At 55.2% G+C, this 922,746-nt stretch carries 835 protein-coding genes, 26 tRNA genes, 12 rRNA genes, 10 pseudogenes, 3 riboswitches and 1 other annotated feature (2 of these 887 only partly in view); of the genes and pseudogenes, 531 read left to right on the top strand and 352 right to left on the bottom strand.

The window, feature by feature from the left end; translation table 11 throughout:
• The 3 genes in view from H7R56_RS23660 to H7R56_RS23650 are tightly spaced (at most 16 nt apart) and all read left to right on the top strand, a layout consistent with a single transcriptional unit that may run on beyond the window.
• Positions 1–520, top strand: the 3' portion of a protein-coding gene (locus H7R56_RS23660) for a dihydroxyacetone kinase subunit DhaK (protein WP_106929787.1). It extends 494 nt beyond the left edge of the window; only the last 520 of its 1,014 coding nucleotides appear in the window; its start codon lies beyond the left edge, outside the window; its stop codon occupies positions 518–520.
• Positions 521–529: 9 nt separating this feature from the next.
• Positions 530–1,171: a dihydroxyacetone kinase family protein gene (locus H7R56_RS23655; protein WP_106929789.1), complete on the top strand. Its 642-nt coding sequence runs from the start codon at positions 530–532 to the stop codon at positions 1,169–1,171.
• A gap of 16 nt (positions 1,172–1,187) precedes the next feature.
• Positions 1,188–1,454 carry an HPr family phosphocarrier protein gene (locus H7R56_RS23650; RefSeq protein WP_106929791.1) on the top strand — a complete coding sequence of 89 codons (267 nt, stop codon included), beginning with the start codon at positions 1,188–1,190 and terminating at the stop codon, positions 1,452–1,454.
• Positions 1,455–1,583: 129 nt separating this feature from the next.
• Here H7R56_RS23650 and fabV read toward each other — a convergent pair whose 3' ends face one another.
• The 3 genes from fabV to H7R56_RS23635 form a co-directional block, all read right to left on the bottom strand.
• On the bottom strand, positions 1,584–2,777 hold the full coding sequence (gene fabV, locus H7R56_RS23645) for an enoyl-ACP reductase FabV (protein ID WP_106929793.1): 1,194 nt from the start codon (positions 2,775–2,777) through the stop codon (positions 1,584–1,586).
• A gap of 347 nt (positions 2,778–3,124) precedes the next feature.
• A complete protein-coding gene (gene dhaL / locus H7R56_RS23640; RefSeq protein WP_106929795.1) occupies positions 3,125–3,754 on the bottom strand; it encodes a dihydroxyacetone kinase subunit DhaL in 630 nt (209 codons plus the stop codon).
• Between the two features lies 1 nt (position 3,755).
• Complete coding sequence (locus H7R56_RS23635; RefSeq protein WP_106929797.1) at positions 3,756–4,760, bottom strand: dihydroxyacetone kinase subunit DhaK; 1,005 nt, start codon at positions 4,758–4,760, stop codon at positions 3,756–3,758.
• Between the two features lie 182 nt (positions 4,761–4,942).
• On the opposite strand from H7R56_RS23635, the gene H7R56_RS23630 reads away from it, so the two are divergent.
• Entirely contained in the window at positions 4,943–5,644 is a 702-nt protein-coding gene (locus H7R56_RS23630; protein WP_106929799.1) for a DUF2461 domain-containing protein, read from the top strand.
• A 3-nt stretch (positions 5,645–5,647) separates the two neighbouring features.
• Here H7R56_RS23630 and ilvY read toward each other — a convergent pair whose 3' ends face one another.
• Entirely contained in the window at positions 5,648–6,556 is a 909-nt protein-coding gene (ilvY, locus tag H7R56_RS23625; RefSeq protein ID WP_106929801.1) for an HTH-type transcriptional activator IlvY, read from the bottom strand.
• A 152-nt stretch (positions 6,557–6,708) separates the two neighbouring features.
• Between ilvY and ilvC the strand changes: the two genes are divergently transcribed.
• On the top strand, positions 6,709–8,184 hold the full coding sequence (gene ilvC / locus H7R56_RS23620) for a ketol-acid reductoisomerase (protein ID WP_106929803.1): 1,476 nt from the start codon (positions 6,709–6,711) through the stop codon (positions 8,182–8,184).
• Positions 8,185–8,303: 119 nt separating this feature from the next.
• On the opposite strand, the gene ppiC (H7R56_RS23615) is transcribed toward ilvC, so the two are convergent.
• On the bottom strand, positions 8,304–8,585 hold the full coding sequence (gene ppiC, locus H7R56_RS23615; RefSeq protein WP_001140251.1) for a peptidylprolyl isomerase PpiC: 282 nt from the start codon (positions 8,583–8,585) through the stop codon (positions 8,304–8,306).
• Between the two features lie 49 nt (positions 8,586–8,634).
• Complete coding sequence (gene ppiC / locus H7R56_RS23610) at positions 8,635–8,916, bottom strand: peptidylprolyl isomerase PpiC (protein WP_106929805.1); 282 nt, start codon at positions 8,914–8,916, stop codon at positions 8,635–8,637.
• A gap of 115 nt (positions 8,917–9,031) precedes the next feature.
• Between ppiC (H7R56_RS23610) and rep the strand changes: the two genes are divergently transcribed.
• Positions 9,032–11,056, top strand: a complete 2,025-nt coding sequence (gene rep, locus H7R56_RS23605) for a DNA helicase Rep (protein WP_106929807.1) — start codon at positions 9,032–9,034, stop codon at positions 11,054–11,056.
• Positions 11,057–11,096: 40 nt separating this feature from the next.
• On the opposite strand, the gene gppA is transcribed toward rep, so the two are convergent.
• Together gppA and rhlB are read right to left on the bottom strand one after the other, a co-directional pair.
• Complete coding sequence (gppA, locus tag H7R56_RS23600; RefSeq protein WP_106929809.1) at positions 11,097–12,581, bottom strand: guanosine-5'-triphosphate,3'-diphosphate diphosphatase; 1,485 nt, start codon at positions 12,579–12,581, stop codon at positions 11,097–11,099.
• A gap of 9 nt (positions 12,582–12,590) precedes the next feature.
• Positions 12,591–13,856 carry an ATP-dependent RNA helicase RhlB gene (gene rhlB / locus H7R56_RS23595; protein ID WP_106929811.1) on the bottom strand — a complete coding sequence of 422 codons (1,266 nt, stop codon included), beginning with the start codon at positions 13,854–13,856 and terminating at the stop codon, positions 12,591–12,593.
• Between the two features lie 143 nt (positions 13,857–13,999).
• On the opposite strand from rhlB, the gene trxA reads away from it, so the two are divergent.
• The 20 genes from trxA to H7R56_RS23495 all read left to right on the top strand — a co-directional run bounded on the left by trxA (position 14,000) and on the right by H7R56_RS23495 (position 31,095).
• Positions 14,000–14,329, top strand: coding sequence for a thioredoxin TrxA (trxA, locus tag H7R56_RS23590; protein ID WP_106929813.1), 330 nt, complete (start codon positions 14,000–14,002; stop codon positions 14,327–14,329).
• 162 nt (positions 14,330–14,491) lie between these two features.
• Complete coding sequence (locus tag H7R56_RS23585) at positions 14,492–14,575, top strand: rho operon leader peptide (protein WP_106929928.1); 84 nt, start codon at positions 14,492–14,494, stop codon at positions 14,573–14,575.
• Positions 14,576–14,661: 86 nt separating this feature from the next.
• Positions 14,662–15,921, top strand: coding sequence for a transcription termination factor Rho (rho, locus tag H7R56_RS23580; protein ID WP_035895778.1), 1,260 nt, complete (start codon positions 14,662–14,664; stop codon positions 15,919–15,921).
• Between the two features lie 241 nt (positions 15,922–16,162).
• A complete protein-coding gene (gene wecA / locus H7R56_RS23575; RefSeq protein WP_106929815.1) occupies positions 16,163–17,266 on the top strand; it encodes a UDP-N-acetylglucosamine--undecaprenyl-phosphate N-acetylglucosaminephosphotransferase in 1,104 nt (367 codons plus the stop codon).
• Between the two features lie 13 nt (positions 17,267–17,279).
• The gene (gene wzzE, locus H7R56_RS23570) at positions 17,280–18,323 is read left to right on the top strand and encodes an ECA polysaccharide chain length modulation protein (RefSeq protein WP_106929817.1); all 1,044 of its coding nucleotides are present in this window, start codon (positions 17,280–17,282) and stop codon (positions 18,321–18,323) included.
• A 59-nt stretch (positions 18,324–18,382) separates the two neighbouring features.
• On the top strand, positions 18,383–19,513 hold the full coding sequence (gene wecB / locus H7R56_RS23565; RefSeq protein WP_106929819.1) for a non-hydrolyzing UDP-N-acetylglucosamine 2-epimerase: 1,131 nt from the start codon (positions 18,383–18,385) through the stop codon (positions 19,511–19,513).
• Positions 19,510–20,772 carry a UDP-N-acetyl-D-mannosamine dehydrogenase gene (gene wecC, locus H7R56_RS23560; RefSeq protein ID WP_106929821.1) on the top strand — a complete coding sequence of 421 codons (1,263 nt, stop codon included), beginning with the start codon at positions 19,510–19,512 and terminating at the stop codon, positions 20,770–20,772. Before wecB ends, wecC begins: the two co-directional genes overlap by 4 nt.
• Positions 20,769–21,836 carry a dTDP-glucose 4,6-dehydratase gene (gene rffG, locus H7R56_RS23555; RefSeq protein WP_106929823.1) on the top strand — a complete coding sequence of 356 codons (1,068 nt, stop codon included), beginning with the start codon at positions 20,769–20,771 and terminating at the stop codon, positions 21,834–21,836. Before wecC ends, rffG begins: the two co-directional genes overlap by 4 nt.
• 21 nt (positions 21,837–21,857) lie before the next feature.
• A complete protein-coding gene (gene rfbA / locus H7R56_RS23550; RefSeq protein WP_106929825.1) occupies positions 21,858–22,739 on the top strand; it encodes a glucose-1-phosphate thymidylyltransferase RfbA in 882 nt (293 codons plus the stop codon).
• A complete protein-coding gene (gene rffC / locus H7R56_RS23545) occupies positions 22,717–23,391 on the top strand; it encodes a dTDP-4-amino-4,6-dideoxy-D-galactose acyltransferase (protein ID WP_106929827.1) in 675 nt (224 codons plus the stop codon). The genes rfbA and rffC overlap by 23 nt, the downstream gene beginning before the upstream one ends.
• A gap of 4 nt (positions 23,392–23,395) precedes the next feature.
• Positions 23,396–24,526, top strand: a complete 1,131-nt coding sequence (rffA, locus tag H7R56_RS23540; RefSeq protein ID WP_106929829.1) for a dTDP-4-amino-4,6-dideoxygalactose transaminase — start codon at positions 23,396–23,398, stop codon at positions 24,524–24,526.
• 1 nt (position 24,527) lies between these two features.
• Positions 24,528–25,778, top strand: coding sequence for a lipid III flippase WzxE (gene wzxE / locus H7R56_RS23535; protein WP_106929831.1), 1,251 nt, complete (start codon positions 24,528–24,530; stop codon positions 25,776–25,778).
• Complete coding sequence (locus H7R56_RS23530; RefSeq protein ID WP_106929834.1) at positions 25,775–26,854, top strand: TDP-N-acetylfucosamine:lipid II N-acetylfucosaminyltransferase; 1,080 nt, start codon at positions 25,775–25,777, stop codon at positions 26,852–26,854. The genes wzxE and H7R56_RS23530 overlap by 4 nt, the downstream gene beginning before the upstream one ends.
• Positions 26,851–28,200, top strand: a complete 1,350-nt coding sequence (wzyE, locus tag H7R56_RS23525; RefSeq protein WP_106929836.1) for an ECA oligosaccharide polymerase — start codon at positions 26,851–26,853, stop codon at positions 28,198–28,200. The genes H7R56_RS23530 and wzyE overlap by 4 nt, the downstream gene beginning before the upstream one ends.
• 1 nt (position 28,201) lies before the next feature.
• On the top strand, positions 28,202–28,942 hold the full coding sequence (gene wecG, locus H7R56_RS23520) for a lipopolysaccharide N-acetylmannosaminouronosyltransferase (protein WP_106929838.1): 741 nt from the start codon (positions 28,202–28,204) through the stop codon (positions 28,940–28,942).
• A gap of 228 nt (positions 28,943–29,170) precedes the next feature.
• Positions 29,171–30,556 carry a bifunctional threonine/serine APC transporter ThrP gene (thrP, locus tag H7R56_RS23515; protein WP_106929840.1) on the top strand — a complete coding sequence of 462 codons (1,386 nt, stop codon included), beginning with the start codon at positions 29,171–29,173 and terminating at the stop codon, positions 30,554–30,556.
• 102 nt (positions 30,557–30,658) lie between these two features.
• Positions 30,659–30,735 (top strand) — tRNA-Arg (locus tag H7R56_RS23510).
• Positions 30,736–30,791: 56 nt separating this feature from the next.
• Positions 30,792–30,867: transfer RNA gene (locus H7R56_RS23505), tRNA-His, on the top strand.
• A 23-nt stretch (positions 30,868–30,890) separates the two neighbouring features.
• Positions 30,891–30,976: transfer RNA gene (locus H7R56_RS23500), tRNA-Leu, on the top strand.
• Positions 30,977–31,018: 42 nt separating this feature from the next.
• Positions 31,019–31,095, top strand: a tRNA-Pro gene (locus H7R56_RS23495).
• Positions 31,096–31,852: 757 nt separating this feature from the next.
• Here H7R56_RS23495 and hemY read toward each other — a convergent pair.
• From hemY to hemC, 4 genes are read right to left on the bottom strand one after another with little or no spacing between them, the layout of a single operon-like run.
• On the bottom strand, positions 31,853–33,049 hold the full coding sequence (gene hemY / locus H7R56_RS23490) for a protoheme IX biogenesis protein HemY (protein ID WP_106929842.1): 1,197 nt from the start codon (positions 33,047–33,049) through the stop codon (positions 31,853–31,855).
• 3 nt (positions 33,050–33,052) lie between these two features.
• Positions 33,053–34,261: a uroporphyrinogen-III C-methyltransferase gene (gene hemX / locus H7R56_RS23485; protein ID WP_106929844.1), complete on the bottom strand. Its 1,209-nt coding sequence runs from the start codon at positions 34,259–34,261 to the stop codon at positions 33,053–33,055.
• Positions 34,262–34,282: 21 nt separating this feature from the next.
• On the bottom strand, positions 34,283–35,023 hold the full coding sequence (gene hemD, locus H7R56_RS23480) for a uroporphyrinogen-III synthase (protein ID WP_106929846.1): 741 nt from the start codon (positions 35,021–35,023) through the stop codon (positions 34,283–34,285).
• Positions 35,020–35,961: a hydroxymethylbilane synthase gene (gene hemC / locus H7R56_RS23475; protein ID WP_106929848.1), complete on the bottom strand. Its 942-nt coding sequence runs from the start codon at positions 35,959–35,961 to the stop codon at positions 35,020–35,022. The genes hemD and hemC overlap by 4 nt, the downstream gene beginning before the upstream one ends.
• Before the next feature lie 409 nt (positions 35,962–36,370).
• Here hemC and cyaA point away from each other — a divergent pair, with 409 nt between their 5' ends.
• Positions 36,371–38,917 (top strand): class I adenylate cyclase, encoded by a 2,547-nt coding sequence (gene cyaA / locus H7R56_RS23470; protein ID WP_106929850.1) that lies wholly within the window; start codon positions 36,371–36,373, stop codon positions 38,915–38,917.
• Positions 38,918–39,015: 98 nt separating this feature from the next.
• On the opposite strand, the gene cyaY is transcribed toward cyaA, so the two are convergent.
• Complete coding sequence (gene cyaY / locus H7R56_RS23465; protein ID WP_106929852.1) at positions 39,016–39,336, bottom strand: iron donor protein CyaY; 321 nt, start codon at positions 39,334–39,336, stop codon at positions 39,016–39,018.
• 139 nt (positions 39,337–39,475) lie between these two features.
• Here cyaY and lptM point away from each other — a divergent pair, with 139 nt between their 5' ends.
• The 8 genes from lptM (at position 39,476) to corA (ending at position 46,393) form a co-directional block, all read left to right on the top strand.
• On the top strand, positions 39,476–39,679 hold the full coding sequence (gene lptM, locus H7R56_RS23460) for an LPS translocon maturation chaperone LptM (protein ID WP_106929854.1): 204 nt from the start codon (positions 39,476–39,478) through the stop codon (positions 39,677–39,679).
• A 35-nt stretch (positions 39,680–39,714) separates the two neighbouring features.
• On the top strand, positions 39,715–40,539 hold the full coding sequence (dapF, locus tag H7R56_RS23455; protein WP_106929856.1) for a diaminopimelate epimerase: 825 nt from the start codon (positions 39,715–39,717) through the stop codon (positions 40,537–40,539).
• On the top strand, positions 40,536–41,243 hold the full coding sequence (locus H7R56_RS23450) for a DUF484 domain-containing protein (protein ID WP_106929858.1): 708 nt from the start codon (positions 40,536–40,538) through the stop codon (positions 41,241–41,243). Before dapF ends, H7R56_RS23450 begins: the two co-directional genes overlap by 4 nt.
• Positions 41,240–42,142 (top strand): tyrosine recombinase XerC, encoded by a 903-nt coding sequence (xerC, locus tag H7R56_RS23445; RefSeq protein ID WP_106929860.1) that lies wholly within the window; start codon positions 41,240–41,242, stop codon positions 42,140–42,142. Before H7R56_RS23450 ends, xerC begins: the two co-directional genes overlap by 4 nt.
• Positions 42,142–42,858, top strand: coding sequence for a 5-amino-6-(5-phospho-D-ribitylamino)uracil phosphatase YigB (gene yigB, locus H7R56_RS23440; RefSeq protein WP_106929862.1), 717 nt, complete (start codon positions 42,142–42,144; stop codon positions 42,856–42,858). Before xerC ends, yigB begins: the two co-directional genes overlap by 1 nt.
• 65 nt (positions 42,859–42,923) lie before the next feature.
• The gene (gene uvrD / locus H7R56_RS23435) at positions 42,924–45,086 is read left to right on the top strand and encodes a DNA helicase II (protein WP_106929864.1); all 2,163 of its coding nucleotides are present in this window, start codon (positions 42,924–42,926) and stop codon (positions 45,084–45,086) included.
• 147 nt (positions 45,087–45,233) lie between these two features.
• Positions 45,234–45,290: a YsgD/CorL family protein gene (gene ysgD / locus H7R56_RS27775; RefSeq protein WP_218007475.1), complete on the top strand. Its 57-nt coding sequence runs from the start codon at positions 45,234–45,236 to the stop codon at positions 45,288–45,290.
• A 152-nt stretch (positions 45,291–45,442) separates the two neighbouring features.
• The gene (gene corA / locus H7R56_RS23430; protein ID WP_106929866.1) at positions 45,443–46,393 is read left to right on the top strand and encodes a magnesium/cobalt transporter CorA; all 951 of its coding nucleotides are present in this window, start codon (positions 45,443–45,445) and stop codon (positions 46,391–46,393) included.
• Between the two features lie 39 nt (positions 46,394–46,432).
• Here corA and rarD read toward each other — a convergent pair whose 3' ends face one another.
• Both rarD and yigI read right to left on the bottom strand, forming a co-directional pair.
• Positions 46,433–47,326 (bottom strand): EamA family transporter RarD, encoded by an 894-nt coding sequence (gene rarD, locus H7R56_RS23425; protein WP_106929868.1) that lies wholly within the window; start codon positions 47,324–47,326, stop codon positions 46,433–46,435.
• 50 nt (positions 47,327–47,376) lie between these two features.
• The gene (gene yigI / locus H7R56_RS23420) at positions 47,377–47,844 is read right to left on the bottom strand and encodes an acyl-CoA thioesterase YigI (RefSeq protein ID WP_106929870.1); all 468 of its coding nucleotides are present in this window, start codon (positions 47,842–47,844) and stop codon (positions 47,377–47,379) included.
• A 160-nt stretch (positions 47,845–48,004) separates the two neighbouring features.
• On the opposite strand from yigI, the gene pldA reads away from it, so the two are divergent.
• From pldA to rhtC, 3 genes are all read left to right on the top strand, one after another.
• Positions 48,005–48,871 (top strand): phospholipase A, encoded by an 867-nt coding sequence (gene pldA / locus H7R56_RS23415; protein ID WP_106929872.1) that lies wholly within the window; start codon positions 48,005–48,007, stop codon positions 48,869–48,871.
• Positions 48,872–48,989: 118 nt separating this feature from the next.
• Positions 48,990–50,819, top strand: a complete 1,830-nt coding sequence (recQ, locus tag H7R56_RS23410) for an ATP-dependent DNA helicase RecQ (RefSeq protein WP_106929930.1) — start codon at positions 48,990–48,992, stop codon at positions 50,817–50,819.
• An 81-nt stretch (positions 50,820–50,900) separates the two neighbouring features.
• Complete coding sequence (rhtC, locus tag H7R56_RS23405; protein ID WP_106929874.1) at positions 50,901–51,524, top strand: threonine export protein RhtC; 624 nt, start codon at positions 50,901–50,903, stop codon at positions 51,522–51,524.
• Positions 51,525–51,571: 47 nt separating this feature from the next.
• On the opposite strand, the gene H7R56_RS23400 is transcribed toward rhtC, so the two are convergent.
• Positions 51,572–52,468: an Rpn family recombination-promoting nuclease/putative transposase gene (locus tag H7R56_RS23400; RefSeq protein WP_106929876.1), complete on the bottom strand. Its 897-nt coding sequence runs from the start codon at positions 52,466–52,468 to the stop codon at positions 51,572–51,574.
• Between the two features lie 155 nt (positions 52,469–52,623).
• Complete coding sequence (gene rhtB, locus H7R56_RS23395) at positions 52,624–53,244, bottom strand: homoserine/homoserine lactone efflux protein (protein WP_106929878.1); 621 nt, start codon at positions 53,242–53,244, stop codon at positions 52,624–52,626.
• Positions 53,245–53,353: 109 nt separating this feature from the next.
• Between rhtB and pldB the strand changes: the two genes are divergently transcribed.
• The 3 genes from pldB to H7R56_RS23380 all read left to right on the top strand — a co-directional run bounded on the left by pldB (position 53,354) and on the right by H7R56_RS23380 (position 56,173).
• Positions 53,354–54,346, top strand: coding sequence for a lysophospholipase L2 (gene pldB / locus H7R56_RS23390; RefSeq protein ID WP_106929880.1), 993 nt, complete (start codon positions 53,354–53,356; stop codon positions 54,344–54,346).
• Between the two features lie 41 nt (positions 54,347–54,387).
• Complete coding sequence (gene yigL / locus H7R56_RS23385) at positions 54,388–55,188, top strand: sugar/pyridoxal phosphate phosphatase YigL (protein ID WP_106929882.1); 801 nt, start codon at positions 54,388–54,390, stop codon at positions 55,186–55,188.
• Positions 55,189–55,273: 85 nt separating this feature from the next.
• Entirely contained in the window at positions 55,274–56,173 is a 900-nt protein-coding gene (locus H7R56_RS23380) for a carboxylate/amino acid/amine transporter (protein ID WP_106929884.1), read from the top strand.
• On the opposite strand, the gene metR is transcribed toward H7R56_RS23380, so the two are convergent.
• The gene (gene metR, locus H7R56_RS23375) at positions 56,061–57,014 is read right to left on the bottom strand and encodes an HTH-type transcriptional regulator MetR (RefSeq protein WP_106929886.1); all 954 of its coding nucleotides are present in this window, start codon (positions 57,012–57,014) and stop codon (positions 56,061–56,063) included. The genes H7R56_RS23380 and metR overlap by 113 nt on opposite strands.
• Positions 57,015–57,131: 117 nt before the next feature.
• Between metR and metE the strand changes: the two genes are divergently transcribed.
• Positions 57,132–59,393 carry a 5-methyltetrahydropteroyltriglutamate--homocysteine S-methyltransferase gene (metE, locus tag H7R56_RS23370; RefSeq protein ID WP_106929932.1) on the top strand — a complete coding sequence of 754 codons (2,262 nt, stop codon included), beginning with the start codon at positions 57,132–57,134 and terminating at the stop codon, positions 59,391–59,393.
• A gap of 42 nt (positions 59,394–59,435) precedes the next feature.
• Here the strand turns inward: metE and H7R56_RS23365 are convergent, their stop codons facing one another.
• Positions 59,436–60,248 (bottom strand): dienelactone hydrolase family protein, encoded by an 813-nt coding sequence (locus H7R56_RS23365; protein ID WP_106929888.1) that lies wholly within the window; start codon positions 60,246–60,248, stop codon positions 59,436–59,438.
• 238 nt (positions 60,249–60,486) lie between these two features.
• Here H7R56_RS23365 and udp point away from each other — a divergent pair, with 238 nt between their 5' ends.
• The 9 genes from udp to tatD all read left to right on the top strand — a co-directional run bounded on the left by udp (position 60,487) and on the right by tatD (position 68,371).
• Positions 60,487–61,248, top strand: coding sequence for a uridine phosphorylase (udp, locus tag H7R56_RS23360; protein ID WP_106929890.1), 762 nt, complete (start codon positions 60,487–60,489; stop codon positions 61,246–61,248).
• 187 nt (positions 61,249–61,435) lie between these two features.
• Positions 61,436–62,800, top strand: coding sequence for a DNA recombination protein RmuC (gene rmuC, locus H7R56_RS23355; protein ID WP_413782715.1), 1,365 nt, complete (start codon positions 61,436–61,438; stop codon positions 62,798–62,800).
• A 100-nt stretch (positions 62,801–62,900) separates the two neighbouring features.
• Positions 62,901–63,656: a bifunctional demethylmenaquinone methyltransferase/2-methoxy-6-polyprenyl-1,4-benzoquinol methylase UbiE gene (ubiE, locus tag H7R56_RS23350; protein WP_106929894.1), complete on the top strand. Its 756-nt coding sequence runs from the start codon at positions 62,901–62,903 to the stop codon at positions 63,654–63,656.
• Positions 63,657–63,671: 15 nt separating this feature from the next.
• Entirely contained in the window at positions 63,672–64,277 is a 606-nt protein-coding gene (gene ubiJ / locus H7R56_RS23345; protein ID WP_106929896.1) for a ubiquinone biosynthesis protein UbiJ, read from the top strand.
• Positions 64,274–65,914 carry a ubiquinone biosynthesis regulatory protein kinase UbiB gene (gene ubiB, locus H7R56_RS23340; RefSeq protein WP_106929898.1) on the top strand — a complete coding sequence of 547 codons (1,641 nt, stop codon included), beginning with the start codon at positions 64,274–64,276 and terminating at the stop codon, positions 65,912–65,914. Before ubiJ ends, ubiB begins: the two co-directional genes overlap by 4 nt.
• A gap of 76 nt (positions 65,915–65,990) precedes the next feature.
• Positions 65,991–66,245: a Sec-independent protein translocase subunit TatA gene (gene tatA, locus H7R56_RS23335; protein ID WP_106929900.1), complete on the top strand. Its 255-nt coding sequence runs from the start codon at positions 65,991–65,993 to the stop codon at positions 66,243–66,245.
• A gap of 3 nt (positions 66,246–66,248) precedes the next feature.
• On the top strand, positions 66,249–66,779 hold the full coding sequence (tatB, locus tag H7R56_RS23330; protein WP_106929902.1) for a Sec-independent protein translocase protein TatB: 531 nt from the start codon (positions 66,249–66,251) through the stop codon (positions 66,777–66,779).
• 2 nt (positions 66,780–66,781) lie between these two features.
• Entirely contained in the window at positions 66,782–67,546 is a 765-nt protein-coding gene (gene tatC, locus H7R56_RS23325) for a Sec-independent protein translocase subunit TatC (RefSeq protein ID WP_106929904.1), read from the top strand.
• Between the two features lie 30 nt (positions 67,547–67,576).
• Positions 67,577–68,371 carry a 3'-5' ssDNA/RNA exonuclease TatD gene (gene tatD, locus H7R56_RS23320; RefSeq protein WP_181358038.1) on the top strand — a complete coding sequence of 265 codons (795 nt, stop codon included), beginning with the start codon at positions 67,577–67,579 and terminating at the stop codon, positions 68,369–68,371.
• Position 68,372: 1 nt separating this feature from the next.
• On the opposite strand, the gene rfaH is transcribed toward tatD, so the two are convergent.
• Complete coding sequence (gene rfaH, locus H7R56_RS23315; RefSeq protein WP_106929908.1) at positions 68,373–68,861, bottom strand: transcription/translation regulatory transformer protein RfaH; 489 nt, start codon at positions 68,859–68,861, stop codon at positions 68,373–68,375.
• 162 nt (positions 68,862–69,023) lie between these two features.
• Here rfaH and ubiD point away from each other — a divergent pair, with 162 nt between their 5' ends.
• Both ubiD and fre read left to right on the top strand, forming a co-directional pair.
• Positions 69,024–70,502 carry a 4-hydroxy-3-polyprenylbenzoate decarboxylase gene (ubiD, locus tag H7R56_RS23310; protein ID WP_106929910.1) on the top strand — a complete coding sequence of 493 codons (1,479 nt, stop codon included), beginning with the start codon at positions 69,024–69,026 and terminating at the stop codon, positions 70,500–70,502.
• A gap of 85 nt (positions 70,503–70,587) precedes the next feature.
• On the top strand, positions 70,588–71,289 hold the full coding sequence (gene fre, locus H7R56_RS23305) for an NAD(P)H-flavin reductase (protein WP_106929912.1): 702 nt from the start codon (positions 70,588–70,590) through the stop codon (positions 71,287–71,289).
• A gap of 177 nt (positions 71,290–71,466) precedes the next feature.
• Here fre and fadA read toward each other — a convergent pair whose 3' ends face one another.
• Both fadA and fadB read right to left on the bottom strand, forming a co-directional pair.
• Complete coding sequence (gene fadA, locus H7R56_RS23300; RefSeq protein ID WP_106929914.1) at positions 71,467–72,630, bottom strand: acetyl-CoA C-acyltransferase FadA; 1,164 nt, start codon at positions 72,628–72,630, stop codon at positions 71,467–71,469.
• 9 nt (positions 72,631–72,639) lie between these two features.
• A complete protein-coding gene (gene fadB, locus H7R56_RS23295) occupies positions 72,640–74,829 on the bottom strand; it encodes a fatty acid oxidation complex subunit alpha FadB (RefSeq protein WP_106929916.1) in 2,190 nt (729 codons plus the stop codon).
• A gap of 191 nt (positions 74,830–75,020) precedes the next feature.
• Here fadB and pepQ point away from each other — a divergent pair, with 191 nt between their 5' ends.
• From pepQ to birA, 10 genes are all read left to right on the top strand, one after another.
• A complete protein-coding gene (gene pepQ, locus H7R56_RS23290) occupies positions 75,021–76,352 on the top strand; it encodes a Xaa-Pro dipeptidase (protein ID WP_106929920.1) in 1,332 nt (443 codons plus the stop codon).
• Complete coding sequence (locus H7R56_RS23285) at positions 76,352–76,966, top strand: IMPACT family protein (protein WP_182928433.1); 615 nt, start codon at positions 76,352–76,354, stop codon at positions 76,964–76,966. The genes pepQ and H7R56_RS23285 overlap by 1 nt, the downstream gene beginning before the upstream one ends.
• Before the next feature lie 42 nt (positions 76,967–77,008).
• A complete protein-coding gene (gene trkH / locus H7R56_RS23280; RefSeq protein WP_106929924.1) occupies positions 77,009–78,460 on the top strand; it encodes a Trk system potassium transporter TrkH in 1,452 nt (483 codons plus the stop codon).
• A gap of 12 nt (positions 78,461–78,472) precedes the next feature.
• On the top strand, positions 78,473–79,006 hold the full coding sequence (hemG, locus tag H7R56_RS23275; RefSeq protein WP_106929926.1) for a menaquinone-dependent protoporphyrinogen IX dehydrogenase: 534 nt from the start codon (positions 78,473–78,475) through the stop codon (positions 79,004–79,006).
• Between the two features lie 387 nt (positions 79,007–79,393).
• A 16S ribosomal RNA gene (locus H7R56_RS23270) occupies positions 79,394–80,933 on the top strand.
• Positions 80,934–81,018: 85 nt separating this feature from the next.
• A tRNA-Glu gene (locus H7R56_RS23265) sits at positions 81,019–81,094 on the top strand.
• 219 nt (positions 81,095–81,313) lie between these two features.
• A 23S ribosomal RNA gene (locus H7R56_RS23260) occupies positions 81,314–84,220 on the top strand.
• Between the two features lie 94 nt (positions 84,221–84,314).
• Positions 84,315–84,430: ribosomal RNA gene (gene rrf / locus H7R56_RS23255) — 5S ribosomal RNA — on the top strand.
• The 16S, 23S and 5S rRNA genes sit together here with 1 tRNA gene alongside, the layout of an rRNA operon.
• A gap of 212 nt (positions 84,431–84,642) precedes the next feature.
• Positions 84,643–85,671, top strand: coding sequence for a UDP-N-acetylmuramate dehydrogenase (murB, locus tag H7R56_RS23250; protein ID WP_106931103.1), 1,029 nt, complete (start codon positions 84,643–84,645; stop codon positions 85,669–85,671).
• The gene (birA, locus tag H7R56_RS23245) at positions 85,668–86,630 is read left to right on the top strand and encodes a bifunctional biotin--[acetyl-CoA-carboxylase] ligase/biotin operon repressor BirA (RefSeq protein ID WP_106931101.1); all 963 of its coding nucleotides are present in this window, start codon (positions 85,668–85,670) and stop codon (positions 86,628–86,630) included. The genes murB and birA overlap by 4 nt, the downstream gene beginning before the upstream one ends.
• Positions 86,631–86,666: 36 nt before the next feature.
• On the opposite strand, the gene coaA is transcribed toward birA, so the two are convergent.
• A complete protein-coding gene (gene coaA / locus H7R56_RS23240) occupies positions 86,667–87,617 on the bottom strand; it encodes a type I pantothenate kinase (RefSeq protein WP_065358485.1) in 951 nt (316 codons plus the stop codon).
• A gap of 437 nt (positions 87,618–88,054) precedes the next feature.
• Between coaA and H7R56_RS23235 the strand changes: the two genes are divergently transcribed.
• From H7R56_RS23235 to rpoC, 13 genes are all read left to right on the top strand, one after another.
• A tRNA-Thr gene (locus H7R56_RS23235) sits at positions 88,055–88,130 on the top strand.
• Between the two features lie 3 nt (positions 88,131–88,133).
• Positions 88,134–88,218 (top strand) — tRNA-Tyr (locus tag H7R56_RS23230).
• 119 nt (positions 88,219–88,337) lie between these two features.
• A tRNA-Gly gene (locus H7R56_RS23225) sits at positions 88,338–88,412 on the top strand.
• A 5-nt stretch (positions 88,413–88,417) separates the two neighbouring features.
• Positions 88,418–88,493: transfer RNA gene (locus H7R56_RS23220), tRNA-Thr, on the top strand.
• A 116-nt stretch (positions 88,494–88,609) separates the two neighbouring features.
• Entirely contained in the window at positions 88,610–89,794 is a 1,185-nt protein-coding gene (gene tuf, locus H7R56_RS23215) for an elongation factor Tu (RefSeq protein WP_047407352.1), read from the top strand.
• 221 nt (positions 89,795–90,015) lie between these two features.
• Positions 90,016–90,399 carry a preprotein translocase subunit SecE gene (gene secE, locus H7R56_RS23210; RefSeq protein ID WP_064546531.1) on the top strand — a complete coding sequence of 128 codons (384 nt, stop codon included), beginning with the start codon at positions 90,016–90,018 and terminating at the stop codon, positions 90,397–90,399.
• 1 nt (position 90,400) lies between these two features.
• On the top strand, positions 90,401–90,946 hold the full coding sequence (nusG, locus tag H7R56_RS23205; RefSeq protein ID WP_003862341.1) for a transcription termination/antitermination protein NusG: 546 nt from the start codon (positions 90,401–90,403) through the stop codon (positions 90,944–90,946).
• Between the two features lie 157 nt (positions 90,947–91,103).
• Positions 91,104–91,532 (top strand): 50S ribosomal protein L11, encoded by a 429-nt coding sequence (rplK, locus tag H7R56_RS23200; RefSeq protein ID WP_012133815.1) that lies wholly within the window; start codon positions 91,104–91,106, stop codon positions 91,530–91,532.
• Positions 91,533–91,535: 3 nt separating this feature from the next.
• A complete protein-coding gene (gene rplA / locus H7R56_RS23195) occupies positions 91,536–92,240 on the top strand; it encodes a 50S ribosomal protein L1 (protein ID WP_106930771.1) in 705 nt (234 codons plus the stop codon).
• Positions 92,241–92,535: 295 nt separating this feature from the next.
• Positions 92,536–93,033: a 50S ribosomal protein L10 gene (rplJ, locus tag H7R56_RS23190; RefSeq protein ID WP_001207203.1), complete on the top strand. Its 498-nt coding sequence runs from the start codon at positions 92,536–92,538 to the stop codon at positions 93,031–93,033.
• A gap of 66 nt (positions 93,034–93,099) precedes the next feature.
• Positions 93,100–93,465 carry a 50S ribosomal protein L7/L12 gene (gene rplL / locus H7R56_RS23185; RefSeq protein ID WP_006176746.1) on the top strand — a complete coding sequence of 122 codons (366 nt, stop codon included), beginning with the start codon at positions 93,100–93,102 and terminating at the stop codon, positions 93,463–93,465.
• A 318-nt stretch (positions 93,466–93,783) separates the two neighbouring features.
• The gene (gene rpoB / locus H7R56_RS23180; RefSeq protein ID WP_106930769.1) at positions 93,784–97,812 is read left to right on the top strand and encodes a DNA-directed RNA polymerase subunit beta; all 4,029 of its coding nucleotides are present in this window, start codon (positions 93,784–93,786) and stop codon (positions 97,810–97,812) included.
• A gap of 76 nt (positions 97,813–97,888) precedes the next feature.
• Entirely contained in the window at positions 97,889–102,112 is a 4,224-nt protein-coding gene (rpoC, locus tag H7R56_RS23175) for a DNA-directed RNA polymerase subunit beta' (protein WP_106930767.1), read from the top strand.
• Positions 102,113–102,277: 165 nt separating this feature from the next.
• Here the strand turns inward: rpoC and H7R56_RS23170 are convergent, their stop codons facing one another.
• The 10 genes from H7R56_RS23170 to rsd form a co-directional block, all read right to left on the bottom strand.
• Positions 102,278–102,595 (bottom strand): PTS lactose/cellobiose transporter subunit IIA, encoded by a 318-nt coding sequence (locus H7R56_RS23170; protein ID WP_035895909.1) that lies wholly within the window; start codon positions 102,593–102,595, stop codon positions 102,278–102,280.
• Between the two features lie 7 nt (positions 102,596–102,602).
• A complete protein-coding gene (locus H7R56_RS23165; RefSeq protein WP_064546542.1) occupies positions 102,603–102,908 on the bottom strand; it encodes a PTS sugar transporter subunit IIB in 306 nt (101 codons plus the stop codon).
• A 188-nt stretch (positions 102,909–103,096) separates the two neighbouring features.
• Entirely contained in the window at positions 103,097–104,638 is a 1,542-nt protein-coding gene (locus tag H7R56_RS23160; RefSeq protein WP_106930765.1) for a sensor domain-containing diguanylate cyclase, read from the bottom strand.
• A gap of 234 nt (positions 104,639–104,872) precedes the next feature.
• The gene (gene thiH / locus H7R56_RS23155; protein ID WP_106930763.1) at positions 104,873–106,003 is read right to left on the bottom strand and encodes a 2-iminoacetate synthase ThiH; all 1,131 of its coding nucleotides are present in this window, start codon (positions 106,001–106,003) and stop codon (positions 104,873–104,875) included.
• The gene (gene thiG / locus H7R56_RS23150; RefSeq protein ID WP_057102429.1) at positions 106,000–106,770 is read right to left on the bottom strand and encodes a thiazole synthase; all 771 of its coding nucleotides are present in this window, start codon (positions 106,768–106,770) and stop codon (positions 106,000–106,002) included. The genes thiH and thiG overlap by 4 nt, the downstream gene beginning before the upstream one ends.
• Before the next feature lies 1 nt (position 106,771).
• Positions 106,772–106,972, bottom strand: coding sequence for a sulfur carrier protein ThiS (thiS, locus tag H7R56_RS23145; RefSeq protein ID WP_048214117.1), 201 nt, complete (start codon positions 106,970–106,972; stop codon positions 106,772–106,774).
• On the bottom strand, positions 106,953–107,711 hold the full coding sequence (locus H7R56_RS23140) for a HesA/MoeB/ThiF family protein (RefSeq protein WP_048214116.1): 759 nt from the start codon (positions 107,709–107,711) through the stop codon (positions 106,953–106,955). Before H7R56_RS23140 ends, thiS begins: the two co-directional genes overlap by 20 nt.
• Positions 107,704–108,339 (bottom strand): thiamine phosphate synthase, encoded by a 636-nt coding sequence (gene thiE, locus H7R56_RS23135; RefSeq protein WP_106930761.1) that lies wholly within the window; start codon positions 108,337–108,339, stop codon positions 107,704–107,706. Before thiE ends, H7R56_RS23140 begins: the two co-directional genes overlap by 8 nt.
• Positions 108,339–110,237 carry a phosphomethylpyrimidine synthase ThiC gene (gene thiC, locus H7R56_RS23130; RefSeq protein ID WP_106930759.1) on the bottom strand — a complete coding sequence of 633 codons (1,899 nt, stop codon included), beginning with the start codon at positions 110,235–110,237 and terminating at the stop codon, positions 108,339–108,341. The genes thiE and thiC overlap by 1 nt, the downstream gene beginning before the upstream one ends.
• Positions 110,238–110,318: 81 nt before the next feature.
• Positions 110,319–110,428: riboswitch (TPP riboswitch) on the bottom strand.
• 50 nt (positions 110,429–110,478) lie between these two features.
• Positions 110,479–110,964 carry a sigma D regulator gene (gene rsd, locus H7R56_RS23125; RefSeq protein ID WP_106930757.1) on the bottom strand — a complete coding sequence of 162 codons (486 nt, stop codon included), beginning with the start codon at positions 110,962–110,964 and terminating at the stop codon, positions 110,479–110,481.
• Positions 110,965–111,061: 97 nt separating this feature from the next.
• Here rsd and nudC point away from each other — a divergent pair, with 97 nt between their 5' ends.
• From nudC to H7R56_RS23095, 6 genes are all read left to right on the top strand, one after another.
• Positions 111,062–111,835 (top strand): NAD(+) diphosphatase, encoded by a 774-nt coding sequence (nudC, locus tag H7R56_RS23120; protein WP_106930755.1) that lies wholly within the window; start codon positions 111,062–111,064, stop codon positions 111,833–111,835.
• 40 nt (positions 111,836–111,875) lie between these two features.
• Positions 111,876–112,940, top strand: coding sequence for a uroporphyrinogen decarboxylase (hemE, locus tag H7R56_RS23115; RefSeq protein WP_106930753.1), 1,065 nt, complete (start codon positions 111,876–111,878; stop codon positions 112,938–112,940).
• Positions 112,940–113,620: a deoxyribonuclease V gene (gene nfi, locus H7R56_RS23110; protein WP_106930751.1), complete on the top strand. Its 681-nt coding sequence runs from the start codon at positions 112,940–112,942 to the stop codon at positions 113,618–113,620. The genes hemE and nfi overlap by 1 nt, the downstream gene beginning before the upstream one ends.
• 33 nt (positions 113,621–113,653) lie before the next feature.
• Complete coding sequence (locus tag H7R56_RS23105) at positions 113,654–114,244, top strand: YjaG family protein (RefSeq protein WP_106930749.1); 591 nt, start codon at positions 113,654–113,656, stop codon at positions 114,242–114,244.
• Positions 114,245–114,430: 186 nt separating this feature from the next.
• Positions 114,431–114,703 carry a nucleoid-associated protein HU-alpha gene (gene hupA, locus H7R56_RS23100; protein ID WP_001044509.1) on the top strand — a complete coding sequence of 91 codons (273 nt, stop codon included), beginning with the start codon at positions 114,431–114,433 and terminating at the stop codon, positions 114,701–114,703.
• Positions 114,704–114,715: 12 nt separating this feature from the next.
• Positions 114,716–115,408 (top strand): DUF1481 domain-containing protein, encoded by a 693-nt coding sequence (locus H7R56_RS23095; RefSeq protein WP_106930775.1) that lies wholly within the window; start codon positions 114,716–114,718, stop codon positions 115,406–115,408.
• A 3-nt stretch (positions 115,409–115,411) separates the two neighbouring features.
• Here H7R56_RS23095 and zraP read toward each other — a convergent pair whose 3' ends face one another.
• Positions 115,412–115,858 carry a zinc resistance sensor/chaperone ZraP gene (gene zraP, locus H7R56_RS23090; protein WP_106930747.1) on the bottom strand — a complete coding sequence of 149 codons (447 nt, stop codon included), beginning with the start codon at positions 115,856–115,858 and terminating at the stop codon, positions 115,412–115,414.
• A 249-nt stretch (positions 115,859–116,107) separates the two neighbouring features.
• Here zraP and zraS point away from each other — a divergent pair, with 249 nt between their 5' ends.
• Both zraS and zraR read left to right on the top strand, forming a co-directional pair.
• Positions 116,108–117,487 carry a two-component system sensor histidine kinase ZraS gene (gene zraS, locus H7R56_RS23085; protein ID WP_106930745.1) on the top strand — a complete coding sequence of 460 codons (1,380 nt, stop codon included), beginning with the start codon at positions 116,108–116,110 and terminating at the stop codon, positions 117,485–117,487.
• The gene (zraR, locus tag H7R56_RS23080) at positions 117,484–118,812 is read left to right on the top strand and encodes a sigma-54-dependent response regulator transcription factor ZraR (RefSeq protein ID WP_106930743.1); all 1,329 of its coding nucleotides are present in this window, start codon (positions 117,484–117,486) and stop codon (positions 118,810–118,812) included. The genes zraS and zraR overlap by 4 nt, the downstream gene beginning before the upstream one ends.
• On the opposite strand, the gene purD is transcribed toward zraR, so the two are convergent.
• On the bottom strand, positions 118,809–120,098 hold the full coding sequence (gene purD, locus H7R56_RS23075) for a phosphoribosylamine--glycine ligase (RefSeq protein WP_106930741.1): 1,290 nt from the start codon (positions 120,096–120,098) through the stop codon (positions 118,809–118,811). The two genes, zraR and purD, sit on opposite strands and share 4 nt — an antisense overlap.
• Before the next feature lie 15 nt (positions 120,099–120,113).
• Complete coding sequence (gene purH, locus H7R56_RS23070; RefSeq protein WP_106930739.1) at positions 120,114–121,703, bottom strand: bifunctional phosphoribosylaminoimidazolecarboxamide formyltransferase/IMP cyclohydrolase; 1,590 nt, start codon at positions 121,701–121,703, stop codon at positions 120,114–120,116.
• A 622-nt stretch (positions 121,704–122,325) separates the two neighbouring features.
• On the opposite strand from purH, the gene H7R56_RS23065 reads away from it, so the two are divergent.
• From H7R56_RS23065 to rrf (H7R56_RS23050), 4 genes are all read left to right on the top strand, one after another.
• Positions 122,326–123,865, top strand: a 16S ribosomal RNA gene (locus H7R56_RS23065).
• 85 nt (positions 123,866–123,950) lie between these two features.
• Positions 123,951–124,026: transfer RNA gene (locus H7R56_RS23060), tRNA-Glu, on the top strand.
• Between the two features lie 219 nt (positions 124,027–124,245).
• Positions 124,246–127,152: ribosomal RNA gene (locus H7R56_RS23055) — 23S ribosomal RNA — on the top strand.
• A 94-nt stretch (positions 127,153–127,246) separates the two neighbouring features.
• Positions 127,247–127,362 (top strand): 5S ribosomal RNA (gene rrf / locus H7R56_RS23050).
• A 116-nt stretch (positions 127,363–127,478) separates the two neighbouring features.
• Here the strand turns inward: rrf (H7R56_RS23050) and H7R56_RS23045 are convergent.
• Positions 127,479–127,919 carry an acetyltransferase gene (locus H7R56_RS23045; protein WP_106928647.1) on the bottom strand — a complete coding sequence of 147 codons (441 nt, stop codon included), beginning with the start codon at positions 127,917–127,919 and terminating at the stop codon, positions 127,479–127,481.
• A gap of 151 nt (positions 127,920–128,070) precedes the next feature.
• Between H7R56_RS23045 and metA the strand changes: the two genes are divergently transcribed.
• From metA to aceK, 4 genes are all read left to right on the top strand, one after another.
• The gene (metA, locus tag H7R56_RS23040) at positions 128,071–129,000 is read left to right on the top strand and encodes a homoserine O-acetyltransferase MetA (RefSeq protein ID WP_106928645.1); all 930 of its coding nucleotides are present in this window, start codon (positions 128,071–128,073) and stop codon (positions 128,998–129,000) included.
• Between the two features lie 271 nt (positions 129,001–129,271).
• On the top strand, positions 129,272–130,873 hold the full coding sequence (gene aceB / locus H7R56_RS23035; RefSeq protein ID WP_182928432.1) for a malate synthase A: 1,602 nt from the start codon (positions 129,272–129,274) through the stop codon (positions 130,871–130,873).
• A 31-nt stretch (positions 130,874–130,904) separates the two neighbouring features.
• Positions 130,905–132,209, top strand: coding sequence for an isocitrate lyase (gene aceA, locus H7R56_RS23030; RefSeq protein ID WP_106928641.1), 1,305 nt, complete (start codon positions 130,905–130,907; stop codon positions 132,207–132,209).
• Between the two features lie 102 nt (positions 132,210–132,311).
• Positions 132,312–134,096: a bifunctional isocitrate dehydrogenase kinase/phosphatase gene (aceK, locus tag H7R56_RS23025; protein ID WP_106928659.1), complete on the top strand. Its 1,785-nt coding sequence runs from the start codon at positions 132,312–132,314 to the stop codon at positions 134,094–134,096.
• A gap of 52 nt (positions 134,097–134,148) precedes the next feature.
• Here aceK and iclR read toward each other — a convergent pair whose 3' ends face one another.
• The gene (iclR, locus tag H7R56_RS23020) at positions 134,149–134,976 is read right to left on the bottom strand and encodes a glyoxylate bypass operon transcriptional repressor IclR (protein ID WP_106928639.1); all 828 of its coding nucleotides are present in this window, start codon (positions 134,974–134,976) and stop codon (positions 134,149–134,151) included.
• 195 nt (positions 134,977–135,171) lie between these two features.
• On the opposite strand from iclR, the gene metH reads away from it, so the two are divergent.
• Entirely contained in the window at positions 135,172–138,855 is a 3,684-nt protein-coding gene (gene metH / locus H7R56_RS23015; protein WP_106928637.1) for a methionine synthase, read from the top strand.
• A 40-nt stretch (positions 138,856–138,895) separates the two neighbouring features.
• On the opposite strand, the pseudogene H7R56_RS28100 reads toward metH, so the two are convergent.
• Positions 138,896–139,045: pseudogene (locus H7R56_RS28100) on the bottom strand (hypothetical protein); the annotation flags it as partial.
• A 51-nt stretch (positions 139,046–139,096) separates the two neighbouring features.
• Between H7R56_RS28100 and H7R56_RS23010 the strand changes: the two are divergent.
• Positions 139,097–140,728 carry a Na/Pi cotransporter family protein gene (locus H7R56_RS23010; RefSeq protein WP_106928635.1) on the top strand — a complete coding sequence of 544 codons (1,632 nt, stop codon included), beginning with the start codon at positions 139,097–139,099 and terminating at the stop codon, positions 140,726–140,728.
• A 97-nt stretch (positions 140,729–140,825) separates the two neighbouring features.
• Here the strand turns inward: H7R56_RS23010 and pepE are convergent, their stop codons facing one another.
• From pepE to H7R56_RS22995, 3 genes are all read right to left on the bottom strand, one after another.
• Complete coding sequence (gene pepE, locus H7R56_RS23005) at positions 140,826–141,515, bottom strand: dipeptidase PepE (protein ID WP_182928704.1); 690 nt, start codon at positions 141,513–141,515, stop codon at positions 140,826–140,828.
• A 149-nt stretch (positions 141,516–141,664) separates the two neighbouring features.
• Entirely contained in the window at positions 141,665–142,477 is an 813-nt protein-coding gene (locus H7R56_RS23000; RefSeq protein ID WP_182928431.1) for a shikimate 5-dehydrogenase, read from the bottom strand.
• The gene (locus H7R56_RS22995; RefSeq protein WP_106928629.1) at positions 142,470–143,408 is read right to left on the bottom strand and encodes a sugar-binding transcriptional regulator; all 939 of its coding nucleotides are present in this window, start codon (positions 143,406–143,408) and stop codon (positions 142,470–142,472) included. Before H7R56_RS22995 ends, H7R56_RS23000 begins: the two co-directional genes overlap by 8 nt.
• Before the next feature lie 215 nt (positions 143,409–143,623).
• Here H7R56_RS22995 and rluF point away from each other — a divergent pair, with 215 nt between their 5' ends.
• Entirely contained in the window at positions 143,624–144,496 is an 873-nt protein-coding gene (rluF, locus tag H7R56_RS22990; protein WP_106928627.1) for a 23S rRNA pseudouridine(2604) synthase RluF, read from the top strand.
• On the opposite strand, the gene H7R56_RS22985 is transcribed toward rluF, so the two are convergent.
• The 3 genes from H7R56_RS22985 to rtcR all read right to left on the bottom strand — a co-directional run bounded on the left by H7R56_RS22985 (position 144,493) and on the right by rtcR (position 147,529).
• Complete coding sequence (locus H7R56_RS22985; protein ID WP_106928625.1) at positions 144,493–144,765, bottom strand: YjbD family protein; 273 nt, start codon at positions 144,763–144,765, stop codon at positions 144,493–144,495. The genes rluF and H7R56_RS22985 overlap by 4 nt on opposite strands.
• Before the next feature lie 145 nt (positions 144,766–144,910).
• The gene (gene panS / locus H7R56_RS22980; RefSeq protein WP_106928623.1) at positions 144,911–145,837 is read right to left on the bottom strand and encodes a ketopantoate/pantoate/pantothenate transporter PanS; all 927 of its coding nucleotides are present in this window, start codon (positions 145,835–145,837) and stop codon (positions 144,911–144,913) included.
• 111 nt (positions 145,838–145,948) lie between these two features.
• Complete coding sequence (gene rtcR / locus H7R56_RS22975) at positions 145,949–147,529, bottom strand: RNA repair transcriptional activator RtcR (RefSeq protein ID WP_106928621.1); 1,581 nt, start codon at positions 147,527–147,529, stop codon at positions 145,949–145,951.
• Positions 147,530–147,977: 448 nt separating this feature from the next.
• Here rtcR and H7R56_RS22970 point away from each other — a divergent pair, with 448 nt between their 5' ends.
• Both H7R56_RS22970 and H7R56_RS22965 read left to right on the top strand, forming a co-directional pair.
• Complete coding sequence (locus tag H7R56_RS22970; RefSeq protein ID WP_106928619.1) at positions 147,978–149,105, top strand: slipin family protein; 1,128 nt, start codon at positions 147,978–147,980, stop codon at positions 149,103–149,105.
• A gap of 5 nt (positions 149,106–149,110) precedes the next feature.
• Positions 149,111–149,896: a nucleotidyltransferase domain-containing protein gene (locus H7R56_RS22965; protein WP_106928617.1), complete on the top strand. Its 786-nt coding sequence runs from the start codon at positions 149,111–149,113 to the stop codon at positions 149,894–149,896.
• Between the two features lie 42 nt (positions 149,897–149,938).
• Here H7R56_RS22965 and lysC read toward each other — a convergent pair whose 3' ends face one another.
• Entirely contained in the window at positions 149,939–151,291 is a 1,353-nt protein-coding gene (gene lysC, locus H7R56_RS22960; protein ID WP_106928615.1) for a lysine-sensitive aspartokinase 3, read from the bottom strand.
• A gap of 93 nt (positions 151,292–151,384) precedes the next feature.
• A riboswitch (Lysine riboswitch) is annotated at positions 151,385–151,582 on the bottom strand.
• Between the two features lie 244 nt (positions 151,583–151,826).
• Between lysC and pgi the strand changes: the two genes are divergently transcribed.
• The 5 genes from pgi (at position 151,827) to H7R56_RS22935 (ending at position 157,593) form a co-directional block, all read left to right on the top strand.
• Positions 151,827–153,476 carry a glucose-6-phosphate isomerase gene (gene pgi / locus H7R56_RS22955; RefSeq protein WP_106928613.1) on the top strand — a complete coding sequence of 550 codons (1,650 nt, stop codon included), beginning with the start codon at positions 151,827–151,829 and terminating at the stop codon, positions 153,474–153,476.
• A 336-nt stretch (positions 153,477–153,812) separates the two neighbouring features.
• Complete coding sequence (gene yjbE / locus H7R56_RS22950; protein WP_035895200.1) at positions 153,813–154,064, top strand: exopolysaccharide production protein YjbE; 252 nt, start codon at positions 153,813–153,815, stop codon at positions 154,062–154,064.
• Positions 154,065–154,124: 60 nt separating this feature from the next.
• A complete protein-coding gene (locus tag H7R56_RS22945; RefSeq protein WP_106928611.1) occupies positions 154,125–154,763 on the top strand; it encodes a YjbF family lipoprotein in 639 nt (212 codons plus the stop codon).
• The gene (locus H7R56_RS22940) at positions 154,760–155,497 is read left to right on the top strand and encodes a capsule biosynthesis GfcC family protein (RefSeq protein ID WP_106928609.1); all 738 of its coding nucleotides are present in this window, start codon (positions 154,760–154,762) and stop codon (positions 155,495–155,497) included. Before H7R56_RS22945 ends, H7R56_RS22940 begins: the two co-directional genes overlap by 4 nt.
• The gene (locus H7R56_RS22935; protein ID WP_106928607.1) at positions 155,497–157,593 is read left to right on the top strand and encodes a YjbH domain-containing protein; all 2,097 of its coding nucleotides are present in this window, start codon (positions 155,497–155,499) and stop codon (positions 157,591–157,593) included. Before H7R56_RS22940 ends, H7R56_RS22935 begins: the two co-directional genes overlap by 1 nt.
• 16 nt (positions 157,594–157,609) lie before the next feature.
• Here the strand turns inward: H7R56_RS22935 and H7R56_RS22930 are convergent, their stop codons facing one another.
• Complete coding sequence (locus tag H7R56_RS22930; protein WP_106928604.1) at positions 157,610–158,929, bottom strand: L-cysteine desulfidase family protein; 1,320 nt, start codon at positions 158,927–158,929, stop codon at positions 157,610–157,612.
• Positions 158,930–159,218: 289 nt separating this feature from the next.
• On the opposite strand from H7R56_RS22930, the gene psiE reads away from it, so the two are divergent.
• Positions 159,219–159,629 carry a phosphate-starvation-inducible protein PsiE gene (psiE, locus tag H7R56_RS22925; protein ID WP_064546622.1) on the top strand — a complete coding sequence of 137 codons (411 nt, stop codon included), beginning with the start codon at positions 159,219–159,221 and terminating at the stop codon, positions 159,627–159,629.
• 178 nt (positions 159,630–159,807) lie between these two features.
• Here the strand turns inward: psiE and malG are convergent, their stop codons facing one another.
• From malG to malE, 4 genes and pseudogenes are all read right to left on the bottom strand, one after another.
• Complete coding sequence (malG, locus tag H7R56_RS22920) at positions 159,808–160,698, bottom strand: maltose ABC transporter permease MalG (protein WP_106928603.1); 891 nt, start codon at positions 160,696–160,698, stop codon at positions 159,808–159,810.
• Positions 160,699–160,712: 14 nt separating this feature from the next.
• Positions 160,713–162,257, bottom strand: coding sequence for a maltose ABC transporter permease MalF (gene malF, locus H7R56_RS22915; protein WP_106928600.1), 1,545 nt, complete (start codon positions 162,255–162,257; stop codon positions 160,713–160,715).
• 44 nt (positions 162,258–162,301) lie between these two features.
• Positions 162,302–162,376: pseudogene (locus tag H7R56_RS28095) on the bottom strand (hypothetical protein); the annotation flags it as partial.
• 10 nt (positions 162,377–162,386) lie between these two features.
• A complete protein-coding gene (gene malE / locus H7R56_RS22910; protein ID WP_106928598.1) occupies positions 162,387–163,577 on the bottom strand; it encodes a maltose/maltodextrin ABC transporter substrate-binding protein MalE in 1,191 nt (396 codons plus the stop codon).
• Positions 163,578–163,949: 372 nt separating this feature from the next.
• Between malE and malK the strand changes: the two genes are divergently transcribed.
• The 5 genes from malK (at position 163,950) to ubiA (ending at position 169,103) form a co-directional block, all read left to right on the top strand.
• Positions 163,950–165,059: a maltose/maltodextrin ABC transporter ATP-binding protein MalK gene (malK, locus tag H7R56_RS22905; protein ID WP_106928597.1), complete on the top strand. Its 1,110-nt coding sequence runs from the start codon at positions 163,950–163,952 to the stop codon at positions 165,057–165,059.
• Positions 165,060–165,159: 100 nt separating this feature from the next.
• Positions 165,160–166,485, top strand: coding sequence for a maltoporin (locus H7R56_RS22900; protein ID WP_106928595.1), 1,326 nt, complete (start codon positions 165,160–165,162; stop codon positions 166,483–166,485).
• Positions 166,486–166,599: 114 nt separating this feature from the next.
• Positions 166,600–167,532, top strand: coding sequence for a maltose operon protein MalM (gene malM / locus H7R56_RS22895; RefSeq protein ID WP_106928593.1), 933 nt, complete (start codon positions 166,600–166,602; stop codon positions 167,530–167,532).
• A gap of 187 nt (positions 167,533–167,719) precedes the next feature.
• Positions 167,720–168,217 (top strand): chorismate lyase, encoded by a 498-nt coding sequence (gene ubiC / locus H7R56_RS22890; protein ID WP_106928591.1) that lies wholly within the window; start codon positions 167,720–167,722, stop codon positions 168,215–168,217.
• 13 nt (positions 168,218–168,230) lie between these two features.
• Entirely contained in the window at positions 168,231–169,103 is an 873-nt protein-coding gene (gene ubiA, locus H7R56_RS22885; RefSeq protein ID WP_106928589.1) for a 4-hydroxybenzoate octaprenyltransferase, read from the top strand.
• 138 nt (positions 169,104–169,241) lie between these two features.
• On the opposite strand, the gene plsB is transcribed toward ubiA, so the two are convergent.
• Positions 169,242–171,671, bottom strand: coding sequence for a glycerol-3-phosphate 1-O-acyltransferase PlsB (gene plsB, locus H7R56_RS22880; protein WP_106928587.1), 2,430 nt, complete (start codon positions 171,669–171,671; stop codon positions 169,242–169,244).
• 128 nt (positions 171,672–171,799) lie between these two features.
• Here plsB and H7R56_RS22875 point away from each other — a divergent pair, with 128 nt between their 5' ends.
• The 4 genes from H7R56_RS22875 (at position 171,800) to H7R56_RS22860 (ending at position 174,595) form a co-directional block, all read left to right on the top strand.
• A complete protein-coding gene (locus H7R56_RS22875; protein WP_106928585.1) occupies positions 171,800–172,168 on the top strand; it encodes a diacylglycerol kinase in 369 nt (122 codons plus the stop codon).
• A gap of 99 nt (positions 172,169–172,267) precedes the next feature.
• Positions 172,268–172,876: a transcriptional repressor LexA gene (lexA, locus tag H7R56_RS22870; protein WP_064546646.1), complete on the top strand. Its 609-nt coding sequence runs from the start codon at positions 172,268–172,270 to the stop codon at positions 172,874–172,876.
• A gap of 65 nt (positions 172,877–172,941) precedes the next feature.
• Positions 172,942–174,261: an MATE family efflux transporter DinF gene (gene dinF, locus H7R56_RS22865; protein WP_106928584.1), complete on the top strand. Its 1,320-nt coding sequence runs from the start codon at positions 172,942–172,944 to the stop codon at positions 174,259–174,261.
• 124 nt (positions 174,262–174,385) lie between these two features.
• Positions 174,386–174,595 carry a CsbD family protein gene (locus tag H7R56_RS22860; protein ID WP_106928582.1) on the top strand — a complete coding sequence of 70 codons (210 nt, stop codon included), beginning with the start codon at positions 174,386–174,388 and terminating at the stop codon, positions 174,593–174,595.
• A 53-nt stretch (positions 174,596–174,648) separates the two neighbouring features.
• Here the strand turns inward: H7R56_RS22860 and zur are convergent, their stop codons facing one another.
• Positions 174,649–175,164 carry a zinc uptake transcriptional repressor Zur gene (gene zur, locus H7R56_RS22855; protein WP_106928580.1) on the bottom strand — a complete coding sequence of 172 codons (516 nt, stop codon included), beginning with the start codon at positions 175,162–175,164 and terminating at the stop codon, positions 174,649–174,651.
• A gap of 126 nt (positions 175,165–175,290) precedes the next feature.
• On the opposite strand from zur, the gene H7R56_RS22850 reads away from it, so the two are divergent.
• The 4 genes from H7R56_RS22850 to pspG all read left to right on the top strand — a co-directional run bounded on the left by H7R56_RS22850 (position 175,291) and on the right by pspG (position 178,770).
• Positions 175,291–175,779, top strand: coding sequence for a cupin domain-containing protein (locus H7R56_RS22850; protein WP_106928657.1), 489 nt, complete (start codon positions 175,291–175,293; stop codon positions 175,777–175,779).
• Positions 175,780–175,978: 199 nt separating this feature from the next.
• On the top strand, positions 175,979–177,199 hold the full coding sequence (locus H7R56_RS22845) for a conjugal transfer protein TraF (RefSeq protein WP_374956749.1): 1,221 nt from the start codon (positions 175,979–175,981) through the stop codon (positions 177,197–177,199).
• Between the two features lie 191 nt (positions 177,200–177,390).
• Complete coding sequence (gene dusA / locus H7R56_RS22840) at positions 177,391–178,389, top strand: tRNA dihydrouridine(20/20a) synthase DusA (protein ID WP_106928576.1); 999 nt, start codon at positions 177,391–177,393, stop codon at positions 178,387–178,389.
• A 141-nt stretch (positions 178,390–178,530) separates the two neighbouring features.
• Positions 178,531–178,770, top strand: a complete 240-nt coding sequence (gene pspG / locus H7R56_RS22835) for an envelope stress response protein PspG (RefSeq protein ID WP_106928574.1) — start codon at positions 178,531–178,533, stop codon at positions 178,768–178,770.
• A gap of 173 nt (positions 178,771–178,943) precedes the next feature.
• On the opposite strand, the gene H7R56_RS22830 is transcribed toward pspG, so the two are convergent.
• Positions 178,944–179,927, bottom strand: coding sequence for a quinone oxidoreductase (locus H7R56_RS22830; RefSeq protein WP_106928572.1), 984 nt, complete (start codon positions 179,925–179,927; stop codon positions 178,944–178,946).
• A gap of 66 nt (positions 179,928–179,993) precedes the next feature.
• Between H7R56_RS22830 and dnaB the strand changes: the two genes are divergently transcribed.
• From dnaB to H7R56_RS22805, 5 genes are all read left to right on the top strand, one after another.
• Entirely contained in the window at positions 179,994–181,409 is a 1,416-nt protein-coding gene (gene dnaB, locus H7R56_RS22825; RefSeq protein WP_106928570.1) for a replicative DNA helicase, read from the top strand.
• 47 nt (positions 181,410–181,456) lie between these two features.
• Positions 181,457–182,536 (top strand): alanine racemase, encoded by a 1,080-nt coding sequence (gene alr, locus H7R56_RS22820; protein WP_106928568.1) that lies wholly within the window; start codon positions 181,457–181,459, stop codon positions 182,534–182,536.
• A gap of 234 nt (positions 182,537–182,770) precedes the next feature.
• Positions 182,771–183,964 (top strand): aromatic amino acid transaminase, encoded by a 1,194-nt coding sequence (tyrB, locus tag H7R56_RS22815; protein WP_106928566.1) that lies wholly within the window; start codon positions 182,771–182,773, stop codon positions 183,962–183,964.
• 199 nt (positions 183,965–184,163) lie between these two features.
• The gene (gene aphA, locus H7R56_RS22810) at positions 184,164–184,877 is read left to right on the top strand and encodes an acid phosphatase AphA (RefSeq protein WP_182928430.1); all 714 of its coding nucleotides are present in this window, start codon (positions 184,164–184,166) and stop codon (positions 184,875–184,877) included.
• A gap of 159 nt (positions 184,878–185,036) precedes the next feature.
• A complete protein-coding gene (locus H7R56_RS22805; protein ID WP_106928562.1) occupies positions 185,037–185,390 on the top strand; it encodes an MmcQ/YjbR family DNA-binding protein in 354 nt (117 codons plus the stop codon).
• Here the strand turns inward: H7R56_RS22805 and uvrA are convergent, their stop codons facing one another.
• Entirely contained in the window at positions 185,391–188,216 is a 2,826-nt protein-coding gene (gene uvrA, locus H7R56_RS22800; protein WP_106928560.1) for an excinuclease ABC subunit UvrA, read from the bottom strand.
• A gap of 258 nt (positions 188,217–188,474) precedes the next feature.
• On the opposite strand from uvrA, the gene ssb1 reads away from it, so the two are divergent.
• From ssb1 to H7R56_RS22780, 4 genes are all read left to right on the top strand, one after another.
• Complete coding sequence (gene ssb1 / locus H7R56_RS22795) at positions 188,475–189,011, top strand: single-stranded DNA-binding protein SSB1 (RefSeq protein ID WP_064546676.1); 537 nt, start codon at positions 188,475–188,477, stop codon at positions 189,009–189,011.
• A gap of 236 nt (positions 189,012–189,247) precedes the next feature.
• Positions 189,248–190,858: a gamma-glutamyltransferase family protein gene (locus H7R56_RS22790; protein ID WP_320108816.1), complete on the top strand. Its 1,611-nt coding sequence runs from the start codon at positions 189,248–189,250 to the stop codon at positions 190,856–190,858.
• Between the two features lie 32 nt (positions 190,859–190,890).
• Positions 190,891–192,210: an oxalate/formate MFS antiporter gene (gene oxlT, locus H7R56_RS22785; RefSeq protein WP_374956747.1), complete on the top strand. Its 1,320-nt coding sequence runs from the start codon at positions 190,891–190,893 to the stop codon at positions 192,208–192,210.
• Between the two features lie 14 nt (positions 192,211–192,224).
• Positions 192,225–192,929, top strand: a complete 705-nt coding sequence (locus tag H7R56_RS22780) for a GntR family transcriptional regulator (RefSeq protein WP_106928541.1) — start codon at positions 192,225–192,227, stop codon at positions 192,927–192,929.
• 6 nt (positions 192,930–192,935) lie between these two features.
• Here the strand turns inward: H7R56_RS22780 and H7R56_RS22775 are convergent, their stop codons facing one another.
• From H7R56_RS22775 to soxS, 3 genes are all read right to left on the bottom strand, one after another.
• Positions 192,936–194,429, bottom strand: a complete 1,494-nt coding sequence (locus tag H7R56_RS22775; RefSeq protein ID WP_227673992.1) for an MltF family protein — start codon at positions 194,427–194,429, stop codon at positions 192,936–192,938.
• 131 nt (positions 194,430–194,560) lie between these two features.
• A complete protein-coding gene (locus H7R56_RS22770) occupies positions 194,561–194,842 on the bottom strand; it encodes a YjcB family protein (RefSeq protein ID WP_106928537.1) in 282 nt (93 codons plus the stop codon).
• A gap of 221 nt (positions 194,843–195,063) precedes the next feature.
• Entirely contained in the window at positions 195,064–195,393 is a 330-nt protein-coding gene (soxS, locus tag H7R56_RS22765) for a superoxide response transcriptional regulator SoxS (RefSeq protein WP_106928535.1), read from the bottom strand.
• An 87-nt stretch (positions 195,394–195,480) separates the two neighbouring features.
• Between soxS and soxR the strand changes: the two genes are divergently transcribed.
• The 3 genes from soxR to H7R56_RS22750 all read left to right on the top strand — a co-directional run bounded on the left by soxR (position 195,481) and on the right by H7R56_RS22750 (position 199,525).
• Entirely contained in the window at positions 195,481–195,939 is a 459-nt protein-coding gene (gene soxR, locus H7R56_RS22760) for a redox-sensitive transcriptional activator SoxR (protein WP_106928533.1), read from the top strand.
• Positions 195,940–196,334: 395 nt separating this feature from the next.
• On the top strand, positions 196,335–197,684 hold the full coding sequence (locus H7R56_RS22755; RefSeq protein WP_106928531.1) for an NCS2 family permease: 1,350 nt from the start codon (positions 196,335–196,337) through the stop codon (positions 197,682–197,684).
• A gap of 194 nt (positions 197,685–197,878) precedes the next feature.
• Positions 197,879–199,525: a Na+/H+ antiporter gene (locus H7R56_RS22750; RefSeq protein ID WP_106928529.1), complete on the top strand. Its 1,647-nt coding sequence runs from the start codon at positions 197,879–197,881 to the stop codon at positions 199,523–199,525.
• Between the two features lie 72 nt (positions 199,526–199,597).
• Here H7R56_RS22750 and H7R56_RS22745 read toward each other — a convergent pair whose 3' ends face one another.
• The gene (locus H7R56_RS22745; protein WP_106928527.1) at positions 199,598–200,482 is read right to left on the bottom strand and encodes a LysR family transcriptional regulator; all 885 of its coding nucleotides are present in this window, start codon (positions 200,480–200,482) and stop codon (positions 199,598–199,600) included.
• Positions 200,483–200,584: 102 nt separating this feature from the next.
• Between H7R56_RS22745 and H7R56_RS22740 the strand changes: the two genes are divergently transcribed.
• Both H7R56_RS22740 and H7R56_RS22735 read left to right on the top strand, forming a co-directional pair.
• On the top strand, positions 200,585–200,995 hold the full coding sequence (locus tag H7R56_RS22740) for a CidA/LrgA family protein (RefSeq protein ID WP_106928525.1): 411 nt from the start codon (positions 200,585–200,587) through the stop codon (positions 200,993–200,995).
• Entirely contained in the window at positions 200,988–201,677 is a 690-nt protein-coding gene (locus tag H7R56_RS22735; RefSeq protein ID WP_106928524.1) for an LrgB family protein, read from the top strand. The genes H7R56_RS22740 and H7R56_RS22735 overlap by 8 nt, the downstream gene beginning before the upstream one ends.
• A gap of 83 nt (positions 201,678–201,760) precedes the next feature.
• Here H7R56_RS22735 and H7R56_RS22730 read toward each other — a convergent pair whose 3' ends face one another.
• Positions 201,761–203,050 (bottom strand): ABC transporter substrate-binding protein, encoded by a 1,290-nt coding sequence (locus tag H7R56_RS22730; RefSeq protein WP_374956748.1) that lies wholly within the window; start codon positions 203,048–203,050, stop codon positions 201,761–201,763.
• A 104-nt stretch (positions 203,051–203,154) separates the two neighbouring features.
• On the bottom strand, positions 203,155–204,450 hold the full coding sequence (locus H7R56_RS22725) for a Gfo/Idh/MocA family protein (protein ID WP_106928520.1): 1,296 nt from the start codon (positions 204,448–204,450) through the stop codon (positions 203,155–203,157).
• Between the two features lie 48 nt (positions 204,451–204,498).
• Here H7R56_RS22725 and H7R56_RS22720 point away from each other — a divergent pair, with 48 nt between their 5' ends.
• Together H7R56_RS22720 and H7R56_RS22715 are read left to right on the top strand one after the other, a co-directional pair.
• On the top strand, positions 204,499–206,094 hold the full coding sequence (locus H7R56_RS22720) for a hypothetical protein (protein ID WP_106928518.1): 1,596 nt from the start codon (positions 204,499–204,501) through the stop codon (positions 206,092–206,094).
• Between the two features lie 379 nt (positions 206,095–206,473).
• On the top strand, positions 206,474–209,449 hold the full coding sequence (locus H7R56_RS22715) for an alpha-mannosidase (RefSeq protein ID WP_106928516.1): 2,976 nt from the start codon (positions 206,474–206,476) through the stop codon (positions 209,447–209,449).
• 66 nt (positions 209,450–209,515) lie between these two features.
• On the opposite strand, the gene H7R56_RS22710 is transcribed toward H7R56_RS22715, so the two are convergent.
• The 4 genes from H7R56_RS22710 to acs form a co-directional block, all read right to left on the bottom strand.
• Positions 209,516–210,811, bottom strand: coding sequence for an ABC transporter substrate-binding protein (locus tag H7R56_RS22710; RefSeq protein ID WP_106928514.1), 1,296 nt, complete (start codon positions 210,809–210,811; stop codon positions 209,516–209,518).
• Positions 210,812–211,099: 288 nt separating this feature from the next.
• Positions 211,100–212,749, bottom strand: coding sequence for a cation/acetate symporter ActP (actP, locus tag H7R56_RS22705; RefSeq protein ID WP_035895955.1), 1,650 nt, complete (start codon positions 212,747–212,749; stop codon positions 211,100–211,102).
• The gene (locus tag H7R56_RS22700) at positions 212,746–213,060 is read right to left on the bottom strand and encodes a DUF485 domain-containing protein (RefSeq protein WP_106928512.1); all 315 of its coding nucleotides are present in this window, start codon (positions 213,058–213,060) and stop codon (positions 212,746–212,748) included. Before H7R56_RS22700 ends, actP begins: the two co-directional genes overlap by 4 nt.
• Before the next feature lie 128 nt (positions 213,061–213,188).
• Positions 213,189–215,147: an acetate--CoA ligase gene (acs, locus tag H7R56_RS22695; protein WP_106928510.1), complete on the bottom strand. Its 1,959-nt coding sequence runs from the start codon at positions 215,145–215,147 to the stop codon at positions 213,189–213,191.
• A 414-nt stretch (positions 215,148–215,561) separates the two neighbouring features.
• Between acs and gltP the strand changes: the two genes are divergently transcribed.
• On the top strand, positions 215,562–216,875 hold the full coding sequence (gene gltP / locus H7R56_RS22690; RefSeq protein ID WP_106928508.1) for a glutamate/aspartate:proton symporter GltP: 1,314 nt from the start codon (positions 215,562–215,564) through the stop codon (positions 216,873–216,875).
• A 127-nt stretch (positions 216,876–217,002) separates the two neighbouring features.
• On the opposite strand, the gene H7R56_RS22685 is transcribed toward gltP, so the two are convergent.
• From H7R56_RS22685 to H7R56_RS22655, 7 genes are all read right to left on the bottom strand, one after another.
• Entirely contained in the window at positions 217,003–217,686 is a 684-nt protein-coding gene (locus tag H7R56_RS22685) for a tetratricopeptide repeat protein (RefSeq protein WP_106928506.1), read from the bottom strand.
• A 92-nt stretch (positions 217,687–217,778) separates the two neighbouring features.
• Positions 217,779–219,926, bottom strand: a complete 2,148-nt coding sequence (fdhF, locus tag H7R56_RS22680) for a formate dehydrogenase subunit alpha (protein ID WP_106928504.1) — start codon at positions 219,924–219,926, stop codon at positions 217,779–217,781.
• 289 nt (positions 219,927–220,215) lie between these two features.
• Positions 220,216–221,670, bottom strand: a complete 1,455-nt coding sequence (locus H7R56_RS22675) for an MdtP family multidrug efflux transporter outer membrane subunit (RefSeq protein WP_106928651.1) — start codon at positions 221,668–221,670, stop codon at positions 220,216–220,218.
• A 2-nt stretch (positions 221,671–221,672) separates the two neighbouring features.
• Positions 221,673–223,640, bottom strand: coding sequence for a multidrug efflux transporter permease subunit MdtO (mdtO, locus tag H7R56_RS22670; protein ID WP_182928429.1), 1,968 nt, complete (start codon positions 223,638–223,640; stop codon positions 221,673–221,675).
• The gene (gene mdtN, locus H7R56_RS22665) at positions 223,640–224,671 is read right to left on the bottom strand and encodes a multidrug transporter subunit MdtN (RefSeq protein ID WP_106928500.1); all 1,032 of its coding nucleotides are present in this window, start codon (positions 224,669–224,671) and stop codon (positions 223,640–223,642) included. The genes mdtO and mdtN overlap by 1 nt, the downstream gene beginning before the upstream one ends.
• Before the next feature lie 19 nt (positions 224,672–224,690).
• On the bottom strand, positions 224,691–224,966 hold the full coding sequence (locus H7R56_RS22660; RefSeq protein WP_106928649.1) for a YtcA family lipoprotein: 276 nt from the start codon (positions 224,964–224,966) through the stop codon (positions 224,691–224,693).
• Between the two features lie 217 nt (positions 224,967–225,183).
• Positions 225,184–227,166, bottom strand: coding sequence for an alkyl/aryl-sulfatase (locus H7R56_RS22655; RefSeq protein ID WP_106928498.1), 1,983 nt, complete (start codon positions 227,164–227,166; stop codon positions 225,184–225,186).
• Positions 227,167–227,446: 280 nt separating this feature from the next.
• Between H7R56_RS22655 and yjdP the strand changes: the two genes are divergently transcribed.
• On the top strand, positions 227,447–227,773 hold the full coding sequence (gene yjdP / locus H7R56_RS22650) for a DDRRRQL repeat protein YjdP (RefSeq protein ID WP_106928496.1): 327 nt from the start codon (positions 227,447–227,449) through the stop codon (positions 227,771–227,773).
• On the opposite strand, the gene phnP is transcribed toward yjdP, so the two are convergent.
• From phnP to kdgT, 17 genes are all read right to left on the bottom strand, one after another.
• Positions 227,770–228,528, bottom strand: coding sequence for a phosphonate metabolism protein PhnP (gene phnP / locus H7R56_RS22645; RefSeq protein WP_106928494.1), 759 nt, complete (start codon positions 228,526–228,528; stop codon positions 227,770–227,772). The genes yjdP and phnP overlap by 4 nt on opposite strands.
• A 9-nt stretch (positions 228,529–228,537) precedes the next feature.
• Entirely contained in the window at positions 228,538–228,972 is a 435-nt protein-coding gene (gene phnO / locus H7R56_RS22640; RefSeq protein WP_106928492.1) for an aminoalkylphosphonate N-acetyltransferase, read from the bottom strand.
• Positions 228,959–229,516 (bottom strand): ribose 1,5-bisphosphokinase, encoded by a 558-nt coding sequence (phnN, locus tag H7R56_RS22635; RefSeq protein ID WP_106928490.1) that lies wholly within the window; start codon positions 229,514–229,516, stop codon positions 228,959–228,961. The genes phnO and phnN overlap by 14 nt, the downstream gene beginning before the upstream one ends.
• Complete coding sequence (phnM, locus tag H7R56_RS22630) at positions 229,516–230,652, bottom strand: alpha-D-ribose 1-methylphosphonate 5-triphosphate diphosphatase (protein WP_106928488.1); 1,137 nt, start codon at positions 230,650–230,652, stop codon at positions 229,516–229,518. Before phnM ends, phnN begins: the two co-directional genes overlap by 1 nt.
• Entirely contained in the window at positions 230,649–231,335 is a 687-nt protein-coding gene (gene phnL, locus H7R56_RS22625; protein WP_106928486.1) for a phosphonate C-P lyase system protein PhnL, read from the bottom strand. Before phnL ends, phnM begins: the two co-directional genes overlap by 4 nt.
• Before the next feature lie 125 nt (positions 231,336–231,460).
• Positions 231,461–232,219 carry a phosphonate C-P lyase system protein PhnK gene (phnK, locus tag H7R56_RS22620; protein ID WP_182928428.1) on the bottom strand — a complete coding sequence of 253 codons (759 nt, stop codon included), beginning with the start codon at positions 232,217–232,219 and terminating at the stop codon, positions 231,461–231,463.
• Positions 232,216–233,061 (bottom strand): alpha-D-ribose 1-methylphosphonate 5-phosphate C-P-lyase PhnJ, encoded by an 846-nt coding sequence (phnJ, locus tag H7R56_RS22615; RefSeq protein ID WP_106928482.1) that lies wholly within the window; start codon positions 233,059–233,061, stop codon positions 232,216–232,218. The genes phnK and phnJ overlap by 4 nt, the downstream gene beginning before the upstream one ends.
• Positions 233,054–234,118: a carbon-phosphorus lyase complex subunit gene (locus H7R56_RS22610; protein WP_106928480.1), complete on the bottom strand. Its 1,065-nt coding sequence runs from the start codon at positions 234,116–234,118 to the stop codon at positions 233,054–233,056. The genes phnJ and H7R56_RS22610 overlap by 8 nt, the downstream gene beginning before the upstream one ends.
• Position 234,119: 1 nt before the next feature.
• Positions 234,120–234,704 (bottom strand): phosphonate C-P lyase system protein PhnH, encoded by a 585-nt coding sequence (gene phnH / locus H7R56_RS22605; protein WP_106928478.1) that lies wholly within the window; start codon positions 234,702–234,704, stop codon positions 234,120–234,122.
• Positions 234,701–235,153: a phosphonate C-P lyase system protein PhnG gene (phnG, locus tag H7R56_RS22600; protein ID WP_106928476.1), complete on the bottom strand. Its 453-nt coding sequence runs from the start codon at positions 235,151–235,153 to the stop codon at positions 234,701–234,703. The genes phnH and phnG overlap by 4 nt, the downstream gene beginning before the upstream one ends.
• Positions 235,154–235,879, bottom strand: a complete 726-nt coding sequence (phnF, locus tag H7R56_RS22595) for a phosphonate metabolism transcriptional regulator PhnF (RefSeq protein WP_106928474.1) — start codon at positions 235,877–235,879, stop codon at positions 235,154–235,156.
• A gap of 20 nt (positions 235,880–235,899) precedes the next feature.
• Positions 235,900–236,682 carry a phosphonate ABC transporter, permease protein PhnE gene (gene phnE, locus H7R56_RS22590; RefSeq protein ID WP_106928472.1) on the bottom strand — a complete coding sequence of 261 codons (783 nt, stop codon included), beginning with the start codon at positions 236,680–236,682 and terminating at the stop codon, positions 235,900–235,902.
• 99 nt (positions 236,683–236,781) lie between these two features.
• Positions 236,782–237,798, bottom strand: a complete 1,017-nt coding sequence (phnD, locus tag H7R56_RS22585) for a phosphonate ABC transporter substrate-binding protein (RefSeq protein WP_106928470.1) — start codon at positions 237,796–237,798, stop codon at positions 236,782–236,784.
• A gap of 23 nt (positions 237,799–237,821) precedes the next feature.
• The gene (gene phnC, locus H7R56_RS22580) at positions 237,822–238,610 is read right to left on the bottom strand and encodes a phosphonate ABC transporter ATP-binding protein (protein ID WP_106928468.1); all 789 of its coding nucleotides are present in this window, start codon (positions 238,608–238,610) and stop codon (positions 237,822–237,824) included.
• 131 nt (positions 238,611–238,741) lie between these two features.
• Positions 238,742–239,188, bottom strand: coding sequence for a VOC family metalloprotein YjdN (gene yjdN, locus H7R56_RS22575; RefSeq protein WP_106928466.1), 447 nt, complete (start codon positions 239,186–239,188; stop codon positions 238,742–238,744).
• 184 nt (positions 239,189–239,372) lie between these two features.
• Entirely contained in the window at positions 239,373–239,708 is a 336-nt protein-coding gene (locus H7R56_RS22570; RefSeq protein WP_106928464.1) for a zinc ribbon domain-containing protein YjdM, read from the bottom strand.
• Between the two features lie 253 nt (positions 239,709–239,961).
• The gene (gene kdgT / locus H7R56_RS22565; protein WP_106928462.1) at positions 239,962–240,960 is read right to left on the bottom strand and encodes a 2-keto-3-deoxygluconate transporter; all 999 of its coding nucleotides are present in this window, start codon (positions 240,958–240,960) and stop codon (positions 239,962–239,964) included.
• A gap of 665 nt (positions 240,961–241,625) precedes the next feature.
• On the opposite strand from kdgT, the gene proP reads away from it, so the two are divergent.
• Entirely contained in the window at positions 241,626–243,128 is a 1,503-nt protein-coding gene (gene proP, locus H7R56_RS22560; RefSeq protein ID WP_106928460.1) for a glycine betaine/L-proline transporter ProP, read from the top strand.
• Positions 243,129–243,286: 158 nt separating this feature from the next.
• On the opposite strand, the gene H7R56_RS22555 is transcribed toward proP, so the two are convergent.
• The 9 genes and pseudogenes from H7R56_RS22555 to H7R56_RS22515 all read right to left on the bottom strand — a co-directional run.
• A complete protein-coding gene (locus H7R56_RS22555; RefSeq protein ID WP_182928427.1) occupies positions 243,287–244,651 on the bottom strand; it encodes an HlyD family type I secretion periplasmic adaptor subunit in 1,365 nt (454 codons plus the stop codon).
• Positions 244,638–246,824 carry a type I secretion system permease/ATPase gene (locus H7R56_RS22550; protein WP_106928456.1) on the bottom strand — a complete coding sequence of 729 codons (2,187 nt, stop codon included), beginning with the start codon at positions 246,822–246,824 and terminating at the stop codon, positions 244,638–244,640. The genes H7R56_RS22555 and H7R56_RS22550 overlap by 14 nt, the downstream gene beginning before the upstream one ends.
• A 96-nt stretch (positions 246,825–246,920) precedes the next feature.
• The gene (locus H7R56_RS22545) at positions 246,921–248,273 is read right to left on the bottom strand and encodes a TolC family outer membrane protein (protein ID WP_182928426.1); all 1,353 of its coding nucleotides are present in this window, start codon (positions 248,271–248,273) and stop codon (positions 246,921–246,923) included.
• 126 nt (positions 248,274–248,399) lie between these two features.
• The gene (locus H7R56_RS22540) at positions 248,400–249,059 is read right to left on the bottom strand and encodes a hypothetical protein (protein WP_106928451.1); all 660 of its coding nucleotides are present in this window, start codon (positions 249,057–249,059) and stop codon (positions 248,400–248,402) included.
• A gap of 582 nt (positions 249,060–249,641) precedes the next feature.
• Positions 249,642–254,615, bottom strand: coding sequence for a hypothetical protein (locus tag H7R56_RS22535; protein ID WP_182928425.1), 4,974 nt, complete (start codon positions 254,613–254,615; stop codon positions 249,642–249,644).
• A 337-nt stretch (positions 254,616–254,952) separates the two neighbouring features.
• A complete protein-coding gene (locus tag H7R56_RS22530) occupies positions 254,953–255,294 on the bottom strand; it encodes a tryptophan synthase subunit beta (protein ID WP_106927363.1) in 342 nt (113 codons plus the stop codon).
• A gap of 20 nt (positions 255,295–255,314) precedes the next feature.
• A complete protein-coding gene (lapD, locus tag H7R56_RS22525) occupies positions 255,315–257,252 on the bottom strand; it encodes a cyclic di-GMP receptor LapD (protein WP_106927365.1) in 1,938 nt (645 codons plus the stop codon).
• A gap of 9 nt (positions 257,253–257,261) precedes the next feature.
• On the bottom strand, positions 257,262–257,960 hold the full coding sequence (lapG, locus tag H7R56_RS22520) for a cysteine protease LapG (protein WP_106927367.1): 699 nt from the start codon (positions 257,958–257,960) through the stop codon (positions 257,262–257,264).
• 55 nt (positions 257,961–258,015) lie between these two features.
• Positions 258,016–259,650, bottom strand: a pseudogene (locus H7R56_RS22515) (Mur ligase); the annotation flags it as partial.
• A gap of 225 nt (positions 259,651–259,875) precedes the next feature.
• Here H7R56_RS22515 and H7R56_RS22510 point away from each other — a divergent pair.
• Positions 259,876–261,294, top strand: a complete 1,419-nt coding sequence (locus H7R56_RS22510; protein WP_106927371.1) for a UDP-N-acetylmuramoyl-tripeptide--D-alanyl-D-alanine ligase — start codon at positions 259,876–259,878, stop codon at positions 261,292–261,294.
• Positions 261,295–261,351: 57 nt separating this feature from the next.
• Here H7R56_RS22510 and H7R56_RS22505 read toward each other — a convergent pair whose 3' ends face one another.
• From H7R56_RS22505 to H7R56_RS22490, 4 genes are read right to left on the bottom strand one after another with little or no spacing between them, the layout of a single operon-like run.
• Positions 261,352–262,665: a PTS sugar transporter subunit IIC gene (locus tag H7R56_RS22505; protein ID WP_106927373.1), complete on the bottom strand. Its 1,314-nt coding sequence runs from the start codon at positions 262,663–262,665 to the stop codon at positions 261,352–261,354.
• Between the two features lie 6 nt (positions 262,666–262,671).
• A complete protein-coding gene (locus H7R56_RS22500) occupies positions 262,672–263,361 on the bottom strand; it encodes a 6-phosphogluconolactonase (protein WP_106927375.1) in 690 nt (229 codons plus the stop codon).
• A 16-nt stretch (positions 263,362–263,377) separates the two neighbouring features.
• Positions 263,378–264,700, bottom strand: coding sequence for a 6-phospho-beta-glucosidase (locus H7R56_RS22495; protein ID WP_106927377.1), 1,323 nt, complete (start codon positions 264,698–264,700; stop codon positions 263,378–263,380).
• The gene (locus H7R56_RS22490) at positions 264,700–265,452 is read right to left on the bottom strand and encodes a MurR/RpiR family transcriptional regulator (RefSeq protein WP_106927379.1); all 753 of its coding nucleotides are present in this window, start codon (positions 265,450–265,452) and stop codon (positions 264,700–264,702) included. The genes H7R56_RS22495 and H7R56_RS22490 overlap by 1 nt, the downstream gene beginning before the upstream one ends.
• A 597-nt stretch (positions 265,453–266,049) precedes the next feature.
• Between H7R56_RS22490 and H7R56_RS22485 the strand changes: the two genes are divergently transcribed.
• The 7 genes from H7R56_RS22485 (at position 266,050) to H7R56_RS22455 (ending at position 277,252) form a co-directional block, all read left to right on the top strand.
• A complete protein-coding gene (locus H7R56_RS22485; protein WP_106927381.1) occupies positions 266,050–266,427 on the top strand; it encodes a hypothetical protein in 378 nt (125 codons plus the stop codon).
• Between the two features lie 1,176 nt (positions 266,428–267,603).
• Positions 267,604–271,116, top strand: coding sequence for an autotransporter outer membrane beta-barrel domain-containing protein (locus H7R56_RS22480; RefSeq protein ID WP_181358008.1), 3,513 nt, complete (start codon positions 267,604–267,606; stop codon positions 271,114–271,116).
• A 382-nt stretch (positions 271,117–271,498) separates the two neighbouring features.
• Positions 271,499–272,869: a pyridoxal-phosphate dependent enzyme gene (locus H7R56_RS22475; RefSeq protein ID WP_106927385.1), complete on the top strand. Its 1,371-nt coding sequence runs from the start codon at positions 271,499–271,501 to the stop codon at positions 272,867–272,869.
• A 10-nt stretch (positions 272,870–272,879) separates the two neighbouring features.
• Positions 272,880–274,025 carry a trans-sulfuration enzyme family protein gene (locus H7R56_RS22470; RefSeq protein ID WP_106927387.1) on the top strand — a complete coding sequence of 382 codons (1,146 nt, stop codon included), beginning with the start codon at positions 272,880–272,882 and terminating at the stop codon, positions 274,023–274,025.
• A 163-nt stretch (positions 274,026–274,188) separates the two neighbouring features.
• A complete protein-coding gene (locus H7R56_RS22465) occupies positions 274,189–275,160 on the top strand; it encodes a coiled-coil domain-containing protein (protein WP_106927389.1) in 972 nt (323 codons plus the stop codon).
• 116 nt (positions 275,161–275,276) lie between these two features.
• Entirely contained in the window at positions 275,277–275,852 is a 576-nt protein-coding gene (locus H7R56_RS22460) for a hypothetical protein (RefSeq protein ID WP_106927391.1), read from the top strand.
• A complete protein-coding gene (locus tag H7R56_RS22455) occupies positions 275,852–277,252 on the top strand; it encodes a hypothetical protein (RefSeq protein ID WP_106927393.1) in 1,401 nt (466 codons plus the stop codon). The genes H7R56_RS22460 and H7R56_RS22455 overlap by 1 nt, the downstream gene beginning before the upstream one ends.
• A 98-nt stretch (positions 277,253–277,350) precedes the next feature.
• On the opposite strand, the gene H7R56_RS22450 is transcribed toward H7R56_RS22455, so the two are convergent.
• The 6 genes from H7R56_RS22450 to aspA all read right to left on the bottom strand — a co-directional run bounded on the left by H7R56_RS22450 (position 277,351) and on the right by aspA (position 283,121).
• Positions 277,351–277,426: transfer RNA gene (locus H7R56_RS22450), tRNA-Phe, on the bottom strand.
• Positions 277,427–277,554: 128 nt separating this feature from the next.
• Positions 277,555–278,130 carry a transcriptional regulator gene (locus H7R56_RS22445; protein WP_106927395.1) on the bottom strand — a complete coding sequence of 192 codons (576 nt, stop codon included), beginning with the start codon at positions 278,128–278,130 and terminating at the stop codon, positions 277,555–277,557.
• Positions 278,131–278,175: 45 nt separating this feature from the next.
• Positions 278,176–279,867 (bottom strand): protein-disulfide reductase DsbD, encoded by a 1,692-nt coding sequence (locus H7R56_RS22440; RefSeq protein ID WP_106927397.1) that lies wholly within the window; start codon positions 279,865–279,867, stop codon positions 278,176–278,178.
• Positions 279,843–280,166 (bottom strand): divalent cation tolerance protein CutA, encoded by a 324-nt coding sequence (gene cutA, locus H7R56_RS22435; protein WP_182928424.1) that lies wholly within the window; start codon positions 280,164–280,166, stop codon positions 279,843–279,845. The genes H7R56_RS22440 and cutA overlap by 25 nt, the downstream gene beginning before the upstream one ends.
• A 106-nt stretch (positions 280,167–280,272) precedes the next feature.
• Complete coding sequence (locus tag H7R56_RS22430; protein WP_106927401.1) at positions 280,273–281,574, bottom strand: anaerobic C4-dicarboxylate transporter; 1,302 nt, start codon at positions 281,572–281,574, stop codon at positions 280,273–280,275.
• Between the two features lie 110 nt (positions 281,575–281,684).
• Complete coding sequence (gene aspA, locus H7R56_RS22425; protein WP_182928423.1) at positions 281,685–283,121, bottom strand: aspartate ammonia-lyase; 1,437 nt, start codon at positions 283,119–283,121, stop codon at positions 281,685–281,687.
• A 339-nt stretch (positions 283,122–283,460) separates the two neighbouring features.
• Here aspA and H7R56_RS22420 point away from each other — a divergent pair, with 339 nt between their 5' ends.
• On the top strand, positions 283,461–283,937 hold the full coding sequence (locus H7R56_RS22420) for an FxsA family protein (protein WP_106927407.1): 477 nt from the start codon (positions 283,461–283,463) through the stop codon (positions 283,935–283,937).
• A gap of 155 nt (positions 283,938–284,092) precedes the next feature.
• On the opposite strand, the gene yjeH is transcribed toward H7R56_RS22420, so the two are convergent.
• On the bottom strand, positions 284,093–285,328 hold the full coding sequence (gene yjeH, locus H7R56_RS22415) for an L-methionine/branched-chain amino acid transporter (protein WP_106927409.1): 1,236 nt from the start codon (positions 285,326–285,328) through the stop codon (positions 284,093–284,095).
• 252 nt (positions 285,329–285,580) lie between these two features.
• Between yjeH and H7R56_RS22410 the strand changes: the two genes are divergently transcribed.
• The 3 genes from H7R56_RS22410 (at position 285,581) to H7R56_RS22400 (ending at position 288,041) form a co-directional block, all read left to right on the top strand.
• The gene (locus H7R56_RS22410; protein WP_003855929.1) at positions 285,581–285,874 is read left to right on the top strand and encodes a co-chaperone GroES; all 294 of its coding nucleotides are present in this window, start codon (positions 285,581–285,583) and stop codon (positions 285,872–285,874) included.
• A gap of 33 nt (positions 285,875–285,907) precedes the next feature.
• The gene (groL, locus tag H7R56_RS22405; protein ID WP_106927411.1) at positions 285,908–287,554 is read left to right on the top strand and encodes a chaperonin GroEL; all 1,647 of its coding nucleotides are present in this window, start codon (positions 285,908–285,910) and stop codon (positions 287,552–287,554) included.
• A gap of 133 nt (positions 287,555–287,687) precedes the next feature.
• Entirely contained in the window at positions 287,688–288,041 is a 354-nt protein-coding gene (locus H7R56_RS22400) for a DUF4156 domain-containing protein (RefSeq protein WP_106927413.1), read from the top strand.
• Between the two features lie 79 nt (positions 288,042–288,120).
• On the opposite strand, the gene epmB is transcribed toward H7R56_RS22400, so the two are convergent.
• A complete protein-coding gene (gene epmB / locus H7R56_RS22395) occupies positions 288,121–289,149 on the bottom strand; it encodes an EF-P beta-lysylation protein EpmB (protein ID WP_106927415.1) in 1,029 nt (342 codons plus the stop codon).
• Positions 289,150–289,189: 40 nt separating this feature from the next.
• Between epmB and efp the strand changes: the two genes are divergently transcribed.
• The 3 genes from efp (at position 289,190) to sugE (ending at position 290,537) form a co-directional block, all read left to right on the top strand.
• Positions 289,190–289,756 (top strand): elongation factor P, encoded by a 567-nt coding sequence (gene efp / locus H7R56_RS22390; protein ID WP_003855940.1) that lies wholly within the window; start codon positions 289,190–289,192, stop codon positions 289,754–289,756.
• Between the two features lie 178 nt (positions 289,757–289,934).
• The gene (ecnB, locus tag H7R56_RS22385; RefSeq protein WP_106927417.1) at positions 289,935–290,081 is read left to right on the top strand and encodes a lipoprotein toxin entericidin B; all 147 of its coding nucleotides are present in this window, start codon (positions 289,935–289,937) and stop codon (positions 290,079–290,081) included.
• A 138-nt stretch (positions 290,082–290,219) separates the two neighbouring features.
• A complete protein-coding gene (gene sugE / locus H7R56_RS22380) occupies positions 290,220–290,537 on the top strand; it encodes a quaternary ammonium compound efflux SMR transporter SugE (RefSeq protein WP_106927419.1) in 318 nt (105 codons plus the stop codon).
• 129 nt (positions 290,538–290,666) lie between these two features.
• Here sugE and frdD read toward each other — a convergent pair whose 3' ends face one another.
• The 4 genes from frdD to frdA are packed head-to-tail and all read right to left on the bottom strand — an operon-like array spanning position 290,667 to position 293,957.
• Positions 290,667–291,023 (bottom strand): fumarate reductase subunit FrdD, encoded by a 357-nt coding sequence (gene frdD / locus H7R56_RS22375; protein ID WP_106927421.1) that lies wholly within the window; start codon positions 291,021–291,023, stop codon positions 290,667–290,669.
• Between the two features lie 10 nt (positions 291,024–291,033).
• A complete protein-coding gene (frdC, locus tag H7R56_RS22370) occupies positions 291,034–291,429 on the bottom strand; it encodes a fumarate reductase subunit FrdC (protein ID WP_106927423.1) in 396 nt (131 codons plus the stop codon).
• A 10-nt stretch (positions 291,430–291,439) separates the two neighbouring features.
• On the bottom strand, positions 291,440–292,174 hold the full coding sequence (frdB, locus tag H7R56_RS22365) for a fumarate reductase iron-sulfur protein (RefSeq protein ID WP_106927425.1): 735 nt from the start codon (positions 292,172–292,174) through the stop codon (positions 291,440–291,442).
• Positions 292,167–293,957: a fumarate reductase (quinol) flavoprotein subunit gene (gene frdA, locus H7R56_RS22360; RefSeq protein WP_106927427.1), complete on the bottom strand. Its 1,791-nt coding sequence runs from the start codon at positions 293,955–293,957 to the stop codon at positions 292,167–292,169. The genes frdB and frdA overlap by 8 nt, the downstream gene beginning before the upstream one ends.
• 311 nt (positions 293,958–294,268) lie before the next feature.
• On the opposite strand from frdA, the gene epmA reads away from it, so the two are divergent.
• Positions 294,269–295,246 carry an elongation factor P--(R)-beta-lysine ligase gene (gene epmA / locus H7R56_RS22355; RefSeq protein WP_106927428.1) on the top strand — a complete coding sequence of 326 codons (978 nt, stop codon included), beginning with the start codon at positions 294,269–294,271 and terminating at the stop codon, positions 295,244–295,246.
• 220 nt (positions 295,247–295,466) lie between these two features.
• Positions 295,467–296,981 (top strand): glutamate/gamma-aminobutyrate family transporter YjeM, encoded by a 1,515-nt coding sequence (yjeM, locus tag H7R56_RS22350; RefSeq protein ID WP_106927430.1) that lies wholly within the window; start codon positions 295,467–295,469, stop codon positions 296,979–296,981.
• 55 nt (positions 296,982–297,036) lie between these two features.
• Here yjeM and mscM read toward each other — a convergent pair whose 3' ends face one another.
• From mscM to rsgA, 3 genes are all read right to left on the bottom strand, one after another.
• Positions 297,037–300,360: a miniconductance mechanosensitive channel MscM gene (gene mscM, locus H7R56_RS22345; RefSeq protein WP_106927432.1), complete on the bottom strand. Its 3,324-nt coding sequence runs from the start codon at positions 300,358–300,360 to the stop codon at positions 297,037–297,039.
• 20 nt (positions 300,361–300,380) lie between these two features.
• Positions 300,381–301,349 (bottom strand): archaetidylserine decarboxylase, encoded by a 969-nt coding sequence (gene asd / locus H7R56_RS22340; protein ID WP_106927434.1) that lies wholly within the window; start codon positions 301,347–301,349, stop codon positions 300,381–300,383.
• A gap of 119 nt (positions 301,350–301,468) precedes the next feature.
• Positions 301,469–302,524: a small ribosomal subunit biogenesis GTPase RsgA gene (rsgA, locus tag H7R56_RS22335; RefSeq protein WP_181358009.1), complete on the bottom strand. Its 1,056-nt coding sequence runs from the start codon at positions 302,522–302,524 to the stop codon at positions 301,469–301,471.
• 107 nt (positions 302,525–302,631) lie between these two features.
• Here rsgA and orn point away from each other — a divergent pair, with 107 nt between their 5' ends.
• The 4 genes from orn (at position 302,632) to H7R56_RS22315 (ending at position 303,646) form a co-directional block, all read left to right on the top strand.
• Positions 302,632–303,177 carry an oligoribonuclease gene (orn, locus tag H7R56_RS22330; RefSeq protein WP_106927437.1) on the top strand — a complete coding sequence of 182 codons (546 nt, stop codon included), beginning with the start codon at positions 302,632–302,634 and terminating at the stop codon, positions 303,175–303,177.
• Between the two features lie 180 nt (positions 303,178–303,357).
• Positions 303,358–303,433: transfer RNA gene (locus H7R56_RS22325), tRNA-Gly, on the top strand.
• A 34-nt stretch (positions 303,434–303,467) separates the two neighbouring features.
• Positions 303,468–303,543: transfer RNA gene (locus H7R56_RS22320), tRNA-Gly, on the top strand.
• 27 nt (positions 303,544–303,570) lie between these two features.
• Positions 303,571–303,646 (top strand) — tRNA-Gly (locus H7R56_RS22315).
• Between the two features lie 268 nt (positions 303,647–303,914).
• Here the strand turns inward: H7R56_RS22315 and queG are convergent.
• Positions 303,915–305,054 carry a tRNA epoxyqueuosine(34) reductase QueG gene (gene queG / locus H7R56_RS22310; protein WP_106927439.1) on the bottom strand — a complete coding sequence of 380 codons (1,140 nt, stop codon included), beginning with the start codon at positions 305,052–305,054 and terminating at the stop codon, positions 303,915–303,917.
• A gap of 13 nt (positions 305,055–305,067) precedes the next feature.
• Here queG and nnr point away from each other — a divergent pair, with 13 nt between their 5' ends.
• The 20 genes from nnr to H7R56_RS22210 all read left to right on the top strand — a co-directional run bounded on the left by nnr (position 305,068) and on the right by H7R56_RS22210 (position 327,466).
• Positions 305,068–306,579, top strand: coding sequence for a bifunctional ADP-dependent NAD(P)H-hydrate dehydratase/NAD(P)H-hydrate epimerase (gene nnr, locus H7R56_RS22305; RefSeq protein WP_182928422.1), 1,512 nt, complete (start codon positions 305,068–305,070; stop codon positions 306,577–306,579).
• Positions 306,572–307,033, top strand: a complete 462-nt coding sequence (gene tsaE / locus H7R56_RS22300) for a tRNA (adenosine(37)-N6)-threonylcarbamoyltransferase complex ATPase subunit type 1 TsaE (protein ID WP_106927443.1) — start codon at positions 306,572–306,574, stop codon at positions 307,031–307,033. The genes nnr and tsaE overlap by 8 nt, the downstream gene beginning before the upstream one ends.
• A 16-nt stretch (positions 307,034–307,049) precedes the next feature.
• Positions 307,050–308,405 (top strand): N-acetylmuramoyl-L-alanine amidase AmiB, encoded by a 1,356-nt coding sequence (amiB, locus tag H7R56_RS22295; RefSeq protein ID WP_106927445.1) that lies wholly within the window; start codon positions 307,050–307,052, stop codon positions 308,403–308,405.
• A 9-nt stretch (positions 308,406–308,414) separates the two neighbouring features.
• On the top strand, positions 308,415–310,262 hold the full coding sequence (gene mutL / locus H7R56_RS22290; RefSeq protein WP_106927447.1) for a DNA mismatch repair endonuclease MutL: 1,848 nt from the start codon (positions 308,415–308,417) through the stop codon (positions 310,260–310,262).
• Positions 310,255–311,205 carry a tRNA (adenosine(37)-N6)-dimethylallyltransferase MiaA gene (gene miaA, locus H7R56_RS22285; RefSeq protein WP_106927449.1) on the top strand — a complete coding sequence of 317 codons (951 nt, stop codon included), beginning with the start codon at positions 310,255–310,257 and terminating at the stop codon, positions 311,203–311,205. The genes mutL and miaA overlap by 8 nt, the downstream gene beginning before the upstream one ends.
• A gap of 149 nt (positions 311,206–311,354) precedes the next feature.
• The gene (hfq, locus tag H7R56_RS22280) at positions 311,355–311,660 is read left to right on the top strand and encodes an RNA chaperone Hfq (protein WP_052284691.1); all 306 of its coding nucleotides are present in this window, start codon (positions 311,355–311,357) and stop codon (positions 311,658–311,660) included.
• A 75-nt stretch (positions 311,661–311,735) separates the two neighbouring features.
• Positions 311,736–313,016, top strand: coding sequence for a ribosome rescue GTPase HflX (gene hflX / locus H7R56_RS22275; protein ID WP_106927451.1), 1,281 nt, complete (start codon positions 311,736–311,738; stop codon positions 313,014–313,016).
• 156 nt (positions 313,017–313,172) lie between these two features.
• Positions 313,173–314,432, top strand: a complete 1,260-nt coding sequence (gene hflK, locus H7R56_RS22270) for an FtsH protease activity modulator HflK (protein WP_106927453.1) — start codon at positions 313,173–313,175, stop codon at positions 314,430–314,432.
• Between the two features lie 2 nt (positions 314,433–314,434).
• Positions 314,435–315,439 (top strand): protease modulator HflC, encoded by a 1,005-nt coding sequence (gene hflC, locus H7R56_RS22265; RefSeq protein WP_106927455.1) that lies wholly within the window; start codon positions 314,435–314,437, stop codon positions 315,437–315,439.
• Positions 315,440–315,509: 70 nt separating this feature from the next.
• A complete protein-coding gene (locus H7R56_RS22260; RefSeq protein WP_064546860.1) occupies positions 315,510–315,707 on the top strand; it encodes a DUF2065 domain-containing protein in 198 nt (65 codons plus the stop codon).
• A 102-nt stretch (positions 315,708–315,809) separates the two neighbouring features.
• Positions 315,810–317,108, top strand: a complete 1,299-nt coding sequence (gene purA, locus H7R56_RS22255; RefSeq protein WP_106927457.1) for an adenylosuccinate synthase — start codon at positions 315,810–315,812, stop codon at positions 317,106–317,108.
• A gap of 227 nt (positions 317,109–317,335) precedes the next feature.
• Positions 317,336–317,761 (top strand): nitric oxide-sensing transcriptional repressor NsrR, encoded by a 426-nt coding sequence (nsrR, locus tag H7R56_RS22250; RefSeq protein WP_064546863.1) that lies wholly within the window; start codon positions 317,336–317,338, stop codon positions 317,759–317,761.
• A 38-nt stretch (positions 317,762–317,799) separates the two neighbouring features.
• Positions 317,800–320,271 carry a ribonuclease R gene (rnr, locus tag H7R56_RS22245; RefSeq protein WP_106927459.1) on the top strand — a complete coding sequence of 824 codons (2,472 nt, stop codon included), beginning with the start codon at positions 317,800–317,802 and terminating at the stop codon, positions 320,269–320,271.
• Between the two features lie 214 nt (positions 320,272–320,485).
• On the top strand, positions 320,486–321,490 hold the full coding sequence (locus tag H7R56_RS22240) for a D-cysteate sulfo-lyase (protein ID WP_106927461.1): 1,005 nt from the start codon (positions 320,486–320,488) through the stop codon (positions 321,488–321,490).
• Positions 321,483–322,193 carry a cysteate racemase gene (locus H7R56_RS22235; RefSeq protein ID WP_106927463.1) on the top strand — a complete coding sequence of 237 codons (711 nt, stop codon included), beginning with the start codon at positions 321,483–321,485 and terminating at the stop codon, positions 322,191–322,193. The genes H7R56_RS22240 and H7R56_RS22235 overlap by 8 nt, the downstream gene beginning before the upstream one ends.
• Before the next feature lie 63 nt (positions 322,194–322,256).
• Entirely contained in the window at positions 322,257–323,264 is a 1,008-nt protein-coding gene (locus H7R56_RS22230; protein ID WP_106927465.1) for a taurine ABC transporter substrate-binding protein, read from the top strand.
• Positions 323,261–324,031, top strand: a complete 771-nt coding sequence (locus tag H7R56_RS22225) for an ABC transporter permease (protein WP_106927467.1) — start codon at positions 323,261–323,263, stop codon at positions 324,029–324,031. The genes H7R56_RS22230 and H7R56_RS22225 overlap by 4 nt, the downstream gene beginning before the upstream one ends.
• Positions 324,031–324,807, top strand: a complete 777-nt coding sequence (locus H7R56_RS22220; protein WP_106927469.1) for an ABC transporter ATP-binding protein — start codon at positions 324,031–324,033, stop codon at positions 324,805–324,807. Before H7R56_RS22225 ends, H7R56_RS22220 begins: the two co-directional genes overlap by 1 nt.
• 119 nt (positions 324,808–324,926) lie before the next feature.
• Positions 324,927–325,658 carry a 23S rRNA (guanosine(2251)-2'-O)-methyltransferase RlmB gene (gene rlmB / locus H7R56_RS22215; RefSeq protein WP_106927471.1) on the top strand — a complete coding sequence of 244 codons (732 nt, stop codon included), beginning with the start codon at positions 324,927–324,929 and terminating at the stop codon, positions 325,656–325,658.
• A gap of 185 nt (positions 325,659–325,843) precedes the next feature.
• On the top strand, positions 325,844–327,466 hold the full coding sequence (locus H7R56_RS22210) for an isovaleryl-CoA dehydrogenase (protein WP_106927473.1): 1,623 nt from the start codon (positions 325,844–325,846) through the stop codon (positions 327,464–327,466).
• Between the two features lie 59 nt (positions 327,467–327,525).
• Here the strand turns inward: H7R56_RS22210 and yjfN are convergent, their stop codons facing one another.
• Positions 327,526–327,801 carry a DUF1471 family protease activator YjfN gene (gene yjfN / locus H7R56_RS22205; RefSeq protein ID WP_219906268.1) on the bottom strand — a complete coding sequence of 92 codons (276 nt, stop codon included), beginning with the start codon at positions 327,799–327,801 and terminating at the stop codon, positions 327,526–327,528.
• 128 nt (positions 327,802–327,929) lie between these two features.
• Positions 327,930–328,238 (bottom strand): biofilm peroxide resistance protein BsmA, encoded by a 309-nt coding sequence (gene bsmA / locus H7R56_RS22200; RefSeq protein WP_219906269.1) that lies wholly within the window; start codon positions 328,236–328,238, stop codon positions 327,930–327,932.
• A gap of 205 nt (positions 328,239–328,443) precedes the next feature.
• On the opposite strand from bsmA, the gene yjfP reads away from it, so the two are divergent.
• Positions 328,444–329,172 (top strand): esterase, encoded by a 729-nt coding sequence (gene yjfP, locus H7R56_RS22195; RefSeq protein ID WP_106927479.1) that lies wholly within the window; start codon positions 328,444–328,446, stop codon positions 329,170–329,172.
• On the opposite strand, the gene ulaR is transcribed toward yjfP, so the two are convergent.
• A complete protein-coding gene (gene ulaR / locus H7R56_RS22190; RefSeq protein ID WP_106927481.1) occupies positions 329,169–329,924 on the bottom strand; it encodes an HTH-type transcriptional regulator UlaR in 756 nt (251 codons plus the stop codon). The genes yjfP and ulaR overlap by 4 nt on opposite strands.
• A 130-nt stretch (positions 329,925–330,054) precedes the next feature.
• The gene (gene ulaG, locus H7R56_RS22185) at positions 330,055–331,119 is read right to left on the bottom strand and encodes an L-ascorbate 6-phosphate lactonase (RefSeq protein ID WP_106927483.1); all 1,065 of its coding nucleotides are present in this window, start codon (positions 331,117–331,119) and stop codon (positions 330,055–330,057) included.
• A 361-nt stretch (positions 331,120–331,480) separates the two neighbouring features.
• Here ulaG and ulaA point away from each other — a divergent pair, with 361 nt between their 5' ends.
• Genes ulaA through H7R56_RS22155 form a run of 6 tightly spaced genes read left to right on the top strand, consistent with a single transcriptional unit; the run spans position 331,481 to position 335,887 of the window.
• Positions 331,481–332,878, top strand: coding sequence for a PTS ascorbate transporter subunit IIC (gene ulaA / locus H7R56_RS22180; protein WP_181358010.1), 1,398 nt, complete (start codon positions 331,481–331,483; stop codon positions 332,876–332,878).
• A gap of 15 nt (positions 332,879–332,893) precedes the next feature.
• On the top strand, positions 332,894–333,199 hold the full coding sequence (gene ulaB / locus H7R56_RS22175; protein WP_106927487.1) for a PTS ascorbate transporter subunit IIB: 306 nt from the start codon (positions 332,894–332,896) through the stop codon (positions 333,197–333,199).
• 9 nt (positions 333,200–333,208) lie between these two features.
• Positions 333,209–333,676 carry a PTS ascorbate transporter subunit IIA gene (gene ulaC / locus H7R56_RS22170; protein WP_106927489.1) on the top strand — a complete coding sequence of 156 codons (468 nt, stop codon included), beginning with the start codon at positions 333,209–333,211 and terminating at the stop codon, positions 333,674–333,676.
• 13 nt (positions 333,677–333,689) lie between these two features.
• Complete coding sequence (locus H7R56_RS22165) at positions 333,690–334,340, top strand: 3-keto-L-gulonate-6-phosphate decarboxylase UlaD (RefSeq protein WP_106927491.1); 651 nt, start codon at positions 333,690–333,692, stop codon at positions 334,338–334,340.
• A gap of 9 nt (positions 334,341–334,349) precedes the next feature.
• A complete protein-coding gene (locus H7R56_RS22160; protein ID WP_106927493.1) occupies positions 334,350–335,204 on the top strand; it encodes an L-ribulose-5-phosphate 3-epimerase in 855 nt (284 codons plus the stop codon).
• Complete coding sequence (locus tag H7R56_RS22155; RefSeq protein WP_106927620.1) at positions 335,204–335,887, top strand: L-ribulose-5-phosphate 4-epimerase; 684 nt, start codon at positions 335,204–335,206, stop codon at positions 335,885–335,887. Before H7R56_RS22160 ends, H7R56_RS22155 begins: the two co-directional genes overlap by 1 nt.
• A 124-nt stretch (positions 335,888–336,011) precedes the next feature.
• Here H7R56_RS22155 and H7R56_RS22150 read toward each other — a convergent pair whose 3' ends face one another.
• Entirely contained in the window at positions 336,012–336,287 is a 276-nt protein-coding gene (locus H7R56_RS22150) for a YdgH/BhsA/McbA family protein (protein ID WP_106927495.1), read from the bottom strand.
• 340 nt (positions 336,288–336,627) lie between these two features.
• Between H7R56_RS22150 and rpsF the strand changes: the two genes are divergently transcribed.
• From rpsF to H7R56_RS22125, 5 genes are all read left to right on the top strand, one after another.
• A complete protein-coding gene (gene rpsF, locus H7R56_RS22145; RefSeq protein WP_042321529.1) occupies positions 336,628–337,023 on the top strand; it encodes a 30S ribosomal protein S6 in 396 nt (131 codons plus the stop codon).
• 6 nt (positions 337,024–337,029) lie between these two features.
• Positions 337,030–337,344, top strand: coding sequence for a primosomal replication protein N (gene priB, locus H7R56_RS22140; RefSeq protein WP_106927497.1), 315 nt, complete (start codon positions 337,030–337,032; stop codon positions 337,342–337,344).
• Between the two features lie 4 nt (positions 337,345–337,348).
• A complete protein-coding gene (gene rpsR / locus H7R56_RS22135; protein WP_000135199.1) occupies positions 337,349–337,576 on the top strand; it encodes a 30S ribosomal protein S18 in 228 nt (75 codons plus the stop codon).
• A 41-nt stretch (positions 337,577–337,617) separates the two neighbouring features.
• On the top strand, positions 337,618–338,067 hold the full coding sequence (gene rplI, locus H7R56_RS22130) for a 50S ribosomal protein L9 (RefSeq protein WP_106927499.1): 450 nt from the start codon (positions 337,618–337,620) through the stop codon (positions 338,065–338,067).
• Positions 338,068–338,213: 146 nt separating this feature from the next.
• Entirely contained in the window at positions 338,214–339,143 is a 930-nt protein-coding gene (locus H7R56_RS22125) for a DMT family transporter (protein ID WP_106927501.1), read from the top strand.
• Between the two features lie 87 nt (positions 339,144–339,230).
• On the opposite strand, the gene H7R56_RS22120 is transcribed toward H7R56_RS22125, so the two are convergent.
• Positions 339,231–339,869: an OapA family protein gene (locus H7R56_RS22120; RefSeq protein WP_106927503.1), complete on the bottom strand. Its 639-nt coding sequence runs from the start codon at positions 339,867–339,869 to the stop codon at positions 339,231–339,233.
• 206 nt (positions 339,870–340,075) lie between these two features.
• On the opposite strand from H7R56_RS22120, the gene fklB reads away from it, so the two are divergent.
• The 3 genes from fklB to nudI all read left to right on the top strand — a co-directional run bounded on the left by fklB (position 340,076) and on the right by nudI (position 342,987).
• Positions 340,076–340,696 (top strand): FKBP-type peptidyl-prolyl cis-trans isomerase, encoded by a 621-nt coding sequence (fklB, locus tag H7R56_RS22115; protein WP_181358011.1) that lies wholly within the window; start codon positions 340,076–340,078, stop codon positions 340,694–340,696.
• A gap of 302 nt (positions 340,697–340,998) precedes the next feature.
• Entirely contained in the window at positions 340,999–342,405 is a 1,407-nt protein-coding gene (gene cycA, locus H7R56_RS22110; RefSeq protein ID WP_106927507.1) for a D-serine/D-alanine/glycine transporter, read from the top strand.
• A gap of 156 nt (positions 342,406–342,561) precedes the next feature.
• A complete protein-coding gene (nudI, locus tag H7R56_RS22105; protein WP_106927509.1) occupies positions 342,562–342,987 on the top strand; it encodes a nucleoside triphosphatase NudI in 426 nt (141 codons plus the stop codon).
• Positions 342,988–343,025: 38 nt separating this feature from the next.
• Here the strand turns inward: nudI and ytfE are convergent, their stop codons facing one another.
• The gene (gene ytfE / locus H7R56_RS22100; protein WP_182928421.1) at positions 343,026–343,688 is read right to left on the bottom strand and encodes an iron-sulfur cluster repair protein YtfE; all 663 of its coding nucleotides are present in this window, start codon (positions 343,686–343,688) and stop codon (positions 343,026–343,028) included.
• Between the two features lie 231 nt (positions 343,689–343,919).
• Between ytfE and H7R56_RS22095 the strand changes: the two genes are divergently transcribed.
• The gene (locus tag H7R56_RS22095) at positions 343,920–345,569 is read left to right on the top strand and encodes a methyl-accepting chemotaxis protein (protein WP_106927513.1); all 1,650 of its coding nucleotides are present in this window, start codon (positions 343,920–343,922) and stop codon (positions 345,567–345,569) included.
• A gap of 108 nt (positions 345,570–345,677) precedes the next feature.
• On the opposite strand, the gene H7R56_RS22090 is transcribed toward H7R56_RS22095, so the two are convergent.
• From H7R56_RS22090 to H7R56_RS22080, 3 genes are all read right to left on the bottom strand, one after another.
• Positions 345,678–346,646 carry a DMT family transporter gene (locus H7R56_RS22090; RefSeq protein ID WP_106927515.1) on the bottom strand — a complete coding sequence of 323 codons (969 nt, stop codon included), beginning with the start codon at positions 346,644–346,646 and terminating at the stop codon, positions 345,678–345,680.
• Between the two features lie 75 nt (positions 346,647–346,721).
• The gene (locus tag H7R56_RS22085; RefSeq protein WP_106927517.1) at positions 346,722–347,546 is read right to left on the bottom strand and encodes an AraC family transcriptional regulator; all 825 of its coding nucleotides are present in this window, start codon (positions 347,544–347,546) and stop codon (positions 346,722–346,724) included.
• 80 nt (positions 347,547–347,626) lie between these two features.
• On the bottom strand, positions 347,627–348,475 hold the full coding sequence (locus tag H7R56_RS22080) for an SDR family oxidoreductase (protein ID WP_106927519.1): 849 nt from the start codon (positions 348,473–348,475) through the stop codon (positions 347,627–347,629).
• Between the two features lie 84 nt (positions 348,476–348,559).
• Between H7R56_RS22080 and H7R56_RS22075 the strand changes: the two genes are divergently transcribed.
• Positions 348,560–348,940 (top strand): winged helix-turn-helix transcriptional regulator, encoded by a 381-nt coding sequence (locus H7R56_RS22075; protein WP_182928420.1) that lies wholly within the window; start codon positions 348,560–348,562, stop codon positions 348,938–348,940.
• Positions 348,941–349,038: 98 nt separating this feature from the next.
• Here the strand turns inward: H7R56_RS22075 and H7R56_RS22070 are convergent, their stop codons facing one another.
• Entirely contained in the window at positions 349,039–350,982 is a 1,944-nt protein-coding gene (locus H7R56_RS22070; RefSeq protein ID WP_106927523.1) for a bifunctional 2',3'-cyclic-nucleotide 2'-phosphodiesterase/3'-nucleotidase, read from the bottom strand.
• A 212-nt stretch (positions 350,983–351,194) separates the two neighbouring features.
• On the opposite strand from H7R56_RS22070, the gene cysQ reads away from it, so the two are divergent.
• Complete coding sequence (cysQ, locus tag H7R56_RS22065) at positions 351,195–351,941, top strand: 3'(2'),5'-bisphosphate nucleotidase CysQ (protein WP_106927525.1); 747 nt, start codon at positions 351,195–351,197, stop codon at positions 351,939–351,941.
• On the opposite strand, the gene H7R56_RS22060 is transcribed toward cysQ, so the two are convergent.
• A complete protein-coding gene (locus H7R56_RS22060) occupies positions 351,938–352,492 on the bottom strand; it encodes a YtfJ family protein (RefSeq protein WP_106927527.1) in 555 nt (184 codons plus the stop codon). The genes cysQ and H7R56_RS22060 overlap by 4 nt on opposite strands.
• A 323-nt stretch (positions 352,493–352,815) precedes the next feature.
• Between H7R56_RS22060 and H7R56_RS22055 the strand changes: the two genes are divergently transcribed.
• Positions 352,816–353,022 (top strand): DUF1107 domain-containing protein, encoded by a 207-nt coding sequence (locus tag H7R56_RS22055; RefSeq protein ID WP_064546918.1) that lies wholly within the window; start codon positions 352,816–352,818, stop codon positions 353,020–353,022.
• An 89-nt stretch (positions 353,023–353,111) separates the two neighbouring features.
• Here the strand turns inward: H7R56_RS22055 and H7R56_RS22050 are convergent, their stop codons facing one another.
• The 6 genes from H7R56_RS22050 to H7R56_RS22025 all read right to left on the bottom strand — a co-directional run bounded on the left by H7R56_RS22050 (position 353,112) and on the right by H7R56_RS22025 (position 360,689).
• Positions 353,112–354,455 (bottom strand): polyamine export protein PaeA, encoded by a 1,344-nt coding sequence (locus H7R56_RS22050; RefSeq protein ID WP_106927529.1) that lies wholly within the window; start codon positions 354,453–354,455, stop codon positions 353,112–353,114.
• A 143-nt stretch (positions 354,456–354,598) separates the two neighbouring features.
• Positions 354,599–356,143, bottom strand: a complete 1,545-nt coding sequence (locus H7R56_RS22045; protein WP_182928419.1) for an MFS transporter — start codon at positions 356,141–356,143, stop codon at positions 354,599–354,601.
• Between the two features lie 88 nt (positions 356,144–356,231).
• Positions 356,232–357,254 carry a Gfo/Idh/MocA family protein gene (locus H7R56_RS22040; protein ID WP_106927533.1) on the bottom strand — a complete coding sequence of 341 codons (1,023 nt, stop codon included), beginning with the start codon at positions 357,252–357,254 and terminating at the stop codon, positions 356,232–356,234.
• A gap of 12 nt (positions 357,255–357,266) precedes the next feature.
• On the bottom strand, positions 357,267–358,334 hold the full coding sequence (locus H7R56_RS22035) for a Gfo/Idh/MocA family protein (protein ID WP_182928418.1): 1,068 nt from the start codon (positions 358,332–358,334) through the stop codon (positions 357,267–357,269).
• 2 nt (positions 358,335–358,336) lie between these two features.
• On the bottom strand, positions 358,337–359,515 hold the full coding sequence (locus H7R56_RS22030) for a Gfo/Idh/MocA family protein (protein WP_106927537.1): 1,179 nt from the start codon (positions 359,513–359,515) through the stop codon (positions 358,337–358,339).
• A 19-nt stretch (positions 359,516–359,534) separates the two neighbouring features.
• Positions 359,535–360,689, bottom strand: coding sequence for a Gfo/Idh/MocA family protein (locus H7R56_RS22025; protein WP_106927539.1), 1,155 nt, complete (start codon positions 360,687–360,689; stop codon positions 359,535–359,537).
• 189 nt (positions 360,690–360,878) lie between these two features.
• Here H7R56_RS22025 and H7R56_RS22020 point away from each other — a divergent pair, with 189 nt between their 5' ends.
• Positions 360,879–361,937: a LacI family DNA-binding transcriptional regulator gene (locus H7R56_RS22020; protein WP_106927622.1), complete on the top strand. Its 1,059-nt coding sequence runs from the start codon at positions 360,879–360,881 to the stop codon at positions 361,935–361,937.
• Here the strand turns inward: H7R56_RS22020 and msrA are convergent.
• Positions 361,934–362,578 (bottom strand): peptide-methionine (S)-S-oxide reductase MsrA, encoded by a 645-nt coding sequence (gene msrA, locus H7R56_RS22015; RefSeq protein WP_106927541.1) that lies wholly within the window; start codon positions 362,576–362,578, stop codon positions 361,934–361,936. The two genes, H7R56_RS22020 and msrA, sit on opposite strands and share 4 nt — an antisense overlap.
• 269 nt (positions 362,579–362,847) lie before the next feature.
• Between msrA and tamA the strand changes: the two genes are divergently transcribed.
• The 3 genes from tamA to H7R56_RS22000 are packed head-to-tail and all read left to right on the top strand — an operon-like array spanning position 362,848 to position 368,701.
• A complete protein-coding gene (gene tamA, locus H7R56_RS22010; RefSeq protein WP_106927543.1) occupies positions 362,848–364,581 on the top strand; it encodes an autotransporter assembly complex protein TamA in 1,734 nt (577 codons plus the stop codon).
• Positions 364,578–368,354, top strand: coding sequence for an autotransporter assembly complex protein TamB (gene tamB, locus H7R56_RS22005; protein ID WP_106927545.1), 3,777 nt, complete (start codon positions 364,578–364,580; stop codon positions 368,352–368,354). The genes tamA and tamB overlap by 4 nt, the downstream gene beginning before the upstream one ends.
• A 2-nt stretch (positions 368,355–368,356) precedes the next feature.
• The gene (locus H7R56_RS22000; protein ID WP_064546942.1) at positions 368,357–368,701 is read left to right on the top strand and encodes a gamma-glutamylcyclotransferase family protein; all 345 of its coding nucleotides are present in this window, start codon (positions 368,357–368,359) and stop codon (positions 368,699–368,701) included.
• Between the two features lie 169 nt (positions 368,702–368,870).
• Here the strand turns inward: H7R56_RS22000 and ppa are convergent, their stop codons facing one another.
• On the bottom strand, positions 368,871–369,398 hold the full coding sequence (ppa, locus tag H7R56_RS21995; RefSeq protein ID WP_004109025.1) for an inorganic diphosphatase: 528 nt from the start codon (positions 369,396–369,398) through the stop codon (positions 368,871–368,873).
• Positions 369,399–369,800: 402 nt separating this feature from the next.
• On the opposite strand from ppa, the gene ytfQ reads away from it, so the two are divergent.
• Positions 369,801–370,757, top strand: coding sequence for a galactofuranose ABC transporter, galactofuranose-binding protein YtfQ (ytfQ, locus tag H7R56_RS21990; RefSeq protein ID WP_106927547.1), 957 nt, complete (start codon positions 369,801–369,803; stop codon positions 370,755–370,757).
• Positions 370,758–371,072: 315 nt separating this feature from the next.
• On the opposite strand, the gene H7R56_RS21985 is transcribed toward ytfQ, so the two are convergent.
• The 8 genes from H7R56_RS21985 to H7R56_RS28090 form a co-directional block, all read right to left on the bottom strand.
• Positions 371,073–372,827 (bottom strand): phage tail tape measure protein, encoded by a 1,755-nt coding sequence (locus H7R56_RS21985; protein ID WP_182928415.1) that lies wholly within the window; start codon positions 372,825–372,827, stop codon positions 371,073–371,075.
• Positions 372,828–372,871: 44 nt separating this feature from the next.
• Complete coding sequence (locus H7R56_RS21980) at positions 372,872–373,765, bottom strand: Mu-like prophage major head subunit gpT family protein (protein WP_182928414.1); 894 nt, start codon at positions 373,763–373,765, stop codon at positions 372,872–372,874.
• Positions 373,758–374,579, bottom strand: a complete 822-nt coding sequence (locus H7R56_RS21975) for a phage protease (protein WP_182928413.1) — start codon at positions 374,577–374,579, stop codon at positions 373,758–373,760. Before H7R56_RS21975 ends, H7R56_RS21980 begins: the two co-directional genes overlap by 8 nt.
• 110 nt (positions 374,580–374,689) lie before the next feature.
• Positions 374,690–375,103, bottom strand: a complete 414-nt coding sequence (locus H7R56_RS21970; protein WP_182928412.1) for a hypothetical protein — start codon at positions 375,101–375,103, stop codon at positions 374,690–374,692.
• A gap of 6 nt (positions 375,104–375,109) precedes the next feature.
• A complete protein-coding gene (locus H7R56_RS21965; RefSeq protein ID WP_182928411.1) occupies positions 375,110–375,847 on the bottom strand; it encodes a Mor transcription activator family protein in 738 nt (245 codons plus the stop codon).
• 299 nt (positions 375,848–376,146) lie between these two features.
• Entirely contained in the window at positions 376,147–376,479 is a 333-nt protein-coding gene (locus H7R56_RS21960; RefSeq protein WP_182928410.1) for a hypothetical protein, read from the bottom strand.
• Entirely contained in the window at positions 376,472–376,666 is a 195-nt protein-coding gene (locus H7R56_RS21955) for a host cell division inhibitor Icd-like protein (protein ID WP_182928409.1), read from the bottom strand. The genes H7R56_RS21960 and H7R56_RS21955 overlap by 8 nt, the downstream gene beginning before the upstream one ends.
• A 52-nt stretch (positions 376,667–376,718) precedes the next feature.
• Positions 376,719–376,802 carry a hypothetical protein gene (locus H7R56_RS28090; protein ID WP_413782714.1) on the bottom strand — a complete coding sequence of 28 codons (84 nt, stop codon included), beginning with the start codon at positions 376,800–376,802 and terminating at the stop codon, positions 376,719–376,721.
• A 737-nt stretch (positions 376,803–377,539) separates the two neighbouring features.
• Between H7R56_RS28090 and ytfR the strand changes: the two genes are divergently transcribed.
• The 4 genes and pseudogenes from ytfR to H7R56_RS21930 all read left to right on the top strand — a co-directional run bounded on the left by ytfR (position 377,540) and on the right by H7R56_RS21930 (position 382,704).
• A complete protein-coding gene (ytfR, locus tag H7R56_RS21945; protein ID WP_182928703.1) occupies positions 377,540–379,030 on the top strand; it encodes a galactofuranose ABC transporter, ATP-binding protein YtfR in 1,491 nt (496 codons plus the stop codon).
• A 13-nt stretch (positions 379,031–379,043) separates the two neighbouring features.
• Positions 379,044–380,064, top strand: a pseudogene (gene ytfT / locus H7R56_RS21940) (galactofuranose ABC transporter, ATP-binding protein YtfT); the annotation flags it as partial.
• Complete coding sequence (gene yjfF, locus H7R56_RS21935; RefSeq protein ID WP_106927553.1) at positions 380,054–381,055, top strand: galactofuranose ABC transporter, permease protein YjfF; 1,002 nt, start codon at positions 380,054–380,056, stop codon at positions 381,053–381,055. The pseudogene ytfT and the gene yjfF, both read left to right, overlap by 11 nt.
• 86 nt (positions 381,056–381,141) lie before the next feature.
• Positions 381,142–382,704: a methyl-accepting chemotaxis protein gene (locus H7R56_RS21930; RefSeq protein ID WP_106927624.1), complete on the top strand. Its 1,563-nt coding sequence runs from the start codon at positions 381,142–381,144 to the stop codon at positions 382,702–382,704.
• A 124-nt stretch (positions 382,705–382,828) separates the two neighbouring features.
• Here H7R56_RS21930 and fbp read toward each other — a convergent pair whose 3' ends face one another.
• Positions 382,829–383,827 carry a class 1 fructose-bisphosphatase gene (gene fbp / locus H7R56_RS21925; RefSeq protein ID WP_106927555.1) on the bottom strand — a complete coding sequence of 333 codons (999 nt, stop codon included), beginning with the start codon at positions 383,825–383,827 and terminating at the stop codon, positions 382,829–382,831.
• A gap of 176 nt (positions 383,828–384,003) precedes the next feature.
• On the opposite strand from fbp, the gene mpl reads away from it, so the two are divergent.
• Together mpl and H7R56_RS21915 are read left to right on the top strand one after the other, a co-directional pair.
• Entirely contained in the window at positions 384,004–385,374 is a 1,371-nt protein-coding gene (gene mpl, locus H7R56_RS21920; protein ID WP_106927557.1) for a UDP-N-acetylmuramate:L-alanyl-gamma-D-glutamyl-meso-diaminopimelate ligase, read from the top strand.
• Positions 385,375–385,584: 210 nt separating this feature from the next.
• Positions 385,585–386,109 (top strand): GNAT family N-acetyltransferase, encoded by a 525-nt coding sequence (locus tag H7R56_RS21915; RefSeq protein ID WP_106927559.1) that lies wholly within the window; start codon positions 385,585–385,587, stop codon positions 386,107–386,109.
• A gap of 141 nt (positions 386,110–386,250) precedes the next feature.
• On the opposite strand, the gene yjgA is transcribed toward H7R56_RS21915, so the two are convergent.
• Positions 386,251–386,802, bottom strand: coding sequence for a ribosome biogenesis factor YjgA (gene yjgA / locus H7R56_RS21910; RefSeq protein WP_106927561.1), 552 nt, complete (start codon positions 386,800–386,802; stop codon positions 386,251–386,253).
• A 106-nt stretch (positions 386,803–386,908) separates the two neighbouring features.
• On the opposite strand from yjgA, the gene pmbA reads away from it, so the two are divergent.
• From pmbA to dagF, 10 genes are all read left to right on the top strand, one after another.
• Positions 386,909–388,249: a metalloprotease PmbA gene (gene pmbA, locus H7R56_RS21905; RefSeq protein ID WP_106927563.1), complete on the top strand. Its 1,341-nt coding sequence runs from the start codon at positions 386,909–386,911 to the stop codon at positions 388,247–388,249.
• Between the two features lie 60 nt (positions 388,250–388,309).
• Entirely contained in the window at positions 388,310–388,696 is a 387-nt protein-coding gene (gene cybC / locus H7R56_RS21900) for a cytochrome b562 (RefSeq protein ID WP_106927565.1), read from the top strand.
• A 289-nt stretch (positions 388,697–388,985) separates the two neighbouring features.
• Positions 388,986–389,324, top strand: coding sequence for a glycine dehydrogenase (locus tag H7R56_RS21895; protein WP_106927566.1), 339 nt, complete (start codon positions 388,986–388,988; stop codon positions 389,322–389,324).
• Between the two features lie 10 nt (positions 389,325–389,334).
• On the top strand, positions 389,335–389,697 hold the full coding sequence (locus H7R56_RS21890; protein ID WP_004206501.1) for an SFCGS family glycine-rich protein: 363 nt from the start codon (positions 389,335–389,337) through the stop codon (positions 389,695–389,697).
• Between the two features lies 1 nt (position 389,698).
• Positions 389,699–389,998: a DUF4312 family protein gene (locus tag H7R56_RS21885; protein ID WP_106927568.1), complete on the top strand. Its 300-nt coding sequence runs from the start codon at positions 389,699–389,701 to the stop codon at positions 389,996–389,998.
• Between the two features lie 21 nt (positions 389,999–390,019).
• Positions 390,020–390,796 (top strand): DUF4311 domain-containing protein, encoded by a 777-nt coding sequence (locus H7R56_RS21880; RefSeq protein WP_065358445.1) that lies wholly within the window; start codon positions 390,020–390,022, stop codon positions 390,794–390,796.
• Between the two features lie 12 nt (positions 390,797–390,808).
• Positions 390,809–391,453, top strand: a complete 645-nt coding sequence (locus H7R56_RS21875) for a DUF4310 family protein (protein ID WP_065358444.1) — start codon at positions 390,809–390,811, stop codon at positions 391,451–391,453.
• A 104-nt stretch (positions 391,454–391,557) separates the two neighbouring features.
• Positions 391,558–392,691 carry an amidohydrolase/deacetylase family metallohydrolase gene (locus H7R56_RS21870; protein ID WP_182928417.1) on the top strand — a complete coding sequence of 378 codons (1,134 nt, stop codon included), beginning with the start codon at positions 391,558–391,560 and terminating at the stop codon, positions 392,689–392,691.
• Positions 392,675–393,793, top strand: coding sequence for a DgaE family pyridoxal phosphate-dependent ammonia lyase (locus H7R56_RS21865; protein ID WP_106927572.1), 1,119 nt, complete (start codon positions 392,675–392,677; stop codon positions 393,791–393,793). Before H7R56_RS21870 ends, H7R56_RS21865 begins: the two co-directional genes overlap by 17 nt.
• A complete protein-coding gene (dagF, locus tag H7R56_RS21860; RefSeq protein ID WP_182928416.1) occupies positions 393,790–394,545 on the top strand; it encodes a 2-dehydro-3-deoxy-phosphogluconate aldolase in 756 nt (251 codons plus the stop codon). The genes H7R56_RS21865 and dagF overlap by 4 nt, the downstream gene beginning before the upstream one ends.
• A 10-nt stretch (positions 394,546–394,555) precedes the next feature.
• On the opposite strand, the gene H7R56_RS21855 is transcribed toward dagF, so the two are convergent.
• The 8 genes from H7R56_RS21855 to H7R56_RS28085 form a co-directional block, all read right to left on the bottom strand.
• The gene (locus H7R56_RS21855) at positions 394,556–396,310 is read right to left on the bottom strand and encodes a phage tail tape measure protein (protein ID WP_182928415.1); all 1,755 of its coding nucleotides are present in this window, start codon (positions 396,308–396,310) and stop codon (positions 394,556–394,558) included.
• 44 nt (positions 396,311–396,354) lie between these two features.
• Positions 396,355–397,248, bottom strand: coding sequence for a Mu-like prophage major head subunit gpT family protein (locus H7R56_RS21850; protein ID WP_182928414.1), 894 nt, complete (start codon positions 397,246–397,248; stop codon positions 396,355–396,357).
• Complete coding sequence (locus tag H7R56_RS21845; RefSeq protein ID WP_182928413.1) at positions 397,241–398,062, bottom strand: phage protease; 822 nt, start codon at positions 398,060–398,062, stop codon at positions 397,241–397,243. Before H7R56_RS21845 ends, H7R56_RS21850 begins: the two co-directional genes overlap by 8 nt.
• 110 nt (positions 398,063–398,172) lie before the next feature.
• The gene (locus tag H7R56_RS21840) at positions 398,173–398,586 is read right to left on the bottom strand and encodes a hypothetical protein (protein ID WP_182928412.1); all 414 of its coding nucleotides are present in this window, start codon (positions 398,584–398,586) and stop codon (positions 398,173–398,175) included.
• A 6-nt stretch (positions 398,587–398,592) separates the two neighbouring features.
• Positions 398,593–399,330, bottom strand: coding sequence for a Mor transcription activator family protein (locus H7R56_RS21835; RefSeq protein WP_182928411.1), 738 nt, complete (start codon positions 399,328–399,330; stop codon positions 398,593–398,595).
• 300 nt (positions 399,331–399,630) lie between these two features.
• Positions 399,631–399,963, bottom strand: a complete 333-nt coding sequence (locus tag H7R56_RS21830; protein ID WP_182928410.1) for a hypothetical protein — start codon at positions 399,961–399,963, stop codon at positions 399,631–399,633.
• Positions 399,956–400,150 carry a host cell division inhibitor Icd-like protein gene (locus tag H7R56_RS21825; protein WP_182928409.1) on the bottom strand — a complete coding sequence of 65 codons (195 nt, stop codon included), beginning with the start codon at positions 400,148–400,150 and terminating at the stop codon, positions 399,956–399,958. Before H7R56_RS21825 ends, H7R56_RS21830 begins: the two co-directional genes overlap by 8 nt.
• A gap of 52 nt (positions 400,151–400,202) precedes the next feature.
• A complete protein-coding gene (locus tag H7R56_RS28085; protein WP_413782714.1) occupies positions 400,203–400,286 on the bottom strand; it encodes a hypothetical protein in 84 nt (27 codons plus the stop codon).
• A 960-nt stretch (positions 400,287–401,246) separates the two neighbouring features.
• Here H7R56_RS28085 and H7R56_RS21815 point away from each other — a divergent pair.
• Positions 401,247–402,398 carry a lactonase family protein gene (locus H7R56_RS21815; protein WP_106927576.1) on the top strand — a complete coding sequence of 384 codons (1,152 nt, stop codon included), beginning with the start codon at positions 401,247–401,249 and terminating at the stop codon, positions 402,396–402,398.
• 22 nt (positions 402,399–402,420) lie between these two features.
• Entirely contained in the window at positions 402,421–404,334 is a 1,914-nt protein-coding gene (locus H7R56_RS21810; protein ID WP_106927578.1) for a BglG family transcription antiterminator, read from the top strand.
• Positions 404,335–404,351: 17 nt separating this feature from the next.
• On the opposite strand, the gene nrdG is transcribed toward H7R56_RS21810, so the two are convergent.
• The 5 genes from nrdG to treR form a co-directional block, all read right to left on the bottom strand.
• Entirely contained in the window at positions 404,352–404,816 is a 465-nt protein-coding gene (gene nrdG / locus H7R56_RS21805) for an anaerobic ribonucleoside-triphosphate reductase-activating protein (RefSeq protein WP_106927580.1), read from the bottom strand.
• 107 nt (positions 404,817–404,923) lie between these two features.
• On the bottom strand, positions 404,924–407,062 hold the full coding sequence (gene nrdD, locus H7R56_RS21800; protein WP_182928407.1) for an anaerobic ribonucleoside-triphosphate reductase: 2,139 nt from the start codon (positions 407,060–407,062) through the stop codon (positions 404,924–404,926).
• A gap of 384 nt (positions 407,063–407,446) precedes the next feature.
• Entirely contained in the window at positions 407,447–409,102 is a 1,656-nt protein-coding gene (treC, locus tag H7R56_RS21795; RefSeq protein ID WP_106927584.1) for an alpha,alpha-phosphotrehalase, read from the bottom strand.
• A gap of 57 nt (positions 409,103–409,159) precedes the next feature.
• On the bottom strand, positions 409,160–410,581 hold the full coding sequence (gene treB / locus H7R56_RS21790) for a PTS trehalose transporter subunit IIBC (protein WP_106927586.1): 1,422 nt from the start codon (positions 410,579–410,581) through the stop codon (positions 409,160–409,162).
• Between the two features lie 194 nt (positions 410,582–410,775).
• A complete protein-coding gene (gene treR, locus H7R56_RS21785) occupies positions 410,776–411,723 on the bottom strand; it encodes a trehalose operon repressor TreR (protein WP_106927588.1) in 948 nt (315 codons plus the stop codon).
• 156 nt (positions 411,724–411,879) lie between these two features.
• On the opposite strand from treR, the gene mgtL reads away from it, so the two are divergent.
• Positions 411,880–411,930 carry a mgtA regulatory leader peptide MgtL gene (gene mgtL / locus H7R56_RS28080; protein ID WP_219906270.1) on the top strand — a complete coding sequence of 17 codons (51 nt, stop codon included), beginning with the start codon at positions 411,880–411,882 and terminating at the stop codon, positions 411,928–411,930.
• Between the two features lie 150 nt (positions 411,931–412,080).
• Positions 412,081–414,789: a magnesium-translocating P-type ATPase gene (mgtA, locus tag H7R56_RS21780; protein ID WP_182928406.1), complete on the top strand. Its 2,709-nt coding sequence runs from the start codon at positions 412,081–412,083 to the stop codon at positions 414,787–414,789.
• A 160-nt stretch (positions 414,790–414,949) separates the two neighbouring features.
• Here mgtA and ridA read toward each other — a convergent pair whose 3' ends face one another.
• From ridA to H7R56_RS21760, 4 genes are all read right to left on the bottom strand, one after another.
• Positions 414,950–415,336 (bottom strand): 2-iminobutanoate/2-iminopropanoate deaminase, encoded by a 387-nt coding sequence (gene ridA, locus H7R56_RS21775; protein ID WP_000047540.1) that lies wholly within the window; start codon positions 415,334–415,336, stop codon positions 414,950–414,952.
• Between the two features lie 73 nt (positions 415,337–415,409).
• Positions 415,410–415,871 carry an aspartate carbamoyltransferase regulatory subunit gene (gene pyrI / locus H7R56_RS21770; protein ID WP_106927592.1) on the bottom strand — a complete coding sequence of 154 codons (462 nt, stop codon included), beginning with the start codon at positions 415,869–415,871 and terminating at the stop codon, positions 415,410–415,412.
• 12 nt (positions 415,872–415,883) lie between these two features.
• Positions 415,884–416,819 carry an aspartate carbamoyltransferase gene (pyrB, locus tag H7R56_RS21765; RefSeq protein WP_106927594.1) on the bottom strand — a complete coding sequence of 312 codons (936 nt, stop codon included), beginning with the start codon at positions 416,817–416,819 and terminating at the stop codon, positions 415,884–415,886.
• Between the two features lie 36 nt (positions 416,820–416,855).
• Positions 416,856–416,960, bottom strand: coding sequence for a pyrBI operon leader peptide (locus H7R56_RS21760; protein WP_072351778.1), 105 nt, complete (start codon positions 416,958–416,960; stop codon positions 416,856–416,858).
• Positions 416,961–417,221: 261 nt separating this feature from the next.
• Here H7R56_RS21760 and H7R56_RS21755 point away from each other — a divergent pair, with 261 nt between their 5' ends.
• A complete protein-coding gene (locus H7R56_RS21755; protein ID WP_106927596.1) occupies positions 417,222–417,674 on the top strand; it encodes a YhcH/YjgK/YiaL family protein in 453 nt (150 codons plus the stop codon).
• Between the two features lie 137 nt (positions 417,675–417,811).
• On the opposite strand, the gene argF is transcribed toward H7R56_RS21755, so the two are convergent.
• Positions 417,812–418,816, bottom strand: coding sequence for an ornithine carbamoyltransferase (gene argF / locus H7R56_RS21750; protein WP_106927626.1), 1,005 nt, complete (start codon positions 418,814–418,816; stop codon positions 417,812–417,814).
• Positions 418,816–418,881, bottom strand: a complete 66-nt coding sequence (argL, locus tag H7R56_RS28075) for a putative translational regulatory protein ArgL (RefSeq protein ID WP_374956744.1) — start codon at positions 418,879–418,881, stop codon at positions 418,816–418,818. Before argL ends, argF begins: the two co-directional genes overlap by 1 nt.
• Before the next feature lie 95 nt (positions 418,882–418,976).
• Between argL and rraB the strand changes: the two genes are divergently transcribed.
• The 3 genes from rraB (at position 418,977) to H7R56_RS21735 (ending at position 421,172) form a co-directional block, all read left to right on the top strand.
• Positions 418,977–419,399, top strand: coding sequence for a ribonuclease E inhibitor RraB (gene rraB / locus H7R56_RS21745; protein ID WP_106927598.1), 423 nt, complete (start codon positions 418,977–418,979; stop codon positions 419,397–419,399).
• Positions 419,400–419,449: 50 nt separating this feature from the next.
• Positions 419,450–420,208: a tRNA isopentenyl-2-thiomethyl-A-37 hydroxylase MiaE gene (miaE, locus tag H7R56_RS21740; protein WP_106927600.1), complete on the top strand. Its 759-nt coding sequence runs from the start codon at positions 419,450–419,452 to the stop codon at positions 420,206–420,208.
• A gap of 133 nt (positions 420,209–420,341) precedes the next feature.
• Positions 420,342–421,172, top strand: a complete 831-nt coding sequence (locus H7R56_RS21735; RefSeq protein WP_106927602.1) for a topoisomerase II — start codon at positions 420,342–420,344, stop codon at positions 421,170–421,172.
• Between the two features lie 21 nt (positions 421,173–421,193).
• On the opposite strand, the gene H7R56_RS21730 is transcribed toward H7R56_RS21735, so the two are convergent.
• From H7R56_RS21730 to pepA, 4 genes are all read right to left on the bottom strand, one after another.
• Positions 421,194–421,697: a GNAT family N-acetyltransferase gene (locus H7R56_RS21730; RefSeq protein WP_106927604.1), complete on the bottom strand. Its 504-nt coding sequence runs from the start codon at positions 421,695–421,697 to the stop codon at positions 421,194–421,196.
• 231 nt (positions 421,698–421,928) lie between these two features.
• Positions 421,929–424,784: a valine--tRNA ligase gene (locus tag H7R56_RS21725; RefSeq protein WP_106927606.1), complete on the bottom strand. Its 2,856-nt coding sequence runs from the start codon at positions 424,782–424,784 to the stop codon at positions 421,929–421,931.
• The gene (holC, locus tag H7R56_RS21720; RefSeq protein WP_106927608.1) at positions 424,784–425,227 is read right to left on the bottom strand and encodes a DNA polymerase III subunit chi; all 444 of its coding nucleotides are present in this window, start codon (positions 425,225–425,227) and stop codon (positions 424,784–424,786) included. Before holC ends, H7R56_RS21725 begins: the two co-directional genes overlap by 1 nt.
• Positions 425,228–425,396: 169 nt before the next feature.
• Positions 425,397–426,908 (bottom strand): leucyl aminopeptidase, encoded by a 1,512-nt coding sequence (gene pepA / locus H7R56_RS21715; RefSeq protein ID WP_064546996.1) that lies wholly within the window; start codon positions 426,906–426,908, stop codon positions 425,397–425,399.
• Positions 426,909–427,175: 267 nt separating this feature from the next.
• On the opposite strand from pepA, the gene lptF reads away from it, so the two are divergent.
• Both lptF and lptG read left to right on the top strand, forming a co-directional pair.
• Entirely contained in the window at positions 427,176–428,276 is a 1,101-nt protein-coding gene (lptF, locus tag H7R56_RS21710) for an LPS export ABC transporter permease LptF (protein ID WP_182928405.1), read from the top strand.
• Positions 428,276–429,358, top strand: a complete 1,083-nt coding sequence (gene lptG / locus H7R56_RS21705) for an LPS export ABC transporter permease LptG (RefSeq protein ID WP_106927612.1) — start codon at positions 428,276–428,278, stop codon at positions 429,356–429,358. Before lptF ends, lptG begins: the two co-directional genes overlap by 1 nt.
• A gap of 161 nt (positions 429,359–429,519) precedes the next feature.
• Here the strand turns inward: lptG and H7R56_RS21700 are convergent, their stop codons facing one another.
• Together H7R56_RS21700 and ahr are read right to left on the bottom strand one after the other, a co-directional pair.
• The gene (locus H7R56_RS21700) at positions 429,520–431,022 is read right to left on the bottom strand and encodes a helicase HerA-like C-terminal domain-containing protein (protein ID WP_106927614.1); all 1,503 of its coding nucleotides are present in this window, start codon (positions 431,020–431,022) and stop codon (positions 429,520–429,522) included.
• Between the two features lie 128 nt (positions 431,023–431,150).
• Positions 431,151–432,170: an NADPH-dependent aldehyde reductase Ahr gene (ahr, locus tag H7R56_RS21695; RefSeq protein WP_106927616.1), complete on the bottom strand. Its 1,020-nt coding sequence runs from the start codon at positions 432,168–432,170 to the stop codon at positions 431,151–431,153.
• Positions 432,171–432,373: 203 nt separating this feature from the next.
• On the opposite strand from ahr, the gene H7R56_RS21690 reads away from it, so the two are divergent.
• Together H7R56_RS21690 and H7R56_RS21685 are read left to right on the top strand one after the other, a co-directional pair.
• Positions 432,374–432,458 (top strand) — tRNA-Leu (locus H7R56_RS21690).
• Positions 432,459–432,657: 199 nt separating this feature from the next.
• Complete coding sequence (locus H7R56_RS21685; RefSeq protein ID WP_094760997.1) at positions 432,658–433,926, top strand: tyrosine-type recombinase/integrase; 1,269 nt, start codon at positions 432,658–432,660, stop codon at positions 433,924–433,926.
• Between the two features lie 130 nt (positions 433,927–434,056).
• On the opposite strand, the gene brxL is transcribed toward H7R56_RS21685, so the two are convergent.
• From brxL to H7R56_RS21625, 12 genes and pseudogenes are all read right to left on the bottom strand, one after another.
• A complete protein-coding gene (brxL, locus tag H7R56_RS21680; protein ID WP_171862425.1) occupies positions 434,057–436,117 on the bottom strand; it encodes a protease Lon-related BREX system protein BrxL in 2,061 nt (686 codons plus the stop codon).
• 257 nt (positions 436,118–436,374) lie between these two features.
• Positions 436,375–438,978, bottom strand: a complete 2,604-nt coding sequence (gene pglZ / locus H7R56_RS21675; RefSeq protein WP_099433766.1) for a BREX-1 system phosphatase PglZ type A — start codon at positions 438,976–438,978, stop codon at positions 436,375–436,377.
• Positions 438,979–439,195: 217 nt separating this feature from the next.
• Positions 439,196–440,980, bottom strand: coding sequence for a BREX-1 system adenine-specific DNA-methyltransferase PglX (gene pglX / locus H7R56_RS21670; RefSeq protein WP_099433765.1), 1,785 nt, complete (start codon positions 440,978–440,980; stop codon positions 439,196–439,198).
• The gene (locus tag H7R56_RS21665) at positions 440,980–443,982 is read right to left on the bottom strand and encodes a reverse transcriptase domain-containing protein (RefSeq protein ID WP_099433764.1); all 3,003 of its coding nucleotides are present in this window, start codon (positions 443,980–443,982) and stop codon (positions 440,980–440,982) included. The genes pglX (H7R56_RS21670) and H7R56_RS21665 overlap by 1 nt, the downstream gene beginning before the upstream one ends.
• 16 nt (positions 443,983–443,998) lie before the next feature.
• Positions 443,999–444,463: a hypothetical protein gene (locus H7R56_RS21660; protein ID WP_137675670.1), complete on the bottom strand. Its 465-nt coding sequence runs from the start codon at positions 444,461–444,463 to the stop codon at positions 443,999–444,001.
• A 22-nt stretch (positions 444,464–444,485) separates the two neighbouring features.
• A complete protein-coding gene (gene pglX, locus H7R56_RS21655; protein ID WP_023280806.1) occupies positions 444,486–446,420 on the bottom strand; it encodes a BREX-1 system adenine-specific DNA-methyltransferase PglX in 1,935 nt (644 codons plus the stop codon).
• Positions 446,421–446,506: 86 nt separating this feature from the next.
• Positions 446,507–448,261, bottom strand: a complete 1,755-nt coding sequence (locus H7R56_RS21650) for a DUF262 domain-containing protein (RefSeq protein ID WP_079805578.1) — start codon at positions 448,259–448,261, stop codon at positions 446,507–446,509.
• 101 nt (positions 448,262–448,362) lie between these two features.
• Positions 448,363–452,064, bottom strand: a complete 3,702-nt coding sequence (brxC, locus tag H7R56_RS21645; RefSeq protein WP_099433763.1) for a BREX system P-loop protein BrxC — start codon at positions 452,062–452,064, stop codon at positions 448,363–448,365.
• Between the two features lie 122 nt (positions 452,065–452,186).
• Positions 452,187–452,480 (bottom strand): annotated as a pseudogene (locus H7R56_RS21640) (BREX protein BrxB domain-containing protein); the annotation flags it as partial.
• A 158-nt stretch (positions 452,481–452,638) separates the two neighbouring features.
• Positions 452,639–453,619: an IS5-like element IS5 family transposase gene (locus tag H7R56_RS21635; RefSeq protein WP_000019402.1), complete on the bottom strand. Its 981-nt coding sequence runs from the start codon at positions 453,617–453,619 to the stop codon at positions 452,639–452,641.
• A 45-nt stretch (positions 453,620–453,664) separates the two neighbouring features.
• Positions 453,665–454,000, bottom strand: coding sequence for a DUF1788 domain-containing protein (locus H7R56_RS21630; RefSeq protein ID WP_227674724.1), 336 nt, complete (start codon positions 453,998–454,000; stop codon positions 453,665–453,667).
• On the bottom strand, positions 453,997–454,596 hold the full coding sequence (locus tag H7R56_RS21625; RefSeq protein ID WP_094760991.1) for a DUF1819 family protein: 600 nt from the start codon (positions 454,594–454,596) through the stop codon (positions 453,997–453,999). Before H7R56_RS21625 ends, H7R56_RS21630 begins: the two co-directional genes overlap by 4 nt.
• A 270-nt stretch (positions 454,597–454,866) precedes the next feature.
• Between H7R56_RS21625 and H7R56_RS21620 the strand changes: the two genes are divergently transcribed.
• The 7 genes from H7R56_RS21620 to H7R56_RS21590 all read left to right on the top strand — a co-directional run bounded on the left by H7R56_RS21620 (position 454,867) and on the right by H7R56_RS21590 (position 463,701).
• Positions 454,867–455,055: a hypothetical protein gene (locus H7R56_RS21620; protein WP_171862386.1), complete on the top strand. Its 189-nt coding sequence runs from the start codon at positions 454,867–454,869 to the stop codon at positions 455,053–455,055.
• A gap of 52 nt (positions 455,056–455,107) precedes the next feature.
• Positions 455,108–457,759 (top strand): TrlF family AAA-like ATPase, encoded by a 2,652-nt coding sequence (locus H7R56_RS21615; RefSeq protein WP_182928404.1) that lies wholly within the window; start codon positions 455,108–455,110, stop codon positions 457,757–457,759.
• Positions 457,760–457,779: 20 nt separating this feature from the next.
• On the top strand, positions 457,780–459,012 hold the full coding sequence (locus H7R56_RS21610) for an RNA-binding domain-containing protein (RefSeq protein ID WP_065945025.1): 1,233 nt from the start codon (positions 457,780–457,782) through the stop codon (positions 459,010–459,012).
• A 244-nt stretch (positions 459,013–459,256) separates the two neighbouring features.
• Positions 459,257–459,562 carry a hypothetical protein gene (locus tag H7R56_RS21605; RefSeq protein WP_094760989.1) on the top strand — a complete coding sequence of 102 codons (306 nt, stop codon included), beginning with the start codon at positions 459,257–459,259 and terminating at the stop codon, positions 459,560–459,562.
• Between the two features lie 524 nt (positions 459,563–460,086).
• Positions 460,087–460,674 (top strand): hypothetical protein, encoded by a 588-nt coding sequence (locus H7R56_RS21600; protein WP_094760988.1) that lies wholly within the window; start codon positions 460,087–460,089, stop codon positions 460,672–460,674.
• A 260-nt stretch (positions 460,675–460,934) separates the two neighbouring features.
• Positions 460,935–461,468 carry a hypothetical protein gene (locus H7R56_RS21595; RefSeq protein ID WP_094760987.1) on the top strand — a complete coding sequence of 178 codons (534 nt, stop codon included), beginning with the start codon at positions 460,935–460,937 and terminating at the stop codon, positions 461,466–461,468.
• 655 nt (positions 461,469–462,123) lie between these two features.
• Positions 462,124–463,701: a sulfatase-like hydrolase/transferase gene (locus H7R56_RS21590; protein ID WP_094760986.1), complete on the top strand. Its 1,578-nt coding sequence runs from the start codon at positions 462,124–462,126 to the stop codon at positions 463,699–463,701.
• Positions 463,702–463,751: 50 nt separating this feature from the next.
• On the opposite strand, the gene H7R56_RS21585 is transcribed toward H7R56_RS21590, so the two are convergent.
• The 3 genes from H7R56_RS21585 to H7R56_RS21575 all read right to left on the bottom strand — a co-directional run bounded on the left by H7R56_RS21585 (position 463,752) and on the right by H7R56_RS21575 (position 465,162).
• Entirely contained in the window at positions 463,752–464,105 is a 354-nt protein-coding gene (locus tag H7R56_RS21585; protein WP_182928403.1) for a hypothetical protein, read from the bottom strand.
• Positions 464,106–464,271: 166 nt separating this feature from the next.
• Positions 464,272–464,481 (bottom strand): helix-turn-helix transcriptional regulator, encoded by a 210-nt coding sequence (locus H7R56_RS21580; RefSeq protein ID WP_094761036.1) that lies wholly within the window; start codon positions 464,479–464,481, stop codon positions 464,272–464,274.
• Positions 464,482–464,571: 90 nt separating this feature from the next.
• Positions 464,572–465,162, bottom strand: a complete 591-nt coding sequence (locus H7R56_RS21575; RefSeq protein WP_174329944.1) for a rolling circle replication-associated protein — start codon at positions 465,160–465,162, stop codon at positions 464,572–464,574.
• Between the two features lie 434 nt (positions 465,163–465,596).
• Here H7R56_RS21575 and H7R56_RS21570 point away from each other — a divergent pair, with 434 nt between their 5' ends.
• The 23 genes from H7R56_RS21570 to rrf (H7R56_RS21475) all read left to right on the top strand — a co-directional run bounded on the left by H7R56_RS21570 (position 465,597) and on the right by rrf (H7R56_RS21475) (position 480,177).
• Entirely contained in the window at positions 465,597–466,454 is an 858-nt protein-coding gene (locus tag H7R56_RS21570) for a hypothetical protein (protein ID WP_094760983.1), read from the top strand.
• A gap of 273 nt (positions 466,455–466,727) precedes the next feature.
• Positions 466,728–467,003 carry a hypothetical protein gene (locus H7R56_RS21565; protein ID WP_182928402.1) on the top strand — a complete coding sequence of 92 codons (276 nt, stop codon included), beginning with the start codon at positions 466,728–466,730 and terminating at the stop codon, positions 467,001–467,003.
• A gap of 105 nt (positions 467,004–467,108) precedes the next feature.
• Positions 467,109–467,342, top strand: a complete 234-nt coding sequence (locus H7R56_RS21560) for a DUF905 domain-containing protein (RefSeq protein ID WP_094760981.1) — start codon at positions 467,109–467,111, stop codon at positions 467,340–467,342.
• Positions 467,339–467,569: a hypothetical protein gene (locus H7R56_RS21555; RefSeq protein ID WP_094760980.1), complete on the top strand. Its 231-nt coding sequence runs from the start codon at positions 467,339–467,341 to the stop codon at positions 467,567–467,569. Before H7R56_RS21560 ends, H7R56_RS21555 begins: the two co-directional genes overlap by 4 nt.
• Positions 467,570–467,685: 116 nt before the next feature.
• The gene (locus H7R56_RS21550) at positions 467,686–468,504 is read left to right on the top strand and encodes a DUF932 domain-containing protein (RefSeq protein ID WP_094760979.1); all 819 of its coding nucleotides are present in this window, start codon (positions 467,686–467,688) and stop codon (positions 468,502–468,504) included.
• A gap of 113 nt (positions 468,505–468,617) precedes the next feature.
• Positions 468,618–469,037: an antirestriction protein gene (locus H7R56_RS21545; protein WP_094760978.1), complete on the top strand. Its 420-nt coding sequence runs from the start codon at positions 468,618–468,620 to the stop codon at positions 469,035–469,037.
• 11 nt (positions 469,038–469,048) lie between these two features.
• Positions 469,049–469,558, top strand: coding sequence for a RadC family protein (radC, locus tag H7R56_RS21540; protein WP_171862414.1), 510 nt, complete (start codon positions 469,049–469,051; stop codon positions 469,556–469,558).
• Positions 469,555–469,776 (top strand): DUF987 family protein, encoded by a 222-nt coding sequence (locus H7R56_RS21535; protein WP_094760977.1) that lies wholly within the window; start codon positions 469,555–469,557, stop codon positions 469,774–469,776. The genes radC and H7R56_RS21535 overlap by 4 nt, the downstream gene beginning before the upstream one ends.
• Positions 469,777–469,798: 22 nt before the next feature.
• On the top strand, positions 469,799–470,140 hold the full coding sequence (locus tag H7R56_RS21530; RefSeq protein WP_094760976.1) for a type IV toxin-antitoxin system YeeU family antitoxin: 342 nt from the start codon (positions 469,799–469,801) through the stop codon (positions 470,138–470,140).
• Positions 470,141–470,183: 43 nt separating this feature from the next.
• On the top strand, positions 470,184–470,525 hold the full coding sequence (locus tag H7R56_RS21525; RefSeq protein ID WP_094760975.1) for a TA system toxin CbtA family protein: 342 nt from the start codon (positions 470,184–470,186) through the stop codon (positions 470,523–470,525).
• A gap of 115 nt (positions 470,526–470,640) precedes the next feature.
• Positions 470,641–471,474 (top strand): DUF4942 domain-containing protein, encoded by an 834-nt coding sequence (locus H7R56_RS21520; protein WP_094760974.1) that lies wholly within the window; start codon positions 470,641–470,643, stop codon positions 471,472–471,474.
• Between the two features lie 76 nt (positions 471,475–471,550).
• The gene (locus H7R56_RS21515) at positions 471,551–471,799 is read left to right on the top strand and encodes a CopG family ribbon-helix-helix protein (RefSeq protein WP_094760973.1); all 249 of its coding nucleotides are present in this window, start codon (positions 471,551–471,553) and stop codon (positions 471,797–471,799) included.
• Between the two features lie 3 nt (positions 471,800–471,802).
• Positions 471,803–472,078 carry a type II toxin-antitoxin system RelE/ParE family toxin gene (locus H7R56_RS21510; RefSeq protein ID WP_094760972.1) on the top strand — a complete coding sequence of 92 codons (276 nt, stop codon included), beginning with the start codon at positions 471,803–471,805 and terminating at the stop codon, positions 472,076–472,078.
• A gap of 115 nt (positions 472,079–472,193) precedes the next feature.
• Positions 472,194–472,988 carry a helix-turn-helix transcriptional regulator gene (locus H7R56_RS21505; RefSeq protein WP_094760971.1) on the top strand — a complete coding sequence of 265 codons (795 nt, stop codon included), beginning with the start codon at positions 472,194–472,196 and terminating at the stop codon, positions 472,986–472,988.
• A 202-nt stretch (positions 472,989–473,190) separates the two neighbouring features.
• Complete coding sequence (locus tag H7R56_RS27765; RefSeq protein ID WP_223878940.1) at positions 473,191–473,412, top strand: phage late control D family protein; 222 nt, start codon at positions 473,191–473,193, stop codon at positions 473,410–473,412.
• Positions 473,406–473,879, top strand: coding sequence for a type VI secretion system tip protein VgrG (vgrG, locus tag H7R56_RS27760; protein ID WP_223878936.1), 474 nt, complete (start codon positions 473,406–473,408; stop codon positions 473,877–473,879). Before H7R56_RS27765 ends, vgrG begins: the two co-directional genes overlap by 7 nt.
• Positions 473,818–474,138: a bacteriophage T4 gp5 trimerisation domain-containing protein gene (locus H7R56_RS27755; protein ID WP_223878937.1), complete on the top strand. Its 321-nt coding sequence runs from the start codon at positions 473,818–473,820 to the stop codon at positions 474,136–474,138. The genes vgrG and H7R56_RS27755 overlap by 62 nt, the downstream gene beginning before the upstream one ends.
• Positions 474,139–474,225: 87 nt before the next feature.
• Entirely contained in the window at positions 474,226–474,567 is a 342-nt protein-coding gene (locus H7R56_RS27750) for a hypothetical protein (RefSeq protein WP_223878938.1), read from the top strand.
• A gap of 483 nt (positions 474,568–475,050) precedes the next feature.
• Positions 475,051–476,590 (top strand): 16S ribosomal RNA (locus H7R56_RS21495).
• 70 nt (positions 476,591–476,660) lie between these two features.
• Positions 476,661–476,737 (top strand) — tRNA-Ile (locus H7R56_RS21490).
• Positions 476,738–476,775: 38 nt separating this feature from the next.
• Positions 476,776–476,851: transfer RNA gene (locus H7R56_RS21485), tRNA-Ala, on the top strand.
• Positions 476,852–477,057: 206 nt separating this feature from the next.
• A 23S ribosomal RNA gene (locus tag H7R56_RS21480) occupies positions 477,058–479,964 on the top strand.
• Positions 479,965–480,061: 97 nt separating this feature from the next.
• Positions 480,062–480,177, top strand: a 5S ribosomal RNA gene (gene rrf / locus H7R56_RS21475).
• 125 nt (positions 480,178–480,302) lie between these two features.
• Here the strand turns inward: rrf (H7R56_RS21475) and H7R56_RS21470 are convergent.
• From H7R56_RS21470 to trpS, 4 genes are all read right to left on the bottom strand, one after another.
• Positions 480,303–481,427 (bottom strand): ABC transporter permease, encoded by a 1,125-nt coding sequence (locus H7R56_RS21470; RefSeq protein ID WP_106930493.1) that lies wholly within the window; start codon positions 481,425–481,427, stop codon positions 480,303–480,305.
• The gene (gene rbbA / locus H7R56_RS21465; RefSeq protein WP_106930491.1) at positions 481,427–484,156 is read right to left on the bottom strand and encodes a ribosome-associated ATPase/putative transporter RbbA; all 2,730 of its coding nucleotides are present in this window, start codon (positions 484,154–484,156) and stop codon (positions 481,427–481,429) included. The genes H7R56_RS21470 and rbbA overlap by 1 nt, the downstream gene beginning before the upstream one ends.
• A complete protein-coding gene (locus tag H7R56_RS21460) occupies positions 484,153–485,220 on the bottom strand; it encodes an HlyD family secretion protein (protein ID WP_106930489.1) in 1,068 nt (355 codons plus the stop codon). The genes rbbA and H7R56_RS21460 overlap by 4 nt, the downstream gene beginning before the upstream one ends.
• A gap of 263 nt (positions 485,221–485,483) precedes the next feature.
• A complete protein-coding gene (gene trpS / locus H7R56_RS21455) occupies positions 485,484–486,494 on the bottom strand; it encodes a tryptophan--tRNA ligase (RefSeq protein ID WP_106930487.1) in 1,011 nt (336 codons plus the stop codon).
• Between the two features lie 650 nt (positions 486,495–487,144).
• Between trpS and H7R56_RS21450 the strand changes: the two genes are divergently transcribed.
• From H7R56_RS21450 to H7R56_RS21425, 6 genes are all read left to right on the top strand, one after another.
• The gene (locus H7R56_RS21450) at positions 487,145–487,483 is read left to right on the top strand and encodes a YebF family protein (RefSeq protein WP_181358054.1); all 339 of its coding nucleotides are present in this window, start codon (positions 487,145–487,147) and stop codon (positions 487,481–487,483) included.
• 97 nt (positions 487,484–487,580) lie between these two features.
• Positions 487,581–488,048, top strand: a complete 468-nt coding sequence (locus H7R56_RS21445) for a MarR family transcriptional regulator (protein WP_106930483.1) — start codon at positions 487,581–487,583, stop codon at positions 488,046–488,048.
• 4 nt (positions 488,049–488,052) lie between these two features.
• The gene (locus tag H7R56_RS21440; RefSeq protein ID WP_106930481.1) at positions 488,053–489,120 is read left to right on the top strand and encodes an HlyD family secretion protein; all 1,068 of its coding nucleotides are present in this window, start codon (positions 488,053–488,055) and stop codon (positions 489,118–489,120) included.
• On the top strand, positions 489,110–490,171 hold the full coding sequence (locus tag H7R56_RS21435) for a DUF2955 domain-containing protein (RefSeq protein ID WP_106930479.1): 1,062 nt from the start codon (positions 489,110–489,112) through the stop codon (positions 490,169–490,171). Before H7R56_RS21440 ends, H7R56_RS21435 begins: the two co-directional genes overlap by 11 nt.
• Positions 490,172–490,251: 80 nt before the next feature.
• Positions 490,252–491,922 carry a hypothetical protein gene (locus tag H7R56_RS21430; RefSeq protein WP_106930477.1) on the top strand — a complete coding sequence of 557 codons (1,671 nt, stop codon included), beginning with the start codon at positions 490,252–490,254 and terminating at the stop codon, positions 491,920–491,922.
• A 237-nt stretch (positions 491,923–492,159) separates the two neighbouring features.
• Positions 492,160–493,374, top strand: a complete 1,215-nt coding sequence (locus tag H7R56_RS21425) for a PA14 domain-containing protein (RefSeq protein WP_182928401.1) — start codon at positions 492,160–492,162, stop codon at positions 493,372–493,374.
• A 15-nt stretch (positions 493,375–493,389) separates the two neighbouring features.
• Here H7R56_RS21425 and H7R56_RS21420 read toward each other — a convergent pair whose 3' ends face one another.
• The gene (locus H7R56_RS21420; RefSeq protein ID WP_000509966.1) at positions 493,390–493,995 is read right to left on the bottom strand and encodes a recombinase family protein; all 606 of its coding nucleotides are present in this window, start codon (positions 493,993–493,995) and stop codon (positions 493,390–493,392) included.
• Between the two features lie 94 nt (positions 493,996–494,089).
• Here H7R56_RS21420 and H7R56_RS21415 point away from each other — a divergent pair, with 94 nt between their 5' ends.
• From H7R56_RS21415 to H7R56_RS21405, 3 genes are read left to right on the top strand one after another with little or no spacing between them, the layout of a single operon-like run.
• The gene (locus tag H7R56_RS21415) at positions 494,090–496,987 is read left to right on the top strand and encodes a Tn3-like element Tn5403 family transposase (RefSeq protein WP_001553819.1); all 2,898 of its coding nucleotides are present in this window, start codon (positions 494,090–494,092) and stop codon (positions 496,985–496,987) included.
• Positions 496,988–497,034: 47 nt separating this feature from the next.
• Positions 497,035–498,240 carry a hypothetical protein gene (locus tag H7R56_RS21410; protein ID WP_182928400.1) on the top strand — a complete coding sequence of 402 codons (1,206 nt, stop codon included), beginning with the start codon at positions 497,035–497,037 and terminating at the stop codon, positions 498,238–498,240.
• Positions 498,237–499,313, top strand: a complete 1,077-nt coding sequence (locus H7R56_RS21405) for a beta-galactosidase BglB (protein ID WP_106930473.1) — start codon at positions 498,237–498,239, stop codon at positions 499,311–499,313. Before H7R56_RS21410 ends, H7R56_RS21405 begins: the two co-directional genes overlap by 4 nt.
• Before the next feature lie 85 nt (positions 499,314–499,398).
• Here H7R56_RS21405 and H7R56_RS21400 read toward each other — a convergent pair whose 3' ends face one another.
• Both H7R56_RS21400 and H7R56_RS21395 read right to left on the bottom strand, forming a co-directional pair.
• Entirely contained in the window at positions 499,399–499,869 is a 471-nt protein-coding gene (locus tag H7R56_RS21400; RefSeq protein WP_106930471.1) for a GNAT family N-acetyltransferase, read from the bottom strand.
• Complete coding sequence (locus H7R56_RS21395) at positions 499,866–500,108, bottom strand: DUF2164 domain-containing protein (RefSeq protein ID WP_106930469.1); 243 nt, start codon at positions 500,106–500,108, stop codon at positions 499,866–499,868. Before H7R56_RS21395 ends, H7R56_RS21400 begins: the two co-directional genes overlap by 4 nt.
• Before the next feature lie 204 nt (positions 500,109–500,312).
• Between H7R56_RS21395 and H7R56_RS21390 the strand changes: the two genes are divergently transcribed.
• Positions 500,313–501,257, top strand: coding sequence for a TauD/TfdA dioxygenase family protein (locus tag H7R56_RS21390; RefSeq protein ID WP_106930467.1), 945 nt, complete (start codon positions 500,313–500,315; stop codon positions 501,255–501,257).
• A gap of 58 nt (positions 501,258–501,315) precedes the next feature.
• Here the strand turns inward: H7R56_RS21390 and symE are convergent.
• A pseudogene (gene symE / locus H7R56_RS21385) lies at positions 501,316–501,653 on the bottom strand (endoribonuclease SymE).
• Positions 501,654–501,814: 161 nt separating this feature from the next.
• On the opposite strand from symE, the gene H7R56_RS21380 reads away from it, so the two are divergent.
• The 3 genes from H7R56_RS21380 to H7R56_RS21370 all read left to right on the top strand — a co-directional run bounded on the left by H7R56_RS21380 (position 501,815) and on the right by H7R56_RS21370 (position 503,282).
• Positions 501,815–502,477 carry a hypothetical protein gene (locus H7R56_RS21380; protein ID WP_106930465.1) on the top strand — a complete coding sequence of 221 codons (663 nt, stop codon included), beginning with the start codon at positions 501,815–501,817 and terminating at the stop codon, positions 502,475–502,477.
• 228 nt (positions 502,478–502,705) lie between these two features.
• Entirely contained in the window at positions 502,706–502,993 is a 288-nt protein-coding gene (locus H7R56_RS21375) for a BrnT family toxin (protein ID WP_106930463.1), read from the top strand.
• Positions 502,980–503,282 carry a BrnA antitoxin family protein gene (locus H7R56_RS21370; RefSeq protein ID WP_106930461.1) on the top strand — a complete coding sequence of 101 codons (303 nt, stop codon included), beginning with the start codon at positions 502,980–502,982 and terminating at the stop codon, positions 503,280–503,282. The genes H7R56_RS21375 and H7R56_RS21370 overlap by 14 nt, the downstream gene beginning before the upstream one ends.
• Positions 503,283–503,326: 44 nt before the next feature.
• Here the strand turns inward: H7R56_RS21370 and H7R56_RS21365 are convergent, their stop codons facing one another.
• Positions 503,327–504,739, bottom strand: a complete 1,413-nt coding sequence (locus tag H7R56_RS21365; protein ID WP_035893387.1) for an aminotransferase-like domain-containing protein — start codon at positions 504,737–504,739, stop codon at positions 503,327–503,329.
• A 178-nt stretch (positions 504,740–504,917) separates the two neighbouring features.
• Here H7R56_RS21365 and H7R56_RS21360 point away from each other — a divergent pair, with 178 nt between their 5' ends.
• Positions 504,918–505,082: a DUF1127 domain-containing protein gene (locus tag H7R56_RS21360; protein WP_072011371.1), complete on the top strand. Its 165-nt coding sequence runs from the start codon at positions 504,918–504,920 to the stop codon at positions 505,080–505,082.
• 40 nt (positions 505,083–505,122) lie between these two features.
• On the opposite strand, the gene H7R56_RS21355 is transcribed toward H7R56_RS21360, so the two are convergent.
• Positions 505,123–505,764 carry a LysE family translocator gene (locus H7R56_RS21355; RefSeq protein WP_106930459.1) on the bottom strand — a complete coding sequence of 214 codons (642 nt, stop codon included), beginning with the start codon at positions 505,762–505,764 and terminating at the stop codon, positions 505,123–505,125.
• A 47-nt stretch (positions 505,765–505,811) separates the two neighbouring features.
• Positions 505,812–506,555 (bottom strand): helix-turn-helix transcriptional regulator, encoded by a 744-nt coding sequence (locus H7R56_RS21350; RefSeq protein WP_106930457.1) that lies wholly within the window; start codon positions 506,553–506,555, stop codon positions 505,812–505,814.
• 222 nt (positions 506,556–506,777) lie between these two features.
• Between H7R56_RS21350 and H7R56_RS21345 the strand changes: the two genes are divergently transcribed.
• Entirely contained in the window at positions 506,778–509,318 is a 2,541-nt protein-coding gene (locus H7R56_RS21345; protein WP_106930455.1) for a penicillin G acylase, read from the top strand.
• A gap of 137 nt (positions 509,319–509,455) precedes the next feature.
• Positions 509,456–510,826 carry an NAD-dependent succinate-semialdehyde dehydrogenase gene (locus H7R56_RS21340; RefSeq protein ID WP_106930453.1) on the top strand — a complete coding sequence of 457 codons (1,371 nt, stop codon included), beginning with the start codon at positions 509,456–509,458 and terminating at the stop codon, positions 510,824–510,826.
• A gap of 55 nt (positions 510,827–510,881) precedes the next feature.
• Here the strand turns inward: H7R56_RS21340 and H7R56_RS21335 are convergent, their stop codons facing one another.
• From H7R56_RS21335 to btsT, 4 genes are all read right to left on the bottom strand, one after another.
• Complete coding sequence (locus H7R56_RS21335) at positions 510,882–511,427, bottom strand: YfaZ family outer membrane protein (RefSeq protein ID WP_106930451.1); 546 nt, start codon at positions 511,425–511,427, stop codon at positions 510,882–510,884.
• Positions 511,428–511,864: 437 nt separating this feature from the next.
• A complete protein-coding gene (gene yjiA / locus H7R56_RS21330; protein WP_106930449.1) occupies positions 511,865–512,818 on the bottom strand; it encodes a GTPase in 954 nt (317 codons plus the stop codon).
• A gap of 10 nt (positions 512,819–512,828) precedes the next feature.
• Positions 512,829–513,032 carry a YbdD/YjiX family protein gene (locus tag H7R56_RS21325; RefSeq protein ID WP_106930447.1) on the bottom strand — a complete coding sequence of 68 codons (204 nt, stop codon included), beginning with the start codon at positions 513,030–513,032 and terminating at the stop codon, positions 512,829–512,831.
• 107 nt (positions 513,033–513,139) lie between these two features.
• Entirely contained in the window at positions 513,140–515,290 is a 2,151-nt protein-coding gene (btsT, locus tag H7R56_RS21320) for a pyruvate/proton symporter BtsT (protein ID WP_106930445.1), read from the bottom strand.
• Between the two features lie 422 nt (positions 515,291–515,712).
• Between btsT and H7R56_RS21315 the strand changes: the two genes are divergently transcribed.
• The 3 genes from H7R56_RS21315 to H7R56_RS21305 are packed head-to-tail and all read left to right on the top strand — an operon-like array spanning position 515,713 to position 520,274.
• Positions 515,713–517,002 carry an ABC transporter substrate-binding protein gene (locus tag H7R56_RS21315; protein ID WP_106930443.1) on the top strand — a complete coding sequence of 430 codons (1,290 nt, stop codon included), beginning with the start codon at positions 515,713–515,715 and terminating at the stop codon, positions 517,000–517,002.
• 11 nt (positions 517,003–517,013) lie between these two features.
• Positions 517,014–518,096: a glycoside hydrolase family 88/105 protein gene (locus tag H7R56_RS21310; RefSeq protein ID WP_106930441.1), complete on the top strand. Its 1,083-nt coding sequence runs from the start codon at positions 517,014–517,016 to the stop codon at positions 518,094–518,096.
• Between the two features lie 15 nt (positions 518,097–518,111).
• Complete coding sequence (locus H7R56_RS21305; RefSeq protein WP_106930439.1) at positions 518,112–520,274, top strand: glycosyl hydrolase family 28 protein; 2,163 nt, start codon at positions 518,112–518,114, stop codon at positions 520,272–520,274.
• Here the strand turns inward: H7R56_RS21305 and H7R56_RS21300 are convergent.
• The gene (locus tag H7R56_RS21300) at positions 520,271–521,188 is read right to left on the bottom strand and encodes a GntR family transcriptional regulator (protein WP_106930437.1); all 918 of its coding nucleotides are present in this window, start codon (positions 521,186–521,188) and stop codon (positions 520,271–520,273) included. The genes H7R56_RS21305 and H7R56_RS21300 overlap by 4 nt on opposite strands.
• Positions 521,189–521,333: 145 nt before the next feature.
• Between H7R56_RS21300 and H7R56_RS21295 the strand changes: the two genes are divergently transcribed.
• From H7R56_RS21295 to tsr, 3 genes are all read left to right on the top strand, one after another.
• Positions 521,334–522,377 (top strand): zinc-binding alcohol dehydrogenase family protein, encoded by a 1,044-nt coding sequence (locus tag H7R56_RS21295; RefSeq protein WP_182928702.1) that lies wholly within the window; start codon positions 521,334–521,336, stop codon positions 522,375–522,377.
• A gap of 86 nt (positions 522,378–522,463) precedes the next feature.
• Positions 522,464–523,480, top strand: coding sequence for an Ldh family oxidoreductase (locus H7R56_RS21290; protein ID WP_106930435.1), 1,017 nt, complete (start codon positions 522,464–522,466; stop codon positions 523,478–523,480).
• Positions 523,481–523,753: 273 nt separating this feature from the next.
• Complete coding sequence (gene tsr, locus H7R56_RS21285; RefSeq protein WP_106930431.1) at positions 523,754–525,418, top strand: methyl-accepting chemotaxis protein; 1,665 nt, start codon at positions 523,754–523,756, stop codon at positions 525,416–525,418.
• Positions 525,419–525,443: 25 nt separating this feature from the next.
• On the opposite strand, the gene H7R56_RS21280 is transcribed toward tsr, so the two are convergent.
• The 15 genes from H7R56_RS21280 to H7R56_RS21210 all read right to left on the bottom strand — a co-directional run bounded on the left by H7R56_RS21280 (position 525,444) and on the right by H7R56_RS21210 (position 539,043).
• On the bottom strand, positions 525,444–525,959 hold the full coding sequence (locus H7R56_RS21280; RefSeq protein WP_106930429.1) for a GNAT family N-acetyltransferase: 516 nt from the start codon (positions 525,957–525,959) through the stop codon (positions 525,444–525,446).
• A 39-nt stretch (positions 525,960–525,998) separates the two neighbouring features.
• Positions 525,999–526,475, bottom strand: a complete 477-nt coding sequence (locus tag H7R56_RS21275) for a FidL-like protein (protein ID WP_106930427.1) — start codon at positions 526,473–526,475, stop codon at positions 525,999–526,001.
• Between the two features lie 3 nt (positions 526,476–526,478).
• On the bottom strand, positions 526,479–527,243 hold the full coding sequence (locus tag H7R56_RS21270; protein WP_106930425.1) for a winged helix-turn-helix domain-containing protein: 765 nt from the start codon (positions 527,241–527,243) through the stop codon (positions 526,479–526,481).
• A gap of 111 nt (positions 527,244–527,354) precedes the next feature.
• Positions 527,355–528,323 (bottom strand): Csu type fimbrial protein, encoded by a 969-nt coding sequence (locus tag H7R56_RS21265; protein WP_106930423.1) that lies wholly within the window; start codon positions 528,321–528,323, stop codon positions 527,355–527,357.
• Positions 528,314–530,587: a fimbria/pilus outer membrane usher protein gene (locus tag H7R56_RS21260; RefSeq protein ID WP_223878970.1), complete on the bottom strand. Its 2,274-nt coding sequence runs from the start codon at positions 530,585–530,587 to the stop codon at positions 528,314–528,316. Before H7R56_RS21260 ends, H7R56_RS21265 begins: the two co-directional genes overlap by 10 nt.
• On the bottom strand, positions 530,514–531,269 hold the full coding sequence (locus H7R56_RS21255; protein WP_106930418.1) for a fimbrial biogenesis chaperone: 756 nt from the start codon (positions 531,267–531,269) through the stop codon (positions 530,514–530,516). Before H7R56_RS21255 ends, H7R56_RS21260 begins: the two co-directional genes overlap by 74 nt.
• 1 nt (position 531,270) lies before the next feature.
• On the bottom strand, positions 531,271–531,765 hold the full coding sequence (locus tag H7R56_RS21250; RefSeq protein ID WP_106930416.1) for a Csu type fimbrial protein: 495 nt from the start codon (positions 531,763–531,765) through the stop codon (positions 531,271–531,273).
• A 233-nt stretch (positions 531,766–531,998) separates the two neighbouring features.
• The gene (locus H7R56_RS21245) at positions 531,999–532,532 is read right to left on the bottom strand and encodes a helix-turn-helix transcriptional regulator (RefSeq protein WP_106925197.1); all 534 of its coding nucleotides are present in this window, start codon (positions 532,530–532,532) and stop codon (positions 531,999–532,001) included.
• A 5-nt stretch (positions 532,533–532,537) separates the two neighbouring features.
• Positions 532,538–533,173, bottom strand: a complete 636-nt coding sequence (locus H7R56_RS21240; RefSeq protein ID WP_106925198.1) for an EAL domain-containing protein — start codon at positions 533,171–533,173, stop codon at positions 532,538–532,540.
• Positions 533,174–533,367: 194 nt separating this feature from the next.
• Positions 533,368–535,662 (bottom strand): phosphatidylglycerol--membrane-oligosaccharide glycerophosphotransferase, encoded by a 2,295-nt coding sequence (gene opgB, locus H7R56_RS21235; protein ID WP_106925199.1) that lies wholly within the window; start codon positions 535,660–535,662, stop codon positions 533,368–533,370.
• 187 nt (positions 535,663–535,849) lie between these two features.
• Entirely contained in the window at positions 535,850–536,341 is a 492-nt protein-coding gene (locus H7R56_RS21230; RefSeq protein ID WP_106925200.1) for a YjjA family protein, read from the bottom strand.
• A gap of 67 nt (positions 536,342–536,408) precedes the next feature.
• Complete coding sequence (gene dnaC / locus H7R56_RS21225) at positions 536,409–537,146, bottom strand: DNA replication protein DnaC (RefSeq protein WP_106925201.1); 738 nt, start codon at positions 537,144–537,146, stop codon at positions 536,409–536,411.
• Positions 537,147–537,148: 2 nt separating this feature from the next.
• On the bottom strand, positions 537,149–537,688 hold the full coding sequence (gene dnaT, locus H7R56_RS21220) for a primosomal protein DnaT (protein WP_106925202.1): 540 nt from the start codon (positions 537,686–537,688) through the stop codon (positions 537,149–537,151).
• 114 nt (positions 537,689–537,802) lie between these two features.
• Positions 537,803–538,276, bottom strand: a complete 474-nt coding sequence (locus tag H7R56_RS21215; RefSeq protein ID WP_106925203.1) for a threonine/serine exporter — start codon at positions 538,274–538,276, stop codon at positions 537,803–537,805.
• Positions 538,267–539,043 carry a threonine/serine exporter family protein gene (locus H7R56_RS21210; protein WP_106925204.1) on the bottom strand — a complete coding sequence of 259 codons (777 nt, stop codon included), beginning with the start codon at positions 539,041–539,043 and terminating at the stop codon, positions 538,267–538,269. The genes H7R56_RS21215 and H7R56_RS21210 overlap by 10 nt, the downstream gene beginning before the upstream one ends.
• A 278-nt stretch (positions 539,044–539,321) precedes the next feature.
• Here H7R56_RS21210 and pobA point away from each other — a divergent pair, with 278 nt between their 5' ends.
• The 4 genes from pobA to bglJ all read left to right on the top strand — a co-directional run bounded on the left by pobA (position 539,322) and on the right by bglJ (position 543,036).
• Positions 539,322–540,506 (top strand): 4-hydroxybenzoate 3-monooxygenase, encoded by a 1,185-nt coding sequence (gene pobA, locus H7R56_RS21205; RefSeq protein ID WP_106925205.1) that lies wholly within the window; start codon positions 539,322–539,324, stop codon positions 540,504–540,506.
• Positions 540,507–540,509: 3 nt separating this feature from the next.
• Positions 540,510–541,388, top strand: a complete 879-nt coding sequence (locus H7R56_RS21200) for a helix-turn-helix domain-containing protein (RefSeq protein WP_106925206.1) — start codon at positions 540,510–540,512, stop codon at positions 541,386–541,388.
• 278 nt (positions 541,389–541,666) lie between these two features.
• The gene (locus tag H7R56_RS21195; RefSeq protein ID WP_106925207.1) at positions 541,667–542,392 is read left to right on the top strand and encodes a helix-turn-helix transcriptional regulator; all 726 of its coding nucleotides are present in this window, start codon (positions 541,667–541,669) and stop codon (positions 542,390–542,392) included.
• On the top strand, positions 542,353–543,036 hold the full coding sequence (gene bglJ, locus H7R56_RS21190; RefSeq protein WP_320108683.1) for a DNA-binding transcriptional activator BglJ: 684 nt from the start codon (positions 542,353–542,355) through the stop codon (positions 543,034–543,036). The genes H7R56_RS21195 and bglJ overlap by 40 nt, the downstream gene beginning before the upstream one ends.
• On the opposite strand, the gene H7R56_RS21185 is transcribed toward bglJ, so the two are convergent.
• Positions 543,033–543,503, bottom strand: a complete 471-nt coding sequence (locus H7R56_RS21185) for a YbaK/EbsC family protein (protein ID WP_106925208.1) — start codon at positions 543,501–543,503, stop codon at positions 543,033–543,035. The two genes, bglJ and H7R56_RS21185, sit on opposite strands and share 4 nt — an antisense overlap.
• 338 nt (positions 543,504–543,841) lie before the next feature.
• On the opposite strand from H7R56_RS21185, the gene H7R56_RS21180 reads away from it, so the two are divergent.
• Positions 543,842–545,185, top strand: coding sequence for a PTS sugar transporter subunit IIC (locus tag H7R56_RS21180; protein WP_182928399.1), 1,344 nt, complete (start codon positions 543,842–543,844; stop codon positions 545,183–545,185).
• Between the two features lie 35 nt (positions 545,186–545,220).
• On the opposite strand, the gene fhuF is transcribed toward H7R56_RS21180, so the two are convergent.
• Positions 545,221–546,009 (bottom strand): siderophore-iron reductase FhuF, encoded by a 789-nt coding sequence (gene fhuF, locus H7R56_RS21175; RefSeq protein ID WP_106925210.1) that lies wholly within the window; start codon positions 546,007–546,009, stop codon positions 545,221–545,223.
• Between the two features lie 102 nt (positions 546,010–546,111).
• Positions 546,112–547,176 carry a GGDEF domain-containing protein gene (locus H7R56_RS21170; RefSeq protein WP_106925211.1) on the bottom strand — a complete coding sequence of 355 codons (1,065 nt, stop codon included), beginning with the start codon at positions 547,174–547,176 and terminating at the stop codon, positions 546,112–546,114.
• Positions 547,177–547,401: 225 nt separating this feature from the next.
• Here H7R56_RS21170 and H7R56_RS21165 point away from each other — a divergent pair, with 225 nt between their 5' ends.
• Positions 547,402–547,641: a DUF1435 domain-containing protein gene (locus H7R56_RS21165; RefSeq protein ID WP_106925212.1), complete on the top strand. Its 240-nt coding sequence runs from the start codon at positions 547,402–547,404 to the stop codon at positions 547,639–547,641.
• A gap of 35 nt (positions 547,642–547,676) precedes the next feature.
• On the opposite strand, the gene H7R56_RS21160 is transcribed toward H7R56_RS21165, so the two are convergent.
• The 4 genes from H7R56_RS21160 to rsmC all read right to left on the bottom strand — a co-directional run bounded on the left by H7R56_RS21160 (position 547,677) and on the right by rsmC (position 549,256).
• Positions 547,677–547,763: transfer RNA gene (locus H7R56_RS21160), tRNA-Leu, on the bottom strand.
• 37 nt (positions 547,764–547,800) lie between these two features.
• Positions 547,801–547,887 (bottom strand) — tRNA-Leu (locus H7R56_RS21155).
• Positions 547,888–547,914: 27 nt separating this feature from the next.
• Positions 547,915–548,001: transfer RNA gene (locus tag H7R56_RS21150), tRNA-Leu, on the bottom strand.
• 223 nt (positions 548,002–548,224) lie between these two features.
• Positions 548,225–549,256 carry a 16S rRNA (guanine(1207)-N(2))-methyltransferase RsmC gene (rsmC, locus tag H7R56_RS21145; protein WP_106925213.1) on the bottom strand — a complete coding sequence of 344 codons (1,032 nt, stop codon included), beginning with the start codon at positions 549,254–549,256 and terminating at the stop codon, positions 548,225–548,227.
• Positions 549,257–549,358: 102 nt separating this feature from the next.
• Between rsmC and H7R56_RS21140 the strand changes: the two genes are divergently transcribed.
• The 7 genes from H7R56_RS21140 to H7R56_RS21110 all read left to right on the top strand — a co-directional run bounded on the left by H7R56_RS21140 (position 549,359) and on the right by H7R56_RS21110 (position 555,247).
• On the top strand, positions 549,359–549,772 hold the full coding sequence (locus tag H7R56_RS21140) for a DNA polymerase III subunit psi (RefSeq protein WP_106925214.1): 414 nt from the start codon (positions 549,359–549,361) through the stop codon (positions 549,770–549,772).
• On the top strand, positions 549,741–550,187 hold the full coding sequence (gene rimI / locus H7R56_RS21135) for a ribosomal protein S18-alanine N-acetyltransferase (protein WP_106925215.1): 447 nt from the start codon (positions 549,741–549,743) through the stop codon (positions 550,185–550,187). The genes H7R56_RS21140 and rimI overlap by 32 nt, the downstream gene beginning before the upstream one ends.
• 17 nt (positions 550,188–550,204) lie before the next feature.
• On the top strand, positions 550,205–550,882 hold the full coding sequence (yjjG, locus tag H7R56_RS21130) for a pyrimidine 5'-nucleotidase (protein WP_106925623.1): 678 nt from the start codon (positions 550,205–550,207) through the stop codon (positions 550,880–550,882).
• 93 nt (positions 550,883–550,975) lie between these two features.
• Entirely contained in the window at positions 550,976–552,565 is a 1,590-nt protein-coding gene (gene prfC, locus H7R56_RS21125) for a peptide chain release factor 3 (RefSeq protein WP_106925216.1), read from the top strand.
• Positions 552,566–552,770: 205 nt separating this feature from the next.
• Positions 552,771–552,932, top strand: coding sequence for a DUF1328 family protein (locus H7R56_RS21120; protein ID WP_106925217.1), 162 nt, complete (start codon positions 552,771–552,773; stop codon positions 552,930–552,932).
• Between the two features lie 110 nt (positions 552,933–553,042).
• Complete coding sequence (locus H7R56_RS21115; protein ID WP_106925625.1) at positions 553,043–553,822, top strand: TatD family hydrolase; 780 nt, start codon at positions 553,043–553,045, stop codon at positions 553,820–553,822.
• Between the two features lie 147 nt (positions 553,823–553,969).
• Positions 553,970–555,247 carry a NupC/NupG family nucleoside CNT transporter gene (locus tag H7R56_RS21110; RefSeq protein WP_106925218.1) on the top strand — a complete coding sequence of 426 codons (1,278 nt, stop codon included), beginning with the start codon at positions 553,970–553,972 and terminating at the stop codon, positions 555,245–555,247.
• On the opposite strand, the gene H7R56_RS21105 is transcribed toward H7R56_RS21110, so the two are convergent.
• Positions 555,242–556,105 carry a YjjW family glycine radical enzyme activase gene (locus H7R56_RS21105; RefSeq protein WP_106925219.1) on the bottom strand — a complete coding sequence of 288 codons (864 nt, stop codon included), beginning with the start codon at positions 556,103–556,105 and terminating at the stop codon, positions 555,242–555,244. The two genes, H7R56_RS21110 and H7R56_RS21105, sit on opposite strands and share 6 nt — an antisense overlap.
• On the bottom strand, positions 556,077–557,627 hold the full coding sequence (locus H7R56_RS21100; RefSeq protein WP_106925220.1) for a YjjI family glycine radical enzyme: 1,551 nt from the start codon (positions 557,625–557,627) through the stop codon (positions 556,077–556,079). Before H7R56_RS21100 ends, H7R56_RS21105 begins: the two co-directional genes overlap by 29 nt.
• A gap of 258 nt (positions 557,628–557,885) precedes the next feature.
• On the opposite strand from H7R56_RS21100, the gene deoC reads away from it, so the two are divergent.
• The 5 genes from deoC (at position 557,886) to H7R56_RS21075 (ending at position 562,909) form a co-directional block, all read left to right on the top strand.
• Positions 557,886–558,665, top strand: a complete 780-nt coding sequence (deoC, locus tag H7R56_RS21095; RefSeq protein ID WP_035894562.1) for a deoxyribose-phosphate aldolase — start codon at positions 557,886–557,888, stop codon at positions 558,663–558,665.
• Positions 558,666–558,811: 146 nt separating this feature from the next.
• Positions 558,812–560,134 (top strand): thymidine phosphorylase, encoded by a 1,323-nt coding sequence (gene deoA, locus H7R56_RS21090; protein ID WP_106925221.1) that lies wholly within the window; start codon positions 558,812–558,814, stop codon positions 560,132–560,134.
• A gap of 52 nt (positions 560,135–560,186) precedes the next feature.
• On the top strand, positions 560,187–561,410 hold the full coding sequence (gene deoB / locus H7R56_RS21085) for a phosphopentomutase (protein ID WP_106925222.1): 1,224 nt from the start codon (positions 560,187–560,189) through the stop codon (positions 561,408–561,410).
• 103 nt (positions 561,411–561,513) lie between these two features.
• Positions 561,514–562,233, top strand: a complete 720-nt coding sequence (gene deoD, locus H7R56_RS21080; RefSeq protein WP_000224864.1) for a purine-nucleoside phosphorylase — start codon at positions 561,514–561,516, stop codon at positions 562,231–562,233.
• 184 nt (positions 562,234–562,417) lie between these two features.
• Complete coding sequence (locus H7R56_RS21075; RefSeq protein WP_106925223.1) at positions 562,418–562,909, top strand: REP-associated tyrosine transposase; 492 nt, start codon at positions 562,418–562,420, stop codon at positions 562,907–562,909.
• 88 nt (positions 562,910–562,997) lie between these two features.
• Here H7R56_RS21075 and lplA read toward each other — a convergent pair whose 3' ends face one another.
• Positions 562,998–564,014 (bottom strand): lipoate--protein ligase LplA, encoded by a 1,017-nt coding sequence (gene lplA / locus H7R56_RS21070; protein WP_146145699.1) that lies wholly within the window; start codon positions 564,012–564,014, stop codon positions 562,998–563,000.
• 18 nt (positions 564,015–564,032) lie between these two features.
• Entirely contained in the window at positions 564,033–564,665 is a 633-nt protein-coding gene (locus H7R56_RS21065) for a YtjB family periplasmic protein (protein ID WP_146145700.1), read from the bottom strand.
• A gap of 104 nt (positions 564,666–564,769) precedes the next feature.
• On the opposite strand from H7R56_RS21065, the gene serB reads away from it, so the two are divergent.
• From serB to H7R56_RS21035, 6 genes are all read left to right on the top strand, one after another.
• A complete protein-coding gene (serB, locus tag H7R56_RS21060; protein ID WP_106925224.1) occupies positions 564,770–565,741 on the top strand; it encodes a phosphoserine phosphatase in 972 nt (323 codons plus the stop codon).
• 10 nt (positions 565,742–565,751) lie between these two features.
• Complete coding sequence (gene radA / locus H7R56_RS21055; protein ID WP_106925225.1) at positions 565,752–567,134, top strand: DNA repair protein RadA; 1,383 nt, start codon at positions 565,752–565,754, stop codon at positions 567,132–567,134.
• Positions 567,135–567,253: 119 nt separating this feature from the next.
• Positions 567,254–568,480: a multifunctional transcriptional regulator/nicotinamide-nucleotide adenylyltransferase/ribosylnicotinamide kinase NadR gene (gene nadR / locus H7R56_RS21050; protein WP_106925226.1), complete on the top strand. Its 1,227-nt coding sequence runs from the start codon at positions 567,254–567,256 to the stop codon at positions 568,478–568,480.
• Between the two features lie 472 nt (positions 568,481–568,952).
• Positions 568,953–569,729, top strand: coding sequence for an ABC transporter permease (locus H7R56_RS21045; protein WP_106925227.1), 777 nt, complete (start codon positions 568,953–568,955; stop codon positions 569,727–569,729).
• The gene (locus H7R56_RS21040; protein ID WP_106925228.1) at positions 569,726–570,388 is read left to right on the top strand and encodes an ABC transporter ATP-binding protein; all 663 of its coding nucleotides are present in this window, start codon (positions 569,726–569,728) and stop codon (positions 570,386–570,388) included. Before H7R56_RS21045 ends, H7R56_RS21040 begins: the two co-directional genes overlap by 4 nt.
• Before the next feature lie 37 nt (positions 570,389–570,425).
• Positions 570,426–571,136: a hypothetical protein gene (locus H7R56_RS21035; RefSeq protein ID WP_182928398.1), complete on the top strand. Its 711-nt coding sequence runs from the start codon at positions 570,426–570,428 to the stop codon at positions 571,134–571,136.
• Here H7R56_RS21035 and H7R56_RS21030 read toward each other — a convergent pair.
• Positions 571,125–571,930 (bottom strand): IS5 family transposase gene (locus H7R56_RS21030; protein WP_171763699.1). Its coding sequence is split into 2 segments (ribosomal slippage): positions 571,125–571,577 and positions 571,580–571,930, totalling 804 coding nucleotides; the frame shifts between segments, so codons are not numbered across the junction. The two genes, H7R56_RS21035 and H7R56_RS21030, sit on opposite strands and share 12 nt — an antisense overlap.
• Between H7R56_RS21030 and H7R56_RS21025 the strand changes: the two genes are divergently transcribed.
• The 5 genes from H7R56_RS21025 to H7R56_RS21005 all read left to right on the top strand — a co-directional run bounded on the left by H7R56_RS21025 (position 571,862) and on the right by H7R56_RS21005 (position 576,486).
• Positions 571,862–573,700 carry a glycosyltransferase gene (locus H7R56_RS21025; protein WP_182928397.1) on the top strand — a complete coding sequence of 613 codons (1,839 nt, stop codon included), beginning with the start codon at positions 571,862–571,864 and terminating at the stop codon, positions 573,698–573,700. The genes H7R56_RS21030 and H7R56_RS21025 overlap by 69 nt on opposite strands.
• Before the next feature lie 92 nt (positions 573,701–573,792).
• Positions 573,793–574,611, top strand: a complete 819-nt coding sequence (locus tag H7R56_RS21020; RefSeq protein ID WP_182928396.1) for a hypothetical protein — start codon at positions 573,793–573,795, stop codon at positions 574,609–574,611.
• 64 nt (positions 574,612–574,675) lie between these two features.
• Complete coding sequence (locus tag H7R56_RS21015; RefSeq protein WP_106925234.1) at positions 574,676–575,485, top strand: capsule biosynthesis protein CapC; 810 nt, start codon at positions 574,676–574,678, stop codon at positions 575,483–575,485.
• 38 nt (positions 575,486–575,523) lie between these two features.
• Entirely contained in the window at positions 575,524–575,775 is a 252-nt protein-coding gene (locus H7R56_RS21010; protein WP_182928395.1) for a hypothetical protein, read from the top strand.
• Positions 575,776–575,844: 69 nt separating this feature from the next.
• Complete coding sequence (locus H7R56_RS21005) at positions 575,845–576,486, top strand: acyltransferase (RefSeq protein ID WP_106925236.1); 642 nt, start codon at positions 575,845–575,847, stop codon at positions 576,484–576,486.
• Positions 576,487–576,637: 151 nt separating this feature from the next.
• On the opposite strand, the gene H7R56_RS21000 is transcribed toward H7R56_RS21005, so the two are convergent.
• The 5 genes from H7R56_RS21000 to ettA all read right to left on the bottom strand — a co-directional run bounded on the left by H7R56_RS21000 (position 576,638) and on the right by ettA (position 584,972).
• Positions 576,638–577,885 carry a capsule biosynthesis protein gene (locus H7R56_RS21000; RefSeq protein WP_106925238.1) on the bottom strand — a complete coding sequence of 416 codons (1,248 nt, stop codon included), beginning with the start codon at positions 577,883–577,885 and terminating at the stop codon, positions 576,638–576,640.
• Between the two features lie 18 nt (positions 577,886–577,903).
• The gene (locus H7R56_RS20995; RefSeq protein WP_106925240.1) at positions 577,904–579,925 is read right to left on the bottom strand and encodes a capsular polysaccharide biosynthesis protein; all 2,022 of its coding nucleotides are present in this window, start codon (positions 579,923–579,925) and stop codon (positions 577,904–577,906) included.
• Between the two features lie 62 nt (positions 579,926–579,987).
• Positions 579,988–581,658: a polysaccharide biosynthesis/export family protein gene (locus H7R56_RS20990; protein WP_106925242.1), complete on the bottom strand. Its 1,671-nt coding sequence runs from the start codon at positions 581,656–581,658 to the stop codon at positions 579,988–579,990.
• A gap of 31 nt (positions 581,659–581,689) precedes the next feature.
• Positions 581,690–582,859, bottom strand: a complete 1,170-nt coding sequence (locus H7R56_RS20985; RefSeq protein ID WP_106925244.1) for a capsule biosynthesis protein — start codon at positions 582,857–582,859, stop codon at positions 581,690–581,692.
• Positions 582,860–583,304: 445 nt separating this feature from the next.
• Positions 583,305–584,972, bottom strand: coding sequence for an energy-dependent translational throttle protein EttA (gene ettA / locus H7R56_RS20980; protein WP_182928394.1), 1,668 nt, complete (start codon positions 584,970–584,972; stop codon positions 583,305–583,307).
• A gap of 221 nt (positions 584,973–585,193) precedes the next feature.
• Here ettA and sltY point away from each other — a divergent pair, with 221 nt between their 5' ends.
• Together sltY and trpR are read left to right on the top strand one after the other, a co-directional pair.
• Positions 585,194–587,131, top strand: coding sequence for a murein transglycosylase (sltY, locus tag H7R56_RS20975; protein WP_106925248.1), 1,938 nt, complete (start codon positions 585,194–585,196; stop codon positions 587,129–587,131).
• Between the two features lie 63 nt (positions 587,132–587,194).
• Complete coding sequence (trpR, locus tag H7R56_RS20970) at positions 587,195–587,518, top strand: trp operon repressor (RefSeq protein WP_106925250.1); 324 nt, start codon at positions 587,195–587,197, stop codon at positions 587,516–587,518.
• Between the two features lie 129 nt (positions 587,519–587,647).
• Here trpR and yjjX read toward each other — a convergent pair whose 3' ends face one another.
• The gene (yjjX, locus tag H7R56_RS20965; RefSeq protein WP_106925252.1) at positions 587,648–588,166 is read right to left on the bottom strand and encodes an inosine/xanthosine triphosphatase; all 519 of its coding nucleotides are present in this window, start codon (positions 588,164–588,166) and stop codon (positions 587,648–587,650) included.
• A gap of 53 nt (positions 588,167–588,219) precedes the next feature.
• On the opposite strand from yjjX, the gene gpmB reads away from it, so the two are divergent.
• Positions 588,220–588,867, top strand: coding sequence for a 2,3-diphosphoglycerate-dependent phosphoglycerate mutase GpmB (gene gpmB / locus H7R56_RS20960; protein ID WP_106925254.1), 648 nt, complete (start codon positions 588,220–588,222; stop codon positions 588,865–588,867).
• Here gpmB and robA read toward each other — a convergent pair.
• Entirely contained in the window at positions 588,864–589,733 is an 870-nt protein-coding gene (gene robA / locus H7R56_RS20955; protein WP_106925256.1) for an MDR efflux pump AcrAB transcriptional activator RobA, read from the bottom strand. The two genes, gpmB and robA, sit on opposite strands and share 4 nt — an antisense overlap.
• Positions 589,734–589,944: 211 nt before the next feature.
• Here robA and creA point away from each other — a divergent pair, with 211 nt between their 5' ends.
• Positions 589,945–590,427 carry a protein CreA gene (gene creA / locus H7R56_RS20950; protein WP_182928393.1) on the top strand — a complete coding sequence of 161 codons (483 nt, stop codon included), beginning with the start codon at positions 589,945–589,947 and terminating at the stop codon, positions 590,425–590,427.
• A gap of 50 nt (positions 590,428–590,477) precedes the next feature.
• Here the strand turns inward: creA and arcA are convergent, their stop codons facing one another.
• On the bottom strand, positions 590,478–591,194 hold the full coding sequence (gene arcA, locus H7R56_RS20945; protein ID WP_015966004.1) for a two-component system response regulator ArcA: 717 nt from the start codon (positions 591,192–591,194) through the stop codon (positions 590,478–590,480).
• Positions 591,195–591,290: 96 nt separating this feature from the next.
• On the opposite strand from arcA, the pseudogene yjjY reads away from it, so the two are divergent.
• From yjjY to H7R56_RS20910, 7 genes and pseudogenes are all read left to right on the top strand, one after another.
• Positions 591,291–591,432: pseudogene (gene yjjY / locus H7R56_RS20940) on the top strand (protein YjjY).
• A 400-nt stretch (positions 591,433–591,832) separates the two neighbouring features.
• Entirely contained in the window at positions 591,833–592,519 is a 687-nt protein-coding gene (locus tag H7R56_RS20935; RefSeq protein WP_106925260.1) for a tRNA/rRNA methyltransferase, read from the top strand.
• Positions 592,520–592,727: 208 nt separating this feature from the next.
• Positions 592,728–592,796 carry a thr operon leader peptide gene (gene thrL, locus H7R56_RS28070; protein WP_072129079.1) on the top strand — a complete coding sequence of 23 codons (69 nt, stop codon included), beginning with the start codon at positions 592,728–592,730 and terminating at the stop codon, positions 592,794–592,796.
• Positions 592,735–592,852 (top strand) — a sequence feature (Thr leader region). (Overlaps the previous gene by 62 nt.)
• A gap of 25 nt (positions 592,853–592,877) precedes the next feature.
• Positions 592,878–595,340, top strand: a complete 2,463-nt coding sequence (gene thrA / locus H7R56_RS20925; RefSeq protein WP_106925262.1) for a bifunctional aspartate kinase/homoserine dehydrogenase I — start codon at positions 592,878–592,880, stop codon at positions 595,338–595,340.
• A 1-nt stretch (position 595,341) separates the two neighbouring features.
• Positions 595,342–596,271: a homoserine kinase gene (gene thrB / locus H7R56_RS20920; RefSeq protein WP_106925264.1), complete on the top strand. Its 930-nt coding sequence runs from the start codon at positions 595,342–595,344 to the stop codon at positions 596,269–596,271.
• 3 nt (positions 596,272–596,274) lie between these two features.
• Positions 596,275–597,561: a threonine synthase gene (thrC, locus tag H7R56_RS20915; protein ID WP_106925266.1), complete on the top strand. Its 1,287-nt coding sequence runs from the start codon at positions 596,275–596,277 to the stop codon at positions 597,559–597,561.
• A gap of 196 nt (positions 597,562–597,757) precedes the next feature.
• Positions 597,758–598,078 carry a DUF2502 domain-containing protein gene (locus tag H7R56_RS20910; protein WP_106925268.1) on the top strand — a complete coding sequence of 107 codons (321 nt, stop codon included), beginning with the start codon at positions 597,758–597,760 and terminating at the stop codon, positions 598,076–598,078.
• Between the two features lie 87 nt (positions 598,079–598,165).
• Here the strand turns inward: H7R56_RS20910 and yaaA are convergent, their stop codons facing one another.
• A complete protein-coding gene (gene yaaA / locus H7R56_RS20905) occupies positions 598,166–598,939 on the bottom strand; it encodes a peroxide stress protein YaaA (protein WP_106925270.1) in 774 nt (257 codons plus the stop codon).
• Between the two features lie 66 nt (positions 598,940–599,005).
• The gene (locus H7R56_RS20900) at positions 599,006–600,436 is read right to left on the bottom strand and encodes an alanine/glycine:cation symporter family protein (protein WP_106925272.1); all 1,431 of its coding nucleotides are present in this window, start codon (positions 600,434–600,436) and stop codon (positions 599,006–599,008) included.
• A 252-nt stretch (positions 600,437–600,688) separates the two neighbouring features.
• On the opposite strand from H7R56_RS20900, the gene tal reads away from it, so the two are divergent.
• Positions 600,689–601,642 carry a transaldolase gene (gene tal / locus H7R56_RS20895; RefSeq protein ID WP_106925274.1) on the top strand — a complete coding sequence of 318 codons (954 nt, stop codon included), beginning with the start codon at positions 600,689–600,691 and terminating at the stop codon, positions 601,640–601,642.
• A gap of 55 nt (positions 601,643–601,697) precedes the next feature.
• Here tal and H7R56_RS20890 read toward each other — a convergent pair whose 3' ends face one another.
• On the bottom strand, positions 601,698–602,630 hold the full coding sequence (locus H7R56_RS20890; RefSeq protein ID WP_106925627.1) for an Rpn family recombination-promoting nuclease/putative transposase: 933 nt from the start codon (positions 602,628–602,630) through the stop codon (positions 601,698–601,700).
• A 193-nt stretch (positions 602,631–602,823) separates the two neighbouring features.
• Here H7R56_RS20890 and mog point away from each other — a divergent pair, with 193 nt between their 5' ends.
• Complete coding sequence (mog, locus tag H7R56_RS20885) at positions 602,824–603,411, top strand: molybdopterin adenylyltransferase (protein WP_106925276.1); 588 nt, start codon at positions 602,824–602,826, stop codon at positions 603,409–603,411.
• A 125-nt stretch (positions 603,412–603,536) separates the two neighbouring features.
• Positions 603,537–604,832 carry an MFS transporter gene (locus H7R56_RS20880; protein WP_106925278.1) on the top strand — a complete coding sequence of 432 codons (1,296 nt, stop codon included), beginning with the start codon at positions 603,537–603,539 and terminating at the stop codon, positions 604,830–604,832.
• Between the two features lie 43 nt (positions 604,833–604,875).
• Here the strand turns inward: H7R56_RS20880 and H7R56_RS20875 are convergent, their stop codons facing one another.
• Positions 604,876–606,192, bottom strand: coding sequence for a hypothetical protein (locus H7R56_RS20875; RefSeq protein ID WP_106925280.1), 1,317 nt, complete (start codon positions 606,190–606,192; stop codon positions 604,876–604,878).
• A 251-nt stretch (positions 606,193–606,443) separates the two neighbouring features.
• Positions 606,444–607,010, bottom strand: a complete 567-nt coding sequence (gene satP, locus H7R56_RS20870) for an acetate uptake transporter (RefSeq protein WP_106925282.1) — start codon at positions 607,008–607,010, stop codon at positions 606,444–606,446.
• 609 nt (positions 607,011–607,619) lie between these two features.
• On the opposite strand from satP, the gene dnaK reads away from it, so the two are divergent.
• The 4 genes from dnaK (at position 607,620) to nhaR (ending at position 613,042) form a co-directional block, all read left to right on the top strand.
• The gene (gene dnaK / locus H7R56_RS20865) at positions 607,620–609,542 is read left to right on the top strand and encodes a molecular chaperone DnaK (protein WP_106925284.1); all 1,923 of its coding nucleotides are present in this window, start codon (positions 607,620–607,622) and stop codon (positions 609,540–609,542) included.
• An 87-nt stretch (positions 609,543–609,629) separates the two neighbouring features.
• On the top strand, positions 609,630–610,766 hold the full coding sequence (dnaJ, locus tag H7R56_RS20860; RefSeq protein ID WP_106925286.1) for a molecular chaperone DnaJ: 1,137 nt from the start codon (positions 609,630–609,632) through the stop codon (positions 610,764–610,766).
• A gap of 171 nt (positions 610,767–610,937) precedes the next feature.
• Complete coding sequence (gene nhaA / locus H7R56_RS20855) at positions 610,938–612,107, top strand: Na+/H+ antiporter NhaA (protein WP_106925288.1); 1,170 nt, start codon at positions 610,938–610,940, stop codon at positions 612,105–612,107.
• A gap of 38 nt (positions 612,108–612,145) precedes the next feature.
• Positions 612,146–613,042 (top strand): transcriptional activator NhaR, encoded by an 897-nt coding sequence (gene nhaR / locus H7R56_RS20850; protein ID WP_182928392.1) that lies wholly within the window; start codon positions 612,146–612,148, stop codon positions 613,040–613,042.
• 143 nt (positions 613,043–613,185) lie between these two features.
• Here nhaR and rpsT read toward each other — a convergent pair whose 3' ends face one another.
• On the bottom strand, positions 613,186–613,449 hold the full coding sequence (rpsT, locus tag H7R56_RS20845; protein ID WP_003018940.1) for a 30S ribosomal protein S20: 264 nt from the start codon (positions 613,447–613,449) through the stop codon (positions 613,186–613,188).
• 328 nt (positions 613,450–613,777) lie between these two features.
• Here rpsT and ribF point away from each other — a divergent pair, with 328 nt between their 5' ends.
• The 6 genes from ribF (at position 613,778) to rihC (ending at position 620,607) form a co-directional block, all read left to right on the top strand.
• Positions 613,778–614,716, top strand: a complete 939-nt coding sequence (ribF, locus tag H7R56_RS20840; RefSeq protein ID WP_106925294.1) for a bifunctional riboflavin kinase/FAD synthetase — start codon at positions 613,778–613,780, stop codon at positions 614,714–614,716.
• Positions 614,717–614,749: 33 nt separating this feature from the next.
• Positions 614,750–617,593, top strand: a complete 2,844-nt coding sequence (ileS, locus tag H7R56_RS20835; protein WP_106925296.1) for an isoleucine--tRNA ligase — start codon at positions 614,750–614,752, stop codon at positions 617,591–617,593.
• Positions 617,593–618,081 carry a signal peptidase II gene (gene lspA / locus H7R56_RS20830; protein ID WP_106925298.1) on the top strand — a complete coding sequence of 163 codons (489 nt, stop codon included), beginning with the start codon at positions 617,593–617,595 and terminating at the stop codon, positions 618,079–618,081. The genes ileS and lspA overlap by 1 nt, the downstream gene beginning before the upstream one ends.
• 143 nt (positions 618,082–618,224) lie before the next feature.
• A complete protein-coding gene (fkpB, locus tag H7R56_RS20825) occupies positions 618,225–618,674 on the top strand; it encodes an FKBP-type peptidyl-prolyl cis-trans isomerase (protein ID WP_035894914.1) in 450 nt (149 codons plus the stop codon).
• Between the two features lies 1 nt (position 618,675).
• Entirely contained in the window at positions 618,676–619,626 is a 951-nt protein-coding gene (gene ispH / locus H7R56_RS20820; RefSeq protein WP_106925300.1) for a 4-hydroxy-3-methylbut-2-enyl diphosphate reductase, read from the top strand.
• 66 nt (positions 619,627–619,692) lie between these two features.
• Entirely contained in the window at positions 619,693–620,607 is a 915-nt protein-coding gene (gene rihC / locus H7R56_RS20815; protein ID WP_106925302.1) for a ribonucleoside hydrolase RihC, read from the top strand.
• Here rihC and H7R56_RS20810 read toward each other — a convergent pair whose 3' ends face one another.
• Positions 620,608–621,516: a LysR family transcriptional regulator gene (locus H7R56_RS20810; RefSeq protein ID WP_106925304.1), complete on the bottom strand. Its 909-nt coding sequence runs from the start codon at positions 621,514–621,516 to the stop codon at positions 620,608–620,610.
• A gap of 92 nt (positions 621,517–621,608) precedes the next feature.
• Between H7R56_RS20810 and H7R56_RS20805 the strand changes: the two genes are divergently transcribed.
• The 4 genes from H7R56_RS20805 (at position 621,609) to carB (ending at position 628,165) form a co-directional block, all read left to right on the top strand.
• A complete protein-coding gene (locus H7R56_RS20805; protein ID WP_106925306.1) occupies positions 621,609–622,241 on the top strand; it encodes an alanyl-tRNA editing protein in 633 nt (210 codons plus the stop codon).
• A 255-nt stretch (positions 622,242–622,496) separates the two neighbouring features.
• Positions 622,497–623,318, top strand: a complete 822-nt coding sequence (dapB, locus tag H7R56_RS20800; protein WP_106925308.1) for a 4-hydroxy-tetrahydrodipicolinate reductase — start codon at positions 622,497–622,499, stop codon at positions 623,316–623,318.
• A 455-nt stretch (positions 623,319–623,773) separates the two neighbouring features.
• A complete protein-coding gene (gene carA, locus H7R56_RS20795; protein WP_106925310.1) occupies positions 623,774–624,922 on the top strand; it encodes a glutamine-hydrolyzing carbamoyl-phosphate synthase small subunit in 1,149 nt (382 codons plus the stop codon).
• Positions 624,923–624,940: 18 nt separating this feature from the next.
• Positions 624,941–628,165 carry a carbamoyl-phosphate synthase large subunit gene (carB, locus tag H7R56_RS20790; protein ID WP_106925312.1) on the top strand — a complete coding sequence of 1,075 codons (3,225 nt, stop codon included), beginning with the start codon at positions 624,941–624,943 and terminating at the stop codon, positions 628,163–628,165.
• A gap of 60 nt (positions 628,166–628,225) precedes the next feature.
• On the opposite strand, the gene celB is transcribed toward carB, so the two are convergent.
• Genes celB through H7R56_RS20775 form a run of 3 tightly spaced genes read right to left on the bottom strand, consistent with a single transcriptional unit; the run spans position 628,226 to position 631,251 of the window.
• Complete coding sequence (gene celB, locus H7R56_RS20785; RefSeq protein ID WP_223878917.1) at positions 628,226–629,575, bottom strand: PTS cellobiose transporter subunit IIC; 1,350 nt, start codon at positions 629,573–629,575, stop codon at positions 628,226–628,228.
• Between the two features lie 49 nt (positions 629,576–629,624).
• On the bottom strand, positions 629,625–630,929 hold the full coding sequence (locus H7R56_RS20780) for a 6-phospho-beta-glucosidase (protein ID WP_106925316.1): 1,305 nt from the start codon (positions 630,927–630,929) through the stop codon (positions 629,625–629,627).
• A gap of 16 nt (positions 630,930–630,945) precedes the next feature.
• Positions 630,946–631,251, bottom strand: coding sequence for a PTS sugar transporter subunit IIB (locus tag H7R56_RS20775; protein WP_106925318.1), 306 nt, complete (start codon positions 631,249–631,251; stop codon positions 630,946–630,948).
• A 271-nt stretch (positions 631,252–631,522) separates the two neighbouring features.
• Between H7R56_RS20775 and H7R56_RS20770 the strand changes: the two genes are divergently transcribed.
• On the top strand, positions 631,523–632,602 hold the full coding sequence (locus H7R56_RS20770) for a MurR/RpiR family transcriptional regulator (RefSeq protein WP_106925320.1): 1,080 nt from the start codon (positions 631,523–631,525) through the stop codon (positions 632,600–632,602).
• A 58-nt stretch (positions 632,603–632,660) separates the two neighbouring features.
• On the opposite strand, the gene H7R56_RS20765 is transcribed toward H7R56_RS20770, so the two are convergent.
• Positions 632,661–633,881 (bottom strand): amino acid deaminase, encoded by a 1,221-nt coding sequence (locus tag H7R56_RS20765; protein WP_106925322.1) that lies wholly within the window; start codon positions 633,879–633,881, stop codon positions 632,661–632,663.
• A gap of 202 nt (positions 633,882–634,083) precedes the next feature.
• Between H7R56_RS20765 and H7R56_RS20760 the strand changes: the two genes are divergently transcribed.
• Both H7R56_RS20760 and H7R56_RS20755 read left to right on the top strand, forming a co-directional pair.
• Positions 634,084–635,541 carry an N-acyl-D-amino-acid deacylase family protein gene (locus H7R56_RS20760; protein WP_106925324.1) on the top strand — a complete coding sequence of 486 codons (1,458 nt, stop codon included), beginning with the start codon at positions 634,084–634,086 and terminating at the stop codon, positions 635,539–635,541.
• Entirely contained in the window at positions 635,541–635,936 is a 396-nt protein-coding gene (locus H7R56_RS20755; protein WP_035896012.1) for a RidA family protein, read from the top strand. Before H7R56_RS20760 ends, H7R56_RS20755 begins: the two co-directional genes overlap by 1 nt.
• Positions 635,937–636,054: 118 nt before the next feature.
• Here H7R56_RS20755 and H7R56_RS20750 read toward each other — a convergent pair whose 3' ends face one another.
• Entirely contained in the window at positions 636,055–636,918 is an 864-nt protein-coding gene (locus H7R56_RS20750; RefSeq protein ID WP_106925326.1) for a MurR/RpiR family transcriptional regulator, read from the bottom strand.
• 199 nt (positions 636,919–637,117) lie between these two features.
• On the opposite strand from H7R56_RS20750, the gene H7R56_RS20745 reads away from it, so the two are divergent.
• From H7R56_RS20745 to folA, 4 genes are all read left to right on the top strand, one after another.
• Positions 637,118–637,351, top strand: coding sequence for a YgdI/YgdR family lipoprotein (locus tag H7R56_RS20745; RefSeq protein WP_106925629.1), 234 nt, complete (start codon positions 637,118–637,120; stop codon positions 637,349–637,351).
• A 195-nt stretch (positions 637,352–637,546) separates the two neighbouring features.
• On the top strand, positions 637,547–638,080 hold the full coding sequence (gene kefF / locus H7R56_RS20740; RefSeq protein ID WP_106925328.1) for a glutathione-regulated potassium-efflux system oxidoreductase KefF: 534 nt from the start codon (positions 637,547–637,549) through the stop codon (positions 638,078–638,080).
• Positions 638,073–639,941: a glutathione-regulated potassium-efflux system protein KefC gene (kefC, locus tag H7R56_RS20735; protein WP_106925330.1), complete on the top strand. Its 1,869-nt coding sequence runs from the start codon at positions 638,073–638,075 to the stop codon at positions 639,939–639,941. Before kefF ends, kefC begins: the two co-directional genes overlap by 8 nt.
• Positions 639,942–640,096: 155 nt before the next feature.
• Complete coding sequence (gene folA / locus H7R56_RS20730; protein ID WP_106925332.1) at positions 640,097–640,576, top strand: type 3 dihydrofolate reductase; 480 nt, start codon at positions 640,097–640,099, stop codon at positions 640,574–640,576.
• A 103-nt stretch (positions 640,577–640,679) separates the two neighbouring features.
• Here folA and apaH read toward each other — a convergent pair whose 3' ends face one another.
• From apaH to lptD, 6 genes are read right to left on the bottom strand one after another with little or no spacing between them, the layout of a single operon-like run.
• A complete protein-coding gene (gene apaH / locus H7R56_RS20725; protein WP_106925334.1) occupies positions 640,680–641,528 on the bottom strand; it encodes a bis(5'-nucleosyl)-tetraphosphatase (symmetrical) ApaH in 849 nt (282 codons plus the stop codon).
• A 2-nt stretch (positions 641,529–641,530) separates the two neighbouring features.
• Entirely contained in the window at positions 641,531–641,908 is a 378-nt protein-coding gene (gene apaG / locus H7R56_RS20720) for a Co2+/Mg2+ efflux protein ApaG (protein WP_106925336.1), read from the bottom strand.
• A gap of 3 nt (positions 641,909–641,911) precedes the next feature.
• On the bottom strand, positions 641,912–642,733 hold the full coding sequence (rsmA, locus tag H7R56_RS20715) for a 16S rRNA (adenine(1518)-N(6)/adenine(1519)-N(6))-dimethyltransferase RsmA (RefSeq protein ID WP_106925338.1): 822 nt from the start codon (positions 642,731–642,733) through the stop codon (positions 641,912–641,914).
• A complete protein-coding gene (pdxA, locus tag H7R56_RS20710; protein ID WP_106925340.1) occupies positions 642,726–643,715 on the bottom strand; it encodes a 4-hydroxythreonine-4-phosphate dehydrogenase PdxA in 990 nt (329 codons plus the stop codon). The genes rsmA and pdxA overlap by 8 nt, the downstream gene beginning before the upstream one ends.
• The gene (gene surA / locus H7R56_RS20705) at positions 643,715–645,001 is read right to left on the bottom strand and encodes a peptidylprolyl isomerase SurA (RefSeq protein WP_106925342.1); all 1,287 of its coding nucleotides are present in this window, start codon (positions 644,999–645,001) and stop codon (positions 643,715–643,717) included. The genes pdxA and surA overlap by 1 nt, the downstream gene beginning before the upstream one ends.
• Positions 645,002–645,054: 53 nt before the next feature.
• On the bottom strand, positions 645,055–647,418 hold the full coding sequence (gene lptD, locus H7R56_RS20700) for an LPS assembly protein LptD (RefSeq protein ID WP_106925344.1): 2,364 nt from the start codon (positions 647,416–647,418) through the stop codon (positions 645,055–645,057).
• 183 nt (positions 647,419–647,601) lie between these two features.
• On the opposite strand from lptD, the gene djlA reads away from it, so the two are divergent.
• Positions 647,602–648,426 (top strand): co-chaperone DjlA, encoded by an 825-nt coding sequence (djlA, locus tag H7R56_RS20695; RefSeq protein ID WP_106925347.1) that lies wholly within the window; start codon positions 647,602–647,604, stop codon positions 648,424–648,426.
• A 103-nt stretch (positions 648,427–648,529) separates the two neighbouring features.
• On the opposite strand, the gene rluA is transcribed toward djlA, so the two are convergent.
• The 6 genes from rluA to araB form a co-directional block, all read right to left on the bottom strand.
• Positions 648,530–649,189, bottom strand: a complete 660-nt coding sequence (gene rluA / locus H7R56_RS20690; protein ID WP_106925349.1) for a bifunctional tRNA pseudouridine(32) synthase/23S rRNA pseudouridine(746) synthase RluA — start codon at positions 649,187–649,189, stop codon at positions 648,530–648,532.
• A gap of 12 nt (positions 649,190–649,201) precedes the next feature.
• Complete coding sequence (gene rapA, locus H7R56_RS20685; RefSeq protein ID WP_106925351.1) at positions 649,202–652,108, bottom strand: RNA polymerase-associated protein RapA; 2,907 nt, start codon at positions 652,106–652,108, stop codon at positions 649,202–649,204.
• 130 nt (positions 652,109–652,238) lie between these two features.
• Positions 652,239–654,608, bottom strand: a complete 2,370-nt coding sequence (gene polB, locus H7R56_RS20680) for a DNA polymerase II (RefSeq protein ID WP_182928391.1) — start codon at positions 654,606–654,608, stop codon at positions 652,239–652,241.
• A gap of 151 nt (positions 654,609–654,759) precedes the next feature.
• Positions 654,760–655,455 (bottom strand): L-ribulose-5-phosphate 4-epimerase, encoded by a 696-nt coding sequence (gene araD, locus H7R56_RS20675; RefSeq protein ID WP_106925353.1) that lies wholly within the window; start codon positions 655,453–655,455, stop codon positions 654,760–654,762.
• Positions 655,456–655,564: 109 nt separating this feature from the next.
• The gene (gene araA, locus H7R56_RS20670) at positions 655,565–657,067 is read right to left on the bottom strand and encodes an L-arabinose isomerase (RefSeq protein ID WP_106925355.1); all 1,503 of its coding nucleotides are present in this window, start codon (positions 657,065–657,067) and stop codon (positions 655,565–655,567) included.
• 11 nt (positions 657,068–657,078) lie between these two features.
• Positions 657,079–658,785, bottom strand: a complete 1,707-nt coding sequence (gene araB, locus H7R56_RS20665) for a ribulokinase (RefSeq protein WP_106925357.1) — start codon at positions 658,783–658,785, stop codon at positions 657,079–657,081.
• A gap of 327 nt (positions 658,786–659,112) precedes the next feature.
• On the opposite strand from araB, the gene araC reads away from it, so the two are divergent.
• Both araC and H7R56_RS20655 read left to right on the top strand, forming a co-directional pair.
• Positions 659,113–659,958, top strand: coding sequence for an arabinose operon transcriptional regulator AraC (gene araC, locus H7R56_RS20660; RefSeq protein WP_106925359.1), 846 nt, complete (start codon positions 659,113–659,115; stop codon positions 659,956–659,958).
• Positions 659,959–660,087: 129 nt separating this feature from the next.
• Positions 660,088–660,855, top strand: coding sequence for a DedA family protein (locus H7R56_RS20655; protein WP_106925361.1), 768 nt, complete (start codon positions 660,088–660,090; stop codon positions 660,853–660,855).
• 44 nt (positions 660,856–660,899) lie between these two features.
• Here H7R56_RS20655 and thiQ read toward each other — a convergent pair whose 3' ends face one another.
• From thiQ to sgrR, 4 genes are all read right to left on the bottom strand, one after another.
• Positions 660,900–661,598, bottom strand: a complete 699-nt coding sequence (gene thiQ, locus H7R56_RS20650) for a thiamine ABC transporter ATP-binding protein ThiQ (protein WP_106925363.1) — start codon at positions 661,596–661,598, stop codon at positions 660,900–660,902.
• Complete coding sequence (thiP, locus tag H7R56_RS20645) at positions 661,582–663,192, bottom strand: thiamine/thiamine pyrophosphate ABC transporter permease ThiP (protein ID WP_106925365.1); 1,611 nt, start codon at positions 663,190–663,192, stop codon at positions 661,582–661,584. Before thiP ends, thiQ begins: the two co-directional genes overlap by 17 nt.
• On the bottom strand, positions 663,168–664,151 hold the full coding sequence (gene thiB / locus H7R56_RS20640; RefSeq protein ID WP_106925633.1) for a thiamine ABC transporter substrate binding subunit: 984 nt from the start codon (positions 664,149–664,151) through the stop codon (positions 663,168–663,170). The genes thiP and thiB overlap by 25 nt, the downstream gene beginning before the upstream one ends.
• A 30-nt stretch (positions 664,152–664,181) precedes the next feature.
• A riboswitch (TPP riboswitch) is annotated at positions 664,182–664,280 on the bottom strand.
• Between the two features lie 35 nt (positions 664,281–664,315).
• Positions 664,316–665,971: an HTH-type transcriptional regulator SgrR gene (sgrR, locus tag H7R56_RS20635; RefSeq protein WP_182928390.1), complete on the bottom strand. Its 1,656-nt coding sequence runs from the start codon at positions 665,969–665,971 to the stop codon at positions 664,316–664,318.
• 87 nt (positions 665,972–666,058) lie between these two features.
• Between sgrR and sgrT the strand changes: the two genes are divergently transcribed.
• The 5 genes from sgrT to idnR all read left to right on the top strand — a co-directional run bounded on the left by sgrT (position 666,059) and on the right by idnR (position 670,907).
• The gene (sgrT, locus tag H7R56_RS20630; protein ID WP_106925369.1) at positions 666,059–666,211 is read left to right on the top strand and encodes a glucose uptake inhibitor SgrT; all 153 of its coding nucleotides are present in this window, start codon (positions 666,059–666,061) and stop codon (positions 666,209–666,211) included.
• Positions 666,212–666,301: 90 nt separating this feature from the next.
• Positions 666,302–667,480 carry a sugar efflux transporter gene (locus H7R56_RS20625; RefSeq protein WP_182928389.1) on the top strand — a complete coding sequence of 393 codons (1,179 nt, stop codon included), beginning with the start codon at positions 666,302–666,304 and terminating at the stop codon, positions 667,478–667,480.
• Between the two features lie 246 nt (positions 667,481–667,726).
• Complete coding sequence (gene idnO / locus H7R56_RS20620) at positions 667,727–668,491, top strand: gluconate 5-dehydrogenase (protein ID WP_106925373.1); 765 nt, start codon at positions 667,727–667,729, stop codon at positions 668,489–668,491.
• Between the two features lie 58 nt (positions 668,492–668,549).
• Positions 668,550–669,833, top strand: coding sequence for an MFS transporter (locus tag H7R56_RS20615; RefSeq protein WP_106925375.1), 1,284 nt, complete (start codon positions 668,550–668,552; stop codon positions 669,831–669,833).
• 81 nt (positions 669,834–669,914) lie between these two features.
• Complete coding sequence (gene idnR / locus H7R56_RS20610) at positions 669,915–670,907, top strand: DNA-binding transcriptional regulator IdnR (protein ID WP_106925635.1); 993 nt, start codon at positions 669,915–669,917, stop codon at positions 670,905–670,907.
• Positions 670,908–670,953: 46 nt separating this feature from the next.
• Here the strand turns inward: idnR and leuD are convergent, their stop codons facing one another.
• The 5 genes from leuD to leuL form a co-directional block, all read right to left on the bottom strand.
• Complete coding sequence (gene leuD / locus H7R56_RS20605; protein ID WP_106925377.1) at positions 670,954–671,559, bottom strand: 3-isopropylmalate dehydratase small subunit; 606 nt, start codon at positions 671,557–671,559, stop codon at positions 670,954–670,956.
• Between the two features lie 12 nt (positions 671,560–671,571).
• Positions 671,572–672,972 carry a 3-isopropylmalate dehydratase large subunit gene (leuC, locus tag H7R56_RS20600; protein ID WP_106925379.1) on the bottom strand — a complete coding sequence of 467 codons (1,401 nt, stop codon included), beginning with the start codon at positions 672,970–672,972 and terminating at the stop codon, positions 671,572–671,574.
• A 2-nt stretch (positions 672,973–672,974) separates the two neighbouring features.
• A complete protein-coding gene (leuB, locus tag H7R56_RS20595) occupies positions 672,975–674,066 on the bottom strand; it encodes a 3-isopropylmalate dehydrogenase (RefSeq protein ID WP_106925381.1) in 1,092 nt (363 codons plus the stop codon).
• Positions 674,066–675,637 (bottom strand): 2-isopropylmalate synthase, encoded by a 1,572-nt coding sequence (leuA, locus tag H7R56_RS20590; RefSeq protein ID WP_106925383.1) that lies wholly within the window; start codon positions 675,635–675,637, stop codon positions 674,066–674,068. Before leuA ends, leuB begins: the two co-directional genes overlap by 1 nt.
• A gap of 91 nt (positions 675,638–675,728) precedes the next feature.
• Complete coding sequence (gene leuL / locus H7R56_RS20585; protein ID WP_106925637.1) at positions 675,729–675,815, bottom strand: leu operon leader peptide; 87 nt, start codon at positions 675,813–675,815, stop codon at positions 675,729–675,731.
• Positions 675,816–676,418: 603 nt separating this feature from the next.
• Between leuL and leuO the strand changes: the two genes are divergently transcribed.
• The 23 genes from leuO to mutT all read left to right on the top strand — a co-directional run bounded on the left by leuO (position 676,419) and on the right by mutT (position 703,596).
• Entirely contained in the window at positions 676,419–677,390 is a 972-nt protein-coding gene (gene leuO, locus H7R56_RS20580; RefSeq protein WP_106925385.1) for a transcriptional regulator LeuO, read from the top strand.
• 387 nt (positions 677,391–677,777) lie between these two features.
• The gene (ilvI, locus tag H7R56_RS20575; protein WP_106925387.1) at positions 677,778–679,502 is read left to right on the top strand and encodes an acetolactate synthase 3 large subunit; all 1,725 of its coding nucleotides are present in this window, start codon (positions 677,778–677,780) and stop codon (positions 679,500–679,502) included.
• A 2-nt stretch (positions 679,503–679,504) separates the two neighbouring features.
• Positions 679,505–679,996: an acetolactate synthase small subunit gene (ilvN, locus tag H7R56_RS20570; protein WP_035893016.1), complete on the top strand. Its 492-nt coding sequence runs from the start codon at positions 679,505–679,507 to the stop codon at positions 679,994–679,996.
• Between the two features lie 146 nt (positions 679,997–680,142).
• On the top strand, positions 680,143–681,147 hold the full coding sequence (gene cra, locus H7R56_RS20565; protein WP_106925388.1) for a catabolite repressor/activator: 1,005 nt from the start codon (positions 680,143–680,145) through the stop codon (positions 681,145–681,147).
• 599 nt (positions 681,148–681,746) lie between these two features.
• Positions 681,747–682,205: a division/cell wall cluster transcriptional repressor MraZ gene (gene mraZ / locus H7R56_RS20560; RefSeq protein WP_106925390.1), complete on the top strand. Its 459-nt coding sequence runs from the start codon at positions 681,747–681,749 to the stop codon at positions 682,203–682,205.
• 2 nt (positions 682,206–682,207) lie between these two features.
• Entirely contained in the window at positions 682,208–683,149 is a 942-nt protein-coding gene (gene rsmH / locus H7R56_RS20555; RefSeq protein WP_106925392.1) for a 16S rRNA (cytosine(1402)-N(4))-methyltransferase RsmH, read from the top strand.
• A complete protein-coding gene (ftsL, locus tag H7R56_RS20550) occupies positions 683,146–683,511 on the top strand; it encodes a cell division protein FtsL (protein WP_035893020.1) in 366 nt (121 codons plus the stop codon). Before rsmH ends, ftsL begins: the two co-directional genes overlap by 4 nt.
• A 15-nt stretch (positions 683,512–683,526) precedes the next feature.
• Positions 683,527–685,293 (top strand): peptidoglycan glycosyltransferase FtsI, encoded by a 1,767-nt coding sequence (locus H7R56_RS20545; RefSeq protein ID WP_106925394.1) that lies wholly within the window; start codon positions 683,527–683,529, stop codon positions 685,291–685,293.
• Positions 685,280–686,767 carry a UDP-N-acetylmuramoyl-L-alanyl-D-glutamate--2,6-diaminopimelate ligase gene (gene murE, locus H7R56_RS20540; protein ID WP_106925396.1) on the top strand — a complete coding sequence of 496 codons (1,488 nt, stop codon included), beginning with the start codon at positions 685,280–685,282 and terminating at the stop codon, positions 686,765–686,767. The genes H7R56_RS20545 and murE overlap by 14 nt, the downstream gene beginning before the upstream one ends.
• Positions 686,764–688,122 carry a UDP-N-acetylmuramoyl-tripeptide--D-alanyl-D-alanine ligase gene (gene murF, locus H7R56_RS20535; RefSeq protein WP_106925398.1) on the top strand — a complete coding sequence of 453 codons (1,359 nt, stop codon included), beginning with the start codon at positions 686,764–686,766 and terminating at the stop codon, positions 688,120–688,122. Before murE ends, murF begins: the two co-directional genes overlap by 4 nt.
• On the top strand, positions 688,116–689,198 hold the full coding sequence (gene mraY / locus H7R56_RS20530; protein WP_106925400.1) for a phospho-N-acetylmuramoyl-pentapeptide-transferase: 1,083 nt from the start codon (positions 688,116–688,118) through the stop codon (positions 689,196–689,198). The genes murF and mraY overlap by 7 nt, the downstream gene beginning before the upstream one ends.
• 2 nt (positions 689,199–689,200) lie before the next feature.
• Complete coding sequence (murD, locus tag H7R56_RS20525; RefSeq protein WP_106925402.1) at positions 689,201–690,517, top strand: UDP-N-acetylmuramoyl-L-alanine--D-glutamate ligase; 1,317 nt, start codon at positions 689,201–689,203, stop codon at positions 690,515–690,517.
• Positions 690,517–691,788, top strand: coding sequence for a cell division protein FtsW (gene ftsW, locus H7R56_RS20520; RefSeq protein WP_106925404.1), 1,272 nt, complete (start codon positions 690,517–690,519; stop codon positions 691,786–691,788). Before murD ends, ftsW begins: the two co-directional genes overlap by 1 nt.
• Positions 691,785–692,852 (top strand): undecaprenyldiphospho-muramoylpentapeptide beta-N-acetylglucosaminyltransferase, encoded by a 1,068-nt coding sequence (murG, locus tag H7R56_RS20515; protein ID WP_106925406.1) that lies wholly within the window; start codon positions 691,785–691,787, stop codon positions 692,850–692,852. The genes ftsW and murG overlap by 4 nt, the downstream gene beginning before the upstream one ends.
• A gap of 53 nt (positions 692,853–692,905) precedes the next feature.
• The gene (murC, locus tag H7R56_RS20510) at positions 692,906–694,381 is read left to right on the top strand and encodes a UDP-N-acetylmuramate--L-alanine ligase (RefSeq protein ID WP_106925408.1); all 1,476 of its coding nucleotides are present in this window, start codon (positions 692,906–692,908) and stop codon (positions 694,379–694,381) included.
• Entirely contained in the window at positions 694,374–695,294 is a 921-nt protein-coding gene (locus tag H7R56_RS20505) for a D-alanine--D-alanine ligase (protein WP_106925410.1), read from the top strand. Before murC ends, H7R56_RS20505 begins: the two co-directional genes overlap by 8 nt.
• A gap of 1 nt (position 695,295) precedes the next feature.
• Positions 695,296–696,129 carry a cell division protein FtsQ gene (ftsQ, locus tag H7R56_RS20500; RefSeq protein ID WP_106925412.1) on the top strand — a complete coding sequence of 278 codons (834 nt, stop codon included), beginning with the start codon at positions 695,296–695,298 and terminating at the stop codon, positions 696,127–696,129.
• Positions 696,126–697,388 carry a cell division protein FtsA gene (ftsA, locus tag H7R56_RS20495; protein WP_035893041.1) on the top strand — a complete coding sequence of 421 codons (1,263 nt, stop codon included), beginning with the start codon at positions 696,126–696,128 and terminating at the stop codon, positions 697,386–697,388. Before ftsQ ends, ftsA begins: the two co-directional genes overlap by 4 nt.
• Positions 697,389–697,450: 62 nt before the next feature.
• On the top strand, positions 697,451–698,602 hold the full coding sequence (gene ftsZ / locus H7R56_RS20490; protein ID WP_182928388.1) for a cell division protein FtsZ: 1,152 nt from the start codon (positions 697,451–697,453) through the stop codon (positions 698,600–698,602).
• Positions 698,603–698,702: 100 nt separating this feature from the next.
• Complete coding sequence (lpxC, locus tag H7R56_RS20485; RefSeq protein ID WP_106925417.1) at positions 698,703–699,620, top strand: UDP-3-O-acyl-N-acetylglucosamine deacetylase; 918 nt, start codon at positions 698,703–698,705, stop codon at positions 699,618–699,620.
• 251 nt (positions 699,621–699,871) lie between these two features.
• Positions 699,872–700,378, top strand: a complete 507-nt coding sequence (gene secM, locus H7R56_RS20480; protein ID WP_197974843.1) for a secA translation cis-regulator SecM — start codon at positions 699,872–699,874, stop codon at positions 700,376–700,378.
• A 64-nt stretch (positions 700,379–700,442) separates the two neighbouring features.
• The gene (gene secA, locus H7R56_RS20475) at positions 700,443–703,148 is read left to right on the top strand and encodes a preprotein translocase subunit SecA (protein WP_182928387.1); all 2,706 of its coding nucleotides are present in this window, start codon (positions 700,443–700,445) and stop codon (positions 703,146–703,148) included.
• A gap of 58 nt (positions 703,149–703,206) precedes the next feature.
• A complete protein-coding gene (gene mutT, locus H7R56_RS20470) occupies positions 703,207–703,596 on the top strand; it encodes an 8-oxo-dGTP diphosphatase MutT (RefSeq protein WP_106925423.1) in 390 nt (129 codons plus the stop codon).
• 82 nt (positions 703,597–703,678) lie between these two features.
• Here mutT and yacG read toward each other — a convergent pair whose 3' ends face one another.
• Genes yacG through coaE form a run of 3 tightly spaced genes read right to left on the bottom strand, consistent with a single transcriptional unit; the run spans position 703,679 to position 705,246 of the window.
• On the bottom strand, positions 703,679–703,873 hold the full coding sequence (gene yacG / locus H7R56_RS20465) for a DNA gyrase inhibitor YacG (protein WP_106925425.1): 195 nt from the start codon (positions 703,871–703,873) through the stop codon (positions 703,679–703,681).
• A gap of 9 nt (positions 703,874–703,882) precedes the next feature.
• Positions 703,883–704,626: a cell division protein ZapD gene (gene zapD, locus H7R56_RS20460; RefSeq protein ID WP_106925427.1), complete on the bottom strand. Its 744-nt coding sequence runs from the start codon at positions 704,624–704,626 to the stop codon at positions 703,883–703,885.
• A complete protein-coding gene (gene coaE / locus H7R56_RS20455; protein ID WP_106925430.1) occupies positions 704,626–705,246 on the bottom strand; it encodes a dephospho-CoA kinase in 621 nt (206 codons plus the stop codon). Before coaE ends, zapD begins: the two co-directional genes overlap by 1 nt.
• Before the next feature lie 225 nt (positions 705,247–705,471).
• Between coaE and H7R56_RS20450 the strand changes: the two genes are divergently transcribed.
• Complete coding sequence (locus H7R56_RS20450) at positions 705,472–706,515, top strand: GMP reductase (protein WP_106925432.1); 1,044 nt, start codon at positions 705,472–705,474, stop codon at positions 706,513–706,515.
• Between the two features lie 158 nt (positions 706,516–706,673).
• Here H7R56_RS20450 and hofC read toward each other — a convergent pair whose 3' ends face one another.
• From hofC to nadC, 4 genes are all read right to left on the bottom strand, one after another.
• Positions 706,674–707,873 carry a protein transport protein HofC gene (gene hofC, locus H7R56_RS20445; protein ID WP_106925434.1) on the bottom strand — a complete coding sequence of 400 codons (1,200 nt, stop codon included), beginning with the start codon at positions 707,871–707,873 and terminating at the stop codon, positions 706,674–706,676.
• Positions 707,866–709,251, bottom strand: coding sequence for a type II secretion system protein GspE (gene gspE, locus H7R56_RS20440; RefSeq protein ID WP_106925436.1), 1,386 nt, complete (start codon positions 709,249–709,251; stop codon positions 707,866–707,868). Before gspE ends, hofC begins: the two co-directional genes overlap by 8 nt.
• Before the next feature lie 14 nt (positions 709,252–709,265).
• Entirely contained in the window at positions 709,266–709,703 is a 438-nt protein-coding gene (ppdD, locus tag H7R56_RS20435) for a prepilin peptidase-dependent pilin (RefSeq protein ID WP_106925438.1), read from the bottom strand.
• Positions 709,704–709,947: 244 nt separating this feature from the next.
• Positions 709,948–710,841 carry a carboxylating nicotinate-nucleotide diphosphorylase gene (gene nadC, locus H7R56_RS20430; protein ID WP_106925440.1) on the bottom strand — a complete coding sequence of 298 codons (894 nt, stop codon included), beginning with the start codon at positions 710,839–710,841 and terminating at the stop codon, positions 709,948–709,950.
• Between the two features lie 87 nt (positions 710,842–710,928).
• Between nadC and ampD the strand changes: the two genes are divergently transcribed.
• A complete protein-coding gene (gene ampD / locus H7R56_RS20425; protein WP_106925442.1) occupies positions 710,929–711,492 on the top strand; it encodes a 1,6-anhydro-N-acetylmuramyl-L-alanine amidase AmpD in 564 nt (187 codons plus the stop codon).
• The gene (ampE, locus tag H7R56_RS20420; protein ID WP_106925444.1) at positions 711,489–712,343 is read left to right on the top strand and encodes a beta-lactamase regulator AmpE; all 855 of its coding nucleotides are present in this window, start codon (positions 711,489–711,491) and stop codon (positions 712,341–712,343) included. Before ampD ends, ampE begins: the two co-directional genes overlap by 4 nt.
• Positions 712,344–712,417: 74 nt before the next feature.
• Here ampE and H7R56_RS20415 read toward each other — a convergent pair whose 3' ends face one another.
• From H7R56_RS20415 to aroP, 3 genes are all read right to left on the bottom strand, one after another.
• Entirely contained in the window at positions 712,418–713,368 is a 951-nt protein-coding gene (locus H7R56_RS20415) for a glycoside hydrolase family 43 protein (RefSeq protein WP_106925446.1), read from the bottom strand.
• A complete protein-coding gene (locus tag H7R56_RS20410) occupies positions 713,368–714,777 on the bottom strand; it encodes a glycoside-pentoside-hexuronide (GPH):cation symporter (protein WP_106925448.1) in 1,410 nt (469 codons plus the stop codon). The genes H7R56_RS20415 and H7R56_RS20410 overlap by 1 nt, the downstream gene beginning before the upstream one ends.
• Before the next feature lie 166 nt (positions 714,778–714,943).
• Positions 714,944–716,314: an aromatic amino acid transporter AroP gene (aroP, locus tag H7R56_RS20405; RefSeq protein ID WP_106925450.1), complete on the bottom strand. Its 1,371-nt coding sequence runs from the start codon at positions 716,312–716,314 to the stop codon at positions 714,944–714,946.
• Positions 716,315–716,851: 537 nt separating this feature from the next.
• On the opposite strand from aroP, the gene pdhR reads away from it, so the two are divergent.
• From pdhR to lpdA, 4 genes are all read left to right on the top strand, one after another.
• The gene (pdhR, locus tag H7R56_RS20400; protein ID WP_106925452.1) at positions 716,852–717,616 is read left to right on the top strand and encodes a pyruvate dehydrogenase complex transcriptional repressor PdhR; all 765 of its coding nucleotides are present in this window, start codon (positions 716,852–716,854) and stop codon (positions 717,614–717,616) included.
• A gap of 155 nt (positions 717,617–717,771) precedes the next feature.
• Positions 717,772–720,435, top strand: a complete 2,664-nt coding sequence (aceE, locus tag H7R56_RS20395; protein WP_106925454.1) for a pyruvate dehydrogenase (acetyl-transferring), homodimeric type — start codon at positions 717,772–717,774, stop codon at positions 720,433–720,435.
• 14 nt (positions 720,436–720,449) lie between these two features.
• Complete coding sequence (aceF, locus tag H7R56_RS20390) at positions 720,450–722,342, top strand: pyruvate dehydrogenase complex dihydrolipoyllysine-residue acetyltransferase (RefSeq protein WP_106925456.1); 1,893 nt, start codon at positions 720,450–720,452, stop codon at positions 722,340–722,342.
• A gap of 206 nt (positions 722,343–722,548) precedes the next feature.
• Positions 722,549–723,973, top strand: coding sequence for a dihydrolipoyl dehydrogenase (gene lpdA / locus H7R56_RS20385; RefSeq protein ID WP_106925639.1), 1,425 nt, complete (start codon positions 722,549–722,551; stop codon positions 723,971–723,973).
• Between the two features lie 49 nt (positions 723,974–724,022).
• Here the strand turns inward: lpdA and H7R56_RS20380 are convergent, their stop codons facing one another.
• Both H7R56_RS20380 and H7R56_RS20375 read right to left on the bottom strand, forming a co-directional pair.
• Positions 724,023–724,829 (bottom strand): DUF2950 family protein, encoded by an 807-nt coding sequence (locus H7R56_RS20380; RefSeq protein WP_106925458.1) that lies wholly within the window; start codon positions 724,827–724,829, stop codon positions 724,023–724,025.
• An 11-nt stretch (positions 724,830–724,840) separates the two neighbouring features.
• Positions 724,841–726,343 carry a DUF3300 domain-containing protein gene (locus tag H7R56_RS20375; protein ID WP_106925460.1) on the bottom strand — a complete coding sequence of 501 codons (1,503 nt, stop codon included), beginning with the start codon at positions 726,341–726,343 and terminating at the stop codon, positions 724,841–724,843.
• A 438-nt stretch (positions 726,344–726,781) separates the two neighbouring features.
• On the opposite strand from H7R56_RS20375, the gene acnB reads away from it, so the two are divergent.
• The 3 genes from acnB to yacL all read left to right on the top strand — a co-directional run bounded on the left by acnB (position 726,782) and on the right by yacL (position 730,532).
• Positions 726,782–729,379 carry a bifunctional aconitate hydratase 2/2-methylisocitrate dehydratase gene (acnB, locus tag H7R56_RS20370; RefSeq protein ID WP_106925462.1) on the top strand — a complete coding sequence of 866 codons (2,598 nt, stop codon included), beginning with the start codon at positions 726,782–726,784 and terminating at the stop codon, positions 729,377–729,379.
• Between the two features lie 184 nt (positions 729,380–729,563).
• Positions 729,564–729,989 carry a GlcG/HbpS family heme-binding protein gene (locus tag H7R56_RS20365; RefSeq protein ID WP_106925464.1) on the top strand — a complete coding sequence of 142 codons (426 nt, stop codon included), beginning with the start codon at positions 729,564–729,566 and terminating at the stop codon, positions 729,987–729,989.
• 180 nt (positions 729,990–730,169) lie between these two features.
• Complete coding sequence (gene yacL / locus H7R56_RS20360) at positions 730,170–730,532, top strand: protein YacL (protein WP_064547505.1); 363 nt, start codon at positions 730,170–730,172, stop codon at positions 730,530–730,532.
• Positions 730,533–730,624: 92 nt separating this feature from the next.
• On the opposite strand, the gene H7R56_RS20355 is transcribed toward yacL, so the two are convergent.
• Positions 730,625–730,972 carry a YacC family pilotin-like protein gene (locus H7R56_RS20355; RefSeq protein WP_062772020.1) on the bottom strand — a complete coding sequence of 116 codons (348 nt, stop codon included), beginning with the start codon at positions 730,970–730,972 and terminating at the stop codon, positions 730,625–730,627.
• Between the two features lie 144 nt (positions 730,973–731,116).
• Between H7R56_RS20355 and cueO the strand changes: the two genes are divergently transcribed.
• Both cueO and H7R56_RS20345 read left to right on the top strand, forming a co-directional pair.
• On the top strand, positions 731,117–732,685 hold the full coding sequence (cueO, locus tag H7R56_RS20350; protein ID WP_106925466.1) for a multicopper oxidase CueO: 1,569 nt from the start codon (positions 731,117–731,119) through the stop codon (positions 732,683–732,685).
• Positions 732,686–732,812: 127 nt separating this feature from the next.
• Positions 732,813–733,337 carry a hypothetical protein gene (locus H7R56_RS20345; RefSeq protein WP_106925641.1) on the top strand — a complete coding sequence of 175 codons (525 nt, stop codon included), beginning with the start codon at positions 732,813–732,815 and terminating at the stop codon, positions 733,335–733,337.
• A 183-nt stretch (positions 733,338–733,520) separates the two neighbouring features.
• Here H7R56_RS20345 and H7R56_RS20340 read toward each other — a convergent pair whose 3' ends face one another.
• Positions 733,521–735,911 (bottom strand): glucose/quinate/shikimate family membrane-bound PQQ-dependent dehydrogenase, encoded by a 2,391-nt coding sequence (locus tag H7R56_RS20340; protein WP_106925468.1) that lies wholly within the window; start codon positions 735,909–735,911, stop codon positions 733,521–733,523.
• A 203-nt stretch (positions 735,912–736,114) separates the two neighbouring features.
• Here H7R56_RS20340 and hpt point away from each other — a divergent pair, with 203 nt between their 5' ends.
• On the top strand, positions 736,115–736,651 hold the full coding sequence (gene hpt / locus H7R56_RS20335) for a hypoxanthine phosphoribosyltransferase (RefSeq protein WP_182928386.1): 537 nt from the start codon (positions 736,115–736,117) through the stop codon (positions 736,649–736,651).
• 145 nt (positions 736,652–736,796) lie between these two features.
• On the opposite strand, the gene can is transcribed toward hpt, so the two are convergent.
• Entirely contained in the window at positions 736,797–737,459 is a 663-nt protein-coding gene (can, locus tag H7R56_RS20330) for a carbonate dehydratase (RefSeq protein WP_106925477.1), read from the bottom strand.
• 227 nt (positions 737,460–737,686) lie between these two features.
• On the opposite strand from can, the gene H7R56_RS20325 reads away from it, so the two are divergent.
• The 4 genes from H7R56_RS20325 (at position 737,687) to H7R56_RS20310 (ending at position 741,224) form a co-directional block, all read left to right on the top strand.
• The gene (locus tag H7R56_RS20325) at positions 737,687–738,613 is read left to right on the top strand and encodes an ABC transporter ATP-binding protein (protein ID WP_106925479.1); all 927 of its coding nucleotides are present in this window, start codon (positions 737,687–737,689) and stop codon (positions 738,611–738,613) included.
• Complete coding sequence (locus H7R56_RS20320; RefSeq protein ID WP_106925481.1) at positions 738,610–739,380, top strand: ABC transporter permease; 771 nt, start codon at positions 738,610–738,612, stop codon at positions 739,378–739,380. Before H7R56_RS20325 ends, H7R56_RS20320 begins: the two co-directional genes overlap by 4 nt.
• 110 nt (positions 739,381–739,490) lie before the next feature.
• Positions 739,491–739,931, top strand: a complete 441-nt coding sequence (locus H7R56_RS20315; protein ID WP_106925483.1) for a PTS sugar transporter subunit IIA — start codon at positions 739,491–739,493, stop codon at positions 739,929–739,931.
• 63 nt (positions 739,932–739,994) lie between these two features.
• Positions 739,995–741,224 carry a polysaccharide deacetylase family protein gene (locus H7R56_RS20310; protein ID WP_106925485.1) on the top strand — a complete coding sequence of 410 codons (1,230 nt, stop codon included), beginning with the start codon at positions 739,995–739,997 and terminating at the stop codon, positions 741,222–741,224.
• 35 nt (positions 741,225–741,259) lie between these two features.
• Here H7R56_RS20310 and panD read toward each other — a convergent pair whose 3' ends face one another.
• Positions 741,260–741,640 (bottom strand): aspartate 1-decarboxylase, encoded by a 381-nt coding sequence (gene panD, locus H7R56_RS20305; protein WP_106925487.1) that lies wholly within the window; start codon positions 741,638–741,640, stop codon positions 741,260–741,262.
• Positions 741,641–741,796: 156 nt separating this feature from the next.
• On the opposite strand from panD, the gene H7R56_RS20300 reads away from it, so the two are divergent.
• Complete coding sequence (locus H7R56_RS20300) at positions 741,797–742,081, top strand: Rpn family recombination-promoting nuclease/putative transposase (protein ID WP_182928385.1); 285 nt, start codon at positions 741,797–741,799, stop codon at positions 742,079–742,081.
• Between the two features lie 146 nt (positions 742,082–742,227).
• On the opposite strand, the gene panC is transcribed toward H7R56_RS20300, so the two are convergent.
• The 17 genes from panC to thpR all read right to left on the bottom strand — a co-directional run bounded on the left by panC (position 742,228) and on the right by thpR (position 759,226).
• Positions 742,228–743,079 (bottom strand): pantoate--beta-alanine ligase, encoded by an 852-nt coding sequence (gene panC, locus H7R56_RS20295; protein WP_106925489.1) that lies wholly within the window; start codon positions 743,077–743,079, stop codon positions 742,228–742,230.
• A gap of 230 nt (positions 743,080–743,309) precedes the next feature.
• The gene (gene panB, locus H7R56_RS20290) at positions 743,310–744,101 is read right to left on the bottom strand and encodes a 3-methyl-2-oxobutanoate hydroxymethyltransferase (RefSeq protein WP_182928701.1); all 792 of its coding nucleotides are present in this window, start codon (positions 744,099–744,101) and stop codon (positions 743,310–743,312) included.
• 116 nt (positions 744,102–744,217) lie between these two features.
• Positions 744,218–745,456, bottom strand: coding sequence for a fimbrial protein (locus H7R56_RS20285; protein ID WP_106925493.1), 1,239 nt, complete (start codon positions 745,454–745,456; stop codon positions 744,218–744,220).
• Between the two features lie 220 nt (positions 745,457–745,676).
• Positions 745,677–746,954: a fimbrial protein gene (locus tag H7R56_RS20280; protein WP_181357976.1), complete on the bottom strand. Its 1,278-nt coding sequence runs from the start codon at positions 746,952–746,954 to the stop codon at positions 745,677–745,679.
• Positions 746,955–746,988: 34 nt separating this feature from the next.
• Positions 746,989–747,564, bottom strand: a complete 576-nt coding sequence (locus tag H7R56_RS20275; protein WP_106925497.1) for a fimbrial-like protein — start codon at positions 747,562–747,564, stop codon at positions 746,989–746,991.
• A 6-nt stretch (positions 747,565–747,570) separates the two neighbouring features.
• Positions 747,571–748,161 carry a fimbrial protein gene (locus H7R56_RS20270; protein WP_223878920.1) on the bottom strand — a complete coding sequence of 197 codons (591 nt, stop codon included), beginning with the start codon at positions 748,159–748,161 and terminating at the stop codon, positions 747,571–747,573.
• Positions 748,162–748,176: 15 nt separating this feature from the next.
• Positions 748,177–748,749, bottom strand: a complete 573-nt coding sequence (locus tag H7R56_RS20265) for a fimbrial protein (protein WP_106925501.1) — start codon at positions 748,747–748,749, stop codon at positions 748,177–748,179.
• Between the two features lie 16 nt (positions 748,750–748,765).
• Positions 748,766–751,366, bottom strand: coding sequence for an outer membrane usher protein (locus H7R56_RS20260; protein ID WP_182928384.1), 2,601 nt, complete (start codon positions 751,364–751,366; stop codon positions 748,766–748,768).
• Between the two features lie 29 nt (positions 751,367–751,395).
• Positions 751,396–752,139: a fimbrial chaperone gene (locus H7R56_RS20255; protein ID WP_106925505.1), complete on the bottom strand. Its 744-nt coding sequence runs from the start codon at positions 752,137–752,139 to the stop codon at positions 751,396–751,398.
• Positions 752,140–752,219: 80 nt separating this feature from the next.
• On the bottom strand, positions 752,220–752,804 hold the full coding sequence (locus H7R56_RS20250) for a fimbrial protein (protein ID WP_106925507.1): 585 nt from the start codon (positions 752,802–752,804) through the stop codon (positions 752,220–752,222).
• A 454-nt stretch (positions 752,805–753,258) separates the two neighbouring features.
• Complete coding sequence (locus tag H7R56_RS20245; RefSeq protein ID WP_106925509.1) at positions 753,259–753,849, bottom strand: fimbrial protein; 591 nt, start codon at positions 753,847–753,849, stop codon at positions 753,259–753,261.
• Between the two features lie 601 nt (positions 753,850–754,450).
• Positions 754,451–754,930, bottom strand: a complete 480-nt coding sequence (gene folK, locus H7R56_RS20240) for a 2-amino-4-hydroxy-6-hydroxymethyldihydropteridine diphosphokinase (protein ID WP_106925511.1) — start codon at positions 754,928–754,930, stop codon at positions 754,451–754,453.
• Positions 754,927–756,324 carry a polynucleotide adenylyltransferase PcnB gene (gene pcnB / locus H7R56_RS20235; protein WP_106925643.1) on the bottom strand — a complete coding sequence of 466 codons (1,398 nt, stop codon included), beginning with the start codon at positions 756,322–756,324 and terminating at the stop codon, positions 754,927–754,929. The genes folK and pcnB overlap by 4 nt, the downstream gene beginning before the upstream one ends.
• Before the next feature lie 55 nt (positions 756,325–756,379).
• Entirely contained in the window at positions 756,380–757,276 is an 897-nt protein-coding gene (gluQRS, locus tag H7R56_RS20230; RefSeq protein WP_106925513.1) for a tRNA glutamyl-Q(34) synthetase GluQRS, read from the bottom strand.
• A 68-nt stretch (positions 757,277–757,344) separates the two neighbouring features.
• On the bottom strand, positions 757,345–757,800 hold the full coding sequence (gene dksA, locus H7R56_RS20225) for an RNA polymerase-binding protein DksA (RefSeq protein WP_001155227.1): 456 nt from the start codon (positions 757,798–757,800) through the stop codon (positions 757,345–757,347).
• A gap of 156 nt (positions 757,801–757,956) precedes the next feature.
• A complete protein-coding gene (gene sfsA, locus H7R56_RS20220) occupies positions 757,957–758,682 on the bottom strand; it encodes a DNA/RNA nuclease SfsA (protein WP_106925515.1) in 726 nt (241 codons plus the stop codon).
• A 13-nt stretch (positions 758,683–758,695) separates the two neighbouring features.
• On the bottom strand, positions 758,696–759,226 hold the full coding sequence (gene thpR, locus H7R56_RS20215) for an RNA 2',3'-cyclic phosphodiesterase (RefSeq protein ID WP_106925517.1): 531 nt from the start codon (positions 759,224–759,226) through the stop codon (positions 758,696–758,698).
• Positions 759,227–759,299: 73 nt separating this feature from the next.
• On the opposite strand from thpR, the gene hrpB reads away from it, so the two are divergent.
• From hrpB to fhuB, 6 genes are all read left to right on the top strand, one after another.
• A complete protein-coding gene (gene hrpB / locus H7R56_RS20210) occupies positions 759,300–761,732 on the top strand; it encodes an ATP-dependent helicase HrpB (RefSeq protein ID WP_106925519.1) in 2,433 nt (810 codons plus the stop codon).
• A gap of 168 nt (positions 761,733–761,900) precedes the next feature.
• Positions 761,901–764,432, top strand: coding sequence for a bifunctional glycosyl transferase/transpeptidase (mrcB, locus tag H7R56_RS20205; protein ID WP_106925521.1), 2,532 nt, complete (start codon positions 761,901–761,903; stop codon positions 764,430–764,432).
• A gap of 241 nt (positions 764,433–764,673) precedes the next feature.
• A complete protein-coding gene (fhuA, locus tag H7R56_RS20200; protein WP_182928383.1) occupies positions 764,674–766,878 on the top strand; it encodes a ferrichrome porin FhuA in 2,205 nt (734 codons plus the stop codon).
• 48 nt (positions 766,879–766,926) lie between these two features.
• Entirely contained in the window at positions 766,927–767,724 is a 798-nt protein-coding gene (gene fhuC / locus H7R56_RS20195; protein ID WP_106925523.1) for a Fe3+-hydroxamate ABC transporter ATP-binding protein FhuC, read from the top strand.
• Complete coding sequence (fhuD, locus tag H7R56_RS20190; RefSeq protein WP_106925525.1) at positions 767,724–768,614, top strand: Fe(3+)-hydroxamate ABC transporter substrate-binding protein FhuD; 891 nt, start codon at positions 767,724–767,726, stop codon at positions 768,612–768,614. The genes fhuC and fhuD overlap by 1 nt, the downstream gene beginning before the upstream one ends.
• A complete protein-coding gene (gene fhuB / locus H7R56_RS20185) occupies positions 768,611–770,593 on the top strand; it encodes a Fe(3+)-hydroxamate ABC transporter permease FhuB (RefSeq protein WP_106925527.1) in 1,983 nt (660 codons plus the stop codon). The genes fhuD and fhuB overlap by 4 nt, the downstream gene beginning before the upstream one ends.
• A gap of 95 nt (positions 770,594–770,688) precedes the next feature.
• Here fhuB and hemL read toward each other — a convergent pair whose 3' ends face one another.
• Both hemL and H7R56_RS20175 read right to left on the bottom strand, forming a co-directional pair.
• Positions 770,689–771,969 carry a glutamate-1-semialdehyde 2,1-aminomutase gene (gene hemL / locus H7R56_RS20180; RefSeq protein WP_106925529.1) on the bottom strand — a complete coding sequence of 427 codons (1,281 nt, stop codon included), beginning with the start codon at positions 771,967–771,969 and terminating at the stop codon, positions 770,689–770,691.
• A gap of 168 nt (positions 771,970–772,137) precedes the next feature.
• Positions 772,138–772,872 (bottom strand): GntR family transcriptional regulator, encoded by a 735-nt coding sequence (locus H7R56_RS20175; RefSeq protein WP_106925532.1) that lies wholly within the window; start codon positions 772,870–772,872, stop codon positions 772,138–772,140.
• A 462-nt stretch (positions 772,873–773,334) separates the two neighbouring features.
• Here H7R56_RS20175 and tkt point away from each other — a divergent pair, with 462 nt between their 5' ends.
• The 6 genes from tkt (at position 773,335) to erpA (ending at position 779,667) form a co-directional block, all read left to right on the top strand.
• Positions 773,335–775,326 (top strand): transketolase, encoded by a 1,992-nt coding sequence (tkt, locus tag H7R56_RS20170; RefSeq protein ID WP_106925534.1) that lies wholly within the window; start codon positions 773,335–773,337, stop codon positions 775,324–775,326.
• A gap of 38 nt (positions 775,327–775,364) precedes the next feature.
• On the top strand, positions 775,365–775,829 hold the full coding sequence (locus tag H7R56_RS20165; RefSeq protein ID WP_106925536.1) for a PTS sugar transporter subunit IIA: 465 nt from the start codon (positions 775,365–775,367) through the stop codon (positions 775,827–775,829).
• A gap of 33 nt (positions 775,830–775,862) precedes the next feature.
• Positions 775,863–776,135: a PTS sugar transporter subunit IIB gene (locus H7R56_RS20160; RefSeq protein WP_106925538.1), complete on the top strand. Its 273-nt coding sequence runs from the start codon at positions 775,863–775,865 to the stop codon at positions 776,133–776,135.
• A gap of 40 nt (positions 776,136–776,175) precedes the next feature.
• Entirely contained in the window at positions 776,176–777,543 is a 1,368-nt protein-coding gene (locus tag H7R56_RS20155; protein ID WP_106925540.1) for a PTS ascorbate transporter subunit IIC, read from the top strand.
• 278 nt (positions 777,544–777,821) lie between these two features.
• Positions 777,822–779,240, top strand: coding sequence for a H(+)/Cl(-) exchange transporter ClcA (clcA, locus tag H7R56_RS20150; RefSeq protein WP_106925542.1), 1,419 nt, complete (start codon positions 777,822–777,824; stop codon positions 779,238–779,240).
• A gap of 82 nt (positions 779,241–779,322) precedes the next feature.
• Positions 779,323–779,667 (top strand): iron-sulfur cluster insertion protein ErpA, encoded by a 345-nt coding sequence (gene erpA / locus H7R56_RS20145; protein WP_106925544.1) that lies wholly within the window; start codon positions 779,323–779,325, stop codon positions 779,665–779,667.
• 158 nt (positions 779,668–779,825) lie between these two features.
• On the opposite strand, the gene H7R56_RS20140 is transcribed toward erpA, so the two are convergent.
• Genes H7R56_RS20140 through mtnN form a run of 3 tightly spaced genes read right to left on the bottom strand, consistent with a single transcriptional unit; the run spans position 779,826 to position 781,955 of the window.
• Positions 779,826–780,449, bottom strand: a complete 624-nt coding sequence (locus tag H7R56_RS20140; RefSeq protein WP_106925546.1) for a TRIC cation channel family protein — start codon at positions 780,447–780,449, stop codon at positions 779,826–779,828.
• 14 nt (positions 780,450–780,463) lie between these two features.
• Entirely contained in the window at positions 780,464–781,264 is an 801-nt protein-coding gene (gene btuF / locus H7R56_RS20135) for a vitamin B12 ABC transporter substrate-binding protein BtuF (RefSeq protein WP_106925548.1), read from the bottom strand.
• Positions 781,257–781,955, bottom strand: coding sequence for a 5'-methylthioadenosine/S-adenosylhomocysteine nucleosidase (gene mtnN / locus H7R56_RS20130; protein WP_106925550.1), 699 nt, complete (start codon positions 781,953–781,955; stop codon positions 781,257–781,259). Before mtnN ends, btuF begins: the two co-directional genes overlap by 8 nt.
• A gap of 97 nt (positions 781,956–782,052) precedes the next feature.
• Between mtnN and dgt the strand changes: the two genes are divergently transcribed.
• The 3 genes from dgt (at position 782,053) to cdaR (ending at position 786,454) form a co-directional block, all read left to right on the top strand.
• Positions 782,053–783,567 carry a dGTPase gene (gene dgt / locus H7R56_RS20125; protein WP_106925552.1) on the top strand — a complete coding sequence of 505 codons (1,515 nt, stop codon included), beginning with the start codon at positions 782,053–782,055 and terminating at the stop codon, positions 783,565–783,567.
• Between the two features lie 134 nt (positions 783,568–783,701).
• The gene (gene degP / locus H7R56_RS20120) at positions 783,702–785,138 is read left to right on the top strand and encodes a serine endoprotease DegP (RefSeq protein ID WP_106925554.1); all 1,437 of its coding nucleotides are present in this window, start codon (positions 783,702–783,704) and stop codon (positions 785,136–785,138) included.
• 158 nt (positions 785,139–785,296) lie between these two features.
• On the top strand, positions 785,297–786,454 hold the full coding sequence (gene cdaR / locus H7R56_RS20115; protein ID WP_106925556.1) for a DNA-binding transcriptional regulator CdaR: 1,158 nt from the start codon (positions 785,297–785,299) through the stop codon (positions 786,452–786,454).
• A gap of 137 nt (positions 786,455–786,591) precedes the next feature.
• Here cdaR and H7R56_RS20110 read toward each other — a convergent pair whose 3' ends face one another.
• The 4 genes from H7R56_RS20110 to map all read right to left on the bottom strand — a co-directional run bounded on the left by H7R56_RS20110 (position 786,592) and on the right by map (position 791,472).
• Positions 786,592–786,978 carry a DUF3461 family protein gene (locus H7R56_RS20110; protein ID WP_106925558.1) on the bottom strand — a complete coding sequence of 129 codons (387 nt, stop codon included), beginning with the start codon at positions 786,976–786,978 and terminating at the stop codon, positions 786,592–786,594.
• A gap of 108 nt (positions 786,979–787,086) precedes the next feature.
• Complete coding sequence (gene dapD, locus H7R56_RS20105) at positions 787,087–787,911, bottom strand: 2,3,4,5-tetrahydropyridine-2,6-dicarboxylate N-succinyltransferase (protein WP_052285401.1); 825 nt, start codon at positions 787,909–787,911, stop codon at positions 787,087–787,089.
• Between the two features lie 33 nt (positions 787,912–787,944).
• Positions 787,945–790,617, bottom strand: a complete 2,673-nt coding sequence (glnD, locus tag H7R56_RS20100) for a bifunctional uridylyltransferase/uridylyl-removing protein GlnD (RefSeq protein WP_106925560.1) — start codon at positions 790,615–790,617, stop codon at positions 787,945–787,947.
• 60 nt (positions 790,618–790,677) lie between these two features.
• Entirely contained in the window at positions 790,678–791,472 is a 795-nt protein-coding gene (gene map, locus H7R56_RS20095) for a type I methionyl aminopeptidase (protein WP_106925562.1), read from the bottom strand.
• A gap of 331 nt (positions 791,473–791,803) precedes the next feature.
• Between map and rpsB the strand changes: the two genes are divergently transcribed.
• The 20 genes from rpsB (at position 791,804) to tilS (ending at position 815,365) form a co-directional block, all read left to right on the top strand.
• Positions 791,804–792,529, top strand: a complete 726-nt coding sequence (rpsB, locus tag H7R56_RS20090) for a 30S ribosomal protein S2 (RefSeq protein WP_064547569.1) — start codon at positions 791,804–791,806, stop codon at positions 792,527–792,529.
• A 136-nt stretch (positions 792,530–792,665) separates the two neighbouring features.
• The gene (tsf, locus tag H7R56_RS20085) at positions 792,666–793,517 is read left to right on the top strand and encodes a translation elongation factor Ts (protein WP_106925564.1); all 852 of its coding nucleotides are present in this window, start codon (positions 792,666–792,668) and stop codon (positions 793,515–793,517) included.
• A gap of 173 nt (positions 793,518–793,690) precedes the next feature.
• Positions 793,691–794,416 (top strand): UMP kinase, encoded by a 726-nt coding sequence (gene pyrH / locus H7R56_RS20080; RefSeq protein ID WP_001748944.1) that lies wholly within the window; start codon positions 793,691–793,693, stop codon positions 794,414–794,416.
• A gap of 152 nt (positions 794,417–794,568) precedes the next feature.
• Complete coding sequence (frr, locus tag H7R56_RS20075) at positions 794,569–795,126, top strand: ribosome recycling factor (protein ID WP_106925566.1); 558 nt, start codon at positions 794,569–794,571, stop codon at positions 795,124–795,126.
• 87 nt (positions 795,127–795,213) lie between these two features.
• The gene (ispC, locus tag H7R56_RS20070; protein ID WP_106925568.1) at positions 795,214–796,410 is read left to right on the top strand and encodes a 1-deoxy-D-xylulose-5-phosphate reductoisomerase; all 1,197 of its coding nucleotides are present in this window, start codon (positions 795,214–795,216) and stop codon (positions 796,408–796,410) included.
• 237 nt (positions 796,411–796,647) lie between these two features.
• A complete protein-coding gene (gene ispU / locus H7R56_RS20065; protein ID WP_106925570.1) occupies positions 796,648–797,406 on the top strand; it encodes a (2E,6E)-farnesyl-diphosphate-specific ditrans,polycis-undecaprenyl-diphosphate synthase in 759 nt (252 codons plus the stop codon).
• Between the two features lie 12 nt (positions 797,407–797,418).
• The gene (cdsA, locus tag H7R56_RS20060) at positions 797,419–798,276 is read left to right on the top strand and encodes a phosphatidate cytidylyltransferase (RefSeq protein ID WP_106925572.1); all 858 of its coding nucleotides are present in this window, start codon (positions 797,419–797,421) and stop codon (positions 798,274–798,276) included.
• Between the two features lie 11 nt (positions 798,277–798,287).
• A complete protein-coding gene (gene rseP, locus H7R56_RS20055; protein ID WP_106925574.1) occupies positions 798,288–799,640 on the top strand; it encodes a sigma E protease regulator RseP in 1,353 nt (450 codons plus the stop codon).
• A 31-nt stretch (positions 799,641–799,671) separates the two neighbouring features.
• Positions 799,672–802,083, top strand: coding sequence for an outer membrane protein assembly factor BamA (gene bamA / locus H7R56_RS20050; protein ID WP_182928382.1), 2,412 nt, complete (start codon positions 799,672–799,674; stop codon positions 802,081–802,083).
• 124 nt (positions 802,084–802,207) lie between these two features.
• A complete protein-coding gene (skp, locus tag H7R56_RS20045) occupies positions 802,208–802,693 on the top strand; it encodes a molecular chaperone Skp (RefSeq protein WP_106925578.1) in 486 nt (161 codons plus the stop codon).
• A gap of 3 nt (positions 802,694–802,696) precedes the next feature.
• Entirely contained in the window at positions 802,697–803,722 is a 1,026-nt protein-coding gene (gene lpxD, locus H7R56_RS20040; protein ID WP_106925580.1) for a UDP-3-O-(3-hydroxymyristoyl)glucosamine N-acyltransferase, read from the top strand.
• Positions 803,723–803,825: 103 nt separating this feature from the next.
• Positions 803,826–804,281 (top strand): 3-hydroxyacyl-ACP dehydratase FabZ, encoded by a 456-nt coding sequence (gene fabZ, locus H7R56_RS20035; protein WP_052285413.1) that lies wholly within the window; start codon positions 803,826–803,828, stop codon positions 804,279–804,281.
• Between the two features lie 3 nt (positions 804,282–804,284).
• Positions 804,285–805,073: an acyl-ACP--UDP-N-acetylglucosamine O-acyltransferase gene (gene lpxA, locus H7R56_RS20030; RefSeq protein WP_106925582.1), complete on the top strand. Its 789-nt coding sequence runs from the start codon at positions 804,285–804,287 to the stop codon at positions 805,071–805,073.
• Positions 805,073–806,221 (top strand): lipid-A-disaccharide synthase, encoded by a 1,149-nt coding sequence (lpxB, locus tag H7R56_RS20025; RefSeq protein ID WP_106925584.1) that lies wholly within the window; start codon positions 805,073–805,075, stop codon positions 806,219–806,221. The genes lpxA and lpxB overlap by 1 nt, the downstream gene beginning before the upstream one ends.
• Positions 806,218–806,814 (top strand): ribonuclease HII, encoded by a 597-nt coding sequence (gene rnhB / locus H7R56_RS20020; RefSeq protein WP_106925586.1) that lies wholly within the window; start codon positions 806,218–806,220, stop codon positions 806,812–806,814. The genes lpxB and rnhB overlap by 4 nt, the downstream gene beginning before the upstream one ends.
• A 36-nt stretch (positions 806,815–806,850) precedes the next feature.
• Positions 806,851–810,333 (top strand): DNA polymerase III subunit alpha, encoded by a 3,483-nt coding sequence (dnaE, locus tag H7R56_RS20015; protein ID WP_182928381.1) that lies wholly within the window; start codon positions 806,851–806,853, stop codon positions 810,331–810,333.
• A 12-nt stretch (positions 810,334–810,345) separates the two neighbouring features.
• The gene (accA, locus tag H7R56_RS20010; protein WP_106925590.1) at positions 810,346–811,305 is read left to right on the top strand and encodes an acetyl-CoA carboxylase carboxyl transferase subunit alpha; all 960 of its coding nucleotides are present in this window, start codon (positions 810,346–810,348) and stop codon (positions 811,303–811,305) included.
• 104 nt (positions 811,306–811,409) lie between these two features.
• Complete coding sequence (locus H7R56_RS20005; RefSeq protein ID WP_106925592.1) at positions 811,410–813,563, top strand: lysine decarboxylase LdcC; 2,154 nt, start codon at positions 811,410–811,412, stop codon at positions 813,561–813,563.
• 47 nt (positions 813,564–813,610) lie between these two features.
• Entirely contained in the window at positions 813,611–814,000 is a 390-nt protein-coding gene (locus tag H7R56_RS20000; RefSeq protein ID WP_106925594.1) for a VOC family protein, read from the top strand.
• Between the two features lie 63 nt (positions 814,001–814,063).
• Positions 814,064–815,365: a tRNA lysidine(34) synthetase TilS gene (gene tilS / locus H7R56_RS19995; protein ID WP_181357977.1), complete on the top strand. Its 1,302-nt coding sequence runs from the start codon at positions 814,064–814,066 to the stop codon at positions 815,363–815,365.
• Between the two features lie 16 nt (positions 815,366–815,381).
• Here tilS and rof read toward each other — a convergent pair whose 3' ends face one another.
• Entirely contained in the window at positions 815,382–815,642 is a 261-nt protein-coding gene (gene rof / locus H7R56_RS19990) for a Rho-binding antiterminator (protein ID WP_106925596.1), read from the bottom strand.
• On the bottom strand, positions 815,629–815,829 hold the full coding sequence (locus tag H7R56_RS19985) for a YaeP family protein (RefSeq protein WP_106925598.1): 201 nt from the start codon (positions 815,827–815,829) through the stop codon (positions 815,629–815,631). The genes rof and H7R56_RS19985 overlap by 14 nt, the downstream gene beginning before the upstream one ends.
• A gap of 166 nt (positions 815,830–815,995) precedes the next feature.
• Between H7R56_RS19985 and H7R56_RS19980 the strand changes: the two genes are divergently transcribed.
• Genes H7R56_RS19980 through nlpE form a run of 3 tightly spaced genes read left to right on the top strand, consistent with a single transcriptional unit; the run spans position 815,996 to position 817,689 of the window.
• Positions 815,996–816,541 (top strand): YaeQ family protein, encoded by a 546-nt coding sequence (locus H7R56_RS19980; protein ID WP_106925600.1) that lies wholly within the window; start codon positions 815,996–815,998, stop codon positions 816,539–816,541.
• A complete protein-coding gene (arfB, locus tag H7R56_RS19975; protein WP_106925602.1) occupies positions 816,538–816,951 on the top strand; it encodes an alternative ribosome rescue aminoacyl-tRNA hydrolase ArfB in 414 nt (137 codons plus the stop codon). Before H7R56_RS19980 ends, arfB begins: the two co-directional genes overlap by 4 nt.
• Positions 816,952–816,987: 36 nt before the next feature.
• Entirely contained in the window at positions 816,988–817,689 is a 702-nt protein-coding gene (gene nlpE / locus H7R56_RS19970) for an envelope stress response activation lipoprotein NlpE (protein ID WP_106925604.1), read from the top strand.
• A gap of 174 nt (positions 817,690–817,863) precedes the next feature.
• Here the strand turns inward: nlpE and proS are convergent, their stop codons facing one another.
• From proS to metN, 6 genes are all read right to left on the bottom strand, one after another.
• Positions 817,864–819,582 (bottom strand): proline--tRNA ligase, encoded by a 1,719-nt coding sequence (proS, locus tag H7R56_RS19965; protein ID WP_106925606.1) that lies wholly within the window; start codon positions 819,580–819,582, stop codon positions 817,864–817,866.
• A gap of 113 nt (positions 819,583–819,695) precedes the next feature.
• Complete coding sequence (gene tsaA / locus H7R56_RS19960; RefSeq protein WP_106925608.1) at positions 819,696–820,403, bottom strand: tRNA (N6-threonylcarbamoyladenosine(37)-N6)-methyltransferase TrmO; 708 nt, start codon at positions 820,401–820,403, stop codon at positions 819,696–819,698.
• Positions 820,400–820,804, bottom strand: a complete 405-nt coding sequence (gene rcsF, locus H7R56_RS19955; RefSeq protein ID WP_106925610.1) for an Rcs stress response system protein RcsF — start codon at positions 820,802–820,804, stop codon at positions 820,400–820,402. The genes tsaA and rcsF overlap by 4 nt, the downstream gene beginning before the upstream one ends.
• 110 nt (positions 820,805–820,914) lie before the next feature.
• Positions 820,915–821,730, bottom strand: a complete 816-nt coding sequence (gene metQ / locus H7R56_RS19950; protein ID WP_106925613.1) for a methionine ABC transporter substrate-binding lipoprotein MetQ — start codon at positions 821,728–821,730, stop codon at positions 820,915–820,917.
• Between the two features lie 40 nt (positions 821,731–821,770).
• Positions 821,771–822,424, bottom strand: a complete 654-nt coding sequence (locus tag H7R56_RS19945) for a methionine ABC transporter permease MetI (protein WP_106925615.1) — start codon at positions 822,422–822,424, stop codon at positions 821,771–821,773.
• On the bottom strand, positions 822,417–823,448 hold the full coding sequence (gene metN, locus H7R56_RS19940; protein WP_106925617.1) for a methionine ABC transporter ATP-binding protein MetN: 1,032 nt from the start codon (positions 823,446–823,448) through the stop codon (positions 822,417–822,419). The genes H7R56_RS19945 and metN overlap by 8 nt, the downstream gene beginning before the upstream one ends.
• 188 nt (positions 823,449–823,636) lie before the next feature.
• On the opposite strand from metN, the gene gmhB reads away from it, so the two are divergent.
• The 8 genes from gmhB (at position 823,637) to dkgB (ending at position 830,804) form a co-directional block, all read left to right on the top strand.
• The gene (gene gmhB, locus H7R56_RS19935) at positions 823,637–824,200 is read left to right on the top strand and encodes a D-glycero-beta-D-manno-heptose 1,7-bisphosphate 7-phosphatase (RefSeq protein WP_106925619.1); all 564 of its coding nucleotides are present in this window, start codon (positions 823,637–823,639) and stop codon (positions 824,198–824,200) included.
• A gap of 379 nt (positions 824,201–824,579) precedes the next feature.
• A 16S ribosomal RNA gene (locus tag H7R56_RS19930) occupies positions 824,580–826,119 on the top strand.
• Between the two features lie 70 nt (positions 826,120–826,189).
• A tRNA-Ile gene (locus tag H7R56_RS19925) sits at positions 826,190–826,266 on the top strand.
• A 38-nt stretch (positions 826,267–826,304) separates the two neighbouring features.
• Positions 826,305–826,380: transfer RNA gene (locus tag H7R56_RS19920), tRNA-Ala, on the top strand.
• Positions 826,381–826,586: 206 nt separating this feature from the next.
• A 23S ribosomal RNA gene (locus H7R56_RS19915) occupies positions 826,587–829,493 on the top strand.
• Between the two features lie 95 nt (positions 829,494–829,588).
• Positions 829,589–829,704, top strand: a 5S ribosomal RNA gene (gene rrf, locus H7R56_RS19910).
• Between the two features lie 55 nt (positions 829,705–829,759).
• Positions 829,760–829,836, top strand: a tRNA-Asp gene (locus H7R56_RS19905).
• A 164-nt stretch (positions 829,837–830,000) separates the two neighbouring features.
• Positions 830,001–830,804: a 2,5-didehydrogluconate reductase DkgB gene (dkgB, locus tag H7R56_RS19900; RefSeq protein ID WP_106930412.1), complete on the top strand. Its 804-nt coding sequence runs from the start codon at positions 830,001–830,003 to the stop codon at positions 830,802–830,804.
• 62 nt (positions 830,805–830,866) lie between these two features.
• Here dkgB and yafC read toward each other — a convergent pair whose 3' ends face one another.
• Complete coding sequence (gene yafC, locus H7R56_RS19895) at positions 830,867–831,754, bottom strand: DNA-binding transcriptional regulator YafC (RefSeq protein WP_106930410.1); 888 nt, start codon at positions 831,752–831,754, stop codon at positions 830,867–830,869.
• 104 nt (positions 831,755–831,858) lie between these two features.
• On the opposite strand from yafC, the gene H7R56_RS19890 reads away from it, so the two are divergent.
• Both H7R56_RS19890 and H7R56_RS19885 read left to right on the top strand, forming a co-directional pair.
• Positions 831,859–833,034 carry an MFS transporter gene (locus H7R56_RS19890; protein ID WP_106930408.1) on the top strand — a complete coding sequence of 392 codons (1,176 nt, stop codon included), beginning with the start codon at positions 831,859–831,861 and terminating at the stop codon, positions 833,032–833,034.
• Between the two features lie 142 nt (positions 833,035–833,176).
• Positions 833,177–833,971 carry an endonuclease/exonuclease/phosphatase family protein gene (locus tag H7R56_RS19885; protein WP_106930406.1) on the top strand — a complete coding sequence of 265 codons (795 nt, stop codon included), beginning with the start codon at positions 833,177–833,179 and terminating at the stop codon, positions 833,969–833,971.
• Between the two features lie 58 nt (positions 833,972–834,029).
• Here H7R56_RS19885 and mltD read toward each other — a convergent pair whose 3' ends face one another.
• On the bottom strand, positions 834,030–835,391 hold the full coding sequence (gene mltD, locus H7R56_RS19880) for a murein transglycosylase D (RefSeq protein ID WP_106930404.1): 1,362 nt from the start codon (positions 835,389–835,391) through the stop codon (positions 834,030–834,032).
• A 71-nt stretch (positions 835,392–835,462) separates the two neighbouring features.
• Complete coding sequence (gene gloB, locus H7R56_RS19875; protein WP_106930402.1) at positions 835,463–836,218, bottom strand: hydroxyacylglutathione hydrolase; 756 nt, start codon at positions 836,216–836,218, stop codon at positions 835,463–835,465.
• A gap of 31 nt (positions 836,219–836,249) precedes the next feature.
• Between gloB and H7R56_RS19870 the strand changes: the two genes are divergently transcribed.
• The gene (locus H7R56_RS19870) at positions 836,250–836,975 is read left to right on the top strand and encodes a class I SAM-dependent methyltransferase (protein ID WP_106930400.1); all 726 of its coding nucleotides are present in this window, start codon (positions 836,250–836,252) and stop codon (positions 836,973–836,975) included.
• Here H7R56_RS19870 and rnhA read toward each other — a convergent pair.
• On the bottom strand, positions 836,972–837,439 hold the full coding sequence (gene rnhA, locus H7R56_RS19865) for a ribonuclease HI (protein ID WP_106930397.1): 468 nt from the start codon (positions 837,437–837,439) through the stop codon (positions 836,972–836,974). The two genes, H7R56_RS19870 and rnhA, sit on opposite strands and share 4 nt — an antisense overlap.
• A gap of 64 nt (positions 837,440–837,503) precedes the next feature.
• Between rnhA and dnaQ the strand changes: the two genes are divergently transcribed.
• Together dnaQ and H7R56_RS19855 are read left to right on the top strand one after the other, a co-directional pair.
• Positions 837,504–838,235 (top strand): DNA polymerase III subunit epsilon, encoded by a 732-nt coding sequence (gene dnaQ / locus H7R56_RS19860; protein WP_146145740.1) that lies wholly within the window; start codon positions 837,504–837,506, stop codon positions 838,233–838,235.
• A 130-nt stretch (positions 838,236–838,365) separates the two neighbouring features.
• Positions 838,366–838,442, top strand: a tRNA-Asp gene (locus H7R56_RS19855).
• Between the two features lie 109 nt (positions 838,443–838,551).
• Here H7R56_RS19855 and H7R56_RS19850 read toward each other — a convergent pair.
• A complete protein-coding gene (locus H7R56_RS19850; protein WP_106930391.1) occupies positions 838,552–839,322 on the bottom strand; it encodes an amidohydrolase in 771 nt (256 codons plus the stop codon).
• Positions 839,323–839,502: 180 nt separating this feature from the next.
• Here H7R56_RS19850 and ivy point away from each other — a divergent pair, with 180 nt between their 5' ends.
• Positions 839,503–839,949 (top strand): Ivy family C-type lysozyme inhibitor, encoded by a 447-nt coding sequence (ivy, locus tag H7R56_RS19845; RefSeq protein ID WP_106930389.1) that lies wholly within the window; start codon positions 839,503–839,505, stop codon positions 839,947–839,949.
• Positions 839,950–840,046: 97 nt separating this feature from the next.
• Here the strand turns inward: ivy and fadE are convergent, their stop codons facing one another.
• The gene (gene fadE, locus H7R56_RS19840; protein WP_106930387.1) at positions 840,047–842,491 is read right to left on the bottom strand and encodes an acyl-CoA dehydrogenase FadE; all 2,445 of its coding nucleotides are present in this window, start codon (positions 842,489–842,491) and stop codon (positions 840,047–840,049) included.
• 238 nt (positions 842,492–842,729) lie between these two features.
• Here fadE and lpcA point away from each other — a divergent pair, with 238 nt between their 5' ends.
• The gene (gene lpcA / locus H7R56_RS19835) at positions 842,730–843,311 is read left to right on the top strand and encodes a D-sedoheptulose 7-phosphate isomerase (RefSeq protein WP_106930385.1); all 582 of its coding nucleotides are present in this window, start codon (positions 842,730–842,732) and stop codon (positions 843,309–843,311) included.
• Between the two features lie 42 nt (positions 843,312–843,353).
• Positions 843,354–844,121, top strand: a complete 768-nt coding sequence (locus H7R56_RS19830; RefSeq protein ID WP_106930383.1) for a class II glutamine amidotransferase — start codon at positions 843,354–843,356, stop codon at positions 844,119–844,121.
• On the opposite strand, the gene dpaA is transcribed toward H7R56_RS19830, so the two are convergent.
• Positions 844,092–844,832 carry a peptidoglycan meso-diaminopimelic acid protein amidase gene (dpaA, locus tag H7R56_RS19825; protein ID WP_106930381.1) on the bottom strand — a complete coding sequence of 247 codons (741 nt, stop codon included), beginning with the start codon at positions 844,830–844,832 and terminating at the stop codon, positions 844,092–844,094. The two genes, H7R56_RS19830 and dpaA, sit on opposite strands and share 30 nt — an antisense overlap.
• A 559-nt stretch (positions 844,833–845,391) precedes the next feature.
• Here dpaA and H7R56_RS19820 point away from each other — a divergent pair.
• The 9 genes from H7R56_RS19820 (at position 845,392) to H7R56_RS19780 (ending at position 853,049) form a co-directional block, all read left to right on the top strand.
• Entirely contained in the window at positions 845,392–846,735 is a 1,344-nt protein-coding gene (locus tag H7R56_RS19820; protein WP_106930379.1) for a Na(+)-translocating NADH-quinone reductase subunit A, read from the top strand.
• Positions 846,736–846,738: 3 nt separating this feature from the next.
• A complete protein-coding gene (locus H7R56_RS19815) occupies positions 846,739–847,977 on the top strand; it encodes an NADH:ubiquinone reductase (Na(+)-transporting) subunit B (RefSeq protein ID WP_106930414.1) in 1,239 nt (412 codons plus the stop codon).
• Positions 847,970–848,764, top strand: a complete 795-nt coding sequence (locus H7R56_RS19810) for a Na(+)-translocating NADH-quinone reductase subunit C (protein ID WP_106930377.1) — start codon at positions 847,970–847,972, stop codon at positions 848,762–848,764. The genes H7R56_RS19815 and H7R56_RS19810 overlap by 8 nt, the downstream gene beginning before the upstream one ends.
• Positions 848,757–849,395 (top strand): NADH:ubiquinone reductase (Na(+)-transporting) subunit D, encoded by a 639-nt coding sequence (locus tag H7R56_RS19805; protein WP_106930375.1) that lies wholly within the window; start codon positions 848,757–848,759, stop codon positions 849,393–849,395. The genes H7R56_RS19810 and H7R56_RS19805 overlap by 8 nt, the downstream gene beginning before the upstream one ends.
• A 6-nt stretch (positions 849,396–849,401) precedes the next feature.
• Positions 849,402–849,998, top strand: coding sequence for an NADH:ubiquinone reductase (Na(+)-transporting) subunit E (nqrE, locus tag H7R56_RS19800; protein ID WP_106930373.1), 597 nt, complete (start codon positions 849,402–849,404; stop codon positions 849,996–849,998).
• 12 nt (positions 849,999–850,010) lie between these two features.
• Complete coding sequence (gene nqrF / locus H7R56_RS19795) at positions 850,011–851,234, top strand: NADH:ubiquinone reductase (Na(+)-transporting) subunit F (protein ID WP_106930371.1); 1,224 nt, start codon at positions 850,011–850,013, stop codon at positions 851,232–851,234.
• A 2-nt stretch (positions 851,235–851,236) separates the two neighbouring features.
• On the top strand, positions 851,237–851,452 hold the full coding sequence (nqrM, locus tag H7R56_RS19790; RefSeq protein WP_181358053.1) for a (Na+)-NQR maturation NqrM: 216 nt from the start codon (positions 851,237–851,239) through the stop codon (positions 851,450–851,452).
• A gap of 95 nt (positions 851,453–851,547) precedes the next feature.
• A complete protein-coding gene (dinB, locus tag H7R56_RS19785) occupies positions 851,548–852,603 on the top strand; it encodes a DNA polymerase IV (protein WP_182928380.1) in 1,056 nt (351 codons plus the stop codon).
• A 2-nt stretch (positions 852,604–852,605) separates the two neighbouring features.
• Positions 852,606–853,049, top strand: coding sequence for a GNAT family N-acetyltransferase (locus tag H7R56_RS19780; RefSeq protein WP_223878969.1), 444 nt, complete (start codon positions 852,606–852,608; stop codon positions 853,047–853,049).
• 90 nt (positions 853,050–853,139) lie between these two features.
• Here H7R56_RS19780 and pepD read toward each other — a convergent pair whose 3' ends face one another.
• Entirely contained in the window at positions 853,140–854,597 is a 1,458-nt protein-coding gene (pepD, locus tag H7R56_RS19775) for a cytosol nonspecific dipeptidase (protein WP_106930364.1), read from the bottom strand.
• A 255-nt stretch (positions 854,598–854,852) separates the two neighbouring features.
• Between pepD and gpt the strand changes: the two genes are divergently transcribed.
• The 3 genes from gpt to crl all read left to right on the top strand — a co-directional run bounded on the left by gpt (position 854,853) and on the right by crl (position 857,122).
• Positions 854,853–855,311 (top strand): xanthine phosphoribosyltransferase, encoded by a 459-nt coding sequence (gene gpt / locus H7R56_RS19770; RefSeq protein WP_106930362.1) that lies wholly within the window; start codon positions 854,853–854,855, stop codon positions 855,309–855,311.
• Between the two features lie 107 nt (positions 855,312–855,418).
• Complete coding sequence (frsA, locus tag H7R56_RS19765) at positions 855,419–856,663, top strand: esterase FrsA (protein WP_106930360.1); 1,245 nt, start codon at positions 855,419–855,421, stop codon at positions 856,661–856,663.
• 57 nt (positions 856,664–856,720) lie between these two features.
• Positions 856,721–857,122 carry a sigma factor-binding protein Crl gene (gene crl / locus H7R56_RS19760; RefSeq protein WP_106930357.1) on the top strand — a complete coding sequence of 134 codons (402 nt, stop codon included), beginning with the start codon at positions 856,721–856,723 and terminating at the stop codon, positions 857,120–857,122.
• Positions 857,123–857,208: 86 nt separating this feature from the next.
• Here the strand turns inward: crl and phoE are convergent, their stop codons facing one another.
• Complete coding sequence (gene phoE / locus H7R56_RS19755) at positions 857,209–858,294, bottom strand: phosphoporin PhoE (protein WP_106930355.1); 1,086 nt, start codon at positions 858,292–858,294, stop codon at positions 857,209–857,211.
• Positions 858,295–858,580: 286 nt separating this feature from the next.
• On the opposite strand from phoE, the gene proB reads away from it, so the two are divergent.
• The 3 genes from proB to H7R56_RS19740 all read left to right on the top strand — a co-directional run bounded on the left by proB (position 858,581) and on the right by H7R56_RS19740 (position 861,134).
• On the top strand, positions 858,581–859,684 hold the full coding sequence (gene proB, locus H7R56_RS19750) for a glutamate 5-kinase (protein ID WP_106930353.1): 1,104 nt from the start codon (positions 858,581–858,583) through the stop codon (positions 859,682–859,684).
• A 10-nt stretch (positions 859,685–859,694) separates the two neighbouring features.
• The gene (gene proA, locus H7R56_RS19745; protein ID WP_106930351.1) at positions 859,695–860,945 is read left to right on the top strand and encodes a glutamate-5-semialdehyde dehydrogenase; all 1,251 of its coding nucleotides are present in this window, start codon (positions 859,695–859,697) and stop codon (positions 860,943–860,945) included.
• Between the two features lie 113 nt (positions 860,946–861,058).
• Positions 861,059–861,134, top strand: a tRNA-Thr gene (locus H7R56_RS19740).
• Positions 861,135–861,148: 14 nt separating this feature from the next.
• Here H7R56_RS19740 and H7R56_RS19735 read toward each other — a convergent pair.
• The 12 genes and pseudogenes from H7R56_RS19735 to H7R56_RS19680 all read right to left on the bottom strand — a co-directional run.
• Positions 861,149–862,243: pseudogene (locus tag H7R56_RS19735) on the bottom strand (DUF1317 family protein); the annotation flags it as partial.
• Entirely contained in the window at positions 862,243–862,974 is a 732-nt protein-coding gene (locus H7R56_RS19730) for a single stranded DNA-binding domain-containing protein (RefSeq protein WP_182928361.1), read from the bottom strand. The gene H7R56_RS19730 and the pseudogene H7R56_RS19735, both read right to left, overlap by 1 nt.
• Before the next feature lie 16 nt (positions 862,975–862,990).
• Positions 862,991–863,659, bottom strand: a complete 669-nt coding sequence (locus H7R56_RS19725; protein ID WP_000537165.1) for a DEAD/DEAH box helicase family protein — start codon at positions 863,657–863,659, stop codon at positions 862,991–862,993.
• Complete coding sequence (gene exoX / locus H7R56_RS19720; RefSeq protein WP_021242891.1) at positions 863,659–864,330, bottom strand: exodeoxyribonuclease X; 672 nt, start codon at positions 864,328–864,330, stop codon at positions 863,659–863,661. Before exoX ends, H7R56_RS19725 begins: the two co-directional genes overlap by 1 nt.
• The gene (locus tag H7R56_RS19715; RefSeq protein WP_021242892.1) at positions 864,314–864,478 is read right to left on the bottom strand and encodes a hypothetical protein; all 165 of its coding nucleotides are present in this window, start codon (positions 864,476–864,478) and stop codon (positions 864,314–864,316) included. Before H7R56_RS19715 ends, exoX begins: the two co-directional genes overlap by 17 nt.
• Before the next feature lie 53 nt (positions 864,479–864,531).
• Positions 864,532–866,007, bottom strand: coding sequence for a leucine-rich repeat domain-containing protein (locus H7R56_RS19710; RefSeq protein WP_182928378.1), 1,476 nt, complete (start codon positions 866,005–866,007; stop codon positions 864,532–864,534).
• 82 nt (positions 866,008–866,089) lie between these two features.
• Positions 866,090–866,350 carry a hypothetical protein gene (locus H7R56_RS19705; protein ID WP_224776435.1) on the bottom strand — a complete coding sequence of 87 codons (261 nt, stop codon included), beginning with the start codon at positions 866,348–866,350 and terminating at the stop codon, positions 866,090–866,092.
• 22 nt (positions 866,351–866,372) lie between these two features.
• Entirely contained in the window at positions 866,373–866,570 is a 198-nt protein-coding gene (locus tag H7R56_RS19700; protein ID WP_182928359.1) for a DUF1482 family protein, read from the bottom strand.
• Positions 866,570–866,770, bottom strand: a complete 201-nt coding sequence (locus tag H7R56_RS19695) for a hypothetical protein (protein ID WP_182928705.1) — start codon at positions 866,768–866,770, stop codon at positions 866,570–866,572. The genes H7R56_RS19700 and H7R56_RS19695 overlap by 1 nt, the downstream gene beginning before the upstream one ends.
• Positions 866,771–867,009: 239 nt before the next feature.
• Positions 867,010–868,371 (bottom strand): ISL3-like element IS1489v1 family transposase, encoded by a 1,362-nt coding sequence (locus H7R56_RS19690; RefSeq protein WP_182928377.1) that lies wholly within the window; start codon positions 868,369–868,371, stop codon positions 867,010–867,012.
• A complete protein-coding gene (locus H7R56_RS19685; protein WP_182928376.1) occupies positions 868,368–869,300 on the bottom strand; it encodes a BRO-N domain-containing protein in 933 nt (310 codons plus the stop codon). Before H7R56_RS19685 ends, H7R56_RS19690 begins: the two co-directional genes overlap by 4 nt.
• Before the next feature lie 414 nt (positions 869,301–869,714).
• Entirely contained in the window at positions 869,715–870,407 is a 693-nt protein-coding gene (locus H7R56_RS19680; protein ID WP_047063801.1) for an XRE family transcriptional regulator, read from the bottom strand.
• Between the two features lie 128 nt (positions 870,408–870,535).
• On the opposite strand from H7R56_RS19680, the gene H7R56_RS19675 reads away from it, so the two are divergent.
• The 10 genes from H7R56_RS19675 to H7R56_RS19630 all read left to right on the top strand — a co-directional run bounded on the left by H7R56_RS19675 (position 870,536) and on the right by H7R56_RS19630 (position 875,486).
• Positions 870,536–870,769, top strand: a complete 234-nt coding sequence (locus H7R56_RS19675) for a transcriptional regulator (protein ID WP_000795144.1) — start codon at positions 870,536–870,538, stop codon at positions 870,767–870,769.
• Positions 870,770–870,810: 41 nt separating this feature from the next.
• Positions 870,811–871,131, top strand: coding sequence for a CII family transcriptional regulator (locus tag H7R56_RS19670; RefSeq protein ID WP_072778544.1), 321 nt, complete (start codon positions 870,811–870,813; stop codon positions 871,129–871,131).
• A 3-nt stretch (positions 871,132–871,134) separates the two neighbouring features.
• On the top strand, positions 871,135–871,389 hold the full coding sequence (locus H7R56_RS19665) for a hypothetical protein (protein WP_182928706.1): 255 nt from the start codon (positions 871,135–871,137) through the stop codon (positions 871,387–871,389).
• Between the two features lie 78 nt (positions 871,390–871,467).
• Positions 871,468–871,632: a hypothetical protein gene (locus tag H7R56_RS19660; protein WP_021241755.1), complete on the top strand. Its 165-nt coding sequence runs from the start codon at positions 871,468–871,470 to the stop codon at positions 871,630–871,632.
• A complete protein-coding gene (locus H7R56_RS19655; RefSeq protein ID WP_182928375.1) occupies positions 871,619–872,509 on the top strand; it encodes a replication protein in 891 nt (296 codons plus the stop codon). The genes H7R56_RS19660 and H7R56_RS19655 overlap by 14 nt, the downstream gene beginning before the upstream one ends.
• On the top strand, positions 872,506–873,903 hold the full coding sequence (locus H7R56_RS19650) for a DnaB-like helicase C-terminal domain-containing protein (RefSeq protein ID WP_182928355.1): 1,398 nt from the start codon (positions 872,506–872,508) through the stop codon (positions 873,901–873,903). The genes H7R56_RS19655 and H7R56_RS19650 overlap by 4 nt, the downstream gene beginning before the upstream one ends.
• Positions 873,903–874,193, top strand: coding sequence for a DUF4406 domain-containing protein (locus H7R56_RS19645; RefSeq protein WP_047063808.1), 291 nt, complete (start codon positions 873,903–873,905; stop codon positions 874,191–874,193). Before H7R56_RS19650 ends, H7R56_RS19645 begins: the two co-directional genes overlap by 1 nt.
• Positions 874,190–874,669 (top strand): ead/Ea22-like family protein, encoded by a 480-nt coding sequence (locus H7R56_RS19640; protein ID WP_182928354.1) that lies wholly within the window; start codon positions 874,190–874,192, stop codon positions 874,667–874,669. Before H7R56_RS19645 ends, H7R56_RS19640 begins: the two co-directional genes overlap by 4 nt.
• Complete coding sequence (locus H7R56_RS19635; RefSeq protein WP_182928353.1) at positions 874,666–875,148, top strand: hypothetical protein; 483 nt, start codon at positions 874,666–874,668, stop codon at positions 875,146–875,148. The genes H7R56_RS19640 and H7R56_RS19635 overlap by 4 nt, the downstream gene beginning before the upstream one ends.
• Positions 875,148–875,486, top strand: coding sequence for a hypothetical protein (locus H7R56_RS19630; RefSeq protein ID WP_182928352.1), 339 nt, complete (start codon positions 875,148–875,150; stop codon positions 875,484–875,486). Before H7R56_RS19635 ends, H7R56_RS19630 begins: the two co-directional genes overlap by 1 nt.
• A 4-nt stretch (positions 875,487–875,490) precedes the next feature.
• Here the strand turns inward: H7R56_RS19630 and H7R56_RS19625 are convergent, their stop codons facing one another.
• On the bottom strand, positions 875,491–875,652 hold the full coding sequence (locus H7R56_RS19625) for a hypothetical protein (RefSeq protein ID WP_182928351.1): 162 nt from the start codon (positions 875,650–875,652) through the stop codon (positions 875,491–875,493).
• Between the two features lie 74 nt (positions 875,653–875,726).
• On the opposite strand from H7R56_RS19625, the gene H7R56_RS19620 reads away from it, so the two are divergent.
• The 49 genes from H7R56_RS19620 (at position 875,727) to H7R56_RS19380 (ending at position 909,287) form a co-directional block, all read left to right on the top strand.
• Entirely contained in the window at positions 875,727–876,179 is a 453-nt protein-coding gene (locus H7R56_RS19620; protein ID WP_182928350.1) for a recombination protein NinB, read from the top strand.
• The gene (locus H7R56_RS19615) at positions 876,169–876,468 is read left to right on the top strand and encodes a hypothetical protein (RefSeq protein ID WP_182928349.1); all 300 of its coding nucleotides are present in this window, start codon (positions 876,169–876,171) and stop codon (positions 876,466–876,468) included. Before H7R56_RS19620 ends, H7R56_RS19615 begins: the two co-directional genes overlap by 11 nt.
• Positions 876,465–876,824 (top strand): RusA family crossover junction endodeoxyribonuclease, encoded by a 360-nt coding sequence (locus H7R56_RS19610; protein WP_062856097.1) that lies wholly within the window; start codon positions 876,465–876,467, stop codon positions 876,822–876,824. The genes H7R56_RS19615 and H7R56_RS19610 overlap by 4 nt, the downstream gene beginning before the upstream one ends.
• Complete coding sequence (locus tag H7R56_RS19605; RefSeq protein WP_182928348.1) at positions 876,821–877,504, top strand: hypothetical protein; 684 nt, start codon at positions 876,821–876,823, stop codon at positions 877,502–877,504. Before H7R56_RS19610 ends, H7R56_RS19605 begins: the two co-directional genes overlap by 4 nt.
• Positions 877,505–877,622: 118 nt before the next feature.
• A tRNA-Asn gene (locus H7R56_RS19600) sits at positions 877,623–877,697 on the top strand.
• Positions 877,698–877,879: 182 nt separating this feature from the next.
• Positions 877,880–878,203 carry a phage holin, lambda family gene (locus H7R56_RS19595; protein WP_182928347.1) on the top strand — a complete coding sequence of 108 codons (324 nt, stop codon included), beginning with the start codon at positions 877,880–877,882 and terminating at the stop codon, positions 878,201–878,203.
• Entirely contained in the window at positions 878,187–878,636 is a 450-nt protein-coding gene (locus H7R56_RS19590; RefSeq protein WP_016243559.1) for a lysozyme, read from the top strand. Before H7R56_RS19595 ends, H7R56_RS19590 begins: the two co-directional genes overlap by 17 nt.
• Positions 878,633–879,100 (top strand): lysis protein, encoded by a 468-nt coding sequence (locus H7R56_RS19585; protein WP_001549455.1) that lies wholly within the window; start codon positions 878,633–878,635, stop codon positions 879,098–879,100. Before H7R56_RS19590 ends, H7R56_RS19585 begins: the two co-directional genes overlap by 4 nt.
• 198 nt (positions 879,101–879,298) lie before the next feature.
• Positions 879,299–879,817, top strand: coding sequence for a Rha family transcriptional regulator (locus H7R56_RS19580; RefSeq protein WP_001064347.1), 519 nt, complete (start codon positions 879,299–879,301; stop codon positions 879,815–879,817).
• Between the two features lie 60 nt (positions 879,818–879,877).
• Entirely contained in the window at positions 879,878–880,498 is a 621-nt protein-coding gene (locus tag H7R56_RS19575; RefSeq protein ID WP_016243560.1) for a putative metallopeptidase, read from the top strand.
• Between the two features lie 31 nt (positions 880,499–880,529).
• Positions 880,530–881,003 (top strand): DUF2280 domain-containing protein, encoded by a 474-nt coding sequence (locus H7R56_RS19570; RefSeq protein ID WP_016243561.1) that lies wholly within the window; start codon positions 880,530–880,532, stop codon positions 881,001–881,003.
• 2 nt (positions 881,004–881,005) lie between these two features.
• On the top strand, positions 881,006–882,628 hold the full coding sequence (locus H7R56_RS19565; RefSeq protein ID WP_182928346.1) for a TerL protein: 1,623 nt from the start codon (positions 881,006–881,008) through the stop codon (positions 882,626–882,628).
• Positions 882,628–884,097: a DUF1073 domain-containing protein gene (locus H7R56_RS19560; RefSeq protein ID WP_108961698.1), complete on the top strand. Its 1,470-nt coding sequence runs from the start codon at positions 882,628–882,630 to the stop codon at positions 884,095–884,097. The genes H7R56_RS19565 and H7R56_RS19560 overlap by 1 nt, the downstream gene beginning before the upstream one ends.
• A gap of 13 nt (positions 884,098–884,110) precedes the next feature.
• Positions 884,111–884,719, top strand: a complete 609-nt coding sequence (locus tag H7R56_RS19555) for a phage head morphogenesis protein (RefSeq protein WP_044702608.1) — start codon at positions 884,111–884,113, stop codon at positions 884,717–884,719.
• A 14-nt stretch (positions 884,720–884,733) separates the two neighbouring features.
• A complete protein-coding gene (locus H7R56_RS19550) occupies positions 884,734–885,966 on the top strand; it encodes a DUF2213 domain-containing protein (protein ID WP_182928345.1) in 1,233 nt (410 codons plus the stop codon).
• A gap of 214 nt (positions 885,967–886,180) precedes the next feature.
• A complete protein-coding gene (locus H7R56_RS19545) occupies positions 886,181–887,410 on the top strand; it encodes an integrase arm-type DNA-binding domain-containing protein (RefSeq protein WP_125363670.1) in 1,230 nt (409 codons plus the stop codon).
• A 1,121-nt stretch (positions 887,411–888,531) separates the two neighbouring features.
• On the top strand, positions 888,532–888,834 hold the full coding sequence (locus tag H7R56_RS19535) for an ash family protein (protein WP_320108815.1): 303 nt from the start codon (positions 888,532–888,534) through the stop codon (positions 888,832–888,834).
• Between the two features lie 53 nt (positions 888,835–888,887).
• Positions 888,888–889,085, top strand: a complete 198-nt coding sequence (locus H7R56_RS19530) for a host cell division inhibitor Icd-like protein (RefSeq protein ID WP_227674723.1) — start codon at positions 888,888–888,890, stop codon at positions 889,083–889,085.
• Positions 889,078–889,953 (top strand): site-specific integrase, encoded by an 876-nt coding sequence (locus H7R56_RS19525; RefSeq protein WP_182928374.1) that lies wholly within the window; start codon positions 889,078–889,080, stop codon positions 889,951–889,953. Before H7R56_RS19530 ends, H7R56_RS19525 begins: the two co-directional genes overlap by 8 nt.
• The gene (locus H7R56_RS19520) at positions 889,950–890,195 is read left to right on the top strand and encodes a hypothetical protein (RefSeq protein WP_182928373.1); all 246 of its coding nucleotides are present in this window, start codon (positions 889,950–889,952) and stop codon (positions 890,193–890,195) included. The genes H7R56_RS19525 and H7R56_RS19520 overlap by 4 nt, the downstream gene beginning before the upstream one ends.
• Complete coding sequence (locus H7R56_RS19515) at positions 890,192–890,539, top strand: ubiquinol-cytochrome C reductase (RefSeq protein ID WP_182928372.1); 348 nt, start codon at positions 890,192–890,194, stop codon at positions 890,537–890,539. The genes H7R56_RS19520 and H7R56_RS19515 overlap by 4 nt, the downstream gene beginning before the upstream one ends.
• Positions 890,540–890,558: 19 nt before the next feature.
• The gene (locus H7R56_RS19510; RefSeq protein WP_074139164.1) at positions 890,559–890,777 is read left to right on the top strand and encodes a DUF4222 domain-containing protein; all 219 of its coding nucleotides are present in this window, start codon (positions 890,559–890,561) and stop codon (positions 890,775–890,777) included.
• Positions 890,774–893,455, top strand: coding sequence for a TOPRIM and DUF927 domain-containing protein (locus H7R56_RS19505; RefSeq protein ID WP_182928371.1), 2,682 nt, complete (start codon positions 890,774–890,776; stop codon positions 893,453–893,455). The genes H7R56_RS19510 and H7R56_RS19505 overlap by 4 nt, the downstream gene beginning before the upstream one ends.
• 601 nt (positions 893,456–894,056) lie before the next feature.
• Positions 894,057–894,620 carry an XRE family transcriptional regulator gene (locus H7R56_RS19500; protein ID WP_182928370.1) on the top strand — a complete coding sequence of 188 codons (564 nt, stop codon included), beginning with the start codon at positions 894,057–894,059 and terminating at the stop codon, positions 894,618–894,620.
• A gap of 12 nt (positions 894,621–894,632) precedes the next feature.
• Positions 894,633–894,821: a hypothetical protein gene (locus H7R56_RS19495; protein ID WP_224776483.1), complete on the top strand. Its 189-nt coding sequence runs from the start codon at positions 894,633–894,635 to the stop codon at positions 894,819–894,821.
• Positions 894,802–894,981 (top strand): hypothetical protein, encoded by a 180-nt coding sequence (locus tag H7R56_RS19490; protein WP_044702592.1) that lies wholly within the window; start codon positions 894,802–894,804, stop codon positions 894,979–894,981. The genes H7R56_RS19495 and H7R56_RS19490 overlap by 20 nt, the downstream gene beginning before the upstream one ends.
• Positions 894,981–895,625, top strand: coding sequence for a phage baseplate protein (locus H7R56_RS19485; protein WP_182928369.1), 645 nt, complete (start codon positions 894,981–894,983; stop codon positions 895,623–895,625). Before H7R56_RS19490 ends, H7R56_RS19485 begins: the two co-directional genes overlap by 1 nt.
• 14 nt (positions 895,626–895,639) lie before the next feature.
• Positions 895,640–895,945 (top strand): phage baseplate plug family protein, encoded by a 306-nt coding sequence (locus H7R56_RS19480; RefSeq protein ID WP_044702589.1) that lies wholly within the window; start codon positions 895,640–895,642, stop codon positions 895,943–895,945.
• Between the two features lie 3 nt (positions 895,946–895,948).
• Positions 895,949–897,025, top strand: coding sequence for a hypothetical protein (locus H7R56_RS19475; RefSeq protein ID WP_182928368.1), 1,077 nt, complete (start codon positions 895,949–895,951; stop codon positions 897,023–897,025).
• A complete protein-coding gene (locus H7R56_RS19470) occupies positions 896,988–897,377 on the top strand; it encodes a hypothetical protein (protein WP_318169352.1) in 390 nt (129 codons plus the stop codon). Before H7R56_RS19475 ends, H7R56_RS19470 begins: the two co-directional genes overlap by 38 nt.
• A 9-nt stretch (positions 897,378–897,386) precedes the next feature.
• On the top strand, positions 897,387–898,058 hold the full coding sequence (locus H7R56_RS19465) for a Gp138 family membrane-puncturing spike protein (protein ID WP_182928367.1): 672 nt from the start codon (positions 897,387–897,389) through the stop codon (positions 898,056–898,058).
• Entirely contained in the window at positions 898,055–898,216 is a 162-nt protein-coding gene (locus tag H7R56_RS19460; RefSeq protein WP_182928366.1) for a hypothetical protein, read from the top strand. The genes H7R56_RS19465 and H7R56_RS19460 overlap by 4 nt, the downstream gene beginning before the upstream one ends.
• Positions 898,217–898,299: 83 nt before the next feature.
• Positions 898,300–898,773 carry a DUF2280 domain-containing protein gene (locus tag H7R56_RS19455; protein ID WP_109555204.1) on the top strand — a complete coding sequence of 158 codons (474 nt, stop codon included), beginning with the start codon at positions 898,300–898,302 and terminating at the stop codon, positions 898,771–898,773.
• Between the two features lie 232 nt (positions 898,774–899,005).
• Entirely contained in the window at positions 899,006–899,488 is a 483-nt protein-coding gene (locus H7R56_RS19450) for a structural cement protein Gp24 (protein ID WP_044702585.1), read from the top strand.
• Positions 899,489–899,499: 11 nt separating this feature from the next.
• On the top strand, positions 899,500–900,441 hold the full coding sequence (locus H7R56_RS19445) for a DUF2184 domain-containing protein (protein WP_021241729.1): 942 nt from the start codon (positions 899,500–899,502) through the stop codon (positions 900,439–900,441).
• 41 nt (positions 900,442–900,482) lie between these two features.
• Positions 900,483–900,872 carry an STY1053 family phage-associated protein gene (locus tag H7R56_RS19440; RefSeq protein ID WP_006120171.1) on the top strand — a complete coding sequence of 130 codons (390 nt, stop codon included), beginning with the start codon at positions 900,483–900,485 and terminating at the stop codon, positions 900,870–900,872.
• Positions 900,838–901,245: a DUF4054 domain-containing protein gene (locus H7R56_RS19435; protein WP_044702581.1), complete on the top strand. Its 408-nt coding sequence runs from the start codon at positions 900,838–900,840 to the stop codon at positions 901,243–901,245. Before H7R56_RS19440 ends, H7R56_RS19435 begins: the two co-directional genes overlap by 35 nt.
• The gene (locus tag H7R56_RS19430) at positions 901,242–901,796 is read left to right on the top strand and encodes a hypothetical protein (protein ID WP_044702580.1); all 555 of its coding nucleotides are present in this window, start codon (positions 901,242–901,244) and stop codon (positions 901,794–901,796) included. Before H7R56_RS19435 ends, H7R56_RS19430 begins: the two co-directional genes overlap by 4 nt.
• Complete coding sequence (locus tag H7R56_RS19425; RefSeq protein WP_044702579.1) at positions 901,783–902,172, top strand: hypothetical protein; 390 nt, start codon at positions 901,783–901,785, stop codon at positions 902,170–902,172. The genes H7R56_RS19430 and H7R56_RS19425 overlap by 14 nt, the downstream gene beginning before the upstream one ends.
• Complete coding sequence (locus H7R56_RS19420) at positions 902,147–902,710, top strand: phage neck terminator protein (protein WP_044702578.1); 564 nt, start codon at positions 902,147–902,149, stop codon at positions 902,708–902,710. The genes H7R56_RS19425 and H7R56_RS19420 overlap by 26 nt, the downstream gene beginning before the upstream one ends.
• Before the next feature lie 3 nt (positions 902,711–902,713).
• Positions 902,714–903,874 (top strand): DUF3383 family protein, encoded by a 1,161-nt coding sequence (locus tag H7R56_RS19415; protein ID WP_044702577.1) that lies wholly within the window; start codon positions 902,714–902,716, stop codon positions 903,872–903,874.
• 10 nt (positions 903,875–903,884) lie between these two features.
• Entirely contained in the window at positions 903,885–904,325 is a 441-nt protein-coding gene (locus H7R56_RS19410; RefSeq protein ID WP_000257257.1) for a DUF3277 family protein, read from the top strand.
• A gap of 3 nt (positions 904,326–904,328) precedes the next feature.
• Positions 904,329–904,754, top strand: a complete 426-nt coding sequence (locus tag H7R56_RS19405) for a phage tail assembly chaperone (protein ID WP_000393957.1) — start codon at positions 904,329–904,331, stop codon at positions 904,752–904,754.
• Positions 904,751–904,942, top strand: coding sequence for a DUF6889 family protein (locus H7R56_RS27745; RefSeq protein ID WP_084832721.1), 192 nt, complete (start codon positions 904,751–904,753; stop codon positions 904,940–904,942). Before H7R56_RS19405 ends, H7R56_RS27745 begins: the two co-directional genes overlap by 4 nt.
• The gene (locus H7R56_RS19400; RefSeq protein ID WP_182928344.1) at positions 904,932–906,935 is read left to right on the top strand and encodes a lytic transglycosylase domain-containing protein; all 2,004 of its coding nucleotides are present in this window, start codon (positions 904,932–904,934) and stop codon (positions 906,933–906,935) included. The genes H7R56_RS27745 and H7R56_RS19400 overlap by 11 nt, the downstream gene beginning before the upstream one ends.
• Positions 906,935–907,561 (top strand): phage baseplate protein, encoded by a 627-nt coding sequence (locus tag H7R56_RS19395; protein ID WP_182928343.1) that lies wholly within the window; start codon positions 906,935–906,937, stop codon positions 907,559–907,561. The genes H7R56_RS19400 and H7R56_RS19395 overlap by 1 nt, the downstream gene beginning before the upstream one ends.
• Positions 907,558–907,863 carry a phage baseplate plug family protein gene (locus H7R56_RS19390; protein WP_032177179.1) on the top strand — a complete coding sequence of 102 codons (306 nt, stop codon included), beginning with the start codon at positions 907,558–907,560 and terminating at the stop codon, positions 907,861–907,863. The genes H7R56_RS19395 and H7R56_RS19390 overlap by 4 nt, the downstream gene beginning before the upstream one ends.
• Before the next feature lie 2 nt (positions 907,864–907,865).
• Positions 907,866–908,930, top strand: coding sequence for a hypothetical protein (locus H7R56_RS19385; RefSeq protein WP_182928365.1), 1,065 nt, complete (start codon positions 907,866–907,868; stop codon positions 908,928–908,930).
• Positions 908,931–908,942: 12 nt separating this feature from the next.
• Entirely contained in the window at positions 908,943–909,287 is a 345-nt protein-coding gene (locus H7R56_RS19380) for a hypothetical protein (RefSeq protein WP_161622954.1), read from the top strand.
• A 38-nt stretch (positions 909,288–909,325) separates the two neighbouring features.
• Here the strand turns inward: H7R56_RS19380 and H7R56_RS19375 are convergent, their stop codons facing one another.
• Positions 909,326–909,676 carry a hypothetical protein gene (locus H7R56_RS19375; RefSeq protein ID WP_047400359.1) on the bottom strand — a complete coding sequence of 117 codons (351 nt, stop codon included), beginning with the start codon at positions 909,674–909,676 and terminating at the stop codon, positions 909,326–909,328.
• 215 nt (positions 909,677–909,891) lie between these two features.
• Between H7R56_RS19375 and H7R56_RS19370 the strand changes: the two genes are divergently transcribed.
• The 7 genes from H7R56_RS19370 to H7R56_RS19340 all read left to right on the top strand — a co-directional run bounded on the left by H7R56_RS19370 (position 909,892) and on the right by H7R56_RS19340 (position 915,034).
• Positions 909,892–910,530 (top strand): Gp138 family membrane-puncturing spike protein, encoded by a 639-nt coding sequence (locus H7R56_RS19370; RefSeq protein ID WP_182928364.1) that lies wholly within the window; start codon positions 909,892–909,894, stop codon positions 910,528–910,530.
• Between the two features lie 3 nt (positions 910,531–910,533).
• Positions 910,534–910,887 carry a hypothetical protein gene (locus H7R56_RS19365; RefSeq protein ID WP_182928363.1) on the top strand — a complete coding sequence of 118 codons (354 nt, stop codon included), beginning with the start codon at positions 910,534–910,536 and terminating at the stop codon, positions 910,885–910,887.
• The gene (locus H7R56_RS19360) at positions 910,888–912,087 is read left to right on the top strand and encodes a baseplate J/gp47 family protein (RefSeq protein WP_153983799.1); all 1,200 of its coding nucleotides are present in this window, start codon (positions 910,888–910,890) and stop codon (positions 912,085–912,087) included.
• Complete coding sequence (locus H7R56_RS19355) at positions 912,084–912,764, top strand: baseplate wedge 1 family protein (RefSeq protein ID WP_182928340.1); 681 nt, start codon at positions 912,084–912,086, stop codon at positions 912,762–912,764. The genes H7R56_RS19360 and H7R56_RS19355 overlap by 4 nt, the downstream gene beginning before the upstream one ends.
• Positions 912,764–913,855, top strand: coding sequence for a glycine-rich domain-containing protein (locus H7R56_RS28065; RefSeq protein WP_227674722.1), 1,092 nt, complete (start codon positions 912,764–912,766; stop codon positions 913,853–913,855). Before H7R56_RS19355 ends, H7R56_RS28065 begins: the two co-directional genes overlap by 1 nt.
• Before the next feature lie 4 nt (positions 913,856–913,859).
• Positions 913,860–914,261: a tail fiber assembly protein gene (locus tag H7R56_RS19345; protein WP_182928266.1), complete on the top strand. Its 402-nt coding sequence runs from the start codon at positions 913,860–913,862 to the stop codon at positions 914,259–914,261.
• A gap of 221 nt (positions 914,262–914,482) precedes the next feature.
• The gene (locus tag H7R56_RS19340; RefSeq protein WP_128350872.1) at positions 914,483–915,034 is read left to right on the top strand and encodes a recombinase family protein; all 552 of its coding nucleotides are present in this window, start codon (positions 914,483–914,485) and stop codon (positions 915,032–915,034) included.
• Between the two features lie 615 nt (positions 915,035–915,649).
• Here the strand turns inward: H7R56_RS19340 and ykfI are convergent.
• From ykfI to H7R56_RS27935, 6 genes and pseudogenes are all read right to left on the bottom strand, one after another.
• The gene (ykfI, locus tag H7R56_RS19335; protein ID WP_003031349.1) at positions 915,650–915,991 is read right to left on the bottom strand and encodes a type IV toxin-antitoxin system toxin YkfI; all 342 of its coding nucleotides are present in this window, start codon (positions 915,989–915,991) and stop codon (positions 915,650–915,652) included.
• Positions 915,992–916,011: 20 nt separating this feature from the next.
• The gene (locus H7R56_RS19330) at positions 916,012–916,329 is read right to left on the bottom strand and encodes a type IV toxin-antitoxin system YeeU family antitoxin (protein WP_003031347.1); all 318 of its coding nucleotides are present in this window, start codon (positions 916,327–916,329) and stop codon (positions 916,012–916,014) included.
• A gap of 17 nt (positions 916,330–916,346) precedes the next feature.
• Complete coding sequence (locus H7R56_RS19325; RefSeq protein WP_003031346.1) at positions 916,347–916,568, bottom strand: DUF987 domain-containing protein; 222 nt, start codon at positions 916,566–916,568, stop codon at positions 916,347–916,349.
• Positions 916,569–916,576: 8 nt separating this feature from the next.
• Positions 916,577–917,053 carry a JAB domain-containing protein gene (locus H7R56_RS19320; protein WP_003031345.1) on the bottom strand — a complete coding sequence of 159 codons (477 nt, stop codon included), beginning with the start codon at positions 917,051–917,053 and terminating at the stop codon, positions 916,577–916,579.
• Positions 917,054–917,068: 15 nt separating this feature from the next.
• On the bottom strand, positions 917,069–917,530 hold the full coding sequence (locus H7R56_RS19315; protein ID WP_003031344.1) for an antirestriction protein: 462 nt from the start codon (positions 917,528–917,530) through the stop codon (positions 917,069–917,071).
• Between the two features lie 112 nt (positions 917,531–917,642).
• A pseudogene (locus H7R56_RS27935) lies at positions 917,643–917,735 on the bottom strand (DUF905 family protein); the annotation flags it as partial.
• A gap of 503 nt (positions 917,736–918,238) precedes the next feature.
• On the opposite strand from H7R56_RS27935, the gene H7R56_RS19305 reads away from it, so the two are divergent.
• From H7R56_RS19305 to H7R56_RS27930, 3 genes and pseudogenes are all read left to right on the top strand, one after another.
• A complete protein-coding gene (locus tag H7R56_RS19305; protein ID WP_032939120.1) occupies positions 918,239–920,236 on the top strand; it encodes a BCCT family transporter in 1,998 nt (665 codons plus the stop codon).
• Between the two features lie 64 nt (positions 920,237–920,300).
• On the top strand, positions 920,301–921,578 hold the full coding sequence (locus H7R56_RS19300) for a DUF2254 domain-containing protein (RefSeq protein ID WP_003036928.1): 1,278 nt from the start codon (positions 920,301–920,303) through the stop codon (positions 921,576–921,578).
• Between the two features lie 275 nt (positions 921,579–921,853).
• Positions 921,854–921,997 (top strand): annotated as a pseudogene (locus H7R56_RS27930) (morphinone reductase); the annotation flags it as partial.
• A 727-nt stretch (positions 921,998–922,724) separates the two neighbouring features.
• Here H7R56_RS27930 and tnpC read toward each other — a convergent pair.
• Positions 922,725–922,746: the final stretch of an IS66 family transposase gene (tnpC, locus tag H7R56_RS19290; RefSeq protein WP_003843773.1), read on the bottom strand. It continues 1,517 nt past the right edge of the window; only the last 22 of its 1,539 coding nucleotides appear in the window; its start codon lies beyond the right edge, outside the window; it ends in the stop codon at positions 922,725–922,727.

Raw genomic sequence — 922,746 nt, 5'->3', positions numbered from 1 at the left:
GGCGTCGGCGGCCAGAATGGATGATCTGGAAACCGTCCAGCGCATTGCGCAAAAGGCGGGCGAGCGCGTGCGTACGTTGGGCGTGGCGCTGTCGCCGTGCATCGTACCGCGTATCGGCAAGCCGGGGTTTCATATTGGCGATCGCGAAATGGAGATTGGCATGGGCATTCATGGTGAAAGTGGTATTCGCCGTGGCCCACAGCTAAACGCAGAATCGATCGCCGAAGAGATGATGTCCTGGCTGCTGGCGGATTCGCCCTGCCAGCAGGGGGATGAAGTGGCCGTCTTGATCAATGGCCTTGGTGCTACGCCGCTGGAAGAGTTGTATCTGATGTATCGCCACGTGCACCAGATTCTGGCAGAAAGCCACATGCGCGTTTTCCGCGTATGGATTGGCGAGTTTGCTACGGCGATGGAGATGACCGGTATGTCTATCAGTCTGATGCCGGTGGATGAAGAGCTGAAAACACTGCTCAATGCCGGGGCCGATACGCCGATGTTTCGGCAGTTTTCGGCTTAAGGAGGCGTGATGACCATAGATACGCAGAGTCTGCGGCCGCTTTTTACTGAATGGGCCCGAATCATGGAGGCTAACAAAACGGTGCTGACCGAGTTGGATAGCGTGGTTGGCGACGGTGATTTGGGGCTGACCATGAGCGATGGTTTCGCGGCGGCGGCGCGCTACGCGCAGCAGAGCGACGAACGTGACGTAGGGCGATTTTTCTATATGGCGGGCAAGGTGATGGCTTCGGCGGTGCCGTCGACCATGGGCACGCTAATGGCTTCCGGACTGATGCAGGCGGGTAAGTCGTTTAAAGGTCGGGAGGTGCTGGGCTTTACGGATGCCGGCGCGCTGTTTCAGGCCTGGTACGATGGCGTGCAGCAGCGTGGTAAAGCGCAGCCGGGAGAAAAAACTTTTCTTGATGGTATGGCCCCTGCGCTGGTGGCGCTGCACGCCAGCGATGAACCGCAGACGGCAGCGAGGAAAGCACTGTTGCTGGCGCAGCAGGGCGTGCAGCAGACGACGGGCATGCTGGCAAAGCATGGCCGTGCGGCGATTCACGGTGAACGGTCGCGCGCATTTGTCGACCCTGGTGCAATGGTCGCGCAGCTCCTGATCCAGGGCTATTTTAACTTCGTACAGGCTATGTGTCCGTCAGACGGACTGTAAGTAAGGAGCCAAAATTATGTTGAAAGAAGTGGTGAAAATCAGCAATCAGCACGGCATTCACGCGCGTCCAGCTGGGGTGCTGGCCAAAGTCTGCGCGCAGTATCAATCGCGGATCGAGATGATCTACGACGGTAAGGTTATCAAGGGAAAAAGCATTATGAGTATTTTGGGGGCCGGTATTAAAGGTAAAGGATCGCTGGAGATCATCTGTAGCGGCAGCGATGAGCGAGAAGCGATGGCGAAGCTGAAAGTGCTGTTTGCGGAAGGTTTCGGTTTTGACTAGGCACGGGGCGGTGAAAAAAGGGTTCATGTTTTCACATGAACCCAGCGCCTGATGGCGCTTCGCTTATCAGGCCTACAAATTTCAATGTGTAGGCCGGGTAAGGCGTAGCCACCACCCGGCATCAGTGAACTACAGCGTGATGACGTCGAATTCGACTTCGGTATTCACGTCAGCATCGTAATCCACTTCGTCGAGGCCAAAACCGAACAGGTTCAGGAATTCCTGCTTGTACCCTGCATAGTCAGTTTCTTGCGCCAGGTTTTCGGTGGTGATCAGCGGCCACAGGTCGCGACATGCCTGCTGAATGTCTTCGCGCAGTTCCCAGTCATCCATACGGATACGCTGGTTGTCATCAAGCGCCACTTTGTCGCCGTACAGGCTGGTGGTCATCAGACGGTTGATCTGCTCGATACAGCCTTCATGAATCCCCTGTGCTTTCATCAGTTTGAAGACCATGGAGATGTACAACGGCATTACCGGAATGGCGGAAGACGCCTGAGTTATAACGGACTTCAGTACGGCAACGTTCGCGGAACCGTGCAGCGGAGCCAGCTGGTTACGCAGTTCGCCCGCGGCGCGATCGAGGTCTTCTTTTGCTTTGCCCAGCGCGCCGTGCCAGTAGATTGGCCAGGTCAGGTCGGTACCGATGTAGGAGTAGGCTACGGTTTTCACGCCGTCAGCCAGCACGCCGGCTTCGCTCAGCGCGCCCATCCACAGTTCCCAGTCTTCGCCGCCCATAACGGTGACGGTGTTCTGCACTTCTTCTTCGGTTGCCGGCTCAATGCTGGCGGTGATGATCTGATCTTTGTTGGTATCGATCGCTTTAGAGGTGTAAACCTCACCGATTGGCTTCAGCGCAGAACGGACGATTTCACCGGTTTTCGGCATTTTACGCACCGGGGAAGCCAGTGAGTAAACCACCAGGTCAATCTGACCCAGGTCTTCTTTGATCAGTTTGATGACTTCATCGCGGCATTCATCAGAGAACGCGTCGCCGTTGATGCTCTTGGCATACAGGCCTTCACGTTTTGCTGCCTCATCGAAGGCAGCAGAGTTATACCAGCCCGCGGAACCCGGTTTGGTTTCCGTGCCTGGTTTTTCGAAAAATACGCCGATAGTGGCGGCACCGCTGCCAAACGCGGCGGAAATTCTGGACGCCAGGCCATAACCGGTGGAAGCACCGATGACCAGCACGCGGGAAGGGCCGTTAGCGATTTTCCCGTTTTTCTTCACATAATCGATCTGTTTTTCCACATTGACTTTGCAGCCAGTCGGATGGGTCGTTGTACAGATGAATCCACGAATTTTTGGTTTGATTATCATAATGATGGCTAATTAAGTTTGTATTTTCGCTGTCAAGTGCGCAATGACACCGTCTGTTCTGGCTTGCTTAACATAATGGTTAACAAGCCCCCCACTGCACCTCTGTTTTCAGCACCTTAAAACTCAATGAGGAGGAGGTCTGACAAACATCGGCCACGGAACCGGCTGATCCGCCGGGCATTCTCAGTCATGCAAATTCCGCTTATCTATTATGGCACGGGGCATTATACAGAAAAGGAGCGTCAATACTGAATCTACCACTGATTTTCGCCGTCCGGCGCTGTGTCCAATGGCGCAACGGGATGCATGTACGAACATGCACCCCGTTGAATGATGGCGATAATCAGTTAGCCCCGCTGGGCAAATTCGGCCATAAACTGCAGGATCAGCGCCATGGAGACGGCGCCGGGATCGCAGTGCCCGATGGCCCGCTCGCCCAGATTCTTTGCCCGTCCGAAGCGGGCAACCATGGCCGCGGTTTTTTCCGATCCCACCATAGCCGCCTGTGCGCAGTGGGATAGCGATTCAGACAACGGTAGCGCAACGTCAGCGTTGGCTCGCTCAGACGCTGCGGCCAGTGCATCGACCATCGTTTTATCACCGGGCTTTGCGCCGCCGCGTTGGTGGATGGCCTGCATGCCTATCGCCAGCCACTCGGCCAGCGCGGCAGCATCAAAGTCAGTCTGGCCCATCATCCCTTTTCCTCCAGTGCGGAAGAGGGTGCCGAAAATGGCCCCGGAAGCGCCGCCCATGCTGGTCATCAGCCGCGTCCCGCTATGCAAAAGACAGTCGCCGATATCGGCGGGTGCAAAATCGGCGGATGTGAGTAAAGCGTGTAGCGCGGTAAAGCCGCGCTTGATGCCAATACCGTGGTCGCCATCGCCAATGACCTGATCGAGCGCGGTCAGGCGTGGTTCACTGGCGATCATTCCCTCACAGACATACCGTAGGCAAGCGGTGAATTGCGTTACATTCATCTTATTTTCTCCAGCCGAGCGTATTAATGGGGTAGTCATACAGACGCTGCATTTCCGCATCTAGCCGCAGCAGGCTGAGTGAGAAGCCAGACATCTCCAGCGAGGTACAGAAATGTCCCACCTGCACGTCATAGGTGGTGATGTCACGTTCTGCCAACGCCATACCGACTTTACGGGCTACCACCATCAGCTCGGTGTTGCTCAGCGCCCCCAGATTATTGATGCTGACGCAGACCTTATCGCCCCGATCAAACGGCAGGTCATCGCCCAGTCGTGCGATCATCATCTCCACCAGTTCATCGGTCTGCGGCAGGGGAATGCGGCACAGCCCGGGCTCGCCGTGTATACCAATTCCCAGTTCGATCTCATTTTCTGCCAGGCTAAAATTAAAGGTGTCGGACTGCGGTAAAGCGCAGCCGCTGAGCGCCACGCCGAGGGTACGCGTATTGTGGTTGGCTTTCCGCGCCAGCGCTTCCAGCGCGGGCAGCGTGTAATGCTCAAACTGTGCTGCCGCCCCCGCCAGCTTGTATAAAAATGCCAGCCCGCCGACGCCACGACGGTCAGACATTCTTTCTGGCGGTGCAGAGGCAATATCATCGGTGGCGCGAACGGTACGGCATTCAATGCCTTCTTCCGCGAGGATCTCGGTGGCGATATCAAAATTCATGCCGTCGCCGGAGTAGTTCCCGTAAAGAAACAGTACGCCGTTGCCCTGATGAACGGCGCGGCTGGCCTCAATAATCTGATCGGGAGAGGGCGAGGTGAAAACCTCGCCGAGCGCGCAGGCGTCGATCCCGCCTTCACCGACAAACCCGGCGAAGGTGGGTTCATGGCCGCTGCCACCGCCGCTGACGATAACGGTCTGCGCCGCTGATTCTACCGTTCGATAGACCGCGCAGTATTCCGCCAGAGGGTGGAGTTTCCCCATCCCCGCATATACGAGCCCCTGCATGATTTCGCTGCGGATATTATCGGTGTTGTTGAACAGCTTTTTGGGTTTCTGCATTGTTACTCCCTCTCGTAAGGTACTGTTTCTTTACAGACGATTTTACCTGCGACGCTCGTTTTCCCCTGGCACCTTTGATACCAATTAATCTCCCGACGAAGGGGCATTATTTCAGGTTGCGCTTAGCGGGAATTGGCGATAGTTATGAAGCGAGTGATGACACTATTCAGCGAGGCAGGCAGATGGCGGGACGCTTTCAGGGATTTGCACAAGAAGGGCTCGATTTTCTTCAGCAGGTGCGAATAGAGAACGATAAAACATGGTTTGAAGAGCACCGATTTATCTACGAACGCAGCATTCTCACGCCTTTTCGCGCGCTGGTGGACGATTTAGCGCCGACGATGCTGGAGATAGACCCGCAGCTTGAGACGCGGTCGGCGATTGGCAAAACGCTGTCGCGTATTCATCGTGACACGCGTTTCTCGCACGATAAATCGCTGTACCGCAGCCGGATGTGGCTCACTTTCAAACGTTCGGCGAAAAACTGGACCGATGCGCCAGCATACTTTTTTGAAATCAGTCCAGATACCTTGCGCTATGGGCTGGGCTACTACAGCGCCAGCAGGCCGACCATGGATCTGTTCCGTCATACGCTGCAACAACGTCCGCAGCAGTTTTTGTCGGTGGCCGAGTGCTGCGGCGCGCCGTTTGAGCTGGTGGGTGAAAGTTACAAACGGCTGCGGGCTAAGGGCCTCGACCCGACGATTTCCGACTGGTATCACCGCAAATCCTTTGCTGCAATGGCGACGGATACCGACGTGGAAAAACTGTTCCACGCCGATCTGGTCACGCAGTTAGCCGACGGCTTTCGCCAGCTGGAGCCGCTGTACCAGTGGCTGATGACGGTAGAAACGATGAAGCAGATTGACCCGGAAGACCTGTAGCAATCACTTCCCGTCGTCGATTTTTCTCTCGAGGACGATCTTCCAGAACGCATCGATCAGCGGTTCATGCAGCCGCTTTTTCGGCGCGCAGACGCCCAGCTCGAACGGCGTTTTCTCGTCGCTGCGCTCTAAAATCATCACGCGGTTACGTACCGGCTCCGGGCTGTTTTCCAGCACCACTTCCGGCAGTAGCGCCACGCCGCAGCCCAGCGCCACCATTGAAACCATCGCCTCGTGGCCGCCCACCGTAGCGTAAATCGATGGGTTGCTGATTTTGTGACGGCGGAACCACAGCTCAATGCGGCGGCGTACCGGCCCCTGATCGGCCATGATAAACGGTACCGTCGACCAGTCGGGTTTCTCGACGGAAACCTGATTACGCACCGGGCAAGGCAGCGCCGGGGCAATCAGGACGACCGCCAGATTCTCTAACATGGAAAACGCTACCGCGCCGGGCAGCGTCTCGGGCTTACCGGCAATCGCCAGATCGGCCTCGCCGGTGACCACTTTGTCCATCGCATCGGCGGCGTCGCCGGTGGTGAGCTTGATTTCCACCGACGGATGTTCGGCGCGGAAGCGGTCGAGGATTGGCGGCAGATGGCTGTACGCGGCGGTCACCGAACAGAAAATATGTAATTCACCCGACAGCGACGGCCCTTGTTGGTCAAGCGTGTGGCGCAGCTGCTGGTATTGCAGCAGCGTCTGCTGGGCGAATACGCGCAGCTCTTCGCCCGCTTCGGTCAGCGTGACCGTACGGTTATCGCGTACAAACAGCGGCTGACCGAGGTCTTCTTCCAGGCGCTGAATTTGTCGGGAGAGCGTGGAGGGGCTGACGTGCATCGCCCGCGCGCTGCGGCCAAAGTGGCGGCTATCCGCCAGATGCAGGAACATTTTCAGATCGCGTAAATCCACGAATTCTACTCCCTCTTTTAACGTTGCAGAAATTGCAATGTGACGTTGTGAATATATCAATTTCCGCAATAAATTTCCTGTTGTAATGTGGGTACATTCTCGCTGAAACGCGAACCGAACAATAAGACAGTACAACATCACGAGGTATCACCATGGCTAACTACTTTAATACACTGAACCTGCGCCAGCAGCTGGCGCAGCTGGGCAAATGTCGCTTTATGGGTCGCGACGAATTCGCCGATGGCGCAAGCTACCTTCAGGGTAAAAAAGTGGTCATCGTCGGCTGTGGCGCACAGGGTCTGAACCAGGGCCTGAACATGCGTGACTCCGGTCTGGATATCTCCTACGCTCTGCGTAAAGAAGCCATTGCTGAGAAGCGTGCTTCCTGGCGTAAAGCGACTGAAAACGGCTTCAAAGTGGGCACCTACGAAGATCTGATCCCGCAGGCTGACCTGGTGGTTAACCTGACCCCGGACAAGCAGCACTCTGACGTAGTACGTTCCGTACAGCCGCTGATGAAAGACGGCGCGGCGCTGGGTTACTCCCACGGCTTCAACATCGTGGAAGTCGGCGAGCAGATCCGTAAAGACATCACCGTTGTGATGGTGGCGCCGAAGTGTCCGGGTACTGAAGTGCGTGAAGAATACAAACGTGGTTTCGGCGTTCCAACCCTGATCGCCGTTCACCCGGAAAACGATCCGAAAGGCGAAGGCATGGCTATCGCCAAAGCGTGGGCCGCAGCTACCGGCGGTCACCGTGCGGGTGTACTGGAATCCTCCTTCGTGGCAGAAGTGAAATCTGACCTGATGGGCGAGCAGACTATCCTGTGCGGTATGCTGCAGGCCGGTTCTCTGCTGTGCTTCGACAAGCTGGTGGCAGAAGGCACCGACCCGGCTTATGCGGAAAAACTGATTCAGTTCGGCTGGGAAACCATCACCGAAGCGCTGAAGCAGGGCGGCATCACCCTGATGATGGACCGTCTGTCTAACCCGGCGAAACTGCGTGCTTACGCGCTGTCCGAACAGCTGAAAGAGATTATGGCGCCGCTGTTCCAGAAACACATGGACGACATCATTTCCGGCGAATTCTCCTCCGGCATGATGGCTGACTGGGCCAACGATGATAAGAAACTGCTGACCTGGCGTGAAGAGACCGGCAAAACCGCGTTCGAAACCGCTGCGCAGTTTGAAGGTAAAATCGGTGAGCAGGAGTACTTCGATAAAGGCGTGCTGATGATCGCGATGGTGAAAGCGGGCGTTGAGCTGGCGTTTGAAACCATGGTCGACTCCGGCATAATCGAAGAATCTGCTTACTATGAATCACTGCATGAACTGCCGCTGATCGCCAACACCATTGCCCGTAAGCGTCTGTACGAAATGAACGTGGTTATCTCTGATACCGCAGAATACGGTAACTACCTGTTCTCTTATGCTTGCGTACCGCTGCTGAAAGAGTTCATGACCACTCTGCAGACCGGCGATCTGGGCAAAGCGATTGCCGAAGGTGCGGTAGACAACGCGCAGCTGCGCGACGTGAACGAAGCGATTCGCAGCCACGCTATCGAGCAGGTTGGTAAGAAACTGCGCGGTTACATGACCGATATGAAACGCATTGCCGTTGCTGGCTAAATAGGATGTCGGGTGGCGCTTGCGCTTACCCGACCTACGCACAGCAGATGTAGGCCGGGTAAGGCGTAGCCGCCATCCGGCAAAAAAATCCCGGCGCCTGAACGTTCCGGGATTTTTTATTAGTTACGGTACAGCACCTTAATGATGTGATAACCGAACTGGGTATGCAGCGGGCCGGTCGGCTCCAGCACCGGGCAGGAGAAGACGACTTTATCGAACGCCGGAACCATCTGGCCCTGACGGAATTCACCTAAATCACCGCCGCGTTTGCCTGATGGGCAGATGGAATGCTTTTTCGCCAGCTTGCCGAAGTCTGCGCCGTTTTTAATCTGCTCCAGCAGATCCAGGGCCAGTTTCTCTTCTTTAACAAGGATATGCAGTGCTGCTGCTGTTTTCGCCATGATTGTGCCTTCAAAAGGGGGTCAATGAGGCTGGCGATTTTAGCATGGCTTATCGGCGATACAGCACTTTGATGATGTGGTAGCCAAATTTGGTCTTGACTGGTCCGTAGGGTTTCAGCAGCGGACAGCTGAAAACGGCGGCATCAAATGGTCCCACCATCATCCCCTGTTTAAATTCACCCAGATCGCCGCCGTTGCGCCCGGAAGGACAGCGAGAGTAGCGTTTCGCCAGATGATCGAAGCTGATACCACGATCCAGTTTGCTCAGGATCTCCAGAGCCAGTTTTTCTTCTTTTACCAGGATATGCAGGGCTGCCGCGCTCTTTGTCATGGGCTCTATCTCGTCGTGGGGAGCTATCCAACACTTTACCATCTGGCGGGTAAATCTCCGCCTGACTTTCTGCTACAATCCACACCCCCGTGTTTACAGATTGAGCAATCCCTTTATGCGTTTGAACCCCGGACAACAACAAGCCGTCGAATTCGTCACCGGACCTTGCCTGGTGCTGGCGGGGGCGGGTTCCGGTAAAACTCGCGTTATCACCAATAAAATCGCCCATCTGATCCACGCCTGTGGCTATCAGGCGCGGCACATTGCCGCGGTGACCTTTACCAATAAGGCCGCGCGCGAGATGAAAGAGCGCGTAGCGCAAACGCTGGGGCGCAAAGAAGCGCGTGGGCTGATGATTTCCACGTTCCACACCCTGGGGCTGGATATCATCAAGCGTGAATATGCCGCGTTGGGAATGAAGTCGAACTTCTCGCTGTTTGACGATACTGACCAGACCGCGCTGCTCAAAGAGCTGACCGAAGGGCTGATCGAAGATGACAAGGTGGTGTTTCAGCAGCTGATCTCGACGATCTCCAACTGGAAAAACGATCTGATGACGCCAGCGCAGGCGGCGGCCAGCGCGAAAGGCGAGCGCGATCGTATCTTTGCCCACTGCTATAGCCTGTACGATGCGCATATGAAGGCGTGCAACGTGCTGGACTTTGACGATCTGATCCTGCTGCCGACGCTGCTATTGCAGCGCAATGAAGAAGTGCGCGAGCGCTGGCAAAACAAAATTCGCTACCTGCTGGTGGATGAGTACCAGGACACTAACACCAGCCAGTATGAGCTGGTGAAACTGCTGGTGGGGCAGCGCGCCCGTTTTACCGTGGTGGGTGATGACGATCAGTCTATCTACTCGTGGCGCGGCGCGCGTCCGCAGAACCTGGTGCTGTTGAGCCAGGATTTCCCGGCGCTGCGGGTCATCAAGCTGGAGCAGAACTACCGTTCGTCCGGGCGTATTCTGAAGGCGGCCAACATTCTGATCGCGAACAACCCACACGTGTTTGAAAAGCGTCTGTTCTCCGAACTGGGCTACGGACCGGAGCTGAAGGTACTGAGCGCTAATCATGAAGAGCACGAGGCGGAGCGCGTCACCGGTGAGCTGATCGCCCACCACTTTGTGAACAAAACGCAGTATAAGGATTACGCCATCCTTTACCGTGGCAACCACCAGTCGCGGGTGTTTGAAAAATTCCTGATGCAGAACCGCATCCCGTACAAAATTTCCGGCGGCACGTCGTTTTTCTCGCGCCCGGAAATTAAAGATCTGCTGGCTTATCTGCGCGTGCTGAGCAACCCGGATGACGACAGCGCGTTCCTGCGTATCGTCAACACGCCGAAACGCGAGATTGGCCCCGCGACGCTGCAAAAGCTCGGCGAATGGGCGATGACCCGTAATAAAAGCCTGTTTACCGCCAGCTTCGATATGGGGCTGAGTCAGACGCTCAGCGGGCGTGGCTATGAATCGCTGACCCGCTTTACCCAGTGGCTGGGGGAAATTCAGCGCCTGGCAGAGCGTGAGCCGATTGCCGCCGTACGCGATCTTATTCACGGCATTGATTACGAATCCTGGTTGTTTGAAACCTCGCCTAGCCCGAAAGCCGCCGAAATGCGTATGAAAAACGTCAACACGCTGTTCAGCTGGATGACGGAGATGCTCGAAGGCAGCGAGCTGGAAGAGCCGATGACCCTCACGCAGGTGGTTACCCGCTTTACCCTGCGCGATATGATGGAGCGCGGTGAAAGTGAGGAAGAGCTGGACCAGGTACAGCTAATGACCCTGCACGCCTCAAAAGGGCTGGAGTTTCCTTATGTCTTCCTGGTTGGCATGGAGGAGGGGCTGTTGCCGCACCAGAGCAGCATCGATGAAGATAACGTCGACGAAGAGCGTCGCCTGGCCTATGTGGGCATTACCCGCGCGCAGAAAGAGCTGATTTTTACCCTGTGCAAAGAGCGCCGTCAGTATGGTGAGCTGGTGCGTCCGGAGCCGAGCCGTTTCCTGCTGGAACTGCCGCAGGATGATGTCATTTGGGAGCAGGAGCGGAAGGTCATTACCGCCGAAGAGCGGATGCAGAAAGGGCAGAGCCATCTGGCAAACCTGAAAGCCATGATGGCGGCAAAGAAAGCGAAATCGTAGGCCGGATAAGCGTCAGCGCCATCCGGCAATGCGATGAACTTTAGCGTACTTCCAGCGGCCAGTGGATATAGCTTTGCCACTGGCGCTCTTGTTCCACCATCTCACGCCCGAGCGGGTGCGCGTCCAGCCAGCCATCCGGCAGGGTGACCGTCAGATTGTCGCCGTCGGCGGTAAGCGTAATGTCTGGCAGAAGGTCGTCGCGGCGACGGCTGGCAAACAGAATCGCCAGGCGCAGCAGACGACAGAGGTGCTCGGCTACGCGCGGCGGTACGGCGTTCTGCTGGTGCAGCGACGGCAGGTTGACGGCGCTGGTCTGGTTAAGCAGCAGCGTCGCAAGCAGCTTTTTCTGTGCAGGCGTGAAGCCCGGCAGATCGAGGTTACGCACCAGATAGGCGGCGTGCTGCGGCGCTTGTTTGAAATCGACGCTGAGGCCAATCTCGTGCAACGCACAGGCGCTGAGCAGAAGTTCGCGGCTCAGCGGCTCCAGTTCCCAGCTTTTAGCGACCTGATCGGCAAAATTCGCTGCCAGATGTTCCACACGGCTGGCCTGTTCAATATCAACCATAAAACGGCGCTGAATATTGCGCAGCGTGCGGCTGCGGATATCTTCATCGACCGCCAGATGCAGCATGCCGTAGACCAGCCCTTCGCGCAGTGCGCCACCGGCCAGCGTCATGCACTGGATATTCAGTTCGGTGAAAATGGCAATAAGGATGGCTAGCCCGCTTGGGAAAACCAGCGCCCGCTCCAGCGTCAGCCCTTCAATTTCCAGCTCTTCCAGACGGCCGCATTGAATCGCGCGCTGTTTCAGCTGCTGCAGCTTAGCGAGGGTGATGCGTTCATCCATTCCCTGCGCCATCATAATTTCTTGTAATGCCTGAACCGTACCGGAGGCACCAACGCAGACCTTCCAGCCGTGATGACGCAGCTCATCGGCGACCGGTTTCAGCACGTCGCGGGCGGCGCGTTCGGCTTCATCGAAATGTTCCTGCGCGAGGTTGCGGTCGGTGAAGTAGCGCTCAAGCCAGGTCACGCAGCCCATCGACAGGCTGAACAGCGAGGTGGTTTGCGCGCCGGTGCCGGTGACCAGTTCGGTGCTGGCACCGCCGATATCGACCACTAAACGACGATCGTCGCCGCCGGTGGTGTGCGCCACGCCCTGATAAATCAGGCGCGCTTCTTCTTCGCCGCGGATAACCTGCACCGGGCAACCGAGAATGTCCTGCGCTTTGGCAATGAAGACATCGGCATTAACGGCCAGACGCAGCGTTGCGGTTGCGACGATGCGGATTTGCGTCGGGGGAATATCCTGTAGCCGTTCGGCGAACAGGCGCAGGCACTGCCAGCCCTGCTCCATGGCTTCCGTCGACAGGATGTTATCCTGGCTCAGCCCGGCGGCCAGACGCACTTTACGCTTGATGCGGGTGAGCGTCTGGATGCTTCCCGCCACCTCGCGCACAATCAGCATATGAAAACTATTGGAACCGAGATCGATAGCTGCATATAGCGAGGTGGAAGTGAGCATAGCGTTTCTTTAACCTGAACGACGACGATTACGTGGCGCGCCTGAACGACGCGGGCCGTTACCCTGACGAACGCGCGTCAGACGCAGCGGCTTCGGCAGTTCGGTTAACAGCGCATCCGGGTTGTACTTACTGACCGGAATAGAATGACCGGTGTAGGCTTCAATGGCCGGCAGGTTCAGCGCATACTCTTCACATGCGAGGCTGATCGAGTGACCGCTAGCGCCCGCGCGACCGGTACGGCCGATACGGTGAACGTAATCTTCGCAATCATCCGGCAGGTCGTAGTTAAAGACGTGCGTTACGGCTGGGATGTGCAGACCACGCGCTGCGACGTCGGTTGCGACCAGAATATCGAGATCGCCACGGGTGAATTCTTCGAGAATACGCAGGCGTTTTTTCTGTGCAACGTCACCGGTCAGCAGACCAACGCGGTGACCATCGGCTGCCAGGTGGCCCCAGATGTCTTCACAGCGGTGCTTGGTGTTGGCGAAGATGATCGCGCGGTCAGGCCACTCTTCTTCCAGCAGCGTTTGCAGTAAACGCATCTTCTCTTCGTTGGAAGGGTAGAACAGCTCTTCTTTAATACGGTGACCCGTTTTCTGCTCTGGTTCGACTTCCACGTATTCGGCGTTGTTCATTTGCTCGAACGCCAGTTCACGTACGCGATAGGACAGGGTGGCAGAGAACAGCATATTCAGGCGTTGGGTAGCCGGCGGCATGCGGCGGAATAGCCAACGAATGTCTTTAATAAAGCCGAGATCGTACATGCGATCGGCTTCGTCCAGCACCACCACCTGAATCGCGCCCAGGTTGATGTGGTTCTGTTTTGCATAATCAATCAGACGACCGGTGGTGCCGATAAGAATATCGACGCCGCTTTCCAGCACTTTCAGCTGTTTGTCATAGCCGTCACCGCCGTAGGCCAGGCCCAGTTTCAGGCCGGTTGCCTGAGCCAGCGGCTCGGCATCAGCGTGAATCTGTACCGCCAGCTCACGGGTTGGCGCCATAATTAAGGCGCGCGGTTGATTCACCTGGCGGTCAGCAACTGCCGGGTGAGAAAGAAGATAATGAAACGTTGACGTCAGGAACGCCATCGTTTTTCCGGTACCGGTTTGCGCCTGTCCAGCCACATCACGTCCAGCAAGCGTCAGCGGCAAAGCCAGCGCCTGAATGGGCGTGCAATTATAAAACCCTTTGGTTTCAAGGGCTTCAACCACTTTAGGGTGCAGGGCGAAGTCGGAAAACTTCTGTTCAGTTAAATGTGTTTTGCTCATAGTGTGGTAGAATATCAGCTTACTATTGCATTAAGAAAGCGTATCCGGTGAAATAACGTCAACCTTTGTTGGCGAAGTCAACATCAACACCTCGTTGGTTAATGCTACACCAACACACCAGGCTTATTCCTGTGGAGTTAAATATGAGCGATAAAATTATTCACCTGACTGACGACAGTTTTGACACGGACGTACTCAAGGCTGACGGGCTGACACTCGTCGATTTCTGGGCAGAGTGGTGCGGTCCGTGCAAAATGATCGCCCCGATTCTGGATGAAATCGCTACGGAGTATCAGGGTAAACTGACCGTTGCGAAACTGAACATCGATCAGAACCCGGGCACTGCACCGAAGTATGGCATCCGCGGTATCCCTACGCTGCTGCTGTTCAAGAATGGCGAAGTGGCTGCAACCAAAGTTGGCGCGCTGTCTAAAGGCCAGCTGAAAGAGTTCCTCGACGCCAACCTGGCGTAAGTTATTCTCCTCGGGCGTCCCGTGTTCTTAATTTAAGCAGAACTCTGGACGCCCGGCTTTAGTCGTGCTAAGTTAAGTTTGACTTCGTTTTAAACATACCTTGTTTGAATCTTGTTTGACCCAAACCTCCCGTCGCGTTTAGCCACGTTCAGAGGTTGAAAAATTCCAGGCTTGTCACTCTTTCCGTCTTGTCGTTTCAGTTCTGCGTACTTTCCTGTGACCAGGCAGCGAACAGACATGAGTTGATGGCCGTAAACAGGCACGGATGACCCTGCCATACCATTCACAAATTAAGTTCGAGATTTACCCCGAGTTTAAGAACCCACACCATTATGAATCTTACCGAATTAAAGAATACGCCGGTTTCTGAGCTGATCACTCTCGGCGAAAATATGGGGCTGGAAAACCAGGCTCGTATGCGCAAGCAGGACATTATTTTTGCCATCCTGAAGCAGCACGCGAAGAGTGGCGAAGATATCTTTGGCGACGGTGTGCTGGAGATACTGCAGGATGGATTTGGTTTCCTCCGCTCCGCAGACAGCTCCTACCTCGCCGGCCCTGATGATATCTACGTTTCCCCCAGCCAAATCCGTCGTTTCAACCTCCGCACTGGTGACACCATCTCTGGTAAGATTCGTCCTCCGAAAGAGGGTGAGCGTTACTTTGCGCTGTTGAAAGTTAATGAAGTTAACTACGACAAGCCGGAAAACTCGCGCAACAAGATCCTGTTCGAGAACTTAACCCCGCTGCACGCAAACTCTCGTCTGCGTATGGAGCGCGGCAACGGTTCTACCGAAGACTTAACCGCTCGCGTACTGGATCTGGCCTCGCCGATCGGTCGCGGCCAGCGTGGTCTGATCGTGGCACCGCCGAAAGCCGGTAAAACCATGCTGCTGCAGAACATCGCGCAGAGCATCGCTTACAACCACCCAGACTGCGTGCTGATGGTGCTGCTGATTGACGAACGTCCGGAAGAAGTGACCGAGATGCAGCGTCTGGTGAAAGGTGAAGTTGTCGCTTCTACCTTCGACGAACCCGCATCTCGCCACGTTCAGGTTGCGGAAATGGTTATCGAGAAAGCGAAACGTCTGGTTGAACACAAGAAAGACGTTATCATTCTGCTCGACTCCATCACCCGTCTGGCACGTGCGTACAACACCGTCGTTCCGGCTTCAGGTAAAGTCCTGACCGGTGGTGTGGACGCCAACGCCCTGCACCGTCCGAAACGTTTCTTCGGTGCGGCACGTAACGTGGAAGAGGGCGGCAGCCTGACCATCATCGCGACGGCGCTGATCGATACCGGCTCTAAAATGGATGAAGTTATCTATGAAGAGTTTAAAGGTACCGGCAACATGGAACTGCACCTCTCTCGTAAGATTGCGGAAAAACGCGTCTTCCCGGCTATCGACTACAACCGTTCTGGTACCCGTAAAGAAGAGCTGCTCACCACGCCTGAAGAGCTGCAGAAAATGTGGATCCTGCGCAAAATCATCCATCCAATGGGCGAGATCGATGCGATGGAGTTCCTCATCAACAAACTGGCAATGACCAAAACCAACGACGATTTCTTCGATATGATGAAACGCTCGTAAGATTCGGTTTTTTGCCGACAAACGCCACACAATTGTGTGGCGTTTTTGTTTTTAGGAGTTTCGCCGATAGGGCTACGCTTTTTTTTCACGGACAATTGCGGTTTACGGCTACAATAATAGCTAGTTCGCAAAATCGGTTATAAATCAGGCGAGTTTCCCCAATATTCGTCAGCCTTGCTCTTCTGATGAGTTGCTATCGTGGGTATACTTTCGCTACTAATATTCGCAGCGAGTATAAATTGTGAGTTTACTGACCGTCGGTACTGACTTGCTCAGTATCTTTTTGTTCACCACCGTGTTTCTTTTTTTCGCCCGTCGGGTGGCAAAAAAGATCGGTTTGGTGGATAGACCTAATTTTCGTAAACGTCACCAGGGGATTATCCCGCTTGTGGGCGGCATCTCTGTGTATGCCGGGATCTGCTTAACTTTTGCGATTGCCAATTACTATATACCTCACGCCTCACTGTATCTCGCCTGTGCTGGCGTGCTGGTACTGGTGGGGGCGCTAGACGACCGCTACGATATCAGTGTCAAAATTCGCGCCACCATCCAGGCGCTGATTGGCATCATCATGATGACCGCTGGCGGCCTCTATTTGCGCAGCCTGGGCTACATCTTTGGCTCATGGGAGCTGGTGCTCGGCCCGTTTGGCTTCTTCCTGACGCTGTTTGCGGTGTGGGCCATCATCAATGCATTCAACATGGTTGACGGTATCGACGGGCTGCTTGGCGGCCTGTCGAGCGTCAGCTTTGGCGCAATTGGTCTTATTCTGTGGTTTGATGGGCAGACGAGCCTGGCGATGTGGTGTTTCGCGATGATTGCCGCCATTCTGCCTTATATCATGCTGAACCTGGGCGTACTGGGGCGTCGCTATAAAGTGTTTATGGGCGATGCCGGCAGTACGCTGATCGGCTTCACGGTCATCTGGATCCTGCTGGAAACTACCCAGGGTACGCATCACCCGATTAGCCCGGTGACTGCGCTGTGGATTGTGGCGATCCCGCTAATGGATATGGTCGCCATCATGTACCGCCGACTGCGTAAAGGCATGAGCCCGTTCTCGGCTGACCGTCAGCACATCCACCATCTGATCATGCGTGCAGGCTTTACCTCTCGTCAGGCTCTGGTCCTGATCACGCTTGCCGCTGCGCTGCTTGCGGGTATCGGCGTGGCCGCCGAATACACGCGCGTTGTGCCAGAATGGGCCATGCTGATACTGTTCCTGATGGCTTTCGGTCTTTATGGCTACTGCATCAAGCGAGCCTGGAAAGTGGCGCGCTTTATTAAACGCGTGAAGCGCAGAATGCGCCGGAACAGTGAAAAAAATCCAAAATTAACCAAGTAAAACTGGGGTAGTAATGACACAACCATTACCGGAAGCACAGTCAGCAAGTGCGGAGAATGAACTGGATATTCGTGGCCTGTTTCGCGCGTTGTGGTCGGGGAAACATTGGATTGTCGGCCTTGCGGTGCTGTTTGCCGCCGTGGTGCTGATTTATACCTTTTTTGCCCGGCAGGAATGGAGCACCACGGCGATCACCGATCGGCCAACGGTCAATATGCTGGGTGGCTACTATTCTCAGCAGCAGTTCCTGCGCAATCTGGACGCGAAGGTCAACCCGATGACCGCGACGCCGCCTTCGGTGATGGATGAAGTCTACAAAGAGTTCATCATGCAGCTGGCCTCCTGGGACACCCGCCGTGACTTCTGGTCGCAGACCGACTATTACAAACAGCGGATGGTGGGGAATTCCCGCGCCGATGCGGCGCAGCTGGATGACCTGATTAACGATATTCAGTTTACTCCCGGCGATGCACAAAAGAGCGTGAGCGACAGCATTAAGCTGACGGCGGAAACCGCCGCAGATGCCAATAACCTGCTGCGCCAGTACATCGCGTTTGCCAGCGAACGTGCAGCAGGGCATCTGAATGATGAACTCAACGGCGCCTGGGCTGCGAGAACGATTCAAGTGAAAGCGCAGGTGAAGCGTCAGGAAGAGGTCGCCCAGGCGATTTTCAACCGCCGTCTGCATAGCATTGAAGCGGCGCTGAAAATTGCGCAGCAGCACAATATTAACCGCAGCGTGACGGACGTTCCGGCCGATGAGTTACCGGATTCCGAGCTCTCTTTACTGGGTCGTCCAATGCTGCAGGCGCGTCTGGAAAACCTGCAGGCCGTGGGGCCGACGTTTGACCTCGATTACGATCAGGGCCGGGCAATGCTGACGACCCTCAACGTAGGGCCGACGCTGTCGAAAAGTTTCCAGACTTACCGGTATTTGCGTACGCCTGAGGAGCCGGTGAAACGTACCAGTCCGCGGCGCGTATTCCTGATGGTCATGTGGGGCATCGTCGGCGCATTGGTGGGTGCCGGGGTGGCATTGGCGCGTCGTCGCACGTAGTAAATACCCATCAATGATGAAGGGCGATGGGCCTGGTTCATCTATAGAAGAGAATCGATGTGAAAGTTCTGACTGTATTTGGCACACGTCCGGAGGCGATCAAAATGGCGCCTCTGGTCCATGCGCTAGCAAAGGATCCTCATTTTGAGGCAAAAGTATGCGTCACCGCACAGCATAGGGAAATGCTTGATCAGGTGCTACACCTCTTCTCCATCGTTCCGGACTATGACCTCAACATCATGAGTCCAGGACAGGGTTTGACCGAAATAACCTGTCGTATTCTGCAGGGGTTAAAGCCGGTTCTGGAATCCTTTAAGCCGGACGTCGTGTTAGTGCACGGTGACACGACGACCACGGCCGCCGCTAGCCTGGCGGCCTTTTATCAGCGTATTCCCGTTGGTCATGTGGAAGCGGGCCTGCGCACCGGCGATCTTTACTCGCCGTGGCCGGAAGAAGCCAACCGTACGCTTACCGGGCATCTGGCGATGTATCACTTTGCGCCAACTGAAAACTCGCGCCAGAACCTGCTGCGAGAGAATCTGTCGGACACGCGTATTTTCGTCACCGGCAATACGGTGATTGATGCCCTGTTCTGGGTGCGCGATCGGGTGATGGGCGACGAGGCGCTGCGCGCCGATCTCGAGCAGCGCTACCCGTTCCTGAACAATGGCAAAAAGATGATTCTGGTTACCGGCCATCGCCGCGAAAGCTTTGGCCAGGGCTTTGAACAAATCTGTCACGCGCTGGCTGAAGTCGCGGCGTCGAACCCGGACGTGCAGATTGTTTATCCGGTACACCTGAACCCGAACGTCAGTGAACCGGTGAACCGCATTCTGGGCCATATTGATAATGTGATACTGATCGAACCGCAGGACTATCTGCCGTTCGTCTGGCTGATGAATCACGCCTGGCTCATTCTGACCGACTCTGGCGGTATTCAGGAGGAAGCCCCGTCGTTGGGCAAGCCGGTACTGGTAATGCGCGAAACCACCGAACGGCCGGAGGCGATTGATGCCGGTACGGTGCGCCTGGTGGGCACGGATAGCCAACGCATTGTGGACGAAGTCACGCGCCTGCTGCGCGATGATGAAGAATATCAAAGGATGAGCCGGGCCCATAACCCCTACGGGGATGGCCGGGCATGCGAACGTATTTTAGCTGCATTAAAAAATAATCAGGTAACGCTATGAGTTTTTCAATCCTCTCGGTGATCGGTCTGGGCTATATCGGCCTCCCTACTGCGGCAGCCTTTGCCTCGCGGCAAAAACAGGTGGTGGGCGTAGACATTAATCAGCACGCGGTGGACACCATCAACCGCGGTGAAATTCATATTGTCGAACCCGATCTCGACAGGGTCGTTAAAACGGCGGTGGCCGACGGATATTTGCGTGCGACCACCGTACCAGAAGCCGCCGATGCTTACCTGATTGCCGTGCCGACGCCGTTTAAAGGCGACCACGAGCCGGATATGGTTTACGTGGAGGCCGCCGCGCGCTCCATTGCGCCGGTGCTGAAAAAAGGGGCGCTGGTTATTCTCGAGTCGACCTCTCCGGTAGGCGCAACCGAGCAGATGGCCGGTTGGCTGGCTGACATGCGCCCTGACCTGACTTTCCCACAGCAGGTGGGCGAGCAGGCGGATATCAACATCGCCTATTGTCCGGAGCGCGTGCTGCCGGGTCAGGTGATGGTCGAACTGATTAAAAATGACCGCGTGATCGGCGGGATGACGCCGGTGTGTTCCGCGCGCGCCAGCGAGTTGTATAACATTTTCCTTGAAGGTGAATGCGTGGTGACCAACGCCCGCACCGCCGAGATGTGCAAACTGACGGAAAACAGCTTCCGCGACGTTAACATCGCTTTTGCTAACGAACTGTCGCTGATTTGCGCCGATCAGGGGATTAACGTCTGGGAATTGATTCGCCTTGCTAACCGCCACCCGCGCGTCAATATCCTCCAGCCGGGCCCGGGCGTGGGCGGCCACTGTATCGCCGTCGACCCCTGGTTTATCGTGGCGCAGAACCCGGACCAGGCGCGCCTGATCCGCACCGCGCGCGAAGTGAACGATCACAAGCCGTTTTGGGTTATCGACAAGGTCAAAGCCAACGTCGCCGACTGCCTGGCCGCCAGCGACAAACGCGCCAGCGAATTGAAAATTGCCTGCTTCGGGCTGGCCTTTAAACCCAATATTGACGATCTGCGCGAGAGCCCGGCCATGGAGATCGCCGAGCTGATCGCCCAGTGGCACAGCGGCGAAACGCTGGTGGTGGAGCCGAATATTCATCAACTGCCGAAAAAGCTCGAGGGACTGTGCTCGCTGGTATCGCTAGAACGCGCGCTGGCCAGCGCCGACGTGATCGTCATGCTGGTTGACCATACCCAGTTTAAAGCGATCGGTAGCGAAGCGATTACCCAGCAGTACATCGTTGATACGAAAGGAGTCTGGCGTTGAAACGGATTCTGGTTACCGGCGGCGCGGGCTTTATTGGCTCCGCAGTCGTTCGCCATATCATTAGCCAGACGTCGGACAGCGTGGTGGTGGTGGATAAGCTCACCTATGCTGGCAATCTGGCCTCGTTGGCACCGGTGGCGCAGGATGCGCGCTTTGCCTTTGAACAGGTTGATATCTGCGATCGCCCGGCGCTGGACCGTATTTTTGCGCACTACCGCCCGGACGTCGTGATGCACCTGGCGGCGGAGAGCCACGTCGATCGGTCTATCGATGGCCCGGCGGCGTTTATTGAAACCAATATTGTCGGCACCTACACGCTGCTGGAAGCCGCACGTGGCTGGTGGTCGACGTTGGATGACGCGGGCAAGTCGGCGTTCCGTTTCCACCATATTTCCACCGATGAAGTGTATGGCGATCTGCATTCAACGGATGATTTCTTTACCGAAACCACGCCGTATGCGCCTAGCAGCCCTTACTCCGCATCAAAAGCCAGCAGTGACCATCTGGTGCGCGCCTGGCTGCGTACCTACGGCCTGCCGACGCTGATTACCAACTGCTCAAATAACTACGGCCCGTATCACTTCCCGGAAAAACTGATCCCGCTGACGATTCTTAATGCGCTGGCCGGCAAGCCGCTGCCGGTGTACGGCAACGGACAGCAGATTCGCGACTGGCTGTACGTCGACGATCACGCGCGCGCGCTTTACCTTGTCGCCACCGAAGGCGGCATCGGTGAAACCTACAATATCGGCGGTCACAACGAGCGTAAAAATATTGAGGTGGTCGAGACCATCTGCACGCTGCTGGAAGAGCTGGTGCCGAACAAGCCGCAGGGTATTGCGCATTACCATGACCTGATTACCTTTGTCGCCGATCGTCCCGGCCACGATTTACGCTACGCCATCGATGCGGCGAAAATCGCCCGCGAACTGGGCTGGATGCCGGAAGAGACGTTTGAAAGCGGCATGCGTAAAACGGTGCAGTGGTATCTCGCTAATGAAAGCTGGTGGCAGCAGGTACTGGACGGCAGCTACCAGGGCGAGCGTTTAGGTCTGAAGGGCTAATCTCCCCAAGGAGGACAAGCAATGAAAGGCATTATTCTTGCCGGCGGCTCAGGCACGCGCCTGCATCCGATCACCCGCGGCGTGTCGAAACAGCTGCTGCCGATTTACGATAAGCCCATGATTTACTACCCGCTGTCGGTGCTGATGCTGGCGGGTATTCGTGAGATTCTGATCATCACCACGCCGGAAGATAAGAGCTACTTCCAGCGCCTGCTGGGCGACGGGAGCGAGTTTGGCATTTCGTTACAGTATGCTGAACAACCAAGCCCCGACGGTCTGGCGCAGGCGTTTATCATTGGCGAAACCTTCCTGAACGGCGAGCCGTCTTGCCTGGTGCTTGGCGATAATATCTTTTTCGGCCAGGGCTTCAGTCCGAAGCTGCGTAACGTGGCAGCGCGCAGCGAAGGCGCGACGGTGTTTGGCTACCAGGTCATGGACCCGGAACGTTTTGGCGTGGTGGAGTTTGACGATAACTTTCAGGCACTGTCGCTGGAAGAGAAACCGAAGCAGCCGAAATCAAACTGGGCGGTGACCGGGCTCTATTTCTACGATAGCAACGTGGTGGAGTACGCCAAACGCGTGAAGCCTTCTGAGCGCGGTGAACTCGAGATCACCTCGATTAACCAGATGTATCTGGATGACGGCAAGCTGACCGTGGAACTGCTGGGCCGTGGTTTTGCCTGGCTGGATACCGGCACGCACGACAGCCTGATTGAAGCGAGTATGTTCGTACAGACGGTCGAAAAGCGGCAGGGTTTTAAAATTGCCTGCCTGGAAGAGATCGCCTGGCGCAACGGCTGGCTCGACGATGAAGGCGTAAAACGCGCCGCCGCCGGGCTGGCGAAAACCGGTTATGGCCAATACCTGCTGGAGCTGCTCCGTGCCCGTCCGCGCCAATATTGACCCCCTTGTGTGGGAAAATCAGTTTTTCGGCGTCAACAGCGCCATTGTCCGCTTTGCCGATGACGCGCCGTCGCTGACTGCCGAACGGCTGGCGGGCTGGTCGCGCGTGCAGGCCAAAATTGCCGCGCACCAGGTGGCGCAGCTGGATGCGCTGCAGGCACTGGGCTTTCAACTGGTGGAAGGTGAAGTCGATTTGGCGCTGCCCGTCACGCCGGTGACCTGCCCGCAGGCGCAGGTGGCCAGCGAGTCGGATATCCCGGAATTACGGGCGCTGGCGGCACAGGCGTTTGCGTTAAGCCGCTTTCGTGCGCCGTGGTACGCCGCCGACGCCAGCGGCCGTTTCTACGCGCAGTGGATAGAAAATGCGGTCAAAGGCACCTTTGATAATCAGTGTCTGGTGTTTCGCGATGAACAGGGTGCTATCTGCGCCTTCGTTTCCCTACGAGAATTAAACGCCTGCGACGCGAGAATCGGCCTGCTGGCCGGGCGCGGCGCGGGCGCAGAATTGATGCAGGCCGCAATACGCTGGGCGTATACTCGCGGCCTGACGACGCTTCGGGTGGCCACGCAGGCCGGCAATACCGCAGCACTTCAACGCTATATTCACAGCGGCGCTAACGTGGTTAGCACCGCGTACTGGCTATACAGGTGACACCATGATTCCATTTAACGCCCCACCGGTTGTGGGTACTGAACTCGATTACATGCAATCCGCGATGGGCAGCGGCAAACTGTGCGGCGATGGCGGCTTTACCCGCCGCTGCCAGCAGTGGATGGAGCAGCGCTTCGGTAGCGCCAAAGTCCTGCTGACGCCGTCCTGCACTGCGTCGCTGGAGATGGCAGCAATCCTGCTGGATATCCAACCGGGCGATGAAGTGATTATGCCGAGCTACACCTTCGTCTCTACCGCCAACGCCTTCGTGCTGCGCGGGGCGAAGATTGTGTTCGTGGATGTGCATAAAGAGACGATGAACATCGATGAGACGCTGATTGAAGCGGCGATCACCGACAAAACGCGCGCCATTGTGCCGGTGCACTACGCGGGCGTGGCCTGTGAAATGGACACCATCATGGCGCTGGCGAAGAAGTACAATCTGTTCGTCGTTGAAGATGCCGCGCAGGGCGTGATGTCGACCTACAAAGGTCGCGCGCTGGGTTCCATTGGCCATATTGGCTGCTTTAGCTTCCACGAAACCAAAAACTACACCGCGGGCGGTGAAGGCGGCGCGACGCTGATTAACGATCGCGCACTGGTTGAACGGGCGGAAATCATTCGTGAGAAGGGCACTAACCGTAGCCAGTTTTTCCGTGGGCTGGTGGACAAATACACCTGGCGCGATATCGGTTCCAGCTATCTGATGTCTGACTTGCAGGCCGCCTATCTGTGGGCGCAGCTGGAAGCCGCAGACCGTATCAACAAACAGCGTCTCTCCCTTTGGCAGCGCTACTACGACGCGCTGCTGCCGCTGGCACACGCCGGGCGTATTGACCTGCCGGTTGTGCCGCAGGAGTGTGGCCATAACGCGCACATGTTTTACATCAAGCTGCGCGATGTTGAAGATCGCGGTGCGCTGATTAACTGGCTGAAGGAGGCGGAGATTCTGGCAGTGTTCCACTACATTCCGCTGCACTCCTGCCCGGCGGGCGAGAAATTCGGTGAGTTCCACGGCGAAGATCGCTACACCACGAAAGAAAGTGAGCGGTTACTACGCTTACCGCTGTTCTACAACCTGTCGCCGGTCGATCAGCGCACGGTTATCAATACGCTACTGAGCTATTTCGCCTGATATGTCGTTGGCAAAAGCTTCGATGTGGACCGCCGCGTCCACGCTGGTCAAAATTGGCGTTGGCCTGCTGGTAGTCAAGCTGCTGGCGGTATCGTTTGGCCCTTCGGGCGTGGGTCAGGCGGGTAACTTCCGCCAATTGGTGACCGTGCTTGGCGTGCTCGCCGGAGCGGGTATTTTCAACGGGGTGACGAAACTGGTCGCCCAGCATCACGACGAGCCGACGCGTTTGCGTCAGGTCGTGGGTACCTCCTCGGCGATGGTGCTGGCTTTCTCCACGCTGCTGGCCGTGATTTTTCTGCTGGCGGCCGCGCCGATAAGCCGCGGCCTTTTCGGCCATGCGGACTATCAGGGGCTGGTGCGTCTGGTGGCGCTGGTGCAGATGGGGATCGCCTGGGCGAACCTGCTGCTGGCGCTGATGAAAGGCTTTCGCGATGCGGCCGGTAATGCGCTGTCGCTGATTGCCGGCAGCCTGATTGGCGTGGTGGCGTACTATGCCTGCTATCGGCTTGGCGGCTATCAGGGCGCGCTGTTGGGGCTGGCGCTGGTGCCGGCGCTGATTGTCATTCCGGCGGCGATCATGCTGACCCGACGCCGTGCCATCCCGTGGGGCTATCTTAAGCCACAGTGGGACACCGCGCTGGCCAGTCAGTTGGGTAAGTTTACCCTGATGGCGCTGATGACGTCGGTCACCATGCCGGTGGCCTACGTGATGATGCGAAACCTGATGGCAGCGCACTACAGCTGGGATGAAGTCGGTATCTGGCAGGGCGTCAGCAGTATCTCAGATGCCTATTTGCAGTTTATTACCGCCTCATTCAGCGTTTATCTGCTGCCGACGCTGTCGCGCCTGACGGCCAAAGCAGAAATCTCGCGGGAAATCGGCCGATCGCTGAAATTTGTCCTGCCCGCCGTGGCTGCCGCGAGCCTGACCGTCTGGCTGCTGCGTGATTTTGCCATCTGGCTGCTGTTCTCGTCGAAGTTTGTTGCCATGCGTGACCTGTTCGCGTGGCAGCTGGTGGGCGATGTATTGAAAGTAGGCGCTTACGTTTTTGGTTATTTAGTCATCGCGAAGGCATCGCTGCGTTTCTACATTCTGGCCGAGCTGAGCCAATTTGCGCTGCTGACGGCGTTTTCCCAGTGGTTGATTCCGGTACACGGCGCGCTGGGGGCGGCACAGGCTTACATGGCGACCTATATTGTTTATTTCACGCTGTGTTGCAGCGTATTTTTAATTTGGCGTAAACGGCAATGACCGAACTGATACATGTCCTGGGATCGGATATCCCTCATCACAACCAGACGGTGCTGCGGTTTTTTGCCGATGAGCTGGCCGCAGAGCCCGCGCACGCCCGTCAGTTTATGGTGGTGAGCAAGGACGACGGCCTGGCGGCCGCATTTCCTTCGCTGATGATTGAACGCTACGCCGATAAATCGGCGCTGGCGAAAGCCGTGGTGACGAAGGCGAAAGCCAATCGCCAGCAGCGGTTTTTCTTCCACGGGCAGTTTAATACTGGCATCTGGCTGGCGCTGTTGAGCGGGGGCCTGAAGCCGTCGCAGGTGAGCTGGCATATCTGGGGGGCCGATCTTTATGAAGTCTCCCGCGGCCTGAAGTTCCGCCTGTTTTATCCGCTGCGGCGCATGGCGCAAGGGCGCGTAGGGCGCGTGTTTGCTACCTGCGGCGATCTGAGCTATTTCGGCAATATGCATCCGCAGGTGCCCGGTGAACGGCTCTATTTCCCGACGCGTATGGACCCGACGCTCAATGCGCTGGCCGATCCTACGTCGCGAGAAGGTAAGCTGACCATTCTGGTGGGCAACTCTGGCGATCGCAGCAATGAACACATTGCCGCCCTGAAGGCCGTGCATCAGCAGTTTGGCGATACGGTTAACGTCATTGTGCCGATGGGCTACCCGGCGAATAACGACGTCTATATTGCTGAAGTAGACAGCGCCGCTCAGGCATTGTTTAGTCAGGAAAATGTACAGATTCTGCGCGAAAAGCTGGAATTTGATGCCTACCTTGCGCTGTTACGCCGCTGCGATCTGGGCTATTTTATTTTTGCGCGCCAGCAGGGCATCGGCACGCTGTGTCTGCTGATTCAGGCGGGGATCCCCTGCGTGCTGAACCGGCAGAATCCGTTCTGGCTGGATATGGCCGAGCAAAATATCCCGGTGCTGTTTACCGACGACGCGCTGACCGTACCGGTGGTGCGCGAAGCCCAGCGTCAGCTGTCGCTGGTGGATAAAAATGCGATTGCCTTTTTCAAACCGAATTATCTGGCGCCGTGGCATCGGGCGCTGCAACTGGCGGCGGGGGAAGCGGTATGAGCGAAATGCAGTTTACCGGGCTGTTTGTCGTCTGGCTGCTGTCGACGCTGTTTATCGGCACGTTGACCTGGTTTGAGTTCCGCCGCGTGCGCTTTAACTTCAACGTCTTTTTTTCGTTGTTGTTCCTGCTGACCTTTTTCTTCGGCTTCCCGCTGACCTGTACGCTGGTGTTCCGTTTCGGCGTGGGCGTTTCACCACCCGATGTGCTGTTGCAAACGCTGCTGATCTCCGTGTGTTTCTACGCGGTGTATTACGTCACCTACAAAACCCGGCTGCGCTCTGCCCATTCACAGGTGCCGCGTCGCCCGCTGTTCACGATGAACCGCGTTGAGACGCATATTACCTGGGTGCTGCTGATGGGGATCGCGCTGTTCACCGTCGGCACTTTCTTCCTGCATAACGGCTTCCTGCTGTTTAAGCTGCATTCGTACAGCCAGATTTTTTCCAGCGAGGTGTCCGGCGTCGCGCTTAAACGTTTCTTTTACTTCTTTATTCCGGCGATGCTGGTGGTCTATTTCCTCAAGCCCAGCTGGAAGCGGTGGATTGGCTTCCTGATTGCTACCGTCGCCTTCGGGCTGCTGACCTACGCCATTGTCGGTGGTACGCGGGCAAATATTATTATCGCTTTTGCCATCTTCCTGTTTATCGGCATCATTCGCGGCTGGATTTCACTGTGGATGCTGGCGGCGGCCGGGGTAATGGGTATTGTCGGCATGTTCTGGCTGGCGCTGAAGCGCTACGGTATGAACGTGAGCGGCGATGAAGCGTTTTATACCTTCCTCTACCTGACGCGCGATACCTTCTCGCCGTGGGAAAACCTGGCACTGCTGCTGCAAAACTACGACAAAATCGATTTTCAGGGGCTGGCACCGATGGTGCGCGACTTCTATGTGTTCATTCCCAGCTGGCTGTGGCCGTCGCGTCCGAGCATTGTGCTGAACACGGCGAACTACTTTACGTGGGAGGTTCTTAACAACCACTCCGGGCTGGCGATTTCCCCCACGCTGATTGGTTCGCTGGTGGTGATGGGCGGCATGTGGTTTGTCCCACTGGGCGCCGTGGCGGTAGGGCTGATAATCAAGTGGTTCGACTGGCTTTATATGCTCGGCAATCGGGAAAACAACCGCTATAAGTCGGCTATTTTGCACAGCTTTTGCTTCGGCGCGATCTTCAACATGATTGTGCTGGCGCGTGAAGGCCTGGATGCCTTCGGTTCTCGCGTCGTTTTCTTTATGGTGATTTTTGGATTCTGTTTGCTGGTGGCAAAACTGTTGTACTGGTTGTTTGAGCGCGCGGGGCTGATTCATCAGCGGTTAAGACGCCCTTCGCACGTTGGAGAAGCATAAGATGGCTGAATCACAGACCGCACCGACCTACGCCGTGCGTGGGATAAACCTGATCGGCTGGCGCAATATGCAGCACGCGCTGGACTATCTGTATGCGGGCGGTACCCTGAAGCAAGGAACGCTGGTGGCGATTAATGCCGAGAAGATCCTGACGCTGGAAGATAACCCTGAAGTACGGGCGCTGATTAACGCCGCCGAGTTTAAGTATGCCGACGGTATTTCCGTGGTGCGTTCAATCCGCAAGAAATATGCGCAGGCCAACGTGTCGCGCGTGGCGGGCGCCGACCTGTGGGAAGCACTGATGGCACGCGCGGGAGCGGAAGGCACGCCGGTATTTTTAGTCGGCGGCAAGCCGGACGTGCTGGCCGAAACGGCGCAAAAACTACGACAGCAGTGGAACGTGAATTTGGTCGGGACGCAGGACGGCTACTTTACCGCCGACCAGCGCCAGGCGCTGTTTGCGCGTATTCGCGACAGCGGGGCGAAGATCGTGACCGTGGCAATGGGGTCTCCTAAGCAGGAGCTTCTGATGCGCGACTGCCGTCAGGTGCATCCGGACGCGCTTTATATGGGCGTTGGCGGCACCTATGACGTTTTTACCGGCCACGTGAAGCGTGCGCCGAAGGTGTGGCAGAACCTGGGGCTGGAGTGGCTGTACCGCCTGCTGTCTCAGCCAAGCCGCATCAAGCGTCAGCTGCGGCTGCTGCGCTACTTACGCTGGCATTACACCAATAATCTCTGAATTTTCTGCGCGTTACCGTGAATGTATTGCGTATTTTCTGCGTAATACATTCACAAGCCCGATACTTTATCCCTCATTTATATTTGCCATTTAATCGAATTTGTTAAACCATTCCCATGCCCTGACGATGTATCCGTATTTTTACTGATACGTCCGCATCCGAAAGACATCTTTTTTTATAAAAATAAAACCGGCATCGACCGGACACATGCAAACACAAGAGGATTTATGGCAGAGAAGAAACCGGAGCTCCAGCGCGGTCTGGAAGCCCGTCATATCGAATTGATTGCCCTTGGCGGCACCATCGGCGTGGGCCTGTTTATGGGCTCGGCAAGCACCCTGAAGTGGGCCGGACCGTCGGTGCTGCTGGCCTATATTCTGGCGGGGGTTTTTGTCTTCTTCATTATGCGGTCGATGGGCGAAATGCTGTTCATTGAGCCGGTAACCGGCTCGTTCGCCGTTTATGCGCACCGTTATATGAGCCCGTTCTTTGGTTATCTTACCGCCTGGTCATACTGGTTTATGTGGATGGCGGTGGGGATCTCGGAAATTACCGCCATTGGGGTGTACGTCCAGTTCTGGTTCCCGGAAATGGCGCAGTGGATCCCGGCGCTCATTGCCGTGGGGCTGGTGGCGCTGGCGAACCTGGCCGCGGTGCGCCTGTACGGTGAAATCGAGTTCTGGTTCGCGATGATCAAGGTGACCACCATCATCGTCATGATCGTGATTGGCCTCGGCGTCATTTTCTTTGGCTTCGGCAACGGCGGCCACTCAATTGGTTTCAGCAACCTGACCGAACACGGAGGCTTCTTTGCGGGCGGCTGGAAGGGCTTCCTGACGGCGCTGTGCATCGTGGTGGCGTCATACCAGGGCGTGGAGCTTATCGGCATGACCGCCGGTGAAGCGAAGAACCCGCAGGTGACGCTGCGCAGTGCGGTTGGCAAAGTGCTGTGGCGTATCCTGATTTTTTACGTGGGTGCGATTTTCGTTATCGTTACCATCTTCCCATGGAATGAAATTGGCACTAACGGCAGCCCGTTCGTGCTGACCTTTGCCAAAATTGGTATCACCGCTGCGGCCGGTATCATCAACTTTGTGGTGCTGACGGCCGCGCTGTCCGGCTGTAACAGCGGGATGTACAGCTGCGGGCGTATGCTCTATGCGCTGGCGAAAAACCGTCAGCTGCCGGCGGCGATGGCGAAAGTCAGCAAAAGCGGCGTACCGGCGGCCGGGGTGAGCGTATCCATTGTGGTTCTGCTGATTGGCTCCTGTCTGAACTACGTCATTCCGAATCCGCAGCGCGTCTTCGTGTACGTGTATAGCGCCAGCGTGCTGCCGGGGATGGTGCCGTGGTTTGTGATTCTGATTAGCCAGCTGCGCTTCCGTCGTGCGCACAAGGCGGCGATTGCCAGCCACCCGTTCCGCTCGATTATGTTCCCGTGGGCCAACTATTTGACCATGGCGTTCCTGATTTGCGTGCTGATCGGCATGGGCTTCAATGACGATACCCGTATGTCGCTGTTTGTGGGCGCGCTGTTTTTGGCCATCGTTACCGTGGTTTATAAGGTTTTTGGTATGGGCAAGGGCGTTGACGTGCAAAAATTGCAGAAATAAGCAACAAAACGCACAAACCATGAGCAAACGATAATTTTCTTTAAAAAGGCACTAGACAGCGGGGTAGGAAGTCCGTATTATCCGACCCCGCAACGGCGCTAAGCGCCCGTAGCTCAGCTGGATAGAGCGCTGCCCTCCGGAGGCAGAGGTCTCAGGTTCGAATCCTGTCGGGCGCACCATTTACCCGGTGCTGGAGCTGCGGTGGTTTTTATAACCGCGTAAAAGATTTGCAGTGGTGGCTATAGCTCAGTTGGTAGAGCCCTGGATTGTGATTCCAGTTGTCGTGGGTTCGAATCCCATTAGCCACCCCATTATTTGATAGAGTTGTGAATTTGCGAAGGTGGCGGAATTGGTAGACGCGCTAGCTTCAGGTGTTAGTGTCCTTTGGATGTGGGGGTTCGAGTCCCCCCCCTCGCACCACGACTTTAACGAATTGAACTAAAAATTCAAAAAGCAGTATTTCGGCGAGTAGCGCAGCTTGGTAGCGCAACTGGTTTGGGACCAGTGGGTCGGAGGTTCGAATCCTCTCTCGCCGACCAATTTTGAACCCCGCTTCGGCGGGGTTTTTTGTTTTCTGCTATCTCATGCACTTTCTGCCGCAATAAACGTTCTGTCGACATCATTCCTGGTAAATACAATAACGTCAGGCGTCTCACTTTTTTGTCTTATCACCCATTCTTTGCTGTGTGCCTTTATTTTGTGCCAGCGGCATAGGTTTCATATTATCTTTCAGACGAGTTTTCCCTGGCCGTGTGAAAGCCAATAGTGCCGTGATGGCGCCCCTGGAGAGTCGTTGCCGGGAAAACGATGGCCCCCCTATTCAAATATCATGCTAAGACATGCTTCGTGTTTCCCCGCGTTCTTTATCTATGCTTTTTATTATTGGCGAGATATGTATTCATTAGATAAAAATAATGAAGGCGACGTATTTATGTGCGCTATTTATATGCCGCGACGGCGAAAAAAAACGTTCATTTTTCTGTAACGGAAGGTGTCATCGCCGAAGATCCTGTGACATAATGCGCCGCGTAGATGCTCATTCCATCTCTTATGTTCGCCTTGTGCCTCATAAACTCAGGAATGACGCAGAGCCATTGACGGTGCTTATCGTCCACTGACAGATGTCGCGTATGCCTCATCAGACACCATGGACATAACGTTGAGTGAAGCACCCATTAGTTGTCGAATTAAACCTGTTTAACGCCTGCTCCCAAAAGAGCAGGCGTTTTTTTATGGCAAAAGGCAAATCGGTCGAAAAAAAAGGGGCCAGATGGCCCCTTTTGAGATAGGTAAGCGTTACGCCGGCGGATTGTTTTGCAGCGTCAGCATCAGACCGTCGCGGCGCATGGCGGCGGCTTCTTCCGGCTGCTTCAAGCGGTCGAGCGTATCGGCAAGCCATGCATAGTCGAAGGCGTCAGGGCGCTGTTTGAGCGCGGCGCGGAAGGCCAGGCTCGCTTCTTGCCATTCGCCGTGCTTCATCAGCGATTGCCCCAGCGTACTCCACAGCAGTGGGCGGTCGCCCACGGTTTTGATCTGCTGGCGCAGCAGTTTTTCCATCTGCTCCGGATTATTGGTGCGCAGACGCGGGATCAGCATCACCAGACGATCGTCATATTGACGTTTCAGCCCATCGATGATGATCTGCTGGGCGGTGTCATGATCGTCACACTCAATCAGATGATCCGCCATGGCCACCTGCAGGGCAACCTGATGACGGGTTTTACGGCTCTGATTTTTCCACCACTCGCGTAACCCTTCGCTGCCGCCATCGGCGCGGGCTTGATCCATCAGGCCAATCCACGCCTGCTGCTCCAGCGCCGCACGGTGGGCGTCATCTCCGACGTTGGCTTTTGCCATCGATGGGATGATATCCAACAGCGAACTCCACGCGCCGGTTTCAATATAGGCCTGCTCGGCCAGACGCAGCACTTCCGGATGGCGCGGCGCGACCTCCAGCAGCTTATCAATGCCGTGGCGTGCGGCGTGGGTTTCATGGCGCGCCAGCTGCAAGCGTACGCGGGTAATTTCCACGGGAATCAGGTCATTACCGGCGTTTTCAGCGGCGCGCTGCAGATGTTGGTTCGCACGGGCTTCATCACCACGCTGCTGCGCAGCTTCGGCCGCCAGCAGGTAGTTCACCACCGGTTGCTCAGCGTGATCGGCATTTTTCGACATCAGCTTTTCAACCTGCTGATAGTCGCCTTCCGCCAGCTTCAGCAGGGCTTGTTCCGTTTGTTTACGCGCCCGACGGCGTTTACGGCCAACGAACCAGCCGCGGGTGTGGGCGCTGGTGCGGAAGATGCGGCGTAAAATCCACTCTATGGCGAACAGCACGACCATCATCAGAATCATGATGATAACCAGACCGGTAACGCTGGTTTCAATATTGTAGTTATCGGTCTGAATCAGCACGTAGCCCTGGTGGCCTGCGATCATCGGGCCTATCACCACGCCGGCGATCAGCAGCGCAAAGAGCAAAAGAACTTTAAGCATCGATTACTCTCCTTGCGGTGCGGCAGGGGTGGGCGGCACGGGCGCGGCCTGGGCGGCGGCAGGTGGCTCTGCCGACGGCTGCTCGACGGCGGGCTGCGCCATCAGATTACGCACGCGGGTCTGCATCAGTTTTTCCAGAATCGGCTGGCTTTGCAGCGTTTCCGGTACGTCCATCGCGATGCTCTGCTGGCTGAGCTGGTCTATCTCGCTCAGGAAGGTTTTCGTCGCCGCGTCTTCGGTATCGTAGTACGCGCGTACCCAGGTGGAGACGTTATCCAGCGCCTGCTTGTAGGTTTCTTGCTGATGGCGCGGTACCGCCTGCGCGGCGGCCAGCAGCTGCGCGCGGATATTTTCGCGCAGATAGATATCCTGGTTTGGCGCCAGCAGCGGGACGGCGGTTTCATCGCGGCGGCGAATGGTAATAAAGCTGTCCATAAAGTTCTGCCAGCTTTTTTGCAGATTGACGCGCCATTCGCTCAGCGACGCCGACAGCTCGCTGTCATCGCTGTCCATCGGGGAGTCGTCGGTATTGTTGTCCGCAAGGCGCAGATTATCGACCTGGTTTGCCAGCTGGTTCACTTTCAGAATAATGCCATCGAAGTCGACCTGTGAAACGGCCGAAAGGCTGGCGATGTCTTCAGTGATGGCGCGGCGCGCGGTAATCAGGCTGGGATCGTTCATGTCCGCCAGGCTGGCATCAGCGCTTTTCAGCAGCGCAGCGGCGGTGGTCACGTCCTGGTCGCTCCACAGCTTACGCCCGGCCAGCTTCACGAGGAAATCGGCCTGGGCCAGTAGCCAGGTTTTTGAATCGGTGCCGGAGATGGCGGCCACTTTTTGCTGCACTTCATCCAGCTGTTTGGCCATCGCGCTCTGCTGGGCTTTTGCCTCTTCCAGCTGCGTGGCCTGCTGTTTAAGGGTGGTTTCCAGCGCCTCTTTTTGCGCGTCCTGCGTTTTTTGCAGGGCGATAAGCTGATTGGCGAGCGTATCGCTGGCGGTGGATTGATTGACGGCCTGCTGTTTGCCCCAGCCGTACAGGCCGACGCCGGCAGCCAGCGCGATGGCAATGGCAACGGCGCTCAGCACCAGACTGGTTTTCCCGCCGGTATTTTTCTTCTCAGCATTTTCTGGCTTACGAGTCTCGGGCTGCGGCGTGGTGGTCACGACGTCTTCGGACTCTTCAACCACGGCGGAGTTTTCTTTTTGTTCCGTCATTATGGCTTCCAATTTTGAGAGTTATTGTAATGCGCGCAGCAGCGCATCGTTGTCTGCGCTATCGGCAACCTGAATATCCTGCCAGCCCATTTCCCGGGCCAGTTTTGCAATGCGCTCACTCACCACCAGTAACCGGCACTTGAGCAACCAGCTCTCCCGGTACCAGAGGGGAATCAGCGACCAAAGTTGTTGCAGCATTTCGCCGCTGGTCACCACGAGGGTCGAGACTTCCCGCGACTGCCAGCGCATGGCTTCTTCCGCGCCGTCATAGTGAATGGCGCTGCGCTGATAACATTCACATAAGGTGACGTCGGCGCCGCGGGCGGTCAGCGTTTCGGCTAACAGCTCCCGGCCGCCATTGCCGCGAAGAATCAGCGCTTTCTTCCCGGCAATATTTTGTAATTCAGGTAATTGTAGCAACACTTCGCTGATTTCCCGATCTAAAGGGTAGCGTACGTCAATGCCGCTAGCCTGATGCAGGGCCAGCGCGGTGGTGCGACCAATCGCAAAATAGCGTGGCGCGGTGGGCCAGCTAAGACGCTGCTGCTGCAGATGCGCATGGGCGAAACTCACCGCATGCTGTGAGAGCACGAACGCGAGATCTCCGTTGCTGAGCGCGCCGAGCGCCTGGCCGAGCTGGTTCAGCTCGCGACCGGGAGTAAACTCAATCAGCGGGAAGCTCCAGGCAACTCGCCCCAGCGCGCGCAAACGGCTCACGAGCTCTTCACTTTGCGGGGAGGGACGGGTCACCAGAATGGTCATTCGGCGGTGTCTCCGTCGTAGACGGCGGCAAGGATGGCGCGCGCGCCGTTATTGAGCAGTTCGTCGGCCAGCTCAATGCCCATCCGCTCGGCGTCTTCGGGTTTACCGCGACGTTCACCGCATACCATCTGGCTGCCGTCGGGCGCACCGACCAGCGCACGTAGCCACAGCTCGCCGTCAAGCAGTTCGGCATAGCTGCCGATAGGTACCTGACAGCCGCCTTCCAGTCGGGTGTTCATGGCGCGCTCGGCGCAGACGCGCACGGCCGTTTCTGTGTGGTTCAGGGGCGCGAGCAGCGCGCGGGTTTCGGCGTCGTCGAGGCGGCATTCGATACCGACGGCGCCCTGGCCAACCGCCGGTAATGATTCTTCCGGCGACATTGGCTGGCGAATACGTGACTCGAGAGCAAGGCGTTTCAGGCCGGCGACAGCGAGGATAATGGCATCGTAGTCGCCGTTATCGAGTTTACTCAGGCGCGTGCCCACGTTACCGCGCAGCGAGCGAATAACCAGGTCCGGGCGACGCCGTGCGAGCTGGCACTGGCGGCGCAGGCTGGAGGTGCCGACAATGCTGCCTGCCGGGAGATCGTCCATGCAGGCGTAATGGTTAGAGACAAAGGCATCGCGGGGGTCGTCACGCTCACAGATGGTGACCAGGCCAAGCCCTTCAGGGAACTCGACCGGAACGTCTTTCATCGAATGCACGGCAATATCGGCGCGGTTTTCAAGCAGGGCGAGCTCAAGCTCTTTGACAAAAAGTCCTTTACCGCCCACCTTCGCCAGCGGGGTATCAAGGATAATATCGCCGCGGGTCACCATTGGCACGAGCGTCACCGTTAGCCCAGGATGGCAGGCCTCCAGGCGTTCTTTTACATAGTGCGCTTGCCAGAGCGCGAGCGGGCTTTGGCGTGTGGCAATTCTCAAAACTTTGTCTAACATGCTTGTTACCGTCATCTATCGTCCGTTGTTCATCCTAACATTGTTGCCTTAATGATGTTAGTTTTCAGGGATTCATACCCTGAACAATTCGCGATGCAGGAAACGTGCCTTCCGCATAAATGAAGAGGTGCATAAACGGGGTTGTGTTTACCGTTTATTACTGGCACTGTCTTGATCGTATGCCGGGGTTTACAGCAGCATTCAATGCTACACTGGTTGTAGTGCAACATTCTTTACGGTCAACCGGCAAGGTGTTAAATTGATCACGTTTTAAACCATTTTTTGTCCAGAATTCGATAATCACAACGGCGGACAAAAACGGTAACGGTTCTTCTTGTTGAAATATTAAAGCCTCCGTATCGGTACCCATCTAAGATGCACCGGGGCTTTGAACATCAGGCGATATGTCTTGTACCTCTATATTGAGACACTGAAACAGAGACTGGATGCCATCAATCAACTGCGTGTGGATCGCGCGCTTGCTGCCATGGGCCCTGCTTTCCAGCAGGTATACAGTCTGCTGCCGACATTACTACATTATCATCATCCGCTGATGCCGGGTTACCTTGACGGTAACGTTCCCAAGGGCATCTGCCTCTACACGCCTGATGAAACCCAACGCCATTATCTTGACGAGCTCGAACTGCATCGCGGTATGCCGCCGCAGACCACCGCGAAAGGCGAACTGCCGATTACCGGCGTGTACTCGATGGGCAGTACCTCGTCCGTCGGCCAGAGCTGTTCCTCCGACCTCGACATCTGGGTCTGCCACCAATCGTGGCTCGATAATGACGAACGCCAATTGTTACAGCGCAAATGCAGCCTGCTGGAAAGCTGGGCGGCATCGCTGGGCGTTGAAGTCAGCTTCTTCCTGATCGACGAAAACCGCTTCCGCCATAACGAGAGCGGCAGCCTGGGTGGGGAAGACTGCGGTTCAACGCAGCATATTTTACTGCTCGACGAATTCTACCGTACGGCGGTACGCCTGGCGGGCAAGCGTATTCTGTGGAATATGGTGCCGTGCGAAGAAGAAGATCATTACGACGACTATGTGATGACCCTCTACGCCCAGGGCGTGTTGACGCCGAACGAATGGCTTGACCTCGGTGGATTGAGCTCGCTCTCTGCCGAAGAGTACTTTGGTGCCAGCCTGTGGCAGCTGTATAAGAGTATCGACTCGCCGTATAAAGCGGTGCTGAAAACCCTGCTGCTGGAAGCCTACTCCTGGGAATACCCCAATACGCGCCTGCTGGCGAAAGACATCAAGCAGCGTCTGCACGACGGCGAGATCGTCTCCTTCGGTCTTGATGCCTACTGCATGATGCTGGAGCGCGTGACCGAATACCTGAAGGCGATCGACGACGAAACCCGTCTCGATCTCGTCCGCCGTTGCTTCTACCTCAAAGTGTGCGAAAAGCTTAGCCGCGAGCGCGCCTGCGTCGGCTGGCGTCGTGAGGTGGTTGGGCAATTGGTGAAAGAGTGGGGCTGGAGCGAAGAACGCCTGGCGATGCTCGACAACCGCGCCAACTGGAAAATCGATCAGGTGCGTGAAGCGCACAACGAGCTGCTCGATGCCATGATGCAGAGCTACCGTAATCTGATCCGCTTTGCGCGCCGTAACAACCTCAGCGTTTCCGCCAGCCCGCAGGATATCGGCGTGCTGACGCGTAAACTGTACGCCGCGTTTGAAGCGCTGCCGGGTAAAGTGACGCTGGTGAACCCACAGATCTCCCCGGATCTTTCCGAGCCGAATCTGACCTTTATCTATGTGCCGCCGGGGCGCGCCAACCGTACGGGCTGGTATCTTTATAACCGCGCGCCGAACATGGAATCGATAGTCAGCCATCAGCCGCTCGAATATAACCGCTATCTCAACAAGCTGGTGGCCTGGGCCTGGTTTAACGGACTGTTGACCTCGCGTACGCGCCTGTTTATTAAGGGCAACGGTATTGTTGATCTGGCGAAACTGCAGGAAATGGTTGCTGACGTGTCGCACCACTTCCCGCTGCGCCTGCCGGCGCCAACGCCGAAAGCGTTGTACAGCCCGTGCGAAATTCGCCATCTGGCGATTATCGTCAACCTCGAGTACGACCCGACGGCGGCCTTCCGCAATCAGGTGGTGCATTTCGACTTCCGTAAGCTCGACACCTTTAGCTTTGGCGAAGACCAGAAATGCCTGGTTGGCAGCGTCGATCTGCTGTACCGCAACTCGTGGAACGAAGTGCGTACCCTGCACTTCAACGGCGAGCAGGCGATGATTGAAGCGCTGAAAACCATTCTGGGCAAAATGCACCAGGACGCCGCGCCGCCGGATAGCGTGGAAGTGTTCTGCTACAGCCAGCATCTGCGCGGTCTTATTCGTACTCGCGTACAGCAGCTGGTGTCTGAATGCATTGAACTGCGCCTCTCCAGCACCCGTCAGGAAACCGGGCGTTTTAAAGCGCTGCGCGTCTCCGGCCAGACCTGGGGCCTGTTCTTTGAACGTCTGAACGTGTCGGTGCAGAAGCTGGAAAACGCCATCGAGTTCTACGGCGCCATTTCGCACAACAAGCTTCACGGCCTGTCGGTACAGGTTGAGACTAACCATGTGGAATTACCGCCGGTGGTCGACGGTTTTGCCAGCGAAGGGATTATCCAGTTCTTCTTTGAAGAGTCGGGTGAGGACCAGGGCTTTAATATCTATATTCTCGACGAAAGCAACCGTGCCGAGGTGTATCACCACTGCGAGGGCAGCAAAGAGGAGTTGGTGCGCGATGTCAGCCGCTTCTACTCGTCGTCGCACGATCGCTTTACCTACGGCTCAAGCTTTATCAACTTTAACCTGCCGCAGTTCTATCAGATTGTGAAGGTCGACGGCCGCGCGCAGGTGATTCCGTTCCGCAGTCAGGCGGTTGTGCCACCGCCGTCGAACCACGATAGCGATAACGCCCCGCTGTTACAGCAGTATTTCTCGTGAGAGTCATGCCGGATGGCGTCTTCGCCTTATCCGGCCTACTCGGTTTGTGCTTTTTGTTGGCCGGATAAGGTGTTTACACCGCCATCCGGCAATCCACCTTAGCGGAAGCTCACCTCTTCGCCCGCCTGCTGTGTCGCCGCCTGTTCCAGCAGGTCCCAGAACGTTTCGCCGCTGCGATCGCACACCCATTCGTCACCCTTCAGGTCAAAATGGTAGCCGCCCTGCTTGGTTGCTAACCACACCTGGTGCAGCGGCTCCTGACGGTTAATAATGATCTTGCTGCCGTTTTCAAAGCTGATGGTCAGCACGCCGCCGTTGATTTCGCAGTCGATATCGCTGTCGCCGTCCCAGTCGTCCAGACGCTCTTCGATGGTCAGCCACAGGGTGTCTGCAAGGCGATGGAATTCACTGTCGTTCATTGTTGTTTCCCGTTATTTAGTGATGGCGGCAGTATAGCGTGAAACAAATCACGTTGCAGTCAGGTGCTTAACGCTTGCTTTTGCGCCTTCTCCTGCGATGATAGAAAATAGAAAGCATTGAACTACAGGCATCCTCAGAATGAATAAGATTTTTCGACCGCTGGCATTGTTACTCGCACTGTTTAGCCTTGCTGGCTGCGGCCTGAAAGGCCCGCTCTATTTTCCTCCGGCCGATAAGACGGCGGCACCGCCGGCCAAATCCGCCACGCCTCCAGTGCAAAGCGCGACGCCGGACCGTAACGATCGCGCCAATAGCGGCGGCCCAACGCAGGTTAATAACTAATATCATCGTGCTGTACCGCGCAACTGGAGTAGATGATGCAGTTCTCTAAAATGCATGGCCTCGGCAACGATTTCATGGTCGTCGACGCGGTAACGCAGAACGTTTTTTTCTCGCCTGAGCTGATCCGCCGTCTGGCGGACCGGCATCTTGGCGTGGGTTTCGATCAGCTGTTGATCGTCGAGCCGCCTTACGATCCGGACCTGGATTTCCACTACCGCATCTTCAACGCTGACGGTAGCGAAGTTTCCCAGTGCGGCAACGGCGCGCGCTGCTTTGCGCGCTTTGTGCGCCTGAAAGGCCTGACCAATAAACGTGATATCCGCGTCAGTACCGCTAACGGGCGCATGGTATTAAGCGTAACGGAAGACGATCTGGTGCGCGTGAATATGGGTGAGCCCAACTTCGAGCCTGCACAGGTGCCGTTCCGCGCGAACAAAGCGGAAAAGACCTATATTATGCGGGCGGCCGAACAGACAGTATTGTGCGGCGTGGTCTCCATGGGGAACCCACACTGCGTGATTCAGGTCGACGATGTTGAGACGGCGGCGGTTGAAACGCTGGGGCCGGTGATGGAAAGCCATGAACGTTTTCCAGAACGCGCTAACATTGGTTTCATGCAGGTTGTGCAGCGGGATCATATTCGTCTGCGCGTTTACGAACGCGGGGCGGGTGAAACCCAGGCCTGCGGAAGCGGCGCGTGTGCGGCTGTGGCCGTCGGCATTCAGCAAGGTCTGCTGGCGGAAGAAGTGCGCGTGGAATTGCCGGGCGGGCGTCTTGATATCGCCTGGAAAGGACCGGGCCAACCGTTGTTTATGACTGGCCCGGCGGCACATGTCTATGACGGATTTATTCACCTATGAAACAGGTTGGGGAAGAACAGCAGGACGCTATCGCCGCGCTAAACGACAGCGCGGTGGTGGACTATCTGCTGCAACATCCTGAATTCTTTATTCGTAATGCTGCAGCCGTTGAGCAAATGCGTGTCCCGCACCCGGTGCGGGGCATGGTCTCGCTGGTCGAGTGGCATATGGCGCGTTCGCGTAACTATATCGCGATGCTTGAAGAGAACATGGGCCAGCTGATGGAGCAGGCAACGGCCAACGAAGGCCTGTTTTATCGTCTGCTGCATTTGCAAAACCGGCTGGCCTGCGCGGAAAGCCTGGATGATTTGCTGCTGCGCTTTCACCGATGGGCGCGTGAGCTCGGGCTGGCAGGCGCATCTATCCGGCTGTTTTCCGATCGCTGGCGGCTTGGCGCACCGTCGAAATATACCGATCTCGTCCTTTCCCGTCAGGCATTTGAGCCACTGCGTATCCAGCGTTTAGGCCAGGGCAACCATTATCTGGGAACCCTCAATGGTCCGGAGCTGTTACTGGTATTACCGGATGCTAAGGCGGTGGGATCGGTGGCCATGTCGATGATGGGCAGCGACGGCGATCTGGGCGTTATCCTCTTCAGCAGCCGCGACCCGCACCACTATCAGCCGGGGCAAGGCACACAGCTATTACAGGAGATCGCCCTGATGCTGCCCGGGCTGCTGGAACGCTGGATAGAACGCGTATGACGGACTCCGAACTGGGGCTCTCTGTCGCCCGTTTCCTCCGCTATCTGGGCGTAGAACGGCAGCTCAGCCCGATTACCCTACTTAACTACCAGCGTCAGCTTGATGCCATTATTGAACTGGCCGCAGAGATGGGCCTGCAGAATTGGCAACAATGTGATGCTGCGATGGTGCGTAGTTTTGCGACCCGCAGTCGCCGTAAAGGGCTGGGCGCGGCAAGCCTGGCGCTACGCCTGTCTGCCTTACGCAGCTTCTTTGACTGGATGGTCAGCCAGGGCGTACTGCCCGCCAACCCGGCAAAAGGCATCGCCGCGCCAAAAGCGCCGCGCCACCTGCCGAAGAATATCGACGTCGACGACGTTAATCGTCTATTGGACATCGATCTTAATGATCCGCTGGCGGTGCGCGACCGCGCAATGCTGGAGGTCATGTACGGCGCAGGCCTGCGTCTGTCCGAGCTGGTGAATCTGGATATCAAACATCTGGACCTCGACACCGGCGAAGTGTGGGTCATGGGCAAAGGCAGCAAAGAGCGCCGTCTGCCGATTGGCCGCAACGCCGTCGCGTGGATAGAACACTGGCTCGATCTACGGGGCCTGTTTGGCAGTGACGAGGACGCGCTATTCCTCTCTAAGCTCGGCAAGCGAATTTCGGCGCGTAACGTGCAAAAACGCTTTGCCGAATGGGGCGTGAAGCAGGGGCTGAATAGCCACGTGCACCCGCACAAGCTGCGCCACTCGTTCGCTACCCATATGCTTGAATCGAGCGGCGATCTGCGCGGCGTACAGGAACTGCTGGGCCACGCCAACCTGTCGACCACCCAAATCTATACCCATCTTGATTTTCAACACCTTGCATCGGTGTACGATGCGGCGCATCCGCGCGCCAAACGGGAGAAATAATGCGTTTTTATCGACCGCTGGGCACGATTGCCGCGTTGACGTTTGACCTTGACGATACCCTGTATGATAACCGTCCGGTGATTGACCGTACGATGCAGGAGTCGCTGAATTTTGTGCGCGGCTACCATCCGGCGCTGGCGCACTTTGATGCCATAATGCTCCAGCGGTGGCGCGATGCGCTGTTGCAAACCGAACCGGAAATTTATCACGACGTCACCGAATGGCGCTGGCGTGCGCTGGAGTCCGGCATGCGCCAACTGGGGCTAACGGCGGCGGAAGCCAAAGCCGGTGCCGATGCGGCGATGGCTAACTTTGCGCAGTGGCGTAGCCGGGTTGACGTACCTCAGGAGACTCACGACACGCTGAAAAAGCTGGGCGAAAAATGGCCGCTGGTGGCGATCACCAACGGTAACGCTCAGCCCGAGCTGTTTGGCCTGAGCGACTATTTTGAATTTGTACTGCGCGCTGGCCCGGACGGGCGGTCGAAGCCGTTTGCCGATATGTACCATCTGGCCGCCGAGCGCCTGAACGTGCCGCTTGGCGCTATTTTGCACGTGGGCGATGATCTCACCACCGACGTGGCGGGCGCCGTGCGCTGCGGGATGCAGGCCTGCTGGATTAAGCCAGAAAACGCCGACCTGATGCAGACCGCCGATAGCCGTTTATTGCCGCATGTCGAGATTTCCCGGTTGGCATCTCTGACCTCGCTGATATAATCATCAGCAACTCTGTATAAAATTCCAGGGGTCTGACGGGACCCCGATTCTTTCCGGCGGTGCCAATGGACGTTTCTTACCTGCTCGACAGCCTCAACGATAAACAGCGCGAAGCCGTCGCGGCGGAGCGGACCAACATGCTGGTGCTCGCCGGCGCTGGCAGCGGCAAGACGCGCGTGCTGGTGCATCGTATCGCCTGGCTGCTGAGCGTTGAAAACTGCTCACCGTACTCGATCATGGCCGTCACCTTTACCAACAAAGCGGCGGCGGAAATGCGCCACCGTATTGGCGAGCTGATGGGTACCTCGCAGGGCGGCATGTGGGTGGGCACTTTCCACGGGCTGGCGCACCGTCTGCTGCGCGCCCATCATCTGGACGCCAACCTGCCGCAGGACTTTCAGATCCTCGACAGTGAAGATCAGCTGCGCCTGCTTAAGCGCCTGATTAAAGCCATGAATCTGGATGAGAAGCAGTGGCCGCCGCGTCAGGCGATGTGGTTTATCAACAGCCAGAAAGACGAAGGGCTACGTCCGCACCATCTGCAAAGCTACGGTAACCCGGTCGAGCAAACCTGGCAGAAGGTGTACCAGGCCTATCAGGAAGCCTGCGATCGCGCCGGGCTGGTGGATTTTGCCGAGCTGCTGCTGCGCGCCCATGAGCTGTGGCTTAACAAGCCACATATTCTTCAGCACTATCGAGAACGTTTTACCAATATCCTGGTGGACGAATTCCAGGATACCAACAACATTCAGTACGCGTGGATCCGCCTGCTGGCGGGCGATACCGGTAAAGTGATGATCGTTGGCGACGATGACCAGTCGATCTACGGCTGGCGCGGCGCGCAGGTGGAGAACATCCAGCGCTTCCTCAACGATTTCCCCGGCGCGGAAACCATCCGCCTGGAGCAGAACTACCGTTCGACCAGCAATATCCTCAGCGCGGCGAACGCCCTGATTGAGAACAACAACGGGCGTCTGGGCAAAAAGCTGTGGACCGACGGCGCCGACGGTGAACCGATCTCCCTCTACTGCGCGTTCAACGAACTCGATGAAGCCCGCTTTGTGGTCAACCGGATTAAAACCTGGCAGGACAACGGCGGCGCGCTGACCGAATGCGCCATTCTTTACCGCAGCAACGCCCAATCGCGCGTGCTGGAAGAGGCGTTGTTACAGGCCAGTATGCCGTACCGTATTTACGGCGGCATGCGCTTCTTCGAACGCCAGGAAATCAAAGATGCGCTTTCTTATTTGCGCCTGATTGCCAACCGTAACGACGACGCAGCGTTTGAGCGCGTGGTCAATACGCCGACGCGCGGTATCGGCGATCGCACGCTGGACGTGGTGCGTCAGACTTCCCGCGACCGCCAGCTGACGTTGTGGCAGGCGTGCCGCGAGCTGCTGCAGGAGAAAGCGCTGGCGGGCCGTGCGGCGAGCGCATTACAGCGTTTTATGGAGCTGATTGACGCGCTGGCGCAGGAAACTGCCGATATGCCGCTGCATGTGCAGACCGATCGCGTGGTGAAAGACTCCGGCCTGCGCACAATGTACGAGCAGGAAAAAGGCGAGAAGGGCCAGACCCGCATCGAAAACTTAGATGAACTGGTGACGGCTACGCGCCAGTTCAGCTACAACGAAGAAGACGAAGATTTAATGCCGCTGCAGGCATTCCTTTCCCACGCGGCGCTGGAAGCCGGGGAAGGGCAGGCCGATACCTGGCAGGACGCCGTGCAGCTGATGACCCTGCACTCGGCGAAAGGTCTGGAATTCCCGCAGGTGTTTATCGTCGGTATGGAAGAGGGGATGTTCCCAAGCCAGATGTCGCTGGATGAAGGCGGCCGCCTGGAAGAGGAACGTCGTCTGGCCTACGTCGGCGTGACGCGTGCGATGCAGAAGCTGACGCTGACCTACGCTGAAACCCGCCGTCTGTATGGCAAAGAGGTGTATCATCGTCCGTCGCGCTTTATTGGTGAACTGCCGGAAGCGTGCGTTGAAGAGGTACGCCTGCGCGCCACCGTGAGCCGCCCGGTGAGCCATCAGCGGATGGGTACGCCGATGGCGGAAAACGACACCGGCTACAAGCTCGGCCAGCGCGTACGCCATGCGAAATTTGGCGAGGGTACCATCGTTAACCTGGAAGGCAGCGGCGAACACAGCCGCCTGCAAGTTGCGTTCCAGGGGCAGGGAATTAAATGGCTGGTCGCGGCCTACGCCCGGCTGGAAACGGTATAACTTTCAGAAAAATATAATCATTTTGTAACGATCTGCTAGCCTTACGGAAGAGAAGGTAATTAATCCCGGTTAGCGTTTCGTTGCGTGTTGACGTCGTTTTTTTGCTGGCGTAACATGCGCGCACGATTACGCTAAGAGGACAAAGCCTTGGACACACCCAGTAGATGCTGGCTCACCTTCCTGTCATCCAGGAACAACTCCTAAGGCTATCCTCTTATGCTGATAGCCTTAGCGGTTGTCAGCGACCTGTATTTTATCCCGTCGCATTGAGTCAGGCTGTTTAATGGTCTGAAACCCCTGTAGTTTCTGTGTGCCCACCGGCTGTCCGATAATTTTTTGCATTGGGAGTCCCGGTCATGCTGAGCGCATTTCAACTGGAAAACAATCGTTTAACGCGTCTTGAGGCGGATGAGATCGATCACCTCGCCAGCTCGGTTTGGGTAGATTTGGTCGAGCCGGACGACGATGAACGAAACCGTGTGCAAAAGGATTTGGGCCAGAACCTGGCTACGCGCCCCGAACTGGAAGACATCGAAGCATCCGCACGTTTTTTTGAAGACGAAGACGGCCTGCATATTCACTCCTTCTTCTTCTATGAAGATGCGGACGATCACGCAGGTAACTCCACCGTCGCATTCACCATCCGCGAAGGGCGTCTGTTTACGCTGCGCGAGCGCGAGCTGCCGGCATTCCGCCTGTATCGTATGCGTGCGCGTAACCAGTCGATGGTTGATGGCAACGCCTACGAGCTGCTGCTTGACCTGTTCGAAACCAAAATCGAACAGCTGGCGGATGAAATTGAAAACATCTACAGCGATCTGGAAAAGCTGAGCCGCGTCATTATGGAAGGGCATCAGGGCGATGAGTATGACGAAGCGCTCTCGACGCTGGCGGAGCTGGAAGATATCGGCTGGAAGGTTCGCCTGTGTCTGATGGATACCCAGCGCGCGCTGAACTTTCTCGTGCGTAAGGCGCGTTTACCGGCCAGTCAGCTCGAACAGGCGCGCGAAATTTTGCGCGATATCGAGTCGCTGTTGCCACACAACGAATCGCTGTTCCAGAAGGTTAACTTCCTGATGCAGGCGGCGATGGGCTTCATCAACATCGAACAGAACCGCATTATCAAGATCTTCTCGGTGGTGTCCGTGGTGTTCCTGCCGCCGACGCTGGTGGCTTCAAGCTATGGGATGAACTTTGAGTTTATGCCAGAGCTGCGCTGGAGCTTTGGCTATCCGGGGGCGATTATCTTTATGATTCTGGCGGGGCTTGCGCCGTACCTGTACTTCAAACGTAAGAACTGGCTGTAAATGTCGTGCCGGATGGCGGCTTCGCCATCCGGCAACGTCTTAGCCCCGACGCCCTCGTCTTTGCGTATAAATTGCATCCATCACGAAAATCGCCAGCGCGACCCAGATAAACGCGAAGGTGACCATCTTGTCCGCCCCCGGTACTTCACCGTAGAACGTGACCGCCAGCAGGAACATCAGCGTAGGGCCAATGTACTGGAAGAACCCCAGCGTCGACAGGCGCAGGCGGGTTGCGGCGCCGGTAAAGCACAGCAGTGGAATGGTTGTCACCACGCCTGCGGCAATCAGCAGCAGGTTCAGAGACCACGGGTTATTGCCCATATGGCTGGTTGCGCTGTCGGCGATACCAAACAGATAAATCGCCGCCACCGGCAGTAGCCAGAGCGTTTCAAACAGCATACCCGTCTGCGCATCGACGGCGATTTTCTTACGCACCAGGCCGTAAAAGGCGAAGCTGAACGCCAGGCCCAGGGCGATAATAGGCAGCGAGCCGAAGGTCCACAGCTGCACCAGTACGCCGCAGATGGCCAAAATGACCGCCAGCCACTGCATATGGCGGAAGCGCTCGCCGAGGAAAATCATCCCCAGCAGGATATTCACCAGCGGGTTAATGAAGTAGCCGAGGCTGGCTTCCAGCATGTGATGATTGTTAACTGACCAGATAAACAGCAGCCAGTTACCGCCGATCAGCACCGCAGAGAGCGCCAGCAGAAAGACCTTTTTGGGCGTTTTCAGCAGCGTTCTCACCTGTGACCACTGACGGCTGATGCTAATCAAGGCCACCATAAAGAAAAATGACCAGATGACGCGGTGCGTCAGGATTTCATCGGCAGGGACATAGTAAATCAGCTTAAAATAGGCGGGCGCAATGCCCCAGATAAAATAGGCGGCAAGGGCGAGCAGTACGCCCTGCCGCGTCTGTTTGGGATCCATGTGAAACATCCATTACGAAAAAGTCGCGCAATTTTACGCGATTCTGGCGGTTATCCCACCATATAAGTCGCCGTAGCGCTGGCGATATGCGTTTTCTCTTCGTTGTGCAACTCGACGCGGGCAACCGCCACTTTGTTTCCGGCGCGCAGCAGCGTGCTGCTGGCGGTAAAGCGCGTGCCGCGGCCCGGGCGCAGGTAGTCGACCCGCAGGTCAATGGTGCCCATCTTCGACAGCCGCTGGCGCAGCTCGTCTTCGTTGATGGTATCGTGGCGCGTTAACGTACTGCCTACGCACACCAGACCGGCGGCGACGTCCAGCGCCGAGGCGATGACCCCGCCGTGCAAAATGCTTTGCGCCCAGTTCCCTACCATCATCGGCTGATTATTAAAGCTCAGCTGTGCGAAGGCTTTTTCATAGACCTCCAGCTCCAGATTCAAAGCGCGATTGAACGGCATATGGTAGACAAAGATTTCCCCAACCAGCTTGAGCGCGTCGGCGGCGGTGAGTTCGGCAGACATAATGACCTTATTTTGTTTGTTAATAAAATGTTGATTTTATGCCCTTCGGGTGTTGATTTCTACTTTCAGAAAGGTTTGATGAGCAAGAACCGTGTAAAAAGGTAGAATGCGTGTCATTTTATTATTCATTATTTTTATATATCTCAGGGGAAAGTGACTGATGCGACTCTCAAGGAGTGGGTTATTGGCGCTGCTGCTGCCTGTTTCGGCGTTGGCGCAGGAAGCGACAATTAAAGAAGTTCATGATGTTCCGGCGGTGCGCGGCAGCATTATTGCTAATCTTCTGCAGGAGCATGAAAATCCATTCACGCTCTACCCCTATGAAAGTAACTATCTGCTGTACACCTGGACCAGCGATCTCAACAAAGAAGCCATTCGCTCGTACGACTGGGCTGAAAACGCACGTAAGGATGAGGTGAAGTTTCAACTGAGTATGGCCTTCCCGCTGTGGCGCGGCATTCTGGGCGATAACTCGGTGCTGGCGGGTTCCTATACCCAGCGCTCCTGGTGGCAGCTTTCCAACAGCGGCGAGTCTGCACCGTTTCGCGAAACCAACTATGAGCCGCAGCTTTTCCTCGGCTTTGCCACCGACTACCGCTTTGCCGGCTGGACCCTGCGTGACGTCGAGTTTGGCTTCAACCATGACTCTAACGGCCGCTCTGATCCTACCTCGCGTAGCTGGAACCGACTATACACGCGTCTGATGGCGCAAAACGGCAACTGGCTGGTGGAAGTGAAGCCCTGGTACGTGGTTGGCGATACCGACGATAACCCAGATATCACCAAATACATGGGCTACTACCGGCTGAAAATTGGCTATCAGCTGGGCGATGCGGTGCTGAGCGCACAGGGACAATATAACTGGAACACCGGCTACGGCGGCGCGGAGCTGGGCGTGAGCTACCCCATCAGCAAACACGTGCGCCTGTACACACAGGTCTATAGCGGCTACGGTGAATCACTGATCGACTATAACTTTAATCAGACCCGCGTGGGCGTGGGTGTGATGCTTAACGATCTGTTTTAACTGCATATCCGCCGGTTTGTTGCGAGCACGGCCGAAGGAATTCGTCTAAAACATTGCAGTTTGGCACGCAGGCGCTGAAAATAGCGCCTGTTTTTATTTTCAGGTGAATGGGGTCAACGTGGCACAGGCGGAAGTTTTAAATCAGGAATCGCTGGCTAAACAGGTTTTGCAGGAGACCTTTGGCTATCAGCAATTCCGCCCGGGCCAGGAAACCATCATCGATACCGTACTGAGCGGGCGCGACTGTCTGGTCGTGATGCCTACCGGTGGCGGTAAATCCCTGTGTTATCAGATTCCTGCGCTGGTAATGGATGGCCTCACGGTGGTGGTTTCGCCGTTGATTTCGCTGATGAAAGATCAGGTCGATCAGCTGCTGGCCAACGGGGTAGCGGCGGCGTGCATTAACTCCACGCAAACCCGCGAGCAGCAGCAAGAGGTGATGGCCGGCTGCCGTAACGGGCAGATTCGTCTGCTCTACATTGCCCCGGAACGCCTGATGCTGGATAACTTCCTCGATCACCTGGCGCACTGGAATCCGTCGATGCTGGCGGTGGATGAAGCCCACTGTATCTCCCAATGGGGGCATGATTTCCGCCCGGAATACGCTGCGCTGGGCCAGCTGCGACAGCGCTTCCCCGCGCTACCGTTTATGGCGTTGACCGCCACCGCTGATGACACGACCCGCAGCGACATCGTTCGGCTGCTCGGGCTTAACGACCCGCTGATTCAAATCAGCAGCTTTGATCGGCCGAATATTCGCTATATGTTGATGGAGAAGTTTAAACCGCTCGATCAACTGATGCGCTACGTGCAGGAGCAGCGCGGTAAGTCCGGCATTATCTACTGCAACAGCCGCTCGAAGGTAGAAGACACCGCCGCGCGTCTGCAAAGCCGCGGTATCAGCGCGGGTGCCTATCATGCCGGGCTGGAAAACGACGTACGTGCCGACGTGCAGGAAAAATTCCAGCGCGACGATCTGCAAATTGTCGTGGCGACCGTTGCGTTCGGCATGGGTATCAACAAGCCCAACGTGCGGTTTGTGGTGCATTTTGATATTCCACGCAATATCGAATCCTACTACCAGGAGACCGGCCGTGCCGGACGAGACGGTCTGCCTGCGGAAGCGATGCTGTTTTACGATCCGGCGGATATGGCGTGGCTGCGCCGTTGCCTGGAAGAAAAACCCGAGGGCATGCTGCAAGACATTGAGCGCCATAAGCTTAATGCCATGGGAGCCTTTGCTGAGGCGCAGACCTGCCGACGCCTGGTGTTGCTCAACTACTTCGGTGAAGGGCGCCAGGAGCCGTGCGGCAACTGCGATATCTGTCTCGACCCGCCGAAGCAGTACGACGGCGTACAGGACGCACAGATTGCTCTGTCAACGATTGGCCGGGTTAACCAGCGCTTTGGTATGGGCTATGTGGTTGAAGTGATTCGCGGCGCCAACAGCCAGCGTATCCGCGAGTTCGGCCACGATAAGCTTAAAGTCTACGGTATGGGGCGTGATAAAAGCCATGAACACTGGGTCAGCGTCATTCGTCAGCTGATTCACCTCGGCTTCGTCACCCAAAATATCGCCCAGCATTCAGCCCTTCAGCTTACCGATGCGGCACGCCCGGTGCTGCGCGGTGAAGCGCCGCTCCAGCTTGCGGTGCCGCGTATTGTGGCGCTGAAGCCGCGCGTCATGCAGAAAGCGGCGGTCGGTAACTACGACAAGCAGCTGTTTGCCAAGCTGCGTAAGCTACGTAAAGCCATCGCTGATGAAGAAAACATCCCGCCGTACGTGGTCTTTAACGACGCGACGCTGATTGAAATGGCCGAACAGATGCCGATATCACCGAGTGATATGCTGAGCGTTAACGGCGTGGGGACACGCAAACTGGAGCGCTTTGGTCGGGAGTTCCTGGCGCTGATTCGCGCTCACGTCGACGGCGATGATGAAGAGTAGTCAGGCGGCGGAAAAAGTGTCAGGATAGTTACCCACTGTACTATTTTCCGCGAATGTATCGCCCCGTTTGGTAGGTCTATCATGATAACGCTGTTTCTCACCGTCGCGCTGGTGCACATCATTGCCTTGATGAGCCCGGGGCCAGATTTCTTTTTTGTTTCCCAAACAGCCGTCAGCCGCTCGCGAAAAGAAGCGATGATGGGCGTACTGGGAATTACCTGCGGCGTGATGGTTTGGGCTGGCGTGGCGCTGCTCGGTCTGCATCTGATTATCGAAAAAATGGCGTGGCTGCATACCATTATTATGGTCGGTGGCGGCCTGTATCTATGCTGGATGGGCTATCAGATGCTGCGCGGGGCGTTAAAGAAAGAAAAAGTATCGGCGGAAGCTGAACCGCAGGTTGAACTGGCGCAGGGTGGGCGAAGCTTTATGAAGGGGCTGCTGACCAATCTGGCTAACCCAAAAGCGATTATCTACTTTGGCTCGGTGTTCTCGCTATTCGTTGGCGACAGCGTTGGCGCAGGCGCGCGTTGGGGGATTTTCGCGTTGATTATCATTGAAACGCTGGCCTGGTTCACGATTGTCGCCAGCCTGTTCGCACTGCCCGCAATGCGTCGCGGCTATCAGCGTGCGGCGAAGTGGATTGACGGCGTGGCGGGCACCCTGTTTGCGGGCTTTGGCATTCACCTGATTATTTCGCGCTAACCGCGTTGTCCCACCCGAAGACGTGTTTCCGGGTGGGCTGCGTTATTTCAGCGAGTGAGCTGCTGTAGTTCATCGGCTGAAAGACCGGTGATTTCCATAATCATGCTATTGTCGAGACCTTTAGCCAGCATTGCTTTCGCAACATCCTGCATGGCGGCAAATTTACCTTCCTGAATACCTTCCTTTCGCCCAATCAGCTTCAACTCTTCTGCCATGGTCATAAATTTATCTCCATGCTCCGGCACGCGCTGTGCCAGCCCATACAATAATTTCTGAACGTTTCGAGCTTGTCCCACCTGTACCATGTAGTTTATCAGGATGGTTATTTGTTGTCCGCTCAACAGTCCTGATATGAACAGTTTGGCGAGCTTATCCTCCAGCTGTGCCATATCACGGAGACGGATATGCTTTTGTACCAGCGTAAGCGCGGCCATACTGCGATGTTGCATAATTTCTTCGTCAGGAATGGTGGTGATATCGACGAGCGGAAAAGCATGGCTGTAAAGCTGGATCGCCGCATTCGGATCGTGAAATTCATCCAGCCAGTTCAGTGTCCAGGGGTAGGGGCTGCGCTTGCCGTGATAGAACAGAATAGGGATTACTAGCGGCAGTTTCTTATGACCCGCATTGAGATGCTGCTGCATCGCCGCTACGGCGTAGCGTAGCAAGCGGAAAGCCATATGTTTGTCCGGCGAGCTCTGGTGCTCAATAAGAACATGGATATAGCCGCACCCGGTCATTGTTTGTAGGGAATAGATAATATCGTTGTAGTAAGGACGCAGGTCGTCCTCAATAAAACTCCCTGACTCTAAGCGCAGCGTCTCCAGTTTGCACCGTTTTATTAGCGCCGGCGGTAGGTGAATCTCGATAAAATCCCGCGCGGTTTCCACGCGGGACAGGAAGGTTTTGAAGACCGCGTCATGCGGTGAAGCAGCTTCCGCCATCGTCCGTCATCCTTGAATGAGAAGGTCTGGCGGTATTCTGGCACCGACGTGTCCGCGTCAATAACGGAAATTTAAAACCGTTTCCGGCTATGCGTGCGGCCTCGTACCAATTTGGCGGCCAGCAACGTTGGTGACAAAAAAACTGCGAGCCGCGTTCACGCGTGCCGTGCCGACGCCAGCAGCGCCCCTACCAGCATAAACAGTGAACCAAACACCTTATTCAACGCTTTCATCTGCTTCGGCCCTTTAATCCACGCCGAAATACGCTGCGCCAGCGTAGCGTAGCCAATCATCACGATGATATCGACCACGATGGTGGTCACGCCGAGTACCAGATACTGCATGACCTGCGGCTGATGCGGCACGATAAACTGCGGGAACAGCGCGGCAAGAAATACGATGCTTTTCGGGTTAGTCAGGTTTACGAATATCGCCCGCTGGAACAGCTTGCCTCGCGACTGTGTTTTCGCCAGCGTTTTCAAGTCGATAGCACCCGCTGCCCGCCACTGTTGGATACCGAGCCAAATCAGGTATGCCGCGCCCGCCCACTTCAGCACTTCAAACGCCAGCACCGAGCGGGAAAACAGCGTCCCCAGTCCTACGCCAACCAGCACGATATGAATCGCCAGACCGGTCTGCAGCCCGGCAATTGACGCCGCTGCGCCGCGGTAGCCGTGGTTGATGGAGGTTGTCATGGTATTGATCGCACCTGAGCCCGGTGACAGGCTGAGAATTATGGATGTTAGCAGGTAGGCGAACCACCATTCGAAGGTCATGAGAAACTCCCTGATTGTCTGTTTTTATGCCACAATACGCTAATGTGCAGACGTTGTGTTATACGTCACAAAAAAACAATTTTCAGCGGTTAACAGGGGTGGAAGCCCGATGTTTCAACAGCAAAAGGATTGGAATACCAGAGAAAACGCGTTCGCTGCGTTTACCACCGGGCCGTTAATGGATTTCTGGCGCGGGCGGGAAGAGGCAGAGTTTAGCGGCGTCGATTGCGTTCCGGTACGATTTGTTCGCTTCAGTTCGGACCAGCATGACCGGGTTATCGTGGTTTGCCCTGGGCGAATTGAAAGCTATGTGAAGTATGCGGAACTGGCGTACGATCTCTTCCACAGCGGTTTTGATGTACTGATTATTGACCATCGCGGTCAGGGGCGTTCCGGGCGTATGCTTTCGGATCCTCATCGTGGGCACGTGGCGAACTTTAGCGACTACGTCGACGATCTGGCCGCCTTCTGGCAGCAAGAGGTGCTGCCCGGGCGCTGGCGCCAGCGGTTTATTCTGGCTCACTCCATGGGGGGCGCGATTGCAACGCAGTTTTTGCAACGCTATCCGCAGGGCTGTGATGCCGTCGCGCTTTGCGCGCCGATGTTCGGTATTATCATGCGTCTGCCGGAATGGGTGGTACGGCCGCTTCTCGATTGGGCTGAGGGCCATCAGCGTCTTCGGGAAGGGTATGCCATGGGTACGGGTCGCTGGCATGCGCTGCCGTTCGGTCTCAACGTGCTGACCCATAGCCGCGAACGCTATCGGCGCAACGTGCGTTTTTACGCCGATGAACCCCGGCTACGCGTAGGCGGGCCGACGTACCACTGGGTCAGAGAAGGCATTCTGGCCGGGGAGCAAATCCTTGCCAACGCGGTGAACGACACGTTCCCGGTGCTGCTGATTCAGGCAGAAGAAGAACGCGTTGTGGATAACCGTATGCACGACCGTTATTGCGCACTTCGCGCCGAAGCGGGCCATCCCTGCGAGGGGGGTAAACCGCTGGTGATCGAAGGTGCCTACCATGAGATCCTTTTTGAAAAGGACACTATGCGCTCAGTCGCGCTCAATGCCATCGTCGATTTTTTCCATCGGCACCCTTAATTCGGCGTCAGCGCCGCACTTTTTAGAGGTTAAATTCGTTTATGTACCAGGTAGTCGCGTCCGATCTAGATGGCACCTTACTCTCCCCTGACCACCACTTAACGCCGTACGCCAAAGAGACGTTGCAGCTGCTGACCGAGCGCGGTCTGAACTTTGTGTTCGCCACCGGGCGTCACTATATCGACGTCGGGCAAATCCGCGATAACCTGGGGATCAAATCTTACATGATCACCTCCAACGGCGCGCGCGTGCACGACGCCGACGGCAAACAGGTTTTCGCCCACAACCTCGATCGTGATATTGCCGCCGATCTGTTTGGTATCGTCCACGGCAACCCGGATATCGTGACCAACGTCTATCGTGAAGACGAGTGGTTTATGAATCGCCATCGTCCGGAAGAGATGCGTTTTTTCAAAGAAGCGGTGTTCAACTACACCCTCTATGAGCCGGGTATGCTGGAACCGGAAGGCGTGAGCAAGGTCTTCTTTACCTGCAACGATCACGAGACGCTGCTGCCGCTGGAACAGGCGATCAACGCCCGCTGGGGCGACCGCGTCAACGTCAGCTTCTCCACCCTGACCTGTCTGGAAGTAATGGCCGGTGGTGTCTCAAAAGGCCATGCGCTGGAAGCCGTTGCAAAAGCGATGGGCTATACGCTGAAAGACTGCATCGCGTTTGGCGATGGTATGAACGATGCGGAAATGCTGTCGATGGCCGGTAAAGGCTGCATTATGGAAGGGGCGCACCAGCGTCTGAAAGATCTGCATCCAGACCTTGAGGTCATTGGTTCGAATGCCGATGACGCGGTGCCGCACTATCTGCGTAAGCTGTATCTCGATTAATTATTGACGAGTGTCTGTTTTGTAGTCAGTTGTCAACTTCCATCTCCGCTACAATGAATGTTCATTTTCCAATCGGACATTCATTGTGGCGCTCCTGATTATTACCACGATTCTGTGGGCTTTCTCGTTTAGCTTTTACGGCGAATATCTTGCCGGGCATGTTGATAGCTACTTTGCGGTGCTGGTGCGCGTGGGGCTGGCGGCGCTGGTGTTTCTGCCGTTCCTGCGTACGCGCGGGCACAGTCTGAAAACCGTGGGGCTGTATATGCTGGTGGGCGCGATGCAGCTTGGCATTATGTATATGCTGAGTTTCCGCGCATACCTGTATCTGACCGTATCGGAGCTTCTGCTGTTTACCGTGCTAACGCCGCTCTATATTACGCTGATTTATGACCTGATGAGCGGTCGTCGCCTGCGCTGGAGCTACGCTTTTAGCGCGCTGCTGGCGGTGATTGGCGCGGGGATTATCCGCTACGACCATGTCACCCACCATTTCTGGACCGGCCTGGTGCTGGTGCAGCTCTCTAATATCGTTTTCGCTATCGGTATGGTGGGCTACAAACGGCTGATGGAAACCCGCCCGATGCCGCAGCATAACGCATTTGCCTGGTTCTATCTTGGCGCGTTTCTGGTGGCGGTGGTGGCCTGGACGCTGCTTGGCAATGCGCAGAAAATGCCGCAGACGCTACCGCAGTGGGGCATCCTGGTGTTTCTTGGCGTGGTGGCGTCGGGAATTGGCTACTTCATGTGGAACTACGGTGCTACGCAGGTAGATGCAGGCACCCTCGGCATCATGAACAATATGCACGTACCTGCGGGCCTGCTGGTGAATCTGGCTATCTGGCACCAGCAGCCCCACTGGCCGACCTTCCTTACAGGCGCGGCTGTGATCCTGGCCTCGCTGTGGGTGCATCGGCACTGGATCGTTCGGCATTCTTCACAAACGGCAGATGATCGCAAGCGTGGTTCCGCGCTGAGCGAATAAACGCGTCCACGACCGGCTGACGCTGCTCGCCGTCGCGCACGGCGGCGTATAGCCGGCTCCACAGCCCTTCACCCAGGGTTTTGGTGACCACCAGACCCTGGCGCTCGAAGCTTTCCACCACCCAGTGCGGCAGGGCGGCAATGCCCATCCGCGCGGCCACCATCTGAATCAACAGCAGCGTGTTATCGACGCTTTTCAACTGCGGGCTGATCCCCGCTGGCTGCAGGAAGTGACGCCAGATATCCAGGCGCTGACGCTGCACCGGGTAAATCAGCAGCGTTTCCGCCGCCAGGTCTTCCGGCGTCACGCGTGCTTTGGTCGCCAGAGGGTGATCCGGTGAGAGAATCAGGCGCACTTCATAATCAAACATCGGTGAATAGTGCAGGCCGCTGCGTGGCAGAATATCGGATGTCAGGACAATATCGAGCTCGCTTTGCTGTAACGCTGGCTGCGGGTCGAAGGTGACGCCGGACTTAAAGTCCATCTCCACCTGCGGCCACTGTTTGCGGAAATTCTCAAGCGCAGGCGTCAGCCACTGAATACAGCTGTGGCATTCGATAGCAATACGCAGCGTTGCCTGCTGCGGCTCGTGGCAGGCCTGCAGCGCCTGCGCGATTTGCGGCAGCACCTGATTAGCCAGCTGCAACAGAATCTCGCCCTGCGGCGTGAAGCGCAGCGGCTGACTCTTGCGGACAAACAGTCGAAAGCCGAGGCGCTGCTCCAGATCGCTGAACTGGTGAGAAAGGGCGGATTGCGTCTGATGCAGCGTTGCCGCGGCAGCCGCGAGCGATCCGCTGTTTCGCAACGCCTGGAGCGTTTTCAGATGTTTAATTTCAATCATGAAAGTCCTTCACTTCGGCATGAACAATTTGCGCTTGAGGATTATACAGTACCTGTCGATTATGGATGTGTAAACATCTGGATGGCTAAATACTGAAAATTCCATGAGAGGCATATGATGACTATTCAAAACCACACCCTCGGTTTTCCTCGCGTTGGCCTGCATCGCGAGCTGAAAAAAGCGCAAGAGAGCTACTGGGCGGGGAACGCCTCCCGTGAAGATCTGCTGACCGTGGGCCGCGAACTGCGGGCCCGTCACTGGGAGCAGCAAAAACAGGCGGGCGTTGACCTGCTGCCGGTCGGCGATTTTGCCTGGTACGATCACGTACTGACGACCAGCCTGCTGCTGGGCAATGTCCCGGCTCGCCACCAGAACAAAGACGGCTCCGTTGATATTGATACGCTCTTCCGCATTGGGCGCGGCCGCGCGCCAACCGGCGAGCCTGCTGCGGCGGCCGAAATGACCAAATGGTTTAACACCAACTACCACTACATGGTGCCGGAATTCACCAAAGGCCAGCAGTTCAAGCTGACCTGGACTCAACTGCTGGATGAAGTGGACGAAGCGCTGGCGCTCGGCCACAAGGTGAAGCCTGTGCTGCTGGGGCCGATAACCTACCTGTGGCTGGGCAAAGTAAAGGGCGAGCCATTCAACCGCCTGAGCCTGCTGAATGACATTCTGCCGGTTTACCAGCAGGTGCTGGCCGAGCTGGCAAAACGCGGTATTGAGTGGGTGCAAATCGATGAACCAGCGCTGGTGCTGGAGCTGCCGCAGGCGTGGCTGAATGCCTTCAAACCGGCATACGATGCGCTTGCCGGGCAGCTGAAGCTACTGTTGACGACCTACTTTGAAGGCGTCACGCCGAACCTGGACACCATCGCCGCGCTGCCGGTTCAGGGGCTGCACGTCGACCTTGTCCACGGCAACGATGATGTGGGCGAACTGCATCAACGCCTGCCTGCAGACTGGCTGCTCTCCGCTGGCCTGATCAATGGTCGTAACGTCTGGCGCGCCGATCTCAGCGAAAAATACGCGCAAATTAAAGATATCGTCGGCAAGCGAGCGCTGTGGGTTGCCTCTTCTTGCTCGCTGTTGCATAGCCCCATCGATCTGAGTGTGGAAACCCGACTGGATGCTGAAGTGAAGAGCTGGTTTGCCTTCGCCCTGCAAAAATGTGGCGAACTGGCACTGCTGCGTGATGCGCTGAACAGCGGTGACACGACGGGTATTGTTGAGTGGAGCGCGCCGATTCAGGCTCGTCGTCACTCGACCCGCGTGCATAACCCGGCGGTTGAAAAACGGCTGGCGGCAATTACCGCACAGGATAGCCAGCGAACCAGTGCGTACCCGACCCGTGCGGCCGCGCAGCGTGAGCGCTTTAATTTACCCGCGTGGCCGACCACCACAATTGGTTCGTTCCCGCAAACGACCGAGATACGCGGCCTGCGTCTGGACTTTAAAAAGGGCAATCTCGATGCAAACCGCTATCGCACCGGAATTGCTGAACACATTAAGCAGGCGATTATTGAACAAGAGCGTCTGGGCCTCGACGTACTGGTGCACGGCGAAGCCGAGCGTAATGACATGGTGGAGTACTTTGGGGAGCACCTGGACGGCTTCGTCTTCACCCAGAATGGCTGGGTGCAGAGCTATGGCTCCCGCTGCGTGAAGCCGCCAGTGGTGATTGGCGACGTAAGCCGCCCGGAACCGATAACCGTGGAGTGGGCGAAGTACGCGCAGACGCTGACCGACAAACCGGTAAAAGGGATGTTGACTGGCCCAGTGACCATTCTTTGCTGGTCGTTCCCACGCGAAGATGTGACCCGCGAAACCATCGCCAAACAAATTGCGCTGGCGCTGCGCGACGAAGTGGCAGATCTCGAGGCGGCGGGGATTGGTATTATCCAGATTGATGAACCGGCGCTGCGTGAAGGGCTGCCGCTGCGTCGCAGTGATTGGGCTGCCTATCTGGCGTGGGGCGTGGAGGCCTTCCGTATCAACGCCGCAGTGGCGAAGGATGAAACCCAGATCCACACCCATATGTGTTACTGCGAGTTCAACGACATTATGGATTCCATTGCCGCGCTTGATGCTGATGTGATTACTATCGAAACCTCGCGTTCCGACATGGAGCTGCTGGAGTCGTTTGAGGCGTTCGATTATCCAAACGAGATCGGGCCGGGTGTCTACGATATTCACTCGCCGAACGTCCCGAGCGTGGAGTGGATTGAAGCGCTGTTGAAGAAAGCGGCGCAGCGTATTCCGGCGGAGCGCTTGTGGGTAAACCCGGACTGCGGCCTGAAGACGCGCGGCTGGCCGGAAACGCGAGCGGCGTTGGCAAATATGGTGAAGGCGGCGCAGAATTTGCGTCAGGGATAAAAAAACGGAGGCGGTTGCCTCCGTTTTCTTTTTACTGAAATGTTAGCCTTTCTTGCCGTTGTACTGTGCGAACCACGCCAGCATGCGCTGCCAGCCATCTTTCGCCGACTCCTCGTGATAGCTCGGGCGGTAGTCAGCGTTGAAGGCATGGCCCGCATCTGGATAAACCACGATTTCCGCTTTGGCGTTTGCTGCCCGCAGCGCCTGACGCATGGTTTCCACCGAATCGAGTGAAATACCGGTATCTTCACCGCCGTACAGACCTAGCACCGGCGCATTGAGATCGACGGCGATATCGACCGGATGTTTAGGGCTATTCAGCGTTTTGTCTCCCGTCAGACGACCGTACCAGGCGACGGCCGCTTTCAGCTGCGGGTTGTGCGCGGCGTACAGCCACGTAATGCGCCCGCCCCAGCAGAAGCCGGTGATCGCCAGGCGGTTGGCATCGCCGCCGTTGCGGGCCGCCCAGCTGGCGACGTGGTCGAGATCGGCCAGCACCTGCGCATCGGGAACTTTGGTCACCAGGCCGCTGAACAGCGAGGGGATGTCATCATAATCATTCGGATCGCCCTCGCGGAAATAGAGCTCCGGGGCGATGGCCAGATACCCTTCCAGCGCCAGCCGGCGGCAGATATCGCGGATGTGTTCATGGACGCCAAAAATCTCCTGCACTACGATGATTACCGGTAGCGGCGCATCGCTGTGCTTTGGCCGCGCGTGATAGGCTGGCAGCATATCGCCCTGTGACGGAATAGAGGTTTCACCCGCCGTAATGGCCTCTCCGGGCGTATGAACGGTTGTTGAGGCATGAGGTGAAGCAGCAGGGGCAAATCCAGGTTGTTTGTTGGTTGTCATGGCATTCTCCGTACCCTTTTAAATAAACGCATAGCCAAATAACAGTGCCTCAATGCGACGTATTTTTGTGCAGCAGGAATTAACAATAACTTGTTAATGTGATGTAAATCACTAATTAAGTGGAATTGAATGTAATAATTTTAGTTCTTAGTGATGGTAGTCACGAAAAAGAGTCATGGTCTTCTATAAAGTACATTTTTGCTTCTTCTGACAAAACTGAACCACAGAGGAGTTCTTTATGTCCAAGTCTGATGTTTTTCATCTCGGCCTCACTAAAAACGACCTACAAGGGGCGACGTTAGCTATCGTCCCCGGTGACCCGGAGCGTGTGGAAAAGATCGCCGCGCTGATGGAAAAGCCGGTCAAACTGGCATCGCATCGTGAATTTACCTCCTGGCGTGCTGAACTCGACGGCAAGCCGGTTATCGTGTGCTCAACCGGTATCGGTGGCCCATCAACCTCTATCGCCGTAGAAGAGCTGGCACAGCTCGGTATTCGTACCTTCCTGCGTGTCGGTACAACGGGCGCTATCCAGCCAAATATCAACGTCGGTGACGTTCTGGTCACCACCGCATCGGTCCGTCTGGACGGTGCAAGCCTGCACTTTGCGCCGATGGAATACCCGGCGGTTGCCGATTTCGCCTGTACTACCGCGCTGGTTGAAGCCGCAAAAGCCGTTGGCGTGACCACCCACGTGGGCGTAACGGCGTCTTCTGATACCTTCTATCCTGGCCAGGAGCGCTATGACACCTTCTCTGGCCGCGTAGTAAGAAACTTCAAAGGCTCCATGGAAGAGTGGCAGTCAATGGGCGTGATGAACTACGAAATGGAATCCGCTACGCTGCTGACCATGTGTTCAAGCCAGGGTCTGCGTGCCGGGATGGTGGCGGGCGTTATCGTCAACCGCACCCAGCAGGAAATTCCGAATGCAGAGACCATGAAGCAGACCGAAAGCCACGCGGTGAAAATCGTGGTGGAAGCGGCGCGCCGTCTGCTGTAATTCTGGTTTTCCCCCGACAAAAGGCCGACTCGTTCGGCCTTTTTCTTTTTGCGTGGACGCTCGCAGGAAACTGCTTTAAAACTGGACGTTTATACAGCACAATTCTATTTTTTGCAGATAACCGGTTTAGGCAGGGGGCATTGTGGATATTGCCGTGGTGATTTATGCGCTGGTAGCGCTTGCGGGCATGGTGATTGGCTGGCTGGCGGCGAGCTATCGCGTGGCGCAGCAGCGGGCAGAACGGCTGGCGGAAGAGCGTGATATTTACGGCGAACTGAGCGCGGCGAAACAGCAGATAGCCCAGAATGCCCACTGGCGCGAAGAGTGCGAGCTGCTGAATAACGAGCTACGCAACCTGCGGGAAATCAACTCGTCGCTAGAGGTCGACCTGCGCGAGGTGACCACGCTGCTGGAAACCACCCGCCAGCACGGCGATGAAAAATATCGCCTGATGCTTAACAGCGAGCAGCGACTGAGCGAGCAGTTTGAAAACCTTGCCAACCGTATCTTCGAGCAAAGCAACCGCCGCGTGGATGAACAGAACCGGCAGAGTCTGCACGGCCTGCTCACGCCGCTGCGCGAGCAGCTCGATGGTTTTCGCCGTCAGGTGCAGGAAAGCTTCGGCCAGGAGGCGCGCGAGCGTCATACCCTGGCGCATGAAATTCGCAATCTTCAGCAGTTGAACGCGCAGATGGCGCAGGAAGCGGTCAATCTGACGCGGGCGCTGAAAGGCGACAATAAAACCCAGGGCAACTGGGGTGAGGTGGTGCTGACCCGCGTGCTGGAGGCCTCTGGCCTGCGCGAAGGGCACGAATACGAAACCCAGGTGAGTATCGCGACCGATAGTCATTCACGCATGCAGCCGGACGTGATCGTCCGCCTGCCGCACCGTAAAGACGTGGTGGTGGATGCCAAAATGACTCTGGTGGCCTACGAGCGCTACTTTAACGCCGACGATGACTACACCCGCGAAGCGGCGCTGCAGGAGCATATCGCGGCGGTACGTAATCATATCCGCCTGCTGGGGCGTAAAGACTATCAGCAACTGCCGGGTCTGCGTTCGCTGGACTATGTGCTGATGTTTATCCCCGTTGAGCCGGCGTTTCTGTTGGCCCTGGATCGCCAGCCCGAACTTATCAGCGAGGCGCTGAAAAATAACATTATGCTGGTTAGCCCCACCACGCTGCTGGTGGCGCTGCGTACGATTGCCAACCTGTGGCGCTATGAACATCAGAGCCGCAATGCGCAACATATTGCTGAACGCGCCAGCCGCTTATATGACAAAATGCGGCTCTTCGTGGATGACATGTCGGCTATTGGCCAGAGTCTCGATAAAGCGCAGGATAACTACCGCCAGGCGATGAAAAAACTCACTACCGGGCGCGGCAATCTGCTCACGCAGGCGGAAGCCTTCCGCCATCTTGGCGTTGAGGTGAAGCGCGAGATTAATCCGGATTTGGTCGAGCAGGCTACGGCGCAGGACGATGATTTTCGTCTGCGCGACGACACGGACTCCAATGATGACAATTCGTTAGCCGCAGAACGCCGCTAACCCGGCCGCGCAGCGGATTTCGTAACGGGGTGGAATCGTAGGGCAATTGCGCCCAATCTGTTACACTCCATGAACATTTTCTTGATAAGCAGGCATAGAGATGGTTGAGGATTCACAAGAAACGACGCACTTTGGCTTTCAGACAATCGCCAAATCTCAGAAAGAAGACATGGTGGCGCATGTATTCCATTCTGTCGCCGCAAAATACGATGTCATGAATGACCTGATGTCATTCGGTATTCATCGTCTATGGAAGCGTTTTACCATTGATTGCAGCGGCGTGCGCCGTGGACAGACGGTCCTCGATCTGGCGGGCGGTACCGGCGACCTGACGGCAAAATTCTCGCGTATGGTCGGTGAAACCGGCCGCGTTGTGCTGGCGGATATTAACGACTCCATGCTGAAAATGGGGCGCGAAAAGCTGCGTAACATCGGCGTGGTGGGCAACGTGGAATATGTTCAGGCGAACGCAGAAGCGCTGCCGTTCCCGGATAACACCTTCGATCTGATCACTATCTCCTTCGGCCTGCGCAACGTCACCGACAAAGACAAAGCGCTGCGCTCTATGTACCGCGTGCTGAAACCGGGTGGACGCCTGCTGGTGCTCGAGTTCTCCAAACCGGTTTTCGACCCGCTGAGTAAGGCCTACGATGCCTATTCGTTCCACATTCTGCCGCGTATCGGTGAAGCGGTGGCCAATGACGCAGACAGCTATCGCTATCTGGCGGAGTCTATTCGTATGCATCCGGATCAGGACACTCTGAAAGCGATGATGCAGAACGCCGGGCTGGAAAACGTTGACTACTACAACCTGACGGCAGGGATTGTCGCGCTGCACCGCGGCTATAAATTCTGATAAGTGGGGGGCCGTATGCCTTTAAAACCCTTAATGACCGGCAGCATCGAGACCGCTATTAACGCGCTGCTGTGGCGCGAAAAAGCGTTAAAGCCTGCCCGTCAGCGCCTTATCGGGAAAGTACTGCGCATTGAGCTCAAAGAATTTTCCTCGCCGCTGGTGCTGGTCTTCAGCGAGCGTCAGGTCGACGTGCTGGGCGCGTGGGAAGGCGAGGCTGATTGCACCGTCATCACCCGCCTCAGCGTGTTACCACAGCTGCGCAATCGCCAGCAGTTGACCGCGCTTATCCGCAATAACGATTTGGAAGTGCAGGGCGATCTCCAGGTGGTACAAAACCTGGTATCGCTGGCCGATCTTGCCGAGTTTGACCCGGCCGAGCTGCTTGCGCCCTATACCGGCGATATCGCCGCCGAGGGCGTCAGCAAACTGCTGCGCGGCGGGGCGAAGTGCTTACAGCACGGTCTGGCGCGTCAGCAGCGCTATGTGGCTGAAACGCTGACCGAAGAGTGGCGTCTGGCGCCGGGTGCCCTGGAAGTTGCCTGGTTTGCGGAAGAGACGGCGGCGGTCGAGCGTGAGCTTGCGGCGCTGACCAAACGGTTGGAAAAACTGGAGGGGAAATGACGCCAGGAGAATTACGGCGCCTGTACTTTATCATCCGCACCTTTTTGAGCTACGGGCTTGATGAGCTCATACCTAAAATGCGCATCACGCTGCCGCTGCGTATGGGGCGTCGGCTGCTGTTCTGGATGCCGAACCGCCACAAGGATAAGCCGCTGGGCGAGCGTCTGCGCCTGGCGCTACAGGAGCTTGGCCCGGTATGGATTAAATTCGGGCAAATGCTCTCTACCCGCCGCGACCTTTTCCCTCCTCAGATTGCCGATCAGCTCATCATGCTGCAGGACCGCGTGGCGCCGTTTGACGGAAAGCTGGCAAAACAGCAGATTGAAAGATCCATGGGCGATATTCCCGTGGAAAGCTGGTTTGACGATTTTGATATTGAGCCGCTGGCCTCTGCCTCCATTGCCCAGGTGCATACCGCGCGTTTAAAAGAAAACGGCAAAGAGGTGGTGATTAAGGTTATCCGCCCGGATATCCTGCCGGTGATTAAAGCGGACATGAAGCTGATTTACCGCCTGGCGCGCTGGGTTCCCCGCCTGCTGCCGGACGGCCGTCGCCTGCGCCCGTTAGAAGTGGTGCGCGACTATGAAAAAACGCTGATCGACGAGCTGAACCTGCTGCGTGAAGCGGCAAACGCCATCCAGCTAAGGCGTAACTTTGAAAACAGCCCGATGCTGTACGTGCCGGAAGTGTATTCAGATTATTGTCGTGTCGACATGCTGGTGATGGAGCGTATCTACGGCATCCCGGTGTCGGATATCGAAACGCTTGAGAAGCAGAATACCAACATGAAGCTGCTTGCCGAGCGCGGCGTGCAGGTGTTTTTCACCCAGGTATTCCGCGACAGCTTCTTCCATGCCGACATGCATCCAGGCAATATTTTTGTCAGCTATGAACATCCGGAAGACCCGCAGTATATTGGCATCGATTGCGGCATCGTTGGTTCATTGAATAAAGACGACAAACGCTATCTGGCTGAAAACTTTATCGCTTTCTTTAATCGCGACTACCGTAAAGTGGCCGAGCTGCACGTTGATTCCGGCTGGGTACCGCCGGACACGAACGTTGAGGAGTTCGAGTTTGCCATTCGTACCGTCTGCGAACCCATCTTTGAAAAGCCGCTGGCAGAAATCTCTTTTGGTCACGTGTTGCTGAACCTGTTTAACACCGCGCGGCGCTTCAACATGGAAGTACAGCCACAGCTTGTGTTACTGCAAAAGACATTACTTTACGTAGAAGGGGTAGGACGTCAGCTCTATCCTCAGTTAGATTTATGGAAGACGGCAAAACCGTTCCTTGAGTCGTGGATTAAAGATCAGGTCGGTATTCCGGCACTGTTCCGCGCGCTGAAGGATAAAGCGCCGTTCTGGATCGAAAAAATGCCGGAGCTGCCTGAACTGGTGTACGACAGCCTGCGTCAGAGCAAGCAGGTACAGGTGAGCCTGGAGAAGCTTTCTCAGGAAATGGCGACGCACCGTACCCGTCAGGGGCAGTCGCGCTATCTCTTTGGTATAGGCGCGGTTTTACTCCTGAGCGGTACAGTATTACTGATTCAACGCCCGGAATGGGGGCTGACACCCGCGTGGCTTATGGCTGGAGGGCTGGTGGTATGGCTCGCAGGGTGGCGGAAGACGCGCTGAATTATGCGTCGCTAACAGGGCGCTGCATAACGTATAATGCGCGCTGATTATTTCATCATCTATCAGAGGAACTTGTATGGGTGGTATTAGTATTTGGCAGTTGCTGATTATCGTCGTTATCGTGGTTCTGCTTTTCGGGACTAAAAAGCTGAGCTCGCTGGGATCTGACTTAGGTGCGTCCATCAAAGGCTTTAAGAAAGCGATGAGTGATGAAGACGATAGCAAGCCTAAAGCAGACCAGGATGCAGATTTCACTGCAAAATCAATTACTGATAAGCAGGAAAGTGCGAAGAAAGACGAAGCGAAACGCCACGACAACGAGCAGGTGTAATGCGTGTTTGATATTGGTTTCAGTGAACTGCTGCTGGTGTTCGTGATTGGCCTGATTGTTTTAGGGCCAAAACGTTTACCGGTGGCGGTGAAAACGGTGGTGGGCTGGATTCGGGCGCTGCGCTCGCTGGCGACCACCGTGCAAAACGAACTGACGCAGGAGCTTAAACTCCAGGAGTTTCAGGACAGCCTGAAAAAAGTGGAGAAAGCGAGTCTGGATAGCCTGACGCCTGAGCTGAAGGCTTCCATGGACGAACTGCGTGAAGCGGCAGAGTCGATGAAGCGGTCTTACTCGATTAACGACCCTGAAAAGGCGAGTGACGAGGCCAATACCATTCATAACCCAGTGGCAAAGGATAAGACTGCCGAGCCTCCGCAGGCCGCTGAGCCTCAGCCGGCGTCCACTGAGGGCGCGACGGCGAAGCCTGTCGACGCACCGGCCGAGGAAGCCGAGCGGGTTAAACCGGCAGAGAAAGAGCACATTTCTGCGGCCGCTGCGCCTGAATCCACCCCCGCATCGAGTGATAAATCGTAAACATGAGCGTAGAAGATACCCAACCGCTGATCGCTCATTTGATTGAGCTGCGCAAGCGCCTGCTCAACTGCATTATTGCGGTCATCGTCATTTTTCTGGCGTTGGTTTACTTCGCCAATGATATCTATCAGCTGGTTTCCGCACCGCTGATCAAACAAATGCCGGTCGGCGCGACGATGATCGCCACCGACGTCGCATCGCCGTTCTTCACCCCGATCAAGCTGACCTTTATGGTTTCGCTGATCCTTTCTGCGCCGGTGATTTTGTACCAGGTCTGGGCGTTCGTGGCGCCAGCGTTGTACAAACATGAGCGCCGTCTGGTGGTGCCGCTGCTGATTTCCAGCACCCTGCTGTTTTACATCGGCATGGCGTTTGCGTACTTTGTGGTGTTTCCGCTGGCCTTTGGCTTCCTGACGCACACGGCGCCGGAGGGCGTGCTCGTCTCCACCGACATTAAGAGCTACCTCGACTTCGTCATGTCGCTGTTCATTGCCTTCGGCGTGTCGTTTGAGGTGCCGGTCGCTATCGTACTGCTCTGCTGGGTTGGCGTGACCACGCCGGATGACCTGCGTAAGAAGCGCCCGTACGTGCTGGTCGGCGCGTTCGTGGTCGGTATGCTGTTGACGCCGCCGGACGTATTCTCGCAGACGCTGCTGGCTATCCCGATGTACTGTCTGTTTGAAGTGGGCGTGTTCTTCTCCCGCTTCTACGCCGGGAAGCGGCTCACGCGTGATGAAGACGCGGAAGCGGAACACACTGAAGAATAATCACCAACCGCCCGCCAGGGCGGTTGTCGTATGGGAGCCATGATGTTTGATATCGGGGTCAATCTGACCAGTTCACAGTTCGCCCGCGATCGCGATGAGGTCGTCGCCCGAGCGCTCGCGGCCGGCGTGCATGGCATGCTGCTGACCGGCACCAACCGTCACGAGAGCGAAGAGGCGCAGCGGCTGGCAGAACGCTTTACGGGCTGTTGGTCAACCGCAGGCGTGCATCCGCATGATAGCAGCAGCTGGTCGCCGGCGGTGGCAGAGGTTATTTATGCGCTGCTGAACAAGCCTGAAGTCGTGGCGGTGGGGGAGTGTGGTCTGGACTTTAACCGCAACTTCTCAACGCCTGCGGAGCAGGAAGTCGCCTTTAGCGCCCAGCTAGCGATAGCCGCCGAACTGGGAATGCCGGTTTTTTTGCACTGTCGTGACGCCCATGAACGTTTTCTGACGCTGCTGGAACCGTGGCTCGACCATCTGCCGGGTGCGGTGCTGCACTGCTTCACCGGCACGCGCGAGGAAGCACAGGCCTGCCTGGATCGCGGGCTGCTGATCGGTATTACCGGTTGGGTTTGCGACGAGCGCCGCGGGCTGGCGCTGCGCGAGCTGTTGCCGATGATTCCGGCCGATCGCCTGCTGCTGGAGACCGATGCGCCGTACCTGCTGCCGCGTGACATGGCACCGAAACCGGCTTCACGCCGTAACGAGCCTGCGTTTGTCACCCATATTCTGGCACGCGTGGCCGAGTGGCGTGCAGAAGAGGCACAATGGCTGGAAGCCGTCACGGACAACAACGCCAGAAGGCTGTTTAATATCGATTTTTAGTTCAGGCTTTACGGAAGTCGGTATTTTTGACGCTTTGCTTAACCTGTTTATTCAGCAGGTTAAGCAACAGCATTGAGCGTGCTTCGCCGTCGGGCTCGGCAAAAATAGCCTTCAGCCCTTCGAACGCGCCTTCGGTAATCACCACGCAATCGCCGGGATAAGGCGTTTCCGGGTCAGTGATATCTTCAGGCTGGTAGATAGAAAGCTGGTGGATCACCGACGATGGTACCGTGGCCGGGCGCGCGCCAAAACGGACAAAATGGCTAACGCCGCGGGTGGCGTTAATCGTGGTGGTGTGGATGACTTCCGGGTCAAACTCCACGAACAGATAGTTCGGGAACAGCGGCTCACTGACTGACGTGCGCTTACCGCGCACCATTTTTTCCAGGGTGATCATCGGCGTCAGGCAGTTGACCGCCTGTCTCTCAAGATGTTCCTGGGCACGCTGAAGTTGCCCGCGTTTGCAGTACAGTAAATACCAGGCTTGCATAATCACTCTTTCCACTTGTTAGCGCGGAAGCATAACAAAAGTGCAGCCAGATCGCGATGTTGATTGTTACAGCTTTAATTCACGCTAATTTAACAAAAATACAGCATCAAAGGACCATTCGCCGTATACTAGGGCGCTTACCAGGAGGCCAATAATTACCCCATGAAATACCATGACCTACGCGACTTTCTGACGTTACTCGAACAGCAGGGCGAACTAAAACGTATTAGCCTCCCGGTTGATCCCCATCTGGAAATGACCGAAATTGCTGACCGCACGCTGCGTGCCGGTGGGCCTGCGCTCCTGTTTGAGAATCCCAAAGGTTATGACATGCCGGTGCTTTGCAACCTGTTCGGCACGCCGCGTCGCGTGGCGATGGGGATGGGGCAGGAAGATGTCAGCGCGCTGCGTGAAGTGGGTAAGCTATTAGCCTTTCTGAAAGAGCCGGAGCCGCCTAAGGGCTTCCGCGATCTCTTTGACAAGCTGCCGCAGTTCAAGCAGGTGCTGAATATGCCAACCAAACGCCTGCGGGGCGCACCTTGTCAGCAAAAAATTATGACCGGCGACGATGTCGATCTCTCGCGCATACCGGTGATGACCTGCTGGCCGGAAGATGCGGCACCGCTGATTACCTGGGGGCTGACGGTTACCCGCGGCCCGCACAAAGAACGGCAGAATCTGGGCATTTATCGCCAGCAGGTGATTGGCAAAAACAAACTGATTATGCGCTGGCTGTCGCATCGCGGCGGCGCGTTAGATTTCCAGGAGTGGTGTGCTGCGCACCCTGGTGAACGTTATCCGGTGTCAGTAGCGTTGGGAGCCGATCCGGCTACGATTCTGGGGGCTGTGACCCCGGTGCCGGATACGCTTTCTGAATATGCGTTTGCCGGGCTGCTGCGCGGCACAAAAACCGAAGTTGTGAAGTGTGTGTCTAACGATCTGGAAGTGCCGGCCAGCGCCGAAATTGTGCTGGAAGGCTACATTGAACCGGGCGAGATGGCACCAGAAGGCCCGTATGGTGATCATACTGGCTACTATAACGAGGTGGACAACTTCCCGGTCTTTACCGTCACCCATATTACTCAGCGCGAAGACGCTATCTACCACTCCACGTATACTGGACGCCCACCGGATGAGCCAGCGGTGCTGGGCGTAGCGCTGAACGAAGTTTTTGTTCCGATTCTGCAAAAACAGTTCCCGGAGATTGTCGATTTCTACCTGCCGCCGGAAGGGTGTTCTTATCGCCTTGCCGTTGTCACCATGAAAAAACAGTATGCGGGGCACGCAAAACGCGTAATGATGGGCGTATGGTCGTTTTTACGCCAGTTTATGTACACAAAATTCGTGATTGTCTGCGATGATGACGTTAACGCACGCGACTGGAACGATGTGATATGGGCGATCACTACCCGCATGGATCCCGCGCGGGATACGGTGCTGGTAGAGAACACGCCGATCGATTATCTGGACTTCGCCTCGCCGGTTTCCGGCCTGGGGTCGAAAATGGGGCTGGACGCCACCAACAAATGGCCTGGGGAAACCCAGCGCGAATGGGGCCGTCCAATCAAGAAAGATCCCGCCGTTACGGCGCGTATTGATGAGATCTGGGACGAGCTGGCCATTTTTCCCGACAATAAATGATAACCCACCCCGGAAGGCTTATGCCGTGGCCCTCGTGGCGACAGCGTGAGTGAGGATGGGGAAGAAGACCCGACAGAGGGAGCGCATGACAACCTTAAGCTGTAAAGTGACCTCGGTGGATGCCATTACTGATACGGTATACCGCGTTCGTTTAGTACCCGAAGCTGCCTTCTCATTTCGTGCCGGGCAGTATCTGATGGTGGTGATGGATGAGCGCGACAAGCGTCCGTTCTCTATGGCCTCTACGCCGGATGAACAGGCGTTTATCGAGCTGCACATCGGCGCTTCTGAGCTGAACCTGTACGCCATGGCCGTTATGGACCGCATTCTGAAAGACCGCGAAGTGGTGGTGGATATTCCGCACGGCGAAGCCTGGCTGCGTGAGGAAGATGATCGCCCGCTGGTGCTGATTGCCGGCGGTACCGGCTTCTCCTACGTGCGTTCTATTCTGCTGACCGCGCTGGCGCGTAATCCGAATCGCGACGTCGCTATCTATTGGGGTGGCCGTGAAGAGAAGCATCTCTACGACCTGTCCGAGCTGGAGGCGCTGTCGGTTAATCATCCGAACCTGCGCGTGGTGCCGGTGGTGGAGCAGCCGGAAGATGAGTGGCGCGGGCGTTCTGGTACCGTGCTCACGGCGGTGCTTCAGGATTATGGCACGCTGGCCGAACACGATATCTATATTGCCGGGCGTTTTGAAATGGCGAAAATCGCCCGTGACCTGTTCTGCAACGAGCGTCAGGCGCGTGAAGATCGTCTGTTTGGCGATGCGTTTGCCTTTATCTGATAGGCAATAAAAAACCCGCCCCTGACAGGCGGGAAGAACGGCAACTAAACTTTGTTGTTGGTTATTGTCGGCCGGGCAAGCGAAGCGCCCCCGGCAAAGACGCCGGATGGTGACGCGGGCGCGTTCTATCCGGCCTACAGTATGGTTCGCCCCGGCCTTGTTCGCCGGGGCGTTCTTTTATACGCGCTCGATAACCGTCGCGATCCCCTGACCTAAGCCAATGCACATCGTCGCCAGACCAAACTGCACGTCTTTGCGCTCCATCAGATTAAGCAGCGTGGTGCTGATACGCGTACCGGAACAGCCTAACGGGTGACCCAGTGCGATCGCGCCGCCGTTGAGGTTGATCTTCTCGTCGATCTGCTCCATCAGCCCCAGATCCTTAATACACGGTAGGATCTGCGCGGCAAACGCTTCGTTCATCTCAAACAAACCGATATCGCTGGTGCTCAGGCCCGCTTTTTTCAGCGCCAGCTTCGACGCCGGAACCGGACCATAGCCCATGATAGACGGGTCGCAGCCAACGACCGCCATTGAGCGAATACGCGCACGCGGCGTTAACCCCAGTTCGCGGGCGCGGCTTTCGCTCATCACCAGCATGGCGGATGCGCCGTCGGAGAGCGCGGATGACGAACCCGCGGTGACCGTGCCGGTGACCGGGTCAAATGCCGGTTTCAGTGTCGCGAGCGCTTCAACGGTCGTTTCCGGACGGATCACTTCATCGTAGTTAAACTGCTTCAGCACGCCGTCTGCGTCGTGACCGCCGGTGGGAATGATTTCATTCTTAAAGGCGCCGGACTGTGTGGCGGCCCAGGCGCGCGCGTGGGAGCGTGCGGCGAAGGCATCCTGCATTTCACGGCTGATGCCGTGCATGCGTGAGAGCATCTCAGCGGTCAGGCCCATCATCCCCGCCGCTTTCGCCACGTTGCGGCTCATGCCCGGATGGAAATCAACGCCGTGGCTCATCGGCACGTGGCCCATATGTTCTACGCCGCCCACCAGGCAGACCTGCGCATCGCCGGTCATAATCATGCGCGCAGCGTCGTGTAGCGCCTGCATCGAAGAACCACACAGACGGTTCACGGTGACAGCCGGAACCGAATGCGGGATTTCTGCCAGCAGCGACGCGTTGCGGGCAATGTTGAAGCCCTGCTCCAGCGTCTGCTGTACGCAGCCCCAGTAAATGTCGTCGAGAGCCGCCGCTTCCAGCGCCGGGTTGCGCGCCAGCAGGCTGCGCATCAGATGCGCGGAGAGATCCTCGGCGCGCACTTTGCGGAATGCGCCCCCTTTGGAACGGCCCATCGGGGTACGAATTGCATCAACAATAACAACCTGTTCCATCGTGACTCCTTAAGCCGTTTTCAGCTCACCAGCCGGGCGGGCTGGCTCTACCGGGGGATAATACGCTTCGTTATGGCGCGCTTTATCGCGCAAGCCTGCCGGAACTTCATACAGCGGCCCAAGATGCTGATACTGCTGCGCCATATCGAGATACTTCGCGCTGCCGAGCGTATCCAGCCAGCGGAATGCGCCGCCGTGGAACGGAGGGAAGCCCAGGCCATAGACCAGCGCCATATCCGCTTCTGCCGGACTGGCGATAATGCCTTCTTCCAGACAACGCACCACTTCGTTGACCATCGGGATCATCATACGGGCGATAATCTCTTCATCGCTGAAGTCGCGCTTCGGCTGGCTGACATCGGCCAGCAGGCTGTCTACTGCGGCATCTTCTTCTTTCTTTGGTTTACCCTTGCTGTCGGCTTTATAGCGCCAGAAACCAAGACCGTTTTTCTGACCAAAACGGCTGGCTTCAAACAGAGCGTCGATGGCGTCACGGTAATCTTTCTGCATCCGCTGCGGGAAACCGGCGGCCATTACCGCTTGTGCATGGTGCGCGGTATCAATCCCGACCACATCGAGCAGATAGGCCGGCCCCATTGGCCAGCCGAACTGTTTCTCCATGACCTTATCCACTTTGCGGAAGTCGGCGCCATCGCGCAGCAGCTGGCTGAAGCCGGCAAAGTACGGGAACAGTACGCGGTTGACGAAGAACCCCGGGCAGTCGTTAACCACGATCGGCGTTTTGCCCATTTTGCTGGCCCAGGCGACTACTTTCGCAATGGTGCTGTCGGCGGTTTTCTTGCCGCGAATGATCTCGACCAGCGGCATACGGTGCACCGGGTTAAAGAAGTGCATACCGCAGAAGTTTTCCGGGCGCTCCAGCGCGTCGGCCAGCTCGCTGATAGGAATGGTCGAGGTGTTCGATGCCAGCACGGTGTCCGGGCGCACCTTCTGCTCGGTTTCCGCGAGCACCGCTTTTTTTACCTTCGGGTTTTCCACCACGGCTTCGACAACGACATCAACGCGATCGAAACCGGCGTAGTCCAGCGTGGGCTGAATAGTGGCGATGACGCCAGCCAGCTTCAGGCCGTCAATTTTGCCGCGTTCGAGCTGTTTGTTGAGCAGCTTGCTGGCTTCTGTCATGCCGAGAGTCAGCGATTTTTCGCTGATATCCTTCATGATCACCGGCACGCCCTTCCAGGCGGACTGGTAAGCGATCCCGCCACCCATGATGCCTGCGCCAATCACGGCGGCATGTTTCGGCGGTTCGGTGTTTTTGGTCAGTTTCTTCGCCTGACCTTTGACGAATTGGTCGTTGAGGAAAATACCGACCAGCGCACGGGCTTCATTAGAATGGGCCAGTGGAACAAAACTTTTGTTTTCAAGATTCAGCGCTTCTTCGCGGCCAAAGCGTGCTGCCGCTTCAATGGTTTTCACCGCGGTGATTGGCGCCGGATAGTGTTTACCCGCCGTTTGCATCACCATGCCCTTGGCGATGGTAAAGCTCATGGTGGCTTCAATCTTGCTGAGCTTTAGCGGCTCAAGCTTCGGCTGACGCTTCGCTTTCCAGTCCAGGTCGCCGTTGATAGCCTGACGCAGTACTGCCAGCGCGCCATCGAACAGTTTTTCGGGTTTAACGACGCCGTCAACCAGGCCAATTTTCAGCGCCTGTTCTGCGCTGACGTCTTTACCGGCGGCAATGATTTCCAGCGCGCTATCGGCGCCCAGTAGGCGCGGCAGACGAACGGAGCCGCCGAAGCCAGGCATAATACCGAGCTTGGTTTCCGGCAGACCGATGCGCAGATCCGGGGTCGCCAGGCGGTAGTCGGTGGCCAGCACGCATTCGCAGCCGCCGCCCAGCGCATAGCCGTTGACGGCGGAAATCGTCGGTACCGGCAGGTCTTCCAGACGGTTAAATACGCTGTTCGCGAAATGCAGCCACTGGCTGAACTGTTCTTCAGGTACCAGGAACAGCGAAAGGAATTCGGTGATATCCGCGCCGACAATAAAGGCCGCCTTCTCGGAGCGCAGCAGCAGCCCCTTCAGCTCTTTTTGTTTTTCGAGGACGTCGAGCGCCTTGCCGAGGCTGGCTACGGTTGCGGTATCGAGTTTGTTCACTGAACCAGGGGCATCGAACACCAGTTCGGCAATGCCATCTTCTAGCCAGTTGAGGTACAGGGTGTCGCCTTTGTAGAGCATGTCAGTCTCCTGAATCCAGCAATATGATCTGGTCATACCAGATAAACTCGAGTGTGTATTTTGTGTTAAATAAATGCAAATAAGACTTTAAATATTTGCTGGTCGGATCACGTCCGGGGGAAATCACGCAGGGTGGGTGAGGTGTGCTACTATGCGGAGACTAAAGGGCAATAAATTCAGAAGGGTAAATAATGGAATCACTGGCCGCACTCTATAAAAATCATATTGTTACCTTACAAGAGCGGGCGCGTAACGCACTTGAGCGTTTTAAGCTTGATGCGCTGCTTATCCACTCTGGCGAGCTGATGAATGTTTTTCTGGATGACCACCCGTACCCGTTTAAAGTCAACCCGCAGTTCAAAGCATGGGTACCGGTGACCCAGGTGCCAAACTGCTGGCTGCTGGTGGATGGGGTGAATAAACCCAAGCTGTGGTTTTACCTGCCGGTAGACTACTGGCACAACGTAGAGCCGCTGCCAACGTCGTTCTGGACGGAAGACGTTGAGGTGATCGCGCTGCCGAAAGCGGATGGCATTGGCAGCCAGCTGCCGGCGGCCCGCGGCAATATCGGCTATATCGGTCCGGTTCCGGAGCGTGCGCTGGGGCTCGGCATTGCGGCAAACAACATCAACCCGAAAGGGGTGATTGATTACCTGCACTACTATCGCGCCTATAAAACCGATTACGAGCTGGCGTGCATGCGTGAAGCGCAGAAGATGGCGGTTAACGGCCACCGTGCGGCGGAAGAGGCATTCCGTTCAGGCATGAGCGAGTTTGATATCAATCTGGCGTATCTGACGGCGACGGGCCATCGCGATACCGATGTTCCATACAGCAACATTGTGGCGCTGAATGAACATGCTTCCGTACTGCACTACACCAAGCTGGATCACCGCGCGCCGTCAGAAATACGCAGCTTCCTGCTGGATGCGGGGGCGGAGTACAACGGTTATGCGGCCGACCTGACCCGCACCTGGTCGGCACACAGCGATAACGACTATGCGCATCTGGTAAAAGATGTGAATGCCGAGCAGCTGGCGCTGATTGCGACCATGAAGGCCGGCACCAGCTATGTTGATTATCACATTCAGTTCCATCAGCGGATTGCCAAACTGCTGCGTAAGCACCAGATCGTCACTGATATGAGCGAAGAAGCGATGGTTGAGAACGATCTGACCGGGCCGTTTATGCCGCACGGTATTGGTCACCCTCTGGGCCTGCAGGTGCACGACGTCGCCGGCTTTATGCAGGATGATAGCGGGACGCATCTGGCTGCACCGTCTAAATACCCGTACCTGCGCTGTACTCGCGTACTGCAGCCGGGCATGGTCTTGACCATCGAGCCGGGCTTCTACTTTATTGAGTCCCTGCTGGCGCCGTGGCGCGAAGGCCAGTACAGCAAACATTTCAACTGGAAGAAAATTGAAGCGTTGAAGCCGTTCGGCGGTATTCGTATTGAAGATAACGTGGTGATCCACGAGAACAATATCGAAAACATGACGCGCGATCTGAAACTGGCGTAATGGAAAGCTGGCGAATACCGGCCGAGCCGGCCACCTTCGTTGAAGAGATCAAAAAGAGTCGTTTTATCACGCTGTTGGCACATACCGACGGCGTGGAAGCGGCCAAAGCATTTGTTGAGTCGATTCGCGCCGAGCACCCTGATGCCCGCCACCACTGCGTGGCGTGGGTCGCGGGCGGGCCGGACGATTCGCAGCAGCTAGGTTTCTCTGATGATGGTGAACCCGCTGGCACGGCCGGTAAGCCGATGCTGGCGCAGCTGATGGGCAGCGGCGTTGGCGAAATTACCGCCGTGGTGGTGCGCTACTACGGCGGTATCCTTTTAGGCACCGGAGGGTTGGTGAAGGCCTACGGTGGCGGAGTTCAGCAGGCGCTTAATCTACTGACTACGCAGATCAAAACGCCGCTAACCGAATATACTCTGTTATGCGAATACGGGCAGTTGGCGGGCGTTGAGGCGCTGGTTGGGCAGTATGCCGGCCAGATCGTGGACAGCAACTATCAGGCGTCCGTCATGCTCCGTGTGGCGCTTCCGCAGGCAAAAGTGCCTGATTTTTCCGCAAAGCTGGCGGATTTTAGTCGTGGTTCATTGCATTTGTTAGCGATTGACGAATAATCCCCCTCCTGACTTTTTAGATTATCAAAGGACGCGCCGGAAATGCATTTTCGTGCCATTACTCGAATTGTTGGACTTCTGGTCATCTTATTCTCGGGGACGATGATCCTGCCGGGTTTAGTGGCTCTGATTTACCGCGATGGCGCCGGGCGCGCATTTACCCAGACATTCTTCGTGGCGCTAGCGATTGGTTCGCTGCTGTGGTGGCCGAACCGCCGGGAGAAGGGCGAACTGAAATCGCGTGAAGGATTTCTGATTGTTGTCCTGTTCTGGACCGTGCTGGGCAGCGTGGGTGCGCTGCCGTTTATCTTCTCTGAACAGCCTAATCTCACGGTAACCGATGCGTTCTTTGAATCGTTCTCGGGGTTAACCACGACCGGTGCGACCACGCTGGTGGGGCTGGACTCATTGCCTCACGCGATACTCTTCTACCGGCAGATGCTGCAGTGGTTTGGTGGGATGGGGATCATTGTGCTGGCGGTGGCGATTCTCCCTATCCTCGGCGTCGGTGGGATGCAGCTGTATCGGGCGGAAATGCCCGGGCCGCTGAAAGATAATAAAATGCGCCCGCGTATTGCTGAAACGGCGAAAACCCTATGGCTTATTTATGTGCTGCTCACCGTTGCCTGCGCGCTGGCCCTCTGGTTCGCCGGAATGCCGGCGTTTGACGCCATCGGCCATAGCTTTGCTACCATCGCCATCGGCGGCTTCTCTACCCATGACGCGAGCGTGGGCTTCTTTAATAGTCCAACCATCAATACCATTATTGCGGTCTTCCTGCTGATCTCCGGCTGTAACTACGGCCTGCACTTCTCTTTATTAAGCGGACGTAGCCTGAAGGTGTACTGGCGCGATCCGGAGTTCCGCATGTTTATCGGCGTGCAGCTGACGCTGGTGGTGATCTGTACGCTGGTGCTGTGGTTCCACAATATTTATGCATCGGCGGTGACCACGCTTAACCAGGCGTTCTTTCAGGTGGTATCAATGGCGACGACCGCTGGGTTCACCACCGACAGTATTGCGCGCTGGCCGTTATTCCTGCCGGTACTGCTGCTGTGTTCCGCCTTTATTGGCGGCTGCGCCGGTTCCACCGGTGGTGGCCTGAAGGTCATTCGTATTCTGCTGCTGTTCAAACAGGGGAACCGTGAGCTGAAGCGTCTGGTCCACCCGAACGCGGTGTATAGCATCAAGCTCGGCAACCGTGCGCTGCCGGAACGTATTCTTGAAGCGGTATGGGGATTCTTCTCTGCCTATGCGCTGGTGTTTATTGTCAGCATGCTGGCGATTATCGCCACCGGCGTGGATGACTTCTCGGCGTTTGCCTCGGTTGTGGCGACGCTGAACAACCTCGGGCCAGGGCTGGGCGTGGTAGCGGATAACTTTGCCAGCATGAACCCGGTGGCGAAGTGGATCCTGATCGCGAACATGCTGTTTGGTCGTCTGGAGGTCTTCACCTTGCTGGTGCTCTTTACCCCGACATTCTGGCGCGAATAACAGGAGTTAGCGTTGAAAACATTAATGCTCTTTTCTACCCGTGATGGGCAGACGCGCGAAATTGCCGCCCATCTTTGCTCGCAGCTGAGCGAGCTTGATGTCGAGACGGCGATGGTGGACTTACACCGTACGGATAGCGTGGACTGGGCGCAGTATGACCGGGTGATTATCGGCGCTTCCATTCGCTATGGGCATTTTCATCCCGCGCTTGACCGTTTTGTGAAAAAGCATGCGGCCGCGCTGCAGGCGATCCCTGGCGCTTTCTTTGCGGTAAACCTGGTTGCGCGTAAGCCAGAGAAGCGTTCGCCGCAGACCAATAGCTACACGCGTAAGTTCCTGCTGCGTTCTCCATGGCAGCCGGATGCCTGTGCGGTATTTGCGGGCGCCTTACGTTATCCGCGCTACGGCTGGTTCGACCGCTTTATGATCCGTCTGATAATGAAGATGACCGGCGGGGAAACGGATACACGCAAAGAAGTGGTATATACCGACTGGGAGCAGGTGTCCGCGTTTGCTAAGGAAATCGCGCAACTTTCGCGCAAATAGGGCGCTAATTCGGCTGATTGCCTGGAAAGTGAGCGAACAAAAAGTTTTTTAATATTTATGCTTGCGGGTTCTCATTTTCTCCCTATAATGCGGCCCCACTGAGACGGAACAACGGCAAACAAGCCGCCGGGTCAGCGAGGTTCTCCTGAGAATCTCGGCAGAGAAAAGCGAAATTAAACGCTTGACTCTGAAAGAGGAAAGCGTAATATACGCCACCTCGCAACAGTGAGCGAAAGCCGTGTTGCACTGCTCTTTAACAATTTATCAGACAATCTGTGTGGGCACTCGAAGATACGGATTCTTAACGTCGCAAGACGAAAAATGAATACCAAGTCTCTGAGTGAACACGTAATTCATTACGAAGTTTAATTCACGAGCATCAAACTTAAATTGAAGAGTTTGATCATGGCTCAGATTGAACGCTGGCGGCAGGCCTAACACATGCAAGTCGAACGGTAGCACAGAGAGCTTGCTCTCGGGTGACGAGTGGCGGACGGGTGAGTAATGTCTGGGAAACTGCCCGATGGAGGGGGATAACTACTGGAAACGGTAGCTAATACCGCATAACGTCGCAAGACCAAAGTGGGGGACCTTCGGGCCTCACACCATCGGATGTGCCCAGATGGGATTAGCTAGTAGGTGGGGTAACGGCTCACCTAGGCGACGATCCCTAGCTGGTCTGAGAGGATGACCAGCCACACTGGAACTGAGACACGGTCCAGACTCCTACGGGAGGCAGCAGTGGGGAATATTGCACAATGGGCGCAAGCCTGATGCAGCCATGCCGCGTGTATGAAGAAGGCCTTCGGGTTGTAAAGTACTTTCAGCGAGGAGGAAGGCATTAAGGTTAATAACCTTAGTGATTGACGTTACTCGCAGAAGAAGCACCGGCTAACTCCGTGCCAGCAGCCGCGGTAATACGGAGGGTGCAAGCGTTAATCGGAATTACTGGGCGTAAAGCGCACGCAGGCGGTTTGTTAAGTCAGATGTGAAATCCCCGGGCTCAACCTGGGAACTGCATTTGAAACTGGCAAGCTTGAGTCTCGTAGAGGGGGGTAGAATTCCAGGTGTAGCGGTGAAATGCGTAGAGATCTGGAGGAATACCGGTGGCGAAGGCGGCCCCCTGGACGAAGACTGACGCTCAGGTGCGAAAGCGTGGGGAGCAAACAGGATTAGATACCCTGGTAGTCCACGCCGTAAACGATGTCTATTTGGAGGTTGTTCCCTTGAGGAGTGGCTTCCGGAGCTAACGCGTTAAATAGACCGCCTGGGGAGTACGGCCGCAAGGTTAAAACTCAAATGAATTGACGGGGGCCCGCACAAGCGGTGGAGCATGTGGTTTAATTCGATGCAACGCGAAGAACCTTACCTACTCTTGACATCCAGAGAACTTAGCAGAGATGCTTTGGTGCCTTCGGGAACTCTGAGACAGGTGCTGCATGGCTGTCGTCAGCTCGTGTTGTGAAATGTTGGGTTAAGTCCCGCAACGAGCGCAACCCTTATCCTTTGTTGCCAGCGGTTCGGCCGGGAACTCAAAGGAGACTGCCAGTGATAAACTGGAGGAAGGTGGGGATGACGTCAAGTCATCATGGCCCTTACGAGTAGGGCTACACACGTGCTACAATGGCATATACAAAGAGAAGCGACCTCGCGAGAGCAAGCGGACCTCATAAAGTATGTCGTAGTCCGGATTGGAGTCTGCAACTCGACTCCATGAAGTCGGAATCGCTAGTAATCGTAGATCAGAATGCTACGGTGAATACGTTCCCGGGCCTTGTACACACCGCCCGTCACACCATGGGAGTGGGTTGCAAAAGAAGTAGGTAGCTTAACCTTCGGGAGGGCGCTTACCACTTTGTGATTCATGACTGGGGTGAAGTCGTAACAAGGTAACCGTAGGGGAACCTGCGGTTGGATCACCTCCTTACCTTAAAGAAGCGTTCTTTGAAGTGCTCACACAGATTGTCTGATGAAAAGTAAATAGCAAGGCGTCTTGCGATTGAGACTTCAGTGTCCCCTTCGTCTAGAGGCCCAGGACACCGCCCTTTCACGGCGGTAACAGGGGTTCGAATCCCCTAGGGGACGCCACTTGCTGGTTAGTGTGAGTGAAAGTCGCCGACCTTAGTATCTCAAAACAGACTTCCGAGTCTTGTTTGAGATATTTGCTCTTTAAAAATCTGGATCAAGCTGAAAATTGAAACGACACACTGTGTCTGTTCTCCGTAATAAGAACAGATAAGCGGTGTGTTCGAGTCTCTCAAATTTTCGCAACACGATGGTGTTTTACGAAACATCTTCGGGTTGTGAGGTTAAGCGACTAAGCGTACACGGTGGATGCCCTGGCAGTCAGAGGCGATGAAGGACGTGCTAATCTGCGATAAGCGTCGGTAAGGTGATATGAACCGTTATAACCGGCGATTTCCGAATGGGGAAACCCAGTGTGATTCGTCACACTATCATTACGTGAATACATAGCGTAATGAAGCGAACCGGGGGAACTGAAACATCTAAGTACCCCGAGGAAAAGAAATCAACCGAGATTCCCCCAGTAGCGGCGAGCGAACGGGGAGCAGCCCAGAGTCTGAATCAGCTTGTGTGTTAGTGGAACGGTCTGGAAAGTCCGACGGTACAGGGTGATAGTCCCGTACACCAAAATGCACAGGTTGTGAACTCGAAGAGTAGGGCGGGACACGTGGTATCCTGTCTGAATATGGGGGGACCATCCTCCAAGGCTAAATACTCCTGACTGACCGATAGTGAACCAGTACCGTGAGGGAAAGGCGAAAAGAACCCCGGCGAGGGGAGTGAAAAAGAACCTGAAACCGTGTACGTACAAGCAGTGGGAGCCTCTTTATGGGGTGACTGCGTACCTTTTGTATAATGGGTCAGCGACTTATATTCTGTAGCAAGGTTAACCGTATAGGGGAGCCGAAGGGAAACCGAGTCTTAACTGGGCGTTAAGTTGCAGGGTATAGACCCGAAACCCGGTGATCTAGCCATGGGCAGGTTGAAGGTTGGGTAACACTAACTGGAGGACCGAACCGACTAATGTTGAAAAATTAGCGGATGACTTGTGGCTGGGGGTGAAAGGCCAATCAAACCGGGAGATAGCTGGTTCTCCCCGAAAGCTATTTAGGTAGCGCCTCGTGAACTCATCTTCGGGGGTAGAGCACTGTTTCGGCTAGGGGGTCATCCCGACTTACCAACCCGATGCAAACTGTGAATACCGAAGAATGTTATCACGGGAGACACACGGCGGGTGCTAACGTCCGTCGTGAAGAGGGAAACAACCCAGACCGCCAGCTAAGGTCCCAAAGTCACAGTTAAGTGGGAAACGATGTGGGAAGGCTCAGACAGCCAGGATGTTGGCTTAGAAGCAGCCATCATTTAAAGAAAGCGTAATAGCTCACTGGTCGAGTCGGCCTGCGCGGAAGATGTAACGGGGCTAAACTGTGCACCGAAGCTGCGGCAGCGACACTATGTGTTGTTGGGTAGGGGAGCGTTCTGTAAGCCGTTGAAGGTGAACTGTGAGGTTTGCTGGAGGTATCAGAAGTGCGAATGCTGACATAAGTAACGATAATGCGGGTGAAAAACCCGCACGCCGGAAGACCAAGGGTTCCTGTCCAACGTTAATCGGGGCAGGGTGAGTCGACCCCTAAGGCGAGGCCGAAAGGCGTAGTCGATGGGAAACAGGTTAATATTCCTGTACTTGGTGTTACTGCGAAGGGGGGACGGAGAAGGCTATGTTAGCCGGGCGACGGTTGTCCCGGTTTAAGCATGTAGGCGGGAAGTTTAGGTAAATCCGGACTTCTTTTAACGCTGAGGTGTGATGACGAGGCACTACGGTGCTGAAGTAACAAATGCCCTGCTTCCAGGAAAAGCCTCTAAGCATCAGGTAACATCAAATCGTACCCCAAACCGACACAGGTGGTCAGGTAGAGAATACCAAGGCGCTTGAGAGAACTCGGGTGAAGGAACTAGGCAAAATGGTGCCGTAACTTCGGGAGAAGGCACGCTGATATGTAGGTGAAGTGGTTTACCCATGGAGCTGAAATCAGTCGAAGATACCAGCTGGCTGCAACTGTTTATTAAAAACACAGCACTGTGCAAACACGAAAGTGGACGTATACGGTGTGACGCCTGCCCGGTGCCGGAAGGTTAATTGATGGGGTTAGCGGCAACGCGAAGCTCTTGATCGAAGCCCCGGTAAACGGCGGCCGTAACTATAACGGTCCTAAGGTAGCGAAATTCCTTGTCGGGTAAGTTCCGACCTGCACGAATGGCGTAATGATGGCCAGGCTGTCTCCACCCGAGACTCAGTGAAATTGAACTCGCTGTGAAGATGCAGTGTACCCGCGGCAAGACGGAAAGACCCCGTGAACCTTTACTATAGCTTGACACTGAACACTGGTCCTTGATGTGTAGGATAGGTGGGAGGCTTTGAAGCGCGGACGCCAGTTCGTGTGGAGCCAACCTTGAAATACCACCCTTTAATGGCTGGTGTTCTAACGTAGACCCGTGATCCGGGTTGCGGACAGTGTCTGGTGGGTAGTTTGACTGGGGCGGTCTCCTCCTAAAGAGTAACGGAGGAGCACGAAGGTTAGCTAATCCTGGTCGGACATCAGGAGGTTAGTGCAAAGGCATAAGCTAGCTTGACTGCGAGAGTGACGGCTCGAGCAGGTGCGAAAGCAGGTCTTAGTGATCCGGTGGTTCTGAATGGAAGGGCCATCGCTCAACGGATAAAAGGTACTCCGGGGATAACAGGCTGATACCGCCCAAGAGTTCATATCGACGGCGGTGTTTGGCACCTCGATGTCGGCTCATCACATCCTGGGGCTGAAGTAGGTCCCAAGGGTATGGCTGTTCGCCATTTAAAGTGGTACGCGAGCTGGGTTTAGAACGTCGTGAGACAGTTCGGTCCCTATCTGCCGTGGGCGCTGGAGAATTGAGGGGGGCTGCTCCTAGTACGAGAGGACCGGAGTGGACGCATCACTGGTGTTCGGGTTGTCATGCCAATGGCATTGCCCGGTAGCTAAATGCGGAAGAGATAAGTGCTGAAAGCATCTAAGCACGAAACTTGCCCCGAGATGAGTTCTCCCTGAGACTATAAGTCTCCTGAAGGAACGTTGAAGACGACGACGTTGATAGGTCGGGTGTGTAAGTGTAGCGATACATTGAGCTAACCGATACTAATGAACCGTGAGGCTTAACCTTACAACGCCGAAGCTGTTTTGGCGAAATTGAGACGATTTTCAGCATTGATTACAGATTACATTGACCGGCGAAAAGCGGGTTAATACAGAATTTGCCTGGCGGCCGTAGCGCGGTGGTCCCACCTGACCCCATGCCGAACTCAGAAGTGAAACGCCGTAGCGCCGATGGTAGTGTGGGGTCTCCCCATGCGAGAGTAGGGAACTGCCAGGCATCAATTAAGTGAAGAAGCCCATCCTGACGGATGGGCTTTTTTGCGTCTGCGCCTTGTGGGATGCGGCATTGTGGATATTGCCGGATGGCGGCCTCGCCTTATCCGGCCTACGCTTTCTACATTGCCAGATGTCCTCCTGCTCCATATAACCGCAAGCCTTCCCCACGCAGATACGGTAAACTATCGCCGATTTAGCATCAGGAAAGCAGCCATGACCTACTCCTTAAAACCCTGGAATACCTTCGGCATTGACCATTGTGCAAAGCACATCGTAAGCGCTGAAAATGAACAACAACTACTCAGCGCCTGGCAGCAAGCAACCCGCGACGGGCTGCCGGTGATGATCCTGGGTGAAGGAAGCAACGTCCTGTTTCTGGAAGACTATTCTGGTACCGTGATCCTTAATCGCCTGAAAGGTATCGACGTCAGTGAAACCGCTGATGCCTGGCATCTGCATGTAGGTGCCGGCGAAAACTGGCATCAGCTGGTTCGCTACGCGCTGGATAACGATATGCCCGGGCTGGAAAATCTGGCGCTGATCCCCGGTTGCGCGGGCTCGTCCCCCATTCAGAACATCGGCGCTTATGGCGTCGAGTTGCGGCACGTTTGCGAATACGTCGACTGTATTGAGCTGGCCACCGGTGAGCATAGACGCCTCACCGCTGAAGAGTGCCAGTTTGGCTACCGCGATAGCATCTTTAAACATGCTTATCAGGACCGCTTCGCAATTGTTGCCGTTGGCTTGCGCCTGGCTAAAGAGTGGCAGCCGGTATTAACCTACGGCGATCTTACCCGCCTGGATCCGCAAACCGTCACCCCGCGTGAGGTTTTCGATTCAGTCTGTCATATGCGTATGACCAAGCTGCCGGATCCCAAAGTGAATGGTAATGCGGGTAGCTTCTTTAAAAACCCGGTTGTCAGCGCGGAATATGCACAAACGCTGTTGGCAAACTTCCCTAAGGCACCTCATTATCCGCAGACGGATGGCTGCGTTAAGTTGGCTGCCGGCTGGCTTATCGATCAGTGTCAGCTAAAAGGCCACGTTGAGGGAGGCGCTGCGGTTCACCAGCAGCAGGCGCTGGTACTGGTCAATATCGACAATGCGCAAAGTGATGATGTCGTAAAACTGGCACACTATGTCCGTCATCAGGTAGGTGACAAATTTAACGTCTGGCTGGAGCCAGAGGTACGCTTTATTGGCCACGCGGGTGAAGTGAACGCAGTTGAGGTGATTCAATGAAAGATAATACGGTGCCATTAACCCTTATCTCTTTGCTGGCTGACGGTGATTTTCACTCCGGAGAGCAGCTGGGTGATATGCTGGGAATGAGCCGCGCGGCGATTAATAAACATATCCAGACCCTGCGCGATTGGGGCGTTGATGTCTTTACCGTGCCTGGTAAAGGCTATAGTCTGCCGGAACCGATCCAACTGCTGGATACGCAGCGTATTCGCAGCGCGGTTGATTATGGCGACGTTGCCGTTCTTCCGGTGATTGATTCAACCAACCAGTATCTGCTGGATCGCATCGGCGAGCTGAAGTCCGGCGATGCCTGCGTGGCTGAATACCAGCAGGCAGGCCGCGGCCGCCGTGGACGTAAGTGGTTCTCGCCGTTTGGTGCTAACCTCTATCTCTCTATGTACTGGCGATTAGAGCAGGGCCCAGCCGCCGCGATTGGTCTGAGTCTGGTAATTGGCATTGTGATGGCGGAAGTGCTTCAGGATCTTGGTGCGGATAAAGTCCGAGTGAAATGGCCGAACGACCTTTATCTGAATGACCGTAAATTATCGGGGATACTCGTTGAACTAACGGGGAAAACCGGCGATGCTGCACAAATCGTTATTGGCGCGGGCATCAACCTTGTCATGCGTCGGGTTGAAAATGATGTGATTAACCAGGGCTGGATCAACTTGCAGGAAGCGGGGATCACCATCGATCGTAACGTGCTGGCCGCGCGCCTGATTAACGAACTGCATCATGCGCTGCAGGTCTTTGAACAGGAAGGTCTGGCACCTTATCTCTCACGTTGGGATAAGTTAGATAACTTTATCAATCGACCGGTAAAACTCATTATTGGTGATAAAGAAATCTTCGGTATTTCTCGAGGCATCGATGCTCAGGGGGCATTATTACTTGAGCAGGATGGGGTGATAAAACCCTGGATGGGCGGCGAAATATCACTACGCAGCGCAGAATAAAAAAGGGAGCTTCGGCTCCCTATTTTTTTATTCGATTTATTTCCGCAAACGCACCTGCTCAACGGAATGGTTCGCGCTTTTTGTCAAAATAAGACTTGCTCGCTCGCGCGTTGGAAGAATATTTTCGTTTAAATTCCGAAGGTTAATTTCGTTCCACAGCGAGGTGGCAACGTTAATTGCCTCTTCTTTTGAAAGCTGCGCGTAATTGTGGAAATAAGAATCCGGATCGGTAAAGGCCCCTTCACGGAATTTCAGGAAGCGATTGATGTACCACGACTGTAATAATTTTTCCGGAGCGTCAACATATATAGAAAAATCAACGAAGTCGGAAACAAATACATGATGTGGATCGTGCGGATAATCCATCCCGCTTTGCAGTACATTTAACCCTTCGAGGATTAAAATATCCGGGTGGGTGACCGTCTTATCGCCATCGGGGATCACATCATAGATCAGATGTGAATAGACCGGGGCGGTGACGTTCGGCACGCCTGACTTCAGGTCAGAAACGAACTTGACCAGTCGATGCATATCATATGACTGCGGAAAACCCTTTTTCTTCATCAGCCCACGTTCTTTCAGCACTTCGTTAGGGTGCAGGAAACCGTCGGTGGTGATCAGCTCAACGCGACGATGCTCGGGCCAGCGGCTGAGCAGCGCCTGCAGTACGCGGGCGGTCGTGCTTTTACCTACCGCCACGCTGCCGGCGATGCTAATGATGTAGGGAATGCGTTGGCCGTTGGTGCCGAGGAACTGTTCCAGCACCGCCTGGCGGCGCAGGTTAGAACTAATATAGAAGTTCAGTAGACGTGACAAAGGCAAATAGATCTCCGCCACTTCCTCCAGCGACAGATCTTCGTTGATACCTTTTAAGCGCGTAATTTCGCCCTCAGTCAGGGTCATTGGCACTGAATCGCGCAGCGCCGCCCACTGGCTACGATTGAACTGTAGATAAGGTGTCATTAACGTTTGCTCTTGTTTTCTCATAAGCATGTTCTGGCTACCACGCTGACTGCACGCGACGCTTCACATTCAGTTAATCAGGACAATGGGCAGGAGGTTAACACCAGGTGGAAGAGAAAAAGAAGAAAAAATCCAAATTAGTCGTGCTTTCGTGAGAAAACACCGCTCTTTGTTACGGATGCTGTTTTCCTGAGTAAGGTTGAAGTGACAATGAAGAAGCGTAGGTGATATCGCTTTATTGCTATGAAGCGGCCGCTGACCGAAGTCTCGACGCTGTGTGGCTCCCGAAATAGGGGCTAACGGTACGAATAGGGGCGAATTATTGTGCTATTTTTAGCCGGCAAAACGCCATTTTGCTGAGTTTTTACGCGCGAACGCACAAAACGTGAGCGATAGAACATTTTATGCAAATTTTTAGTTGCATGTCGCCGCATGTCTCCCTAGAATGCGCGCTACTTGATGCCGACTTAGCTCAGTAGGTAGAGCAACTGACTTGTAATCAGTAGGTCACCAGTTCGATTCCGGTAGTCGGCACCATCAGGTGGGGTTCCCGAGCGGCCAAAGGGAGCAGACTGTAAATCTGCCGTCACAGACTTCGAAGGTTCGAATCCTTCCCCCACCACCACTTTCAGGCTAAGCATTGCGAGGCCAGAGTTGGTTGGTAAAATAACTAACTCAAACAAAGGAAAGGGAGAAATCTCTTTCCTTTGGCACAGAAAGAACTGGGTAGCCGAGTTTTAGGATGCGGGCATCGTATAATGGCTATTACCTCAGCCTTCCAAGCTGATGATGCGGGTTCGATTCCCGCTGCCCGCTCCAGACGTGCTGATATGGCTCAGTTGGTAGAGCGCACCCTTGGTAAGGGTGAGGTCCCCAGTTCGACTCTGGGTATCAGCACCACTTCTCTTCTCCCTCCCGTTTCTCTCTGTTCAAATTCAAGCATTCAACAATTCAGGCGTTTTGTCTGGTTGATGTGGTGATATCACCGATTTATCCGTGTATTAGAGGGACTATCGATGTCTAAAGAAAAATTTGAACGTACCAAACCGCACGTCAACGTCGGTACTATCGGCCACGTTGACCATGGTAAAACTACCCTGACCGCTGCAATCACTACCGTACTGGCTAAAACCTACGGCGGTGCTGCTCGTGCATTCGACCAGATCGATAACGCGCCGGAAGAAAAAGCGCGTGGTATCACCATCAACACTTCTCACGTTGAATATGACACCCCGACTCGTCACTACGCACACGTAGACTGCCCGGGCCACGCCGACTATGTTAAAAACATGATCACCGGTGCTGCGCAGATGGATGGCGCGATCCTGGTTGTTGCTGCGACTGACGGCCCGATGCCGCAGACTCGTGAGCACATCCTGCTGGGTCGTCAGGTAGGCGTTCCGTACATCATCGTGTTCCTGAACAAATGCGACATGGTTGATGACGAAGAGCTGCTGGAACTGGTAGAAATGGAAGTTCGTGAACTTCTGTCTCAGTACGATTTCCCGGGCGACGACACGCCGATCGTTCGTGGTTCTGCTCTGAAAGCGCTGGAAGGCGACGCTGAGTGGGAAGCGAAAATCATCGAACTGGCTGGCTTCCTGGATTCTTACATTCCGGAACCAGAACGTGCTATCGATAAGCCGTTCCTGCTGCCGATCGAAGACGTATTCTCCATCTCCGGTCGTGGTACCGTTGTTACCGGTCGTGTAGAACGCGGTATCATCAAAGTTGGCGAAGAAGTTGAAATCGTTGGTATCAAAGACACCGCTAAGTCTACCTGTACCGGCGTTGAAATGTTCCGCAAACTGCTGGACGAAGGCCGTGCGGGTGAGAACGTTGGTGTTCTGCTGCGTGGTATCAAACGTGAAGAAATCGAACGTGGTCAGGTACTGGCTAAGCCGGGTTCTATCAAGCCGCACACCAAGTTCGAATCTGAAGTGTACATCCTGTCCAAAGACGAAGGCGGCCGTCATACTCCGTTCTTCAAAGGCTACCGTCCGCAGTTCTACTTCCGTACGACTGACGTGACTGGCACCATCGAACTGCCGGAAGGCGTAGAGATGGTCATGCCGGGCGACAACATCAAAATGGTTGTTACCCTGATCCACCCGATCGCGATGGACGATGGTCTGCGTTTCGCAATCCGTGAAGGCGGTCGTACCGTTGGCGCGGGCGTTGTTGCCAAAGTAATGAGCTAATTGCTGATAACATTTGACGCAATGCGCAATAAAAGGGCATCATTTGATGCCCTTTTTGTACGCTGTCGAACCAGAACCTGGCTCATCAGTGATTATCTTTGCCATAATCATTGCTGAGACAGGCTCTGTAGAGGGCGTTTAGTCCGAAACTTATTTCGGTTTGGATCGCCTCGCAATCGCGGGGTGGAAATGTTTGTAGAATACTTCTGACAGGTTGGTTTATGAGTGCGAATACCGAAGCTCAAGGGAGCGGGCGCGGCCTGGAAGCGATGAAGTGGGTCGTTGTTGCCGTATTGCTGATTGTAGCAATTGTGGGTAACTACCTTTATCGCGACATGATGCTGCCGCTGCGTGCGCTGGCCGTAGTAATTATTATTGCTGCAGCGGGTGGTGTCGCGCTGTTGACGACGAAAGGCAAAGCGACCGTTGCGTTTGCTCGTGAAGCGAGAACGGAAGTTCGTAAGGTGATTTGGCCGACTCGCCAGGAAACGCTGCACACTACGCTGATCGTTGCTGCGGTCACTGCGGTAATGTCACTGATCCTGTGGGGACTGGATGGTATTCTGGTTCGCCTGGTATCCTTTATCACTGGCCTGAGGTTCTAAGATGTCTGAAGCACCTAAAAAGCGTTGGTACGTCGTTCAGGCGTTTTCCGGTTTTGAAGGTCGTGTAGCGACTTCGCTGCGCGAGCATATCAAATTACATAATATGGAAGAGCTGTTTGGCGAAGTCATGGTGCCGACCGAAGAAGTGGTCGAAATCCGCGGCGGCCAGCGTCGCAAAAGCGAACGTAAATTCTTCCCGGGCTACGTGCTCGTTCAGATGGTGATGAACGACGCAAGCTGGCACTTGGTGCGTAGCGTTCCGCGCGTCATGGGCTTCATCGGCGGTACCTCTGACCGTCCGGCGCCAATCAGCGATAAAGAAGTCGATGCCATCATGAACCGTCTGCAGCAGGTTGGCGATAAGCCGCGTCCGAAAACGCTGTTTGAGCCGGGTGAAATGGTTCGCGTTAACGACGGTCCGTTTGCTGACTTCAACGGCGTGGTCGAAGAAGTGGATTACGAGAAGTCCCGCCTGAAAGTGTCCGTTTCTATCTTCGGTCGTGCGACCCCGGTAGAGCTGGACTTCGCTCAGGTTGAGAAAGCGTAAGACTGCGATCAAAAAAACATCGATCTAATCGTTGCATAGGGCGCGAAATTGACATACAATTTCGCGCCTTTTGTTTTTATGGGCCACGGCCTGTAAAGCGATTTTTATTCACGGGGAGCCTCCTTGAGGCGCTATTACCCAATTAGAGGATTTTAGAATGGCTAAGAAAGTCCAGGCCTACGTCAAGCTGCAGGTTGCAGCTGGTATGGCAAACCCGAGTCCGCCGGTTGGTCCTGCTCTGGGTCAACAGGGTGTTAACATCATGGAATTCTGCAAAGCGTTCAACGCGAAGACTGATTCCATCGAAAAAGGTCTGCCGATCCCGGTTGTTATCACCGTTTACGCTGACCGTTCTTTCACCTTCATTACCAAAACGCCTCCGGCAGCAGTACTGCTGAAGAAAGCGGCTGGTATTAAGTCTGGTTCCGGTAAGCCGAACAAAGACAAAGTAGGTAAAATTTCCCGCGCTCAGCTGCAGGAAATCGCGCAGACCAAAGCTGCCGACATGACTGGTGCCGACATTGAAGCGATGACTCGCTCCATCGAAGGTACTGCACGTTCCATGGGCCTGGTAGTGGAGGACTAAGAAATGGCTAAACTGACCAAGCGCATGCGTGTGATCCGTGAGAAAGTTGATGCGACCAAACAGTACGACATCAACGAAGCTATCTCTCTGCTGAAAGAACTGGCTACTGCTAAATTCAACGAAAGCGTTGACGTTGCCGTTAACCTCGGCATTGACGCTCGTAAATCTGACCAGAACGTACGTGGTGCAACTGTACTGCCGCACGGTACTGGCCGTTCTGTTCGCGTTGCCGTATTTACCCAGGGCCCGAACGCTGAAGCAGCTAAAGCTGCTGGCGCTGAGCTGGTAGGTATGGAAGATCTGGCTGACCTGATCAAAAAAGGCGAAATGAACTTCGACGTTGTTATTGCTTCCCCGGATGCAATGCGCGTTGTTGGCCAGCTGGGCCAGGTTCTGGGCCCGCGCGGCCTGATGCCAAACCCGAAAGTTGGTACCGTAACCCCTAACGTTGCTGAAGCGGTTAAGAACGCTAAAGCAGGTCAGGTTCGTTATCGTAACGACAAAAACGGCATCATCCACACCACCATCGGTAAAGTGGACTTTGACGCTGACAAACTGAAAGAAAACCTGGAAGCTCTGCTGGTTGCGCTGAAAAAAGCAAAACCGACTCAGGCGAAAGGCGTGTACATCAAGAAAGTTAGCATCTCCACCACCATGGGTGCAGGTGTTGCAGTTGACCAGGCTGGCCTGAGCGCTGCTGCAAACTAATGCCTTTACGTGGGCGGTGATTTTGTCTACAATCTTACCCCCACGTTTGCTAACAAAAGTTAGCGGCTAAAAGATTTGTTCGTTGGAGCCTGGCCTATCCAGGCCTCCGTCGAAGACCGCAGGTGTTTCGCAAGAAACTTAATCCCCTGCGTAGACGGTGACAGAACGCTAAGATTATTTTTTTAAAGTACTCTTTGGCTTGTTTCTGCTCACCGTATTAAGACGCTCTTCTCGTTGAGTAGAGTGAAGTGAGTTCCAGAGCATAAGCTCTGGCAAACATCCAGGAGCAAAGCTAATGGCTTTAAATCTTCAAGACAAACAAGCGATTGTTGCTGAAGTCAGCGAAGTAGCCAAAGGCGCGCTGTCTGCAGTAGTTGCGGATTCCCGTGGCGTAACTGTAGACAAAATGACTGAACTGCGTAAAGCAGGTCGTGAAGCTGGCGTATACATGCGTGTTGTTCGTAACACCCTGCTGCGCCGCGTCGTTGAAGGTACTCAGTTCGAGTGCCTGAAAGACACGTTTGTTGGTCCGACCCTGATTGCATACTCTATGGAACACCCGGGCGCTGCTGCTCGTCTGTTCAAAGAGTTCGCGAAAGCGAATGCAAAATTTGAGGTCAAAGCCGCAGCCTTTGAAGGTGAGTTAATCCCGGCATCGCAGATCGATCGCCTGGCAACTCTGCCGACCTACGAAGAAGCAATTGCACGCCTGATGGCAACCATGAAAGAAGCTTCGGCTGGCAAACTGGTTCGCACTCTGGCTGCTGTACGCGATGCGAAAGAAGCTGCTTAATCGCAGTTGTCTTTGTAAAGTATTTGCTTACGTATAAACTTATTCTGATTTTCAGGAACAATTTAAATGTCTATCACTAAAGATCAAATCATTGAAGCAGTTGCAGCTATGTCCGTAATGGACGTTGTAGAACTGATTTCTGCAATGGAAGAAAAATTCGGTGTTTCTGCTGCTGCTGCTGTAGCTGTAGCTGCTGGCCCGGCTGAAGCTGCTGAAGAAAAAACTGAATTCGACGTAATTCTGAAAGCTGCTGGCGCTAACAAAGTTGCTGTCATCAAAGCAGTACGTGGCGCAACTGGCCTGGGTCTGAAAGAAGCTAAAGACCTGGTAGAATCTGCTCCGGCCGCTCTGAAAGAAGGCGTGAGCAAAGATGACGCTGAAGCACTGAAAAAATCTCTGGAAGAAGCTGGCGCTGAAGTTGAAGTTAAATAAGCCAACTTTTCTAGTTGAAGCCTGAGAAATCAGGCCGATGGCTGGTGACTTTTTAGTCACCAGCCATTTTGCGCTGTATGGCGCCAGTAGCATTTCACACTGTTTGACTACTGGTTGTCCTGACAATGCACGTTTCTATCGACGACTTAATATATTGCGACAGGGTGCTCGCTCTGTGTAAATCGCAATGAAATGGTTTAAGCGTGATAGCAACAGGTATTGCGGAAAGTGTTCCATTTTCCGGTCAACAAAATAGTGTTGCACAAACTGTCTGCCCATGGACAGATGCGTCGACTTGTCAGCGAGCTGAGGAACCCTATGGTTTACTCCTATACCGAGAAAAAACGTATTCGTAAGGATTTTGGTAAACGTCCGCAAGTACTGGATGTCCCATATCTCCTTTCTATCCAGCTTGACTCGTTCCAGAAGTTTATCGAGCAAGATCCTGAAGGCCAGTATGGTCTGGAAGCGGCTTTCCGTTCCGTATTCCCGATTAAAAGCTACAGCGGTAATTCCGAGCTGCAATACGTCAGCTACCGTCTGGGCGAGCCTGTCTTTGACGTTCAGGAATGTCAGATCCGTGGCGTGACCTATTCCGCACCGCTGCGCGTCAAACTGCGTCTGGTGATCTACGAGCGCGAAGCGCCGGAAGGCACCGTAAAAGACATTAAAGAACAAGAAGTCTACATGGGCGAAATTCCGCTCATGACCGACAACGGTACCTTTGTTATCAACGGTACTGAGCGTGTTATCGTTTCTCAGCTGCACCGTAGCCCAGGCGTCTTCTTTGACTCCGATAAAGGTAAAACCCACTCTTCGGGTAAAGTGCTGTATAACGCGCGCATCATTCCTTACCGTGGTTCCTGGCTGGACTTCGAATTCGATCCGAAGGACAACCTGTTCGTACGTATCGACCGTCGCCGTAAACTGCCTGCGACCATCATTCTGCGTGCGCTGAACTACACCACTGAGCAGATCCTTGACCTGTTCTTTGAAAAAGTCGTTTTCGAGATTCGCGACAACAAGCTGCAGATGGAGCTGATTCCAGAGCGTCTGCGTGGCGAAACTGCGTCGTTTGATATCGAAGCCAACGGTAAAGTGTACGTTGAAAAAGGTCGCCGTATTACTGCGCGCCACATTCGCCAGCTGGAAAAAGACGATATCAAACATATCGAAGTTCCGGTTGAGTACATCGCTGGCAAAGTCGCTTCTAAAGACTACGTTGACGAATCCACCGGCGAGCTGATCTGCCCGGCGAACATGGAGCTGAGCCTGGATCTGCTGGCTAAGCTGAGCCAGTCTGGCCACAAGCGTATCGAAACGCTGTTCACCAACGATCTGGACCACGGTGCGTACATTTCTGAAACGATTCGCGTCGACCCAACTAACGATCGCCTGAGCGCGCTGGTAGAAATCTACCGTATGATGCGCCCGGGTGAGCCGCCGACTCGTGAAGCGGCTGAAAGCCTGTTTGAGAACCTGTTCTTCTCCGAAGACCGCTATGACCTGTCTGCGGTTGGTCGTATGAAGTTCAACCGTTCTCTGCTGCGTGACGAGATCGAAGGTTCCGGTATCCTGAGCAAAGACGACATCATCGAAGTGATGAAGAAGCTCATCGATATCCGTAACGGTAAAGGCGAAGTCGATGATATCGACCACCTCGGCAACCGTCGTATCCGTTCCGTAGGCGAAATGGCGGAAAACCAATTCCGCGTTGGCCTGGTACGTGTTGAGCGTGCGGTGAAAGAGCGTCTGTCTCTGGGCGATCTCGATACCCTGATGCCTCAGGATATGATCAACGCTAAGCCGATTTCCGCAGCAGTGAAAGAGTTCTTCGGCTCCAGCCAGCTGTCTCAGTTTATGGACCAGAACAACCCGCTGTCTGAGATTACGCACAAACGTCGTATCTCCGCACTCGGCCCGGGCGGTCTGACCCGTGAACGCGCAGGCTTCGAAGTTCGAGACGTACACCCGACTCACTACGGTCGCGTATGTCCAATCGAAACGCCTGAAGGTCCAAACATCGGTCTGATCAACTCCCTGTCCGTGTACGCACAGACTAACGAATACGGCTTCCTTGAGACTCCGTACCGTAAAGTGACCGACGGTGTTGTCACCGATGAAATTCATTACCTGTCTGCTATTGAAGAAGGCAACTACGTTATCGCTCAGGCGAACTCCAACCTGGATGACGAAGGCCACTTTGTAGAAGACCTGGTAACTTGCCGTAGCAAAGGCGAATCCAGCTTGTTCAGCCGCGACCAGGTTGACTACATGGACGTATCCACCCAGCAGGTGGTATCCGTCGGTGCGTCCCTGATCCCGTTCCTGGAACACGATGACGCCAACCGTGCATTGATGGGTGCGAACATGCAACGTCAGGCGGTTCCGACTCTGCGCGCTGATAAGCCGCTGGTTGGTACCGGTATGGAACGTGCTGTTGCCGTTGACTCCGGTGTTACTGCAGTTGCTAAGCGTGGCGGTACCGTTCAGTACGTCGACGCATCCCGTATCGTTATCAAAGTTAACGAAGACGAGATGTATCCGGGCGAAGCGGGTATCGACATCTACAACCTGACCAAATACACCCGTTCTAACCAGAACACCTGTATTAACCAGATGCCTTGCGTGTCTCTGGGTGAGCCAATCGAGCGCGGCGACGTGCTGGCAGATGGCCCGTCCACCGACCTGGGTGAACTGGCGCTGGGTCAGAACATGCGCGTGGCATTCATGCCATGGAACGGTTACAACTTCGAAGACTCCATCCTCGTATCCGAGCGTGTTGTTCAGGAAGACCGTTTCACCACCATCCACATTCAGGAACTGGCGTGTGTGTCCCGTGACACCAAGCTGGGGCCGGAAGAGATCACCGCTGACATCCCGAACGTGGGTGAAGCTGCGCTCTCCAAACTGGATGAATCCGGTATCGTTTACATTGGTGCAGAAGTCACCGGTGGCGACATTCTGGTTGGTAAGGTAACGCCGAAAGGTGAAACCCAGCTGACGCCAGAAGAGAAGCTGCTGCGTGCTATCTTCGGTGAGAAAGCGTCTGACGTTAAAGACTCTTCCCTGCGCGTACCAAACAGCGTTTCCGGTACTGTTATCGACGTTCAGGTCTTTACTCGCGATGGCGTAGAAAAAGACAAACGTGCGCTGGAAATCGAAGAGATGCAGCTGAAGCAGGCTAAGAAAGACCTGTCTGAAGAACTGCAGATCCTCGAAGCTGGCCTGTTCAGCCGTATCTACGCTGTGCTGGTTGCCGGTGGTGTTGAAGCTGAGAAGCTCGACAAGCTGCCGCGCGATCGCTGGTTAGAACTCGGCCTGACCGACGAAGAGAAACAGAATCAGCTGGAACAGCTGGCTGAACAGTACGACGAACTGAAGCACGAGTTTGAGAAAAAACTCGAAGCGAAACGCCGCAAAATCACCCAAGGCGACGATCTGGCACCGGGCGTGCTGAAGATTGTTAAGGTATACCTGGCCGTTAAACGCCGTATCCAGCCTGGTGACAAAATGGCAGGTCGTCACGGTAACAAGGGTGTAATTTCTAAGATCAACCCGATCGAAGATATGCCGCACGATGCTAACGGTACGCCGGTAGATATCGTACTGAACCCGCTGGGCGTACCATCGCGTATGAACATCGGTCAGATCCTTGAAACCCACCTGGGTATGGCTGCGAAAGGTATCGGCGATAAGATCAACGCCATGCTGAAACAGCAGCAGGAAGTCGCGAAACTGCGCGAATTCATCCAGCGTGCTTACGATCTGGGTACCGACGTTCGTCAGAAAGTCGACCTGAACACCTTCACCGATGATGAAGTGCTGCGTCTGGCTGAAAACCTGAAGAAAGGTATGCCAATCGCAACGCCGGTATTCGATGGTGCGAAAGAAGCGGAAATTAAAGAACTGCTGCAACTGGGTGGTCTGCCATCTTCTGGTCAGATTACCCTGTTCGACGGCCGTACCGGTGAACAGTTCGAGCGTCAGGTAACCGTAGGTTACATGTACATGCTGAAACTGAACCACCTGGTCGACGACAAAATGCACGCGCGTTCTACCGGTTCTTACAGCCTGGTTACTCAGCAGCCGCTGGGTGGTAAGGCGCAGTTCGGTGGTCAGCGCTTCGGGGAGATGGAAGTGTGGGCGCTGGAAGCATACGGCGCCGCCTACACCCTGCAGGAAATGCTCACCGTTAAGTCTGATGACGTGAACGGCCGTACTAAGATGTATAAGAACATCGTAGATGGCAACCATCAGATGGAACCGGGCATGCCGGAATCCTTCAACGTACTGTTGAAAGAAATCCGCTCGCTGGGCATCAACATCGAACTGGAAGACGAGTAATCCTCGCTCAAACAGGTCACTGCTGCCGGGGTAACCCCCGGCAGTGGATTGTGCTAACTCCGACGGGAGCAAATCCGTGAAAGATTTATTAAAGTTTCTGAAAGCGCAGACTAAAACCGAAGAGTTTGATGCGATCAAAATTGCTCTGGCTTCGCCAGACATGATCCGTTCATGGTCTTTCGGTGAAGTTAAAAAGCCGGAAACCATCAACTACCGTACGTTCAAACCTGAGCGTGACGGCCTTTTCTGCGCCCGTATCTTTGGGCCGGTAAAAGATTACGAGTGCCTGTGCGGTAAGTACAAGCGCCTGAAACACCGCGGTGTGATCTGTGAGAAGTGCGGCGTTGAAGTGACCCAAACCAAAGTGCGTCGTGAGCGCATGGGCCACATCGAGCTGGCATGTCCGACTGCCCACATCTGGTTCCTGAAATCGCTGCCGTCCCGTATCGGTCTGCTGCTCGATATGCCACTGCGTGATATCGAACGCGTACTTTACTTCGAATCTTATGTGGTTATCGAAGGCGGTATGACCAACCTGGAACGTCAACAGATCCTGACTGAAGAGCAGTATCTGGACGCGCTGGAAGAGTTCGGTGACGAATTCGACGCGAAGATGGGTGCGGAAGCTATCCAGGCCCTGCTGAAAAGCATGGATCTGGAGCAAGAGTGTGAAACTCTGCGCGAAGAGCTGAACGAAACCAACTCCGAAACCAAGCGTAAAAAGCTGACCAAGCGTATCAAGCTGCTGGAAGCGTTCGTACAGTCTGGTAACAAACCAGAGTGGATGATCCTGACCGTTCTGCCGGTTCTGCCGCCAGATCTGCGTCCGCTGGTTCCGCTGGATGGTGGTCGTTTCGCAACGTCGGATCTGAACGATCTGTATCGTCGCGTCATTAACCGTAACAACCGTCTGAAACGTCTGCTGGATCTGGCTGCGCCGGACATCATCGTTCGCAACGAAAAACGTATGCTGCAGGAAGCGGTCGACGCCCTGCTGGATAACGGTCGTCGCGGTCGTGCGATCACCGGTTCTAACAAACGTCCTCTGAAATCTTTGGCCGACATGATCAAAGGTAAACAGGGTCGTTTCCGTCAGAACCTGCTCGGTAAGCGTGTTGACTACTCCGGTCGTTCTGTTATCACCGTAGGTCCATACCTGCGTCTGCATCAGTGCGGTCTGCCGAAGAAAATGGCGCTGGAGCTGTTCAAACCATTCATCTACGGCAAGCTGGAACTGCGTGGCCTGGCCACCACCATCAAAGCCGCGAAGAAAATGGTTGAGCGCGAAGAAGCTGTCGTTTGGGATATCCTGGACGAAGTTATCCGCGAACACCCGGTCATGCTGAACCGTGCACCAACACTGCACCGTCTGGGCATCCAGGCGTTTGAACCGGTACTGATCGAAGGTAAAGCTATCCAGCTGCACCCGCTGGTTTGTGCGGCATATAACGCCGACTTCGATGGTGACCAGATGGCTGTTCACGTACCGCTGACGCTGGAAGCCCAGCTGGAAGCGCGTGCGCTGATGATGTCTACCAACAACATCCTGTCTCCAGCGAACGGCGAGCCAATCATCGTTCCGTCTCAGGACGTGGTATTGGGTCTGTACTACATGACCCGTGACAAAATCAATGCCAAAGGCGAAGGCATGGTGCTGACTGGCCCGAAAGAAGCGGAACGTCTGTACCGCTCTGGCCAGGCTGAACTGCACGCTCGCGTTAAAGTTCGTATCACTGAATACGAAAAAGACGAGAACGGCGAGTTCGTAGCCAAAACCACCCTGAAAGACACTACCGTTGGTCGTGCCATTCTGTGGATGATCGTACCTAAAGGTCTGCCGTTCACTATCGTGAACCAGCCGCTGGGTAAAAAAGCGATCTCCAAAATGCTGAACACCTGTTACCGCATTCTGGGCCTGAAACCGACCGTTATCTTTGCTGACCAGACCATGTACACCGGCTTTGCGTATGCAGCCCGTTCTGGTGCGTCTGTTGGTATCGATGACATGGTTATCCCAGAGAAGAAATACGAGATCATCTCTGAAGCGGAAGCCGAAGTTGCTGAGATCCAGGAGCAGTTCCAGTCTGGTCTGGTTACCGCGGGCGAACGCTATAACAAAGTTATCGATATCTGGGCCGCGGCGAACGATCGTGTATCCAAAGCGATGATGGACAACCTGCAAACTGAAACCGTGATTAACCGTAACGGCGAAGAAGAGCAGCAGGTTTCCTTTAACAGCATCTACATGATGGCCGACTCCGGTGCGCGTGGTTCTGCAGCACAGATTCGTCAGCTGGCAGGTATGCGTGGTCTGATGGCGAAGCCGGATGGCTCCATCATCGAAACGCCAATCACCGCGAACTTCCGTGAAGGTCTGAACGTACTCCAGTACTTCATCTCCACCCACGGTGCGCGTAAAGGTCTGGCGGATACCGCACTGAAAACAGCGAACTCCGGTTATCTGACGCGTCGTCTGGTTGACGTGGCACAGGACCTGGTTGTTACTGAAGACGATTGCGGCACGCTGGAAGGCATCACCATGACCCCGGTTATCGAGGGTGGTGACGTTAAAGAGCCGCTGCGCGATCGCGTACTGGGTCGTGTAACCGCTGAAGACGTTCTGAAGCCGGGTACGGCGGATATCCTGGTTCCACGCAACACCCTGCTGAACGAACAGTGGTGTGACCTGCTGGAAACCAACTCCGTTGACTCCGTCAAAGTACGTTCCGTTGTATCCTGTGACACCGACTTTGGTGTATGTGCGCACTGCTACGGTCGTGACCTGGCGCGTGGCCACATCATCAACAAAGGTGAGGCTATCGGCGTTATCGCGGCACAGTCCATCGGTGAGCCGGGTACACAGCTGACGATGCGTACGTTCCACATCGGTGGTGCGGCATCTCGTGCGGCTGCTGAATCCAGCATCCAGGTGAAAAACAAAGGTAGCATTAAGCTCAGCAACGCGAAGTCGGTTGTGAACTCCAGCGGTAAACTGGTTATCACTTCCCGTAACACCGAGCTGAAGCTGATCGACGAATTCGGTCGTACCAAAGAGAGCTATAAAGTGCCTTACGGCTCTGTTATGGCGAAAGGTGATGGCGAACAGGTTGCCGGCGGCGAAACCGTTGCAAACTGGGATCCGCACACCATGCCGGTTATCACCGAAGTAAGCGGTTTTGTTCGCTTCACTGACATGATCGACGGCCAGACCATTACTCGTCAGACCGACGAGCTGACCGGCCTGTCTTCTCTGGTGGTTCTGGATTCTGCAGAGCGTACTGCCGGTGGTAAAGACCTGCGTCCGGCGCTGAAAATTGTTGATGCCCAGGGCAACGACGTTCTGATCCCAGGCACCGATATGCCTGCTCAGTACTTCCTGCCGGGCAAAGCGATTGTTCAGCTGGACGATGGCGTTCAGATCAGTTCTGGTGACACCCTGGCCCGTGTTCCGCAGGAATCCGGCGGTACCAAGGACATCACCGGTGGTCTGCCGCGCGTTGCCGACCTGTTCGAAGCACGTCGTCCGAAAGAGCCGGCAATCCTGGCTGAAATCAGCGGTATCATTTCCTTCGGTAAAGAAACCAAAGGTAAACGTCGTCTGGTTATCACCCCGGTAGACGGTAGCGATCCGTACGAAGAGATGATTCCGAAATGGCGTCAGCTCAACGTGTTCGAAGGTGAACGTGTAGAACGTGGTGACGTGGTTTCCGACGGTCCGGAAGCACCGCACGACATCCTGCGTCTGCGTGGCGTACATGCTGTAACTCGTTACATCGTTAACGAAGTGCAGGACGTATACCGTCTGCAAGGCGTTAAGATTAACGATAAGCACATCGAAGTTATCGTTCGTCAGATGCTGCGTAAAGCCACCATCGAAAGCGCGGGTAGCTCCGACTTCCTGGAAGGCGAGCAGGTTGAATACTCCCGCGTCAAGATCGCCAACCGCGAACTGGAAGCGAACGGCAAAGTGGGTGCAACCTTCTCCCGCGATCTGCTGGGTATTACCAAAGCGTCTCTGGCAACCGAGTCGTTCATCTCTGCGGCCTCGTTCCAGGAGACCACGCGTGTCCTGACCGAAGCAGCTGTTGCGGGCAAACGCGACGAACTGCGCGGCCTGAAAGAGAACGTTATCGTGGGTCGTCTGATCCCGGCCGGTACCGGTTATGCGTACCACCAGGATCGCATCCGTCGCCGCGCGGCGGGTGAAGTTTCTGTCGCGCCGCAGGTTAGCGCTGAAGAAGCGACCGCGAGCCTGGCAGAGCTGCTGAACGCAGGTCTGGGCGGTTCCGACAACGACTAATCGTTCACGCTAGTGCGATAAGTTGAAAAGGCCACTCTTCGGAGTGGCCTTTTTTATTGCCGCTCCGTAATTGCCGGATGGCGGCTTCGCCTTATCCGGCCTACAAATGCTACAAATGCAAAAGGCACCCTGGTGGGTGCCTTTTTTTATTCCGTCATCGTGCGTTTAGCTCACCAGAGGAATACGGCGGTACAGTTCAATCATGTCGGTGGCCAGATCCTGGATAACCATCGCATTCATCAGGTGATCCTGAGAATGAACGGTAATCAGGTTAACCGGCAGCTTGCCCGTGCCTTCATCGATGCCGATCAGCTGCGTCTGGATACCGTGTGCCAGCTTCACGAACTCGCGGGACTCTTCCATCGCTTTTTCTGCGCCTTCGAAGTCACCCTTACGCGCGAGCTGCAGCGCGGTTAATGCGGAGCTACGTGCGGCACCGGCGTTCACCAGCAGTTCCATGATGATTGATTCTAAATCTTCCACGTCTTCCTCACTCCATTAACTTAAGGGCTTTCTCAAGCACGACATCGCCTTTCATCATGCCGTAATCCATCATATCGATGACCGCGACTTTCTTGCCCAGCGGGTCGGCCAGCGCCTGTAGCTTAGCCTGCTCATACTTGACCTGTGGGCCGAGCAGAACGATGTCTGCCTCGTTGATATTCGCTTTGAATTCGGCCACCGGTACGGCTTTAATTGAGACTTCAACCCCTTTTTTCTGAGCTGCGTCCTTCATGCGTTGAACCAGCATGCTGGTGGACATACCTGCAGCGCAGCATAAAACGATATTCTTCATAATGCTCCCTCATGACCCGTGATTAACCATGTTTATCGCGAGCTGAAACGATCAACAACCGCTTTGCAGCGATTGTGTGTAAGGCATCACAAAGATTGTCGCAAAAGTCTGAAACCGGTTACATTTTTTAGCGTGGCGCAAAGACAAAAAAACCCGTAGCGCGGGTCTTTCGTTATCGAGGGGGAAAGTCAGGAGGTTGAGGTACGTTCGATGCGATTTTTCCCCTGGCGTTTGGCGCGATAAAGCGCTTCGTCAACGCTCGAGACCAGGTGATCCAACGTCTCCATATGCCATTCGCCCAGCCCGGCGCTGAAGGTGACATGCAGGCCTTCTTCACGCCATGACCGGTTAGCCACGTTCAACCGCCATAGCTCCAGCAGGGCGGCGGCTTCGGCAACGTGTTCGGCGGTGAAAATAACCGCAAACTCTTCGCCACCGTAGCGATACAACGATAGACCATGCGCCTGCAGGATAGCGATCCCTTCACGGGCAACGCTGCGCAGGACAATATCCCCGCTCAGATGACCCCAGGTATCGTTAATGGATTTGAAGTTATCGATATCGACCAGCGCGAGTGCGAACGACTGTCGCTCGTTCATCAGCTTAGCGATGTCGGTATCGAAGGCCCAGCGGTTCTTACAGCCGGTCAGCGAGTCGACGGTCGCCTGGCGCACGTAGGCCCGCTCGCGCGCTTTATTCGTCTCAATCGCTTTATGCAGCATCACCTCCAGGCCCGGCGCTCGTTGGGTATCACCTGTCTTGATGGCGTTAATGATATTCATCAGGATGCCGCGTGAGGCGTGCCGCAGGTACAGGCCGAAGGTAATGATAATCAGACCTGCCAGCGCGAAGCCCCACGAGATGATGATACTTTCATGCTGCGCCAGCATGCTGAGGGTATGGCCGGAAACTTTATAGATCACAAACCAGTCAGGGTTGGTGAAGGAATAGTAGTAATACCAGGTACGGCTGGGTTTATCGAACACTTCTCCTTCGCCAGCGGTCATGCCGTTAAGCAGTTGTTCAGACACGACCGTCTGGAACAGCTTGCCGCTGTCCGGATGCAGCAGCGCCTGTCCCTGGCGGTTGACGATGAAGAACTCGCCTTGCACCGGCGAGCGCATCTGCCGCAGCGTATGGCTCATGGCGGTGAGATCAAAGTGGAACGCCAGCGTGCCTTTTAGTTTGCCGTCGGTCGAAATAACCGGTTTTGCCAGCGTCACGGTCTGTTGCTGCGTGAAGAAATCGGTGTAGGGCTGGGTATAGCGGCTGAAGATCCCGACATCGCCCTGATGCACGAACCACGGGCGGGTTGAGGCATCAAAAACCGGCGCATTCGGGCGCTCAATCGCCTGCGGTGCGCGCAGGTAATGGCCTTGCGTATCGGCGATCGACAGCGAAGAGACGGTGGGCATCATGGACAGCAGCTGCATCATGGATTGCAGCCCTTGCTCGGGGTCGATATTGACGAGTCTGTTCAGCTCATCATTACGGGCTAAAAAGGTTGTCGCACGCCCCAGAATATAATCGTTTTCATGCAGAATGGATTCCGTGTAATTGACCGCAAGGTTATGGGTGAAATTGCGGTTAATACTGTGATAATCACGAATAATATCATTGCGTTGAATGATAGTGACCAGCGTGGCAATAATCACAAAGCACAGGATAATGCCGGCAAAACTGATAAAAATAGGCGCTGTAAACGACAGCCGCCTGCTGTGAGAACTCATCATGGTTTCCATTCCCGGAGTGAATTGCAGAAAACCAGAGAGAGCAGGTACCGCAATCGTATACACATATTTATGACTCAATAATTATACTTTATCGATGTAAACATGAGTATTTAATCTATATGTATAGATTAAATTGCTAGTAAATACCGTTTTTTATGAAATATTCGTTTGTTAGGATTGGGTGAAGGGCGGCGCTTGAAGCACGTCGCCCTGAATCAGTGTAGCTCACTTTTAGCGCGGTGCGCTTCGTCCGAGCCAACTGTCCCAGTCTTTCCATACCGGCTGTAGCCCGCGCGCGGTTAACGCGTTGGCGACTTCGGCAGGGGTTCTGGCATCGTGCGGCGAGAACTGTTCCAGTTCCGGGCGATCGTCGGCGTAGCCGCCGGGCTGGGTTTTGGAAAAGGCGCTGACGTTATTGATGGCTAGCGGGATCACGCGGTCACGGAACCAGGGAGACTCGCGGGTGGACAGCGATAGTTCGGTATCCGGTGAGAACAGACGAAAGGCGCAAATCGTCTGTACCAGCTGCCGTTCATCCATCAGCGATGCCGGCTCGATGCCGCCCGCGCAGGGCCGCAGACGCGGGAAGGAGATTGAATAGCGGCTTTTCCAGTAGCGCTGCTGAAGCCACATCAGGTGCTCGGCGACCATAAAACAGTCGACCCGCCAGCTGTCAGACAGGCCTATCAGCGCACCGAGGCCAATTTTATCCATGCCTGCCTGGCCCAAACGGTCCGGCGTATCGAGACGCCAGAAAAAGTCCTGCTTTTTGCCTTTCAGGTGATGCTGAGCGTACATTCCTTCGTGATAGGTCTCCTGATAAACCATCACGCCATCCAGCCCCAGCGCCTTCAGCTCGGCGTATTCCTCGGTCGCCAGCGGCTGAACTTCCATGTGCAGTGACGCAAACTGTCGGCGAATAGCCGGAAGGTGGCGGCGAAAATAGTCCATCCCGACTTTTGCCTGATGTTCACCGGTGACCAGCAGCAGATGCTCAAAACCCAGCTCACGGATGGCCGTGCACTCCCGAGCAATTTCTGCGTTATCCAGCGTTTTACGCTTGATACGGTTGCTCATTGAGAAACCGCAGTAGGTGCAGTCGTTGGCGCAGAGATTTGAGAGATACAGCGGAACGTAAAAGCTCACGGTGTTGCCAAAGCGCTGACGGGTGAGCTTCTGCGCCCGCTGTGCCAGCGGCTCCAGATAGTCGGCGGCGGCAGGCGAGAGCAGCGCCATCAAATCATCGCGGCTAAGCTGCGAAGCGTTGAGGGCGCGTTCCACGTCAGCGGCGGTTTTCCCGTTGATACGCAGGCGGATGTCGTCCCACTCCAGCTGTCGCCAGCGGTCGGTGAAGGTATTCATGCCAGTGCCTCCAGAAATCCCGTCAACGGGCTGGTGGCCTGCGCGAGCGAGCTTTTGCTGCCGGGGACGGCCTGGCGCGCCAGAAGGCCCGCTTCAACCGCCAGACGGAAAGCGGTGGCCATCATCACCGGATCGTCCGCCACGGCAATCGCCGTGTTGACCAGCACCGCGTCGGCGCCCATTTCCAGCGCCTGCGTGGCGTGGCTGGGGACGCCGATGCCTGCATCAACGACCACCGGCACGGTCGCCTGTTGGATAATAATCTCCAGCATCGCTTTGGTTTCCAGCCCCTGGTTGGAGCCGATAGGCGCGCCGAGCGGCATCACCGCCGCGCAGCCCACGTCTTCCAGCCGCTTGCACAGTACCGGATCCGCGCCGCAGTAGGGCAGCACCACAAAGCCCTGTTTCACCAGCGCTTCGGCAGCTTTTAGCGTTTCAATCGGATCCGGCAATAGCCAGCGGGCATCCGGGTGGATTTCTAATTTCAGCCAGTTTGTGCCCAGCGCTTCACGCGCCAGTTGGGCGGCGAAAATCGCCTCTTCAGCGGTTTTCGCTCCGGAGGTGTTAGGCAGCAGCGTCACGCCCGCGTCGATAAGCGGGGCCAGAATGGCATCGTTATGCTGGCGCAAATCCACGCGCTTCATCGCCAGCGTCACCAGCTGGCTGCCGGAGGCGCGAATCGCCTCGACCATCAGCTGCGATGAGGCAAATTTTCCGGTACCGGTGAACAGATGTGAATCAAACGTTTTGTCGGCAATACGTAACATATCAACCCCCTGCAATAACCTGAAAAAGCAGGATCTGGTCGCCTTCCTGCACGATGTGCTGCTGCCACTGCTCGCGCGGCAGGATCTGCTGATTGAGCGCCAGCGCCGCGCCCGGTTTGAGCTGATTAAGCTCGGTGAGCAGCCCGCTGACGGTTTGTCCCTCGGCGCACTGCATCGGCTCATCATTGAACTGAATCTGCATGTTGCCCTCCGCATACCGGGCAGCCATTGGCCCGACGCAGCGCAAGGCTGCGCCACTGGCTGGTTTTACCGTCAAACAGGCGTAACTCGCCGCTGGGCGTCGCAATGCCGCTAAGCAGTTTGATGGCTTCCAGCGCCTGCAAGGTGCCCATCACGCCGACAACCGGGCCGACGATACCGGCGGTACGGCAGTTGCGCTCAGGTTCGACATCATCCGGCCACAGGCAGCGGTAACAACCTTGTTCCCACGGTGGCGTGAGCACCATCAACTGGCCGCCGAAACCGACGGCGCTGGCGGTCACCAAAGGCGTATTCAGCGACACGCAGGCGGCGTTAATTTCCTGACGCGTGGCCATGTTGTCGGTACAGTCGAGCACCACGTCGGCCCGCTCGACAGCGTGCCGCAGCGCATCGCCCGTCAGCCGCTGCTCAAGGACGACCAGCTCGCTGTCCGGGTTAAGACGCGCCAGATGGCGTTCCGCCGCCAGCGCTTTCGGGCGAGCAATGTCGTCGGTGGTGAACAATATTTGCCGTTGCAGATTGCTCAGATGAACGTCGTCATCGTCCGCCAGCGTCAGCGTGCCGACGCCCGCTCCCGCCAGATACAGCGCGGCAGGCGAGCCTAATCCGCCCAGACCGACAATCAGTACATGGCTGTCGAGCAGCTTTTGTTGGCCCTCAATAGCGATATCGCCGAGCAGGATCTGCCGGCTGTAACGCATAAAGTCGCGGTCATTCATCGCCGACTCCCGCTATGTCGAGCAGCTGCGCTGTGGCTGCCTGCCAGTCAGCCGCCTGGGTAATGGCGCTGACCACGGCAATGCTGCCGACGCCGGTTGCCAGCACTGCGGGCGCACGTTCCAGGCTGATGCCGCCAATGGCGACGGTCGGGTAATCTGCCAGTCGGTTAATATGGCTTGCCAGCTGCGTCAGCCCCTGCGGGGCGGAAGGCATCTGCTTGGTTTGCGTGGGGAAGACGTGGCCGAGTGCGATATAAGAAGGCTTAGCCGCCAGCGCGACGTCGATCTCCATATCATCGTGAGTGGAGACACCCAGGCGCAGCCCCGCCGCCTGAATCGCCGTCAGATCGGTGGTTTCAAGATCTTCCTGGCCCAGATGCACGCCGTAAGCGTTGTGCTTAATCGCCAGCCGCCAGTAGTCGTTGATAAACAGACGGGCGTCATAGCGACGCCCCAGTTCAATGGCGGCCATGACGTCGGCTTCGACCTCTTCATCACGCTTATCTTTAATGCGCAGTTGGATCGTGCGCACGCCCGCCTGCAGCAGGCGTTCAATCCACGCCACGCTCTCCACCACCGGGTAAAGCCCGAGGCGGAACGGCACGGTCGGGAAATCAGGCTGGTACATTATGCCTCCTCTTTTTTGAGGTAGATTTCACCGCCTTTGGCGCGGAAGTTCTCCGACATATCTGCCATTCCCACTTCAATAGTCTGCGCGGCGGCGTAGTCGCGTACTTCCTGGCTGATTTTCATTGAGCAGAACTTCGGCCCGCACATCGAGCAGAAATGGGCGACTTTGCCGGACTCCTGCGGCAGGGTTTCATCGTGATAAGCGCGGGCAGTGAACGGGTCGAGCGCGAGGTTAAACTGGTCTTCCCAGCGGAATTCGAAGCGCGCTTTCGACATCGCGTTGTCGCGGATCTGCGCACCCGGGTGCCCCTTCGCCAGGTCGGCGGCGTGGGCGGCAATCTTGTAGGTAATCAGCCCTTGCTTCACGTCTTCTTTGTTCGGCAGGCCGAGGTGCTCTTTTGGCGTCACGTAGCACAGCATCGCGCAGCCAAACCAGCCGATCATCGCCGCGCCAATGCCGGAGGTGAAGTGGTCATAGCCCGGCGCGATATCTGTCGTCAACGGCCCTAAGGTGTAGAACGGCGCTTCGTGGCAGCTCTCCAGCTCTTCGGTCATGTTGCGCTGGATCATATGCATCGGCACATGCCCTGGGCCTTCAATCATCACCTGCACGTCGTATTCCCAGGCGATTTTGGTCAGCTCGCCCAGCGTATGCAGTTCGGAGAACTGCGCTTCGTCGTTGGCATCCTGAATCGAACCCGGGCGCAGGCCGTCACCGAGAGAGAGCGAGACGTCGTAGGCGGCGCAGATTTCACAAATTTCGCGGAAATGTTCAAACAGGAAGTTTTCTTTGTGATGCGAGAGGCACCATTTCGCCATAATTGAACCGCCGCGCGAGACAATTCCGGTCAGGCGTTTAGCGGTCATCGGCACGTAGCGCAGCAGTACGCCCGCATGGATAGTGAAGTAGTCCACGCCCTGTTCGGCCTGTTCCAGCAACGTATCGCGGAACGCTTCCCAGGTGAGATCTTCGGCGATCCCATTGACCTTCTCCAGCGCCTGGTAGATCGGTACGGTGCCGATCGGCACCGGGCTGTTACGCAGGATCCACTCGCGGGTTTCGTGAATATAGCGACCGGTGGAGAGGTCCATCACCGTATCTGCGCCCCAGCGGGTCGACCACACCAGTTTTTCGACCTCTTCTTCGATAGAGGAAGTGACCGCCGAGTTACCGATGTTGGCATTCACCTTCACCAGGAAGTTGCGGCCGATGATCATCGGCTCGGATTCCGGGTGGTTGATGTTGGCGGGAATAATCGCCCGGCCCGCAGCGACTTCATCACGCACGAATTCCGGGGTGATATTTTCCGGCAGACGCGCGCCAAAGTTCATCCCCGGATGCTGGTGGCGCAGCACTTCACTACGAATACGCTCGCGGCCCATATTTTCACGGATGGCGATAAACTCCATCTCCGGCGTGACGATCCCCTGACGGGCGTAGTGCAGCTGGGTCGCGCGCTTACCGGCTTTGGCGCGCTTTGGCGTCAGCAGGCCGCTGAAACGCAGCTCGTCCAGGCCATCGTCGGCCAGGCGCTCTTTGGTGTAAGCGGAGCTGCGGTCGTCTAATTCTTCGCTGTCGTTACGCGCCGCAATCCACGGCTGGCGCAGTTTCGCCAGACCCTGCTGGACGTTAATTGCCACGTCAGGATCGCCATACGGCCCGGAGGTGTCGTACACCGGCACGGCTTCGTTGTCTTCAAATTGCGGGTTGTCTTTGCTGCCGCCAATCAGCGTCGGGCTCAGCTGGATTTCGCGCATCGGAATGCGGATATCCGGCTGCGAACCGGTAATATAAATGCGTTTTGAGTTAGGGAAGGCGGTCCCTTCCAGGGTATCGATAAAGTGTTGGGCTTGCGCGCGCTGTTCGCGGCGTGATGGTTTAGTAGTGGCAGACATAGCTCATTCCAAAAAAGTAAGGACGTGGCTTGTCAGACGACGGATGAAGCAAGAGAGGCGATCGCCCAGGGGCGATACGGTTGTAGATTGACTCTTGTTCCCTTCGCAGGTCTTAACCTGATCAGGTTCCGCGGATCCCGAATTAACGGTCTCAGCCCGTGCTTGCGCACTGGGCACTCCGACAAGAAGTAACCTCAGATGAGAGGTAATGAATGTAAACTACTCGTTAATGCAGTAAATCTCAAGCCGGGCGTTTCATTTCGCCCCCGTCGAGCGCATTAAACGTCAGCATGATGAGCTGATCTTCCAGTAAAAAACGTGCCTCCAGCGCTTCGCCAATATCAGACAGCGCCTGCTGGAAGGCATAAACGTTATCCTGGTCGATGGCGTTTTCCAGCGTGGAATCGTAGTAGTCCATAATTTGCTGGGTGTTAGCATCCAGCAGCGGCCAGATTTTTCCGGCGTTTAAAAGCGGACTCTCGCCTTCCATTTTATGGATAATGCGTTCATAAATACTGAAATGACCGGCAGAAAGGTAATCGACCAGACGCTGACAAAAGTCATCCAGCGCTTTCTCGTTAAGACGCATGAACGATTCTTTGCCAGGCTTAAGGCCAACCAGATTGTAGTAAGCCACGAGCAGGTGCTTACGAATATTCAGCCAGCGGTCGACCAGTCTATGGTGTCCTTTTACACGCTCTGTCAGGCTCTCTAACTGGTTTAACATAGGTTGACTCCCGCATCGGTAAGTGAAAATCTGCTCACGTCAATATGTAAATATTATGTTAATAACATGCCTGTGAAGCAAAGGTAGCGCAAGAGATATGGATCGTATAATTGAAAAATCGGATCGCGGCTGGTGGATCGTTAGTCACGAACAAAAATTATGGCTGCCGGCAGGCGAATTACCATATGGCGAAGCGGTAAATTTCGATCTTGTGGGTCAGCGCGCACTGCGGATTGGTGAATGGCAAGGGGAGCCGGTCTGGCTGGTTCAGCAGGCGCGCCGTCATGATATGGGGTCGGTTCGCCAGGTGCTCGATCAGGACGTTGGGCTGTTCCAGCTGGCCGGGCGCGGCGTGCAGCTGGCGGAGTTTTACCGCTCGCATAAATTCTGCGGCTATTGCGGTCACACAATGCACCCAAGTAAAACGGAATGGGCGATGCTGTGCAGCCACTGCCGTGAACGCTACTACCCGCAAATCGCCCCCTGCATTATTGTTGCTATTCGTCGTGATGATTCCATTCTGCTGGCCCAGCACGTTCGCCATCGCAACGGCGTGCATACCGTGCTGGCCGGTTTTGTTGAAGTGGGCGAAACCTTAGAGCAGGCGGTGGCGCGTGAAGTGATGGAAGAGAGCGGCATCACGGTGAAAAACCTGCGCTACATTACCTCGCAGCCGTGGCCGTTCCCGCAGTCGCTGATGACGGCGTTTATGGCGGAATACGACAGCGGCGACATCGTCATCGACCCGAAAGAGCTGCTCAATGCCAACTGGTATCGCTATGACGACCTTCCGCTTTTACCGCCGCCGGGCACCGTGGCGCGTCGGCTGATTGAAGATACGGTGGCAATGTGTCGGGCCGACTACGACTGACATGTTACAATGGGCGCATCAACGCTAAAGGAATGTAAAAATGACCGAACTGAAGAACGATCGTTATCTGCGTGCGCTGCTGCGCCAGCCCGTTGATGTGACCCCGGTATGGATGATGCGCCAGGCGGGCCGCTATTTACCGGAGTACAAAGCTACGCGCGCGCAGGCAGGGGACTTTATGTCGCTGTGTAAAAACGCAGAGCTGGCCTGCGAGGTGACGCTGCAGCCGCTGCGCCGCTTCCCGCTGGATGCGGCGATCCTCTTCTCGGATATTCTGACCATTCCCGATGCAATGGGGCTGGGGCTGTACTTCGAAGCCGGGGAAGGTCCGCGCTTTACCTCGCCCATCACCCGCAAAGCCGATGTGGAAAAGCTGCCGATTCCGGATCCGGAGGGGGAGCTGGGCTACGTCATGAACGCGGTGCGCACCATCCGCCGTGAGCTGAAGGGTGAAGTCCCGCTGATCGGCTTTTCCGGCAGCCCGTGGACGCTGGCGACCTACATGGTGGAAGGCGGTAGCAGCAAAGCCTTCACCGTGATTAAAAAGATGATGTATGCCGATCCGCAGGCGCTGCATCTGCTGCTGGATAAGCTGGCGCAGAGCGTCACGCTGTACCTGAACGCGCAGATCAAAGCCGGCGCGCAGTCGGTGATGATCTTTGACACCTGGGGCGGGGTGTTGACCGGGCGCGACTATCAGCAGTTCTCGCTGTACTACATGCACAAAATCGTTGATGGCCTGCTGCGTGAAAATGACGGTCGCCGCGTACCGGTGACGTTGTTCACCAAGGGCGGCGGTCAGTGGCTGGAAGCGATGGCGGAAACCGGCTGCGATGCGCTGGGCCTCGACTGGACGACCGATATCGCCGATGCGCGCCGTCGCGTGGGCCATAAAGTGGCGCTACAGGGCAATATGGACCCATCCATGCTCTATGCGCCAGCGGCGCGCATTGAAGAAGAAGTGGCGACGATTCTGGCCGGTTTTGGTCAGGGCGAAGGCCACGTCTTCAATCTGGGCCACGGCATTCATCAGGACGTGCCGCCGGAACACGCGGGCGTCTTTGTTGAAGCGGTGCACCGTCTGTCGGCGCCGTATCACCGCTAATGGATCTCGCGTCGCTGCGCGCGCAGCAGCTTGAACTGGCCTCTTCAGCGATCCGCGAGGATCGCCTGCAAAACGATCCGCCGGATCTGATCGGCGGGGCGGACGTGGGCTTTGAGCAGGGCGGCGAAGTGACGCGGGCCGCGATGGTTTTACTGAAATACCCTTCGCTGGAGCTGGTTGAATACCAGGTGGCGCGCATCGCCACGACCATGCCTTACATTCCAGGCTTTCTCTCCTTTCGTGAAACTCCCGCGTTGATGGCCGCCTGGCAGCAGCTCTCGCACAAGCCCGATCTGCTGTTCGTTGACGGTCACGGCATCTCTCACCCGCGCCGTCTGGGCGTCGCCAGCCATTTTGGCCTGCTGGTGGATGTGCCGACGATTGGCGTGGCGAAGAAACGCTTGTGCGGCCAGTTTGAGCCGCTCGCTGCCGAACCCGGAGCGTTAGCGCCGTTGCTGGATAAAGGCGAACAGCTGGCATGGGTCTGGCGCAGCAAAGCGCGCTGTAACCCGTTGTTTATCTCCACGGGCCACCGCGTGAGTCTGGATAGCGCGCTGGCGTGGGTACAACGCTGCATGAACGGCTATCGCCTGCCGGAACCTACGCGCTGGGCAGATGCGGTGGCATCTGAACGCCCGGCTTTTACACGGCTTGCAGCAAAAATGCCCCATATCGGGTAAACTGCGTCTAATTTCCGTATTTGAGAGCTCATCATGTTACAAAACCCGATTCATCTGCGTCTGGAGAAGCTGGAAAGCTGGCAGCACGTCACCTTTATGGCTTGCCTGTGCGAACGCATGTACCCGAACTACGCCATGTTCTGCAAAGAGTCGGAATTTGGTGAGCCACAGCTGTACCGCCGCATTCTCGATCTCATCTGGGAAACCCTGACGGTCAAAGACGCGAAGGTAAACTTCGACAGCCAGCTTGAAAAGCTGGAAGAGGCGATTCCGGCGGCAGACGACTACGACATGTACGGCGTCTATCCGGCGATCGATGCCTGTGTTGCATTGAGCGAATTAATACATTCGCGTCTGAGCGGTGAAACGCTCGAACATGCGATTGAAGTCAGTAAGAGTTCGATTACCACCGTCGCCATGCTGGAAATGACCCAGGCCGGTCGCGAAATGACCGATGAAGAGCTGCGTTTGAACCCCGCTGTAGAGCAGGAATGGGACATTCAGTGGGAGATTTTCCGCCTTTTGGCCGAATGTGAAGAACGCGATATTGAACTGATTAAAGGGCTGCGCGCAGACCTCCGAGAGGCCGCTGAAAGCAATATTGGTATAATTTTTCAGCAATGAGACAATAAAACGTGATTTACCGCCTGAATTGTCACGCCTGAAGGCTTCACATCTGCCCCCCGTCTGGTCTACATTTGGAGGGCGAAAAAAAGTGGCTATCGGTGCGTGTATGCAGGAGAGTGCTTTTCTGGCATTTTCGTCGCACTCGATGCTTAGCAAGCGATAAACACATTGTAAGGATAACTTATGAACAAGACTCAACTGATTGATGTAATTGCGGACAAGGCTGAACTGTCTAAAACCCAGGCTAAAGCTGCTCTGGAATCCACCCTGGCTGCTATTACTGAGTCTCTGAAAGAAGGCGATGCTGTACAACTGGTTGGTTTCGGTACCTTCAAAGTGAACCACCGCGCTGAGCGTACTGGCCGCAACCCGCAGACCGGTAAAGAAATCAAAATCGCTGCAGCTAACGTGCCGGCATTTGTTTCTGGCAAAGCACTGAAAGACGCTGTTAAGTAAGACTGCGTGGCAGTGAACAGTTTTAAAGAAGGGGCGGTTTCGCCCCTTTCGTTCATCTGGCGCCGTTTTGCGGGGCTTGCGGGTGTCTTATTGCTGACCGCCTGTAGCCACAACAGCGCGCTGCCTCCCTTTACCGCTAGCGGCTATGCGGATACCCAGGGCGCGGTGCGCATCTGGCGTAAAGATAGCGGCGGCGAAACGCACCTGCTTGCCGCATTTAGCCCGTGGCACAGTGGCAGCACCTCAACCAGCGAGTACCGTTGGCAGAACGACATGCTGCAGCTGATTGAACTGAACATCTACGGCAAACCTGCCGAACATATTCGCGCCCGCTTCGACCGTAACGGCGAACTGAGCTTTATGCAGCGTGAAGTCGACGGGCAGAAGCAGCAGCTCTCCAGCGACCAGGTGGCGCTCTATCGCTATCGCGCCGAACAGATCCGCCAGACCAGCGACGCGCTGCGGCTGGGGAAAGTGGTGCTGCGTCAGGGGCGTTGGCACGCCGATTTATCGGTAACGACCTGCGAAGGCGAGACGGTAAAACCCGACTTCGATGCCCGCGCGTTAGGGCATATTGCCAGCCGTCAGAGCCGCTCTTCCGCCGAGGTCAGCATCGCCTGGCTGGAAGCCCCGGAAGGCTCCCAGCTGCTGCTGGTGGCGAATGAAGACTACTGTACCTGGCAGCCGACAGAAAAAAGCTTCTGAGCCTTACCCGCGGTGCATGCCACCCCTATGCCCGCCGCCGCTGTACCCGCCGCCCCGGCAGCCATCGCCTGCGCCGCCGTGGCGGGGAATACCGGCCTGTGCCATCGCAACATCAAACTTCACCCGCTGCTGATCCAGCTTCTGGCTTAAGCCTTCCATCTCCTGCGCGACCGCTTCAATTTTCGCGCTATCGGGTTTCTCTGCCGTCAGCAGCGCGTTGTACTCATAGCGCTTTGAGGTCAACTGCTGGCGCAGCGCGCTGGTCTGGTTGTAGAAATCGTTGTGCAGCTTCTGGGCGGTCGCCTGCTGCGCATCGGTTAGTTGACTGTAGCCACCGCCGTTGCCGGCATTATTGTTCCAGTGATGGGGGCCCGCGAGCGCCGCGCCGCTGGTGAAGGTCAGTGCGGCAAAAGCGAAGAGTGCAAAAGCCAGATTCTTGTTCCGTTTCATGGTGAATTCTCCTGTAGTGTGGTCATCTTAGTCATTGCATCTTCTGTGCCAGCTTGTCATCGCCCGCACACTGCGGCGCGGGCCTCGATGGCTTGCGATCGGCGAGTAAAAATGACCCGCATTGTGTATCCAGGCGAGTCATTTTTACCCGTTTAACTCGCCCATTTGTGCGCGCGGGCCGGGCTGCGGGCGCGGAAAGATGGCATGATTTCTGCTGAGGGATAGCAACGCAAAAACCAAGGAAGCCCCATGAACCCAATACGATTATCCAGGGATACGATTGCTACGGGCCTGAGCTGGCTGCTGACCGGCGTGATTGTGCTGGTGGTATGTCTGTTCTCCGCGCTGATCGTGCGTGACTATGGCCGCGAGAACGCCGCCGCCCAGCAAACGCTGCTGGAAAAAGGCAGCGTGCTGATTCGTGCGCTGGAGTCCGGCACCCGCGTTGGCATGGGAATGCGTATGCATCACGCCCAACTGCAGGCCATGCTGGAGGAGATGGCCTGGCAGCCTGGGGTGCTGTGGTTTGCCGTTGTCGACGAGCAGGGGAAGGTGATGGCCCATAGCGATCCCGAGCAGGTGGGGAAAATTCGCTATACCCCGGATGAGATGCGCGCGCTGCAGGCGGGTGAGCAGACACGCTGGCGACGCATTGCGGCGCCGGAGCCCGCGCTGGAAATTTATCGCCAGTTTCGCCCGCTCGATCCGGCCCGTGGCCATCATATGCGCATGATGACGCGCCGGGAGTCGGCCGAAGTGCCGCAGATTATTTTTATCGCTTTTGATGCCCGCGAGCTCGACGCCGAGCGCGCGCGCGGGCTGCGTAATATGGTCGTGATGCTGTGCGCCGCCGCGCTGGTGATGCTGGCGACGCTTCTTGCCCGCTTCTGGTTTCGTCGTTATCAGCGTTCGCAGCGGCTGCTACAGGACGCCACCCACCGTCGAGAAAAGCTGGTGGCGCTGGGGCATCTGGCGGCCGGGGTCGCGCATGAAATTCGTAACCCGCTTTCATCCATTAAAGGGTTAGCGAAGTATTTTGCCGAGCGAACCCCGGCAGGCGGCGAGTCGCACGAGCTGGCGCAGGTGATGGCGAAAGAGGCCGATCGCCTGAATCGGGTGGTGAGCGAGCTGCTGGAGCTGGTGAAGCCTGCACATTTAAAATGGCAGTCAGTGGATTTAAATGAAGTGGTTGCCCATTCGCTTCAGCTGGTCAGCCAGGATGCGCTAAGCCGGGCGGTAACGCTGAATTTTAGCGCTCAACCTGGCTTGTGCCGTATTCAGGCCGACCCGGACAGGCTCAACCAGGTGCTGCTGAACCTTTATCTTAACGCCATTCAGTCCATTGGCCGCGATGGCTCGATTACGGTAGCGCTCAGCGAGGCGGGCGACGGGCGGGTGATGTTGAGCGTCACGGACAGCGGCAAAGGGATGACGGAAGAACAAAAACAGGCCATTTTCACGCCATACTTCACGACCAAAGCCGACGGTACCGGGCTCGGGCTGGCGGTGGTACAGAATATTGTTGAGCAACACGGCGGAACGATTCAGGTGACGAGCGCGCCAGGCAAGGGCGCAACGTTTACCCTCTACCTGCCGGCCAACGGGCAACAAAAGGATGAACAAGGATGACGGCAGAGAATGTGACGATTCTGGTGGTCGATGACGACACCAGTCACTGCACAATCTTACAGGCGCTGCTGCGGGGCTGGGGATGTGAAGTGTCGCTGGCCCATAACGGGCGACAGGCGTTGGAACAGGTACGCGAGCGGGTGTTCGATCTGGTGCTCTGCGACATCCGCATGGCGGAAATGGACGGCATTGAAACGCTGAAAGAGATTAAAGCCTACAACCCGTCGATTCCGGTGCTGATCATGACCGCCTACTCTAGCGTGGGGACAGCGGTTGAGGCGCTCAAGTCCGGTGCGCTGGATTACCTGGTGAAACCGCTCGATTTCGATAGCCTGCAGCAGACGCTGGTAGCGGCTTTAGCACACACACGCCAGCCGGAAAGCGCGGCGGTGGAATCTGCGCCGCAGTCTGGCATGGTGGGCGATAGCCCGGCCATGCGGGCGCTGTTACACAATATTGCGCTGGTGGCGCCGTCGGATGCGACGGTGCTCATTCACGGCGAATCGGGCACCGGTAAAGAGCTGGTGGCGCGCGCGCTGCATGCCCTCAGCCTGCGCGGCGATAAGCCGCTGGTGACGCTGAACTGCGCGGCGCTCAATGAGTCGCTGCTGGAATCGGAACTGTTTGGCCACGAGAAGGGCGCATTTACCGGCGCTGATAAACGCCGGGAAGGGCGTTTTGTCGAAGCCGACGGTGGCACGCTGTTTCTTGATGAGATTGGCGATATTTCGCCGCTGATGCAGGTGCGCCTGCTGCGGGTTATCCAGGAGCGTGAGGTGCAGCGCGTTGGCAGCAATCAGACCCTTTCCGTCGATGTACGGCTGATTGCCGCTACCCATCGAGACCTGGCTGAAGAGGTGAATGCCGGGCGCTTTCGCCAAGATCTCTACTACCGCCTGAACGTGGTCGCCATCGAGATGCCGCCGCTGCGCCAGCGCCGTGAGGATATTCCTCAGCTGGCACATCATTTTCTGCGGCGCTACGGCGAACGAAACCGTAAGTCGGTACAGGGCTTTACCCCGCAGGCGATGGATTTGTTGATTCACTATGACTGGCCGGGAAATATCCGCGAGCTGGAAAACGCGGTGGAGCGGGCGGTTGTGCTGCTGACGGGAGAGTATATTTCTGAGCGCGAGCTGCCGCTGGCGATTGTCGGGACGCCGGTTCCGGCATGCTCATCGGCTGATGACGTCATTCAGCCGCTGGTGGAAGTTGAAAAAGAGGTGATTCTGGCGGCGCTGGAAAAAACGGGCGGCAATAAAACCGAAGCCGCCCGTCAGTTAGGTATTACGCGCAAAACGCTGCTGGCTAAGCTCAGCCGTTAGTTTTGCTCACGTTCGATGGCGCGCCAGCCGATGTCGTTACGGCTGAAGCTGCCGTCCCAGCGGATGTCGGTCATCAGGGCGTAGGCGCGTTTCTGCGCTTCCGCCACGGTGTTGCCCAGCGCGGTGGCGCACAGCACGCGACCGCCGTTGGTCAGCACGCGATCGTCAGCAGACAGTTTGGTACCCGCGTGGAACACTTTACCGTCAGCGACGTCTTCCAGCGGCAGACCGTGGATCTCATCGCCGGTATTGTAATTACCCGGATAACCTCCGGCGGCAATGACCACGCCCAGCGAGGCGCGTTCGTCCCACTCGGAGGTTTTCTCATCCAGCTTGCCGTCACAGGCGGCGAGGCACAGCTCCACCAGATCGGACTTCATGCGCAGCATGATCGGCTGGGTTTCCGGATCGCCGAAGCGGCAGTTAAACTCGATAACCTTCGGGTTGCCCTGATTGTCGATCATCAGGCCCGCGTACAGGAAACCGGTATAGGTGTTACCTTCCGCCGCCATGCCTTTCACCGTTGGCCAGATGATGCGTTCCATGGTGCGCTGGTGGACTTCGTCAGTCACTACCGGAGCAGGGGAGTAGGCACCCATCCCACCGGTGTTCGGGCCGGTATCGCCATTGCCCACGCGCTTGTGGTCCTGGCTGGTGGCCATCGGCAGCACGTGCTCACCGTCGACCATGACAATAAAGCTCGCTTCTTCACCGTCGAGGAACTCTTCAATCACGATGCGGTGGCCCGCGTCGCCAAACGCGTTGCCGGCCAGCATGTCATGAACCGCGGCTTCGGCTTCCTCCAGCGTCATCGCCACGATAACGCCTTTCCCGGCAGCCAGACCATCGGCTTTGATAACGATCGGCGCGCCTTTCTCGCGCAGGTAAGCCAGCGCAGGTTCGATTTCGGTGAAGTTCTGGTACTCCGCCGTTGGGATCTGGTGGCGCGCGAGGAAATCTTTGGTGAAGGCTTTGGAGCCTTCCAGCTGCGCGGCACCTTCGGTTGGGCCGAAGATTTTCAGACCGGCGGCGCGGAAGGCATCAACCACGCCAATCACCAGCGGCGCTTCCGGGCCAACGATGGTCAGATCGATCTTCTCGTTCTGGGCAAAGTCCAGCAGCGCCGGGATATCGGTTACTCCGATGGCCACGTTTTGCAGCGTGGGTTCCAGCGCGGTGCCCGCATTGCCCGGGGCGACAAATACCGTTTTGACTTTTGGCGACTGCGCCGCTTTCCACGCCAGGGCGTGCTCGCGCCCGCCGTTGCCAATCACTAATACTTTCATCGTCTGCTCCGTGGATTAATGGCGGAAGTGGCGCATGTCGGTAAATACCATCGCAATGCCGTGTTCATTGGCGGCGGCAATCACTTCGTCATCGCGAATAGAACCACCCGGCTGGATAACGCAGGTCACACCGGCGGCAGCAGCGGCATCAATCCCGTCGCGGAACGGGAAGAAAGCGTCGGAAGCCATAGAAGAACCTTTCACTTCCAGGCCTTCGTCGGCCGCTTTGATCCCGGCGATTTTCGCGGAGTAAACGCGGCTCATCTGGCCTGCGCCAATACCGATGGTCATATTGCCTTTGGCATAAACGATGGCGTTGGATTTCACGAACTTCGCCACTTTCCAGCAGAACAGCGCATCGCGCAGCTCCTGCTCGGTCGGCTGGCGTTTGGTCACTACGCGCAGTTCAGCTTCGCTCACCATACCCAGGTCACGGTCCTGAACCAGCAGGCCGCCGTTCACGCGCTTGAAGTCCAGGCCCGGAACGCGCTGCGCCCATTGGCCGCAGACCAGCACGCGAACGTTCTGCTTGGCAGCGGTAATGTTCAGTGCTTCTTCGGTGGCGGATGGCGCGATGATCACTTCCACGAACTGGCGGGAGATAATCGCCTGCGCGGTTTCAGCATCCAGCTCGCGGTTAAAGGCGATGATGCCGCCGAACGCGGAGGTCGGGTCGGTTTTGTAGGCACGGTCGTAAGCGTCGAGAATAGAGGTACTTACTGCTACGCCACACGGGTTAGCGTGCTTAACGATCACACAGGCTGGCTCGTTGAATTCCTTCACGCACTCCAGCGCCGCATCGGTATCAGCGATGTTGTTGTAGGAAAGTGCTTTGCCCTGTACCTGCTGCGCGGTGGCAACGGAGGCTTCTTTAACATTCTCTTCTATATAGAAGGCAGCCTGCTGGTGGCTGTTCTCGCCGTAGCGCATATCCTGCTTCTTAATGAAGTTCAGGTTCAGCGTACGTGGGAAGCGACCGGCGGCCTCTTTGCTTTCGCCGTGGTAAGCCGGAACCATGCTGCCGAAGTAGTTGGCAATCATGCTGTCGTAAGCGGCGGTGTGTTCGAAGGCTTTAATCGCGAGATCGAAACGGGTGTCGAGGGTCAGAGAACCGTCGTTGGCATCCATCTCTTTAATAATGGCGTCGTAGTCGCTGCTCTTCACAACGATAGCCACATCTTTATGATTCTTCGCGGCGGAGCGCACCATGGTCGGGCCGCCGATATCGATGTTCTCTACTGCATCTTCCAGCGAGCAGCCTTCGCGTGCGACGGTCTCGGCGAACGGATACAGGTTAACGACAACCATATCGATAGGAGCAATGTGGTGTTGTTCCATAATGGCATCATCCTGGCCGCGACGACCGAGGATGCCACCGTGGACCTTCGGATGCAGGGTCTTCACGCGTCCATCCATCATTTCCGGGAAACCGGTGTAATCGGAAACTTCGGTTACCGGCAGACCTTTCTCTGCTAACAGGCGCGCAGTGCCACCTGTAGACAGCAGCTCCACACCACGTGCGGAAAGTGCCTGGGCGAATTCGATGATACCGGCCTTGTCAGAAACACTGAGCAGAGCGCGGCGGACTGGACGACGTTGTTGCATGGTAAATCCCCTGGATTTGACTATTACAGAGAGCGTTAGGTGAATTCTTGGCTAAAAACTCAGCTAACGCCCCTTACGGGGCATCCTTGTTTTGCGGGGGCATTGTAACGAAAACGTTTGCGCAACGCTCGCGAATTTTTCTCTTTACCTCAATTCCATTATTTCATCTCTATAGATGAGGAATAAAACCAGGTGACTCTCGAAAGAGATCCTTATTTTTGTGGATAACTCTGTGTGTAAATGGGTATAAGGCGGGGTTCTGCTGTGGAATGCAGCAGTCAGTCATTTTTCTGCAATTTAAGGGTTGCGGCCTCAGGGAAACTCCCTATAATGCGCCTCCATCGACACGGCGGATGTGAATCACTTCACAGCAACTAGCCGGTTAGGTTGAAGAGAAAAAATCCTGAAAATCAGGGTTGACTCTGAAAGAGGAAGGCGTAATATACGCCACCTCGCAACAGTGAGCGAAAGCCGTGTTGCACTGCTCTTTAACAATTTATCAGACAATCTGTGTGGGCACTCGAAGATACGGATTCTTAACGTCGCAAGACGAAAAATGAATACCAAGTCTCTGAGTGAACACGTAATTCATTACGAAGTTTAATTCACGAGCATCAAACTTAAATTGAAGAGTTTGATCATGGCTCAGATTGAACGCTGGCGGCAGGCCTAACACATGCAAGTCGAACGGTAGCACAGAGAGCTTGCTCTCGGGTGACGAGTGGCGGACGGGTGAGTAATGTCTGGGAAACTGCCCGATGGAGGGGGATAACTACTGGAAACGGTAGCTAATACCGCATAACGTCGCAAGACCAAAGTGGGGGACCTTCGGGCCTCACACCATCGGATGTGCCCAGATGGGATTAGCTAGTAGGTGGGGTAACGGCTCACCTAGGCGACGATCCCTAGCTGGTCTGAGAGGATGACCAGCCACACTGGAACTGAGACACGGTCCAGACTCCTACGGGAGGCAGCAGTGGGGAATATTGCACAATGGGCGCAAGCCTGATGCAGCCATGCCGCGTGTATGAAGAAGGCCTTCGGGTTGTAAAGTACTTTCAGCGAGGAGGAAGGCATTAAGGTTAATAACCTTAGTGATTGACGTTACTCGCAGAAGAAGCACCGGCTAACTCCGTGCCAGCAGCCGCGGTAATACGGAGGGTGCAAGCGTTAATCGGAATTACTGGGCGTAAAGCGCACGCAGGCGGTTTGTTAAGTCAGATGTGAAATCCCCGGGCTCAACCTGGGAACTGCATTTGAAACTGGCAAGCTTGAGTCTCGTAGAGGGGGGTAGAATTCCAGGTGTAGCGGTGAAATGCGTAGAGATCTGGAGGAATACCGGTGGCGAAGGCGGCCCCCTGGACGAAGACTGACGCTCAGGTGCGAAAGCGTGGGGAGCAAACAGGATTAGATACCCTGGTAGTCCACGCCGTAAACGATGTCTATTTGGAGGTTGTTCCCTTGAGGAGTGGCTTCCGGAGCTAACGCGTTAAATAGACCGCCTGGGGAGTACGGCCGCAAGGTTAAAACTCAAATGAATTGACGGGGGCCCGCACAAGCGGTGGAGCATGTGGTTTAATTCGATGCAACGCGAAGAACCTTACCTACTCTTGACATCCAGAGAACTTAGCAGAGATGCTTTGGTGCCTTCGGGAACTCTGAGACAGGTGCTGCATGGCTGTCGTCAGCTCGTGTTGTGAAATGTTGGGTTAAGTCCCGCAACGAGCGCAACCCTTATCCTTTGTTGCCAGCGGTCCGGCCGGGAACTCAAAGGAGACTGCCAGTGATAAACTGGAGGAAGGTGGGGATGACGTCAAGTCATCATGGCCCTTACGAGTAGGGCTACACACGTGCTACAATGGCATATACAAAGAGAAGCGACCTCGCGAGAGCAAGCGGACCTCATAAAGTATGTCGTAGTCCGGATTGGAGTCTGCAACTCGACTCCATGAAGTCGGAATCGCTAGTAATCGTAGATCAGAATGCTACGGTGAATACGTTCCCGGGCCTTGTACACACCGCCCGTCACACCATGGGAGTGGGTTGCAAAAGAAGTAGGTAGCTTAACCTTCGGGAGGGCGCTTACCACTTTGTGATTCATGACTGGGGTGAAGTCGTAACAAGGTAACCGTAGGGGAACCTGCGGTTGGATCACCTCCTTACCTTAAAGAAGCGTTCTTTGAAGTGCTCACACAGATTGTCTGATGAAAAGTAAATAGCAAGGCGTCTTGCGATTGAGACTTCAGTGTCCCCTTCGTCTAGAGGCCCAGGACACCGCCCTTTCACGGCGGTAACAGGGGTTCGAATCCCCTAGGGGACGCCACTTGCTGGTTAGTGTGAGTGAAAGTCGCCGACCTTAGTATCTCAAAACAGACTTCCGAGTCTTGTTTGAGATATTTGCTCTTTAAAAATCTGGATCAAGCTGAAAATTGAAACGACACACTGTGTCTGTTCTCCGTAATAAGAACAGATAAGCGGTGTGTTCGAGTCTCTCAAATTTTCGCAACACGATGGTGTTTTACGAAACATCTTCGGGTTGTGAGGTTAAGCGACTAAGCGTACACGGTGGATGCCCTGGCAGTCAGAGGCGATGAAGGACGTGCTAATCTGCGATAAGCGTCGGTAAGGTGATATGAACCGTTATAACCGGCGATTTCCGAATGGGGAAACCCAGTGTGATTCGTCACACTATCATTACGTGAATACATAGCGTAATGAAGCGAACCGGGGGAACTGAAACATCTAAGTACCCCGAGGAAAAGAAATCAACCGAGATTCCCCCAGTAGCGGCGAGCGAACGGGGAGCAGCCCAGAGTCTGAATCAGCTTGTGTGTTAGTGGAACGGTCTGGAAAGTCCGACGGTACAGGGTGATAGTCCCGTACACCAAAATGCACAGGTTGTGAACTCGAAGAGTAGGGCGGGACACGTGGTATCCTGTCTGAATATGGGGGGACCATCCTCCAAGGCTAAATACTCCTGACTGACCGATAGTGAACCAGTACCGTGAGGGAAAGGCGAAAAGAACCCCGGCGAGGGGAGTGAAAAAGAACCTGAAACCGTGTACGTACAAGCAGTGGGAGCCTCTTTATGGGGTGACTGCGTACCTTTTGTATAATGGGTCAGCGACTTATATTCTGTAGCAAGGTTAACCGTATAGGGGAGCCGAAGGGAAACCGAGTCTTAACTGGGCGTTAAGTTGCAGGGTATAGACCCGAAACCCGGTGATCTAGCCATGGGCAGGTTGAAGGTTGGGTAACACTAACTGGAGGACCGAACCGACTAATGTTGAAAAATTAGCGGATGACTTGTGGCTGGGGGTGAAAGGCCAATCAAACCGGGAGATAGCTGGTTCTCCCCGAAAGCTATTTAGGTAGCGCCTCGTGAATTCATCTTCGGGGGTAGAGCACTGTTTCGGCTAGGGGGTCATCCCGACTTACCAACCCGATGCAAACTGCGAATACCGAAGAATGTTATCACGGGAGACACACGGCGGGTGCTAACGTCCGTCGTGAAGAGGGAAACAACCCAGACCGCCAGCTAAGGTCCCAAAGTCACAGTTAAGTGGGAAACGATGTGGGAAGGCTCAGACAGCCAGGATGTTGGCTTAGAAGCAGCCATCATTTAAAGAAAGCGTAATAGCTCACTGGTCGAGTCGGCCTGCGCGGAAGATGTAACGGGGCTAAACTGTGCACCGAAGCTGCGGCAGCGACACTATGTGTTGTTGGGTAGGGGAGCGTTCTGTAAGCCGTTGAAGGTGAACTGTGAGGTTTGCTGGAGGTATCAGAAGTGCGAATGCTGACATAAGTAACGATAATGCGGGTGAAAAACCCGCACGCCGGAAGACCAAGGGTTCCTGTCCAACGTTAATCGGGGCAGGGTGAGTCGACCCCTAAGGCGAGGCCGAAAGGCGTAGTCGATGGGAAACAGGTTAATATTCCTGTACTTGGTGTTACTGCGAAGGGGGGACGGAGAAGGCTATGTTAGCCGGGCGACGGTTGTCCCGGTTTAAGCATGTAGGCGGGAAGTTTAGGTAAATCCGGACTTCTTTTAACGCTGAGGTGTGATGACGAGGCACTACGGTGCTGAAGTAACAAATGCCCTGCTTCCAGGAAAAGCCTCTAAGCATCAGGTAACATCAAATCGTACCCCAAACCGACACAGGTGGTCAGGTAGAGAATACCAAGGCGCTTGAGAGAACTCGGGTGAAGGAACTAGGCAAAATGGTGCCGTAACTTCGGGAGAAGGCACGCTGATATGTAGGTGAAGTGGTTTACCCATGGAGCTGAAATCAGTCGAAGATACCAGCTGGCTGCAACTGTTTATTAAAAACACAGCACTGTGCAAACACGAAAGTGGACGTATACGGTGTGACGCCTGCCCGGTGCCGGAAGGTTAATTGATGGGGTTAGCGGCAACGCGAAGCTCTTGATCGAAGCCCCGGTAAACGGCGGCCGTAACTATAACGGTCCTAAGGTAGCGAAATTCCTTGTCGGGTAAGTTCCGACCTGCACGAATGGCGTAATGATGGCCAGGCTGTCTCCACCCGAGACTCAGTGAAATTGAACTCGCTGTGAAGATGCAGTGTACCCGCGGCAAGACGGAAAGACCCCGTGAACCTTTACTATAGCTTGACACTGAACACTGGTCCTTGATGTGTAGGATAGGTGGGAGGCTTTGAAGCGCGGACGCCAGTTCGTGTGGAGCCAACCTTGAAATACCACCCTTTAATGGCTGGTGTTCTAACGTAGACCCGTGATCCGGGTTGCGGACAGTGTCTGGTGGGTAGTTTGACTGGGGCGGTCTCCTCCTAAAGAGTAACGGAGGAGCACGAAGGTTAGCTAATCCTGGTCGGACATCAGGAGGTTAGTGCAAAGGCATAAGCTAGCTTGACTGCGAGAGTGACGGCTCGAGCAGGTGCGAAAGCAGGTCTTAGTGATCCGGTGGTTCTGAATGGAAGGGCCATCGCTCAACGGATAAAAGGTACTCCGGGGATAACAGGCTGATACCGCCCAAGAGTTCATATCGACGGCGGTGTTTGGCACCTCGATGTCGGCTCATCACATCCTGGGGCTGAAGTAGGTCCCAAGGGTATGGCTGTTCGCCATTTAAAGTGGTACGCGAGCTGGGTTTAGAACGTCGTGAGACAGTTCGGTCCCTATCTGCCGTGGGCGCTGGAGAATTGAGGGGGGCTGCTCCTAGTACGAGAGGACCGGAGTGGACGCATCACTGGTGTTCGGGTTGTCATGCCAATGGCATTGCCCGGTAGCTAAATGCGGAAGAGATAAGTGCTGAAAGCATCTAAGCACGAAACTTGCCCCGAGATGAGTTCTCCCTGAGACTATAAGTCTCCTGAAGGAACGTTGAAGACGACGACGTTGATAGGTCGGGTGTGTAAGTGTAGCGATACATTGAGCTAACCGATACTAATGAACCGTGAGGCTTAACCTTACAACGCCGAAGATGTTTTGGCGAAATTGAGACGATTTTCAGCATTGATTACAGATTACATTGACCGGCGAAAAGCGGGTTAATACAGAATTTGCCTGGCGGCCGTAGCGCGGTGGTCCCACCTGACCCCATGCCGAACTCAGAAGTGAAACGCCGTAGCGCCGATGGTAGTGTGGGGTCTCCCCATGCGAGAGTAGGGAACTGCCAGGCATCAATTAAGTGAAGAAGCCCATCCTGACGGATGGGCTTTTTTGCGTCTGCGCCTTGTGGGATGCGGCATTGTGCACATTGCCGGATGGCTGCCTCGCCTTATCCGGCCTACGGACCTACAGTTTGTGACGCAAATGCAGTAGCGGATAAGGCCGGCCATGGTCATCCGTCTCCGATCGCCCGGTAACATCAAATCCCATCCTCTGATAGAACTCTAAGGCCTGCGCATTCTGCTCGTTCACATCCGTCGTTAAATCGGCAATCAGCGACAGCGCATGTTCAACCAGTTGACGCCCAACACCGCTACCACGCACATCAGGATCGACAAACAGCGCCTCCAGGTGATGCTCTGACAGCAGCATAAACGCTACAGGCGTATCATTAGCATTCGCAGCCACCCATAGCGGGGCACCGGGCAAAAACGCGCGTACCTGTGTTTCAATCGCTGTTCTGTCCTGCGCGGAAAGAAAATGATGCGTGGCATCAACCGAACGGCACCAGATCGCGATCAGCTGTTCGCCTTCATGGTGCACTGAACGTCGTATAATCACTTTAATATCCCTCTCAGAATCGTTTCCGCATTCTACCGCAGGGTAATTGAAACTTTCTCACCTTGAACATGCAGGCTCGACATTTTGTTGAATTCTGGGTATCGTTAGCTGTCTGGATGTCTAAACGTTTATACGTATGCTGTGAGGTAATAAGGTTATGCCGATTCGGGTGCAGGACGAGCTACCAGCCGTCAATTTCTTGCGTGATGAGAACGTCTTTGTAATGACGACATCGCGTGCTACAGGTCAGGAAATTCGTCCTCTGAAGGTGCTGATCCTGAACCTGATGCCGAAGAAGATAGAGACAGAAAACCAGTTCTTACGCTTGCTATCAAACTCGCCGCTACAGTTGGACATCCAGCTGCTGCGCATCGATGCGCGTGAATCGCGTAATACGCCAACCGAGCATTTGAACAACTTTTACTGTAATTTCGACGACATTCGCGACCAGAATTTCGATGGTCTGATCGTCACCGGCGCGCCGCTCGGCCTGGTTGAGTTTAACGACGTCGCCTACTGGCCGCAGATCCAGCAGGTGCTGGAGTGGGCAAAAGATCACGTCACCTCGACGCTCTTTGTCTGTTGGGCGGTACAGGCCGCACTCAATATTCTCTACGGAATACCAAAGCAAACTCGCGACGATAAACTTTCCGGCGTCTATGAGCATCATATTCTTCATCCACATGCCCTGCTGACTCGCGGATTTGATGATACTTTCCTGGCGCCGCATTCTCGCTACGCGGACTTCCCGGCGAAACTGATTCGCGATTTTACCGACCTGGAAATTCTTGCAGAAACTGCGGAGGGTGATGCTTACCTGTTTGCCAGTAAAGATAAACGTATTGCCTTCGTTACCGGTCATCCGGAGTACGACGCACATACGCTGGCGAGCGAGTTTTTCCGCGACGTGGATGCGGGTCTGGACCCACAGGTCCCCTATAACTACTTTCCGAAAGATGACCCGCAAAACAAACCGCATGCCACCTGGCGCAGCCATGGCAATTTGCTGTTTGCGAACTGGCTCAACTACTACGTCTACCAGATCACACCGTACGATCTGCGGAATATGAACCCCACGCTGGATTGATCCGCTACTCTTCACGATCCTAAAGCGTTTCAGCATTCTTAAACAGGCACCTTCGGGTGCCTTTTTTGTTTTCGAAAACTACCCCACATAAATATGAATTTTTAAATTCAATCCAATCAATATGTTGCGATTAATTTTAATTAAAAATGGAAATCGTTTTTGATTTTTTATTTTTTGCGATTAGGCTTAAAAACATTGAGCGAAAACGACGCAACGATCGTCCGTTCATCAGTCGGGGAAACTATTCGGATCACTAATGAGGAGCTGCACCATGACACAACAGGCCACAACAACCGATGAACTGGCTTTTCTGAAGCCTTCTGGCGAGCAGGAAAAGCAGGTTTTGACGGCGGAAGCGGTGGAGTTTCTGACCGAACTGGTGACTCGATTTACGCCAAAGCGCAATAAACTGCTGGCCGCACGTATTCAGCAGCAGCAGGATATTGACGACGGCAAACTTCCTGATTTTATTTCGGAAACAGCTTCCATTCGTAAAGGTAACTGGCAGGTGCGCGGCATTCCTGCCGACCTGCAGGATCGTCGCGTTGAAATTACCGGGCCCGTTGAACGCAAAATGGTGATCAATGCCCTGAACGCCAACGTGAAAGTGTTCATGGCTGATTTTGAAGACTCACTGGCTCCGGACTGGAACAAGGTGATTGAAGGGCAGATCAACCTGCGCGACGCCGTCAACGGCACCATCAGCTATACCAACGAAGCGGGCAAAATCTATCAGCTTCAACCGAACCCGGCGGTGCTGGTTTGCCGCGTGCGTGGCCTTCACCTGCCCGAAAAGCACGTGACCTGGCGCGGCGAAGCGATCCCGGGCAGCCTGTTCGATTTTGCGCTGTATTTCTTCCACAACCACAAAGCGCTGCTGGCAAAAGGCAGCGGCCCTTATTTCTACCTGCCGAAAACGCAGGCCTGGCAGGAAGCCGCCTGGTGGAATGATGTCTTCTGCTATACCGAAGACCGTTTCAACCTGCCGCGCGGCACCATCAAGGCTACGCTGCTGATTGAAACGCTGCCTGCCGTCTTCCAGATGGACGAAATTCTGCACGCCCTGCGTGACCATATTGTTGGTCTGAACTGCGGGCGCTGGGACTACATCTTCAGCTACATCAAAACGCTGAAGAACCACCCGGATCGCGTGCTGCCGGACCGCCAGGTGGTCACGATGGATAAACCCTTCCTCAGCGCCTATTCACGACTGCTGATTAAAACCTGCCACAAGCGCGGCGCGTTTGCGATGGGCGGCATGGCGGCGTTTATCCCGAACAAAGACGCTGAACGTAATGCGCTGGTGCTGAATAAAGTCAAAGCCGATAAAGCGCTGGAGGCCAACAACGGTCACGACGGCACCTGGGTGGCCCACCCGGGGCTGGCGGATACCGCCATGGCCGTGTTTAACGAGGTGCTGGGCAATCGTCAAAATCAGCTCAGCGTTTCCCGCGCCGATGATGCGCCGATAACCGCTGAACAGCTGCTGGCGCCGTGCAACGGTGAGCGAACCGAAGAGGGGATGCGCGCCAATATTCGCGTTGCGGTGCAGTACATCGAAGCGTGGATTTCTGGCAACGGCTGCGTACCGATTTATGGCCTGATGGAAGATGCGGCGACCGCTGAAATCTCGCGTACCTCCATCTGGCAGTGGATCCATCATCAGAAAACCCTCAGCAACGGCAAACCGGTAACCAAGCCGCTGTTCCGCCAGATGCTGACGGAAGAACTGCAGGTAATTAAAGGCGAGCTGGGCGAAGCCCGCTTCAATGGCGGCCGTTTTGACGATGCCGCGCGCCTGATGGAGCAAATCACCACCTCCGACGAACTGATCGACTTCCTGACCCTGCCGGGCTACCGCCTGCTGGCGTAATTCACCACATAACAATATGGAGCATCTGCACATGAAAACTCGTACTCAACAAATCGAAGCATTACAACAAGAATGGACGCAGCCACGTTGGGAAGGCATCAAGCGCCCGTACAGCGCGGAGGAAGTGGTGAAACTGCGCGGTTCGGTCAACCCGGAATGTACGCTGGCGCAGTTGGGCGCGGCCAGAATGTGGCGCCTGCTGCACGGTGAAGCGAAAAAGGGCTACGTTAACAGCCTTGGCGCGCTGACCGGCGGCCAGGCGTTACAGCAGGCGAAGGCGGGCATTGAGGCGATTTACCTCTCTGGCTGGCAGGTCGCGGCGGACGCGAACCTGGCTTCCAGCATGTACCCGGATCAATCGCTCTATCCTGCGAACTCAGTGCCTGCGGTGGTCGATCGGATCAACAACACTTTCCGCCGTGCGGATCAGATCCAGTGGGCGAACGGTATCGAACCAAACGATCCGCGTTACGTTGATTATTTCCTGCCGATCGTTGCCGATGCGGAAGCGGGTTTCGGCGGGGTGCTGAACGCCTTTGAACTGATGAAATCGATGATTGCGGCCGGTGCAGCGGCGGTACACTTTGAAGATCAGCTGGCGTCGGTGAAGAAATGCGGTCATATGGGCGGCAAAGTGCTGGTGCCCACGCAGGAAGCGGTTCAGAAACTGGTCGCCGCGCGCCTGGCGGCTGATGTCATGGGCGTACCGACCCTGCTGATTGCCCGTACCGATGCCGACGCGGCGGACCTTATCACCTCCGACTGCGACCCGTACGATAGCGACTTCATTACCGGCGAGCGCACCAGTGAAGGTTTCTACCGTACTCGCGCAGGCATTGAGCAGGCGATTAGCCGTGGCCTGGCGTACGCACCCTATGCTGACCTGGTGTGGTGTGAAACCTCCACGCCGGACCTGGAACTGGCGAAGCGCTTTGCCGATGCTATCCACGCGAAATACCCTGGCAAACTGCTGGCCTACAACTGCTCGCCGTCGTTCAACTGGCAGAAAAAGTTGGACGACAAAACCATCGCCAGCTTCCAGCAGCAGCTGTCTGACATGGGCTACAAATACCAGTTCATCACACTGGCCGGTATCCACAGCATGTGGTTCAACATGTTCGACCTGGCGCACGCCTACGCGCAGGGCGAAGGGATGAAGCACTACGTTGAAAAGGTTCAGCAGGCAGAGTTCGCGGCGGCGAAAGATGGCTACACCTTTGTTTCTCACCAGCAGGAGGTGGGCACCGGCTACTTCGATAATGTCACCACCATTATTCAGGGCGGAACCTCCTCGGTGACCGCGCTGACCGGTTCGACCGAAGAGTCGCAGTTCTGATTAATGCCCGGTGGCGCAGCGCTTACCGGGCCTACAACGATATGTAGGCCGGATAAGCGAATGCGCCATCCGGTATGACTCTATGCCGGATGGGGAACAATGATGACGCGAGGCCTGGAATTACTGATTGCGCAGACCATTTTGCAGGGATTTGATGCCCAGTACGGGCGTTTTCTGGAAGTTACCTCCGGCGCACAGCAGCGTTTTGAACAGGCCGACTGGCACGCCGTACAGCAGGCGATGAAAAGCCGAATTCATCTGTATGACCATCACGTGGGGTTGGTGGTCGAACAGCTGCGCTGCATCACCGATGGCAAAAGTACCGACGCGGATGTCCTGCTTCGCGTCAAGGCGCAGTACACCCGTTTGCTACCGGATTACCCGCGCTTCGAGATTGCGGAGAGCTTTTTTAACTCCGTGTATTGCCGGTTATTTGACCACCGCTCGTTAAGTCCCGAGCGGTTATTTATTTTCAGTTCGCAGCCGGAGCGCCGCTTTCGGGCGATCCCCCGGCCGCTGGCGAAAGACTTCTTTCCCGATGCTGGTTGGGAAGCGGTGATTTTCAAAATGCTGAGCGATCTGCCGCTGCGCCTGCCGTGGCAGAATAAATCTCGCGACGTCGGGTATATCATGGCGCACCTCGGCGAAACGCTGGACGCAGAAACCCTGCGTCAGTCCCACCTGCACATTGCGAACGAGCTGTTTTATCGTAACAAAGCGGCCTGGCTTATCGGTAAGCTCATTACCCCCTCTGGCACGCTACCGTTCCTGATCCCCATTCATCGTACCGATGAAGGGGAGCTGTTTGTTGATACCTGCCTGACGACGACCGAAGAGGCCAGTATTGTCTTCGGCTTCGCGCGCTCCTATTTTATGGTTTACGCACCGCTGCCCGCCGCACTGGTGGAGTGGCTGCGTGAAATCCTGCCTGGCAAAACCACCGCCGAGCTGTATATGGCCATTGGCTGTCAGAAACATGCCAAAACCGAAAGCTATCGCGAATACCTGACCTATATCGCCAGCACCGACGAGCGGTTTATTGAAGCGCCGGGCATTCGCGGTATGGTGATGCTGGTGTTCACGCTGCCGGGTTTTGATCGCGTGTTTAAAGTCATTAAAGACCGTTTTGCGCCGCAAAAAGAGATGACCGCCGCGCACGTCCGCGCCTGCTACCAGTTGGTCAAAGAGCATGACCGCGTGGGGCGGATGGCGGATACCCAGGAGTTTGAAAACTTCGTGCTGGATAAGCGGCAGATAGATCCGGCGTTGATGGCGCTGTTATTGCAGGAAGCACCGGCGAAAATCGTCGATATGGGGGATAAAATCGCGATCAGCCATCTGTATATTGAGCGGCGGATGGTGCCGCTTAATCTCTGGCTGGAGCAGGTTGAAGGGCAGCTGCTGCGCGATGCAATTGAAGAGTACGGCAATGCCATTCGCCAGCTCGCTGCGGCCAATATTTTTCCCGGTGACATGCTGTTTAAGAACTTCGGCGTCACCCGGCACGGGCGCGTGGTGTTCTACGACTACGATGAAATTTGCTATATGACAGAGGTAAATTTCCGCACGATCCCGCCGCCGCGCTACCCGGAAGACGAACTGGCCAGCGAACCGTGGTACAGCGTCTCGCCGGGCGATGTCTTCCCGGAAGAGTTTCGCCACTGGCTGTGCGCCGACCCGCGTATCGGGCCGCTGTTTGAAGAGATGCACGCCGAACTATTCAGCGCTGACTATTGGCGTGGCCTGCAGACGCGTATCAAGAATGGGCATGTAGAGGACGTTTACGCCTACCGCCGCCGCCAGCGGTTTAGCGTGCGTTATGAACTTGACCGTAGGCCGGATAAGGCGCTTGCGCCACCATCCGGCAATGCGCGCCGTTCTGCCTGATGGCGCTACGCTTATCAGGCCTGCCGAAAATGCCCCCTCTGGGGCATTTTGTTTATTTAATGCCGCCGTACGCCAGCGTCACCTCTTTCGCCGCCTTAATCACCATTGCGCCAAACTCGGTGACCCGGTCGTCGGTAATGCGCGAAATCGGCCCGGAAATGGAGATGGCCGCAAACGGTTCGCGGTGCTCGTCGTAAATGCAAGACGCCACGCAGCGCAGCCCCAGCGCATGTTCTTCATCATCAAACGAATAGCCACGCTTGCGCGTCTGGGCCAGGTCGTCCTTCAGATGTACCGGCGACACCAGCGTGGCGTGGGTGTAGGCGTGCAGGCCTTTACGGTGCAGCAGCCCGGTGACCTGCTCTTCACTCAGCTGGGATAAAAACGCTTTACCCACGCCGGAGGCGTGCATCGGCAGCTTACCGCCAATCGGCGCGGACATCCGCATCAGCTGCGTACACTGCACCTGATCGATAATGATGGCCTGATGGTCGCTCTTATCGAGTACCGCCAGGTTAACCGTCTCGCCGGAATCTTCCATCAGCTGACGCAGAATGGGGTGGACAATCGCCAGCAGGTTGCGGCTTTGCAGAAAACTGCTGCCGACGATAAAGGCGTGCGCGCCTACCGCCCAGTGGCCCAGTTCGCCGACCTGACGCACGAAGCCAAGCTGCTGCATGGTCGTCAGCAGACGGTGGGTAGTGGAATTGGGAAGCCCGGCCTGCTGCGCAAGTTCGGTCAGCGCCACGCTGCTGTGTGATTCGGCAATCCACTCCAGCAGCTTCAGGCCGCGCGTCAGCGACTGCACCTGGCCTGTTGCGGCGGCGGCGGTAGCAGGGGCGGGTTTTCTACCGCGTTTAGCAGGAACGTTGGCGACCATCGCAACTCCTTTCTGTATCGTGGAAATAGTTTTCGTTTTTATTGATTATAATACAACCTCCGATTCTACTGCTCCGATGAGTCATGCTGAACATGTCTCATGTAGACGGTTGTTTCCTTTTCCGCCACCCCAGTTTATGCCAGTATGCTTTATTACCTTTTTTCTGGGTTTCGTTGAGCGTGGTCGGGAGTGCGTGTGAGCAGCAAAGTTGAACAATTACGTCGGCAGTTAAATGAACGTATCCTGGTTCTGGACGGGGGCATGGGCACCATGATCCAGGGCTATCATTTAAGCGAGCAGGATTTTCGCGGTGAACGCTTTGCCGACTGGCCCTGCGACCTGAAGGGTAACAACGACCTGCTGGTACTCAGCAAGCCGGAGGTGATTTCGGCTATCCACAACGCCTACTTCGAGGCGGGTGCGGATATCATCGAAACCAATACCTTTAACTCGACGACCATCGCCATGGCGGATTACCAGATGGAATCCCTGTCGGCGGAAATCAACTTTGCGGCGGCGAAGCAGGCGCGCGCGGCGGCAGACGAATGGACCGCACGTACGCCGAATAAACCGCGCTACGTTGCGGGCGTGCTTGGCCCGACTAACCGCACGGCTTCTATTTCACCGGACGTCAACGATCCGGCCTACCGTAACATCACCTTCGATCAACTGGTGGCAGCGTATCGCGAATCCACCAAAGCGCTGGTGGAAGGCGGTAGCGACCTGATCCTGATTGAAACCGTCTTTGACACCCTCAACGCCAAAGCGGCGGTGTTTGCCGTTAAAGAAGAGTTTGAAGCGCTGGGCGTCGACCTGCCGATCATGATTTCCGGCACCATCACCGACGCCTCTGGCCGCACGCTCTCCGGTCAAACCACCGAAGCGTTTTACAACTCGCTGCGCCACGCCGATGCGCTGACTTTTGGTCTGAACTGCGCTTTAGGCCCGGACGAGCTGCGCCAGTATGTGCAGGAGCTGTCGCGCATTGCCGAATGCTACGTTACCGCGCACCCGAACGCCGGGCTGCCGAACGCCTTTGGCGAATACGATCTCGATGCCGACACCATGGCGACACAAATTCGCGAATGGGCGGAAGCAGGCTTCCTCAACGTGGTCGGCGGCTGCTGCGGCACCACGCCGGAACACATCGCCGCGATGAGCCGCGCGGTTGATGGCTTGCCGCCGCGCAAACTGCCGGAAATCCCGGTGGCCTGCCGCCTGTCTGGCCTCGAACCGCTGAACATTGGCGATGACAGCCTGTTTGTGAACGTCGGCGAACGGACCAACGTTACCGGCTCCGCGAAGTTTAAGCGCCTGATCAAAGAAGAGAAATACAGCGAAGCGCTGGACGTCGCCCGCCAGCAGGTGGAAAGCGGCGCACAGATTATCGATATCAACATGGATGAGGGGATGCTCGACGCCGAAGCGGCGATGGTGCGTTTCCTTAACCTGATTGCCGGTGAGCCGGACATTGCCCGCGTGCCGATTATGATCGACTCCTCAAAATGGGACGTCATCGAAAAAGGGCTGAAGTGCATTCAGGGCAAAGGCATCGTCAACTCCATCTCGATGAAAGAGGGCATTGAACCGTTTATCGAGCATGCGAAAAAAGTACGTCGCTACGGTGCGGCAGTGGTGGTGATGGCCTTTGATGAAGTCGGCCAGGCCGATACCCGCGCGCGTAAAATTGAGATTTGCCGCCGGGCGTACAAAATTCTGACCGAAGAAGTCGGCTTCCCGCCGGAAGACATCATCTTCGACCCGAACATCTTTGCCGTGGCAACCGGCATTGAAGAGCACAACAACTACGCGCAGGACTTTATCGGTGCCTGTGAAGACATCAAACGCGAACTGCCGCACGCGCTGATCTCCGGTGGTGTCTCCAACGTGTCGTTCTCGTTCCGTGGTAACGATCCGGTTCGTGAAGCCATTCACGCGGTGTTCCTCTACTACGCCATTCGCAACGGCATGGATATGGGGATCGTCAACGCCGGGCAGCTGGCTATCTATGACGACCTGCCCGCCGAGCTGCGCGATGCGGTTGAAGATGTGATCCTTAACCGTCGTGACGATGGCACCGAACGTCTGCTGGAGCTGGCCGAGAAATATCGCGGCAGCAAAACCGACGACAGCGCAAACGCACAGCAGGCCGAATGGCGCAGTTGGGACGTGAAAAAACGCCTCGAATACTCGCTGGTGAAAGGCATAACCGAATTTATTGAGCTGGATACTGAAGAGGCTCGCCAGCAGGCCGCGCGCCCTATCGAGGTGATTGAAGGGCCGCTAATGGATGGCATGAACGTGGTCGGCGACCTGTTCGGCGAGGGCAAAATGTTCCTGCCGCAGGTGGTGAAATCCGCCCGCGTGATGAAACAGGCGGTGGCCTATCTTGAGCCGTACATTGAGGCCAGCAAAGAGAAAGGCTCCAGCAACGGCAAAATGGTCATCGCGACGGTGAAAGGCGATGTGCACGACATCGGCAAAAACATCGTCGGCGTGGTGCTGCAGTGTAATAACTACGAAATCATCGACCTTGGCGTGATGGTGCCGGCGGACAAAATTCTCAAAACCGCCAAAGAGGTCAATGCGGATTTGATTGGCCTGTCCGGGCTGATTACTCCGTCGCTGGACGAAATGGTTAACGTGGCGAAAGAGATGGAGCGCCAGGGCTTTACCATTCCACTGCTGATTGGCGGCGCGACGACCTCGAAAGCGCACACGGCGGTGAAAATTGAGCAGAACTACAGCGGCCCGACGGTTTACGTGCAGAACGCCTCGCGTACCGTTGGCGTCGTCGCCGCGCTGCTCTCTGACACCCAGCACGATGACTTTGTCGCGCGCACGCGTAAAGAGTACGAAACCGTGCGTATCCAACACGGGCGTAAGAAACCGCGTACCCCGCCGGTGACGCTGGCTGCCGCGCGTGAAAACGATCTGGCGTTTGACTGGGACAGCTACACGCCGCCGGTGGCGCACCGTTTGGGCGTGCAGGAAGTGGAAGCCAGCATTGAAACCCTGCGCAACTACATCGACTGGACGCCGTTCTTTATGACCTGGTCGCTGGCCGGCAAGTTCCCGCGCATCCTTGAAGACGAAGTCGTGGGTGAAGAGGCGAAGCGCCTGTTCAAAGACGCGAACGACATGCTGGATCAGCTCAGCGCCGAGAAAACCCTCAACCCTCGTGGTGTCGTCGGGTTGTTCCCGGCCAACCGCGTGGGCGATGACGTGGAAATCTATCGCGACGAAACGCGTACCCATGTGCTGACCGTCAGCCGCCATCTGCGCCAGCAGACCGAGAAAGTCGGCTTTGCTAACTACTGCCTGTCTGACTTTGTGGCGCCGAAAACCTCGGGCAAAGCCGACTATATTGGTGCTTTCGCCGTGACCGGCGGCCTGGAAGAAGATGCGCTGGCCGAGGCGTTTGAAGCGCAGCACGACGACTACAACAAGATCATGGTGAAAGCGATTGCCGACCGTCTGGCGGAAGCCTTTGCCGAGTATCTGCATGAGCGCGTGCGTAAGGTTTACTGGGGCTATGCACCGAACGAAAACCTGAGTAACGACGAGCTGATTCGTGAAAACTACCAGGGGATTCGCCCGGCGCCGGGCTACCCGGCCTGCCCGGAGCACACCGAGAAGGGCACTATCTGGGAATTGCTGGATGTCGAAAAACACACCGGCATGAAGCTGACGGAATCCTTCGCCATGTGGCCCGGAGCGTCCGTTTCTGGCTGGTACTTCAGTCATCCGGACAGCAAGTACTACGCCGTGGCGCAAATTCAACGCGATCAGGTGGAAGACTACGCGCAGCGTAAAGGTATGAGCGTGGCGGAAGTGGAGCGCTGGCTGGCGCCAAACCTCGGCTACGATGCCGATTAATTCACAAAATCGTCATCTTTCCTTACAACAAACAGGGCGCTCAATGAGCGCCCTGTCTCTTTCTGGCGCGTAAACCCTTATACTGAAAGGAGGCTCGCCTGCGCGGCTTGCCGGATGGCGGCGTAAACGCCTTATCCGGCCTACGGGGAAATTCTGTCGGCCTGATAAGCGCAGCGCCATCAGGCATGATGCCAACACCGCTTGCCTCTGGAACCTATAACAATAAGGAGAACCCGATTCCGTGTTAACGCTGCTACACCTGCTTTCCGCCGTCGCCCTGCTGGTGTGGGGAACCCATATCGTCCGTACCGGCGTGATGCGCGTCTTCGGCGCGCGCCTGCGTACCGTACTGAGCCGTAGCGTAGAGAAAAAGCCGCTCGCTTTCTGCGCGGGTATTGGCGTGACGGCGCTGGTGCAGAGCAGCAACGCCACCACCATGCTGGTGACGTCGTTTGTTGCTCAGGACCTTGTCGCGCTGACGCCAGCATTGGTTATCGTGCTCGGGGCCGACGTCGGGACCGCGCTGATGGCGCGAATCCTGACATTCGATCTTTCGTGGCTGTCGCCGCTGCTGATTTTTATCGGCGTGACCTTCTTCCTGGGTCGTAAACAAACCCGAGAAGGCCAGCTTGGCCGCGTCGGCATCGGCCTTGGCCTGATACTACTGGCGCTGGAGCTGATCGTTCAGGCGGTCACGCCGATCACCCAGGCCAACGGCGTGCAGGTGATCTTCGCCTCGCTGACCGGCGATATTCTGCTGGATGCGCTGATTGGCGCGGTGTTCGCCATCATCAGTTATTCCAGCCTGGCCGCCGTGCTGCTGACCGCGACATTGACCACCGCTGGTGTGATTTCCTTCCCGGTTGCGCTGTGTCTGGTGATTGGCGCCAACCTCGGTTCCGGCCTGCTGGCGATGCTCAACAACAGCGCCGCCAACGCCGCCGCGCGCCGTGTGGCGCTGGGAAGCCTGCTGTTTAAGCTGGTGGGCAGCCTGCTGATTCTGCCGTTCGTTCACGTGCTGGCCGACACGCTGCACAAGCTTCCGCTGGCGGAATCAGAGCTGGTTATCTATTTCCACGTCTTCTACAACCTGATTCGCTGCGTGGCGATGGTACCGTTCGCCGAACCGATGGCGCGTTTGTGTAAACGTATGATCCGCGATGAACCAGAGCTGGAGGGCAGCCTGAAGCCGAAGCATCTGGACGTGACCGCGCTCGACACCCCTACGCTGGCGCTGGCCAATGCCGCGCGCGAAACCCTGCGCATCGGCGATGCCACCGAGCAGATGCTGGAAGGGCTCAAAAAGGTGATGAACGGCGAGCCGCGCGAAGAGAAAAACCTGCGCAAGCAGGCGGACGATATCAACGTGCTCTACACCGCCATCAAGCTCTATCTGGCGCGAATGCCGAAGGATGAACTGGCGGAAGAGGAGTCTCGCCGCTGGGCGGAGATTATCGAGATGTCGCTCAACCTGGAGCAGGCGTCGGATATTATTGAGCGAATGGGCAGCGAAATTGCCGATAAATCGCTGGCTGCGCGCCGCGCGTTTTCCGTAGAAGGCCTTAAAGAACTGGACGCGCTGTACGAACTGCTGCTCGGTAACCTGCAGCTGGCAATGTCGGTCTTCTTCTCCGGCGACATGACCAGCGCCCGCCGTCTGCGACGCAGCAAGCACCGTTTCCGTATCATGAACCGCCGCTATGCGCATGCGCACGTCGATCGACTGCATCAGCAGAACGTGCAGAGTATTGAGACCAGTACCCTGCATCTGGCGCTGCTGGGGGATATGCAGCGGCTGAACTCGCTGTTCTGTTCGGTGGCCTACAGCGTGCTGGAGCAGCCGGACGAAGACGACGAGCGCGATGATTACTAACGGAATCCGCGCCGGATAGCGCTGCGCTTATCCGCCCTGCAGGTCGCGTTCACTGCAGGCCGGATAAGGTTATCGCGCCGCTATCCGGCAATCGCGTTTAGAAGCGGTGGCCGGCTTCCAGCGCGATCGCGTCTTCTCCGGCGGTAAACACGTAGGTGGTGTTTGGCCCGCCGAGCGTGGCATGACCCTGCGCGACCTCAATCCAGTTGCCCTCCGGCAGCCCAATCACCGTTAATTCTGGCGCGACGACCAGCAGCTCGCGAATACGCTGTTCACGGGTTTCACCCTTATGACCTTCAGGCAGCGCGTTGGTGAAGTGGGGGTTAATCTGCAGCGGGAACAGGCCCAGTGCATCAAAGCCCTGCGGATCGACAATGGGCATATCGTTGGTGGTCCGAATGGTCGGGCAGGCCAGATTCGCCCCTGCGCTCCAACCGATATACAGCGCGCCGCGTTTGGCCACGTCAACAATTGGCGTCAGCAGGCCGCGTTGACGGCTCTCTTTAAGCAACTGGAAGGTATTGCCGCCGCCGACAATGATCAGTTCGGCGTTTTCAATTGCCGATACCGGGTCCGCCACGGTATGAATGCCGGTGACCGACACGCCCAGCGGAGCCAGCACGGCAGCGGTTTTTGCCGTGTACTCATCCCAGGTCTGCGTGACGCCAGCAAAGGGAATAAACACCGCGCGGCGGCGGCCGTTCAGCCGTGCCTCAATTAACGGCAGCGCGTGTTCCAGCCAGGCTTTGCCCGGCAGCGTTGAGTTACTCAGCAGAAGTAAATCCATCATTTCTCCTATTAATCAGAAAACTATCAATCAGGGCGGCATGTTATCATCCTGTACCGGTCAGCTTACTGATGCAGTTCACGGTGTTGCAGGCGGTGTGCTGAAAGTGAGCTTTGGCTACGCCTCCGGCAGACGCTCTTTGATGCGCGTTACCCCGCTCTGGCAAACGCCGCTGCCTCTGCAATCAGCGCATCGTCCGGGCGCACGCCGGTATACATGACAAACTGCTCCACCGCCTGGAGGGCAATCACTTCAGCACCGCTAATCGTCTTTTTCCCCAGGCGTTGGGCGAGTTGAATCACCGGCGTTTCTGCGGGCAAAGCCACCACGTCAAAGACCACGCTGGCGCGTGTCACCATGGCTTCACTGTAAGCAAGCTGCGTGCTCTCTTTACCGCCCGCCATACCGATAGGCGTGACGTTAACCAGAATGTCGATACCCTCAGCTTCCGGCCGTGGCTGCCACCGGAAGCCGTACTGTTTTGCTAACGCCGTGCCGTTAACCTCATTACGAGCCGCAATAATGACATCGCTAAATCCCGCGTCGCGGAAAGCGGCAATCACCGCTTTGCCCATGCCGCCACTGCCCTGAATCATTACCCGGGCAGAGGTATCCAGACGATGGCTGGCGATCAGGCTTTTCACCGCGATGTAGTCGGTATTGAATCCGGTCAGGTGGCCATCGTCATTGACGATAGTATTCACTGAGTCGATGACGTTTGCCGACGGATCGATAGCATCCAGAAACGGCATGCAGCTCTCTTTAAACGGCATAGAGACCGCGCAGCCACGAATACCCAGGGCGCAAACGCCTTTCACTGCGGCTTCAATATCCTGGGTGGTAAACGCCTTATAGATAAAGTTAAGCGCTAGCTTTTCATACAGAAAATTATGGAAACGGGTGCCGAAGTTGCCGGGGCGTCCGGCCAGCGACATGCACAGTTGGGTATCACGGTTAATCATGAGCGTGTCCTCGTACTAAATAGTCAGCGGTGGCCCGGTCGGTCACCAGTGTGTTGATGTGTTTACCGCGCAGCGCGCCAAGAATGGCGTCGTACTTCTCTTCTCCGGCCGCAATGCCAACGATGTCACGTGCCTGGCGTAGCGTGGAGAGCGGGATAGAAAGCGTTTTCTCGTGCATGTCGGTGAGCACCGTTGCGCCATCGCTATCGAAAAAGCGTGAGCAGATGTCGCCAGCCACCCCGCGGGCAATCAGTTCATCGCTTTGTGCGTTACCGTAAAATGCCTGCCAGTTGGCACCATGACGAATCGCCGGCGAGCCGATGCCCACCAGCGCGACGTCGAGCTTCTGCCAGTAGCCCGCCAGCGTTTGATAATGCTGTGACTGCATGATGCCGTTGCGAATCGTCGGGTTATCCAGCAGGGCCGGAAAGTCCGCGAGGTAAGACTCCGCCTTCAGACGTTCAGCGGCAGCGTAGGTGAGCGTGTTGACGTGGTAACGGCTCGGCAGCTTGCCCGACGGTCCTCCGACGATCGGAACACAGACATGTTGGCGCGGCTGGCTGGCGGTGGGGAGGGACTCGACCAGCATGCTGACCGCGCGACCCCAGCCGAAGCCAATGATGGCGTTAGCCGAGAGCAGGCGCTCCACCAGCGGTGCGCCATAGGCTCCGAGCTCGGCTTCCTGCGGGGCGACGGCGGCCTCCTTCAGGCCAAATATCTGTTTAAGCTGCTCTTCTAACCACAGGCTGTCGTTGTAGTCATAGTTAATGGCGATAGTCACCACCCCCAGCTCGCGCCCGCGTTTGAGCAGGCGGCTGATGGTGGTGCGATAAATCCCCAGCGACTGCGCAATTTGCGCCTGCGTCATCTCCTGTTCATAGTAGAGCTGAGCAATTTTCACGATAAGACGGATATCGTCGCTGTTTTCCATCGAAGGGGCTCCTGCACATATGTGCAAAACGTCGTGGTCAGGGTATGGATCTGGTATAGCGCCGCTGTATAAGGAGTTCAAGCGTATTTGCTCGATATTCTCGGTTGGGTAATTGCACGTTTGTGCAAATCTGGCGTGATATGTACAACGATTTGCGACGGACTATTTTTTCTCACCCGTAAGGTAAGGTATATTCCGCTGCCAAAGGAGAATTTATGCTGCCAGACTCATCAACCCGATTAAATAAATACATCAGCGAAAGCGGTATCTGTTCGCGTCGCGAAGCGGATCGCTTTATCGAACAGGGCAACGTCTTTATCAACGGTAAACGCGCCACCATTGGCGACCAGGTTATGCCGGGCGACGTTGTGAAGGTCAACGGTCGGTTGATTGAGCCGCGTGAAGCGGATGATTTAGTGCTGATTGCGCTGAATAAACCTGTCGGTATCGTCAGCACGACCGAAGACGGCGAGCGCGATAACATTGTGGATTTTGTTAACCACAGCAAACGCGTCTTCCCGATAGGCCGTCTGGACAAAGACTCCCAGGGGCTGATTTTTCTCACCAACCACGGCGATCTGGTGAATAAGATTCTGCGCGCCGGCAACGACCACGAAAAAGAGTATCTGGTCACGGTTGATAAGCCGGTCACCGATGAGTTTATTCGCGGCATGGGCGCGGGCGTACCGATTCTCGGCACCGTGACCAAAAAGTGCAAAGTGAAGAAAGAAGCGCCGTTTGTCTTCCGTATTACCCTCGTGCAGGGGCTGAATCGCCAGATTCGCCGCATGTGTGAACACTTTGGCTATGAAGTCACGAAGCTTGAGCGTACGCGCATTATGAACGTGAGCCTCGCGGGTATCCCGCTGGGCGAGTGGCGCGATCTGACGGACGATGAGCTGATTGACCTGTTTAAGCTGATTGAGAACTCCTCTTCCGAGGCGAAACCAAAAGCCAAGGCCAAGCCGAAAACCGCGGGGATCAAACGCCCGGTGGTGAAGATGGAAAAAACCAGCGAGAAACCGGCGCGCCCGGCGGGCAACGGTAAACGTTTCACCGCACCGGGGCGGAAAAAGAAAGGGCGTTAACGCCTGCCGCGTGTCGGCGTGTTCGCCGACCAGGAAAATGAACTCTCGGTATCCGGTTTATAAGCCTGCTGTTTCTTTAACTGGCGGGCTTTTTTCGCTTCCGCTTCGCGCTGTACCATCAGCTTATCGATGTACTCCTTTTTCACGCCGTTAGTTTCCGCGTTCGTCAACGGGCGGCCATGTGCGATGCGCGCGCGGTCGAGCAGGGTTTTCAGCTCGCGCTGTTCGCGCTCGGTCATCTCTTTTTGCGTAATGCGGGGGAGTGCCATAGGGAGTGCCCTCAATCGGATAGTTAACCCAGTGTACGGCAAAGGGGCAAATCTTTGTAGGCCGGATAAGGCGTTGACGCCGCCATCCGGCAAGGTGCGTTATTTAGCCCGATGGCGCTCCGCTTATCGGGCCGACTCTTGAGCGTTATTTGTCTTTTTTATCTTCGATTGGCTTTCCTGACCAGTATCCCGCCAGCAGCGATCCCGACAGGTTATGCCACACTGAGAACAGCGCGCCAGGCAGTGCGGCCAGCGGGCCGAAGTAGATTTTACCCAGCGCTGCCGCGAGGCCAGAGTTTTGCATGCCGACTTCAATCGCCAGCGTGCGGCAGGTCGACTCATCAAAGCCGAACAGCCGTCCGCCCCAATAGCCGCCGAGCAGACCGATTGTGTTATGCAGAATGACCGCGATAATCACCACAAACCCTACTGATGCGATATGCGCAGCAGAACCGGCTACCACGGCGCTGATGATGGCCAGAATGCACACCATGGAAAAGGCGGGCAGGAAAGGCTCGACCGCTTTGACCACGCGGGGGAACAGATGGTGAATGACCAGGCCCAGCGCAATCGGAATGACCACAATCTGCAATATACTCAACAGCATTCCCATCACGTCGACCTGAATATGCGCATCAACGTACAGGCGCGTCAGCAGCGGCGTCGCGATCACGCCGACCAGCGTGGAGACCGACGAGATGGTAACGGACAACGCCACGTCACCTTTCGCCAGATAGATCATCACGTTAGATGCCGTGCCGCTGGCGACGCTGCCGACCAGCACCATCCCGGCAGAAAGCTCCGGCGGCATATGGAAAATCAGCGCCAGCAGCCAGGCGGCAAGCGGCATCACCAGGTAATGCAGAAATATCCCCGCAGCCACCGGCGCCGGGCGCGATAACACACGTTTGAAATCGTCAATCTTCAGGTGCACGCCCATGCCGAACATAATCAGCATCAGCAGCGAGGGGACCAGCGGGCCAATCGGCGTGAAGGTCGTGGGGGTGAAATAAGCGATAACGGAGAGCAGCAGCGCCCAAAGCGGGAACAGCCGGGTGAGAACGGCGAGCATGTTGTATTCCTTGCGATTTAAAGATGTTGTGTTGTTATAAAAAAGCCGGGTTCGAGCCCGGCTATAGTTATTGTTTATCGCGTGATGGAATATTATTCAAACAAATTATGTTCATGTTGCGCTGCGGAGGTTTTCCCAGCTTAGCCCGAAACGAGCGAGATATTTGCGCAGGCGGTCTGCATCGTTGGGATTGGCTTTTTTCTGCCGCGAGACGGCAAACAGTTCGCGTCCGGCTTCCGACAGCGACGCGCAGCGGCGGCACACTTCCAGTACCGTTTCTAACTGGCGGCGATCGAACAGGTCAATGTCCATATTCAGTTCAGGCTGCGGAGTGGCTATCTGCCAACTCTCCTTTAGCAGCGCAATCTCTTCTTCGACAAGGGATAAGGTGATGCGACCTTGTTCGGCAAGCGTCGCCATACGCGCGATGGATGAACTTAGCTCGCGAAAATTGCCACGCCACTGTGCCTGTGAGGAACAGGCAAATGCCAGATAGTAAGCGCGGGCTTCTTTATCGAAACGGATTTGCGTCTGTTTGCTGCTGGAGAAACGTTGCAGCTCATACTCGACGTTCGGCGCGATATCTTCCCGCCGCTGCGCCAGACCGGGCAGGGCGAAGCTCCACATATTGATACGCGCGTAGAGATCCTCGCGAAAACGGCCTTCAGATACCCATTGCCGCATGTCGCGATGGGTGCCAGCAATCAGCTGAAAATCGCTGCGTACTTCTTTGTCTGACCCAAACGGGAAAAAGGTTTTTTCTTCAATTGCTTTGAGTAGCATGGCCTGCTCGTCCAGCCCCAATTCGGCTATCTCATCGAGAAACAGCACGCCGCCATCCGCTTCTCGCAGCAACCCGCTGCGCGCCGTGAGTGCGCCGGTAAAGGCTCCCTTCACGTGACCAAACAGCGTGGACATCGCATTGTCGCCGCGCAGGGTTGCGCAGTTAACCGCCACCAGTTTTCCCGCCACCAGATGCCGCGACTGGCGTAGCTGAAAAATACGTTTCGCGAGGAAGGATTTGCCCGCGCCGGTAGGGCCGGTGAGCAGGATCGGGTCGGTCGAACGCAGAGCTACCCGCTCAATGCGATCGATCAGTTTATTGAAGGTGGCGTTGCGCGTATCAATCCCGGCTTTCAGAAAAGAGACCGACCGCTGCTGTTCGCGCTGAAAACGACTGGTGAGCGTGGCGTAGCGGCTTAAATCGAGATCGATAACCGAGCAGACGCCAGCGGCGACGGCCTCATCTGATGAACCGCGTGGCGCCGGGCCGGTTTGCAGCAGGCTGGCGGGCAGGTAGCGGGCTTCCGTCAGCAAAAACCAGCAGATTTGTGCCACGTGAGTCCCGGTGGTGATGTGCACCAGATACTCTTCGTTTTCCGTATCAAATTCATAATGCGTGGCAAAGTCGAGAAACGCGGCGTAGACCTCTTCAAAGTCCCACGGATCGTTAATGGTGACGGCATGCGGGCGAACCTGGGTGTACGGCGAAAGCAGCGCGACGTCTTCAATCAACCGTTGCGCCATGCTCTCATCGCGTGGCTGGTGGAGGAGTTCCAGCCTGTCGACAGGGAAATCGGGTTGTTGGCATAGCCCAACCGTGGGTCGCCACTTCTTAAACCGATTGGCCCGCTTGCCGCGCTTATCGAGCACCGTTCCCAGTACGCCAATCACTACCCGCCGTTTTTTCATGGTTTATCCAAAAAGATAAATAAGAGAATAAAAGATAAAAAAATTAACCCGTCGAGACAACCGTCATTATTGGCATCAATAATTAAAATTATAAAAATCAATTAATTAAAAATTAAATATGCCTTTTTTAATTCCTGGCACGCTTCTGGCAATAACACTTGCGTCAATCACGCTGAAAACGCAGGGGGTTAAACCCCGCCGGCACGTCAGGAACGGCACAGGCTGTTTTCCGGGAGTGTTCCGTCAGCCGATGACACACAGTGGGTTCGATTCCCAATTTCATCCCCGAATGAAAACGGGTTGTTAATCATAGAAATAAAGCGGAGTGATGTGCAGTTAGCACGCTCCAGAACAGGCTGCCGGTAAAGATGCCGTGCGGCAGGCAAAAGGGAATTCCCCTGCCGCTTCGCCCCTGCACCCGCGCCTGAACGATATTAAGGAATATAAAATGGCTAAGAAAATCACTATCCAAAAAGCGCAGTTAGGTCTTTTATCCCGCGAGGGTGATTACTATCAGGTGTTGGAAGCGGGTCAGCATCGTTTACCGTGGTTTAGCACCCCGGAAGTGCTGATCGTCAATAGGGATGGCGGCGAAGTACCGCAGGCATTAGCGGAGTATTTACGCCGCTTTCAGCCTTATTGGGTGGAGCGTTACTGCCTGGTCGCGGATACAACGGATACCGAAGCCGCGGCGCTGTATGTCAACGGCGTCTTGCAGGAAATTTTGCCACCGGCAACGCGCCGTCTGTACTGGCAGGCCGATGAAGCGCTGAAGCTGGTACGGATGGATACACGTCAGGTTTTGGTTCCTGTTGACGTGATGAACGCAGTATTACAGCCACGTCGCAGCGGTGCGGTGAAAGGTCGCGAAGCTATCTTAACGGTGCAGGTCCCGGCGTGGCACGTCGGTGTGCTGAAAATTGACGGTGAGACACAGGCATTACTGTCGCCAGGTCTGACGGCATACTGGAAGGTAAACCATCTGATTGAAGCGGAAGTAGTGGATACCCGCTTGCAGGTGCTGGAGGTTGGCGGCCAGGAGATACTGACCAAAGATAAGGTCAACCTGCGTTTAAACCTGGCGGCGAACTGGCATTATCGCGATGTGTTGCTGGCATTTGGTCAACTGACTAAACCGCTGGATCACCTTTACCGTGAATTGCAGTTTGCGCTGCGTGAAGCGGTGGGAACGCGCACGCTGGACGAATTGCTGGAAGATAAGCAGGTGATCGATGAAGTGGTGAGCGCGCAGGTGAAAGCCCGTATGACGCCGTTTGGTATTGAGGTGGCTTCACTGGGGGTGAAGGATATTGTCCTGCCCGGCGATATGAAGGCTATTTTATCGCAACTGGTTGAAGCGGAAAAATCCGCCCAGGCCAACGTGATCCGACGTCGTGAAGAGACTGCCGCCACGCGATCGCTGTTAAATACGGCAAAAGTGATGGAAAACAACCCGGTAGCGCTGCGCTTAAAAGAACTGGAAACCCTCGAAAGAGTTGCTGAGCGCATCGATAAAATCTCGGTGTTCGGGGGCCTGGATCAGGTGCTGCACGGTCTTGTGAACATAAAAGGATAAGAATAATGAGCGACAACACAGTGGACGGCGCAATGCGCGAACGGGTATTGCGCCAGCTAAAAGAGGTTGAGCAGCGCTATGGCGTCAGGGTGCTGTATGCCTGTGAGTCCGGCAGCCGTGGCTGGGGATTTGCTTCGCCGGACAGCGATTACGACGTGCGATTTCTCTATGTTCATCCCCCTGAATGGTATCTGCGGATCGAAGCGCCACGCGATGTTATTGAGCTGCCGATAGATGATGAGCTGGACGTGTGCGGCTGGGAATGGCGCAAGGCGCTGGGGTTACTCAAAGGCGCAAACCCGACGCTTATCGAGTGGCTGGATTCGCCGGTGGTCTATCAGCAGGATGACGCGACCGTGTCGGTGCTGAAAGCGTTGGTGCCCAAATGGTTTTCTCCGCTACGTGCCCGCTGGCACTACTACTCGATGGCGCGGAAAAACTTCCGTGGTTATTTGCAGGGTGACGACGTGCGATTGAAGAAGTACTTCTACGTTCTGCGACCCCTGTTGGCGGTGCGTTGGGTGGAAGCGGGCAAGGGCGTGCCGCCAATGCGTTTTGCCGAGCTGCTGGCGGGAAGTGAACTGGATGCGCCATTGCGTCAGGAAATCGACGAATTGCTGGCGCGCAAACAGCGGTCAGGTGAGGCTGAGTATGGTCCGCGTCGTCCATTGTTACATGCGTTTATCCGCGGCGAACTGGAGAGAGGAGAAATCCCACCGACCTTACCAGACAGCCGGGAAGGGGATGTCCGGGCGCTGGACAGACTGTTATATGATACGGTGATGCGCTGAAAATGCCCGATGGCCTAAGAACCATCGGGCGTTGACGTCTACTCACTCAAACAAATTATGGTGCAGCTTCTGTACCACCTGCTCGGCTTCCGCACCCGGCACCAGGAAGCACAGGTTATGGCTGGACGCGCCGTAGCAAATCATTCGAATGTTGAACGGCTCCAGTACGCCGAACACCTCTTTACCCACGCCGCAGGCTTTGGACAGGTCGTTGCCAATCAACGCCACCAGCGCCAGGCCTTCTTCGACTTCCACACGGCACAGCGCCGACAGTTCCATCAGCAGCGACTGCGTCAGCAGGGTGTCGCCGGTTGACGTTGAGCCGGTCGTGTCGAGCGTCAGCGCGACGCTGACCTCTGAGGTAGTGATCAGATCCACCGAAATATTATGGCGTGCGAGGATGCCGAATACCTCCGCGAGGAAGCCGCGTGAGTGCAGCATGTTGAGGCTGTGCAGCGTCAGCAGCGTTTGCTTACGGCGCAGCGCCAGCGCGCGGAACAGCGGCGGATTGGCGGTTTCGTTGCACACCAGCGTGCCGCCCGCTTTGGGATCTTTACTGGAGCCGACAAACACAGGAATGTCGCTGCGTACGGCTGGCAGCAACGTGGCCGGATGCAGAACCTTCGCGCCGAAGGTCGCCAGCTCGGCGGCCTCTTCAAAGGCAATTTCATCAATACGTTTCGCCGCAGGCACCACGCGCGGATCGGTGGTGTAGATACCGGGAACATCGGTCCAGATATCGACGCGGGTGGCGTGCAGCGCTTCGCCAAGCAGGGCGGCGGTGTAATCGCTGCCGCCGCGGCCCAGCGTGGTGGTACGACCCTTGCTTTCGCTGCCGATAAAGCCCTGAGTGATCACCAGGCCTTCTTCAAGACGTGGTGCTAACTGCTGTGCGGCCAGTTCGGCCAGCGCGGCCACGTCCGGCTCGGCGCGGCCAAAGCGGTCGCTGGTGCGCATGACTTTACGCACGTCGAACCACTGCGCCTGAACCTGACGTTCACGCAGAATTTCAACGAATAATAAGGTCGACATCAGCTCGCCGTGGCTCACCAGTTCGTCGGTCAGCGCGGTAGACGTTTCTGCGCAGGCGGCTTCCGCCAGCGTCGCGAGATTTTCCAGCAGGCGTTCAATTTCATCGCGAATGACGGCAGGGTTTGCCAGCCGTTCCAGCACGGCGTACTGAATGGCGCGAATGGCGTCCAGCTTAGCCACGCGTTCGGCTGGCTCCAGCCCTTCGGCCAGCGCAACCAGCAGGTTGGTGACGCCTGCGGAGGCAGACAGCACGACGAGACGCACGTTGGCGTCGGAAAGCACCACATCGGCGCTGCGATTCATAGCGTCAAAATCGGCTACGCTGGTACCGCCAAACTTGGCGACGACTACTGCTGCTGTCATATGAACCTCGTGTCAGGGGATTTTTATTATTCAGCCTTGGCACAAGGGAAGAGCGAAAGACGGGTGGGCGCAGAGCGATAAACAACTACGATTTCACCCAGAAGTGCTCCACCACTTGCGAAACGCCCGACTGCGAACGCTTCTGGTGACAACCCAGGGGATTCAGCCCCTGTAGCCGATGTTGAACGTAACCTGTTGTTCAGCCATCTCGGCGTTGCTCCCCTTCAGGTGTTTTCACAGGATGGGTTCCTCCAACACCGTATACCTGGGCAACGCGCCTCTTCTGGCCTGCGCATGCGCAGGTAGTACATTTATAAATAAAGGGTTAGCGGGTCGCTTGTCAACGCTGGGGTTATGCGGATTTTTCATGCGCCATAGCCCCACAGTAATGCGGCTTATGAAGGCTATACTTTTGTCTGTTTTATGCGCAATTTTCTCATCCCTTAGGGGGATGACATTAAAACCATCACAATTTTTTGTGACAGGCGCTACAATCGAGGACAGTTACGATTTTTAAATCAGAAGGGTATTGCTAATGAAAAACATTAACCCAACGCAGACCGCTGCGTGGCAGGCACTACAGAAACACTTCGATGAAATGAAGGACGTTACCATTGCGCAACTGTTCGCCGAAGATGGCGACCGTTTCAGCAAGTTTTCCGCCACCTTCGACGATCAGATGCTGGTCGATTTCTCCAAAAACCGCATCACCGAAGAGACCCTGGCTAAGCTGCTGGATCTGGCCAAAGAGACCGATCTGAGCGGTGCCATCAAGTCCATGTTCTCTGGCGAAAAGATCAACCGCACCGAAGACCGTGCCGTGCTGCACGTGGCGCTGCGTAACCGTAGCAATACCCCGATTATCGTTGACGGCAAAGACGTGATGCCGGAAGTGAACGCCGTGCTGGAGAAGATGAAAGCTTTCTCTGAAGCGATCATCTCCGGTCAGTGGAAAGGCTACACCGGCAAATCCATCACTGACGTGGTGAACATCGGTATCGGCGGCTCCGACCTCGGCCCCTTCATGGTGACCGAAGCGCTGCGCCCGTACAAAAATCACCTGAACATGCACTTCGTCTCTAACGTCGATGGTACCCACATCGCCGAAGCGCTGAAGAACCTGAACCCGGAAACCACGCTGTTCCTGGTGGCGTCTAAAACCTTCACCACTCAGGAAACCATGACCAACGCCCACAGCGCGCGCGACTGGTTCCTGGCAAGCGCAGGCGACCAGAAGCACGTGGCAAAACACTTCGCCGCGCTGTCTACCAACGGTAAAGCGGTGTCTGAATTCGGTATCGATACGGCCAACATGTTCGAGTTCTGGGACTGGGTTGGCGGCCGCTACTCTCTGTGGTCCGCGATTGGTCTGTCTATCATTCTGTCTGTGGGTTACGACAACTTCGTTGAGCTGCTCTCCGGCGCGCACGCGATGGACAAGCACTTCTCCACCACGCCGGCGGAGAAAAACCTGCCGGTACTGCTGGCGCTGATCGGCATCTGGTACAACAATTTTTACGGTACCGAAACTGAAGCGATTCTGCCGTACGACCAGTACATGCACCGCTTTGCCGCGTACTTCCAGCAGGGCAACATGGAGTCCAACGGCAAGTACGTTGACCGCAACGGCAACAAGGTTGAACACCAGACTGGCCCAATCATCTGGGGCGAGCCGGGCACCAACGGCCAGCACGCGTTCTATCAGCTGATTCACCAGGGGACCAAAATCGTTCCGTGCGATTTCATCGCCCCGGCCATCAGCCACAACCCGCTGACTGACCACCATCCGAAGCTGCTGTCTAACTTCTTTGCCCAGACCGAAGCGCTGGCGTTTGGTAAATCTCGCGAAGTGGTTGAGCTGGAATACCGTGACCAGGGTAAAGACCCAGCAACCCTGGACTACGTGGTACCGTTCAAAGTGTTCGAAGGCAACCGTCCAACCAACTCCATCCTGCTGCGCGAAATTACCCCGTACAGCCTGGGTGCGCTGATTGCCCTGTACGAGCACAAAATCTTCACCCAGGGCGCTATCCTGAACATCTTCACCTTCGACCAATGGGGCGTAGAGCTGGGTAAACAGCTGGCTAACCGCATCCTGCCGGAGCTGAATGATGATAACGCCATCGACAGCCACGATAGCTCCACCAACGGTCTGATCAACCGTTATAAATCCTGGCGCGCGTAAGGTTATATATTCTCAATGCCGGCATCATGCCGGCATTTTTTTGTCAGATAATTCCGTATATCTTAATTTTCTGAATTATATTGATATTGAGCATAATCCTAAATATCACCTATCCCAGATGTATGTTTCGGATTAACCGTATATTGCCATTCTTAAGTTAATAGATAACACGCTGTTATTTATTGATATTTTATTTTCTTATCTTTCATTTTCATATTTTCCGAAAAAACCTTCCCCTATTTCCCATCACCGAATTCCATTCATTTGGTTGTGTATACTCGATGACGCCTGAATATTCTCAGGTACATATCCATTCATCTAATGAAGGGAATACGTATGAAGAAAATCCTCTATGGCATTTTTGCCATATCGGCGTTTGCTGCGGCAAGCGCCAGCGCGGCACCGATTGAAACGGGTGAAGCAGCTGGTGCAGCAGCAACGTCAGTGTCGGCCGGGAGTTCAACCGCCACCAGCGCCAGCACCGTAGGTTCTGCGGTCGGTATGGCGCTGGCAGCGGCTGGCGGCGATGGTTCCAACACCGGGACCACCACCACGACCAGTACGACAACGACCACCCGTACTCAATAAAAACGGTACGTTAATCCTAACCACACTTCGGTGTGGTTATTTTGCCCCTGGAGAAGCGTCGTGAAGCGACTTGTTATTCCCCTTATTTGCCTGTTGCTTCAGGCGTGTTCACCCAGCACCAAGGGACTGGGAAAATCGCTTTGGCAAAGCGTATCCGGTGAGTCGGGCGTACAGCTTACCGACGATGAAATCCAGACCATGCCATACGCCAGCCAATATATGCAGCTTAACGGCGGACCGCAGATCTTCGTGGTGCTGGCGTATTCCGAAGAAGGTCAGCAGAAATGGCTGACGCAGGACCGGGCAATGCTGGTGACACAGCATGGACGCCTGGTAAAAACCAAGCTGGCGGGCGACAACCTGCTCACGGTGAATAACCTCGACAACGACCCGCTGGCCCGCCCGAACCAGATCGCCGACGGCGCGCGCTGGACGCGGACCATGGGCTGGACCGAGCACCAGCAGGTGCGCTATGCCACCACCACGTCCACCTTCCACTGGGATGGCAACGACACGCTGACCCTGTCGGGCCAGGACACCGCCGTACGTGTGCTGGAAGAAGAGGTGAGCACTTCTGAAGCGAGCTGGCGCAACCGCTACTGGGTCGACAGCGAAGGGCAAATTCGCCAGTCGGAACAATATCTCGGCGCAGGAACCTTCCCGGTGAAAACCATGCTTATCAAGGCGGCGAAATCATGAAAAAACCGTTAATTATCGCCGCCATGCTCAGCGCTATCTCCTTTGCTGCTCAGGCGGCAGGTACCGTCGAGGTTCATATGGCGGGCGTTGAAAAGCCGCTGACCTTAACCCACGCCGAACGGCTGGCCGACCTGGTCGGGCAACCGAGGCTGGCGGGAAGCTGGTGGCCCGGCGCGGCGATCGCCTCTCCGCTGGCAACTGCGCAAGCCGAGCGTGAACATCAGGCGCTGCTGGCAGAACTGGCCGCGCTTGCGGCGGATGAGGGCGGCAGCGAGGCGGGGGCGATAAATGCCCTGCGCAACCAACTGCAGGCCATCCCGGTGACCGGGCGTTTATTAGTGCCGCTGGACCCTGACACCGTGCGGGTCCGCAGTAAAAATAACCCGCCGCTCGAAGGCCATTACACCCTATGGCTGGGGCGCGAACCTTCCACCATCACGCTGGTGGGTCTGGTGGATAAACCGGGAAAAATCCCTTTCACGCCGGGGCGCGACGCGGCCAGCTACCTCGATGATATCAGCCTGCTCAGCGGCGCGGATCGCAGCTACGCCTGGGTGATTTACCCGGACGGGCGCACGCAAAAAGCGCCGGTGGCGTACTGGAATAAGCGGCACGTTGAACCGATGCCCGGCAGCATTCTGTTTGTCGGCTTTGCCGACTCACGGTGGACGAAAAAATACGAAGCGCTGAACGCTGAAATCCTTCGCTCCCTGTCGCAGCGGAGACCTGAATAATGAAAAAAGCTTGTCTTTACAGCCTGCTGGCCCTGTCGGTTAGCGCGGCGTGCCATGCGGAAACGTTTCCCGCCCCTATCGGCCCCTCGCAGTCAGACTTTGGCGGCGTAGGCCTGCTGCAAACCCCAACGGCGCGCATGGCGCGCGACGGCGAGTTCAGCCTGAACTATCGCGATAACGATCAGTACCGCTATTACTCCGCCTCCGCCCAGCTTTTCCCGTGGCTGGAAACCACGCTGCGCTATACCGATGTGCGCACCAAAGACTACAGCAGCGTGGATGCCTTCTCCGGCTCGCAAACCTACAAAGATAAAGCCTTCGACGTGAAGCTGCGCCTGTGGGAAGAGAGCTACTGGATGCCGCAGGTGGCGGTCGGCGCGCGCGATATCGGCGGTACCGGCCTGTTTGACTCGGAATATATTGTTGCCAGCAAAGCCTGGGGGCCGTTCGACTTTACTCTCGGCTTAGGCTGGGGCTATCTCGGCACCAGCGGTAACGCCACCAACCCGTTCTGCTCCTACAGCGACAAATACTGCTACCGCGATAATCGCTATCGTAAAGCGGGCTCGGTTGATGGCAGCCAGATGTTCCATGGCCCGGCGGCTTACTTTGGCGGTATTGAGTACCAGACGCCGTGGCAGCCGCTGCGTCTGAAGCTGGAGTATGAAGGTAACAACTACCAGCAGGACTTTGCTGGCAAGCTCGATCAGAAGAGCAAAATTAACGTCGGCGCTATTTATCGCGTTACCGACTGGGCCGATGTGAACCTCAGCTACGAACGTGGCAATACGGTGATGTTCGGCTTTACCCTGCGCACCAACTTTAACGATCTGCGTCCGTCCTATAACGACAACGCGCGCCCGACCTATCGACCTCAGCCGCAGGACCCTATCCTCCAGCATTCGGTAGTGGCAAACCAGTTGACCCAGCTTAAGTACAACGCGGGCTTTGCGGCGCCGAAAATTCAGGTGCAGGGCGACACGCTGTACGTCACCGGTGAGCAGGTGAAGTATCGTGATTCGCGGGAAGGGATCGAACGCGCCAATCGGATCATCGCCAACGATCTTCCGGAAGGGATCCGCACGATCCGCATTACCGAGACGCGGCTGAATCTGCCGGAAGTGACCACGGAAACCGATGTAGCAAGCCTGCAACGGCATCTCGCCGGGGAGCCGCTGGGGCAGGAGACGCCGCTGGTGCAAAAACGCGTCGCGCCGATCGTGCCGGATAAAACCGAGCAGGGCTGGTATATCGACAAATCGCGCTTTGATTTCCATATCGATCCGGTGCTGAGCCAGTCGATCGGCGGGCCGGAAAGTTTCTATATGTACCAGGTCGGCGTCATGGGCTCGGCTGACTGGTGGGTGACTGACCACCTGCTGACCAGCGGTAGCCTGTTCGCTAACCTCGCCAATAACTACGGCAAGTTTAATTACACCAACCCGCCGAAGGATTCGGCGCTGCCGCGCGTGCGTACGCACATCCGCGAATACGTGGAAAACGATGTCTACGTGAATAACCTGCAGGCCAACTACTTCCAGTATCTGGGCAATGATTTCTACGGCCAGGTCTACGGCGGCTATCTGGAAACCATGTACGGCGGCGCGGGGGCGGAAGTGCTCTATCGTCCGGTGGACAGCAACTGGGCCTTTGGCCTGAACGCCAACTACGTGAAGCAGCGTGACTGGCGCAGCGCGCAGGACATGATGAAGTTTACCGACTACAGCGTGAAGACCGGGCACCTGACCGCCTACTGGACGCCGTCGTTTGCTCAGGATGTGCTGGTGAAAGCCAGCGTCGGGCAGTATCTGGCGGGAGATAAAGGCGGCACGCTGGATATCTCGAAACACTTCGACAGCGGCATTGTGGTTGGCGCATACGCCACCATTACCAACGTCTCTGCGGATGAGTATGGCGAAGGGCAGTTCACCAAAGGGGTCTATGTGAATATCCCGATGGATCTCTTCACCTCCGGCCCAACCCGCAGCCGCGCGGTTGTTGGCTGGACGCCGCTGACGCGCGACGGTGGTCAGATGCTGGGACGTCAGTTCGAGCTGTACAACATGACCGGCGATAAGAGCCAGAACTTCCGCTGACGACTGCCTCGTGGGTTCAATGCGCGACGCTGTCGACGAGCACGGCGTCGCGTGGAAACGACTTGTCCACCATAATGCTGATAATCTCTTTGTCGGTATGCGTCATCGGGTGAACCACCAGCCGGCACAAATTATTGATGGTTTGCTCTACGTCGCGGCATACAATGCCGTCGTTAGCGCTGGCGCAGCTGTTCTGCATTGCCATCAGCACCGCTTTGAAGGCGCTGGAAACCACCGAAGACACTTTCATCGCACAGCTATTAGACGCGCCGTCGCAAATCATGCCGGTAATGTCGCTAACCATGTTGGTAATCGCGGCGTTGATGACATCGGGATCGCGGGTGAACAGCCAGGCCATGCCTGCCGCCGAGCCCATGGCCGCCGTCGAGGCGGCGCAAAGCGCGGACAGACGGGTATAGCGCGAGTGGATGGAGATGGCCGTCAGGTGCGATAGGGCCAGCGCGCGCGCCAGAGTGTCTTCATCGGCATTGAGATGGTTTGCGACGGTCACGACTGGCATCGTCGCGGTTATCCCCTGGTTGCCGGAGCCGAAGTTAGACATCGCAATGACCGGTGCGCCGCCCATGCGGGCATCGGAGGCGGCAACGGTATCAATGATCACTTTGCTCATCAGATCGTTGCTCATCAGCCCTTTATTTACCGCATCGGCGAACGCGCCGTTAATATTCAGACCGTATTTTTTGCGTTTACCTTCCTGCGACAGCGCCGAGTTCAGGCGGCCTGCTTCGAGGATAAACGCGATCTCTTCCGCGGGTGCTGCGGTAATAAAATCGAACGCGTCCCGCAGGCTGAAGGTTGGCAGCGCGTGATGGTTCGCGGCCTTCTCGTCAGGCTGTTCCAGCGTCAGCGGTTCATCGTTCAGATAGAGCGCCACCACGTTCGTGTGGGTGCCTTTGACCACCACGCGGCAGGACTGCCCGGCGGCGAACAGCGTCAGGTCGAGGTGAATAAAATCGGACGTGTCCTCCACGTTAATCGTGACGTTGCCTGTGTTGATTAACGCGTTGGCTAATTCAACGTGGTGCTCGGTAATCCCTTCCAGCGCACGTAAGCCTTTATCAGCATGACCGCCAAAGGCGCCAATGGCGGCGGCCAGGCTTACGCCCGAAACGGTCGTGCCAGGAATGGTGACGCCCATGGCGTTTTTATACAGATTGGCGGAAATAAATCCGCTGATGCGCTCGCAGGGGCCGGGCAGATAGCGGGCGGCATAGGCTGCGGTAAATGCGATAGCCACCGGTTCGGTGCAGCCTAATGCAGGCGTAACTTCTTGCTTGAGCCACTGGATAAAAAGGGAAGGAGAGACGTAACGCATGCGGTGATGCCCCCAAATAAACCTGTTATTTATAAGGTTAATTTAGGTGCTTTTATGAGGAAAAACTTACTCTATTTTTCCTTGTCAGAGGCAATATAAAGAAAATTATTCTCTTTAAGCCGTTTATCACGCAAAAATGCACCAAGGTACCGCCTCAGATACCCGATCCGGGCTTGAATAACCGGATACGACGGGCCGCATGGCGGTGAAAAGTTGACCAGAAAAACTAGATCTGGATCACACTTTTGCGCTATACAAAGATCTCGGCCCAGCGAAAGAGGTGCTTGCTATGACGTCACTGACTCGCCCACGCGTAGAGTTTATCTCCACAATTTTGCAGACCGTCCTGAACCTGGGCTTGCTCAGCCTGGGTCTGATCCTGATTGTTTTTCTTGGTAAAGAGACGGTACATCTGGCCGATGTACTGTTTGCGCCGGAGCGCACCAGCAAGTACGAACTGGTGGAGGGGCTGGTGGTCTACTTCCTCTATTTCGAATTTATCGCGCTGATTGTGAAGTACTTTCAGTCAGGCTTCCATTTTCCCCTGCGCTATTTTGTCTATATTGGCATCACCGCGATTGTGCGGTTGATTATCGTCGACCATAAGTCTCCGCTGGATGTGCTGATTTATTCTGCCGCCATTCTGCTGCTGGTGATTACGCTGTGGTTGTGTAACTCGAAGCGCCTCAAACGCGAGTAGGCCTGATAAGCGCAGCGCCATCGGGCAATATCGCGCAGGTTGCCGGATGGGGGCGTTGAAGTATCCGACCAGCTTCCGATAGACAGGTAAAAAAAGAGGCGCTCCGAAGAGCGCCAAACAGTCACAAGTTAGGGTTCGTACAAGTTGAGGATGATAACAGTGGCATTAACGATGAAACTTAGCCCTTCACGCCGCCGGCCGTGAGGCCGTTTACCAGCCAACGCTGCGCGAGCAGGAAGACGACGGTAATAGGGATGGCGGAAAGGACAGCCGCTGCGGCAAAGTCGCCCCACAGATAGTTTTGTGGGTTGAGGTATTGCTGCATACCCACGGCCAGGGTGTAGCTGTTCACATCACGCAGCAAGAGCGATGCAACCGGTACTTCGGTAATGGCGGCGATAAACGACAGGATAAACACCACCGCCAGAATAGGTACGGAGAGCGGCAGCAGTACCAGGCGGAAAGCCTGCCACGGCGTCGCGCCGTCCAGTGAGGCCGCTTCTTCCAGCGAACTGTCGATCGTTTCGAAATAGCCTTTAATCGTCCACACGTGCAGCGCAATACCGCCGAGGTAGGCGAAGATCACGCCACCGTGGGTGTTCAGACCGATAAACGGAATGTACTGACCCAGACGGTCAAACAACGCGTACAGGGCAACCAGCGACAGCACCGCCGGGAACATCTGGAAAATCAGCATGCCTTTCAGCAGCGTCGCTTTGCCCGGGAAGCGCATACGGGCAAAGGCGTAGGCGCAGGTCGTGGACAGCGTCACGATACCGATGGCGGTGATGCCGGCGATTTTCACCGAGTTCCACAGCCACAGCAGCACCGGGAACGGTGGCGGCGTGACGCGACCGTCGGCGTGCTCAACGCTGAAGCCCAGCGCCAGCTTCCAGTGCTCCCAGGAGATTTTTTCCGGGATCAGGCTGCCGGTGGCGAAGTTCCCTTCGCGCAGCGAGATAGCAATAACCATCAGCAGCGGGAACATAATCGCCGCGATGAAAATCAGCAGCAGCAGGTGCGTGGTAAAGAGACGCAGTTTCTGAGATTTGGGTTGTACCATAGCCATGTTCGTTGTCTCCCTTAATCAAACTTCATGCGCGTGGCTTTCAGGTTCACGATAGCCAGTGCCCCTACCAGCAAGAAGATCAGCGTGGCAATCGCCGCCGCCAGGCCGAAGTCCTGACCGCCGCCGCCTTCGAAGGCGATACGGTAGGTGTAGCTCACGAGCAGGTCGGTATAGCCGGCCGGTGTGGTGGTGCCGAGTCTATCCGGACCGCCGTTGGTCAACAGCTGAATCAGCACGAAGTTGTTAAAGTTAAAGGCGAAGCTGGCAATCATCAGCGGCGTCAGCGGCTTAATCAGCATCGGGAACGTAATTTTAAAGAAGTTCTGGAACGGACCGGCGCCATCCATTGCCGAGGCTTCGTACAGGTCGTCCGGAATCGCTTTCAGCAGGCCCATGCACAGAATCATCATGTACGGGTAACCCAGCCAGGTGTTAACGATAACAATCATCGAGCGGGCGGTGGTCGGATCGCTGAACCAGGCCGGTTTGATACCGAACAGCGCGCTCAGCATCATGTTGATTTCACCAAAGCTCTGGTTGAACAGCCCTTTGAAAATCAGAATCGAGATAAAGGACGGCACGGCGTACGGCAGAATCAGCAGCACACGGTAAATGGCTTTGCCCTTCAGCGCTTCCCATTGCACCAGACAGGCCAGCACCATGCCAACGGCCACGGTCAGAATAACGGTCAGCACCGAGAAGACGATGGTCCAGACGAAGATAGCGAAGAACGGCTTCTGGATGCCCTCGTCGGTAAAGACGCGGGTGAAGTTGTCCCAGCCGATGCTGACGGTGTAGCCCGGGCTCAGCTGTTCGCTGCCCCAGCTGCCGTCGGCGTTAACGCTCTGATAGAAACCAATATCGCTGTTAGGGCGATATTTGACGCCGCTCTGGTTGTTGGTCAGCAGGCCGTCGTCGGCCAGCGTATACAGCGGCTGGGTGCCAGAGAACTGGCGCAGTGAGCTCATGGTCACTTTGCTTTCATCCGGCAGTACCGCTGTGAGCTGATTCAGCGCCTGGCGGTTCTGGGTAACGACGCGCAGCGGCGCGTGCTCGCCGGTTGGCAGGGCGTCGGTTTCTTTTAACTGCAGCTTCTGCTCGCCGCCAATTTTAAAAGCGTCGGACAGATAATTTTTACCACTTTCGCCGTCGGTGAGGGCCAGCTGCCACTCATCGCCCGCCGGGAAGAGGGTGAAGTTATAGGTTTTGCCCGCCTGATAAGAACGGTCCATCAGCACCTGCTGGGCGCGCTCGAAGGTGAGCTGGTTGGTGCTGCTGTAGTTGGTAAAGGCGATGGCGATGGTACAAATCAGCGGGAACAGGACGAACAGCCCCATCCCGGCCATGCCAGGGTAAACGTAGCGCCAGGCGTAGGTTTTACGGTTGGCGAAAATATACAGGCCCGCTGAGCTTAAAATCAGCGTCATGATGGCGAACAGGTACTCCCCTTGTGCGTACATTAAAACTACAAGGTAACCCACCAGCAGGCCCAGCAGACCAATCACTGACCATTTCAGCGTGTCGCTTTGCCACCAATGATTCTTTTTAATGACATCCATGGGGATCTTCCTCTACAACGGTGAAACTTCCTGGCCGGAGAAGTGCCGGATGGCGGCATAAATGCCTTATCCGGCCTACAATCCTCCGTAGGCCTGATAAGCGAAGCGCCATCAGGCACATCGACAGCATTACTTGGTGATACGACCCTGCGCGTCTTTCAGCGCAGCATCGACGGTCTGACGACCGCTGGCGGCGTTGATGACGGCGGTACGAACGGCATACCAGAATGCAGACATCTGCGGGATGTTCGGCATGATTTCGCCTTTCTGGGCGTTATCCATAGTGGCCGCGATACGCGGGTCTTTGGCTAACTGATCCTGGAAGGATTTCAGCGCAACGGCACCCAGCGGCTTGTCCTTGTTCACTTCTGCCAGGCCCTGGTCGGTCAGCAGGTAGTTTTCGAGGAACTCTTTCGCCAGCTCTTTGTTCGGGCTCGCGGCGTTGATACCGGCGCTCAGAACACCGACGAACGGTTTAGACGGCTTGCCTTTGAAGGTTGGCAGCAGCGTCACGCCGTAGTTGATTTTGCTCTTGTCGATGTTTGACCACGCCCACGGACCGTTGATGGTCATCGCGGTATCGCCTTTGTTGAAGGCGGCTTCAGCGATGGAGTAATCGGTATCGGCGTTCATGTGTTTGTTTTTGATCAGGTCAACCAGGAAGGTCAGGCCCGCTTTCGCGCCAGCGTTGTCCACGCCCACGTCTTTGACGTCGTACTTGCCGTTCTCAAATTTGAACGCGTAGCCACCGTCGGCGGCAATCAGCGGCCAGGTGAAGTACGGTTCTTGCAGGTTAAACATCAGCGCAGATTTACCTTTCGCCTTCAGCGCTTTATCCAGCGCAGGAATTTCTTCCCAGGTTTTCGGCGGGTTAGGCACGAGGTCTTTGTTGTAAATCAGGGAGAGCGCTTCTACCGCAATCGGGTAAGCAATCAGCTTGCCGTTGTAGCGTACGGCGTCCCAGGTGAACGGATAGAGTTTGTCCTGGAAGGCTTTGTCCGGGGTGACTTCCGCCAGCAGACCAGACTGCGCGTAGCCGCCAAAGCGGTCATGCGCCCAGAAGATGATATCCGGGCCGTCGCCGGTTGCGGCAACCTGTGGGAATTTTTCTTCCAGCTTATCCGGATGTTCTACGGTCACTTTAATGCCCGTATCTTTCTCGAATTTCTTACCTACCTCGGCCAGGCCGTTATAGCCCTTGTCGCCGTTGATCCAGATAACCAGCTTTCCCTCATCAATTTTTGCCAAAGCAGAGGCGGAAAACATCATCGTGGTCAATGCGGACAGCGCGAGGATGCGAGCGCCAGTTTTGATTTTCATATATCCCGTCCTTTCTAGGTGATGTACTCGTGGATACACAGAGGTGGTTTAACGTCGTTGAGTTTCCTTTTTTAGCAACCCCTTTCCATCCTCCTGACCTCTACGCCCCAAGGGTGATTAATGTGATCGCTGTAACATAAACCCCGGTTATGAGTCTCAGCGCACAAAAAAAAGCGCCGTTTTTTGTCGGCCCCGTCACGATTTTCGTTCGGAGGCTGCGCCGCCGGGGGCAGAGCGCACCTTCTCATCCTCCCGTCTCCTCCCCCATAAAAAACAGGGGGGGTGGAGGATTCACCTCAATGATGTGTGTTGCATAGTCAGGTTCATCTTGAATGTGTCGTTTGGTGACAAGTTGTAACGAGGGAGAAGGGCATGGCGAACGTACAGCTACGCAATGTAACGAAAGCCTGGGGCGACGTGGTGGTATCAAAAGATATCAACCTCGATATCCAGGAAGGGGAGTTCGTGGTGTTTGTCGGGCCGTCCGGCTGCGGCAAATCGACGTTGCTGCGTATGATCGCGGGTCTCGAAACCATCACCAGCGGCGATCTGTTCATCGGTGAAACCCGCATGAACGATGTTCCGCCCGCCGAACGCGGCGTGGGGATGGTGTTCCAGTCTTATGCGCTGTACCCCCATTTATCCGTTGCCGAGAACATGTCTTTTGGCCTGAAGCTGGCCGGCGCTAAAAAAGAAGTGATCAACCAGCGCGTTAATCAGGTTTCTGAAGTTCTGCAATTAGCCCATCTGTTGGAACGTAAACCGAAGGCCCTGTCCGGCGGTCAGCGTCAGCGTGTCGCTATCGGCCGTACTCTGGTGGCCGAGCCGCGCGTGTTCCTGCTGGATGAACCCCTTTCTAACCTGGACGCCGCGCTGCGCGTACAGATGCGTATTGAAATCTCCCGTCTGCATAAACGTCTGGGCCGCACGATGATTTACGTGACCCACGATCAGGTCGAAGCCATGACCCTGGCCGACAAAATCGTGGTGCTGGACGCGGGTCGCGTTGCGCAGGTCGGTAAACCGCTTGAGCTGTATCACTATCCGGCCGATCGCTTTGTCGCGGGCTTTATTGGTTCGCCGAAGATGAACTTCCTGCCGGTCAAAGTCACCGCCACCGCCATCGAACAGGTCCAGGTTGAGCTGCCAAACCATCAGCAAATCTGGCTGCCGGTTGAGAGTAACAACGTGCAGGTTGGCGCCAACATGTCGCTGGGCATTCGCCCGGAGCACCTGATGCCGAGCCACATCGCCGATGTGACGCTGGAAGGCGTGGTGCATGTTGTCGAGCAGCTGGGCAACGAAACGCAAATTCATATCCAGATCCCCGCCATTCGTCAGAACCTGGTTTACCGCCAGAACGACGTGGTGTTGGTAGAAGAGGGTGCCACATTCGCCATTGGCTTGCCGCCAGAGCGCTGTCATCTGTTCCGTGAGGATGGCACCGCATGTCGTCGGCTGCATAAAGAGCCCGGCGTTTAAAGGCCCCATAAAAAGTAAACATCTAACCCCCACGTCGCTAGCGATAAGGCGATACGGGGTGAAATGTTAAAAAAGAAAAGCAATGATCTCAGGAGATAGAATGATGATTACTCTGCGCAAACTCCCCGTGGCGGTTGCCGTCGCAGCAGGCATTATGTCTGCTCAGGCAATGGCCGTAGATTTTCATGGCTACGCGCGTTCCGGCATCGGCTGGACGGGTAGCGGTGGCGAACAACAGTGTTTCCAGGCAACCGGTGCTCAAAGTAAATACCGTCTGGGTAACGAATGTGAAACCTATGCCGAATTGAAATTAGGCCAGGAAGTGTGGAAAGAAGGCGATAAGAGCTTCTACTTCGACACCAACGTGGCTTACTCCGTCGCACAGCAGAACGACTGGGAAGCGACTGACCCGGCGTTCCGTGAAGCGAACGTCCAGGGTAAAAACCTGATTGACTGGCTGCCAGGCTCCACCATCTGGGCCGGTAAGCGTTTCTACCAGCGTCATGACGTTCACATGATCGACTTCTACTACTGGGATATCTCGGGTCCTGGTGCAGGTATTGAAAACGTCGATCTGGGCTTTGGTAAACTGTCTCTGGCAGCGACCCGTTCTCAGGAAGCCGGTGGTTCTTACATCTTCACCAGCAACAACACCTACAAGAACTACAAAGATACTGCCAACGACGTGTTTGACGTTCGTTTAGCCGGTCTGGAAACCAACCCGGACGGCGTGCTGGAGCTGGGCGTTGACTACGGTCGTGCGAACTACACCGACGGCTACAGCCTCGCTGACGGCGCGTCAAAAGACGGCTGGATGTTCACTGCAGAACACACTCAGAGCATGCTGAAAGGCTACAACAAGTTTGTTGTTCAGTACGCAACTGACTCGATGACCACTCAGGGTAAAGGCCAGTCTCAGGGCTCCTTCACCGGTAACGATTACAACAAAGATACCGAAATCGGTATTGTAAACAACAAGATCAATAACGATGGCGACATGTGGCGTATCCTCGACCACGGCGCAATCTCCCTGGGCGACAAAGTTGACCTGATGTACGTCGGTATGTACCAGAATATCGACCGTGACGACGGTAACGGCACCAAGTGGTGGACCGTCGGCGTTCGTCCAATGTACAAATGGACGCCAATCATGAGTACCCTGATGGAAGTGGGTTACGACAACGTGAAGTCTCAGCGTACCGGCGACACCAACAACCAGTACAAAATCACCCTGGCGCAACAGTGGCAGGCTGGCGACAGCATCTGGTCCCGTCCGGCCATCCGCGTGTTCGCAACCTACGCGAAGTGGGATGAGAAATGGGGTTATGACAACGGTATCGCTTACAAAGATACCAGCGCGAAAACCTACAGCCGTGGCGACAGCGATGAGTGGTCCTTCGGTGCTCAGATGGAAATCTGGTGGTAATTCAGCACTAACCTGACGTAACAACCGACGAGGGGCGTAAGCCCCTCTGTTCCTTGAGGTTTAGCGCGCTATTGCCTGGCTACCGCTAGAACTCCGCATTCTGAGGTCATCATAATGAAAATGAAAAAAAGTCTCGTTGCTCTCTGCTTATCTGCTGGATTAATGGCGAGCGTCCCGGGCATCAGCCTCGCCGACGTCAACTATGTGCCACAAAACACCAGCGCCGCCCCGACGATTCCAACCTCTGCGCTTCAGCAGCTGACCTGGACGCCGGTAGACCAATCCAAAGTGCAGTCCACCCAGCTTGCGACCGGCGGTCAGAGCCTGAACGTTCCTGGTATCACCGGCAACGTGGCGGCCTACAGCGTCCCGGCTAACATCGGTGAACTGACGCTGACCCTGACCAGTGAAGTCAACAAGCAAACTAACGTATTTGCGCCAAACGTGCTGATTCTCGATCAGAACATGACGCCTTCTGCCTTCTTCCCCAGCAGCTACTTCACCTACCAGGCACCGGGCGTGATGAGCGCCGACCGTCTGGAAGGGGTGATGCGCCTGACGCCAGCGCTGGGCCAGCAGAAGCTGTATGTCCTGGTCTTTACGACCGAGAAAGATCTCCAGCAGACCACGACTCTGCTGGACCCGGCAAAAGCCTACGCGAAAGGCACCGGTAACGCCGTACCGGATATTCCGGACCCGGTAGCCAAACACATTACCGACGGCTTAGTGAAGCTGAAAGTGAAAACCAACAGCAGCTCCAGCGTGCTGGTTGGCCCGCTGTTCGGCTCTTCCGGCCCGGCGCCGGTCACCGTCGGCAACACGGCGGCACCGGCCTACAGCGCGCCAGCGGCAGCCCCAGTTGCAGCGCCAGCGGCGAAGGCGGAACCGATGCTGGATGATACGGAAAGCTATTTCAACAACGGAATTAAACAGGCGGTAGCGAAAGGGGATATCGATAAAGCCCTCAAGCTGATGAATGAAGCCGAGCGCCTGGGCTCTAAATCTGCTCGTTCCACCTTTATCGGCGCTGTAAAAGGCAAGGGGTAAGTTCTCCCCGCAGCGCTGATGTTTAGGCGAAGCCTTTCGGTGTGCCCTTGTGGGCGCACCTTTTTTATCGCGCAACGCAAACTGTTGCACTGCTGTTGCGCTAATGATCGTATTTGACCATTCCTGCACCCCCTCACGCGACTTTCTGCGATACAATGGCGAAACGCTTTGTATTGGAGAGACAGGCATGTCGCACTCTGCACTGACGCAACTACGCGCGCTGCGCTATTTTGACGTCATTCCCCCGCTTGAACCCGCTCAGCGCGACTGGCTGATGCTGGAAGATTCCATGACCAAACGGTTTGAGCAGTTCGGGAAACCCGTCAGCGTCACGCTATTAAATGAAGAATTTGTCAGCCGCGACTCGCTGGCGGCTGAGCAGCATCTGCTGCCAGAAGAGGCTCGCTATTGGCTGCGGGAAATATTATTGTGCGTCGGCGGTGAACCGTGGCTTGCCGGGCGCACCGTGGTGCCAGAGTCGACCCTCTGCGGGCCGGAGCTGGCGCTGCAAAACCTGGGGCAAACGCCGCTGGGTCGCTACCTGTTTACGTCGTCAACGCTGACGCGAGATTTTATTGAGATAGGTCGTCATGATGCGCTGTGGGGGCGTCGTTCCCGCCTCCGCTTAAGCGGTAAACCGCTGCTGTTAACCGAGCTGTTTTTACCGGCATCGCCGCTGTACTGAGAGGAAAAAAAGAATGGAGTGGAGTCTGAAGCAGAATAAGCTGCTGGCCTACCATCGGCTGATGCGCACGGACAAACCGATCGGCGCGCTGCTGCTGCTGTGGCCGACGCTGTGGGCGCTGTGGGTCGCCTCGCCGGGTGTGCCGCCGCTGTGGATCCTGGCGGTCTTTGTGGCGGGCGTATGGCTGATGCGCGCCGCGGGCTGCGTAGTGAACGACTATGCGGATCGTAAATTTGACGGTCACGTCAAACGGACGGCAAATCGACCGTTGCCGAGCGGGGCGGTCACGGAGAAAGAGGCCCGTACGCTGTTTATCGTGCTGGTGGCGCTTTCCTTCCTGCTGGTGCTGACGCTCAACGCGATGACCATTTTACTGTCAATCGCGGCGCTGGCGCTGGCGTGGGTTTACCCGTTTATGAAGCGTTATACCCACCTGCCGCAGGTGGTGCTGGGGGCGGCGTTTGGCTGGTCGATTCCGATGGCCTTCGCGGCGGTGAGCGAGACGCTGCCGCTGAGCTGCTGGCTGATGCTGCTGGCGAATATTCTGTGGGCGGTGGCTTACGACACGCAGTACGCGATGGTAGACCGTGACGATGACGTGAAAATCGGCATCAAATCCACGGCGATTTTGTTCGGCGACAATGACCGCCTGATTATCGGTATTTTGCAGGCATGCGTGCTGGTGCTGATGGTGGCGATTGGCTGGCTCAACGGCCTGCACTGGGCGTTCTACTGGTCGATACTGATCGCCGGTGCGCTGTTTGTGTACCAGCAGAAACTGATTCGCCACCGCGAGCGCGGCCCGTGCTTCCAGGCGTTTATGAACAATAACTACGTGGGGCTGGTGCTGTTTATTGGCCTGGCGATGAGCTACTGGCAGTTTTAAATGCGGCCTGTAAACGCCTTATTCGGGCTACGCTGCCACTCGCGTGTGTAGGCCTGATAAGCGCAGCGCCATCAGGCGTGGCATTCGGTCACCACGCGATAAAAAAATCCCCGGCTTTCTGACCGGGGATTTTTGTTTTTACTGCGCCGCCTCTTCCTGCGTTACGCTCTCAATCGTCAAGCGCACGTCCGAGGTAATCAGGCCCGCCATCATCTGGTAAACCTTCATCGTCTCTTCCGGCTCGGCGTCACCGCTGTCGCTGATATAACCCTCATCGCGGAGCGTCAGCACCAGCGAGGAGAACACCGCTTTATCAAAGAACTCCGGCGAGTTGATGCCGTGCAGCACCGACAAACGCTGTGCCAGCGTACGGCTCTCTTTCTCCAGTGTGCTGCGGTTCATCGACGGGTTGCCGCTCAGCAGCCAGAAGGTGATCGCATAGCGCTGCAGCGTTTCGCGTGCGCCAGCGGCCAGCAGTTGCAGCGTGCGGGAGTGCGAAGCGTTAATCCGCAGGTTGCCGTTCTGCTCGGTAATCAGCTCCTGACGGACCATTTCGGCAATCAGGGTGTCCATCACCGACGGCAGCGCCTCGCGATCCCAGCGCAGGAACAGCTCAGCTTTGAGCATCGGGTACAGCGTACCAATGATGCTCAGCACCTGCTCGCGAGAGATCTCACGATGCTGGGTCATGATGGCCGCCAGCAGCGACGGCATGATCAGCATGTGCGCGATGTTGTTGCGGTAATAGGTCATCAGCACCGCCTGCTCGCGCGGCAGAATAATGATGTCGCCGATAGTGTCTTTCTCGACTTCGAACTTATTCATCTGCAGAGCATGGTCGATAAGCTCGCTGGCGGTGGCTTTCGGCGCGGTGGCATCCGGTGAATACGGCGCATTGCGCATCAGTGCCAGGTAGCATTCTACCTGCTGCGTCAGCTGCTCGCGGGTGAGCGAACGCTGGCGCGAGGCCAGCAGCGCGGTGCAGCACAGGTTCATCGCGTTCGCCGCACCGGCGTTGTTAATACGCACCATCAGCTCGCCTGCCAGCTTGTTGACGGTCGGCGTCAGCCATGCCGGACGCACGGCTTCGATTGGGTCGATAGACTCGCGCCATTCCGGCACGTGGTGGTTCAGGTAGGTCATCAGCGGCATCGGTTCGCCGAAGTTGACATAGCCCTGGCCGAGGTTGCGCAGCTTGCTCAGCCCGCGCAGCATCTGCGGCAGGCTCTCTTTTTCTTTCGTCGCGCCGCGCAGCTCTTTGGCGTAGGTACCCACTTCCATCACGTGCTCGTAGCCGATGTAAATCGGCACCAGGGTGATAGGTCGGGAACCGCCGCGCAGCATCGCCTGAATGGTCATCGACAGGGTGCCGGTTTTCGGGTCCAGCAGACGGCCGGTACGCGAGCGCCCGCCTTCCACGAAGTACTCGACGGAATAGCCGCGGCTGAACAGCTCGCCAAGGTATTCACGGAACACGGTGGAGTAAAGCTTGTTACCCTTAAAGGTACGGCGAATAAAGAACGCGCCCAGACGACGGAAAATCGGACCGGCTGGCCAGAAGTTCAGGTTGATACCGGCGGCAATATGCGGCGGCACCAGGCCCTGATGATAGAGCACGTAAGAGAGCAGCAGGTAGTCCATGTGGCTACGGTGGCAGGGCACATAGACAATTTCATGGCCGTCGTGCGCCAGCTGGCGTACGCGCTCGGCGTTATGGACGTTAATGCCCTGGTACAGACGGTTCCAGGTGAAGCTGAGGATACGGTCAGTCAGGCGAATCATCTCGTAGGAGAAGTTAGCCGCAATCTCTTCCATTAGCGCAATCGCATTCTGCTGTGCTTTTTCATGGGAGATTTTTTTGCTGCGCGCTTCATCTTCGACCGCTTTCGCAATGGCTTTCGAAGCCAGCAGCTTTTTGAACAGGTCGTGACGTGCCGGCAGGCGCGGGCCAACCGCAGCCAGGCGCTGACGGGCAAAGTGCATGCGGGCAACGCGTGCTAGCTTCTGGGCGATGATTTTATCGGTGCCGTGTTCGTCGGCCATGCGGCGCAGCGACACAGACGGCGAGAAGCGCACGAAGCTATCGCGACCAAGCCAGGAGACGGCGAAGAATTTCTGGAAGCCGTTGAGCATACGCAGCGGCGGATTTTCCTCGCCTTTTTCGCGGCCCGGAGAGCGCCCGAACATCACGGAAACCGGCACCATTTGCACATCCAGGTCCGGATTGCTGCGGTGCAGATCGAGATAGTCGTGGAACAGCTTGATCGACTCTTCCTTTGGCGTGTAGTAAGTGAACACGCGCGGGCCGCCGTGAATAAACACGTAGCGCGGCAGCAGAGTGCCGTCGATTTCCAACGGTTCAAGCGGATCGGGTAAATCATGCGCCAGGCACTGGGCGCGCAGCGTCAGCAAGTCGGCCTTAGAGTTATAAGGCAGGACGTACATAATCGGGCGCGACGTATCGAGCCCCAGTTCCTGGGCAGGTTCTGCCGGAATAGACTTGCTTTTTACCAGTACGCTTAATGGTAAATTCAGTAATTTGTAGTAAATTCGTGGCCAGCCGGACATAAACGATGTAAAGCCTCTGGTTAATCATGCAAATGCGCGGCAAGAATATCAGAAAGTCAGCAGAATTTCTGTTCTACCGCTGCATAACTCGCATTGTCATTGACGTAATAACAAAAAAGGTTCTTGAGATGGCCAATAATACCACCGGGCTCACCCGAATCATCAAAGCAGCGGGCTATTCCTGGAAAGGATTTCGCGCGGCGTGGATCAACGAAGCCGCATTCCGCCAGGAGGGCGTCGCGTCGGTGCTGGCGATTATCATCGCCTGCTGGTTGGATGTCGATGCGATTACCCGCGTGCTGCTTATCGGTTCCGTCCTGTTGGTGATGATAGTGGAAATTCTCAATAGTGCGCTGGAAGCCGTAGTCGATCGCATTGGCTCGGAGTATCACGAACTGTCCGGACGGGCAAAAGACATGGGGTCGGCGGCGGTGCTGCTGGCGATTTTTGTCGCGCTGATCACTTGGGGCATGCTGCTGTGGGCGCATTTCCACTAAAGCTGTGAAAACTGCCTGATTTCGTGCGTTTTATGGTTTCAAAATAGACACTAGCTGTATATACTCACAGCATAACTGTATATACACCCAGGGGGCGGAATGAAAGCGTTAACGACCAGGCAGCAAGAGGTGTTTGATCTCATCCGGGATCATATCAGCCAGACGGGCATGCCGCCGACGCGTGCGGAAATTGCTCAGCGCTTGGGGTTCCGTTCCCCGAACGCGGCTGAAGAGCACCTGAAAGCGCTGGCGCGTAAAGGTGTCATTGAGATTGTATCCGGCGCTTCTCGCGGTATCCGCCTGCTGGTGGAAGAAGAAGAGGGCCTGCCGCTGGTGGGCCGCGTCGCGGCGGGTGAGCCGTTGCTGGCGCAGCAGCATATCGAAGGTCATTATCAGGTCGATCCCTCGCTGTTTAAACCCAGCGCCGACTTCCTGCTTCGCGTCAGCGGCATGTCGATGAAAGACATCGGTATTATGGACGGCGACCTCCTTGCCGTGCATAAAACGCAGGACGTGCGTAACGGCCAGGTTGTGGTCGCGCGCATTGATGAAGAAGTGACGGTGAAACGCCTGAAAAAACAGGGTAACGTCGTCGAACTGCTGCCGGAAAACAGCGAATTTAAACCTATCGTGGTCGATCTGCGCCAGCAGAATTTCTCGATCGAAGGACTGGCCGTTGGCGTTATTCGCAACGGCGAATGGCTGTAACACCCGCTTTCTCATGACGGCGATACGCCCCGTATCGCCGTCTTTTTCCTTTCTGGTCGACACTCATGCCGCTACTTACCTCCGCCGATAAGGCCCTGTGGCGCCTTGCGCTACCCATGATTTTCTCCAACATTACCGTCCCGTTGCTCGGGCTGGTGGACACCGCCGTGATTGGTCATCTCGATAGCCCTGTTTATCTGGGCGGGGTGGCGATTGGCGCGACCGCGACCAGCTTCCTGTTTATGCTGCTGCTGTTTTTGCGCATGAGCACGACCGGTCTGACGGCACAGGCGTTTGGTGCGAAGGATCCGCAGGCGCTGGCTCGCGCGCTGGTGCAGCCGCTCATGCTGGCGCTGGGGGCCGGGCTGCTGATTATTCTGCTGAAAACGCCGCTGATCAATCTGGCGCTCTCCATCGTTGGCGGCAGCGGCGAGGTGCTGGAGCAGGCGCGGCGTTTTCTGACCATCCGCTGGCTCAGCGCCCCCGCGGCGCTGGCTAACCTTGTGCTGCTGGGCTGGCTGCTGGGCGTACAGTACGCTCGTGCGCCGGTTGTTTTACTGGTGGTGGGCAATGTCCTGAATATCGTGCTCGACCTATGGCTGGTGATGGGGCTGCACATGAGCGTACAGGGGGCGGCGCTGGCGACGGCGCTTGCCGAATACGCCACGCTGCTGGTCGGGCTGGTGATGGTCCGCAAGGTGCTGGTGATGCGGGGCATCAGTTGGCTGATGCTGAAAAACGCCTGGCGCGGCAACATTCGCCGTCTGCTGGCGCTGAACCGCGACATTATGCTGCGTTCCCTGCTGTTACAGCTGTGCTTTGGTGCGGTGACCGTTTTCGGTGCGCGCCTCGGCGGCGACGTGGTGGCGGTAAACGCGGTGCTGATGACCATGCTGACGTTTACAGCCTATGCGCTGGACGGCTTTGCCTACGCGGTGGAGGCCCATTCCGGGCAGGCTTTCGGGGCGCGCGATGGCAGCAAGCTGCTGGAGGTCTGGCACGCCGCATGCCGTCAGGCGGGCGTGGTCGCGCTGGCCTTTGCGCTGGTGTACGCGCTGCTGGGGCAACAGATTGTCGCGCTGTTAACGTCGCTACCTGAACTGCAGCAGCTTGCCGATCGCTATGTGCTCTGGCAGGTTGTGCTGCCGGCGATCGGCGTGTGGTGCTATTTGCTGGACGGGATGTTTATCGGCGCAACGCGCGGCGCTGAAATGCGAAACAGTATGGCGGTGGCCGCCTTAGGCTTTGCGCTAACGCTGCTGGCGCTGCCGCTGCTCGGCAACCACGGGCTGTGGCTGGCGCTGGCTGTATTCCTCGCGCTGCGCGGGCTGTCGCTGGCGTATATCTGGCGTCGCCATTGGCGAAACAATAGCTGGTTTTCCTGAGAAATGGTTAAAGATTCCGAATAGTGAAATGAACCCAGAATGACTGACTACAATTAACCTCACGCTTAGCGAAAAAGAACGTGTCTCTTTCGCTATTCACTCACTGACGATCGAGGATTCGACGATGAATAAAGACGAAATCGGCGGTAACTGGAAACAGGTTAAAGGTAAAGTGAAAGAGCAATGGGGCAAACTCACCGACGATGATATGACGGTGATCGAAGGCAAACGCGACCAGCTGGTCGGTAAAATTCAGGAACGCTACGGATACGCGAAAGATCAGGCAGAAAAAGAGGTCGACAGCTGGGATAAACGCCACAATATCCGCTGGTAACGCGCTTCTCCTGCCCGGAGTACACGGATGTACTCCCCCCGCTAATCGCTCGGTTAGCGGGCCTTTTTCTTCAACTGAATGGTATGGTCGTGATGACAGTGCTCATGCGCGCGGCAGGCTTCAACCTCGACGCAGGCAGAGCATAGGCCATGGGCCTCAATGACGTTGTGGCGTAGGGCAAAGCCCATTTTCGCCGCCAGCGTATGCATGATATCTTCCACCCCTTCTGCACACTCTTCTTTCACCACGCCGCAGCGATCGCAGATAAACATCGCGGAGGTATGCGTCGGCTGATCGAACAGATGACAGAGCACGTAGCTGTTGGCGGATTCCACCTTGTGTACGAAGCCTTGCTCAAGCAGAAACTCCAGCGCGCGATAGACGGTTGGCGGTTTGGCCTGGGGTTCTTTCTCGCGCAGCAGGTCCAGCAGGTCATAGGCGCTAATCGCCCCTTCCTGCAGGCTCATCAGGCGCAACACTTCCAGACGTTGCGGAGTCAGGCGCACGCCGCGTTGCGCGCACAGCTTCTCAGCCTGCGCTAACAGTTCTTGCGTGGTGGTCTTATCCATTGGCGTCCTCGAGTTACGGGTGAAATAAACCCCTACTTTACCATGTTATGCCGGAAACACCGAGTTTCCACAGGTGTGCTATAGGTGTGTTATAGCAGGTGAACTTCACACTCAGGATGAAAAATGATGAAAAGACCCGACTGTATTCGCCATTGGCGCGATGTTGAAGGACCCGACGACTCCACTTATCCCGACAGCGACGAGCGTTTTGCCATCGGTGCGCCGCTGGCCCGTGCGCTGGGGCTCAGGCATATCGGCATTCACCACGAACGATTACCGCCCGGCCGCCGCACCTCGTATCCGCACGCCGAAAGCGACGAGGAAGAGTTTATCTATGTGCTGGAAGGCTATCCACAGGCGTGGATTAACGGCTATTTGTGGAAACTTGAACCGGGTGACAGCGTTGGTTTTCCGGCCGGAACCGGCGTATGCCATACCTTCATCAACAACACCAGCGAAGAGGTACGGCTGCTGGTGGTGGGTGAAGCCAACAAAAAGCATAACCGTATTTACTACCCGTTGAACGCTGCTTATGCCGTCACGCGCGAAGACCGCTGGGTGGATCACCCACCGCAATTTTTTGGCCCGCACGACGGAAAACCTGGGCGAAAGTAATCTTATCTTCTATAAAAGATTAGGGTGCTTATTAATAATAACCAGCTTGTAGAAAATTTCAGTTAAGGGAACAGAACGCTTTTTGTCCCGTTATTCACAGCAATAGTTCGCCCCCGTTCAGGTGATAACGAAGGGGGGATTGTTTCATAACAGACAACAAGACGAGCAAACTGTGAAAAAAAACGACAAATTTTCGCTGATGGGGATCGCTGTCTCTTTCATTATGGCAGGGCCGGCAGAGGCGGCAAACGGCTGGGTTGAGGCCCGAAGCGATGCGATGGGTGGCACGGGGGTGGCTTCGGCGCCGTACGCCAGCGGGGCGCTGATTAACCCCGCGCTGCTGGCCAGGTCGCAGCCTGACGACGCGGTGACGCTGGTTTTTCCGACGATCGGCGCGCAGATATCCGATAAGGACGATCTGCGCAGCGAAATCGACGATATCAGCGACGATGTGAATGGCTACCGTAAAGCGCTCAACGGTGTGAATCCGGTGCAGCTGTTTGTCCCCGGCAGCCCGGGTTATCGTCAGGTGTCCGGTGCGGCGGGGGATCTGGCGGATCGGCTATCATCCCTGAAGGGCAAAACTGCCAGCGCGAAAGCGGGGGCAGGGATGGTGGTGGCAGTGCCGAACGATGTACTGGCGGTGGCGTTTGTGGCAAAGGCCAACGCGCGCGCGCGCCTCAGCTCGTATATCGACCAGGGTGACATCGACACGCTGCGCCGCGTGCAGGCGGTGCCGGCCAGCGTGCTGGCGGTCGATCCCAACAATCTGAAATCACAGGGATTTGGCCGCGCAGCGATCGTCTCTGACTACGGCGTGGCGATGGCCCGTCAGTTTAATCCTGGCGGCGTACCGATTTCACTGGGCGTTACGCCGAAGCTCCAGCAAACCTGGCTCTATAACTACACCGTCTCTATCTACAACTTCAGCAGCGACGACATCAACAGCAGCCGCTATCGCAATGATGATACGGGCTTTAACGTCGATGCCGGGATGACTGCCGATTTTGGCGAGAGCTGGACGGTGGGGCTCAGCGGGCAAAACCTGTTCTCGCGCGATATTGATACCAAAGAAGTGGCCGGCGTGCGCGATACCTACCAGATACGTCCACTGGTGACCGCTGGGGGGGCCTGGCACACCGATCTCGTGACCTTAAGCGTCGATGGTGATTTGACGCAAACCAAGGGCTTTAAAAGTGAAGAGGCGTCGCAGTACGTAGGCGTTGGCGCAGAAGTGCGCCCGCTGGACTGGCTGGCGGTGCGCGCGGGTTATCGCGCTGATGTAAAAAATAACGACAGCAACGTCTTTACTGGCGGCGTCGGCTTTGCGCCCTTTAATCGGGTGCACGTCGATCTGATGGGACTGTACGGCGAAGAGCAAACCTGGGGGGCGGGGATGCAGCTTAGCGTCATGTTCTGACCACGGATCTTGTAGGCCGGATAAGGCGTTTACGTCGCCATCCGGCAACGTGCGCTGGACCGCCTGATGGCGCTGTGCTTATCAGGCTTACCCCAGCTGCCAGCGTGTTACCCACCGGGGATTCGCTACATCCGCGCTCAAGGTTTGTGCTATAGTAGCCGCCCATTTTTCCGGATGCTTAAATAATCACCATGTTGTCAGAATCCTCGACCGCTACTTTCCCCGCTCACCGTTTCTCCATCGCGCCGATGCTCGACTGGACCGACAGGCACTGCCGCTACTTCTTGCGCCTGCTGTCCCGGCACACGCTGCTGTATACCGAAATGGTGACGACCGGGGCAATTATTCACGGTAAGGGCGATTATCTGGCGTATAGCGAAGAAGAGCATCCGGTTGCCCTGCAGCTTGGCGGCAGCGACCCGGCGGCGCTGGCGCAGTGTGCCGCGCTTGCGCAGGAACGCGGCTATAACGAAATCAACCTTAACGTCGGTTGCCCGTCCGATCGCGTACAGAACGGTATGTTTGGCGCCTGCCTGATGGGCAACGCGCTGCTGGTGGCAGACTGCGTCAAGGCGATGCGCGACGTGGTGTCCATTCCGGTGACGGTGAAAACCCGTATTGGTATTGACGATCAGGACAGCTATGAATTCCTCTGCGACTTCATCGACACGGTTTCCGGCCGCGGCGAATGTGAGATGTTTATCATCCACGCCCGTAAAGCCTGGCTTTCAGGCCTGAGCCCGAAAGAGAACCGCGAAATTCCACCGCTGGACTACCCGCGTGTGTATCAGCTCAAGCGCGATTTCCCGCATCTGACGATGTCCATCAACGGCGGCATTAAATCGCTGGAAGAGGCCAGGGCGCATCTGGAACATATGGACGGCGTGATGGTGGGCCGTGAAGCCTATCAAAACCCGGGTATCCTGGCGTCGGTCGATCGTGAAATCTTCGGCGCCACCGACGTTGATGCCGACCCGGTGGCGGTGGTGCGCGCGATGTATCCGTACATCGAGCGTGAGCTGAGCAACGGCACCTATCTTGGACATATCACTCGTCACATGCTGGGGCTGTTCCAGGGCATCCCCGGTGCGCGCCAATGGCGTCGCTATCTGAGCGAAAACGCGCACAAGGCCGGGGCCGATATTAACGTACTGGAGCATGCGCTGAAGCTGGTGGCCGATAAGCGCTAAATTTTTCGCTAAAATCTGGTCAAATTCACCACGCCCTGCGCATTGTCGCGGGGCTTTTTTGTTGATAATCAATAAGTTATTTTTGGCACAGTTTTTGTAATAGTCACACCAGAGAAACGTCTATTTTCCGGGGGCACGACCATGCTGGAACTGTTATTTGTGATTGGCTTTTTTGTGATGCTGCTGGTGACGGGGATTTCCCTGCTTGGCATTCTCGCCGCACTCGTTGTGGCGGCGGTACTGATGTTCGTCGGCGGATTGTTTGCGATGATGATCAAGCTGCTGCCGTGGTTAATTCTGGCGGTGGCAGCGGTGTGGATTATCCGGGCGATCAATGGGCCGAAAAATCCACCGTACCGCAGCAATTACCGGAGGTATTGAGGGGTGTGTCACAACCTCGATATTTTTGCATAAATCTCCGTAGGATCCGCGTAATAAATCTGTCACTATTACCGCCGATAACGAATTCATCGCGCTGTACCCTACATACAGCCGAACTAAAAAAAGAAAGGGCTTCCTGCGGGAAGCCCTAGTCTTTTGTGCAGTGAAAACACTTAAGGAATCAGCAGGCTTGAGCCTTGCGTTACCCGGCTTTCCAGAATCTCATGCGCGCGACGCGCTTCCTTCAGCGGGTACTTCTGACTTTCCGCCACGTCTACCTTGATAATGCCGCTGGCGATCAGTGAGAACAGTTCGTGGCTGGCCTCTTTCCGCTCGTCGTAGGTGGTGATATAGCCGTAGAGGGAAGGACGGGTCACGAACAGCGAGCCTTTCTGATTGAGGATCCCCAGATTCACGCCGGTCACCGGGCCGGATGAATTGCCGAAGCTGACCATCAGACCGCGACGCTGCAGGCAGTCGAGCGAGGCCTCCCAGGTATCTTTCCCCACCGAGTCGTACACAACCGGCAGCTTTTTACCGCCGGTTATCTCTTTGACGCGTTCGGCAATGTTCTCTTCACGGTAGTTAATCACCTGCCAGGCACCTGCCTGCAGCGCGCGCTTCGCTTTCTCTGCGCTGCCGACGGTGCCAATCAGCTTCGCCCCCAGCGCTTTCGCCCACTGGCAGGCAATCAGCCCCACGCCGCCCGCCGCAGCGTGGAACAGGAACGGTTCGCCGGGCTTAATTTCATAGGTTTTACGCAGCAGATAGTAGACGGTTAACCCTTTGAGGAAGGAAGCTGCAGCCTGTTCATAGGAGATGGCTGCCGGAAGCAGAGCCACTTTATCCGTCGCGACGTTGTGCACCGAGCTGTAAGCGCCAAGGCCCGACTGCGCGTAGACCACGCGATCGCCTATCTTGAGATGCTTAACGTTGCTGCCCACCTGGCTGACTACGCCAGCGGCTTCGGTACCCAGGCCACTCGGCAGCGATGGCGGCGGATAGAGCCCGCTGCGAATATAGGTATCAATGTAGTTGATGCCGATAGCTTTGTTTTCTACCTGCACTTCGTTCTCGGCAGGGGCGTTAGGGGTGAATTCAACGGCGTTGAGCACGTCCGGGCCGCCATGTTTGCTAAATTCAATACGGGTTGCCATGCTTCCTCCTGAACAATTATGTGGTAATCTTTCGACCCACTCTTTATCTCGGTAATACCATTCACTATGGCAGCAAATAAACCCTTCAACAAACCTCAAGCCGAAGCTCGCGACCGCGATCCGCAGGTGGCAGGGCTGAAAGTACCGCCGCACTCGATTGAAGCGGAACAGTCGGTGTTGGGCGGTTTGATGCTGGATAACGAGCGCTGGGACGACGTCGCTGAACGCGTGGTTGCGGAGGATTTCTACACCCGTCCGCACCGCCATATCTTTACGGAGATGGGGCGTTTACAGGAAGGCGGCAGCCCGATAGACCTGATTACGCTCGCGGAATCGCTGGAGCGACAGGGGCAACTGGACAGCGTCGGCGGCTTCGCCTATCTGGCGGAATTGTCAAAAAATACGCCAAGTGCGGCAAATATCAGCGCTTATGCCGACATTGTTCGCGAACGTGCAGTCGTTCGCGAAATGATCTCGGTGGCCAATGAAATTGCCGAAGCCGGTTTCAACCCGCAGGGGCGCACCAGCGAGGACCTGCTGGATCTCGCTGAATCCCGGGTGTTTAAAATCGCCGAGAGCCGCGCCAATAAAGACGAAGGCCCGAAAAACATTACCGATGTGCTCGACGCTACCGTCGCGCGTATCGAACAGCTATTCCAGCAGCCGCACGACGGCGTTACCGGGGTGAACACCGGCTACGACGATCTCAACAAGAAAACCGCTGGTTTACAGCCGTCGGATCTGATTATCGTCGCTGCTCGTCCATCGATGGGTAAAACGACATTTGCAATGAACCTCGTCGAAAATGCGGCGATGTTGCAGGATAAACCGGTCCTTATCTTCTCTCTCGAGATGCCCTCGGAACAGATTATGATGCGTTCTCTGGCCTCGCTGTCGCGGGTGGACCAGACCAAAATCCGTACCGGCCAGCTCGATGATGAAGACTGGGCGCGCATCTCTGGCACCATGGGGATACTGCTGGAAAAACGCAATATTTACATTGACGACTCTTCCGGCCTGACGCCGACGGAAGTGCGCTCCCGCGCGCGCCGTATCGCTCGTGAGCACGGCGGCATCGGGCTTATCATGATCGACTACCTCCAGCTGATGCGCGTGCCGTCGCTCTCTGACAACCGTACGCTGGAAATCGCCGAAATATCACGTTCACTCAAAGCGTTAGCGAAAGAATTACATGTGCCGGTGGTGGCGCTGTCGCAGCTTAACCGCTCTCTGGAACAGCGCGCGGACAAGCGCCCGGTCAACTCCGACCTGCGTGAATCCGGCTCCATCGAGCAGGATGCTGACTTAATCATGTTTATCTATCGTGATGAGGTTTATCACGAAAACAGTGACTTAAAAGGCATCGCTGAGATTATCATCGGTAAACAGCGTAACGGCCCGATCGGCACGGTGCGCCTGACGTTTAACGGCCAGTGGTCGCGCTTCGATAACTACGCTGGCCCGCAGTACGACGACGAATAACAACGCTGAATCTGGTGACTCAAGCAAATACTTATCAAGGAATAAAAATGCAAGCGGCTACTGTAGTCATTAACCGCCGCGCTCTGCGACACAACCTGCAACGTCTGCGCGAACTGGCGCCTGCCAGCAAGCTGGTTGCGGTGGTGAAAGCGAACGCTTACGGACACGGCCTCCTCGAGACCGCGCGAACGCTCCCCGACGCCGATGCTTTTGGCGTTGCCCGCCTGGAAGAGGCGCTGCGCCTGCGTGAGGGCGGCATCACCCAGCCGATTCTGCTGCTGGAAGGCTTCTTTAACGCGACCGACCTGCCGACGATTGCCGCACAGCATCTGCATACCGCCGTGCATAACATGGAACAGCTTGAGGCGCTGGAAAGCGCCGAACTGAGCGAACCGGTCGCCGTCTGGATGAAGCTCGACACCGGCATGCACCGTCTGGGCGTACGCCCGGAAGACGCCGAGGCCTTCTACCAGCGCCTGAGCGCCTGCAAAAACGTGCGCCAGCCGGTGAACGTCGTCAGCCACTTTGCTCGTGCCGACGAACCGGAATGCGGCGCGACCGAAAAGCAGCTCGCGATTTTCACCGCCTTTACCGACGGCAAGCCCGGCCTGCGTTCCATCGCGGCCTCCGGCGGCATTTTGCTGTGGCCGCAATCGCACTTTGACTGGGCGCGCCCGGGCATCATCCTCTACGGCGTGTCGCCGCTGGAGCAAAAGCCCTGGGGGCGGGATTTCGGTATGCAGCCAGTCATGTCGCTGACCTCAAGCCTGATTGCGGTACGCGAGCATAAAGCGGGCGAACCTGTCGGCTACGGCGGTACCTGGATCAGCGAACGCGATACCCGTCTTGGCGTGGTGGCGATGGGCTACGGCGATGGTTACCCGCGCGCTGCGCCGTCCGGTACGCCGGTGCTGGTCAACGGCCGCGAAGTGCCGCTGGTTGGCCGCGTCGCCATGGATATGATTTGCGTCGATTTAGGTCCGCAAGCGCGGGACAAAGCCGGCGATCCGGTGACGCTGTGGGGCGAGGGCCTGCCGGTTGAACGCATTGCCGAAATTACGAAAGTGAGTGCTTACGAACTTATTACGCGCCTGACGTCTCGGGTGGCGATGAAGTATATCGATTAGTGCTGTAGGGTGCCGGATGGCGCTTGCGCTTATCCGGCCTACATCGCGCATGGCTCGTGGGCCGGGTGGTGGCTGAGTTTATTTGGCCTCCATCGCGCAGAGGTCGTAGGCCGGATAAGGCGTTTACGCCGCCATCCGGCAATCTTTTCATCAACCGCAACAACCGCTCGACCTTCCTTCCTATCCGGTTTATTGTGTTATTTCCTGCCTTCTGTAAACCTGGAGAACCATCGCGTGTTTCAAAAAGTTGACGCCTATGCGGGCGACCCTATCCTTTCTTTAATGGAACGTTTTAAAGAGGATCCGCGCAGCGACAAAGTTAACCTCAGCATCGGCTTGTATTACAACGAAGATGGCATCATTCCGCAGCTACAGGCGGTAGCGGATGCCGAAGCGCACCTTAACGCGCAGCCGCACGGCGCTTCGCTGTACCTGCCGATGGAAGGGCTGAACAGCTATCGTCACACCGTGGCACCGCTGCTGTTTGGCGCGGAGCACCCGGTTCTTCAGCAACAGCGCGTGGCCACCATTCAAACCCTCGGCGGCTCCGGCGCGCTGAAGATTGGCGCAGACTTCCTCAAACGCTATTTCCCGGACTCCGGCGTCTGGGTCAGCGATCCGACGTGGGAAAACCACATCGCTATTTTTGAGGGGGCAGGCTTCACCGTTGGCACCTATCCGTGGTTCGACAACGAGACCAACGGCGTACGCTACGATGCGCTGCTGGAGGCGCTGAATGCGCTGCCGCCGCGCAGCATCGTGCTGCTGCATCCGTGCTGCCATAACCCAACCGGCGCGGATCTCACCCCTGCGCAATGGGACGGCGTGGTTGACGTGCTGAAGGCGCGCGACCTGATTCCGTTCCTTGATATTGCCTACCAGGGCTTTGGTGCGGGGATGGACGACGACGCGTATGCTATTCGCGCAATTGCCGATGCGGGCCTGCCGGCGCTGGTCAGCAACTCGTTCTCAAAAATCTTCTCCCTTTACGGCGAGCGCGTTGGCGGCCTCTCGGTTATCTGCGACGACAGCGAAACGGCGCTGCGCGTGCTGGGCCAGCTAAAAGCTACCGTCCGCCGCAACTACTCCAGCCCGCCAAACTTTGGTGCGCAGGTGGTTGCCGCGGTGCTCGGCGACGAGCAATTGAAGGCAAACTGGTTGGCGGAAGTCGAAAGCATGCGTACGCGCATTCTCGACATGCGCCAGGCGTTGGTGAACGTGCTGAAACAAGAGATGCCGAACGGTAATTTCGATTACCTGCTTAAGCAGCGTGGGATGTTCAGCTATACCGGGCTGAGCGCCGCTCAGGTCGATCGTCTGCGCGATGAGTTCGGTATTTACCTGATCGCCAGCGGGCGTATGTGCGTGGCGGGACTGAACAGCCGCAACGTCCAGCGCGTGGCAAAAGCCTTTGCTGCTGTGATGTAAGCAAGTGCTCACTCTGGTTCGGAACGTTATGCTGAGCCAGAGTGATTCTTAAGAAGCAAAATGTGATCACCCTATTTATTTCAGGATTAATCTTAGAAATTCCTTTCTTTCACCCCCCTCAGACGGTAAGGTCCCAGAGGCTTTATTTGAAGTAGCACTCACTTTATTACAATAACGACTCGACGAATTAAGGGAAAACATGCGCAAGATCACGCAAGCTCTCAGTGCCGTCTGCTTGTTATTTGCACTGAATTCAACGGTGACGGCTCACGCTTCGTCACCTTCTCCGCTTTACCCCGGTACCGATGTGGCGAAACTGGCTGAACAGGCGCCAATCCACTGGGTATCCGTGGCGCAGATTGAAAACAGTCTGCTGAGCCATCCGCCGATGGCCGTCGGCTTTGATATCGACGATACCGTGCTGTTCTCCAGCCCCGGCTTCTGGCGCGGGCAGAAAACGTATTCTCCGGACAGCCAGGACTACTTAAAGAATGCCGAGTTCTGGGAAAAAATGAATAACGGCTGGGATGCGTTCAGCATTCCAAAAGAGGTCGCCCGTTCGCTGATTGCCATGCACATCAAGCGCGGCGACAGTATCTATTTCATTACCGGGCGCAGCCAGACCAAAACCGAGACGGTGTCGAAGACCCTGCAGGATGATTTCCTGATCCCCGGGGCGAACATGAACCCGGTTATTTTTGCCGGTGACCATCCCGGTCAGAACACGAAGACCCAGTGGCTGAAAGAGAAAAATATCAGGGTGTTCTACGGTGATTCCGATAACGATATCACCGCCGCGCGTGAAGTGGGAGCCCGCGGTATCCGCGTCCTGCGCGCCTCTAACTCAACCTATCGCCCACTGCCGCAGGCGGGTGCGTTTAACGAAGAAGTGATCGTTAACTCCGAGTACTAGCGCTTATCCGGCCCACAATGTGTTCCGAACACCCCATCAATAAATGATGCTTTTTTAGTCAAAATCAGGCGCGGAAAGGTTTATCCTTTCGGCGTCTTGTTGCACACTTAGATGATGTTTTTTTGCTCAGAACAGTTGGCGAGACTAAGGGGTATAACAATGACCAGTTCGGAACTGCTGCAGTATTGCATGGCGAAACGTGGCGCAGAACAAAGCGTACACAGCGATTGGAAGGCGACACAGATTAAAGTGGCCGACGTACTTTTTGCGATGGTAAAGGATGTAGAAGACCGCCCGGCGGTGTCGTTGAAAACCAGCCCTGAGCTGGCAGAACTGCTGCGCGAACAGCATAAAGACGTGCGCCCAAGTCGCCATCTGAATAAAGCGCACTGGAGCACCGTGTACCTCGACGGTACGCTGCCGAACTCGCAGATTTACTATCTGGTGGACGCCTCCTACCAGCTGGCGGTGGATCTGCTGCCGGAAGCGCTCCGACAGCAGATGTACTCCTAGCTATTTCAACAGCGGTTTCAGGAAACGAGCGGTATGCGACGCTTCACAGTTCGCCACCGTCTCCGGCGTGCCTGACACGAGAATTTCCCCGCCGCCGCTGCCGCCTTCCGGGCCAAGGTCGACAATCCAGTCCGCCGTTTTGATGACGTCCAGGTTGTGCTCAATCACCACGATGGTGTTGCCCTGGTCGCGCAGCTGATGCAGCACTTCCAGCAGCTGCTGGATATCGGCAAAGTGCAGGCCGGTGGTCGGTTCGTCCAGAATATAGAGCGTTTGGCCGGTGCCGCGTTTTGACAGCTCGCGCGCCAGCTTCACGCGCTGGGCTTCACCACCGGAAAGCGTCGTCGCCGACTGGCCAAGACGAATGTAGGTCAGGCCGACGTCCATCAGCGTTTGCAGCTTACGCGCCAGCGCCGGTACGGCATCAAAGAACTCACGTGCCTCTTCGATGGTCATATCCAGCACTTCGTGGATGGTCTTGCCTTTGTACTTAATCTCCAGCGTTTCACGGTTATAGCGTTTACCTTTGCACTGGTCGCACGGCACGTAGATATCCGGCAGGAAGTGCATTTCAACTTTGATAACGCCATCGCCCTGACAGGCTTCGCAGCGCCCGCCGCGAACGTTAAAGCTGAAACGGCCCGGCGTATAGCCGCGTGAACGCGATTCCGGCACGCCCGCAAACAGCTCACGCACTGGCGTAAAGACGCCGGTGTAGGTAGCCGGGTTTGAACGAGGAGTACGACCGATCGGGCTTTGGTCGATATCGATAACCTTATCGAAGTGCTCCAGCCCCTGCACGTCGCGATATGGCGCGGGCTCAGCGATGGTGGCGCCGTTCAGCTGGGTTTGCGCGATCGGGAACAGAGTATCGTTAATCAGCGTTGATTTCCCTGAACCGGACACGCCGGTAATGCAGGTAAACAGGCCTACCGGCAGCGTCAGCGTCACGTCCTTCAGGTTGTTACCCGATGCGCCGGTCAGCTTCAGCACTTTTTCCGGATCGGCCGGTACACGTTGTTTTGGCACTTCAATTTTGCGTTTTCCGCTCATGAACTGGCCGGTTAACGACTCCGGTATCGCCATAATGTCGTCCAGCGTGCCTTCCGCTACCACCTGGCCGCCGTGTACGCCAGCGCCAGGACCAATATCGATCACGTGGTCGGCGGCGCGAATCGCGTCTTCGTCGTGTTCGACGACGATAACCGTGTTGCCGAGGTTACGCAGGTGAATCAAGGTGCCGAGCAGGCGTTCGTTATCGCGCTGGTGCAGGCCGATAGACGGCTCATCCAGCACGTACATCACGCCAACCAGCCCGGCGCCGATCTGGCTTGCCAGGCGGATACGCTGCGCTTCGCCGCCGGAGAGGGTTTCCGCCGAGCGGGAGAGCGTCAGGTAGTTCAGGCCGACGTTAACGAGGAACTTCAGACGATCGCCAATCTCTTTCAGCACTTTTTCAGCGATTTTTGCCCGCTGGCCGGAAAGCTTCAGGTTATTGAAGAAGTCCATCGCGTGACCGATGCTCATGTCTGAGATAGTCGGTAGCGGGGTATTTTCAACGTACACGTGGCGCGCTTCGCGGCGCAGACGGGTACCGTTGCAGCTGGCGCATGGACGGTTGCTGATGAATTTCGCCAGCTCCTCGCGCACCGCGCTGGACTCCGTCTCTTTATAGCGACGCTCCATGTTGTGCAGCACGCCTTCGAACGGATGACGGCGCACGGAGGTATCACCGCGATCGTTGATGTACTTGAATTCAATCGGCTCTTTGCCAGACCCGTACAGAATGGCTTTCTGCGCGGCCGCGTCCAGGCTTTCCCACGGCGCTTCTACGTCGAACTGATAGTGGTCCGCCAGCGACTTAAGCATCTGGAAGTAATAGAAGTTACGGCGATCCCAGCCGCGGATTGCGCCGCCGGCCAGCGATAGCTCGGGATTCTGAATCACGCGGTCCGGATCGAAATACTGCTGTACGCCCAGCCCGTCACAGGTCGGGCAGGCGCCCGCCGGGTTGTTGAACGAGAACAGGCGCGGCTCAAGCTCGCGCATGCTGTAGCCGCAAATCGGGCAGGCGAAGTTGGCGGAGAACAGCAGCTCTTCCGCTTTCGGATTGTCCATATCGGCGACCACGGCCGTGCCGCCGGAAAGCTCCAGCGCGGTCTCAAATGACTCTGCCAGGCGCTGGGCCAGATCGTCACGGACCTTAAAGCGGTCGATGACCACTTCAATGGTGTGTTTCTTTTGCAGCTCAAGCTTCGGTGGATCGGACAGGTCGCAGACCTCGCCGTCAATACGCGCGCGGATGTAGCCCTGGCTTGCCAGGTTTTCCAGCGTTTTGGTGTGCTCGCCCTTACGCTCTTTGATGATCGGTGCCAGCAGCATCAGGCGTTTGCCTTCCGGCTGCGACAGCACGTTATCGACCATCTGGCTAACGGTTTGCGCCGCCAGCGGCACGTCGTGATCCGGACAACGCGGCTCGCCGACGCGTGCGTACAGCAAACGAAGGTAGTCGTGAATTTCGGTGATAGTACCTACCGTTGAACGCGGGTTGTGCGAGGTCGATTTCTGCTCGATAGAAATCGCCGGCGACAGGCCTTCAATATGATCGACGTCCGGCTTTTCCATCAACGACAGGAACTGACGCGCGTAGGCAGAAAGCGATTCTACGTAGCGACGCTGTCCCTCGGCGTAGAGGGTGTCGAATGCCAGTGAGGATTTGCCAGAACCCGAAAGCCCGGTCACGACAATCAGTTTGTCGCGAGGGATGACGAGGTTGATGTTTTTGAGATTATGGGTGCGGGCGCCCCGAACTTCGATCTTATCCATTCACCTTTCCCGGTAGAAGATACACGGATTGCCTGGTTTGTTTGAAGGACAAACGGCAGAAACGGCTAATTATGACACAATTTAACCTGAATGAATATACAGTATTGGGTGCCTGCTTCCAGCGTGCAATGCAAAAATGTCGTCACCCAGTTTGTTTGTCTGAATAGACCTCACATGCTATCAAAGCGCCACTTTGTAATGCTACAATCCCCCGTTTACACTTATTAAGTAACTAGACTCGTATCAGGAGAGACAATCATGGCCAGCAGAGGCGTCAACAAGGTGATTCTCGTCGGTAATCTGGGCCAGGACCCGGAAGTACGCTATATGCCGAATGGTGGCGCAGTCGCCAACATTACGCTGGCTACTTCCGAATCCTGGCGTGATAAAGCGACCGGGGAAATGAAAGAGCAGACCGAATGGCACCGTGTAGTGCTGTTTGGCAAGCTGGCGGAAGTGGCAGGTGAATACCTGCGTAAGGGCTCTCAGGTTTATATCGAAGGCCAGCTGCGTACCCGTAAATGGACCGATCAGTCTGGCGTTGAAAAATACACCACCGAAGTCGTGGTCAACGTGGGTGGCACCATGCAGATGCTCGGCGGCCGTCAGGGCGGCGGTGCACCGGCAGGCGGCAACATGGGCGGCGGCCAGCAGCAGGGCGGTTGGGGTCAACCTCAGCAGCCGCAGGGCGGCAACCAGTTCAGCGGCGGCGCGCAGTCTCGCCCGCAGCAGCAGTCTGCTCCGGCACCGTCTAACGAACCGCCGATGGATTTCGATGACGATATCCCGTTCTGATAAGCCGCCGCTCAACGGCCCTTATTAAGACGTTCAAAACCCTGCTCCGGCAGGGTTTTTGCTTTTTTATTGCGCACCATCTGCCCACATCAGCACCGCTTCGGTGCGTCAATTGCTCTGTATTGCGCTCATTATTTTCGGCTTAATTAGATTAACTAAATGAAAATTAATATAAATTTATATCTGGCACGTTTTGTGCCTACATCAGTGTATACACACATGTAGGCAAGGTGCAGATGATGACTCAGATCCAATCAGCAAAATGTATGCAGGGCATGGCCGTTGCGCCGCACTCGCTGGCTGCGGAAAGCGCGGTGGCCGTTTTACGCGATGGCGGTAATGCGGTTGAAGCAATGGTGGCTGCGGCGGCGACTATTGCTGTGGTTTACCCGCATATGAACGGCATCGGCGGTGATGGATTCTGGTTAATCTCCCGGCCCGGCGAAGAACCTGTGGCGATTCAGGCCTGTGGCTTCGCGGCGGAAAAAGCGAATATCGATTTTTATCGCCAGGCGGGTTATGCACAGGTGCCGGTGCGCGGACCGTTGGCGGCCAATACCGTTGCGGGCACGATTGGCGGTTGGGAACGTGCGCTGGAGTGGGCGAGAGAATATGAGGCAAATGCGCCGCTGCCGTTAACGCGCTTGTTAAAGGACGCCATACACTATGCGCGTCATGGCGTGCCGGTTAACGCAGGGCTGCATCAACAGATTGCCGTACGGCTGCCACAGCTGGGCCAGTATCCAGGATTTTGCGGTCTGTTTGCGCCTGAAGGGCAGGCGCTCGGCCCAGATGAATTGCTGCTTCAGCCTGCACTCGCCAACACGCTGGAACGGCTGGCAACCCATGGGCTGGGTGATTTTTACCACGGTGAGACCGCCCGCCTGATCGCCAGCGAACTGGAGGCAGCCGGAAGCCTGCTGCGCTTTAGCGACCTTGACGCTTATCGTGCCGCACGGGTGAAGCCGCTGGCGCTGGAAACGGAGAGAGGGACGGTTTATAACCTTCCACCGCCGTCGCAGGGCCTGGTTTCGCTGCTGATTACGGGCATGATTGAGCAGCAGCGTAACAAGGGGGCTATTGCCGACGAAGCCGATTTTGTCCACCACTGTGTCGAAGCCACCAAGCTGGCTTTCAGCCTGCGCGATAGCCATATCACTGATCCGGCCCACATGACACTGGATCCACAATCGCTGCTGACGGCAGACAGCATCGCTCAGCTCAGCGCGCAGATTGTTCCCGACCGGGCGCAGGCCTGGGGTAAAGGTCGCGGGCCGGCGGATACCATCTGGATGGGCGTTATTGATGCTTCCGGCACGGCGGTCAGCTTTATTCAGAGTATCTATCACGAATTTGGCAGCGCGGTGGTTCTTGCCGATAGCGGCATCATCTGGCAGAACCGCGGAAGTAGTTTTTCGCTGGATCCCAATGCCACTAACCCCCTACAGCCGGGTCGTCTGCCGTTCCATACCCTTAACCCAGGGTTGGCGAGGCTGAGCAATGGCGACGCGTTGGTCTACGGCAGCATGGGCGGCGACGGCCAGCCGCAGACGCTGGCAGCCATCTTTGACCGCATCCTCCATCAGAACATGACGCCTCAGGCGGCGGTCGCCGCGCCGCGCTGGTTATTAGGGCGCACCTGGGGTGAGAGCAACGACACGCTTAAGATTGAAAGCCGCCTTAGAGCGGAGACTACCGAGACCCTCAAACAGTACGGCCATGACGTCGAGATATACCCCCCTTATGACGACCTCATGGGGCATGCCGGGGCAATCCTCCGGCACCGCAACGGCATGCTGGAAGGCGGAAGCGACCCGCGCAGCGACGGTGGCGTCGCCCGCTGGTAACCCAGCATTTTTCCAAATGAAACATTCCTGGAATGACGCGGCGCGCAAAGCGTGCCCGCTTTCTGGCGACATTTTTTCGTCTATTGGAGCGTAAAATGACCGTTCTCAGAGAACCTTTGGTGGCACCAAAATTGGGCAAATGGGCGCAGCTGGTGCTGGGTCTTATCTGTATGGCCTCTATCTCCAGTCCGCAGTATGTGTGGACGCTGCTGACCAAACCGCTGACGGAAAAGCTGGGCGTAGGCCTGCCGGAGCTGCAGGTGACCTTTTCGCTGTTAATTATTCTACAGACCTTTTTTTCCCCCTTTCAGGGGCGGCTGGTTGAACGATTTGGCCCCCGGCTGTTGATTTCCATTGGCACGGTGATGGCGGGAATGAGCTGGGTGCTCTCCGCTCATATTAACGGCCTGATGGCGCTGTACCTGGTGTACGGCTGCATCGGTGGATTGGGCACCGGGATTGTGTATATCGGCGTGGTGGGGCTGATGGTGAAGTGGTTTCCGCAAAACCGTGGTTTTGCTGCGGGGGCGGTGGCTGCGGGTTACGGCATGGGGGCGATATTAACCACCTTCCCGATCTCGATTTCTCTGGGTCACTACGGTCTGGAGCAGACCATGACCGTGTTCGGCATCGTCTTCGCCGCCGTGGGGTTGCTGGCCAGTCAGGGGCTGAGCCTGCCGCCCAATTCGACCGCGCAGCCCGCCAGCCGGAAAATCGTGCAGGGAACGCGTCAGTTTTCCTCTCGTGAAATGCTGCGCCAGCCGCTGTTCTGGCTGATGTTCGCCATGATGGCGATGATGTCCACCTCCGGGCTCATGGTCACCTCGCAGATGGCCATCTTTGCCGAGGATTTCGGCATCAGCAAAGCCGTGGTATTCGGTATGGCCGCGCTGCCGCTGGCGTTGACCATCGACCGCTTTACTAACGGGCTGACACGGCCGCTGTTCGGCTTTATTTCTGACCGCTACGGTCGTGAAAAAACCATGTTCATCGCCTTTGCCCTTGAAGGGGTTGCGATGACGCTATGGCTCGCCTGTCGCGAGGACCCGCTGCTGTTTGTGCTGCTTTCCGGGGTGGTGTTCTTCGGATGGGGCGAAATTTTCTCTCTGTTCCCCTCGACGCTGACCGACACATTCGGCAGTGAGAATGCCGCCTCGAACTACGGCTGGTTGTATATTTCGCAGGGGATAGGCTCCATCTTTGGCGGGCCGCTGGCTGCGCTGTTGTACCAGCACACTCAAGGGTGGCATGTGGTCTTCGGCTGTGCGATTACCCTTGATTTCGTCACCGCAGGGCTGGCACTGTGGGTGCTGAAACCCTGGCGTGCACGCTTTATTCGCCAGCACAGTTAATCGCGGAGCACTTTATGACGTTCACGACATCGGAACCCACGCCGCTTCTTGCGCATTCAGATCGCGTATTTCTGCAGCTGCGACAGGAGATTTATCAGTTCGTCCTGCTGCCCGGCGATCGTTTTACGGAGGTGGACATTGCCCGCCGCCTGGGGTGTTCCCGCACGCCGGTTCGCGAAGCGCTGCTGCGGCTGCAAAACGAGGGGCTGGTCAGGCGCTGTTTACGTAACGGGTGGGAAGTCTTCCCCATCGATTTCGATGTCTATGAAGATCTGTACGAGACGCGCGCGCTGATTGAAGTGAATTCGGTGCGCAGTCTATGCAGTTCTACGTCAGTAAAAGTGAATCGGCAGGTACTCGCCGGGCTGAACGCTATCTGGCGGGTTGCGCCGCAGGAGATGCTGGCGTGCGATGATATTGCCTCGCTGGACGAGCAGTTCCATCTGGCGCTAACCGAGGCCGCGGGCAACCGGGAGTTAACGGCTATTCTGACCAATATCACCAACCGCATTCGCATTATGCGGCGGCTCGATTTTGAATATGAATCCCGTATTACCCAGACCTACAGAGAGCATGCTGAGCTGCTGGAAGCCATTGAACAGCGCGATGAAGCGCGCGCGATAGCGCTGATCTCGGCGCATATTCAGGATGCTTACCAGGGCGCCAGCACCATAACCCTGCGACGCTTGCAGGGGGTGCGGGTCAAGCAGATTCTGTAACCGGGGCTAGCCGTTGTTTTTATCGGTCGCGGGCAAAATCGGCGGTTTCCCCATCGCCGCCCGCTTCCGGTTCATCTCATCCAGAATCAGCCGGTAGGCGATGAAGTACTTGTAGATATTGCTCACGTAGGTCACCGTCTCGGCGCCAATTTTCTCGGCAGCCAGATTTTCCACGTTGCCAAACCAGACGTTGGGGTCAAAACCGCGTTTTGCTGTCTCCTGGCGCAAACGCGCAATGCGTGCGGGCCCGGCGTTGTACGCGGCAAAAGAAAACAACGCCTTATCCAGCTGCGTCATCGGCTCGTCGCCGTAGTAGTGGTCAATCATCCAGCGCATATACTTCACCCCGGCATGAATGTTCGGGTCCAGCTGTTTAATGTCGCCCACCTTCAACGCTTTACCGGTGCCAGGCATCACCTGCATCACGCCAATCGCGCCGACATGACTGCGCACCGACTGATTAAGTCGTGACTCCTGGTAACCCTGCGCGGCCATTAGCAGCCAATCAACGTCATAGCGGTCGCCGTACTTGCGGAAAATCTCCACCATCGTCAAAAACTTGCGCCGTTCTTTTTCCGCGGCGGCGTTTTTAACGTATTTCGCGTTCTTCAGATAGCGCAGCAGCAGGGTATTTCCCAGCGTACTGCCCTGGCGGTTATCTTTGATAAAGCCGTTGAGCGCCGCCAACAGCTGCGGCTCATCCTGGCGCACAGCCCAGGCAATACTGCCGTTTTCGCGCAGGACGATATCTTCATGAACCTGAATTTTAGGGAAAACCTGTTTCCAGAACAGCGCCTTGTGACGATCGACGATGATAAGCGGGATCAGCCCGGCACTCAGCATTTCCAGCAGATCTTCATCTTCCAGCGCTTCGGGCGCGGGCTGGATAATGACCGGCGGCCGGGAGGCTGAAGCAAAGCGCGCGTTAAGCGCGACCAGGCTCTCATAGTAGCTCGACGATCGGCGGACAAAGACCGTCTTGCCGGAGAGATCGTCAATATTCTTTACCGTGGGGGAGGCGGGGCCGGAGATTAACAGTTCCTGGATATTGTTGTAGATAGGGTCGGTGAAGGCGACCGCCTGCTGGCGCGAGGGGGTTATCGTCAGGTTCGCGGCGGCAATATCGCCCTTGCCGGCGTTAAGCGCGGAAAGAAGATTATCACGAGTGACCGGCACAAAAATGATACGCACCTTGAGATGGCGCTGTTGCAGCTTTTTCTCTTTGGCGAGCCGGGCGTTCAGCGCTTTTTCAAATTCGGCGAAAATATCGTGTGTGGCGCCGCGCTGCTGACCTTTATCAATAAAAAAGAAGGTCTTACTGTAGGTGGTGAGGACCCGAATAACGCGCCTGTCGAGCATGCCCGGCAGGTCGCCGCGCCAGGGTTGCATAACGCTGTCGATGTTAATTTCCAGCGCATCGGTTTTTTCTTCCGCCTGTGCGACGGCGCAGATAAGCAGCAGCGCGCTGAAGCTGGCCGTAATCAGGCGATAAAAAGGCATGGCGTTCATGAGGCGACGCTCCGCAGGGGGATCTTTCTATTTTAGCTGAGCGGCGTCAAAAGCCCTTTCCGGGATAGGGCTTTTTCATTGGTTCGGGCAATAAAAAGCCCCGACGCATCGGGGCTTCATTATCAGTAGAGGGCGACCGGCCATTCCGGCGGTGCCTGGCTCATCACTTCCACCATCACATCTTTAATATTGTTGAAGATAGTGGCGATATCCACGAGGGTGATGCCCAGTAATCCGGTCGCAAACCAGCAGGCGGCGGCTACCCCTAGCAGACCGCTGATGACGGCGAGCCCGGCATAGTCAGATTTACGAAATTGAATTTTCAGCGTACTGGCGAGAAACATCAGTACCGCGCTGGTCAACGGCCAGCGTAACAACGCAACGCCTGCGGTAATCGAAACCATGAGACCTTATCCTCAGAGATAAACAACAAGCTGCCCTGACAGCACTTATTGATTGAGGCGCGAGGCGCTCAGGCTATCTAAAGGCATTCACAAATCGAATGAAACAGTGTTTTTGTTTCATATCAATGTGTGAACTATATCACGTTTGTTGTTTTATTCACCAGAGGTAAACGCAGGATTTTTGTCAACGCCGCGGCCCCGTGAGCCGCGGCAGAGCAATACTATGCGGAGATATGGTGGCGATAATCCGTCGGCGTGCGGTCGAACTCACGGCGGAATACCCGAGAGAACGTCTGCTGTGAGACATAGCCCAGATCCATGGCAATATCGAAGATGGGGCGCTGGGTGGTGCGCAGCGCTTCTGCCGCCAGCAGCAGGCGTCGCTGGCGAATATACTCCCCTAGCGTCTGATGCATCACGGTGCGGAACATCCGTTGCAGATACCACTTCGAATAGCCGGATTTTCTGGCCACGATGTCGATATTAAGCGGTTGATCGATATGTTCATCTATCCATTCAATGAGCGTATGAATAATATCCCGATGTGACATAAGGCTCTCCCCGTTGTCTATTTTCGCGTCGATTTTTTGTCTGTCGGTGAGTATAATTCCTCAAGTTAACTTGAGGTAAAGCGTATTATGGAAAAAAAATCGACCCGCATAAAATCTCTGCTAACGCCCGGTGAGGTAGCGAAACGAACTGGTGTTGCGGTCTCTGCACTGCATTTTTATGAGAGTAAAGGGCTGATTCATAGCACGCGCAACAGCGGCAACCAGCGCCGTTATAAGCGCGATGTGCTGCGCTATGTGGCGATCATTAAAATCGCGCAACGCCTCGGTATTCCGCTGGCGACCATCGGCGATTCCTTTAGCGTGCTGCCGGAAAACCACACGTTAGGGCCGCGTGACTGGAAGCACCTCACCACCCAATGGCGGGAAGAGCTGGATAAGCGTATTCATGCCATGGAGGCCCTGCGCGACCAGCTCGATGGCTGCATTGGCTGCGGCTGTATGTCGTTGCGCGATTGTCCACTGCGTAACCCGGGCGATAAACTCGGTCAGGAAGGTACCGGCGCACGTTTGCTGGAAGACGAATAACGCTTATCGATTAGCGACATCTTTGCCACAGAATTGTTGCCGGATTGCGCATAAACGATAACGTTTGCGCATGGGTTGGCCAATTCTTCATCGGCAATCGTTAATTTTCATAAACCAGGGCAAACTTCTGTTGAAAAAGAGGGCATAAAAGCCAGATAATCGTTTGCCTTGAATTTCCGGCCGCATCTTGTGCCGAAAATGACCAGGCTCACCTCATATCGCACCCGCGAAGATGAGGTATTCCGATTCTCGTTTTGTCTGCGCGGAGTTAATCGTTTGCTTTTTTTGTGGCTCCCCTTTGCCGCAATGTAGCACATGGAGATGACGCTTAGCTGGCAGTGGATGTTCCACCACGCAGACGCACGAATGATAAAAACTCTCAGGGGATGTTTTCTATGTCTACGCCTTCAGCGCGTACCGGCGGTTCATTAGACGCCTGGTTTAAAATTTCTGCTCGTGGTAGCTCCGTTCGTCAGGAGATTGTCGCCGGTCTGACGACCTTCCTGGCGATGGTTTACTCGGTGATCGTCGTGCCGGGTATGCTGGGCAAAGCGGGCTTTCCGCCCGCGGCCGTCTTTGTGGCGACCTGCCTGGTAGCCGGTGTCGGCTCTATCGTGATGGGGCTGTGGGCGAACCTGCCTTTAGCCATTGGCTGCGCCATTTCACTGACCGCCTTCACCGCCTTCAGCCTGGTGCTGGGCCAGCACATCAGCGTGCCGGTAGCCCTGGGCGCCGTGTTCCTGATGGGCGTGCTGTTTACCATTATCTCAGCTTCCGGTATTCGTAGCTGGATTTTGCGCAATCTGCCGCAGGGCATTGCGCACGGCACGGGCATCGGTATCGGCCTGTTCCTGCTGCTGATCGCTGCTAACGGCGTGGGCATGGTGGTGAAAAACCCACTGGACGGCCTGCCGGTGGCGCTGGGCCAGTTCAACAGCTTCCCGGTGGTGATGACGCTGGTGGGGCTGGCGATGATCATCGGGCTGGAAAAACTCAAGGTCCCGGGCGGCATTCTGCTGACCATTATCGGGGTGTCTATCGTCGGCCTGATTTTCGATCCGAACGTGCACTTCTCTGGCGTCTTCGCTATGCCGTCGCTGAGCGATGACAACGGCAACTCGCTGATCGGCAGCCTGGATATCATGGGCGCGCTGAACCCGGTCGTTCTGCCAAGCGTGCTGGCGCTGGTGATGACGGCGGTATTCGACGCTACCGGCACCATCCGCGCGGTAGCCGGGCAGGCAAACCTGCTGGATAAAGACGGTCAGATCATCAACGGCGGTAAAGCGCTGACTACCGACTCCCTGAGCAGCGTGTTCTCGGCGGTCGTGGGTGCCGCACCGGCGGCGGTGTATATCGAATCTGCTGCGGGTACCGCGGCAGGCGGTAAAACGGGCCTGACGGCCATTACCGTCGGCGTTCTGTTCCTGCTGATTCTGTTCCTGTCCCCGCTGTCCTACCTTGTTCCGGGCTATGCTACGGCACCGGCGCTGATGTACGTTGGCCTGCTGATGCTGAGCAACGTGGCGCGCATCGACTTCAACGACTTCGTTGACGCCATGTCCGGTCTGATCACCGCGGTGATGATTGTGCTGACCTGTAACATCGTTACCGGCATTATGATCGGCTTCGCGACGCTGGTCGTAGGCCGCGTGGTATCCGGCGAATGGCGTAAACTGAATATCGGTACCGTGCTTATCGCCGTCGCGCTGGTGGTTTTCTACGCAGGCGGCTGGGCTATCTAAGTCTATTCTGGTCTCTCAAGAACCCGCCGGCTGGCGGGTTTTTTTTTGTTCACCCCCGTCGAACTACGGGTCTGGACTTTTTTTCTCTTTTCGGCCACTTCTCGTTTCCTTTTGCGTTACTCTGATACGCGTATGATTAGAAGCACGACGCTTCATGCTTTGAATAATAAGACAACGCTGTAAACAGGGAACGCATGGAAATATTCTTTACCATACTTATCATGACCCTCGTGGTTTCGCTCTCCGGGGTGGTTACGCGCGTACTGCCCTTCCAGGTCCCACTTCCTTTAATGCAAATCCTCATCGGTGCGCTACTGGCCTGGCCGACCTTTGGTTTGCACGTTGAATTCGATCCTGAGCTTTTTCTGGTGCTGTTTATCCCGCCGTTGCTGTTTGCCGACGGCTGGAAGACACCGACCCGCGAGTTTATCGAACACGGCAGGGAGATCCTCGGCCTGGCGCTGGCGTTAGTGCTGGTGACGGTGGTCGGGATTGGCTTCCTGATCTACTGGATTGTCCCTGGCATTCCGCTGATTCCGGCGTTTGCGCTGGCGGCGGTGCTGTCGCCAACCGATGCGGTGGCGCTTTCCGGCATCGTGGGCGAAGGGCGTATTCCGAAAAAAATTATGGGCATACTACAGGGCGAGGCGTTGATGAACGACGCTTCTGGCCTGGTGTCGCTGAAGTTTGCCGTGGCGGTCGCGATGGGCACCATGGTCTTTACCGTTGGCGGGGCCACGGTAGAGTTCCTCAAGGTGGCGATCGGCGGTATCCTGGCGGGCTTCGTGGTGAGCTGGCTGTACGGCCGCTCAATGCGCTTTCTCAGCCGCTGGGGCGGCGATGAGCCTGCCACGCAGATTGTCCTGCTGTTCCTGCTGCCGTTTGCTTCTTACCTGATTGCTGAACATATCGGCGTCTCCGGCATTCTGGCGGCGGTCGCCGCCGGGATGACCATCACCCGCTCCGGCGTAATGCGTACCGCACCCCTGGCCATGCGCCTGCGCGCCAACAGTACGTGGTCGATGCTCGAGTTTGTGTTCAACGGCATGGTATTCCTGCTGTTGGGTCTGCAGCTGCCGGACATCCTGCACAGCTCGCTGGTGGCTGCGGAAGCCGACCCGAACGTGGAAACGTGGATGCTGTTTACCGACATTATCCTGATCTACGCGGCGCTGATGTTGGTGCGTTTTGGCTGGTTGTGGACGATGCGTAAGCTCAGCCAGCGCTTCCTGAAAAAGAAACCGTTGGAGTTCGGCTCCTGGACCACGCGCGAACTGCTGATCTCTTCTGTTGCCGGGGTGCGCGGGGCGATTACGCTTGCCGGTGTTCTCTCTATTCCGCTGCTGCTGCCGAGCGGCGACGTGTTCCCGGCGCGCTATGAGCTGATTTTCCTCGCAGCCGGGGTCATTCTGTTTTCGCTGTTTGTCGGCGTCGTGGCGCTGCCGATTCTGCTGCGTCATATCGAATCCACCGATCATGTCCAGCAGCGTAATGAAGAGCGTCTGGCGCGCGCGGCAACGGCCGATGTGGCGATTGTCGCTATTCAGAAAATGGAAGAGCGTCTGGCGGCGGATGCCAACGAGAACATTGATAACCAGCTGCTTACTGAAGTCAGTTCAAGGGTAATTGGTAACCTGCGCCGTCGGGCCGACGGGCGTAATGATGTGGAGACGTCGATGCTGGAAGAACAGCTGGAACGCCGTTTCCGCCTCGCGGCACTGCGCTCGGAGCGCGGGGAGCTGTACCACCTGCGTGCGACAAGGCAGATCAGCAATGAGACGCTACAGAAGCTGCTGCACGATCTCGACCTGCTGGAAGCGCTGTTGATAGAAGACGCGTAATACGGATAAAGCGTGCGTCGTTGTGTTCCCTCTCCCTTAAAAAGGGAGAGGGAACACAACGCGCCTGAACTTCTACTCCGGCACCTTAAACCCCTCACAGCACTTCAGCCACGCCTGGGCGCTGTGAGACAAATAGACACCTTCCCGCCAAATCATTCCCAACTGCCAACGCAAATCGCTCTCCAGCGGCAGCCAGCGCAGGGTTTTCTCATCAAGCCTGCGGCAAATCGGCTCCGGCAGAATCGCCACGCCGACGCCCGCCTGCACCATCGCGGCGAGAAAATCCCACTGACCGCTGCGCACCGCAATACGCGGCTTCACGTTGTGACGGGCAAACAGCTGCATCAGCTGGCGGCTCAGGGCGAAATCTTCGTTGTAGATCAGCAAAGGATGGGCGGCGAGCTGCTGCGGCGACACCGAGGTTTGCTCCAGCCAGTCGCCGGAGCGCGGTACCAGCACGCAAAGTGGGTGGCTGAACAAGAGCCGTGTGGTCAGCGCGCTCTCTTCTTCTACCGGCAGCGCCGTCATGGCCAGGTCCAGTTCGCCGTTCATCACCGCCTGTTGCACGGTTAAGCCGCCGAATTCGGCGATTTTTAGCTCAACGCCGGGGTAGCGCTGACGAAACAGACCAATCGGCCCGGCCATCAGCATGCCGACCATTGGCGGAATGCCGAGACGCAGCACGCCTTTGTTAAGATGATTAATGTCGCTGAGCTCGGCTTCCAACTGGCGAAACTCATCGAGAATCGCCAGCCCGCGCTCGAACACCACTTGTCCGGTATCGGTCATCAGCAGTTTGCGCCCATCGCGAATCAGCAGAGTACAGTTCAGCTCATCTTCCAGATTTTTGAGCATCTTGCTGATCGTCGGTTGCGTGACAAAGAGCTTCTCTGCGGCGCGGGTAAAGCTCTGCTGGCGAACGACTTCGACAAAGTAGCGCAGCGTTCTAATGTCCATGATTATGCCTCTAAACTATGCTACCGATGAGTTTAATTCATTTCTGTCATCATCGTTGCCTCACTATACTGTGCGCCTGTGATTTTTTCTGGACATCCCTCCATGGCTGAGGCCTTAGGGCGCGTTGTGCCCTCCGTGTTAAACCGTCTGCAGGTGCCGGTACAGGTTGTGCTGTACGCAGGACTGTTTGTTTTTGCTGAATATCTGGTGCGCTGGTGGCATCTGCCGCTGCCCGCCAACCTGGTGGGTATGATGCTGCTGCTGGCGCTGATTGTCTGCCACGTGGTGCCGCTGAAGTGGGTGCGTGCCGGGTCGCGCTGGCTGCTGGCGGAGATGCTGCTGTTTTTCGTGCCGGCGGTTGTGGCGGTAGTGAATTACGCTCAGCTGCTGATGGTCGACGGCTGGCGTATTTTTCTTGTCATCGCGCTGAGCACGATGATGGTGCTAGGGGCGACCGCGTGGGTGGTCGATAAGGTTTATCGCTACGAACTGAAGCGGATGCGCCATGAGTAACTTTCAGCTGAGCGTGTTATGCCTGGTGATTACCCTGGTACTTTACTTTGCCAATAAGCGCCTGTATCGCCGCTTTCGTAAGCTGCCGCTGATGCCGCTGGTGCTCACGCCGGTACTGCTGGTGCTGATGTTGGTGTTTGGTCATATCTCCTACCAGAACTACATGGGCGAGGCGCACTGGCTGCTGTGGCTGCTGGGGCCGGCGACCATCGCGTTTGCGGTGCCGGTGTACGATAATCTGGCGATTATCAAACGCCACTGGATGTCGCTTTCCGCCGGGGTGGTGACGGCAACGGTGGTGGCGGTGACCAGTTCCGTGTGGCTGGCGCGGCTGTTTACGCTGTCGGATGAAATTCAGCGCAGCCTGGCGGTGCGTTCAATCACCACGCCGTTTGCGCTGGCGGCGGCGAAATCGCTCGGTGGCCAGCCGGAGCTGGTGGCGCTGTTTGTCGTTGTGACCGGCGTATTTGGTATGGCGATTGGCGACGTCCTTTTTCTGCGGCTCGCGATTCGCGAAGGAATGGCCAAAGGGGCCGGATTTGGCGCGGCATCGCACGGCGCCGGTACGGCGCGATCCTATGAGCTTGGCCCGCAGGAAGGGGTTGTGGCAAGCCTGGTGATGATGCTTTCCGGCGTGGTGATGGTGTTGGTTGCTCCGCTGGTTGGCTGGATTATGTTCTAGGCCTCGGTGGTGAATTTTGCCGGGTGGCGCGTACGCTTACCCGGCCTACATTCGACGTGGTAGGCCGGGTAAGCGCGGCACCATCAGGCTCCGCGGTTCAAACGCCGAACGATACGCTCCACCTGCTGGCGGAAATCGGCGGCCACCTGAGCAGGCGTTTGATTGCCCTGATCGAGCTTCTCGCGTGCGGACATGAACTGATCGACAACCTGTAAATCTTCAATATACGGCGTGGCGACAACCGTCGTCGGCAGCGCCTGAGCCTGGCGTAGTCCCGCCACCACCGGATCGTTCGGGTCAATAACCCCTTGTTGTGTGAGTAACGTTTCTGCTGCTTTGCTGAGCGGAATACCGCGCTCCAGCCCCAGCGCTGCAATAGACTGCGGGTCATTAAGCAGGAAATTGACCAGCATGGCGGCCTCTTTTGGATGGCGGGTCGATTTGGCCACTGAGAACATTTGCGCCGTTTTAAAGTAGACGCCGGATTCGGTTGTGCCAGGCTGCATAACGTAATCCCCCAGCACCAGATGGGCAGGGGGCGTCAGGTTATTGATGTACATGCGGATGGAGATATTCCAGGTGAACGTGCCGCCCCATTCTCCGGCAATCCATGGCTTCATTTCATACAGATTGCCTTTGCCGTATGACGAAAGCTTCTTGGGCGAAGGCACCACCCGATCGTCGCTCAGGCGCTTCACAAAGCTAAACGCTTCGGCCCACTGCGCGTCATCCCAGGTAAACTTGCCGTCGTTATCGAACATCGGCTTTTGGTATTTCTGCATCATGTAGGCGTTCAACAGCAAAATAACGTCCTGGTCGACCATGGCATACGGGTAGTAGTTGTCGCCCAGCTTTTGCTGGAACACTTTTCCGGCGGCAAACAGCTCATCCCAGGTTTTCGGATAGGCCAGCCCGGCCTTTTTCCAGGAGACGTCGTTGTAGTAAAAGACCGGCGCGTTGACCGAGATAGGCAGGCCGTTAAGTTTGCCTTTCACGGTCGTGGACTGCAGATCTTTCGCCTGATACTGGCTTAAATCGAGTTGGTCTTTCAGTTTGTTAAGATCGTAATAGCCTTCGCCATTTTTGGAGAAAATAATCAGCCACGGCCAGTTGGTCTGCATCACGTCCGGCTCGGTGCCGCTTGCGATTTGTGTGGTCAGGCGTGAGAGATGGCCGTCCCAGCCGGTGTATTCGGCCTTTACTTTGATATCGGGGTATTTTTTCTCGAAGGCCTCGAGCGCCTTGAGGGTGGCCTGGTGGCGACTGTTGCCCCCCCACCACGACATACGCAGTTCAACGGGCTGCTGGGCCCAGGTAGCGGTACAGGAAAATAACAGCGATGCGATAACACCTGAAACGAGTTTATTCATTATTGTCTCCGGGACAGAGCCAGAAATCATGTTATTAAACAGGTGAGTAACTGCAAAATACTGACCGGTCGCTCCGGCGCGGTACGGGCCGCGCCGGAATGAAACGCTTAGCGTTTCGCCAGACGGGAAACCAGCTCAAACTCCTTAAAGTTCACCGGGCGCTGCTGCTGCATGGAGATGTTGCCCGCAATACCGGTGAGGATGGACATGGCCCCCGCGCGATGGTCGGCTGCGCGCTGTAATGGGTCATTGCCCGGCTCGCCGAACAGGTCGGCCAGCATGGCGTTATCGCCGCCGCCGTGGCCGCCTTCGCCCAGGCTGAACTCGGCTTTCCACGGTTCGGCAAACATCGGGAACACGGTGATATCACACTGTTCCAGGCTGCCTTCGTTCTCGCGTTTACCACCGGCGTTAACGTAGGATTTCTCGACGATTTTCATCTCCAGACGGCCTTCGGTACCGTTGAAGACCACGTTCAACCCTTCCCACGGCAGGTAGGCGTTCAGTGAATAGGTGAGCTGCACCTGGTTCTGATACTTCACCAGCACCGACATGGTGTCTTCGATGGTGATGCCGTCGCTGAACACGCTCTGATCGCGGAAGTAGTTATCTTCATGCTCGGCGTCGAGGTACAGCGCCTTCAGCTGAGCGTTGTCCGCCATGTTGAGCGCAAACGGATCATCTTTGGCCTCCGCGTAGCCGTGGGTGCGTGGATAGAACTGGGTTACGCCGCGTTTTTCGGCGTTCTCTTTGCCGTAAAATTGCAGGCTGCCTTCGGCGTAAACGCGCTCAGGGTAGCTCGCTAGCCAGAAGTTCATCAGGTCGAAATGATGGGTGGATTTATGCACCAGCAGGCCGCCGCTGTTGCGTTTTTCGCGGTGCCAACGGCGGAAGTAGTCTGCGCCGTGTTCGGTGTTGAGCAGCCACTCGAAGTGCACCGAGGTCACGTTGCCAATCACGCCCTGCATCAGCAGTTCGCGCACTTTGCTATGGTGTGGCGCGTAGCGGTAGTTGAACGCTACGCGGACGGAATGCCCGGTCTCTTCAATCGCGTCGAGAATACGCAGCGCGCGCTTTTCATCGATGGTCATCGGCTTTTCGGTGATCACGTCGCAGCCCGCATGCAGCGCGCGGACGATGTAATCATCGTGGGTGCGGTCCATGGTGGTGACGATGATGATATCCGGACGCGTTTCGCGGATCATCTCTTCAAACTGTGCCGCTTTCCAGGTCGAAACCGGCTCGGCGCCTTCTTTTTGCAACAGTTGGTTGGCGTAGTTCATGCGCGTCTGATTGGTATCGCAAAAGGCGACCATTTTCGCATTCTCACGCCACTGTCCGCCAATGGCGGAAATATACAGACCCGCACGACCCCCGGTACCGACCAGCGCATATTTTTTCATGACATCCTCGATTATGATAAGCACATATTTATTTGCAGGGTGAGGGCGATGAAACGTATTCCACATCAGCTGATGGAGCTGAATAGCACTTTTATCTGGAACTGGCCCTGGTTTATTCAGGGTGTTAAAAGTGCGAAACAGCATGGTTTCACCGGTATCATCCTGCACCAACAGGAACTGCTTTCTATTCTGGCTACGCCCTCGCCGTTGAGTCAGAAGCTGAACGTCGAGAACCTTATTCATCAACAAAATTACGCGTTGCAGTATTTAAAACGCGTCGATCGTTATCTGGCGGAAAATAATCTCTCCTTCTGGCTTCAGGGTGAGGCCGCGCCGACGGACGACATCATCAAGCGTAAATTCCCGGAATTAACGTTCGACGAAAAAAGCTCACCGGATTTCTGGCCACATTTTTATGCGGCAATATTTTCCCCGCTTCTTCCGGCGCTACCGCATCTCAGCGGCGTGGTGCTTGGCCTGACGACGCCAGCCTTCCAGACCGCGGGCTGGCAGCAGGGGCTTTACAGCGTCTGGAGCCAGCTGCGCAGCCACGGTAAAAAGCTGGTGCTGCGCGACTTTATTGATGACAGCTGGCCGCGCCAGCAGCTGGCGACGGTGCTCTCCGCGCTGCCGGATGACGTTCGTGCCGCCGTCAAAGCCACCGAAATTGACTACCATCCTGGTTTTGCTAACCATCCGCACATCGTCGGGCTGTCCGGCCACAAAAAGTGGATCGAATACGATCTGGTCGGCACTGGCTACGGCTGGACGGCGCTACCGTGCTACCTGGCCGATGAAATCAGCGGTCGTCTGAGCTGGGCCATCAGCGCCACCGGCAACGAAGTGGAGGCGATTACCTCCCGCGTGAGCTGGCAGTGGATGCCCGACAGCCGGGTCATGGACTCGGCAAACAGCATCAATTTGATTGGCCTGATGGCCGCGAACCAGGTCACGGACGGTGCGACGGCGTCGGTGTTCGACCGCTGGGTCGAGCAACGACAGCTGCGCTTTCGCACGCCGCAGGACCGGCAGCGGCTGGCGGCGTTGTTTCCTTCCAGCTACGACTGGCTGTGTAAAACGCCCAACCTGCTGGGCCGCCGCCTGCATTATCAGAGCCAGGTACCGGACGGTATTTCCCAGGCGCAGCAGGTGCTACATATGGACACCCGCAGCGCCAACTGGCTTCAGGCCTGGCAGCCGCTGATTCCGGCTGACGATCTGCCATTAGGCCAGGAGCAGCGCCAGCTGATTAGCCTTGAAAAGGAAGCCGCCTGCTTCCTTGCTGCCAACGCGGTGCAGACGCTGCGTGAGCTACTGCCACGCATAACCTGCCCTGACGATTCGCTGGAGATTTTGCACGCCGCCTGGCGCAATGCGGAAATCTACAGCCAGATGTTCTCCCGGGTAGCCGGGGCCACCGTTGACCTGCTTTGGCGCGATCGCTACGGCGATAACGCGCTGCCTGCCGATACGCTGCGCCAGCATCAAAACCAGCTTTTGCACTATGTCGACACGCTGGAACGCTGGCTAACGTCGCCGCCCGCTGGCAGCCCGCTGTTTTTGCCGCTGCTGTTAAGCCCTCAACGCCTGGCCCGCTTTGCGCGCAGCCTGACCGAGTCCGAATGCGCTAAGCATAAAAAGTGAGACCTGAAATGTCGCGCGTCGGCGGCATGCTCAGGCCGCGTTATGGCGCATCGACGATGAAAATGAGGTACTGGTCACAGAGATTAAAAATTTAAAGTGATCATCGTCATTCTTTTTTATAAAGCAATCGTGATGCTTATCACCTGCTGCGGTGAATAATGTGATCTTATGCAAGATGAATCTTAAGGGATAAATAGGATGGAGTTGAGCATGAAAATATATTGAGTATTAATTATTTATTAAATAAATAGGTATTAAATATTTACCTTCTTATTTTTCTGTTTTTGTCGCGAGTCACGGATTTCAATATTCATAACTTATCTACTACCTGCGCTTTATTTATCTTTCCGCCCGCCCTTCGCCTATAAAGGAATATTGCATGCTCAGCTTCGATGATAAATTACTGCGTGATATTGATTATCAAATTCAACAAATAAAAATGGCGATCTATACGCCGGTGTGTGAATTAACGGTAAATGGATTTTTGACGCCAGAACCGGTGCCTTTTGCCCGGCGTGAACAGGGCGAGCCGCATGAATTTCACCTCGGAGAACGCTGGGGAGCGCTGTGGGACTGTGCATGGGTGAACGTGCGCGGCGTGGTGCCGGACGGTGTGAAGGTGGAAGAGGCGGTGGTGCTGTTCGACTGCGGCGGCGAAGCGCTGGTGGTGGCGAGCGACGGCACGCCGCTGCGGGGGCTGACCAACGTCGACTCCACCTTTGAGCCCAGTCTTGGCCAGGCGGGGAAAGTGGTGTTGCCGCTGGAGGGGCGGCGAGAGGTCGATCTGTGGCTGGATCTGGCCTGTAACGATCTCTTTGGATCGCTGCGCAGCGGCGTGCTGGCACAGGCGCATATTGCCACCTGCAATGCGGCTTTGCGCGATCTTTACTACGATGCCTGGGTGTTGGCCGATCTGCTGGGCTGTCTGGATCGCGCTTGCGCCCGCTTCAAGCGCGTGTTGTCCTGCCTGAGCGAGGCGCTTAACGGTCTGTCCCGCTACGATGATGAAGCGATTGCGGCCTGCCGGCGGGCGCTGGCGGTAGAGCTTAATAAGCGTGGCGGCGATCCGACGGTCAGCGTGGTGGGGATCGGCCATGCGCATATCGATCTTGCCTGGTTATGGCCGATCCGGGAAACCAAACGCAAGGGCGCGCGCACCTTCGCGACGGCGTTGGCACAGCTAGCCGACGATCCGGACTACCATTTTGGCGCCAGCCAGCCGCAGCTGTTTCAGTGGGTGAAGGAGGACTACCCGCAGCTGTATGCGCGCGTGCAGCATCAGGTGCGAGAAGGGCGTTTTGAGATTCAGGGCGACATGTGGGTAGAGGCGGATACGAACGTGCCCAGCGGTGAGTCGCTGGTGCGTCAGTTTCTCTACGGCCGCCAGTTCTTTCAGCGTGAATTTGGCCAGACGACGCGGATGCTCTGGCTGCCCGATGTGTTTGGCTACAATGCCAACCTACCGCAGATTATGCGCAAGTCTGGCGTTGACTACTTTATGACGCAGAAGCTGTCGTGGAATGAGCATAACGCCTTTCCCCACCATACGTTTATCTGGCACGGAATTGACGGCAGCAGCGTGCTGGCGCATATGCTGCCGGAAGAGACCTACAACGGCCCAGCCGCGCCGCGTAGCATTCGGCGTATTGAAACGGCCTACCGTGAAGCGGCCGTCTGCGACCAGGCGCTGATGCTGTTTGGCATTGGCGACGGCGGCGGGGGCCCTGGCGAAGAGCATCTGGCGCGGCTGCGGCGAATCAAAAACCTCAGCGGTATCGCGCCGGTGAAGCAGGGCTACGCCATCGACTTCTTCCAGCATATTGCCCAGCGCTGCGAGCGCTATCCGCATTACCACGGCGAGCTGTATCTGGAGAAGCATCAGGGCACGCTGACAACGCAGGCGCGCAACAAGTGGTTTAACCGTAAGCTGGAAAATGCGCTGCGCGAGCTGGAGTTTGTCGCCAGCCGCCGCTGGCTGCACGATGAAACGGCGTACCCAACGGCGCAGCTTGAGGCTATCTGGCAAGAAGCGCTGTTGTACCAGTTCCACGATATTCTGCCGGGCTCATCCATCAAGCGCGTGTACGACGAATCTGTCGCCCGCTATGAGGCGCTGCTGGCGCAGGTGGAACAATTCATCGGCGATGGCCTTGCGCGCGCAGGCGAGCGGCCCGATGCGTTCGTCATTCATAATCTGAGCGGTTTCGATCGCGAAGAGTGGCTGATGCTGGCGGGCCAGCCCGCACGCGTGGCGGTACCGGCATTTGGTTATCGGATCGTTGAACCCACCGTGCCTGCGGCGCTTCCGCAGGCGGTGGCGCAGCCGCAGCGGCTGGAAAACGATCTGCTGTGCGTTGAGTTTAATGCGCAGGGGCATATCGTGGCGCTGGTGGACAAGCAGGCTGGCCGCTCGCTGCTGCAACCTGGCACCGTCGGCAACCGGCTGGCGGTGTATGACGACATCTGCGGCGACTGCTGGGATATCGACATTACCTACCGTCAGCGTGAACCGGCGTGCTTTGAGATGATCGCGACTTCGGCCCGACGCGAAGGCGCAGCCGCCGTTGTTGAGCAGTACTATCGCTATGGTCGCTCGACGCTGACGCAGAAAATCAGCCTGCAACCCGGCAGCAAACGGCTGACCTTTGAAACCGTCGTGGACTGGCATGAACGCGAGAAAATGCTGCGTACCGCCTTTGCGGTGAACGTGCTGAGCGAACGGGTAAGCTGTGACATTCAGTTTGGCAAAATTCGCCGCAGCGCCAGGGTCAATAACGTTTATGACGCAGCGCAGTTTGAGATTTGTGCCCATAAGTGGATTGACTACTCGCAGCCGGATTACGGCGTGGCGCTGCTGAACGACAGTAAATACGGGCACTACGCCAAAGACGGCGTGCTGGATCTCAATCTGCTGCGCTCGCAGCGCTACCCGGGCGTCAACGCCGATGCCGGCGAGCATCGTTTTTCCTATGCGCTGTTCCCACACTGCGGCGATGAAGTGGTGGGTGCAGTAAACCGCGAGGCGTATTTATTCAACAACCCGCTGCGGGTGTATCAGGGTGCTGCGCGGCCGCAGGAGGCCGAAGAGGGCGCATCGTTTGTGGCCTGCGACTCGCCGCATGTGTGCCTGGAGACGGTCAAAAAAGCGGAAAACGTCCGCGCTCTGGTGCTGCGTGCCTATGAGTTTGACGGCGTGCAGGCGGCGGCAACGCTCCGGTTACCGGAGGGCGTGACGTGCTGCTACCTTGCCAACCTGATGGAGGAGGTGGAAGGGGAGATCGCGGTCGTCGAGGGAAGCGTGACGCTGATGTTTACGCCGTTTGAGATTAAAACGCTGCTGCTGATGTTGCCGTAAGGCAGCGAATGACGCGGACTGCGGCATCAACCCTCTCCCCTGTGGGGAGAGGGGCAATCACCGCCGCTAATGACGCGCTGCAGACCGCTTCATCAACCGCTCAGCCTTTGCCACAAAGTCATCTGCCGCCTGTTCCGGCGTCATCCGCCCGTAGTCCATATTCTGTCGCGCCTCCTTGAAAAAGGACTGCATTTTCTGATCCTCCATCCACGACGTGGCCGTTGATTCAGACGTTAACCTCTGTGCGGCGTTAAATCCGGCGACCGACGGATTGTCATTGGTCAGCGTGCCGTTGTCGGTGAGCGTTTTGATCGCAATGCTGCTCAACGGAATGCCGTTCTCCAGCCTGATGGCTGCAATGGCCTGCGGATCGTTGAGCAAGAAATTCAATAGCTTTGCCGCCTCCTTCGGATGCTTCGTTACCTTGCTGATGGCATAGGTCAACGACACTTTAAAATAGGCGCTGGCGTTAGTGGCTCCGGGGTACATGACATAGTCACCCAGCACCAGCTTCGCCGGCGGCGTCAGCTTTGGCGCATAGTACTGAATCACCACGTTCCAGGTGTAGGTGCCCGCCCATTTGCCGTCCTGCCAGTATTTGCTGTCGATAAAATCGAATTTACCGAACGAGGCGAGGTATTTCGGGCCGGGCATCACGTGATCGTTGACCAGACGCTGAATAAAATTGAAGGCTTCATGCCACTGCGCTTTGCTCCAGGCGAAGTGGTTACCATCGGCGGTAAACATTGGCGTATTGTACTTTTGCGACATATAACAGTTCACCATCAGGAAGGTATCCTGATCGTTAAAAATAAGCGGGTAATACTCATCGCCGAGCCGCGCTTTAAATATTTTGCCAGCGGCAAACAGGTCGTCCCAGCTTTGCGGGTAGGTGAGCTTCGCCTTTTTCCAGGTTTCCGTATTGTAATAAAACCCGGGCACGTTCAGCGAAATGGGAATCGCATTTAGCTTGCCATTAATGGTCGTGGATTTTAATTCTTTCGCCGGATACTGGCTGAGGTCGAATACATCACCCAGTTTGTTGATATCGTAAAACCCATCGCCGGTGCGGGAAAAAATGGGGAACCAGGGCCAGTTAATTTGCATCACATCCGGCTCCTGGCCGCCGGATATCTGCGTGGTCATGCGCTCAAGATAGCCGTCCCAGCCCATATACTCGGCGTGCACTTTAATCCCCGGATGACGAGCTTCAAAGTCTTCCAACGCTTTGAGCATCACTTCGTGGCGTGATTTCCCTCCCCACCATGACATTCTGAGGGTGACATCCTGCTGAGCGAAGCTGGAGGCAGCCGTTAGCAGGCCGCTCGCGCAGAGCAGGCTGACGCAGAATAAACGTTTCATGAATTATTGCTCCTGTAGGATAAATACAATGAATTAATAAAAGGCTATTTTTGTTATTAGCTAATAATATTAGTCAGGGGAGCATAGAAATAATTTTTCGTCAGCGAGTGGGTAAGGGGAGCAGAATAATAAAAAAAGCGGAGAAAAATTCTGGAGTGGAAGGCGCTTCACAACCTGGAAATAATCATTGTGAAGTGGGATACGTATTCCCGGTGAATAAACGTGACGGGCTTCATCTGCGGGGGATAAAACTGTGATCCCCGGCCTGGAAGGCCGGGGAGGATAACATTAATGCGCACGGCCCTGGTCGATGCCCAGACCGGTCTGCGAACGAATGAACTGCGCGCGGAACTGCTCGCGTTCAAGATTACCTTCGGCGGAGTTATCGGTAGCAGAGAAGAACCAGATCCCGATAAAGGCGATGGCAATCGAGAACAGCGCCGGGTATTCATACGGGAAGATAGCCTTCTCGTGACCGAGGATCGTCACCCAAATGGTTGGGCCGAGGATCATCAGCACCACCGCCGTCAGCAGGCCCAGCCAGCCGCCAATCATCGCGCCACGGGTGGTCAGCTTCGACCAGTACATGGAGAGCAGAATGATCGGGAAGTTGCAGCTTGCCGCGATGGAGAACGCCAGGCCTACCATGAACGCGATGTTCTGATTCTCGAACAGAATACCCAGCAGAATCGCCACCACGCCCAGCACCAGTACGGTGATTTTAGAAACCTTCAGCTCTTCACGTTCGGTCGCGCCTTTCTTAAAGACGTTAGCGTACAGGTCGTGAGACACCGCCGAAGCGCCCGCCAGCGTCAGGCCAGCAACCACCGCCAGAATGGTGGCAAAGGCGACCGCAGAGATGAAGCCCAGGAACAGGTTACCGCCTACGGCATCGGCCAGGTGAACCGCCGCCATGTTGTTGCCGCCAATCAGCGCGCCCGCGGCATCTTTAAACGCCGGATTTGCCCCTACCAGCATGATCGCGCCAAAGCCGATGATAAAGGTCAGAATGTAGAAGTAACCCATAAAACCGGTGGCATAGAACACGCTCTTACGCGCTTCGCTCGCATCGCTGACGGTGAAGAAACGCATCAGGATATGCGGCAGACCAGCGGTACCGAACATCAGGCCGAGGCCTAACGACAGCGCCGATATCGGGTCTTTCACCAGCCCGCCTGGGCTCATGATGGCTGCGCCTTTCGGGTGCACCGCCATGGCTTCAGTGAACAGATTATTGAAGCTGAAGCCGACGTGTTTCATCACCATAAAGGCCATGAAGCTGGCGCCGAACAGCAGCAGTACCGCTTTAATGATCTGTACCCACGTGGTGGCGAGCATGCCGCCGAACAGCACGTACATCACCATCAGCACGCCCACCAGCACGACGGCGACGTGGTAGTTAAGGCCGAACAGCAGTTCGATAAGCTTGCCCGCGCCCACCATCTGGGCAATCAGGTACAGCGCCACGACCACCAGTGAACCGCAGGCGGAAAGCATACGGATTGGCCCCTGCTTCAGGCGGTAAGAGGCGACGTCGGCGAAGGTGTAGCGACCGAGATTACGCAGACGTTCGGCAATCAGGAACAGAATAATCGGCCAGCCAACGAGGAAGCCGAGCGAGTAAATCAGCCCATCGTAGCCGGAGGTGTATACCAGCGCGGAAATACCGAGGAATGACGCCGCTGACATAAAGTCACCGGCGATCGCCAGCCCGTTCTGAAACCCTGTAATGTTGCCGCCAGCGGTGTAGTAATCGCTGCGTGAACGTACGCGCTTCGAGGCCCAGTAGGTGATATACAGCGTCAGCATAACGAAAATCAGGAACATGATAATCGCCTGCCAGTTGGTCGGCTGACGCTCAACGTGCCCGCTAATCGCATCGGCCGCGTTGGCTGCGAAAGGAAGTGTGGCGGCAAGCGCCGTCAGGACTTTCTTCATGATGCTTTTACCTCACGCAGTACGGCCTTGTTCAGGCGATCGAATTCGTTGTTAGCCCGCCAGACATAGACGCCGGTCAACAGGAAGGAAATGACGATAATACCGATCCCAATCGGGATACCGCGCGTGACGCTGGTGCCCGGATGGAGCGGCGTGCCAAGCCAGCCAGGGGCAAAAGCGATGAGTAAAATAAAGCCGACGTACACGACTAACATAATCAGCGATAAGAAGGTGGCAAACCGTTGCCGTTTTTCGACGAGCTCCCTGAAATGCGCACTATCTTCTATCTGCTGACAAATTTGATCATTCATCACAGAGTCTCCAGAGGTACAGGTTGTTGTTGTTTTAGAGCTGTCTGTTGCCGGATGGCGACTGGCGTCTTATCCGGCCTACAATTCGCGTAGGCCCGGTGAGCACAGTGCCACCGGGCAAACTGTCGTTATGACGGCATCGTGATGGCCTGCTTCTCTTCCAGCAGTTTATCCACCACGCCAGGATCGGCGAGCGTTGAGGTATCGCCGAGGTTGCTGGTGTCGCCCGCAGCGATCTTGCGCAGAATGCGGCGCATGATTTTGCCAGAACGGGTTTTGGGCAGCGAGTCGGTCCAGTGCAGCACGTCCGGTGTTGCCAGCGGGCCAATCTCTTTACGCACCCAGTTGCGTACCTCGGCGTACAGCGCTGGCGTCGGCTCTTCGCCGTGGTTCAGCGTGACGTAGGCGTAGATGGCCTGGCCTTTAATGCTGTGCGGAATGCCGACGACGGCCGCTTCGGCAATCTTCGGATGCGATACCAGCGCCGATTCAATTTCTGCAGTCCCAAGGCGGTGGCCGGAGACGTTCAGCACGTCATCGACGCGGCCGGTGATCCAGTAGTAGCCATCTTCATCACGACGCGCGCCGTCGCCGCTGAAGTACATGTTTTTGAAGGTGGAGAAGTAGGTTTGCTCAAAGCGCTCGTGGTCGCCAAACAGGGTACGCGCCTGGCCCGGCCAGGAGTCGGTGATAACCAGGTTGCCTTCGGTCGCCCCTTCCTGCGGATGGCCTTCGTTATCCACCAGCGCGGGTTGTACGCCGAAGAACGGACGGCTGGCGGAGCCCGCTTTCAGCTCGATAGCGCCCGGCAGCGGCGTAATCATGAAGCCGCCGGTTTCGGTCTGCCACCAGGTGTCCATCACCGGGCACTTCTCGTTGCCGATCTGCTTCCAGTACCATTCCCAGGCTTCCGGGTTAATTGGCTCACCTACGGAACCCAGGATGCGCAGCGATGAACGATCGGTGCCCGTCGTCGCTTTATCGCCCTCGGCCATCAGCGCGCGGATGGCGGTTGGTGCGGTATAGAGAATATTCACTTTATGTTTATCAACCACCTGGCACATGCGCGCCGGGGTTGGCCAGTTAGGCACGCCTTCAAACATTAGCGTCGTGGCGCCGCAGGCCAGCGGTCCGTACAACAGATAGCTGTGGCCGGTAACCCAACCCACGTCGGCGGTACACCAGTAGATGTCGCCCTGATGGTAGTCGAAGACATATTTAAAGGTGGTTGCGGCGTACACCAGATAGCCGCCGGTGGTGTGCAGCACGCCTTTCGGCTTGCCGGTGGAGCCCGAGGTATAAAGGATAAACAGCGGGTCTTCGGCGTTCATCTCTTCCGGCTGGTGCTGGTCGCTGGCGTTTTCCAGCAGGTCATGCCACCACAGGTCGCGGCCTTCGTACCAATCGATGTTGCCGCCGGTGCGCTTGAGCACCACCACGTTTTCGATAGTTTTGACGTTCGGGTTTTTCAGCGCGTCATCGACGTTCCTTTTCAGCGGCACATTACGTCCGGCACGCACGCCTTCATCAGAGGTAATGACCAGGCGGGCGCTGGAATCAATAATGCGACCGGCCACCGCCTCCGGCGAGAAGCCGCCGAAGATCACCGAGTGGATGGCACCAATGCGGGCGCAGGCCAGCATGGCCACCGCCGCTTCCGGCACCATCGGCATATAGATAGCCACCACGTCGCCTTTTTTCACGCCCAGAGAGAGCAGGGTATTGGCGAAGCGGCAAACATCGCGGTGCAGTTCGCGATAGCTAATGTGTTTACTTTGGCTGGCATCGTCGCCTTCCCAGATGATGGCGGTCTGGTCGCCGCGGGTTGCCAGGTGGCGGTCGAGACAGTTAGCCGCCAGGTTCAGCGTACCGTCTTCGTACCATTTGATGGAGACATTGCCGGGAGCAAAGGAGGTGTTTTTAACTTTCGTATACGGCCGAATCCAGTCGAGGATCTTTCCCTCTTCACCCCAGAACGCGTCCGGGTTGGTGACTGACTGGTGGTATTTGGCCAGGTATTGCTCCGGGTTTATCAGGCAGCGGTCTGCAATATTTGCAGGAATAGGGTGTTTATGAATTTGGCTCATGCTTTTTTTCTCCTTGTAAGATGTTAATAATATGTCTCATAAAAGTTAATAACAGAGGCGCGTGTCGCTTTGTTTACTATTTGCGCGGCAGATCACGCATTATTGGAATTGTTCAAATAACGTTCACTTGAATCTTTGAACGAAAATAATTACGGAAGGGGATTTATAGAAAATGGAGGAAAAATTTTGTTTTTATAACAAAAACTTATAAATAATTACTGGTGGAAATTAGCAGTAATATGATTTTTGTCAGTGAAAAGCCCTGTTCTGAAAGGGTTGCGCGAGACACCGTACAGATGATACTGATACTGCGCGTTAAAAACCTCTAAAAGTAAACGCAACACAAATCACCCCCTTTCAAGTGAATACCATTCCTGTATGGCATGGTGTTTTTCATTGAGGAAGTTTGCCGTTATGAAGAAAACACGTGTCAGCTTAGCCTGGCAAATTCTCATCGCCCTCGTGCTGGGTATTATTCTGGGTAGTTATCTGCATTATCATAGCGATAGCCGTGACTGGCTGGTTATGAATCTGCTGTCCCCGGCTGGCGATATTTTCATCCATCTGATTAAAATGATTGTGGTGCCGATTGTTATTTCGACGCTGATTGTCGGAATAGCCGGCGTTGGCGATGCAAAACAGTTGGGGCGAATTGGCGCTAAAACCATCATCTATTTCGAAGTGATCACGACGATTGCGATCATTATCGGTATCACCATGGCCAACGTGTTCCAGCCGGGTGCCGGTATTGATATGTCGCAGCTGGCGACGGTGGATATTTCGAAATACCAGAGCACAACGGCAGAAGTGCAGAGCCACGCGCATGGCCTGATGGGCACGATTCTGTCGCTGGTGCCGACCAATATCATCGCCTCCATGGCGAAAGGCGATATGCTGCCGATCATCTTCTTCTCGGTGCTGTTTGGCCTGGGCCTTTCTTCGCTGCCCGCGACGCACCGTGAGCCGCTGGTGACGGTATTCCGTTCAATTTCCGAAACCATGTTTAAAGTGACCCATATGGTTATGCGCTACGCGCCGGTCGGCGTGTTCGCGCTGATTGCCGTCACGGTCGCTAACTTTGGCTTCGCCTCGCTGTGGCCGCTGGCCAAGCTGGTGCTGCTGGTGCACTTTGCGATTCTGTTCTTTGCGCTGGTGGTTCTGGGTATTGTGGCGCGCATTTGCGGGCTTAAAATCTGGATCCTGATTCGCATCCTGAAGGACGAGCTGATTCTGGCTTACTCTACGGCCAGCTCCGAGAGCGTGCTGCCGCGTATTATTGAGAAGATGGAAGCGTACGGCGCGCCGGCGTCAATCACCAGTTTCGTGGTGCCGACCGGTTACTCCTTTAACCTCGATGGCTCTACGCTGTACCAGAGCATCGCGGCTATCTTTATTGCCCAGCTGTATGGTATCGATCTGTCCATCTGGCAGGAAATCGTACTGGTTCTGACGCTGATGGTGACCTCAAAAGGGATTGCCGGCGTACCGGGCGTCTCCTTTGTGGTGCTGCTGGCTACGCTGGGCAGCGTAGGCATTCCGCTGGAAGGCCTGGCCTTTATTGCTGGGGTTGACCGTATTCTCGACATGGCGCGTACCGCGCTGAACGTGGTCGGTAATGCGCTGGCGGTGCTGGTGATTGCCAAGTGGGAACACAAATTTGACCGCAAAAAAGCGCTGGCCTACGAGCGCGAAATGCTGGGCAAGTTTGATAAAACTGCCGATCAGTAATAGAAAAGAAACAACAACGCCGGGCATGCCCGGCGTTGTTATTTTTGTGGTTTTGTAGGACTGATAAGCGTAGCGCCATCAGGCAAGCCTGCGTACATTGCCGGATGGCGGCGAGACCTTATCCGACCTACTCAGAGCTTAACTTATCAAACTCCTCGCAGCCGGTATCAAACCCTTCCGTACAGCTCAGATTCAGCCACTGTAGCGCCTTTTGTTTATTGGGCGTGATAAACCCTTTCTCACCGCTCTGGAACATCATGCCTGCCCAGTATTCGGCATAGCCGGTACGTGACAGCGCCGAGCTATTTTTGAAGTAGTCGGTGGCTTTTTCATCGTCTTCTTTCACGCCTACGCCGTTGGCGTAAAGCAGCCCCAGCAGCATCTGCGCATCGACCGCAAAGTCGTTTTCAGTATTCATCGATGCCTGCTGTAGCAGGTTGATGGCGCGCGGGTAGTCGGTCTTGCCCGCCTGGCTGTTAATTAAAATTCGCGCCAGGATGACCTCACCGGCTTTGCTACCTGCGTGGGTAGCTTTCTCCGCCAGCGCTCTGGCCGCCGGATAATCCAGGCTAACCGGATTAGTGATTTTGATCTGCGCCAGCAGCGCGCAGGCGTCGGCATCGCCGGCGTCGGCGGATTTCTGCGCCCAGAATTCGGCTTTACTCAAATCGCCTGAGCTAAACCAGGTATCGGCCAGATAATACTGCGCGCGCGCGTCTCCGGCCTCGGCGGCCTGTTGATACTGGCTGCCCGGCTCTTCGGCGTGTACTGACAGCGTGGCGAGCCACAGCAGTGCTAAAAGTCGTTTCATTGTTTTATGTAGGTGGTCGAGGAAGTGGGCAGTATAAAGAGAATACGAGGATAAAAAAACGCCCCCGAATGGGGGCGTTGAAACGAGTCCGCTTAGCCCATTGCGCTTTCGCGCAGGCGAGCCTTCAGCTTATTATACTCATCAATAACATACTGCTCTGCGGCACGCTGGTCGGCAATCGGCTCAACGTTGACGGCGCAGTATTTATACTCAGGCGTTTTGGTAATCGGGCTCAGGTTCTCGGTTACCAGTTCATTACAGGCCCCAATCCACCACTGGTAGGTCATGTAAATCGCGCCTTTGTTCGGACGGTCGCTAACTGCCGCACGGGTGATGATTTTGCCTTTGCGGGAGTTCACCCACACCAGCGCTTCATCCTCAATGCCTAAACGCGCCGCATCGGCGGTGTTGATCTGGGCATAGCCCGGTTCATCCGCCAGCGCCGCCAGCGCCGCACAGTTGCCGGTCATCGAACGGCAGGAGTAGTGGCCGACTTCACGCACCGTCGACAGTACCATCGGATACTCTTCGGTGAGCTTGTCGATAGGCGCTACCCAGTCGCAGGTGAAGAACTGCGCCAGGCCGTTCGGGGTGTCGAACTTCTCTTTGAAGAGGTAGGTCGTCCCCTGGTCGGCATCCGAAGTATCGCGGCAAGGCCACTGGATAAAGCCCAGTTCGCCCATCTTCTCGTAGGTGGCACCGTAGAAATCCGGGCACAGATGGCGCAACTCGTCCCAGATTTCCTGGGTGTTGTTGTAATGCATCGGGTAGCCCATACGGGTGGCGATTTCACTGATAATCTGCCAGTCCGTTTTCAGATCCCACTTCGGCTCCACGGCTTTAAAGAAGCGCTGGAAGCCACGGTCCGCCGCGGTGAAGACGCCTTCATGCTCACCCCAGGACGTTGACGGTAAAATCACATCCGCCGCCGCCGCGGTTTTGGTCATAAAGATATCCTGGACGATAACCAGTTCCAGATCTTCGAACCCTTTACGTACCGCAGAGAGTTCGGCATCGGTCTGTAACGGGTCCTCACCCATAATGTACGCCGCGCGAACTTCGCCATGCGCCGCGCGGTGCGGCAGTTCGCTGATGCGATAGCCGGTGTGCGCAGGCAGGCTTTCCACGCCCCAGGCCTTGGCGAACTTCTCGCGGTTGGCCGGATCTTTCACGTACTGATAGCCCGGATAGGTATCCGGCAGCGCGCCCATATCGCACGCGCCCTGAACGTTGTTCTGGCCGCGGACAGGGTTAACGCCGACGCTTGGCTTACCGAGGTTGCCGGTCAGCATGGCGAGGCTGGTCAGGGAACGCACGGTTTCTACGCCCTGATAGAACTGGGTGACGCCCATACCCCACAGAATCGCCGCGCTTTTGGCGCTGGCATACATCCGCGCCGCCTGACGAATTTCCTGCGCGCTGACGCCGGTAATGTCTTCGACGGACTCTGGCGTGTAGCCTTCGACAATCTTACGGTACTCTTCAAAACCTTCGGTACGGTTAGCGACAAACGCCTGGTCGTACAGATTTTCTTCAATTATGACGTGCCCCATCGCGTTAAGCAGCGCGATATTTGAGCCGTTTCTTAAAGCAATGTGCATGTCGGCAATGCGCGCGGTTTCAATTTTACGCGGATCGCAAACGATGATTTTCGCCCCGTTACGTTTGGCGTTAATGACGTGATTCGCCACGATAGGGTGAGAATCCGCCGGGTTGTAGCCGAAAATAAAGACTAAGTCAGTGCCATCAATTTCATTGATGCCGTTACTCATTGCGCCGTTACCGACCGATTGGTGCAGACCTGCAACCGAAGGGCCGTGTCAGACACGTGCGCAGCAGTCGACGTTATTGGTACCAATAACGGCGCGCGCGAATTTTTGCATGACGTAGTTTGTTTCGTTACCCGTTCCGCGTGAGGAACCGGTTGTCTGAATAGCATCCGGGCCGTATTTCGCTTTGATCGCGCTCAGGCGATCGGCAACGTAATTCAGCGCCTCGTCCCAGGAGACGGATTCCAGCTTGCCGCCACGCTGGCGACGAATCATGGGGGTTTTCAGACGTGGCGTCAGGATCTGGGTATCGTTAATAAAGTCCCAGCCGTAATAGCCTTTCAGACACAGGGTACCCTGGTTGGTTTTCCCCTGAGCCGCCTCTGCCCGGACGATTTTTCCGTTATCGACCACCAGGTTGATTTTGCAACCTGATGCGCAATACGGGCAAACCGTGACGACTTTTTTCATCGGTCTCGCTCCAGTTAATCAAATCGCGCATACGCGCTGTCGCCCTCAGTATGCATCTTTTATGCCACTTTTTTATTGTGGGCATTCCCTGATAATACGGGTGATTTCTGGGCAAAACCCTGACGAAAAACAGGCTGTCGTCATATTTGACGTGTCGAAGGGAAAAGCCGCGTGACGGTAATCACGCGGCGGGGACTGCCTGACGGGCCTGAGACCTGTAGGGCGGATAAGGCGAAGCCGCCACCCGGCAACCTGCGCCAGCTACCTGATGGCGCTAGGCTTATCAGGCCTACTCGCCGGGGGCGGCCTGATAGCCGCCGCCCAGCGATTTGATCAGCTGGATGCTCTGAATCACGCGTTGGGTATCGATTATCAGCAGTGACATCTGCTCGGCAAGCACCGGCAGACGCGCTTCGGTTGCCTGCAGGCGGCTGCCGAGACCGCGGCCAAAAGCGGCTTCGGCGGCGCTCTGGGTATAGCGGGTGGCATCTACCCGTTCGGCCTGCATCATCCGCTCGTCGTTGAGCGTTTGCAGACGGGTACCGTTAATGGCGACATCGCGCACCGCATTCAGTACCGACTGGTTGTAGCGTTCTATCATCATGTTGCTGGCGGCACGGGTGTTTTTCAGGTTGGCGTTGAGGCGACCGCCGTCAAACAGCGGCAGGCGCAGGCCGGGGATAAAGTTAATTTGTCGGCTGGTCCCCTTAAACAGATCGTTGATATGAATCGCATCAAGGCCGAAGAACATTTTGATATCGAAGCTGGGGTAGAATAGGGCCCGCGCGGCATCGACCCGATCGAGCGAGGCCTGCACGTACCAGCGCATGGCCTGAAGATCCGGCCGGCGAGCGAGCAGTTGGTAGGAGAGCGTTGCCGGGATCCCCGTCTGTACCTGTGGCAGCGCCGTTGGCTTGATGTCTAACCGCGTATCGGCCCCCGCGCCCACCAGCGCGCGTAGCGATTCGCGCGTCTCTTTGAGCTGGCCTTTGGCTGCGGCGATTTGCTTATCGACGGCCAGCATCTGCGCCCGTGCGCCGTGATACGGCACCTTCGCTTCCAGCCCCTGGGCCACTTTGCTCTGATGCGCTCGTACCGCGTAATCAATCACATCGCGGGTTTGCTCCAGCAGGTCGAGCATCTGATAGCTGGCCTGCATGCTGTAGTACAGCTGCGCGACGGCCACCGAAAGCGACAGTTCGACGGCGGCAGTTTCTGCGACGGCCGCGTTTTGCGCGCCGATGGCCGCTGCGACGGCCGAACGGTGCTCGCCCCACAGATCGAGATTCAGCCCGGCGACCAGGCCAACGGTGGCCTGCGTGTAGTATGGGCCATCCATACCAAGCTTCGGCGCATCCAGCGCATAGGGGCCAAGAAAGCCGTTGGCGGAGGCTCGCTGGCGGTTAATCATGCCTAGTGCCGCCATTTGCAGCTGCGAGCCGCCCTCCAGCAGTTCGGCCTGAGACTGCGCTTGTTCTTCACGCAGCCTAGCTTCAGTAAGGGTGTGGGAACCGGAGAGCGTTTTGTCTATCAGCGCCGCCAGCTGTGGGTCGTTAAACTGCCGCCACCACTGCGCCTGCGGCCAGCCGCTACTGGCCAGGTGGATGTCATCGGCCAGTTTGATTTGCTCCGGCGCCAGCTGCTGATGCGGCGAGGCATCTTCGCGGATCAGCGCGCAGCCTGAGAGCACCGTCGTGCTCGCAAGCAGACTGCAAAGGAGTAAAGGAGAAAGAGAACGGATCATGGTCATGGGGTTCCTTGCGCCTGTTTTCCGGCCGGAAGGGCCGCCCGGTGAGTCCAGTCGGGTAAATGGGCTATCTGCTGCATCACGCCTTGGGCATGCGCGGCGAGTGAAGGGGGATATTCAAAAGGGGCTACCGACGCCGTGATGCCATTTTCCAGACTTGCGGCGTAGTGCTCCAGGGCTTCGGCGAGCCGAGGCTCGGGAGCGGAAGCGCCCTCCCAGCGGTAGAGGATCTCGCGACCGCAGGCGATAACGGCGCGGCTGTTGGCCAGCAGCGCGCTTCGCGCGTCGGCGTCAAGCTGATGCTCCAGCGCGACGCGTTCGGCCATTTCTTCACAGGCATTAAAGGCTGCATGGCAGCCGATGCGCAGCTGTAAATAGCTGCGCTGGGTCGCGGGTTCCTGCTGCGGAAGACGCAGCATTTTGCCAAGCATACCCAGTGCGGCGGCCAGCTTTTTCGGCAGAGCCTGGGCTTCGCTTTCCGGCCAGACAAAGGTATACACGACGGCGGAAACGGCGGTGCCAATCAGAATACCGACGGCGCGATCGCGTATTTCGGTCAGATCGTAAGCCGGGCCAAAGACGTTTTCGACCGTCGCCAGCGCAAAGGTGACGATCATCTGGGTGCCGATATAGGACGATCGTTCCGATCCGGTAGCGATCCATGCGCCGAACAGGAAAATGGGGGCCAGCAGACACAGCAGCTCGGCGATGTTATCCAGCCACGGCATGATGAAAATGGTGACCAATAGCGCCAGTACAGCGCCGCAGACTGCGCCGCCGAAGCGTAGCGCCATTTTCTGATACGACGATCCGATGCTGGGGTTGGCGACAATCACGCAGGTCAGCATGCAGGTGTGGATCCCTTCCCAGTCGACGCCGGAGTAAAAGACATAGCAAATCATGCAGGCCAGCAGCGTTTTCAGCGCATAGCAGATGTAGTGAGGATTCGTGAAGGCATCTGCGGCCATGGATGGTGGCTTCACGGCGGGCGTGGGCGGCGTGTCAGGATCCATCTGCCCCAGCAGACGTAGCTGTTCGCACAGGTTCTCAAGGCCGTATTGCCGGGCGATGGCGTGCTCATCGTCGCTGAGCGTCCAGCGGCTCTGCCAGCACTGACCGGCGGCAATGGCCTGACGTAGCGACAGCATTTCATCTCTTAGCCTGTCGGTGAGCGCACGCGGTGCGGTGCCCGAGTAGCGGTTGAGCGTGGTATACAGGAAGGTCACGGTGGAGACGCAGCACTGCCACCAGGCGCTGCGCGCCTTCCAGTCGGCATCATCGGCCATACAGAAGACATTCAGCTTCTGTAGCGCCAGCGCTTCCCGCTCGACGTATTTTTCCGCCAGCGGCGCGGCGGGCGTTGCCAGATGGCCAAGCGCGTCATCGAGCCTGGCACACAGCGCTTCCTGCATCTGCTTTCCGGCGCGCAGAGGAAACCAGAGCACGCCAAGCAGTACCATCAGCAGCGTTGGATACAGGCCAACCACAATGCACCAGAGGGTGAGGCGTACAACAATTTCCGGGTAATCGAGCATGCCGGGAAACGTCTGACCATAGACCGCGATGATTGCCACGGCGAAGAACAGCAGCCCCAGGCGATGGGTGCGCATCATAAACATGCAGCCGATCAGGATAGCGCTGGCGATAATCATGCGTGCCAGCGGATAGCCGTACGACCATTTGTAGATAAGAAACAGGCTGCCGATTTCCAGTACCGTCGCCATGATGAACAGCACGGCGACGAATTTAGTGTAAAACGCGTTCGACTGTACGCCGTAAAACAGCACCGCCAGCGAGATGGCCATAAAAGGGATCTCGAAGGTCATGGAGATCAGCACCACCAGCAGACAGCCCGCCCATAGCTGCATGGTGTGGGTGAATCGCCCGGGCCGCTTCTCGCTCAGCTCCTCACGGAAAAATGCCAGCAGCCTGACCAACGGTAGCGGCAGGTAGGAGAGTATGTTCATTATGGCGACTCAAGCGTGGCAACCGCCGAGGCTCCGATGCGGAACGTCTCTGCGTCTGGCTTGTCGACCATAATCTTCACCGGGAAACGCTGGGCCACGCGTACCCAGTTGATGGAGCGCGCAACGCGCGGCAGTCCGCCCATCACTATACCGCCATCGTCGGGCAGCACGCCGTAGCCGATGGAGTCTACTTTACCGCTGAAGGCTTTACCGCTGTCACTCATCAGATGTACGGTGGCGGGGGTGCCTGGGCGGATATTTTTCAGCTCGGTTTCTCGGAAGTTGGCGATCACATACCAGTGGCGGGTATCAATCAGCGTGAAGACCGGCTTCATGGCCGAGGCGAACTGGCCGATGGCGGTTTTCAGCGAGACCACGCGGCCGTCGAACGGTGCGCGAACCGTCGCCATCTCAAGGTGCAGCTTAGTCAGCGCAATATCGGCCTGCACCGCGACGCGCTGGGCGACCAGCGCATCAACACCGCTCACCGCGCTAGCGGCCTGCTGCGCTTGCAACAGCACGGCGTTAAGATCGGCTTCGCTGGCGCGCTGGGCGGTTCTGGCGCGGTCGACGTCTTCGGCGGAAACAAATCCCTGGGCCAGCAGCGGTTCGGTGCGCTTCAGCGTATCGCTGGCCTGTTTGGCCGCCGCGCGCGCTTTGGCTACGGTGGCTTCAACGGAGCCGGCCGCAAATTTCTGGGCATCAACGCTGCGCTGGGTCAGCATAATTTGTTTATCCAGCGCGGCCAGCGAGGCTTCTGCTTTGGCGAGGCTGGCTTCATAAGGCCGGGGGTCTATCCGAAACAGCAGGTCTCCCTGCTTAACCTGCTGGTTATCTGCTACCGCCAGTTCAACGATACGGCCACTGACTTCGGGCACCACGTCAATGGTGTCTGCGGATGCATAGGCATCGTTAGTGGAAGGCGACGTTTCCATGCGCCAGATAACGAATACCATCACGACGAGGGCGAGCAGGGCCAGCGCCAGCGCGTGGGCTTTACGACGAGGAACGTTTTTCTGCGTGCTTTCCATTAGCGCATCTCAATATAAATTAGAAAAAGACCAGCCAGAACAGCATGGAGTAGAGGGCAAAGAGGGCGGTATAAACCACGCCGGCCAACGGCAGGGCGTGACGCTTACGTAAAAGAATTCGCCGGGAGAGCAGCGTGAGAATAACGCCGACAATCATGCACAGAAGCCAGCCGGGGTAATAGGCGCCAATAAACGGAATGGCGGGGGGCAATGAACACCCGGCGAGCATCACGAGCGGCGTGAAACAGGCCCCTTTTATTAGCGAACGGATGGCCCTGGATTTAACGATTTGCATAATAAAATACATCCTGTGTATTTCGAACAATATCCGGAGTGAATATGAAATAACGTAAAGCGACAGTATGGCTATTTTCGCAGGGTGAGAAAAAGGATTTTATTTTGCCACCGCATCTATAACTTATTTATAATTTTAATTATAAAAAAAGATCTATTTAAATTGTGAATTTAACCGTGGTCAGCGGTAATCATACCGCTGACCCGGTTATTTGCTATTAATTTGGCGTGACGATATTGACCCACAGCTCAAATTTATCAAGGCAGGCAAAAATGGCGTTAAGCTGCTCGGCATTGCCGATGGCTTTGACTTTTTTCGCCTGGATCAGGTCAGCCATTTTGGCCTGGCCCGTGAGCACCGCATGCAGATCGTCCCGGCTGATATAAAACGAGGCGTCGGCCTTCGGTTGCAGGGTATGGCGGTAGTTGAGCACGCTGTTGTTCAGCGTCAGATTCAGATTCTCGTTGTTGCCCAGATTGAAGTTCAGGCTAATGTCTTTGCCTGCCGCTTTATTGCTATCCAGACGCACCGCCATATAGTCAAATAACATTTCGACCGTCATGCCTTTGATGGTATCCGGCGAGTCGGTTGTACCGTGGCTAAACTTGCGTACGCCCTCGCGCAGCTCTTTTGCGCCGGTCAGGTAGAAGCCGCGCCAGGTGGCAGACTCTGCCTGGTAACCCAGCTGTTCAAAGGTATTGGCCTGCAGGTTTTTGGCAATCTGGTCGCCAGGGTCGGCGGCAATAACCTGCTTGAGCAGTTCTGCTGCCCAGCGGTAGTCGCCCTGTTGATAGGCGTCGCGGGCAAGATTAATGGCATGAGCAGAGCCGCCCAGCGCCTGCACGTAGCGTTTGCCCATCTCGACCTGGCCGTAGGGGTGAAGGTTTGCCGGGTTGCCATCGTAGTAGCCGAGATAGTAGTTATACACCGCCCTGGCGTTGTGGCTGACTGAACCGTAGTAGCCGCGGCTGGCCCAGTTATTGGCCAGCGGCGTCGGCAGTTTCACCTTGTCGCCGATCTCATTGAGCGTGTAGCCCTGATTGGCCAGGTGCAGCGTTTGGTCGTGAATATACTTAATGGTATCGCGATATTTACCAATATAGTCATTGATTTGCTGGTTTCCCCACACCGGCCAGGTGTGCGGCATAAACAGGACTTCAGCCTGGCCGCCCCATTTATCCAACGTTTCATTCAGATAGGATGCCCATTTGCCGGTATCGCGCGTTTTCGCGCCGCGCAGGGTATAGAAATTATGCAGCGTGTGGGTCGCGTTCTCCGCCGTGCACAGCGCTTTGAGCGCCGGGATATAGAAGTGCATTTCCGCTGGCGCTTCGCTGCCCGGCGTCATCAGGAATTCGAATTCCAGACCGTCGATCGTTCTTTTCTCGCCGGTTTTGTTAATCGACACCGTGGGGGCAATGATGGTGGGGTAACCGCTCGCCAGCGTGACGCCCAGGCCGTTACCAATATTGCCTTGTTCGTTGCGTGGCAGCAGCAGGCCATACGAGTACAGCGCGCGGCGGCTCATGATATTGCCGGCCATCACGTTTTCACTGATGGCTTCAGCCATCAGACCGGCTGGGGCGATAATTTGTACTTTGCCCGCTTTGACATCGGCTTCGGAGACGATTCCCTTAATGCCGCCGTAGTGGTCCGTGTGGCTGTGGGTATAGATAACGGCGACGATCGGCTTTTGTGGGCGGTGCTGGAAATAGAGATCGAGGCTGGCTTTGGCCGTTGCGGGAGTGACCAGCGGGTCGATGACGATAATGCCGGTATCGCCCTCGATAAACGTGATATTAGCGATATCCTGACCGCGTACCTGATACATGCGATCGGTCACTTTGAACAGGCCGGAAATTCCGTTGAGCTGCGCCTGACGCCAGAGGCTCGGGTTGACGGTTTCCGGCGCAGTGGCGTTGAGATCGAATTTGTAATCTTCCGCGCGATAGTACGTTTTGCCATCTGGCGTTTTTAATTCACCGTGATTGAGCAGCGGCGCAATAAATCCGCGCTGCGCATCGTCAAAATCCTGACGGTCGCTGAACGGCAATGCGCTAACATACTGCTGATTAACCTGCTGCGTGAACGATGTTGCCGGCTGGGGCGATTCAACCGCATAGGCACCGTGGCTGCATATGCTGGCCAGAGTAATGGCAAGACAGGTTCGGCTGAAAGAAAATAATCTTTTGCTGCCCATATAAATCTCCATTTTATTATTAATCCAATGAATTAATTTATGCTTAGATATGGCGATCTATACTAAAGCGATTTGTTTTTTTTGCGTAAAGGCGGATGTGAGGGCGATCGTTTTTTTAATAAGGTATTTGTGCGAAATAATATAAATAATAGCTTTTCTGTATTTTAATGATTGAATAATTCTTAAAGAATATTATTCCCCTTCGAATTGAGATTCCTCCGCTACACAGCTTCTACGCCGGAGCCTAGTCTGAGGGCAGTATCCCGACGAGACTGGTTCTATGAAACGTTATCTGACCGCAGCCCTTTTTTGCGCTCTGTCGCTGAGCGGCCCGTTGGCGCATGCCGACATCATCGACGATGCCATTGGCAATATTCAGCAAGCCATTAACGATGCCTATAACCCGGCGAGCGATCGTGAGGATAGCGACGATCGCGGCTGGGACGATCGTCGCTCGACCTCACAGAGCAGTCAGCAGTATCACGATCGTCGACGTCAGTTGGACGATCGGCGGCGTCAGCTTGACGATCGTCAACGGCAGCTCGATCGAGAACGCCAACAGCTTTCTGATGAAGAGCAACGTCTCGAGGACGATGATGACCGCTAGGCGAGGTTAATCATCATGCCGTCATAGCCGGGTTCAATACCCGGCGGCAGGCGATGCGTCATCATCCATTCATCAAACTGGTGGCTGATGTGGGTGAGAATGATACGCGGGCAGCGGAGGCGTTCGTTGAGCGCCAGTACCGTGGTTAAATCACTATGGTTGCGCGGCGGCGTTTCACAGGGCGCATGGCTACAGTCAATAACCATAACCTGCGGACGGTTGTTGCTTAAAAAAGTCAGCGTTTTTTCCGGTAGGCCTGCGGTGTCGGAGAGCCAGGCGATACGGCTGTGCGGCGTTTCCAGCAGGTAGCCAAAGGTCAGCCTGGAGTGTTCCAGCGGGACGGGCGTCACCTGCAACCCCTGTAAATCAAACACGACAAACGGTGCGACGGTATGGCTGAAATCCAGCAGCCCGGGATGTTTGAAGAGATCGTCGCAGCCCTGCTCGTCCGGTGGCCCGTAAACTGGCACCGTCTTGCCCACGCCCCAGCGCAGCGGGAAAAGCCCCTGGACGTGATCCATATGGTAGTGAGTCAGCAAAAACTGGTGGAACGATCCGGCGGGCCAGCGATCGCAAAGATCGTGTATACCCGCGTCGAGAAGGGTGATCGCGTCGTTAAAGCGAACCACGCCGCTACACGCGCGGCGCCGGTATTGTGGCACACGCCTGGCGCGGGCGCAGGCGGCACAATCACAGCCCCAGGCCGGGACGCCCTGCGCACCGCCGGTGCCGCTGAGAGTGAGGGTTAAACTCATTCCGCTTCCTCATAACGCTTTGGTGAATCGAACGTGGCTGGGGGCGTAGCCTTCGCGCTGATAAAAGCGGTGCGCATCAAGGCGACGAGTGCTGGTCGAGAGCTCGCAAATCTCCGCACCCGCATCGCGCGCGGTTTGCTCTGCCCAGGCCAGCAGGCGGCTGCCGACGCCGGAGCCGCGCGTCAGCGGCATGACGACCAGCTCCTGAATCTCACCCACCCAGTTGGCGTGATGCAGATGGAACTGCAAATGTAAGCTGACCATGCCGACGACGCTATCGTCGATCAGGGCCAGCTGGTAGTGCAAATGATGATTCTGAAGATTGGCGGCAAAACCGGTGTCAAAGGCATCGCGACAGTACTCGGCCTGCTTCAGTTCGCACATCAGCGCGTAGACGTCGTCAATATCGTCAAAGGTAGCATAGCGAAGCTCACAGACAGACATGATCCCTCTCCTTGCGCCCCATCAGGGTCAGTAAAATCTCTACTGACTGTAGCAAACTGCCGTCATTATTGAGCGTAGGGCAGTTGGGTGGCGCATAGCGGGCGGCGCGTTCCAGGCGAGCGGCAATCTCTGCGCCATTCTCCCGGCCACGCGCCTGCAGGCGCTGGCGTAGGATATCGGGTGACACCTGTAAACAGACCGGCAGCAGCGCATCGGCATAGCGGGCTTTTGCCTGCGCCAGGTGCGCGCGCGAGCCGTTGACGATGACGTCGAAGCCCGCGTGCAGCCAGAGGTCAATTTCTACGCCGACGCCGTAATACAGGCCGTTGGCGTGCCAACTCAGCGCCAGCAGGTTATGCCCCGCGCGGGTAAAAAACTCCGCTTCGCTAAGCGCAATATGGTTCTCGCAGCCCGCGTTGGCCGGACGGGTGATATAGCGGTGCGCGACCAGTAGCTGAGGATGCGCCTGCTGACGAAGGACTTCCAGCAGGCTGTCTTTACCGGAACCCGATGGGCCCATTAACCAGATCAGTTTACCTTTCATCAGAACACCCTTTTTCCCTGACGCCAGACGTGGTCGATATGAATGTGTTCGCCTTTGCGGTGCGCCAGCACCAGGTCGGCGCGTTTGCCTTCGCCAATGATGCCGCGATCGTGTAGATTCAGCGCGCGGGCCGGATTCTGACTCACCAGCGCGATAGCCTGCGGGAGCGTAAACCTGTTCTGCTCGTCATCGGCGACGCGGAAGGCGGCGTCCAGCAGGCTTGCCGGGTAGTAATCGGAGGAGAGGATATCCAGCAGGCCCAACTGCGCCAGTTCGTGGGCCGCTACGTTGCCGGAGTGCGAACCGCCGCGCACAATATTCGGCGCGCCCATCAGGACGTTCATGCCGTGGCGACGCGAGGCCTCGGCGGCTTCAAACGTGGTCGGGAATTCGGCGATCACGCTACCGAGCTGATGCGATTCCACGACGTGTGCGTGGGTCGCGTCATCGTGGCTGGCCAGCGCAATCCGGCGCTCCCGGCACAGCCCGGCAATGGCGCTGCGGTTGGGCTGCGACCAGCGGGCGGCGAGCGCCAGCTGTTCTTCCTCGTACTGGCGCATCTGTTCATTTGTAAGTGAGTACTTACCTTGGTAGTATTCCCGGTACTTTTCCCGGTTAGCAAACTGGCGTTGACCGGGCGAGTGGTCCATCAGGGATACCAGCGATACTGGCTCGCGGCCAACCAGTTTTTCAAACAGCGGCAGCGTGGTGTGATGCGGCAGTTCACAGCGCAGGTGCAGGCGATGCTCGGCACGGTTGAGGCCGCGCTTTTGTGTCTCTTCAACGGCGTTAATCATCTTTTCCAGGTTTTCCAGACGATCGCCGCCATCGCGTACGTCGCCGATCGCCACGGCGTCCAGTACGGTGGTGATTCCGCTGGCGACCATCAGCGCGTCGTGGCTGCTCATCGCCGAGTGTGCGGGCCAGTCAACCTTCGGGCGTGGGGTGAAGAATTTATCCAGATTATCGGTATGCAGCTCAATTAACCCCGGCAGCAGCCAGCCGCCCTCGCCGTCCAGAGCTTCCGGCAGGCGGCTCTGGCTTTCAGCAAAGGCGCGGATTTTACCCTCATGCACTTCCAGGGAACCGTGAACCACGTCGTTTTCCAGCACCAGCTTTACGTTATTGATAATCATGCAGGCGTACCCATTGGATGGAGGCGGTCAGCGACCTGGTTGCGGACGGCTTCGTCGTGGAAAATGCCCACAATGGCTGCGCCGCGGGCTTTGGCTTCATTGATCAGGCTAACCACCGCTGCGCTGTTTTTCGCGTCCAGCGAGGCAGTGGGTTCGTCGAGCAGCAGAATCGGGTAGTCGACGATAAAGCCGCGTGCGATGTTGACGCGCTGCTGCTCGCCGCCGGAAAAGGTCGACGGTGCGAGGTGCCACAGGCGCTCGGGGACGTTCAATCGCGTCAGCAGCCCGGCGGCTTTCGCGGCGCAGGTGTCGCGTGCTACGCCGGTATTGAGCAGCGGCTGCATGACCACTTCCAGCGTGGAGATTCGTGGGATCACGCGTAGAAACTGGCTGACCCAGCCGACGGTGTTTTTGCGAACTTCCACCACCTGACGTGCCGGGGCGCTGACCAGATCGACCCATTCGTCACCGTGTTTGATATGGATATGGCCTTCGTCCGGTAGGTAGTTGGCGTACAGCGAACGCAGTAAAGTGGATTTACCGCTGCCGGAGTGGCCGTGCAGCACCACGCACTCCCCGGTATTCACCGTGAGAGAGGCGTTACGCAGAACCGGCAACTGGACGCCGTTCTGTTGGTGCAAAACAAAGGTTTTACTGACGTTTTCGACGCGGATCGCGTTCATTTTTGCCTCTTTAACATTTGTACGGCCTGTTGCCTGATGGCGCTTTGCTTATCAGGCCTACAAGCGATGCGGACCCGTAGGCCGGATAAGGCGCAGCCGCCATCCGGCAATGCGCTGCTCGATAATTAATTCTGCAACACCGACGACACCAGCAGCTGGGTATAGGGATGATGTGGATCGTCGAGTACCCGGTCCGTTAACCCACTTTCCACCACCTGACCCTGCTTCATCACCAGCAGACGGTCGGCGAGCAGGCGCGCGACGCCCAGGTCGTGGGTGACAATCACCACCGCCAGGTTCAGCTCTACCACCAGACCGCGCAACAGGTCGAGCAGACGTGCCTGTACCGACACGTCCAGCCCGCCGGTCGGCTCGTCCATAAACACCAGCTTCGGGTGGGTAACCAGGTTACGGGCAATCTGCAGGCGCTGCTGCATACCGCCGGAGAAGGTGGTGGGCAGATCGTCAATGCGCGATGCCGGGATCTCTACCTCCTTCAGCCAGCGCTGGGCGATGGCGCGAATGTCGCCGTAGTGGCGCGCGCCGGTGGCCATCAGCCGTTCACCAATATTGCCCCCCGCCGACACCTGACGGCGCAGGCCATCCATTGGGTGCTGGTGCACCACGCCCCACTCGGTGCGAAGCAGGCGACGGCGTTCAGCCTCGCTCATCGCGTACAACGATCGGTCCTGATAGCGAATCTCCCCCGCCTGCGGCGTCAGGCGTGCGGAGATCGATTTCAGCAGCGTGGTTTTGCCGGAGCCCGATTCACCGACGATGCCCAGCACTTCTCCCGGCCACAGATCGAACGAGACGTTGCTGAAGCCTTTGCCCGGCGCATAGAGATGGGTCAGGCGATCAACGGAAAGTAACGGTTGCGTCATGCGGGTTTGGCCTCGCTCTGTTGGCGGCAGTAGTCGGTGTCGGAGCAGACAAACATGCGTTTGCCGCTGTCATCGAGCACCACTTCATCGAGATAACTGTGGGTGGAGCCGCAGATGGCGCACGGTTCGTCCCAGCGCTGCACGGTAAACGGATGGTCATCAAAATCGAGGCTTTCTACGCGGGTGAAGGGCGGTACGGCGTAGATTCGCTTCTCGCGCCCGGCGCCAAACAGCTGTAGGGCGGGCATCATGTCCATCTTCGGGTTATCGAATTTTGGAATGGGCGACGGGTCCATCACATAGCGGTCATTGACCTTCACCGGGTAAGCGTAGGTGGTAGCAATATGGCCAAAACGGGCGATGTCTTCATACAGCTTGACCTGCATCACGCCGTATTCTTCCAGCGCGTGCATGGTGCGGGTTTCGGTCTCGCGCGGTTCAATAAAGCGCAGCGGCTCCGGGATCGGCACCTGGAAGATCAGGATCTGATCTTCAGCCAGCGGCGTCTCTGGGATCCGGTGACGCGTCTGGATCAGCGTTGCCTCTTCCGTACGCTCGGTGGTGTTGACGCCGGTTACGCGTTGAAAGAAATGACGGATGGAGACGGCGTTAGTGGTGTCATCCGCGCCCTGGTCGATCACCTTTAGCACGTCCGTCTCGCCAATGACGCTGGCGGTCAGCTGAATACCGCCGGTGCCCCAGCCGTAGGGCATCGGCATTTCCCGGCCGCCGAACGGCACCTGATAGCCGGGAATCGCCACCGCTTTCAGAATCGCGCGACGGATCATTCGTTTCGTTTGCTCATCAAGATAAGCGAAGTTATAGCCGCTGAGATTAGCCATTTTTCTGCTCCCGTTGCAGGCGTTTCAACAGTTCCAGCTCGGCCTGGAAATCGACGTAGTGGGGGAGTTTGAGATGCGAAACGAAGCCGGCGGCTTCGACGTTATCGGCATGGGCGAGAACGAACTCTTCATCCTGCGCCGGGCCAACCGCCTCTTCGCCGTACGCCGAGGCCTGGAGGGCGCGGTCGACCAGCGCCATCGCCATCGCCTTGCGCTCGCTCATGCCGAACGTCAGACCGTAGCCACGGGTGAAGTGCGGCGGTTCGTCAGCGGGGTCAACGAAGCCGTTCACCATTTCGCACTCTGTTACCAGCAGTTCACCGACGTTAACGGCAAAACCCAGCTCTTCGGGGATGATCGAAACGTCGACATAGCCGCTGCGGATTTCGGCGGCGAAGGGGTGGTTGCGCCCGTAGCCGCGCTGGGTCGAGTAGGCCAGACCGAGCAGGTAACCTTCGTCGCCGCGCATCAACTGCTGTAAGCGGGACGATCGCGAGCAGGGGTATACCGGCGGCGTGCGGGTAACGTCGTCCGGCGCTGCGCCGTTATCCTCTTCCGTTTTCGCCAGCCCCTGTTTCGCCAGCAGGCTAAAGACGTGAGGCGCGGGCGTCTGTCCGGCGTCGGTAGTGCTCAAGGGCGGAGCCTCGCCGTTGGCTAACAGCGTGAAATCCAGCAGACGGTGGGTGTAATCGTAGGTTGGGCCGAGAAGCTGACCGCCGGGCACGTCTTTATAGACGGCGGAAATGCGGCGCTCCAGACGCATGTCGGCGGTTTGTAGCGGCTCGCTGACCGCCAGCTTCGCCAGCGTGGTGCGGTAGGCGCGCAGCAAGAAAATGGCTTCCACGTTATCGCCGCTGGCCTGCTTCAGCGCCAGCGCCGCCAGTTCGCGGTCGGCGATGCCGCCTTCGGTCATCACCCGATCCACGGCCAGATTGAGCTGCTGTTCAATCTGGGCGACCGAGAGTTCCGGCAGTGCACGATCGCCGCGGCGTCGGTTTTCCTGAAGCTGATGGGCGGCGGCTATCGCCTTTTCGCCCCCTTTGACGGCAACGTACATATCAGCAAACCTCAACGTGAGTGGTGCGCGGAATAGCCAGCAGGCGCTCGCCGCAGGTGAGGATCAAATCCACGCCAAGCGGGAACGGATGCGGGCGTTCGGTCAGCTCGTGCAAAATGCAGTTTGGCAGTTGGGGAGCAATCATTCGCTCCTCGGCAATGCCCGCGCCGGTCAGACGCAGCATGCGGCCGCCGCTCAGGCTGGATACCTGAACAATCAGCGTGGCGCTGGTTTCTGGCGCGACGGCGCTGCCTTCGCACAGGGCGTTAAGCTGCTCGCTGCTGATGGTGTGGTTTGAGACGGCGAACGTCGCCTGCTGTGGCTGTTCAACCAGCGGAGCGTTGGTATGAAAACGCAGGCTCTGGCTGACAATATCGTTATGCAACGCGTCAGAGAGCCACACCGGCGTATCGTTATCGGCCAACGTCAGCAGCAGGCTGGTGGTGGCGACGTTGAGCGGCTGCCAGCCGTGTTTGAGCTGATGCAACGAGACAATGGTGCCGGGTTCGCTCATGGCTTTAAGCAGGCGGCGGAAGCTGTGCTGGGCGTCCTGCACGGGAAGGGTAAAAGCGGTTTCCAGGGTCATGCGTTATCTCCGCGAACCAGGGTGAAGAAGTCGACCCGGCTGGCGTTGATTTCAGCCTGACGGGCGGCAATGCGCGCCGCGCGGTCTGCGTCCAGCGGGGTAATCAGGGTTTCAAGTAAGGTTTGGTAGTGGGCTGGCTGCTGCATCAGGGCGTCAATCACCGCGCAGCGCTCGGTGTGTGCCTTGTCGCGTCCCAGCGTCCAGGCGTAGCCGACGGTGCCGTTGCGCAGTCGAACGGCGGCGCGGGTCAGCGTGGCGTCGCCGGTAAAAAAGCGTTCGCCGGTGCCGCCCATGCGGGCCTGAAGCTGCACCAGGCCGGTTTCTGCCGCACGGATCGTGTCGTAATCCGCGGTGACATTCAGGGCGACCATTTTTGCCGCAAGCTGCGCGGGGTCGCTGTGGGACAGCACCGACATCCAGTGCTGGCGGCGAGCGGTTTCGTCGTGCATTCAGTGCTCCATAGTAAATTCGATCATGTCGGCGCGGGTCAGGCTGACGGAGTACTCCATCGCCTGCGTATCGCCTTCACGATGGTTCAGGGTGCGCACGCACAGCAGCGGCGCCATGTTGGGGATCTCCAGGCGCTGGCTCTCTTTGGCCTGCGCCCGACGCGCGCTGATGCGGGTCTGACTACGCTTCAGCGCAATACCGGTCTGCTCGCGCAGAAAGTCGTGCAGCGAGCCGTTGCTGAAGGTTTGTAACGTCGACCACAGGCTGAGATCGGCAAAGTAGTGGTCTATCAGGCACAGCGCCACGCCGTTGACTCGCCGCAGGGTGCGCAGGTGAATCACGTTGTCGCCCTCGCTAACGCCCAGCGCCTCGGCAATGTGTCCGGAGGCCGGGCGCAGCACCGACAGCAGCTTTTCGCTGGTGGGGTGGCTGCCCTGGTCGAGCAGGTTCTGGCTAAAGCGCGCCTGGGCGTTGAGCGGGTAGTCGAACGGGCGCATCAATACCAGGACGCCCACGCCCTGACGGCGCTGGACCCAGCCTTTCTCCACCAACTGGTCGATGGCGCGACGCAGCGTATGGCGGTTGACTTCAAAGCGTGCCGCCAGCTGGTGCTCGGCGGGAAGATAGTCACCGCAGCGGTAGTTCTGGCGCAGCTCCTGTTCCAGGCGAGCGGCAATCTCTTGATAACGCGTCGGATAACTGGTCGGATGTGTAGACAAGTGCATAGCCAACAAGACCTCGCTAATCAGATGAAGTGCTTACGCAAACGCTGAGAAAGGAAATCCAGCAGGCTGACGGTGAGGATTATGAGCACCATCAGCGCACAGGTTTGCTGGAACTGGAAACCGCGAATCGCTTCCCACAGCGTCACGCCGATGCCGCCTGCGCCCACCATTCCCACCACCGTGGCGGAGCGGACGTTGGACTCGAAGCGATACAGCGAGTAGGAAATTAACAGCGGCATGACCTGCGGCAGCACGCCGTAGAGGATCTCTTCGATTTTGTTAGCCCCGGTGGCGCGAATGCCTTCGACAGGGCCGGGTTCAATCGCTTCGACCGCTTCGGACAGCAGCTTGGAGAGCACGCCGGTGGTGTGAATAAACAGCGCCAGTACCCCGGCAAACGGGCCTAAGCCGACGGCAACCACGAACAGCATCGCGAAGACCATTTCGTTGATGGCGCGGCAGGCGTCCATCAGGCGACGCATCGGTTGGTAAACCCACCACGGCACCAGGTTTTCGGCGCTCATCAGGCCGCAGGGAATGGAGAGTACGACGGCCAGCGCGGTGCCCCAGACGGCGATTTGCAGGGTGACGGCCATCTCTTTGAGGTAGTCCTGCCACAGGCTAAAGTCCGGCGGGAAGAAGTCGGCGGCGAAGGTTGCCATGTTGCCCGCGTCTTTGAACAGCGTGACCGGGTTCATTTCCGCCCCTTTCCAGGAGACGACAAGTACCGCCAGCAGAATGGCCCAGCTGATCAGCGAGAACCAACTGCGCTTGGGCGGGGGAACGGTGATGGTGTGTTGCATGGTTGGTCTCCGTGCGAGTGTTATTGCCGGATGGCGGCGCAAGCGCCTTATCCGGCCTACCATCTGGTTCCCTCTCCCAGAGGGAGAGGGGGAAAAGCATTACTGCACCGCTTTGGTGACTGACGTCATCGCGCCAATCGCCGCCGTGGTACGGTCAAGGTCGCTCAGACGCGCCTGAATCTCGGCGGTCTTACTGGCCTTCTCGTCGGCGTTCAGCGTGCCGTTGCCCTTCACGGCCTGCATCTCTTTAAACAACGTCAGCTGGCGAATCGGCAGCAGTTGCAGGTCGCTGGAAGCGCGGAACGGTGCCCAGCCCAGACGTTCCAGCACCGCCTTCTCTTCCGGCGTTTTGCCGTAGTTCATAAAGAAGCTGTACACCTTGTCCTTGGTGGACTCAGACAGGTTTTTACGCCACACGATTGGGTCGCTTGGGATCAGCGGTGACTTCCAGATAACCTTCAGCGCTTTCAGCTTGTCCGGCGCGGAGACCTTCAGCTTGTCGAGGTTTTCGGTGTTGTTGGTGGCGACATCCACCTGCTTGTTGGCAACGGCCAGGGCGTTGGTTTCATGGCTGGCGTTGACCGTGCGCTTGAAGTCGCTGGCGGAAGCGTTGTTTTTGGCGAAGACGTAGTAGCCTGGGACCAGGAAGCCGGAGGTGGAGTTCGGGTCACCGTTGCCGAAGGTCAGCTCTTTACGCTTGGCGAGCAGGTCGTTGAGGTTGTTGATTGGGCTGTCTTTGTTGACGATCAGCACGCTCCAGTAGCCAGGGGAGCCGTCGGCGGCCACGGTCTGAGCGAATACCTGACCGTTAGCGCGGTCCACCGCTTCCATGGCGGAGAGGTTGCCGTACCAAGCGATATCGACCTTGTTAAAGCGCATCCCCTGGATAATCCCCGCGTAGTCCGGTGCGAAGAAGGCGTTAACCTTTACGCCCAGCGACTTTTCCATGTCCTTCAGGAACGGTTCCCATTGCGGTTTTAAGTTCTGCTGTGATTCCGTCGAAATAATGCCGAAGTTCAGCGCTTTCTCCTGTTCCTCCGCGTGTACTGGCGTTAACAGGGTGCTGAGGCTAAACATGCTGGTAAAAGCCAGCGCGGCAACGGCTTTATAACTCATTTCCATTCCTCATGGTGGGGACGTTAAGCAGCCTGCGCGTTCTCTTCGACGCGATTAATGCTGCGGTAGAGATGGTCAAATCGTTCGTTATCAAACTGCTGGCTGCTGCCGTCGTAGAACACGTGTCCCTGACGCAGCGCGACGATGCGTTCGCAGTAGCGCAGCGCATAGTCGACCTGATGCAGCGTCACCACTACGGTGATGCCGTCGGTCTGGTTAATGTCGCGCAGCGTGTCCATCACGATGCGTGCGGATTCCGGGTCCAGCGAGGCGATAGGTTCGTCGGCGAGGATCACTTTCGCCTGCTGCATCAGCGCACGGGCAATCGCCACGCGCTGCTGCTGGCCGCCCGAAAGCGTCGACACGCGCTGGTGCGCCATGTGCGCCATGCCCACGCGCGTTAACGCTTGTAACGCGCGCTGCTTCTGTTCGCGGGTGAACCAGCTAAAGCAGGTGCGCCAGAACGGCGTGCTGCCGAGCGCGCCAATCAGCACGTTCTCCATCACGCTCAGGCGGTTTACGAGGTTGAACTGCTGGAAGATGTAGCCGGTGTGAGCGCGGCTCTGGCGGATGTCGCGCGCCAGGCGACCCGCCCGCTGGATGGTTTTCCCCAGCAGCTCAATGCGACATTCCGGCGTTTTATCGCCCACGATCAGGCCGCTCAGATGACGTAAAAGGGTGGATTTGCCGGAGCCGGACGGGCCAAGCAGAGCCACCATCTCACCGGCGTGCACGTTCAGGTCAACGGCGTGCAGTACCTGATGCTGGTTGAACGTTTTGTTGAGTTTTTCAACGCGAATAATCGTTTGCATGTTGGGACCCCTCAAAAAAGGTGGCCCTATCGTGGCGAACTCGTGTGACATTTGGGTTAACGGGAGATGATCTGGCGATGAAGAATTAGCGAGAATTTCGTGACAAAACGGGAGGCGTGGCCTCCCGGGGATCAGAGGGTGGGTTCCTGCTGTTTGACGACGTTGATCATCCACGGCACGCCGTATCTGTCGATGACGCGGCCGAAACCGTGCGCCCAGAAGGTCTCTTGCCACGGAATCTCAACCTTGCCGTTGGCGGCAAGGTTGTCGAACCAGTGCTTACCCTCTTTGACGTCCTGGGTGTCGAGCACCAGCGTAAAGCCGGAATAGGCGTGGTCATCCGGCGCGGCGGTGTCGCTCATCATGATGTCGCTGCCCGCAATGTGGACGCTGGCGTGAGCGATGGCGCTGTCGGGGAACTGCTGGCCGGAGGGGCAGCCCCCCTCGTCATCCATCGCGGACGGCGGCATTTCACCGAAGGTGATTTTGGCGCGCAGCTCCGCACCCAGCGCCTGCTGATAGTAGGCAATGGCATCGGCGCAGTTGCCGGAAAAGGCGAGATAGGGACTTAACGGCATGATCGTTACCTCAGGTAAGAAGTGCTCATTAAGTGTAGTGCGTGTCGGTTCAGGGGGCGAAGCGGGGCGGGGAGCATATTGCCGGATGGCGATGCTACGCATCTTATCCGGCCTACCACGAGCCGTGCATTTTGTCGGCCGGATAAGCGAAGCGCCATCCGGCAATACTCTGCAACAAACTCAATCAGTTCTTTTTCACAAACTCGGATTTCAGCTTCATTGGGCCGAAACCGTCGATTTTGCAATCGATGTTGTGGTCGCCTTCAACAAGACGGATGTTCTTCACTTTGGTGCCGATTTTCAGCATCGAAGAGCTGCCTTTGACCTTCAGGTCTTTGACGACGGTCACGCTGTCGCCATCGGCCAGCAGGTTGCCGTTAGCGTCTTTAACGATCAGCTCGTCAGCGTCGTGCGCCGGCTCAGCGTCGTTCCACTCATGCGCACACTCCGGGCAGATGAACATGCCGTTGTCTTCGTAGGTGTATTCGGAGTTGCATTGTGGGCAGTGGGGTAATGACATGGATATATCCTCAAATGTGCAGTGCGAAAGGCAAAGGCCTGTAAAACGGCAAATCGCCGAAAATAGCCCTGATTATACAATAAAACCCTGAATTTGTCGGTGGTATCGAGGAATGGGTTGACGAATGGTCAGAAAACGAAGGGGGATTTTCCCCCTCTCCCCCTTGGACTGTACAGGACAGAGGGCCGGGGTGAGGGGGGAGTGCACCGATTTCCCCTCACCCTAACCCTCTCCCAGGGGGAGAGGGGACGGATTAGTGATGGGCGGACTCTGGTACGGTTTTGGCTTTATTTTCAGCCGACTGCGGTGCGCCATAACGTTTGGCGTAGAGCGCGGTAATAATCGGCACCAGAATCGCGGTAACGATGACGCTTGCGGCAACCAGCGCGGTAGCGGAGGCGGCCACCGGAGCGAACGAAGGGTTAATCTGCGCGATGATAACCGGGTTGGCGACGGCGGCACCGGCGGCGGAAGAGGCCGCGACGCCTGCAGTACCATTACCACCACCGATAACACGGTCGGCAATAATCAGCGGAATACCGGTGATGACGATAACCGCAACGCCCAGAACAATGCCCAGCAGACCGGTGTCGAGAATCACGTTCAGGTTGATGGTGTTACCCAGCGCGAAGCCGAAGAACGGAATCAGTACCGGCGTCGCTTTGCTGAAGAAGGTACGCAGATCGTGGTCCAGGTTACCCAGCGTGAAGCCGATCAGGAACGGCAGAACGGCGCCGATAAAGTGATGCGGTTCGAAGGAGGCCAGACCTGCGGAGCCGAGGATAACCATGGTCATCAGCGGGCCGGATTCCAGCGACATCAGAACAAACGCACCGGACTCTTCTTTCGTGCCGTACTGATTCATCAGGCTGGCATACAGGCCGCCGTTGGTCATATCCATCGCGGAAACGATCGCCAGTACGGAGAGACCCGCGAAGAAGCCGGTCTGAATGCCGGTATCTGGAATAAACATCGCCGCAATCATAGCAACGACCCACGCGACGGCGATTTTGGTCAGAACCAGGGTGCCGGATTTGCGTAATACCGTGCCGGTCGCGCGCAGGTCAATGGATGCCCCAATACAGAAGAACCAGACGGCCAGAATAGGTACCGTTCCGCCAATCATGCCTTTGGTGAAGGAGCCAAAATATTCGCCGGTGTTTGGCGCAAAGGTATTCAATACGGCGCCTAACAATAGCGGGATAAGCATCATCCCGCCGGGGATTCGTTCCATTGTTGCTTTAATTTTCATGAGGCATCCTCGCTTCGTACCCTTTTTTCAAGGCAGAAGAGGTTAAGTATAATATTATCAATTAGTTATGTTGCTATCATCGTGCGTTTATCATCCCTGAAATCGCGGCGGAAAGGCGGCGTTTTCTGGCATGTATAACGTTGTTTCGGAAGCTATAATGCATTTTGTGGAATGCCTATTCAATGAAAATAAAACGGTGTTTTAGTTAAATGGATCACATATTCCATAAGTAAAATATGAGTGATGGTTAATTTAATATTTGCTGTGAAATTGTTGTGAAATACTTGGAAGGAAAATGAGTGGAAAAACCGTCAAAAGACGAGGTCTGATACAGCGGAAGGCTGCTCAAATGTCAGTGAAATATTACCCCTATCGATGTGAGTGCTATTCTTTTGTTAAGTTGATCACATTATTAATCGCTGTTAGGGTAAATAGGATTACCCCTCAGCCGGTCATTTTAGAGGGGCCGATTTTTAACTGACTCGCCATCAGGCTCAACAGGTTTGATTGTCCGCAACGGCCAGACTCACGCAGACATGCAAACCTGCTACGCTTGGATAAGTGGAACCAGAATCTCCACGGTTCCCTTTACGCACCTTCGCAAACAATCGCATTGTTTGTCGCCACTGGGTGTGCGTTCAAGGCGAAATTGAACGAGGAAAACCATGCTTAGAAGGAAAAAAGTAAAACCGATCACGTTACGTGACGTCACCATCATCGATGATGCTAAACTACGCAAAGCGATCACCGCCGCCTCGCTGGGCAATGCGATGGAGTGGTTTGATTTCGGTGTTTATGGGTTTGTGGCCTACGCGCTGGGTAAAGTCTTCTTCCCGGACGCCGATCCTAGCGTACAGATGATTGCTGCGCTGGGGACGTTCTCGGTGCCGTTCCTGATTCGTCCGCTGGGCGGTCTATTCTTCGGGATGCTCGGGGATAAATACGGGCGACAGAAGATTCTGTCAATCACCATCATTATTATGTCCCTCAGTACATTCTGTATCGGCCTTATTCCGTCGTATGAGACGATAGGTATTTGGGCGCCGGTGCTGCTGCTGTTGTGTAAAATGGCACAGGGCTTCTCCGTGGGCGGTGAATATACCGGGGCGTCGATCTTCGTGGCCGAATATTCCCCAGACCGTAAGCGTGGCTTTATGGGCAGCTGGCTGGACTTTGGCTCGATTGCCGGTTTTGTGCTGGGTGCTGGGCTGGTGGTTCTGCTCTCCACGGCCGTCGGCGAAGCGAACTTCCTTGAATGGGGCTGGCGTATTCCGTTCTTCGTCGCGCTGCCGCTGGGTATCATTGGCCTCTATCTGCGCCATGCGCTGGAAGAGACGCCAGCGTTTCAGCAGCACGTGGACAAGCTGGAACAGGGCGATCGTCAGGGTCTGCAGGATGGGCCGAAAGTGTCGTTTAAAGAGATTGCCACCAAACACTGGCGCAGCCTGCTGGCCTGTATCGGCCTGGTTATCTCAACCAACGTCACCTACTACATGCTGCTGACCTATATGCCGAGCTACCTGTCGCATAACCTGCACTACTCGGAAGACCACGGGGTGCTGATTATCATCGCCATTATGATCGGTATGCTGTTCGTGCAGCCGGTAATGGGGCTGCTGAGCGACCGTTTTGGCCGTCGTCCGTTCGTCGTGGTGGGCAGTATCGCGCTGTTGGTGTTCGCTATTCCGGCCTTTACGCTGATTAACAGCAACTCCATCGGCCTGATTTTCACCGGTCTGCTGGTGCTGGCCGTGATCCTTAACTGCTTTACCGGGGTGATGGCGTCCTCGCTGCCGGCGATGTTCCCGACCCACATCCGCTACAGCGCGCTGGCCAGCGCCTTTAATATCTCCGTGCTGGTTGCCGGTCTGACGCCAACGCTGGCGGCATGGCTGGTGGAGTCGTCGCAGAACCTGATGATGCCGGCGTATTATCTGATGATCATCGCGGTGATCGGTTTGATTACCGGCGTGATGATGAAAGAAACCGCCAACCGTCCGCTGAAGGGCGCGACGCCTGCGGCTTCGGACATTCAGGAAGCGCGTGAGATTCTTCAGGAACATCACGACCACATTGAGCATAAAATTGAAGACATTGATGCTGAGATTGCCGCGCTGCAGGAGAAACGCTCGCAGCTGGTAATGCAGCATCCGAAGATTAACGAGTAGGCAGACTAAGGCATTACGCCCTCAGGTACGGCGCCTGATGGCGTAATGCAAATTTGTAGGCCGGATAAGCAAAGCGCCATCCGGCCTACCGTGCCTGCTCCTGACTTCAACGCCTTAACTGACCCGCATCAGACTTATGGTGCCGGGTTTTTTTATGCTTAGCGTTCGCGAAACGCTTCGGCCCGTGCGCGTAGAATCGGTTTGAGCAGATAGGCGAGAATGGTTTTCTTACCGGTAATGATATCCACCGACGCCACCATCCCCGGAATAATGATCAGCGGCTTTTCGTCGCTGCCGAGGTGGTTTTTGTCCGTGCGCAGACGAATGGCATAGAAGCTCTTACCGTCTTTATCGGTCACCGTATCGGGGCTGATTTGTTCCAGCCTGGCCTTCAGGCCGCCGTAGATGGTGTAGTCGTAGGCGGTGAATTTTACGATGGCTTCCTGACCCGGGCGCAGAAACGCGATGTCCTGCGGGCGGATTTTCGCCTCAACCAGCAGCGTATCGTCCAGCGGGACAATTTCCACCAGATCGTTACCCGGCTGAATTACGCCGCCAATGGTGTTAACCATTAGCTGCTGCACGATGCCGCGCACCGGTGAGGTGACGAGCGTACGGTTGACCCGGTCTTCAATCGCTTTGCCGGAGGCTTCGATTTTACTGAGATCGGTACGCGCCTCGTTGAGCTGCGACAGCGCTTCGCTGCGATAGCGGCCGCGCGTCTCGCCGATTTTGCTCTCAATCTCTTTAATCGCTGCCTCGGCCCTCGGGACCGCCAGCGTGACGGACTCAAGCTGGCCGCGTGTTTCCACCTCGGACCGGCGCAGACGCAGCACTTCAACTTTAGAAATCGCGCCCTTGGCGACCAGCGGTTCCGACATGCTGATTTCCTGCTGCAGCAGGCCCAGACTGCGGCGGTACTGCGAGCCTTTGGCCTGGTAGTCCAGCAGTTCCTGTTTCTTCTGCACCAATTGCTCGTTCAGCCCGGACAGCTCGCTCTGAATGCGCTTGTTGACGCTGGCGAACAACTCCATTTCCCCGTTAGCTATATCCGGCGATTTTTCGAGAATATCCGGCGATAGGGTCAGGGTTTCTTTATTATCCAGCTGCGCGGTCAGGCGCTGAATACGCGCCTCCAGCGCCAGGCGGTCGGCCTCCGATTCGCCCGCGTTGGAGCGAAAACGGGTGTCATCCAGGCGCAGCAGCGGCGCGCCGGCCTGTACCACTTCCCCTTCATGAACGAACACCTCGGCGACAATCCCGCCCTCCAGGTTCTGGATTTTTTGCAGACGAGAAGAGGGAATTGCCTTGCCGTCGCCGCGCGTCACTTCATCAATGTCGGCCAGCGACGCCCAGGTAATCATGACGATAAAGAAGCCGAGAATTGCCCACAGGGTGATACGCACCACGCGCGGGGAATCGTCGAGCAGTGCTTTATTCACCTCGTTGGCGGTGAGCGTTGCGGTATTTTTGTCGCCAAAAAGCCACTTCATCAGGCGGTTAAGTCGGTTAGCGTTGCGCATGAATTTGTCCTTTCTTCAGTGCGTTCATCACGCTTTCTTTCGGACCATCGGCGATAATTTTGCCGTTATCGAGGATGATCAGACGGTCAACCAGCGTCAGCAGCGAGGCGCGGTGGGTAACCAGCAGCAGCGTTTTATTGCGGACCACCGGCGTCAGCGCCTTCTTGATCAGGTCTTCACTGGTGTTATCCATCGAACTGGTCGGCTCATCCATCAGCAGCACCGGCGGGTCGAGCAGCAGCGCGCGCGCCAGGGTCACGGCCTGGCGTTGGCCGCCTGAGAGGTTCATCCCGCGCTCGCCGACCTGCATGTTGTAGCCTGAAGGATGGCGGCGGGCGAATTCGTGCACACCCGCCAGCGTGGCCGCGCGCAGCATGGTTTCTTCGTCCACGTAGCTGGCGCCGCTGAGCAAGTTGTCGCGCAGCGTGCCGCTGAACAGATGAATGTCCTGCGGCGCATAGCCCACGTTGTGGCGCACATCGTTAACGTCGAGCTGACGGGCGTCGATACCGTCGATCAGGATGGTGCCGCCGTCCGGCTGGTAGAAACCTACCAGCAGCTTCGCCAGCGAACTTTTTCCGGAACCGCTGCGGCCGATGATCCCGACCTTTTCCCCGGGCTCGATTTTTAACGAAATACCGTTCAGCGACAGGTACTGGTTTTGCGGGTAGCGGAAGCTGACGTCGCGGAATTCGATGGCGCCGGAGAGCGTTTCGCGCTTCAGCGGCACTTCGTCTTCCTGCACTTCCTGCTCAAGATCCATCATCTTATCGATGGTGGCTTTGGTCATTTTGGCGCGCTGGTAGCGGGTAATCAGGCCGCAGAGGTGGCCGATCGGCATCATCGCGCGGCGGTTGAGCAGGTAGCAGGCAATCAGGCCGCCCATGCTGAGGTTACCGGCGATAATGCTGTACACCCCGGCGACAATCAGCGTAACGCCGCTGATTTGCTGGATCCAGGCGGTAAAGTTGACCGCCACGTAGGACAGTGATTTTACCCGCAGCTCAAGCTTACTGAGCTGGCCGATGATCTGTTCCCACTGATACTGGCGCTCGCTTTGCGCGTTGTTGACCTTGATGGCATCCAGCCCGGTAATGGTTTCAACCAGCATGGCCTGGCGTTCGGTAGAGAGGCGGTAGGTTTTCTGCACCTGCGTCAGCAGCGGGCGCTGAATCATCCAGTTAACCAGTAGTGCAATCGGGTAGCAGAGCAGCGGTACCAGGGCGAGCGGGCCGCCAATAATGCCGATCACCAGAAAAATCAGTAAGGTAAATGGGAAGTCGATCAGCGCCGTCAGGGTCAGCGAGGAGAGAAAATCACGAACCGACTGATACTCCTGGAAGTGCTGCGTAAAGCCACCGACCCGCTGGGGGCGTTCTTTCATTTTCATCCCAAGCAGGCGTTCAAACAGCGCCGCTGAGACGATAAGATCGGTCTTTTTCCCGGCCAGATCGAGGCAGATGCCGCGTAATATCTTCAGGATAAGGTCAAAGATGAACGCAATTGAGATACCGATCGCCAGCACCCAGAGGGTGGCGGTGGCCTGATTGGGCACCACGCGGTCGTAGACGTTCATCACGAAAAGCGGTGTAGCTATCGCGATCACGTTGATGATAAAACTGGCAACGATAGAATCAAGATAGAGGAATTTCGACAGTTTTAACGTGTCTTTAAACCACGACCGCGTGCGAGGGATGGTTGCCGTTGGCTGGCGGTCGAACTCATGCCCCGGCTGAATAAAAATGGTTTTGCCGCTGTAGTTTTCCGCCAGCGCTTCACGCGCCAGCAGGATTTCACCGCCTTCCGTTTCGGTGGACAGCAGCCGCGCCCGGTTTTGTTCATCCCAGCCGATCAGCACCGCCGCCTGCTCATTTTTCAGCAGCACGATGGCCGGCAGCGAGAGGGCGGTGATGTTCTCCAGCGGCCGCTGTAGCACGCGCGCTTTTAGCCCCGCTCGCTGCGCGGCACGCGGAAATGCGCTTAAGGTGAGCCGGTGCGCTTCCAGAGGTAACCCGCTGGTTAGCACGTTGCGGCTAGTGATGACGTTATGCAGTTTGCAGACAATCATCAGCGAATCGAGCAGGGGATCGTCATGGTTTTGGCGCGGGTCGAGTCTGATGGTGTCATCAGTGGAAGGAGTTGCTTGCTCAAGTGGATCAGTATAAGACGCCATAGTCAGACCTTATATACCAGCGAAAAATCGCTAAGGCTAAAGAATATAAGGGGCTATCTCATCTTGTGATGAGATAGCCCGTAGGCCCAAAATCTGTTACTTCAGGTCAGGTAAGTTGCTGTGTGCGGTTTGCTGTACCTCGACCGGCTGCGCGGCAGACGGTGCCTGAATATTCAGCTGTTTTAACAGATCGCCGATGCGTGCGTTGATGCGGTAGGTGGTGAACATCTCCGTAAACTGCATCTCGACATAGCGGCGCTGGGCGTTAAATACTTCGTTTTCGCTGTCCAGCATATCCAGCAGGCTACGCTCGCCGATGCTGAACTGTTCCTGGTAGGCGGTGCGCACCACGGCGCTGCGATCGGCATAATCTTTGGCGATCGGTACCTGCTGTTTGGCGTTCTGCCAGGCGTTCCACGACAAACGCAGCTCTTCATCCAACTGGCGGAGGGCGTTACGCTTCACGTCCTGCGCTTCCTGCATTTTATACGCGTAAGATGACAGCTGAGCTTTATCGCTGCCGCCGTTAAACAGGTTGTAATTCATACGCACCATCGCCTGCCACTCCTGATCGTGGCCGCGGGTACCGTCAGTGTTGTTATCCATGCGGCGCCCCACGTCGATATCTACGCTCGGGTAGAAGCGGGATTTGGCCGCTTCGTACTGCTGGCGAGTGGCCTCAACGTCTGAGTCCGCCTGCTTCAGCAGCGGGCTGTTTTCCAGCATCTGCTTACGCGCTTCGGCCTGCGATCCCGGCAGTTTGGTTGCCATCGGCATCGACAGCCCGCTGGCTTCTTTGCCGACGACGCTGTAGTAGTTAGCCTGCGCATCTTGCAGGTTAGTTTGCTCTGTCAGCAGGTTGTTTTTCGCCTGCGCCAGACGCGCCTGCGCCTGTTCATAGTCGGCGGTACGGCCTACGCCTTGCTCGGTGCGTAAACGAATCTGATCGAAAATACGCTCGTGGCTTTTCAGGTTATCCTGCGCCAACTGCACCATCTTCTGGCGCATCAGTACGTCAAGATAGCTTTGGATAGCATCCAGCGCGGTCACTTCGCTGGTGTTCATGACCGAGAACGCGCGCGAGTTGACGGTAGCCCTCTGGCGAGCCACTTCGCTTGAGGTGGCAAAACCGTTGAACACGTTCTGGCGCAGATTGATGCTCGACTCGCTGCGGTGCAGGTTACGACGGTGGTCGTCAGCCGCACGCGTTGACGCATTGTCGGTCTGTTCCCAGCCGGTACCGGCAGACATGTCCAACGTCGGCAGGTAGCCGCCCTTTGCCGCCCGTAGATCCTGATCGGCCGAATAGCGGCTGTTAACCGGCGCACTCACCTGCGGATGCCACAGCAGGCTGTCTTTGACCGCTTGTTCAAGCGTTGCCGCGCTCACGCCGTTAGCAAACAATAATGGCAGAGAGATGCCCGCTAATACCCGAATATGTTTATTCATAATGTCGTCCTTTTCTTTCCTTCATTTCCCTGGCTCGTGGTCATCCGCCAGAGGCAATGTCATTAGACAAAACGTAAAATCGATGAAGACGCCATGAGTGCAACGATCGCCTCATGGCGTGATATTTCAGGGCTCGATCTCTGATTTAGCGATGAGATCGTCTAACTGAGCGCTTTCATTGGGAGCCCAGTTTTGTCCGCCTTCCGCGCCGCCGCCCTCTGCCGGAACCGGTATAACGCTATGCTGTACGTCGTTTATTGCTGGATTCTCCGTGGTTTGAATGAGGCTGGAGAGATCCTTATTTTGATCGTCGCTAATGATATCACTGAATGACAAAGGTTCATCCTGACTAATAATGGTGGCTTTAGATTCTCCTTCAGCGTCATCGTTATTCAGGCTACTTTCCTCATTGGCTATTTCCGTTTCATGATGCGTCCCGCTATCGATATCTTCCAACAGCGTATCGAGGGGGTCTTCCCCTGCATGACTATTTTCGCCAACAATGACGGCGTATTGTTCATCGTCGACGCTGTCGAGGGCAAGCGTGCCGCCTTCGACTAAGGGGTTATCAATATTTTCTGCCGCAGTATCCTGCGGGCCAGCAGCATCCTCTGAGGTATCCCGCGCCGTATTATCCGTGGCATTGGCTGTGATGTTTTGCTCATGGAGATCGTTATCGTCGATATCAGGATGCGTGTCGACCATCGCCATCATGGCGCTTTCATCCCCGAGCCCGTCAGACAGTTCGGTGAGCGCCGATTCCGGGCCGTCGGCGTTATCCGCCATAACGAACTCCTTGTATCTGACTTGAACACTTCCGTTTGCTCATGGCGCATAGAGTTTTTTGCACGACATAGCTCTATGACTGCACCGTCAACACCAGACAAAGTCACTAATACATTTGTGTGGGTGTTGATAGTATTCCAGAGCCTATACACATAAGGCCTGGTAAATAAAAGTCTGGTTAGGGTTATAACGTAATGTGCAGAAAAAAAACTTTCTTTGATTTTAATGTCGTTTTAGTAATAATTTTCTGTAAAGAAATTGAGTTCTGGTGATTTGTATATCGAGATAAAGCAGTGGCGATGTTTTTTGTTGTATATGATTGAAATTAATAGCTTATTATTTATTTTGATGGTGATTTTTTATAAGTGGTTGATATTTTAGTGCGATATTTCCTGCGTCCGTAAAATGTATTAGCGACGATAGCCGTTAGGGGAGTTAATAGTCATATCTTTCTGACGTTATTCTCTTTTACCCATAGTCAGGTCAGCTCTCGGCATCCGCGGGATAGCGGATATAATAAGTGGCGTTATGTGTTAGTGCCTATCTGTAAAAAAAGGGCCAGCAAGTGCTGGCCCTTTCGTATTATGCGTCTGTATCCGGCGGTGCGATAAGATGATCCAGTTCGGCAATATCATGCGCGTTCCAGGTCTCTCCACTACCGCTACCCGAGCTTTCAGCCGGTACGTCCTGAACATGTCCTGCCGCTGGCTCACTGCCCGATGGCCCCGTCACCTGAATGAGTGCGCTAAGATCTTTGGCGTCATCATCATGAATAATGTCGCTGAGATCGATTACGTTCTCGTGATTCGGCTCGTCAGTCTCGGACTGTGCGGATGTCGCCGCCTGTGTCTCCTCTGCCTGCGCGGTATCGGTAGCGTTCAACTGGCTATCGATATCGCCGAGCAGCATGTTGAGCGATGTTTCCGGGCTTTCGTCAGCGCTTTGCTCAAGCGGTGCGTTCTGCTCTACGCTGCTCAAATCAAGGTTATCATGATCTACCAGCAGGATGGCGCCGTCCTGATCCGCCGATGTGTGTTCATCTGCGGTCTCGGCCAGGCTGGCGTCAGCGGTGCGATCGGCTGAGCTATCATCCTCACTATGGTCTATCGCCGTTCCTTTATCGGCTTCTGTACTCTCGTCTAGCGTGTGAGCCGTACTGTCGCTGTCATCAGCGTTATTCGCTAACGCCTCTTGCTGCACGTCATCGTGAGTTTCCTGGGTATCCACGCGATCGTCGAGCGAGTGATGCCCGTCGTCCTCGATGCTCATCAGGCTTACCGTTTCGCTGTCGGCGTGGTTTTCTTCGCCGCCGGTAAGATGGATATCATGATGATCGCCGTTGGCGCTAAGATCGCCAGACGTGTGCGTTGAGCCTTCACCGTTATCGATATTCGTGATGACATCCACTTTAATCGACGTCAGATCGCTTATCTGCGTTTGCGAGGTAAAGGTCAAATCAGCTTTGAGGTCGCTCCCATCGGCTACATCAATAATAATCTGGCCCGTGTTGTCGACGGTATAGCTTTTGCCGTCATAGCTTAACGTGGCGCCCGGCGGCAGGCCGGTCAGTTTAATGGATGTGATGTGATCGCCTTTCGCCGCACCATCAAGGCTGGCATCAAGACTCAGCTTGTACTCCCAGGAGGTGTGGCTATCCGGGTGTGAAGGATCCAGGCCTTCTTTACCATCACCCGAGATCACTTCGCTCACCCGGTTGTTGCCGCCATAGGTTTTGCCGTTGATGGTGACGTTGACGCTTTCGTAATAGTTAATGCTGTTATTGACGTTCGCAGAACCGGCACTTGAGCTCCAGTTCGACGTCCCCGCAACGAAGATATAGTCGTGCGCGTCGCTGGACGTGGGTTCCCGGTTCCCATTGACGGCATTCATGGGCTGCTTATGGCCGTCACTCTGCGTGTAGGTACTTTGATCGTGCAGCACAAAGATATCGGTTTTGCCCGGCGTGCCCTGCGCGTTGCCCTGGTCGTAGACGTGGATATTTTCCGCCGGGATATTACTGGAAACGTATTTCCCTATATCGCCCGCAGAGACCCAAAGCACGACGTTTGAGCCAACGGCGGTGATAACCCCGTTGCTATCGACATCGAAACCGTTCGGATTACCGCTGCCGCCGTTCACCTGCGTGGTTTTAGTCGATTCGGAGGCGGTGAAGTCGACTTTAAGAGTGATGTCGGAATCGGCGTCCGCGTCCGAATCTGCGTCGGCATCGGCATCGGCATCGGCGTCCGCATCGGCATCGGCATCGGCGTCCGCATCAGCATCAGCGTCCGCATCCGCGTCTGCGTCGGCGTCAGCATCTGCATCTGCATCCGCGTCGGCATCCGCATCCGCGTCGGCATCCGCATCCGCATCCGTGTCGGCATCCGCATCCGCGTCGGCGTCCGCATCAGCGTCTGCGTCGGCATCCGCGTCCGCATCCGCGTCGGCGTCCGCATCTGCATCAGCGTCCGCGTCGGCGTCCGCATCAGCGTCTGCGTCGGCATCCGCATCCGCATCGGCATCGGCATCCGCGTCCGCGTCCGCATCTGCGTCGGCATCCGCGTCTGCGTCGGCATCAGCGTCTGCGTCGGCATCCGCGTCTGCGTCGGCATCAGCGTCCGCATCAGCATCAGCGTCTGCGTCTGCGTCCGCATCGGCGTCTGCGTCGGCATCTGCGTCGGCATCGGCGTCTGCATCGGCGTCTGCATCGGCGTCTGCGTCGGCATCGGCGTCCGCATCCGCGTCTGCGTCGGCGTCAGCATCTGCATCCGCGTCGGCGTCCGCATCAGCGTCTGCGTCGGCATCCGCATCGGCATCCGCGTCCGCATCCGCGTCCGCATCCGCGTCCGCATCCGCGTCTGCATCAGCGTCCGCATCGGCATCAGCGTCGGTGTCTGCATCCGCATCGGCATCGGCGTCCGCGTCGGCATCGGCATCTGCATCAGCGTCCGCATCGGCGTCAGCATCCGTGTCGGCATCCGCATCCGCGTCGGCGTCCGCATCAGCGTCTGCGTCGGCATCGGCATCCGCGTCCGCATCCGCGTCGGCGTCCGCATCTGCATCAGCGTCCGCGTCGGCGTCCGCATCAGCGTCTGCGTCGGCATCCGCATCCGCATCGGCATCGGCATCCGCGTCCGCGTCCGCATCCGCGTCTGCGTCGGCATCAGCGTCTGCGTCGGCATCCGCGTCTGCGTCGGCATCAGCGTCCGCATCAGCATCAGCGTCTGCGTCTGCGTCTGCGTCCGCATCGGCGTCTGCGTCGGCATCTGCATCTGCGTCGGCATCGGCGTCTGCATCGGCGTCTGCGTCGGCGTCCGCATCCGCGTCTGCGTCGGCGTCAGCATCTGCATCCGCGTCGGCGTCCGCATCAGCGTCTGCGTCGGCATCCGCATCGGCATCCGCGTCCGCATCCGCGTCCGCATCCGCGTCTGCATCAGCGTCCGCATCGGCATCAGCGTCGGTGTCTGCATCCGCATCGGCATCGGCGTCCGCGTCGGCATCGGCATCTGCATCAGCGTCCGCATCGGCGTCAGCATCCGTGTCGGCATCCGCATCCGCGTCGGCGTCCGCATCAGCGTCTGCGTCGGCATCGGCATCCGCGTCCGCATCCGCGTCGGCGTCCGCATCGGCATCAGCGTCCGCGTCGGCGTCCGCATCAGCGTCTGCGTCGGCATCCGCATCCGCATCGGCATCGGCATCCGCGTCCGCGTCCGCGTCCGCATCCGCGTCTGCGTCGGCATCAGCGTCTGCGTCGGCATCCGCGTCTGCGTCGGCATCAGCGTCCGCATCAGCATCAGCGTCTGCGTCTGCGTCCGCATCGGCGTCTGCGTCGGCATCTGCATCTGCGTCGGTGTCTGCATCCGCATCGGCATCGGCGTCCGCGTCGGCATCGGCATCTGCATCAGCGTCCGCATCGGCGTCAGCATCAGCGTCGGCATCCGCATCCGCGTCGGCATCTGCATCAGCGTCGGCATCAGCGTCGGCATCCGCGTCGGCATCCGCATCCGCATCCGCGTCGGCATCCGCATCCGCGTCGGCATCCGCATCGGCATCCGCGTCCGCATCCGCATCTGCATCAGCGTCCGCATCCGCGTCTGCGTCGGCATCCGCGTCTGCATCAGCGTCCGCATCGGCATCAGCGTCGGTGTCTGCATCCGCATCGGCATCGGCGTCCGCGTCGGCATCGGCATCTGCATCAGCGTCCGCATCGGCGTCAGCATCAGCGTCTGCATCTGCATCCGCGTCGGCATCCGCATCCGCGTCGGCATCTGCATCAGCGTCGGCATCTGCGTCGGCATCCGCGTCGGCATCCGCATCCGCGTCGGCATCCGCATCCGCGTCGGCATCCGCATCCGCGTCGGCATCCGCATCGGCATCCGCGTCCGCATCTGCATCAGCGTCCGCGTCTGCGTCGGCATCCGCGTCTGCATCAGCGTCCGCATCGGCATCAGCGTCGGTGTCTGCATCCGCATCGGCATCGGCGTCTGCATCAGCGTCTGCGTCGGCATCGGCATCGGCGTCCGAATCTGCGTCGGCATCAGCATCGGCGTCTGCATCCGCATCAGCATCAGCATCAGCATCAGCATCCGCATCGGCATCGGCGTCCGCGTCCGAATCTGCGTCGGCATCGGCATCGGCGTCCGAATCTGCGTCGGCATCAGCATCGGCGTCTGCATCCGCATCAGCATCAGCATCCGCATCGGCATCGGCATCGGCGTCCGCGTCCGCGTCCGCGTCCGAATCTGCGTCGGCATCGGCATCGGCGTCCGAATCTGCGTCGGCATCAGCATCGGCGTCGGCATCCGCATCAGCGTCTGCATCGGCATCAGCATCGGCGTCTGCATCAGCGTCTGCGTCGGCATCAGCATCCGCATCGGCGTCCGCGTCCGAATCTGCGTCGGCATCAGCATCGGCGTCTGCATCCGCATCAGCATCAGCATCCGCATCCGCATCCGCATCGGCATCAGCGTCTGCATCGGCATCAGCGTCTGCATCCGCATCGGCGTCTGCGTCGGCATCCGCATCAGCGTCCGCATCCGCGTCGGTATCATCCCGCTCGGCTGCGTTTTCGCTCCGATCAAGAACCGTCAGTTCTTCTTCAATGGGGGTATTCGGGAAGTCGAGCCCCTCGGTAGGGTATCCGGCTGAGGGATCGACGCGCTCGCCGGTGAGGTCCAGAATGACATGCGTATGGGCGCCGCCGGCGCCGGGCTCGCCGCTGCCGGTAGTTGTTTGTGGACCTGCTGCCGTGGCCTCAAGCGTTTGTGTCGGGTCCTGGCCGTCGGCAATTGCCTGCTGGATCGCGGCAATGTCGGTCTGGTCCGTAGCCTGCGGGGTAGCGGCAAGGCTGTGGCTGCCGTCCCAGTGGCTATCGCGGCCGAGATCGAGGTGTTTTCCGTTTGGGAGGGTGAGCGTGACGGCACCGTTTGCGCCGGTTTCAATTTGCTCTCCGGTGAGAATTTTATCGCCTTCTACAAGCAGGCGACGGCTTCCATCTGGTGAAATAGCGAAAACCTGACCGATGATCGCTTTAATTGTCCCGGCTATACCGTTCATCTGGCTCTCCCATTTATCTTGTACCGGCTTTTCCATTGCCGCTGGAGTATGTATTAGATAGGGTCTTTATCTCTGATATTCAGAGTGACAATCAGCTGTATTGATTAATAATACTGATAATTCCTTTTCGGGAATATACCTGTATTTAGTGTGAGTTCACCAATTAACGATACCCTATAACAAATTGAGAATTTATTCTTTGATTTTAATGTCGTTTTAATGCGATGGAACGATAAAAACCCACCTAATATAGGTGGGTTAATATTAATACTTAGAACGCTAATTATATTTAAGGCACAGTATTAACATGCCTTAAATAATCAGTTTTCTTGAGCGTTTAAATCAATCTTTCATCGTCATCGCCGATCAGTCCTTCCAGCCCGCTCAGTGCCTGACGCGCCTGAGCACGGTTCAACAGCTTGCTTTGTGCTGCTGGCGGCAGGTCGGTGATGCTAATGATACCTTTGCTCATCAGTACTTCAATCAAGTCTTCCAGTACGCGGACCATATCCAGGTCGCTCTGCTGAAGGCGCTGGAGCGTGGCTGCACGGAGACCTTCAACCTTAAGCCACTCGTTAATTTCTGCCGTGGTCTCCGCACTTTTTTCGGTCATCCCGCTAAACTCCACGGCTTCAACCCTGACGATCCGTCCTTCACCATCGCGTTCAATAAAATGCATGGCCGTTCTCCTGAAAATGATTATAGGGTGCTGGCATCGCTAAAATAGCGGCCCATAGCGCCGTAGAGGCCAATTTTTTCCAGCACTGCCAGTTCGCCTTCGGTTTCAACCCGCTCGGCGATAAGGGGTAAATTAATCTGTCGCGTTGCCCAGTAAATGGCCTCGATAAAGAGCTTTTTGTCTTCTTCTTTATTGATTTGATGGATATAGCCGCCGTCGACTTTAATCCAGGCAAGCCCCCACTGCGGCAGGTTGCCAATCAGGTGGAAGCGGCCGCCGAAGTGCTGGAGCCCCAGGCCACAGCCCAGTTCTTGTAGTTTTTTCACCAGCAGGTTTACGCGGTCTGGTTCCGGAAGTTCGTTCTCGTCCAGCTCAAGCGTCAGGCGCGACGCCAGATGGCGTGCGGCTTTGAGCGGTTGGAGCAGCGCGTTCAGGCTGTCATCGTCGGCAACGCTTTCACCGCTGATGCTAAGCGCAAAGGCATGGCTGGTGCTTTCCATGGCGCGCAGCGTCTGTTTGAGCATGACGACGTCCATGCGACGGCCGAGCGACAGGCGGCGAACCCAGGGAATAAAGCGGCCTGCTGGGATGATTTCGCCGTCGGCGGTTTTAATACGAGCCAGTATTTTTCTATGTAAAACAATGTGTTTAGTATTGCATTCGTAAACCGGCTGCGAGTACAGCTCGAAGGCTTCTCTGTCCAGAATGTCCGTCAGACGCTGATGCCAGTGGTGGTGATCTTCGTCGGTCACCTGCTGTGCGTTGGCGTTAGCATCGACGAACGTGCGCATGTCGGCTTCTGCCGCCACCAGGATTTGATCCGCCTGACGCAGCAGATGTTGTGGGGTATCGCCATAGTGGAAAGCGACTTGGGCAAAGTGCGCCACCGGGGTGACGTCGCTCAGGCCGGTTTCGTTCAGTGATTTTAGCTGTGTGCTGAGGGCGCTGGCGAAGCTCTCCATTTCCGTCGGCAGCACCGGCGCGGTGATGATAGCAAACTCACCGCCGCGCACGCGGGCGACGAAGCCTTCTGCGTGGAAGAAGCGCTGCTGGAGGTTGTTAAGAATATCGGCCACCGCTTTAAGCAGGGTGTCGGTGTTGGCGCCGCCAAGACGCTGGTTGAGGCCCATCAGATCCTGGACGCGCAGCAGGATCAGGTTGCCGTCGGCGTGATCTTCATCGCTCAGGCGGGTCTGGAATTTAATGTCAAAGGCGCGGCGGTTGTTCAGGCCAGTGAGGCTGTCGTTATAGGCTTCCTGACGCAGAGACTCGGTCCGTTTAGCCTGTTCGCTGAACAGTGCTTTGAGCTGCGTGACCATCATGTTTGTGGCTTCTACAACCCGGCGCAGTTCCGGCGTTTTTGGCAGCGCGGGCAGGCTCAGGAACTCGCGACGGCTGATGGCGGTGGCCTGTTCAACGATGTAGTTCAGCGGGCGCAGGCGGTTGCGCAGCAGGAACGTGGCGCCCAGAATACACAGCACGCTACAGCCGGTCAGCCACAGGAAGCTGGCAACGAGGCTGCTCCACAGGCGTGAAAGGGCAAACATCGGGTGGCTAACCACCTCCACGCGCGCGGCCTGCGTCCAGCCGCGCATGACGATGGCTTCCCCCTGGCCGGGGTTCAGGTGCACCATCCGGACAAACCAGCCCGGCACGTTAGCGCTGGGCGGAATGTTCTGGCGTTCGATAATCGGGTGGCCGGTTTTGATATCGACGACCTGAATGCGGTAGAAGTAGCCACTGTCAAAAATTGAGTTCACCATCAGTTCCGTCATGACGGGATCGTCGATGTGTGCGGTCAGCGACAGGCCGAGCGCTGTGGCGGCGTCCTGGGCATGGGCGCTCAGCTGGTTATGGTACTGTTCGCGCGAGCTTTCCAGCGTGGCGAAAAAATTCCCGCAGAAGATCGTCAGCGTAAACAGGCAGATGCCAATCAGTAGCTGTTTATAAAGGGACATGACCGCTTCCTATTCATTAATTACAAATCCTTCTGCACGCATCCTGGTGAGAAGATCCTGCCAACGAGAGAGCCTTTTGCTGTCGCCCACGCGCTTGCTGCCGCTGGCCTGTGGGATCCATAAGCCTTCCCCGTTAAAGGAATACACGGGGAGCAGATCGCTGCGGGCGGTAGCGGGTAAGATGGCGGGCTTAAGGTTATCGAGGACCAGCGGAATTGCATCCGGCGTCGAATACCAGGTGACAACCATATGTGCCTGATTTAATTGTAAGGCTTTAACATAGGTAATGCGCAGCTGGCTGGCCGGAACGCCTAATTCACGTAGGGTGAAATACTTCGCCAGCGCGTAATCTTCACAGTCTCCCGCACCTTTACGCAGCGCCTCTACCGGCGTTGCCCAATAATCTTCTTGCCCCCACACCGTCATATCATCGACGAAACGGATCCGCGAATTAAAAAACTGGTTTACGCGGTTCAGCGTGGCCTGAATATTGCCCTGCGTCGGTTGTTTTAGCAACGCCTCCCAGGCGTCAATATTACGCTGTGCGGCAGGCGTCGCCGGGCCATACAGGCGCTGAGTTCGCTGATTGATGGTATTGAAATCCCAGCCCGCGCCCAGCTCCGGAGGCACAAACAGCAGCAGTGCCAGAAACAATGAGAACCATCGTTTCCAGACAAACGGATGCGCGCGATCCCGCAGGCGCTTCATTCAGCGAACGCTCATCATCAGGAGTTTATGCCGTATAGCCATGTCGATGACGCCAGTGTTTTCGGTAAGCGACATAGCCAGACAGGTAATGTTCTACGTCGTCGATGCGTACCCGGAAGCTGTGATGTCGAATGAAAAAGCTGCCCACGATGCGGGCCGGGTTCTTGAAGAACATGGCCAGTTCTGGCCAGAAAAAGCCGTTGGCCAGGTAGCGCGCCCGTGTTTCCAGCGCGAGGTTGAACTGGTCGAGATCAAAACCGTCGAGCAGATGACGATGTTCTGACTCCGCCAGACGGGCCAGCATACGGGACGCGGCCATCATCAGCTCAAGCAGCGTAGGGTAGGTGGTGACCCGATGCATGACGAAGTCGAGATGATCGCGCACGTTGTCCAGACCAAACTGATAGTAGCGCTCAAGCGGACGGTACAGCGTGAGCTCGTTTACACAGTAGCTTAGCCAGTGGTCGTGAGCCTGCCAGTGTTTCTGCGCGATAAAGTGATCCATGGCGCGTTCCACCATCGCCAGCCAGCGCGGCGCTTTTGTGAGCCCGTACAGACGCATCAGCGCAAAGGCGGCTTCGCCGTCATAGTAGATGATGCGGTGCTCCGCCTTCAGCGACAGGTCCGACGCGTGCAGGACGTGGTTAAAGCCGCCGGTTTCCGGTTTCTGCATAAAGCCGATGCCGTTGGCCAGCCGCTGCATTTGTGCGAGGTAGCGCTCGTCGCCGGTCAGTTGGGTATATTTCGCCATCGCGAGGATGCAAACCGCATTGCCGCCGAGTTTAATTTCACCGCCGGTGTCGATCAGGAAATCGGCGTCGCTGCCGTCCGGTAGCGTGCGGGTGGCAATCAGCTCGGTGGAGAGATCGTTCAGCGCGCGTTCAATGGCGGCAAACTGCGCGGGGGCCTGGGTAACTTCCCAGCCTTCCAGCAGTGCGTAGGTTGAACTGGCATGGCGCAGGGCATTGTAGGTTGGAATCGCGCGATCGAAGCAGGGGAACCAGCCGTAATCGTAGCGCCCTGAGGGGGTGACCTGACGCGCCAGGTAGTCCGTTGCGGAGCCGATCATCGGATCGAGCGCCTCTTCCTGCCAGTGTGACAGTTGGCGATAGCCGGCGTTGCGCCCCGTTGACTCGATGGGGTAGACCCGCTCGCCGTCGCAGAACAGGCTGCGGGTCGTAAAACGCCAGATTAGCTGATCGGGCTTTTCCGGCCAGCGTAAGACAGTGGCAAAGCGCCAGCGAGAATAGTGGGCCAGATTGGCGGCATTGGGCGTTGCAACGCCTTCTGCACCGTGGTACAGCAGCGCGTTGGCGTTAATTTCCTGCTCGAGAATCGGGCGCTGGAAGTCGGGCGTCAGGCTCAGGCCAAAGCGGAAATAATTCCGTTTGGTTTTGCCGAGCTTCTCTTGCAGCGCATCCCAGCGCAGCGTCTGAATTTTGTCGACCAGATCGGCGCGTAGCCAGATGGGCTGATGCGGCTGTTGTTGCGCCCAGCGCTGTAGGTCATCCTCGGCGCGCTGCCAGGCCTCTTCCAGAGACTCGGCGCTGGCATAGGCGGTATAGCAGCGGCTCTGGCCATTCGAGGCGCTGAGAAACAGAATATAGCCCGGAAAAGGGGACGGCTGCGCGGCTGCGTTAAGCGCTTCCAGCTTAGGGCGCACATGCGCAAGTAGATGGCTCAGCGACATTTAAGCTCCTTGTCATATTGTGACGCCCTGTCTGAGATGAATCGCATTAAAATACCATTACGTATTGCGATTTATGTATTCTACATTTTTACTATATTGCTCTGAGAATAGAAAGTTACCTTACCGGGAACCGTTAATTTGGGCATAACGTATTGAATCATTACGCGTATCTTCTGCCCGTATCGCTGCGTCAGAATAAAATGTATCTGGAGTAAAAAATTAAAAATGGGTCAGATAAATGAAAAAGGAATTTTAGCGGCGAGCTGTTGGACGCGTGAATCCTTTATGGATGCCGCACCGGGGCGCTGGCTGAACCCACCGCCCGAGGGTTGGCAAGCTTCGGGGATTTCCATTTTTGCGCCCGCCATGCAGCCCGGTAATATGGTTTGCGTGCGGCCGGAGAATGAAACCGGTGGCATCCTGGCAGAACGACTCGAGACGTTGCCGTATCCCCCGACGGCCCTTATCGTCGATGATCCACAATGGCCTGTCGATGGAACTACGCCGGTTTATCTGGTTGAAGACCGAAACGAGACGCTGATGCGTTTAGGACGATACGCGCGTGACAGAATGCAGGGTAACGTCGTCGGCGTGACGGGCAGCGCAGGAAAAACAACCTGCGTCGCAATGCTGACAGCCGCACTGGCCGAGTGGGGACCGGCGCTTGGCAGCCAGCAAAATGCGAACCTGCCGCGCGGTATTGCGTGGAATATAGCGTCAATGCCTTGGAATACGCCGCAGGTGGTCGTTGAGATGGCGATTGGTCGTATGGATCTCAGCGCGCGGATGGTGCGCCCGACCGTGGCGGTGGTGACCAATATTCAGGCCGTCCACCTTCGCGATAACCAGTCGCTGCACGATATCGCGCGCACGAAGGCGATGATTTTTCTCGGTATGAAGCCCGGTGATATTGCGGTACTCAATCGCGATATGCAGGAATGGGACTGTATTTATGCGGCGGCGGTGAAGCAGGGGCTGCGCATCGTGACGTACGGCCAACGGGAAGGCTGTGATTGCCGTCTGCTGACGCACGATCCGGCAACTAACGGGGTCACGGCGCAGATATTTGGCCAGCCGTTTAGCTATGCCCTCCAGGCGGAGGGCCTGCATATGGCTCTCAACAGCGTCGCCGCGCTCGCCGTTGTTTCTGCGCTTGGCTATGACCCCAACGCTGCGCTAACAAGGTTGACGCGTTTTCAGGCGCTACCGGGGCGCGGAGAGGTGAATCACCTGACCGTGGCCGCCCACCCGATCACGGTGATTGATGATGCCTATAACGCCAATCCGGGTTCGATGATGATGGCGGTATCACAGCTCAGTGACTCTGTTCTGCCGGGGCGAAAAGTGCTGGTTCTGGGCGAAATGGCTGAGCTGGGTGATGGATACGATCAATATTATCGTGCGCTGGTGGCACATATTGCCCGCAGCAAGATTGATACCATTTATCTGATCGGTCAAACGTATCAGGACTATGCCGGCGCCATTTCCGGTGCCCAGCGTTGTATCCTGCTTGAGGGCGTTGATACGTTCAGAACCTCGTATCTGCGTGATATCCAGGACGGTGATACCGTTTTATTTAAAGGGTCGCATTCGGCAAATATCTGGAAATTAGTGAACTGGCTGAAGCTGCTGGCTTCCCGTTAGCGCCTTCGCCACCGGCTGTGAGTTGCCCCTCCTCCGTACGGAAAGAGGGGCGATTTATTACAGCGGCTGTAGCACGCCGGACGCATTGACCATTTGGTGTTCTTCATGAAGATATTGTTTGTCTAAAATCTTCACGAACGGCAGATAAATGGCGGTCGCGATAATCAAATTCACCGCTTGTAAGATGACCCCGGAAAATCCGGTGGTCAGAAAGCCAGAGACAAAAATTGGCGTCGTCCACGGAATGGAAATACCGGAGGTCGGCGGTACCCATCCGAGGGCAATAACCACGTAAGTGATCGTGCACAGAACGATCGGCGTAATCAGAAACGGAATCAGCATCAGCGGATTGAGAACGATCGGCAGGCCAAAAATAATCGGCTCGTTGATGTTAAAGATGGCCGCAGGTGCCGCCAGCTTTGAGAGCTGTTTTAACCGTGTGCTTTTGGCCACCATAAAGATGCTGATCAGCAGCGCGCCGGTAAAGCCAGTGCCACCGGCGATTAAATACACGTCTCTGAACTGCTGAGTGATGATATTCGTTGCTGCCAGCCCTTCCTGCGTTTGCGCCAGATTTTGCGCGCTGAGCGTCTGCCAGATTGGCCCCATGACGGAGGTCACGATAGAGTCGCCATGGATGCCGAAGAACCAGAACAGGCTGATCATCGTTTCGGCAACCAGCTGTGAGAAGATCGAGTTGCCTAAATACAGCAGCGGTTCTTGCAGTATGACGCTGATGAATTTACCCGGCGTGCCAAAATGGGTGGCTGCAAACAGCGTTTTGACGATTATCCAGAACAACAGCACCACTAAAATGGGCACCAGTGATTTAAACGATTTCGCAATTTCGCTCGGTACGCTCTCCGGCATTTTGATGGTAAAGGCGTGGTTTTCCAGAAACTGAACCATCTTGATGGTGATGACGGTGACGATAATGCCTAAAAACATCGATTCCGAGCTGAAATCAAGCAGCGCGTAGGCATCGGCAACCAGGCCACCCGATTCCGTCGTCACGCTGCCCGGCAGCATCAGGAAGAAAATCGCCACGGGTAAAATCGCGGTACTCTGGCTGAGATTGAGCTTGTCGACCAATTCCTTAGAGAAGGTGATTATCACCAGCAGCGTCATCAAGCCATAGCTGGCGTTGATGCCGTAGTTGAGTTTATCCAGCGTGCCTTTACCCAGCAGCGAGGTCATCAACTCGTTGTAGCCCGCAATGGGAAAGTTGGTGAGCAGCAGGAAAAAAGAACCGACAATCAAAAACGGGATCAGGGCAATAAAGGCGTTCTTAAGCGCCGTCAGGTAGATGTTTGCCGAAATTCTCTCGGCCAGTGGCAACATCTTTTGTTCGAGTAGAGAGGTTATGCTCATCGCCGATTACCCTTCAAGGTTTTTGGTCACGTAATAATGAACGTGCGGGAATTGTTTTAGGTAGATAGCAGGAACCTGAGTCCGTTGAGCATCGCCGTTGACGATAGTCTGATAAATGTCTTTTTTCGCTTCGTGGTTGATGATGACAATCACCTTTCCGGCCTTAATAATTTTGTTCAGCCCTACGGTAATGCCTTCGGTGAGCGTGACCTCTGCCGAGAAATATTTCTGGCTGGCGACGCGAATTGTGACGTCGTCGAGTTGCGTTTGCAGATAATCCGCAGCAAAGGACACGCCCGGTTCGTTTAAGCCGATATGCCCGTTCATGCCCACGCCCAGAATCACATAGTCAAACTCCTGGCCCTCAAGCGCCGCCTGGTAGTGGGCAATATTTTGCGCCGTTGCAGCAAACGGATCGAAATGCACTAACCGAACCGGATGCGCGCACTTGTGCACAAAGTCCTGATTAATCATGCTTAAGCAGCTGCCGTCAGATTCGCTGGGCACGTTCACCCACTCGTCGAGCGCAAAAAAGGTCAGGCGTTCGGCGATAGGTGTTGCCGCCAGCGCATCGTAAACCCAGCGCGGCGTGCTGCCGGAGGGGATCAGCACGCGGGAATGCGGCTTGAGCGCGGCGAGTTCGCTGACAATCTGAGCGGCCAGCGCGGATTGACTATCAAAAGCTGTAGAATTCATTTGTATCGTCCTGCCGTTAAAGTGTCGCAATCGTGTTGGCAAACAGCGGCAGGTACTTTTTGTTGGCCCGCAGCATATCTTTGACCAGCGCAACGCCCGCGTTATCGCTGGAGCATAATGGGTTGAAAATAAACCCGGCGATAAGCGCCTGATAATCGCCGGTGGCGGCGGCTTTGACGATTTGCGCTTCGTAGTCTTTCATCATGGCGACGATGCCTTTGGCCGGAGACGGGATCTCGCCGGTGCAAATTGGCATGGGCCCATTGCGGGTCAGCACGCAGTTCACTTCCACCACCGCGTCGGTCGGTAAATTGGTGATAGCGCCGTCGTTGCGCACGTTAACGGTCTGAATACTTTTATCGTCCAGGTAGATGGCGCGAATGACGTTCAGCGCTGCGGTGGAATAGAGTGCGCCGCCACGGGCTTCCAGCTCTTTCGGTTTTTCCTCAAGGGAAACATCGCTGTACTTTTTGAACAGCGCCGCTTCGATATTTTTGACGACTTCCCCGCGCGACAGCTCGGCAGCAGCCTGCTCGGCCAGCATTTCAGTGGTTTTGAGGTAGTATTTTAAATACGACGATGGGATCAGGTGGGTTGCAGCCAGCAGCTCTTTATTAAACTGTTCGTTGCTGACGTTTTTAAAACTCAGGGTGTCGACATCCGCCGCGTTGATTAACGCAATAACTTCACGCGTGCGGTCTTCGCCTTTGTGCAGAATTTTGGTAATAAAGTTCATATGGTTGGCGCCCTGAAACTCGACGTATAAATCGTCAATGCTGGCGTTCAGCAGCGCGGCAACCTGATGGGTCATGTTGATAGGGCCATTGCACAGGCCAATAACCCGACGGTTGCGGCTGTATTTGAGCACCGCTTCAGTGACCATTGAGGCCGGGTTGGTGAAGTTAATCAGCCAGGCGTTTGGGCAGATGTCGTGCATTTCATTGGCAATATCAATGATGACCGGAATGGTGCGCAAGGCTTTGAACATTCCGCCAGCGCCGTTGGTTTCCTGGCCGATAAAACCGTATGATTTTGGCAGCTTTTCATCGACGATTCTGGCGTCGATACCGCCAACGCGCAGCTGCGTGACCACGAAATCCGCATCCTGCAGGGCCGTTTTCCGCTCCAGGGTTTGGGTCACGTCGATGGCTAAGCCCGCTTTGGCCAGCATTCGTTGGGTCAGTTGGAAAATGATGTTCATTTTTTCTTTGCCCATCTCTACGTCAACTAACGCAATATGGGAGACGGGGAGCTGAGCGTGGTTTTTAATCACGCCTTCAATCAGTTCTGGCGTGTAGCTGCTTCCTGCGCCAATGACGACGAGTTTAACGGTTTTCATTAATCTTCTACCTTTGAATTAAATTTTAATGATACTTTTCTGACGTTCGATAAATGGAAAAGCATGATATCTATGATGGCTATTTGTATCGGGTAGCTAATATTTTCAAATGCCGTATCTTTAATAATGGCATTTTTATAGAGCAATACGGCATCGGCGTTCAGTGCCAGCGTTGAATTGGAACGACTGGTGATTGCCGCCACTTTTATGCCGTTTTTCCGAGCGTTCAGTATGATTTCTTCCAGCATTTCAGATTCACCACTGTTGGAGACAATCAATACGCAATCATTTTTAGTCAGAAAACGACTGCGCACATTACAGTTGGTGTAGTCCGTTTCATTAAGAATATTAAAACCCAGCACCATCAGGTTATAGCTGACATATTTAGCTACGCTATCAGAGGTGCCATATCCCCAGGTAATAATTGTGTTGCAGTCGGACAGAAAATCACAAAATGCTTTTACTTTACTTTCAGATACTTTGGTTAAGGCGTCCTGCATCTCCTGCATGTATTCACTGATAAAAGCATTGTGTTGTTGCGAGTGGTTCGCCCTTGAGAACACATGTCGAATGTCGACCTTAAACTCTTGATAATTATTAAACCCCAGCTTTTTTACCAGTTTAGAAATGGAGGGCGCGGTGGTGTATACGCGTTCGGCCAGTTCGTGAATCTTCATCTTATAAACGTCAGCAGGGTTTTCCTGGCAGAATTTATAGATACGTAACTCATTGCTGGTTAAATCTTTTCGCATGGAGTGCACCTTTTAATATACCGTGCGGGCACGGCATTGGCTCTCGGAGGGGATCTTAACAAGGTGGTATTGGAAATAGGTTTTATGATTTAGAAATTAATTTCCGTGATCTAAGTTATAAATTTCCTTGCCGCTGGCTTTCTCCTTTGCGGATTTGTGCCAGGGCCGTGTAGCAATGACAGCCACGGGGCAGGAGAGGGGGCGAGTGATCAGCAAAGAGAACGTCTAACGAGTGAATGTATTCGATGATTATCGGGTAGCGATTGGATGGTTTTGAGTCATTTTATCTATGGCAGGGGAGTCATCAATCTTATGATTCATAAAATAGGCGTAGGGGTCGTCTTTTTTGATGGGCTTGGTCGGTGATTTTACGTAATTTATCATATATTCTAAGGCGGATAATGCTCGCGAATACGTTAACTATGACATTAATTTACACACGACTTGCAGAACTCTAACTCATCACGACTATAATGCACCGGCGCGAAGGAACGGGCGATTTATTCAGAATTTAATAATGCCATCATCATCACTGTTCAGATGATGACGTTATTTTTAATTTAACCCATGATGCTTATATTTAAAGGACTAAATTAGATGATCAAAATATCCTTCTGGAAGGGTGTTCTGGCTTGGGTGAAGCTATCCTCACTGATGTTCTTTGCCTTCAGTGTTGTGTTGTTGTTGCCACACTTGGGTTTTGAAGACTTCAACATTTCCAAGCGTTTCCTGTCAATGAAGCTGTTTGTTATGGTCGCTATCGCCGCCTACCTGATCTACGTTTTTTCTTACGGAAAATTTCGACTGAAGCGGCGTGGATTCCTCCTTGCGGGTCTCGGCCATATTCTCTCCTGTCTGCTATTTGGGTTTATGTTCTATCCGATCGTCGGTTTTGCGATGGCCGTGTTCTACGCGATTGCGGCATATAAATTAGCGCAGACCAGGATAGGCTGTCAGTGCCATCATATGGCATAACCGGTTCACCGTCGTTTTTATCCTCTCAGTAAACGCGACGGTGCGACGTCTTGTCCATGGAGGGTTGATGATGACCAGAATCGCGTTTGTTTTCATTTATTCGCTGTTGTTTACCGCTCTTATTATCGCTTTCTCAGAGGTTTACCTCTTTAAGGCACAGCATCTCGATATTTTCAGAGACAACATCAGAGAACTTAGCCAGGTCTTGGATCTGTAATCGCTACGTAAGCTGTGTGTAAATTCCAGACAAAGAAAAGCCGCGGGCTGACGTTTGTTTGATGCATAAGATACGATTCCGGCAGTGCCTTCCTTCTGGGGCTGTATGTAAACTAACCATACGTTCATGTGTGGATACGTCAGTTTTAATTATTGTTCTATAGTAATAATCTTAGCCCTGGTATTAATAATCCTATTTGAAATCGCGTTTCTTATTTTTTATAAAGAATGACGCTATGTTTTGAGAGTTTTTTTTCCATTTTTATAGGGCGGATAAGATTATTGTCCTATATGTGGTGGAGCCGTTTATTGTTATGTTTATGTGCAGGGATTTCCGCCTTGACAACTTTTTATGTTGATGAAAATATAAAGTTTCCAGGGGGAGATAGCCGCGGTTCTGCCCTACTATAGCATCGGCAAAATGAGTGATATTAAGCCGGTAGTATCCTATGGTTAGAAAAAATGATGAATACAGGCATCAATGAATATGCTGTCGTTGCCGTCGAGGGTTAATGGCTTAAGCATATATTGTAGATGCATGCATTATATAATGACAAATACGCTGTTTGTACACTGATAACGTTGCTGGTCAGGCATAGTGCTACACCTGAATTTAAGCCTCTGGGCGCGTGAGTGGCAGGATGCCAATAGGCAACACGTTAAAATAAATGGAGATTATGATGCGAGTACATTCCAGCACGCATGTTGGCGACCGCCATTGCCTTATCACCGTCAATCCTTTTTTGCTAATAGCATCGCTTACCCCTCTTATATCAAAAAACAAGTTATGCGCCGTCAATAAGTCCTCAGCACTTTTTGACTGAAAAATTAATTAATTTGGAAATATTTGGAAGGTGCAATATGCGCATGTTATTTAGTAAAAAAATTCTCGCGATGGTGATATCTACGATCCTTTTCCCTGCGACTGCGTTAGCAAACCCCATTTTGGATGGTGATACCATGACATGGGACGGTACAAGTCTGCCTGACCGTAACGATTCCATTCTTCAACAGGGTGGCTTAAGCGGTGTGCATAATCTGGTGGTAAAGAATTACAATATTATCGACTTTCAGTTAGGTAACACGTTTAAGGGGATGAATATCCCTAGCATTATTAGTCTGGGGGTAGGCAATAGCACGGAAAGCAATCCCAATTATGGCGATCTGAGTCTTACAGTATTAGATTCCGTCATTAAAGGCCGAATAGATTATAAATGGCTCTGGGGCGGTCTCTACCTGCGCAGCGACACCGAAGGGTCGACCATCGTCACCACAAGCAATTCGAATATCGATCTCACGGTGAGTCAAAGCCTCGGCGGTTGGCTTCAGGGGGCGGCGATTTATACCGAACATAAAGGTGAAGAGGGGCATTCAGAGGTTGTTCTGAGTGAAGGGTCTGATATTACCTTGACGCTGGAGGCACCGGGTGTCGCTGCAGACTATAACCCGGCGGTATTGGCTTATGCGAACCTGGGCACTACGGCGGTCACCGCTGAGAAAAACACGTTAATCACGACGCAGGGTCTCGGTGCGACCGGGATTAAAACCTACTCTCGCGATGGCAGCACCATCGTACATGCTGGCACGATCAACAGCCTGGGAGATGCGGGCAACGGGATTTCTGCGCATGCGGCAGAAGATAGCAAGGGCGTCATTTCTATCGCTAATCTGGCCGACGGCGTCATCAATATGGCAGGCAATAGTTCCTCGGGGATAAGAGTTTTTAGCGCGGGAACGGGCGATATCAGCGTCTACAATGCCGGGAAGATTACGCTCGAGCAAGGCTATACGGGCGATTACGATAATACTGAGTCCAGCGCTATCCTCATGCAAACCTATGCAGACCAGATAGCCGCTGAAAATATCACCATGACGGCGGTGAATGATGGCGAGATCGTTGTTAAGGGCGTTACCTCACATGGCATCCATGCTGAAAGTAATATGGATTCCGGGACGATGGATATCCGCAATAACGGACTGCTGACCGTTGATGGCAGCGATTCCTTTGGGATTAAGGCGATGATTGCCGAGCGTCCCAACGTGTCTGGCACTGCGGAAATGCTGATCGTCAACTCGGGAACGCTGTCGCTGGGCGCGGGAGCGGCAAATTCCACGGGTATCCTTGCCCGTAACTCAGAAATGCTGGGTGATGCGACGGTATGGAACCAGGGTGAGCTGACCATCGCGGGCAGCAACTCCGATGCAATTTCTATGTTTGGCGGCAATAATGCCACCGTGCTCAACCAGGGGCTGATCGCGACCGCTGACGGTAGCGCGATACTGGCGGAAAGTAACCACGGCGAAACGCTGGTGGTCAACCAGGGCGATATCCTCGCGGCGTCGCTCACCGGCAGCACGCCGGTATATGGCATTAATGCCATCAGTAACTATGGCACGGCGGGCGTCTACTATGAGACCGGCACGCTGAAGGTCAGCGGTGAAAACAGCACGGCCATTGCCGTCAGCGGGTCGAATGGTCAGTCCGTTCAGCTTGCATCCGGTACGCATGTGGATGCGGCCGCCGGGTTAGGCGGGGTGGCGATGACGGGCAGCGGCGAAGGGGTGATTGCCATTGCCTCCGGGGCCACGGTTTCCGGCGGGGCAAAACAGGGTTACGGCGTGAAGTTTGCCGATACCACCTCCACGTATGCACTCGGCTCTGGCGCACAGTATACGCTGGAAAACGCCGGCAGCATCGGCGCACTGAGTGATTTGGCTATCGCCATTGACGACACCAACGGGCGTCAGGTGACGCTGAACAACTACGGCGATATCACCGGCTATCTGAACGCCGTCAACAGCAATACCACGCTGAACAACTACCACACCCTGAACCTGCGCAGTTTCTCCGATACCAACGGCGATGGCGAACGGGATACCAAACAGGTTGCCCTGCTGCAGTTCGGTGAGGGGGATAATCAGGTCAATAACGCGGCGGGAGCGCTGATTCAGCTGGCTGCCGTGCAGAATGCCGGTGCGGTCGATACCACCGGGATGTACAGCGCGCAGGGCACAAAATCCATCGCCACGGCGGGGATTAATCAGGCGCAGCTGCTGAACATGGACACCTTCCACAATGCGGGCACGCTGAACCTGGCGGTGAATCAGCTGGCGGGTGACCTGCTGGCGATCACGGCGAACAGCGAGCTGAGCGGCCAGTCGGCCCACGCCGGGGGAACGGTGACATCCGGGGGCGGCAGCTTCATCTCTGACGGCGGCTTCCTGCTGGTCGATACGGTGCTCAACGAAGGCGGCAGCGCCTCGCAAAGTGACGTACTGGTGGTCGACAATGCGCAGACCGGCAGCGCGGCGACGCGGATTCGGGTGAACCAGGTGGGCGGTAAAGGGGCCGTGACCAGCGAAGACGGGATCCTGGTGGTGGACGTGCTCGGGGCGTCTGAGCAGAACGCCTTTACGCTGGCGGGCGGGCCGCTGAAAGCGGGGGCCTATGAATACACGCTGGAGCAGGGCTCACTGCTGGATCCGAACAACCAGAGTTTCTATCTGCGTACCAGCCAGCAGCAGCTCAACCCGGATATCGGCAGCTACCTTGCCAACCAGGCGATGGCGACGGGGTTGTTTATGCACTCGCTGCATGACCGTCTGGGGGAGCCGCAGTACCTGGAACGCTTTAAAGGCGACGAGCGCGCTGAGCCGGGGATGTGGATCCGTGCGGTGGCGAGCAATACCAAATCGGATGCGGCCGGACGGTCGCTGAGCGTCGACAGTAATAACCGGGTGGTTCACCTGGGCGGCGATCTGACCCAGTGGGACACTGAGCATGGCGATCGTTATCACTTTGGTCTGATGGGCGCATGGGGCCGCGCGGACAGCGTCAGCCGTAGTAAAAGCACGGGGTCTTCGGCGCGTAGTAAAGTTGAAGGCTACGGCGCCGGGGCGTATCTCACCTGGTACGACAACGCAGAGCAGGCGGAAGGCTGGTACAGCGATCTGTGGAGCATGTACAGCTGGTTTAATAACAGCGCGGAAAATACGAAAGATTACCGCAGCCGCGCCTGGACCACGTCGCTGGAAACGGGCTATGCGAGTACGGTGAAGCCGTTTGAGAAATGGCGCTGGATGGTGGAACCGCAGGGGCAGATCAGCTACACGCACTACAGCGCATCGACCATTAATGACCGCAACGGCCTGCTGGTGAACAACGATGACGCCAGCGGCGTGGCGACGCGGCTGGGCATTCGTACCTACCTTCAGCCGACGGACGGCAACGAGAAGGCGCAGTTCCAGCCGTTCCTGACGGTGAACTGGTTATGGTCAGACGCGAACAACAGCATGAGCTTCAACAATACGACCTATTCAAGCGATATCCCGAAAAACCGCTTTGAAGCCAAACTGGGTCTGCAGGCGGAAGTGCGTCAGAACACCCACATTTATGGTCAGATTTCCGGGCAGGTGGGCGAGAATAACTACACGCACAAAGCGGCTCAGCTTGGGCTGCGCTACGAGTTCTGAGTGTGTTAAGGCGAAAAATCGGCGCGTTGCGCCGATTTTTTTTGCCCGTTCCGCCATTGAGGGCGCTGAAAACAAACGGCGAAGGCGATCTTTGCCAACCACAGGCAGCCATAAGCGCGATGCTGACTTAGATGAAGTTCAACAATACAAAGCCGTAGGATGGCAAAAGGCGAGGCGTATAGCGCCTTTTGTGGCTGAAAATACAGCAAATTAGCGCTTTGATAGCCATCAACCCCTCTGCACGACTAAACGTCTTTCCATCCACATGGCTAAATAGCAGGTCATATTCCAATTCGCGCTAACGGGCAGATAAAGGTTCTTTATCATCCATTTTTTGCAGTCCTACACTCTGGCTATTCCCTCTATATCAGGATGAAAGTGTATGACCGTTTACCATTCCGTCACCGAGCTGATCGGCCAGACGCCGGTACTGCAGCTGCATAAGTTGGATACCGGCCCGTGTGACCTGTTTCTGAAGCTGGAAAATCAGAACCCCGGCGGCTCCATCAAAGATCGGGTGGCGCTGTCGATGATCGACGAGGCGCAAAAGCAGGGGCTGCTGCTGCCGGGCGGTACCATTGTCGAAGCCACCGCGGGCAACACCGGGCTTGGGCTGGCTTTGATCGCCGCCCAGCGCGGGTACAAGCTTATCCTTGTTGTGCCGGACAAAATGAGCCGGGAGAAGATTTTCCACCTCCGTGCCCTTGGCGCTCAGGTGGTGCTGACCCGTTCGGACGTTGGCAAAGGCCACCCGGCCTACTATCAGGACTACGCCCAGCGGCTGGCGAAAGCGCTCCCCGGCGCGTTTTACATTGATCAGTTCAATAACGCCGCCAATCCGTTGGCGCACTCGGCGACCACCGCGCCGGAGCTGTATCAGCAGCTCGACGGACAGATTGATGCCATCGTGGTCGGCGTGGGCTCGGGGGGGACGCTTGGCGGACTGCAGGCATGGTTTGCCGAACACTCACCGCAAACCGAGTTTATCCTTGCCGATCCGGTCGGATCGATCCTCGCCGATCGGGTTGAGAGCGGTCGCTATCAGGAAGCTGGATCGTGGCTGGTTGAAGGCATTGGTGAAGACTTCATTCCCCCGCTGGCGCACATTGACAGCGTGCATCAGGCATTACGTATCAGCGATCGGGAGGCCTTCACGACCGCACGCGAGCTTCTGTTGGTGGAAGGCATTCTGGCGGGCTCTTCAAGCGGCACCTTGCTGGCGGCAGCGCTGCGCTACTGTCGTGCACAGACTACGCCTAAGCGGGTGGTGACTTTTGCCTGTGATAGCGGCAACAAGTACCTGTCGAAAATGTTCAACGATGACTGGATGCGCCAGCAGGGTCTGCTCACCCGCGAAAATCGCGGCGATCTGAGCGATTTTATCGCGCTGCGTCACGATGACGGCGCTACGGTCACCGCCGCGCCGGATGACACTCTGGCCACCGTGCTGGCGCGGATGCGCCTTTACGACATCTCGCAGCTACCGGTACTGGAAGCGGGGCGGGTCGTGGGCATCGTCGATGAGTGGGATCTGCTGAGCCACGTGCAGGGCGACAGCCAGCGCTTTGGCCTGCCGGTTCGTGAGGCGATGACTCATGAGGTGGAAACCCTCGATATCACGGCCCCCGAAAGCGCGCTAAAACCGATTTTTGATCGCGGCCAGGTCGCGGTGGTCGTGGATAACGAGCGTTTTCTTGGCCTCATTACCCGCAGCGATCTTCTCACAAGCTGGCGCAATCGCCTTGCGCAGTAAGGAATAAATGATGAAAACCTTCGATACGCTGAGCGTACACAGCGGCACCTTCACCGATAGCCACGGCGCGGTGATGCCACCGATTTACGCGACCTCGACCTATGCCCAACCTGCGCCGGGACAGCACAGCGGCTATGAGTATTCGCGTAGCGGTAACCCCACGCGCAGCGCGTTAGAGACCGCGATTGCCGAACTGGAAGGCGGCAGCCGCGGCTATGCTTTCGCTTCCGGGCTGGCGGCTATCTCTACGGTGCTGGAACTGCTGGATAAAGACAGCCATATTGTCGCCGTAGACGATGTCTATGGTGGGACGTACCGGTTGATTGAAAACGTGCGTCGCCGTAGCGCCGGGCTGCAGGTGAGCTGGGTCAAGCCTGGCGCGCTGTCGGAACTTGAAGCCGCTATTCGCCCGGAAACCCGCATGATTTGGGTCGAAACGCCGACCAATCCATTGCTGAAGCTTGCCGATCTGGAGGCGATCGCCAGGATCGCCCGCCGCCACAAGCTGATCAGCGTGGCGGATAACACCTTCGCCTCGCCGGTTATCCAGCGCCCGCTGGCATTCGGCTTTGATATTGTGGTGCACTCCGCCACCAAGTACCTGAACGGCCACTCCGATGTGGTCGCCGGTCTTGCGGTGGTGGGCGATAATCCGGCGCTGGCCGAGCAGCTCGGCTATTTGCAAAACGCCGTCGGCGGCGTGCTCGATCCGTTCAGCAGCTTCCTGACCCTGCGCGGGATCCGTACGCTGTCGTTGCGTATGGAACGTCACAGCAGCAACGCGCTGGCGCTTGCCCAGTGGCTTGAGCAGCAGCCACAGGTGGAAAAGGTCTGGTTTCCGTGGCTGGAATCTCATCCCGACTATTCGCTTGCTCGCCGTCAGATGGCGCAGCCGGGTGGGATGATCTCCATCGTGGTCAAAGGGGATGCCGAACGGGCAGCGGCGGTGATCAAAAAGCTGCGGCTCTTTACCCTCGCCGAAAGCCTTGGTGGTGTGGAAAGTCTGGTAAGCCAGCCGTTCAGTATGACCCATGCTTCTATTCCGCTGGCACAGCGGCTGGCCAACAGCATTACGCCGCAGCTGATTCGCCTCTCGGTGGGCATTGAAGGCGTGGAAGATTTGCGCGCCGATTTGCGCCAGGCGCTGGCAAAATAACGAGATTAATCGCCGTCAGTCTGACTTAAGTCTATACATCATATCGAAAATCTAAGCGACTGAAATAACGTCACTTATAATATGACATAGCGGCTGACGGCGCACCGGAACGAGTGCTACTCTGCCATCCATTCCGACGGTCAGGACGCCGAGCACACGCCCCATGAGTAAACCCATCAAGCGGCTGGAAATCATTAAGAATGCCATTGAACTGGAAGATGATGAGATCATTGCCAGTCAGATTTCACACCTGAAATACGACATTGACGATCCCGCCATTGACGCCATTATCCAGGCGCTGGAGACCCGGCGCTACGGCGAGGCGATGAACGCTATCGTCAGCTGGTTGCAAAGTCAGCGGACGATGACCCACTGGCAAGATCCGCGCATTGCGGCCAGCAAGCTGGAGCTAAAAGCGCTGGAAACGCAGCTGCAGGCGCTGATTGATGCCAGAAACGCGCGCCTGAGCAGGCTTGATGAGTTTAACGATCTCTATATGCAGCATCTGGGACATCTGATGGCCGAGGTGTTGAGGCTGCGCAAGCTCCTGGCCGAAGCCTCACTGCGCAGGCAGGCCGAAATGAACCTGCACGACGATGCCAGTGAACGCCGTGCGCGTGATGAAGCGCGCGAACAGTATGAAACCTGGCGCGATCAGCAGCAAAAAGCAGAGAAACGCCGCGAGCGTCAGGAAAATATGGCGCAGGAGGATCGTCAGGAACTCAAACGGCTGTGGCGTCAGGCGAGTAAACTTTGCCACCCCGATTTGGTGGACGATGCGTTAAAGGCAGAAGCGAACGAGATGATGGCCCAGCTCAATCAGGCCAGGCAACGCGGTGACCTCACGGCTATCCGTAATCTGCTTGCCCGGCTGATGCGCCAGCACGAACCGATGATGGCGAGCGAGAGGCTCAACGATCTGACGCTGCTGCTGCGCAAAATCAGCGCCACCCAGCAGCAAATTGCCAGCCTGCAGGCCGAAATGCTCGCGCTTGAGAAGGAGAAATCCTGGCTGCTGGTATCCACGCTTGCCGATCCGCAGGCCTATTTCCGCCAGCAGGAGAAAGCGCTGTCTAACACCATCGCCACGCTGCGCAAGCGAATCATTGAGTCAGGGCTGGATGAGGTGGCTTAGCAGCCGCATGATGATGATCAACAAATCATGGCCGTGAGCGGCGTCGCTTGTGGGATATTTCGGTAAGATAAAAATAAGAGCGGATCTACGCAGAATGAAAATATCGGAGTTTTAATATGTTCCCGAGCAAGCAAGTGATTGTGGTTTATCCAGAAGATTACGAAGAGCTGGCGATTGCACTGCAGCATGAAATATCGAAGGTAGAGGGGTTTGATAGCGCAGCCTGGACCATTGAAATTTACAAACAAAATATGCCAACCCTTTCCGGACGTAGCTATGTGATATTCATTGGTGATGCGGAAGAAAATAAATTCTCAAAGATGTACCTGCCACAGATTTCCAATATTGTGAATATCAACGGTGTCTGTTTTGGGCATGATGGGAGTAAAGCCGTCGTATTCGGAATGGGTAATCTGGCACAGAAACAAGATTTTGAAGCCTATCGACATGATTTAGGTTATGGGCTAAAGCCTTCAGGAAAGATTGGCGCTTCGGTTAATGCCGCATTGCTTCTTTCCGTCCCGTTCATTCCCCTCGGCGGCGCCTTAGGCATTATTGGGTATAAAGTCGTCAATTTTTTTAAGGGCAAGAGTGAAGTAAAAGAATTGCGTTACGAGCAAACAAAGCTCGCCATTTACCATTTTGTTTTTACTGAACTGGATGCCTGGGTTGGCAATGAGGGCTGTTCATAATGACTGATTTTGCCGATGCCTATTACAGCGCGAGCCGTGATTTTTCTGGGGTAGCGGGTGCCCAGGAATCGGCAGAATTCGTCAATGATGTTCAGTCTGCGATAGATAAGGCTGTTGAAGCACTTAAAACGGAGGCTGAGCGTCGTGCCAATGTGGATGCAAACTACGTTAAAGGTCACATTGCTGAGGTCTGGCATTCGGAAACACTAAAGATTTCCGCCACGGCGAAAGGTCATGATGACATATGGGCTAACGTACCAGGGAACAATAAGACAGGCCAGGATATTCATTACGGCGATTCCGAAACCGCCTCTTACGCAGAATTAAAATACTACAAAACAGCGAAAGACACGGCCAGGGAACTGGGTGAGCCTGCCTATTCCGGCAGCCAAAAAATTGTACCGAGCGATCAGCTTGACGGTGTTATTGCAGAGTCGCAAAAACAAGCGGCGCGAAACCAGGCGATTTCCCCTGAACTGGCGGATGCATATCAAAACACGGCTGATACGGCGAGGGATCGTATTGAAGTGGATGGCATTTCGTCTAAGCCTCAAAGTGAAAATGAAGCCAGAGAAATGGCATCAGACTTTAAACGCGAGGGCGAAATTGATCCCGATGCGTACGGGCTGAATACCGAGAGTTTCATTGCGTGGTCAGATATTCTTAGAGAGTCCGGGAATGCGGCGCTAAATGCGGCCGCTTTTTCTGCGGCGTTGACTGCCGCCCCTCACGTATATCGTCTCGTGGTTCAGTACATTCAGTCCGGTCAATGGGATGCCAGGCTCATTCGTGAAGGCGCAGGCCAGGTGCTTTCCAGCTCCTCTGGCGCGGGATTACGAGGCGGTCTTGCGGCGCTCATTACGGCCTCATGCAAAACGGGGCTAATGGGACAGTCTTTTAAAGGTATCTCCCCCACTGCGGTTGGCATGGCGACCGCCATCGCGCTGAATTCCATTGAAAACTCCTGGCGATATGCTCAGGGGCAGATCACCGGCAAAGAACTGGCCTTTAAGTCCTCAAGAGATGCTGTAGCGCTTATTATGGGAAGCGGAGGGGCATTACTGGGACAGATGATTGTTCCGGTACCGGTATTGGGGGCTTTGCTCGGCAATCTGGTTGGTTCAACGCTGGGCGCAGTCAGCGTCAGCTACGCGAACAGCAAGATACTTGGAATTTGCGTTGAATCTGGCTGGACGTTTTGGGGGTTAGTCGATCAATCGTATCAGGTTCCTGAAGAGGTCCTCAGGGAGGTCGGATTCGATCTTTTTGCGCGCCAAACCTTCAAGACTCAGCGGTTCGCCATCGCGCGTTTCCATCCCCAATCTTACCAACATGCTCATCCGGGGTTTAGCGTGCTGAGGAGGGGAGTGATTTCATTTAATAATGTAGGGTATCGGTGATAAGCAGTGTATCGCCTCATTTGGCATAAGTCTGGCGTGGCATAAATGGAGAATACCCAAAAGCAAAAACCCAGCCATAGGCTGGGTTCTTTAAATAGTGGTGCCCGGACTCGGAATCGAACCAAGGACACGGGGATTTTCAATCCCCTGCTCTACCGACTGAGCTATCCGGGCAACGGGGCGCATTAAACCGCAATCAGTCACGGCCGTCAACCAAATTTCGGCGAAAATGGTTCAACTGCTTACTATTACGGCAATTTTGCGGTTTCTGTCGTGGAAACGCGTAGCCATGCCCGGTGGGCTCAGGTGAGCGCGCCGCCCTGGCGGCACTGCGCGAAGCGCAAAATATCTTCCGCCAGCCGGTGGGCGGTATCAACATCGACCTGGCTACGGTTGACTAACATGCGGCTCAGGCAGCCCTCCAGTACCAGCTCCATCTGTTTCGCCACCATCGATGGGTCGTCGACTTCCAGCTGGGTCAGCAGCGTATGGCTGAACTGGAATGCGGCCTGCTTCTGCTGGTTAGCGAGCTGATGAATCGGGTGCTCGGCGTCCGGGTAGAAGGTACAGGCGGCGATAAACAGACAGCCGGGATAGCGGTTTTTGGTGACGCAGTCGGTTAGCGCGCTGTAGCGGGCGAGCAGCTTCTCTTCTGCCGTCAGCGCATCGTTTAGCATCAGCTGGCGACGCCAGGTTTCCACCTGCTGACTCAGATAGCGCAAGGCGTCATACTGCAACGCTTCGCTGTCAGGCCAGTAGCGGCGCAGCTCTTCCAGCGGGCGGTCCACACGCTCAGCAACCATCTCCAGCGTTGTGCTGGCCATCCCTTTTTGTTCAAGGAGCTGCAGAGCTTCTCCCAATACGTCTTCGCGTTGCACGGTATTCTCCTCCGTTCCCGACGGCTATTCGTCTAAAAGTGTTGTCTACGGTTGGCGATCGCGCAAATGTGCGCGGAACGCGGTGGCGTCCATAAAGCCGGTCACCCGTAAAGCGGGCAGCTCGTTGCCGTTTTCATCAAAGAAAAGGATTGTCGGCAGACCGAGTACCTGCAAATGCTTCAGCAGCGCCACGTCCCGGGCGCTGTTGGCGGTAACATCTGCTTGCAGCAGGACGGTGTTTTGCAGCGCCTGCTGTACCTGCGGGTCGCTAAAGGTGTACTTCTCAAACTCTTTGCAGGCCACGCACCAGTCGGCGTACAGGTCGAGCATCACCGGTTTACCGCGGGCGTTAGCCAGCGCGCTTTCCAGCGTTTCGACGCTGCTGATGCGGGTAAAGGCGAGGTGCGATGGGTTCTGCGCCACGGTGGTGCCAAAGGCCCAATCCTGAAGCGGGCGCACGCTAATCAGCGCGGCGGCCAGCAGGATAATTTGCCCGATGCGCTGCCAGGGTTTTTTCAAGCCGAGGCTGCTAATAAACGCCCAGCTGAAGAAGGCCACGCCGAGCATCGACCACAGCCGCAGCCCCCAGATATCGCCAATAATACGCTCCAGCAGGAACACCGGCAGCGCAAGGATCACAAAGCCAAAGGCAGTTTTGACGTGCGCCATCCACGGCCCGCTTTTTGGCAGCAGGCGGTTGCCGAACACCGTTACCAGGATCAGCGGCAGGCCCATGCCCAGCGCGTAGAGGTACAGCGTGCCGCCGCCGAGCCACAGGTTACCGCTTTGGGCGATATACAGCAGAATAGCGCTCAGCGGTGCGGTGGTACACGGCGAACAAATCAGCCCTGCAATCGCGCCCATCGCAAACACGCCGCCCACAGAGCCGCCCTGCTGGCGGTTGCTCATCAGGGTCAGACGGGTTTGCAGCGATGACGGTAGCTGGAGCGAAAAGGCACCAAACATCGACAGCGCCAGCAGAATAAAGACCGCCGACAGGCCGATCAGTACGTAAGGATGCTGCAGCGCGGCCTGAAACTGCATCCCGGCAGCGGCAACGACCAGGCCCAGCGCGGTATAGGTGAGCGCCATGCCCTGCACGTAGATGAATGCCAGCAGCAGCGCGCGGCCGGTGGCAAGACGCTGTTTGCCGCCGAGGACGATGCCGGAGATCAGCGGGTACATCGGCAGTACGCACGGAGTGAAGGCGATACCAATACCGATAAGTAAGGCCCAAAGCGCACTGAAGGGGAGGGCGGCGCTAGCATCGCCCCTTACCCCGGCGGCCTCCCCGGAGGATGGGAGGGCAGAGACCGCGTTCAGCGGTACGGTTCGGGTTTCCGGTGGGTAGCAGAAGCCCGCGTCGGCGCAGCCCTGGTAGGTGACCGTCAAGGTGGCGCCGTGGCTGGCCTCGGTCAGCGTGACGGGTATGGTCAGGCTTTGGCGGTAGATTTCGCTGTTGCCATAGAACTCGTCGTGATGCGGCTGACCTTTGGGCAACGCGAGCGGGGCGATGCTGGCGTTGGCCGGGTTAATCTTGATCTGCTGGCGGTAGAGGTAGTAGCCCTCTTTTACCTGCCAGCGGAGATTCACGTCATGCTGTTTCTGCTGAAAATCGAAGGCAAACGCCCGATCAGCGGGAACGAAATTTGTCTTGCCGGGGCCGTCAAACAGCCCGGCGGCGAAGGCTGAGGTGCTGCACAGCAGCAGAATCAGCGTAAGGATGCGTTGAGCCATGAGAGATAATCAACATCTGCGTGAGTAACGGGTAATACTAACAGTTCTGGCGTTTGGTACGGGTGGTGCGCCTTGAGGCAGTCCAGCAACGCCTGCTGGTGGGTAAGGTCGGTTTTGAGCAGCATTTGAACTTCATACTCTTGTTCGAGCTTCCCCTCCCAATAGTATAGCGATGTCGCGCCGGGTAGCAGGGTCACGCAGGCGGCTAATTTTTCCGCCAGCACTTTGGCCGCCAGATCCTGGGCGGTCGCTTCATCCGGAGCAGTACAGAGAACCACTACAGCGTCGGGAGTGCTCATTGTAAACCTCGTTATCGATGAAAAGAGGCACTATAGCACGGCGGTTGGAGCGGGTTGAGTGAATCGGGCCGCAGAGCGGCCCGACTTTAAGGATATTTACAGGCGGTTAGAGGATTAACCCACCGAAGATAAACCCAAAAATCACGCACAGGGCGATGGCAATCACGCCCGGGATCAGGAACGCGTGGTTGAAGACGTATTTACCGATACGGGTCGAGCCGGTGTCGTCCATTTCTACCGCTGCCAGCAGCGTTGGATAGGTTGGCAGAACGAACAGCGCAGACACTGCCGCAAAGGACGCAATCGCGGTCAGCGGCGTAACGCCCAGCATCAGCGCCGCAGGCATCAGGGCCTTGGTGGTCGCCGCCTGGGAATACAGCAGAGTGGCCGCAAAGAACAGCACCACCGCCAGCAGCCACGGGTAGTTTTGCAGCAGGTCGCCCGCAATACCCTGAATATCAGCGATGTGCGCCTTCACGAAGGTATCGCCAAGCCACGCGACGCCCAGCACGCACACGCAGGCGCTCATGCCGGATTTAAACGTGCTGGCGTTGAGGATTTCACCGGTGTCCACTTTACAGGTGACGCAAATCAGCGTGGCGATAGTCAGCATAAACACCACAATGGCTTCGTTACGCGGCAGCACCGGGTTCTGAATCAGACCGACGGTATCGCTGATGGCCGTTGCGTAGAACATCACCGCCACAATACCGATCAGGAACAGCAGCACCGAACGTTTAGCGTGCGGCTTCAGCTCAAACACCTTGCTGCCACGCAGGCGCACTTCGCCTTTTGCCAGACGTTCCTGGTACACCGGGTCGTCTTTCAGTTCGCAGCCCAGGAAGTTACAGACGATCGCGGTGAGCATTACGGCAATCAGGGTGACCGGAATACAGATGGCCAGCAGGGTCAGGTAGCTCACGCCCATTGGCTCAAGGATGCCGGCGAAGAACACAACCGCAGCGGAAATCGGCGAGGCGGTAATCGCAATCTGCGAGGCGACCACGGCGATAGACAGCGGGCGGGAAGGACGGATGCCCTGTTCTTTTGCTACTTCGGTGATCACCGGCAGCGTAGAGAATGCGGTATGCCCGGTACCGGCAAGGATAGTCATAAACCAGGTGACCAGCGGCGCGAGGAACGTAATGTATTTTGGGTGCCGACGCAGAAGGCGCTCGGCGAGGCTGACGAGATAGTCCATACCACCGGCAATTTGCATCGCGGCAATTGCGGCGATAACCGCCATGATGATCTCGATAACGTCAAAGGGTATCGCGCCCGGTTTAATTTGAAAAATAAGCGTCAGCACCAGCACGCCGAAGCCGCCGGCAAAGCCGATGCCTATCCCCCCAAGTCTTGCCCCTAAATAGATGGCAAGAAGCACAATGACCAGTTCTGCTCCAAACATATTAGCCTTCCTTGTTTAACAAGTTGATATGTAATTGTTGTGTTTTCGTGAATTATAGAAACAAAAAAGGCATGTCATCATGACATGCCTCAGTTTATTAGTCAGAAAGATTACTGTTCGCTTTCATCGGTATAACGTTTTGCTTTATAGGCCGGGTGCATCAGGTTCTGCGGCGAGAAAATATCGTCCAGTTCTGCCTCGGTCAACAGGCCACGTTCCAGCACTACTTCACGCACGCTCTTACCGGTTTCGGCACAAATTTTACCGACGATATCGCCGTTGTGGTGGCCGATGAACGGGTTAAGGTAGGTGACGATACCAATCGAGTTATAGACGTAGCTTTCGCAGACTTCTTTGTTCGCGGTAATCCCGTCGATGCATTTTTCCAGCAGGTTGTAGCAGGCGTTGGTCAGGATATGGATAGACTCAAACAGCGCCTGACCAATGACCGGTTCCATCACGTTCAGCTGCAGCTGACCGGCTTCGGAGGCCATGGTGACGGTGGTATCGTTGCCGATGACCTTGAAGCACACCTGGTTAACCACTTCCGGTACGACCGGGTTAACTTTTGCCGGCATGATGGAGGACCCTGCCTGCAGTTCCGGCAGGTTGATTTCATTCAGGCCAGCGCGCGGGCCTGAGGAGAGCAGGCGAAGGTCGTTACAGATCTTCGACATTTTCACCGCCAGGCGTTTCAGCGAGCTGTGAACCATTACGTACGCGCCACAGTCAGAGGTGGCTTCAATCAGGTCTTCCGCCGGGACGACGGCCAGATTGCTGACTTCCGCCAGTTTCTGCACCGCCAGCTGCTGGTAGCCATCCGGGGTGTTCAGGCGAGTACCGATTGCGGTTGCGCCGAGGTTCACTTCCAGCAACAGCTCCGCAGTACGCAGCAGGTTTTTGGTTTCTTCATTGAGCAGCACGTTAAAGGCATGGAATTCCTGGCCCAGGGTCATTGGCACTGCGTCCTGCAGCTGGGTGCGACCCATTTTCAGCACGTCCTGGAATTCAGCCGCTTTACGCTGGAAGCCTTCGCCCAGCTGGTGGATAGCATCAACCAGCTTAACGATAGAGGTGTAAACCGCGATGCGGAAACCGGTTGGGTAAGCATCGTTGGTGGACTGGCATTTATTAACGTGGTCGTTCGGGTTCAGGTACTGGTATTCACCTTTCTGGTGGCCCATCAGCTCCAGACCGATGTTTGCCAGCACTTCGTTGGTGTTCATGTTTACGGAGGTACCCGCACCGCCCTGGTAGACGTCTACCGGGAACTGATCCATGCACTTGCCGTTATTCAGAACTTCATCGCAGGCTGCAATGATGGCGTTGGCTACGCCTTTAGGAATGGTTTGTAATTCTTTGTTCGCCAGGGTCGCTGCTTTCTTCACCATCACCATCCCACGTACGAACTCTGGGATGTCGCTGATTTTACTGTTACTAATGTAAAAGTTTTCAATCGCTCTCAGAGTATGAACGCCGTAGTAAGCGTCAGCAGGAACTTCCCTGGTACCCAACAGATCTTCTTCGATACGAATGTTGTTTAGCATGTGAACCTTCTTTTTGCGAGCTGCCAATGATTTCACCCAAATACGCAGGATTTTTATGGTCATGCGTTTTTCTGACCGCAGATTATTTCCTTAATCGGCCCGGTGTCCATGATCATATGCTGATAATAGCGGATTGCAGTAATCTGGATCACTTATTATCAGAAGCAATGGATAAGAATTATTAATTTGTGAAATGAATCACCGCTTGACGATTGTTGACAAAAATCTCAATAACCGCTGATTGAAAAACGGCGATTAATCACCACTTCACTGTAGTGCAGAGAAACATGAATCGCTGCAGGCGCGTGATACGCGTTATTTACCTCACAGGAGATGCCAGTGCGCTGGATACCGTTAATTGCCATATTTCTCTATGTTTACATTGAGATATCCATTTTTATCCAGGTCGCCCATGTGTTTGGCGTCCTGATGACGTTGATTCTGGTTATTTTTACTTCCGTGATCGGCATGTCGCTGGTGCGTAACCAGGGCTTCAAAAACCTGATGCTGATGCAGGAAAAAATGCAGGCGGGTGAAAGCCCGGCGGCTGAGATGATTAAAAGCGTATCGTTGATCCTCGCCGGCCTGCTGCTGCTGTTGCCGGGGTTCTTTACCGATTTCCTGGGTCTGGTGCTGTTGCTGCCGCCGGTGCAGAAGCATCTGACCGTGAAGCTGATGCCGCACCTGCACTTTGGGCGCATGCCGGGGGGCGGTTTTGGCGGCGGGACAACCAGCGGCCAGACCTTCGACGGTGAGTATCAGCGTAAGGACGAACGCCCTGACCAACTGGATCATAAAGACGATAATCGCCCGTAAGTTATGGCGATAATAAAAAGCCGGAGCGCGTTAAGCCTCCGGCTTCAGATTACTGACAAACCGCCGGATGGCGTCGCAAGCGAGTTATCCGGCCTACAAGGGATGTATACCCACGTAGGCCCGATAAGCGTAGCGTCATCGGGCAATGAATGCGCCTACCCACGCCTTTTTGGCAGCAGCATCCACAGTGCGGCCAGCATGACTACCGCGTACAGACTTTTCCATCCCACCATCGCCAACAGCAGCAGGCATAGCGCCACGCCAATCATCGAGAGCGCCCGGTAGCGGCCTGCCAGCAGCCGGCAACCCGCCAGCATGCACAGCAGATAAATCATGATAAAAATGCCGTTGGCATAGATGATGAGCGCATCCAGATTGATGTTCAGCCAGTAGCTGGCCAGCGTGCTGACCATGCAGCTGCCGATGACCACGCTGAGCGCGTTGCGCGGTACCAGCCCCGGCGAAAGCCGCGCCAGGAAGCTATCGGGTTTATGCTGCGCCTGCGACCACACCAGCCGGGCAAAGCTTTGAATGTAGATGTTGGTGCTGGCAAAACAGGCGAGGAAACCAACCACACTGGCAACCCACAGCGCCTTCACGCCGAACAGCTGTACTACGATGGTTGGCAGCGACGCGGCGGCGGTGTTGGCGGCACCGTAGGCGTGAAAATGCAGCACCAGCACCGTACAGGCCCAGTAAACCATGCCCGCCAATAGCAGCCCAATCAACAGCGCGCGGGGAAAATCGCGTTCCGGGTGGCGAAACTCAGACGCCATGTGGGCGAACGCCTCCAGGCCGACAAAACACCAGAACATGACGGAAAGCGCCGCGAAAAGTGGCGACATTTCGATATCTGCCAGCGCCGGGAAGGGAATTTCCTTCACGGCGATATCGCCGTACACCCAAACGGCGGCCAGCAGGGCGACGATCAGCACCGCGACCAGGGTTTGTAAGTTAGCGCTCGAGCTGGCGCCGCGCAGGCCCAGCCACCAGATGACGGCGAGGGTCGCCATCTCGGCCATGAGCAGCTGCCAGCCGTGCCAGCCGAACAGCGCCTGGGTAAAACCAGAGGCAATATGTAACGCAGCGGGCAGGCCCACCGGAATGACGGAGAGAAAGAGCCAACCGGTGACGCGCGCCAGTCTTGGGCCAAAGGCCTGCTCTACAAAGTGTGCCACGCCGCCCGCGCTGGGGTAGTGTCTTCCCAACAGCGCGAAGACAATCGCGACCGGGAAAACCAGCACGATCAGCGCTGGCCAGGCCCACAGACTGTTATCTCCGGCAACAATCGCACCCAGCGCCGGAACGGCAAATACGCCGGTGCCCAGCAGCGATGTCGACAATAACCCAACGCCCTGAGCCAGCCCCAGCTCCTGTTTCAGACCTGACATGACATGCTTCCATACCCTTGCAAAGAGGCGAATGTTATCACACCAGCACGGCGCATGGCCCCGCGTCATTGTGCTGTTCTCAGCCGCTATTTCAGCGATTTATCGCGATTAACGGCGTGCGAAAAATTTTTTTTAGGGTGCCCCCTTGAAGGCCAAAATAACCATCCCCATCTCTCTGGCACTAGCCGGAAAACCCTACGTGGCCCGGCGTCACCCATAACTGATAATGACTTTCTCGAAGGAGAGCTATCAATGAGTATTCGTCCGTTACATGATCGTGTGATCGTCAAACGCAAAGAAGTTGAAACTAAATCTGCTGGCGGCATCGTCCTGACCGGTTCTGCGGCAGCAAAATCAACTCGTGGCGAAATCATCGCTGTCGGTAAGGGCCGCATCCTGGAAAACGGGACCGTGCAGCCGCTGGACGTTAAAGTTGGTGACATCGTGATTTTCAACGATGGCTACGGCGTTAAATCTGAGAAGATCGACAATGAAGAAGTGTTGATCATGTCTGAAAGCGACATCCTGGCAATTGTTGAAGCGTAAGAAACGCGCGAACGAATTTGAGGAATAGAAGAAATGGCAGCTAAAGACGTAAAATTTGGTAACGACGCACGTGTAAAAATGCTGCGCGGCGTTAACGTACTGGCAGATGCAGTTAAAGTGACCCTGGGCCCGAAAGGCCGTAACGTTGTTCTGGACAAATCCTTCGGCGCGCCGACCATCACGAAAGACGGCGTATCCGTAGCACGTGAAATCGAGCTGGAAGACAAGTTCGAAAACATGGGCGCACAGATGGTGAAAGAAGTTGCCTCTAAAGCGAACGACGCTGCAGGCGACGGTACCACCACCGCAACCGTACTGGCTCAGTCCATCATCACTGAAGGTCTGAAAGCCGTTGCTGCGGGCATGAACCCGATGGATCTGAAACGTGGTATCGACAAAGCTGTCGCTGCTGCCGTTGAAGAACTGAAAGCGCTGTCCGTACCGTGCTCCGACTCTAAAGCGATTGCTCAGGTTGGTACCATTTCCGCTAACTCCGACGAAACCGTAGGTAAACTGATCGCTGAAGCGATGGACAAAGTCGGTAAAGAAGGCGTGATCACCGTTGAAGACGGTACCGGTCTGGAAGACGAACTGGACGTGGTTGAAGGTATGCAGTTCGACCGTGGCTACCTGTCCCCGTACTTCATCAACAAGCCGGAAACCGGTGCTGTTGAGCTGGAAAGCCCGTTCATCCTGCTGGCGGACAAAAAAGTATCTAACATCCGCGAAATGCTGCCGGTTCTGGAAGCCGTTGCGAAAGCAGGCAAACCGCTGGTTATTATCGCTGAAGACGTTGAAGGCGAAGCGCTGGCTACTCTGGTGGTCAACACCATGCGTGGTATCGTGAAAGTCGCTGCTGTTAAAGCTCCTGGCTTCGGCGACCGTCGTAAAGCGATGCTGCAGGATATCGCTACCCTGACCGGCGGTACCGTTATCTCTGAAGAGATCGGTATGGAGCTGGAAAAAGCGACCCTGGAAGACCTGGGCCAGGCTAAACGCGTTGTGATCAACAAAGACACCACCACCATCATCGATGGCGTGGGTGAAGAAGCGGCAATTCAGGGCCGTGTTGCTCAGATCCGCAAACAGATTGAAGAAGCCACTTCTGACTACGACCGCGAAAAACTGCAGGAACGCGTAGCGAAACTGGCTGGCGGCGTTGCCGTTATCAAAGTCGGTGCTGCTACCGAAGTTGAAATGAAAGAGAAAAAAGCACGCGTTGACGATGCCCTGCACGCGACCCGTGCTGCGGTAGAAGAAGGTGTGGTTGCCGGTGGTGGTGTTGCCCTGGTTCGCGTTGCAGCGAAACTGTCTGGCCTGACCGCTCAGAACGAAGATCAGAACGTCGGTATCAAAGTTGCGCTGCGCGCAATGGAAGCACCGCTGCGTCAGATCGTCCTGAACGCCGGTGAAGAACCGTCTGTTGTGGCTAACGCGGTGAAAGCCGGTGAAGGTAACTACGGTTACAACGCGGCGACCGAAGAATACGGCAACATGATCGACTTCGGTATCCTGGACCCAACCAAAGTGACCCGTTCTGCTCTGCAGTACGCGGCTTCCGTTGCGGGCCTGATGATCACCACCGAGTGCATGGTGACCGACCTGCCGAAAGGCGACGCGCCTGATTTAGGTGCTGCTGGCGGTATGGGCGGCATGGGCGGTATGGGCGGCATGATGTAATCGTGCGCTATACCCCATAGAAATAAGAAACCCCCGGGCAGAAATGCTCGGGGGTTTTTCTTTTGGTCATCTTTTTAGTATAAGGTTTACACACGGACGACATGCGTCCAGCTCATTGATTATGGGGAATAACATGCAGGTAAAATATTTAGCAGGGATTGTCGGCGCAGCGCTGCTGCTTGCGGGCTGTAGCTCTACGACCGAGCTGACCGCATCGGGGCAGAATGTTCGCTTTGTTGAAGACAAACCGGGCGCTGAGTGCCAGCTGTTGGGGACGGCTAACGGCGCGCAGAGCAACTGGCTTTCCGGCCAGCAGGGCGCCGAAGGCGGCTCCATGCGCGGTGCGGCCAATGCACTGCGTAACCACGCGGCCGAAATGGGCGGCAACGTCATTTACGGCGTCAGCAGCCCAACGCAGGGTATGCTCTCGAGCTTTGTGCCGACCGACAGCGAAATGAACGGCCAGGTTTATAAATGCCCGAACTGATTGCTTTTGCCGGATAGCGTCTTGTTTATCCAGCGAACGGATTCTGGCCCAGGGCAGGCCGCTGCCTGCCCTGGGTCGCTTACCGTTGACGCAGCTGAAGATCCAGCGGCGTCTTACTCGGTTCCCCGCCGATTTCACGCGCCAGCTTCGGCACCATATAGCCGGATACCAGCGTCAACAGTTCCCGCATAATTTCCCGCGCCTCATCGTCGCTGACGAGGAAGTGGGCCGCGCCCTGAACTTTATCCAGCACGTGCAGGTAATACGGCATGACGCCGGCATCAAACAGCGCGTTGCTAAGGTTCGCCAGCGTTTGCGCATTATCGTTCACGCCGCGCAGCAGCACGCTCTGGTTGAGCAGCGTGACGCCAGCGCGGCGCAGGCGTGACATCGCCTGGCAAAACGTTGCGTCAATCTCATTGGCGTGATTGATGTGGTTCACCAGCAGAATTTGCAGTGAGGATTGCTCGAAGCGAGCGACCAGCGTATCGGTAATGCGAGCTGGGATAACGATCGGCAAACGGCTGTGGATGCGCAGGCGCTTAATGTGCGGGATAGACTCCAACTGGCTAAGCAGCCAGTCCAGTTCGTGGTCTTTGGCCATCAGCGGGTCGCCGCCGGAGAAGATGATTTCATCGAGCTCCGGATGTGCGCTTACGTAGTCGAGCGCCGCCTGCCAGTTACGCTTATTGCCCTGGTTTTCGGCATACGGGAAGTGGCGGCGGAAACAATAGCGACAATTTACCGCACAGCCGCCTTTCACCAGCAGCAGCGCGCGGTTGTGGTACTTGTGCAGTAAACCGGGCACAACGCTGTGCTGTTCTTCCAGCGGATCGGTGGAGAATCCCGGTGCAGCGATAAACTCTTCCTGCGAGGTAAGTACCTGACGTAAAAGAGGATCGTTCGGGTTGCCTTTCTCCATTCGCGCCACGAATGCGCGCGGGACGCGCAGGGCGAAAAGGCGCTTAGCGTCACGGCCAGCGAGCAAATTTTCATCGGCGTCTATATTCAACAGACGGAATAGTTCATCCGGATCGGTGAGAACATCGGCAAGTTGCATCAACCAATCTTCTCTGGATGGGGTATTTAGGGTTACAATATGCGCCATTTTGTGGCTTAGCTACCATTTAACAATTTCAGAGGGCCTTATGGCGACTTACTATAGCAACGATTTTCGTGCTGGTCTTAAAATCATGATGGACGGCGAACCGTACGCGGTTGAAGCCAGTGAATTCGTTAAACCGGGTAAAGGTCAGGCATTCGCACGCGTTAAGCTGCGCCGCCTGCTGACCGGCACTCGCGTAGAGAAAACCTTCAAGTCTACTGACTCCGCTGAAGGCGCTGACGTAGTGGATATGAACCTGACTTACCTGTACAACGATGGTGAGTTCTGGCACTTCATGAACAACGAAACCTTCGAACAGCTGTCTGCTGATGCGAAAGCGATCGGTGACAACGCGAAATGGCTGCTGGATCAGGCTGAGTGCATCGTCACCCTGTGGAACGGCCAGCCGATCGCCGTGACCCCGCCGAACTTCGTTGAGCTGGAAATCGTGGAAACCGATCCAGGTCTGAAAGGCGACACCGCAGGTACTGGCGGCAAGCCGGCAACCCTGTCCACTGGCGCTGTGGTTAAAGTTCCGCTGTTCGTTCAGATTGGCGAAGTGATCAAAGTGGATACTCGCTCCGGCGAATACGTATCCCGCGTGAAATAATTCATGCGTTGATCCGTTCGGCGCAGCAGCGATGCTGCGCCAGCCTACCTTCTGATTTGCCCCCACCCGTTTCCCGCTTCGTCTTCGTCTGAAAAAAATCGCCGAGATCCCGCATCCTGTATGAAGTTGTCTATGCTTATGAAGCAAGATAACGATAACTGACACAAAGGATGACATTATGGTGAAAAAAGCGATTGCAGCGTTTTTTACAGTTCTGGCGCTTTCCTCTGTACTCACGGCCTGTAATACCACACGCGGTATTGGGCAGGATATTTCGGACGGCGGTAGCGCGATTTCAGGGGCAGCGACGAAAGCGCAGCAATAAATCCGGACCGACGGTATGGCGCTCTGTTGTACCGTCGTTTTTTGTCACCTATACTGACGGCGTTTCATTTCAACACCTTGCGGGACGACCCGTAAGCGTATCGCATCCGGGGACGGCCCCATGATTATGGAGCCTGTTATGCCTTGGCTAATTCTGTTTATTGCCGGCCTTCTCGAAGTCGTCTGGGCCGTTGGCCTCAAATACACCCATGGCTTTAGCCGCCTGGTACCAAGCGTTATCACCGCTGTGGCGATGATTGCCAGCATGGCGTTGCTATCGTGGGCAATGAAAAGCCTGCCGGTGGGGACTGCCTATGCGGTGTGGACGGGGATTGGCGCGGTGGGTGCGGCGATTACCGGCATTTTGCTGTTAGGCGAATCCGCCAGTCCAATGCGCATTGCGAGCCTCGCGTTGATTGTGCTGGGAATTATTGGCCTGAAGATGAGCGCACATTAACAATCAACAGGCCCCGGAGAGAGGGGCCATGTAGGCCGGATAAGGCGTAGCCGCCATCCGGCAATGTGCTCTGCGTGCCTGATGGCGCTGCGCTTATCCGGCCTACAAGCCCCGCACAGCGCCAATGGGTTAAATAAACAGCACGCCGACCAGCGTAACGACCGTCAGAATGGCCGCCAGACCGTAGAATACCCACTTACCGTTCGGCACATGGATTTTCAGGTCGTGCATTGCGTGGTGAATACGGTGTAAACCGCACCACAGCGGCAGAACAATCATCAGGAACAGAAACGCGCGGCCAATCAGGCTATGCGCGAACGCGTACACGCGTTCATAGGTGAAGGCGTCGCCAGAGGCCATCAGCGGCAGCAGAATGCCCACCAGCAGCACCATGACCGGTGCGACAATTGCGCTCCACATACCGCCCGCGCCGAACAGGCCCCAGAATACCGGCTCATCGGAACGTTTTGGATTAGGGTTAATCATGCCAGTCTCCTTACCAGAACAGGGCGATAAACAGAATCACCACGCTGACCACCGCGGTCACCACCCAGAGCCCCTTGATAATTGGCTCCGGCCCCATTTTTTCGCCTTTCACGATGATATTGGCGGCTTTAGGCGCCAGCTCAAACCAGGTTTTAGTATGCAGCAGCGCGGCGGCCAGGGTAATCAAGTTCAGCACAACCACGATCGGGTTTTGCAGAAAACCGACGTAGCCGGCCCAGCTTTCGGCGCCGTGCTTAAGCGCAAACAGGCCGTAAATCAGCACGATGCTGAACCACACCGTTGGCACCGCGGTGCCTTCACGCAGCATATAGAAGCGATAAAACGGCAGCTTTTTCCACCAGGTGGACGGCATTGGCCGTACATAGGGTTTGCGTTTAGTCGTCATCATGCACTCCTTAGCGTGGTTTCAGGGTTGCGATAAGAAAGTCTTTCGAGCTTTCTACTTTACCCTGCTGAATAGCGGCGGCCGGATCGACGTGTTTCGGGCACACTTCGGAGCAATAGCCGACGAAGGTACAGGTCCAGACGCCATTCTGGCCGTTCAGCTGCGCCATACGTTCCTTCTTGCCGTGGTCGCGGCTGTCTTCGTTGTAGCGATGCGCCAGGGTAATCGCCGCTGGGCCAATGAACTCTGGATTCAGGCCAAACTGCGGGCAGGCGGCATAGCACAGACCGCAGTTGATGCAGCCGGAGAACTGGTGGTACTTCGCCATCTGCGCCGGGGTCTGGGTGTTTGGCCCCTGATCCGGCGTGCGCGGGTTGCCGATGATGTACGGCTTAATCGCTTCCAGACTCTCGATGAAGTGGGTCATGTCGACCACCAGATCGCGCTCGATAGGGAAGTTCGCCAGCGCCTCGACCTTGATTCCTTTGGTGTATTCACGCAGGAAGGTTTTACAGGCGAGCTTCGGCACCTTGTTGACCATCATGCCGCAGGAGCCGCAGATAGCCATACGGCAGGACCAGCGATAGCTCAGGTCCGGCGCGAGGTTATCTTTGATGTAACCCAGCGCATCGAGCAGCGAGGTCTGCTCATCGTAAGGCACTTCATAGAAGGCGCTGTGCGGTGCGCTGTCCACTTCCGGGTTATAGCGCACAATCTCAATTTTTAAATTCTTCATCTCAGCCATTCGCCGTCTCCTTCTTCTCGGCCGCTTCAGCTTCTGCGCCGTACACGCGTTTTGCCGGTGGCAGGCTCGTGATCTTCACATCGCTGTAGTCGAGGCGAGTGGTGCCGTCGGCGTCGCGGAAGGCGAGGGTATGCTTGAGGAAGTTAACGTCGTCACGCTCGGTGCAGCCTTCGTCCAGACGCTGGTGCGCGCCGCGGGACTCTTTACGCGCCATGGCGGAATGCGCCATACATTCGGCAACGTTCAGACCGTGGCCCAGCTCGATGGTGTAGAGCAGGTCGGTATTGAACACGCTGGAAGTGTCGGTGATGCGTACGCGCTTGAAGCGTTCCTGCAGCTCGGCCAGTTTATCGATGGTTTTCTGCATCAGCTCTGGCGTACGGTAGATACCGCAGCCTTCTTCCATCGACAGACCCATTTCGTCGCGTATTTTCGACCAGTTTTCATTACCTTCCTGGTTCACCAGCGCTTTCAGGCGGTTTTCGATGTCGCTGACCTGCGCGTCCAGCGCGCTGCCGTTGGCTTCACCGACCGTGGCCGCGCGGGCCATCGCCTGTTCACCGGCCATGCGGCCAAACACCACCAGCTCCGCCAGCGAGTTGGAGCCCAGACGGTTGGCGCCGTGCAGACCCACGGAGGAACATTCGCCGACGGCAAACAGCCCTTTGATGCGGGTTTCGCACTGCTGATCGGTTTCGATGCCGCCCATGGTGTAGTGCGCGGTTGGACGTACCGGAATTGGCTCTTTCACCGGATCGACACCCACGTAGGCTTTCGCCAGCTCGCAGATAAATGGCAGACGCTCCAGCAGCTTTTTCTCGCCAAGGTGACGCAGGTCGAGATAGACCACATCGCCGCGCGGCGTTGGGATGGTGTTGCCTTTGCGCCATTCGTGCCAGAAGGCCTGGGAAACTTTGTCGCGCGGACCCAGCTCCATATATTTGTTCTTCGGCTCGCCCAGCGGTGTTTCCGGGCCCATACCGTAGTCCTGCAGATAGCGGTAGCCATTCTTGTTGACCAGAATACCGCCTTCACCGCGGCAGCCTTCGGTCATCAGGATACCGGAGCCCGGCAGGCCGGTCGGGTGATACTGAACGAATTCCATGTCGCGCAGCGGTACGCCGTGGCTTAATGCCATGCCCATACCGTCACCGGTGACGATGCCGCCGTTGGTGTTGTAACGGTACACGCGGCCTGCGCCGCCGGTCGCCATGACCACCGCGTTGGCGCGAATCTGCACCAGCGTGCCTTCCATCATGTTCATCGCGACCAGGCCACGGGCCTGACCGTCATCGACCAGAATGTCAAGGACGAAGTGTTCGTCAAAGCGCTGAATTTGCGGGAACTGTAAGGAGGTCTGGAACAGGGTGTGCAGCATGTGGAAGCCGGTTTTATCGGCGGCGAACCAGGTACGCTCTATCTTCATCCCGCCGAAGCGGCGGACGTTCACGCTGCCGTCGGGACGACGGCTCCACGGACAGCCCCACTGTTCAAGCTGGGTCATTTCTGTCGGGCAGTGGTGAACGAAGTAATCAACGACATCCTGTTCGCAAAGCCAGTCGCCGCCGGCGACGGTGTCGTGAAAATGGTAGTCGAAGCTATCATGATCCTGTGCGACGGCAGCGGACCCGCCTTCAGCAGCAACCGTGTGGCTGCGCATAGGATAGACTTTTGATATCAAAGCAATTTTGGCTTTCGGGTTGGCCTGAGCGGCTGCGATTGCAGCGCGTAGTCCCGCTCCGCCTGCGCCTATAATGGCTAGATCGGCTTGAAAGGTTTGCACGACATTCCTCCAGATTTTTGTTATTTCACAACACGCTACGTGGGGGGATATCACGTGGCCTGCGCAAAAACGTTTCCACTGCTCCTTTATGGGTAAGGCAGTATACCCGTCGGGTTAATAAGGAAATTTGATGTGTTCGATTTTTTTGTCGTTAAGTGCGGTTTATTTATCACTGTAGCTGATGAATTAGGTTCTCGAATTACATAAAAAAATCTTCTTTCCTGCTCGACGAGAAATTACTGAGCAATATTTGTGTCGTGTGCGGCTTGCGGGTAGACTTCGTGCCCTTGTCTGTAATCGGAGAAAAAACCATGAGCGAGACGGCAACCTGGCAGCCGAGCGCATCCATTTCTAACCTGTTGAAGCGTGCGGCACTGATGACGGAGATCCGTCGTTTCTTTGCTGACCGCGGCGTGCTGGAAGTGGAAACGCCCTGTATGAGCCAGGCGACGGTGACTGACGTACATCTGGTCCCGTTTGAAACGCGTTTCGTCGGTCCGGGGCATTCTCAGGGAATGAACCTCTATCTGATGACCAGCCCGGAATATCATATGAAGCGCCTGCTGGCAGCAGGATGCGGCCCCGTTTTCCAGCTGTGCCGTAGCTTCCGCAATGAAGAGATGGGCCGTCACCATAACCCTGAATTTACGATGCTGGAGTGGTATCGTCCGCACTTCGATATGTATCGACTGATCAACGAAGTTGACGATCTGCTGCAGCAGGTGCTCGAGTGCCAGCCGGCGGAAAGCCTCTCTTATCAGCAGGCCTTCCAGCGTCATCTGGAAATTGACCCGCTGTCGGCGGATAAAACCCAGCTGCGTGAAGCCGCGGCGAAGCTCGACCTGAGCAACGTGGCTGATACAGAAGAAGACCGCGATACCTTGCTGCAACTGCTGTTTGCTTTCGGCGTAGAGCCGCACATCGGCAAAGAGCGTCCGACGTTTGTCTACCACTTCCCGGCAAGCCAGGCATCGCTGGCACAGATTAGCGCTGAGGATCACCGTGTGGCCGAGCGTTTTGAGGTTTACTTCAAGGGAATGGAGCTGGCTAACGGCTTCCACGAGCTGACCGATGCCCGCGAACAGCAGCAGCGTTTTGAGCAGGATAACCGTAAGCGCGCCGCGCGCGGCCTGCCGGTGCAGCCGATCGATCAAAACCTGCTGGACGCGCTGGCGGCTGGCCTGCCTGACTGCTCCGGCGTGGCGCTGGGCGTTGACCGTCTGGTCATGCTGGCGCTGGGCGTTGAAACCCTGGCCGAAGTCCTGGCGTTTAGCGTCGATCGGGCATAAATCTGATTTCGTACTTTTTTACAAAATAAAATGGCGCTAAATGCGCCATTTTCCAATTTTATATCCACAAACCACTCTTCTGGCCACAATATTTGTCTGGTTGTTTGCTATCATCCGGCCCGCATTTCTACGCGTCGATTTTCCGCTGCCTTGTCGCTGACGAGCTCGCAGCGCGCTGTCCTGTCGACGGGAAAAACGATTCAGAGTTAGGGAAGGTTACATGACCCAATCAATAAAAAAGATGAGCCTGATGGGCCTCATCCTGATGATATTTACTTCAGTTTTTGGTTTCGCTAATAGTCCGTCGGCGTTTTATCTGATGGGCTATAGCGCGATCGCCTGGTATATTTTTTCCGCCTTATTATTCTTCATTCCATTTGCCTTAATGATGGCTGAAATGGGCTCCGCCTATCGCAAAGAAGAGGGCGGCATTTATTCCTGGATGAATAACAGCGTCGGGCCGCGTTACGCCTTTATCGGCACGTTTATGTGGTTCTCTTCGTACGTTATCTGGATGGTCAGCACCTCAGCAAAAGTGTGGGTGCCGTTTTCAACCTTCCTGTTTGGTGCGGATATGACGCAGCGCTGGAGCATGGCCGGCCTGCAGTCGACGCAGGTGGTCGGGCTGTTGGCGGTGGTATGGATGGTGCTGGTGACCACGATTGCGGCGAAAGGGATTAATAAAATCGCGCGTATTACCGCCGTTGGCGGTATTGCCGTGATGTGCCTGAATCTCGTTTTACTGTGCGTCAGTATCGCGATTTTGTTATTAAACGGCGGCCAGTTCGCTCAGCCGCTGAATTTTACCGCGTCACCTCACCCGGGCTATCAATCCGGTCTGGCGGTATTGTCGTTTGTGGTGTTTGCTATTTTCGCGTACGGCGGTATTGAAGCCGTTGGCGGGCTGGTGGATAAAACCGATAAACCGGAAAAGAACTTCGCAAAAGGCATTGTCTTCGCCGCGATCGTCATTTCGATTGGCTATTCGCTGGCGATTTTCCTGTGGGGCGTAAGCACTAACTGGCAGCAAATTCTCAGCGACCGCTCGGTGAACCTTGGCAACATTACCTACGTGCTGATGACCAGCCTTGGCTCAACGCTGGGTCAGGCGCTGAACCTGTCGCCGGAAGCGGCGGCTGCCGTGGGGGTATGGTTTGCCCGTATTACCGGCCTGTCGATGTTTCTCGCCTATACCGGTGCGTTCTTTACGCTGAGCTATTCGCCGTTGAAGGCGATTATTCAGGGCACACCGAAGGCGCTGTGGCCGGCGTCCATGACTCGCCTGAACGAAAACGGGATGCCGTCAACGGCGATGTGGATGCAGTGCGCGCTGGTGAGCCTGTTCATCCTGCTGGTGTCGTTCGGCGGTGATACTGCCTCGGCGTTTTACAACAAGCTGACGCTGATGGCGAATGTCTCGATGACCCTGCCGTATCTGTTCCTGGCGCTGGCCTTCCCTTTCTTTAAAGCCAGGGCCGATCTCGAACGCCCGTTCGTGATTTTCAAAACCCGGCTGTCGACCCTGCTGGCCACGACCGTGGTGGTCCTGGTGGTGAGCTTTGCGAACCTGTTTACCGTTATTCAGCCGGTAATCGAAGCCGGAGACTGGAGCAGCGCGCTGTGGATGATTGGCGGGCCAATCTTCTTCTCGCTGCTGGCGATGAGTATCTATGAGCGCTATAGCCGCCGCGTGAACGGCCAGCCGAGCCTGGCGGAATGCCCAACCAGCGAATAAGCACCTAATGGCCCCCTCACCCTTAAAAAGGGAGAGGGGGAGACTGAACCCGCTGTTACAAGCTTCCCGGCTTGCGGCTAGCGCGGCCAGTGGAGGTCAGAGTGGTCGATGACTTCTTGCCGTTCATGCTCTCCAGACGCATCTGGAACGGTGGGAACGGCATATCAATACCGTGCTCGCGGAAGCCTGCCAGAATCAGCTGATGCAGCTCGTGGCGCAGCGGCATGCGGTGGCCCATCTCGGCGGCGTAGATACGCAGCTCGAAAATCTGAATTCCCTGCTGTAAATCCACAAGGAACGCTTCTGGCGCAGGTGTATCAATCACCAATGAACAGCGGTGCGCGGCGGTTAGCAGAATCTGTGCTACCTCCTCACTGTTGGCGTCCGACGGCGCAGGGATGCTTAGCACCACGCGAGTTACCGAATCCGACAGCGACCAGTTGATGAACTGTTCGGTGATAAAGGCCTTGTTCGGCACGATAATCTCTTTGCGATCCCAGTCACTGATGGTGGTGGCGCGGGTGTTAATACGCGTGACGCTGCCGGTTAAATCACGAATCGTCACCGTGTCGCCGATACGAATCGGTTTCTCAAACAGGATGATCAGGCCGGAGATAAAGTTGGCAAAGATCTCCTGTAAGCCAAAGCCGAGACCGACACCGAGCGCGGCGACCAGCCACTGTAGTTTCGACCATTCGATTCCCAGCAGCGAGAAGCCCATCAGGCCGCCAATCATCATCAGAATATACTTGGTGATGGTGGTAATAGCGTAGCCGGTGCCCGGCGTCAGCGACAGGTGTTGCAAAATAGCCAGTTCCAGCAGCGCTGGCAGATTGCGCACCAGCTGAGTCGTGATGATAAGCACCAGAATGGCAATCAGCACGGCGCCCAGAGTGATCGGCTCAATGCTCTCTACGCCTTGTACCGTTGAGGTAACGTCCCACAGCGAAATATTTTCCAGGAAGCCAAACGCCGAGTGGATTTCAGACCACAGGATAATGACCGAGACCAGCGCAACCAGCATCAGAATCGAGCGTACCAGGCGCAGCGACTGTTCGCTGATGGTATCGAGGTTGACTTCGCTCACCTCCATCTCGGCCGATCCTTCGAGGCTGGTTGCATGCGGTTCTTCTTCCCCACGGGCGCGGTGCGCCAGCATCTCCGCGCGCTTGTGCTTAGCACGATCAAAGGCCAGACGACGGCGCTGAATCAGCATCCAGCGGCGGATGACGTGATAAATGACCAGCAGCAGGAACCAGATAGCGACCGAGGTTTCCAGTCGCGCCAGCAGAGCCTGAGCGGTTGCCAGATAGCCTACGGCGGCGGCGAAAATGGCGACCAGCGGGGCGCCGATCATCAGGTTCCACAGCAGCAGGTTGATACGGTTTTCGCCGCTGCCTTCTTTGTCGAGATACAGTGGAATTCCGGCGCGCTTGAGGCTCAGCGTGACGATCGCCAGCGCGCCGCAGATCAAGATAAAACACAGCCTGCCGAGCGATGCGGAGAATTCACGATCGTTGAGATTATCGAACATGATCAGCGCCATAATCAGCGGCACGATAAAGCCGATGCTCATCAGGTAGTAGCGCATAGCGCGCGCGACGCGGTGCTGTGGCCAGCCAAAGTGCACGATAAACAGGCCGTTGGTGCGGGCAAAGGCGGCGCAGATCATGACAACCCACAGCAGCGGGACGGTGGCGGTGACGCCGTCGCCAATCGCTACGGCGAGCGGATAGGGCCACGCCTCCTGAAGGCCGTAGCCGAGCGTAGCCCACAGCACCGGCAGCGGCGAGGCGACCAGAATCGACCAGAATACCGTGCGCATGGTCAGCCAGAAATGGTCCTGAGTGACTTTCCCGACGCGGGCGCTGGAGCGCTCGAGGAAACGCGTGAAGTGCTTTCTGGAGCTGATACTAAAGCCAACCAGCAGCAGCGCGGCAAACAGTGGGATCAGCGTCTGACGGCTGGTGAGCATCATCATGCTGGCTTTGCCTAACTGGCTGAAGGTATCCAGTGAAATCAGACGCCGCAGGTCCTGCGCGATTTCAAGCGGCCAGTTGAAATCGATCGGGCGGACGTCGGAGGTCCAGAACAGATAGCGGTGGGTGGCTTCGTTGACCTCTTTCAGCGCGTCTTCCAACTGGCTGTTGGAGACTTTCAGCTTGGTCAGTTCGAGAATCAGCGTATCTCCGCCCTGAAGCAACGAGTTCAGCAGCTCGCGCTGGGTCCGCAGCTGGGCTTCGAGAATACGGTTTTCTTCAGTGGTCAGCGGCTGACCATCGGCCTGGCGAATTTGCCGCAGCTGCGGCTGTTTGTTAAGGAGATCCTCGTAGCGCAGGCGGTGGACACGCAGCTGCGCCATTTCCGTATCGAGCTGCTGAGGTTTAGGCATCTCTGGCAGCCTGGCGACCTGCGCGCGCAGGGCTTCGCCCAGCAGGTTTGATGAGCCCAGCCATTGAGACTGCTCGCGCAGCGTGTTCAGCGCCTGACGCACCTGTAGCGTCTGGTTAGCGGCCTGGCGTTGCTGAGAGGCGACCAGGTCCATTCGCTGGGCCTGCTGGTTCAGCGCCTGCGACAGCTCGCGGTTAATTCTGAATTGCTCCACGATACCGGCTGGCAGATTTTCGCTGTTTTCCGCCAGCAGTTCGGTGCTTTCCAGCGCGCGCTCGGCTTCACGCTGGCGCTGGCTGTTGAGCTGGTTACGTAGCGCCTGCAGATAAGCATCGAGCTGCTCGCTTTGCTTCTGTGCGAGCTCGGAGCGCATTCGCGCGAGTTCCTGGCGGTTGTTGGCGGACAGCTGCGCCAGCTCCAGTTCATCGACCAGCGCTTTAAGCTTGCTGGCGTCGGCCTGCAGGCTAAGGGCTTGCGCTTGCGCCAGCGGCGTATTGCCGGTCTGCGTCCCCATACGGCGCTCCACATCGTTCAACTGACGGCGTGCGTCGGTCTGCTGTTGCGGCAGCTGGTTTAGGGAGTCGGCGATATCGCGGGCGCGTTCCTGCTCCTGCTGGGCCAGACGGCTCTTCTCCAGCAACTGGCTGCTGATCTGTAAAATTTCCTGATTCAGCGCGTCGGTGGTGATGCCTTCCGGCACCTGGCGCGGGTCATCGCGCAGGTTGTTGAGCTGATTGCGAAGCGTCTGGGAGAGCTTGGGAAAGTTGTCGATAACCTGCTGGTACTGCGCGGCCCGCTCGCGCGAGCCTTTTTGCTCTTCAAGCGCGGTGAGGGCGCTTTGCAGCGCCTCGACGGTTTCAGGCTGGGCGGGCTTAGCCGCCTTCGCCTGTTCTAATTCCTGGGCAATTTGCCGGGCGTTGGGGGCCGTCGCTGCGTACGCCCCCTGGCTGAGGCACCAGGCCATCAGTAAAGTGATAATCAGGCGCACGTCAGACCCTTATTCAGTAATTAGCTTTTTTCTTGCGTATCGTCGGCCTGCGGCACAACGTCCTGCTCAACCACCGTTTCGACGACTGGCTCAGCGACCACCTCAGCGGCGGGCTCAGCGACGGCTTCGGTCGAAACGGCCAGCGGCTCACCCAGACGGGTGACGGAGAGGTTTTGCAGATGTTCAACCAGCGTCACTTTGCCCGGCGCGAACAGGTTAATCACCGTTGAGCCCAGCTTGAAGCGACCCATTTCCTGGCCTTTGAGCAGCGCGATGGAGCCTTCCCGATCGCCCGCTGGATAGGTCCAGCGCTTGATGATGCCGTCACGCGGCGGGGTCACGGTGCCGGACCAGACGGTTTCGATGCTGCCGACGATCGTCGCGCCGACCAGAATCTGCGCCATCGGGCCAAATTCGGTATCGAACAGGCAGATAACGCGTTCGTTGCGGGCAAACAGATTCGGTACGTTCTGCGCGGTCAGGTGGTTCACAGAGAACAGATCGCCCGGTACGTAGATCATTTCACGCAGGATACCGTTGCACGGCATGTGGACGCGGTGGTAGTCACGCGGCGACAGGTAGGTGGTGGCAAACGTGCCGTTACGGAACAGGTCGGCCATGATGTAGTTACCGGCCAGCAGCGCTTCCAGCGTGTAGTCGTGGCCTTTCGCCTGCAGAATTTTGTCGCCTTCAATCGCACCCAACTGGCTGATGGCGCCGTCGGCCGGCATCACCAGCACGCTTGGGTCGGTGTTGATCGTGCGGACATCTTCACGCAGCGGGCGAACGAAGAAATCGTTAAAGGTGCGATAGCTGGCGGTATCCGGCTTCTGCGCCTCTTTCATATCCACCTTGTAGAACTTCACGAACAGATCGATAACCAGTTTGGTCAGCCATCCCGCTCGTTTGCTCGCACCCCAGCCTGCGAGACGCGTAAGCCACAGTTTAGGCAGAATGTATTGCAGTGAAAGTTTAAACGAGTTTAACAAGGTAGCCTCCAGGCCATTATGTGTCGATCCTGATCCAACGCCAGGCGTTGGATCTTTCAAGAAAAGCGGCCGATTCTAGCGAGTGTTGACGAAAATGTCAGTCGGCAAAATCATAGTTCTCAATTATCTATGTCTGAAAAGTTTTTACGCGTTTTTACCTGCGCCATGGTTTCCAGAATGCGGTGATAATTTTCAAAACGCGTCTCGGCGATCTTTCCTTCCTCTACGGCCGCACGGATGGCGCAGCCCGGGTCTGTGTCGTGCTTGCAGTCGCGATATTTGCAATGACCAAGGTAGTCATGGAATTCGACAAACCCGTTGGTGATTTGTTCCGGGTCGAGGTGCCACAGGCCAAACTCACGCACGCCGGGGGAGTCGATCACGTCGCCGCCGTGCGGGAAGTGATACAGGCGCGCCGCCGTAGTGGTGTGCTGACCCAGGCCGGAGACGTCGGAAACGTCGTTAGTCAGAATACGGTCATCGTTCAGCCCCAGCAGGGCATTCAGCAGGCTGGACTTGCCCACCCCGGACTGCCCGGCAAAGATGCTGATGCGGTTGGTCAGGGCTTCTTCCAACGGCTTTAAGCCATCCTGGGTATGGCTGGACGCCATCAGGACGGTATAGCCAATCTTACGATAGATATCCATCTGCTCGTTGACGAACGCCATGCCTTCATCGTCCAGCAGGTCGATTTTATTCAGCACCAGCAGCGGCTCAACGTTGAGCGTTTCGCAGGCGACGAGATAGCGGTCGATAATGTTCAGCGAGAGCTCGGGTAAAATGGCCGAGACAATAACGATTTGATCGATATTGGCTGCGATCGGCTTCACGCCGTCGTAGAAATCCGGGCGGGTCAGTACCGAGGTGCGCTCGTGCACCGCTTCGACAATCCCTTTGACGTTGACGCCTTCTGCGGCGGCTTTACCCGGACGCCAGACGACGCGGTCGCCGGTGACCAGCGAACGGATGGTGCGGCGAATGTTGCAGCGGTGGGTTTCGCCATCGGCGGACTCCACGTCGGCATGCATACCAAAGCGGCTGATGACGATACCTTCGGCGGCTTCGCCAAACAGGTTATCGTCGTAATCTGGCTTCTCCGCGGCCGTCGTGAGGCGGCGCTGGTGGTTGGCCTTAACGCGGCGCTGCTGACCTTTGGAGAGTTTATTTTTACTCAATCGTGCTGGCTCCTGGTCGCCCATGTCGGGCAAAACCTCTATGATACACGCTAATTAATACTAGTTAACCTACCGCGGCAGGTATGACAAGAAGGGTGGAAAATAGCATGAGTGCAGATGAAAACAACCTGATTTGGATCGATCTGGAGATGACGGGTCTGGATCCCGAGCGCGATCGCATTATTGAAATCGCCACGCTGGTGACCGATGCACAGCTGAATATTCTGGCAGAAGGGCCGACCATTGCCGTTCACCAATCCGACGCGCAGCTGGCGCTGATGGATGACTGGAACGTGCGTACCCACACCGGCAGCGGCCTGGTAGAGCGCGTGAAGGCGAGTACTATGGGCGATCGCGAAGCCGAGTTGGCGACGCTGGAATTTCTCAAGCAGTGGGTGCCGGCAGGCAAGTCACCCATTTGCGGTAATAGCATCGGCCAGGACCGCCGTTTCCTGTTTAAATATATGCCGGAACTGGAATCCTACTTCCATTATCGCTATCTGGATGTCAGCACTCTGAAAGAGTTGGCGCGTCGCTGGAAGCCGGAAATTCTGCCGGGCTTTAAAAAACAGGGTACGCACCAGGCGATGGACGACATCCGCGAGTCGGTAGCGGAACTGGCTTACTATCGCGAGCATTTTATTCAACTTTAAGGTGAAATGAGAATGAATCGGCGTTAAAGTAATCAACCTGCCGATTTATCCAGCAGTTGAACGAAATTTTTAAAAAATCGCTTCAGGGGGGGTTGCAGGAGAAAAGAATTCTCGTATAATGCGCCTCCCGTAACGAAGCAGAAATGCGAATTACGACAGCAACAAAAATTGCCAGATTTTGCGGGAATAGCTCAGTTGGTAGAGCACGACCTTGCCAAGGTCGGGGTCGCGAGTTCGAGTCTCGTTTCCCGCTCCAAAAATTTGAAAGCAGTAGTAGTCGACATACCCAAGCGGGAATAGCTCAGTTGGTAGAGCACGACCTTGCCAAGGTCGGGGTCGCGAGTTCGAGTCTCGTTTCCCGCTCCAAAATTTGAAAGCAGTAGACACACCCAAGCGGGAATAGCTCAGTTGGTAGAGCACGACCTTGCCAAGGTCGGGGTCGCGAGTTCGAGTCTCGTTTCCCGCTCCAAATTTTCTTCCAAAACAAAATCACTTCCACAACGCAATCGCCGTTGAGGTCGTTTTTTTCGTTCCTGAAATACTCTTGTAAACAGACTTATCCACAGGCTGTCGTCCGTTTCTTCGCACGCTAACTTTTTTGAGATTTTTACATTATTTTTTATCTCTATGATTTATAAAGAGATATATCATTTCAAAATGTTAGCAAGATCGCTTGACGAACTTTGGCGTGTTGAAACGCAATGCCTTTTTATTTTTACTCACAGGCTGTGAATATATCAGGCATCGCGCGGCAGGCCTTTTTCTACCACCCTGACCAGGCGCTGTTTCTTCGGTAGCTGGACCTCTACGGCCCCCTCTTTTCGCCGGGCAAGCTGCTGCGCAACCGCCCACGTAATGTGTTCGTCGAGAAGTGGGTGCTCACCTCGGCGACTTTCCAGCGCATTGAGCGCGGCTTCGTTCCACGGTGCATTGCCCAGCGCAACGGCAATATTTCGCAGCCAGCGCAGGTGGCCAATGCGGCGAATGGCGGACCCTTCTGTCACTTTCAGAAAATGGGCTTCGTTCCAGGCAAACAGTTCAATAAGGTCTGGGGCGTGGAGCGCCTGACGCGGGCTGAAGTCGGCTTCGTCGGTGAGCTGAGAGAAGCGGTTCCACGGGCAGATCAGCTGACAGTCGTCGCAGCCGTAGATGCGGTTGCCGAGCAGCGGCCGAAATTCTTCGGGAATAGCGCCTTCCAGCTCAATCGTCAGGTAAGAGATACAGCGACGCGCATCGACGGTATAGGGCTCTACGATGGCACCGGTGGGGCAGATGGTCATACAGGCGACGCAGCGCCCGCACTCCTCGGCGACGGGTTGGTCGATGGGCAGGGGGATATCAATCAGCAGTTCGCCGAGAAAAAAGAACGATCCTGCGTCGCGGTTAAGGATAAGTGAGTGCTTACCTGTCCAGCCAATACCCGCTTTTTCCGCCAATGGCCGCTCAAGAATAGGCGCAGAGTCGACAAACGGTCTAAAATTCAGCGAGACGCACTGTTCCTGAATCATTTCGCCGAGCTTTTTAAGGCGGTTACGCAATAGCTTATGATAATCACGCCCCAGGGCATAACGGCTGACGTAACCCAGCTCGGGGTTTTTTAGCGTGCGGGCAAAGGCCGCATTGGCGGGAAGGTAGTTCATACGAACGCTAATCACCCGGAGCGTTCCGGGCTGCAGTTCGTGGGGGCGCGCACGCATCATGCCGTGACGTGCCATCCATTCCATCTCGCCGTGGTATTGTTTATCCAGCCATGCCTGTAGCTTGGGCTCGGAGGCGCTGAGATCGGTATCGGTAATGCCGACCTGCTGAAAGCCCAGTTCAGTGCCCCATTGTTTGATTTGTTGCGCTAATTGATTGAGATCGAGGGGCTGTGACATGACGGACCATACATTGACAAGAAACCTCCACAGTATACCACACTCCATTTGGCCTGCGGATGCGCTGCGTCGTGCGGAAAAAACGGCGGCGCAAAGCCTTGGCATCTCCCTCTACGAACTCATGCAGCGTGCCGGTAAGGCGGCATTCGATGTGGCTCGTGCGGCATACCCTGCGTCACGCCACTGGCTGATTCTCTGCGGTCACGGTAATAACGGCGGCGATGGCTATGTGGTGGCACACCTTGCGCAGGCGGCAGGTATTCGCGTCACGCTGCTGGCGCAGGTAAGCGACAAGCCGCTGCCGGAAGAGGCGCATACCGCACGCGCGGCCTGGCTTGAGGCCGACGGCGTCATTCAGTCGACGGACATGCCGTGGCCGCAGGATGGCGATCTGATCATTGACGGCCTGCTGGGAACCGGCCTGCAGAATGCGCCGCGCGATGACATGGCCAGCCCGATCGCGCGGGCGAATCGTTACCCGGCACCGATTATCGCGCTGGATATTCCCTCTGGACTTAACGCCCAGACCGGTACGACGCCGGGCGCGGTTATCCACGCGGCGCATACCGTCACCTTTATTGCCCTGAAGCCGGGGCTACTGACCGGCAAAGCGCGTGATGTGGTCGGAACGCTGCATCACCATGCGCTGGGATTAGAGTCCTGGCTGGCAGAACATCCTACCGCTATTCACCGACTGGATGCCTCACAGCTGGCACAGTGGCTGCCCCCGCGCCGCCCGACCTCGCACAAAGGCGATCACGGTCGCCTGGTGGTGATTGGCGGCGACCATGGCACCGGCGGGGCTATCCGTATGGCGGGTGAAGCCGCGCTGCGGGCAGGCGCGGGGTTAGTGCGCGTGCTGACCCGTGCGGAAAACGTCGCGCCGATCGTTACCGCGCGGCCGGAACTGATGGTGCACGAACTGACGCCGCAGTCGCTGGAGGATGCTCTGGCGTGGGCGGATGTGGTGATCATTGGCCCCGGGTTGGGTCAGGCTGAATGGGGGAAGCAGGCGCTGCGCAAAGTGGAAAACATCCGCAAGCCGATGCTTTGGGACGCCGATGCGCTGAACCTGCTGGCATTCAATCCGGATAAACGTCACAATCGCGTGATCACGCCGCACCCCGGCGAGGCCGCGCGTTTGCTCAACTGCCCGGTGGCAGAAATTGAGAACGATCGCTTACTTTCTGCACAGCGTCTGGTACAACGGTACGGTGGCGTGGCGGTGCTGAAGGGGGCGGGAACCGTGGTGGCCGATGAACAGGGCACCCTTAGCATCATTGATGCCGGTAACGCCGGTATGGCCAGCGGCGGAATGGGCGATGTGCTGTCGGGTATCATCGGCGCATTGCTGGGGCAGGCCTTATCGCCGTATGATGCTGCGTGCGCGGGCTGTATCGCCCACGGCGCGGCGGCTGACAGGCTGGCCGCGCGCGAGGGTACCCGCGGAATGCTGGCGACCGATCTCTTTTCCACGCTGCGGCGTGTTGTTAACCCGGATGTGATTGACGTAGACCATGATTAATCGAGTAATTCCTTTACCAGACGAGCAGGCAACCCTGGACCTTGGCAACCGAGTGGCGAAGGCCTGCGCAGGGGCCACGGTCATCTATCTGTACGGCGATTTAGGCGCGGGTAAAACCACCTTCAGCCGCGGCTTCCTGCAGGCGCTGGGCCACGGCGGCAACGTCAAAAGCCCGACCTACACGCTGGTCGAGCCATACCAGCTCGATAGCCTGATGGTTTATCACTTCGATCTTTACCGTCTTGCGGATCCTGAGGAGCTCGAATTTATGGGGATCCGCGATTATTTTGCTAACGATGCCATTTGCCTGGTGGAATGGCCGCAACAGGGCGCAGGTGTTCTGCCCGAGCCGGATATCGAAATACACTTAGATTACCAGGCGCAAGGGCGTGAGGCGCGCATTGCCGCGGTCTCCTCATTAGGTGAGTCTCTTCTGGCGCGGTTGGCCGGTTAATTTAAGGGATCCCAGGATGATTTTTCGCGCAAAAGGGTGGTTGATGGCGGCGCTGATGCTGATCGGCGCACCGGCAATGGCGGCGAGTTTGTCCGATATTCAGGTGGCTAACAGTGAAACGCAGGCGCGGATCACCTTTAGCTTTATGGGCGACCCGGAATACAATTTTAGCCAGGATGACAAACGCAGCGTGGTGCTCGACATCAAGCAAACGGGCGTTATTCAGGGGCTGCCGCTGCGCTTCAGCGGTAATAACCTGGTCAAAGCGATCCACGCAGGCACACCGAAAGACGATCAGTCGCTGCGGCTGGTGGTCGATCTCACTGAAAATGGTAAAACCCGCGCGGTGAAACAGCAAAACGGCGCTAACTATACCGTGGTGTTTACCATCAACGCCGATGTTCCGCCACCGCCGCCACCGCCGGTGGTGGCTAAGCGTGTCGAAGCCCCCATCGTCACGCCTGCGCCGGTGCCGAGTCAACCCGCGCGTAATCCGTTTAACAGCAGCAGCGGCGGCAGCGCCAGTCATGAACGCCAGCCGGCGATAGCCAGCAGTACCGCCCCCGCGCCGCGTCCGGCGGCCCGCGCGCGCAGCGTTTCCGGCGACAAGGTCATTATCGCTATTGATGCGGGGCACGGTGGTCAGGATCCTGGCGCTATTGGTCCGGGCGGGACCCGTGAGAAAAACGTCACTATCGCGATTGCGCGTAAGCTGCGGACGCTGCTTAACGACGACCCGATGTTCCGTGGCGTACTGACCCGCGACGGCGACTATTTTATTTCGGTAATGGGGCGCTCTGACGTGGCGCGTAAGCAAAATGCCCACTTCCTGGTGTCGATTCACGCCGATGCCGCGCCGAACCGGGATGCCACCGGTGCTTCGGTGTGGGTGCTGTCTAACCGTCGTGCCAACAGCGAAATGGCGGGCTGGCTGGAGCAGCATGAGAAACAGTCTGAGCTGCTGGGCGGCGCGGGCGACGTGCTGGCGAACAGTCAGGCGGACCCGTACCTCAGCCAGGCGGTGCTGGATCTGCAGTTCGGCCATTCCCAGCGCGTAGGGTATGATGTGGCGACTAACGTCATCAGCCAGCTGCAGCGGGTGGGCAATCTGCATAAACGTCGCCCGGAACACGCCAGCCTCGGTGTGCTGCGCTCGCCGGATATCCCGTCGATTCTGGTCGAGACCGGCTTTATCAGCAATAGCGGCGAAGAGCAGTTGTTGGGCAGCGATGACTATCAGCAGAAGATCGCGGAAGCCATTTATAACGGTTTACGTAACTATTTTACGGCGCATCCGATACAATCCGGCCCGCGTGACGAACAGTCGCAGACCGCCAGCGCCGCGTCATCAGACAGGACGCTCGTTAACTAAGGAGTTTTCATGCCGATTCAGGTTTTACCGCCGCAGCTTGCGAACCAGATTGCCGCGGGTGAAGTGGTTGAACGGCCTGCATCGGTAGTGAAAGAGCTGGTAGAGAACAGCCTCGATGCGGGCGCCACCCGCATCGATGTGGATATCGAACGCGGTGGGGCCAAGCTTATCCGCATTCGCGATAACGGCTGCGGTATCAAAAAAGACGAGCTGGCCCTCGCGCTGGCCCGCCATGCCACCAGTAAAATTGCTTCGCTCGACGATCTGGAAGCCATTATTAGCCTCGGCTTTCGCGGCGAAGCCCTGGCGAGTATCAGTTCGGTATCCCGCCTGACGCTCACCTCACGCACGGAGCAGCAGCAGGAGGCCTGGCAGGCCTACGCGGAGGGGCGCGATCAGGATGTGACCGTTAAACCCGCGGCGCATCCGGTCGGCACCACGCTGGAAGTGCTGGATCTGTTCTACAACACGCCGGCGCGCCGCAAGTTTATGCGCACCGAAAAAACCGAATTTAATCATATCGATGAGATCATTCGCCGCATCGCGCTGGCGCGCTTCGATGTGAGCTTCAACCTGACCCATAACGGCAAAATGATCCGCCAGTATCGTGCGGTGGCAGAGGGCGCTTCAAAAGAGCGTCGTCTGGGAGCCATCTGCGGTACGCCGTTCCTCGAACAGGCGCTGGCCATCGAATGGCAGCACGGCGATCTGGCACTGCACGGCTGGGTGGCAGACCCGAAACATACCACCGCGGCGCTGGCGGAGATTCAGTATTGCTACGTTAATGGCCGCATGATGCGCGACCGGTTGATTAATCACGCCATTCGTCAGGCCTGCGAAGACAAGCTCGGTGCAGACCAGCAGCCGGCGTTTGTGCTGTACCTGGAGATCGATCCGCACCAGGTGGATGTCAACGTTCACCCGGCGAAGCATGAGGTTCGTTTTCATCAGTCGCGGCTGGTACATGATTTTATCTACCAGGGGGTACTGAGCGTGCTGCAACAGCAGTTGGACGCGCCGTTACCGCTGGCTGAAGACGATGAGCCCGCCCCGCGCGCGCTGCCGGAAAACCGCATCGCGGCCGGGCGTAACCAGTTTGCCGAGCCCGCGACGGCGCGTGAACCGGAGGCTCCACGCTATCCCTCCGCTACCGGAGGCAGCGGGCGCAGCGCGGGCGTAAGCTGGCCGAATGCGCAGCCGGGCTATCAAAAGCAGCAAGGGGCGCTTTATCGCCAACTGCTTGATACGCCGGCCAGCCGACCAGAGCCCGTTAAGCCGACCTCCGAGAACCTTGCCGGGCATGCTCAGAGCTTTGGCCGCGTGCTGGCAATCATTGACGATTGCTGTGCGCTGCTGGAGCGTCACGGTAAACTGAATCTGCTGTCATTACCGGTGGCGGAGCGCTGGCTGCGTCAGGCTCAGCTAACGCCGGGTGAAGCAACCATCTGCGCTCAGCCGTTGCTGATTCCGCTGCGGCTGAAAACCGCTGAGAATGAACGTAAAACCCTTGAAAATACGCGGGAAATGCTCAGTCAGTTGGGCATTGAAATCCTGCTTGAAGGGCAGCATGTGACGATTCGCGCGGTGCCTTTACCCTTACGACAACAAAATTTACAAATCTTGATTCCTGAACTGATAGGCTACCTGGTGGATAAATCTCAGGTTGATGCTGAGGACGTGGCACAGTGGTTAGCCCGTCATCTGGCAAGCGACCACGCGCAGTGGAATACCGCGCAGGCCATCGCGATGCTGGCAGAGGTTGAACGTCTTTGCCCGCAGCTGGTCAAAGCTCCGCCGGGTGGTTTGTTACAACCCGTTGATTTAGATTCTGCGATGAACGCCCTGAGACATGAGTGACGTAACCGAGGCAAGCCTGCCTAAGGCAATTTTTTTAATGGGGCCAACCGCTTCGGGCAAGACGGCGCTGGCCATTGCGCTGCGTAAAGTTTTGCCCGTAGAGTTGATTAGTGTGGATTCCGCCCTCATTTATCGAGGGATGGACATCGGCACCGCTAAGCCGAGCGCGGAAGAGCAGCGCGCTGCGCCGCATCGGCTGCTGGATATTCTTGACCCTGCGCAGGCCTATTCGGCGGCGGACTTCCGCCGCGATGCGCTGGCGCATATGGCGGAGATCGTCGCAGCAGGGAAAATTCCACTGCTGGTCGGTGGAACCATGTTGTATTTCAAGGCGTTGCTTGAAGGTTTATCACCGCTGCCGTCGGCAGACCCGGACGTCCGGGCCAGGATAGAGCAGCAGGCAGCAGAGCACGGATGGATGGCGCTGCATCAGCAGCTACGGGAAATTGACCCCGTCGCCGCAGAGCGCATTCATCCGAATGATCCGCAAAGACTTTCCCGAGCACTGGAAGTTTTTTTCATTTCGGGTAAAACTTTAACGGAGCTGACGCAAACGTCAGGAGACGCTCTGCCCTACAAGGTGCATCAGTTCGCCATCGCCCCGGCGAGCCGTGAACTGCTCCATCAGCGCATTGAGCAGCGTTTTCATCAGATGTTGGCTTCGGGTTTTGAAGCAGAAGTGCGGGCGCTATTTGCCCGTGGAGATTTGCATACGGATATGCCTTCCATTCGTTGCGTGGGATACCGCCAGATGTGGTCATACCTCGAAGGCGAGATTTCATACGATGAAATGGTTTATAGAGGAGTTTGTGCCACGAGACAGCTAGCCAAGCGCCAGGTGACGTGGTTACGCGGTTGGGAAGGGGTTCATTGGTTAGATAGTGAACAGCCGGAGCAGTCGTTTAACCAACTATTACAGGTAGTGGGTGCTAGTGTAGACTGAATGTGTACAATTGAGTCGTATCGTGCGCAATTTTCGGAATCGTAAGGTTCATACGCAACATCGTTCGAGCTGAATCAAAGCAGATAACGCAGAAGTGGCTTGAGGGATGACGTGTATAAGTACAAATAAGCATATAAGGAAAAGAGAGAATGGCTAAGGGGCAATCTTTACAAGATCCGTTCCTGAACGCACTGCGTCGGGAACGTGTTCCAGTTTCTATTTATTTGGTGAATGGTATTAAGCTGCAAGGGCAAATTGAGTCTTTCGATCAGTTCGTGATCCTGTTGAAAAACACGGTCAGTCAGATGGTCTATAAGCACGCAATTTCTACCGTTGTTCCGTCCCGTCCGGTTTCCCATCACAGCAACAATGCTGGCGGCGGCACCGGTAGCAACTACCATCACGGTAGCAACGCGCAGGGTTCTGCACAGCAAGACAGCGAAGAAACCGAATAAGTTTGGTGGCTGTCTATCCATGTCGGGGAGCCGGAGTATACGGGTTCCCCGCTGGTATTTCAGGAGAAATAACGCTTGTTTGACCGTTATGACGCCGGTGAGCAGGCGGTGCTGGTACACATCTATTTTACGCAAGACAAAGATATGGAAGACCTCCAGGAGTTTGAATCTCTGGTCTCTTCCGCTGGTGTCGACGCAATGCAGGTGATTACCGGTAGCCGTAAAGCGCCGCACCCAAAATATTTTGTTGGTGAAGGTAAGGCTGTCGAAATTGCGGAAGCCGTTAAAGCGACAGGTGCTTCCGTTGTGCTGTTTGATCATGCACTAAGCCCAGCCCAGGAGCGTAACCTTGAAGCCCTGTGTCAATGCCGGGTTATCGATCGTACCGGTCTGATCTTAGACATTTTCGCCCAACGTGCGCGTACCCATGAGGGTAAGCTGCAGGTTGAGCTGGCGCAGCTTCGCCATCTGGCGACGCGCCTGGTGCGCGGTTGGACGCACCTTGAACGTCAAAAAGGCGGTATCGGTTTGCGCGGCCCGGGTGAAACCCAGCTCGAAACTGACCGTCGTTTACTGCGTAACCGTATTATGCAAATCCTCTCGCGCATTGAGCGCGTGGAGAAACAGCGCGAGCAGGGGCGCCGCGCCCGCGTGAAGGCCGATGTGCCAACGGTATCGCTGGTGGGCTACACCAACGCCGGGAAATCGACGCTGTTTAACCATATTACGCAGGCGGAGGTCTACGCCGCTGACCAGCTGTTTGCGACCCTCGACCCAACGCTACGACGTATTGACGTAGCGGATGTCGGGGAAACGGTGCTGGCCGATACCGTAGGCTTTATTCGTCACCTGCCGCACGACCTGGTTGCGGCGTTTAAAGCCACATTGCAGGAAACCCGTGAAGCCACGCTGCTGCTGCACGTGATTGACGCAGCGGATGTGCGCGTGCAGGAAAATATCGATGCAGTGAATACCGTTCTCGAAGAGATCGACGCGCACGAGATTCCAACCCTGCTGGTGATGAATAAAATCGATATGCTGGATGATTTTGAGCCGCGTATCGATCGTGATGAAGAGAACAAACCTATCCGGGTGTGGCTGTCCGCGCAAACCGGGGTAGGGATACCACTCCTTTTTCAGGCGTTGACCGAACGACTGTCCGGCGAAGTGGCGCAGCACACGCTGCGTTTACCTCCGCAGGAAGGGCGTTTGCGTAGCCGCTTTTATCAGCTTCAGGCAATCGAAAAAGAGTGGATGGAGGAAGACGGCTGCGTCAATTTGCAGGTTCGTATGCCGATTGTCGACTGGCGTCGCCTCTGTAAACAAGAACCGACACTGGCAGACTACGTCGTCTGACCGTGCAGCTTGCCTGAAAACATTAGCCCTTTGGGCACCCAGCGGTTCAGGTCGCCTCCGCGCGACCGCGACAACCAGGACGGCGTCGCGGTTATCAGCCAAATGATCTGGACTGGGAAAAGGTATATCACCGCATAACAAATATGGAGCATAAACATGGCGTGGAATCAGCCCGGTAATAACGGACAAGACCGCGACCCGTGGGGAAGCAGCAATAATCAAGGCGGCAACTCCGGGGGGAATGGAAATAAAGGCGGTCGCGATCAGGGGCCGCCGGATTTGGATGATATCTTCCGTAAGCTGAGCAAAAAGCTCGGTGGTTTTGGGGGCGGTAAAGGCGGTTCCGGCAGCGGTTCGTCTCAAGGGCCACGTAGCCCGATGGGCGGGCGCATTGTCGGTATTGCAGCGGCTGCCGTGGTCGTCATTTGGGCGGCCAGCGGGTTCTATACCATTAAAGAAGCCGAGCGTGGCGTTGTGACGCGCTTTGGTAAGTTCAGCCACCTGGTTGAGCCGGGCCTGAACTGGAAGCCAACCTTCATCGACGAAGTGACGCCGGTGAACGTAGAAGCCGTACGCGAACTGGCCGCGTCTGGCGTGATGCTGACTTCCGACGAAAACGTCGTGCGCGTTGAAATGAACGTGCAGTACCGTGTGACCGATCCGCAGCGCTATCTGTTTAGCGTGACCAGCGCCGACGACAGTCTGCGCCAGGCCACCGACAGCGCCCTGCGTGGCGTCATCGGTAAATACACCATGGACCGTATTCTGACCGAAGGTCGTACCGTTATTCGTAGCGATACCCAGCGCGAGCTGGAAGAGACCATCCGTCCGTACAACATGGGCATCACCCTGCTGGACGTCAACTTCCAGGCCGCTCGTCCGCCGGAAGAGGTAAAAGCCGCGTTCGATGATGCGATTGCCGCACGTGAGAACGAGCAGCAGTACATCCGTGAAGCGGAAGCGTACACCAACGAAGTGCAGCCGCGTGCGAACGGTCAGGCGCAGCGTATTCTGGAAGAAGCGCGTGCGTATAAGACTCAGACCGTTCTGGAAGCACAGGGTGAAGTGGCGCGCTTTGCCAAGATCCTGCCGGAATATAAGGCCGCACCGCAGATTACCCGCGAGCGTCTGTATATCGAGACCATGGAAAAAGTGCTGAGCCATACCCGCAAAGTGCTGGTTAGCGACAATAAGAATGGCAACCTGATGGTACTGCCGTTGGATCAGATGCTGAAAAGCGGCAATGCGCCGGCAGCAAAGAGCGATAGCAGTGGTGCCAATAACCTGTTGCGCCTGCCGCCTGCGTCCTCTTCCAGCAGTAGCGCGAGCAACACGTCGTCTGCCAGTCAGGGCAATATCATGGACCAACGCCGCGCTAACGCGCAGCGTAACGACTACCAGCGTCAGGGGGAATAACGATGCGTAAGTCAGTTATTGCGATTATCATCATCGTGCTGGTAGTGCTGTATACCTCTATCTTTGTGGTTAAAGAAGGCGAGCGCGGAATTAAGTTCCAGTTCAGCAGCGTGGTGCGCGACAGCGATAAGAAACCGTTGATTTATGAGCCGGGCCTGCACTTCAAGGTGCCGTTCATTCAGTCGGTGAAAATGCTTGATGCCCGTATCCAGACCATGGATAACCAGGCCGATCGTTTCGTCACAAAAGAGAAGAAAGACCTGATCGTCGACTCTTACATCAAGTGGCGCATCAGCGACTTCAGCCGTTACTTCCTGGCGACCGGCGGCGGCGACGTCTCCCAGGCCGAAGTGCTGCTGAAACGTAAGTTCTCTGACCGTCTGCGTTCTGAGATTGGTCGTCTGGACGTGAAAGACATCGTGACCGACTCCCGCGGTCGTCTGACCCTGGAAGTTCGCGATGCCCTGAACTCCGGTTCTTCCGGCGCGGAAGATGAAGTGGCTACGCCGGCAGCCGATAGCGCGATTGCGGAAGCCGCAGAGCGCGTAGAGCAGCAGGCAAACATCAAAGGGCCAACCATTAACCCGAACAGTATGGCGGCGTTAGGGATTGAAGTGGTCGATGTGCGTATCAAGCAGATCAACCTGCCGACCGAAGTCTCGGAAGCGATTTACAACCGTATGCGCGCTGAGCGTGAAGCCGTTGCCCGTCGTCACCGTTCTCAGGGTCAGGAAGAGGCAGAAAAACTGCGTGCGACCGCCGACTATGAAGTGACGAAGACGCTGGCAGAAGCGGAGCGTCAGGGTCGTATCCTGCGTGGTGAAGGCGATGCCGAAGCAGCCAAGCTGTTCGCCGATGCGTTTAGCCAGGATCCGGACTTCTATGCCTTTATCCGTAGCCTGCGCGCTTATGAAGCCAGCTTCGATAGCAACCAGGACGTGATGGTCCTGAGCCCGGATAGCGATTTCTTCCGCTACATGAAAAACCCGGGGACCACCGCTCGCTAAGCGCGCGGTAGCCTGATAAAAACCACCGCCTCCTTTGGGAGCCGGTGGTTTTCTTTTATAAGGATGAAAAATGAATTCGACGATCTGGCTGGCGCTTGCGCTGGTGTTAGTGCTTGAGGGCCTGGGGCCGATGCTTTATCCGAAGGCCTGGCGCAAGATGATTTCTACGATGACCCAATTACCGGATACGATGTTGCGTCGATTTGGTGGAGGTCTTGTGGTTGCTGGCGTTGTCATCTACTACATGTTGACGAAAACGATTGGCTGATTAAAAAGACAGCGTTAAAGCGCCATTTTGTGGTTAAAAAGTGCTGTATATCTGAAAAAGCGATGGTAGAATCCATTTTTAAGCAATCGGTGATTTTGAAAAATGGGAAACAACGTCGTCGTACTGGGCACCCAATGGGGTGACGAAGGTAAAGGGAAGATCGTCGATCTTCTGACTGAGCGTGCAAAATATGTTGTTCGCTATCAGGGTGGCCACAACGCGGGCCATACTCTCGTAATCAACGGTGAAAAAACCGTCCTCCATCTTATTCCATCAGGTATTCTCCGTGAGAATGTTACCAGCATCATCGGTAACGGTGTTGTGCTGTCTCCGGCTGCGCTGATGAAAGAGATGAAAGGCCTGGAAGACCGTGGTATCCCGGTTCGCGAACGTCTGCTGCTTTCCGAAGCATGCCCGTTAATCCTCGACTATCACGTCGCGCTGGATAACGCTCGCGAAAAAGCACGTGGTTCTAAGGCTATCGGTACTACCGGTCGTGGTATCGGCCCAGCTTATGAAGATAAAGTGGCTCGTCGCGGTCTGCGTGTGGGCGATCTCTTCGATAAAGCGACTTTCGCTGAAAAACTGAAAGAAGTGATGGAGTATCACAACTTCCAGCTGGTGAACTTCTATAAAGTCGACGCGGTTGACTACCAGAAGGTGCTGGACGATGTGATGGCCGTTGCCGACATCCTGACCGGCATGGTGGTTGACGTTTCCGACCTGCTGGATCAGGCGCGTAAACGCGGTGACTTCGTGATGTTCGAAGGCGCGCAGGGTACGCTGCTGGATATCGACCACGGTACCTATCCGTACGTGACCTCTTCCAACACCACCGCAGGTGGCGTAGCAACCGGTTCTGGCCTTGGCCCGCGCTATGTTGACTACGTGCTGGGTATCATCAAAGCTTACTCCACTCGCGTGGGCGCCGGTCCGTTCCCGACCGAATTGTTTGATGACACCGGCGAGTTCCTCTGCAAGCAGGGTAACGAATATGGCGCGACTACCGGCCGTCGTCGTCGTACCGGCTGGCTGGACTCCGTTGCCGTGCGTCGCGCTGTACAGATCAACTCCCTGTCTGGTTTCTGCCTGACCAAGCTGGACGTTCTGGACGGCCTGAAAGAAGTGAAAATTTGCGTGGCTTACCGCATGCCGGACGGCCGTGAAGTGACGACGACCCCGCTGGCGGCGGATGATTGGGAAGGTATTGAACCAATCTATGAAACCATGCCGGGCTGGTCTGAAACCACCTTTGGCGTGAAAGAGCGTAGCGGCCTGCCGCAGGCAGCGTTGAACTACATCAAGCGTATTGAAGAACTGACCGGCGTACCGATTGATATTATTTCAACCGGCCCGGATCGTACTGAAACCATGATTCTGCGCGACCCGTTCGACGCGTAATTCTGGTTCAAGGTGCAGCGCCCTGTGGCGCTGCGCTTATCAGGCCTACTCGCTTTGTAGGCCGGATAAGACGCAAAGCGTCGCCATCCGGCTTTATCGTGCGTTAAACCCTCGCTTTTTCCCTTCTCGAAAGAAATAAATTAGCGGCTCACAGGCTGGCTGGTTTATCATCAATATAATTAATATCAACAGGCTCACCCTGTTTTCCCCTTTTCCTTGAGGTTGATGTGCAGTTAACAAGTTTTACCGATTATGGACTCCGCGCGCTGATTTACATGGCGTCACTGCCGGAAGGCAATATGACCAGCATCTCGGAGGTGACCGAGGTCTACGGCGTGTCGCGTAACCATATGGTTAAAATTATCAACCAGCTGAGCCGTGCCGGGTACGTAACGGCCGTGCGCGGGAAAAATGGCGGTATCCGGCTGGGGAAACCCGCGAAGGATATTCGTGTGGGGGACGTGGTGCGCGAGCTCGAACCGCTATCGCTGGTGAACTGCAGCAGCGAATTTTGCCATATTACGCCGGCCTGTCGTTTGAAACAGGCGCTTTCTCAAGCCGTGCAAAGTTTTCTCAAGGAGCTGGATAACTACACACTGGCCGATTTGGTTGAACACAATCAACCACTATACAAATTATTGCTGGTGGAATGACGAATATCTCCACCAGAGATGACAACGGAGGAACCGAGATGTCACAAGATCCTTTCCAGGAACGCGAAGCAGAAAAATACGCTAATCCTATCCCTAGCCGGGAATTTATCCTCGAACACTTAACAAAACGCGAAAAGCCGGCTAATCGTGAAGAACTGGCCGTCGAGCTGAACATTGAAGGCGAAGAGCAAATCGAAGCGCTTCGCCGCCGCCTGCGCGCGATGGAGCGCGACGGGCAACTGGTCTTCACTCGCCGCCAGTGCTACGCGCTGCCGGAGCGTCTGGACCTGCTGAAAGGCATGGTTATCGGGCACCGAGATGGTTACGGCTTCCTGCGCGTTGAAGGGCGTAAGGACGATCTGTACCTGTCGAGCGAGCAGATGAAAATGTGCATGCACGGCGATGAAGTGCTGGCGCAGCCGCTGGGCGCAGACCGTAAAGGTCGCCGTGAAGCGCGCATCGTGCGCGTGCTGGTGCCGCGTAACGCGCAAATTGTCGGCCGCTACTTTATGGACGCGGGCGTGGGCTTTGTGGTCCCGGACGACAGCCGTCTGAGTTTTGATATCCTCATCCCGCCTGAATCGCTGATGGGCGCGCGCATGGGCTTTGTGGTGGTGGTTGAACTGACCCAGCGCCCAACCCGCCGCACCAAAGCGATCGGTAAAATCGTCGAAGTTCTCGGCGATAACATGGGCACCGGCGTGGCCGTTGAAATGGCGCTGCGCACCCATGAAATTCCTCATGTCTGGCCGCCAGCGGTAGAAGCACAGGTTGCCGGATTGAAAGAGCAGGTGCCGGAAGAGGCGAAAATCGGCCGCATTGACCTGCGTGATTTACCGCTGGTCACCATCGACGGCGAAGACGCCCGCGACTTTGATGATGCGGTCTACTGCGAGAAAAAACGCGGCGGCGGCTGGCGCCTGTGGGTGGCCATTGCCGACGTCAGCTACTACGTTCGTCCGCCGACGCCGCTGGATAACGAAGCCCGTAGCCGCGGGACGTCGGTATACTTCCCAACGCAGGTAGTCCCGATGCTGCCGGAAGTGCTCTCTAACGGCCTGTGCTCGCTGAACCCGCAGGTTGATCGTCTGTGTATGGTCTGTGAAATGACCGTCTCAACCAAAGGGCGTTTAACCGGCTTTAAATTCTATGAAGCGGTTATGAGCTCGCATGCGCGTCTGACCTACACCAAAGTCTGGCACATGCTACAGGGCGACCAGGAGCTGCGTGAACAGTACGCACCGCTGGTCAAACCTATCGAAGAGCTGCACAACCTTTACAAAGTCCTGGATCAGGCGCGCGCCGAGCGCGGCGGGATCTCGTTTGAAAGCGAAGAAGCGAAATTTATCTTCAACGCCGATCGCCGGATTGAACGTATTGAACAGACCCAGCGTAACGATGCGCACAAGCTGATTGAAGAGTGCATGATTCTGGCCAATATCTCGGCGGCCCGTTTCGTTGAGAAAGCCAAAGAGCCGGCGCTGTTCCGTATTCACGATAAGCCAACCACCGAAGCGATCACCGCTTTCCGTTCCGTTCTGTCTGAACTGGGGCTGGAACTGCCGGGCGGCAATAAGCCGGAGCCGCGCGATTACGCCGAGCTGCTGGAATCCGTTGCCGATAGGCCGGACGCGGAAATGCTGCAAACCATGCTGCTGCGTTCGATGAAGCAGGCTATCTACGATCCGGAAAACCGCGGTCACTTTGGTCTGGCGCTGCAGTCCTATGCGCACTTCACCTCGCCGATTCGCCGCTATCCTGACCTGTCGCTGCACCGCGCCATCAAGTATCTGCTGGCGAAAGAGCAGGGGCACAAGGGTAACAGCACGGAAACCGGCGGCTACCATTATTCCATGGAAGAGATGCTGCAGCTGGGCCAGCACTGTTCAATGACCGAACGCCGCGCCGATGAAGCGACGCGTGACGTTTCCGACTGGCTGAAATGCGACTTTATGCAGGATCAGGTGGGTAACGTTTTTAAAGGCGTGATTGCCAGCGTGACCGGTTTTGGCTTCTTCGTGCGTCTGGACGAACTGTTTATTGACGGCCTGGTGCACGTTTCCTCGCTGGATAACGACTACTACCGCTTTGACCAGGTTGGCCAGCGTCTGATTGGCGAATCCGGTGGCCAGACTTATCGCCTGGGCGACCGCGTAGAAGTCCGCGTGGAAGCGGTGAATATGGACGAGCGTAAGATCGACTTCTCGCTGATCTCCAGCGAGCGCGGCCCGCGCAACGTCGGTAAAACCGAGCGCGAAAAATCGAAGAAAGAAGCGAACGGCAAACCGGGCGGCGGCAAACGTCGTCAGGTTGGCAAGCGCGTAAACTTCGAGCCAGACAGCGCCTTCCGCGGCGAGAAGAAAGGTAAGGCGAAGGCCAAACCGGCTTCTGGCGAGAAGGGCGGTGAGAAAGGCGGTGCGAAGAAGGCCAAAAAGCCTTCCGCTAAAACGCAGAAAATCGCCGCCGCAACCAAAGCGAAGCGGGCCGCGAAGAAAAACGCCGACAAGTAATACACTGCGAATAACCCCTTCCAACTGGAAGGGGTTATTCTTTTTTGACGTAAGACATTCCGTAACCGCATAGATATTCTCGTTTTATCCCCTTGTTCCCTGCTTAGTTATTTTTGTGAAATCCTTATTTTTTCTATTTGATTAGCCATATTCCGCAGATGTGTATAGTGAATCCCACGATTCAGATTGCCCTCTTATTGAGCAAGGAGCATATATGCATTTGGCCCGCTTTCCGAGAGTTTCTCTTGGTCATTTCCCGACGCCGCTGGAGCCATTAAATAATTTAAGCAAGCTGCTGGGCGGCCCCCAAATATGGATCAAACGTGATGACGCAACGGGGCTGGCGAGTGGAGGAAATAAAACCCGTAAGCTGGAGTTTTTACTGGCGGATGCGCTAGAGAAAAATGCCGATGTGATCATCACCCAGGGGGCGACGCAGTCAAACCACGTGCGTCAGACGATAGCCGGCGCGGCGCGTCTGGGGCTGAAAGCCAAAGCGCTGCTGGAAAAGCGCGTTTCTGATTTTGGCGATGATTATCAGCATAATGGCAACGTCCTGCTCGATACGCTGCTCGGTGGCGAAATTGTTGCCCATCTGCCCGGCGGCACCGACATGCAGCAGGCGATGGAAACCTATGCCGATACGCTTCGTGAACAGGGGCATCGTCCCTATGTGATTCCTGGCGGCGGCTCTAACCCGATTGGTGCGTTAGGTTACGTTGCCTGCGCCGAAGAGCTGCTGTATCAGTCTTCGCAACACCGTCTGCGTATTGACCACGTTGTACATGCGACCGGCAGCACCGGCACACAGGCGGGTCTGGTCGCGGGCTTTACCGCAACCAACAGCCGGGTTCCCGTGCTGGGCATTAGCGTCCGGGCGCCGAAGGTTAAGCAGGAAGATAACGTCTGGAACCTGGCATCAAAAACGCTGGCGCTGCTGGGCGTCTCCGGCGAGCTGCCGCGAGATGCGGTCGTGGCGAACAGCGACTATGTCGGTGATGGCTACGGCCTGCCGACGGCCGGTACGCTGGAGGCGTTGACGCTACTGGCGCGCCACGAAGGCATTCTTCTTGACCCGGTTTATTCCGCAAAAGGCATGGCGGGGCTGATTGACCTTATTCGTCAGGGACATTTCCGCAAGGATGAAAACGTCGTGTTTATTCACACCGGTGGTTCGGCGGGGCTGTTTGGCTATCGCCAGGTGCTGGAACATGTCTGAGACGTTTCTGCTGGGCATACTCGGTGGTATGGGGCCGCTTGCGACGCTCGATTTTCAGCGCCGCTTGCTGGAGGCGACTCCGGCACAGAGCGATCAACAGCAGCTGCCGTCAGTGGTGTGGAACGTGCCACAAATTGCCGACCGGCAGAAGGCGCTGGCGGGGATGGGGCCATCGCCTTTACCGCAGCTGATTTACGGTATTAAAAAACTCAACGAAGCGGGGGCGAGCCATATTGCTATTCCCTGCAATACCGCTCACCACTGGTATGACGCGCTTGCGGAGGCCAGCGATGCGCCCATTGTGCATATCGTGGATGCGACGCTGGATGCACTGGCTAAGCAGGTGACTCGCCCGCAGCGGGTAGGGATTATCGCTACGGAAGGGACGCTTAACGCAGGCTGGTATCAGCAAAAGCTGGCCGCTCATGATATTGAATCGCTGCTACCGACGGCGGATGAGCTGCGGGAATGGTTTGTCCCCGGCTGCTACGCCGTCAAGCGCGGTGCGCTGCGTGAAGGTGGCAAGCTGCTGGGGCATCAGGCAAGCGCGCTGTTTGCGCGCGGCGCGCAGAAGCTGGTGCTGGCGTGTACCGAAGTGCCGGTAGCGCTGGAGGCTGTGCGCGCACCGTTTCTTCATTTGACCTACGACCCGTCGCAAGCGCTGGCGGAGCGATGTTCGTCTTTATGGCAGGCCTATCAATAAGATTTTCGTAACTGACTTTCCGACCCGGCATCGGGTTAATAAATTCTTAAAAGGATAAATAAAATGAAAAAAGCACTCAGCTTATTAATCGCTGCGGGTGGGTTATGGGCCAATTTCAGCTTTGCGGATAATCCGGCGGAAGTCCGCGTTGCCTATAGCGGTGGTTCCCAGGTATTAATGCTGGCAAAAGCCGACGGCTCTTTAGATAAAGCGTTAAACAGCAAAGTGAAATGGGTGCAATTTGCCTCAGGCGCCGATGCATTAAATTATTTCGCCAGTAATGCTATTGATATTGCTAATTTTGGTTCGAGCCCGGCAACCGCCGGTATCGTACGTAAATTGCCGGGGGAGATTATTGGCGTGTCCGGCGTGATTGCCAGCTATGAACGGCTGATTGGTAAAGAAGGCATCACGAGTATCAAGGATATTGAAGGTAAACGCGTGGCTTATCCGCCAAATTCCACGGCGCAATATGCGCTGGAAGCCGCTATCAGCGTGAACAAATTAGACCGCAGCAAAATTACGCTACTGCCGCTGCGCCCGGCGGAAATGGTCGCGGCATGGAAACGCGGTGATATTGATGCGGGCTACGTCTGGGCGCCGTTTGCTCAGGAGCTGGAAACGTCCGGCGGCCATCAGGTGTTTGCCACCAAAGACCTGCAGAAAGATGGCTATCTGATTTACAACAACTACGTCGTGCGCAAAGCCTTTGCCGAACAGTATCCGCAGGCGGTAAGCGCGTTCCTGCGAGTGCATCAGCAGAAGGTTGATGAATTCAAAAAAGATCCGGAGCGCGCGGCGGCTATTGTGGCAAAAGAGGTGGGGGCACCGGTAACCACCGCAGCGAACACGCTGGGCGGCCTGGAATACCCGACGCTGGTGCAGCAGGGCACCGCCGACTGGCTGGGTAATGGTACTCAAACCACCAACAGCGGCATCGGTAAAGCGTTGACCAAAACATCACACTTCCTCGCGGGTATTGGTGAACTGCGCCAGCGCGATATTCCGGCAAACTGGGATAGCGCCATTAACTCCCGCTACATTCGCGATGCAGCGGTGGCGGCGCAATGAGATTAAGTCAGCACATCGCCATCAGCGTGCTATCGGTGGCGGTCTTTTTTACCCTTTGGCAGGTGGCGGCCATGCGGCAGTGGGTTGACCCACTGCTGTTGCCTTCGCTCACTGATATTGGGTTGACCACGGAAGAGCTACTGGCGGATGGCTACCGCCAGGTGCCGCTGTGGGAGCATGTCGCCGTGAGTTTAGCGCGCGCGCTGAGCGCTTTTGCGGCAGCTATTATTATTGGTATTCCGCTCGGGCTGCTGATGGGGCTGTCAGAAGGGCTCTCGGCCGTACTGAATCCGTTCGTTCAGTTCCTGCGCCCGCTGCCGAAGATAGCCCTTATCCCGCTGGCGGTCGTCTGGCTGGGGATCGGTGAGTCGTCGAAATTTTTCCTGATTTTTATCTCCACGTTTTTGAGCGTCGTCGTGGGCGCTGCGGCCGCGGTAGAGAGAATCGGGCGTGCGCGCATTCGCGTGGCCCAAACGCTGGGCGCATCTCGTCAGCAAATTTTCCTGCGCGTGGTGATGCCGGACGCGTTACCGGACCTCTTTACCACCGTCAGGCTCTCTATTGGTATCGGCTGGACATCGCTTATCGCGGCTGAAATGGTGGCCGCCAGCTCCGGTCTGGGCTGGATGGTGATCAACGCCAGCGCCTATCTGCGAACCGATATTGTGATGCTGGGCATTCTGCTGCTGGGCGGCATTGGTTATCTCCTGGATCTGCTGCTTCTCGGGCTGCAGCGTCTCTTTGTACCCTGGGCGGGGAAAGAATAATGAGCGCGATTACGCTGGAAAACGTTTCACTGACCTTTGCGGCAAAGCCGCAGCCGTTTACGGTGCTGGAAGATATTAATCTTTCCCTCAATCAGGGGGAGTTTGTGGTGCTGCTGGGGCCATCTGGCTGCGGAAAATCGACCATTCTCAACCTGGTCGCGGGATTTAATAAACCGGATCGCGGGCGCGTGGCGGCCGGCGGGAAAACGGTGCGCCAGCCCGGCCCCGATCGCGGGATGATTTTCCAGCAGCCGAATCTGTTTCCGTGGCTATCGGTGCTGGAGAACGTCACCTTTGGTCCACGACTGGGTAAACACCTCAAAGAGGAAACCAACGCCGAGGCGCAAACGTGGCTTGAACGGGTAGGCTTAAAAGGCTTTGAGCATCACGCGCCCTGGCAGCTTTCCGGAGGCATGAAGCAGCGCGTTGCCCTGGCGCGAGCCTGGCTACCGGGCCCGGAAGTGCTTCTGCTGGATGAGCCTTTTGGCGCGCTGGACGCGCAGACGCGTTTGATGATGCAGGAGCTGCTGCGCGAAGCCTGGCTCTCTACCGGCACTACGTTGCTCTTTGTGACGCACGACGTGGAAGAGGCGCTGTTCCTGGCCGATCGCATTCTTATCATGTCGGCAAAACCGGGCAGGATCGTCGAAGAGATCGTGCTGCCATTTGGGCGTGAACGCGACATTGAAACGCTGGCGGAACACCCGCAGTACAGCGATATTAAACATCGGGTTCTGCATCGGGTGAGGCAGGAGGCGAAGCGTCATTTGGGTTAATTGCCCGTGGGGGGCGGACAAAAGTCGATTTGAACGCTTTGTCGGTTATAATAGGCGCAAGTGACCTCGATTCACGGCCTAATTAACCCGGCGCACACCGCCACAAACGAGTATGTTCAATGAGTGAAATGATTTACGGCATCCACGCAGTGCAGGCACTGCTGGAGCGCGCGCCTGAACGTTTTCAGGAAGTGTTTATTCTGAAAGGCCGCGACGATAAGCGTCTGATGCCGCTGATCCATGCGCTGGAAGCGCAGGGCGTGGTGATCCAACTGGCGAACCGTCAGTACCTCGATGAGAAAAGCGAAGGTGCCGTGCACCAGGGGATCATTGCGCGCGTTAAGCCGGGGCGTCAGTATCAGGAAAACGATCTGCCGGATCTGCTTGCTTCGCTCGACAACCCGTTCCTGCTGATTCTTGATGGCGTGACCGACCCGCATAACCTGGGCGCCTGCCTGCGTAGCGCCGATGCGGCGGGCGTGCACGCGGTTATCGTGCCGAAAGATCGCTCTGCCCAACTTAACGCTACGGCGAAAAAAGTCGCCTGCGGCGCGGCGGAAAGCGTACCGCTGATCCGCGTGACCAACCTGGCGCGCACCATGCGTATGCTGCAGGAAGAGAACGTCTGGATTGTCGGTACTGCCGGTGAAGCTACGCATACCCTGTACCAAAGTAAAATGACCGGCTCCATGGCGCTGGTGATGGGGGCGGAAGGTGAAGGCATGCGTCGTCTGACTCGCGAACACTGCGATGAGCTGATCAGCATTCCGATGGCGGGCACCGTGTCGTCGCTGAACGTCTCCGTAGCAACCGGCATCTGCCTGTTTGAAGCGGTACGTCAGCGCAGCTAACCGCCTGATGGCGCTACGCTTATCAGGCCTACAAATCCTGTAGCCCGGCCAAGCGAAGCGCCGCCGGGTTCTGCGTCAAACCACGCTCTGTATGACCTAAGCCACCCTTTCGGGTGGCTTTTTTATTGTGCATCTCCCCCGACCGTCCATACTTAAAAGGTTGCCCATTGACGGAGGGAGACACAATGAACTGGCAAACACATACCGTTTTTAATCAACCTATTCCCTTAAATAACAGTAACCTGTTTTTATCTGACGTTGCGCTACGTGATGCGGTGACCCGCTATGATGCTGGTTGGGACAGCGAGCTGCTGGCGAGCATCGGCCAACAGCTTGGCACCGCCGAATCGCTGGAGCTCGGCAGGCTCGCCAACGCTCATCCCCCTGAACTCTTACGCTATGATCCGCAGGGCCAGCGGCTGGACGATGTGCGCTTTCATCCCGCCTGGCATCTGCTGATGCAGGGGCTGTGTGCGAACCGCGTGCATAACCTTCCCTGGGACGTGGAGGCACGCAGCGGCGCATTTGTGGCGCGCGCCGCACGCTTTATGCTCCATGCGCAGGTGGAATCCGGGTCACTGTGCCCGATTACGATGACCTTTGCCGCGACGCCGCTGTTGCTCCAGGCGCTGCCGACGGCGTTTGCCGAATGGCGAACGGCATTATTGAGCGATCGCTACGATCCGCATCAGCAGCCAGGCGTGCAGAAACGCGGGCTGTTGATTGGCATGGGCATGACCGAAAAGCAGGGCGGTTCCGATGTGTTGAGCAACAGTACGCGCGCGGAGCGTCTTGCCGAGGGAAACTACCAGCTTACCGGACATAAGTGGTTTTTCTCGGTACCGCAAAGCGATGCTCATCTGGTGCTGGCACAGGCTCGCGGTGGGCTGACCTGCTTCTTCGTCCCGCGCTTTCTGCCCGATGGCTCGCGCAACGCCATTCGTCTTGAGCGTTTAAAAGATAAGCTCGGCAATCGCGCGAACGCCAGCAGCGAAGCGGAGTTTCAGCAGGCGCTGGGCTGGGCGGTTGGTGAAGAGGGCGACGGTATTCGCCAGATCCTGAAAATGGGCGGTCTGACGCGTTTTGACTGTGCGTTGGGCAGCCATAGTCTGATGCGCCGCGCGTTTTCGGTGGCGCTATATCACGCTTTCCAGCGTCAGGCGTTTGGCCATAACCTGGTTGACCTGCCGCTCATGCGTCAGGTGCTGGGCCGAATGGCCCTTCAGCTGGAAGGGCAGACGGCGTTTATGTTCCGCCTCGCCAGCGCCTGGGGCCAGCCGAACGTGCCGCAGGAGGCGCTGTGGGCGCGGCTGTTTACGCCTGCCGCGAAGTTCGCCATTTGTAAGGCGGGGATTCCGTTTGTCGCTGAGGCCATGGAGGTGCTCGGGGGTGTAGGTTACTGTGAAGAGAGCGAGCTGCCGCGGCTGTACCGTGAGATGCCGGTGAACAGTATCTGGGAAGGCTCCGGTAATATTATGTGCCTCGATGTGCTGCGCGTACTGATGAAGCGGCCGGATGCCGTCGCGCTGCTGGCCGCCGAGTGTGCGGACGTGAAAGGCCAGGACCGTCATTTCGACCGCCACTGGCGTCAGCTTCAGCAGCGGCTACGTCGGCCTGGTGAAGCGCAGGGCCGGGAAATCACCGGTCAGCTTTATCTGCTGGGCGTGGGGGCACAAATGCTGCGCTATGCGTCTCCACCGATGGCTCAGGCCTGGTGTCGAATGATGCTCGATCCGCGCGGCGGGGTGTTGCTGCATGAACAGGTGATAAGCGAAGTATTACATCGGGCAACGGGCGGGGGAAGGTAAACCATTGGGGGAGTGGAAGAGGCGTGACACAATAACGCATCTTCCACTATAGGCTGGTCTCAGGCATAGATAATCGCCTGTGCACGCCAGTTATCCGGCTGGGGTTCTTCGTACATCTGAACAATGCGATACCAGGATGCGCCCTGTTCATCCGCTTTGCGGGCGATCACCTGTTCGACGTCTTCCAGGCTTCCGGTCACGTTGTTCACCGAAATCAGCCCGATCTCATTGAGCCCGGTGACACAATCTGCGCTGGCGAATTCTGCTGATTGCGCCGCAGCAGCGTGCGAAACGCCCGGCAAAAGCAGGGTAGATAAGGTAAGTGATTGTTTCATCGTCAGCTCCATTTCACATAACCCAGTAGGGCAGTCCATAGCAGACGCATATCCTGTTTTTCGATAGCGGCGTCATTGTGCATCAGGGAAACGTGAAACGGTGCAAACCAATGTAAAACTGCTCAAGGTTACTTACGGTAGAGGATGGCCTGGGAGTACCACTGCCCCGGCACGACGGTATCGTCTATCATCACGATCACGTAGTAATCCGCTTTCTGCGCGGCGACTTTCGCCTTAATCGTCTCTTCAACGTCCATCGGCGAGCCGTAGACCAGTGCGCTAACCGTGCCCATGCGCTGCAAACCTTCCGTCTGGTTGCGGCGAATTTCCTGCGGGTGGTCGGTGACCGGAGGCGGCGCTTCAGGCGAGCCTTCCAGCAAACTACAACCGCTCAGCAAGAGCGCCAGCAACAGTGGGATTAACCGTTTTATCGCCATTTCCCGTTTCCTGATAGCCATAGTGTAGTGGGGAAAAATTTCCCTTTTGGGTTAATGTTCCTGATTTGTTAACCATAGCGCTATTTTCGAATGAAAATATCACGAAACCGTAACCGGGTTCTCAATGTTATCAATCAGGGGTATTGTCGTCATATTAGTGCATCAATTTTCGTATCATATCTCATCATCGTTAAAGGAAGCCCCCATGATTGAACTGGAAACGCGCACCCTGGCCGGGCAACAAATTCTGCATGCTTACCCTAAGGGATGTGCAGAAAAAGCGTTGCCTACCATCGTGTTTTATCACGGTTTTACGTCCTCTAACGTGGTGTATAGCTATTTTGCCGTCGCCCTGGCACAGGCGGGTTTTCGGGTGGTCATGCCCAACGCGGCCGAGCACGGCGAGCGTTTTAACGGCGATAGCGCGGGGCGTTTGCAGCGTTTCTGGCAGATTTTGCTGCAGAATTTTAACGAATTCTCCCCGCTGCGTGATGCGCTGCTGGCCAGCGGACTGGTCAGCGAGGGGCGTCTGGCGGTCGCCGGGGCGTCAATGGGCGGTATGACCGCATTGGGGCTGATGGCGCAGCATCCCGAGTTAAAATGCGTGGCCAGCCTGATGGGCTCGGGCTATTTTACGTCGTTGGCAACCACGCTCTTCCCCGCGCCGGAGGCACAGCAGGCACGCCTGCAGCCGCTGCTGGCGAAATGGGAGGTGGGTCACCAGCTGGCGGCTCTTGCCGACCGTCCGCTGCTGCTGTGGCACGGCGAAGAGGATGATGTGGTTCCCGCCGGGGAAACCTTCCGCCTTCAACAGGCGCTGCGTGAGGCCGGGCTGGATGCGCGATTAACCTGCCTTTGGCAGGCCGGCGTGCGGCATCGTATTACCCCCGAGGCGCTGGACGGTACAGTGGCGTTTTTCCGCGAGCGGCTTTAAACGCGAATCACCTGAACGCCCTGATCCTCAAGCTTTTTGAGGATCAGGGCGTCAGCCTGCTTACCGGTAATCAGCAGATCGATCTCCTCGGCGCGGCTGAACAGCATGCCCGCGCGCTCGCCAACCTTACTGCTGTCAACCAGTACCGCCAGCTTGCCGACCACGTTCAACATTTTCTGCTCTGCCATCGCCGTCAGCATATCGGTTTTATAAAGCCCTTCTGCCGTCAGCCCCTTGCCGCTGGTGAACATCCAGTGCCCGGCATAGAGGCTGTTCTCGCTGCCCTGCGGGCTGAGCGTAATGGCGTGGCTGCGATTATATTGCCCGCCCATAATAATGACGCTGTCGTGCTCTTTGTCGATGAGGTAATTCGCCAGCGGCAGATAGTTAGTAATGATCTGTACCGGTTTGCCGCAGATCTCCTGGCCGACCAGAAAGGCGGTCGATCCGCAGTTGATCACCACGCTTTCGCCCGGCATAACCAGCTGAGCAGCCGCTTTGGCAATACGTACCTTCTCGTCGTGATTCTGCGCCTGGTGAATGTTCATCGGCGACCAACGCGGTGCCTGCTGGCTGATGGCTTCGGCGCCGTTGCGCACTTTCTTCAGCTTGCCGCTTTCATCCAGCTTATTGATGTCCCTGCGTGCCGTCGCGGGTGAGATCCCCAGACGGGAAATCACCTGCTCTACTGTAACAAAGCCCGCTTGTGCCAGCAGTTCCAGTAGAATCTGATGTCTTTGCGCTTCCGTCATGAGCTAATCCGAAAAAAAATGATGAGTAAAGATGATATTTGAAATGTCGCTAAAATACTAAAACTATTGTCTGGGTGGCGGATAACGGCGTCTCACCGTGGCGGGAGACGCCGGGAAGTCACTGCGCTAATTACAGGAACGATTTGAACGGCAGGTCTGGTTCAAGGGTAAAACAGTCGTCAAAGCCGCGCGGGTAGTGGTATTCAAAGTTGTCTTTATCCAGCGGCCAGGTGAATTTGCCGCCAACCTGCCAGATGAAAGGTTTGAACCCGTACTTCAGGCGATCTTTCTTCATTTCCCATAGCACCCGAATTTCCTGCGGGTCGGCCTGGAAGTTTGACCAGATATCGTGGTGGAAGGGGATGACGACTTTGGTGTTCAGCGCTTCACCCATACGCAGAATATCGGCGCTGGTCATTTTATCGGTAATGCCGCGCGGGTTCTCGCCGTAGGAGCCCAGCGCGACGTCAATCTGATGTTCGTTGCCGTGTTTTGCGTAGTAGTTGGAGTAGTGGGAGTCGCCGCTGTGATAAAGCGTACCGCCCGGCGTTTTAAACAGATAGTTCACCGCGCGGGCGTCCATGCCGTCCGGCAGCACGCCTGCGGCTTTTTGATCTGCCGGCAACGTGATCAGCGCGGTGCGGTCAAAGGCGTCAAGCGCATGAATTTCAATGTCTTTCACTTTCACCACGTCGCCCGGTTTGACCACGATGCAGCGCTCTTTTGGCACGCCCCAGCCGATCCACAGGTCAACGCAGGTTTGTGGGCCGATAAACGGCACGTCGCTGGCGCAGTTCTGCATGACGGCGGCGGCAACGTTCACGTCGATATGATCGTTATGGTCATGCGTGGCCAACACGGCATCAATCTGGCGAATAGCAAAAGGATCCAGCACAAAAGGTGTGGTGCGAAGGTTGGGCTGTAATTTTTTGACCCCTGCCATGCGCTGCATCTGGTGGCCCTGTTTCATCAATGGGTTACCATGACTTTGTTTCCCGGTGCCGCACCAGAAATCGACGCAGATATTGGCACCGCCTTCTGATTTCAGCCAGATTCCGGTGCAGCCCAGCCACCACATGGCAAAGGTGCCCGGTGCGACCTGTTCTTGCTCAATTTCTTCATTCAGCCAGCTTCCCCACTCCGGAAACGTGCTCAGGATCCAGGATTCCCGCGAGATGGTCTCTACTTTGCTCATCGTGTTTTCCTCTTGAATATGTCATTTGTGATCATTTGGTGATTTATTGTGATTGATAATCTCACCGTTTTTTCACGATTGCAATGGGGTGTTTTCAGCGGAAGAGACGTTTTACCACCGCCAGCCTGACTATAGAAACTGGCTTTAATCTATGTTTTTTATCTATTTAATTGATTTGAATTGATTATTTTTAACGGTATTCGATGGATCTCTATTCCATTGTAACCGTAGGTTTATTATTGCGGCGTGCATCACACTTAATCAAATTAAATCTTGTTGTGATTATTTTTGATTATTAGAGTGTGTGTCACCCGGCTGAACAGGGCTGTTGGTTCAGCTCCCTCATTTACTGGAGAGCGTTATGGAGATCCTCTACAACATCTTTACCGTCTTTTTTAATCAGGTGATGACCAACGCCCCGCTGCTGCTGGGTATCGTGACCTGCATCGGCTACATCCTGCTGCGTAAAAGCGTGAGCGTGATAATCAAAGGCACCATCAAAACGATCATCGGCTTTATGCTCTTACAGGCGGGGTCCGGCATCCTGACCAGTACGTTCAAACCCGTTGTGGCGAAAATGTCCGAGGTTTACGGGATCAATGGCGCCATTTCTGATACCTACGCTTCAATGATGGCGACTATCGAGCGCATGGGCGACGCCTATAGCTGGGTTGGGTACGCGGTGCTGTTGGCGCTGGCGCTCAATATCTGTTACGTGCTGCTGCGGCGCATCACCGGCATTCGCACCATCATGCTTACCGGCCATATTATGTTCCAGCAGGCCGGTCTGATTGCGGTGTTCTTCTATATCTGTGGTTATTCCATGTGGACCACCATTATTTGCACTTCGGTGCTGGTGTCGCTCTACTGGGGCATTACGTCCAACATGATGTATAAGCCGACGCAGGAAGTGACGGATGGCTGCGGCTTCTCCATTGGTCACCAGCAGCAGTTCGCCTCATGGCTTGCCTATAAAGTCGCGCCATATCTGGGCAAGAAAGAGGAAAGCGTTGAAGATCTCAAGCTGCCTGGCTGGCTGAATATCTTCCATGACAACATCGTCTCCACGGCGATTGTGATGACCCTCTTTTTTGGCGCGATCCTGCTCTCCTTCGGCATTGATGTGGTTCAGGCCATGGCGGGGAAAACCCACTGGACGGTCTATATCCTGCAAACCGGTTTCTCGTTCGCGGTGGCGATCTTCATCATCACTCAGGGCGTGCGCATGTTTGTGGCGGAACTGTCCGAAGCGTTTAACGGTATTTCCCAGCGCCTGATCCCCGGTGCGGTGCTGGCTATCGACTGTGCGGCTATCTATAGCTTCGCGCCGAACGCGGTGGTGTGGGGCTTTATGTGGGGCACTATCGGCCAGCTGATTGCCGTGGCAATTCTGGTGGGCTGCGGCTCCTCTATTCTGATTATTCCCGGTTTTATCCCGATGTTCTTCTCCAACGCCACCATCGGCGTGTTTGCCAACCACTTTGGCGGCTGGCGCGCTGCGCTCAAGATTTGCCTGGTGATGGGGATGATTGAAATCTTCGGCTGCGTCTGGGCGGTGAAGCTGACCGGCATGAGCGCCTGGATGGGCATGGCTGACTGGTCAATTCTGGCGCCGCCGATGATGCAAGGCTTCGCCTCCGTCGGCATCGTGTTTATGGCCGTCATTATTGTGATTGCACTGGCTTATATGGTCTTCGCCGGACGCGCGCTGCGCGCTGAGGAAGATGCTGAAAAACAACTGGCAGACGCCTCTGCTTAATAAGGAGTTTTGACTATGACCGTACGTATTCTGGCCGTATGTGGTAACGGGCAAGGCAGTTCCATGATTATGAAGATGAAAGTAGATCAGTTCCTGACGCAGTCCAACATTGACCATACGGTTAACAGCTGCGCGGTAGGGGAGTACAAAAGCGAGCTGGCCGGGGCCGATATCATTATCGCCTCTACCCATATTGCCGGTGAAATTACCGTGTCGGGCAATAAATACGTGGTTGGCGTGCGCAACATGCTGTCGCCTGCTGACTTTGGTCCGAAGCTGTTAGACGTGATCAAAGAACATTTTCCGCAGGACGTGAAGTAAGGACGCGCCATGAAATTACGCGATTCGTTGGCGGATAACGACGCCATTCTTTTACAAGCCGATGCGGCAACCTGGCAGGAAGCGGTCAAGCTGGGCGTTGACCTTCTGGTTAAGGCCGATGTCGTTGAGCCGCGCTATTACCAGGCCATTCTTGATGGCGTGGCCCAGCATGGCCCCTACTTTGTGATTGCGCCGGGCCTGGCAATGCCGCACGGCCGCCCGGAAGAGGGGGTGAAGAAAACCGGTTTTGCGCTGGTCACGCTAAAAACGCCGCTGGTGTTTAACCACGAAGATAACGACCCGGTCGATATCCTGATCACCATGGCGGCGGTCGACGCCAATACGCACCAGGAAGTGGGCATCATGCAGATCGTCAATCTGTTTGATGACGAAGCCAATTTTGACCGCTTACGCGCCTGCCGCACCGCGCAGGAAGTGCTCGATTTAATTGATAACGCCAACGCGGCGGCCGTTTAAAAGGAAGAGTGAAATGTCATTACCGATGTTGCAGGTTGCGCTGGATAACCAATCAATGGCTTCAGCTTATGAAACAACGCGTTTGATTGCCGATGAAGTGGATATTATTGAAGTCGGCACCATCCTGTGCGTGGCGGAAGGGGTGCGTGCGGTTCGCGACCTCAAGGCGCTGTACCCAAACAAAATCGTGCTGGCGGACGCCAAAATTGCCGACGCGGGCAAAATTCTCTCTCGGATGTGCTTTGAAGCGAATGCCGATTGGATAACGGTGATCTGCTGTGCGGATATCAACACCGCGAAAGGCGCGCTGGATGTGGCGAAGGAATTCAACGGTGACGTGCAGATTGAGCTGACCGGCTTCTGGACCTGGGAGCAGGCGGCAGAGTGGCGCGCGGCGGGTATCGGGCAGGTGGTGTATCACCGCAGCCGTGATGCGCAGGCGGCTGGCGTGGCGTGGAGTGAGGCGGATATCAGCGCCATCAAACGCCTGGCGGATATGGGCTTTAAAGTCACCGTCACCGGTGGACTGGCGCTGGAAGATTTACCGCTGTTTAAAGGCATTCCTATCCACGTCTTTATCGCCGGGCGCAGCATCCGCGATGCCGCCTCACCGGTGGAGGCCGCGCGCCAGTTTAAACGCTCCATCGCCCAGCTTTGGGGCTAAGGAGCGGTTATGCTGACGAAACAGACGCCGCTCGGCATCTATGAAAAAGCGCTCCCCGGAGGGGAGTGCTGGCGGGAAAGACTGCTGCTGGCGAATACGCTTGGCTTTGATTTCGTGGAAATGTCGGTGGATGAAACCGACGCGCGGCTGGCCCGTCTCGACTGGAGCCGCGAGCAGCGTTTAGCGCTGATCGCCGCCATAGCGGAAACCGGCGTACGGGTGCCGTCGATGTGCCTTAGCGCGCACCGCCGTTTCCCACTCGGCAGTGAAGACGACGATGTTCGCCGCCAGGGGCTGGAGATCATGCGTAAAGCCATCCAGTTTGCTCAGGATATTGGCATTCGCGTTATCCAACTGGCGGGCTATGACGTGTACTACCAGCAGGCGAACGACGAGACGCGCCGCCGCTTCCGCGACGGGCTGAAAGAGAGCGTTGAAATGGCGAGCCGCGCGCAGGTGACGCTGGCGATGGAGATCATGGATTATCCATTGATGAACTCCATCAGCAAGGCGCTGGGCTATGCGCATTATCTTAATAACCCGTGGTTTCAACTCTACCCGGATATCGGCAACCTGTCGGCCTGGGATAACGATGTGCAGATGGAGCTGCAGGCCGGTATAGGGCACATTGTGGCCGTGCACGTGAAGGACACGAAACCCGGCGTCTTCAAGAACGTGCCGTTTGGTGAAGGGGTTGTCGATTTTGAACGTTGCTTCAGTACGCTGCGGGAGAGCGGCTATTGCGGGCCGTATCTGATTGAGATGTGGAGCGAAACGGCGGCCGATCCGATTGCCGAAGTAGCGAAAGCGCGCGACTGGGTCAAAGCGCGGATGGCCCGCGCCGGGCTGGTGGAGGCGGCATGATGCAAACGTTGAAACAGCAGGTCTTTGAGGCAAATATGGATTTGCCGCGCTATGGGCTGGTGACCTTCACCTGGGGCAACGTCAGCGCTATCGATCGTCAGCGTGGTCTTGTCGTGATTAAGCCCAGCGGCGTGGCGTATGAGACGATGTGCGTGGATGACATGGTCGTGGTCGACCTTGAGGGCATCGTTGTGGAAGGGGCGTTCCGGCCTTCCTCTGATACCGCAACGCATCTGGCGCTGTATCGTCGCTTCCCATCGCTTGGCGGTATTGTGCATACTCACTCGACTCACGCTACGGCCTGGGCCCAGGCCGGTCAGGCAATCCCGGCACTCGGGACCACCCACGCTGATTATTTCTTTGGCGATATTCCTTGCACCCGCGGGCTGAGTGAAGCTGAAGTGCAGGGCGATTATGAAGGCAATACCGGCAAGGTGATCATCGAAACATTGGGTGACGGCGAGCCCATGCATACGCCGGGCGTGGTGGTATACCAACACGGCCCGTTTGCCTGGGGTAAAGATGCACACGACGCGGTACACAATGCGGTGGTGATGGAAGAAGTGGCGAGAATGGCGTGGATCGCGCGCGGGATTAACCCCGGCTTACAGCCTATCGATGCTTATCTGATGAATAAACACTTCATGCGCAAACACGGCCCTGACGCCTACTATGGGCAGTAATAGGCGACGATACGTGTATCATACAGTGCTCCGGGATTTGTACGCCTTCGGGATGTTACTGGTCTGATTCCGGAGCCTTTTTGATACTTCGCCCCCGGGCGGAGGCGAAGCGTTGGGAACGGGGCTAGCGGTACAGCGCTGCGCTGGCGTGGATTAACCCGCCGCTGCCCGGCTCATGCACCAGGATAGGCTGGAAGAATTTTGCCCCCTGGGCGTCGCTCTCCTGACTGAGCGCCTGGTCGGCCTCTTGCTCAGTGGCGATATTGTGGTTGATATAGATAACCCCCAGGCTGTGGACATCGTCCATGTTACGCGCCTGATGGCTATCGATCTTAATGGCGGCCTGTGCGCTAACGCTAACCAGTAGCATCGCGATGGCGGCAAAAATGATATTTTTCATACGCAACTCCTGACTCACGGTCCTGATGGGGTAATCGGCTCTCCTGTGTCTATGGGGGGGCTTCTGATTAAAGTGTAACCACTCTTTCGCAGAGGTATCACGACCATTTCTGATGCTGTCGTTCAAAAAAAATGCATCATCCGCTACTGTTCAATTTTAAATCACTAACTTAGGTGTGCTTCACGCTTTGTGCGAATTTTTGCGCAATTAACTTGAGTTTCTGGGGGGGCGCAAGTATTATGACGCGTCAATTTTTCAGCCGCCCTTTAACACGTTCCTTGCCTCCATGGGCCGCGGCTGACCCAGACAGGAGGCTGAATAATCCGTAAGGAGCAATTCGATGCGTCATTACGAAATCGTTTTTATGGTCCATCCTGACCAGAGCGAACAGGTTCCGGGCATGATCGAGCGTTACTCTGCTGCCATCACTGGTGCAGAAGGCAAGATCCACCGTCTGGAAGACTGGGGCCGCCGTCAGCTGGCTTATCCGATCAACAAACTGCACAAAGCTCACTACGTTCTGCTGAACGTTGAAGCGCCGCAGGAAGTTATCGATGAGCTGGAAACTACTTTCCGCTTCAACGATGCCGTTATCCGCAGCATGGTTATGCGTACTAAACACGCTGTTACTGAAGCATCTCCGATGGTTAAAGCGAAAGACGAGCGTCGTGAACGTCGCGATGATTTCGCTAACGAAACCGCAGATGATGCTGAAGCTGGGGATTCTGAAGAGTAATTTCTGATGACCAACCGTCTGGTGTTGTCCGGCACCGTGTGCAGGATGCCCCTTCGAAAGGTCAGTCCATCAGGAATTCCTCATTGCCAGTTCGTGCTTGAGCATCGTTCTGTGCAGGAGGAAGCCGGGTTTCACCGGCAGGCGTGGTGCCAAATGCCTGTAATAATCAGCGGGCAGGAAAGCCAAGCCATTACTCACAGTATAACGGTCGGTAGCGCAGTCACCGTGCAGGGCTTTATCTGTTGCCACAAAGCAAAGAATGGCCTGAGCAAAATGGTACTGCATGCCGAGCAGATTGAATTGATAGATTCTGGAGACTAGCCATATGGCACGTTATTTCCGTCGTCGCAAGTTCTGCCGTTTCACCGCGGAAGGCGTTCAAGAGATCGACTATAAAGATATCGCTACGCTGAAAAACTACATCACCGAAAGCGGTAAGATTGTCCCAAGCCGTATCACCGGTACCCGTGCAAAATATCAGCGTCAGCTGGCTCGCGCTATCAAACGCGCTCGCTACCTGTCCCTGCTGCCGTACACTGATCGTCATCAGTAATCGGTCACGGTCCATTAATACGACTTTGAGAGGATAAGGTAATGCAAGTTATTCTGCTTGATAAAGTAGCAAACCTGGGTAGCCTGGGTGATCAGGTTAACGTTAAAGCGGGCTACGCTCGTAACTTCCTGGTCCCGCAGGGTAAAGCTGTTCCTGCTACCAAGAAAAACGTTGAATTCTTCGAAGCACGCCGCGCTGAACTGGAAGCTAAACTGGCTGACGTTCTGACCGCTGCTAACGCACGTGCTGAAGCAATCAACGCACTGGAATCCGTAACCATCGCGTCTAAAGCTGGCGACGAAGGTAAACTGTTCGGTTCCATCGGTACTCGCGACATCGCTGACGCTGTTACTGCAGCAGGCGTTAAAGTTGCTAAGAGCGAAGTTCGTCTGCCGAACGGCGTTCTGCGTACCACTGGTGAGCACGAAGTGGACTTCCAGGTTCACAGCGAAGTGTTCGCTAAAGTTATCATCAACGTTGTTGCTGAGTAATCTGCAACCCACGTTTTGATAACAACAAATCGCCGGCCTCGTGCCGGCGTTTTGCTTTTTTGGCCCACCGCTTTTCAACTGGCTATCTTTCATCCTTTTGGCGATAATCTAAAAATTAAAACAATATTTTAATTTTTGGTGAAAGAATGGAAACTCTCCGCCAGCATCCGCTATTTTCCCGCAAGAACATCGTTTATCTCTGTGCCGCATTCTGCTGTCTGCTGTGGGGGAGCGCCTATCCTGCCATCAAGAGCGGGTATGAGCTGTTCCAGATCGCCGCCGACGACATCCCGACCAAAATCGTTTTTGCCGGCTACCGCTTCCTCTTCGCCGGCATGCTGCTGTTGCTGCTGGCCATAGCACAGCGCAAACCGATTGCCCGATTAACCCCGCGGCAGTTTGGCCAACTGACGCTGCTGGGTTTGACGCAGACTTCGCTACAGTACATCTTTTTCTACATTGGCCTCGCCTTCACCACCGGGGTGAAAGGCTCGATCATGAACGCCACCGGCACTTTCTTCAGCGTGCTGCTGGCGCACTTTATCTACCAGAACGATAAGCTCAGCTATAACAAGACGCTCGGCTGTATTCTCGGCTTTGCCGGGGTGATGGTGGTGAATTTTAATAGCGGCCTGCTGGATTTCAGCTTTAGCCTGTTGGGCGACGGTTCGGTGGTACTGGCGGCGTTTATTCTGTCGGCGGCGTCGCTGTACGGTAAACGTATTTCGCAGACGGTCGATCCAACGGTGATGACCGGCTACCAGTTGGCGATCGGCGGCCTGGCGCTGGTGGTAGGGGGGTATCTGAGCGGCGGTACGCTGACCTTCCACGGTCTCCCATCGGTGGCGATTCTTGGTTATCTGACGCTGCTTTCATCGGTTGCGTTTGCGCTGTGGAGTATTCTGCTCAAGTACAACCGGGTGGGGATGATTGCGCCGTTTAACTTCCTGATCCCGGTGTCGGGCTCCGTGCTGTCGGCGATTTTTCTGGGCGAAAACATTCTGGAATGGAAATACGCGATCGCGCTGGTGCTGGTCTGTTCCGGGATTTGGTGGGTGAATAAGGTGAAGCGGTAATGCCTGATGGCGCTGCGCTTATCAGGCCTGCGTTCACGGTTTTGGTAGGCCGGATAAGGCAAAGCCGCCATCCGGCTCTCTACATGATTAACGTGCGCGAATAAAGCTACCGTCCTGCTGACGGGTAAACAGCACCTGCCCGTTGTCGGATTCGATGGTCAGCCCGGTGACCACGCCGTTGGCGTTCTTACGAATCTGCACTTTCTGGCCATTTTTCAAGTTGCTCAACGGCTTGCCCGCGCCTTCAACCTGCGCCATCGCGTAGACATCGGTCGGCGGCAGATTATTGTCACGGAACAGCTGCGCCAGCGTTTTGCCGGCCTCTACCTGATAGGTGCGCCATTCGTTGCCGCTGCTGCGGCTTTCCTGGTACGGCTGAGTGCGCGGCGCAGGAGCCTGTTCGCTCGGCTGCTCATCCTGAATCGGCTCTGGCGCGACCGGTGCGACCTGGTCCGGATCGCTCGACGGCGTAATCAGCTGGGCATGCAGCGGCTGCGCATCCGGCTGCGGCTGCGATTGTGACTGGAAGTCCAGCTGCGCACTACGGCTGACCGGTGCGACCGGCGTGTCGTCAGCGGAAGGCAACAAGAAGCCCACAATGACGGCCAGAGCAGCGATAATCACGCCACGACGGTGCGCGAGCGGCAGCGGATCCAGGATGCGAAGGTTGTCCGGCGCATGCCAGATTTTCTCCAGCAAAGGTTTTAATTCAAATCTCCCGGGCATGGCTTTCCTCCTGCTCCGTGTCATTGCTATCCATTATAGATAACTGCCTGATGAACGTGGCAAAGCGTATGTTCATCATATCCTATGGGCTTAGCGTATTGTTTCTTTTTCCCGGCAATTTGTCATCTTTCCTGACACAAAGTTTTACCCTGTGCGGCGCGGCTGCTATGCTGCCCGCTACTTTATACCCGAAGAAAGGAAAGACGATGGCCACCCCGACTTTTGACACCATTGAAGCACAGGCAAGCTACGGCATTGGCCTGCAGGTAGGACAGCAGCTGAGCGAGTCCGGTTTGCAGGGTTTACTGCCGGAAGCGCTGGTTGCCGGTATCGCCGATGCGCTGGAAGGCAAACAGCCGGCTGTGCCGGTTGACGTTGTTCATCGCGCGCTGCGTGAAATTCATGAACGTGCTGACGCGGTGCGTCGCGAGCGTTTTGCCGCAATGGCGGAAGATGGCGTGAAATACCTGGAAGAAAACCGTGAGAAAGAAGGCGTGAACAGCACCGAATCCGGCCTGCAGTTCCGCGTACTGACTCAGGGTGAAGGCCCGATCCCGGCGCGTACCGACCACGTTCGCGTACACTACACCGGTAAACTGATCGATGGCACCGTGTTTGATAGCTCCGTCGCGCGCGGCGAACCGGCTGAGTTCCCGGTTAACGGCGTTATCGCAGGCTGGATCGAAGCGCTGACCCTGATGCCGGTTGGCTCGAAGTGGGAACTGACTATCCCTCACAGCCTGGCCTACGGCGAGCGCGGCGCGGGTGCCTCCATTCCGCCGTTCAGCACCCTGGTCTTCGAGGTTGAGCTGCTGGAAATCCTGTAAGCCCTGCCTTTGTCCTCTCTCCATTGGGGGAGAGGGCACAAAATTCTTAAGTTTGATATATCCTGGGATTTTATCTTGCAAATGGCGCTGTTGCGTGTATTTTTGTGAGCTGTTTCCCATTGGTGAGGTGATATAACACTCACTTTAAACATATAATTAACATTATATTTAAATCATAGTATTCATCCCTCCGATTCTTACCTAATATCGAGACATCCTATAGATGGGATCGTCTTGCATGACGACATAAAGGGCCAGTAGAGCCCGCACAACACAGACAGAAACAACAGGAAGAAAATCACATGGTTGATCAGATAAAAGTCGCTACTGCCGCAGAGCAGGAGCCGGCTGAACAGTCGCTACGGCGCAACCTTACTAACCGGCATATTCAGCTGATTGCCATCGGCGGGGCCATCGGCACCGGGCTGTTTATGGGCTCCGGAAAAACAATCAGTCTCGCGGGGCCGTCGATCATTTTCGTTTATATGATCATCGGCTTTATGCTGTTCTTCGTGATGCGCGCAATGGGCGAGCTGCTGCTGTCCAATCTGGAATATAAGTCGTTCAGCGATTTTGCCGCCGATCTGCTCGGTCCGTGGGCAGGCTACTTTACCGGCTGGACCTACTGGTTCTGCTGGGTGGTGACCGGCATGGCGGACGTGGTGGCGATCACCGCCTACGCCCAATTCTGGTTCCCCGGGCTCTCCGACTGGGTCGCCTCGCTGGCAGTCGTGCTGCTGTTGCTGGGCCTCAACCTCGCTACCGTGAAGATGTTTGGCGAGATGGAGTTCTGGTTTGCGATGATTAAAATCGTCGCTATTGTGGCGCTGATTGTCGTTGGCCTGGTGATGGTGATGATGCACTTCAAATCGCCGACCGGCGTCGAAGCGTCGTTCGCCCACCTGTGGAACGACGGCGGCTGGTTCCCGAAAGGTATCAGCGGTTTCTTTGCCGGCTTCCAGATAGCGGTGTTTGCCTTCGTGGGTATTGAGCTGGTGGGGACCACCGCCGCAGAAACCAAAGATCCGGAAAAATCGCTGCCGCGCGCGATTAACTCCATTCCGATTCGTATCATCATGTTCTACGTCTTCGCGCTGATCGTCATTATGTCGGTGACGCCGTGGAGCTCCGTGGTGCCGGATAAGAGCCCGTTCGTTGAGCTGTTCATGCTGGTCGGTCTGCCGGCGGCGGCGAGCATCATCAACTTTGTCGTGCTGACCTCCGCCACTTCATCTGCCAACAGCGGCGTGTTCTCAACCAGCCGTATGCTGTTCGGCCTGGCGCAGGATGGCGTGGCGCCGAGCCTGTTTGCCAAGCTGTCTAAACGTGCGGTACCGGCGAAAGGGCTGACCTTCTCCTGTATCTGTCTGTTGGGCGGCGTCGTTATGCTGATGGTGAACCCTAGCGTCATTGCGGCCTTCACCATGATCACCACCGTATCGGCGATTCTGTTTATGTTCGTCTGGACGATTATCCTGTGCTCTTACCTGGTGTACCGTAAACAGCGCCCGCATCTGCACGAATCCTCAAAGTACAAAATGCCGCTGGGCAAAGTGATGTGCTGGGTGTGCATGGCGTTCTTCGCCTTCGTACTGGTGCTGCTGACGCTGGAAGCGGATACCCGCGAAGCGCTGATGGTAACGCCGATTTGGTTTATCGTGCTGGGCCTGGGCTGGATGTTCCTGCGTAAGAACAAGCTGGCTAAGTAAGCAAATTCCCCCCTAACCCTCTACCCAACGAGGTGAGGGGAAACGACACAAAGCGCCCATCGTGGCGCTTTCTTTATTTTTGAGCCCCGCCTCGTAGCCCCACTTTTCGCAACGTGCTAACGTCCCCGCCACAAACGGATAGCGTATGGAGATGAAATGCGTCAGAGAACGATTGTCTGCCCGGTGATTCAAAACGAGGGCGAATACCTGCTGTGTAAAATGGCCGATGACCGCGGCGTTTTTCCCGGCCAGTGGGCGATTTCCGGCGGCGGGATGGAGCCGGGCGAAACCATGGAAGAGGCGCTGAGACGCGAAATTGGTGAAGAGCTGGGCGAAGCGCTGGAGATTACCGAGGTGAAGCCATGGACCTTCCGCGATGACGTGCGGGTAAAAACCTACGCCGACGGAACGACCGAACAGATCTATATGATTTATCTTATCTTTGACTGCGTGAGCGCCAACCGGGATATCACTTTCAATGAAGAATTTCAGGCGATCGCCTGGGTGAAACCCGAAGCGCTGGCCGACATGGACCTGAACGTGGCGACGCGGGAAACCTTCCGCCAGAAAGGGCTGCTGTAATAGAAAACGCCTCCCGCAAGGAGAGGCGCTGAGTCATCTTATTCGCCTTTGAGTGCGCGTGGGAACAGCACGTTGTTTTCGAGGCTGATGTGCTCCATCAGATCGTCGATCATTTCGTTAATGCCGTTATACATTGCTTTCCAGGTGGTGCAGGCTTCCGGCGGAATGGTGACGTTATTGGTGGTGTGCTTAATCACTTCCAGCTGTTCGCCCGCTTCGTCATGTTCGCTTTCCATCACGCTGATAGGCCCCATTGCCTGGCTGCCCATGCCCTGCTTAATCATCGGGAACAGGATCTGCTCTTCTTTCATCATATGGCTGGACAGTTCCTGGTGCAGCATGGTCAGGTATTTTGCCAGGCCTTTAGGCACGTTCGGTTTGTCGGCGTGAACGCGTTCCACTTTGGTCGCTTGTAAAATCAGCTCCGGCAGCTGTTCACGGTGTCTGTCGTGGTAGCGCGGGATGATGTAATCGATGATTTCGGCAAGGGATGCGGTGCGCCAGTCTTTCTCAACCGGCTGCTCGGCCAGTTTTGCCAGTTCGGCTTCAATCACGTCGACGTCCAGTTCCTTGCGGGCGGCTGCGCGAGCCAGCGTCTGCTTACCGCCGCAGCAGTAATCCATATCATATTTACGGAACAGCGCGGATGCGCGCGGGATGGAGAGCGCCAGCTCGCCTAAAGGTTGGTCGCGAAAGGCCATAGCAGTTACCTCGTCATCAATAATATAAGATGTATTTTAAATGCATCTTTAAGGCAAGGATATACCCCTTTATGGGGAGCGGATATAGGTGATGGCCGTCACAAAAAATTATTGTGCCTTTAACGTGCTGAATCTTATTGATAATCATGCTGGTAGGACCTGAATCGATTAAATAACCCCGCTGGGCTGCCGATAGTGAGACTTCAGACCACCTGCACAAAAAGGCAAATGATGTTTAAACGAATAAAAGTGATTACCGTACTGATTGTCGTGCTGGTCGCGCTGGGCGCGATGCAGCTGATATCAGCGGGCGTATTTGTACGCGCGCTGAATAACGACAAGCAGAACTTTACCGTCTCGCAGCTCTCCAGTCAGAACGTGGCCGAGTTTACCGATGCGTGGATTAGCCTTAACCAGGCGCGTGTGACCCTGAACCGTGGCATGTTGCGTCTGCAGGGGACGATGGCAAGTAGCGTCAACGGCGGGGAGCTGAAAACGCTGGTGGATACGGCGAACAACCTGTTGGCAGAGGCTAAACGCCACTACGACAAATATTACGCGCTGCCGGAAACGCCGGGGTTGAATAGCCATCTCTCGGACAGCCTTGAGAAGCAATACGGCATCTACTCCGCGACGCTGGCGCGCATGAACGAACTGCTGGCAGAAGGCAAGCTGGAAGAGATGTTCAAGCAAAACGCCGAACAGAAACAGCAGGCCATGCAGGCGGTGTACCAGGAGTGGCGCGCGGCACAGGCATCGTTGACCAACGCTGGCATCCAACAGAACGAAAGCGACTATGTGCGTATTATGTGGACCCTGGGCGCCATTATGCTGCTGGTTGTGGTGGTCATCGTGATGAGCTGGGTCGCGATGCAACGCGTGCTGCTCAAGCCGCTGCATAAGGTGATGGCGCATATCCGCCATATTGCCGAAGGCGATCTGACCAACAACATCAATACCGAAGGCAGTAACGAAATGGCGCTGCTGGCACGTAACGTCAACGACATGCAGCAGTCGTTGGCGAATACGGTGGGCGTGGTGCGCGAAGGCGCCGACACCATCTATACCGGCGCGGGTGAAATTTCCGCAGGCAGCAACGATCTCTCTTCGCGGACCGAGCAGCAGGCGGCATCGCTGGAAGAGACGGCGGCCAGCATGGAGCAGCTCACCGCGACGGTGAAACAAAACGCCGACAATGCGCGTCAGGCGACGCAGCTGGCGCAGAATGCCTCCGAGACCGCGCAGAAGGGCGGTAACGTGGTCGACGGCGTGGTGCGAACGATGGATGAAATCGCTGCCAGTTCCAGCAAAATCGCACAAATTACCAACGTGATCGATGGCATTGCCTTCCAGACCAACATTCTGGCGCTGAACGCGGCGGTGGAAGCCGCCCGCGCCGGTGAACAGGGTCGTGGTTTTGCGGTGGTGGCAGGCGAAGTCCGCACGCTGGCGCAGCGCAGCGCCCAGGCGGCAAAAGAAATTAAGGGATTGATTGATGACTCGGGCAACCGCGTCAACGCCGGCTCCGCGCTGGTGCACGAGGCCGGAGAGACGATGGCTGAGATCGTGAATGCGGTAACCCGCGTGAGCGATATTATGGGCGAAATCGCCTCTGCTTCCGATGAGCAGAGCCGCGGCATCGATCAGGTCGGCCAGGCGGTCGCCGAGATGGATCGCGTGACTCAGCAAAACGCCTCGCTGGTGGAAGAGTCTGCCAGCGCCGCCGCCGCGCTGGAAGAACAGGCCGCGCGTCTGAATCAAACCGTGGCGGTGTTTAAAATCAGCCGCCAGCAGACGATGCAGAAAACACCGGTGAAAAGAACGTCCGCACCAGCGGCTAAATCGGCGACGCTGACCGAAGCAAACTGGGAAACGTTCTAAGGCCCAGCATCAAAGACCGGCATGAGTGCCGGTCCTTGATTGCCGGATGGCGGCGTAAACGCCTTATCGGGCCTATATTAATCGTGCAGGCCCGATAGGCAAGCGCCATCAGGCATCACCTGAAATCGGCACCACCGCCGGTTTCTGCGGTTTTGACCGAACCGCGATGACGACCCCAATCACCAATAACGTTATTCCACTCAGCGTTAATATCGGCGGCATCTCCTGGCGCAGCAGGAAGGTGTAAAGCAGCCCCGCCAGCGTTTCAAAAACAATCAGCGGCCCGAGGATCACCGTCGGCAGCCGCTGACTCGCTACGTTCCAGCATAGCGCGCCCACCCATGAACAGAGTACGGCGATGGCGATCATCAGGCCGATAAATACCGTCGGACGCGGACCGAAAGGCAGCGCGAAATCGGGCGTCTGGGCGTGCAGCCACAGGCAGGCCGCAACGTAGCCGAACAGCGAAACCGGTAGCGTCACCAGCGCCTGTGCGGTGGCCCACATAAGCGGCGGCTGATGCGGATTTTCCCGCAGCCAGCGGGCGTTACGCAGCGCATACCACGCCCAGCACACCACCGACACCGTCGCCAGCGCAATGCCTGAGCCATAGCGCCATCCGCTAAAGTCCGGCAGGCCCTGACGCAGCTCGGCCACGTTGACGCACAGCAGTCCGCTCGCAATCAGCACCAGCGCAGGCATCAGGCGTAGCCAGGACAGCTTGCCGTCGCGCTGGCTATACAGCAGGTTGGCGAAAATGGGGATCACTACCGGCAGGGTAGCAATAATCATTGTGGAAACGGGCGCGCCGGTCCGCTGAATCGCGCTGGCGAGACACACATAATAGATAAGGTTGCCAACCAGGGTGAGCGCCAGCGCCGTCCACCAATCCTGGCGCGTGAGCTGGCGTAAACGGGCGCGGCCGAGCCAGGCCAACGGCAGGGCAATCAGCCCGAGCGCCAGATAGCGCCCCATCGACTGCAAGACAGCCGGATAATCCGGCACGATAAGCGGTCCGACAAAAATCAGTCCCCACATTAAACCGGCTAACAGGGCGTACAGCACACCGCTAATCATCATCACATCCTGATATGTTAAACATGCGCAAAGTGTAGGAGGTGAAGCGCGCGGCGTATTGTATGAGATTGCTGATTAGCGACGGATCACTTGTTTTTGGTAACGCACCGGGGTTATGCCGTAGCGCTGGGTGAAGGCGCGGGTCAGATGCGACTGATCGGTGAGCCCGGTCGCGGCGGCAACGGCGGCGGCGGGCATGCCGTGGGTGAGAAATTCTTTTGCTCGCCACAGGCGCACCGCCATCAGCATCTGGTGCGGCGTAACGTGAAAATGGGCTTTAAACTGACGCTGGAAGTGCCACGGACTGAGCGCCGCGACGCCCGCTAATTCGTCAAGGGTAATGGGATGCATGTAGTTGTCGTAAAGATAATCGCGTACGCGGGCAAAGCGATGGGCGGCTTCTGTTCGCACAGGGGCGTGGCAGGCGAGCGGTCGGAAGGTGTCGATCATCTCCAGCAGCAGGCCTTTCTGTGCTAGCGGATCGTCGGTATGCCACAGGGCGTGGATTTGGCGGCCAATCAGTAAAGAACGCTGCGGATCGTGGCGGGTGGCATCGGCAAACCACCAATGGCGGATACCGGTCACTTCCTCAAGCAGATCGGGCTGCAGATAAATCATCCGATAGCGCCATCCGTCGGCGGTTTCCGCCTCGCCGGTATGCAGCTCGTCGGGGTTCATGGTCACCACTGAATGAACGGGGGCGACGTGCTGGCTGCCGCGGTAGCGGAAACGCTCGGCCCCGGCCTCAATGACGCCAATGCCGAACGCTTCGTGAGTGTGGGGTTCAAAGGCATAGCGCGAAATATGCGCATGGTACAGCTCGACGCCCGGCACCTGCGCCAGGTGGCGAAAGCGCGCGCTGTCTTTCTCGTCGCTGAACTGTTCCGGTACACCTTGCACGTTAAACTCCCCCTGGGCCCTCTTTTTATTATCCGAGATGACCCGTGGGGGCGCTACCCTCTTTAACGATTATTTAACGCTTACAGCAGGTCTTTGACGCTGTCGGCAAGCGAGGTGGTCGGGCGACCAATCAGCGTGCTCAGGGTATGGCTGTCGTCAAACAGACCGCCTTTGGCGGCGCCGATATCTGAGTCAGCCAGCATATCCGCCAGCCCGGCAGGCAGGCCTACGCTCTTCAGCGCCGCAGCGAAATCGGCCTGGCCCAGGTTCTGGTAAACCACGTTTTTGCCACTCTGTTTGGTCAGTTCGGCGGCCAGCTCGCTGAGCGTCCAGCCGTTATCGCCCGCAAGTTCATACACTTTCCCTGCGTGGCCGTCTTCCGTCATCACGCGTGCGGCGGCGGCGGCGTAGTCTGCGCGGGTCGCAGAGGCAATTTTGCCTTCACCGGCTGCGCCGATAAACACGCCATGCTCCAGGGCTGCCGGCGCGCTGGCCAGATAGTTTTCGGTATACCAGCCGTTACGCAGCAGGGCATAAGGGATACCGGAATCGGCCAGCATTTTTTCGGTTTCAATGTGTTCGACGGCGAGGCCTAGCGGTGAAGTATCGGCATGCAGCAGGCTGGTGTAGGCAATGAATTTAACGCCCGCCGTCTTTGCCGCCTTGATGATATTACGGTGCTGCGGCGCACGCTGGCCGACTTCGCTGGAGGAGATAATCAGCAGCTTCTCGACGCCCTGTAGTGCCTGCGTTAGCGCGGTTTCGTCGCCGTAGTCGGCCTGGCGTACGCTAACCCCCTGCTGGCTCAGCGCGGCGGCTTTCGCCGGGTTACGTACAATGGCAACCAATTGTGCGGCGGCGGCGGTGTTAAGCAGGTTGGCAATCACGTGTTGGCCCAGCTGGCCGGTGGCTCCGGTAATGGCGATCATGGGTATTCTCCTTCGTGTTCATCGGGTGTTGTGGTAAGCTAACACCATAACTAACTTTTAGTAAGTACGTACAAAAAGGTAAGTATGAAAGAAAGTAATGCGACCCTGGCGCAAAAGATGCGCGATGGCGATCTGTTCTCGGCCAACTGCCCGTCGCGGGAGGTGCTCAAGCACGTGACCAGCCGCTGGGGCGTGCTGATTCTGGTGGCGCTGCGTGAGGGTACGCACCGCTTTAGCGATCTGCGCCGGAAAATGGGCGGCGTCAGCGAAAAAATGCTCGCCCAGTCGCTTCAGGCTCTGGAGCAGGACGGCTTTATCAACCGCATGTCTTACCCGGTGGTGCCGCCGCACGTAGAGTATAGCCTGACACCGCTCGGCGAAGCGGTCAGTGAGAAGGTGGCGGCGCTGGCGGATTGGATTGAGGTGAATTTGCCGCAGGTGATGGCGCAGCAGATCCCGGCGTGAGCGTCCTGTCCCGGTGAGGTTTTTGCCGGATGGCGGCAGCGCCTTATCCGGCCTGAAGAGTAGGCCGGGCAAGGCGTAGCCGTCACCCGGTACGGTTTTTACTTGCTCAAATCCAGCTGATAAATAGCAAAGCCAATATCATCGGTGGCGACCTGCTTCATCGGATACTGCGCTTTCTCTTTAATAAACGCCGCCGCTTTTTCTGACGGTGAGGTCTCAAAGCGAATATCCAGCTGGCTGTCGCTGTGGATAGGCGCCAGTCGCCAGTTGTTGTCCGCGGCCGGATGGATTGCGCCCGCTTTCTTCGATTCTGCGCTAATCCAGGCGGCCAGCACCGAACGGTTCTCATCCGGTGAGGCAAAAGCGATATGGCTATCGCCGGTGCCCGCGAACTTACCGCCGTAGGCGCGATAGTTGTTGGTCGCGACGAGGAACATGGCGTTCGGGTCGATCGGCTTACCGTTGAAGGTCAGATGCTTAATACGCTCGGACTGCGGGTTAATGCTCTGGCATTCGCCGTCGTAGCGGGCCGGTTGGGTCACATCAACCTGATAGTTCACGCCGTCGATAACGTCGAAGTTATAGGTGCGGAAACCGTCCCAGTTAATCAGCGACTGCGGCTTGCTGCTGTGCGGGTCAATCTGATTGAACTGCCCGGCGGAGCACTCCAGCCACTCTTTCACCTCTTTGCCGCTGGCTTTAACCACTACCAGAGTGTTGGGGTAGAGGTAAAGATCGGCAGCGTTGCGGAAGGTCAGTTGACCTTTTTCCACTTCAACATAGCTGGCCGGATCGTTCTTACGACCGCCCGCTTTGAACGGGGCAGCGGCAGACAGCACCGGCAGCTTCGCCAGGTCCGGGTCGCCCTGAATATAGTGCTCAACGTAGGCTTTTTGCGCCATGTTGACGACCTGTACGGTCGGATCGTCCTGCACCAGTGAGAGGAAACTGTACATGTTGTCGGATGATTTACCGATAGGCTTGCTGACGAACTCGCGGGTGGCGTCGTGGTCGGCCTTCAGCGCCTGCACCAACGTGTTATCTTCTGCTGCCAGTGATTTCTTGGTCGCGGCATCGTAAATCGGGCGCGCCTGTGCCTGGGCGGAGGTAACCTGCCATTTCCCACTGTCGTTATTCAGCACCAGATCGACAACGCCGAGGTGGTCGCCCCACATGCCGGGCATCACCGCAGGAATGCCGTTGAGGGTGCCTTTGGCGATATCCGCGCCTTTGATGTCGGCAAAGTCTTTACTTGGGAACACGGCGTGGGCATGGCCGAACATGATGGCGTCAACGCCTGGCACCTGGCTTAAGTAATATACCGAGTTTTCCGCCATCGCCTGGTACGGATCGGCAGAGAGGCCGGAGTGGGCAATCACCACGACGACGTCCGCGCCGTTCGCGCGCATCTCTGGTACATAGTGGCGTGCAGTTTCAGTGATATCGTTGACCGTCACTTTACCGCTGAGGTTAGCCTTATCCCAGGTCATGATCTGTGGCGGAACAAAGCCGATATAGCCGATTTTCAGCGGATGCTTGTTGCCGTCTTTATCGGTCACTTCCGTCTCTTTGATCAGGTACGGTGTGAACATCGGCTTTTGGGTCTTAACGTCGATAATATTGGCGTTAATATAAGGGAACTTCGCGCCAGCCAGCGCTTTGTGCAGGTAATCCAGACCGTAGTTGAATTCATGGTTACCGAGGTTACCCACGGTATAGTCGAGCAGGTTCATCGCCTTGTATACCGGGTGGGTATCACCCTGTTTCAGCCCTTTCGCAGCCGCATAGTCGCCCATCGGGCTGCCCTGAATGACGTCGCCGTTATCCACCAGTACGCTATTTTTCACCTCGCTGCGGGCGGCATTGATCAGGCTCGCCGTGCGCACCAGGCCGAACTTCTCGGTCGCGGTATCTTTGTAGTAATCAAAATCCATCATATTGCTATGAAGATCGGTGGTTTCCATAATGCGGAGGTCCACCGTGGCGGCATTGACGCTGGCAGCGATCAGCGTGGCCAGAAGCGTTGCGCTAAACTTGATCATCAGAGGCATCCTTTTTATCGATCTAAGACACAGATTTAAATGTATTTGTTTTCTGTTGCTTATGAGGATGTGAATCATGCCAGAAAATCAGGATGGGAAATCGGCAGCGGTTCACAGTTATCCGGACCAATGATGGGAATAGCGAATTGCGCGGCAATACGATATAAATAAAACAATAAGTTAACACCACTGTAATTTTAACGAGGTGGAAAATGTTAGAACAAGTCTGTCAACTTGCGCGCGACGCGGGTGATGCCATCATGGATGTGTACGATGGCAAGCAGCCGTTAGACGTCGCCAGCAAGAAAGATGACTCACCGGTGACTGCGGCCGATATCGCCGCACACCACGTGATTGTTAAAGGCCTGAAGGCGATGACGCCGGACGTGCCGATCCTCTCAGAAGAAGATCCGCCGGGCTGGGATGTCCGCCAGCACTGGCAGCGCTATTGGCTGGTTGACCCGCTGGACGGCACTAAAGAGTTCATTAAGCGCAACGGTGAATTTACCGTTAACATCGCGCTGATTGAGAACGGCAAAGCGGTGATGGGCGTCGTGTTCGCACCGGTGCTGAAGGTCATGTATAGCGCGGCCAACGGCAAAGCGTGGAAAGAAGAATGCGGCGTGCGCAAGCCGATTCAGGTTCGCGATGCAAACCCGCCGAAGGTGGTTGTGAGCCGCTCTCACTATGCGAATGATGATGAACTCAAAGAGTATCTGCAGCAGCTTGGCGAGCATGATACGGCTGCGATTGGTTCGTCGCTGAAGTTCTGTCTGGTGGCGGAAGGCGAAGCGCAGCTTTATCCGCGCTTCGGGCCGACCAATATCTGGGACACCGCAGCAGGGCACGCGGTCGCGGTCGCCGCCGGCGCGCACGTGAACGACTGGCAGGGTAAAACGCTGGATTACACCCCGCGCGAGTCGTTCCTCAACCCCGGTTTCCGCGTCTCGATTTTTTAATTCAGCAGCTTATGCAGCAGGGCAATCACCTGCTGCACTTCTGCGGCCGTCAGCGCGCCGTCTTTTGCCCACTGTACTCGGCCATCTTTATCCAGCACGGCGATGGCCGAACTGCCTTCATCCAGCTGCCAGGCTTTCCGCACCACGCCGTCGCTATCGACGATAAACTGTGACCATGGGAACAGCTTTTTATTACTTTCGATGCTGCTGCGGACAAACATTGATGAGCCGGGAATGGCATCGTCAGTATTCACAATTGTGGTGGTCTGGTAGCGGTCATGCGGCAGGTTGGCCGCTTTAATCGCCTCAATCAGCGACGCATTTTTCTCTTTTGCGGAGGAACGTCCGGCAATATGTTGCACTACCCGCACTTTGCCAGGCAGCTGCGCGCTATTCCAGCTTTTATAGCTAAACTTATCATTATCGAGAATGAGTTCCCCGCGATCGGCCACGCCGACAGGCGCAACACGTTGTCCGTTTGTGAAATTATGTGCGGCAGCCATTAACGGCATTAACAGGCATGAAACCGCCAGTAGCGTACGTAGAGTCATGGTTTTTCCTTTTTTTATGCAGGTGATCCGACCACTTGGCCGATAGTTTTAATCATAAGTGCGATTGATGAAGTTTTCCCGCAAAGACGGTGCCAGTTTGTGGAGGAACGCACACAATCTTATGAAAATGAAGCCTTATACTGTCTTCGTCGTATAGCTGAAAAGAAAATTCTGAATTAATGTAATAAAAAGGTAAATTAGGACCGCTACGATAGGGGGCCTCTGTTGTTATGGACTATAGTTAACGAGTACTTCACTTTGCGCCCCGGAGCGTTGAAGCCAAATGTGGATCAACTAGGGCGTAGTACTCGCAGGAGATTAGAATGAAAATTTTCCAACGCTACAACCCGCTTCAGGTTGCGAAGTATGTTAAAACCCTGTTTCGTGGACGGTTGTATATCAAGGACGTTGGCGCTTTTGAATTTGATAAGGGTAAAATTCTTATCCCAAAAGTCAGAGACATCCAGCACCTTTCTGTGATGTCTGAAGTAAACCGTCACGTACTGCGTCTCCAGACCGAAATGGCGTAACGCAGGCACCACGCGGTAGAATTAAAAACGGCTCCCTATGGGAGCCGTTGATGTTTTCAGGCCCGGCATCTGCCGGCGCCCACGCTAGTTCAGGCCGCACCCTGGCCGCTTTCGACAATATCCGACTGCTTCGGAACCAGTACCGTTGGCTTGTTATCAATGCGCGTGACCAGCAGCTGGTCGATGCGGTAGTTATCAATATCCACCACCTCGAACTTGTAGCCGGAGAACTTCACGGCATCGGTGCGTTTCGGGATTTTACGCAGCATAAACATCATGAAACCGCCGATGGTTTCGTAGTTATCCGACTGCGGGAAATCGTCGATATCCAGCACGCGCATCACGTCGTCGATCGGCGTGCCGCCGTCAATAAGCCATGAGTTCTCATCGCGTGCGACGATCTGCTCTTCCAGGCCCTGGCCGACCAGGTCGCCCATCAGCGTGGTCATTACGTCGTTAAGGGTGATGATCCCCACGACCAGCGCATATTCGTTCATGATAACCGCGAAGTCTTCACCGGCGGTTTTAAAGCTTTCAAGCGCTTCAGACAGCGTCAGCGTGTCCGGCACGATCAGCGTATTGCGGATCTGCACGCCGCTGTTCAGCGCCATGCTTTGGTTCGCCAGCACGCGGTTCAGCAGGTCTTTGGAGTCAACGTAGCCGATGATGTGATCGATATCTTCGTTACACACCAGGAACTTGGAGTGCGGGTGTTCGGCAACCTTGTTTTTCAGGCTTTGCTCATCTTCGTGCAGATCGAACCAGATGACGTTTTCACGCGGCGTCATGGACGACGGCACGGTACGTGATTCCAGCTCAAACACGTTTTCAATCAGCTCGTGCTCTTGCTTACGCAGCACGCCCGCCAGCGCGCCGGCTTCTACCACTGCGTAGATATCGTCGGAGGTGATGTCGTCTTTACGCACCATCGGCAGCTTAAAGATGCGGAAGATGATGTTGGCCATACCGTTGAAGAACCACACCAGCGGCCGGAAGACCAGCAGGCAGAAGCGCATCGGGTTGATGATACGCAGTGCCACCACTTCAGGCGCAATCATACCGATGCGTTTCGGAGTTAAGTCCGCAAACAGAATAAATAGACCGGTCACCAGCGAGAAGGAGAGGATGAAGCTCAGCTGCTCGGAGAGTTCCGGCGACATGTAGTTAGAGAACAGCGAGTGGAACGCCGGAGAGAACGCCGCGTCGCCGACGATACCGCCAAGAATGGCGACCGCGTTCAGACCAATTTGCACCACGGTGAAAAACATCCCCGGGTTTTCCTGCATTTTGAGCACGCGTTGGGCGTTGATGTTGCCTTCATCGGCAAGCAGTTTCAGTTTGATTTTGCGCGATGCGGCAAGTGAAATCTCAGATATTGAGAAGAACGCACTGACGGCGATCAGGCAAAGTATGATGAATATACTGTTTAACATATTTTATCTAACCCGTGGGGCCAGATCCTCGGAAGGGAAGTTGATAAATCCGTGTGAAATACACATTGAAAACCGGCCCGAAGGAGATGGGCCGGCAATTTCAGAGGTTAGTATAGCGTAAGGGACTGTAAAGCTGCCAGAGGTTAACCGTTAGTCGGTTGCGGGTGGGTTTTTAGGTGCCCTTTCGCGTCGGCATCCCATACTCGGTTGTAGGTATAGCCGGTTAGCGCATGAATGACTTCACGGGTTTCCGCATCGCAGTCTTCCGCATGGCCGCCGAGCTTGCGGCGCGCCACTTCTTTGATCAGGATGCTATGCGTTTTCTGCGTCAGCTTAAAGCGATAGGTCATGTAAAAACTGACGGCCAGCAGCCCGGCGGTGGCGAACACCATAAGGCCGATAATGGCGTGCAGCGCGCTGGCGGGCTGCGTACCGCCGCCTTTCACAAAACCGCTCTCTTCCAGCACGATGCCAATCAGCATAATGGCTAGTGCAACCGTGCTTTTACGGGTTAAGACCATCACCCCGGCGAAAATCCCTTCGCGGCGCTGACGGGTGGCCAGTTCATCAACGTCGGGGATGAAGCTGTAGATATTCCATGGAATATAATACAGCCCGGCTTTTGCCAGCCCCAGCAGGATGAACACCGCAGAGAACAGCAGCATGGGTACCTGAAGATGGCCGATATAGACGGTAAACAGAAACGCCAGAACGAGTAGAATGCTGCTGTAGGAAAGCCGCAGCGCGCCGGAAGGGGTGAGATTAAATTTGTTCATCAGCATCATGAAGCCGAAGGTGCCGGGGATAGAGACAAAAGCGGCAATGCTTAATAGCCCGGAAACCATTTCCGCATCACGGTGCAGCGCATAAACAACGTAATAGGTAAATACTGAACCAAATACGTCCATGGCGGTAAAAGAACAAATATAAATTAAAATATGCTGGCGAAATATCCTTATTTTGAAAGAGGAAATAAGATCAATAACCAGGTACTTTAAATGATTTAAAAGACCGCGGCTGCGTTGATTATCCGGTTGAAATTCATATTCTTCGCGTACGTCTTTGGCTTCCCAGGTGCAGGCCCAGGTTGCTAATACCGCAACACAGTAAATGACTGCGAAAACGAGGCCAGTCAGGGTGTAGGTGAAGGCATTATCCTTACCGGTATATTGCATAATAATGCCGGGAACCGACACGGCCAGAAAGCCGCCGAGCGAGGAGCACATCATTCGCACGCCGGACAGTCGCGTGCGTTCGCTGAACCGGTTGGTCATCTCAGCGGCCAGCGTCTCCCAGGGTACCAGCACCATGGCGGACAGCAACTCAATAGAAAGATAGGTACCCAGATAGTACCAATAGTTCATATCGGTCATCCAGACGAGGGCATAGAGGAACATCAGCGGTGAGCCGATCAGCAGGAAGAAACGGCGGCGGCCAAATTTACGACCAAGCCAGGTATTGCCGAAATTATCCGTGATGTAGCCCATTACTGGACTTAAAATAGCATCAATAATACGCGCAATGGCAAATATTGAGCCGGCCTCTAATACGCTTAAGCCACAATACGTAGTGTAAAAAAATAAAAGCCATGTTCCTATAACGGCAAAGGCGCCGCCGCCAAATAAATCGGTCACGCCGTAGCCAATGGCCGTGCCATAGCCAACGCGACGCTCGGTTGGTTTCACCATGATATTATTATTCCTGTACTGGTAGGGTGTCAGTGCAGAGTGACCCCTGCACCTTATAATATTGACAGCAGGAAAAATCGAATGACGATCACTCGGTGATATTCACCCATTTCCTCAATAGTGACGATTGGTAAATGGCATTAACCATCTGTAATGATTTTGCCGCTTCGCGAATATCGCAGAAGGTGGCGGAGGCGGCGTTGTCGAGCGCCTGGTAGAAATGCTGTATCGCCTGCTGGTGGCCAATCCCCCAGTAGCTTTTGCCGATACCGTCCGGCGAGGCATCGCTGGCGATCAGCGTGCGCGTATCGCCGCAGACTTGCCACAGCGCGTTGTCAGTCAGGCGCAGCATACCGTGCTCGAACTCCAGCTCCAGCAGCAGCGGTGAGTCGCTGGTGTGGCAGTTACTGGCGTAAAACAGCCCGCGCGCGCCGTTGTTAAAGCACAGCGTCACCATCGCGCTGTCTTCCGTTTCTATTTCATCGGCCAGCAGAGTGCTGTCGACCACGCCCTTCAGGCACCGCACGCCTGTACCAAACCACTGCATCAGGTCTAGTGTATGGATGGCCTGGTTAATCAGCAGACTACCGCCTTCGGTGGCAAAACTGCCGCGCCACGGGCTGGCGGCGTAGTAGTTGCCGGAACGTGACCAGGTGAGCACTGCTTTTATTGCGCGCAGGTTGCCAAGTCGTCCTTCCTCAACGCAGCGTTGAATCGCCAGGCTCGTGGGGTTAAGGCGGTTCTGATAACAGACGCCCACGTGGCGTTGGGCCATCGCGGCGGCGGCCTGAATGTCGGCCACCTCCTGCGGGTTCATCACCACTGGCTTTTCGCAGAATACCTGTTTCCCAGCCGCGAGTGCGGCAAGGATCATCGGCTTATGCAGATAATGCGGCGTGCAGATGTGTACCACGTCAATGGCGGCATCCAGCAGCATTTCATGATAGTCCTGATAAAACTGACAGCCATAGTCGGCCGCCAGCCGGCTCCCTTTTTCACTATCAATATCGACTACCGCTCGCAGCACCGCGCCCGGTACGTGGCGCAGCGCATCCACGTGACAGGTGTGGATAGCGCCACAGCCAATAATCGCTGCATGACGTGTTTTCATCGCCGCCTCCTGTTATTCCACCGCGTTCGCCAGCATTTGCGCTTTCACGCACAGCTCGGCCGCTTTAAACGTGTGCGCCTGGGTCATGGCATTCTCCGTACGGTGCAGACAGTCCTGAATCAGCTGACCGAAGTAGGGGAAGCCCACCTGTCCGGCCACCGGGTAGCGGAACTCGCCTTCTCTGTTGACCAGGTACACCACGTCCTGCTCGCCGCGGGTGATGTCGACGTATTTGCGGATTTCGATGTAGCCCTCGGTGCCGAGCAGCGTCAGACGGCCATCTCCCCAGCTGGAAAGGCCGTCTGGCGTAAACCAGTCGCAGCGGAAGTAGCCGGTTGCGCCGTTGTCGCCCGCCAGCATCGCGTCGCCGAAGTCTTCAAACTGCGGGTACTGCGGATGGTTGACGTTACGCACCTGGCTGGCAACGATACGCGCATCGCTGTTGCCGGTGTAAAACAGAAATTGTTCAATCTGGTGGCTGCCGATATCGCAGAGGATGCCGCCGAAGAATTCCTTTTCGTAGAACCAGTCCGGGCGGCCTTCCCCCTCGCGATGCGGGCCGACGCCGAGCGTTTGCATCACCCGGCCAATCGCGCCCTGCTGCACCAGTTGCCCGGCAAACACCGCGCTCTCGACGTGCAGACGCTCGCTGTAATAGACCGCATATTTCCGCCCGGTCTCCGCCACTTTGCGTTTAGCGGCTTCCAGCTGGGCGAGGGTGGTTAACGATGCTTTGTCGGTAAAGTAGTCTTTCCCGGCGTCCATCACCTTTAGCCCCAGCGCGCAGCGCTCGGACGGTACGGCGGCACCGGCAACCAGCTGCACGCTGCTGTCGTTGAGAAGGATCTCCAGCGTCGGCGCAATCTGCGCCTGCGGGTACTGCTGAACAAATTTATCAACTTTCGCGGGGTCGGGATCATAAACCCACTTGAGCGTGGCGCCAGCTTCAATCAGCCCGTTACACATGCCGTAGATATGGCCATGGTCCAGCGCGGCGGCGGCAATAATAAACTCGCCTTCGCCGACGACCGGCTGCGGTTTGCCCACCGGGGCGTAGTTCATACCGTCTTTGATGCTCATGTTTATGCTCCTTTGTCCAAATCTTTACCCAGCGGGATTGCGCCCACCTCAGAGAAATTTTCCACCGACGCGCCTTTTTCATAGAAATGAGGGGCGAGGGAAACCAGGCCTCCGGTTTTATACCAGGGCTCATCCGGGCTGACGGGCAGCGTCACCACCCGCCCGGTTATTGAGGATTGATAAATGGCGGTAATCAGCTCCAGCGAACGCTTGCCCTGCACGCCGTCAATCAGCGGTTCGCCGCATTGCTCAACGGCATTGAGCAGGTCGTTAATCTGCCCGGTATGCAGCGTGTACTTGAGCTTTGGCGTATTGCGGAACAGCGCATCCAGCCGGGCTTCGCGTGCATCGTCGTGCTGTTCTTGCGGGAAGCCGTTATCGGCGGAAACGCTGGCCCACACGTCCCAGGGCGCCGAGACGCGCGCTTTATCGCCCTGAATAACGATTTTCTGATCTTCGCCGTGATGCACCACCGAGGCGGTCAGCTGCGTCAGCGCACCGCTGTCGTAGCGGAAAATCGCGGCGGAAAGATCTTCCACTTCGGCGTTGTCGTGGGCGACGTTGGTCATCATCGCCACCACTTCTTTCGGGAAGCCGAGCATCCACTGAATAGCATCGATATGGTGTACCGCATGGTTGAGGGTGCAGCCGCCGCCCTCTTTTTCCCACGTGCCGCGCCACCACAGGTCGTAGTAGCAGTGGCCGCGCCACCAGAACGAGTCCACCTGCGCGTGGCAGATTTTCCCCAGCTCGCCCGAATCCACCACCTGCTTTAAGCGCCAGAAGGCGTCGGTAAAGCGGTTCTGGGCAATAATGGAGAGTATTTTGCCGCTGGCGCGCTGGGCGGCGATCATCGCGTCGCACTCCTCCAGCGACGCCGCCATTGGCTTTTCACACAGCACGTGTTTCCCGGCGCTGAGGGCATCAATACTGATTTCCGCGTGCACATACGGTGGGGTGCAAACGTCAACAATGTCCACTTCAATACCGGACGCCAGCATTTCCTGATGGCTGCTGAAGACGCGAGCGTCGCTCAGCCCGTAACGCGTCTTTTTCTCGTGTGCTTTTTCCGGGTAAATATCGACCAGCGCAACAATCCGGCAGCGGTCAGCAAATGCTTGATATCCCTGAATATGGTTGTGTGAGATGTTCCCGGTTCCCACAATCGCAATGCGTAGCATGTCGTTTTCCTCTTGCGCGTTACCAGGTGCCTGAGGCATCAAGCGTTTTGCTTTCGACCTGCTTGTCGACGGAGCCCGCGATGCGCTCATCAAGCAGTTGTTTAAACCGTGCTTCGTCGAACGGCAGGTCAACCCAGCCGTCGGTCCAGGTCGACAGATGCATCGCGTTGGAGAGCGTCAGACCGTGAATACCGTCGGTACCCGGTGCCAGCAGCGGCGTACCGTGCAGCACCGCGGCGGCAAAGTTGGCGGTGATAACGTGGTGATCGCTGCACTCCGGCGCCACAGGGATAGTGACTTCCCAGCACTCCGGCTCGCCGAAGCCGTTTTCCCAGCGCGCGTTAAAGGTGGTTTCCGATTCACGCAGCCGCCAGAAGCGCAGCTTGCCGTCTTCCACCACCACTTTGCCGCGATCGCCAGCGATCTCCAGGCGGTTGGTGCCCGGCGCTTCGGCGGTGGTGGTAATGAAGACCCCGGTGGCGCCGTTGGCGTATTCGGCGTAGGCGGTCACTTCGTTTTCGACTTCAATATCGCGATGCTTGCCGAACTGGCAGAACGCGCGCATGCGCACCGGCATACCGACCAGCCACTGCCATAAATCGAGCTGGTGGGGGTCCTGGTTGAGCAGCACGCCGCCGCCTTCGCCTCTCCAGGTGGCGCGCCAGCCGCCGGAGTTGTAGTAGCTCTGCGAGCGATACCAGTTGGTGATGATCCAGTTGGAACGACGCAGTTCACCGAGTTCGCCGCTGTCTATCAGGTCTTTGACCTTCTGGTATAGCGGGTTCGGGCGCTGGTTGAACATCATGCCGAACACCACGTTGCAGCCGCGGGCAAATTCGTTCATTTCGCGCACCTGCGCGGTGTAAACGCCCGCGGGTTTTTCGCACAGCGTGTGAATGCCGTTGCGCATGGCCAGCATCGACAGCCCCGGGTGGTCGTAGTGCGGCGTGGAGACAATCACTGCATCAATCAGGCCGCTTTTCAGCATCGCTTCGGCGTCGCTGAACAGCGTGACGTCCTCGCCGACCAGCGTGCGAATCGCCGGATGCTTGCTGAGGTTGTTGTCGCACACTGCCGTCAGGCAGGCCTCTTTCACCGTACCTGCCAGCAGGTAGCGGGCGTGAACGGTCCCGATGTTACCCACGCCGATAATGCCAAAACGCACCTTATCCATGTTGCACCTTACGTGATAGGAATGACTGAAATCTGAAAATAGGGAAGGCGGTGAAGGCCGACAAACGGAATTTGTGAGAATGCTCGCAGGTAGAAAAGGAATATGCGCGGAGAACTGAAAATCGGTTTTAAAATCAGTGAACTGCATCTGCAAAAATTTGCAAAATATGATTGCGAGCGAGGTCACACAATGGCAGGCAAGCTAAAAATGGATGAAATAGCCGCCCGTACCGGCTACTCCATCAGCACCGTTTCCCGGGTGCTCAGCGGCAAATCCTACACCAGCGACAAGGCACGAGAGTCTATCGTCCAGTGTGCTCGCCAGCTTGGCGTGCTCGATTCGCTGGCAAACGGTCGTCTGCTGATTAACGGCATAGCGGTGTTTGCGCCAGAGCGTACTTTCCAGGGCCGGGGCGATACGTTTTATCTGGAAGTGACGAAAGGCATCGCTGAGGCCAGCGCGCCGCATGACGTCTGGATCAGCCACTGTGCGCTGGAAGAGCAGCACGCCGATGTGAAGCTGTTCCTCGAAAAAGCCGGCCAGAAGAATATCAACGCGGTGGTGATTATTGGTACGGACGACCCGACGATCCTTAAGCTCGCCAGCACGCTGAATAAGCCGTGCGTGCTGATTAACTCTATCGATCGAGAAATGGCGCTGGACTGCGTTTCTCCCGATCATCGGGCTATCGGTTTTACCTCGATGCGCTACCTCTTCGAACAGGGGCATCGGCGCGTCTTGACCATGACCTGCCTGCGGCGGGAAACCCTCTATGCCCGATTGGACGGTATTAAGGAGGCGTACCGCTATTACCATGTACCGTTCAATCCTCAGCATGACTTATTGGTCACCGAATGGTTCACGGCAGAAGAGGCGGAGCGGGCGCTGGACGCCTGGCTGAAGGCGCACGATCGTGCGCTGTGGCCGGATGTGATCTTTCCGAACAGCACCAGCATGACTGAGGGGGTGATAAATGCTTTGCAACGCCACGGCCTGCGCGTTCCGCAGGATATCTCACTGATTACCACCGATTTTACGTGGAATCTGCAAAACAGCCTGTCGACGCCGGTGACCGGCATTCGCGTGCCGTGCCGCGATTTGGGCATCGAAGCCGTGCATCTGCTGCAAACGCGGCTCAACCGGCCACAGTCGCCGGTCTACAACCTTTTATTGCAGGGGAAAGTCATGGACTTTGGTACCGTGGCGAACGCCACGCGGCATGCGGCGCGCGTGGCGCTGGACGGTTAGCCCTGGAGCTGAGGCGGCAGACACACGCCAATGCCGCCGATGCCGCAGTAGCCGTACGGGTTTTTGTGCAGATACTGCTGGTGCTCATCTTCCGCATAATAGAATGTTTTCGCGGCGGCAATTTCGGTCGTGATGTCCCGCGCGTCGCCCGCGCTGCGCATAGCGTCCTGGAACTGCTGCAGGCTAGCGTGCGCTTCCCGATCCTGCTCCGGCGTTAGCGGGTAGATGGCCGAGCGGTACTGGGTGCCGTGGTCATTGCCCTGGCGCATTCCCTGAGCCGGGTCGTGGTTTTCCCAGAATACTTTTAGCAGTTCGCCGTAGCTGACTACCGCGGGGTCGTATACCACGCGTACCGCTTCGGCGTGCCCGGTTTGGCCGCTGCATACTTCCCGGTAGGTCGGGTTTGGCGTGTAGCCGCCGGTATAGCCCGCTGCGGTGCTGTAAACGCCGGGTAGCTGCCAGTACAAGCGCTCAACGCCCCAGAAGCAGCCCATCGCGAACAGCGCGACCTCCATACCTTCCGGTACGTGGGTCATTGAGTGTTCCGTCACAACATTGAGCGTAGCGACCGGCATGGGTGTATTTCTTCCGGGTAGTGCATCCGATTGAGATACAATATTTTTTTTGTCAAACAAGCTCATGAGGATGGCCTCCGGGGAACAGTAATTTCCGTTAAGGTTGTAACCTGGCGTGTCTTTTAACACAATAAACGCGCCGAATACGTCTAAATTTAAACATAAGAATAATTTGGGGCTCTGTCTTTATTTCAACCCGACAAAGAGTGGGTTTTTTGTGCTGACGTTGAATGTCGCGCGCCGTCAGAGCGTGAAACAGACAAAAACGCAGTCGTGGCCGCGGAGCGGACTTTCGTTTCCCGTTGGGGTGGGAACAAGGATATTCAGGAGAAAAAGTGCGACAAATCGGCCATTTATGTGTGGTGAGCCTACTGTTGACCAGCGGCATTGCCAGTGCAGCAAACATCCGTCTACAGGTTGAAGGGCTTTCCGGCGAACTACAAAAAAATGTGCGAGCCCAGCTTTCGACGATCGACAGCGATGAGGTGACGCCGGATCGCCGCTTCCGTGCGCGCGTGGACGATGCCATTCGTGAGGGGCTAAAGGCGCTCGGTTATTATGAACCGACCATCGACTTCGAACTGAAGCCGCCGCCGGCGAAAGGGCGTCAGGTGCTGCTGGCGAAAGTGACGCCGGGGGAACCGGTGCGCATTGGCGGCACCGATGTCATCCTGCGCGGCGGGGCGCGCACCGACAGCGACTATTTGGCGCTGCTGAAAACCCGGCCGAAAATCGGCACGGTGCTCAATCATGGTGATTACGATCATTTCAAAAGTTCGTTAACCAGCGTGGCGCTGCGTAAAGGCTACTTTGACAGCGAGTTTAAAAAGAGCCAGCTTGGCATTGCGCTCGACCGCCATCAGGCGTTCTGGGACATTGACTACGACAGCGGCGAACGTTACCGCTTCGGCGATGTGACCTTCGAAGGTTCGCAGATTCGTGAAGACTATCTGCAGCATCTGGTGCCGTTCAAAAAAGGCGATGACTACCAGTCCAGCGATCTGGCTGAACTGAACCGTCGTCTGTCAGCGACCGGATGGTTTAACTCGGTAGTGGTGGCGCCAGAGTTTGATAAATCCCGAAAAACTAAGGTTTTACCGCTGCATGGCGTTGTTTCGCCGCGCAGCGAAAACACCGTAGAGCTGGGCGGCGGTTTTTCTACCGACGTGGGACCACGAGTGAAAGCGTCATGGCGTAAACCGTGGGTTAACTCCTACGGCCACAGCCTGACGACCAGCGTCAGCGTCTCGTCGCCGGAACAGCAGCTCGACTTCAGCTACAAGATGCCGTTGCTGAAAAATCCGCTGGAACAGTACTATCTGGTGCAGGGCGGTTTTAAAAGCACCGACCTCAACGACACCAAAGCGGACTCCACCACGCTTGCCGTCTCGCGTTTCTGGGATCTGTCCAGCGGTTGGCAGCGGGCGATTAACCTGCGCTGGAGCCTCGACCACTTTACCCAGGCAAACGTCACCAATACCACGATGCTGTTCTATCCTGGCGTGTCTATCAGCCGCACGCGTTCGCGCGGTGGTTTGATGCCAACCTGGGGCGATTCTCAGCGTTACTCGATTGACTACTCCAATACCGCATGGGGTTCGGACGTCGACTTCTCGGTGATTCAGGCGCAGAACGTTTGGATTCGCACCCTCTACGATCGCCACCGCTTCGTGATGCGCGGTAACCTCGGCTGGATTGAAACCGGCGACTTCGATCGCGTACCGCCGGATCTGCGTTTCTTCGCCGGCGGCGACCGCAGCATTCGCGGTTATAAATACAAATCCATCGCCCCGCGGGATGATAACGGCAAGCTGATTGGTGCCTCAAAGCTGGCCACCGGCTCGCTGGAGTATCAGTACAACGTCAGCGGGAAATGGTGGGGGGCGGTGTTCGTCGACGGCGGTGAAGCGGTCAGCGATATTCGCCAGAGCGACTGGAAAAAAGGCGCGGGCGTGGGCGTACGCTGGCAGTCGCCGGTGGGGCCCATCAAGCTCGACTTTGCCGTTCCGGTCGGCGACAAAGATGAACATGGATTGCAGTTTTATATCGGTCTGGGGCCTGAGCTATGAAGTTATGGAAAAAAATAAGCCTCGGGGTACTGATTTTTCTGGTGCTGCTGCTCGGCATCGTCGGCTTCCTGATTGGCACCACCACGGGTTTGCATCTGCTGTTTAACGCGGCGAACCGCTGGGTACCGGGGCTGGAAATTGGCCAGGTAACCGGCGGCTGGCGTGACCTGACGCTCAAAAAGGTGCGCTATACCCAGCCGGGCGTGGCGGTAGATGCCGGTGAGTTTCATCTTGCCGTTAACCTCCGCTGCCTGTGGCACAGCAACCTGTGCGTGAACGACATCGCGCTGCGCGACATCAACGTGGCAATCGACAGCAGTAAAATGCCGCCCGCTGCGCCGGTAAAGGAAGAAGACAGCGGCCCGCTGAATCTCTCCACCCCGTATCCCATCACCCTGAACCGGGTGGCGTTGAATAACGTCAATATCAAGATTGATGATACTACGGTGTCGGTCATGGACTTTTCCAGCGGCCTGACGTGGCAGGAGAAGAACCTGACGCTGACGCCGACGACCTTGCAAGGGCTATTGATCGCGCTGCCGAAAGTCGCCGATGTGGCGCAGAAAGAGGTGGTTGAGCCGAAAATCGACAACCCGCAGCCGCAGGAAAAACCGCTGGGCGAAACCCTGACCGAGCTGTTCTCCAAACCGGTGCTGCCGGAGATGACCGACGTTCATCTGCCGCTCAACCTGAATATCGAATCCTTTAGCGGTGAGCAGCTGCGCATCACCGGCGACACCGACCTGACGGTGTACAAAATGCTGCTGAAGGTGAGCAGCATCGACGGCAACATGAAGCTCGACACGCTGGACATCGACTCCAGCCAGGGCACGGTGAACGCCAGCGGAACCGCGACGCTCATTAACGACTGGCCGGTCGACCTGACCCTCAACAGCACGCTCAATATTGACCCGCTGAAGGGGGAAAAGGTGAAGCTGAAGGTGGGCGGCGCGGTGCGCAAGCAGCTGGAAGTGGGGGTTAACCTCTCCGGCCCGGTTGATATGGCCATTCGGGCGCAGGCGCAGCTGGCAGAAGCCGGGCTGCCGTTCAACCTTGAGGTCAACAGCAAGCAGCTGTACTGGCCATTTACCGGCGAGAAGCAGTTCCAGGCCGACGATCTGAAGCTGAAGCTGGGCGGCAAGATGACCGACTACACGCTGTCGTTCCGCACCGCAGTGAAAGGGCAGGGCGTGCCGCCGGCGGATATCACGGTGGATGCCAAAGGTAACGAACGCCAGGTGAGCCTCGATAAGCTCACCGTGGCGGCGCTGGAAGGCAAAACCGAGCTGACCGCGCTGCTGGACTGGCAGCAGGCGATCAGCTGGCGCGGCGAGCTGGCGCTACGCGGGATTAACACCGCGAAGCTGGCACCCGATTGGCCGTCGAAGCTGGACGGGCTTATCAAAACCAACGGCAGCCTGTACGGCGGCAGCTGGCAGATGAACGTGCCGGAAGTGAAAATTACCGGCAACGTGAAGCAGAACAAAGTCAACGTTGAGGGCGCGCTGCGCGGTAACAGCTACCTGCAATGGACCATTCCTGGGCTGCATGTCGCGCTGGGCAACAACACCATGGATGTGAAAGGCGAGCTGGGGGTGAAAGACCTCGAGCTTGACGCCAATATCGATGCGCCGAAGCTCGACAACATGCTGCCGGGGCTCGGCGGTACCGCCAAAGGGCTGGTGAAGGTGCGCGGTACGGTTGACGCGCCGCAGCTGCTGGCCGATATCACCGCACGCGGCCTGCGCTGGCAGGCGCTGTCGATTGGCCTGGTGCGCGTTGATGGCGACGTGAAATCCACCGACCAGATCGGCGGCAACCTTGACGTGCGCGTTGAACGCATCGTTCAGCCGGATGTCAATATTGGGCTGGTACATCTGGCGGCGAAGGGCAACGAAAAGCAGCATTCCTTGCAGTTGCAAATTCAGGGCGAGCCGGTCTCCGGCCAGCTGGCGCTGGCGGGTAGCTTCGACCGTAAAGAAGAACGCTGGAAGGGCGCGTTAAGCAATACCCGCTTCCAGACGCCGGTCGGCCCGTGGTCTATCAACCGCGATATCGCGTTGGACTACCGCAATCTGGAGCAGAAAATCAGCATCGGGCCACACTGCTGGGTGAACCCGAACGCCGAGCTGTGCGTGCCGCAGACGATTGATGCCGGCGCGGCGGGGCGCGCGGTGGTGAATCTTAACCGCTTCGACCTGGCGATGCTCAAGCCGTTTATGCCAGAGGAAACCCAGGCCAGCGGCGTATTCAGCGGCAATGCGGATGTGGCATGGGATACCACCAAAGAAGGGCTGCCGCAGGGCAAAGTGACGCTCTCCGGGCGTAACGTTAAGGTGACGCAAATCGTCAACAACGCGCCGCTGCCGGTGGCGTTCGATACGCTTAACCTCAGCGCCGATCTGCACAACAACCGCGCCGAGTTGGGCTGGTTGATTCGTCTGACCAACAACGGCCAGTTAGATGGACAGGTGCAGGTTACCGACCCACAGGGACGGCGTAATCTGGGCGGTAACGTCAACGTCCGTAACTTCTCGCTAGCGATGATCAACCCGATTTTCTCGCGCGGCGAAAAAGCGGCCGGTACGGTCAATGCGAATCTGCGCCTCGGTGGCGACGTGAAAAGCCCGCTGATGTTCGGTCAGATGCAGCTTAACGGTATCGATGTGGACGGTAACTTTATGCCGTTCGATATGCAGCCAAGCCAGCTGACAATGAACTTCAACGGCGCGACGTCGACGCTGCAGGGCGAAGTGCGTACCTCGCAGGGGCAGATTAGCCTGAACGGTGACGCGGACTGGCGGCAGATTGAAAACTGGCGCGCGCGCATTGCCGCGAAAGGCTCGCGGGTGCGGATTACCGTACCGCCGATGGTACGCCTTGATGTTTCACCGGACGTCGAATTTAACGCCACGCCGAGCCTGTTTACGCTCGATGGCAGCGTCGATGTACCGTGGGCGCGCATTGTGGTGAAAGAGGTCCCGGAAAGCGCGGTGGGCGTCTCCAGCGATGAAGTGATGTTGAATAACGATCTGCAGCCGAAAGAGACCAAATCGGCATCGATCCCGATCAACAGCAACCTGACTATTCACGTCGGCAACAACGTACGGCTGGACGCATTTGGCTTGAAAGCGCGTCTGACCGGCGATCTGAAAGTTGCGCAGGATAAACAGGGGCTGGGCCTGAACGGGCAGATCAATATCCCGGAAGGGCGCTTCCACGCCTACGGGCAGGATCTGATTGTGCGTAAAGGTGAGCTGCTGTTCTCCGGCCCGCCGGATCAGCCGCTGCTGAATATTGAAGCTATTCGTAACCCGGATGCGACAGAAAACGACGTGATCGCCGGTGTTCGCGTCACCGGTACGGCCGATCAGCCGAAGGCGGAAGTCTTCTCCGATCCGGCAATGTCGCAGCAAGAAGCGCTCTCTTACCTGATTCGTGGACAGGGATTAGACAGCGGTCAGAGCGACAGCGCCGCGATGACTTCCATGCTTATTGGTATGGGGGTTGCACAAAGTGGTCAGGTTGTGGGTAAAATCGGCGAGACGTTTGGCGTAAGTAATCTGGCGCTGGATACCCAAGGGGTGGGCGACTCCTCCCAGGTGGTGGTCAGCGGTTACGTATTGCCGGGTCTGCAGGTGAAATATGGCGTTGGGATCTTTGACTCGTTAGCGACGCTCACGTTACGCTATCGCCTGATGCCTAAGCTGTATCTGGAAGCGGTGTCTGGCGTAGACCAGGCGCTCGATTTGCTCTATCAGTTTGAGTTTTAGCAATGCGAATATTTGTTTACGGCAGTTTACGGCGCAAACAAGGCAACAGCCACTGGATGACCAACGCTCAGTGGCTGGGCGATCACAGCGTGACCGATTATCAACTGTACAGCCTGGGCCACTATCCAGGCGCGGTGCCCGGCGATGGCACAGTACACGGTGAAGTTTATCGGATTGACGCCTCGACGCTGGCCGAACTGGATGCGCTGCGCACCAAAGCGGGCGAATATGCACGTCATCTCATCCAGACGCCCTATGGCAGCGCCTGGATGTACGTCTATCAGCGCCCGGTCGACGGGCTGAAGCTGATAGAAAGCGGCAACTGGTTGGATAAAGACCAGTATTGAATATGACAACAACGCCACCTTCGGGTGGCGTTATTTTTTGGTAAGCCTGATAAGCGCAGCGCCATCAGGCAATAGCGTGCACATTTGTTGGATGGCGGCATTGTCGTATCCGGCCTACAAACAAAAACACCGCCCGAAGGCGGTGTTTTTGTTGGCTCGGGAAGAAATCTTATTTCTTCGCGCGCTCGAAGGAAGCAACGATTTCAGCTTTAGCCGCTTCAGCGTTGTCCCAGCCGTCAACTTTAACCCATTTGCCCGCTTCGAGGTCTTTGTAGTGCTCGAAGAAGTGGGTGATCTGCGCTTTCAGCAGTTCCGGCAGGTCGTTCACATCTTTGATGTGATCGTATTCTTTGCTCAGCTTGGTGTGCGGTACCGCAACCAGTTTCGCATCTTCACCGGATTCGTCGGTCATTTTCAGTACGCCAACCGGACGGCAACGGATCACAGAACCCGGCTGCAGTGGGTACGGGGTCGGGACCAGTACGTCAACCGGGTCACCGTCCAGAGACAGGGTGTGGTTGATGTAACCGTAGTTGCACGGATAGAACATCGCGGTGGACATGAAACGGTCAACGAACAGCGCGCCGCTCTCTTTGTCGACTTCGTATTTGATAGGATCTGCGTTAGCCGGGATTTCGATAACTACGTAGATGTCTTCCGGCAGATCTTTACCCGCAGGGACGTTGAGTAAGCTCATGTCTGTTTCCTTTAGAATGTGTGGCAAACTAGTGCCCGGTATTATAGCCAACTCGCTGCGAAAGTCTTGAGCTGTTTTATCGCGGGCGCCTGCAGACCTGCACTTTTCAGCCCCTTCCGATGACCGAAAAATCCATAAAGTTAGCTGCATACTGAATAAAAACGTGAAACCGTTTACATCACGGCGAAAAATGACCGCACGGCGTGCAAAATTTCCACAAAAACGATAGCCGTCAATGGGTGCGCAACGCCTACTCCTCCCTGAACTCCTCATTGTACCGTTGCTTAACAACTAATTTACTTTTTTGAAGTGTGATGTAACGCATTCCGTTACATACCCTATTGTCTATAGTTTTTCCGCAGATGAATCTCTGACCAACAATAACCCTACGAGGATACCTCTATGTGGAAGCGCTTACTTCTTGTTACAGCAGTTTCCGCAGCCATGTCGTCTATGGTCATGGCTGCACCCCTAACGGTAGGATTTTCGCAAGTCGGCTCTGAATCCGGCTGGCGCGCGGCGGAAACCAGCGTCGCGAAGCAGGAAGCGGAAAAACGCGGCATCACGCTGAAGATTGCCGACGGCCAGCAAAAACAGGAAAACCAGATTAAAGCCGTCCGCTCGTTCATCGCCCAGGGCGTGGACGCTATCTTTATTGCCCCGGTGGTGGCCACCGGCTGGGAGCCGGTGCTGAAAGAAGCCAAAGAGGCCAAGATCCCGGTATTCCTGCTCGACCGCTCTATCGATGTGAAAGATAAATCGCTTTACATGACCACCGTCACCGCCAATAACGTGCTGGAAGGCCAGCTGATTGGCGAATGGCTGATTAAAACCGTTGATGGCAAACCGTGTAACGTGGTGGAGCTGCAAGGGACGGTGGGTGCGAGCGTGGCGATTGACCGTAAGAAAGGCTTTGCCGATGCGATTTCTAAAGCCTCTAACATCAAGATTATCCGTTCCCAGTCCGGCGACTTTACCCGCAGTAAGGGCAAAGAGGTGATGGAGAGCTTCATCAAGGCGGAGAACAACGGCAAGAATATCTGCATGGTTTACGCGCATAACGACGACATGGTGATTGGGGCGATTCAGGCCATCAAAGAGGCCGGACTGAAGCCGGGCAAAGATATTCTCACCGGCTCGATTGACGGCGTACCGGATATCTACAAAGCGATGATTGCCGGCGAAGCCAACGCCAGCGTCGAGCTGACGCCAAATATGGCCGGCCCGGCGTTTGATGCGCTGGAGAAATTCAAAAAAGACGGCACCCTGCCGGAAAAAGTGACCCTCACCAAGTCCACGCTGTACCTGCCGGATACGGCGAAAGAAGAGTTAGAGAAGAAGAAAAATATGGGGTACTAAGGGATAACCCCCTCTGATGGCGCTTCACATATCGGGCCTGCAAACCGGTAGGCCTGATAAGCGAAGCGCCATCAGACAATGCAACCGTGCCGGATGGCGACGCTGTCGCGCCTTATCCGGCCTACAGGAGCGAGCCCCTCGCCGAGCGGTGCGGGCTGCAAGTCAGGCACAATACGTCCCCTCTCCCCTTGGGGAGAGGGCCAGGGTGAGGGGGAGCGCACCATGACCACTGAAACCAACCCGGTGTAGCGCGCCACATAAATCGCGAAACTTTGTCAACTAACTATGGATCAAGATTAGGGTGAATAGATATTTCTAGTTTTGACCTACATTCGTTTTGCCTGCGGAGGCGCTTAGCGTCACGCCAGACTGGTTGGATGAGACGCTTTTCACACGGGCATCACCTTCCACCACGACGCGAATTTCGCCACGCAGCTGCGGCGGCACCAGTGGGTATTGAGAGAATTGTTGCGGGGACACCCACGGGCGAGGGTCGACAACAGGAGTGTCATCCAGAGAATTAAACCAGTCTTTAACATCATCCCAACGGGTGCGACGTTGCTGACTATCGCGATGACGCTTGAACAGCGCTTCTCTTTCTTCATCGTTTTGAGGAAAAGGCAGCAATGCGTAAAGCTCATCGACGGTATTAATCGCCATACCTATTGCCCCACCTTTGTCATATTTACTTTTCTCGGGAAACCCCGAACCATTACCCAAACCACTGGATGGCATATTGGTCACATAAACGGGCATTACGCCAGTTCCGAAAACATCAGCGACACCCGTAGGAATACCTTTTGATTTACCGCCGCCAAATAAATCCCAGGCCCCTTTACCTACCTGAAAGACCTTTCGGGCGGCAATAACACCGCCTGTCACTAAAGCGATGTTTTTGCCAATCTCCATCCAGTTTTCGACGGTTTCCTTATCAACTGAATTAAGAGCGTCTGCAAGCTCCTGAACGGGGCCAGCCAGTTGAGTATTAGTGAATTTCTCTGTCGCGGTGGTCAGGCGCTGTGTTGCCGAAGTAAAATCCCGGGAAGCGTATGCAGCGTCGTCAAGAATGCTCTTACCATCGGCAACAATTTGCACATACGTTTTAAGCTTGGCAGCACCTGCCTCACTGCTAACCCCCTGAATGAGACGAATACTATCCTGATTGAAACCCGCTTTATCTAAGTATCCAGCTTGTTTTTTAGCACCGCTCTGGGCTGAACGCTGCGCGGTCTCTTGCAGAATGGATGGAAGCGAACGTATTTTTCCTTTGGCGTCAAAAACCTGAATACCATTGTTTTCCAGAGCTGATATGACTTTTGGATTCTGGAGATCGGTAATGAAGTTTTCTACAGCGGTTGAGGCTTTTTCACGGTTAGCAGTTACGTCCATTGCGACTTCTGCAACGGTCATTACATCCATTGCGCCTTTGACACCTTTACCACCTGCTGCGGCGTACATTGAAAGAGATGCAGGGAGACGTTCGGCAGCATCTTTCAGTTCGAATGCACCTTCTTTACCGAGACGATTAAGCCCATCAAGTGCCTGTAAAGTGTCTTCTTTTGTTTTGATGTTTAGTTTAAGGAAGTCGGCGATCAACCCACCGATACTTTCACCAGTAGCACCCGATGCAGCAATTGCATTGCCAATATTTTCAGTATTTTTAACTGCAAGATCCAGGTCACCAGAGCGGGCATTTATTTCTTTGAAAGCACCGAGAACATCCGATGTATCAACCCCTACCTTGAATGACACATCCTGTGCTAAATCGAGGATACCGCTCATTTGTTCTCGGGTCTTACCTGCGGTAATCCCCATACGCGTTAACTCACGATCCAGCCCCTTATACTTACTGAGCATGGCACCGCCCGCAAATCCCGCAATCATGCCAGTATAGCGATTGCCTAATATGTCAAGGCCGCGACCAGCTGCTGCGGTCGATGCTTTGACGACTGACATAGCTCGCGCGCTGGTACGGGCGAACTCCGACATATTGGAACCGTACTTTCTGGACATGGCGGTCAGATTGCCCGTCAGATTAATCAGTATTTCCGTGCTCAGTTTGCTGGACATGAATATTCCTTAAATAAAAAGGCTGGTTAAACCAGCCTTTAACATCATTTGAGATACGGGCTAACGATGATTTCAACACGTTTGTAGTTCGGGTTATCTTCACCGTTGTCCAGTTGGCGGCGGAGCAGGATTTTTTCTGCTGCTGAGCGCAACGAGACCGGAACAACGATAATGGATGGCACAATCCCGAGAGGTTCACCACTACTACCCTGAATGGAAAGCATGCCATCGTACACCTGACCGAACGTCTCCTCAGTCAGATCGTCGTAGGATGCAGCGGCACACTGCCACATGCCATAACCAACATTAAGACGTCCATCGATACCGAACAGGTAACGGTTGTTCAGGAACACTTGTGATTCATTTTCGTCTGTAACTGACGTCATAACAATTGGGCGACGATTCTGATAGATAAATGGTTTCAGTCCCTGAGTAGCATCAAACAGATACCATTTGGGCTTAGAGTCTGATTCCGGTGCTGTACCATAAATATTCGATAAAACACCTGAATTAACAGGATGGTCAGTATCAAAAAAATTCTGACCATCAATCCCGAGTGATGCGTGACCTTTTGTCATTGCCTCAAACATCAGCTTGTCTGGAAATGCGGCGGCTTTCCTTCCATATTGCTCAAATATCATGGAGTATTTCCCATAATCATTATCTTCAAAATCTTCACGTTTGATTGAAATACTGCTTTCGAACGTTTTATTTTTAAGAATGTAGTCCTGCGTTGCCAGCTCTTTTAACTGGCGGTCTGCAAGCCATTCTTTAATCTCCGGGAACTCCTCAAGAAATCCATACGCATTCGAACCAGAGGAAGAAGGAACTTCATTTGCAAGCTGAACATGGGAGGGCTGATAAGCCTTTCCTCCCTGTTCAAATTTCACATTAAATGCAACCTGCGCATCAGCAATGACGCCATCAATATTAATCATTCTGTTTTCCTAATGCTGTTAAATACTCTTCTTCACTTACACCAGTGCTACGACACACGGCAACCTGACTATCTGTTAAACGCCCACTGGTTTCTCTGGTACGAGAACGGCGAGTAGTTGCAAATGAATTAACTACTACCCCATGTACTTTCATTTGAAGTTCGGAAAACTTCCTGAACTCATCAACACCAACTTGCGAACACATTGCAACTAAATGCTCGCGTTGCGCCGGGCAGAAAACAGCTTTAGAAATAACATCATCAACAACATCCTGAATCATGGTGCTTTGTGACTTATTAAGCGCATTAAGAATGTCACGAGGAGAACTGATGGTTTCAACACCCAACGCTTTAGCAACGACTGACCATTCATCCTGAGAATTAAGGGCCGTTAAATCGAGGTTGGGTTTATTCGTTAACGCTGCACTACTGAGCCGGGTTATATCTCCATCTTTGACATGATGAAATGCGGGAGAAATAAAACGGTACTCTTTACTGAGGATTGAATTACTGGCTTTCTGCGTCCAGTCAACTTTCCCCCAGACGGAACCGTCTTCACGAACCTCAAGGGTTTCAATCCATCCAGCAGCGGGAGCCTCGCTGCCATTTGCGGCACTAATTTCCGTTGAGTGCTCGTAATCAACGACAAGAGGTAATGCCCGTTTGTTGAATGCATCCACCAGAGACTGTGGATTGCTCAGTCGCCATTTTCGACCATCACGCCCCTGAATATCCGGGCCAGCCGGAAGCAATTCAATCCAGTCAGGAGCGGTTTTATCTGCTTTTAATTCGGAGCAGAATGCTATTAAGTTCATACTTATCACCAGACAACATTTAAAACACGTTTAAATCTCTTCATAAGCGTTTAATGGCTTGAGATGAATACCAGTAGATAGCCTCATCTTAAGACGCGCTCAGAAGACCGTTAGTGCGTTTTCCTGTTAGCATCACATTCAATGCCGGAGACGTTTTCCTGAAAGCCATGTATTGCAATGCAGATATCGTCGACCTGTTTTGTTGTCAGACCATACTCATCCGATGCTTTATCCGTACCGAACATGTCTGCGTATGCTGCAACCTTTGTGCAAAAAATAAGGTGAGAGCAATCCTCCTCACTTTCCGGCATCAGTTTTTCACCCAGTTGAATTTCCATTACCCGCAACATGACGCGCCCGACAAATGAAACACCATTAATTTCATGTTCCGGGTTAAGCCCAATATCATTGCAGGCAATAATGACACCCTGCTCAATATGTCTGAGCGGCTCCGGGAGATTCTTTCTCATGGTTTCAATACCAAGACTGATGCCTGCACTGAATAATTCTTTATTTAATTTCATGTCATGTCATCCCTCGTATTCTTTTATTGCGTCTCTAACACGCTTTGATACAATACTGACCGTTCGAAAACTAACACCGTATTTCCTTGCGATACTTTGAGCATCCATCATATAACCATCGGTATATATATCGACCTCATTAATTATTCTGTTAAGAACATCACCTTTTGGTAAGTAAATCTGAGTGCCTCCAATAGTTCTCATGATATACATCATGGCAACTAGTGATTTACTCATTCCGTTAATTTCCTCTTCTGGGTTAACACCTATTTTCTTAAGTGCAAACTCCAGTGCACCAAGATAAATAGATATGTTACCCCCAACCTTTTGTAATTCACTATCCTTTAGCGCCATAAATGCCCGGCGTTTTATTTTTGCAAGGTCGCCATGAAAATTAAACTCAGGGTTAAACTTAACCATTTCATGATAGAATGAATCTTTATCATAAACATGCATAAAGTCGTCAAAACACATAGTCCCGGCAACATCGCAGAAGAATTCAATTTCAATATCCTGATCGAATTTTTCCTTTGCCGCGTCTAATTGTTCTTTGATCAGTTTTACATAGTGAAAAATACTGGTTATATCACTTGTGTATCCAGAGCGTTTAATAAACTCAAGAATTTCTGGTGTTGTTCTGCTAAAACACCCTGAAACAATAAATTTATTTATCGCCGTAATGTCCTTATGAGGTGGGTACTTAAGCAGATTGCTAAATGAGTTCTTAACATTAGTATTGACCATTATTCCTCACTCTAATCACGGTCATGTATCTGTGCATTGAAGCCCGGGAGGCTTCATAACCCAGTGTTCTGACATATCGGATATTATCGGTAATGTTACGATAGCGATTGTTCTTTATATATTCATCTAACAGACGCTCGTCTCCAGCTGTGAGAAACCTCAGCTTTTTCAAGACTTCCTCCGCATCAGCTTTGGGATGAATTGAGAATATCCGGGAAACGCTGGAAGTGAGGATTAACGCGCTTCATTGATAAAAAAAGGAGCCGAGGCTCCTTTTTTTTATTCTGTGCAATCTGTCTTTATTTGCTGGAATTCCTTCGCAGACTGGAGTTTGAGGCCAGCTCGCATAAAGCAGTGCTCAGCCCGGACAGTAAATCCGCTGTGGAAGACATATATTTACCCAGGTCTTCAAGTTCATCACCCGACATTTCATCCGGCCCAATTTTACGGCTTCTTGCCGTCATTGCATTCTGTTCTAATAAACGCCCCATCAGGCGCAAGCCACCAAGAACGGAATCATGATGCGCCAGAACGTCATCGAGCAGACTATCTTCGGATTCACGATTAAGTTTGTAAGACAAAACGCCAGATATAAGTTCTTCTACAGTCCGGATGTTTCTCATATCAGCCATGATGCACCGCCTTGCAAGGGATTCGACCTGCGAAAGAAAGCACAAAGCGCCCGGCAAGCTGTCTGCGGGCGGAAATTTCATCAGGAGCGATAACGCTTTCACGATGAGGTTTGCTAAGGAGATCGGCACGACGAACGGCAAGGAAAAGCCAGATAAAACCGGATTGATTTTTGTGAGCAGTAGCCATGATAAACCCTTTTATGATTGGCTTACTTGCCACCACCAAGAGTTCTCACGCTCTAGGGTGGTGACCCAGACGGGGGTGAGAAACCGGCTAAAAGGGAAACCGGCCAGCCCGAAAGCTGCCCCGCCTGAGCCACCATAGACGGATTACAGACGTACAATTGTCTATTAGTAGATCATGGCAACAAAAAAGACGCAAGGCGCGTCTTCTGTTCCGCCTTTTAATTCCGGGTTCTCACGCCCGGTCACCATGTGGGGTGACGTCATTAACTTTATACGAGAGGGCTGCGCTTTGCAACGGCTGTTCGCTCCTAATCCGGGTATCAACCTCTTTATCTTTTTTGAGTTTAAATGCATAAAATGTGAATTTTAATTCATTTATGGCGTGTTTTTACTTTCTTTTAAAAAGACGTGCTGCACACGTAATTCATTGAAAATGATCTATATTTAATAAAATAAGGGAAAAGACACTTTGTCTTTTCCCGGAAAATAGAAAGGTCGATTTCGAGAGTGTTTGTTGCGTGGCAAGATGCACGGTGGGTAAAATATACGCATGGATATATTGATCAAAAACAGTAAGTTAAACCTCGTAAAGGTCAGGAATTAAAATTTTAAATTCCAATTAAACAAAATGAAATGTCGTTCACATTTTATCTGTCATTTTTCAGATTAACCCAGAATGATCCAATTTTATTAGATGGCTACATTTCACCTCTGTTTCGTGGATTAAACCAAATCATGATACCGGGCTGAAAACCGCATATAGCACGTCTGACGTGGTTTTGAGACCATTTTACAGGGTATCTAGATCCAACTTATTTCCTCGAGATCCAACGTAATTCCGGGTTTTTCCTTTGTTCTAAACTTAGGTGTCAAGATACACCCGGAAATCCTCCGCACCGAGGGGCTCTGTCAGTACTTTCCCGGCGTCAAAGCGCTGGATAACGTCAACTTCAGTCTGCGGCGCGGTGAAATTATGGCGCTGCTCGGCGAAAACGGCGCGGGCAAATCCACGCTTATCAAAGCGCTGACCGGCGTTTATCACCCCAACGGCGGCAGCATCTGGCTTGAAGGCCAGCAAATTCAGCCGAAAAACACCGCCCATGCCCAGCAGCTGGGTATCGGGACGGTCTACCAGGAAGTGAACCTGCTGCCGAACATGTCGGTGGCGGATAATCTGTTTATTGGCCGTGAGCCGAAGCGATGTGGCTTTCTGCGGCGTAAAGAGATGGAGCGACGCGCCACGGCGCTGATGGCGTCCTACGGTTTTTCCCTCGACGTGCGTGAACCGCTGAACCGTTTTTCCGTAGCGATGCAGCAGATCGTGGCTATCTGCCGGGCGATCGACCTGTCGGCAAAAGTGCTGATCCTCGATGAACCCACCGCCAGTCTGGATACCAAAGAGGTTGAGATGCTGTTCACCCTGATGCGCCAGCTGCGCGATCGGGGCGTTAGCCTGATCTTCGTCACCCACTTCCTCGATCAGGTGTATGCGGTCAGCGATCGGATCACGGTGCTGCGCAACGGATCGTTCGTCGGCTGCCGGGAAACGCGCGAGCTGCCGCAAATTGAACTGGTCAAAATGATGCTCGGCCGTGAGCTGGAGCATCAGGCGCTGCAGCGCGCCGGGCGTACGTTACTGAGCGATAAACCGGTCGCCTCGTTCGAGGGGTACGGCAAAAAAGGCACCATCGCGCCGTTCGATCTGCACGTGAGGCCCGGCGAGATCGTTGGCCTGGCGGGATTGCTCGGATCCGGGCGCACCGAAACCGCGGAGGTGATCTTCGGCATTCATCCCGCCGACAGCGGCCAGGCGACGATCAAAGGAAAACCGCAAACCTTGCGATCGCCGCATCAGGCCTCCTGTCTGGGGATCGGCTTCTGCCCGGAGGATCGCAAAACCGACGGCATTATTGCCGCCGCGTCGGTGCGGGAGAACATCATTCTGGCGCTCCAGGCGCAGCGCGGCTGGCTACGGCCGATTCCGCGTAAAGAGCAAAACGAGATTGCGGCGCGCTTTATCCGCCAGCTGGCGATCCGCACGCCCAGCGCCGAGCAGCCGGTGGAGTTTCTTTCCGGCGGCAATCAGCAGAAGGTGCTGCTGTCGCGCTGGCTGCTGACGCGGCCGCAGTTCCTGATCCTGGATGAACCCACGCGCGGGATCGACGTGGGCGCGCACGCGGAGATTATCCGCCTGATCGAAACCCTTTGTGCGGATGGCCTGGCGCTGCTGGTGATCTCGTCCGAGCTGGAAGAGCTGGTGGGCTACGCCGACCGGGTGATCATTATGCGCGATCTGAAACAGGTGGCAGAGATCCCGCTCGCTGAGCTTTCCGTTCCCGCCATCATGAACGCTATTGCGGCCTAAGGAGTTAACCGTGATGCCCCGAACCGTTCCTCAACCCGCTAAGCCCGAGCGCCGTTTCCGCTGGCCACCGGGCATGCCGCAGATTGCGGCGTTAATTCTGGTGCTGCTGGTCGATAGTCTGGTGGCACCGCACTTTTTCCAGGTCACGCTTCAGGACGGCCGCCTGTTCGGTAGCCCGATTGATATTCTCAACCGCGCGGCCCCGGTGGCGCTGCTGGCGATCGGCATGACGCTGGTGATTGCCACCGGCGGTATCGATCTTTCCGTCGGTGCGGTGATGGCCATTGCTGGTGCGACCGCTGCCTCCATGACCGTCGCCGGGCACAGTCTACCGGTTGTGCTGCTGGCGGCGCTGGGTGCCGGCGTGCTGGCGGGGCTGTGGAACGGCATTCTGGTGGCGATCCTTAAAATCCAGCCGTTTGTCGCCACGCTGATCCTGATGGTGGCTGGACGCGGGGTGGCGCAGCTGATCACCTCCGGGCAGATCGTTACCTTCGATTCGCCGTCGCTGGCGTGGATCGGCAGCGGTAAGCTGCTGTTATTTCCGACCCCGGTGATTATCGCGCTGCTTACGCTGGTGATCTTCTGGGTACTGGTCCGTAAAACCGCGCTCGGGATGTTTATTGAAGCGGTGGGCATCAACATTCGGGCGGCGAAAAACGCCGGTGTGAATACCCGTATTGTGGTGATGCTGGCCTACGTGCTGAGCGGCGTTTGCGCGGCGATTGCCGGTACCATCGTGGCGGCGGATATTCGCGGCGCCGATGCCAACAACGCCGGATTGTGGCTGGAGCTGGACGCCATTCTGGCGGTGGTGATCGGCGGCGGCTCGCTGATGGGCGGGCGCTTTAACCTGCTGCTGTCGGTCGTCGGTGCGCTCATTATTCAGGGGATGAACACCGGGATTTTGCTCTCCGGCTTCCCGCCGGAGCTGAATCAGGTGGTCAAAGCGGTGGTGGTGATGTGCGTTCTCATCGTCCAGTCTCCGCGATTTATTCAACTGCTGAAGAGGAGGCGGGGGCCATGATAAAACGTCATTTGCCGCTGATGATCACCCTGGGCGTGTTTGTGCTTGGCTATCTCTACTGCCTGACCCAGTTTCCCGGCTTCGCATCGACGCGGGTCATCTGCAATATTCTGACCGACAACGCTTTTTTGGGCATTGTGGCAGTGGGGATGACCTTTGTGATCCTCTCTGGCGGTATCGATCTTTCCGTGGGTTCGGTGATCGCCTTTACCGGCGTTTTCCTTGCCAAAGCGATTGGCTACTGGGGGCTGTCGCCGCTGGTGGCCTTCCCGCTGGTGCTGGTGATGGGCTGCGCTTTCGGTGCGTTTATGGGCTGGCTGATTGATGCACTGAAGATCCCGGCATTTATTATTACGCTGGCCGGGATGTTCTTCCTGCGCGGCGTCAGCTATCTGGTGTCTGAAGAGTCGATTCCTATCGATCATCCGCTGTACGACACGCTTTCCGGCCTGGCGTGGACGATCCCCGGCGGCGGACGGCTAAGCGCCATGGGGCTACTGATGTTGTTGATCGTGGTGCTGGGGATATTTCTTGCCCACCGCACGCGCTTTGGCAACCAGGTCTACGCTATTGGTGGTAACGCCACCTCGGCCAATCTGATGGGCATCCCAACCCGCAGCACCATCGTGCGTATTTATATGCTGTCGACGGGGCTGGCAACGCTGGCGGGTATTGTCTTCTCAATTTACACCCAGGCGGGCTACGCGCTGGCGGGCGTGGGGGTTGAGCTCGACGCCATCGCGTCAGTGGTGATTGGCGGCACGCTGCTGAGCGGCGGTGTCGGTACGGTGCTGGGGACGCTGTTCGGGGTGGGGATTCAGGGGCTGATTCAGACCTACATCAACTTCGACGGCACGCTGAGTTCATGGTGGACTAAGATTGCCATCGGGGTTCTGCTGTTTATTTTTATCGCCCTTCAGCGCGGGCTAACGGTGATGTGGGAGAACCGGCAGAATGCCGCAGTAACCCGCGTCGATGTTTCGCTAACAAAGAACTAACATACTGAAACGCTAAAGTTTTTCCGGTAGCAGCCGATACCAATCATTTACGCCAAACAGTACCCCTGCTACCGGACAACACTATGATGCTAAAAACGCTCTCTATCCGTACCGGCCTGCTGTCCCTGCTCGCCGTGATGACCCTCCTGCTGATCCTGGTCAGCGGCATCGGCATTTATGCTCTCACCCAAAGTTCCGCTTCGCTTCAGCGCATCGACCACCTGCAGAGCGAGCAAATGACCCAGCTCAACGAAGGTTACACGCTGCTGCTGCGCGCGCGTAATGAAGCCAGCCAGGCGGTCAGGCTGATGGAAATCGGTATGCTGGATGATGCGGCGAAAGCCGTTAAAGGCCTGGACGGGGAAGTGGCCATGGCGCAGAAGATCATCACCCGCGTGAGTCAGTCATCGATGGACGATGCCGACGGCGCGAAGCTGATGGCTAATGTGGCGAAAAGCTTTGAAATTTATAACGTTCAGGCGATCAAACCGATGCTGACGGCGCTGAATCAGCAAAATGTCGACAGCTATTATGATCTGCTGGAAAAGACCATGATTCCCGTCTCCCGTCAGTTTGATAACGCCGTTCATGCTTTCCAGGACTGGGGCGAATCGCGCGGGCAGCGAGAAGTGGCGGCGGTGCACAGCACGAAAAATCAGGTACTGACGCTGATGATCATCGCTATTGCGCTGACCGCCGGCGTGATGGCGCTGGGCTGGTTCCAGCTGCGTCATCTGCTGCTGAAGCCGCTGGCGGCGGCGATTGGCCAACTGGAGCGCGTGGCCAGCGGCGATTTAACCCCTGCCTCGCTGGAAGCCAGCGGCGCGGAGATTCAACGCCTGAACGTGGCGATTGCCGGTATGCGCGAGTCGATGATGAACTCGGTGCTGCGGGTGCGTGACGCCAGTTCGCAGATTGATGTCGGCAGCCGCGAGCTGACGGCGGGCAACAACCATCTGGCGCAGCGTACGGAATCCACGGCGACTTCGCTGGAGCAAACCGCCGCCAGTATGGAAGAGCTGACCGCCACCGTGAAGCAGAACGCCGACAACGCCGATCAGGCGCATAAACTGGCGCAGGCGGTTTCCGATACCGCCGATCGCGGCAGCGAGATGGTGTGCTATGTCATTGAGAAAATGCAGGATATCACCGGTAGCGCCAAACGTATTGCCGACATCCTCGGCGTGATTGACGGTATTGCCTTCCAGACCAATATTCTGGCGCTGAACGCTTCGGTAGAAGCGGCCCGCGCCGGTGAGCAGGGGCGTGGTTTTGCCGTTGTTGCAGGGGAAGTGCGGAACCTCGCCAGCCGCAGCGCCGATGCGGCAAAAGAGATTCGCCAGTTGATTGCCGACTCGCAGACTCACGTGAACGAAGGCAGCGACCTGGCGCAGCAGGCCGGGGAAACCATGGACGAGATTGCCGGTGAGGTCATGCGCATGACGAAGTTGATGCGCGAAATCGCCAGCGCTTCGCAGGAGCAGAGCCGCGGCATCGAGCAGGTCAATATTGCGGTGAGCCAGATGGATGAAACCGCGCAGCAGAACGCGGCGCTGGTACAGCAGTCTTCTGCGGCAACCCGCTCGCTGGAAGAACAGTCGCAGGCGCTGACGGCGGCAATGGCGTCGTTCAGGTTGCAGGTGTCTTAATCAGGTTTCCGATATTGTAGGCCGGATAAGGCGTTTACGCCGCCATCCGGCTATATCACCGTATCGTGCCGGACGACGCTTCGCTTATCCGGCCTACAGGGTGATGTAGGCCGGGATGCTACGATTACGCGTCCGGGTACTCACGAATCAAACGCTCAACGTCTTCAACCATATGGTCGTTGCCGACGAAGAACGAACGGCGCTGGTGCAGACTTTCCGGCTGAATATCCAGAATGCGTTCTTTACCGTCGCTGGCCTTACCGCCGGCCTGTTCCGCCAGGAATGCCATCGGGTTGCACTCGTACAGCAGGCGCAGTTTCCCTTCCGGGTGGCTGGCGGTGCTTGGGTACAGGTAGATGCCGCCTTTCAGCAGGTTACGGTGGAAGTCGGCGACCAGAGAGCCGATATAGCGGGAGGTATACGGACGCTGCGTGGCTTTATCTTCTTCCTGGCAGAATTTGATGTATTTCTTCACGCCGTTAGGGAATTTGATGTAGTTCCCTTCGTTGATGGAGTAGGTGCTGCCGCGCTGCGGGAAGCGCATGCGCTCCTGACACAGGCAGAACACGCCCAGCGACGGGTCATAGGTGAAGGCATGCACGCCGCAGCCGGTGGTGTACACCAGCATGGTTGAGGAGCCATAAACCACATAGCCAGCGGCGACCTGGCGGTTACCCGGCTGCAGGAAGTCTTCTTCGGTAACCGGGGTGCCCACCGGGGTCACGCGGCGGTAGATAGAGAAGATGGTACCGACAGAGACGTTAACGTCGATGTTAGATGAGCCATCCAGTGGGTCCATCAGGACCACGTATTTTGCGTGCTCACAGCCGTCAAAGACGACGATTTCGTCTTCTTCTTCGGAGGCGATACCGGCGACGATATCACGTGCACGCAGCGCTGCTTTCAGTTTCTCGTTCGCGAACAGATCGAGCTTTTGTTGTACTTCTCCCTGTACGTTTTCAGCGCCGCTGGCACCCAGGATATCGACCAGACCGGCCTTGTTGATATCGCGGTGGATGATCTTGGCACCTAACTTTATTGCCGACAGCAAAGCAGTGAGCTCACCGGTAGCATGAGAGAACTCGTGCTGCTTCTCGACAATAAATTCACCTAACGTTTTCATAACACTTTCCCTGACAGTGGATGTTGAGTAAAACGGCTGCAACAATACTAACAAAGAATAAAAAAAAATCGCATAGGTGAATCGCGCCAGCAAACTACGGAATATCCTGAAATGCATTTCTCTGCCGGCAAACATATGGGTAAAATGCGGGGCAGATAAAAAAAGGATAGTGACGTATGCGCATTCATATTTTGGGTATTTGTGGCACCTTCATGGGCGGTCTGGCGATGCTGGCACGTTCGTTGGGTCACGAAGTCACGGGTTCGGATGCCAATGTGTATCCCCCGATGAGCACGCTGCTTGAAAAGCAAGGCATTGATTTAATTCAGGGCTATGACGCCAGCCAGCTTGATCCGCAGCCTGACCTGGTCATCATTGGCAACGCCATGACGCGCGGTAACCCGTGCGTGGAAGCGGTGCTGGAGAAGAACATTCCGTACATGTCCGGGCCGCAGTGGCTGCACGATTTCGTGCTGCGCGATCGCTGGGTCGTGGCCGTTGCCGGTACCCACGGTAAAACTACCACCGCCGGGATGGCGACCTGGATCCTCGAAGAGTGCGGCTATAAGCCGGGCTTTGTTATCGGCGGCGTGCCGGGCAACTTTGAGGTTTCCGCGCGTCTGGGCGACAGCCCGTTCTTCGTGATTGAAGCCGATGAATACGACTGCGCGTTCTTCGATAAGCGTTCTAAATTCGTGCATTATTGCCCGCGTACGCTGATCCTCAACAACCTTGAGTTCGATCACGCGGACATCTTCGACGATCTGAAAGCTATCCAGAAACAGTTCCACCATCTGGTGCGCATCGTTCCGGGCCAGGGCCGCATTATCCTGCCGGAAAACGACGCGAACCTGAAGCAGGTGATGGCGATGGGCTGCTGGAGCGAACAGGAGCTGGTGGGCGAACAGGGCCACTGGCAGGCGAAGAAACTCAATACCGACGCCTCCGAGTGGGAAGTGCTGCTCGACGGTGAAAAAGTCGGCGAAGTGAAGTGGGGCCTGGTGGGTGAACACAACATGCATAACGGGCTGATGGCGATTGCCGCCGCGCGTCATGTGGGTGTGACCCCGGCCGATGCGGCCAACGCGCTGGGTAGCTTTATTAACGCCCGCCGCCGTCTGGAGCTGCGCGGTGAAGCTAACGGCGTTTGCGTTTACGACGACTTCGCACATCACCCAACGGCTATCCTCGCGACGCTGCAAGCGCTGCGCGGTAAAGTCGGCGGTACGGCGAAAATTATTGCCGTGCTGGAGCCACGCTCGAACACCATGAAAATGGGCGTCTGCAAAGACGACCTGGCGCCATCGCTGGGCCGCGCGGACGAAGTCTTCCTGCTGCAGCCGCAGCATATCCCGTGGCAGGTGGCGGAAGTGGCAGAGGCCTGCGTGCAGCCTGCGCACTGGAGCGCCGACGTGGATACGCTGGCGGATATGATCGTCAAAAGCGCCGAGCCAGGCGACCATATTCTGGTGATGAGTAACGGCGGCTTCGGCGGCATTCATCAGAAGCTGCTCGACGGGCTGGCGAAGAAAGCGCAGCAGGAGTAATTCGCTGATGTTGCGCTGAGCGGGTTTTCTCCCCTCACCCGAACCCTCTCCCCACGGGGGAGAGGGGACCGATCGAGCCGCTAGCACGGTCGGTTTTCTCCCTCGCCATGCGGGCAGAAGGCCCGGCCGGTTTTCTCCCTCGCCCGTTTGGGGAGAGGGCCGGAGTGAGGGGGCTCGCTCGATCCAGCCCTTTCCCCGGAATCCCAAAAAATGCTAACCGCTCAAAAAATTACCTCAACCGACTCCGTTTTCTTCCCCCCACTGGACACCCTATACACCCACGCCTTTCCCTGGCACGAACAGCGCGAACTCCCCGCCAAACAGCGCGCCCTCAACTCGCCGCACTACGCACTGGAAGCGTGGTTCGACGGTGAGCAGTTTATTGGCATGAGCGGATGCTGGACGTTTGACGGCTACGTCTACATTGAACATCTGGCGGTTGACAGCAGCCTACGCTCTCAGGGCTACGGCAAACGTCTGCTAGGGCAGATCCTCGAACGTGCGCCGAAAACGATTCTGGAAATTGACCCGTTGACCACCGGCATTGCCCACAAGCGCCTGCGTTTTTATGAGGGCATAGGGTTCTTCGCTAATCCGTGGCCGCATACGCATCCGACCTATCACGCCGGTATCGCCGATCACGAATTAATTGTGCTGAGCTACCCGCAGCCGATTGATGAGGTGCAGTACCAGCGCTTCAACAGCGATTTACGTGATGTCGTCATGGGCCGGTAGGCCTGATAAGCGAAGCGCCATCAGGCGATGCAAGCGCAGATTGCCGGATGGCGGCGTAAACGCCTTATCCGGCCTACAGTCTGCGCCAACGTTAGCGAATGGCAAAAAAATACCCTCACGAAGAGGGCATTTTACGGAAGCTTAATCCTGGTGTTCCGATAGCTTGCGCAGATACTGGAAAATCTGGCGGGAAGATTTCGGCGGCTTGTTGCCAGCCTTTTCTTTCCTGGCGTTGCGTACCAGCGAACGCAGCTGCTGACGGTCGGCGTCAGGCCACAGGTTCATGACTTCTTCGATGGCTTCATCGCTGCCATCAACCATACGGTCACGCAGTTGCTCCAGCTTATGGAAAACAACAACCTGCTGGTTGTGGCGGTTTTTCAGCTTATCCAGCGCCTGGCGGAACGGCTCAACGTCGCGCTGGCGCAACATTTTACCAATCAGCTGCAGCTGGCGGCGACGGCCTTCCATTTTAATACGCTGCGCCAGCTCAATGGCGGCGCGCAGGTCGGCGTCCAGTGGGATCTTGTCCAGGGCGTTCTTCCCGAGATCCACCAGTTCCGCACCAAGCTTCTTCAGCTCTTCGGCGTCACGTTTAATTTCACTCTTGCTGACCCAGATAATTTCATCATCTTCGTCCTCGATATCATCACCGGGGACTTCGTCGAGCCAGTCTTCGGGCTGCTTTGTCATTTCAGGCTCCTTAAAAAAGAGGCTAATACTAACAGCTTGAGCGCATACTGAGAAAGGGTTCTCTGTTAGACTTCATTTAACTTTACCTCAGATTATGGCTTAGACGATGAAAGTGATCACACAAGTTGCGGAACAACGTATTGCGCTGGAAAAAGCAGTCTCCACGGCATTAGAGCTGGCGGCAGGTCAATCGGACGGCGCAGAAGTCGCGGTCAGCAAGACCACCGGTATCAGCGTCAGCACGCGATACGGTGAAGTCGAAAACGTCGAATTCAACAGCGACGGCGCGCTGGGGATCACCGTTTATCACCAGAATCGTAAAGGCAGCGCGTCCTCTACCGACCTGAGCCCGGACGCCATTGCCCGTACCGTGCAGGCGGCGCTGGATATTGCGCGCTACACGTCGCCGGACCCGTGTGCGGGCGTGGCAGATAAAGAGCTGCTGGCCTTTGATGCGCCGGATCTCGACCTGTTCCACCCGGCGGAAGTCACCCCGGATGAGGCTATCGAACTGGCCGCGCGCGCCGAGCAGGCTTCGCTAAAAGCGGACAAACGCATTACGAATACCGAGGGCGGCAGCTTCAACAGCCACTACGGCATTAAGGTGTTCGGCAACAGCTACGGCATGCTGCAAAGCTACAGCTCCACCCGCCACTCGCTGTCGAGCTGCGTGATTGCCGAAGCCAACGGCGACATGGAACGCGACTACGCCTACACCATCGGCCGTGCGCTGGGCGACCTGCAAACGCCGGAGTGGGTAGGGGAAGAGTGCGCGCGCCGCACCCTGTCTCGCCTGGAACCACGTAAACTTTCCACCATGCAGGCGCCGGTTATCTTCGCTAATGAAGTCGCGACCGGGCTGTTTGGTCACCTGGTGGGCGCCATCGCCGGCGGCTCGGTGTACCGCAAATCCACCTTCCTGCTCGATTCCCTCGGCAAGCAAATTCTGCCGGAGTGGCTGACTATTGAAGAGCACCCGCATCTGCTGAAAGGGCTGGCCTCCACGCCGTTCGACAGCGAAGGCGTGCGCACCGAGCGTCGCGATATTATTAAAGACGGCATCCTCACCCAGTGGCTGCTGACCAACTACTCCGCGCGTAAGCTGGGCCTGAAGAGCACCGGCCACGCGGGCGGCATCCACAACTGGCGTATCAAGGGGCGCGGCCTGAGTTTTGAAAAGTTGCTTAAAGAGATGGGCACGGGTCTTGTCGTCACAGAACTGATGGGGCAGGGTGTTAGCGGCATCACCGGCGACTATTCACGCGGTGCATCCGGCTTCTGGGTTGAAAACGGCGAGATTCAGTATCCGGTGAGTGAAATCACCATCGCTGGCAACCTGAAAGACATGTGGCGCAATATGGTCACCATCGCCGACGATATTGAGACACGCAGTAATATTCAATGTGGTTCCGTACTGTTACCGGAGATGAAAATCGCCGGGCAGTAATCACGTGCCGGGCGCATCCTGCAGCGCCCGCTTACTTAAATAATAAAAAGGAAGTGAGCAATGCGTAAAAAACTGGTAGCGATGCTGGCGGTCTCCGCGCTGGCGCTGGGTTCGGCGTCGGCGTTTGCCGATCTGGGCGAAGATATGGACACCCTGGCGGAAAATCTGCAGATCGTGCAGAAGTCCACCGACGCCGGTGAGCTGAAAGCGGCGCTGACCAAGATGCGCACCGCAGCAGAAGATGCCAAAAAAGAGACCCCGCCGAAGCTGGAAGGCAAAGCGGCTGACAGCGCTGAAATGAAAGACTATCGCCACGGTCTGGATACCCTGATTGGTCAGATTGACGGGGCTCTGAAGCTGGCGAACGAGGGCAAAGTGAAAGAAGCTCAGGCCGCCGCGGAAGATTTCAAAACCACCCGCAACGAGAACCACAAGAAGTTCCGCTAATCCTTTCTCCGGAAGGTATCGCCCGATACCTTCCGTCTTTCTCTGCCGCAAAACTTCACCGATATCACACTTTTCACCTTCGTTTTACCATGCACTTTTCCAATGACCTTGTCCCACAGACGTGACATTCATCACGCGAATATATCGAAATCGTTATTTTCGTGGTGAATGTGTGAATCCGATCACTCAAGCCGTCTACCTTTCCACTTCGAAGTGGAAAACAACTCGCTACAAACTCCCACCCCCCGGCGTTAGGTTTATCCCCAGAGACATTAGCGGGGTAACACGAGTGAATAACGGAGCGGTAATACACGACGCAGGGGAGCAGGCGCTACAGACCGAACGGCTGGCCGACAAAATGTTGCAGCAGGTGTTCGCACTGTTACGCCGCCGCGACATCACCCCTAACGACGTGCAGCAGCAAATGCTGACCTCCCACGTGCGGGCCATGGCCCACCGGTCCATCAGCGGCGAGCCGCTGCCGGAAGTGGATGCCAGCCTGTTTGAAGAGATTTCTGACGATTCAATGATGCTTGCCCGTGAAGTGGTCGCGGAGTTCGGCAACCTGCCTGATGAAGAGGCGTGGCTGCTTTCCGTTCACTTCGAAGTAGCAAAAGACAACCTGTAAGGAGCAATAAATGGAACAGATCACCGTAGTCATTGGCGACCGCCTGGGTAAAGGACAAAAAGTGGCAGCTGGCGCGGAAAAAGCCGGTGCTCGTGCAGTTGTAGTACCGGGCGTAGCCGCCGACATGAAGCTGGGCGACATGATGAAGGCCGAGAACGCCACTTTCGGCATCTCCTTCTGCGGCAGCGGCGGCGCGGGCGCTATTACCGCACAGACTAAGTACGGCTACAAAGCAAAATACGGCATGCGTTCGGTGGAAGAAGGCGTGACGGCCATCAACGAAGGCTGCAACGTGCTGGGCTTCGGCTTTATGGACAAAGAAGAGCTGGGCGAACGCCTGGTAGAGGCCTGGAAGAAGAAGTACGGCGCTTGATATGAAAGAGCAATTCACCACCACGGTGAGGGTCACGGGCAAAGGCGAGAGCAAAACACGGGCGTTCGCCGATGCCCTGAACCACGTGCAGGCAGCGGTGATGAAAACATCATCGCGCATCCTACTGCGTATTGAGCCACAGGATGTGGCGGTTGTTCATGCGCGCGAAGCGGTACGAAAAGAGGCATTTTTATTCTTCTTTTTACGCCGTGAACGACGAGCGTACAGCGTGGAGCTGGACGTTACCGTCAACGTGACCGCCATCGACATCGATAAAGTGGATTTCGTCACGCAAACCTGATTTTTACCAAAGGGTCAGACTATGTTCCTGATAATTTTAATAAAATCGCTCATTATCGGCGGCCTGGTTGGCGTCGGCGTGGGCGCCGGAGCGGCACGCATGTTTCATGCGCCCACCACGCAGGGGATGGGGGCGTTTCGTACGTTGGGCGAGCTGAACTCCTGTGAAGGCGATCCGGCTTCCCACTTCTCCTTTGGCCTCGGTTTCTTCTTTAACGCCTGGGCTTCTTCCGTTGCAGCAGGTTCTTTCACCCAGGACGTTGACCACCGCATTATCCCGAACTGGGGTGCGGCGGCGCTGATGATTAAGAATCGCAACGTCGGCGAGACGCTGCATGATCCGCGAAAAATGGCGATTGCCTGCGGCATCATCGGCATGATTGTGGTGGCCTTCCTCAACCTGACCGCCTCTTCCGTACCGCAGGCGCTGCAGGTGACGGCAGTTAAAGTACTGGTTCCGGCAGCCAACCTGCTGGTGAACACCGTGATGCCGGTTATTTTCTGGCTGGCGGCGATCGATGCGGGCAAAAAATCCGGCTTCTGGGCCACCATCTTCGGCGGCGCGGCGCAGCTGATTATGGGCAACGCCGTACCGGGCCTGGTGCTGGGTATTCTGATTGGTAAAGGCGTTGAAGAGAGCGGCTGGCACCGCGTGACCAAAGTGATGATGGGCGCCATCGTTGCGCTGTTCGTCCTGAGCGCCTTCTTCCGCGGTTTCGACATGAAGATGATTGAATCCTTCCACCTGACCGTACCGAACTGGCTGGATCTGATCCACAGCTCAATCAGCGGTAAATAACAGGAGCCTGATATGGAACAGAATAAAGGTTTTTGGTATGCCGACTGGTCGTTCCCGATCTTCGTTGGCCTGCTCTCTTCCGGCGTGTTTGCCGGGACGCACATGTACTACCTCTACGGCATTGGCGCCTTCAACGAAGTGGCCTTCGTGGCGATGCTGAAGGCCGGGATTGATACCGGGGCTTACGGCGCGGTGGCGGCGTTCGGCGCGAGCTTCCTGTTCGCCCGTATCATCGAAGGTTCGCTGGTGGGGATCCTTGATATCGGCGGCGCGATTCAAACGGGTGTCGGCCTTGGCGTCCCGGCGCTGCTGCTGGGCGCGGGCATCATGTTCCCGGTGACCAACTTTATCGCCTCCCTGATTACCGGGCTGGTGATTGGTCTGGCGATTGGCTACATCATCATCCTGGCGCGTAAGTTCACCATTAACCAGAGCGACTCCACCTACGGGGCCGACGTGATGATGGGCGCGGGTAACGCCTCCGGCCGCTTCCTTGGCCCGTTGATTATCCTCAGCGCCATGACCGCTTCGATTCCTATCGGTATCGGTTCGCTGGTGGGCGCGCTGCTGTTCTACATTTGGCAGAAGCCGATCACCGGCGGTGCGATCCTCGGGGCGATGATCCTCGGCTCCATCTTCCCGGTAGCGATTAGCTAAGTTTTGCGGTAGGCCGGATAAGGCGTAGCCGCCATCCGGCAACGCTGCCTGATGGCGCTGCGCTTATCAGGCCTACACGCCCCCCATTCCAACAGGAGAGAGATATGTTTGATTTACTCCTGCGCCGTGCGCGCCTCGTCGACGATACCCTGACTGATATCGCCATTCTGGACGGGAAAATCGCGGCGCTGGGCGAGATTAGCGCGCCTGCCCGTAAAACCGTGGTGCTGGACGGCAAATATTACGTCAGCGCCGGCTGGATTGACTCCCACGTCCACTGTTATCCGAATTCCCCGATTTATCACGACGAGCCGGACAGCGTGGGTATCGCCACCGGGGTCACCACGGTGATCGATGCGGGCAGCACCGGCGCCGACGACGTTGATGACTTTTATCAGCTGACCCGCAAAGCGGCGACCGATGTTTATGCGCTGCTCAATATTTCCCGCGTCGGGCTGATTGCCCAGAACGAACTGGCCAATATGGCCAATATCGATGCCGAAGCGGTGAAGCAAGCGGTAGCGCGCCACCCGGACTTTATCGTGGGTTTGAAAGCGCGCATGAGCAGCAGCGTGGTCGGCGAAAACGGTATTACGCCGCTGGAGCGGGGTAAAGCGATTCAGAAAGAAAACGGCGACCTGCCGCTGATGGTGCATATTGGCAACAATCCGCCAAACCTCGACGAGATTGCCGAACTGCTGAGTTCGGGCGACATCATTACCCACTGCTACAACGGCAAACCTAACCGCATTCTGACGCCGGAAGGTGAACTGCGCAGTTCTATCGTTCGGGCGCTGAAGCGCGGCGTGCGTCTGGACGTCGGTCACGGCACCGCCAGCTTCAGCTTTGAAGTGGCCCGCCGGGCGATTGCGATGGGTATTTTGCCGCACACCATCAGCTCTGATATCTACTGCCGTAACCGCATCGACGGCCCGGTGCGCTCGCTGGCGCTGGTGATGTCAAAATTCCTCGCTATCGGTATGTCGCTACCGCAGGTGATTGACTGTGTGACCACTCACGCCGCCGACGGCCTTCGCCTGACGCACAAAGGGCGGCTGGCGGTTGGCTATGATGCGGACCTCACGCTGTTTACCCTCGCGCAGACGCCTACGGTGCTGGTGGATGCCGAAAAAGAGAGCCTACAGGCTGACAAGATTCTGCTGCCGCTTGCCGCGATTCGCGCGGGCAAGGGCTATTTGACCGAACAAGGGAGCGCGGAAAATGCCTTCGATTTTTGAGAAATACGATTTAAAACAAGTGATTAATACTTCAGGCCGCATGACGGCGCTCGGGGTGTCTACCCCGCGCCCGGAAGTGGTTGAAGCGGCGATGGCCGGGATGAATCAGTACTTTGAGATGAAAGATCTGGTCAATAAAACCGGTGCTTATATCGCGAAGCTGCTGGGTGTAGAAGGGGCGACGGTGGTGTCTTGTGCGTCCGCCGGTATCGCACAATCCGTGGCGGCGGTGCTGGTAAAAGACAGCGATTGGCTGCTGGAAAATTTGCACGTGACGCCGATTGAGAACAACGAAATTGTGCTGCCGAAGGGGCATAACGTGAACTTCGGCGCGCCGGTGGGAACGATGGTGGCGCTGGGCGGCGGCAAGCTGGTCGAAGCGGGCTATGCCAATGAGTGTTCTGCCGACCAACTGGCGGCAGCCATCACCCCGCGTACCGCGGCTATTCTGTACATCAAATCTCACCACTGCGTGCAGAAAAGCATGCTTAACGTCGCGCAGGCCGCGGCGGTCGCGCGCAGCCATAATGTGCCGCTGATTGTGGATGCGGCGGCGGAAGAGGATCTGCACGCCTACTACCAGGCGGGCGCTGACCTGGTTATCTACAGCGGTGCGAAGGCGATTGAAGGGCCGACCAGCGGGCTGGTGATTGGCAAAACCCAGTACGTCGAGTGGGTAAAACGTCAGTCGATGGGCATCGGCCGCGCCATGAAGGTGGGCAAAGAGGGCATTCTGGGCCTGACCTGCGCCATTGAACATTACCTGACGGCGACCAAAGAGAGCGGTGCTGAAATGGTGGCGAAGATGACGCCGTTTATCGCGCAGCTCAACACGCTTAACGGCGTGACCGCGCGCGTCGTCTGGGACAGCGCCGGGCGAGATATCGCGCGCGCAGAAATTAAATTTGATGAGGCGACGACCGGCGTGAATACCGGCTCGTTGGTCAACGCGCTGAAGCAGGGCGAATACGCTATCTATTTCCGCGGCTACAAGGCGAATGAAGGCATTATTGAAGCCGATGTTCGCAGCGTGGATGCCCAGCAGCTGGAGATTGTGGCTCGCCGTATTGCCGAAGTGTTGAACAAGGAGAATAACGCATGAAACTGACCCCAAACTTTTACCGTGACCGCGTCTGCCTGAACGTTCTGGCGGGCAGCAAACAGAACGCTAGCGAGATTTATGAAGCGGCGGAAGGTCATGTGCTGGTGGGCGTGCTCTCCAAAAACTATCCGGACATCGCCAGCGCGGTGGCCGATATGCGTGAATACGCAAAACGGATTGATAACGCACTGTCTGTAGGTCTGGGCGCAGGCGACCCGAACCAGTCGGCGATGGTCAGCGAAATTTCCCGTCAGGTGCAGCCGCAGCACGTTAACCAGGTCTTCACCGGCGTGGCAACCAGTCGCGCGCTGCTGGGACAGAGCGAGACCGTGGTCAACGGCCTGGTGTCGCCAACCGGTACTGTCGGCATGGTTAAAATCTCCACCGGCCCGCTCTCCAGCAACGCGCCGGACGGCATTGTGCCGCTGGAAACCGCCATTGCCCTGCTGAAGGATATGGGCGGCAGCTCAATCAAATACTTCCCGATGGGCGGCCTGAAACACCGCGACGAATTTATTGCCGTGGCCGAAGCCTGCGCGCGGCATGACTTCTGGCTGGAACCTACCGGCGGGATCGATCTGGAAAACTACGGTGAAATCCTGAAAATTGCGCTGGATGCTGGGGTAAGCAAAATTATCCCCCATATCTATAGTTCGATTATTGATAAGGCGAGCGGCAATACCCGCCCGGCTGTAGCGCGCCACATAAATCGCGAAACTTTGTCAACTAACTATGGATCAAGATTAGGGTGAATAGATATTTCTAGTTTTGACCTACATTCGTTTTGCCTGCGGAGGCGCTTAGCGTCACGCCAGACTGGTTGGATGAGACGCTTTTCACACGGGCATCACCTTCCACCACGACGCGAATTTCGCCACGCAGCTGCGGCGGCACCAGTGGGTATTGAGAGAATTGTTGCGGGGACACCCACGGGCGAGGGTCGACAACAGGAGTGTCATCCAGAGAATTAAACCAGTCTTTAACATCATCCCAACGGGTGCGACGTTGCTGACTATCGCGATGACGCTTGAACAGCGCTTCTCTTTCTTCATCGTTTTGAGGAAAAGGCAGCAATGCGTAAAGCTCATCGACGGTATTAATCGCCATACCTATTGCCCCACCTTTGTCATATTTACTTTTCTCGGGAAACCCCGAACCATTACCCAAACCACTGGATGGCATATTGGTCACATAAACGGGCATTACGCCAGTTCCGAAAACATCAGCGACACCCGTAGGAATACCTTTTGATTTACCGCCGCCAAATAAATCCCAGGCCCCTTTACCTACCTGAAAGACCTTTCGGGCGGCAATAACACCGCCTGTCACTAAAGCGATGTTTTTGCCAATCTCCATCCAGTTTTCGACGGTTTCCTTATCAACTGAATTAAGAGCGTCTGCAAGCTCCTGAACGGGGCCAGCCAGTTGAGTATTAGTGAATTTCTCTGTCGCGGTGGTCAGGCGCTGTGTTGCCGAAGTAAAATCCCGGGAAGCGTATGCAGCGTCGTCAAGAATGCTCTTACCATCGGCAACAATTTGCACATACGTTTTAAGCTTGGCAGCACCTGCCTCACTGCTAACCCCCTGAATGAGACGAATACTATCCTGATTGAAACCCGCTTTATCTAAGTATCCAGCTTGTTTTTTAGCACCGCTCTGGGCTGAACGCTGCGCGGTCTCTTGCAGAATGGATGGAAGCGAACGTATTTTTCCTTTGGCGTCAAAAACCTGAATACCATTGTTTTCCAGAGCTGATATGACTTTTGGATTCTGGAGATCGGTAATGAAGTTTTCTACAGCGGTTGAGGCTTTTTCACGGTTAGCAGTTACGTCCATTGCGACTTCTGCAACGGTCATTACATCCATTGCGCCTTTGACACCTTTACCACCTGCTGCGGCGTACATTGAAAGAGATGCAGGGAGACGTTCGGCAGCATCTTTCAGTTCGAATGCACCTTCTTTACCGAGACGATTAAGCCCATCAAGTGCCTGTAAAGTGTCTTCTTTTGTTTTGATGTTTAGTTTAAGGAAGTCGGCGATCAACCCACCGATACTTTCACCAGTAGCACCCGATGCAGCAATTGCATTGCCAATATTTTCAGTATTTTTAACTGCAAGATCCAGGTCACCAGAGCGGGCATTTATTTCTTTGAAAGCACCGAGAACATCCGATGTATCAACCCCTACCTTGAATGACACATCCTGTGCTAAATCGAGGATACCGCTCATTTGTTCTCGGGTCTTACCTGCGGTAATCCCCATACGCGTTAACTCACGATCCAGCCCCTTATACTTACTGAGCATGGCACCGCCCGCAAATCCCGCAATCATGCCAGTATAGCGATTGCCTAATATGTCAAGGCCGCGACCAGCTGCTGCGGTCGATGCTTTGACGACTGACATAGCTCGCGCGCTGGTACGGGCGAACTCCGACATATTGGAACCGTACTTTCTGGACATGGCGGTCAGATTGCCCGTCAGATTAATCAGTATTTCCGTGCTCAGTTTGCTGGACATGAATATTCCTTAAATAAAAAGGCTGGTTAAACCAGCCTTTAACATCATTTGAGATACGGGCTAACGATGATTTCAACACGTTTGTAGTTCGGGTTATCTTCACCGTTGTCCAGTTGGCGGCGGAGCAGGATTTTTTCTGCTGCTGAGCGCAACGAGACCGGAACAACGATAATGGATGGCACAATCCCGAGAGGTTCACCACTACTACCCTGAATGGAAAGCATGCCATCGTACACCTGACCGAACGTCTCCTCAGTCAGATCGTCGTAGGATGCAGCGGCACACTGCCACATGCCATAACCAACATTAAGACGTCCATCGATACCGAACAGGTAACGGTTGTTCAGGAACACTTGTGATTCATTTTCGTCTGTAACTGACGTCATAACAATTGGGCGACGATTCTGATAGATAAATGGTTTCAGTCCCTGAGTAGCATCAAACAGATACCATTTGGGCTTAGAGTCTGATTCCGGTGCTGTACCATAAATATTCGATAAAACACCTGAATTAACAGGATGGTCAGTATCAAAAAAATTCTGACCATCAATCCCGAGTGATGCGTGACCTTTTGTCATTGCCTCAAACATCAGCTTGTCTGGAAATGCGGCGGCTTTCCTTCCATATTGCTCAAATATCATGGAGTATTTCCCATAATCATTATCTTCAAAATCTTCACGTTTGATTGAAATACTGCTTTCGAACGTTTTATTTTTAAGAATGTAGTCCTGCGTTGCCAGCTCTTTTAACTGGCGGTCTGCAAGCCATTCTTTAATCTCCGGGAACTCCTCAAGAAATCCATACGCATTCGAACCAGAGGAAGAAGGAACTTCATTTGCAAGCTGAACATGGGAGGGCTGATAAGCCTTTCCTCCCTGTTCAAATTTCACATTAAATGCAACCTGCGCATCAGCAATGACGCCATCAATATTAATCATTCTGTTTTCCTAATGCTGTTAAATACTCTTCTTCACTTACACCAGTGCTACGACACACGGCAACCTGACTATCTGTTAAACGCCCACTGGTTTCTCTGGTACGAGAACGGCGAGTAGTTGCAAATGAATTAACTACTACCCCATGTACTTTCATTTGAAGTTCGGAAAACTTCCTGAACTCATCAACACCAACTTGCGAACACATTGCAACTAAATGCTCGCGTTGCGCCGGGCAGAAAACAGCTTTAGAAATAACATCATCAACAACATCCTGAATCATGGTGCTTTGTGACTTATTAAGCGCATTAAGAATGTCACGAGGAGAACTGATGGTTTCAACACCCAACGCTTTAGCAACGACTGACCATTCATCCTGAGAATTAAGGGCCGTTAAATCGAGGTTGGGTTTATTCGTTAACGCTGCACTACTGAGCCGGGTTATATCTCCATCTTTGACATGATGAAATGCGGGAGAAATAAAACGGTACTCTTTACTGAGGATTGAATTACTGGCTTTCTGCGTCCAGTCAACTTTCCCCCAGACGGAACCGTCTTCACGAACCTCAAGGGTTTCAATCCATCCAGCAGCGGGAGCCTCGCTGCCATTTGCGGCACTAATTTCCGTTGAGTGCTCGTAATCAACGACAAGAGGTAATGCCCGTTTGTTGAATGCATCCACCAGAGACTGTGGATTGCTCAGTCGCCATTTTCGACCATCACGCCCCTGAATATCCGGGCCAGCCGGAAGCAATTCAATCCAGTCAGGAGCGGTTTTATCTGCTTTTAATTCGGAGCAGAATGCTATTAAGTTCATACTTATCACCAGACAACATTTAAAACACGTTTAAATCTCTTCATAAGCGTTTAATGGCTTGAGATGAATACCAGTAGATAGCCTCATCTTAAGACGCGCTCAGAAGACCGTTAGTGCGTTTTCCTGTTAGCATCACATTCAATGCCGGAGACGTTTTCCTGAAAGCCATGTATTGCAATGCAGATATCGTCGACCTGTTTTGTTGTCAGACCATACTCATCCGATGCTTTATCCGTACCGAACATGTCTGCGTATGCTGCAACCTTTGTGCAAAAAATAAGGTGAGAGCAATCCTCCTCACTTTCCGGCATCAGTTTTTCACCCAGTTGAATTTCCATTACCCGCAACATGACGCGCCCGACAAATGAAACACCATTAATTTCATGTTCCGGGTTAAGCCCAATATCATTGCAGGCAATAATGACACCCTGCTCAATATGTCTGAGCGGCTCCGGGAGATTCTTTCTCATGGTTTCAATACCAAGACTGATGCCTGCACTGAATAATTCTTTATTTAATTTCATGTCATGTCATCCCTCGTATTCTTTTATTGCGTCTCTAACACGCTTTGATACAATACTGACCGTTCGAAAACTAACACCGTATTTCCTTGCGATACTTTGAGCATCCATCATATAACCATCGGTATATATATCGACCTCATTAATTATTCTGTTAAGAACATCACCTTTTGGTAAGTAAATCTGAGTGCCTCCAATAGTTCTCATGATATACATCATGGCAACTAGTGATTTACTCATTCCGTTAATTTCCTCTTCTGGGTTAACACCTATTTTCTTAAGTGCAAACTCCAGTGCACCAAGATAAATAGATATGTTACCCCCAACCTTTTGTAATTCACTATCCTTTAGCGCCATAAATGCCCGGCGTTTTATTTTTGCAAGGTCGCCATGAAAATTAAACTCAGGGTTAAACTTAACCATTTCATGATAGAATGAATCTTTATCATAAACATGCATAAAGTCGTCAAAACACATAGTCCCGGCAACATCGCAGAAGAATTCAATTTCAATATCCTGATCGAATTTTTCCTTTGCCGCGTCTAATTGTTCTTTGATCAGTTTTACATAGTGAAAAATACTGGTTATATCACTTGTGTATCCAGAGCGTTTAATAAACTCAAGAATTTCTGGTGTTGTTCTGCTAAAACACCCTGAAACAATAAATTTATTTATCGCCGTAATGTCCTTATGAGGTGGGTACTTAAGCAGATTGCTAAATGAGTTCTTAACATTAGTATTGACCATTATTCCTCACTCTAATCACGGTCATGTATCTGTGCATTGAAGCCCGGGAGGCTTCATAACCCAGTGTTCTGACATATCGGATATTATCGGTAATGTTACGATAGCGATTGTTCTTTATATATTCATCTAACAGACGCTCGTCTCCAGCTGTGAGAAACCTCAGCTTTTTCAAGACTTCCTCCGCATCAGCTTTGGGATGAATTGAGAATATCCGGGAAACGCTGGAAGTGAGGATTAACGCGCTTCATTGATAAAAAAAAGGAGCCGAGGCTCCTTTTTTTTATTCTGTGCAATCTGTCTTTATTTGCTGGAATTCCTTCGCAGACTGGAGTTTGAGGCCAGCTCGCATAAAGCAGTGCTCAGCCCGGACAGTAAATCCGCTGTGGAAGACATATATTTACCCAGGTCTTCAAGTTCATCACCCGACATTTCATCCGGCCCAATTTTACGGCTTCTTGCCGTCATTGCATTCTGTTCTAATAAACGCCCCATCAGGCGCAAGCCACCAAGAACGGAATCATGATGCGCCAGAACGTCATCGAGCAGACTATCTTCGGATTCACGATTAAGTTTGTAAGACAAAACGCCAGATATAAGTTCTTCTACAGTCCGGATGTTTCTCATATCAGCCATGATGCACCGCCTTGCAAGGGATTCGACCTGCGAAAGAAAGCACAAAGCGCCCGGCAAGCTGTCTGCGGGCGGAAATTTCATCAGGAGCGATAACGCTTTCACGATGAGGTTTGCTAAGGAGATCGGCACGACGAACGGCAAGGAAAAGCCAGATAAAACCGGATTGATTTTTGTGAGCAGTAGCCATGATAAACCCTTTTATGATTGGCTTACTTGCCACCACCAAGAGTTCTCACGCTCTAGGGTGGTGACCCAGACGGGGGTGAGAAACCGGCTAAAAGGGAAACCGGCCAGCCCGAAAGCTGCCCCGCCTGAGCCACCATAGACGGATTACAGACGTACAATTGTCTATTAGTAGATCATGGCAACAAAAAAGACGCAAGGCGCGTCTTCTGTTCCGCCTTTTAATTCCGGGTTCTCACGCCCGGTCACCATGTGGGGTGACGTCATTAACTTTATACGAGAGGGCTGCGCTTTGCAACGGCTGTTCGCTCCTAATCCGGGTATCAACCTCTTTATCTTTTTTGAGTTTAAATGCATAAAATGTGAATTTTAATTCATTTATGGCGTGTTTTTACTTTCTTTTAAAAAGACGTGCTGCACACGTAATTCATTGAAAATGATCTATATTTAATAAAATAAGGGAAAAGACACTTTGTCTTTTCCCGGAAAATAGAAAGGTCGATTTCGAGAGTGTTTGTTGCGTGGCAAGATGCACGGTGGGTAAAATATACGCATGGATATATTGATCAAAAACAGTAAGTTAAACCTCGTAAAGGTCAGGAATTAAAATTTTAAATTCCAATTAAACAAAATGAAATGTCGTTCACATTTTATCTGTCATTTTTCAGATTAACCCAGAATGATCCAATTTTATTAGATGGCTACATTTCACCTCTGTTTCGTGGATTAAACCAAATCATGATACCGGGCTGAAAACCGCATATAGCACGTCTGACGTGGTTTTGAGACCATTTTACAGGGTATCTAGATCCAACTTATTTCCTCGAGATCCAACGTAATTCCGGGTTTTTCCTTTGTTCTAAACTTAGGTGTCAAGATACACCGGCGGATGTGCGTCAGCTGCTGGATATGACGAAACAGCTTGTTAAGTAGTGCGATTAACCCCCTCACCCCGGCCCTCTCCCCATAGGGGAGAGGGAGAAAAACTACCGTGCCTTTTGCGCCTCTCGTGCGTAAACGCACCGAACGGTCCCCTCGCCCCTCAGGGGAGAGGGTTAGGGTGAGGGGGAAAACCCCCACCGAACCATCAAGGAGTCACCATGCCAACCGCTCGTCACCTGCTTGTTGCTTCACTCTCTCTGCTTGCCGCCAGCGCCGCCGCGCAGACCCAGTACGCTTGGGTGGGCACCTACAACCCTAACGGCGAAGGTCTGTATCGTTTTACCGTCGATGGAAAAACCGGCGAGCTGCGCGATAAAGCGCTCGTCAGTTCGCTACCGAACGTTGCGCAGCTGACCGTCAGCCAGGATGGCAAAACGCTTTACGCCGCCAGCGAGGTGGAAAAAGGCGTGGTGCAGGCGTGGCGCATTGCTGCGAACGGCGAGCTAAGCAGCCTGAATCAGGTGGCTTCCGGCGGCGCGGGCCCGGTTTATCTTTCGCTTACGCCAAATGGCCGTCATCTTCTGGTGGCAAACTATGTCAGCGGCTCGATTGCCGTCCTGCCGGTGAAAGAGGACGGTAGCCTTGGCGAGGCGGTGGATGTGCATCAGGATCAAGGTCCTGCGGGGGCTGCGCGCCCAGCGGCGGCCGTCGAAGGTAGCTTTGCTATCAGCGATCATAACGGCCCGCATGCGCATATGGTGGCCGCCGATCCGAGCGGGCGGTTTGTTTACTCCACCGATCTGGGGTTGGATCGTCTCTACCAATACCGCATGGACAGCGCCAGCGGCAAGCTCACGCCGAACGATCCGCCGTTTATCGCCGCCTCTTCCGCCGGGGCCGGTCCGCGGCACTTCGTCTTTACGCCTGCGGGTGATGGACTCTGGTTGATTAACGAAGAGGCTTCCACGCTGACTTTCTATCACCTTGATAAACAAAGCGGGGTGCTGCGTGAAGGTAAAACGATCTCGGCATTGCCGAAAGCGTACAAAGGCACCAGCTTTGCTGCGGGCCTGGTGCTGAGCCCGGACGGTAAGCAGCTCTACGTGGCTAACCGTCTGCATAACAGCATCGCTCACTTTAGCGTGATGGCCGATGGCAGCCTGACGCATCAAGAGGATATCTGGACGCGCGGGGACTATCCACGAACGCTAACGCTTGATAAACAAGGACATTGGCTATACGTCATGAATCAGCGTAGTGATAATATTACCCGTTTTAGCGTCGCGCCGAAGGACGGCCGGCTGACGTTTTTACCGGACTATACCCCGGTAGGCAGCCCATCGCAGATGGTGATTTCTGCTCAACCTTAAGCCATAACATCAAGGAACCGACATGCGATTTCCCAATCAACGTTTAGCGCAACTCTTCACTCTGCTGCAAAACGAAACGCTGCCCCAGGACGAACTGGCGCAGCGGCTGTCGGTTTCAACCCGCACCGTGCGCGCCGATATTACGGCGCTCAACGCGCTTTTGCATCAGTACGGCGCACAGTTCGTTCTCGCGCGCGGCAGCGGTTATCAGCTGAAAATTGACGACCCTTCGCGCTATCAGGCGCTGGAAGCATCGGCGCCTAAGCCGCAGCTGCATATACCCCGCACCGTCCAGGATCGCGTGCATTTTCTGCTGGTACGCTTTTTGACCTCAGCGTTCTCCATTAAGCTGGAAGACCTGGCCGATGAGTGGTTCGTCAGCCGGGCCACGCTACAAAATGACATGGTCGACGTTCGTGAGCGCCTCGCGCGTTATCAGCTTACGCTGGAGACGCGCCCGCGCCATGGGATGAAGCTGTTCGGTAGCGAAGTGTCGATTCGTGCCTGCCTGACCGATTTACTGTGGGAGCTGAGCCAGCAAGGGGCGTTAAACCCGGTGGTTCACGAAGGCGTATTTGATGCGAGCGTTCCCACGCTGCTGGAAGGCGTGCTGCAGGAGGTATTACCTCGCCATCATGTTCGCGTAACCGATGAAGGCGAGCGCTTTATCTGTCTGTACGGCGCCGTGGCGGTACGTCGGGTGAGTGAAGGTTTTCCGTTGGCGGATTTCAGCGCGGAAGAGGTCGCGCAGAACGTGCGCGATGCTGCCCATGAGGTTGCCCTCGCCCTGCAGCAGCTGGCGGGAAAGCCCTTTTCGTCGGCGGAAGAAGCCTGGCTCTGCGTGCATCTTGCCGCTCGCCAGGTGCAGGACGTCGACCCGGAAACCATCAGCGCGGACGACGACGAAGCGCTGGTGAATTACATCCTGCGCTACATTAACCAGCAGTATAACTACAACCTGCTGGACGATGCCCAACTGCACGCTGACCTGCTCACCCATATCAAGACGATGATCACCCGCGTGCGCTATCAGATAATGATCCCCAATCCGCTGCTCGATAATATTAAGCAGCACTATCCGATGGCGTGGGATATGACGCTGGCGGCGGTATCGAGCTGGGGAAAATATACGCCGTATACCATCAGCGAAAACGAAATCGGTTTTCTGGTGCTGCACATCGGCGTAGGGCTTGAGCGCCATTACAACATTGGCTATCAGCGCCAGCCAAAGGTGCTGCTGGTATGTGATGCGGGTAATGCGATGGCGCGTATGATCGAGGCTATTTTGCAGCGCAAATACCCGCAGGTGGAAATTGCTGCCACGCTCTCCCAGCGCGATTACGAACAGCGGGAGACCATCGCCGAAGACTTTGTCATCTCGACGGTGCGTATCAGTGAAAAAGACAAACCGATTGTGACGATTGCCCCGTTCCCAACCGACTATCAGCTGGAACAAATTGGCAAGCTGGTGCTGGTGGATCGGACGCGTCCGTTTATGCTGAATAAGTACTTTGACGCCGCGCATTTCCGGGTCATCGACGGGCCGCTCGACCAGCAAAGCCTGTTTGCCGAGCTGTGTCAGCAGCTGCAGCAGGAAGGATTTGTTGATGCGGAGTTTTATGACTCGGTGGTGGAGCGTGAAGCGATAGTCAGCACGATGCTTGGCGACGGCATTGCGTTACCGCACGCGCTGGGTCTGCTCGCGAAAAAGACCGTGGTCTACACCGTCATTGCGCCTGACGGTATTGCCTGGGGCGATGAAACCGCCCACATTATTTTCCTGCTGGCGATCAGTAAAAGCGAGTATGAAGAGGCGATGGCGATTTACGATATTTTCGTCACCTTCCTGCGCGAGCGCGCCATGGCCCGGCTGTCGGCCACCCGCAGTTTTGATGAGTTTAAAACGGTGGCGATGGAGTGCGTCAGCCGGTTTTAAACGGCTGACGAAAGCGCTTAGCGCAGGTGGTGCACCACCTGATTACTGCTGCCGCGCCAGATCAGCGACGGGTCTTTTAAATCCTGCACAAACTTACCGTCAACCAGCACGTTGATAAGGTCGACGACCTCCCTCTGTGCGGCATCGAGTTCGTCAATCTTATAGCCGGTCCAGACCCAGATATCTTTGCCGGGGCATTCGGCGCGGATGCGCTGAACCAGCTGGAGAATTTCCGGCACGTTCTGCGGATGCAGCGGGTCGCCGCCGGAGAGCGAAATCCCCTGACGCTTGACGCGGGTGTCGTTGAGGTCGGCGATAATGCGGTCGGCCATTTCGGTCGTAAACGGCTGGCCGGAGTTCACCCGCCAGGTGCTCTTGTTGTAGCAGCCGGGGCATTCGTGCACGCAGCCGGAAACAAACAGCGTGCAGCGCGTGCCGGGGCCGTTGACGATATCAACCGGGTAATATTGATGGAAGTTCATTTTCGCGTTCCAGATTTTCGGCCAGCATACGGCCGTACAGCGAGCGGTAAAACGGTCCCCTCTCCCCTGTGGGGAGAGGGTTAGGGTGAGGGGATAACCGCTCGGCCTTAACCGAGCTGCCCGTTACCTAGGTGCTTAACGCGGCGCTTAACTTCTTCCTGCTTACCGGCGTTGAACGGACGCGCGTCCGGGCTGCCGAGGTAACCGCACACGCGGCGGGTAACGGAGACGCGGGCGGCGTCGTGGTTACCGCATTTCGGGCAGGTGAAGCCTTTGCTGGTGCACTCGAACTCACCGGTAAAGCCGCACTCGTAGCATTCGTCGATCGGCGTGTTGGTGCCGTAGTACGGCACGTGCTGATAGCTGTAATCCCACACGTCTTCCAGCGCCTTCAGGTTGTGCTGGATGTTCGGGTACTCGCCGTAGCAAATGAAGCCGCCGTTGGCCAGCGGTGGGTACGGTGCTTCGAAGTCGATCTTGTCGTACGGGTTAACCTTTTTCTCCACGTCGAGGTGGAAGCTGTTGGTGTAGTAGCCTTTATCCGTCACGCCTTCCACCACGCCAAATTCTGCGGTGTCGAGACGGCAGAAGCGGTCGCAGAGGTTTTCGCTCGGCGTGCTGTACAGGCTGAAGCCGTAGCCGGTTTCGTCTTTCCACTGGTCAACTGCATCGCGCAGACGCTGAACAATCGCCACGCCTTTCTCACGCAGCATTTCGCTGTCGTACATATGCTGATTGCCGAACAGCGCGTTGATGGTTTCGTGGATGCCGATATAACCCAGCGAAATAGATGCGCGGCCGTTTTTGAAGATTTCGGATACGTCGTCGTCGGCTTTCAGGCGCACGCCGCACGCCCCTTCCATGTACAGGATTGGCGCCACGCGGGCTTTCACCCCTTCCAGACGCGCAATGCGGGTCATCAGCGCTTTACGCGCCAGCACCAGGCGCTCGTCCAGCAGCGCCCAGAATGCCGCTTCGTCACCTTTGGCTTCCAGCGCGATGCGCGGTAGGTTCAGGCTGATCACGCCCAGGTTGTTACGCCCGTCGTGTACCTGTTCGCCGTTCTCGTTTTCCCACACGCCGAGGAAGCTGCGGCAGCCCATCGGGGTTTTAAACGAACCGGTGACTTTAACCACCTGATCGTAGTTGAGAATATCCGGGTACATGCGCTTGCTTGCGCACTCCAGCGCCAGCTGTTTAATGTCGTAGTTGGCATCGCCAGGCTTGTGGTTCAGGCCGTCGCGGATCGCGAAGACCAGCTTCGGGAACACCGCAGTTTTGCGATTTTTGCCGAGGCCCGCGATGCGGTTACGCAGAATGGACTGCTGAATCAGGCGCGATTCCCAACTGGTGCCGAGGCCGAAACCGAAAGTCACGAACGGCGTCTGGCCGTTGGCGGTATGCAGCGTGTTAACTTCATACTCCAGCGACTGGAAGGCGTCGTAGCACTCTTTCTCGGTGCGGGTACGCGCATACTCTTCGGCGTTTGGAATCTGCCATTCGTCGGCAATTTTGCGGTGTTTGTTGAAGCTTTCGGTCACGAACGGCGCCAGCACTTCATCAATACGGTTAATGGTGGTACCGCCGTAAATGTGGCTGGCAACCTGCGCGATGATTTGTGCGGTAACCGCCGTAGCGGTCGAGATGGATTTCGGCGGCTCGATTTCCGCGTTACCCATTTTGAAGCCCAGCGTCAGCATGCCTTTCAGATCGATCAACATGCAGTTGAACATCGGGAAGAACGGCGAGTAGTCGAGGTCGTGATAGTGAATCACGCCGCGCTCGTGCGCCATCACCACGTCATGCGGCAGCAGGTGCTGGCGGGCGTAGTGCTTGGCGACGATACCGGCCAGCAGATCGCGCTGGGTCGGGATGACTTTACTGTCTTTGTTGGCGTTTTCGTTGAGCAGCGCCGAGTTGGTCTGCTCGACCAGACCACGAATTTCCTGGTTCAGGCGGCCGCGCTTCTCGCGCTGGCTATCGCGGTCGTGGCGGTATTCGATATAGGAACGAGCCAGCTGTTTGTACGGCCCGGACATCAGCTGGTTCTCAACGGCGGTCTGGATTTCGTTGATATCAACCTGCGCCTGGCCCTGCATTTGTTGGCTTACGATTGCTGCGACGGTGGCGCAATAATCTGCGTCATCGACTCCCGCTGCTTTAGCTGCACGCAGAATTGCTTCTTTGATGCGCTCTGATTTGAACGGCACTTTACAGCCATCTCGTTTCATCACATGCGGTGTCATGATCACTCCATTATTTATAAGAACTGGTTATCCACAGAAGTGGGAAAACGGTGAATGGCGTAATGGTGCTATTAACCAATACTTTCCCCCACTCGCGGCCCAGGTTATCCACATACCGGCTATTTTTTGGTAATTCTCATTGTGGCAATAATAGTCGATAAACACCATATGTTGGGCCGGGGTGCATTTTAAGTTCTATATGTAGTGATTTGCATCAAACTTGTTTGCGCTTTTATTGATTCAGGACAAAGTAAAAATGCGAGAGTACATATGGCAGGCGTTATGGATTATGTAAATTTTATTGCGCAATAAATGTCCAGAAAAGGGCGTGGAAACAGCGAGATGCAGGCAGGCCCGGCAGCACAGCGCTACCGGGCAGGATGCTTAGCCCTGAAGCCACCAGATAGCTTCAAACGGACGCAGGGTGATGGCGGTAGGGGAGGCTGCGGCATCGTCGTAGTTGCTCATCAGCACGCGCGCATCGGCAAGGTCTTCCGTTGGCTGCCACGTCTGGTGCTCACCGCTGAGGTTGGCAAGCACCAGCAGCGTTTGCCCTTGCCACTGACGGCGGTAGCACCACAGAGAAGGATGTTCTGGCAGCAGATCCTGATAGTCACCCCAGGTCAGCACCGGCTGCGACTTGCGTAGCGCAATCAGCTGCTGGTAGGCATAGAACACCGAATGCGGATCGGCCAGCGCGCGCTCAACGTTGATGTCGGCGTAATTATCGCAGACGCCAATCCACGGTTCGCCGCGGGTAAAGCCGGCGTTGGTGCTGGCATCCCACTGCATCGGCGTGCGGCTGTTGTCGCGTGATTTGCTGGCCAGGATCGCCAGCAGCTCATCGGCGCGTTGCCCCTCTGCCAGCCGCTCGGCGTACATATTGTGGCTTTCTACGTCGCGATACTGCTCAATCGTAGCGAAATGCGGGTTGGTCATGCCAATCTCTTCGCCCTGATAGATATACGGCGTGCCCTGCATGCCGTGTAGCACCATCGCGAGCATTTTGGCGGCGGTGACGCGGTGCTCGCCTTCATCGCCAAAGCGCGAGACGATGCGCGGCTGGTCGTGGTTACACCAGAACAGCGCGTTCCACGCCCGGTTGTGCATTCCCTGCTGCCAGTGGCTGAACAGGGTTTTCAGCGCGACGTAGTCCGGGCGCGCCAGCGTCCACTTCTCGCCGCCCGGGTAGTCGACCTTGAGGTGGTGGAAATTGAACGTCATCGACAGCTCTTTACCGTCGAGCGAGGCGTACTGCTGACAATTTTCCAGAGAGGTTGAGGACATCTCGCCGACGGTCATCAGCTGGCGCGGGGTAAAGACGTCGCGGCTGAACTCCTGGAGGAATTCATGGGCGCGTGGGCCATCGGTATAGAAGCGGCGGCCGTCACCCTGATGGTCGTCCGGGAAGGATTGATCCTTGGAGATCAGGTTGACGACGTCGAGACGCAGGCCGTCGACGCCGCGATCGGCCCAGAACTCGCAGACCTTTTTCAGCTCGGCGCGCACCGCGTCGTTTTCCCAGTTGAGGTCCGCCTGCTCGGTGGCGAACAGGTGCAGATAGTACTGGCCGCTCTCGGCGTCCCACTGCCAGGCGTTACCGCCAAACTTGGAACGCCAGTTGTTCGGCGGCGTGTCCGGCGTACCGTCGCGCCAGATGTAAAACGAGCGGTAAGGGCTCTCTTTTTTACGCGATTCTTTGAACCATGCGTGATGCGTTGAGGTGTGATTCAACACCATGTCGAGCACGATGCGGATACCGCGCTGGTGCGCCTCGGCAACCAGTTGATCGAAGTCGTCGAGCGTACCGTAAGACGGATCGATCGCCGTATAGTTGGCGACGTCATAACCGTTGTCGACCTGCGGTGAGACGTAGAACGGGGTCAGCCAGATGGCGTCGATGCCGAGTTTTTGCAGGTAGTCGAGACGAGACGTCACACCGCGCAGATCTCCCGTGCCGCGGCCGGTGGTGTCCTGAAAGCTCTTCGGGTAAATCTGGTAGATAACGCCGTTTTGCCACCAGTGGGGAAGTGTATTCATGGGATTGTCCTTTAAGAAGGCGAAGGGGCGCAATTGCGCCCCGAACAGAGTTGAGATTTACGCGACCGGCAGCGTGCCCTGACGCAGCTTGCGTTTGTACACCGCCATGGTCAGAAGGATGGGCACCACGACGGCGATAATCATCGCAAGGCTGTAGATGCCCCAGAAGGCCGGTTTAATGGACAGAATGCCCGGCAGGCCGCCGACGCCGATACCGTTCGCCATCACGCCATACAGGCCGCACAGCAGGCCGGCGATGCCGGAGCCAATCATGGCGCAGAGCATCGGGAAGCGATACTTCAGGTTGATCCCGTACATCGCCGGTTCGGTGACGCCAAGGTAGGCGGAAATGGCCGCCGGGACGGAGATCTCACGTTCATTCGCCTTACGGCTGCAAATGATGATGCCGACAACCGCAGAAGCCTGTGCGATGTTAGACAGGGCAATCATCGGCCATACCGGGGTGCCGCCCATGCTCTGGATCATCTGCATATCAATCGCCAGCGTAGTCTGATGCACGCCGGTAATCACCAGCGGCGCATACAGGAAGCCAAACAGCGCGGCGCCAATTGGCGCGAAGCTGCCGGTCATCAGGTGACGAACGGCAAAGGCCACGCCGTCGCCAATCCAGCGGCCGAACGGGCCGATGATGGCGTGAGCAAGGAATACGGCGAGAATGATGGAACACACCGGTACGATCACCAGGTACAGGTAGTCAGGCACGATGCGTTTCAGGCGCGTCTCAATAAAGCCGAGCGTCAGGCCTGCCAGCAGCGCCGGGATGACCTGAGCCTGGTAGCCGACTTTGGCAATGGTAAACAGGCCGAAGTTCCACACTTCCGGTACCTGCTGGCCTAGCATGTAGGCGTTCATCAGCTGCGGTGACACCAGGGTGACGCCCAGCACGATGCCGAGAATCGGCGTACCGCCCATTTTCTTCACCGCCGACCAGCAGATGCCTACCGGCAGGTAGAAGAAGATGGCTTCGCCAATCAGCCATAAGAAGTCATAAATGGTTTGCAGCGACGGATGCATCTGCGCCAGCGTCTGGCCGTTGCTCATCGGCAGGTCGCCGATGACGTTGCGGAAGCCTAAGATCAGACCCCCGCTGATCAGCGCTGGCAGCAGCGGGAAGAAGATTTCCGCAAAGTGGGAAATTAACTGCTCGTGCCATTTCATATTCTGGCGTGCTGCCAGCTTGGCCTGTTCTTTATCCGCCTCTTTTTGCCCGGTGGTCGCCAGTAAAGCTTGATAGTAGTCGCCTACTTCGGTACCGATAACGACCTGGAACTGCCCTGCGTTGGTAAAGCAGCCCTTCACCATCGGCAATTCTTCAATGGCTTTCGGGGAGGCTTTGGCCGGGTCGTTCAGCACAAAGCGCAGGCGTGTGATGCAGTGGCTGACGGTCGCGATATTGTCGCGTCCGCCGACCAGTTCGATAAGTTTATCGATGTTCTTTTGGTCTATTTTTTTGCTCATGATAGGGCCTTCAAACAGAGATAAGATCTCCCCGATAGCCGTCAATGCAGACTGCCGTTACGCTGGCGATCGGACGGGCTCAGGATATGAATCGTGAGTAATACGCTGAATATAAGCGTAGCGGGTTTATCGTTTATGGAGAATGGGAACGTTCCCGAAACGTTGCAACGATCACACTAAAGCTGACATTACGCTTAGGCGAGAACGGCGGGGATCACTATCTGTTTCGGCTCGCTGCGCCCGCCGATCAGGGTAACCAGCTGCTCTGCGGCGCGGCGTCCAGCCTCGGCGTAGCCGGGATCGACGGTAATAATTTCCGGGTGCAGGAACTTGGTGAGCGGAGTATTACCAACGCTCGCCAGCTGCACGCTATTGATGCGCTGCTCTTGCAGGTACTTGCTGGCGCCCAGGGCCAGCGTATCGGTAGCGCAAATGAGTGCGGTGGTCTCTGGGGTGAGTACCTGGCGGGCGAAGTCGTAGCCCTGTTTCATCGCCAGGCCGGGCAGCGCGGCGACCGGCGTCAGCTGATGACGCTGGCAGAAGTCCTGATAGGCATCGTAACGGCGCTGGCCAGTGGTGACGTCGCTGGTCGGCACGCCGAGGAAGCTGATATGACGATGCCCCTGTTTATACAGTCGCTGCATCAACTGCGTGATGGCACCGTTATCGTCATAGCAGACGGAAGAGAAGCCGCTGGCGTCGCGGGCAATGAGTACCAGAGAGGGCTGCCAGTTGGCCAGCGTCTCTTCATTGACGCCGGTAAAACCAAACAGAATGACGCCATCGATATTGCGGCGCTTCAGCATCGCCAGATGCTCCGCTACTTTCTCTGGCGAGAACTGGCTTTCCATCATGATCGGGTCGTAGCCCTGCTCGTAGAATGCGGGCAGCATGGTTTGCACCGCCAGATTTTCAGAGAGCGAATCCAGACGCGTAACGATGATGGCGACCACTTTATCGCTTTGCCCGCGCATGGCGCGCGCGGAGCGGGAAGGGGAGAAACCGTGTTGCATCATTACCGCTTCAACGCGCTCGCGGGTGCGTTCGCTGACGCCGCTTTCGTTGTTCAGCACGCGGGACACGGTTGATTTGCCAACACCACTCAGGCGAGCGATATCTTTGATAGTCAGCCGATCTTGCATAGCGTTGCCCCGCGTGAATATTTTTACCGTCAGACCGGATGGTTGACGTGTTGTTGAATGACTTGCCGTTATTATATCGCTCAAATAGTCACAAAACTTATGATTTTCTGCGTATAATTCGCGGCGTTTTATTTCATCAACCTTACCGGAGGCTTTATGGATCCCGATCCCACACCTCTCTCGTGCTGGAGAGTAACCTACCGGTAAGTCAGTATTGCGCTGCCTTGCCGATGACGTGAGGCAGTGACATTCCACAATCGTGTCCCTGCAATAAAAATTGAGTGCCTGTGCGGTACAGATTGACTGTACCCGTGGGTCTGACTGCGTCTGCCAGCGGTAGTCGCAGGGGGATTTTGTATGCTGAAAAATTTAACCCGGCAGCTGTTTGCACAGCTTGGCCGCCATTTGCCGCGCCGTTTAGTCCAGCGCGATCCGATGCCCACTCAGCAAAGCGTCGCCAATACGCCGATTCCACCGTCGCTTAGCGAGCACTGCCTGAAAATGGCTCAGCTCAGCGAGCGCGAGCTGTGGCAGGCGTTTCATAGTCACCCGGAAGGGCTGAATGCCGCCGAAGTTGAGCAGGCGCGCGCTGCCCATGGCGAAAACCAGCTGCCGGCACAGCAGCCGCAGCCGTGGTGGGTGCATCTGTGGCTGTGCTATCGCAACCCGTTCAACATCCTGCTGACCGTACTGGCCGCCGTTTCCTATGCGACTGAAGATCTGTTTGCTGCCGGCGTGATTGTGCTGATGGTGGGCATTTCCACGCTGCTCAATTTCGTTCAGGAAGCGCGATCAACCAAAGCCGCCGATACCCTGAAAGCGATGGTCAGCAACACCGCGACGGTACTGCGCGTTATCAATGAAAAGGGCGAGAGTAGCTGGGTTGAACTGCCCATCGACCAGCTGGTGCCGGGCGACATCATTAAGCTGGCGGCTGGCGATATGATCCCCGCCGATCTGCGTGTGATCCAAGCGCGCGATCTGTTCGTCGCGCAGGCTTCGCTGACCGGTGAATCGCTGCCGGTAGAGAAGGTGGCGCGTACCCGAGAGCCGCAGCAAACTAACCCGCTGGAATGCGATACCCTGTGCTTTATGGGCACTAACGTGGTGAGCGGCACCGCGCAGGCGATGGTGATTGCCACCGGGGCCAACACCTGGTTTGGGCAACTGGCCGGTCGCGTGAGCGAGCAGGAGAGTGAGCCGAACGCCTTCCAGAAAGGCATCAGCCGCGTCAGTATGCTGCTGATCCGCTTTATGCTGGTGATGGCGCCAATTGTGTTGGTGATCAACGGTTATACCAAAGGCGACTGGTGGGAAGCGGCGCTGTTTGCCCTTTCCGTCGCCGTTGGCCTGACGCCGGAAATGCTGCCGATGATCGTCACCTCGACGCTGGCGCGCGGCGCGGTGAAGCTGTCGAAACAGAAAGTGATCGTCAAGCACCTCGACGCCATTCAGAACTTTGGCGCAATGGATATTCTGTGCACCGATAAAACCGGTACGCTGACTCAGGACAAAATCGTGCTGGAGAACCACACCGATATCTCCGGCAAGGTGAGCGAACGTGTGCTGCAAACGGCGTGGCTCAACAGCCACTATCAGACCGGGCTGAAAAACCTGCTGGATACCGCGGTGCTGGAAGGGGTCGATGAAGTGGCGGCCCGCGAGCTGTCTACCGCCTGGCAGAAAGTGGATGAGATCCCGTTTGATTTCGAACGCCGCCGCATGTCGGTGGTGGTGAGTGAAAAGCCGGACGTACATAAGCTGATTTGCAAAGGGGCGCTGCAGGAGATCCTGAACGTCTGTACTCAGGTGTATCACAACGGCGAAATTGTGCCGCTGGATGAGACCATGCTACGCCGCATCAAACGCGTGACCGATACCCTGAACCGTCAGGGGCTGCGCGTGGTCGCGGTGGCGAGCAAATATCTCCCGGCTCGCGAAGGCGACTATCAGCGCATTGATGAATCGGATCTGATCCTCGAGGGCTACATCGCGTTCCTCGATCCGCCGAAAGAGACCACCGCACCGGCGCTCAAGGCGCTCAAGGCCAGCGGCATCACCGTGAAAATTCTCACCGGTGACAGCGAACTGGTGGCGGCGAAAGTGTGCCACGAAGTGGGGCTGGATGCGGGTGATGTGATTGTCGGTAGCGAGATTGAACACCTGAGCGATGACGAGCTCGCGAAGCTTGCCCAGCGCACCACGCTGTTTGCTCGCCTGACCCCGATGCATAAAGAGCGCATTGTCACCCTGCTGAAACGCGAAGGGCACGTGGTGGGCTTTATGGGCGATGGCATCAACGATGCGCCTGCGCTGCGCGCTGCGGATATTGGTATTTCCGTGGACGGCGCGGTGGACATCGCCCGTGAAGCGGCGGATATCATCCTGCTGGAAAAGAGCCTGATGGTGCTGGAAGAGGGCGTGATCGAAGGCCGTCGTACCTTCTCGAATATGCTCAAGTACATCAAGATGACCGCCAGCTCTAACTTCGGTAACGTCTTCAGCGTGCTGGTGGCCAGCGCCTTCCTGCCGTTCCTGCCGATGCTGCCGTTACACTTACTGATTCAGAACCTGCTGTACGATGTATCCCAGGTGGCGCTGCCGTTTGATAACGTGGATGACGAACAGATTCGTAAACCCCAGCGCTGGAACCCGGCGGATCTCGGCCGCTTTATGGTGTTCTTCGGGCCGATCAGCTCCATCTTTGACATTCTGACCTTCTGCTTGATGTGGTGGGTGTTTAAGGCCAATACCCCGGAAATGCAGACGCTGTTCCAGTCCGGTTGGTTTATCGAAGGGCTGCTGTCGCAGACGCTGATTGTGCACATGATTCGTACCCGCCGCATTCCGTTCGTACAGAGCCGCGCCGCGTGGCCGCTGTTTGCGATGACGCTGCTGGTGATGGCCGTGGGCATCGCGCTGCCGTTCTCGCCGCTGGCAGGCTATCTGCAATTAGAAGCATTACCGCTGAGCTACTTCCCGTGGCTGGTGGCGATTCTGGTGGGCTACATGACCTTCACGCAGATGGTGAAAGGGTTCTTCACCCGCCGCTACGGCTGGCAGTAACCTCGATTGTAGGCCTGATAAGCGAAGCGCCATCAGGCAGAATGGCGCAGGTTGCCGGATGGCGGCTTCGCCTTATCCGGCCTACAGGGGGGATGTTGAAAACGCCACAGCCAAACAAAAAAGGCAGCCACTGGCTGCCTTTCTTCATACTGCATCGAAACTAGCGACGAACGGCAATCGCTTCGATTTCAATCTTCACGTCTTTCGGCAGACGCGCCACTTCGACGCAAGAACGTGCCGGGAAGGTGGCGTTGTGCTCGGTGAAGAACGCTTCGTAGGTGGCGTTAACGGTCGCGAAATCGTTGAGATCTTTTACGAATACGGTGGTTTTCACGATGTCGCCTACTTTCAGGCCTGCGGCTTCAACGATAGCTTTCACGTTATCCAGCGACTGACGTGCCTGTGCGGACACGTCTTCCGGCACGCTACCGGTTTTTGGGTCAACCGGGATCTGACCGGAAGTGATGATCATGCTGCCCAGGTCAACGCCCTGAACGTAAGGGCCGATAGCGGCTGGTGCATTTTCCGTCGCAATAGTTTTGCTCATGATATCTCCAGATGAACTGCAGTAATTAGGTCGTAGCCATTATAGGGACGCGTAAAACCAATACCAACCGCAATTAGTTGGCCAGCACCACATAATGAGAAAACTCTTTTTCGCAGTATTTGCATTTGAGTGCAACGTCATCGGCACGTTTTTTCACTGCAAAACTGGATGAAACCGGTTCGGCATGGCTGATGCAGTTGCTGTTCGGGCATACCAGTACGCTATCAATACGCGCCGGCAGGCTAGGACGTGATTTGCCGACCACTTCATAGTTGTCGATGCGGTTAACGGTCGCCTGCGGCGCGTACAGCGACAGCTGGTTCACCTGCTCGTCGGTCAGGAAGGTATTTTCGATTTTGATCAGGTCTTTACGGCCCATTTCGCCGGACGGCAGGTTCAGGCCGATGGTGATGCGCTGGTCGGTTTCGGTCAGTTTGAACAGCGTCAGCAGCTTAAAGCCGACCTGCGCCGGGATATGGTCGATTACGGTGCCACGTTTGATGGCTTCTACCTGCAATTTATTGTCGTGTGTCATCGTCATTTCCCCTTACAGAGCCAGTTCGCTATTCAGTACCAGTGCCAGTAACGCCTGGCGGGCGAAGATGCCGTTGCCGGCCTGCTGGAAGTACCAGGCGTGCGGCGTTTTATCGACATCCGTGGTGATTTCATCAATGCGTGGTAGCGGGTGCAGCACCTTCATGTTGTCGCGCGCACCGGTCAGGTCGGCGGCGCGCAGCACGAACTGCGCTTTCACGTTGGCGTACTCCGACGGATCGAGGCGCTCTTTCTGTACGCGGGTCATGTAGAGAATGTCCACTTCAGCCATCACTTCCTCAATCGCGCTGTGCAGGCTCCAGGCGATGCCTTTCTCGTCGAGCATATCGAGGATGTACTGCGGCATGGCCAGCGCATCCGGGGCAATGAAGTAGAAACGGTTGCCGTTAAATTTCGCCAGCGCCTGGGTGAGTGAGTGCACGGTGCGGCCGTACTTCAGGTCACCGACCATCGCGATGTTGAGGTTCTCAAGACGGCCCTGGGTTTCCTGAATGGTAAACAGATCCAGCAGCGTCTGGGTCGGGTGTTGGTTCGCGCCATCGCCAGCGTTGAGCACCGGAACACCGCCGGAAAACTCGGTTGCCAGACGTGCTGCGCCTTCCTGAGGGTGGCGCATGACGATGGCATCAACATAGGTGCTGATCACCGAAATGGTGTCGGCCAGCGTTTCGCCCTTTTTGCCGAGTGAGGTATTGGCGCTGTCGGAGAAGCCGACCACGCTGGCGCCCAGGCGGTGCATTGAGGTTTCGAAGGAGAGACGGGTACGCGTCGAGGCTTCGAAGAAGCAGCTGGCGATAACCTTATGCTTGAGTAACTCCGGCTGTGGGTTCGCTTTCAGTTTAGCGGCGGTCGCCAAAACCAGTTCAAGGTCTTCGCGGCTGAGATCGTTTATGGAAATGATGTGTTTTTGATACAGCGGATTAGCCATGGTTATCTCCTGACGACGGCGCAAAAAAAAAGCCCCTTAAATAAGGGGCTTTACGAATACGGATGCAACGGAAAGGAAAAACGGCAGGCCAGCGTCTGTTTTCAGACGCGGTAAGACGCGATGTCGTACACACTGAACCATAATTCCTCCCGGCAAAACGGGTCGCATTATACGCAGCTTTAGTAGGCGATCAAGCGGTGAATTCACACTTTAATCAACGAAAACGATTCTCATACCTTAACTATGCTGAAAATGTGCATATTGATTCATATTTCGACGGGGGGCAAAGTGTGCGCTAAACCGGTAGGATGGTAATAACAGGATAAAAAGTGCTGGTATGGTATCGCAAATTTACGTATAACAACTGAAAATTGAAACATTGTTTTATTTGCGGAGTGAACGATGATTATTGGCAATATCCATAATGTGCAGCCCTGGCTGCCGGAAGAACTGCGTCAGGCAATTGCCCACATTAAGGCGAACGTCACCGCTGAAACCCCGGAAGGGAAATACGATATCGACGGCAGCCGCCTGTTCTATATGGTGTCTGAAAACATGACCGAGCCGTTTGCCGACCGCCGTGCAGAGTACCACGCCCGTTACCTGGATATTCAGGTCGTACTGAGCGGCCAGGAAGGCATGGCGTTCAGCACCCAGCCTGCGGGTAAACCGGATACCGACTGGTTAGCGGACAAAGACATTGCGTTCCTGCCGGAAGGCGTGCAGGAAAAAATGGTGGTCATGAGCGAAGGTGATTTCGTGGTGTTTTACCCGGGAGAAGTGCACAAACCGCTGTGTGCCGTGGGCGCGCCGGCGAAGGTGCGTAAGCTGGTGGTGAAACTGCTGGTGGCGTGAAGATAAGTCGGCCTGATAAGCGTAGCGCCATCAGGCACGATGCGGTGGTCAAGCCGGATGGCGACGTTCCGCCTTATCCGGCCTACCACCCGCAGAGAATGCCGACGCCGGGAAAACCCGGCGTCCTGTGGCTGCTGTTACTTGCTCAGCGTCGCGACCATCACCGCTTTAATGGTGTGCATCCGGTTTTCCGCCTGGTCAAACACGATGCTCGCCGGCGATTCAAAGACCTCGTCGGTCACTTCCATGCCGCCGTGCATGCCGTACTCCGCCGCCATTTTTTTGCCAAGCGTCGTCTGGTCGTCATGGAACGCAGGCAGACAGTGCAGGAATTTCACCTGCGGGTTACCGGTCAATTTCATCATCGCGCTGTTGACCTGATAGCCGCGCAGCAGGGCGATACGCTCTGCCCATTTCTCTTTGGCTTCCCCCATCGATACCCACACATCGGTATAGATAAAGTCAGCGCCTTTCACGCCTGCGGCAATATCTTCCGTCAGCGTGACGTTGCCGCCGTTTTTCTGCGCCAGCGCTTTGCATTCGGCGACCAGGCTCTCTTCCGGCCAGCAGGCCTGCGGCGCAACGAGACGCAAATCCAGGCCGGTCAGCGCCGCCGCTTCGAGCATCGAGTTACCCATGTTATTGCGCGCGTCGCCTGCATAAACCAGCGTCATTTCATTGAACGCTTTGCCCGGCAAATGTTCCTGCATGGTCAGCAGGTCCGCCAGCAGCTGGGTCGGGTGAAACTCATCGGTCAGGCCGTTCCATACCGGTACGCCGGAGTACTCTGCCAGCGTTTCGACAATCTCCTGGCCGTAGCCGCGGTATTGAATACCGTCATACATGCGGCCCAGCACGCGGGCGGTGTCTTTAATGGATTCTTTGTGGCCAATCTGGCTGCCGCTGGAGCCGAGGTAGGTAGCGCGGGCGCCCTGATCGTAAGCGGCAACTTCGAAAGAGCATCGTGTACGGGTTGAGTCTTTTTCGAAGATGAGCGCGATGTTTTTACCGGTCAGGTTCGGCGACTCCGTGCCGCTTTTTTTATCCGCTTTGAGTTTTGCCGCGAGCTGCAGCAGGGTGGTGATTTCTGCAGGGGTAAAATCGAGTAATTTTAAGAAGTTCTTTTTATACAGAGTAGACATCATTCCCTCACCTGGCTTAAGCCACTTATTGAATTAAAATTCACTTTATATGTATGAATATTCATTTGCAACCCCCATAACAAATCTTTCTCGGAAAGGTGGAGGCAACGGCAACGGTATGTGACAATAAGAGTATCAGCCACATTACGAGGAACGAGCCATGGCAAACCCGGAACACCTGGAAGAGCAGCGTGAAGAGACGCGTCTGATTATTGAAGAACTGCTGGAAGACGGCAGCGATCCTGACGCGCTGTACACCATCGAACACCACCTGTCCGCCGACGATTTTGAAACGCTGGAAAAGGCGGCGGTTGAAGCGTTCAAGCTGGGCTATGAAGTGACTGAACCGGAAGAGCTGGAAGTGGAAGAAGGCGACACCGTGATCTGCTGCGACATTCTCAGCGAATGTGCGCTGAACGCCGAGCTTATCGACGCGCAGGTTGAACAGCTGATGACCCTGGCCGAGAAGTTTGAGGTTGAGTATGACGGTTGGGGTACCTACTACGAAGATCCTAACGGCGAAGAAGGCGACGACGACGACGAAGATGAGGTCGACGAAGACGACGATGGTGTGCGTCACTAAGCATCATTCACCTGCGGCAGCGCCTGCTGCCGCAGGGTCAAGGATAACCGATGGATTACCCGCAAATTCTCTCTCCCGTTCTCAACTTTCTGCACTGCAAAACGCCGCAGGCGTGGCTCGATAAAGCCCGCGACCCGGCCAATCTTCCCCTGCTGCTGACCGACCACTTAGTTTGCGAGCTGAAAGCGGCGCAAACCGCGATGCTGCTGGTGCGTAAATATGTCGCCGACAAGGCGGGAGCTCAGGCGCTCCTTGACTGGCTGAAGCCGTATGAAGCCTTTGCGTTTCGCGAGGGTGAGGAGCCGGATTTTGCCGCGCTGAATCGGCAGATTAACAAAAGCGTGATGCCGCAAACCGACGATCCGTGGGGCCGCAGGCTTATCGATAGCATGGTGCTGCTGATCAAAGAGGAGTTGCACCACTTCTGGCAGGTGCGCGAGGCGATGCAGCATCGCAACATTCCCTACGTCAAAATCACCGCCAGCCGCTACGCGAAAGGCATGCTCAAAGAGGTTCGTACCCACGAGCCGTTGACGCTTATCGATAAGCTGATTTGTGGAGCCTATATCGAAGCCCGCTCCTGCGAGCGTTTCGCCGCGCTGGCACCGTACCTTGAAGCCGATTTACAGGCGTTTTATCTGTCGCTTCTGCGCTCTGAAGCGCGGCACTATCAGGACTATTTAGCGCTGGCGCAGCAAATTTCAGATAGTGATATTAGCGAACGGGTGCGCTTCTTTGGTGAAGTCGAAGCGGCGCTGATTTCCTCGCCGGATGACGAGTTTCGCTTCCACAGCGGTGTGCCGGTCTAGCCCTTTTTTGTCCCCCTTGATGCCGCTGAGGACGAAAAAGGGTGGCTGGAAAAAAACCTTCATTACCTTAATAATCAAAACGTAATAAAGGGGAGGAAATCCCCATAACGCTTGATTTAAATAAGGATGGTTTATGAACTGGGCACATGTATTGCTAGCGGGCTACATCGGTGCGGTCATCGCTATTGTCGTTGGCGTTTTCCGCAAAAAAGGCTGGGTAGGCAAGGTTTCCGGTGCGGTGATTTTTGTCGTCGCAATTATCGGCTGGAATCTGTTTGATGTGCACTACCTGATCCCGCGCGAAAGCCCGGACTATGGCCTGACGGAAACGCAGAAATTCGAAAAAGCGATGCTGTCGATGCCGGTCTATCAGGTGCTGAAGGAGCAAGAGCCCGCGCTGTGGACGAAGATCCTTAGCCAGTCGGCGCAAATGAAAGAAGCAGGGAAAAGCGAACAGCAAATTATCGATACCATCCAGCCGCAGATCCTTCAAATACAGATGGCGCGTTTACAGCAGGCGCCCGATGCCAACGTGATTGAATATATGAAGATTAACCTCGAACAGATTGCCGCGGTGGCGAAAGTGGGCGATGACGAATGTTTTCGTTTCCTCTTCCCTGCGGTGAAGGGGGGAATCAACCCGGTGCGGATCATTCCGCAAACGATCATGAGTCGACGCATGGAGAGCGATATGAGCATGATGCGCGCTGCCTATGGCCCGGAAAAACACACGGTCACCGCCGAGGAGAAGCAGCTCGCCCTCCAGGATCTGCAAACTATCACCCCGGAGCTGGTACAGCGCTATGGGCCGGATATTCAGATAATGGCCGACCCGAGTAAAGGCGTGGGGAATGAGAAAGCGGGTTGCGCAATGGTGCAGGATCTCTGGACGCAGGTGCTGAAGCTGCCAACGGCACGCGCGGCCGGCGTGATTCGTCTGGCGCTCTCCGCCGAGATGCAGTAAGCCCGATGGCCCCCTGCGACATCAGAGGGGCTTTAACATTCTCACTTCGCAGTCGACATGCCCGGTGCAGCCGAGCGGCTCGTCGATGTGCGCAAATCCCAGACGTTCGTACAGGCGTATCGCTTCGGTCAGAAACGCCGTGGTTTCCAGGTAGCATTGCTTAAAGCCCTGCTCGCGGGCGTGATCGAGCGCCATCAGCGCCAGCTTTTTCGCCAGCCCCTGACCGCGCACGCTCGGCAGGAAGTACATTTTTTGCAGTTCGCAAATTTCCGGTTCACTACAGCCTAACGGCGCCACGCCGCCGCCGCCCATCACCTGCCCATTTTGCTCGACGACCCAGTAGGCGGAGCCCGGCTGGCTGTAAACCTGAAACAGCTCGTCCAGATTCGGATCGGCCACCGTGTAGCCTTTATCGGCGGTCAGGCCGTATTCGGCGGAGACCTGGCGGATTACGCGGGCAATGGCGGCGTTGTCGTCGGCGGTTATGCGGCGCAGCGTTGCCGAGACAGGTGTCATAACACTCATAGCGAACTCATAGCAAAAAGGTGAAACATATGCAGTTAATAACACTGCGGGGCGGGGGAGTGCAAGCGAGGATAATTCAAGAAAAAGCCTCTGAGCGGGTGCATCAGAGGCTTTATTGGATTTATGAGCCGTCAGTTTTGTCGGATGCGCTACGCTTATCCGACCTACGTTGACGTTGCCCGTAGGCCGGATAAGCGCAAGCGCCATCCGGCAAACGTACGGGCACGATTTTTACAGCGCAGCGATAACGGCCTGCTGTTCAATCAGCTTCGCTTTGGCTTCGGCGTAACCGTCCAGCTTCTCACGCTCTTTGGCGATCACCGCTTCCGGTGCGCGGGCAACGAAACCTTCGTTGGACAGTTTGCCTTCGATACGGGCAATCTCACCTTCGATTTTAGCCACTTCTTTCGCCAGACGCGCCAGCTCATCTTCTTTGTTGATGAGGCCAGCCATCGGGATCAGCAGCTCGGCGCCGTCGATGATTTTGGTCACGGAGACCGGACCTTTGTCATCGGCAGGTAGCACGGTGATGCTTTCCAGACGCGCCAGGTTCAGCAGGAAGCTCTTGTTGTCGTTCACGCGACGCATTGCGTCAGCGCTGCAACCACGCAGCAGCAGCTCCAGCGGTTTGCCCGGGGCAATGTTCATTTCCGCGCGGATGTTACGTACGGCAACAATCGCCTGCTTCAGCCATTCGGTATCGGCCAGCGCCGCTTCGTCTACCTGAGCCGCGTTATATTCCGGGAACGGCTGCAGCATGATGGTATCTGCGGTGTTGCCACAAATCACTTTCACGCGCTGCCAGATGGTTTCGGTAATGAATGGAATGATCGGGTGCGCCAGGCGCAGCAGGCCTTCCAGCACGGTCACCAGCGTATTGCGGGTGCCGCGCAGTTCAGACTCGGAACCACCGGTCATTACCGGCTTGGTCAGCTCCAGATACCAGTCGCAGAACTGGTTCCAGGTGAATTCGTACAGGATGCCCGCAGCGATATCGAAGCGGAAGTTGTCCAGCGCTTCGCGGTACGCTTTGATGGTCTGGTTGAATTCAGTGAGGATCCAGCGGTCGGCCAGAGACAGGGTCATTTCGCCGCCGTTGAAGCCGCAGTCCTGATCTTCGGTGTTCATCAGCACGAAGCGGCTGGCGTTCCACAGCTTGTTACAGAAGTTACGGTAACCTTCCAGACGCTTCATATCCCAGTTGATGTCGCGGCCAGTAGAGGCCAGCGCCGCCAGGGTGAAACGCAGGGCGTCGGTGCCGTGCGGCTCGATGCCGTTCGGGAACTGCTTCTCGGTACGTTTGGCGATCTTCTCGGCCAGCTGCGGCTGCATCATGTTGCCGGTGCGTTTTTCCAGCAGCTCCGGCAGTGAGATACCGTCGACCATATCCAGCGGGTCGATAACGTTGCCCTTGGATTTGGACATCTTCTGGCCTTCGTCGTCGCGAATCAGACCGGTCATGTAGACGGTATGGAACGGAACCTGCGGCTTGCCGTTTTCATCTTTGATGAAGTGCATGGTCATCATGATCATGCGGGCAATCCAGAAGAAGATAATGTCGAAGCCGGAGACCATCACGCTGGTTGGGTGGAACTGACGCAGCGCGTCGGTATTTTCCGGCCAGCCCAGGGTAGAGAAGGTCCACAGCGCGGAGGAGAACCAGGTATCCAGAACGTCTTCGTCCTGACGCAGCGCAACGTCGGCGCCGAGGTTGTTTTCCTGACGCACTTCGTCTTCGGTACGGCCAACATAGACGTTGCCCGCTTCGTCGTACCATGCCGGGATACGGTGACCCCACCACAGCTGACGGGAGATACACCAGTCCTGAATATCGCGCATCCAGGAGAAGTACATGTTTTCGTACTGCTTCGGTACGAACTGAATGTCGCCGTTCTCAACCGCTTCAACCGCCGGTTTCGCCAGTACGTCAGCACGGACGTACCACTGGTCGGTCAGCATTGGCTCGATAACCACGCCGCCACGGTCGCCGTAAGGCACGGTCAGATCGTGAGGTTTGATCTCTTCCAGCAGGCCCATCGCATCGATGGCAGCGACGATCGCTTTACGCGCGGCAAAGCGTTCCAGCTTCTGGAATTCAGTCGGGATAGCGTTGGAGTAAACGTCAGACTCTTCGCCTTTGGTGTCATACACTTCCGCGGTTTCGCGGATGTCGCCATCAAAGGTCAGGATGTTGATCATTGGCAGGGCGTGACGACGACCGACTTCATAGTCGTTAAAGTCGTGCGCAGGGGTGATCTTCACGCAGCCGGTGCCTTTTTCCATATCGGCATGTTCGTCGCCGACGATCGGAATACGGCGGTCAACCAGCGGCAGAATAACGAATTTGCCGATCAGATCTTTATAGCGCGGATCTTCCGGGTTCACGGCCACGCCGGTGTCGCCCAGAATGGTTTCCGGACGGGTGGTCGCCACGACCAGGTAATCTTTACCGTCTGCGGTTTTCGCGCCGTCGGCCAGCGGATAGCGGATGTGCCACATTGAGCCTTTAGACTCGCGGTTTTCCACTTCCAGGTCAGAGATGGCGGTGCGCAGTTTCGGGTCCCAGTTTACCAGGCGCTTGCCACGGTAAATCAGATCTTCTTTGTACAGGCGAACGAAGACTTCTTTCACGGCATTGGAAAGACCTTCGTCCATGGTGAAGCGCTCGCGCTCCCAGTCAACGGAGTTGCCGAGACGGCGCATCTGACGGGTAATGGTGCCGCCGGATTCCGCTTTCCACTGCCAGATTTTGTCGATAAATGCTTCGCGACCATAGTCGTGACGGGTTTTACCTTCTTCAGCGGCAATCTTACGCTCAACCACCATCTGGGTAGCAATACCCGCGTGGTCGGTACCGGCCTGCCACAGGGTGTTTTTACCCTGCATGCGCTGGTAGCGAATCATGGTGTCCATGATGGTTTGCTGGAAAGCATGACCCATATGCAAACTGCCGGTGACGTTCGGCGGCGGGATCATGATGCAGAAGGACTCTTTGCTTTCGTCGCCGTTAGGCTTGAAATAGCCCTGCTTTTCCCAGTGCTCGTAAAGCGGCTGTTCGATATCTTGTGGGTTATATGTCTTTTCCATTATTTCCAGGTTGCCGTATTCAGGTTAAAACCAGCCACGCGGTAGGCTTTGTAGCGATCGCGGGCGAGTTGTTTCAGAGTTTCTTCGTAAGGAACGAAGTCTACCACTTCTGTGAAAGCGGTGGCAAAATCTGCAAAGTTTACCCGCAGACTGATCAGTATATCCCGTGGGCTGCTGTTGCGCTTGGCAGGCCACGCAATCTCGACCGGCGCACCGCCGCGCGGACCTTCGCCAGCCAGGTTATGCGGTACAAAGCTCTCGGGCGGCCTGCTCCACAGCGCTTCATCCAGGCGAATGGCCTGCTGCTCGTCTTCGCAGGCGATCAGCACGCGCTTGCCGGCGCGCCAACGTTCTGCGGCAATTTCACACACCAGTTGCTCGACGGCGCTGAGGTCGTCGACGGTGGTGTCGTTGTCCAGAAGATAGAACGTTGCATTCTTCATATATGGGGCTTCTTGTGATGGATTTAAATGCAGCGCCCGGCGCACCGGGCCTGCGATTTATTGCCGTATGTAGGCCGGATAAGGCGTAAACGCCGCCATCCGGCGATTGTGCGTCAGTGCCTGATGGCGCTGCGCTTATCAGGCCTACATGTTGCAGGCTTGAAGCGTATTACTCTTCGCCGTTAAAGCCAGCGCGATTGAGCAGGAACTGCGACAGCAGCGCCACCGGACGGCCGGTAGCGCCTTTGGCTTTCCCGGAGCGCCATGCGGTACCGGCGATGTCCAGGTGTGCCCAGTTGTACTTACGGGTAAAGCGCGCCAGGAAGCAGCCCGCGGTGATCGCACCGCCAGGACGGCCGCCGATGTTGGCCATATCCGCGAAGTTAGACTCCAGCTGCTCCTGATACTCATCGCCCAGCGGCAGACGCCACGCGCGGTCGCCAGACTGCTCGGACGCGCCGATCAGCTCATGCGCCAGCGGGTTGTGGTTCGACATCAGGCCGGTGATGTGATGGCCCAGCGCAATCACGCAGGCACCGGTCAGGGTCGCGACGTCAATCACCGCCTCCGGCTCAAAGCGTTCGACGTAGGTTAACACGTCGCACAGTACCAGACGGCCTTCGGCGTCGGTATTGAGTACTTCAACGGTCTGGCCGGACATGGTGGTCAGCACATCGCCCGGGCGATACGCGCGCCCGCCCGGCATGTTCTCACAGCCTGCCAGTACGCCGATGACGTTAATCGGTAGCTGAAGTTCAGCAACCATGCGCATCACGCCGTACACCGCCGCCGCGCCGCACATGTCGTATTTCATTTCGTCCATGCCTTCGGACGGCTTAATAGAGATGCCGCCGGAGTCGAAGGTCAGACCCTTGCCGACCAGCACAATCGGACGAACGTCTTCGGACTCGACGCCTTTATACTCGATGACCGACATCAGCGATTCGTTTTGTGAACCGTTGCCGACCGCGAGGTAGGAGTGCATGCCCAGCTCTTTCATCTGCTGTTCGCCGATCACGCGGGTGATGACGTTTTTGCTGTAGCTGTCTGCCAGCTGGCGCGCCTGAGAGGCCAGGTAGGCCGCGTTACAGATGTTTGGCGGCATGTTGCCAAGATCTTTGGCGGCTTTAATACCGGCAGCAATCGCCAGTCCGTGCTGAATGGCGCGCTCGCCGCTGGTCAGTTCACGGCGGGTTGGTACGTTGAAGACCATTTTACGCAGCGGACGACGCGGCTCGCTTTTGTTGGTTTTAAGCTGGTCAAAGCTGTATAGCGTCTCTTTGGCTGTTTCAACCGCCTGGCGTACTTTCCAGTAGTTATTGCGACCCTTAACGTGCAGTTCGGTCAGGAAGCAGACGGCCTCCATGGAACCTGTGTCATTCAGAGTGTTGATCGTTTTCTGAATGACCTGCTTGTACTGGCGTTCGTCAAGCTCGCGCTCTTTGCCGCAGCCGATCAGCAGGATGCGCTCTGACAGTACGTTAGGTACGTGGTGCAGCAATAAGGTCTGCCCCGGTTTGCCTTCCAGTTCGCCGCGACGCAGCAGCGCGCTGATGTAGCCGTCGCTGATTTTATCGAGCTGTTCGGCGATGGGAGAGAGCCGACGTGGTTCGAATACGCCCACGACGATACAGGCACTCCGCTGTTTCTCCGGGCTACCACTTTTTACACTGAACTCCATGCACTACGCTCCTGAATCTTAAAGACAACGGCGGTGGCTACGGATAGAATTGCAAGCTTACGTAACTCATTTCCGCTGTTGCGGTGACTTCGTGTTAATCTTAACGTTATTACGGTGTTGGCACGTCAGAACAGGTCCTGAAACGTGAAACCGCTGAGTCATTTAATCTTAGCGATGTTTTCGACGACTCAAGAGAATAAATGACGTTTAAGCCATGAAACAAGCTATTTTCCTGCAATAAGACGGGTTTTTACGGGCGTATTTATAGTGATAATCATACGATATCTGGTGCGGGAGACGCTAAAAAGCCAGCTTGCCATCCTCTTCATCCTGCTTTTGATCTTCTTTTGTCAAAAACTGGTGAGGATCCTTGGCGCTGCGGTTGATGGCGATATCCCGACAAACCTGGTCCTCTCTTTGCTGGGGCTCGGCGTACCCGAAATGGCACAGCTTATCTTACCGCTGAGCCTGTTCCTCGGTCTATTGATGACGCTGGGAAAACTGTATACCGAAAGTGAAATTACGGTGATGCACGCCTGCGGCCTGAGTAAAGCCGTGCTGGTGAAAGCAGCGATGGTGCTGGCGCTGTTTACCGGCATCGTTGCGGCGGTCAACGTGATGTGGCTGGGGCCGTGGTCCTCTCGCCATCAGGATGAAGTGCTGGCGGAGGCCAAGGCCAACCCCGGCATGGCGGCGCTGGCGCAGGGCCAGTTCCAGCAGTCCACCGACGGCAACGCGGTGTTATTTATTGAAGGCGTGAATGGTGCTAAGTTCCACGACGTCTTCCTGGCGCAGCTGCGGCCAAAAGGTAGCGCGCGCCCTTCGGTCGTTGTCGCCGACTCCGGCCAGCTTTCTCAGCATAAGGACGGCTCTCAGGTCGTCACCCTTAACCAGGGGACGCGCTTCGAAGGGACCGCGATGCTGCGCGACTTCCGCATTACTGATTTTAAAAACTATCAGGCGATTGTTGGCCATCAGGCGGTAGCGGCTGACCCGACCGATACCGAACAGATGAACATGCGTACGCTATGGAACACCGATACCGATCGCGCTCGTGCGGAGCTGCACTGGCGCATTACGCTGGTACTGACGGTGTTTATTATGGCGCTGATGGTGGTACCGCTGAGCGTGGTGAACCCGCGCCAGGGGCGCGTACTGTCGATGCTGCCGGCGATGCTGTTGTATCTGGTGTTCTTCCTGCTGCAGACTTCGCTGAAGTCGAATGCCGGTAAAGGCAAGCTCGATCCCGCCGTGTGGATGTCGACGGTGAACCTGTTGTACATCGCGGTTGCCATCGCGCTCAACCTGTGGGACACCGTACCGATGCGCCGTCTCCGCGCCCGCCTGACCAATAAAGGAGCGGTATAATGCAGCCATTTGGTGTACTTGACCGCTATATCGGTAAAACCATCTTCACCACCATCATGATGACGCTGTTCATGCTGGTGTCACTGTCCGGCATCATTAAGTTTGTCGACCAGCTGAAGAAAGCCGGGCAGGGGAGCTATGATGCGCTGGGCGCGGGTATCTATACCCTCCTCAGCGTGCCGAAAGACGTGCAGATCTTCTTCCCGATGGCGGCGCTGCTTGGCGCGCTGTTGGGCCTGGGCATGCTGGCCCAGCGCAGTGAACTGGTGGTGATGCAGGCGTCGGGCTTTACCCGTATGCAGGTGGCGCTGTCGGTAATGAAAACCGCGATTCCGCTGGTGCTGCTGACCATGGCAATGGGTGAGTGGGTGGCGCCGCAGGGCGAGCAGATGGCGCGTAACTATCGTGCTCAGCAGATGTACGGTGGCTCACTGCTTTCCACCCAGCAGGGCATGTGGGCCAAAGATGGCCACAACTTCGTCTATATTGAGCGGGTAAAGGGTAACGATGAGCTGGGCGGCGTGAGCATCTACAGCTTTAACAACGAGCGTCGTTTACAGTCCGTGCGCTATGCGGCCAGCGCGAAGTTTGATAACGAACAGAAGGTATGGCGGCTGTCGCAGGTGGATGAATCGAACCTGACCGACCCGAAACAGATCACCGGCTCACAGACGGTGAGCGGTACCTGGAAAACCACCCTGACGCCGGACAAACTCGGCGTGGTCGCGCTGGACCCGGATGCGCTGTCGATTAGCGGCCTGCACAACTACGTGAAGTATCTGCATGCCAGCGGCCAGGATGCCGGTCGTTACCAGTTGAATATGTGGAGCAAGGTCTTCCAGCCGCTGTCGGTGGCGGTGATGATGCTGATGGCGCTGTCGTTTATCTTCGGCCCGCTGCGCAGCGTACCGATGGGCGTGCGGGTGGTGACCGGCATCAGCTTTGGCTTCGTATTCTATGTGCTTGACCAGATCTTCGGCCCGCTGACGCTGGTGTACGGCATCCCGCCGATTATCGGCGCGCTGCTGCCAAGCGCCAGCTTCTTCCTGATAAGCCTCTGGCTGATGATGCGAAAAGCGTAACGCCACTGATAACCCGGCCAAGCGAAAGCGACGCCGGGTTTTTTGTGCCTGTTATTTGATGGTATTGGGTGCTGTAGCCCGAGCTGGCCGCCGGATGGTACAGAAGGGCGTAGGCCGGATAAGGCGTTTACGCCGCCATCCGGCAAACCGGCGATGAAGAACTAACGCCGCCGCCCGCCCAGCAGGCTACCCAACATCCCACGCACAATCTGGTTCGTCACCTGGCGCACGGCGCTTTTCGCTGCCGTTTGCACCAGCCCATCGTGCTTGCCGCCGCGCGGCCCGGTGGTGCCAAAGAAGATATCCTTCAGTCCGCCCAGCAGGCCGTCATCGGCACTTTGCTGCTGGCCCTTCGCCGGTGGCGCGTCCGCCTGTCCCGCGCTGTTCTGTACACCTTTTTGCAGCATTTCGAACGCGGATTCGCGGTCGACTTCATCCTCATACTTGCCGTACAGCGGCGAGTTGTTGATTAGCCCGTTACGCTCATCGTCGGTCACTGGCCCCATGCGCGAACACGGCGCAATCACCATGGCTCGCTCAACCACCGACGGGCTGCCTTTTTCATCGAGGAAGGAGATCAGCGCTTCACCGGTACCCAGCTCCTGTATCGCCTGTTCGGTGCTGAACGCCGGGTTGGCGCGCATCGTCTGGGCGGCGGTTTTCACCGCTTTCTGATCCTTCGGCGTGAAGGCGCGCAGGGCGTGCTGCACGCGGTTACCTAACTGGCCGAGCACCGCATCGGGGATATCCGACGGGTTCTGCGAGACAAAATAGACGCCGACGCCCTTGGAGCGGATCAGGCGGATAACCTGCTCGATTTTATCCAGCAGCACCTGCGGCGCATCGTTAAACAGCAGGTGCGCTTCGTCGAAGAAGAACACCAGCTTGGGTTTTTCGAGATCACCGGCTTCCGGCAGTTGCTCATACAGTTCAGAGAGCATCCACAGCAGGCTGGCGGCGTAGAGCTTCGGCATTTGGTAGAGCTTTTCAGCGCTGAGGATATTGATGATGCCTTTACCGTTACTGTCGACGCGCATCCAGTCTTTAATATCGAGCATCGGCTCGCCGAAGAAGTGCTCGGCCCCCTGTTGCTCAAGCGTCAGTAGCCCGCGCTGGATCGCTCCGACGGAAGCAGTGCTGATGTTGCCGTACTGGTTCTGGAAGGATTTCGCGTTATCGCCGATGTACTGGGTGATGGCGCGCAGGTCTTTGAAGTCCAGCAGCAACAGGCCCTGGTCGTCGGCGATGCGGAAGATGATATTCAGCACCCCGGACTGCACCTCGTTAAGGTTCAGCAGACGCGCGAGCAGCAGCGGACCAAGGTCTGAGACGGTCGCGCGCACCGGATGGCCTTTTTCACCGAAGATATCCCACACCACCACCGGATTGGCGTGCGGTTCCCAGTCGGTGACACCGATGTTGTTCAGGCGTGTCATCAGCTTCTCCGACGCCAGGCCTTCTTTGGCGATGCCGGTCAGATCGCCCTTTACGTCGGCCATAAATACCGGTACGCCAATCTCTGAGAATGACTCCGCCAGTTTTTGCAGGGTGACGGTTTTCCCCGTGCCGGTAGCGCCGGTAATCAGCCCGTGACGGTTGGCCATATTGGGCAGCAAAACAAGCTGCGTGTCCTGGGTGCGTGCAATCAGCAGCGGTGCGCTCATGATAAATCCTCCATTTATTCTGCGTCGAGTATAGGCAAAACAAAGGCATTGCGGCGCGGTAAATTGTCTGTTTTGCGGTAAGGGGGAGTGGTGCAGAGAACCGGCGGCAGAACGCCGCCGGTGGCATATCAGAAGTCGGCTTTCAGCACCACGCGGTAACGGGCTTTACCGTCGCGCACGTGCTGGATGGCGTCGTTAATTTTCGACATCGGGAACAGTTCGGTAATAGGCGCCACCTTGCTGCGGCCGGCAAACTTCATCAGCTTGCGCAGCTCGAACGGGTTACCCGTTGCCGAACCGGAGACGCTGCGGTCGCCGCCAATCAGGGTAAACGCCGGCACCGGCAGCGGCGTGAGCACTGCGCCCACGGTGTGGAAGTTGCCGCCCGAGGCCAGCGCTTCGAAGTATGGCTGCCAGTTCAGGTCGACGTTGACGGTGTTGATGATCAGATCAAACTGACCCGCCAACTCTTTGAGCGCTTCCGGTGAACGGCTGTTAACCACGTGGTCTGCGCCCATCGCCCGCACTTCCTGTTCTTTTGATGGATTCGAGCTAAAGGCAGTCACCTCGGCACCCATCGCGCGCAGCAGCTTAATGGCGATATGCCCCAGACCACCGATCCCAATAACCCCCACGCGGCTGGTGGCGGTGACATGATGCATCAGCAGCGGTTTAAATACCGTAATCCCGCCGCACAGCATCGGGCCTGCGGTTTCGATATCAATGTTGTCCGGCAGTGGAATCACCCACTGCCAGTCAGCGCGCAGCTTATCGGCAAAGCCGCCGTGGTTGATGATGGTCGGCACCGAGCCTTCAGTACAGTTAATCTGGTTGCCATCGATACAGGCATCGCAGTGGCCACAGCTGCGCGCCGTCCAGCCAATGCCCACGCGCTGGCCAATTTTCAGCCCTTTATTCTGCGCGGCGCTGCCCAGCGCTACCACATGACCAATCACCTCGTGACCGGCAACCAGCGGATATTGAGAGAACCCCCATTCGTTGTCGATCATCGACAGGTCCGAGTGGCAGATCCCGCAGTAATCCACTTTCACCTCAACGTCTTCCGGCAGCAGCTCCCCGGCATCGTATTCCCAGACTTCCAGTTCCCCACCGGCGTTTTTCGCGGCGTAGCTTTTTATTATGGACATCGTGCTTCTCTCAGTTTGGTGTTGAACTGAGAGTGTAGAGCATGGGGAGGGGAAGTGCTTGGCGGAAGGGGGGATTAAGGCAATAGTGAACGTGACTTCGTTGTGTTGTTTTTTTCGACACTTAGCGACATTAGCGTACGCTGGCGCTTGCATGGTGGCGCGTGGCAGGTATAATCCTCAACGTTTTCCGCATACCTTTCCGTGCCGGAGTGGCGAAATCGGTAGACGCAGTTGATTCAAAATCAACCGTAGAAATACGTGCCGGTTCGAGTCCGGCCTTCGGCACCAAAAGTATGTAAATAGACCTCAACTGAGGTCTTTTTTTATGCCTGAAATCCGCGCCATATAAGGCTTTCCGCGATTTTCCCTTCAGATGAAGTCAACCTGGGTCAACCCACATCAAGTCGCTTGTGAGTATATAACTGAGTATATATGCTGATTCGATAATGTTTGTATACTCACGGCGGTACATGGAAGGAGAACCATCATGGCTCTGACTGATACTAAAGTCCGTTCGGCAAAACCTGAAGATAATGCAAACCCACTATCTGATGGTGATGGCCTGTTTTTACTGGTGCATGCGAATGGCTCCAAATATTGGCGATTTCGTTTTCGCTTTGGTGGCAAACAGCATGTGATGGCGTTTGGCGTTTATCCCGAAGTTTCACTTGCGGATGCCAGGAAGAAAAGGGAGGAGGCCAGGAAGCTGGTAGCTGCTGGTATCGATCCACGCGAACATAAACGTGCAGTGAAAGAAGAACAGGCGAAAGAGATTATTACTTTCGAGAAGGTTGCCCGAGATTGGCTCGCGACCAACCAGAAATGGTCGGAAGACCACGCTGAGCGTGTGAAAAAGAGTCTGGAGGATAATGTTTTTCCGGCGATTGGGACGCGCAATATTGCTGAATTGAGCACCCGCGATTTGTTACTTCCCATTAAGGCCGTAGAGACGTCTGGACGTCTTGAAGTGGCTTCCCGTCTCCAACAACGTACTACGGCCATCATGCGTTATGCAGTACAAAGCGGTTTAATTGATTACAATCCGGCTCAGGAGATGGCAGGAGCGGTTGCTTCTGGCAATCGAAAGCATCGTCCTGCGCTGGCCTTAAAGCGTATTCCAGAACTGCTTCAGAAAATAGATGGCTATACCGGAAGACCATTAACCCGTTGGGCAACCGAACTCACCCTGCTTATCTTTATTCGTTCCAGTGAACTGCGTTTTGCACGCTGGTCGGAGATAGATTTTGAAACCTCGATGTGGACGATCCCTCCTGAGAGAGAACCCATACCTGGCGTTAAGCATTCTCATCGCGGCTCAAAGATGCATACACCGCATCTGGTGCCTTTGTCTAAGCAGGCGCAGGAGATCCTGAAACAGATAAAGCAGTTCTGTGGCAAGCATGAACTGATTTTCATTGGCGATCACGATCCACGTAAACCCATGAGTGAAAACACGGTGAACAGTGCATTGCGGGTGATGGGCTATGACACCAAGGTTGAGGTTTGTGGTCACGGCTTCCGCACGATGGCCTGTAGCTCATTGATTGAGTCAGGGCTATGGTCGAAGGATGCGGTAGAACGGCAGATGAGCCATATGGAACGTAACTCAGTGCGGGCAGCGTATATCCATAAGGCGGAGTTTATCGACGAACGCAAACTGATGCTGCAATGGTGGGCGGATTTCCTAGATGCGAACCGGGAGAAAGGGATTACGCCGTTTGACTATGCGAAGATCAACCAAGGGAATGGTGAGTGAAATATTTGTCAGGGCGTATTTAAATTAAAATTGACTGACCAGCCCCTAGTGGAGCTGGTCAGTGGTTTATTCCGGGAACATTATTTGAATAACATCCACTCATAATAGATTTGGATGTGGTGCATTTATATCAATGAACGCCCAATGCTTTATACACAGCATCCACCGGATCTGCATAGAAACTGATTTGGAATTTGGAGAAAATTTCAGCAGGCACAGTTGGGATATCAGAAGCTGATGCCATCGGCAGCAGCACACGTTTGCCCCCACTATCCATTGCCAGTTGCAAACTACCAGCCAGATCTTCGACCGGATTCACCACACCACCAAGTGTCATATCTCCGAGCACGACCATCTGTTCTTGCACTGGCTTGCCCATCAAAATGGAACAGAAGGCTACCAAGGCGGCAAGGCTGGTTTTGGTACTAGGGCCTGAGTTATGTAACTCAACGGCATGTAGATGGTATTCATGCTCGGAAAATTTGGCGGTAGCACTGATGCGATTTAGGTTGCCTTTGAAATAATCAAAACCTATACGGATTGCTTCTTTTGCTGGTGTATTGGAGCCTAGGCCAGATGTCGTGTGTTTACCATTACCGGGGGTCATCTGAGTCTCGAAGCGATACAGGCCCAGTTGGCCTGTGACACCCTTGGTAACCATGTGCACAACTCCCGGTTTACTCAGACCTTCGGGGATCAACTGGCTCCCGCCTTGCTCAGGTACATTGACGAAAAACTCTTCCAGAGTTTCGTTGTCGAGATAGCTGAAATGAACATCGAAAAACTCCATGCCGCCTAGTTTTTTCAACTGCTCTTTGATTCTACGACGTAACTCTAATGCGTAGGTGAGACAAGGACGTACCTCCTCTTTACCAAACACACCATGAGGATACAGTAATTTGAGCAAACCTGAGACCGTGCGGCGTACTGCGATTACATCGCGTTGGTTGAGGTTGTTCCCGAGTTTAAAGAAGCGGTCGATAGCATCAGAGAAACTACGCTTGCGCATTTCTCGCATATATTCGGCCAGATAGTCGGTGATCAGACCGTAGTTATTGGTAAAAAATTCAGGCCGCATCTTAGGGATATCCCAGCCTGGGATATAGGCATGGAAACGGTCAAAGAAGGCTGTATCGATCATCGCTTCCGGGAAAGGTGCCAGCAGGTGACTGGTTTTGACTAACGTTTCTACGCTTTGGTTTATGTTGCCGACAAATACCATGGATGCTTTGGCTTCGATAGAATCACGGCCACGGGAAAAAGAGCCCGATGCCATGTAATCCTTCATGATCTGGACACCATCTTTATCCTTGAAGGTAATACCAGCCACTTCGTCAAAAGCTACTACATCCCACATGCCTACCAGCCCAACCTGCCGGGAACTCATGTTGTAAAACAGATTGGCGACCGTCGTCTGGCCACCTGAGACTAGTAATGAATTAGGCGAGCACTCTTTATAGACGTGGCTTTTACCGGTACCACGTGGGCCGAGTTCGCAGACGTTATAGTTGTTCTCAACAAAGGGGATCATCCGCGTTAACAGATGCCATTTCACCCGTTGCTTCAGATTGGTTGGCTCCATGCCAATAGAGCGGATCAGGGTATCCAGCCATTGGTCTGTTGAGAAATTAGCCCGGGCGGCAAAAAGTTCTTCCATATCCATGGAGGGCATCTGGATCGGCTTAAGGTTGAAAATTGAGAAGGGCGAAATTCTTTGCCCTTCTTCATAAAAATAGTTAAGAGTAACGATACACCAGATCCCCCCGGTGAGCAGCTTCTCGTTAGCTTTAACAATGTTGGCGGGGATCACGGCATCTTTGATACCGAGGTTCGAAAGCTGAGCCTCGTAGACATCTTTCTTCTGGTTGAGCTTTACTCCGATCTTATCGATCACTTTAAAGCTACCACGCTCACGAATCAGAGATTTTACTTTCTCAGCCTCATCCGGGCGAACATAGTTCTCAGCGAGGATTTTTTTGACGTTTTCAAGACCTTCGCGTACCACTTCATCATCGTCTGAAGCACAGTACATACCGAGCAGATATTCCAGTACATAGACAGGGACATTAGCCCCTTCTTTTAGCTGTTTGGTCAAATCCTTACGGACAACTTTACCCTTAAAGTAACGATTTAGACGGGCATCAAGATCCATGCTGGCATGCTGAGATAACTCATCGTCAATGCTGAGCATAGAAGCCTCATCAACAGTAGTTCCGCTCGGCTGGGCAAGCTTCTCCGTGTAAACGTCCATCTGCTGGATCACTACATTGTTCGTGATATGTGTGACATTCACCGCTGGCTCTTGTGCGGTTTCCTTTCCTACAAACTCACCTTCAGTAGGATTTATCTCATCATGTGGCATCTGGTATTGCTCCCGGGTACTGATTAGCTGGCACCCAACATTAGAATTTACTTATCACATCCACAGGATCGCTATTTTGCGAGCCATTAAAAACCGAATTCATCCTGGATTGCCAAATCAATAGTGACTGGATAGCGTGCCATTTCAATACCATCCTCATCATCAACGAGCAGCAATTGATACTGCGCCTTGCGGTCAAATTGAGCACCGGTCAGTTTTAAACGCACGTCTTGCTGGCGCTGATCCAGATTACTTGAGGTCGCTTCAAAGAGTAGCTTCTCAATAGCTGACACGGTTTGTTCTGAACTATCTAACACCGAGATACGAACCATTCTTGATTTATGACGTTCATCGACGGCATCGGTCTGCAGGAAGCGGATTTTATCGATAACATTTACCAGCTTAATGGGTTGGTATGCCGGAACTATGTCGACTTTGGTTTTTTCATGCAGAGTTTGTTTCTTGCCACGCAGCTCTTGTACTTCAAGTATTGGAACACAGACCTCTTGCAACATTGCACCACCATGGACGAAGCGGGCTCCACCAACAAAATGGAAACGGCTCACTCCTTTCGGAAGCCAGAATTCCACATCAGAGTTACCATCAACAATATTACGCAATTGCCCATGCCAGACATCTTCGTTTGTTGGTAAATTGCGACCAAGGAGATAGCGTTTTGAAGCTTCCAGAGTTCCAGATGGTTCGTATTTCAGAGACGATTTTACCCCGTTTTCAACTGAGGCCTGTTGGAATAAGAATCCATGATCGGCTGTGATAACTACGCGAGTAACGCCAAACCCATTGATAATTTTGTTGATGAGTCCATTCAGTTCGTCTATAGCCTGGCGGGCATGAATGAATGTCTTGAGCTCACTTTTCTGAGATTCACTCTGAGCATCGATGACATCGTGATAGACGTAGATTACCTTTGCGTCACCAACCGCCTCGTTAGCTTCTGCCCGGGTCCAGCTCAGCAGACTTTTGGCCGAAATCGCTATACCACCTACCTTACTTAGAATAGTGCTGCGATTTTCTAAACCCGCGCTGTTCTGTCCATCTACTAATACTGTTGAGTTGGTAGCGGCATAGTCAAGTTGCTGATGAGGGAGTAAGGCGGCCATGCCAAGTTGCGTGTAGCTAGGTAGTACCCCGAGCTGGCTCTTGAGCTGTGCAGAGAAGCGCTTGGCTTCATTTATCTGTCCCTGGAGCTCATGAGCAACTTCATAGCGCAAGGCATCACTGATAATAACAAACTGGCGCTTGACGCCGCTTTGGGTAAGGCGTTGTTTGATGACTGTATCATAGAAGCGATGCTGAGAAGGGAGACCAAGTTGCCAGTTATCAAGCAACTGCTCTTTATCTAGCAACCCATCCCATGTCAGTCCCAGTTGGTATAGATACCAGTTCACATACAGATCTTCGATTTTACTGGCCAGTACTGCCAGCACTTCTACCGACTGCCCTTGCAGATGCAATAGTGCTTCATTAAATAGGCGATAGGCTGCATCAAACTGGAACAATTCAGCTTCATAGGCAAGATACATTTCTTGCGCTGAAGTGTAATGAAAACCATCCGGTTTCGAACGGCGTAGTTCTAGCAACAATTCAGCTTGTTGCAGCGCCTGGTAAATATATGCATATTTAGGTATAGTTCTGGCCCAGAATCCATGTCGACGACGAGAGATTAGTTGGGCAAACTCTACTCGATTCAGTTTCAAGTCACCGTTGTTTAATCCAGATATCAGCTCACGGATCAAACCTTGTTCGACTGCTTCAAAGCCTTCGACTTCTCCCCAGAGCCAGATATCTTGCGCTGTCAGGCGTGAAGCAAGTTCGAGCTGATCCGCTACCTGTGCAGAGATGTCGGCAAAATTGCTGCTGTACTGGTTAGAATCACGCCAACCAGATAGTAGAGCCATAGCATTCGCACGTCCGGTGGGAGTGGCTAATAGTTGTGACTGTAGCCAGACAGGGCGCTCTTTAGCATCAAGCTGTTCGTAGCATTCACTCACCAGTAACTTACGAATCAGTTCGCGTAGTGACGGTTCTGTCCCTTCAGCTATGTGGTATCCATATTCACGGTTCATTAAATGCCAAAATGCAGGCAGCAATCCATGCTGTTCTAGCGGAAAAAGAGCGGTTTCAGCATTCTCAAGTAACCGATCGCCAATGCTTTTCATTATTTCGGCAATCTGAGCATGACAGGTCAGCACGACACTTATCATTTTCATATCAAGTGATAGCGGATCTTCTATGCCGCCACGGCCGTCCAGGCGACGTTTAAAGGCTGCAGTACGCTCCTTGTTGGCGAAAAAGCTTTTACGTGACGCGATGTGGTCGCGCAGCGCCATATTGGCGAGACCGAGGTCATTAAGCAGAATTGAGGCTGCATCAGCATAAAACGTGGTGCTATAACGACGTATATCGAGCAACCAGTCTTTAGCTGGTGATGGTTCTGAACTGGGCCAGTAGAGAAGGAACCCCTGCGTGGGTTCATCGATTTCAATGCGTTTGCGCGTCTGAAGCTGTGACTGCTCTGCCATATTGAGCACTATTACTGGCAACCCGTTCCACAGTATGGCGAGTTCTGTTAGCTGTGCAGTAAAGCTCTGTTCTGGGTCGTGCCAGAAAACAATCCTATCTGCGGTGAATTTGTTGTTAAGCCCGGTTTGAAGCTGAGTGATATCCATCAGTACGTCTCGGAATAATTAAGCCATCAGCACCATGGCTGTGAATCGGCGGTAGTGTGTAATGTTGAAGATGATTATACCAACTCTGAACGTTGATGAGTGACCGAATCCCACATGCTAAAGATTCGATAGCTAATCTAACTGATTTGTACAAGGGGACAGTGAGAACAAAGTTATAAAGCGGAGACACTAGTGTCTCCGCTTTATCTTTTTGAACTTACTCGGCTTTATCACCAGTAATAGCTTTCACTTCAGCTAATAAAGTACCGAACTTGCCGTAATTGATCTTAACACCATCGTCGAGATCGAGCTGGATCTTCATATCAGCATAGTGTTTGAGTTGGTCGCCAAAAGAACGCAGCTCGGTAAGCTGTTTGGTCAGGCTATCGATCTCTTTACCGATGAGTTTGGCTTCGGCTGTTTCTGCTTCATTCTGCTGCAGGCGCAGGCGCTCAATACGGCTATCCATTTGGCCGAGCAGGGGCGTGACATACTCAGTGCGCATGCGCGGGAGAGTTGTTTCATTGTAGCGATGTAAATAGACCAAGCATTCAAAGGCTTTCTCTTTACCTGAACTGAATAGCCAGTAGATCGGGCGTTTTTTGTAGGTCTTCAAGTGATCTTTAAAGAATTGGGTCGAGAGATAGCGGCGAATCGTCTCGCGTGAGGTTTCTCCTCCTTTTTTCACTGGCTTGATCGCAGCTAAGCACAGGCTATCGGCAATAAATTGCAAGTTCTCTTCCAGATGAATATTCCCCCATACAGTGCGGATAAACTCTACAAAACGAACAGCAATATCATCCTCAAACCAAGTCTCTGAGGCCAGAGGTAGAATACCATCGCTATCAGCCGGGAAACTGATATAAGCACCTCCTTCAACTAGTGTTTTAAAACCTTTGTTACCGGCATGGGCATAAACCAGTCCCTCACGATCTAGTGAATAGCGCCCCATCATACAGCCGAGCGAATAGGAAATCAGTTCTACGACGGTATCCGATTGCAGTCTGTCTTCTCGCTCTTTGTCGGTCAGATTACCGCCATAGCGATAATGCGGGTTACAGGTGAGGGTTATTTCACTTAGTGGTACGTCAGGCGTCAGCTCATTTTGCAAGCCATAGGTGTCGATAAAAAGACTGTTATTCTCCTCTTCGAGGCGTTGCATTTCCTGAGATTTATTGTGCATAGATGTACGCAGTTTTTGGTAGCAGTTATCCAACAATAACTCACTGAAAACTGGTGGGAGTAGAGGTAATCTATTGAATGCCCAAGAAAGCTCATTAGAGTCCCAATCACTTTTTGACAGTTCAATGAGGGTCTCGGTCAAGAATTTTTTTTCTGGTAATTTAACCGGTATCGCATTTATCCCTATTGAACTGTAGTCAAGTGTCGGACAAAGAATATTCAGAAAAGTTTGAGCAACCTTGCTATTCAACAGACCAAGTAGCCCATGTTTATCTACAGATATAGGAAATATACAAGATCCCTTGGTATCGAAAAGAAAGCCTGTAGGATTATATCTTGCAGAGAATAAGCCAGAGCTTAACGATGAATAAGTTATGTTCTCACGAAAATAGTATTCTTGATTTTTTAGGCGTCCTCCAGGTCTAAGCTTGTTAATTTCTTCAACAAACTCTTTAAGTTCTACTCCATTTTTTTCCCAGTTAACCAAATATTCGTTATTTCCAAACCAACGACGAAACTCTCCACCTTTATTGTAGGCGTACCATTTCTCAGGTCTGCTTTCAGATTCTTCGGCACTTTTGCAGTCAAAACATGATTTATCCGCGCTTACTTCATGCCAGAAACGTAAGAAGCGGCCATTATCAGAGGTGGCCATGCCTTGTTTTGCATCAGCAACTTCACGTAGCTTTTCAAATTTGAAGCTGGAAATAACCATGTCGTTAACCCAATATGCAATTGGGCTTCCCGGAATTTTTTCAAAATCCTTGGCTGAAGCTCGATAAAAGTGTTTGTCCATGTTGTTATTTTCTTGCTGGACCATTATGAGTCTCCTTTTGGCAATTCTTTTCTGTTATGTGCCATATCCTGAGCAAATCCATCCGGAACGGGCTTAAAGGGTTTTCCTGGTGAACGGTGGTTGGACTGGAATTGGCGTAAGGTCGTTACATCAATTTCACCGGTGATGCAGTAATCGTGATTCCCACCTTTCACGCGCATTAAGTCGCGTTGGTAGCGTTCTTTGTAAGGTGCACGAATACGGCTATCGCCATAAAGGCGATTATTACACTGGATGATGTAGGCATGGATATCAAGTGCAGCGGATTCTACCAATGCATTAAACGTGTCGGTATCAGGGTTCCATTCTGGTACAAATAACGCATCGATTTTACCGCGCAGATCTGCCCGATAACGAATATTGGTCAATTCGCTGCAGATCATCAATGCAAAACGAAAATCTCCATGTTGCACAATCGGGGGTTGTGTCCATTGTGTGGCAGGGCTTAATTCAAGACCTGCAAGGCGGAAGAGTTCCTGTTCTTCATGTAATGCAGGTCGCTGCTTATCTTGTCGGTAGAGCATCAGAGATGGGAAGCCCAGACCATCATGACTCAGCGAGGCCCATACCTGATTACGTACGCGCTTTTTCGGAGCATGCAGATATTCCACACCACTGATAAATGAAATACCACGCCCCTTAAGTTTGTGGGCTATGCGAATAAACCACTGCGGTGGTAAAGCCAGCTCCGGTAAAATGAGATATCCACTATTATCAGGTCTGGAGATCAGTTCATTGATTAGACGACTGAGTCGCTGATAACGGCGACGACTATCAGGATCGGGTTTGTTCATCACCGCTGCGACAAAACTCGACCCACTAGTTTCCCAGCTAGATACCGCGATTGTATGCTTGGACTTAGGTTCGCCATCAGGGATCTGAAGTATTTTCTTACCGTTATTCCAATGCGGCATTTTGTGCTTGGTCAGCTCAAAACCACGTAAAGCCTGCATCACCTGGCTCAGCTTAGCGCAGTGAAGCGAATTAAACGGATCTGGTGCTATCAAATACAACTCATTGAGGCTAAAAGGGCGAGTAGCGAAATTTAGACCTGCCGGGATCCCTCTTTTAAATTTGAGCCAATCCACGAGAATACGGATACCTTCCGTTATATTGCAAGGAAGTAACTCATGTGCATCTGAGGTGATTAATTTATTACGTGCAATGATGCCTCGCTGGCTCACAATCTCTTTGGGCAGGCCGATGAAGCGAAGTGGAATATGCGCTAGATCGTAACTGAATAGCCGAGCATGAGCTCCCTGTAAGACATTGCTGCCGAGAAGTTTAAACAGACTAGACTCTAAGTGCTTTTTAAACTGTAAGGTATTACGGAATTCCTCCCAGGCAACCTTTCCTTCACCACATAGCTTGTGTGGAAAAGACGAAATAATGCTTTCAGCAACAGCATCGTAAAGTGTGTTCCACCAATCATGTTGTTGATATTGCAAGGAAGACTGCAGAGCCTTAATCGATATAGTGCAATGATCTTTGACCTTTTCCGTTAGCTTATTAAGAGCCTTAATCATTTTATCAAGATAGCTAAAATCTTCACAAGCGACTGCCATTCGAATGATACGTGGCAGGTATTGAGCCAGTTCGAAGAATTTTATCGGCGTAAGCAAATGACCTGTTACCGCATCAAAAAAAGCATGGCGGTGTTCTTTCCAGGCATCAGGCGGAAGGTCGCGCTCGTAAGCTTCATAGTCACGCAGATTGAGAGCGAAGCTAGCTCGATGCAGGGTTAAAGCATCAGTTTTACGCAGATTATCGGCTTGTTCACCAATATGACTGGTTGCTTTAAGCAGATCGGTTGCCACTGATTCGGCTGAATCAGGAAGGTTTGGTAAAGAGCGCCATTCGCTTGCACGTTGATTAATCTGCTCAGAGATAGCATTGACCAAAGCAATACCAGCCGCGCCAGACAGAACGAATAATTTATTTTTGTTGTTTGTAAACACGATACGGCTGGAACATGTTTCAAGGTAATCAGGCTTGAAAAGGATAGCCTGTTCTTTTGGGTTATCCATATGTTCCCACTTAAATAACTCTTTGCCCCCATCCCGATTGAAGATCCAATCCCAGAACTGATACGTATTTTTTATCTTACTGGTATTTTCCATCACTAACAGGATGTCATCCACATAGCGACCATAGTAGAGTGGAACAACCTGCTGTTCGATAAACTGATCGAGCTTAAAGAGTGCTGCATTGGCAACAACAGCAGAGGCTGGCAAACCAACGGGTAAGCCTTTTCCGAGTGGTGTTAGTTTTGCCCAGGCTTCCAGTGCAGTAATAAACAATTGGTGCACTCTCGTCTGACTCTGATCCAATTCGACGCCGATCAGTTTTATAAAGGCCGGATCTTGCATAAAACCGGGATTTAGTTCATGGAAAAAACTGCTCACATCAGCTGTAAGAGCTAAGACCTCTTTTTTATCTTGCAGTGCTGAACGCATAGCGTTAATGCCGCCATCACGCCAGTCGCGAAAAGGTTTGAGGTAAGGAGTAAATGATCCCAGTGCTAGTTCGTTAATTTGACCATGGCGATTACGGCGTAATCGGCTGCCATAAACATTGCTACTGAGTTTTTTATCAAAAAGCGAACCCACCTTGAGCATCCAAAGAGCTGAAAGGACATGGAAGTCCAAACTGCAGCAGGCCATCAAACGAAATTCTGCTGTGATTTCTTTTCCAGCTTCTATTATCTTCTGCCATTCATCATCAGGTGACGCGAAAATTAGTCCTGTGCTGTCATCTGTTTTCTCCGTTTTAATGGCTTTTGGGACCAGAGACCAACCCCCTAGAAAATCTGGGTTGTGTATCCAATCTTGATCTTCTCCATTGATTCGTTCTTGCAAATCAGTGAGGTTAACCTGCAGCTTATCCTCGTAGTCAGCAATGGCAAATAGCGACGGAGTTGTCGAGTAATAGAGGTCTACTTTAGCCTTACGATAAGCGAGCCCTAAATCTTCTAATGTAAAACCCATATCGTGTCTCCTTTCCCTATTTTCGTTTTGCTACTGCTTTTTTTTTCAGATTTTTAGCTGTATCAACAAAGCACCAGAAGTCAGTCTTTTTCATTTGACAGAAGAGTTTTAGCTGGCCTTTATAACGATGTTCAATGTGATACCAGATTGGATTTCCTGCAACTCGTTCAATATCGGCATGAGCAGCTGCATTTCGCAGATGGTAAAAAATACTCTTTAAAATGTTACTCTTCGCGTTATGGAACCAGATCAGATTTTGCTTGTTATCTGCAGTAGGTAGGGTTGATGTCGCCAGCTCTTTTTCAGTCGAGAAAGGCTGGATTTGTAGACTAAGTCCACTCTTTAACTTGCGATATCCTTTAACCTGGGTTGATAACAGTTCAGATGTTAGCCCCTGGTGCTGCTCGTAATAGAGCACCAATTTTTCATAGATGTCGGCTAACTCGGCGCGAGTCAATTTGTGGAGGTTAGAGTTTGACATTATCTGCTTAAGCCCTATTTCTTTAAGCAATAGCTGCTTTAAACATGGCTGCTTTTTCTGCTTCAGAGTTTCCATCCACTAAACGGAGATAAGTGCCCTGATAGCTTGAAAGGTGAAAATTTCCTAATACGAATGCAGTAGTTGAGACGACTTCTCCACCAATACTATCAAATCCTCTTGCCCCAAGATGGGTCATACTCAGGATAGTGTGTTGATTCAAAATTCGGGTACGCAATGACTCGTATGAAGAAAGGAACATCCAGCTTTGCATGGTGATCATCGCTACCACACCTGACTCTTTGGTTAAATCCAGATTTCGTTCGATAAAAATGGCAAACAGGTCTGACTTGCTATTAGGGAACTGCTTCTTAGCGAACTCTTTCAGATCCGCATTCATCCCCTTACTGCCCATGTACGGTGGATTTGCAATCACCGCATCATAGCGTTTAGCTAGTAGGCGAGCTTGTGCTAGCAGCGGTAATAGTTTTTTAGATTCAGGTCGTTGCATATTATCGCCATTTTTGCTGAGTTCCTGAATCGTGGAATAGAGCTCCTCAATAGCTGAGGCTTGTTCAGTAGATATACTAATTAAGGAACCCAGTGTTTTGGCATTAAGAAAACGCTGATGCAGGTCTTTTAGAAGCGTCAGACGGGGGTCATCTGTAGCTTGGGCTACTGTAAGTAGATCTTGAGTCTGGCCATGCTGCGCATCAGCATTGAGATTAAGTGCTTGCCAAAGTTTCTGAATGTTGAGGTGTCGACTTTCCTGTAGGGCGTAAATATTCAGGTCTATATCACAACCATTGTTACGAGAAAACAGACGACGATCATCCTGACGGGCACGCATTAGCAAAGCAAAACCCGCCAGCTGTGCAGCGCGGTCGTCGATATCGAGTCCAAAGAGGTTATTCTTAAGTATTAGCACTGGGATCTCGCGGCTCCGATAACCGCGTTCTTCATAAATTCGATAGAGCACATTATAGGCTTCCACCAGAATATGGCCGGACCCACAGGCTGGATCGAGTACGCGTATTGATTCAGGTTCGATGCTGGCGGTTGTAAGTTCAGCCAGTTGTGCCACTACCTCGGAAGCCTGCTCGCCTTGGTCGATATAGTAGGGCATCGTGCTTTTGAGTGTGGACTCAGGATAGGTTTGCAGCCAGTAACGTCCCACCGAGTTTTGCACCAGATATTGTACTATCCAGTTAGGCGTGAACAGCTGAGTAGCGGCAGGAATATCTGCGGATTTGACCACCTTACCAATGACCTGCTCTTTTTTCTCACTAATGTAAAATTGGTAAAGCCAGCCGATAACCTCTACTTGCTGCCAGTCAAGTTCTGGGATCTCATCTACCAGTTCGCGCCAGAAGGCATCAGTGCGGGTAAGGCCTGTAGGCAACAGGAGTTCTGTTTCATCATCAATGGCTTCAAACAAAAATGGCATTGCCTGATGCAGTCGGTGACATTGGCCGAGAAGTAGCTCACGGAAGAGAGTCTCCTGCTCATTACCTGCCAGTAACAAGTCCAACAGAGCGGGCTTATCCAAAGCCACACCTTCTGTTATCAGGGAATCGATCACCTCAGGGGCGCGATCCAACACTTCAAAACCCTGTGGCTGAGAAGGGTGTGATAGCAGACGTACACCGTGTTCTAAATATCCCTCTTCGCTTTTCAGCTCCATAAAGCGGATGGCACAGAAGCGGTTAAACCAAGTGTATGCGACATGCTCTATTAAAGTCTCATAGCTATCGTTTGCAAGCTGTTGTTGCAGGCGCTTAAGGGCAGAGGCACAACTGGCTGGATGGGTAAATCCAGCAACTTGCAAAACTTCACCGCTAATTACCGGCTCAATATGGCCCTTGGCAGTGATTCCAAATTCAGCAGCGCGTGCTTTGATCGCTGTGATAAATGCTGTACGAGCCCGAGGGGCTATTTTTTTTAAATTGGCAGTGTTCATTAAGGCTCACAAATTAGTTTATCCGGGCGGTATCCCACCATTCAGAATACAATGTTGGATGAGTTGTAACTCACCTGAAAAAGAAATTATGCCGTAAGAGGTTCACTAAGAAGGTGACGTAAACGCGCCAATAATATTTCACGACGCTTATGATAGAACGCCTCAAATCCAGCCAAAGTCTCTGGAAGTGAGTCGATTGCCTGTAAGTGAAGATGATTGGCACGGGCAGCTGGCTCCGGCCACATCACTTCGTACCATTCATGCGGTAACTTCTCACGTTTTTCATTGTTCTGGCCCCCTTCTAACAACTGTAGGTTAGGTAGCCGGTTAGCCATGATCATCCACTCTTCAATCTGTGTTTCATCGGTCATCCCTATCTTTTTCAGTTGGCTTTTGGTAAAGCGGGCTCTAGGGAATATGTGATCAACATGGAAGTGATGGGAGAAGTCATGTCCCGGAAAGAGCAGAGATAGCAAGGCAAAAGTTCGACGGTTACCATAGTCGAGTTCAACCAACGACTGTAGCTCTTCTTCATCAAAGCGTAAGCTCTTGCCACGTTCTGTCATTGCAATCGATATTTCTATCAAAGGAAACTCTTGCTGACCATGTTCCTTGATCTTGCTTCGCAAGCTAGCCAGAAGCGTATCAAGACCACTTCCCCAAATACCGGATTGTTTAAGGATAGAGCGAATTAGCCAACCTCTGATCCCCTGCCTATCAGCAGCATACTCGCTACGGGATAGGTAGCGGTTATCCAGATCTCGATGGTAGAGGTAATAGGCTATGGGGAGTAGGGCACTGTCTGCTCCCAGATTGTAACTGTTGAAGCCGAAACTGCTGAGTAAATTGACTGCAAGAAGTAAAGCTTTACGGATGCATTCCCAATTATCTTCCAGCTTGCGCATGTTCTCTTTGCTAAAGTTCTCGACTTTAAACCCAACGCTGCCGATATCACTCAGCATCAGACCTGCTTTGAGCACCAGGTCCTTGCTAAAGGAAAAACCATTACCTATTTGGTTCATTTCATCTACTAGCTTGTGAATCTCATCACGCGCATCCAGCGTGCTCCATTGCGTTACGGCGATGGAGAGCAGTAGATCTGAATAGGAGAGTGTTGTTCCGCCACTATTCATACGGATAAAGATATTGAGAACCTTGGATAGCTCCTGACCTTCTTCCAGGTAGTAACTGATCAAAGGTTTATTGTGAATGATGTCATGAAAACGGGAAATCACTTTACCTGCTGCTGGTTTGCGTTCATCTGGCATTTTCATTTCCATGACTGACATCATTACGTCATAGGCATTCATACCGAGAATACGGGAGACTAAAAACCAATGGTGTTGTTCATCGTTGTGGCTTGCCTCATCCTCATTCAAGAACTCGAACTCATAACGAGTTCCGCTGTCAGGGTCTGTGCATTCAAAAAGATTGAGATAGAGGCGACGTTCGATAAAGGCGTCTGCACTGGACCACCATTTACCCTGAGTTTTCCAACTATAGGAACCGCGTAACCCGATGTTTAGTGCTGTCATTCGCTGCTGGCCATCTAGAACCGCGATGCGATCATTTTCACCGATGATATCTAGTTTTTTACAGTGGACTTGATCACGCTGGTGGTAGTCACGCATAAAATCATAAAATTGATACTGACGCAGATTCTCAGTTTTAATTTTCCAAAACAGGAAGGTACCAAACGGGTAGCCTTGTAGTAGAGAGTCAAACAGCTGGCAGATTTGATCTGGCCGCCAGACAAATTCTCTCTGGATTGCAGGCAAAATATATTCATGCTGTTCAACTTTGTTCAGCAGCGTTTCGATGGTGCCACCGGTTTGGTACATGTTTTATCTCTTCCCGTATGGTTGTGTTCGAAGCACTCTTTACGCCCCTTTTGATGAGAAAAGGGGCCGAGCGTTTTACATCCTTGCTTTTGGGCGCAACACTATTTGATCCGCACTCTTTTACCCTGACCTATTGCCTGTTGTAAACGGCTGCGAAGTGTCGCGAGATAGGTGTCGATATCCTGCTCCGTTTCTATAAAGATATGGCTGGCACCGAGTAATTCTGCGGGTGAAACCAGTTCGATAGGTTTAGGTATTGGTTTGTGGCTAACCACTGTCGCAGCAGAGTTATTCGCAATAGTAGTTGGCGAGCCTGATGGATCCGGTTCTCGCAAAGTACCCGCATCGCTATTAGGCGGTTCAGCCGCTTTTTTCCGTGCTGCGGCTTGCTCCGCTTCCAGACGAGCTTGAAGTTCGGCGCTGTAGCGGTTGATCAGTTCTAAGACCTTATCTTCTTCATCATCAGCCTCTTGTTGCAGGCTAACAATCTCATGTAAGGATAAGCTGTTACTGACCCGTTCTTTTAACAGATTAAAGGGACGCATTGCCTGGTTTTGTAACTCAGCTGGTAAGTCAGTAACCAGCGGTGCAACACCTTGCTGGGTTGCATTGATCGCTTCCAAAGCCGCGGCACGTTTCTGTTCTACCAGTTGCAGGTTAATGGCGATGAGTTGATCAATTAACGATCCCACCTGGCGCAGTTTGCTATACGGGGATTTATCATCGTAGATAGCCTGCAGTGCAGATAATGCTTTAGCCGCTTCTGGGTTTTGCTCCAGTGCATGGCGATTGGATTTGAATTGATCGTTGAGGGCTCGACGCAACTGTTGCCAGATATCAAACTGACGAGTGAAAAACTCCTCGACTTCTTCAAAATCTTCGGCAAAATCCTGCCATTCGTTGCTCTGCTGGCAGAGTCCATCGATTAGGGCATAACTGTTGTTGCCCAGCTCAAGCAGGCTGGCGATCAATCGACTGCCGGTAAGCAGGGTGCTTTTGCCAGGGCAATTCCCATCTTTAGCTTTAAAATCAAATTCTTTAATTAATCGCTGCCACTCGCCTAGTACGTCAAGAAGCTTATTCGCCAGCTCTTTTTCGCTGCTCTCGAAGGGTTTATTAAAAATATCTTTCGCCAGTTTAGCCGCTTTAGCTACTTGCTGTTCTGTATGCTGACGTACTCGACGAATACGCAGTGTGCTGTGGCTACGTACCGAGGTAAAATGTTCGTAGCTGCGTTTGAGGGGCAAATCACCATTCGGTGTAGATAGCGCAGCCTTACCAAGCAAGACCAGATGAGTCACCTGTAGCATTACTTCGTCACGGTTCCAGCCGAAGGGACGAGCACTGAATCGCTCTAACAATTCTTTAAGGTAGACCGGCTGATTTTTTTCATCTGCGACATTTAAAAAGAGTTCAATCTCCTTTTTTGCAGCAGCATTGGGGTCTTGTTCACCGAGATTTATATTTAGCTGTGCCATGTCATCGGCCATGATCACCGACTTCAGCTCTTGCACCGGGTTGTTACCACAGCTTTGTAGTAAAGAGAGCTTTTGGAATGAGTTTTCGATTACGTAGGCACAAGCTTCATCAAGCATATTGCTGACACTAGCCGATTTACTTTGCAGCTCATTACCTAGTGCGAATATCTGTGCTTGTTTCACCAGATCATCGAATAGTAATTTCAGACGGCTGCGACGCTGGGTGTTTTCGAGTGCTTTTTCTGCCAGCAATTTCTCTTGCTCAGGTCGTTTACCTCGTATCCCTGCCAGGAACTTCTCGGTTTTCAACCAAGTATCAAATTCAGCCCAGATCCGCTTCTCACTCGACAGGCGTACCAGAATACAACCATTCCCTTCTTGGCTCAGTGCCTTGTAGGATTGTTCGTTATAACTGTCAAAATTGGCATCCAGTGGGGAAATGACTTTGAGCACCAGATCTGTTTGTTGGCTGCCGTCTATAGAGTGACCGTTACAAAAGCGAGTCAGAGGGTAATCCTGCTTGTTTACCGGATAGCGATACTGACGGCGATTGCCCATTACCTCTTCAAACACCAACCGGGCCAGTTGCCGGTTCTCTTCAGTTGCTTCAACCTGAGTGTGTTTGATCTCCTGCTCGACTTCTTTTTCTTCGTTAGTCAGGAATACGTATTCATCGCCATTTCTGACAATCAATAGCTGGTTTTCAAGACGCTGTAGACTGGCTTCGATTCGGCTTTTCAGTGCCACTTTATCGGTATCTATTTCTTCAATAGAGAGTGTGACCAGATTATCAATGGTGGATTTGATCAGATCGACATAGCGGATTAAAAACAGCGATTTAAGAATATTAATGTCGTAAGGATCGAGGCTTGCTTTCTCAGCCGCTTGTTCGAAGATGCGTTTAACGTTGGTATCGAGGAAAGATTCGATTGCCGGATAAAAGGCATGGAAAGGCACCAATACACCGATATCTTTGTTCATCTGCTGGCGTGCGGCATTCTGGAATGCATCCAGCAGAGAACGTTCACCACGGGAGAGATGTTTACCGGTAGCCCCCACTTTGCGGATTGCTTCGAAGACCTTTTGTACCAGCAGATACTGATAGGGAATAAAAGGGTAGTGATCAACAAACTCAACATTATCACTGTAGTTAGCAAGCTCAGCTGTAGTGCTGGTATCAAAGGTCAACTGGTTGCGAAGAATGTCGCCTTTTTGACTGAACAATTCTGCCAGGCAGTTTTTAGCGTCTTCACTTTTTTCGAGCAGACGTTTCTGTATTACCTCATTGGTATTGGACGAGGAGAGGGAAATCCTTGTGTGAAAACGCCCTTGGATCTTGGAGAAGTCCTGGCCTTTTTTAGCGCTAAGATCTCCTAGTACGGCATCGATATCTTCTTGTGAAGTGACGATTACCCAAGCTCTGCCTCCACAAGCGGTACCGATATTTTCTGTTATCGTCTGCAGTTTGAGCATCATCTGGGTGTTGTTGCCGATAAACTGTCCGACCTCATCTACCAGAAAGACCATGCGTTTACTGTCACCAGATGGATCGCTACGATCGAGATACTCCCGCACCCATTTACAGAAGTTGGCAATGTCGAGAGTAAACATGGATTCGAGATTTTCCATACTCTGCACCGATGAGGCATCTGACTGGCCGGTAGCATAGGCCCAGGCTTTTGCCATTTCATCACGACAGAAACCATAGGCATCACGCTGTTCTTCCCAGCTTGAGCCCGTGAGTTCAGCAAATTTTGCTTTGAATGGCTCGTATTGGCCACGGGAATCTAACTCACGTTCCAGATGTGCGATATGAGGATGGTCAGCGCAATATCCCAGGCGCTCATTGAAGACGCGCAAGAAAACTTTGAGAATGGCATCTTCTTTGTCTTCAGTATCTGCGCGGCTGTCGATATTAAAGAGAATTACTTCAGTATTGCGGTTAACTGCAGCGTGGATATCACCGTAAAGAAGGGGATCGCTGATTTTCTCTTTGAAAAACTCGATGGCAGCTTTTGTTTGGCCATTGTTAACAGCTTTCTTGTTACCGAGCAGGTAAGAGAGGATCTTTATAAAGTGAGATTTACCGGAACCGAAATAACCCGATACCCAAATCCCAATTTTACCCGCCACACTAGGATCATCTGGATGGCTGACACCAGGCAGGTAGGTCTCAAAAAAGTGACGAAGGTGGCGGTCAAGTTCACGGGTCACCACATACTCGTCAAGCTCAGTCCAGATGATTTGCTCATCCAACTGCTCGGCTTTCACCACACCATTGATTGGGCGATCCAGTTGTTTGGTAAACAGCTCTCTTATCTGCATTAAAAATTCCGTCTCTATCATACAGCGAGACGCTTCTGCTCGCTATAACGTGATGACTCTTTCGCGGCCAAGTTAGTGGTTTGAATTCTCTCAAAAAACAAGCTACGGCAGCAGTTTAAATTTCAGTACTTAGATGCGTGAGGCACCAGTTGGAAAGCTCGGTAGTAGTTGGCTGTTGCCACTTCTGCGCTGTCCAGATCAAAAGGATAAAGTTCGAGGCCGTTGTAACTGCCCGGATAAAACAATACCAATGGTATTGCCCCCATATGGGCATGTAATGCATTAAGCAAACTATGACCACGTAGCAATGGCCAGCATTGGCCAAGACCTGATAACAATACAAATTGAGGCGAGGCCGGAAGCACTTTATCTATCAGATGCTTAGCAATTCGACCTTGTTCAAGAGGTCCTTTAAGTGCTTTGGCTAGGGAAGGTGCGAATAAGCGGGGAAATTCTTCTCGGCTGACTCAGCCATTTCATTTCTTCATGTTTGAGCCGATTTTTTCTCCCGTAAATGCCTTGAATCAGCCTATTTAGACCGTTTCTTCGCCATTTAAGGCGTTATTCCCAGTTTTTAGTGAGATCTCTCCCACTGACGTATCATTTGGTCCGCCCGAAACAGGTTGGCCAGCGTGAATAACATCGCCAGTTGGTTATCGTTTTTCAGCAACCCCTTGTATCTGGCTTTCACGAAGCCGAACTGTCGCTTGATGATGCGAAATGGGTGCTCCACCTTGGCCCGGATGCTGGCTTTCATGTATTCGATGTTGATGGCCGTTTTGTTCTTGCGTGGATGCTGTTTCAAGGTTCTTACCTTGCCGGGGCGCTCGGCGATCAGCCAGTCCACATCCACCTCGGCCAGCTCCTCGCGCTGTGGCGCCCCTTGGTAGCCGGCATCGGCTGAGACAAATTGCTCCTCTCCATGAAGCAGATTACCCAGCTGATTGAGGTCATGCTCGTTGGCCGCGGTGGTGACCAGGCTGTGGGTCAGGCCACTCTTGGCATCGACACCAATGTGGGCCTTCATGCCAAAGTGCCACTGATTGCCTTTCTTGGTCTGATGCATCTCCGGATCGCGTTGCTGCTCTTTGTTCTTGGTCGAGCTGGGTGCCTCAATGATGGTGGCATCGACCAAGGTGCCTTGAGTCATCATGACGCCTGCTTCGGCCAGCCAGCGATTGATGGTCTTGAACAATTGGCGGGCCAGTTGATGCTGCTCCAGCAGGTGGCGGAAATTCATGATGGTGGTGCGGTCAGGCAAGGCGCTATCCAGGGATAACCGGGCAAACAGACGCATGGAGGCGATTTCGTACAGAGCATCTTCCATCGCGCCATCGCTCAGGTTGTACCAATGCTGCATGCAGTGAATGCGTAGCATGGTTTCCAGCGGATAAGGTCGCCGGCCATTACCAGCCTTGGGGTAAAACGGCTCGATGACTTCCACCATGTTTTGCCATGGCAGAATCTGCTCCATGCGGGACAAGAAAATCTCTTTTCTGGTCTGACGGCGCTTACTGCTGAATTCACTGTCGGCGAAGGTGAGTTGATGACTCATGATGAACCCTGTTCCATGGCTCCAGATGACAAACATGATCTCATATCAGGGACTTGTTCGCACCTTCCCTAGCTCATCGGTACCTTTTTTGCGTTCCAGATCAAAAGCTTTATCTAACAATTTACGCTCTTGCAAAATTGCCAGTACCTCTTCGAACAGATTGAGATGAGCGAAATTCAGCCCCTGCCGAGCTAGGCGAGGCAGAGTCAATCTCAGATACTCCCGTACGGTAAGTTCAAATTGAGGTGGGTAATCAAAGATATAAAAACCGATCTCACCACCGAGCTCTTGGTTCTTCAGGAAGCCTTCACTTTTAAGCCGGTCTTCGATTTGTTCCAGACGAGCTGACAATTGCGGCTTACTGTCCAGTTTCGCTCTCATCTGACTGTCTCCATCACATCGTAGACTTTTTGGCAGTCGAGACTGTTTGCCCACTCTCTTATCTGGGGTAGTAGGAAGACATTTTTCAGCTTTTTACTGCGGCCTGATTCCAGATACCCGCTATCTGCGAGGATTTTAAATACATTGTTGCCCATTTTCTGGATTGAGCTTTCGGAATATTGATCCAAGCCGACAATGGCACGCTGGCGGGATAGAATAAATTCCTGCCAGTCTTCGCTGCGCAATGATTCACGAAACATCTGTCGGGCATCAGACAGTGTCGTTGCCATGAAATCGGTCAGCACTGGGGATTGGCACATGGTCGCCATTAGCAACATTTGTCTGGCTGCATCATCAGGGGCCTTTAGTAGCTCACTCCAGAATGCCTCACCCATCGGTTGAATTCTTTTACGCAGGGTTGAAGCCATGCGTTTAACACTGTGCACTGAGGTCTTCTGCAGCACATTGTCATTTACAATAGCATTATGCCATTGATCATCATTTGGTGAGGATATCAGCAGCTCCGCGATGACTCTGCTCTCACGCAACATCAGGCTGCCACCAATGATGTCACCCAGATATTCTTTGGCGGTCATAATGGCTCCACGGTCAGGGTTTAAAAACTCCGTTATGATACGCGAAATTGAGACATATGGCCTTATGACAAAACACATTTTGCCTTTGCTATCGACCACCGTGATTTTTTCCGTTTCAGAGGTAAAATAGCCATAATGACGGTTACGGCTCTGGAGCAACTTACCATTATGACAACTCTTGTTTTTTTCTTACTCTCATGTAGATGAAGCACTGCGTAATGAGCTTGAGAAGCACCTTTCCTCCCTGAAGTGCATGGGGAAGATCACCACATGGCACGATCGTCGCATTGTTTGAAGAGTAACTATTTGTTTACCGACGTGATGCCGCGTGAAGATGAGGTGGCTGAAACCCTGGCCTGGACGCCTAAGATTCTGGAGCGCAAAAGCGTTCGGGCGCGAGTATATGAGCGCGTGCGTGGTGTGATTGATACATTTATCAACGGTATGCAGGGTTTTTAAGCGTATTATTTGCTACGAGTAGTGAACCGCCAGAAAGATAAGGAGCCTGACGATGTCTGTGAACTGGACTAAAGCTGAGTTTTTTAAGTGCGCTTTGCAGGTAAACCCTGCGGGCTATAACAAGTATCGCGGGAAAGAATCACTCAGCGAAGAGGTCTACAACCAGCAGCTTCTGGAGGCCTGTCTTGAGGCTGGGGTTCAGGTTGTTGGTATTGCTGATCATGGTGCTGTGGATGCGGTGGACAGACTTCGTCAGCTCTTTAATGAACATGGTATTGTCGTTTTTCCTGGTTTTGAGATTTGCTCCAGCGAGAAAATTCACTTCGTTTGTTTGTTTGATGAAAATCGGACAGTGCAAGAGCTGGAACGTTATTTGAGTAATTTGGGATATGAAGATCCCGAAGACTGTATTTCCCCATCAAAGCTCAGTGCTGTGCAGATCATTGAAAAAGTAGATGATCTGGACGGATTTATTTTTGCAGCGCATAGCACCAATGATAATGGTGTACTGAAATGCCGTATGAACCATATATGGAAAGAAAGTGCATTGTTGGCGGCGCAGATTCCTGGAACGGTTGATGACTTAAAAGGGGTTGAGGGTGATTTTTACCGGAAAGCCATCCTGAACAAACTTCCTGATTATCGTCGTGAGCGGCCTATTGCCATTATCAACGCAGCAGATGTTGCTCAGCCTGAAGAAATTAAAACGGCAGGAGCATCTTGCTTGATAAAAATGACCAGGCCATGTTTTAGCTCATTTAAACAGGCATTTTTAGATCCTGAATCACGGGTACGTCTGAATGCAGATAAGCCGCATAGCTATGCTTCGGCAATTGAAAATATCCGTTTTATTGGTGGATATCTGGATGAGACCGATATTACTTTTTCCGACCACCTTAATGCTGTTATTGGCGGTCGTGGGACAGGTAAATCGACTTTGCTGGAGGCTATTCGTTTCGCTCTTGGTAAGCAGCCTTTTGGCGATTCGGCACAAAAGCAGCACAGCGCAATTATTAAGAGTAACTTGGGGAATGGTGCGTTGGTCCAACTGAATGTCCGCTCTGCTGCAATGCAGGGGCGTGCATTTACCATTAGCCGCAAATTTGGTGGACAATCCATCGTAACGGACAGTGAAGGTAATGTTTCGCCTTATTCTCCGGATGATTTACTTCCTGGGCTGGAGTTGTACGGGCAGAACGAAATTTACGAAATGACCCGTGATGCGCAGAGTCGCAATCATTTAGTGGAGAGGTTTTTGGAAGGTGATCACAACCAGTTTGATGTGATTATCAACAAAGCGTTGGCTCGTCTCGGAGATAGCCGCCTAACTATCCTTAGTGCTCTGGAGCAAAAGGCGGAGGCGGAACTTGAAGTTGCACGGCTGCCGAAATTACTGGAGCAGGCAGAACAATTTAAACAACTTGGTCTGGATGAAAAACTCAAAATCGTTCCCTTGCTGGAAAAAGAAAAGCAGCTTAGCTCACGCCATCAGGAAGAATTGTCCAGAGTGCAAGATGCTCTTCTGACGTTAAAAGATAGCCTCCCCGATCTTGCTTATCTCAGCGATGCGGTGATAAATGTTCTGCCGCATCAGTCTCTTCTTCTCCAACAGCGTGATGTGCTCCAGCGGGTGCAGGAGCAGACGGCGGTACTGGTTCAGCAACTGGATGAGGTTGTTCAGCGTTCATCAGCAGAACTTACTCCTTTACAAAGCGAGCTATCAAGTTTAATCGGTGCAGAAGAAGCTCAACTTGAAAAGGCCTTTAAAGATATCCCGGCCAGCCAGGGAAAAAGCGGGCGACAGATAGGTGCAGATTATCAAACGTTGTTACGCCAGATTGCTTCTATTCGTCCTAAAGCAACGGCTCTGGAGAACCGGCAGAAACAACTTGATGAGCTATACCAGCAGCGAAAAAGATTACTTCTGGAGCTTATCCAGGCTCGTTCTCAACGTTCCGCTGCGTTGGCGAAATCAGTCAAACGCCTGAACAGAAAACTAGATGAAAAAGTGCGGCTCAATTTGCAGCCAGAAGGCGATCGTCAACCTCTGTTGCATTTTCTGGAGCAATGTAATCTGGAAGGGGTTGGTCCACGGCGGCTTGCCTGGGTTCTGGAGCATGATTTTACACCGGAAAATCTGGTTGAGAATATCCGTCTTGGTGAACAGGCCTTACATAATGCCGGGTGGGGAATCACACCAACCGTCGCCCAGGCTTTGCTACGTTTGAGCGAAAAACAGCTTCTGGAACTGGAAGCATTATCACTACCGGATACGATGCAAATTGAGCTGAATGTCATGCATGACGGTGGCGGTGTTCTCTGGCGTCATATTGATGAACTCTCTACCGGGCAACAGTGTACTGCTGTCTTGCATTTATTGTTGTTGGAAAATCAAGACCCACTGATCCTCGATCAGCCAGAAGATAACCTGGATAACGCATTTATTGCAGAGCGTATAGTGACAGAGCTGCGCAAGGCGAAGCTCTCCCGGCAGTTTTTATTTGCCACGCATAACGCTAACATACCGGTGTTCGGTGATGCTGAGTGGATTGGTGTATTGAGCGTGGAAGAGGGTAAAGGTCGTATTCTTCCTGAGCAGCAGGGGGCTATTGATTTGCCGGAGATCCAACGCCTGGCGGCGAATATTCTCGAAGGTGGTCAAAGTGCCTTTAATCAACGCCGGGAAAAATATGGGTTTAAATAACAGAAAAGCGAGAGTCAGCCATGCTTAAAAGCGAGTTACTGGAGATCATTGCCAACGGAGAAAGCTCCGGAGTGGAGTTTAAGCGTGATGATATCCGCCCGGAGCAACTGGCGAAAGAAGTTGTTGCCATGGCTAACTTCCAGGGAGGATGCGTCCTGCTAGGTGTTGAGGATGATGGCACCATTTCTGGTATTCATCGTCAGAACCTGGAAGAGTGGGTGATGAATGTAATGCAGGATAAAATTCACCCAATGCTTTTGCCGTTCTATGAAGAAGTCCGAATGGATGATTCTCTTACGGTGGCTATCGTGAGCTTTCCTCAAGGAATTTCTAAACCTTATGTCGTGCGCCATCAGGGGAGGGAAGAAATCTTCATTCGCGTGGGGTCCACGTCCAGATTGGCGACTCGCGAGCAGCAAATGCGTTTGTTCGAAATTGGCGGTATGTTACATACCGAGGTGATGCCCGTTCCGAGAACAGATATTACCTGCCTGGATGAAGCCCGCTTATTGAATTATCTGCGCGATATTTTGCATGACCCAGATATTCCGGAGACACCGGAACAATGGCAACAACGGTTGCTGGGGTTGAGCTTTCTGACGCAAGCGGGTGAAAATGTTTGCTGTACGATTGCCGGGTTAGTTCTTTTTGGTAAATATCCACGCCAGTATTTACGTCAATCGGGTATCCGTGTCTTTGCCTTTGCCAGTGAAGACAAAGAATATCAGCCGTTGTTGGATGATATTCTGGATGGCCCAATGGTGGGACGTTTTGATACCGAAGAGGCTGGGAGAGCGTTGATCGATGGAGGATTAATTGAGCGTTTGATGTCAACCATCATGCCATTTATTACTTCTGAGGCCTCTCAACCTGATACGAACTTGCGTCGGGAAACCACTTGGTATTATCCGTTAGAAGCTGTTCGTGAAACCGTTGTAAATGCCCTGGCGCATCGTGACTGGACACGCTTTGTTGAGATTGAAATCGGCTTATATAATAACCGATTCGAGGTTATTAGCCCCGGTGCGCTGAATAACTCTATGTCGGTTGAGAAGATGGTGGCAGGCCAGCGCTCGCCGCGTAATACGATTATCATGGAAGTCTTGCGCGACTATGGTTACGTTGATTTCAGGGGAATGGGGGTCAGGACAAAAATTATCCCTCTGACGCAGGCTTTGAGTGGACAAGCACCGGAGTTTACCGCAACGGATGATTATCTGAAGACGGTTCTTTACCGTTCACCATCTCCTTGATATTGGCCCAGCATTATTGTTTATTCCGAATGTAAGAATATTTCAGTAATGTTGGGATATAATTTCTAAATTGTAGTTATTCTATATTTTCAAATATAAAATTTATACTGAATATAAAAAATCAATTAAGGTAATTTTATGACTAAACTATTTTAAGATAGATATTATCTCCATGACAACATCTTACGGCTCGCTGTGAATCACCTTCAAGCGGGTTTTATTTTAATTGCCTCAGGAGATAAAAATGATTTGTCCACATTGCGGTTCAACCAACACACAGAAACGAAATGTCGGTAGAAAAATTGGAGGTGGCATTGGAGCGATCGCTGGTGGCGTTGCGGGTATATCTGGTGGCACTGAAGGTGCAGCGCTCGGTGCGGCGGCAGGCTCAATCATACCGGGTGTCGGGACAATTGCCGGTGGTGTGATTGGATTTCTGGTGGGTATGGGGAGCGGGGTCGCGCTGGGAGCAACGGCAGGCGGCAGTCTGGATGGTGAGATCTTCGACGAATATACTTGCCATACTTGTATGTTAACATTTGATAGCTAGAGTATAAACCTCTAAATCACGGTGTGGCATAGTCGATACAGTTGAAGGCCCTCCAGAGAAGCAGAGAGACAAGACTCTTATGGGAAGCGGTTCCTGTGATGCAACACGATACTATTTGCGTTTGTTTCAGTTGGCTAAATAGCTGCGCGGAATAGTGCTCCGCTTTCGTCTGGCGCTTGCAGGGCAAGGCTTTGGGGCCGTTTCCTCTGCCTGACCGCACCGAATCGGGCCTGAAATGCGTTGCTCGCACGCAACCAGCCATATGTCAGTAACTGGCAGGTGTAGCGGTATTAGACGCAGCTATTTAGTAGTAACCAGCACTAAGAAACCTGTTGCCTCACCAGCGTTCTCTGCCCGATAATAAAGCAACTTATTACTCCGCAACCGTTATCCTTCAGGGTTGCATAGATTGCCAGTCACACCATCTTTTTTACCGACAGGTTTTTCGGGAACGTTTTTTATTCCCTAATTGCAGGTCGGAGAACGTAACCAAGGCCTGCTGCCGTTTTTCAAGGAACTCTGTTATGTTTAAATACGTACTTTCAGCAATCGCATTGGTGGCAACTAACGCCAGCGCTTATACCGATGTCACTGATGCACTTAACCGACAATACGAAATTTTTGAATGCCAGTTAGACAATGGCGACTATTTCCGAATGACCAATCGGAATGGTTTCCTCCAGTACAACGTAGACATTCATAACAAAGATAAAGGAACCACCTGGAACTTTCGGTACCCGGAAAAACCGGATAATAAATTGCTCCACATCGACGCGCGTTACGGAAATGATGAGCGTTACGGGTACCGCGACCGTATTTCCGTTTCATTCATGGGGGGCGGTGACAGTAAAAAGGGGGAGATGAAAGTCACGCTGGATACTACTGCTATTCACCAGCTTCATACTAATGATAATCCGAACTGGAAAACTGGACGCGGAATGATTGAGTATTACGATGACAATAAATTAGTCAGCAGGATGATGTGTAAGAACGATGTCTATTTTGCGTGGGAGCTGCGTTACCTCATTAAGTCGGAGCAACTGAAGCCAGGGTTCACGATGGATTACATTAGCTACAAGGATGGTGAGAAAGTGCATCTTCCATCTTTCTGATAATCCAGATATCTGCATACAGCACATTTTTTATGTAGCGTCCGGCTATGTTTTAATTAATAAAAAAACCGCAGAGTGGCTCTGCTGAGTATTTAATTAAGAACCGATTTTTCCACCACTAAATTGGATGTGAACGAAGTACATCATGGAGCAATAAAGCATAGGCAGAAATATTATCGGCAAGCGTGGAATGCCAGAATTAACCAAACCGATGACATTGCCTATGGTATAACAATTACAACTAATTAAGGAGGATATTCATGGTAACAACCAAAACCATTCAAGCTGTTATCGCAGCGGCTATCCTGGCGACTGCAACGGCGCACGCTGGCGATATGCATCAGGTATTTCTGTGCGACCTTGATGACCATCAGCAGGTTACTGCTTACGCTCAAAATGGCGTGGTCTGGTATGGCTACGTTAATGATCAAACCCATCAGTCATGGGAATATCCGAATGACGATCAGCTCGATGGCAATAGATTGTTAACGGTATATAACCTGACCATGCATTCGGGTGCTTTGCCGTATGTCGAATCCGAGCTGTGGTTCAAATTCAATGATGGCAACAAGGTTGGTTATGCAATACTTGAATCCGGCTACAATCTGAAAGATGGTCGTCAAAACGGGTCTTACACCATGGTTATTGATGGGCAGCAGACATATACAGCCCAATGTGTTAACAGCAATATTGGGGCCGATGCTATGGCGCAGGATATTCAGACGCACTATTTTTCTAAAGGTTATAACGTATCTAAAGACAGTGCGACTAATACCTTTAATCTAAAAATGTAAACTGCTCGCAATATCGCCGAACGAACAGCATCAGAGTTTATTAAATTCACTCTGATGCTGGTTCTGTTTTTACCGGAGAATTCGTCTGCCAGCCAATGATGCCCCGAACCGGTATATACTACCGTATCACCCGTTAACCCTAATCACAGTATCTCACCGGCCAGAATGCTGTTGTGCTAATCGTTTATATACCTCTACTCACCCACTGAAAATCACCGCACTGTACGCCAGCCTAATGGCTGGTTATGTCATCACCATAATTCAGACTAACTTACTGATACCAGCGTCATAACTCAGCGATAGAAAATTGGTCATTTATTGATTGAACTTAAAAATATTCAGAGAAATATCCCCGGAATTCACGCCTGATCGGTGAAAACGATCAATATCGAAAAATTGATCTGTGAAAACGATCTGACTTTCTCGTGAACATCTGCCAGCATCCGTTCCGCATAATCCATATCTCCGGCATGGTTATATTCATAACTCGTGGTGCTAAACGAAGATATCGGGATACATGCCTACATTCCCCGCCAACAGGGGCTCATGAATGAAGGCCGCATTGCGTTCTCCTCAATAGCGGCGCTGGCAGCGCCAGCCTTCTAACCGCAGCATTCTGCTGAAAAATAACCTGTAATTACGGGTAGGGTAAGCTATGTCTAAAATCCGGCTACGGCCTGTTTCTGTCGCCTGTATTTCCCGCTGGTCCACGTTAATTATCGCCACGCTATTGGTGGTTCTCGCCAATATTCTGATAGCACCAGTCCATGTTGTTTTTGACCGGGCGCTGGTCTTTGTTCTGATAATGTTGAGTCTCTCTCAGCTCGTCAGTAAGCGCTGGCGCTACGGTATTGCGTTGCCTGTGCTGGCGCTGATTGCACTGGATATCACCCTGACCGGCTGGGCCTGGCTCAGCTTTCATTCGGCATTCAGCTATGGATTTGCACAGAGCGTTCTGGATTCCAACGTGGATGAATCGCTGTCCATGCTGGGGCTTTATTTCCGCTACGTGATACTGTTTATTATAGCGCTGGCAATTCTGCTACTGAGCGTCATCAGAACACCCCACCTGACAAACCGTTTTCGTCAGACCCCGGTTTTACTGCTTTTTCTGCTGCTGGCCGGGTTCAGTATTCAGGCCGTGATCCATCAGTTGCGCAGCAATAATCTTCAGAGCCCGTTACAGCGGGTGCTGGCTGCCACGCCAGTGAGCAATGCCAATGTATTTTTACAGGTCTGGCAGGACAGTCAGATCATTACCTCCGTCACCGCGAATCCACCACAGTACGCACCGACCACCCGCGATACCGGCATTGATACCTACGTGCTGATTATTGGTGAGTCGGAGCGTACTGCGAATATGCATATTTACGGATATGGACGAGAGACGACACCCGAACTGGAGGCACAGCGTAACCATCTGCTGCTGTTTCGCCATGCAGCCAGCGGTGCGCCCGTCACGATTATGGCAGTGCCGCTGGCGCTGACTGGCGATACGCCTTCACACCATGATTTTCAGCATTACCGGGATAATATTATCAGCGTGGCAAATCAGGCAGGCTTTGATACCTGGTGGTTCAGTCGTCAGGGGACCGGCGGTGCGCACAACAATATTATTACCGCCATCGCTTCACTGGCTCACCACCAGCAATGGGTGGATCAGGGCTATGATGATGCACTGGTGCCGCTCTTACGTGATGCGCTGACGCATCCGGGGAAAAAGCTGATTGTGCTGCATCTTTACGGTAGCCATGAAAACGCCTGCGACCGCTATCCGCATAACGCTGCTGTTTTCCCGGACGCGAATAACCCGGATGGCTGCTATGACAATTCGGTGCATTTCACTGATGCGCTGATGGGTCAGGTCTTCCGGCTTTTGCAGGATAAACACGCCTCCGTGCTCTATTTCTCCGATCACGCACTGGTGCGCGATCCCGTGGGAGATGTGATGTATCACCACGCAGGGACTCACCCGCCGCACGAGGCTATTCAGGTGCCGATGTTCTTCTGGTTCAGCCCACAGGTAGCCACTCAGGATTCGATAACTGGTAACCAACAGCCGCTCTGGTCTACGGTAAACAACAACCGGCTAATGGAAGAATGGATGGGGATCACCCGGCAGGGGGAACAGCCGGAGTCGATACGCGATTACCTGCAACATCACAGCGGCCACGCCGACGTGATGGATACGACCGGGCATGTGTTTGACTGGGAGGCGCTTCCGGTGCTTTGAATCGCGATGACGATGCGGCCAGCAAAACACAGCTAACCATCATAATCGCCTTACACTGGTTTTGGAATGTCGCACCACTGGTCGTAGAAGGCAAAGAACAGATATTCGTCCACCAGCTGGTGATGTTCCGGGTTGGTGCGCTGCAAGTCGTTGATATCTGGCTCAGGAGAATGCGGGTGGTTAGTGAGTAATGCACTGAAGACCACCAGCGCCTGGGCCTCGCGTTGATACGGCGACAAATGGCTATATGCCGCCGTGTAATCCCGTAGCCCCAATCTATGCACCTCACTGGTCAGAATACTGCTCCAGGGCGTCTCAGACGTAAAGCGAATGGCAGAGCGAGGTACTAACCGTTCGCCACAATCCGCTGGTGATGTCGGGAGTAAGAACGTCGGAACCAGCATGATACCAATCCCGGATATATCAGCAGGTACAACTCTGAGCAGGTCACGATGACGGGATAGCAAACGGCCCGTTGCATCATCGCGGGCAACACACTTGTTTAAGAGCCGCTGATAATGCCGTTGCAGTGCGGATAGTTGGATCATATCGTTCATGGATATTACCCCCTTATCCACGGGATTTTTCTATCTGCTGTTGCAGCCAGTTTTCCACTTCACTTTTCAGCCAGCGTGAAGACCGGCCTAATTTAATCGGCTTTGGAAATCCCCCGTCCTGGATAAGTTTATAAAACCACTTATCCGTCAAGCCGGTAAATGTAGTGATGAATTTCATATCGACTAATTGATCGCTTAATAATGTATTTGGCAAGCTGGTCATGATGTTCTCTCCGGTAAACAGGAGAGCAGTACCGGGATGGATGAGAATGAATGTGGTACTGCTCATGACAAAAACAGCCGCCGTAATAAATCACTTCCAGAGATGGGTTCTTGGCCTTCCCCTGCGGGTTCTATCTGGAATAGTGCTAAACCGGATATTTATTCCATCAGGTTTTTGCTCAGTCTTCGCCAGATAGCTGAGAATGTATTTCATAGAGTTTATCCCCTCATCGTCATTGTATTCAGTTACTTCTTCCCCTCTGACTTTATAATGGCGCTGTGGCGTACATCGATGAGCATAACCCTCTGCATCGGTAATACGCTGCCAGCACTCAGCAATCTCCTGAAAGACCGGCCAGGCTTTATTGCGTAACTGAGCATTAATGAATATTGCACTATGTACATGGTGTCGGTGATTATCCCCATATTCAGCGACCCAGAGATAACCCGCGATACCGTGGATATTGTTTAATGCGTTCTCCAGTTGAACCATATCAGCACACAGGCCATGAACATCCTGCTGAGTAAACTCAGGCGAGTAACTCAGATAGGCAAAATCGATTCTGAGCAGAATTAGTTTGGAGAATTTGTTGAAGAGGTTATCTACATGCCGGTGCAGGCAGCTTTCCAGATGAGGGGATGTTGGGTGATTAGCGTTTGTAACTGGGATTGATTTCATCATGCGTTCCTCATTATGTTGCATCATGAACATGAGAGAGGGACGTAAGTTTTTAGTTGACTCTGGTTAGTAATATTAGATAGGGTATTGATAACGATGTACGTTGTATCCGGTCAGATATACTGTCGCTGTATAATAACAGTAATAACCTTATTTCAGCATGATGGCACATATCACGAATCACTGCTTCCTGGGCTGTGACTGGCTAGCACTGACGGCTATATCCAACCAGGGTGACAGAGCATAGTCTGGTCGATAAAACTAAAAATTCATTCACTGAAGATCAACGTCGATCACCATTCACTCTTTAGACCTTTAAAATCGTCACGGCGCATTTTCGGTTAATTTTTGATAAATTTGCGACAAAAACACCATAAAATCATGCAGAATGACGGTAAAATCACGGCGTGATTGTTTATGTAATGAGGTATTTGTTGATGAGTTATGAAAAATATGTTTCTGAAACTAACATTAGAAAGTGCCAGTTTTATGTCCGTTACATGGAAAGCAGAAGACGTTCAGGAATAAGCGTTCGCGATGAATTTGACTGGGATAATAAATCCGGAAATACGAGTGAAATATGCCAATGGATTGATGATGAACTCAACGATTATTATCGGGGAAATAAGCGGCGGATAGATCAGTTCATAGAGGAAATGGAGGCGGCCTGTAAGGATGAATTGTTGCCGTTAACTGACTTTGGGTTGATAAATGATAAAAGAATTTGTCTATGGGCATGGTATATTAAAATTGGTTGCAACACCCGACGTAATGAAGTATTTCCCGATCATCGTGGACGATTTGATGCGCTGATAAAATACTTTGATGAATTGGATTGCAGTGGGGTGAGGAAGAAAAAAATCCTTGATGATTTAAGAGGCGAGTGGCAAAAATATGTAAATATGCCAGATCCTTTTGCAAAGGATAATGAGAGGGAAATAACGTATCGATGGGACTATGCTGAGAAACCGCCTTATAATATCACCAGGTATTTTTTGCCCATCACAAATGAAGATAAAAAAATATGCCTGACGGGTTTCTATGATGCAATTCTTGATACTCCGGAGAAGAAGGAGTTATTTAGAAAGAAAATAGGCAGCGCATTATCATCGCAAAAAACAAGAGATAAAAAGGGTAGAAAAAACATCAACAAAAAATTCTATATATCTCATGAAAACAATGAAAAGTTGGATAGCATGGTAAAACACACGGGTTTCAATCAGGATTATTTCATTAATCATCTTATTTCTGAGGAATACAACAGACAAAAAACCTCCTCCGGTGAAATTAAATAAATTTTAAATATATATTACTTCATTGAACATCAAAGAGAATGTGTAAAAACATTCTCTTTGCATTTGTTGCGTGCGTTTCTTTTGGTTGTGCCATTCCTTACACTAATGAATTTTTTTCAAACACTACATCCCGGTCATTTATCGCCCTTTCTCTCCCTAATGAAAAATTCATAACACACGACTGAAAACATTTCTCATCGTGACGAACTGAGCTACGTGATACATCAATGCCATTAATTCATCATCAATATTGCCAATAAGGAGCTGTAAAATATGCAACGCCAGAAACTCAATCTGAAAGCCCTGTCAGGATTATTACTTGTCGCCGGAGCATTACGCCTGCCCGTCACCAGTCAGGCCGGGAGCTATACCGATTATATTACCTACCGGTTTATTAGTAGCAGAAAAAGCGCACAGCTGAATCAACAAGTCTGTACTTACCAGAGCATTCAGAGCCAGCAGCAGGTTGAGCTCACACTTCCCTACGTCTGCTGGCCGATGGCATTTCAGAGCCGTATGGACGGTCAGTTTTATAAGGATACTGACTAAGCCGCTGATTTATCGCTCTACACAACATCATCTCTGTTTTTTCACAGCCCAGTCGTTACGGCGACTGGGCTTCTTTATTTCTGTTTGCTCTCTGAGGAGATTGCAATGACCGAACCAGCATTACTACCCGACGGGCCATTTATCCGTGCCGAAGCAAATGCAATTGCCGACTGCTATCAGAATGTTGCCATCGAAGATGATCAGCAGACCCACTTTCGTCTGGTCGTTCGTGATACTGACGGAAGCCTTATCTGGCGGGACTGGAACTTTGCTGCCGGAGCCGGTCAGGGGCTGAACCGCTTTATCGCTGACTACGGCATTCGTAAGGAGTCCGCGTGAACAACGAACGCCGTAAACGCCTGGCTCTGCTGGCGCAACAAGTCACTGAACTGAAGGACGACGTGCAGGCTGTGCTTGAGGAGGAAGAGGATGCCTTTAACAACCTGCCGGAAGGCTTACAGAATGGCGAGCGCGGCGATGCGATGCAGACGGCCATTGCTGCACTGGATGCAGCAGTCAGCGCACTGGAAGAAACCAGTGACCAGCTGGCAGAAGCGCAGACGTAGTCCACCGACATTCAGCCACAGCGGGCATAACCTGCCCACAACCACACCATCAGACCATGTTCCCGCCAGGAGCATGGTCTTTTTTATACCGTTACCCCACTACTGAGGAACAAACCATGCGATTAGCCAGCCGATTCGGGTGGATAAACCAGATACGCCGTGACCGTCCATTAACCCATGAGGAACTGATGCAGGTGGTTCCCAGCGTGTTCAGTGAAGACCGCCACGAATCCCGCAGTGACAGATATGCTTACATCCCCACCATCACACTGCTGGAGAACCTGCAACGCGAAGGGTTTCAGCCCTTCTTTGCCTGCCAGTCCAGAGTCAGGGACCCCGGCAAACGTGAACACACCAAACATCTGCTGCGTCTGCGTCGTGCCGGGCAAATCACCGGTGTGCAGGTGCCGGAGATTATTTTGCTCAACAGCCACGATGGTTCCAGTTCGTACCAGATGCTGCCGGGGTACTTCAGAAGCGTCTGTACCAATTCGCTCGTCTGCGGTCAGTCATTGGGTGAAATCCGCGTGCCGCATCGGGGAGACGTGGTGGAGAAGGTTATCAAAGGCGCTTACGAGGTGCTCGGCGTGTTTGACCGCGTGGAGGAAAAACGCGAGGCCATGCAGTCGCTGCAACTTCCACCTCCCGCACAACAGGCTTTTGCAAAGGCCGCGCTGACTTACCGCTTTGGTGAAGACCACCAGCCGGTAACTGAAGCGCAAATTCTGGCCCCCCGCCGCTGGCAGGACGAATCCGGCGACCTGTGGACGGTCTATAACCGCATCCAGGAGTCGCTGATAAAAGGCGGTCTGTCGGGCCGTTCAGCTCAGGGGAAACGCAGTCACACCCGTGCCGTGAAAGGCATCGATGGCGACCTGAAGCTCAACCGGGCGTTATGGGTGATGGCCGAAGAACTCCAGCAGGCGCTGAGTTGATACCCGACAGCACCACATCCTTTTTCACTTTATCTATCCAACTCATTAATTTGCAGAGAGATTTTATCATGCAACACACCACTACACCTGAAGCAAAAACACCGGTACGCCAGATGCAACCTGACCGCACCATCATCACGGCCAGCCTTGTTCCCGACGAAGAACGAATCGCCTTCTGGGGTCGTCGCTTTGGGCGCGTCCGCCAGTGGGTCTTTCTGGAGCCTCAGGTGTTTTCCTGGCTTGACCTCTGGAGCACCGACTATCAGGGCGGCATCTGGGATTTTCACATACTGTCGAATGGCGGCGCGTTCCTGACTCCGCCGGAGCAAGAGAGCTACACGTTGTTTAACGAACACAACGGCAATGACGCTGAGCTCAGCACCGAAGCCACCGGTATCGCGGTGTGCCTGATGGCCTGGAGTCACCATGCCTGCCGCACCAGTTGTCAGGCTATCAGTGAGCACTACTACCGCCTGCGCGATTACGCGCTGGCCCATCCTGAATGCAGCGGCATCATGCGGCTGATTGACTGAGGAAACCCCTTATGAACACAGCACTATCGCTGGTTGCCATCCAGCCCGATGTAATACCCTCTGCGGCAATCAGTCTGACCCCTGGCGCTCAGCGCATCATCCATCAGGCACTGTCGATACTGGAACAGCACCTGCGCCAGCCCGGTGTATCGTTCCTCTCGGCAGAGGAAACCCGTGACTGGCTGCGGCTGAAAATGGCCGCACTGGAGCGGGAGGAATTTATAGTTCTGTTTCTGGATAACCAGCACCAGCTACTGGCCTGTGAAACCCTGTTCACTGGAACTATCAACCATACCGAAGTGCATCCCCGTGAAATCGTGAAAGCAGCGCTGCGCCATAACGCCGCTGCGGTGATCCTCGCGCATAACCATCCTTCCGGCACGGCAGAGCCCAGCAAAGCGGACCGGCTTATCACCAGTAATTTGCAAAATACGCTGCTGCTGGTTGAGGTACGGACACTCGATCACTTCATCGTCGGCCACCGGGAAATTGTTTCGTTTGCTGAGAGAGGCTGGCTATGAACATCGTCAGTAAACGCCAGGCGATGACGATTTACCGGCAGACGCCCGGCGCGCGGCTGGCCTCTTACTGTACTGGTCATTACCGCTGGACCGGCAGCGTCTGTCATTACACCGGTCGTCACGTACCCGAGATCAGCGGCGTACTGGCCGTCTTTGCCGAACGTCGTCAGGACCAATACGGACCGTATGCACTCCTGCGCTGCGTGACCCTGAATTAATCATCTTTAAGGAAAGCTAAAAATGAAAATAAATAAAACTACATCCACACCGGTATGGGGACTACGGAAAGATGTCTTCCCGTCATTTGGCGCGCGGTTAGTTCAGGAGGGTAATCACCTGCACTATCTGGCTGACCGGGCGGGTATTTACGGTGAATTTACCCCGGCGCAACTAAAGACGCTGAATATCGTATTTCCGATGTTTATTAAACAGATGGAGGCTGCTTTACGCACTGGCGCACTCAATCCGCGCGAGGCCAGACGTTTTACGACTGAAATTCGTGGCATAACCTGTGAAGCCGATACGTGCGGATCGTTTGGTTACGTTTATCTTTCGCTTTACCCAACCATCGTTAAAAGCTGACCGGCATCCTCCCTCAATATCTGTTTACCAACGGAATTTCATTATGCAAACCCAATACAACCACCCATACCGGGCGACACCATCACAGCCGTCGCCTGTCGAAATCTGGCAGAAAATGCTGACGCATTTGCTGGCTAAGCATTATGGCCTCACGCTCAACGACACGCCGTTTAGCGAAGAGAAAGTGATTCAGGAACACATTGACGCCGGTATCACGCTGGCTAATGCCGTGAATTTTATTGTGGAGAAATACGAACTGGTTCGTATCGATCGCAAAGGATTCGGTTGGCAGGACGCATCACCTTACCTTAGGGCTGTTGATATTCTGCGGGCGCGACAGGCAACGGGCCTGTTGCGAGGTCGCCGTCATCTGGCGGCGCACTGAATCTTGCGAGCGGCCTTCCCGTATTCCATTCCCGATCTTTCATCCCTGTTAACTCCCTGCATAATGCGCCTGCCATTCCCGGCGGGCGCGTTTGCTTTTATACGGACGAAAAATTATGCAAACAGAAGCTGAAGTGTTAACTAACCATAACGAACTTATCTGCTCGACAAATATTGAACGGATCGTCACCGGGCGGAATGCTGCGCTGCAACAGATTGAAGCCGTGATCCACCAGCTTGATGAGATTTCCCGACTGACATCCGGTATTGGCGGCAACACGGCGGAGCACTGGGCGATGCGACAGGGGCGGGCTTTTGACTGCTGGTTGATGCAGGCAACTGACAAAGCTCTGCCAGTTATCGCCCGCAATATCGATCGCAGCATCTGGCGCGATCTGATGCTGAAATCCGGGATGTTAACCTTGATGGACGCTGAAGCCCGTAGTCAGTGGGCGAAGAACCTGGAGGAGGGCGATCTTCCGGCCATCAGCGAAGCCAATATCCTGAGTACCTTTGAGCAGTTGCACCATAACAAGCAGGACGTTTTTGAGCGCGGCATTATCAATGTGTTTAAAGGGTTGAGCTGGGACTATAAAACCAATAACCCTTGCTACTTCGGCAAGAAGATCATCGTTAACAATCTGGTGAAACATGACCGATGGGGCTACAGCCTAAACTGGGGCTGGCGGCGCGATCAGCTCGCCGATCTGGAGCGGATGCTGTATCTGCTGGATGGCAAAACCATTCCCGATAACCGGCATGATGTCTCCATCCGGTTTATGGATTTTGTGCGCGATAACCCGCATCAGCAGGTTTTCGAAGATGATTTGTTCATCATTCGCTACTTTCAGAAGGGGAGCGGGCATATCACGTTCAAACGGCTGGATCTGGTGGAAAAGATGAATGACATTGTGGCAAAGCACTTTCCGGGGATGTTGCCTGCAAAATGAGATGTGATGTTTTTATAGGCACCTCTATGCTAATCTTAATAGGAGTTATTAAATGTTATTAAAGGAGATAATCCCTATGGGTTCGCTTACTAAACAAACCATCAGCGCACAGATACCAGTGGAGTTGGCTGCTGCTGTTGAAAATCTGGCAATTGAGTTAGATCGTTCTAAGAGCTGGATTATTAAGGAAGCGTTGACCAGTATGCTGGCCGAAAGAGAACGGCGTCATCAGAGTATCCAGGCCGGTCTTGCCGATGTGGATGCTGGTCGTGTGGTGAGTCATTCGAACATGGTGGATTTCGCTAACCGTTTAAAGAAAGCTTGATAAATGGAAATTTACTGGACGCTTAAAGCTCAGGATGACTTGGAGCGTATCTACCGTTTTGCCCTTCAGTATAGCCGCCAGCACGCCGATGACGTTTTGGATCGCCTGATTACTGGATGCGCTGGCCTTGCAGCGCATCCGGCAATTGGCGTACAGCAGCCTCGGTATGAACCTCGGGAAGTCCGAAAAGTGTTATTTGATGATTACGAGGTTCACTACGAACTTCGTGACAATGATATCTATATCGTGGATCTCTGGCATACAAAAGAAGAACGCTGAAGAGATTTTCTTTTCGTTCACGAGCGCTGATTACTGAGTAAAAACACGATTTTGTGTCTTTACTCATTTATGTGTTTTAATGGTACTTTCTGTCTCCTTCTGAAGGATGGATGCCATGTTACAGAACAACATCAAACAGCTTCGTACCCAGCTATCTATCACCCAACGCGAACTGGCATTTATGGTCGGAACCAGCCAGCAGCAAATTCAGCGTATCGAAAGTGGAAAGGTTGCAGCCCGACTGGGGCTTGCGCAGGCAATATGTTCAGCGCTGGATAAACCGCTAAATGCCGTCTTTCCTGGTGGCGAAAACACACTGAAAAAAGTGCGCAGTCAGTATAGTTGTAGCGATGAGGAGCTGGAAAATATTGCGACCAGTGGCATCGAAATGGACTGCAACCTCTGGACCGTAAAACTTTGGCTACAGGGGCAGCAGGATTACCTGCTATTGCCTATATCTTCTGCGGATAAGCGGCGATTCTATTATTATTTTCAGGAACAGACCGCCCCTAATATAGAACGTTTCTTTGTTTTTAATTCCGAGCAGCATCGCTACGCATTAAATATACGTGAAGTGGTATTTCATCAGTTTCTGGCTGATGGTTTACCAACAATCGTTGATGAAGAGGATGACTACGAGGACGATTATTTCAATGTTCATATCACTCTGGTCAACGGTGGGCCAGTGATACCGCTGAGTGTTGAGTCTGATGCGCCGCAAAATGAGGAGGCGGGGGATATCGGTCAGTTGAACGCGTTCTTTGAAATGCTGGATTGTGAGCCTGAAACAGCAGATCGCTACATGATAACTGATGAGGATGGGGAGGATGCTTTTATCCGTATAGGTTCTATTGCGATGGTGCGAGTTGCGCTTGACGTACTGGAACCAGTGGAAGACGATGATGAGTAGTATTGAATGAATTGATTTCTTAAGAAATGGTGCTGAGTATACATGTGAGTATACAAAGCAACTGCGTATTTTTATAAATCCATTGATTTCATGTTGTTATGCTGAAAATCGCGGTGCGGCCTTCGCACCATCGGAACATCAATAGACGTCAACGGACGTCTTTTTTTGTGTCTGAACCAAACCAGAGAAGCGCGAATACTGCCTGCAATACAACGAAAGCGGCTTTAATTTTGTTTCGCGACTGCTGGAGCAGGAGGGGATTTTCTGGTTCTTTACCCATCAGAAAGTCAAGCTCACGCTGGTGCTGTCAGATGATAACAGCGCCTTCCCGCCAATCCAGGTGAGAAAAAGGTCCAGTACCAGGCAGCGCAGAGCAGTAAGCGGGAAACCGGAACCATTCGTTCGGCAAAGCTGCATTTGCTGACGGCGGGGAAGGGTAACGCCCTGAAGGCGCAGGCGAAACGGCTGGTCGGTGAAAGCGACTGCGCGGCGCTGGCCGCCGGGCACTGGTTTACGCTCACCGATCATGATGACAAATCTCTAAACATTGACTGGCTCATTACCGCCGTCAGCCATGAATACGACGGTGAGCGCTATCGCAACCGCTTCACCGCCATCCTAAAAAACACGCCGTATTGCCCTCAGAGCAGCACGCCAAAACCGTTTATGCACACCCAAACGGCGCAGGTAGTCGGCAAAAGCGGCGAGGCGATCTGGACCGATAAACTCGGGCGAGTGAAGGTGCAGTTCCCGTGGGACAGAGAAGGTAAAAACGACGAAACCTGCTCCTGCTGGCTGCGGGTCGCCACCGCCTGGAGCGGCAACGGTTTTGGCGCGCAGTTTATTCCACGCATCGGTGGTGGTGAGCTTTATCGACGGCGGCCCGGATAAGCCGCTCATTACTGGCTGCGTGCATACCGGCGCAAATGCCCTGCCGTATTCGCTTCCGGCGAAACAGACCCAGTCTGGCATTAAAACTAAAAGCGAAACAGGTTTTTACGAACTGCGCTTCGATGACAAAAAAGACGCTGGGTTGCTGGCGATGCAGGCGCAGAGAGATTTCCATCTGAACGTGTTAAACGACAGCACGACGGCGATTGGCCGCGACCAGACCGTTAACGTCAAAAACGATCGCTCTTCTAGACGATGAGAAAGTGATCGTTAACAAGGGCAATCGCACGGTAATAATAAAGAAGGGAAGCGACACGCTGAGGTCAACGACAAACGTAGCGTCAGGGTGAAGGGCGACCAGCAACATACCGTTGACGGTAATGACCTGACGAAAGTGAATGGTGACTACACCTTAAATGTAGATGGTAACCTGGCAATAAAGGTCACCGGCACATTAACGCTTGAAAGCAGTCAGTCGCTCACGCTGAAAAGCGGGGTCGATTTTAAAGCCTGCGCGGTGAGGGACCTGAAACTGGATGCTACCAATATCGTCAGCGAAGCCAAAGCGGGGCTAACCCAGAAGGCAACCACGATTAATAATGAAGCGAGAGCCACGCTGACCAATAAAGCCAGCTCAACGCAAACGGTAGATGCGGTGGGGTACTCACGATTAAAGGTGGTCTGGTGAAAATCAACTAAGTAAATGGAAAGCGCGACCGTGAAAATCCGTACCTGAATAGCCGCTCATACGTTATTGCAACGTAAAATTGTGGATAACTCTGTGTGTAAATGGGTATAAGGCGGGGTTCTGCTGTGGAATGCAGCAGTCAGTCATTTTTCTGCAATTTAAGGGTTGCGGCCTCAGGGAAACTCCCTATAATGCGCCTCCATCGACACGGCGGATGTGAATCACTTCACAGCAACTAGCCGGTTAGGTTGAAGAGAAAAAATCCTGAAAATCAGGGTTGACTCTGAAAGAGGAAAGCGTAATATACGCCACCTCGCAACAGTGAGCGAAAGCCGTGTTGCACTGCTCTTTAACAATTTATCAGACAATCTGTGTGGGCACTCGAAGATACGGATTCTTAACGTCGCAAGACGAAAAATGAATACCAAGTCTCTGAGTGAACACGTAATTCATTACGAAGTTTAATTCACGAGCATCAAACTTAAATTGAAGAGTTTGATCATGGCTCAGATTGAACGCTGGCGGCAGGCCTAACACATGCAAGTCGAACGGTAGCACAGAGAGCTTGCTCTCGGGTGACGAGTGGCGGACGGGTGAGTAATGTCTGGGAAACTGCCCGATGGAGGGGGATAACTACTGGAAACGGTAGCTAATACCGCATAACGTCGCAAGACCAAAGTGGGGGACCTTCGGGCCTCACACCATCGGATGTGCCCAGATGGGATTAGCTAGTAGGTGGGGTAACGGCTCACCTAGGCGACGATCCCTAGCTGGTCTGAGAGGATGACCAGCCACACTGGAACTGAGACACGGTCCAGACTCCTACGGGAGGCAGCAGTGGGGAATATTGCACAATGGGCGCAAGCCTGATGCAGCCATGCCGCGTGTATGAAGAAGGCCTTCGGGTTGTAAAGTACTTTCAGCGAGGAGGAAGGCGTTAAGGTTAATAACCTTAGCGATTGACGTTACTCGCAGAAGAAGCACCGGCTAACTCCGTGCCAGCAGCCGCGGTAATACGGAGGGTGCAAGCGTTAATCGGAATTACTGGGCGTAAAGCGCACGCAGGCGGTTTGTTAAGTCAGATGTGAAATCCCCGGGCTCAACCTGGGAACTGCATTTGAAACTGGCAAGCTTGAGTCTCGTAGAGGGGGGTAGAATTCCAGGTGTAGCGGTGAAATGCGTAGAGATCTGGAGGAATACCGGTGGCGAAGGCGGCCCCCTGGACGAAGACTGACGCTCAGGTGCGAAAGCGTGGGGAGCAAACAGGATTAGATACCCTGGTAGTCCACGCCGTAAACGATGTCTATTTGGAGGTTGTTCCCTTGAGGAGTGGCTTCCGGAGCTAACGCGTTAAATAGACCGCCTGGGGAGTACGGCCGCAAGGTTAAAACTCAAATGAATTGACGGGGGCCCGCACAAGCGGTGGAGCATGTGGTTTAATTCGATGCAACGCGAAGAACCTTACCTACTCTTGACATCCAGAGAACTTAGCAGAGATGCTTTGGTGCCTTCGGGAACTCTGAGACAGGTGCTGCATGGCTGTCGTCAGCTCGTGTTGTGAAATGTTGGGTTAAGTCCCGCAACGAGCGCAACCCTTATCCTTTGTTGCCAGCGGTCCGGCCGGGAACTCAAAGGAGACTGCCAGTGATAAACTGGAGGAAGGTGGGGATGACGTCAAGTCATCATGGCCCTTACGAGTAGGGCTACACACGTGCTACAATGGCATATACAAAGAGAAGCGACCTCGCGAGAGCAAGCGGACCTCATAAAGTATGTCGTAGTCCGGATTGGAGTCTGCAACTCGACTCCATGAAGTCGGAATCGCTAGTAATCGTAGATCAGAATGCTACGGTGAATACGTTCCCGGGCCTTGTACACACCGCCCGTCACACCATGGGAGTGGGTTGCAAAAGAAGTAGGTAGCTTAACCTTCGGGAGGGCGCTTACCACTTTGTGATTCATGACTGGGGTGAAGTCGTAACAAGGTAACCGTAGGGGAACCTGCGGTTGGATCACCTCCTTACCTTAAAGAAGCGTTCTTTGAAGTGCTCACACAGATTGTCTGATGAAAAATAGCAGTAAAGAATCTCTGCAGGCTTGTAGCTCAGGTGGTTAGAGCGCACCCCTGATAAGGGTGAGGTCGGTGGTTCAAGTCCACTCAGGCCTACCAAATTCGTCCCGCGAATTTGAGGGAGATTCATAAACGATGGGGCTATAGCTCAGCTGGGAGAGCGCCTGCTTTGCACGCAGGAGGTCTGCGGTTCGATCCCGCATAGCTCCACCATCTTTACTGCAACAATACAAGAAAACTTCAGAGTGTACCTGAAAAGGTTCACTGCGAAGTTTTGCTCTTTAAAAATCTGGATCAAGCTGAAAATTGAAACGACACACTGTGTCTGTTCTCCGTAATAAGAGCAGATAAGCGGTGTGTTCGAGTCTCTCAAATTTTCGCAACACGATGGTGTTTTACGAAACATCTTCGGGTTGTGAGGTTAAGCGACTAAGCGTACACGGTGGATGCCCTGGCAGTCAGAGGCGATGAAGGACGTGCTAATCTGCGATAAGCGTCGGTAAGGTGATATGAACCGTTATAACCGGCGATTTCCGAATGGGGAAACCCAGTGTGATTCGTCACACTATCATTACGTGAATACATAGCGTAATGAAGCGAACCGGGGGAACTGAAACATCTAAGTACCCCGAGGAAAAGAAATCAACCGAGATTCCCCCAGTAGCGGCGAGCGAACGGGGAGCAGCCCAGAGTCTGAATCAGCTTGTGTGTTAGTGGAACGGTCTGGAAAGTCCGACGGTACAGGGTGATAGTCCCGTACACCAAAATGCACAGGTTGTGAACTCGAAGAGTAGGGCGGGACACGTGGTATCCTGTCTGAATATGGGGGGACCATCCTCCAAGGCTAAATACTCCTGACTGACCGATAGTGAACCAGTACCGTGAGGGAAAGGCGAAAAGAACCCCGGCGAGGGGAGTGAAAAAGAACCTGAAACCGTGTACGTACAAGCAGTGGGAGCCTCTTTATGGGGTGACTGCGTACCTTTTGTATAATGGGTCAGCGACTTATATTCTGTAGCAAGGTTAACCGAATAGGGGAGCCGAAGGGAAACCGAGTCTTAACTGGGCGTTAAGTTGCAGGGTATAGACCCGAAACCCGGTGATCTAGCCATGGGCAGGTTGAAGGTTGGGTAACACTAACTGGAGGACCGAACCGACTAATGTTGAAAAATTAGCGGATGACTTGTGGCTGGGGGTGAAAGGCCAATCAAACCGGGAGATAGCTGGTTCTCCCCGAAAGCTATTTAGGTAGCGCCTCGTGAATTCATCTTCGGGGGTAGAGCACTGTTTCGGCTAGGGGGTCATCCCGACTTACCAACCCGATGCAAACTGCGAATACCGAAGAATGTTATCACGGGAGACACACGGCGGGTGCTAACGTCCGTCGTGAAGAGGGAAACAACCCAGACCGCCAGCTAAGGTCCCAAAGTCACAGTTAAGTGGGAAACGATGTGGGAAGGCTCAGACAGCCAGGATGTTGGCTTAGAAGCAGCCATCATTTAAAGAAAGCGTAATAGCTCACTGGTCGAGTCGGCCTGCGCGGAAGATGTAACGGGGCTAAACTGTGCACCGAAGCTGCGGCAGCGACACTATGTGTTGTTGGGTAGGGGAGCGTTCTGTAAGCCGTTGAAGGTGAACTGTGAGGTTTGCTGGAGGTATCAGAAGTGCGAATGCTGACATAAGTAACGATAATGCGGGTGAAAAACCCGCACGCCGGAAGACCAAGGGTTCCTGTCCAACGTTAATCGGGGCAGGGTGAGTCGACCCCTAAGGCGAGGCCGAAAGGCGTAGTCGATGGGAAACAGGTTAATATTCCTGTACTTGGTGTTACTGCGAAGGGGGGACGGAGAAGGCTATGTTAGCCGGGCGACGGTTGTCCCGGTTTAAGCATGTAGGCGGGAAGTTTAGGTAAATCCGGACTTCTTTTAACGCTGAGGTGTGATGACGAGGCACTACGGTGCTGAAGTAACAAATGCCCTGCTTCCAGGAAAAGCCTCTAAGCATCAGGTAACATCAAATCGTACCCCAAACCGACACAGGTGGTCAGGTAGAGAATACCAAGGCGCTTGAGAGAACTCGGGTGAAGGAACTAGGCAAAATGGTGCCGTAACTTCGGGAGAAGGCACGCTGATATGTAGGTGAAGTGGTTTACCCATGGAGCTGAAATCAGTCGAAGATACCAGCTGGCTGCAACTGTTTATTAAAAACACAGCACTGTGCAAACACGAAAGTGGACGTATACGGTGTGACGCCTGCCCGGTGCCGGAAGGTTAATTGATGGGGTTAGCGGCAACGCGAAGCTCTTGATCGAAGCCCCGGTAAACGGCGGCCGTAACTATAACGGTCCTAAGGTAGCGAAATTCCTTGTCGGGTAAGTTCCGACCTGCACGAATGGCGTAATGATGGCCAGGCTGTCTCCACCCGAGACTCAGTGAAATTGAACTCGCTGTGAAGATGCAGTGTACCCGCGGCAAGACGGAAAGACCCCGTGAACCTTTACTATAGCTTGACACTGAACACTGGTCCTTGATGTGTAGGATAGGTGGGAGGCTTTGAAGCGCGGACGCCAGTTCGTGTGGAGCCAACCTTGAAATACCACCCTTTAATGGCTGGTGTTCTAACGTAGACCCGTGATCCGGGTTGCGGACAGTGTCTGGTGGGTAGTTTGACTGGGGCGGTCTCCTCCTAAAGAGTAACGGAGGAGCACGAAGGTTAGCTAATCCTGGTCGGACATCAGGAGGTTAGTGCAAAGGCATAAGCTAGCTTGACTGCGAGAGTGACGGCTCGAGCAGGTGCGAAAGCAGGTCTTAGTGATCCGGTGGTTCTGAATGGAAGGGCCATCGCTCAACGGATAAAAGGTACTCCGGGGATAACAGGCTGATACCGCCCAAGAGTTCATATCGACGGCGGTGTTTGGCACCTCGATGTCGGCTCATCACATCCTGGGGCTGAAGTAGGTCCCAAGGGTATGGCTGTTCGCCATTTAAAGTGGTACGCGAGCTGGGTTTAGAACGTCGTGAGACAGTTCGGTCCCTATCTGCCGTGGGCGCTGGAGAATTGAGGGGGGCTGCTCCTAGTACGAGAGGACCGGAGTGGACGCATCACTGGTGTTCGGGTTGTCATGCCAATGGCATTGCCCGGTAGCTAAATGCGGAAGAGATAAGTGCTGAAAGCATCTAAGCACGAAACTTGCCCCGAGATGAGTTCTCCCTGAGACTATAAGTCTCCTGAAGGAACGTTAAAGACGATGACGTTGATAGGTCGGGTGTGTAAGTGTAGCGATACATTGAGCTAACCGATACTAATGAACCGTGAGGCTTAACCTTACAACGCCGAAGATGTTTTGGCGAAGAGACAGACATCATATTCAGCTTGATTACAGATTACATTAACCGGCGAAAAGCGGGTTAATAACAGAATTTGCCTGGCGGCCGTAGCGCGGTGGTCCCACCTGACCCCATGCCGAACTCAGAAGTGAAACGCCGTAGCGCCGATGGTAGTGTGGGGTCTCCCCATGCGAGAGTAGGGAACTGCCAGGCATCAATTAAGTGAAGAAGCCCATCCTGACGGATGGGCTTTTTTGCGTCTGCGCTTTGTGGGATGCGGCATTGTGGATATTGCCGGATGGCGGCTTCGCCTTATCCGGCCTACGGGCAGAACATATTTATGCCATTTCGCCGATGGTTTTGCGAAAACGCACCAGAGCAACGGTAAAAAATACCCCGCCAATCACTATCAGCGTCAGGAACTGCGGCCAGACGATGGCAAAGTCAGCACCGCGATAGAGAATCGCCTGCGCCAGGCTGACAAAGTGCGTTGTCGGCATCGTTTGCATAATATCCTGCACCACCTGAGGCATACTCTCGCGCGGCGTTGAACCGCCGGACAGCATCTGCAACGGCAGCAGTACAAGGATCATCAGCAGCCCTAACTGCGGCATTGAACGGGCAATCGTCCCCATAAAAATGCCGATCGACGTCGTTGCAAACAGGCTCAGCGCAACCCCCAGCATAAAGAGCGGGATCGAGCCTTCGATCGGCACCTGCAACACGCCCTGCACCATCAGTATCAGCGACAGCCCGGAGACGACCAGAACCACCAATCCCATAGACCAGACCTTGGCGAGCATAATTTCAAACGGCGTCACCGGCATCACCAACAGATGCTCCACCGTTCCATGCTCACGCTCGCGGATCAACGCCGAACCGGTGAGCACAATCGCCAGCATCGTAATGTTGTTGATAATGGCCATGACTGCGCCGAACCGCTCCTGCTCAAGATTAGGGTTAAAGCGCATCCGCACCGCCAGCTCCACCGGCAGCGCACTGTTATCCCGATATCGTGCCACAAAGCTGTTTACCTCGCCGGTCACGATATTCTGGATATAGCTGTTGCCGGTAAATGCCTGACTCATACGCGTCGCATCCACGTTAACCTGTAATTCCGGCTGCCTTCCCGCCAGCACATCACGTTGAAAATTAGGTGGAATATTGATGGCGAAGGTGTAGCGCCCGGCATCCAGTCCCGCGTCCATCTCGTCGGCGGTGATCAGCTCCGGCTCCAGAAACCACGGGCGATAGAAGCTGTTAATAATCCGTGACGAAAGCTGCGACTTGTCCATATCAGCAATCGCAATCGGCGCCAGATGCAGCGAGCCAGGCATCACCGTTGCCGACGAGTAAACCGACACCGTAAACGCAAACACGATCAGCGCCAGCATCGCTTTATCGCCCAGCAGGCTGCGCAGTTCCTTCACGCCGAGGTTATAAATATTGCGTAATCCGCGCATTAACCCTCCTGTTTTTTCAGCAGCCACACGCTCAAACCCAACACCAACGGCACGGCAATCAGCAGCGGAATAAACGACGCCCACAGATCGCTGAGCCCCAGCGCCTTCGAGAAGGTGCCGCGGGCGATGGTCAGAAAGTGGCTGGTCGGGTAAATCTGGCCGATCCAGCGGCCTGGACCTTCCAGCGACGCGACCGGATCGATCATCCCGGAGAACTGCGTGGCCGGGATCAGCGTAATAATGGCGGTACCGAAGATCGCCGCGATCTGGCTCTTCATAAAGGTGGAAATCAACAACCCAAGCCCGGTGGCGATAGTGACATACAGCAGCGCCGCCAGCGTTAACGTCAGGAAACTGCCCTTATGCGGCACGCCGAAAACAAACACCGACAGCGCGCACAGCAGCAGGAAGTTGAACATGCCCAGTGCGATATACGGTATCTGCTTACCGAGCAGGAATTCGGTGCGGGTCGTCGGCGTGACGTAAAGGTTGATGATGGAACCCAACTCTTTTTCGCGCACCACGCTTAGGGCGCTGAGCATTGCCGGGATCATCATCAGCAGCAGCGGGATCACTGCCGGTACGATCGCCGGCAGACTCTTCACATCCGGGTTATAGCGGTAGCGCGTCTCTATTGACATTAAAGCGCTATCGCTGGCGGCGCTGGGCTGTCTTCCGGCCATTTCCTGTAGCCATGCCAGGTGCATAGCCTGCACGTATCCGCGCACCGTCTCCGCACGGTTTGGCATGGCCCCATCCACCCATACGCCGATTTGCACCGGTGTACCGCGCGCAATATCGCGGCCAAAGTTGGGGGGGATCTCAATGGCGACCGCCAGCTCGCCATCGCGCATCCGGCGGTCGAGATCGTCGTAGCTGTGCAGCGGCGACAGCTCAATAAAGTAGCGCGATCCGGCAATGTTCTGCGTCCAGCGCTGGCTGCTGACGGTTTGATCGCGGTCGAGCACCGCAAAGCGTAAGTCCTCAACGTCCATGCTGATCCCATAGCCCATGATAAACATCAGGATCACCGTTCCGAGCAGGGCCAGCGTCGATCGCACCGGATCGCGGCGCAGCTCCAGCGCTTCGCGGCGGCTATAGCTGAACAGTCGGCGTAAGCTAAACGCCTGGCGCGGTGGTTCGGCGGCGGCTTGCGCCGGGGGCGTCATTGTCCCGGTATCGGGCGTTGGTTCGGCGGCCTCCTTAAGGTAGGCAATAAACGCCTCTTCCAGGCTCGCCGCACCGCGTTTAGCGACCAGCGCCTGCGGCGTATCGCTGGCCAGCACTTTGCCCGCATGCATCAGCGACATGCGGTCGCAACGCTCGGCTTCGTTCATAAAGTGGGTGGAGATAAAAATGGTGACTTTGTCCTGTCTGGCAAGATCGACCATCAGCTGCCAGAACATGTCACGCGCCACCGGATCGACGCCGGAGGTCGGTTCATCCAGAATCAGCATCTCGGGGCGATGAATCACCGCCACCGCCAGCGATAGACGCTGGCGAATACCCAGTGGCAGCGCGGCGGGCAGGGCATCTTCAACGTCGGTGAGCATAAAGCGCTGGCTCATTTCGGCCACGCGGCCGGGAATTTCCGCGTCGGGGATATGGAACAGCCGGGCGTGTAGCTCCAGGTTCTGACGCACGGTCAGTTCGCTGTACAGCGAAAAGGCCTGCGACATATAGCCGACGCGGCGGCGGGTTTCGATATCCCTCGGATCCACCGGCTGGCCGAATAGCCAGGCTTCTCCTTCGCTGGCGGGTAAGAGGCCGGTCAGCATCTTCATGGTGGTGGATTTACCGCAGCCGTTCGACCCCAGGAAGCCAAAAATCTCGCCGCGGGCAATACGGAAATTGACGTGATCGACCGCGACAAAATCGCCGAAGCGCATGGTCAGCCCGCGAGCTTCAATCGCAATTTCTTCTTCGCTGGCGTCGCGCGGTGGGATAATGACCTGCTGATGTGCGTTGCGCTGGGCTTCCGGCAGCAGGGCGATAAACGCCTGCTCCAGCGTCTGGCTGGCGGTTTGTGTACGCAGTTCTTCCGCACTACCGGTTGCCAGCACCTCCCCGGCGTTCATCGCCACCAGCCAGTCGAAGCGCTCGGCTTCTTCCATATAGGCGGTGGCCACCAGCACGCTCATCTCCGGCTGGCGTGCGCGAATGCTGTCGATAAGTTCCCAAAACTGAGCACGTGAAAGCGGATCGACGCCGGTGGTTGGCTCATCAAGGATCAACAGCTGCGGATCGTGGATTAGCGCGCAGCACAGGCCCAGCTTTTGCTTCATCCCTCCGGAGAGTTTGCCTGCCGGGCGGTCGCGGAACGGCGCCAGCCCGGTGCTGTGCAGCAATTCGTCGATGCGTGCTTCGCGCTCGCGCTTATCATGACCGAACAGACGGGCGAAGAAGTCGACGTTTTCGTATACCGAGAGCGTGTGATAAAGGTTTTTGCCCAGTCCCTGTGGCATCCAGGCAATTTTCGGGCAGACATCACGGCGGTGCCGGGCATCACGCATGTCGCCGCCCAGCACCATCACGTTGCCCTCTTCAATCACTCGCGCGCCGGCGATCAGCGACAGCAGGCTGGATTTTCCCACGCCGTCCGGGCCGATCAGCCCCACCATGCAGCGGGAGGGAATGGCCAGCGTAATGTCGTTGAGCGCGACGGTGCTGCCGAAGCGCTGGCCGACGTGCTCTAATTGAGCAACCGGGGGATGCGCGTCCTGTCTCATTGCGGCAGCCTCACCATCAGCGTTGCCGGCCAGGGCTGCTGGTTATCCAGCCTGACGTAGGCCATGCCTGGCAGACCGGTTTTAACGTATTCCAGGTGTTCAGCCAGCAGCTCGGGTGGAATGCGCGCTTTTACGCGGAACATAAGTTTGAGCCGTTCGTCGCTGGTTTCCACGGTTTTGGGCGTGAACTGGGCCACGCTCGCGACAAAGCTAATATTGGCGGGAACCACCAGATCCGGCGCGGCATCGAGGATCAGGCGTACTTCACTGCCCACCGCCAGCAGGCCAGCCTGCTCGGTCGGCAGGAAGAAGGTCATGTAGACATCGGAGAGGTCGACCATATTCAGCACCCGTCCACCGGCGGCCAGCACCTCGCCCGGTTCGGCGACGCGATACTGAATGCGGCCGTCGCGCGGGGCTTTCAGCGTGCTGTCATCAATATCGGCCATGATACGTCGTTCGGTGGCCTGAGCTGCTTCCACGCGGGTCTGTGCCTGAATAATGCTGGTTCGCGCGGCTTCAATGGCTGCTTTGGCGGCGGAAACCTGCGCGCGTGCAGACTCGAGCGCGGCGCGTCCGCTTTCGGCGGCGGCTCGGTCATCATCCAACTGCTGGGCTGAAACCGCGCCACGTTGGGATAGCGTGCTGGAGCGGGCGTGGCGTTTCGACGTGGAATCAAGCTCGGCCTGGCGCTGTTTCACCACCGCTTCGCTGGCACGCATTTCGCTTTGTCGCTGGTCGAGCAAGGCTTTTGCGGCAGCGACGGCGCTTTGCGCCTCTTTGATTTGCGCTACGGCCTCCAGCCGTTGTTCGTTCAGAACCCGGGTGTCCATCTTCGCCAGCACCTCGCCCTGGCGGACAAACTGTCCCTCTTTGACCACTATCGTCTCAATGCGACCAGCGGTTTTGGTGGCGATATCCACTTCAGTGGCTTCTATTCTGCCGTTACTGCTGGCGAAACCGTCCGGTAGCCCCGGTGGACGCAGCATCCACCATGAAACGGCGGCGATTGCCACCGCGAAACCGATGATATACCAGGCCCAATGCCGCTTGAATTTGTCCATACGCTACCCGCTCTGTTCCCTGTTGCTGAGTGGCGCGCGTTTCATTGTGAAGAGAAGGGAGGAGGCTGTGAAGTGTGCTACTCATGTGGTCATCATCAGCAATCCTGGCCGTAAATGAAACACGCATATATATAGCTACTGTCAATGTCATACTAGCATCGACATTGAGTATGTCCATACTATTAACATGGGCTTGAGAAACGATTAACACGTTTAATCAAAATAAGATGAGGGCACCTGCGGAGGCGATGCCCTCACGGCGCTCAGAACAGAATGGGCAGCCCCAGACCGCGTTTCACCGCATGCAGCGTTCGCTGTGTGACTTCATGCGCCCGCTCGCTGCCCTGGCGTAGCAGCTCCAGCAGCATCGCTTTATCCTGAATGAAGGTCGCACGACGTTCGCGGATCGGGGCCAGTAGCGTCTGTAGGCAGGCTTCCAGCTCGTTTTTACACTGCCTGTCGCCCAGCCCACCACGCTGGTAATGCGCCTTCATGCTGGCGACCAGCGCTTTATCGGGATGGAAGGCATCAAGATAGGTAAAGACCACGTTCCCCTCAATTTGCCCCGGGTCGGCAACGCGCAGGTGGTTGGGATCGGTAAACATGGCGCTGACCGCGTGATGGATTTCCGCTTCGCTGGCGGAAAGCGTCAGCGTATTGCCGAGTGATTTCGACATTTTTGCGCCGCCGTCGATACCCGGCAGGCGGCTCACCTCGCTGAGCAGCGCCTTACAGTGACGTAGCACCGGTTCGGCGGTCAGGCTATTCATTTTGTGCACGATTTCGTTGGTCTGCTCGATCATCGGCAGCTGATCGTCGCCGACCGGCACCAGATCTGCGTTGAAGGCGGTGATGTCGGCCGCCTGGCTGATGGGGTAGGCCATAAAGCCTACCGGCAGCGCGCGCGAAAAGCCCTTCTGTGCAATTTCATTTTTCACGGTCGGGTTGCGCTCTACCCGGGCGACGGTGACGATATTCATGTACAACGCGGTCAGTTCAGCCAGCGCGGGCAGCGCCGATTGCAGGCACACGGTGGTGAGCTGGGGATCAATACCCACCGCCAGATAGTCGGCCATAACTTCCAGAATATGATGGCTGATTTTCTGCGGGTTGCTGCCGTTATCGGTCAGCCCTTGTAAATCTGCGATCAAAATAAACTGTTGATATTGATGCTGAAGCTGCACACGCTGGCGTAAAGAGCCGACATAGTGCCCCAGGTGCAGCTGGCCGGTAGGACGGTCGCCGGTAAGCAGAATATGTGAGGTGTTGTTCATCAGTTGCTCCGTTTAAAACATTGAGCCGAAAGACGCACTGAGAAACAACAAAGCCGCCTTTCGGCGGCTTTGAAAAGATAACGTAACCCGAGCCGCCTGTCAGAAAGGCAGCCACCAACGGTTTGAGCGGGTAACGGTCACATTTGTGTTCATCCTTTTATCCTGCCACCAAACTGACCCGCCTGTCTACCCCTGGCGGATTTTCTGGAAGGGGTATCTAAAAATGGATTAATAACCAATATATATTACCAAAAAATAAAGAGATTATTATTATCTGCAAATATGATGACGTATTGGACGTCATCTTTTATTTGTACTTAATATCAAGAATGATACGAATACTCAAAAAGACTCACATTTATCATTCCGTAAATGCGAATTGTGAAGCCGCGCTCATCTGATTTAAACTGGTATGCGTTGTAACAATAACGCATTTATTGTGTTGTAAAATAACAAAATTAGAGCAAAGGATTAACGCTGGTACGCATAATGACGGGTAACTCATCTTTTTGATTAGGTGATTGATTCGATATTTACGAAACAATACCAATACATTGCTTTACTTGTTTTTATTTATTTTTAGAATGGTCTTGGTTCCCGTGATTATTTAACCCAATACACCTACCTTCAGCATGAAAAAAACATTATTAGTGACTGCACTATTTTGTAGCCTGCTGACCGCGGGCATCACCGGTATATTTATTGTTAACGACGTTTTCCCTGACACCGCTTCCGTGTGCCGCCTCGATTTTTCCCGCAAAGCGCTTTTACGCGTTAAAGAGGATTACCTGCGCGGCCGCTTTCCCCACTGGTATCGAGAAAAAAGTACGCTCGGTACGCTCACGCCTGAGCTGATCTTCGGCGAAGTCACCATTGAAGATGACGAGTATCGCGTGCCGTTCGTGGCCAAAGGACCGCTGGCAAAGCTGGCGCGTATTGGTTTTGTCGACTGCAAAACGATGGACGTCGAATATATCGCCGGAAAGTAGCCTTCCTTTTACAATCCATGCGGTTTACGCATTTCGTTCCTTGATGCTTATCATGGTAAGTATTATCGTATCTCTACGAAATGACCGGAGACCGCCCATGACTGAAGATGAACTGTTTGCCCGCCGCCCGATGGGGATGCGGATGGCGATGGTCGTGCGCCAGTGGCGTTCGATTATCGATCATGCCATCACCGATACCGGCCTGACCCAGTCAAGCTGGACGGTGCTGATGCAGCTGCTCCAGCTTGGCGATAATGTCTCTGTGAGCGAGCTGGCGGAAGTGCAGGGTATTGAACTGCCGCCGCTAATGCGCACGCTGACGTTACTTGAGCAACAGGGCTACCTGCTGCGCACCGTCTCGCCGTACGACAAACGCATTCGCCTGCTGACGCTCACCGACGAAGGTCGGTCAGTGCTCCAGACGCTAAACCAGGTGATTGAAGTCTTCCAGGCCCGCGTGTCCACCGGTATTCCTGCCGCCGACATCGTGAAGTTTAGCGACACTTTGAATCAAATAGCCTGCAATCTGCGGAATATCCGCGAAGAAAATAATAAAATCGATTAACACCATGATGACGCCAGAACAGAAGTTTGCCCGCTGGGTAAGGGTGAGTATTGCCTCTTTCCTGCTCATGTTTGCCTATTTTATCGTTGCCGATATCTGGATCCCGCTGACGCCGGACTCCACGGTAATGCGCGTGGTGACGCCCGTTTCGTCACGCGTTTCCGGCTACGTCTCGCAAGTTTATGTGCACAATAATAGCGCGGTAAAAAAGGGCGATCTGCTGTATGAGCTGGACCCGACGCCGTTCCAGAATAAAGTGGATTCCGCCGCGCTAGCGCTGGCTCAGGCGAAGCTGAGCAACCAGCAGCTGGATGCGCAGATTGCTGCCGCCGAGGCCAACCTGAAAACCGCGCAGCTGACCGCGCGCAACGATCGGGTGACCTACGATCGCTACCAAAGCCTGAGCCGCATGCAGAATGTCTCTCAGGCGGATCTTGATAAAGTGCGCACCACCTGGCAGACCAGCGAGCAGTCGGTGAGCGCGCTGCGTGCCTCAATCCATAACCTGCAAATTCAGCGCGGCGAGCGCGATGATGGACATAACGTCACGCTTCGGCAGTACCAGACGGCGCTGCGGGAAGCGCAGCTCAACCTCGACTGGACCAAAATCCGCGCCGAAGCGGACGGTACCGTCAGTAACCTCCAGCTCAGCCCAGGCCTTTATGCCTCGGCGGGCAGCGCGGTGATGGCGGTGGTGAATCAGAACACCGATATCGTGGCCGACTTCCGCGAAAAAAGCCTGCGCCATACGCGCCAGGGAACGGATGCGGCGGTGGTGTTTGATGCCTTACCGGGCCAGGTTTTCCGGGCGCGGGTGACCAGCAGCGACGCCGGGATCCTCGCCGGTCAGGAAGCGGTGAACGGCGAGCTATCGCAGCCTGAGCAGTCCACCCGCTGGGTGCGCGACGCGCAGCGTATGCGCATTCACGTGGCGCTGGACGCGCCGCTGGAAAAAACGTTGCCGACCGGCGCGCGCGCCACCGTCCAGCTGTACAACAGCGAAGGCACATTTGCCCGTTTCTTCTCCGGCCTGCAAATCCATCTTGTCAGCTGGCTGCACTATGTCTATTAACACCCTCGCGCAGGTCTTTACCCCTCACGGTAATATCGTCTATACGGCGAACGATTTCCGTCAGACCTTGCGCATTTCTTTTGCCGGGATGCTGGCGCTGAGTATTTCGAGCTTCTTTGATACCCAGTACGGCGTTTTCTATGTGGTTTATCCGCTGCTGCTTACTGCGCTGGTGCCGGTGTTCAACCGTCACGTCGCCAAACAGTTTATCTTCAGCGCCTCGCTGAACTGCATCGAAATGGTGCTGATCATCGGCTATTTAAGCCAATGGCCGGTGATTATGACGGCCGTTGTGTTCGCGCTGTACGTGATGCGTTTTCGCTTTATGAGTAAAGGGCCGCTGTTCTTGTTTGGCTCGATGGGCGTGGTTTGCCAGAGCGTGATGCTCAACTTTATGAGCTACCCGACGGCCAACTGGCACACGCTGCTGTTTTCGAATATCGAGGCCAGCGTGTTGGCGGTGGCGCTGAGTGCGTTAATGCACTACCTGATCCCGGACGCAGAACCGCGTACGCCGCCGCCGCTGATTGAAAAAGACGCCGCTCGGGTGCGCCATGAATCGCTGCTTTCCGGCAGCGTGGCGACGATTATCTTTATCGTCTTCCAGGTCAGCGACCTGAGCGACTCGCTGTCGGCGCTGATGGCGGGGATCTTGATCCTCTTCCCGATGCACTATCGCGGCGCGGTGATCAGCTCCATCTGGCGCGTGGTCGGCGTGGTGCTGGCCTGCCTGTACATTCTGGTGGTGCAGCTGATCCTCTACGATCACAGCAGCCATATGCTGCTGATGATGCCGCTGATCGGCCTGGGGCTGGCCTTCAGCGCGCGGCTGCACGTGATGGAGAAGGTGGGCGCCGGCGTCGGTTTTGCCAGCATCACCACCATTGGCATTATGTTCGGCCAGAATCTCCAGCCGGATGGCGACCTGGTGTTCAGCGACCTGTATCGCGCTACGTCGGTGACAATTTCCCTGCTGGCGACGCTGACGATGGTGTTTATTCTGCACCGGCTGCTCAACTGTTTCGCCCCAACGCGCTTTATTGTGAAGTAGCGCACTTCCAGACGCTGATTGTTTGCCCCCATCTGTGCTTACAATAATCCCTCGCCGCGGTGGCGTGAGGGAGAAAGACGATGTGGAAGACGCGTGCGCTGGAACTGAACAACCAAGAGTTCTGGAACTGGGACAAGGCCTGCGAGCTGGTGCAGTGGGCGTCCCGCCATCAGTTTAATACCGTGATTGTCGGGCAGGTCGATCTGTTCGACAAGCTGGTCTCGCCGAAGGGCTACACGCCGCACCAGTACAACGATCGTCTCTCCAGCCAGCAGCGCGCCCGCTGCGTTTACCTCAACCGTCTTGCCGGTTATTGCCACAAGCAGGGGCTGCGTTTTTATCTCCAGGCGAAAGAGCTCAGTTTCCCGGCCGACCTGCTGGCGGCACACCCGCAACTGATTGATAAAGACGGCAGCATCCGCTTTGACGTCGAGTTCTGGTGCCAGTATCTGGCGGATAAACTCACGCTGCTGTGCCAGCAAATCCCCGCCATGAGCGGCCTGCTGGTGGCGCTCTCTAATACCGACGGCCTGCTGCCGATCTCCCGTCCCAACTGGGAGCTGACCGGGCAGGACGACCCGTCGCCGCATATCGACCCGCGCAGCTTGTCCCGCTACACCCAATGCTTCAGCGCCATGGCGCGGGCGGTGATGCGTGAAAATAAACACCTGGTGCTGCGTGCCTTTCCGGCGGGCAACCACGATATCAGCAACGTGATGGAAGCCATTCGCACGCTGCCGGAGTGCGTGTCTGTCTCCATCAAGCTGACGCCGGAGCGCTTCTGGCCGACCTTCCCCAACAATCCCGCCCTGCTTGACGTTGAAGATCGCGACGTCTGGGTCGAACTGGACCTGGTCGGGGAAGAGGTAGGCTGGGGCGTGCTGCCGTTCCCGCGCATCGACGAACTGCAGGGGCGCTTGCTGTGGTGTCGCGGTAACGCCACCATCAACGGCGCGGTGTGCAAAACGAGCTGGGAAGGGGTCGACAACCATTGGGTTATCGGCACGCTGAGCGAATGTAACCTGGTTGCTTGCAGCCAGATATTGTCGCGGGAACACGAACATCTCACGCACGCGGCGCTGCTGACCCACTGGCTGGATGAGTGCTACGGCTGGCGTCCTGATGCGGCGGCGTTTGCGGAGTTTCAATCGCTGCTAGGCCAGGCAAGCCAGGTGCTGTATCAGGCCATTTACGTGCGCGACCACGTCTTTCATCGTCACAGCCAGGTGCCGGAAAGCTACGGCCAGGCGGTGTGGAGCCTGTATGGTCAGCTTAACCGCAACCACTGGCTGCCGGGTTCGGAGCGCGATATTTTCTTTAGCGCCAGCGATGTCGCCACCTCTGCCCGTAACCTGTCGCTGATTGCCGAAGAAAAAGACGGTGCTTACCAGGCGGCGCTAACGCTGGGCGAACAGGCGCTGGCGTTTGCCGAACGCGCCGCGTTTCCGTTCTCACTGCACCGGCGCTGGCAGGAAGAGTGGCAGGGTTTTGCGCTCTACTGCCTGCTGTTCCGCCACGCACAAAAAGCCTTCTTCACGCTCCACTTCGCCCGGCTGGTGGAAAACAGCTGGAGCATGCGCGAGATTTGCCAGGTGAATATTCAGGAGCTCTACCGCTGCGCGGCGGAAATGACCAGCTTCTGCGAGCAGCACGCGGACGCCTCGCCGGGGCTGCACGTGCTGTTTGACCCGACCCGCGTGCGGATGCTGGCCGACAGCCTGAGCCACGAGCTGACGCAATTGAAAGGGTAAAATGTGACAGAGATCGCGGCTGACCGTTCTGTGGTTACCGGGAAACGTGAGTTTTCCCGGCCTGTGTAGCGCGTTGGGCGTTTTCGATGTGATGTCTATCACGTTTTATTCTCTCGTCAGGGCGAGATTGTGAATGGCCAGGCAGTTCCGCGTATCGGCGCAACCCCGCGCGTAGCGTGCCTCACCTCGTTTCCCGAAAATAGCGGTTAATGACTATCGGCTATTGAGGAAAGTACTATGAGGTTGGTTGCGGGCGGGGCGCTGACGCACTTTACGGTTTCATCGCCGCACAATACGCGGTTTGCCGAATTTTTCACCGGCGAAGCCATGGATGAACCGATGGACTATCCGTTCGCCAACGGCAAAGGCCCGGCGCAGGAATCGTTCTGTCGGCGTATTTTCCGCCGGGATGCTGCCGGGCGTGCGGTTAACCCGGAACATGCGCTACCGGCGGCGGCCGTCACCTGGACCGGCGACAGCGATACGGTAACGTTCTCCGGCGTACAAAACGTCGCCACCCACAGCCAGCGCTGGCTGCGTGTGACCTTACATGCGCCCGCAGCAGGGCGGTACCCCTTCCAGATTGCCACCTGCGGCGGCGTACGTCTCTGGGTCGACGGCGAGCAGGCCGTCTGCTTTACGCCGTTTACCCGCAATACGCTGCAAACGCTGCCGGTTGACATTGCCCTTCAGCAGGGGGAGAACGCGCTGCTGATTCACCTTGATGAGCTGTTTGAACGCGACACCGTGTTTGCGCTGCGGATGATTTACCTTGGTGAAACGCCGCTGGAAGCCACGCTGCCGCAGATGAACGGCGAAGCGCTGGCCGCCGTTCAGCGGTTTATGGACGCGTTGCCCGCGACGATCGTGGCTCAGCGCCAGCGTCTGACGCTAAGCGGCCTGACGGCGAATACGCTGCATCTGGGCGGCGCGATCCACAGCCTCGGCAACGACGTTATCGCCACCTGTCCGCTGGATTGTGGCACCGTCGTGGTCGACGACGGGAAGCTGACGCTCGCGCTGCCGGAGCGCGTTGGGATGGGGCGTTACCGTCTTGAACTGACCGCCAGCCTGAACGACGTGACGATGAGCCGCAGCCTGAGCCTGACCGTGCTGCCCGACGCCACGCTGCCCGGCGGCGAAGGCGTGCTGGAAACCCGCAAACGCGCGGCGCTGAGCTTTATTGCTGAACACGGCGTGCCGCGCACCGGCCGCCTGCTGGCGATGCTGCACGTCGGCCAAAACGGCCCGCAGGCGCAGGAACTGCTGATTAGCACGCTCCAGCGCATCAGCGCGCGGCAGGACTGTTCGGACTTCTCCATGGTACCGCTGCTGTGGATCTGGCATGACTTCCACGGCGAACACTTCCCGGCGGTGCTGTGGAAGCGTGTGCGCTCGGCGATTGTCGGCTATCGCTACTGGTATGACGAACTGGGGGTCGGTTCCGGCTGAGGGCGAAATGACACCCTAAGCGTTAGCTCTGTGTCGTTGCACGATGTCAGCGACGGTATTCTTGCTGATACCGAGCTCGCGTGCGATCCAGCGATAGCTGCGTCCCTCGGCCCTCATCGCAACCACCTTAGGCAAAAGTCGGTCTGATTTTGGTCGCACTCCGGCCTGACGACCAAGCCTCTTACCACGTGCCTTCGCAACAGCAAGGCCTGACTTGACCCGCTCGCTGATGAGATCCCGCTCAAACTCCGCAATGCCGGAAAGAAACGTCGCCAGCATTCGTCCATACGGCGACGAAAGATCGAACGCCATTCCATTCATGGCTATCACGGAAACCTTCCAGTTCTCCAGTTCACGTAGCGTATTGAGCAGATCGAGCGTCGAGCGCCCCCACCGGGAAAGCTCAGTGACCAGGATTGCATCAATTTGTCTGGACTGGGCAAGCGCCAGGACTTTCTTTCGCTCGGCCCGGTCGAGTTTAGTTCCTGAACCTGTTTCCTTAAATATTCCCACCACGTCGTAGCCGGCACGGCCGGCGAAGGCTCGCAGATCAAATTCCTGGCGTTCACAAGACTGATCCGCTGTTGAAACCCGGCAGTAAATGGCGGCACGATGTCCCAATTGAACCCTCCTGGATTTTTGTATCGGAACGCCCTGATTTATATGGGCTGGCTGTTGTCCAAAACAGACTATACTTCAAAAGGGACGAATTTGTATGTCACGACGCCATATTTTCACCGAACGGCAGCGAGCAGCGCTGTTCGATCTGCCCACGGACGAACTGTCGCTACTGAAGTTCTACACGCTGGGCGATGATGACCTGGAAAACATTAGGCAGCGCCGCAGACCGGAAAACAGGATTGGCTTTGCCCTGCAACTTTGTGCCTTACGATATCCGGGCCGTGCACTGGCTCCTGGTGAGATGATCCCGCGTGAAGTCCTTTCCTTCGTCGGTGCTCAGCTTGGAGTTCCGGCTGATGCGCTTCTCACTTATGCCACACGGCGCCAAACCCGTCAGCAGCACATGGACACGCTGCGCGAAATTTACGGCTACAAGACCTTCACGGGCCGTGGTGCCCGTGATCTGCGTGAGTGGACTTTCGGCCAGGCCGAAGATGCCAGATCAAACGAGGATCTTGCTCATCGTTTTATTGTGCGGTGTCGGGAAACTTCCACCATTCTGCCCGCAGTATCGACAATCGAGCGCTTGTGCGCGGATGCTCTGGTCGCCGCTGAGCGGCGGATTGAAACGCGGATTGCGGAAAATTTAACAGCGGATGTTCGCGATCACCTGGACAAACTTCTGAGTGAAATGCTCGCCGGCAATATCAGTCGTTTCATCTGGCTTCGCAACTTCGAGGTTGGTAACAACTCGGCTGCTGCTAACCGTTTGCTCGACAGGCTCGAATTTCTGCGTACCCTGAATATCAATCATAGTGCTTTGGCCAGCATACCTGCCCATCGCATTGCCCGGCTGCGTCGGCAGGGTGAACGCTACTTCACCGACGGTTTGCGTGACATCACTTCGGACCGCCGCTGGGCGATCCTTGCCGTCTGTGTTGTGGAGTGGGAAGCGGCGATTGCTGATGCCATAGTCGAAACCCATGACAGGATCGTAGGAAAAACCTGGCGGGAAGCGAAGCGCCAGCATGACGAAACAATTTCCGGCTCTAAAGCCACACTCACGGATACGATCCGTACCTTCACCGCGCTGGGAGCTTCGTTGCTTGAGGCCCGCAGTGACGGAACCCCGCTGGAGATGGCTGTCGCCAGTTCGGTTGCATGGGACCGGCTCGCTCAACTGGTAGCGACAGGGACTCAACTCAGCAACACGCTAGCCGATGAGCCTCTTGCATATGTCGGGCAGGGATACCATCGCTTTCGTCGTTATGCGCCCCGCATGTTGCGCTGTCTGAAGCTCGAAGCCGCGCCGGTCGCCGGACCATTGGTAGCAGCAGCTTTGTCGATCGGAGAGATGAAAGGTGTTGCATCGCCAGAAAGGCGTTTCCTGCGGCCCAGCTCCAAATGGAACCGTCATTTACGAGCTCAGGAAAAAGGAGATACCCGTCTTTGGGAAGTGGCGGTACTCTTTCACCTCCGGGATGCTTTTCGTTCCGGAGATGTCTGGCTCGCTCATTCGCGCCGCTATGGTGACCTCAAGCAGGTACTGGTGCCGATGATCGCGGCGCAGGAAAATGCAAAACTGGCCGTGCCTTCCAACCCACAGGATTGGCTGGCAGACAGAAAGGCGCGACTCACGATCGCTCTTAAGCGGCTGGCCCGGGCTGCCCGTAACGGCACTATTCCGCACGGTAGCATAGAAGATGGAACGTTGCGGATCGACAGGTTGACAGCAGACGTGCCGGATGGTGCCGAGGCACTCATACTGGATCTGTATCGCCGAATGCCGTCCGTTCGGATTACCGACATGCTGCTTGAAGTTGATGCAGCCCTTGGTTTCACAGATGCGTTTACCCATCTGAGAACCGGGGCTCCATGTCGCGACCGGATCGGTCTGCTCAACGTCCTGCTCGCTGAAGGGCTCAATCTGGGCCTGCGTAAGATGGCGGAAGCTACAAACACGCATGATTACTGGCAGCTCTCACGCCTTGCCCGCTGGCATGTTGAAAGCGAAGCCATGAACCAGGCATTGGCAATTGTGGTGGCCGCGCAGGGTAAACTGCCGATGTCACGCGTCTGGGGGATGGGCACGTCAGCATCGAGCGATGGTCAGTTTTTCCCGACAGCGCGGCATGGCGAAGCCATGAACATGGTCAATGCCAAATATGGTTCTGTTCCCGGCCTCAAAGCGTATACTCACGTAAGCGACCAGTTCGCGCCATTCGCTTGTCAGTCGATCCCGGCGACCGTGAGCGAGGCACCGTATATTCTCGATGGACTACTGATGAACGAGGTCGGTCGCCATGTTCGCGAACAGTATGCCGATACAGCAGGATTCACCGACCATTTGTTCGGAGCCAGTAGCCTGCTCGGCTACAATCTCGTTCTGCGAATCAGGGATCTGCCATCGAAGCGGTTGTACGTATTTAATCCCGATACGACCCCCAGGGAGTTACGCAAGTTGGTAGGTGGAAAAGCCCGGGAGGATCTTATCGTTGCGAACTGGCCTGATATTTTCCGTTGTGCCGCGACGATGACCGCTGGCAAAATCAGGCCCAGCCAACTCCTGCGCAAGCTCGCTTCTTACCCACGACAAAACAACCTTGCAGTTGCGCTTCGTGAAGTTGGTCGTATTGAACGGACCCTTTTCATTATTGAGTGGATCCTGGATACGGACATGCAGCGGCGTGCTCAGATCGGTCTTAACAAGGGAGAGGCCCACCATGCGCTCAAAAATGCGCTCCGTATCGGGAGGCAGGGGGAAATTCGCGATCGCACGACAGAGGGGCAGCACTACCGAATCGCTGGGCTCAATTTATTGACTGCGGTGATCATTTACTGGAATACCGTCCATCTTGGTCATGCCGTCACGGAGCGGCGGAACGAAGGGTTGGATGTTCCCCCTGAATTTCTTCCCCACATATCCCCATTGGGCTGGGCGCACATTCTACTGACTGGCGAATATCTTTGGCCCAAGGAACCGAAAGCTTAGGGTGTCATTTCGCCCTCAGCCGGAACCGACCCCAACTGGGCAACGACGTGATGTGGTTCTGGAGTGAAAACCACGCGCTGTGCTTCCACACCGCCCAGTACCTTGCCGGGCAAATGTTCCCGGAGGAACGCTTTATTGCCTCTGGCCGCACGGGCCGCGAACAGCAGGCGGTGGCCGCCCAACGGCTGAACGCCTGGTTTGATGCCGTCGAGCAGCAGGGCTTTGTTGAGTGGAACTCCGCGCCTTACTACCCGGTGGACTACATCGGCCTGTTCGCGCTTTATCAGCTGGCTGACGACCCTGCACTGCGCCAGCGTGCACGGCATCTGATTGACCGCCTGATGCGCATGAGCGCGCTGCACTATCAGTCCGGGATTGCCGCAGGCACCATGGGCCGCGTCTATGAAAAAGAGCTGCTGGCCAGCCAGATGTCCGAGCTCTCAGCGTTCGGACACGTGGCCTGGGGCGGTGGGCACGTTAACCGCAAGTGTGCCTCGCTGCCGTTCTTCTGCCTGAGCGACTATGCGCCGCCGGCGGAGTCTGCGCAGTACGCCCGCCTATCTCACGGCGAGCTCAGCGCCCACTACGTGTGCGGCGGTGGCAAGATTGTGGCGTGGAAGCAGCCCGCGGTGATGCTTTCCAGCTGCGTCGATTACCACACCGGCGAACGCGGTCATCAGCAGCATCTGGTGGATGTGCAGTTTGCCACGCGTCCCGAGGCGCGGCTGTGGGTGAACCACCCGGGTGACGTGGCACCGGGCAGCGAAGCGCGTCCCTCCTTCTGGGCGGGCAACGGCGTGCTGCCGCGTGTAATGCAGGTAGAAAATCAGGCGATGCTGCTGTGGCAATTGGACGAGTGCGATGCGCTCGGCTGGACACATCTGCATCTTCACGCTGAAGCCTTTGATGAGGTGCGCTCGCTGGCACAGGGTGTGGTGGTGCGGGCGGGCAACGCGTTTGCCGCCGTGCTGTGCTCGCAGCCGCTCACCGTCAACGGCGATGAAGTGCGCGCCGAAGGCCGCCGCGTGGCGTGGTGGCTGGAAGTGGGCGAAGGGGATTTTAGCGCCTTCTGCCAGCGCGTTCAGACGTTGCGCATTGAACATCAAGGCGACGTCGCGCGGGTGATGGATAGCCAGCACACGCTGATGCAGCTCGACGGGCAGGGTAACTGCCAGCGCAACGGCAAGGCCGCCGCGTTTCCGACGCGGGTGGGCAATGAAATTCAGGTCACGGTGTCAGGAGACGTGCAATGAACAACGCAGCATTAAACGGCCTGCTGGAGCAGGTGGTTCAGGGCTTCTGTCGCCTGAAAAATATGGGTGAAGTCGGCACCCGCGACGGTGAAGGTTTTGCCATCCACTTCGAAGAGTGGGAATGGGAAGTGGGCGTCGGCCTGTACGGCTTCTGGCAGTATGCGCGCCAGCAGAATGATGCTCGCCTCCAGCAGTCGATCCTCACCTGGTATGAAGATCAGCTGGCGAAAGGGCTGCCGGAAATCCAGATCAACACCACCGCGCCGATGATCACGCTGGCGCTGGTGGCCGGGCACACCGGGCGGGACGATCTGCTGACGGTGGTGAACGACTGGGCCGACGCGCTGCTGCGTACGCTGCCGAAAACCGAAGAGGGCGGCTTCCAGCATGTGGTGAAAGAGCAGCCGAACACCGGTCATCTGTGGGACGACACGCTGTTTATGACCTGCCTGTTCCTCGGTACCGCGGGCGTGGTGCTCAAACGCAAAGACCTGATCGACGAAGCCTCGTACCAGTTCCTGCTACACACCCGCTACCTGTGCGAACCGGCGAGCGGCCTGTGGTACCACGGCTGGACGTTTGTCGGTAAACATCACTTCTCCGAAGCCTTCTGGGGGCGCGGTAACGCGTGGATCACCGTGGCGATCCCGGAATTTATCGCCCTGCTCGGCGACAGCCTCGACGCCAGCGTGAAGCGCTATCTCGCGGTGGTGGTCGCGCGCCAGGTGAATACGCTCTGCGAGCTTCAGGCCGACAACGGCATGTGGCACACGCTGCTCGACGATCCTTTATCGCCGCAAGAATCTTCCGCCACCGCCGGGATCGCCTACGGTATGCTGCGCGGCGTCAGAATGGGGATCCTCGACGAGAAGGTGGCCGATCATGCGATGCGCGCCTGGTATGCGCTGCGCGACAGGATCGACGATGGGATCTTACTGGAAGCGTCAAAAGGGACGATGGTCGGGCCGGACCTGCAATATTACTGCGATATCGCCATGGCCCCCGTACCGTACGCCCAGGCGCTGATGATGCTGCTATTGCTGGAACTTCAGCAGGAGAAATGGTGCCGCTAATTGCCTGATGGCGCTGCGCTATCAGGCCTACGCCGCGGTTTTGTAGGCCGGGTAAGGCGCAGCCGCCACCCGGCACCTTTCCGGGCTACGGGTTCAATTCGCGGGTATAAACCCGCGAGGACTCACCCCACGGGTGATACCCCAACCCGTTGAACGCAAATCCTGTTTTCTCGTAAAACCCGTCGATATCGGTACACAGATGCAGTTGCGTAAAGCCGAGCTGCTTCGCGTGCCGGGCGATATGCTCAATCAACCGGCGGGCCAACCCCTGCTGACGATAATCCGGCTCAATGTACAGTGCGCACAGCCACGGATACAGCTCGCAGCGGCTGATAAAATCGTTGGTAATCAACCCCGCGCAGCCAATGATGCGCTCGCCGTCCTGCAACCAGTACCACTGCGGCAGCGGATTTTTCGCCCCCGGCGTGCGGCGCAGCGCATCGTCGTAAACCATCATTGATGCTTCCGACGCCCACTGCTGCTGGAAATAGGCGATAACCGCCGCCATCTGCTCGGGATGGTCGCGTAAAGAACGAATAACGTACGGTGAACTCATAGAATTTTCTTCAGATCCATCTCTTCCTGAATGCGCTCGCTCCACGCAAAGTGGGTGCGAATCGCCTCATCAATCCCGGCGTTATAAAAGGCCGGCCCCAGATTTTCGATAATAAAATCGATAAAGAACTCCGCATCGAACTGCTCCAGCTCGAGGTCGAACTGTTTGGCGCAGTAGTCGGTCAGCCGATCGCGCAGCTTCTCGCGCTCGGCGGGGGTAAGGGTGATTTCCGTGGTCATAGCGACTCCTGTCGGCAAAGAAACGGTAGGCCTGATAAGGTGAAGCCGCCATCAGGCACAACGGTGAGCATCGCCGGATGGCGGCTTCGCCTTATCCGGCCTACATAATCCCATCCGGCAGCTATCAATATCACAAAGTCGACTTTGTGACCCGTTGGAATATTTCTATATTCGGGTTTCTGACGATATTAAAGGGGTGCCATCATGACTGCTGTGAACACTGCTGATACTGATTTTCCTTTATTAAACCTTCGCCGCGTGGCGGGCAATATCGGCGCGGAAATCCGCGATATCCGTCTTTCCGCCGATCTGGATACGGACACTTTTGCCCAGTTAGACGCGGCGCTGGTGAAATACAAAGTGCTGTTCTTCCGCCAGCAAAGTCACCTGACCGATGCCGAGCATCAGGCCTTCGGCGCGCGCTTCGGCAAGATTGTCGCCCATCCCACCGTCCCTGCGCCGGAAGGCACTAAACTGTTCGAACTCGACGCCTCGAAAGGCGGCGGCCGCGCCGACTCCTGGCACACCGACGTCACCTTCGTTGACGCCTTCCCGAAAATTTCTATCCTGCGCGGCGTCACCATCCCGGAATACGGCGGCGACACCGTGTGGGCCAACACCGTCCGCGCCTACGAACAGCTGCCGGAGACGCTCAAACGCTTCGTCGACACCCTGCGCGCGGTGCACAGCAACGACTATGACTACGGCGCTGAACGCGTTGTCGTTGAAAGCCACCGCCTGGCGCATCACCAGAAGGTGTTTGTCTCTTCGGTATGGGAAGCCGAACACCCGGTGGTACACGTCCATCCGGTCAGCGGCGAACGCGCGCTGCTGCTCGGGCACTTTGTCAAACGGCTGGTGGGCTTCAGCTCGCGGGAATCCGCACAATTATTCGAGCTGCTGCAAAACCGCATCACCCGCCTCGACAACACCGTGCGCTGGCAGTGGCAGCAGGGCGACGTGGTGATTTGGGATAACCGCAGCACCCAACACTACGCGGTCAACGACTACGGCACCCAGCCACGCGTGGTGCGCCGGGTGACGGTGGAAGGGGAGATTGCGGTTGGGGTGGATGGCAGCAAAAGCCGCACGGTGTCAAAACCGCAGGATGCGGCGAATGGGGAAGGGGCGGTGAGCGCGGCTTCATAGCGCTCGAACGGTAGGCCGGGTAAGCGCAACGCCACCCGGCGATTTTCACCTGCGGTATTTACGCTTCCCGTCTTTGCGGTTTGCCTGAAATCACCCCAATAAACTCCTGCACCTGACGCTGTTTACGCGCCGACAGCTTGCAGACCCGCTGCAGCGACTGCATCAGTTCCGGCTCCGGCTGTTTTGCCGTCAGCACAATACAGCCGTTCATCACCTTCACATCGACTTGTGTGCCGGTGGCAAAACCGGCGGCTTCCAGCCACTGACCCTTCATGGTGAGAGCGGGAATGCGGGTATAATCCGGATAACGGCTCGCATAACTCACGGTCAGGTGCCGTTATTTGTTGGGGAGACTTCTGGATCGCACGGATCTGCAATAGAATGGGTATCAGTCATGACTGCTATTCTCCTGGAATAGTGATTGTGATTAGCGAGGCGCTCGTGTTCCACCACGGGTGCCTTGCGATAAAAAACACCTGTAAATCTATACATATATTGATTTCACCTCAAATCGAATGCTTAATGAAAACAATTTAATCTACTAATGGAAATATGAAATGCCGGAAATACTGGACTCCATTATTAAATTTCTACAGTATTGTATCGAAAATAAAATTATTGAGGTGTGGGTTGCTTTTCTGCTAATAGCCGCTGTCGTTTTTATTTATTTCTCATTGTTAAAAATAGGCTATGTTGGCCATTTGATTGGACTGTTCAGGAATCGAAAAGAGAGAGTGCTGATTAACATTATGCAGGATGAGTATCTTCCTGCTGAAACGAAAGCCTGCGCACTGCAAGAGCTTAACCGGATAAAAAATAAAAAACTTTGTGGTTTTGATGATGTCATCAGACAGAATTATTGCATATCTTTGGCTAATAAATATCATGAATTAGTCACCATTGTCTTCTTTAAAAAATTCAGATCGAATATCGGTGTAGGAGACAATTTTATTCCATTAATACAGATAGGAAGGGGAGTATGGTTTGAATGGGGAATAGGGGTGATATATACACTTCAATTCTTTATTCTCGCAATAATTTTCATCTCTTTATCTGTTTTTAACCCAGGGCAGTTACCATTATGGAAACATGCCATACTTTACCTCTCCGTTGTGGTGTTGTTATGGACCGGTGTCATGATGTCGAAACTGTTCCCGTCATTGGGTGAAATTAAACGATTAAAAGAGCTTAAGCGCCGGGAAGAACAAACTACGGATTGAGCCGCCAGGATCTCTGACTATCTGTGTCGCGTTTTTTATCTGCAACCGACTCGGTTTGTCTCTCCGTTCTGAGTCCATGCCGGATGGCGACTTCGCCTTATCCGGCCTGCTCCTTAGGTCACTTTTCCTTTCCCCAGATGCGTAAAATGTGAAGCTATTTCCAACAATTTCACTATAATCAAAAGATAATTGTAGATACATTTTTGTATATACAATTAGGGAAAGCACATGCCAATGGAGTTTGAGTGGGATGCAAACAAGGCACAAAGTAACCTGAGGAAACACGGTGTCCGCTTTGAGGATGCGGTGCTGGTATTTGACGATCCCCAACATCTGTCGCGGCAGGATCGGTATGAGAACGGCGAGTATCGCTGGCAGACCATCGGTCTTGTTCATGGCATTGTGGTTATTCTGGTTGCCCACAGCGTTCAGTTCGAAAGTGGTCATGAAGTGATTCGCATCATCAGCGCCAGAAAGGCAGACCGTAAAGAGAGGAGTCGTTATGAACAGGGTTAAGCATAAACGCGGCAGCGTATCCACGCTGAGTCCTCAGCATGAGGCTGAACTGAAAGCGCTGGCGAATAAATCGGATGATGAAATTGATTACAGCGACATTCCTGCGACAGAAGATGAGCAGTGGTCAGAGGCTAATCGCGGTAAGTTTTTCCGTCCGTTGAAAACGCAGGCGTCTGTGCGCATTGATGCTGACGTGATGGAATGGTTGAAACGCCCTGGAAAGGGTTACCAGACGCGGCTCAACGCCATTTTGCGCGAAGCGATGCTGCGCGAGCAAAATAAGAAATAATGAGCTGGCCGCATAAATTTATGCGGCCATATGGCACTCCACTCTCACTCCATCGCCACCTTCACCGCCTCCCCCAGCTGCACCATCACCTCGCGGTGCTTGTCGATCGGTGGCAGCGCGCAGTTTATCCGCAAGCAGTTCCTGTACTTCCCCGATGCCGAAAACAGCGATCCCGGTGCCACCTGGATCTTCATCCGGCACAGCTGCTTCGCCACGCACACCATATCTACCTGCTCAGGCAGTTCCACCCACAGCATAAAGCCGCCGGTTGGGCGGGTCACACAGATCCCGCAGGGGAAAAACTCGCGCAGCCAGCAGGTGTAGATCTCCATATTGCGCTGGTAGATCTGCCGCATCCGTCGGACGTGGCGGTGGTAGTGGCCCTCGCGGATAAAGTTCGAGGCGGCAAGCTGGGTCGACGGCACGTTGGTGCCGCTGGCGGCGTATTTCATTTGCAGCAGCTTGTCGTAGTAGCGGCCCGGTGCTATCCAGCCAATGCGCAGGCCGGGGGCGATGGTTTTGGTAAACGAGCTGCACAGCATCACCCGGCCGTCGATATCCCATGAGTGGATGGTACGTGGGCGCGGGTAGTCGGTGGCCAGTTCGCCGTAAATATCATCTTCAAAAATCACGATGTCGTAGCGCTGGGCGAGGCTCAGCACCGCGCGCTTGCGGGCGTCGGGCATGATAAAACCCTGCGGGTTGTTGCAGTTGGGGACGAGGATCACCCCTTTTATCGGCCACTGATCCAGCGCCAGTTCCAGCGCTTCGATGCTGATCCCGGTGTTGGGATCGGTGGGGATCTCAATGGCCTTCAGTCCTAAGCCGCGCAGCAGCTGCATGGTGCCGTAATAGGTTGGGGATTCCACGGCGATAATATCGCCCGGCTGGCATACCGACAGCAGCGCCAGCGACAGCGCGCTGTGGCAGCCGCTGGTGATGATCAGGTCGTTGGCGGTGACCACCGATCCGCCGTCGAGCATCAGGCGGGCGATCTGTTCGCGCAGCTCGCGGCGGCCGGCCAGCTCATCGTAGTTCAGCACCTCACTGAGATTGTGCTGCACCACGCGGCTCATCTCGCGCCACAGCGGTTTTAGGGTGGGTTGGGTGACGTCCGGTGAGCCGCCGCCGAAAGGAATGATCGACTTGTCGCTGCGGGCATCCAACATGTTCAGCACCTGATCCCACTGGGTTATCTCCACTGGGCGCTGTACCGGGCGTGACATTGGCGGCACCGGCGGCTGGGCTTTTTGCGGCGCGACGAAGTAGCCGGAGCGCGGCTGTGGGGTGATCAGCTGTCGTTGTTCCAGCGTCTGATAAGCCTGCTGTACGGTGCTGATGCTAACGCCGTGCTCCTGGCTCAGGCTGCGCACGGAGGGCAGCTTTTCGCCGTGGCGATACAGCCCTTGTTCAATTCGCTCGGCCAGCAGGTTGGCCAGATGTTGGTAACGCGTCATTGCTGTATCCCCAGTGATCGCCATACAGATGAGAAAACCAGTACAGTCAGGCGATAAAAACCGCACGCAGATATCGTTTTAGCGAATCTGTATGTTAAAGAAAAGTATTTTTTGAATCTGTATTGCAGGACCGGAAATCCGCGAAGATAAAGCCTCTGGCAAGGTGAGGAGGCAAAGTATGGAATTTCACGAGAACCGGGCAAAACAGCCGTTTATCGGCTTTGTGCAACTGTGGCGCTTTATGAAAAAATGGTGGCATTTGCAGCAAACACGTCGTGTATTGCGGCGAATGAGCGATGAGCAGTTGAAAGACGTTGGGCTGCGCCGTGATGAAGTGGGTTAAAAATACGGGCGACGTGCCTGACACGTCGCCCGCCCGCCTTTTAGCTCAACATAAATTGCCATAAGATCCAGCCGCCGAAGCCGATCAATATGCCGCCAGCCGCCCGTTCAATTTTCCAGACCAGATTACCGAGCCGTCGCTGAATCTGCGGCAGCGCGATCAATACGATCAACAGCAGATCCCAAAGCAGCACGACGCCGGTCATCCAGACCCCGCACACGGCCTGCTGTACCAGCGTGACATCCGGGCCGAGCAGCGCCGTCATCAGCGCCAGATAGAACAGCGCATTTTTCGGATTCAGCAGTGAAGAGCCCAGCCCCAGCAGCAGCTGTCGGGTGAGCGAGGGCAGCGCCGATGCGGTATGTTGCCACTCCCGTGTTCCGGCGCGGCTATTCAGCAGCTGGCGGCCCACCCAAAGCAGGTACGCGGCGCCCATCAGTTCGATACCGGTGAAAAGCAGCGGCGCCTGGCGCAGTAGCCCGGAGCCAATGACGACCAGCAGAATGTAGAACCCGTTTCCCGCCGCAATGCCAAGGCAAACGCCCACGCTGCCGCGCAGTCGAAAGCGTAGCGCGTAGCCTACCAACAGAAAGAAGTCCGGCCCCGGGCTGAGCAGCGCCATAAAGTGCGCGAGTGCCAGTGCGGGAAACGCGGGAGGGAAGAGTGTGGTGACCTGTTCCATAGCGACCTCAATAAAAAGCGTGAGGTCAGCGTAGGCCTGAAGAGGCGTTAATTATTGTCTGATATTGATCTACCCAGCGCGTACTGACGCGGCGTGGCGGCCGTGTAGCTGACGAAGGTTTTGTGGAAATGGCTCTGGTCGGCGAAGCCGCTCTGGTAGGCCACATCGGCAATCTCGTCCCCGGCGCGTAGCCGCACTTTGGCGTACTCCACGCGCGAGTTGTTAAGAAAACTGCCGGGCGTCAGGCCGGTATCCTGCTTGAACGTCCGGATTAAGGTCTCTTTACGCAGCGAGAAACGTGCGGCGAACGCATCAAGGGAGGGGGGAGAGACGGGGTTTGCCAGTAGCGCCTGCTGCAGATGTTGGCTGGTGGAACGCAGTTTTTCATCAACGCCAGTTCGCAGGGAAAGAGCGGATAACAGCGTTGTCAGCGCGTCGGCGGACATCTGCTCAACGACGGTGAGATACAGGCTGAACAGCGCATCATTGCGAATGACCTGCCGGGCTAATGGCAGCGGCGTGTCGAGATAGAGCATATGGTAGCTGCGCGGCTTTCCTTGTATCGGGTTGCAGCTGTGCGGCGCGTTGGCGGGGATAACGATAAGGTCGCCGGGTGACAAAAGATACTCCTGCCCGTCACAGACGCAGCGCGTTCCACCTTCGAGAATCGCCCCTATCGAGAGCTGCGGGTGGCTGTGGCGCTTATAGGCCTGCGTGCTCTGCCAGGTGCTGCGTCGTTCAAGCCCCGGCAGCCGAGTGAAGGTCTGATGAATATCGCGTGGTGTGGTCATTCGCTTCCCCCGGCGGTTTTTTATTTTTATATCACATTAGGGGAAAGTAGGCAGAGATGTGTGAAAAATAAACGATTCGCTTTAGATCACATTAACGAATTTAATGTATCAAATAACTGGTATCAGACTCACAGTTCACGCTGAAATCATTCGCCTCATATAGATAAGTGTTGCTTCACAGCTAGTATCAACTCGCTAATCATACACCTGCAAGAGGATACAATGAAAAATACAAATCGTATGATCGTGAACTGTGTTGCTGCTTCCCTGATGTGTTCCTGGAGCCTTTCCGCGCTGGCGGCTGGTGCCCAGACCGAGGTCAAGATTGTTCGCGATGAATACGGCATGCCGCATATTTACGCCGATGATACCTATCGGCTGTTTTACGGCTATGGCTACGTGGTGGCGCAGGATCGCCTGTTCCAGATGGAGATGGCGCGGCGCAGCACGCAGGGCACGGTCTCTGAAGTCCTCGGCAAGTCGTTCGTCAGTTTTGATAAGGGGATTCGCCAGAACTACTGGCCGGATTCCATCCGGGCGCAAATCGCGGCGCTAGCACCGGAGGATAAGTCCATCCTGCAAGGCTATGCCGACGGCATGAACGCCTGGATTGATAAAGTGAACGCCAACCCTGGCACGCTGCTGCCAAAACAGTTTTCCACCTTTGGTTTTGCACCACAGCACTGGCAGCCTTTTGATGTAGCGATGGTTTTTGTCGGTACGATGGCGAACCGATTCTCTGACAGTACCAGCGAAATTGATAACCTGGCGCTGCTGACGGCGCTAAAAGACAAATACGGTAAGCAGCAGGGGATGGCGGTTTTTGACCAGTTAAAATGGCTGGTGAACCCTTCCGCGCCAACGACCATTTCCCCTAAGGAGAGCCACTATCCGCTCAGGTTCGACCTTAACAATACGCAAACGGCGGCCTTGCTCCCGCGTTACGACCTGCCAGCACCGATGCTCGACCGGCCGGCAAAAGGCGCAGACGGCGCACTGCTGGCGCTGACGGCGGGACAAAACCGGGAAACCATCGCCGCGCAGTTTGCGCAGAGCGGGGCCAATGGGCTGGCGGGCTACCCGACAACCAGCAATATGTGGGTGATAGGTAAAAACAAAGCGCAGGACGCAAAGGCCATTATGGTTAACGGCCCGCAGTTCGGCTGGTACGCGCCTGCTTATACCTACGGCATTGGCCTGCACGGCGCGGGCTACGACGTCACCGGCAATACGCCGTTTGCTTATCCTGGTCTGGTGTTTGGTCACAACGGCACGATTTCCTGGGGTTCTACCGCTGGTTTCGGCGATGATGTCGACATCTTTGCCGAAAAATTGTCGAAAGATAAGCCAGGCTATTATCAGCATAACGGCCAGTGGGTGAAAATGCTCAGCCGCGAAGAGACCATTAAGGTCAAAGACGGCCAGCCGGAGACCTTCACCGTTTGGCGCACCCTGCACGGAAATGTGATGAAAACCGACCCAGCCACACAAACGGCCTACGCCAAGGCGCGCGCGTGGGAAGGCAAAGAGGTGGCATCGCTGCTGGCGTGGACTCACCAGATGAAAGCCAAAAACTGGCAGGAGTGGACGCAGCAGGCGGCAAAACAGGCGCTGACCATCAACTGGTACTACGCCGACGTGAACGGCAATATCGGCTACGTGCATACCGGTGCGTATCCTGACCGCCAGCCGGGTCACGACCCGCGTCTGCCGGTGCCCGGCACCGGAAAGTGGGACTGGAAGGGGCTGCTCTCTTTTGATTTGAACCCGAAAGTGTATAACCCGCAGTCGGGCTATATCGCCAACTGGAACAACTCACCGCAAAAAGATTATCCGGCATCCGATCTGTTTGCCTTTCTGTGGGGCGGCGCGGATCGCGTGACCGAGATCGACCGCATTCTTGATAAGCAGCCGCACTTTACCGCCGATCAGGCCTGGGATGTGATCCGCAAAACCAGCCGTCAGGATCTGAACCTGCGGCTCTTCCTGCCGACGCTCAAGGACGCGACGGCGAGCCTGCCGGTAAGCGACCCGCGTCGCCAACTGGTGGATAAGCTAAGCGGCTGGGATGGCAGCAACCTGCTCAACGAAGGCGGTAAAACCTATCAGCAGCCGGGCTCGGCGATTCTCAACGCCTGGCTGACCAGTATGCTGAAACGCACGGTTGTGACGGCGGTACCGAAGCCGTTCGGTGACTGGTACAGCGCCAGCGGCTATGAGACGACGCAGGACGGGCCAACCGGCTCGCTGAACATCAGCGTAGGGGCGAAGATCCTTTACGAAGCGCTGCAGGGCGAGAAGTCGCCGATTCCGCAGGCGGTCGATCTGTTTGGCGGAAAACCGCAGCACGAGGTGGTGCTGGCGGCGCTGGAGGATGCCTGGCAGACGCTGTCAAAGCGCTATGGCAACGACCTTAACGGCTGGAAAACGCCGGCGATGGCGCTGACCTTCCGGGCCAATAACTTCTTCGGCGTGCCGCAGGCGGCAGCGGATGAAGCGCGTCATCAGGCGGAATACCAGAACCGCGGCACGGAAAATGACATGATCGTGTTCTCGCCGTCGGCCAGCAAAAGCCCGGTGCTTGCCTGGGACGTGGTCGCGCCGGGTCAAAGCGGGTTTATTGCCCCGGACGGCAAGGCGGATAAGCACTATGACGATCAGCTAAAAATGTATGAAACCTTCGGGCGTAAATCGCTGTGGTTAACCCCGCAAGAGGTGGAGTCGCATAAGGAATCGCAGGAAGTGTTACAGGTGAAGCGGTAACTTTTTCCTGTCGTCCCCCGTCTTGTCCGGCGGGGGATGCCTATTCGGAAACCTCCGTTTATACCCAACTTTACGTCCGCAGCCAGCCAGATTGACTACCCTTAATACCCTAAGCGGTAAAAACAAGGAGATTCACGATGGCTTACCAGACAGTTAATCCTGCCACTAACCAGCTTATCAAAGCATACCCTTCTCATACCGACGCGGACGTTGAAGCGGCGCTGAAAGCGGCCGATGCGCTCTACCATTCCGACTGGGCAAAAGGGGATATCGACCAGCGCCTGCCGGTACTCCACAAATTAGCCGATTTGATAGATGCCCGCGTTGAGGAGCTGGCGAAGATTGCCAGCCAGGAGATGGGCAAACTGATCGCCCAAAGTCGCGGCGAGGTGAAACTGTGCGCGCAAATTGCCCGCTATTATGCTGACAACGCGAAGCAGTTTCTCGCGCCGGTGAAGTACAAATCCGAGCTCGGCGAGGCCTGGGTCGAACATCATCCTATCGGTGTGTTAATGGCCGTTGAGCCGTGGAATTTCCCTTATTACCAGCTGATGCGCGTGCTGGCCCCGAACCTGGCAGCAGGTAACCCGGTGCTGGCGAAGCATGCCAGCATTGTGCCGCACTGCGCAGAGGTCTTTGCGCACCTGGTGCGTGAAGCGGGCGCACCGGAAGGGGCGTGGGCGAACCTGTACATCTCGCAGGATCAGGTGGCCAACATTATTGCCGACGACCGCGTGCAGGGTGCAGCGCTGACCGGCTCCGAAAAAGCGGGCAGCGTGGTGGCGGCACAGGCGGCGAAGCACATTAAGAAATCGACCCTTGAGCTGGGCGGTAACGATGTCTTCGTGGTGCTGGACGATGCCAACCTCGATAAAGCGGTGAAAATCGGCGTCAATGCCCGCCTTAACAACGCCGGGCAGGTCTGTACCGCGGCAAAACGTTTTGTGCTGCATGAGAAAATTGCCGATGCTTTCCTGAGCAAGTTTACCGAAGCGTTTAAGCAGGCAAAAATTGGCGACCCGCTGGATGAAAGCACCACGCTTGGCCCGCTGTCGTCAAAAGACGCGCTGGAGACGCTGACCAAACAGGTCAACGAAGCAGTGAAAAACGGCGCGAAGCTGCATCTCGGCGGTAAGCCGGTGCAGCGTGACGGCTGCTTCTTCGAGCCCACCATCCTGACCCACATTTCCCGCGATAACCCGGCGTATTTCGAAGAGTTCTTCGGCCCTGTCGCGCAGATTTACGTGGTGAAGAACGATGATGAAGCGGTAGCTCTGGCCAATGATTCCCACTACGGGCTGGGCGGTGCGGTCTTTAGCCAGGATATTGAACGGGCGAAGAAAATGGCCTCGCGCATTGAGACCGGGATGGTGTACATCAACTGGCTCACCGATACCGCGGCTGAACTGCCGTTTGGCGGCGTGAAGCGCTCCGGCTACGGGCGCGAGCTGTCGGATCTGGGGATCAAAGAGTTTGTGAACCAGAAGCTGGTAGTGGTGCGCCAATAGCGGCAGCCATAAAAAAACCTGCCATCGGGCAGGTTTTTTTGGGAAGTGGGTAACGTTAGAAGTTTACGCCGCCGCCAATGTAAGCGCCGTCAATCAGCGTGTGGTTTGGACGACCGTCTTTGCCGTCAACGCTGACGTGGCGATAGCCCGCTTTCAGAGTGACCAGTGAAATCGGTGACCAGCTTACGCCGCCGTTAGCTTCAACGTAGTTTTTCACGCTGTTGTTCAGGCCTTCCGGCGCGGCATAGCCTTCGCCAAAGACGCGGATGCTGTCGGTCAGGGCTACGCTAACGCCGCCGCCGATAGGGAACGCCACGCCGTTATCGCCTTTTTTCGGGCCGATGTAGATAGCTTTTGCGCCTGCGTTCAGCATCACCGGACCGACTTCCAGGTTATAGCCAGCGCCCACGCCGCCGGTCTGGGTACCGTCGTCGGTGTTTTTCAGCCAGTTGCTTTCTGCGTACAGGCCGGATGAGGATTTACCCATTTCCAGATTCAGGTTGGTAAAGTTTTTACCCTGCTCAAGGCTACCGCCCATCGCCAGTGCGGAACCGGATACGGCGGTCAGAGCGGAAAGGAGCAGGATATTAAGCTTTTTCATGGTTTATTCCTCGTCATAAAATTAATCTGAGGACACCTTAACAAGTGGATTTTACTTCTGCAAATGTGACTCATGTCGATTTTTAATACTGGAATTGTAGTGGGTATGGTGTTTTGTTGTTGCTTGTTTGTTTGTTTTTACCTGCGTCAATAATTAGCGTTTTGACGTTTAGCGCCCGTTTAGTTTTTGCCTAAACGTACCTTGAACAGAGCGGGGGATATTGGTTGGCCGTGAATTAATTGTCTTTCTAATAATTTCCAAAAACGTTCCGATTGTCATGAATAAAAATGGATATTTACATTTCTACGCATTTAATTACCCCCTTTCGGGGCGGAAGGGGCATGATTCAGGCAATTGGCGTAGCCCGGCCAAGCGAAGCGCCGCCGGGAGCGGCTCGGTGCTAATCCCGGCGGCGCTTCGCTTGGCCGGGCTACGGGTTATTTTTTCAGGCTGGCGAATGCCGCGCGAATTTCTGCTTCTGGTAGTTGAATGCCAATAAACACCAGCGTGCTGTGCGGCGCTTCATCGCCCCACGGCCTGTCCCAGTCGGCGCTGTACAGGCGCTGTACGCCCTGGAAGAGCAGGCGGTTCGGTTCGCCGTCAATCCACAGCATCCCTTTGTAGCGCAGCAGCTTGTCGGCGAAGTCCAGCAGCAGGTTTTCCATCACCCGGGAGACGTCGCTGATATCGACCGGGTAATCCAGCTCCACCACAATCGACGACACGTCGTTTTGCTGGTCGGCCATAAAGTGGAAGCGCGGCTTCGAGGTCACGTTCTCTTCCAGCATAAAGCCGTTGGTGTTGAACAGCAGACTCAGGTCGATATCGCCGTGGGTGACGGTGTAAATCGGCGCGCGGGCGTTGATGCGGGCCAGACGCTCGTGCAGCTTTTCGGCCTCACCGGCGACGTCGGTTTTGGTCAGCAGAATACGGTCGGCGTAGCCAACCTGCGACTGGGCGATGGTGAACTGGTTCATCTGCTCGTCGGCGTGCACCGCGTCGACCAGCGCAATTACGCCATCCAGCAGATAGCGTTCACACAGCACCTCGTGGGAGAAAAAGGTCTGAATGATAGGGCCGGGGTCGGCCATGCCGGTGCATTCAATCACCAGGCGGTCAAAGCTGATGTTGCCCTGGTCGAGGTTATCGAGCAGGTCTAACAGCGCGTCTTCCAGCTCGTTAGAGCGGGTGCAGCAGATGCAGCCGTTGGTCAGGGTTTTAATCTGCGTGGCGCGGTCGCCAATCAGCTGATCGTCGACGGAGACTTCGCCGAATTCGTTTTCAATCACGGCAATTTTAAAGCCGTGCTGTTCGTTGAGGATGTGGCGCAGCAGGGTGGTTTTGCCTGCGCCGAGGAAACCGGTAAGTAGGGTAACTGCAATCGGTGCCATGATGTCTCCTTTAACAGCAGCGCATGCCGCCTTTTCCATCGCCGCCGTAGCGCGCCTGCTGGCGCTCGCGGAAGAACGCTTCGTAGGTCATGTACGGTTTATCCGGATGGTTGGTCTGCATATGTTCGACGTAGTTGTCGTAATCCGGAATGCCAATCAGCATTTTTGCCGCCTGACCGAGGTATTTTTTTGCCTGACCTAAGTTACCAAACATTGTCTCATCCAGATATGAATAAAGCCGGATGGCGGCTAGCGCCTTATCCGGCCTACAGACTGCACTTTTTGTAGGCCGGATAAGCGCAGCGCCATCCGGCAAAGAGGTTAGTGGTGTGAAGAGGTCTTCACGCCGCCTTCCGGTACCGGCACATACGGTGTTTCTTTGTCGGTACGTTTATCGCTATTGCGCACCTGCATCCAGGTTTTGAAACCGTAGAAGATGATGCTGTACACCACCACCAGGAACAGAATACTCAGGCCTGCGTTGGTGTAGTTGTTAATCACGATATGGTTCATGTTGGCGATCTGCTGGGCGGTCAGTTCGCCGCCGTTAGCAATCTTCTCTTTGTACTGATTCGCCATGTAGAAGAAGCCTTCCATCTGCGGGTTGGTGCTGAACAGTTTCAGGCCCAGCGCCCAGGTGGTGCAGATAAGCAGCCAGACCGCCGGAATGGTGGTTACCCAGATGTATTGGGTGCGCTTCATCTTAATCAGGATAACCGTACCCAGCACCAGCGCCACGGCGGCCAGCATCTGGTTAGAGATACCGAACAGCGGCCACAGGCTCTTCACGCCGCCCAGTGGGTCAACCACGCCTTGATACAGCAGGTAGCCCCACAGGCCTACGCAGCCCGCAGTCGCGACAACGCCAGCGACCAGCGAGTCGGTTTTCTTCAGGAACGGCACGAAGTTACCGAGCAAATCCTGCAGCATAAAGCGGCCTGCACGGGTACCGGCATCCAGTGCGGTAAGGATGAACAGCGCTTCGAACAGAATCCCGAAGTGGTACCAGAAGCCCATATCGGCCATCGGCAGCACTTTGTGGAACACGTGGGCGATACCGACCGCCAGCGTTGGCGCGCCGCCCGCGCGGTTCAGTACCGACGGTTCGCCGATATCTTTCGCGGTTTGCAGGATCTGCTCAGGCGAAATCACGAAGCCCCAGGAGCTGACGGTCGCTGCCGCATGGGCGGTGACATCTTTCAGCTGCTGCGCAATCAGCGCCGCGTTCTCGCCGCCCATTTCATGCAGGTTCGGCATGGTGATGCCCAGACCTGCTGGCGGCGTGTTCATCGCGAAGTAAAGACCCGGCTCGATGATAGAGGCTGCCACCAGCGCCATAATGGCGACGAAGGACTCCATCAGCATCGCGCCATAGCCGATGAAACGCGCGTCGGTTTCGTTGGCCAGCAGCTTCGGCGTGGTGCCGGAGGAGATCAGCGCGTGGAAGCCGGAAACGGCGCCACAGGCGATAGTGATAAACAGGAACGGGAACAGCGCGCCTTTCCACAGTGGGCCGGTACCGTCGATGTACTGGGTTACGGCTGGCATTTTCAGATCCGGGTTGAGGATCACGATGCCAAGTGCCAGGCCAACGATAACGCCGATTTTCAGGAAGGTCGCGAGGTAGTCGCGCGGTGCCAGAATCAGCCATACCGGCAGCAGGGCAGAGATAAAGGCATAGCCAATCAGCGCGAAGGTGATAGTGGTGTCTTTAAAGGTCAGCGCCGGGCCCCAGTATGGGTCGTGGGCAATCACGCCGCCGAAGTAGATGGAAGCCACCAGCAGCACGATACCGATCACCGACACTTCGCCGACGCGGCCCGGGCGGATAAAGCGCATGTAGATACCCATAAACAGCGCAATCGGCACGGTGGAGCAGACGGTGAACACGCCCCACGGGCTTTCTGCCAGGGCTTTCACCACGATCAGCGCCAGCACCGCGAGGATGATGATCATAATCAGGAAGCAGCCGAACAGGGCAATGGAGCCCGGCACGCGGCCCATTTCCTCTTTGACCATTTCGCCCAGCGACGAACCGTTACGGCGCGTCGAGATAAACAGCACCATAAAGTCCTGCACCGCGCCCGCGAGCACCACGCCCGCCAGCAGCCAGAGGGTACCCGGCAGGTAGCCCATCTGTGCGGCCAGTACTGGCCCAACCAGCGGGCCTGCACCGGCGATAGCGGCGAAGTGGTGGCCGAACAGCACGTAGCGGTTGGTCGGCACGTAGTTCAGGCCATCGTTGTTAATGACCGCCGGCGTTGCGCGCGTGGGGTCGAGCTTCATCACCTTCTGGGCGATGTACAGGCTGTAGTAGCGATAGGCCACCAGATAAACAGAAACCGACGCCACGACGATCCACAGGGCACTGACGTGCTCACCGCGGCGTAAGGCGACGACCGAGAGGCAAAACGCACCGATGATTCCGAGAATCACCCAGGGTATGTGCTTGAATAGCTTTTTCGTATCCATAGTAAAACCTGGTTTTTTTAAGATTAATAATCAGCCGAAGCTGCCGTTGTTTTTTGCGTTTGGGGATTGAGGAGGTATTGATTCTGATGATGAGTTTGTCAGAGATACGCGCGCGTAAAGTTGGGTAAATGCGTGAGCGGTTGAAAGTGAGGGCTAAGCGGTTGCTTTTCGCGGTAAGCGGTTGGACAACCTTTGTTCGACGGCAAAATATGTGATTGAGATCGCAAGTTTTTTTCCTGTTGCCGTTTCTCTGCGCACAACTACGTATGATTAAAAACCAATAAAAAACACTATTGTCACTAATTGATCACAACTCAGCGTGATGACCCTCTCCCTGCCGCCGCGTTTTCCCGACTATTGGCTCAACCCGGCCGGTGAGCCATGCAGCCTGCCGACCTGTATCCATAAAAAGGATGAACACAATGAAAAATATGCGGCTAAAAGCACTTTGTTTGGTTCTGGGAGCGGGCATGTTGTGGCCAGCGGTGGGGCAATCCGCCACGGAATTACGCATGTCGTGGTGGGGTGGCAACCAGCGCCATCAGGCCACCACTGAGGCGATTAAAGCCTTCGAAGCGCAAAACCCGGACGTTAAAATCAATACCGAGCCCAGCGGCTGGGACGGCTATTTATCCCGCCTGAGCACCCAACTGGCGGGCAATACCGAACCGGACGTGATGCAGATTAACTGGAACTGGCTGGTGATGTTCTCGAAGAACGGCGACGGGTTTTACGATATTAACCGCCAGTCGGCGAATATCGACCTCAGCCAGTTTTCCAGCCAGGGCAAGCAACTGGTGACGATGAACGGCAAGCTGAACGGTGTGCCGGTGGCGATGACCGGGCGTTCGATGTACTACAACCCGGAACTGTGGAAAAAAGCAGGCGTTGCCTACCCGCAGACCTGGGAGCAGATGATTGCCGCCGGTCCGGCGTTTAAAAATACGCTGGGAGACGACTACTACCCGTTTATCCTCGCTAATCATGACACCACCATCATGACGTTTCTGAACTCTTACATGGTGCAGAAATACAACATCCCGATGATCGACCCGCAGAAAAAAGCCTTTACCTACAGCCGCGAACAGTGGCTGGACTATTTCGGCATGTACAAAAAGCTGGTGGATAACCATGTTATTCCTTCCATGAAATATCTCTCGGCCTTCGGCAAAGCCAACGCCTGGGAAATTAAACCATGGCTGGACGGCAAAATCGGCGGCGTCCACACCTGGAGCACCGACGGTACCTTTGCCGGTAGCCTGCGCGCGCCTGCGCATCTGGAAGTGGGGCCGTATCCGATGCTGCCAGGGGCAACCGATGCGGGCATCTTCTTTAAACCGGCGATGATGTTCTCCATCGGTAAAAACAGCAAACACCCGGAACTGGCGGCGAAGCTGATTAACTTCCTGCTCAACGACCCACAGGGGATTAAAGCCATGGGCCTCCAGCGCGGCGTGCCGCTGAGCGCCGAGGCGGTAAAAGTCCTGCAACAGGACGGCGTGCTGGATAACAGCCAGATCCAGGTGCAGGGGCTGGCGCAGGTAGACCAGCTGATGGGCAAAATTGAGCCGTCGCCGTGGTTTGAAAACCCACAGCTGTTGTCCTACTTCCTCGATGCGGTTCAGCGCTATGACTACGGGCAGCTCACCCTTGAACAACTGGCCGATGAATTTCCCCAGCGCGCGCAGCGCGTCCTGAAAAAGATCATGTAATTGAGGTGGTTATGTCGCAATTATTAAAAGAGTCGATTTTAAGCAAGCTGGACACGCTGTTTAATGAAGTGATTGTGGTGCGCACCAACGACGCTGAGTTAAAAAAACAGAAGGTTATCGCTTCTGACCTGTCGATTGAAAACTGGGACTGGTCGCAGGGGGTGGGCATTTACGGTATCTGGCGTCTGTATCAGATTACCCGCGAGCCGCGTTACCTCGATTACCTGAACGGCTGGTTCTCCCGTCGGATGGCTGAAGGGCTGCCGGAGAAAAACATCAACCGCATGGCGCCGATGCTGACCGCCACCTGCATGGCGGCGGAACTCGGCGAAACCGGCTGGCTGACGGATATCGCCGACTACGCCGACTGGATCGACACGCGTCTGCTGCGCACCCAGGAAAACGGCTACACCCACTGCACCAGCGATCATCTCAACGAAGAGCAGCTGTGGGTCGATACGCTGTTTATGAGCGGCCTGTTCCACGCCCGCGCGTCACAGCTGCTCGATAAACCGCACTACATGGACGATGTGGCGTATCAATTCTTACTGCACATCAAATATCTCGTCGACCGCCGTAGCGGACTGTGGATGCACGGCTGGAGCTTTATCGAACGCAACAACTACGGCGCGGCGCTGTGGGGGCGGGGTAACGGCTGGGCGGCGGTGGGCAGCGTCGATTTTCTCGAGATGGCGAATGCCGATAACGCCAATACGCGCTTTATCCGCGAAGCATTTGTCCGCCAGATGCAGGCGGCGGTGCACTACCAGCATAACAACGGGATGTGGTCGACGTTAATCGATCACCCTGAAAGCTATCAGGAAGCGTCGGGTACCGCCGGGCTGACCTACGCGCTGCTGAAAGGCGCGCGGCTGGGGCTGCTGGACAGCCGCTGCCGTGATGCGGGGTGGGCGGGCATCCAGGCGCTGATTGCACGGATTAACGATCAAGGGGAAGTGGCTGACGTGTCGGCTGGCACATCGGTAGGACGCGACCTCCAGCACTATCTGGATATCCGCGTTCGTCAGCGCGCCTACGGGCAGTCGCTGGCCATGCTGGCGCTAGGGGAAGCGCTTGCCCATCTAAACGGATAACTTAAGGACAAGGTCATGACGACAAACCCCAGCGCGGTGCTGAGCGTCGAGGAAGAGCAAAAAATTCTGGCGCGGATCCACGATCCGCGTATTCCTTCAGCCGAGGTGAACGTGCGCGATTTTGGCGCCGTCGGCGACGGCGTCACGCTGGACACCCAGGCAATTCAGCGGGCAATCGCTCATCTCCACCGCCAGGGCGGCGGCAGAGTGGTGGTGCCAGCCGGTCGCTATCTTACCGGCTCACTGGCGCTGCTCAGCAATATAAACCTGCATCTGGATAGCCCACAGAGCGTGCTGCTGTTCACGACCGAGACCACCGAAGCGCACTACCCGCTGGCTTTCGGCCACTGGGAGTGCTCGCCGCTGTGGAACTACCGGGCGCTGATTTACGCCTGCGATGCGCAGAATATTGCGTTGACCGGGCGGGGCGTGCTGGACGGTCAGGCCAGCGACAGCGTCTGGTGGCACTGGACGCATCAGATTGAGCACGCCTGGTCGACCTCCGCCCGCAACCTGCAGCGCCCGGCCAGCCTGCGTCTGCGCGAAATGAACCTCAACGGCGTGCCGGTCGCCGAGCGCCGTTTTGGCGACGGCCACTACCTGCGGCCGATGTTTATTCAGACCCTGCGCTGTGAGAACGTCCTGCTGGAAGGCGTTACGCTGCGCAATTCGCCGATGTGGCAGGTGAACCCGGTCCTGTGCCGCAACGTTACCGTCCGGCGCATGACGCTGCGCTCCCACGGCCACAATAACGACGGCGTCGACCCGGAAAGCTGCTGCGATGTATTAATTGAAGATAACCTGTTTGACTCCGGTGATGACTGCATCGCCATTAAGTCCGGGCGCGATCGCGACGGGCGTGAGGCCAATATTCCCTGTGAAAACATCATCATCCGCCATAACCGTTTTGCCGATGGCCACGGCGGCATTGCGTTAGGCAGCGAGATGAGCGGCGGTATCCGCAACGTGTTCGCCGTGGGGAATGAATTTGATAGCCCGGCGCTGACTTACCCGCTGCGCCTCAAAGCTAACGCCCTGCGCGGCGGGGTGATTGAAAACGTCTGGCTGCGCCACTCGCGGGTGAAGCGGGTGCGCGATGCGGTGGTCCACGCCACCATGAACTATGCCGAGGGCGTTTACGGCAGCCATCTGCCGCGTTTTCGCAATATCGTGGTTGAAGATCTGGAAGCGAGCGGCGGCGAATACGGCCTGTTTATCGAAGGGCTGGCACAGTCGCCAATTGAAGGGCTGGTGCTGAAGGATATTCGCATCACCGACGTTGAGCATCCGCTGCACGCCGCCCACTGGGGCAGCGGCGTGAAGGTGGAAAATGTCACCATTAACGGGCTGGCCTATCCGCGCCCGGTGCAGCTGTTTATTCGCGGGCTACCGCAGGTGGGCGACTATCTACGGGCGATTGCGCAGCTGCCGGGCAATGACGATGCGGTCCTGCGCTATTCGTGGTGGCTGGGAAAAACGGCGGAAGGGCCAATGACGCCGCTGGGCGAGGGCGATATTCTGGCGCTCACGCCGACGATGGCCGGGCGTTTTGTACGCTGTCGGGTAAACCACGGAGAGATGAGCCTGCTGAGTAAGCCGTGGCTGATTCAGCCGGAGGGCAGCATCGATCTGGCGAGCAGCCATTCGGTTAATGCCGGTATTTTGTGCGCGCGCGGGGTGATCGAAGAGAAAGGCGGCGCGGAATGTATTACCCGCTTTGAGCTAGCGCAGATGATCATTCGCCTGTGGGGATTGCAGTATCAGCCGTCGAATGGGGTCGTCATCCAGGATATTGCGCCGGATTCCGTCTGGTATCCGGGCATTGCCGCCCTGATTCAGCGCGGCATGATGGCGCTGGTGCAGGGGAAATTCCTGCCCGACCGCCCGATGCGTCGCGAAGAGGCGGCGACGGTCGCCATGATGAGCTGCGGCGTGTCGTACCGTAACGCCTCCACGATGCTGCAATCGACCTTTACCGACGGGCGCATTCTGCGCGATATCTACCTTACCAATGCTCAGCGCGCGGTGGCCTTTGGTTTTATGCGCTGCGATGAGGAAGGCCGCTTCCGCCCACGCCGCTATCTGCGCCGCCACGAGGCGCTGGAGATGCTGCTGGCGATTGGCCACTTTATGGGCGATCAGGATGCACAGCAGCGGCAGGTGAAGCCGCTGCGTTAGTGGGAGCGGCGGCGGGCAGTTTGATCGATCGAACGGATCATCGACTGCTTCGCCGTCATTAAATGGTTGCGCAGCGCCAGGGTGGCGTCGATCTCGTTACGACAGATCAGCGCTGTCAGGATCATCATGTGCTCATCAATGGCGATAATATTGCGCTGTTTAAGATCGCTTTCATCCCACTGATAGTGGAAGTGGAAAATAACCGAGATAATTTCCAGTGACTGATTAAAAAATATATTTTCGGCGGCCGAAAGCAATAAGGCATGAAAATCCCGGTCAAGCTGGGAGAATGTTTTTACGTTGTCACCAATACGATCTCTTAATTGCCGATGGTGCTCCAGTAATGTTTTCGCCTGTAGCCAGCGAGGGTCGCCGTCGGGTAAATTAAGAAAGCGCTGAAGGGCGTGTAATTCCAGCATTTCGCGTAATTCAAAAAGCTGCTCGGCGTAGGAGCGGTCAAATTCTTTCATGCGCCAAAGACCGCGCTTTTCGCTGACGATAAGATTATAGCGGCCAAATTTCAGCAAATATTCTCTGGCCGCCACCGGACTGACGCCGGCCATTTTTGCCAGGGCAATTTCGCTCATCACTTCCCCGGCCTTCAGCTGCCGCTGGTTAATCATTGAAAAAAATGCCTGTTCAAAAATCTGCGTCTGTTCTTCGAGCGGCGCCTGGGTGCACTCAAAGCCGTCCAGCGCATCAGGTTTGCGTAGCACGATGTAATCTTTGCCAATTTTCTCCAGCACGCCGCGCTGCTGCAGGTGGGTGAGAATGTGCCTGACGGTGGTGCGGCTGATGTTAAACATCTCGCCCAGCGCCGACTGCACCGGCAGCGGAGAAGGAATATGACCGCGGGCGATACCATCGATAATCTGATTCACCACGCTACGACGTAAATTCTGCGAACGGCTCATGCTGCATCCTCCTGATAATGATTAAAAACGAATTTAAAACCTATTTCTGCGTTGGCATTCACAAGAATTTGTTGCACTGATACGGAATTACCGCGAAATCCACAATAACAAGGAGAACATAAAAGGAGAAGCCCCAATGATTATTATGAAAACGTTAGTTTGTCAGCAACCCGGAGAATGGGCGTGGCAGTCGCGGAATATTCCAAAACCACAAAAAGATGAGGTATTAATAAAAATAAAAACGGTCGGAATATGCGGTACGGATATCCATGCGTGGGGAGGCAAACAGCCTTTTTTCAGCTACCCGCGGGTATTAGGCCATGAAATTTGTGGCGATATTGTTGAGGTGGGGAGCGCCGTTCAGACATGGCGGGTTGGCCAGCAGGTGGCGGTAATCCCCTACGTAGCCTGTCATACCTGTAGCGCCTGCCAGAGTGGACGCGACAACTGCTGTGAAAATATCGCGGTGATCGGCGTGCATCGTGACGGTGGTTTTAGCGAGTTTCTGTGTGTACCGCAGCAAAACATCCTGTTGGCGGAAGGCATTGCGCCGGAGGCCGTGGCGCTAATTGAACCGTTTGCCATCAGCGCTCATGCGGTGCGCAGAGCGGCGGTGCAGGCGGGCGACGAAGTGCTGGTGGTTGGCGCGGGGCCAATTGGCCTGGGCGCGGCGGCGATTGCCAAAGCCGAAGGCGCGCGGGTGGCGGTGGCGGATGTCAGCAGCGATCGGCGCGCACACGTGGCGGCGCAGTTGGATCTTCCGACGCTCGATCCGCTGGCGGCGGATTTTGACGCCCGGCTACGCGCTTTGTTTGGCGGCAATCTGGCGCACAAGATCGTGGATGCCACGGGCAGCCCGCAGTCGATGAATCGCGCGGTGGATCTGATCCGCCACGGCGGCAGCATCGTATTTGTCGGCCTGTTTAAAGGCGGCCTGCAGTTTTCCGATCCGGAGTTTCATAAAAAAGAGACCACCCTGATGGGCAGCCGCAATGCCACCGCTGAAGATTTTGTTCGCGTCGGCGAGCTGATGCGCAGCGGCGCGCTGAGTGCTGAGATGCTGCTGACCCATCGGTTGCGCTTTAGCGAACTGGGTAGCACCTTTGAGCGTGACGTCATCAATAATCCACGGCTGATTAAAGGCGTGATAGAGTTTGCGCAGAACATCGACGGCGCCTCTGGAAATTAATGTGATTTAAATCACTACGTTAACCAAGTAAAACCTGCGCCTCCGTCTACGCTTTATGCCAGTACAACAATAATACGGAGATTTACATGACAACGGTCAACATCGCACTCAACGACGCTTACACGCTGGCCTTCGAGGTCCTGCGCGCCAACGGTTTTTCACAGCCTCACGCCGACGCCATTGCGCGCAACGTGACGGCGGGCGAACGCGACGGCTGTGCATCGCACGGCCTGTGGCGTCTGCTGGGGATTGTCGAAACCCTGCGCAAAGGCAAAGTGTCGCCGGACGCTGAGCCGACCATCGTCGATCAGGCTCCGGCGATTGTGAAAGCCGACGCCCACGGCGCCTATTCGCTGTGCGCTTATGAACAGGCGCTGCCGCTGTTGATTGAGAAGGCGCGCCACTGCGGCATTGCGGCGCTGGCGATCAACCGTTGCGTGCATTTCTCCGCGCTGTTTGCCGACGTGGAACCGCTGACCGAGGTCGGGCTGGTGGGCTATGCGTGCACGCCAAGCCACGCATGGGTGGCCCCGGCGGGCGGCACGCAGCCGCTGTTTGGTACCAACCCGATTGCCTTCGGCTGGCCGCGCGGCGACAAGCCGCCGTTTATTTTTGATATGGCGACCAGCGCGGCGGCGCGCGGTGAAATTCAGCTGCATCAGCGGGCGGGTAAGTCGATTCCTGAGGGCTGGGGGATTGATAGCAACGGCCAGCCGACCACCGATCCTCAGGCGGTGCTCGATGGGGCGATGCTGACCTTCGGCGGCCACAAAGGGTCGGCACTGGCGGCGATGGTGGAACTGTTTGCCGGGCCGCTGATTGGCGATATGACCAGCGCCGAATCGCTGGCGTGGGACAACGGCGCGGGCGGTCTGCCTTACGGCGGCGAGCTGATTCTGGCGCTGGACCCACAGCGCTTCCTGGGCACGCAGGCCGAGGCGCATCTGGCGCGCGCCGAAACGCTGTTCAGCGGCATGCAGGCGCAGGGTGCACGACTGCCGGGCGAGCGTCGCTATCAGGCGCGTCAGCAAAGCGAGCAGCAGGGGCTGGAACTTTCCCGCAGTCTGTACGATGAGATTTGCGCGCTGGCTGAATCCATGTAGGCCGGATAAGGCAACGCCGCCATCCGGCAATGTGCGCGGTGATGCCTGATGGCGCTTTGCTCATCTGGCCTACGGGATATTCGACGTACGGGGCCATGCAGGCCGGATAAGGCAATGCCGCCATCCGGCAATGTGCGCGGTGGCGCCTGATGGCGCTTTGCTCATCTGGCCTACGGATTATCCTGAGGCCATGGTGCGTTAATAGTCACATTTTCTATAAAGTTTTTCCTTTCCCCGCCGAAAATTCGTTATTCGTCTGGAGGAAAGAGAAACATGTTAAAACGTATCAAAATTGTCACCAGCCTCGTGCTGGTTTTGGTGTTATTTGGCTTGTTGCAAATGGTATCAGGGGGCCTGTTCTTTAACTCGTTGAAGCACGACAAAGAGAACTTCACTATCTTGCAAACGGTGCGTCAGCAGCAGTCCGGGCTGAACGGCAGCTGGGTTGCGCTACTGCAAACCCGTAATACCCTGAACCGCGCAGGGATTCGTTACATGATGGATCAGAACAACATTGGCAGCGGTGCTACCGTCGCCGAGCTGATGCAGATTGCCACGAAGTCTCTGGCGGATGCGGAAAAACGCTGGGCTGAGTATGAAGCGATGCCGCGCGATCCGCGTCAAAGCGAAGCGGCGGCGCTGGAAATTCAGCGCAACTACGACATTTACCACGGCGCGCTGGCCGAGCTGATTAAGCTGCTCGGTGCGGGCAAAATCAACGACTTCTTCGACCAGCCGACGCAGGGTTATCAGGATGGCTTTGAGAAAGCCTACGTTAACTACCTGCAGCAGAACGACAGCCTGTACGATCTGGCGGTGAATGACAGCAATGCGTCGTATACCCAAGCGCTGTGGATCCTCTTTAGCGTGATGATCGCGGTGCTGGCGGTGATCGTCAGCGTGTGGCTGGGCGTGCGCAAAACGCTTATCGCGCCACTGAATCGTTTAATCGACAGCATTCGCCATATTGCCGGGGGCGATCTGGTGAAGCGTATTGACGTGGAAAGCGACAACGAAATGGGCCAGCTGGCGCATTCGTTGCGTCATATGCAGGGCGAGCTGGCGCGCACCGTTGGTGAAGTCCGTCAGGGTGCCGATGCGATTTATAGCGGTGCCAGCGAAATCGCGATGGGCAATAACGATCTCTCTTCGCGTACCGAACAGCAGGCGGCCTCCCTTGAGGAGACGGCGGCCAGCATGGAAGAGCTGACCGCTACCGTGAAGCAGAACGCCGAAAACGCCCGTCAGGCCAGCCATCTGGCGCTGAGCGCGTCAGAAACCGCGCAGAAGGGCGGTAAAGTGGTGGATAACGTGGTGCAAACCATGCGTGATATCACCGCCAGTTCGCAGAAAATTGCCGACATTATCAGCGTGATTGACGGTATTGCCTTCCAGACCAACATCCTGGCGCTGAACGCCGCCGTGGAAGCCGCGCGTGCGGGTGAACAGGGCCGCGGGTTTGCGGTCGTGGCGGGCGAAGTGCGTAACCTGGCGCAGCGTAGCGCCCAGGCGGCGCGCGAGATTAAGAGCCTGATTGAAGACTCGGTTAACCGTGTCGATCTCGGTTCGACGCTGGTGGAAAGCGCCGGTGAAACCATGGATGAGATCGTGAATGCAGTCACCCGCGTGACCGATATTATGGGGGAAATCGCCTCGGCGTCCGATGAGCAGAGCCGCGGTATCGACCAGGTCGGTCTGGCGGTGGCAGAGATGGACCGCGTCACTCAGCAGAACGCCTCGCTGGTGGAAGAGTCCGCTGCTGCTGCGGCGGCGCTGGAAGAGCAGGCCAGCCGCCTGACTCAGGCGGTGGCGGTATTCCGCATTCAGCAGAGCCAGGCTAACGCCGGGCGCGAATCGGCCAGCGCGGCAACGCCAGCGCCGGTGATGCTGCGCAAAGCGGCGGCCACCGACAGCGGTGAAAACTGGGAAACGTTCTGATATTTTCGCGCCCTTAACGGGCGCGTTAACCTAGCGTCAGGCGCATGGCGCAGCGTGATTCATACGCCATACCGTGCGCCGCTTCTTCTGCCAGCGTCATCCTCAGCGATGGGCTGAGCGTCTCGTCCGCCAGAAATTCAAATCCCTGCTTCGCATACCACGGCCCGTTCCACGGCACCGTGCGAAAGGTGGTCAACGTCAGCGCACGAAAGCCTTTTTCTCGCGCTTGGGCAATCACATAGGCCATTAATCGGCGGCCAAGGCCGCGCCCCTGCCACGCCTGATGCAGCGAAAATTCAACGATAAACAGAACGTTACCCTGCGCCTGAGCCAGCAAAAATCCCACCGGGCGATCGTCGACCAGCGCCAGCCAGCTTGTGCCTGCGTCAACGTATTCACGATGGCGCTCGGCCGAGATGACCGGGCTTTCTGCCAGCCAGGCCAGTTCGGGTACCTGCCGAAAGCGCTGCCCGGCGGCGCGTTCAATGGCAGGTAGAGCGGTAATCTCCGCCGGGGCGGTCGGGCGAAAGGTGTATATCATCGGCCGAGTATAGCCTGCGCGCTCATACCGATGCGACGGTTAACGGGTGCACACCAGAATCGGTGAATAGAAATTGCTGATAACGATGGCGTCGTCCGGAGTTTTGCGAATGTTCAGCAGCCGCTTTTGCCCGGAGGTGATGCCGAGCGCGTATTGTTCAAAAATGCCTGCCGGGACATTGTCATGGCCAAATTTTTCGACCTGTTTAATGTGCAGCTGGTAAAACATTTCATGTACGTGCTGCCAGTCAAAGCTCTCCTGGCGCGAGACTTTCCAGTTCTGGCCGTTAGTCACGACGTCGCCGTTGACGTTGAAATAGCCCGTGCCGTCCGGCGTGAAGTGCATGACCACCATGCCTTCGAAGGTGAAATGATTATCCTGGTGGCTGTCTTTGTAGGTCAGGCTGCCCTGGCAGGTCATGGAAAGACGCGTGCTCTGGTCAATCCACAGCAGGGTGCCCAGGATCAACAGGGCATTCAGGGCAATGACGCAAAGGAGTCTTTTTTTCTGTTTCACTCTCTACCACTCGTAAAAAAACAGCGTCTGACAGGAGCTGGCCTTGCCGCGGAACTGGGAACACTGGCTCAGTACCAGACGACCTTTATCGCCGTAAAATACCGGGTCCTGGGGATGAAAATAAAAAATGGCGCTGGGCAAGCAGGTGAACGTTCCGGCCTCTTTTATTTGCATGACCAGGCGCTTTGCTCGCTCGGTGAAAACATCGGAAAGCGGCGTCAGCGTATAGACCGGGCAGCTACCGATGTGCGTCAGCAGGTGGGGAGTAAACTGCTGGCGCTGTGCGTTCCAGATCAGCGCGGCGGCGCAGAATACGAGTACCGCGGCGGTGAGCACGCCGTCAATCCAGTTCCGTTTCTGGCGTCCTGCGGGCTTGACGACAATTGGCGCCTGCGCAGGCGCGGGAACGGCCACCGGTGCAGGTTCCGGTTCGCCGAGCGGTACGATGGCAATATCCGCGCTCAGCATAAATCCGACTTTCGGTACGGTGACGATAAACAGGCGCTCTGGCACCAGGCCCGCCAGCAGTTTACGCAGAATGCTGATGTATTGGTTGAGCGAATTGCTCGAGCCGCGCAGTCCGCGATCGTCCCACACCTGTTGTAAAAAAACCTCGCGTTCGACCACCATGCCGTGGTGGGCGATCAGCAGGTTCAGAATGGTTTGCGCGGTGCAGGTCAGCGTCTGGCTTTCGGAGCCTTCACTGTGTAGGGTGAGTGAACCATCCTCGTTGTCATACACGATGGCGTCTGCCAGCAGATATTTCATGGTTTTTGTCGGCGATCCGGAGCGGAAATAAAAGAGGTATCAGATGCGAGAAGGGCAACTGTAGCGTGAATTGTTATCGGTAACATTGATCCAAGCCGCGCAAAATATAGATTAATAAGTGAGCGTGATGACAACATCGTCGCTAAACGCCCCCGTGCCGGAGAGCGTTTGCGGCGGAACCGTGCCATAAACGATAATAGACTGCACGTTTCCATCGGGATGAGTCACCTCCATCGTATTGCTTGCTGACCGATCGCCCCAGGGAACGGTGGCGGAGGCGTCTTGCCAAAGCGCATATTGCAGGCACTGCTGCCGGTCGTTACACATCTGGCGCTGGCTTCCTGAGGCATGCGCACCGTCGCTGATGCCTAATGTGTAGCGTGTTCCCACCGGGCAGCGCGCGCGAAGGGTCGCCGTGGAGGTGAGCTGTCCGGTCAGCGCCGTGCTGCCGACGATGCCAAAATCGAGCGGGGTGACGCTCTGAATAAAACAGCTGTCGGACAGCGTTGCGCTGGCGTTGGACGATAAATCCGTTGCCAGCCCCTGCGACGCGCCGTCCTGGCAGCTGGTCAGCGCCTCTTTTTGCGTGGCGCTGTTCCAGGTCAGCTTGAGTCCCAAAGTGTAGTTGAAGTAGCTGCGAACCGGCAGGTCGTTTTGCCCGGAAGGAATGGTCGCCAGCAGCGGAAAGCTGCCGCCGGACGTCAGGTTGCCGCCTATCGTCAGCGCGGTTTGCAGCGCACGCCCCGCGCCGAGGGAGGTCAGTTCCTGGCTGTTATCCAGCGCGCTGAACAGGCGAAACAGCATGGTGTACTGTTTCCCTTCGTTATCGCCGTTAGAGGTCATTTTGAAAGGGGCGCTTTCCAGGCTACTGAGGCAAACGTTGAAGTAGCGCGTTTCACCATAATCCGCGTAGCAGCTGAATTTGACGCTGGTCTGCGTCGAGCTGGTGTTACCCGCGACCAGCGTACCGAATACGGTCGATGCTCCCTGAGTTATCCAGCAGCTGGCGGCAACGGCAGGACGCGAAAGCAACGCACATGCCAGCAGGAGCAGCAAGAAGATGGGTGATTTTACTGGCACAGTAAGGTTCCGAGGTTAAGCGTCGCGGCGTCAGATGCGGCGGCGGGCAGATTGACGGTACAGCCGCCGGTGGGCATCTGAATGTGTAACGCACCCGGCATCGGCGGGTTCTCCAGCCAGATAAACCCGTCGCGTCCGATGATAGATTCGCCGCCAGAGTAGCTGACGCCGCTGCCCACCGGCAGCGGCTGGCGGCCACGGTCGAGAATTCGGGCTGAGAGGGTGCGCGCGCGATGCACCTGGAAATCGACCTTCACCGCCGTGCTCAGACCCGGGCGGGCGTGCATCTCGACGATGGGCGTCGCGATTTCCGGCGGCAGGCTTAACGGATCGAGCGAGATTTTGGCATTGTGATAGCGCGGTAAATCTGTCAGCAGCAAATAGCCATGTTCGTCGGTGCTGCCCGCCGGGCGATTTTCGACGGCAATGGGGATATTGCCGATGCCGTCGGTAGAGACCAGCGCGATCCCCTGGCGGTTATAGCGCAGCGCATAGGGGTGACTTTCCAGCAACATGAGCGAGCCTTCTCCGCTGAGGTATCGGCTGGTGCTGCTTTGGTCGCGGTCGAATCCGGCGTGCCATTCACCGTAGCTCCCCAGATAGCCGGCATCCGCATGATCCTGACGGGTGCTGCCCGTATTCTGACTCACCTGCCACGACCAGCCGCCCAGTTGATAGTCAGGCTGGTGGCGATAATCCCAGCGTGACGATTGGCTACCTGCCTGTAGCGATAGCGAATCCCGGTTGCCAAGCGGAATTGAGAACATGAGCTGGACGATTTTGTCTCCGCTACTGAGCGCATGGGTGAACCCTAGCGTGGCTGATACCCGATGCGGGAAGGACTTTGACCCGCTGATGTTCAGGTAGCGAGCGCCATCCTGGCGAACCCAGCCCGCGCCGAACGTGCCCCAGCCGGAAACGCTCTGGCTGATCCACAGGTTATCGTTGCGCGCGATCGGCTGGCTGCCGCTGACGCGGGCGATATCTGCCCATTCACTGCTGCTACGGCTGGTGCTGGTGGAAAAACTGAACCCGCGCGCGTTCCACTGGTATCCCATGCCCCATTTTATACCGTCACCCTGCGTGCTCTGGCTGGCAGCCGCGTGGCCGCTGACAATGCCAGCCGCCGGTGAGATCAGCCAGTCGCTGGCGATGCCGATGTTGTGTGCCCGGCGATGCTGTTCGCTGTGCGCGCTTACGGTCAGGCTGTTGCTCAGACCGTAGCGCCATCCGGCGTCGAGCAAGGGGGAGGCGGCATAGTCGTTGGAACGTTCGGCGTAGTGTTGGCGTAACCAGCCGATATCCAGCGAGCTGCTGCTCACGCCCTGCGCCAGCATTTCCGGCGCACCATATAAATCCAGCGTCACTTCTCGCCGCTGGCCGTTAATATCGGTGATCACGACCTGCGCCTGACCGCTGCCGGTAACGGTGGGCAGCGTATCCAGAATGTAGCCGCCCGGTTTGACCTGCTGGTGGCTTTGCTGCAGACCGTCAATGTATAAATCAACCGTCGACGGCAGCGCCACGCTATCGCTGAACTGGGCGCGCGGTGCAGTGTTTAGCTGCGGGTCGAGCTGGAAATTGCGCGCCAGGTGCAGGCCAGCAAAACGCACCTGTCTGCTCCAGCTCACGCCGGTGGTGATATTGTCGCCCAGCGCCACGCTGGTCAGGCTTTGCGGCAGATCGCGCTGCCAGGTGGTCATCAGGCGAGTGTGGCTGGCGCCATTTTCGCTCTGCCCACGCAGAAAGCGGCTGTTCATGGTGCTGCTGATTTGCCCCGGCAGCCAGCCGGAAGTTTGCAGCTGACTTTGCAGGCTGGTTTGCTGCTGCCCAGCCTGATCGCTGGCGTAGAGTGAATAGTCCAGCGTCAGGTTGCCCATCTCCTGCGCCTGTTGCAGAGACTGCGCGCTGCGACGCGGCCGGCTCTCCAGATGCTGAACGTGCGTTAACCCATGCTCAGGCAGGGTGAGAGACAGCTGCTGTTGCAGGCTGTCGAAGTGGGCTTCAAGGCCCTCGATAGCCGAAAGATTGAGCCATCCCTTCGCCGACGATTCTGGCGCAATGCCCAGCTTCTGCGCATCGGCAGCGGCTATCCACAGCCCATTACCCGTCACGTGAACGGCCCACAAACCATCGTAGGTGTAGTGGTTTACGGTCACGGACAGGTACTGGGTGTTTGGGGTCGGCGGCTCAGCGTGGAGCTTCATTGCCAGTAGCCACAGCAGCAGGATGCAGGTTAAGCAGGCTGGCTTGGGTATGTTCATTCAGATACGCGCGCAGGGAGGAGAGCAAAGAACGATTTCCGCGTTTAAACGGCAGCTTAAATTGCTGCCCCGCAAGGACATAGCCCGCGAGGCCGGAGAGGTTTTCTGCCACCTGACCGCGTTCGTTGAGCGCCTGAACGTTGCTGAGCCGGACGTGGGTGGTTCCCCGGTTCTTGCACCAGATATCGGCGTTTTGCTGTGAACAGATAAGCTGGTCAGCCTCGTTTTTACTGCCTGGCTGCCCGGCGGCGATAAAGAGGGGAATGGAGTAGCGCAGTAGAAAGTGGACGCCGTTTTGCTCGGTGCCGGTCTGATGACCGCCGGGCAGTTCATCGACCAGCAGGCGGAAACTTTGTTCCTGAGGGCGCTCGCTGGGGTTGAGAACCACAATGCGCACCAGCTGCTGCTGGCCCGGCAGCAGAGCGGTCACCGCCGGGCTGCTGACCACATCATCGGTCAGCGTGAGCACGTCTTTGCCCTGCGCCTGCGTCCAGTGATAAACGCGGATCTGCGCATGAATCGGCTGACTGCCGGTGTTGGTCAGGTACAGCGCGCCGGCGCGTTGGGCGGTGGAAAGGTTAAGCATAACCGGTGCCACCTGCAGCGTCGCGCCCATGGCGCAACGGGCGAACAGCAGTACGACGGCAAGCCAGCATAGGGCAAAGAGGGCAGTTCTGCGCATGTCAGTACACCAGATTCAGCGTAACGTCGTCGCTGTACAGGCCCGCTTTGGCGTTGGTCAGCGCCCCCGCCTCAATGACGCCAACAATTGTTTCAGACTGCGCCTGGCCGGTGCCGGTGCCTTCTATACCGCCGCTGGCGTTGACCGGCGTTTTCTTGCTTTCGTCCGCATAGAGCTTATAGGCGATATTCTGCGCGCCGATGCTGCTGTCTTCGGGTTTAAGCCAGAAAGTGCCGTCGCTGTCGCCATCACTGCTGGCCGCTGACAGAGCAAACGGCGTGCCGTTGGTGCACAGCACGCTCAGTTGGGTGCTTGCGTTAATCTCACTGGACTCGTCAGAACCGTGGCGGGAGAAATTCAGATCGCTGGCCTGTAGCGTGCAGGACTTCAGGACTTCCAGCGAAACGTGCATGGTCGTCGTTGCCGTACTATCGGCCAGCGCGGTTTGATGAAATACACACAACAAGCTGAAAATGACGACAGGCATCCTTTTCATAAGTGAGCTCCAGTAGATGAATAGATATCGTGATCTCATTAACGGGTATGGTCTGGGATGGTCAGCGGCAGAGGATAAATTCGGCTTAACAAATAAGGATATCTTTATTTGCTAAATCTCAGCCTATTCCTAACAATGTGATGAAAATGTTCATTGCGCGTTTCTCATCTATTTCTCGAAGGCGACAATACGGTAATATTTTACTTTGTTGGGCATATTGTTACCTTTGGTTATTACTGATAAAGCGAACGATTGTCGATATTGCGTATTTTTCGGTGCAATTCTGCAAGCGTATTGCAGTGAAACTTTGCCATTGCGTTACGACGGTGTGTATAAATCGTCTTAGGCGATTTATGCAGCATCCCGGCGATAGCGTTGGGAGAAAAACCCATAATTATCAATAAACAAATATGGATCTCTGAATGTGTAAGCGGCGTTTCTTTATGCGGCGTGCGGCGGAACTCAGGCTGTTTAAGCTGCTGGGTGAGCTGCTTTATCGACAGCTTATCGCTGAATACGCAGGCGCGATCCGGCGGTAAAATCTGCTGTACTTCTGGTACTCGATAATCTTCGGTGATAATCAGCCATTTACTGTCGCTATTATTGCGCAGGATCTTTTCACGCAGCTGGAATACGTTGTTATTGGTTTTTTCATTAAACCAGTGCAGCGCAGGGTACGGGTTAATCATATAGGGAACGGAATGCTTTAATCCCATCCACAGGAAATAGTTTTGACTAAGAACAACCAGCTCATACGGTGCAGACATATTGGTTACTTATTCCACAAAAAGCCCTGACCATAATTAGCGTGAGAATCACAGGCTAATTGGTAGTCAGCAATCGTTTCGATACCTTCAACAAGGACCTCGTCGGCAATTTTCTTGCAGCCCTGGGCCAGCTCGAGAAAGGGCTCTTTGCACTGGCGGCCTGTCCAGAAAGCGTGCTTATCAATCTTGGCACCCGAAAAGCGGTAATCCTGTTTAACCAGGCAGGGCAGAATGTCGTGATGAACGTCGTCAGCCCAAACGGCAAAACCCATGCTGCGCAGGGCGTCGATGAGTGCGCGCAGGCGCCTGCCGTCGGCGGGCGTGAGCAGCATGAGCTGGTCGAGATCGGTTAACTCAATGGCGATGCGCTGTGCTGCATCAGGTTCTTCGCCAAGGCGTTGTAAAAAATCAGGCGTCAGCAGAACGTCTGCGCTGGCGTTCAGATAATATTTTCCGGATGCGGGGGGATTGACCACGTGCGCAAGTTGCGCGAAGAAAAGGGCGACCCGGGCGTCGAGCGCCATGCTGTTGAAAAAAAGCTCGAGGTTAATCTGAGAAGAGGCGGTGGAAAGCACTTCCCAGGCAACGATGTTCTCGTTATCTAAGACGCGGATAGATTCGAATTTATAACCAGTGAGCATAATGACGCAGCAACATTTACCAAAGTTTTGTGTGTTGATAAATGCTAAATAATTTGCTTTTACTGGTATATTTATAAATACAAATTGAATTTATATAGTGTTTTAATCTGATTTATAATTTTTGTATAGATTTTTATTTTTACAAAAGTGGGCGGCGAGAAGGGGGGCGATATGCCCCCCGTGTGCATCCGGCGTTAACCCTCTGCGGCAATCACTTTGATTTCTACCATCCCGATGCCGAGCTTGCGCGGCGAGTGGCCGAGGATGTTACCCTCGTTGGTGGCCTGCGGGTCAGGAGGCACGATCACTAGCGTACTGGCGTCCGACGGGTTTTCGAAGTGCAGCGTGGTGGTGGTAACGTCGTGGCCGAGTGTGAGCATTTGCTCGCTGTCGCCGACGCGAACCGGGATGGGCTTATCGGCGTTCGGGCCAAAGGCCTTAGCGGTGATAACCAGGTCGAAGCGTTTTGGCAGCGGCTGCTGATACTCAATTTTTACCGCATCGCCGAGCTGTGCGTTGGACCAGCGTCCCCAGGATTCAGGGCGGGAGATGCCGCTAAAGCTTTTCACCTCTTCCGGCGCGCCGGCGACGTTAAAGATAAAGCTGTCGGCCTTATAGCGAATATCGTTATCGACGGTTTTGAGCGCATCCACGTTGCCTTTGTAGCGCACCATGTCGATGACCGTATCGCGAAAATCGGTCTTACCGTTCCAGACCGCTTTGTCGACGTGCTGCACTTTTTGTTCGCCGCCGAGCTGACCCTGTGAGACGCACCAGTCGGTAGACAGAGCCAGCTTGGGCGACCATAGCTGCGCCATCTTGTAGCAACGGTCGATCCAGACAAAGTTATCGCGCGGGGCGAAATCGGCCAGCTGGTAGCGCAGTGGAGCGGAGTATTCGCTTTCCGGCAGCGGCTCAACGCGGTTGTCAGACACGCGCAGCAGCAGCGGCAGGCGGAAATGGCTGCCGGAGAAGGCAATCATATTTTTCTGGCCGTCGATGGAGAACGTTTTGATCTCTTTCGGGAAATTCCACAGGCGAATGATATCCGGCTTCCACGCCAGCACCTTTTCCTTCATGTTGAGGAACACTTCCGACAGCGACTCTCCGGACAGACTACTGCGCCCCAGCCCGATGAAGTTGTCGCCACCCAGCATGTCCAGCACCGTAGCGCCGTTGTCCATCGTGTTACGCTTCACCGCGATGACGTCCTGGTCGTCGGGCTTATCGCCGCGCAGTACGAAGAACAGATTGCTGCGGTCCTGCTTGTTGAGGGCGTCCCAGGCGGTATTTTTCATCGCCAGATGGTCGGAGGAAACCACGATGATGGTATCTTTAAACCACGGTGATGCTTTGATTTTATTGATAAATTCAGCGATATGTTCCTGGCTACAGGCGACCGCGCTGAACGACTGGTTGGCTTTGCCATTGATGTCATACCGCTTACGGTTACAGGTACGGGAGATAAAGCCGTCCGGGTGGTGGGTATCGACGGTCAGGGTAAACAGTGAGAATCGCTTGCCTTCGCGGGACAGCGCTTCGAATTTCTTCCACGCTTCGTCGAGCACGGTATCGTCGTAATAACCCCAGTCGTTTTTATAGCTCGGGTCAGCGGCGGTGGTTTTCAGCTCTTCGGCACCGTAAAGATAGTCAAAACCGTGCGATTTCAGGAACACATCTTTACCGGCAAAGCGCAGGTTGGCGCCCTGAACGAAGTAGTTTTCGTAGCCGGAGTTTTTCAGGATATCGCCAAGGCAGATATTCTGCGGGAAGAAGCTCGACAGCGACGCCGAGGCGTTGCCTTCGAACGGCGCAAACAGTGGAATACCACACTGTGAGGCGACCATTCCGGCAATGGTGTAGTCGGTGCCCGGCAGCTGCATGGTGTGGCTAAAGTCCAGGCTCTGGTTTTTCAGCGCGCCCAGCTCCGGGGTCAGGTTCGGGAAGGCCTCATCGTCAAAATAGGTGCGCTCCAGACTCTCGCCGTAGATATAAACGAGATTCATCTTTGGCTTCGGAATCGTCTTCGACGGCTCTTTATAGTAGGCCGCGAAGTCCGGATCGCCATCGCGTGACTGGGATTTGACCAGCTCGCTAATCTGGCGGAAGGCCGGACTGGCGTCGACTGAGCAAACGGCCAGAATCAGCGCCAGCAGGCTGTAGCCGAAATGATGAGGATGAGAACGGCGTCGGCGCAATACCCAGCCCAGCGCGCCAAAGACGGCGAGCAGAGCGGCAGCGAGGCCGATGCCGGGAAGAATATATTTACTGACGCCTGCGCCGGTCAGGCTGTTGGTCAGCGTGTAGAGCACCGCATCGTTAATTCCGTCGCCGGTAAAGTAGTCGCTGGCGTACAGGGTGATATTCAGGACCACAAACAGGCCCAGTACGGTTAAGGTAGCGGCGAACCACCATTTATTACGCCCTGCCTTACAGGCGTAAATGGCGATGGAGGCCAGGAACAAAACGATGGATAACAACTCTGACACTAGACATCCTCAAGCGCGCCAGGTCTTCTGGCTGAACAGAAACTGACTTCACAATGTAATTGTGCCGTCATCTGTCTGCAATTCTAACGTGAGTAAAGTGCGTTGTTATTCGGAATTGGTTTAGATATGTTTATTATTTGAACAGTTTTTTTGTGCGGCGAGCAGGGCGCTCGCCGCACGAAGACAATCAGGAAATGAAGTTAACGCCCTGTTTGAGCACGAAGTCACAGGCTTTGGCTTTCACTTTTTTGCCCAGCTCGGTGTTGCCCAGGCTGTCGAGGTCAAGCTTCTGCCCGTCTTTGGCGTTCAGCAGGCCCTGAATGCCTTCCATATAGCCGGTATCCTGCTTCTGTTCGGTTGCCGTGTTGAGGCCCAGTTTATCCAGTACCTGGTTTTTCACGTTATCGACATTGGCAACAGAAGCCAGTTTTTCTTTCGCGCAGTACCCCATGATCCCGGCGGCATTGTTCATGCTGCTGGCGCTCAGAGACTGGCTACCGCCGTTAAGCAGGCTGGTCAGCGAAGAGAGCGAAGAACCGCCGCTCTGCGACGTGCTGCTGCTGCCGGCAAGCTGGCTGGCGGCGCTGCTCAGGTCATTTAACGATACGGCGCCCGCAGCGGTAGAAACAAACGCGCTGGCAATGATTACGCGGCAAAGCATCGATTTTACTGATTTCATGAGGTGTACTCGTGTGCAATGATAAATAGACGTGATAAGTATACGCCTGTCATTCATCGGAAGTATCTTAATACTCTTTGCCGGTGACGCGGCTGCGATAACTTTCCCAGTTAAAAATCACCCACAGGCTGTTGCCAAGACGCATACGGTCCATCACCCGCTCGCCGAGCAGCTTATTCATTTCATCGAGGTTGTTGTTGGTCAACATGCCCGTCGGGCGTTTAGATGACGAACGGCGATCGACGATCTGGTTGATAATCACCTTCTCATAGCGCGATTCGGTCTGCATGCCGATTTCATCAATGACCAGCAGGTCAACGTTGCTCAGATCGCTTAGCAGCTGCTCTTCGCTGGTTTCCCGGTTGCCGAACGTTTCTTTCATGGCGGACATAATGTCGGCCACGGTGATGATCAGCACCGACTTACCGCGCAGCAGCAGCTCGTTACAGATAGCGGCGGCAAGGTGGTTTTTACCGGTACCCGGTTTGCCGGAGAAGATGAAGCTTGCGATATTGCCGTCAAATTCGTCGACGTACTGGCGGGCTTTCGCCAGCGCGTTCATCTGGCCTTCGTTCTCGACACGATAGTTATCGAACGAACAGTTCTGATGCAGCGGACGAATACCGGAACGGTTAAACGTGCGCTGCATCTTCATCGCACGGTTTTCGCGCGCCAGCGCCGCTGCGCGGATCTCGCCCTGTTCTTTCTGCCAGGCCAACAGCTCTTCGCCGGTTTTAAAGGCCGGTTCGATATGCGCCGGCATCATTTTTTGCAGGCGCTTCATTAATTCGCCAACGTCTTTCATGCTCAACCTCTGAACCCCGGTGGAATCTGGCGGTCTGGTTCGCTGACCGCGTTAACGTCTCGCCGCAGCTGGCCGCTATTATTCGCCCGGCCCATCTGAACGCTGCGCGCCAGCTTTTGCTGCCACTGTACGTGGTGGAACACTTTGCCCTCAGCCTGCCAGTAGGCGACAAACGACGCCAGCTCTTCCGGCGTGACTGGCTCGCTTAAGGCGATCCCCCACAGCGCAGAAAGGCGCAGGAACTCGGCGTCGGGCTGCCAGCCCGGGTACATGGCGAATTTTCCCATCGGTACAGAGACCGGCGCCGCCGTTGGCTCTTCAAAGAACTGGGCATCCAGCGTCACGTCGCTGCCCGGACGGGCAAGCTTTTCTTCCAGCGCCAGCAGCTGCGCCAGCCGCTCTGGCGTGACGGCATAAAACGCGGGCGCATTGTTAGCAAACACGGCGACCGCGCCGCCCTGAGTCTGCGCAAGGATCGCCTTGGGATCGGCCACGAAGGCTTCAATACCAATCACGTTGGGCGTCAAAATACGAGAAGACATAACACTATCTCAATACTGAAAAATCACGGGAAGGGTGCGGGAAAACCGCACGAATACTGCACATAGTAGCACAAGCGAGGGGAAGGGCGGCACTCTCCCGTGCCGCCCTGAGGATTACACCCGCGGGCGCTTGCGGTAAAGCCACAGGCCCGGAATAGACAGGCCAATCGAAAGCGCACCGACGATTGACGAGGCCTTGAGGAAGTTGCTCAGTAAGGTGATCATCATCTCTTCGGTGTAGCCAAAGTGGCTGATTTTTACCGCCGAGATCATCGCCGTATAGGCTGAAATACCGGGGAACATTGGGATGACGGCGGCGACGGTAAAGATTTTCGGGTGCGCCAGATACCAGCGTGACCACTGAATGCCGATGCTGCCGACCAGCATGGCCGCCAGGAAAGTGGACCATTCGATATTAAAACCTGCGGTCATCATCGTGAAGCGCGAGGCGTGGCCGATAGCTCCCAGCAGGGCACACCACGGCAGCGCGCGCTGCGGCACGTTAAACACCATCGCAAAGCCGACGGCAGGGATCGCCGACAGCATGATGTCCTGCGCCAGCAAGAGCAGAAAATCGATTACACCCATCCGCGTAGCCCCCATAACGTCATTGCCATCACCACGCCGATGCAGGTTGCCAGCGTCAGTAGACTGGCGATGGCCCATCGCGCGAGGCCGGTATTAATATGCCCTTTGAACATGTCGGCCACCGAATTAATCAGCGGAAAACCGGGAACCAACAGCAGCACGCTTGCCGCCATGGCGACGGTTGAAGTCTGGTGGAAGGCCGGGAGCTGGAGCATCAGCCCGGAGACGGTAGTGGCGACAAACGCGGTCAGACCGAAGTTAATCTGCGGGTGCATGGAGCGGTGCGTCAGCACCTGACGGATGTACATCGCGATGGTGCTGGCGCAAAAGGTGACCAGCGCGCCGTCCCAGCCGCCGTTGTTAAGCTTACAGAAGCAGGCGCAGGAGAGGCCGACCATCAGCACCACCAGCCAGCGCGGGTAGCGCAGAGGTTTAATCTGTGCAAAGCGCTTAGCGACATCTTTATGGTCCAGCAGTTTGTGCTCGGCCATGATGACAATGTGTTGCACTTCGGTGACCACGTGCATGTTGATGCCGCGATCGCTGTTTTTGCGCGTTGAGGTCAGGCACAGCCCATCTTTAATGGTGGTCAGCACGATGGCGTTTGACGAGATGGCGCTTTCAACGCTGTCCATCCCCAGCGCACGCCCCAGGCGGGTTGAGAGCTCCTCCACCAAAGCGCTTTCCGCCCCATGTTGCAATAAAAAAAGACCGCACTGAATACAGAGCCGCGTGACGGTACGTTGTTCTGATTGATCGACTTCCATAAAGCCCCTGGTAGCAAGAACGCCGGTTAATGACCTACTTGTACCCGAAGCGCGCACAGGCGCTAGCGGGGTGGGATCAAACAATGTGCAAAAATTCGGCGTCCTGTGATGACCGGCCAGGAGTTGATGCCGTCCACACTTTTGCAAAACTGTTGGAAAGTGCAATTTTTGAACGGATTCTGGCCTTCTTTTTCGTTACTGACTTATCAAAAATGCATTCTGAAACTTTATTGATACACAAAACAAACAAATAATTAACCAGAATGTGAGGACACCCTATGAACACGCAAGTCGCCATTATCGGTGCCGGGCCTTCGGGGCTGCTGCTGGGCCAGTTGCTGCATAACGCCGGAATAAAAACCGTCATTCTCGAACGCCAGACGCCGGAGTATGTGCTGGGACGCATTCGTGCAGGCATCCTGGAAAACGGTACCGTTGAGTTGCTGCGTGAGGCGGGTGTTGCTCGCCGCATGGATGCTGAGGGCCTGATTCACCATGGCGTAGAATTTCTGTTTGCTAACCAGCGCATTCCGGTGCCGCTTAGCGAGCTGACGGGCGGCAAGAGCGTTATGGTCTACGGCCAGACCGAAGTTACGCGTGATCTGATGGAAGCGCGACAGGCGTGCGGTGCTGAAACCTATTACGGCGTTGAGCAGGTTCAGCTACACGATCTGAAGAGCGATAGACCCAGCGTGACGTTTGTGAAGAATGGCGAAACGTGTCGCCTGGAATGTGATTTTGTCGCCGGCTGCGATGGATTTCACGGCGTCTCCCGACAAAGTATCCCGCGCGATATTTTGCGCGAGTACGAAAGTATCTGGCCGTTTGGCTGGCTGGGCCTGCTGGCGGATACGCCGCCGGTGAACCCTGAGCTGATTTACGCGCACCATGAACGCGGGTTTGTATTGTGTAGTCAGCGCTCACTAACAAGAAGCCGCTATTATCTGCAGGTGCCGCTGAGCGACCGCGTCGAACAATGGTCGGATGAACGCTTCTGGGGTGAGCTCAGGCGTCGTCTGCCGGATGAACTGGGACAAAAGTTAGTGACTGGTCACTCACTTGAGAAGAGCATTGCGCCGCTGCGTAGCTATGTGGTGGAACCCATGCAGTACGGCAGAATGTTCCTCGTTGGCGATGCGGCGCATATTGTGCCGCCGACCGGCGCCAAAGGGCTGAACCTGGCGGTGTCTGACGTGAACTACCTGTGGCGTATTTTGCGCCAGTTTTACCATCACGGTCGGGTAGATTTACTGGCGCGTTATTCACAGCTGGCGCTTAACCGGGTGTGGAAAGGCGAGCGCTTCAGCTGGTTTATGACCCATTTGCTGCATGATTTCCAGGACAAAAGCGCGTTCGACAGAAAGATGCAGGAAGCGGACCGTCAGTACTACCTGGGGTCGCGCGCCGGGCTGACGACCATTGCGGAGAACTACGTTGGGCTGCCCTATGAGACGGTGGAATAAAACATGAAGCGGGCGTCAGCGCCGGAGAGCGTACCGGTCTTTAAACTGTATGGCGAGCAGAGGGGCTGGCCCACGCCCGATTTGCTGCACTGTGAGTCAATACATCAGCGCAGCAGCCTGTACGCATGGCATATTCGCGTTCATCAGCATGCGGAGCTGGTGCAGCTGCTGTATGTGCATAAAGGCCAGGCCGAGATTGAAATTGAGGGGGAGCGACGAGCGGTTAACGGGCCCTGTATTCAGGTCGTGCCGTCGCTATGCGTGCATGGTTTTCGTTTTTCCCCCGGCACTCAGGGCTACGTACTTTCGCTGGCGCTCCCGCTGCTGAGCCGGCTGGAGGCGCAGTTTGGCAGACAGCTAGACGTGCTCGGTCAACCCGTCTGCGTGATGGTCAGGCGCGCCAGACGCCATATTCACACGGTATTTGCCGCACTACTTGAAGAGTACAGCCACGAAAAGGATGCACGCGAGATGATGCTGTCTTCCCTGCTCGGCGCGCTGCTGGTCTGGCTGAATCGGCAAGGCGCGCCGACCGCGATCCTTGAAGATAAAAGTGCGCGCAAACGCAGCGTGCTGAGGCAGTTTGCGCGGCTTATTGAGAGCCACTATCGCGAGCACCTTTCGCTGGCGGAATATGCGCAGCGTCTTGGCGTCTCGACGACTTATCTCAACTGCCTGTGCCGCGAGTTTCACGGTACCAGCGCGCTAGGCGTCCTGCACCAGCGCCTGCTGCTGGAGGCCAAAAGAAGCCTCCAGTACACCAGTATGAGCATTACGCAGGTATCGGACTATCTCGGGTTTAGCGATGTGACCTACTTCTCGCGCTTTTTCCGCAAACGCGGCGGGATGGCGCCAAAAGAATTCAAAATGAAAATAGAATAGACGAGTAAGAATATGGATAGTGAATTTTAATTATTCTTATGTCGTTTTTAATATTTTCTAAGTGAGTGCTTTTAAATCACCATGCCATACTGCATCTGTTTAACCCGCCAGTACATCCATGTAGCAGCATTTTTTATTGGCCTGGTGAGAACGCAATAATAATATTATAGCAGTCAAGGAAATAGAAAAGGGATGGTTTAGTTTCCTGATAATACGTTGTGCTGTATTAAATAATTTTATATTCAGGAAGTGAATCTTCGAATGGATACGGAGGTTTTATGTCGCCAGAATACTGCAAATTCGCGGTGATTATTAGCAAAATACCGGTAATGCAGTCTGGGCTCAGTACAATAATGGGAACACATTTCCCGGATTATGAGCTCAATTTTTGCCAGTCTCTGGAAGAGTTAACGCTGCTTCAGCTGCGTCGAACAGATGTCGTTATTATTGATTTTTCTGGCGAAGTCAGAAATCCTCGCGCGGTCTGCGAGCAATATTACACGCTGCTTTCCCAGTATCGGGATATCCACTGGATCTTCATGATTAGCCGTCAGTATTACGCACTGGCCGTTGAGTTTTTGATGCGTCCAGAAAGTACGCTGCTCTCAGATTCAGACCCTATCGATCGCGTCATCAAGGCCATAAAGCTGGGGGGTGTCAGCACGGAAAAAATTAGCCAGACGCTGCTTTCCATGCATAACAGTGATGATATCGAAGGTGAAAACGACCGTGCGGTAATGCTAACGCTGTCAGAGCGCAAGGTTCTGCGTCTGCTGGCAAAAGGCTGGGGGATTAACCAAATTGCAGCCCTGTTGAAAAAGAGCAACAAGACGATAAGCGCGCAAAAAAATAGCGCGATGCGTCGACTTTCTTTGCGTAGCAATGCGGAAATGTACGCCTGGATCAACAGCAATCAGGGAATGAAGGAACTCAATCTCTACTCGGCTTATGGAGAACAAGCAGAATGGAAAAGCACAGCAGGAAGCAGTGCGTCGCTATCATAGAAGATTGCATGATGGCGGAAGTCGGGCTACGCCATTTATTAACGTCTTCGCGGAATAAAGATTTTACGATTCAGTTTTTTCGCTCGATGAGTGAATTTAAAACCGCACTCTGCCAGGCGCCTTTTGATGTGCTGATTTGCTGCCTGTCCGGCACGCGAGAGCCGCGCATTGAGTGTCTGCTGGCGATGGGCGAAATAGCCCGTTGTCATCAGCAGATGGTCCGCATCATTCTGGCGAACGATAACGTCGAGGCGGCACTCATCAGGCACCTGTCACCCACTTATCTTCACGGCGTGTTGAGCAAATCCAGCGCGCTGGTTGAACTCAAACAAAACGTACTCGAGCTGTTACAAGAAACGTCGTTAGGGCATGAGTGCGCGGCGGCATCTTCAGTACTGCGCGAAAACAGTTTTCTGAGCCCGACCGAGAATATGATTTTGCGCTACATGACCTACGGCTATTCGCTGATGGAAATCGCGCAGCGGTTGGGGCGAAATATTAAAACCATACGCGCGCATAAATTTAATGCGATGACCAAGCTTGGCGTTAACTCCGACGCTGATTTGCTCAGCGCGGCTGATTTACTGGTGTCGTTGCCCGATCGCTATATAGCCCGCTCTCGGGCGCTGCTTCGCACCGCTTAGTTTGTGGGCGTCAGGCAAACGTCGACCCACGTCGCGGCGGTGAGGGTCGCCATTCTTTGCGGAGAGATGCGTACCGCACTATGAATAGCACCGGCGGCGGGAAGCACCTCGTCATACTCTTGTAGCGACACGTCGCAGTAGACGTCCAGCGGGTTTTCGAGGCCAAACGGGCATACGCCGCCCACCGGGTGCCCGGTCAGCTCGACCACTTCGTCGCTGCTGAGCATGCGGGCCTTCGCGCCAAAAGTGTCTTTGAGCTTTTTATTGTCCAGACGGGCATCGCCTTTGGCGACGATAAGGATGACGCGATCTTTGACTTTTAGCGACAACGTTTTAGCAATTTGCCCGGGCGCAACCCGGTGAGCGGCAGCGGCCAGCGCGACGGTCGCAGTGCTTTGCTCAAGCTCGATAATATTGATGTCGGGCGCGTGCTCGGCAAAGAATTCTCGTACTGACTGTAGGCTCATTGTTGACTCCTGTTTTTTTGGCGAGTCACTCTGTCATAAAGCTACCCAGGTTGTAAATAAAGCGCCGAAGTTGTGCAAAAATTGTTTGATTTCTGGATCTCCTTCACAATCACTGCAACCGGTTACTGTAACCGGTTGCAGTTGGTCTTCAGGGGATTGATACTGCAAGGGTAACTTCCTTTGTATCCATAATAAGAGCCATATATGAACGGTATCCCTATGAACAATATGCCAGGCGCGTTACGCGGCTGTTACAAAGCGTTCACGGTTAGCCCAGTCGTATGTCGGCAAAATCGTTGTTGCTGTGCTTACGTCTAAAGCCTGTCAGGAGGGCTGCTATGTCTGCTAATCACGCTGCATTTAATCTGATCTTTCGTTTTGTAGAAAACTACGTCAGTCCCGTTGCTGGTCGTATTTCATCCCAGCGCCACGTCATGGCTATCCGTGACGGTTTTATTTCCGCTATGCCTTTTATGATTGTGGGATCGTTTCTACTGGTGTTTGCCTATCCGCCGTTCTCGCCGGACACCACCTGGGGGTTTGCCCGCGCGTGGCTAGACCTGGCAAAAGAGTTTGAGGGCCGGATTCTGACGCCGTTTGATATGACGATGGGCATCATGTCCATCTACATCTGCGCCGCTATCTCCTACAACTTAGGCAAACATTACGAAAAAACCAACCAGCTCGATCCGTTTATGTGCTCGATGCTGTCGATCATGGCGTTCCTGCTGGTTGCCGCGCCGAAAACGGAAGGCCATCTGCCGGTCGATAGCCTCGGTGGTACCGGGATCTTCACGGCTATTCTGGTCGCCGTATACTGCGTAGAGATGATGCGTTTTCTGAAGGTTCGCAACATCGGGATCCGTTTGCCGGATCAGGTCCCGCCGATGATCAAAAACTCCTTCGACCTGCTGATTCCAGTGCTGGCGGTCGTACTGACGCTTTACCCGCTGAGCCTGTTCATTCAGAGCCAGTTTGACATGCTGATCCCGCAGGCGATCATGTCGCTGTTTAAACCGCTCGTTTCCGCGGCTGACTCCTTACCGGCTATATTGCTGGCGGTATTGATTGGCCACCTGCTGTGGTTTGCGGGGATCCACGGTGCGGCTATCGTGTCCGGTATGCTGCAAATGTTCTGGCTGACCAACCTCGGCCTGAACCAAACTGCGCTAGCGCAGGGGGCACCGCTGCCGCACATCTTTATGGAAGCATTCTGGACCTTCTTCGTGGTGGTGGGCGGCTCGGGGGCGACCATGGGACTGGTGTTCTGCTACCTGCGCAGCCGCTCGGCGCACCTGCGCTCCATCGGCCGTCTGAGCGTGGTGCCAAGCCTGTTCAACATTAACGAACCGGTTATTTTCGGAACACCAATCGTCATGAACCCGGTGTTCTTTATTCCGTTCCTGTTGGCGCCGATGGTGAACGCCGTTCTGGCCTGGGCGGCAATGAAACTGGATCTGATCGGTCGAGTGATCTCCGTCGTGCCGTGGACTGCCCCGGCACCGATCGGCGGCGCATGGGCGCTTGGCTGGGATTTCCGTGCGGCGATTCTGGTGGTGCTGCTGGCCTGTGTGTCGGCCATCATCTACTACCCGTTCTTCAAAGTGTATGAAAAACAGCTGTTAGCACAGGAAGAAGAAGAAGCGCAGCGTGCGGAGGAAGAGAGCCAGCAGGTTGCCTGATAGGCAGTGAAACGACGGGGCATTCGCCCCGTCGGTTAGTTAAGCGTGCAGTCACCGCACTGCTTGACGTCCGGCAGGCGGTAGCGCTGGCAGCAGGTGCGTCGCACCAGGCGACCGTCCCTTTCAACCACAGTACGCCACAGCGGGTTATCGCGGCCGTCGGCGAGCGTCCTGGTCAGGAAATAGCGCTGACGCAGGAGACTAACCTGTTCTTCCCCAAGCAGCGCGATCATCTCACCTAGATACCAGTTAATTAAATAGCCGGTATTACTCCAGATAAGTCTGCCGTTAATCTCGCCGGTGGCTTCCAGCGCGTTCACAACCGGTATTAATCCTTCAGTGACTAAACTGTCCAACCGCCGATCCCACGGCATGTTGCTGACCCGTTGGTCGCAATGTACGTCGGCCCAGAAGCAGGCCGCACGGCCAGTCTCGTGAAACTCAACCAGGAAATGCTCCGGTGAAACGGAAATCGCAGATGATTCGGTCAGCAGTGCCAGCATCAGCGGCGGCACCATCAGGCCGATATACCACTGTGCCCACAGCGAAATCAGCGGCTTGTTTTCGCGCGGCTGCATCGGCTGGTTGCGATAGATGTGATCGGAGTAGATGGCCAGCAGTGAGGTCAATTCGGTAGGCCGGGTCCATTCGGCTAGCGTTTTAGCGTTGCCCGGGGCGCTCTCGTTAAGTCGAAACATTTCCAGCATATGCGGGCGATATTCGGCAATTTTGGCACGTACTGATTCCGCAAGCGCATTTTCCCGTGGAGGGAGCGGCGTGCGCCAGATGAGGTCATCAGCGATCGGTGCGGAACGATAGGCCATAGGATTAACGAGATAAAAATATAAATGATAATGATTAGCAATCGTAGCTATAGATAAAAGTGAGCGCAAGCGATTTGTCGCCTGCACCCATTTTTTGTGAACTCAGGCTGCGGGGAGCTGTTCGCTGGTTAGCGCGTTGTTGCGCCCCATGTTTTTGGCTTCATACAGCGCTTTATCCGCTCTCTGGATAGCGGCGTCGATATTGTTATCTTCCAGCGGCGCGACGCCGATGCTGACGGTGACATGTGTTGCGACGGCGGCATTAAACATATGTGGAATTTTGAGATCGTAGACATGCTGGCGAATCCGTTCTGCCGTTTGCATGGCGTTGGTGATGTCGCACTGCGGCAGCAGCACCATAAACTCTTCGCCGCCGAAGCGGGTCACAATATCCCGAGAACGTACGGCGTTACGAATGGCGGCGGAGACGCGCATCAGGGCCTGGTCGCCCATCATATGGCCGTAATGGTCGTTGTAGGCCTTGAAATGGTCGATATCCAGCAGCAGGACCGAGTGCTGAGCGGGGCCGAGCGCTTTGAGCGAATCCAGGCGAAACTGAAAGCCACGACGGTTATACAGGCCGGTCAACGGGTCGAGCATGCTCAGGCCGTTGAGCGTTTCACGCTCTTCCAGCAGCTTATACATCAGCCCTTGCGCAAATTTGTCGTTGCGCCGCTGGATGACGTGTTGAATCGCAATACCGATTAACGGTAGGGCAAAACAATAGGCCATACGCCACCACTCGGTGGTATTGCTGGTAAACAGGCAAACAATAAATGTGGGGAGTGAATGCAGCGCAAACGCGACAATATTATTGGAAAAAGCAATGGTGCCAACAAATAACACGCTAAATAGCGCAACCAGCTGAAAATTGTCATTTATTGTCGGCAACGCAAAAGTTTTACTTAAAATATGCCAGCCCCATAAACAGCCGAATATCGCCGAAACCATGGGTAGGTTCAGCTTTATCCGGGCGTAGCGCCAGTTCCACAACAGCATCACGCTGCTGCCCACCGCAATCAGCATCGCTGGCAGAGGAAATATATTTACATCATATATCGGGCTGAACACCGAGAGCGTCGATGAAATCAGGTTCAGAAACAAAAACAGCCGGAACGTGAGCTGATATTTTTGCGCACGCAGCGTGCGCCATGATTGTACGGTCATTGTTTGAAGTTGTAGTCAGCCTTAAATAAATAAACGCATTAAAAACAGAATAATGCAGTAGGAATAGCGCAATTTCTTTATATGCGACATGCTGATTTTTTATACAACTTAACACCATATAATATGCATGTCATTAATGATTATGAAACCTTAGCGCAAGTGCAGACAAATAACAAAAAACATCATATGATATTGGTAATCATTATCATTTGAGTGGGTCGGATCATGTTGCAAAAAACGTTAGGTAGCGGCTGGGGCGTTCTGATTCCGGGCGCTGTACTGGCACTGCTGAGTACCCTGGGGCTCTCAACTGACGTCTGGCGCGGGGTCATTGTGTGTGGACTGCTGTTGAGCAGCGCTATGATCTGGCATCGTCGGCTGCGACACTTCGTCCTGTTACCGTCTTGCATTGCGTTAATGGGCGGTATTGTGCTGATTGCGATGAATGTAAAGCTGATGGAATAGACAGGAAGGAAACACGAAGAAGAGAGCGAGAAAACTGGTGCGAGGGGGGGGACTCGAACCCCCACATCCGTAAGGACACTAACACCTGAAGCTAGCGCGTCTACCAATTCCGCCACCTTCGCACAGATTGTCTCGTTACTTTTTTTTATATCGCCTCGTTGGTGCGAGGGGGGGGACTCGAACCCCCACATCCGTAAGGACACTAACACCTGAAGCTAGCGCGTCTACCAATTCCGCCACCTTCGCACAGTGCGAGCGATATAACGTGGATTATGGTGCGAGGGGGGGGACTCGAACCCCCACATCCGAAAGGACACTAACACCTGAAGCTAGCGCGTCTACCAATTCCGCCACCTTCGCATACCATCGATTCTTTATGAAAGAATCGTTACCACGGGGCCGAATTCTAGAGATTTTACGCTGGGCGTCAACAGTTAATTATCGAACTTTGCACGATTGCTGAAAAAAAAGGCGGTTATGCGGATTTGGCCGCTTTTGTAGGCCGGATAAGGCGTTTACGCCGCCATCCGGCGTTATCCGTGGCTGTGCCGGATGGCGTTATCGCTTATCCGGCCTGCGGATATTAGGCTTTTTTCGCCTGACGCGTCATTACCGTGCGGTAGACCTTGAAGCGGCCGGTTTGGGCAATCACCTCATGGAAACCAAAGGTTTCGTCCAGCACCGCCGGGTACGGCAGGAAGGCGTTGGCCACGATGCGCAGCTCGCCGCCGCTGTTCAGATGGCGCACCGCGCCACGAATCAGCGTTTGTGCGGCGTCAAGGCTGGTTTGCATGCCGTCGTGGAATGGCGGGTTGGAGATGATCATATCAAAACGACCGTTCACCTCAGAGAAGACGTTGCTGGCCAGCACTTCGCCTTCAATGCCGTTGGCCGCCAGCGTCGCACGGCTGGCTTCAACCGCCGGGGCGCTCACGTCGCACAGCGTCAGGCGAACTTTCGGCGAGTGGCTGGCGAGCGTCGCGGCCAGCACGCCTGCGCCGCAGCCGACGTCCAGCACCTTGCCTTTGGTGTGCGGCGTCAGGGTGGAAAGCAGCAGTTGGCTGCCGACGTCCAGCCCGTCGCGGCTAAATACGCCTGGCAGGGTTTTAATGGTTAAATTATCGAGCTGATATTCGCCCCAGAATTTTTCCGCATCGAACGACGGCTGTTTTTCCAGACGACCATGATACAGGCCGCAGCGGCGGGCGCTGTCGACTTTGTTCAGCGGCGCGTACTCGGCCAGCATCTGTTCGGCGCTACGCACGCCGCTGCGGTTTTCGCCAATGACGAAAATATCGGTGCCCACCGGCAGCAGAGACAGAATGTTCATCAGCTGGAACTGGGCTTCCGGCTTGTTTTTCGGCCAGTAGTAGATAAAGGTGTCGCTGTCGGCCACGTCTTCCGCCTGTGCCACAAGGCCAAAACGGACGCTGTCGCCCATCTGGCGGCTCAGCACCTGCCAGTGATGGAACTGCTGGGTGTGCGCGCGGCTTGCGGCGGTTTCAAGGCGTGCGGGCAGGTCATCCTGCAAATCGCCGGCAAAGAAAATACGGCTCTGTTCGAAATCGTCACTGTGGCGCAGCAAGACTTCACTTGCCGGGGTAAAAGCAGACATGAATGTTTCCTCATTAAACTCAGGTCGCGATTATAGTGTGTAATTGGCGCGGTTTCGATGAATTTGCTATATTTGCGCCCTTGATAGACAGGAGCGTTGTACATGACATCCCGGCGAGACTGGCAATTACAACAGTTGGGTATTACCCAGTGGTCACTGCGTCGCCCAGGGGCGCTGCAGGGGGAAATCGCGATTACGCTCCCGCAGCATGTTCGTTTAGTGATTGTGGGCGAAGAACTCCCCGCACTGACGGAGCCGCTGATGGCCGACATTCTGCGCGCACTGCGCATGACGCCGGACCAGGTTTTACCGCTGACGCCCGATCGCGTAGCCATGTTGCCACAAGAGGGCCGCTGCCACTGCTGGCGGCTGGGTAACGACGCGCCGGTGACGCTGGAAGGGGCGGTGATTTCGACGCCGCCGTTTAATGAACTTCAGGCCAGCGCGCCCGCTCGCGCCGCGCTCTGGCAACAAATATGCGCCCATGAACACGATTTCTACCCTCAGCACGACTGATTTACCCCGCGCCTTCGACATCGAAAGACGCGCCCATGCGTTTCCCTGGAGTGAAAAAACCTTCGTCAGTAATCAGGGCGATCGCTATCTGAACTTCCAGATGTCGGTCGATGGCAAGATGGCGGCCTTTGCCATCACGCAGGTGGTGCTGGATGAGGCGACGCTGTTTAACATTGCGGTTGATCCGGCGTATCAGCGCCGAGGCTTAGGGCGCGAACTGCTTGAACATCTTATCGAGACGTTAGAAACGCGCGGCGTGCTGACGCTCTGGCTGGAGGTGCGCGCGTCTAACCACGCGGCCATCGCGCTGTATGAGAGTTTAGGTTTTAACGAGGCGACGATTCGTCGCAACTATTATCCCACGGCGGAAGGCCGTGAGGATGCCATTGTGATGGCGCTGCCGATTGGTATGTAAGATAAGGTGAAATGATGATGAAGTGGGACTGGATTTTCTTCGATGCCGACGAGACGCTGTTTACGTTTGACGCGTTCAGCGGCCTACAGCGGATGTTTCTCGACTACAGCGTGACCTTTACCGCGGAAGATTTCCAGGACTACCAGGCGGTGAACAAGCCGCTATGGGTGGACTACCAGAATGGGGCGATCACTTCGCTCCAGCTTCAGCATCAACGTTTTACCAGTTGGGCAGAACGCCTGAACGTTCATCCTGGCGATTTGAACGATGCCTTTATGAATGCCATGGCCGAGATTTGTGCACCGCTACCGGGCGCCGTGTCGCTGCTGAACGCGCTGCAGGGCAAGGTCAAGATGGGCATCATTACTAACGGTTTTACCTCATTGCAACAGATTCGTCTGGAGCGTACTGGCCTTCGCGATCACTTTGAGCTGCTGGTGATTTCTGAAGAAGTCGGTGTGGCAAAACCGGACCGCCGAATCTTTGACTACGCGCGGGAACAGGCCGGCAGCCCAGACCGCTCGCGCATGCTGATGGTTGGCGATACCGCCGAGTCGGATATTCTCGGCGGCATGAACGCCGGCTGGGCAACCTGCTGGTTGAACGCGCACCAGCGCGCGCTGCCGGAAGGCATCACGCCTGACTGGACGGTAACCTCATTGCCTGAACTGGAGCGACTCCTGTGTAAACAGTGATTGCCAGCCCCCCTTTGATGGGTAAAATAGCCGCAATTTTTTCGTATTCAACATGCGCGGCGTGATGCCGTGCTTACTCAAGAAGATTGAATTATGACGTTGTCTCCTTATTTGCAAGAGGTGGCCAAACGCCGCACTTTTGCCATTATTTCTCACCCGGATGCCGGTAAAACGACGATCACGGAAAAGGTCCTGTTATTCGGACAGGCTATTCAGACCGCCGGTACGGTAAAAGGTCGTGGCTCCAGCCAGCATGCGAAATCTGACTGGATGGAAATGGAAAAGCAGCGCGGTATCTCCATTACCACCTCCGTGATGCAGTTCCCGTATCATGACTGCCTGGTGAACCTGCTGGACACCCCGGGGCACGAAGACTTCTCCGAAGATACCTACCGTACGCTGACGGCGGTCGACTGTTGCCTGATGGTCATCGATGCCGCGAAAGGCGTCGAGGACAGGACGCGTAAGCTGATGGAAGTGACCCGTCTGCGTGATACGCCGATCCTGACCTTTATGAACAAACTCGACCGTGACATCCGCGATCCGATGGAAGTGCTGGATGAAGTTGAGCGCGAGCTGAAGATCGGCTGTGCGCCGATCACCTGGCCGATTGGCTGCGGCAAGCTGTTCAAAGGCGTTTACCACCTCTATAAAGATGAAACCTATCTGTATCAGACCGGTAAAGGCCACACCATTCAGGAAGTGCGTATCGTCAAAGGGTTGAACAACCCGGATCTGGACGCGGCGGTCGGTGAAGAGCTGGCGCAGCAGCTGCGTGACGAGCTGGAGCTGGTGCAGGGCGCATCCAACGAATTTGATAAAGAGCTGTTCCTGGCCGGTGAAATTACCCCGGTCTTCTTCGGTACCGCGCTGGGTAACTTTGGCGTAGACCACATGCTGGACGGTTTAGTGGAGTGGGCGCCTGCGCCGATGCCGCGTCAGACCGACACTCGCCTGGTGGAAGCTCAGGATGAGAAGTTCTCCGGCTTTGTGTTTAAAATTCAGGCCAACATGGACCCGAAACACCGCGACCGCGTGGCGTTTATGCGCGTGGTGTCCGGTAAATATGAAAAAGGCATGAAGCTGCGCCAGGTTCGCATCGGCAAAGATGTGGTGATCTCCGATGCGCTGACCTTTATGGCAGGTGACCGTTCGCACGTTGAAGAAGCCTATCCGGGCGATATCATCGGTCTGCACAACCACGGCACCATTCAGATTGGTGATACCTTCACCCAGGGTGAAATGATGAAGTTCACCGGTATCCCGAACTTCGCGCCGGAGCTGTTCCGTCGTATTCGCCTGAAGGATCCGTTGAAGCAGAAACAGCTGCTGAAAGGGCTGGTTCAGCTGTCGGAAGAAGGTGCCGTTCAGGTGTTCCGCCCGATCGCCAACAACGATCTGATCGTTGGGGCCGTCGGCGTGCTGCAGTTTGACGTGGTCGTTGCGCGCCTGAAAAGTGAATATAACGTAGAAGCTATCTACGAATCGGTGAACGTCGCGACCGCCCGTTGGGTGGAAGGGAAAGACGTGAAGAAATTTGAAGAGTTCAAGCGTAAAAACGAAGTACAGCTGGCGCTGGACGGCGGCGATAACCTGACTTACATCGCCCCAACCATGGTCAACCTGAACCTGACGCAGGAACGCTATCCTGACGTCGAATTCCGCAAAACGCGCGAACACTAATCGCCCTTCAGAGCACGGCGTCCGCCGTGCTCTGCCCGTTTTTCCCCCTCGCTCCCAACGACAGAATGTTCCTAATTGCGGTAGGTTTTAACGCAGCGGCGTCCTTTTTGACCTAGTCTCATTATCAGCACGATGAAAAATATCTTGTTGATTTTAGTTACTGGATCGATCAACTGGTCGGCACGTACGGATAAAGGAGAATCATATGTTTCGTTGGGGCATTATCTTTCTGGTTATCGCGTTGATTGCCGCCGCATTGGGCTTTGGTGGCTTGGCGGGGGCAGCAGCGGGCGCAGCAAAAATTGTGTTCGTTGTCGGTATCATTCTGTTCCTGGTCAGCCTCTTCATGGGACGTAAGCGTCCTTAGCTTTTCTTAACATCACAGCAACCACGGTATAAGCCAGCGCCTACGTGCTGGCTTTTTTTATGGCGGCTGTTTTACGATACCCTCAGACCAGCTTTACCGACGAGGCGCGCGTGACCTACCGTTTTATCGACACCCACTGTCATTTTGATTTTCCCCCTTTTACCGATGATGAAGCGGCGAGCCTGGCGCGTGCGGCGCAGGCGGGCGTGGAGAACATTATCGTTCCGGCGACTGAAGCGGCGCGTTTCACCCGCGTGCTGGCGCTGGCCGCCTCGCATGCGCCGCTGTATGCCGCGCTCGGTCTGCATCCGATTGTCGTAGAGCACCACGACGAGCAGAGTCTGGCACAGCTTGAGAGCCTGCTGGCCGCGCGCCCGAAAAAGCTGGTGGCGATCGGGGAAATTGGCCTCGATCTGTACCGTGAGGACCCGCAGTTTGAACGTCAGCAATACCTGCTGGATGCGCAGTTACGGTTGGCAAAGCGGTACGATCTGCCGGTGATCCTGCATTCGCGACGTACCCATGACAAGCTGGCGCTGCATCTCAAGCGGCATAACCTGCCGCGAACCGGTGTGGTACATGGCTTTGCCGGTAGCCTGCAGCAGGCGGAACGCTTCGTTCAGTTGGGCTATAAAATTGGCGTTGGCGGCACGATTTCTTACCCGCGGGCCAGCAAGACGCGGGACGTGATGGCGCAACTGCCGCTTTCAGCACTGGTGCTGGAAACCGACGCCCCTGATATGCCACTCAACGGTTATCAAGGGCAGTCGAATCGACCCGAGCGGATTGCGGACGTCTTTACTCATCTTTGTTCACTGCGCCCGGAGGCACCGGAACAGATAGCCAGCGCGCTTTACGCCAATACTCATGCACTCTTTTCGGCCTTGTAAGGTGACGTAGATCTCATTGTCAGGTATTAGCCTGATTCTATTGCGTGAAACCTGTGACAGCGAACGAAAAATATAATCCCGTGACGTTATAATCGGCGCCGTAGGTTTGCCGTAATATTTATATTTTTCAATACACAGGGACTCTGTATGCAAATCCTCATGGGACTCATCGGCATGGTGGTGCTGCTCGCCATTGCCATACTTCTTTCCAGTAATCGTAAAGCAATTAATCTGCGCACCGTGTTTGGCGCCTGGCTTATCCAGGTCGGCATCGGCGCGCTCATCCTCTATGTACCGGCCGGGCGAAAAGTGCTGCTGGCGATGTCTGAAGGCGTGGCTAACGTTATCGCCTACGGCAACGAAGGGATCGGCTTCCTTTTCGGCGGTCTGGTATCCGATAAAATGTTTGAAGTATTCGGCGGCGGCGGCTTTATTTTTGCGCTGCGCGTGCTGCCGGTCATCGTCTTCTTCTCTTCGCTGATCGCCGTGCTTTACTATCTTGGCATCATGCAGTTTGTCATCCGTATTCTGGGCGGCGGCCTGCGTAAGGTGCTGAAAACGTCGCGAACGGAATCGCTTTCCGCCACCGCAAATATCTTTGTTGGTCAGACGGAAGCTCCGCTGGTGGTACGTCCGTACATCGCCACCATGACGCGCTCCGAGCTGTTCGCCGTTATGTGCGGCGGGCTGGCGTCGGTGGCCGGTTCCGTGCTGGCGGGCTATGCGCAGATGGGCGTGCCGCTGGAGTACCTGATTGCAGCGTCGTTTATGGCGGCACCGGGCGGCCTGCTGTTCGCGAAAATCATCATTCCGGAAACGGAAACACCGCATGATTCTCCTGCGCTGGAACAGGACGCGCAGGGTACGGATGCCCCGAGCAACGTGCTTGACGCGGCGGCCTCTGGTGCGGCATCCGGGATGCAGCTGGCGCTGAACGTGGGGGCAATGCTGCTGGCGTTTATCGCGCTGATTGCGCTGCTGAACGGTATCCTTTCCGGCGTGGGCGGCTGGTTTAACTATCCGGAGCTGTCGCTGCAGCTGATCCTTGGCTGGGTCTTCTCGCCGCTGGCGTGGGTGATTGGCGTACCGTGGAGCGAAGCGACGGTGGCCGGGTCGTTTATCGGCCAGAAGCTGGTGATTAACGAGTTCGTGGCGTACATGAACTTCGGTGAATACCTGAAAGCAGATGCGGAAGTTGCCGCGGCTGGTTTGCAGGTGATTTCTAACCACACCAAAGCGATTATCTCCTTTGCGCTGTGCGGATTTGCCAACCTGTCTTCTATCGCGATTTTGATCGGTGGGCTGGGCAGCATGGCGCCAAAACGTCGTCCGGAGATTGCGCAGCTCGGGCTGAAGGCCGTTGCTGCGGGCACGCTTTCTAACCTGATGAGCGCCACGATTGCCGGCGTGTTCCTCGCACTATAAGTAAAGCGCCGGAGGGATAATCTTCGTGATTCCTCCGGCCTGCAGCGCTTGGCTCAGGGCTTCAATATCCTGTGGCCCGGCGCTGCGCCACGTTTTTGCCTCTCCATAAACCCCGTGTGCGTGAAACGCGTTCAAACGAACGGGCACATCGCCAAGGCTGGTAATAAATGCGCAGAGCGACTCGGCGTTTTGCCGATAATCCGTCTGGTCGGGAATCACCAGCAGCCGCAGTTCGCTGAGCATGCCGTGCTGCGCCAGCCAGAGTATGCTTTGCTTAATGCGCGCGTTTCCTCGGCCGGTCAGCGCGACATGACGTGCATTGTCCCACGCTTTTAAATCGACCATGACGCCGTCGCATAGCGGTTGCAGCTTCTGCCAGCCGCTTATCGGCAGTTCCCCGTTGCTGTCAACAAGACAGGTCAGATGCCGAAGCCCGGGCATGGCCTTCAGGCGCGCGAATAGCGCGCAGATAAACGGCAGTTGGGTAGTGGCTTCGCCGCCGCTGACGGTGATGCCCTCAATAAACGGCGCGACCTTGCTAATGTGCTGAATGACCTGTTCCACGCTCATTGACTGCGCCATGGGCGTCGCCTGCTGCGGGCACATGTGCAGACAGGTATCGCACTGCTGGCAGGCGTCGGGCTGCCACGCTACGCGACCGCCATCGATGCGCAGCGCCTGGTGCGGGCACTGCGCTACGCATTCGCCGCAGTCGTTGCAGCGCCCCATGGTCCAAGGGTTATGGCAGTTTTTACAGCGCAGATTGCACCCTTGCAGGAACAGGGCCAGGCGGCTGCCTGGCCCGTCAACGCAGGAGAACGGGATGATTTTACTGACTAAAGCGCATCTGCTGTTCATGACTGACGACACGAGGTTGACGCTCCAGGATACGGGTATTACGTGCGGCTTCTTCACCGAGCCAGGTGGTGTTGGTACGTGAGCCTTCTGCGCGGTATTTCTCCAGATCGGACAAGCGCACCATGTAGCCGGTCACGCGGACCAGATCGTTCCCGCTGACGTTGGCGCTGAATTCACGCATACCGGCGTTAAACGCCCCCAGGCATAGCTGCATCACCGCCTGCGGGTTACGTTTTACCGTCTCATCGAGTGTCAGTATGTCGCTGATGCCGGCCGTGTAGTACGGGTGGTGCGGTGCAACGGTCAGTAGATGGGTAATCGGATCCGGTTCGTCGCCGTATGGCAGACGCGCACCCGGTGTGGTGCCGGTGTCTGAGCTTATCCCCGACTGCGCGTGCAGCAGCGCGCGCTGCTGCCAGCCGTACTGCACCGGCGTTTGTGCGACGAACTCCGCCAGTGCGGCGCTGATGCGGTAGGCGAGCGTGTTTGCTTGCTCATCCTTACCGTAGCGCCCGTCAATGCCGTTGCGTTCACACAGCTCGTTGACCGCTTCTGCTAGCGAATAAATGCCGAACATGGGCACAAAGCGCGCGGGATCGATCAGCCCTTCATTGACCAGGAAGCTATTCTCAAAGAAGCCGGATTGCTCGTAGAGGAAGCGACAGCGCGCATCAATGATGGCGATTTGCTGCTGACAGTAGTGCGGCAGCGTGCGGTTAAAGAAGTCATCGATGGAGTCACTGCGCCGGGCAACCTGCTGCAAATTCAGACGCACCAGTGTGCTGCCGCCGCCGGCGAGCGGCAGCGAGTTGTAACAACTCACGATGCCATATTGACCGTTTGTGAAAATTTTATCATTTTTCGGGCCGTTGGCGATATGCGGCTTACTGCACTCACAAATATTTTGTGCCACCTGGAGCAGCAGATCGTCAGGGGTAATTTGCGGATCGTAGATAAAGGTCAGGTTTGGTGCAACCTGCTTTAATTCGGCATCTGCGCGTAAAATTGCGCGCGTAATTGGCGTATCGTGTGGGCCAATGTTGACGTGGGTGAATGCGTCGGGCAGCGTACGATCCAGGTAGCGCCAGAAACGTTTTATTCGAATATCGATTTCATCTTGTGTTAGAATTCTAACATATGGCGACAGCAGCGCATCAAGATGGCCCAGGTAGACCGGCATGGCGGTCACGGAAGGGACGTGATGATAAAGAATCGTCAGCAGCGAGAGCGCGTCATCCAGATCCTGTGCGCCTTCCAGCTCGAGCCATTGGGAGCCGTTGGCAAGAAAACGTTGATAGTCCGGTAAGACATAGCGCGGTTTATACGGCGCATGTCCTTCGAACATATCGCAAATGACGCCTTCAGCCAGCGCGGCCTGCGCCGCTTCGGGGAGCGCAGGGTACGGCAGAGCGTTCTCGGCTTCCAGCGCCAGGAAATGACGCTTTTGTTCCGGGGATAACACGGAGCTTGTCACAATTTGCTGGCAGTGTTGCAGCAGCGGTGTATCGAGCGAAGTGGGCATCTTCAGTTCCTCAGACGAGAGATGCGCGAAGTGTATGAAAAACGATGAGGCTATCTTTTGATCCTATCGGCTGAAGTGGCGCTTTATTTGCCCACGGAGGCTTGAAAGTTTGAAGTTGATCGCGTTGTTGTTATGCAAATTTGTACGAAGTTTTCACTAAGTGTGATGAATGTCGAAGTGTGAGCGCGGGGCGGTGTTACAATAATCACAGACCCGCAAGGTAACGATTTGAACGGCAATGCGCCGTCGGAGAGCAAAATGACTGATTTAAAGGCAAGCAGCCTGCGTGCGCTGCAGTTAATGGACTTAACTACCCTGAATGAAGATGACACCGACGCGAAAGTCATCGCGCTGTGCCATCAGGCTAAAACCCCGGTGGGTAACACCGCGGCAGTTTGCATCTATCCGCGTTTCATCCCAATTGCGCGTAAAACGCTGAAAGAGCAGGGGACGCCGGATATCCGCATCGCAACCGTCACCAACTTCCCGCACGGCAATGACGACATCGAGATTGCGCTGGCGGAAACCCGTGCGGCGATTGCCTACGGCGCAGATGAAGTTGACGTGGTGTTCCCGTACCGCGCGCTGATCGCCGGTAACGAGCAGGTAGGTTTTGATCTGGTGAAAGCCTGTAAAGACGCGTGTGCTGCGGCAAACGTACTGCTGAAAGTGATCATCGAAACCGGCGAGCTGAAAGAAGAAGCGCTGATTCGCAAAGCGTCTGAAATTTCTATCAAAGCTGGTGCAGATTTCATCAAAACTTCTACCGGTAAAGTGCCGGTGAACGCGACGCCAGAAAGTGCGCGCATCATGATGGAAGTGATTCGTGACATGGGCGTACAGAAAACCGTGGGCTTCAAACCGGCGGGCGGTGTGCGTACTGCGGAAGACGCGCAGCTGTTCCTGTCTATTGCTGACGAACTGTTCGGCGCGGATTGGGCTGACTCCCGTCACTACCGCTTCGGTGCTTCTTCCCTGCTGGCCAGCCTGCTGAAAGCACTGGGCCATGGCGACGGTAAGAGCGCTAGCAGCTATTAAAATCTGAATTGTCCTGTGTAGGCCGGATAAGGCGACAGCCGCCATCCGGCAAATTTGCCTGATGGCGTTTCGCTTATCAGGCCTACAACGGAGATGTTCTGTGCTGGGGGCTTCGTGCTTATCCAGCCCACAATAAGGAGGGTACCTTGTTTCTCGCTCAAGAAATTATTCGCAAAAAACGTGATGGCCTGGCGCTGAGTGATGAAGAGATTCGTTTCTTTATCAACGGTATTCGCGACAACACCATCTCTGAAGGGCAGATTGCCGCGCTGGCGATGACCATTTTCTTCCATGATATGAGCATGCCAGAACGTGTCTCATTGACCATGGCGATGCGAGATTCAGGCACTGTCCTGGACTGGAAGAGCCTGAACCTCAACGGCCCGATTGTTGACAAGCACTCTACCGGCGGCGTCGGTGACGTTACCTCTCTGATGCTGGGCCCGATGGTTGCTGCCTGCGGCGGCTACATTCCGATGATTTCGGGTCGTGGCCTTGGTCATACCGGCGGAACGCTCGACAAGCTGGAGGCGATTCCGGGTTTCGACATCTTCCCGGATGACAACCGATTCCGCGAAATTATTAAAGACGTGGGTGTGGCGATTATTGGGCAAACCAGCTCGCTCGCACCGGCGGATAAACGTTTTTACGCTACCCGCGACATTACCGCGACGGTGGACTCTATTCCGTTGATTACCGCGTCTATCCTCGCCAAAAAGCTGGCAGAAGGGCTGGATGCGCTGGTGATGGATGTGAAAGTGGGCAGCGGCGCATTTATGCCGACCTACGAACTCTCTGCTGCACTGGCGGAAGCCATTGTTGGCGTGGCCAACGGCGCGGGTGTGAAAACCACCGCACTGCTGACCGACATGAACCAGGTGCTGGCGTCCAGCGCAGGTAACGCCGTTGAAGTACGTGAAGCGGTGCAGTTCCTGACGGGGGAATACCGCAACCCTCGCCTGTTAGATGTCACGATGGCGCTGTGCGTTGAGATGCTGATCTCCGGTCGTCTGGCGAAAGATGACGCTGAAGCGCGCGCCAAACTGCAGGCGGTACTGGATAACGGTAAGGCGGCTGAGATCTTCGGTCGCATGGTTGCCGCGCAGAAGGGGCCGACTGATTTCGTTGAAAACTATGCGAAATATCTGCCAACGGCGATGCTCAGTAAAGCGGTCTATGCTGATACCGAAGGTTTCGTGAGCGCGATGGACACCCGTGCACTGGGTATGGCCGTCGTGTCGATGGGCGGTGGTCGTCGTCAGGCGTCGGACACTATTGATTACAGCGTCGGCTTTACCGACATGGCCCGTTTGGGCGATAGCGTCGACGGGCAGCGCCCGCTGGCGGTGATCCACGCCAAAGATGAGGCCAGCTGGCAGGATGCGGCGAAAGCCGTCAAAGCGGCAATTAAACTGGACGATAAAGCCCCAGAAATTACACCGACAGTCTATCGTCGTATCACTGAATAACGATATACTGATCTGATCGCTTTTTTACAGCGCAAGATGTATGGAGAACAAGATGAAACGTGCATTTATTATGGTGCTGGACTCCTTTGGGATTGGTGCAACGGAAGATGCTGACCGCTTTGGTGATGTTGGCGCCGACACGATGGGCCACATTGCAGAAGCCTGTGCCAAAGGCGAGGCTGACCACGGCCGTAAAGGCCCGCTGAATTTGCCTAACCTTACCCGTCTGGGGCTGGTGAAAGCGCATGAAGGTTCTACCGGCAAAATTGCCGCGGGTATGGACGGCAACGCCGAGGTCATTGGCGCCTATGGTTGGGCGCATGAACTCTCTTCCGGTAAAGATACGCCGTCAGGCCACTGGGAAATCGCCGGCGTGCCGGTTCTGTTTGACTGGGGCTACTTCAGCGACCACGAAAACAGCTTCCCGCAGGAACTGCTGGATAAACTGGTAAAACGTGCCAACCTGCCGGGTTACCTCGGTAATTGCCACTCTTCCGGTACCGTGATTCTGGATCAACTGGGCGAAGAGCATATGAAAACCGGCAAGCCGATTTTCTATACCTCTGCGGACTCCGTATTCCAGATCGCCTGCCATGAAGAGACCTTTGGCCTGGATAAACTTTACGAGCTGTGCGAAATCGCCCGTGAAGAGCTGACCGAAGGTGGTTACAACATTGGCCGCGTTATCGCGCGTCCGTTTATCGGTGATAAAGCGGGTAACTTCCAGCGTACCGGTAACCGCCACGATCTGGCCGTTGAACCGCCGGCACCGACCGTATTGCAGAAACTGGTTGATGAAAAACACGGTCACGTAGTTTCCGTCGGTAAGATTGCGGATATCTATGCGAACTGCGGTATCACCAAAAAAGTGAAAGCCACCGGCCTGGATGCGCTGTTTGATGCCACCATCAAAGAGATGAAAGAAGCGGGTGATGAGACGATTGTCTTCACCAACTTCGTGGACTTCGACTCTTCCTGGGGTCACCGTCGCGATATCGCCGGTTATGCCGCAGGTCTGGAGCTGTTCGACCGCCGTCTGCCTGAGCTGATGGAACTGGTCGGTGAAGATGACATTCTGATCCTCACCGCTGACCACGGCTGTGACCCGAGCTGGACCGGTACCGACCACACCCGTGAACACATTCCGGTGCTGGTGTACGGCCCGAAAGTGAAACCGGGTTCGCTGGGCCACCGTGAAACCTTCGCGGATATCGGCCAGACGCTGGCAACGTACTTTGGTACGTCGCCGATGGCTTACGGTAAAAACATGCTGTGATGCAATTGCCCGGTGGCGCTTCGCTTACCGGGCCTACGTTTTTTGTAGGCCTGATAAGGCGTAGCCGCCATCAGGCGCTGACAATTTAAATAAGGATAAAACGATGGCAACCCCACATATTAACGCTGAAATGGGCGATTTCGCTGATGTTGTGCTGATGCCGGGCGACCCGCTGCGTGCGAAGCACATTGCTGAAACTTTCCTCGAAGATGTCCGTGAAGTGAACAACGTTCGCGGCATGTTAGGTTTCACCGGTACCTACAAAGGCCGTAAGATCTCCGTGATGGGTCACGGTATGGGGATTCCGTCCTGCTCCATCTACACCAAAGAGCTGATCACCGATTTCGGCGTGAAGAAAATCATTCGCGTAGGCTCCTGCGGTGCCGTGCGTATGGACGTCAAACTGCGTGACGTGGTTATTGGTATGGGGGCCTGCACCGACTCCAAAGTTAACCGTATCCGCTTTAAAGATCATGATTTCGCCGCTATCGCTGACTTCGACATGGTGCGTAACGCTGTTGATGCGGCAAAAGCGCTGGGCGTAGACGCGCGCGTGGGTAACCTGTTCTCTGCCGATCTGTTCTATTCTCCGGACGGCGAAATGTTCGACGTCATGGAAAAATACGGCGTGCTGGGCGTGGAAATGGAAGCGGCGGGCATCTACGGCGTAGCCGCAGAATTCGGTGCGAAAGCGCTGACCATCTGCACCGTGTCCGACCATATCCGTACTCACGAGCAGACTACTGCCGCTGAACGTCAGACGACCTTCAACGACATGATCAAAATCGCGCTGGAATCCGTTCTGCTGGGCGATAAAGAGTAACGTTGTTTGTGTGCCCGGTGGCGCTTTGCTTACCGGGCCTACAGTCTGTTGTAGGCCGGATAAGGCGCAGCCGCCATCCGGCAATTCGTCGCATATATTGCGAGCTTCCTTCTCAAAACTCTCTCCCAATCTTGCCATCTGCAACGAACCCGATAAGGTCGAATTTTGTTAAAGGAAAAACAAAATGTCGAACTATCGCCGCCATTACATCAACGGTGGAACATGGTTTTTCACCGTAAATCTCAAAGACAGGCAAAGCGATCTTTTAATCAGGAATATTGCTGAACTCCGTGCCGCAGTTCGTGTGGTTAAGCGCATTAAACCCTTTTATATCGACGCCTGGGTCATTCTCCCCGAGCATCTTCACTGCATCTGGACGCTTCCCGCGAATGACTGTGATTTTTCTTCTCGCTGGCGTGAAATTAAAAAGCGATTCACTCAATCATTGCTACACCAAACCGTGTGGCAGCCGCGATTCTGGGAGCATACGATACGCGACGAGCGTGATTATCGCCGCCATATCGATTACATCTACATCAACCCGATAAAACACGGTTGGGTATCGCGTGTTCAGGATTGGCCGTTTTCGACCTTTCATCGACATGTTCGCGAGGGCGTTTACCCGGTCGATTGGGCCGGGGAGTTGATGGACCTTGAGACCGGAGAACGCTGTTAATGCCCGGTGGCGCTGTGCTTACCGGGCCTACAGTCTGTTGTAGGCCGGATAAGGCGTAGCCGCCATCCGGCAATTCGCTATCAGTCGCTTAGCGCACGGCCCCTGCGACCCACGCCGCCAGCTCACGAAGCTCGCTTTCCTGATCCGGATATTCCGCAACCAGCGCTTCACAAGTTTGCTGTAAAACATCGGCGCGATACTGGCAGCCCTGTAGCCGCTCCGCCAGTGCTTCCAGCGGCGCGGGGTTGAGGCTATCGGTGAAGATCTGGGTGCGGGTAATCACGCCTTTTTCAACGTCGAAATGCAGTTCAACGCCGCCCCAGGTGAAACGCTCGTCCAGCAGATGCGAGAAGGCCGGCGCCTGACCAAAGTTCCACTCCCAGCTGCTCTGGCGGGCAAAGGTTTCGGCAAAATTCGGCAGATCCGGCGCTTTGTCCGGGGAGATAATCTCGGCGTCTACGCGCTCGCCATAGTGACGGAAAAAGGCCTCGGTTACGGCGGTACAAATCTGCTCGTGAGTCACGTCAGGCAGCAGTTCCACCAGGTTAGCGACGCGGCCGCGCACGGAAGTAATACCTTTCGCCTGTAGCTTTTTCTTATCCGGATTCAGATAGTTTGCCAATCGGCTTAGATCGGCATTCAGCAGCAGCGTGCCGTGGTGAAAACCACGGTCCTTGGTCTCGCGGTACGCGGAGCCGGACACTTTGCGCTCGCCTTCCTCGGTTTTGACGATCAGATCGTTACGCCCGGAGGCCTCTGCGGTCACACCGAGTGAATTCAGCGCTTCAAGCACGATAGCGGTTGAGATCGTTTTATCGTACTCCGGTTTGCCCGCCATAAAGGTAAAGCAGGTGTTGCCGAGATCGTGGAACACCGCGCCGCCGCCGCTACTGCGTCGTGCCAGCCGGACGTTATCTTCTTCCATGCGGCGGGTGTTGCACTCTTTCCACGGGTTTTGCGCGCGGCCAATCACGACCGTGTCCGCGTTGCGCCAGAGGAACAGCACCCGCTGGGTGGCAGGCATCTGACGGAAAATACACTCTTCTACCGCAAGGTTAAACCACGGGTCGTGAGAGTCTGAAAGCAGCAGGCGCAGCGTTGTCATGGCGATTTCCTTTTCTGTTTAGTCTTTATCTTCGTCCTGTACCGGCTTGTTCGCGGTTAACAGGAACGGTGACTGCTGCCAGCGGGTGCGTTTGCCGCGCAGCAGCGTGCGGGCCAGCACCACGCCAATGGCCAGCGACAGCAGCAACATCAGGCGTAAAATATTGGTGGTGTTATCCACCTGGCGGGATTCCGTGGCGATGGTATGGGTATCGAGCGTCAGGCGCAGATAGCCGAGCGGGCCGTTTTTGCCGTTGATTGGCTCGACAATCTGCTGGTTAAAATACCCCCCGGCTTTTTTACCGTCCAGCGCTAGCCGATCGCGAAGCGCTACCTGCTCGCCGGCGCGGGCGATAAGGTTGCCCTCTTCATCATAGACGCCAGCGTCCAGGATGCGGCTTTTGGCGGTGAGCTGTTTCAGCAGTTGGCCAATCTTTTTCTCGTCTGGCGTTTCGGTTTTCATCATTGGCGCGAGGTTCAGCGACACCTGATATGCCAGCGTTCTTGCCAACTCTTCAAGCTGTGGGTTTCGTTGTTTCTGGCTTTGCTGGCTGAACCAGGAGGCCCCCTGCATCAGCGCGACAAGCAGCGCGAGACAGATCAGGACAATGACCGTACGATGCAGCCGAAATTTCAGTTTTGCGCGAACCATATTCCACCTTTGAAAATTTACAGCTTAATGTTGCCAGAAGCGCTGGTTACAAGGTAGCCTCATGCGTTATTTTCCTGGGCTTAATAAAGAAGATTGGAGCTGTAATGCCAAACAGTTTGACCTGGTGCGACCTGCCTGAAGATGTCTCCTTGTGGCCTGGGTTGCCGCTTTCGCTCAGCGGTGATGAAGTGATGCCGCTGGATTACCATGCTGGCCGTAGCGGCTGGCTGCTGTACGGCCGCGGCCTGAATAAAGAACGTCTGACGACCTACCAGCGCAAGCTGGGCGCAGCGATGGTGATTGTTGCCGCCTGGTGCGTGGAAGATTACCAGGTCATTCGTCTGGCAGGGTCATTAACGCCGCGGGCGACGCGTCTGGCGCACGACGCCGGGCTTGATGTTGCTCCGCTGGGCAAAATTCCGCATCTGCGTACGCCGGGCCTGCTGGTGATGGATATGGACTCTACGGCCATTCAGATCGAGTGTATTGATGAAATCGCCAAGCTGGCAGGCACCGGCGAACTGGTTTCTGAAGTGACGGAACGTGCAATGCGCGGTGAACTCGACTTTAGCGCCAGCCTGCGTCAGCGGGTAGCAACGCTGAAAGATGCGGACGCTGATATTCTGCGTCAGGTGCGCGATACGCTGCCGTTAATGCCGGGGCTGACGCAACTGGTGCTGAAGCTGGAAACGCTGGGCTGGAAGGTGGCGATTGCCTCCGGCGGCTTTACCTTCTTCGCGGAATATCTGCGCGACAAGCTGCGTCTGACCGCCGCGGTGGCCAACGAGCTGGGCATTCGCGACGGCAAGCTGACCGGTGAAGTGGTCGGTGATATCGTCGATGCGCAATACAAGGCGAAAACGCTGCTGCAGCTGGCTGAAAAATATGAAATTCCGCATGCGCAAACCGTGGCTATCGGCGACGGCGCCAACGACCTGCCGATGATCAAGAAAGCCGGTCTGGGGATTGCGTATCATGCCAAACCGAAAGTGAATGAACAGACGGAAGTCACTATCCGTCATGCCGATTTAATGGGGGTGTTCTGCATTCTCTCCGGCAGCATGAATCAGAAATAAAGAGGTTAACGTGGCGAAAGCTCCTAAACGCGCATTTGTTTGTAATGAGTGCGGTGCGGACTACCCGCGCTGGCAGGGGCAATGCAGCGCCTGCCATGCGTGGAATACCATCACCGAAGTGCGCGTAGCCGCTTCTCCCACGGTCGCACGTAACGAGCGCCTGAGCGGCTATGCCGGTAATGCTGGCGTGGCTAAGGTGCAGAAACTGTCGGATATCAGCCTGGAAGAGCTGCCGCGTTTTTCGACTGGCTTTAAAGAGTTCGACCGCGTGCTGGGCGGTGGCGTGGTGCCCGGCAGTGCTATCCTGATTGGCGGTAACCCGGGGGCGGGGAAATCGACGCTGCTGCTGCAAACGCTGTGCAAGCTGGCAGAGCAGATGAAAACCCTATACGTCACCGGCGAAGAGTCGTTGCAGCAGGTGGCGATGCGTGCGCACCGTTTGGGCCTGCCGACCGCTAACCTGAATATGCTCTCGGAAACCAGCATCGAGCAGATTTGCCAGATTGCCGAAGAAGAGCAGCCGAAGCTGATGGTTATCGATTCCATCCAGGTGATGCATATGGCGGATATCCAGTCGTCGCCGGGCAGCGTAGCGCAGGTGCGCGAAACCGCCGCTTATCTGACGCGCTTTGCCAAGACGCGCGGCGTGGCTATCGTCATGGTGGGGCACGTCACCAAAGACGGATCGCTGGCGGGGCCAAAAGTGCTGGAGCACTGCATCGACTGTTCGGTACTGCTCGATGGCGATGCCGACTCGCGCTTCCGTACCCTGCGCAGTCACAAAAACCGCTTTGGTGCGGTGAACGAACTGGGCGTTTTTGCGATGACCGAGCAGGGGCTGCGTGAAGTGAGCAACCCTTCCGCTATCTTCCTGAGCCGCGGCGATGAGGTCACTTCAGGCAGTTCGGTGATGGTGGTGTGGGAAGGCACTCGGCCGCTGCTGGTTGAGATTCAGGCGCTGGTGGATCACTCGATGATGGGTAACCCACGGCGAGTGGCCGTTGGCCTTGAGCAAAACCGTCTGGCGATCCTGCTGGCCGTATTGCATCGTCACGGTGGTCTGCAGATGGCGGATCAGGATGTGTTCGTCAATGTGGTCGGCGGGGTGAAGGTCACTGAAACCAGCGCCGACCTGGCGCTGCTGCTGGCGATGGTCTCCAGCCTGCGCGACAGGCCGCTGCCGCAGGATCTGGTGGTATTTGGCGAAGTCGGCCTGGCCGGCGAGATTCGCCCCGTGCCGAGCGGGCAGGAGCGTATTTCTGAAGCGGCGAAGCACGGCTTCCGCCGGGCTATTGTTCCTGCCGCTAACGTACCGAAAAAAGTCCCGGAAGGGATGAAGGTGTTTGGCGTGAAGAAACTCTCCGACGCGCTTAACGTCTTTGACGACCTATAGTGACCGACTCCGGCGCGCGCTGCGACGCCGGTCTCTTTCTCCCCGGATAGTACCGTGAGTACATCCGGGTTTTTTGTATAATGGGTAGATGATTTACCCCAATTTTGCAGGAGGCTCTTGTGTCGTCGTTCGACTATCTTAAAACCGCAATCCGTCAAAAAGGCTGTACGTTGCAGCAGGTTGCAGACGCCAGCGGTATGACCAAGGGCTATTTAAGCCAGCTTCTCAACGCCAAAATTAAAAGTCCCAGCGCGCAAAAGCTGGAAGCGTTGCACCGTTTCCTCGGGCTGGAGTTTCCGCGCCAGCAGAAAAATATCGGCGTGGTGTTTGGTAAATTCTACCCGCTACATACGGGGCATATTTATCTGATTCAGCGCGCCTGTAGCCAGGTGGATGAGCTGCATATCATCATGGGGTACGACGATACCCGTGACCGCGCGTTGTTTGAAGACAGCGCGATGTCGCAGCAGCCTACCGTGCCCGATCGCCTGCGCTGGCTGCTGCAGACCTTTAAGTACCAGAAGAACATTCGTATTCATGCTTTCAATGAAGAGGGCATGGAACCGTACCCGCATGGCTGGGATGTGTGGAGTGCGGGCATGAAAACCTTTATGGAAGAGAAGGGGATTCAGCCAAACTGGATCTACACCTCTGAAGAGTCCGACGCGCCGCAGTATCTGGAACACCTGGGAATTGAAACGGTGCTGGTGGACCCGAAACGAACGTTTATGAATATCAGCGGCGCGCAGATTCGTGAGAACCCGTTCCGCTACTGGGATTACATCCCAACGGAAGTGAAGCCGTTCTTCGTGCGCACGGTGGCGATTCTCGGCGGTGAATCCAGCGGTAAGTCGACGCTGGTGAATAAGCTGGCGAATATCTTTAATACCACCAGTGCATGGGAATATGGCCGCGATTATGTGTTCTCGCATCTGGGCGGCGACGAAATGGCGTTACAGTATTCCGACTATGACAAAATCGCCCTCGGCCACGCACAGTATATTGATTTTGCAGTAAAGTATGCCAACAAGGTGGCTTTTATCGATACCGATTTTGTGAGCACCCAGGCGTTCTGCAAAAAGTACGAAGGCCGTGAACACCCATTTGTACAGGCGCTGATTGATGAGTATCGCTTTGACCTCGTCATCCTGCTGGAAAACAACACGCCATGGGTGGCGGATGGGCTGCGTAGCCTGGGAAGCTCCGTCGACCGCAAAGAGTTCCAGACGCTGCTGGTATCGATGTTGAAGAAGAACAATATCGAGTTCGTGCATGTGGAAGAGGCGGATTATGATTCGCGCTTCCTGCGCTGCGTGGAATTGGTCCGGGAGCTGATGGGCGACTAACGAGCATAGGGCTTATCAGTTGATAAGCCCTTTCTATTTCACATCTGTATTTTTATTATTATTGATATCATATTTATATAAATTATTTTTGTTTTATTATCTATAGTTATTTTTGATATTAATAAATAATGAAACAACCATCTTCAATATGGATTATATATCCATTCTGATAATATCCTATCAAAAATTATTTATTTTAAAATGTACTTTTAATTTAATTAAACCTGATGGGCTACGAAACAATCTGATATTGAGTACAATATAGCAAGGCATAAGTGCCTTCTGAAATGTTCAATGGAGTGATGTTTCGGGCCTCAGGAATAGCTGAAATAAATAAGCAAGTATTTAATATATTTGTGGCCTCCCCCCATTAAACATTTCCCCAGGATATAAGTCGTTCTCGATTAGCGAGCTGGTAGCTATGAGCCATGGGCGGTAGCGTGCCAAAAATAAAGTTATGGACAGGGGTTGTATGGCGAGAAGTGGCTTAGAAGTACAACAGGCGGTTATCAAAGCACTGTTTATGAGGGAAATCAAAACCCGCTTTGGGAAGTATCGGCTTGGGTATCTGTGGGCGGTGTTGGAGCCTGCGGCGCATTTGATGGTACTTGTTGGAATATTTGGTTTTGTTATGCATCGTACAATGCCTGATATTTCATTCCCTGTTTTTCTTATAAACGGAATAATTCCATATTTTATTTTTAGTAATATTACGTCTCGTTGTGTTAATTCTATTGAAGCAAACCAAGGATTATTCAATTACAGACCTGTAAAACCTATAGATACTATCTTAGCTAGGGCTATACTAGAAACTGCAATTTATATATTTGTTTACGCCATACTCATGTTTATTCTTGGTTTCCTTGGTGAAGATATGGAGATAAATGGTATTGTTAGTTTGGTTATGACATGGATGCTGTTGTTTGTTTTCTCATGTGGAATTGGTATGGTATTCATGGTTATTGGGAATGCATTTCCTGAAACGGAAAAATTCCTGCCTATAGTGGTTAAACCGCTTTATTTTATTTCATGTATTATGTTTCCTTTACACTCTATTCCAAAAGAATATTGGCCTTATATTTTATGGAATCCAATTGTTCATGTTGTAGAACTTAGCCGAGAGGCTGTTTGTGTAGGCTATTTGAGTGAGGGAGCTAGTATTCAATATTTATCTTTTATTTCCTTGGCTATTATTACACTGGGTTTGACAGTATATCACTTTAGAGAGAAGGCAATGTTAACTTCATGATAAAAATAGAAGGTTTAACTAAAACATATAAAACGCCTAAAGGGAGACATTTTGTGTTTAATAATTTAAATGTAACCATCCCTTCCGGAAAAAGTGTTGCAATTATTGGGCGGAATGGTGCTGGGAAATCAACTCTATTACGGATGATTGGTGGTATAGATCGCCCCGATAGTGGGCGAATAATAACTGATAGAACAATTTCTTGGCCTGTCGGATTAGCCGGGGGGGGCCAGGGTAGTCTTACAGGGCGCGAAAATGTGAAATTTGTTTCTCGTCTTTATTCTAAGAAGAGTGAATTGAAAGAAAAAGTCGATTATGTCGAAGAGTTTGCAGAGTTGGGGCATTATTTTGATATGCCCATTAAAACATATTCCAATGGGATGCGTTCACGGCTAGGGTTTGGTTTAAGCATGGCATTCAAATTCGATTATTACCTTGTAGATGAAGTCATAGCCGTTGGGGATGAAAGATTTAAGCGTAAATGTAAGGAGGTTTTTTCTCAAAAGCATAAGGAATCATCATTTCTAATGGTTGCACATAGTCCAACAATATTAAAAGATTATTGTGATGTTGCAGTTCTTTTTGATGCCAAGTCAGAATGCCATTTTTTTAGTTCTGTAGATGATGCTTTGAAAGAATATAATAAATTTCAGAGTTGATATTTTGCTTTTTATATCTAAATGGATTGGTGCTTTTATGGATATGTCTAAGAAAGATGATCTTCTAATTTTGATTAGTGAAAAGGGCGGGTTACAGGCTAGGGATAATGGATTCGCTTACTTCAAACATAGAATCGAACATGGATATAAAAATACTTTTTATATTTATGAGCGGGATAACATCGATATAGAGTCGCTATCTCTATTTAAGAGAAATATAATATTAAAAAATAGTTTAATGCATCGAAGATTGTTTTTTAAGGCAGACTATTTGATGCTTAATGATGGTTATATGGATGTATTCCCTTCTTTCAAAAAAACACCATTATCAAAAGGATGGGCTCCAATTTTCTATCTTCAGCATGGAATTATTTCTTATAAAAAGATTCATTTCTATAAGGGGCATTATAATGGACGGGTTAGGTATTTTAGTACATCATTGAAAAATGAGAAATATATTGTTAGCGATATACTTCAGTCAAAATCAGATATACATCAAATTAACAAGATAATTTCTAAATATAAGATACCACATTTAAAAGGCTATGTTGAGAAAAAAGATTTAAAAGACTTTTACATTAAATTGCTTAATTCATATTATACTCAAGAAAAAAATGTTGAAGAAGTTGATTTAAAAGTTTTAAGAAAGCTGATTATTAGCATTGGTTTTCTTGATTGTCGGATTGCAAATTGTGGTCTGCCGAGACATGAGAATCTGCAGAATATCACTAAGAGCCTATCCCAATAGGGTTTTGTTCCAGACAATGACACCACAGGCAAAATGCAGCATCGCCTCATAATTCTCGACCTTCTTCTCCCAACGAGTCAGGACACGGCGGTAGCGATTCATCCAACTGTGTGTTCTCTCTACAACCCAGCGGTGAGCCTTAAAATCCGTGTATTTGATGGCCTCTGACTCATCCTTTCGTGACTGGATATGAGGTTCATAGCGACGACTTTTCAGATACGATTCCAGCCATTCCGCTTCATACCCTTTGTCCATGCACAACCGGAGCCTCTTGCCCGGTCTGCCCGTCTGGAGGGCATCGAGCGTATCCGTAACCAACTTTATGTCGTGCGTATTTGCTCCGGCAACAACCAGTGCAAGCGGTAGCCCGTTCCCGTCAGTCATCAGACTGCGCTTTACGCCCTGTTTCCCCCGGTCTGTAGGGTTCCTGCCTGTTTTTTTGAGCCTGCCAGCGGTGATTTGGTTATACAACCATCCATCGACAGCCACGACCAGTCAATAGAGTCCAACTGTTCGCAAGCAAGCAACCCATTTTGCCAGAAGCGTTCAAATACTCCAGCATCTCGCCACTCCTGAAATCGGCGATGAGCAGAGCTTGACGAGCATATACCGGTGGCATTCAGCGCATTCCATTGGCAGCCCGTCCTGAGTACGAAGAAAATGGCGTTCATTGCAGCGCGATTATCAACCCGCTTGCGGTGCGTACCCAGCGGGTGTTGAGTTTTATGCTCCGGGATGAGTGGAGCCATTTTCTCCCAGAGTCCATCACTGATCTGCCACTTGTTGCCCGCCACGCTTCGCCCTCAGAAATTATCATATTTTATTATCTGACAATTCCTTTTGGGATAGGTTCTAAGAAAAATAAATCATTATTATTTTTCTTTACTTGGCGAGACGAATGGACTAAGAAAAGTGATGACAATTCATTTCTCCAGCTTGTTCGAGCTATAAAGTCGTCACATGGTATTTTGGATTTTGCAGAAGAACATAATTTGCAGATTAGATTTTATCTTCATGAAAAAATTTTAGGACTGAAGGATAAACTTTATCAAATATTTGATGGGAACATAGATTTTGCTGGGCAGAATGACTTTAACAGTGTTCTGGAAGATACTGCAATCTGTATCACTGATTATTCATCTGTTGCTTTTGAATTTAATTTGTTAAAAACTCCAGTTATATTTCTTCATTTTGATTATGATCAATATAAATATGAGCGAGGACACTTTATGTCATCGCCATATGATTTTCTGGGAGTAACTGTTAGAACTGTTAAAGAAATTGAAAATTATCTTTCAAAAGAGAATTCTTATGAAAAACTGAATGCGCTAGCGGCGGTTAATTATACCAAGGTAAAAAATGATTATGAAGGGTTTAGTAAAACTAATAAGTTCGTAGACTTACTTATTGAAAAAAAACAAAAAAATATTATTTTTTTCTGCTACAACGCATATGGAGTTGGCGGAACTGTACAAACTGTAATAAATCAAGCGAATTTTTTAGTTTCAATTGGTTATTTGGTAACTATAATTTCGTTGAGGAAGACATCTGACACTCCTGTATTAAATATAGATCCTAGTGTTAGGTTGGAGTTTTTAAATGATGTAAGAAGTAAAGGGAAATATCGAACGCCATTAGAGAATGCATTATCAAAGATGCGTTCTAGATTATTCTATCAGACAGAAGATTTATATTCAGGGTTATCACTACTAACAGACATTAAACTAGTTAAAATAATTAGGAGTATACATAATAGCGTGCTTGTAGGTACATTCCCTGGCGTTTGTATAAATCTTATAAAAAACTCAAATAATACAAATAAAATAGTTGTTCAGGAACATAAAGAGTTTAATTCGCATAGTGAAGAAATTAAAAAAGCGATAATTAAAAATTACAACAATGCATCAAAAATAATTGTTCTAACTGAATTTCAAATATCAGACTATTTAAGTAATGGTGTCAAAAACATTACAAACATCCCCAATGGAATTGCAGATCAACTCTCATTGTTATCATTAGTTGGTGAGCGAAAAAAGACCAATCGAATAGTTTCATTTGGACGATTGGTCGAAATGAAACAGTTTGATTTGTTAATTGAGTCATTTTCTATTATTGCTGTAAAGTATCCTGATTGGAAATTAGATATTTATGGTGATGGTGAGCAAAAACCACTATTAATGGATATGATAGAAAAATTGAATTTGAAATCACAAGTACGGATCTGCCCACCAACTTCTTTAGTGTATGAGGAAATATATAATAGCGATTTTTGTGCCTTGACCTCTTCTAGGGAAGGTTTTGGTATGGTCTATATTGAAAGTTTCAGCATGGGTAAACCAGTCGTCAGTTTTGATATTGAGTATGGGCCAAAGGAATTTCTCAAACATGAGTTTAACTCTCTGGTTTCTCCTTGTTTTGATGTTCATCATTTAGCTTCTCAAATGGAACGCTTAATAAATGATAATGATTTATTAGATAGGCTGGGAGTAAATGCAAGGAAAACCTATATCGAACGATATGAGATATCTAAAGTTGTAGAAAGGTTCTTGGAGGTCTGTGATTAATGTCAAAAATGAGAAAATTAGTTCACAATCCAAAGTTGTTTTTCAATGATGCGTTATCAAAACGATTTAATAAGACTCAAAGGAAAATAGTAATGAACGGAAAAGCAAGTGAAGTAAGTAAAAAGGACAATGATGCGCAAGCAAATATACCTTTACTTAAATATAACCTTGAGGCAGTTAAAGTTAATTTGGTTGTTGTTGATGTTATTTCTGATAATATTGCAAAGTCTGATATATTGAAATATCAATGCCGCTCTATTGAAAAATACACCAATTTCAATCGGGTATATTATATTTCAAAAAACATAAAAACTCTAAATAATAATTATGTTATATATGAGACGTATCAGGATTTTTTTGAAAAGGTTGTGTTGCGAATATCTCCAAAAAAAGAAATTTTCGTATTCATTGATATGAATTTCTTTTTTTTACGAAATGTCAATGTTTCTGACTTTATAAGTAACGCAGGAGTGCCATTTACTTATATAACAAAGCAATTTAAAAAAGATGAAAGGCTAATGGATGTTCTTGGCCAATTATTGCCAGGGGCTTCAGTTAATTTCTCCTCAATAAATAACTATTGCTGTATTGATAATATGCAATTGGTCCATTACAACGACATTGCTAAAGATATTGATAACAATGCATTCTATCTTTTTGATTTTTTACCAGTTGTTAATTCTTTGGTTGGCAAGGACACTGTAAAGGCTACTCCTGTACAATATGCAAATCTTAGTTATGGTTACATGGAGAAATTTGTATGGATAAAATCAGTACATGGTTCTAAGCGCTGTCCATTGGCAATTACATTTAACCATGCAATCAAGGATAAAGCTGATTTCGATACCTTCCTTAATGATATTGTACCCCATGAGTCAATATCTGAGAACGAAATTATTTTAGATAATTAACCCTTGATATATGAGGGGAGGGGGACCTCTCCTCATTAGAATGAACTCTGTTGGTGATTGATTTATGAATTTAAAAATTAATAGGAAAGTTAGGAAGTTTATATCACATCCAGGCCTGTATGTTAGAGATGCATTAATTAATAAATTTCCTCTTGTCTTAAATCAATGTGATGTTCAATCATTAACGGAAAACATCATTTACGATACCGAATTTAATATTAATAAGGGTTTTTCTCCCAGTTGTAACATTGATGTTGTGTATACATGGGTTTCTTTAAATGATTCATCGTGGGTAGAAAAAAAGAATAGCTATATATCAAATGTAGGCGATTTGGAATTGTATGCAACGGAGGATTCAAGATATACTGATCATAATGAACTTTATTTCTCTATTCTTAGTGTAAATAAGTATCTTCCTTGGGTTAATAATATATATGTTGTAACGGATGAGCAAATTCCTGAGCTTCCTGCTCTCTTCTTAAATAAAGTAAAAATTATTGATCACAAAGAAATTATTCCGACTGAGTTTCTCCCAACATTTAATTCTCATGTTATTGAAGCCTATTTACATAAAATACCTGGGCTGTCTGATGATTTCATTTATTTTAATGACGATTTTTTTGTTGCTAGAGAGATGGATTCATCTCATTTCTTTAGATCTAATGGACATGCCAGTTTATTCGCGAGTGCAAAAAGTATAATTTCTATGAATGATATTGGGAGGAGGACTGCGACGCTCTCTGCATGCAATAATGTTAATGAATTATTCAAAAGGAAACTTAACGTTAAATATGATAGGGCAATAACTCATACTTATGTTCCGCTCAAAAAAAATATTATAACCTTGCATTTGAACTATTTGGTGATAGGATAAACGCGTTTTCTAAAAATAATTTTAGATCAGGGGAGGATTTGAATCTTGCTACTTTCTTAGTTCCGTATCTGCAATATTATTTTGGAGATGCATCCCCTAATATTGATATTAGTGTTTACTTTAATATAAGGTCTCCATCGGCTAAAGGTTTTTATAACTATTTGCTAAGTGCAAAAAAAAATAATAATTTGCCACACTCTTTTTGTGCAAATGATTTTAGTTCAAATGAATTTTCAGATAATAGTTACTGCAATGCATTGTCAGATTTTTTAAAAGATTTTTATAGGTAGAGGCATTGTGTGATTTTTAATCTAAACTTGATTTTTTTATTTTTTAAATAAACTTATTGGCGGTGTAACATGAATGAAGATATAGAACAACAAATTGCACGATTCATCGCGGCTGGAAATGAGGTTGTCGGTCGGCCATCCAGAGTTACTGGTGTGTTTTCTCTCACTTATGGGAAAAGCAATGGGTCAAAAATTATATTTGGTGATGGATGTATTTTAAATAATTTTTCATTGAATCTAGAACAAGGCAACGGTCTTTTAGACATTGGTTCTTCAACCTATATTCGTGGGCGTTACTACATAGGCTCAGACTCTAAGATTATTATTGGTCAGAAAACAGTCATGAATAGACATGCGTTGTTCACGGCTATGGAAAAGGCTAACATACTGATTGGAGATGGGTGTCTTTTTTCTGATATCTCAATATCTACAACGGATTGGCATTCAATAATAAGTATTGGGACTGGTGAGAGAATTAATCCGGCTCGTGATGTGAAAATTGATGACTCAGTATGGATTGGAGAAGGAGTTATCGTACAGAAAGGCGTAACAATTGGTAGCGGAAGTATAATTGGCGCAAAATCTATTGTGACGAAACCACTACCTAAGAACACCTTGTCTGTGGGGATTCCCGCGAAAGTAATTAAAGAGAATGTTAAATGGCAAAGAGAATTAATATCAATGGAGCCACTTCCTGTTCGTGTGTTATGAATTATAATTTTTCTCTCTTCTAATATTTGTATTTTATATTTTTCAATGTTGTATTGGTTGATCTTATATAATGGTGTTTCTATGTTATAAAATTTGGTCTATTATTTAAAAGGTAATAACAAATATTCTATTGTTATACTCGAACACCCTTTCACTGCAAAAACCACTTCCCCTCCATAACCTTCTCTTCGTGAGTCACCTGATACTGCACCATTTCAGGTGACTTCCGTCCATAAAACACCGCATTAATCTGCGTATTAGCCCGCAAATAAATGCTAAATTTCTTAAACAATTTCATATCAGGATTAAAATGTCCCGTCCAGAACTGGTTTAAATGCCCCTGGTACGTCAGCCCTTTAATGTCATACAGCGCCTGCCCCATTACTTTCAACGGTTTGTTGTGGATCAGCGCAGAAATTCCTGCCGTGCTGTTAATCGTGATAACCGCCTTCGCATGCGTCAGCATTTTGGGCATTGGCAGATCGTGAACATAAATAACCCGGCTACTCACGCCATACTGTTTGCTCAGCTTTTTAATCAACGGCCCATACAGTCGATGCCCACGATCCATCGGATGGTGCTTAAACACCAGGGAATCCGTGGGTAATGCCTTCTTCGAAAACGAATACATCACGTCGTTGATGTAGTTACGCACATCCTTATAAGGACTGTGGTTGCGTATCTGGCTGTCGTTGTAAACCTGAAGAATGGCGAGAAAATAACGTTTATCCAGCTTGCTCTTTAGCATGCCCATCACGTGGCGTTCTTTATAGCGATACCACTGTTTTCTCCAGCCGGCACGGATCCAGCATTTACCTTCATACCAGGGTGAAAACACCTTGTGATGGCGATACTGGGGGAATTGCTCTCGATGATACCAACTGACCAGGTAATACCATGTGGCGTGCCAGATACGCAGCTTAGTTGAGGGCTTCAAACTGTGTACCTCAAGTTCTGCTTGCTCGGGGAGCTGGCGATAGAATTCAGGATCGCGGGGAAGGGATGAATAAGCGTTTACGCCCCCATTTTCCAGGGTAATGAAGTGTGGCCGTAGGTAGCCCTCTTCGAAAGCCAGGAAGCGCACGCCTTTGGCTTGCGCCCAGCGCTTAGCGGCCTGATGGAGGTGGCGACAGTCACCGAAACACAGGATGGTATCGAAGGGATAGGTTTGCCATGTCTCTTTTAGCCAGTGCGGAAACTCTCCTGGCGTTTGCTTGTACGTTAAGTACTGCCTGGTACGGCAGTAAAAACGATCGCCGGCGTTAAAGACGACATTCATAGCCTCGCGGCCCTGGGACTCCAGCCATTCCGCCATATCGTTGAAGAACGGGCCCATTGGCCCCTGCAAAAGCAGGTAGCGCTTTCCTGAGAGGAGCGTATTAATCGTATTACTGTTCATGGAGAATCCTTCTCGATGCTAGTTCTTCATCGTTTTCATCAGCATGTGCAGCTTGCGACCCTGCCGCTGCAAATACTGACCTGCGCCACGTTTTATCCCCATCGCCTGCCGCTTTTGTGCAAGCAGCCAGTCCATGGCCATCTCCGGTGAGATGCACTGTTTAGATTCCGGATGAATGTAGGCGGGGTAGCCGATAAGCGTTTGGTAGAGCAAGTCGCTAATGGTCAGTAAACGCTGACGTCGTTCGCAGGCGTATTCGTCGGTGGTTAGCCCCCAGCCTGCGTAGAAGGGCATGCCGTAACAATAAACAGCCTTGCCGTGCATCAGGGCCTCAAACCCTGATAGCGAAGTCATGGTGTGCACTTCATCAACCTGTTGAATACATTCGATGATATCGGCGTCCAGCGCGACGCAGTCGGCAAGGCGGTGCATTTCCTCATCCGGAATATGGCCCGGTCGGTTGCCAACTAGGACGTCCGGGTGGGGCTTGTAGATAATAAATGCATCGGGATGGCGTGCTCGTACGGTGCTCAGCAGCGACAGGTTTGTTCTGATCGTTGCGGTTCCACTCGCGATGGAGGCATCATTCTCCACCTGTCCCGTCACCAGCAGCCTACGCTTACCTGCGGCCCCGGCGGGTATCTGCCAGCTGGCGCCAAGGTTGTATTTACTCAGTTTGTTTGCGATAAGCTTCTGCCGTAAAGACTCTGCCCGCCGCTGCTGTTCCGGCACCAGGTCAGAATGTATGAGCAAATTTTCAAGGTCACTGGGACGACTGGCATCGTAGTAAATGCCGGTTTTGTCCAGCACCAGAGATAGCGGTGGCTGCAAATCTGAGCCCAGCCCTGAAGAGCGGAGAAAGCCATCTTCCATCCGCCATACCGGGATATCGTACTGGGAAGCCTTCTGCCGCCAGCGCTGCTCACCCTTAATTCCCCAGACGACGCAGGCGCTGGCTTCTTTTCCCTTATGCGAGAAATCAACGCTGTTGCCGGATGTTTTTAGAAAGGGTCGAACGATACTGCTCTTCCACAGCGTCATTCCGGGGGCCCACAATTGGCCGCTACGGGCCAGCAAATGTTGACGCTGTAGACGCAGGTACTCCAGTACATCGGGTAGCGTGCTAGCTTCACCCGTGTGCGGGTCAACGTAGCGGGTGTATTGCAGCCATGCGGCGGCAACCAGGGCGCTGAGCGGTGCGTTGCCACGGCGGGCGGCAATGTCCTGTGATTGAGGATGACGGTCATCGGTTAACCCCCAGCCGGCATACCACGGCAGGCCGAAACAGGTCACTTTCTTACCCGCCATTAATGCTTCAATTCCGTACTGCGAGGTCACGGTATAAACGTGCGAAACCTGGCGCAGCAGGGACTGCGGGCTGAAATCTTTCGTTATCAGCCGAATGCGGGGATCGGCGGTCAGCGCTTCAAAATAGCCTTTCTTTTTTCCTGTCAGCACATCCGGATGGGTTTTAACCCAAATCTCACCGTGCGGGTGCTCCTTCTTCGCACAGGAAAGCATCGCCGCAAACTGGCGCTCGGTTGCTCCACCGAGCGTAACGGAGACGTCGCCGTAGGTTTGATCGACAACCAGCGTCACGTTGTCATGATGCGTTTCTTTGAAGCGTGGGGCATGGTTGTACTTTGAAAGATCGTTTTCAACAATAAACGCGGTGACACGCAGCGCTTCGTTTTTCAACGTTGGGGTTTCGGCTTCTTGTTTGATCAGTATTTCCAGACGGCTGGGGCGACGGGCGTCGTAATAGATACCGAGATCGTCCACCACGATGCCCAACGGCGGTGCGCCGTTTACCCCAAGTTCTAACGAACGGGTGAATCCATCCTCCAGGCGCAGTACGGGCAACCCGGCTTTTTGCGCCCGTTCAATTGGGCGCAGGGCAGAAGGGCGTTCGCCCCAAACGGCAATGGCATCCACGTTGCCCGGGAGAGAAGATAGCGGGGTCAGTTTGCAGCATGCTTCGCCTAAAAAGCGCTGAAGATGCGGGAGTTGCCAGATACCTGAAGAGTAGATGCCTATCATCCTGAACGGCTTCCATATGGGTGATCTTTCGGTGGCGGAGTCTCTCCGCCACGCCCTATGTGTTACAGATCCAAAATAACCTTCGCCGCCACCGCCATCTGGTAAAGGATGGTGGAGATACCGCGCGTCACTTCCAGATTCTTCGTTTCGTACTTCGGCAGGACCATAATTTCGTCGCCGGGCTTCACGTCATCGACATCGTCGGCATCGACTGCGGAACCATCCTGATGAATAACGATAATTTTTGACTGCCCCGATTTCTGCGTCAGGCCGCCGCACTTCTCAATGTAGTCATCCACATCGAACTTCTTATCCCAGGATATTGCGTTGGGGAACAGCACCGAACCGTGGATCATGACCAGCGAGGTTTTTTCCGGAATGATGATAACGTCGCCGTCTTCCAGAATGACGCTGTCGAGGTTGCTCTCGTTAAGCACTACCTGGCCCTTAGGCACCACGTTGCGCGCTTTGGCGACGAAGCGGCTGACGAGCTGCGCTTCCTGCACGCGCAGCCGAGCCTCTTCCTGAGTCGCTGACTGCGATGAAAGCGAGGCTTCCTCCAGCTTCTGCAGCGAAGTATTGAGCATCTCTTTCTGGCGTACGGCCACCGAGTGGCGGTAGAGCTGTATGCTGCTGAGCTGTGACATGCTGTTAGTTTTTATCTGCGCCAGCACCTGCTTCATGGTCGAGCCATACGGCAGTACCACCGCGTGTTCGCCGGAGTGGGCACCTTCAATACGGACCTGGATTGTTCCGGCATAGCGGTCAGAGCTGACGATCAGTTTATCGCCGTCTTGCAGCATTTTTCCGGAGGCGCTGCTAAGCGGGTAGTACTCGGTCCGCTTCATCGCACCCTGCTGGCGGATAATGGTAAAGTGCGTTGCGCCCGGCTTGGGCCGCGACCATTGCAGCGCTTCGTTTACCGGGATGCTGCTATCGTGAAACTCGAAGTCATAGCTGTTATACACGTCGCCTTCGACGCTAAAGGTATACTGGCGCGGGCCGACCACGATGGTATCGCCATCGGCAAACTGTGACAGATTCAGCGAGCCGTTCAGCAGGAAGTCGTACAGGTTGATGTGCGAGCGCACGCTTTTACCGCGCTTCACGGTGATATCGACATAGCTGCCGCGCTCGCTGTCGACACCACCCGCCTTGCTTAGATAGGAGAGCAGCGAGTCGGAGGCCACGCCGCCGTAAAGCCCCGGGTTTCTGACGTAGCCGGTGACGAACACTTTCACCGGCTGTGCCTGAAGCAGCGAGGCATAGACGTTGACGTTCGACTGATAGACTTCTTTGATTTTTGCCGTGACCAGGCTATTGAGCTGACCGTTACTGACGCCGTTCACCTTCAGCGGACCGACGTTGGGCACGAAAATATTGCCTTTCGGGTCAACGGGCAGCGCGCCGTCGAAATTAAATGCGCCCCACAGGCGAATCTGAATAGTGTCGCCTAAGCCGATGATATAACCCGGGTTGAAACCAATACTGGTGCCGCTGTCTGCCGTGGAGCCATTGAAGAGCTGTGCGCCGAACATACGGCTCAACGGCGGCGAGGGCAGGGCAATTGGGGTGTTATCGAAACCGCTGCTATCGGTACTTTGTGCTTTGGCCGCCAGCAGTTGAGGCAGCCCGGCCGCGCCCGTCAGCTGCGGATCGGCGGTAATTCCAACCGCCAGCGCCTGGCAGGATTGCAGGATACTCAATACAAGAATCGTTTTAACTAATTTCATAATAGACTCTGTTAATGATATTGGCGGTTAATTAGTCTTTGTGATCTTCAATAATGGCGATCAATAATTTGGCCGTGCCAAAAAGCAGACAACACACCAATAACCAACTGGCTAAGAGATACAGTACATTGGGAAATCTGGATTCTTGCGGCAGTTGCGGTGAGCTAATCACAGACAGCGTTTTTAATTTACGCGCGCTTTCCAGACGCGTTTTTTCAATAGCCTGTAACGCCAGCGCATACAGATCATTATCGAATTTCACCGTGGTTTTCAGATCTTCAAAATCAGCGGCCATGCTATTCAGTTTCTTACCGTCCGGCGCGGTGATTTTGTTTTGCTCAACGTCAATCTGGGCCTGTAAAGACTTAATCGCATTTTTGGTGCTGACCACCTGCGGTGCATCTTCGCGTAAATAGGTCAGCAGATTACGCAGCTCCGCTTCCATATCGATTCGCTTTGCGATTAGCGTATTGACCAACGTGGTGGCCGCTTCCGCCGACGCCGCTGGGTCGAGCACATTGTTGCTATTCTGGTAGGCTAATAGCTGGGTTTTGCTTGCGCTCAGACGATCTTTTGTTTCCTGCAGCTGCTCTTCGGCAAACTGCATCTGCTCGCGCGAGATTTTGTGCGATAGCTCGTTAATAAAACGCTCGGACTCTTTCAGCACCGCCTGGTTAAACGCCTGCGCGAATTCGGGGGTAAACCCCTGCGTTTCAATAGACAGCAGGCCGGTTTTTTCATCGTAATTTACGCTCAGGCGCGAGCGGTAGTAATCCAGATAACGCTCTGCGGTGATATCGGCGGGGAGGTGGAACAAGAAATCCCAGCCGCTTTGGCTAAACGCGTGATGAAAATTGAGTTTCTTATCCAGAGTTTGCAGCATATCCGGTGAGTTAATGTACTCTTTCAGGTACAACGAATCTTCGGCGGATGACGGGTTAGAGGCCCCCAGCAGCAGGCCGAAATTCAGGTTGGAACTGTCGAGTTCGTTGGGCCGTTTAACCGCGACCTTAGACTCACTGACGTAGCGCGGCTGGCTGAAAACCGCCAGATAGATAATCAACAGGCACATCGGGGCGGCGATAATGGCCTTCCACAGATGGCGCTGAATATCGATTTGTCGGATTTTTTTTATTACCGAGCAAGCCAGCCTTTTTTTCCTGGCAATAAAACGGCTAGACAGCACTTTATTCATATTCATGGGCTATTTATTGAACTTAATTAATGGGGTTGGTTTATATATTTTCAGTGGTGAGCCAGTTCTCATCCATACCCTTTATTTCGTGAGTTCAAACGGAATAACGCATGGGAAATAATGTGATAAGACATTGCATTCCTTTGTGTATTATCAAATGGTATTTTTATTTCAAATGGATTCCTATCCATAAATTGTTTTTATGAATAATCGCAAAGCAAAATTCATGCGGCATTTTTAGCACAGTCGTTAAGGCATAACAATAGTGATTATATATGAGAGGGTTTTCTTAAGGAGGATGTATTTGATGATGCTATATTTTAAGGAGGGATAGTGAGCGTTATCGATTTAAAAAAGATGATTTAAAATCCGTCTGAATATTTTTATTATTTCTTTATTATGTATTAAGTAATATTAAAGCGGATGGCTTTCGCCACCCGCTTGAACCGCATTACTTCGCAATACGCTTGTACTTAATACGCTTCGGCTCCAGCGCATCCGCGCCCAGCGTGCGTTTCTTGTACTCTTCGTATTCGGTGAAGTTACCTTCAAAGAACTCCACTTTACCTTCATCCTGATAGTCCAGAATGTGGGTCGCGATACGGTCGAGGAACCAACGGTCGTGCGAGATAACCATTGCGCAGCCCGGGAACTCCAGCAGGGCGTTTTCCAGCGCGCGCAGGGTTTCGATATCCAGGTCGTTGGTCGGTTCATCGAGCAGCAGGACGTTGCCGCCCACCTGCAGCAGCTTCGCCAGGTGCAGACGACCGCGCTCACCGCCGGACAGCTCGCCAACGCGTTTGCCCTGGTCGACGCCTTTAAAGTTAAAGCGGCCAACGTAGGCGCGGCTTGGCATCTCGGTGTTGCCGATCTTCATGATATCCAGCCCGCCGGACACTTCTTCCCACACGGTTTTGCTGTTATCCATCGCATCGCGGAACTGGTCAACCGAAGCCAGCTTCACGGTTTCACCTAGGGTGATTGAGCCGCTGTCAGGCTGTTCCTGGCCAGACATCATGCGGAACAGGGTCGATTTACCCGCGCCGTTCGGGCCGATGATCCCGACAATCGCGCCTTTCGGCACGGAGAAGCTCAGGTCGTCGATCAGCACGCGGTCGCCATAGGACTTACGCAGGTTGCTGACTTCCACAACTTTGTCGCCCAGACGTGCGCCAGGTGGAATGAACAGTTCGTTGGTTTCGTTACGTTTCTGATACTCAACGTTGTTGAGCTCTTCAAAACGCGCCAGACGTGCTTTGCCTTTAGACTGACGACCTTTCGCGCCCTGACGAACCCACTCCAGCTCTTTCTCGATGGATTTGCGGCGAGCCGCTTCCTGAGAGGCTTCCTGAGCCAGACGCTGATCTTTCTGCTCCAGCCAGGAGGAGTAGTTACCTTCCCACGGAATACCTTCACCGCGGTCAAGTTCGAGGATCCAACCGGCAACGTTATCGAGGAAGTAACGGTCGTGGGTAATCGCCACAACGGTGCCTTCGAAGTCGTGCAGGAAGCGTTCCAGCCAGGCGACGGATTCCGCATCCAGGTGGTTAGTGGGTTCGTCGAGCAGCAGCATGTCTGGTTTTTCCAGCAGCAGACGGCACAGCGCGACGCGGCGGCGTTCACCACCGGAGAGTTTTTCGATTTTAGCGTCCCAGTCCGGCAGACGCAGCGCATCAGCGGCGCGCTCAAGCTGCACGTTCAGGTTGTGGCCGTCGTGCGCCTGGATAATTTCTTCGAACTTACCCTGCTGGGCAGCCAGCTTGTCGAAGTCGGCGTCCGGTTCAGCGTACTTGGCGTACACTTCGTCCAGGCCTTTCAGCGCGTTAACCACTTCGGCAACGGCTTCTTCAACGGATTCACGAACGGTATGTTCAGGATTCAGCTGCGGCTCCTGCGGCAGGTAGCCAATTTTAAGGCCCGGCTGCGGGCGCGCTTCACCTTCAATGTCGGTATCAATACCGGCCATGATGCGCAGTAGGGTAGATTTACCGGCGCCGTTCAGACCCAGAACACCGATTTTTGCGCCAGGGAAGAAGCTCAGCGAGATGTTTTTAAGAATATGACGTTTCGGCGGAACCACTTTGCCGACACGATGCATGGTATAAACGAATTGAGCCACGTTGGACTTCGCCTCTTTATCGTGATGAATAGAGTTTTTTCAAAGGCGAAGTGTAGCTGTTTTCACCGTCCAATCCCAGCAGGCAAATTCAGCTGCGCGACATCGCAGATAAAACGTAAAAAAGTGTTCACGGCGTGGCGCATTGCGCGATCAGTCGTTAGCATCAATTTATTACGCGGCATGATGCTGCACCGACGTAACGTGACAACGAGGAAGAGCTTGTGCAAAAAGCCCAACAATTTACGTGGCATCTGCTGGCAGCAGGTATCTGCCTGCTGACCGTCAGTAGCGTTGCCCGCGCCGATTCGCTGGACCAGCAGCGCAGCCGCTATGCGCAAATCAAACAGGCCTGGGACAACGGCCAGATGGAGGTGGTGGCGCAGCTCATGCCGACCCTGCGCGACTACCCGCTGTACCCGTACCTGGAATACCGCCAGCTTTCCGGCGATCTGATGAACACGCCCGCGCTGTCTGTCACCCAGTTTGTGCAGGCGAACCCGACGCTGCCGCCTGCCAGAACGTTAAAAAATCGCTTCGTGAATGAGCTCGCCCGACGCCAGGACTGGCGCGGGCTGCTGGCGTTTAGCCCCGATAAGCCCGGCACTGCGGAGGCGCAGTGTAACTATTACTATGCCAAATATAACGTGGGCGATACCCAGGGCGCCTGGGAGGGGGCAAAAAGCCTGTGGCTTACCGGTCAAAGTCGGCCCAATGCCTGCGATCCGCTGTTTAGCGCCTGGCGCGCGTCCGGTACTCAGGATCCGCTGGCTTACCTGGAGCGCATTCGTCTGGCGATGAAGGCTGGCAATACGGGGCTGGTGAACGTGCTGGCAGGGCAAATGCCGGCTGAATATCAAACGATCGCCAGCGCGATTACCGATCTGAATAACAATCCCAACAACGTGCTGACTTTTGCCCGTACCACCGGAGCGACTGACTTTACCCGTCAGTTGGCGGCGGTCGCGTTTAGCAGCGTTGCCCGCCAGGATGTGGAAAACGCACGGCTGATGATTCCCACGCTGGTGCAGGCGCAGCAGCTGAATGAAGAACAAACTCAGGAGCTGCGCGATATTGTCGCCTGGCGGCTGATGGGCACTGACGTGACCGATGAACAGGCGCGCTGGCGGGATGACGCCATTATGCGTTCGCAGTCGACCTCGCTCATTGAACGCCGCGTGCGTATGGCTCTGGGTACCGGCGACCGTACCGGGCTGAACACCTGGCTGGCACGGTTGCCGATGGAGGCCAAAGAGAAAGACGAGTGGCGCTACTGGCAGGCCGATTTGTTGATGGAGCGAGGGCGCGATGACGAAGCGCGCGGCATTTTGCTGTCGCTGATGCAGCAGCGCGGGTTCTACCCGATGGTGGCGGCGCAGCGTTTGGGCGAGCCTTATATGCTGCGTATCGATAAAGCGCCGGGGGCTATCTCCGCAACGCTGACCGACGGCGCAGAAATGGCGCGCGTGCGCGAACTGATGTACTGGAATCAGGACAACACTGCGCGTAGCGAGTGGGCAAACCTGGTGAGCAGCCGTAATCAAACCGAGCAGGCGCAGCTGGCTCGCTATGCTTTCGATCGCCAATGGTGGGATCTTAGCGTACAGGCAACCATCGCTGGCAAGCTGTGGGACAATTTGCAGGAACGTTTCCCGCTGGCCTATAACGACCTGTTCGTGCGTTACACCGCAGGTAAAGACGTGCCACAAAGCTACGCGATGGCGATTGCACGTCAGGAAAGCGCGTGGAACCCGAAGGTGAAATCACCGGTAGGTGCCAGCGGGCTGATGCAGATTATGCCGGGCACTGCGACCCATACGGTTAAAATGTTTAATCTGCCGGGCTACAGCAATCCTGCGCAGCTGCTCGATCCGGAAACCAATATCAATATTGGCACCAGCTACCTGCAATACGTTTACCAGCAGTTTGAAAATAACCGTATTTTTGCTTCTGCGGCGTATAACGCCGGGCCGGGTCGCGTGCGCACCTGGCTTGGCAACAGCGCCGGGCGCATCGATGCGGTCGCGTTTATCGAGAGCATTCCGTTCTCTGAAACGCGCGGCTACGTGAAGAACGTGCTGGCCTACGATGCCTATTACCGTCACTTTATGGGCCAGAAAGAGGATGTGCTCAGCAGTAATGAGTGGCAACGACGTTACTGATAGGTAAGACCTGTGTTATGCTTGTACTCGTTTAAGAGTACAAGCATAACATGGTGGCCTGACATGACCCAACAATCCCCTTATTCAGCGACGATGGCTGAGCAGCGTAACCAGGAGTGGCTTCGCTTTGTGGAGCTTCTGCGTCTGGCATATACCGACGATCTTGCACAGCCGCTGCTTAATTTAATCATGACCCCGGACGAGCGCGAAGCATTGGGTACTCGCGTGCGTATTATCGAAGAACTGCTGCGCGGCGAAATGAGCCAGCGTGAGCTGAAAAACGAGCTGGGCGCGGGGATCGCGACGATCACTCGTGGATCGAACAGCCTGAAATCGGCGCCAGTAGAGCTGCGCCAGTGGCTGGAACAAACCCTACCTAAAACCTAAGCCCGTCATCTGGTAGTGTGCGATGGCTTGCCTGATGGCGCTACGCTTATCAGGCCTACCTGCAGTTGTCGGCCGGATAAGGCGAAGCCGCCATCCGGCAGTGCGCAATGGCTTGCCTGATATCAGTATCTATCGGTGATACAGGTCGTTATGGAACGGGCTAAGCGCCAGCACCACCGCCTGATGGTAAACGCTGCTGCGGGTTAATACGCCGGCGGTGAAAACGCCGATAGCGCCTTCTTTATTGCCAATCTTATCGATGCCGGTGTACTTCGACATCACCGGCCCCAGCGCTTCCCCCGCGCGCACCTGCTCGAGGATTGTCTCCGGCAGAGGCAAGGTGGCGGAACGCGCCTCGCCGCGTTGGTCTCTGCTCTCAATAACCACCCAACTAAAGGTGGCACCTTCATCAATTCCGGCTTCAATGGCCACCCAAAAATCAGCGTCCGGACGTGCTGCTCGCGCGTTAGCGACCCGGTTACGTGCGCCTGCGCGCGTTTGTTCGCTGCCGAACGGCTGTTCCGGGACGCCGGTATCAACGGAGATCGCATCGACCTGGCAGGATCCTTCGCCAAAAATCTGGTCAAATGCCGCAAGAATTGCCTGAATTTTGGCAGGATTGGTGGTAGCGGAGACAACTTGATGCATAATCTACACAACTCAGATAAAAAAATGTCATCGCAGTATAACGGATAAAAAACATGTTACAGGTATATCTTGTTCGCCATGGCGAAACCCGCTGGAACGCCGAGCGGCGTATTCAGGGTCAGTCCGATAGCCCCCTGACGGAGAAAGGGGAGCAGCAGGCGATGCAGGTAGGTGAGCGCGTGCGCACCTACGGCATCACCCACGTCATTGCCAGCGATCTGGGCCGTACGCGCCGTACCGCTGAGATCATTGCCGATGCCTGCGGCTGTGGTGTCACGCTGGATGCGCGCCTGCGCGAGTTAGATATGGGGGTGCTGGAGCAGCGCCACCTCGATTCATTAACCGCGGAGGAAGAGCTGTGGCGTCGTCAGGTGGTTAACGGCACGCCGGACGGGCGTATTCCGCAGGGCGAATCTATGCAGGAGCTGAGCGAGCGTATGCATGCGGCGCTGGCCGCCTGTCTCGATCTGCCAACCGGCAGTCGCCCGCTGCTGGTGAGCCACGGTATCGCGCTAGGCTGTCTGGTGAGCACTATTCTGGGGCTGCCTGCGCACGCGGAGCGCCGCTTGCGTCTGCGTAACTGCTCTATCTCGCGGGTGGATTATCAGGAAAGCCTGTGGTTGGCGCCGGGATGGGTGGTTGAAACGGCAGGGGATATCTCACATCTCGATACCCCTGCGTTGGATGAGCTACAGCGTTAACGACGAATTGGAATCAGGTACTCGCAGCGCAGCATAATCGGCGGCTCCTGATTCCGCGCTTCGTCCTGCGGGAAGAAGCGTTCGATGTCCTGACCTTTACGACGCGTCAGGTTAAGCATTGGCATACAGGTGCCGTACAGCGTCAGAATAAACTCCTGCACCCCGGTTCCCAATCCTTCGTAGGTAAACATCACGTATTCGCCGCCTTCAAGGGTAACCGGATGCACGTCGTCCACGTGGCCGTTGGCCATCTCTGGCGTCAGCGCGGTGGTATAGAACACTTCCTGCTCGTCGTCTTTCTCCAGGCTAGGGCGAGGCTCGTGCAGCCCGTACAGAATCGGCGGGATGGACGGCGAGTTGGCGAGGAAATCGGTCCAGAACTGGACGCGCATCTGCTGGCGGAAATCGGAGATCTCTTCCAGCTTGCAGGTATAGCTCTGGGTTACGCCCAGCAGATGGGTAGTTGGCAGTGTAATAAACTCGTATTTTGGCATCGTAAACTCGCCCAGGCGCAGAGGCGGCCGCATGCCAAAGGAGCTCCAGTCCGGCGAACGACGATACAGCGCCGGCGTCAGCGTAAACTGCTTTTTGAACGCCCGTGTAAAGGTCTGCTGAGAGTCAAAACGATACTGCAGCGCGATATCAAGGATCGGGCGAGCGGTCAGGCGCAGTGCAACAGCAGATTTAGACAGACGGCGGGCGCGGATATAGGCACCGATGGCATGGCCGGTGACATCTTTGAACATACGCTGCAGATGCCATTTAGAATAACCCGCTTTTGCCGCCACATTATCCAGCGATAGAGGCTGATCCAAATGGCCTTCCAGCCAAACGAGGAGATCGCGAATAATTCCAGCTTGATCCATAAAATGCCCTCATCCTTAAAATCTTATGTGCCTGTTACCAAAGTAGCGGATAATAGCATCTTTTGCTGTTTTAGCATTCGGTGTTTTTTTTATGCATAAATGCGTTTTAACACTCGATATTGCCCTATTTTTTGTAAAGCTGTGATCTTTAAACATTTTCTAATTAGATATTGAATAATCACCCGACTCAATCGACGGAAATGGTAACAATATGAAATACAAGAAATTAATGGCTGGCCTGTTGCTCAGCGTCTCCAGCCTGGCGGCCCACGCGGAGCAGATTGGTTCTGTTGATACGGTTTTCAAAATGTTCGGGCCCGATCATAAAATCGTGGTAGAAGCGTTTGACGATCCGGACGTGCAGAATGTCACCTGCTACGTGAGCCGAGCGAAGACTGGCGGTATTAAAGGGGGGCTGGGGCTGGCTGAAGACACCTCAGATGCGGCGATTTCCTGCCAGCAGATTGGGCCGGTTACCCTCAGCGACAAAATTAAGAATGGCAAAGCGGACGGTGACGTGGTCTTTAAAAAGCGCACGTCGCTGGTGTTTAAATCACTACAGGTTGTGCGGTTCTACGATAAGAAACGTAACGTGCTGGCCTACTTAGCCTATTCAGACAAAGTCGTTGACGGTTCGCCAAAGAATGCGATCAGCGCGGTACCTATTATGCCGTGGAGCGTCGAAGCGAAGTAGGATAGGATTAAGGCAAATAAAAACGGCGCTTAACGCGCCGTTTTGTTTTTTTATTCCTGCAGCTCGCCGCAGAAGCGGTAACCTTCGCCGTGAATGGTGGCGATGATTTCCGGCGTATCCGGCGTAGACTCAAAATGCTTACGGATGCGACGAATGGTCACGTCAACCGTACGGTCGTGCGGCTTCAGCTCACGGCCGGTCATTTTCTTCAGCAGTTCAGCACGAGACTGAATCTTGCCCGGGTTCTCACAGAAGTGCAGCATCGCGCGGAATTCACTGCGCGGCAGCTTGTACTGCTCGCCGTTCGGGCTCACCAGAGAGCGGCTGTTGATGTCCAGCTCCCAGCCGTTGAACTTGTAGCTTTCTACGCTACGGCGTTCTTCGCTGACGGTACCCAGGTTCATGGTACGGGACAGCAGGTTGCGCGCACGGATGGTCAGTTCACGCGGGTTGAACGGCTTGGTGATGTAATCATCTGCGCCAATTTCCAGACCGAGGATTTTGTCGACTTCATTGTCGCGGCCGGTCAGGAACATCAGGGCAACGTTCGCTTGCTCACGCAGTTCGCGCGCCAGCAGCAGGCCATTTTTCCCTGGCAGGTTGATATCCATGATTACCAGGTTGATATCATTTTCAGACAGGATCTGATGCATTTCCGCGCCATCGGTCGCTTCGAAAACATCGTAGCCTTCTGCTTCGAAAATACTTTTTAACGTGTTGCGTGTTACCAACTCGTCTTCAACGATAAGAATGTGCGGGGTCTGCATGTTTGCTACCTAAATTGCCAACTAAATCGAAACAGGAAGTACCAATAGTCCCTGACCTGCCTGATGCATGTCGAAAATTAACATGATCGGCGTAACATGACTAAAGTACGTAATTGCGTTCTTGATGCACTTTCCATCAACGTCAACAACATCATTAGCTTGGTCGTGGGTACTCTTCCCTCTGGACCCGACAGTGTCAAAAACGGTTGTCATCCTAACCATTTTAACAGCAACATAACAGGTAAAGAGGCACCAGACCGCCAATAAACCTACGCTTCGTTGACATATATCAAGTTCAATTGTAGCACGTTAACAGTTTGGTGAAATCATCACTCCGGAATGATAACGCCTATCACATTTTTTCCACAACTCAAGTAGTTGCACAGGTTAACTGATAAATGTGGTGAATCCAATTACTATCGTTCAGCGCGAATGGAAATAGTTCATATAAACAGTAAGATATCTGCTATCTGTTAACATAAAATACGCCATATATTGCCGTAAATAGTTTAGCGTCTTTTATGTATTGTGAAACATCATTTCAGTGATTTTTGTTGCGTTTTTGTAAATTCGCGCTGCGCAATATGTTGAAGTACATCACATTATTGCCTGAAGACAGCAAATTAAGAGAACTTTAAATGCGCTTATCTATTGTGCTGGTTTCGCCAGCAAGGGCCGAAAATATCGGCGCCGCCGCCCGGGCCATGAAAACGATGGGATTTAACGACCTACGTATTGTCGATAGCGTTGCCCATCTGGAACCGGCGGCCGGGTGGGTCGCTCACGGCTCTTCTGACATCCTCGAAGGCATTACCTGCTATCCCACGCTGGCAGAGGCGCTTCACGATGTGGACTTCACCGTTGCCACGACGGCGCGCAGCCGCGCACGCTTTCACTACTACGCGACGCCGCAGGAGCTGGTGCCGATGCTGGCGGAAAAAGCGCAGTGGATGGGCCATGCGGCGCTGGTGTTTGGTCGTGAAGATTCCGGGCTCACCAACGATGAGCTGGCGTTAGCCGATGTGTTAACCGGCGTACCGATGGTGGCTGATTATCCTTCATTGAATCTCGGGCAGGCGGTGATGGTTTATTGTTATCAGCTCTCGTCACTGTTACAAACGGCAAACCCGGTAGTCACGGAGAGTGACGAAAATCAGCTGATTGCGTTAAGAGCGCGTATCACGCGTTTGCTTGAACGACTCGAGGTGGCTGGAGATGTAAAACTGGCCGACTGGCTGCAACAACGTATTGGCTTACTCGAGCAACGTGATACGGCAATGTTGCACAGATTACTGCATGATATTGAAAAAAATATTCCAGAGTAAAGTTCTGTCATTTTATTTCTTTATGGTGTTATTACCCGGTAATGTGTCTGTCTTATGGCTATATTGGTGGTTTGTTGCGGGCTGTGTGGGCGTATGTGAAGTGGTTTCGAAACGTGACGAAGTTAAAAATACATTGACTTAGATGGCCAGATACTTTAACCAATATAGGTATAGCACAGACAGCTAAATAACAGAGCACACAACATCCATGATTCGCATCAGCAGCATTATGACCATTACCACCACCACTATTACCACAGGTAACGGTGCGGGCTGACGCGTACAGGAAACACAGAAAAAAGCCCGCACCTAAACAGTGCGGGCTTTTTTTTCGACTGAAGATCAAGGGGTAAAAACCATGCGAGTCTTGAAGTTCGGCGGTACATCAGTGGCAAATGCGGAACGGTTTCTGCGTGTTGCCGACATTCTGGAAAGTAACGCCAGGCAGGGGCAGGTAGCAACCGTGCTCTCTGCCCCGGCAAAAATCACCAACCATCTGGTGGCGATGATTGAAAAAACCATTGGCGGCCAGGACGCGCTGACCAATATCGCCGACGCCGAACGTATCTTTGCTGAACTTCTTCAAGGGCTTGCTACCGCTCAGCCGGGATTCCCGCTGGCGGAACTGAAGGCGGCCGTTGAGCTCGAATTTGCCCAGATCAAACATATTCTCCACGGTATCAGCCTGCTCGGGCAGTGCCCTGACAGCGTCAACGCGGGCCTGATCTGCCGCGGCGAGAAGCTGTCTATCGCCATCATGGCGGGGCTGCTGAGCGCACGTGGCCACAAGGTCACGGTGATTAACCCGGTTGAGAAACTGCTGGCCGTTGGCCATTACCTTGAATCTACAGTCGATATTGCTGAATCAACTCGTCGCATTGCGGCCAGCCAGATCCCGGCGGATCACATGGTGCTGATGGCGGGCTTTACCGCCGGCAATGAAAAAGGCGAACTGGTGGTGTTGGGGCGTAACGGTTCTGACTACTCTGCCGCCGTGCTGGCTGCCTGTCTACGTGCAGACTGTTGTGAAATCTGGACCGATGTCGACGGCGTCTACACCTGCGACCCGCGCCAGGTGCCGGATGCGGTGCTGCTGAAAAGCATGTCCTATCAGGAAGCAATGGAGCTTTCCTACTTTGGTGCGAAAGTCCTTCACCCGCGTACCATTGCCCCTATCGCTCAGTTCCAGATTCCTTGCCTGATCAAAAATACTGGTAACCCGCAGGCGCCGGGCACGCTCATCGGCGCCAGCAGCGACGACGACTCGCTGCCGGTGAAGGGTATCTCTAACCTCAACAACATGGCGATGTTCAACGTCTCTGGCCCGGGCATGAAAGGCATGGTCGGCATGGCGGCGCGCGTGTTTGCCACCATGTCCCGCGCGGGCATTTCGGTGGTATTGATTACCCAGTCCTCTTCCGAATACAGCATCAGCTTCTGCGTGCCGCAAAGCGACTGCGCGCGTGCGCGCAAGGCTATGGAGGATGAGTTCTATCTGGAGCTGAAAGAAGAGCTGCTGGAGCCGCTGTCTATCATGGAGCGTCTGGCCATTATCTCCGTTGTTGGCGACGGCATGCGCACGCTGCGCGGTATCTCAGCGAAATTTTTCGCGGCACTTGCCCGCGCCAATATCAACATTGTGGCCATTGCTCAGGGATCTTCCGAGCGTTCTATCTCCGTAGTGGTGAACAACGACGACGCCACGACCGGCGTGCGCGTGACACACCAGATGCTGTTTAACACCGATCAGGTCATTGAAGTGTTCCTGGTGGGCGTTGGCGGGGTAGGCGGTGCGCTGCTTGAGCAGATCAAACGTCAGCAGGCGTGGCTGAAGAAGAAGCACATTGACCTGCGCGTCTGCGGCGTTGCCAACTCGCGCGCGCTGCTGACCAACGTGCACGGGCTGAATCTTGAGAACTGGCAGTCGGAGCTTTCGGAAGCCAAAGAGCCGTTCAATCTGGGCCGCTTGATTCGCCTGGTGAAAGAGTATCACCTGCTGAATCCGGTGATCGTTGACTGCACCTCCAGCCAGGCGGTAGCCGATCAGTACGCCGACTTCCTGCGCGAAGGGTTCCACGTGGTGACGCCGAACAAAAAGGCCAATACATCGTCGATGGATTACTACCATCAGCTGCGTCATGCGGCAGGGCAATCGCGGCGTAAATTCCTCTACGACACTAACGTCGGCGCAGGTCTGCCGGTGATTGAGAACCTGCAAAATCTGCTGAATGCGGGCGATGAGCTGCAGCATTTCTCCGGCATTCTTTCTGGCTCGCTGTCGTTTATTTTCGGCAAGCTTGATGAAGGCATGAGCCTGTCCGCGGCGACCGCCGTCGCGCGCGAGCTGGGCTATACCGAGCCGGACCCGCGTGACGATCTGTCCGGTATGGACGTGGCGCGTAAGCTGCTCATTCTGGCGCGAGAAACCGGGCGCAGCCTTGAGTTGAGTGATATCGTGGTCGAATCGGTGCTGCCGTCGAGCTTCGACGCCTCGGGCGATACCGACAGCTTTATGGCGCGTCTGCCGCAGCTGGATGATGAATTCTCCGCGCGCGTCGCTAAAGCGCGTGATGAAGGCAAAGTGCTGCGCTACGTGGGCAACATCGAGGAAGACGGCGTCTGCCGGGTGAAAATTGCCGCCGTTGACGGCAACGATCCGCTGTTCAAAGTAAAAAACGGCGAGAACGCGCTGGCGTTCTACAGCCACTACTACCAGCCGCTGCCGCTGGTGCTGCGCGGCTATGGCGCAGGCAACGACGTGACGGCGGCAGGGGTGTTTGCCGATTTGCTGCGCACATTGTCATGGAAGTTAGGAGTTTAAAATGGTTAAGGTGTATGCCCCGGCTTCCAGTGCCAATATGAGCGTCGGGTTTGATGTACTGGGTGCCGCCGTCACGCCGGTTGACGGCAGCCTGCTGGGCGATAACGTCTCGGTTGAAGCGGCAGACCGTTTCAGCCTGCAAAATGTGGGGCGCTTTGCGGATAAACTGCCGAGCGTGGCCCAGGAAAATATTGTTTATCAATGCTGGGAGCGCTTCTGCCAGGAAATCGGCAAAGAAATCCCGGTGGCGATGACGCTGGAAAAAAATATGCCGATTGGTTCAGGGCTGGGCTCCAGCGCCTGTTCCGTTGTCGCTGCGCTGGTAGCGATGAATGAACACTGCGGTAAGCCGCTGGACGAAACCCGCATGCTGGCCCTGATGGGCGAGCTGGAAGGGCGCATCTCCGGCAGCGTGCACTACGATAACGTTGCGCCGTGCTATCTGGGCGGCATGCAGCTGATGATCGAAGAGAACGGGATTATCAGCCAGCAGGTTCCTTGTTTTGATGAGTGGCTGTGGGTGCTGGCCTATCCGGGGATCAAGGTCTCAACGGCGGAGGCGCGCGCGATTCTGCCTGCGCAGTATCGCCGTCAGGACTGCATCGCGCATGGCCGCCATCTGGCTGGGTTTATTCACGCCTGCTACTCACGCCAGCCCCAGTTGGCTGCGAAACTGATGAAAGACGTGATTGCCGAGCCATACCGTACCAAACTGCTGCCGGGCTTCAGCGAGGCGCGTCAGGCGGTGGCGGGCATTGGCGCCGTTGCCTGTGGGATCTCTGGTTCCGGCCCAACGCTGTTTGCGCTGTGTGATAAACCCGATACCGCACAGCGAGTGGCCGATTGGCTTGGCCAGAATTACCTGCAAAATCAAGAAGGTTTTGTTCATATTTGCCGTCTGGATACAGCCGGCGCACGAGTCGTGGGATAACCGATGAAACTCTATAACTTAAAAGATCACAATGAACAGGTCAGCTTCGCGCAGGCCGTTACGCAAGGCCTTGGCAAGCAACAGGGGCTGTTTTTCCCGCACGATCTGCCGGAATTCAACCTGACCGACATTGATGACCTGTTAACGCAGGATTTCGTCACCCGCAGCGCGAAAATACTCTCCGCGTTTATCGGCGATGAGATCCCACAGGATGAGCTCGCTGCGCGCATTGCGACGGCATTTACCTTCCCGGCGCCGGTGAACAAGGTGCAGGAAGACGTTGGCTGCCTGGAGCTGTTCCACGGTCCGACCCTGGCGTTTAAAGACTTCGGCGGCCGCTTTATGGCGCAGATGCTGACCCATATTGCAGGCGATAAGCCAGTGACCATCCTGACGGCAACCTCCGGCGACACCGGTGCTGCCGTGGCGCATGCGTTCTACGGCCTGCCGAACGTCAACGTGGTGATTCTGTACCCGCGCGGCAAAATCAGCCCGCTGCAGGAGAAGCTGTTCTGTACGCTGGGCGGCAACATTGAAACCGTCGCCATTGACGGTGATTTTGACGCCTGCCAGGCGCTGGTGAAACAGGCCTTCGATGATGAAGAACTGAAGGTTGCACTGGGTCTGAACTCCGCAAACTCCATCAACATCAGCCGCCTGCTGGCGCAAATCTGCTACTACTTCGAAGCGGTAGCGCAGCTGCCACAGGAAGCGCGTAACCAGCTGGTGATTTCCGTGCCGAGCGGTAACTTCGGCGATCTGACCGCGGGCCTGCTGGCTAAATCGCTGGGCCTGCCGGTGAAACGCTTTATCGCCGCCACCAATGCCAACGACACCGTGCCGCGCTTCCTGCAGGATGGGAAGTGGGCGCCGAAGGCCACTCAGGCGACGCTGTCGAACGCAATGGACGTGAGCCAGCCGAACAACTGGCCGCGTGTAGAAGAGCTGTTCCGCCGTAAAATCTGGCGCCTGAACGAACTGGGTTATGCGGCGGTGGATGACGAAACGACAAAGGCCACTATGCGTGAACTGCAGTCGCTGGGCTACACCTCCGAACCGCACGCGGCGATTGCCTACCGTGCACTGCGTGACCAGCTGCAGCCGGGTGAATATGGTCTGTTCCTCGGCACCGCGCATCCGGCGAAGTTTAAGGAAAGCGTGGAAGCGATCCTGGGCGAAACCCTGCCGCTGCCTAAAGCTCTGGCAGACCGCGCCGACCTGCCGCTGCTGTCTCACAACCTGCCGGCCGACTATGCCGCACTGCGCCAGCTGATGATGCGCAACGCGTAATCTTCTCCGTTTCCTCCTTCCCTGTGGAGGGGGAAATAGGGAGAAATTATGCAGACATTCCGCAGGGAAAAAGGAGATATTCCCAATAAATGCGGGGCGTTAGATTATAGGATTGCGGAGAATAACAACGCGGGTTCTACGGCGGTAAGCTTTGTTCATCGGCCACACTGGCGAACGAAGAATCAAGGAGTTACCCATGTTAAAACCTGCGATGTTGGCACTGGCTATGATGCTGGCGGCTCCGGTTATGACTCAGGCCGCAGAGATCACGTTGGTCCCGGCGGTGAAGCTGCAAATTGGCGACCAGGATAATGACGGGCGTTACTGGGATGGCGGCCACTGGCGTGACCATAGCTGGTGGAACGATCATTATGAATGGCGCGACAACCGCTGGAATCCTCATACGCCGCCGCATCATGATAAACGCGATCGCGACGACCGCCATGACGATCGGGGTCATAACGAGCGTGGACATGGCGACGATCGTCGCCTGCCACCGCCCAATGACCATCACTAACTTGTCGGCCGACTAAGGCAACGCCGCCATCCGGCAATCGCTATCGATCTGCCAGATGGCGCTTTGCTTATCAGGCCCGCGGGGTTATCACTGTTCGTGGCGCTTGAAGACCAGCTCTTCGGCGCTCGAACTTTCCGCATCAAAGAAATACCCTTCGCTATCAAATCCGGTCAGCTGTTCAGGTTTCGACAGGCGATTTTCAATGATATAGCGGCTCATCAGCCCGCGCGCTTTTTTGGCATAGAAGCTGATCACCTTGAATTTGCCGTTTTTCTCGTCAAGGAACACGGGCTTAATGATGCTTCCCTTCAGTGCTTTCGGTTTTACCGAACGGAAATACTCGTCTGACGCCAGGTTGATGACGATGTCGTCGCCCTGTTCACGCAGCGCGGCGTTCAACGTCTGGGTGATTTCCTCTCCCCAGAACTGGTACAGATCCTTTCCGCGCGGGTTCTCCAGGCTAATGCCCATTTCCAGACGGTACGGCTGCATCAGATCCAGCGGACGCAGCACGCCGTAAAGGCCGGAAAGCATGCGCAGGTGCTGCTGAGCGAAGTCAAAATCAGCATCGCTAAAGGTTTCTGCCTGTAGCCCGGTGTAGACGTCGCCTTTGAAGGCCAGAATCGCCTGACGGGCGTTATCCGGCGTGAAGTCCGGATGCCAGTCGTGGAAGCGGGTAGCGTTTAGGTCCGCTAGCTTGTCGCTAATCCCCATCAGCGCTTTAATTTGCGGCGCAGAAAGCTTTCGCGCTTCGCGTATCAGCGTTTGAGAGTGCTCCAGCAGCATGGGCTGGGTATAGCGGGTGGTGGCAAGCTTGCTTTGGTAATCGAGCGTTTTAGCAGGCGAAATCAGAATCAGCATATCCAGTCCTTGCAGAAAATTTCACTCAACTTTAACAAAAAAAAGGCCTCAGGTGATCGATTGCTGCTATTGGCGCGGCGGCTGATCCCAGCTTTCCGGCGCCAGCTGCCGGGCGATTTCGGGGTAATAGTCCGGGTCGAACACCGGCGTCACGCCCAGTTTTCGCTGGCGCAGATAATCCAGAGCGATAATTCTGACCACCGGCGAGAGCAGCAGAATGGCCGACAGGTTGGTAATGGCCATCAGCGCCATAATCACATCCGCCATTTGCCAGACCACCGGTAGGCTCAGTTGGCTGCCGATGAATACCATCAGCAGCGTGCACAGCCGCAACAGCCAGATGGCCCATGGCTTATTCCAGCGCAGAAAGATCAGGTTGTTTTCAGCATAGATATAGTTAGCCACGATGGAGCTAAAGGCGAACATAATCATCACCACCGCCACAAAGCTAGCGCCCCAGCTACCGACCAGCACGCTCATGGCGTGTTGCACCAGTTGGATTCCATCATAGCTGGTGGTTTTTGTGCCGTGACCCGCCAGCAGCACGATCATCGCACTGGCGCTGCAGATAACGACGGTATCAAGCAACACGCCGATCATCTGCACAATACCCTGGGCCGCCGGATGCGGTGGGAAGGAGGCTGCCGCCGCCGCCGCGTTAGGCGTGGAGCCCATGCCGGCTTCATTAGAGAACATGCTGCGCTGAAAGCCGCTGGTAATGGCCTGGCTGACGCTATAGCCCACGGCACCGGCAGCAGCTTCTTGCCAGCCAAAGGCGCTACGCACGATCATGCTGATGATGGCGGGCATTTCAACAATGTGCCAAAGGGTAATCAGCAGACAGACCGATACCCACAACAGCGCCATAAACGGCACCAGCCACTGGCTCAGCCGCGCGACGCCCTTGATGCCGCGGACCATCACCAGCAGGGCGAAGAAGGCCATTACGATGCCTGTCGCGCTTCTGGGGACGTCGAAGGCATATTTCAGCGCGTGCGCGGTGGAGTTGGCCTGCACAGTGTTAAAGATAAGCCCGTAGGCTAGCAGCAGAAACAGCGAAAAGAGTACGCCCATCCAGCGCATGCCGAGCCCGCGCGACATATACCATGCCGGACCGCCGCGAAACTGCCCGTTGGCGTCACGTTCTTTGTAGAGTTGGGCCAGCGAACATTCGGCGAAGCTGCTGGCCATGCCGATAATTGCGGCTACCCACATCCAGAAGACCGCACCGGGGCCGCCGACGGCGATCGCCAGCGCGACGCCGGCAAGGTTACCGCTGCCAACGCGCGCGGCCAGGCTAATACACAGAACCTGGAACGAGGTTAACCCGCCTTCGCAGGGTGCCAGGCTTCTTTTCAGACTTTTGCTAAACTGACGGATGTAGCGAAACTGGATGTAGCCGGTTCTCCATGTAAACCAGATACCACATCCCAGGAGCAGGTAAATCATCACCGAGCCCCACAAAATTTCGCTGATAAAAGACAGGAAATCAGGCATTAAACGTCCTCTTGTCTATGCCGAAATGAGCGGCCGAACCCAGGAAGCAACGTTGCTTCGCACGATTCGATTCAGCCAATGTAAGCGTTACCACAATCAGGATGCAGAAAGCCGGGTCCTGAAAGTCAGATACTTCAGTTTATCATACTCTGCGGTCTCATGACGTCGGCGGTTGCGCTGAGAGAGCGGCGTGATATTATCGGGGCAGACCGGTTACATCCCCCTAACAGCTGTTTAAAGAGAAACACTATCATGACGGATAAATTGACATCTCTGCGTCAGTACACAACCGTAGTGGCTGACACCGGAGACATCGCGGCAATGAAGCTGTATCAGCCTCAGGATGCGACAACCAACCCTTCCCTGATTCTGGGCGCAGCACAGATCCCTGAGTACCGTAAACTGATCGACGATGCGGTAGCATGGGCGCGTAGCCAGAGCAGCGACCGCGCACAGCAGGTTGTCGATGCCACCGATAAACTGGCCGTAAATATCGGTCTGGAAATTCTGAAACTGGTCCCGGGCCGTATCTCTACCGAAGTTGATGCGCGCCTGTCGTATGACACTGAAGCGTCTATCGCGAAAGCGAAGCGCCTGATCAAAATGTACAACGATGCTGGCATCAGCAACGATCGCATTCTGATTAAACTGGCCTCTACCTGGCAGGGCATCCGCGCAGCGGAGCAGCTGGAAAAAGACGGCATCAACTGTAACCTGACTCTGCTGTTCTCCTTCGCGCAGGCGCGCGCTTGTGCGGAAGCGGGCGTGTTCCTGATCTCCCCGTTCGTCGGTCGTATTCTGGATTGGTACAAAGCCAATACCGATAAGAAAGAATACGCGCCTGCGGAAGATCCGGGCGTGGTTTCGGTTAGCGAAATCTACCAGTACTACAAAGAGCACGGTTATGAAACCGTGGTGATGGGCGCAAGCTTCCGTAACATCGGTGAAATCCTGGAGCTGGCAGGCTGTGACCGCCTGACCATCGCCCCGGCGCTGCTGAAAGAACTGGCAGAAAGCGAAGGCCCGCTGGAGCGTAAGCTGACCTTTACTGGTGAAGTGAAAGCGCGTCCGAGCCGCATCACCGAGTCTGAGTTCCTGTGGCAGCACAACCAGGATCCGATGGCGGTTGATAAACTGGCGGAAGGTATCCGTAAGTTTGCTATTGACCAGGAAAAACTGGAAAAAATGATCGGCGACCTGCTGTAATTCAGCCTGTTTGCCTGATAACAGCCCGCTTCTCTAAAGAGAGCGGGCTGTTTTTTTATTCATGGTGGTGCAGGGAGGGAAGTTCGTCTGCGGCGATGCCGGTCATTTCAATCACCTCGGCGACCGGGATACCTTTTTCTAGCATGGCTCGGGCAATTTTCCGCGCGGCTTCGCGTTCGCCGACTTGCATACCCTGTTGAATTCCTTGCTGTATTCCTTCTATCCGTCCTTCCTGCTTTAACTCTTCTGCTAATGTCATCAGTTCGTCTCCATACTGTGGTGCGCGTAGCGCCATTTCATACAGCAATGTACGGGCATCGTGTGCTTCTCCCGCCTGGAGCATGTAGTTTACCAGCGCAATGACCTGCTGTCCGCTGATGTGGTTGCGGGTTAATAGCCCGGCAAGCTTATCGAGAAAGCGGGTGAGATCGCGCTGGCGGATATGTTTTTGAATCAGCGTCAGCGCAGCCATACTGCGGTGGCGCATAATTTCATCATCGGGAATTACCGTGATATCGACCAAAGGAAAATTCTGGCTATAGATATGTCTCGCAAGCGCCGGGTCGGTAAAATTATCCAGCCAGTTCATTGAGTGGGGATAAGGGCTTTTTCGCCCCTGATAAAACAGAATAGGGATGACCAGCGGTAGCCTATTATGGCCGGCCTCAAGGTGGCGCTGCATGGCGGCAATGGCGTAACGCATTAAGCGAAAGGCCATATGCTTATCCGGTGAGCTTTGATGTTCAATAAGCACGTGGATGTAGCCGTCGCCGCAGGCTGTTTTTAGCGAATAGAGCATATCGCTGTAATAGGGGTGAAGATCCTCTTCGATAAAGCTACCCGATTCCAGTTTCAGCGTTGACAGATCGCACAGTCGCAGCAGGGCAGGGGGAAGATGAATCGCAATAAAATCCCGTGCGGTTTCCATCGTTGAGAGAAACGTTTTAAACACTAAATCATGCGGCGTAGGCGTCCTGTTTTTACGCATATCCAGCCCTCCATGGAATTCTGTTCGCGGAGTCTGCCACTGCGCATCTTCGTGCGACAGAGAAATATCCGTTGGCTTTTTCATTTTGCGGCGCGCCTCGGGAAACCCGGAGGATAACCCGTCTGGGGTCTTAGTATTGCTGCCCATTCGCGTGTATTATTCTGCTTAACGCTACGGTTTTAACGGAATAATCATGAACACTTTACGCATTGGCTTAGTTTCTATCTCTGACCGCGCTTCCAGCGGCGTTTATCAGGACAAAGGTATTCCGGCACTGGAAGAGTGGCTGGCATCGGCGCTGACGACCCCTTTTAAGGTGGAAACTCGCCTGATCCCGGATGAACAAACCATTATTGAGCAAACTCTGTGTGAGCTGGTGGACGAGATGAGCTGCCATCTGGTGCTGACCACCGGTGGTACGGGGCCGGCGCGGCGCGATGTGACGCCGGATGCGACGCTGGCGATTGCCGACCGCGTCATGCCGGGCTTTGGCGAGCAGATGCGCCAGGTCAGTTTGCACTTTGTCCCGACGGCCATTCTCTCACGCCAGGTAGGCGTTATTCGCAAACAGGCCCTCATTCTGAACCTGCCGGGCCAGCCGAAAGCGATTCAGGAAACGCTGGAAGGGGTGAAAGACGCAGAGGGCAACGTGCTGGTGAACGGCATCTTTGCAAGTGTACCGTATTGTGTACAGTTGCTGGAGGGGCCTTATATTGAAACGAATCGCGATGTCGTAGCAGCTTTCCGCCCTAAGAGCGCTCGTCGCGAGACTTTATCCTGAATGTGATGCTTTTCTGACATAACCTATCATTCTGCTGGAGCGCGATCGGGTTTACGGTATAGTCATTTTTGCTTTACATAAAACGTAAACTTAGATCAACACTTCCACTTTGCGAATGGTTTGTTATGTCACATTACACCCGACCTCTGAATCGACAAGACTATAAAACCCTAACGCTGGCGGCCCTCGGCGGCGCGCTGGAGTTTTATGATTTCATCATCTTCGTCTTCTTCGCCGCGGTGGTGGGGGAGCTCTTCTTCCCGGCGGACATTCCTGAGTGGCTGCGTCAGGTGCAGACTTTCGGCATCTTCGCTGCAGGCTATCTTGCTCGTCCGCTGGGTGGCATCATCATGGCGCACTTCGGCGATCTGGTCGGGCGCAAAAAAATGTTTACCCTCAGTATCCTGCTGATGGCGGTGCCTACGTTGGCGATTGGCCTGCTGCCAACTTATGCCAGCGCCGGGCTGGCCGCGCCGCTGCTGCTGCTGTTCATGCGTATTTTACAGGGCGCAGCGATTGGCGGTGAAGTACCGGGGGCCTGGGTGTTTGTGGCCGAGCATGTGCCGGCGCGTCGTATCGGCATTGCCTGCGGGACGCTGACGGCAGGGCTGACGGTGGGAATTCTGCTGGGCTCGGTGGTGGCGACGCTGATTAATACCCAACTGAGCGTGCAGGCAATCCACGACGGCGGCTGGCGTATTCCGTTCCTGCTGGGCGGCGCGTTTGGCCTGGTGGCGATGTACCTGCGCCGTTGGTTGCAGGAAACCCCCATTTTTCTCGAAATGCAGCAGCGTAAAGCGCTGGCGCAGGAGTTGCCCATCAAGTCGGTGGTGCTCAAGCATAAGCCGGCGGTGGTCGTGTCGATGCTGCTGACCTGGCTGCTCTCAGCTGGCATTGTAGTGGTGATTCTGATGTCGCCAGTGTGGCTGCAAAAACAGTACGGCTTTGCCCCCGCGCTGACCTTACAGGCGAACAGCGTCGCAACGGTTATGCTCTGTATTGGCTGCCTGCTGGCGGGGTTGATTGTGGACCGCATAGGTGCCAGTAAAACGTTTATCGTTGGCAGCATTCTGCTCGCCTGCTCAAGCTGGTTTTTCTATCACCTTGCGGGAACGCACCCCGAGCAGCTGTTCTTATTGTACGGGCTCGTGGGGCTGTGCGTTGGCGTGGTAGGGGCGGTGCCGTACGTGATGGTACGCGCTTTCCCGGCGGAGGTACGCTTTACCGGCATCTCTTTCTCTTACAACGTCTCCTATGCCATTTTCGGCGGCCTGACGCCCATTGCCGTCACCATGCTGATGGGCGTATCACCGATGGCGCCAGCCTGGTACGTGCTGGCGCTGTCGTTGATGGGGTTGGGGCTTGGTATCTGGCTGCGTAAAGAGCGACAGGCAGCCAGCCGTAGTCCGGCTGAGGCGTAAGCCAACGCAGGGGCACGTGACGCCAACCCCGGCGTCATGTGCCTTAATGAATAATGGCGACGTCCTTAAACGTAAACCGTTTTTTCTCCCCCGCTTCCTGATAGCCGATACGAATGAAGACGCGCAAATCTTCCAGCCAGGCGTAATCGCTGCTCATCGCTTTCCCATCGCCCCGGTCGTCGGTGCAGATAAGCTCAATATAGCGGCCAGGGAAAGCCTCATTCAGCATCGCGGCATCGCGCCACGGGCCCTCTGCACGACAATCCTGACGCTTCGATTTGCTTTTCTCCGGGCTGCCCTCGTTTTGCAGCACCGCGTGCCAGTGATACTGCTTGCCTACCACAGGTGCTGCGCTAACGTTGGTTTCCAGCGTTCGGGCGATAAGCGGGCTGTTTTGCATCGAATCCCATTGCTTCAGGTCGACGAGATTGAATAATCGCTGGTACTGGCTATAGAACGTCACGCCTTTAAGCACCAGCGTATCGAGCGTTAACGTGCTGCCGTCTGGCAGCCTGTCGATGCGGGTCTTACCGCTGATGTCCGCATCACCAGGCCACACCGGCGTAAAAGTGAGGCGGGTAAAGGTCGGTACATCATGGCCATTCTTTAGTATCGTCATCACGCTCTTGCTTACCGCTTCTGGCTGCGGGTAGCGGGCTAATGCGTTCGGATCGTTGTGTTCAAAATCGGGGATTACCAATGGGGCATCCGCTTCATTTTTTGGTCGTGCAACCCACGCGCCGCTGCCGGTGAACTGGTTAAGATCCTGTAAGGCGCACAGTTTTGCTACCGGTGCGATAAGCGAGGAGGGGAGCGGCGTGAAGGCCGTCTCCGCCGGGGTGGCGTTGTCGGTAACGAAGGCGGCATTTAGCGAGAATGTTCGCGCAATGCGCGCCTGTTGGTTATCGCAATTCACCTGTATCTGGCTGATTTTAAAGTCGTAGGGCGCGTCATACTGTTTTTCGCGATGCACCTGGGCGTAATCCGTACCGATGCGCAGGTTAAGCTGATTGCCCTGACGATGGCTGTTATTGAGATCGATAAACGGCTGGTCGCCGTTCTTATCCGCGTTGGTCAGCCCTACCCAGCGAGGCTGTACGACGTTTTGCTTACAGACATCCAGCGCGGGATCGGTGTTCATTAAGCTATCGGCGTCGGGCTCGAAAGGCACGCCGGGAACGTAGCGGGCGAAAGAATTACCGCCGTAGGCGCGGATATGACTCCCCGTCAGCGTCTGCAGATTCATATACAGCAGCGTTTTTGTCCGGGTCTGGCAATCGACGTTTAGCCACAGATTATTTTGCGAGCCCTCTGACATCGTAATGTGGTAAACGGTATTGATACTGTTCCCTACGCGCACGGTGTTTTCCTTATCCCAATCAACGCTTCTGACTTCGGGCGTGGGTAGCGCATGAGCGCTCGCGGGTAGCAAGGCACCGCAGGCCAGAAGCAGGGGATATACAGACGTGAGGCGCATCATCAATCATCCTTTTCATCATGAGAAGTTATTGAAAATAGCGCAGATAACGTGGAAGTGATAATCCCAGGAACGGTAGTTTTCAGGCAAAAAAAAACGCCGGACAGGCCGGCGTTTTTCAGATGAGGCGAGGATTAGTGCTTTTCACCAATCGGCAGTACGGTACGGCCGAACTGTTCGTTCAGCACTTCACCCATTGCCAGATAAATGGCGCTTGCGCCACAGATCAGGCCTACCCAGCCAGCCACGTGGATAATCGCTTCGTTGCCGTTAATGTTGCCAACCGCCAGCAGAGCGAACAGCACGGTCAGGCTGAGGAACACGAACTGCAGCATGCGTGCAGCTTTCAGCGTGCCGAAGAACATGAACAGCGTGAACACGCCCCACAGGCCAAGATACACGCCGAGGAACTGTGCGTTTGGCGCTTCGCTCATCCCCATCTTCGGCAGCAGCAGAATGGCCACCAGGGTCAGCCAGAAAGAGCCGTAGGAGGTAAAAGCGGTCAGACCGAAAGTATTCCCTTTTTTGTATTCCAGCAGGCCCGCGAAAATCTGCGCGATACCGCCGTAAAAAATACCCATAGCGAGAATAATGCCGTCAAAGGCGAAGAAACCGGCGTTATGCAGGTTAAGCAGAATGGTGGTCATGCCGAAGCCCATCAGGCCCAGCGGTGCCGGGTTAGCCAACTTAGTGTTGCCCATAATTCCTCAAATCATCATTGAATGGTGAAATAATCTCCCCAGTGCTGGGGGGCGCGGCATGATAATCAGGAGTAAACGGGCTGTCTATGATCTCATCGGGGGAAAATGAACTATTTTCCCCCTTTAACTCATTCCCCGTGCGGGCAATTAAACGACGCTGGTGGGCAATATGCTGCACGGTAGGGATGGTGGAGCGGCCTGGATCATGCCGATCGCCGGGCTTATCGTGACGCTTAAAAGGGTTTTCATTGTTTTTATTACCAGGGCACTCATTTCAGTGAGTGAAATGTTGCCGGGGGATTTGATCCCATAGCAGCGCGACTTTTAGCGCTGAATCACAACGCTTTATGGATTTAATATACTGAATGTAATGGTTTTTTAAGGTTCTGTTGATGAGTTTGTGCAGTCAAGGCGGCAGAAATAAAATCGCACTGAATGAAAAATTTTTAACGCTGCCCCTTGATGGATGACGTTGCGACCCCATCTTGTAGTCAACCGCAGTGAGTGAGTCTGAAAAAAAAACGATTCAGGGCTGTTGAAACCGTAGGTTTCGCCCTTATTACAGAATCACAACCACATGTTGACTGAATTTTTAGTGGAGACGTTTAGATGGGTAAAATTATTGGTATCGACCTGGGTACTACCAACTCTTGTGTAGCGATTATGGATGGCACTACTGCACGCGTGCTGGAGAACGCCGAAGGCGATCGCACCACGCCTTCTATCATTGCCTATACCCAGGATGGTGAAACTCTGGTTGGTCAGCCGGCTAAACGTCAGGCAGTGACAAACCCGCAAAACACCCTGTTTGCGATTAAACGCCTGATCGGTCGCCGCTTCCAGGACGAAGAAGTTCAGCGTGACGTTTCTATCATGCCATACAAAATTGTTGCCGCAGATAATGGTGACGCATGGCTTGATGTGAAAGGTACTCGTACTGCACCGCCGCAGATCTCTGCTGAAGTGCTGAAGAAAATGAAGAAAACGGCTGAAGATTACCTGGGTGAACCGGTAACTGAAGCGGTTATCACCGTACCTGCATACTTCAACGATGCTCAGCGTCAGGCAACTAAAGACGCCGGTCGTATCGCAGGTCTGGAAGTCAAACGTATCATCAACGAACCAACCGCAGCTGCACTGGCTTACGGTCTGGATAAAGAAGTCGGCAACCGTACTATCGCGGTCTACGACCTCGGTGGTGGTACCTTCGATATTTCCGTTATCGAAATCGACGAAGTTGATGGCGAAAAAACCTTTGAAGTTCTGGCAACCAACGGTGATACCCACCTGGGTGGTGAAGACTTCGATACCCGCCTGATCAACTACCTCGTTGACGAGTTTAAGAAAGATCAGGGCATCGACCTGCGCAATGACCCGCTGGCGATGCAGCGCCTGAAAGAAGCCGCTGAGAAAGCGAAGATTGAACTGTCTTCCGCTCAGCAGACCGACGTGAACCTGCCGTACATCACCGCAGACGCGACCGGTCCTAAGCACATGAACATCAAAGTGACCCGTGCGAAACTGGAAAGCCTGGTAGAAGACCTGGTTAACCGTTCCATCGAGCCGCTGAAAGTTGCGCTGCAGGATGCTGGCCTGTCCGTATCCGATATCCAGGACGTTATCCTGGTCGGTGGGCAGACTCGTATGCCAATGGTGCAGAAGAAAGTTGCTGAGTTCTTCGGTAAAGAACCGCGTAAAGACGTTAACCCGGACGAAGCTGTTGCTATCGGTGCAGCGGTTCAGGGCGGCGTTCTGACCGGTGAAGTTAAAGACGTGCTGCTGCTGGACGTTACCCCGCTGTCTCTGGGTATCGAAACCATGGGCGGTGTGATGACTGCGCTCATCAACAAAAACACCACCATTCCGACCAAGCACAGCCAGGTGTTCTCTACTGCTGAAGACAACCAGTCTGCGGTAACTATCCACGTGATTCAGGGTGAACGTAAACGTGCATCCGATAACAAATCACTGGGTCAGTTCAACCTGGACGGTATCAGCCCGGCACCGCGCGGCATGCCGCAGATCGAAGTGACCTTCGATATCGATGCTGACGGTATCCTGCACGTTTCCGCGAAAGACAAAAACAGCGGTAAAGAGCAGAAGATCACCATTAAGGCTTCTTCCGGTCTGAACGAAGAAGAAATTCAGAAAATGGTTCGTGACGCCGAAGCTAACGCCGAAGCTGACCGTAAGTTTGAAGAGCTGGTTCAGACCCGTAACCAGGGCGACCATCTGCTGCACAGCACTCGTAAGCAGGTTGAAGAAGCAGGCGAACAGCTTCCGGCTGACGACAAAACTGCTATCGAGTCTGCGCTGACCGCGCTGGAAGCGTCTCTGAAAGGCGAAGACAAAGCGGACATCGAAGCGAAAATGCAGGCGCTGGCGCAGGTTTCCCAGAAACTGATGGAAATCGCTCAGCAGCAGCACGCACAGCAGCAGGCGGGTGCCGCAGGCGCTGACGCTTCCGCGAACAATGCGAAAGACGACGACGTTGTTGACGCAGAGTTCGAAGAAGTGAAAGACAAAAAATAATCGCCCTGATGCAGGGTAATTAATCGGCACGGGCGAAGAGGTTTCCTCTCCGCCCGTGCTCGCATGTTAAGGGGCTGAAAAAAACCAATGGCAAAGCAAGACTATTACGAGATTTTGGGCGTTTCCAAAACAGCGGAAGAGCGTGAAATCAAAAAGGCGTACAAGCGCCTGGCCATGAAGTACCACCCGGACCGTAACCAGGGTGATAAAGAGGCCGAAGCCAAGTTTAAAGAGATCAAAGAAGCGTACGAGATCCTGACCGACGCGCAGAAGCGTGCGGCCTACGATCAGTACGGCCATGCGGCCTTTGAACAGGGCGGTATGGGCGGCGGTGGCGGCGGTTTCGGCGGCGGCGCAGACTTCAGCGATATCTTTGGTGACGTATTCGGCGATATCTTTGGCGGCGGTCGCGGTCGTCAGCGCGCGTCCCGTGGTGCAGATCTGCGCTACAACATGGATCTGACGCTGGAAGAAGCGGTGCGCGGTGTCACCAAAGAGATCCGCATCCCGACGCTGGAAGAGTGTGACGTCTGCCACGGCAGCGGTGCCAAGGCGGGCTCACAGCCGCAGACCTGTCCAACCTGTCATGGTTCAGGCCAGGTGCAGATGCGTCAGGGCTTCTTCGCTGTACAGCAGACCTGTCCGCACTGTCAGGGCCGCGGTACGCTGATTAAAGATCCGTGCAATAAATGTCACGGCCACGGTCGCGTTGAGAAAACCAAAACCCTGTCCGTGAAGATTCCGGCAGGCGTGGACACCGGCGATCGTATTCGTCTGAGCGGTGAAGGCGAAGCGGGTGAGCATGGCGCACCGGCAGGCGATCTGTACGTTCAGGTGCAGGTGAAACAGCACGCTATCTTTGAGCGTGAAGGTAACAACCTGTACTGCGAAGTGCCGATCAACTTCTCGATGGCTGCGCTGGGCGGCGAGATAGAAGTGCCGACGCTGGATGGTCGCGTGAAGCTGAAAATTCCGGGCGAAACGCAGACCGGCAAACTGTTCCGCATGCGCGGCAAGGGCGTGAAGTCCGTGCGCGGCGGCGCGCAGGGCGACCTGCTGTGCCGCGTGGTCGTTGAAACGCCGGTAGGCCTGAACGAGAAGCAGAAACAGCTGCTGAAAGACCTGCAGGAAAGCTTCGGCGGCCCAACCGGGGAAAACAACAGCCCGCGTTCGAAAAGCTTCTTTGACGGCGTGAAAAAGTTCTTTGACGATTTGACTCGTTAATCTTTCGCCGTAAGGCGAGGGCTGAATAAAAAACCCGGGGCATTGCGCTTCGGGTTTTTTTATTTCATCGGCTAAACTGAATTATCATCCAGAAATAACCTGATTTTTCCGAGTCTTTAAACGCGATACTATGGTTTTATCGATGTATAAAACACAATAGAGAGAGTAAAAGTGAAGCATCTTCAGCGTTTTTTTAGCAATGATGCCTCAGGGGGTATCATCCTGATTATTGCCGCAGCGTTGGCCATGCTGCTGGCGAACCTGGGCGCAACCAGCGGCCTGTATCATGCCTTCCTTGAGACGCCGGTTCAGCTGCGCGTTGGCGCCTTAGCCATCGACAAAAACATGCTGCTGTGGATTAACGATGCCCTGATGGCCGTGTTTTTCCTGCTGATTGGCCTGGAGGTTAAGCGCGAACTGATGCAAGGCTCGCTGGCAACCCGCCGTCAGGCGGTTTTTCCGGTGATTGCTGCCGTTGGCGGTATGGTGGTGCCGGCGCTGGTCTATCTGGCGTTTAACGCGCAGGACCCGGTGGCAAGCAGCGGATGGGCCATTCCGGCGGCAACGGATATTGCGTTCGCGCTTGGCGTCCTGGCCCTGCTGGGGAGCCGCGTGCCGGCGTCGCTGAAAATCTTCCTGATGGCGCTGGCGATTATCGACGATCTGGGCGCCATTGTGATTATCGCGCTGTTCTACACCAGCGATCTGTCCCTGCTGTCGCTCGCCGTAGCCGGTGCTGCCATTGCGGTGCTGGCAGTGCTAAACCTGAGCGGCGTACGCCGTACCGGGCTCTATATTCTGGTTGGCGTTGTGCTGTGGACGGCGGTACTGAAGTCCGGCGTACACGCGACGCTGGCTGGCGTGATTGTTGGCTTCTTTATTCCGCTGCGCGAGCAGGGCGGCAAATCGCCGGCGAAACAGCTTGAGCATGTGCTGCATCCGTGGGTGGCCTTTATGATTCTGCCGCTGTTCGCCTTCGCTAACGCGGGCGTCTCGCTGCAGGGCGTGACCCTGGAGGGGCTGACCTCGCTGCTGCCGTTGGGCATTATTGCCGGTTTGTTTATCGGCAAGCCGCTGGGCATCAGCCTGTTCTGCTGGCTGGCACTTAAGCTGAAGTTGGCGAAGCTGCCGGAAGGGGCCAGTTTCACACAAATTATGGCCGTTGGCCTGTTGTGCGGGATAGGCTTTACCATGTCTATCTTTATCGCCAGCCTGGCGTTTGGCAATATCGATCCATCGCTGATTAACTGGGCCAAGCTTGGTATTCTGATAGGTTCCGTCCTGTCGGCTGTGGTGGGATACAGCTTGCTGCGCGCCCGTTTAAAACCGGTGATGGCGTAAGCGAAAAATGATGATCAAAGGAGAGGGGAGCACAGGGCATGTCGCATATTAACTACAACCATCTTTACTACTTCTGGCATGTCTACAAGGAAGGCTCCATTGTTGGCGCGGCGGAGGCGCTGTACCTTACGCCGCAGACCATTACCGGGCAAATCAAAGCGCTGGAAGAACGTCTGCAGGGGAAGTTATTCAAGCGCAAAGGCCGCGGTATTGAGCCGAGTGAACTGGGTGAGCTGGTGTTCCGCTACGCGGACAAAATGTTCCCCCTCAGTCAGGAGATGCTGGATATCGTGAACTACCGTAAGGAGTCCAACCTGCTGTTCGACGTCGGCGTGGCCGATGCGCTTTCGAAACGGCTGGTTAGCGGGGTGCTTGACGCGGCGGTGGTTGAGGATGAACAGATTCACCTGCGCTGCTTTGAATCGACGCATGAGATGCTGCTGGAGCAGCTCAGCCAGCACAAGCTGGATATGATTATCTCCGACTGCCCGATTGATTCCACGCAGCAGGAGGGGCTGTTCTCGGTGAAGATTGGTGAGTGTAGCGTGAGCTTCTGGTGCATGAATCCGCCGCCGGAAAAACCCTTCCCTGCGTGCCTTGAGGAGCGACGTCTGCTGATTCCCGGCCGTCGTTCCATGCTAGGGCGCAAGCTACTGAACTGGTTTAACGTGCAGGGGCTTAACGTTGAAATCCTCGGCGAGTTTGATGATGCCGCGCTGATGAAAGCATTCGGCGCCGCGCACAACGCTATCTTTGTTGCGCCAACGCTGTATGCCCATGATTTCTATGCGGACGACAGCATTGTGGAAATTGGCCGCATGGATAACGTCATGGAAGAGTATCACGCAATTTTTGCCGAAAGGATGATTCAGCATCCGGCGGTGCAGCGAATTTGCCATCGCGATTATTCGGCGCTGTTTGCTGAGCCGGCGTAGGTCTGATAAGCGAAGCGCCATCAGGCAATTCGGTGCACGATGCCGGATGGCGGCTTTGCTTTATCCTGCCTGCAGACGGAATAGCAGGCATAAAAAAACCCGCATTAAGCGGGTTTTTTTCAAAGCTGATAACAAGCAGGCGATTAAGCCAGTTTGTTGATCTGTGCAGTCAGGTTTGCTTTATGACGTGCAGCTTTGTTTTTGTGGATCAGACCTTTAGCAGCCTGACGGTCCACGATCGGTTGCATTTCGTTAAATGCTTTCAGTGCAGTAGCTTTGTCGCCAGCTTCGATAGCTGCGTATACTTTCTTGATGAAAGTACGCATCATAGAGCGACGGCTAGCGTTGTGTTTGCGAGCCTTTTCAGACTGAACGGCGCGCTTCTTAGCTGATTTGATATTAGCCAAGGCCAACTCCCAAATGTGTTCTATATGGACAATTCAAAGGCCGAGGAATATGCCCGTTTAGCCTTCTTTTGTCAATGGATTTGTGCAAATAAGCGCCGTTAATTTGACAACGCTGCATTACGTATTGATGGCGCAGGATTCTACCAGCTTGTGACAGACGAATACAGTCTTTCCGGCACAAAAATCACGCGGCTCGACTATATTTTCTTGCCTTTTTAACGGATGCTGATGAAATCATTCCCTCTTTCCGTTATGAGGTGTAATCGCGGGTTAACCTTGACTGCTGTACAAGGTATACTCTGACGATTTTCACTCTTTTGAGCCAGACATGAAGCTGATACGCGGCATACATAATCTCAGTCAGGCCCCACACGGGTGCGTTCTGACCATTGGTAATTTCGACGGTGTGCATCGTGGGCATCAGGCGTTACTGCAAGGCTTACGTGCCGAGGGCAGATCGCGCGGTTTGCCTGTGGTGGTGATGATTTTTGAACCGCAGCCGCTGGAGCTTTTCGCGGCTGATAAAGCCCCGGCCCGCCTGACGCGCCTGCGTGAGAAGCTGCGCTATCTGGCCGAGAGTGGGGTGGACTACGTTCTGTGTCTGCGCTTTGACCGCCGCTTTGCCGCGCTGACCGCGCAGGACTTTATCAGCGAACTGCTGGTCAAACGGCTTGGCGTTCAGTTCCTCGCGGTCGGCGATGATTTCCGCTTTGGCGCTGGTCGTCAGGGTGATTTCTTGTTATTACAGAAGGCGGGCGCTGATTTCGGTTTTGACGTCACCAGTACGCAAACCTTCTGCCACGGCGGCGTGCGCATTAGCAGCACCGCGGTGCGCCAGGCGCTGGCCAACGATAACCTTGAACAGGCCGAAAGCCTGCTGGGGCACCCGTTTATTATCTCCGGGCGCGTCGTGCATGGCGATGAACTGGGCCGCACTATTGGTTTCCCGACGGCGAATTTACCGCTGCGTCGTCAGGTTTCCCCGGTAAAAGGGGTTTATGCGGTGGAAGTGACGGGGCTCGGTGATAAGCCCCTGCCGGGCGTGGCGAACATTGGTACGCGCCCGACCGTTGCTGGCGTTCGCCAGCAGTTGGAAGTGCATTTGCTCGACGTTGTAATGGACCTTTACGGTCGCCATATAGATGTAGTGCTGCGTAAAAAAATACGCAATGAACAGCGATTTGCTTCGCTGGATGAACTAAAAGCGCAGATTGCGCGTGATGAATTAACGGCCCGCGAGTTTTTTGGGCTTTCAAACCCGGCTTAAATGCCTACGTAAATATACGGAACCGAGAATCTGATGAGTGACTATAAATCAACCCTGAATTTGCCGGAAACAGGGTTCCCGATGCGCGGCGATCTCGCCAAGCGCGAACCGGGAATGCTGGCGCGTTGGACTGATGATGACCTGTACGGCATCATTCGTGCAGCCAAAAAAGGCAAGAAAACGTTCATTCTGCATGATGGCCCTCCCTATGCGAACGGCAACATTCATATTGGTCACTCGGTAAACAAGATTCTGAAAGACATTATCGTGAAGTCCAAAGGGCTCTCCGGTTATGACTCTCCGTACGTGCCTGGTTGGGACTGCCACGGCCTGCCTATTGAACTGAAAGTTGAGCAGGAGTTTGGCAAGCCGGGCGAGAAATTTACCGCCGCTGAGTTCCGCGCCAAATGCCGCGAATACGCCGCAACCCAGGTTGACGGTCAGCGTACCGACTTTATCCGTCTGGGCGTGCTGGGCGACTGGCAGAAGCCATACCTGACGATGGACTTCAAAACCGAAGCCAACATCATTCGTGCGCTGGGCAAAATCGTGGCTAACGGCCACCTGCACAAAGGCGCGAAGCCGGTGCACTGGTGCGTTGACTGCCGTTCTGCGCTGGCGGAGGCGGAAGTTGAGTATTACGACAAAACCTCCCCGTCTATCGACGTGGCGTTCCACGCCGCTGACCTGGACGCAGTAAAAGCGAAATTTGGTGCCGCCAACGTGACCGGCCCAATCTCGCTGGTTATCTGGACCACCACGCCGTGGACTTTGCCAGCGAACCGCGCAATTTCTCTGGCGCCTGATTTCGACTATGCGCTGGTGCAGGTAGACGGCCAGGCGCTGATTCTGGCAAGCGACCTCGTTGAGAGCGTAATGAAGCGCATCGGCGTGAGCGACTACACCATTCTGGGCACCGTCAAAGGCGCCGAGCTGGAACTGCTGCGCTTCACCCACCCGTTCATGGGCTTCGACGTTCCGGCGATTCTGGGCGACCACGTGACGCTGGATGCCGGTACCGGTGCGGTACATACCGCCGGTGGCCACGGCCCTGACGACTACGTGATCAGCCAGAAATACGGTCTGGAAATCGCTAACCCGGTTGGCCCTGATGGCGCATACCTGGCGGGCACCTACCCAGAGCTGGACGGCGTGAACGTCTTCAAAGCTAACGACAAAATCGTTGCGCTGCTGGCCGAAAAAGGCGCACTGCTGCACGTCGAAAAAATGCAGCACAGCTACCCATGCTGCTGGCGTCACAAGTCACCGATCATCTTCCGTGCGACCCCGCAGTGGTTCGTCAGCATGGATAAAAAAGGCCTGCGTATTCAGTCTCTCAAAGAGATCGACCGCATCGAGCAGGAAGGCCTGGCGAAAGAAGATCTGAGCGGCTGGATCCCGGCCTGGGGTAAAGCACGTATCGAATCCATGGTCGCAAACCGCCCTGACTGGTGTATCTCCCGTCAGCGTACCTGGGGCGTGCCAATGGCGCTGTTCGTGCATAAAGACACCGAAGAGCTGCACCCGCGCACCACTGAACTGATGGAAGCGGTAGCCAAGTACGTTGAGAAAGACGGTATTCAGGCGTGGTGGGATCTCGACCCGCGTGAAATCCTCGGCGACGACGCAGACAACTACGTGAAAGTGCCAGATACCCTGGACGTGTGGTTCGACTCCGGTTCAACCAGCTACTCCGTTGTGGATGCGCGCCCTGAGTTCGGCGGTCATTCTGCGGACATGTATCTGGAAGGTTCTGACCAGCACCGTGGCTGGTTCATGTCCTCCCTGATGATCAGCGTTGCCATGAAAGGCAAAGCGCCGTATCGCCAGGTACTGACCCACGGCTTCACCGTCGATGGTCAGGGCCGTAAGATGTCTAAATCTATCGGTAACACCGTTTCTCCGCAGGACGTGATGAACAAACTGGGCGCGGATATCCTGCGTCTGTGGGTGGCATCAACCGACTACACCGGCGAAATGGCGGTATCGGATGAAATTCTGAAACGTGCTGCCGACAGCTATCGTCGTATCCGTAACACCGCGCGCTTCCTACTGGCGAACCTGAACGGTTTCGATCCGCTGAAAGACATGGTGAAACCGGAAGATATGGTGGTGCTGGATCGTTGGGCCGTAGGTTGCGCGCAGGAAGCGCAGGCTGACATCATGAAAGCCTACGAATCCTATGACTTCCACGAAGTGGTACAGCGCCTGATGCGCTTCTGCTCCGTCGAAATGGGCTCGTTCTACCTCGACATCATCAAAGACCGCCAGTACACCGCGAAAGCGGACAGCGTGGCGCGTCGTAGCTGCCAGACCGCGCTGTACCATATCGCAGAAGCGCTGGTTCGCTGGATGGCGCCTATCATGTCCTTCACCGCTGATGAAATCTGGGGCTACCTGCCGGGTAACCGCGAGAAGTACGTCTTCACCGGCGAGTGGTATGAAGGTCTGTTTGGCCTGGCCGACAGCGAAGCGATGAACGATGCGTTCTGGGAAGAACTGCTGCAGGTTCGTGGCGAAGTGAACAAGGTCATCGAGCAGGCGCGTGCTGATAAGAAAGTCGGTGGTTCTCTGGAAGCGGCAGTGACCCTGTACGCCCAGCCGGAACTGGCGGCTAAGCTGAACGCGCTCGGCGACGAATTGCGATTTGTCCTGTTGACCTCTGGGGCGACCGTTGCGGATTATGAAGCGGCAACCGCAGATGCCCAGCAGAGCGAACTGCTGAAAGGGCTGAAAGTGGCGCTGAATAAAGCCGAAGGTGAGAAGTGCCCGCGCTGCTGGCACTACACCACTGATGTTGGCAAGGTAGCGGAGCACATCTGTGGCCGCTGTGTGAGCAATGTGGCCGGTGACGGCGAAAAACGTAAGTTTGCCTGATGAGTAAATCGATTTGTTCAACAGGGTTACGCTGGCTGTGGCTGGTTGTCGCCGTGCTGATTATCGATCTGGGCAGCAAATACCTGATCCTCCAGAATTTTGCTCTGGGGGATACGGTGCCGCTGTTCCCGTCGCTTAATCTGCATTATGCGCGTAACTATGGCGCCGCGTTCAGCTTCCTGGCCGACAGCGGCGGCTGGCAGCGCTGGTTCTTTGCGGGTATCGCTATCGGTATCTGCGTCGCGCTGGCGGTGCTGATGTATCGCTCTAAGGCCACGCAAAAGCTGAACAACATTGCCTACGCGCTGATTATTGGCGGCGCGCTGGGTAACCTGTTCGACCGTTTGTGGCACGGTTTCGTTGTCGACATGATCGATTTCTACGTCGGCGACTGGCACTTTGCCACCTTCAACCTGGCCGATACCGCAATCTGTATCGGTGCTGCGCTGATCGTGCTGGAAGGTTTCCTGCCGAAAAAACAGGCGTAGCCTGGTGCCGGATGGCGCCGCGCTTACCGGGCCTACCGTTTTGTGTAGGCCCGGTAAGCGTAGCGCCACCGGGCACGCAGACGGCGCTGAACGTATAACAATAATCGTCATTCCAATGTCGTAAGATAAAAGGCTGTCCCTGCATGTCTGATTCGATTCAAAGCAATAGCGCAGTGCTGGTGCACTTCACGCTGAAACTGGACGATGGCTCTACCGCTGAGTCGACCCGTAACAACGGCAAACCGGCGCTGTTTCGTCTGGGCGATGCCTCCCTGTCTGAAGGGCTGGAGCAGCATCTTCTCGGCCTGAAGGCCGGGGATAAAAAATCCTTCTCTCTGGAGCCGGATGCGGCGTTTGGTATCTCTACGCCAGATCTTATCCAGTATTTCTCCCGCCGCGAATTTATGGATGCGGGCGAACCGGAAATCGGCGCTATCATGCTGTTCACCGCAATGGACGGCAGCGAGATGCCAGGCGTGATCCGCGAGATTAACGGTGACTCCATCACGGTTGATTTCAACCACCCGCTGGCGGGCCATACCGTTCATTTTGATATTGAAGTACTGGAAGTCGATCCGGTACTGGAGGCGTAACATGCAGATCCTGTTGGCCAACCCACGCGGCTTTTGTGCAGGCGTTGACCGCGCTATCAGCATTGTTGAAAATGCGCTCGCCATCTATGGCGCGCCAATCTATGTTCGCCATGAAGTGGTGCATAACCGCTACGTGGTGGACAGCCTGCGCGCACGCGGCGCTATCTTTATCGAGCAGATTAGCGAAGTGCCGGACGGCGCGATCCTGATTTTCTCTGCCCACGGCGTTTCTCAGGCCGTGCGTAACGAAGCGAAAAGTCGCGACCTGACGGTCTTTGACGCGACCTGCCCGCTAGTCACCAAAGTACATATGGAAGTGGCGCGCGCCAGTCGTCGCGGCGAAGAGTCGATTCTTATCGGTCACGCCGGTCACCCGGAAGTCGAAGGCACCATGGGCCAGTACAGCAACCCGAAAGGGGGCATGTACCTCGTTGAGTCGCCGGAAGACGTACTGAAGCTGACGGTGAAAGACGAAAGCAAGCTGTCGTTTATGACCCAGACTACGCTGTCGGTGGACGATACCTCCGACGTTATTGACGCGCTGCGTGTCCGTTTCCCGAAAATCGTTGGCCCGCGTAAAGACGACATTTGCTACGCCACCACTAACCGTCAGGAGGCCGTGCGATCGCTCGCTCAGCAGGCCGACGTCGTGCTGGTCGTAGGGTCGAAAAACTCGTCGAACTCCAACCGTCTGGCTGAACTGGCGCAGCGGATGGGCAAAGCCGCCTATCTGATTGATGACGCCGCAGATATTCAGGAAGCGTGGGTGAAAGATGTGGCCTGCGTGGGCGTTACCGCCGGGGCTTCTGCGCCGGATATTCTGGTGCAGAACGTGATTGCCCGCCTGCAAGGGCTGGGCGGCGGCGAAGCCATCACCCTTGAAGGGCGTGAAGAAAACATTGTTTTCGAAGTGCCGCGCGAGCTGCGTGTGGATGTTCGTGAAGTCGAATAAATTAATCCTCCCGCAGATATGAAAAAATGCCAGGCTTAACGTCTGGCATTTTTTTAGGGAGAAATCATGCGCCTGCCTATTTTCCTGGATACCGATCCCGGTATCGACGACGCCGCAGCGATTGCCGCTGCGCTTTTTGCCCCCGAGCTGGATCTCCAGTTAATGACCACCGTAGCCGGCAACGTTTCGGTCGAAAAAACCACTCGTAACGGTCTGCAACTCCTGCACTTCTGGGGTGCCGACGTTCCGTTGGCGCAGGGGGCGGCTGCCCCGTTGGTTCGCCCGCTGCGCGACGCTGCATCGGTGCACGGCGAATCCGGCATGGAGGGCTATGACTTTGTCGAGCATAACCGTCAGCCGTTGGCAAAACCGGCGTTTCAGGCCATTCGCGATGCGCTGATGCACGCGCCGCAGCCGGTGACGCTGGTGGCGATTGGCCCGCTGACCAATATTGCGCTACTGCTGACGCAGTATCCGGAATGCCGCTTCAATATTCGTCGACTGGTGATCATGGGCGGTTCCGCCGGGCGCGGTAACTTTACCCCCAACGCCGAGTTTAATATTGCCATTGACCCGGAAGCCGCGGCGCTGGTGTTCCGCAGCGGCCTGGAGATTGTGATGTGCGGGCTGGACGTCACCAACCAGGCGCTGCTTTCGCCGGAATATCTCGCCTCTCTGCCCGCGCTGAATAAAACCGGCGCCATGCTTCACGCGCTGTTCAGCCACTACCGCAGCGGCAGCATGCAGAGCGGCCTGCGCATGCACGACCTGTGCGCGATTGCCTGGCTGGTGCGCCCCGAACTGTTTACGCTGCAAAGCTGCTTTGTGGCGGTAGAAACTCAGGGGCAATACACGGCGGGCACGACGGTGGTGGATATCGAAGGGCGATTGGGACAGCCGGCCAACGCGCAGGTGGCGCTGGCGCTGGACGTGGAGGGGTTCCGTCAGTGGGTGGCTGAAGTTTTTGCCCGTGCGCCGTAATCACTCGCCATACTGCGGCAGTTTTTCACTCAGATAATCAATCATGGCCCGCATTCTGGCGGGCATATGCTTATTGCGCGTCCACAGTAGCCACAGCTCGCCGCTGTAGTCGCTGATAAATTCCCAATCCGGCAGAACCTGCACAATCTCTCCGCTGGCGAGCGCTTCGCGGGCGGTGAACAGCGGCAGGCTGCCGATACCAAGATGATGCTTTACCGCATCCAGCCGCACGCCGGTATGGTTAGCGGCATAGCGCCCGTGGGTCTGAATCGTCTCCATGGTTTCGCCGCGCCGAAACTTCCAGCGTGAATCAGCGGGCGTCTCGCCAAGGCTGATGCAGCAATGGTCGCGCAGCGCCTGCGGGTGTTCCGGCATGCCGTGCTGGCGCAGATACTCCGGAGTGGCGCAAATAACGTGGCTGACCGGCATTAGCGGGCGGCCGTACAGGCCGGGAGAGGGCGACTGGCTGATGCGTAGCGCCAGGTCGACGCCATCGTCAATCAAATCCATATACCGGTCTTCCAGCCGCAGACAAACGTCCACCTGTGGAAAGCGCGTAAAAAATTCGGCCATGAGCGGATGGATAACAAAACGCCCCACCGCTTTGGGCACGCTGAGCGTGAGTTTCCCCTGCGCGATCTGCTGCTGGCTGCTGCCGGAGTCGAGTGCCAATTGTGCGGCGTTCAGCATCTCCTGTGCGTGCTCATACACCATTTTTCCTGTTTCACTCAGCGCCAGTTTGCGGGTGGTGCGGTGTAGCAGTTTGCTGCCGAGCGCGCGTTCAAGACGGGTAACGCTGCGGCTAATAGCCGAAGGCGTCGCGCCCGACGTTTTGGCGGCAGCAGAGAAGCTACCGTGGTCAACGATCAGCACGAAGGTGGCCAGATCGGGAAGCAGGTTTGGATTCATTTGTGCATACCAGGCAAAGATGCATTGAATGAGAGCGGGATTATCACCGTTGGTAAAGTGAATATACTCTGCTCATCAAGAGGAGAACAACCATGACCGAACGACTTTATTACACCCGCGATGATACTCAAGCGCCGGCATGCGTGCTGCGCTGCATGCCAGAAGCCGACGGCCGCTACGCCGTCGAGCTGGACCGTACGCTGTTCCATCCGCAGGGCGGCGGGCAGCCAGCGGACGCAGGCTGGATTGATGAGACGCCGGTGGAAGGCGTTGTCGCACGCGGCGACAGCGTGGCGCATATCGTATCGCAGCCGTTGCCGCTGGGGCCGGTCACTCTTCGTGTGGATGCCTCCGTCCGCCAGCAGCACGCGCGACTGCACTCCGCCGGACATCTGATTGGCCTGGCCGGAGAGCGCTGCGGCTGGCAGCCGGTGAAGGCACACCACTGGCCTGGTGAAGGACGGATCACGTTTGTGCCTGCGGCACAAAGCGCGCTGCCTGAGGCCCAGGCGCTGCTGGCGATAATCAGCGCATGGCAGTTGGCCGATCTCCCGCGCAAGGTCAGCGTAGAGGGAGAATTACGCCGGGTCGGTTTTGGCGATCTTCCCGCCTATCCTTGCGGAGGGACGCACGTTGCGCGGCTATCCGATATTGGTGAGGTAAAGATTAGCGATGTGAAAATGAAAAAAGGGCAGATGCTCGTTCACTACACGTTACTGCCCTGAAAAGTAATCACGCTAATCGATTGGTTTACGATGGCTTTGGCGTCATTTCCCCAGGCTTACGCATCATTCTGAGTGCGTTTGACTTCTTTCCTGCATCGCGGCAATGATTCATCCTGTGGGATGAATCATGTCTTTTACTGATATTCCTCTCTGTTTATCATTAAATTCTAATTATCGGCGTTTTCGGCTGGCGACCCTGTTGTGCGCTGGTTACTCTGAAAACGATTTACGCAATTTTAACAAAAGAGAATAGCTATGCATGATGCACAAATCCGCGTCGCCATTGCCGGCGCCGGTGGCCGCATGGGACGGCAGTTAATCCAGGCCGCGATGGCGATGGAAGGGGTACAACTGGGTGCGGCGCTGGAGCGTGAAGGCTCCAGCTTACTGGGCAGCGATGCCGGTGAACTGGCGGGGGCAGGGAAAGCAGGCGTCACCGTTCAGAGCAGCCTGGAAGCGGTAAAAGATGATTTTGACGTGTTTATCGACTTTACCCGTCCGGAAGGCACGTTGACGCATCTGGCTTTCTGCCGCCAGCATGGGAAGGGGATGGTGATTGGCACCACCGGGTTTGATGATGCCGGTAAACAGGCCATTCGTGATGCCTCTCAGGACATTGCTATCGTATTTGCCGCTAACTTCAGCGTTGGCGTCAACGTGATGCTGAAGCTGCTGGAGAAAGCGGCGAAGGTGATGGGCGACTATACCGATATCGAAATTATTGAAGCGCACCACCGCCACAAAGTGGATGCGCCATCAGGTACGGCACTGGCGATGGGTGAAGCGATCGCCGGGGCGCTGGATAAAGATCTGAAAGACTGCGCGGTCTACTCGCGTGAAGGTTATACCGGAGAACGCGTACCGGGCACGATTGGTTTTGCTACCGTCCGTGCGGGTGACATTGTCGGTGAACATACCGCGATGTTCGCCGATATTGGTGAACGCGTGGAGATTACGCATAAGGCTTCCAGCCGCATGACGTTTGCTAACGGTGCGGTAAGAACGGCTCTTTGGCTTAAATCAAAGAAAAATGGTCTTTTTGATATGCGTGATGTGTTGAATTTGAATGAACTATAAGTATTTATTACCCATCGTGATGTGGTTATTGTAGTCATAATTGCTTGATTACACAGGGCAATATTTTATTGCCCTTTATTTTATCTTTAATTTTATGATTTTACATTGAGATACCTGTTTTTATAGGTTATCTATCATAAATGTGTTGGTTAAATGTAAATTTTGACCATCTGGTCTACTTTTTTGCGCTCTTCTTCATGATTTAACAATCTTCCTGCTCCACAAGCGTTTTCTCCTCTTAGTTAGTTGATCATTTTGATGCCTGGAGGCGGCTTAGTTATCCAGTGGCGCAAAATAATAATAAAAATTGTCCTTTAAGGTAGACATTTGCCGAGGCTGTCACTAGAATGCCGCCGTTTGCCAGAAATTCATCGGTAAGCAGATTTGCATTGATTTGTGCCATTGTTATGAATTAATATGCAAATAAAGCGAGTAAATATTCTCTGGAGGGTGTTTTGATTAAGTCAGCGCTATTGGTTCTGGAAGACGGAACCCAGTTTTACGGTCGGGCCATAGGGGCAACGGGTTCGGCGGTTGGGGAAGTCGTTTTCAATACTTCAATGACCGGTTATCAAGAAATCCTCACTGATCCTTCCTATTCTCGCCAAATCGTCACCCTTACTTATCCCCATATCGGTAATGTCGGCACCAACGCCGCCGATGAAGAGTCCTCTCAGGTTCACGCTCAGGGTCTGGTTATTCGCGACCTGCCGCTGATTGCCAGCAACTACCGCAACACCGAAGACCTCTCTTCTTACCTCAAACGCCATAACATCGTGGCGATTGCCGATATCGATACGCGTAAGCTGACGCGACTGCTGCGCGAGAAGGGCGCTCAGAACGGCTGCATCATCGCGGGTGACCACCTCGATGCCGCGCTGGCGCTGGAAAACGCCAAAGCGTTCCCGGGCCTCAACGGTATGGACCTGGCAAAAGAAGTGACCACGGCTGAATCCTACAGCTGGACGCAGGGTAGCTGGACGCTGGCGGGTGACCTGCCGGAAGCCAGGTCCGAAGAAGAGCTGCCGTTCCACGTCGTTGCCTACGATTTTGGCGCGAAGCGCAACATCCTGCGTATGCTGGTTGACCGCGGCTGCCGCCTGACGGTGGTGCCGGCGAAAACCTCCGCTGAAGAAGTGCTGGCGATGAATCCAGACGGCGTGTTCCTGTCTAACGGCCCTGGCGACCCGGCACCGTGCGACTACGCCATCGACGCGATTGAAAAATTCCTCCAGACCAACGTTCCGGTGTTTGGCATCTGCCTCGGCCATCAGCTGCTGGCGCTGGCGAGCGGTGCGAAGACTATCAAAATGAAGTTTGGTCACCACGGTGGTAACCACCCGGTGAAAGACCTGGATAAGAACGTGGTGATGATCACCGCGCAGAACCACGGCTTTGCGGTTGATGAAGACTCGTTGCCAGCCAACCTGCGCGTGACCCACAAATCTCTGTTCGACGGTACCCTGCAGGGGATTCACCGTACCGATAAACCGGCGTTCAGCTTCCAGGGCCACCCAGAGGCGAGCCCAGGCCCGCACGATGCGGCACCGCTGTTCGACCACTTTATCGAGCTTATTGAGCAATACCGTCAGTCCGCGAAATAATCAGGAGTAATAAGAGCCATGCCAAAACGTACAGACATAAAAAGTATCCTGATTCTGGGCGCGGGCCCGATTGTTATCGGTCAGGCGTGTGAGTTTGACTACTCCGGTGCCCAGGCGTGTAAAGCGCTGCGCGAAGAGGGCTACCGCGTCATTCTGGTGAACTCCAACCCGGCCACCATCATGACCGACCCGGAAATGGCCGATGCCACCTACATCGAGCCGATTCACTGGGAAGTGGTGCGTAAAATCATCGAAAAAGAGCGCCCGGATGCGGTGCTGCCGACCATGGGCGGCCAGACCGCGCTGAACTGTGCGCTGGAGCTGGAGCGTCAGGGCGTGCTGGAAGAGTTCGGCGTGACCATGATTGGTGCTACCGCTGATGCGATTGATAAAGCAGAAGACCGTCGCCGTTTCGACGTCGCGATGAAGAAAATCGGCCTCGACACCGCGCGTTCCGGTATCGCGCACACCATGGAAGAGGCGCTGGCGGTTGCCGCTGACGTCGGCTTCCCATGCATCATCCGTCCAAGCTTCACCATGGGCGGCACCGGTGGCGGTATCGCCTACAACCGCGAAGAGTTCGAAGAAATCTGTGAACGCGGTCTGGATCTCTCGCCAACCAACGAGCTGCTGATTGATGAATCGCTGATCGGCTGGAAAGAGTACGAGATGGAAGTGGTGCGTGATAAAAACGACAACTGCATCATCGTCTGCTCTATCGAAAACTTCGATGCGATGGGCATCCACACCGGTGACTCCATCACCGTGGCGCCAGCGCAGACCCTGACCGACAAAGAATACCAAATCATGCGTAACGCCTCGATGGCGGTACTGCGTGAAATCGGCGTAGAAACCGGCGGTTCTAACGTGCAGTTCTCGGTGAACCCGAAAGACGGTCGCCTGATTGTTATCGAAATGAACCCGCGCGTATCCCGCTCCTCGGCGCTGGCCTCGAAAGCGACCGGCTTCCCGATTGCTAAAGTGGCTGCCAAGCTGGCAGTGGGTTACACCCTCGATGAACTGATGAACGACATCACCGGCGGCCGTACCCCGGCTTCCTTCGAGCCGTCCATCGACTACGTTGTGACGAAGATTCCACGCTTCAACTTCGAGAAATTCGTTGGCGCTAACGACCGTCTGACCACGCAGATGAAATCTGTCGGTGAAGTGATGGCGATTGGCCGCACGCAGCAGGAATCCCTGCAGAAAGCGCTGCGCGGTCTGGAAGTGGGCGCGACCGGCTTCGACCCGAAAGTGAGCCTCGATGACCCTGAAGCGCTGACCAAAATCCGCCGCGAACTGAAAGACGCAGGCGCTGAGCGTATCTGGTACATCGCCGATGCCTTCCGCGCGGGCCTCTCTGTCGATGGCGTGTTTAACCTGACCAACATCGACCGCTGGTTCCTGGTACAGATTGAAGAGCTGGTGCGTCTGGAAGAGAAAGTGGCGGAAGTGGGTATCAACGGCCTCGACGCTGACTTCCTGTTCCACCTGAAACGCAAAGGCTTTGCCGATGCGCGTCTGGCAAAACTGGCGGGCGTCCGCGAAGCGGAAATCCGCAAGCTGCGTGACCAGTACAACCTGCACCCGGTCTACAAGCGTGTGGACACCTGTGCGGCGGAATTTGCTACCGACACCGCTTACATGTACTCCACCTATGAAGAAGAGTGCGAGTCCAATCCTTCCGTAGACCGCGATAAAATCATGGTCCTCGGCGGCGGCCCGAACCGTATCGGTCAGGGTATCGAATTTGACTACTGCTGCGTACACGCCTCGCTGGCGCTGCGTGAAGACGGTTACGAGACCATCATGGTCAACTGTAACCCGGAAACCGTCTCTACCGACTATGACACTTCCGACCGCCTGTACTTCGAGCCGGTAACCCTGGAAGACGTGCTGGAAATCGTGCGCATCGAGAAGCCGAAGGGCGTTATCGTACAGTACGGCGGCCAGACCCCGCTGAAGCTGGCGCGTGAACTGGAAGCCGCAGGCGTACCGGTGATCGGCACCAGCCCGGATGCTATCGACCGCGCAGAAGACCGTGAGCGCTTCCAGCATGCGGTTGACCGTCTGAAGCTGAAACAGCCAGCCAACGCCACCGTGACCGCGATTGAACAAGCGGTTGAGAAGGCAAAAGAGATTGGCTACCCGCTGGTGGTGCGTCCGTCCTACGTTCTCGGCGGCCGTGCGATGGAAATCGTCTACGACGAAGCTGACCTTAAGCGCTACTTCCAGACCGCCGTCAGCGTTTCCAACGACGCGCCGGTGCTGCTGGACCGCTTCCTGGACGATGCGATTGAAGTCGACGTCGACGCCATCTGCGACGGCGAAATGGTGCTGATTGGCGGCATCATGGAGCACATCGAGCAGGCTGGCGTTCACTCCGGTGACTCCGCGTGTTCCCTGCCAGCCTACACGCTGAGCCAGGAAATTCAGAACGTGATGCGTGAGCAGGTGCAGAAGCTGGCCTTCGAGCTGCAGGTTCGCGGCCTGATGAACGTGCAGTTCGCGGTGAAAGACAACGAAGTCTACCTGATTGAAGTCAACCCGCGTGCGGCGCGTACCGTACCGTTCGTCTCCAAAGCGACCGGCGTACCGCTGGCGAAAGTGGCGGCGCGCGTGATGGCAGGGAAAACCCTGAAGCAGCAGGGCGTGACCGAAGAAATCATCCCACCGTACTACTCGGTGAAAGAAGTGGTGCTGCCGTTCAACAAATTCCCAGGCGTTGACCCACTGTTAGGGCCAGAAATGCGCTCTACCGGGGAAGTGATGGGCGTAGGCCGTACCTTCGCGGAAGCGTTCGCTAAGGCTCAACTCGGCAGTAACTCCACCATGAAGAAACAGGGCCGTGCGCTGCTCTCCGTTCGCGAAGGCGACAAAGAGCGCGTGGTTGACCTGGCCGCTAAGCTGCTGAAACAGGGCTTCGAGCTGGATGCAACCCACGGTACCGCGATTGTACTGGGTGAAGCGGGTATCAACCCGCGCCTGGTGAACAAGGTGCATGAAGGTCGTCCGCACATTCAGGACCGTATCAAGAATGGCGAATACACCTACATCATCAACACCACCGCAGGTCGTCAGGCGATTGAAGACTCCAAGCTGATTCGCCGCAGCGCGCTGCAGTACAAGGTGCATTACGACACTACCCTGAACGGCGGCTTCGCGACGGCAATGGCGCTGAATGCGGACGCTAAAGACAAAGTCACTTCCGTACAGGAAATGCACGCGCAGATTAAAAAATAAGTGCGAGCAATAAAATAAAACGCCGGGCAGATGCCCGGCGTTTTTGTTTTTATATCCTGGTTACTGTTCCGTTGCTGGCATCGCCGCGGTGGTCTGCTGCGACTTACTGGCCTGCTCTTCGCGGAATTTCAGGTTATCCCAGATGCGGAAGAACGGGTAATACATCACCAGCGAAATCCCGAGGTTGACGATTTGCAGCACCGAACCGGAGATATGCCCGCCGGTCGCCAGGTATCCACTGACCACAATCGGCGTCGTGAACGGTAGCGCAATTCCGGCCGGTTTGGCCACTAAACCGGTGGTCATCGCCACGTAGGAGACAATCACCAGCACCACCGGCGTCAGGATAAACGGCACCACCAGGTACGGGTTCATCACAATCGGAATACCGAATACCATCGGCTCGCTGATGTTAAACAGGCTGCCCGGTGCGGCAATTTTACCGAGCTGCTTCATCTGCACGCTGCGGCTGCGCAGGATCATAAAGATAACCAGCCCTAACAGCGCCCCGGTACCACCCGGCGCAATCCACAGGTCGTAGAACTGCTGGGTGATAATGTGGGGAATTGGCAGGCCGTTCTGGAACGCTTCCAGGTTTTCGGACATGTTGCTGAGCCAGACCGGGCGGATAAACACCAGCACGATGGTGTCGCCGTGCAGGCCGAGCATCCACAGAATGCCAATCAGCAGCACTGAAATAATCATCCCCGGCAGCGAGCCGCCGACGTGGCTCATCGGAATACCGACCAGCTCGGTAATCATGGTGTTGATATCGCCAAACGGCGTTGCTTCTACCAGCAGACGCAGCGCCAGCACCACCGCCAGCACGCAGAATCCTGGGATCAGCGCGAGGAAGGATTTTGCCACCGCCGGTGGAACGCCTTCCGGCATGCGAATGACCAGGTTGCGGTCGTTAACGAAGCGGTAGATTTCCGTTGAGAGCAGGGCAATCAGGATAGCCACGAACAACCCCTGGCTGCCAATCTGGCCCATCGGCATCACGCCTTTCACCAGCTGCGCCACATCGCTGCCCGCAGGGGTAAACATGATGTGCTGCGGAATGGTCATCACGAAGGCCACCAGAGAGACGGCCCCGGCGGTCAGCGGGTCGAGGGTGCGGTACTTCTCTGCCAGGCGGTAGGCGATACCGAAGCTGGAGATCAGCGCCATGATGTCGTAGGTCGCTTTCACCGGATAGAGCACTTTTTCCTGCCACATTGGGCCGAAAAGCTCGGTCATCAGCGTGCCGTAACCCGGCACTGGCAGATAGGCGAAGATCAGGAAAAACGAGCCTATCAGCATAAACGGCATGTTCAGGATGATCCCGTCACGCACCGAAAGCACATGTTTTTGTCCGGCGATTTTGAGCGCGGTCGGTAAAACGTATTTATCTATTATCGACTTATTCACAGACACCCCCTGCCCGGCGCAGACGTTGCCGACCGGGCTATTGTTGTATTTATTGTTGGCTAAACTGCGGCAGCCACGCTTTATTGATGGTGAGTACTTCATCGACCAGCGCCGATGCCAGATTCACATCGGCGACCAGCGGGTTGGCGACCAGCGCCAGCAGCGCTTTTTGCTTATCGCCATATACGGCGGCATCAATGGTCAGACGCTCAAAATCCTTCACCTGCAGGGTCAGGCCGTTCATCAGCGGCGGCAGTTTGCCAAAGGCCAGCGGATGCGCGCCCAGCGCATCAATCAGGCAGTTGGTTTCTATCACCGCGTCGTCCGGCAGTCCTTGAATGGCACCGTTGTTGGCGGTGTTCACCACCATCTCAATGCCAAGATTGTTGTGCAGTGCGTTAATAAGCTGTACCGCCACTTCGGAGTAGAACGAACCGCCGCGCTGACTCAGCTCCTCTGGTTTCTTGTCCAGATGCGGGTCGGCGTACAGTTCGAACAGCGACGCTTCGACCTTCATCACCTGCTCGGCGCGGGTGCCTTTGCTGTCGGCATCCGCCAGCTCGTCTTCCAGCATGGTGCGAGTCTGCCAGAAATAGCGGTGATACGGGCAGGGAATGGCGCGCAGCGCACGCAGTAGCTCCGGTGGCCACGGAATGGCCTTGATGTTGTTCATCGACAGCTGCTCGCCGTCGCATAGCATTTCGATAACCTCGTCGGTCGCATCGCGACCCGCGGCCAGCACCTGATGCACCCAAACCATATGATTCAGGCCGGCAAAGCGCAGCGAGACGTCGTCGTAAGGCAGCTTCAGCATGTCGGCAATCATGTGATGCATAGTGACCGGCACGTTGCACAGGCCGATAATCTTCGCTTTGCTGTGGCGTGACACCGCTTCCGTCACAATGCCCGCCGGATTGGTGAAGTTGATGATCCATGCATTCGGCGCCAGGCGTTCAACGCGTCTGGCGATATCCAGCATCACGGGAATCGTGCGCAGCGCTTTGGCGAAGCCACCCACGCCGGTGGTTTCCTGGCCCAGCAGCCTGTGACTTAAGCCCAGACGCTCATCGGCGGCGCGGGCCGGTAGCTGGCCTACGCGCAGTTGGGTGAGCACGAAGCTTGAGCCGGTAATCGCTTCATCGGCATCGAAGTGAACCGATACCTTCACCGACTCCAGACCGTTGCGGTCGAGCATGCGGCGGGAGAGGGCGGCGATAATCTCGACCTTTTCTCGACCCGCTTCGACATCAACCAGCGCCAGCTCCGCCATTGGCAGGGAAGCATGACGCGCTATTAATCCTTCAACCAGTTCCGGGGTGTAGCTGCTGCCCCCGCCAATCACGGTAATTTTCATTGTTCTCTCCGAGGCCTCAGGCCATCAGTTGGATCGCTTTATCGAGCACGCGATCGCCGCGCATGGTGCCGTAATCCATCATGTCGATCACCTCGACCGGCTTGCCCAATGGCGCAGACAGTTCACGCAGGCGAGAGAGTTCGAACTGCACCTGCGGGCCGAGCAGCACCACGTCGGCCTGCGGCAGCATGCTTTCGATTTCGGCAACCGGATAAGCGTTGATCTCGACCGCCAGCGCCCGTTTTTCGGCTTCGGCGCGCATCTTTTGCACCAGCATGCTGGTGGACATCCCGGCGGCGCAGCACAACATGATCTTTTTCATGACAATTTTCCCTCACTTGAAAACATATTTCACACATTAGCCGTTTTACGTAGCATGTATGAAAATTATTTTCATGAGTGTGATCGGCGTTAAAATATTGCTTTACGGGATGTTATCCGCGATAAAGTGTGATCAAGGTAAGCAAAACGAATATTTGTTACTCATATACCGAAGACGTCGGCGTCTGTTGATCGAATGAATTGAAAAATAATTTCAATAAATTATGATGTTTTTAACGAGCAGAATTTGCCGACATTAGGACTCTCTGGTTATGGATATTGTTTATCAGCTGGTGAATGGGCTATCGGGCCTGCCTGCGCAGGAATCCCGGCTGGCGCGCTTTTTCCTCGATAATTTTGCCCAGATACCTGAGGCAAGTATTGAAGAGCTGGCGGCAAAGGCGGGCGTGAGTCCCGCGACGTTACAGCATTTCTCGCGCAGTATTGGCTGTGCCGACCTCAATGACTTTATTGGCCAGGTGCGCCATCAGCAGCAGGAGAATCGTTTGAAAACGACGGCGGCGCCGATGCTCGGCGACGCGGCGTGGGTGGACACCGGTACGCTGCAAAAGCTGGCGAAAAATGCCGGCATTGGCAGCGAGATCCTCGATCGCTTCTCGCACTCCATCGGTCGCGACGGCAGCGATGACATTCTGAGCCTGATCCGCCAACGGCTACAGGACTTCAGCCAGCAGGAGTCTCGCGTGGCGCAGACTATCCTCAGCGACGTGGCGTTTGCGGCTTCGGCGACCATCGACCAACTGGCGACGGCGGCAGGGGTCAGCCCGGCGACCATTACCCGCTTTGCCCGCGCCGCGGGCTGCGACGATATTCGCGATTTGCGCATGAAGCTGGCGCAGGCCAGCGCCCCGGTTGCCAGCGGCGATATGCCGGGGCCATGGCGTGAGCGGCTAAACCAGATCCAGTATTCGCTGAACGCGCAGCTTCACGAACTATCGCCAGCGGCGGTTGAGCAGGCGGCAAGCCTGCTTAAACAGGCGAAAGCGGTGCATATTTTCAGCGCCAGCACCGCCGATAACCCGTTCGCCAGCGTGTTGCAGTATCGCCTGCTGACGCAGGGGTATCCGGCCAACGTCTGCCAGGATCCGGCGTTAATGGGGATTACCGCCTCGATGCTTGGCGCTGGGCAGGTGCTGGTGGTCTTTGCCGGTACGCCGCCGGGCAGCGTGCTGATTGCCGCCGTACATCAGGCGCGCTGGGCAGGGGCGGATATCATCGTGATTGGCCAGCAGGAGAGCGCGCTCAGCCATCAGCAAAACGTCACGCTACCGCTTAACGACGCGCGTTATGGGTCGCTGCTGATTGTCGATTTGATCTGTGATTCGATGTGAGTTCGGCATCGTTACGCCCGGCCTGTAGCCCGGCCGAGCGCAGCGACGCCGGGGCGGCTCAGAACGCTGTTTCTAACGTTTCAAGCACGTTATACGCGTCATCAACCAACAGCAGCGCCTTCCATTTGTCAAACGTCAGGCAAGGGTGCGAAGTGCTGAACACCAGAATATCCCCCACCTTCACGTCAACGTCTGGTGCCAGCTTCAGCATGGCGTGCTGGTCCATAATGCCGGTGGTTTCCATGCTGTTCGCCGCCAATGCGACTGATTTCCCCGCGCGATAATGGGCAACCGGCTGCGGTAACCCGGCATCAAACGCGCTGTCGCGCTTGCCGAAATTGACGATCGCCCGGCCGCTTTCCGGCACCGACTGCACCATTGCTACCAGTTCCAGCGCAGAAACCAGATCGCCGCCGAGGTCGCAGGCCGTCTGGTCGCGCGCGACGATCGCGTTCTGCGCTTCCAGATAGATCCCCGCATCGTGGGTGATATAGCAGCCAGGGCGGATCAGCACCCGGCAGTTGGCCGGTTTCGGCTCGGCAAGCCAGACGTTACACACCACGTCATACCAAACGGAGCCCGCGCCAGTGAGGATAAACTCGCCCGTTACATAACGCTCAAGCTGGCAGGCCAGCGCGGCGGCATCGCGCAGCAGCGCTTCCACCTTCGGCTGTGGGTTATCGCCGTGCAGTACGCCTTCATACAGCTCAAGGCCGCGCAGACGCAGCGCCGGTAAAGTGGCAACCTGCTCGGCAAGTGTGAGCGCCTGTTCTGCGGTTCGACACCCACAGCGGCCGCCCGGCACGCCCAGTTCCAGCAGAATATCCAGCGTCTGGTTTTGTGCGGCGAAGAACGCCGAGAGCGCACGGGCGTTATCGATGCTATCGACGCAGCACAGGTAATCTACCGCCGGGTATTCCGTCTTGAGTCTGGCGATCAGCGCCATATTGGCCTTGCCGACGAGCTGGTTCACCATCAGCACGCGTTGGATCCCGCTTGCCGCAGCAATGCTTGCCTGCCAGGCGCTGCCCACGCCAATGGCCCAGGCCCCTGCTTGTTGCTGCTGTGAAAAGATCCACGGTGTCATGGTGGTTTTACCGTGCGGGGCGAGTGAGACGCCGCGCGTATCGGCGTAGTGCTGCATCCACTGAATATTGTTGGTTAGCGCCGTTTTTTTAATGACCGCGGCGGGCAGGCAAACGTCTTCATTGAGGATGTTTGTTGGGGTAAAAAGCGTTGCGGATTTGTGGGGTACGATGAGGCTTTCATGGTATTTCATAACATAAATCCTTCAGATTTTTAGTTTATATCATGAATCTTTGATTGTTCATCTTGTTGTAAATAAATGATTTTTATTATTTTAATTGATTTTTATGAATAAAAGTATCATTAATTAATGCATATTTTGCGTAGTCTTTCACTGTTTTCAGCGCTTGTAAATGGTCAAATTCAAGGCAGGGAACGACAGGGGTAGAGAAGAAATGCAGTTCGATTATCTGTTCAGGAACGTCACGGTTATCGACGGTAGCGGCGGCCCGCAGTATCGCGGCGATGTGGCCATCAAGGGCGATCGCATTGTGGAGATCGCGCCCGCTATCGACGGGCAGGCGCAGCATGAGATTGACGGCACGGGGCGCGTGCTGGCACCAGGGTTTATCGATGTTCACACCCACGACGACATTAACGTTATCCGCATGCCGGAGTACCTGCCCAAAATCAGCCAGGGCGTGACTACGGTGATCGTCGGTAACTGCGGGATCAGCGCCGCGAGCGCGACGATCGCAGGCGACGTACCGGATCCGATGAACCTATTGGGCAATGCGGAACAGTTTATCTACCCGACGGTTAACGCTTACGCCGACGCGGTTATGCAGGCGCGTCCGGCGGTGAACGTTGGCACGCTGGTCGGTCATACAGCGCTGCGTAATAACCAGATGGACTCGCTGTTTCGTCCGGCTAACCATCAAGAAATTCAAGCTATGCGCAGGCAGCTACGGTTGGCATTGCAGGAGGGCGCTTTAGGGCTCAGCACCGGGCTAGCCTATGCCACAGCCTTCCAGTCGACGACCGAAGAGGTGATGGCGCTGGCGGAAGAGCTGGCGGCGGAAAATGGGATTTATACCACCCATCTTCGCTCGGAGTTTGAGCCCATTCTCGACGCGCTTGATGAAGCGTTCCGGATTGGCCGCCACGGTAAGGTGCCGGTGGTGGTCTCGCACCACAAATGCGCGGGGGCGAATAACTGGGGGCGCACCATGGAAACCCTGGCGCTGTTCGATAACGTCCGTCAGCAGCAGGACGTTTCCTGCGACTGCTATCCGTATTCCGCCAGTTCATCGACGCTGGATATGAAGCAGATTACCGCCGATTTTGACATCGTTATCACCTGGTCGACGCCGCACCCGGAGATGGCCGGGCAGACCTTAAAGCAGATTGCGCAAAGCTGGTCGCTTACGCTGGAAGAGGCGGGCAAGCGGCTGATGCCTGCTGGCGCGATTTACTACAACATGGACGAGCAGGACGTGCAGCGGGTGCTGCGCTATCCATTGACCATGGTGGGCTCGGACGGCTTACCGAATGACCCGATGCCGCATCCTCGCCTGTGGGGCGCGTTCCCACGCGTGCTGGGACACTACAGCCGCGATGAAAAACTGTTCCCGCTTACCGTCGCGGTGCACAAGATGACCGGCCTGTCGGCGGCGCGTTTTCAGCTCACCGACCGCGGGCTCATCAAGCGCGGCTATTTTGCCGATCTGGTGCTTTTTGACCCAGAAACTATCCGCGATGTCGCAAGCTTCAGCGACCCACAGCAGCCCGCCGCCGGTATCGATGCGGTGATGGTCAACGGGGTGATGAGCTATGGGCAGAATCACAACATTATCGGTCGCGCCGGGCGATTCTTACGCCGGTCAGCCGGAAAAATTAAGGAGCAGCAATAATGAGCATTAAACGTTATGGCGTCGGTGGCAGCACCGGTACCGGCGGGCAGTCTCTGCCGTTTGCTAAGGCCGTTGAGGCCGGAGGCTGGCTGTATGTGTCCGGGCAAACGCCGATGAAGGATGGTGAAGTGGTGGAGGGCGGCATTGTCGAGCAGTCGCGGTTGGCGATTCAGAATTGCGTGGATATTATGCAGGACGCGGGATACAGCTTGGCAGACGTGGTGCATGTGAAGGTGTATCTGACCGACGCGCGTTACTTCCAGTCCTTTAACAAGGTATTCCGTGAGTTCTTTGCCGATCACCCACCGGCACGCGTGTGCTGCGTGGCGGATTTGGTGGTGGATTGTAAGGTTGAGGTGGATTTGACCTGTTACAACGCGGAACGGGTGAAGTAACTTGTGGGGTTGTACCCTCACCCCGGCCCTCTCCCTGGAAGGGAGAGGGGGAAAGACCGCACATTCGGTCCCCTCGCCCCTCCGGGGAGAGGGTTAGGGTGAGGGGAAAAACCCCGCGCTAATCCCCCAACGGCTGTCGGTCAGCCCCGCCCCGATGGCTATCCAGCGCCAGCTTAATCCGCCGCAGACGGTTTTTCGTCTCTGCCTTATTCACCACCGCCAATTCCGTCGCCAGCACGTCAACCATCGCCAGCATCGCGTAGCGCGAGGTGCTGGGCTTAAAGATGTAGTCGTTCTCCCGCACGATCAGCGGCAGGACCAAATCGGCGTTCTCGGCAAGCGGTGTGGCTTCCGGGGTAATGGCAATCACCTTCGCACCGTACTGACGCGCAATCGCCGCGCTCTCCACCACTTCCTGCGTATAGCCGCCGAGCGACAACGCCAGCACCACATCGTTTGGCGACACCGCTGAGCACATCATCCTTACCAGCAGCCCGTCGCTCTGGCTTACCACCGGTAGACCCAGACGGAACAGGCGGAACTGAACCTCCTGCGCGCAGATGGTCGAACCGCCACCCATGCCGATCGCGAGGATCTGTCGGGCGCCGCTTAACCATCCGACGGCGCGTTTTAACGTCTCGGGATTAAGCGCTCGGCGGTTGATCTCCAGCACGTTAATGATCGTTTCATAGATCCCCTGAACACCCTCCAGATCGGGCACGTCGAGAATAAAACGCTGCCCCACCGCCAGCGACTGGGCAAGCTTGACCTTCAGCTCGCGCACGTCTTTGCAGCCAATCGCCCGGGCAAAGCGGGTGATGGAGGCCTGGCTGGTTTCGGTCTGTCGCGCCATTTCAGCAATGGGCAGCGTGGTGGCGGCCTGCACGTCATCAAGAATGAACTGCGCGATGCGTTTTTCGGTGGCGGTCAGCTCAACAAAACGGTCGGTAATACAGGAAATGATGTCGATCGAAACGGACATGGTTGGCCCCTGAAAATAAATAGCGGTACTTTGTACCATAGAAACCCCACGCTGCGGACAATCTGCCTCACACAAAACGGCGGTGAAAGGGTGCCGGTAATGCTTCGGAGCTTTCTGGTTTCGCTTCCGGGTTCTGACCGCTAACCTAAAATAGTTAGAGTGATAACCAATTTTGGCTGCAAAGCAGGAGGGAAACATGATGAACTATAAGCGAATGACCGTAGCAATTCTGACCGCCGGCGCACTCTTTACCGTTGCCGGGTGTTCATCCAACCAGGCGCTGAAAACCACCGATGGCAAGACTATCGTAACCGATGGTAAACCGCAGGTAGATGAGGACACTGGCCTGGTGTCGTACAAAAATGCCGAAAGCGGAAAGACTGAACAGATCAACCGTGACCAGGTTCAGTCGATGAACGAGCTGGATAACTAAACGTTATTCGTGGCCTCGCGGCGCGGTGCCGCGCGGGGCCAACGTATAACGCTTATTGCGGCGCACGATGTGTCGCTAATCTCTTCAAGGGGGCGCTCGCCCCCTATTTCATGCGGTTGTGTTAAGAGATCCTGTAAGTGTCCTCATTAACTGTCTAAACTCAGCAATAAAATAATGCAGTAAGACAGGCTAATTATGATTCTGATTGTTTATGCGCACCCTTATCCGCATCACTCGCATGCGAATAAGCGGATGCTAGAGCAGGTGCGGACGCTCGACGGTGTGGAAATTCGCTCTCTTTATCACCTCTATCCCGATTTTAATATCGACGTTGTCGCTGAACAGGAGGCGCTGTCTCGTGCCGATCTGGTCATTCTGCAACATCCGATGCAGTGGTACAGCACGCCGCCGCTGCTCAAGCTGTGGCTGGATAAAGTGCTGGCGCACGGCTGGGCCTACGGGCACGGCGGTACCGCGCTGCACGGAAAAGACATGATGTGGGCGGTAACGACCGGCGGTGGCGAAAGCCACTTCGAAATTGGTTCACATCCGGGCTTTGACGTGCTGGGTCAGCCGCTGGAGGCTACCGCCGTTTACTGCGGCATGAAATGGCTGCCGCCGTTTGCCGTGCACTGCACGTTTATCTGCGATGAAGAGACGCTGCAGGCGAAGGCGCGTCACTATAAACAACGGCTTTTGGCCTGGCAGGAGGAGCATAACAATGGATAGCCATACGCTCATACAGGCGCTGATCTACCTGGGATCGGCGGCGCTGATTGTGCCGATTGCCGTACGTTTGGGGTTGGGTTCGGTGCTCGGTTACCTGATCGCGGGCTGCATTATCGGCCCGTGGGGGCTGCGTCTGGTGACCGATGCGGAAGCCATTCTGCATTTCGCCGAAATTGGCGTGGTGCTGATGCTGTTCGTCATTGGCCTGGAGCTGGACCCGCAGCGGCTATGGAAGCTGCGCGTCTCGGTATTTGGCGGCGGACTGCTGCAAATGGTGCTGTGCGGGGCGCTGATTGGCGTGTTCTGCATTTTCCTCGGCCTGCGCTGGCAGGTGGCGGAGCTGATTGGCATGACGCTGGCGCTCTCTTCGACCGCTATCGCCATGCAGGCGATGAATGAACGTAATCTGACGGTGACCCAGGTCGGGCGCAGTGCGTTCGCGGTGCTGTTGTTCCAGGATATTGCGGCCATTCCGCTGGTGGCCATGATTCCGTTGCTGGCCAGCAGCGGCGGCTCGACGACCCTCGGCGCGTTTGCGTTTTCAGCGCTGAAAGTGGCCGGTGCGTTGGTATTGGTGGTGGTGTTAGGACGCTATGTGACGCGCCCGCTGCTGCGCTTTGTTGCGCGCTCGGGTCTGCGCGAAGTGTTCAGCGCCGTGGCCCTGTTCCTGGTGTTTGGCTTCGGTTTGCTGCTGGAAGAAGTTGGTCTTTCGATGGCGATGGGGGCATTTCTGGCCGGCGTGCTGCTGGCGAGCTCTGAGTACCGCCATGCGCTGGAAAGCGATATTGAGCCGTTTAAAGGGCTGCTGCTGGGGCTGTTCTTTATCGGCGTCGGGATGTCGATCGATTTTGGCACCCTCATTCATCACCCGCTGCGTATCATCACGCTGCTGGTGGGCTTCCTGGTGATTAAATCGGTGCTGCTGTGGCTGATTGCCAAACCACTCCAGGTACCGCGCTCGCAGCGTCTGTGGTTTGCGGCGCTGCTGGGGCAGGGCAGTGAATTTGCCTTCGTGGTCTTTGGCGCGGCGCAGATGGCGAACGTGCTGGATGCTGATTGGGCGAAGGCGCTGACGCTGGCGGTAGCGCTATCGATGGCGGTAACGCCGGTGCTGCTGGTACTGCTGACGCGGCTGGAAAAACGCGCCAGCACCGGCGACGCACGGGAAGCGGATGAAATTGATGAAGAACAGCCGCGGGTGATTATTGCCGGCTTTGGCCGCTTCGGTCAGATTGCCGGGCGTCTGCTGCTGTCCAGCGGTGTGAAAATGGTGGTCCTCGACCACGACCCGGATCACGTCGACACGCTGCGTAAATTCGACATGAAGGTGTTTTATGGCGATGCCACGCGAGCCGATCTGCTGGAATCCGCCGGGGCGGAAAAAGCTGAGGTGCTGATTAACGCCATTGACGATCCGCAGGCCAGCCTGGCGCTGACCGAGCTGGTGAAAGAGCATTTCCCGAACCTGACCCTTATCGCCCGCGCCCGTGACGTTGAGCACTATATCAAGCTGCGTCAGGCCGGCGTCAGCGCACCGGAGCGTGAAACCTTCGAAGCGGCGCTGAAGTCCGGGCGTCAGGCGCTGGAGTCGCTGGGGCTGGGGGCATATGAAGCGCGCGAGCGTGCCGATCTGTTCCGCCGCTTTAATATTCAGCTGATGGAAGAAATGGTGGAGATGGCCGAGATTGATGCCTCCTCGCGGGCGGCGGCGTTTAAGCGCACCAGCGCCATGTTGACTGAAATCATCAACGAAGATCGCAACCATTTGTCGGTCATTCAGCGTCACGGCTGGCAGGGCACGGAAGAAGGGAAGCACAGCGGCAACCCTGAAGATGAGCCGGAAGTAAAGCCGACGCTGTAACGGCTTCGTAGGTGTAATGCTGGCTGTCCACTTTGCCTTCGTGGACTTGCCAGCAAATCTGAAAATTTTCTTATTCTTTACCTGGCTGCCAGTCGACGAAAGATTAAGCTTTCCGTATAGTGGCGACAATTTTTTTCGCATCTGGGATACACTCAATGATCAGTCTGATTGCTGCGCTTGCGGTCGATCGCGTCATCGGTATGGAAAACGCCATGCCATGGGACCTGCCGGCCGATCTGGCTTGGTTTAAACGCAATACGTTAAACAAACCTGTCGTTATGGGCCGTCTGACCTGGGAATCCATCGGTCGCCCGCTGCCGGGGCGTAAGAACATTGTTATCAGCAGCCAGCCCGGTACAGACGATCGCGTGCAGTGGGTGAAATCGGTTGATGAAGCGATTGCCGCCTGCGGTGACGCGGAAGATATTATGGTGATTGGCGGTGGCCGCGTATACGAACAGTTCCTGCCGAAGGCGCAGAAGCTGTACCTGACGCATATTGATGCGGAAGTGGAAGGCGACACCCATTTCCCGGATTACGATCCGGATCAGTGGGAGTCGGTGTTCAGCGAGTTCCACGATGCCGACGAGCAGAATTCTCATAGCTACTGCTTTGAGGTGCTTGAGCGGCGCTAAGACCGAGCCTTTCCCGGCGGCGCTTTGCCTGGCCGGGCCACTAAAATAAAAAACGCCGGGTGAAACGCCGGCGTTTTTTATTTTTCAATGGGGATGCACCAAACTACGAAGCCACCGCCTCGCTCTCGCCCGGGGCCAGTTTACGGTTCGACGGCTGTACAAAATACGTTTTGTCTTCCCAGCGCAGGCAGGTGAGATCGCCACCCCAGCAGCAGCCGGTATCCAGCGCGTAGATATTTTCCGGCGTACCTTTCCCTTCCAGCGAAGCCCAGTGGCCAAACGCCACGCTGTACTCGTCGGTAATCGGCCCCGGCAGCATAAACCAGGGCTTCAGCGGGGCGGGCACGTTTTCCGGCGACTCTTTGCTGTACATATCCAGCTGGCCGTTCGGGAAACAGTAGCGCATGCGGGTGAAGGCGTTAGTAATAAAGCGCAGACGCGCCAGGCCGCTCAGCTCGCGCGACCAGTTATTCGGCATGTCGCCGTACATGGCGTCAAGAAAGAAGGGGTAGGAGTCGCTCGACAGCACGGCTTCGACGTCGCGTGCGCACTGTTTTGCCGTTTCGATATCCCACTGCGGAGTGACGCCCGCATGGGCCATCACCAGCTTTTTCTCTTCATCCACCTGCATCAGCGGCTGGCGACGCAGCCAGTTAAGCAGATCGTCGGCGTCCGGTGCTTCCAGCAGCGGGCTCAGGCGGTCTTTGGGCTTATTGCGGCTGATGCCGGCAAACACCGCCAGCAGATGCAGGTCATGGTTTCCCAGCACCACTTTGACGCTATCGCCCAGCGATCTGACGTAGCGCAGCACCTCCAGCGAGCCGGGACCGCGAGCAACCAGGTCGCCCGTGAGCCACAGCGTATCTTTGCCCGGCGTAAACGCCACCTGCTGTAAAAGAGCGATCAATTCATCGTAGCAACCGTGAACGTCGCCAATAAGGTATGTAGACATGATTAATGAATCAGCGTGGGAACAAAGAGACGGAAAACGGGAATGTCGATGGAGAACGGTACGCCGTCGACATCGACCATGTCGTAGTGGCCCTGCATGGTGCCCAATGGGGTTTCCAGTACGGCGCCGCTGGTGTACTGATATTCTTCGCCGGGCTCGATGTGCGGCTGTACGCCAACCACACCTTCGCCCTGCACTTCGGTTTCGCGGCCGTTACCGTTGGTGATGAGCCAGTAACGGCCCAGAAGCTGAACCGCGCTTCGCCCGAGATTGCGAATGGTGACCGTGTAGGCGAAGACGTAACGCTCTTCTTCCGGCTGGGAGTGCGTCTCAATGTAGACGCTCTGTACCTGGACGCAAACTCGTGGCGAATTGATCATGGTTTAACTCTCCTTCGAGGGCGCATTTTCTGACAGATAGTTGGCCATCCGGCAGTACTGCGCAACAGAGATATTTTCTGCCCGCATCGCCGGGTCGATGCCCAGTTCCGTCAACACCTCAACGCTGAACAGGTTGCCAAGGCTGTTGCGGACGGTCTTACGACGCTGGTTGAACGCTTCGGTCGTAATTCGACTCAGGACGCGGACGTCTTTCACCGGGTACGGTGGCGTGCTGTGCGGCACCAGGCGTACGACGGCGGAATCCACTTTAGGCGGCGGCGTGAAAGCGCTCGGCGGCACTTCAAGAACCGGGATCACGTTACAGTAATACTGCGCCATGACGCTCAGACGGCCATAGGCTTTACTGTTCGGCCCGGCAACCAGACGGTTAACCACCTCTTTTTGCAGCATGAAGTGCATGTCTGCAATGGCATTAGTATAGCTAAACAGATGGAACATCAGCGGCGTAGAGATGTTGTACGGCAGGTTGCCGAACACGCGCAGCGGCTGACCCAGCGTCTGGGAAAGCTCGCCGAAGTTCATGGTCATGGCGTCCTGCTGATAAATCGTCAGCTTTGGCCCCAGGAACGGGTGCGTTTTCAGACGTGCGGCCAGATCGCGGTCAAGCTCGATCACGGTCAGTTCGTCCAGGCGTTCGCCAACCGGTTCGGTCAGCGCGGCAAGACCCGGGCCGATTTCAACCATGGCCTGGCCTTTTTGCGGGTTAATGGCCGCAACGATGCTGTCGATCACGAATTGATCGTTGAGAAAGTTTTGCCCGAAGCGTTTACGGGCTAAGTGGCCCTGATGGACTCGATTATTCATTAGAGTTAACAATCATTTTGATGGCGAGGTTAAGCGCCGTAATAAAACTGCCGACGTCCGCTTTGCCAAGCCCCGCCAGTTCAAGGGCGGTGCCGTGGTCAACGGAGGTGCGAATAAAGGGTAAACCGAGCGTAATGTTCACGCCGCGGCCAAAGCCCTGGTATTTTAGCACGGGAAGGCCCTGATCGTGGTACATTGCCAGCACCGCATCGGCATGGTCAAGATACTTCGGCTGAAAAAGGGTGTCGGCAGGCAGCGGCCCGCTGAGGTTCATGCCCTTTTTCCGCATTTCTTCCAGTACGGGAATAAGCGTATCGATCTCTTCCGTGCCCATATGGCCGCCTTCGCCCGCGTGGGGGTTCAGGCCGCAGACCAGGACGTGCGGTTCGGCAAGGCCGAACTTGTTCTGCAAATCATCGTGCAGAATGGTAATCACTTCTCGCAGCAGATCCGGCGTAATGGCATCGCTGACCGCCTTCAGCGGCAGGTGCGTTGTCGCCAGCGCCACGCGCAGTTCTTCCGTTGCCAGCATCATCACCACTTTTGCCGCGCCCGAACGTTCTTCAAAGAATTCGGTATGCCCGGTAAACGGAATGCCGGCGTCGTTAATAATGCCTTTGTGCACCGGCCCGGTGACCAGTGCGGCAAATTCACCGCTCAGACAGCCGTCGCAGGCGCGCGCCAGCGTCTCAACGACGTAGCGCCCGTTCTCCACGTTTAACAGGCCAGGTGTGACCGGCGCGTTGAGCGCAACGGGCAGCAGCGTTAGCGTACCGGCACGTTGCGGCTGCGCTGGCTGTTCGGAAACGTAGGGGAGAAGCGTGAGGGGAAGACCAAGAAGTTTCGCCCGCTCGGTAAGCAGGCTGGCATCAGCGCAGACGACCAGTTCAAGCGGCCAATCGCGCTGGGCCAGTTGGATCACGAGATCCGGACCAATCCCGGCGGGTTCGCCGGGAGTGATAACGACACGGTGTTGAGTCATTAGTTGCTCAGAATTTTCACGTAGGCGCTGGCGCGCTGTTCCTGCATCCAGGTAGCCGCTTCTTCAGAGAACTTACGGTTCATCAGCATACGATAAGCGCGGTCTTTCTGCGCCGCATCGGTACGGTCAACGTTGCGCGTATCCAGCAGCTGAATCAGGTGCCAGCCAAAGGAGGAGTGAATCGGGGCGCTAATCTGGCCCTTGTTCAGCTTCATCAGCGCATCGCGGAATGTCGGATCGTAGATGTCCGGCGTCGCCCAGCCTAAGTCACCGCCCTGGTTCGCAGAACCTGGATCCTGAGACAGCTCACGCGCCGCTTTCTCGAAGGTGGTTTTGCCGCTGCGGATATCCGCTGCAACTTGTTCCAGCTTCGCGCGGGCCTGATCGTCGGTCATGACCGGCGACGGCTTGAGCAGAATGTGGCGAGCGTGGGTTTCGGTTACAGAAATGCTCTGAGACTGGCCGCGCATGTCGTTGATTTTCAGAATGTGGAAGCCTACGCCGGAACGGATCGGCCCGACGATATCGCCTTTTTTCGCCGTGCTCAGCGCCTGGGCAAAGATAGCCGGCAGCTCCTGAATACGCCCCCAGCCCATCTGGCCGCCTTTCAGCGCCTGCTGGTCAGCGGAATAGGTGATAGCCAGTTTGCCGAAGTCGGCGCCTTTACGGGCCTGGTCGACGATGGATTCAGCCTGGCTCTGCGCTTCATTCACCTGATCGGAGGTCGGGTTTTCCGGCAGCGGCACCAGGATGTGGCTGAGGTTTAGCTCGGTGCTGGCGTCGTTCTGGGTGCCAATCTGGTTTGCCAGCGCGTCCACTTCCTGCGGCAGCACGGTGATGCGGCGACGCACTTCGTTATTACGCACTTCGGAGATCAGCATCTCTTTACGGATCTGGTTACGGTAGGTGTTGTAGTTCATCCCATCGTAGGCCAGACGGCTGCGCATTTGATCCAGCGTCATGTTGTTCTGTTTAGCGATGTTGGCGATAGCCTGATCGAGCTGCTCGTCGGAGATTTTGACGCCCATTTTTTGCCCCATCTGCAGGATAATCTGATCCATGATCAGACGTTCCAGGATCTGGTGACGAAGGGTCGCATCATCCGGCAGCTGCTGGCCAGCCTGGCCAGAGTTCATCTTAACGGACTGCATAAGGCCATCGACGTCGCTCTCGAGGACAACGCCATTATTTACGACGGCTGCTACTTTATCGACAACCTGCGGGGCAGCGAAGCTGGTATTCGCAACTAAGGCGATACCGAGAAGCAGCGTTTTCCAGTTCTTCATACTTTTTCCATTTCAATTAACCGCAATGCGGATGATGTGTCTAACTCGTTACCTTACAGTGAGCTTTGGTACGGCATAATGTTGGAACGCAGCATCTGCTGGGTGCCCAGACCGTAGTTAGAGCTCAGACCACGCAGCTCAATACTGAAGCCGATGGAGTTGTCATACTTGGACTGCCCGCCGGTGCCGCCATTGTTGTAATCCCAACCGTTGAGTTTACGCTCATAGCCCACGCGGATGGCGTAGCAGCAGGAGTTGTACTGCACGCCCAGCATCTGATCGGCCGGATTATGCGTGTTGGTGTCAAAGTAATAGGCACCGACAACGGACCAGCGATCGACGATTGGCCAGCTGGCCGTCGCCCCCACCTGCGAGATACCGTTACGGTACTGCTCGGCGGTGGAGTAGGTCGGCAGCGTCGCCTGAATATATTCCGGGCTGGCGTAGCGATAGGTCAGCTGTACCAGACGTTCGTCGTCCTGGCGATACTCAATGGCCGAGCTGCTGGTGGCGATGTTGTTCAGACGCGTATCGTACTGAATACCGCCGCGCAGGCCCCACTTGTTGCTGATGCGCCAGTAGGTGTCGCCTGCCCATACCAGTGAACCGGTTTTGTTGTCTTTCTCCCAGTTAATGTTGTCATCACCGGTGCGAGACTCGGTGAAATAGTAGATTTGACCAACAGAAACGTTAAAACGTTCAACGGCGGCGTCATCATAAATGCGCGATGTGACGCCGGTCGTGATCTGGTTTGCAGAGGCAATACGGTCGAGGCCGCTGTAGGTGCGATCGCGGAACAGGCCGGAGTAGTCAGACTGCAGCAGCGTGGAGTCGTAGTTGTTGATTTTGCTCTGGTCACGATACGGGACGTACAGATACTGAACGCGCGGTTCCAGCGTCTGGGTGTAGCCCGGGCTCAGCACCATATCGCGCTCGAACACCATCTTACCGTCGACTTTCAGCTGCGGCATGGTGCGGCTGACGGAGCTCGCCAGCTGGTTATGGCTGCTGTCGCTATTGTAGTCGTCGATATTGGTCTGGTTGTAGTGCGTGGCCAGTAGCTTGGCTTCGGTGTTCAGGCTGCCCCAACGGTTGCCCAGCGGCAGATTGATGGTTGGCTCGAGGTGAACGCGCGTCGCTTCCGGCAGGCTGCCGTTGCTGTTAACGAATTTCACCGCCTGCGCGTAGAGGCGGGTATCAAACGGCCCCACGTCGTTCTGGTAGACGTTAACGTCCAGCTGCGGTTCAGCGGAATAGGAGTTGCTGTTGCTGCGGTCGAAGACCTGGAACTGCTTGGTTGACACGGTGGCATCGAAGTTCTGCACCGCGTAGCCCACGCTCAGCTTCTGCGTGGCGTAGCCGTCGGTACTGGAACCGTACTTGGAGGAAAAGTCGTTAAAGTAGTCCGGGTCGCTGACCTTGGTGACGTCGGCGTTGAAACGCCACACCTGATCCATTACCCCGGCATGACGCCAGTAGAACAGCCAACGGCGGCTGTTATCGTCCGTCGGGTGATCGTTAGAGTAGACGCTGTCGGAAGGCAGATAGTCCAGCTCGAACAGGCCGGTACCCGCCTGAGTCAGATAGCGGAATTCGTTTTCCCACATGACGCCGCCGCGCTTATCCATATAGTGCGGCGTGATGGTGGCGTCCATGTTTGGCGCGATGTTCCAGTAGTACGGCAGCGTGAATTCGAAGCCGTTGGAGCTGCCGTATTTGGCGTTCGGGATCAGGAAGCCTGAACGGCGCTTATCGCCGACCGGCAGCTGCAGATACGGGCTGTAGAACACCGGTACCGGGCCAATTTTGAAGCGGGCATTCCAGATTTCCGCAACCTGCTCTTCGCGGTCGTGGATAACCTCGCTACCGACGACGCTCCAGGTGTTGGACCCCGGCAGACAGGAGGTGAAGGTGCCGTTTTCGAGAATGGTGTAACGGTTTTCGCCGCGCTGTTTCATGACGTCAGCGGTGCCGCGGCCCTGGCGGCCGACCATCTGGTAGTCACCTTCCCAGACGTTGGTATCTTTGGTATTCAGGTTTGACCACGCTTTGGGGCCTTTCAGAATCACCTGATTATCGTCATAGTGGACGTTGCCAAGCGCATCGACGGTGCGCACCGGTACGGCGACGCCCTCAGGCTGCTTTTGATGCAGCTGAACTTCATCCGCCTGCAGGCGGCTGTTACCCTGATTAATATCGACATTGCCTTTAAAGACGGCGTTATCCGGGTAGTTGCCGTCGGCGTGATCGGCCGTAATCGTGACGGGCTGTTCGTTAGCCGGGCCGCTGACCAATGGGCGATCGTAACTCGGCACGCCAAGCATACATTGTGAGGCGAGATCGGCTGCCATTCCTTGCTGACTGTACAAGGCGCTGGCGATCATGGTCGCGAGGAGAGTGGGAATACGTTTTTTCATACGTTGTATTTGTTGTTCCGTCATCTATAGCATTGCGGCATGCAAACGGTCAGAGACTAACGTACTCATCGTTATGACGCTAGTTTTATCCTGCCCGTTCTCGCCAGAGGTGTTATGCATGGCATTGAATGACAGGTATGATAATGCATATTTTAGCCGCTGGCATGACGATTTGGGGAGTATATGCAGTATTGGGGAAAAGTGATTGGTGTGGCGGTTGCCCTGATGATGGGCGGCGGCTTCTGGGGCGTCGTCCTCGGGCTGCTCGTAGGCCACATGTTTGACAAGGCACGCAGCCGTCGCGTGAACTGGTTTGCCAACCAACAGCAACGTCAGTCGCTGTTTTTTGCGACCACGTTTGAAGTGATGGGCCACCTGACCAAATCGAAAGGGCGCGTGACGGAAGCGGATATTCATATCGCCAGTCTGTTTATGGACCGGATGAATCTGCACGGCGAGTCGCGCACGGCGGCGCAGCAGGCGTTCCGCGTCGGCAAGGCGGACAGCTACCCGCTGCGCGAGAAGATGCGTCAGTTCCGCAGCGTCTGCTTCGGGCGTTCCGATCTGATTCGGATGTTTCTTGAAATTCAGATTCAGGCGGCGTTTGCCGACGGTTCTCTGCACCCGAACGAGCGCGATGTGCTGTACGTGATTGCCGAAGAGCTGGGTATCTCCCGTGCCCAGTTCGATCAGTTCCTGCGCATGATGCAGGGCGGCGCGCAGTTTGGCGGCGGCTATCAGCAGCAGTCGCAGGGCGGTCACGGCGGCGGCTGGCAGCAGGCACAGCGCGGGCCAACGCTGGAAGATGCCTGCAACGTGCTGGGCGTGAAGCCAGGCGATGACGCGACAACCATCAAACGCGCATACCGTAAATTAATGAGCGAACATCACCCGGATAAGCTGGTGGCGAAAGGGCTGCCGCCGGAGATGATGGAGATGGCGAAGCAAAAAGCGCAGGAAATTCAGAAAGCGTACGAGCTGATTAAAGAGCAGAAAGGGTTTAAGTAAGGTGTTGTGAATTGCCGGATGGCGATGCTTACGCATCTTATCCGGCCTACAGGATGTGGTAGGCCGGGCAAGCGCAGCGCCCCCGGCAATATCGCGCGCGGTCTTAAAAATCCACCGGCGCCTTAAACGTCATGCTATTACCAAACTGCGGGTGGGTAATGGTCAACGTCTCCGCATGCAGCTGCAAACGCGACGCCATCGCCAGCGCTTCATCGTGCGCATAAAAGCGGTCGCCGAGAATCGGGTGGCCCAGCGCCAGCATATGCACGCGTAGCTGGTGCGAGCGTCCGGTAATCGGTTTAAGCTTCACCCGCGCCGTGTTATCCGCCGCATATTCCAGCACTTCATATTCCGTTTGCGCGGCCTTGCCGGTTTCATAACACACTTTCTGCTTTGGCCGGTTCGGCCAGTCACAAATCAGCGGTAAATCCACCAGCCCCTCCGCAGGTTGCGGATGCCCCCACACGCGGGCCACGTACTGTTTTTTCGGCTCGCGTTCGCGGAACTGGCGCTTGAGCTCCCGTTCCGCGGCTTTGGTCAGGGCCACTACAATCACGCCGCTGGTCGCCATATCCAGGCGGTGTACGGACTCCGCCTGGGGATAGTCGCGCTGCACGCGGGTCATGATGCTGTCTTTATGCTCCTCAAGACGACCCGGTACGGACAACAGGCCGCTTGGCTTGTTGACCACCATGATGTGCTCATCCTGATAGAGGATAACCAGCCACGGATCCTGCGGCGGATGGTAGTTTTCCATTCCCATGACGGGCTCCTGTTACTGGTGAGTGACGACGATAAGACGCAGCGCGTCCAGACGCCAGCCAGCTTGTGACAGGCTTTCCATCACCTGCTGACGGTTGCTTTCAATGGCGGAAAGCTCGTCGTCGCGGATGTTCGGGTTCACCGCTTTCAGCGCTTCCAGACGCGACAGCTCGGCGCTGAGCTTCTCGTCGGCCTCTTCGCGTGCTGCGGCAATCAGCGCCTGCGCCGCTTTCTCAATCTGCGTTTCACCTTTTTGCAGAATGGCGTGTACGTCCTGCTGCACCGCGTTCACCAGCTTGCTGCCGGTGTGGCGATTCACCGCGCTGAGCTGGCGGTTGAAGGTCTCAAACTCGACCTGGGCGGCAAGGTTGGTGCCGTTCTTATCCAGCAGCATACGCACCGGCGTCGGCGGCAGGAAGCGGTTGAGCTGCAGCTGTTTCGGGGCGTTGGCTTCAACCACGTAAATCAGCTCCAGCAGCAGCGTACCGACCGGCAGCGCCTTGTTTTTCAGCAGCGAAAGGGTGCTGCTGCCGGTGTCGCCGGAAAGGATCAGATCCAGACCATTGTGAATCAGCGGATGTTCCCAGGTCAGGAACTGCGCATCTTCACGGGACAGCGCGACGTCACGCTCAAAGGTCACGGTACAGCCGTCTTCCGGCAGACCCGGGAAGTCCGGCACCAGCATATGGTCGGACGGCGTCAGTACGATCAGGTTTTCGCCGCGATCGTCCTGGTTAATACCGACGATATCGAACAGGTTCATGGCGAAGGCGATCAGGTTGGTATCGTCATCCTGCTCTTCAATGCTTTCTGCCAGCTTCTGCGCTTTTTCGCCGCCGTTGGAGTGGATTTCCAACAGACGGTCGCGGCCCTGCTCCAGCTGCGCCTTCAGCGTGTCGTGCTGCTCGCGGCTGGCTTTAATCAGATCGTCAAAACCGTCGGTGGTTTCCGGCGCGGCCAGATAGGTAATCAGCTGGTCGTGGACGCTGTCGTAGATGGTACGGCCGGTCGGGCAGGTGTGTTCGAACGCGTCCAGGCCTTCGTGGTACCAGCGCACCAGCACGGACTGCGCGGTTTTTTCTAAGTAAGGCACGTGGATCTGAATATCGTGCGCCTGGCCAATACGGTCAAGACGGCCAATTCGCTGCTCCAGCAGGTCCGGGTTGAACGGCAGGTCAAACATCACCAGGTTGCTGGCGAACTGGAAGTTACGCCCTTCGGAGCCGATTTCCGAGCACAGCAGCACCTGCGCGCCGCTGTCTTCTTCACCAAACCAGGCGGCGGCGCGGTCGCGTTCAATAATGGACATGCCTTCGTGGAACACGGCGGCGCGGATGCCTTCACGCTCGCGCAGCACCTGCTCCAGCTGTAGCGCGGTGGCGGCTTTGGCGCAGATCACCAGCACTTTCTGCGAGCGGTGGCTGGTCAGGTAGCCCATCAGCCACTCAACGCGTGGGTCGAAGTTCCACCAGGTACCGGTATCGCCTTCAAATTCTTGATAAATCTGTTCCGGATAGAGCATATCGCGGGCGCGCTCTTCGGCGCTCTTACGGGCACCCATAATGCCGGATACCTTAATGGCGGTTTGATACTGCGCCGGCAGCGGCAGCTTAATGGTGTGCAGCTCGCGTTTCGGGAAGCCCTTCACGCCGTTACGGGTGTTACGGAACAGCACGCGGCTGGTGCCGTGGCGGTCCATCAGCATGCTGATAAGTTCCTGACGCGCGGCTTCGGAGCCTTCGCGATCGCTGTTGGCGGTTTGCAGCAGCGCTTCGATATCCTGCTCGCCAATCAGCTCGCCGAGCATGTTCAGCTCTTCATTGCTCAGCTTGTTGCCCGCCAGCAGCAGCGCGACGGCGTCGGCGACCGGGCGGTAGTTTTTCTGTTCTTCAACGAACTGCTCGAAGTCGTGGAAGCGATTCGGGTCAAGCAGGCGTAAACGCGCGAAGTGGCTTTCCATTCCCAACTGCTCAGGCGTCGCGGTCAGCAGCAGCACGCCAGGCACGCGCTCGGCCAGCTCTTCAATGGCCAGGTATTCGCGGCTTGGCGCGTCTTCGCTCCATACCAGGTGGTGAGCTTCATCGACCACCATCAGATCCCATTCGGCGTCGCACAGGTGCTCCAGACGCTGCTTGTTGCGGCGCACGAAGTCCAGCGAGCAGATCACCAACTGTTCGGTTTCAAACGGGTTGTAGGCGTCGTGCTGGGCTTCGGCGTAGCGCTCGTCATCGAACAGGGCGAAGCGCAGGTTGAAGCGGCGCAGCATCTCAACCAGCCACTGATGCTGAAGGGTTTCCGGAACGATAATCAGCACGCGCTGCGCGGCGCCGGAGAGCAACTGCTGGTGCAGAATCATCCCGGCTTCAATGGTTTTGCCCAAGCCGACTTCGTCCGCCAGCAGGACGCGCGGCGCGTGGCGGCGGCCAACGTCGTGTGCGATGTTGAGCTGGTGCGGAATCAGGCTGGTGCGCTGGCCGCGCAGGCCGCTCCACGGCATACGGTATTGTTCGCTCTGGTATTTCCGCGCGCGGTAGCGCAGAGCAAAGCGGTCCATACGGTCGATTTGCCCGGCAAACAGGCGGTCCTGCGGCTTGCTGAACACCAGCTTGCTGTCGAGCAGCACTTCGCGCAGCATGACGTTGGCTTCTTCGGTGTCCTGGCGCGTACCGATATAGGCCAACAGTCCATTTTCTTCTTTAACTTCATCAACGAGCAACTGCCAGCCTTCATGGCTTGTGATCGTGTCGCCGGGATTGAACATGACGCGGGTCACGGGGGAGTCGCTTCGGGCGTACAGACGGTTCTCTCCGGTTGCCGGAAAGAGCAGGGTGACGGTGCGTGCATCCATTGCAACAACAGTACCAAGTCCCAGTTCGCTTTCTGTATCGCTGATCCAGCGTTGACCAAGTGTAAAAGGCATATGTGTTCGGCTCTATCTTTAATAAATTGCAGGCAATATTCAGCCACCACCTGAGAGGAGGCGGCGAGTGAATTTGGTCCAGGAATGGAAAGGGCGCTATGGTACTGGATGGCGGGACGTTAGTCACCTGTCAAAACAACCCCAGTTGCCCCGTCACTATTGTAGCAAAATCATCGTCGACAAAGGGGAGAATTCCTTCGGCGACGGGGGCCAGTTGTTTGGTGAGATAGTGGTCGTAATCCAGCGGCGACTGCTGATACGCCAGCGGCTCCGGGCCGTTGGTGGTCCAGACGTAGCGGATGCTGCCGCGCTGCTGGTACTGTTGCGGACGCCCTAACCGCACGTTCTGTTCATCGGCCAGCCGCGCGGCGCGCACGTGCGGCGGCACGTTGCGCTGGTACTCCGCCAGCGGGCGGCGCAGCTGCTTACGATACACCAGCTGTTCGTCCAGCTCGCCGGCCATCAGCTTATCAATGGTTTCGAGGATGAAATCCCGATAGGGTTCGTTGCGGAAGATGCGCAGATACAGCGCCTGCTGGAACTGCTGCGCCAGCGGCGTCCAGTCGGTGCGTACGGTCTCCAGCCCTTTATAGAGCATTCGCTGCTCGTCGCCGTCCTGAATCATCCCGGCATAGCGCTTCTTGCTGCCGGTATCGGCACCGCGAATGGTCGGCATCAGGAAGCGGCAGAAGTGGGTTTCAAACTCCAGCTCCAGCGCGCTGGTCAGGCCGCTTTTTTGCAGTTCATCGGCCCACCACTGGTTGACAAACGCCACCAGCTCACGGCCAATCGTCGCGGCCTCTTCTTCACCGTGGGCGCGTTTAAGCCAGACGAAGGTGGAGTCGGTATCGCCGTAAATCACGTCGTAGCCCTGCGATTCAATCAGCGCTTTGGTCTGACGCATGATCGCATGGCCACGCATGGTGATCGATGACGCCAGACGAGGATCGAAAAAGCGGCAGGCGCTGGTGCCGAGCACGCCATAAAAGGCGTTCATGATAATCTTTAGCGCCTGCGACAGCGGTTTGTTTTTATGGCGCTTGGCTTCGTCGCGGGCGTGCCAGATCTGGCTGACGATCCCCGGCAGACAGTGTTTCTCGCGTGAGAACCAGGCGTCGAGGAAGCCTTCAGTGCTGTGCACCGCATCCGGGTGCGCCATCCCTTCAATCAGGCCGACCGGATCGATCAGGAAAGAGCGGATGATCGATGGATACAGGCTTTTGTAGTCGAGTACCAGAACGGAGTCGTACAGCCCGGGGCGGGAGTCCATGACGTAGCCGCCGGGGCTGGCCTGCGGCGGGACTTCGCCGAGGTTGGGTGCCACGTAGCCCAGACGATGCATGCGCGGAAAATAGAGATGGCTGAAGGCCGCTACCGAGCCGCCGTGGCGGTCAACCGCCAGACCGTTGACCGTGGCGCGTTCCAGTAAGAACGGCATGATTTCGGTTTTGTGGAAGATGCGGGTGACCAGCTCACAGTCTTTGAGGTTATAGGTGGCCAGCGCGGGCTTATCTTCGGCGAAACGGCGGTCAATTTCATCCATCCTGTCCCATGGATTGTCAATCGCCTTACCTTCGCCCAGCAGCTCGCGGGCGACGTTCTCCAGCGAAAACGAGGTGAAGTTCCAGAAGGCGGACTTAAGCGCTTCAATGCCGTCGATAATGAGCCGCCCGGCGGCCTGAGCGAAGAATATACCGTTCTTGAAACCGTGCTCGCGCCACTCCAGCTCGCTGCCGCCGCGCCCAAGCCGCAGCGGTACCCGGTAGCGCTCGGCGCTTTTTTGCAGCACGCGCAGGTCGAACTGCACCACGTTCCAGCCGATCAGCACGTCCGGGTCGTGCTCGGCGAACCAGGCATTGAGTTTTTCCAGCAGCAGCGGTCGGCTGGCGACGTACTCCAGGTGAAAATCGACCTGCGGCGTCTGCTCGGGTGGGGTGCCGAGCATATAGACGGTGCGCTGGCCGCAGCCTTCCAGACCAATGCAGTACAGTTCGCCGTGGCGGCTGGTTTCGATATCCAGCGACACCCATTTTAGCGGCGGACGATAGTCGGGGTTAGGCTTCATGCGCGCGTTGCGAAGCCCTGCGGCGGTGGGTTCCCCTTCCACCCACACCGGCGCGGTGATAAACCGCTCCATCAGGAAACGTTCCGGTGGACGAATATCGGCTTCGTAAACGGTGATGCCGTTTTCACGCAGCACTTTTTCCAGTTTCATCAGCTGGCGATGGCCGCGGCAGTAGAGGCCGAAAACCGGCTGGCGGTGAAAATCTTTGAGCGCGAGTGGGGCAAGGCGCAGGCCGCTTTCGCCCTGAAGCAACCGTTCAACCAGCGCGCGCTGGGCTTCGGGGATAAATGCTACCGATTCCTGCGGTGGCAAGGTAACCGACAGCGGGCCGCCATCGGTCGCCAACCAGAAGGTTAGCTCGGTGCCCAGAGGCGTGTCCCGCCAGTGACGGGTTAACAGAAAACCGGATTGTGGCTGCGTCACGCGCGTTCTCATCGACAAAAAACCAGGCTTGATTATAGCCTGGTTTGGATAAAGAAGCTGGTGTTTTATACAGGTGTTGCGCGAGGGCGCAGGCCGGATAAGGCGCTACGCCGCCATCCGGCAATGTGTACCGTTCTGCCTGATGGCGCTTCGCTTATCAGGCCTACTGCCCGTAATAGGCTTTGGCGCCGTGTTTGCGCAGGTAGTGTTTATCGAGCAGCGTCTGCTGCATGTCTGGAAGCTGCGGCGCCAGCTGGCGGCAGAAAATACCCATATAGGCAATTTCTTCCAGCACGATGGCGTTGTGCACCGCGTCCTCAGCATTTTTTCCCCATGCAAACGGGCCGTGAGAGTGCACCAGCACGCCGGGCATTTGCGCCGGATCGATCCCTTTTTCGCGGAACGTTTCGACGATCACCGCGCCGGTTTCCCATTCATACTCGCCGTTGATTTCAGCATCGGTCATCAGACGGGTGCAGGGCACCGGGCCGTAGAAGTAGTCGGCGTGGGTGGTGCCGGTGGCGGGGATGGACTGCCCCGCCTGTGCCCAGATGGTGGCGTGGCGCGAGTGGGTGTGCACGATGCCGCCCAGCGTCGGGAATGCCTGATACAGCAGGCGATGGGTGGGAGTATCGGAAGAGGGCTTTTTCGTTCCTTCAACCACCTCGCCGGTGTCGAGGCTGACCACCACCATATCGTTAGCGGTCATGGCGCTGTAGTCGACGCCGGATGGCTTAATCACCATCACGCCGCGCTCGCGGTCGACGGCGCTGACGTTGCCCCAGGTCAGGGTGACCAGATTGTGTTTGGGGAGTGCCAGATTGGCTTCCAGTACCTGGCGTTTAAGATCTTCTAACATGTTAACTCCTGAGTGCCGGATGGCGCTTCGCTTATCCGGCCTACAAACTGGATTTCCCTCACCCCGGCCCTCTTCCTGGGGGAGAAGGTTAGGGTGAGGGAAAAGCGGCTTAGCGTTTAAACCCGTAATACACTTCGTTCCAGCGCAGCGCGTCCTTGAATGCCGGCAGGCGCGTATCGTTATCGATGACGGCAATTTCGATATCCTGCAGCTCGGCAAACTGGCGCATATCGTCCAGCGTCAGCGCATGGCTGAACACCGTGTGGTGCGCGCCGCCGGCGATGATCCACGCTTCAGACGCGGTTTCCAGATTCGGGTGTGCTTTCCACAGCGCATTGGCGACCGGCAGTTTCGGCAGGTCATGCGGGGTTTTCACGGTTTCGATGGTATTGACCAGCAGGCGATAGCGATCGCCGAGATCGATCAGGCTGGCGACAACCGCCGGGCCGGTCTGGGTATTGAAGATCAGGCGCGCAGGATCGGCTTTGCCGCCGATGCCGAGGTGCTGAACGTCGAGCAGCGGTTTTTCTTCGACGGCAATCGACGGGCACACTTCCAGCATGTGCGAGCCGAGGACCAGATCGTTACCGCCGTTAAAGTGGTAGGTGTAATCTTCCATAAATGAGGTGCCGCCCTGTAGACCGGTCGACATCACTTTCATAATGCGAAGCAGGGCGGCGGTTTTCCAGTCGCCTTCGCCAGCAAAGCCGTAACCTTGCTGCATCAGGCGCTGCACGGCGAGACCCGGAAGCTGTTTCAGGCCGTGCAAATCTTCAAAAGTAGTGGTAAAGGCGTGGAAGCCGCCCTCTTCGAGGAAGCGCTTCATGCCCAGCTCAATACGCGCGGCGTCCAGCACGTTCTGGCGTTTATCGCCGTGGACCTGAGTGGCCGGCGTAAAGCGATAGCTGCTCTCGTATTCGTCGACCAGCGCGCTGATTTCACCGTCGGTCACCGCGTTAACCACCTGCACCAGGTCGCCGACGGCCCAGGTGTTGACGGAGAAACCGAACTTGATCTGCGCGGCGACTTTATCGCCGTCGGTCACCGCGACTTCACGCATATTGTCGCCGAAGCGGCACACTTTCAATTGGCGGGTATCCTGTTTGGATACTGCCTGACGCATCCAGGAACCAATGCGTTCCTGCGCGTGTTTGTCCTGCCAGTGGCCGGTGACCACGCTGTGCTGCTGGCGCATACGCGCGCCGATGAAGCCGAACTCGCGGCCGCCGTGCGCGGTCTGGTTCAGGTTCATAAAGTCCATATCGATGCTGTCCCACGGCAGGGAGGCGTTGAACTGCGTATGGAACTGCAGCAGCGGTTTATTGAGCTGAGTGAGACCGTTGATCCACATCTTCGCCGGAGAGAAGGTATGCAGCCAGACGACCATCCCGGCGCACTTCTGGTCGTAGTTCGCGTCGCGACAGATTGCGGTGATTTCGTCCGGGCGCGTGCCCAGCGGTTTCAGCACCAGTTTACACGGCAGCTTCGCTTCGGCGTTTAAGGCATTGACCACGTGTTCGGCGTTTTGCGTCACCTGACGCAGCGTTTCCGGCCCATACAGGTGCTGGCTACCAATGACAAACCATACTTCGTAATTATCAAAAACGGTCATGTTCGTATCCTTTAATGAGTCAGAGCGGCGCGGCCAGCGGCGGTTTTTTCCGATGGCGCGGCAGGGAGATAGTGTTGTTCGGCCGTCACGGCCCACTGCAGGTAGCGCTGGTAGAGCTCTTCAAAGCGCTGCGCCTGCGCCGGACGTGGCTGTAAGGTGTGTTCGACGCGGCTAGCCATATGCTGCTGCGCGGCAGGAATATCACCGTAAACGCCCGCAGCGACGGCGGCAAAAATAGCGGCCCCCAGCGCACAGCACTGATCGGAGGCGACAATTTGCAGTGGACGGTTCAGAACATCGCAGCAGGCCTGCATGATGACGCGGTTTTTACGCGCGATACCGCCCAGGGCCATGACGTTGTTAACGGGAATTCCCTGCTCGGTGAAGCACTCCATAATGGCGCGCGCACCGAAGGCGGTGGCGGCAATCAGGCCGCCAAACAGCGCCGGCGCGTCGGTCGCGAGGTTGAGATCGGTAATGACGCCTTTCAGGCGCTGGTTCGCATTCGGCGTGCGGCGGCCGTTAAACCAGTCCAGCACCACCGGCAGATGATCCAGCGATGGGTTGGCGGCCCAGGCTTCCGTCAGCGCGGGCAGCAGCTGTTTCTGGCTGGCCTTGATCTGTGCTTTCAGTTCCGGATGCTGCGCGGCAAGCTGTTCTAGCGGCCAGCCGAGCACGCGCCCAAACCAGGCGTAGATATCGCCAAACGCGGACTGGCCCGCTTCCATCCCGATGAAATTCGGCACGACGCTGCCATCGACCTGGCCGCAGATGCCTTTTACCGTGCGGCTGCCCACGCTTGCTTTATCGGCAATCAGGATGTCGCAGGTTGAGGTGCCAATGACTTTCACCAGCGCATTAGGCTGCGCGCCCGCGCCAACCGCCCCCATATGGCAGTCAAATGCGCCGCCGGAGATGGTGACCTGCGTGGACAGGCCCAGGCGCTGCGCCCATTCGGCGGTCAGCGTGCCCACCGGCACGTCGGCAGTCCAGGTTTCAGTAAACAGCGGATGCGGCAGGTGCTGGTTGAGAATGGGGTCCAGTTCGTCAAAGAACGCGGCTGGCGGTAGACCACCCCAGCTTTCGTGCCACAGAGATTTATGCCCGGCGCTGCAGCGCCCGCGGCGAATATCCTCTGGACGGGTGGTGCCGGAAAGCAGCGCCGGAACCCAGTCGCACAGCTCTATCCATGAAGCGGCCGCCTTCGCCACCGCTCGGTCTGCGCGGGTGACGTGGAGGATCTTGGCCCAGAACCATTCGCTGGAATAAATGCCGCCGATGTAGCGGGAGTAATCTTCTTTGCCCGGCTGATGGCACAGGCGGGTGATGGCTTCGGCTTCTTCAACCGCGGTGTGGTCTTTCCACAGCACGAACATAGCGTTCGGGTTGTCGGCGAATTCTTCTTTCAGCGCCAGAACGTTGCCGTCGGCATCAATCGGTGCCGGGGTCGAGCCGGTGCTGTCGACGCCGATACCGACGACGTCCGCGCGCTGTGCGCTGGAAAGCGCGGTCAGCGCGCCCTTCAGTGCGGCTTCCATGGATTCGATATAGTCGCGCGGGTGGTGGCGAAAACGGTTATTTGGCGCGTCGCAGAAACGCCCTTCCTGCCAGCGCGGATACCACTCGACGTGGGTAGCGATCTCCTCGCCCGTCGCGCAATCCACCGCCAGGGCGCGGACCGAGTCACTGCCAAAATCGAGGCCAATTGCGATTGCCATCGTGTTACTCCATCTCAAAGAAAACGTGATAGAGAAACAGTAGATATCCGCGAAAAAAAACGTCAGGCCGGAACCGCTAATCTTATGGATGATCTTGCTGTGACCTCTCAAAGTGTGACGCCGTGCAAATAATCAATGTGGACTTTTCTGTCGTCTTTATAGACACTTCTGTTGTGGCTGTAAGCCGGGCTATATTCCGTAAGTGCCTTGAAATAACGGGGTTGACAGCGGCGCTGGTTCTGTTATTGATGGCGTGCGGCGGCCGTGCCGATAAAAAGCCGAATATGGATAATTGGTTTCTTCAGATATCAATGAGAGCGAGCAGAAATGGCTGAAATGCAAAACGATCCCCTGCTGCCTGGTTACTCCTTTAACGCCCACCTGGTGGCGGGGCTTACGCCGATTGAAGCCGGCGGCTATCTCGACTTTTTCATCGACCGCCCGCTGGGAATGAAAGGTTTCATTCTCAATCTGACGGTACGTGGAGAAGGGGTGATTGAAAATCAGGGGAAACAGTTCGTCTGCCGTCAGGGGGACATGCTGCTGTTTCCGCCGGGCGAAATTCACCACTATGGCCGTCATCCCGACGCCAGCGAGTGGTATCACCAGTGGGTTTACTTTCGTCCTCGCGCCTACTGGCACGAGTGGCTTAACTGGCCTGCTATCGTGGCGCAAACCGGTTTTTATCGTCCGGATGAAGCGCACCAGGCTGAGGTTGCCGAGCTATTTGGCAAGATTATTGAAGCCGGTCAGGGCGTGGGGCGTTACTCTGAGCTGCTGGCGATTAACCTGCTGGAGCAGCTATTGCTGCGGCGGATGGAAGCGATCAACGAATCGCTGCACCCCCCGATGGATAACCGCGTGCGCGATGCCTGTCAGTACATCAGCGATCACCTTGCCGATAGCCAGTTTGATATTGCCAGCGTCGCGCAGCACGTTTGCCTGTCGCCATCCCGGCTGTCGCATTTGTTCCGCCAGCAGTTGGGCGTGAGCGTACTGAGCTGGCGTGAGGATCAGCGCATCAGCCAGGCCAAGCTGCTGCTGAGCACCACCCGTATGCCCATTGCCACCGTGGGGCGTAACGTGGGCTTTGAAGATCAGCTCTATTTTTCCCGGGTCTTTAAAAAATGTACCGGTGCCAGCCCCAGCGAATTTCGCGCCGGGTGTGAATAAAAAGTAAAGAAAAGGAAATGCGCTGTGTCGGCTTTTGTCTTTGCCAGTAAACTCTATAGACAATTGAAGGCTTGACGATGCGCTGGGTGCTCTGGAAAATCCCCGCTTCGTTTTCAAACCGGGCACTCTATGCAAGCATTTCTGGAACATTTTATTACGCAGTCCACGACCTACTCGCTGATTGCGGTGGCGCTGGTGGCGTTTCTGGAATCACTGGCGTTAGTGGGGCTTATTCTGCCGGGTACCGTAATGATGGCGGGGCTTGGCGCGCTTATTGGCAGCGGCGAAGTGAATTTCTGGCAGGCATGGCTGGTGGGCATTATCGGCTGCCTGCTGGGCGACTGGATCTCTTTCTGGCTGGGCTGGCGCTTTAAGAAGCCGCTGCACCGCTGGTCCTTTATGAAGAAAAATAAAGCGCTGCTCGATAAAACCGAACATGCGCTGCACCAGCACAGCATGTTTACCATTCTGATTGGGCGCTTCATTGGGCCGACGCGTCCGGTGGTCCCGATGGTGGCCGGGATGCTCGATCTGCCGGTCGCCAAGTTTATCCCGCCGAATATTATTGGCTGCCTGCTGTGGCCGCCGCTGTATTTCCTGCCGGGGATCCTTGCCGGTGCGGCGATCGATATTCCGGCCGATGAGAACAGCGCCAGCTTTAAGTGGCTGCTGCTGGCGGCAGCGCTGTTGCTGTGGCTGGGGGCCTGGCTAAGCTGGCGGCTGTGGCGCAGCGCCAAAGAGAACCACGATCGCCTGAGCGCGCTGCTGACGCGCCAGCGCTTGCTGATGCTGGCTCCGTTGATGCTGGGCGTTGGCGTGGTGGCGCTGGTCAGCGCGATTCGTCATCCGCTGATGCCGGTGTATATCGATATACTGCGCAAGGTGGTGGGGGTGTAGGCGTTATTTTGCCGGATAAGGCGCAGCCGCCATCCGGCAGAGCATCAACTCCCGATGCCCAACAGCGCAGAAGCCTCCACTTTACCGCTTAGCAATGCCTGCGTTTCTCCGTCCCAGGCAATCCGCCCCTCCGCGACGACTATCGCGCGCGTCGCAATCCGCGCCGCGTCTTCAATGCTGTGCGATACCATCAGCAGCGTCAGATTCTGGCGCTGGCAGACGTCATCCACCAGCTGCAACATTTCCTGGCGCAGCGCCGGATCGAGCGCAGAAAACGGTTCGTCCAGCAGCAGAATTGGCTGCTCGCGTACCAGACAGCGGGCCAACGCCGCGCGCTGGCGCTGGCCGCCAGATAGTTCGCCCGGCAGCCTGTCCAGCATGGATGCAATCCCCATTTGCTCGGCAATGGTCTGCATTCGGCGCTGCTGGTCGGCGCTGAGCCTGAGGCGTGGGCTCATTCCCAGACTGATGTTCTGGCCTACCGTCAGATGGCTGAACAGGTTGTTTTCCTGAAACAGCATCGATACCGGCCGCTGCGACGGCGGGGAGTGGGTATGGTCGTGACCTTCCAGCATGATGGTGCCGCTGGCGGGCGTCAGAAAACCCGCAATCAGGTTGAGCAATGTGGATTTCCCCGCGCCGCTCGGGCCCAGCACCGCCACTTTTTCGCCCTGCGCAATGGTGGCGCTAAAGCGCATCGGCAGATGCTGGTACAGCCAGGTGACATCATTCAGTTTTAGCATGGCGTCCGGGTAATTTTTCAATAAGGGTAAACAGCAGGAAACACAGCAGCAGCAGAATCAGCGCGGTCGCCGCGCCGTCCTGGCTGCGGTAGGCGCCAATCTGCTGATAGAGATAAAACGGCAGCGTGCGGAAATTGTCATTACCAAACAGCGCCACCACGCCGAAATCGCCAATCGACAGTACGCAGGCAAAGGCCAGCGCCTGCGCTAAAGGGCGTTTGAGCGCGCGTAGCTCAACGATCCGCAGGCGGTGAATGCCGGACAGACCTAACGAAGCGCACAGCACGCTGTAGCGGGCGGTGATGTCGCGCATTGGTGTTTCAAGCACCTTGAGCGCGTAGGGAACCGCCATCAGCGCGTTGGTGAAAATCACGATCCCGTCGGCGGCGTCGGGCAGGCCGACGGTATTATTGAGTAACAGGAAGAAGCCGGTCGCCAGCACGATGCCCGGCATAGCGAGGATCAGCATGCCGCTGAGCTCCATGGCCTGACCAGCGAGCGCTCGGTTACGCGCCCGCAGCTCGCGGCTGCTCCACAGCAGCATCATGGTGAGTACCACGCACAGCAGCCCGGCGGCGAGCGCGATCCGCAGCGAGGTGCCGATGGCCTGCCACAGGATCGGCTGGGCGAAAACGTTCAGCATCGAGGGTTGAAGGCCATCGACGACCACCGCCAGCAGCGGCGGCAGCATCAGCAGCAGCGTGAAGGCGATGAGCACGCCGTCGGTAATGCGGCTATGCCAGCGATCGTCCGGGTCCCGCCAGCCTTGGATCTGGCTAGCGCCAACGGCGATTGTCCGGCTCATTCTCTGACTCAATAACACCAGCGTCAGGCAGCAGGTCATTTGAATTAATGCCAGCATGGCCGCGCGCGCCGGGTCGTAGTCAAAATTCAGCGCCTGGTAGATGGCCAGCTCAATGGTGGTAGCGGAAGGGCCGCCGCCCAGCGACAGCACGGTGGCGAAGCTGGCGAAGCAGAGCATGAAAATCAGCGTGGCAATGGGCAGAATTTGCCGGCGCATCCACGGCCACTCGACGTAGCGGAAAAACGGATAGCCGCGCATGCCCAGTTGGGCGGCCAGCTGGCGCTGCTCGCCGGGGATCTGCTCCAGCGCTTGTAGCAGCAGACGGGTGGCCATGGGCATATTGAAAAAGACGTGCGCCAGCAGAATGCCCTGTAGGCCGTAAGGGGAAAATTGCCACTGCCAGCCGAGCCAGGCGAACAGCTGCGACAGCCAGCCCTGGCGGCCGTAAACGCTGAGGATACCAAACACCGCGACCAGCACCGGGAGAATGAGCGTCATTGCGCACAGCCGCAGCAGCAGCTGGCGGCCGGGAAAACGTCGTCGGTACAGCGCGCGGGCGAGAAAAATAGCGGGCAGCACCGACAACAGCGCCGAGAGAAACGCCTGCCAGAATGAAAAACGCACGACGTGCCACAGGTAGCTATCGCCGAGCAGCGTAGACCATGAGGTTTCCGGGGCGTTGAGCCACAGCGCCAGAAAGGCCGCCAGGGCGACGGCCACCATCAGCGCGGTGGCCGCGAGGCCCGGGTAGAGCCAGCCCGGAATTAGCGGCTGGCGGCGCGGAGCCATGTATTAATCCAGTTCTGGCGTTCGCTGGCGACCTGCTGCGGCGTGAATTCGAGCGCGGTCTGCGGTTTGACCAGACCGTTAAAGCCTTCCGGCAGGGCGACCTGAGTCACCGGGTACATCCAGTTACCGGTGGCGACGGTGTTCTGGAAGCCTGGCGAAACCATAAAGTTCAGGAATTCATCTGCCAGCTTTTGTTGTTTGCTGGCTGCGGTTTTGGCTGCCACCTCAACCTGCAAATAGTGGCCTTCGGCAAACGGCGCCGCCGCATAATTATCTTTCTTCTCTTCGATAATATGGTAGGCCGGCGAGGTGGTATAGCTGAGCACCAGGTCGCTTTCCCCTTTCAGGAACAGGCCGTAGGCTTCGCTCCAGCCCTTGGTGACGGTGACGGTCTTCGCCGCCAGCTTGTGCCAGGCTTCCGGCGCTTTGTCGCCGTAGACTTTTTGCATCCACAGCAGCAGACCTAAGCCGGGCGTACTGGTGCGCGGGTCCTGGTAGATAACGCGCCACTTCTGGTCGCTTTCCACCAGTTCTTTCAGGCTCTTCGGCGGGTTTTTCAGCTTGTTTTTGTCGTAGACGAAGGCGAAGTAGCCATAGTCGAACGGCACGAAGGTGTCGTTGTTCCAGCCACCGGGAACCGTCACCGCGCTCGCCGGAACGTTGCTTTTGGCGAACAGTTTGGTGTCGGTGGCCGCCTGCAGCAGGTTGTTATCCAGCCCCAGCACCACGTCCGCTTTGCTGTTTTTGCCTTCCATTCGCAGACGGTTAAGCAGCGAAACGCCATCTTCCAGCGCCACGAACTTCAGCTCGCAGTGACAGTCGGCCTCAAAGGCTTTTTTCACCGCCGGGCCGGGGCCCCAATCGGCGGCAAAAGAGTCATAGGTGTAGACCGTCAGGACCGGTTTTGCGAACGCCGGTACGGCAACCAGCACTAACAGGGGGAGGAATTTCTTGAGCACTTTGCACCTCAGTAAATGGGTGGCAAAGGATTTTGAGTTAGCCTCAAATCCCTTCGCCGGGATTATCCGGATCAGGTTCGACGGGTATCTCTCAGCCACGCATCTGGCGCAGCACCCCGTTGAGAACGGCACATTGTAATGATTACGTGAATAAATCAAAAGCCCTATGGATTCGGCGGCGCAAACCAGGCGGATTTAAAGTCAAACCAGCCCAGGGTATTCATGCGTACGCCGCGCATACTGCGCTGGCCCTGGAGCATCAGCCAGTGGTGGATCAGCGGTACCATGCGCTGATTGGCCAACAGCTGCTGGCACCAGTCGGCCTGTGGCAGGTTGCCCGCTCGCCAGCGTCGTGCGTCCTGTTCCCAGTCAATCGGGATGCAGTGGCGGATCAGCGGGACTTCATACAAATAGGCAAACAGTGAAAAATCGAGCGGCAGCGTAAAGTTAGCGCTGTTGAGCCAGATGTCGCTGACCCCTTCGCCGCGGTGCCATTCGTCGTAATCCACCTCCTGAATGTTGAGTTTGACCTGATGTTCGGCCAGCAGCGCCTCCATAATCAGGCTGATGGTGCGGTGCTCAACGTGTTCGCGGTAATAGGTGAGGGTCACCGATTCCAGCCCGGCGGGTTTTTCGCAGGGGCGACTGCGCGCATGGTGCCAGCGCGGTAACAGGCCGTAGGCCGGGAACCAATGGCTCTGGTGCTGCTCTCCTGCCCGATAAAGCAGATTATTGGGATGAAAGACATGGCTGAGCCACTGGCGCACCGCCGGGTTATTGCCGAGCGGGCTGCGGGCGTCGAACAGCAGATAATAGCAGCCTTCCTCAAGGCGGCTTTCGACCGCTTTTTCGCTCTCGGTGGAACCTTCCAGCGTCAGGCCGCCGTTTGGCTCTTCGCTGATTTCCTGAAGCACCCAGACGTTCACTTCATCAATCAGCGCCCGGAAGCCAAAATAATCATCAAAGGCGAGGATCTTCAGCTGGTTAAGATTGTTACGTGCGACCGCGTACGGCCCGGTGCCGACCGGCATCCGCGAGAAATTGGCCAGCGTTTGCCATTCGCGCGGCAGGATCATCGCCGACACCTGGCTTAATAGCCACGGCAGCCAGCGGTCGGCTTCGGCCAGGTGTACATCCAGCACCCAGGCGGTAGGGGAGTGGATGCGCGTGATGTTGGAAAACAGCGGTAGCGTCATGCTGCGCTCCAGAGAGGCGATCACATCCTCCATCTCCAGTTCACGCCCGTGATGGAAGTGAATGCCGGGGCGCACATAAAAACGCCAGTGCAGGGGGGTAATTTCCTGCCAATGGTGAGCAATATCGGCTTCCAGTTCCCCATTTGCCTCATTTACGCGGGTTAACGCATTGAAAATCTGACGGGCGATGTGGGTTTCCGAGCGGCGCAGCGCGGTACCGGGCAGCAGATTATGCATCGGGCGATAGTAAAGAACCCGTAAAATGTGCCGCCCCTGGCGGAAACTACGGCCCAGATGAGACACCAGCATCTGACGGACCGCCGCTTTGTCTCCGACCAACTGCACCAGCTGATCGATCCGATCCTGTTCCAGAAGATCTTCCGCGCGCTGTTGCTGTAATGCCAGCCCGGTATAAAGGAACGTGAGTCTGGAACGCTTGCCGCGTCCGGCCTCCGCCTCCCACGTCAGCCAGCCGCGCGCTTCCATGGTATTTAAGAGCGTGCGCATATGGCGGCGCGAACAGTTCAGCAGCGCGGCGAGATCGTTGAGCGTTGTCTCCTGCGATTTGCCTTCGCAGCACTGCCATAAACGGATGAACTGCTGTTGTAATCGACCTGAAGGCATAAAAGGGGAACTCCTGATAAAAACTCAGCAATTTATTAATCCCTATATTAGGCCAATAATGGATTTCGATGAAGCGAGGAGGTGTCTATGAAGGGGTCTACCATCCATCAGTTCTACCAGCGCTATTTTGCCGCGACGCAGAGTATTTCCTGGCTGGCCCGCCAGGCGACGGCGCAGCGGCTTGACGTTCTGAACGCGCTGATGCAGTGGGAAGTTACGAAACCGACCTCTGAACATTAATTCGCCTAATCATGTGTGACTGAGTATTTGCCAGCAGGTATCATCTGCTGGCTTTTTTTTATTCTTTCTCGCGTGCTTAAAGGATTTCTCATGCTCTGGTTAATGACGATGGGACGACGTCTCAACGGTGTGTACGCCGCTTTTATGCTGGTGGCATTTATGATGGGCGTTGCGGGGGCGCTACAGGCGCCGACGCTGAGCCTGTTTCTCAGTCGTGAAGTGGGGGTGCCGCCGTTTTGGGTTGGGCTGTTTTACACCGTTAACGCCATCGCCGGGATCGTTGTTAGCCTGGCGCTGGCAAGACGATCCGACAGCCGAGGCGATCGGCGCAAGCTGATCATGTTTTGCTGCCTGATGGCCGTCGGCAACGCGCTGTTGTTCGCTTTCAATCGCCATTATTTGACGTTGATTACCTGCGGCGTGATGCTGGCCTCAATGGCGAACGCCGCGATGCCGCAGCTGTTTGCGCTGGCGCGCGAATATGCGGACAGCTCGGCGCGCGAAGTGGTGATGTTCAGCTCGGTCATGCGCGCGCAGCTATCGCTGGCGTGGGTGATTGGCCCGCCGCTGGCCTTTATGCTGGCGCTGAACTACGGCTTTACGGCCATGTTTTCTATTGCGGCGGTGATTTTTGCCATTAGCCTGATGCTGATTGCGCTCACGCTGCCTTCGGTGGCGCGGGTTGAGCAGCCCGCCGACGTGCTGGAGAAGCCCACAGGCGGCTGGAAGGACAGCAACGTACGTATTCTGTTTATTGCCTCCACGCTGATGTGGACGTGCAATACCATGTATATCATCGACATGCCGTTGTGGATCAGCAGCGATCTTGGCTTGCCGGATAGCCTGGCGGGCATCCTGATGGGGACGGCCGCGGGTCTGGAGATTCCGGCGATGATCATTGCGGGCTACTACGTGAAACACTTCGGTAAGCGCCGGATGATGGTCACTGCGGTAGCCGCCGGTGTGCTGTTCTACGTCGGGCTTATCTTCTTCCACAGCCATACCGCGCTGCTGATATTACAGCTGTTTAACGCCGTCTTTATCGGCATTGTCGCCGGGATTGGCATGCTGTGGTTCCAGAATCTGATGCCGGGGCGCGCTGGTGCGGCCACCACGCTGTTTACCAACAGTATCTCTACCGGGGTTATTCTTGCCGGGATTGTACAGGGCGCGCTGGCGCAAAACTTTGGTCACTTTTCGGTGTATTGGGCGATCGCGGGGATCTCGCTGGTGACGCTGGCGATGACCGCGCGGGTGAAAGACGTTTAACGTGTGTCGGGGCGGCCCCGGCGCTTGCGTTTTGTTGGCCGGGTAAGGCGCTTACGCCGCCATCCGGCACAATGCTTTGACGGTCTGGTGACGCAATGCGTATCAACCCAACCCTTCTTTTTTTCATCTTGCACGCAAATGCAAACCTGATCACATAACGATCATTTTCTCCTTCCTGGATCTTCTATTTTCTACTGTTACGCGTATACAGTTACGCGTAACAGTTATTAAAAAAGGAGTTTTTTCATGAAAAATCTATTCGATCTTAGCGGCAAACGTGCGCTGATTACCGGCTCCGCGCAGGGGATCGGTAACCTGCTGGCCAGTGGCCTGGCGGCGCACGGGGCTGAAATTGTGATTAACGACATCACCCGCGAACGCGCGCAGGCGGCGGCCGACAAGCTGGTGGCGCAGGGGTATCGCGCCGTTGGCTACGGTTTTGACGTCACGCAGGGAGAGGCGGTGGAGCGCGCCATTGCGCAAATCGAAAAGGAGGTGGGGGCCATTGATATCTTAATTAACAACGCGGGTATTCAGCGCCGCTATCCCTTTACCGAGTTTCCGGAAGCGGAATGGGACAAAATTATCGATGTGAACCAGAAATCGGTCTTTCTGGTTTCACAGCAGGTTTCTCGCTATATGGTGCAACGCCGCCGCGGCAAGATTATTAACATCTGCTCGATGCAAAGCGAACTTGGGCGCAAAACGATCACGCCGTATGCCGCCTCAAAAGGCGCGGTCAAAATGTTAACCCGCGGAATGTGCGTAGAGCTGGCGGAATACAATATTCAGGTCAACGGCATCGCCCCCGGCTATTTTGCGACTGAAATGACCACCGCATTGGTTAACGATGATGCTTTCTCTGCCTGGTTATTCCAGCGCACGCCCGCCGCCCGCTGGGGCAAGCCGGAAGAGCTGATTGGTGCAGCCGTTTATCTGGCTGCCCCGGCCTCTGACTTTGTGAATGGACACCTTCTGTTTGTCGATGGCGGCATGCTGGCCGCGGTTTGATCGCTAACGAGGCCGCGGGAAGCGACCTCATCCTTTAATGATAATCCGAGGAGTGAGTATGAATATGCTCGCAAAACTGCCGGCGCGCCGCTGGTGGTATTTAATGCCGATTATTTTTATTACCTACAGCTTAGCCTACCTCGATCGCGCGAATTACGGCTTTGCCGCTGCCGCCGGTATCGAACACGATTTAGGGATCACCCAAGGCACGGCCTCGCTGATTGGCGCGCTCTTTTTCCTGGGATATTTCTTTTTCCAGGTGCCTGGCGCCATGTATGCCGTTAAACATAGCGTCCGTAAAATGATTTTTTGCAGCCTGATCCTTTGGGGATTTTGCGCCGCGGCAACCGGTTTTGTGAGCAATATTCCGACGCTGATGGCGATCCGCTTTATTCTCGGGATAGTCGAAGCGGCGGTGATGCCCGCGATGCTGATTTATATCAGCAACTGGTTTACTAAAACGGAGCGTTCACGCGCCAACACCTTTTTGATTCTCGGTAACCCGGTCACGGTCCTGTGGATGTCGATTGTCTCCGGCTATCTGATTGAAGCCTGGGGCTGGCGCGAAATGTTTATCATTGAAGGTATTCCTGCGGTCATTTGGGCATTCTGCTGGGTGATTCTGGTGCGCGATAAACCGGCTGATGCGGGTTGGTTAAGCGAGGAGGAAAAACGGGCGTTACAGCAGGCGATGGACCGCGAACAGCGCGATATCAAGCCGATGCGTAACTACGGTGAAGCCATGCGCTCACGTAGCGTCATTATGCTCTGTGCGGTGCATGCGCTGTGGAGCATTGGCGTATATGGCTTCATGATGTGGATGCCGTCAATCCTGAAAAATGCCGCGCGGATGGACATTGTGGCGGTGGGTTGGCTGGCGGCGGTACCGTACCTGGCGGCTATCTGTCTGATGCTAACCGTTTCCTGGCTATCCGATAAGTTTCAGAATCGTAAGCTGTTTATCTGGCCGCTGCTGCTGATTGCTGCTATTGCGTTCTTTGCCTCGTGGATGCTGGGCAACCAGTCCTTCTGGCTCTCTTACGCGCTGCTGGTCGTTGCCGCTGCCTGTATGTACGCGCCTTACGGGCCGTTCTTTGCGCTGATCCCCGAGCTGCTGCCGCGCAATGTGTCCGGCGTGTCGATGGGAATGATTAATAGCTTCGGCGCGTTGGGTGCCTTCCTCGGCGCGTGGCTGGTGGGCTACCTCAACGGCGTAACCGGTGGGCCTGGCGTTTCCTACACGTTTATGGCGATTGCCCTGCTGGCATCGGTCGTGCTGATGTACTGCGTTCGCGCGCAGAATGTCGTCACCACATCGTCAGGTGAAATGGTCGCGCATTAAGTTGAGTGAGGAGTGCAGTCGCTAACCGGCTGTGATAAGGTTCTCTGCGAGCATATTGGGCTGTTGGTCGTAGAGAACCTCATGAAAAACAATCGGATGACATTACAGGATATCGCTGCGCTTGCCGGGCTGAATAAGATGACGGTCAGCCGTTATCTACGCGACCCGAATCAGGTGTCGCAGCGTAGCCGCGAATTGATTTCGAAAGTGATGGAAGAGAACAACTACATCCCCAATCGTGCGCCGGAAATATTGCTCAATGCGCGCAGTAAAACCATCGGCGTGCTGATCCCTTCTTTTCGTAACCAGATTTTTGCTGATGTGCTCGCGGGCATAGAGTCGGTGACCTCAGCATGCCAGTACCAGACGCTGATCGCGAACTATGAATATGATGCAGAACGCGAAGAACGGGAGGTGCTGAACCTGCTTTCTTACAACATCGACGGCCTGATCCTCACCGGAAAATTGCATACCGACAGGATGGTTCAGTACGTGCGCGCCAGCGGTATTCCGGTGGCGGAACTGATGGATATCAGCGGGCAGTATCTGGATATACAGGTCGGTTTCGATAACGAAAAAGCGGCCTTCGAGATGACCCAGGCGTTTATCGACAGTGGAAAACGTCACATTGCGTTCTTTGGGTCAATGGACGACCCTCGCGATTTGAGTCGTTACCGCGGTACCGAGAATGCGCTGGCTGCGCAGGGGCTGGAGGCGTATCACCTGGCGCCAAAAACCATCTCCTCGGTGGCGCTGGGGCGCAAGATGTTCCAACAGGCAATGGCTGAAAAGCCGGACACGGATGCGATTTTTTGCACCAACGATGATCTTGCGGTTGGCGTACTGCTGGAGTGTCAGGCGCAGCAGTACGACGTGCCGGGAAAAATGGCGATTGCCGGTTTCCACGGGCTGGAGATTGGCCGCGCGCGGTTGCAAAAAATGGCCAGCGTGATTACCCCGCGTTTTGAGATTGGTAAAACGGCAGCGGATATTTTGATTAAACGTCTTGGCGGGAAGGATGCGCCGGGCAGCGTCAATCTTGGCTACCAGATTTACTACGGCGACACGCTGTAAACAGGAAAGAATGGCCGGTCACCGTCCGATGACCAGCCAAAGGCGATTACTGCATAAATGCAGGCTGCTTATTCTCGTAGGCCGAAATGGCGTCTTCATGCTGTAAGGTCAGGCCGATGCTGTCCAGACCGTTCAGCATGCAGTGGCGGCGGAAGTCGTCGATTTTAAAGCTGTAGGACTTATCGCCCGCTTTCACCACCTGCGCTTCCAGATCCACTTCAAATTTAATGCCCGGGTTGGCCTGCACCAGCGCAAACAGTTCGTCGACCTGCGCGTCGCTCAGCGTGACCGGCAGCAGCTGGTTGTTGAAGCTGTTGCCGTAGAAAATATCGGCGAAGCTTGGGGCAATCACCACTTTAAAACCGTAGTCGGTCAGCGCCCACGGTGCGTGTTCGCGTGAGGAACCGCAGCCGAAGTTTTCGCGCGCCAGCAGAATGGAAGCACCTTTGAACTCAGGGAAGTTCAGCACGAACTCTGGGTTCGGCTGCTCGCCTTTGTCGTCGAGGAAGCGCCAGTCGTTGAACAGGTGCGCGCCAAAACCGGTGCGGGTTACTTTCTGCAAAAACTGCTTTGGAATGATGGCATCGGTATCGACGTTCGCGGCATCCAGCGGCACCACCAGTCCCGTATGTTGGGTAAATTTTTCAGCCATGATGGTGTTTCCTTATTTCAAGCTACGAATGTCGGCGAAATGACCGGTAACCGCGGCCGCTGCGGCCATAGCCGGGCTGACCAGATGAGTACGACCGCCGCGGCCCTGACGGCCTTCAAAGTTACGGTTGCTGGTAGAGGCACAGCGCTCGCCCGGGTTCAGACGGTCGTTGTTCATCGCCAGGCACATGGAGCAGCCCGGCAGACGCCATTCAAAACCGGCTTCGATAAAGATCTTATCCAGACCTTCCGCTTCCGCCTGCGCTTTCACCGGGCCGGAGCCAGGCACGACCAGCGCCTGTACGCCAGGGGCAACTTTACGGCCTTTGGCGATTTCCGCTGCCGCGCGTAAATCTTCGATACGCGAGTTGGTGCACGATCCGATAAACACTTTATCGATCGCGACGTCGGTCAGCGGGATCCCCGGTTTCAGGCCCATATAGGCTAACGCTTTCTCGGCGCTGGCGCGCTCAACCGGATCGTTGAAAGAGGCCGGATCCGGAATGTTGTCATTGACGGAAATGACCTGACCCGGGTTGGTGCCCCAGGTGACCTGCGGTGCGATGTCTTCGGCTTGCAGGGTCACAACGCTGTCGAACGTGGCACCATCATCGGTTTTCAGGGTTTTCCAGTAGGCGACCGCATCGTCGAAATCTTTGCCTTTCGGCGCATGCAGGCGACCTTCAACATAGTTAAACGTAGTGTCGTCCGGTGCGACCAGGCCCGCTTTTGCACCCAGCTCAATTGCCATGTTGCACAGGGTCATACGACCTTCCATGCTCAGATCGCGAATCGCCTGGCCGCAGAATTCGACCACGTGACCGGTACCGCCCGCGCTGCCGGTTTTACCGATAATTGCCAGCACGATGTCTTTAGCGGTGATGCCCGGTGCCGCTTTGCCGTTTACTTCAATCTTCATCGTTTTGGCGCGGCCCTGCTTCAGGGTCTGGGTTGCCAACACGTGTTCGACTTCGGAGGTACCAATACCGAACGCCAGCGCGCCAAATGCGCCGTGGGTGGCGGTGTGGGAGTCTCCGCAGACGATGGTCATGCCAGGCAGGGTCACGCCTTGCTCCGGCCCCATGACGTGCACGATGCCCTGATACGGGTGGTTCAGGTCATACAGCTCGACGCCGAATTCGTTGCAGTTCTTAATCAGCTCCTGCATCTGGATACGCGCCATCTCGCCGGAGGCGTTGATGTCTTTGGTCTGCGTAGAGACGTTGTGATCCATGGTGGCGAAGGTTTTGCCCGGCTGACGCACCGGGCGGTTGTGCGCGCGCAGGCCGTCAAACGCCTGCGGCGAGGTCACCTCGTGCACCAGGTGACGGTCGATGTACAGCAGCGGCGTCTCGTTCGGCGCTTCGTAAACCACGTGAGCATCAAACAACTTCTCGTATAAGGTCTTCGCCATGATTACACCCCTTCGGCAACGTAGCGGGCAATGATATCGCCCATTTCATCTGTACTGACCGCCGCGCCGCCGCGGGCTAAGTCACCGGTACGTACGCCTTCTTCCAGTGCGCGGTTGATGGCGCTTTCAATAGCGGTAGCGGCATCGTTGGCATCCAGGCTGTAGCGCAGCAGCAGCGCCAGCGACAGGATCTGTGCGATGGGGTTCGCAATATTTTTACCGGCGATGTCCGGCGCGGAGCCGCCTGCAGGTTCGTACAGACCAAAGCCTTCTTCGTTCAGGCTGGCAGAGGGCAGCATGCCCATGGAGCCGGTGATCATCGCGCATTCATCGGAGAGAATGTCGCCAAACAGGTTGGAGCACAGCACCACGTCGAACTGTGACGGGTCTTTAATCAGCTGCATGGTGGCGTTGTCGATATACATATGTGCCAGCTCAACGTCGGCATACTCTTTGCCGATTTCGCTGACGATTTCGCGCCACAGAATGGATGACTGCAGTACGTTAGATTTATCAATGGAGGTCACTTTGTGACGACGTTTGCGTGCAGATTCAAACGCAATACGGGCAATACGTTCAATCTCAAAGCGGTGATACACCTCGGTATCAAACGCTTTTTCGTGCTGACCGCTGCCTTCACGGCCCTTCGGCTGACCGAAGTAGATACCGCCGGTCAGTTCGCGGACGCACAGGATATCGAAGCCGTTAGCGGCGATATCGGCGCGCAGCGGGCAGAACTCTTCCAGCCCCTGGTACAGCTTCGCTGGACGCAGGTTGCTGAACAGCTTGAAGTGTTTACGCAGCGGCAGCAGCGCGCCGCGCTCTGGCTGCTGGTTTGGCGGCAGGTTTTCCCATTTCGGGCCACCGACGGAGCCAAACAGAATGGCGTCGGCCTGGTCGCAGCCGTCTACCGTTGCCTGCGGCAGCGGTTCACCGTGGCGGTCAATCGCGATGCCGCCCACGTCGTAGTGGCTGGTGGTAATGCGCATATCAAAACGTTGACGCACGGCTTCCAGTACTTTCAATGCCTGTGTCATGACTTCAGGGCCAATACCGTCACCTGGTAACACAGCAATATGGTAATTCTTCGACATTACACGGTTTCCTTGTTGTTCTCGTTATTCTTAATTTTGCGTTGCAATTCTTTTTCGACTTCAGCGGCGCGCCAGATGTTGTTCAGCACGTGCACCATCGCTTTGGCGGAGGACTCGACGATATCCGTTGCCAGGCCAACGCCGTGGAAGCGGCGGCCGTTGTGGGTGACCACGATATCGACCTGACCCAGCGCGTCTTTGCCCTGGCCTTTGGCGTTCAGATCGTATTTGACCAGCTCGACGTCATAGCCGGTGATGCGGTTAATCGCCTGGTAGATGGCATCAACCGGACCGTTACCATTCGCCGCTTCGGCCTTAGTTTCTTCACCGCAGGCCAACTTCACGGACGCGGTGGCGATATCGCTGGAACCAGACTGCACGCTGAAGTAGTCCAGGCGGAAATGTTCCGGCTCTTCCTGCTGCTTGTTGATGAATGCCAGCGCTTCCAGGTCGTAGTCGAAGACCTGGCCTTTTTTGTCTGCCAGCTTCAGGAACGCGTCGTACAGGTGGTCCATGTTGTAGTCGGTATCTTTGTAGCCCATCTCTTCCATACGGTGTTTCACCGCCGCGCGGCCGGAGCGGGAGGTCAGGTTCAGCTGAACCTGGTTCAGGCCGATGGACTCCGGGGTCATGATTTCGTAGTTTTCGCGGTTCTTCAGCACGCCATCCTGGTGGATACCGGAAGAGTGGGCGAATGCGCCGGTACCGACGATAGCTTTGTTGGCCGGGATCGGCATGTTGCAGATCTGGCTGACGGTCTGGCTGGTACGCCAGATTTCGTTGTGGTTGATGGCGGTGTGCACGTTCATGATGTCTTTGCGCACCTTAATCGCCATGATGACTTCTTCCAGCGAGCAGTTACCCGCACGTTCGCCGATGCCGTTCATTGCGCCTTCAACCTGACGCGCGCCGGCGTGAACGGCTGCCAGCGAGTTGCCGACCGCCATCCCTAAGTCATCGTGGGTGTGAACGGAGATAATCGCTTTATCAATGTTTGGAACGCGTTCATACAGGCCGGTAATGATGTTGGAGAACTCGAACGGCAGGGTATAGCCAACGGTGTCTGGAATATTGATGGTGGTAGCGCCCGCGTTAATCGCCGCTTCAACCACGCGTGCCAGCTGATCGATTGGGGTACGCCCGGCATCTTCACAGGAGAATTCGACGTCGTCAGTATAGTTACGCGCCCGTTTCACCATATAGACCGCGCGTTCGATAACCTCGTCCAGCGTGCTGCGCAGTTTGGTGGCGATGTGCATGGGTGACGTCGCAATAAAAGTATGAATACGGAACGCTTCCGCGACTTTTAATGACTCGGCGGCAACGTCGATATCCTGCTCTACGCAGCGTGCCAGCGCGCAGACGCGGCTGTTTTTAATGTTGCGGGCGATGGTCTGTACGGATTCGAAATCGCCCGGAGAAGAGACCGGAAACCCAACTTCCATTACGTCAACGCCCATACGCTCGAGGGCAAAGGCAATCTGCAGCTTCTCTTTCACGCTCAGGCTCGCCTGTAATGCCTGTTCACCATCACGTAAGGTCGTATCGAAAATAATGACTTGCTGGCTCATGGTTTAGGTCCTTGGTTAACTTGGGAGCGCCTTGCTACGAGCATAAAAAAACCCGCGCAATGGCGCGGGTTTAGAGTTCTACTGATGATGACTAACGCTGAACGTCGCACACCAGCCTACCGCGCACAGAAAAGGCGTTTAGTAGTAGTAGGCCGTTGAAGCGAGTGGTGCGGAACATGGTCATCATTCTCCAGATGAATTCGATATGCTTTTAGTGGTACTGGATATGCTTTCTGATGTCAACCCTGAAGACGGAAAAGGCGGTGAAGAAGGTCGTTAAGCGAGACGGTGAAATTAGCTAATTGTGCTGATGAATGTCTCATTTTATAGCGGATTGTCTTGTGTCGGAATTCATGATTTTAATATTTTGACGCATATGAACATGATTCATCGTAATCGATCATGACTTTGTCATGATTAAGCGTTAATGCTATCGGTATGATAATACTGGATTTATGTATTTTAACCGTCGGTCAGGTAAATGTAGTATCACTATTTCTGATGCGAAATTGTTAATGTTATTCATGGTAAGAATGGAACAATTTAATAAAACTTAATTCATTGTGTACTTTTTCGACTGTTGTCTATTTATGTAATCTATGAGTAAACTATCAGTCATTAGCTTGGTGATATAAATTAAGGTTGGCTTTTCTTAGGGAAAGTCAATCTTCTGCATCTTTATATATTCCTATTTTTATTTATTTCTCTTTTTTGGATTTTATATGCATGGTAAATCATATAGCCTCAATATATTACTGCGATTCTGCAAAGGGAGTTTTGTATGACACTGGAGTCTGAGAGCGTTATTAGCGCGCCGGAGAAGCCGCGTGTGACCGCAAATGAAGGGAACAAACCGCAGCTACGGTTGGTGGATTTAAATTTACTGACCGTATTTGATGCGGTTATGCAGGAGCAAAATATTACCCGCGCGGCGCATATGCTGGGGATGTCGCAACCCGCGGTCAGCAACGCCGTGGCGCGGTTGAAGGTGATGTTTAATGATGAGCTGTTCGTTCGCTACGGTCGCGGCATTCAGCCCACCGCCCGTGCATTTCAGCTGTTTGGCTCGATTCGTCAGGCGCTTCAGCTGGTGCAAAATGAGCTACCGGGTTCCGGTTTTGAACCGCTAAGCAGTGAACGCGTATTTAATCTCTGCGTCTGTAGTCCGCTGGATAATTATCTGACCTCTATTATTTTGAATAAAGTGAATGAAGTCGCCCCACATATTCACATGGTGTTTAAGTCATCCTTAAATCAAAATACAGAACATCAGCTGCGCTATCAGGAAATTGAGTTTGTTCTTGGCTATGAAGAGTTTCGTCGTCCGGAATTCGCCTGCGTGCCGTTATTCAATGATGAAATGGTGATGGTCGCCAGTAAAAAACATCCGCGTATTAATGGCCCGGTTTCGGAGGAGGTGCTGTATCAAGAGGAACATGCGGTGGTTTCACTGGATCGTTATGCCTCTTTTAGCCAGCCGTGGTATGACACCCTTGATAAACAAAGCCGCATTGCTTATCAGGGGATGGCGCTGATTAGCGTATTAAACGTGGTTTCTCAAACTCATCTGGTGGCGATTGCGCCACGTCGCCTGGCAGACGAATTTGCTGAACAGATTGGCCTGCAGGTATTACCGCTGCCGATGAAGCTAAATAGCCGTACCTGTTACCTTTCCTGGCATGAAGCGGCGGGGCGCGATAAGGGCCATCAGTGGATGGAAGAGCTGCTGGTTAACGCCTGTCGGCAGCAATAAGATGGCGGCATAAACAGGATGCATATGCATCCTGTTTGTTTTGTATGTTCACGTAAAATTAAAATTTTATTCTGTTGTTAGCCGTCGCCGTCGGCGGTGAGAAAGTGAAAAATGCAGCTTTTGCTGTAATGGCTGCGTTCACCCGAGTATCTACGCTCTCCTTTTCTTATCGTTGAAGTATTCCTCCATCATTTTCCCTTTTCGCTTTATTTTTTCTCTTTTCATGATGGTATCTACGCGGGATGGGTGAATTGCCTGCCTAGTGGCGAGCGGTTATGTTAAGTCATGACCCAATTCAGCGTCGATGGATGGCAGACGCGCCGCCGACGCATGACCGCCGGGACAATGACGTCCCCGGTCATCAAGAAAAAAGCCGGGAGGCAAATCATGGAGATGTTGTCAGGAGCCGAGATGGTCGTCCGATCGTTAATCGATCAGGGCGTAAAGCAGGTGTTTGGCTATCCGGGGGGCGCGGTCCTCGATATATATGATGCGCTGCATACGGTCGGCGGCATTGACCACGTACTGGTCCGCCACGAGCAGGCGGCGGTACATATGGCTGACGGGCTGGCGCGTGCGACTGGTGAGGTTGGCGTCGTGCTGGTGACCTCGGGCCCGGGGGCGACCAACGCCATTACCGGGATTGCGACCGCTTATATGGATTCCATTCCTCTGGTGGTGATCTCCGGTCAGGTCGCGACCTCGCTGATTGGCTACGATGCCTTCCAGGAGTGCGACATGGTGGGGATCTCCCGGCCGGTCGTGAAGCACAGCTTTCTGGTGAAACAGACTGAGGATATTCCCGGCGTACTGAAGAAAGCGTTCTGGCTAGCGGCCAGCGGCCGCCCCGGACCGGTGGTGGTGGATCTGCCGAAAGATATTCTTAGCCCGGCGAACAAACTGCCGTACGTCTGGCCGGATGCGGTCAGCATGCGTTCTTATTACCCGACCACCACGGGGCATAAGGGGCAGATTAAGCGTGCGTTACAGACCCTGATTGCCGCGAAAAAACCGGTCGTTTATGTCGGCGGTGGAGTGGTGAACGCCGAGTGCCACGCGCAGCTGCGCACGCTGATTGAAAAGCTGAATCTTCCCGTCACCTCATCGCTGATGGGGCTAGGTGGCTTCCCGGCGACGCATCGCCAGGCGCTGGGGATGCTAGGGATGCATGGTACTTATGAAGCCAATATGACCATGCATCATTCCGACGTCATCTTTGCCGTCGGCGTGCGCTTTGACGATCGCACGACCAATAATCTGGCGAAGTACTGCCCGGATGCGACGGTGCTGCATATTGATATCGATCCAACGTCGATCTCGAAAACCGTTCCGGCGGACATTCCGATCGTGGGCGACGCGGGGCTGGTGCTCGATCAAATGCTGGAGCTGCTGGATCAAGAAAGCGCCGCGCAGCCGTTGGATGATATTCGCGACTGGTGGCAGCAGATTGAACAGTGGCGCGCCCGCCAGTGCCTGAAGTATGACGAAAAAAGTGAACAGATTAAGCCGCAGGCGGTCATTGAGGCCATCTGGAGGCTGACCCACGGCGATGCTTATGTGACCTCCGACGTTGGCCAGCATCAGATGTTCGCCGCGCTGTACTATCCGTTTGATAAACCACGCCGCTGGATCAACTCCGGTGGTCTGGGCACCATGGGCTTTGGCCTGCCCGCTGCGCTGGGCGTCAAAATGGCGTTTCCTGAGGAAACGGTGGTTTGCGTTACCGGCGACGGCAGTATTCAGATGAACATCCAGGAGCTGTCGACCGCACAGCAGTATCAACTGCCGGTGCTGGTGCTGAACCTGAACAACGGTTATCTGGGGATGGTCAAGCAATGGCAGGACATGATTTATTCTGGCCGCCACTCCCAATCTTATATGCAGTCGCTGCCGGACTTTGTCCGCCTGGCGGAAGCCTATGGCCACGTGGGTATCCGCATTACTCGCCCGGATGAGCTGGAAAGCAAGCTGAGCGAGGCGCTGGAACATGTGCGCAATAAACGCCTGGTGTTCGTTGACGTCGCCGTCGACGGTAGCGAGCACGTCTACCCCATGCATATTCGCGGTGGGGCAATGGACGAGATGTGGTTGAGCAAAACGGAGAGAACCTGATTATGCGCCGGATATTATCTGTACTGCTGGAAAACGAGTCCGGCGCGCTGTCGCGCGTCATTGGGCTTTTCTCTCAACGCGGCTACAACATTGAGAGCCTGACCGTGGCGCCGACCGACGACCCGACGCTGTCGCGAATGACCATTCAGACGGTTGGCGACGAGAAGACCATCGAACAGATCGAAAAGCAGCTGCATAAGCTGGTGGACGTGCTGCGGGTTAACGAGCTGGGGCAGGGGGCGCACGTTGAGCGCGAAATCATGCTGGTGAAAGTGCAGGCCAGCGGCTACGGCCGCGACGAGGTGAAACGCAACACGGAAATCTTCCGCGGGCAGATCATCGACGTCACGCCGTCGCTGTATACCGTCCAGCTGGCGGGCACCAGCGATAAGCTGGATGCGTTCCTCGCGTCGCTGCGCGATGTCGCCAGAATTGTTGAGGTTGCCCGCTCCGGGGTGGTCGGTCTGTCGCGCGGCGACAAGATTATGCGCTAGCCTGGATCTCATCGCTTTATCGTAGCCCGGCCAGACGTCGGGCTTTTTTTTGCGAAATCAGCAATAAGTGGGAACAAAAGCTATTGCCGATCGGATCATTCTGCGTTTAGATGTTACGGATTATACTTATAAAGCAAGGGGCAATTGTGAAACTGGATGAAATCGCCCGGCTTGCCGGTGTTTCCCGAACCACCGCCAGCTATGTGATTAACGGCAAAGCGAAGCAGTACCGCGTTAGCGACAAAACTGTTGAGAAAGTGATGGCCGTCGTGCGCGAGCATAACTACCATCCCAACGCGGTTGCCGCCGGGCTGCGTGCAGGACGCACGCGTTCTATCGGGCTTGTTATCCCGGATCTGGAAAATACCAGCTATACCCGCATCGCCAACTACCTCGAACGTCAGGCCCGCCAGCGTGGTTACCAGCTGCTGATTGCCTGTTCCGAAGATCAGCCGGATAACGAAATGCGCTGCATTGAGCATCTGCTGCAGCGCCAGGTGGACGCGATCATTGTTTCTACCTCGTTACCGCCGGAGCATCCGTTCTATCAGCGTTGGGCTAACGATTCGTTCCCGATTGTCGCGCTGGACCGTGCGCTGGACCGCGAACATTTCACCAGCGTCGTGGGGGCTGACCAGGACGATGCAGAAATGCTGGCTGCCGAACTGCGTACCTTCCCGGCGGAAACCGTGCTTTACCTTGGCGCACTGCCGGAGCTGTCGGTTAGCTACCTGCGTGAACAAGGCTTCCGTACGGCCTGGAAAGACGATCCGCGCGAAGTGCACTTCCTGTACGCCAACAGCTATGAGCGCGAAGCCGCAGCGCAGCTGTTTGAGAAATGGCTGGAAACGCACCCGATGCCGCAGGCGCTGTTTACCACATCGTTTGCGCTGCTGCAGGGCGTAATGGACGTTACGCTGCGCCGTGAAGGCAAGCTGCCGACCGATCTGGCGATCGCCACCTTCGGCGATAACGAATTGCTCGATTTCCTGCAGTGCCCGGTGCTGGCCGTGGCTCAGCGCCACCGCGACGTTGCCGAGCGCGTACTGGAGATTGTGCTGGCAAGCCTGGACGAGCCGCGTAAGCCAAAACCGGGTCTGAGCCGTATTCGTCGTAATCTCTACCGTCGCGGTAGTCTGAGTCGTCGATAATCTTCCTCGCGATAGGGGCGGCCAAAAAAAGTCGCCTTTATCGCCTAAAACATTATTCTGGTGTGGATATTCAGATAATTCCTCATTTTGATTAGCTTTCTATTTAATAACGCTCATTTCGTTTCCCTTTCCCGTTTATTATTGTGAACACAAAGTAAAAATATATTATTTGTGAATTATTTTGTTACATTCGCACTGCGGATTGCCGAAATAACAAACACTTCTTTAGCCCCCTACCAGAATGGGCGAGCTGTCGGGCTTGAATTCCTCTCCGGGGCGCGCCACGGGGGACTGTTAACGGGCCGCAGAATGTCCTAAAATGCCGCTCGCGTCGCAAACTGACACTTTATATATTCTTTTGATGATATTTAGTCGCGTTAACGTGATGTGAATCCCTTTGTATTTTTCTTGCGGGTATTCATGACGTTAATTTGCCTCGTCTGTTGGATAATTTTTAATCAGAGCTATTGTCGGCCTTAAATAGCGGTATTTTGGACTCTGTTGGCATTCATGCTGGCTTGACAAGCTTTTCCTCTGCTCCGTAAACTCCTTTGAGTGGGAATTTGTGGGTTAAAGTGGTAATAAGGGGTGAGGCTGGCATGTTCCGAGGGGCAACGTTAGTCAATCTCGACAGCAAAGGGCGTTTAGCCGTCCCTGTCCGATATCGGGACCTGCTGATCGAGAGCGCTACCGGTCAAATGGTTTGTACCATTGACATCCATCACCCCTGCCTGCTGCTTTATCCTCTGCCCGAATGGGAAATTATCGAGCAAAAGCTATCGCGTTTGTCGAGCATGAACCCGGTTGAGCGCCGCGTGCAGCGGCTGCTGTTAGGGCATGCCAGTGAATGTCAGATGGATAGCGCCGGGCGGTTATTGATCGCGCCGGTTTTACGGCAGCACGCCGGATTGACCAAAGAAGTGATGCTGGTCGGGCAGTTTAACAAGTTTGAACTGTGGGATGAGACGGCCTGGTATCAACGGGTCAAGGAAGATATCGACGCTGAGCAATCTGCTTCAGGGGCGCTGTCGGAGCGATTGCAGGATTTGTCCTTATAAATATGATGGAAAATTTTAAACACACTACGGTACTGCTGGACGAGGCGGTTAACGGCCTGAATATTCGCCCGGATGGTATCTATATTGATGGCACCTTTGGCCGCGGCGGACACTCGCGTCTGATCCTCTCGCAGCTTGGCGAGCAGGGGCGCCTGATCGCGATCGATCGCGATCCCGAGGCGATTGCGGTGGCAAAGACCATCGATGACCCTCGCTTTTCCATCGTTCATGGTCCTTTCTCTGCGCTGGCGGACTACGTCGCCGAGCGCGATCTCGTTGGCAAGATCGACGGTATCCTTCTCGATCTTGGCGTTTCTTCACCGCAGCTGGATGACGCTGAGCGCGGCTTTTCGTTTATGCGCGATGGCCCGCTGGACATGCGTATGGACCCGACTCGCGGTCAGTCTGCCGCCGAATGGCTGCAAACGGCAGAAGAGGCGGATATCGCCTGGGTGATTAAAACCTTTGGCGAAGAGCGCTTTGGTAAACGTATTGCCCGAGCCATCGTTGAACGCAACCGCGTTGAGCCGATGACCCGCACCAAAGAGCTGGCGGAAGTGATTTCCGCCGCCATGCCGGTGAAAGACAAATTCAAACACCCCGCAACCCGTACCTTCCAGGCGGTGCGCATTTGGGTGAACAGTGAGCTGGAGGAGATAGAGCAGGCGCTAAAAAGCTCGCTTGGCGTGCTGGCCCCGGGTGGCCGGCTGTCGATCATCAGCTTCCACTCGCTGGAAGACCGCATTGTGAAACGCTTTATGCGTGAACAGAGCCGCGGTCCGCAGGTTCCGGCGGGGATCCCGATGACCGAAGAGCAACTCAAGAAACTGGGTGGCCGTCATTTACGAGCGTTAGGCAAGTTGATGCCGGGCGAAGAAGAAGTGGCTGAGAACCCACGCGCCCGTAGTTCAGTTCTGCGTATTGCAGAGAGGACGAACGCATGATCGGCAGAGTGACAGAGGCCCTAAGCAAAGTCACCGGGTCGTTAGGAAATGGCGAACGTCATGCCTTGCCTGGCGTTATTCGCGACGACCTTTTGCAGTTCGGGAAACTGCCACTCTGTCTGTTCATTTGCATTATTGTTACGGCGGTGACGGTGGTGACGACGGCGCACCATACTCGCCTGTTAACGGCCCAACGAGAACAGTTGGTGCTGGAGCGTGATGCGTTGGACATCGAATGGCGCAACCTGATCCTCGAAGAGAATGCTCTCGGCGATCATAGCCGCGTCGAACGTATCGCTACAGAAAAGTTGCAGATGCAACATGTTGATCCATCAAAAGAAAACATTGTTGTTCAGAAATAAGGATTATTGCAACGCATGAAACCGGCGGCAAAAACGCTTAAGCCAAAACGTCAGGAAGAACAGGCCAACTTTATCAGTTGGCGTTTTGCGTTGCTCTGCGGCTGTATTTTTATGGCGCTCGCGTTTCTGCTCGGGCGCGCGGCCTGGTTGCAAATTATTGCGCCTGATAAGCTGGTACGCGAAGGCGACATGCGTTCCTTACGCGTTCAGCAGGTGTCAACTTCGCGCGGGATGATTACCGATCGCTCTGGCCGTCCGCTGGCGGTGAGCGTGCCGGTGAAAGCCATCTGGGCCGACCCGAAAGAGCTGCACGATGCGGGCGGCGTGGTGCTCAACAACCGCTGGAAGGCGCTGGCCGATGCGCTGAACATGCCGCTCGATCAGCTGGCAAACCGCATTAACACCAATCCGCGCATGCGCTTTATCTACCTGGCCCGTCAGGTTAACCCTGATATGGCTGACTACATCAAAAAACTTAAGCTGCCGGGGATTTATCTGCGTGAAGAGTCCCGTCGTTACTACCCGTCAGGGGAAGTGACTGCTCACCTTATTGGCTTTACTAACGTTGACAGCCAGGGGATTGAAGGGGTTGAGAAAAGCTTCGACAAGTGGTTAACCGGCCAGCCGGGCGAGCGCATCGTGCGTAAGGACCGCTATGGCCGGGTGATTGAAGATATCTCCTCCACCGACAGCCAGGCGGCGCACAACCTGGCGCTGAGCATTGATGAACGTCTGCAGGCGCTGGTCTACCGTGAACTGAACAACGCCGTGGCGTTTAACAAAGCGGAATCCGGCAGCGCCGTGCTGGTCGACGTAAGCACCGGTGAAGTGCTGGCGATGGCCAACAGCCCGTCCTACAACCCGAACAACTTTACCGGCACGGCCAAAGACACCATGCGTAACCGGGCGATCACCGACGTGTTTGAACCGGGTTCGACGGTGAAACCGATGGTGGTGATGACCGCGCTACAACGCGGCGTGGTGCGCGAAAATACCGTGCTGAATACCATTCCCTACCGAATTAACGGCCACGAAATCAAAGATGTGGCGCGCTACAGCGAATTGACCCTGACCGGGGTACTACAGAAGTCGAGTAACGTCGGTGTTTCCAAGCTGGCGTTAGCGATGCCGTCCTCAGCGTTAGTAGAGACTTACTCACGTTTTGGGCTGGGAAAAGCGACCAATTTGGGGTTGGTCGGAGAACGCAGTGGCTTATATCCTCAAAAACAACGGTGGTCTGACATAGAGAGGGCCACCTTCTCTTTCGGCTACGGGCTAATGGTAACGCCGTTACAGTTAGCGCGAGTCTACGCAACGATTGGCAGCTATGGCATTTATCGCCCACTGTCGATAACCAAAGTTGACCCGCCGGTTCCCGGCGAACGCGTCTTCCCGGAGTCTATCGTCCGCACCGTGGTGCATATGATGGAAAGCGTAGCGCTGCCCGGTGGCGGCGGCGTGAAGGCGGCGATCAAAGGCTACCGTATTGCGATTAAAACCGGTACGGCGAAAAAGGTCGGCCCGGACGGGCGCTACATCAACAAATACATTGCTTACACCGCGGGCGTTGCGCCAGCCAGCCAGCCGCGCTTTGCGCTGGTGGTGGTCATCAACGATCCGCAGGCGGGTAAATACTACGGTGGCGCCGTTTCCGCGCCGGTGTTTGGTGCCATCATGGGCGGCGTACTGCGCACGATGAACATTGAACCGGATGCGCTGGCAACGGGCGATAAGAGTGAATTTGTGACAAATCAAGGCGAGGGTTCAGGTGGCAGATCGTAATTTGCGCGACCTTCTTGCTCCGTGGGTGCCGAATGCACCGGAGCGAGCACTGCGAGAGATGACGCTCGACAGCCGTGTGGCTGCATCGGGCGATCTGTTCGTGGCAGTAGTAGGTCATCAGGCGGACGGGCGTCGTTATATCCCGCAGGCAATTGCGCAAGGTGTTGCTGCCATTGTCGCCGAGGCAAAAGATGAAGCGACCGACGGTGAAATTCGTGAAGTTCACGGCGTGCCGGTTATTTACCTCAGTCAGTTAAACGAACGTCTGTCGGCGCTGGCCGGGCGTTTTTACCATGAGCCGTCCGAACGCCTGCATCTGGTTGGCGTGACCGGCACTAACGGCAAAACCACCACCACGCAGCTGATTGCGCAGTGGTGCCAGCTGCTGGGCGAAACCAGCGCGGTGATGGGCACCATAGGCAACGGCCTGCTGGGGAAAGTGATCCCGACGGAAAACACCACCGGTTCTGCCGTTGATGTCCAGCACGTGCTCGCAGGCCTGGTGGCTGAAGGCGCGACGATGGCGGCGATGGAAGTCTCTTCCCACGGCCTGGTGCAGCACCGCGTCGCGGCGCTCAAGTTTGCCGCCTCGGTCTTCACCAACCTGAGCCGCGATCACCTGGATTACCATGGCGATATGGAGCACTACGAAGCGGCGAAATGGCTGCTCTACTCCACTCACCACTGCGGTCAGGCGATTGTGAACGCCGATGACGAAGTGGGCCGTCGCTGGCTTGGCCGACTGCCGGATGCGGTGGCGGTGTCCATGGAAGACCATATCAACCCGAACTGCCACGGCCGCTGGCTGAAAGCCACTGCCGTTAACTATCACGACAGCGGCGCCACGATTCGCTTCGACTCCAGCTGGGGTGAAGGCGAGATCGAAAGCCGCCTGATGGGCGCCTTTAACGTCAGCAACCTGCTGCTGGCGCTGGCAACGCTGCTGGCGCTGGACTATTCGCTCAGCGATCTGTTGAACACCGCGGCCCGCTTACAGCCGGTCTGCGGCCGAATGGAAGTGTTCAGCGCGCCGGGCAAACCGACGGTGGTGGTCGATTACGCCCATACGCCGGATGCGCTGGAAAAAGCGCTGCAGGCCGCACGTCTGCACTGTACGGGCACGCTGTGGTGCGTCTTTGGCTGCGGCGGTGACCGTGATAAAGGCAAGCGTCCGCTGATGGGCGCGATCGCCGAAGAATTCGCCGATATTGCCGTTGTCACCGATGACAACCCGCGTACCGAAGAGCCGCGCGCCATTATCAACGACATTCTGGCCGGGATGGTCGATGCCGGGCATGCGAAGGTGATGGAAGGCCGCGCGGAAGCGGTCACCAGCGCCATCATGCAGGCGCAAGAAAATGACGTGGTGCTGCTGGCTGGCAAGGGCCATGAAGATTATCAGATTGTCGGTAATCGCCGTCTGGATTACTCCGACCGCGTGACCGCAGCGCGTCTGCTGGGAGTCGTAGCATGATTAGCGTTACCTTGAGTCAGTTGGCCGACACGCTGCGCGGCGAACTGCACGGCGACGATCGCCAGATTACCGACGTTACTACCGACACCCGCAAATTAACCGCAGGCTGCCTGTTTGTGGCGCTAAAGGGTGAGCGTTTTGACGCGCATGATTTTGCGCAAACGGCAAAAGACGGCGGCGCAGGCGCGCTGCTGGTCAGCCGTAAGCTGGACATCGACCTTCCGCAGCTGGTGGTGAGCGATACCCGCCAGGCGTTTGGTGAGCTGGCAGCCTGGGTTCGCCAGCAGGTACCGGCGCGCGTGGTCGCGCTGACCGGCTCCTCCGGTAAAACCTCGGTCAAAGAGATGACCGCTGCCATTTTGAGCCAGTGCGGCAACACGCTGTATACCGCGGGCAATCTAAATAATGACATCGGCGTGCCGATGACACTACTGCGCCTGACCGCAGAGCATCAGTATGCGGTGATTGAGTTAGGCGCTAACCATCAGGGCGAAATCGCCTGGACCGTGAGCCTGACCCGCCCGGAAGCGGCGCTGGTCAATAACCTGGCGGCCGCGCATTTAGAAGGCTTTGGTTCACTGGCGGGCGTGGCGAAAGCCAAAGGCGAAATTTTTACCGGCCTATCGGAAAACGGCATTGCGATTCTCAACGCCGACAACAACGACTGGCCTAACTGGCAGAAGGCGATCGGCGATCGCACCGTATGGCGCTTCTCGCCAAATACGGCGGGCAGCGACTTTGGCGCTGAAAACGTGCGTATTACCGCTCAGGGCACCGAATTTACTCTGCGTACGCCGAAGGGCAGCGTAGAGGTCCTGCTGCCGCTGCCGGGTCGGCATAATATCGCCAATGCGCTGGCGGCTACCGCGCTGTCGACGGCGGTGGGTGCAGAATTAAGCGCGGTGAAAGCCGGTCTGGCGCAGCTGAAAGCGGTGCCGGGGCGTCTGTTCCCGATTCAGTTGGCAGACAACCAGCTGCTGCTGGACGACTCCTATAACGCCAACGTCGGTTCGATGACGGCCGCCGTGCAGGTGCTGGCTGAAATGCCGGGCTACCGCGTGCTGGTGGTAGGCGATATGGGTGAGCTGGGTGTTGAGAGCGAAGCCTGTCACACCCAGGTTGGCGAGGCGGCCAAAACCGCCGGTATTGACCGCGTGCTGAGCGTTGGCAAATTAAGCCAGGCGATCAGCGAGGCGAGCGGGGCAGGGGAGCACTTCACCGAGAAATCGGCAGTGGTTGCGCGTCTGAAATCGCTGATTAATGAACATAAAACGATCACCATTCTGGTGAAAGGATCACGCAGTGCCGCCATGGAACAGGTCGTACGCGCTTTACAGGAGAACGGGACATGTTAGTGTGGCTGGCCGAACATCTGGTCAAATATTATTCCGGCTTTAACGTCTTTTCCTATCTGACGTTTCGCGCCATCGTCAGCCTGCTGACCGCGCTGTTCATCTCTTTGTGGATGGGCCCGCGCATGATTGCCCGCTTACAAAAAATGTCCTTCGGCCAGGTTGTTCGTAACGACGGTCCGGAATCGCACTTTAGCAAGCGCGGTACTCCCACCATGGGCGGGATCATGATCCTGACCGCGATTACGGTTTCCGTACTGCTGTGGGCCTATCCGTCTAACCCGTACGTTTGGTGCGTGCTGACGGTGCTTATCGGCTACGGCATTATCGGTTTTGTCGATGACTACCGCAAAGTGGTGCGTAAAGACACTAAGGGCCTGATCGCCCGCTGGAAATATTTCTGGATGTCGGTGATTGCGCTGGGCGTGGCCTTTGCGCTGTACCTGGCCGGTAAAGATACGCCGGCGACCGAGCTGGTGGTGCCGTTCTTTAAAGACGTGATGCCGCAGCTGGGCCTGTTCTACATCCTGCTGGCCTACTTCGTCATCGTGGGTACCGGCAACGCGGTCAACCTGACCGACGGTCTTGATGGCCTAGCGATTATGCCGACCGTATTCGTGGCGGCGGGCTTTGCGCTGGTGGCGTGGGCGACCGGTAACATGAACTTTGCCAGCTATCTGCACATCCCTTATCTGCGTCACGCGGGTGAGCTGGTGATCGTCTGTACGGCGATCGTCGGCGCGGGCTTAGGCTTCCTGTGGTTCAACACCTATCCGGCGCAGGTCTTTATGGGCGACGTCGGTTCACTGGCGCTGGGCGGCGCGCTGGGCATTATTGCCGTGCTGCTGCGCCAGGAGTTCCTGCTGGTGATCATGGGCGGCGTCTTCGTGGTGGAAACCCTGTCGGTGATTCTGCAGGTCGGTTCCTTCAAGCTGCGCGGTCAGCGCATCTTCCGAATGGCGCCAATTCACCACCACTATGAACTCAAAGGCTGGCCGGAACCGCGCGTTATCGTGCGCTTCTGGATTATTTCGCTGATGCTGGTGCTGATTGGCCTGGCAACGCTGAAGGTACGTTAATCATGGCAGATTACCAGGGTAAAAACGTCGTCATCATTGGTCTTGGACTGACCGGGCTGTCCTGCGTGGATTTCTTCCTCGCGCAGAGCGTCACGCCGCGCGTAATGGATACCCGAGCGACGCCGCCCGGTCTGGATAAACTGCCGGAATCGGTCGAGCGGTATGTTGGCGGTCTGAACGAAGACTGGCTGATGGCAGCCGACCTGATCGTTGCCAGCCCTGGTATCGCGCTGGCGCATCCGGCGCTGAGTCGGGCCGCGGATGCCGGGATTGAAATCGTTGGCGATATCGAACTGTTTTGCCGTGAAGCACAGGCGCCGATTGTTGCCATCACCGGTTCCAACGGGAAAAGCACCGTTACCACGCTGGTGGGTGAAATGGCAAAAGCGGCGGGCGTTAACGTCGGCGTCGGCGGGAATATCGGCCTGCCTGCGCTGATGCTGCTCGATCCGTCCCGCGAGCTGTACGTGCTTGAGCTTTCCAGCTTCCAGCTGGAAACCACCTCCAGTCTGCACGCGGTGGCGGCAACCATTCTCAACGTGACCGAAGATCACATGGACCGCTACCCGCTGGGTATGCAGCAGTATCGCGCTGCGAAGCTGCGGGTGTATGAACATGCCAACGTGTGCGTGGTGAATGCCGACGATGGCCTGACCATGCCGGTGCGCGGTGCCGATGAACGCTGCGTGAGCTTTGGCGTTGACGTTGGCGACTATCACCTTAACCGCCAGCAGGGCGAAACCTGGCTGCGCGTGAAGGGCGAAAAGGTCCTCAACGTGAAAGAAATGCCGCTAACCGGGCAGCATAACTACAGCAATGCCCTGGCGGCGCTGGCGCTGGCGGATGCCGCCGGTCTGCCGCGTGCAACCAGCCTCAAAGCGCTGACCACCTTTACCGGCCTGGCCCATCGTTTCCAGATTGTGCTGGATCATAACGGTGTGCGCTGGATTAACGATTCAAAAGCGACCAACGTCGGCAGTACCGAAGCGGCCTTAAATGGCCTGCACGTTGCCGGGACGCTTTACCTGCTGCTGGGCGGCGACGGTAAATCGGCCGACTTTATGCCGCTGCAGCGCTACCTCACCGGCGACAATATTCGTCTGTTCTGCTTTGGCCGCGACGGCGGCGAGCTGGCCGCACTGCGTCCGGAAATCGCCACCCAGACGGAAACGATGGAGCAGGCAATGCGCCTGATTGCGCCGCAGGTCAAAGCGGGCGATATGGTGCTGCTGTCGCCCGCGTGCGCCAGCCTCGATCAGTTTAAGAGTTTTGAGCAGCGCGGCGACGTGTTTGCTCGTCTTGCCAGGGAGTTAGGTTGATGCGTTTGTCTCTCCCGCGCCTGAGACTGCCGCGGCTACGCCTGCCGCGTGTGCCGGGTATGCGCGCGTTCGCGTGGCTATTCGGCTGGATGTTCGCGGCGCTGAAGGGCTGGGTGATGGGCTCCCGGGAGAAAGATACCGACAGCCTGATTATGTACGACCGCACGCTGCTGTGGCTGACGCTTGGCCTGGCGGCGATTGGTTTCATTATGGTGACCTCGGCGTCGATGCCGGTGGGCCAGCGTCTGGCGAACGACCCGTTCCTGTTCGCTAAGCGTGACGGCCTTTATATTCTGCTGGCGTTTGTGCTGGCGCTGGTGACGCTGCGACTGCCGATGTCGTTCTGGCAGAAGCACAGTACGTTCATGCTGATCGCCTCTATCGGGATGCTGCTGATTGTACTGGTGGTGGGGAGCTCGGTTAACGGGGCATCGCGCTGGATTGCCTTTGGCCCGCTGCGTATTCAGCCTGCCGAGCTGACCAAGCTGTCGCTGTTCTGCTATATCGCCAACTATCTGGTGCGTAAAGCTGACGAGGTGCGCAACAACCTGCGCGGCTTCTTAAAGCCAATGGGCGTGATTTTCGTACTGGCGATTTTACTGCTGGCGCAGCCTGACCTGGGTACCGTGGTGGTGCTGTTTGTGACCACCCTGGCGATGCTGTTCCTGGCGGGCGCCAAGCTGTGGCAGTTCATCGCCATCATCGGCATGGGGATCTCCGCGGTCGTACTGCTGATCCTCGCCGAACCGTATCGTATTCGCCGTGTGACCTCCTTCTGGAACCCGTGGGAAGACCCGTTCGGCAGCGGCTACCAGCTGACTCAATCCCTGATGGCCTTCGGCCGTGGCGAGATGTGGGGGCAGGGGTTAGGTAACTCGGTACAGAAACTGGAGTACCTGCCTGAGGCGCACACCGACTTCATCTTCGCCATCATCGGCGAGGAATTGGGTTATATCGGTGTGGTACTGGCACTTTTAATGGTATTCTTCGTCGCTTTCCGCGCCATGTCCATCGGTCGCAAAGCGCTGGAGATTAACCAACGTTTTTCTGGCTTCCTGGCTTGCGCAATCGGCGTATGGTTCAGTTTCCAGGCGTTGGTGAACGTAGGGGCGGCGGCCGGTATGCTGCCGACGAAAGGCCTGACGCTGCCTCTGATCAGCTACGGCGGCTCCAGTCTTCTGATTATGTCGACTGCCATTATGTTCTTGTTACGAATTGATTATGAAACTCGCCTGGAGAAAGCACAGGCGTTTACCCGAGGTTCTCGATGAGCGGTCAAACAAAGCGGCTAATGGTGATGGCGGGCGGTACCGGCGGACACGTGTTCCCCGGGCTGGCGGTTGCGCACCATTTAATGGATCAGGGCTGGCAGGTTCGCTGGCTGGGAACCGCCGATCGTATGGAAGCCGACCTCGTACCGAAGCACGGCATTGAGATTGATTTTATCCATATTTCCGGGCTGCGCGGTAAAGGCCTGAAGGCCCTGCTGCTGGCGCCGATGCGTATCTTCAACGCCTGGCGCCAGGCGCGGGCTATCATGAAGCGCTTTAAGCCGGACGTGGTGCTGGGCATGGGCGGCTATGTATCCGGCCCAGGCGGTCTGGCTGCGTGGTCGCTGGGCATCCCGGTGGTCCTGCACGAACAGAACGGTATTGCCGGGCTGACGAACAAATGGCTGGCGAAAATTGCCAGCAAAGTGATGCAAGCTTTCCCTGGGGCATTCCCGGATGCCGAAGTGGTAGGTAACCCGGTACGCGTTGACGTACTGGCGCTGCCGCTGCCGGAGCAGCGCCTGGTGGGCCGCGAGGGTCCGATCCGCGTTCTGGTGGTTGGCGGCTCTCAGGGCGCGCGCATCCTGAATCAGACCATGCCGCAGGTGGCGCAGCGTCTGGGCGATGCGGTCACCCTCTGGCATCAGAGCGGCAAGGGCGCTCAGCAGACCGTTGAGCAGGCTTACGTCGATGCCGGTCAGCCGCAGCACAAAGTGACTGAATTTATTGACGACATGGCGGCTGCGTACGCGTGGGCCGACGTGGTGGTGTGCCGTTCCGGCGCGCTGACGGTCAGCGAAATCGCGGCAGCCGGTCTGCCGGCCATTTTCGTCCCGTTCCAGCATAAAGACCGCCAGCAGTACTGGAATGCGCTGCCGCTGGAAAAAGCCGGCGCGGCGAAGATCTACGAGCAGCCGCAGTTCACGGCGCAAGCGGTGGCCGAGACCCTGGCAAGCTGGGATCGCACCACCTTATTAGAGATGGCCGAACGCGCGCGCGCGGCGGCTATCCCGGATGCTACCGAGCGGGTAGCAAAAGAAGTCAGCCTGGCAGCAAAGGCTTAATCATCGCGGCGCAATGGCGTCGCCCGAATTTTTGAAGTGATGGCGTTTAGAGAATGAATACACAACAACTGGCGAAACTGCGTTCTATCGTGCCCGAGATGCGTCGCGTCCGGCACATTCACTTTGTTGGCATCGGCGGCGCCGGTATGGGCGGTATTGCCGAAGTACTGGCCAACGAAGGGTATCAGATCAGCGGTTCCGACCTGGCGCCGAACCCGGTGACCCAGCAGTTGAGTAAACTGGGCGCCACCATTTATTTCAACCATCGCCCGGAAAACGTGCGCGATGCGAGTGTTGTTGTGGTGTCAACGGCGATCTCTGCCGATAACCCTGAGATTGTGGCGGCTCGTGAGTCACGTATTCCGGTGATTCGCCGCGCCGAGATGCTGGCGGAGCTGATGCGTTTTCGTCACGGCATCGCGATTGCCGGGACGCACGGTAAAACCACCACCACCGCAATGGTAGCGAGCATTTATGCGGAAGCCGGGCTGGACCCGACCTTCGTTAACGGCGGTCTGGTGAAAGCGGCGGGCGTGCACGCGCGCCTGGGCAATAGCCGTTACCTGATTGCGGAAGCGGATGAGAGCGATGCGTCGTTCCTGCATTTGCAGCCGATGGTGGCCATTGTCACCAATATTGAAGCCGACCATATGGATACCTACCAGGGCGACTTCGAAAATTTAAAGCAGACGTTTATTAACTTCCTGCACAACCTGCCGTTTTATGGCCGCGCGGTGATGTGCGTAGACGACCCGGTGATTCGCGAACTGCTGCCGCGCGTGGGCCGTCAGACGACGACCTATGGCTTCAGCGATGACGCCGACGTGCGCGTTGAAGGTTACCAGCAGATTGGCCCACAGGGGCACTTCACGCTGGTGCGTCAGGATAAAGACAACCTGCGTGTAACGCTCAACGCCCCGGGGCGCCATAACGCCCTGAATGCGGCGGCGGCGGTTGCGGTAGCCACCGAAGAGGGTATCGAAGACGATGCGATTCTGCGCGCGCTGGAAAGTTTCCAGGGTACCGGTCGCCGCTTTGATTTCCTCGGTGAATTCCCGCTGGCGGAAGTCAACGGCAAAGAAGGTTCAGCCATGCTGGTGGATGACTATGGTCATCACCCGACGGAAGTGGATGCGACGATTAAAGCCGCGCGCGCTGGCTGGCCGGATAAAAAACTGGTGATGGTATTCCAGCCGCACCGTTATACCCGTACGCGCGACCTGTACGATGATTTCGCGCACGTATTGACCCAGGTTGACGCGCTGCTGATGCTCGATGTTTACCCGGCGGGTGAAGCGCCGATTCCGGGGGCCGACAGCCGCTCGCTGTGTCGTACCATCCGCGGGCGCGGCAAAGTGGACCCGATTCTGGTCTCCGATCCGGCTCAGGTTGCGGAAATGCTGGCTTCTGTGCTGACGGGTAATGATCTCGTGCTAATTCAAGGCGCGGGAAATATTGGTAAAATCGCGCGTAACTTAGCTGAAATCAAACTGAAGCCGCAAACTCAGGAGGAACCGCGCCATGGCTGATAAAATCGCGGTTCTTCTCGGCGGGACCTCCGCCGAGCGCGAGGTATCGCTGAATTCCGGCGCGGCGGTGCTGGCGGGGCTGCGCGAGTCTGGCGTCGATGCTCATGCGGTTGACCCAAAAGAGACCGATGTTACCCAGTTGAAAAACATGGGTTTTCAGAAAGTGTTTATTGCGCTGCACGGCCGCGGCGGGGAAGATGGCACGCTGCAGGGTCTGCTGGATCTGCTTCAGCTGCCTTATACCGGCAGCGGGGTGATGGCATCGGCTATCTCCATGGACAAATTGCGCAGCAAATTGCTGTGGCAGGGCGCCGGGCTGCCGGTTGCTCCGTGGGTGGCCGTTGACCGCGCGGCGTTTGAAAACGGGCTGTCGGATGAGGTGCTCACGCAGCTCGCCGGGCTGGGGTTGCCGCTGATCGTCAAGCCCAGCCGCGAAGGTTCCAGCGTCGGCATGTCGAAAGTGACCGAGAGTGCGCAGCTGGCGCCGGCATTAGCGCAGGCGTTTCAACATGATGACGAAGTTCTGGTAGAAAAATGGCTCAGTGGGCCTGAGTTTACGGTGGCGGTGCTCGGTGAAGAAATTTTACCGTCAGTTCGCATCCAACCAGCCGGAACCTTCTATGATTATGAGGCGAAGTATCTCTCTGATGAGACGAAATATTTCTGCCCTGGCTGTGAGGAACCTGCCCAGGAAGCCGCAATGCAATCTCTGGTGCTGAAAGCCTGGAAAGTGTTAGGTTGCCAGGGGTGGGGGCGGATTGATGTCATGCAGGACAGTGACGGGCAGTATTATCTACTGGAAGCGAACACGTCTCCGGGGATGACCAGCCACAGTCTGGTGCCGATGGCGGCGCGACAGGCGGGAATCAGTTTCTCGCAGCTGGTAGTACGAATTCTGGACCTGGCGGGGTGATATGTCGCAGGCTGCGCTGAATACGCGGAACCGTGAAGAAGAAGAGTATGCCGCTTCACGGCGCAATAATGGAACGCGTTTAGCGGGGATCCTGTTCCTGCTGGCGGTGCTGTGTACCGTGTTTGTGAGCGGCTGGGTCGTGCTGGGCTGGATGGAAGATGCGCAACGTTTGCCCATCTCAAAACTGGTGGTGACCGGCGAGCGCCACTACACGCGTAACGATGATATTCGTCAGTCCATCCTGGCGCTGGGATCGCCGGGAACCTTTATGACTCAGGACGTGAATATCGTTCAGGGCCAGATTGAACGCCTGCCGTGGATTAAGCAGGCAAGCGTAAGAAAGCAGTGGCCGGACGAATTGAAGATTCATCTGGTTGAATATGTGCCAATTGCGCGTTGGAATGATCAGCACATGGTAGATGCAGAAGGCACGGCCTTCAGCGTCCCGGCCGATCGCACCAGCAAGCAGAATTTGCCTATGCTCTATGGCCCGGAAGGCAGCGCAAGCGAAGTCTTGCAGGGCTATCACGACATGGGAGCGGTGCTCGCGAAAGGGAAGTTCACGTTAAAGGTTGCGGCGATGACCGCGCGCCGTTCGTGGCAGCTGACGCTTGATAACGGTATCAAGCTGAATCTGGGGCGGGGCGATACGATGAAGCGGCTGGCGCGTTTCCTGGAACTGTATCCGGTTCTGGAACAGCAGGCGCAAACAGAGGGTAATCGGATTAGCTATGTTGATTTGCGTTATGACTCGGGGGCGGCAGTAGGCTGGGAACCTGCTCCTGCGGCGGATACTAATCAACAACAGAATCAGGCACAGGCAGAACAACAATGATCAAGGCGACGGACAGAAAACTGGTAGTTGGACTGGAGATTGGCACTGCAAAAGTGGCCGCTTTAGTAGGGGAAGTTCTGCCCGACGGAGTGATTAATATCATTGGGGTCGGCAGTTGCCCATCCCGGGGTATGGATAAAGGCGGAGTTAACGACCTGGAATCGGTAGTAAAATGCGTACAGCGCGCTATCGATCAGGCTGAGCTGATGGCGGATTGCCAGATCTCTTCTGTATATCTGGCGCTTTCCGGCAAACACATTAGCTGTCAAAATGAAATTGGTATGGTGCCCATCTCTGAAGAAGAGGTGACGCTGGAAGACGTTGAGAACGTGGTGCACACGGCGAAGTCGGTTCGCGTGCGCGATGAACATCGTGTTCTGCACGTGATTCCGCAGGAATACGCCATTGATTACCAGGAAGGGATCAAGAACCCGGTCGGCTTGTCCGGCGTGCGTATGCAGGCCAAGGTACATTTGATTACCTGCCACAACGATATGGCGAAGAATATCGTCAAAGCGGTAGAGCGCTGTGGGCTGAAGGTCGATCAGCTGATTTTCGCCGGGCTGGCGTCAAGTTATTCCGTATTGACGGAAGACGAACGTGAGCTGGGCGTCTGTGTCGTGGATATCGGTGGCGGTACAATGGATATCGCCGTGTATACTGGCGGCGCGCTGCGCCACACGAAAGTGATCCCGTATGCGGGTAACGTGGTGACCAGCGATATCGCTTATGCATTCGGCACGCCGCCGAGCGACGCCGAAGCGATTAAAGTGCGCCACGGCTGCGCGCTGGGCTCGATTGTGGGCAAAGATGAGAGCGTTGAAGTGCCGAGCGTGGGCGGACGTCCGCCGCGCAGTCTGCAGCGCCAGACATTGGCAGAGGTCATTGAGCCGCGTTATACCGAGCTGCTGAACCTCGTCAATGAAGAGATTTTACAGTTACAGGAACAGCTTCGTCAGCAGGGGGTTAAACATCACCTCGCGGCGGGGATTGTGTTGACCGGTGGCGCAGCGCAGATTGAAGGTTTAGCCGCCTGCGCGCAGCGCGTGTTCCATACGCAGGTGCGTATTGGTGCGCCGCTGAACATTACCGGTCTGACAGACTATGCCCAGGAGCCGTATTATTCAACGGCGGTGGGCCTGCTGCACTATGGGAAAGAGTCCCATCTGAGCGGTGAAGCAGAAGTAGAAAAGCGCGTCACGGCATCGGTCGGATCGTGGATCAAACGACTGAATAGCTGGTTACGCAAAGAGTTTTAATTTTTAAAGAGACCGACGCACATTCACGGTCTCGGGCGACAGGCACAAAACGGAGAGAAACTATGTTTGAACCTATGGAACTGACCAACGACGCGGTGATTAAAGTCATCGGCGTCGGTGGCGGCGGCGGTAATGCCGTTGAACACATGGTGCGCGAGCGCATCGAAGGCGTTGAATTCTTCGCCGTTAACACCGACGCACAGGCACTGCGTAAAACGGCTGTTGGCCAGACTATCCAGATCGGTAGCGGTATTACCAAAGGTCTGGGCGCAGGGGCCAACCCGGAAGTGGGCCGTAACGCGGCCGACGAAGACCGCGAAGCGCTGCGCGCAGCGTTAGACGGTGCAGACATGGTGTTTATCGCAGCCGGCATGGGTGGCGGTACCGGTACCGGTGCAGCGCCAGTGGTTGCGGAAGTGGCTAAAGATTTAGGTATCCTGACCGTTGCCGTTGTGACCAAGCCTTTCAACTTTGAAGGCAAGAAGCGTATGGCATTCGCGGAGCAGGGTATCACCGAGCTGTCCAAGCACGTGGACTCCCTGATCACCATCCCGAACGACAAGCTGCTGAAAGTGCTGGGTCGCGGTATCTCTCTGCTCGACGCGTTTGGCGCGGCGAACGACGTGCTGAAAGGCGCAGTGCAGGGTATCGCTGAGCTGATCACTCGCCCGGGCCTGATGAACGTCGACTTTGCAGACGTGCGCACCGTGATGTCCGAAATGGGCTATGCGATGATGGGTTCCGGCGTGGCGAGCGGTGAAGATCGTGCGGAAGAAGCGGCTGAAATGGCTATCTCTTCTCCGCTGCTGGAAGACATCGACCTGTCCGGCGCACGCGGCGTGCTGGTCAACATTACTGCGGGCTTCGACCTGCGTCTGGATGAGTTCGAAACCGTGGGTAACACCATCCGTGCGTTCGCCTCTGACAATGCGACCGTGGTTATCGGTACTTCCCTTGACCCGGACATGAACGACGAACTGCGCGTGACCGTCGTTGCCACCGGTATCGGTATGGACAAACGTCCAGAGATTACCCTGGTCACCAACAAGCAGACGCCGCAGCCGGCGCTGGATCGCTATCAGCAGCACGGTATGGCGCCGCTGACCCAAGAGCAGAAACCGGCAGCAAAAGTGGTCAACGACAATACGCCGCAGACCACCAAAGAACCGGATTATCTGGATATCCCGGCCTTCCTGCGTAAGCAAGCTGACTAAGAATTAGCTGGAAGTTGGGAATCAGCGCTCTTTGTGCTAAACTGGCCCACCGAATGTGTAGTACACTTCGGTTGGATAGTTAATTTGGCGAGATTATACGATGATCAAACAAAGGACTCTTAAACGTATCGTTCAGGCGACTGGCGTCGGTTTGCATACCGGCAAAAAAGTCACGCTGACGCTACGCCCTGCGCCGGCAAATACCGGGGTCATCTATCGTCGCACCGACTTGAATCCACCGGTAGATTTTCCGGCCGATGCCAAATCTGTGCGTGATACTATGCTCTGTACTTGCCTGGTCAACGAGCATGACGTGCGGATTTCTACCGTAGAGCACCTGAACGCTGCGCTGGCGGGCCTGGGTATCGACAACATCGTTGTTGAAGTCGATGCGCCAGAAATCCCGATTATGGACGGGAGCGCCGCACCGTTCGTTTATCTGCTGCTGGATGCCGGCATCGATGAACTGAACTGCGCGAAGAAATTCGTCCGCATTAAAGACACGGTTCGCGTGGAAGATGGCGATAAGTGGGCTGAATTCAAACCGTATAATGGTTTCTCGTTGGACTTTACCATCGATTTTAACCATCCGGCTATTGATGCCAGCACGCAGCGTTATGCCATGAACTTCTCCGCAGACGCGTTCATGCGACAGATTAGCCGTGCTCGTACTTTCGGTTTCATGCGTGATATCGAATATCTGCAGTCCCGTGGCCTGGCCTTGGGCGGCAGCTTCGATTGTGCCATCGTTGTTGACGATTATCGCGTACTGAACGAAGACGGCCTGCGTTTTGAAGATGAATTCGTTCGTCACAAAATGCTGGATGCAATCGGCGACCTGTTCATGTGTGGTCACAACATTATCGGTGCATTTACCGCGTATAAATCCGGTCATGCGCTGAACAACAAACTTCTGCAGGCGGTCCTGGCAAAACAGGAAGCTTGGGAATTTGTGACCTTCGAGGACGACGCAGAACTGCCGATGGCGTTCAAAGCACCGTCAATGGTTCTGGCATAAGCCCGACCATAGCGTAAATTCGACTGGCAACCTGGCACTCTCTCCGGTCAGGGAACCAGTCGTTTTTTCTTTTTGCTCCTGCCATTTTCTTTTCCCCTGCCAATAAAGATCACACGGCTGCACAACCGCTGCATTCTTAACCCGTTTTTCGCGGCTGTTTTCGTCATTCCTGCTGCTGTCACGCGGCATTAATGGTAATATCCTCGAGCTAAAATAGAATAACGGTACTTAAACCGAAGGTGGAACATTACGTGAGTGGAATGCTGACGCGTTGGCGACAGTTTGGTAGACGCTACTTCTGGCCGCATCTCCTGTTGGGGATGGTTGCTGCCGGTTTTGGTCTGCCTGCGCTTGCGAACAACGCCGAACCGGCTTCCCCCGCCCGCGCAACAACCAGTAACCATAATCCGGCGCAGAGAATTGACTTCTCGCAGCTGGCGCGGCTGGAAAGCAATCGTCGCCCCTCCTTCAGCGTAGACTACTGGCATCAGCATGCTATTCGCACCGTTATTCGCCACCTTTCTTTTGCCATGGCGCCAACCGCCTCTCCGGTTGCCGAGCCGACGTCGCCACTGCAGGCGGCACAGCACCTGGCGCTGCTCGATACCCTGAATGCGCTGCTCAACGTCGAGAGCCAGCCGTCGATTGTGATTGCTCAGGGGGCGGCATTACCCGCCTTCTCACCTCCGGTTTTTAGCATTCCTGCCTGGGTAAGCCAGGTGCAGGGCATTCGCGCCGGGCCGCAGCGCCTCGTCTGAAAATAACCGTGTTAACTCCTTTATTTTTATGACTCCGCGATGGCGGGGCGTTTGAGATTTTATTATGTTAATCAAATTATTGACCAAAGTTTTTGGTAGTCGTAACGATCGTACCCTGCGCCGTATGCGCAAAACCGTCGCTGTTATCAACGCGATGGAGCCAGAAATGGAAAAGCTCTCCGATGACGAGTTGAAGGCTAAAACAAACGAATTTCGTGCCCGTATTGAAAAAGGGGAAACCGTTGAAAGCCTGATCCCGGAAGCGTTTGCCGTGGTACGTGAAGCCAGCAAACGTGTATTCGGTATGCGCCACTTCGACGTCCAGCTGTTGGGTGGGATGGTCCTGAACGATCGCTGCATCGCGGAAATGCGTACCGGTGAAGGTAAAACCCTGACCGCGACCCTGCCGGCTTACCTGAACGCGCTGTCCGGTAAGGGCGTGCACGTTGTGACCGTCAACGATTACCTGGCTCAGCGTGACGCCGAAAACAACCGTCCGCTGTTCGAATTCCTCGGCATGACCGTGGGCGTCAACATGTCTGGTCTGCCGGCGCCTGCTAAGCGCGAAGCCTACAATGCCGACATTACCTACGGTACTAACAACGAATACGGCTTTGACTACCTGCGCGACAACATGGCGTTCAGCCCGGAAGAACGCGTACAGCGTAAACTGCACTATGCGCTGGTGGATGAGGTCGACTCCATCCTGATCGATGAAGCGCGTACCCCGCTTATCATCTCCGGCCCGGCAGAAGACAGCTCGGAAATGTACAAGCGCGTTAACAAAATCATTCCTCACCTGGTGCGTCAGGAGAAAGAAGACTCCGACACCTTCCAGGGTGAAGGCCACTTCTCCGTAGATGAAAAAGCCCGTCAGGTTAACCTGACCGAACGCGGTCTGGTGCTGATTGAAGACCTGCTGGTTAAAGAAGGCATCATGGACGAAGGTGAGTCGCTCTACTCGCCGGGCAACATTATGCTGATGCACCACGTTACTGCCGCGCTGCGCGCTCACGTGCTGTTCACCCGTGACGTCGACTACATCGTGAAAGACGGCGAAGTTATCATCGTCGATGAACACACCGGTCGTACCATGCAGGGACGTCGCTGGTCCGATGGCCTGCACCAGGCCGTGGAAGCGAAAGAAGGCGTGGAAATTCAGAACGAAAACCAGACGCTGGCATCCATCACCTTCCAGAACTATTTCCGCCTGTATGAAAAACTGGCCGGTATGACCGGTACTGCAGATACCGAAGCGTTTGAATTCAGCTCTATCTACAAGCTGGACACCGTGGTTGTTCCGACCAACCGTCCGATGATCCGTAAAGACATGCCGGACCTGGTCTACATGACCGAAGCGGAAAAAATTCAGGCGATCATCGAAGATATTAAAGAGCGTACTGCGGCAGGCCAACCGGTGCTGGTCGGTACTATCTCTATCGAAAAATCTGAAGTGGTTTCCCATGAGCTGACCAAAGCGGGTATCAAGCACAACGTGCTGAACGCCAAGTTCCACGCTAGCGAAGCGGATATCGTTGCACAGGCGGGTTACCCTTCTGCCGTGACCATCGCCACCAACATGGCAGGTCGTGGTACCGATATTATGCTGGGCGGTAGCTGGCAGGCAGAAGTCGCGCAGCTGGAAGACCCAACCCCGGAACAAATTGCGCAGATCAAAGCCGATTGGCAGGTTCGTCACGACGCCGTGCTGGCGGCTGGCGGTCTGCATATCATTGGTACTGAACGTCACGAATCTCGTCGTATCGATAACCAGCTGCGCGGCCGTTCCGGTCGTCAGGGTGACGCGGGTTCTTCTCGTTTCTACCTGTCGATGGAAGATGCCCTGATGCGTATCTTTGCCTCTGACCGCGTGTCCGGCATGATGCGTAAACTGGGGATGAAACCGGGCGAAGCGATTGAACACCCGTGGGTGACCAAGGCAATTGCTAACGCGCAGCGTAAAGTGGAAAGCCGCAACTTCGATATTCGTAAGCAGCTGCTGGAATACGATGACGTTGCCAACGACCAGCGCCGTGCGATCTACACCCAGCGTAATGAACTGCTGGACGTGAGCGACGTTAGCGAAACCATCAACAGCATCCGCGAAGACGTGTTTAAAGCTACCATCGATGCGCACATTCCGCCGCAGTCGCTGGAAGAAATGTGGGATATCCCTGGCCTGCAGGAACGTCTGAAAAACGACTTCGACCTCGATCTGCCTATCTCTGAGTGGCTGGATAAAGAGCCTGAACTGCACGAAGAGACGCTGCGCGAGCGTATTCTGGAAAGCGCCGTTGAGGTGTACAAACGTAAGGAAGAAGTGGTCGGCGCTGAGATGATGCGTCACTTTGAAAAAGGCGTGATGCTGCAAACGCTGGATTCTCTGTGGAAAGAGCACCTGGCCGCGATGGACTACCTGCGTCAGGGGATCCACCTGCGTGGCTATGCGCAGAAAGATCCGAAGCAGGAGTACAAACGTGAATCCTTCTCTATGTTTGCCGCCATGCTGGAGTCGCTGAAGTATGAAGTGATCAGCACCCTGAGCAAAGTGCAGGTGCGCATGCCGGAGGAAGTTGAAGCGATGGAACAGCAGCGTCGTGAAGAAGCCGAGCGTCTGGCACAGATGCAGCAGTTGAGCCATCAGAGCGATGACGAAGCCGCCGCGCAGGATCTGGCCGCGCAGACCGGCGAACGTAAAGTGGGCCGTAATGACCCATGCCCTTGCGGTTCCGGTAAAAAATACAAACAGTGCCACGGCCGTCTGAGCTAAGGTCATTATAAAAAATAAAAGGCGCAGACTTCTGCGCCTTTTTTATGGGTAAGACAAAATGAAAATACTGCAAATATCCGTCGGCATCATTCGCAATGTCAGTGGCGAAATCTATATCACTCAGCGCGCTGCCGATGCGCACATGGCGCATAAGTGGGAGTTTCCAGGCGGCAAAATTGAGTCCGGAGAGTCGCCGCAGGAGGCGGTAATCCGCGAGCTGGAAGAAGAGGTTGGGATTGTGGTTACCTCGCTGCAACCGTTTGATAAGCTGGAATATCAGTTTCCCGATCGTCACATAACGCTGTGGTTCTGGCTGGTTGATAGCTGGGAAGGGGCGCCGTGGGGGAAAGAAGGGCAGCCGGGGCGTTGGGTTGCGCAACGTGATTTAGTGGCGGACGAATTTCCGCCAGCGAACGCGCCGGTGATTGAAAAGCTCATTGCGGGGTAGGCCTGATAAGCGGAGCGCCATCAGGCTAAATGGTGCAGGTTGCCGGATGGCGGCGTAGCGCCTCATCCGGCCCTACGCGACATTACTGTTGTTCTTCGCTCCAGTCGTCGCTGTCGGAGAGATCGCCGCTGCTCGGAATGCGTTTCTCTTCCGCCGCCCACTCTCCGAGATCGATAAGCTGGCAGCGCTTAGAACAGAATGGACGATAAGGACTTTGTTCGCCCCAAATAACCGGCTTATTGCAGGTTGGACAGTTTACCGTTGTCACCTCAGTCATTCTTTCTCCTTAGCAGCATGCCAGTTCAAAATCCAGTCGCTCCGGCACCACGCCGTGCTCGCTGTCCAGCGGCATAAAGCGAATGGCGAAACGGCTCTTATGGCCGGAGATTTGCGGGTAAAGCTGAGACGTTAGCTCAAGCTTCAGACGCAGCAGGTCCGCATCGTCGCCGTTATCCTGATAGAAGCCGTTCAGGCTGGTTTGCTTGCGGAACTGCGCGGAGTTGCGAACCAGATCGAGAATCAGCGACAGCGCCTGATTCAGCGGCTCAAGGCTGGCAAGCCATGATTCGACCTGGGCGTCGCGTTGATGCTGTTTTGAATGCAGCCAGATGTGCAGCGTCGGCAAATCGAAGCTGCAGCAGCCGCCCGGGATACTTAGACGCTGACGAACCAGCGCGATCAGGCGATCTTCGCGCAGGAACTGCCCGATGCGTGGTGCCGCCATCAGAATAGTGCTGCTGTTTTTCAGCTGCTGACGCAGGGCGTCAATGCGGCTGAGATCGACGCCCTGAACTTCGCTCCAGGCGTTGAGTTTGCGCTGCTGGCGCTCCAGCTCTTTTAGCAGCTCCGTGCGGATATCGCCGCGTTCGAACACATCCAGTAAATCCCCGACGTTGCGAAAAAAGTGCAGCGCGCTGGCGTGATCCCTGATGGGTAAATTGGCATTCAATTGCTCAGTCAGAAATTCAATACGCAGCCAGGTACGCATTTTTTCATTTAGCGGATGCTCAAAAAGGATGTGGGTGTGCATTACGATTTTTCCTGTGATACAGCCTGTGCCGCGAGCTCAAGGTAGTGCGCGTGAAGGCGAGCGACATCCGATGCAATAGCATCTGGTGTGCCGTTGTTATTAATAATGTCATCAGCAACCGCCAGGCGCGCTTCACGCGTGGCCTGAGCAGCAAGAATGTTTTCGGCATGCTCACGCGATACGTGGTCGCGCTGCATGGTACGAAGCAGCTGGGTTTCTCGCGATACATCAACGACCAGGACGCGATCGGCCCGCTGATAAAGCTTGTTTTCCACCAGCAGGGGAACAACCCACAGTACGTAAGGCGAGGTGGCCTGCCGTAGCTGACGCTGCGTTTCCTGCTGAATCAATGGGTGTAAGAGGGCGTTTAGCCAGGCTTTTTCCTCAGGATGAGCAAAGATGCGCTCGCGCAGCCCCCGGCGATCTAATTCGCCTTCTGCGGTGAGGATATGAGAACCAAAACGATCGGCGATGGCGGCGAGCGCCGGCGTACCGGGTTCGACAACCTGACGGGCGAGAATATCGGCATCAATCACGTTAATTCCCAGGTGAGCAAAGGCCTCTGCGACCGTACTTTTGCCGCTGCCGATGCCGCCTGTTAACGCCACTGTGTAAGTCATACCGCTAAGCCCTGGATTTTTTGCATGAAAATCATTTGGTTAAAAAACTGGCAGCCCTGTGCGAGTGAATCAATGATGCACTGTACTATTCGCCAGGTAAATTTATGGGATTGTAGCTTAAAAAAAGTGAAAATCGCAGTCTTGCGAAGCCCTGATTAGTGCGTATGATTGCATTACTGGAGTTGTGCTCTCAATTTAATTGCCATTAACCCCAGGAATTCGCACATGCGTATCGAAGAAGATCTGAAGTTAGGTTTTAAAGACGTTCTTATCCGCCCTAAGCGCTCTACTCTTAAAAGCCGTTCCGATGTTGAACTGGAACGCGAATTCACCTTTAAACATTCAGGCCAACGCTGGTCAGGCGTGCCGATTATCGCTGCGAATATGGACTCCGTGGGTACTTTCGGGATGGCAAAAGCACTCGCCTCTTTCGGTATCCTGACGGCCGTACACAAACATTACACCGTTGAAGAGTGGCAGACGTTTGTCCAGAACGAGTCCGCAGACGTGCTTAAGCACGTGATGGTGTCTACCGGCACCTCCGACGCAGACTTCGAAAAAACGCAGCAGATCCTTAAGCTGAGCCCGGCGCTGAACTTCGTGTGCATTGATGTGGCGAATGGTTACTCCGAGCATTTTGTGCAGTTCGTAGCGAAAGCGCGCGAAGCCTGGCCGACCAAGACGATTTGTGCAGGTAACGTCGTGACCGGTGAAATGTGCGAAGAGCTGATTCTGTCCGGCGCGGATATTGTGAAAGTGGGTATCGGCCCTGGCTCGGTGTGCACCACTCGCGTGAAAACTGGCGTTGGCTATCCGCAGCTCTCTGCGGTGATCGAGTGCGCCGATGCAGCGCACGGTCTGGGTGGCCAGATTGTCAGCGACGGCGGCTGCACCATGCCGGGCGACGTGGCTAAAGCCTTTGGCGGCGGCGCGGACTTCGTGATGCTGGGCGGCATGCTGGCCGGTCACGATGAAAGCGGCGGCGTGATTGTTGAAGAGAACGGCGAGAAATTTATGCTGTTCTACGGTATGAGCTCTGAGTCCGCGATGAAACGTCACGTGGGCGGTGTTGCACAATACCGCGCGGCGGAAGGCAAAACGGTTAAGCTGCCGCTGCGTGGCCCGGTAGATAACACCGCGCGCGACATCCTCGGCGGCCTGCGTTCGGCGTGCACCTACGTCGGCGCATCGCGTCTGAAAGAGCTGACTAAACGCACGACCTTCATCCGGGTGCAGGAACAAGAGAACCGCGTGTTCAATAGCCTGTAATCCTCCTCATGCAGGCGTAATGCCTAAATTCGTAGGCCGGATAAGCAAAAGCGCTATCGGCACACTGCGCACGGATTGCCGGATGGCGGCGTAAACGCCTTATCCGGCATACCGTTCCTGCTCCTGGCTTCTGAATTCAACGCCTTAACTGACCCGCGTTACCCTGTTCCGCCGATCGCATCTCCCAGATGAAAAATCGGCAGATACATCGCGACGACCAGCGTGCCGATAATGAGTCCTGTCACAATCAGTAGCAGCGGTTCCAGCGTTGCCGTCAGGCTTTCTGCCAGATTCTGCGTGCTTTCATCGTGGTGTCGCGCCAGGTTCTCCAGCATTTCATCCAGCGCCCCGGACGCTTCTCCGGTTCTGACCAGTTGTAAGCACAGCGGCGTAAACTCATGGCAGTTTTCCATGGCTTGCCAGATAGCGCTGCCCTGTGACACCTGCTGGCGCAGGCTGGCAATGACCTCGCGCCACCATGGGCTGTTCAATGTCTCTTCCACGGTTTCCAGCCCCTGTAAAAAGGCAATGCCGGCTCGTTGAGTCAACGACAGTACGGTAAAAATCTGGCTGAGCATCTGGCCGCGAGCGAGCGTGCCCATAACCGGTAAGGCGAGTAGCAGCTGCTGGCGAAGGCGCTGCCACGGCGGATGATCTTTAAACCCGACGCTAAGCCCGGTGGCCAGTAGCACCAGGCTACAGAGCGGAAGCCATGCGCTTGCCACCGCGTCTGCACTGGCCATAACGGCCAGCGTAAGGGCGGGCAGCGGCGTGTTGAAGGTGCGATAGATGGCGGTAAATTCAGGCAAAACAAAGCTGACCATTGCCGCCACGACCAGCGCCGCCAGGGTTAAAATAATCAGCGGGTAGCGCAGCGCCTTTTTCACTTTTGCCGTTAATAGCAGCTGCGCTTTTTGCTGCCGCGCGAGCGCCTGGCAGCAATGCTCCAGCCTGCCGGTTATTTCGCCGGTACGGATCATCGCCTGATACAGCGGTGGAAAAGCCTCCGGCCACGGCCTTAAACCCTCCGATAGCGAGACACCCTCGGCGAGCCGGGAGGCCAACGTTTCCAGCAGAGCGCGCCACTGCGGTATCGGATGCTGTTGGCTGAGCAGTGCCAAACTCTCTGAGAGGGTTAACCCGGCCTGCAATAGCGTAGCCAGCTGGCTTATCACCGCGCAGCTGTGCTGTGCTCGCCATAGTGATCGGTTCACCGTGCGACGCTTGAGTGATAGGACGATAATATTCTGCTGAGCCAGCGCTATCAGCGCCGCGGGCCGATGGCTAGCCCACAGCGCGCCACGACGTTCGGCTCCGCTGGCATCGACACCCCGCCAGTGCCACAGCTGTTCACACATCGTGAGGCAACCCCAGTACGCGTAGCAGCTCTTCCTGCGTCGTCAGCCCCTGTTCAACGGCCAGGCAGCCGTTCTCAAACAGCGTCGCCATGCCGGCCTCCCGCGCATGCTGCATCAGCTGTTCCGGGCTAAGTCCGCTGGCGATACCCTGCCGCAGTGCAGGCGCGATCGGCAGCAGTTCAAACAGCGCGAGACGGCCCTGGTAGCCATGATAGCAGTACGAGCAGCCGGAGGCCGTCCAGCGTGGCAGTGGGCGAGGCCATAGCGTACGCGGCAGCGGCTGCTCTCCTGGCAGCATCTGGCGACAGTGCGGGCATAGACGACGGACCAGACGCTGTGCTACCACCATTAATAGCGCCGATGACACCATCCAGCGCGCGACGCCCATCTGTTCAAGGCGCACCAGCGTTTCAACCGTCGAATTGGTGTGCAGCGTTGAGAGTACAAGGTGACCGGTTTGCGCGGCCTTAATGGCGATTTCCGCTGTTTCACCGTCGCGTATTTCGCCGACCATCACGATATCTGGATCCTGGCGCAGCAGGGCGCGCAGGATGTTCTGGAACGTCAGCCCGGCGCGAGGGCTGACCTGCGTCTGGTTCAGTCCGTCCAGAGGGATCTCTATGGGATCTTCGACGCTACAGATATTGACGTCGCAACGGTTACGGTTTTGCAGTGCGCTGTAAAGCGTGACGGTTTTGCCGCTGCCCGTTGGTCCGGTGACCAGAATCAGCCCCTGAGGCTGATTCAACGCGGATTGCAGCTGCGCAAGTGCGTCGGCGGAAAGCCCCAGACTATGCAGATCCAGCGCCTGCTCGACTTTATGCAGCAGCCGGAGCACGGCTTTTTCACCGTATCGGCAGGGCAGGGTTGAAAGTCGAAAAGAGAGTGGGGTGTCGTCAATCTCTACCGTGAACTGCCCGTCCTGCGGCAGGCGTCGCTCGGCGATGTCCAGCCCTGCGAGCACCTTAAGCCTGGCGATCAGCGGGGCCATCAGCGTCAGCGCGACGGGCGTGAGCGCATGCAGCACGCCGTCTACCCGCAGCCGTACGCGTAGCGCACGCTCTGTTGGCTCAAAATGAATATCGGAGGCGCGTTGCACGAGCGCCTGCTTGAGCAAATGGTTAAGCAGATCTACTGCGTTGTCACTCTCCTGGTGTATTGAAGGCTGCGCGAGTGGGGCTAGCCGCTGGAGGTGCTTGTCCATTCTCTCCTGCTCCCAGCACTCGATATCAATGCGTTTTTGGGTGGCGAAGCGGAGTGAGTCCATGAGTTCTGTGGGCGGAGTGCCGACGACGGCAATGCTCAGTTCATCTTGCGCATTGTTGAGCAGCACCGCGCGATGGCGCTGACACAGCGTGAAGAGTTGCTCCTGTTTCATGATTGCCGCCCCGCTTATTGCGCATCAAAGCGGAAGACGTCCTCGCACGCTTGCTGGAGCGCGCCGTCGTTCTGGATATCGCAGGTTCGCTGCCAGCCGGTGATGCCATTGGCGTTGTCCCAGCCGGGAACGAGGGTCACGGTCAGGCCGTTAAGGCTTTCCTGGCCGGTCAGAATAACCGTTCCTTGTGCGACGCTCATGGCCGACACGTAGCGCGTGGTGGTGGGGGACGGGATGCCGTTGCTGCCCGCATCGCAGTTGTCTACCCCGCCGCGGTCGAGCGCGCACAGCTCAATGGCGGTACGGTAAGGGACAAAGGTTTGTAGCATATCGGTCAGTGCGGCTTTGCGCAGGTAGTTCTGATAGGCGGGAATGCCGATGGCGCTGAGGATAGCAATAATGCCGATAACGACCATCAGTTCGATAAGGGTAAAGCCCCGTTGTCTGTTCATATTGTGCTCCTTGCTGAAACTGGCGGTACTTTGGCAGAGCGTCGAAACGACAGCGAGGGGCGAAAAGGCATTCAGGATAGGGCCTTCCAGTTTTTTTCCGACGGTTGCAGAAGTGAACGTGGAAAATGGAAGGCGGGTCGAAAAACGTCTTCGAGGAGGATCTGTGGGCCGGATGGCGGCGTAAACGCCTTTCCGGCCTACAACGTTATGATCGGTCTAGCTCGCAGGGAAGGCCTTTCCTGGCTTAGCGGAAGCGCATCGACAGGTCGAGGGCGCGAACGTGTTTGGTCAGCGCGCCGACGGAGATAAAGTCGACGCCGGTTTCGGCAAACTCGCGGAGGGTGTCGAAAGTGACGTTGCCGGAGACTTCCAGCTGCGCCTGACCCTGGGTGATCTTTACCGCTTCGCGCATCTGTTCGGTGTCGAAGTTATCGAGCATGATAATGTCGGCGCCGGCCTTCAGCGCTTCACGCAGCTCCTGCAGGGTTTCCACTTCCACTTCCACCGGTACGTCAGGGTGCAGCCAGAAGGCTTTTTCTACCGCCTGGCGTACGGATCCGGAAGCAATAATGTGATTTTCTTTAATCAGGAAGGCGTCGGATAATCCCAGGCGGTGGTTGGCGCCGCCGCCGCACAGCACGGCATATTTTAATGCAGTGCGCAGGCCTGGCAGCGTTTTGCGCGTGTCCAGCAGCTGCGTATGGGTGCCTTCCAGCAGGTTGACGTATTTACGCACTTCGCTGGCGACGCCGGAGAGCGTTTGAACAAAGTTCAGCGCGGTGCGTTCGCCGGTTAACAGCACGCGCGACGGGCCGTTAATTTCGAACAGCGGCTGATTGGCGACCACGGTGTCGCCGTCGGCCACGTGCCAGGTGAGCGTGACGTCATCACCGGCCAATTGGATGAAGACCTCTTCTACCCAGCGCTTGCCGCAGAATACGCCGTCTTCACGGGTAATGACCACGGCGTGCGAGTGGCTGTTTTCCGGCAGGAGTTGTGCGGTAATATCGTTATGCGCGTCAACTTCACCTCCCAGATCTTCGCGCAGCGCGTGGGCCACGGCGTTGGGAATATCGAGGTTGATACGTTCTAACAGCGCGTCACGTCGGTGGTCTGGGTTGTAGCGGCGAGGCGGCATGATAAAGCTCCAAATTGGTAACGATGCGAAAGATTGAAACATGCTACTCTGAACCGAGTAGCATAACCATACGTAAGGAGATCCTGAATGCAGTTAGATAAGGGCTGGCTGGTGGGCGTTCGGCACGTGCCTTCTCCCCATCACGACAGTCGTCCAGAGGATGAGGTCCCCTCGCTGCTGGTTGTGCATAATATTAGCTTACCGCCGGGCCAATTTGGCGGCCCCTGGATAGACGCCCTGTTTACCGGTACGCTCGATCCTGATGCCGATCCGTTCTTTGCGGAAATTGCCCATCTGCGGGTTTCAGCCCACTGTCTTATTCGCCGCGACGGCGAGATTGTTCAGTACGTTGCCTTTGATAAGCGCGCCTGGCACGCTGGCGTTTCGAGCTATCGTGGTCGCGAGCGCTGTAATGATTTCTCTATCGGTATTGAGCTGGAAGGTACCGATACGTTGGCCTATACCGACGCGCAGTATCTGCAGCTGGCGGCTTTGACCCAGCTGTTAATCACCGAGTATCCTGCCATTGCCGACAACATGACCGGCCACTGTGATATCGCGCCCGTGCGCAAAACCGATCCCGGCCCGGCTTTTGATTGGGATCGTTTTCGCGCGCAGGTCACCCCTTCGTCGAATAAGGAGATGACATGACGTTGTTTACCACGCTTCTGGTGTTGTTTGCGGAGCGCTTGTTTAAGCTCGGCGAGCACTGGCAGCTTGACCACAGGCTGGAGGCCCTGTTCCGCCGGGTGAAACATTACTCACTGGCCGCAACGCTGGCGATGACCGTCGTGGCGATGGCGTTAGTGGCGCTGATTCAGCGTGCGCTGGAAGGGCTGCTGTTTAACGTACCGACGCTGATTTTCTGGATTTTGCTGGGGCTGCTGTGCATCGGCGCGGGGCGCGTTCGTCTGCACTATCACGCCTATTTGAAGGCGGCGTCGCGCGATGATACCCACGCGCGTGATGCGATGGCCTGCGAGCTGACGATGATTCACGGCGTGCCTCCTGGCTGTAACGAGCGGGAGTTCCTGCGGGAATTACAGAATGCGCTGCTGTGGATTAACTACCGTTTCTACCTCGCGCCGCTGTTCTGGTTTGTGGTGGGCGGCAGTTGGGGGCCGGTGGCGTTAATGGGCTATGCGTTCCTGCGCTCATGGCAGTCCTGGCTGGCGCGCTATCAAACGCCGCACCAGCGTTTACAGTCGGGCATCGATGCCATACTTCACGTGGTGGACTGGGTGCCGGTGCGCCTGGTTGGCGTCGTGTATGCGCTGATTGGTCACGGAGAGAAAGCGCTGCCGGCGTGGTTTGCCTCGCTGGGCGACCGCCATTCATCGCAGTATCAGGTGTTAACCACCCTGGCACAGTATTCGCTGGCGCGCGAGCCGCACGTGGATAAAGTGGCAACGCCGAAAGCGGCGGTTTCGATGGCCAAGAAAACGTCGTACGCGGTCGTCGTGGTAATGGCGCTGCTGACCATTTATGGGACGTTAGTGTAGCGTTGTGCCGGATGGCGCTTATCCGGCCTGCATTACGGTAGGCCCGGTAAGCGTAGCGCCACCGGGCAAGAGGTTTACTGCGAATCTGCCGGCGGGATGCCGAAATCAGGCATCCCGTCGTCCTTCCAGCGCACCGTCTTCAGGCGGGTATGTCGATTCGGGTCATACAGCGGGTCGCCCTCAATCTCCGTGTAGTTTCTTGCGTGATACACCAACACATCTTCGCCTTCAGGCGTCTGTGTAAAGCTGTTGTGCCCCGGCCCATACTGGCGATTTTCGTCGCTGGTGGTAAACACCGGCGTGGGCGATTTATGCCAGTTTGCCGCATGGGTCATATCAGCATCTTTATCAATCCACAGCAGTCCCATGCAGTAGTTTTCATCGGTCGCGCTGGCGGAGTAGCTGATAAACAGACGGTCGCCGTGAGTGACGACGGCAGGCCCTTCGTTCACCAGAAAACCGCGGCATTCCCAGTCGAACGCTGGTTGGCTGAGCATCACCGGTTCACCTTTTAGCGTCCACGGGTTTTCCAGCTCGGCAAGATACAGGTTCGAATTACCGGCAATGTCCGGCGATTTTTGCGCCCACAGATACCACTGTTTGCCCTGATGCTCAAAGGTGGTGGCGTCGAGGCAAAAGGTATCGAACGGCGTTTTGACCTGACCTTTCTCCACCCATTTGCCGTTCAGCGGATCGGCGTCGCTGCACTCCAGCGCGAACATGCGATGCTGGAACATCCCCTGGCTATCGAGCGCCTGGGTGTGGGCGGCGGCGAAGTAGATATACCAACGACCGTTAATGTGGTGCAGCTCCGGAGCCCAGATAAGCTGGCTCATCGGGCCGGTTTCGGGTTTACGCCAGACCACCACCGGCTGGGCGGTACGCAGGCCATCGAGGTCAGCGGCGCGGCGGATTTCCAGCCGATCATATTCCGGCACGGAGGCGATAAAATAGTACTCTCCCTGGTGGCGCAGAATAAACGGGTCTGCGCGCTGCTCAATAAAGGGGTTGGGCCAGTTCTTCATCAGGCTTTCCTTACGTGTTCAGTCGTTTTCAGTTCTTGCTGGTACTCATTCAGCTCGCGATAGTTAGCGCGGCGCTTTTCCAGGTCTTCCTGGATTTGTTTCATCAACTGGCGGTCAACCTTGAGCAGACGCACCACTCCGGCGGTAATCAGGTAGCCGATGCCGGGAATGACGGTGAACAGCAGCATAATACCGTTAATCGTGGTGTCGCTTTGCGCTTTCGCGCCCGCGTCGTAGCCGTACCAGGAGAGCAGGAAACCGACCATTGCGCCCGCGACCGCCAGGCCAACCTTCAGGAAGAACAGGTTGCCGGAGAAGCTGATGCCGGTGATGCGTTTGCCGGTTTTCCATTCACCGTAGTCGTCTACGTCGGCCATCAGCGACCAGTGCAGCGGCGAGGGAATCTGGTGCAGGACGTTGAGCAGGAAATAGAGCACCGCGATCAGTACGGTGGCATGCGGGTCGAAGAAGTAAAAGGCGATGGAGAACACGGCCAGGACAATGTTGGTCCAGAAGAAGACCTGCAGTTTACACCAGCGGTCGGTTAGCACTTTTGCCAGCATGCTGCCAAACATCATGCCGACGACGCCAAGGCTGATAAACAGCGTTGCAAAGTGGGTGCTTTCTCCCATAACCCAGGTGACGTAGTACATGGTGGCGGCCATACGGATAAAGCCGGGGCAGACGTTACACAGCGTCAGCAGCAGAATGCGCACCCACTGGTCGTTTTTCCACACGTCTTTTAAATCTTGTTTCAGTTCATCGTTAGTCTGCACAGCCGGGCGTACGCGTTCGCGTACGGTGGAGAAGCAGAACAGAAACATGCACATCCCGATAAAGGCCAGCACGGTCATCGCCAGCTGATAGCCTTTGGCTTTGTCACCGCCGCCGAACCAGTCAACCATTGGCAGCAGCGTCAGCGACAGCAGCAGCGTGGCGATGCCAACCAGCACGAAGCGATAGGACTGGCAGGCAACGCGCTCCTGCGGGTCGTTCGTGATAACGCTGCCCAGCGAGCAGTAGGGAATGTTGATGGCGGTATAGGTGATCGACAGCAGGAAATAGGTAACAAACGCATAGATAACTTTGCTGCTGTAGCTCCATTCCGGCGTGGTGAACATCAGCACGCTGAAGAGGGCGTAGGGGAAGGCAATCCACAGCAACCATGGACGAAAACGGCCATACTTGCTGCGGGTACGGTCGGCCAGTGCGCCCATAATCGGGTCGGTCACGGCGTCGATAACGCGAACAGAGAGCAGCAGTACGCCAACCAACGCCGGCGCAAGGCCGAAAATATCAGTATAAAAATAGTTAACGAACAGCATGATAGCGCCGAAGATGATGTTGCATCCTGCATCGCCCATGCCATAGCCAATCTTCTCTTTCACTGACAGTTTACTTGAGTTCATCGCCAGACCTCTCCCGAATAATATGGAGGAGATTATTGGCAGCTAAACGGCGAAATGCGTAGCAGGATAACGTTAATCATATGGATAAAATTGCTGCGAAAAGGAAACTGTGAGGCAGGTAACATAGAGGTAAACGCCCCCTCAGGAGGTGAGGGGGCGGGGAGTATTACAGCGCTTTAACGGTTTTGGCGCCTTTCTGCTTAAACAGGTAGCCAATGCCGAGGATCAGAATCCATACCGGAATCAGCCACACGGAAATGGCCATACCCGGGGTCATCACCATAATCACCAGCACTGCGGCCATGAAGACCAGGCAGATCCAGTTGCCCAGCGGGTAGAACAGCGCCGGGAAGCGCGTGGTCACGCCCTGTTGCTGTTTTGCCTTGCGGAACTTCATGTGTGCCAGGCTAATCATCGCCCAGTTGATCACCAGCGCCGAGACCACCAGCGCCATCAGCAGTCCGAATGCGGACTCTGGGGCCAGGTAGTTGATCAGCACGCACAGCGCGGTGACGACGGCGGAAACCAGAATGGTGTTCACCGGTACGCCGCGTTTATCCACGCTCAGCAGCGCTTTCGGGGCGTTACCCTGCTGCGCCAGGCCGAAAAGCATACGGCTGTTGCAGTATACGCAGCTGTTGTACACGGAGAGTGCAGCGGTCAGCACCACGATGTTCAGGGCATTTGCCACCAGCGAGTCACCCAGCTCATGGAAGATAAGCACGAACGGGCTGACATCTGCGGTGACGCGGGTCCACGGCATCAGCGAGAGCAGTACCGCCAGCGAGCCCACATAGAAAATCAGAATACGGTAGATAACCTGATTGGTGGCTTTCGGGATGCTCTGTTCCGGGTTATCCGCTTCTGCTGCGGTGATACCCACCAGCTCAAGGCCACCGAAGGAGAACATGATGATCGCCATCATCATCACCAGCCCCATCCAGCCGTGCGGCAGGAAGCCGCCCTGTTCCCACAGGTTGCGAACGGTCGCCTGCGGGCCTGCGGTGCCGCTGAACAGCAGCCATGCGCCGAACAGGATCATCGCGATAACGGCCACCACTTTGATAATGGCAAACCAGAACTCCATCTCACCGAACACTTTCACGTTGGTCAGGTTGATGGCGTTGATAGCAATGAAGAAGACGGCCGCCGATGCCCAGGTTGGGATCTCTGGCCACCAGAACTGGATGTATTTACCGACGGCGGTCAGTTCCGCCATGGCAACCAGAACGTACAGCACCCAGTAGTTCCAGCCTGATGCGAAGCCGGCGAAGTTGCCCCAGTACTTATAGGCAAAGTGGCTGAAGGAGCCTGCTACCGGCTCTTCCACCACCATTTCGCCAAGCTGGCGCATGATCATAAAGGCAATAAAACCGGCGATAGCGTAGCCGAGAATAATACCGGGACCGGCAGATTGAATAACGGAGGCGCTGCCAAGAAACAGGCCGGTGCCGATAGCGCCGCCCAGAGCGATCAGCTGTATATGGCGGTTCTTAAGGCCGCGCTTAAGCTGTGCGCCTTGCTGTTGACCTTCCATTGTGAAACCTCGTGTGTGGTTATTATTGTGACGCTGTTGTGCGTATGTACTTAAGAAATTCCGTTTTCTGTATTGTTTTATTTACGAAATGCTTTTCTTAAAAAGAGGTAAGGCTCTTTCGTCATGAGCAGAATAGTGGTAAGTGCGGCGGAATGCACCTGCTTTGTGAAGGGATGATGACGAATTGGATAAAAAGACAACAGCAGTCACGAGGCGCAAAAAAATGAAAAATTCGCAATTACTGAATTTATATTCATTTTATTGAATTTAAATTCAGTAATTGATTAATTGAAACGGTTCAGTTTGCTTAATTTTGTTTGGTTTTAGTTAATTATACTTCTTTATAGGTAAAGTTGTTTTTTGTGCAAAGTTACATTTCTGAAACATCATTTCTGTAATGTTGTTAAAAAGTGCCGGGTTTACTGATTTCAATCAAAACCTGTATGGACATAAGGTGAATACTTTGTTACTTTAGCGCTACGAACTTGAAATTGGTAAGACCAATTGACTCCGGGCTAATGGCAGAGACAGGGAACAATGGCCTACAGCAAAATCCGCCAACCAAAACTATCCGATGTGATTGAGCAGCAGTTGGAGTTTTTGATCCTCGAGGGGACCTTACGCCCCGGCGAAAAACTTCCACCTGAACGCGAGCTGGCAAAACAGTTCGACGTTTCCCGCCCTTCGCTGCGTGAGGCGATTCAACGCCTCGAAGCCAAAGGGTTACTGCTTCGTCGTCAGGGCGGCGGGACTTTTGTTCAGAGCAGCCTATGGCAGAGCTTCAGCGATCCGCTGGTTGAGCTACTGTCCGACCACCCTGAATCCCAATTTGATCTGCTAGAGACCCGTCACGCGCTGGAAGGTATCGCGGCTTATTACGCGGCACTGCGCAGCACTGATGAAGATCGCGTACGCATTCGCGAGCTGCATCAGGCCATTGAGCGGGCTCAGCAGTCGGGCGACCTTGACGCTGAATCAGACGCCGTCGTCCAGTATCAAATTGCGGTCACCGAAGCTGCCCACAACGTGGTGCTGCTTCACCTGCTACGGTGTATGGAGCCGATGCTGGCGCAAAATGTTCGCCAGAACTTTGAACTGCTGTACGCCCGCCGGGAGATGCTCCCGCTGGTCAGCAATCATCGTACAGGCATTTTCGAAGCGATTATGGCCGGCGAGCCCGAACAGGCGCGCGAAGCGTCACACCGCCACCTGGCCTTCATCGAAGAGATTTTGCTGGACCGCAGCCGTGAACAGAGCCGCCGTGAGCGCTCGTTACGCCGCCTCCAGCAGCGAAAGGAATAAGCTTTTTTCTGGCAGTCGTTTGACCAGAAAATGTAGAAATGCGCCTTTAGCGCGCGGCAACTAAACGCAGAACCTGTCTTATTGCGTTTTCCCACGAAAGCGCAATGGGACAGGTTCCAGACAAATCAACGTACTAGATAGATAAGGAATAACCCATGTCAGAACGTTTACACAATGACGTGGATCCGATCGAAACTCGCGACTGGCTACAGGCGATCGAATCGGTCATCCGTGAAGAAGGTGTTGAGCGCGCTCAGTATCTGATCGACCAACTGCTCTCTGAAGCCCGCAAAGGCGGCGTTCAGGTTGCGGCGGGTGCAGGAGCTAGCGGTTACGTCAACACTATTGCCGTTGAAGATGAACCGGAATACCCGGGCAATCTGGAGCTGGAACGTCGTATTCGTTCTGCTATCCGTTGGAACGCCATCATGACCGTGCTGCGTGCGTCTAAAAAAGACCTCGAGCTGGGCGGCCACATGGCTTCCTTCCAGTCTTCTGCGACCTTCTACGAAGTCTGCTTCAACCACTTCTTCCGTGCGCGCAACGAGCAGGATGGCGGCGACCTGGTGTACTTCCAGGGCCACATCTCTCCGGGCGTCTACGCACGTGCTTTCCTGGAAGGTCGTCTGACCGAAGAGCAGATGGACAACTTCCGTCAGGAAGTACACGGTAAAGGTCTGTCTTCTTATCCGCACCCGAAACTGATGCCAACCTTCTGGCAGTTCCCGACCGTTTCTATGGGTCTGGGTCCTATCGGTGCTATCTACCAGGCGAAATTCCTGAAATATCTGGAACACCGTGGCCTGAAAGACACTTCCAAACAAACCGTTTATGCCTTCCTGGGCGACGGCGAGATGGATGAGCCGGAATCCAAAGGTGCGATCACCATCGCCACCCGTGAAAAACTGGACAACCTGGTCTTCGTTATCAACTGTAACCTGCAGCGCCTTGACGGCCCGGTTACCGGTAATGGCAAGATCATTAACGAACTGGAAGGCATCTTCGCGGGCGCTGGCTGGAACGTTATCAAGGTTATCTGGGGCGGTCGTTGGGATGAGCTGCTGCGTAAAGATACCAGCGGTAAACTGATCCAACTGATGAACGAAACCGTTGACGGCGACTACCAGACCTTCAAATCCAAAGACGGCGCTTACGTACGTGAGCACTTCTTCGGTAAATATCCGGAAACCGCAGCGCTGGTTGCCGACTGGACTGACGAGCAGATCTGGGCCCTGAACCGCGGTGGTCACGATCCGAAGAAAGTCTTCGCTGCACTGAAAAAAGCGCAGGAAACCAAAGGCAAAGCAACCGTAATCCTCGCCCATACCATCAAAGGTTACGGCATGGGTGACACCGCTGAAGGTAAAAACATCGCTCACCAGGTTAAGAAAATGAACATGGACGGCGTGCGCTACATCCGCGACCGTTTCAACGTTCCTGTGACCGACGAGCAGGTTGAAAAACTGTCTTACATTACCTTCCCGGAAGGTTCTGAAGAACACACCTATCTGCACGCTCAGCGTCAGAAACTGCACGGCTACCTGCCGAGCCGTCAGCCGAACTTCGATGAGAAGTTAGAGCTGCCGACGCTGGAAGATTTCGGCCCGCTGCTGGAAGAGCAGAACAAAGAGATCTCCACCACTATCGCGTTCGTCCGTGCGCTGAACGTGATGCTGAAGAACAAGTCCATCAAAGACCGCCTCGTGCCGATCATCGCCGATGAAGCGCGTACCTTTGGTATGGAAGGCCTGTTCCGTCAGATTGGTATCTACAGCCCGAACGGCCAGCAGTACACCCCGCAGGACCGTGAGCAGGTTGCCTACTACAAAGAAGACGAGAAAGGCCAGATTCTGCAGGAAGGTATCAACGAACTGGGTGCTGGCGCATCCTGGCTGGCGGCTGCGACCTCTTACAGCACCAACAACCTGCCGATGATTCCGTTCTACATCTACTACTCCATGTTCGGGTTCCAGCGTATCGGTGACCTGTGCTGGCAGGCAGGCGACCAGCAGGCTCGCGGCTTCCTGGTAGGCGGTACTTCCGGTCGTACGACGCTGAACGGTGAAGGTCTGCAGCACGAAGATGGTCACAGCCATATTCAGTCTCTGACTATCCCGAACTGTATCTCTTACGATCCATCTTACGCGTACGAAGTGGCGGTCATCATGCACGATGGTCTGGAGCGCATGTACGGTGAGAAACAAGAGAACGTTTACTACTACATCACCACGCTGAACGAAAACTACCACATGCCGGCAATGCCAGCAGGTGCCGAGGAAGGTATCCGTAAAGGTATCTACAAACTCGAAACCCTCGAAGGTAGCAAAGGTAAAGTTCAGCTGCTGGGCTCCGGTTCTATCCTGCGTCACGTACGTGAAGCAGCGCAGATCCTGGCGAAAGACTATGGCGTCGGCTCCGACGTGTACAGCGTGACCTCCTTCACTGAACTGGCACGTGATGGTCAGGATTGTGAACGCTGGAACATGCTGCACCCGCTGGAAACGCCGCGCGTTCCGTACATCGCTCAGGTAATGAACGACGCGCCGGCTGTTGCCTCTACTGACTATATGAAACTGTTTGCTGAGCAGGTTCGTACTTATGTACCGGCTGACGATTACCGCGTACTGGGTACCGACGGCTTCGGTCGCTCTGACAGCCGTGAAAACCTGCGTCACCACTTCGAAGTTGATGCTTCCTACGTGGTTGTAGCGGCACTGGGCGAACTGGCTAAACGTGGCGAAATCGATAAGAAAGTGGTTGCTGACGCAATCACCAAATTCAACATCGATGCAGAAAAAGTTAACCCGCGTCTGGCGTAAGAGGTAAAAGAACAATGGCTATCGAAATCAATGTACCGGACATCGGGGCTGATGAAGTTGAAATCACCGAGATCCTGGTCAAAGTAGGCGACAAAGTTGAAGCTGAACAGTCGCTGATCACCGTAGAAGGCGACAAAGCCTCTATGGAAGTTCCGTCTCCTCAGGCTGGTATCGTTAAAGAGATCAAAGTCTCTGTTGGCGACAAAACTGAGACCGGCAAGCTGATCATGATTTTCGATTCCGCCGACGGTGCAGCAGCAGCTGCACCTGCCAAGGCAGAAGAGAAGAAAGAAGCGGCTCCGGCAGCAGCACCTGCTGCTGCAGCGGCAAAAGACGTTCACGTGCCTGATATCGGCGGCGACGAAGTTGAAGTGACCGAGATCATGGTCAAAGTCGGCGATACCGTAGCGGCTGAACAGTCTCTGATCACCGTTGAAGGTGACAAAGCGTCCATGGAAGTCCCGGCACCGTTCGCGGGCGTGGTGAAAGAGATCAAAATCAACACCGGCGACAAAGTGTCCACCGGCTCCCTGATTATGGTCTTCGAAGTGGCGGGCGCAGCGCCTGCTGCTGCACCGGCTCAGGCTGCCGCTCCGGCAGCAGCAGCGGCTCCGGCGGCTTCTGGCTCGAAAGACGTTAACGTACCGGACATCGGCGGTGACGAAGTTGAAGTGACCGAAGTGATGGTGAAAGTGGGCGATAAAATTGCCGCTGAGCAGTCACTGATCACCGTAGAAGGCGACAAAGCCTCTATGGAAGTTCCGGCACCGTTCGCAGGTACCGTAAAAGAAATCAAAATCAGCACCGGCGACAAAGTCAAAACCGGTTCTCTGATTATGGTCTTCGAAGTGGAAGGCGCAGCACCTGCTGCTCCAGCTGCCGCGGCGGCTCCAGCTCCTGCTGCTGCACCGGCTCAGGCTGCTAAACCTGCTGCCGCACCGGCTGCGAAGGCTGAAGGTAAAACCGAGTTCGCTGAGAACGACGCTTACGTTCACGCCACTCCGCTGATTCGTCGCCTGGCGCGCGAATTCGGTGTGAACCTGGCGAAAGTGAAAGGTTCTGGCCGTAAAGGTCGTATCCTGCGTGAAGACGTTCAGGCTTACGTGAAAGACGCTATCAAGCGTGCTGAAGCGGCTCCGGCTGCAGCCGCTGGCGGCGGTATCCCGGGCATGCTGCCTTGGCCGAAAGTGGACTTCAGCAAGTTTGGTGAAATCGAAGAAGTGGAACTGGGCCGTATCCAGAAAATCTCGGGTGCTAACCTGAGCCGTAACTGGGTGATGATCCCGCACGTTACTCACTTCGATAAGACCGATATCACCGATCTGGAAGCGTTCCGTAAACAGCAGAACGCCGAAGCTGAAAAACGTAAACTGGACGTGAAATTCACCCCAGTGGTCTTCATCATGAAAGCCGTTGCCGCCGCTCTGGAACAGATGCCGCGCTTCAACAGCTCTCTGTCTGAAGATGGTCAGCGCCTGACCCTGAAGAAATACATCAACATCGGTGTGGCGGTTGATACGCCAAATGGTCTGGTTGTTCCAGTCTTCAAAGACGTGAACAAGAAGAGCATTACCGAGCTGTCTCGTGAACTGACCGTGATCTCCAAGAAAGCGCGTGATGGCAAGCTGACCGCTGGCGAAATGCAGGGCGGTTGCTTCACCATCTCCAGCATCGGTGGCCTGGGTACGACCCACTTCGCGCCGATTGTTAACGCGCCGGAAGTGGCGATCCTCGGTGTCTCCAAGTCCTCTATGGAGCCAGTGTGGAACGGTAAAGAGTTTATGCCGCGTCTGATGATGCCAATTTCTCTTTCCTTCGACCACCGCGTAATCGACGGTGCGGATGGTGCGCGCTTTATCACCATCATCAACAACATGCTGTCTGACATTCGCCGTCTGGTGATGTAATAAAAAAGCCGGCCTGACGGCCGGCTTTTTTCTGGTAACCTCGGAGTGGTTAGGGGTTATCAGCAACAAAGGACAAAATCGTTTGCCGTTTGTTGTTTAAAAATTGTTAACAATTTTGTAAAATACACGCGGATAGAACGTCCCGGTGGATGATGGGCGTAATAACTATAACGTCAGACCGCCGGATACAAATGATAGAGGTCATGATGAGTACTGAAATTAAAACTCAGGTCGTGGTACTTGGGGCAGGTCCTGCGGGCTACTCTGCTGCATTCCGTTGCGCTGATTTAGGTCTGGAAACCGTAATTGTAGAACGTTACAGCACCCTCGGTGGTGTTTGTCTGAACGTTGGCTGTATCCCTTCTAAAGCACTGCTGCACGTTGCAAAAGTTATCGAAGAAGCCAAATCGCTGGCTGAACACGGTATCGTCTTCGGCGAGCCGAAAACCGATATCGACAAAATTCGTACCTGGAAAGAGAAAGTTATCACTCAGCTGACCGGTGGTCTGGCGGGTATGGCCAAAGGCCGTAAAGTGAAAGTGGTAAACGGTCTGGGTAAATTCACCGGGGCAAACACCCTGGAAGTGGAAGGCGAGAACGGTAAAACCGTCATCAACTTCGACAACGCTATCATCGCGGCGGGTTCCCGTCCGATTGAACTGCCATTCATTCCACATGAAGACCCACGCGTTTGGGACTCCACAGACGCACTGGAACTGAAAGAAGTGCCAAAACGCCTGCTGGTTATGGGCGGTGGCATCATCGGTCTGGAAATGGGTACCGTGTACCATGCGCTGGGTTCAGAGATTGACGTGGTTGAAATGTTCGACCAGGTTATCCCGGCTGCCGACAAAGACATCGTTAAAGTCTTCACCAAACGTATCAGCAAGAAATTCAACCTGATGCTGGAAACCAAAGTGACCGCCGTTGAAGCAAAAGAAGACGGTATCTACGTTTCCATGGAAGGCAAAAAAGCACCTTCAGAAGCACAGCGTTATGACGCCGTGCTGGTGGCTATCGGTCGCGTACCAAACGGTAAAAACCTCGACGCGGGCAAAGCTGGCGTAGAAGTTGACGAGCGTGGCTTCATCCACGTCGACAAACAGCTGCGTACCAACGTACCGCACATCTTTGCTATCGGCGATATCGTCGGTCAGCCGATGCTGGCGCACAAAGGTGTTCATGAAGGTCACGTTGCTGCTGAAGTTATCGCCGGCCAGAAACACTACTTCGATCCGAAAGTGATTCCATCCATTGCGTATACCGATCCAGAAGTTGCTTGGGTAGGTCTGACTGAGAAAGAAGCGAAAGAGAAAGGCATCAGCTATGAAACCGCCACCTTCCCGTGGGCTGCTTCTGGCCGTGCTATCGCTTCCGACTGCGCAGACGGTATGACCAAACTGATTTTCGACAAAGAATCTCACCGTGTTATCGGTGGTGCGATTGTCGGTACCAACGGCGGCGAGCTGCTGGGCGAAATCGGTCTGGCGATCGAAATGGGTTGTGACGCTGAAGATATCGCGCTGACCATCCACGCTCACCCGACTCTGCACGAGTCTGTTGGCCTGGCAGCAGAAATCTTTGAAGGTAGCATTACCGACCTGCCAAACCCGAAAGCGAAGAAGAAGTAATTTTCTCCGGGTGACCGGAATGAGACAAGCGGCCCAAGGGCCGCTTTTTTTATTCTGCTACCGCCTGCCAGCCGACGCTGGAGTCCGGCGAGAACTGGGTAATAGCCTGCGCTTTTTGCGCTGTCTCCGCGCCTAAGTTGGCTTCATAAACTCGGTCGGTCTTATCGACCATAAAGCTCATGACGCCCGTTTGTCCCCACTCAACCGGCCAGGCCAGCAGGGCGACTTCGCCCTTATCACCGTCGGCGATAATGCGGTAATGGTAGCCGTGATAGCCTTCACCCGGCATCGCGGGGCTGAAGTTTGGCCCCAGCGGACTCGGGTTCTCTCCCGGCTTGATGGGCCAGTAGAGGCCATCTTTTTTCCCATCGCTGCTGATAATTTTCTGCGCCCAGGCGTGGTTCAGCTGATAGTAATCTTCCTGGGCATCGACATAGGCGTGCATCGCTGCAATGGCCGAAAGCTCGTTGCGGCCAATGGCGCGGGTCAGGATCTCATCCTCACCGGCGGCGATGTTAAACGCCCAGCCGGTGTCGCCTTTTTCCATGGGGATGGGCAGCCGCCAGCCGTCGTTGCCGACGTCCAGCCAGGCGGTGCTGTTTTGCATGACAATCCGGTGGCCGAGCTGCCAGTCGCGCAGAAAGCGGGCGACGGCGTCCTGGTCTATGCCGTCGGGCGGTAAAAACTGCTGCCAGTTATCGCCAAAAAGGCGATTCAGGGCGCTGTCGTCTTTGCTGGAGACCGCTTCAACCAGCGCGCTGGCGGCTTGATCCGGGTTGGAAAACGTCTGCTGTGCCCATGCCATCAGCGGCGACATCGCCAGCGCCAGCAGCGCTATCTGTATCTGCTTTTTCATCTTGTTATCCTTTAGCGTCGACGGAACTCATGGTGCTCAGCAAGGCCACTGCTATGCTGCTCGCCGCCGAGGCCGGAAGCGCGACGGCTCTCCAGCCCGCGTAACTGTTGCGATTGCCAGGAAGGGGCCCGACTCTCATTGCCGCTGAATGCGTTGCTGTGCGTGGCATCACGACGCGCTTGCAGCGTTTGCCGCTGCGTATCGCTCAGTTGCGGATGCGATGACGGGATGCGCTGCGCGTTCCCGCGCGGTGGCGAATTCCGCGTTGCAGTGTGGCTGGCCGGGGTGTCATAGCCACGGAAATTACTGCGCTGTACGGTATGGTTAAGCTGCTGCGATGCGGCGCGACGTTGGGCATCTCGAGCGCCGGTGGCGTCCGGTACGTTGCTGCTGCTATGAGTACGCTGATTGAGCTGCTGTATCGCCGCCTGACGCTGCGTATCGCGATCGGGTGCCGCGTGCTGGGTGGCGCTGAGGCCGCCGGCAACGTTGGTCTGATGGAACTGATTGGCTACCGTATTATTCGGATAAGGTGTATTACCGCGGTAGGCCGGATTATGCTGCCAGTTGCGGGTTTCACCGCTCAGGTTGTTTCCCGTTATTTTATTGAAATTATTTACATTAATATTAATGTTATCGCCATTATGTTGGTAGCCGCCGTGATCGTAATGATCGTCATCGCGGTGGCGATCGTCATCATCCCAGTCAATATTGCTGAAAATCGCGTAGGTGGTTGCCACGCCAAGGCTGTAACCAAAACCGCGCACAAAGCTGTCGGCAAACTGCTCCCCCGGGGGCGGTGGCAGATACACCGGTGGGGCGGCGGTATAAGGCCAACTGCTGCCGTAAACCACCGTCGGGTTATAGTTTGGCACGTACACGACCTGCGGATTGGCTGGCTCAATCTTAATCACCGTTGGCGCGCTGCTGGCGGCGTGCGTCGTTCCCGAGGCTGAAGGGGTTGGACGTTTACTGGCGGTCACCGTTTGCTGCGTCGTCGACTTCAGCGAACCGGTTTGCTGTGCCAACTGGCGGAGCTGTTGCACCGCATCCATCACATCCTGCGGTTGCGCCAGGAAAGCGTTACCGAGGTTGGTGACCCACTGGGGATCTTCACCCATCATGCCCGTCAGCTGCGGGAAGGCGACCAGCGACTTGACGCTCACGTCCCAGGGTTGCCCGGAAACGGCTTTTACCGCAGCATCGCCCTGCTGGCCGGGATGATCTTTTGACCATTGTACCGCCTGGGACACGCTGTCAGGGTAGGTGGCGGCCATCAGCACCTGTGAGAGCAGCGGGTCAGGGTAGAGCGCGATGGGCGCTACCCACTGGGTGATTTGCGCGGCGGTGTAGGTGGGTGCCGCAGTGGCCGGCGATGCCGTAGCAACGACCGGTGCAGGTGTGGCTTCCGGCGCGGCGGGCTCGCGGCTTTTGACATACAGCGTACCGGCGGCCGCCAGCAGCCCGGCGCTGCACACCAGCGCAATATAGTGGGGCTTAAAAGGCAAGTTCATGGTGAGTCTCCAGGGAACGACGCAGTCCGGGTGAGGGAGCGAATATGCCGCGAGTATAATGAGACTGCTGTTTGTTTTTTGATTAAAGTAGGGATTTCTGCCAATGCGGGGAAATTGTGACAGGAGCTTACACCTGTGCACATTTATGGCCTGAAGTGGTTGTCACGTATAAGTAATATTTTAATAACAAAATATCTAACACGGCTGCTAACAGATGGTTTTTTCCCATTCAAATGCGTGATTTTCTGCTCTCTTATATCAACATTAACGATTCAGCAAATATTTAATGTTGCTTTTTTGTAAACGGATTAACAGTCCCCGGAAATCCTGCTATGCTGGCCCTCGCGGTACCGGGCTTTTACCCTACAAACTGCTGTCTCACAGGAGCGTGAAGAGATCGCCGACCGCATATGACAATGAGAGCGAGGAGATACCGTCGTGCTAAAAGAATACCGTGAGCACGTAGCTGAGCGTGCAGCCATTGGGATTGTTGCCAAACCCTTAGATGCAACCCAAATGGCCGGGCTGGTTGAGCTGCTGAAGAACCCGCCTGCTGGCGAAGAAGAATTCCTGTTAGACCTGTTAATCAATCGCGTGCCGCCGGGCGTTGACGAAGCCGCCTACGTAAAAGCGGGTTTCCTCGCCGCCGTTGCGAAAGGCGAAGCCACTTCCCCGCTGGTTACCCCAGAAAAAGCCATCGAACTGCTCGGCACCATGCAGGGCGGCTACAACATTCACCCGCTGATTGATGCGCTTGACGATGCTAAGCTGGCCCCGATTGCCGCTAAAGCGCTGTCGCACACGCTGCTGATGTTCGACAACTTCTATGACGTTGAAGAAAAAGCCAAAGCGGGCAACGTCTATGCTAAACAGGTTATTCAGTCCTGGGCCGATGCCGAGTGGTTCCTGAACCGCCCAGCGCTGGCTGAAAAAATCACCGTGACCGTCTTTAAAGTGACGGGTGAAACCAACACCGATGATCTGTCTCCGGCACCTGACGCATGGTCTCGTCCGGATATCCCGCTGCACGCGCTGGCGATGCTGAAAAACGCCCGCGAAGGCATTAACCCGGATCAGCCGGGCGCAGTGGGGCCGATCAAACAGATCGAAGAATTGCAGAAGAAAGGTTTCCCGCTGGCGTATGTGGGTGACGTTGTCGGTACCGGTTCTTCACGTAAATCCGCCACCAACTCCGTGCTGTGGTTCATGGGCGACGACATTCCGCACGTGCCGAACAAGCGCGGCGGCGGCCTGTGCCTCGGTGGCAAAATTGCACCTATCTTCTTCAACACCATGGAAGATGCGGGCGCGCTGCCAATTGAAGTCGATGTTTCCAACCTGAACATGGGCGACGTCATTGATGTTTACCCGTTTAAAGGCGAAGTGCGTAACCACGAAACCGGCGAACTGCTGGCAAGCTTTGAGCTGAAAACTGACGTGCTGATCGATGAAGTACGTGCCGGTGGCCGTATCCCGCTGATCATCGGTCGTGGCCTGACCACCAAAGCGCGCGAAGCGCTGGGTCTGCCGCACAGCGACGTCTTCCGTCAGGCGAAAGACGTGGCAGAAAGCAGCCGTGGTTTCTCTCTGGCACAGAAAATGGTTGGTCGCGCCTGTGGCGTGAAAGGTATTCGTCCGGGCGCGTACTGCGAACCGAAGATGACCTCCGTAGGTTCTCAGGATACCACCGGCCCAATGACTCGCGACGAACTGAAAGACCTGGCGTGCCTGGGCTTCTCTTCTGACCTGGTGATGCAGTCCTTCTGTCACACTGCCGCCTATCCTAAGCCGGTTGACGTGACCACGCACCACACGCTGCCTGACTTCATCATGAACCGTGGCGGTGTCTCGCTGCGTCCGGGTGACGGCGTTATCCACTCCTGGCTGAACCGTATGCTGCTGCCAGATACCGTGGGTACCGGCGGTGACTCCCATACCCGTTTCCCAATCGGTATCTCCTTCCCGGCGGGCTCTGGCCTGGTCGCGTTTGCTGCGGCCACCGGCGTCATGCCGCTGGATATGCCGGAATCCGTGCTGGTACGCTTCAAAGGCAAAATGCAGCCGGGTATCACTCTGCGTGACCTGGTTCATGCGATCCCGCTGTATGCGATTCGCCAGGGCCTGCTGACCGTTGAGAAGAAAGGTAAGAAAAACATCTTCTCTGGCCGCATCCTGGAAATCGAAGGTCTGCCGGATCTGAAAGTGGAGCAGGCGTTTGAGCTGACCGATGCTTCCGCAGAACGTTCTGCTGCGGGCTGCACCATCAAGCTGAACAAAGAGCCAATCGTTGAGTACCTGACCTCCAACATCGTGCTGCTGAAGTGGATGATCGCGGAAGGCTACGGCGACCGTCGTACGCTGGAACGTCGTGTACAGGGCATGGAAAAATGGCTGGCGAACCCTGAACTGCTGGAAGCTGACGCGGATGCAGAATACGCAGCGGTGATCGACATCGATCTGGCTGACATTAAAGAGCCGATCCTGTGCGCGCCAAACGATCCGGACGACGCGCGTCTGCTGTCTGACGTACAGGGCGAGAAGATTGACGAAGTGTTCATCGGCTCCTGCATGACAAACATCGGCCACTTCCGTGCTGCCGGTAAGCTGCTGGATAACCATAAAGGCCAGCTGCCGACCCGCCTGTGGGTGGCTCCGCCAACCCGTATGGACGCAGCTCAGCTGACCGAAGAAGGTTACTACAGCGTGTTCGGTAAGAGCGGTGCGCGTATCGAGATCCCTGGCTGCTCTCTGTGCATGGGTAACCAGGCGCGCGTGGCGGACAACTCAACCGTGGTGTCGACCTCTACCCGTAACTTCCCGAACCGTTTAGGGACCGGGGCGAACGTCTACCTGGCTTCTGCGGAGCTGGCGGCGGTCGCGGCGCTGATCGGCAAACTGCCGACGCCGGAAGAGTACCAGACCTATGTCGCGCAGGTAGATAAGACGGCGGTGGATACCTACCGTTATCTGAACTTCGACCAGCTGTCTCAGTACACCGAGAAAGCCGATGGCGTGATTTTCCAGACCGCGGTATAACCGCGCTAGCGTAATATTAAGGCGAGGGCTTCGGCACTCGCCTTTTTTTATCCGCGCCTGTATCGCCATACCGCCCTGAATATCGCTGACTGCTTTTTACGCTTCCCTCAACATTTCTTGACCGTGCGGCAGGCCAATATCCTTCATAATTTCAATTCGCTTCTTGTCCGAAGGAGAGTTTGCCATGTCCGATATTACCCTTTCTCAACTGGTCAGGCCGCGCCCGCAGCTGACGCTATTTGCCGCGCGTCAGATGGTTAAACACGCTCTCGTCACGGCTGTAAAGCAGCAGCAGTCGGTCAGCGTGGCGGTGGTGGATATTCACGGCGGGCTGATCGCCTTCGCGCGCGATGATAACGCATCGGGCGTGACCATTAATGCCGCTATCGAACAAGCCCGCGCGGCGGTACAGCTCGGCTCGCCTTCCCGCGTGTTGGCATCAGGCTGCCATCGCGATCGGCCTCATTTCCCGCCGACGCCGGACGTCTCGTCGCTTCAGGGCGGCGTCGCGGTGGTGATTGACGGGCAGAGCGTGGGGGCGGTTGGCGTCAGCGGCGCCCGCGATGGCGATACCGAGCTGGCTACCTCGGCGGCGATGCTCTTTTCCTGAAGCGCGCAACGGCGGTGAAATAATGCCCGAACGCTGATGATAATGCGCTCAAGCAGACGGTGAGCGCATTTTTATTTGCATCACCTCTAGCTCGCGCGCTTTTTTTCTGGCCCGCTGCTGCGATAATTACAGATAGGTACAATGCAGCGGTGACGCATTGCCTTTGTAGAGGAACAGATCATGGATTACGAATTTCTGCGCGACGTTACCGGAGGGGTAAAAGTACGTATGTCGATGGGCCACGAGGTGGTCGGTCACTGGTTCAATGAAGAGGTGAAAGATAACCTCTCGCTACTGGATGAAGTCGAACAGGCTGCACGCACCGTAAAAGGCAGTGAACGTTCCTGGCAGCGCGCCGGGCATGAATATACGTTATGGATGGACGGCGAAGAAGTGATGGTTCGCGCGAACCAGCTGGAGTTTTCCGGCGACGAAATGGAAGAGGGGATGAGCTACTACGACGAAGAGAGCCTCTCGCTTTGCGGCGTAGAAGATTTCCTGCAGGTTGTTGCGGCGTACCGCGAGTTTGTACAACAGCGTTAATTCGCGTTTACGGCGTGCCGGGTGGCGCTGCGCTTACCCGGCACACTGCCAAACATAGGCCCGATAAGCGTAGCGCCATCGGGCTCTGAGCCTTACTTCACGTAGGCCAGCAGGCTCAGCGAATCACGCGCCAGCGCTTTGCATTTTTTGGCCGTTGGGATGCCGATACCGCTGAGATCGCGGTAGCTGTCTTCGCCCAGCGCCTTCATATTGAAGGTGTCATAATTGCTGAGATCCCACTGGTTCTGCTGGGCAAAGAACACCAGCGCGCGACGAATTTGCGTGTTAGGCAGGTTTTGGTAGCCACAGTCATTTTTCAGGAACACAAATACCGCCGTTAAATCGGCCATATCTTCCGCTTCAGACTCGCTTAAAGCATAACTCGAGCTGGACATCGCCAGCAGCGATCCAAGCAGCACCGTTCGGAAAAACGTCTTCATTTCTTCTACCTTACATCGTCGATATTCAACGTTAACATACTTATCCATGCGACGGGGAGCATTATTGATAGCTTTCCGCTTGACCTTCCCGTAGGGGGAAGGCTTAAGCTCAAATAATCAGCAAAAGTCGAAAAGGATGTACCGATGCATCGTCGTGATTTTCTCAAATTCAGCGCCGCCGTCGGCGTTGTCAGCGCCCTGCCGCTGTGGAGCCGAGCGGTGTTTGCCGCCGAACGCCCAACGCTTGCGATCCCTCCGCTGTTAACCGCCGACGCCAATAACCAGATCCTGCTGACCGTGCAGGCGGGGAAGACGCAGTTTGCCGGAAAAGCGGCGACCACCTGGGGCTATAACGGCAACCTGCTAGGGCCGGCCCTTCGCCTGCAACAGTGGAAACCGGTGACGGTAAACGTGCAGAACAACTTGCCCGAGGAGACCACCGTGCACTGGCATGGGCTGGAGGTGCCGGGCGACGTCGACGGCGGTCCTCAGGGGATTATTCCACCCGGCGGTAGCCGCACGGTGAGCTTTACGCCCACCCAGCGCGCGGCGACCTGCTGGTTCCACCCGCACCAGCATGGAAAAACCGGGCATCAGGTGGCGATGGGGCTGGCCGGGCTGGTGCTGATTGACGATGAAGATAGCCAGAAGCTGATGCTGCCAAAGCAGTGGGGCATTGATGATGTGCCGGTGATTATGCAGGACAAAAAATTTACTGCGGCCGGTGAGATAGACTATCAGCTCGACGTGATGAGCGCTGCGGTTGGCTGGTTTGGCGATACGCTGCTGACCAACGGCGCGCCTTTCCCACAGCATGCGCCGCCGCGCGGCTGGCTGCGTTTGCGTTTGCTGAACGGTTGTAACGCCCGCTCGTTGACGCTGGCCGCCAGCGATAAACGCCCGCTATACGTGGTGGCCAGCGACGGCGGCCTGCTGGCCGAGCCGGTTAAGGTCAGCGAACTGCCGCTGTTGATGGGTGAGCGCTTTGAGGTGCTGGTCGACGTGCGCGACGGTAAACCGTTCGACCTGCTGACGTTACCGGTGACCCAGATGGGCATGGCGGTTGCGCCGTTCGATAAGGCAATGCCGGTGCTGCATATTCAGCCCATTGGTATTCCCGGCTCCGGTACGCTGCCGGATACGCTGGCTACGATGCCAGCGCTGCCGTCGCTGGAGGGTCTCACCGAGCGTAAGCTTCAGCTCTCCATGGACCCGATGCTCGATATGATGGGGATGCAGGCGCTGATGCAGAAGTACGGCAATCAGGCGATGAGTGGGATGGATCACGGCAGTATGATGGATCATGGCGGGATGAAGATGGACCACGGCAATATGGGCCACATGCAGCACGGTGGCGGCAAGTTCGATTTCCACAATGCCAATAAGATCAATGGTAAAGCCTTCGATATGAACCAGCCGATGTTTGCGGCGGAAAAGGGGAAATTTGAGCGCTGGGTGATTTCCGGCGAGGGCGACATGATGCTGCATCCGTTCCATATTCACGGTACCCAGTTCCGTATTCTGCGAGAAAACGGCCAGTCACCGGCGGCGCACCGAACGGGCTGGAAAGATACGGTACGAGTAGAAGGCGGCGTCAGCGAAGTGCTGGTGAAATTCGACCACGAGGCGACAAAAGAGCAGGCGTATATGGCGCACTGCCACCTGCTGGAGCATGAAGACACGGGGATGATGCTCGGGTTTACCACCGCATAATCTCTGTTAAACGTTATGGATTCGGACCGGGCGCTTTTCTGAAAAAGCGTCCGTTATTCATCTCGTTGCGTGGCAGAAGAATATACTTGAGGCGCAATTTTGCGTGGACTTCAAGTATGAGGTAAAAATGGATTTTTTTCGTAAAGTAACCGTCGCCTGCCTGGCGTTATTCGTGACGTTTTCCGCCACTGCGGGGATGATGCTTGAGCGTAAAGCGGTACCCGAGTTAAAACTGAGCATTGAAATACCTACCAGCATGTCGCCAATGTCAGAAGAGATGGCGAAGGTAAAATACCCGTCGGAAAACCGTCCGCAGGTTATTTATGGTGATGAAAAAGGCAAAGCGTCTTTGGGGATCACAGCCGGGCGTAATCCGTTACCGGCGGATAAAATCGATGAATTCAAAGATGTGATGCTCAAGATGATGGAAACGCTGAAGCCGAAAGCAGAAGCGGTAACGGTTGATGGGCACAAGGCCTGGATCCTGACTTTTAGCGTTCAGGCGCCGGACAGTGAAATTCTCAACCTGATGCTGATTACGTCTCAGGATGGTAAGGCGGTACAGGTCGCATTTAACATGACCCAGGATTTGGTCGAGCAGTATCAAAGCGCGGCCAAAGCGTCGCTGCTGTCGCTGAAATTCGATAAATAACGCGCTTACCAATTGAAAAGCCACCATGCCGTTGGGCATGGTGGCTTTTTTTTGGGGCAAGAAATGCAGGATGGCGCTAGCGCTTATCCGGGCTACAAAGCGATGGCATGCGGTATATCACGTCGCCACGTTGTAAGCCGGATGAGGCGGAAGCCACCATCCGGCACATCGACTCACTTCGCGTTACTTCACGTCATCCGGCAGCGCATAGGCCACGATATAGTCGCCCATTTTCGTACCAAACGAACCGTGACCGCCTGCGGAGATCACCACGTACTGTTTGCCATCTACTTCATAGGTCATTGGCGTTGCCTGACCGCCTGCTGGCAAACGTCCCTGCCACAGTTTTTCACCGTTGCTCATGTTATAAGCGCGCAGATAGTTATCGGCGGTCGCTGCGATAAACAGCACGTTACCCGCGGTGGAGATCGGGCCTCCCAGCATCGGCATACCCATATTGAACGGCAGCGGAACCGGCAGCGGGAACGGCAGGCTATCCTGCGGCGTACCTAAACGTTTTTTCCACACCACTTCGTTGGTTTTCAGATCCAGCGCTGAGATATAACCCCAGGCAGGTTGTTTACACGGCAGGCCAAACGGCGACAGGAACGCGTTCAGGGTCACGCCAAACGGCACGCCGTACTGCGGCTGAATACCGGATTCAGTACCGCTGGATTTCGCATCTTTCGGCGGTTCCATCGGGTTACCCGGGCCGCGTGGAATCAGCTTCGAGACAAACGGCAGCGCCATTGGGTTGGCGATGGCCACCTGGCGATTCGGGTCGACGGAGATACCGCCCCATTCGAACATCCCCAGGTTACCCGGGAACACCAGCGTACCCTGCTCAGACGGTGGGGTGAAGATGCCTTCATAGCGCAGCTGATGGAACATCACGCGGCACACCAGCTGGTCGAACATGGTGGCGCCCCACATGTCCGCGCCGGTCAGATCTTTCTTCGGACGGAAGCTCAGATCGGAGAACGGTTGGGTTTTGCTGACGTAGTCGCCTTTGGCTGCGCCCTGAGGAACCGGTTTTTCCGGTGCTGGCACAACCAACTCGCCTCTACGGCGATCCAGTACGAAGATGTTACCGGTTTTCGCCGGCGCATAGATAACCGGCACCGTTTTACCGTCTACGGTAATATCCGCCAGCGTCGGCTGGGACGGCATATCCATATCCCACAGATCGTGGTGAACGGTCTGGTAGCTCCAGGCAAGCTTACCGGTGGTGGCATTGAGCGCCACAATCGAGCTCGCGTAGCGTTCCTGCTCTGGCGTACGGTTGCCGCCCCAGATGTCAGGCGTGGTCACGCCCATCGGCAGATACACCAGATCCAGCTTCGCGTCGTAGGCCGCCGGGGCCCAGGAGTTCGGCGAGTTAAAGGTGTAGTGCTGTCCTGGCTGCGGCAGCGCGTTCGGATCTTTCGCACCCGGGTCAAAGGCCCACAGCAGCTCGCCGCTGTTGACGTCAAAACCACGAATGACGCCAGACGGCTCACGGGTAGAGAAGTTATCGGTTACCGCACCGGCAATCACAATCACTTTATCGGTGATAATCGGCGGTGAAGTCGGTTCGTACATCCCCGGCGTAGTGACCGGCATGTCGGTTTGCAGGTTCAGAATGCCTTTGTTGGCAAAGGATTCGCACAGCTTACCGGTGTCGGCGTTGAGGGCAAAAATACGCCCGTCGTTAACCGGAAGAATGATACGACGCGGGCAGTCGGATACCACGTCAGGCGAGGCGTTCGCCGCCGTCGCTTCGTGATAAGACACGCCGCGGCAGGTCACGTGCTGGAAGCTTGGGTCGGTGCCCAGCTGCGGGTCGAAGTGCCACTTCTCTTTACCGGTGGCCGCATCCAGTGCGAACAGGCGCTGGTGGGCAGTACACAGGTACAGCATGTTGCCGATTTTGATCGGCGTCACCTCGTTAGTAATTTCACCCGGATCGTTCGGCTGCTTCAGATCGCCGGTGCGGAACACCCAGGCTTCTTTCAGATTATGCACGTTGTCGGCGTTAATCTGCTTAAGCGGCGAGAAGCGCTGGCCTTCCTGATTACGGCCATAGGCTGGCCAGTCCTGGTCGGCGACCTGAGAGATCGGTTCAGCAGGCGTGGCGTCGGCGTTCAGGGTGCCGTTCACTTCCTGCGGATCGTTAAACCCGGCCCAGGTCAGAATACCGGCGCTGATCAGCAGCGCCACCACCAGCGCGCCCACCGCGCCGCTGGACGGCACGGGCAGGCGACGCCAGACGAATGGTAGAATCAGCCATACGCCGAAGATCACCAGCACGTCGCTGCGCGGCGTGAGCGCCCAGAAGTCGAAGCCGACTTCCCATACGCCCCAGATCAGCGTTGCCAGCAGCAGCGCGGCGTACAGCCATAGCGCTGAGCGTTTGCCGCGCCACAGCAATACGGTGACGGCCAGCATGACCAGCCCAGCGATGGGGTAGTACCAGGAGCCGCCAATCGCGACCAGCCAGACGCCGCCTATCAGAAGATACAGGCTACAAAATGCCGCGAAGAGGGCGGTGAGCCTCGCGAGCAGCCGGGGTTGTTGATAGTTTGTTTCAGCCATAGAAAGGTGTCCGTTTGTTTGTTAATTATTGCTTTCATTTGATTATAGGATTTAACAAGTGTGATCGAAATCACAAAATGAGCTTTATTATCCAATTAACCGCCTGAATCGTTTTGCTGGTATACTTTCCCGCTTGCTGATCAACCTCGCGGCTCTGGTTAACAGGTTGAGTGATTTACATTTAAAATCATGTGGTTAGTTAAATGAAACATACTGTTGAAGTGATGATCCCGGAAGCGGAGATCAAAGCGCGTATCGCCGAACTGGGTCGTCAGATTAACGAACGCTATAAAGATAGCGGCAGCGAAATGGTACTGGTGGGTTTGCTGCGCGGTTCATTCATGTTCATGGCCGATCTCTGCCGTGAAGTGCAGGTACCGCACGAAGTCGATTTCATGACGGCATCCAGCTATGGCAGCGGTATGTCTACCACCCGCGACGTGAAGATCCTCAAAGACCTGGATGAAGACATCCGTGGGAAAGACGTGCTGATCGTCGAAGACATTATCGACTCAGGTAATACGCTGTCGAAAGTGCGCGAGATTCTGAGCCTGCGTGAGCCGAAGTCGCTGGCTATCTGCACGCTGCTGGACAAACCGTCCCGCCGTGAAGTGGACGTGCCGGTTGAGTTTGTGGGCTTCGCCATTCCTGACGAATTCGTGGTGGGCTACGGTATCGACTACGCCCAGCGCTATCGTCATCTGCCGTATGTTGGCAAAGTGGTGATGTTAGACGAGTAATCTGCGGGAGCGCCTGATGGCGCTTCGCTTATCAGGCCTACAACCTGCGACGTAGGCCGGGTAAGGCGCAGCCGCCACCCGGCAATACCAACGGCGCAGGTCGGTAGGCCGGGTAAGGCACTGCCGTCACCCGCCCATCCCTGCACTACTTATGATTGATGTGCTTTAACTTGAGGTTGGAAATCCCGTGGCGGTAACGCTGCTCCAGGGTTTCACGGCTGACTGCCGTAACGTCGAGATCGCGCAGCAGGCCGTCATGAATACCATAGGCCCAGCCGTGAATCATCACCTTCTGGCCGCGTTTCCACGCCGATTGCATAATTGTCGAATGGCCCAGGTTGTACACCTGCTCCATCACATTTAGCTCACATAATGTGTCCATGCGACGCTCCGGCGGCATCTCGCCAAGCAATGAGCTATGTTTGAACCAGATATCGCGAATGTGCAGCAGCCAGTTATCGATTAAGCCCAGCTCCGGGTTTTCAACCGCCGCCTGTACGCCGCCGCAGCCATAGTGGCCGCAGATAATAATGTGTTCAACTTCCAGCACATCAACGGCATACTGCACCACGGAAAGGCAGTTAAGGTCGGTGTGAATAACAAGGTTGGCTACGTTACGGTGAACAAACAATTCGCCAGGCTCAAGCCCGGTTAAACGTTCAGCAGGGACGCGGCTGTCGGAACACCCTATCCATAAAAAGCGGGGTTTTTGCGCTTGCGATAGCGTCGCAAAAAATCCGGGATCCTCTTCTCTCAGCATTTTTGACCATAGTGCGTTGTTGCTGATGAGTGTATCTATGTCTTTCATGGAGGCTTGTAACCAATTGAAGTGCGTTGGGCTAATATAGGGCAACTCCTGATTTATTAAAACTAAATACTCGTCGTACTTCGATTTACAGCGGCGTTGGCTTTCCTCGCTCACCCCAGTCACGTACTGGTGTACGTTCCTGAGGATTCGCTGCGTCGCCGCCTTGCTGTAACTCGAATGACTTAGAGTAAATATCAAGTATCAGAATGTAAGGTAAGCGACAATCTATGACCATTGCACTGGAATTAGAGCAACTGACAAAGACCTATCCGGGCGGCGTTCAGGCGCTGCGTGGGATCGATCTGAAAGTTGAAGCCGGCGATTTTTACGCGCTTCTGGGGCCGAACGGCGCGGGTAAATCCACCACCATCGGCATCATCAGCTCGTTGGTGAATAAAACCTCCGGGCGGGTGAGCGTATTTGGCTACGACCTGCAAAAGGACGTGGTTAACGCTAAGCGCCAGCTCGGGCTGGTGCCGCAGGAGTTCAACTTCAACCCGTTTGAAACCGTGCAGCAAATTGTGGTGAACCAGGCGGGTTACTACGGCGTTGAACACAAAGAAGCGGTGATCCGCAGCGAAAAATACCTCAAGCAGCTCGATTTGTGGGAAAAACGCAACGAACGTGCGCGGATGCTCTCCGGCGGTATGAAGCGCCGCCTGATGATTGCCCGCGCGCTGATGCATGAGCCCAAGCTGCTGATTCTCGATGAGCCGACCGCTGGTGTGGATATCGAACTGCGTCGTTCGATGTGGGGCTTCCTGAAAGATCTTAACGACAAAGGCACCACCATTATCCTCACCACCCACTATCTGGAAGAGGCAGAAATGCTGTGCCGTAATATCGGCATCATCCAGCGCGGTGAGCTGGTGGAGAACACCTCGATGAAGGCGTTGCTGTCTAAGCTGAAATCGGAAACCTTTATTCTTGACCTGGCGCCGAAAAGCCCGCTGCCGCAGCTTGAGGGCTACCGGTATAACCTGGTCGATACCTCAACGCTGGAAGTGGAAGTGCTGCGCGAGCAGGGGATTAACAGCGTCTTCAGCCAACTGAGTGCCCAGGGCATCCAGGTGCTGAGTATGCGTAACAAAGCGAACCGTCTGGAAGAGCTGTTTGTTTCGCTGGTTCATGAAAAACAAGGAGATCGCGCATGATGCAGCTTTACTGGATCGCGCTGAAAAGCATCTGGGCGAAAGAGATCCATCGCTTTATGCGTATCTGGGTACAGACGCTGGTGCCGCCGGTCATCACCATGACGCTGTACTTTATTATCTTTGGTAATCTGATTGGTTCACGTATTGGCGAGATGCACGGCTTTAGCTATATGCAGTTTATCGTGCCGGGGCTGATCATGATGGCGGTCATCACCAACGCCTATGCCAATGTGGCCTCGTCATTCTTCAGCGCCAAGTTTCAGCGTAACATTGAAGAGCTGCTGGTTGCGCCGGTGCCAACGCACGTGATTATCGCGGGCTTTGTCGGCGGCGGCGTAGCGCGCGGTCTGTGCGTGGGGATTCTGGTCACCGCCGTGTCGCTGTTCTTCGTCCCGTTCCAGGTGCATTCGTGGGTATTTGTTGCCCTGACGCTGGTGCTGACGGCGATTCTGTTCTCGCTGGCGGGCCTGCTGAACGCCGTGTTTGCGAAAACCTTCGATGACATCAGCCTGATCCCGACCTTTGTGCTGACGCCGCTGACCTACCTCGGTGGGGTGTTCTATTCGCTGACGCTGCTGCCGCCGTTCTGGCAGGGGCTGTCGCACCTGAACCCCATCGTCTATATGATCAGCGGGTTCCGCTACGGTTTCCTCGGCATTAACGATGTGCCGCTGGTCACTACCTTCGGCGTGCTGGTGGTGTTTATCCTCGCCTTCTACCTGCTGTGCTGGTATCTCATCCAGCGCGGGCGCGGTCTGCGCAGCTGATTTGTTTGATTTCCCGGCAGGTGATACCTGCCGGGACGCGTTCTTTGACAGTCATCACCCCCCTTTATCTATCACTCCGCTAAACTACTTGCCTGCTAAGGAGGCAAGCTATGTTAGGTTGGGTGATATCCTGCCACGACGATCGCGCACAGGAACTGCTGGATCGTCTGGAAAAAAAATTCGGGCCGCTGCCGCAGTGCCGGGCGGTAAACTACTGGCGTGGGCTCAGCGCCAATATGCTAAGCCGCATGATGTGCAATGCGCTGCATCAAACCGACTCCGGCGACGGCGTCATTTTTCTGACCGATAACGCCGGCGCGGCGCCTTATCGCGTGGCCTCGCTGATGAGCCATAAGCACAGCGGCTGCGAGGTGATTGCCGGTGTTCACTACTCATTGATTGAGTCGATGATTCCCCTGCGGGAATCCCTCAGCAGCGGCGACTTTCGCGATCGCATCGTTGCCCAAGGGTCGCCCGGCGTCACCAGCCTGTGGCATCAGCAGCAAAAAAATCCGCCCTTTGTGCTGCTCCACGATTTGTATAAGCCGTAAGCATTGGTATTGATGTCGCTTTTGTTACAATAATGAAGTCGGTTCCCGCTTCGGTTATTGCTCATGGCTATACGTGCTGTTGTTTTTGTTCTGCTGTTCCTCGCCGGCGGCGTTAGCGCCGCATTACCCGTGCGCTATATGCAAACCACCGAGGATGCGGCGATTTGGGCGCGCATCGGTAATAAAACCATGACCGTTGGCAACCTGCGCGCCGGGCAAATTATTGCCGTTGAACCCGACGTCGAAGATTACGACACCTTCAGCTTTGGCTTCGGCAAGGGGTTTATCGATAAAGGCCATCTTGAACCGGTGCAGGGTCGTCAGCGGGTAGAGGATGGCTTAGGCGATCTGAATAAGCCGCTCAGCAACCAGAATCTGATCACCTGGAAAGATACGCCGGTGTACAACGCGCCGGACGCGGGCAGCGCGCCGTTTGGGACGCTGGCGGATAACCTGCGCTACCCGATTCTTAACAAGCTAAAAGACCGGCTGAATCAGACCTGGTATCAGATTCGTATCGGCGGGCGGTTGGCTTACATCAGCGCGCTGGACGCTCAGCCGGATAACGGCATTCCGGTGATCACTTACCACCATATCCTGCGTGACGAAGAAAACACCCGCTTCCGCCATACCTCTACCACCACGTCGGTGCGGGCATTCAGTAACCAGATGACCTGGCTGCGCGATATGGGCTACACCACGCTGACGCTCTATCAACTGGAAGATTATCTCCACAACCGCGCTAATCTGCCGGCGCGCGCGGTGGCGATTACTTTTGATGACGGTCTGAAGTCGGTCAGCCGCTATGCCTACCCGGTGCTCAAGCAGTACGGCTTTAAGGCGACGGCGTTTATTATCTCGTCGCGCATCAAGCGTCACCCGCAGAAGTGGGCGCCGAAATCGCTGCAGTTTATGAGCGTGTCCGAGCTGGAAGAAATTAAAGATGTCTTTGATTTTCAGTCACACACCCACTTCCTGCATCGCGTGGATGGCTATCGACGTCCGATTCTGCTGAGCCGAAGCTATCACAATATTCTTTTTGATTTCGAGCGTTCCCGACGGGCGCTCGCGCAGTTTAATCCGCACGTACTGTATCTTTCCTACCCGTTCGGCGGCTATAACGCCACGGCGGTGAAAGCCGCAAGCGACGCCGGTTTTCATTTGGCAGTGACGACGGTGAAAGGCAAGGTGAAACCGGGTGACAACCCAATGCTGCTCAAAAGACTGTATATTTTGCGCACAGATTCGCTGGAGACGATGTCGCGGCTTATCAGCAATCAGCCGCAGGGATAAGCTGGCGCTCCGCGGGCGCGGAACGCCAGAGAGGATCAGGCAACCTGAACCGGAATCGCTTTGGCGGTACGTTTCATTTCGTTGTCGCCTTCAAAGTAGGCGACGTTCGGACGCCAGGTGCGTGCTTCTTCGTCAGACATGGTGACAAAGCTAGCGATAATCACAATATCGCCCACGTCGGCGTTATGCGCTGCCGCGCCGTTAACAGAGATGATTTTAGAGCCGCGCTCCGCCGCAATGGCGTAGGTGGAAAAACGTTTACCGTTGTTCACGTTCCAGATATCAATGGCTTCGTTTTCCAGGATACCGGCAGCGTCAAGGAAGTCCTGGTCGATGGCGCAGGAGCCTTCGTAGTGCAGGTCGGCATGCGTCACTTTCACGCGGTGGAGTTTGCCCTGCAGCATAGTGCGAGTCATAGCGTCTACCTTTAATTCTTAGCGGAAACAAAGCAGTTCACGACTGCCTTGAGGAATTTCGCAGGCAGTATTGCCCGATTTTTGTTGGGTGTCTACACATCTGGTGTTGTTTCTTCATACAGTTTGCGTAATGCCTGGCAGAAAGGTTTGCAACGATTGCAACATCGGCGGGTCGCGATACTCGAACTGCTGCAAAAGCACATTCGGCAGCGAGATTTAATGGGGTTGCTGGAGCTGCTGGTAACGCTTTTGCGCGCGGAGTACACTACCGACAGCCAGCTAGTCACGCTGCTAAACTATATGCTGCAAAGCGGTACGACACATCAACCAACCGTATTTTTCAGGGAGCTGACGAACAGGATGCCTAAGGAGAAAACGATGCAGACGCTCGCACAATGGCTTGAAGAGCAGGGGATGCAAAAGGGCGTGCGCGAAGGCTAATCAGAAGAACGCCGTATTATTGCCCGCCGTTTGCTGAAAAAGGGGATGGCGCACGAGGACGTCGCGCTGATGACAACGTTATCGCTCGTTGAGGTTGAGCAGCTAATTGACTGGCGCTAACCCGGGTCAGCGCCAGTGCAGGCCGCTTAGCTTAGCTCAACAATTTTGTTATCGATAAGCCGCGCCTGGCCCAGCCACGCGGCCATCAGGATCACCGCGCGTTTGCTGCTGTCGGTCAGGTCGAGCAGGGTGTCGGCATCGCGAATCTGGATATCATCGGCGCGGAAGCCTTTTTCGTTCAGCTCCTGCTCGGCGATAGCAATCATCTCGCCCTGGTCACGTTCACCGGCTTTCAGCTTCTCGGCTACGCGGCTCAATACCTTGTACAGACCCGGCGCAATTTTCCGCTGCTCCGCGGTCAGGTAACCGTTGCGTGAGCTCAGCGCCAGACCATCTTTGGCGCGGATGATCGGCACGCCGACGATCTCAATGTCGTAGCCGAGATCGGCCACCATTTTGCGAATCAGCGCCAGCTGCTGGAAGTCTTTCTCACCAAAGCAGGCGAGATCCGGCTGGATCAGGTTGAACAGTTTGCTGACGATGGTCGACACGCCGCGGAAATGGCCCGGGCGGCTGGCGCCTTCCAGCATGGTGGAGAGACCGGGGACATCAACAAAGGTCTGGCCTTCCAGGCCCTGCGGGTAAATTTCTTTTTCTGACGGGGCAAACACGAAGTCGACTTTGCGCTTATTCAGCTTTTCGCAGTCATCCTGCAGGGTGCGTGGATAGCGGGCTAAATCTTCCGGGCGGTCGAACTGCATTGGGTTAACGAAAATACTCACCACCACCACATCGGCACGGGCTTTGGCCTCGTCAACCAGCGTCATATGACCGTCGTGCAGGTTGCCCATGGTCGGGACCAACGCGACGCGTTTGCCTTCCTGACGCAGACGGCGAATGTGCTGACGTAGCAGCGGCAGGGTTTCAATAATTAACACAACAAGACTCCTTAAGTTCTGAGGGTCTGTAGTTTGTAGGCCTGATAAGCGTAGCGCCATCAGGCGTTTTGCCGGATGGCGACGCAAAGCGTCTTATCCGGCCTACATTCTACAACCGCACGCGTAGCGCCGCCTGATGGCGCTACGCTTATCAGGCCTACGTGTGCAGCTGTAGGCCGGAGAAGGTGCGTGGCGCCGTCATCCGGCGTAATGGCGTGCAGGCAGATAAATTAATGGAAACTGTGTTCTTCACCCGGATAAACACCGGACTCCACTTCGGCAATATACTGCCGTACTGCGGCACGCATGTCGCCCGCTTCGGTAAGGAAATTTTTGGCAAACTTTGGAATGTGGCCGCCGGTAATACCAAAGGCGTCGTGCATCACCAGGATCTGCCCGTCGGTGACGTTACCTGCGCCAATCCCGATAACCGGAATCGACAACGCCTCCGTCACGCGTTTTGCCAGCGCAACCGGCACGCACTCCAGCACCAGCAGCTGTATGCCCGCGGCTTCCAGCGCCAGCGCGTCATCCAGCAGTACCTGCCCGGCGTCGCCGCGTCCCTGCACTTTGTAGCCGCCGAACACGTTCACCGACTGCGGGGTTAACCCCAGATGCCCGCAGACCGGCACCGCGCGCTCGGCCAGCATTTTGACGGTATCGGCAAGCCATGCGCTGCCTTCAATTTTGATCATATTGGCGCCGGCACGCATGACCGTAGCGGCATTTTCGAAGGTTTGCTCTGGCGTGGCGTAAGCCATAAACGGCAGGTCAGACAGCAGCAGGCAGTTCGGCGCGCCGCGACGGACGGCGCGGGTGTGGTAAGCGATATCTTCAACGGTCACAGGCAGGGTGGAATCATGACCCTGAACGGTCATCCCCAGGGAGTCGCCAACCAGCATCACGTTAATGCCTTCGTCAGCGAACAGTTTGGCAAAACTGTAGTCGTAGGCGGTGATGGTGGCGAAGCGTTTCTTTTCCTGTTTGCATTTCTGCAGCAAGGCGATGGTGGTTGGTTTCATCATAACCCCTGTTGGTCATAAATTGTATGAATGCAATGCGCGCATTGTAGGGGAAGAGAGGACGGAACGTTAGCCCTTTGTGGGCATATCCATCCTGATGGCGCTTTCGGGCGTCATCAGGGATAGTCGAGCGTAAAAATACCGTTGGCTTTAAAGTTACCTGAGCCAATTTTCTGATTGCCGTCGCGTTTGAGCGTGGCCAGAAAGTTGAGCGTCAGCGACTGGTTTTTCCCGTTTTCGCTGGTGCCGTAGATATTGTCGTCGCCTGACGTATCGCGCTGCTCGCTATAGACTGAGGTGGTGTCGTTAGGCAGCAGTACCATCTGCGGGCTATAGCCGTTGGCGACGCCGCTAATCTCCACGCCGACGCCGGTGGCCTGGTTCATGGTCAGAATGTTGCCGAGCATCGTGCGGTTGCTGGCGGGCGTAGTGGTGGTCAGCGTGACGTTAATATTGCGCAGGCCGCGGCAGCCGGCGAGATTAATGGCAAACGGCACCGCGGCGGCGCCGCGAATAATCTGGTTTGGGCTGTAGCTGCCCAGGTTTACAGTGGTGCCGTTGACGCTGCTGCCGCTGGCAACCGGCTGCGTGGTGCAGGTCGGCTCGCTGGCGCTAACGGCGCTGACATCAATTGTGACGTTTTGATAATAACTTTTGATACCGCTGCCGGGGTTTTCGTTCCAGATGCGCACGTGATAGTCGCCATTTTTCAGCAGGCTAATCTTCGAACTGACCGGCGTATAGGTTTGGTCGGTATAGAAGGTGATGGCCGCGTAGAACCCAAGCCCGCCGAGGCTGTTGTATTGCATACCGCCGCTGCTGGTGTCGGAACAGATGTGGCCGTTATCTTTTACCGTAATCACGTTGTGCATGATCCCGTCCACGACGGGCAGCGTTGAGGCGGTCACGCTGAGGGCATAAGCGCTGAACGATCGCAACGTGAGCGAGAAGTAGAGGCCGGTAATATTGGTTTTGAATAACGCCGCGCCGCCGTAGCTGCCGGCGGGCACCAGCCCGGACTCGACGGATAAGCGGTTGCTGGTGGCCGCGCCCGTCGAGGTACAGTACAGGCGGTCTTTGCCGCTGGACGAGCCGTGGGAGCCGTTCCAGTTGATGGTGACGTTGGCGGGGGCCAGCGTGTCGCTGCGGCTGAAGTAGACGGTTCGCCCGCTGGGGTAAGAGAGCGCGTTCGTACCGTCGCCAACCGGCCCGCCGTCCGAAGCGTAGGCGGTGCCGCCCAGCACGAACGTTTGCGTCGCGGCCTGCGCGCTGGCAGAGAACAGCAGCATTATGAGTGCCGCGCGTAAAGCGGCCATCAGGCGGTGGTAAAACGGTACGCCAGGGCTCCTTCCCATTGTTATATCCTTGCTTGTCCACGATAACGCTATTATCCGTAATAGCTTTCTCTTCCCTCAGTAGTGGGCTTGAGATTTTTCTTATCATGACACAACAAGGTTCGCGGCGTTCGAGCACTTTGTCGCTAAATATGTCTCCTGTGTATTTTTGTAATGCAGGTGAGCGGGGGAGATACTGCATTGAACATGTCCCCCGGCGGCAGGCCGCCGGGGGAGGTCATCAGGGGTAATCAAGGGTAAAGATAGCGTTTGCCTTAAAGTTACCAGCGCCGATTTTCTGATTGCTGTCGCGCTTAAGCGTGGCCAGGAAGTTCAGAGTATGGGTTTGCACCTTGCCGTTTTCACTGCTGCCGTAGATATTGTCATCGCTGGAGGTGTCGCGCTGGTCGTTATACACCGAGCTACTCTCGTTCGGAATGATCAGCGTTTCCGTGCTGTAGCTATTGGCCGCGCCGCGAATTTCCAGCCCCACGCCGGTGGCGTGGTTAAGGGTGAGAATATTGCCGAGCAGGGTGGTATCGGTTGCCATGGTGGTGGACGCGAGCGTGACGTTAATATTGCGCAGCCCCTTACAGCCCGCCAGCTTGATGGAGAACGGCACGGCGGTTGCGCCGTTAATAATGTCGTTTGGACTGTAGCTGCCTAAATTAACGGTGGTTCCGCTGACGCTGCTGCCGCTGGCGACCGGTTGGGTGGTACAGGTAGGTTCAGCAACCGTCACCGAGCTGATATCGAAGGTCACATTATCGTAATGACTTTTAATGCCTGCGCCGGGGTTTTCGTTCCAGATACGGATATGATAATCGCCAGTTTTTAATGGTGTAATTGTGGAGCTGCCAGGGGTATAAGTTTGATCGGTATAAAATGTAAAAGCTGCATAAAAACCTAGCCCTGCTAATGTTTTATAATTGATCTCGCCAGTCGTATTTGTGGTCTGACAAAGCTGGTTGCTGTTGGTATCTTCAAGTGGAAGCACCTGATGCATTATGCCGTTCTGGATCGTAATGCTAGGGACACTCGAATGCACCATGCTATTGGAGCTAAACGAACGGATCGCTAATGAAAAATATAAACCGGTAATATTGGTCTTAAATATATCGACCCCGCCATAATTTCCCGCAGATATTAGCCCTGATTCTATAGATAAGGGATTGCCTGTTCCAACAGATGCTTGGGTACACCAGAGGCTATTTGTCTTACTTGATGATGAGCCATGGTTACCGTTCCAGTTGATAACAACATTAGCCGGGGTAAGCGTTGATGTTCGGCTAAAGTAAACCGTGCGGCCACTGGGATAAGTGAATGTACTGCTACCATCGGCTGAGGGGCCTGACATATCTGTAGTTAGGGCGTAGTTTCCCAAAACAAACGTTTGAGTGGCATTAGCGTTAACAGAAGTAAAGAGGGTTGCCGCCATGAGCGTTATTAATGCTTTGCGAATCATTATTTTCCACTTTTTGTTAATATTATAATGATATTGCTGAGACGATTTTTCCACAGTCGTTACTCCTTTTAATGGCCAATAACGCCTTTTATTCATAATAAACCGACACCAGCACGCTGGACTTTACCGGGCCGCTGACGATGGACTGGCCGGACTGTATTTTCTGCATCCGGGCGTAAAACGAATAGCGGCTGTCTGCGTAGCTGGCGGCGGTAACGTCGTAGCGGCTGCGCGGCGTCCCGTCGGTGTTCATCACGTTGTAAACGTTATTGGCGTCGTTAACCGAGAAAATCACCACTCCCACGTTTTTTGCACCGTCGGCTTCGTCGTTGGCGAAAATTTGCGTTGAGCCCACGGCGAAGCTGCCGGACAGCGGCGAAAAATGGACGGTGAGCGTTGAGGGCGTTTTACCGCTAACCGGCATACAGTCTTTGACGTGTACGTAGAAGGTGCTGCCGCCTTTATAGAGATCTTCAGCGGTGATGCCGCTGGCAAAATAGTCGATGCCCCAGGTGCCGAGGCTGACCAGCCCGTTATTGTCGACCGAGACCTGACAGGTGGTGTTGACGATGTTGGCTTTGATTTCGACGTCGGTATCGGCCTGGCTCAGCGGGGACAGAAGCAAGAGGCCAACCGCCGCTGCGCCGCACAATAGTTTGCTCATCGCACGTTACTCATAGGTAATGGTAAACAGGCCCTGGGTCGAAAACGAGCCGGTGTGTAAATCAGCAATCATGCTGCCCGAGGCCAGCACGATGCGGGCGCTGAGCGGCCAGACGACGGTGGTGGTATCGCTGGCTTCGGCGAGATCGATTAACTGCTGTGCCGGGCTGGCGCAGCGCAGCTGCTTGCTGCCGCTGGCTTCAGGCGTGGCGCCCGTCCAGATTTCCGCTGACACGCCAGCGGCGTCATCGCTGCCGCTCAGCGCGTTGCGAAAACCGTTACCGCCGCCGGAGGCGCCGTCGCAGCCGGTTTTGGCCGTCAGCGTGACGGTCGCCTGCTTTTTGGCAAGCCCAATGCAGTCGCTGAACACCAGCGAAAAGGGGCGCGATTTGCTCTTATTGACGATCTGAGGAATATAGACGTCGCCCATATCTACAGTCGTATTCGCCGTGCCGCTATCGTCGTGCAGGGTAGCCAGGCAGGTTGAGGGCGTAATGGTGGTGGAAACCGTTAACTCCAGCGAGTTAGAGCCCGCAAAGCCTGGCGCCGCGTTCAGAAGCAGCACCAGCGCGGTACACGGCAGTAACAGATATCGCATCAATGCAGCCCTCGGTTATTCATAGGTAAACGTAAAGAGCGCCTTGGCCTGAAAGTCGCCTGGCGTTGGGGTCAGCGAGGAGCTGGAGCGGCGGAAAAAAGCGTTCAGCTCCATACCGTTGGCTATCTGGCTGGCGCTCCAGTCGATTTTTTGCGTGCCGTCGATCTTAAAGCGGCTGCCCTCATCGCTGCCGTTCGGTTTAAAGCCCAGCCCAACGTTTTCGGCGTTGCCGCTGGTGAGCGTGTTTTTCAGCATAAAAAGGGTATTTGCCAGAGCGACGCCGCGTATGGTCATCGTCAGCGAGGTGATCTCGTTATTGCACTCCTTCGGCAGCAATTTAAAGCTGGCCTCGGTGCTGGCGGTGGTGCTGAGCAGCTCGGCAATCCCGAAGTTTGGAATGGTGAGATCGTATTGCGTTCCGCTGCCGCTGACCGAGGCATTATTGAGGCTGACGACGCTCATGACGCAGGTGGTCTCTTCAATCACCGCGGTGAAATCCAGGCTTAACCCCTGGGTCGTGGCGAAGCCCGGCGGCGCCAGCAGCGCGGCGGCGAGCGTCAGCGAGCGGATTACGCGGTAAGTTCTCATCCTTGATCCTCGCAATTTATTGCATTTGGCAGGGCACGGCGCCCAGGACGATGGTTTTACCCATCTGCTTGTCGTTGCCCGACGCCACCTGGTAGCGCGCGCGGCAGCGCTGCGTTTGATTCTGCTTACTCCAGCGCACTTCAAGTTCGCCGCTTTCGCCGATGCCGCGTACGAAGGCCTGGCTACCCTGGCCTACCGTGCCCAGCAGGTTGTTGCTGAGATCGTACACTTCGGCGGTGAACGGCACCGGCTGGCGGTCGCTGCGCACCAGGTTGAGAATGGCGGATTTCCCCTGGTCGGTTTCGAATTTGCTGACCACCACCGCGCCGCGTCTGGGGATCACGGTGGCGCTGGTGCTCTTCATTTCGACGTCGTTATCCAGATCGTTGACATCAAGTGAGACGATATTTTCCCGGTACGGGGTTAATGAACTGCCAATACCGTAACCAAAGCGGTCAACGGTGCTGTTGCCGTAGTCGATACGTGCGCCCTGCGCGCCAGGGGCGTCGATCACCACCAGAGTATCGCTGTCGCCAAAGCTCTGATTACTGAAGGTTAAGCCGCCGCTATGCAGCACAAAGCCGCCGTCGGTATTTAATGAATACTGACGCGAACTGTCGTTGCTGGCCGACGCCGAGGCGGCGACATTGCCGTAACTGGAGTCGTAGCTGACGTAGGAACTGACGGTGGAGAGGTCTTTGCCCTCTTTTTCCATGTTGTACGCGGTGCTGACGCTATAGCTCCAGCGGTTGTCGGCGCTGTAGCCGCTGGCGCTGGTATTAAACTGGTTGCTGCCGTCGAAATCGCTGCTGACGCTGCTGTTCAGCGTACGGAAGCCGCCGCTGTCGCGGTCTGTGCCCAGCAGTTTATCCAGCGGAATGGTCACGCTGAGGTAGACTGAATCGTCGCGATTGTCGTCTTCGTCGTAGGTACGCTGCAGGTTGATGCTGTAGCTGGCCCAGCCGATGCTGTTGCTGTAGCCGGCGGAGAAGCTGCTGCGCGAATCATTGGTCACCCAGTAGTCGGCCCAGCTGCCGGTGAGGTACAGCGAACCGTAGTTGATATCCTCATCCTTCAGGCTCTGGTTGAGGCTGATGGTGAACTGGTTTTTCATTCGCGAGTAGTCGTTCATGCCGCGAGCGTTGTCGCCGCTGCTGTGTTCGGCATCGTCAATAATGCTCAGCGCGTCGCTCAGCCCCAGATAATCTTTGGTGGAATAGCGATAGGCGGCAATGTTCAGCGATGTGTCCGTCGGGGCGAAGAACTTGTTCCAGGAAATACGGTAGCTTTGGCCACGGTAGGTTTTGTCATCGGGGATCTCCGCCTGCGATTGCGTCACGTCAAAGGAGATGGCGCCGACGAGGGTGTTCATCCCAACGCCCAGCAGCCCGGCAAAATAGCCGTTGTCGGTGGCCTGAATGCCGCTAAAGCCGGTGAAGGTGCTGTTGAGGCCGTAGTAGAAGGTGCCCTGCGCGAGGCCCGGCTCGTCATGCAGGCTGTCGTCGTTGACCTGGCCGATGCTGATATCCCAGCTGCCGACGCCGGGGTGCATCATTTGTACCAGCGACGAGAAGGCCTGGCTAAAGCTGTGCTTCGAGCCGTCGGCTTCGGTAATGGTGACCTCAAGGTCCGCGCCGTAGCCGGACGGCGAAAGGTCGTCGATCGAAAACGGCCCCGGCGGCACCGTGGTTTCGTAGATTTTGTAGCCGTTCTGCGTGATGGTCACTTTAGCGTTGCTTTTGGCGACGCCGCGAATCGTTGGCGCATAGCTGGCGAGCTGCGGCGGCAGCATCTGCGATTCGCTGTACAGGCGTACGCCGCGCAGGCTGACGGTATCAAAGCTTTCGCCGCTGGTGCTGGCTTCACCGATCACCAGTTGAGAACGCAGCGCGGCAATATCCCGCTGAACGTAGCGGTTCTGGTATTCAATATCGCTGCTGCCGTCTTTTTGCCACGAGTAGTTACCCTGTGCGCGAAAGTGCCATGCGCCAAGGTTGATGCCGCCGTTAAAGCCTGCGTATACGCTGTCTTCGTCACCGTAGTCGTTCTGGCTTTTCCAGGCGCTGACGTTGTAAGACAGCATCGCGGCCGGAACGCCGTCATCCCATAGCGATGGATCGACATAGTTCGCGAAGCCTTTTTGCACCCATATTTGCGGTACGCCTACGTCCAGCCGCTGGTCGCCGCCGTCGAAGTTGAGCGTAGACTGAGGGATCGCCAGCGCGAGGTTAAGACAGCTGTCCGCGCTGTCTTCCCGGGCTAACAGCAGCGCATTGTCGGGCAGGTCATCGGGCATGCGGATATGCAGCAGGCTTAATATTTTTGGCGTTATACAGGCCTGTGTTTTACCTTTTGCGGTTTCAATAAATTCGACTTTTAGCGTGGTCACCAGATCGTTATTGACGTAGCCGTTCACTTCGTAGACGCCGGGGGAGATCGCGTTACCGTTGGAATAACGGCTGAGATCGACCTGGCTGGCGCCCGGCCCCATTAAAAACGAGCTGTCATATTCTAGCGTTTCATTTTCGGCCCGCGCAGAAAGACTGCCGGACAGGAGGGTAAAGGCAATAAAACGAGTCAGGAATGTTATCCTGAATTGTATTGACCGCTGTTTCATTGGCGCATCCGAAGTATTAAATAAAAGCGTTAAATATCCACCTTGCCATTAATGGCGCCGCCAAAATCGCTGATTGCGACATAGCTAATGCTGGTTTTGGCTGGCGTACCGGTTAACCCTGAAATAGTGAAATCAGATTCGCCTTTGGGGGCGACCATTGAGGCTGAAACGGTATATTTTCGCCCGCCGACCATGGCCTCCACTTTATTAAAGGATACGAAATAACCAGTGGGGTTAGTGACATGAACGACCGGCTTTCCGGATTTTTGCTGCATCCGCCACTGTAATTTCTGCGGGGCTTCTGCGGCGGTGCCGTCCAGACCTTCGGGGCGATAAAACAGCTTGATGCGCGTCCGGAACGCTAACTGAAGAATGTTTTTTTCTTTAACGTCGTCGTCTTTCATTTTGGGCGGCACTTCCAGCACGTTAAACCAATAGATGCTTTCGCGATCTTTGGGCAACGAGCGGCTGCCGGTGTAGGTAAATTTGACGGTTTGCCCGCGGCCCGGCTCGATACGGGAAACCGGCGGCGTGGCGTTAAAAGGAACGTTGATTGTGCTCGGGTCGGCATTCTGGTTACCGTCGTCCAGCCAGCTTTGTACCAATGCGGGGCGGGAACCTTTATTTTCCAGACGGATAGAAATATCTTTCTGCGCTTCTTTATAAATAACGCGCGTGCCGGACAGAACGATATCCGCCATCGCTGAAGGTATGACTGAACAGGCAGCAACGGCAGAAAGAGTGAAATAAAGAGAACGACGCATCCTGGTCATTATGATTCCTCCATGGAGATGATTCAGGGGGAATATTGCGCGTTTAAGCGCACGCTATTCCCCCTCTTAGGTATTAACGATTAGTTATAGGTCAAGGTATACGCGGTGTTGGACTTCACGTAGCCCGCCTTGACTGGCACCGCGCCGGACTGCTTGACGTAAGAAACGACGAAGTTGAATTTCGCCACGCCGTCGGCGCCGAAGTCGCTATCATGGATATCGGCAGCATCGTTGATTTTGACCTGTTTGTAGGCCAGCGCCGCGCCGGAACCGTCGACCTGGTGGATTGCCAGATTCACGCCGGCTGCCGGGCTGCTGATGGAGTCATCGTTATTCAGCGTACCGTTACTGTTGCTGAAGAAGGTGGACGCCATGCTCAGGTGAGCTTTGGTGTTGGTATTCGTTGAACCGCAGTCTACGGTAATGTAGAACGACTCTGGCTGTACGCCAACGGCGCCAAGCTGGACGCCCAGATCGGCCTGAATAGCACCTACTTGCGCGGTATTCAGCTGAACCTGACCGTCCTGGCTGCCGCCGTTAACGTGTGGAACACAGGTGTTATCGCTGACCAGACCGGCGAAATCAACCTGGCCGCCGTCAATGGCAAATGCCGAGGTGGAGGCTGCAGACAGAACGAGAGACAGTGCAATTAACTTTAATTTCATTTAGAAATATCCTTGTTAAAAAAATAAATATTACGTCAAGCCGGCGCAATTATAGAGAATACCCTCGCTGTATAAAAATAACTCACATGGATATTTCCTTCGCTTCTTATTTATTTTGTTAATATATTATGTTTGTGTTAGGTCTAATTATGTTATTTAAGTGTGATGCTTGTTTAATGTAAGGCTGTTTTTTATGTAAATACTGTATTTTGTACAGTATCTTTATTGTTTTATTTGTGAGGTGAGTTTTTTTTACTCACTATTATATGATTTAAGTATGTTTTATTTTTATTGAGTTTGATAATCACATTTCATTTTTTACTATTATAAAAAATGAAATGTGGCTGAAGTTGAACTTAAAAGTTTGAGCGTTCGCCATCCCTTCGCTCATCAATCGCCGTACTTTAAAAAGGAGCTACTTCACGGCGTAAAATAGCCCCTTGAAAGGGCTTAATTAATCGTAAACCAGGGTATATGCGGTATTGGACTTCACGTAGCCCGCCTTGATCTGCACTGCGGTCGACTGCTTGACATAAGAAACCACGAAGTTAAATTTCGCCACGCCGTCAGCACCAAATTTTTGTTTGTGGACGTCGCTGGTGTTGTTGATTTTAACCTGCTTGTAAGCCAGTGCTGCGCCGGAGCTGTCAACCTCATGAATCGCCAGGTTCACGCCAGCCGCCGGGCTGGAGATGGAATCATCGTTATTCAGCGTACCGTTGCTGTTGCTGAAGAACGTAGAGGCCATGCTCAGGTTGGCATTTGCGTTGGTGTTGGCTGAACCGCAGTCGACGGTGATGTAGAATGATTCCGGCTGTACGCCGGCAGCGCCAAGCTGGACGCCACTATCGGCCTGGATATCTGCCACTTTGGCGGTGTTCAACTGAACCTGGCCATCCTGGCTGCCACCGTTAACGCGTGGGATGCAGGTATTGTCGCTGACCAGACCGGCAAAATCGATCTGGCCGCCGTCGAGGGCGAATGCAGAAGAGGAGAGCAGTGCGGCAGAGAGCGCGACCGACAGCGCGATGATGTTTTTCTTCACAACGAATATCCTTATATAGAGTGGTAATAGATGAATTAAAAATGTAACAAAATGTTATGTTAATTCACGGCTATTAAACCTGATATCGTGCTGGGTTGTAAAATTTACTATATAAATATAAAAATTTTATTCATTGTAATTAAATATGTTATTTTGTTTTTTTATCCCTCAGATAAAGAGATTTTGTCTATGATATTCTTGTTGTCGATCATTTGTTTTGAAAAATACGTGGTAATCTGATGATTTGAGACGATAATTTACGTCGCATATAAATGTTTTGCTGAATAAAATAAGAAAGTGATATGAAAAAACATTCGAGAAAAGTGAGCTTATTGAAAGGTTTTTCTATGATGTATTTTTTATATTGATAAATACAATGCGTTTAGAATTATTGAATAATGAATTTATAAAATATTACGCGAAAAGATGGCGAGCAGTGTTCATTATGTAAATTAAACATTAATAGTATTATTTAATATCACATTAAATGTCTTTTTTGTGATTGCCTGTTATTAGCCTGTGCCTGGCTGGCATGCCAGGAACGCAGCGCGCGCTTACCTGTATGTTTGAATCATTGCAGAGAGAATAATCGGTATGCGGTCTACCAGCTGTCGGGACAGGGCGGGAGCTGGCGCAGGCATTCTGCCAGCGAGCGTCCGTCGTCGGGGAAATGCAGCTCAGGGGCAATTTCAAACAGCGGCCACAGCATAAAACCCCGGTTTTTCATGTCGTAATGGGGGACGGTCAGGCGCTCGGTACGGATGACCTCATCACCGAACAGCATAATATCGAGATCCAGCGTGCGCGGCCCCCAACGCTCGGCTTTGCGCACGCGCCCCTGCTGCAGCTCAATACGTTGAGTATGATCCAGCAGTGCTTCGGCGGCGAGAGTGGTTTCCAGCGCTACGGTGGCGTTCAGATAATCAGGCTGATCCTGCGGGCCTAATGGCGGTGTGCGGTAATACGAGGAGACCGCCACGATACGGCTGTCGGGGATGTTGCCGATCGCTTGCACGGCAGCATTAACCTGCTCCAGCGGAGAGGCTAAATTACTGCCGAGCGCAATATAAGCGAGGGTCATGAAGAGCCTTCACGACGCGGCGCGCGTTTACGCGGGCGGCGATGGCGACGGCGAGCGTCAGGCTCATCGCCCAGATCGTTGAGCATCTCTTTCTGTGCCGGCGGCGCAACCACCTGAAACTCGCTCCACCACTGGGACAGACGCTGTAATTCGCCGTTGTGTTCAGCTTCGGCACGCAGCGCCAGCAGATCGTAGGCCGCGCGGAATTTCGGGTGCTCCATGAGCTTCCACGCGCGCTTGCCCTGACGGCGCGACATGCGCAGCTGCAGCTGCCAGATATCCCGCACCAGGGTGGTAATACGTTTCGGTATGGCCAGCGAACGGCAGGCTTCGTCCAGCACTTCATTCATGGCCAGCGCAAAGGCGTCGTAGTAGGCCAGCCCGCTCTCCTGGGCAATTTTCTGTGCCATTTCGAGCAGCGGATACCAGAACATCGCGGCGAACAAGAACGCCGGGTTAACGCGCATATCGTTGTGAATACGGTTATCGGTGTTCTTCAGCACCTGCGCGATGATGCGCTCCATCGGGCTATCGCCATCTTCGGTGAAGTAGCGGGTGATGGTCGGGAACAGCGGCTGGAACAGGTTGTATTCGCACAGCAGCTTGTAGGTGTCGTAACCATAGCCCGCCTGTAACAGCTTCAGCGCTTCTTCAAACAGGCGCGCCGGCGGCACGTCGTTCATCAGGGTGGCCAGCCGCGGAATCGGCTCGGCGGTTTCCGGGCTGATGCGCATACTCAGCTTCGCGGCAAAGCGTACGGCGCGCAGCATACGCACCGGGTCTTCGCGGTAGCGGGTTTCCGGATCGCCGATCAGGCGAATCACGCCGTCGCTGAGATCCTGCATGCCGCCAACGTAATCGCGTACGGTAAAGTCGGCAACGCTGTAATAAAGGCTGTTGATGGTAAAGTCGCGGCGCTGGGCGTCTTCTTCGATGGAACCGAAGATATTGTCGCGCAGCAGCATACCGTTTTGACCGCGCTGCGAGGTGGCGCGATCGGACTGACCATCTTCATGATGCCCGCGGAAAGTCGCGACTTCGATGATTTCCGGGCCGAACATGACGTGGGCCAGGCGGAAGCGACGGCCAACCAGGCGGCAGTTGCGGAACAGTTTACGTACCTGCTCGGGCGTGGCGCTGGTGGTGACGTCAAAATCTTTGGGTTTTTTGCCTAACAGCAGGTCGCGGACGCCGCCGCCGACGAGGTAAGCCTCGTAGCCTGCTTTATTCAGACGATAAAGAACCTTGAGGGCGTTCTCGCTGATATCTTTGCGGGAAATAGCGTGCTGCTCGCGCGGAATGACAGTCATAGCAGGTTTCACGATGGCGTTTTCAGCCTCGCTCTCCTCACGGCTTAGCACCTTGCGGCAAAAATTAGCGACTCGGGTAAAAATGGTGCACCTCGGTAATATCAGAATCCAGGACAAAAAAATAGCGGCTAATCATAGCTCAGCATGACGCGTTTGAGAATGGCGGATTGATCTTCGCCGTCTCAGGTACTGACGTTAGCGACCACTGAGCGACCGCATTTTGCAATAAATCGGCCGTGCTAAAATCCTGCCACTGGTCAGTTACCGGCTGGCCTAAAAAACGCAGCGCCGCAATGAGTATCGGGCGCGGGTCGCCGGTAGGTAAAGCAGGTGCATGATTTTGCTTCGAAAGTTTAGCACCTTCTTCATTCAATGCCAGCGGCAGGTGAATGTAGTCCGGTACGGGCCAGCCAAACTGCTGGTACAGGGAAATCTGCCTGACGGTCGGTGCGATAAGGTCTGCGCCGCGCACAATCTCGGTGACGCCCTGGAAATGGTCATCCACCACCACCGCGAGATTATAGGCAAATAACCCATCACGGCGATGAATAATAAAATCTTCCCGCGCCAGACGTTCATCGGCGGTCAGGCGACCGCGCAGTAAATCGGTAAATGCCATCACCGGATGGGACTGACGCAGGCGCAGCGCAGCGTTTTGCGGGCCGTTGTGTCGGTCACGGCAGTAGCCGTCATAGGTGCCGCCAATCTGCTGAATTCGCGCGCGCGTGCAGGTGCAGTAGTAGCACAGGTTCTGGTTTTTCAGCCACGCCAGCGCTTCTCGGTAGGCGTCGTGGCGCTGCGATTGCCACAGCACGTCGCCGTCCCAGTGCAGGCCGTAATGTTCCAGTTGATGCAAAATGGTGGTTGCAGCACCGGGAACTTCACGAGGGGGATCGATATCTTCGATGCGCACTCGCCAGATGCCCTGCTGAGCGCGAGCCTGGAGGTAGCTGCCTAACGCGGCAATTAACGAGCCGAAATGCAGCTCACCGGAAGGAGAGGGGGCAAATCGCCCGATGTAAGATTGTGATGACATGTTGATAGCAATAAAAACAACAAGGCGGGAAATGACTCCCGCCTTGAAAATAGAGTGTGAGCTTTCTGTTAGCCTGCCATCTGCTTTTCGCGGATTTCTGCCAGCGTTTTGCAGTCAATGCACAGGTCTGCCGTTGGACGCGCTTCCAGACGACGAATGCCAATTTCCACACCGCAAGATTCGCAGTAGCCGAAATCTTCGTCTTCCACTTTCTTCAACGTCTTCTCGATCTTTTTGATCAGCTTGCGTTCACGGTCGCGGTTACGCAGCTCGAGGCTGAACTCTTCTTCCTGCGCGGCACGGTCAACCGGATCCGGGAAGTTTGCAGCTTCGTCCTGCATGTGTGTAACGGTGCGATCGACTTCATCCCTAAGTTGATTACGCCATGCTTCAAGAATACGCCTGAAGTGCGCCAGCTGGGCTTCGTTCATATACTCTTCGCCTGGCTTCTCTTGGTATGGCTCCACCCCAGCGATGGCGAGAATACTCAGGGACGATGTTTTACGGTTTTGCCCTTCTTGCATGTTGCTTCTCCTTAACACGCACTATCGATCCCCGTGTTCGGGGGAAAAATCAGGCCGCTATAAATAGCAGATGCTTTTCCGGATGGCAATTATCTAAACGTAACACTTGACAATGCTGTGAGGAAAAGCGTATTTGCGCCGCAGCCCGAACACTTTCTACTCAACTTCTTCACCCCGCGATAACGAGACGGGTAACGGCGATATCAGAGTCATATTATCGGCAGAAAGTTCCGCCTTATAAGCTAAAACTTCCACCCCCTGTTTCTGTGCTTCTTGTAACAACTCTGCGTATTTAGCATCAATATGGTGCGCTGGAGAGAAATATTCAATGGCTGAGTGCAATATTGCAAACAGCAAAACGGCGCGTTCACCGCCCGCCACAACGCTCATCAGCTCGCGTAGATGCTTTTGTCCGCGCACGGTGACGGCGTCAGGAAAATAGCCGAATTCATTTTCTGCAAGTGTGACTGACTTCACTTCAATATAGCAGGTAGGACGATCATCTGCCTGTAACATGATGTCTATTCGACTGCCTTCCTCACCATATTTCACTTCGCTTTTCAGCGTGTTGTAACCGGTAAGTTCAGGAATACGTCCGGATAAAATAGCGTCTTTTGCTAAGCTATTTGCCCGTAACGTATTTACACAAATAAAATCCCCTTTTTGTGTCTGGGTTAATTCCCAGCTGTGGGGATATTTGCGCTTAGTATTTTCTGACGTGGAATACCAAACGGTATCGCCGGGCGTCGCGCAGCCGGTCATTGCGCCGGTATTGGCGCAATGAAGCGTAAAGGTTTCGCCTGCTGGGGTAACGACGTCAGCGAGAAAACGTTTATAGCGTTTGATCAGCGTGGCGGACTTAAGCGGGGGGATAAACTGCATCAGGTTTCCTTAATTATTCGCTGAGCGTCCAGCGCTGCAAAGGCGTGTAGCGGGTGCGGTGACCGACGACGCGTGATTCGTAGAGCACAAACTCGGTGACCGGAATCTCCCAGTGAAAGCCGGGGGGCGGAATGGGGACCGCCTGCGCGGCGTGGCGCAGCAGCGTCAGGTGCGGGTGGAACGGCTGCGGGCTCTGATAGCAGCCGCTGCGTGCGGCCTGGGCGCGCAGCATATTCGCCAGCTGCAGCAGCCCGCGCGGCGGCTGACGCGTACCGAGCCACACCACTCGCGAGCGCAGCCACTGCCCGGCATCGTCCAGATGCAGCGTAAAACCCGGCTGACGAATGCGTCCGGCCATGGCCGCCAGCGCCCGCTGTTTTTCCGCGCTGACCTCGCCGAGAAACGCCAGCGTCATATGCATATTGGCGGCGACGACCGGCACGCCCGCATCGGCGGGGAAACGCTCGGCGCGCCATTGCACCAGCTGTTTCTGGATCTTCGGCGGGATAGCAATGGCGAAAAACAGCCTTTTTGACTCAGACATGGTGGGTACTCGGTTATGAATTGTGGCGATGCTACAATGTACGCCGTTTAATGTTAACCCTCTGGAGCTATTCGTGTCCTTGTTGCCGGTCGCCAGCGTCCTTCCTGAACTCCTTCATGCCTTACGCCATGCCCCGCAGGTGCTGTTAAATGCGCCAACGGGCGCGGGTAAATCGACCTGGCTGCCGCTGCAAATTTTGCGCGATGGCGGTATCGACGGGCGCATTCTGCTGCTGGAGCCGCGTCGCCTGGCGGCGCGCAACGTTGCGCAGCGGCTGGCTGAACTGTTGAATGAAAAACCAGGCGAAACGGTCGGCTATCGGATGCGTGCGGAAACCTGCGTCGGGCCGAATACCCGGCTCGAAGTGGTGACCGAAGGGATCCTGACGCGCATGATCCAGCACGATCCCGAACTGTCCGGCGTGGGGCTGGTGATCCTTGATGAATTCCACGAGCGCAGTCTGCAGGCGGATTTGGCGCTGGCGCTGCTGCTCGACGTTCAGCAGGGGCTGCGTGACGATCTCAAACTGCTGATTATGTCGGCAACGCTGGACAACGAGCGGCTTCAACGCCTGCTGGCGGAGGCACCGACGATTGTGTCTGAAGGCCGGGCCTACCCGGTCGAGCGCCGTTACCAGTCGCTGCCCGCACAGCTGCGTTTTGACGAGGCCGTGGCGATAGCGACTGCCGAGCTGCTGCGCAACGAGAGCGGTTCGCTGCTGCTGTTTTTGCCCGGCGTCGGTGAAATTCAACGGGTGCAGGAGCACCTGACTGAGCGGGTGGCTGATGATGTACTGCTGTGTCCTTTATACGGTGTGCTGCCGCTAAACGCGCAGCGGCAGGCGATTTTGCCCGCCCCACCGGGAAAACGAAAAGTGGTGCTGGCGACCAATATCGCCGAAACCAGCTTGACGATAGAAGGCATTCGTCTGGTGGTGGACAGCGCTCAGGAACGCGTGGCGCGCTTTGATGCGCGTACGGGGCTAACGCGACTGGTGACTCAGCGCGTCAGCCAGGCGTCAATGACCCAGCGTGCAGGCCGCGCGGGGCGTTTGGCGCCCGGGGTCTGCGTGCATCTGCTGGCGAAAGAACAGGCTGAACGCGCCAGCGCGCAGAGCGACGCGGAAATCTTGCAAAGCGATCTTTCCGCACTGTTGCTGGATGTGTTGCAGTGGGGCTGCGCCGATCCGTCGCAGCTTCGCTGGCTGGATATGCCACCGGCGGCAAACCTGGCGGCGGCGCGCCGTCTGCTAACGCAGCTGCAGGCGCTGGACGGTGAACGCCTGACGGCAAAAGGGCAGAAGATGGCGGCGCTCGGCAACGATCCGCGACTGGCGGCCATGCTGGTGGCCGCAGAGAGTGACGATGAGGTGGCGACGGCAGCCCGGCTGGCGGCGATTCTCGAAGAACCGCCGCGCGGTGCCAGCAGCGACCTGCTACTGGCGTTTTCCCGCCCGCAGGGGAACTGGCAGCAGCGCAGCCAGCAGCTGTGCAAGCGCCTGAACCGCCGCGCCGGGCAGGCCGACGTTGATGCCGTTGCGCCGCTGCTGGCGCAGGGCTTTCCCGATCGTATCGCGCGTCGACGCGGGCTGGAGGGGCGCTACCAGCTGGCAAACGGTATGGGGGCGATGCTCAACGCCGACGACGCGTTAGGCCGTCACGAGTGGCTGATTGCGCCGCTGCTGCTACAGGGGAATGCCTCGCCGGACGCGCGTATTTTGCAAGCCTGCGCGGTGGAGATTTACGGGCTGGTCAGCCGCTGTCCGGTGTTGTTACACCAATCTGACACCATTGAATGGGATGATGCGCAGGGGACGCTAAAAGCGCTGCGCCGCAGCCAGATAGGCCAGTTGACGCTCAGCGTGCGGCCACTGGCGAAGCCGTCCGAAAACGAATTACACCAGGCGATGCTCACCGGTATTCGTGAGAAGGGGTTAAGCGTGCTGAACTGGACGAACGAAGCGGAACAGCTACGCTTGCGGTTACGGTGCGCGGCGCGCTGGCTGCCGGAGGATGACTGGCCTGCGGTGGATGATGCCTCGTTGCTGGCCGCGCTGGAAAGCTGGCTGCTGCCGCATATGAGCGGCGTGCATTCGCTACGCAGCCTGAAATCGCTCGATCTGCGCCAGGCGCTGCTCGATTGGTTGCCCTGGTCATTACGACAACGTCTGGATAGTCAGCTGCCAACTCATTACACTGTGCCGACGGGAAGTCGTATTGCGATTCGCTACGACGAAGATAACCCACCGGCGCTGGCCGTGCGGATGCAGGAGATGTTTGGTGAAGCCCGTACGCCCACTATCGCGGAAGGCCGCGTGGCGCTGGTGCTTGAGCTGCTGTCACCGGCGCAGCGGCCGCTGCAAATCACGCGCGATTTAAGCGCGTTCTGGCAGGGGGCATACCGCGAGGTGCAAAAAGAGATGAAAGGGCGTTATCCGAAGCACGTCTGGCCGGATGACCCGGCGAATACCGCTCCAACGCGGCGGACGAAGAAGTATTCCGCCTGATGGCGCTACGCTTATCAGGCCTACCGAGGCACATGCTTTCGTAGGCCGGATAAGGCAACGCCGCCATCCGGCAAAACTGCGGTTGAAAATTGAGAGATATCTTCTTCTGTCTTGTGACGGAAGAACAGAAAATCAGGCCTTTATGCCTGAATGTTGCGGAGAGAAAGCATGGCGGGGAATGACCGCGAGCCGATTGGACGTAAAGGCAAGCCAGCGCGTCCGGCAAAGCAAAAGGTAGACCGTCGACAGCTCAGAGATGATGAGTATGACGACGATTATGATGATGGCTACGATGAAGAAAAGCCGCGCTCGCGTAAAGGCGGCAAGGGGAAAAAACCGCGCGGTAAACACCGCTGGTTCTGGTTCCTGGTTAAGCTCGGTATCGTCTTCGCGGTACTGATTGCCATTTACGGCGTCTATCTGGATCAAAAAATCCGTAGCCGTATTGACGGTAAAGTCTGGCAGCTGCCAGCGGCGGTGTATGGTCGCATGGTTAGCCTCGAGCCGGATATGGCCATCAGCAAGAATGAGATGATTCAGCTGCTGACGGCGACCCAGTATCGTCAGGTGTCGGCGATGACGCGCCCCGGTGAGTTCACCGTACAGGCGAACAGCATCGAGATGATCCGCCGTCCGTTCGACTTCCCGGACAGCAAAGAAGGGCAGGTGCGTGCGCGTCTGACCTTTGACGGCGCGCGTCTGGACAGCATCGAAAACATGGATAATAACCGCCAGTTTGGTTATTTCCGTCTCGATCCGCGGCTGATTACCATGATGTCCTCGCCGAACGGCGAGCAGCGTCTGTTTGTCCCGCGTAGTGGCTTCCCGGATCTGTTGATCGATACGCTGATTGCTACTGAGGACCGCCACTTCTACGAGCACGACGGTATCAGCTTCTATTCTATGGGGCGCGCGGTGCTGGCGAACCTGACCGCCGGGCGTACGGTACAGGGGGCCAGTACGCTGACTCAGCAGTTGGTGAAAAACCTGTTCCTGTCCAGCGAACGTTCCTATTGGCGTAAGGCGAACGAAGCCTACATGGCGCTGATTATGGACGCGCGTTACAGCAAGGACCGTATTCTTGAGCTGTATATGAATGAGGTGTACCTCGGTCAGAGCGGCGACAATGAAATACGCGGTTTTCCGCTGGCGAGCCTTTACTACTTCGGCCGACCGGTGGAAGAGCTGAGTCTCGATCAGCAGGCGCTGCTGGTCGGCATGGTGAAAGGGGCGTCGATTTACAACCCATGGCGTAACCCGAAAGTGGCGCTGGAGCGTCGAAACCTGGTCCTGCGTCTGCTGCAGCAGCAGAACGTGATTGACCAGGAGCTGTACGATATGCTGAGCGCCCGTCCGCTGGGCGTGCAGCCGCGCGGCGGGGTGATTTCACCGCAGCCGGCCTTTATGCAGATGGTGCGTCAGGAACTGCAGGCTAAGCTGGGCGATAAGGTAAAAGATCTCTCTGGCGTGAAGATCTTCACCACCTTTGACTCCGTAGCCCAGGATGCGGCCGAAAAAGCGGCAACGGAAGGCATCCCGGTGCTGAAGAAACAGCGTAAGCTCAGCGATCTGGAAACGGCGATGGTCGTCGTTGACCGCTTCAGCGGTGAAGTGCGCGCGATGGTTGGCGGGGCTGAGCCGCAGTTTGCCGGCTATAACCGTGCGATGCAGGCGCGTCGTTCGATCGGCTCTCTGGCGAAACCGGCGACCTACCTGACCGCGCTGAGCCAGCCGAATCAGTATCGTCTGAATACCTGGATTGCCGATGCGCCGATCGCGCTGCGCCAGCCGAACGGCCAGGTGTGGTCGCCGCAGAACGATGATCGCCGCTACAGCGGTCAGGTGATGCTGGTAGATGCGCTGACCCGCTCAATGAACGTGCCTACCGTTAACCTCGGTATGGCGCTGGGCCTGCCGGCGGTCACCGACACGTGGCTGAAGCTGGGCGCGCCGAAAGATCAGCTGAACGCCGTGCCGGCGATGCTGCTGGGCGCTCTGAACCTGACGCCGATTGAAGTGGCGCAGGCGTTCCAGACCATTGCCAGCGGCGGCAACCGCGCGCCGCTGTCGGCGCTGCGTTCCGTGATTGCGGAAGATGGCACCGTGCTGTATCAGAGCTTCCCGCAGGCCGAACGTGCCGTACCGGCGCAGGCCGCGTACCTGACGCTGTGGACCATGCAGCAGGTTGTGCAGCGCGGCACCGGTCGTCAACTGGGGGCAAAATACCCGAACCTGCATCTGGCAGGGAAAACCGGTACCACTAACAACAACGTTGATACCTGGTTTGCCGGTATCGATGGCCGTGAAGTGGTGATTACCTGGGTAGGGCGCGACAACAACCAGCCGACCAAGCTGTACGGTGCCAGCGGCGCGATGTCTATCTATCAACGCTATCTGGCCAGCCAGTCGCCGATCGCGCTGGAGCTGACGCCGCCGGAAGACGTGGTCAATATGGGCGTTGACGACGGCGGTAACTTTATCTGCGGCGGTGGCGGTACGCGTATGCTGCCGGTGTGGACGACCGATCCCGATGCGCTCTGCCAGCAGAGCCAGCAGCAGATTGAGCAGCAGCAGTCGGCGAACCCGTTTGACTCTTCGACTTCTCAGCCGCAGCAGCAGCAACAGCCTGCTCAGCAGCAGGAGAAGAAAGACAGCGACGGCGTGGCGGGATGGATTAAGGATATGTTCGGCGGTAACTAATACTGTAAATCACGTCATCGCCGATTGAGGCCCAAAGAAGCCCCTGTTAATAACCGGGGCTTCTTTATTTCCAGTTTTTTTCTTTTTTTTAACCTCATTATTTCATCTGTTTATTTCTTAACCCCTTAATTCTGGTAGGGACTTATATCACTTGCTATGGGTCCGCTGCCTGTCCTATCATGTCTTGGTTATAATAATAATTCTCGTTTACGTTATCATTCACTTCATCAGAGATATACCAATGGCGCGTCTTAAAACTGCTCAGCCAAACCTCTCGCTGCGTAAACTCGCGGTCGTAGTAGCCACAGCGGTTAGCGGCATGTCTGTATACGCACAGGCAGCAGAACAACCGAAAGAAGAAACCATCACCGTTACCGCCGCACCGGCTGCGCAAGAAAGCGCCTGGGGCCCGGCACCGACCATCGCGGCAAAACGTTCCGCGACGGCGACGAAAACGGATACGCCAATTGAGAAAACGCCGCAGTCAGTGTCGGTGATTACCCGTCAGGAGCTGGATATGCGCCAGCCGACGACCGTCAAAGATGCGATGGCCTACACGCCGAGCGTTTTCTCTACTCGCGGTAGCTCTTCTACCTATGACGTGGTTTCGATTCGCGGCTTTACCGCGCCGACCACCGTTAACACCAACCAGTATCTGGATGGCATGAAACTGCAGGGCAATAACTACTCTGAAGTTTCCATGGACCCGTATTTCCTGGAACGCGTTGAAGTGATGCGCGGGCCAACTTCCGTGCTGTATGGCAACAGCAACCCGGGCGGCATCGTCAGCATGGTCAGCAAGCGTCCGACCACCGAGCCGCTGCGTGAAATTCAGTTCAAAATGGGTACCGATAATCTCTGGCAGACCGGTTTCGACTTCAGCGACGCGATCGATGATGCGGGCGTGTGGTCCTATCGTCTGACCGGCTTAGGCCGCAGCCAGAATACCCAGCAGGATATGGCCAAATCTAATCGCTACGCGATTGCGCCGTCCTTCAGCTGGCGCCCGGATGACAAAACCGATTTCACCTTCCTGAGCAATTTCCAGAGTGACCCGAACGCGGGCTACTATGGCTGGCTGCCGCGCGAAGGCACGGTTGTGCCGTACATTGATGCCAACGGTAACGCGCACAAGCTGCCGACCGACTTCAACGAAGGTGAGAAAAACAACAAGATGCAGCGCCGTCAGCAGATGGTGGGCTACAACTTCTCTCACGAATTCAACGATACCTTCACCGTGCGCCAGAACCTGCGCTATGACCAGGTCAAAACGCTGTACCGTTCTGTCTACGGTTATGGCTACAGCGCGCCGGGCAAAATCAACCGTCAGTACGTACGTTCTGATGAAGATATGAATGCCTTCACCGTCGATACTCAGCTGCAGTCCAACTTTGCCACCGGCGAGGTTGATCATGTGCTGCTGACCGGCGTTGACTACTCGCGTATGCGTAATGACGTTGACGCGCAGTATGGTTCCGCCAGCTCGCTGGATATGAACAATCCGCAGTATGGTAATGCGAACGTCGCGGTTAACTTCCCCTATGCGGTGCTTAACCGTATGGAGCAGACCGGCCTGTATGCGCAGGATCAGATGGAATGGGATAAATGGGTGCTGACGCTGGGCGGCCGCTATGACTATGCGACCACCTCAACGCTGACGCGTTCTTCCAATTCTCTGGCGCAGAATCACGACCAGCAGTTCACCTGGCGTGGCGGCATTAACTACCTGTTCGATAACGGTATCTCTCCGTACTTCAGCTACAGCGAATCTTTCGAACCGACCTCTGGCTCCACCAAAGAAGGTAAACCGTTCGATCCGTCGCGCGGTAAGCAGTATGAAGCGGGCGTGAAATACGTACCGAAAGATATGCCGGTGGTTCTGGCCGCCGCGGTGTACCAGCTGACGAAGAACAAAAACCTGACCTCCGATCCGAACGATTCTACCGGCCTGTACAGCGTGCAGACGGGTGAAATTCGCTCCCGCGGTATCGAGCTGGAAGCGAAAGCGGCGGTTAACGAGAACATCAACGTAACGGCTGCCTACAGCTACAATGATGCGGAATACACTGAAGACACAATCTTCAAGGGCAAGCGCCCGGCGGAAGTACCGCGTAATCAGGCGTCTCTGTGGACCGACTACACCTTCTACGATACGGCCCTGAGCGGTCTGACCTTCGGCGCAGGCGTGCGTTACACCGGTTCTACCGTGAGCTACTACAAAAACGACGCGGCGAAGAAAAACGAAGCGTTTAGCGTAGCCGGTTACGCGGTGGCTGATGCGATGGTGAAATACGACCTTGGCCGCTTCGGCTTACCGGGATCGTCCGTCGCGGTTAACGTGAATAACCTGTTCGATCGTGACTACGTTTCCAGCTGCTATAGCGAATATGCATGCTACTGGGGCGCAGAACGTCAGGTTGTTGCAACCGCAACGTTCCGTTTCTAACCACCTCCAGGGCGCGGGCTTTCCGCGCCCTTTAACATGTTGACGGTTATGCAGGACAACACAATTCATTCTGATACGACCTTTTCTCTCGAACAGGTCGTTTTTCGCGTTCCCGGCCGTAGGCTGCTTCATCCTCTCTCGTTAACCTTCCCTGCGGGCAAAGTCACCGGCCTTATCGGCCATAACGGTTCCGGCAAATCGACCCTGCTGAAAATGCTCGGCCGTCACCAGCCGCCGTCGGAAGGGGAGATCCTGCTCGACGGTCAGCCGCTGGCAAGCTGGAACAGCAAAGCGTTTGCCCGCAAGGTGGCCTATCTGCCTCAGCAGCTGCCGCCCGCCGAAGGGATGACCGTACGTGAACTGGTGGCGATTGGTCGCTATCCGTGGCACGGCGCGCTGGGACGTTTTGGCGTGGCTGACAGAGAGAAAGTGGAAGAAGCGATTTCGCTGGTTGGCCTAAAACCGCTGGCGCATCGCCTGGTGGACAGCCTCTCCGGCGGCGAACGTCAGCGTGCGTGGATAGCCATGCTGGTGGCGCAGGACAGTCGCTGTCTGTTGCTCGACGAACCGACTTCGGCGCTGGATATTGCCCATCAGGTTGATGTCCTGGCGCTGGTGCATCGCCTGAGCCAGCAGCGCGGTTTGACGGTTGTTGCTGTCCTGCACGATATTAATATGGCGGCGCGCTACTGTGATTATCTGGTGGCGCTTCGCGGCGGTGAAATGATTGCTCAGGGCACGCCGGATGAACTGATGCGCAGCGACACGCTGGAGCAGATTTACGGCATTCCAATGGGCATTCTGCCGCATCCAGCCGGTGCTGCACCGGTAAGTTTTGTCTATTGATGGCTGATTCGAATGTGATAAACCGCCGCCGTTTTCTGGCGGCGATGGCGCTCTCGCCGCTGCTCTGGCAGATGCAAAAAGCGCAGGCTGCGCCGGTGAATGCCGAACGTATCGTGGCGCTGGAGTGGCTGCCCGTCGAGCTGATGCTGGCGCTGGGCGTAACGCCCTACGGCGTGGCGGATATCCCCAACTACCGCATGTGGGTCAACGAACCGGTGCTGCCGGACTCGGTGATTGACGTCGGGCTGCGTACCGAACCTAATCTTGAACTGCTGACCCAGATGAAGCCCTCTATGCTGGTCTGGTCCGCAGGTTATGGCCCTTCACCGAAGATCCTCGCGCGAATTGCACCGGGCCGAAGCTTTGCCTTCAGCGACGGCAAACAGCCGCTGGAGCAAGCGCGCCGCTCGCTGCTGGAAATGGCAGAGCTGCTCAACAAGCAGGAGGTGGCCCATCGTCATCTGGCGGCGTTTGATGCCTATATCGATAGCCTGAAGCCACGTTTTGCACAGCGCGGCGAACGCCCTCTGCTGATGATGTCGCTGCTCGATTCTCGCCATATGCTGGTGTTTGGCCCGAACTGCCTGTTCCAGGAGATTCTTGACCGTCTGGGTGTCAAAAACGCCTGGCAGGGCGAAACTAATTTCTGGGGCAGCACGGTAGTCGGTATCGACAGGCTGGCGGCCTACAAAGACGTGGACGTTCTCTGCTTTGATCACGGCAATGAGGCCGATATGCGCCGCCTGGCCGCCACGCCGTTATGGCAGGCGATGCCATTTGTGCGCGCCAACCGCGTGCAGAATGTCCCGGCGGTGTGGTTCTATGGTGCGACGCTGTCGGCGATGAACTTCGCTCGCATCCTCGACAATGCATTAGGGGGCCAAGCGTGAAAACGACCCGCTCTCCTTTTGCCTCCATGTTGCTGCTGGCGCTATTTATCCTCGCGCTGGCGCTGACCTGGTTTAACTTCAACCTGGCGCTGCCCAACGCGCTTTGGTTCCAGGCAATGCGTCAGCCGGATATCAACGCCATTGACCAGATGCTGTTCCACTACAGCCTATTGCCTCGTCTGGCCATCTCTCTGTTGGTGGGGGCGGGTCTGGGGCTGGTGGGCGTTCTGTTCCAGCAGGTGCTGCGTAATCCGTTGGCTGAGCCAACGACGCTTGGCGTGGCAACCGGTGCCCAACTGGGGATGACGATAACCACGCTGTGGGCGATACCGGGCGTGCTGACTTCGCAGTTTGCCGCCCTGGCGGGCGCCTGTATTGTGGGGGCGCTGGTGTTTGGCGTGGCGTGGGGTAAACGTCTCTCGCCGGTGACGCTGATTCTGGCCGGGCTGGTGGTGAGCCTGTACTGCGGCGCAATCAACCAACTGATGGTGATTTTCCACCACGACCAGCTGCAAAGCATGTTCCTGTGGAGCACCGGGACGCTGACGCAGACCGACTGGAGCGTGGTACAGCGTCTGTGGCCGCAGCTGCTGGGCGGCGTGATGCTGACGCTGCTGTTGCTGCGCCCGTTAACGTTGATGGGCCTTGATGACGGCGTGGCGCGCAACCTGGGGCTGGCGCTGTCGCTGGCTCGTCTGGGCGCGCTGACGCTGGCTATCGTTATCAGTGCGTTCCTCGTCAATGCGGTGGGGATTATTGGCTTTATCGGCCTGTTTGCGCCGCTGCTGGCGAAGATGCTCGGCGCACGTCGTTTGCTTTCCCGACTGATGCTGGCACCGCTGATTGGTGCGCTGATTCTGTGGCTTTCCGACCAGCTTATTCTCTGGCTCACCCGCGTGTGGATGGAGGTCTCTACCGGCTCTGTGACCGCGCTGATTGGCGCACCGCTGTTGCTTTGGCTGTTACCGCGACTGCGTAGCATGAGCGCGCCGTCGATGAACGCCAGCGATAGCGTGGCAAATGAACGTCAGAACGTGCAGTGGTTTGCGCTGGGCGGTCTGGTGATTCTGCTGGCGGCGATGTTCGTTGCCCTGTCGCTGGGGCGCGATGCGCACAGTTGGCACTGGGCGAGCGGTACGCTGCTTGACGAACTGGCGCAGTGGCGCTGGCCGCGTATTGCGTCGGCGCTGATTGCGGGCGTGATGCTGGCGGTGGCGGGCTGTATTATTCAGCGTTTAACGGGTAACCCGATGGCGAGCCCGGAAGTGCTGGGGATAAGCTCCGGTGCGGCGTTTGGCGTGGTCTTGATGCTGTTTGTGGTGCCGGGCAACGCGTTTGGTTGGCTGCTACCCGCGGGGAGTCTGGGGGCGGCGGTGACGCTGCTGATTATCCTGATTGCCGCCGGGCGCGGTGGATTTTCGCCGCACCGCATGCTGCTGGCGGGGATGGCGCTCAGTACCGCATTCACCATGCTGCTGATGATGCTGCAAGCGAGCGGTGACCCACGTATGGCGCAGATCCTGACGTGGATCTCCGGTTCAACCTATAACGCGACCGGTGAGCAGGTGGTGCAGTCGGCTATCGCGATGGTGATTTTACTGCTGCTGGTGCCGCTGTGCCGTCGCTGGTTAACCATTCTGCCGCTGGGCGGTGAGACGGCGCGGTCTATCGGGATGGCGCTCTCTCCGGCACGTATTGGTCTGCTACTACTGGCGGCGTGCCTGACGGCGGCGGCTACGCTGACCATCGGGCCGCTAAGCTTTGTCGGGCTGATGGCACCGCATATTGCGCGCATGATGGGCTTCCGTCGAACGATGCCGCATATTGTGATTTCCGCGCTAATCGGGGGGCTGATGCTGGTGTTTGCCGACTGGTGTGGACGCATGCTGATGTTCCCGTATCAGGTGCCAGCGGGGCTGCTGTCGACCTTTATCGGTGCGCCGTACTTTATCTATCTGTTGAGAAAGCAGAGCCGTTAAAAAGCCGGATGACGCATGCGCTTATCCGGCCTACAGATTGTGCGATTCACGTAGGCCGGGTAAGGCGAAGCCGCCACCCGGCATGTGTCGCTAAATTACAGCTTCGCAAACACCCGACGCGCCGCGTCAATGGTGTTATCAATATCTTCTTCGCTGTGGGCGATGGACATAAAGCCTGCCTCAAACGCCGACGGCGCCAGATACACGCCTTCGTCCAGCATCAGATGGAAGAAACGCTTAAAGCGCTCAACGTCGCATTTCAGTACGTCCTGATAGCAGGTCACTTCTTTGGCATCGGTGAAGAAAATGCCGAACATGCCGCCGACGTTATTCACCACCAGCGGAATACCAGTATCCTGTGCGGCATCCAGCAGGCCCTGTGCCAGTTGGTTGGTCAGCTCGGTCAGCGTCTCGTGTACGCCCGGCTGCGCCACTTCGGTCAGACAGGCAAAGCCTGCCGCCATCGCGATTGGGTTACCGGAAAGCGTACCCGCTTGATACACCGGGCCGGTTGGCGCCAGGGCGTCCATTACGTCGCGACGGCCACCAAACGCCCCGACCGGCATCCCGCCGCCGATGATTTTGCCCAGGCAGGTCAGGTCCGGCACGACGTCGTAGTAGGACTGCGCGCCAGCCAGCGCTACGCGGAAACCGGTCATCACTTCGTCAATAATCAGCAGTGCGCCAAATTCATCGCACAGCGCGCGCAGGCCCGGCAGGAATTCCGGCTGCGGTGGAATGCAGTTCATGTTGCCGGCAACCGGTTCAACGATGATGCAGGCAATTTCCTGCGGGAACTGCTCGAACGCGGCGCGCACGGAAGCGAGGTCGTTGTAGGTGCAGGTCAGCGTGTGTTTGGCGAAATCAGCCGGTACGCCAGGTGAGTTTGGCTGGCCGAGGGTCAGCGCGCCGGAGCCCGCTTTCACCAGCAGGCAATCGGCGTGACCGTGGTAGCAGCCTTCGAATTTGATGATTTTGTCACGGCCGGTAAAACCGCGCGCCAGACGAATGGCGCTCATGGTGGCTTCGGTACCGGAGTTCACCATACGTACCATGTCCATGGTGGGCACCAGTTCAGTCACCAGCTTCGCCATGGTCACTTCCATTTCGGTCGGCGCGCCGAAGCTCAGCCCGCGCGAGGCGGCTTCAATAACCGCATTACGGATAGCCGGGTGATTATGACCCAGCACCATCGGCCCCCAGGAACCGACGTAATCGATATAGGCTTTGCCGTCGACGTCATACAGATAGGCGCCGTCCGCACGTTCGATAAACAGCGGTGTACCGCCGACGCCGGTGAAGGCGCGGACCGGTGAGTTGACGCCGCCGGGGATAAGTTCACGCGCTGCGCTATAGAGATGTTCAGATTTGCTCATGGCCAGGACCCTGGTTCGTGAAAAATGTTTTGTTGGCTATTCTAAATTATTCCGTAGAGGTTATGAAATTTTTGCCCATTGTGGCGTGAATGTTGAGCAAGAGAAATGATATAGGCTGTTTTTTTATCAGCCGTGATGAGGGTGAGGTAGAGCTGAAAATGACCCGCCTTATGAGCGGGTTGAGTTTTGTCTCAGTGGAAAAATACGCGTGTTGATGATGGCAATATTGACTTCGCAAGGGGTGCCGTCATCCAGGTAAACGGTCTCATCAAGCTCCAGAACGGAGTCATTCTCTTTGAGATTCAATAAATTAAGGATGTCTTCGTCAACCAGGTTGATAGCCGTTAAATTTTGATCGCGGCGCTGGACCTTTTTACCTGTGATGCTTTCGATATAACTATATTTTGATATTTCGAGCTGGCTTAATTCCATGCTGGTAAACATATTAACCGGCAGATGGATATGCTCAAGGGCGACGGGAATATCGTCAAAACACATCAGGCGTAAAATTTTATAGATCTGATCGCTATTTTTTATCCGTAATGACTGGGCGATTTCCGGTGAAGGCACTTTCATTATGCTGAATTTAATGACTTTTCTGACGCCTTTATGGCCGCTCTTCTGCGCCTGAAAATCAAAAGGCGACAGGGCGTGGAATCTGCCGGAATGGTTGCTTTTACCAATGGCGCCAACGAATAAACCGGAGCCTTTCACGCGATAAATCCGCTGCTGCTCGATCAACAGGCGCGTGGCCTCGCGCACCGTGGCGCGCGTGATGCCGATATTTTTAGCAATAGCAATCTCTGTGTCCAGTTTATCCCCTGGCAAAAGGCCATCGGTCTTTATCTTTCTGAGAATGTAATCGACTACCTCTTTTTGCTTCTCTGTAATGCCATCAACCATCGACTTTTTCCTAACCAATGTGGGCGATAACGCCGCTGGATCCTGTTTACATGTATGCCTGACTTTGTTTTCGGTCGACCAGACAGTTAACGTCATATTGTGAGCAAGTTAACGAATTTGAGTGAACAAACGCCACATCTCAATAAAATGCATTTTTGCATATTGTATCTGGACACGTCTATGTGCATCATCAAGATGACTAGACAAGTAAAACATGTATAGACTTATGTTGAAAAGCGTAAAGATGCAGTAATAATGAATTTTTTTAAATTAATACATTGTATTTTAATGTTTATTTTGTTTCTGATTGCCGAAGGAGATTTCAAACCGCGTTGAACCTTATGGCGGAGTGATACAACGATAAAATCTAAGGTTTCTTTCGACATGTCTATTCATGCTGGCGTGGGGAAAACCCCAAAAGCGTTATTGTTGAACGTAAAATCCAGGTAAAAAGAGAGACGTATGAGCAACAGAAAATTAGCGAATGCCATTCGAATTCTGAGCGTTGATGCGATTCAGAAAGCCAACTCCGGCCATCCGGGTGCACCGATGGGTATGGCTGATATTGCCGAGGTCGTATGGCGTCATCACCTTCGCCATAACCCAAAAAACCCGCAGTGGTTTAACCGCGATCGCTATGTGCAGTCGAATGGTCATGGCTCCATGCTGATTTATTCTCTGCTGCACCTCACAGGCTATGACCTGAGCATGAATGACATCCGTGAATTCCGTCAGCTTCACTCTCGTACGCCTGGACACCCGGAGTATGGCTACACGCCTGGCATTGAAACCACCACCGGCCCGTTGGGGCAAGGGGTAGCAAACGCCGTCGGAATGGCCATTGCCGAAAAAGCGCTGGCTGCCGAATTCAATAAGCCTGGGTTTGAGATCGTCGATCACTACACCTGGCTGTTCATGGGTGATGGCTGCCTAATGGAGGGGATCTCCCATGAAGTATGTAGCCTGGCCGGAACGTTAGGGTTGGGTAATCTGATTGCCGTCTGGGACGATAATGGCATCTCTATCGACGGGCACGTTGAAGGCTGGTTCGCTGAAGATACCGCAGCCCGCTTCCGCGCCTATGGCTGGCACGTGATTGAAGGTATTGATGGTCACGACCCGCAGGCGATTGACGCTGCCGTTCGTGAAGCCAAACAGGTCAGCGATAAACCGAGCCTGCTGTGCTGTAAAACCATCATTGGTTTCGGCTCGCCGAATAAAGCAGACAGTCATGAATGCCATGGTTCAGCGCTGGGGGCCGATGAAGTCGCCCTGGTGCGTGAGCGCCTCGAGTGGCCGTATCCGCCGTTTGAAATTCCTGACGATGTGTATGCTGCCTGGGATGCGACCGAAAAAGGGGCTCAGGATGAGCAAGCATGGGACGCGCTGTTTGCTGATTATGCACTGCAATGGCCTGAGCTGGCGGCCGAGTTTTTGCGCCGTATGAAGGGCGAACTGCCTACGCAGTGGGCCGAAAAAATGCAGTTGTACATCGACGAGCTACAGGCTAATCCGGCGTCGCTGGCAACGCGACAGGTGAGTCAGAACTGCTTAAATTTTTTCGCCGGTATGATGCCTGAGTTGATGGGCGGGTCTGCGGATCTTTCGCCGTCTAACCTGACCAGGCATCAGAAGTCTATCGATTTTACCGCCGAGCATGGAGCGGGGAATTATCTCTCTTATGGCGTTCGTGAATTTGGCATGTCAGCCATCATGAATGGCCTGGCGCTGCACGGTGGGTTTATCCCTTACGGCGGTACTTTCCTGATGTTTATGGAATATGCCCGCAATGCGCTGCGTATGGCGGCGCTGATGAAGATTCGTTCCATCTTTGTTTATACCCACGACACCATTGGCTTGGGTGAAGATGGTCCGACGCACCAGCCGGTTGAGCAGTTGGCTTCGCTGCGCCTGACGCCGAATATGGAAACCTGGCGCGGGTGCGATCAGGTGGAAGTGGCGGTCTCCTGGCAGCAGGCGATTGAACGTCAGGACGGCCCATCGGCCTTAGTGCTGACTCGCCAACCGCTTGAACAGCAGGCTCGCAGCGCTGAACAACTTAACAATATTGCTCGTGGCGGCTATGTGCTGGTCGAGTGCGATGGCGAACCTGAGCTGATCCTGATATCTGCAGGTTCAGAGGTCGCCTTGGCGGTTGCCGCCGCCCGTACGTTGCAGCAGGAAGGCCACCAGATTCGCGTGGTTTCTATGCCGTGTACTGAACGCTTTGATAAGCAAGATGAAGCCTACAGAGAGTCCGTATTGCCGAAGCACGTGCGTAACCGTCTGGCGATAGAGGCCAGCATTGAAGGGTTCTGGCAGCGCTACACCGGGCTGGATGGGAAGGTTATCGGCATGGACTCCTTTGGTGAATCTGCGCCAGCGAGCGTCCTGTTTAAATACTTTGGCTTTACGAAAGAGAATGTGACTGAAACTGCCCGTCGCATGCTCTAGTCACCCATTTTTATCATCAAGAACGATAGGTAATATCCATGCCAACATTATCCAACTGGCTGAATAAAAACAAAGTTCAGTATGTTCAATCGGTAAGTGACTGGAAAGAGGCGATCCAGATTGCGGGTCGCCCGCTGCTGGATGAAGGGGCGATTTCACCGGTCTATATCGATTCGATTATCAAACAAAAAGAAGAGATCGGCCCCTACTTCGTGATTGCTCCGCGCATCGCAATGCCGCATACGCGGCCAGAGCAGGGCGCGATGGCGCTGGGGCTCTCCATCGTCAAACTGGGGCAGGCGGTTGAGTTCAATTCAGAAGAGAACGATCCGGTGGACGCGATTTTCATGTTCTCCGCTCCGGACAGCAATAGCCACATTGAAATGATTTCGCAGCTCGCCGAAGTGCTGTCAGATGATGAGGTGATGCAGCAGATTTTTAATACGCAAACTACAGAAGAATTGCAGGCGATTTTACTCGGTGAAACGTCGTCTTCTTGTTAATGACACCCCAATCGTAAAAATATGAGGTCTACTATGAAAATTATGGCGGTATGTGGTTCAGGTCTGGGTAGCAGTTTTATGATGGAAATGAACATCAAAAAGGTTCTCAAAAAAATCAATATCACTGCGGACGTTGAACACTCTGATTTAGGTTCCGTAACGCCTGACGTGGCCGATGTTTTCGTTATGGCGAAAGATATTGCCTTCAGCGCTAACTTACCGGCAGATAAAGTTATTGTGATTAATAACATTATCGACCTGAACGAAATTGAACAAAAAATAAAAGACTATTTTGATCAGCAATAATTAAGTCGGGCAAGAAAAATACCCTGCGACAGAGGTTAATATGTTTGTTCAAAACGTTTTACAGCTTATTGTTGATATCCTGAAGGTGCCATCAATCCTTGTCGGGCTGGTGGCGCTGTTCGGCTTGGTTGCACAAAAAAAATCCTTCCCTGATGTCATTAAAGGGACCGTCAAAACGATACTGGGATTCCTGGTATTATCCGGAGGCGCTTTAGTTCTGGTCGGCTCGCTATCGCCGTTAGGTGATATCTTCAAGCAGGCCTTTGATGTGCAGGGTATTATTCCGAACAATGAGGCGATGGTCTCTATTGCGCTGGAAAAATATGGCGCGCCAACCACGCTTATTATGGCGTTCGGTATGGTCGCGAACATTGTGGTCGCCAGATTCACCCGTTTAAAATATATCTATCTGTCCGGGCATGTGACCTTCTACATGGCCTGTATGGTGGCCATTATTCTGTCGGTAGCCGGCTTCGAAGGCGTTCAGCTTATTTATACGGGTTCGCTGGCACTCGGCATGTTAATGGGCTTCTTCCCGGCCATTGCTCAACCTTATATGCGTAAAATTATTGGTAATGACCAGGTTGCTCTGGCGCATACCGGTACGGTTGGCTACGTGCTTTCTGGGTGGATCGGTTCTGTCGTCGGTAAAGGTTCTAAATCTACCGAAGAGATGAACATGCCTAAGAACCTGAGCTTTTTGCGCGATAGCACGATCTCTATCTCTCTGACGATGATGATCATTTATCTGGTCCTGTCGATTTCTGCGGGTAAAGAGTACGTCGAAAGCAACTTTAGCCACGGTCAGAACTACCTGGTGTACTCCTTTATTCAGGCAATCACCTTTGCAGCTGGGGTATTTATTATCCTGCAGGGTGTGCGTTTAATTCTGGCGGAGATCGTTCCGGCATTTACCGGTTTCTCCGAGCGTCTGGTGCCTAACGCACGTCCGGCGCTGGACTGTCCAATCGTCTTCCCGTATGCGCCGAACGCGGTGTTAGTCGGCTTTATCTCAAGTTTTGTCGGTGGTCTGGTGGGGCTGTTCATCCTTGGGCAGCTCAAGTGGGTACTGATTCTGCCGGGCGTCGTCCCTCACTTCTTCTGTGGGGCAACGGCTGGGGTATTCGGTAATGCGACCGGCGGTAAACGCGGCGCGATTCTCGGTGCTTTCGCCCACGGTATTCTGATTACCTTCTTACCGGTTGCGCTGATTCCAGTGCTGGGGGCGCTGGGTTTAACCAACACAACCTTCTCCGATACCGACTTCGGCGTGGTGGGGATTATTCTTGGCAACATGGCGCGCTTTATGACGCCAGGCACCATCACCATGACAATTACCGGTATTTTCGCTCTGCTGGTGGCTTACAATTTCCTCGTGAAAAAGAAGCCTGAGCCTGTAGAAGAGTAAGGTACTACACAACATAAAACATGCCTCCGCCGGGAGGCATGTTGACGATACCCCCTTCTTACCAGACGCAGAGATCCCGACACCAGGGACGTCACCGGCCAGGTCCGTTCAAACGATCTTCTGCGCCACTTTCTCTCTATTCGTACTAACCTGTGATGAACTAAGTTTTTACCCTGTTGCAACAAAGCATTCGTAGCGCAATTTTTTCGCGACGTAGCGCACAGGTCTGGTTAAAATGCTCTCCCTTCCTATTTGTATTACCAATTAGTGATGATGGTATGAAAGCAGAAATACCCCCTTTAGAGGCACAGCGGATAGTGCATAAACGTCGCCGCGATGTGGTGCGTAAATTACTGAACCGCGATAAAACACCGCTGATGGTGCTGCTGATGTCCGCCGTAGTCGGCACGCTTGTTGGGTTGGTTGGCGTGGCGTTCGAACATGCGGTCAGTTGGGTGCAGAACGTGCGCATTGGCACGCTGGCACAGGTGGCCGATCGCTGGTTTATCGTCTGGCCGCTGGCGTTTATTCTTTCGGCACTGCTGGCGATGCTGGGCTATTGGCTGGTACGTCGCTTTGCCCAGGAAGCCGGTGGTTCCGGTATTCCGGAAATAGAGGGCGCGCTGGAAGAATTGCGCCCGGTGCGCTGGTGGCGCGTGCTGCCGGTAAAATTTGTCGGCGGCATGGGCACGCTCGGCGCTGGCATGGTGCTGGGGCGTGAAGGGCCAACGGTGCAGATTGGCGGCAATCTGGGGCGCATGGTGGGGGATATCTTCCGCCAGCGCGGTGAAGAAGCGCGCCATACATTATTGGCAACCGGCGCAGCGGCGGGGCTCTCGGCGGCGTTTAACGCGCCGCTGGCGGGCATTTTGTTCATTATTGAAGAGATGCGCCCGCAGTTTCGCTACAGCCTGATCTCGATTAAAGCCGTGTTTACCGGCGTGATTATGTCGAGCATCGTATTCCGCATCTTCAACGGTGAAACGCCGGTGATTGAGGTGGGCAAGCTGACCAATGCGCCGGTTAACACCCTGTGGCTGTATATGGTGCTGGGGATCGTCTTTGGCTGCTTCGGGCCACTGTTTAATACCCTGGTGCTGAAAACTCAGGACATGTTCTTCCGCATTCACGGTGGGAATATTAAAAAGTGGGTGCTGATTGGCGGTCTGATCGGCGGCGGCTGCGGCGTGCTGGGGCTGATGCAACCGGCGGCGGCGGGGGGCGGATTTAACCTGATCCCGATTGCCGCGGCGGGCAACTATACCATCGGCGCGCTGCTGTTCCTGTTTATCGCCCGCGTGGTGACCACATTGCTGTGTTTCTCCTCCGGCGCTCCGGGCGGGATTTTTGCGCCCATGCTGGCGCTGGGCACGCTATTGGGCACGGCGTTCGGTACGGCGGCAGCGAGTCTGTTCCCGGCCTATCATCTGGATGCGGGCACTTTTGCGATTGCCGGCATGGGGGCGCTTCTGGCGGCCTCGGTACGCGCGCCGTTAACCGGTATTGTGCTGGTGCTGGAGATGACCGATAACTATCAGCTCATTTTGCCAATGATTATTACCGGACTCGGTGCCACGCTATTAGCCCAGTTCCTCGGCGGGCAGCCGCTGTATGCGACCATTCTGGCGCGTACGCTGGCAAAACAAGAAGCAGAGCAAGAGGCGAAAGCTCGGCAGGCGGCCCCGGAGAATACTTGAACGATTTACCAGGGTATTAGATAATGACCCAAAGAGTCGGGTTAATAATTGCCCAGACTAGCTGTAGTAATGGGAGCATAAAATGAGTGATGACGTAGCGCTGCCGCTGGAGTTTACCGACGCCGCAGCCAAAAAAGTAAAAGTCCTGATTGCGGATGAAGAGAATCCAAACCTGAAGCTGCGCGTGTATATCACGGGCGGCGGCTGCAGCGGCTTCCAGTATGGCTTTACCTTTGACGATCAGATCAACGAAGGCGACATGACCATCGAAAAACAGGGCGTAGGCCTGGTGGTTGATCCGATGAGCCTGCAGTATCTGGTGGGCGGTTCCGTCGACTACACCGAAGGGCTGGAAGGTTCACGTTTTATCGTGACCAACCCGAACGCAACCAGCACCTGCGGCTGCGGTTCTTCCTTCAGCATCTGATGAGTCTCTGGTGCAATGCTGGTCACGTTGTCGGCCGAATAAGCAAAGCGCCATCCGGCAGATTCTGCGCAGGTTGCCGGATGGCGGCGTAAACGCCTTATCCGGCCTACCGTGATAGCCTACCTTGCGGTAGGCTATTTTGTTTTATGCACCTGGAGTTAGCGCCCGTTATCGTCCAGTGCGAAGGTCGGCAGCTTCAGGTGCCAGCGAATGGCCGCCAGGCGAATGGCCAGCGTGACCACCATCCCCATCATACTGGCGTTCTCCAGCGGCACGTCGAAGGTGTAGTAGGCCGTCGCGTGGACAATCCCGCCAATAATGCACGCCGTGGCGTAGATCTCGGTGCGCAGGATCATCGGCACTTCGCGCGCCAGCACGTCACGGATGATCCCCCCGCCGACGCCGGTCACCACGCCCATGCAGATGGCAACCAGCGGCCCGGAGTGGGCGAGGAAGGCTTTATTCACGCCGATACCGACGAACACCGCCAGCCCGACGGCGTCGAGCACCGGCAGCACCCATTTCGGCAGACGGCGCGGCTGGCGCACCAGTACGATGGTTAACATACAGGTGACCATTGCCACGACCAGGTCGGTGGGATCTTTTACCCAAAACACCGGGCCGTTAGCGAGCGCCATATCGCGAATGGTGCCGCCGCCGACGGCGGTGACCACGCCGAGCACCAGTACGCCGAACGGGTCCATGCGCAGCTTTCCTGCCAGTAATACGCCAGAAACGGCGAAAACCATGGTGCCAACAATATCCAGCCAGTAAACAAGCATGACCAATTATCCCGTTAATGAACCTGCTCCAGCGCAGTACAGAGTTGTTTTGCGGCAAGGATAATACGTGGGCTCGAGCGTTCAAACCAGTCACTATTCAGCGGAATGACCGGGACTGTGAGCTGGCTAGCCCAGTACTGCTGAATTTTCGGAATTTGACTCTCGTCTCCGGCGGCAACAATCGCCTGCGGCTGACGGGTCAACACCTGCTCGCGGCTGACCTGTGGCCAGGCGACGCGGCTGTCGGCAAAAACGTTCTGCCCACCGCAAATTTCCAGTACCTGGTTTTGAATCGCATTTTTATTACTGGTGAAAATCGGGTTAAAGCCGAACTGCATGAACACGCGTTTTTTCGGCGCGCTGGCGTATTGAGCCTTCAGCTGCGTGTAGTCGTGTAATAAGTCGGTGGCAGCCTGTTCGGCTTTTTGCGGCTGCGGGCTCCACTTTGCCAGCGCGCGCAGCGCGTCGGCAATATCTTCAATACGGTGTGAATCAATCCACAGTACGGTGATGCCCAGCGAGCGCAGCTGATTGACCTGTCGCTCGGCGTTGCCTTCCTTCCACGCCAGCACGACGTCGGGGTGCAGTGCAACGATACGCTCAAGGTTGATACCCTGCCACGAGGCGACCTGTTCAATCTGCTTGGCGGCCGCGGGATAGTCTGACCAGGCGCTGACGCCAACGGGGACGATCCCAGCGGCGAAGGCCAGTTCGGTATTGGCTGGGGAGAGAGAGATAACCCGCGGCGCGGCAGTTAGCCACGCCGGGGCGCTAAACAGCAGGGCCAGCAGCCCGGTGAGAAGCCGCTTAGCCACGCGCCAGCTTCTGCACCAGCGCTTCAACCATCAGGGTTGACTGCTTAGCCGCGACGGCCAGGAACTCGTCAAAGCTGAGGTGAGACTCTTTGTCTGCCACGTCGGAGATGGCGCGCACCACCACGAACGGCACGGCAAAGCTGTGACACACGTGGGCAATTGCGGTCGCTTCCATTTCAACGGCAATCGCCTGTGGGAAGTTGCGGCGGATTTTTGCCAGCCCTTCGGCACCGTTAATGAAGGCATCGCCGCTGACAATCAGGCCGCGAACGGCGTTCAGATCCAGCGCCTTAATGCAGGCTTGCGCCGCGGTAATCAGTTTTTCGTCGGCTTTAAACGCTGCCGGGCAACCGGCCATTTGCCCGATTTCGTAGCCGAATGCGGTGACGTCGGCATCATGGTAGCGCGCTTCGTCGGAGACCACGATATCGCCCACTTTCAGCGTCGGCGCCAGGCCACCCGCAGAACCGGTGTTGATCACCACGTCCGGCTGGCAGCGCTCCAGCAGCAGGGCGGCACCCATCGCAGCAGCCACTTTACCAATGCCTGACTTCAGTAGCGCAACGTCAACGCCGTTCAACTGACCGGTGTAGATTTCGCTACCGCCGAGGGTGATAGTTTGACGATTTTCGATTTTGTCACGCAGCAGCGTCACTTCTTCTTCCATTGCGCCAATAATGCCGATTTTCATAGATTTACTCGCGATATGCCATGTTTAAAGGCATAGTTTATCATGCGGTTCGACGGAAGCGCATGTCTTGTAATGAGTGGCTCGCGATGGAGAGGCTATGGCTAAGATTGATTTTCGCAACAAAATTAACTGGCGTCGGCGCTATCGCTCACCGCAGGGCGCGGGCTCGGAGCATGAAATTCTGCGCATTTTTGAAAGCGACCGTGGGCGCATTATTAACTCGCCCGCCATTCGCCGCCTGCAGCAGAAAACCCAGGTGTTCCCGCTGGAACGCAACGCTGCCGTCCGCACGCGCCTGACCCACTCGATGGAGGTGCAGCAGGTGGGGCGCTATATCGCCAAAGAGATCCTCAGCCGCCTGAAAGAGAAAAAGCTGCTGGCTGCCTACGGGCTCGACGAGCTGACCGGGCCGTTTGAGAGCGTGGTTGAAATGGCCTGTCTGATGCACGATATCGGCAACCCGCCGTTCGGCCACTTTGGCGAAGCGGCGATCAACGATTGGTTCAGCCAGCGTCTGGCGCCGAAAGACGCGCTGGGCCAGCCGCTCAGCCACGACCGCTGTGAGGTGGTCAGCCTGCGGCTGCGCGAGGGGGAAGAGACGCTGAACGGGCTGCGCCGTAAGGTGCGCCAGGATTTATGTCACTTCGAGGGCAACGCGCAGGGCATTCGCCTGGTACACACCTTAATGCGCATGAATCTGACCTGGGCGCAGGTGGGGTGCATTTTGAAATACACCCGCCCGGCCTGGTGGGCGGGCGAGACGCCGGCGACCCACAGTTATTTAATGAAAAAACCGGGCTACTACCTGGCCGAAGAACAGTATATTGCGCGCTTACGTAAAGAACTTGATTTAGCGCCTTACAATCGCTTCCCATTAACCTGGATTATGGAAGCGGCCGATGATATTTCTTATTGTGTCGCTGACCTTGAAGATGCGGTAGAAAAACGCATCTTTAGCGTTGAGCAGCTGTATCAGCATTTATACGATGCCTGGTCGGATCATGCTAAAGGCTCACTGTTCGCACAGGTGGTGGAAAATGCCTGGGATAAATCGCGCGCCAATTCATTAAGCCGCAGTGCTGAAGATCAGTTCTTTATGTATTTACGGGTCAATACGCTAAATAAATTGGTGCCCTATGCGGCACAGCGGTTTATTGATAATTTGTCGCAGATTTATACCGGTGATTTTAATCACGCGCTGCTGGAAGATGAAAGTAGCTATAGTAAATTGCTGGATGTTTATAAAAATGTTGCGAGAAAACATGTCTTTAGTCATCCTGAGGTCGAGCAGCTTGAATTACAGGGCTACCGCGTTATTGGCGGGTTACTGGATATCTATGGGCCGTTGCTTAAATTATCCTTAAGCGATTTCAGCGAACTGGTAGAACAGGAAAGAGTCCGTCACTTGCCGATTGAGTCACGGCTTTTCTGCAAACTTTCAACCCGCCATCGTTTAGCCTATGTTGAGGCGGTAAACAAAATTCCGCGCGAGAGCGTGGAGTTCCCGGTGATGGAATATTATTATCGCTGTCGCCTGTTGCAGGATTATATCAGCGGTATGACCGATCTCTACGCATGGGATGAATATCGACGGCTGATGGCGGTAGAATAATCAGAAGTTTTGTAAAGACGCTCAATAAATTTTTACTTTTCCAACGCACCGTAAAACGGAACTTAGTGCCATAAAGTGAATCTGATAGTCACGACACAGCAATTTTGCGTAATCTGATATTGAGATTGAAACACATGAAAAAAACCACGTTAGCAATGAGTGCACTGGCTCTTAGTTTAAGTCTGGCTCTGTCTCCGTTGTCCGCTAGCGCGGCCGAGACGGCATCTTCCACCGCATCCGCTGCCCAGCCTATGCCTAGCCTGGCACCGATGCTGGAAAAGGTAATGCCGTCAGTCGTCAGCATTAATGTTGAGGGCAGCACAACGGTAAACACGCCGCGCATGGGCCGTAATTTCCAGCAGTTCTTCGGCGACAACTCGCCGTTCTGCCAGGACGGTTCACCGTTCCAGAGCTCGCCGTTCTGTCAGGGCGCGGGCCCGAGCGCTGGCGGCCAGCCGCAGCAGCAGCAGAAATTTATGGCGCTGGGTTCCGGGGTGGTGATTGACGCGGCCAAAGGCTACGTCGTGACCAACAACCACGTGGTCGATAACGCCAACGTGATTAAGGTTCAACTGAGCGATGGGCGCAAGTTCGATGCCAAAGTGGTCGGTAAGGACCCGCGTTCCGACATCGCGCTGATTCAGATTCAGGACCCGAAAAACCTGACCGCGATTAAGCTGGCGGATTCCGATGCACTGCGCGTAGGTGACTATACCGTCGCCATCGGTAACCCGTTCGGCCTGGGCGAAACCGTGACTTCAGGTATCGTCTCGGCGCTGGGGCGTAGCGGTCTGAACGTCGAAAACTACGAAAACTTTATCCAGACCGATGCGGCGATCAACCGCGGTAACTCCGGCGGCGCGCTGGTTAACCTGAACGGCGAACTGATCGGGATTAACACCGCAATCCTCGCGCCGGACGGCGGCAACATCGGTATCGGTTTTGCTATCCCGAGTAACATGGTGAAAAACCTAACCGACCAGATGGTGAAATTTGGTCAGGTGAAACGCGGTGAGCTGGGCATTATGGGTACTGAGCTGAACTCCGAGCTGGCGAAAGCGATGAAAGTCGACGCTCAGCGCGGCGCCTTCGTCAGCCAGGTGATGCCGAACTCTTCCGCCGCGAAAGCGGGCATCAAAGCGGGCGACGTTATTACCGAGCTGAACGGCAAGCCGATCAGCAGCTTCGCAGCCCTGCGTGCGCAGGTAGGCACCATGCCGGTGGGCAGCAAAATCACCCTCGGCCTGCTGCGCGACGGTAAGCCGGTAACGGTTAACCTTGAACTGCAGCAGAGCAGCCAGAATCAGGTTGAGTCCAGCAGCATCTTCAACGGGATTGAAGGCGCAGAGATGAGCAACAAAGGCCAGGACAAAGGCGTTGTGGTGAATTCGGTGAAAGCCGGCACCCCGGCCGCACAGATTGGCCTGAAGAAAGGTGACGTTATCGTGGGAGCAAACCAGCAGGCGGTGAAAAATATCGCCGAGCTGCGCAAAATCCTCGACAGCAAACCGTCCGTGCTGGCGCTGAATATTCAGCGTGGCGATAGCACTATCTACCTGCTGATGCAGTAATCCTCACCCCAACCCTTTCCCCGCCCGGGGAAAGGGTTTCTTTCTGCGTAATGTGAAGCTTCCCACAACTCCATAGATCTCAACCGTGCTTTGTGCATTTGCACAGTGCAGGGGATTCTCATCTTTCTTATCATGTAACCTGCTCACAGGAGGGGTTCATGGCTAGCTGGCATCTTGATACAAAAATGGCGCAGGATATTGTGGCGCGAACCATGCGCATCATTGATACCAATATCAACGTAATGGATGCTCGTGGGCGCATTATCGGCAGCGGCGATCGCGAGCGTATTGGTGAATTGCACGAAGGCGCGCTGTTGGTACTGTCTCAGGGCAGGGTGGTGGATATTGACGATGCGGTGGCGCGCCATCTGCACGGCGTCCGGCAAGGCATCAATCTGCCGCTGCGTCTGGAGGGGGAAATCGTCGGCGTTATTGGCCTGACCGGTGAACCGGAGACGCTGCGCAAATACGGTGAGCTGGTGTGCATGACGGCGGAGATGATGCTTGAGCAGTCTCGGTTGATGCACCTGCTGGCGCAGGATAGCCGTTTGCGTGAAGAGCTGGTGATGAACCTGATCCAGGCCGAAGAGAACACGCCCGCGCTGACCGAATGGGCGCAGCGTCTGGGCATTGACCTCAATCAGCCGCGCGTGGCGGCGGTGGTGGAAGTGGACAGCGGCCAGCTGGGTGTCGATAGCGCGATGGCGGAACTGCAGCAGCTGCAAAACGCGCTGACCACCCCGGAGCGCAATAACCTGATTGCCATTGTCTCGCTGACCGAAATGGTGGTACTGAAGCCGGCGCTCAACCCCTTTGGCCGCTGGGATGCCGAAGATCACCAGAAGCGCGTTGAGCAGCTGATTGCGCGGATGAAAGAAAACGGCCATCTGCGTTTTCGCGTGGCGCTCGGCAACTATTTTACCGGGCCGGGCAGCATTGCCCGCTCGTATCGCACCGCGCGCACCACCATGATGGTGGGTAAGCAGCGGATGCCGGAAAGCCGCAGCTATTTCTATCAGGATTTAATGTTGCCGGTACTGCTCGATAGCCTGCGCGGCGGCTGGCAGGCGAATGAACTGTCGCGTCCGCTAATGCGCCTGAAGGCAATGGACAACAACGGCCTGCTGCGCCGTACGCTAGCCGCGTGGTTTCGCCATAACGTGCAGCCGCTGGCCACGTCAAAAGCGCTTTTTATTCACCGTAATACGCTGGAGTATCGCCTGAACCGTATCTCTGAACTGACGGGATTGGATTTGGGGAATTTCGATGACAGGCTGCTGTTGTATATTGCGCTACAGCTGGATGAGCAGCGGTGATAAAACCCGGTTGTGATATTGATGCATAATTTGTGGTTTGCGTAGACCTGATAAGCGTAGCGCCATCAGGCATGGCACTTGCACATTGCCGGGTGGCGGCTTCGCCTTACCCGGCCTACGAATACATTCACCCGCAGCTACTTACGCGTTAGCTTTTCCAGATCGGCTTCAATTTCGCTGATCTTGTTGGTCACAACGCTTTCGAGATGACGCAGATCGTCAAGGATCTTACGCTTCAGATCGACTTCTGTGCGATCTCGCTGGCAGAGCTGATCCAGCTCGTCGATCACGTAGCGCAGATTTGGGCTGATTTCCTGCACTTCTTTGAAGCCCTGTCCCACGCCGTCACCGGCGATGGTTTTACGCTGACGCGGATACTTGAACTTGACGCTCTTGGCAAAAAACTCGCCTTTATCCTTCTGGAAATAGATTTTCAGGATATCGTTGTTGGCTTCCTGCCGGAGGCTGTAACGATCGATTTCATCGGGATTGGTAATCCCTAAACTTTTCAGATTATCGTACATAGCGGCACCCCTGATCTAAATTAACTATTGAATAATTAACGAAAAAATCTATTTCCGCCAGCTTACGAATAAAAAAAAGCGGGGTAGCCCCCGCTTTTTCGCATCTTATTAATCGATAGTACGCAGCAGCTCGTTGATACCCACTTTACCGCGGGTCTTCGCATCGACCTTCTTCACGATGACCGCGCAGTACAGGCTGTACTTGCCGTCTTTAGAAGGCAGATTGCCGGAAACGACAACGGAGCCTGCCGGTACGCGACCATAGAAGACTTCGCCGGTTTCGCGATCGTAGATTTTGGTGCTCTGACCGAGGTACACGCCCATGGAGATCACGGAACCTTCTTCAACGATCACGCCTTCAACCACTTCAGAACGCGCGCCGATGAAGCAGTTGTCTTCGATGATGGTTGGGTTCGCCTGCAGCGGTTCCAGTACGCCACCGATGCCGACGCCGCCGGACAGGTGAACGTTTTTACCGATTTGCGCGCAGGAGCCAACGGTTGCCCAGGTATCGACCATGGAGCCTTCGTCAACGTAAGCGCCGATGTTCACATAGGATGGCATCAGTACGGTGTTACGCGCGATATAAGCGCCCTGGCGAACGGCTGCCGGTGGCACGACGCGGAAACCTTCTTTCTGGAAACGCGCTTCGTCATAGTCGGCGAATTTCATCGGTACTTTATCGAAGTAGCGGCTTTCCGCACCGTCGATAACCTGGTTATCGTTAATACGGAAAGAGAGCAGAACCGCTTTCTTCAGCCACTGGTGAGTGACCCACTGGCCGTCAATCTTTTCAGCGACACGCAGCGCGCCGGAATCCAGCAGGGAAATCACCTGGTTAACCGCTTCGCGGGTTACGGTATCCACATTTGCCGGCGTGATGTCGGCGCGACGCTCAAAAGCGGACTCAATAACGTTCTGTAATTGCTGCATTGTTTCTCTTTCCATTTACTTAAAAAAAATACGTTACCCTTTATCGTTTGGATTGAGGGCTGCTGTCAACCGTTGTTGCACTTCTTGTTGCAGCTCATTATTAAGGGCACGCCGGTCGGCGGTGGCGATTATAAATAAATCTTCTACTCGTTCACCAATTGTCGTAATTCTGGCCCCGTGGAGCGAAATGCCGAGGTCGGCAAACACCTGACCGACGCGGGCGAGCAGCCCAGGTTGGTCGAGCGCGATCAGCTCAAGGAATGAGCGGCGGTCGGTATGGGTCGGCAGGAAATTGACTTCGGTATCCACCGAAAAGTGGCGCAGCTTGGCCGCCTGACGACGCGGCTGCGGCGGCTGCCAGCTGCGCTGGGTAATTGCCTGCTCGAGCCCTAAGCGGATTGCTTCATGACGATCGCTGGACAGCGGGCTGCCGTCCGGTTCGAGCACGATGAATGAGTCCATCGCCATGCCGTCGCGGGTGGTGAAAATCTGCGCGTCGTGCACGCTCAGGTTGCGGCGATCCAGTTCGGCGCACACGGCGGCGAACAGGTACGGCCGATCGGGGCTCCAGATAAAGATCTCGGTGCCGCCACGGGTGGCCTGTGGGCTGAGCAGGATCATCGGCTGGGTCAGGTCGTGTTTGAGCAGATGACGGGCGTGCCAGGCCAGCTGGTTTGGCGTATGGCGCACAAAGTAGTTGGCGCGACAGCGGTTCCAGATTTGATGCAGCGCCTCTTCGTCGATGTTGTCCATGCGCAGCAGCGCCAGCGCCTGCATCTGGTGATGACGGACGCGTTCGCGCATATCCGGGGTGTTTTGCATCCCGCGGCGCAGCTGTTTTTCAGTGGCGAAGTACAGCTCGCGCAGCAGGCTCTGCTTCCAGCTGTTCCACAGCGTTTCGTTGGTGGCGCAGATATCGGCCACCGTCAGGCACACCAGGAAGCGCAGGCGGTGCTCGGTCTGTACTTCTTCAGCAAACTGCTTGATGACTTCCGGGTCCTGAATATCGCGGCGCTGGGCGGTGACGGACATCAGCAGATGCTGGCGCACCAGCCAGGCGACCAGCTGGGTTTCGCGCGAGTTTAGCCCGTGCAGTTCGGCAAACTTCAGCACGTCCTGCGCGCCGAGGATGGAATGGTCGCCGCCGCGGCCTTTTGCAATATCGTGGAACAGGGCGGCAATCAGAATCAGCTCCGGGTGGTTCAGGCGCGGCCACAGGTCGACGCACAGCGGATGGCGCGAGCGGGTTTCTTCGTGAGCGAAACTTTCGAGCTTTAGCAGCACGCGGATGGTGTGTTCATCAACGGTATAGGCGTGGAACAGGTCGAACTGCATCTGGCCGACAATATACGACCACTGCGGCATATAGGCCCACAGCACGCTGTGGCGATGCATTGGCAGCAGACCGCGGCTGACCGCACCAGGGTGGCGCAGCATGTTCAGGAACAGCGAACGCGCCTCGGGGATATAGCACAGCGGCTCGGTAAGATGACGCCGCGCGTGGCGTAGGTGGCGCAACGTAGTGGAATAGATGCCAGTGATATTGCTGTTACGCACCATCATATAGAACATGCGCAGGATCGCCTGCGGCTCGCGAATAAACAGCGTGTCGTCGCGCAAATCGATCAGCGTACCGCGCAGCTGGAAGTCGTCGTCGATGGCGCGTGGCTTTTCGTCTTCGGTCAGCGCCAGGATCGCCTCATCAAACAGCTGCAGCAGCATGTGGTTCAGCTCGCCGACGCGGCGGGTAACGCGATAGAAGTCCTTCATCATGTGTTCGATCGGCTGATTGCCTTCACCGGCATACTTCAGGCGTTGGGCGACGCTAAGCTGACGGTCGAACAGCAGGCGGTTGTCGTAGCGGGTTAGTTCCAGATGCAGGGCAAAGCGAATGCGCCACAGCAGATGCAGACACTCATTGAGTTCGTTACGCTCTGCTTCGGTCAGGAAGCCAAAGCTGACCATTTCGTCAAGCGAGGTGGCGCCGAAGTGGCGGCGGGCGACCCACTGAATGGTGTGGATGTCGCGCAGGCCTCCCGGGCTGCTTTTAATGTCCGGCTCCAGATTGTAGCTGGTGCCGTGGTAGCGCTGGTGGCGCGCCTCCTGTTCGGCCACTTTGGCCGGGAAGAACGTTTCTGACGGCCAGAAGCCTTCGCTGAAAATATGCTTTTGCAGTTCGAGGAACAGCGCGACGTCGCCAATCAGCAGCCGCGACTCAATCAGGTTGGTCGCGACGGTTAAGTCAGATAAGCCTTCCAGCAGACACTCTTCCAGCGTGCGAACGCTGTGGCCCACTTCCAGCTTGAGATCCCACAGCAGCGTCAGCAGTTCGCCGATTTTCTGCGCCTGTTCGTCGGGCAGTTTTTTACGGCTGAGGATCAGCAGGTCGACGTCCGAAAGCGGATGTAGCTCGCCGCGGCCGTAGCCGCCGACGGCAACCAGCGCGGCGTCTTCCACGGCACCAAAACCGTACAGTAGCCATAGCCGCTGTAACAATTGGTCGATGAATTCGGTGCGGGCTTCAATCAGCTGCTCGGCGCTGACGCCATCGTCGAAAGCGACGCCCAGCCAGCGCTGGAAATCGTCCAGCCGGCTTTTAATATCGGTGCAGTTGAGGCTGCTTTCTGGCCACTCAACCGGATTTTCCGGTTGGCCGGGCAGGGCGGGAAGGGGGGTACAAGCCAGTTCAGGTAAGGAGTTACTCATTGCGCCACCCATAAGAAAAAACGATTACCCATAAAAAAGCCGGCGTGCGCCGGCTTTTCGTTAGTCGTTGTGCGAGATTATCGCCGGGATGGTGTCATCCGAGCGTAACGTCAGTATTTCGCAGCCGTTGTCCGTCACCACAATAGTATGCTCGTACTGTGCAGACAAGCTTCGGTCTTTGGTTTTTACCGTCCAGCCGTCTTTCATCGTGCGGATTTCTTTCTTACCGGCGTTGACCATCGGTTCAATGGTGAAGGTCATGCCCTGTTTCAGCACCACGTCGGTTTCGCGAGAATCGTAGTGCAGCACCTGCGGCTCTTCGTGGAAGCCGCGGCCGATGCCGTGACCGCAGTATTCACGCACCACCGAGAAGCCTTCAGCTTCAACGAACTTCTGAATCGCCGCACCGATTTCGCGCAGGTTGATGCCCGGCTTCACCATTTTGAGCGCCAGGTACAGGCTCTCCTGAGTGACGCGGCACAGACGCTCGCCGAGAATGGTCGGTTTGCCGACGATAAACATTTTGGAGGTGTCGCCGTGGAACTCATCCTTAATGACCGTCACGTCGATGTTAACGATGTCGCCGTCTTTCAGGTGCTTTTCGTCATCGGGGATACCGTGGCACACCACTTCATTAATAGAAATACAGACCGATTTCGGATAGCCGTGGTAGCCAAGGCAGGCAGAGATCGCTTTTTGTTCGTTAACGATATAGTCGTTGCAAATGCGATCCAGCTCGCCGGTGGTCACGCCAGGCTTCACGTGCGGGGCAATCATTTCGAGCACTTCGGCAGCCAGACGGCCGGCAACGCGCATTTTTTCAATGTCTTCTGGGGTCTTAATAGAAATAGCCATGGAATATGTCCATCAGTGTCGATTTTTTCGACAATAATTGAGTATTAGTGATGTCAATGTTAACAGCCAGGAGCACTGCCTGCCAAATTGAGAATCATTCTGAACTTCGCCTTTCGTGCCCTGCGGGGCAGATAACAACTGTTGGTGTCTTCACCAATTTTATGGTATAAAGCGCGCCGAACTTCCGTTCATTGTTTTGTCCGGAAGCGACAAATCTCACTTTGTGTAAATAACACACACGTATCGACACATATTCCGGGGTGCCCTTTGGGGTCGGTAATATGGGATACGTGGAGGCATAACCCCAACTTTATCTATAGAGGTTTTAACCATGGCAACTGTTTCCATGCGCGACATGCTCAAGGCTGGTGTTCACTTCGGTCACCAGACCCGTTACTGGAACCCGAAAATGAAGCCTTTCATCTTCGGCGCGCGTAACAAAGTTCACATCATCAACCTTGAGAAAACTGTACCGATGTTCAACGAAGCTCTGGCTGAACTGAACAAGATCTCTTCTCGTAAAGGCAAAATCCTTTTCGTTGGTACTAAACGCGCTGCAAGCGAAGCTGTGAAAGAAGCTGCTCTGAGCTGCGACCAGTTCTTCGTGAACCATCGCTGGCTGGGCGGTATGCTGACTAACTGGAAAACCGTTCGTCAGTCCATCAAACGTCTGAAAGATCTGGAAACTCAGTCTCAGGACGGTACTTTCGACAAGCTGACCAAGAAAGAAGCGCTGATGCGTACTCGTGAGCTTGAGAAACTGGAAAACAGCCTGGGCGGTATCAAAGACATGGGCGGCCTGCCGGACGCACTGTTCGTTATCGATGCTGACCACGAACACATTGCTATCAAAGAAGCGAACAACCTGGGTATCCCGGTATTCTCTATCGTTGATACCAACTCTGATCCAGATGGCGTTGATTTCGTTATCCCGGGTAACGACGATGCAATCCGTGCTGTGACCCTGTACCTGAGCGCTGTCGCTGCTACCGTTCGTGAAGGCCGTTCTTCCGATCTGGCTTCCCAGGCGGAAGAAAGCTTCGTAGAAGCTGAGTAATAAGGCACGCTCGTTAGAGCCCTTATAAACCAGGTAGTAACACGTTTGGTTAGGGGGCCTGTTTATGGCCCCCTTTTTCACTTTTAAATCTGTGCGGTTTCAGGCCGGGCAGATCAAATCTTCCGAGGATTTTAGAATGGCTGAAATTACCGCTTCCCTGGTAAAAGAGCTGCGTGAACGTACTGGCGCAGGCATGATGGATTGCAAAAAAGCCCTGACTGAAGCTAATGGCGACATCGAGCTGGCAATCGAAAACATGCGTAAATCTGGCGCGATCAAAGCGGCTAAAAAAGCAGGCAACGTTGCTGCTGACGGCGTGATCAAAACCAAAATCAACGGCCACGTTGCTTTCATTCTGGAAGTTAACTGCCAGACTGACTTCGTTGCTAAAGATGCTGGTTTCCAGGCATTTGCAGACAAAGTTCTGGACGCTGCTGTTGCGGGTAACATCACCGACGTTGAAGTTCTGAAAGCACAGTTCGAAGAAGAACGTGTTGCGCTGGTTGCTAAAATCGGTGAGAACATCAACATCCGTCGCGTAGCTTCCCTGGAAGGTGACGTTCTGGGCAACTACCAGCACGGTGCGCGCATCGGTGTTCTGGTTGCAGCTAAAGGCGCTGACGAAGAGCTGGTTAAACAGCTGGCAATGCACGTTGCTGCAAGCAAACCAGAATTCGTTAAGCCGGAAGACGTATCCGCTGAAGTGGTAGAGAAAGAATACCAGGTACAGCTGGATATCGCGATGCAGTCTGGTAAGCCGAAAGAAATCGCAGAGAAAATGGTTGAAGGCCGCATGAAGAAATTCACCGGCGAAGTTTCTCTGACCGGTCAGCCGTTCGTTATGGATCCGAGCAAGTCTGTTGGCCAGCTGCTGAAAGAGCACAACGCTGACGTGACTGGCTTCATCCGCTTCGAAGTGGGCGAAGGCATCGAGAAAGTTGAGACTGACTTCGCAGCAGAAGTTGCTGCCATGTCCAAGCAGTCTTAATTGCAGTAAAGGAGCCGCCTGAGGGCGGCTCTCTTTTGTGTCGTAAAGAATCGCAGTACAGAAAGAACATCGTCATGTGGAAATCAGCCAGCTCCTATAGGGGCTAAGTGGCAAGGAACGCATGATGTCACTCGAATTTAACCATCCCATTCGTGACACTCTCAGGAAAGAAAATGGCTACCAACGCAAAACCTGTCTACAAACGTATTCTGCTTAAGCTTAGCGGTGAAGCATTGCAGGGGACTGAAGGCTTCGGTATTGACGCAAGTATTCTTGACCGCATGGCGCAAGAGATTAAAGAACTTGTCGAGCTGGGCATCCAGGTGGGTGTCGTCATTGGTGGTGGCAACCTGTTCCGCGGTGCGGGTCTGGCGAAAGCCGGTATGAACCGCGTTGTGGGCGACCACATGGGCATGCTGGCTACGGTAATGAACGGTCTGGCAATGCGTGACGCACTGCATCGCGCCTATGTGAACGCCCGCCTGATGTCGGCAATTCCGCTGAATGGCGTTTGCGACAACTACAGCTGGGCAGAGGCGATCAGCCTGCTGCGTAACAACCGCGTCGTGATTCTGTCCGCCGGTACCGGCAATCCGTTCTTCACCACCGACTCCGCAGCCTGCCTGCGCGGCATCGAAATTGAAGCCGACGTCGTGCTGAAAGCAACCAAAGTTGACGGCGTATTCACCGCTGACCCGGCGAAAGACCCGTCAGCCACCATGTACGAACAGCTGACCTACAGCGAAGTACTGGATAAAGAACTGAAAGTCATGGATCTGGCTGCCTTCACGCTGGCCCGTGACCACAAACTGCCAATTCGCGTATTCAACATGAACAAACCGGGCGCTCTGCGTCGCGTGGTCATGGGCGAAAAAGAAGGCACTTTAATTACGGAATAATTTCCGTTACTGCCATTTCCGGGTAAGATTCGCTTTTATCTGGCAGAATTCAGATATTCTGTGGCTTGATTTAAACGAGACTATACTTAAGCACATTCTCTGTACTGTGTGGCCGTTTGGTCGACTGAGACTAGTTTTCAAGGATTCGTAACGTGATTAGCGATATCAGAAAAGATGCTGAAGTACGCATGGACAAATGCGTTGAAGCGTTCAAAAACCAAATCAGCAAAATTCGCACGGGTCGTGCTTCTCCCAGCCTGCTGGATGGCATTGTCGTTGAGTATTACGGCACAGCAACCCCGCTGCGTCAGCTGGCGAGCGTCACCGTAGAAGATACCCGTACGCTGAAAATCAACGTGTTCGACCGCTCTATGGGCCCGGCCGTTGAGAAAGCGATCATGGCGTCTGACCTCGGTCTGAACCCAAGCTCTGCGGGTACCGATATCCGCGTTCCGCTGCCTCCGCTGACGGAAGAACGTCGTAAAGACCTGACCAAAATCGTTCGTGGCGAAGCCGAACAGGCGCGCGTTTCCGTGCGTAACGTTCGTCGTGATGCAAACGACAAAGTGAAGGCGCTGCTGAAAGACAAAGAGATCAGCGAAGACGACGATCGCCGTTCTCAGGAAGAAGTACAAAAACTGACTGATGCTGCTATCAAGAAAGTTGAAGCCGCACTGGCAGAGAAAGAAGCCGAGCTGATGCAGTTCTAAGCTGTGTAAGTGGTGCGATGAACGCCGTACAGGAAGCATAAGCGCTTCGCTGGCGGCGTTTTGCATTTTATCAATCCTGGATCTCTCATGAAGCGATTAACTGTTCTGGGCTCAACAGGCTCTATCGGCTGCAACACGCTGGACGTGGTGCGTCATAACCCCGAGAGTTTTGCCGTCACGGCGCTGGTAGCGGGCAAAAATGTCGACCGGATGGTCGAACAATGTCTGGAATTTGCTCCGCGCTATGCGGTGATGGACGATGCCAGAAGTGCCGATGCCCTGAAGCTGGCGCTGCGCGAGCGCGGCAGCCGCACCGAGGTGCTGAGCGGTCAGCAGGCGGCGTGTGAGGTTGCGGCGCTGGATGAGGTCGATCAGGTGATGGCGGCAATCGTCGGCGCGGCGGGCTTGCTTCCGACCCTGGCGGCAATTCGCGCGGGTAAAACGATTCTGCTGGCGAACAAAGAGTCGCTGGTGACCTGCGGGCGGCTGTTCCTCGAGGCGGTAAAACAGTCTGGCGCGCGGCTGCTGCCGGTCGACAGTGAACATAACGCTATCTTTCAGAGTTTGCCGCAAAGTTTTCAGTGCGACTTAGGTTACGCTGACCTGACGCAGCATGGGGTGTCGTCCATTCTGCTCACCGGGTCAGGTGGCCCGTTCCGGGAGACGCCTATCGCCGATCTGAGCGCCATGACGCCAGATCAGGCCTGTCGTCACCCGAACTGGTCGATGGGGCGCAAAATCTCCGTCGACTCGGCCACCATGATGAATAAAGGTCTGGAATACATCGAAGCCCGCTGGCTGTTCAATGCATCAGCCCAGCAAATGGAAGTATTGATTCACCCTCAGTCGGTGATCCACTCGATGGTACGTTACCAGGACGGAAGCGTGCTGGCACAGTTGGGTGAGCCCGATATGCGGACGCCGATTGCTAATACCATGGCCTGGCCGCACCGCGTCGTGTCCGGGGCGAAAGCGCTGGATTTCTGTAAGCTGGGCGCGCTGAGCTTTTCCGAACCGGATTATGCCCGCTACCCTTGCCTGAAGCTGGCGATGGATGCTTTCGAACAGGGGCAGGCTGCGACTACCGCGCTGAATGCGGCTAACGAGATTTCGGTCGCGGCATTCCTCGACGGTCAGATTCGCTTTACCGACATCGCCGCCCTCAATCTGGCGGTGCTGGAGCAGCGCGATCTGCACGAACCTCAGAGCGTAGATGAGGTGCTGGCGATTGATGCGTGGGCGCGTGAAGCGGCGGTGATGCAGACGAAATATTTCGTCAGGTAATGAGAGCGGAATCAGCATACATGCCGTTATGGCATTTGTGAGCATCTGGCTTCAGTGATATAGTCTGCGCCACCCGATCGCTGCGCGTTTTGGCTGGGCGACGGAGAGAGCCGTGATTTAACACGGCTTTTTTGCGAGACAAAGAGACGTAAAATCAATCAGGCTCGCCTGTGCGACAAAGTGTACAGCTGTATTCCGGGGTACCGCTCATCCCTTTTTATGGATTAAAAACGCGTTATGTTGTCTGCTAACCAACCAACCAGTGAGAATCTGCCAGCCCACGGTTGCCGTCATGTGGCAATCATTATGGATGGCAACGGCCGCTGGGCGAAAAAGCAAGGTAAAATCCGAGCCTTTGGGCACAAAGCCGGGGCGAAATCCGTGCGTCGTGCCGTCGCCTATGCCGCGAATCATGGTATTGAAGCACTCACGCTTTACGCGTTCAGCAGTGAAAACTGGAATCGCCCCGAACAAGAGGTGAGCGCTCTGATGGAGCTGTTCGTCTGGGCGCTGGATAGCGAAGTAAAAAGTCTGCACCGTCATAACGTTCGGCTGCGGATCATTGGCGATACCCGTCGCTTTAACTCCCGCCTGCAAGAGCGGATTCGGAAAGCGGAAGCGCTGACGGAACATAATACGGGGTTAACATTGAACATCGCCGCCAACTACGGTGGCCGATGGGATATTGTTCAGGGAGTTCAGCGCTTAGCCGAACAGGTTCAGGAAGGGGAACTCCGCCCCGATCAAATCAGTGAAGAACTGCTTAATCAGCAGGTCTGCATGCATGAACTGGCTCCCGTAGATTTAGTAATTAGGACCGGGGGAGAGCATCGAATCAGTAACTTTCTTATCTGGCAAATTGCCTATGCTGAACTTTACTTTACAGATGTTCTTTGGCCCGATTTCGATGAACAAGACTTTGAGGGTGCACTGCATGCGTTTGCCAATCGTGAACGTCGTTTCGGCGGCACCGAGCCTGGTGGCGACAAGGCCTGATGGGGGTAGCTTTTGCTGAAGTATCGCCTGATTTCTGCATTAATTCTAATACCGGTTGTCATTGCAGCCCTGTTTCTGCTGCCGCCCGGCGGCTTTGCTATTGTGACGCTGGTTGTCTGTATGCTGGCGGCCTGGGAATGGGGACAATTAAGCGGTTTCACCTCGCGCACTCAACGCGTGTGGCTGGCGGTGCTATGTGGCCTGTTGCTGGCGGTGATGCTCTTTATGATTCCGGAATATCACCACAATATTCATCAACCGGTGGTGGAAACATCGCTGTGGGCCTCGATGGTCTGGTGGGTGATTGCGCTGGTATTGGTGCTCTCTTATCCCGCGTCCGCCGCCTTCTGGCGTCAGTCAAAGGTTCTGCGGCTGATTTTCGGTATCGTCACGATTATACCGTTCTTCTGGGGAATGCTGGCGCTGCGCGCGTGGCACTATGATGAAAACCACTACAGCGGCGCGCTGTGGCTGCTTTATGTCATGATCCTGGTCTGGGGCGCAGACTCCGGAGCCTATATGTTTGGTAAGCTGTTCGGCAAGCACAAGCTGGCGCCGAAGGTTTCGCCGGGCAAAACCTGGCAGGGGTTTATCGGCGGCCTGATCACGGCGGCGATTATCTCCTGGGCTTACGGCCTGTGGGCAAATCTGGACGTTGCACCGTCCATACTGTTAACCTGTTCCATCGTGGCAGCGCTGGCTTCCGTTTTGGGTGATCTCACCGAAAGTATGTTCAAACGTGAAGCCGGCATTAAAGACAGCGGTCATTTGATTCCTGGCCACGGCGGGATCCTTGACCGAATCGACAGCCTGACGGCGGCGGTACCGGTCTTTGCCTGTCTGCTGCTGCTGGTTTTCAGGACGATTTAACGGATGGACTTATGCTGAGCATTCTCTGGAACCTGGCTGCGTTTATTGTCGCGTTAGGGGTATTGATCACCGTACACGAATTTGGTCATTTCTGGGTTGCTCGGCGCTGTGGCATCCGCGTAGAACGCTTTTCTATCGGTTTTGGTAAAGCGCTGTGGCGTCGCGTAGATAAGCGCGGCACCGAATTTGTGGTTGCCCTGATTCCGCTGGGTGGCTACGTCAAAATGCTCGACGAGCGCGTTGATGCGGTGGTGCCTGAAATGCGCCACATGGCGTTTAACAATAAAACGGTTGGCCAGCGCGCTGCCGTTATCGCCGCCGGCCCCATCGCTAACTTCCTCTTCGCTATCTTCGCCTACTGGCTGGTGTTTATCATTGGCGTCCCTGGTATTCGTCCGGTTGTTGGTGAAATAACCGCCAATTCCATCGCGGCGGAAGCACAAATTGCACCAGGCACGGAACTAAAAGCCGTCGATGGTATCGAAACGCCTGACTGGGATGCTGTGCGCATGGCGCTGGTGGCGAAAATTGGTGACGAAAGCACCACTCTCACCGTGGCCCCTTTCGGCAGCGAGCAGCGTCAGGATAAAATCCTCAACCTGCGGCACTGGGCGTTCGAGCCGGATAAAGAAGATCCGGTGACCTCGCTCGGTATTCGTCCGCGTGGTGCGCAAATTGAACCGGTGCTGGCAGAGGTGCAGTCTGACTCTGCGGCGCGTAAAGCCGGTTTACAAGCGGGGGATCGGATCGTTACAGTCAACGGTCAGCCGCTGACGCAATGGATGACGTTTGTTACGCTGGTGCGTGATAACCCCGGCAAAGCGTTACAGCTGGAGATCGAAAGGCAGGGCAGTCTCTTGTCTTTAAGTCTGATACCAGATACAAAACACGGTAGCGGAAAAGCGGAAGGGTTTGCAGGGGTAGTACCAAAGATTATCCCGCTGCCTGAGGAATATAAAACAGTGCGCCAGTATGGGCCATTCAGCGCCATCGTCGAAGCCACGGAAAAAACCGGGCAGTTGATGAAGCTGACGGTCAGTATGCTGGGAAAATTGATCACCGGTGACGTCAAACTGAACAACCTCAGTGGGCCGATTTCTATCGCCCAGGGGGCTGGGATGTCTGCGGAGTATGGGCTGATTTACTACCTGATGTTTCTTGCACTCATCAGCGTGAATTTAGGCATAATCAACCTGTTCCCGCTCCCCGTATTAGATGGGGGACATTTGCTGTTTTTGGCGATTGAGAAGCTGAAAGGCGGCCCGGTATCCGAGCGAGTTCAAGACTTTAGTTATCGCATTGGCTCTGTTCTGCTGATGTTGTTAATGGGGCTTGCACTTTTCAATGATTTCTCTCGGTTGTAAGAGAGTTAGTTAGGAAGAACGCATAATAACGATGGCGATGAAAAAGTTGCTTATAGCGTCGCTGCTGTTTAGCAGCGCGACCGTATACGGTGCTGACGGGTTCGTGGTGAAGGACATTCATTTCGAAGGCTTGCAGCGTGTCGCTGTTGGTGCGGCCCTTCTCAGTATGCCAGTACGTCCTGGCGATACCGTCACTGATGACGACATCAGTAACACCATTCGCGCCCTGTTTGCGACGGGCAACTTTGAGGATGTTCGCGTCCTGAGAGACGGCGATGTGTTGCTGGTGCAGGTCAAAGAGCGTCCAACGATTGCAAGCATCACCTTCTCCGGCAATAAGTCGGTGAAAGATGACATGCTCAAGCAAAACCTGGAAGCCTCTGGCGTTCGCGTCGGTGAATCTCTCGACCGCACCACGCTTTCCGATATCGAGAAAGGGCTGGAAGATTTCTACTACAGCGTCGGTAAGTACAGCGCGAGCGTGAAGGCGGTTGTCACTCCGCTGCCGCGTAACCGCGTCGATCTGAAGCTGGTGTTCCAGGAAGGCGTTTCCGCCCAGATCCAACAGATCAACATCGTCGGTAACCATGCGTTCAAAACCGAAGATCTGATCTCCACGTTCCAGCTGCGCGATGAAGTGCCGTGGTGGAACGTGGTCGGCGATCGTAAATATCAGAAACAGAAGCTGTCGGGTGACCTTGAAACCCTGCGCAGCTACTATCTGGATCGCGGCTACGCCCGTTTCAACATCGATTCCACTCAGGTGAGCCTGACGCCGGATAAAAAAGGCATCTACATCACCGTGAACATCACCGAAGGCGACCAGTACAAACTGTCTGGCGTACAGGTGACCGGGAATCTGGCAGGGCACTCGGCGGAAATTGAGAGCCTGACCAAAATCGAGCCGGGCGAGCTGTATAACGGCGCGAAAGTGACCAAAATGGAAGATAACATTAAGAAACTTCTTGGTCGCTACGGCTACGCGTACCCGCGCGTTCAGTCCCAGCCAGAAATCAACGACACGGATAAAACCGTTAAGCTGCACATCAACGTTGATGCCGGCAACCGTTTCTACGTGCGTAACATTCGCTTCGTCGGCAACGACACCTCGAAAGATGCCGTCCTGCGTCGCGAAATGCGTCAGATGGAAGGGGCATGGCTCGGCGGCGACCTGGTTGACCAGGGTAAAGACCGTCTGAACCGTCTGGGCTTCTTCGAAACCGTCGATACCGAAACCCAGCGCGTGCCGGGTAGCCCGGACCAGGTAGACGTCGTCTACAAGGTGAAAGAACGTAACACCGGTAGCTTCAACTTCGGTATCGGCTACGGTACGGAAAGCGGCGTGAGCTTCCAGGCGGGCGTTCAGCAGGATAACTGGTTAGGTACCGGTTACTCTGTGGGTATCAACGGTACCAAGAACGACTACCAGACCTACACCGAGCTTTCTGTGACCAACCCGTACTTTACGGTTGATGGCGTTAGCCTTGGCGGTCGCGTCTTCTACAATGACTTTAAAGCAGATGATGCTGACCTGTCGTCCTATACCAACAAAAGCTATGGTGTCGACGGTACGCTGGGCTTCCCGATTAACGAATACAACTCACTGCGTGCGGGTCTGGGCTACGTCCACAACGACCTGTCCAATATGGAACCGCAGGTGGCGATGTGGCGTTATCTGGACTCCATCGGCCAGACGGCCGGTACGACCAGCGATAATAACGGCTTCTCGGCGAACGACTTCACCTTCAACTACGGTTGGACATATAACAAACTCGACCGCGGCTACTTCCCGACGGACGGTTCACGTGTCAACCTGAACGGTAAAGTGACTATCCCGGGCTCCGATAACGAGTTCTACAAGGTTACGCTGGATACGGCGTCCTACTTCCCGATTGATGACGATCATCAGTGGGTCGTGCTGGGCCGTACCAAGTGGGGTTACGGTGACGGTCTGGGCGGCAAAGAGCTGCCGTTCTATGAGAACTTCTATGCCGGTGGTTCAAGCACCGTGCGTGGCTTCCAGTCCAACACCATCGGCCCGAAAGCGGTTTACTACGGCGCGTCTGGCCTGGATAACTGCGATCAGTCCGGCGACTACTGTAAGTCTGATGACGCCGTCGGCGGTAACGCCATGGGCGTGGCCAGCCTGGAGCTGATCGTACCAACGCCGTTTATCAGCGATAAGTACGCGAACTCGGTACGTACGTCGTTCTTCTGGGATATGGGTACCGTTTGGGATACCAACTGGCAGAATACGGCGACGATGAAGGCTGCTGGCGTTCCTGACTACAGCGACCCGAGCAATATCCGTATGTCCGCGGGCATCGCATTACAATGGATGTCGCCATTGGGGCCGTTGGTCTTCTCCTACGCCCAACCGTATAAAAAATACGATGGAGACAAATCGGAGCAGTTCCAGTTTAACATTGGTAAAACCTGGTAATTGCTCTTTGCAAAGGAATGCGGGTTCAGTGTAGTTTGCTGGCATAAGGCGATAGCGTCAGGTGGCTTCGGCCACCAAAAGAACAGTACCTTCGGGTACGTATGGGATGGTAAGGAGTATTATTGTGAAAAAGTGGTTAGTCGCAGCAGGTCTGGGTTTAGCAATGGCCGCATCTGCTCAGGCAGCAGACAAAATTGCAATTGTTAATATGGGTAGCCTGTTCCAGCAAGTTGCACAGAAAACCGGCGTTTCCAGCACCCTGGAAAACGAATTCAAAGGCCGCGCTGGCGAACTTCAGCGTATGGAAGGTGACCTGCAGTCTAAAATGCAGCGTCTGCAGTCTATGAAAGCTGGCGCCGATCGCACCAAGCTGGAAAAAGACATCTCTTCCCAGCGTCAGACTTTCTCCCAGAAAGCACAGTCCTTTGAACAGGACCGTCAGCGTCGTACCAACGAAGAACGTGGCAAACTGGTTACTCGTATCCAGACTGCTGTGAAATCCGTTGCTGCTAGCCAGAGCATCGACCTGGTGGTTGACGCTAACGCCGTTGCATTCAACAGCAGCGATGTTAAAGACATCACCGCTGATGTACTGAAACAGGTTAAATAAGTAATGCCTTCAATTCGACTGGCTGACTTAGCTCAGCAGTTGGATGCGGAATTACACGGTGATGGCGATATCGTCATCACCGCTGTCGCGTCCATGCAATCCGCTAAGGCGGGTCATATCACGTTCCTGGTTAACCCCAAGTACCGTGAACACCTGTCCGCTTGTGAAGCGTCGGCGATTGTCCTGACGCAAGATTTACTGCCTTTTGCCAAAGGCGCTGCGCTGGTAGTGAAGAACCCCTACCTGACCTACGCACGCATGGCTCAGATTTTAGATACCACGCCGCAGCCGGCGCAGGATATCGCCCCGAGCGCGGTTGTCAGTCCGTCGGCCACGCTCGGTCATAACGTCTCTATCGGCGCGAACGCGGTGATTGAGTCAGACGTTGTGCTGGGCGATAACGTCGTGATTGGGGCGGGGTGTTTCGTCGGTAAAAAAACAAAAATTGGTGCGGGCTCTCGCCTGTGGGCGAACGTGACCATTTACCACGAAGTCGAGATCGGCGAGAATTGCCTGATCCAATCCAGCACCGTCATCGGTTCTGATGGCTTCGGCTATGCCAACGATCGCGGCAACTGGGTGAAGATCCCGCAGCTTGGCCGCGTGATCATTGGCGATCGCGTGGAGATCGGCGCCTGTACGACGATCGACCGCGGCGCGCTTGACGACACGCAGATCGGCAACGGTGTTATCATTGATAACCAGTGCCAGATTGCGCACAACGTGGTGATTGGTGACAATACCGCGGTCGCAGGCGGCGTGATTATGGCCGGTAGCCTGAAAATTGGTCGTTACTGCATGATTGGCGGCGCCAGCGTGATTAACGGCCATATGGAAATTTGCGATAAGGTTACCGTAACCGGTATGGGCATGGTTATGCGTCCCATTTCCGAGCCTGGCGTATACTCGTCCGGTATCCCGCTCCAGCCGAATAAGGCATGGCGCAAAACGGCCGCACTGGTGATGAATATTGATGAAATGAGCAAGCGTCTCAAAGCCGTTGAACGCAAGCTTGATAATCAAGATTAATTTTCATCCGTATCGCATGATACTTTCCGGCCTGTCGGCATTCTTGTAATCCGGCAGGCCGTGTTATTATTGCCCCTTAGTATATTTTGACAGGAAGAGTATTTTGACAACTGACACTCATACTCTGCACATTGAAGAGATTTTAGAACTTCTGCCGCACCGTTACCCGTTCTTACTGGTAGACCGCGTGCTGGATTTTGAAGAAGGTCGTTTTCTGCGCGCAGTGAAAAATGTTTCCGTAAATGAGCCGTTTTTCCAGGGCCACTTCCCTGGCAAACCGATTTTACCGGGCGTGCTGATTCTGGAAGCGATGGCGCAGGCAACCGGCATTCTGGCGTTTAAAAGCGTTGGTAAACTGGAGCCAGGCGAACTGTACTATTTTGCAGGCATTGATGAAGCGCGCTTCAAGCGTCCTGTCGTGCCAGGCGATCAAATGATTATGGAAGTCACCTTCGAGAAAACCCGCCGTGGCCTGACTCGCTTTAAAGGCGTTGCGCTGGTCGACGGTAAAGTGGTTTGCGAAGCAACAATGATGTGTGCGCGTAGCCGGGAGTCCTAATCTGTGATTGATAAAACCGCCTTTATCCATCCTACCGCCATTGTGGAAGAGGGCGCCGTTATTGGCGCTAACGTTCACATTGGCCCGTTTTGTATTGTGGGTCCTGACGTCGAAATCGGCGAAGGTACCGTACTGAAGTCTCACGTTGTGGTTAACGGTCATACCAAAATTGGTCGTGATAACGAGATCTATCAGTTCGCTTCTATCGGGGAAGTTAACCAGGATCTGAAATACGCTGGTGAACCGACTCGCGTGGAAATTGGCGATCGCAACCGCATTCGCGAAAGCGTCACCATTCATCGCGGCACAGTACAGGGCGGTGGATTGACGAAGGTGGGCAGCGATAACCTGCTGATGATCAACGCCCACGTGGCGCACGATTGTACGGTCGGCGATCGCTGTATTCTGGCCAATAACGCCACCCTCGCGGGCCACGTTTCGCTGGATGATTTCGTGATCATCGGCGGCATGACCGCGGTGCACCAGTTCTGCATTATCGGTGCGCACGTGATGGTTGGCGGCTGTTCTGGCGTTGCTCAGGACGTTCCGCCGTACGTTATTGCCCAGGGCAACCACGCGACGCCGTTTGGCGTCAACATCGAAGGCCTGAAGCGTCGTGGCTTCAGCCGCGAAGCGATCACCGCGATCCGCAATGCCTATAAAGCCTTGTACCGCAGTGGTAAAACGCTGGACGAAGTGAAGCCGGAAATCGCCGAGCTGGCGAAGCAGTACCCGGAAGTTCAGCCGTTTAGCGATTTCTTCGCCCGCTCTACGCGCGGCCTGATTCGTTAATGACTGAACAGCGTCCCCTGACGATTGCCCTGGTCGCCGGAGAAACCTCCGGCGATATTCTTGGTGCAGGCCTCATTCGCGCCCTCAAAGCGCGCGTTCCTGACGCGCGCTTTGTCGGCGTGGCCGGTCCGCGTATGCAGGCCGAAGGCTGTGAAGCCTGGTACGAAATGGAAGAGCTGGCGGTGATGGGTATCGTCGAAGTGCTGGGGCGACTGCGTCGTTTGCTGCACATTCGTGCCGATCTGACTCAGCGCTTTACCGACCTCAAGCCCGACGTCTTTGTCGGCATTGATGCCCCCGATTTCAACATCACGCTTGAAGGTAACCTCAAGAAGCAGGGGATCAAAACGATCCACTACGTCAGCCCGTCCGTATGGGCCTGGCGCCAGAAACGCGTCTTCAAAATTGGCAGAGCCACCGATCTGGTGCTCGCATTTCTGCCTTTTGAAAAAGCGTTTTACGACAAATTTAACGTCCCGTGCCGCTTTATCGGCCACACCATGGCCGACGCCATGCCGCTGGATCCGGATAAAAATGCCGCGCGGGATACGCTGGGGATCGCCCACGACGTTCACTGTCTGGCCATGCTGCCGGGTAGTCGCGGTGCCGAAGTGGAGATGCTCAGCGCAGATTTCTTAAAGACCGCGCAGCTGCTGCGTCAGCAGTATCCCGACCTTGAAGTCGTCGTACCGTTGGTTAACGCGAAGCGTCGCGAACAGTTTGAGCGAATCAAAGCGGAAGTGGCCCCCGATCTCGCGGTGCGCATGCTCGACGGCATGGCGCGTGAGGCGATGATCGCCAGCGATGCGGCGCTGCTGGCCTCTGGCACGGCGGCGCTTGAATGCATGCTGGCAAAATGCCCGATGGTGGTGGGCTATCGGATGAAACCGTTCACCTTCTGGCTGGCTAAACGGCTGGTGAAGACCGACTATGTCTCGCTGCCTAACCTGCTGGCGGGGCGTGAGCTGGTTAAAGAACTGCTGCAGGATGAGTGTCAGCCAACGCTGTTAGCCGAAGCGCTACAGCCGCTGCTGGCCAACGGCAAAACCAGCCACGCGATGCACGATACGTTCCGTGAACTGCATCTGCAAATTCGCTGCAACGCGGACGAACAGGCGGCAGACGCGGTGCTGGAGTTAGCACGATGATTGAATTTGAATATCCCCATACCCATCTCGTGGCGGGTGTGGATGAAGTCGGGCGCGGCCCGCTGGTCGGCGCGGTAGTGACGGCGGCGGTCATCCTCGATCTGTCTCGTCCGATTGTGGGTCTTAACGACTCGAAAAAACTCAGTGAAAAGCGCCGTCTGGCGCTGTTCGATGAAATCAAAGAGAAGGCGCTGTGCTGGAGCCTTGGCCGCGCAGAGCCGCACGAAATTGACGAGCTTAATATTCTGCATGCCACCATGTTGGCTATGCAGCGTGCGGTCGCCGGGCTGTCTATTGTGCCGGAATACGTACTTATCGACGGCAACCGCTGTCCGGCGTTGCCGATGCCCTCCATGGCGGTGGTGAAGGGCGATAGCAGGGTGGCGGAAATTAGCGCAGCGTCTATCCTCGCTAAAGTGACGCGTGACGCCGAAATGGCCGAGCTGGACACGGTGTTCCCGCAGTACGGCTTTGCCCAGCACAAGGGTTACCCAACCGCTTTTCATCTGGAAAAGCTTGCGCAATATGGCGCGACCGAGCATCACCGACGCAGCTTTGCTCCCGTCAAACGCGCGCTGGGACTCGCGTCCTGATTCGTGCGTCGAGAATAAGTAAACCGGAATCTAAAGATGGCTGAACCACGTTTCGTGCACCTGCGGGTGCATAGCGACTACTCCATGATCGATGGGCTGGCAAAAACCGGGCCGCTGGTGAAAAAGGCGGCCTCGTTAGGCATGCCTGCGCTGGCGATTACCGATTTTACCAACCTCTGCGGCCTGGTGAAGTTCTACGGAGCGGGCCACGGCGCGGGAATCAAACCGATTGTCGGCGCCGATTTTAACGTGCAGAGCGAACTGTTCGGCGATGAGCTGACCCATTTAACGGTGCTGGCGGCCAATAATACCGGCTACCAGAACCTGACGCTGCTGATTTCCAAAGCCTACCAGCGCGGATACGGCGCGGCTGGCCCGATCATCGATCGTGACTGGCTACTTGAGCTGAAAGAGGGGCTCATTTTGCTGTCCGGCGGTCGTATGGGTGACGTCGGGCGTGCCCTGCTGCGCGGTAATATGGCGCTGGTGGAGCAGTGCGTTGGTTTTTATGAAGAACATTTCCCAAACTGTTATTTCCTCGAGCTGATTCGTACCGGTCGCCAGGATGAAGAGTCATACCTGCATGCGGCGGTGGCGCTGGCGGAAACGCGTGGCCTGCCGGTCGTGGCGACCAACGATGTGCGGTTCCTGGAACCCGGTGATTTTGACGCGCACGAGATTCGCGTTGCAATCCACGATGGCTTTACCCTCGACGATCCTAAGCGCCCGCGCAACTACTCCGCGCAGCAGTATATGCGTAGCGAAGAAGAGATGTGCGAGCTGTTCTCGGACATTCCGGAAGCGCTGGAAAACACCGTTGAGATTGCCAAACGTTGTAACGTGACGGTGCGTCTCGGCGAGTACTTCCTGCCGCAGTTCCCGACCGGCGATATGACCACCGAAGACTTCCTCGTCGCGAAGTCAAAAGAGGGGCTGGAAGAACGCCTGGCGTTCCTGTTCCCGGATCCGGAAGTTCGCGCCAAGCGCCGTCCGGAATACGACGAGCGTCTGGATATTGAGCTCCAGGTGATCAACCAGATGGGCTTCCCGGGTTACTTCCTGATCGTGATGGAGTTCATCCAGTGGTCGAAGGATAACGGCGTGCCGGTAGGGCCGGGCCGTGGTTCCGGTGCAGGCTCACTGGTGGCTTATGCCCTGAAAATTACCGATCTCGACCCGCTGGAGCTTGACCTGCTGTTCGAACGCTTCCTTAACCCGGAACGTGTCTCGATGCCCGACTTCGACGTCGACTTCTGCATGGAGAAGCGCGATCAGGTGATCGAGCACGTGGCCGAAATGTACGGCCGCGATGCGGTATCGCAGATTATTACCTTCGGTACCATGGCGGCGAAAGCGGTGATCCGCGATGTGGGCCGCGTTCTGGGCCACCCGTACGGTTTCGTCGACCGCATCTCTAAGCTGGTGCCGCCCGATCCGGGTATGACGCTGGCGAAAGCCTTCGAAGCCGAACCGCAGTTGCCGGAAATCTACGAAGCGGATGAAGAGGTGCGCGCGCTCATCGACATGGCGCGTAAGCTTGAAGGGGTCACCCGTAACGCCGGTAAACACGCCGGTGGCGTGGTGATCGCGCCGACCAAAATTACCGACTTTGCGCCGCTATACTGCGATGAGCAAGGTCTGCATCCGGTTACCCAGTTTGATAAGAACGACGTGGAATACGCCGGGCTGGTGAAGTTCGACTTCCTCGGCCTGCGTACGCTTACCATCATCAACTGGGCGCTGGAAATGATTAACGCCCGCCGCGAGCGCAACGGCGAGCCGCCGCTGGATATCGCGGCTATTCCGCTCGACGATAAGAAAAGCTTCGACATGCTGCAACGCTCGGAAACCACGGCGGTCTTCCAGCTTGAATCGCGCGGCATGAAGGATCTGATTAAGCGCCTGCAGCCTGACTGCTTCGAAGATATGATCGCGCTGGTGGCCCTGTTCCGTCCTGGCCCGCTGCAGTCGGGGATGGTTGATAACTTTATCGACCGTAAACACGGCCGCGAAGAGATCTCTTATCCGGACGTGCAGTGGCAGCACGAAAGCCTGAAGCCGGTACTGGAGCCAACCTACGGCATTATCCTGTACCAGGAACAGGTGATGCAGATTGCCCAGGTGCTTTCCGGCTACACCCTTGGCGGCGCGGACATGCTGCGTCGTGCGATGGGTAAGAAAAAGCCGGAAGAGATGGCCAAGCAGCGCGGTGCCTTTGAAGAAGGGGCGAAAAAGAACGGCGTTGATTGCGAACTGGCGATGAAAATCTTTGACCTGGTGGAGAAATTCGCCGGTTACGGGTTTAACAAATCGCACTCTGCGGCTTATGCGCTGGTGTCTTACCAGACGCTGTGGCTGAAGGCGCACTATCCGGCCGAGTTTATGGCGGCGGTAATGACTGCCGATATGGACAACACCGAGAAGGTGGTCGGCCTGGTCGACGAATGCTGGCGCATGGGGCTGAAAATATTGCCGCCGGATATCAATTCAGGTTTATATCATTTCCACGTGAATCATGACGGGGAAATCGTGTATGGTATCGGCGCCATTAAGGGCGTCGGTGAAGGCCCGATTGAAGCCATCATCGAAGCGCGTAACAACGGCGGCTATTTCCGCGAGCTTTTCGACCTTTGCGCACGTACCGACACCAAAAAGCTCAACCGCCGGGTGCTGGAAAAGCTGATTATGTCCGGCGCGTTCGATAGGCTTGGTCCGCATCGCGCCGCGCTGATGAATTCGCTCGCCGACGCGTTAAAGGCGGCGGATCAGCACGCGAAAGCGGAAGCGATTGGCCAGGCTGATATGTTCGGCGTGCTGGCGGAAGAGCCGGAGCAGGTCGAGCAATCCTACGCCAACTGCCAGCCATGGCCAGAGCAGGTCGTTTTAGACGGTGAGCGCGAAACGTTAGGTCTGTACCTGACGGGGCATCCGATCAACCAGTATTTAAAAGAAATTGAGCGCTATGTCGGCGGGTATCGACTCAAAGACATGCATCCGACGGAACGTGGGAAAGTGACCACGGCCGCGGGGCTCGTGATTGCCGCGAGGGTTATGGTCACCAAGCGCGGCAATCGTATCGGCATCTGTACGCTGGATGACCGTTCCGGACGCCTGGAGGTCATGCTGTTCTCCGAGGCGCTGGAAAAATACCAGCACCTGCTGGAAAAAGACCGCATACTTATCGTCAGCGGACAGGTCAGCTTTGATGACTTCAGCGGCGGCCTTAAAATGATGGCCCGCGAAGTGATGGACATTGACGAAGCCCGGGAAAAATACGCTCGCGGGCTTGCTATCTCGCTGACGGACAGGCAAATTGATGACCAGCTTTTAAACCGACTCCGTCAGTCTCTGGAACCCCATCGTTCGGGAACCATTCCAGTACATCTCTACTATCAGAGGGCGGATGCACGTGCGCGGTTGCGTTTCGGTGCAACCTGGCGTGTCTCTCCGAGCGATCGTTTACTCAACGATCTGCGTGGCCTCATCGGTTCGGAGCAGGTGGAACTGGAGTTTGACTAATACAGGAATACTATGAGTCTGAATTTCCTTGATTTTGAACAGCCGATTGCAGAGCTGGAAGCGAAAATCGATTCTTTGACTGCGGTTAGCCGTCAGGATGAGAAACTGGATATTAATATCGACGAAGAAGTGCATCGTCTGCGTGAAAAAAGCGTAGAGCTGACGCGCAAAATCTTTGCCGATCTCGGCGCATGGCAGGTAGCCCAACTGGCGCGCCATCCGCAGCGCCCGTACACCCTGGATTATGTCCGTCTGGCGTTTGATGAGTTTGACGAACTGGCCGGCGATCGCGCCTATGCTGACGATAAAGCTATCGTTGGTGGTATCGCACGCCTGGACGGTCGCCCGGTGATGATCATTGGTCATCAGAAAGGCCGTGAAACTAAAGAAAAAATCCGTCGTAACTTCGGCATGCCGGCACCGGAAGGCTACCGTAAAGCGCTGCGCCTGATGGAAATGGCGGAACGCTTCAACATGCCGATTGTGACCTTCATCGACACCCCAGGGGCTTACCCGGGCGTCGGCGCAGAAGAGCGCGGCCAGTCTGAAGCGATTGCCCGCAACCTGCGCGAAATGTCACGCCTGAGCGTGCCGGTTATCTGTACCGTTATCGGTGAGGGTGGCTCCGGCGGCGCGCTGGCAATTGGTGTGGGCGATAAAGTGAATATGCTGCAGTACAGCACCTATTCCGTTATCTCTCCGGAAGGCTGCGCCTCTATTCTGTGGAAAAGCGCCGACAAAGCGCCGCTGGCCGCAGAAGCGATGGGCATCATCGCCCCGCGTCTGAAAGAGCTGAAGCTGATTGACTCCATCATCCCGGAACCGCTGGGTGGCGCCCATCGTAACCCGGAAGTGATGGCGGCCTCGCTGAAAGCACAGCTGCTGGCTGACCTGGCCGATCTCGACGTGCTGAGCAAAGAAGATCTGCTGAACCGTCGCTATCAGCGCCTGATGAGCTACGGTTACGCGTAAGCCATTCGTAAGACGTTCCTGAAAAGGGCCACAGTTTGTGGCCCTTTTTTATTCCCCTCGTTCTAGCTGCGCTATGATAGGTACAGAATTTCCAGGAGGAACGCATGAATATTATCGCCATTATGGGGCCGCACGGCGTCTACTACAAAGATGAGCCCATCAAGGAGCTGGAACAGGCGCTGTTGGCGCAAGGCTTCAAAATTATCTGGCCGCAAAATAGTGCCGACCTGCTGAAGTTTATCGAGCACAACCCGCGTATCTGTGGGGTGATTTTTGACTGGGATGAATACAGCGTCGATCTGTGCGGTGAGATTAATCAGCTCAATGAATATCTACCGCTTTATGCCTTTATCAATAACCATTCGACGATGGACGTCAGCGCACACGACATGCGCATGGCGCTGTGGTTCTTTGAGTATGCGCTGGGTCAGGCTGACGATATCGCGACGCGTATTCGCCAGTACACCAACGAATACCTGGATAACATTACGCCGCCGTTTACCAAAGCGCTGTTCACCTATGTGACAGAAGGCAAGTACACTTTCTGTACGCCGGGGCACATGGCGGGAACGGCCTATCAAAAAAGCCCGGTAGGCTGCCTGTTTTATGATTTCTTCGGTGCCAATACGCTGAAAGCCGACGTGTCGATTTCGGTGACGGAGCTGGGTTCCCTGTTGGATCACACCGGCCCGCACCTCGAGGCGGAGGAGTACATTGCCCGCACCTTTGGCGCCGAGCAAAGCTATATGGTGACGAACGGTACCTCAACGTCGAACAAAATCGTTGGGATGTATGCGGCGCCGAGCGGCAGTACGCTGTTGATTGACCGTAATTGTCACAAGTCGTTAGCGCACCTGCTGATGATGAGCGACGTGGTGCCGCTGTGGCTGAAACCGACGCGTAACGCGCTGGGTATCCTTGGCGGTATCCCCAAGCATGAGTTTACTCGCGATAGCCTGCAGCAAAAGGTCAATACGACCGACGGCGCGCAGTGGCCGGTGCACGCCGTGATCACCAACTCGACCTATGACGGGCTGCTGTATAACACTAATTGGATCAAACAGACGCTCGACGTGCCGTCGATTCACTTTGACTCGGCCTGGGTACCGTACACCCACTTTCATCCCATTTACCAGGGGAAAAGCGGCATGAGCGGCGATCGCGTGCCGGGGAAAGTGTTCTTCGAAACCCAGTCGACCCACAAGATGCTGGCGGCGCTATCGCAGGCGTCGTTAATTCACATCAAGGGCGACTACGACGAAGACACCTTTAACGAAGCCTTTATGATGCATACCTCTACCTCGCCAAGTTACCCGATCGTCGCTTCGATCGAGACGGCTGCGGCGATGCTGCGCGGCAACCCGGGCAAAAGGCTGATTAACCGCTCGGTAGAGCGCGCGCTGCATTTCCGTAAAGAGGTACAGCGGCTGCGTGAAGAGTCCGACAGTTGGTTCTTTGATATCTGGCAGCCTGAGCAGATAGATCAGGCCGAGTGCTGGCCGGTATCGCCAGGGGAAGACTGGCACGGTTTCAGCGATGCGGATGCCGACCATATGTTCCTCGATCCGGTAAAAGTCACGATTCTGACGCCGGGGATGGATGAACAGGGCAATATGAGCGATGAGGGGATCCCGGCGGCGCTGGTGGCGAAATACCTTGATGAGCACGGCGTGGTGGTCGAGAAAACGGGGCCGTATAACCTGCTGTTCTTGTTCAGCATTGGGATTGATAAAACCCGGGCAATGGGGCTGCTGCGCGGGCTGACGGAGTTTAAACGCGCTTACGATCTCAATCTGCGGGTGAAGAATATGCTGCCGGATCTTTATGCTGAAGATCCTGATTTTTATCGCAATATGCGTATTCAGGATCTGGCTCAGGGGATCCACCGTCTGATTCGTCAGCACGATCTGCCGCGCCTGATGCTGCGCGCCTTTGACGTGCTGCCGGAAATGAAGCTCACGCCGCACCGCGCGTGGCAGCGGCAAATCAAAGGCGACGTCGAAACCGTTGCGCTGGAAGATCTGGTGGGGCGTATCTCGGCCAATATGATCCTGCCGTACCCGCCGGGCGTGCCGTTGCTGATGCCGGGTGAGATGATCACCGAACAGAGCCGATCGGTGCTCGATTTCCTGCTGATGCTCTGTTCGATCGGGCGACATTATCCGGGCTTTGAAACCGATATCCACGGAGCAAAACGCGATGAAAACGGGGTCTACCGGGTGAGAGTCCTAAAAGAGAGTCAGGGGCTTGCGCGATAACGCCCGGCGCGGGTAACGTGCTGAGAAACGGTTAACGGAGAGACAGGATGCTGGGACTAAAACAGATTCATCACATTGCGATTATTGGCACCGACTACGCGAAAAGTAAGGCTTTCTACTGCAATATTCTCGGCTTTACCCTGCAAAGCGAGGTGTATCGAGAAGCGCGCGATTCGTGGAAGGGTGATCTCGCGCTAAACGGCCAGTACGTGATTGAGCTGTTTTCTTTCCCGTTCCCGCCCGCGCGGCCCAGCCGCCCGGAGGCCTGCGGGCTGCGCCATCTGGCCTTTAGCGTTGCGGATATCGACGCTTCGGTGGCGCATCTGGAGGCGCACGGGGTTGCCTGTGAGGCGATTCGCGTCGATCCGTACACCGGCAAGCGCTTTACCTTTTTCACCGATCCTGACGGCCTGCCGCTGGAACTCTACCAGCAGTAAGGCTTGCCAGCGACCGTCCGGCCCGGTAACGTGCCGGGCGAGACTTTTCACGACACGATAACGATGACGCCATCTTCTCTCGAACAGCAGCTTTCCCCCCATCGCCAGTTTCTGGTGGCATTTAGCGGCGGGCTGGACTCAACGGTTTTGTTACATCAGTTGGTGTGCTGGCAACGACAGAACCCAGGCGTTACCCTGCGCGCCATTCATATTCACCACGGCATCAGCCCGCATGCCGATAGCTGGGTCGCACACTGTCAACGGGTGTGCGACGAGTGGCAGGTGCCTCTGGCGGTTACCCGCGTCACGCTGACCGGGCAAGGGGCAGGGCTCGAGGCCGAAGCCAGAGAGGCACGCTACCGGGCGTTTCGTGAGGCATTGCGGCCCGGAGAAGTGTTGCTGACGGCGCAGCATCTGGACGATCAGAGTGAAACGCTGCTGCTGGCGCTTAAGCGCGGCAGCGGGCCTGCCGGGCTGTCGGCCATGCCGCGGCGCGCGGCCTTTGCCGGTACTCAACTTATTCGTCCTTTGCTGAATGAAAGCCGCGCTGCGCTGCTAGGCTGGGCGCAGCAGCACGGGCTGTGTTGGATTGAGGACGAGAGCAATCAGGATGATGCCTACGATCGGAACTTCCTGCGTCTGCGCGTTTTACCGCTGCTGAATGCCCGCTGGCCGCACTTTGCCGACGCGGCGGCGCGGAGTGCGGCGCTGTGCGGTGAGCAGGAGCAACTGCTGGATGAACTGTTGGCCGACGAGCTTGCTCACCTGCTTTCAGAAACGGGCGCGCTGGCGATTAATCCGCTATACGACATGAGCGGGCCAAAGCGTGCGGCATTACTGCGGCGCTGGCTTTCCCACCATGGTGCCGCGATGCCGTCGCGCGAGATGCTGGCGCGGCTGTGGCAGGAGGTCGCGTTAGCGCGTGAAGATGCCGCACCGCGTCTACGTCTGGGGAACTTTGAGGTGCGCCGCTTTCAGCAGCAGCTGTGGTGGGTGCAAGCGCATGAGGGGCAGAGTGGAACGACGTTAGCCTGGGTCAGCCCCGATAGGCCGCTGGATTTGCCGGATGGCCTTGGGCGAGTGAGCCTGATCCCGGGGGGCGAGATTCGACCTCCACGCGCCGACGAGCCGGTTTCTATTCGCTTTAAAGCCCTCGGAATGCTGCATATTGTTGGTCGTCACGGCGGGCGCAAGCTGAAAAAAATCTGGCAAGAGCTCGAGGTACCGCCATGGCAGCGCGATACCACGCCGCTGCTGTTTTATGGTGACACATTGATTGCGGCTGCGGGGCGGTTTGTTACGCTGGATGGGAAGCGTGAAAGCGGAGAAGGGCTACAGTTTTGCTGGCAAAAAACGGGCAGCTGAGCTGCCCGTTTCGCTATTATGACTCGCTGACAACCACGGTGCCTATCTGAGGGTGGCTGAAGCTGGCAATCCGATCGAGACGGAGTTCGCGCTGTTCTCCCGCGTTGTCGACGACCAGATACTCCACGTTCTTACGCGAGAGCAGATCGTGGGCTTTGGCTTGCAGTACTTCGCCATCTTTCAGTTGCAGAGAGAGGACGAGGTGGTGCTGGCAGGCAAGCTCAAGGTTGTCATAGTCATCACAGTTGATGGGTTGATAAGTATCATTCATTGACATAATCGCTCACCAGTAAGTTTGCCGCCGCGTACGCGGCTTTTTCCCTGACTGACTCCGACACGGCGTCATCCGCCGCAACGTCGTTCAAAACTTTCAGTACACAGCCTAGCGCATCCGGGATATACCCTAAATCACCGCTCGCAATTTCGGCGTAGCGTTGGCGAATCAACTCACAATAGTTGCCCACATGCCCTCCTGTCAGCGCTTCAATTAAGCCTATGAAGATAATCTCTGTTTAGCAAGGTGACTATATCACACTCATTTAAGCAATATCAGCGGGATGAGCGGCGGCAGGCGCGCCTTTTGGCGTTGATTTCGTTACAATGACCACCATTTTTTGCAGGAGTTTAGCCATGGCGCTGAAAGCAACGATTTATAAAGCAGTGGTCAACGTCGCAGATATCGACCGTAGCCAGTTCCTGGACGCGTCCTTAACCCTCGCGCGCCACCCGTCCGAAACCCAGGAGCGTATGATGCTGCGCCTGCTGGCGTGGATTAAGTATGCCGATGAACGGCTGCAGTTTACCCGCGGGCTCTCTTCTGACGATGAACCGGAGGTCTGGCTGCGTAACGATCATCTGGGCATCGATCTGTGGATTGAACTGGGGCTGCCGGACGAACGGCGGATCAAAAAAGCCTGTAGCCTGGCGCAAGAGGTGGCGTTGTTCACCTATAATAGTCGTGCCGCAGAGATTTGGTGGCAGCAGAATCAGAGCAAAATGGCAGGCTTTAAAAACCTCAGTATCTGGTATCTCGACGATGAACAACTGGCGAAGCTTAGCACATTTGCCGAGCGTACGATGACGCTGCAAGCGACCCTTCAGGAAGGCGCAATCTGGCTATCTGATGCTCAGAATAATCTGGAAATTCATCTGACGCCGTGGCAAATCACGGCATGATTACGCTTTCCCGGCAGGTGAGCATTCCGGAGGATGAGCTGACAATCACCGCTATCCGGGCGCAGGGCGCGGGCGGACAGCATGTGAATAAGACCTCAACGGCTATTCACCTGCGTTTTGACATCCGTGCCTCAAGCCTGCCAGAGTATTACAAAACGCGTTTGCTTGAGGCCAGCCATCACTTAATTTCTGCTGATGGTGTGATTATCATTAAGGCGCAGGAGCACCGTAGCCAGGAGATGAATCGCGAAGCAGCGCTTGCCAGGCTGGTGGCGGTGATCCAGACGTTAACCGCAGAACAAAAAAGCCGACGCCCCACGCGCCCGACCCGCGCGTCAAAAGAGCGGCGGCTGAATTCAAAAGCGCAGAAATCTTCGGTGAAGTCCTTGCGCGGGAAAGTTCGCTACTAAGCCGGACGTGGATGTAATAACAATAAGGAATTGAGGGTGAAAAAAGCGATATTAGCCATTGCGGCGACGGGAATGCTGTTCGGCCTGTTCGGGTGTAACCATTCGGAAGTGACTGCCCTCAAGCCGACGCAGCAGGCGGAGTTAACGCCGATGCAGCAGAGCTGGCGCGGCGTATTGCCATGCGCTGATTGCGAAGGCATTGAGACCTCGCTGTTCCTCGAGAAGGACGGTACCTGGGTCATGAATGAACGCTATCAGGGCGTGCGCCGCGAACCGTCGTCATTTGGTTCTTACGGTACCTGGGCGCGTACTGCCGACAAGCTGGTCCTGACCGACAGCCAGGGCGAAAAATCGTACTATCGGGTGAAAGGCGAAAAGCTGGAGATGCTTGACCGTCAAGGTAACCCGATCCAATCGAAGCTGAACTATACGCTGGAGCCCGCGAAGGCCAGCCTGCCGACCACGCCGATAGCGATGCGCGGCATGTACTTCTATATGGCGGACGCGGCGACGTTCACCGACTGTGCAACAGGCCAGCGCCTGGCGGTTGCCAACAATGCCCAGCTGGAACGCGATTATGCCGCGGCGCAGGGCAGCAGTAGCCAGCCGATTCTGCTGGTGGTGGAGGGGCACTTTACCCTTGAGCCCAACCCGGATACCGGCGCGATGGTCAAAACGCTAGCGACCGATAAAGCCGGGACATTCTCGCCGGGTAAAGACTGTACCAGCGTGAAATAACGGTATCTGTAGGCCTGATAAGCGTAGCGCCATCAGGCAATTTGGTTCCGCTTGCCGGATGGCGGCGTAAACGCCTTATCCGGCCAGCTATCATAAAAAAGCCTCGCAAATGCGAGGCTTTTTTTGTCGCCCGAACCAGGCGTTAACGCCTGGTTCGGGAGGCCACTGAGCGGATTAGCCCTTAATCGCTTTCAGCAGATAATCGACGATGTCGCCGGTTTTAATCAGCTGTTTCTCGCCGTTACGACGGTATTTGTATTCGATATCGTCGTTGTCGAGGTTACGGTCGCCCAGCACGATGGTGTGCGGAATACCGATCAGTTCCATATCGGCGAACATCACGCCCGGACGCTCTTTACGGTCGTCCATCAACACGTCAATTCCGTGAGCGCGCAGCTCTGCGTACAGTTTCTCCGCCAGCTCTTGTACACGGTAGGATTTGTGCATGTTCATTGGCAGAATGGCGACCTGGAACGGGGCGATGGCGTCAGGCCATACGATGCCGCGATCGTCAAAGTTCTGCTCAATAGCGGCCGCCACCACGCGAGTCACCCCGATACCGTAGCAGCCCATGGTCAGCGTCTGGTTACGCCCGTCTTCGCCCTGTACCGAGGCCTTCATGGCTTCAGAGTACTTGGTACCCAGCTGGAAGATGTGACCGACTTCGATGCCGCGTTTGATCATCAGCGTGCCTTTGCCATCCGGGCTCGGGTCACCGGCGACCACGTTACGGATGTCTGCCACTTCCGGCGTCGCCACGTCGCGATCCCAGTTGATGCCAAAGTAGTGCTTACCGTCGATGTTCGCACCGGCGGCAAAGTCGCTCATTGCGGCAACGGTACGGTCGATGATAACCGGAATCGGCAGATTGACCGGGCCCAGAGAGCCCGGACCTGCGTTGACCAGCGCACGAATTTCTTCTTCGGTCGCGAAGGTCAGCGGGCTGGCAACCTGCGGCAGTTTTTCCGCTTTGACTTCGTTCAGCTCGTGATCGCCGCGAACCAGCAGGGCAATCAGCGGAGACTTGCTGTCTTCTACCGCTTTCACCAGCAGGGTTTTCACGGTTTTTTCGATTGGCAGGTTGAACTGCTCAACCAGCTCGGCGATGGTTTTTGCGTTTGGCGTATCAACCAGGCTCATTTCCTGGGTCGCCGCCGCGCGCGGTTCTTTCGGTGCAAGCGCTTCGGCAAATTCAATGTTGGCCGCGTAGTCGGAGGAGTCAGAGAAGATCACGTCATCTTCGCCGCTCTGCGCCAGCACCTGGAATTCATGAGAGGCATTGCCGCCGATGGAGCCGGTGTCAGCCTGTACCGCACGGAAATCCAGACCCATACGGCTGAAGATTTTGCTGTACGCGGCGTACATGGCGTCGTAGGTTTCCTGCAGCGATTCCTGAGAGGTATGGAAAGAGTAGGCATCTTTCATCAGGAATTCGCGCGAACGCATCACGCCAAAGCGCGGGCGTACTTCGTCACGGAATTTAGTCTGGATCTGATAGAAGTTCAGCGGCAGCTGTTTGTAAGAGCTCAGCTCGTTACGAATCAGGTCGGTGATGACTTCTTCGTGCGTTGGGCCGAGAACGAAAGAACGGTCACCGCGGTCAGCAATGCGCAGCAGCTCCGGGCCATACTGTTCCCAACGGCCGCTCTCTTCCCACAGTTCGGAAGGCTGAACCACCGGCATTAACACCTCGATCGCACCGGCGTTGTTCATCTCTTCACGCACGATGTTTTCGACTTTTTTCAGGACGCGCACGCCGGTCGGCAGCCAGGTATATAACCCGGAGGCCAGCTTGCGGATCATCCCGGCGCGCAGCATCAGCTGGTGGCTGATGACTTCGGCGTCGGCAGGCGTCTCCTTCAGAGTGGAGAGCAGGTATTGGCTAGTACGCATGTTGTTACGGTTCCAGTTGGACGACAGAACAGGCTCCAGATGAGCCTGGTACAAAACAAAAGTGGTTTAGTTTACCAGCGAGAAAGGGATGTCAAAAGAGTACGCGACGCAAATTAGCGGGCTTCCAGCGCAAAGACCTCAAATCCTGAGGGCGTGACGCGCCAGCGGACGTTAAAGTCCAGCAGCCAGACGGCGTAGGTTTTGCCTTCTTCCTCATTTTTACGATAGGCAGGACGCGGGTCCTGCGCCAGCACTTCGGCAATAAACTGGCGAAGGCGCGGGTAGCGCGTTTCCAGCCCGAGCAACTGCTGGGTAATGTCTTCGCTGAAGCTGACGTTTACGCCGGCCTGAGGCGCATCCTGTGCATAGCTGGCACGCGCGTCGGGTAGCGCCTCGGCAAACGGCAGATACGGTTTGATATCAACGACCGGCGTACCGTCGACGAGATCCAGCCCGCCCAGTTCGAGAATCACATGCTCTTTATGGCAGCGAATGCCCCGCAGTTCGACCAGCGACATCCCGATGGGGTTGGGACGGAAGGTGGAGCGGGTTGCAAACACGCCCATTCGTGCGTTGCCGCCGAGACGGGGAGGACGCACCGTCGGGCGCCAGCCGCCTTCCATCGTTTGATGAAAGACAAACAGCACCCACAGGTGACTGAAGTCTTCCAGGCCGCGTACGGCATCGGCCTGGTTGTAAGGGGCAAGCAGGTGCAGCTCGCCGCTACAGCTTTTGACCAGGCCCGGTTGACGCGGCACGGCAAACTTCTCTTTATAAGGAGAGCGGATAACGCCTATTTGCTCGAAGGAGAAGTGGCTCATTTCGCGCTAACGTTGAGGGCCGACCCGATGCAAACCGCCTGACGATAGCAGCCCGGAGCACCGCTGGTCACTTCGCAGCTGTGCAGCAGTACCGCGTTTGCCTTCATTTTAGAGGCATTGATCTGCATACGCTTGCGCGCCGTTGGGATGTTCGGCGGTGAATCCTGGTTAGTTGCCTGGCAAGAGTCACCGGACACTTCGCCTAAGTCGCGGAACGGTTTACCGACCAGATCCTCGGCGTTGGTAATAATGCGTACCGGCGTCGCGCGCGGCGCTTTGGGTTTCGCGGTCTCCGTTTTGACGGGGGTCGCTGTGCTTTGAACGGGTTCAACAGGAGATCTGTTTAGCATGGAGCAGCCACCTAACAGGAGTGCTAATAAACAGACCGGTAAAGCACGCATAGTAATTCCTCTATAAAGGGTAGACCAGGGGGCTATTGAATCAGGTGCTTGCATAAATGACAAGACGGGCATGCGCCCGTCTTGAAAGATACTGCGGAGGGGGAAGGCGATTACCAGCCTTTAACCGCACCGCCGTTAAAGATTTTGTTCGCCGCTTCGTACACTTCGTCAGACTGGTAAGCCTGAACGAATTTCTTCACGTTTTCCGCGTCTTTGTTGTCTTCGCGAGTCACGATCATGTTGACGTACGGAGAGTCTTTACCTTCAACGAAAATACCGTCTTTTGCCGGGGTCAGGTTGATCTGGCTAGCGTAGGTGGTGTTGATGACGGCCAGCGCAATCTGCGCATCGTCCAGGGAACGCGGCAGTTGCGGCGCTTCCAGTTCAACAATCTTCAGGTTTTTCGGGTTCTCTACGATGTCCAGAGAGGTCGGCAGCAGGCCAACGCCGTCTTTCAGTTTGATCAGACCTTCTTTTTGCAGCAGCAGCAGGGAACGGCCGAGGTTAGTCGGGTCGTTAGGCACTGCAATCTGGGAGCCCGGCTGCAGCTCGTCCAGGGATTTGATTTTTTTAGAGTAGCCAGCAATCGGATACACGAAGGTGTTACCCACGGAAACCAGCTTGTAGCCACGGTCTTTGATCTGCTGATCGAGGTACGGTTTATGCTGGAAGGCGTTGGCGTCAATATCGCCTTTGCTCAGCGCTTCGTTCGGCAGCACGTAGTCGTTGAAGGTCACCAGTTCAACGTCCAGGCCGTATTTTTCTTTCGCGACTTTCTGTGCGACTTCAGCAACCTGCTGTTCCGCACCGACGATCACGCCGACTTTAATATGGTTTGGATCTTTCTCGTCCTGGCCGCAACCAACAAGTGCCAGAGAACCAATCAGGGCTCCAACTGCCGCAAAGGTTTTAAAATTGAACGCCATGCTTATTTCCTTAAACTTTTAAGTTGTGTTGTGTGTAACGCTATTTATGAGTGACTGCCCGGACGATACGATCGCCAGATAGTTGAATTAAATAAACCAGAACGACCAGCAATACCAGAACTGTATTCATTACGACCGCATTATAGCCAATGTAGCCGTACTGATAGCCAATCTGCCCCAGACCGCCGGCACCAACGGCACCGCCCATCGCTGAGTAGCCGACCAGGGTAATCAGGGTAATGGTTGCCGCGTTCACCAGGCCCGGCAGCGCTTCCGGCAGCAGGACTTTACGCACGATCTGCATCGGCGTCGCGCCCATTGCGCGGGAGGCTTCAATCAGCCCGGTGGGGATTTCCAGCAGGGCGTTCTCGACCATGCGGGCGATAAACGGCGCAGCGCCGACCGTCAGAGGGACAATTGCCGCCTGCAGACCGATGGATGTGCCCACGATCACGCGGGTAAACGGGATCATCCATACCAACAGGATAATAAACGGAATAGAACGGAAGATATTCACCAGCGCAGAGAGGACGCGGTAGAGCTTGCCATTCTCAATGATTTGCCCTGGACGCGTGGTATAAAGAAGCACGCCGACCGGCAGACCAATCACAAAGCCGAAAAAGCCCGACACAAACGTCATGGCCAGCGTTTCCCAGACGCCGCGCGCCAGTAACCACATCATGGCCTCAGACATAACCCAATACCTCTACTTTTACATGGTGTTGCTGCAGCCAGGCGATGGCTGCCTGCGTATCTTCTGGCGCGCCGTGCATTTCAGTCAGCATAATGCCGAACTTCACGCCGCCCGCGTAATCCATCTGCGCGCTAATAATGTTGTTGTTTACGTTAAAGCGGCGTGCGGTTTCCGACAGCAGCGGAGCGTCGACCGAATGGCCGGTAAACTCCATCCGCAGCATCGGTACGCTGTCGGTGAACGGTTCCGCCTTAAGACGCGCCTGATAATCTTCCGGAATATCGAGGTGCAGCGTGGACTGAATAAACTGCTGCGCCAGCGGCGTTTTCGGATGAGAAAAGACTTCGCTCACCGTATCCTGCTCGATAAGCTCGCCGTTGCTGATGACTGCCACGCAGTCACAGATGCGCTTCACCACGTCCATTTCATGAGTGATGAGCAGAATCGTCAGACCCAGGCGGCGGTTAATGTCTTTCAGCAGTTCGAGGATGGCGCGAGTGGTCGCCGGATCCAGCGCGCTGGTGGCTTCATCGCACAGCAGCACTTTCGGGTTACTGGCTAACGCACGGGCAATCGCCACGCGCTGCTTCTGGCCACCGGACAGGTTTGCCGGGTAGCTATCGTGCTTATCGCTCAGACCAACGAGGTCCAGCAGCTCAGTGACGCGACGCTTCACTTCATCTTTAGGGGTGTTGTCGAGCTCGAGCGGCAGCGCAACGTTGCCAAATACCGTGCGTGAAGAGAGCAGGTTAAAGTGCTGGAAAATCATGCCAATCTGGCGACGAGCTTTTGTCAGCGCCGATTCGGACAGCGCCGTCAGTTCCTGGCCGTCAACCTGCACGCTGCCATCAGTAGGACGTTCGAGCAGGTTAACGCAGCGAATCAGCGTACTTTTACCGGCACCGGATGCGCCAATGACGCCATAAATTTGTCCCGCAGGCACGTGCAGGCTAACGTTGTTTAGCGCCTGAATAGTGCGGTGGCCCTGCTGGAACACTTTGGTGATATTCGAAAGTTTAATCATTAGATTATTTATTATCGGTTAGGAGTTATCCGCGGCATTTTGTTCTGCCCTGGACGGGCGATGACCGTCAACAAAACGGATGTTAAGGCATCTAGACGTCTAAATCAATCTGATTTATGCGATCGACGCTTTCTTGCCTGTCGAAACATGCGATACTAAGCACACATGCCTTATTCAGGAGCAACACGGTGGCAAAGTCCGTACCCGCTATTTTTCTCGATCGTGATGGCACGATTAATGTCGATCATGGCTACGTTCATGAAATAGATGCGTTTGAGTTTATTGATGGCGTCATTGACGCGATGCGTGAATTAAAAGAGATGGGCTACGCCCTGGTTCTGGTGACCAACCAGTCGGGTATTGCTCGCGGGAAATTTACCGAAGCGCAGTTTGAAACGCTGACGGAATGGATGGACTGGTCGCTTGCCGACCGCGGTGTCGATCTGGACGGTATCTATTATTGCCCGCATCATCCGCAGGGAACAGTAGAAGAGTATCGTCAGGTGTGTGATTGCCGTAAACCGCATCCGGGTATGCTGAAGTCGGCACAGGACTATCTGCACATTGATATGGCTTCTTCTTATATGGTTGGCGATAAAGTTGAAGATATGCAGGCAGCCGCTGCGGCGGGCGTAGGCACGAAAGTATTGGTGCGCACCGGTAAGCCGGTCACCGAAGACGCCGAAAAAGCCGCAGATTGGGTGATTAATAGTCTGGCGGACCTGCCTGCAGCCATCAAAAAGCGGAAATAATCGACAAAAAGGTGAAAAGGTGAGCGGTTGAAAGAAAAATGCATTTTCCCTCTTGTCAGCCAGAATAAACTCCCTATAATGCGCCTCCACTGACACGGAACAACGGATTACAAGCCGCCGGGTCAGCGAGGATTCTCCTGAGAATCTCGGCAGAGAAAAGCGAAATTAAACGCTTGACTCTGAAAGAGGAAAGCGTAATATACGCCACCTCGCAACAGTGAGCGAAAGCCGTGTTGCACTGCTCTTTAACAATTTATCAGACAATCTGTGTGGGCACTCGAAGATACGGATTCTTAACGTCGCAAGACGAAAAATGAATACCAAGTCTCTGAGTGAACACGTAATTCATTACGAAGTTTAATTCACGAGCATCAAACTTAAATTGAAGAGTTTGATCATGGCTCAGATTGAACGCTGGCGGCAGGCCTAACACATGCAAGTCGAACGGTAGCACAGAGAGCTTGCTCTTGGGTGACGAGTGGCGGACGGGTGAGTAATGTCTGGGAAACTGCCCGATGGAGGGGGATAACTACTGGAAACGGTAGCTAATACCGCATAACGTCGCAAGACCAAAGTGGGGGACCTTCGGGCCTCACACCATCGGATGTGCCCAGATGGGATTAGCTAGTAGGTGGGGTAACGGCTCACCTAGGCGACGATCCCTAGCTGGTCTGAGAGGATGACCAGCCACACTGGAACTGAGACACGGTCCAGACTCCTACGGGAGGCAGCAGTGGGGAATATTGCACAATGGGCGCAAGCCTGATGCAGCCATGCCGCGTGTATGAAGAAGGCCTTCGGGTTGTAAAGTACTTTCAGCGAGGAGGAAGGCGTTAAGGTTAATAACCTTAGCGATTGACGTTACTCGCAGAAGAAGCACCGGCTAACTCCGTGCCAGCAGCCGCGGTAATACGGAGGGTGCAAGCGTTAATCGGAATTACTGGGCGTAAAGCGCACGCAGGCGGTTTGTTAAGTCAGATGTGAAATCCCCGGGCTCAACCTGGGAACTGCATTTGAAACTGGCAAGCTTGAGTCTCGTAGAGGGGGGTAGAATTCCAGGTGTAGCGGTGAAATGCGTAGAGATCTGGAGGAATACCGGTGGCGAAGGCGGCCCCCTGGACGAAGACTGACGCTCAGGTGCGAAAGCGTGGGGAGCAAACAGGATTAGATACCCTGGTAGTCCACGCCGTAAACGATGTCTATTTGGAGGTTGTTCCCTTGAGGAGTGGCTTCCGGAGCTAACGCGTTAAATAGACCGCCTGGGGAGTACGGCCGCAAGGTTAAAACTCAAATGAATTGACGGGGGCCCGCACAAGCGGTGGAGCATGTGGTTTAATTCGATGCAACGCGAAGAACCTTACCTACTCTTGACATCCAGAGAACTTAGCAGAGATGCTTTGGTGCCTTCGGGAACTCTGAGACAGGTGCTGCATGGCTGTCGTCAGCTCGTGTTGTGAAATGTTGGGTTAAGTCCCGCAACGAGCGCAACCCTTATCCTTTGTTGCCAGCGGTCCGGCCGGGAACTCAAAGGAGACTGCCAGTGATAAACTGGAGGAAGGTGGGGATGACGTCAAGTCATCATGGCCCTTACGAGTAGGGCTACACACGTGCTACAATGGCATATACAAAGAGAAGCGACCTCGCGAGAGCAAGCGGACCTCATAAAGTATGTCGTAGTCCGGATTGGAGTCTGCAACTCGACTCCATGAAGTCGGAATCGCTAGTAATCGTAGATCAGAATGCTACGGTGAATACGTTCCCGGGCCTTGTACACACCGCCCGTCACACCATGGGAGTGGGTTGCAAAAGAAGTAGGTAGCTTAACCTTCGGGAGGGCGCTTACCACTTTGTGATTCATGACTGGGGTGAAGTCGTAACAAGGTAACCGTAGGGGAACCTGCGGTTGGATCACCTCCTTACCTTAAAGAAACGTTCTTTGAAGTGCTCACACAGATTGTCTGATGAAAAATAGCAGTAAAGAATCTCTGCAGGCTTGTAGCTCAGGTGGTTAGAGCGCACCCCTGATAAGGGTGAGGTCGGTGGTTCAAGTCCACTCAGGCCTACCAAATTCGTCCCGCGAATTTGAGGGAGATTCATAAACGATGGGGCTATAGCTCAGCTGGGAGAGCGCCTGCTTTGCACGCAGGAGGTCTGCGGTTCGATCCCGCATAGCTCCACCATCTTTACTGCAACAATACAAGAAAACTTCAGAGTGTACCTGAAAAGGTTCACTGCGAAGTTTTGCTCTTTAAAAATCTGGATCAAGCTGAAAATTGAAACGACACACTGTGTCTGTTCTCCGTAATAAGAACAGATAAGCGGTGTGTTCGAGTCTCTCAAATTTTCGCAACACGGTGGTGTTTTACGAAACATCTTCGGGTTGTGAGGTTAAGCGACTAAGCGTACACGGTGGATGCCCTGGCAGTCAGAGGCGATGAAGGACGTGCTAATCTGCGATAAGCGTCGGTAAGGTGATATGAACCGTTATAACCGGCGATTTCCGAATGGGGAAACCCAGTGTGATTCGTCACACTATCATTACGTGAATACATAGCGTAATGAAGCGAACCGGGGGAACTGAAACATCTAAGTACCCCGAGGAAAAGAAATCAACCGAGATTCCCCCAGTAGCGGCGAGCGAACGGGGAGCAGCCCAGAGTCTGAATCAGCTTGTGTGTTAGTGGAACGGTCTGGAAAGTCCGACGGTACAGGGTGATAGTCCCGTACACCAAAATGCACAGGTTGTGAACTCGAAGAGTAGGGCGGGACACGTGGTATCCTGTCTGAATATGGGGGGACCATCCTCCAAGGCTAAATACTCCTGACTGACCGATAGTGAACCAGTACCGTGAGGGAAAGGCGAAAAGAACCCCGGCGAGGGGAGTGAAAAAGAACCTGAAACCGTGTACGTACAAGCAGTGGGAGCCTCTTTATGGGGTGACTGCGTACCTTTTGTATAATGGGTCAGCGACTTATATTCTGTAGCAAGGTTAACCGAATAGGGGAGCCGAAGGGAAACCGAGTCTTAACTGGGCGTTAAGTTGCAGGGTATAGACCCGAAACCCGGTGATCTAGCCATGGGCAGGTTGAAGGTTGGGTAACACTAACTGGAGGACCGAACCGACTAATGTTGAAAAATTAGCGGATGACTTGTGGCTGGGGGTGAAAGGCCAATCAAACCGGGAGATAGCTGGTTCTCCCCGAAAGCTATTTAGGTAGCGCCTCGTGAATTCATCTTCGGGGGTAGAGCACTGTTTCGGCTAGGGGGTCATCCCGACTTACCAACCCGATGCAAACTGCGAATACCGAAGAATGTTATCACGGGAGACACACGGCGGGTGCTAACGTCCGTCGTGAAGAGGGAAACAACCCAGACCGCCAGCTAAGGTCCCAAAGTCACAGTTAAGTGGGAAACGATGTGGGAAGGCTCAGACAGCCAGGATGTTGGCTTAGAAGCAGCCATCATTTAAAGAAAGCGTAATAGCTCACTGGTCGAGTCGGCCTGCGCGGAAGATGTAACGGGGCTAAACTGTGCACCGAAGCTGCGGCAGCGACACTATGTGTTGTTGGGTAGGGGAGCGTTCTGTAAGCCGTTGAAGGTGAACTGTGAGGTTTGCTGGAGGTATCAGAAGTGCGAATGCTGACATAAGTAACGATAATGCGGGTGAAAAACCCGCACGCCGGAAGACCAAGGGTTCCTGTCCAACGTTAATCGGGGCAGGGTGAGTCGACCCCTAAGGCGAGGCCGAAAGGCGTAGTCGATGGGAAACAGGTTAATATTCCTGTACTTGGTGTTACTGCGAAGGGGGGACGGAGAAGGCTATGTTAGCCGGGCGACGGTTGTCCCGGTTTAAGCATGTAGGCGGGAAGTTTAGGTAAATCCGGACTTCTTTTAACGCTGAGGTGTGATGACGAGGCACTACGGTGCTGAAGTAACAAATGCCCTGCTTCCAGGAAAAGCCTCTAAGCATCAGGTAACATCAAATCGTACCCCAAACCGACACAGGTGGTCAGGTAGAGAATACCAAGGCGCTTGAGAGAACTCGGGTGAAGGAACTAGGCAAAATGGTGCCGTAACTTCGGGAGAAGGCACGCTGATATGTAGGTGAAGTGGTTTACCCATGGAGCTGAAATCAGTCGAAGATACCAGCTGGCTGCAACTGTTTATTAAAAACACAGCACTGTGCAAACACGAAAGTGGACGTATACGGTGTGACGCCTGCCCGGTGCCGGAAGGTTAATTGATGGGGTTAGCGGCAACGCGAAGCTCTTGATCGAAGCCCCGGTAAACGGCGGCCGTAACTATAACGGTCCTAAGGTAGCGAAATTCCTTGTCGGGTAAGTTCCGACCTGCACGAATGGCGTAATGATGGCCAGGCTGTCTCCACCCGAGACTCAGTGAAATTGAACTCGCTGTGAAGATGCAGTGTACCCGCGGCAAGACGGAAAGACCCCGTGAACCTTTACTATAGCTTGACACTGAACACTGGTCCTTGATGTGTAGGATAGGTGGGAGGCTTTGAAGCGCGGACGCCAGTTCGTGTGGAGCCAACCTTGAAATACCACCCTTTAATGGCTGGTGTTCTAACGTAGACCCGTGATCCGGGTTGCGGACAGTGTCTGGTGGGTAGTTTGACTGGGGCGGTCTCCTCCTAAAGAGTAACGGAGGAGCACGAAGGTTAGCTAATCCTGGTCGGACATCAGGAGGTTAGTGCAAAGGCATAAGCTAGCTTGACTGCGAGAGTGACGGCTCGAGCAGGTGCGAAAGCAGGTCTTAGTGATCCGGTGGTTCTGAATGGAAGGGCCATCGCTCAACGGATAAAAGGTACTCCGGGGATAACAGGCTGATACCGCCCAAGAGTTCATATCGACGGCGGTGTTTGGCACCTCGATGTCGGCTCATCACATCCTGGGGCTGAAGTAGGTCCCAAGGGTATGGCTGTTCGCCATTTAAAGTGGTACGCGAGCTGGGTTTAGAACGTCGTGAGACAGTTCGGTCCCTATCTGCCGTGGGCGCTGGAGAATTGAGGGGGGCTGCTCCTAGTACGAGAGGACCGGAGTGGACGCATCACTGGTGTTCGGGTTGTCATGCCAATGGCATTGCCCGGTAGCTAAATGCGGAAGAGATAAGTGCTGAAAGCATCTAAGCACGAAACTTGCCCCGAGATGAGTTCTCCCTGACTCCTTGAGAGTCCTGAAGGAACGTTGAAGACGACGACGTTGATAGGTCGGGTGTGTAAGTGTAGCGATACATTGAGCTAACCGATACTAATGAACCGTGAGGCTTAACCTTACAACGCCGAAGATGTTTTGGCGAAATTGAGACGATTTTCAGCATTGATTACAGATAACATTAACCGGCGAAAAGCGGGTTAATAACAGAATTTGCCTGGCGGCCGTAGCGCGGTGGTCCCACCTGACCCCATGCCGAACTCAGAAGTGAAACGCCGTAGCGCCGATGGTAGTGTGGGGTCTCCCCATGCGAGAGTAGGGAACTGCCAGGCATCAAATTGCAGTAAACCGGGATGAATAATCCGGGTAGTGACAAAGAAATTCGGTGGAGCGGTAGTTCAGTCGGTTAGAATACCTGCCTGTCACGCAGGGGGTCGCGGGTTCGAGTCCCGTCCGTTCCGCCACTTATTAAGAGCCCTGAGCATTTGCTCAGGGCTTTTTTCTTTGTCTTGCATTCAATTATTGCTGTTTTAGCAAAAATCCTCTGCATTTCTCGCCCTTTTTCTCAATCCTCTCGTTCGTCATACTGGTTTCAACTAACCCATACTGATAAATAAAGAGGAAGATCATGACAATCCCTGCATTGGGCCTCGGCACTTTCCGCCTGAAAGATGACGTTGTTATCGCATCCGTAAAAACGGCGCTGGAGCTGGGCTATCGCGCGATCGATACCGCACAAATTTATGATAATGAAGCGGCTATTGGTCAGGCGATTGCTGAAAGCGGCGTAGCGCGCAGCGAGCTGTTTATTACCACTAAAATCTGGACCGAGAACCTCGGTAAAGACAAGCTGATTACCAGCCTGCAAGAGAGCCTGCAAAAACTACGAACTGACTATGTCGATTTGACGCTGATCCACTGGCCGTCGCCGAATGACACGGTTGCGGTTGAAGAGTTTATGGCTGCGCTGCTGGAAGCCAGGACGCTGGGTCTGACTCGCCAGATTGGTATCTCTAACTTCACCATTCCGCTGATGGAACGCGCAATTGCCGCCGTAGGCGCAGACAACATTGCGACGAACCAGATTGAGCTGTCACCTTTCCTACAGAATCGTAAAGTGGTGGACTGGGCCGCTGAGCACGGTATCCACATTACGTCCTACATGACGCTGGCTTATGGTAAGGCGCTGAAAGATGAAACGATTGCCGCGATTGCTGCGAAACATCACGCCACGCCAGCGCAGGTGATCCTCTCCTGGGCTATTGGAGAAGGGTACGCGGTGATTCCATCATCAACCAAGCGCGAAAACCTGGCCAGCAACCTGTTGGCGCTGACCTTAACGCTCGATGCTGAAGATAAACTGGCGATTGCCGCACTGGAGTGCAATGACCGTCTGGTCAGCCCAGAAGGCCTGGCACCACAGTGGGATTGATCCTGCTTCTGCCTTAACCCTCAAACGACCCTCGATAAGCCCGGACGAACTACGCGTCTGGGCTATTTTTTGACATATTCGCTAAGAAAATCAATAAATGCCCGAATTCGTGTGCTCACCGCCCGGTCACTGTAGTAGACCGCGCTAAAGGGCATCTCAACGGGTAGACGCTTATCGGCCAGCAGCTCAACAAACTCCCCGCTGGCAATCTCCTTATCCACCATAAAGTCCGACAGGCAGGCAATACCGTTACCGTGCAGGCACAGCTGCTTGATGGTTTCACCGCTATTGGATGAAATGCCGCAGCTAATCTCCATAAACTGACCGTCACAGCAGTAGACCGGCCACGTGTTAAGAGAAGAGGGCTCGGTGAATCCCAGACACAGGTGTTCCTTCAGATCGATGACGCTCTCAGGCTTGCCATGACGGGCAATGTACTCCGGCGAGGCGACGATTTTTCGATAGCTGCTAAACAGCGGACGCGCGCGCAGACTGGAGTCACTCAATGTGCCAGCGCGAATGGCAACATCGACCTTGCGCTCAATCAGATTGATAAATGTCTCTGAAGAGACCAGCGACAGCGTCACCTCCGGGTACCGTTCACGGAAGGGCTGAACCAGCGGCATCAGCAAATGTAGCATCACCGGCGTGGCGGCGTCGACGCGCAGCAGCCCGCGTGGCGTATTACGCGTATCCAGCAGCTCCGTCTCGGCGGCGGCCATTTCCTGTAGTACCACCTGCATACGGCGGAAATAGCGCTCTCCCTCTTCGGTCAGGCTAAGCTGGCGCGTCGTACGGTTGAGCAGGCTTACGCCAAGCTTGGATTCCAGCTTTTTAACCGCGCGGCTTACCGCCGAGTTAGCCTGGCCCAATTGCTCGGCTGCCCGGCTGAAGCTACCGCTTTCCACGACGGCGACAAAAATGGCGATCTCTTCTGATGTGGCTCTCATTGTTGCACCTGAAGCAAAATTCTATTGAGATTTTGAATATTTTTGTTATTTAAACACCACGGCATACTACGTGTCATCTTAATACTGATGATGTGGAGTTAATTATGCCGCTGGCGCTACTTGCCTTAACGATCAGTGCCTTTTCAATTGGCACAACCGAATTTGTGATTGTCGGCCTGGTCCCGACGATCGCCGAACAGCTGGCTATCTCGTTGCCTTCCGCCGGGATGCTGGTTTCAATTTATGCGCTGGGCGTTGCTATCGGGGCGCCGGTGCTCACCGCTTTGACCGGCAAACTGCCGCGCAAACAGCTGCTGCTGGCGTTAATGGTACTGTTTACCGTTGGTAACCTGCTGGCCTGGCAGGCGCCGGGATACGCCACACTGGTGGTTGCACGCCTGCTGACCGGGCTTGCTCATGGTGTGTTCTTCTCCATCGGCTCAACGATAGCTACCAGTCTGGTACCGAAAGAGAAAGCGGCCTCGGCAATTGCAATAATGTTCGGCGGGTTGACCGTTGCATTGGTGACAGGCGTTCCGCTGGGCACCTTTATTGGCCAGCATTTTGTCTGGCGCGAGACCTTCCTTGCCGTTTCTATGCTGGGCGTGATTGCACTGATCGCTAGCGCCGTGCTGGTTCCGCGGAATATCCCAAGCCGCGCGCCTGCCAGCTTAGCCGACCAGATGAAAGTGCTGACTCACCCGCGTTTGCTGATGATCTATGCGATCACCGCACTGGGCTACGGTGGCGTCTTTACCGCCTTTACCTTCCTGGCACCGATGATGCAAAACCTCGCAGGCTTTACGCCAAACGCGGTGAGCTGGATCCTGCTAGGCTACGGTGTCGCGGTTGCCGTGGGCAACATCTGGGGGGGAAAACTGGCCGATAAACACGGTGCGGTGCCGGCGCTGAAATTTATCTTTGCTGCATTGGCCGCACTGCTGATTGTATTCCAGTTCACCGCCTCTATTCAGTATGCAGCACTGGCAACGGTGCTGGTGATGGGCGTCTTTGCCTTTGGCAACGTGCCTGGACTGCAGGTCTACGTCGTGCAAAAAGCGGAAGAGTACACGCCTGCTGCCGTTGACGTTGCTTCTGGTCTGAATATTGCCGCCTTCAACGTCGGTATTGCGCTGGGGTCTGTCGTCGGCGGGCAAACCGTTGAACATTATGGCCTCGCACAGACTCCGTGGATTGGCGCACTGATTGTGGTGGTGGCGCTGCTGCTGACCGCCCTGAGCGGCCGTCTGGATAAACCCGTCCGCGTGGCGCTAGGCTAGGATTATCTCAGTAAGCGCAGGCTTACATAAGTTCACCTGGCTTTATCACAAATAGCGTTGAAACCGCGGGCAAAAGCCCCTATAACTGAGGGACCCTCCTGGAATCAGGTGGGTTCTTTGGTTATTGAGGTTATAAAAGAAAGTGCGAAAAAATACCTACGCCATGCGCTACATCGCCGGACAACCCGCGGAGCGGATCCTACCGCCGCCGGGGGCGTATTCCGGGCTGAGCGAGGCGTTATCGGTGGGTAAGCCGTTAAGCACTGAAGAGAATATTCGCATCCTGGTGTGGAATATCTTTAAACAGCAGCGTGCAGAATGGCTGTCGGTGCTGAATAAGTACGGCAAAGATGCGCATCTGGTGTTACTTCAGGAGGCGCAAACAACGCCTGAGCTAGTGAAGTTTGCAACCACTAACTATCTGGCGGCCGATCAGGTCCCGGCGTTCGCACTGCCTCATCATCCTTCTGGCGTCATGACGCTGTCTGCCGCTCAGCCCGTTTACTGCTGCCCGCTGCGCGAACGTGAGCCTATTCTGCGGCTGGCGAAATCAGCGTTAGTAACCGTTTACCCACTTCCCGACTCACGCCTGCTGATGGTCGTGAACATCCATGCCGTGAACTTTAGCCTTGGCGTCGATGTTTACAGCAAGCAGCTGATGCCCATTGGCGAGCAAATTGCGTTGCATAACGGCCCGGTGATTATGGCCGGTGATTTTAACGCCTGGAGCCGCCCACGCATGAATGCGCTGTATCGATTTGCACGTGATATGTCGCTACGCCCGGTGTATTTCGATGATGATCAGCGCCGTCGCGCGTTTGGACGCCCGCTCGATTTTGTCTTTTACCGAGGGTTGAATGTGACAGAGGCTTCTGTGCTGGTGACCCGCGCATCGGACCATAATCCGTTGATTGTAGAATTTAGCCCGAGCAGATAGGGCAAGAGACATAAAAAAAGGCACCGGGGAAGACGGTGCCTTTTTTATTGTTTGCCTGTCAGGAGTCAGGACGGTCGCTGTTTTTTACATACAGCGTAAGCTGATCGCCCGGCTGCAAATTGCCTGCGTCGTTATTCCAGCGCATCACATCTTTGATGTTGACGCCGTGACGCTTTGCAATGCTCGACAGCGAGTCGCCTTTACGTACGCGATACGTAATGCTGCTGTTATCGGCAAGACGCGCAGCGCTGCTGCCTGCACCCACCGTTAAGCTTTGCCCTACTTTCAGGCTGCTGCCACGCAGGTTGTTCCACTGCTGCAGATCTTTTGCCGTTACGCCTAAGCGCGATGCAATGCCCGACAGCGTGTCACCTGAGCGAACCTTATAGCTACGGCTGGACATCGGCGTATTATCGGCGACCAGCGTTGGCTGGAGGTCGGCAATTTCACCGGAGGCCAGGGATTCACGCAGCTGGTCTGCATGCTTCTGTGGCACCATCACGTACTTAGGACCGCTTGCACCAAGCGTTGAGCCTTTCACGCCAGCATTGAAGGTCTTAAGCTTATTGACCGGCATACCTGCCATGTCAGCGAGCTGAGAGATCTCAACGGGGCTATCGAGGCGAACACGCGCCAGTGCTCGGCTTTCGTCAGTCGTAGGCAGACGAACGCCATAGCGTTTGCTGTTTTTGAGAATGTCGCTCAAAGCCAGCATCTTCGGTACGTAGACCTTAGTTTCCTGAGGCAATGGGAGAGACCAGAAGTCCGTAGGCTTACCACGGGCCTTGTTCGCTTTCATTGCTTTCATCACACGGCCTTCACCGCTGTTATACGCCGCCACGGTTAATAACCAGTCGCCGTCGAACATTTTGTTCAGACGCTGCATCATATCCAGTGCTGCCGTTGTGGAAGCAACGACGTCACGACGCGCGTCATAACTGCGGGTCTGTTTCAAACCGTAATTTCGCCCTGTGCTCGGAATGATCTGCCAAATACCTGCGGCATTGGCACCAGACGTTGCGTGCGGGTCAAAAGCGCTCTCCACTATGGGTAGTAATACCAGTTCCATCGGCATGTTACGTTTCTTAACTTGCCCGGCTATCCAGTACATATACGGCTCTGCCCGTAAAGTTACATCGTGGAGATAGCTCTTATTTCGTAAGTACTTCTGTTTCTGTTCGCGAACCCGGGTATTATCCGGAATTCCCATCTTTAGCTCGTCGCCAATGTAAGCCCACAAGTCCTGATTCTGCATGTCGAATGTCCCATCGTCCATCCAACGTGCCTGACTAGCGAACTTACTTGCTTCCCCTTGACTAGCCGCAGAAAGGCTCTGTGCGTGCTGTTGGACGTTGCCCTGCTGTGACGCCTGGCACCCCACGAGCAGGACAGAGGCGAGTAATATCGCTTTTGCCTTCATGTGTGTGTCAATAGTTGCTTAAAAGACGACCGATAATAACGACGAACTTTCGAAAACGCAACCCGGAAGTATCAGAAGTTATCTTTCTTTGCCCGTAACCATGCAAAACGCTCTTCAGATTGTAGCAATTTTGTTTCTTTGCTTATTTCATTAATTAAATCAATATCATCCGTTCTTAAAAAGAGATTAATCTGTCGCTCTTTTTTCAGAGTTGTGGGGAGTGTTATTTGTTTTTTTGCACGTAACTCCTTAACTTCTCGATAGTATTCGTTAATGAACAAATCATGCGGTAAAACGCTCAGGGCAAACGTCATGTTGGAGAGCGTGTACTCATGTGCGCAACAAATTAGCGTCTCTTCCGGCAGGCTGTTAATGTGCTGCAACGAGCGGTACATCTGGGCTGGCGTACCTTCAAATAATCGCCCGCAGCCCCCGGAAAATAGGGTATCGCCACAAAAAAGCCAGGGGGCGCTGTAGAAACAGACATGTCCTGAAGTGTGTCCCGGAGTAGCAAAAACGTGAAATTCCTGGTCAAGTACGCGGATGCGATCGCCGTCGGCAACTATTTTTGTTGTGCCTTTGTTACGTGTCTCTTCTGGGCCATAAACGATCAAATTCGGAAAACGCCTATGCAGATCCGCCACGCCGCCGACGTGATCGTGATGATGATGGGTTAACAGGATGGCTTCCGGCTGCCAGCCGTGACGATCGATAGCGTCCAGTACGGGGGCGGCTTCGCCAGGATCGACGATCAGGCAGCGACCTGTTTGATCGTTAAGAACCCAGATGTAGTTGTCCTGAAACGCTGAAATACTGTTAAGATTCATTCGTTACCTCTTACGCGTAGGGAAGGTTGTGATGAAACCGGCAAGGATACCTCAAACAGTCTCAGCGCCTGTCTCGTGGGCACAAATGCCCTGGGGTGAATATTATCGTGAGGCCATCGATCGTCAACTGAAACCCTGGCTGGGTAAGCTCTACGGCTTTCACCTGCTTAAGGTGGGCAATCTGAGCGCGGAGATCAACACCGAAGCGTGTGCTATCTCCCATCAGGTGAATATCTCGCTAGAGGGCAGCCCAATGCAGGTGATGGCCGATCCGCTGCATTTGCCGTTTGCCGAGAAATCGGTCGATGCCTGTCTGCTTGCCCATACGTTGCCCTGGTGCAGCGATCCTCACCGAATGCTGCGCGAGGCTGACCGAGTGTTAATTGACGATGGCTGGCTGATCATCAGCAGCTTCAACCCGGTTAGTCTGATGGGGCTGCGCAAGCTGTTTCCGGTGCTGCGCAAATCTGTGCCGTACAACAGCAGGATGTTTACGCTGACGCGTCAGCTTGACTGGCTGTCGCTGCTGAATTTTGAAGTGCTGCACCAGGGCTGTTTCCAGGTGCTGCCGTGGGCGAAGCAGGGGGGCGTGATGTTAAGCACCCATCTACCTGCGCTGGGCTGCCTGCAGGTTATCGTCGCGCGTAAGCGCACGATCCCGCTGACGCTAAACCCGATGCGGCAAAATAAAGCGAAAAGCCGCATCACGCAGGCGGTCGGCGCAACGCGGCAGTATCGCAAACCGCCGGACGCTTAAGCTTCCGGCTGGTAGCCCGTATCGTCTTGCGTTGGCGCGGAGGCTGCGGCACGCGCCAGCTCATCGCAGCGTTCGTTCTCGGGGTGCCCGGCGTGGCCTTTAACCCACTCCCAGCGAATTTCATGCTGACCAAGCGCCGCATCAAGTCGTTGCCAGAGATCGACGTTCTTCACCGGCTTTTTATCCGCCGTCTTCCAGCCTCGCTTTTTCCAGTTATGAATCCATTGGGTGATCCCCTGACGAACATACTGGCTATCGGTGCTTAGCACCACGGTGCACGGCTCTTTCAGCGCTTCGAGCGCGACAATCGCCGCCATCAGCTCCATGCGGTTGTTGGTGGTCAGGCGATAGCCTTCATTAAAGGTTTTTTCCCGCTGGCGATAGCGTAAAATAGCGCCATAGCCGCCGGGGCCTGGGTTACCAAGGCAAGAGCCATCGGTGAAAATTTCTACCTGTTTAAGCATCTCTGGTAGACTTCCTGTATCTGCAATCGAAAGTAAAACGGCAAGTCTGACATAAATGACTGATATGAGCACTGCAATTACGCGACAGATCGTTCTGGATACCGAAACCACCGGTATGAACCAGATCGGCGCCCACTATGAAGGCCACAAGATCATCGAGATCGGTGCCGTCGAAGTGATCAACCGTCGTTTGACCGGCAACAACTTCCACGTTTACCTCAAGCCGGACCGGCTGGTGGATCCTGAAGCCTTTGGCGTTCACGGTATTGCCGACGAGTTCTTGCTGGATAAACCCACTTTTGCCGACGTGGCCGATGAGTTTCTTGACTACATCCGCGGCGCGGAGCTGGTCATTCATAACGCATCGTTCGATATCGGCTTTATGGACTACGAGTTTAGTAAGCTTAATCGTGGTATTCCAAAGACCGATACTTTCTGTAAGGTGACCGATAGCCTGGCGCTGGCGAGGAAAATGTTCCCCGGTAAGCGTAACAGCCTTGATGCGTTATGCTCGCGCTATGAAATAGATAATACTAAGCGTACGCTGCACGGCGCATTACTCGATGCCCAGATTCTGGCCGATGTTTATCTGACGATGACCGGCGGACAAACCTCCATTAAATTTGCGATGGAAGGTGAGGGGCAGCAGCAGGCGGGTGATACCGGCATCCAGCGCATTGTGCGTGCCGCAAGCAAGCTGCGTGTGGTTTATGCCACGGACGAAGAGCTGGTGAATCACGAATCGCGCCTCGACCTGGTGCAGAAAAAAGGCGGAAGCTGCCTCTGGCGGTCATAAACAGGCCATTTTTGCTGTGAAAATAGCCGGTTGGGCGATTTTTGCAGCAAACGATTCAAAAGTAGAGAAAAAGCGTTGACGGTTTCCCATGGAATCCGTAATATTCGCCTCGTTCCCAAGGGAACACAGCGGAGCGGTAGTTCAGTCGGTTAGAATACCTGCCTGTCACGCAGGGGGTCGCGGGTTCGAGTCCCGTCCGTTCCGCCACTATTCAGAAAGCCCGAATCAGCAATGATTCGGGCTTTCGTCGTTTCTGACGTCGAAATAGACGTATCTTACCATTCGCCCCTCCGTGCGGAGAGGCGCGTTGTGACTTTCAGCCTAGCGCAAACGGATCGGCATCCTGCCAGGCAGGAAATTTCTCGCGGTACTCCTGCAGCAGCGTCATCGAGAGCTCGCCGTCAATACGGGTGGCCTGATGCGCTTCGGCAGCCGCGAGGATTTCGCCCTGTGGGGTGATGATTCGGCTGTCGCCGCGGTAGTGATGGCTGTTGCCATCGGTACCCACGCGGTTACAGCCCGCGACGTAGGCCTGATTCTCGATCGCTCGGGCCATCAGCAGCGATTGCCAGTGGTGTGAGCGCGGGGCAGGCCAGTTGGCGACGTACAGCGCCAGATCGTAGTCGTTGCGGTTTCGCGACCATACCGGGAAGCGCAGGTCATAGCAGACGAGCGGCAAAATGCGCCAGCCGCGCCATGTCAGCACGATGCGCTGGTCGCCGGCAAGATAGTGGTGATGTTCCTCGGCCATGCGGAACAGATGTCGCTTGTCGTAGGCGTGCACCCGGCCTTCCGGCTCAACGAGCAGAAAACGGTTAACCGCGCCGCGAGATGTTTGCAATGCAGCGCTACCGGCAATGAGGGCGTTGGTACGCTGCGCCTGCTGTCGCATCCAGGCAATAACGTCGGTTTCCACCATTGACTGCTTCGCGGCTTCCATTGCGAAACCGGTAGTGAACATCTCTGGTAGTACAATCACGTCTCGCCCGACAATCTCTTCCATCAGCCGGCCAAAATGGCGCAGGTTCGCCGGGCCGTCCATCCATACTAGCGGTTGTTGCAAAAGGGTTATCTTTAAACCTGGCACGGCGATTGGCTCCTGTCGTATGGGCTCTTTTTTAACTTTAACACCTTATCAGGTCGTTGCCGCGCTACGGAATATTTTGCTAATAAATCGCATATCAGAAATGACTGATTTGCTTTTTACGCGTAGCCGCTCACGCTTAACAAGATGAAAACTAAGAGCAGGATAGGCTCGGGAGGAATAATGTTAAAAGTCATTACCACGATAGCGCTATTGGTTGGCGCATCCAGCGCGATGGCGCAGGGCGATGTGACTATCAGCAGCCTGGCGAAAGGCGAAACCAGCAAAGCCGCGTTTAATCAAATGGTCAAAGGGCATAAGCTGCCCGCGTGGGTCAGCAACGGCGGGACATTTTCGCCAGCTAAAACGGTGACGTTGGGCAACGAGTCCTGGCAAGTGCTGAGCGCCTGTAAACCGCATGACTGCGGCTCGGAGCGCGTGGCGGTACTGTGGTCAGAAAAATCGCAGCAAATGTCAGGCGTCTTCTCTACGGTGAATGAAAAAACCACCCAGGAGAAGCTTACCTGGCTGAACGTGAGCGACGCGTTGTCAATTGATGGTAAAACGGTGCTATTTGCTGCGCTAAGCGGGAGCCTGGAAAACCACCCCGATGCGTTTAATTACAAGTAGCAAACGCTGAATAGAAAACGGCGCAAAGCCAATAAAAAACGGAGCCGATGGGCTCCGTTTTCGTTGTTACTGCAAATGCCCTCAGGGAGGATTGATGCTACGCGGCTTCAACCTTGCGCACGTTGTCCGGCAGCTTTACCGGCTTGGTCGCCAATTCTTCCGGTGCAAAGTCATCCACGTTAATGCTGCGCAGACGGCTCGCTTCAGCTTTCGTCAGAATGGCGGCTTCGGTCTGATCGATAAGCCCCTTCGCCAGTGCGTTACGCGCCAGTTCATCCAGGCGGGTAAACGGCAGATTTTTGCCAATTTCTTTGCAGATCCGCTGGTGGATTGGATCCGCCGCCATCACATCAACTAACGCCTCTTCCAGCAGGCCAACCGGGTTATGCTCGCTCGGCGTCAGGTACTGACCGCGGCCGATACGGGAACGGGTGGCACTCGGCGTTTGCAGGATCTTCGCCACGCTATGGTCGAGCTTATCGGACGGTGCATCGTAATGACGGCCGGTCGGGAAGATCGCCACGCGCAAAGCGCCTGCAACAAAACGGTTAGGGAAGTTTTTCAGCAGATCGTCAATCGCCTGCTCGGCTTGATGCAAGGCATCCTGAACGCCCCAATGAACCAGCGGTAAATCGGCTTCATTACGGCCTTCATCGTCATAGCGCTTCAGCACCGCCGAGGCCAGATACAGCTGGCTTAAAACATCCCCCAGACGTGCGGAGATACGCTCACGACGTTTCAGGCTCCCGCCCAGTACCGCCATCGAAACATCGGACAGCAGCGCAAGGTTGGCGCTCAGACGGTTCAGGTGCTGATAGTAACGCTTAGTCGCATCGCGGGTTGGCGTCGCGCTGGTTAAGCCGCGAGTGATACCCAGCCAGAAGCTGCGGACCTTGTTGCTGCCGACGTGGCCGATGTGTTTGAACAGCAGTTTGTCGAACGCGTTGACGTCTTTATTCTGTGCCGCAGCCATCTCTTCCAGTACGTACGGATGGCAGCGAATAGCGCCCTGGCCGAAGATCATCATGCTGCGGGTCAGGATATTTGCCCCTTCCACGGTGATAGCAATGGGTGCGCCCTGGTAAGCACGCGCCAGGAAGTTGCCTTCGCCCAGCATGATACCTTTACCGCCGGCGATATCCATCGCGTCAACGATCGACTGCTGGCCGCGGTGAGTACAGTGGTATTTAACGATAGCCGACAGCACCGCCGGTTTTTCACCGAGCATAATGCCGTAGGTAATCAGGGTCGCAGCGGCGTCCATCACGTAGGCGTTGCCCGCGATACGCGCCAGCGGCTCTTCAATCCCTTCCATTTTACCGATGGACACTTTGAACTGACGGCGAATGTGCGCGTAGGCTCCGGTGGCCAACGCGACGGACTTCACGCCGCCGGTGGAGTTCGATGGCAGGGTGATACCGCGGCCAACGGAGAGACATTCAACCAGCATACGCCAGCCCTGACCGGCCATTTTGGGCCCGCCGATGATGTAGTCGATCGGCACGAAAATATCCTGACCGCGTGTCGGACCGTTCTGGAACGGCACGTTCAGTGGGAAGTGGCGACGGCCAATTTCAACGCCCGGGGTGTTGGTTGGGATCAGCGCACAGGTAATACCTAAATCTTCCGCGCCGCCCAGCAGTTTATCCGGGTCAGACAGCTTAAAGGCCAGGCCCAGCACGGTGGCAATAGGCGCGAGCGTAATGTAGCGTTTGTTCCAGGTCAGGCGCATGCCCAGTACCTGCTCGCCCTGCCAGTCGCCCATGCAGACCACGCCGGTGTCTGGAATCGCGCCTGCGTCAGAGCCAGCCTCCGGGCTGGTCAGCGCGAAGCAAGGGATTTCCAGACCACGCGCCAGACGCGGCAGATAGTGATTTTTCTGGTCTTCGGTGCCGTAGTGCTGCAGCAGTTCGCCCGGGCCTAAGGAGTTAGGTACGCCCACGGTGATGGCCAGAATGCCGGAAACGCCGGACAGCTTCTGCAGGACGCGCGCCTGAGCATAGGCTGAGAACTCCAGTCCGCCGTACTCTTTCTTAATGATCATCGCGAAGAAACGATGCTCTTTCAGATACGCCCACAACTCCGGCGGCAGATCCGCCATTTCATGGGTGATCTGGAAATCGTTCGCCATCCGACAGGCTTCTTCCACCGGGCCGTCGATAAAGGCTTGTTCTTCGGCGGTCAGCTGCGGACGCGGATAGTTGTGCAGTTTTTTCCAGTCCGGGTTGCCGCGGAACAGATCGCCTTCCCACCAGGTTGTGCCTGCGTCGATCGCTTCTTTTTCGGTGCGCGACATAGGCGGCATCACCTTGCTGAACATGCGGAAGACCGGCGCGGAGATCAGCGCTTTACGCATTGGCGTAAAGTTGAACGGCACGAGGATAATGGCCAGCGGCACCAGCAGCCATAAATTCCACAGACCTGACGCACCCAGTGCAGCAGTCCAGGCCAGTAAAATCAGGCTACCGAGCGTTAAACTGACACGGTGATAGAAGAGTGCACCGAGTAAAGCAATGGTTAAAACAATACTCAAAATCATCATAGAGAAATGCCCCTGTCTTGTAGGAGGTCTGACCACTTGTGATGATATGGTTGTAGTTGATGTGATTTTAATTAGCAATATGTTTACAAGATAATTACAACTCAGTTCACATTGTTGATGCTTTTTAGCGCACCAAAAATTCAAACATTCGGTGAATAAATGGGCCCTTGCTTCTCTGTACTGGCGCTATCCGGTACACTACGGACGACAATTTTATTAATGCTGAAGGATTATCCTCATGTACCAGGATCTTATTCGTAACGAACTGAATGAAGCGGCGGATACGCTGGCAAACTTTCTAAAAGATGATGCCAATATCCATGCTATTCAGCGCGCAGCAGTCCTGCTGGCAGACAGCTTTAAAGCCGGTGGTAAAGTGCTTTCCTGCGGTAACGGTGGCTCCCACTGCGACGCGATGCACTTCGCTGAAGAGCTGACCGGCCGCTATCGTGAAAACCGTCCTGGCTACCCGGCGATTGCGATCTCCGACGTCAGTCATCTCTCCTGCGTGAGTAACGATTTCGGTTATGAATATGTTTTCTCTCGTTACGTCGAGTCTGTCGGCCGCGCGGGTGACGTGCTGCTGGGTATCTCTACCTCGGGCAACTCTGCGAACGTGATTAAAGCTATTGAAGCGGCGCGCGCGCAGGGAATGAAAGTGATCACCCTGACCGGTAAAGACGGCGGCAAAATGGCCGGTTCCGCGGATATCGAGATTCGCGTTCCGCACTTTGGCTACGCCGATCGCGTGCAGGAAATTCACATTAAAGTGATTCATATCCTGATCATGCTGATCGAAAAAGAGATGGTTAAAGGCTAAGTACGACGGGGCCATCGGCCCCGATTTCGCTGGGGGTGTACTATGTGCGAACTGCTCGGGATGAGCGCCAATGTGCCGACCGATATTTGCTTCAGTTTTACCGGGCTGGTTCAGCGCGGTGGAGGGACCGGGCCGCATAAAGACGGCTGGGGTATTACCTTCTATGAAGGTAAAGGCTGTCGCACCTTTAAAGACCCGCAGCCCAGCTATCAGTCACCGATTGCTAAACTAGTGCAGGACTATCCGATCAAATCCTGTTCGGTGATCGCCCATATCCGCCAGGCCAATCGCGGTATGGTGGCGCTGGAAAACACACACCCGTTCACCCGCGAGCTGTGGGGGCGCAACTGGACCTACGCGCACAACGGGCAGCTTTCTGGCTATAAATCGCTGGAGACTGGGCACTTCCGTCCGGTTGGCGAAACCGACAGCGAAAAAGCGTTCTGCTGGCTGCTGCACAAGCTGACTCAGCGCTATCCTCGTACTCCGGGCAATATGCAGGCGGTATTTAAATATATTGCTTCGCTTGCCGATGAGCTGCGCGAGAAGGGCGTGTTTAACATGCTGCTATCAGACGGGCGTTATGTGATGGCGTTCTGCTCCACTAACCTGTATTGGATCACCCGTCGTGCGCCGTTTGGCGTGGCGAAGCTGCTGGATCAGGACGTGGAAATTGATTTTCAGCGGGAGACAACCGCCAACGATGTGGTGACCGTGATTGCCACCCAGCCGCTGACGGGGAATGAAACCTGGCACAAGATTATGCCAGGTGAGTGGCGCTTATTTTGCCTCGGGGAGCGCGTAGTTTGATGCCAGCTGCGGCTGCACCACTTCGTGGCTCAGCGGCTTGCTCACTACGTAGCGGCCGTCAATGACCGAGACGACAGGCGGTTTGTGCGTCTGCTGGAAGTAGTCGTAGCCCGGCTTTAGCTGCTGCCAGAAGTCATGGTAGTAAGAGTATTTGTGGCGCTGCATGTTGGCATCGTTCATTCTGAACGGATAGATGCTGACCTGCACGCTCTGCTGGCCAAACACCAGCGCGCCGGTGACAAACTGGAAGATCTCATCAATACCTGAGTCGGTCATGGCATAGCAGCCAATCGACACACAGGCACCGTGAATCATCAGATATTTCCCTTCATAGCCGTGCGCACGGTCATAGGCGTTCGGGAAGCCGATGTTAATTGCTTTATAGAAGCGGCTATCCGGCTTCAGCTGGCTACGCTGTACGGAATAAAACCCTTCCGGGCTTTTGAAATCGCCCTGGCGCTGCTTTGGCCCTAAGCCGCCGGAGTAATTACAGATTTTGTAGCTATCAAGGAGTTGGTAGGTTTCGCCCATTTTCACGAAGAGGTCAAGCGTACGCTCTTCCTTGAAAATCTGGATATACACCGGGGAGCCCATCAATTGCTGCTTATATTCTTTGCTAACAGGCGTCGTCGGGCTGCTGCTGCTCATTAACCCAGCAAACGAAACGCACGGCATTAAAAGCATCGCAATAAATAATGCGATTTTGCGCATACTACTTGTTCCTTGATAAAAAATAACTACACGCCAGGAGAGGCAACAGGGAGAAAAAAGCAGACAAATCTGTTTTTTGTGCGCTCACCTTAGCACCACCGCATTTTTTCGCAAGTAGGGCATTCGGCGTTTACAATTTCGTGTTGCATTCCCGCGGTAGGCCGGTGCGTTGTGCTACCGGTCCGATGGACGGGACCTCGTACGAAGAGTGTAGGATAAGCTGATGATTCGCTAGCTATCTTTATCCTAATCCACAGAAGTTTGCGTATCAGCTCGCAATTTGGCAGGTTGAAATGCAGAACTGCTGCATCAGGGAAAGAGAAAATGGTAAACTTTCGTTACGTAATCATTCGGTGAAAAATAGGCAAATGAATGCCTGACGGATGATTCAGATAGTAATTCTCTAAACAGTGTAAGAAAGGATGCTTCAGTTTCTCGTCATGCCTGGTCATGGATTGCGAAGAGCTTTCAGGCGCACCTCCTTTCTTTTGTCTCGTTAACCAAAACGCTGGCCTCAGCGCTGAGTTGACGTCGTCGTTAACGGATACCTGCGAACAGTATGATTAAAATAACCAAAGGTCTCGATCTGCCTATAGCTGGCCTGCCCGATCGGCAACGTATTGATGACGTTACCGTGAATCGCGTGGCGGTCAAAGGCGAAGAATATGTCGGGTTGCGCCCTTCAATGGCGGTAAAAGAGGGGGATCGCGTTGTCAAAGGGCAGCTGCTCTTTGAAGACAAAAAGATTCCCGGCGTACGCTTTACCGCCCCGGCCAGCGGCACGGTCAGTGCTATTCATCGCGGCGAGCGGCGCGTGCTGCAGTCGGTCGTCATCGATATCGACGGTGATGCCTCGTTGAACTTTACCGCCTATTCCGCCGACGACCTGGCAACTCTCCCGCGTGAGGTGGTTGCCGCGCAGCTGATCGAATCCGGCATGTGGACCGCAATGCGCACGCGCCCGTTCAGCAAAACCCCCGCTCCGGGGACGGCGCCGGCGGCGATATTCGTCACCGCCATGGACACCAACCCGCTGGCCGCAGACCCTCAGCCGATTATCCTCGCCCAGCGTGAAGCCTTTAACGCAGGCCTGACCGTGCTGACGCGTCTTACCGACGGCAAAGTGCACGTTTGCCAGAGCAGCGGCGGCAAGCTGGGCGGCCACCCGCAGGGGCAGGTGACCTTCAATCAGTTCACCGGCCCGCATCCGGCGGGGCTGGTTGGCACGCACATACACTTCCTTGAGCCGGTAAGCCTGAACAAACAGGTGTGGCACCTGAACTATCAGGACGTGATTGCCTACGGCAAACTGTTCCTCGAAGGCGTACTGTGGACGGAGCGCATTATCGCGCTCGGTGGCCCGCAGGTGAAACAGCCACGTCTGCTGCGCACCTGCCTTGGCGCCGATCTCGATGCGCTGGTGGCGGGCGAACTGCACGAGGGCGAAAATCGCGTGTTGTCCGGCTCCGTACTCAACGGCTCACGGGCCGCTGGCCCTCAGGCGTTCCTTGGCCGCTTCCATCTGCAGGTCAGCGTCCTGAAAGAAGGGCGTGAAAAAGAGCTGCTCGGCTGGGTTGCGCCGGGGCGTGACAAGTATTCAATCACCCGCACCACGCTCGGTCATTTCCTGAAGAAGAAATTGTTTAACCTCTCTACGGACACCCACGGCGGCGAACGCGCGATGGTCCCGATTGGCAACTATGAGCGCGTGATGCCGCTGGACATCCTGCCGACCATGCTGCTGCGTGATCTGCTGGCGGGCGATACCGACAGCGCGCAGGCGCTAGGCTGTCTCGAGCTTGATGAAGAAGACCTGGCGCTGTGTACCTACGTTTGTCCGGGGAAATACGAATACGGGCCGGTGTTGCGCCACGTATTAACGCAAATTGAGCAGGAAGGCTAAGTGATGGGCTTAAAACAGCTGCTGGAAAAAGTTGAGCCGCACTTCACGCAGGGCGGCAAGCTGGAAAAATACTACCCGCTGTATGAAGCAACGGCGACGTTGCTCTACACGCCGGGCCACGTCACCAAAGGTGCGGCGCACGTCCGTGACGCCATCGACCTGAAGCGCATGATGATCCTCGTGTGGTTCGCCGTCTTCCCGGCGATGTTCTGGGGGATGTACAACGTTGGGCTGCAAACGATCCCGGCGCTGCACAAACTGTACGGCGCGGAACAGCTGCAGCAGGTCATCGCCGGTAACTGGCACTACAGCGTGGCGCAGGCGCTGGGCGTCAGCTTCGCGGCGGACGCCGGCTGGCTCAGCATGATGACGCTGGGTGCGGTGTTCTTTCTTCCTATTTACGCCACGGTATTCCTGGTAGGCGGTTTCTGGGAAGTGCTGTTTGCGATTGTGCGTAAGCATGAAGTGAACGAAGGTTTTTTCGTCACCTCTATTTTGTTTGCGCTGATTGTTCCGCCGACGATGCCGCTATGGCAGGCGGCGCTCGGCATCTCCTTTGGGGTGGTGATAGCCAAAGAGATCTTTGGCGGTACCGGACGCAACTTCCTTAACCCGGCGCTGGCCGGGCGCGCGTTCCTGTTCTTTGCCTATCCGGCACAAATCTCCGGCGATCTCGTCTGGACCGCTGCCGACGGATTCTCCGGCGCAACGCCGCTTTCCCAGTGGGCAAGCCACGGTGGAGAAGCGCTGGTCAACGTCGTCACCGGTCAGCCGGTAAGCTGGATGGACGCCTTTATCGGCAACATCCCGGGTTCAATTGGCGAAGTATCGACGCTGATGATCCTGCTCGGTGGTGCGCTAATTATTTTTGGTCGCGTAGCTTCCTGGCGCATTGTCGCCGGGGTGATGGTTGGCATGATTGCCTGTGCGACGCTGTTTAACCTGGTTGGCTCTGACACCAATCCAATGTTCGCCATGCCGTGGTACTGGCATCTGGTGCTGGGCGGCTTCGCCTTCGGCATGATGTTTATGGCTACCGACCCGGTCTCCGCGTCGTTTACTGATAAAGGGAAATGGTGCTACGGCGCGTTGATTGGCGCAATGTGCGTGCTGATTCGCGTGGTTAACCCGGCCTATCCGGAAGGGATGATGCTGGCGATTCTGTTCGCCAACCTCTTTGCACCGCTGTTCGATTATCTGGTGGTGCGGGCCAATATTAAGCGGAGGAAGTCGCGTGGCTGAGAATAAAAGTAACGATAGCATCGGCAAAACGCTGCTGGTGGTGCTGGTGCTTTGTCTGGTCTGCTCTATTGTGGTGGCCGGCTCAGCCGTTGGCCTGAAGCCGCTCCAGCAGGAGCAGCGCGCGCTGGATAAACAGCGCAATATCCTGGCGGTGGCCGGGCTGATGCACGATAAGATGACGGCTGACGAGGTGGCTGAAGTGTATGCCAGCCGCGTTACGCCACGGCTGGTAGACCTGAAAAGCGGTGCGATGCTTGATGCCGATCCGGCAAAGTTTAACCAGAGCCAGGCCCTGAAAGATCCCCAGCAAAGCATTGCGCTGGCGTCCAGCGAAGACCCTGCCGGTATTCGTCGCCGCAGCAATGTGGTGGAAATTTACCTCATTAAAGACGAAAAACAGCAGATTCAGGAGATCGTCTTACCGGTTTACGGTAACGGCCTGTGGTCAATGATGTACGCTTTTGTGGCACTGGATACCGACGGGCGCACCATCAAAGGCATCACCTATTATGACCAGGGGGAAACCCCGGGCCTGGGCGGTGAAATTGAAAACCCGAACTGGCGTGCGCAGTTTGTGGGTAAGCGCGTCGTTAACGACGAAGGTCATCCTGCGTTAAGAGTGATGAAGGGCGCTGCGCCGCAGGGCGACCTGTACGCGGTGGATGGCTTATCCGGCGCAACGCTGACCGCCAAAGGCGTCCAGCATAGCTTTGATTTCTGGATGGGCGAACTGGGCTTTGGCCCATTCCTGAAACAGGTGCGAGAAGGAGGGCTGAACCATGGCTGAACAGGGTGAAATGAAAGAGATGAAACGCCTGCTGGTTGGGCCGCTCATTGCCAATAACCCCATCGCGCTACAGGTCCTCGGCGTCTGTTCTGCGCTGGCGGTGACGACCAAGCTGGAAACGGCCTTCGTGATGACAATTGCGGTCACGCTGGTGACGGCGTTTTCCAGCATGTTTATCTCGATGATTCGTCATCATATTCCGAACAGCGTGCGCATCATCGTGCAGATGGCGATCATCGCTTCGCTGGTTATCGTGGTCGATCAGCTGCTGCGCGCGTTTGCCTATGAAACGTCAAAACAGCTGTCGGTCTTCGTCGGGCTGATCATCACGAACTGTATTGTGATGGGGCGCGCGGAAGCGTATGCCATGAAGTCTCCGCCGCTGGCGAGCTTTATGGACGGTATCGGTAACGGTCTGGGTTACGGCGCCATTCTGCTGATTGTTGGCTTCCTGCGTGAACTGATCGGCAGCGGCAAGCTGTTTGGCGTCACGGTGCTGGAAACGGTACAGAACGGCGGCTGGTACCAGCCTAATGGCCTGTTCCTGCTCGCGCCGAGCGCGTTTTTCATTATCGGTCTGCTGATCTGGGCGCTGCGTAGCTGGAAGCCGGAACAGCAGGAAAAGGAGTAACCGATCGTGGCTCACTACATTAGTCTGTTTGTTCGCGCCGTGTTCGTTGAAAACATGGCGCTGGCCTTCTTCCTTGGAATGTGTACATTCCTGGCGGTTTCAAAGAAAGTCTCCACGGCTTTTGGTCTTGGCGTAGCGGTAACGGTGGTTCTGGGCCTTGCCGTACCGATCAACAACCTGGTGTATAACCTGGTGCTGCGCGACGGCGCGCTGGTTGATGGCGTGGATCTTAGCTTCCTCAACTTCATCACCTTCATCGGAGTGATTGCCGCGTTGGTGCAGATTCTCGAGATGATCCTCGATAAATACTTCCCTTCGCTGTACACCGCACTGGGCATCTTCCTACCGCTGATCGCCGTAAACTGCGCCATCTTCGGCGGGGTTTCCTTCATGGTGCAGCGTGATTACAACTTCGGTGAGTCCATTGTTTACGGCTTCGGCTCGGGCATTGGCTGGATGCTGGCGATTGTTGCTCTGGCGGGAATTCGTGAAAAGATGAAGTATTCAAACGTGCCTGCGGGACTGCGCGGCTTAGGGATCACCTTTATCACCACCGGGCTGATGGCGTTAGGCTTTATGTCATTCTCCGGTGTGCAGCTATAAGGGCCGTTAATCATGGAAATTATACTTGGCGTAGTGATGTTTACGCTGATCGTGCTGGTACTGTCGTTGCTGATTTTGTTGGCGAAATCGAAGCTGGTTAATTCCGGCGATGTGGTTATCGAAATCAACAATGAAGCGGACAAACAGATTAAAACCCCGGCGGGTGACAAGCTGCTCAATACGCTGTCCAGCAACGGTATTTTTATCTCCTCCGCCTGCGGCGGCGGGGGCTCATGCGGGCAGTGCCGGGTAACGGTGAAAGAGGGCGGCGGTGATATTCTGCCGACCGAACTGTCACATATTACCAAGCGCGAGGCGAAAGAAGGCTGCCGTCTGGCCTGCCAGGTTGCCGTGCGCCAGGATATGAAAATCGAGCTGCCTGAAGAAGTGTTTGGCGTGAAGAAGTGGGAATGCGAAGTTATCTCTAACGATAACAAAGCCACCTTTATCAAAGAACTGAAGCTGGCTATCCCTGCAGGGGAAAGCGTGCCGTTCCGCGCCGGGGGCTACATTCAGATTGAATGCCCGCCGCATAAGGTTGCTTACGCCGACTTTGACGTGCCCGAGGAATACCGCGCGGACTGGGATAAATACAACTTGTTCCGCTATGTTTCCGACGTGAAAGAGCCAACGCTGCGCGCTTATTCCATGGCGAACTACCCGGAAGAAAAGGGCATGATTATGCTCAACGTGCGAATCGCGACGCCGCCGCCTTCCGCCCCCGATGCGCCGCCGGGAATCATGTCTTCCTACATCTGGTCGCTGAAGGCGGGCGACAAGGTGACGATTTCCGGGCCATTTGGTGAGTTTTTTGCCAAAGATACCGATGCTGAAATGGTCTTTATCGGCGGCGGTGCGGGGATGGCGCCGATGCGCTCGCATATCTTCGATCAGCTTAAGCGTTTGCACAGCAACCGCCGGATCAGCTTCTGGTACGGTGCGCGCTCGCTGCGTGAAATGTTCTATGAAGAGGAATTTGAACAGCTGGCGCGCGAGAACCCGAACTTTACCTTCCATATTGCGCTTTCCGACGCGCAGCCGGAAGATAACTGGACGGGCTACACTGGTTTCATTCATAACGTGCTGTACGAAAACTACCTGCGCGACCACCCGGCGCCGGAAGACTGTGAGTTCTACATGTGTGGGCCGCCGATGATGAACGCCGCGGTCATCAAAATGCTCAAAGAGCTGGGCGTTGAGGATGAAAATATCATGCTCGATGACTTTGGAGGCTGATGATGTTAACGGTATTCCTGGCCACGTTCTGCATTTTCGCGCTGGTTATCCTCGGCATGTCGCTGGGGTATCTGGTGAAGCGAAAAAGCCTGCAGGGCAGCTGCGGCGGGATCGCGTCACTGGGCATCGAAAAGGTCTGCAACTGTCCTGAACCCTGCGATGCACGTAAAAAACGTATGGCTCGCGAAGCCCAGCGCCAGCAGAACCGTATTCTGTAGTTTGTTCATCGCCCGGCCAGGCCGGGCGATTGACCGCTCTTCTCATTTGCTTAAGTTGTGCTGTATACTTATCCAGTGGTAAGTGAGGGCTAACGATGCGCAAAATTATCCATATTGATATGGACTGCTTCTTCGCCGCGGTGGAAATGCGCGACAACCCCGCGCTGCGCGATATTCCCATCGCCATCGGCGGCAGTCGGGTACAGCGCGGTGTTATCAGCACGGCAAACTATCCCGCACGTAAATTTGGTGTATGTAGTGCCATGCCTACCGCTATGGCACTGAAGCTGTGCCCGCACCTCACGCTGCTGCCGGGTCGTTTCGAAGCCTACCGCGAAGCCTCCAATCATATCCGCGAAATCTTCTCCCGCTATACCTCATTAATTGAGCCACTCTCGCTGGATGAAGCCTATCTCGACGTCAGCGACAGCGTTCATTGCCACGGGGCGGCCACGCTGATGGCGCAGGAGATCCGCCAAACGATCTTTAACGAGCTCGCATTAACCGCTTCGGCGGGCGTCGCACCGGTAAAGTTTCTGGCAAAAATCGCCTCCGATCTTAACAAACCCAACGGCCAGTATGTGCTGACGCCTGCCGACGTTCCGGCATTTTTGAAAACACTGCCGCTGGCTAAAATACCCGGCGTTGGCAAAGTATCCGCAGCGAAGCTGGAAAGCATGGGGCTACGCACCTGTGAAGACGTGCAGAACAGCGATCTTGCCGTGCTGCTTAAGCGTTTCGGTAAATTTGGCCGGATCCTCTGGGAGCGCAGCCAGGGGATTGATGAGCGCGAGATCAACAACGATCGCCAGCGTAAGTCGATCGGCGTTGAGCGTACGTTGATCGAAGACATCCACGAATGGGCGGAGTGTGAGGCGATCGTCGAGCGGCTTTATCCGGAGCTGGAGCGCCGGCTGGCAAAAGTTCGTCCCGATCTACGTATTGCCCGGCAGGGTATCAAACTAAAATTTAATGATTTCCAGCAAACCACGCAGGAACATGTCTGGCCGCAGCTGAATAAAGACGATCTGATCGCGACGGCACACAAAGCCTGGCACGAAAGGCGCTCGCAGCGTGGGGTCCGCCTGGTGGGCCTGCATGTTTCGCTGCTGGATCCACAGCTGGAGCGCCAGCTGCTGTTAGGAATTTAATGATGCAAATTCGCGCCTATTGTGATGATGATTTCTCCGCGCTGTGCCGCATTTTCCAGCGTGCGGTGCGGGAAATTGCCAGCCAGCACTACTCGCCCGCGCAGATAAACGCCTGGGCGCAGGTGGATGACGCGCGCTGGCGACAAAAAATGGCTGACTCGCTGGTTCTGGTGGCAACGGTTGATGAAACGCCTGTCGGTTTTGTCACCGCCGTTGAGCGCTATATCGACCTGCTGTTTGTCGACCCATCGTATGCGCGACAGGGTGTTGCCAGCGCGCTGCTGAACGCGCTGTTCGCCAGAGTACCGACGGGAGCGTTAACGGTAGAATCGAGCATCACGGCCAAAGCGTGTTTTGAACGGCTGGGGTTTGTGGTGTTGGCTGAACAAGAGGTTGAGGCGCGCGGAGAGACGTTTGTGAACTATAGGATGGAAAAAATCAGGTAGGGCGGTGATATTCCCGGCGGCGCTTCGCTTGGCCGGGCTACATTCTACGTAGCCCGGCCAAGCGAAGCGCCGCCGGGAGCGGCTCAGAACTTACTTCGCCGGAATCGCCTTCAGCAGTTCCGTCAGCAGCTGCCAGTACTGGCCAACGCTTTCGATATGAACCTGCTCATCCGGAGAGTGTGGACCGGTGATGGTTGGCCCAATAGAGACCATATCCATGTTCGGGTACGGTTTCTTGAACAGGCCACATTCCAGACCCGCGTGAATGATCTGAATGTTTGGCACCTTGTTGAACAGGCGCTGATAGGTTTCGCGTACCAGCTTCATGACCGGTGAATTCGCATCCGGCTGCCAGCCCGGGTAGCCGCCTTTCGGCTGGGTTTTAGCCCCTGCCAGCGCGCCCAGTGATTCCAGCATGCTCACTACGTAATCTTTACCGCTGTCGAGCAGGGAACGAATCAGGCAGTGAATGGTTGCGGTATCTTCAGTCATGGAAACCACACCGACGTTCAGAGAGGTTTCTACCACGCCTTTCGCCACGTCGGAATTACGAATCACGCCGTTCGGGGTCGCGTTCAGCAACTGAGTGAAGGCATCGCGAGACGCGGTTGTCAGCGCTTTACCTTCAACGGTCGTCGCTTCCAGTACCAGGGTCAGGTTTTTCTCTTTTGCCGACAGCTCATTTTGCAGAATGTGCAGGTAGGTTTCTACCAGCCCTTTCAGCGCGTCGACTTTGTCTGCCGGAACCGCGATGGCCGCAAACGCTTCTCGTGGAATCGCGTTACGCAGGGTGCCGCCGGTGAAGTCTACCAGACGCAGATCCAGTTCCGCCGCATGAGCGACCAGGAAGCGGGCCAGCAGTTTGTTGGCGTTGCCCAGACCAAGATGAATATCACCACCGGAGTGGCCGCCTTTCAGGCCTTTCAGCGTCAGCTTGAAGGTCTGGAAGCCTGCAGGAATGGCTTCGCGAGTCAGCGGCAGGTTGCTGGTGAAGTCGATACCACCGGCGCAGCCCATGTAGATTTCACCTTCTTCTTCTGAGTCGGTGTTAATCAGGATATCGCCCTGTAGCCAGTTTGGCTGCAGGCCAAAGGCGCCGTCCATACCGGTTTCTTCGGTCATGGTTAGCAGCACTTCCAGCGGACCGTGCTCAACGGATTCATCGGACAGTACTGCAAGCGCTGACGCCATACCGATACCGTTGTCGGCGCCCAGGGTAGTGCCGCGTGCTTTAACCCATTCACCGTCAATGTACGGTTGGATAGGGTCTTTAGCGAAGTCGTGCACGGTGTCGTTGTTTTTCTGCGGCACCATATCGAGGTGAGCCTGCAGCACAACCGGTTTACGGTTTTCCATGCCCGGCGTCGCGCCTTTGCGAATCAGAATGTTGCCGACCTGGTCGCGCTCTGCGTGAAGCCCTTTTTCTTTCGCCCAGCCGACGATGTGTGCGGCGAGCTGTTCTTCATGGTGAGAAGGGTGCGGAATAGAACAGATTTTGGCAAAAATATCCCACAGCGGCTGCGGGGATAATTGAGACAGTTCAGACACGATGAGTCTCCTTACGGCGTTCTGCAAAAGTCGCTTGCAGGTAAAGGGTTAGCATAGACATATACCACAAGCCTGGCTTGCGCGATGGGGTTGAGAATACCACTTTCTGTCTCTTCCGGTAGAATAAACCACGTAAAAAGCGCCGTGGATTCCGCTTAACACTGGTTTTTAGTGCGTCAGATCTCTATAATCTCGCGCAACCTATTTCCCCTTGAACATTTTTTAAGCCGTATAACACAGGCTGGGACACTTCACATGAGCGAAAAATACGTCGTCACTTGGGACATGTTGCAGGTTCACGCACGCAAACTGGCCGCACGCCTGATGCCTTCTGAACAGTGGAAAGGTATTATCGCCGTGAGCCGCGGTGGTCTGGTACCGGGCGCACTGCTGGCACGTGAACTGGGCATTCGTCATGTCGACACCGTATGCATCTCCAGCTATGACCACGATAACCAGCGCGAGCTGAAGGTTCTGAAACGCGCGGAAGGCGACGGCGAAGGCTTTATCGTTATTGACGATCTGGTCGACACCGGCGGCACCGCGGTGGCAATTCGCGAAATGTATCCAAAAGCGCACTTCGTCACCATCTTCGCGAAACCAGCCGGTCGTCCGCTGGTCGACGATTACGTGGTCGACATCCCGCAGGACACCTGGATTGAACAGCCTTGGGACATGGGTGTGGTGTTCGTACCGCCTATCTCTGGCCGTTAATTCAGTCAATAAATGCGCTCCTCACGCCCGGTTATGCCGGGCGTTGTTTTTTTTAGAGCCCCACGCGTTACAATGGACATAAAGATCGTATCCATAGAGGTTTTGTGATGCCTGAAGCTAATCTCAGCGAAACGCTATTCAAGCCGCGTTTTAAACACCCTGAAACGTCCACGCTGGTGCGTCGGTTTAATACCGGCAGTCCCTCCAGCATGCATTCGGCGCTCAGCGGCAGCACCGTCCCGCACTGGTATCGCATGATTAACCGTCTGATGTGGATCTGGCGCGGCGTAACGCCGCAGGAAATCCTCGACGTGCAGGCGCGTATCGTCATGAGCCAAGCCGAACGCACCGACGATGAGTTGTACGACACCGTGGTAGGGTATCGCGGCGGCAACTGGATTTACGAATGGTCGACGCAGGCAATGCAGTGGCAGCAAAAGGCCATGCAGGAGCAGGATGAAACGCTCAGCGGCCGCCATTGGCTGCACGCTTCCAATCTCTACAGCATTGCTGCCTATCCACACCTGAAGGGCGACGATCTCGCCGAACAGGCGCAGGCGCTGGCCAACCGCGCCTATGAAGAGGCGGCTAAACGCCTGCCGGGCGCCATGCGCGAACTGGAGTTCGCCATTCCTGGCGGTTCGCCGATTACCGGCTTCCTGCATATGCCAAAAGGCGACGGCCCGTTCCCGACGGTGCTGATGTGCGGCGGGCTTGACGGCCTGCAGACCGATTACTACAGCCTGTATGAGCGCTATTTCGCGCCGCTCGGCATTGCTATGCTGACGGTAGACATGCCGTCGATCGGTTTCTCTTCCAAATGGAAGCTCACCCAGGATTCCAGCCTGCTGCATCAGCAGGTGATTAAACAGCTGCGCGATGTGCCGTGGGTGGATCATACGCGCGTTGCCGCGTTTGGCTTCCGCTTTGGCGCGAACATTGCGGTACGTCTGGCCTATCTGGAGGCGCAAAATCTGAAGGCCGTCGCCTGTCTTGGCCCGGTCGTTCATGGCCTGCTGAGCGACCCGCTGCATCAGGGGCGCGTACCGGAAATGTACCTCGACGTGCTGGCCTCGCGGCTGGGCATGCACGATGCCTCTGATGAAGCGCTGCGCGTAGAGCTGAACCGCTACTCGTTAAAAACGCAGGGGCTGCTGGGGCGCCGCTGCCCAACGCCGATGCTTTCTGGCTACTGGGATAACGATCCGTTCAGCCCGGAAGAGGAGTCGCGTTTAATCGTCTCGTCGTCAGCGCAGGGCAAGCTGATGCCGATTCCGTTTAACCCGGTGTACCGTAATTTTGATAAGGCGCTGAAGGAAATTGCAGGGTGGATCAATAATAGATTTTGTTAATATATTGATAAATTCTATTGATTTGGTAAAACAGTTGCATCACTAAAGGAGATCGCAATGACGTTACCGAGTGGACACCCGAAGAGTAGATTGATCAAGAAATTCACTGCGCTTGGCCCCTATATCCGCGAAGAGCAGTGCGAAGATAACCGCTTTTTCTTCGACTGCCTGGCCGTTTGCGTGAACGTGAAACCCGCGCCGGAAAAGCGTGAGTTCTGGGGCTGGTGGATGGAGATGGAAGCGGAAGAGCGCCGCTTTACCTACAGCTACCAGTTCGGCCTGTTTGATAAAGAGGGGACATGGCAGGCGGTTGCGATCAAAGATCCTGAGGTCGTTGAGCGTCTGCAGCAAACGCTGCGCGGTTTTCACGAACGGGCAAGCGAGCTGCTGGCGAGTCTGGATTTAGCGCTGGAGCCAGCCGATGGCTTTGCCAACGAAGCGGTAAAACGTACGGCATAAACAATATCAAGGCCTGCCGAGCGGCTGGCCTTGATATTAAGCCATAAAAAAAAGCCTCCTTCTGGAGGCCTTTTTTCATATAACCGTTAGAACTGGTAGGTCATGCCTACGGCGACCACGTTGTCGGTCATAATGGCCAGACGTTTGGTGACCGCATCTTCGTCAATCAGGTTGATTTTATAATCAACAAATGTCGACATATTTTTGTTGAAATAGTAGGTCGCGCCGACGTCTACATATTTCATCAGATCCTGATCGCCAATTCCGTTGCCCAGGTCTTTGCCTTTCATCTGCACGTAACCCAGAGAAGGACGCAGGCCGAAGTCGAATTGATATTGCGCGACGGCTTCAAAGTTTTGCGCTTTATTAGCAAAACCCTGCTCCGCGGAAACCAGGCCTTTAATTGGCGTCATATTGCGGGTTTCAGTATAAATCATCGCCAGGTAAATATTATTGGCATCATATTTTACGCCGGTGCCCCAGGACTCTGCGTTCTTGCCGCCTTTGGCGAGAGATTTAGCCTGCTGGATATTGGTGCGGTCAGAGTTGGTGTATGCCGCACTGATAGCGAAGTCGCTGCCGCCGAAATCGTAGGACAGGGAGGAGCCGAAGCCGTCGCCGTTAGCGGTAGCATAGGTGCTGCGGTCATTCTTACCCTGATATTGCAGGGTTAAATCCAGGCCGTCAACCACGCCGAAGAAGTCGGTATTACGGTAGGTTGCCAGGCCGCTGGAACGCTTGGTCATGAAGTTATCGGTTTTCGCGGTGGAGTCGCCGCCGAATTCCGGGAACATATCGGTCCAGGCTTCAACATCGTACAGTGCGCCAAGGTTACGACCGTAATCAAACGAGCCGAAATTTTTTAATTTCAGGCCAGCAAACGCCAGACGCGTTTTCTGGGTAGATGTGCTTTCATCGTTATTACCGGAAAATTCAGATTCCCAGCGACCATAGCCGGTCAGCTGATCGTTAATTTTGGTTTCGCCTTTAAAACCAAAACGCACGTAGGTTTTATCACCGTCTGCGCTGGAGTCATCGCTCATATAGTGCATAGCTTTGACCTTGCCATAGACGTCCAGCTTGTTGCCATCTTTGTTATAAACTTCCGCGGCCATAGCTGAAGAGGACGCAATAATACCCATCATCGTTAATGCCAGTGCTGTTTTTTGCATTTCTCAATCCCGGTTTTTTTATACTTAAAAAGTGCTGTGAAAGACCACTGTGAAAAAACAGGAACGTTTTTATCCCGCACGTGTTAAAAATTTATGACAATCTCCGATTAAGTATAAAAAAGTATGTTTAATTTTTTCTGTCATAAAATTGTCAATAAACCCCATTAGGCTGCCTGATCCCGCGCAATAAAACCCCCGCTTTCTGTCCTGCCTGTTGGCAAGTGACCAGACTCCTGTTACAACGTTTGTTTGGATCGATACTTCTTCTTTTTAACGGCAGAGAATCATGAGTGATAGCCAGACGCTGGTGGTCAAACTGGGTACCAGTGTTTTAACGGGCGGATCGCGCCGCCTGAATCGCGCGCATATTGTTGAACTGGTTCGCCAGTGTGCCCAGCTTCATGCGGCTGGACATCGAATTGTCATTGTAACGTCAGGAGCGATTGCCGCCGGGCGTGAGCATCTGGGTTACCCTGAACTGCCCGCGACTATCGCCTCAAAACAGCTGCTTGCCGCCGTTGGCCAGAGCCGCTTAATTCAGCTGTGGGAACAGCTCTTCTCTATTTACGGCATCCACGTTGGCCAGATGCTGCTGACTCGCGCCGATATGGAAGACCGTGAACGTTTCCTCAACGCCCGGGATACCCTGCGCGCGCTGTTGGATAACAATATCGTTCCCGTGATTAACGAGAACGATGCCGTGGCAACCGCTGAAATTAAAGTGGGCGATAACGATAACCTCTCCGCGCTGGCCGCGATTCTGGCCGGTGCCGATAAGCTACTGTTGCTTACCGACCAGCAGGGGCTGTTCACCGCTGACCCGCGGAGTAACCCGAACGCAGAGCTGATCAAAGACGTCTACGGCGTTGACGATGCGCTACGGGCGATTGCAGGCGATAGCGTCTCCGGTCTCGGTACCGGCGGTATGGGAACCAAACTTCAGGCCGCCGACGTAGCATGCCGCGCGGGCATCGACACGATTATTGCCGCAGGGAGCCTGCCGGGCGTCATTGGCGACGTGATGGCGAATGTGGCCGTGGGCACGCGTTTCCACGCGCAGGACACGCCGCTGGAAAATCGTAAACGCTGGATTTTCGGCGCACCGCCGGCCGGAGAGCTGACCGTCGACGAAGGCGCGACCTCCGCCATTCTGGAACGCGGAAGTTCATTACTTCCAAAAGGCATTAAAAACGTGACAGGCAACTTCTCTCGTGGTGAAGTGATCCGTATTCGTAACCTTGAAGGTCGGGACATCGCGCACGGCGTCAGCCGCTACAACAGCGACGCGCTGCGCCTCATCGCCGGGCACCACTCGCAGGAAATTGATGCCATCCTCGGCTATGAGTACGGCCCGGTCGCGGTTCATCGTGACGACATGATCACCCGTTAAGGAGTTCAACATGCTGGAACAAATGGGCATTGCGGCAAAGCAGGCCTCTTATAAACTGGCGCTGCTGTCCAGCCGTGAAAAAAACCGGGTTCTGGAAACTATTGCAGACTATCTGGAATCTCATAGCGATGAGATTCTGCGCGCCAACGCAGACGATCTGGCCCAGGCGCGCGAAAGTGGCCTGAGCGAAGCTATGCTGGACCGTCTGGCGCTAACCCCCGCACGCCTGAGTGCGATTGCCAACGACGTGCGCCAGGTGTGCACGCTGGCCGACCCGGTAGGTCAGGTCATTGACGGCGGGCTGCTGGACAGCGGCCTGCGTATCGAACGTCGCCGCGTGCCGCTTGGTGTGATTGGTGTCATTTATGAAGCCCGCCCGAACGTGACCGTCGACGTCGCCGCGCTGTGCCTGAAAACCGGCAACGCAGCGATTCTGCGCGGCGGTAAAGAAACTTACCGCACTAACGCCGCGACCGTCGGCGTTATTCAGCTAGCGCTGAAAGAGTGTGGCCTGCCGGAAGCGGCGGTACAGGCGATTGATAACCCGGATCGTGCGCTGGTCAGTGAAATGCTGCGGATGGACAAGTACATCGATATGCTGATCCCACGCGGCGGCGCAGGCCTGCATAAGCTGTGCCGCGAACAGTCGACAATCCCGGTGATCACCGGTGGTATCGGCGTGTGCCATATTTATGTCGACGACACGGCTGAGATTGACCCTGCGCTGAAGATTATCGTCAACGCTAAAACCCAGCGTCCGAGCACCTGTAACACCGTTGAAACCCTGCTGGTGAACCAGGCTATCGCCGACCGCTTCCTTCCGGCGCTGAGTAAACAGATGGCGACCAGCGGCGTTACGCTGCACGGCGATGAGACCGTGATGCGCACGTTAAACGGCCCGGCGAAGCTGGTGCCGCTGAAGGCGGAAGAGCTGGACAACGAGTTCCTGTCGCTGGATCTTAACGTGGTTGTGGTGGCGGATATGGACAGTGCGATTGCGCACATCCGCCAGCATGGCACGCAGCATTCTGATGCCATCCTGACGCGTACGTTGAGCAACGCTAACCGCTTTATTAATGAAGTGGACTCGTCAGCGGTGTACGTCAACGCCTCCACCCGCTTCACTGACGGCGGCCAGTTTGGCCTGGGCGCGGAAGTGGCGGTCAGCACGCAGAAACTTCACGCTCGCGGGCCGATGGGGCTCGAAGCGCTGACCACCTACAAGTGGATCGGCTTTGGTGAAGATACGATTCGTGCGTAATTGACGGCGGGCGATGCAAAAATAGGCGGTTGATTAATCTGACTATTGACGCATCGCCCGGTTAGTTTTAACCTTTGACCCCGTGATTCACGTTCGTGAACACATCATGCAGGGCCGATATAGCTCAGTTGGTAGAGCAGCGCATTCGTAATGCGAAGGTCGTAGGTTCGACTCCTATTATCGGCACCAATAACCACGCGGGTTCACGCGATATTCACCAGTTCAGCAAAAGCGCCTTGTGCCATATTTGTGCCATTCCCCGCCAGGAATGAGTCGATTTGCATGGCATGCTGCGTCAGGTGATTTGGTGCCAGATGTGCATAACGCTGCACCATCTCAATACTTTCCCACCCGCCCATTTCCTGTAGCGCACTGAGTGGCACGCCGGACTGTACAAGCCAGCTCGCCCAGGTGTGCCGCAGGTCATGGAAGCGGAAATTTTCTATTCCAGCCCGCCTTAACGCTGCGCGCCATGCCGTGTTAGCATCAGACCGCATTTTGCGCACCGCCTTTGTTCTCGTTCCATCCGGGCGAACGGATGATTCAGTATGAACAAAGACCCACCGGTTATGTTTCCCCAGTTGATCCCGCAGCACCTTACAGGCCGATTCGTTCAGGGCGACCCCAATCGCCCTTCCTGCTTTCGCGTCCTCGGGGTGAATCCACGCGACCTTCCTCTGCATATCAATTTGCGACCACTCCAGATCTGTGATGTTCGACCTGCGCAGCCCCGTCGCCAGTGCAAAAATAACAACTGGCTTCATATGCTCTGGAAGCTCCCGGATCAGGTTCGCCGCTTCCTCTTTGGTTAGCCAGCGAATACGCTTATTTTTCGGCACCGGGCATTTGATATTCGGCGCTTTGGCTATCCATCGCCATTCGTTGGCCGCGCATCGTAACAGCGCCCGGATGAAAGCAAGGTGCGTCGCCTTGGTGGCCGCCGCTGCTGGTTTGTCCTTAAATTCGGGAACCGGCTTCCCTCTTCGCAGCAGGCTGTCGCGCTTAGCCTCCCAGTTCATTCGATGCTTGCGATTAACCATCGAACTCACCGCAGACAAGATCCTGTCTTCCGTGATTGCTGACAGGTCCATTCCTTTGAAGTGCATCCTCCAGAATCCTATCCGGCTTTTGTCATCGTCCAGGCTTTTCTTGTGCTGCTTTTCGTTAAGTTCTTCAGCCAGTCGTTGCGCCTTTAGTGGGTTGGTTACGACTTCACCCCACGGCAGCAACCATCCGTTTTTCTCTTTGAGCCAGGGAAGGCGCACCGCGCCAACCCTGATTTCGTCATGTGTGTGTGTCATAGCGCATAGATAGAGTGAGAAGGGAACGGAAGACCGATCGGCGCGAACGGGATATCGTCGTAAAAGTCTACCGGTGGTTGACCGCTGTTCTGCTGCAAACGAGATTGTGGCGCGCCGCCAGTCTGATTTGCATAAGGGTTACCGCCATGTTGGGTATTGCGTGGTCCAGAGAACTGCGCGCCGCCGTGAATACGTTCGTCCTTATCCTTCATCGACATTTCAAGCGCGGCGATCGCTTCTGCTGGGGCGTTCTCAGCGTGTTCGGCGTAGGTCTTACGCGTTCCCGGCTGGAAAACGTGGCGCACTTCGAACTTGTAGCCGTCGCCGCCGTCGTTTTTGGTGTACAGCACCTTCTGGAGGAACAGGCCCACCTTTTTGCCAACCAGTGCCGGGCAGTGCCATTCGATGCCGTTTTGGCCCTGTACCTGCTGCGGTTGCGCCTGTTTGACCTGGGCGACCCACATCAGCGCTGATACCAGCCCCATGCCGAAAGTCTGCTGGCCGTCTTTGCCGAGGAAGTTAATGCGCAGGAAATTCGCCTTGAGCCCGTTGGAATCCAGGCTCAGTTCGAGCGCCTGGGACTGGCTGCCATCTTTCCCGAAGGTGTACACCGCAGAAACGATTTCGCCCTCGTAAGCGCCGGTTTCGCTGATCCCGCCTGTTGCGCCAGCTTTCTTCGCCATCTCAGCAGTTTCGTTGTTCCACATAAAAGTCATTGGTTGGTTCATCGTTAATTCCTCAGAGTTACAATTCGGTCATAAATTCGGTGATAGCCACGTCTACGGCGTGGAGGTCGTTGTCCATTTCCGTCTGATCAGGGAACAGGTCAGGCGGTGCTTTGGCGGTGTCGTTGTCATCGCCTTTGATGAGAAAGACGTGTTTGCCGTCCTTCTTGATGGCGCGCAGCACGATGGAGAAATAGCCCTCTGGCGTCAGCTTTTCGTTGAGCATCTTTCCGGTAGTCTTCATGCGGATCTTTCCCTCGGTCTCTTCGGTGTGAGCCAGGAAATAAACGCGGAAGTCGTCCGGCAGTTCGGTGGCCGCCATGATGATTCGCCAGATGTGATCTGCCATTTCGGTGAACTTGGCATAGCCGGTCTGGTACGCGCGGTTCATGTTTTCGTGCTGCATGACCACCTGGAAATCGTCGATGATCAGGACGCGGCGCGTTTTCGACTGCACCATGCGATAGATGGTATCCAGCACCGTTTCCCAGTTATCCGAGCGCAGAACGTTACCGCGCTGTTTGCTTCCGTCTGGCAGCAGCTTGCCGTGAAGTTTCCAGCCCGCAGACTTGAACGGCAGCATTTTGGGGATGCACTGGAGCAGCATCACATCGTCCGGATTGAAGTTGCGCAGGCTGTAGGACTTGCCCGCGCCAGAATCACCGAGGATCAGCACTGGAGTACCCATCATTTACCCCCGCTCAGCCAGTGTTCAGCCGTAAACAGCACGTCTTCGTCGTCGCTGTTGGCAACGAGCCAGCGCAGGTAACCCGGTTCTGTTTTTGCCAGCTCTGCGAACGGGACGCCTTTATGCTTACCGAAGCGGAGCGCATGCAGCAGGGAAGGGTTATTGGAGATGGCCCGCATTTCGCCCATCGTCCATTTCGCCAGGCGGCCCATATAGAGCAACAATTCGGCGGTGACGTAGCAGTCATACAGCGCGCGGTGGGCGTAAAGCCCTTCCGGTACTTCCGGTTTCAGCCCGAGGCTGTAACGCAGGTACTGGTTACTGTGGCTCTTGTGCTCCGGCAGGAGCGAACGCGCCAGCTTGGCGGTGCAGATCCACGGCGCATCAATCTGCGGCAGCTTGGATTTGTCGAACTTCGCGTTGTGAGCGACGTAGGCATCAGCCCCCAGATAGCGGCCAATTACTTCACTGAGCAGCGGCGCGCCTTCCACCATGTCTTCGGTGATATGGTGAATAGCCATGGCCTCAAAACCGATCGCCACGCCTGGCTTAACGAGGTCGCTCATTGGGTTGCAGATCACACCATCGACAATATCGACGCTGGCGATTTCCACCACGGTTTCCGGGCCGCCTTCCAGCCCTGTCGTTTCGGTATCAATGACACGCAGCATTATTAATCCCCTGTGTTCTGTAATCACAAACTGCATCGAAGTGCGCGAGCTGGTGGGCGATGGCCTCAAGGTCAGCTGGCGATAAGTGGTACATCAGGCACAGCAGCGCGATAAGGTTCATGGCTTGCTGTTGGTTTTCGGAGCGCATCGCTTTTTCTCCTGTTCTGGAAGCCCGGCACCGTGGAGGCTGCCGGAATCAATTCAGTCTTTCGGATTGAGCTTTTCTGTCAGTTCTGCCACACAATCACGCCCGGCCTTTTTGTATGCTTCGGCTGCATTGCCGTCATACTTGTCGTCTACTGCCTGTTCGAACTGCTCGATGGAACCGAAGAAGCAACCAGCGGCGATCCGAAACTCTTTGCCGGTCCACATAGCGAAGATGGTACGGCTGGAGTAACCGCAGTTTTCACGGTAAGAAACGTTCGTGATCTTCTCCGGGCGCAGGTAGAGCGAGCCGCCCACGGTCAGATTGTCCGGCAGCGCGGTGATGCTGGTGCCTTCCAGGTCGAGCCAGCCGCCCACGGTCAGATTGTCCGGCAGCGCGGTGATGCTGGTGCCGCGCAGGTCGAGCGAGCCGCCCACGGTCAGATTGTCCGGCAGCGCGGTGATGCTGGTGCCGCGCAGGTCGAGCGAGCCGCCCACGGTCAGATTGTCCGGCAGCGCGGTGATGCTGGTGCCGCGCAGGTAGAGCGAGCCGCCCACGGTCAGATTGTCCGGCAGCGCGGTGATGCTGGTGCCGCGCAGGTCGAGCGAGCCGCCCACGGTCAGATTGTCCGGCAGCGCGGTGATGCTGGTGCCTTCCAGGTCGAGCCAGCCGCCCACGGTCAGATTGTCCGGCAGCGCGGTGATGCTGGTGCCGCGCAGGTCGAGCGAGCCGCCCACGGTCAGATTGTCCGGCAGCGCGGTGATGCTGGTGCCGCGCAGGTAGAGCGAGCCGCCCACGGTCAGATTGTCCGGCAGCGCGGTGATGCTGGTGCCGCGCAGGTCGAGCCAGCCGCCCACGGTCAGATTGTCCGGCAGCGCGGTGATGCTGGTGCCGCGCAGGTAGAGCGAGCCGCCCACGGTCAGATTGTCCGGCAGCGCGGTGATGCTGGTGCCGCGCAGGTCGAGCCAGCCGCCCACGGTCAGATTGTCCGGCAGCGCGGTGATGCTGGTGCCGCGCAGGTAGAGCGAGCCGCCCACGGTCAGATTGTCCGGCAGCGCGGTGATGCTGGTGCCGCGCAGGTCGAGCGAGCCGCCCACGGTCAGATTGTCCGGCAGCGCGGTGATGCTGGTGCCGCGCAGGTCGAGCCAGCCGCCCACGGTCAGATTGTCCGGCAGCGCGGTGATGCTGGTGCCGCGCAGGTCGAGCCAGCCGCCCACGGTCAGATTGTCCGGCAGCGCGGTGATGCTGGTGCCTTCCAGGTCGAGCCAGCCGCCCACGGTCAGATTGTCCGGCAGCGCGGTGATGCTGGTGCCGCGCAGGTAGAGCGAGCCGCCCACGGTCAGATTGTCCGGCAGCGCGGTGATGCTGGTGCCGCGCAGGTAGAGCGAGCCGCCCACGGTCAGATTGTCCGGCAAGGCGTCGACGCCGCTAACATCTTCCAGATCCAGGTTGTTGGTGACGGTGATATTTCCGTTATCAGAAACGGTGTGCTGAATATCGTTTTTAACGAGGTGCTTAATTAAGTCGAACATTGCTGATCCTTAAATTTTGGGTGTAGAAGTCCTGTCGCTTGATTAGCCGACCATTCGGTTAAATTCGGTTTTGCTGGTGGTGTTAGCCCTGAGATTCGCCGCAGAACGGGCAGAAACTCATTTTCACGTTGGTTTCCAGGCGATTAAGGTTTTTAGCCATTTCGCCGTTTTTCTTTTTGGCCCGGTACGCCAGTTTGTATTTCAGCGTGACGTGTGAGCCGCCATCAGAAAGAGAAAGAACCTGATTTTCCCAACCGCGATCAAGAATGCTTTCACTCACTTCAGCGCCCTCCGGAACCTTCTCTTTAAGCCGTGCTTCGATTTGAGCGCCGACTTCATTCATGCAGTTGCACATCCCTTATCCCTCAAAATTTCGCGTCATACCCTGCTGGCGTTTCGTCAGCGTGGATGATGCCTTCGACTGGATAGCAGCTCGTGACGCCCATTTGCTCACTCGCTGCCGCTTCACATTGCTGCTGGTTGTCGAAAATACCGACGACAGCATCCTGGTAATCACCGTTCGTCATGGTGATGGTAAGCACTAATGCGTACAGGGCTCCCATCAGTGAGTCCCCGCAGGCACAAGATTTGGTTCGATGGTGCGTGAGGCATAAGGGCGGCGAATGTTGCGCAGGTTGCCCTGCGGTTCGTGCCAGTAGGTGCCGTCGCGGTAGTCGTAGGAAACCTGCCATGCTGCGCCGGTGCGGCTGTTGCGCATGGCGACCGCACGACCGTTGTTTGGTACTGCGTGGTTAGTTTTCATCTCATCCCCTTGCCGTCTTCCCGGCTGCCAGAACTTTTACCCGGGCATTCGCGTTTGAATGCGTTGTTTGGATGAGCTAACAATAGCTAAAGCGATTATTTGAGTCAATCGCTTAAACGATAATTTATTTAGCTAAAGCGATAATTTTATGATCTATAAGGTTATTTATTTGATTGGAAAATGTGCGATAAAATGACATTAGCGGGGTATTCGTAAAATCCGGTTGATGAAGGGAGTTTCTACCCGGCTTCCGAAGGTGGTGGGGTGATGTTGATGGGCGGCTCCAAGAAGCGTTCCAGCAGCTTGCCGATGGGCACCCCCATGTCGAGCATGGTGGGTGCCAGCCTTGCAAGGTCGGCTTCCGTAGGGACGCCGTAGCCGATTTCAAAGGGCGATTCCCGGCGCGGCTTTTCCTTGCGCTTCATCTTGTGATCGACTGAGAACAGCATCTTCGCTCGGAACATCTCGAAGGACATGCTCCGCGTGACCCTGTTCAGGTCTTTCATTTGCCGGTTGATCGACTCGGTGAAGGCATTGGTCTGGCGTTGCCCGTCACCGAAGTAGGCGAAGATTTCCGCCTCCCAATTGGTCATTGCCGTAGTAAGCGGCGCCCATTGGGGCTGCTGCTCCGGTGTCAGGCTGGATTGCCAGCGCTGGTATTCCTCTCTGGCGTCCACTTCGTCGGTCAGCAGCCAGATGTTCATGAACTCTTCCTTGAGGCGGTAGGCCGCGCCCAGCTCGGGGAACTGGTTCGTCCAGGTCTCCACCACCATTTGGCTCATAGGCGTCAAGTCGCGCTCTCGCATCAGCATCAGCTTACGGTCGCCTTTAAGCGCACGGCGGCGATGCTGCGACAGCCCAGCCTTGATGCCTCTTCTGATCTTCTCCATGACCTCGTTGGCCATGCGCTGGATGTGGAACTTGTCCACCACAATGGCGGCTTGTGGCATCAGCGCCTTCGCCACCTCGCGGTACGGGTTCCACATATCCATGCAGACGATCTCAATGTCCTTGCGATCTTTGAGACGAGATAGGTAGGCCGTGACCTGTGGTTTCGTGCGCGATTCCAACAGGTCGATGATGGTTTCCTCCTCGATATTGGTCAGCACGCAGCGGTAGGTGCGTTGCAGGTACAACTCATCAATCCCCAGCACACGGGGTGCAGATGGCGTGTAGCGGTGTTTCTGTGCCTCGTAGTGGCTCTGGAACAGGGCGCGGATGATCGACTCATTCACGCCCACCTCGCGGCCCACGTCGCTGTTGGTGCGACCCACGGCGGCCTTGATGATGTACTCGGCCAGCCGCTGTGTCATGCGGTTGTTCTCAGCCATTTCAGGCAAGGCGGGGCTGAATGTCGTGTTGCACGCCCGACACACGAAGCGGCGGCGAATCAGCCAGAGCGTGACCCACCGCCCATGCAGCGGCAGGTCACGGAACTTCACCTGTTTCTTGCCGAACCTGACCACCTCGCCGCACACCCCGCAGTTCGGGCAGACCGTAGGATCGGGGTATTCCACCTGGAAGCTGTACTCGTTCTCTTCCTCGTGGAACCCCACGATCTTGGCCTTGAGAGGGTGAAGGATGTTGTCGGGCAGATTCATGCGTGACGCGCCATCAGGTCGTAACGGCGGTGCTCATAGCAATGCCGCTGGCACTCGGCAGCCTCCTGCCACGCCTGCTTGTCGATAGCGTCTTGCTCGGCAGGCGTCAGGGGCTGGCGAGGCACGGCTGCCGCCAGGTGGAAGTCCATGCCCTCACGCGGCGGAATGCCGAGGCAAGGCAGATCGAAGGGAAGTTGAGGCTCGGTCGGGTTCGCCAGAATAGCGGCCATTGCCCAACGAGCCATGCGATCAAAGAAACCATCCGGATGGCCGTGGTTCCAGTAGCGTGTCAGCTCCAGGCCAGCAAAGCGCATAGCGTGGTATGCCTCTTTCGGGTTGTGCCGGGCCAGCTCGACAATCTCGCTGAACCAGATTTCCCCGATGCCGTAGTGCTCGTGCCAGTTGTTCTCACGGCTGGGCATGAACCAGTTGAGCATGTGGCCCTCGGCGTCCCGCTTGGTGAAGGACAGATCATCGCGGCTGCGGATGCTGCGAGGCGCGGGCAACAGCGGCACCTGCGCAGACTGCTGCCGCACGGCGCGGCGTCCCCGGCCCGGCTTGGCCTCGTACTTGCCCGTGGTGCGAATGGCGGGCAGCACGTCATGCGTAACCCACCGCTTGAACCGCTTAGCCTCTTCCTTGCGGCTGGTCATCACCAGCGCGTAGAGACCGGATTCGCTAATGACCACGGTCTCTTGCTGGCGACCCAGCGCATCAATGATGCCGAAGGTATCGCGCTCGTCGTCATCCAGCCGGGTGACGGCTTGACGAGGGTTGCCGATCTCCAGCGCCGCGCATACGTCTGCGGCGACGAACCAGACTTCACCGTTTCGGTTGATCGTCCGAACCGGCAGGTTCTCGAAGTTGAAGGTCTTGGGGGTGGTGTCACTACTAATGACACCATCGGCGGGAAGGTTCTGATTAGCCATGATGGCCTCCTACGATTCGTTCAATTTCGCCTCCTGTTCAGAGAGGCGGCCGGGTACTTGAACACGGTCGTAGGGCCGCCCGCAGATTTCCCCTTTCGGGTCTTGTATAGCTGCGCGCTACCCGGCCATAAGCCGACATTGTCCCGCACTGCGGGGCAATGAGAAACCTACAGACGTGAAAAAGCCGCTTTGACTGTCGGGAGCGGCTTCCGCCTACGAAGGTGTGTTCAGCACCTGAGACGAACTCTAACACCAAAAGGAGGGGGTGGCAACACCTTTCCGCGAAATCAAAAATGATTCGTAGCAGGATGGCATCAGACCCCTATCAACAACCTTTTATGAATACCCCATTAGCGAAGGGGTTGGGGGAATTTTAATCAGGTCAGGGACAATAAAAAACCCGGCAAGCCGGGTTTATGCGAAGCGCTTGTACTCTATTGATTGTCTTAGTAGCACTTTAGCCATTACGTAGAACTGATCTTCGTCTTCTGACTCAACATACCATTTCTCGTAGATAGGGTTGTCTGAGATGACAGCAAGCCGATCTCTTTGCATCTGAAGTCTTTTGACGTGCAGAGTTTTTCCGAACACAAATACGTAAACGCCATCACCATCAAAATGAGTCACGCCAGTATCAACAAAAATTTGATCTCCTGGTGAGATGGTTCCATCCATGCTGTCGCCGTTAACAGTGATAACTTTTACATTATCTGCGGGGCGGTTTCCGAAAAGTGCGCGAGCCTGTTCAGTTGTGTATTCGATTGCTCTTATGGTTTCGATAAAATCACTGGTAACTAGCGAGCCAGGACCGGCGCTGGCCTTAACGTCAAGCACATCCACGCGGTAAACCTCATTCATAACTGGTTTAATTTGGTATAGCGTGTTTGCTTCGCGAATTCCAGATTCCAACATCTCACCTTGCCCCGTTGAAAGCCATTCAGGACGCACACCCAGAACAGATGCGATCTCTACTGTTTTTCGTGAGCCGTTCGCACCTTTAAGTAACTTATTTACGCTGGACTGAGCCATGCCTACATCTTTCGCCAGCCTAGCCTGCGTGTATCCAGCGACGTCCATTGCGTGCCCTAAGCGTTCTGAGAATCCCATAAAAGCCTCTTTTTAAGTCCTCTTTAAATAGTATCGCCAAGGCGATTGTTTGGCAAAGAATCGCATAGGCGATTGACAATCGCTAAAGTGATATACATAATCGCTTTAAACTGATAGCTGAGGTGATTATGAAGAACCCCGCAGTAGAAAAAGCGATTGCCCTTGTCGGTAGTCAGAAAGAGTTAGCTAAACGCTGTGGAAAGGCCCAATCAACGATCTGTGATTGGTTGAACGGGAAGAAGCGTATTTCTCCTGTTCATGTCCCAGACCTTGTTAATGCCGTTAACGGAGAGATTCAGGCATACGAATTTCGGCCTGATCTTCCATCCATTTTTCCACATCCAAATAACCACGCCATTTAGTCAAACCAGTGGCGTAACTCACTTTATGAGGATTATCACCCATGGAGAACGCAATCGCACGAAAGTTAGACCCGCCAGTTATCAATCCGGTTGAGATAGAAAGCGTCCTGCTCAACCGTCTTGCATCGGTGGGACAGAAGGCATACGCCGAACATATGGGCATCAGCGAGTCGACAGCCAGCAGGCGTAAAGCCGAAGGGCATTTCAGCACCATGGCGAAAGAGCTGGCCTTCCTGGGTATTCAGGCCGCGCCACCGGAAGCGGTGCTGGTATCGCGTGAATATCTGGCCTCAGTCGAAACGCTCGCTGATATCGGGCTGAAAGCCGAACGGGCAAGGCCGGGGCCGCTGGGGTGGGATTAAGCCATGAACCATATCGAATTCATCGAAAAGCATGTGCGTGAAGAACTGCTGAAGCTCGGTTTCTCTCTGGGAGTGACTCAGGGGGGGGCGTTCCAGGCTATCGACATGTACAAGCGCATGAGCCGGGCAAGCAGAAAGGGGAAGATTTTTGATGATGTTTTACGGCACGCAAAGCTGTGGGCGGAGAAGCAGCAGTTACCTGCTGACCGCTTTGAGAAGCGAAAAGTTAAACGGAACGCCCAGCCGGGCCTGTTCTGAAAAGGCGAAAGCCGCTGTGCACGAACACAAGCGGCTCTCAGGTGCAACAAACGTCAGTAAATTGCGAGGTTAATTCTAATGCCAAAGCGCAAAAAGTACCAGGAAAATGAGGAACGACGCCTTCAGGATTCCCCTGACGGGCTGGTGGTTGCCGCGTCAAAAAACAGGGCGTTCGCCGAACGTCTTGTTGGCGTGATCCGTCTGGCTCTCGCTACGTCGGGAGTGAAAAATGGGCGTCGTTAAGTTAGCAGACTACAGGCCGCCGCTGGAGGTCGTGGAGCATCGCGTGGCGCAGCTGGAAGATGGTTTTACTCGTGTTGCTAATGAGCTTCTCGATGCTGTTATGGCATCCGGACTAAGCGAAACAGAGCTGTGTGTCGTCCTTGCCGTTTGGCGCAAGACGTATGGTTACAACAAGAAGATGGACTGGGTTAGCAATGACCAGCTTGAGCAGATGATTGCCAAGCATCACACACATTGTTCTACAGCAAAAAGTCAGCTTGTTGCCAAAAAAGTCTTGGTCCAGGAGGGGCGTAATGTGGGTATGAATACCAGCATCATCGAGTGGAAAACAAAGATTAACGGATTCTGCAAAACATTAGCTAAACCTGCTAAGGATTCTTTAGCGGAAGTTGCTAATAAAACTTTAGCTGAAAGTGCTAAGGAAATATTAGCGGAAGTTGCTAATGGTGATGTCGAAACCTTAGCAGAATCTGCTTTTGAAACTAAGCAGGATCTGCTAACCACAAAAGACAATATACAAAAGACAATAAACAATACCCCCCAACCCCCAGAGGGGGAGTGTGTCGGGCAGGAAGAAAAATCTGTCTCAAAGAAAACCCCGATCGACTACCAGGCAGTGCTGTCTGCATACAACACCACCCTGGGAGACCGCCTTCCTCAGGCAGAGGCACTAAACGACAAACGTCGCCGTGCTATCAAACGCCTGCTGACCGAACTGAAAGAGCCAACCGTCGAGGCGGTGGAGAATTACTTCGCCGCTTTCGCTGAACGAGCACCAAAGTTTTATTTCGGTGAGAACGACAGAGGATGGCGCGCCAGTTTCGATTATCTGCTGCGTTCTGACACCCTGCTGAAAACCAAGGAGAAGGCGCTATGACAGACATGAACATGATCCCGCAGAACATCGAAGCCGAACAAAGCGTGCTGGGCGGAATGATGCTGGATAGCGGTAGTGATCGCTGCCAGACCGCCATGTCGATGCTCAAACCAGAATCGTTCTACATCCGCCCCCACCAGGTGATTTTCGCCGAGATGCGGGAGCTGGTAGCCAACCAGAAGCCTATCGACCTGATCACCCTGATTGAGTCGCTGGAGTCGAAAGGGCTTGGCGAGCAGGCTGGTGGCTTCGCTTACATGGCCGAGATATCTAAAAACACCCCCAGCGCGGCGAACATCGTTCACTACGCAATGCTGGTGCGCGAGAAAGCCATGGAGCGCTACGGCATAGACAAGCTGACCAGCGCTACTGAACTGCTGTTCTCCCGCAACGGGATGACCACCAGCCAGAAGTTTGACGCTATTCAGACTCTGTTCACCGATATCGCTGACTACGCGAAAACCGGTAACCGCCGAGGGCTCCGCGAGTTTTCGGAAGTGATGGGCGACTGGGTGGACGAGGTGGAAGCACGCTGGAGCGACTCCGACGCAACGCGAGGGCTATCCACGGGGATCGGATCGCTGGATGACCTGCTGCAACCGAAAGGGCTGGTTAAAGGCGCTTTGATGGTGATTGGCGCACGTCCGAAGATGGGTAAAACCACGCTGTATAGTCAGCTGGCCGTCAACTGTGCCGAAGTTGAGCATCTCCCCGCGCTGATGTTCAGTCTTGAGATGCCGGATAAGCAGATTGTGGAACGCATGGTAGGGCAGGTCAGCAGCGTAAATACCGACGTGTTTTATGGCGATCGGTATGACGATACCAAGGTTGCTATGGCCTTTGCTGCTGCTGGTCGTCTTGCTCAGAACGGGAATTTGTATGTCGACGATACGCCGGGGATCACGCTGGCGCACATCGTTGCAGAGTCTCGTCGCATCAAACGAGAACGCGGCGCTGTCGGCATGGTGCTGGTGGACTACCTGACGCTGATGACCGCAGACAAGGCCGACCGTAACGACCTGGCCTACGGGATTATCACGAAGGGGCTGAAGAACCTGGCGAAGGAGCTGAACTGCATCGTGGTGCTGCTTACCCAGCTGAACCGCGATCTGGAGAAGCGCACCAACAAACGCCCGATGCCGAGCGATTCCCGCGATACCGGGCAGATTGAGCAGGATTGCGATTACTGGGTCGGCATCTACCGCGAAGGCGCATACGACGAGAACGCGAACCAGAGCGAAACCGAGTTACTCCTGCGGCTGAACCGTCACGGCCCGACCGGCGTTGTTTATTGCGACCAGCGCAATGGTGCGATCTACGACTGCGACCAGGCTGCTGCTGAGCAGAGGCGTCGCGCGAATGATGCCAGACCCAACAAGAAGAGGGATTTCTGATGAAAATCTACATTGCTGGGCCAATGACCGGCATTCCGAAATATAACCGCCCTGCGTTCCATTTCGAGGCTATGCGCCTGGCTTCGGAGGGCCATGTAGTGTTAAACCCCGCGACACTTCCAGATGGCTTGAGCCAGCCAGAGTACATGGATATTTGTCTCGCGATGCTCCGCTGCGCTGACGGCATTTTCCTGCTGTCCGGCTGGCAGAACTCAGCAGGCGCAAAAGCGGAACACGCTCTGGCTCAAAAGCTGGATTTGGAAATCATTCATCAGGAGAACGCGGCATGACCAATAAAACCAAAGACCTCGTAGCTGCCGGGCATGCGATAGCGAAAGAGCTGCATTGCGCTGAGTCTGCCGCGCTGGTTCGTGAGCTGGCTACGCAGCTGGATGTGCAGCGTGCTCGCGCTGATGTGTTGGCTGGCGCAGAGAAGCAGAACGTCGAACTGAAGGACGAGAACGAGTACATTCGCAATCGCTTCAAAGAGCTTGATCGGATGTTCGGTAAGAACCTGCTTGTGATGCAAGCGGCGATTATCGACTGGCGCACCACCGGCGATGCCAGGAACGGGATGGAATGGATTTTTAACACCCTGCTTGGTCCCGGCGAATTACCCAGCGAGGACGAGAAAGACGCTCAGGCCTATTTCGACCGCGAATACGCGCCCCTCGACAAAGAGCTGATGGAACTTCACCAGTGGTTTTGGGAGCGCCATAAGCGCAATGAATCCAAAGGTCTTGATATTCAGGAAGGTGCCGCATGAACAGAATCACCGAAGGTAAAAAATACTGCTATCGCTACTATGACGGGAACGACAGCGAAGGCCGCCCGATCGTCACTTTGTGGAAGCGCGTAATCATCCGCGAGACAGAGAAGACCTTCTGGCACGTCGAAGATATGCCGTACATGACCAACGAGCAGCTTGTTAAATACCGGACCGGTGGACAGCCTGCGAACCAGAAACACCATGTTAAACGCTGCTTAAAAGGCGCTGATCGCTCCCGTTACCATTACACCAAAGAAGAGGCGTTGCAGGCATTTGTTCGTCGCAAAACCCACCAGATTAACAAGATTCAGCTCGCCGAAGAAACGGCGCGCATGTGTCTCTCTGGTCTTCGCGAGGCCGGGATCATTTCCGAGGGATATCGCTGTAAGGTCGAGAAACTACCAGAAAGTGATACATTCCTCGCTGCCAACCAGCCGGGGCCGATTGCATCAGAATATAGCTGGGGTGAATACTGATGGCTAAATCTGCCGCAGAACGCAAAGCCGCGCAGCGCGCCCGGCAAGCCGCTGCTGGTGGGCGTAAATTTGAGATCATACTTGATACGCAGGAACTGGAGATGCTGGAGCGCAATTGTGCCACCCGCCGCCCGGGGCGAGCGCCGTATGAAATGAGTGAATACGTCGCAATGCTGATCCGCCAGGACGATGCCCGCGTTCGTGGTCGCATCAAATCAATCAGCGCGAACCGCTGCGGGAAATGTGGCGATGCGCTGCCGGTTGAGTCGTGTCCTTGCGACGGTGATTCGCAATGCTGGGTTACGCGCGGATGGCATGAAATCAAATTATCGGTGTGACATGTCACAATGCAATCAATAACATACAAGCCTCTTCGGAGGCTTTTTTCTTTGCTGCCAAATTGCTTTTGCCTGCACGCCCAGCCATAATATCCCTGTCAGCCTGAACAACTGACACCCGGACATTCGCGCCACGGAGAACACCATGGCGCAGCACCACCAGCATAAACACAATCGCCTGACGTTATCCGACGTCAGCGATTTGTCGTATCTGTCGCTTACCCTCTTCGGGGGTGAAGCGTGAGCCAACAATTCCACCTCATTAACGAAAGCGTCAAACAGAACGCTATCAACTACATCCGTCAGTTGCCGGTCGACAGCAAGCGCCCGCTGATTCTCGACGTCAAAGAGTCGACGCGCACAGCCATTCAAAACCGCAAGATGTGGCCGCTCCTGAAAGACCTCTCCGACCAGGTTCTCTGGTTCGGTAATAAATACGATTCCGACGACTGGAAAGACCTCATCACCGCGCTGGTGGCGAAGACCAAAAAGCAGGAACAGCGAATGGCTCCCGGCCTTGATGGCGGTGTCGTTATGTTCGGCCAGCGCACCAGCAAAATGACCATTCCCCAGATGGTTGAAGTCATCGAGACGATTTACTGGTTCGGCACCCAGCAGGGCGTCACCTTCAGCGAAAAATCCCGCAATGAAATCGAGTGGGCGAAGCGTTGGGGGGAGAGTAATGCTAAATAACTCCAATCAGCTAACCTACCGCAGCAAAAAATGGCTCGCCGCTGTCGGGCAGATCGAACAGTGCGTGTTATGCGGTTCATGGGGGACGCAGGTTGCGCACCGTAACGAAGGCAAAGGCATGGGTATGAAAGCCGATGATTGCGCCACAGCGGCGATCTGCGTTTGCTGCCATGACAGCATCGACAACGGGAGCAAGCTATCGCGCGACGAACGTCGCCAGCTTATGGACCGCGCCATCGTTTTGACCGTTATCCAGATCGCCAGCCTTGGGCTGGTGGTGCCAGCATGAAAATTTACGATATCACCCCGATCGGCAAGCCCCGTATGACCAGGAGCGATCGCTGGCGCAGCAGGCCGGAAACCTCTGCTTACTGGTTTTTTAAAGCCCAGGTGCGCCGTCTCGGTATAACCCTCCCGGAATCCGGTTACCACATAACATTCGTTTTGCCCATGCCGAAAAGCTGGAGCAAGAAGAAGCGTCAGCAGCATGATGGCCAGCCTCACCAGACCAAGCCGGATAAGGACAATCTGGAGAAAGCGTTATTGGATGCGATATTCGATGATGACTGTCGGATATGGGACGGCAGGGTAACGAAACGATGGGGAGAGACAGGCCAGATCATTATCCAGGAGAATGCAGAATGACACGCAACGACATTAACAATTACCAGAAAGCGTCTGTTGAGCGTACCAACCCGCAAAACGCCTGGGTGATGCTGGCAGCAGCACCACGCAGATCTTACCTGGGGAAATACCGCCGACTTACACCATCGCAAAGCCGTTGGGTTCGTTCGTTGCTGAACCACTGGGGCGGCATGTATGGGGGCAGCGGAACAGAGCACCTTTCTGGTGGCGGCGGTATGTGGTCAATGATATTGACCGGCTGGACTGGCGAACAGCAGGAGCGGATCGCTACTGTATTGTCTGGTCTGCGTAAAATTGGCTATACCGGCGATGCGTTGTTTGACCAGGCGAAAGCCATCATCTGGCCGAAGAAATCGCTTTCTGACCTGATCGGCAATGCCGGAGACCAGGAGGAAGCTGCATTCATGGAGGCTATCATCCTGAAGTCCTTCAAGCCGGGGAATCCCGTGTATGAGATAGGGAAGGACTATTACACATGGCGGAAAACCATCAATGGCATGGCACGATGGATGCAGTATTACTACGCGCCGTTTCTGACCGAAAAGCAATGTATTGACCGTGTGCGCTGGTGTATTGAGTTGTTTAATTCTGCTGTCTTCTTCACGTTAAAAGATGAATTTGGCTTCGAAAATGCAAAAACTTGCGAAAAAGACTTGAAAACGAGTTTTGAAACTGCATAATTCAGATATGCTCGGACGTCAAAGGCGAAAGAGCTTACCCACCAGCGGAGATGCCTTGCGCGGAGCGGTGTGAACCACATTTAAGCCCTTGCAGAAATGCAGGGGCTTTTTGCATTCAGGGTCAGAAGCACAGAGGTTGTGAGATCGGCTGTTAACCGATTGGTCGAAGGTTCGAATCCTTCCTGTCCCGCCAAATACCTACCAGGACCATAAGAGCAAAAGCTCAACGCACTACCCTCTATTGCCCACCGCGCCGTGGGCTTTTTTATTGCAGGCCGCAGATATCATTTTCAGATGCCATGTAGCAATCAGAGTCTGACGGCCTTTCCCCTACAAACACACACAGCACCATCCGGAAAATCGGAGGTGAGGACTATGAAAATGCCATACAAACAAGATTTCATCGCTGCGCTACTTGCCGCCAAGGAGCAGGGTATTGGTGCAATGCTGGCTTTTATCATGGCGTATCTGCGTGGTCGCTATAACGGCGGCGCGGTAACAAAAACGCTAATTGATGCGCTGATGTGCGCGATGATTGCCTGGTTCGTTCGTGACCTTCTGGACTTTATCGGCCTGAGCAGCAACCTCGCCTACATAGCCAGCGTCTTTATTGGATACATCGGCACCGATTCGATCGGCAAACTGATTAAAAAACTTGCAGCAAAAAATGCGGGAGTTGACGATGCAAACCAGTCCTGACGGAATTGCTCTGATAAAAAAATTTGAAGGTTGTCGGCTGACTGCTTACCCCGACCCCGGAACGGGAGATGCGCCGTGGACCATCGGCTATGGCTGGACCCATCCGGTTGACGGAAAGCCAGTAAAGCGCGGTATGACTATCGACCAGCAAACCGCTGACAGGCTTCTGAAAACAGGGCTTGTTGGTTATGAGAATGACGTGCTGAAAGTTGTCAGGGTGAAGCTGACACAAGGCCAGTTCGATGCCCTGGTGTCGTTCACGTATAACCTCGGTGCGCGGTCATTGTCGACATCGACTCTCCTGCGAAAACTCAACGCCGGAGATTACGCTGGTGCAGCCGATGAGTTCCTGCGCTGGAATAAAGCTGGTGGGAAGGTGCTGAATGGGCTGACACGTCGGCGGGAGGCAGAGCGAGCTCTGTTCCTGTCATGATTAGCGCACTGGTTAAGCGTTACTGGCTGCAGTTGCTGGTGCTGGCGTTAATCGGCGCACTGGCTTTCTTCGTGAACCACTACCGCGACAACGCCATCACTTACAGAGACCAGCGCGATAAGGCCACTGAGAAACTCCTCCTGGCGACCGCCACCATTAAAGACATGCAGACCCGCCAGCGTGATGTCGCTGCACTGGATGCCAAATACACCGGAGAACTGGCTGATGCGAAAGAAACCATTGAGCGTCTGCATAGCGATGTCATTGCTGGCCGTAAGCGGCTGCAAGTCGCCGCCACCTGTGCAAAGTCAACGACCGGAGCCAGCAGCATGGGCGATGGAGAAAGCCCAAGACTTACAGCAGATGCTGAACTCAATTATTACCGTCTCCGAAGTGGAATCGACAGGATAACCGCGCAGGTTAACTACCTGCAGGAATACATCAGGACGCAATGCCTGAAATAATTTTTTTGCAAATCACAAAGTCAATTTAATGAGCCTCGCGATGCGGGGCTTTTTTATGTCCGCAGTAAACGCGCATCTCACGCGCATATTAACGAGAGCCTTTCAGTAAGCGAGCCTGAGAAATGCCGTTATAGGTGGCGACCTCTCTCGGGCGGCTTTTCTGTGAGACAGGCTCACTTTCTAAAAGGTAAAGACGCTATGAATAATCCGTCAGTTATTCCGGCCTTCGACTTCCGCGAAATGGTCACGACCCTCGACAACAAGATAATCACCACATCACTCAAGGTGGCGGATTACTTTGGCAAGCGACACAAAGACGTTTTGCGTGCCATACGTAACCTGAAATGCTCCGATGACTTCACCCAGCGCAATTTTGCGCCCATTGATTTCATTGATAAAAATGGCGATGTTCAGCCTATGTATAACATCACCCGCGACGGATGCATGATGCTAGTGATGGGATTCACTGGCAAAACAGCTGCCGCAGTGAAGGAGTGTTACATCAATGCCTTCAACTGGATGGCCGAGCAGCTAAACCGGCGCATGGCGATGGGTGAAGAATTGCAGCATCGCTACGCCATCAAAGAAACGCGCTCAAAGCTGAAAGGCACGATCGGAAGCCGTTTGATGAACGAGCGGAAGAAAGAGAAGCGCGTCCTGGAGCTCGAACATGAGCACATCATGCAGGTAACGCAGCCGGAATTACTTATTGGCTGATCGCGGCATTACAGAAGCCCTTCATTGAGGGGCTTCGATAATGGAGCACTGGAATTATTCATGAACAGACCACACCCACCAGCGCATTTTACGATGCCACCTGACCCGAAGCCGTACATCAGCATTATGCCCGCTAATGACGTTGGCGAGTGGCTGAATCAGCACATCCTGAGCGATGAGGGTGACCTCTACAACCATGACCACCAGCATTTGCTTGAAGCGGATCTGTGCTTTCTCTGGGCGTCTAACGCTTTCGAGAAGAAAGGGCGTTCCGTGCTGGGGCAGGCGGAAGAAGTGGCCATGCGGGCTGGAGGCTGGCAGAAAGCGCGGATGGAGCAGCAGATGTATGAATGGTTCGGCAGGGTGCCGCAGTTCATCATCACGCTGGCCGCTGATTACTGCTCGCAATGTTCCGATCTGGAATTCTGTGCGCTGATAGAGCACGAGCTTTATCACATCTGCCAGGCGACAGATGAATTTGGCGCGCCGAAGTTCACGCAGGAAGGGCAGCCAAAGCTGAAGCTGCGCGGCCATGACGTGGAAGAGTTTGTGGGCGTGGTTCGCCGTTACGGTGCAAGCCGGGACGTGCAGGAAATGATTGATGCGGCGAATCAGCCAGCGGAGGTTGCTCATCTCGATATTGCCAGAGCGTGCGGGACGTGCATGCTGCGACTGGCTTAAATACTGGACTGTATAAGACGAATGGTGATTTATGGCTGCATTAAAACCTGATGTGAAAGCCTTCATCATTCAGTCGCTTGCGTGCTATGACACGCCATCGCAGGTGGTCGAGGCTGTCCAAAAAGAATTCGGGATCAAGATTACCCGCCAGCAGGCTGAATCTCACGACCCCACGAAGGCCAGCGGTAAGACGCTCGCCAAAAAGTGGATCGAGATGTTCCACGCGACGCGCGAACGGTTCCTGACCGAAACCAGCGACATTCCGATCGCGAACAAATCCTATCGCCTCCGCGTGCTTGACCGCATGGCAACCAAAACCGAGGGGATGAAAAACTTCTCCCTGACGGCGCAGCTGATTGAACAGGCCGCGAAAGAGGTTGGCGACGCTTACACCAATAAGCTGAAGGTTGAAAGCACTGGCAAGGATGGCGGCCCGATCAAGACCGAGACGACCAACCTCACCGCAGATCAGGCCGCAGAGATTTACCGCAAGATGATGGGGTGATCATGCCTCTCCCGTTTGAATTCGATTTCAGAAACCCTGATTACCAGATGGTTTTTGAATGGCGGATGGATCGCTTACAGCGCATTCGCCAGAACCCTGAAATGCTGCCAGCGCTAAAGCAGTTTTACCGCACCAACCCGGCACAGTTCATCATCGACTGGGGTATGACGACTGACCCGCGTAACATCGATTATGGCCTGCCGGTCACCATCCCTTTTCTGCTGTTCCCGAAACAGGAAGAATGGATTCACTGGATCATGGAGCGGCGCGAACGGCTGGAGAACGGCATCACCGAAAAGAGTCGCGAAATGGGGCTCAGCTGGACGGCGATCGGGCTGGCTTGCTCGCTCTGCCTCTTCAACAAAGAAATGGTCATCGGCTTCGGCTCCCGTAAAGAGGAATACGTCGACAGCACCGGAGACCCGAAGGCGCTGTTCTGGAAGGCGCGCAAGTTCGTGGAAACGCTGCCCGTCGAGTTTCGCGGTTCGTGGGACGAGAAGAAGCACGCGCCGTACATGCGCGTTGAGTTTCCCGATACTGGCGCGGTCATCAAAGGCGAGGCTGGCGACAATATCGGTCGTGGTGACCGTACCACCCTCTACCTGGTGGATGAGGCTGCATTCCTCCAGCGTCCTCTGCTGATTGACGCGGCGCTGTCGCAAACCACCCGCTGCCGTATCGACCTGAGCTCGGTTAACGGCATGGCGAACCCGTTCGCGCAGAAGCGTCACGGCGGGAAGATACCGGTATTCACATTCCACTGGCGAAATGACCCGCGCAAGGATGAAGAGTGGTATCGCAGGGAATGCGAGAAAATCGACAATCCGGTGGTGGTGGCGCAGGAACTTGACCTGAACTACAGCGCATCTGCGGAAGGCGTCCTGATCCCGTCCGACTGGGTACAGGCTGCCGTCGACGCGCATATCAAGCTGGGCATCCAGCCAACGGGCAAACGACTGGGCGCGATGGACGTCGCCGACGAAGGCCGGGACAAAAACGCCTTTTCGACCCGTCACGGCTTCCTCCTGGAGAACGTGCGGGAATGGTCCGGCGTGGGAAGCGACATTTACCAGTCCGTTGAGAAGGTCTTCGGCTTTTGCGAACAGGACAACCTCGAAGAGTTTCGCTTCGACGAGGACGGTCTGGGCGCCGGCGTTCGCGGCGATGCGCGCGCTATCAACGAACTGCGCAACGCTGCGCGCCGACCGTCAATACTCGCCACACCGTTTCGCGGTAGCGGCGCGGTGTTTGATCCGGACGACGAAGCGGTGCGCGGCGACAACGGACAGGCCGCCCGCCTGAACAAGGACTTCTTTGCTAACGCCAAGGCCCAGAGCTGGTGGCAATTACGCAAGCTTTTCCAGAACACCTATCGCGCCGTGGTTGAGGGAATGGCCTACAACCCGGACGAAATTATCTCAATCAGCAGCGCCATGGCGAGCAAAGACAAACTCATCATCGAGCTGTCGCAACCGACCTATTCCATTAACGGTGTGGGGAAAATCGTTGTTGATAAACAGCCTGACGGCACCAAGTCGCCGAACCTCGCCGACTCGGTGATGATCAGCTACGCGCCAATGAATTCAGCCCTGAACATCTGGGAGCTGCTAGGGAGACAGGCCTGATGGCACGAAACAAGCAAGCCTCTCAGCGAACGGCGCAGGCCACCGCTGATGGCTATGAAAACTTTGTCGCCCGCGTGGGGATGCAGACGCCTAACCAGCACTCAGCATCGACCTACCGGGCGAACTTCACCAGCCGCAACCGCATGCTGGTGGAATGGTCATATCGCGGATCGTGGGTTATCGGCGAAGCGGTCGACGCTATCCCGGACGATATGACCCGGAAAGGCATTCGCATCACTTCGGAGATTGACGCCAAAGACCGTGGCACCCTCGAAGCGCAGCTGGATGAGTTGCAGGTCTGGGATGCGCTGAACGACGTGCTGAAATGGTCGCGTCTCTATGGCGGCGCGGTTGGCTTCATCATGATTGAGGGGCAGGCACCAATGACCCCGCTGCGGCTCGAAACTATTGGAGAAGGCAAGTTTAAGGGCATTCTCCCGCTCGACCGCTGGATGATTAACCCGGTGCTGACCCGCCGCATTAAAGAGATGGGGCCGGATCTCGGCAAACCTGAGTTTTACGACGTGGTGACAACTGCAACGGGCATCCCGGCCTGGCGCATCCATCACAGCCGCCTGATTCGCTTCGATGGGGTGACGCTGCCATTCCAGCAGAAGATGACCGAAAACGAATGGGGAATGTCGGTTGTAGAGCGTATCTGGGATCGGCTTACTGCGTTCGACAGCGCCACTGTCGGCGCGGCGCAGCTGGTCTATAAAGCGCATCTGCGCACCTACAGCGTGGAGAAGCTGCGCGAGCTTATAGCGCTTGGCGGCCCGGCGTTCGAGGCGCTGCTGAAGAACATCGACCTGATCCGCCAGTTCCAGAGCAATGAAGGCATGACGCTCATGGACTCGCGGGATAAGTTCGAAACCCACCAGTACAGCTTCAGTGGTCTGGATGACATTCTTTCGCAGTTCGCTGAGCAGATCAGCGGTGCCGTCGGCATCCCGCTGGTACGCCTGTTCGGTCAGTCCCCGAAAGGCTTCTCTACTGGTGACGCTGACCTCGCCAACTATTACGACCGGGTGAGCTCATTGCAGGAGCGCCGCTTACGGCTGCCGATGCGCCGGATACTGGACATTATGCACCGCTCGGAACTCGGTAAGCCGCTGCCGGACGATTTCACGTTTGAGTTTAACCCGCTATGGCAAATGTCTGACGTTGACCGCTCAACGGTGGCCGTAAACACCACCACCGCGATCAGCACCGCGCTGGGCGACGGATTGATGACGCGTAAGGCGGCAATGACCGACCTGCGCGAAAACTCTGACGTCACCGGTATCGGGGCATCCATTACCGACGAGGATATCGAGAATGCCGAAGACGAAGCTCCGCCAGGCATCGGCGAACTTGGCGACAAACCGCCAGAGCCGACAGGCGGAGATCCGATATCGAACGAGCCTACGGCAGATAGCGCGGGCGGTCGGGGATATCGTAAATGGTCGCTACGATGGTTCAAACGATAGCGTCACCGAAATAATGGATGCGCTGGAGCGCTACAGCGAAATCATCACCCCCTGGGCGACGAAGGTTGCTGAGAACTTTACCGCCGACATTGCGCGCCAGAATGAAAAGCAGTGGCGTCAGCACAGCCGGAACATCAGCGCAGAGCTGTGCAATATGGTCGACCGCGCCCCGGTAGGCCAGGTGATGAAATCCATCGTCGCCGAGCAAATTAAGTACATCAAGTCACTACCTCTTGAGGCCGCCGATCGGGTGTATGACATTCAGAACAAGGCCATCGAGGCCGTTGTGACTGGTGGACGCGCTGAGCCATTCGCGAAAGAGATAGCGGCATCAGGTGACGTGTCACGCTCGCGAGCGAACCTTATCGCACGTACCGAGCTTGGACGCGCAACCGGCGCGCTGGATCAGGCGCGTGCGCTGTCTATCGGTTCAAATGGTTATATCTGGCGTACAGCCGAAGATGGCGACGTCAGACATTCTCATCGGGAGATGGAGGGTAAATTTGTCGAATGGGGCCGACCTCCAACGCTTGACGGCATGACCGGTCACGCTGGCGAGCTCCCGAACTGCCGCTGTTACAAAGAAATCGTCTTCCCCAATCCTCATTCTTATCTCGCCTGAATCGCAGGTAAAACATGAAATATTTTTTCAATACCCGGCTGGGGGAAACCCGTTATCAGCTGGCTGACGGCTCGCTGCTGTGCAAAGACGTGCCGATAGGTCGAACGGGTAAGCAGCTCTACGGCGCTGCCGATCTGCCAAACCTCAAACCCGACAAACTCGGCGAGATAGTCGTAACGCGCTCTCCTGAGCAGGTATTCCATCCGGCCACGCTCGCCTCATTCGAAGGGATGAGCATCACGATCCTGCATCCTGAAGATGAAAACGGGAATGTGCGGCTGGTGAACCCCGAGAACTGGAAAGAGCTTGCGGTCGGGCATCTTCAGAACGTGCGGCGCGGGACAGGTGATCAGTCTGATTTGATGCTGGCTGACCTTATCGTCAAAGACGAAAGCGCCATTCAGCTTATCGAAGATGGCCTGCGCGAAGTGTCGTGTGGCTATGACGCGGAGTACGAGCAGACCGAGCCAGGTAAAGCCGAGCAGGTCGATATTACCGGAAACCATGTGGCTCTTGTCCCTAAAGGCAGAGCCGGAAATCGTTGTGCAATTGGAGACAGAGACACAATGGCAAATCAAAAGAAAAGCTGGTGGACCCGCATGCGCACGGCCATCAAAACGGGTGACGCTGACACCATGAACGAACTGCTGGACTCTGCGCCAGCGGCTGTAACGGGTGATGAAGGGGATCTTCCGAGCGGCGTTAACCTCAACATTAACCTTTCACCGCAGCAACCATTACCGGACAAAAAGCCGGAAATGGGCGGAGAGCCAACCGGCGACGGCGAGGACGATATCAAAACCTTGCTCAAAGCCCTGCTGGCTAAGCTGGAAGGAAATGCGACGGGCGATAACGACAATAAGCCTGGCGAAAATGATAACAAAAACCCGACCGGCGACGACGAGGACAAAGAAGAGGAAACCACGATTACCGGTGACTCTGCCTATCGTGCCGAGGTTATCGTGCCGGGTATCGATCTGAGCCGTAAGGTGAAACCGACCGCGTTCAAACGTGATGTGCTGGCTGCCGCTGACAAAACACTGGTTCGCCAGGTTGTCGGTGATGTGGATATCCGCAAATTGCCCAAGCAATCGGTAGATATGGCGTTTAACGCCGTGTCAGAGATTGCCAAAGGGCGAAACACCCGCACCACCACTGGCGATGCACAACGTCCAAATATGGGCATGACCAGCATCGCTTCCCTGAACAAACAAAACGCCGACTTCTGGTCTAACCGCAAAGGATAATCCAATGACTGCATATCTGTACCTTATGCAACTAATATCTATTAATCAGTGCGTTATCGTTCGGAATCATACGGCGTTACTGGCCTGAACCATAAAAATGACACTCCGAACATGTGCGGATTTATTCGCCGGATTTCGCTTTGATTCGGTACATGAGGGACTAGAAAGAGAATCATGCGCCGTTTGCATTACATGGTAGCCAGAGAGGTGTTGAATGATTGTTAGGCCACTAACTAGCATCGAAGTGAAAAGCGCGAAGGCACAGGGCAAGGATTTCAGTTTGCACGATGGTTTCGGTTTGTTGCTTTACATCACAAGCCGGGGCGGTAAGTCATGGCGTTTTCGGTATGTACACCCGGTAACGAAGAAGAGACAAACCTATACTATTGGACGATACCCGGAGTTTACTTTGTCCGAAGCGAGGGAGGAACGTTCGAAACTGCGCCGTATGGTAGCGCGAGGGATAGATCCGAACGAAGTCAAAAAAGATGCCAGGAATGAACAGCGTAAAATGTACGCGCAGTCATTTCAGGCCGTTGCCGATGAATGGCTAAAAATCAAGATTAAAGAAGGTGCGAGAAGCAACACGCTTGAATCGCACAATGTGACGTTGAAGCATCTTTCCACGATTTTTAGGCATACCACGGTACATAAAATAAACGCAGCCGATACTATTCAGGCTTTTAAACCTTTCAGGGAAAGGCCATCAACGCTTACGAAAATGGTTATTACCATCAACGCCATAATGGATTATGCGGTAAACATTGGGGTTATTGAGCACAACCCGCTATCGAAAATTGGTAAAGCATTCCCGGCTGAAAAAAACGAGCCAAGAGCGACTTTACAGAAAGAGCGGTTGCCCGAATTTTTAAGCGCATGGAACGAGTTGAGCTTATGGGAGCCATCAAAGCTGGCATTATTATTCCAGATCATTACGATGGTCCGGCCTTCGGAGGCTGGCGGCGCTCTCTGGAATGAGATTGATTTTGATAACTCAATCTGGCAAATCCCTGCAAGCCGGATGAAAGGAAAGCGCCCCCACGTAGTCCCATTATCGAGCCAGGCTATAAACGTGCTTAAAGAGGCCGAAAAGTGGAAGCGCTGCGATTATGTTTTCCCCTCATGGCGAAAAGAAAATAAGCCGATCTCACGCTGTGCGACTCAGGCCGGGATACACAAAACGTCGTTTAAAGGGCTGATTGTTCCTCATGGGTTCAGGGCGTTGGCATCTACAGTTTTAAATGACGAGGGGTTCAACCCTGATGTGATTGAGGCTGCACTCGCTCACAAAAGCGCCGATGCGATTCGAAATGTTTATAACCGTAGCGACTATCTGGAAAAACGCCGGGTTTTAATGCAATGGTGGGGGGACTTTATCGAGGCCGCAGAGTGTGGCGAAATACTGGAGACCAGCGGCGATAAGGGCTTGAGGCTGGTTGTGTAAGGCACATCCATTTCTGGATAATCATGATTTCAAACGGGTATAGCTGGCTTTAAGCCAGCTTTTTTTATGCCCAAAGCTAACCGGAATGCGTTTTTTTTATTCAAATCATATATAATTATATCGAATATATAATGAGGTTTTTATGTCCATATCTAACAGTGATATTTTGCTCAAAGTCGAAGTTAAAGCCCGTCTACGCTACCGTTCTGATTCTGCGTTCTATGAATTTCTGAAGGATGAGGGGAACGGCTTTCCGATGCCCTTCAAAGTTGGCGGCCGCAATTGCTGGTATCGCGATGAGGTGGAGGCGTGGATCGGAAGACAGAGCCAAAAGCGCGGAATCTGTAGTGAGTGAGATCCAGAGCGATAGACAAGGCTTGTTACCTGAGAGGGGCAAGCCTTTTTTATTGTCAGTTCCCAGCAACGGTAACTTACACAGGCCAGCCAGAGAAAGGCATCAAATAGGGCAGTAGTGGAATGTTTATAGAAAAATGCTCAAAGGTGTTCATAGTGTTCATAGTGTTCATAGGTTGGCGGTTATTACTATCGCCGGTGGTTAGGCAACCCTTTTAAAGGGTTGAGCCTTTGCACAACTCATTAAGGGTTACGCAAAACAGCACCTCATCAAGAGGGCCAGTCACCTACAAAAATTTTGTGGGTCAGTGTTTGTGCGGGACTCAAAGGCCAGCGCAACACAACCCCGAATCATCGTGGCAGTTCACAGCATTACGGGGAGTAACCCTGTTCATCCAAAGAGAAGGCGCGGGATTTAAAATGGTTTCTTCTGGCTGGCGGTCAACGCTCAGATTTGAGCTTCGGGCTGCAAGTTACCGATGGCATGAACGGTTCGCTGCTGGTGGCTCTCGATCTCCTGAAATTTCAGGGGATGGCTGGGAAATGATTTTATCTCCCAACTTTTCGGGAGATTGAATACGAGCAGTTCGCTCCCTGCGTATCGGCTTCGTTTCTGGGTCATTCGCGTTTCGTTTCTGGTGGATTCGCATTCGCAATTTGTCCGTGAAGCCTTATCCGGCCTGCTTTGAGCGGTGCTCTCTCTTTGCGAATTCGCAGTTCCATTCGCACTTTGATTCGCAGTTTTGAAATGTTCCCATTCCGGGGGCATGGACGATTCGACAGGTGTTACAAACGTTGGTGGTGAAATATCTTCTTGCGCTGGCGGGCGGGGTGTGGTTATGATTATTTCGCACCTCACAAAACGGGTGCCGGGCGTGAGAACCCGGATAAGGTCAAAGGCGACAACAGACGCCTATCGCGTCTTTTTTTGTCGCAATGTCAGTACCCCCATATGTAGCGGCGCAGATCCGCGCACAGAATCAATGGTGGCGCTGGCAGGGCAGCTTTCGGGCTGGCCGGTTCCCTTTGACGCCGGTATTCTCACCCCTGTCAGTGTCACCACCCTTTAGAGCGTGAGAACTCAGGTGGTGGCTCCTTAAATTAGTCAAAGGAGATCATCATCATGATGACTATCCCTACCCTCACTCAAACAAAATTCACCTGGCGCTTTCTCGCGCTTAATCGCCACGATAAAAAAGCCAAACCTTGCCGTCTGTCCGTTGAGGCTACGACCGAACGCGAAGCACGCCGCATCCTTGCGCCGCACTTTATTTTGTCTCTGGCCGCACGTCTGCCAGTGCCGGAGGTGCGCCGTGTTTAACCTCCAGACTCTGACAGCCAAAGCCCGCGAGCTGCGCGGCAATGTCGTTAAAGCGGCGAGCACAAAGGGTAGTCGCACCATGACCCCTGTCTATGACCGCGACGAGCAGCGCAAGCTACGCGAGCGCATCCAGCAGACGCAACCGGATTGGGTATTGCTCTGGTGGGATATTGCGACCGTAACCGGCTGGCGTACCAGCGACGTTTGCAACCTGCGCTATTCCTGCGTCAATTGGGAAACGGGACAGGCGACAATTATCGTTGCGAAGCAGACCAAAGCCGCCGAAGCGCGGGCAACCCGCAAAGGTATTGAAATTGTGCGCCAGCAGCGCAAGGACGCCGCACGGCTCGCCGCTGACCATATCGCCTACATGAAGTGGGATAGCATCGGTTGTGACGAACTGGCCGCCGATATGAACGACGAGGAACAGGCGATTGTGTTCGAGCTGGTGGCAAAGGCTGACGTCAAGCACGACACCAAACAGTTACCGCCTGGCATTATCAAGCGGCTGCGTGACCGTCAGGATCGGAATCTGGTGGAGGACGACCTGGTATTTTCCCGCTCTCAAATCGAAAGTAACCGTTGTCAACGTCTGGAAGGTAGCGTGACCCGCCAAACCATCTGGCGAAAACTTCATGGCGTAATGGTGTGGTTTACCCGCTTCATCAACGCCAAGCTGCGCCTTAGCGCGTACTCAAGCCGCAAAATAGCAGCGTTTAACCTCATGTCTGCCGGAGGCGATCAGGGCTTGCTGGTGGCTTCTGAAATGCTGGGGCATAGCAACCCGGCAATTACCCGCACTTACTTACAGCTTGGTAGCAAAGCGTCCGCGATCCAGTCCCGTTTAGCGATGGAGGTCACAGCATGAGCACAAAAAACACAGTCATTGAAGCGGAAGTGATTCCAACCATTACCGACGCTGCCATAGCAGTTCGCTATGCCAATGAATTGCTTGAGTTGTGGATGCTTCATCTTGATAAGCCGCTGCGAGATGCAAATCCGCAAGCTGGCGCACGATTCAGGACGCTGATCAGCGAATTAAGACACGCCACCATAAGAACGGAATGCCGGTTTAATCGTCTTGTGAATCAGAGGGAGGGGAAAGCATGAGTATTTATAACGATCTGGTTAAAACAAGTTTCCCTGATGCCAGCAAAGAAAAGCTGGATGAAATCTATAGCAATAGCAGTGATGCGCTATCAGGAATTCTTACTGGTCTGGAGTCGGTTGGTAATCTTATGTTTTGGGCGACGGATAATGATTCATGTAATTACAGTGAAGAAATGGCAGCTAATGATTTACGGAATATTGGCGACATGCTGATGAATATCATGCCTATTGCCCGTGCCTTACAGGATAACAGCGCTAATGCAAAGGCTCAGTTACGAACAATGGAGCGCCGCGCCGGGGATAAGCTGCCAGTCAAAGACAGCGACGAGCAGAACAGTAATTAATTTAATCGGGTATTAAACCATGAAAAAGAAATTAACTGGCTTTGGTGCCAGAGGCTTCTCTCATCCTGTGATCTGCAAAGGCGACAAATGGAAGGATAAACGAGGCTGCCTGGTGACGGTGGAAAGTTACCGATTCAACAGAGTGACATTTTATCGGGATGGCTACGCATCGCCGTGTGTGCAGTCGGATTTGCGATTTTTGAAAGAGTTTCAGCCAGTGGATGAGGTTAAGCCGTGAAAGATAATTTTATTAATGATGTGCGCGTCAAGGCGACCGGTCACTGGCAGCCAATTTTTGAACGGCTCGGTATTCCAACTAATCGCAGCGAGGGACCATGCCCGGCTTGCGGTGGCAATACCCGATACCGCTTTGACGACAAGGACGGGCGAGGCACTTACTTTTGCTCACATTGTGGCGCAGGTACGGGGCTGGATCTGGTGATGAAGGTCAGGCAGTGCGGTGCACGTGAGGCGGCTGTGATGGTGGCGGAAGTGATGGCGTTGCCGTTGCCGGAACAGAAGCCAGCCAGAGAGAAGCCTCAAACGGACATAGCCAGCAAGGTAGCCTGTCTAGCTGCCAAAACTGCGCCGGGGCAGTCTGACTACCTCACATCAAAGGGGCTACAACGCCCCTTCCCGCTACTGTCTGATGGCTCGATGTTGATCACGTTGACGAACGTCGCAGGGGCGATTACCGGTGCTCAGATCATTAAGCCAGATGGTAGTAAGCGGCTGGTGGCCGGAACGGTGAAGAAAGGCTCCTTCTGTGTGGTTAACTCCGCTGAAAATACGGAAACGGTTGTGATATCCGAAGGGCTGGCGACAGCGATATCCGTTCAACAATTGCGACAAATTGCGACAATTATTGCCGCAATTGACGCCGGGAACCTCCCCGCCGTTGCCATGGCGATGCGCCAGCGTTACCCGAACGCGCAGATCATCATTGCCGCAGATAACGACCAGAGCAGCGAAAGTGACGGAATTGAAGGAGTGAAAGTTAACACTGGCAAGGAGGCCGCAGAGAAAGCCGCGAAAGCCGTTTCTGGCTGGGTTTCCATGCCACCAGTGGACTATAAAGCGGACTGGAACGACTACCACCAGCAATACGGACTCGAAGCGGCCACAGCAGCATTTAACGACTCAATGTACCAACCGGAGGGTAAGAAAGTGGGTGCGACACTGACAGCTATCGACGGTGGCAAGAAAAAACTTGGTATCGACGACGATCTGAAACCGCGAGTAGAGAGCCGTGCGGATGGCATTCACTGGATCACCCCGAAAGTGGACAAAGACACAGGGGAAATTATCAATACCGAGGCGTGGCTATGCTCTCCGCTGGAGATTGCTGGTGCGGGGAGTGATAACGCCAGACAGCGCTTTCTGATCCTGCGTTGGGACGTCCCCGGCAACCGGGGGCAAGTTACCCGGGCGCTTCCATGGGAGGACATTGGCGACCGTGAGGGATGGCGCACGCTGAAAAACGGCGGTGTCAGTGTAACGACCAAACCATCGTTGCGGGCGATTCTGGCCGACTGGCTACAACGAACCGGTAGCGGCAAGGAATGGCAGATCAGCCACACCACAGGCTGGCACAGCGGCGCGTACATCATGCCGGATGGTGATGTTATTGGTGAGCCAGAGATACCGCTGTTATTCAGTGGTCGGAGTGCGGCGGCTGGTGGCTATACCGTCAGTGGAACGCCGGAAAGCTGGCGTGATTCGGTGGCGCGCCTTGCGCTGGGCAACCCGTCAATGATGCTGGGCGTTGCTGCTGCGCTTTCTGCGCCGCTGATCGGGCTTGTTGGCGCTGACGGGTTCGGCGTGCATCTTTTCGAACAGTCCAGCGCAGGGAAGACAACGACCGCCAACATTGCCAGCAGTTTATACGGTGAACCGGATGCCTTGCGCCTTACCTGGTACGGTACAGCGCTGGGTATCGCCAACGAAGCGGAAGCGCATAACGACAGCCTGTTACCGCTGGATGAAGTGGGGCAGGGCAGTAGCGCCAAAGACGTTGCTACGTCTGCTTACACGCTGTTTAACGGTGCCGGAAAGCTACAGGGGGCCAAGGAGGGCGGCAACCGTGAGTTAAAGCGCTGGCGTACCGTGGCGATCAGTACCGGGGAAATGGACATTGAGACGTTTCTTTCTGCTGGTGGGCTGAAAGTTAAGGCCGGGCAACTGGTGCGACTGCTTAATTTACCGATGGAGAAATCCGTATCGCACCATGAGTACCAGAACGGCAAGCAGCACGCTGACGCACTCAAAGAGGCATACCAGACGAACCACGGAGCCGCAGGTCGTGAATGGATTAAATGGCTTGCAGGCCACCAGCAGGAGGTAAAACAAGCTGTCAGAGCGGCGCAAGAGCGCTGGCGTGGCCTTATCCCTGCTGATTATGGTGAACAGGTTCACCGTGTAGGCGAGCGGTTCGCCATTCTGGAGGCGGCGTTGGTGCTGGGAATGCCTGTCACGGGTTGGGGGGAGCAGGAAAGCCGGGACGCTATCCAGCATGGCTTTAACGCCTGGGTAAAAGAGTTCGGCACGGGGAACCGTGAGCATAAGCAGATCATTGAGCAGGCGGAGGCGTTTCTTAATGCCTACGGCCTGAGCCGTTTCGCGCCATTCCCGTATAGCCCGGCTGACATGCCTATTCGGGATTTAGCCGGATACCGTCAGAAAGGCGAGCATGACGAAAGCCCCGTAGTGTTCTACACCTTTCCGGCTGCGTTCGAAAAGGAGATAGCGCAGGGCTTTAATGCGAAACAGTTTGCCCGTGTGCTGGCCGGGGCTGGGGTACTGAAACCGCCAGCCAGCGGAAGGGGATATCAGCGTAAATCCCCGCGAATTGATGGACGCCAGATAAACGTTTATGTGCTCCAGCTACGCCCCGACGAGATAGAGGGCGAAGAATAAAAACACACATACGAGATGTTTTTTTGTTGGTTCAGTTGGTTCAGTAACCACTTAATTAATGTAAGTGTATGTATTTAATGTGTTTGCATTCTCATAAGTGAACCAACACTGAACCAACAAACGCCCATTTTGAACCAACAAATGCCGCTATTGAACCAACGCCCTTTTCTGGCTGGCCTGTAAATCTTTCCCACTGAACCAACACGAAAATAGCGTTTGTTGGTTCAAAACGGGGCTTTGTTGGTTCACTCCGAAAGAAATAATCCTTATAAAACAATAATCTTTACAAATTGAACCAACTGAACCGACTGAACCAACATGTTTTTGCTTATCTATAGAGTTTTTTCGGAGAGTAATTACGAATTTGGAGGGGCATCGCCTAAGCGACAGTATGCGGAAACGGCAACTTTGCGGAGCGGAAAAGAAAAAGCCCGCGCTGGAGAGGCGAGGGCTTTTGTTAACCATGTTTATGCAATCACACAATGGTGGATCACCGTCATAGTATCACGTCGATTTATCATTTCAATATACGCAATGATATTTACTAACATTGCAATTTATGCAATGATCAGAATTTAAACAACGCAAAAGGTTATGAACAATGAAACAGATAACCAATGTTAATCTGGAAAGTGATAACGCTGGTGGTACAGTCGAGGTGACTTACTCCGATGATACGTTTGAAAGGCTGACCTGTTCGCTGCCTGTGGCTCTCGTCATTGCGAATCTTGCAACGACGCTTAAGCAGGAACGTGCAACACGCATTGCAACCGGCGACCGCCTGCGCCGGATGTACACACGCGATAGTGACATGATTACCCGCAGCGGCAGCGGCGCTTCCTCGACCTCCACCGCGCCAACGTCAATGGACGCTGAATTTATGCGCCTGGTACGCGCTGTAGCACCAAAGTATGACAACGCCCTTCCTGATACCGATCCTCGCCTTGTTGCGCTTGATGTGCTGCGTTACGCACCCGCTGAGGCATTCAGTGCGGTACACCCGACCCCGCTATCAGAGATTCAGCTTGATCAGGCTATCGACGTTCTGGAACAGGTTGGCGACTACATGCGAGTTAACAACGTTTCACCGAAGATTCTCACCACAGGCGACGCCATTCGCAGCATTAACACCGACAACGCCAGTTTCTGGCGTCGCACGAAGTAAGGAGCAATGAGCATGGCTATTTATGACCCGAAATTAGCAGCAGGAAACCCGCAAAGCGCCGGGCGTAAACTCTTTGGCCGTGAACAGGCCGAGCAATTGCGGATGCGTAACAACTTCAACAACGAATGCCGCAATCTGGAAAAAGTCAACGAAGCGAATGCAAAGTTCTGGAGTGAACAGGATGAAAAAGCCAAACGTTAAGCCGGTATTACTCTCTGGCGACCAGTTCGCCGCAATCTGCAAGATCCAGGAGCGCGAACGCCAGCGCTCCGATATTGGCGTCGCGCCGTCTGTCCATCAAATTGCCCGCGGGCTGGTGGCTAAGGCGCTGGCATCAATGGCCGTTGAAGGGAATGCGTGATGGATATTCTTTCGACGCTGTTTAAGTTGTCAAAGCGACAGATCGGGATAATGGTTCCCGATGTTGTCGTATCGGAAAAACACAGCGATTCACTGGAGATTACCGAACACCCTGTAGAGCGCCCTACGGAATCAGGAGCCGGGGTGGTTGCTGATCACGCCTACAAGCGCCCGTGTGAAGTCACAATGGAATGTGGCTTCGCTGGTGGTGGTTCGCTACTCGATGCCTTTGATACCCGGACGATAGGTTTTTCCACCCCGTTAAACGCCATGTCTCCCCGCGACGTTTACGCTGCGTTTCTCGATATGCAGCAAAAGCGAGAGCTGTTAAGCGTGACAACCGGAAAGCGCATTTATAAAAACATGCTGATCAGGGGCATTGAGGTGACGACAGACAAGACGACTGAAAACGTCTTGTCGATAACCTTAACCCTGCGCGAGGTTATTCTCACATCCACCCAAAAAATACAGGTAGCGGCTAAAGCGGATATGGCGCTGGGAGAAAATACCGCCGCATCGAAAAACGCCGGCACTAAGTCGCTAACCCCCCCTGATACTTCTCTGGCCGCAAGCATTAATAATTTTCTTTCTGGCGTTCCCGGTGATGCCCTTAGCGCAATTGGCATCCCGCTCGCTAAACCATAATCAGAGGCAGCCATATGCAGATTAATGAAATTCCACTAACTGGCGGCAATCAGAAGTTCCGTATTGACCTGGGCGGCACGACTTACACACTGCGCACAACATGGCGTGATGTTGCTGGCTGGATCATGGACGTAATGGACGCTGACGGAGAGCCAATTCTTATGGGTGTACCCGTCATTCCCGGCGTTAATTTGCTGGAGCAATACCCGCATTTGGGTATCAATGGTGCCATGTTGCTGATCGGTGCAAAAGATGCCCCGGAGTACCCGGGCGCAAATACGCTGGGTAGCCAGCATCGTTTAACATTCATTCAGGAATAGAGCATGTCAACAAACTGGATGCGTCATTTCGAATTGCAGCTTATTGATGATAAGGGGCAGGGCATTGTCCTGAGCGACTTCAAAGTTACTTTTAGTATACAGCGTAACGATAACCGCTGGCCTGCTTATGCCGATGTGAAAATCTACAATCTTTCGACTGAGACACAAAATAAAATCCTGAGCCAGGAATTTAGCCGTATCGTTATTATTGCCGGTTATGACGGGCTTGACGTCAGTCAGAGCGATGTTGTGCCAGCCAGTGAGGTAGGCAAGGTTCGCTACATCGATGATAACTCTGACGGGCGCAATGACGATTCAAACTATGGCGTCATTTTTAGCGGAGATATCACATTTTCGGTCACAGGGAAGGAAAATATCACCGATTCCTACATCATCATCGTCGCCAACGATGGAGAAAAGGCTTTCAGGGAAGCAACTATTTGCGCCACCCTCGAAAAGGGGTACACGCTGCGCGATGAATACAACATGCTGATGCGTTACCTTGAGCCATTCGGTATTAAAAAGGGTGTTGAACCTGTTTTCCCTGATACGGTTTACCCCCGTGGCGCTTCATACTATGGAACGGTTGCGGAATACCTTTCCGAACTTGCCGCCGATCTCAATGCAACATGGCAATTCAGCTATGGAAAAATCGACTTTATCCAGGAGGAATATGCCAGAAAGGCGGTGGTAGTTCTCAATGCTGATACCGGGCTGGTGGGTATGCCACAGCAGACTATCGGCGCTGGCGTTAATGTCACCTGCTTTATCAACTCAAAAATTCAGTTGCATAGCCTTATCCAACTGGATCAGGCGTCAGTGTATCGTGCGCAACTGAGTAACGAGCAGGTGTTACAATCCGGTGGCATCCGTGAGCAGGAGATAAACGGCAATCTGGTGACGACTGGCCTTGCGCAGAAAGAGGCACCCGCCAGCATCGCGACGGACGGCGTTTACATCGTGCGCTATATAAGCTATCGCGGCGATACTCGCGGGCAGAACTGGTATATGGAAATGGCTTGTGAGGCGCGAGGTGCGCAGGATGGCATTTCAGATTCCACAGTTAATAAATGGTTATGATATGAAAAATTGTATTCTTATTTTAGCTGCTCTCATTTCGACTAACGTTATGGCTAAAGTCAACAGTGTTACATCGCAATGTGGAAATTTCACTTTAGTTGCGAAAGTTGGCGAATTAACAACAGTTAATGGTGAAACCGTCACGTCACAAAAAATTACTGAGATTGGTAAAAATGGATTAAGGGTACAAATGACCCTTATGCCAGCACGTGACGGAAATATGTACGGCTTTGAATATATTCGCCCAGATGGCGATAGCAAACGCCGTTGGCTTAATGTCGAACTTATTCGCACGAACATGGATCAGCCGCGCATTATTGGTTCTTTCGATTGCAAGAACACAGCGGGGTAAGGCGGGGATATGGCACAGCTAAGACCAGTAGACGATCAAGAAATTGTCGATTTGAATTATGAGCGTACCAAGTCAGGACTTCGCGCAGCGATGCCGGGGACGATTAAATCGTTTGATCCTGAGAATGTTACGTGTGTGGTGGAATTGTCTACGTTCGGGCGCGATGTACGCGCTAAGCGTGGTTCAACCTCGACAGACAGAGCTAAGAGCGAGGATGGATATTACCCCATTTTGCAGGATATGCCGGTGGTGTTTCCTCGCGGCGGCGGCTGCACGCTGACTTTTCCTGTTAAAGCCGGTGATGAATGTCTGGTGGTTTTTGCTGACCGTTGCATCGATTTTTGGTGGCAGAACGGTGATACACAGAACACCTCACGGAACAGGTTACATTCCCTCTCTGATGCGTTCGTTATCCCTGGGCCACAGTCACAGGCGAAAAAAATCTCCAGTATCAGCACCAGTGCCGCGCAACTGCGTACTGATGATGGTTCGGCGTTTGTTGAGGTGGCCGCTGATGGAGCCGTTACCATTACCAGCCCACAAATCACGCTAAACGGTCCGGTACAGGTAAACGGGGCTATAACGTCAACAGGCGATCAGACGGCTAACGGGATCAGCCAGATTAACCACACCCACGGCGGCGTAGAGTCCGGTGGAAGCAACACAGGTAAACCACAATGAGCAATATCGAAGTGATCAAGCCAGAAGGTGAGCAGCCACAGCCCCGCACCTGGCTGGAGGATATCGAATCCCACAACGCAGATTACAGCAGGCCAGAAGATAAACGGCTTTCGAGTGAGGCAAGACTCGTTGAACGCGCCGGGCATCAAACGAACTGATGACGTGATCTGTAACTTTAAGTAGCGGTGCAGGGGGCAGAACTCAGCACGCTACTTTTATTTCCTTTGTCAAAAGGTGAACAATGGCGGCATTACCAACAATGGCTAAGATTATGATTATTCAATCATTAGCTTGCTATGAACCCCCTTCCAGAATCGTCGAACTTGTAAAACAAGATTTTGGCATCATTGTTACCCGGCAACAGATATCGGCCTACAACCCTGAAAATACAATGGCTAAAAATCTTAGCCAAAAATGGGTAGAACTCTTTAATCACACTCGCGCCCGCTTCCAGAGTGAAATATCAGATATCCCTATCGCTAACAAAGCGTACCGGCTGCGTATGCTCGATCGCATGGCTAACCGTGCAGAGGCAATCAAGAATTACGCATTAACAGCGCAGCTTATCGAACAGGCCGCGAAAGAGTGCGGGGACGCTTACACCAATAAGCTGAAGGTTGAGAGCACTGGCAAGGATGGTGGTCCGATCAGAACGGAAACAACGAACCTAACCGCCGAAGAAGCCGGGGAGGTATACCGCAAATTCATGGGATAACCACCAGCGCCGTGACACGTCACGCGCGAAAAATAGCACCGTTCGTTAATGGGCTGGTGGCACAGCTTGCATATTGAAATTCCCTGTAAATCCTACAGATCTGGTATTGAGTAACTTACCCCATTCAGCGCCATACATCACAGAGCAGCCTATGGACTACACGCAAAATCAGGTTGCAAATAAATCCTTATATTTCAGTTGATTAAATAATAGCCTTGCATTCCTGTACCGGATGCCTGTTGGCATTGCCGGGGCTATCTCTCGCCCGCAGGACTTAACCGTCGAACCGGTGATCCTTAAATCCGCTAACGCCTTCGCTGCCTATGGTCTGGCTGGAAAATACGACGCTGACGGCTTTTTCGTGCCGCTGGCGGACGGTGACACCGCCGACAAGGTGAAGGGTATCTACGTTCGTCCGTATCCAACCACATCGCAGCCAGACATGGTTCGCCAGGTGGGGACGGATAAGAACTTCCCGGGCGACGCCATGAAGCGTGGCTACATGACCGTTAACCTCGGATCTGGATTCGATGCCAGTACCATCAAAAAAGGCGCGCCTGTCTACGTGGTTGTTTCGCTCGATTCAACCATTGACGTGCCGCTGGGCGGCTTCATGTCCACGTCCGTCAGTGGCAAAAACGTGGCGCTGACCAACGCCGAATTCACAGGGGCCGGTGACGCTAACGGCAATGCAGAAATCTCCTGGAAGATTTAAGGAACAGACGAATGATTACTTTTGATCAGGCAACCGTTGATAGCTCTGGTGCCTTTCTCATCGGGGAGCTGGAGCGACTCGACCAGACGCTGAACCTGCCGCTGGTGGGTTACACCTGGACCCGCGATATTCAGCTGCGTGAAGACGTTTCTATCGCAGATGACATTTCCAGCTGGACTAACACCAGCTTTGGCGCGGCGGGAACTGGCGCAAATCCGAACGGTAAAAACTGGGTAGGCAAAGACTCCACTGCTATTGCTGGCGTGAACGTTGATATCGGCAAAGATGGCAATCCGCTGAACCTCTGGGGCATGGAACTGGGCTGGACCGTTGTAGAGCTGGCAGCAGCTCAGCAGGTAGGTCGCCCGATTGATACCCAGAAGTACGACGGGATGCAGCTCAAATGGCAGATGGACAACGACGAGCAGGTTTACATTGGCGATGATGCGCTCGGCCTGAAAGGGCTGGCAAACCTTGTCGGTGTGACGCTGAACAATGCGCCGAAGACCTGGGCGAACTCCACCAACGACGAGATTCTCGATAGCGTGAACAGCATTCTGTCGAATGCCTGGGCAGCATCCGGTTATTCCGTCGTGCCTTCTGATCTGCGCATTCCGCCAGAGCAGTATTCATTGCTGGCGAGCCGTAAGGTTTCCGAAGCGGGTAACCAGTCACTGCTGACCTATCTGGCCGTGAACACTATCGCTTTCCACCAGAACGGCGTTCCGCTGGAAATCAAAGCGGTTAAATGGCTGAAAGGGCGCGGGGTTGGCGGTAAAGACCGTATGGTCGCCTACACCAACGACAAGAAATATGTGCGCTATCCGCTGGTGCCGTTGCAGAGCGTTCCTATCCAGTATCGCGGTCTGTACCAGATTGCGACCTACTACGGCAAGCTCGGTGCGGTTGAGCCAGTGTACAAAGAAACCCTGTCCTACGTGGACGGTATCTGATAACCAGAACGGCCCCGAAAGGGGCCAGAAGGAAACTGAAAATGGCGAAAGAAAAGCTGGTTACCATCCATGTTCACACTCCGTTTACGCTGACGCTCGGCGATCAGTCAAAACAGGAGTTTGGCCGGGGGCGGCATAACGTACCGGAAGAGGTCGCGTCTCACTGGTTCACCCAGGCGCACTCTGAGCTTTCCGAAAGCGTGATTAGCGACACCGATGATCTGCAACCCATTATCGACAGCCTGCAAGCGCAGATTGCCGACAAAGATAAGCAGATTGTCGATAAAGATCAGCTGATTGCCGATCTGAAAGAAGCGCTGCTCAAGCTGCAAGAGCAGAACGACAGCCTGCAAGCACAGATTGCTGCCGCCCAGACTGGCGGTAATGGGGCGAAAGATGCCAAAGAATCAAAGCCTGCCAACAGTAAGTGATTTTCGCCGCGACTTCCCGCAGTTTGCTGACCCTGCCAAATATCCCGAAGCGCAAATCCAGTTTCGTCTGAATCTGGCCGATGTGCTGCTAAGCGAAAACGTCACCGGCAAAAAGTTGTTTCCGTATTTTGCCGAGTTGTTCGTTGCGCACTACATGACGCTTTGGGCGGCAGATAGCCGGGCGATGCTGGTTGGCGGCCCGGGCGGTTCAACCAATGGTGTTCAGTCCTCTAAGTCCGTTGACAAGGTAAGCGTCAGCTATGACACCAGCGCGACGCTAAACCCTGACGCAGGCTTCTGGAATAACACCAGATATGGCGCTGAATTTTATCAGCTGATCACGATGTTCGGTGCGGGCGGTCGCCAGCTATGAGTTTCAAAAGCGGTGTAACAACGAGGGTGGATAACGCTCAGGCCATTCTGGATGCGCTCAGGTCGCTAACCAAAAAGGATGTGCTGGTCGGCATCCCTTCGGAAGACAGCGAGCGTGAAGATGTTCCGTTTGGCAATGCCGGGATCGGTTACGTCAACGAATACGGCTCACCAGCGCAAAACATCCCCCCACGCCCGCACCTGATCCCCGGCGTTAAATCGGTAGAGGAACAGACAGTGCCGCAGCTTAAAGCAGCGGCGCAGGCTGCGCTTGATGGTAATGCGGCGGGTGCGGAAAGAGCGCTCAACCGTGCAGGTACAATGGCAGCAAGAGGTGTGAAAAATTACATCAAAGCTGCCGATTTTACTCCGCTTGCAGATAGCACCGTTGAAGCACGCGCGCGCCGTGGTCGCAAAGGTGCGAAAGCGGAACTTGCGCGACGGACTGCTGGTGAATCTCCGGGAACCGCTTTGGCTAAGCCTCTTTACGATACTGGCAAGTATATTGCCGCGATTACCCATGTTGTGAGGGATAAAGATGCCGACTCTTGATGTAACAGACGTGCTTTTTGACCCCGATTTTTGCGACTTCAACCTGTGGGTAACACGTCGCGCGCAAACGGTGGACGATGACGGGATCGGCAGCGACAGCGAAGTTAAAACGCAGTTTGCAGGGGTTGTTACCGTTGACCGCTCTTTGGAAAACCGCCGCATGCAGGCCGGGCAGGTTATCAGTGGCGCGATTCTCATTGTGACGACTGAGCGACTCACGCAGGGGCAGACTGGCCGTGATGCCGATATCGTGACGTATCAGAACCGTGATTATCGTGTGACGTTCGTCGACCCGTATACCGCTTACGGTGCTGGCTTCGTCCAGGCACATTGTGAACTGTTGCCGTTTGATGGGGGTAATCCCGTTGAGCAATAACACCAGCACAGAGCGCGGATGGCTGACACCCACCAGCGGCGATCCGGATTATGACGAAGCGCTCGACAGGCTGTTAAGCCAGTGGATGCGCAACGTTTCCGGCTTGCCGGCTGGGATGGTTCGCCCGCGCTGGCAGAAAGAACAGCCATCACTACCGTCAGTTGAAACGAACTGGTGTGCGTTCGGCGTTACCGGGTGGCCCATTGATAACAGTCCTGCATTCACCAGGCAGACCGATGAGGGCGCTCAGCTCTGGCGGCATGAAACGTTCGAGTGTATGGCGTCGTTCTATGGTCCGGCTGGCATGTCTTATGCGTCCCGTTTTCGCGATGGCATATCTGTCCCGCAAAACAATGCTGAGCTTAACGCGCTTGGTTTGTCCCTTGGCGACTATACCGGTCTGACCCCTTTCCCCGAACTTATCAACCAGCAATGGGTTCGCCGCTACGACATGACGGTGCGCCTGCGCCGGAAGGTTGTGCGCGAGTACGGCATTAAATCGCTGGTGGAAGCGCCAGTCACCTTTTTTGGAGAATAAATTATGACGCAGGGCTTACCTGTATCCAACGTTGTAAACGTTGATGTGATCATCTCGCCGAAAGCGGCTACTGGTCGTAACTTCGGCGCGCTGCTGATCCTCGGTTCTTCCACTGTCATTCCGGTGCAGGAGCGCGTTCGCCTTTATGCGTCCGTTGAGGACATTGGCGAGGACTTCGGAGTCGACAGCCCGGAATATGAAGCGGCGCAGGTTTTCTTCAGCCAGTCGCCGAAGCCGACGCAGGTTTATGTTGGCCGCTGGGCGAAGACTCTGACCTCTTCCGAAGGTGGAAGCGTGGAAACCATTGTGCAAGCTGTTAATGCCTGCCTGCAATATACCAACTGGTATGGGCTGGTTGTCGCTGATGATGTTGCTGATAGCGCTGATGTGCTTGATGCTGACGACGTGATTGAGGTTGCTAAACTCATCGAAGCGTCCAGTTTGAGCCGCATTTTCGGGGTAACATCTGCCGACGCCGAGATTATCAGCACGACTTCGACGACCGATGTTGCGTCGAAATTAAAGGCTGGCAAGTATGCCCGTACCTTTATTCAGTATTCCACCAGCAGCCCTTATGCGGCGGTTTCTGCTTTCGGTCGTGCGTTTACTGTCAATTTCAACGGCAGCAATACCACCATTACCCTGAAATTCAAACAGGAACCAAGCGTAACCTACGAAACGCTGACGGTAGGACAGGCTGCGTCTGTGGATGCGAAGAATGCGAACGTGTTCGTGTACTACGCCAACGACACGGCGATCCTGCAACAGGGAGTCATGGCGAACGGCGACTTCTTCGACGAGCGCCACGGGCTCGACTGGTTGCAGAACTACGTTCAGACCAACCTCTATAACCTGCTTTACACCAGTACCACCAAAATTCCGCAGACTGATGCCGGTGTGACCCGTCTGCTTTCCAACGTTGAACAGTCCATGGATCAGTCCGTCACGAACGGTCTGGTAGCTGCTGGCGTGTGGAATGGTGGCCCTATCGGACAGCTGAATTCCGGCGATACGCTGACCAAAGGCTATTACGTGTATGCGCAACCGCTGTCCGAACAGGCGCAGGCCGACCGCGAAGCGCGCAAAGCACCGTTAATCGAGGTGGCCTGTAAGCTGGCTGGCGCAGTTCATTATGCCGATGTGCAGATCAACGTGGTTCGCTAAGGAGCGATAAATGGCAACTTATTCTTTTCTCGATGTAACCGCGTCGCTCACCGGGCCGACCGGCGTTATCGATCTTGGTCAGGGTTCTGCGAACTCTGAGGAAGGTATCACCCAGACCATGGGCGGCAACAAGAACACCATGACCATCGGTGCCGATGGCGAAGTGATGCACAGCCTGCACGCCGATAAGTCAGGCACCATTACGGTGACGCTGCTGAAAACCTCCCCCGTGAACAAGAAGCTGTCTCTGGCGTATAACGCGCAAAGCCAGTCCTCTGCCACCTGGGGCAATAACGTGATCGTCATTCGCAACACGGCATCGGGTGATATTTCTACTGCGCGTTCGTGTGCATTCCAGAAACAGCCTGATTTCAATAACGCCAAAGAGGGCGGGACTGTTGCCTGGGTGTTCGACTGCGGCAAGATTGACCAGCTGCTCGGGGAGTTTTAACGCATGGAATTCGAAATTAAAGGCGTGAAATATCGCACTGCAAAGCTCAGCGTTTTCGAACAGCTGAAGGTGTCCCGAAAGCTGTTGCCGGTGCTGGCCGGGATGGTTTCTGACTTCCGGAGCGTTCAGGAGAAGATCAGCAGCAAAGACACCGAAGGCGCGATGGCTACTATCCTGCCCAAAATTGCTAATGCTGTGTCCGATCTGAGTGATGGCGATGTGGACGCTATCCTGTTCCCCTGCCTTTCCGTTGTTTCACGCGAGCACATGAAAGGCTGGGTGCCGGTCTGCCAGCATGGCGAAATGGCGTTTGACGATATCGACCTGCTGACCATGCTGCAACTGGTGGCGCGGGTGGTCGCCGACTCGCTGGGAAATTTTTTGCAAGGACTCCCTACCAGCGAGACGCCCACCCCGCCAGCGGAATAACCTTCAACAGCCTGCCGGGCGGTGAAGATTTTATTCTTCGTCCGGCGCTTGCCTTCCATATTGACCAGAAAGACCTTAACAGCGGCGCGGTAGACCTTTGCCGCATCGCGCTTCTTAATGACTACCTCGACATGCGCGAGGATAACGACGCCCGGGTAGATAAATGGAGAGCGGCCAATGAGCGGTAACGCAGATACGATTAAAGATTTCCTTGTTTCGCTGGGATTCGATATCGATCAGGCTGGCGCTAATAAGTTCGAAGCAGTGCTAAAAGGCGTTACTGCTAACGTTCTGAAGGTCGGCGCGGTGGTGGAAGGCGCAGCGCTGAGCATTGTCGGATTTACCACCCAGATCGCGAATGGTCTGGATAAGGTTTACTGGGCATCCCAACGGACGGGGGCCAGCGTCCAGGGCATCAAAGCGCTGGGCTATGCCGCATCGCAAACCGGTGCCAGCGCCGAGTCGGCCATGTCCTCCCTCGAAGGGCTGGCTGGCTTCATGCGTAGTAATCCGGGGGCGGAAGGGTTCCTGAACCGCCTGGGTGTCCAGACTCGCGATGCCAGCGGAAAGATGCGTGATACTGCGGACATCTTTACTGGCGTTGGGCAAAAGCTCAACAACATGCCGTATTACCGCGCGAAGCAATACGCGCAGATGCTCGGCATCGATGAAAACACGCTGATGGCGATGCGCAGAGGGATGGGGCAGCTCAGTTCTGAGTACGCGTTGACGGCAAAGCGTATTGGTTTTAATGCTGAGTCAGCGGCTAAACAGTCCAATATTTTCATGACCTCCATGCGTAATCTGACGATGACGCTTGGACAGGCGAAAGACAAGATTGGCTCTAACCTAGCTGGTGGCCTTGCTGGCAGTATTGATAACTTCCGCAGGCAGATACTCGACAACTGGCCGAAGATTGAAGCGGTCATCACGAAGATCATCAAAGGAATTCTCTGGGCAGGTGACGCGATTACCCGCGTGTTATGGCGAACTGGGCAAGCTGTTGAGGGTGTGATCGCCTGGTTCAAAAAGCTGAACCCAGCCACGCAGCAGCTTATCGCATTGTTCAGTGGGCTGTTGGTTGCATGGCGGCTGCTAAATACCGCTTTCATGTCATCACCCTTGGGCATGATAACGACGCTTATTATTGCACTTGGTCTGCTCTTGGATGATTACCAGACGTGGAAAGAAGGTGGCAAAAGCCTGATTGACTGGGGGAAATGGAAGACTGAAATTGGTCAGGCCGTCAAAATGATTGGTGACCTGAAAAAGACTGTTACGGACCTGACAAAAGCGCTGGCTAAGTTGCTCGGTATTGACCCCAAGTCATGGTCCCTAAAGTGGGATTTTAGCAACTTCATTTCGCAAATGGGTGAGTTCGGCAAGATGCTGAACATGATCGCTGATTTGCTGAATGCCATAAAAGATGGCAACTGGGCGCAGGCCGCTAGTATAGGCAAACAGCTGCTAAATCAGGGCAGCGGGCAACCGAGTGCCACACCGGCAGTAGAGGATAGCGCCAACAGAAGCGCTGACTGGGTTAAGGAGAATCTGGGATTTGACCCGCGCAGCGTAGGCAGAACCATTCGCGGGTGGTTTGGTGATGATGAGCCTGACCAACATGCCCAGTCTGCTAAAGCTCCACGAGGTATTAGAAATAATAACCCCGGTAATATCGACTTTCGTGGGCAATCTGGGGCGACGCTCGAAAGGCCTGGCGGCAGGTTCGCCCGGTTTGAAACTGCCTATGATGGCCTGAAAGCGCTTTCCCGACAATTAATGCGCTACTTTGAAGGTAAGACGACAGGCAAGCCGCTGCAAACCCTTAACGATATAATCTCTACGTGGGCACCGGGGAATGAAAATAATACCGGTGCTTACATTGCTCAGTTATCGAAAATGATGGGTGTGGCTCCTGATGCCATTCTCAACCTTAAAGATCCGCAGGTAATGTCCTCTCTGATGAATGGAATTATCCATCATGAGAACGGGAGAAACCCTTACCCAAGTGAATTGGTTCGTATGGCCGCTGGTGGCGGTGCTTCACAAAACATACAGCAAGAAACGGTTATTAATATTCACGGTGTATCTGATCCACGTGAGGCTGCCAATATCACAGTTGAGCGGCAGAAGAACGTTAATTCACAACTAACTCAACAACTTCGAACGGTGCCGAGCTAATGGATATTCTCTCCGCTATTTTTCGCCAGCAATCCCGGCGAATTGGCATATTAATTCCCAGCGTGGTCGTCTCCGAAAAGCATTCTGATGCGCTCGAAATTACTGAGCACCCGGTGGAGAAGCCAACAACGAATAGCGCCTCGGGTTTCATCGCCGATCATGCGTATAAGCGCCCCAGCGAAGTCACAATGGAATGCGGCTTCTCTGGTGGCGGTTCGTTGCTGGACTTCATTGATACATCTTCAATCGGCCTCAGCGCTGGGCTTAGCCCAAAGGAGACATACCAAAAGCTGCTGGATATGCAGCTTGAGCGCGTACCGTTCGATGTGGTTACCGGGAAGAGGGTGTACACCAATATGCTGGTGCGAGCCATTGAGGTGACGACCGATAAAACCAGCGAGAACGTGCTGAACTGCACGCTTACCCTGCGTGAAGTCATCATAACGCATACAAAAAATGTCACCGTTGCTGATAAATCCGATATGCAGGACGGGGTTAGTACATCTGCGGTGCAGAATTCCGGGACTAAATCCACCACCCCAGTAAATGAATCGGTAATTAAGTCAACAGGGTGGTTTGATGGACTAAAAGGAACCAGTCTTGGTAACTCTATAGGTATCCAATGAATGTAACTGAAATCCCTTTATCGCCGGATAACCAGCTATTTCGCATTCAGTTAGCAGAGACAACATACACGCTGAGAGTCATTTGGCGTGATTCTGCTGGCTGGATTCTGGATGTACAAGATAGCAGTGGCGAACCGCTTCTTTCTGGCGTGCCGCTGGTAACCGGTGTAAATCTTCTTGAGCAATATCCTCAACTAGGTATTAACGGGGCGCTGCTCGTTGGCTGCGATGTAGGCGCACCGGACGAGCCTACCAAAACCAACCTCGGCACATACAGCCACCTCATTTTCGTACAGGAGTAGAAATGTCTCTTAACTGGATGCGCCATTTTGAGCTGCAACTGTTGGACCAGAACGGGCAGGGCGTTTCCCTGTCTGACTTTAAGGTCACGTTCCAGATCGAGTGGGCAGACACACGCTGGCCGCGCGTGGCGAACGTAAAAATTTACAACCTTTCGACCGATACCACGAACAATATACTGGGGCAGGAGTTTGCCAAAATTCGCATCATTGCCGGGTATGACGGTATAGCGCCGGATGTTGATGCGAGCCAAGTTGGTGTCGCCCGTGAGATTTCACCAGACCAGATAGGGCAGGTGAATGGTCAGAACTACGGCCTGATCTTTGACGGTGATATTCGCTTCACCGTCACCGGGAAGGACAACATTACCGATTCCTGGGTGTTGATTCAGGCCATTGGTGATCACGAAGCGTTCCTCTATGCGACCACCATCACCACGCTTGCAGCTGGTTATACCGTTGCGGATCTGCACCGGGCAACGATGCAGGATTTCAACGCGTTCGGCGTGACGCAGGGCATTACCGGCGACTTTCCTGATACCGTGTTTCCTCGTGGCCGCGCGATTTACTCATCCACCCGTAACGTGATGGATAATATTGCTGCGCAGTGCAAAGCGACATGGCAGCTGGTGGATGGTCAGGTTCAGATGGTGCCGGAGGATAAATACATTCACGAAGCCATTGTGTTGAATGCTGATACTGGCCTGATCGGTATGCCGCAACAGACGATGGGCGGCGGCGTAAATGTGCGGTGTCTGATAAACCCCAACATCCGCATTAATGGGCTTATTCAGCTCGATCAGGCTTCGGTGTACCGCGCCGCGCTCGGCAATAGCGAAATCGCACAGTCGCCCGGGCGTATCACTGAAACGGAAGAGAACGGCAACCGCGTGCTGACCGGCACAACGTCACAGGCTGCCAGCATTGCGACGGATGGCGTTTATATCGTCAAAGCTATCGACTATACTGGCGACACCAGAGGCCAGGCGTGGTACATGGATTTGATGTGTTTTGCGCGTGGAGCTCGTGATCTTTATAGCCCGAAAGCAATGCAAGGGACAACGAATTAGTGAGGTGGGGCCGTGAGACATTTACTTTGCACTGTTACCGTGTTCGCGGTGCTTATATCAGCACCCGCTTTTGCGGATCAGCAATGTGGTGATTTTAAAATCCATTGGGCAGATGATGGCTTAGCCAGAATCAATGGCGCAAAGCCAGAAATGCAAAAAATCACCTTCCTGAAAAACAAAGGCGATTATAACAATATCAAGATGGATTGGCGTATGGCTACCGATCAGCCTGGAAGATGGGTTGGTCTTGAGTACATCAATCGAAACGGCAAGATAATTCTCAATGCCCAGTGGCTGCAAGCCAGCATGAATGCGCCGCGTCAGTATGCAACATACGACTGCGTGAAGGTGAAGTAGGTATAAAGAAAAAGCGCCGGGTTGACCGGCTCGCCAAGTTATTCCTCTTTGAAGCTGATGTTCTTGCACTGCTCCATTACTTCAATCAGTTCTTTTGACGTCAGGTTTTCTACTTCGATTTTACCTTTCTCTGTGGTCATTGTTATTTTTTTGGATGATCTTGTCTGTATCCATTTTCTTGCGATGGATGCAATGGCTATACAAGCTGGTGACGACGTGGCTACGATGATAGTTATGTCGACGAGCGTGCCAACCGCATTAATTGAGTCAGCAGTTCTGATTCGCCTGCGTATTTTATAGTCACTTTCAGGTATGTTATCCTGGATTACGGAGAGCAATTCTTTGCCTATTGCTGGAGTAAATTTTATGGTTGTTTCTGATTTTGGCATAAAGGTATCCGGCCCCTATCGTGAGAAGCTAAAAATTGCCTTGCGGCTTTTCCTTGGCAGCCTGTATCTCGCTACAAACCACGACGTTACGGTGATTTTAAGCAAGACCTACATTCAGGGCTGCAAAGAAGATAAATAGCACGGACAAATCAGCCCTCAAACCCTGACATTTGATCAGTAACCCGCCGCTGAGCGGGTTTTTTTATGGAGTTTTTATGCCGATTCCAACTCAATCACAAATCGGCGGCGAGCAGCAGACCGCGCAGGCCATTGCCGATTCGGTGTCTACTCAGATGCGCGTAGCGATGCCGGGCATCATTCAGTCGTTCGATCCTGATACTGTTACCTGCACCGTAGAGGTGGCGCTTCGCGGTATTGTTGGCGATGGCTCCACCGAATTAAAACCGCTGGTGGATGTGCCGGTCGTCTTCCCGCGCGGCGGCGGATGCACGCTAACCTTTCCGGTTAAAGAAGGCGACGAGTGCCTGCTGATCTTTGCCGACCGTTGCATCGATTTTTGGTGGCAGAGCGGCGGCGTTCAGGAGACAGTCGACCCGCGCCAGCATGACTTGTCTGATGCGTTCGCCATTGTTGGCCCGCAGTCGCAAGCACAGAAAATCAGCGGTATCAGTACCAGTTCGGTAGAGCTGCGCAGCGATGACGGCGGCACAAAGTTAAGCCTTAACCCATCCACCGGGGCAATAAATGGCACTGCACCGGGCGGATTTAACCTTAACGGGCTCAAAATCCTGCCTGACGGTCGCTTGCAGCTGGTGGACGGTTCTATCGTGGATAAGCATACCCATGGCGGCGTTGAGAGCGGCGGAAGCAATACTAAGCCGCTGGGAGGTTAATCTATGCGATACCGTCGCGAAGATGCTGACGGCGATTACACTTTCGGGCAGGGTGACGACACCTTCCTTATCGACAGTACGGAATGTGTCGCCCAGGCCGTGAAAACCCGTTTCGAACTGTGGCGCGGTCAGTGGTTTCTCGATCTGACGGAAGGCACGCCGTATGTTCAGTCAGTGCTTGGGAAACAGAGATCAGACGTCTACATCCTGGCTATACGCGAACGTATACAGGACACGCCGGGCGTTCTGTCGATTCTTTCCTTCGATACCAATTATGACGGCACCAGCCGTCGCGTCACCTTCACTTCCTCCATTGACACAATCTACGGCCAGACGACTGTAACAAGCGAGGCATAAATGGCTTTGAACCTCGACACGCTGGGGCTATCGGCAACGGTAACCGCCCAGGGGATTAGTGCGCCTGATTACCAGACAATCCTAGATACACTGACCAGCTATTTCAGGCAGATTTACGGTAGTGATGCCTACCTCGAACCAGACAGCAAAGACGGGCAGATGGTCGCGCTGGTGGCTCTTGCCGTGCATGACGCTAACAACACCGCTATCGAGATTTACAACTCGTTTTCACCGATGACAGCGCAGGCCGCAGCGCTTAGCAGCAATGTGAAAATTAACGGGATCACGCGAAAAGTAGCGACAAACTCTACTGCTGACCTTCTGTTAACCGGTACGGCAGGCACGACTATCACGAATGGCTCCGCACGGGATAAAAACGGCATTATCTGGAATTTTCCAGCGAGTGTGGCGATCGGCGTTGATGGTACTGTGCTGGTGACGGCCACATGTGCGAATAGCGGTTCGGTTGCGGCGCTGGCCGGGACTATTACCACTATCAACACCCCGACCCGAGGTTGGGTGTCGGTAACCAATCCAGTTGCGGCTACTGTCGGTTCACCAGCCGAAACCGACGCAGAGCTGCGCATTCGGCAGGGGCAAAGCGTCGCGCTACCATCGATCACACCGTTTGAAGGTGTCGACGGTGCTATCGCTAATGTTGCTGGCGTGACACGTCACAAACTATATGAGAACGACACTGGGGCAACCGACAGCAACGGGCTGCCGCCACACTCTATTTCCGCCATCGTCGATGGAGGGGATGTTACCGAGATAGCCCAAACAATCCGGGGGAATAAAGGGCAGGGAACCGCAACTTACGGTAAAACTTCTGTCACGGTGCCGGATACTTACGGTAATCCACACGTCATCAGTTTTTCGCGCTCTACCGATGTGCCAATTTTCGTAGCCATTACCCTGAAAGTTTTTACCGGCTATACCTCTCAAATCGGCGAGCAGATTAAACAGGCTGTTGCCGATTATATAAATGGCCTAACAATTGGCGACGACGTTCTGCTGAGCCGTATTTATTCCCCGGCAAACCTCGGCGTTGTGAGCGGCGGGAATGCCCGCTATTACGATATTACCGACCTGCTGATCGGTAAGTCGTCTGGCAGCGTATCGGCATCAAACATTGATATTGCCTATGATGCTTCTGCGTCCTGTAGCACCGCGAATATCAGTATCACGGTGACCTCATGAGCAAATACACCGAACTGATCACTAACTACCACGCTACCAAGCCACTCTTTTTTGACCATATAGATCTGAGCACCCGCCCGCTGATTGATGTGTCCAGCACTATGTCAGGGCTTATAACAGCCTTCGATATTGATACTGCTGTCGGTGTACAGCTCGACATCCTCGGTCTGTGGATCGGACGCAGTCGCATAGTCAGCCAGCCAATTAGCGGAGTTTATTTCAGCTGGGACACTGACGGGCTTGGATATGACCAGGGCATCTGGCAGGGGCCATATGATCCTGATTCTGGCTATAAGACGCTGAGTGATGAGACGTACCGCATCATTCTGAAAGCGAAAATCGCTATCAACAACTGGGACGGCCGGAACGATTCTCTGCCTCCCATCCTTGACGCTGCGACTGCTGGCTCAGGCCTCAGGATGCAAATTGTCGACAACCAGGACATGACGATATCGGTCTGGGCATTCCCCGAGACTGATATTTCTGATGTGTCTCTTGAACTGATTGCCGCTATCAAACAGGGCTATCTCACCGTTAAAGCCGCCGGCGTATGGGGCGGTGATGTTGAAACGCCTTCGGTAGAAGCACCATCCGAGGGCTCTAAATTCTTTGGGTTTGATATGGATAACGAATACATCGGTGGGTTCGATGTTGGAGCATGGGGGACAATACTCTAATGGCAACAAACAACTTTAAACCGTTCGCGACAGCGGCAAATGCTAACGTGACGGCCCAGGCTGACTGGGAATCGCTTCCGGCTCTGCTTTCTGGCTTCACGGCTGGCAAAGCTTCCAGTGCTCAGGTAAACAAAGCCATTCGACAGGCCAGCTTTATAGCTGCAGCGCTGGCGCAGTACACCGCCAACAAAAGCGGTCTGGATGTACTTGATGATGGTGACCTGAACGGGTTTATCGCCAAAATGTCCGCCGCGTTCGGTAAGGATTTCCAGGCGCTTGACGCCACGCTGACGGCATTGGCAGGGCTCACAACCGGTGCAAATAAACTCCCGTATTTCACTGGAACTGATACCGCATCGCAGACTGATTTAACTTCTGTCGGTCGAGATATTATCGGGAAAGGTACTATTGCTGACATTCTCACATACCTTGGTTTAAACGATTCGCGCTTTGCCGTTGTCACTTCGTCCCAGACTGTCACTGTTCCCGACTGGGTAACAGAAATTTATATATCAGGCTGCGCCGCTGGCGGTGGCGGTGGCGCGGGTGCTGGGGCTGCGGGTAGTGGCTTTGTTGGCTCGGGCGGTGGAGGTGGAGGGGCCGGTCAGTCAGTCATCAGAAAAAAATTCGCGGTTACGCCAGGTATGGTTATTTCCGTAACAATCGGCGCAGCCGGTACTCCTGGCACTAAAAGCTCGACGGGCGGTGATGGCGGAAACGGCGGTGATGGCGGTAATACTGTCGTTGGAAACCTCTTAACACTGGCAGGTGGGAAAGGAGGAAAGGGCGGCATAAATCGGATATCTGGTAATGCCGGAGGATCTCCGGGTGGCGTCGGGTATCCTGACGGCGGATATGGTTCTGATTCAACCGCGGGCAATGCTTCGGGTGATGGCGGCGCAGGGGGTAATAGTATCTTTGGTGGCGCTGGAACTCCTGGTCGCGGTGGTCGGGACGGTGGTATAGATGGAAAACCAGCGAGTTGTTATGGTTCCGGTGGCGGGGCTGGAGGCGGGTCATATACAGCTGCGAGTGGAAATGGCGGCGCAGGCGGCGCAGGCACGCCCGGTCTGGTGATTATTGAGTGGTGATGTGATGAGCAAAACATACGCAGTAATAAAAAATAATACCGTTGTAAATGTCGTCTTATGGGATGGCGAGTCAGAATGGTCGCCTGATAATGGCATAGCAATACCGGCTGCTAATGGTGTCGGGATTGGCTGGTTATATGCTGATGGCAATTTGACTGCGCCGGATATTCCCGAGCCTGTAAAATCTCACGATGAATTAGTCGCAGAGGTTGAATCAGAAAAGCTCGCCCGTATCGATACGGCGACCAACCGGATTATTGTCTGGCAAACCAAGCTTTTGATGGGTCGCAAGCTTACGAATGCTGAGTCATCCAGCCTTAACGGATGGATGGACTATATAGACGCGGTGGCAGCAATAGATGCCAGCACCGCACCTGATATCAACTGGCCAGCTATTCCGGCTTAACAGGCCAGTTAGTATGTTTCTTATATCGCTGGCGCTGGCAATATTTGCTGCATAATCTCAGTTTGCGCGTTATAAAATTCAATATAACGCGCATCATTCTCGCATTTCTCGATGCGCCGATGATGCCGGTTACTGTTTCTCGAAATTGAACCTTTCAAATATTTTTCTGAATCAGGTGATATTTCGCCTCTTCTCCTGTTTTTACAACAGGAGAAGCACTCATGATTTACGGTTATGCCCGAGTATCAACAAACCACCAGGACACTGAATTGCAACTAACGGCGCTCAAGTCAGCGGGTTGTGAGAAAATTTTTGAAGAGCATGCCAGCGGGAGGAAATCGAATCGGCCGGTTCTAAAACGGCTGATCGCCACTATGCAGCCGGGGGATGAACTGGTGGTCTGGAAGCTGGACAGGATTGGTCGCAATGTCCTGCATGCGTTGTTGATGTTCCAGCAGCTACAGGAAAACGGCGTGAATTTCCGTAGCATTACGGATGGTGTGGACCTGCGCACCGCCAGTGGTCGCTACAATTTCCGCAATATCCTGTCAGCAGCGCAGTACGAATCCGACCTGAACAGCGAGCGTACGCTGGCCGGGTTAGCCGTTGCGCGGGCGAAGGGAAGGGTAGGCGGGCGCCGCCCGAAATTTACTGATGAGCAGTGGCGGGAGATAGGATCTCGGATCTCCGCTGGTGAATCACGACAGCAGATCGCTAAGACGTTCGATGTTGGTGTATCGACGCTGTACAAAAAATTCCCAGTGTTAGGGTAATGCAGTATTTCCACAGTGCGTGCTGCCGAAATACGTGCTGTGGATGCTTTATAGGGTGTGCCATTTTTGTGTCACACATGGTGAAACGTCATTCTATTTCTTACATCATGTGCCATTAAGTTGAGCAATGTGAATGCGATAATGTACATGTAAAACAGTTAGTTAAATGTAATTCTACTAATTCGTAATGCGAAGGTCGTAGGTTCGACTCCTATTATCGGCACCATTAAAATCAAATTCTTACGTAAGATCTTATCATTCTCCCACCAAAAAATTATTTTCATGTAACAGCTGGTGTAAGTAAATTCTATCAACGAAGATCAATCTTATCTACTGACCAAAAAGGCCTGATAGGGCTTCGCTCACTATACATCCGTGGCTGCAGGTTTAGTTGTCCATGTCTACACCACTCCTAAATTTAATGTGTTGGCAATGTGTTCAATAAAGCTCGAACAAATTAGCTCATTATGATCGGTTAATACTTCAACTTCTGGTTGCATGATTGTTTGTCCGTAAAAAGATAACGCGCCCGCCGGGTAGTAGCAGGCGCATTACGCAATAGGTAAACAAGGGAGGAAGTTCAGAAATGTAAATCGGGAAGGTTGTACGCAATGTTCATCGTACTACGTTGTTACGGCTTTGCCGCAACAAGCCAGTTGCCTGCCGCGCTCGCAGAATGTCTACAGCCCGGAGATAAGGAGATTGTTCCTGCCAGCTAAATCCCTTCCTGTCTATACGAACCAGCTCGTATTTTTCTACCAGAAAATTCACGGCATCGGCTAGGGTGATACCGGCATCGATGTGTTCCTTAATCACAGCCTCATTGCAGAATGGCGTGTCGTTTATTGTCAGACCATAGTGCTGTTCCAGCAGACGTGTCAGTAACATTTGCCAGACAGCCACGGGTGACAGGCAGGGCTTCACCGCCCGCTGAGTTGTTGCAGGTAAAGTTTTCATGTTTGCTCTCGTGAAGGTAATTAACGCTGAGTGGGGTAAATGGCGATGTATACGTAGCCGCAACTGCCAAGGGTGTCGGCTTCGCAGGTTAAATCGTTGTGGTACAGGGTAACGCAGTGGGCATGGTGGGTGCTGAGTTCACCAGTGGTCAGCATCGATTCCATCTGGCGGATAAAGTGCGGGAATGTTTCATCCAGCTTCCGGTATTCGATGTCACTGAACTTGCCGGTCATGCTGGCCCGGTCAGCCAGATAATGCAGTCGGTTGCCTTCCTGCACCAGACGGGCTCCCAGACGTGGCGTGATATCACGCTGCAGACCCCATGTGATTTTGCTCATTGATAACCTCTTTATTGTCAGTTCAGGGTGATGCTCATCAGGCAGGCATAAGGCCCCTCGCGGTCCTGGCGGCGTTCGGCGTATACCGCCAGGACTCCTGTGATATCCGGAACGTCCCTGCCGGTGTAATGGCAGACGCTACCGTGCCACTGGTATTTGCCGGTGCAGAAACGAAAGATTCGGGACTCAGGATGCTGGCGGTATATCGTCATTGCCCGGCGTTTACTGATAATTTTCATGTAATACCTCACAGCAGACCGTGTTCTGCGAACGAATAGATTTGCCTGCCGCCGACAATCAGATGGTCAGGGACACGGATATCCACCAGTTGAAGTACCTGAACCAGTCGCTGCGTGAGGGCTTTGTCAGCCTGGCTGGGCGTCGTCTCGCCGGAAGGATGGTTATGCGCCAGTATTACCGCTGCCGCGTTGAAGTACAGAGCGCGCTTGACCACCTCGCGGGGATGTACCTCGGTACTGCTAATAGAACCGGCAAACAGGGTTTCGTGGGCAATCAACTGGTTCTGCTGGTTCAGATACAGCACCCGGAACTCTTCCCGTTCAAGCGCGGCCATATGCAGCCGCAACCACTCCCGGACGGCATGAGTGGAGGTGAAGGCTACCCCAGGCTCATGCAGGTGCCGCTCCAGAGCCCTGAGCGCCCGCTGAATGAGACGCCGGTCCTGTGGCGTTATCTCGCCGGGTAAAAAGGAAAGCTGTTTCATTCGTTGCTCCTCCGGTCAGTCAATGATACGCAAAATGGCGTGGGCTTCAGAATGCTGCAGGGCATAGTCCCGCAGGCGGTAATAGTGCGCGGTCATTGCGTCACACTCTGTACGGCAGGCGTGATGGCTGTATTCAATCAGGCAGACAGCAATGCCTGCGGCTTCAGCACTCATGTCCGCGCCATTGCCGTTCATACCGTTGAACAGATGCCATTTATCGTCAACGTCAGCATCAGGGGCCATAAACGCGCCGCCATTGCTGAGCGTGTAAAAGGACCAGATACCACTGTTGTACTCGTCACAGAAGCGGTCCATCCAGGCGAAAATGCGGGGTTCCAGCGTTATCCATTGTGGGATAGAGCCAAAGTACTGCGGCCAGAAGCAGATACGCTGTTCGTCGGGTATCTGCGTTACGGTCAGTTCAAATTCGGATTCGTTAGCAGCAGATGCGAGGTTGTTTTTTGTCGCTGTTGTCATGGGTATGTCTCCGTCAATAAAAAAACGCCAGCGGCGACGGCTGGCGTATGCGGTAATAATGAGTGTTCGGGAAGATTAAATGTTGCTGGTAAATCATGCGGAGCCAGCAGATGGATACGTCCGTACAGATGCCTGGCTTGCGGGTATAGCGGTTAAGACCTTCACCGGCATCCGGTTCAAAGTTCCATGCCTGCCCTAGTCGTCTTCAATGTTAACGCCGGTGATACTGGCAGGAACTAATGGCCCTGCTGCGCAATCAGCCGATACCCACTACGGTAGGTCATAAAGCGATTAGTGAAACGACTTCAAACCTTCAGAATTATTCATTACTCCCCCCCTGAAAAATAATAAAAAAGCGGCAGAATCGTGAGATTCTGCCGTTAGTTGTGTATGTTCAGAGGAATGATATATATCTGAATATTTTTATAATGCTGATAGGCCGTTTTGTGCCAAAAGCAGAAGCTGGTAATTCGTGTCTAATATACTTCACTTAACGTATATCCCAGCTCTGGTACAGAATATGCAAATTAAATACCCAAGAAGTGGCAGGCTGATTAACAAAGAACTCCTTCGATTATAGGATGATTTGTATCGGCACTCATCACACCATGTGCTCGATTCACGCCGCATAGTCAGTTGAATTTTGCTACTCTGTAAGAGGTGGTAAGCATTATCCAATACGGATTTAAATCAATGGAATAAATGATTATGAGTGAAAATGAAACAATCCCAAAGAAGTGTCACAGCCAGATTAACAAAGCTGTATTCTTTACATCTGCTTTGTTAATTTTTCTTCTTGTCGCTTTTGCCGCTGCATTCCCGGATGTTGCTGACAAAAATTTCAAACTACTTCAGCAACAAATCTTCACGAATGCAAGCTGGTTCTACATCCTTGCTGTGGCCCTGATTTTATTGAGTGTCACGTTTCTGGGACTCTCACGCTACGGTGATATCAAGCTGGGTCCGGACCATGCGCAACCTGATTTCAGCTATCACTCCTGGTTTGCGATGCTTTTTTCGGCAGGGATGGGGATCGGCCTGATGTTCTTTGGCGTTGCTGAACCGGTGATGCATTATCTCTCACCTCCCGTTGGCGCCCCAGAGACTGTTGCGGCAGCGAAGGAAGCAATGCGGCTGACCTTCTTCCACTGGGGTCTGCATGCCTGGGCAATCTATGCCATTGTAGCGCTGATTCTGGCCTTTTTCAGTTACCGCCACGGTCTACCTTTAACGCTGCGTTCTGCACTCTATCCCATTATTGGCGATCGCATATACGGACCTATAGGCCATGCGGTTGATATTTTTGCCGTTATAGGTACGGTCTTTGGCGTTGCAACATCGCTGGGTTACGGTGTTTTGCAGGTGAATGCCGGTTTGAACCACCTATTCGGGGTGCCCATTAATGAAACGGTGCAGGTCATTCTGATCGTGGCCATCACGGGGTTAGCGACGATTTCTGTGGTGACCGGCCTAGACAAGGGAATACGTATCCTGTCTGAGCTCAATTTGGGCCTCGCGTTGTTGCTCCTGGCGCTGGTCCTGTGTCTGGGGCCAACTGTGCTTCTGCTGAAGTCATTTGTGGAAAATACCGGCGGTTATCTTTCGGAACTGGTGAGTAAAACGTTCAATCTTTACGCATATGAACCTAAGTCGAGCAACTGGCTGGGGGGCTGGACATTACTGTACTGGGGATGGTGGCTTTCATGGTCGCCATTTGTGGGGATGTTTATCGCACGGGTCTCACGCGGCCGAACCATTCGCGAATTTGTCACCGGCGTGCTGTTTGTTCCGGCCGGCTTTACGCTCATGTGGATGACGGTGTTTGGTAACAGCGCAATCTATCTCATTATGAACCAGGGGGCGACCGATCTCGCCAATACCGTCCAACAGGATGTCTCGCTGGCCTTGTTCAATTTCCTGGAGCATTTCCCGTTCTCCTCCGTGCTGTCATTTATTGCAATGGCTATGGTCATCGTCTTCTTTGTCACATCTGCTGACTCGGGGGCAATGGTTGTAGATACTCTGGCATCAGGTGGGGTGGCAAACACACCCGTCTGGCAGCGAATCTTCTGGGCATCGCTCATGGGAGTTGTTGCAATTGCGCTTCTCCTTGCGGGAGGGCTGAGCGCGCTGCAAACGGTGACAATAGCAAGTGCATTACCCTTCTCCGTGATCTTGCTGATATCCATATACGGGCTGTTAAAAGCCCTGCGTCGAGATTTGACTAAGCGTGAAAGCCTGAGCATGGCGACTATTGCTCCTACGGCTGCACGTAACCCAATTCCCTGGCAGAGAAGGTTACGCAATATCGCGTATCTGCCGAAACGATCTCTTGTGAAACGTTTTATGGACGACATTATCCAGCCTGCCATGACGCTGGTTCAGGAAGAACTGAACAAGCAGGGGACGATAAGCCACATTAGTGACGCAGCCGACGATCGTATTCGTCTTGAAGTGGATTTGGGCAACGAGCTGAATTTTATATATGAAGTGAGGCTTCGCGGGTATAGCTCACCCACCTTCGCGCTCGCCGCAATGGATAATGATGAGCAGCAGACTGACCAACATCGATATTATCGCGCTGAGGTTTATCTCAAAGAAGGCGGTCAAAATTATGATGTGATGGGCTGGAATCAGGAACAGTTGATTAATGACATACTGGACCAGTACGAAAAACACCTGCACTTCCTGCACCTGGTTCGTTGATAGCAAAATGCCGTCCTAGGGGGCGGCAATTATTTATCCCGACCGCAATACGAGGGAATGCAGAATGATTTCACGCTGGCAATGGATTCTGAAGCAAACATTTAAGAAACTCTGGTTCAGAGCTACGTTATTCGCAATTGTCGCGATAATAACGGCTCTTTTATCTATTCTTTTTAAATCAATGATTCCTGAGTCGGTTTCAGTGAAGGTTGGTGCGGAAGCAGTTGATAACATTCTGAACATACTGGCATCGAGTATGCTGGCAGTGACCACATTTTCGCTGAGTATCATGGTCACAGCCTACGGTTCAGCCACTACTAATGTTACTCCCAGAGCAACGCGTTTAGTTGTGGAAGACGTAACCACACAAAATGTACTGGCCACCTTCATTGGTTCCTTTCTCTTCAGTCTGGTAGGAATTATTGCCCTCAATATGGGAGCCTACGGAGAAAGGGGAAGAGTCATTTTATTCATTGTCACACTCGTTGTCATTGCCCTCATCCTCATCACATTGCTTCGTTGGATACAGCATTTGACCTCTCTGGGGAGGGTCGGTGAGACAACAGCAAAAGTAGAACAGGCTGCCATCGAAACATTTATTGCGAGAGCCAGAAATCCCTGTCTCGGCGGATATCCATGGCTTGAGAGCTATGAACAGCCGAAAGGAACGGTTGCAGTTTATCCGAAGAAGATTGGCTATGTTGAATATATTGATATGGAGAAACTCAGCAAGCTGCTGGCCAATGATCCTCGTCATGTATACCTTGTGGCGCAACCAGGCAGTTTCATTCATCCGTCCATGCCAGCTTTGTACCTGAGTCAGGGCCAGGAGTCATCAATCTGCGCCGATTTACTTGAGACGATCATTGTCTCGGATGTGCGTTCATTTGCTCAGGATCCCCGATTTTGTCTTAGCGTCATGGCCGAAATAGCCTGCAGAGCCCTTTCACCCGCAGTGAACGATCCTGGAACCGCAATCGATGTCATTGGCAGAGGTGTTCGTATACTTTCTGCTTACGCGCAGAATAAGTCTCATGAAATTGAAGTGACCTATCCTTCAGTACACGTTGCGCCACTTCAGAACAACGATCTCCTGGAAGACTTTTTCTCACCTGTCGCACGCGATGGTGCCAGTATGAGAGAGATTCAGATAAGAGTGCTCAAAGGGCTATCTATGCTGAGTACGGGTTGGCCTGAGATGTTTGCTGATGCCGCGCACACTCTGGCAATTGAAACATTAGAGCATGCAAATCGCGCTGACCATATAGACTCCGATAGAGAATTCATAAAATCAATTTATTTTGATTTGTTTTTTGATGAAAACGCTAATAAGCAATCATAGTTGTGGAGCAAGCGATTTGGTTGCTAGCGAGACAAGAACAAAGCGTCTGCATGAGAATGGGCGTCTGCTTTGTATTAGAAGAGAACATACTGAGTCTTCATCACTTTTGCAGCAGGCTTTATCTCTACGTAAGACATCGCCTACAATCAAATATTTCGGTTTAATACCAGGAGAACACTAAATGTAGAAATTATGTCTACTCAGTTCGGAACAGACTACTGTTTTTTTATTCCGTAGCTGAGACCATCATATTTCCTCCAGCAAAGGAGATAAAAATGGAAAAATTATTTACCCCGTTTCAGACCGGTGATACTGACCTGGTAAACCGCGTCGTTATGGCCCCCATGACCCGCTCACGGGCAATGACTAGTGATACCGCTGATGAACTGACCGCAAAATATTATCAGCTGCGTGAATCCGTATGGGGCAAACCGGAGGTCGTCCGTGACGGGCTCAGGGATCTGGTTCGCCGCACGGGCGCAGATGAAATTATGGTGAACTCATGGCAAGGCACTCGTCTTTGCCGCTCTTCAGAAATAATGCTGAGTATTCTACCGGAAAGGCAAAAGGATCATTTACCAAAGATAATGACGAGAAAGTCATTGACGAAGCGGGGAAGGGGTTAAGTCATCAATCCATATCAAAATATCAGACGCCTGTTTACGCTATGCGGGCGTCCGCTTTTCGCTCACAGCGGACCTTCAATCCAGTAAGTATGTCGGCTTCGTGCTATGAGTCCAGCGATTATTGCAAGAATCGAAATACGCTAACCAACTGGGATCGGGGTACGTCGGCAATCGAAGCTGCAGGCAGGTAGCTCCTGCAGCCAGTATTGTTAACATTTCAACAGCAGCACTCTGCTTCTTTTTCACTACATTCTTCACAAATTCTGCAAGAGCAGAAGTCCTCAAGGTTATTGCACTGGCTACATTTTTTGCAGGTACAGTCCGACTCTTTCTCGTCACAGTTCTCACAAGTTCCACAAGTACATGCACTCATCATGTGTGCACACTTATCACAAATTTTATCCATAGTTTCTCTCAACCGCTAAATAAACAATCTCAACATAACACGTGATTATTTTATCATTGCTATATAGTCAACTAAAAGTAAGCGTACAGCGAGAACCGTATTGACGGGAACGGGTTATTCAGTTGGCAGGGTTATT

Source organism: Klebsiella sp. WP3-W18-ESBL-02, from assembly GCF_014168815.1.
Lineage (GTDB): Bacteria > Pseudomonadota > Gammaproteobacteria > Enterobacterales > Enterobacteriaceae > Kluyvera > Kluyvera ascorbata_B.
The sequence above is the reverse complement of the archived record's forward strand: the minus strand, read 5'-3'. Positions and strand labels throughout refer to the sequence as shown.

What these genes read in the sequence shown, in the direction of transcription:
- H7R56_RS23655 (WP_106929789.1), top strand. Translation starts at nt 530, where the DNA reads ATGACCATAGATACGCAGAGTCTGCGGCCGCTTTTTACTGAATGGGCC.
- H7R56_RS23650 (WP_106929791.1), top strand. Translation starts at nt 1,188, where the DNA reads ATGTTGAAAGAAGTGGTGAAAATCAGCAATCAGCACGGCATTCACGCG.
- fabV (WP_106929793.1), bottom strand. Translation starts at nt 2,777, where the DNA reads ATGATAATCAAACCAAAAATTCGTGGATTCATCTGTACAACGACCCAT.
- dhaL (WP_106929795.1), bottom strand. Translation starts at nt 3,754, where the DNA reads ATGAATGTAACGCAATTCACCGCTTGCCTACGGTATGTCTGTGAGGGA.
- H7R56_RS23635 (WP_106929797.1), bottom strand. Translation starts at nt 4,760, where the DNA reads ATGCAGAAACCCAAAAAGCTGTTCAACAACACCGATAATATCCGCAGC.
- H7R56_RS23630 (WP_106929799.1), top strand. Translation starts at nt 4,943, where the DNA reads ATGGCGGGACGCTTTCAGGGATTTGCACAAGAAGGGCTCGATTTTCTT.
- ilvC (WP_106929803.1), top strand. Translation starts at nt 6,709, where the DNA reads ATGGCTAACTACTTTAATACACTGAACCTGCGCCAGCAGCTGGCGCAG.
- ppiC (WP_001140251.1), bottom strand. Translation starts at nt 8,585, where the DNA reads ATGGCGAAAACAGCAGCAGCACTGCATATCCTTGTTAAAGAAGAGAAA.
- ppiC (WP_106929805.1), bottom strand. Translation starts at nt 8,916, where the DNA reads ATGACAAAGAGCGCGGCAGCCCTGCATATCCTGGTAAAAGAAGAAAAA.
- rep (WP_106929807.1), top strand. Translation starts at nt 9,032, where the DNA reads ATGCGTTTGAACCCCGGACAACAACAAGCCGTCGAATTCGTCACCGGA.
- gppA (WP_106929809.1), bottom strand. Translation starts at nt 12,581, where the DNA reads ATGCTCACTTCCACCTCGCTATATGCAGCTATCGATCTCGGTTCCAAT.
- rhlB (WP_106929811.1), bottom strand. Translation starts at nt 13,856, where the DNA reads ATGAGCAAAACACATTTAACTGAACAGAAGTTTTCCGACTTCGCCCTG.
- trxA (WP_106929813.1), top strand. Translation starts at nt 14,000, where the DNA reads ATGAGCGATAAAATTATTCACCTGACTGACGACAGTTTTGACACGGAC.
- rho (WP_035895778.1), top strand. Translation starts at nt 14,662, where the DNA reads ATGAATCTTACCGAATTAAAGAATACGCCGGTTTCTGAGCTGATCACT.
- wzzE (WP_106929817.1), top strand. Translation starts at nt 17,280, where the DNA reads ATGACACAACCATTACCGGAAGCACAGTCAGCAAGTGCGGAGAATGAA.
- wecC (WP_106929821.1), top strand. Translation starts at nt 19,510, where the DNA reads ATGAGTTTTTCAATCCTCTCGGTGATCGGTCTGGGCTATATCGGCCTC.
- rfbA (WP_106929825.1), top strand. Translation starts at nt 21,858, where the DNA reads ATGAAAGGCATTATTCTTGCCGGCGGCTCAGGCACGCGCCTGCATCCG.
- rffA (WP_106929829.1), top strand. Translation starts at nt 23,396, where the DNA reads ATGATTCCATTTAACGCCCCACCGGTTGTGGGTACTGAACTCGATTAC.
- wzxE (WP_106929831.1), top strand. Translation starts at nt 24,528, where the DNA reads ATGTCGTTGGCAAAAGCTTCGATGTGGACCGCCGCGTCCACGCTGGTC.
- H7R56_RS23530 (WP_106929834.1), top strand. Translation starts at nt 25,775, where the DNA reads ATGACCGAACTGATACATGTCCTGGGATCGGATATCCCTCATCACAAC.
- wzyE (WP_106929836.1), top strand. Translation starts at nt 26,851, where the DNA reads ATGAGCGAAATGCAGTTTACCGGGCTGTTTGTCGTCTGGCTGCTGTCG.
- wecG (WP_106929838.1), top strand. Translation starts at nt 28,202, where the DNA reads ATGGCTGAATCACAGACCGCACCGACCTACGCCGTGCGTGGGATAAAC.
- thrP (WP_106929840.1), top strand. Translation starts at nt 29,171, where the DNA reads ATGGCAGAGAAGAAACCGGAGCTCCAGCGCGGTCTGGAAGCCCGTCAT.
- hemY (WP_106929842.1), bottom strand. Translation starts at nt 33,049, where the DNA reads ATGCTTAAAGTTCTTTTGCTCTTTGCGCTGCTGATCGCCGGCGTGGTG.
- hemX (WP_106929844.1), bottom strand. Translation starts at nt 34,261, where the DNA reads ATGACGGAACAAAAAGAAAACTCCGCCGTGGTTGAAGAGTCCGAAGAC.
- hemD (WP_106929846.1), bottom strand. Translation starts at nt 35,023, where the DNA reads ATGACCATTCTGGTGACCCGTCCCTCCCCGCAAAGTGAAGAGCTCGTG.
- hemC (WP_106929848.1), bottom strand. Translation starts at nt 35,961, where the DNA reads ATGTTAGACAAAGTTTTGAGAATTGCCACACGCCAAAGCCCGCTCGCG.
- cyaY (WP_106929852.1), bottom strand. Translation starts at nt 39,336, where the DNA reads ATGAACGACAGTGAATTCCATCGCCTTGCAGACACCCTGTGGCTGACC.
- lptM (WP_106929854.1), top strand. Translation starts at nt 39,476, where the DNA reads ATGAATAAGATTTTTCGACCGCTGGCATTGTTACTCGCACTGTTTAGC.
- dapF (WP_106929856.1), top strand. Translation starts at nt 39,715, where the DNA reads ATGCAGTTCTCTAAAATGCATGGCCTCGGCAACGATTTCATGGTCGTC.
- H7R56_RS23450 (WP_106929858.1), top strand. Translation starts at nt 40,536, where the DNA reads ATGAAACAGGTTGGGGAAGAACAGCAGGACGCTATCGCCGCGCTAAAC.
- xerC (WP_106929860.1), top strand. Translation starts at nt 41,240, where the DNA reads ATGACGGACTCCGAACTGGGGCTCTCTGTCGCCCGTTTCCTCCGCTAT.
- yigB (WP_106929862.1), top strand. Translation starts at nt 42,142, where the DNA reads ATGCGTTTTTATCGACCGCTGGGCACGATTGCCGCGTTGACGTTTGAC.
- uvrD (WP_106929864.1), top strand. Translation starts at nt 42,924, where the DNA reads ATGGACGTTTCTTACCTGCTCGACAGCCTCAACGATAAACAGCGCGAA.
- corA (WP_106929866.1), top strand. Translation starts at nt 45,443, where the DNA reads ATGCTGAGCGCATTTCAACTGGAAAACAATCGTTTAACGCGTCTTGAG.
- rarD (WP_106929868.1), bottom strand. Translation starts at nt 47,326, where the DNA reads ATGGATCCCAAACAGACGCGGCAGGGCGTACTGCTCGCCCTTGCCGCC.
- yigI (WP_106929870.1), bottom strand. Translation starts at nt 47,844, where the DNA reads ATGTCTGCCGAACTCACCGCCGCCGACGCGCTCAAGCTGGTTGGGGAA.
- pldA (WP_106929872.1), top strand. Translation starts at nt 48,005, where the DNA reads ATGCGACTCTCAAGGAGTGGGTTATTGGCGCTGCTGCTGCCTGTTTCG.
- rhtC (WP_106929874.1), top strand. Translation starts at nt 50,901, where the DNA reads ATGATAACGCTGTTTCTCACCGTCGCGCTGGTGCACATCATTGCCTTG.
- H7R56_RS23400 (WP_106929876.1), bottom strand. Translation starts at nt 52,468, where the DNA reads ATGGCGGAAGCTGCTTCACCGCATGACGCGGTCTTCAAAACCTTCCTG.
- rhtB (WP_106929878.1), bottom strand. Translation starts at nt 53,244, where the DNA reads ATGACCTTCGAATGGTGGTTCGCCTACCTGCTAACATCCATAATTCTC.
- pldB (WP_106929880.1), top strand. Translation starts at nt 53,354, where the DNA reads ATGTTTCAACAGCAAAAGGATTGGAATACCAGAGAAAACGCGTTCGCT.
- yigL (WP_106929882.1), top strand. Translation starts at nt 54,388, where the DNA reads ATGTACCAGGTAGTCGCGTCCGATCTAGATGGCACCTTACTCTCCCCT.
- metR (WP_106929886.1), bottom strand. Translation starts at nt 57,014, where the DNA reads ATGATTGAAATTAAACATCTGAAAACGCTCCAGGCGTTGCGAAACAGC.
- metE (WP_106929932.1), top strand. Translation starts at nt 57,132, where the DNA reads ATGACTATTCAAAACCACACCCTCGGTTTTCCTCGCGTTGGCCTGCAT.
- H7R56_RS23365 (WP_106929888.1), bottom strand. Translation starts at nt 60,248, where the DNA reads ATGACAACCAACAAACAACCTGGATTTGCCCCTGCTGCTTCACCTCAT.
- udp (WP_106929890.1), top strand. Translation starts at nt 60,487, where the DNA reads ATGTCCAAGTCTGATGTTTTTCATCTCGGCCTCACTAAAAACGACCTA.
- rmuC (WP_413782715.1), top strand. Translation starts at nt 61,436, where the DNA reads ATGGTGATTGGCTGGCTGGCGGCGAGCTATCGCGTGGCGCAGCAGCGG.
- ubiE (WP_106929894.1), top strand. Translation starts at nt 62,901, where the DNA reads ATGGTTGAGGATTCACAAGAAACGACGCACTTTGGCTTTCAGACAATC.
- ubiJ (WP_106929896.1), top strand. Translation starts at nt 63,672, where the DNA reads ATGCCTTTAAAACCCTTAATGACCGGCAGCATCGAGACCGCTATTAAC.
- ubiB (WP_106929898.1), top strand. Translation starts at nt 64,274, where the DNA reads ATGACGCCAGGAGAATTACGGCGCCTGTACTTTATCATCCGCACCTTT.
- tatA (WP_106929900.1), top strand. Translation starts at nt 65,991, where the DNA reads ATGGGTGGTATTAGTATTTGGCAGTTGCTGATTATCGTCGTTATCGTG.
- tatC (WP_106929904.1), top strand. Translation starts at nt 66,782, where the DNA reads ATGAGCGTAGAAGATACCCAACCGCTGATCGCTCATTTGATTGAGCTG.
- tatD (WP_181358038.1), top strand. Translation starts at nt 67,577, where the DNA reads ATGGGAGCCATGATGTTTGATATCGGGGTCAATCTGACCAGTTCACAG.
- rfaH (WP_106929908.1), bottom strand. Translation starts at nt 68,861, where the DNA reads ATGCAAGCCTGGTATTTACTGTACTGCAAACGCGGGCAACTTCAGCGT.
- ubiD (WP_106929910.1), top strand. Translation starts at nt 69,024, where the DNA reads ATGAAATACCATGACCTACGCGACTTTCTGACGTTACTCGAACAGCAG.
- fre (WP_106929912.1), top strand. Translation starts at nt 70,588, where the DNA reads ATGACAACCTTAAGCTGTAAAGTGACCTCGGTGGATGCCATTACTGAT.
- fadA (WP_106929914.1), bottom strand. Translation starts at nt 72,630, where the DNA reads ATGGAACAGGTTGTTATTGTTGATGCAATTCGTACCCCGATGGGCCGT.
- fadB (WP_106929916.1), bottom strand. Translation starts at nt 74,829, where the DNA reads ATGCTCTACAAAGGCGACACCCTGTACCTCAACTGGCTAGAAGATGGC.
- pepQ (WP_106929920.1), top strand. Translation starts at nt 75,021, where the DNA reads ATGGAATCACTGGCCGCACTCTATAAAAATCATATTGTTACCTTACAA.
- H7R56_RS23285 (WP_182928433.1), top strand. Translation starts at nt 76,352, where the DNA reads ATGGAAAGCTGGCGAATACCGGCCGAGCCGGCCACCTTCGTTGAAGAG.
- trkH (WP_106929924.1), top strand. Translation starts at nt 77,009, where the DNA reads ATGCATTTTCGTGCCATTACTCGAATTGTTGGACTTCTGGTCATCTTA.
- murB (WP_106931103.1), top strand. Translation starts at nt 84,643, where the DNA reads ATGACCTACTCCTTAAAACCCTGGAATACCTTCGGCATTGACCATTGT.
- birA (WP_106931101.1), top strand. Translation starts at nt 85,668, where the DNA reads ATGAAAGATAATACGGTGCCATTAACCCTTATCTCTTTGCTGGCTGAC.
- coaA (WP_065358485.1), bottom strand. Translation starts at nt 87,617, where the DNA reads ATGAGAAAACAAGAGCAAACGTTAATGACACCTTATCTACAGTTCAAT.
- tuf (WP_047407352.1), top strand. Translation starts at nt 88,610, where the DNA reads ATGTCTAAAGAAAAATTTGAACGTACCAAACCGCACGTCAACGTCGGT.
- secE (WP_064546531.1), top strand. Translation starts at nt 90,016, where the DNA reads ATGAGTGCGAATACCGAAGCTCAAGGGAGCGGGCGCGGCCTGGAAGCG.
- nusG (WP_003862341.1), top strand. Translation starts at nt 90,401, where the DNA reads ATGTCTGAAGCACCTAAAAAGCGTTGGTACGTCGTTCAGGCGTTTTCC.
- rplK (WP_012133815.1), top strand. Translation starts at nt 91,104, where the DNA reads ATGGCTAAGAAAGTCCAGGCCTACGTCAAGCTGCAGGTTGCAGCTGGT.
- rplA (WP_106930771.1), top strand. Translation starts at nt 91,536, where the DNA reads ATGGCTAAACTGACCAAGCGCATGCGTGTGATCCGTGAGAAAGTTGAT.
- rplJ (WP_001207203.1), top strand. Translation starts at nt 92,536, where the DNA reads ATGGCTTTAAATCTTCAAGACAAACAAGCGATTGTTGCTGAAGTCAGC.
- rplL (WP_006176746.1), top strand. Translation starts at nt 93,100, where the DNA reads ATGTCTATCACTAAAGATCAAATCATTGAAGCAGTTGCAGCTATGTCC.
- rpoB (WP_106930769.1), top strand. Translation starts at nt 93,784, where the DNA reads ATGGTTTACTCCTATACCGAGAAAAAACGTATTCGTAAGGATTTTGGT.
- H7R56_RS23165 (WP_064546542.1), bottom strand. Translation starts at nt 102,908, where the DNA reads ATGAAGAATATCGTTTTATGCTGCGCTGCAGGTATGTCCACCAGCATG.
- H7R56_RS23160 (WP_106930765.1), bottom strand. Translation starts at nt 104,638, where the DNA reads ATGAGTTCTCACAGCAGGCGGCTGTCGTTTACAGCGCCTATTTTTATC.
- thiH (WP_106930763.1), bottom strand. Translation starts at nt 106,003, where the DNA reads ATGAATACCTTCACCGACCGCTGGCGACAGCTGGAGTGGGACGACATC.
- thiG (WP_057102429.1), bottom strand. Translation starts at nt 106,770, where the DNA reads ATGTTACGTATTGCCGACAAAACGTTTGATTCACATCTGTTCACCGGT.
- thiS (WP_048214117.1), bottom strand. Translation starts at nt 106,972, where the DNA reads ATGCAGATTCAGTTCAATGATGAGCCGATGCAGTGCGCCGAGGGACAA.
- H7R56_RS23140 (WP_048214116.1), bottom strand. Translation starts at nt 107,711, where the DNA reads ATGAATGACCGCGACTTTATGCGTTACAGCCGGCAGATCCTGCTCGGC.
- thiE (WP_106930761.1), bottom strand. Translation starts at nt 108,339, where the DNA reads ATGTACCAGCCTGATTTCCCGACCGTGCCGTTCCGCCTCGGGCTTTAC.
- thiC (WP_106930759.1), bottom strand. Translation starts at nt 110,237, where the DNA reads ATGTCTGCCACTACTAAACCATCACGCCGCGAACAGCGCGCGCAAGCC.
- rsd (WP_106930757.1), bottom strand. Translation starts at nt 110,964, where the DNA reads ATGTTAAACCAGTTAGAGAGCCTGACAGAGCGTGTAAAAGGACACCAT.
- nudC (WP_106930755.1), top strand. Translation starts at nt 111,062, where the DNA reads ATGGATCGTATAATTGAAAAATCGGATCGCGGCTGGTGGATCGTTAGT.
- hemE (WP_106930753.1), top strand. Translation starts at nt 111,876, where the DNA reads ATGACCGAACTGAAGAACGATCGTTATCTGCGTGCGCTGCTGCGCCAG.
- nfi (WP_106930751.1), top strand. Translation starts at nt 112,940, where the DNA reads ATGGATCTCGCGTCGCTGCGCGCGCAGCAGCTTGAACTGGCCTCTTCA.
- H7R56_RS23105 (WP_106930749.1), top strand. Translation starts at nt 113,654, where the DNA reads ATGTTACAAAACCCGATTCATCTGCGTCTGGAGAAGCTGGAAAGCTGG.
- hupA (WP_001044509.1), top strand. Translation starts at nt 114,431, where the DNA reads ATGAACAAGACTCAACTGATTGATGTAATTGCGGACAAGGCTGAACTG.
- zraP (WP_106930747.1), bottom strand. Translation starts at nt 115,858, where the DNA reads ATGAAACGGAACAAGAATCTGGCTTTTGCACTCTTCGCTTTTGCCGCA.
- zraS (WP_106930745.1), top strand. Translation starts at nt 116,108, where the DNA reads ATGAACCCAATACGATTATCCAGGGATACGATTGCTACGGGCCTGAGC.
- zraR (WP_106930743.1), top strand. Translation starts at nt 117,484, where the DNA reads ATGACGGCAGAGAATGTGACGATTCTGGTGGTCGATGACGACACCAGT.
- purD (WP_106930741.1), bottom strand. Translation starts at nt 120,098, where the DNA reads ATGAAAGTATTAGTGATTGGCAACGGCGGGCGCGAGCACGCCCTGGCG.
- purH (WP_106930739.1), bottom strand. Translation starts at nt 121,703, where the DNA reads ATGCAACAACGTCGTCCAGTCCGCCGCGCTCTGCTCAGTGTTTCTGAC.
- metA (WP_106928645.1), top strand. Translation starts at nt 128,071, where the DNA reads ATGCCGATTCGGGTGCAGGACGAGCTACCAGCCGTCAATTTCTTGCGT.
- aceB (WP_182928432.1), top strand. Translation starts at nt 129,272, where the DNA reads ATGACACAACAGGCCACAACAACCGATGAACTGGCTTTTCTGAAGCCT.
- aceA (WP_106928641.1), top strand. Translation starts at nt 130,905, where the DNA reads ATGAAAACTCGTACTCAACAAATCGAAGCATTACAACAAGAATGGACG.
- aceK (WP_106928659.1), top strand. Translation starts at nt 132,312, where the DNA reads ATGACGCGAGGCCTGGAATTACTGATTGCGCAGACCATTTTGCAGGGA.
- iclR (WP_106928639.1), bottom strand. Translation starts at nt 134,976, where the DNA reads ATGGTCGCCAACGTTCCTGCTAAACGCGGTAGAAAACCCGCCCCTGCT.
- pepE (WP_182928704.1), bottom strand. Translation starts at nt 141,515, where the DNA reads ATGGATTTACTTCTGCTGAGTAACTCAACGCTGCCGGGCAAAGCCTGG.
- H7R56_RS23000 (WP_182928431.1), bottom strand. Translation starts at nt 142,477, where the DNA reads ATGATTAACCGTGATACCCAACTGTGCATGTCGCTGGCCGGACGCCCC.
- H7R56_RS22995 (WP_106928629.1), bottom strand. Translation starts at nt 143,408, where the DNA reads ATGGAAAACAGCGACGATATCCGTCTTATCGTGAAAATTGCTCAGCTC.
- rluF (WP_106928627.1), top strand. Translation starts at nt 143,624, where the DNA reads ATGCTGCCAGACTCATCAACCCGATTAAATAAATACATCAGCGAAAGC.
- H7R56_RS22985 (WP_106928625.1), bottom strand. Translation starts at nt 144,765, where the DNA reads ATGGCACTCCCCCGCATTACGCAAAAAGAGATGACCGAGCGCGAACAG.
- panS (WP_106928623.1), bottom strand. Translation starts at nt 145,837, where the DNA reads ATGCTCGCCGTTCTCACCCGGCTGTTCCCGCTTTGGGCGCTGCTGCTC.
- rtcR (WP_106928621.1), bottom strand. Translation starts at nt 147,529, where the DNA reads ATGAAAAAACGGCGGGTAGTGATTGGCGTACTGGGAACGGTGCTCGAT.
- H7R56_RS22970 (WP_106928619.1), top strand. Translation starts at nt 147,978, where the DNA reads ATGGCTAAGAAAATCACTATCCAAAAAGCGCAGTTAGGTCTTTTATCC.
- H7R56_RS22965 (WP_106928617.1), top strand. Translation starts at nt 149,111, where the DNA reads ATGAGCGACAACACAGTGGACGGCGCAATGCGCGAACGGGTATTGCGC.
- lysC (WP_106928615.1), bottom strand. Translation starts at nt 151,291, where the DNA reads ATGACAGCAGCAGTAGTCGTCGCCAAGTTTGGCGGTACCAGCGTAGCC.
- pgi (WP_106928613.1), top strand. Translation starts at nt 151,827, where the DNA reads ATGAAAAACATTAACCCAACGCAGACCGCTGCGTGGCAGGCACTACAG.
- yjbE (WP_035895200.1), top strand. Translation starts at nt 153,813, where the DNA reads ATGAAGAAAATCCTCTATGGCATTTTTGCCATATCGGCGTTTGCTGCG.
- H7R56_RS22940 (WP_106928609.1), top strand. Translation starts at nt 154,760, where the DNA reads ATGAAAAAACCGTTAATTATCGCCGCCATGCTCAGCGCTATCTCCTTT.
- H7R56_RS22935 (WP_106928607.1), top strand. Translation starts at nt 155,497, where the DNA reads ATGAAAAAAGCTTGTCTTTACAGCCTGCTGGCCCTGTCGGTTAGCGCG.
- H7R56_RS22930 (WP_106928604.1), bottom strand. Translation starts at nt 158,929, where the DNA reads ATGCGTTACGTCTCTCCTTCCCTTTTTATCCAGTGGCTCAAGCAAGAA.
- psiE (WP_064546622.1), top strand. Translation starts at nt 159,219, where the DNA reads ATGACGTCACTGACTCGCCCACGCGTAGAGTTTATCTCCACAATTTTG.
- malG (WP_106928603.1), bottom strand. Translation starts at nt 160,698, where the DNA reads ATGGCTATGGTACAACCCAAATCTCAGAAACTGCGTCTCTTTACCACG.
- malF (WP_106928600.1), bottom strand. Translation starts at nt 162,257, where the DNA reads ATGGATGTCATTAAAAAGAATCATTGGTGGCAAAGCGACACGCTGAAA.
- malE (WP_106928598.1), bottom strand. Translation starts at nt 163,577, where the DNA reads ATGAAAATCAAAACTGGCGCTCGCATCCTCGCGCTGTCCGCATTGACC.
- malK (WP_106928597.1), top strand. Translation starts at nt 163,950, where the DNA reads ATGGCGAACGTACAGCTACGCAATGTAACGAAAGCCTGGGGCGACGTG.
- H7R56_RS22900 (WP_106928595.1), top strand. Translation starts at nt 165,160, where the DNA reads ATGATGATTACTCTGCGCAAACTCCCCGTGGCGGTTGCCGTCGCAGCA.
- malM (WP_106928593.1), top strand. Translation starts at nt 166,600, where the DNA reads ATGAAAATGAAAAAAAGTCTCGTTGCTCTCTGCTTATCTGCTGGATTA.
- ubiC (WP_106928591.1), top strand. Translation starts at nt 167,720, where the DNA reads ATGTCGCACTCTGCACTGACGCAACTACGCGCGCTGCGCTATTTTGAC.
- ubiA (WP_106928589.1), top strand. Translation starts at nt 168,231, where the DNA reads ATGGAGTGGAGTCTGAAGCAGAATAAGCTGCTGGCCTACCATCGGCTG.
- plsB (WP_106928587.1), bottom strand. Translation starts at nt 171,671, where the DNA reads ATGTCCGGCTGGCCACGAATTTACTACAAATTACTGAATTTACCATTA.
- H7R56_RS22875 (WP_106928585.1), top strand. Translation starts at nt 171,800, where the DNA reads ATGGCCAATAATACCACCGGGCTCACCCGAATCATCAAAGCAGCGGGC.
- lexA (WP_064546646.1), top strand. Translation starts at nt 172,268, where the DNA reads ATGAAAGCGTTAACGACCAGGCAGCAAGAGGTGTTTGATCTCATCCGG.
- dinF (WP_106928584.1), top strand. Translation starts at nt 172,942, where the DNA reads ATGCCGCTACTTACCTCCGCCGATAAGGCCCTGTGGCGCCTTGCGCTA.
- H7R56_RS22860 (WP_106928582.1), top strand. Translation starts at nt 174,386, where the DNA reads ATGAATAAAGACGAAATCGGCGGTAACTGGAAACAGGTTAAAGGTAAA.
- zur (WP_106928580.1), bottom strand. Translation starts at nt 175,164, where the DNA reads ATGGATAAGACCACCACGCAAGAACTGTTAGCGCAGGCTGAGAAGCTG.
- H7R56_RS22850 (WP_106928657.1), top strand. Translation starts at nt 175,291, where the DNA reads ATGAAAAGACCCGACTGTATTCGCCATTGGCGCGATGTTGAAGGACCC.
- H7R56_RS22845 (WP_374956749.1), top strand. Translation starts at nt 175,979, where the DNA reads ATGGGGATCGCTGTCTCTTTCATTATGGCAGGGCCGGCAGAGGCGGCA.
- dusA (WP_106928576.1), top strand. Translation starts at nt 177,391, where the DNA reads ATGTTGTCAGAATCCTCGACCGCTACTTTCCCCGCTCACCGTTTCTCC.
- pspG (WP_106928574.1), top strand. Translation starts at nt 178,531, where the DNA reads ATGCTGGAACTGTTATTTGTGATTGGCTTTTTTGTGATGCTGCTGGTG.
- H7R56_RS22830 (WP_106928572.1), bottom strand. Translation starts at nt 179,927, where the DNA reads ATGGCAACCCGTATTGAATTTAGCAAACATGGCGGCCCGGACGTGCTC.
- dnaB (WP_106928570.1), top strand. Translation starts at nt 179,994, where the DNA reads ATGGCAGCAAATAAACCCTTCAACAAACCTCAAGCCGAAGCTCGCGAC.
- alr (WP_106928568.1), top strand. Translation starts at nt 181,457, where the DNA reads ATGCAAGCGGCTACTGTAGTCATTAACCGCCGCGCTCTGCGACACAAC.
- aphA (WP_182928430.1), top strand. Translation starts at nt 184,164, where the DNA reads ATGCGCAAGATCACGCAAGCTCTCAGTGCCGTCTGCTTGTTATTTGCA.
- H7R56_RS22805 (WP_106928562.1), top strand. Translation starts at nt 185,037, where the DNA reads ATGACCAGTTCGGAACTGCTGCAGTATTGCATGGCGAAACGTGGCGCA.
- uvrA (WP_106928560.1), bottom strand. Translation starts at nt 188,216, where the DNA reads ATGGATAAGATCGAAGTTCGGGGCGCCCGCACCCATAATCTCAAAAAC.
- ssb1 (WP_064546676.1), top strand. Translation starts at nt 188,475, where the DNA reads ATGGCCAGCAGAGGCGTCAACAAGGTGATTCTCGTCGGTAATCTGGGC.
- H7R56_RS22790 (WP_320108816.1), top strand. Translation starts at nt 189,248, where the DNA reads ATGATGACTCAGATCCAATCAGCAAAATGTATGCAGGGCATGGCCGTT.
- oxlT (WP_374956747.1), top strand. Translation starts at nt 190,891, where the DNA reads ATGACGCGGCGCGCAAAGCGTGCCCGCTTTCTGGCGACATTTTTTCGT.
- H7R56_RS22780 (WP_106928541.1), top strand. Translation starts at nt 192,225, where the DNA reads ATGACGTTCACGACATCGGAACCCACGCCGCTTCTTGCGCATTCAGAT.
- H7R56_RS22775 (WP_227673992.1), bottom strand. Translation starts at nt 194,429, where the DNA reads ATGCCTTTTTATCGCCTGATTACGGCCAGCTTCAGCGCGCTGCTGCTT.
- H7R56_RS22770 (WP_106928537.1), bottom strand. Translation starts at nt 194,842, where the DNA reads ATGGTTTCGATTACCGCAGGCGTTGCGTTGTTACGCTGGCCGTTGACC.
- soxS (WP_106928535.1), bottom strand. Translation starts at nt 195,393, where the DNA reads ATGTCACATCGGGATATTATTCATACGCTCATTGAATGGATAGATGAA.
- soxR (WP_106928533.1), top strand. Translation starts at nt 195,481, where the DNA reads ATGGAAAAAAAATCGACCCGCATAAAATCTCTGCTAACGCCCGGTGAG.
- H7R56_RS22755 (WP_106928531.1), top strand. Translation starts at nt 196,335, where the DNA reads ATGTCTACGCCTTCAGCGCGTACCGGCGGTTCATTAGACGCCTGGTTT.
- H7R56_RS22750 (WP_106928529.1), top strand. Translation starts at nt 197,879, where the DNA reads ATGGAAATATTCTTTACCATACTTATCATGACCCTCGTGGTTTCGCTC.
- H7R56_RS22745 (WP_106928527.1), bottom strand. Translation starts at nt 200,482, where the DNA reads ATGGACATTAGAACGCTGCGCTACTTTGTCGAAGTCGTTCGCCAGCAG.
- H7R56_RS22740 (WP_106928525.1), top strand. Translation starts at nt 200,585, where the DNA reads ATGGCTGAGGCCTTAGGGCGCGTTGTGCCCTCCGTGTTAAACCGTCTG.
- H7R56_RS22735 (WP_106928524.1), top strand. Translation starts at nt 200,988, where the DNA reads ATGAGTAACTTTCAGCTGAGCGTGTTATGCCTGGTGATTACCCTGGTA.
- H7R56_RS22725 (WP_106928520.1), bottom strand. Translation starts at nt 204,450, where the DNA reads ATGAAAAAATATGCGCTGGTCGGTACCGGGGGTCGTGCGGGTCTGTAT.
- H7R56_RS22720 (WP_106928518.1), top strand. Translation starts at nt 204,499, where the DNA reads ATGAAACGTATTCCACATCAGCTGATGGAGCTGAATAGCACTTTTATC.
- H7R56_RS22715 (WP_106928516.1), top strand. Translation starts at nt 206,474, where the DNA reads ATGCTCAGCTTCGATGATAAATTACTGCGTGATATTGATTATCAAATT.
- H7R56_RS22710 (WP_106928514.1), bottom strand. Translation starts at nt 210,811, where the DNA reads ATGAAACGTTTATTCTGCGTCAGCCTGCTCTGCGCGAGCGGCCTGCTA.
- actP (WP_035895955.1), bottom strand. Translation starts at nt 212,749, where the DNA reads ATGAAGAAAGTCCTGACGGCGCTTGCCGCCACACTTCCTTTCGCAGCC.
- H7R56_RS22700 (WP_106928512.1), bottom strand. Translation starts at nt 213,060, where the DNA reads ATGAATGATCAAATTTGTCAGCAGATAGAAGATAGTGCGCATTTCAGG.
- acs (WP_106928510.1), bottom strand. Translation starts at nt 215,147, where the DNA reads ATGAGCCAAATTCATAAACACCCTATTCCTGCAAATATTGCAGACCGC.
- gltP (WP_106928508.1), top strand. Translation starts at nt 215,562, where the DNA reads ATGAAGAAAACACGTGTCAGCTTAGCCTGGCAAATTCTCATCGCCCTC.
- H7R56_RS22685 (WP_106928506.1), bottom strand. Translation starts at nt 217,686, where the DNA reads ATGAAACGACTTTTAGCACTGCTGTGGCTCGCCACGCTGTCAGTACAC.
- H7R56_RS22675 (WP_106928651.1), bottom strand. Translation starts at nt 221,670, where the DNA reads ATGATCCGTTCTCTTTCTCCTTTACTCCTTTGCAGTCTGCTTGCGAGC.
- mdtO (WP_182928429.1), bottom strand. Translation starts at nt 223,640, where the DNA reads ATGAACATACTCTCCTACCTGCCGCTACCGTTGGTCAGGCTGCTGGCA.
- mdtN (WP_106928500.1), bottom strand. Translation starts at nt 224,671, where the DNA reads ATGGAAAGCACGCAGAAAAACGTTCCTCGTCGTAAAGCCCACGCGCTG.
- H7R56_RS22660 (WP_106928649.1), bottom strand. Translation starts at nt 224,966, where the DNA reads ATGCAAATCGTTAAATCCAGGGCCATCCGTTCGCTAATAAAAGGGGCC.
- H7R56_RS22655 (WP_106928498.1), bottom strand. Translation starts at nt 227,166, where the DNA reads ATGGGCAGCAAAAGATTATTTTCTTTCAGCCGAACCTGTCTTGCCATT.
- yjdP (WP_106928496.1), top strand. Translation starts at nt 227,447, where the DNA reads ATGAAACGTTATCTGACCGCAGCCCTTTTTTGCGCTCTGTCGCTGAGC.
- phnP (WP_106928494.1), bottom strand. Translation starts at nt 228,528, where the DNA reads ATGAGTTTAACCCTCACTCTCAGCGGCACCGGCGGTGCGCAGGGCGTC.
- phnO (WP_106928492.1), bottom strand. Translation starts at nt 228,972, where the DNA reads ATGTCTGTCTGTGAGCTTCGCTATGCTACCTTTGACGATATTGACGAC.
- phnN (WP_106928490.1), bottom strand. Translation starts at nt 229,516, where the DNA reads ATGAAAGGTAAACTGATCTGGTTAATGGGCCCATCGGGTTCCGGTAAA.
- phnM (WP_106928488.1), bottom strand. Translation starts at nt 230,652, where the DNA reads ATGATTATCAATAACGTAAAGCTGGTGCTGGAAAACGACGTGGTTCAC.
- phnL (WP_106928486.1), bottom strand. Translation starts at nt 231,335, where the DNA reads ATGAACGCGATCCGCGTCGAAAACGTCAGTAAAACCTTTGTTTTGCAC.
- phnK (WP_182928428.1), bottom strand. Translation starts at nt 232,219, where the DNA reads ATGACGCAACCGTTACTTTCCGTTGATCGCCTGACCCATCTCTATGCG.
- phnJ (WP_106928482.1), bottom strand. Translation starts at nt 233,061, where the DNA reads ATGGCTAATCTCAGCGGCTATAACTTCGCTTATCTTGATGAGCAAACG.
- H7R56_RS22610 (WP_106928480.1), bottom strand. Translation starts at nt 234,118, where the DNA reads ATGTACGTTGCCGTCAAAGGGGGCGAAAAGGCGATAGCCGCCGCCCAT.
- phnH (WP_106928478.1), bottom strand. Translation starts at nt 234,704, where the DNA reads ATGACCCTGGAAACCGCTTTTACCCTTCCCGTGCAGGACGCCCAGCAC.
- phnG (WP_106928476.1), bottom strand. Translation starts at nt 235,153, where the DNA reads ATGCACGACGAAACCGCTCGCCGCCAGCACTGGATGTCGGTGCTGTCC.
- phnF (WP_106928474.1), bottom strand. Translation starts at nt 235,879, where the DNA reads ATGCACTTGTCTACACATCCGACCAGTTATCCGACGCGTTATCAAGAG.
- phnE (WP_106928472.1), bottom strand. Translation starts at nt 236,682, where the DNA reads ATGCAACACACCATCACCGTTCCCCCGCCCAAGCGCAGTTGGTTCTCG.
- phnD (WP_106928470.1), bottom strand. Translation starts at nt 237,798, where the DNA reads ATGAGTTATAAAGCCGTTGCCGCGCTGGCTTTTACCAGCATGTTTAGC.
- phnC (WP_106928468.1), bottom strand. Translation starts at nt 238,610, where the DNA reads ATGCAAACGATTATTCGCGTTGAAAAACTCAACAAAACGTTCAACCAG.
- yjdN (WP_106928466.1), bottom strand. Translation starts at nt 239,188, where the DNA reads ATGCCGTTAAGTCCCTATCTCGCCTTTTCCGGCAACTGCGCCGATGCC.
- H7R56_RS22570 (WP_106928464.1), bottom strand. Translation starts at nt 239,708, where the DNA reads ATGTCATTACCCCACTGCCCACAATGCAACTCCGAATACACCTACGAA.
- kdgT (WP_106928462.1), bottom strand. Translation starts at nt 240,960, where the DNA reads ATGAAAATTAAAGCAACAATGGAACGAATCCCCGGCGGGATGATGCTT.
- proP (WP_106928460.1), top strand. Translation starts at nt 241,626, where the DNA reads ATGCTTAGAAGGAAAAAAGTAAAACCGATCACGTTACGTGACGTCACC.
- H7R56_RS22555 (WP_182928427.1), bottom strand. Translation starts at nt 244,651, where the DNA reads ATGCGCAACGCTAACCGACTTAACCGCCTGATGAAGTGGCTTTTTGGC.
- H7R56_RS22550 (WP_106928456.1), bottom strand. Translation starts at nt 246,824, where the DNA reads ATGGCGTCTTATACTGATCCACTTGAGCAAGCAACTCCTTCCACTGAT.
- H7R56_RS22545 (WP_182928426.1), bottom strand. Translation starts at nt 248,273, where the DNA reads ATGAATAAACATATTCGGGTATTAGCGGGCATCTCTCTGCCATTATTG.
- H7R56_RS22540 (WP_106928451.1), bottom strand. Translation starts at nt 249,059, where the DNA reads ATGGCGGATAACGCCGACGGCCCGGAATCGGCGCTCACCGAACTGTCT.
- H7R56_RS22535 (WP_182928425.1), bottom strand. Translation starts at nt 254,615, where the DNA reads ATGAACGGTATAGCCGGGACAATTAAAGCGATCATCGGTCAGGTTTTC.
- H7R56_RS22530 (WP_106927363.1), bottom strand. Translation starts at nt 255,294, where the DNA reads ATGCATTTTATTGAACGCGATGGTGAAGGACGGATCGTCAGGGTTGAA.
- lapD (WP_106927365.1), bottom strand. Translation starts at nt 257,252, where the DNA reads ATGTCCCTTTATAAACAGCTACTGATTGGCATCTGCCTGTTTACGCTG.
- lapG (WP_106927367.1), bottom strand. Translation starts at nt 257,960, where the DNA reads ATGAAGCGCCTGCGGGATCGCGCGCATCCGTTTGTCTGGAAACGATGG.
- H7R56_RS22510 (WP_106927371.1), top strand. Translation starts at nt 259,876, where the DNA reads ATGGGTCAGATAAATGAAAAAGGAATTTTAGCGGCGAGCTGTTGGACG.
- H7R56_RS22505 (WP_106927373.1), bottom strand. Translation starts at nt 262,665, where the DNA reads ATGAGCATAACCTCTCTACTCGAACAAAAGATGTTGCCACTGGCCGAG.
- H7R56_RS22500 (WP_106927375.1), bottom strand. Translation starts at nt 263,361, where the DNA reads ATGAATTCTACAGCTTTTGATAGTCAATCCGCGCTGGCCGCTCAGATT.
- H7R56_RS22495 (WP_106927377.1), bottom strand. Translation starts at nt 264,700, where the DNA reads ATGAAAACCGTTAAACTCGTCGTCATTGGCGCAGGAAGCAGCTACACG.
- H7R56_RS22490 (WP_106927379.1), bottom strand. Translation starts at nt 265,452, where the DNA reads ATGCGAAAAGATTTAACCAGCAATGAGTTACGTATCTATAAATTCTGC.
- H7R56_RS22485 (WP_106927381.1), top strand. Translation starts at nt 266,050, where the DNA reads ATGATCAAAATATCCTTCTGGAAGGGTGTTCTGGCTTGGGTGAAGCTA.
- H7R56_RS22480 (WP_181358008.1), top strand. Translation starts at nt 267,604, where the DNA reads ATGACATGGGACGGTACAAGTCTGCCTGACCGTAACGATTCCATTCTT.
- H7R56_RS22475 (WP_106927385.1), top strand. Translation starts at nt 271,499, where the DNA reads ATGACCGTTTACCATTCCGTCACCGAGCTGATCGGCCAGACGCCGGTA.
- H7R56_RS22470 (WP_106927387.1), top strand. Translation starts at nt 272,880, where the DNA reads ATGAAAACCTTCGATACGCTGAGCGTACACAGCGGCACCTTCACCGAT.
- H7R56_RS22465 (WP_106927389.1), top strand. Translation starts at nt 274,189, where the DNA reads ATGAGTAAACCCATCAAGCGGCTGGAAATCATTAAGAATGCCATTGAA.
- H7R56_RS22460 (WP_106927391.1), top strand. Translation starts at nt 275,277, where the DNA reads ATGTTCCCGAGCAAGCAAGTGATTGTGGTTTATCCAGAAGATTACGAA.
- H7R56_RS22455 (WP_106927393.1), top strand. Translation starts at nt 275,852, where the DNA reads ATGACTGATTTTGCCGATGCCTATTACAGCGCGAGCCGTGATTTTTCT.
- H7R56_RS22440 (WP_106927397.1), bottom strand. Translation starts at nt 279,867, where the DNA reads ATGGCTCAACGCATCCTTACGCTGATTCTGCTGCTGTGCAGCACCTCA.
- cutA (WP_182928424.1), bottom strand. Translation starts at nt 280,166, where the DNA reads ATGAGCACTCCCGACGCTGTAGTGGTTCTCTGTACTGCTCCGGATGAA.
- H7R56_RS22430 (WP_106927401.1), bottom strand. Translation starts at nt 281,574, where the DNA reads ATGTTTGGAGCAGAACTGGTCATTGTGCTTCTTGCCATCTATTTAGGG.
- aspA (WP_182928423.1), bottom strand. Translation starts at nt 283,121, where the DNA reads ATGCTAAACAACATTCGTATCGAAGAAGATCTGTTGGGTACCAGGGAA.
- yjeH (WP_106927409.1), bottom strand. Translation starts at nt 285,328, where the DNA reads ATGTCAGGTCTGAAACAGGAGCTGGGGCTGGCTCAGGGCGTTGGGTTA.
- H7R56_RS22410 (WP_003855929.1), top strand. Translation starts at nt 285,581, where the DNA reads ATGAGTATTCGTCCGTTACATGATCGTGTGATCGTCAAACGCAAAGAA.
- groL (WP_106927411.1), top strand. Translation starts at nt 285,908, where the DNA reads ATGGCAGCTAAAGACGTAAAATTTGGTAACGACGCACGTGTAAAAATG.
- H7R56_RS22400 (WP_106927413.1), top strand. Translation starts at nt 287,688, where the DNA reads ATGCAGGTAAAATATTTAGCAGGGATTGTCGGCGCAGCGCTGCTGCTT.
- epmB (WP_106927415.1), bottom strand. Translation starts at nt 289,149, where the DNA reads ATGGCGCATATTGTAACCCTAAATACCCCATCCAGAGAAGATTGGTTG.
- efp (WP_003855940.1), top strand. Translation starts at nt 289,190, where the DNA reads ATGGCGACTTACTATAGCAACGATTTTCGTGCTGGTCTTAAAATCATG.
- ecnB (WP_106927417.1), top strand. Translation starts at nt 289,935, where the DNA reads ATGGTGAAAAAAGCGATTGCAGCGTTTTTTACAGTTCTGGCGCTTTCC.
- sugE (WP_106927419.1), top strand. Translation starts at nt 290,220, where the DNA reads ATGCCTTGGCTAATTCTGTTTATTGCCGGCCTTCTCGAAGTCGTCTGG.
- frdD (WP_106927421.1), bottom strand. Translation starts at nt 291,023, where the DNA reads ATGATTAACCCTAATCCAAAACGTTCCGATGAGCCGGTATTCTGGGGC.
- frdC (WP_106927423.1), bottom strand. Translation starts at nt 291,429, where the DNA reads ATGACGACTAAACGCAAACCCTATGTACGGCCAATGCCGTCCACCTGG.
- frdB (WP_106927425.1), bottom strand. Translation starts at nt 292,174, where the DNA reads ATGGCTGAGATGAAGAATTTAAAAATTGAGATTGTGCGCTATAACCCG.
- epmA (WP_106927428.1), top strand. Translation starts at nt 294,269, where the DNA reads ATGAGCGAGACGGCAACCTGGCAGCCGAGCGCATCCATTTCTAACCTG.
- yjeM (WP_106927430.1), top strand. Translation starts at nt 295,467, where the DNA reads ATGACCCAATCAATAAAAAAGATGAGCCTGATGGGCCTCATCCTGATG.
- orn (WP_106927437.1), top strand. Translation starts at nt 302,632, where the DNA reads ATGAGTGCAGATGAAAACAACCTGATTTGGATCGATCTGGAGATGACG.
- queG (WP_106927439.1), bottom strand. Translation starts at nt 305,054, where the DNA reads ATGTCACAGCCCCTCGATCTCAATCAATTAGCGCAACAAATCAAACAA.
- tsaE (WP_106927443.1), top strand. Translation starts at nt 306,572, where the DNA reads ATGATTAATCGAGTAATTCCTTTACCAGACGAGCAGGCAACCCTGGAC.
- amiB (WP_106927445.1), top strand. Translation starts at nt 307,050, where the DNA reads ATGATTTTTCGCGCAAAAGGGTGGTTGATGGCGGCGCTGATGCTGATC.
- mutL (WP_106927447.1), top strand. Translation starts at nt 308,415, where the DNA reads ATGCCGATTCAGGTTTTACCGCCGCAGCTTGCGAACCAGATTGCCGCG.
- miaA (WP_106927449.1), top strand. Translation starts at nt 310,255, where the DNA reads ATGAGTGACGTAACCGAGGCAAGCCTGCCTAAGGCAATTTTTTTAATG.
- hfq (WP_052284691.1), top strand. Translation starts at nt 311,355, where the DNA reads ATGGCTAAGGGGCAATCTTTACAAGATCCGTTCCTGAACGCACTGCGT.
- hflK (WP_106927453.1), top strand. Translation starts at nt 313,173, where the DNA reads ATGGCGTGGAATCAGCCCGGTAATAACGGACAAGACCGCGACCCGTGG.
- hflC (WP_106927455.1), top strand. Translation starts at nt 314,435, where the DNA reads ATGCGTAAGTCAGTTATTGCGATTATCATCATCGTGCTGGTAGTGCTG.
- H7R56_RS22260 (WP_064546860.1), top strand. Translation starts at nt 315,510, where the DNA reads ATGAATTCGACGATCTGGCTGGCGCTTGCGCTGGTGTTAGTGCTTGAG.
- purA (WP_106927457.1), top strand. Translation starts at nt 315,810, where the DNA reads ATGGGAAACAACGTCGTCGTACTGGGCACCCAATGGGGTGACGAAGGT.
- rnr (WP_106927459.1), top strand. Translation starts at nt 317,800, where the DNA reads ATGTCACAAGATCCTTTCCAGGAACGCGAAGCAGAAAAATACGCTAAT.
- H7R56_RS22240 (WP_106927461.1), top strand. Translation starts at nt 320,486, where the DNA reads ATGCATTTGGCCCGCTTTCCGAGAGTTTCTCTTGGTCATTTCCCGACG.
- H7R56_RS22235 (WP_106927463.1), top strand. Translation starts at nt 321,483, where the DNA reads ATGTCTGAGACGTTTCTGCTGGGCATACTCGGTGGTATGGGGCCGCTT.
- H7R56_RS22230 (WP_106927465.1), top strand. Translation starts at nt 322,257, where the DNA reads ATGAAAAAAGCACTCAGCTTATTAATCGCTGCGGGTGGGTTATGGGCC.
- H7R56_RS22225 (WP_106927467.1), top strand. Translation starts at nt 323,261, where the DNA reads ATGAGATTAAGTCAGCACATCGCCATCAGCGTGCTATCGGTGGCGGTC.
- H7R56_RS22220 (WP_106927469.1), top strand. Translation starts at nt 324,031, where the DNA reads ATGAGCGCGATTACGCTGGAAAACGTTTCACTGACCTTTGCGGCAAAG.
- rlmB (WP_106927471.1), top strand. Translation starts at nt 324,927, where the DNA reads ATGAGTGAAATGATTTACGGCATCCACGCAGTGCAGGCACTGCTGGAG.
- H7R56_RS22210 (WP_106927473.1), top strand. Translation starts at nt 325,844, where the DNA reads ATGAACTGGCAAACACATACCGTTTTTAATCAACCTATTCCCTTAAAT.
- yjfN (WP_219906268.1), bottom strand. Translation starts at nt 327,801, where the DNA reads ATGAAACAATCACTTACCTTATCTACCCTGCTTTTGCCGGGCGTTTCG.
- bsmA (WP_219906269.1), bottom strand. Translation starts at nt 328,238, where the DNA reads ATGGCGATAAAACGGTTAATCCCACTGTTGCTGGCGCTCTTGCTGAGC.
- yjfP (WP_106927479.1), top strand. Translation starts at nt 328,444, where the DNA reads ATGATTGAACTGGAAACGCGCACCCTGGCCGGGCAACAAATTCTGCAT.
- ulaR (WP_106927481.1), bottom strand. Translation starts at nt 329,924, where the DNA reads ATGACGGAAGCGCAAAGACATCAGATTCTACTGGAACTGCTGGCACAA.
- ulaG (WP_106927483.1), bottom strand. Translation starts at nt 331,119, where the DNA reads ATGAGCAAAGTAGAGACCATCTCGCGGGAATCCTGGATCCTGAGCACG.
- ulaA (WP_181358010.1), top strand. Translation starts at nt 331,481, where the DNA reads ATGGAGATCCTCTACAACATCTTTACCGTCTTTTTTAATCAGGTGATG.
- ulaB (WP_106927487.1), top strand. Translation starts at nt 332,894, where the DNA reads ATGACCGTACGTATTCTGGCCGTATGTGGTAACGGGCAAGGCAGTTCC.
- ulaC (WP_106927489.1), top strand. Translation starts at nt 333,209, where the DNA reads ATGAAATTACGCGATTCGTTGGCGGATAACGACGCCATTCTTTTACAA.
- H7R56_RS22165 (WP_106927491.1), top strand. Translation starts at nt 333,690, where the DNA reads ATGTCATTACCGATGTTGCAGGTTGCGCTGGATAACCAATCAATGGCT.
- H7R56_RS22160 (WP_106927493.1), top strand. Translation starts at nt 334,350, where the DNA reads ATGCTGACGAAACAGACGCCGCTCGGCATCTATGAAAAAGCGCTCCCC.
- H7R56_RS22155 (WP_106927620.1), top strand. Translation starts at nt 335,204, where the DNA reads ATGCAAACGTTGAAACAGCAGGTCTTTGAGGCAAATATGGATTTGCCG.
- H7R56_RS22150 (WP_106927495.1), bottom strand. Translation starts at nt 336,287, where the DNA reads ATGAAAAATATCATTTTTGCCGCCATCGCGATGCTACTGGTTAGCGTT.
- rpsF (WP_042321529.1), top strand. Translation starts at nt 336,628, where the DNA reads ATGCGTCATTACGAAATCGTTTTTATGGTCCATCCTGACCAGAGCGAA.
- priB (WP_106927497.1), top strand. Translation starts at nt 337,030, where the DNA reads ATGACCAACCGTCTGGTGTTGTCCGGCACCGTGTGCAGGATGCCCCTT.
- rpsR (WP_000135199.1), top strand. Translation starts at nt 337,349, where the DNA reads ATGGCACGTTATTTCCGTCGTCGCAAGTTCTGCCGTTTCACCGCGGAA.
- rplI (WP_106927499.1), top strand. Translation starts at nt 337,618, where the DNA reads ATGCAAGTTATTCTGCTTGATAAAGTAGCAAACCTGGGTAGCCTGGGT.
- H7R56_RS22125 (WP_106927501.1), top strand. Translation starts at nt 338,214, where the DNA reads ATGGAAACTCTCCGCCAGCATCCGCTATTTTCCCGCAAGAACATCGTT.
- H7R56_RS22120 (WP_106927503.1), bottom strand. Translation starts at nt 339,869, where the DNA reads ATGCCCGGGAGATTTGAATTAAAACCTTTGCTGGAGAAAATCTGGCAT.
- fklB (WP_181358011.1), top strand. Translation starts at nt 340,076, where the DNA reads ATGGCCACCCCGACTTTTGACACCATTGAAGCACAGGCAAGCTACGGC.
- cycA (WP_106927507.1), top strand. Translation starts at nt 340,999, where the DNA reads ATGGTTGATCAGATAAAAGTCGCTACTGCCGCAGAGCAGGAGCCGGCT.
- nudI (WP_106927509.1), top strand. Translation starts at nt 342,562, where the DNA reads ATGCGTCAGAGAACGATTGTCTGCCCGGTGATTCAAAACGAGGGCGAA.
- ytfE (WP_182928421.1), bottom strand. Translation starts at nt 343,688, where the DNA reads ATGGCCTTTCGCGACCAACCTTTAGGCGAGCTGGCGCTCTCCATCCCG.
- H7R56_RS22095 (WP_106927513.1), top strand. Translation starts at nt 343,920, where the DNA reads ATGTTTAAACGAATAAAAGTGATTACCGTACTGATTGTCGTGCTGGTC.
- H7R56_RS22090 (WP_106927515.1), bottom strand. Translation starts at nt 346,646, where the DNA reads ATGATTAGCGGTGTGCTGTACGCCCTGTTAGCCGGTTTAATGTGGGGA.
- H7R56_RS22080 (WP_106927519.1), bottom strand. Translation starts at nt 348,475, where the DNA reads ATGATCGCCATTACCGGAGCCACCGGCCAGCTGGGCCAACACGTGATT.
- H7R56_RS22075 (WP_182928420.1), top strand. Translation starts at nt 348,560, where the DNA reads ATGAAAGAAAGTAATGCGACCCTGGCGCAAAAGATGCGCGATGGCGAT.
- H7R56_RS22070 (WP_106927523.1), bottom strand. Translation starts at nt 350,982, where the DNA reads ATGATCAAGTTTAGCGCAACGCTTCTGGCCACGCTGATCGCTGCCAGC.
- cysQ (WP_106927525.1), top strand. Translation starts at nt 351,195, where the DNA reads ATGTTAGAACAAGTCTGTCAACTTGCGCGCGACGCGGGTGATGCCATC.
- H7R56_RS22060 (WP_106927527.1), bottom strand. Translation starts at nt 352,492, where the DNA reads ATGACTCTACGTACGCTACTGGCGGTTTCATGCCTGTTAATGCCGTTA.
- H7R56_RS22055 (WP_064546918.1), top strand. Translation starts at nt 352,816, where the DNA reads ATGAAAATTTTCCAACGCTACAACCCGCTTCAGGTTGCGAAGTATGTT.
- H7R56_RS22050 (WP_106927529.1), bottom strand. Translation starts at nt 354,455, where the DNA reads ATGTTAAACAGTATATTCATCATACTTTGCCTGATCGCCGTCAGTGCG.
- H7R56_RS22045 (WP_182928419.1), bottom strand. Translation starts at nt 356,143, where the DNA reads ATGGTGAAACCAACCGAGCGTCGCGTTGGCTATGGCACGGCCATTGGC.
- H7R56_RS22040 (WP_106927533.1), bottom strand. Translation starts at nt 357,254, where the DNA reads ATGAAAACACGTCATGCAGCGATTATTGGCTGTGGCGCTATCCACACC.
- H7R56_RS22035 (WP_182928418.1), bottom strand. Translation starts at nt 358,334, where the DNA reads ATGAGCATCAAAGACGGTATGAACTACGCCCCGGTGGGCAAACCGCAG.
- H7R56_RS22030 (WP_106927537.1), bottom strand. Translation starts at nt 359,515, where the DNA reads ATGCTACGCATTGCGATTGTGGGAACCGGGAACATCTCACACAACCAT.
- H7R56_RS22025 (WP_106927539.1), bottom strand. Translation starts at nt 360,689, where the DNA reads ATGGATAAGGTGCGTTTTGGCATTATCGGCGTGGGTAACATCGGGACC.
- H7R56_RS22020 (WP_106927622.1), top strand. Translation starts at nt 360,879, where the DNA reads ATGGCAGGCAAGCTAAAAATGGATGAAATAGCCGCCCGTACCGGCTAC.
- msrA (WP_106927541.1), bottom strand. Translation starts at nt 362,578, where the DNA reads ATGAGCTTGTTTGACAAAAAAAATATTGTATCTCAATCGGATGCACTA.
- tamB (WP_106927545.1), top strand. Translation starts at nt 364,578, where the DNA reads ATGAAGTTATGGAAAAAAATAAGCCTCGGGGTACTGATTTTTCTGGTG.
- H7R56_RS22000 (WP_064546942.1), top strand. Translation starts at nt 368,357, where the DNA reads ATGCGAATATTTGTTTACGGCAGTTTACGGCGCAAACAAGGCAACAGC.
- ppa (WP_004109025.1), bottom strand. Translation starts at nt 369,398, where the DNA reads ATGAGCTTACTCAACGTCCCTGCGGGTAAAGATCTGCCGGAAGACATC.
- ytfQ (WP_106927547.1), top strand. Translation starts at nt 369,801, where the DNA reads ATGTGGAAGCGCTTACTTCTTGTTACAGCAGTTTCCGCAGCCATGTCG.
- H7R56_RS21985 (WP_182928415.1), bottom strand. Translation starts at nt 372,827, where the DNA reads ATGTCCAGCAAACTGAGCACGGAAATACTGATTAATCTGACGGGCAAT.
- H7R56_RS21980 (WP_182928414.1), bottom strand. Translation starts at nt 373,765, where the DNA reads ATGATTAATATTGATGGCGTCATTGCTGATGCGCAGGTTGCATTTAAT.
- H7R56_RS21975 (WP_182928413.1), bottom strand. Translation starts at nt 374,579, where the DNA reads ATGAACTTAATAGCATTCTGCTCCGAATTAAAAGCAGATAAAACCGCT.
- H7R56_RS21970 (WP_182928412.1), bottom strand. Translation starts at nt 375,103, where the DNA reads ATGAAATTAAATAAAGAATTATTCAGTGCAGGCATCAGTCTTGGTATT.
- H7R56_RS21965 (WP_182928411.1), bottom strand. Translation starts at nt 375,847, where the DNA reads ATGGTCAATACTAATGTTAAGAACTCATTTAGCAATCTGCTTAAGTAC.
- H7R56_RS21960 (WP_182928410.1), bottom strand. Translation starts at nt 376,479, where the DNA reads ATGGCTGATATGAGAAACATCCGGACTGTAGAAGAACTTATATCTGGC.
- H7R56_RS21955 (WP_182928409.1), bottom strand. Translation starts at nt 376,666, where the DNA reads ATGGCTACTGCTCACAAAAATCAATCCGGTTTTATCTGGCTTTTCCTT.
- H7R56_RS28090 (WP_413782714.1), bottom strand. Translation starts at nt 376,802, where the DNA reads ATGGTGGCTCAGGCGGGGCAGCTTTCGGGCTGGCCGGTTTCCCTTTTA.
- yjfF (WP_106927553.1), top strand. Translation starts at nt 380,054, where the DNA reads ATGATAAAACGTCATTTGCCGCTGATGATCACCCTGGGCGTGTTTGTG.
- H7R56_RS21930 (WP_106927624.1), top strand. Translation starts at nt 381,142, where the DNA reads ATGCTAAAAACGCTCTCTATCCGTACCGGCCTGCTGTCCCTGCTCGCC.
- fbp (WP_106927555.1), bottom strand. Translation starts at nt 383,827, where the DNA reads ATGAAAACGTTAGGTGAATTTATTGTCGAGAAGCAGCACGAGTTCTCT.
- mpl (WP_106927557.1), top strand. Translation starts at nt 384,004, where the DNA reads ATGCGCATTCATATTTTGGGTATTTGTGGCACCTTCATGGGCGGTCTG.
- H7R56_RS21915 (WP_106927559.1), top strand. Translation starts at nt 385,585, where the DNA reads ATGCTAACCGCTCAAAAAATTACCTCAACCGACTCCGTTTTCTTCCCC.
- yjgA (WP_106927561.1), bottom strand. Translation starts at nt 386,802, where the DNA reads ATGACAAAGCAGCCCGAAGACTGGCTCGACGAAGTCCCCGGTGATGAT.
- pmbA (WP_106927563.1), top strand. Translation starts at nt 386,909, where the DNA reads ATGAAAGTGATCACACAAGTTGCGGAACAACGTATTGCGCTGGAAAAA.
- cybC (WP_106927565.1), top strand. Translation starts at nt 388,310, where the DNA reads ATGCGTAAAAAACTGGTAGCGATGCTGGCGGTCTCCGCGCTGGCGCTG.
- H7R56_RS21890 (WP_004206501.1), top strand. Translation starts at nt 389,335, where the DNA reads ATGGAACAGATCACCGTAGTCATTGGCGACCGCCTGGGTAAAGGACAA.
- H7R56_RS21885 (WP_106927568.1), top strand. Translation starts at nt 389,699, where the DNA reads ATGAAAGAGCAATTCACCACCACGGTGAGGGTCACGGGCAAAGGCGAG.
- H7R56_RS21880 (WP_065358445.1), top strand. Translation starts at nt 390,020, where the DNA reads ATGTTCCTGATAATTTTAATAAAATCGCTCATTATCGGCGGCCTGGTT.
- H7R56_RS21875 (WP_065358444.1), top strand. Translation starts at nt 390,809, where the DNA reads ATGGAACAGAATAAAGGTTTTTGGTATGCCGACTGGTCGTTCCCGATC.
- H7R56_RS21870 (WP_182928417.1), top strand. Translation starts at nt 391,558, where the DNA reads ATGTTTGATTTACTCCTGCGCCGTGCGCGCCTCGTCGACGATACCCTG.
- H7R56_RS21865 (WP_106927572.1), top strand. Translation starts at nt 392,675, where the DNA reads ATGCCTTCGATTTTTGAGAAATACGATTTAAAACAAGTGATTAATACT.
- dagF (WP_182928416.1), top strand. Translation starts at nt 393,790, where the DNA reads ATGAAACTGACCCCAAACTTTTACCGTGACCGCGTCTGCCTGAACGTT.
- H7R56_RS21855 (WP_182928415.1), bottom strand. Translation starts at nt 396,310, where the DNA reads ATGTCCAGCAAACTGAGCACGGAAATACTGATTAATCTGACGGGCAAT.
- H7R56_RS21850 (WP_182928414.1), bottom strand. Translation starts at nt 397,248, where the DNA reads ATGATTAATATTGATGGCGTCATTGCTGATGCGCAGGTTGCATTTAAT.
- H7R56_RS21845 (WP_182928413.1), bottom strand. Translation starts at nt 398,062, where the DNA reads ATGAACTTAATAGCATTCTGCTCCGAATTAAAAGCAGATAAAACCGCT.
- H7R56_RS21840 (WP_182928412.1), bottom strand. Translation starts at nt 398,586, where the DNA reads ATGAAATTAAATAAAGAATTATTCAGTGCAGGCATCAGTCTTGGTATT.
- H7R56_RS21835 (WP_182928411.1), bottom strand. Translation starts at nt 399,330, where the DNA reads ATGGTCAATACTAATGTTAAGAACTCATTTAGCAATCTGCTTAAGTAC.
- H7R56_RS21830 (WP_182928410.1), bottom strand. Translation starts at nt 399,963, where the DNA reads ATGGCTGATATGAGAAACATCCGGACTGTAGAAGAACTTATATCTGGC.
- H7R56_RS21825 (WP_182928409.1), bottom strand. Translation starts at nt 400,150, where the DNA reads ATGGCTACTGCTCACAAAAATCAATCCGGTTTTATCTGGCTTTTCCTT.
- H7R56_RS28085 (WP_413782714.1), bottom strand. Translation starts at nt 400,286, where the DNA reads ATGGTGGCTCAGGCGGGGCAGCTTTCGGGCTGGCCGGTTTCCCTTTTA.
- H7R56_RS21815 (WP_106927576.1), top strand. Translation starts at nt 401,247, where the DNA reads ATGCCAACCGCTCGTCACCTGCTTGTTGCTTCACTCTCTCTGCTTGCC.
- H7R56_RS21810 (WP_106927578.1), top strand. Translation starts at nt 402,421, where the DNA reads ATGCGATTTCCCAATCAACGTTTAGCGCAACTCTTCACTCTGCTGCAA.
- nrdG (WP_106927580.1), bottom strand. Translation starts at nt 404,816, where the DNA reads ATGAACTTCCATCAATATTACCCGGTTGATATCGTCAACGGCCCCGGC.
- nrdD (WP_182928407.1), bottom strand. Translation starts at nt 407,062, where the DNA reads ATGACACCGCATGTGATGAAACGAGATGGCTGTAAAGTGCCGTTCAAA.
- treC (WP_106927584.1), bottom strand. Translation starts at nt 409,102, where the DNA reads ATGAATACACTTCCCCACTGGTGGCAAAACGGCGTTATCTACCAGATT.
- treB (WP_106927586.1), bottom strand. Translation starts at nt 410,581, where the DNA reads ATGAGCAAAAAAATAGACCAAAAGAACATCGATAAACTTATCGAACTG.
- treR (WP_106927588.1), bottom strand. Translation starts at nt 411,723, where the DNA reads ATGCAAGATCGGCTGACTATCAAAGATATCGCTCGCCTGAGTGGTGTT.
- mgtA (WP_182928406.1), top strand. Translation starts at nt 412,081, where the DNA reads ATGCTGAAAAATTTAACCCGGCAGCTGTTTGCACAGCTTGGCCGCCAT.
- ridA (WP_000047540.1), bottom strand. Translation starts at nt 415,336, where the DNA reads ATGAGCAAAACTATTGCGACGGAAAATGCACCAGCCGCTATCGGCCCT.
- pyrI (WP_106927592.1), bottom strand. Translation starts at nt 415,871, where the DNA reads ATGACACACGACAATAAATTGCAGGTAGAAGCCATCAAACGTGGCACC.
- pyrB (WP_106927594.1), bottom strand. Translation starts at nt 416,819, where the DNA reads ATGGCTAATCCGCTGTATCAAAAACACATCATTTCCATAAACGATCTC.
- H7R56_RS21760 (WP_072351778.1), bottom strand. Translation starts at nt 416,960, where the DNA reads ATGGTTCAGTGTGTACGACATCGCGTCTTACCGCGTCTGAAAACAGAC.
- H7R56_RS21755 (WP_106927596.1), top strand. Translation starts at nt 417,222, where the DNA reads ATGATTATTGGCAATATCCATAATGTGCAGCCCTGGCTGCCGGAAGAA.
- argF (WP_106927626.1), bottom strand. Translation starts at nt 418,816, where the DNA reads ATGTCTACTCTGTATAAAAAGAACTTCTTAAAATTACTCGATTTTACC.
- rraB (WP_106927598.1), top strand. Translation starts at nt 418,977, where the DNA reads ATGGCAAACCCGGAACACCTGGAAGAGCAGCGTGAAGAGACGCGTCTG.
- miaE (WP_106927600.1), top strand. Translation starts at nt 419,450, where the DNA reads ATGGATTACCCGCAAATTCTCTCTCCCGTTCTCAACTTTCTGCACTGC.
- H7R56_RS21735 (WP_106927602.1), top strand. Translation starts at nt 420,342, where the DNA reads ATGAACTGGGCACATGTATTGCTAGCGGGCTACATCGGTGCGGTCATC.
- H7R56_RS21730 (WP_106927604.1), bottom strand. Translation starts at nt 421,697, where the DNA reads ATGAGTGTTATGACACCTGTCTCGGCAACGCTGCGCCGCATAACCGCC.
- H7R56_RS21725 (WP_106927606.1), bottom strand. Translation starts at nt 424,784, where the DNA reads ATGGAAAAGACATATAACCCACAAGATATCGAACAGCCGCTTTACGAG.
- holC (WP_106927608.1), bottom strand. Translation starts at nt 425,227, where the DNA reads ATGAAGAATGCAACGTTCTATCTTCTGGACAACGACACCACCGTCGAC.
- pepA (WP_064546996.1), bottom strand. Translation starts at nt 426,908, where the DNA reads ATGGAGTTCAGTGTAAAAAGTGGTAGCCCGGAGAAACAGCGGAGTGCC.
- lptG (WP_106927612.1), top strand. Translation starts at nt 428,276, where the DNA reads ATGCAGCCATTTGGTGTACTTGACCGCTATATCGGTAAAACCATCTTC.
- H7R56_RS21700 (WP_106927614.1), bottom strand. Translation starts at nt 431,022, where the DNA reads ATGAGCGCACCGCTGCTGATTGCACGCACCCAGGACACGCAGCTTGTT.
- ahr (WP_106927616.1), bottom strand. Translation starts at nt 432,170, where the DNA reads ATGTCCATAATAAAAAGCTACGCCGCGAAAAACGCCGGTGGGGAACTG.
- H7R56_RS21685 (WP_094760997.1), top strand. Translation starts at nt 432,658, where the DNA reads ATGGCTCTGACTGATACTAAAGTCCGTTCGGCAAAACCTGAAGATAAT.
- brxL (WP_171862425.1), bottom strand. Translation starts at nt 436,117, where the DNA reads ATGCTCAGCATTGACGATGAGTTATCTCAGCATGCCAGCATGGATCTT.
- pglZ (WP_099433766.1), bottom strand. Translation starts at nt 438,978, where the DNA reads ATGGATATCACTCAGCTTCAAACCGGGCTTAACAACAAATTCACCGCA.
- pglX (WP_099433765.1), bottom strand. Translation starts at nt 440,980, where the DNA reads ATGGTCCAGCAAGAAAATAACAACATGGACAAACACTTTTATCGAGCT.
- H7R56_RS21665 (WP_099433764.1), bottom strand. Translation starts at nt 443,982, where the DNA reads ATGGGTTTTACATTAGAAGATTTAGGGCTCGCTTATCGTAAGGCTAAA.
- H7R56_RS21660 (WP_137675670.1), bottom strand. Translation starts at nt 444,463, where the DNA reads ATGTCAAACTCTAACCTCCACAAATTGACTCGCGCCGAGTTAGCCGAC.
- pglX (WP_023280806.1), bottom strand. Translation starts at nt 446,420, where the DNA reads ATGAACACTGCCAATTTAAAAAAAATAGCCCCTCGGGCTCGTACAGCA.
- H7R56_RS21650 (WP_079805578.1), bottom strand. Translation starts at nt 448,261, where the DNA reads ATGTACCAAACCGGTGGCACCATCGAAACGCTGCTGAACAAAGTTGAA.
- brxC (WP_099433763.1), bottom strand. Translation starts at nt 452,064, where the DNA reads ATGCAGATAAGAGAGCTGTTTACCAAACAACTGGATCGCCCAATCAAT.
- H7R56_RS21635 (WP_000019402.1), bottom strand. Translation starts at nt 453,619, where the DNA reads ATGAGTCATCAACTCACCTTCGCCGACAGTGAATTCAGCAGTAAGCGC.
- H7R56_RS21630 (WP_227674724.1), bottom strand. Translation starts at nt 454,000, where the DNA reads ATGAGAGCGAAACTGGACAGTAAGCCGCAATTGTCAGCTCGTCTGGAA.
- H7R56_RS21625 (WP_094760991.1), bottom strand. Translation starts at nt 454,596, where the DNA reads ATGACCGCCAAAGAATATCTGGGTGACATCATTGGTGGCAGCCTGATG.
- H7R56_RS21620 (WP_171862386.1), top strand. Translation starts at nt 454,867, where the DNA reads ATGGCACGATCGTCGCATTGTTTGAAGAGTAACTATTTGTTTACCGAC.
- H7R56_RS21615 (WP_182928404.1), top strand. Translation starts at nt 455,108, where the DNA reads ATGTCTGTGAACTGGACTAAAGCTGAGTTTTTTAAGTGCGCTTTGCAG.
- H7R56_RS21610 (WP_065945025.1), top strand. Translation starts at nt 457,780, where the DNA reads ATGCTTAAAAGCGAGTTACTGGAGATCATTGCCAACGGAGAAAGCTCC.
- H7R56_RS21605 (WP_094760989.1), top strand. Translation starts at nt 459,257, where the DNA reads ATGATTTGTCCACATTGCGGTTCAACCAACACACAGAAACGAAATGTC.
- H7R56_RS21600 (WP_094760988.1), top strand. Translation starts at nt 460,087, where the DNA reads ATGTTTAAATACGTACTTTCAGCAATCGCATTGGTGGCAACTAACGCC.
- H7R56_RS21595 (WP_094760987.1), top strand. Translation starts at nt 460,935, where the DNA reads ATGGTAACAACCAAAACCATTCAAGCTGTTATCGCAGCGGCTATCCTG.
- H7R56_RS21590 (WP_094760986.1), top strand. Translation starts at nt 462,124, where the DNA reads ATGTCTAAAATCCGGCTACGGCCTGTTTCTGTCGCCTGTATTTCCCGC.
- H7R56_RS21585 (WP_182928403.1), bottom strand. Translation starts at nt 464,105, where the DNA reads ATGCTGGTTCCGACGTTCTTACTCCCGACATCACCAGCGGATTGTGGC.
- H7R56_RS21580 (WP_094761036.1), bottom strand. Translation starts at nt 464,481, where the DNA reads ATGACCAGCTTGCCAAATACATTATTAAGCGATCAATTAGTCGATATG.
- H7R56_RS21575 (WP_174329944.1), bottom strand. Translation starts at nt 465,162, where the DNA reads ATGATGAAATCAATCCCAGTTACAAACGCTAATCACCCAACATCCCCT.
- H7R56_RS21570 (WP_094760983.1), top strand. Translation starts at nt 465,597, where the DNA reads ATGAGTTATGAAAAATATGTTTCTGAAACTAACATTAGAAAGTGCCAG.
- H7R56_RS21565 (WP_182928402.1), top strand. Translation starts at nt 466,728, where the DNA reads ATGCAACGCCAGAAACTCAATCTGAAAGCCCTGTCAGGATTATTACTT.
- H7R56_RS21560 (WP_094760981.1), top strand. Translation starts at nt 467,109, where the DNA reads ATGACCGAACCAGCATTACTACCCGACGGGCCATTTATCCGTGCCGAA.
- H7R56_RS21550 (WP_094760979.1), top strand. Translation starts at nt 467,686, where the DNA reads ATGCGATTAGCCAGCCGATTCGGGTGGATAAACCAGATACGCCGTGAC.
- H7R56_RS21545 (WP_094760978.1), top strand. Translation starts at nt 468,618, where the DNA reads ATGCAACCTGACCGCACCATCATCACGGCCAGCCTTGTTCCCGACGAA.
- radC (WP_171862414.1), top strand. Translation starts at nt 469,049, where the DNA reads ATGAACACAGCACTATCGCTGGTTGCCATCCAGCCCGATGTAATACCC.
- H7R56_RS21535 (WP_094760977.1), top strand. Translation starts at nt 469,555, where the DNA reads ATGAACATCGTCAGTAAACGCCAGGCGATGACGATTTACCGGCAGACG.
- H7R56_RS21530 (WP_094760976.1), top strand. Translation starts at nt 469,799, where the DNA reads ATGAAAATAAATAAAACTACATCCACACCGGTATGGGGACTACGGAAA.
- H7R56_RS21525 (WP_094760975.1), top strand. Translation starts at nt 470,184, where the DNA reads ATGCAAACCCAATACAACCACCCATACCGGGCGACACCATCACAGCCG.
- H7R56_RS21520 (WP_094760974.1), top strand. Translation starts at nt 470,641, where the DNA reads ATGCAAACAGAAGCTGAAGTGTTAACTAACCATAACGAACTTATCTGC.
- H7R56_RS21515 (WP_094760973.1), top strand. Translation starts at nt 471,551, where the DNA reads ATGGGTTCGCTTACTAAACAAACCATCAGCGCACAGATACCAGTGGAG.
- H7R56_RS21510 (WP_094760972.1), top strand. Translation starts at nt 471,803, where the DNA reads ATGGAAATTTACTGGACGCTTAAAGCTCAGGATGACTTGGAGCGTATC.
- H7R56_RS21505 (WP_094760971.1), top strand. Translation starts at nt 472,194, where the DNA reads ATGTTACAGAACAACATCAAACAGCTTCGTACCCAGCTATCTATCACC.
- H7R56_RS21470 (WP_106930493.1), bottom strand. Translation starts at nt 481,427, where the DNA reads ATGCGCGGATTACGCAATATTTATAACCTCGGCGTGAAGGAACTGCGC.
- rbbA (WP_106930491.1), bottom strand. Translation starts at nt 484,156, where the DNA reads ATGAGACAGGACGCGCATCCCCCGGTTGCTCAATTAGAGCACGTCGGC.
- H7R56_RS21460 (WP_106930489.1), bottom strand. Translation starts at nt 485,220, where the DNA reads ATGGACAAATTCAAGCGGCATTGGGCCTGGTATATCATCGGTTTCGCG.
- trpS (WP_106930487.1), bottom strand. Translation starts at nt 486,494, where the DNA reads ATGAACAACACCTCACATATTCTGCTTACCGGCGACCGTCCTACCGGC.
- H7R56_RS21445 (WP_106930483.1), top strand. Translation starts at nt 487,581, where the DNA reads ATGACTGAAGATGAACTGTTTGCCCGCCGCCCGATGGGGATGCGGATG.
- H7R56_RS21440 (WP_106930481.1), top strand. Translation starts at nt 488,053, where the DNA reads ATGATGACGCCAGAACAGAAGTTTGCCCGCTGGGTAAGGGTGAGTATT.
- H7R56_RS21435 (WP_106930479.1), top strand. Translation starts at nt 489,110, where the DNA reads ATGTCTATTAACACCCTCGCGCAGGTCTTTACCCCTCACGGTAATATC.
- H7R56_RS21430 (WP_106930477.1), top strand. Translation starts at nt 490,252, where the DNA reads ATGTGGAAGACGCGTGCGCTGGAACTGAACAACCAAGAGTTCTGGAAC.
- H7R56_RS21425 (WP_182928401.1), top strand. Translation starts at nt 492,160, where the DNA reads ATGAGGTTGGTTGCGGGCGGGGCGCTGACGCACTTTACGGTTTCATCG.
- H7R56_RS21415 (WP_001553819.1), top strand. Translation starts at nt 494,090, where the DNA reads ATGTCACGACGCCATATTTTCACCGAACGGCAGCGAGCAGCGCTGTTC.
- H7R56_RS21405 (WP_106930473.1), top strand. Translation starts at nt 498,237, where the DNA reads ATGAACAACGCAGCATTAAACGGCCTGCTGGAGCAGGTGGTTCAGGGC.
- H7R56_RS21400 (WP_106930471.1), bottom strand. Translation starts at nt 499,869, where the DNA reads ATGAGTTCACCGTACGTTATTCGTTCTTTACGCGACCATCCCGAGCAG.
- H7R56_RS21395 (WP_106930469.1), bottom strand. Translation starts at nt 500,108, where the DNA reads ATGACCACGGAAATCACCCTTACCCCCGCCGAGCGCGAGAAGCTGCGC.
- H7R56_RS21390 (WP_106930467.1), top strand. Translation starts at nt 500,313, where the DNA reads ATGACTGCTGTGAACACTGCTGATACTGATTTTCCTTTATTAAACCTT.
- H7R56_RS21380 (WP_106930465.1), top strand. Translation starts at nt 501,815, where the DNA reads ATGCCGGAAATACTGGACTCCATTATTAAATTTCTACAGTATTGTATC.
- H7R56_RS21375 (WP_106930463.1), top strand. Translation starts at nt 502,706, where the DNA reads ATGCCAATGGAGTTTGAGTGGGATGCAAACAAGGCACAAAGTAACCTG.
- H7R56_RS21370 (WP_106930461.1), top strand. Translation starts at nt 502,980, where the DNA reads ATGAACAGGGTTAAGCATAAACGCGGCAGCGTATCCACGCTGAGTCCT.
- H7R56_RS21365 (WP_035893387.1), bottom strand. Translation starts at nt 504,739, where the DNA reads ATGACGCGTTACCAACATCTGGCCAACCTGCTGGCCGAGCGAATTGAA.
- H7R56_RS21360 (WP_072011371.1), top strand. Translation starts at nt 504,918, where the DNA reads ATGGAATTTCACGAGAACCGGGCAAAACAGCCGTTTATCGGCTTTGTG.
- H7R56_RS21355 (WP_106930459.1), bottom strand. Translation starts at nt 505,764, where the DNA reads ATGGAACAGGTCACCACACTCTTCCCTCCCGCGTTTCCCGCACTGGCA.
- H7R56_RS21350 (WP_106930457.1), bottom strand. Translation starts at nt 506,555, where the DNA reads ATGACCACACCACGCGATATTCATCAGACCTTCACTCGGCTGCCGGGG.
- H7R56_RS21345 (WP_106930455.1), top strand. Translation starts at nt 506,778, where the DNA reads ATGAAAAATACAAATCGTATGATCGTGAACTGTGTTGCTGCTTCCCTG.
- H7R56_RS21340 (WP_106930453.1), top strand. Translation starts at nt 509,456, where the DNA reads ATGGCTTACCAGACAGTTAATCCTGCCACTAACCAGCTTATCAAAGCA.
- H7R56_RS21335 (WP_106930451.1), bottom strand. Translation starts at nt 511,427, where the DNA reads ATGAAAAAGCTTAATATCCTGCTCCTTTCCGCTCTGACCGCCGTATCC.
- yjiA (WP_106930449.1), bottom strand. Translation starts at nt 512,818, where the DNA reads ATGGCACCGATTGCAGTTACCCTACTTACCGGTTTCCTCGGCGCAGGC.
- H7R56_RS21325 (WP_106930447.1), bottom strand. Translation starts at nt 513,032, where the DNA reads ATGTTTGGTAACTTAGGTCAGGCAAAAAAATACCTCGGTCAGGCGGCA.
- btsT (WP_106930445.1), bottom strand. Translation starts at nt 515,290, where the DNA reads ATGGATACGAAAAAGCTATTCAAGCACATACCCTGGGTGATTCTCGGA.
- H7R56_RS21315 (WP_106930443.1), top strand. Translation starts at nt 515,713, where the DNA reads ATGAAAAATATGCGGCTAAAAGCACTTTGTTTGGTTCTGGGAGCGGGC.
- H7R56_RS21310 (WP_106930441.1), top strand. Translation starts at nt 517,014, where the DNA reads ATGTCGCAATTATTAAAAGAGTCGATTTTAAGCAAGCTGGACACGCTG.
- H7R56_RS21305 (WP_106930439.1), top strand. Translation starts at nt 518,112, where the DNA reads ATGACGACAAACCCCAGCGCGGTGCTGAGCGTCGAGGAAGAGCAAAAA.
- H7R56_RS21300 (WP_106930437.1), bottom strand. Translation starts at nt 521,188, where the DNA reads ATGAGCCGTTCGCAGAATTTACGTCGTAGCGTGGTGAATCAGATTATC.
- H7R56_RS21295 (WP_182928702.1), top strand. Translation starts at nt 521,334, where the DNA reads ATGAAAACGTTAGTTTGTCAGCAACCCGGAGAATGGGCGTGGCAGTCG.
- H7R56_RS21290 (WP_106930435.1), top strand. Translation starts at nt 522,464, where the DNA reads ATGACAACGGTCAACATCGCACTCAACGACGCTTACACGCTGGCCTTC.
- tsr (WP_106930431.1), top strand. Translation starts at nt 523,754, where the DNA reads ATGTTAAAACGTATCAAAATTGTCACCAGCCTCGTGCTGGTTTTGGTG.
- H7R56_RS21280 (WP_106930429.1), bottom strand. Translation starts at nt 525,959, where the DNA reads ATGATATACACCTTTCGCCCGACCGCCCCGGCGGAGATTACCGCTCTA.
- H7R56_RS21270 (WP_106930425.1), bottom strand. Translation starts at nt 527,243, where the DNA reads ATGAAATATCTGCTGGCAGACGCCATCGTGTATGACAACGAGGATGGT.
- H7R56_RS21260 (WP_223878970.1), bottom strand. Translation starts at nt 530,587, where the DNA reads ATGAACATACCCAAGCCAGCCTGCTTAACCTGCATCCTGCTGCTGTGG.
- H7R56_RS21255 (WP_106930418.1), bottom strand. Translation starts at nt 531,269, where the DNA reads ATGCGCAGAACTGCCCTCTTTGCCCTATGCTGGCTTGCCGTCGTACTG.
- H7R56_RS21250 (WP_106930416.1), bottom strand. Translation starts at nt 531,765, where the DNA reads ATGAAAAGGATGCCTGTCGTCATTTTCAGCTTGTTGTGTGTATTTCAT.
- H7R56_RS21245 (WP_106925197.1), bottom strand. Translation starts at nt 532,532, where the DNA reads ATGTCTGCACCGTATGAGCTGGTTGTTCTTAGTCAAAACTATTTCCTG.
- H7R56_RS21240 (WP_106925198.1), bottom strand. Translation starts at nt 533,173, where the DNA reads ATGCTCACTGGTTATAAATTCGAATCTATCCGCGTCTTAGATAACGAG.
- H7R56_RS21230 (WP_106925200.1), bottom strand. Translation starts at nt 536,341, where the DNA reads ATGAAATCAGTAAAATCGATGCTTTGCCGCGTAATCATTGCCAGCGCG.
- dnaC (WP_106925201.1), bottom strand. Translation starts at nt 537,146, where the DNA reads ATGAAAGACGTTGGCGAATTAATGAAGCGCCTGCAAAAAATGATGCCG.
- dnaT (WP_106925202.1), bottom strand. Translation starts at nt 537,688, where the DNA reads ATGTCTTCTCGTATTTTGACGCCCAACGTGATTGGTATTGAAGCCTTC.
- H7R56_RS21215 (WP_106925203.1), bottom strand. Translation starts at nt 538,276, where the DNA reads ATGGGTGTAATCGATTTTCTGCTCTTGCTGGCGCAGGACATCATGCTG.
- H7R56_RS21210 (WP_106925204.1), bottom strand. Translation starts at nt 539,043, where the DNA reads ATGGAAGTCGATCAATCAGAACAACGTACCGTCACGCGGCTCTGTATT.
- pobA (WP_106925205.1), top strand. Translation starts at nt 539,322, where the DNA reads ATGAACACGCAAGTCGCCATTATCGGTGCCGGGCCTTCGGGGCTGCTG.
- H7R56_RS21200 (WP_106925206.1), top strand. Translation starts at nt 540,510, where the DNA reads ATGAAGCGGGCGTCAGCGCCGGAGAGCGTACCGGTCTTTAAACTGTAT.
- H7R56_RS21195 (WP_106925207.1), top strand. Translation starts at nt 541,667, where the DNA reads ATGTCGCCAGAATACTGCAAATTCGCGGTGATTATTAGCAAAATACCG.
- bglJ (WP_320108683.1), top strand. Translation starts at nt 542,353, where the DNA reads ATGGAAAAGCACAGCAGGAAGCAGTGCGTCGCTATCATAGAAGATTGC.
- H7R56_RS21185 (WP_106925208.1), bottom strand. Translation starts at nt 543,503, where the DNA reads ATGAGCCTACAGTCAGTACGAGAATTCTTTGCCGAGCACGCGCCCGAC.
- H7R56_RS21180 (WP_182928399.1), top strand. Translation starts at nt 543,842, where the DNA reads ATGTCTGCTAATCACGCTGCATTTAATCTGATCTTTCGTTTTGTAGAA.
- fhuF (WP_106925210.1), bottom strand. Translation starts at nt 546,009, where the DNA reads ATGGCCTATCGTTCCGCACCGATCGCTGATGACCTCATCTGGCGCACG.
- H7R56_RS21170 (WP_106925211.1), bottom strand. Translation starts at nt 547,176, where the DNA reads ATGACCGTACAATCATGGCGCACGCTGCGTGCGCAAAAATATCAGCTC.
- H7R56_RS21165 (WP_106925212.1), top strand. Translation starts at nt 547,402, where the DNA reads ATGTTGCAAAAAACGTTAGGTAGCGGCTGGGGCGTTCTGATTCCGGGC.
- rsmC (WP_106925213.1), bottom strand. Translation starts at nt 549,256, where the DNA reads ATGTCTGCTTTTACCCCGGCAAGTGAAGTCTTGCTGCGCCACAGTGAC.
- H7R56_RS21140 (WP_106925214.1), top strand. Translation starts at nt 549,359, where the DNA reads ATGACATCCCGGCGAGACTGGCAATTACAACAGTTGGGTATTACCCAG.
- rimI (WP_106925215.1), top strand. Translation starts at nt 549,741, where the DNA reads ATGAACACGATTTCTACCCTCAGCACGACTGATTTACCCCGCGCCTTC.
- yjjG (WP_106925623.1), top strand. Translation starts at nt 550,205, where the DNA reads ATGAAGTGGGACTGGATTTTCTTCGATGCCGACGAGACGCTGTTTACG.
- prfC (WP_106925216.1), top strand. Translation starts at nt 550,976, where the DNA reads ATGACGTTGTCTCCTTATTTGCAAGAGGTGGCCAAACGCCGCACTTTT.
- H7R56_RS21120 (WP_106925217.1), top strand. Translation starts at nt 552,771, where the DNA reads ATGTTTCGTTGGGGCATTATCTTTCTGGTTATCGCGTTGATTGCCGCC.
- H7R56_RS21110 (WP_106925218.1), top strand. Translation starts at nt 553,970, where the DNA reads ATGCAAATCCTCATGGGACTCATCGGCATGGTGGTGCTGCTCGCCATT.
- H7R56_RS21105 (WP_106925219.1), bottom strand. Translation starts at nt 556,105, where the DNA reads ATGAACAGCAGATGCGCTTTAGTCAGTAAAATCATCCCGTTCTCCTGC.
- H7R56_RS21100 (WP_106925220.1), bottom strand. Translation starts at nt 557,627, where the DNA reads ATGCCCACTTCGCTCGATACACCGCTGCTGCAACACTGCCAGCAAATT.
- deoC (WP_035894562.1), top strand. Translation starts at nt 557,886, where the DNA reads ATGACTGATTTAAAGGCAAGCAGCCTGCGTGCGCTGCAGTTAATGGAC.
- deoB (WP_106925222.1), top strand. Translation starts at nt 560,187, where the DNA reads ATGAAACGTGCATTTATTATGGTGCTGGACTCCTTTGGGATTGGTGCA.
- deoD (WP_000224864.1), top strand. Translation starts at nt 561,514, where the DNA reads ATGGCAACCCCACATATTAACGCTGAAATGGGCGATTTCGCTGATGTT.
- H7R56_RS21075 (WP_106925223.1), top strand. Translation starts at nt 562,418, where the DNA reads ATGTCGAACTATCGCCGCCATTACATCAACGGTGGAACATGGTTTTTC.
- lplA (WP_146145699.1), bottom strand. Translation starts at nt 564,014, where the DNA reads ATGACAACGCTGCGCCTGCTGCTTTCAGACTCTCACGACCCGTGGTTT.
- H7R56_RS21065 (WP_146145700.1), bottom strand. Translation starts at nt 564,665, where the DNA reads ATGGTTCGCGCAAAACTGAAATTTCGGCTGCATCGTACGGTCATTGTC.
- serB (WP_106925224.1), top strand. Translation starts at nt 564,770, where the DNA reads ATGCCAAACAGTTTGACCTGGTGCGACCTGCCTGAAGATGTCTCCTTG.
- H7R56_RS21045 (WP_106925227.1), top strand. Translation starts at nt 568,953, where the DNA reads ATGGCGAGAAGTGGCTTAGAAGTACAACAGGCGGTTATCAAAGCACTG.
- H7R56_RS21040 (WP_106925228.1), top strand. Translation starts at nt 569,726, where the DNA reads ATGATAAAAATAGAAGGTTTAACTAAAACATATAAAACGCCTAAAGGG.
- H7R56_RS21035 (WP_182928398.1), top strand. Translation starts at nt 570,426, where the DNA reads ATGGATATGTCTAAGAAAGATGATCTTCTAATTTTGATTAGTGAAAAG.
- H7R56_RS21025 (WP_182928397.1), top strand. Translation starts at nt 571,862, where the DNA reads ATGCTCCGGGATGAGTGGAGCCATTTTCTCCCAGAGTCCATCACTGAT.
- H7R56_RS21020 (WP_182928396.1), top strand. Translation starts at nt 573,793, where the DNA reads ATGAACGGAAAAGCAAGTGAAGTAAGTAAAAAGGACAATGATGCGCAA.
- H7R56_RS21015 (WP_106925234.1), top strand. Translation starts at nt 574,676, where the DNA reads ATGAATTTAAAAATTAATAGGAAAGTTAGGAAGTTTATATCACATCCA.
- H7R56_RS21005 (WP_106925236.1), top strand. Translation starts at nt 575,845, where the DNA reads ATGAATGAAGATATAGAACAACAAATTGCACGATTCATCGCGGCTGGA.
- H7R56_RS21000 (WP_106925238.1), bottom strand. Translation starts at nt 577,885, where the DNA reads ATGAACAGTAATACGATTAATACGCTCCTCTCAGGAAAGCGCTACCTG.
- H7R56_RS20995 (WP_106925240.1), bottom strand. Translation starts at nt 579,925, where the DNA reads ATGATAGGCATCTACTCTTCAGGTATCTGGCAACTCCCGCATCTTCAG.
- H7R56_RS20990 (WP_106925242.1), bottom strand. Translation starts at nt 581,658, where the DNA reads ATGAAATTAGTTAAAACGATTCTTGTATTGAGTATCCTGCAATCCTGC.
- H7R56_RS20985 (WP_106925244.1), bottom strand. Translation starts at nt 582,859, where the DNA reads ATGAATATGAATAAAGTGCTGTCTAGCCGTTTTATTGCCAGGAAAAAA.
- trpR (WP_106925250.1), top strand. Translation starts at nt 587,195, where the DNA reads ATGACCCAACAATCCCCTTATTCAGCGACGATGGCTGAGCAGCGTAAC.
- yjjX (WP_106925252.1), bottom strand. Translation starts at nt 588,166, where the DNA reads ATGCATCAAGTTGTCTCCGCTACCACCAATCCTGCCAAAATTCAGGCA.
- gpmB (WP_106925254.1), top strand. Translation starts at nt 588,220, where the DNA reads ATGTTACAGGTATATCTTGTTCGCCATGGCGAAACCCGCTGGAACGCC.
- robA (WP_106925256.1), bottom strand. Translation starts at nt 589,733, where the DNA reads ATGGATCAAGCTGGAATTATTCGCGATCTCCTCGTTTGGCTGGAAGGC.
- creA (WP_182928393.1), top strand. Translation starts at nt 589,945, where the DNA reads ATGAAATACAAGAAATTAATGGCTGGCCTGTTGCTCAGCGTCTCCAGC.
- arcA (WP_015966004.1), bottom strand. Translation starts at nt 591,194, where the DNA reads ATGCAGACCCCGCACATTCTTATCGTTGAAGACGAGTTGGTAACACGC.
- H7R56_RS20935 (WP_106925260.1), top strand. Translation starts at nt 591,833, where the DNA reads ATGCGCTTATCTATTGTGCTGGTTTCGCCAGCAAGGGCCGAAAATATC.
- thrA (WP_106925262.1), top strand. Translation starts at nt 592,878, where the DNA reads ATGCGAGTCTTGAAGTTCGGCGGTACATCAGTGGCAAATGCGGAACGG.
- thrB (WP_106925264.1), top strand. Translation starts at nt 595,342, where the DNA reads ATGGTTAAGGTGTATGCCCCGGCTTCCAGTGCCAATATGAGCGTCGGG.
- thrC (WP_106925266.1), top strand. Translation starts at nt 596,275, where the DNA reads ATGAAACTCTATAACTTAAAAGATCACAATGAACAGGTCAGCTTCGCG.
- H7R56_RS20910 (WP_106925268.1), top strand. Translation starts at nt 597,758, where the DNA reads ATGTTAAAACCTGCGATGTTGGCACTGGCTATGATGCTGGCGGCTCCG.
- yaaA (WP_106925270.1), bottom strand. Translation starts at nt 598,939, where the DNA reads ATGCTGATTCTGATTTCGCCTGCTAAAACGCTCGATTACCAAAGCAAG.
- H7R56_RS20900 (WP_106925272.1), bottom strand. Translation starts at nt 600,436, where the DNA reads ATGCCTGATTTCCTGTCTTTTATCAGCGAAATTTTGTGGGGCTCGGTG.
- tal (WP_106925274.1), top strand. Translation starts at nt 600,689, where the DNA reads ATGACGGATAAATTGACATCTCTGCGTCAGTACACAACCGTAGTGGCT.
- H7R56_RS20890 (WP_106925627.1), bottom strand. Translation starts at nt 602,630, where the DNA reads ATGCGTAAAAACAGGACGCCTACGCCGCATGATTTAGTGTTTAAAACG.
- mog (WP_106925276.1), top strand. Translation starts at nt 602,824, where the DNA reads ATGAACACTTTACGCATTGGCTTAGTTTCTATCTCTGACCGCGCTTCC.
- H7R56_RS20880 (WP_106925278.1), top strand. Translation starts at nt 603,537, where the DNA reads ATGTCACATTACACCCGACCTCTGAATCGACAAGACTATAAAACCCTA.
- satP (WP_106925282.1), bottom strand. Translation starts at nt 607,010, where the DNA reads ATGGGCAACACTAAGTTGGCTAACCCGGCACCGCTGGGCCTGATGGGC.
- dnaK (WP_106925284.1), top strand. Translation starts at nt 607,620, where the DNA reads ATGGGTAAAATTATTGGTATCGACCTGGGTACTACCAACTCTTGTGTA.
- dnaJ (WP_106925286.1), top strand. Translation starts at nt 609,630, where the DNA reads ATGGCAAAGCAAGACTATTACGAGATTTTGGGCGTTTCCAAAACAGCG.
- nhaR (WP_182928392.1), top strand. Translation starts at nt 612,146, where the DNA reads ATGTCGCATATTAACTACAACCATCTTTACTACTTCTGGCATGTCTAC.
- ribF (WP_106925294.1), top strand. Translation starts at nt 613,778, where the DNA reads ATGAAGCTGATACGCGGCATACATAATCTCAGTCAGGCCCCACACGGG.
- ileS (WP_106925296.1), top strand. Translation starts at nt 614,750, where the DNA reads ATGAGTGACTATAAATCAACCCTGAATTTGCCGGAAACAGGGTTCCCG.
- lspA (WP_106925298.1), top strand. Translation starts at nt 617,593, where the DNA reads ATGAGTAAATCGATTTGTTCAACAGGGTTACGCTGGCTGTGGCTGGTT.
- fkpB (WP_035894914.1), top strand. Translation starts at nt 618,225, where the DNA reads ATGTCTGATTCGATTCAAAGCAATAGCGCAGTGCTGGTGCACTTCACG.
- ispH (WP_106925300.1), top strand. Translation starts at nt 618,676, where the DNA reads ATGCAGATCCTGTTGGCCAACCCACGCGGCTTTTGTGCAGGCGTTGAC.
- rihC (WP_106925302.1), top strand. Translation starts at nt 619,693, where the DNA reads ATGCGCCTGCCTATTTTCCTGGATACCGATCCCGGTATCGACGACGCC.
- H7R56_RS20810 (WP_106925304.1), bottom strand. Translation starts at nt 621,516, where the DNA reads ATGAATCCAAACCTGCTTCCCGATCTGGCCACCTTCGTGCTGATCGTT.
- H7R56_RS20805 (WP_106925306.1), top strand. Translation starts at nt 621,609, where the DNA reads ATGACCGAACGACTTTATTACACCCGCGATGATACTCAAGCGCCGGCA.
- dapB (WP_106925308.1), top strand. Translation starts at nt 622,497, where the DNA reads ATGCATGATGCACAAATCCGCGTCGCCATTGCCGGCGCCGGTGGCCGC.
- carB (WP_106925312.1), top strand. Translation starts at nt 624,941, where the DNA reads ATGCCAAAACGTACAGACATAAAAAGTATCCTGATTCTGGGCGCGGGC.
- H7R56_RS20780 (WP_106925316.1), bottom strand. Translation starts at nt 630,929, where the DNA reads ATGAAAATTACCGTGATTGGCGGGGGCAGCAGCTACACCCCGGAACTG.
- H7R56_RS20775 (WP_106925318.1), bottom strand. Translation starts at nt 631,251, where the DNA reads ATGAAAAAGATCATGTTGTGCTGCGCCGCCGGGATGTCCACCAGCATG.
- H7R56_RS20770 (WP_106925320.1), top strand. Translation starts at nt 631,523, where the DNA reads ATGGATATTGTTTATCAGCTGGTGAATGGGCTATCGGGCCTGCCTGCG.
- H7R56_RS20765 (WP_106925322.1), bottom strand. Translation starts at nt 633,881, where the DNA reads ATGAAATACCATGAAAGCCTCATCGTACCCCACAAATCCGCAACGCTT.
- H7R56_RS20760 (WP_106925324.1), top strand. Translation starts at nt 634,084, where the DNA reads ATGCAGTTCGATTATCTGTTCAGGAACGTCACGGTTATCGACGGTAGC.
- H7R56_RS20755 (WP_035896012.1), top strand. Translation starts at nt 635,541, where the DNA reads ATGAGCATTAAACGTTATGGCGTCGGTGGCAGCACCGGTACCGGCGGG.
- H7R56_RS20750 (WP_106925326.1), bottom strand. Translation starts at nt 636,918, where the DNA reads ATGTCCGTTTCGATCGACATCATTTCCTGTATTACCGACCGTTTTGTT.
- H7R56_RS20745 (WP_106925629.1), top strand. Translation starts at nt 637,118, where the DNA reads ATGAACTATAAGCGAATGACCGTAGCAATTCTGACCGCCGGCGCACTC.
- kefF (WP_106925328.1), top strand. Translation starts at nt 637,547, where the DNA reads ATGATTCTGATTGTTTATGCGCACCCTTATCCGCATCACTCGCATGCG.
- kefC (WP_106925330.1), top strand. Translation starts at nt 638,073, where the DNA reads ATGGATAGCCATACGCTCATACAGGCGCTGATCTACCTGGGATCGGCG.
- folA (WP_106925332.1), top strand. Translation starts at nt 640,097, where the DNA reads ATGATCAGTCTGATTGCTGCGCTTGCGGTCGATCGCGTCATCGGTATG.
- apaH (WP_106925334.1), bottom strand. Translation starts at nt 641,528, where the DNA reads ATGTCTACATACCTTATTGGCGACGTTCACGGTTGCTACGATGAATTG.
- apaG (WP_106925336.1), bottom strand. Translation starts at nt 641,908, where the DNA reads ATGATCAATTCGCCACGAGTTTGCGTCCAGGTACAGAGCGTCTACATT.
- rsmA (WP_106925338.1), bottom strand. Translation starts at nt 642,733, where the DNA reads ATGAATAATCGAGTCCATCAGGGCCACTTAGCCCGTAAACGCTTCGGG.
- pdxA (WP_106925340.1), bottom strand. Translation starts at nt 643,715, where the DNA reads ATGACTCAACACCGTGTCGTTATCACTCCCGGCGAACCCGCCGGGATT.
- surA (WP_106925342.1), bottom strand. Translation starts at nt 645,001, where the DNA reads ATGAAGAACTGGAAAACGCTGCTTCTCGGTATCGCCTTAGTTGCGAAT.
- lptD (WP_106925344.1), bottom strand. Translation starts at nt 647,418, where the DNA reads ATGAAAAAACGTATTCCCACTCTCCTCGCGACCATGATCGCCAGCGCC.
- djlA (WP_106925347.1), top strand. Translation starts at nt 647,602, where the DNA reads ATGCAGTATTGGGGAAAAGTGATTGGTGTGGCGGTTGCCCTGATGATG.
- rluA (WP_106925349.1), bottom strand. Translation starts at nt 649,189, where the DNA reads ATGGGAATGGAAAACTACCATCCGCCGCAGGATCCGTGGCTGGTTATC.
- rapA (WP_106925351.1), bottom strand. Translation starts at nt 652,108, where the DNA reads ATGCCTTTTACACTTGGTCAACGCTGGATCAGCGATACAGAAAGCGAA.
- polB (WP_182928391.1), bottom strand. Translation starts at nt 654,608, where the DNA reads ATGAGAACGCGCGTGACGCAGCCACAATCCGGTTTTCTGTTAACCCGT.
- araD (WP_106925353.1), bottom strand. Translation starts at nt 655,455, where the DNA reads ATGTTAGAAGATCTTAAACGCCAGGTACTGGAAGCCAATCTGGCACTC.
- araA (WP_106925355.1), bottom strand. Translation starts at nt 657,067, where the DNA reads ATGACCGTTTTTGATAATTACGAAGTATGGTTTGTCATTGGTAGCCAG.
- araB (WP_106925357.1), bottom strand. Translation starts at nt 658,785, where the DNA reads ATGGCAATCGCAATTGGCCTCGATTTTGGCAGTGACTCGGTCCGCGCC.
- araC (WP_106925359.1), top strand. Translation starts at nt 659,113, where the DNA reads ATGGCTGAAATGCAAAACGATCCCCTGCTGCCTGGTTACTCCTTTAAC.
- H7R56_RS20655 (WP_106925361.1), top strand. Translation starts at nt 660,088, where the DNA reads ATGCAAGCATTTCTGGAACATTTTATTACGCAGTCCACGACCTACTCG.
- thiQ (WP_106925363.1), bottom strand. Translation starts at nt 661,598, where the DNA reads ATGCTAAAACTGAATGATGTCACCTGGCTGTACCAGCATCTGCCGATG.
- thiP (WP_106925365.1), bottom strand. Translation starts at nt 663,192, where the DNA reads ATGGCTCCGCGCCGCCAGCCGCTAATTCCGGGCTGGCTCTACCCGGGC.
- sgrR (WP_182928390.1), bottom strand. Translation starts at nt 665,971, where the DNA reads ATGCCTTCAGGTCGATTACAACAGCAGTTCATCCGTTTATGGCAGTGC.
- sgrT (WP_106925369.1), top strand. Translation starts at nt 666,059, where the DNA reads ATGAAGGGGTCTACCATCCATCAGTTCTACCAGCGCTATTTTGCCGCG.
- H7R56_RS20625 (WP_182928389.1), top strand. Translation starts at nt 666,302, where the DNA reads ATGCTCTGGTTAATGACGATGGGACGACGTCTCAACGGTGTGTACGCC.
- idnO (WP_106925373.1), top strand. Translation starts at nt 667,727, where the DNA reads ATGAAAAATCTATTCGATCTTAGCGGCAAACGTGCGCTGATTACCGGC.
- H7R56_RS20615 (WP_106925375.1), top strand. Translation starts at nt 668,550, where the DNA reads ATGAATATGCTCGCAAAACTGCCGGCGCGCCGCTGGTGGTATTTAATG.
- idnR (WP_106925635.1), top strand. Translation starts at nt 669,915, where the DNA reads ATGAAAAACAATCGGATGACATTACAGGATATCGCTGCGCTTGCCGGG.
- leuD (WP_106925377.1), bottom strand. Translation starts at nt 671,559, where the DNA reads ATGGCTGAAAAATTTACCCAACATACGGGACTGGTGGTGCCGCTGGAT.
- leuC (WP_106925379.1), bottom strand. Translation starts at nt 672,972, where the DNA reads ATGGCGAAGACCTTATACGAGAAGTTGTTTGATGCTCACGTGGTTTAC.
- leuB (WP_106925381.1), bottom strand. Translation starts at nt 674,066, where the DNA reads ATGTCGAAGAATTACCATATTGCTGTGTTACCAGGTGACGGTATTGGC.
- leuA (WP_106925383.1), bottom strand. Translation starts at nt 675,637, where the DNA reads ATGAGCCAGCAAGTCATTATTTTCGATACGACCTTACGTGATGGTGAA.
- leuL (WP_106925637.1), bottom strand. Translation starts at nt 675,815, where the DNA reads ATGTTCCGCACCACTCGCTTCAACGGCCTACTACTACTAAACGCCTTT.
- leuO (WP_106925385.1), top strand. Translation starts at nt 676,419, where the DNA reads ATGACACTGGAGTCTGAGAGCGTTATTAGCGCGCCGGAGAAGCCGCGT.
- ilvI (WP_106925387.1), top strand. Translation starts at nt 677,778, where the DNA reads ATGGAGATGTTGTCAGGAGCCGAGATGGTCGTCCGATCGTTAATCGAT.
- ilvN (WP_035893016.1), top strand. Translation starts at nt 679,505, where the DNA reads ATGCGCCGGATATTATCTGTACTGCTGGAAAACGAGTCCGGCGCGCTG.
- mraZ (WP_106925390.1), top strand. Translation starts at nt 681,747, where the DNA reads ATGTTCCGAGGGGCAACGTTAGTCAATCTCGACAGCAAAGGGCGTTTA.
- rsmH (WP_106925392.1), top strand. Translation starts at nt 682,208, where the DNA reads ATGATGGAAAATTTTAAACACACTACGGTACTGCTGGACGAGGCGGTT.
- ftsL (WP_035893020.1), top strand. Translation starts at nt 683,146, where the DNA reads ATGATCGGCAGAGTGACAGAGGCCCTAAGCAAAGTCACCGGGTCGTTA.
- H7R56_RS20545 (WP_106925394.1), top strand. Translation starts at nt 683,527, where the DNA reads ATGAAACCGGCGGCAAAAACGCTTAAGCCAAAACGTCAGGAAGAACAG.
- murF (WP_106925398.1), top strand. Translation starts at nt 686,764, where the DNA reads ATGATTAGCGTTACCTTGAGTCAGTTGGCCGACACGCTGCGCGGCGAA.
- mraY (WP_106925400.1), top strand. Translation starts at nt 688,116, where the DNA reads ATGTTAGTGTGGCTGGCCGAACATCTGGTCAAATATTATTCCGGCTTT.
- murD (WP_106925402.1), top strand. Translation starts at nt 689,201, where the DNA reads ATGGCAGATTACCAGGGTAAAAACGTCGTCATCATTGGTCTTGGACTG.
- ftsW (WP_106925404.1), top strand. Translation starts at nt 690,517, where the DNA reads ATGCGTTTGTCTCTCCCGCGCCTGAGACTGCCGCGGCTACGCCTGCCG.
- murG (WP_106925406.1), top strand. Translation starts at nt 691,785, where the DNA reads ATGAGCGGTCAAACAAAGCGGCTAATGGTGATGGCGGGCGGTACCGGC.
- murC (WP_106925408.1), top strand. Translation starts at nt 692,906, where the DNA reads ATGAATACACAACAACTGGCGAAACTGCGTTCTATCGTGCCCGAGATG.
- H7R56_RS20505 (WP_106925410.1), top strand. Translation starts at nt 694,374, where the DNA reads ATGGCTGATAAAATCGCGGTTCTTCTCGGCGGGACCTCCGCCGAGCGC.
- ftsQ (WP_106925412.1), top strand. Translation starts at nt 695,296, where the DNA reads ATGTCGCAGGCTGCGCTGAATACGCGGAACCGTGAAGAAGAAGAGTAT.
- ftsA (WP_035893041.1), top strand. Translation starts at nt 696,126, where the DNA reads ATGATCAAGGCGACGGACAGAAAACTGGTAGTTGGACTGGAGATTGGC.
- ftsZ (WP_182928388.1), top strand. Translation starts at nt 697,451, where the DNA reads ATGTTTGAACCTATGGAACTGACCAACGACGCGGTGATTAAAGTCATC.
- lpxC (WP_106925417.1), top strand. Translation starts at nt 698,703, where the DNA reads ATGATCAAACAAAGGACTCTTAAACGTATCGTTCAGGCGACTGGCGTC.
- secA (WP_182928387.1), top strand. Translation starts at nt 700,443, where the DNA reads ATGTTAATCAAATTATTGACCAAAGTTTTTGGTAGTCGTAACGATCGT.
- mutT (WP_106925423.1), top strand. Translation starts at nt 703,207, where the DNA reads ATGAAAATACTGCAAATATCCGTCGGCATCATTCGCAATGTCAGTGGC.
- yacG (WP_106925425.1), bottom strand. Translation starts at nt 703,873, where the DNA reads ATGACTGAGGTGACAACGGTAAACTGTCCAACCTGCAATAAGCCGGTT.
- zapD (WP_106925427.1), bottom strand. Translation starts at nt 704,626, where the DNA reads ATGCACACCCACATCCTTTTTGAGCATCCGCTAAATGAAAAAATGCGT.
- coaE (WP_106925430.1), bottom strand. Translation starts at nt 705,246, where the DNA reads ATGACTTACACAGTGGCGTTAACAGGCGGCATCGGCAGCGGCAAAAGT.
- H7R56_RS20450 (WP_106925432.1), top strand. Translation starts at nt 705,472, where the DNA reads ATGCGTATCGAAGAAGATCTGAAGTTAGGTTTTAAAGACGTTCTTATC.
- hofC (WP_106925434.1), bottom strand. Translation starts at nt 707,873, where the DNA reads ATGTGTGAACAGCTGTGGCACTGGCGGGGTGTCGATGCCAGCGGAGCC.
- gspE (WP_106925436.1), bottom strand. Translation starts at nt 709,251, where the DNA reads ATGAAACAGGAGCAACTCTTCACGCTGTGTCAGCGCCATCGCGCGGTG.
- ppdD (WP_106925438.1), bottom strand. Translation starts at nt 709,703, where the DNA reads ATGAACAGACAACGGGGCTTTACCCTTATCGAACTGATGGTCGTTATC.
- nadC (WP_106925440.1), bottom strand. Translation starts at nt 710,841, where the DNA reads ATGCCGCCTCGCCGCTACAACCCAGACCACCGACGTGACGCGCTGTTA.
- ampD (WP_106925442.1), top strand. Translation starts at nt 710,929, where the DNA reads ATGCAGTTAGATAAGGGCTGGCTGGTGGGCGTTCGGCACGTGCCTTCT.
- ampE (WP_106925444.1), top strand. Translation starts at nt 711,489, where the DNA reads ATGACGTTGTTTACCACGCTTCTGGTGTTGTTTGCGGAGCGCTTGTTT.
- H7R56_RS20415 (WP_106925446.1), bottom strand. Translation starts at nt 713,368, where the DNA reads ATGAAGAACTGGCCCAACCCCTTTATTGAGCAGCGCGCAGACCCGTTT.
- H7R56_RS20410 (WP_106925448.1), bottom strand. Translation starts at nt 714,777, where the DNA reads ATGAACTCAAGTAAACTGTCAGTGAAAGAGAAGATTGGCTATGGCATG.
- aroP (WP_106925450.1), bottom strand. Translation starts at nt 716,314, where the DNA reads ATGGAAGGTCAACAGCAAGGCGCACAGCTTAAGCGCGGCCTTAAGAAC.
- pdhR (WP_106925452.1), top strand. Translation starts at nt 716,852, where the DNA reads ATGGCCTACAGCAAAATCCGCCAACCAAAACTATCCGATGTGATTGAG.
- aceE (WP_106925454.1), top strand. Translation starts at nt 717,772, where the DNA reads ATGTCAGAACGTTTACACAATGACGTGGATCCGATCGAAACTCGCGAC.
- aceF (WP_106925456.1), top strand. Translation starts at nt 720,450, where the DNA reads ATGGCTATCGAAATCAATGTACCGGACATCGGGGCTGATGAAGTTGAA.
- lpdA (WP_106925639.1), top strand. Translation starts at nt 722,549, where the DNA reads ATGAGTACTGAAATTAAAACTCAGGTCGTGGTACTTGGGGCAGGTCCT.
- H7R56_RS20380 (WP_106925458.1), bottom strand. Translation starts at nt 724,829, where the DNA reads ATGAAAAAGCAGATACAGATAGCGCTGCTGGCGCTGGCGATGTCGCCG.
- H7R56_RS20375 (WP_106925460.1), bottom strand. Translation starts at nt 726,343, where the DNA reads ATGAACTTGCCTTTTAAGCCCCACTATATTGCGCTGGTGTGCAGCGCC.
- H7R56_RS20365 (WP_106925464.1), top strand. Translation starts at nt 729,564, where the DNA reads ATGTCCGATATTACCCTTTCTCAACTGGTCAGGCCGCGCCCGCAGCTG.
- yacL (WP_064547505.1), top strand. Translation starts at nt 730,170, where the DNA reads ATGGATTACGAATTTCTGCGCGACGTTACCGGAGGGGTAAAAGTACGT.
- H7R56_RS20355 (WP_062772020.1), bottom strand. Translation starts at nt 730,972, where the DNA reads ATGAAGACGTTTTTCCGAACGGTGCTGCTTGGATCGCTGCTGGCGATG.
- cueO (WP_106925466.1), top strand. Translation starts at nt 731,117, where the DNA reads ATGCATCGTCGTGATTTTCTCAAATTCAGCGCCGCCGTCGGCGTTGTC.
- H7R56_RS20345 (WP_106925641.1), top strand. Translation starts at nt 732,813, where the DNA reads ATGGATTTTTTTCGTAAAGTAACCGTCGCCTGCCTGGCGTTATTCGTG.
- H7R56_RS20340 (WP_106925468.1), bottom strand. Translation starts at nt 735,911, where the DNA reads ATGGCTGAAACAAACTATCAACAACCCCGGCTGCTCGCGAGGCTCACC.
- hpt (WP_182928386.1), top strand. Translation starts at nt 736,115, where the DNA reads ATGAAACATACTGTTGAAGTGATGATCCCGGAAGCGGAGATCAAAGCG.
- can (WP_106925477.1), bottom strand. Translation starts at nt 737,459, where the DNA reads ATGAAAGACATAGATACACTCATCAGCAACAACGCACTATGGTCAAAA.
- H7R56_RS20325 (WP_106925479.1), top strand. Translation starts at nt 737,687, where the DNA reads ATGACCATTGCACTGGAATTAGAGCAACTGACAAAGACCTATCCGGGC.
- H7R56_RS20320 (WP_106925481.1), top strand. Translation starts at nt 738,610, where the DNA reads ATGATGCAGCTTTACTGGATCGCGCTGAAAAGCATCTGGGCGAAAGAG.
- H7R56_RS20315 (WP_106925483.1), top strand. Translation starts at nt 739,491, where the DNA reads ATGTTAGGTTGGGTGATATCCTGCCACGACGATCGCGCACAGGAACTG.
- H7R56_RS20310 (WP_106925485.1), top strand. Translation starts at nt 739,995, where the DNA reads ATGGCTATACGTGCTGTTGTTTTTGTTCTGCTGTTCCTCGCCGGCGGC.
- panD (WP_106925487.1), bottom strand. Translation starts at nt 741,640, where the DNA reads ATGACTCGCACTATGCTGCAGGGCAAACTCCACCGCGTGAAAGTGACG.
- panB (WP_182928701.1), bottom strand. Translation starts at nt 744,101, where the DNA reads ATGAAACCAACCACCATCGCCTTGCTGCAGAAATGCAAACAGGAAAAG.
- H7R56_RS20285 (WP_106925493.1), bottom strand. Translation starts at nt 745,456, where the DNA reads ATGGGAAGGAGCCCTGGCGTACCGTTTTACCACCGCCTGATGGCCGCT.
- H7R56_RS20275 (WP_106925497.1), bottom strand. Translation starts at nt 747,564, where the DNA reads ATGAGCAAACTATTGTGCGGCGCAGCGGCGGTTGGCCTCTTGCTTCTG.
- H7R56_RS20270 (WP_223878920.1), bottom strand. Translation starts at nt 748,161, where the DNA reads ATGCGATATCTGTTACTGCCGTGTACCGCGCTGGTGCTGCTTCTGAAC.
- H7R56_RS20265 (WP_106925501.1), bottom strand. Translation starts at nt 748,749, where the DNA reads ATGAGAACTTACCGCGTAATCCGCTCGCTGACGCTCGCCGCCGCGCTG.
- H7R56_RS20260 (WP_182928384.1), bottom strand. Translation starts at nt 751,366, where the DNA reads ATGAAACAGCGGTCAATACAATTCAGGATAACATTCCTGACTCGTTTT.
- H7R56_RS20255 (WP_106925505.1), bottom strand. Translation starts at nt 752,139, where the DNA reads ATGACCAGGATGCGTCGTTCTCTTTATTTCACTCTTTCTGCCGTTGCT.
- H7R56_RS20250 (WP_106925507.1), bottom strand. Translation starts at nt 752,804, where the DNA reads ATGAAATTAAAGTTAATTGCACTGTCTCTCGTTCTGTCTGCAGCCTCC.
- folK (WP_106925511.1), bottom strand. Translation starts at nt 754,930, where the DNA reads ATGACCCTCGCTTATATTGCGCTCGGCAGTAATTTAGCCTCTCCGCTG.
- gluQRS (WP_106925513.1), bottom strand. Translation starts at nt 757,276, where the DNA reads ATGTCATCACAATCTTACATCGGGCGATTTGCCCCCTCTCCTTCCGGT.
- dksA (WP_001155227.1), bottom strand. Translation starts at nt 757,800, where the DNA reads ATGCAAGAAGGGCAAAACCGTAAAACATCGTCCCTGAGTATTCTCGCC.
- sfsA (WP_106925515.1), bottom strand. Translation starts at nt 758,682, where the DNA reads ATGCAGTTTATCCCCCCGCTTAAGTCCGCCACGCTGATCAAACGCTAT.
- thpR (WP_106925517.1), bottom strand. Translation starts at nt 759,226, where the DNA reads ATGTCTGAGTCAAAAAGGCTGTTTTTCGCCATTGCTATCCCGCCGAAG.
- mrcB (WP_106925521.1), top strand. Translation starts at nt 761,901, where the DNA reads ATGGCGGGGAATGACCGCGAGCCGATTGGACGTAAAGGCAAGCCAGCG.
- fhuA (WP_182928383.1), top strand. Translation starts at nt 764,674, where the DNA reads ATGGCGCGTCTTAAAACTGCTCAGCCAAACCTCTCGCTGCGTAAACTC.
- fhuC (WP_106925523.1), top strand. Translation starts at nt 766,927, where the DNA reads ATGCAGGACAACACAATTCATTCTGATACGACCTTTTCTCTCGAACAG.
- fhuD (WP_106925525.1), top strand. Translation starts at nt 767,724, where the DNA reads ATGGCTGATTCGAATGTGATAAACCGCCGCCGTTTTCTGGCGGCGATG.
- hemL (WP_106925529.1), bottom strand. Translation starts at nt 771,969, where the DNA reads ATGAGCAAATCTGAACATCTCTATAGCGCAGCGCGTGAACTTATCCCC.
- H7R56_RS20175 (WP_106925532.1), bottom strand. Translation starts at nt 772,872, where the DNA reads ATGGTTGATGGCATTACAGAGAAGCAAAAAGAGGTAGTCGATTACATT.
- tkt (WP_106925534.1), top strand. Translation starts at nt 773,335, where the DNA reads ATGAGCAACAGAAAATTAGCGAATGCCATTCGAATTCTGAGCGTTGAT.
- H7R56_RS20165 (WP_106925536.1), top strand. Translation starts at nt 775,365, where the DNA reads ATGCCAACATTATCCAACTGGCTGAATAAAAACAAAGTTCAGTATGTT.
- H7R56_RS20160 (WP_106925538.1), top strand. Translation starts at nt 775,863, where the DNA reads ATGAAAATTATGGCGGTATGTGGTTCAGGTCTGGGTAGCAGTTTTATG.
- H7R56_RS20155 (WP_106925540.1), top strand. Translation starts at nt 776,176, where the DNA reads ATGTTTGTTCAAAACGTTTTACAGCTTATTGTTGATATCCTGAAGGTG.
- clcA (WP_106925542.1), top strand. Translation starts at nt 777,822, where the DNA reads ATGAAAGCAGAAATACCCCCTTTAGAGGCACAGCGGATAGTGCATAAA.
- erpA (WP_106925544.1), top strand. Translation starts at nt 779,323, where the DNA reads ATGAGTGATGACGTAGCGCTGCCGCTGGAGTTTACCGACGCCGCAGCC.
- H7R56_RS20140 (WP_106925546.1), bottom strand. Translation starts at nt 780,449, where the DNA reads ATGCTTGTTTACTGGCTGGATATTGTTGGCACCATGGTTTTCGCCGTT.
- mtnN (WP_106925550.1), bottom strand. Translation starts at nt 781,955, where the DNA reads ATGAAAATCGGCATTATTGGCGCAATGGAAGAAGAAGTGACGCTGCTG.
- dgt (WP_106925552.1), top strand. Translation starts at nt 782,053, where the DNA reads ATGGCTAAGATTGATTTTCGCAACAAAATTAACTGGCGTCGGCGCTAT.
- degP (WP_106925554.1), top strand. Translation starts at nt 783,702, where the DNA reads ATGAAAAAAACCACGTTAGCAATGAGTGCACTGGCTCTTAGTTTAAGT.
- cdaR (WP_106925556.1), top strand. Translation starts at nt 785,297, where the DNA reads ATGGCTAGCTGGCATCTTGATACAAAAATGGCGCAGGATATTGTGGCG.
- H7R56_RS20110 (WP_106925558.1), bottom strand. Translation starts at nt 786,978, where the DNA reads ATGTACGATAATCTGAAAAGTTTAGGGATTACCAATCCCGATGAAATC.
- dapD (WP_052285401.1), bottom strand. Translation starts at nt 787,911, where the DNA reads ATGCAGCAATTACAGAACGTTATTGAGTCCGCTTTTGAGCGTCGCGCC.
- glnD (WP_106925560.1), bottom strand. Translation starts at nt 790,617, where the DNA reads ATGAGTAACTCCTTACCTGAACTGGCTTGTACCCCCCTTCCCGCCCTG.
- map (WP_106925562.1), bottom strand. Translation starts at nt 791,472, where the DNA reads ATGGCTATTTCTATTAAGACCCCAGAAGACATTGAAAAAATGCGCGTT.
- rpsB (WP_064547569.1), top strand. Translation starts at nt 791,804, where the DNA reads ATGGCAACTGTTTCCATGCGCGACATGCTCAAGGCTGGTGTTCACTTC.
- tsf (WP_106925564.1), top strand. Translation starts at nt 792,666, where the DNA reads ATGGCTGAAATTACCGCTTCCCTGGTAAAAGAGCTGCGTGAACGTACT.
- pyrH (WP_001748944.1), top strand. Translation starts at nt 793,691, where the DNA reads ATGGCTACCAACGCAAAACCTGTCTACAAACGTATTCTGCTTAAGCTT.
- ispC (WP_106925568.1), top strand. Translation starts at nt 795,214, where the DNA reads ATGAAGCGATTAACTGTTCTGGGCTCAACAGGCTCTATCGGCTGCAAC.
- ispU (WP_106925570.1), top strand. Translation starts at nt 796,648, where the DNA reads ATGTTGTCTGCTAACCAACCAACCAGTGAGAATCTGCCAGCCCACGGT.
- rseP (WP_106925574.1), top strand. Translation starts at nt 798,288, where the DNA reads ATGCTGAGCATTCTCTGGAACCTGGCTGCGTTTATTGTCGCGTTAGGG.
- bamA (WP_182928382.1), top strand. Translation starts at nt 799,672, where the DNA reads ATGGCGATGAAAAAGTTGCTTATAGCGTCGCTGCTGTTTAGCAGCGCG.
- lpxD (WP_106925580.1), top strand. Translation starts at nt 802,697, where the DNA reads ATGCCTTCAATTCGACTGGCTGACTTAGCTCAGCAGTTGGATGCGGAA.
- lpxB (WP_106925584.1), top strand. Translation starts at nt 805,073, where the DNA reads ATGACTGAACAGCGTCCCCTGACGATTGCCCTGGTCGCCGGAGAAACC.
- rnhB (WP_106925586.1), top strand. Translation starts at nt 806,218, where the DNA reads ATGATTGAATTTGAATATCCCCATACCCATCTCGTGGCGGGTGTGGAT.
- dnaE (WP_182928381.1), top strand. Translation starts at nt 806,851, where the DNA reads ATGGCTGAACCACGTTTCGTGCACCTGCGGGTGCATAGCGACTACTCC.
- accA (WP_106925590.1), top strand. Translation starts at nt 810,346, where the DNA reads ATGAGTCTGAATTTCCTTGATTTTGAACAGCCGATTGCAGAGCTGGAA.
- H7R56_RS20005 (WP_106925592.1), top strand. Translation starts at nt 811,410, where the DNA reads ATGAATATTATCGCCATTATGGGGCCGCACGGCGTCTACTACAAAGAT.
- H7R56_RS20000 (WP_106925594.1), top strand. Translation starts at nt 813,611, where the DNA reads ATGCTGGGACTAAAACAGATTCATCACATTGCGATTATTGGCACCGAC.
- tilS (WP_181357977.1), top strand. Translation starts at nt 814,064, where the DNA reads ATGACGCCATCTTCTCTCGAACAGCAGCTTTCCCCCCATCGCCAGTTT.
- rof (WP_106925596.1), bottom strand. Translation starts at nt 815,642, where the DNA reads ATGTCAATGAATGATACTTATCAACCCATCAACTGTGATGACTATGAC.
- H7R56_RS19980 (WP_106925600.1), top strand. Translation starts at nt 815,996, where the DNA reads ATGGCGCTGAAAGCAACGATTTATAAAGCAGTGGTCAACGTCGCAGAT.
- arfB (WP_106925602.1), top strand. Translation starts at nt 816,538, where the DNA reads ATGATTACGCTTTCCCGGCAGGTGAGCATTCCGGAGGATGAGCTGACA.
- proS (WP_106925606.1), bottom strand. Translation starts at nt 819,582, where the DNA reads ATGCGTACTAGCCAATACCTGCTCTCCACTCTGAAGGAGACGCCTGCC.
- tsaA (WP_106925608.1), bottom strand. Translation starts at nt 820,403, where the DNA reads ATGAGCCACTTCTCCTTCGAGCAAATAGGCGTTATCCGCTCTCCTTAT.
- rcsF (WP_106925610.1), bottom strand. Translation starts at nt 820,804, where the DNA reads ATGCGTGCTTTACCGGTCTGTTTATTAGCACTCCTGTTAGGTGGCTGC.
- metQ (WP_106925613.1), bottom strand. Translation starts at nt 821,730, where the DNA reads ATGGCGTTCAATTTTAAAACCTTTGCGGCAGTTGGAGCCCTGATTGGT.
- H7R56_RS19945 (WP_106925615.1), bottom strand. Translation starts at nt 822,424, where the DNA reads ATGTCTGAGGCCATGATGTGGTTACTGGCGCGCGGCGTCTGGGAAACG.
- metN (WP_106925617.1), bottom strand. Translation starts at nt 823,448, where the DNA reads ATGATTAAACTTTCGAATATCACCAAAGTGTTCCAGCAGGGCCACCGC.
- dkgB (WP_106930412.1), top strand. Translation starts at nt 830,001, where the DNA reads ATGACAATCCCTGCATTGGGCCTCGGCACTTTCCGCCTGAAAGATGAC.
- yafC (WP_106930410.1), bottom strand. Translation starts at nt 831,754, where the DNA reads ATGAGAGCCACATCAGAAGAGATCGCCATTTTTGTCGCCGTCGTGGAA.
- H7R56_RS19890 (WP_106930408.1), top strand. Translation starts at nt 831,859, where the DNA reads ATGCCGCTGGCGCTACTTGCCTTAACGATCAGTGCCTTTTCAATTGGC.
- mltD (WP_106930404.1), bottom strand. Translation starts at nt 835,391, where the DNA reads ATGAAGGCAAAAGCGATATTACTCGCCTCTGTCCTGCTCGTGGGGTGC.
- gloB (WP_106930402.1), bottom strand. Translation starts at nt 836,218, where the DNA reads ATGAATCTTAACAGTATTTCAGCGTTTCAGGACAACTACATCTGGGTT.
- H7R56_RS19870 (WP_106930400.1), top strand. Translation starts at nt 836,250, where the DNA reads ATGAAACCGGCAAGGATACCTCAAACAGTCTCAGCGCCTGTCTCGTGG.
- rnhA (WP_106930397.1), bottom strand. Translation starts at nt 837,439, where the DNA reads ATGCTTAAACAGGTAGAAATTTTCACCGATGGCTCTTGCCTTGGTAAC.
- dnaQ (WP_146145740.1), top strand. Translation starts at nt 837,504, where the DNA reads ATGAGCACTGCAATTACGCGACAGATCGTTCTGGATACCGAAACCACC.
- ivy (WP_106930389.1), top strand. Translation starts at nt 839,503, where the DNA reads ATGTTAAAAGTCATTACCACGATAGCGCTATTGGTTGGCGCATCCAGC.
- fadE (WP_106930387.1), bottom strand. Translation starts at nt 842,491, where the DNA reads ATGATGATTTTGAGTATTGTTTTAACCATTGCTTTACTCGGTGCACTC.
- lpcA (WP_106930385.1), top strand. Translation starts at nt 842,730, where the DNA reads ATGTACCAGGATCTTATTCGTAACGAACTGAATGAAGCGGCGGATACG.
- H7R56_RS19830 (WP_106930383.1), top strand. Translation starts at nt 843,354, where the DNA reads ATGTGCGAACTGCTCGGGATGAGCGCCAATGTGCCGACCGATATTTGC.
- dpaA (WP_106930381.1), bottom strand. Translation starts at nt 844,832, where the DNA reads ATGCGCAAAATCGCATTATTTATTGCGATGCTTTTAATGCCGTGCGTT.
- H7R56_RS19820 (WP_106930379.1), top strand. Translation starts at nt 845,392, where the DNA reads ATGATTAAAATAACCAAAGGTCTCGATCTGCCTATAGCTGGCCTGCCC.
- H7R56_RS19815 (WP_106930414.1), top strand. Translation starts at nt 846,739, where the DNA reads ATGGGCTTAAAACAGCTGCTGGAAAAAGTTGAGCCGCACTTCACGCAG.
- H7R56_RS19805 (WP_106930375.1), top strand. Translation starts at nt 848,757, where the DNA reads ATGGCTGAACAGGGTGAAATGAAAGAGATGAAACGCCTGCTGGTTGGG.
- nqrF (WP_106930371.1), top strand. Translation starts at nt 850,011, where the DNA reads ATGGAAATTATACTTGGCGTAGTGATGTTTACGCTGATCGTGCTGGTA.
- nqrM (WP_181358053.1), top strand. Translation starts at nt 851,237, where the DNA reads ATGTTAACGGTATTCCTGGCCACGTTCTGCATTTTCGCGCTGGTTATC.
- dinB (WP_182928380.1), top strand. Translation starts at nt 851,548, where the DNA reads ATGCGCAAAATTATCCATATTGATATGGACTGCTTCTTCGCCGCGGTG.
- H7R56_RS19780 (WP_223878969.1), top strand. Translation starts at nt 852,606, where the DNA reads ATGCAAATTCGCGCCTATTGTGATGATGATTTCTCCGCGCTGTGCCGC.
- gpt (WP_106930362.1), top strand. Translation starts at nt 854,853, where the DNA reads ATGAGCGAAAAATACGTCGTCACTTGGGACATGTTGCAGGTTCACGCA.
- frsA (WP_106930360.1), top strand. Translation starts at nt 855,419, where the DNA reads ATGCCTGAAGCTAATCTCAGCGAAACGCTATTCAAGCCGCGTTTTAAA.
- crl (WP_106930357.1), top strand. Translation starts at nt 856,721, where the DNA reads ATGACGTTACCGAGTGGACACCCGAAGAGTAGATTGATCAAGAAATTC.
- phoE (WP_106930355.1), bottom strand. Translation starts at nt 858,294, where the DNA reads ATGCAAAAAACAGCACTGGCATTAACGATGATGGGTATTATTGCGTCC.
- proB (WP_106930353.1), top strand. Translation starts at nt 858,581, where the DNA reads ATGAGTGATAGCCAGACGCTGGTGGTCAAACTGGGTACCAGTGTTTTA.
- proA (WP_106930351.1), top strand. Translation starts at nt 859,695, where the DNA reads ATGCTGGAACAAATGGGCATTGCGGCAAAGCAGGCCTCTTATAAACTG.
- H7R56_RS19730 (WP_182928361.1), bottom strand. Translation starts at nt 862,974, where the DNA reads ATGAACCAACCAATGACTTTTATGTGGAACAACGAAACTGCTGAGATG.
- H7R56_RS19725 (WP_000537165.1), bottom strand. Translation starts at nt 863,659, where the DNA reads ATGGGTACTCCAGTGCTGATCCTCGGTGATTCTGGCGCGGGCAAGTCC.
- exoX (WP_021242891.1), bottom strand. Translation starts at nt 864,330, where the DNA reads ATGCTGCGTGTCATTGATACCGAAACGACAGGGCTGGAAGGCGGCCCG.
- H7R56_RS19715 (WP_021242892.1), bottom strand. Translation starts at nt 864,478, where the DNA reads ATGCGCTCCGAAAACCAACAGCAAGCCATGAACCTTATCGCGCTGCTG.
- H7R56_RS19710 (WP_182928378.1), bottom strand. Translation starts at nt 866,007, where the DNA reads ATGTTCGACTTAATTAAGCACCTCGTTAAAAACGATATTCAGCACACC.
- H7R56_RS19705 (WP_224776435.1), bottom strand. Translation starts at nt 866,350, where the DNA reads ATGAATGAAGTCGGCGCTCAAATCGAAGCACGGCTTAAAGAGAAGGTT.
- H7R56_RS19700 (WP_182928359.1), bottom strand. Translation starts at nt 866,570, where the DNA reads ATGGGAGCCCTGTACGCATTAGTGCTTACCATCACCATGACGAACGGT.
- H7R56_RS19695 (WP_182928705.1), bottom strand. Translation starts at nt 866,770, where the DNA reads ATGAAAACTAACCACGCAGTACCAAACAACGGTCGTGCGGTCGCCATG.
- H7R56_RS19690 (WP_182928377.1), bottom strand. Translation starts at nt 868,371, where the DNA reads ATGAATCTGCCCGACAACATCCTTCACCCTCTCAAGGCCAAGATCGTG.
- H7R56_RS19685 (WP_182928376.1), bottom strand. Translation starts at nt 869,300, where the DNA reads ATGGCTAATCAGAACCTTCCCGCCGATGGTGTCATTAGTAGTGACACC.
- H7R56_RS19680 (WP_047063801.1), bottom strand. Translation starts at nt 870,407, where the DNA reads ATGGGATTCTCAGAACGCTTAGGGCACGCAATGGACGTCGCTGGATAC.
- H7R56_RS19675 (WP_000795144.1), top strand. Translation starts at nt 870,536, where the DNA reads ATGAAGAACCCCGCAGTAGAAAAAGCGATTGCCCTTGTCGGTAGTCAG.
- H7R56_RS19670 (WP_072778544.1), top strand. Translation starts at nt 870,811, where the DNA reads ATGGAGAACGCAATCGCACGAAAGTTAGACCCGCCAGTTATCAATCCG.
- H7R56_RS19665 (WP_182928706.1), top strand. Translation starts at nt 871,135, where the DNA reads ATGAACCATATCGAATTCATCGAAAAGCATGTGCGTGAAGAACTGCTG.
- H7R56_RS19660 (WP_021241755.1), top strand. Translation starts at nt 871,468, where the DNA reads ATGCCAAAGCGCAAAAAGTACCAGGAAAATGAGGAACGACGCCTTCAG.
- H7R56_RS19655 (WP_182928375.1), top strand. Translation starts at nt 871,619, where the DNA reads ATGGGCGTCGTTAAGTTAGCAGACTACAGGCCGCCGCTGGAGGTCGTG.
- H7R56_RS19650 (WP_182928355.1), top strand. Translation starts at nt 872,506, where the DNA reads ATGACAGACATGAACATGATCCCGCAGAACATCGAAGCCGAACAAAGC.
- H7R56_RS19645 (WP_047063808.1), top strand. Translation starts at nt 873,903, where the DNA reads ATGAAAATCTACATTGCTGGGCCAATGACCGGCATTCCGAAATATAAC.
- H7R56_RS19640 (WP_182928354.1), top strand. Translation starts at nt 874,190, where the DNA reads ATGACCAATAAAACCAAAGACCTCGTAGCTGCCGGGCATGCGATAGCG.
- H7R56_RS19635 (WP_182928353.1), top strand. Translation starts at nt 874,666, where the DNA reads ATGAACAGAATCACCGAAGGTAAAAAATACTGCTATCGCTACTATGAC.
- H7R56_RS19630 (WP_182928352.1), top strand. Translation starts at nt 875,148, where the DNA reads ATGGCTAAATCTGCCGCAGAACGCAAAGCCGCGCAGCGCGCCCGGCAA.
- H7R56_RS19625 (WP_182928351.1), bottom strand. Translation starts at nt 875,652, where the DNA reads ATGCTGGTGGTGCTGCGCCATGGTGTTCTCCGTGGCGCGAATGTCCGG.
- H7R56_RS19615 (WP_182928349.1), top strand. Translation starts at nt 876,169, where the DNA reads ATGCTAAATAACTCCAATCAGCTAACCTACCGCAGCAAAAAATGGCTC.
- H7R56_RS19610 (WP_062856097.1), top strand. Translation starts at nt 876,465, where the DNA reads ATGAAAATTTACGATATCACCCCGATCGGCAAGCCCCGTATGACCAGG.
- H7R56_RS19605 (WP_182928348.1), top strand. Translation starts at nt 876,821, where the DNA reads ATGACACGCAACGACATTAACAATTACCAGAAAGCGTCTGTTGAGCGT.
- H7R56_RS19595 (WP_182928347.1), top strand. Translation starts at nt 877,880, where the DNA reads ATGAAAATGCCATACAAACAAGATTTCATCGCTGCGCTACTTGCCGCC.
- H7R56_RS19590 (WP_016243559.1), top strand. Translation starts at nt 878,187, where the DNA reads ATGCAAACCAGTCCTGACGGAATTGCTCTGATAAAAAAATTTGAAGGT.
- H7R56_RS19585 (WP_001549455.1), top strand. Translation starts at nt 878,633, where the DNA reads ATGATTAGCGCACTGGTTAAGCGTTACTGGCTGCAGTTGCTGGTGCTG.
- H7R56_RS19580 (WP_001064347.1), top strand. Translation starts at nt 879,299, where the DNA reads ATGAATAATCCGTCAGTTATTCCGGCCTTCGACTTCCGCGAAATGGTC.
- H7R56_RS19575 (WP_016243560.1), top strand. Translation starts at nt 879,878, where the DNA reads ATGAACAGACCACACCCACCAGCGCATTTTACGATGCCACCTGACCCG.
- H7R56_RS19570 (WP_016243561.1), top strand. Translation starts at nt 880,530, where the DNA reads ATGGCTGCATTAAAACCTGATGTGAAAGCCTTCATCATTCAGTCGCTT.
- H7R56_RS19565 (WP_182928346.1), top strand. Translation starts at nt 881,006, where the DNA reads ATGCCTCTCCCGTTTGAATTCGATTTCAGAAACCCTGATTACCAGATG.
- H7R56_RS19560 (WP_108961698.1), top strand. Translation starts at nt 882,628, where the DNA reads ATGGCACGAAACAAGCAAGCCTCTCAGCGAACGGCGCAGGCCACCGCT.
- H7R56_RS19555 (WP_044702608.1), top strand. Translation starts at nt 884,111, where the DNA reads ATGGATGCGCTGGAGCGCTACAGCGAAATCATCACCCCCTGGGCGACG.
- H7R56_RS19550 (WP_182928345.1), top strand. Translation starts at nt 884,734, where the DNA reads ATGAAATATTTTTTCAATACCCGGCTGGGGGAAACCCGTTATCAGCTG.
- H7R56_RS19545 (WP_125363670.1), top strand. Translation starts at nt 886,181, where the DNA reads ATGATTGTTAGGCCACTAACTAGCATCGAAGTGAAAAGCGCGAAGGCA.
- H7R56_RS19535 (WP_320108815.1), top strand. Translation starts at nt 888,532, where the DNA reads ATGGACGATTCGACAGGTGTTACAAACGTTGGTGGTGAAATATCTTCT.
- H7R56_RS19530 (WP_227674723.1), top strand. Translation starts at nt 888,888, where the DNA reads ATGATGACTATCCCTACCCTCACTCAAACAAAATTCACCTGGCGCTTT.
- H7R56_RS19520 (WP_182928373.1), top strand. Translation starts at nt 889,950, where the DNA reads ATGAGCACAAAAAACACAGTCATTGAAGCGGAAGTGATTCCAACCATT.
- H7R56_RS19515 (WP_182928372.1), top strand. Translation starts at nt 890,192, where the DNA reads ATGAGTATTTATAACGATCTGGTTAAAACAAGTTTCCCTGATGCCAGC.
- H7R56_RS19510 (WP_074139164.1), top strand. Translation starts at nt 890,559, where the DNA reads ATGAAAAAGAAATTAACTGGCTTTGGTGCCAGAGGCTTCTCTCATCCT.
- H7R56_RS19500 (WP_182928370.1), top strand. Translation starts at nt 894,057, where the DNA reads ATGAAACAGATAACCAATGTTAATCTGGAAAGTGATAACGCTGGTGGT.
- H7R56_RS19495 (WP_224776483.1), top strand. Translation starts at nt 894,633, where the DNA reads ATGGCTATTTATGACCCGAAATTAGCAGCAGGAAACCCGCAAAGCGCC.
- H7R56_RS19490 (WP_044702592.1), top strand. Translation starts at nt 894,802, where the DNA reads ATGAAAAAGCCAAACGTTAAGCCGGTATTACTCTCTGGCGACCAGTTC.
- H7R56_RS19485 (WP_182928369.1), top strand. Translation starts at nt 894,981, where the DNA reads ATGGATATTCTTTCGACGCTGTTTAAGTTGTCAAAGCGACAGATCGGG.
- H7R56_RS19480 (WP_044702589.1), top strand. Translation starts at nt 895,640, where the DNA reads ATGCAGATTAATGAAATTCCACTAACTGGCGGCAATCAGAAGTTCCGT.
- H7R56_RS19475 (WP_182928368.1), top strand. Translation starts at nt 895,949, where the DNA reads ATGTCAACAAACTGGATGCGTCATTTCGAATTGCAGCTTATTGATGAT.
- H7R56_RS19470 (WP_318169352.1), top strand. Translation starts at nt 896,988, where the DNA reads ATGGCATTTCAGATTCCACAGTTAATAAATGGTTATGATATGAAAAAT.
- H7R56_RS19465 (WP_182928367.1), top strand. Translation starts at nt 897,387, where the DNA reads ATGGCACAGCTAAGACCAGTAGACGATCAAGAAATTGTCGATTTGAAT.
- H7R56_RS19460 (WP_182928366.1), top strand. Translation starts at nt 898,055, where the DNA reads ATGAGCAATATCGAAGTGATCAAGCCAGAAGGTGAGCAGCCACAGCCC.
- H7R56_RS19455 (WP_109555204.1), top strand. Translation starts at nt 898,300, where the DNA reads ATGGCGGCATTACCAACAATGGCTAAGATTATGATTATTCAATCATTA.
- H7R56_RS19450 (WP_044702585.1), top strand. Translation starts at nt 899,006, where the DNA reads ATGCCTGTTGGCATTGCCGGGGCTATCTCTCGCCCGCAGGACTTAACC.
- H7R56_RS19445 (WP_021241729.1), top strand. Translation starts at nt 899,500, where the DNA reads ATGATTACTTTTGATCAGGCAACCGTTGATAGCTCTGGTGCCTTTCTC.
- H7R56_RS19440 (WP_006120171.1), top strand. Translation starts at nt 900,483, where the DNA reads ATGGCGAAAGAAAAGCTGGTTACCATCCATGTTCACACTCCGTTTACG.
- H7R56_RS19435 (WP_044702581.1), top strand. Translation starts at nt 900,838, where the DNA reads ATGCCAAAGAATCAAAGCCTGCCAACAGTAAGTGATTTTCGCCGCGAC.
- H7R56_RS19430 (WP_044702580.1), top strand. Translation starts at nt 901,242, where the DNA reads ATGAGTTTCAAAAGCGGTGTAACAACGAGGGTGGATAACGCTCAGGCC.
- H7R56_RS19425 (WP_044702579.1), top strand. Translation starts at nt 901,783, where the DNA reads ATGCCGACTCTTGATGTAACAGACGTGCTTTTTGACCCCGATTTTTGC.
- H7R56_RS19420 (WP_044702578.1), top strand. Translation starts at nt 902,147, where the DNA reads ATGGGGGTAATCCCGTTGAGCAATAACACCAGCACAGAGCGCGGATGG.
- H7R56_RS19415 (WP_044702577.1), top strand. Translation starts at nt 902,714, where the DNA reads ATGACGCAGGGCTTACCTGTATCCAACGTTGTAAACGTTGATGTGATC.
- H7R56_RS19410 (WP_000257257.1), top strand. Translation starts at nt 903,885, where the DNA reads ATGGCAACTTATTCTTTTCTCGATGTAACCGCGTCGCTCACCGGGCCG.
- H7R56_RS19405 (WP_000393957.1), top strand. Translation starts at nt 904,329, where the DNA reads ATGGAATTCGAAATTAAAGGCGTGAAATATCGCACTGCAAAGCTCAGC.
- H7R56_RS19400 (WP_182928344.1), top strand. Translation starts at nt 904,932, where the DNA reads ATGAGCGGTAACGCAGATACGATTAAAGATTTCCTTGTTTCGCTGGGA.
- H7R56_RS19395 (WP_182928343.1), top strand. Translation starts at nt 906,935, where the DNA reads ATGGATATTCTCTCCGCTATTTTTCGCCAGCAATCCCGGCGAATTGGC.
- H7R56_RS19390 (WP_032177179.1), top strand. Translation starts at nt 907,558, where the DNA reads ATGAATGTAACTGAAATCCCTTTATCGCCGGATAACCAGCTATTTCGC.
- H7R56_RS19385 (WP_182928365.1), top strand. Translation starts at nt 907,866, where the DNA reads ATGTCTCTTAACTGGATGCGCCATTTTGAGCTGCAACTGTTGGACCAG.
- H7R56_RS19375 (WP_047400359.1), bottom strand. Translation starts at nt 909,676, where the DNA reads ATGCCAAAATCAGAAACAACCATAAAATTTACTCCAGCAATAGGCAAA.
- H7R56_RS19370 (WP_182928364.1), top strand. Translation starts at nt 909,892, where the DNA reads ATGCCGATTCCAACTCAATCACAAATCGGCGGCGAGCAGCAGACCGCG.
- H7R56_RS19365 (WP_182928363.1), top strand. Translation starts at nt 910,534, where the DNA reads ATGCGATACCGTCGCGAAGATGCTGACGGCGATTACACTTTCGGGCAG.
- H7R56_RS19360 (WP_153983799.1), top strand. Translation starts at nt 910,888, where the DNA reads ATGGCTTTGAACCTCGACACGCTGGGGCTATCGGCAACGGTAACCGCC.
- H7R56_RS19355 (WP_182928340.1), top strand. Translation starts at nt 912,084, where the DNA reads ATGAGCAAATACACCGAACTGATCACTAACTACCACGCTACCAAGCCA.
- H7R56_RS28065 (WP_227674722.1), top strand. Translation starts at nt 912,764, where the DNA reads ATGGCAACAAACAACTTTAAACCGTTCGCGACAGCGGCAAATGCTAAC.
- H7R56_RS19345 (WP_182928266.1), top strand. Translation starts at nt 913,860, where the DNA reads ATGAGCAAAACATACGCAGTAATAAAAAATAATACCGTTGTAAATGTC.
- H7R56_RS19340 (WP_128350872.1), top strand. Translation starts at nt 914,483, where the DNA reads ATGATTTACGGTTATGCCCGAGTATCAACAAACCACCAGGACACTGAA.
- ykfI (WP_003031349.1), bottom strand. Translation starts at nt 915,991, where the DNA reads ATGAAAACTTTACCTGCAACAACTCAGCGGGCGGTGAAGCCCTGCCTG.
- H7R56_RS19330 (WP_003031347.1), bottom strand. Translation starts at nt 916,329, where the DNA reads ATGAGCAAAATCACATGGGGTCTGCAGCGTGATATCACGCCACGTCTG.
- H7R56_RS19325 (WP_003031346.1), bottom strand. Translation starts at nt 916,568, where the DNA reads ATGAAAATTATCAGTAAACGCCGGGCAATGACGATATACCGCCAGCAT.
- H7R56_RS19320 (WP_003031345.1), bottom strand. Translation starts at nt 917,053, where the DNA reads ATGAAACAGCTTTCCTTTTTACCCGGCGAGATAACGCCACAGGACCGG.
- H7R56_RS19315 (WP_003031344.1), bottom strand. Translation starts at nt 917,530, where the DNA reads ATGACAACAGCGACAAAAAACAACCTCGCATCTGCTGCTAACGAATCC.
- H7R56_RS19305 (WP_032939120.1), top strand. Translation starts at nt 918,239, where the DNA reads ATGAGTGAAAATGAAACAATCCCAAAGAAGTGTCACAGCCAGATTAAC.
- H7R56_RS19300 (WP_003036928.1), top strand. Translation starts at nt 920,301, where the DNA reads ATGATTTCACGCTGGCAATGGATTCTGAAGCAAACATTTAAGAAACTC.